The organism is Curtobacterium sp. MCLR17_031 (assembly GCF_003234775.2).
Lineage (GTDB): Bacteria > Actinomycetota > Actinomycetes > Actinomycetales > Microbacteriaceae > Curtobacterium > Curtobacterium flaccumfaciens.
On sequence record NZ_CP126270.1, the window covers coordinates 1,302,098 to 2,224,843 of the forward strand.

The 922,746-nt window shown below is 71.2% G+C and carries 841 protein-coding genes, 11 tRNA genes, 3 rRNA genes, 1 other RNA gene, 3 pseudogenes and 1 riboswitch (2 of these 860 only partly in view); of the genes and pseudogenes, 418 read left to right on the plus strand and 441 right to left on the minus strand.

Features of this window, described 5'->3' with window-relative positions:
- Positions 1-1,016 carry the 5' portion of an LLM class flavin-dependent oxidoreductase gene (locus DEI96_RS06280; protein ID WP_111024477.1) on the minus strand. 34 nt of this gene lie to the left of the window's left edge, so the window shows 1,016 of its 1,050 coding nt (coding positions 1-1,016); its start codon is at positions 1,014-1,016; the stop codon falls past the left edge of the window.
- Between the two features lie 63 nt (positions 1,017-1,079).
- On the minus strand, positions 1,080-1,472 hold the full coding sequence (locus DEI96_RS06285) for a VOC family protein (RefSeq protein WP_111024478.1): 393 nt from the start codon (positions 1,470-1,472) through the stop codon (positions 1,080-1,082).
- Between the two features lie 70 nt (positions 1,473-1,542).
- On the opposite strand from DEI96_RS06285, the gene DEI96_RS06290 reads away from it, so the two are divergent.
- Entirely contained in the window at positions 1,543-2,409 is an 867-nt protein-coding gene (locus DEI96_RS06290) for an SMP-30/gluconolactonase/LRE family protein (protein WP_111024479.1), read from the plus strand.
- Positions 2,403-3,005 carry a hypothetical protein gene (locus DEI96_RS06295; RefSeq protein ID WP_111024480.1) on the plus strand — a complete coding sequence of 201 codons (603 nt, stop codon included), beginning with the start codon at positions 2,403-2,405 and terminating at the stop codon, positions 3,003-3,005. The genes DEI96_RS06290 and DEI96_RS06295 overlap by 7 nt, the downstream gene beginning before the upstream one ends.
- Before the next feature lie 6 nt (positions 3,006-3,011).
- Here DEI96_RS06295 and DEI96_RS06300 read toward each other — a convergent pair whose 3' ends face one another.
- Complete coding sequence (locus tag DEI96_RS06300) at positions 3,012-3,161, minus strand: hypothetical protein (RefSeq protein WP_181438962.1); 150 nt, start codon at positions 3,159-3,161, stop codon at positions 3,012-3,014.
- Between the two features lie 241 nt (positions 3,162-3,402).
- Here DEI96_RS06300 and DEI96_RS06305 point away from each other — a divergent pair, with 241 nt between their 5' ends.
- From DEI96_RS06305 to DEI96_RS06315, 3 genes are all read left to right on the plus strand, one after another.
- A complete protein-coding gene (locus tag DEI96_RS06305) occupies positions 3,403-3,630 on the plus strand; it encodes a hypothetical protein (protein WP_181440572.1) in 228 nt (75 codons plus the stop codon).
- A gap of 22 nt (positions 3,631-3,652) precedes the next feature.
- Positions 3,653-4,492, plus strand: coding sequence for an acyl-CoA thioester hydrolase/BAAT C-terminal domain-containing protein (locus DEI96_RS06310; protein ID WP_181440573.1), 840 nt, complete (start codon positions 3,653-3,655; stop codon positions 4,490-4,492).
- A 218-nt stretch (positions 4,493-4,710) separates the two neighbouring features.
- Positions 4,711-5,718 (plus strand): SPFH domain-containing protein, encoded by a 1,008-nt coding sequence (locus tag DEI96_RS06315; protein WP_152377666.1) that lies wholly within the window; start codon positions 4,711-4,713, stop codon positions 5,716-5,718.
- 24 nt (positions 5,719-5,742) lie between these two features.
- Here DEI96_RS06315 and DEI96_RS06320 read toward each other — a convergent pair whose 3' ends face one another.
- The 8 genes from DEI96_RS06320 to DEI96_RS06355 form a co-directional block, all read right to left on the minus strand.
- On the minus strand, positions 5,743-6,057 hold the full coding sequence (locus tag DEI96_RS06320; protein WP_111024482.1) for a DMT family transporter: 315 nt from the start codon (positions 6,055-6,057) through the stop codon (positions 5,743-5,745).
- A complete protein-coding gene (locus DEI96_RS06325) occupies positions 6,057-6,404 on the minus strand; it encodes a DMT family transporter (RefSeq protein ID WP_111024483.1) in 348 nt (115 codons plus the stop codon). Before DEI96_RS06325 ends, DEI96_RS06320 begins: the two co-directional genes overlap by 1 nt.
- Entirely contained in the window at positions 6,401-7,015 is a 615-nt protein-coding gene (locus tag DEI96_RS06330; RefSeq protein WP_111024484.1) for a TetR/AcrR family transcriptional regulator, read from the minus strand. Before DEI96_RS06330 ends, DEI96_RS06325 begins: the two co-directional genes overlap by 4 nt.
- Positions 7,016-7,149: 134 nt before the next feature.
- Positions 7,150-8,418 carry a sugar ABC transporter permease gene (locus tag DEI96_RS06335; protein WP_035807698.1) on the minus strand — a complete coding sequence of 423 codons (1,269 nt, stop codon included), beginning with the start codon at positions 8,416-8,418 and terminating at the stop codon, positions 7,150-7,152.
- The gene (locus DEI96_RS06340) at positions 8,415-9,179 is read right to left on the minus strand and encodes an ATP-binding cassette domain-containing protein (RefSeq protein ID WP_110864792.1); all 765 of its coding nucleotides are present in this window, start codon (positions 9,177-9,179) and stop codon (positions 8,415-8,417) included. Before DEI96_RS06340 ends, DEI96_RS06335 begins: the two co-directional genes overlap by 4 nt.
- Positions 9,180-9,308: 129 nt before the next feature.
- Positions 9,309-10,424 carry a sugar ABC transporter substrate-binding protein gene (locus tag DEI96_RS06345; RefSeq protein ID WP_110864793.1) on the minus strand — a complete coding sequence of 372 codons (1,116 nt, stop codon included), beginning with the start codon at positions 10,422-10,424 and terminating at the stop codon, positions 9,309-9,311.
- A gap of 149 nt (positions 10,425-10,573) precedes the next feature.
- Complete coding sequence (locus tag DEI96_RS06350; protein WP_284183644.1) at positions 10,574-11,671, minus strand: ROK family transcriptional regulator; 1,098 nt, start codon at positions 11,669-11,671, stop codon at positions 10,574-10,576.
- 191 nt (positions 11,672-11,862) lie between these two features.
- Complete coding sequence (locus DEI96_RS06355) at positions 11,863-12,798, minus strand: ketopantoate reductase family protein (RefSeq protein WP_111024486.1); 936 nt, start codon at positions 12,796-12,798, stop codon at positions 11,863-11,865.
- A 78-nt stretch (positions 12,799-12,876) separates the two neighbouring features.
- On the opposite strand from DEI96_RS06355, the gene DEI96_RS06360 reads away from it, so the two are divergent.
- Positions 12,877-13,443 carry a TetR/AcrR family transcriptional regulator gene (locus DEI96_RS06360; protein ID WP_111024487.1) on the plus strand — a complete coding sequence of 189 codons (567 nt, stop codon included), beginning with the start codon at positions 12,877-12,879 and terminating at the stop codon, positions 13,441-13,443.
- A 4-nt stretch (positions 13,444-13,447) separates the two neighbouring features.
- Here the strand turns inward: DEI96_RS06360 and DEI96_RS06365 are convergent, their stop codons facing one another.
- The 4 genes from DEI96_RS06365 to DEI96_RS06380 form a co-directional block, all read right to left on the minus strand.
- Positions 13,448-14,407: a hypothetical protein gene (locus DEI96_RS06365; protein WP_258372943.1), complete on the minus strand. Its 960-nt coding sequence runs from the start codon at positions 14,405-14,407 to the stop codon at positions 13,448-13,450.
- Positions 14,404-15,366, minus strand: coding sequence for an NAD-dependent epimerase/dehydratase family protein (locus DEI96_RS06370; RefSeq protein WP_111024488.1), 963 nt, complete (start codon positions 15,364-15,366; stop codon positions 14,404-14,406). Before DEI96_RS06370 ends, DEI96_RS06365 begins: the two co-directional genes overlap by 4 nt.
- Entirely contained in the window at positions 15,363-16,010 is a 648-nt protein-coding gene (locus tag DEI96_RS06375) for a MerR family transcriptional regulator (RefSeq protein WP_111024489.1), read from the minus strand. Before DEI96_RS06375 ends, DEI96_RS06370 begins: the two co-directional genes overlap by 4 nt.
- 121 nt (positions 16,011-16,131) lie before the next feature.
- Positions 16,132-17,313 carry an epoxide hydrolase family protein gene (locus DEI96_RS06380; RefSeq protein WP_111024490.1) on the minus strand — a complete coding sequence of 394 codons (1,182 nt, stop codon included), beginning with the start codon at positions 17,311-17,313 and terminating at the stop codon, positions 16,132-16,134.
- 93 nt (positions 17,314-17,406) lie between these two features.
- Here DEI96_RS06380 and DEI96_RS06385 point away from each other — a divergent pair, with 93 nt between their 5' ends.
- Positions 17,407-18,000 carry a MarR family winged helix-turn-helix transcriptional regulator gene (locus DEI96_RS06385; protein WP_111024491.1) on the plus strand — a complete coding sequence of 198 codons (594 nt, stop codon included), beginning with the start codon at positions 17,407-17,409 and terminating at the stop codon, positions 17,998-18,000.
- Entirely contained in the window at positions 17,997-18,917 is a 921-nt protein-coding gene (locus tag DEI96_RS06390; protein ID WP_111024492.1) for an NmrA family NAD(P)-binding protein, read from the plus strand. Before DEI96_RS06385 ends, DEI96_RS06390 begins: the two co-directional genes overlap by 4 nt.
- Here DEI96_RS06390 and DEI96_RS06395 read toward each other — a convergent pair.
- The 4 genes from DEI96_RS06395 to DEI96_RS06410 form a co-directional block, all read right to left on the minus strand.
- Positions 18,886-19,191, minus strand: a complete 306-nt coding sequence (locus tag DEI96_RS06395) for a hypothetical protein (protein WP_111024493.1) — start codon at positions 19,189-19,191, stop codon at positions 18,886-18,888. The genes DEI96_RS06390 and DEI96_RS06395 overlap by 32 nt on opposite strands.
- Before the next feature lie 5 nt (positions 19,192-19,196).
- Complete coding sequence (locus DEI96_RS06400; protein WP_111024494.1) at positions 19,197-19,442, minus strand: hypothetical protein; 246 nt, start codon at positions 19,440-19,442, stop codon at positions 19,197-19,199.
- A gap of 74 nt (positions 19,443-19,516) precedes the next feature.
- Positions 19,517-19,765: a hypothetical protein gene (locus tag DEI96_RS06405; protein ID WP_284183645.1), complete on the minus strand. Its 249-nt coding sequence runs from the start codon at positions 19,763-19,765 to the stop codon at positions 19,517-19,519.
- Positions 19,766-19,933: 168 nt separating this feature from the next.
- Positions 19,934-20,989 (minus strand): hypothetical protein, encoded by a 1,056-nt coding sequence (locus DEI96_RS06410; RefSeq protein ID WP_146246951.1) that lies wholly within the window; start codon positions 20,987-20,989, stop codon positions 19,934-19,936.
- Between the two features lie 24 nt (positions 20,990-21,013).
- On the opposite strand from DEI96_RS06410, the gene DEI96_RS06415 reads away from it, so the two are divergent.
- Positions 21,014-21,613, plus strand: a complete 600-nt coding sequence (locus DEI96_RS06415) for a TetR/AcrR family transcriptional regulator (protein WP_111024497.1) — start codon at positions 21,014-21,016, stop codon at positions 21,611-21,613.
- Positions 21,614-21,625: 12 nt separating this feature from the next.
- Here the strand turns inward: DEI96_RS06415 and DEI96_RS06420 are convergent, their stop codons facing one another.
- The 11 genes from DEI96_RS06420 to DEI96_RS06470 form a co-directional block, all read right to left on the minus strand.
- A complete protein-coding gene (locus DEI96_RS06420; protein ID WP_111024498.1) occupies positions 21,626-22,774 on the minus strand; it encodes a glycosyltransferase in 1,149 nt (382 codons plus the stop codon).
- A 22-nt stretch (positions 22,775-22,796) separates the two neighbouring features.
- Positions 22,797-24,167 (minus strand): FtsX-like permease family protein, encoded by a 1,371-nt coding sequence (locus DEI96_RS06425; protein ID WP_111024499.1) that lies wholly within the window; start codon positions 24,165-24,167, stop codon positions 22,797-22,799.
- Between the two features lies 1 nt (position 24,168).
- Positions 24,169-24,903, minus strand: coding sequence for an ABC transporter ATP-binding protein (locus DEI96_RS06430; RefSeq protein ID WP_111024500.1), 735 nt, complete (start codon positions 24,901-24,903; stop codon positions 24,169-24,171).
- Positions 24,900-25,592, minus strand: coding sequence for a hypothetical protein (locus DEI96_RS06435; RefSeq protein WP_111024501.1), 693 nt, complete (start codon positions 25,590-25,592; stop codon positions 24,900-24,902). The genes DEI96_RS06430 and DEI96_RS06435 overlap by 4 nt, the downstream gene beginning before the upstream one ends.
- A gap of 129 nt (positions 25,593-25,721) precedes the next feature.
- A complete protein-coding gene (locus DEI96_RS06440) occupies positions 25,722-28,547 on the minus strand; it encodes a helix-turn-helix transcriptional regulator (RefSeq protein WP_220039139.1) in 2,826 nt (941 codons plus the stop codon).
- Between the two features lie 72 nt (positions 28,548-28,619).
- Positions 28,620-29,135, minus strand: a complete 516-nt coding sequence (locus tag DEI96_RS06445; protein ID WP_111024502.1) for a MarR family winged helix-turn-helix transcriptional regulator — start codon at positions 29,133-29,135, stop codon at positions 28,620-28,622.
- A 94-nt stretch (positions 29,136-29,229) separates the two neighbouring features.
- Positions 29,230-29,586, minus strand: a complete 357-nt coding sequence (locus DEI96_RS06450) for a nuclear transport factor 2 family protein (RefSeq protein ID WP_258372944.1) — start codon at positions 29,584-29,586, stop codon at positions 29,230-29,232.
- A gap of 73 nt (positions 29,587-29,659) precedes the next feature.
- Entirely contained in the window at positions 29,660-30,160 is a 501-nt protein-coding gene (locus tag DEI96_RS06455) for a nuclear transport factor 2 family protein (RefSeq protein ID WP_163343480.1), read from the minus strand.
- Entirely contained in the window at positions 30,153-31,112 is a 960-nt protein-coding gene (locus tag DEI96_RS06460; RefSeq protein ID WP_111024504.1) for an alpha/beta hydrolase, read from the minus strand. The genes DEI96_RS06455 and DEI96_RS06460 overlap by 8 nt, the downstream gene beginning before the upstream one ends.
- Positions 31,113-31,300: 188 nt before the next feature.
- Positions 31,301-32,050, minus strand: coding sequence for an NADPH-dependent F420 reductase (locus tag DEI96_RS06465; RefSeq protein ID WP_372440194.1), 750 nt, complete (start codon positions 32,048-32,050; stop codon positions 31,301-31,303).
- A gap of 33 nt (positions 32,051-32,083) precedes the next feature.
- A complete protein-coding gene (locus DEI96_RS06470; protein ID WP_111024505.1) occupies positions 32,084-37,555 on the minus strand; it encodes a discoidin domain-containing protein in 5,472 nt (1,823 codons plus the stop codon).
- Between the two features lie 150 nt (positions 37,556-37,705).
- Between DEI96_RS06470 and DEI96_RS06475 the strand changes: the two genes are divergently transcribed.
- Positions 37,706-38,860 (plus strand): low temperature requirement protein A, encoded by a 1,155-nt coding sequence (locus tag DEI96_RS06475; protein WP_181440575.1) that lies wholly within the window; start codon positions 37,706-37,708, stop codon positions 38,858-38,860.
- Between the two features lie 169 nt (positions 38,861-39,029).
- On the opposite strand, the gene DEI96_RS06480 is transcribed toward DEI96_RS06475, so the two are convergent.
- Positions 39,030-40,859, minus strand: a complete 1,830-nt coding sequence (locus DEI96_RS06480) for a BCCT family transporter (protein ID WP_245166039.1) — start codon at positions 40,857-40,859, stop codon at positions 39,030-39,032.
- Positions 40,860-40,912: 53 nt separating this feature from the next.
- Positions 40,913-41,197, minus strand: a complete 285-nt coding sequence (locus tag DEI96_RS06485; RefSeq protein WP_111024507.1) for a YrhK family protein — start codon at positions 41,195-41,197, stop codon at positions 40,913-40,915.
- 367 nt (positions 41,198-41,564) lie between these two features.
- Here DEI96_RS06485 and DEI96_RS06490 point away from each other — a divergent pair, with 367 nt between their 5' ends.
- The 4 genes from DEI96_RS06490 to DEI96_RS06505 are packed head-to-tail and all read left to right on the plus strand — an operon-like array spanning position 41,565 to position 47,274.
- Complete coding sequence (locus tag DEI96_RS06490; protein WP_111024508.1) at positions 41,565-42,836, plus strand: ABC transporter substrate-binding protein; 1,272 nt, start codon at positions 41,565-41,567, stop codon at positions 42,834-42,836.
- 25 nt (positions 42,837-42,861) lie between these two features.
- Complete coding sequence (locus DEI96_RS06495; protein WP_111024509.1) at positions 42,862-43,833, plus strand: carbohydrate ABC transporter permease; 972 nt, start codon at positions 42,862-42,864, stop codon at positions 43,831-43,833.
- The gene (locus tag DEI96_RS06500; RefSeq protein ID WP_111024510.1) at positions 43,830-44,741 is read left to right on the plus strand and encodes a carbohydrate ABC transporter permease; all 912 of its coding nucleotides are present in this window, start codon (positions 43,830-43,832) and stop codon (positions 44,739-44,741) included. Before DEI96_RS06495 ends, DEI96_RS06500 begins: the two co-directional genes overlap by 4 nt.
- A 10-nt stretch (positions 44,742-44,751) precedes the next feature.
- Positions 44,752-47,274, plus strand: a complete 2,523-nt coding sequence (locus DEI96_RS06505; protein WP_111024511.1) for a glycoside hydrolase family 31 protein — start codon at positions 44,752-44,754, stop codon at positions 47,272-47,274.
- Positions 47,275-47,343: 69 nt separating this feature from the next.
- On the opposite strand, the gene DEI96_RS06510 is transcribed toward DEI96_RS06505, so the two are convergent.
- The 4 genes from DEI96_RS06510 to DEI96_RS06525 are packed head-to-tail and all read right to left on the minus strand — an operon-like array spanning position 47,344 to position 50,649.
- Positions 47,344-48,390: a LacI family DNA-binding transcriptional regulator gene (locus DEI96_RS06510; protein ID WP_111024512.1), complete on the minus strand. Its 1,047-nt coding sequence runs from the start codon at positions 48,388-48,390 to the stop codon at positions 47,344-47,346.
- A 54-nt stretch (positions 48,391-48,444) separates the two neighbouring features.
- The gene (locus DEI96_RS06515; RefSeq protein WP_111024513.1) at positions 48,445-49,158 is read right to left on the minus strand and encodes a GAF and ANTAR domain-containing protein; all 714 of its coding nucleotides are present in this window, start codon (positions 49,156-49,158) and stop codon (positions 48,445-48,447) included.
- Positions 49,155-49,868, minus strand: coding sequence for a GAF and ANTAR domain-containing protein (locus DEI96_RS06520; RefSeq protein WP_111024514.1), 714 nt, complete (start codon positions 49,866-49,868; stop codon positions 49,155-49,157). Before DEI96_RS06520 ends, DEI96_RS06515 begins: the two co-directional genes overlap by 4 nt.
- A complete protein-coding gene (locus DEI96_RS06525; protein ID WP_111024515.1) occupies positions 49,861-50,649 on the minus strand; it encodes a helix-turn-helix transcriptional regulator in 789 nt (262 codons plus the stop codon). The genes DEI96_RS06520 and DEI96_RS06525 overlap by 8 nt, the downstream gene beginning before the upstream one ends.
- Positions 50,650-50,831: 182 nt before the next feature.
- On the opposite strand from DEI96_RS06525, the gene DEI96_RS06530 reads away from it, so the two are divergent.
- From DEI96_RS06530 to DEI96_RS06545, 4 genes are all read left to right on the plus strand, one after another.
- Positions 50,832-51,164 carry a hypothetical protein gene (locus DEI96_RS06530; protein WP_111024516.1) on the plus strand — a complete coding sequence of 111 codons (333 nt, stop codon included), beginning with the start codon at positions 50,832-50,834 and terminating at the stop codon, positions 51,162-51,164.
- Positions 51,158-52,201: an AraC family transcriptional regulator gene (locus DEI96_RS06535; RefSeq protein WP_111024517.1), complete on the plus strand. Its 1,044-nt coding sequence runs from the start codon at positions 51,158-51,160 to the stop codon at positions 52,199-52,201. Before DEI96_RS06530 ends, DEI96_RS06535 begins: the two co-directional genes overlap by 7 nt.
- A 134-nt stretch (positions 52,202-52,335) precedes the next feature.
- Positions 52,336-53,445 (plus strand): fatty acid desaturase family protein, encoded by a 1,110-nt coding sequence (locus DEI96_RS06540; RefSeq protein ID WP_110864824.1) that lies wholly within the window; start codon positions 52,336-52,338, stop codon positions 53,443-53,445.
- 4 nt (positions 53,446-53,449) lie between these two features.
- Positions 53,450-53,671, plus strand: a complete 222-nt coding sequence (locus DEI96_RS06545; RefSeq protein WP_306789659.1) for a cold-shock protein — start codon at positions 53,450-53,452, stop codon at positions 53,669-53,671.
- A gap of 823 nt (positions 53,672-54,494) precedes the next feature.
- On the opposite strand, the gene DEI96_RS06550 is transcribed toward DEI96_RS06545, so the two are convergent.
- On the minus strand, positions 54,495-55,178 hold the full coding sequence (locus DEI96_RS06550) for a hypothetical protein (RefSeq protein ID WP_110865654.1): 684 nt from the start codon (positions 55,176-55,178) through the stop codon (positions 54,495-54,497).
- A gap of 198 nt (positions 55,179-55,376) precedes the next feature.
- Between DEI96_RS06550 and DEI96_RS06555 the strand changes: the two genes are divergently transcribed.
- The 10 genes from DEI96_RS06555 (at position 55,377) to DEI96_RS06600 (ending at position 63,503) form a co-directional block, all read left to right on the plus strand.
- Positions 55,377-55,892: a GNAT family N-acetyltransferase gene (locus DEI96_RS06555; protein ID WP_111024870.1), complete on the plus strand. Its 516-nt coding sequence runs from the start codon at positions 55,377-55,379 to the stop codon at positions 55,890-55,892.
- Positions 55,889-56,551 (plus strand): HAD-IA family hydrolase, encoded by a 663-nt coding sequence (locus DEI96_RS06560; protein WP_111024869.1) that lies wholly within the window; start codon positions 55,889-55,891, stop codon positions 56,549-56,551. The genes DEI96_RS06555 and DEI96_RS06560 overlap by 4 nt, the downstream gene beginning before the upstream one ends.
- On the plus strand, positions 56,548-57,198 hold the full coding sequence (locus DEI96_RS06565; RefSeq protein WP_111024868.1) for an HAD family hydrolase: 651 nt from the start codon (positions 56,548-56,550) through the stop codon (positions 57,196-57,198). Before DEI96_RS06560 ends, DEI96_RS06565 begins: the two co-directional genes overlap by 4 nt.
- Before the next feature lie 19 nt (positions 57,199-57,217).
- Positions 57,218-58,978 (plus strand): AMP-binding protein, encoded by a 1,761-nt coding sequence (locus DEI96_RS06570; protein WP_111024867.1) that lies wholly within the window; start codon positions 57,218-57,220, stop codon positions 58,976-58,978.
- 12 nt (positions 58,979-58,990) lie between these two features.
- Positions 58,991-59,530, plus strand: a complete 540-nt coding sequence (locus DEI96_RS06575; RefSeq protein ID WP_111024866.1) for a GNAT family N-acetyltransferase — start codon at positions 58,991-58,993, stop codon at positions 59,528-59,530.
- 31 nt (positions 59,531-59,561) lie between these two features.
- Positions 59,562-60,419: a hypothetical protein gene (locus tag DEI96_RS06580; RefSeq protein ID WP_111024865.1), complete on the plus strand. Its 858-nt coding sequence runs from the start codon at positions 59,562-59,564 to the stop codon at positions 60,417-60,419.
- Positions 60,420-60,468: 49 nt separating this feature from the next.
- A complete protein-coding gene (locus tag DEI96_RS06585; RefSeq protein WP_220039149.1) occupies positions 60,469-60,954 on the plus strand; it encodes a luciferase domain-containing protein in 486 nt (161 codons plus the stop codon).
- A 172-nt stretch (positions 60,955-61,126) separates the two neighbouring features.
- Positions 61,127-62,059 carry an ABC transporter ATP-binding protein gene (locus tag DEI96_RS06590; protein ID WP_111024864.1) on the plus strand — a complete coding sequence of 311 codons (933 nt, stop codon included), beginning with the start codon at positions 61,127-61,129 and terminating at the stop codon, positions 62,057-62,059.
- Positions 62,056-62,928 carry an ABC transporter permease gene (locus DEI96_RS06595; RefSeq protein WP_111024863.1) on the plus strand — a complete coding sequence of 291 codons (873 nt, stop codon included), beginning with the start codon at positions 62,056-62,058 and terminating at the stop codon, positions 62,926-62,928. The genes DEI96_RS06590 and DEI96_RS06595 overlap by 4 nt, the downstream gene beginning before the upstream one ends.
- Positions 62,929-63,023: 95 nt before the next feature.
- Positions 63,024-63,503, plus strand: coding sequence for a hypothetical protein (locus tag DEI96_RS06600; protein WP_146246972.1), 480 nt, complete (start codon positions 63,024-63,026; stop codon positions 63,501-63,503).
- A gap of 12 nt (positions 63,504-63,515) precedes the next feature.
- Here the strand turns inward: DEI96_RS06600 and DEI96_RS06605 are convergent, their stop codons facing one another.
- Positions 63,516-64,121 (minus strand): dihydrofolate reductase family protein, encoded by a 606-nt coding sequence (locus DEI96_RS06605; RefSeq protein ID WP_111024861.1) that lies wholly within the window; start codon positions 64,119-64,121, stop codon positions 63,516-63,518.
- Positions 64,122-64,225: 104 nt separating this feature from the next.
- Here DEI96_RS06605 and DEI96_RS06610 point away from each other — a divergent pair, with 104 nt between their 5' ends.
- Both DEI96_RS06610 and DEI96_RS06615 read left to right on the plus strand, forming a co-directional pair.
- The gene (locus DEI96_RS06610) at positions 64,226-66,193 is read left to right on the plus strand and encodes a family 43 glycosylhydrolase (RefSeq protein ID WP_111024860.1); all 1,968 of its coding nucleotides are present in this window, start codon (positions 64,226-64,228) and stop codon (positions 66,191-66,193) included.
- Positions 66,194-66,406: 213 nt separating this feature from the next.
- Positions 66,407-67,819: a protein kinase domain-containing protein gene (locus DEI96_RS06615; protein ID WP_111024859.1), complete on the plus strand. Its 1,413-nt coding sequence runs from the start codon at positions 66,407-66,409 to the stop codon at positions 67,817-67,819.
- 454 nt (positions 67,820-68,273) lie between these two features.
- On the opposite strand, the gene DEI96_RS06620 is transcribed toward DEI96_RS06615, so the two are convergent.
- Positions 68,274-69,071 carry an SDR family NAD(P)-dependent oxidoreductase gene (locus tag DEI96_RS06620; protein WP_111024858.1) on the minus strand — a complete coding sequence of 266 codons (798 nt, stop codon included), beginning with the start codon at positions 69,069-69,071 and terminating at the stop codon, positions 68,274-68,276.
- Positions 69,072-69,181: 110 nt separating this feature from the next.
- On the opposite strand from DEI96_RS06620, the gene DEI96_RS06625 reads away from it, so the two are divergent.
- Entirely contained in the window at positions 69,182-70,087 is a 906-nt protein-coding gene (locus DEI96_RS06625) for an AraC family transcriptional regulator (protein WP_111024857.1), read from the plus strand.
- A gap of 133 nt (positions 70,088-70,220) precedes the next feature.
- Positions 70,221-70,433, plus strand: coding sequence for a PLDc N-terminal domain-containing protein (locus DEI96_RS06630; protein ID WP_241660497.1), 213 nt, complete (start codon positions 70,221-70,223; stop codon positions 70,431-70,433).
- A gap of 6 nt (positions 70,434-70,439) precedes the next feature.
- On the opposite strand, the gene DEI96_RS06635 is transcribed toward DEI96_RS06630, so the two are convergent.
- The 4 genes from DEI96_RS06635 to DEI96_RS06650 all read right to left on the minus strand — a co-directional run bounded on the left by DEI96_RS06635 (position 70,440) and on the right by DEI96_RS06650 (position 73,380).
- The gene (locus DEI96_RS06635; protein WP_111024855.1) at positions 70,440-70,925 is read right to left on the minus strand and encodes a tetratricopeptide repeat protein; all 486 of its coding nucleotides are present in this window, start codon (positions 70,923-70,925) and stop codon (positions 70,440-70,442) included.
- Entirely contained in the window at positions 70,922-71,731 is an 810-nt protein-coding gene (locus DEI96_RS06640) for a DUF6807 domain-containing protein (RefSeq protein ID WP_111024854.1), read from the minus strand. The genes DEI96_RS06635 and DEI96_RS06640 overlap by 4 nt, the downstream gene beginning before the upstream one ends.
- A 10-nt stretch (positions 71,732-71,741) precedes the next feature.
- Positions 71,742-72,440, minus strand: coding sequence for a class I SAM-dependent methyltransferase (locus DEI96_RS06645; RefSeq protein ID WP_111024853.1), 699 nt, complete (start codon positions 72,438-72,440; stop codon positions 71,742-71,744).
- Positions 72,441-72,630: 190 nt separating this feature from the next.
- Positions 72,631-73,380, minus strand: coding sequence for a FadR/GntR family transcriptional regulator (locus DEI96_RS06650; RefSeq protein WP_111024852.1), 750 nt, complete (start codon positions 73,378-73,380; stop codon positions 72,631-72,633).
- A 307-nt stretch (positions 73,381-73,687) separates the two neighbouring features.
- Between DEI96_RS06650 and DEI96_RS06655 the strand changes: the two genes are divergently transcribed.
- From DEI96_RS06655 to DEI96_RS06680, 6 genes are read left to right on the plus strand one after another with little or no spacing between them, the layout of a single operon-like run.
- Positions 73,688-75,106: an MFS transporter gene (locus DEI96_RS06655; protein WP_111024851.1), complete on the plus strand. Its 1,419-nt coding sequence runs from the start codon at positions 73,688-73,690 to the stop codon at positions 75,104-75,106.
- On the plus strand, positions 75,103-76,848 hold the full coding sequence (locus DEI96_RS06660; protein ID WP_111024850.1) for a dihydroxyacetone kinase family protein: 1,746 nt from the start codon (positions 75,103-75,105) through the stop codon (positions 76,846-76,848). The genes DEI96_RS06655 and DEI96_RS06660 overlap by 4 nt, the downstream gene beginning before the upstream one ends.
- A gap of 25 nt (positions 76,849-76,873) precedes the next feature.
- The gene (locus tag DEI96_RS06665) at positions 76,874-77,359 is read left to right on the plus strand and encodes a ribose-5-phosphate isomerase (RefSeq protein WP_111024849.1); all 486 of its coding nucleotides are present in this window, start codon (positions 76,874-76,876) and stop codon (positions 77,357-77,359) included.
- A complete protein-coding gene (locus DEI96_RS06670; RefSeq protein ID WP_111024848.1) occupies positions 77,359-78,174 on the plus strand; it encodes a triose-phosphate isomerase family protein in 816 nt (271 codons plus the stop codon). Before DEI96_RS06665 ends, DEI96_RS06670 begins: the two co-directional genes overlap by 1 nt.
- Positions 78,171-79,016, plus strand: a complete 846-nt coding sequence (locus DEI96_RS06675) for a sugar phosphate isomerase/epimerase family protein (protein WP_111024847.1) — start codon at positions 78,171-78,173, stop codon at positions 79,014-79,016. Before DEI96_RS06670 ends, DEI96_RS06675 begins: the two co-directional genes overlap by 4 nt.
- A complete protein-coding gene (locus tag DEI96_RS06680; protein WP_071406073.1) occupies positions 79,013-79,930 on the plus strand; it encodes a phosphogluconate dehydrogenase C-terminal domain-containing protein in 918 nt (305 codons plus the stop codon). The genes DEI96_RS06675 and DEI96_RS06680 overlap by 4 nt, the downstream gene beginning before the upstream one ends.
- A 32-nt stretch (positions 79,931-79,962) precedes the next feature.
- Here DEI96_RS06680 and DEI96_RS06685 read toward each other — a convergent pair whose 3' ends face one another.
- Positions 79,963-81,564, minus strand: coding sequence for a D-apionate lactonase family protein (locus DEI96_RS06685; RefSeq protein WP_111024846.1), 1,602 nt, complete (start codon positions 81,562-81,564; stop codon positions 79,963-79,965).
- 80 nt (positions 81,565-81,644) lie between these two features.
- On the opposite strand from DEI96_RS06685, the gene DEI96_RS06690 reads away from it, so the two are divergent.
- Positions 81,645-82,406, plus strand: coding sequence for an SDR family NAD(P)-dependent oxidoreductase (locus DEI96_RS06690; protein ID WP_111024845.1), 762 nt, complete (start codon positions 81,645-81,647; stop codon positions 82,404-82,406).
- Positions 82,407-82,584: 178 nt separating this feature from the next.
- Here DEI96_RS06690 and DEI96_RS06695 read toward each other — a convergent pair whose 3' ends face one another.
- Complete coding sequence (locus DEI96_RS06695; RefSeq protein WP_258372993.1) at positions 82,585-83,541, minus strand: DUF1648 domain-containing protein; 957 nt, start codon at positions 83,539-83,541, stop codon at positions 82,585-82,587.
- Positions 83,538-83,888 (minus strand): GntR family transcriptional regulator, encoded by a 351-nt coding sequence (locus tag DEI96_RS06700; RefSeq protein WP_111024843.1) that lies wholly within the window; start codon positions 83,886-83,888, stop codon positions 83,538-83,540. Before DEI96_RS06700 ends, DEI96_RS06695 begins: the two co-directional genes overlap by 4 nt.
- Positions 83,889-84,010: 122 nt before the next feature.
- Between DEI96_RS06700 and DEI96_RS06705 the strand changes: the two genes are divergently transcribed.
- Entirely contained in the window at positions 84,011-84,205 is a 195-nt protein-coding gene (locus DEI96_RS06705; RefSeq protein WP_071246336.1) for a hypothetical protein, read from the plus strand.
- Between the two features lie 85 nt (positions 84,206-84,290).
- Complete coding sequence (locus DEI96_RS06710) at positions 84,291-84,818, plus strand: hypothetical protein (protein WP_111024842.1); 528 nt, start codon at positions 84,291-84,293, stop codon at positions 84,816-84,818.
- Positions 84,819-84,827: 9 nt separating this feature from the next.
- Here DEI96_RS06710 and pdxR read toward each other — a convergent pair whose 3' ends face one another.
- Entirely contained in the window at positions 84,828-86,264 is a 1,437-nt protein-coding gene (pdxR, locus tag DEI96_RS06715) for a MocR-like pyridoxine biosynthesis transcription factor PdxR (RefSeq protein WP_111024841.1), read from the minus strand.
- A 21-nt stretch (positions 86,265-86,285) separates the two neighbouring features.
- Here pdxR and DEI96_RS06720 point away from each other — a divergent pair, with 21 nt between their 5' ends.
- From DEI96_RS06720 to DEI96_RS06760, 9 genes are all read left to right on the plus strand, one after another.
- Positions 86,286-87,035, plus strand: a complete 750-nt coding sequence (locus DEI96_RS06720; RefSeq protein ID WP_111024840.1) for a pyridoxamine 5'-phosphate oxidase family protein — start codon at positions 86,286-86,288, stop codon at positions 87,033-87,035.
- Positions 87,036-87,217: 182 nt separating this feature from the next.
- Complete coding sequence (locus DEI96_RS06725; protein ID WP_111024839.1) at positions 87,218-88,171, plus strand: C40 family peptidase; 954 nt, start codon at positions 87,218-87,220, stop codon at positions 88,169-88,171.
- Between the two features lie 93 nt (positions 88,172-88,264).
- Positions 88,265-89,497 (plus strand): dual-specificity RNA methyltransferase RlmN, encoded by a 1,233-nt coding sequence (gene rlmN / locus DEI96_RS06730; RefSeq protein WP_017885785.1) that lies wholly within the window; start codon positions 88,265-88,267, stop codon positions 89,495-89,497.
- Between the two features lie 557 nt (positions 89,498-90,054).
- A 16S ribosomal RNA gene (locus tag DEI96_RS06735) occupies positions 90,055-91,576 on the plus strand.
- Positions 91,577-92,008: 432 nt separating this feature from the next.
- Positions 92,009-95,136, plus strand: a 23S ribosomal RNA gene (locus tag DEI96_RS06740).
- A gap of 157 nt (positions 95,137-95,293) precedes the next feature.
- Positions 95,294-95,410: ribosomal RNA gene (gene rrf / locus DEI96_RS06745) — 5S ribosomal RNA — on the plus strand.
- Together the 16S, 23S and 5S rRNA genes form the textbook arrangement of a ribosomal RNA operon.
- A gap of 127 nt (positions 95,411-95,537) precedes the next feature.
- Positions 95,538-96,668, plus strand: coding sequence for an ROK family transcriptional regulator (locus tag DEI96_RS06750; protein ID WP_111025039.1), 1,131 nt, complete (start codon positions 95,538-95,540; stop codon positions 96,666-96,668).
- 105 nt (positions 96,669-96,773) lie between these two features.
- Positions 96,774-98,789, plus strand: a complete 2,016-nt coding sequence (locus DEI96_RS06755) for a beta-galactosidase (RefSeq protein ID WP_111025040.1) — start codon at positions 96,774-96,776, stop codon at positions 98,787-98,789.
- Positions 98,786-100,945, plus strand: a complete 2,160-nt coding sequence (locus tag DEI96_RS06760) for an alpha-galactosidase (protein ID WP_258373022.1) — start codon at positions 98,786-98,788, stop codon at positions 100,943-100,945. The genes DEI96_RS06755 and DEI96_RS06760 overlap by 4 nt, the downstream gene beginning before the upstream one ends.
- A 481-nt stretch (positions 100,946-101,426) precedes the next feature.
- On the opposite strand, the gene DEI96_RS06765 is transcribed toward DEI96_RS06760, so the two are convergent.
- A complete protein-coding gene (locus tag DEI96_RS06765; protein ID WP_111023923.1) occupies positions 101,427-103,976 on the minus strand; it encodes a glycoside hydrolase family 2 protein in 2,550 nt (849 codons plus the stop codon).
- Positions 103,977-104,092: 116 nt separating this feature from the next.
- Here DEI96_RS06765 and DEI96_RS06770 point away from each other — a divergent pair, with 116 nt between their 5' ends.
- Genes DEI96_RS06770 through DEI96_RS06795 form a run of 6 tightly spaced genes read left to right on the plus strand, consistent with a single transcriptional unit; the run spans position 104,093 to position 111,819 of the window.
- Positions 104,093-105,778 (plus strand): ABC transporter substrate-binding protein, encoded by a 1,686-nt coding sequence (locus tag DEI96_RS06770; protein ID WP_111023921.1) that lies wholly within the window; start codon positions 104,093-104,095, stop codon positions 105,776-105,778.
- A 34-nt stretch (positions 105,779-105,812) separates the two neighbouring features.
- Positions 105,813-106,802 (plus strand): ABC transporter permease, encoded by a 990-nt coding sequence (locus DEI96_RS06775; protein WP_071247140.1) that lies wholly within the window; start codon positions 105,813-105,815, stop codon positions 106,800-106,802.
- Positions 106,803-106,815: 13 nt separating this feature from the next.
- Positions 106,816-107,856 carry an ABC transporter permease gene (locus DEI96_RS06780; protein WP_111023919.1) on the plus strand — a complete coding sequence of 347 codons (1,041 nt, stop codon included), beginning with the start codon at positions 106,816-106,818 and terminating at the stop codon, positions 107,854-107,856.
- Complete coding sequence (locus DEI96_RS06785; RefSeq protein WP_111023917.1) at positions 107,853-108,809, plus strand: ABC transporter ATP-binding protein; 957 nt, start codon at positions 107,853-107,855, stop codon at positions 108,807-108,809. Before DEI96_RS06780 ends, DEI96_RS06785 begins: the two co-directional genes overlap by 4 nt.
- Positions 108,806-109,699, plus strand: a complete 894-nt coding sequence (locus DEI96_RS06790; RefSeq protein WP_111023915.1) for an ABC transporter ATP-binding protein — start codon at positions 108,806-108,808, stop codon at positions 109,697-109,699. The genes DEI96_RS06785 and DEI96_RS06790 overlap by 4 nt, the downstream gene beginning before the upstream one ends.
- Positions 109,696-111,819: a glycoside hydrolase family 36 protein gene (locus DEI96_RS06795; protein ID WP_146246921.1), complete on the plus strand. Its 2,124-nt coding sequence runs from the start codon at positions 109,696-109,698 to the stop codon at positions 111,817-111,819. Before DEI96_RS06790 ends, DEI96_RS06795 begins: the two co-directional genes overlap by 4 nt.
- Positions 111,820-112,024: 205 nt before the next feature.
- Here the strand turns inward: DEI96_RS06795 and DEI96_RS06800 are convergent, their stop codons facing one another.
- The 6 genes from DEI96_RS06800 to DEI96_RS06825 all read right to left on the minus strand — a co-directional run bounded on the left by DEI96_RS06800 (position 112,025) and on the right by DEI96_RS06825 (position 117,940).
- Positions 112,025-113,629 carry a DHA2 family efflux MFS transporter permease subunit gene (locus DEI96_RS06800; protein ID WP_111023911.1) on the minus strand — a complete coding sequence of 535 codons (1,605 nt, stop codon included), beginning with the start codon at positions 113,627-113,629 and terminating at the stop codon, positions 112,025-112,027.
- A 79-nt stretch (positions 113,630-113,708) separates the two neighbouring features.
- Complete coding sequence (locus tag DEI96_RS06805; RefSeq protein WP_111023909.1) at positions 113,709-114,341, minus strand: response regulator transcription factor; 633 nt, start codon at positions 114,339-114,341, stop codon at positions 113,709-113,711.
- A complete protein-coding gene (locus tag DEI96_RS06810) occupies positions 114,338-115,540 on the minus strand; it encodes a sensor histidine kinase (RefSeq protein ID WP_146246920.1) in 1,203 nt (400 codons plus the stop codon). Before DEI96_RS06810 ends, DEI96_RS06805 begins: the two co-directional genes overlap by 4 nt.
- Before the next feature lie 29 nt (positions 115,541-115,569).
- On the minus strand, positions 115,570-116,367 hold the full coding sequence (locus DEI96_RS06815; protein WP_111023905.1) for an ABC transporter permease: 798 nt from the start codon (positions 116,365-116,367) through the stop codon (positions 115,570-115,572).
- On the minus strand, positions 116,364-117,203 hold the full coding sequence (locus tag DEI96_RS06820; protein ID WP_181438036.1) for an ABC transporter ATP-binding protein: 840 nt from the start codon (positions 117,201-117,203) through the stop codon (positions 116,364-116,366). The genes DEI96_RS06815 and DEI96_RS06820 overlap by 4 nt, the downstream gene beginning before the upstream one ends.
- Positions 117,204-117,367: 164 nt before the next feature.
- On the minus strand, positions 117,368-117,940 hold the full coding sequence (locus DEI96_RS06825) for a hypothetical protein (protein ID WP_111023901.1): 573 nt from the start codon (positions 117,938-117,940) through the stop codon (positions 117,368-117,370).
- Positions 117,941-118,079: 139 nt separating this feature from the next.
- Between DEI96_RS06825 and DEI96_RS06830 the strand changes: the two genes are divergently transcribed.
- Both DEI96_RS06830 and DEI96_RS06835 read left to right on the plus strand, forming a co-directional pair.
- Positions 118,080-119,012 (plus strand): NADP-dependent oxidoreductase, encoded by a 933-nt coding sequence (locus DEI96_RS06830; protein ID WP_111023899.1) that lies wholly within the window; start codon positions 118,080-118,082, stop codon positions 119,010-119,012.
- A gap of 91 nt (positions 119,013-119,103) precedes the next feature.
- On the plus strand, positions 119,104-119,307 hold the full coding sequence (locus DEI96_RS06835) for an HTH domain-containing protein (protein ID WP_146246919.1): 204 nt from the start codon (positions 119,104-119,106) through the stop codon (positions 119,305-119,307).
- Positions 119,308-119,383: 76 nt separating this feature from the next.
- Here the strand turns inward: DEI96_RS06835 and DEI96_RS06840 are convergent, their stop codons facing one another.
- Entirely contained in the window at positions 119,384-120,649 is a 1,266-nt protein-coding gene (locus DEI96_RS06840) for a hypothetical protein (protein WP_111023895.1), read from the minus strand.
- Between the two features lie 123 nt (positions 120,650-120,772).
- Between DEI96_RS06840 and DEI96_RS06845 the strand changes: the two genes are divergently transcribed.
- The 5 genes from DEI96_RS06845 (at position 120,773) to DEI96_RS06865 (ending at position 130,487) form a co-directional block, all read left to right on the plus strand.
- Positions 120,773-122,914 carry an AAA family ATPase gene (locus DEI96_RS06845; protein ID WP_146246918.1) on the plus strand — a complete coding sequence of 714 codons (2,142 nt, stop codon included), beginning with the start codon at positions 120,773-120,775 and terminating at the stop codon, positions 122,912-122,914.
- Positions 122,895-124,088 carry an McrC family protein gene (locus DEI96_RS06850; RefSeq protein ID WP_111023893.1) on the plus strand — a complete coding sequence of 398 codons (1,194 nt, stop codon included), beginning with the start codon at positions 122,895-122,897 and terminating at the stop codon, positions 124,086-124,088. The genes DEI96_RS06845 and DEI96_RS06850 overlap by 20 nt, the downstream gene beginning before the upstream one ends.
- A gap of 817 nt (positions 124,089-124,905) precedes the next feature.
- Positions 124,906-127,683 (plus strand): type I restriction endonuclease subunit R, encoded by a 2,778-nt coding sequence (locus DEI96_RS06855; RefSeq protein ID WP_181440547.1) that lies wholly within the window; start codon positions 124,906-124,908, stop codon positions 127,681-127,683.
- A 116-nt stretch (positions 127,684-127,799) separates the two neighbouring features.
- Entirely contained in the window at positions 127,800-128,921 is a 1,122-nt protein-coding gene (locus DEI96_RS06860; protein ID WP_181440546.1) for a restriction endonuclease subunit S, read from the plus strand.
- 69 nt (positions 128,922-128,990) lie between these two features.
- Positions 128,991-130,487, plus strand: coding sequence for a class I SAM-dependent DNA methyltransferase (locus tag DEI96_RS06865; protein ID WP_111023889.1), 1,497 nt, complete (start codon positions 128,991-128,993; stop codon positions 130,485-130,487).
- Positions 130,488-130,828: 341 nt separating this feature from the next.
- Here the strand turns inward: DEI96_RS06865 and DEI96_RS06870 are convergent, their stop codons facing one another.
- The 8 genes from DEI96_RS06870 to DEI96_RS06905 all read right to left on the minus strand — a co-directional run bounded on the left by DEI96_RS06870 (position 130,829) and on the right by DEI96_RS06905 (position 139,768).
- On the minus strand, positions 130,829-131,812 hold the full coding sequence (locus DEI96_RS06870) for a RelA/SpoT domain-containing protein (RefSeq protein WP_111023887.1): 984 nt from the start codon (positions 131,810-131,812) through the stop codon (positions 130,829-130,831).
- A gap of 2 nt (positions 131,813-131,814) precedes the next feature.
- A complete protein-coding gene (locus DEI96_RS06875; protein ID WP_111023885.1) occupies positions 131,815-133,413 on the minus strand; it encodes a MupG family TIM beta-alpha barrel fold protein in 1,599 nt (532 codons plus the stop codon).
- A 213-nt stretch (positions 133,414-133,626) separates the two neighbouring features.
- Positions 133,627-135,186, minus strand: coding sequence for a PTS transporter subunit EIIC (locus DEI96_RS06880; protein ID WP_111023883.1), 1,560 nt, complete (start codon positions 135,184-135,186; stop codon positions 133,627-133,629).
- 44 nt (positions 135,187-135,230) lie between these two features.
- A complete protein-coding gene (gene murQ / locus DEI96_RS06885) occupies positions 135,231-136,169 on the minus strand; it encodes an N-acetylmuramic acid 6-phosphate etherase (RefSeq protein ID WP_111023881.1) in 939 nt (312 codons plus the stop codon).
- Positions 136,170-136,177: 8 nt separating this feature from the next.
- Positions 136,178-137,092 carry a MurR/RpiR family transcriptional regulator gene (locus tag DEI96_RS06890; protein ID WP_181440545.1) on the minus strand — a complete coding sequence of 305 codons (915 nt, stop codon included), beginning with the start codon at positions 137,090-137,092 and terminating at the stop codon, positions 136,178-136,180.
- A 56-nt stretch (positions 137,093-137,148) separates the two neighbouring features.
- Positions 137,149-137,736, minus strand: a complete 588-nt coding sequence (locus DEI96_RS06895; protein ID WP_146246917.1) for a hypothetical protein — start codon at positions 137,734-137,736, stop codon at positions 137,149-137,151.
- Entirely contained in the window at positions 137,733-139,025 is a 1,293-nt protein-coding gene (locus tag DEI96_RS06900) for a DUF7224 domain-containing protein (RefSeq protein WP_111023877.1), read from the minus strand. Before DEI96_RS06900 ends, DEI96_RS06895 begins: the two co-directional genes overlap by 4 nt.
- Positions 139,025-139,768: an ATP-binding cassette domain-containing protein gene (locus DEI96_RS06905; protein ID WP_220039128.1), complete on the minus strand. Its 744-nt coding sequence runs from the start codon at positions 139,766-139,768 to the stop codon at positions 139,025-139,027. Before DEI96_RS06905 ends, DEI96_RS06900 begins: the two co-directional genes overlap by 1 nt.
- Before the next feature lie 142 nt (positions 139,769-139,910).
- On the opposite strand from DEI96_RS06905, the gene DEI96_RS06910 reads away from it, so the two are divergent.
- A complete protein-coding gene (locus DEI96_RS06910; RefSeq protein WP_111023875.1) occupies positions 139,911-140,291 on the plus strand; it encodes a hypothetical protein in 381 nt (126 codons plus the stop codon).
- Position 140,292: 1 nt separating this feature from the next.
- Here the strand turns inward: DEI96_RS06910 and DEI96_RS06915 are convergent, their stop codons facing one another.
- The 4 genes from DEI96_RS06915 to DEI96_RS06930 all read right to left on the minus strand — a co-directional run bounded on the left by DEI96_RS06915 (position 140,293) and on the right by DEI96_RS06930 (position 142,565).
- Positions 140,293-140,886, minus strand: coding sequence for a hypothetical protein (locus tag DEI96_RS06915; RefSeq protein ID WP_146246916.1), 594 nt, complete (start codon positions 140,884-140,886; stop codon positions 140,293-140,295).
- 5 nt (positions 140,887-140,891) lie between these two features.
- The gene (locus DEI96_RS06920) at positions 140,892-141,494 is read right to left on the minus strand and encodes a hypothetical protein (protein WP_111023871.1); all 603 of its coding nucleotides are present in this window, start codon (positions 141,492-141,494) and stop codon (positions 140,892-140,894) included.
- A gap of 103 nt (positions 141,495-141,597) precedes the next feature.
- On the minus strand, positions 141,598-142,077 hold the full coding sequence (locus DEI96_RS06925; protein WP_111023868.1) for a DUF4395 domain-containing protein: 480 nt from the start codon (positions 142,075-142,077) through the stop codon (positions 141,598-141,600).
- A complete protein-coding gene (locus tag DEI96_RS06930) occupies positions 142,074-142,565 on the minus strand; it encodes a TlpA family protein disulfide reductase (RefSeq protein ID WP_111023865.1) in 492 nt (163 codons plus the stop codon). The genes DEI96_RS06925 and DEI96_RS06930 overlap by 4 nt, the downstream gene beginning before the upstream one ends.
- 203 nt (positions 142,566-142,768) lie before the next feature.
- On the opposite strand from DEI96_RS06930, the gene DEI96_RS06935 reads away from it, so the two are divergent.
- The 4 genes from DEI96_RS06935 to DEI96_RS06950 all read left to right on the plus strand — a co-directional run bounded on the left by DEI96_RS06935 (position 142,769) and on the right by DEI96_RS06950 (position 147,975).
- On the plus strand, positions 142,769-142,984 hold the full coding sequence (locus DEI96_RS06935; protein WP_258372853.1) for a DUF1653 domain-containing protein: 216 nt from the start codon (positions 142,769-142,771) through the stop codon (positions 142,982-142,984).
- 77 nt (positions 142,985-143,061) lie between these two features.
- Positions 143,062-146,571 (plus strand): TM0106 family RecB-like putative nuclease, encoded by a 3,510-nt coding sequence (locus tag DEI96_RS06940; protein WP_111023862.1) that lies wholly within the window; start codon positions 143,062-143,064, stop codon positions 146,569-146,571.
- Between the two features lie 17 nt (positions 146,572-146,588).
- Entirely contained in the window at positions 146,589-146,969 is a 381-nt protein-coding gene (locus DEI96_RS06945) for a hypothetical protein (RefSeq protein ID WP_111023859.1), read from the plus strand.
- 148 nt (positions 146,970-147,117) lie between these two features.
- Entirely contained in the window at positions 147,118-147,975 is an 858-nt protein-coding gene (locus tag DEI96_RS06950) for a nuclease-related domain-containing protein (RefSeq protein ID WP_111023856.1), read from the plus strand.
- 31 nt (positions 147,976-148,006) lie between these two features.
- Here the strand turns inward: DEI96_RS06950 and DEI96_RS06955 are convergent, their stop codons facing one another.
- The 5 genes from DEI96_RS06955 to DEI96_RS06975 form a co-directional block, all read right to left on the minus strand.
- On the minus strand, positions 148,007-148,429 hold the full coding sequence (locus DEI96_RS06955; RefSeq protein WP_181440544.1) for an SseB family protein: 423 nt from the start codon (positions 148,427-148,429) through the stop codon (positions 148,007-148,009).
- A gap of 104 nt (positions 148,430-148,533) precedes the next feature.
- Positions 148,534-149,337, minus strand: a complete 804-nt coding sequence (locus DEI96_RS06960; protein WP_111023850.1) for an SDR family oxidoreductase — start codon at positions 149,335-149,337, stop codon at positions 148,534-148,536.
- Positions 149,338-149,494: 157 nt separating this feature from the next.
- On the minus strand, positions 149,495-150,160 hold the full coding sequence (locus DEI96_RS06965; RefSeq protein ID WP_111023847.1) for a GOLPH3/VPS74 family protein: 666 nt from the start codon (positions 150,158-150,160) through the stop codon (positions 149,495-149,497).
- Positions 150,161-150,237: 77 nt separating this feature from the next.
- Positions 150,238-151,029 (minus strand): HNH endonuclease family protein, encoded by a 792-nt coding sequence (locus DEI96_RS06970; protein WP_220039127.1) that lies wholly within the window; start codon positions 151,027-151,029, stop codon positions 150,238-150,240.
- 85 nt (positions 151,030-151,114) lie between these two features.
- Positions 151,115-154,525: a DEAD/DEAH box helicase gene (locus DEI96_RS06975; RefSeq protein ID WP_146246913.1), complete on the minus strand. Its 3,411-nt coding sequence runs from the start codon at positions 154,523-154,525 to the stop codon at positions 151,115-151,117.
- A gap of 122 nt (positions 154,526-154,647) precedes the next feature.
- Between DEI96_RS06975 and DEI96_RS06980 the strand changes: the two genes are divergently transcribed.
- Both DEI96_RS06980 and DEI96_RS06985 read left to right on the plus strand, forming a co-directional pair.
- Positions 154,648-154,845 carry a hypothetical protein gene (locus tag DEI96_RS06980; RefSeq protein WP_027465181.1) on the plus strand — a complete coding sequence of 66 codons (198 nt, stop codon included), beginning with the start codon at positions 154,648-154,650 and terminating at the stop codon, positions 154,843-154,845.
- A gap of 116 nt (positions 154,846-154,961) precedes the next feature.
- A complete protein-coding gene (locus tag DEI96_RS06985) occupies positions 154,962-155,963 on the plus strand; it encodes an AraC family transcriptional regulator (protein WP_111023841.1) in 1,002 nt (333 codons plus the stop codon).
- Between the two features lie 58 nt (positions 155,964-156,021).
- Here the strand turns inward: DEI96_RS06985 and DEI96_RS06990 are convergent, their stop codons facing one another.
- Positions 156,022-157,434: an amino acid permease gene (locus DEI96_RS06990; protein WP_111023838.1), complete on the minus strand. Its 1,413-nt coding sequence runs from the start codon at positions 157,432-157,434 to the stop codon at positions 156,022-156,024.
- Between the two features lie 180 nt (positions 157,435-157,614).
- On the opposite strand from DEI96_RS06990, the gene DEI96_RS06995 reads away from it, so the two are divergent.
- The gene (locus DEI96_RS06995; RefSeq protein WP_071247210.1) at positions 157,615-158,115 is read left to right on the plus strand and encodes a DUF427 domain-containing protein; all 501 of its coding nucleotides are present in this window, start codon (positions 157,615-157,617) and stop codon (positions 158,113-158,115) included.
- A 93-nt stretch (positions 158,116-158,208) separates the two neighbouring features.
- Here DEI96_RS06995 and DEI96_RS07000 read toward each other — a convergent pair whose 3' ends face one another.
- Complete coding sequence (locus DEI96_RS07000; protein ID WP_128779638.1) at positions 158,209-158,541, minus strand: hypothetical protein; 333 nt, start codon at positions 158,539-158,541, stop codon at positions 158,209-158,211.
- 90 nt (positions 158,542-158,631) lie between these two features.
- Here DEI96_RS07000 and DEI96_RS07005 point away from each other — a divergent pair, with 90 nt between their 5' ends.
- From DEI96_RS07005 to DEI96_RS07015, 3 genes are all read left to right on the plus strand, one after another.
- Positions 158,632-159,012: a DoxX family protein gene (locus tag DEI96_RS07005; RefSeq protein WP_027465186.1), complete on the plus strand. Its 381-nt coding sequence runs from the start codon at positions 158,632-158,634 to the stop codon at positions 159,010-159,012.
- On the plus strand, positions 159,012-159,482 hold the full coding sequence (locus DEI96_RS07010) for a DUF6264 family protein (RefSeq protein ID WP_220039126.1): 471 nt from the start codon (positions 159,012-159,014) through the stop codon (positions 159,480-159,482). The genes DEI96_RS07005 and DEI96_RS07010 overlap by 1 nt, the downstream gene beginning before the upstream one ends.
- Before the next feature lie 96 nt (positions 159,483-159,578).
- A complete protein-coding gene (locus tag DEI96_RS07015; RefSeq protein WP_071404198.1) occupies positions 159,579-160,013 on the plus strand; it encodes a hypothetical protein in 435 nt (144 codons plus the stop codon).
- A gap of 4 nt (positions 160,014-160,017) precedes the next feature.
- Here the strand turns inward: DEI96_RS07015 and DEI96_RS07020 are convergent, their stop codons facing one another.
- The 3 genes from DEI96_RS07020 to DEI96_RS07030 form a co-directional block, all read right to left on the minus strand.
- Positions 160,018-160,638, minus strand: a complete 621-nt coding sequence (locus DEI96_RS07020; RefSeq protein ID WP_111023829.1) for a hypothetical protein — start codon at positions 160,636-160,638, stop codon at positions 160,018-160,020.
- 188 nt (positions 160,639-160,826) lie between these two features.
- Entirely contained in the window at positions 160,827-160,949 is a 123-nt protein-coding gene (locus DEI96_RS07025; protein WP_258372851.1) for a hypothetical protein, read from the minus strand.
- Positions 160,949-162,403: an APC family permease gene (locus DEI96_RS07030; RefSeq protein WP_071404196.1), complete on the minus strand. Its 1,455-nt coding sequence runs from the start codon at positions 162,401-162,403 to the stop codon at positions 160,949-160,951. Before DEI96_RS07030 ends, DEI96_RS07025 begins: the two co-directional genes overlap by 1 nt.
- 97 nt (positions 162,404-162,500) lie before the next feature.
- On the opposite strand from DEI96_RS07030, the gene DEI96_RS07035 reads away from it, so the two are divergent.
- A complete protein-coding gene (locus tag DEI96_RS07035) occupies positions 162,501-162,929 on the plus strand; it encodes a DUF6892 domain-containing protein (protein WP_111023826.1) in 429 nt (142 codons plus the stop codon).
- 49 nt (positions 162,930-162,978) lie between these two features.
- Here the strand turns inward: DEI96_RS07035 and DEI96_RS07040 are convergent, their stop codons facing one another.
- Together DEI96_RS07040 and DEI96_RS07045 are read right to left on the minus strand one after the other, a co-directional pair.
- Complete coding sequence (locus tag DEI96_RS07040) at positions 162,979-163,590, minus strand: uracil-DNA glycosylase (protein WP_111023823.1); 612 nt, start codon at positions 163,588-163,590, stop codon at positions 162,979-162,981.
- The gene (locus tag DEI96_RS07045; RefSeq protein WP_111023820.1) at positions 163,587-164,789 is read right to left on the minus strand and encodes a glycosyltransferase; all 1,203 of its coding nucleotides are present in this window, start codon (positions 164,787-164,789) and stop codon (positions 163,587-163,589) included. The genes DEI96_RS07040 and DEI96_RS07045 overlap by 4 nt, the downstream gene beginning before the upstream one ends.
- Positions 164,790-164,899: 110 nt before the next feature.
- Between DEI96_RS07045 and DEI96_RS07050 the strand changes: the two genes are divergently transcribed.
- A complete protein-coding gene (locus tag DEI96_RS07050; RefSeq protein WP_146245006.1) occupies positions 164,900-165,091 on the plus strand; it encodes an antitoxin VbhA family protein in 192 nt (63 codons plus the stop codon).
- Positions 165,092-165,207: 116 nt separating this feature from the next.
- Entirely contained in the window at positions 165,208-165,687 is a 480-nt protein-coding gene (locus DEI96_RS07055) for a Fic/DOC family protein (RefSeq protein WP_181440543.1), read from the plus strand.
- Between the two features lie 14 nt (positions 165,688-165,701).
- Here DEI96_RS07055 and DEI96_RS07060 read toward each other — a convergent pair whose 3' ends face one another.
- Positions 165,702-166,586 (minus strand): DUF429 domain-containing protein, encoded by an 885-nt coding sequence (locus DEI96_RS07060; RefSeq protein ID WP_181440542.1) that lies wholly within the window; start codon positions 166,584-166,586, stop codon positions 165,702-165,704.
- A gap of 161 nt (positions 166,587-166,747) precedes the next feature.
- Between DEI96_RS07060 and ligD the strand changes: the two genes are divergently transcribed.
- Complete coding sequence (gene ligD / locus DEI96_RS07065) at positions 166,748-167,902, plus strand: non-homologous end-joining DNA ligase (RefSeq protein WP_258372850.1); 1,155 nt, start codon at positions 166,748-166,750, stop codon at positions 167,900-167,902.
- A 45-nt stretch (positions 167,903-167,947) separates the two neighbouring features.
- On the opposite strand, the gene DEI96_RS07070 is transcribed toward ligD, so the two are convergent.
- Both DEI96_RS07070 and DEI96_RS07075 read right to left on the minus strand, forming a co-directional pair.
- The gene (locus DEI96_RS07070; RefSeq protein ID WP_163343780.1) at positions 167,948-168,109 is read right to left on the minus strand and encodes a hypothetical protein; all 162 of its coding nucleotides are present in this window, start codon (positions 168,107-168,109) and stop codon (positions 167,948-167,950) included.
- Between the two features lie 143 nt (positions 168,110-168,252).
- The gene (locus DEI96_RS07075; protein ID WP_111023808.1) at positions 168,253-169,296 is read right to left on the minus strand and encodes an ATP-dependent DNA ligase; all 1,044 of its coding nucleotides are present in this window, start codon (positions 169,294-169,296) and stop codon (positions 168,253-168,255) included.
- 157 nt (positions 169,297-169,453) lie between these two features.
- On the opposite strand from DEI96_RS07075, the gene DEI96_RS07080 reads away from it, so the two are divergent.
- Positions 169,454-170,497 carry an MBL fold metallo-hydrolase gene (locus tag DEI96_RS07080; RefSeq protein WP_181440541.1) on the plus strand — a complete coding sequence of 348 codons (1,044 nt, stop codon included), beginning with the start codon at positions 169,454-169,456 and terminating at the stop codon, positions 170,495-170,497.
- 21 nt (positions 170,498-170,518) lie between these two features.
- Here the strand turns inward: DEI96_RS07080 and DEI96_RS07085 are convergent, their stop codons facing one another.
- The 5 genes from DEI96_RS07085 to DEI96_RS07105 form a co-directional block, all read right to left on the minus strand.
- Entirely contained in the window at positions 170,519-171,151 is a 633-nt protein-coding gene (locus tag DEI96_RS07085; protein WP_111023802.1) for an FMN-dependent NADH-azoreductase, read from the minus strand.
- A gap of 141 nt (positions 171,152-171,292) precedes the next feature.
- A complete protein-coding gene (locus DEI96_RS07090) occupies positions 171,293-172,879 on the minus strand; it encodes a putative Ig domain-containing protein (RefSeq protein ID WP_111023799.1) in 1,587 nt (528 codons plus the stop codon).
- Between the two features lie 253 nt (positions 172,880-173,132).
- Positions 173,133-174,515 (minus strand): hypothetical protein, encoded by a 1,383-nt coding sequence (locus DEI96_RS07095; RefSeq protein ID WP_111023796.1) that lies wholly within the window; start codon positions 174,513-174,515, stop codon positions 173,133-173,135.
- A 227-nt stretch (positions 174,516-174,742) separates the two neighbouring features.
- Positions 174,743-176,359, minus strand: a complete 1,617-nt coding sequence (locus DEI96_RS07100; RefSeq protein WP_111023793.1) for a Hint domain-containing protein — start codon at positions 176,357-176,359, stop codon at positions 174,743-174,745.
- Between the two features lie 167 nt (positions 176,360-176,526).
- Positions 176,527-177,429 carry a LysR substrate-binding domain-containing protein gene (locus DEI96_RS07105; protein WP_111023785.1) on the minus strand — a complete coding sequence of 301 codons (903 nt, stop codon included), beginning with the start codon at positions 177,427-177,429 and terminating at the stop codon, positions 176,527-176,529.
- A 105-nt stretch (positions 177,430-177,534) separates the two neighbouring features.
- Between DEI96_RS07105 and DEI96_RS07110 the strand changes: the two genes are divergently transcribed.
- Both DEI96_RS07110 and DEI96_RS07115 read left to right on the plus strand, forming a co-directional pair.
- Entirely contained in the window at positions 177,535-181,017 is a 3,483-nt protein-coding gene (locus DEI96_RS07110) for a proline dehydrogenase family protein (protein ID WP_111023782.1), read from the plus strand.
- Between the two features lie 224 nt (positions 181,018-181,241).
- On the plus strand, positions 181,242-181,682 hold the full coding sequence (locus tag DEI96_RS07115; protein WP_111023779.1) for a VOC family protein: 441 nt from the start codon (positions 181,242-181,244) through the stop codon (positions 181,680-181,682).
- A gap of 5 nt (positions 181,683-181,687) precedes the next feature.
- Here the strand turns inward: DEI96_RS07115 and DEI96_RS07120 are convergent, their stop codons facing one another.
- Positions 181,688-182,131, minus strand: a complete 444-nt coding sequence (locus DEI96_RS07120) for an acyl-CoA thioesterase (RefSeq protein ID WP_111023777.1) — start codon at positions 182,129-182,131, stop codon at positions 181,688-181,690.
- Positions 182,128-182,736 (minus strand): QsdR family transcriptional regulator, encoded by a 609-nt coding sequence (locus DEI96_RS07125; protein ID WP_071247243.1) that lies wholly within the window; start codon positions 182,734-182,736, stop codon positions 182,128-182,130. Before DEI96_RS07125 ends, DEI96_RS07120 begins: the two co-directional genes overlap by 4 nt.
- 59 nt (positions 182,737-182,795) lie before the next feature.
- Here DEI96_RS07125 and DEI96_RS07130 point away from each other — a divergent pair, with 59 nt between their 5' ends.
- On the plus strand, positions 182,796-183,977 hold the full coding sequence (locus DEI96_RS07130) for an acyl-CoA dehydrogenase family protein (RefSeq protein WP_071405382.1): 1,182 nt from the start codon (positions 182,796-182,798) through the stop codon (positions 183,975-183,977).
- A gap of 21 nt (positions 183,978-183,998) precedes the next feature.
- Here the strand turns inward: DEI96_RS07130 and DEI96_RS07135 are convergent, their stop codons facing one another.
- A complete protein-coding gene (locus DEI96_RS07135) occupies positions 183,999-186,077 on the minus strand; it encodes a S9 family peptidase (protein WP_111023774.1) in 2,079 nt (692 codons plus the stop codon).
- The gene (locus DEI96_RS07140) at positions 186,074-186,970 is read right to left on the minus strand and encodes a patatin-like phospholipase family protein (RefSeq protein ID WP_111023770.1); all 897 of its coding nucleotides are present in this window, start codon (positions 186,968-186,970) and stop codon (positions 186,074-186,076) included. The genes DEI96_RS07135 and DEI96_RS07140 overlap by 4 nt, the downstream gene beginning before the upstream one ends.
- A gap of 113 nt (positions 186,971-187,083) precedes the next feature.
- Here DEI96_RS07140 and DEI96_RS07145 point away from each other — a divergent pair, with 113 nt between their 5' ends.
- Together DEI96_RS07145 and DEI96_RS07150 are read left to right on the plus strand one after the other, a co-directional pair.
- On the plus strand, positions 187,084-187,893 hold the full coding sequence (locus DEI96_RS07145) for a GAF domain-containing protein (protein ID WP_111236062.1): 810 nt from the start codon (positions 187,084-187,086) through the stop codon (positions 187,891-187,893).
- 41 nt (positions 187,894-187,934) lie between these two features.
- Positions 187,935-188,120 carry a hypothetical protein gene (locus DEI96_RS07150; protein WP_027465208.1) on the plus strand — a complete coding sequence of 62 codons (186 nt, stop codon included), beginning with the start codon at positions 187,935-187,937 and terminating at the stop codon, positions 188,118-188,120.
- A 97-nt stretch (positions 188,121-188,217) separates the two neighbouring features.
- Here the strand turns inward: DEI96_RS07150 and DEI96_RS07155 are convergent, their stop codons facing one another.
- Together DEI96_RS07155 and DEI96_RS07160 are read right to left on the minus strand one after the other, a co-directional pair.
- The gene (locus DEI96_RS07155; protein ID WP_111023767.1) at positions 188,218-189,249 is read right to left on the minus strand and encodes an NADPH:quinone reductase; all 1,032 of its coding nucleotides are present in this window, start codon (positions 189,247-189,249) and stop codon (positions 188,218-188,220) included.
- 50 nt (positions 189,250-189,299) lie between these two features.
- A complete protein-coding gene (locus tag DEI96_RS07160) occupies positions 189,300-189,662 on the minus strand; it encodes a winged helix-turn-helix transcriptional regulator (protein ID WP_071247254.1) in 363 nt (120 codons plus the stop codon).
- Between the two features lie 108 nt (positions 189,663-189,770).
- On the opposite strand from DEI96_RS07160, the gene DEI96_RS07165 reads away from it, so the two are divergent.
- Positions 189,771-190,418 carry an NAD(P)-dependent oxidoreductase gene (locus DEI96_RS07165; RefSeq protein ID WP_111023933.1) on the plus strand — a complete coding sequence of 216 codons (648 nt, stop codon included), beginning with the start codon at positions 189,771-189,773 and terminating at the stop codon, positions 190,416-190,418.
- Between the two features lie 191 nt (positions 190,419-190,609).
- Here DEI96_RS07165 and DEI96_RS07170 read toward each other — a convergent pair whose 3' ends face one another.
- Positions 190,610-191,932 carry an MFS transporter gene (locus DEI96_RS07170; protein ID WP_111023764.1) on the minus strand — a complete coding sequence of 441 codons (1,323 nt, stop codon included), beginning with the start codon at positions 191,930-191,932 and terminating at the stop codon, positions 190,610-190,612.
- Between the two features lie 136 nt (positions 191,933-192,068).
- On the opposite strand from DEI96_RS07170, the gene DEI96_RS07175 reads away from it, so the two are divergent.
- Positions 192,069-192,926, plus strand: a complete 858-nt coding sequence (locus tag DEI96_RS07175) for a LysR substrate-binding domain-containing protein (RefSeq protein WP_111023761.1) — start codon at positions 192,069-192,071, stop codon at positions 192,924-192,926.
- 12 nt (positions 192,927-192,938) lie between these two features.
- Here DEI96_RS07175 and DEI96_RS07180 read toward each other — a convergent pair whose 3' ends face one another.
- Complete coding sequence (locus DEI96_RS07180) at positions 192,939-194,174, minus strand: hypothetical protein (RefSeq protein WP_146246912.1); 1,236 nt, start codon at positions 194,172-194,174, stop codon at positions 192,939-192,941.
- A 97-nt stretch (positions 194,175-194,271) separates the two neighbouring features.
- Here DEI96_RS07180 and DEI96_RS07185 point away from each other — a divergent pair, with 97 nt between their 5' ends.
- Positions 194,272-195,240, plus strand: coding sequence for an aldo/keto reductase (locus DEI96_RS07185; RefSeq protein ID WP_111023756.1), 969 nt, complete (start codon positions 194,272-194,274; stop codon positions 195,238-195,240).
- 128 nt (positions 195,241-195,368) lie between these two features.
- On the opposite strand, the gene DEI96_RS07190 is transcribed toward DEI96_RS07185, so the two are convergent.
- The gene (locus DEI96_RS07190) at positions 195,369-196,004 is read right to left on the minus strand and encodes an NADPH-dependent F420 reductase (RefSeq protein WP_111023753.1); all 636 of its coding nucleotides are present in this window, start codon (positions 196,002-196,004) and stop codon (positions 195,369-195,371) included.
- Positions 196,005-196,079: 75 nt separating this feature from the next.
- Here DEI96_RS07190 and DEI96_RS07195 point away from each other — a divergent pair, with 75 nt between their 5' ends.
- From DEI96_RS07195 to DEI96_RS07210, 4 genes are all read left to right on the plus strand, one after another.
- On the plus strand, positions 196,080-196,376 hold the full coding sequence (locus tag DEI96_RS07195) for a GNAT family N-acetyltransferase (RefSeq protein WP_111023751.1): 297 nt from the start codon (positions 196,080-196,082) through the stop codon (positions 196,374-196,376).
- A 21-nt stretch (positions 196,377-196,397) separates the two neighbouring features.
- Positions 196,398-196,859 carry a VOC family protein gene (locus DEI96_RS07200; protein ID WP_111023748.1) on the plus strand — a complete coding sequence of 154 codons (462 nt, stop codon included), beginning with the start codon at positions 196,398-196,400 and terminating at the stop codon, positions 196,857-196,859.
- An 83-nt stretch (positions 196,860-196,942) separates the two neighbouring features.
- Positions 196,943-197,413: a MarR family winged helix-turn-helix transcriptional regulator gene (locus tag DEI96_RS07205; protein WP_051596672.1), complete on the plus strand. Its 471-nt coding sequence runs from the start codon at positions 196,943-196,945 to the stop codon at positions 197,411-197,413.
- A complete protein-coding gene (locus DEI96_RS07210) occupies positions 197,410-197,919 on the plus strand; it encodes a metallophosphoesterase family protein (protein WP_111023745.1) in 510 nt (169 codons plus the stop codon). The genes DEI96_RS07205 and DEI96_RS07210 overlap by 4 nt, the downstream gene beginning before the upstream one ends.
- Positions 197,920-198,025: 106 nt before the next feature.
- On the opposite strand, the gene thiD is transcribed toward DEI96_RS07210, so the two are convergent.
- The 3 genes from thiD to thiM all read right to left on the minus strand — a co-directional run bounded on the left by thiD (position 198,026) and on the right by thiM (position 201,254).
- Positions 198,026-199,645, minus strand: a complete 1,620-nt coding sequence (gene thiD / locus DEI96_RS07215) for a bifunctional hydroxymethylpyrimidine kinase/phosphomethylpyrimidine kinase (protein WP_111023742.1) — start codon at positions 199,643-199,645, stop codon at positions 198,026-198,028.
- A complete protein-coding gene (thiE, locus tag DEI96_RS07220) occupies positions 199,642-200,391 on the minus strand; it encodes a thiamine phosphate synthase (protein WP_111023739.1) in 750 nt (249 codons plus the stop codon). The genes thiD and thiE overlap by 4 nt, the downstream gene beginning before the upstream one ends.
- Positions 200,388-201,254, minus strand: a complete 867-nt coding sequence (gene thiM, locus DEI96_RS07225; RefSeq protein ID WP_181440540.1) for a hydroxyethylthiazole kinase — start codon at positions 201,252-201,254, stop codon at positions 200,388-200,390. Before thiM ends, thiE begins: the two co-directional genes overlap by 4 nt.
- A riboswitch (TPP riboswitch) is annotated at positions 201,243-201,338 on the minus strand. Its footprint overlaps the gene before it by 12 nt.
- Before the next feature lie 207 nt (positions 201,339-201,545).
- On the opposite strand from thiM, the gene DEI96_RS07230 reads away from it, so the two are divergent.
- The 4 genes from DEI96_RS07230 to DEI96_RS07245 all read left to right on the plus strand — a co-directional run bounded on the left by DEI96_RS07230 (position 201,546) and on the right by DEI96_RS07245 (position 205,303).
- Positions 201,546-202,328 carry an NUDIX domain-containing protein gene (locus tag DEI96_RS07230; protein ID WP_502866294.1) on the plus strand — a complete coding sequence of 261 codons (783 nt, stop codon included), beginning with the start codon at positions 201,546-201,548 and terminating at the stop codon, positions 202,326-202,328.
- 105 nt (positions 202,329-202,433) lie between these two features.
- Positions 202,434-203,180, plus strand: a complete 747-nt coding sequence (locus DEI96_RS07235; RefSeq protein WP_181440539.1) for a phosphotransferase enzyme family protein — start codon at positions 202,434-202,436, stop codon at positions 203,178-203,180.
- Positions 203,177-204,253 (plus strand): winged helix DNA-binding domain-containing protein, encoded by a 1,077-nt coding sequence (locus DEI96_RS07240; protein WP_111023730.1) that lies wholly within the window; start codon positions 203,177-203,179, stop codon positions 204,251-204,253. The genes DEI96_RS07235 and DEI96_RS07240 overlap by 4 nt, the downstream gene beginning before the upstream one ends.
- Before the next feature lie 111 nt (positions 204,254-204,364).
- Positions 204,365-205,303: a J domain-containing protein gene (locus DEI96_RS07245; protein ID WP_111023727.1), complete on the plus strand. Its 939-nt coding sequence runs from the start codon at positions 204,365-204,367 to the stop codon at positions 205,301-205,303.
- 9 nt (positions 205,304-205,312) lie between these two features.
- Here DEI96_RS07245 and DEI96_RS07250 read toward each other — a convergent pair whose 3' ends face one another.
- Positions 205,313-205,675 (minus strand): RNA-binding S4 domain-containing protein, encoded by a 363-nt coding sequence (locus DEI96_RS07250; RefSeq protein ID WP_071405402.1) that lies wholly within the window; start codon positions 205,673-205,675, stop codon positions 205,313-205,315.
- 33 nt (positions 205,676-205,708) lie between these two features.
- Between DEI96_RS07250 and DEI96_RS07255 the strand changes: the two genes are divergently transcribed.
- A complete protein-coding gene (locus DEI96_RS07255) occupies positions 205,709-205,966 on the plus strand; it encodes a hypothetical protein (RefSeq protein ID WP_258372846.1) in 258 nt (85 codons plus the stop codon).
- A gap of 173 nt (positions 205,967-206,139) precedes the next feature.
- Positions 206,140-207,297, plus strand: a complete 1,158-nt coding sequence (locus DEI96_RS07260) for a hypothetical protein (protein ID WP_111023724.1) — start codon at positions 206,140-206,142, stop codon at positions 207,295-207,297.
- A gap of 19 nt (positions 207,298-207,316) precedes the next feature.
- Here DEI96_RS07260 and DEI96_RS07265 read toward each other — a convergent pair whose 3' ends face one another.
- Positions 207,317-208,825: a trypsin-like peptidase domain-containing protein gene (locus DEI96_RS07265; protein ID WP_258372845.1), complete on the minus strand. Its 1,509-nt coding sequence runs from the start codon at positions 208,823-208,825 to the stop codon at positions 207,317-207,319.
- Positions 208,826-208,984: 159 nt separating this feature from the next.
- Here DEI96_RS07265 and DEI96_RS07270 point away from each other — a divergent pair, with 159 nt between their 5' ends.
- The 5 genes from DEI96_RS07270 to DEI96_RS07290 all read left to right on the plus strand — a co-directional run bounded on the left by DEI96_RS07270 (position 208,985) and on the right by DEI96_RS07290 (position 213,134).
- Complete coding sequence (locus DEI96_RS07270) at positions 208,985-210,019, plus strand: FecCD family ABC transporter permease (protein WP_111023721.1); 1,035 nt, start codon at positions 208,985-208,987, stop codon at positions 210,017-210,019.
- Entirely contained in the window at positions 210,016-211,047 is a 1,032-nt protein-coding gene (locus tag DEI96_RS07275; protein WP_258372844.1) for a FecCD family ABC transporter permease, read from the plus strand. The genes DEI96_RS07270 and DEI96_RS07275 overlap by 4 nt, the downstream gene beginning before the upstream one ends.
- Before the next feature lie 158 nt (positions 211,048-211,205).
- The gene (locus DEI96_RS07280) at positions 211,206-211,685 is read left to right on the plus strand and encodes an FHA domain-containing protein (RefSeq protein WP_051596676.1); all 480 of its coding nucleotides are present in this window, start codon (positions 211,206-211,208) and stop codon (positions 211,683-211,685) included.
- Complete coding sequence (gene ftsR, locus DEI96_RS07285; protein ID WP_027465230.1) at positions 211,685-212,389, plus strand: transcriptional regulator FtsR; 705 nt, start codon at positions 211,685-211,687, stop codon at positions 212,387-212,389. The genes DEI96_RS07280 and ftsR overlap by 1 nt, the downstream gene beginning before the upstream one ends.
- A gap of 184 nt (positions 212,390-212,573) precedes the next feature.
- Positions 212,574-213,134: a MerR family transcriptional regulator gene (locus DEI96_RS07290; RefSeq protein WP_027465231.1), complete on the plus strand. Its 561-nt coding sequence runs from the start codon at positions 212,574-212,576 to the stop codon at positions 213,132-213,134.
- A gap of 527 nt (positions 213,135-213,661) precedes the next feature.
- Here DEI96_RS07290 and DEI96_RS07295 read toward each other — a convergent pair.
- Positions 213,662-214,474 carry a ParA family protein gene (locus tag DEI96_RS07295; RefSeq protein ID WP_027465232.1) on the minus strand — a complete coding sequence of 271 codons (813 nt, stop codon included), beginning with the start codon at positions 214,472-214,474 and terminating at the stop codon, positions 213,662-213,664.
- Between the two features lie 60 nt (positions 214,475-214,534).
- On the opposite strand from DEI96_RS07295, the gene DEI96_RS07300 reads away from it, so the two are divergent.
- The 3 genes from DEI96_RS07300 (at position 214,535) to DEI96_RS07310 (ending at position 218,724) form a co-directional block, all read left to right on the plus strand.
- On the plus strand, positions 214,535-217,945 hold the full coding sequence (locus DEI96_RS07300; RefSeq protein ID WP_111023097.1) for a pyruvate carboxylase: 3,411 nt from the start codon (positions 214,535-214,537) through the stop codon (positions 217,943-217,945).
- 1 nt (position 217,946) lies between these two features.
- The gene (locus tag DEI96_RS07305) at positions 217,947-218,450 is read left to right on the plus strand and encodes a peptide deformylase (protein WP_071405406.1); all 504 of its coding nucleotides are present in this window, start codon (positions 217,947-217,949) and stop codon (positions 218,448-218,450) included.
- A 142-nt stretch (positions 218,451-218,592) separates the two neighbouring features.
- Entirely contained in the window at positions 218,593-218,724 is a 132-nt protein-coding gene (locus DEI96_RS07310) for a hypothetical protein (RefSeq protein WP_258320840.1), read from the plus strand.
- Between the two features lie 844 nt (positions 218,725-219,568).
- Here the strand turns inward: DEI96_RS07310 and DEI96_RS07315 are convergent.
- Positions 219,569-221,506 (minus strand): AMP-dependent synthetase/ligase, encoded by a 1,938-nt coding sequence (locus tag DEI96_RS07315; RefSeq protein ID WP_111023098.1) that lies wholly within the window; start codon positions 221,504-221,506, stop codon positions 219,569-219,571.
- A 121-nt stretch (positions 221,507-221,627) separates the two neighbouring features.
- Here DEI96_RS07315 and DEI96_RS07320 point away from each other — a divergent pair, with 121 nt between their 5' ends.
- From DEI96_RS07320 to DEI96_RS07330, 3 genes are all read left to right on the plus strand, one after another.
- The gene (locus DEI96_RS07320) at positions 221,628-222,581 is read left to right on the plus strand and encodes an ROK family glucokinase (protein ID WP_017886608.1); all 954 of its coding nucleotides are present in this window, start codon (positions 221,628-221,630) and stop codon (positions 222,579-222,581) included.
- Positions 222,582-222,667: 86 nt separating this feature from the next.
- A complete protein-coding gene (locus tag DEI96_RS07325; RefSeq protein ID WP_071405408.1) occupies positions 222,668-223,393 on the plus strand; it encodes a lysophospholipid acyltransferase family protein in 726 nt (241 codons plus the stop codon).
- A 104-nt stretch (positions 223,394-223,497) separates the two neighbouring features.
- On the plus strand, positions 223,498-224,883 hold the full coding sequence (locus DEI96_RS07330; protein ID WP_110864693.1) for a class II 3-deoxy-7-phosphoheptulonate synthase: 1,386 nt from the start codon (positions 223,498-223,500) through the stop codon (positions 224,881-224,883).
- Positions 224,884-225,038: 155 nt separating this feature from the next.
- On the opposite strand, the gene pknB is transcribed toward DEI96_RS07330, so the two are convergent.
- Both pknB and DEI96_RS07340 read right to left on the minus strand, forming a co-directional pair.
- Positions 225,039-227,114: a Stk1 family PASTA domain-containing Ser/Thr kinase gene (gene pknB, locus DEI96_RS07335; protein WP_111023158.1), complete on the minus strand. Its 2,076-nt coding sequence runs from the start codon at positions 227,112-227,114 to the stop codon at positions 225,039-225,041.
- 82 nt (positions 227,115-227,196) lie between these two features.
- Positions 227,197-228,483, minus strand: a complete 1,287-nt coding sequence (locus DEI96_RS07340; RefSeq protein ID WP_258372786.1) for a LysM peptidoglycan-binding domain-containing protein — start codon at positions 228,481-228,483, stop codon at positions 227,197-227,199.
- Positions 228,484-228,655: 172 nt separating this feature from the next.
- Between DEI96_RS07340 and DEI96_RS07345 the strand changes: the two genes are divergently transcribed.
- Complete coding sequence (locus DEI96_RS07345; RefSeq protein WP_171907813.1) at positions 228,656-229,012, plus strand: Rv2175c family DNA-binding protein; 357 nt, start codon at positions 228,656-228,658, stop codon at positions 229,010-229,012.
- Between the two features lie 70 nt (positions 229,013-229,082).
- Here the strand turns inward: DEI96_RS07345 and DEI96_RS07350 are convergent, their stop codons facing one another.
- Positions 229,083-230,201: a polyprenyl synthetase family protein gene (locus DEI96_RS07350; RefSeq protein WP_071405410.1), complete on the minus strand. Its 1,119-nt coding sequence runs from the start codon at positions 230,199-230,201 to the stop codon at positions 229,083-229,085.
- A 96-nt stretch (positions 230,202-230,297) separates the two neighbouring features.
- Between DEI96_RS07350 and DEI96_RS07355 the strand changes: the two genes are divergently transcribed.
- The 23 genes from DEI96_RS07355 (at position 230,298) to DEI96_RS07465 (ending at position 257,439) form a co-directional block, all read left to right on the plus strand.
- Positions 230,298-230,693, plus strand: a complete 396-nt coding sequence (locus DEI96_RS07355) for an SCO2097 family morphological protein (protein WP_110864614.1) — start codon at positions 230,298-230,300, stop codon at positions 230,691-230,693.
- Between the two features lie 712 nt (positions 230,694-231,405).
- Entirely contained in the window at positions 231,406-231,837 is a 432-nt protein-coding gene (gene mraZ, locus DEI96_RS07360; RefSeq protein ID WP_017886616.1) for a division/cell wall cluster transcriptional repressor MraZ, read from the plus strand.
- 106 nt (positions 231,838-231,943) lie between these two features.
- Positions 231,944-232,909, plus strand: coding sequence for a 16S rRNA (cytosine(1402)-N(4))-methyltransferase RsmH (gene rsmH, locus DEI96_RS07365; RefSeq protein WP_111023099.1), 966 nt, complete (start codon positions 231,944-231,946; stop codon positions 232,907-232,909).
- A 1-nt stretch (position 232,910) separates the two neighbouring features.
- The gene (gene ftsL, locus DEI96_RS07370; RefSeq protein ID WP_111023100.1) at positions 232,911-233,588 is read left to right on the plus strand and encodes a cell division protein FtsL; all 678 of its coding nucleotides are present in this window, start codon (positions 232,911-232,913) and stop codon (positions 233,586-233,588) included.
- Positions 233,589-233,637: 49 nt separating this feature from the next.
- Positions 233,638-235,407: a peptidoglycan D,D-transpeptidase FtsI family protein gene (locus tag DEI96_RS07375; protein ID WP_111023101.1), complete on the plus strand. Its 1,770-nt coding sequence runs from the start codon at positions 233,638-233,640 to the stop codon at positions 235,405-235,407.
- Positions 235,408-235,421: 14 nt separating this feature from the next.
- Positions 235,422-237,068: a Mur ligase family protein gene (locus DEI96_RS07380; RefSeq protein WP_111023102.1), complete on the plus strand. Its 1,647-nt coding sequence runs from the start codon at positions 235,422-235,424 to the stop codon at positions 237,066-237,068.
- On the plus strand, positions 237,065-238,540 hold the full coding sequence (locus tag DEI96_RS07385; RefSeq protein WP_111023103.1) for a UDP-N-acetylmuramoyl-tripeptide--D-alanyl-D-alanine ligase: 1,476 nt from the start codon (positions 237,065-237,067) through the stop codon (positions 238,538-238,540). The genes DEI96_RS07380 and DEI96_RS07385 overlap by 4 nt, the downstream gene beginning before the upstream one ends.
- Entirely contained in the window at positions 238,537-239,640 is a 1,104-nt protein-coding gene (gene mraY, locus DEI96_RS07390) for a phospho-N-acetylmuramoyl-pentapeptide-transferase (protein WP_071405416.1), read from the plus strand. Before DEI96_RS07385 ends, mraY begins: the two co-directional genes overlap by 4 nt.
- Positions 239,641-239,644: 4 nt before the next feature.
- Positions 239,645-241,180 (plus strand): UDP-N-acetylmuramoyl-L-alanine--D-glutamate ligase, encoded by a 1,536-nt coding sequence (gene murD / locus DEI96_RS07395; protein WP_111023104.1) that lies wholly within the window; start codon positions 239,645-239,647, stop codon positions 241,178-241,180.
- Positions 241,143-242,408, plus strand: coding sequence for a putative lipid II flippase FtsW (gene ftsW / locus DEI96_RS07400; RefSeq protein ID WP_111023105.1), 1,266 nt, complete (start codon positions 241,143-241,145; stop codon positions 242,406-242,408). The genes murD and ftsW overlap by 38 nt, the downstream gene beginning before the upstream one ends.
- Positions 242,405-243,502: an undecaprenyldiphospho-muramoylpentapeptide beta-N-acetylglucosaminyltransferase gene (murG, locus tag DEI96_RS07405; protein WP_111023106.1), complete on the plus strand. Its 1,098-nt coding sequence runs from the start codon at positions 242,405-242,407 to the stop codon at positions 243,500-243,502. The genes ftsW and murG overlap by 4 nt, the downstream gene beginning before the upstream one ends.
- Complete coding sequence (murC, locus tag DEI96_RS07410) at positions 243,499-244,920, plus strand: UDP-N-acetylmuramate--L-alanine ligase (RefSeq protein ID WP_111023107.1); 1,422 nt, start codon at positions 243,499-243,501, stop codon at positions 244,918-244,920. Before murG ends, murC begins: the two co-directional genes overlap by 4 nt.
- Positions 244,917-246,281: a cell division protein FtsQ/DivIB gene (locus DEI96_RS07415; RefSeq protein WP_111023108.1), complete on the plus strand. Its 1,365-nt coding sequence runs from the start codon at positions 244,917-244,919 to the stop codon at positions 246,279-246,281. Before murC ends, DEI96_RS07415 begins: the two co-directional genes overlap by 4 nt.
- A 146-nt stretch (positions 246,282-246,427) precedes the next feature.
- Positions 246,428-247,588, plus strand: a complete 1,161-nt coding sequence (ftsZ, locus tag DEI96_RS07420; protein WP_027465251.1) for a cell division protein FtsZ — start codon at positions 246,428-246,430, stop codon at positions 247,586-247,588.
- Positions 247,589-247,622: 34 nt separating this feature from the next.
- On the plus strand, positions 247,623-248,318 hold the full coding sequence (locus DEI96_RS07425) for a YggS family pyridoxal phosphate-dependent enzyme (RefSeq protein WP_258372787.1): 696 nt from the start codon (positions 247,623-247,625) through the stop codon (positions 248,316-248,318).
- Between the two features lie 41 nt (positions 248,319-248,359).
- Complete coding sequence (locus DEI96_RS07430) at positions 248,360-248,944, plus strand: cell division protein SepF (protein ID WP_111023110.1); 585 nt, start codon at positions 248,360-248,362, stop codon at positions 248,942-248,944.
- A gap of 68 nt (positions 248,945-249,012) precedes the next feature.
- Positions 249,013-249,309, plus strand: coding sequence for a YggT family protein (locus tag DEI96_RS07435; RefSeq protein WP_084741074.1), 297 nt, complete (start codon positions 249,013-249,015; stop codon positions 249,307-249,309).
- A 185-nt stretch (positions 249,310-249,494) separates the two neighbouring features.
- Complete coding sequence (locus DEI96_RS07440) at positions 249,495-250,175, plus strand: DivIVA domain-containing protein (protein ID WP_071405424.1); 681 nt, start codon at positions 249,495-249,497, stop codon at positions 250,173-250,175.
- Between the two features lie 2 nt (positions 250,176-250,177).
- Positions 250,178-250,864 carry a signal peptidase II gene (gene lspA, locus DEI96_RS07445; protein WP_228513405.1) on the plus strand — a complete coding sequence of 229 codons (687 nt, stop codon included), beginning with the start codon at positions 250,178-250,180 and terminating at the stop codon, positions 250,862-250,864.
- Entirely contained in the window at positions 250,861-251,790 is a 930-nt protein-coding gene (locus DEI96_RS07450) for an RluA family pseudouridine synthase (protein WP_110864623.1), read from the plus strand. Before lspA ends, DEI96_RS07450 begins: the two co-directional genes overlap by 4 nt.
- Before the next feature lie 1,007 nt (positions 251,791-252,797).
- Positions 252,798-256,277, plus strand: a complete 3,480-nt coding sequence (gene dnaE / locus DEI96_RS07455) for a DNA polymerase III subunit alpha (protein ID WP_435870137.1) — start codon at positions 252,798-252,800, stop codon at positions 256,275-256,277.
- Positions 256,278-256,288: 11 nt separating this feature from the next.
- Positions 256,289-256,639: a DUF2200 domain-containing protein gene (locus DEI96_RS07460; protein WP_111023112.1), complete on the plus strand. Its 351-nt coding sequence runs from the start codon at positions 256,289-256,291 to the stop codon at positions 256,637-256,639.
- Positions 256,636-257,439, plus strand: coding sequence for a hypothetical protein (locus DEI96_RS07465; RefSeq protein WP_111023113.1), 804 nt, complete (start codon positions 256,636-256,638; stop codon positions 257,437-257,439). Before DEI96_RS07460 ends, DEI96_RS07465 begins: the two co-directional genes overlap by 4 nt.
- A 59-nt stretch (positions 257,440-257,498) precedes the next feature.
- Here DEI96_RS07465 and DEI96_RS07470 read toward each other — a convergent pair whose 3' ends face one another.
- Both DEI96_RS07470 and DEI96_RS07475 read right to left on the minus strand, forming a co-directional pair.
- A complete protein-coding gene (locus DEI96_RS07470; RefSeq protein WP_111023114.1) occupies positions 257,499-258,953 on the minus strand; it encodes a glycosyltransferase family 2 protein in 1,455 nt (484 codons plus the stop codon).
- A complete protein-coding gene (locus tag DEI96_RS07475; protein WP_111023115.1) occupies positions 258,950-260,320 on the minus strand; it encodes a glycosyltransferase family 4 protein in 1,371 nt (456 codons plus the stop codon). The genes DEI96_RS07470 and DEI96_RS07475 overlap by 4 nt, the downstream gene beginning before the upstream one ends.
- Before the next feature lie 168 nt (positions 260,321-260,488).
- Here DEI96_RS07475 and DEI96_RS07480 point away from each other — a divergent pair, with 168 nt between their 5' ends.
- The 3 genes from DEI96_RS07480 to DEI96_RS07490 are packed head-to-tail and all read left to right on the plus strand — an operon-like array spanning position 260,489 to position 262,766.
- A complete protein-coding gene (locus DEI96_RS07480) occupies positions 260,489-261,310 on the plus strand; it encodes an ABC transporter permease (protein WP_111023116.1) in 822 nt (273 codons plus the stop codon).
- Positions 261,307-262,035, plus strand: a complete 729-nt coding sequence (locus tag DEI96_RS07485) for an ABC transporter ATP-binding protein (protein ID WP_258372790.1) — start codon at positions 261,307-261,309, stop codon at positions 262,033-262,035. Before DEI96_RS07480 ends, DEI96_RS07485 begins: the two co-directional genes overlap by 4 nt.
- 32 nt (positions 262,036-262,067) lie before the next feature.
- Positions 262,068-262,766 carry an acyltransferase gene (locus DEI96_RS07490; RefSeq protein ID WP_258372791.1) on the plus strand — a complete coding sequence of 233 codons (699 nt, stop codon included), beginning with the start codon at positions 262,068-262,070 and terminating at the stop codon, positions 262,764-262,766.
- Here the strand turns inward: DEI96_RS07490 and DEI96_RS07495 are convergent.
- Positions 262,700-265,429, minus strand: a complete 2,730-nt coding sequence (locus DEI96_RS07495; RefSeq protein WP_111023117.1) for a bifunctional glycosyltransferase/CDP-glycerol:glycerophosphate glycerophosphotransferase — start codon at positions 265,427-265,429, stop codon at positions 262,700-262,702. The genes DEI96_RS07490 and DEI96_RS07495 overlap by 67 nt on opposite strands.
- 63 nt (positions 265,430-265,492) lie before the next feature.
- On the opposite strand from DEI96_RS07495, the gene DEI96_RS07500 reads away from it, so the two are divergent.
- Together DEI96_RS07500 and DEI96_RS07505 are read left to right on the plus strand one after the other, a co-directional pair.
- The gene (locus DEI96_RS07500; RefSeq protein ID WP_284183648.1) at positions 265,493-267,109 is read left to right on the plus strand and encodes a glycosyltransferase family 2 protein; all 1,617 of its coding nucleotides are present in this window, start codon (positions 265,493-265,495) and stop codon (positions 267,107-267,109) included.
- Positions 267,106-268,845 carry a glycosyltransferase family 2 protein gene (locus DEI96_RS07505; protein WP_111023119.1) on the plus strand — a complete coding sequence of 580 codons (1,740 nt, stop codon included), beginning with the start codon at positions 267,106-267,108 and terminating at the stop codon, positions 268,843-268,845. The genes DEI96_RS07500 and DEI96_RS07505 overlap by 4 nt, the downstream gene beginning before the upstream one ends.
- On the opposite strand, the gene DEI96_RS07510 is transcribed toward DEI96_RS07505, so the two are convergent.
- Positions 268,835-269,707 (minus strand): DUF6270 domain-containing protein, encoded by an 873-nt coding sequence (locus DEI96_RS07510; protein ID WP_146246898.1) that lies wholly within the window; start codon positions 269,705-269,707, stop codon positions 268,835-268,837. The two genes, DEI96_RS07505 and DEI96_RS07510, sit on opposite strands and share 11 nt — an antisense overlap.
- A 20-nt stretch (positions 269,708-269,727) precedes the next feature.
- Positions 269,728-270,843, minus strand: coding sequence for a glycosyltransferase (locus tag DEI96_RS07515; RefSeq protein WP_111023121.1), 1,116 nt, complete (start codon positions 270,841-270,843; stop codon positions 269,728-269,730).
- A 50-nt stretch (positions 270,844-270,893) separates the two neighbouring features.
- On the opposite strand from DEI96_RS07515, the gene DEI96_RS07520 reads away from it, so the two are divergent.
- A complete protein-coding gene (locus DEI96_RS07520; protein ID WP_111023122.1) occupies positions 270,894-271,472 on the plus strand; it encodes an SGNH/GDSL hydrolase family protein in 579 nt (192 codons plus the stop codon).
- 18 nt (positions 271,473-271,490) lie between these two features.
- On the opposite strand, the gene DEI96_RS07525 is transcribed toward DEI96_RS07520, so the two are convergent.
- The 4 genes from DEI96_RS07525 to DEI96_RS07540 all read right to left on the minus strand — a co-directional run bounded on the left by DEI96_RS07525 (position 271,491) and on the right by DEI96_RS07540 (position 277,190).
- Positions 271,491-271,646 (minus strand): hypothetical protein, encoded by a 156-nt coding sequence (locus tag DEI96_RS07525; protein WP_175529707.1) that lies wholly within the window; start codon positions 271,644-271,646, stop codon positions 271,491-271,493.
- Between the two features lie 146 nt (positions 271,647-271,792).
- Entirely contained in the window at positions 271,793-274,381 is a 2,589-nt protein-coding gene (locus tag DEI96_RS07530; protein ID WP_111023123.1) for a glycosyltransferase, read from the minus strand.
- Complete coding sequence (locus DEI96_RS07535) at positions 274,381-275,835, minus strand: glycosyltransferase family 2 protein (RefSeq protein ID WP_111023124.1); 1,455 nt, start codon at positions 275,833-275,835, stop codon at positions 274,381-274,383. The genes DEI96_RS07530 and DEI96_RS07535 overlap by 1 nt, the downstream gene beginning before the upstream one ends.
- Positions 275,832-277,190 (minus strand): rhamnosyltransferase WsaF family glycosyltransferase, encoded by a 1,359-nt coding sequence (locus DEI96_RS07540; RefSeq protein WP_111023125.1) that lies wholly within the window; start codon positions 277,188-277,190, stop codon positions 275,832-275,834. The genes DEI96_RS07535 and DEI96_RS07540 overlap by 4 nt, the downstream gene beginning before the upstream one ends.
- Positions 277,191-277,243: 53 nt before the next feature.
- Between DEI96_RS07540 and hisD the strand changes: the two genes are divergently transcribed.
- Genes hisD through DEI96_RS07555 form a run of 3 tightly spaced genes read left to right on the plus strand, consistent with a single transcriptional unit; the run spans position 277,244 to position 280,138 of the window.
- Positions 277,244-278,551, plus strand: a complete 1,308-nt coding sequence (hisD, locus tag DEI96_RS07545) for a histidinol dehydrogenase (protein ID WP_111023126.1) — start codon at positions 277,244-277,246, stop codon at positions 278,549-278,551.
- A 13-nt stretch (positions 278,552-278,564) separates the two neighbouring features.
- Entirely contained in the window at positions 278,565-279,065 is a 501-nt protein-coding gene (gene nrdR, locus DEI96_RS07550) for a transcriptional regulator NrdR (protein WP_111023127.1), read from the plus strand.
- Positions 279,062-280,138, plus strand: a complete 1,077-nt coding sequence (locus DEI96_RS07555) for a quinone-dependent dihydroorotate dehydrogenase (protein ID WP_111023128.1) — start codon at positions 279,062-279,064, stop codon at positions 280,136-280,138. Before nrdR ends, DEI96_RS07555 begins: the two co-directional genes overlap by 4 nt.
- Positions 280,139-280,365: 227 nt before the next feature.
- Here the strand turns inward: DEI96_RS07555 and DEI96_RS07560 are convergent, their stop codons facing one another.
- Complete coding sequence (locus DEI96_RS07560) at positions 280,366-280,941, minus strand: DUF3043 domain-containing protein (protein ID WP_111023129.1); 576 nt, start codon at positions 280,939-280,941, stop codon at positions 280,366-280,368.
- 52 nt (positions 280,942-280,993) lie between these two features.
- Between DEI96_RS07560 and DEI96_RS07565 the strand changes: the two genes are divergently transcribed.
- The 6 genes from DEI96_RS07565 to DEI96_RS07590 all read left to right on the plus strand — a co-directional run bounded on the left by DEI96_RS07565 (position 280,994) and on the right by DEI96_RS07590 (position 287,768).
- Positions 280,994-282,445, plus strand: a complete 1,452-nt coding sequence (locus DEI96_RS07565) for a dipeptidase (RefSeq protein WP_111023130.1) — start codon at positions 280,994-280,996, stop codon at positions 282,443-282,445.
- Positions 282,446-282,503: 58 nt separating this feature from the next.
- Positions 282,504-282,872: a HesB/IscA family protein gene (locus DEI96_RS07570; protein WP_209130802.1), complete on the plus strand. Its 369-nt coding sequence runs from the start codon at positions 282,504-282,506 to the stop codon at positions 282,870-282,872.
- Positions 282,873-283,164: 292 nt separating this feature from the next.
- Positions 283,165-284,067 carry an aa3-type cytochrome oxidase subunit II gene (gene ctaC / locus DEI96_RS07575; protein ID WP_027465265.1) on the plus strand — a complete coding sequence of 301 codons (903 nt, stop codon included), beginning with the start codon at positions 283,165-283,167 and terminating at the stop codon, positions 284,065-284,067.
- An 11-nt stretch (positions 284,068-284,078) separates the two neighbouring features.
- Complete coding sequence (gene ctaD, locus DEI96_RS07580; protein ID WP_027465266.1) at positions 284,079-285,815, plus strand: aa3-type cytochrome oxidase subunit I; 1,737 nt, start codon at positions 284,079-284,081, stop codon at positions 285,813-285,815.
- 4 nt (positions 285,816-285,819) lie between these two features.
- A complete protein-coding gene (locus tag DEI96_RS07585) occupies positions 285,820-286,236 on the plus strand; it encodes a cytochrome c oxidase subunit 4 (protein WP_071245740.1) in 417 nt (138 codons plus the stop codon).
- 158 nt (positions 286,237-286,394) lie between these two features.
- Positions 286,395-287,768, plus strand: a complete 1,374-nt coding sequence (locus DEI96_RS07590; protein WP_111023131.1) for a glucose-6-phosphate dehydrogenase — start codon at positions 286,395-286,397, stop codon at positions 287,766-287,768.
- Between the two features lie 114 nt (positions 287,769-287,882).
- Here DEI96_RS07590 and DEI96_RS07595 read toward each other — a convergent pair whose 3' ends face one another.
- On the minus strand, positions 287,883-289,844 hold the full coding sequence (locus DEI96_RS07595; protein ID WP_258372793.1) for a glycoside hydrolase family 15 protein: 1,962 nt from the start codon (positions 289,842-289,844) through the stop codon (positions 287,883-287,885).
- A gap of 78 nt (positions 289,845-289,922) precedes the next feature.
- Entirely contained in the window at positions 289,923-290,987 is a 1,065-nt protein-coding gene (locus tag DEI96_RS07600) for an App1 family protein phosphatidate phosphatase (protein ID WP_111023132.1), read from the minus strand.
- Between the two features lie 153 nt (positions 290,988-291,140).
- Here DEI96_RS07600 and DEI96_RS07605 point away from each other — a divergent pair, with 153 nt between their 5' ends.
- The 13 genes and pseudogenes from DEI96_RS07605 to holA all read left to right on the plus strand — a co-directional run bounded on the left by DEI96_RS07605 (position 291,141) and on the right by holA (position 308,319).
- Positions 291,141-291,788, plus strand: a complete 648-nt coding sequence (locus DEI96_RS07605) for a TetR/AcrR family transcriptional regulator (protein ID WP_111023133.1) — start codon at positions 291,141-291,143, stop codon at positions 291,786-291,788.
- Between the two features lie 229 nt (positions 291,789-292,017).
- Positions 292,018-292,944, plus strand: coding sequence for an ABC transporter ATP-binding protein (locus tag DEI96_RS07610; protein ID WP_027465271.1), 927 nt, complete (start codon positions 292,018-292,020; stop codon positions 292,942-292,944).
- On the plus strand, positions 292,941-293,657 hold the full coding sequence (locus DEI96_RS07615) for an ABC transporter permease (protein ID WP_110864634.1): 717 nt from the start codon (positions 292,941-292,943) through the stop codon (positions 293,655-293,657). The genes DEI96_RS07610 and DEI96_RS07615 overlap by 4 nt, the downstream gene beginning before the upstream one ends.
- Positions 293,654-294,382, plus strand: coding sequence for an ABC transporter permease (locus DEI96_RS07620; RefSeq protein WP_071405717.1), 729 nt, complete (start codon positions 293,654-293,656; stop codon positions 294,380-294,382). Before DEI96_RS07615 ends, DEI96_RS07620 begins: the two co-directional genes overlap by 4 nt.
- Entirely contained in the window at positions 294,379-295,302 is a 924-nt protein-coding gene (locus DEI96_RS07625) for an ABC transporter substrate-binding protein (protein WP_111023134.1), read from the plus strand. The genes DEI96_RS07620 and DEI96_RS07625 overlap by 4 nt, the downstream gene beginning before the upstream one ends.
- A gap of 273 nt (positions 295,303-295,575) precedes the next feature.
- Positions 295,576-296,988 (plus strand): cytochrome ubiquinol oxidase subunit I, encoded by a 1,413-nt coding sequence (locus tag DEI96_RS07630; RefSeq protein WP_071405716.1) that lies wholly within the window; start codon positions 295,576-295,578, stop codon positions 296,986-296,988.
- A gap of 16 nt (positions 296,989-297,004) precedes the next feature.
- Positions 297,005-298,009, plus strand: coding sequence for a cytochrome d ubiquinol oxidase subunit II (gene cydB, locus DEI96_RS07635; protein WP_071405715.1), 1,005 nt, complete (start codon positions 297,005-297,007; stop codon positions 298,007-298,009).
- A gap of 10 nt (positions 298,010-298,019) precedes the next feature.
- Complete coding sequence (gene cydD, locus DEI96_RS07640) at positions 298,020-299,711, plus strand: thiol reductant ABC exporter subunit CydD (protein ID WP_111023135.1); 1,692 nt, start codon at positions 298,020-298,022, stop codon at positions 299,709-299,711.
- The gene (gene cydC, locus DEI96_RS07645) at positions 299,708-301,396 is read left to right on the plus strand and encodes a thiol reductant ABC exporter subunit CydC (protein WP_111023136.1); all 1,689 of its coding nucleotides are present in this window, start codon (positions 299,708-299,710) and stop codon (positions 301,394-301,396) included. The genes cydD and cydC overlap by 4 nt, the downstream gene beginning before the upstream one ends.
- 50 nt (positions 301,397-301,446) lie before the next feature.
- Complete coding sequence (gene leuS / locus DEI96_RS07650) at positions 301,447-304,008, plus strand: leucine--tRNA ligase (protein ID WP_111023137.1); 2,562 nt, start codon at positions 301,447-301,449, stop codon at positions 304,006-304,008.
- Between the two features lie 107 nt (positions 304,009-304,115).
- Positions 304,116-304,883: a ComEA family DNA-binding protein gene (locus DEI96_RS07655; protein ID WP_111023138.1), complete on the plus strand. Its 768-nt coding sequence runs from the start codon at positions 304,116-304,118 to the stop codon at positions 304,881-304,883.
- A gap of 570 nt (positions 304,884-305,453) precedes the next feature.
- Positions 305,454-306,674: pseudogene (locus DEI96_RS18065) on the plus strand (ComEC/Rec2 family competence protein); the annotation flags it as partial.
- Between the two features lie 625 nt (positions 306,675-307,299).
- A complete protein-coding gene (gene holA / locus DEI96_RS07660) occupies positions 307,300-308,319 on the plus strand; it encodes a DNA polymerase III subunit delta (protein WP_027465301.1) in 1,020 nt (339 codons plus the stop codon).
- 222 nt (positions 308,320-308,541) lie between these two features.
- Here holA and rpsT read toward each other — a convergent pair whose 3' ends face one another.
- Positions 308,542-308,802 (minus strand): 30S ribosomal protein S20, encoded by a 261-nt coding sequence (rpsT, locus tag DEI96_RS07665; RefSeq protein WP_017886662.1) that lies wholly within the window; start codon positions 308,800-308,802, stop codon positions 308,542-308,544.
- 222 nt (positions 308,803-309,024) lie between these two features.
- Here rpsT and DEI96_RS07670 point away from each other — a divergent pair, with 222 nt between their 5' ends.
- A complete protein-coding gene (locus tag DEI96_RS07670; RefSeq protein WP_027465302.1) occupies positions 309,025-310,191 on the plus strand; it encodes a pyridoxal phosphate-dependent aminotransferase in 1,167 nt (388 codons plus the stop codon).
- A gap of 291 nt (positions 310,192-310,482) precedes the next feature.
- Positions 310,483-312,330, plus strand: a complete 1,848-nt coding sequence (gene lepA, locus DEI96_RS07675; protein ID WP_017886664.1) for a translation elongation factor 4 — start codon at positions 310,483-310,485, stop codon at positions 312,328-312,330.
- 7 nt (positions 312,331-312,337) lie between these two features.
- Here lepA and DEI96_RS07680 read toward each other — a convergent pair whose 3' ends face one another.
- Positions 312,338-312,835, minus strand: a complete 498-nt coding sequence (locus DEI96_RS07680; protein WP_111023141.1) for a hypothetical protein — start codon at positions 312,833-312,835, stop codon at positions 312,338-312,340.
- 131 nt (positions 312,836-312,966) lie between these two features.
- On the opposite strand from DEI96_RS07680, the gene DEI96_RS07685 reads away from it, so the two are divergent.
- Positions 312,967-313,614 carry a DUF1990 domain-containing protein gene (locus DEI96_RS07685; protein ID WP_035808235.1) on the plus strand — a complete coding sequence of 216 codons (648 nt, stop codon included), beginning with the start codon at positions 312,967-312,969 and terminating at the stop codon, positions 313,612-313,614.
- A 78-nt stretch (positions 313,615-313,692) separates the two neighbouring features.
- Here DEI96_RS07685 and DEI96_RS07690 read toward each other — a convergent pair whose 3' ends face one another.
- Positions 313,693-314,385 carry an HAD family hydrolase gene (locus DEI96_RS07690; RefSeq protein ID WP_181436827.1) on the minus strand — a complete coding sequence of 231 codons (693 nt, stop codon included), beginning with the start codon at positions 314,383-314,385 and terminating at the stop codon, positions 313,693-313,695.
- Between the two features lie 29 nt (positions 314,386-314,414).
- Here DEI96_RS07690 and hemW point away from each other — a divergent pair, with 29 nt between their 5' ends.
- Positions 314,415-315,668 carry a radical SAM family heme chaperone HemW gene (hemW, locus tag DEI96_RS07695; protein WP_111023165.1) on the plus strand — a complete coding sequence of 418 codons (1,254 nt, stop codon included), beginning with the start codon at positions 314,415-314,417 and terminating at the stop codon, positions 315,666-315,668.
- A gap of 42 nt (positions 315,669-315,710) precedes the next feature.
- Here hemW and DEI96_RS07700 read toward each other — a convergent pair whose 3' ends face one another.
- Positions 315,711-316,184, minus strand: a complete 474-nt coding sequence (locus tag DEI96_RS07700; protein ID WP_308113259.1) for a DUF4870 domain-containing protein — start codon at positions 316,182-316,184, stop codon at positions 315,711-315,713.
- Positions 316,185-316,294: 110 nt separating this feature from the next.
- On the opposite strand from DEI96_RS07700, the gene hrcA reads away from it, so the two are divergent.
- The 15 genes from hrcA (at position 316,295) to DEI96_RS07775 (ending at position 331,792) form a co-directional block, all read left to right on the plus strand.
- Positions 316,295-317,314 carry a heat-inducible transcriptional repressor HrcA gene (gene hrcA / locus DEI96_RS07705; RefSeq protein ID WP_027465308.1) on the plus strand — a complete coding sequence of 340 codons (1,020 nt, stop codon included), beginning with the start codon at positions 316,295-316,297 and terminating at the stop codon, positions 317,312-317,314.
- Between the two features lie 33 nt (positions 317,315-317,347).
- Positions 317,348-318,460, plus strand: a complete 1,113-nt coding sequence (gene dnaJ, locus DEI96_RS07710) for a molecular chaperone DnaJ (RefSeq protein WP_017886671.1) — start codon at positions 317,348-317,350, stop codon at positions 318,458-318,460.
- A complete protein-coding gene (locus DEI96_RS07715; RefSeq protein WP_111023143.1) occupies positions 318,460-319,197 on the plus strand; it encodes a 16S rRNA (uracil(1498)-N(3))-methyltransferase in 738 nt (245 codons plus the stop codon). The genes dnaJ and DEI96_RS07715 overlap by 1 nt, the downstream gene beginning before the upstream one ends.
- A gap of 38 nt (positions 319,198-319,235) precedes the next feature.
- Positions 319,236-319,589, plus strand: a complete 354-nt coding sequence (locus tag DEI96_RS07720) for a histidine triad nucleotide-binding protein (RefSeq protein WP_027465310.1) — start codon at positions 319,236-319,238, stop codon at positions 319,587-319,589.
- The gene (locus DEI96_RS07725) at positions 319,579-320,721 is read left to right on the plus strand and encodes a PhoH family protein (RefSeq protein WP_181440520.1); all 1,143 of its coding nucleotides are present in this window, start codon (positions 319,579-319,581) and stop codon (positions 320,719-320,721) included. Before DEI96_RS07720 ends, DEI96_RS07725 begins: the two co-directional genes overlap by 11 nt.
- The gene (gene ybeY / locus DEI96_RS07730; RefSeq protein ID WP_017886675.1) at positions 320,718-321,179 is read left to right on the plus strand and encodes an rRNA maturation RNase YbeY; all 462 of its coding nucleotides are present in this window, start codon (positions 320,718-320,720) and stop codon (positions 321,177-321,179) included. Before DEI96_RS07725 ends, ybeY begins: the two co-directional genes overlap by 4 nt.
- Positions 321,180-321,182: 3 nt before the next feature.
- Positions 321,183-322,505 carry a hemolysin family protein gene (locus DEI96_RS07735; RefSeq protein ID WP_111023144.1) on the plus strand — a complete coding sequence of 441 codons (1,323 nt, stop codon included), beginning with the start codon at positions 321,183-321,185 and terminating at the stop codon, positions 322,503-322,505.
- A complete protein-coding gene (era, locus tag DEI96_RS07740) occupies positions 322,502-323,440 on the plus strand; it encodes a GTPase Era (protein ID WP_111023145.1) in 939 nt (312 codons plus the stop codon). Before DEI96_RS07735 ends, era begins: the two co-directional genes overlap by 4 nt.
- A 73-nt stretch (positions 323,441-323,513) precedes the next feature.
- Positions 323,514-324,749 carry a sensor histidine kinase gene (locus DEI96_RS07745; RefSeq protein ID WP_146246899.1) on the plus strand — a complete coding sequence of 412 codons (1,236 nt, stop codon included), beginning with the start codon at positions 323,514-323,516 and terminating at the stop codon, positions 324,747-324,749.
- Entirely contained in the window at positions 324,749-325,438 is a 690-nt protein-coding gene (locus DEI96_RS07750) for a response regulator (RefSeq protein WP_111023147.1), read from the plus strand. Before DEI96_RS07745 ends, DEI96_RS07750 begins: the two co-directional genes overlap by 1 nt.
- 112 nt (positions 325,439-325,550) lie before the next feature.
- Complete coding sequence (locus DEI96_RS07755) at positions 325,551-326,303, plus strand: ABC transporter ATP-binding protein (RefSeq protein ID WP_111023148.1); 753 nt, start codon at positions 325,551-325,553, stop codon at positions 326,301-326,303.
- Positions 326,300-327,700, plus strand: a complete 1,401-nt coding sequence (locus tag DEI96_RS07760) for an ABC transporter permease (RefSeq protein WP_111023149.1) — start codon at positions 326,300-326,302, stop codon at positions 327,698-327,700. Before DEI96_RS07755 ends, DEI96_RS07760 begins: the two co-directional genes overlap by 4 nt.
- 456 nt (positions 327,701-328,156) lie before the next feature.
- Complete coding sequence (leuA, locus tag DEI96_RS07765) at positions 328,157-329,932, plus strand: 2-isopropylmalate synthase (RefSeq protein WP_111023150.1); 1,776 nt, start codon at positions 328,157-328,159, stop codon at positions 329,930-329,932.
- Between the two features lie 211 nt (positions 329,933-330,143).
- A complete protein-coding gene (gene recO, locus DEI96_RS07770; RefSeq protein ID WP_027465318.1) occupies positions 330,144-330,998 on the plus strand; it encodes a DNA repair protein RecO in 855 nt (284 codons plus the stop codon).
- On the plus strand, positions 330,995-331,792 hold the full coding sequence (locus DEI96_RS07775; protein ID WP_111023151.1) for an isoprenyl transferase: 798 nt from the start codon (positions 330,995-330,997) through the stop codon (positions 331,790-331,792). Before recO ends, DEI96_RS07775 begins: the two co-directional genes overlap by 4 nt.
- Here DEI96_RS07775 and DEI96_RS07780 read toward each other — a convergent pair.
- Positions 331,759-332,808 carry a LysR family transcriptional regulator gene (locus tag DEI96_RS07780; RefSeq protein ID WP_258372796.1) on the minus strand — a complete coding sequence of 350 codons (1,050 nt, stop codon included), beginning with the start codon at positions 332,806-332,808 and terminating at the stop codon, positions 331,759-331,761. The genes DEI96_RS07775 and DEI96_RS07780 overlap by 34 nt on opposite strands.
- A 70-nt stretch (positions 332,809-332,878) precedes the next feature.
- Here DEI96_RS07780 and DEI96_RS07785 point away from each other — a divergent pair, with 70 nt between their 5' ends.
- The 4 genes from DEI96_RS07785 to DEI96_RS07800 all read left to right on the plus strand — a co-directional run bounded on the left by DEI96_RS07785 (position 332,879) and on the right by DEI96_RS07800 (position 336,538).
- Entirely contained in the window at positions 332,879-333,934 is a 1,056-nt protein-coding gene (locus DEI96_RS07785) for an aminotransferase class V-fold PLP-dependent enzyme (protein ID WP_111023152.1), read from the plus strand.
- 107 nt (positions 333,935-334,041) lie between these two features.
- The gene (locus tag DEI96_RS07790) at positions 334,042-335,427 is read left to right on the plus strand and encodes a glycine--tRNA ligase (protein ID WP_110864656.1); all 1,386 of its coding nucleotides are present in this window, start codon (positions 334,042-334,044) and stop codon (positions 335,425-335,427) included.
- A 125-nt stretch (positions 335,428-335,552) separates the two neighbouring features.
- Entirely contained in the window at positions 335,553-336,287 is a 735-nt protein-coding gene (locus DEI96_RS07795) for a DsbA family oxidoreductase (protein WP_111023153.1), read from the plus strand.
- 5 nt (positions 336,288-336,292) lie between these two features.
- Entirely contained in the window at positions 336,293-336,538 is a 246-nt protein-coding gene (locus DEI96_RS07800; protein WP_146246900.1) for a hypothetical protein, read from the plus strand.
- Positions 336,539-336,546: 8 nt separating this feature from the next.
- On the opposite strand, the gene DEI96_RS07805 is transcribed toward DEI96_RS07800, so the two are convergent.
- Complete coding sequence (locus DEI96_RS07805; protein WP_111023155.1) at positions 336,547-337,032, minus strand: aminoacyl-tRNA deacylase; 486 nt, start codon at positions 337,030-337,032, stop codon at positions 336,547-336,549.
- 47 nt (positions 337,033-337,079) lie between these two features.
- On the opposite strand from DEI96_RS07805, the gene dusB reads away from it, so the two are divergent.
- From dusB to DEI96_RS07855, 10 genes are all read left to right on the plus strand, one after another.
- Positions 337,080-338,252 (plus strand): tRNA dihydrouridine synthase DusB, encoded by a 1,173-nt coding sequence (gene dusB, locus DEI96_RS07810; RefSeq protein WP_111023156.1) that lies wholly within the window; start codon positions 337,080-337,082, stop codon positions 338,250-338,252.
- Entirely contained in the window at positions 338,249-339,544 is a 1,296-nt protein-coding gene (locus DEI96_RS07815; RefSeq protein WP_110864660.1) for a deoxyguanosinetriphosphate triphosphohydrolase, read from the plus strand. Before dusB ends, DEI96_RS07815 begins: the two co-directional genes overlap by 4 nt.
- Positions 339,545-339,584: 40 nt before the next feature.
- Positions 339,585-341,504, plus strand: coding sequence for a DNA primase (dnaG, locus tag DEI96_RS07820; RefSeq protein WP_111023157.1), 1,920 nt, complete (start codon positions 339,585-339,587; stop codon positions 341,502-341,504).
- A gap of 1,135 nt (positions 341,505-342,639) precedes the next feature.
- Positions 342,640-344,256, plus strand: coding sequence for an ABC transporter substrate-binding protein (locus DEI96_RS07825; RefSeq protein WP_071405356.1), 1,617 nt, complete (start codon positions 342,640-342,642; stop codon positions 344,254-344,256).
- An 84-nt stretch (positions 344,257-344,340) separates the two neighbouring features.
- Positions 344,341-345,450 (plus strand): ABC transporter permease, encoded by a 1,110-nt coding sequence (locus DEI96_RS07830; RefSeq protein WP_372439454.1) that lies wholly within the window; start codon positions 344,341-344,343, stop codon positions 345,448-345,450.
- Between the two features lie 2 nt (positions 345,451-345,452).
- Entirely contained in the window at positions 345,453-346,505 is a 1,053-nt protein-coding gene (locus DEI96_RS07835) for an ABC transporter permease (RefSeq protein ID WP_111023012.1), read from the plus strand.
- Positions 346,502-348,199 (plus strand): ABC transporter ATP-binding protein, encoded by a 1,698-nt coding sequence (locus tag DEI96_RS07840; protein WP_111023011.1) that lies wholly within the window; start codon positions 346,502-346,504, stop codon positions 348,197-348,199. Before DEI96_RS07835 ends, DEI96_RS07840 begins: the two co-directional genes overlap by 4 nt.
- Before the next feature lie 148 nt (positions 348,200-348,347).
- A complete protein-coding gene (locus DEI96_RS07845; protein WP_111023010.1) occupies positions 348,348-349,283 on the plus strand; it encodes an ATP-binding cassette domain-containing protein in 936 nt (311 codons plus the stop codon).
- Positions 349,280-350,290: a D-isomer specific 2-hydroxyacid dehydrogenase family protein gene (locus DEI96_RS07850; RefSeq protein WP_258372778.1), complete on the plus strand. Its 1,011-nt coding sequence runs from the start codon at positions 349,280-349,282 to the stop codon at positions 350,288-350,290. Before DEI96_RS07845 ends, DEI96_RS07850 begins: the two co-directional genes overlap by 4 nt.
- Positions 350,291-350,405: 115 nt before the next feature.
- Positions 350,406-350,478: transfer RNA gene (locus DEI96_RS07855), tRNA-Asn, on the plus strand.
- Positions 350,479-350,661: 183 nt separating this feature from the next.
- On the opposite strand, the gene DEI96_RS07860 is transcribed toward DEI96_RS07855, so the two are convergent.
- Positions 350,662-352,095, minus strand: coding sequence for an ArnT family glycosyltransferase (locus DEI96_RS07860; protein ID WP_181440510.1), 1,434 nt, complete (start codon positions 352,093-352,095; stop codon positions 350,662-350,664).
- A gap of 132 nt (positions 352,096-352,227) precedes the next feature.
- On the opposite strand from DEI96_RS07860, the gene DEI96_RS07865 reads away from it, so the two are divergent.
- On the plus strand, positions 352,228-352,716 hold the full coding sequence (locus DEI96_RS07865; RefSeq protein WP_071405350.1) for a hypothetical protein: 489 nt from the start codon (positions 352,228-352,230) through the stop codon (positions 352,714-352,716).
- 70 nt (positions 352,717-352,786) lie between these two features.
- Here DEI96_RS07865 and def read toward each other — a convergent pair whose 3' ends face one another.
- Positions 352,787-353,362: a peptide deformylase gene (gene def, locus DEI96_RS07870; RefSeq protein ID WP_071405349.1), complete on the minus strand. Its 576-nt coding sequence runs from the start codon at positions 353,360-353,362 to the stop codon at positions 352,787-352,789.
- Positions 353,363-353,401: 39 nt separating this feature from the next.
- On the opposite strand from def, the gene DEI96_RS07875 reads away from it, so the two are divergent.
- The 6 genes from DEI96_RS07875 (at position 353,402) to DEI96_RS07900 (ending at position 358,362) form a co-directional block, all read left to right on the plus strand.
- Entirely contained in the window at positions 353,402-354,316 is a 915-nt protein-coding gene (locus tag DEI96_RS07875; protein ID WP_171907811.1) for a DMT family transporter, read from the plus strand.
- A gap of 113 nt (positions 354,317-354,429) precedes the next feature.
- Positions 354,430-355,641 carry a glycosyltransferase gene (locus tag DEI96_RS07880; RefSeq protein ID WP_111023008.1) on the plus strand — a complete coding sequence of 404 codons (1,212 nt, stop codon included), beginning with the start codon at positions 354,430-354,432 and terminating at the stop codon, positions 355,639-355,641.
- A gap of 13 nt (positions 355,642-355,654) precedes the next feature.
- Positions 355,655-355,729 (plus strand) — tRNA-Ile (locus DEI96_RS07885).
- A 7-nt stretch (positions 355,730-355,736) separates the two neighbouring features.
- Positions 355,737-356,861, plus strand: coding sequence for an AI-2E family transporter (locus DEI96_RS07890; protein WP_111023007.1), 1,125 nt, complete (start codon positions 355,737-355,739; stop codon positions 356,859-356,861).
- Positions 356,858-357,703, plus strand: a complete 846-nt coding sequence (locus DEI96_RS07895; RefSeq protein ID WP_111023006.1) for a DUF1684 domain-containing protein — start codon at positions 356,858-356,860, stop codon at positions 357,701-357,703. The genes DEI96_RS07890 and DEI96_RS07895 overlap by 4 nt, the downstream gene beginning before the upstream one ends.
- A 158-nt stretch (positions 357,704-357,861) precedes the next feature.
- The gene (locus tag DEI96_RS07900; RefSeq protein ID WP_027465337.1) at positions 357,862-358,362 is read left to right on the plus strand and encodes a DUF3145 domain-containing protein; all 501 of its coding nucleotides are present in this window, start codon (positions 357,862-357,864) and stop codon (positions 358,360-358,362) included.
- A gap of 81 nt (positions 358,363-358,443) precedes the next feature.
- Here the strand turns inward: DEI96_RS07900 and DEI96_RS07905 are convergent, their stop codons facing one another.
- The 6 genes from DEI96_RS07905 to aceE form a co-directional block, all read right to left on the minus strand.
- A complete protein-coding gene (locus DEI96_RS07905) occupies positions 358,444-359,688 on the minus strand; it encodes a beta-ketoacyl-[acyl-carrier-protein] synthase family protein (protein WP_027465338.1) in 1,245 nt (414 codons plus the stop codon).
- Between the two features lie 87 nt (positions 359,689-359,775).
- A complete protein-coding gene (locus DEI96_RS07910) occupies positions 359,776-360,024 on the minus strand; it encodes an acyl carrier protein (RefSeq protein WP_017886710.1) in 249 nt (82 codons plus the stop codon).
- Positions 360,025-360,145: 121 nt separating this feature from the next.
- The gene (locus DEI96_RS07915) at positions 360,146-361,198 is read right to left on the minus strand and encodes a beta-ketoacyl-ACP synthase III (RefSeq protein WP_071405345.1); all 1,053 of its coding nucleotides are present in this window, start codon (positions 361,196-361,198) and stop codon (positions 360,146-360,148) included.
- Positions 361,195-362,136, minus strand: coding sequence for an ACP S-malonyltransferase (locus DEI96_RS07920; protein ID WP_111023005.1), 942 nt, complete (start codon positions 362,134-362,136; stop codon positions 361,195-361,197). Before DEI96_RS07920 ends, DEI96_RS07915 begins: the two co-directional genes overlap by 4 nt.
- 95 nt (positions 362,137-362,231) lie before the next feature.
- The gene (locus tag DEI96_RS07925) at positions 362,232-363,458 is read right to left on the minus strand and encodes a PucR family transcriptional regulator (RefSeq protein ID WP_027465341.1); all 1,227 of its coding nucleotides are present in this window, start codon (positions 363,456-363,458) and stop codon (positions 362,232-362,234) included.
- 7 nt (positions 363,459-363,465) lie between these two features.
- The gene (gene aceE / locus DEI96_RS07930) at positions 363,466-366,210 is read right to left on the minus strand and encodes a pyruvate dehydrogenase (acetyl-transferring), homodimeric type (protein ID WP_111023004.1); all 2,745 of its coding nucleotides are present in this window, start codon (positions 366,208-366,210) and stop codon (positions 363,466-363,468) included.
- 241 nt (positions 366,211-366,451) lie between these two features.
- Between aceE and DEI96_RS07935 the strand changes: the two genes are divergently transcribed.
- Both DEI96_RS07935 and DEI96_RS07940 read left to right on the plus strand, forming a co-directional pair.
- Positions 366,452-366,940, plus strand: coding sequence for a peroxiredoxin (locus DEI96_RS07935; protein WP_071248033.1), 489 nt, complete (start codon positions 366,452-366,454; stop codon positions 366,938-366,940).
- A 56-nt stretch (positions 366,941-366,996) separates the two neighbouring features.
- Positions 366,997-367,923, plus strand: a complete 927-nt coding sequence (locus tag DEI96_RS07940) for an alpha/beta fold hydrolase (protein WP_181440509.1) — start codon at positions 366,997-366,999, stop codon at positions 367,921-367,923.
- Positions 367,924-367,938: 15 nt separating this feature from the next.
- Here DEI96_RS07940 and DEI96_RS07945 read toward each other — a convergent pair whose 3' ends face one another.
- The 5 genes from DEI96_RS07945 to DEI96_RS07965 all read right to left on the minus strand — a co-directional run bounded on the left by DEI96_RS07945 (position 367,939) and on the right by DEI96_RS07965 (position 372,420).
- Positions 367,939-369,525, minus strand: a complete 1,587-nt coding sequence (locus DEI96_RS07945; protein WP_111023003.1) for an alpha/beta fold hydrolase — start codon at positions 369,523-369,525, stop codon at positions 367,939-367,941.
- The gene (locus DEI96_RS07950; protein WP_220039115.1) at positions 369,522-370,508 is read right to left on the minus strand and encodes an amino acid--[acyl-carrier-protein] ligase; all 987 of its coding nucleotides are present in this window, start codon (positions 370,506-370,508) and stop codon (positions 369,522-369,524) included. The genes DEI96_RS07945 and DEI96_RS07950 overlap by 4 nt, the downstream gene beginning before the upstream one ends.
- Positions 370,505-371,680: an acyl-CoA dehydrogenase family protein gene (locus DEI96_RS07955; RefSeq protein ID WP_071405339.1), complete on the minus strand. Its 1,176-nt coding sequence runs from the start codon at positions 371,678-371,680 to the stop codon at positions 370,505-370,507. Before DEI96_RS07955 ends, DEI96_RS07950 begins: the two co-directional genes overlap by 4 nt.
- Complete coding sequence (locus DEI96_RS07960) at positions 371,677-371,964, minus strand: acyl carrier protein (protein ID WP_051596691.1); 288 nt, start codon at positions 371,962-371,964, stop codon at positions 371,677-371,679. Before DEI96_RS07960 ends, DEI96_RS07955 begins: the two co-directional genes overlap by 4 nt.
- Before the next feature lie 81 nt (positions 371,965-372,045).
- Complete coding sequence (locus DEI96_RS07965) at positions 372,046-372,420, minus strand: holo-ACP synthase (RefSeq protein ID WP_163343737.1); 375 nt, start codon at positions 372,418-372,420, stop codon at positions 372,046-372,048.
- Between the two features lie 106 nt (positions 372,421-372,526).
- On the opposite strand from DEI96_RS07965, the gene DEI96_RS07970 reads away from it, so the two are divergent.
- Positions 372,527-373,564: a nitroreductase family protein gene (locus DEI96_RS07970; RefSeq protein ID WP_111023002.1), complete on the plus strand. Its 1,038-nt coding sequence runs from the start codon at positions 372,527-372,529 to the stop codon at positions 373,562-373,564.
- Entirely contained in the window at positions 373,561-375,135 is a 1,575-nt protein-coding gene (locus DEI96_RS07975; RefSeq protein ID WP_258372775.1) for a phenylacetate--CoA ligase family protein, read from the plus strand. Before DEI96_RS07970 ends, DEI96_RS07975 begins: the two co-directional genes overlap by 4 nt.
- A gap of 18 nt (positions 375,136-375,153) precedes the next feature.
- Here DEI96_RS07975 and DEI96_RS07980 read toward each other — a convergent pair whose 3' ends face one another.
- Genes DEI96_RS07980 through DEI96_RS08000 form a run of 5 tightly spaced genes read right to left on the minus strand, consistent with a single transcriptional unit; the run spans position 375,154 to position 378,787 of the window.
- Positions 375,154-375,705 carry a hypothetical protein gene (locus DEI96_RS07980; RefSeq protein ID WP_111023001.1) on the minus strand — a complete coding sequence of 184 codons (552 nt, stop codon included), beginning with the start codon at positions 375,703-375,705 and terminating at the stop codon, positions 375,154-375,156.
- Complete coding sequence (locus DEI96_RS07985) at positions 375,702-376,682, minus strand: aldo/keto reductase (RefSeq protein ID WP_111023000.1); 981 nt, start codon at positions 376,680-376,682, stop codon at positions 375,702-375,704. The genes DEI96_RS07980 and DEI96_RS07985 overlap by 4 nt, the downstream gene beginning before the upstream one ends.
- Positions 376,683-376,717: 35 nt before the next feature.
- Entirely contained in the window at positions 376,718-377,251 is a 534-nt protein-coding gene (locus DEI96_RS07990; protein ID WP_111022999.1) for a hypothetical protein, read from the minus strand.
- Between the two features lie 43 nt (positions 377,252-377,294).
- Positions 377,295-378,143, minus strand: a complete 849-nt coding sequence (locus DEI96_RS07995; protein ID WP_111022998.1) for a hypothetical protein — start codon at positions 378,141-378,143, stop codon at positions 377,295-377,297.
- Positions 378,143-378,787 (minus strand): SatD family protein, encoded by a 645-nt coding sequence (locus tag DEI96_RS08000; RefSeq protein ID WP_111022997.1) that lies wholly within the window; start codon positions 378,785-378,787, stop codon positions 378,143-378,145. Before DEI96_RS08000 ends, DEI96_RS07995 begins: the two co-directional genes overlap by 1 nt.
- A 248-nt stretch (positions 378,788-379,035) precedes the next feature.
- On the opposite strand from DEI96_RS08000, the gene DEI96_RS08005 reads away from it, so the two are divergent.
- The 4 genes and pseudogenes from DEI96_RS08005 to DEI96_RS18075 all read left to right on the plus strand — a co-directional run bounded on the left by DEI96_RS08005 (position 379,036) and on the right by DEI96_RS18075 (position 382,427).
- Positions 379,036-381,207: a hypothetical protein gene (locus tag DEI96_RS08005; protein ID WP_146246892.1), complete on the plus strand. Its 2,172-nt coding sequence runs from the start codon at positions 379,036-379,038 to the stop codon at positions 381,205-381,207.
- Positions 381,208-381,261: 54 nt separating this feature from the next.
- A tRNA-Val gene (locus tag DEI96_RS08010) sits at positions 381,262-381,334 on the plus strand.
- 615 nt (positions 381,335-381,949) lie between these two features.
- Positions 381,950-382,141 (plus strand): annotated as a pseudogene (locus tag DEI96_RS18070) (RNA polymerase sigma factor); the annotation flags it as partial.
- A gap of 127 nt (positions 382,142-382,268) precedes the next feature.
- Complete coding sequence (locus DEI96_RS18075) at positions 382,269-382,427, plus strand: RNA polymerase sigma factor (protein ID WP_181440508.1); 159 nt, start codon at positions 382,269-382,271, stop codon at positions 382,425-382,427.
- Between the two features lie 77 nt (positions 382,428-382,504).
- On the opposite strand, the gene DEI96_RS08015 is transcribed toward DEI96_RS18075, so the two are convergent.
- Together DEI96_RS08015 and DEI96_RS08020 are read right to left on the minus strand one after the other, a co-directional pair.
- Positions 382,505-383,026 carry an NUDIX hydrolase gene (locus tag DEI96_RS08015; protein ID WP_181440507.1) on the minus strand — a complete coding sequence of 174 codons (522 nt, stop codon included), beginning with the start codon at positions 383,024-383,026 and terminating at the stop codon, positions 382,505-382,507.
- Positions 383,027-383,236: 210 nt separating this feature from the next.
- On the minus strand, positions 383,237-384,220 hold the full coding sequence (locus DEI96_RS08020; protein WP_111022993.1) for an aldo/keto reductase: 984 nt from the start codon (positions 384,218-384,220) through the stop codon (positions 383,237-383,239).
- 91 nt (positions 384,221-384,311) lie between these two features.
- Here DEI96_RS08020 and DEI96_RS08025 point away from each other — a divergent pair, with 91 nt between their 5' ends.
- The gene (locus DEI96_RS08025; protein WP_181440506.1) at positions 384,312-384,731 is read left to right on the plus strand and encodes a MerR family transcriptional regulator; all 420 of its coding nucleotides are present in this window, start codon (positions 384,312-384,314) and stop codon (positions 384,729-384,731) included.
- Here the strand turns inward: DEI96_RS08025 and DEI96_RS08030 are convergent.
- Complete coding sequence (locus tag DEI96_RS08030; RefSeq protein WP_111022992.1) at positions 384,688-385,860, minus strand: acyltransferase family protein; 1,173 nt, start codon at positions 385,858-385,860, stop codon at positions 384,688-384,690. The genes DEI96_RS08025 and DEI96_RS08030 overlap by 44 nt on opposite strands.
- A 117-nt stretch (positions 385,861-385,977) precedes the next feature.
- On the opposite strand from DEI96_RS08030, the gene DEI96_RS08035 reads away from it, so the two are divergent.
- The 4 genes from DEI96_RS08035 (at position 385,978) to DEI96_RS08050 (ending at position 388,938) form a co-directional block, all read left to right on the plus strand.
- A complete protein-coding gene (locus tag DEI96_RS08035; protein WP_111023019.1) occupies positions 385,978-386,664 on the plus strand; it encodes a response regulator transcription factor in 687 nt (228 codons plus the stop codon).
- Positions 386,661-387,824, plus strand: a complete 1,164-nt coding sequence (locus tag DEI96_RS08040) for a sensor histidine kinase (protein WP_111022991.1) — start codon at positions 386,661-386,663, stop codon at positions 387,822-387,824. The genes DEI96_RS08035 and DEI96_RS08040 overlap by 4 nt, the downstream gene beginning before the upstream one ends.
- 10 nt (positions 387,825-387,834) lie before the next feature.
- A complete protein-coding gene (locus tag DEI96_RS08045; protein WP_111022990.1) occupies positions 387,835-388,077 on the plus strand; it encodes a hypothetical protein in 243 nt (80 codons plus the stop codon).
- 195 nt (positions 388,078-388,272) lie between these two features.
- The gene (locus DEI96_RS08050) at positions 388,273-388,938 is read left to right on the plus strand and encodes a hypothetical protein (RefSeq protein WP_146246891.1); all 666 of its coding nucleotides are present in this window, start codon (positions 388,273-388,275) and stop codon (positions 388,936-388,938) included.
- 151 nt (positions 388,939-389,089) lie between these two features.
- On the opposite strand, the gene DEI96_RS08055 is transcribed toward DEI96_RS08050, so the two are convergent.
- Complete coding sequence (locus DEI96_RS08055; protein WP_111022988.1) at positions 389,090-391,261, minus strand: phosphocholine-specific phospholipase C; 2,172 nt, start codon at positions 391,259-391,261, stop codon at positions 389,090-389,092.
- Positions 391,262-391,500: 239 nt separating this feature from the next.
- Between DEI96_RS08055 and DEI96_RS08060 the strand changes: the two genes are divergently transcribed.
- Positions 391,501-392,256 (plus strand): GntR family transcriptional regulator, encoded by a 756-nt coding sequence (locus DEI96_RS08060; protein ID WP_111022987.1) that lies wholly within the window; start codon positions 391,501-391,503, stop codon positions 392,254-392,256.
- Positions 392,257-392,340: 84 nt separating this feature from the next.
- Here the strand turns inward: DEI96_RS08060 and DEI96_RS08065 are convergent, their stop codons facing one another.
- The gene (locus DEI96_RS08065) at positions 392,341-393,669 is read right to left on the minus strand and encodes a nucleotide disphospho-sugar-binding domain-containing protein (protein ID WP_111022986.1); all 1,329 of its coding nucleotides are present in this window, start codon (positions 393,667-393,669) and stop codon (positions 392,341-392,343) included.
- A gap of 234 nt (positions 393,670-393,903) precedes the next feature.
- Between DEI96_RS08065 and DEI96_RS08070 the strand changes: the two genes are divergently transcribed.
- The 5 genes from DEI96_RS08070 (at position 393,904) to DEI96_RS08090 (ending at position 400,135) form a co-directional block, all read left to right on the plus strand.
- Positions 393,904-395,403, plus strand: a complete 1,500-nt coding sequence (locus DEI96_RS08070; RefSeq protein ID WP_111022985.1) for an FAD-dependent oxidoreductase — start codon at positions 393,904-393,906, stop codon at positions 395,401-395,403.
- 52 nt (positions 395,404-395,455) lie between these two features.
- Positions 395,456-396,700, plus strand: coding sequence for a cytochrome P450 (locus tag DEI96_RS08075; protein ID WP_111022984.1), 1,245 nt, complete (start codon positions 395,456-395,458; stop codon positions 396,698-396,700).
- A gap of 46 nt (positions 396,701-396,746) precedes the next feature.
- A complete protein-coding gene (locus tag DEI96_RS08080; RefSeq protein ID WP_111022983.1) occupies positions 396,747-397,427 on the plus strand; it encodes a hypothetical protein in 681 nt (226 codons plus the stop codon).
- Positions 397,428-397,635: 208 nt separating this feature from the next.
- Entirely contained in the window at positions 397,636-398,631 is a 996-nt protein-coding gene (locus tag DEI96_RS08085) for an endonuclease/exonuclease/phosphatase family protein (RefSeq protein ID WP_146246890.1), read from the plus strand.
- Positions 398,632-398,767: 136 nt separating this feature from the next.
- A complete protein-coding gene (locus DEI96_RS08090; protein ID WP_111022981.1) occupies positions 398,768-400,135 on the plus strand; it encodes a cation:dicarboxylate symporter family transporter in 1,368 nt (455 codons plus the stop codon).
- A gap of 15 nt (positions 400,136-400,150) precedes the next feature.
- On the opposite strand, the gene DEI96_RS08095 is transcribed toward DEI96_RS08090, so the two are convergent.
- Entirely contained in the window at positions 400,151-400,663 is a 513-nt protein-coding gene (locus DEI96_RS08095; protein ID WP_146246889.1) for a hypothetical protein, read from the minus strand.
- A gap of 130 nt (positions 400,664-400,793) precedes the next feature.
- On the opposite strand from DEI96_RS08095, the gene DEI96_RS08100 reads away from it, so the two are divergent.
- Positions 400,794-401,636 (plus strand): hypothetical protein, encoded by an 843-nt coding sequence (locus tag DEI96_RS08100; RefSeq protein WP_111022979.1) that lies wholly within the window; start codon positions 400,794-400,796, stop codon positions 401,634-401,636.
- Between the two features lie 520 nt (positions 401,637-402,156).
- Positions 402,157-402,681 (plus strand): GNAT family N-acetyltransferase, encoded by a 525-nt coding sequence (locus DEI96_RS08105; protein ID WP_181440505.1) that lies wholly within the window; start codon positions 402,157-402,159, stop codon positions 402,679-402,681.
- 54 nt (positions 402,682-402,735) lie between these two features.
- Here the strand turns inward: DEI96_RS08105 and DEI96_RS08110 are convergent, their stop codons facing one another.
- Positions 402,736-403,188, minus strand: coding sequence for an NUDIX domain-containing protein (locus DEI96_RS08110; RefSeq protein ID WP_111022977.1), 453 nt, complete (start codon positions 403,186-403,188; stop codon positions 402,736-402,738).
- 95 nt (positions 403,189-403,283) lie between these two features.
- Here DEI96_RS08110 and DEI96_RS08115 point away from each other — a divergent pair, with 95 nt between their 5' ends.
- Together DEI96_RS08115 and DEI96_RS08120 are read left to right on the plus strand one after the other, a co-directional pair.
- Complete coding sequence (locus DEI96_RS08115) at positions 403,284-403,925, plus strand: GNAT family N-acetyltransferase (RefSeq protein WP_111022976.1); 642 nt, start codon at positions 403,284-403,286, stop codon at positions 403,923-403,925.
- Positions 403,926-404,100: 175 nt separating this feature from the next.
- On the plus strand, positions 404,101-405,411 hold the full coding sequence (locus DEI96_RS08120; protein WP_181440504.1) for an LCP family protein: 1,311 nt from the start codon (positions 404,101-404,103) through the stop codon (positions 405,409-405,411).
- Positions 405,412-405,473: 62 nt separating this feature from the next.
- On the opposite strand, the gene DEI96_RS08125 is transcribed toward DEI96_RS08120, so the two are convergent.
- The 5 genes from DEI96_RS08125 to DEI96_RS08145 all read right to left on the minus strand — a co-directional run bounded on the left by DEI96_RS08125 (position 405,474) and on the right by DEI96_RS08145 (position 410,878).
- Entirely contained in the window at positions 405,474-406,034 is a 561-nt protein-coding gene (locus tag DEI96_RS08125; protein ID WP_111022974.1) for a DUF4279 domain-containing protein, read from the minus strand.
- A gap of 431 nt (positions 406,035-406,465) precedes the next feature.
- Positions 406,466-407,659 (minus strand): glycosyltransferase, encoded by a 1,194-nt coding sequence (locus DEI96_RS08130; protein WP_258372771.1) that lies wholly within the window; start codon positions 407,657-407,659, stop codon positions 406,466-406,468.
- Between the two features lie 122 nt (positions 407,660-407,781).
- Positions 407,782-409,119: an ABC transporter substrate-binding protein gene (locus DEI96_RS08135; protein WP_111022972.1), complete on the minus strand. Its 1,338-nt coding sequence runs from the start codon at positions 409,117-409,119 to the stop codon at positions 407,782-407,784.
- 56 nt (positions 409,120-409,175) lie between these two features.
- Entirely contained in the window at positions 409,176-410,006 is an 831-nt protein-coding gene (locus DEI96_RS08140) for a carbohydrate ABC transporter permease (RefSeq protein WP_111022971.1), read from the minus strand.
- Positions 410,006-410,878 carry a carbohydrate ABC transporter permease gene (locus tag DEI96_RS08145; RefSeq protein WP_228516251.1) on the minus strand — a complete coding sequence of 291 codons (873 nt, stop codon included), beginning with the start codon at positions 410,876-410,878 and terminating at the stop codon, positions 410,006-410,008. The genes DEI96_RS08140 and DEI96_RS08145 overlap by 1 nt, the downstream gene beginning before the upstream one ends.
- Positions 410,879-411,233: 355 nt before the next feature.
- Here DEI96_RS08145 and DEI96_RS08150 point away from each other — a divergent pair, with 355 nt between their 5' ends.
- The gene (locus DEI96_RS08150; protein WP_111022970.1) at positions 411,234-412,088 is read left to right on the plus strand and encodes an inositol monophosphatase family protein; all 855 of its coding nucleotides are present in this window, start codon (positions 411,234-411,236) and stop codon (positions 412,086-412,088) included.
- 83 nt (positions 412,089-412,171) lie between these two features.
- Here DEI96_RS08150 and DEI96_RS08155 read toward each other — a convergent pair whose 3' ends face one another.
- The 6 genes from DEI96_RS08155 to DEI96_RS08180 all read right to left on the minus strand — a co-directional run bounded on the left by DEI96_RS08155 (position 412,172) and on the right by DEI96_RS08180 (position 417,782).
- Positions 412,172-413,191, minus strand: a complete 1,020-nt coding sequence (locus tag DEI96_RS08155; RefSeq protein ID WP_181440503.1) for a LacI family DNA-binding transcriptional regulator — start codon at positions 413,189-413,191, stop codon at positions 412,172-412,174.
- 8 nt (positions 413,192-413,199) lie between these two features.
- A complete protein-coding gene (locus DEI96_RS08160; protein WP_111022969.1) occupies positions 413,200-413,850 on the minus strand; it encodes a 2'-5' RNA ligase family protein in 651 nt (216 codons plus the stop codon).
- A 163-nt stretch (positions 413,851-414,013) separates the two neighbouring features.
- On the minus strand, positions 414,014-415,033 hold the full coding sequence (locus tag DEI96_RS08165) for a LacI family DNA-binding transcriptional regulator (RefSeq protein WP_111022968.1): 1,020 nt from the start codon (positions 415,031-415,033) through the stop codon (positions 414,014-414,016).
- 138 nt (positions 415,034-415,171) lie between these two features.
- Positions 415,172-416,278, minus strand: a complete 1,107-nt coding sequence (locus DEI96_RS08170; protein WP_111022967.1) for a tyrosine-protein phosphatase — start codon at positions 416,276-416,278, stop codon at positions 415,172-415,174.
- Between the two features lie 169 nt (positions 416,279-416,447).
- Positions 416,448-417,281 carry a trypsin-like serine protease gene (locus DEI96_RS08175; RefSeq protein WP_111022966.1) on the minus strand — a complete coding sequence of 278 codons (834 nt, stop codon included), beginning with the start codon at positions 417,279-417,281 and terminating at the stop codon, positions 416,448-416,450.
- A gap of 3 nt (positions 417,282-417,284) precedes the next feature.
- Positions 417,285-417,782: a hypothetical protein gene (locus tag DEI96_RS08180; RefSeq protein WP_111022965.1), complete on the minus strand. Its 498-nt coding sequence runs from the start codon at positions 417,780-417,782 to the stop codon at positions 417,285-417,287.
- A gap of 189 nt (positions 417,783-417,971) precedes the next feature.
- On the opposite strand from DEI96_RS08180, the gene DEI96_RS08185 reads away from it, so the two are divergent.
- Positions 417,972-418,625: a TetR family transcriptional regulator gene (locus DEI96_RS08185; RefSeq protein WP_111022964.1), complete on the plus strand. Its 654-nt coding sequence runs from the start codon at positions 417,972-417,974 to the stop codon at positions 418,623-418,625.
- Between the two features lie 45 nt (positions 418,626-418,670).
- On the opposite strand, the gene DEI96_RS08190 is transcribed toward DEI96_RS08185, so the two are convergent.
- The 8 genes from DEI96_RS08190 to DEI96_RS08225 form a co-directional block, all read right to left on the minus strand.
- A complete protein-coding gene (locus DEI96_RS08190; protein WP_111022963.1) occupies positions 418,671-419,198 on the minus strand; it encodes a COG4315 family predicted lipoprotein in 528 nt (175 codons plus the stop codon).
- Positions 419,199-419,327: 129 nt separating this feature from the next.
- Entirely contained in the window at positions 419,328-419,840 is a 513-nt protein-coding gene (locus DEI96_RS08195) for a hypothetical protein (protein WP_111022962.1), read from the minus strand.
- A gap of 138 nt (positions 419,841-419,978) precedes the next feature.
- A complete protein-coding gene (gene arr, locus DEI96_RS08200) occupies positions 419,979-420,401 on the minus strand; it encodes an NAD(+)--rifampin ADP-ribosyltransferase (RefSeq protein ID WP_111022961.1) in 423 nt (140 codons plus the stop codon).
- A 20-nt stretch (positions 420,402-420,421) separates the two neighbouring features.
- A complete protein-coding gene (locus DEI96_RS08205) occupies positions 420,422-420,814 on the minus strand; it encodes a hypothetical protein (RefSeq protein WP_111022960.1) in 393 nt (130 codons plus the stop codon).
- A complete protein-coding gene (locus tag DEI96_RS08210; RefSeq protein ID WP_111022959.1) occupies positions 420,811-421,383 on the minus strand; it encodes a TetR/AcrR family transcriptional regulator in 573 nt (190 codons plus the stop codon). Before DEI96_RS08210 ends, DEI96_RS08205 begins: the two co-directional genes overlap by 4 nt.
- Positions 421,376-422,224: an alpha/beta fold hydrolase gene (locus DEI96_RS08215; protein WP_111022958.1), complete on the minus strand. Its 849-nt coding sequence runs from the start codon at positions 422,222-422,224 to the stop codon at positions 421,376-421,378. The genes DEI96_RS08210 and DEI96_RS08215 overlap by 8 nt, the downstream gene beginning before the upstream one ends.
- Positions 422,225-422,297: 73 nt before the next feature.
- Positions 422,298-423,140 carry an SDR family NAD(P)-dependent oxidoreductase gene (locus DEI96_RS08220; protein WP_111022957.1) on the minus strand — a complete coding sequence of 281 codons (843 nt, stop codon included), beginning with the start codon at positions 423,138-423,140 and terminating at the stop codon, positions 422,298-422,300.
- A 90-nt stretch (positions 423,141-423,230) separates the two neighbouring features.
- Entirely contained in the window at positions 423,231-423,788 is a 558-nt protein-coding gene (locus DEI96_RS08225) for a cyclophilin-like fold protein (protein ID WP_111022956.1), read from the minus strand.
- Positions 423,789-423,913: 125 nt separating this feature from the next.
- Between DEI96_RS08225 and DEI96_RS08230 the strand changes: the two genes are divergently transcribed.
- Both DEI96_RS08230 and DEI96_RS08235 read left to right on the plus strand, forming a co-directional pair.
- Positions 423,914-425,113, plus strand: a complete 1,200-nt coding sequence (locus DEI96_RS08230; protein ID WP_258372770.1) for an MFS transporter — start codon at positions 423,914-423,916, stop codon at positions 425,111-425,113.
- 58 nt (positions 425,114-425,171) lie between these two features.
- A complete protein-coding gene (locus DEI96_RS08235; RefSeq protein WP_111022955.1) occupies positions 425,172-425,747 on the plus strand; it encodes a GrpB family protein in 576 nt (191 codons plus the stop codon).
- A gap of 25 nt (positions 425,748-425,772) precedes the next feature.
- Here the strand turns inward: DEI96_RS08235 and DEI96_RS08240 are convergent, their stop codons facing one another.
- Complete coding sequence (locus DEI96_RS08240) at positions 425,773-426,735, minus strand: nuclear transport factor 2 family protein (RefSeq protein WP_111022954.1); 963 nt, start codon at positions 426,733-426,735, stop codon at positions 425,773-425,775.
- Between the two features lie 240 nt (positions 426,736-426,975).
- Positions 426,976-427,446 carry a MarR family winged helix-turn-helix transcriptional regulator gene (locus DEI96_RS08245; protein ID WP_111022953.1) on the minus strand — a complete coding sequence of 157 codons (471 nt, stop codon included), beginning with the start codon at positions 427,444-427,446 and terminating at the stop codon, positions 426,976-426,978.
- Between the two features lie 63 nt (positions 427,447-427,509).
- Here DEI96_RS08245 and DEI96_RS08250 point away from each other — a divergent pair, with 63 nt between their 5' ends.
- Entirely contained in the window at positions 427,510-428,037 is a 528-nt protein-coding gene (locus DEI96_RS08250; protein WP_017885669.1) for a phenolic acid decarboxylase, read from the plus strand.
- Positions 428,038-428,039: 2 nt separating this feature from the next.
- Complete coding sequence (locus tag DEI96_RS08255; RefSeq protein WP_111022952.1) at positions 428,040-428,840, plus strand: alpha/beta hydrolase; 801 nt, start codon at positions 428,040-428,042, stop codon at positions 428,838-428,840.
- Here the strand turns inward: DEI96_RS08255 and DEI96_RS08260 are convergent.
- Positions 428,818-429,210 (minus strand): arsenate reductase ArsC, encoded by a 393-nt coding sequence (locus DEI96_RS08260; protein ID WP_111022951.1) that lies wholly within the window; start codon positions 429,208-429,210, stop codon positions 428,818-428,820. The genes DEI96_RS08255 and DEI96_RS08260 overlap by 23 nt on opposite strands.
- A 14-nt stretch (positions 429,211-429,224) precedes the next feature.
- Positions 429,225-430,448, minus strand: coding sequence for a chromate efflux transporter (chrA, locus tag DEI96_RS08265; protein ID WP_111022950.1), 1,224 nt, complete (start codon positions 430,446-430,448; stop codon positions 429,225-429,227).
- A 45-nt stretch (positions 430,449-430,493) separates the two neighbouring features.
- On the opposite strand from chrA, the gene DEI96_RS08270 reads away from it, so the two are divergent.
- Positions 430,494-431,162, plus strand: coding sequence for an arsenate reductase/protein-tyrosine-phosphatase family protein (locus DEI96_RS08270; protein WP_111022949.1), 669 nt, complete (start codon positions 430,494-430,496; stop codon positions 431,160-431,162).
- A 166-nt stretch (positions 431,163-431,328) separates the two neighbouring features.
- On the opposite strand, the gene DEI96_RS08275 is transcribed toward DEI96_RS08270, so the two are convergent.
- Positions 431,329-432,486: a glycosyltransferase family 4 protein gene (locus DEI96_RS08275; protein ID WP_146246888.1), complete on the minus strand. Its 1,158-nt coding sequence runs from the start codon at positions 432,484-432,486 to the stop codon at positions 431,329-431,331.
- A gap of 502 nt (positions 432,487-432,988) precedes the next feature.
- Here DEI96_RS08275 and DEI96_RS08280 point away from each other — a divergent pair.
- Entirely contained in the window at positions 432,989-433,336 is a 348-nt protein-coding gene (locus DEI96_RS08280) for a DUF4333 domain-containing protein (protein ID WP_181440502.1), read from the plus strand.
- Positions 433,337-433,361: 25 nt separating this feature from the next.
- On the opposite strand, the gene DEI96_RS08285 is transcribed toward DEI96_RS08280, so the two are convergent.
- Both DEI96_RS08285 and DEI96_RS08290 read right to left on the minus strand, forming a co-directional pair.
- Positions 433,362-433,859 (minus strand): hypothetical protein, encoded by a 498-nt coding sequence (locus tag DEI96_RS08285; protein ID WP_110863897.1) that lies wholly within the window; start codon positions 433,857-433,859, stop codon positions 433,362-433,364.
- Positions 433,860-433,996: 137 nt separating this feature from the next.
- Positions 433,997-434,830 (minus strand): SDR family oxidoreductase, encoded by an 834-nt coding sequence (locus DEI96_RS08290; RefSeq protein ID WP_111022947.1) that lies wholly within the window; start codon positions 434,828-434,830, stop codon positions 433,997-433,999.
- Between the two features lie 189 nt (positions 434,831-435,019).
- On the opposite strand from DEI96_RS08290, the gene DEI96_RS08295 reads away from it, so the two are divergent.
- Complete coding sequence (locus DEI96_RS08295; protein ID WP_128779784.1) at positions 435,020-435,334, plus strand: hypothetical protein; 315 nt, start codon at positions 435,020-435,022, stop codon at positions 435,332-435,334.
- A 24-nt stretch (positions 435,335-435,358) separates the two neighbouring features.
- On the opposite strand, the gene DEI96_RS08300 is transcribed toward DEI96_RS08295, so the two are convergent.
- The gene (locus DEI96_RS08300; protein ID WP_071405284.1) at positions 435,359-435,688 is read right to left on the minus strand and encodes a hypothetical protein; all 330 of its coding nucleotides are present in this window, start codon (positions 435,686-435,688) and stop codon (positions 435,359-435,361) included.
- 106 nt (positions 435,689-435,794) lie between these two features.
- On the opposite strand from DEI96_RS08300, the gene DEI96_RS08305 reads away from it, so the two are divergent.
- The 3 genes from DEI96_RS08305 to DEI96_RS08315 all read left to right on the plus strand — a co-directional run bounded on the left by DEI96_RS08305 (position 435,795) and on the right by DEI96_RS08315 (position 438,170).
- Complete coding sequence (locus tag DEI96_RS08305) at positions 435,795-436,751, plus strand: AraC family transcriptional regulator (protein WP_181440501.1); 957 nt, start codon at positions 435,795-435,797, stop codon at positions 436,749-436,751.
- Positions 436,752-436,869: 118 nt separating this feature from the next.
- Positions 436,870-437,484, plus strand: coding sequence for a DapH/DapD/GlmU-related protein (locus tag DEI96_RS08310; RefSeq protein WP_111022944.1), 615 nt, complete (start codon positions 436,870-436,872; stop codon positions 437,482-437,484).
- Positions 437,485-437,753: 269 nt separating this feature from the next.
- Complete coding sequence (locus DEI96_RS08315) at positions 437,754-438,170, plus strand: VOC family protein (RefSeq protein WP_111022943.1); 417 nt, start codon at positions 437,754-437,756, stop codon at positions 438,168-438,170.
- Here DEI96_RS08315 and DEI96_RS08320 read toward each other — a convergent pair.
- Together DEI96_RS08320 and DEI96_RS08325 are read right to left on the minus strand one after the other, a co-directional pair.
- Positions 438,151-439,098 (minus strand): methyltransferase family protein, encoded by a 948-nt coding sequence (locus DEI96_RS08320; protein ID WP_111022942.1) that lies wholly within the window; start codon positions 439,096-439,098, stop codon positions 438,151-438,153. The two genes, DEI96_RS08315 and DEI96_RS08320, sit on opposite strands and share 20 nt — an antisense overlap.
- Positions 439,099-439,162: 64 nt before the next feature.
- The gene (locus DEI96_RS08325; protein ID WP_181440500.1) at positions 439,163-439,309 is read right to left on the minus strand and encodes a hypothetical protein; all 147 of its coding nucleotides are present in this window, start codon (positions 439,307-439,309) and stop codon (positions 439,163-439,165) included.
- A gap of 114 nt (positions 439,310-439,423) precedes the next feature.
- Between DEI96_RS08325 and DEI96_RS08330 the strand changes: the two genes are divergently transcribed.
- Both DEI96_RS08330 and DEI96_RS08335 read left to right on the plus strand, forming a co-directional pair.
- Positions 439,424-439,762: a DUF3140 domain-containing protein gene (locus tag DEI96_RS08330; protein WP_111022940.1), complete on the plus strand. Its 339-nt coding sequence runs from the start codon at positions 439,424-439,426 to the stop codon at positions 439,760-439,762.
- A 23-nt stretch (positions 439,763-439,785) separates the two neighbouring features.
- Positions 439,786-440,001 carry a hypothetical protein gene (locus tag DEI96_RS08335; protein ID WP_138803199.1) on the plus strand — a complete coding sequence of 72 codons (216 nt, stop codon included), beginning with the start codon at positions 439,786-439,788 and terminating at the stop codon, positions 439,999-440,001.
- 25 nt (positions 440,002-440,026) lie between these two features.
- Here the strand turns inward: DEI96_RS08335 and DEI96_RS08340 are convergent, their stop codons facing one another.
- Positions 440,027-440,881 (minus strand): glycoside hydrolase family 16 protein, encoded by an 855-nt coding sequence (locus DEI96_RS08340; RefSeq protein WP_111023016.1) that lies wholly within the window; start codon positions 440,879-440,881, stop codon positions 440,027-440,029.
- A 103-nt stretch (positions 440,882-440,984) separates the two neighbouring features.
- Positions 440,985-441,245 (minus strand): hypothetical protein, encoded by a 261-nt coding sequence (locus tag DEI96_RS08345; RefSeq protein ID WP_071405277.1) that lies wholly within the window; start codon positions 441,243-441,245, stop codon positions 440,985-440,987.
- Between the two features lie 75 nt (positions 441,246-441,320).
- On the opposite strand from DEI96_RS08345, the gene DEI96_RS08350 reads away from it, so the two are divergent.
- Positions 441,321-442,283 carry an SDR family NAD(P)-dependent oxidoreductase gene (locus DEI96_RS08350; protein ID WP_181440499.1) on the plus strand — a complete coding sequence of 321 codons (963 nt, stop codon included), beginning with the start codon at positions 441,321-441,323 and terminating at the stop codon, positions 442,281-442,283.
- 200 nt (positions 442,284-442,483) lie between these two features.
- Here the strand turns inward: DEI96_RS08350 and DEI96_RS08355 are convergent, their stop codons facing one another.
- Entirely contained in the window at positions 442,484-443,710 is a 1,227-nt protein-coding gene (locus DEI96_RS08355; RefSeq protein ID WP_111022938.1) for a cobalamin-independent methionine synthase II family protein, read from the minus strand.
- A 360-nt stretch (positions 443,711-444,070) separates the two neighbouring features.
- On the opposite strand from DEI96_RS08355, the gene DEI96_RS08360 reads away from it, so the two are divergent.
- Complete coding sequence (locus DEI96_RS08360) at positions 444,071-444,916, plus strand: DUF1684 domain-containing protein (RefSeq protein WP_111023015.1); 846 nt, start codon at positions 444,071-444,073, stop codon at positions 444,914-444,916.
- Between the two features lie 84 nt (positions 444,917-445,000).
- Positions 445,001-446,023 carry an SLAC1 family transporter gene (locus DEI96_RS08365; RefSeq protein WP_111022937.1) on the plus strand — a complete coding sequence of 341 codons (1,023 nt, stop codon included), beginning with the start codon at positions 445,001-445,003 and terminating at the stop codon, positions 446,021-446,023.
- A 69-nt stretch (positions 446,024-446,092) separates the two neighbouring features.
- Here the strand turns inward: DEI96_RS08365 and DEI96_RS08370 are convergent, their stop codons facing one another.
- Entirely contained in the window at positions 446,093-446,653 is a 561-nt protein-coding gene (locus DEI96_RS08370) for a histidine phosphatase family protein (RefSeq protein ID WP_111022936.1), read from the minus strand.
- A 220-nt stretch (positions 446,654-446,873) separates the two neighbouring features.
- Between DEI96_RS08370 and DEI96_RS08375 the strand changes: the two genes are divergently transcribed.
- The 3 genes from DEI96_RS08375 to DEI96_RS08385 are packed head-to-tail and all read left to right on the plus strand — an operon-like array spanning position 446,874 to position 450,627.
- Positions 446,874-448,106 carry an LLM class flavin-dependent oxidoreductase gene (locus DEI96_RS08375; protein ID WP_111022935.1) on the plus strand — a complete coding sequence of 411 codons (1,233 nt, stop codon included), beginning with the start codon at positions 446,874-446,876 and terminating at the stop codon, positions 448,104-448,106.
- Positions 448,103-449,488 carry an NtaA/DmoA family FMN-dependent monooxygenase gene (locus tag DEI96_RS08380; protein WP_111022934.1) on the plus strand — a complete coding sequence of 462 codons (1,386 nt, stop codon included), beginning with the start codon at positions 448,103-448,105 and terminating at the stop codon, positions 449,486-449,488. The genes DEI96_RS08375 and DEI96_RS08380 overlap by 4 nt, the downstream gene beginning before the upstream one ends.
- The gene (locus DEI96_RS08385) at positions 449,485-450,627 is read left to right on the plus strand and encodes an LLM class flavin-dependent oxidoreductase (protein ID WP_111022933.1); all 1,143 of its coding nucleotides are present in this window, start codon (positions 449,485-449,487) and stop codon (positions 450,625-450,627) included. The genes DEI96_RS08380 and DEI96_RS08385 overlap by 4 nt, the downstream gene beginning before the upstream one ends.
- A 417-nt stretch (positions 450,628-451,044) precedes the next feature.
- On the opposite strand, the gene DEI96_RS08390 is transcribed toward DEI96_RS08385, so the two are convergent.
- Genes DEI96_RS08390 through DEI96_RS08400 form a run of 3 tightly spaced genes read right to left on the minus strand, consistent with a single transcriptional unit; the run spans position 451,045 to position 453,997 of the window.
- Positions 451,045-452,061 carry a transporter substrate-binding domain-containing protein gene (locus DEI96_RS08390; RefSeq protein ID WP_111022932.1) on the minus strand — a complete coding sequence of 339 codons (1,017 nt, stop codon included), beginning with the start codon at positions 452,059-452,061 and terminating at the stop codon, positions 451,045-451,047.
- Between the two features lie 47 nt (positions 452,062-452,108).
- Positions 452,109-452,882: an amino acid ABC transporter ATP-binding protein gene (locus DEI96_RS08395; RefSeq protein WP_111022931.1), complete on the minus strand. Its 774-nt coding sequence runs from the start codon at positions 452,880-452,882 to the stop codon at positions 452,109-452,111.
- Complete coding sequence (locus DEI96_RS08400; protein ID WP_111022930.1) at positions 452,882-453,997, minus strand: amino acid ABC transporter permease; 1,116 nt, start codon at positions 453,995-453,997, stop codon at positions 452,882-452,884. Before DEI96_RS08400 ends, DEI96_RS08395 begins: the two co-directional genes overlap by 1 nt.
- A gap of 154 nt (positions 453,998-454,151) precedes the next feature.
- Here DEI96_RS08400 and DEI96_RS08405 point away from each other — a divergent pair, with 154 nt between their 5' ends.
- From DEI96_RS08405 to DEI96_RS08420, 4 genes are all read left to right on the plus strand, one after another.
- Positions 454,152-454,403, plus strand: a complete 252-nt coding sequence (locus tag DEI96_RS08405; RefSeq protein ID WP_111022929.1) for a DUF4287 domain-containing protein — start codon at positions 454,152-454,154, stop codon at positions 454,401-454,403.
- 134 nt (positions 454,404-454,537) lie between these two features.
- Entirely contained in the window at positions 454,538-455,518 is a 981-nt protein-coding gene (locus DEI96_RS08410) for a zinc-ribbon domain-containing protein (RefSeq protein ID WP_111022928.1), read from the plus strand.
- Between the two features lie 82 nt (positions 455,519-455,600).
- Entirely contained in the window at positions 455,601-456,986 is a 1,386-nt protein-coding gene (locus tag DEI96_RS08415) for an alpha/beta fold hydrolase (RefSeq protein ID WP_181440498.1), read from the plus strand.
- Complete coding sequence (locus DEI96_RS08420; RefSeq protein ID WP_111022926.1) at positions 456,983-458,533, plus strand: GMC family oxidoreductase; 1,551 nt, start codon at positions 456,983-456,985, stop codon at positions 458,531-458,533. The genes DEI96_RS08415 and DEI96_RS08420 overlap by 4 nt, the downstream gene beginning before the upstream one ends.
- Positions 458,534-458,561: 28 nt before the next feature.
- Here DEI96_RS08420 and DEI96_RS08425 read toward each other — a convergent pair whose 3' ends face one another.
- On the minus strand, positions 458,562-459,128 hold the full coding sequence (locus tag DEI96_RS08425) for a GIY-YIG nuclease family protein (RefSeq protein WP_181440497.1): 567 nt from the start codon (positions 459,126-459,128) through the stop codon (positions 458,562-458,564).
- A gap of 538 nt (positions 459,129-459,666) precedes the next feature.
- Positions 459,667-460,512, minus strand: a complete 846-nt coding sequence (locus tag DEI96_RS08430) for a siderophore-interacting protein (RefSeq protein ID WP_111022925.1) — start codon at positions 460,510-460,512, stop codon at positions 459,667-459,669.
- 84 nt (positions 460,513-460,596) lie between these two features.
- Here DEI96_RS08430 and DEI96_RS08435 point away from each other — a divergent pair, with 84 nt between their 5' ends.
- The 10 genes from DEI96_RS08435 to DEI96_RS08480 all read left to right on the plus strand — a co-directional run bounded on the left by DEI96_RS08435 (position 460,597) and on the right by DEI96_RS08480 (position 471,035).
- Entirely contained in the window at positions 460,597-461,289 is a 693-nt protein-coding gene (locus tag DEI96_RS08435; protein WP_111022924.1) for a biliverdin-producing heme oxygenase, read from the plus strand.
- A 189-nt stretch (positions 461,290-461,478) separates the two neighbouring features.
- The gene (locus DEI96_RS08440) at positions 461,479-464,136 is read left to right on the plus strand and encodes a phosphoenolpyruvate carboxylase (RefSeq protein ID WP_111022923.1); all 2,658 of its coding nucleotides are present in this window, start codon (positions 461,479-461,481) and stop codon (positions 464,134-464,136) included.
- 181 nt (positions 464,137-464,317) lie between these two features.
- Positions 464,318-465,526 carry a multidrug effflux MFS transporter gene (locus tag DEI96_RS08445; protein WP_258372767.1) on the plus strand — a complete coding sequence of 403 codons (1,209 nt, stop codon included), beginning with the start codon at positions 464,318-464,320 and terminating at the stop codon, positions 465,524-465,526.
- Positions 465,527-465,585: 59 nt separating this feature from the next.
- Positions 465,586-465,921, plus strand: a complete 336-nt coding sequence (locus DEI96_RS08450) for an STAS domain-containing protein (protein WP_017886068.1) — start codon at positions 465,586-465,588, stop codon at positions 465,919-465,921.
- A complete protein-coding gene (locus DEI96_RS08455; protein ID WP_111022921.1) occupies positions 465,921-466,334 on the plus strand; it encodes an ATP-binding protein in 414 nt (137 codons plus the stop codon). The genes DEI96_RS08450 and DEI96_RS08455 overlap by 1 nt, the downstream gene beginning before the upstream one ends.
- Before the next feature lie 129 nt (positions 466,335-466,463).
- Entirely contained in the window at positions 466,464-467,447 is a 984-nt protein-coding gene (locus DEI96_RS08460) for a helix-turn-helix transcriptional regulator (RefSeq protein ID WP_111022920.1), read from the plus strand.
- 64 nt (positions 467,448-467,511) lie between these two features.
- The gene (locus DEI96_RS08465; RefSeq protein WP_111022919.1) at positions 467,512-468,135 is read left to right on the plus strand and encodes an RBBP9/YdeN family alpha/beta hydrolase; all 624 of its coding nucleotides are present in this window, start codon (positions 467,512-467,514) and stop codon (positions 468,133-468,135) included.
- A gap of 106 nt (positions 468,136-468,241) precedes the next feature.
- Positions 468,242-469,318 (plus strand): hypothetical protein, encoded by a 1,077-nt coding sequence (locus DEI96_RS08470; protein WP_111022918.1) that lies wholly within the window; start codon positions 468,242-468,244, stop codon positions 469,316-469,318.
- A 134-nt stretch (positions 469,319-469,452) separates the two neighbouring features.
- Complete coding sequence (locus DEI96_RS08475) at positions 469,453-470,298, plus strand: Nif3-like dinuclear metal center hexameric protein (protein ID WP_111022917.1); 846 nt, start codon at positions 469,453-469,455, stop codon at positions 470,296-470,298.
- A 2-nt stretch (positions 470,299-470,300) separates the two neighbouring features.
- Positions 470,301-471,035 (plus strand): zinc ribbon domain-containing protein, encoded by a 735-nt coding sequence (locus tag DEI96_RS08480; protein WP_111022916.1) that lies wholly within the window; start codon positions 470,301-470,303, stop codon positions 471,033-471,035.
- 405 nt (positions 471,036-471,440) lie between these two features.
- Here the strand turns inward: DEI96_RS08480 and rnpB are convergent.
- From rnpB to map (DEI96_RS08495), 3 genes are all read right to left on the minus strand, one after another.
- Positions 471,441-471,801: RNase P RNA component class A (gene rnpB / locus DEI96_RS08485), an RNA gene on the minus strand.
- 172 nt (positions 471,802-471,973) lie between these two features.
- On the minus strand, positions 471,974-472,723 hold the full coding sequence (ppgK, locus tag DEI96_RS08490; RefSeq protein ID WP_027465446.1) for a polyphosphate--glucose phosphotransferase: 750 nt from the start codon (positions 472,721-472,723) through the stop codon (positions 471,974-471,976).
- 41 nt (positions 472,724-472,764) lie between these two features.
- Positions 472,765-473,628: a type I methionyl aminopeptidase gene (map, locus tag DEI96_RS08495; RefSeq protein WP_071403965.1), complete on the minus strand. Its 864-nt coding sequence runs from the start codon at positions 473,626-473,628 to the stop codon at positions 472,765-472,767.
- 184 nt (positions 473,629-473,812) lie between these two features.
- On the opposite strand from map (DEI96_RS08495), the gene DEI96_RS08500 reads away from it, so the two are divergent.
- The 6 genes from DEI96_RS08500 (at position 473,813) to DEI96_RS08525 (ending at position 483,570) form a co-directional block, all read left to right on the plus strand.
- Positions 473,813-473,992 carry an SPOR domain-containing protein gene (locus DEI96_RS08500; protein WP_111023013.1) on the plus strand — a complete coding sequence of 60 codons (180 nt, stop codon included), beginning with the start codon at positions 473,813-473,815 and terminating at the stop codon, positions 473,990-473,992.
- Positions 473,993-474,117: 125 nt separating this feature from the next.
- The gene (gene glnA / locus DEI96_RS08505) at positions 474,118-475,455 is read left to right on the plus strand and encodes a type I glutamate--ammonia ligase (RefSeq protein ID WP_027465449.1); all 1,338 of its coding nucleotides are present in this window, start codon (positions 474,118-474,120) and stop codon (positions 475,453-475,455) included.
- Positions 475,456-475,491: 36 nt separating this feature from the next.
- Positions 475,492-478,443 (plus strand): bifunctional [glutamine synthetase] adenylyltransferase/[glutamine synthetase]-adenylyl-L-tyrosine phosphorylase, encoded by a 2,952-nt coding sequence (locus tag DEI96_RS08510; protein WP_111022915.1) that lies wholly within the window; start codon positions 475,492-475,494, stop codon positions 478,441-478,443.
- Between the two features lie 537 nt (positions 478,444-478,980).
- Entirely contained in the window at positions 478,981-480,567 is a 1,587-nt protein-coding gene (locus tag DEI96_RS08515) for a glycosyltransferase family 2 protein (RefSeq protein ID WP_111022914.1), read from the plus strand.
- Entirely contained in the window at positions 480,560-482,146 is a 1,587-nt protein-coding gene (locus DEI96_RS08520) for a glycosyl hydrolase (protein ID WP_111022913.1), read from the plus strand. The genes DEI96_RS08515 and DEI96_RS08520 overlap by 8 nt, the downstream gene beginning before the upstream one ends.
- On the plus strand, positions 482,143-483,570 hold the full coding sequence (locus DEI96_RS08525) for a UDP-glucose dehydrogenase family protein (protein ID WP_111022912.1): 1,428 nt from the start codon (positions 482,143-482,145) through the stop codon (positions 483,568-483,570). Before DEI96_RS08520 ends, DEI96_RS08525 begins: the two co-directional genes overlap by 4 nt.
- 394 nt (positions 483,571-483,964) lie before the next feature.
- Here the strand turns inward: DEI96_RS08525 and glnA (DEI96_RS08530) are convergent, their stop codons facing one another.
- Positions 483,965-485,389: a type I glutamate--ammonia ligase gene (gene glnA, locus DEI96_RS08530; protein ID WP_027465453.1), complete on the minus strand. Its 1,425-nt coding sequence runs from the start codon at positions 485,387-485,389 to the stop codon at positions 483,965-483,967.
- Positions 485,390-485,530: 141 nt separating this feature from the next.
- Between glnA (DEI96_RS08530) and DEI96_RS08535 the strand changes: the two genes are divergently transcribed.
- Positions 485,531-485,986, plus strand: coding sequence for an RDD family protein (locus DEI96_RS08535; protein WP_071244549.1), 456 nt, complete (start codon positions 485,531-485,533; stop codon positions 485,984-485,986).
- 413 nt (positions 485,987-486,399) lie between these two features.
- Here the strand turns inward: DEI96_RS08535 and DEI96_RS08540 are convergent, their stop codons facing one another.
- The gene (locus DEI96_RS08540; protein WP_027465455.1) at positions 486,400-487,116 is read right to left on the minus strand and encodes a DUF4191 domain-containing protein; all 717 of its coding nucleotides are present in this window, start codon (positions 487,114-487,116) and stop codon (positions 486,400-486,402) included.
- A gap of 127 nt (positions 487,117-487,243) precedes the next feature.
- On the opposite strand from DEI96_RS08540, the gene DEI96_RS08545 reads away from it, so the two are divergent.
- Complete coding sequence (locus DEI96_RS08545) at positions 487,244-488,104, plus strand: hypothetical protein (protein WP_111022911.1); 861 nt, start codon at positions 487,244-487,246, stop codon at positions 488,102-488,104.
- Positions 488,105-488,180: 76 nt separating this feature from the next.
- Here DEI96_RS08545 and sucB read toward each other — a convergent pair whose 3' ends face one another.
- From sucB to DEI96_RS08560, 3 genes are all read right to left on the minus strand, one after another.
- Positions 488,181-489,683, minus strand: a complete 1,503-nt coding sequence (sucB, locus tag DEI96_RS08550) for a 2-oxoglutarate dehydrogenase, E2 component, dihydrolipoamide succinyltransferase (protein ID WP_284183653.1) — start codon at positions 489,681-489,683, stop codon at positions 488,181-488,183.
- 70 nt (positions 489,684-489,753) lie between these two features.
- Positions 489,754-491,127 carry a dihydrolipoyl dehydrogenase gene (gene lpdA, locus DEI96_RS08555; protein WP_111022800.1) on the minus strand — a complete coding sequence of 458 codons (1,374 nt, stop codon included), beginning with the start codon at positions 491,125-491,127 and terminating at the stop codon, positions 489,754-489,756.
- Between the two features lie 156 nt (positions 491,128-491,283).
- Positions 491,284-492,774 carry a leucyl aminopeptidase gene (locus tag DEI96_RS08560; RefSeq protein WP_111022801.1) on the minus strand — a complete coding sequence of 497 codons (1,491 nt, stop codon included), beginning with the start codon at positions 492,772-492,774 and terminating at the stop codon, positions 491,284-491,286.
- Positions 492,775-492,850: 76 nt separating this feature from the next.
- On the opposite strand from DEI96_RS08560, the gene DEI96_RS08565 reads away from it, so the two are divergent.
- From DEI96_RS08565 to DEI96_RS08585, 5 genes are all read left to right on the plus strand, one after another.
- Entirely contained in the window at positions 492,851-493,780 is a 930-nt protein-coding gene (locus DEI96_RS08565; protein ID WP_027465460.1) for a proteasome assembly chaperone family protein, read from the plus strand.
- 157 nt (positions 493,781-493,937) lie between these two features.
- The gene (locus DEI96_RS08570; protein WP_111022802.1) at positions 493,938-495,257 is read left to right on the plus strand and encodes an MFS transporter; all 1,320 of its coding nucleotides are present in this window, start codon (positions 493,938-493,940) and stop codon (positions 495,255-495,257) included.
- Between the two features lie 193 nt (positions 495,258-495,450).
- Positions 495,451-496,710 (plus strand): RNA polymerase sigma factor, encoded by a 1,260-nt coding sequence (locus DEI96_RS08575; RefSeq protein ID WP_027465462.1) that lies wholly within the window; start codon positions 495,451-495,453, stop codon positions 496,708-496,710.
- A 6-nt stretch (positions 496,711-496,716) separates the two neighbouring features.
- On the plus strand, positions 496,717-497,976 hold the full coding sequence (locus DEI96_RS08580) for a MurT ligase domain-containing protein (RefSeq protein WP_111022803.1): 1,260 nt from the start codon (positions 496,717-496,719) through the stop codon (positions 497,974-497,976).
- Entirely contained in the window at positions 497,973-498,746 is a 774-nt protein-coding gene (locus DEI96_RS08585; protein ID WP_111022804.1) for a type 1 glutamine amidotransferase, read from the plus strand. Before DEI96_RS08580 ends, DEI96_RS08585 begins: the two co-directional genes overlap by 4 nt.
- 133 nt (positions 498,747-498,879) lie before the next feature.
- On the opposite strand, the gene DEI96_RS08590 is transcribed toward DEI96_RS08585, so the two are convergent.
- Positions 498,880-499,104 (minus strand): DUF7455 domain-containing protein, encoded by a 225-nt coding sequence (locus DEI96_RS08590; RefSeq protein ID WP_017886093.1) that lies wholly within the window; start codon positions 499,102-499,104, stop codon positions 498,880-498,882.
- Positions 499,105-499,271: 167 nt separating this feature from the next.
- Here DEI96_RS08590 and DEI96_RS08595 point away from each other — a divergent pair, with 167 nt between their 5' ends.
- Positions 499,272-501,398, plus strand: coding sequence for a DNA gyrase/topoisomerase IV subunit B (locus tag DEI96_RS08595; protein ID WP_071403953.1), 2,127 nt, complete (start codon positions 499,272-499,274; stop codon positions 501,396-501,398).
- A 253-nt stretch (positions 501,399-501,651) separates the two neighbouring features.
- On the opposite strand, the gene DEI96_RS08600 is transcribed toward DEI96_RS08595, so the two are convergent.
- Positions 501,652-504,138: a DNA gyrase/topoisomerase IV subunit A gene (locus DEI96_RS08600; RefSeq protein WP_111022805.1), complete on the minus strand. Its 2,487-nt coding sequence runs from the start codon at positions 504,136-504,138 to the stop codon at positions 501,652-501,654.
- Positions 504,139-504,181: 43 nt separating this feature from the next.
- On the opposite strand from DEI96_RS08600, the gene DEI96_RS08605 reads away from it, so the two are divergent.
- The gene (locus DEI96_RS08605) at positions 504,182-505,348 is read left to right on the plus strand and encodes an alkaline phosphatase family protein (protein WP_181440485.1); all 1,167 of its coding nucleotides are present in this window, start codon (positions 504,182-504,184) and stop codon (positions 505,346-505,348) included.
- A gap of 34 nt (positions 505,349-505,382) precedes the next feature.
- On the opposite strand, the gene sepH is transcribed toward DEI96_RS08605, so the two are convergent.
- Positions 505,383-506,411, minus strand: coding sequence for a septation protein SepH (gene sepH / locus DEI96_RS08610; protein ID WP_163343679.1), 1,029 nt, complete (start codon positions 506,409-506,411; stop codon positions 505,383-505,385).
- A gap of 298 nt (positions 506,412-506,709) precedes the next feature.
- Here sepH and DEI96_RS08615 point away from each other — a divergent pair, with 298 nt between their 5' ends.
- The gene (locus DEI96_RS08615) at positions 506,710-507,009 is read left to right on the plus strand and encodes a DUF4193 domain-containing protein (RefSeq protein ID WP_017886098.1); all 300 of its coding nucleotides are present in this window, start codon (positions 506,710-506,712) and stop codon (positions 507,007-507,009) included.
- A gap of 128 nt (positions 507,010-507,137) precedes the next feature.
- Here DEI96_RS08615 and DEI96_RS08620 read toward each other — a convergent pair whose 3' ends face one another.
- Positions 507,138-507,569, minus strand: a complete 432-nt coding sequence (locus tag DEI96_RS08620; protein ID WP_111022807.1) for a DUF3093 domain-containing protein — start codon at positions 507,567-507,569, stop codon at positions 507,138-507,140.
- A 63-nt stretch (positions 507,570-507,632) separates the two neighbouring features.
- Between DEI96_RS08620 and dut the strand changes: the two genes are divergently transcribed.
- From dut to DEI96_RS08650, 6 genes are all read left to right on the plus strand, one after another.
- Positions 507,633-508,124, plus strand: coding sequence for a dUTP diphosphatase (dut, locus tag DEI96_RS08625; RefSeq protein WP_111022808.1), 492 nt, complete (start codon positions 507,633-507,635; stop codon positions 508,122-508,124).
- Positions 508,121-508,843 (plus strand): DUF3710 domain-containing protein, encoded by a 723-nt coding sequence (locus DEI96_RS08630; protein ID WP_027465470.1) that lies wholly within the window; start codon positions 508,121-508,123, stop codon positions 508,841-508,843. The genes dut and DEI96_RS08630 overlap by 4 nt, the downstream gene beginning before the upstream one ends.
- A 32-nt stretch (positions 508,844-508,875) precedes the next feature.
- Entirely contained in the window at positions 508,876-509,679 is an 804-nt protein-coding gene (locus DEI96_RS08635; RefSeq protein WP_111022809.1) for a DUF3159 domain-containing protein, read from the plus strand.
- Positions 509,680-509,807: 128 nt separating this feature from the next.
- A complete protein-coding gene (gene acnA / locus DEI96_RS08640) occupies positions 509,808-512,624 on the plus strand; it encodes an aconitate hydratase AcnA (RefSeq protein WP_027465472.1) in 2,817 nt (938 codons plus the stop codon).
- A 109-nt stretch (positions 512,625-512,733) separates the two neighbouring features.
- Positions 512,734-514,671, plus strand: coding sequence for a 1-deoxy-D-xylulose-5-phosphate synthase (gene dxs, locus DEI96_RS08645; protein ID WP_111022810.1), 1,938 nt, complete (start codon positions 512,734-512,736; stop codon positions 514,669-514,671).
- Between the two features lie 313 nt (positions 514,672-514,984).
- Positions 514,985-515,572 carry a hypothetical protein gene (locus DEI96_RS08650; RefSeq protein ID WP_146246879.1) on the plus strand — a complete coding sequence of 196 codons (588 nt, stop codon included), beginning with the start codon at positions 514,985-514,987 and terminating at the stop codon, positions 515,570-515,572.
- Between the two features lie 131 nt (positions 515,573-515,703).
- Here DEI96_RS08650 and DEI96_RS08655 read toward each other — a convergent pair whose 3' ends face one another.
- From DEI96_RS08655 to DEI96_RS08670, 4 genes are all read right to left on the minus strand, one after another.
- A complete protein-coding gene (locus DEI96_RS08655) occupies positions 515,704-517,842 on the minus strand; it encodes a 3-hydroxyacyl-CoA dehydrogenase NAD-binding domain-containing protein (RefSeq protein WP_111022812.1) in 2,139 nt (712 codons plus the stop codon).
- Positions 517,843-517,844: 2 nt separating this feature from the next.
- A complete protein-coding gene (locus DEI96_RS08660; RefSeq protein WP_027465475.1) occupies positions 517,845-519,062 on the minus strand; it encodes a thiolase family protein in 1,218 nt (405 codons plus the stop codon).
- Between the two features lie 128 nt (positions 519,063-519,190).
- Positions 519,191-520,528, minus strand: coding sequence for an HRDC domain-containing protein (locus DEI96_RS08665; protein WP_258372755.1), 1,338 nt, complete (start codon positions 520,526-520,528; stop codon positions 519,191-519,193).
- Positions 520,525-521,106 carry a DUF3000 domain-containing protein gene (locus DEI96_RS08670; RefSeq protein ID WP_181440486.1) on the minus strand — a complete coding sequence of 194 codons (582 nt, stop codon included), beginning with the start codon at positions 521,104-521,106 and terminating at the stop codon, positions 520,525-520,527. Before DEI96_RS08670 ends, DEI96_RS08665 begins: the two co-directional genes overlap by 4 nt.
- Positions 521,107-521,129: 23 nt before the next feature.
- Here DEI96_RS08670 and DEI96_RS08675 point away from each other — a divergent pair, with 23 nt between their 5' ends.
- Positions 521,130-522,353 (plus strand): alpha/beta fold hydrolase, encoded by a 1,224-nt coding sequence (locus tag DEI96_RS08675; protein WP_146247938.1) that lies wholly within the window; start codon positions 521,130-521,132, stop codon positions 522,351-522,353.
- Positions 522,354-522,580: 227 nt separating this feature from the next.
- Here DEI96_RS08675 and DEI96_RS08680 read toward each other — a convergent pair whose 3' ends face one another.
- The 8 genes from DEI96_RS08680 to DEI96_RS08715 form a co-directional block, all read right to left on the minus strand.
- Positions 522,581-522,952 (minus strand): hypothetical protein, encoded by a 372-nt coding sequence (locus DEI96_RS08680; protein ID WP_056068480.1) that lies wholly within the window; start codon positions 522,950-522,952, stop codon positions 522,581-522,583.
- 436 nt (positions 522,953-523,388) lie between these two features.
- On the minus strand, positions 523,389-524,051 hold the full coding sequence (locus tag DEI96_RS08685) for a hypothetical protein (protein WP_111022814.1): 663 nt from the start codon (positions 524,049-524,051) through the stop codon (positions 523,389-523,391).
- Positions 524,052-524,110: 59 nt separating this feature from the next.
- Entirely contained in the window at positions 524,111-524,527 is a 417-nt protein-coding gene (locus DEI96_RS08690; RefSeq protein ID WP_017886112.1) for a DUF6188 family protein, read from the minus strand.
- Positions 524,524-524,946: a DUF6188 family protein gene (locus tag DEI96_RS08695; RefSeq protein WP_111022815.1), complete on the minus strand. Its 423-nt coding sequence runs from the start codon at positions 524,944-524,946 to the stop codon at positions 524,524-524,526. The genes DEI96_RS08690 and DEI96_RS08695 overlap by 4 nt, the downstream gene beginning before the upstream one ends.
- A gap of 165 nt (positions 524,947-525,111) precedes the next feature.
- Positions 525,112-525,636 carry an Imm26 family immunity protein gene (locus tag DEI96_RS08700; RefSeq protein WP_111022816.1) on the minus strand — a complete coding sequence of 175 codons (525 nt, stop codon included), beginning with the start codon at positions 525,634-525,636 and terminating at the stop codon, positions 525,112-525,114.
- Positions 525,633-530,987, minus strand: a complete 5,355-nt coding sequence (locus DEI96_RS08705; RefSeq protein ID WP_181440487.1) for a DUF6531 domain-containing protein — start codon at positions 530,985-530,987, stop codon at positions 525,633-525,635. Before DEI96_RS08705 ends, DEI96_RS08700 begins: the two co-directional genes overlap by 4 nt.
- 147 nt (positions 530,988-531,134) lie before the next feature.
- A complete protein-coding gene (locus DEI96_RS08710; RefSeq protein ID WP_111022818.1) occupies positions 531,135-531,593 on the minus strand; it encodes a SufE family protein in 459 nt (152 codons plus the stop codon).
- On the minus strand, positions 531,590-532,501 hold the full coding sequence (locus DEI96_RS08715; protein ID WP_111022819.1) for a sulfurtransferase: 912 nt from the start codon (positions 532,499-532,501) through the stop codon (positions 531,590-531,592). Before DEI96_RS08715 ends, DEI96_RS08710 begins: the two co-directional genes overlap by 4 nt.
- Positions 532,502-532,656: 155 nt before the next feature.
- On the opposite strand from DEI96_RS08715, the gene zapE reads away from it, so the two are divergent.
- Together zapE and DEI96_RS08725 are read left to right on the plus strand one after the other, a co-directional pair.
- Complete coding sequence (gene zapE, locus DEI96_RS08720) at positions 532,657-533,679, plus strand: cell division protein ZapE (protein ID WP_111022820.1); 1,023 nt, start codon at positions 532,657-532,659, stop codon at positions 533,677-533,679.
- A gap of 211 nt (positions 533,680-533,890) precedes the next feature.
- Complete coding sequence (locus DEI96_RS08725) at positions 533,891-535,165, plus strand: ammonium transporter (protein WP_110859596.1); 1,275 nt, start codon at positions 533,891-533,893, stop codon at positions 535,163-535,165.
- A gap of 223 nt (positions 535,166-535,388) precedes the next feature.
- On the opposite strand, the gene DEI96_RS08730 is transcribed toward DEI96_RS08725, so the two are convergent.
- Positions 535,389-536,360, minus strand: a complete 972-nt coding sequence (locus DEI96_RS08730; RefSeq protein ID WP_111022821.1) for an aldo/keto reductase — start codon at positions 536,358-536,360, stop codon at positions 535,389-535,391.
- 116 nt (positions 536,361-536,476) lie between these two features.
- Here DEI96_RS08730 and DEI96_RS08735 point away from each other — a divergent pair, with 116 nt between their 5' ends.
- A complete protein-coding gene (locus tag DEI96_RS08735) occupies positions 536,477-536,884 on the plus strand; it encodes a ChaB family protein (protein ID WP_110863841.1) in 408 nt (135 codons plus the stop codon).
- A 72-nt stretch (positions 536,885-536,956) separates the two neighbouring features.
- Entirely contained in the window at positions 536,957-537,925 is a 969-nt protein-coding gene (locus DEI96_RS08740; protein WP_111022822.1) for a beta-ketoacyl-ACP synthase III, read from the plus strand.
- A 100-nt stretch (positions 537,926-538,025) separates the two neighbouring features.
- On the opposite strand, the gene DEI96_RS08745 is transcribed toward DEI96_RS08740, so the two are convergent.
- Positions 538,026-538,901 (minus strand): hypothetical protein, encoded by an 876-nt coding sequence (locus DEI96_RS08745; protein ID WP_181440488.1) that lies wholly within the window; start codon positions 538,899-538,901, stop codon positions 538,026-538,028.
- A gap of 38 nt (positions 538,902-538,939) precedes the next feature.
- On the opposite strand from DEI96_RS08745, the gene DEI96_RS08750 reads away from it, so the two are divergent.
- On the plus strand, positions 538,940-539,587 hold the full coding sequence (locus tag DEI96_RS08750) for a hypothetical protein (RefSeq protein WP_146246882.1): 648 nt from the start codon (positions 538,940-538,942) through the stop codon (positions 539,585-539,587).
- A gap of 17 nt (positions 539,588-539,604) precedes the next feature.
- Here the strand turns inward: DEI96_RS08750 and DEI96_RS08755 are convergent, their stop codons facing one another.
- The 5 genes from DEI96_RS08755 to DEI96_RS08775 all read right to left on the minus strand — a co-directional run bounded on the left by DEI96_RS08755 (position 539,605) and on the right by DEI96_RS08775 (position 543,935).
- A complete protein-coding gene (locus tag DEI96_RS08755; RefSeq protein ID WP_111022824.1) occupies positions 539,605-540,525 on the minus strand; it encodes a hypothetical protein in 921 nt (306 codons plus the stop codon).
- A 249-nt stretch (positions 540,526-540,774) separates the two neighbouring features.
- Positions 540,775-541,143 (minus strand): flagellar assembly protein FliW, encoded by a 369-nt coding sequence (fliW, locus tag DEI96_RS08760; protein WP_111022825.1) that lies wholly within the window; start codon positions 541,141-541,143, stop codon positions 540,775-540,777.
- Positions 541,140-542,021, minus strand: coding sequence for a flagellin N-terminal helical domain-containing protein (locus DEI96_RS08765; RefSeq protein WP_111022826.1), 882 nt, complete (start codon positions 542,019-542,021; stop codon positions 541,140-541,142). Before DEI96_RS08765 ends, fliW begins: the two co-directional genes overlap by 4 nt.
- A gap of 2 nt (positions 542,022-542,023) precedes the next feature.
- Positions 542,024-543,445 carry a flagellar hook-associated protein FlgK gene (gene flgK, locus DEI96_RS08770; RefSeq protein WP_111022827.1) on the minus strand — a complete coding sequence of 474 codons (1,422 nt, stop codon included), beginning with the start codon at positions 543,443-543,445 and terminating at the stop codon, positions 542,024-542,026.
- A gap of 4 nt (positions 543,446-543,449) precedes the next feature.
- Positions 543,450-543,935: a flagellar protein FlgN gene (locus DEI96_RS08775; RefSeq protein WP_071403931.1), complete on the minus strand. Its 486-nt coding sequence runs from the start codon at positions 543,933-543,935 to the stop codon at positions 543,450-543,452.
- A gap of 442 nt (positions 543,936-544,377) precedes the next feature.
- Between DEI96_RS08775 and DEI96_RS08780 the strand changes: the two genes are divergently transcribed.
- From DEI96_RS08780 to DEI96_RS08875, 20 genes are all read left to right on the plus strand, one after another.
- Entirely contained in the window at positions 544,378-545,193 is an 816-nt protein-coding gene (locus tag DEI96_RS08780; RefSeq protein WP_111022828.1) for a sigma-70 family RNA polymerase sigma factor, read from the plus strand.
- Positions 545,194-545,311: 118 nt separating this feature from the next.
- Positions 545,312-546,151, plus strand: a complete 840-nt coding sequence (locus DEI96_RS08785; protein ID WP_071403929.1) for a flagellin N-terminal helical domain-containing protein — start codon at positions 545,312-545,314, stop codon at positions 546,149-546,151.
- Positions 546,152-546,254: 103 nt separating this feature from the next.
- Positions 546,255-547,643: a flagellar filament capping protein FliD gene (fliD, locus tag DEI96_RS08790; protein WP_258372756.1), complete on the plus strand. Its 1,389-nt coding sequence runs from the start codon at positions 546,255-546,257 to the stop codon at positions 547,641-547,643.
- An 11-nt stretch (positions 547,644-547,654) separates the two neighbouring features.
- Positions 547,655-548,128, plus strand: a complete 474-nt coding sequence (locus DEI96_RS08795; RefSeq protein ID WP_111022829.1) for a flagellar export chaperone FliS — start codon at positions 547,655-547,657, stop codon at positions 548,126-548,128.
- Positions 548,118-548,420: a hypothetical protein gene (locus DEI96_RS08800; protein ID WP_111022830.1), complete on the plus strand. Its 303-nt coding sequence runs from the start codon at positions 548,118-548,120 to the stop codon at positions 548,418-548,420. The genes DEI96_RS08795 and DEI96_RS08800 overlap by 11 nt, the downstream gene beginning before the upstream one ends.
- 400 nt (positions 548,421-548,820) lie before the next feature.
- Positions 548,821-549,165, plus strand: a complete 345-nt coding sequence (locus DEI96_RS08805; protein WP_111022831.1) for a flagellar basal body protein — start codon at positions 548,821-548,823, stop codon at positions 549,163-549,165.
- On the plus strand, positions 549,162-549,557 hold the full coding sequence (locus DEI96_RS08810; protein ID WP_017886136.1) for a flagellar basal body rod protein FlgC: 396 nt from the start codon (positions 549,162-549,164) through the stop codon (positions 549,555-549,557). The genes DEI96_RS08805 and DEI96_RS08810 overlap by 4 nt, the downstream gene beginning before the upstream one ends.
- Positions 549,557-549,898 (plus strand): flagellar hook-basal body complex protein FliE, encoded by a 342-nt coding sequence (gene fliE / locus DEI96_RS08815; RefSeq protein WP_027465513.1) that lies wholly within the window; start codon positions 549,557-549,559, stop codon positions 549,896-549,898. Before DEI96_RS08810 ends, fliE begins: the two co-directional genes overlap by 1 nt.
- The gene (gene fliF, locus DEI96_RS08820; protein ID WP_111022832.1) at positions 549,898-551,568 is read left to right on the plus strand and encodes a flagellar basal-body MS-ring/collar protein FliF; all 1,671 of its coding nucleotides are present in this window, start codon (positions 549,898-549,900) and stop codon (positions 551,566-551,568) included. The genes fliE and fliF overlap by 1 nt, the downstream gene beginning before the upstream one ends.
- The gene (gene fliG / locus DEI96_RS08825) at positions 551,565-552,617 is read left to right on the plus strand and encodes a flagellar motor switch protein FliG (protein ID WP_258372758.1); all 1,053 of its coding nucleotides are present in this window, start codon (positions 551,565-551,567) and stop codon (positions 552,615-552,617) included. The genes fliF and fliG overlap by 4 nt, the downstream gene beginning before the upstream one ends.
- Positions 552,610-553,284, plus strand: a complete 675-nt coding sequence (locus tag DEI96_RS08830; protein WP_111022833.1) for a FliH/SctL family protein — start codon at positions 552,610-552,612, stop codon at positions 553,282-553,284. Before fliG ends, DEI96_RS08830 begins: the two co-directional genes overlap by 8 nt.
- Entirely contained in the window at positions 553,281-554,624 is a 1,344-nt protein-coding gene (locus tag DEI96_RS08835; RefSeq protein WP_111022834.1) for a FliI/YscN family ATPase, read from the plus strand. The genes DEI96_RS08830 and DEI96_RS08835 overlap by 4 nt, the downstream gene beginning before the upstream one ends.
- Complete coding sequence (locus DEI96_RS08840; protein WP_111022835.1) at positions 554,624-555,055, plus strand: flagellar FliJ family protein; 432 nt, start codon at positions 554,624-554,626, stop codon at positions 555,053-555,055. The genes DEI96_RS08835 and DEI96_RS08840 overlap by 1 nt, the downstream gene beginning before the upstream one ends.
- Complete coding sequence (locus DEI96_RS08845) at positions 555,052-555,789, plus strand: C40 family peptidase (RefSeq protein ID WP_111022836.1); 738 nt, start codon at positions 555,052-555,054, stop codon at positions 555,787-555,789. The genes DEI96_RS08840 and DEI96_RS08845 overlap by 4 nt, the downstream gene beginning before the upstream one ends.
- Positions 555,786-557,183 carry a flagellar hook-length control protein FliK gene (locus tag DEI96_RS08850; RefSeq protein WP_111022837.1) on the plus strand — a complete coding sequence of 466 codons (1,398 nt, stop codon included), beginning with the start codon at positions 555,786-555,788 and terminating at the stop codon, positions 557,181-557,183. The genes DEI96_RS08845 and DEI96_RS08850 overlap by 4 nt, the downstream gene beginning before the upstream one ends.
- A 25-nt stretch (positions 557,184-557,208) precedes the next feature.
- Entirely contained in the window at positions 557,209-557,652 is a 444-nt protein-coding gene (locus DEI96_RS08855; RefSeq protein ID WP_111022838.1) for a flagellar hook assembly protein FlgD, read from the plus strand.
- Between the two features lie 60 nt (positions 557,653-557,712).
- Positions 557,713-558,888 (plus strand): flagellar hook protein FlgE, encoded by a 1,176-nt coding sequence (locus tag DEI96_RS08860; RefSeq protein WP_110863826.1) that lies wholly within the window; start codon positions 557,713-557,715, stop codon positions 558,886-558,888.
- Positions 558,889-559,075: 187 nt separating this feature from the next.
- The gene (locus DEI96_RS08865) at positions 559,076-559,249 is read left to right on the plus strand and encodes a hypothetical protein (RefSeq protein WP_181440489.1); all 174 of its coding nucleotides are present in this window, start codon (positions 559,076-559,078) and stop codon (positions 559,247-559,249) included.
- Positions 559,250-559,327: 78 nt separating this feature from the next.
- The gene (cmtR, locus tag DEI96_RS08870; RefSeq protein ID WP_111022839.1) at positions 559,328-559,654 is read left to right on the plus strand and encodes a Cd(II)/Pb(II)-sensing metalloregulatory transcriptional regulator CmtR; all 327 of its coding nucleotides are present in this window, start codon (positions 559,328-559,330) and stop codon (positions 559,652-559,654) included.
- Positions 559,651-560,325: a cation diffusion facilitator family transporter gene (locus DEI96_RS08875; RefSeq protein ID WP_502866296.1), complete on the plus strand. Its 675-nt coding sequence runs from the start codon at positions 559,651-559,653 to the stop codon at positions 560,323-560,325. The genes cmtR and DEI96_RS08875 overlap by 4 nt, the downstream gene beginning before the upstream one ends.
- Positions 560,326-560,350: 25 nt before the next feature.
- Here the strand turns inward: DEI96_RS08875 and DEI96_RS08880 are convergent, their stop codons facing one another.
- From DEI96_RS08880 to DEI96_RS08925, 10 genes are all read right to left on the minus strand, one after another.
- Positions 560,351-560,641, minus strand: a complete 291-nt coding sequence (locus DEI96_RS08880) for an ArsR/SmtB family transcription factor (RefSeq protein ID WP_111022841.1) — start codon at positions 560,639-560,641, stop codon at positions 560,351-560,353.
- Positions 560,642-560,761: 120 nt separating this feature from the next.
- Positions 560,762-560,917, minus strand: a complete 156-nt coding sequence (locus DEI96_RS08885) for a hypothetical protein (RefSeq protein ID WP_017887460.1) — start codon at positions 560,915-560,917, stop codon at positions 560,762-560,764.
- A 111-nt stretch (positions 560,918-561,028) separates the two neighbouring features.
- Positions 561,029-561,877 carry a pentapeptide repeat-containing protein gene (locus tag DEI96_RS08890; protein WP_111022842.1) on the minus strand — a complete coding sequence of 283 codons (849 nt, stop codon included), beginning with the start codon at positions 561,875-561,877 and terminating at the stop codon, positions 561,029-561,031.
- Between the two features lie 265 nt (positions 561,878-562,142).
- Entirely contained in the window at positions 562,143-563,744 is a 1,602-nt protein-coding gene (locus tag DEI96_RS08895) for a Na+/H+ antiporter (RefSeq protein WP_111022904.1), read from the minus strand.
- Positions 563,745-563,901: 157 nt separating this feature from the next.
- Entirely contained in the window at positions 563,902-565,032 is a 1,131-nt protein-coding gene (locus tag DEI96_RS08900) for a DUF475 domain-containing protein (protein WP_111022843.1), read from the minus strand.
- 146 nt (positions 565,033-565,178) lie between these two features.
- Positions 565,179-566,747 (minus strand): helix-turn-helix domain-containing protein, encoded by a 1,569-nt coding sequence (locus tag DEI96_RS08905; protein ID WP_171907747.1) that lies wholly within the window; start codon positions 566,745-566,747, stop codon positions 565,179-565,181.
- A 110-nt stretch (positions 566,748-566,857) separates the two neighbouring features.
- On the minus strand, positions 566,858-567,667 hold the full coding sequence (locus DEI96_RS08910; protein WP_111022844.1) for an anti-sigma factor: 810 nt from the start codon (positions 567,665-567,667) through the stop codon (positions 566,858-566,860).
- Positions 567,664-568,209, minus strand: coding sequence for an RNA polymerase sigma factor (locus DEI96_RS08915; protein ID WP_111022845.1), 546 nt, complete (start codon positions 568,207-568,209; stop codon positions 567,664-567,666). The genes DEI96_RS08910 and DEI96_RS08915 overlap by 4 nt, the downstream gene beginning before the upstream one ends.
- 68 nt (positions 568,210-568,277) lie before the next feature.
- Complete coding sequence (locus tag DEI96_RS08920) at positions 568,278-568,910, minus strand: class F sortase (RefSeq protein ID WP_181440491.1); 633 nt, start codon at positions 568,908-568,910, stop codon at positions 568,278-568,280.
- A 14-nt stretch (positions 568,911-568,924) separates the two neighbouring features.
- Positions 568,925-569,764, minus strand: coding sequence for a DUF4397 domain-containing protein (locus DEI96_RS08925; RefSeq protein ID WP_111022846.1), 840 nt, complete (start codon positions 569,762-569,764; stop codon positions 568,925-568,927).
- Positions 569,765-570,005: 241 nt separating this feature from the next.
- Here DEI96_RS08925 and DEI96_RS08930 point away from each other — a divergent pair, with 241 nt between their 5' ends.
- The 13 genes from DEI96_RS08930 to csrA all read left to right on the plus strand — a co-directional run bounded on the left by DEI96_RS08930 (position 570,006) and on the right by csrA (position 580,722).
- Positions 570,006-570,308: a flagellar FlbD family protein gene (locus DEI96_RS08930; RefSeq protein ID WP_110863815.1), complete on the plus strand. Its 303-nt coding sequence runs from the start codon at positions 570,006-570,008 to the stop codon at positions 570,306-570,308.
- A 1-nt stretch (position 570,309) separates the two neighbouring features.
- Positions 570,310-571,125, plus strand: a complete 816-nt coding sequence (locus DEI96_RS08935; RefSeq protein ID WP_111022847.1) for a motility protein A — start codon at positions 570,310-570,312, stop codon at positions 571,123-571,125.
- A gap of 2 nt (positions 571,126-571,127) precedes the next feature.
- Positions 571,128-572,057 (plus strand): OmpA/MotB family protein, encoded by a 930-nt coding sequence (locus DEI96_RS08940; RefSeq protein ID WP_110863814.1) that lies wholly within the window; start codon positions 571,128-571,130, stop codon positions 572,055-572,057.
- Between the two features lie 166 nt (positions 572,058-572,223).
- On the plus strand, positions 572,224-573,102 hold the full coding sequence (locus DEI96_RS08945) for a flagellar motor switch protein FliM (RefSeq protein ID WP_110894679.1): 879 nt from the start codon (positions 572,224-572,226) through the stop codon (positions 573,100-573,102).
- The gene (fliN, locus tag DEI96_RS08950; RefSeq protein ID WP_111022848.1) at positions 573,102-573,806 is read left to right on the plus strand and encodes a flagellar motor switch protein FliN; all 705 of its coding nucleotides are present in this window, start codon (positions 573,102-573,104) and stop codon (positions 573,804-573,806) included. The genes DEI96_RS08945 and fliN overlap by 1 nt, the downstream gene beginning before the upstream one ends.
- Positions 573,807-573,813: 7 nt before the next feature.
- Positions 573,814-574,374, plus strand: coding sequence for a FliO/MopB family protein (locus DEI96_RS08955; RefSeq protein WP_027465539.1), 561 nt, complete (start codon positions 573,814-573,816; stop codon positions 574,372-574,374).
- Positions 574,371-575,207: a flagellar type III secretion system pore protein FliP gene (gene fliP, locus DEI96_RS08960; protein ID WP_111022849.1), complete on the plus strand. Its 837-nt coding sequence runs from the start codon at positions 574,371-574,373 to the stop codon at positions 575,205-575,207. The genes DEI96_RS08955 and fliP overlap by 4 nt, the downstream gene beginning before the upstream one ends.
- Positions 575,208-575,216: 9 nt before the next feature.
- On the plus strand, positions 575,217-575,492 hold the full coding sequence (gene fliQ / locus DEI96_RS08965) for a flagellar biosynthesis protein FliQ (RefSeq protein WP_111022850.1): 276 nt from the start codon (positions 575,217-575,219) through the stop codon (positions 575,490-575,492).
- Positions 575,492-576,250, plus strand: a complete 759-nt coding sequence (locus DEI96_RS08970; RefSeq protein WP_110894673.1) for a flagellar biosynthetic protein FliR — start codon at positions 575,492-575,494, stop codon at positions 576,248-576,250. The genes fliQ and DEI96_RS08970 overlap by 1 nt, the downstream gene beginning before the upstream one ends.
- A 4-nt stretch (positions 576,251-576,254) precedes the next feature.
- A complete protein-coding gene (locus DEI96_RS08975) occupies positions 576,255-577,448 on the plus strand; it encodes an EscU/YscU/HrcU family type III secretion system export apparatus switch protein (RefSeq protein ID WP_111022851.1) in 1,194 nt (397 codons plus the stop codon).
- Entirely contained in the window at positions 577,445-579,499 is a 2,055-nt protein-coding gene (locus tag DEI96_RS08980) for a flagellar biosynthesis protein FlhA (protein ID WP_111022852.1), read from the plus strand. Before DEI96_RS08975 ends, DEI96_RS08980 begins: the two co-directional genes overlap by 4 nt.
- A complete protein-coding gene (locus DEI96_RS08985) occupies positions 579,474-580,439 on the plus strand; it encodes a hypothetical protein (protein ID WP_146246883.1) in 966 nt (321 codons plus the stop codon). Before DEI96_RS08980 ends, DEI96_RS08985 begins: the two co-directional genes overlap by 26 nt.
- A 4-nt stretch (positions 580,440-580,443) precedes the next feature.
- Entirely contained in the window at positions 580,444-580,722 is a 279-nt protein-coding gene (gene csrA, locus DEI96_RS08990; protein WP_111022854.1) for a carbon storage regulator CsrA, read from the plus strand.
- Between the two features lie 68 nt (positions 580,723-580,790).
- Here the strand turns inward: csrA and DEI96_RS08995 are convergent, their stop codons facing one another.
- Positions 580,791-582,953: an acyl-CoA dehydrogenase family protein gene (locus DEI96_RS08995; protein WP_111022855.1), complete on the minus strand. Its 2,163-nt coding sequence runs from the start codon at positions 582,951-582,953 to the stop codon at positions 580,791-580,793.
- A gap of 198 nt (positions 582,954-583,151) precedes the next feature.
- Here DEI96_RS08995 and DEI96_RS09000 point away from each other — a divergent pair, with 198 nt between their 5' ends.
- Complete coding sequence (locus tag DEI96_RS09000) at positions 583,152-584,618, plus strand: peptide MFS transporter (protein WP_181440492.1); 1,467 nt, start codon at positions 583,152-583,154, stop codon at positions 584,616-584,618.
- Positions 584,619-584,784: 166 nt separating this feature from the next.
- Here the strand turns inward: DEI96_RS09000 and DEI96_RS09005 are convergent, their stop codons facing one another.
- The 5 genes from DEI96_RS09005 to DEI96_RS09025 form a co-directional block, all read right to left on the minus strand.
- The gene (locus DEI96_RS09005; RefSeq protein WP_111022856.1) at positions 584,785-585,099 is read right to left on the minus strand and encodes a hypothetical protein; all 315 of its coding nucleotides are present in this window, start codon (positions 585,097-585,099) and stop codon (positions 584,785-584,787) included.
- 735 nt (positions 585,100-585,834) lie between these two features.
- The gene (locus tag DEI96_RS09010; RefSeq protein WP_111022857.1) at positions 585,835-589,203 is read right to left on the minus strand and encodes an ATP-binding protein; all 3,369 of its coding nucleotides are present in this window, start codon (positions 589,201-589,203) and stop codon (positions 585,835-585,837) included.
- Positions 589,200-589,988, minus strand: coding sequence for a DUF4194 domain-containing protein (locus DEI96_RS09015; protein WP_111022858.1), 789 nt, complete (start codon positions 589,986-589,988; stop codon positions 589,200-589,202). The genes DEI96_RS09010 and DEI96_RS09015 overlap by 4 nt, the downstream gene beginning before the upstream one ends.
- Positions 589,985-591,550: a DUF3375 family protein gene (locus DEI96_RS09020; RefSeq protein WP_111022859.1), complete on the minus strand. Its 1,566-nt coding sequence runs from the start codon at positions 591,548-591,550 to the stop codon at positions 589,985-589,987. Before DEI96_RS09020 ends, DEI96_RS09015 begins: the two co-directional genes overlap by 4 nt.
- 113 nt (positions 591,551-591,663) lie before the next feature.
- Positions 591,664-591,736, minus strand: a tRNA-Val gene (locus DEI96_RS09025).
- A gap of 215 nt (positions 591,737-591,951) precedes the next feature.
- Between DEI96_RS09025 and DEI96_RS09030 the strand changes: the two genes are divergently transcribed.
- The 5 genes from DEI96_RS09030 to DEI96_RS09050 all read left to right on the plus strand — a co-directional run bounded on the left by DEI96_RS09030 (position 591,952) and on the right by DEI96_RS09050 (position 594,129).
- A tRNA-Gly gene (locus tag DEI96_RS09030) sits at positions 591,952-592,023 on the plus strand.
- An 82-nt stretch (positions 592,024-592,105) separates the two neighbouring features.
- Positions 592,106-592,179: transfer RNA gene (locus DEI96_RS09035), tRNA-Cys, on the plus strand.
- A 47-nt stretch (positions 592,180-592,226) separates the two neighbouring features.
- Positions 592,227-592,301: transfer RNA gene (locus DEI96_RS09040), tRNA-Val, on the plus strand.
- A 123-nt stretch (positions 592,302-592,424) separates the two neighbouring features.
- Positions 592,425-592,805, plus strand: a complete 381-nt coding sequence (locus DEI96_RS09045; RefSeq protein WP_146246884.1) for a hypothetical protein — start codon at positions 592,425-592,427, stop codon at positions 592,803-592,805.
- 139 nt (positions 592,806-592,944) lie between these two features.
- Positions 592,945-594,129, plus strand: coding sequence for an MFS transporter (locus DEI96_RS09050; RefSeq protein WP_181440493.1), 1,185 nt, complete (start codon positions 592,945-592,947; stop codon positions 594,127-594,129).
- A gap of 24 nt (positions 594,130-594,153) precedes the next feature.
- Here DEI96_RS09050 and DEI96_RS09055 read toward each other — a convergent pair whose 3' ends face one another.
- Positions 594,154-594,549 carry a hypothetical protein gene (locus DEI96_RS09055; RefSeq protein ID WP_111022861.1) on the minus strand — a complete coding sequence of 132 codons (396 nt, stop codon included), beginning with the start codon at positions 594,547-594,549 and terminating at the stop codon, positions 594,154-594,156.
- 224 nt (positions 594,550-594,773) lie between these two features.
- Here DEI96_RS09055 and DEI96_RS09060 point away from each other — a divergent pair, with 224 nt between their 5' ends.
- The 3 genes from DEI96_RS09060 (at position 594,774) to DEI96_RS09070 (ending at position 596,790) form a co-directional block, all read left to right on the plus strand.
- The gene (locus DEI96_RS09060) at positions 594,774-594,920 is read left to right on the plus strand and encodes a hypothetical protein (protein ID WP_181436845.1); all 147 of its coding nucleotides are present in this window, start codon (positions 594,774-594,776) and stop codon (positions 594,918-594,920) included.
- Positions 594,921-594,996: 76 nt separating this feature from the next.
- Positions 594,997-595,491: a hypothetical protein gene (locus DEI96_RS09065; RefSeq protein WP_111022862.1), complete on the plus strand. Its 495-nt coding sequence runs from the start codon at positions 594,997-594,999 to the stop codon at positions 595,489-595,491.
- A 246-nt stretch (positions 595,492-595,737) separates the two neighbouring features.
- The gene (locus tag DEI96_RS09070) at positions 595,738-596,790 is read left to right on the plus strand and encodes a BLUF domain-containing protein (RefSeq protein WP_111022863.1); all 1,053 of its coding nucleotides are present in this window, start codon (positions 595,738-595,740) and stop codon (positions 596,788-596,790) included.
- A 3-nt stretch (positions 596,791-596,793) separates the two neighbouring features.
- Here the strand turns inward: DEI96_RS09070 and DEI96_RS09075 are convergent, their stop codons facing one another.
- The 5 genes from DEI96_RS09075 to DEI96_RS09095 are packed head-to-tail and all read right to left on the minus strand — an operon-like array spanning position 596,794 to position 599,977.
- Complete coding sequence (locus DEI96_RS09075; protein WP_111022864.1) at positions 596,794-597,294, minus strand: GNAT family N-acetyltransferase; 501 nt, start codon at positions 597,292-597,294, stop codon at positions 596,794-596,796.
- Between the two features lie 30 nt (positions 597,295-597,324).
- On the minus strand, positions 597,325-597,627 hold the full coding sequence (locus DEI96_RS09080) for a DUF4190 domain-containing protein (RefSeq protein WP_146246885.1): 303 nt from the start codon (positions 597,625-597,627) through the stop codon (positions 597,325-597,327).
- 35 nt (positions 597,628-597,662) lie between these two features.
- Entirely contained in the window at positions 597,663-598,301 is a 639-nt protein-coding gene (locus DEI96_RS09085; protein ID WP_111022866.1) for a DUF1345 domain-containing protein, read from the minus strand.
- A gap of 51 nt (positions 598,302-598,352) precedes the next feature.
- A complete protein-coding gene (locus DEI96_RS09090) occupies positions 598,353-599,528 on the minus strand; it encodes a zinc-dependent alcohol dehydrogenase (RefSeq protein WP_111022867.1) in 1,176 nt (391 codons plus the stop codon).
- Positions 599,525-599,977: a hypothetical protein gene (locus DEI96_RS09095; protein ID WP_146246886.1), complete on the minus strand. Its 453-nt coding sequence runs from the start codon at positions 599,975-599,977 to the stop codon at positions 599,525-599,527. The genes DEI96_RS09090 and DEI96_RS09095 overlap by 4 nt, the downstream gene beginning before the upstream one ends.
- A gap of 270 nt (positions 599,978-600,247) precedes the next feature.
- On the opposite strand from DEI96_RS09095, the gene DEI96_RS09100 reads away from it, so the two are divergent.
- Positions 600,248-601,426, plus strand: coding sequence for an epoxide hydrolase family protein (locus DEI96_RS09100; RefSeq protein WP_181440494.1), 1,179 nt, complete (start codon positions 600,248-600,250; stop codon positions 601,424-601,426).
- 70 nt (positions 601,427-601,496) lie between these two features.
- Here DEI96_RS09100 and DEI96_RS09105 read toward each other — a convergent pair whose 3' ends face one another.
- Positions 601,497-603,152, minus strand: coding sequence for a catalase (locus DEI96_RS09105; RefSeq protein WP_111022870.1), 1,656 nt, complete (start codon positions 603,150-603,152; stop codon positions 601,497-601,499).
- Between the two features lie 134 nt (positions 603,153-603,286).
- Positions 603,287-604,039: an HpcH/HpaI aldolase family protein gene (locus DEI96_RS09110; protein ID WP_111022871.1), complete on the minus strand. Its 753-nt coding sequence runs from the start codon at positions 604,037-604,039 to the stop codon at positions 603,287-603,289.
- Positions 604,040-604,303: 264 nt separating this feature from the next.
- On the opposite strand from DEI96_RS09110, the gene DEI96_RS09115 reads away from it, so the two are divergent.
- Together DEI96_RS09115 and DEI96_RS09120 are read left to right on the plus strand one after the other, a co-directional pair.
- On the plus strand, positions 604,304-604,897 hold the full coding sequence (locus tag DEI96_RS09115; RefSeq protein WP_111022872.1) for an HdeD family acid-resistance protein: 594 nt from the start codon (positions 604,304-604,306) through the stop codon (positions 604,895-604,897).
- The gene (locus tag DEI96_RS09120) at positions 604,897-605,187 is read left to right on the plus strand and encodes a hypothetical protein (protein WP_111022873.1); all 291 of its coding nucleotides are present in this window, start codon (positions 604,897-604,899) and stop codon (positions 605,185-605,187) included. The genes DEI96_RS09115 and DEI96_RS09120 overlap by 1 nt, the downstream gene beginning before the upstream one ends.
- A gap of 15 nt (positions 605,188-605,202) precedes the next feature.
- Here the strand turns inward: DEI96_RS09120 and DEI96_RS09125 are convergent, their stop codons facing one another.
- On the minus strand, positions 605,203-606,084 hold the full coding sequence (locus DEI96_RS09125; RefSeq protein WP_111022874.1) for an alpha/beta fold hydrolase: 882 nt from the start codon (positions 606,082-606,084) through the stop codon (positions 605,203-605,205).
- A 48-nt stretch (positions 606,085-606,132) separates the two neighbouring features.
- Here DEI96_RS09125 and DEI96_RS09130 point away from each other — a divergent pair, with 48 nt between their 5' ends.
- Both DEI96_RS09130 and DEI96_RS09135 read left to right on the plus strand, forming a co-directional pair.
- Complete coding sequence (locus tag DEI96_RS09130) at positions 606,133-606,552, plus strand: helix-turn-helix domain-containing protein (protein ID WP_220039114.1); 420 nt, start codon at positions 606,133-606,135, stop codon at positions 606,550-606,552.
- Positions 606,549-607,928, plus strand: coding sequence for a hypothetical protein (locus DEI96_RS09135; RefSeq protein ID WP_111022876.1), 1,380 nt, complete (start codon positions 606,549-606,551; stop codon positions 607,926-607,928). The genes DEI96_RS09130 and DEI96_RS09135 overlap by 4 nt, the downstream gene beginning before the upstream one ends.
- Before the next feature lie 20 nt (positions 607,929-607,948).
- Here DEI96_RS09135 and DEI96_RS09140 read toward each other — a convergent pair whose 3' ends face one another.
- Positions 607,949-608,155 carry a hypothetical protein gene (locus DEI96_RS09140; protein ID WP_027465565.1) on the minus strand — a complete coding sequence of 69 codons (207 nt, stop codon included), beginning with the start codon at positions 608,153-608,155 and terminating at the stop codon, positions 607,949-607,951.
- Between the two features lie 133 nt (positions 608,156-608,288).
- On the opposite strand from DEI96_RS09140, the gene DEI96_RS09145 reads away from it, so the two are divergent.
- A tRNA-Gly gene (locus tag DEI96_RS09145) sits at positions 608,289-608,360 on the plus strand.
- Between the two features lie 284 nt (positions 608,361-608,644).
- On the opposite strand, the gene DEI96_RS09150 is transcribed toward DEI96_RS09145, so the two are convergent.
- From DEI96_RS09150 to DEI96_RS09160, 3 genes are read right to left on the minus strand one after another with little or no spacing between them, the layout of a single operon-like run.
- On the minus strand, positions 608,645-608,914 hold the full coding sequence (locus DEI96_RS09150) for a DUF6510 family protein (protein ID WP_111022877.1): 270 nt from the start codon (positions 608,912-608,914) through the stop codon (positions 608,645-608,647).
- Positions 608,914-609,705, minus strand: coding sequence for a ferredoxin reductase (locus DEI96_RS09155; RefSeq protein ID WP_111022878.1), 792 nt, complete (start codon positions 609,703-609,705; stop codon positions 608,914-608,916). Before DEI96_RS09155 ends, DEI96_RS09150 begins: the two co-directional genes overlap by 1 nt.
- The gene (locus DEI96_RS09160) at positions 609,702-610,295 is read right to left on the minus strand and encodes a molybdopterin-dependent oxidoreductase (RefSeq protein ID WP_111022879.1); all 594 of its coding nucleotides are present in this window, start codon (positions 610,293-610,295) and stop codon (positions 609,702-609,704) included. The genes DEI96_RS09155 and DEI96_RS09160 overlap by 4 nt, the downstream gene beginning before the upstream one ends.
- A 235-nt stretch (positions 610,296-610,530) precedes the next feature.
- Between DEI96_RS09160 and DEI96_RS09165 the strand changes: the two genes are divergently transcribed.
- Genes DEI96_RS09165 through DEI96_RS09200 form a run of 8 tightly spaced genes read left to right on the plus strand, consistent with a single transcriptional unit; the run spans position 610,531 to position 619,597 of the window.
- On the plus strand, positions 610,531-612,132 hold the full coding sequence (locus DEI96_RS09165; RefSeq protein ID WP_111022880.1) for an ABC transporter substrate-binding protein: 1,602 nt from the start codon (positions 610,531-610,533) through the stop codon (positions 612,130-612,132).
- Positions 612,129-613,157 carry an ABC transporter permease gene (locus DEI96_RS09170; RefSeq protein ID WP_111022881.1) on the plus strand — a complete coding sequence of 343 codons (1,029 nt, stop codon included), beginning with the start codon at positions 612,129-612,131 and terminating at the stop codon, positions 613,155-613,157. Before DEI96_RS09165 ends, DEI96_RS09170 begins: the two co-directional genes overlap by 4 nt.
- A complete protein-coding gene (locus DEI96_RS09175; RefSeq protein WP_110863771.1) occupies positions 613,154-614,041 on the plus strand; it encodes an ABC transporter permease in 888 nt (295 codons plus the stop codon). Before DEI96_RS09170 ends, DEI96_RS09175 begins: the two co-directional genes overlap by 4 nt.
- The gene (locus DEI96_RS09180; protein ID WP_111022882.1) at positions 614,038-615,825 is read left to right on the plus strand and encodes a dipeptide ABC transporter ATP-binding protein; all 1,788 of its coding nucleotides are present in this window, start codon (positions 614,038-614,040) and stop codon (positions 615,823-615,825) included. The genes DEI96_RS09175 and DEI96_RS09180 overlap by 4 nt, the downstream gene beginning before the upstream one ends.
- A complete protein-coding gene (locus DEI96_RS09185) occupies positions 615,822-617,918 on the plus strand; it encodes a CocE/NonD family hydrolase (protein ID WP_111022883.1) in 2,097 nt (698 codons plus the stop codon). The genes DEI96_RS09180 and DEI96_RS09185 overlap by 4 nt, the downstream gene beginning before the upstream one ends.
- On the plus strand, positions 617,915-618,589 hold the full coding sequence (locus tag DEI96_RS09190) for a TetR/AcrR family transcriptional regulator (protein ID WP_071403870.1): 675 nt from the start codon (positions 617,915-617,917) through the stop codon (positions 618,587-618,589). The genes DEI96_RS09185 and DEI96_RS09190 overlap by 4 nt, the downstream gene beginning before the upstream one ends.
- Before the next feature lie 29 nt (positions 618,590-618,618).
- Positions 618,619-619,041, plus strand: coding sequence for an SIP domain-containing protein (locus DEI96_RS09195; RefSeq protein WP_111022884.1), 423 nt, complete (start codon positions 618,619-618,621; stop codon positions 619,039-619,041).
- 52 nt (positions 619,042-619,093) lie between these two features.
- The gene (locus DEI96_RS09200) at positions 619,094-619,597 is read left to right on the plus strand and encodes a Dps family protein (protein WP_111022885.1); all 504 of its coding nucleotides are present in this window, start codon (positions 619,094-619,096) and stop codon (positions 619,595-619,597) included.
- An 86-nt stretch (positions 619,598-619,683) separates the two neighbouring features.
- On the opposite strand, the gene DEI96_RS09205 is transcribed toward DEI96_RS09200, so the two are convergent.
- The 6 genes from DEI96_RS09205 to DEI96_RS09230 form a co-directional block, all read right to left on the minus strand.
- Complete coding sequence (locus DEI96_RS09205; RefSeq protein WP_111022886.1) at positions 619,684-620,346, minus strand: response regulator; 663 nt, start codon at positions 620,344-620,346, stop codon at positions 619,684-619,686.
- Positions 620,343-621,590, minus strand: a complete 1,248-nt coding sequence (locus tag DEI96_RS09210; RefSeq protein ID WP_181440495.1) for a sensor histidine kinase — start codon at positions 621,588-621,590, stop codon at positions 620,343-620,345. Before DEI96_RS09210 ends, DEI96_RS09205 begins: the two co-directional genes overlap by 4 nt.
- Entirely contained in the window at positions 621,587-622,333 is a 747-nt protein-coding gene (locus tag DEI96_RS09215) for a DedA family protein (RefSeq protein ID WP_111022908.1), read from the minus strand. The genes DEI96_RS09210 and DEI96_RS09215 overlap by 4 nt, the downstream gene beginning before the upstream one ends.
- Before the next feature lie 93 nt (positions 622,334-622,426).
- Complete coding sequence (locus DEI96_RS09220) at positions 622,427-623,311, minus strand: glycosyltransferase family 2 protein (protein ID WP_111022888.1); 885 nt, start codon at positions 623,309-623,311, stop codon at positions 622,427-622,429.
- The gene (rfaE2, locus tag DEI96_RS09225; RefSeq protein ID WP_111022889.1) at positions 623,308-624,801 is read right to left on the minus strand and encodes a D-glycero-beta-D-manno-heptose 1-phosphate adenylyltransferase; all 1,494 of its coding nucleotides are present in this window, start codon (positions 624,799-624,801) and stop codon (positions 623,308-623,310) included. Before rfaE2 ends, DEI96_RS09220 begins: the two co-directional genes overlap by 4 nt.
- Positions 624,798-626,339, minus strand: coding sequence for an aldehyde dehydrogenase family protein (locus tag DEI96_RS09230; RefSeq protein ID WP_111022890.1), 1,542 nt, complete (start codon positions 626,337-626,339; stop codon positions 624,798-624,800). The genes rfaE2 and DEI96_RS09230 overlap by 4 nt, the downstream gene beginning before the upstream one ends.
- Positions 626,340-626,473: 134 nt before the next feature.
- Here DEI96_RS09230 and DEI96_RS09235 point away from each other — a divergent pair, with 134 nt between their 5' ends.
- Complete coding sequence (locus tag DEI96_RS09235; RefSeq protein WP_111022891.1) at positions 626,474-627,562, plus strand: glycosyltransferase family 9 protein; 1,089 nt, start codon at positions 626,474-626,476, stop codon at positions 627,560-627,562.
- A gap of 472 nt (positions 627,563-628,034) precedes the next feature.
- Here DEI96_RS09235 and DEI96_RS09240 read toward each other — a convergent pair whose 3' ends face one another.
- The 7 genes from DEI96_RS09240 to DEI96_RS09270 form a co-directional block, all read right to left on the minus strand.
- Positions 628,035-628,739 carry an SDR family oxidoreductase gene (locus tag DEI96_RS09240; protein WP_027465581.1) on the minus strand — a complete coding sequence of 235 codons (705 nt, stop codon included), beginning with the start codon at positions 628,737-628,739 and terminating at the stop codon, positions 628,035-628,037.
- Positions 628,740-628,801: 62 nt separating this feature from the next.
- Positions 628,802-630,235: a PfkB family carbohydrate kinase gene (locus DEI96_RS09245; RefSeq protein ID WP_258372765.1), complete on the minus strand. Its 1,434-nt coding sequence runs from the start codon at positions 630,233-630,235 to the stop codon at positions 628,802-628,804.
- A complete protein-coding gene (locus DEI96_RS09250) occupies positions 630,232-630,855 on the minus strand; it encodes a D-sedoheptulose-7-phosphate isomerase (protein ID WP_111022892.1) in 624 nt (207 codons plus the stop codon). The genes DEI96_RS09245 and DEI96_RS09250 overlap by 4 nt, the downstream gene beginning before the upstream one ends.
- Positions 630,852-632,180 carry a glycosyltransferase gene (locus tag DEI96_RS09255; RefSeq protein ID WP_111022893.1) on the minus strand — a complete coding sequence of 443 codons (1,329 nt, stop codon included), beginning with the start codon at positions 632,178-632,180 and terminating at the stop codon, positions 630,852-630,854. The genes DEI96_RS09250 and DEI96_RS09255 overlap by 4 nt, the downstream gene beginning before the upstream one ends.
- A complete protein-coding gene (locus DEI96_RS09260; protein WP_111022894.1) occupies positions 632,177-633,178 on the minus strand; it encodes a glycosyltransferase in 1,002 nt (333 codons plus the stop codon). The genes DEI96_RS09255 and DEI96_RS09260 overlap by 4 nt, the downstream gene beginning before the upstream one ends.
- An 87-nt stretch (positions 633,179-633,265) precedes the next feature.
- Positions 633,266-634,345 (minus strand): glycosyltransferase family 9 protein, encoded by a 1,080-nt coding sequence (locus DEI96_RS09265; RefSeq protein WP_111022895.1) that lies wholly within the window; start codon positions 634,343-634,345, stop codon positions 633,266-633,268.
- On the minus strand, positions 634,342-634,899 hold the full coding sequence (locus DEI96_RS09270; protein WP_111022896.1) for a D-glycero-alpha-D-manno-heptose-1,7-bisphosphate 7-phosphatase: 558 nt from the start codon (positions 634,897-634,899) through the stop codon (positions 634,342-634,344). Before DEI96_RS09270 ends, DEI96_RS09265 begins: the two co-directional genes overlap by 4 nt.
- Before the next feature lie 101 nt (positions 634,900-635,000).
- Between DEI96_RS09270 and DEI96_RS09275 the strand changes: the two genes are divergently transcribed.
- The 3 genes and pseudogenes from DEI96_RS09275 (at position 635,001) to DEI96_RS09285 (ending at position 637,533) form a co-directional block, all read left to right on the plus strand.
- The gene (locus DEI96_RS09275) at positions 635,001-635,984 is read left to right on the plus strand and encodes a glycosyltransferase family 9 protein (protein WP_111022897.1); all 984 of its coding nucleotides are present in this window, start codon (positions 635,001-635,003) and stop codon (positions 635,982-635,984) included.
- A 50-nt stretch (positions 635,985-636,034) separates the two neighbouring features.
- A pseudogene (locus tag DEI96_RS09280) lies at positions 636,035-636,202 on the plus strand (PRC-barrel domain-containing protein); the annotation flags it as partial.
- Positions 636,203-636,552: 350 nt separating this feature from the next.
- On the plus strand, positions 636,553-637,533 hold the full coding sequence (locus DEI96_RS09285; protein WP_139196714.1) for an SGNH/GDSL hydrolase family protein: 981 nt from the start codon (positions 636,553-636,555) through the stop codon (positions 637,531-637,533).
- Here DEI96_RS09285 and DEI96_RS09290 read toward each other — a convergent pair.
- A complete protein-coding gene (locus DEI96_RS09290; RefSeq protein WP_111024387.1) occupies positions 637,490-638,359 on the minus strand; it encodes a universal stress protein in 870 nt (289 codons plus the stop codon). The genes DEI96_RS09285 and DEI96_RS09290 overlap by 44 nt on opposite strands.
- A 176-nt stretch (positions 638,360-638,535) precedes the next feature.
- Here DEI96_RS09290 and DEI96_RS09295 point away from each other — a divergent pair, with 176 nt between their 5' ends.
- Both DEI96_RS09295 and DEI96_RS09300 read left to right on the plus strand, forming a co-directional pair.
- Complete coding sequence (locus tag DEI96_RS09295; RefSeq protein ID WP_111024388.1) at positions 638,536-639,000, plus strand: NUDIX hydrolase; 465 nt, start codon at positions 638,536-638,538, stop codon at positions 638,998-639,000.
- 208 nt (positions 639,001-639,208) lie between these two features.
- Complete coding sequence (locus DEI96_RS09300; protein ID WP_111024389.1) at positions 639,209-641,290, plus strand: MSCRAMM family protein; 2,082 nt, start codon at positions 639,209-639,211, stop codon at positions 641,288-641,290.
- A gap of 645 nt (positions 641,291-641,935) precedes the next feature.
- Here the strand turns inward: DEI96_RS09300 and DEI96_RS09305 are convergent.
- Together DEI96_RS09305 and DEI96_RS09310 are read right to left on the minus strand one after the other, a co-directional pair.
- Positions 641,936-643,297: an MFS transporter gene (locus DEI96_RS09305; protein ID WP_111024390.1), complete on the minus strand. Its 1,362-nt coding sequence runs from the start codon at positions 643,295-643,297 to the stop codon at positions 641,936-641,938.
- 229 nt (positions 643,298-643,526) lie between these two features.
- Positions 643,527-644,132 (minus strand): hypothetical protein, encoded by a 606-nt coding sequence (locus DEI96_RS09310; RefSeq protein ID WP_146246946.1) that lies wholly within the window; start codon positions 644,130-644,132, stop codon positions 643,527-643,529.
- A gap of 402 nt (positions 644,133-644,534) precedes the next feature.
- On the opposite strand from DEI96_RS09310, the gene DEI96_RS09315 reads away from it, so the two are divergent.
- Positions 644,535-644,750, plus strand: coding sequence for a hypothetical protein (locus DEI96_RS09315; protein ID WP_111024392.1), 216 nt, complete (start codon positions 644,535-644,537; stop codon positions 644,748-644,750).
- Here DEI96_RS09315 and DEI96_RS09320 read toward each other — a convergent pair.
- Positions 644,747-645,484 carry a YidC/Oxa1 family membrane protein insertase gene (locus tag DEI96_RS09320; protein ID WP_111024393.1) on the minus strand — a complete coding sequence of 246 codons (738 nt, stop codon included), beginning with the start codon at positions 645,482-645,484 and terminating at the stop codon, positions 644,747-644,749. The two genes, DEI96_RS09315 and DEI96_RS09320, sit on opposite strands and share 4 nt — an antisense overlap.
- A gap of 61 nt (positions 645,485-645,545) precedes the next feature.
- Positions 645,546-645,839 carry a hypothetical protein gene (locus DEI96_RS09325; RefSeq protein ID WP_111024394.1) on the minus strand — a complete coding sequence of 98 codons (294 nt, stop codon included), beginning with the start codon at positions 645,837-645,839 and terminating at the stop codon, positions 645,546-645,548.
- A gap of 66 nt (positions 645,840-645,905) precedes the next feature.
- Here DEI96_RS09325 and ybaK point away from each other — a divergent pair, with 66 nt between their 5' ends.
- The 17 genes from ybaK to DEI96_RS09410 all read left to right on the plus strand — a co-directional run bounded on the left by ybaK (position 645,906) and on the right by DEI96_RS09410 (position 664,264).
- Positions 645,906-646,391, plus strand: coding sequence for a Cys-tRNA(Pro) deacylase (ybaK, locus tag DEI96_RS09330; RefSeq protein WP_111024395.1), 486 nt, complete (start codon positions 645,906-645,908; stop codon positions 646,389-646,391).
- Positions 646,392-646,487: 96 nt separating this feature from the next.
- Positions 646,488-649,094: an ATP-dependent Clp protease ATP-binding subunit gene (locus DEI96_RS09335; RefSeq protein WP_111024396.1), complete on the plus strand. Its 2,607-nt coding sequence runs from the start codon at positions 646,488-646,490 to the stop codon at positions 649,092-649,094.
- Between the two features lie 614 nt (positions 649,095-649,708).
- Positions 649,709-649,942, plus strand: coding sequence for a hypothetical protein (locus DEI96_RS09340; RefSeq protein ID WP_138803336.1), 234 nt, complete (start codon positions 649,709-649,711; stop codon positions 649,940-649,942).
- Positions 649,943-650,114: 172 nt separating this feature from the next.
- The gene (locus tag DEI96_RS09345; RefSeq protein ID WP_017887364.1) at positions 650,115-650,657 is read left to right on the plus strand and encodes an adenine phosphoribosyltransferase; all 543 of its coding nucleotides are present in this window, start codon (positions 650,115-650,117) and stop codon (positions 650,655-650,657) included.
- Positions 650,658-650,780: 123 nt separating this feature from the next.
- Positions 650,781-652,802, plus strand: a complete 2,022-nt coding sequence (gene thrS, locus DEI96_RS09350) for a threonine--tRNA ligase (RefSeq protein ID WP_110863745.1) — start codon at positions 650,781-650,783, stop codon at positions 652,800-652,802.
- Entirely contained in the window at positions 652,802-653,455 is a 654-nt protein-coding gene (locus tag DEI96_RS09355; protein ID WP_258372927.1) for an HIT family protein, read from the plus strand. Before thrS ends, DEI96_RS09355 begins: the two co-directional genes overlap by 1 nt.
- A 13-nt stretch (positions 653,456-653,468) precedes the next feature.
- Entirely contained in the window at positions 653,469-654,389 is a 921-nt protein-coding gene (gene pdxS, locus DEI96_RS09360; protein WP_017887361.1) for a pyridoxal 5'-phosphate synthase lyase subunit PdxS, read from the plus strand.
- Positions 654,379-654,990: a pyridoxal 5'-phosphate synthase glutaminase subunit PdxT gene (gene pdxT, locus DEI96_RS09365; protein WP_111024397.1), complete on the plus strand. Its 612-nt coding sequence runs from the start codon at positions 654,379-654,381 to the stop codon at positions 654,988-654,990. Before pdxS ends, pdxT begins: the two co-directional genes overlap by 11 nt.
- A 119-nt stretch (positions 654,991-655,109) precedes the next feature.
- The gene (locus DEI96_RS09370; RefSeq protein ID WP_017887357.1) at positions 655,110-655,877 is read left to right on the plus strand and encodes a YebC/PmpR family DNA-binding transcriptional regulator; all 768 of its coding nucleotides are present in this window, start codon (positions 655,110-655,112) and stop codon (positions 655,875-655,877) included.
- Between the two features lie 2 nt (positions 655,878-655,879).
- Positions 655,880-656,527, plus strand: a complete 648-nt coding sequence (ruvC, locus tag DEI96_RS09375) for a crossover junction endodeoxyribonuclease RuvC (protein WP_017887356.1) — start codon at positions 655,880-655,882, stop codon at positions 656,525-656,527.
- Positions 656,524-657,144: a Holliday junction branch migration protein RuvA gene (gene ruvA, locus DEI96_RS09380; protein WP_111024398.1), complete on the plus strand. Its 621-nt coding sequence runs from the start codon at positions 656,524-656,526 to the stop codon at positions 657,142-657,144. The genes ruvC and ruvA overlap by 4 nt, the downstream gene beginning before the upstream one ends.
- Positions 657,141-658,184, plus strand: a complete 1,044-nt coding sequence (ruvB, locus tag DEI96_RS09385; protein WP_071403843.1) for a Holliday junction branch migration DNA helicase RuvB — start codon at positions 657,141-657,143, stop codon at positions 658,182-658,184. Before ruvA ends, ruvB begins: the two co-directional genes overlap by 4 nt.
- Before the next feature lie 90 nt (positions 658,185-658,274).
- Positions 658,275-658,676 (plus strand): preprotein translocase subunit YajC, encoded by a 402-nt coding sequence (locus DEI96_RS09390; RefSeq protein WP_111024399.1) that lies wholly within the window; start codon positions 658,275-658,277, stop codon positions 658,674-658,676.
- Between the two features lie 91 nt (positions 658,677-658,767).
- The gene (gene secD / locus DEI96_RS09395; protein ID WP_111024400.1) at positions 658,768-660,519 is read left to right on the plus strand and encodes a protein translocase subunit SecD; all 1,752 of its coding nucleotides are present in this window, start codon (positions 658,768-658,770) and stop codon (positions 660,517-660,519) included.
- Entirely contained in the window at positions 660,519-661,523 is a 1,005-nt protein-coding gene (gene secF, locus DEI96_RS09400) for a protein translocase subunit SecF (RefSeq protein ID WP_111024401.1), read from the plus strand. Before secD ends, secF begins: the two co-directional genes overlap by 1 nt.
- Entirely contained in the window at positions 661,523-661,870 is a 348-nt protein-coding gene (locus DEI96_RS09405; RefSeq protein ID WP_111024402.1) for a rhodanese-like domain-containing protein, read from the plus strand. Before secF ends, DEI96_RS09405 begins: the two co-directional genes overlap by 1 nt.
- Positions 661,871-661,939: 69 nt before the next feature.
- Complete coding sequence (locus DEI96_RS09410) at positions 661,940-664,264, plus strand: RelA/SpoT family protein (protein ID WP_258372929.1); 2,325 nt, start codon at positions 661,940-661,942, stop codon at positions 664,262-664,264.
- A gap of 318 nt (positions 664,265-664,582) precedes the next feature.
- Here the strand turns inward: DEI96_RS09410 and DEI96_RS09415 are convergent, their stop codons facing one another.
- The 3 genes from DEI96_RS09415 to deoC form a co-directional block, all read right to left on the minus strand.
- Positions 664,583-665,155, minus strand: a complete 573-nt coding sequence (locus DEI96_RS09415) for a type IV toxin-antitoxin system AbiEi family antitoxin (RefSeq protein WP_181440568.1) — start codon at positions 665,153-665,155, stop codon at positions 664,583-664,585.
- A gap of 186 nt (positions 665,156-665,341) precedes the next feature.
- Positions 665,342-666,295 carry an ROK family protein gene (locus DEI96_RS09420; RefSeq protein WP_111024429.1) on the minus strand — a complete coding sequence of 318 codons (954 nt, stop codon included), beginning with the start codon at positions 666,293-666,295 and terminating at the stop codon, positions 665,342-665,344.
- A gap of 166 nt (positions 666,296-666,461) precedes the next feature.
- Complete coding sequence (deoC, locus tag DEI96_RS09425) at positions 666,462-667,193, minus strand: deoxyribose-phosphate aldolase (RefSeq protein WP_111024404.1); 732 nt, start codon at positions 667,191-667,193, stop codon at positions 666,462-666,464.
- A 43-nt stretch (positions 667,194-667,236) separates the two neighbouring features.
- On the opposite strand from deoC, the gene DEI96_RS09430 reads away from it, so the two are divergent.
- The 4 genes from DEI96_RS09430 to DEI96_RS09445 all read left to right on the plus strand — a co-directional run bounded on the left by DEI96_RS09430 (position 667,237) and on the right by DEI96_RS09445 (position 671,419).
- Positions 667,237-668,769, plus strand: coding sequence for an SDR family oxidoreductase (locus tag DEI96_RS09430; RefSeq protein ID WP_175330830.1), 1,533 nt, complete (start codon positions 667,237-667,239; stop codon positions 668,767-668,769).
- Positions 668,766-669,350, plus strand: a complete 585-nt coding sequence (locus tag DEI96_RS09435) for a GDSL-type esterase/lipase family protein (RefSeq protein ID WP_071403838.1) — start codon at positions 668,766-668,768, stop codon at positions 669,348-669,350. Before DEI96_RS09430 ends, DEI96_RS09435 begins: the two co-directional genes overlap by 4 nt.
- 176 nt (positions 669,351-669,526) lie before the next feature.
- The gene (locus DEI96_RS09440) at positions 669,527-669,817 is read left to right on the plus strand and encodes a DUF6804 family protein (protein WP_051596789.1); all 291 of its coding nucleotides are present in this window, start codon (positions 669,527-669,529) and stop codon (positions 669,815-669,817) included.
- A 48-nt stretch (positions 669,818-669,865) separates the two neighbouring features.
- Positions 669,866-671,419: a stealth family protein gene (locus tag DEI96_RS09445; RefSeq protein ID WP_071403837.1), complete on the plus strand. Its 1,554-nt coding sequence runs from the start codon at positions 669,866-669,868 to the stop codon at positions 671,417-671,419.
- Between the two features lie 444 nt (positions 671,420-671,863).
- Here DEI96_RS09445 and DEI96_RS09450 read toward each other — a convergent pair whose 3' ends face one another.
- The 5 genes from DEI96_RS09450 to ctaE form a co-directional block, all read right to left on the minus strand.
- Positions 671,864-672,823: a phosphodiesterase gene (locus DEI96_RS09450; RefSeq protein WP_111024407.1), complete on the minus strand. Its 960-nt coding sequence runs from the start codon at positions 672,821-672,823 to the stop codon at positions 671,864-671,866.
- 167 nt (positions 672,824-672,990) lie between these two features.
- On the minus strand, positions 672,991-674,679 hold the full coding sequence (gene qcrB, locus DEI96_RS09455; RefSeq protein ID WP_071403835.1) for a cytochrome bc1 complex cytochrome b subunit: 1,689 nt from the start codon (positions 674,677-674,679) through the stop codon (positions 672,991-672,993).
- Complete coding sequence (gene qcrA, locus DEI96_RS09460) at positions 674,679-675,743, minus strand: cytochrome bc1 complex Rieske iron-sulfur subunit (RefSeq protein ID WP_027465615.1); 1,065 nt, start codon at positions 675,741-675,743, stop codon at positions 674,679-674,681. Before qcrA ends, qcrB begins: the two co-directional genes overlap by 1 nt.
- A gap of 33 nt (positions 675,744-675,776) precedes the next feature.
- The gene (gene qcrC, locus DEI96_RS09465; protein WP_071403834.1) at positions 675,777-676,586 is read right to left on the minus strand and encodes a cytochrome bc1 complex diheme cytochrome c subunit; all 810 of its coding nucleotides are present in this window, start codon (positions 676,584-676,586) and stop codon (positions 675,777-675,779) included.
- A gap of 21 nt (positions 676,587-676,607) precedes the next feature.
- A complete protein-coding gene (ctaE, locus tag DEI96_RS09470) occupies positions 676,608-677,246 on the minus strand; it encodes an aa3-type cytochrome oxidase subunit III (RefSeq protein WP_027465617.1) in 639 nt (212 codons plus the stop codon).
- Between the two features lie 70 nt (positions 677,247-677,316).
- Here ctaE and trpD point away from each other — a divergent pair, with 70 nt between their 5' ends.
- Complete coding sequence (trpD, locus tag DEI96_RS09475; protein WP_111024408.1) at positions 677,317-678,372, plus strand: anthranilate phosphoribosyltransferase; 1,056 nt, start codon at positions 677,317-677,319, stop codon at positions 678,370-678,372.
- A gap of 480 nt (positions 678,373-678,852) precedes the next feature.
- Here trpD and glpK read toward each other — a convergent pair whose 3' ends face one another.
- Both glpK and DEI96_RS09485 read right to left on the minus strand, forming a co-directional pair.
- Positions 678,853-680,364 carry a glycerol kinase GlpK gene (gene glpK, locus DEI96_RS09480; RefSeq protein ID WP_071403832.1) on the minus strand — a complete coding sequence of 504 codons (1,512 nt, stop codon included), beginning with the start codon at positions 680,362-680,364 and terminating at the stop codon, positions 678,853-678,855.
- Positions 680,365-680,447: 83 nt separating this feature from the next.
- Positions 680,448-681,173 (minus strand): MIP/aquaporin family protein, encoded by a 726-nt coding sequence (locus DEI96_RS09485; RefSeq protein WP_111024409.1) that lies wholly within the window; start codon positions 681,171-681,173, stop codon positions 680,448-680,450.
- Positions 681,174-681,488: 315 nt separating this feature from the next.
- On the opposite strand from DEI96_RS09485, the gene dhaK reads away from it, so the two are divergent.
- The 3 genes from dhaK (at position 681,489) to dhaM (ending at position 683,968) form a co-directional block, all read left to right on the plus strand.
- Positions 681,489-682,490, plus strand: a complete 1,002-nt coding sequence (gene dhaK / locus DEI96_RS09490) for a dihydroxyacetone kinase subunit DhaK (RefSeq protein ID WP_111024410.1) — start codon at positions 681,489-681,491, stop codon at positions 682,488-682,490.
- Positions 682,491-682,610: 120 nt separating this feature from the next.
- The gene (gene dhaL / locus DEI96_RS09495; protein ID WP_111024411.1) at positions 682,611-683,237 is read left to right on the plus strand and encodes a dihydroxyacetone kinase subunit DhaL; all 627 of its coding nucleotides are present in this window, start codon (positions 682,611-682,613) and stop codon (positions 683,235-683,237) included.
- Complete coding sequence (gene dhaM, locus DEI96_RS09500; protein ID WP_111024412.1) at positions 683,234-683,968, plus strand: dihydroxyacetone kinase phosphoryl donor subunit DhaM; 735 nt, start codon at positions 683,234-683,236, stop codon at positions 683,966-683,968. Before dhaL ends, dhaM begins: the two co-directional genes overlap by 4 nt.
- A 42-nt stretch (positions 683,969-684,010) precedes the next feature.
- Here dhaM and DEI96_RS09505 read toward each other — a convergent pair whose 3' ends face one another.
- Positions 684,011-684,589: a TetR/AcrR family transcriptional regulator C-terminal domain-containing protein gene (locus tag DEI96_RS09505; RefSeq protein WP_111024413.1), complete on the minus strand. Its 579-nt coding sequence runs from the start codon at positions 684,587-684,589 to the stop codon at positions 684,011-684,013.
- 54 nt (positions 684,590-684,643) lie between these two features.
- Here DEI96_RS09505 and DEI96_RS09510 point away from each other — a divergent pair, with 54 nt between their 5' ends.
- Positions 684,644-685,864: a beta-ketoacyl-[acyl-carrier-protein] synthase family protein gene (locus DEI96_RS09510; RefSeq protein ID WP_111024414.1), complete on the plus strand. Its 1,221-nt coding sequence runs from the start codon at positions 684,644-684,646 to the stop codon at positions 685,862-685,864.
- Here DEI96_RS09510 and DEI96_RS09515 read toward each other — a convergent pair.
- Positions 685,851-686,684, minus strand: a complete 834-nt coding sequence (locus tag DEI96_RS09515) for a helix-turn-helix domain-containing protein (protein WP_164941110.1) — start codon at positions 686,682-686,684, stop codon at positions 685,851-685,853. The two genes, DEI96_RS09510 and DEI96_RS09515, sit on opposite strands and share 14 nt — an antisense overlap.
- A gap of 102 nt (positions 686,685-686,786) precedes the next feature.
- Here DEI96_RS09515 and DEI96_RS09520 point away from each other — a divergent pair, with 102 nt between their 5' ends.
- On the plus strand, positions 686,787-687,467 hold the full coding sequence (locus DEI96_RS09520; protein ID WP_111024416.1) for an SDR family NAD(P)-dependent oxidoreductase: 681 nt from the start codon (positions 686,787-686,789) through the stop codon (positions 687,465-687,467).
- 31 nt (positions 687,468-687,498) lie between these two features.
- Here DEI96_RS09520 and DEI96_RS09525 read toward each other — a convergent pair whose 3' ends face one another.
- Positions 687,499-687,939 (minus strand): GNAT family N-acetyltransferase, encoded by a 441-nt coding sequence (locus tag DEI96_RS09525; RefSeq protein ID WP_111024417.1) that lies wholly within the window; start codon positions 687,937-687,939, stop codon positions 687,499-687,501.
- Positions 687,940-688,141: 202 nt separating this feature from the next.
- Here DEI96_RS09525 and DEI96_RS09530 point away from each other — a divergent pair, with 202 nt between their 5' ends.
- A complete protein-coding gene (locus DEI96_RS09530; RefSeq protein ID WP_111024418.1) occupies positions 688,142-689,173 on the plus strand; it encodes an alcohol dehydrogenase catalytic domain-containing protein in 1,032 nt (343 codons plus the stop codon).
- Between the two features lie 16 nt (positions 689,174-689,189).
- Here DEI96_RS09530 and DEI96_RS09535 read toward each other — a convergent pair whose 3' ends face one another.
- From DEI96_RS09535 to DEI96_RS09560, 6 genes are all read right to left on the minus strand, one after another.
- The gene (locus DEI96_RS09535) at positions 689,190-689,831 is read right to left on the minus strand and encodes a copper resistance CopC family protein (protein WP_111024419.1); all 642 of its coding nucleotides are present in this window, start codon (positions 689,829-689,831) and stop codon (positions 689,190-689,192) included.
- A 174-nt stretch (positions 689,832-690,005) separates the two neighbouring features.
- Positions 690,006-690,161 carry a hypothetical protein gene (locus DEI96_RS09540; RefSeq protein WP_163343611.1) on the minus strand — a complete coding sequence of 52 codons (156 nt, stop codon included), beginning with the start codon at positions 690,159-690,161 and terminating at the stop codon, positions 690,006-690,008.
- Between the two features lie 138 nt (positions 690,162-690,299).
- Positions 690,300-690,566, minus strand: coding sequence for a DUF4190 domain-containing protein (locus DEI96_RS09545; protein WP_111024420.1), 267 nt, complete (start codon positions 690,564-690,566; stop codon positions 690,300-690,302).
- A 123-nt stretch (positions 690,567-690,689) separates the two neighbouring features.
- Positions 690,690-693,083 carry an ATP-binding cassette domain-containing protein gene (locus tag DEI96_RS09550; protein WP_220039136.1) on the minus strand — a complete coding sequence of 798 codons (2,394 nt, stop codon included), beginning with the start codon at positions 693,081-693,083 and terminating at the stop codon, positions 690,690-690,692.
- Positions 693,084-693,174: 91 nt separating this feature from the next.
- Positions 693,175-693,627 carry an NUDIX hydrolase gene (locus DEI96_RS09555; protein ID WP_111024421.1) on the minus strand — a complete coding sequence of 151 codons (453 nt, stop codon included), beginning with the start codon at positions 693,625-693,627 and terminating at the stop codon, positions 693,175-693,177.
- Between the two features lie 10 nt (positions 693,628-693,637).
- A complete protein-coding gene (locus tag DEI96_RS09560) occupies positions 693,638-694,399 on the minus strand; it encodes an SDR family oxidoreductase (protein ID WP_111024422.1) in 762 nt (253 codons plus the stop codon).
- A 154-nt stretch (positions 694,400-694,553) separates the two neighbouring features.
- On the opposite strand from DEI96_RS09560, the gene DEI96_RS09565 reads away from it, so the two are divergent.
- Both DEI96_RS09565 and DEI96_RS09570 read left to right on the plus strand, forming a co-directional pair.
- On the plus strand, positions 694,554-695,027 hold the full coding sequence (locus DEI96_RS09565; protein WP_110863722.1) for an NfeD family protein: 474 nt from the start codon (positions 694,554-694,556) through the stop codon (positions 695,025-695,027).
- The gene (locus tag DEI96_RS09570; protein ID WP_111024423.1) at positions 695,024-696,226 is read left to right on the plus strand and encodes an SPFH domain-containing protein; all 1,203 of its coding nucleotides are present in this window, start codon (positions 695,024-695,026) and stop codon (positions 696,224-696,226) included. Before DEI96_RS09565 ends, DEI96_RS09570 begins: the two co-directional genes overlap by 4 nt.
- A gap of 72 nt (positions 696,227-696,298) precedes the next feature.
- On the opposite strand, the gene DEI96_RS09575 is transcribed toward DEI96_RS09570, so the two are convergent.
- The 9 genes from DEI96_RS09575 to DEI96_RS09615 form a co-directional block, all read right to left on the minus strand.
- Entirely contained in the window at positions 696,299-696,649 is a 351-nt protein-coding gene (locus tag DEI96_RS09575) for an RNA polymerase-binding protein RbpA (RefSeq protein WP_027465636.1), read from the minus strand.
- A gap of 110 nt (positions 696,650-696,759) precedes the next feature.
- Positions 696,760-698,253: an apolipoprotein N-acyltransferase gene (gene lnt, locus DEI96_RS09580; protein WP_258372933.1), complete on the minus strand. Its 1,494-nt coding sequence runs from the start codon at positions 698,251-698,253 to the stop codon at positions 696,760-696,762.
- Between the two features lie 110 nt (positions 698,254-698,363).
- Positions 698,364-700,802 carry a DEAD/DEAH box helicase gene (locus tag DEI96_RS09585; RefSeq protein WP_111024425.1) on the minus strand — a complete coding sequence of 813 codons (2,439 nt, stop codon included), beginning with the start codon at positions 700,800-700,802 and terminating at the stop codon, positions 698,364-698,366.
- Entirely contained in the window at positions 700,799-701,551 is a 753-nt protein-coding gene (tatC, locus tag DEI96_RS09590) for a twin-arginine translocase subunit TatC (RefSeq protein ID WP_110863923.1), read from the minus strand. The genes DEI96_RS09585 and tatC overlap by 4 nt, the downstream gene beginning before the upstream one ends.
- Positions 701,552-702,457: 906 nt before the next feature.
- On the minus strand, positions 702,458-703,429 hold the full coding sequence (locus tag DEI96_RS09595; protein WP_111025035.1) for a helix-turn-helix transcriptional regulator: 972 nt from the start codon (positions 703,427-703,429) through the stop codon (positions 702,458-702,460).
- A complete protein-coding gene (locus DEI96_RS09600) occupies positions 703,422-704,474 on the minus strand; it encodes a helix-turn-helix transcriptional regulator (RefSeq protein ID WP_111025034.1) in 1,053 nt (350 codons plus the stop codon). The genes DEI96_RS09595 and DEI96_RS09600 overlap by 8 nt, the downstream gene beginning before the upstream one ends.
- Positions 704,475-704,545: 71 nt before the next feature.
- A complete protein-coding gene (locus DEI96_RS09605; RefSeq protein WP_084740364.1) occupies positions 704,546-705,466 on the minus strand; it encodes an FKBP-type peptidyl-prolyl cis-trans isomerase in 921 nt (306 codons plus the stop codon).
- 42 nt (positions 705,467-705,508) lie between these two features.
- Complete coding sequence (locus DEI96_RS09610) at positions 705,509-706,687, minus strand: tRNA (adenine-N1)-methyltransferase (protein WP_111025033.1); 1,179 nt, start codon at positions 706,685-706,687, stop codon at positions 705,509-705,511.
- Positions 706,684-707,433, minus strand: a complete 750-nt coding sequence (locus tag DEI96_RS09615) for an HAD family hydrolase (RefSeq protein WP_232750091.1) — start codon at positions 707,431-707,433, stop codon at positions 706,684-706,686. The genes DEI96_RS09610 and DEI96_RS09615 overlap by 4 nt, the downstream gene beginning before the upstream one ends.
- A 147-nt stretch (positions 707,434-707,580) precedes the next feature.
- Between DEI96_RS09615 and DEI96_RS09620 the strand changes: the two genes are divergently transcribed.
- Positions 707,581-708,504, plus strand: a complete 924-nt coding sequence (locus tag DEI96_RS09620) for a proteasome assembly chaperone family protein (protein ID WP_111025032.1) — start codon at positions 707,581-707,583, stop codon at positions 708,502-708,504.
- 187 nt (positions 708,505-708,691) lie between these two features.
- Here the strand turns inward: DEI96_RS09620 and mshC are convergent, their stop codons facing one another.
- The 3 genes from mshC to DEI96_RS09635 all read right to left on the minus strand — a co-directional run bounded on the left by mshC (position 708,692) and on the right by DEI96_RS09635 (position 712,154).
- Positions 708,692-709,936, minus strand: coding sequence for a cysteine--1-D-myo-inosityl 2-amino-2-deoxy-alpha-D-glucopyranoside ligase (gene mshC / locus DEI96_RS09625; RefSeq protein WP_111025031.1), 1,245 nt, complete (start codon positions 709,934-709,936; stop codon positions 708,692-708,694).
- Positions 709,933-710,763, minus strand: coding sequence for an undecaprenyl-diphosphate phosphatase (locus DEI96_RS09630; RefSeq protein WP_027465647.1), 831 nt, complete (start codon positions 710,761-710,763; stop codon positions 709,933-709,935). Before DEI96_RS09630 ends, mshC begins: the two co-directional genes overlap by 4 nt.
- A gap of 62 nt (positions 710,764-710,825) precedes the next feature.
- Positions 710,826-712,154, minus strand: a complete 1,329-nt coding sequence (locus DEI96_RS09635) for a M20/M25/M40 family metallo-hydrolase (protein ID WP_111025030.1) — start codon at positions 712,152-712,154, stop codon at positions 710,826-710,828.
- A gap of 161 nt (positions 712,155-712,315) precedes the next feature.
- On the opposite strand from DEI96_RS09635, the gene DEI96_RS09640 reads away from it, so the two are divergent.
- Positions 712,316-712,401: transfer RNA gene (locus tag DEI96_RS09640), tRNA-Leu, on the plus strand.
- A 370-nt stretch (positions 712,402-712,771) separates the two neighbouring features.
- Here DEI96_RS09640 and DEI96_RS09645 read toward each other — a convergent pair.
- The 8 genes from DEI96_RS09645 to DEI96_RS09680 form a co-directional block, all read right to left on the minus strand.
- On the minus strand, positions 712,772-713,356 hold the full coding sequence (locus tag DEI96_RS09645; protein ID WP_111024993.1) for a CxxCxxCC domain-containing protein: 585 nt from the start codon (positions 713,354-713,356) through the stop codon (positions 712,772-712,774).
- Positions 713,357-713,367: 11 nt separating this feature from the next.
- Complete coding sequence (locus DEI96_RS09650; protein WP_111024992.1) at positions 713,368-714,507, minus strand: zinc-dependent alcohol dehydrogenase; 1,140 nt, start codon at positions 714,505-714,507, stop codon at positions 713,368-713,370.
- A gap of 142 nt (positions 714,508-714,649) precedes the next feature.
- Positions 714,650-716,131: an HD domain-containing protein gene (locus DEI96_RS09655; RefSeq protein ID WP_284183600.1), complete on the minus strand. Its 1,482-nt coding sequence runs from the start codon at positions 716,129-716,131 to the stop codon at positions 714,650-714,652.
- Between the two features lie 202 nt (positions 716,132-716,333).
- Positions 716,334-717,662: an NAD(P)/FAD-dependent oxidoreductase gene (locus DEI96_RS09660; protein WP_111024990.1), complete on the minus strand. Its 1,329-nt coding sequence runs from the start codon at positions 717,660-717,662 to the stop codon at positions 716,334-716,336.
- Positions 717,663-717,694: 32 nt separating this feature from the next.
- Positions 717,695-717,904: a hypothetical protein gene (locus DEI96_RS09665; RefSeq protein ID WP_017887301.1), complete on the minus strand. Its 210-nt coding sequence runs from the start codon at positions 717,902-717,904 to the stop codon at positions 717,695-717,697.
- A 7-nt stretch (positions 717,905-717,911) separates the two neighbouring features.
- Positions 717,912-719,702 carry a DEAD/DEAH box helicase gene (locus DEI96_RS09670; RefSeq protein ID WP_111024996.1) on the minus strand — a complete coding sequence of 597 codons (1,791 nt, stop codon included), beginning with the start codon at positions 719,700-719,702 and terminating at the stop codon, positions 717,912-717,914.
- 185 nt (positions 719,703-719,887) lie between these two features.
- Positions 719,888-721,132 carry a DNA polymerase IV gene (dinB, locus tag DEI96_RS09675; protein WP_111024995.1) on the minus strand — a complete coding sequence of 415 codons (1,245 nt, stop codon included), beginning with the start codon at positions 721,130-721,132 and terminating at the stop codon, positions 719,888-719,890.
- Between the two features lie 165 nt (positions 721,133-721,297).
- Entirely contained in the window at positions 721,298-722,461 is a 1,164-nt protein-coding gene (locus DEI96_RS09680) for an acyl-CoA dehydrogenase family protein (protein ID WP_111024989.1), read from the minus strand.
- A gap of 23 nt (positions 722,462-722,484) precedes the next feature.
- Here DEI96_RS09680 and DEI96_RS09685 point away from each other — a divergent pair, with 23 nt between their 5' ends.
- A complete protein-coding gene (locus tag DEI96_RS09685; protein WP_071244716.1) occupies positions 722,485-723,279 on the plus strand; it encodes an SGNH/GDSL hydrolase family protein in 795 nt (264 codons plus the stop codon).
- A gap of 39 nt (positions 723,280-723,318) precedes the next feature.
- Here the strand turns inward: DEI96_RS09685 and DEI96_RS09690 are convergent, their stop codons facing one another.
- From DEI96_RS09690 to DEI96_RS09705, 4 genes are read right to left on the minus strand one after another with little or no spacing between them, the layout of a single operon-like run.
- Positions 723,319-724,653 (minus strand): serine hydrolase domain-containing protein, encoded by a 1,335-nt coding sequence (locus DEI96_RS09690; protein ID WP_181440604.1) that lies wholly within the window; start codon positions 724,651-724,653, stop codon positions 723,319-723,321.
- Between the two features lie 42 nt (positions 724,654-724,695).
- Complete coding sequence (locus DEI96_RS09695) at positions 724,696-725,928, minus strand: D-alanyl-D-alanine carboxypeptidase family protein (RefSeq protein WP_146246982.1); 1,233 nt, start codon at positions 725,926-725,928, stop codon at positions 724,696-724,698.
- A 25-nt stretch (positions 725,929-725,953) separates the two neighbouring features.
- Positions 725,954-726,604 (minus strand): DUF1097 domain-containing protein, encoded by a 651-nt coding sequence (locus DEI96_RS09700; RefSeq protein ID WP_111024986.1) that lies wholly within the window; start codon positions 726,602-726,604, stop codon positions 725,954-725,956.
- The gene (locus DEI96_RS09705) at positions 726,597-727,892 is read right to left on the minus strand and encodes an amidohydrolase family protein (protein WP_111024985.1); all 1,296 of its coding nucleotides are present in this window, start codon (positions 727,890-727,892) and stop codon (positions 726,597-726,599) included. Before DEI96_RS09705 ends, DEI96_RS09700 begins: the two co-directional genes overlap by 8 nt.
- A 147-nt stretch (positions 727,893-728,039) precedes the next feature.
- Between DEI96_RS09705 and DEI96_RS09710 the strand changes: the two genes are divergently transcribed.
- The 3 genes from DEI96_RS09710 to DEI96_RS09720 are packed head-to-tail and all read left to right on the plus strand — an operon-like array spanning position 728,040 to position 731,481.
- Complete coding sequence (locus tag DEI96_RS09710) at positions 728,040-728,717, plus strand: FadR/GntR family transcriptional regulator (RefSeq protein WP_111024984.1); 678 nt, start codon at positions 728,040-728,042, stop codon at positions 728,715-728,717.
- The gene (locus DEI96_RS09715; RefSeq protein WP_111024983.1) at positions 728,714-729,826 is read left to right on the plus strand and encodes an acetamidase/formamidase family protein; all 1,113 of its coding nucleotides are present in this window, start codon (positions 728,714-728,716) and stop codon (positions 729,824-729,826) included. Before DEI96_RS09710 ends, DEI96_RS09715 begins: the two co-directional genes overlap by 4 nt.
- Positions 729,823-731,481 (plus strand): AtzH-like domain-containing protein, encoded by a 1,659-nt coding sequence (locus DEI96_RS09720; protein ID WP_111024982.1) that lies wholly within the window; start codon positions 729,823-729,825, stop codon positions 731,479-731,481. Before DEI96_RS09715 ends, DEI96_RS09720 begins: the two co-directional genes overlap by 4 nt.
- Here DEI96_RS09720 and DEI96_RS09725 read toward each other — a convergent pair.
- Positions 731,478-732,296 (minus strand): TrmH family RNA methyltransferase, encoded by an 819-nt coding sequence (locus DEI96_RS09725; protein WP_111024981.1) that lies wholly within the window; start codon positions 732,294-732,296, stop codon positions 731,478-731,480. The two genes, DEI96_RS09720 and DEI96_RS09725, sit on opposite strands and share 4 nt — an antisense overlap.
- A gap of 251 nt (positions 732,297-732,547) precedes the next feature.
- On the opposite strand from DEI96_RS09725, the gene DEI96_RS09730 reads away from it, so the two are divergent.
- The 3 genes from DEI96_RS09730 to DEI96_RS09740 all read left to right on the plus strand — a co-directional run bounded on the left by DEI96_RS09730 (position 732,548) and on the right by DEI96_RS09740 (position 734,881).
- Positions 732,548-733,381 (plus strand): Sir2 family NAD-dependent protein deacetylase, encoded by an 834-nt coding sequence (locus DEI96_RS09730; RefSeq protein ID WP_111024994.1) that lies wholly within the window; start codon positions 732,548-732,550, stop codon positions 733,379-733,381.
- Positions 733,382-733,461: 80 nt separating this feature from the next.
- Positions 733,462-734,100: a histidine phosphatase family protein gene (locus tag DEI96_RS09735; protein ID WP_111024980.1), complete on the plus strand. Its 639-nt coding sequence runs from the start codon at positions 733,462-733,464 to the stop codon at positions 734,098-734,100.
- A 49-nt stretch (positions 734,101-734,149) separates the two neighbouring features.
- A complete protein-coding gene (locus DEI96_RS09740) occupies positions 734,150-734,881 on the plus strand; it encodes a hypothetical protein (RefSeq protein ID WP_111024979.1) in 732 nt (243 codons plus the stop codon).
- A gap of 146 nt (positions 734,882-735,027) precedes the next feature.
- Here DEI96_RS09740 and DEI96_RS09745 read toward each other — a convergent pair whose 3' ends face one another.
- Together DEI96_RS09745 and DEI96_RS09750 are read right to left on the minus strand one after the other, a co-directional pair.
- Positions 735,028-736,098, minus strand: coding sequence for a glycosyltransferase family 4 protein (locus DEI96_RS09745; RefSeq protein ID WP_111023087.1), 1,071 nt, complete (start codon positions 736,096-736,098; stop codon positions 735,028-735,030).
- A 5-nt stretch (positions 736,099-736,103) separates the two neighbouring features.
- Positions 736,104-737,096, minus strand: coding sequence for an alpha/beta fold hydrolase (locus DEI96_RS09750; RefSeq protein ID WP_258372779.1), 993 nt, complete (start codon positions 737,094-737,096; stop codon positions 736,104-736,106).
- A 113-nt stretch (positions 737,097-737,209) separates the two neighbouring features.
- Here DEI96_RS09750 and treS point away from each other — a divergent pair, with 113 nt between their 5' ends.
- Positions 737,210-738,919: a maltose alpha-D-glucosyltransferase gene (gene treS, locus DEI96_RS09755; protein WP_017887282.1), complete on the plus strand. Its 1,710-nt coding sequence runs from the start codon at positions 737,210-737,212 to the stop codon at positions 738,917-738,919.
- A 35-nt stretch (positions 738,920-738,954) separates the two neighbouring features.
- Entirely contained in the window at positions 738,955-739,701 is a 747-nt protein-coding gene (locus DEI96_RS09760; RefSeq protein ID WP_244993108.1) for a 3'-5' exonuclease, read from the plus strand.
- Positions 739,702-739,885: 184 nt separating this feature from the next.
- Here the strand turns inward: DEI96_RS09760 and DEI96_RS09765 are convergent, their stop codons facing one another.
- The 3 genes from DEI96_RS09765 to glgA form a co-directional block, all read right to left on the minus strand.
- On the minus strand, positions 739,886-740,134 hold the full coding sequence (locus DEI96_RS09765; protein WP_017887280.1) for a type B 50S ribosomal protein L31: 249 nt from the start codon (positions 740,132-740,134) through the stop codon (positions 739,886-739,888).
- Positions 740,135-740,236: 102 nt separating this feature from the next.
- Positions 740,237-741,019: an ABC transporter ATP-binding protein gene (locus DEI96_RS09770; RefSeq protein ID WP_111023026.1), complete on the minus strand. Its 783-nt coding sequence runs from the start codon at positions 741,017-741,019 to the stop codon at positions 740,237-740,239.
- Positions 741,020-741,028: 9 nt separating this feature from the next.
- Entirely contained in the window at positions 741,029-742,228 is a 1,200-nt protein-coding gene (gene glgA, locus DEI96_RS09775; RefSeq protein ID WP_111023027.1) for a glycogen synthase, read from the minus strand.
- 47 nt (positions 742,229-742,275) lie between these two features.
- Here glgA and DEI96_RS09780 point away from each other — a divergent pair, with 47 nt between their 5' ends.
- Positions 742,276-743,517 (plus strand): glucose-1-phosphate adenylyltransferase, encoded by a 1,242-nt coding sequence (locus DEI96_RS09780; protein ID WP_111023028.1) that lies wholly within the window; start codon positions 742,276-742,278, stop codon positions 743,515-743,517.
- Between the two features lie 99 nt (positions 743,518-743,616).
- Positions 743,617-744,255 carry a phosphoserine phosphatase SerB gene (gene serB / locus DEI96_RS09785; RefSeq protein WP_111023029.1) on the plus strand — a complete coding sequence of 213 codons (639 nt, stop codon included), beginning with the start codon at positions 743,617-743,619 and terminating at the stop codon, positions 744,253-744,255.
- Positions 744,256-744,267: 12 nt separating this feature from the next.
- Here serB and fabG read toward each other — a convergent pair whose 3' ends face one another.
- The gene (gene fabG, locus DEI96_RS09790; RefSeq protein ID WP_027465673.1) at positions 744,268-744,981 is read right to left on the minus strand and encodes a 3-oxoacyl-ACP reductase FabG; all 714 of its coding nucleotides are present in this window, start codon (positions 744,979-744,981) and stop codon (positions 744,268-744,270) included.
- 165 nt (positions 744,982-745,146) lie between these two features.
- On the opposite strand from fabG, the gene DEI96_RS09795 reads away from it, so the two are divergent.
- From DEI96_RS09795 to DEI96_RS09805, 3 genes are read left to right on the plus strand one after another with little or no spacing between them, the layout of a single operon-like run.
- A complete protein-coding gene (locus tag DEI96_RS09795) occupies positions 745,147-745,569 on the plus strand; it encodes a DUF3099 domain-containing protein (protein ID WP_111023030.1) in 423 nt (140 codons plus the stop codon).
- The gene (locus tag DEI96_RS09800) at positions 745,569-745,877 is read left to right on the plus strand and encodes a hypothetical protein (protein ID WP_372439414.1); all 309 of its coding nucleotides are present in this window, start codon (positions 745,569-745,571) and stop codon (positions 745,875-745,877) included. Before DEI96_RS09795 ends, DEI96_RS09800 begins: the two co-directional genes overlap by 1 nt.
- Positions 745,874-746,857, plus strand: coding sequence for an SURF1 family cytochrome oxidase biogenesis protein (locus DEI96_RS09805; protein ID WP_111023031.1), 984 nt, complete (start codon positions 745,874-745,876; stop codon positions 746,855-746,857). The genes DEI96_RS09800 and DEI96_RS09805 overlap by 4 nt, the downstream gene beginning before the upstream one ends.
- A gap of 488 nt (positions 746,858-747,345) precedes the next feature.
- Here DEI96_RS09805 and DEI96_RS09810 read toward each other — a convergent pair whose 3' ends face one another.
- On the minus strand, positions 747,346-748,944 hold the full coding sequence (locus DEI96_RS09810; protein ID WP_071403762.1) for an ABC-F family ATP-binding cassette domain-containing protein: 1,599 nt from the start codon (positions 748,942-748,944) through the stop codon (positions 747,346-747,348).
- 115 nt (positions 748,945-749,059) lie between these two features.
- Here DEI96_RS09810 and DEI96_RS09815 point away from each other — a divergent pair, with 115 nt between their 5' ends.
- Positions 749,060-749,659, plus strand: a complete 600-nt coding sequence (locus DEI96_RS09815; RefSeq protein ID WP_111023032.1) for a biotin transporter BioY — start codon at positions 749,060-749,062, stop codon at positions 749,657-749,659.
- A 301-nt stretch (positions 749,660-749,960) separates the two neighbouring features.
- Here the strand turns inward: DEI96_RS09815 and DEI96_RS09820 are convergent, their stop codons facing one another.
- The 5 genes from DEI96_RS09820 to sufB are packed head-to-tail and all read right to left on the minus strand — an operon-like array spanning position 749,961 to position 754,176.
- Positions 749,961-750,290, minus strand: coding sequence for a metal-sulfur cluster assembly factor (locus DEI96_RS09820; protein ID WP_017887270.1), 330 nt, complete (start codon positions 750,288-750,290; stop codon positions 749,961-749,963).
- The gene (sufC, locus tag DEI96_RS09825) at positions 750,290-751,063 is read right to left on the minus strand and encodes a Fe-S cluster assembly ATPase SufC (protein WP_111023033.1); all 774 of its coding nucleotides are present in this window, start codon (positions 751,061-751,063) and stop codon (positions 750,290-750,292) included. Before sufC ends, DEI96_RS09820 begins: the two co-directional genes overlap by 1 nt.
- Before the next feature lie 57 nt (positions 751,064-751,120).
- On the minus strand, positions 751,121-751,447 hold the full coding sequence (locus DEI96_RS09830) for a non-heme iron oxygenase ferredoxin subunit (RefSeq protein ID WP_084740352.1): 327 nt from the start codon (positions 751,445-751,447) through the stop codon (positions 751,121-751,123).
- Entirely contained in the window at positions 751,447-752,757 is a 1,311-nt protein-coding gene (gene sufD / locus DEI96_RS09835; protein ID WP_181440511.1) for a Fe-S cluster assembly protein SufD, read from the minus strand. Before sufD ends, DEI96_RS09830 begins: the two co-directional genes overlap by 1 nt.
- Positions 752,758-754,176 carry a Fe-S cluster assembly protein SufB gene (gene sufB, locus DEI96_RS09840; protein ID WP_071403757.1) on the minus strand — a complete coding sequence of 473 codons (1,419 nt, stop codon included), beginning with the start codon at positions 754,174-754,176 and terminating at the stop codon, positions 752,758-752,760.
- Positions 754,177-754,427: 251 nt separating this feature from the next.
- Between sufB and DEI96_RS09845 the strand changes: the two genes are divergently transcribed.
- Positions 754,428-755,402, plus strand: a complete 975-nt coding sequence (locus DEI96_RS09845; protein ID WP_051596734.1) for a COX15/CtaA family protein — start codon at positions 754,428-754,430, stop codon at positions 755,400-755,402.
- A 467-nt stretch (positions 755,403-755,869) separates the two neighbouring features.
- Here DEI96_RS09845 and DEI96_RS09850 read toward each other — a convergent pair whose 3' ends face one another.
- On the minus strand, positions 755,870-756,796 hold the full coding sequence (locus DEI96_RS09850; RefSeq protein WP_111023034.1) for a heme o synthase: 927 nt from the start codon (positions 756,794-756,796) through the stop codon (positions 755,870-755,872).
- Positions 756,797-757,220: 424 nt separating this feature from the next.
- Between DEI96_RS09850 and tkt the strand changes: the two genes are divergently transcribed.
- The 6 genes from tkt to pgl all read left to right on the plus strand — a co-directional run bounded on the left by tkt (position 757,221) and on the right by pgl (position 765,536).
- On the plus strand, positions 757,221-759,314 hold the full coding sequence (gene tkt / locus DEI96_RS09855; RefSeq protein ID WP_111023035.1) for a transketolase: 2,094 nt from the start codon (positions 757,221-757,223) through the stop codon (positions 759,312-759,314).
- A 138-nt stretch (positions 759,315-759,452) separates the two neighbouring features.
- A complete protein-coding gene (tal, locus tag DEI96_RS09860; protein WP_027465681.1) occupies positions 759,453-760,565 on the plus strand; it encodes a transaldolase in 1,113 nt (370 codons plus the stop codon).
- Positions 760,565-762,163: a phosphoglucose isomerase-related protein gene (locus DEI96_RS09865; protein ID WP_111023036.1), complete on the plus strand. Its 1,599-nt coding sequence runs from the start codon at positions 760,565-760,567 to the stop codon at positions 762,161-762,163. The genes tal and DEI96_RS09865 overlap by 1 nt, the downstream gene beginning before the upstream one ends.
- A 22-nt stretch (positions 762,164-762,185) precedes the next feature.
- Positions 762,186-763,724 (plus strand): glucose-6-phosphate dehydrogenase, encoded by a 1,539-nt coding sequence (zwf, locus tag DEI96_RS09870; RefSeq protein WP_027465683.1) that lies wholly within the window; start codon positions 762,186-762,188, stop codon positions 763,722-763,724.
- Positions 763,721-764,665, plus strand: a complete 945-nt coding sequence (locus DEI96_RS09875; RefSeq protein ID WP_027465684.1) for a glucose-6-phosphate dehydrogenase assembly protein OpcA — start codon at positions 763,721-763,723, stop codon at positions 764,663-764,665. Before zwf ends, DEI96_RS09875 begins: the two co-directional genes overlap by 4 nt.
- Before the next feature lie 100 nt (positions 764,666-764,765).
- The gene (pgl, locus tag DEI96_RS09880; protein ID WP_110864544.1) at positions 764,766-765,536 is read left to right on the plus strand and encodes a 6-phosphogluconolactonase; all 771 of its coding nucleotides are present in this window, start codon (positions 764,766-764,768) and stop codon (positions 765,534-765,536) included.
- Positions 765,537-766,113: 577 nt separating this feature from the next.
- On the opposite strand, the gene DEI96_RS09885 is transcribed toward pgl, so the two are convergent.
- The 11 genes from DEI96_RS09885 to uvrB form a co-directional block, all read right to left on the minus strand.
- The gene (locus DEI96_RS09885) at positions 766,114-766,482 is read right to left on the minus strand and encodes an RNA polymerase-binding protein RbpA (RefSeq protein ID WP_110862753.1); all 369 of its coding nucleotides are present in this window, start codon (positions 766,480-766,482) and stop codon (positions 766,114-766,116) included.
- 3 nt (positions 766,483-766,485) lie between these two features.
- Positions 766,486-766,737: a preprotein translocase subunit SecG gene (gene secG / locus DEI96_RS09890; protein WP_017887256.1), complete on the minus strand. Its 252-nt coding sequence runs from the start codon at positions 766,735-766,737 to the stop codon at positions 766,486-766,488.
- 108 nt (positions 766,738-766,845) lie between these two features.
- A complete protein-coding gene (tpiA, locus tag DEI96_RS09895) occupies positions 766,846-767,625 on the minus strand; it encodes a triose-phosphate isomerase (protein WP_111023090.1) in 780 nt (259 codons plus the stop codon).
- A complete protein-coding gene (locus tag DEI96_RS09900; protein ID WP_111023037.1) occupies positions 767,622-768,839 on the minus strand; it encodes a phosphoglycerate kinase in 1,218 nt (405 codons plus the stop codon). The genes tpiA and DEI96_RS09900 overlap by 4 nt, the downstream gene beginning before the upstream one ends.
- Positions 768,840-768,842: 3 nt before the next feature.
- Positions 768,843-769,847, minus strand: coding sequence for a type I glyceraldehyde-3-phosphate dehydrogenase (gene gap / locus DEI96_RS09905; RefSeq protein ID WP_017887253.1), 1,005 nt, complete (start codon positions 769,845-769,847; stop codon positions 768,843-768,845).
- 269 nt (positions 769,848-770,116) lie between these two features.
- Positions 770,117-771,097 carry a DNA-binding protein WhiA gene (whiA, locus tag DEI96_RS09910; RefSeq protein ID WP_027465690.1) on the minus strand — a complete coding sequence of 327 codons (981 nt, stop codon included), beginning with the start codon at positions 771,095-771,097 and terminating at the stop codon, positions 770,117-770,119.
- A gap of 75 nt (positions 771,098-771,172) precedes the next feature.
- A complete protein-coding gene (gene rapZ, locus DEI96_RS09915) occupies positions 771,173-772,072 on the minus strand; it encodes an RNase adapter RapZ (RefSeq protein ID WP_027465691.1) in 900 nt (299 codons plus the stop codon).
- 103 nt (positions 772,073-772,175) lie between these two features.
- The gene (gene uvrC, locus DEI96_RS09920; protein ID WP_111023038.1) at positions 772,176-774,245 is read right to left on the minus strand and encodes an excinuclease ABC subunit UvrC; all 2,070 of its coding nucleotides are present in this window, start codon (positions 774,243-774,245) and stop codon (positions 772,176-772,178) included.
- Positions 774,246-777,317, minus strand: a complete 3,072-nt coding sequence (uvrA, locus tag DEI96_RS09925; RefSeq protein WP_111023039.1) for an excinuclease ABC subunit UvrA — start codon at positions 777,315-777,317, stop codon at positions 774,246-774,248. It lies immediately after the preceding gene.
- Positions 777,318-777,365: 48 nt separating this feature from the next.
- Positions 777,366-778,283 carry an SDR family NAD(P)-dependent oxidoreductase gene (locus DEI96_RS09930; RefSeq protein WP_111023040.1) on the minus strand — a complete coding sequence of 306 codons (918 nt, stop codon included), beginning with the start codon at positions 778,281-778,283 and terminating at the stop codon, positions 777,366-777,368.
- Positions 778,273-780,345 carry an excinuclease ABC subunit UvrB gene (gene uvrB, locus DEI96_RS09935; RefSeq protein ID WP_111023091.1) on the minus strand — a complete coding sequence of 691 codons (2,073 nt, stop codon included), beginning with the start codon at positions 780,343-780,345 and terminating at the stop codon, positions 778,273-778,275. Before uvrB ends, DEI96_RS09930 begins: the two co-directional genes overlap by 11 nt.
- Positions 780,346-780,515: 170 nt before the next feature.
- On the opposite strand from uvrB, the gene DEI96_RS09940 reads away from it, so the two are divergent.
- The gene (locus DEI96_RS09940; RefSeq protein ID WP_111023041.1) at positions 780,516-781,844 is read left to right on the plus strand and encodes an MFS transporter; all 1,329 of its coding nucleotides are present in this window, start codon (positions 780,516-780,518) and stop codon (positions 781,842-781,844) included.
- A 216-nt stretch (positions 781,845-782,060) separates the two neighbouring features.
- Here the strand turns inward: DEI96_RS09940 and DEI96_RS09945 are convergent, their stop codons facing one another.
- The 7 genes from DEI96_RS09945 to polA all read right to left on the minus strand — a co-directional run bounded on the left by DEI96_RS09945 (position 782,061) and on the right by polA (position 792,613).
- Entirely contained in the window at positions 782,061-783,305 is a 1,245-nt protein-coding gene (locus DEI96_RS09945; protein WP_181440513.1) for an acyltransferase, read from the minus strand.
- A gap of 47 nt (positions 783,306-783,352) precedes the next feature.
- Positions 783,353-784,849, minus strand: a complete 1,497-nt coding sequence (locus DEI96_RS09950) for a class I adenylate-forming enzyme family protein (RefSeq protein WP_111023043.1) — start codon at positions 784,847-784,849, stop codon at positions 783,353-783,355.
- A 22-nt stretch (positions 784,850-784,871) separates the two neighbouring features.
- Positions 784,872-785,915, minus strand: a complete 1,044-nt coding sequence (locus DEI96_RS09955) for a BPSS1187 family protein (RefSeq protein ID WP_111023044.1) — start codon at positions 785,913-785,915, stop codon at positions 784,872-784,874.
- On the minus strand, positions 785,912-786,514 hold the full coding sequence (gene coaE, locus DEI96_RS09960) for a dephospho-CoA kinase (RefSeq protein WP_111023045.1): 603 nt from the start codon (positions 786,512-786,514) through the stop codon (positions 785,912-785,914). The genes DEI96_RS09955 and coaE overlap by 4 nt, the downstream gene beginning before the upstream one ends.
- Before the next feature lie 92 nt (positions 786,515-786,606).
- Positions 786,607-788,082, minus strand: coding sequence for a 30S ribosomal protein S1 (rpsA, locus tag DEI96_RS09965; protein ID WP_071403741.1), 1,476 nt, complete (start codon positions 788,080-788,082; stop codon positions 786,607-786,609).
- A gap of 158 nt (positions 788,083-788,240) precedes the next feature.
- Positions 788,241-789,920 carry a DUF885 domain-containing protein gene (locus DEI96_RS09970; RefSeq protein WP_111023046.1) on the minus strand — a complete coding sequence of 560 codons (1,680 nt, stop codon included), beginning with the start codon at positions 789,918-789,920 and terminating at the stop codon, positions 788,241-788,243.
- Between the two features lie 50 nt (positions 789,921-789,970).
- Positions 789,971-792,613 (minus strand): DNA polymerase I, encoded by a 2,643-nt coding sequence (gene polA / locus DEI96_RS09975; protein ID WP_250897364.1) that lies wholly within the window; start codon positions 792,611-792,613, stop codon positions 789,971-789,973.
- A 128-nt stretch (positions 792,614-792,741) separates the two neighbouring features.
- Between polA and DEI96_RS09980 the strand changes: the two genes are divergently transcribed.
- Positions 792,742-793,110: a PaaI family thioesterase gene (locus tag DEI96_RS09980; protein ID WP_051596794.1), complete on the plus strand. Its 369-nt coding sequence runs from the start codon at positions 792,742-792,744 to the stop codon at positions 793,108-793,110.
- Between the two features lie 24 nt (positions 793,111-793,134).
- Here the strand turns inward: DEI96_RS09980 and DEI96_RS09985 are convergent, their stop codons facing one another.
- The 6 genes from DEI96_RS09985 to exaC all read right to left on the minus strand — a co-directional run bounded on the left by DEI96_RS09985 (position 793,135) and on the right by exaC (position 797,726).
- Positions 793,135-793,605, minus strand: coding sequence for a GNAT family N-acetyltransferase (locus DEI96_RS09985; RefSeq protein ID WP_111023048.1), 471 nt, complete (start codon positions 793,603-793,605; stop codon positions 793,135-793,137).
- A gap of 109 nt (positions 793,606-793,714) precedes the next feature.
- The gene (locus DEI96_RS09990) at positions 793,715-794,320 is read right to left on the minus strand and encodes an ANTAR domain-containing response regulator (protein ID WP_017887240.1); all 606 of its coding nucleotides are present in this window, start codon (positions 794,318-794,320) and stop codon (positions 793,715-793,717) included.
- Between the two features lie 107 nt (positions 794,321-794,427).
- Positions 794,428-794,509, minus strand: a tRNA-Leu gene (locus DEI96_RS09995).
- A 55-nt stretch (positions 794,510-794,564) separates the two neighbouring features.
- The gene (locus DEI96_RS10000; protein ID WP_111023049.1) at positions 794,565-795,734 is read right to left on the minus strand and encodes a helix-turn-helix domain-containing protein; all 1,170 of its coding nucleotides are present in this window, start codon (positions 795,732-795,734) and stop codon (positions 794,565-794,567) included.
- Between the two features lie 52 nt (positions 795,735-795,786).
- Entirely contained in the window at positions 795,787-796,185 is a 399-nt protein-coding gene (locus tag DEI96_RS10005) for a DUF779 domain-containing protein (RefSeq protein ID WP_111023050.1), read from the minus strand.
- The gene (exaC, locus tag DEI96_RS10010; protein ID WP_111023051.1) at positions 796,185-797,726 is read right to left on the minus strand and encodes an acetaldehyde dehydrogenase ExaC; all 1,542 of its coding nucleotides are present in this window, start codon (positions 797,724-797,726) and stop codon (positions 796,185-796,187) included. Before exaC ends, DEI96_RS10005 begins: the two co-directional genes overlap by 1 nt.
- 151 nt (positions 797,727-797,877) lie before the next feature.
- Here exaC and DEI96_RS10015 point away from each other — a divergent pair, with 151 nt between their 5' ends.
- Complete coding sequence (locus tag DEI96_RS10015) at positions 797,878-798,417, plus strand: HdeD family acid-resistance protein (RefSeq protein ID WP_181440514.1); 540 nt, start codon at positions 797,878-797,880, stop codon at positions 798,415-798,417.
- A 23-nt stretch (positions 798,418-798,440) separates the two neighbouring features.
- Here the strand turns inward: DEI96_RS10015 and DEI96_RS10020 are convergent, their stop codons facing one another.
- From DEI96_RS10020 to fmt, 19 genes are all read right to left on the minus strand, one after another.
- On the minus strand, positions 798,441-799,535 hold the full coding sequence (locus tag DEI96_RS10020) for a VIT1/CCC1 transporter family protein (protein WP_111023052.1): 1,095 nt from the start codon (positions 799,533-799,535) through the stop codon (positions 798,441-798,443).
- Positions 799,536-799,665: 130 nt separating this feature from the next.
- Complete coding sequence (gene pyk / locus DEI96_RS10025) at positions 799,666-801,111, minus strand: pyruvate kinase (protein WP_110891587.1); 1,446 nt, start codon at positions 801,109-801,111, stop codon at positions 799,666-799,668.
- 179 nt (positions 801,112-801,290) lie between these two features.
- The gene (locus tag DEI96_RS10030; RefSeq protein WP_111023053.1) at positions 801,291-802,748 is read right to left on the minus strand and encodes a glutamate synthase subunit beta; all 1,458 of its coding nucleotides are present in this window, start codon (positions 802,746-802,748) and stop codon (positions 801,291-801,293) included.
- A complete protein-coding gene (gltB, locus tag DEI96_RS10035; RefSeq protein WP_502866279.1) occupies positions 802,741-807,345 on the minus strand; it encodes a glutamate synthase large subunit in 4,605 nt (1,534 codons plus the stop codon). The genes DEI96_RS10030 and gltB overlap by 8 nt, the downstream gene beginning before the upstream one ends.
- 224 nt (positions 807,346-807,569) lie before the next feature.
- Positions 807,570-808,556, minus strand: coding sequence for a prolipoprotein diacylglyceryl transferase (lgt, locus tag DEI96_RS10040; protein WP_071244753.1), 987 nt, complete (start codon positions 808,554-808,556; stop codon positions 807,570-807,572).
- 96 nt (positions 808,557-808,652) lie between these two features.
- On the minus strand, positions 808,653-809,447 hold the full coding sequence (trpA, locus tag DEI96_RS10045) for a tryptophan synthase subunit alpha (protein ID WP_111023054.1): 795 nt from the start codon (positions 809,445-809,447) through the stop codon (positions 808,653-808,655).
- The gene (gene trpB, locus DEI96_RS10050; RefSeq protein WP_071244754.1) at positions 809,444-810,658 is read right to left on the minus strand and encodes a tryptophan synthase subunit beta; all 1,215 of its coding nucleotides are present in this window, start codon (positions 810,656-810,658) and stop codon (positions 809,444-809,446) included. Before trpB ends, trpA begins: the two co-directional genes overlap by 4 nt.
- 100 nt (positions 810,659-810,758) lie before the next feature.
- Complete coding sequence (gene trpC, locus DEI96_RS10055) at positions 810,759-811,544, minus strand: indole-3-glycerol phosphate synthase TrpC (protein WP_071403979.1); 786 nt, start codon at positions 811,542-811,544, stop codon at positions 810,759-810,761.
- A 19-nt stretch (positions 811,545-811,563) separates the two neighbouring features.
- A complete protein-coding gene (locus DEI96_RS10060; RefSeq protein WP_017887200.1) occupies positions 811,564-811,803 on the minus strand; it encodes an HGxxPAAW family protein in 240 nt (79 codons plus the stop codon).
- Entirely contained in the window at positions 811,800-812,498 is a 699-nt protein-coding gene (locus DEI96_RS10065; protein ID WP_110858960.1) for a Trp biosynthesis-associated membrane protein, read from the minus strand. Before DEI96_RS10065 ends, DEI96_RS10060 begins: the two co-directional genes overlap by 4 nt.
- Complete coding sequence (locus DEI96_RS10070) at positions 812,495-814,039, minus strand: anthranilate synthase component I (RefSeq protein ID WP_111023055.1); 1,545 nt, start codon at positions 814,037-814,039, stop codon at positions 812,495-812,497. The genes DEI96_RS10065 and DEI96_RS10070 overlap by 4 nt, the downstream gene beginning before the upstream one ends.
- Positions 814,036-814,434, minus strand: a complete 399-nt coding sequence (hisI, locus tag DEI96_RS10075) for a phosphoribosyl-AMP cyclohydrolase (RefSeq protein ID WP_111023056.1) — start codon at positions 814,432-814,434, stop codon at positions 814,036-814,038. The genes DEI96_RS10070 and hisI overlap by 4 nt, the downstream gene beginning before the upstream one ends.
- Before the next feature lie 25 nt (positions 814,435-814,459).
- A complete protein-coding gene (gene hisF / locus DEI96_RS10080; RefSeq protein ID WP_232536485.1) occupies positions 814,460-815,215 on the minus strand; it encodes an imidazole glycerol phosphate synthase subunit HisF in 756 nt (251 codons plus the stop codon).
- Positions 815,216-815,226: 11 nt separating this feature from the next.
- Positions 815,227-816,066, minus strand: a complete 840-nt coding sequence (gene hisG / locus DEI96_RS10085; protein WP_071403725.1) for an ATP phosphoribosyltransferase — start codon at positions 816,064-816,066, stop codon at positions 815,227-815,229.
- Positions 816,067-816,136: 70 nt separating this feature from the next.
- Positions 816,137-816,400 carry a phosphoribosyl-ATP diphosphatase gene (locus DEI96_RS10090; RefSeq protein ID WP_027465728.1) on the minus strand — a complete coding sequence of 88 codons (264 nt, stop codon included), beginning with the start codon at positions 816,398-816,400 and terminating at the stop codon, positions 816,137-816,139.
- Between the two features lie 101 nt (positions 816,401-816,501).
- Complete coding sequence (rpe, locus tag DEI96_RS10095; protein ID WP_110864565.1) at positions 816,502-817,161, minus strand: ribulose-phosphate 3-epimerase; 660 nt, start codon at positions 817,159-817,161, stop codon at positions 816,502-816,504.
- A gap of 37 nt (positions 817,162-817,198) precedes the next feature.
- Positions 817,199-818,101 carry an Abi family protein gene (locus DEI96_RS10100; protein ID WP_258372782.1) on the minus strand — a complete coding sequence of 301 codons (903 nt, stop codon included), beginning with the start codon at positions 818,099-818,101 and terminating at the stop codon, positions 817,199-817,201.
- 102 nt (positions 818,102-818,203) lie between these two features.
- Positions 818,204-819,772: an RsmB/NOP family class I SAM-dependent RNA methyltransferase gene (locus DEI96_RS10105; RefSeq protein ID WP_232750155.1), complete on the minus strand. Its 1,569-nt coding sequence runs from the start codon at positions 819,770-819,772 to the stop codon at positions 818,204-818,206.
- Complete coding sequence (gene fmt, locus DEI96_RS10110; RefSeq protein WP_111023058.1) at positions 819,769-820,704, minus strand: methionyl-tRNA formyltransferase; 936 nt, start codon at positions 820,702-820,704, stop codon at positions 819,769-819,771. Before fmt ends, DEI96_RS10105 begins: the two co-directional genes overlap by 4 nt.
- Before the next feature lie 134 nt (positions 820,705-820,838).
- Here fmt and DEI96_RS10115 point away from each other — a divergent pair, with 134 nt between their 5' ends.
- Complete coding sequence (locus DEI96_RS10115; protein ID WP_111023059.1) at positions 820,839-821,294, plus strand: DUF4383 domain-containing protein; 456 nt, start codon at positions 820,839-820,841, stop codon at positions 821,292-821,294.
- A gap of 122 nt (positions 821,295-821,416) precedes the next feature.
- Here the strand turns inward: DEI96_RS10115 and DEI96_RS10120 are convergent, their stop codons facing one another.
- From DEI96_RS10120 to DEI96_RS10230, 23 genes are all read right to left on the minus strand, one after another.
- Positions 821,417-823,399 carry a primosomal protein N' family DNA-binding protein gene (locus DEI96_RS10120; protein ID WP_181440515.1) on the minus strand — a complete coding sequence of 661 codons (1,983 nt, stop codon included), beginning with the start codon at positions 823,397-823,399 and terminating at the stop codon, positions 821,417-821,419.
- Between the two features lie 8 nt (positions 823,400-823,407).
- The gene (gene metK, locus DEI96_RS10125) at positions 823,408-824,619 is read right to left on the minus strand and encodes a methionine adenosyltransferase (protein ID WP_110858970.1); all 1,212 of its coding nucleotides are present in this window, start codon (positions 824,617-824,619) and stop codon (positions 823,408-823,410) included.
- A 5-nt stretch (positions 824,620-824,624) separates the two neighbouring features.
- Positions 824,625-824,888 (minus strand): DNA-directed RNA polymerase subunit omega, encoded by a 264-nt coding sequence (rpoZ, locus tag DEI96_RS10130; RefSeq protein WP_017887186.1) that lies wholly within the window; start codon positions 824,886-824,888, stop codon positions 824,625-824,627.
- 27 nt (positions 824,889-824,915) lie between these two features.
- Positions 824,916-825,839 carry a guanylate kinase gene (gmk, locus tag DEI96_RS10135; protein WP_239001435.1) on the minus strand — a complete coding sequence of 308 codons (924 nt, stop codon included), beginning with the start codon at positions 825,837-825,839 and terminating at the stop codon, positions 824,916-824,918.
- The gene (gene pyrF, locus DEI96_RS10140; protein ID WP_258372783.1) at positions 825,836-826,720 is read right to left on the minus strand and encodes an orotidine-5'-phosphate decarboxylase; all 885 of its coding nucleotides are present in this window, start codon (positions 826,718-826,720) and stop codon (positions 825,836-825,838) included. Before pyrF ends, gmk begins: the two co-directional genes overlap by 4 nt.
- A gap of 11 nt (positions 826,721-826,731) precedes the next feature.
- Positions 826,732-830,025 (minus strand): carbamoyl-phosphate synthase large subunit, encoded by a 3,294-nt coding sequence (gene carB, locus DEI96_RS10145; RefSeq protein ID WP_111023062.1) that lies wholly within the window; start codon positions 830,023-830,025, stop codon positions 826,732-826,734.
- Positions 830,025-831,224: a glutamine-hydrolyzing carbamoyl-phosphate synthase small subunit gene (carA, locus tag DEI96_RS10150; protein ID WP_071403717.1), complete on the minus strand. Its 1,200-nt coding sequence runs from the start codon at positions 831,222-831,224 to the stop codon at positions 830,025-830,027. The genes carB and carA overlap by 1 nt, the downstream gene beginning before the upstream one ends.
- Positions 831,221-831,784 carry a PH-like domain-containing protein gene (locus DEI96_RS10155; RefSeq protein WP_051596738.1) on the minus strand — a complete coding sequence of 188 codons (564 nt, stop codon included), beginning with the start codon at positions 831,782-831,784 and terminating at the stop codon, positions 831,221-831,223. Before DEI96_RS10155 ends, carA begins: the two co-directional genes overlap by 4 nt.
- Entirely contained in the window at positions 831,781-833,139 is a 1,359-nt protein-coding gene (locus tag DEI96_RS10160) for a dihydroorotase (RefSeq protein ID WP_110864573.1), read from the minus strand. Before DEI96_RS10160 ends, DEI96_RS10155 begins: the two co-directional genes overlap by 4 nt.
- The gene (locus tag DEI96_RS10165; protein ID WP_111023063.1) at positions 833,136-834,110 is read right to left on the minus strand and encodes an aspartate carbamoyltransferase catalytic subunit; all 975 of its coding nucleotides are present in this window, start codon (positions 834,108-834,110) and stop codon (positions 833,136-833,138) included. Before DEI96_RS10165 ends, DEI96_RS10160 begins: the two co-directional genes overlap by 4 nt.
- A complete protein-coding gene (pyrR, locus tag DEI96_RS10170) occupies positions 834,110-834,709 on the minus strand; it encodes a bifunctional pyr operon transcriptional regulator/uracil phosphoribosyltransferase PyrR (RefSeq protein WP_017887177.1) in 600 nt (199 codons plus the stop codon). Before pyrR ends, DEI96_RS10165 begins: the two co-directional genes overlap by 1 nt.
- 24 nt (positions 834,710-834,733) lie before the next feature.
- The gene (gene nusB, locus DEI96_RS10175; protein WP_027465744.1) at positions 834,734-835,186 is read right to left on the minus strand and encodes a transcription antitermination factor NusB; all 453 of its coding nucleotides are present in this window, start codon (positions 835,184-835,186) and stop codon (positions 834,734-834,736) included.
- An 11-nt stretch (positions 835,187-835,197) separates the two neighbouring features.
- Positions 835,198-835,761, minus strand: coding sequence for an elongation factor P (efp, locus tag DEI96_RS10180; RefSeq protein WP_017887175.1), 564 nt, complete (start codon positions 835,759-835,761; stop codon positions 835,198-835,200).
- Positions 835,762-835,925: 164 nt separating this feature from the next.
- A complete protein-coding gene (locus DEI96_RS10185) occupies positions 835,926-837,617 on the minus strand; it encodes an ABC1 kinase family protein (RefSeq protein WP_111023064.1) in 1,692 nt (563 codons plus the stop codon).
- Positions 837,618-837,794: 177 nt separating this feature from the next.
- Complete coding sequence (gene aroB, locus DEI96_RS10190; protein ID WP_111023065.1) at positions 837,795-838,892, minus strand: 3-dehydroquinate synthase; 1,098 nt, start codon at positions 838,890-838,892, stop codon at positions 837,795-837,797.
- Positions 838,889-839,470: a shikimate kinase gene (locus DEI96_RS10195; protein WP_111023066.1), complete on the minus strand. Its 582-nt coding sequence runs from the start codon at positions 839,468-839,470 to the stop codon at positions 838,889-838,891. The genes aroB and DEI96_RS10195 overlap by 4 nt, the downstream gene beginning before the upstream one ends.
- The gene (gene aroC / locus DEI96_RS10200) at positions 839,467-840,687 is read right to left on the minus strand and encodes a chorismate synthase (protein WP_110858979.1); all 1,221 of its coding nucleotides are present in this window, start codon (positions 840,685-840,687) and stop codon (positions 839,467-839,469) included. The genes DEI96_RS10195 and aroC overlap by 4 nt, the downstream gene beginning before the upstream one ends.
- 42 nt (positions 840,688-840,729) lie before the next feature.
- Positions 840,730-842,319 carry an endolytic transglycosylase MltG gene (gene mltG / locus DEI96_RS10205; protein WP_258372784.1) on the minus strand — a complete coding sequence of 530 codons (1,590 nt, stop codon included), beginning with the start codon at positions 842,317-842,319 and terminating at the stop codon, positions 840,730-840,732.
- A gap of 93 nt (positions 842,320-842,412) precedes the next feature.
- Positions 842,413-842,856: a Holliday junction resolvase RuvX gene (gene ruvX / locus DEI96_RS10210; protein ID WP_171907752.1), complete on the minus strand. Its 444-nt coding sequence runs from the start codon at positions 842,854-842,856 to the stop codon at positions 842,413-842,415.
- 8 nt (positions 842,857-842,864) lie between these two features.
- The gene (gene alaS / locus DEI96_RS10215; protein ID WP_111023067.1) at positions 842,865-845,522 is read right to left on the minus strand and encodes an alanine--tRNA ligase; all 2,658 of its coding nucleotides are present in this window, start codon (positions 845,520-845,522) and stop codon (positions 842,865-842,867) included.
- Between the two features lie 59 nt (positions 845,523-845,581).
- Entirely contained in the window at positions 845,582-845,764 is a 183-nt protein-coding gene (locus DEI96_RS10220) for a hypothetical protein (RefSeq protein ID WP_027465751.1), read from the minus strand.
- Positions 845,765-845,887: 123 nt separating this feature from the next.
- Positions 845,888-846,517: a 30S ribosomal protein S4 gene (rpsD, locus tag DEI96_RS10225; RefSeq protein WP_017887166.1), complete on the minus strand. Its 630-nt coding sequence runs from the start codon at positions 846,515-846,517 to the stop codon at positions 845,888-845,890.
- A 234-nt stretch (positions 846,518-846,751) separates the two neighbouring features.
- Positions 846,752-848,104 (minus strand): replication-associated recombination protein A, encoded by a 1,353-nt coding sequence (locus tag DEI96_RS10230; RefSeq protein ID WP_084740335.1) that lies wholly within the window; start codon positions 848,102-848,104, stop codon positions 846,752-846,754.
- Positions 848,105-848,233: 129 nt separating this feature from the next.
- Here DEI96_RS10230 and DEI96_RS10235 point away from each other — a divergent pair, with 129 nt between their 5' ends.
- Positions 848,234-849,046 (plus strand): peptidylprolyl isomerase, encoded by an 813-nt coding sequence (locus tag DEI96_RS10235; RefSeq protein WP_111023068.1) that lies wholly within the window; start codon positions 848,234-848,236, stop codon positions 849,044-849,046.
- Positions 849,047-849,159: 113 nt separating this feature from the next.
- Positions 849,160-850,392 carry a DUF349 domain-containing protein gene (locus DEI96_RS10240; protein ID WP_110864584.1) on the plus strand — a complete coding sequence of 411 codons (1,233 nt, stop codon included), beginning with the start codon at positions 849,160-849,162 and terminating at the stop codon, positions 850,390-850,392.
- Positions 850,393-850,475: 83 nt separating this feature from the next.
- Here DEI96_RS10240 and DEI96_RS10245 read toward each other — a convergent pair whose 3' ends face one another.
- Genes DEI96_RS10245 through DEI96_RS10265 form a run of 5 tightly spaced genes read right to left on the minus strand, consistent with a single transcriptional unit; the run spans position 850,476 to position 853,741 of the window.
- Complete coding sequence (locus tag DEI96_RS10245; protein WP_111023069.1) at positions 850,476-851,438, minus strand: bifunctional riboflavin kinase/FAD synthetase; 963 nt, start codon at positions 851,436-851,438, stop codon at positions 850,476-850,478.
- Between the two features lie 8 nt (positions 851,439-851,446).
- A complete protein-coding gene (locus DEI96_RS10250; protein ID WP_071403708.1) occupies positions 851,447-851,902 on the minus strand; it encodes a hypothetical protein in 456 nt (151 codons plus the stop codon).
- 45 nt (positions 851,903-851,947) lie between these two features.
- A complete protein-coding gene (locus tag DEI96_RS10255) occupies positions 851,948-852,313 on the minus strand; it encodes a hypothetical protein (protein WP_071403707.1) in 366 nt (121 codons plus the stop codon).
- Entirely contained in the window at positions 852,310-853,272 is a 963-nt protein-coding gene (truB, locus tag DEI96_RS10260) for a tRNA pseudouridine(55) synthase TruB (RefSeq protein ID WP_111023070.1), read from the minus strand. Before truB ends, DEI96_RS10255 begins: the two co-directional genes overlap by 4 nt.
- 22 nt (positions 853,273-853,294) lie before the next feature.
- Complete coding sequence (locus DEI96_RS10265) at positions 853,295-853,741, minus strand: hypothetical protein (RefSeq protein WP_111023071.1); 447 nt, start codon at positions 853,739-853,741, stop codon at positions 853,295-853,297.
- 52 nt (positions 853,742-853,793) lie between these two features.
- Here DEI96_RS10265 and DEI96_RS10270 point away from each other — a divergent pair, with 52 nt between their 5' ends.
- A complete protein-coding gene (locus DEI96_RS10270; RefSeq protein ID WP_502866280.1) occupies positions 853,794-854,720 on the plus strand; it encodes an iron-sulfur binding domain-containing protein in 927 nt (308 codons plus the stop codon).
- Here DEI96_RS10270 and rbfA read toward each other — a convergent pair.
- The 12 genes from rbfA to DEI96_RS10330 form a co-directional block, all read right to left on the minus strand.
- Positions 854,717-855,190 (minus strand): 30S ribosome-binding factor RbfA, encoded by a 474-nt coding sequence (gene rbfA / locus DEI96_RS10275; RefSeq protein ID WP_111023072.1) that lies wholly within the window; start codon positions 855,188-855,190, stop codon positions 854,717-854,719. The two genes, DEI96_RS10270 and rbfA, sit on opposite strands and share 4 nt — an antisense overlap.
- 113 nt (positions 855,191-855,303) lie before the next feature.
- Entirely contained in the window at positions 855,304-858,156 is a 2,853-nt protein-coding gene (gene infB, locus DEI96_RS10280; RefSeq protein WP_111023073.1) for a translation initiation factor IF-2, read from the minus strand.
- 74 nt (positions 858,157-858,230) lie between these two features.
- The gene (locus DEI96_RS10285; protein ID WP_031259737.1) at positions 858,231-858,542 is read right to left on the minus strand and encodes a YlxR family protein; all 312 of its coding nucleotides are present in this window, start codon (positions 858,540-858,542) and stop codon (positions 858,231-858,233) included.
- A 68-nt stretch (positions 858,543-858,610) separates the two neighbouring features.
- Positions 858,611-859,606, minus strand: a complete 996-nt coding sequence (gene nusA, locus DEI96_RS10290) for a transcription termination factor NusA (protein WP_071414715.1) — start codon at positions 859,604-859,606, stop codon at positions 858,611-858,613.
- Between the two features lie 143 nt (positions 859,607-859,749).
- The gene (locus DEI96_RS10295) at positions 859,750-861,501 is read right to left on the minus strand and encodes a proline--tRNA ligase (protein ID WP_111023074.1); all 1,752 of its coding nucleotides are present in this window, start codon (positions 861,499-861,501) and stop codon (positions 859,750-859,752) included.
- Between the two features lie 148 nt (positions 861,502-861,649).
- The gene (gene ispG / locus DEI96_RS10300) at positions 861,650-862,804 is read right to left on the minus strand and encodes a flavodoxin-dependent (E)-4-hydroxy-3-methylbut-2-enyl-diphosphate synthase (RefSeq protein ID WP_171907786.1); all 1,155 of its coding nucleotides are present in this window, start codon (positions 862,802-862,804) and stop codon (positions 861,650-861,652) included.
- A gap of 56 nt (positions 862,805-862,860) precedes the next feature.
- On the minus strand, positions 862,861-863,421 hold the full coding sequence (locus tag DEI96_RS10305; RefSeq protein WP_111023075.1) for a cysteine hydrolase family protein: 561 nt from the start codon (positions 863,419-863,421) through the stop codon (positions 862,861-862,863).
- Complete coding sequence (locus DEI96_RS10310; RefSeq protein ID WP_111023076.1) at positions 863,418-864,908, minus strand: purine-cytosine permease family protein; 1,491 nt, start codon at positions 864,906-864,908, stop codon at positions 863,418-863,420. The genes DEI96_RS10305 and DEI96_RS10310 overlap by 4 nt, the downstream gene beginning before the upstream one ends.
- A 24-nt stretch (positions 864,909-864,932) precedes the next feature.
- Positions 864,933-866,267: a M50 family metallopeptidase gene (locus DEI96_RS10315; protein ID WP_181440516.1), complete on the minus strand. Its 1,335-nt coding sequence runs from the start codon at positions 866,265-866,267 to the stop codon at positions 864,933-864,935.
- Between the two features lie 128 nt (positions 866,268-866,395).
- A complete protein-coding gene (gene dxr, locus DEI96_RS10320; protein WP_111023078.1) occupies positions 866,396-867,508 on the minus strand; it encodes a 1-deoxy-D-xylulose-5-phosphate reductoisomerase in 1,113 nt (370 codons plus the stop codon).
- A gap of 2 nt (positions 867,509-867,510) precedes the next feature.
- The gene (locus DEI96_RS10325; protein ID WP_111023079.1) at positions 867,511-868,482 is read right to left on the minus strand and encodes an FKBP-type peptidyl-prolyl cis-trans isomerase; all 972 of its coding nucleotides are present in this window, start codon (positions 868,480-868,482) and stop codon (positions 867,511-867,513) included.
- Between the two features lie 6 nt (positions 868,483-868,488).
- The gene (locus DEI96_RS10330; protein ID WP_111023080.1) at positions 868,489-868,998 is read right to left on the minus strand and encodes an OsmC family protein; all 510 of its coding nucleotides are present in this window, start codon (positions 868,996-868,998) and stop codon (positions 868,489-868,491) included.
- 34 nt (positions 868,999-869,032) lie between these two features.
- Here DEI96_RS10330 and DEI96_RS10335 point away from each other — a divergent pair, with 34 nt between their 5' ends.
- Positions 869,033-870,025, plus strand: a complete 993-nt coding sequence (locus DEI96_RS10335) for an asparaginase (RefSeq protein ID WP_111023081.1) — start codon at positions 869,033-869,035, stop codon at positions 870,023-870,025.
- A 68-nt stretch (positions 870,026-870,093) separates the two neighbouring features.
- On the opposite strand, the gene DEI96_RS10340 is transcribed toward DEI96_RS10335, so the two are convergent.
- From DEI96_RS10340 to DEI96_RS10445, 22 genes are all read right to left on the minus strand, one after another.
- Positions 870,094-870,873, minus strand: a complete 780-nt coding sequence (locus DEI96_RS10340) for a hypothetical protein (protein WP_146246897.1) — start codon at positions 870,871-870,873, stop codon at positions 870,094-870,096.
- 65 nt (positions 870,874-870,938) lie between these two features.
- A complete protein-coding gene (locus DEI96_RS10345) occupies positions 870,939-872,945 on the minus strand; it encodes a zinc-ribbon domain-containing protein (RefSeq protein WP_111023084.1) in 2,007 nt (668 codons plus the stop codon).
- Positions 872,942-875,419 (minus strand): TgpA N-terminal domain-containing protein, encoded by a 2,478-nt coding sequence (locus DEI96_RS10350; RefSeq protein ID WP_111023085.1) that lies wholly within the window; start codon positions 875,417-875,419, stop codon positions 872,942-872,944. Before DEI96_RS10350 ends, DEI96_RS10345 begins: the two co-directional genes overlap by 4 nt.
- A complete protein-coding gene (locus DEI96_RS10355) occupies positions 875,416-876,729 on the minus strand; it encodes a DUF58 domain-containing protein (protein ID WP_258372785.1) in 1,314 nt (437 codons plus the stop codon). Before DEI96_RS10355 ends, DEI96_RS10350 begins: the two co-directional genes overlap by 4 nt.
- 98 nt (positions 876,730-876,827) lie before the next feature.
- Positions 876,828-877,799 carry an AAA family ATPase gene (locus DEI96_RS10360; protein WP_027465773.1) on the minus strand — a complete coding sequence of 324 codons (972 nt, stop codon included), beginning with the start codon at positions 877,797-877,799 and terminating at the stop codon, positions 876,828-876,830.
- A gap of 69 nt (positions 877,800-877,868) precedes the next feature.
- Positions 877,869-883,739: an Ig-like domain-containing protein gene (locus DEI96_RS10365; protein WP_284183601.1), complete on the minus strand. Its 5,871-nt coding sequence runs from the start codon at positions 883,737-883,739 to the stop codon at positions 877,869-877,871.
- A complete protein-coding gene (locus DEI96_RS10370) occupies positions 883,736-885,148 on the minus strand; it encodes a serine/threonine-protein kinase (RefSeq protein ID WP_111024524.1) in 1,413 nt (470 codons plus the stop codon). Before DEI96_RS10370 ends, DEI96_RS10365 begins: the two co-directional genes overlap by 4 nt.
- A 130-nt stretch (positions 885,149-885,278) precedes the next feature.
- Positions 885,279-886,100 carry a PP2C family protein-serine/threonine phosphatase gene (locus DEI96_RS10375; RefSeq protein WP_017885739.1) on the minus strand — a complete coding sequence of 274 codons (822 nt, stop codon included), beginning with the start codon at positions 886,098-886,100 and terminating at the stop codon, positions 885,279-885,281.
- A gap of 3 nt (positions 886,101-886,103) precedes the next feature.
- Positions 886,104-886,922: an FHA domain-containing protein gene (locus DEI96_RS10380; protein WP_146246952.1), complete on the minus strand. Its 819-nt coding sequence runs from the start codon at positions 886,920-886,922 to the stop codon at positions 886,104-886,106.
- Between the two features lie 25 nt (positions 886,923-886,947).
- Positions 886,948-887,505 carry a hypothetical protein gene (locus DEI96_RS10385; RefSeq protein WP_111024526.1) on the minus strand — a complete coding sequence of 186 codons (558 nt, stop codon included), beginning with the start codon at positions 887,503-887,505 and terminating at the stop codon, positions 886,948-886,950.
- 109 nt (positions 887,506-887,614) lie between these two features.
- Complete coding sequence (locus DEI96_RS10390; RefSeq protein ID WP_349814990.1) at positions 887,615-888,385, minus strand: YaaA family protein; 771 nt, start codon at positions 888,383-888,385, stop codon at positions 887,615-887,617.
- Positions 888,382-888,645 carry a F0F1 ATP synthase subunit epsilon gene (locus DEI96_RS10395; protein ID WP_027465776.1) on the minus strand — a complete coding sequence of 88 codons (264 nt, stop codon included), beginning with the start codon at positions 888,643-888,645 and terminating at the stop codon, positions 888,382-888,384. Before DEI96_RS10395 ends, DEI96_RS10390 begins: the two co-directional genes overlap by 4 nt.
- Before the next feature lies 1 nt (position 888,646).
- Entirely contained in the window at positions 888,647-890,101 is a 1,455-nt protein-coding gene (gene atpD, locus DEI96_RS10400; RefSeq protein ID WP_017885744.1) for a F0F1 ATP synthase subunit beta, read from the minus strand.
- 47 nt (positions 890,102-890,148) lie between these two features.
- A complete protein-coding gene (locus tag DEI96_RS10405) occupies positions 890,149-891,051 on the minus strand; it encodes a F0F1 ATP synthase subunit gamma (RefSeq protein ID WP_027465777.1) in 903 nt (300 codons plus the stop codon).
- Entirely contained in the window at positions 891,052-892,680 is a 1,629-nt protein-coding gene (gene atpA, locus DEI96_RS10410; RefSeq protein WP_027465778.1) for a F0F1 ATP synthase subunit alpha, read from the minus strand.
- A gap of 108 nt (positions 892,681-892,788) precedes the next feature.
- On the minus strand, positions 892,789-893,583 hold the full coding sequence (locus DEI96_RS10415; RefSeq protein ID WP_027465779.1) for a F0F1 ATP synthase subunit delta: 795 nt from the start codon (positions 893,581-893,583) through the stop codon (positions 892,789-892,791).
- Between the two features lie 2 nt (positions 893,584-893,585).
- Positions 893,586-894,140, minus strand: coding sequence for a F0F1 ATP synthase subunit B (locus DEI96_RS10420; RefSeq protein WP_110859012.1), 555 nt, complete (start codon positions 894,138-894,140; stop codon positions 893,586-893,588).
- Positions 894,141-894,149: 9 nt separating this feature from the next.
- The gene (gene atpE, locus DEI96_RS10425; RefSeq protein ID WP_027465781.1) at positions 894,150-894,386 is read right to left on the minus strand and encodes an ATP synthase F0 subunit C; all 237 of its coding nucleotides are present in this window, start codon (positions 894,384-894,386) and stop codon (positions 894,150-894,152) included.
- Between the two features lie 61 nt (positions 894,387-894,447).
- Positions 894,448-895,308, minus strand: a complete 861-nt coding sequence (atpB, locus tag DEI96_RS10430; RefSeq protein ID WP_258372946.1) for a F0F1 ATP synthase subunit A — start codon at positions 895,306-895,308, stop codon at positions 894,448-894,450.
- A 107-nt stretch (positions 895,309-895,415) separates the two neighbouring features.
- On the minus strand, positions 895,416-895,907 hold the full coding sequence (locus DEI96_RS10435) for a Cg1360 family ATP-synthase-associated protein (protein ID WP_217499674.1): 492 nt from the start codon (positions 895,905-895,907) through the stop codon (positions 895,416-895,418).
- A complete protein-coding gene (locus DEI96_RS10440; RefSeq protein ID WP_111024528.1) occupies positions 895,904-897,130 on the minus strand; it encodes an MraY family glycosyltransferase in 1,227 nt (408 codons plus the stop codon). The genes DEI96_RS10435 and DEI96_RS10440 overlap by 4 nt, the downstream gene beginning before the upstream one ends.
- A complete protein-coding gene (locus DEI96_RS10445) occupies positions 897,127-897,801 on the minus strand; it encodes an L-threonylcarbamoyladenylate synthase (protein ID WP_027465784.1) in 675 nt (224 codons plus the stop codon). The genes DEI96_RS10440 and DEI96_RS10445 overlap by 4 nt, the downstream gene beginning before the upstream one ends.
- Before the next feature lie 37 nt (positions 897,802-897,838).
- Between DEI96_RS10445 and DEI96_RS10450 the strand changes: the two genes are divergently transcribed.
- Positions 897,839-898,492, plus strand: a complete 654-nt coding sequence (locus DEI96_RS10450; RefSeq protein ID WP_181440576.1) for an HAD family hydrolase — start codon at positions 897,839-897,841, stop codon at positions 898,490-898,492.
- A 318-nt stretch (positions 898,493-898,810) separates the two neighbouring features.
- Here the strand turns inward: DEI96_RS10450 and prmC are convergent, their stop codons facing one another.
- The 9 genes from prmC to argS all read right to left on the minus strand — a co-directional run bounded on the left by prmC (position 898,811) and on the right by argS (position 910,895).
- A complete protein-coding gene (prmC, locus tag DEI96_RS10455; protein WP_372496395.1) occupies positions 898,811-899,608 on the minus strand; it encodes a peptide chain release factor N(5)-glutamine methyltransferase in 798 nt (265 codons plus the stop codon).
- Between the two features lie 103 nt (positions 899,609-899,711).
- Complete coding sequence (gene prfA, locus DEI96_RS10460; protein ID WP_017885756.1) at positions 899,712-900,794, minus strand: peptide chain release factor 1; 1,083 nt, start codon at positions 900,792-900,794, stop codon at positions 899,712-899,714.
- Between the two features lie 3 nt (positions 900,795-900,797).
- Positions 900,798-903,098, minus strand: a complete 2,301-nt coding sequence (gene rho, locus DEI96_RS10465) for a transcription termination factor Rho (protein WP_111024530.1) — start codon at positions 903,096-903,098, stop codon at positions 900,798-900,800.
- Between the two features lie 180 nt (positions 903,099-903,278).
- Positions 903,279-904,262: a homoserine kinase gene (thrB, locus tag DEI96_RS10470; protein ID WP_175330774.1), complete on the minus strand. Its 984-nt coding sequence runs from the start codon at positions 904,260-904,262 to the stop codon at positions 903,279-903,281.
- Between the two features lie 32 nt (positions 904,263-904,294).
- The gene (gene thrC / locus DEI96_RS10475) at positions 904,295-905,374 is read right to left on the minus strand and encodes a threonine synthase (RefSeq protein WP_071404606.1); all 1,080 of its coding nucleotides are present in this window, start codon (positions 905,372-905,374) and stop codon (positions 904,295-904,297) included.
- 87 nt (positions 905,375-905,461) lie between these two features.
- The gene (locus DEI96_RS10480) at positions 905,462-906,769 is read right to left on the minus strand and encodes a homoserine dehydrogenase (protein WP_027465790.1); all 1,308 of its coding nucleotides are present in this window, start codon (positions 906,767-906,769) and stop codon (positions 905,462-905,464) included.
- A gap of 65 nt (positions 906,770-906,834) precedes the next feature.
- A complete protein-coding gene (gene lysA / locus DEI96_RS10485; RefSeq protein WP_111024531.1) occupies positions 906,835-908,256 on the minus strand; it encodes a diaminopimelate decarboxylase in 1,422 nt (473 codons plus the stop codon).
- Positions 908,257-908,314: 58 nt separating this feature from the next.
- A complete protein-coding gene (locus DEI96_RS10490; protein ID WP_111024532.1) occupies positions 908,315-909,070 on the minus strand; it encodes an LmeA family phospholipid-binding protein in 756 nt (251 codons plus the stop codon).
- A 154-nt stretch (positions 909,071-909,224) separates the two neighbouring features.
- Positions 909,225-910,895 carry an arginine--tRNA ligase gene (gene argS, locus DEI96_RS10495; protein ID WP_056068838.1) on the minus strand — a complete coding sequence of 557 codons (1,671 nt, stop codon included), beginning with the start codon at positions 910,893-910,895 and terminating at the stop codon, positions 909,225-909,227.
- A 59-nt stretch (positions 910,896-910,954) separates the two neighbouring features.
- Between argS and DEI96_RS10500 the strand changes: the two genes are divergently transcribed.
- Complete coding sequence (locus DEI96_RS10500; protein ID WP_111024533.1) at positions 910,955-911,530, plus strand: hypothetical protein; 576 nt, start codon at positions 910,955-910,957, stop codon at positions 911,528-911,530.
- A 665-nt stretch (positions 911,531-912,195) separates the two neighbouring features.
- Positions 912,196-912,267, plus strand: a tRNA-Arg gene (locus DEI96_RS10505).
- A gap of 104 nt (positions 912,268-912,371) precedes the next feature.
- On the opposite strand, the gene DEI96_RS10510 is transcribed toward DEI96_RS10505, so the two are convergent.
- Both DEI96_RS10510 and DEI96_RS10515 read right to left on the minus strand, forming a co-directional pair.
- The gene (locus DEI96_RS10510; protein WP_111024534.1) at positions 912,372-912,752 is read right to left on the minus strand and encodes a VOC family protein; all 381 of its coding nucleotides are present in this window, start codon (positions 912,750-912,752) and stop codon (positions 912,372-912,374) included.
- A 26-nt stretch (positions 912,753-912,778) separates the two neighbouring features.
- The gene (locus tag DEI96_RS10515; protein ID WP_181440577.1) at positions 912,779-913,603 is read right to left on the minus strand and encodes an alpha/beta hydrolase; all 825 of its coding nucleotides are present in this window, start codon (positions 913,601-913,603) and stop codon (positions 912,779-912,781) included.
- A 180-nt stretch (positions 913,604-913,783) separates the two neighbouring features.
- On the opposite strand from DEI96_RS10515, the gene DEI96_RS10520 reads away from it, so the two are divergent.
- Genes DEI96_RS10520 through DEI96_RS10530 form a run of 3 tightly spaced genes read left to right on the plus strand, consistent with a single transcriptional unit; the run spans position 913,784 to position 920,141 of the window.
- Entirely contained in the window at positions 913,784-914,866 is a 1,083-nt protein-coding gene (locus DEI96_RS10520) for a Gfo/Idh/MocA family protein (RefSeq protein WP_258372948.1), read from the plus strand.
- 44 nt (positions 914,867-914,910) lie between these two features.
- On the plus strand, positions 914,911-918,807 hold the full coding sequence (locus tag DEI96_RS10525) for a Pls/PosA family non-ribosomal peptide synthetase (RefSeq protein WP_111024536.1): 3,897 nt from the start codon (positions 914,911-914,913) through the stop codon (positions 918,805-918,807).
- Between the two features lie 14 nt (positions 918,808-918,821).
- The gene (locus DEI96_RS10530) at positions 918,822-920,141 is read left to right on the plus strand and encodes a M1 family metallopeptidase (RefSeq protein ID WP_258372949.1); all 1,320 of its coding nucleotides are present in this window, start codon (positions 918,822-918,824) and stop codon (positions 920,139-920,141) included.
- 68 nt (positions 920,142-920,209) lie between these two features.
- Here the strand turns inward: DEI96_RS10530 and DEI96_RS10535 are convergent, their stop codons facing one another.
- Positions 920,210-920,479, minus strand: coding sequence for a helix-turn-helix domain-containing protein (locus tag DEI96_RS10535; protein ID WP_111024551.1), 270 nt, complete (start codon positions 920,477-920,479; stop codon positions 920,210-920,212).
- Between the two features lie 32 nt (positions 920,480-920,511).
- Here DEI96_RS10535 and map (DEI96_RS10540) point away from each other — a divergent pair, with 32 nt between their 5' ends.
- On the plus strand, positions 920,512-921,279 hold the full coding sequence (map, locus tag DEI96_RS10540) for a type I methionyl aminopeptidase (protein ID WP_111024552.1): 768 nt from the start codon (positions 920,512-920,514) through the stop codon (positions 921,277-921,279).
- Here map (DEI96_RS10540) and DEI96_RS10545 read toward each other — a convergent pair.
- Together DEI96_RS10545 and DEI96_RS10550 are read right to left on the minus strand one after the other, a co-directional pair.
- Complete coding sequence (locus DEI96_RS10545) at positions 921,263-921,817, minus strand: 4'-phosphopantetheinyl transferase family protein (RefSeq protein ID WP_181440578.1); 555 nt, start codon at positions 921,815-921,817, stop codon at positions 921,263-921,265. The two genes, map (DEI96_RS10540) and DEI96_RS10545, sit on opposite strands and share 17 nt — an antisense overlap.
- A 72-nt stretch (positions 921,818-921,889) precedes the next feature.
- The gene (locus DEI96_RS10550) at positions 921,890-922,093 is read right to left on the minus strand and encodes a hypothetical protein (RefSeq protein WP_017885770.1); all 204 of its coding nucleotides are present in this window, start codon (positions 922,091-922,093) and stop codon (positions 921,890-921,892) included.
- 284 nt (positions 922,094-922,377) lie between these two features.
- Between DEI96_RS10550 and DEI96_RS10555 the strand changes: the two genes are divergently transcribed.
- Positions 922,378-922,746 carry the 5' portion of a TPM domain-containing protein gene (locus DEI96_RS10555; protein WP_181440579.1) on the plus strand. 1,374 nt of this gene lie beyond the right edge of the window, so the window shows 369 of its 1,743 coding nt (coding positions 1-369); it begins with the start codon at positions 922,378-922,380; its stop codon lies beyond the right edge, outside the window.

The window sequence follows — 922,746 nt, forward strand, 5'->3', positions numbered from 1 at the left end:
GGCGCCCAACCGAGTTCCGGACCGAGACGCTCAGCGATGTCCGTGATGATCTGCGCGTAGTCGTCGGGCTCGAACGAGAAGGGGAGCGCGAAGGCTACCTCGGTGACCGCCTGGTAGCCGACGTCGGCACGGAGCCAGTCCGCGATCTCGGCCGACGTGCCCACCAGGTCGGCGGCGAAGAGCATCCCGGCGGGGCCCTGCGGCACGCCGACGCGACCCGAGCGGCTGTCGACGTAGGCGCGGTAGCGGGCCGCTTGCTCGGCGGTCGCGGTGTCGGTGGGGATGACGACCAGGCCCTGCGAGACGCGGGCGGCAGCGGGGTCGGGGTGGACGTCGAGGTAGGCGTCGATCTGGGCGCGCTGGTTCGTGGCGAAGTCCGTGCCGACCTCGCTGCGGGTGACGCTCGAGGTGAGCAGGTGGAAGCCGTTCTCGCCCGCCCACACGGCCGACTTCGTGCTGCCGGTGCCGTACCAGATCCGGTCGGCCAGGCCGGCGCTGTGCGGCTGGACGGTGCTCGCGAACTCCTCGATGCCGCGGCGTTCGACGGTCGCGGTGGCCGTCACCGGGTCACCGCGCACCAGGTCGCGGAAGCGCAGGAGCCGGTCGTTGCCGAGGTCCTCGTGCTCCAGGGTGTCGGGGTAGATCGCGTCGCGGTACAGGTCGAAGTTCATCGGCGTGCCGACCGAGAACCCGGGGTTCAGACGGCCGCCGAGCAGGACGTCGACCGTGCTCAGGTCCTCCGCCAGGCGGAACGGGTTCTCAGCACCGAGCGGGGTGACGGCGGTGCCGAGGTCGATGCGCGAGGTGCGCTGCGAGGCCGCCGCCATCACCGCGACGGGGGAGGAGATGCCGTGCTGCACGTGCCGGTGGCGCAGCCAGGCGCTGTCGAAGCCCAGGGCCTCGGCGCGCTCGATCACGCGCAGGGTGTCCTCGTGGCCCTCGGACGGTCGTGCGGGGTCGAACGACCCGATCGTCAGGAAGCCGAGCCGGTGCAGGGGAGTTCCGTCGAGGGGCATGGGTCGATCGTGCCAGATGCGGCGTCCGTTGCGACTGTCCGTGACCGTCGTGCAGCCGCCGGGTCAGTCACCGCTCTCCTTGATCAGCGCTTCGACGTTGTTGCCGTCCGGGTCGGACACGAACGCGGTGTACGCGTGGTACTCCGGCCAGTAGCGCGGCTCGTGCCGGGACACCCCGCCGGCGGCGACGGCCTCCCGGTGGAAGGCGTCGACCTCGCTCCGTGACCCGGCCTCGAACGCCAGGTGGAGTCCGCGCGTCGTCGCCTCGGGGGTCCGGGCGGTCTCGAGCGAGACACTGGGGGTGTCGTCCCCGTGCTGCCAGAACTCGGCGACGGCGTCCGTGCGGTAGCCCGCTCCGATGCCGAGGGGCGCGAGGGCGGCGGTGTAGAACGCGTCGCTCGCGGCGAAGTCGCTGGCGAAGACGCCCAGGTGGTGGATGAGGTGACGACCCGGCATGGGACGACCCTAGGCCGCCGTCACGGCATCCGTCCGGGCAGCTTCCCGGTCCCGCTGGCAGGGTGGATCCGTGCACATCACCCTGGACTCAGCGACCGACATCGTCATCTCCGGCATCCGCTTCCCGGAGGGCAACCGCTGGCACGACGGGCGGCTCTGGTACTCGGACATGCACACCGGCGAGGTGTTCTCGGTCGACCCGTCCTCGACCGACGGCCCCCGGCTCGAGGCCACCGTCGGCGGGCAGTCATCAGGACTCGGGTGGCTGACCGACGGACGGCTCATCATCAGCTCGATGGAGTCCCGCACGGTCGTCGCCGTCGAGCCGGACGGCAGCACCTCGGTGTTCGCCGACCTCTCCACGATCGAGTCGTCGCTCGTGAACGACCTGGTCGTCGACGCCCAGACCGGCCGGACCTACATCGGTGCCTTCGGCTACGACCTGTACGCGGGTGAGGAACTGCGCCCCGGCCCGCTCTACGTGATCGACCCCGACGGCTCCGTCCGCCTGGCCGCCGAGGGCCTGGTGTTCCCGAACAGCGCCAACATCCTGCCCGGCACCCGGACCCTGGTGGTCAGCGAGACGTGGGGTGGCCGGCTCACCGCGTTCGACATCGAGGACGACGGTTCGCTGACCGGGCGGCGCGAGTGGGCAGCCCTGCCCGGTGGCGTGACCCCGGACGGCAGCACCGTCGACCGTGACGGCGCGATCTGGGTCTGCTCGGTCGACACGGGCGAGTTCCTGCGGGTCGTCGAGGGCGGCGAGGTGACGGACCGCATCGACGCACCCGGGGACTGCGCGATCGACTGTGCCCTCGGTGGCGAGGACGGGCGCACCCTCTACCTGGCGACCGCCGACAGCTACGACCCGGCCGTGACGGCGACGACGCGCGCCGGTCGGATCAGTTCGGTGCGCGTCGAGGTCCCCGGGTGGTGAACCCGAGCGACCTCGCCGAGGCGACGCGTCGTGCCGAGTACCTGGTCGAGCACGGGCCGACGGTGGTCGTCATGTCGCAGCAGGCGGGGTTCGCCGGCCTGTCGATCCTGTGGGCGTTCATCAGTGTTCCCTCCGTGCTCCGCACCGACTCGGTCATCTGGTTCCTGTTCGCCCTGGCCGGAGCGGTCGTGAACGTGACCGCATGGGTCCGTGCTCGACGCCACCGCAGGCTGCTGCCCTACCTCGTCGAGACGCCGCATCAGCCGCTCGGCGCGCTCACCCCGGCGGACCGCAAGTCCGTGAGACGACAGATCAGCGGGAGGGCACCAGTGGCGCCCGATGCCGTGCCGCTGGTGCGGGCGATGCTCGCGTGGCAGCGTCGGTCCACCCGGACCTCGGCCCCGACCCTGATCGGCACCGGGCTGAGCCTGTTGGGACTCGGCGGGGCCTCGGCCACGACGTTCGGTTGGGGTTGGGCGTTCCTGGTGTTCATCGCCGTCGTCGTGGTGTTCGTCACGGTCGCGACGGTGATCGGCGTGCGTCGAAGCCGCCGAGTCCTGGCCGAGCTCGATCGGGTAGGGGCGCCCGTCTCCTGAGCCGGGTCAGTCGCTCGGCTGCGCTCCCGGCCCGAGCGCGATCACCGTGCCGAGGAACCGTTCCGGTTCCATGTCGACCTCGTCGAAGCGGACCGGGTCGGCAGGGGAGATCGGGATCACGCCGGACACTCCGAGGTCGGTCCTGAACCAGACCATCGGTGCGGGCGTCCGACCCGCGCGCGCATCGCGGAGCGCCGCATCAGCCAGCTGCGGCCACAGAGCTTCTTGCTGTGCGGAGACACGCATCGTCGTCGCACTGATCGTCAGGATTCGCACACGTCATCATGCGCTCCCGACGACCGGTTGGGGCAGCGGCGTCGTCAACCTGGTGGTGCTGGTCGTTCTCCTCGCGCCCGTTAGCGTGGTGCGGGGAGGTCGTGATGGACAGTCGTCACTCATGCGGAGCGACGCGGCCTGGCGCGCTGGGCACCTCACCGCCCGCCGGGTCACGCGGCCGTTGCTCATCGGTGCCGCGATCGTGGCGATCGTGTCCGTTCCGGCCCAGCTCATCCCGGCGCTCTCCGTGGTGCTGCTCGGGCTGTCCTTGGCGACCACGCTGGCGGCGCTCGTCGCCGGTGCGGTTTCGGCATCCCGCGCTGCGAACAGCGTTCCGCGCGACGGTTGATCGGAGCGGCCATGCTGGTCCCGTGCAGCGAATCGGTCTGAAGGACCCTGAAGGCGTTCGGTTCGTCCCGCCTGTCGGATCGGGGACCGGCGTCCTGGTGCTCGCTGGGTCGAGCGGGCGGATCGACGAGGACCGCGCGCGTGTCTTCGCCGGACTCGGGCACTTCGCTGAATCGATCCGGTGGTTCGGGGGAGCCGGCCAGCAACCGGGACCGTGGTCCGTCCCGCTCGAGCTCTTCCTCGCCCGCATCGACGAACTCGAGCGGAGCTGCGACCGTGTCTGGCTCGTCGGGACTTCCATCGGCGCCGAGGCCGCGCTGGTCCTCGGTGCGCACCGCCCCTCGGTCGCGGGCGTCATCGCGTTCGCACCCACGGACGTGGTGTGGCCCTGGCCGGACGGCGCCGGCGCCGGCGCCGAACGATCACACTGGACCCTCGACGGATCGCCACTGCCGCACGTGCCGCTGGCGTGGAACACCTGGCGGCGGGAAGAACCACCCCGCTTCCGATCGCTCTACGAACACTCGTACGAAGCTGCCCCGGACCGGGTTCGGGCAGCGGAGATACCCGTCGAGCGGATCCAGCAGGTCGTCCTGATCGCCGGTGAGGACGACCAGGTCTGGCCGAGCGCCCAGAACGCTCGACGCATCGCAGCTCGGCGGACCGCGGCTGGGTGCGCGACGACCCTGGTCATCGATCGGGACGCAGGGCACCGGGCGGTCCTGCCCACCGAGCCGGTCGTGGCCGGAGGGACCGCGATGGTGCGCGGCGGTACCGCGGTCGCCGACGCTGCGCTCGGAGTGGTGGCACTCGAGGCGATCCGTGGTGCCCTCGACCAGGACCGCATCCGTCCACCGAGCTGACAGAAGGGGCTGTTCGCCGCCGCTCGGTGCGAGGTTGCACACATGGTGCGAGGCATCCGGGCTCGCACCAGGTGTGCAACCTCGCACCAGACGGAACCGGCGCCAAGCGACCGGGGCGACACGGACGGCGCGCACCGCCCGCCACCACGCGCACCCGCGTCACCCGCACCCCTCCGGGTACGGCAGACTGCACGGACAAGCATCCAGGAGTGATCGTCATGTTCGTCGCCGCCATCGTCTTCCTCGTCATCGCGCTCGTCGCGCTCTTCTTCCGAACACGCACCTACTCCACCCCCGCACGCCCGGCCACACCCGGTCGCGAAGCACGTCCCGCCGTCCCGACGCGCCGCCCGAACCTCATCGCGACGTGGACAGCAGCCGCCGCCGGCGTCCTGTTCGTCGGGCTCACGCTCGGCAGCACCTTGTACGCGCAGGACACGGGCGAGTCGAAGGTGCAGGTGGACATCTCCGGCAACATCGTCGGACAGACCACGGACTCCGGGTTTCACTTCAAGGCGCCGTGGGCGACGCTCCACACGTTCAACATCCGGAACCAGACCGTCACCTACATCAACGCGGTGAACGGCTCCGACTCGGACAACAACGGCAACGTCCGCTCCGGCCCGTACGTCACGGTGCAGGACCAGGACGGCGTCTCGTCGAACGTCAGCCTGAACCTGCAGTACAGCATCGACGCGAAGTCGGTCACCGACATCTACCGGTCGTACAAGACCGAGGAGAACTTCAAGACGCAGTTCATCGGCAACTCGGTGCGCAGCGTCGTCCGCCAGGTGCCGAACGACTTCACCACCATCGAGCTCATCACCAAGCGCGGCACCGTCGAGAAGGCGATGATCCAGGCGCTCGAGACGCGCTGGAAGGGCTCCGGCGTGCACGTCGACAACTTCGCACTGCAGGAGATCACCCCGCCGAAGTCGGTCATCGACGCGTACGCCACGGCGCAGCAGGCGCAGATCCAGGTCACGAAGGAGCGCGCGCTCCTGGATGCCAAGAAGGTGCAGGCACAGCAGCAGGTCGCCGAGGCGCAGGGTCAGGCCGACGCGAACGAGGTCCTCAACGAGCACCCGCTCTCCGACGCCGCGCTCAAGCAGCGCGAGATCGAGGCGCTCAAGAGCGCCGGCGACAACGGCTCGCTGATCGTCGTGCCGCAGGGCACCGACAACATCCTCAGCCTGCCGGGGACCTCGGGTTCGAAGAGCAAGTGACGGCGTCGGGCCCCTGCGCGGCGCTCAGTGCCCGAGTTCGACCAGGAACACGCCGACGATGATCAGCGCGATCCCGCCGAGCATGAGCGCCGTGAGCGGTTCGCGGAAGAGCACCCGTCCGAGGATCGCGGCCAGGGCGACGCCCGTCGCGGCCCAGATGCCGTAGGCGACCCCGATCGGCAGGCCGAGCGTCAACGCCACGGCGAGCAGGCTGAACGCGATGAGGTAGCCCGCGACGACGGCGACGTACCAGACGCGTTTCCCGTCCGTCGCGAGCTTGAGGCTGATGGTCGCACCGACCTCGGTGGCGATCGCGATCGCGAGCAGGACCCACCCCATCAGCGGGCCTCCTGCTCGCGACGTGCGAGCGCCCGCTGGGACCCGATCTCGACCAGGAGCACGCCCACCGCGATGAGCGCGATCCCGATGATCATCGTGAGGGTCAGGGCCTGCCCGAACAGGACGGCGGCGAGCACCGCGGTCAGCGCGACCCCGGACGCGCCCCAGATGCCGTAGGCGACCCCGACGGCCATGCCGCTCCGGAGCACCCGGATGAGCATGACGAAGGCGGTGACGTACCCGACGGCGACGACGGCGTACCAGGCGGGTTGCTCGACGGCCGCCTGCATCGACAGGGCACCCGTGACCTCGGCGACGATCGCTGTCCCGAGGAAGAGCCACTTCACGAGGCACCTCCGCCGACGAGACTGGCGATCGCCCGAGCCGCCGTGGCGACGGTCTCGGAAGCGGCGGTGTCGTCGCGGTCCGCGAGCCACGACCCGCTGACGCCGTCGGCGGTCGCGATGAGCAGGCGTGCGACCTGCTCGACGGGTACCACCCACGTGATCCCGTCCTCGTCCGACCAAGCGTCGACGTGGACGCGGACGGCCTCGAGGTACGCACCTTGTTCCCACGCGGCGAGCTCTGCCAGGTCGGCATCGCGACGGGAGTGCGTGACGAGTTCGACGAGGGCGAGCGCGGTCGCCGGGTCGCTCCGGGTCCGTCCGAGGTGCGCCGTCAGGCCGGCGGCGATCCGCTCCCGTGGGTCGAGCCGTGTGCTCGGCGTCGCGAACGCGGCTGCCATCGCACCGCGCAGCTGCCGTTCGAGCACCGCCCGGAACAGTGCCGACTTCGAGGCGAAGCAGTAGTGGAACGCGCCGTGCGGCAGTCCGGCGGCCGTGGTGACGGCGCGCGTCGTGAGCGCGGCGATCCCGCCGTCGCGCAGGACGGCGATCGCGGCGTCGACGAGTTGCTGCCGCCGCTCCTCGATGCTGCGGTGCTCTTGGTGGAGGGTCATGGACCGACCGTACTGCCGGACTTGGCCAGATGGCCAAGTCCGGCAGCGAACTGTCAGGGACGACGGACGGGAGGCACGGTGCCAGCTGGCACCGTGCCTCCCGTCCGTCCGCGTGGCGGGGTCCAGGGCCCCGCTCAGGCCGCGCCGTGACTGGCGCGGCTGCGCCGCGAGAGCGAGTCGATGATGACGGCCAGCAGCAGGACCGCGCCGGTGATCATGTAGCGGATCGACGAGTCGAGGCTCAGCAGGGTGAGCCCGTTCGAGATCGACTGGATCACGATGATGCCGAGCAGTGCCGACCAGGCGCTGCCGCGGCCACCGAACAGGCTGGTCCCGCCGATGACGGCTGCGGCGATCGCGTTGAGGTTCGTGTCACCGGCGCCGGACGACAGGCTCGCCGAGTTCAGGCGGGCGGCGGCGAGGATGCCGCCGACGGTGGCGAAGAGCGAGGTCAGCATGAACACCGAGATGTAGATGCGGTTCACCCGGATGCCGGAGCGCCGTGCGGCCTCGACGTTGCCACCGACCGCGAAGACAGAACGGCCCCAGCGGGTGCGCTTCAGCACGAAGTTCATCAGCACGACCAGCACGACGAAGAACACGAACGAGGTCCCGGTGCCGAAGTCGCGCGACAGGTACCAGACCATCAGCGCGAGGCCGAGGAACAGGGCGACGGCCTTCACGACGGTCAGGGACATCGCCCCGGTCGACAGCCCGGCACGGCGACGACGGGCAGCGCGGCGGACCTCGGTGAAGAAGAGTCCTCCGGCGGCCAGGACGGCGAGCAGGTAGGCGAGCCACGGCGGCAGGTACGACGCCGACGCGAACTGCACGATCGGGGAGTCGTACGGCAGGTTGATCGAGCCGTTCGGGCCGAGGATGAGCAGCTGCAGCCCGAGGAACCCGAGCAGACCGGCGAGCGTGATGACGAAGCTCGGCACCCCGAAGCGCGTGAACAGCAGGCCGTAGAGCAGACCCGCGGCGGCGCCGACGGCCAGGGCGACGGTGAGCACGAGCCACAGCGGCCAGCCGAGCGTCGTGAGGCCCTGACCGAGGATCGCGGCGGAGAGCCCGCTGACGCTGCCGACGGACAGGTCGATCTCGCCGAGCAGCAGCACGAGGACGATGCCGATCGCGATGGTGCCGACCGCGGCGCACTGCAGGGCGAGGTTGACCAGGTTGCCCGGGGACAGGAAGTCGGGGGAGAGCGCCTGGAACACCGCCCAGATGACGATGAGCCCGACGACCACCGGCAGCGAACCGATGTCACCGCCGCGCACCCGGCGGACGAACGCCTTCGCCGCGCCGCCGATCCCCTGGTCGCGCAGGAGCCGCTCGTCCTGCAGGTCGGCCGCCGAGGGGGTCGGGGTCGCTGCGGTGAGGGTCTCGTCGGTCTTGCTCATGCGCTGGTCTCCTGCTCGGTGCGGGCGGCGGCACGACGGGTGACGGCGTTGTCGGTGGCGCCGGTGATGGCCGCGATGATCTCCTCGTAGGAGACGTCGTCGATGCGGAACGTGCCGTTGTTCCGCCCCAGGCGAAGGACCGCGACCCGGTCGGCGACGGCCTGCACGTCCGCGAGGTTGTGGCTGATGAGGACGACGCCGAGCCCGCGCTCGCGCAGGCGTTCGACGAGGTTGAGGACCTCGGCGGTCTGCGCGACACCGAGTGCGGCGGTGGGCTCGTCGAGGACGACCACCTGCGGGTCGCCGATCAGCGAGCGGGCGATCGCCACGGTCTGCCGCTGCCCACCGGACAGCGACGCGATCGGGATCCGCACCGACGGGATCCGCGCGGCGAGCTGCTGGAGGAGCTCCCACGATCGGCGCTCCATCTCCTCTTCGTCGAGGAACGGGTGCGCGATCTCGCGCCCGAGGAACAGGTTCGAGACCACGTCGAGGTTGTCGGCGAGGGCGAGGTCCTGGAACACCGTGGCGATGCCGAGGGTCTGGGCCGCCGCGGGGTTCGGGACGCTGACCTCGTCGCCGCCGAAGGTGATCGTGCCACCGTCCGGCGTGTAGACCCCGGCGAGGATCTTCACGAACGTCGACTTGCCGGCGCCGTTGTCGCCGACGATGGCGACCACCTCGCCCGGGTAGACGTCGAAGTCGATGTCGCTGAGGGCCTGGACGGCGCCGAACCGCTTGGTGATCCCGCGCAGGGACATCACCGGGTCGGCGGAGGGGTGTGCTGCTGGTGACGCGTTGCTCACGGGTGTCGTGCTCACGGGTGTCGTCCTCGATCGGTGAGGCCCGCCCGGTCCGCAGTCGGACCGGGCGGGCAGAGGGGGTCGGACCTACTTGATGCCGGCGCTGTCGCAGGCCGACTTGTACTGCGCGGTGCAGATCTTCGACACCTCGTACAGGCCGTCCTTGACCACCGTCGACTGGACGTTGTCCGTGGTGACGGCGACCGGGTCGAGCAGCGTCGACTGGACGCTGGCGCCCCCGGCGGTGTCGACGGTGGTGTCGCCCTTCGGGGTCTCACCCTTCGCGAACTGGATCGCCAGGTCGGCGGCCTTCGACGCCTCGGGCTTGAAGGCCTTGTAGACGGTCATGTACTGCTCACCGGCGAGGATCCGCTGGATCCCCGCGAGCGAGGCGTCCTGCCCGGTGACGGGCGGGAGCTCGGTGACGCCGGCCGACTTCAGGGCCGCGATGACGCCGCCGCCGGTGTCGTCGTTCGCCGCGTAGACGCCGGTGATCTTGTCCTTGCCGAGCTTGCTGATCTGGCCGGCTGCCCAGTCCTGCGCCTTGGCGGGGTCCCATCCGGGGGTGTCGTACTCGGCGAGCACCTTGTAGCCGCTGTCGTCGATGACCGAGTGCGCGCCCTTCTTGAACTGCGAGGCGTTGTTGTCGGTGGGGGAGCCGTTCACCATGATGATGCCCGAGCCCTCCGGGACCTTCTTCGCCTTGAGGGCGTCGACGAGTGCCTGGCCCTGCAGCTCACCGACCTTCTCGTTGTCGAACGAGATGTAGTAGCTCAGGTCGGGGCTGTTGATGAGCCGGTCGTAGGAGATCACCGGCACCTTCTTGGCCTTCGCCTGCTGGACGATGGACGCTGCGGCCTCGCCGTCGAACGGGTCGAGGACCAGGACCTTGACGCCCTGCGTGAGCATCGACTGGGCCTGCTGCAGCTGCTTCGACGCGTCGCCGTCGGCGTTCGCGTAGATGACCGAGCAGCCGCTGCACTGCTTCTTCACCTCGGCGGTGAAGAGCGGGCGGTCGGCGCTGGCGTAGCGGGCGGTGACGGAGTCGGGCAGGAGCAGGCCGATCTTGGCCTTCGACGCGTCGCCGCCGCCTCCGCCGGAACCGGTCCCGGCGTCCGCGCCGTTGGAACAGCCCGCCAGGGTGGTGATCGCGAGCAGCAGGGCGCTGACGCCCAGCATCGCTCGTGTGGTGGATTTCTTCATTGAAACGTCCTCCAACAGTGGACCGCCCCCATCGGCGGTGCCCTGAGTGTGACAGCGAGCGTTCTTGGCTGCAAGAGTTGAACGCAAGGACCGCGCGCCGTGACGAAAACGTTATCCGGAGGGCGCGGGGCGGCGCGGCGCGTCTCCGCCTAGCGTGCGCGCGTCACGTCCACGGCTTCGATCGCCAGGGCCAGCGCGCCGGTCACCGCGGCCTTCTCGCCGAGCTGCCCCTGCACCACGTCCGGCGTGCCGTCCACGTCGACGATCAGCGACGACTCGAGGGCCTGCCGCATCGGGCCGAGCAGGAGTTCCCCGGCCCGCGCGAACTCGCCGGTGACCACCACCCGCTCCGGGTCGAGGACGTTGCAGAGCCCCACCGCCGCCGAACCGATCGCCCGCCCGGCGTCGGCCACTGCGCGCATGCAGACCTGGTCGCCGCCCATCGCGCGCAGGATCAGGTCCGCCAGCTTCAGGGTGCCGGCCTCGTCGCGGACGCCCTCGAGCACGGCGGGCGCGCCGGCGATCGCCTCGAGGCACCCGCGGTTCCCGCACCGGCACAGCGGCCCGTTCGGCAGGACGGGGGTGTGCCCGAACTCACCGGCGATGCCGTGGTGCCCGCGGAACAGGTGCCCGCCGAGCACGAGTCCGGCACCGATGCCGTTGCCGACGTCGAGCGTCACCACGGTGTCGCGGCCGCGGGCCGCCCCGCTCCGGTGTTCCGCCAGGGCGGCGAGGTTGGCGGAGTTGTCGACCTGCACGGGCTTGTCCATCCGCCGGGCGAGCGACTGGCCGAGCGCGATGCCGTCCCAACCCCGCAGGATCCCGCCGCGCGCCGTCATCCCGGTGCGGGCGTCGATCGGGGCGGCCACGGCCAAGCCGACGGCGAGCACCTCGTCCATCGACGACTCGATGGACTCCACCATGTCCAGCACCAGCAGCGCGGTCTTGTCGAGCTCGGCGTCGGCGCGGTGGTCCCGGGCCAGGGGCATGTGCCGCTCGGCCAGGACGGCACCGTTCAGGTCCGACAGCGCCAGCCGCAGGTGCCGCGGCGAGACGTGCACGCCGGCGACCAGCCCGAGGCCGTGCGGCAGGGTCACGCGGAGCGCCCGACGGCCGCTCGAGGTGCTCGGCGTCGCGTGCAGGGCACCGGTCGCGACGAGTTCCTTGACGATGTTCGAGACGGTCGCGGGGGAGAGCCCGGTCACCCCGGCGAGCTCGACCTGCGTCAGCCCGCCGTGCCGCTTCACCGCGCTGACGACCCGGCCCCGGTTGGCTTCACGCAGTGAAGCTTGGTTCCCCGGACTGCGGCGCGGCTCTGACACGGGGACAGCGTAACGGGCGGGTCCGGAACGCTCGCCGTGACGGCCTGGAGGCACGGTGCCAGCTGGCACCGTGCCTCCAGTCCGTGGGTCGTCGCGTCCATGGCCCGCACCTGTCGTCAGACGCGTGGCGCCGTCCGGTCGAGGCGCGGGGTCGGGATGCCGAGCGCGCCGGCGGTGCGGCGGACGTCCGCGAGGACCGCCCGGGGTTCGGCGGCGGAGGGGTCGTCGTGTGCCGCGAGGCTCGCGCGGGCGATCGGCACCAGTGCCGTGGCCGCGGCGACGAGTGTCGCCGTCGTCCCCGGCAGCCGGATGGGCAGTGTCGAGGGGCGGTGTCGGGAGAGGTCGACGCCCCGCGCCTCCAGGACCGGGAGGAGCTCGCGGCCGGTCAGGAACGCGTCGCGGAGCGCGTGCCGGTCCCCGACCATCGTCGCCATGCCGCCGCTGCGCAGCGCCGCGGAGAACATGCCGGCGTCGAGCACGAAGTGCAGCCACAGCCAGCCGCGGATGTCGTCCTCGTCCTGCACGGTGAAGCCCACCCGCTGGAACACCGACCGCACCAGCTCCCGTCGGTCCGGAGTCGCGCCGGTCGTCCCGAGCCGGATCGACCGGAGGACGGCGCCGTGCAGGACCCCGTCGGCGTCGAACCCGCCGCCGGCTCCCGGGAACCCGAACAGTACCCGGTCCGCGGCGAGCGGTGCGACCGCGGCGAGGGGTTCGTCCCACACGTTGCCGAGGACCAGTACGGTGGCGTCGCCGATGTGCGGTGCCAGGGTGGCCACGGCCTCCTGCAGTCGGTGGTGACCGACGCTGAGGACGACGAGGTCGTACGCGTCGTCCGTGTCGATCGACTCGACCAGCCGCGTCGGCGATCCCGATCGAGTCCGCCGACCCAGTGGTCCGCGGCGGCCGTCGATGACGTCGGTCTGCACGGTGTCGCCGTACTCGGCAGCGCGCCCGGGCCGCACCAGGTGGTCGACCTGGTGCCCGGAGTGCTGGAGGGCCTGGCCGTAGATCGTGGCGATGACGCCCCGGCCGAGCATGAGGATCCGCATCAGGCACCTGTCCGCTAGTCTGGAGACGATCTCCACTTGGAAGATATGGAGATTGTTTCCACTTGTCAAGGAGCGCCCGTGCCGGTCGAGGAACCCCTGCCTGCCGAGAAGCCGATGCGCGCCGACGCCCGCCGGAACCGCGACGCGATCGTGGCCGCTGCCCGGACGGCGTTCGAGCGTGACGAGCAGCTCCGGTTCGACGACTTCGCCGGACGCGCGGGAGTCGGCGTCGGCACCCTGTACCGACACTTCCCGACACGCGAAGCGCTGGCGGCTGCGGTCTACCGGGGTGAGGTCGACGTCCTCTGCCGCCGTGCTCGTGACTCGACGCGACCCGCCGCTGAGAGCCTCGACGACTTCCTGCACGGGTTCGTGGAGTACGTGGTCGACCACGCGGGGCTCGCGCGCACCCTCGCCGCCGTGGTCGACGCCACCACGCAGGCCGAGGGCGGGGGAGACCTGGAGCGGACGCTCGCCGAGCTGCTGGCGCGCGCGGCCGCTGACGGGACCATCCGGTCCGACGTCGCCCCCGGGACGGTGCTCATGCTGCTGCACGGCATCGGGGCTGGAATCGATCGCCCCGGGTGGGCGACGGAAGCCCGTGCTGCCGCCGACCTGATCTCCCGAGGGCTCCGAGTCCGCTGATCCGTCAGCGCAGTCGCGCCGCCGGAGCGGTGCGGGCACGGAGCAGGCGGGCACGGAGCAGGACGGCCGCGCTCGCGGCTGCGGCGAGCACGACGAGTGACCACGCCACCGTGCCCACGGTGCCGGCGGGGTGGACCACCGACTGTCCGATCGCGGCCTGCACGGTGAGGAGCACGGTGCCCGCCGCCCACGCGACCGCGACGACGACGACGATCCGCACCTGCGTGGTCGGGTGCGCCAGCCACGGCAGGCGTCGACCGGCGGCGGCGATCAGGAGCGCCACGAGCGGGAGCACCTGCAGGGCGTGCATGCCGACGAAGTGGGCGACCCGGTAGTCGCCGCCGACGGTGCTCCACCCGAGCAGCGGCACCCCGGGTCCACCGTCCGCGATCCCCACCGTGTGGGCGCCGACGATCCCGTCGGGCGCGGTGAGCTGGGTGGGGGTCGGGCCGGTCATCAGGAACGCGACCCCGATGCCGAGGAGCGCGATGACGGCACCGGCGCGGACGGCAACCGTCAGTGCCGGGGTGGGCAGGCGCAGGAAGAACAGAGCGATCGAGGTGACGAAGGTGCAGAGGTAGAGCGTCGTGATCGCCACCGCCATCACCGCCCACACCACCACGTGCACGCTGTTCGACACGTTGAAGTGACTCGTCGTGCCGGTGGCGGCGGCCCACGCGATGAGCACCTGTTCCGCCACCAGGGCCACGGCGACCACGGTGCCGAGTCGGCGAGCCAGCGTCCGCCACTTCGGCAGGTGGGCGATGAGCCACGCCCACGTGACGGCGTAGAGCAGGATCGACAGCGAGAACTTCAGGGGCTTCATCCACGCCGGTGCTCCGAGGATGGTCCGGGGATCCACGACGAGTCCGACGAGGCAGACCGCGGTGGACACGACCATCAGGCCGGCGACGGCCATGAGCGCCGGGTGCCACGCCACCGCTCGGCGGACGGCGGCGATCACCGGGTCACGCTCCGGGCGTGCAGCAGGGCGGCGGCCACGACGTCGGCGGTGGGGGTCGGGTGCACGCCGAAGGTCTGCTCGAACGCCGACGAGTCGAAGACGTAGGGGTCGGTGTACTGGTACCGCAGCTCGAGCGTCTCGCGGGCGGACGTGTTGAACAGCGCACCGAAGCGCAGCGTGGCCGACGACATCACGGCTGTGCGAGCGGCGGGTACCCCGGCGAGCTCGACGTACTGCCGCCCCGTCAGCGCCGGGGCGGTCGGCAGGTGCCAGGTCCGGCCCGTCGCACGGCCGTCGGTGCCGAGGGTCACGAGCGCGTCGCCGATGTCGGTCGTGGCGGTGAGGGAGTGCGGCTGGTCGGCGTCGAGCAGCCAGGTCGGCCGCTTGCCGGCGGCGATCCGATCGACGACGAATCCGTTGAACACGCTCGTCGTCGCCCCGGGGCCGGTGAAGTCGGCGCTCCGCCCGATGGTGACGGCCAGTCCGCGGTCGGCCGCGGTCCGCAGCTGTTCGAGGGAGGCCGCGCGCACCGCACCCTTCCGGCCGGATGGGTTGATCGGGGTGTCCTCGGTCATCGGCCCGGACACGCGGCCGTAGGCGTAGACGTTGTCGAGGTAGACCAGGTGGGTGCCCTCGGCCAGGGCTGCCTCGACGGTGTTGTCGACGATCCGCGGCCACTGGTCGGCCCAGACCCCCGACGAGTACGGCAGCCCGGCGACGAGGTACGCGACGTCGGCGCCGTGCAGTGCGCGGCGGACTGCGGTGGGGTCGAGCAGGTCGGCGATGACGTGGTCGGTGCGGGCGTCGGCGCTCTCGCTCGCGTTGTTGCCTGCCGTTGCTGGTGTCGAAAGGCGCCGGCCGACGGACACGGCGGCGACGTCGTGCTCGCGGAGGGCTCGGAGCGTCTCGCGCCCGACGACACCGTTGCCGCCCAGGACGACGTGCAGCGGAGCGGTCATGCGCCGGCCTCGTCCGTCTCGGCGACGGGGAACAGGTCGTGGGTGGCGTCCTGCTGCGCCAGGCGCCGGAGTCCTGCGAAGAGCGGATCGCCGAGGACTGTCCCGATCACCATCAGCTCCGCCATCGCGGTCCGGCCGTCGCGGTCCTGCAGCGCGGCGACGTCGGCCCGTGCCGCGCTCGCCGCTGCCGACACGTAGGCGTCGAGGTAGTCGTCCGGGGCGTCGAACCCGATGGTGCGCAGCCCGTCGAGCGCCCGAGCCGCGGTCTCGAGTCCCGGGTTGTCCGGCGTCGCGCACCAGCCGGCGGCCGACACCCGTTCCTCGATCCGGGTACGGGCCTCCGGGGTCGCCTCGGGCTCGGGGGAGCGCGGGGTGGTCATCGCGTACTGGGCGACGGCGAAGACCTCGGCCAGCGGTGCGGTCTCGGCGTCGAGCACGGCCAGGACCTGCTTCGTCACGGCGACCGAGAGCCCGCCGGTCTCCAGGAGGGCCCGCACGAGCCGGACCCGTTCGACGTGCCGGTCGTCGTAGGCGGTCTGGTTCGGAGCCGACTTCTCGCCGGGCGGCAGCAGGCCTTCGCGTTGGTAGTACTTGACGGCGGTGACCGGCGTCGAGGCCGCTCGGGCAAGTTCAGATATTCGCACTATCGGAGAGTAGCGGTATCTACTTGTCGGCCACAAGGGGTGGACGGCACCGGGTGCGGACGGGAGGCCCGGTGCCAGCTGGCACCGGGCCTCCCGTCCGCCCCGGTGTGCGTTCAGCGCCTCAGTGCAGGTTCCGGAACGTCGCACGGACGTCGTCGACGAGCAGCTCCGGCTCTTCGAGCATCGCGAAGTGCCCGCCGCGCGCGACCTCGTTGAAGAACACCAGGTCGGTGTACCGGCGCGCTGCCCAGCGGCGCGACCGGCGGACGTACTCGCCGGGCATGATGCTCAGGCCGACGGGCAGGGTCAGTGGTTCCTCGACGGTCCCGGGAGTGGCCCAGCCGGCCCGGGTCGCCTCCCAGTAGATGCGCGCCGCGGACGCGGCGGTGTTCGGCAGCCAGTACAGCATCACGTCGTCGATGATCTCGTCGAGCGGGAAGAGCCGTTCGGCATCGCCGTGTTCGTCGTGGGAGCCGCCGACGTCCTGGAACATCGCGTAGATCCACGACGCCAGCCCGACGGGGGAGTCCGCCAACGAGTACCCGATGGTCTGCGGGCGGGTCGACATCTGCTGCGAGTAGGCCGACAGCTCCTGCCAGTAGTGGCCGCTCTCCTGCAGCATGACCTGCTCGTCGGGGGAGGCGTTCCGGGCTTCGTCGTCCGTCGGCATGAACAGCGCCATGTTGAGGTGGATCCCGGCAAGCCCGATGTCCCCGGCGGCCTGCAGTGCCGCGAGCTCCGCGGTGACGGTGGCGCCGAGGTCACCGCCCTGGGCGAACCAGTCCGTGTACCCGAGCCGGGACATCAGCACCGACCAGGCCTTCGCGGTCCGGGCGGTGTTCCACCCGGTCGTCGTCGGCTTCCCGGAGAAGCCGAACCCGGGCAGGCTCGGGATCACGACGTGGAACGCGTCCGCCGCGTCGCCGCCGTGCGCCACCGGGTCGGTGAGTGGACCGATCGCGTGGCGGAACTCCAGGACGGAACCGGGCCAGCCGTGGGTGAGCAGGAGCGGGCGGGCGCCGGGGACGGCGGACCGGACGTGCAGGAAGTGGACCTCGAGCCCGTCGATGTGGGTCGTGTGCTGGCCCCAGCCGTTCAGCAGCGCCTCGGTCCGGCGCCAGTCGTACTCCGTCGTCCAGTGTTCGACGAGGGCGCGGACCTTCTCGAGTCGGGGTCCCTGCGAGGTGTCCTCGACGGTCTCGGCATCGGGCCAGCGGGTGGTCAGGAGACGGCGGCGCAGGTCGTCGAGTTCCGCCTGGGGGACGTCGAGGGCGAACGGGGTGATGGCTGCGGTGTCCGACATGGGGTCCTCGGGTGCTCGGCGTCGCGACGGCTTTCCGTCTTGATCGCAGATGATCTTTGCACAAGACGATCTTGTTCCGGTACGGTCTCCGGTATGGACAGTCCGACGCCGACCGATGCACTCCCCGAGATCGACTGGGGTGCCGAGGGCATCGAATCCGAACTCGGGTGGGCGCTGCCGCTGGCGCTCCAGGGCTTCACACGGCTGGGCAGCGAGGCGGTCGCCGACGTGCCGGGCGGTCCCCGTGGTTACCAGGTGCTCGTCGCGATCACCACCGAGGAGCCGTCGTCGCAACTCGGGCTCGCGCAGCGCCTCGGGATCGACAAGACCCAGATGACCTACATCGTCGACGCGCTCGAGGCGGGCGGGTTCGTCGAGCGCCGCCCCGCCCCGACCGACCGGCGGGTGCGGCAGGTCCACCCCACCGACGCCGGCCGTGCCCTGCTCGCCCGGACGCGGTCCGCCCTGCGCGGCGCCGAGGGCGTGCTCATGCGGCACCTCGACGACGACGAACAGGCGACGCTGCGCCGGCTGCTGGCCCGCGTCGCGCTCACCGCCGGGCTCGGCACCGCCGGACCGGACCAGGCAGACCCCACGTTCCAACACCCCCTCGCCGTCCCGGAGCGATCCCGACGGCGCACCGCGACGACCACGTCGACCGCCACTGCAGTGAGGCCCCGCCCATGACCACCACCATCCTCGTCGCCGGTGCCACCGGCGACCTCGGGCACCGCATCGTCCGCGAGCTCACCCAGCACGACGTGCGGGTCCGGGTCCTCACCCGGCCCGGCAGCAGGACCGCCGCAGAACGCTTCGGCGACGACGCCCGTGTCGACGTCGTCGCCGCCGAGTACGGCGACCACGACGCCCTGACCCGGGCCGTGAGCGGGGCCGACGTCGTGGTCTCCGCCGTCAGCGGGACCCGTCCGGTGATCGTCGACGCCCAGCGCGCGCTGCTCGCGGCGACCGTGGCGGCGGGCGTCCGGCGGTTCGTCCCGTCCGACTACTCGGCCGACTACCGGCGGATCGCACCCGGAACCAACCGCAACTTCGAGCTGCGGCGCGAGTTCGCCGCCGACCTCGACGCGGCCCCGGTGCAGGCGACCTCGATCCTGACCGGCATGTTCACTGACCTGCTGACCGGCGAAGCCCCGATGATCCTGTTCGGCCGTCGGCTCGTCCTGTTCTGGTCGTCGGCGGACCAGGTGCTCGACTTCACCACGAAGGACGACGTCGCGAGGGTCACGGCTCTCGCCGCACTGGACGACGACGCTCCGCGGGTGATCGAGATGGCGGGCGACCAGGTCACCGCACGCGACGTCGCACGCACCATGAGCGAGCTGACGGGGGAGCGCTTCCGGCTGCAGTGGGCCGGCACCACCGGCACCCTGTCCGCGATGAGCGCCGTCGGCAGGCGCCTGTCGAAGGACCCCGACGAGACGTTCCCGGCGTGGCAGGGGATGCAGTACTTCGTGAGCATGTTCAGCGGGCAGGCGCAGTTGCACCACGTCGACAACGACCGCTACGGCGTGCAGTCGTGGACGAGTGTCCGTGACGTGCTCCGCGCACACCTCAGCGGACAGGGCCACCCGGCGACGGACTGACGGGCGCGGTGTGCGGTCGTCGGCGGCGGAGCAGGAACGCGAGCCCGACGACGACCGGCACCAGCGCGAGCGCGGCGAGCCAGACGAGGACGTCCCACTCCGGCGAGAGCGGCACGCCGAGCGCGCTCGACGAGGTCCGCCAGACCTGGTCGCCGGGCCCCTCGTGCTCGTCCATCCCCGTGACCGGGAACAGCAGTGCCGTCACGATCGCCCAGCCCACCAGGACGACGACGGCGATCAGTGTCCAGGGACGCGCAGCGGACGGGGCGGACATCTGTGTCACCGGACCGCAGTCCGCGAGCGCTCGGCCCGGGTGCCCCACCACGTGGCGACCAAGGCTGCGGCTCCCAGTGCGAGCCCGACGACGCCTGATCCGAGGCACGGGATGAGGGCGAGGCCCAGGCCGATGTTGGCGCCGCCGCCCTCCGGGCCGTAGGACGCGTCGTACATCAGGGCGCCGACGCCGAGGAACCCCACGGCGAGGAGCACGGTGCTGACCCAGTGGAGTGTGCGGGCTGTGGTCACGGCGGTTGTTCCCCTCGAGAGTGCGGTTGACGAATCCTCGCACGGCTGTTCCGCCGCACATTCCTGGAGCGGCATCAGTCGACCGGCACCCGGCCAGACCGGACCGCCCGGACGATCTGCCACACGCAGACCGCGAGCACGACCGCGCCGGTGACAGCCACGACCCACGTGCCGGCGACTCCGATCATCGGCTCGGTCGTGCAGGAGCTCGTGCCCGCTCCGGGGACGGCGTCGAGACAGGTGGTCGTCTGGACCACCAGCAACATCGACACCGTCACGGTGACGACCACCGCGACCGTGGCCCACCCCACCACTCGTTCCACCGTGCGCTCCGTCCTGCCTGCCATCGGTGGCTCAACCATGCCGTACGACGGGCCGGACCGGTGTCTCGATCCGGCAACGAATCGGCCGTGCCGACAGGCGGACTGGAGGCCCGGTGCGAGCTGGCACCGGGCCTCCAGTCCGTCAGCCACTCGCGGTGACCGCATCGCTCACGCCACGACGGCGGCCGGCGGCACCGGTGCGGCGATCGACGCGACGTCCCGTCGCCGTGCGGCGCCGATCCGCACCCGGTGCGCCACCGCCAGGGCCACGGCTGCGGCGACGATCCACGCACCCAACGTGAGGAGCGGACCCGTCGTGCCGGCCCCGTCGAAGTAGCTGAACCCCGTGACGGCGCCGAACGCGGCACCCGGCGGGAGGGCCTGTCCGACGGTGGCGAGCACGGGCGGCAACAGGTGGGTGCTGATCGTCGCGCCGCTCGTCGCGTTGCCGAGGGTGGTGAAGAGGAGCGTCGAGACGATCACGCCCATCGGTCCGACGATCGAGGTGATCGCCATCGTGGACAGCGAGACGGCGACGGCGAGGAGCGAGAGCACCACGATCACGGCGCCCGTCGCTGCGGGGACGGCGCCGTCGATCGGCCCGGCGATGACGGCGACCACCGCGGCTGCGGCGATGCTCCCCACCACCGTGACGATGATCCGGGTGCGGAGGCGCGCGAGGGTGCCGAGTGAGTTCATGACCTGCGCCAGGATGAACGCCGCCAGGGTCGTGCCGAAGACCAGGTAGAACCCCGCGATGCCCTGGGCGTCGTTCGTCGCGAGCGGGACGACGTCCTGTGTGCGGGTGACGGGGGCACCTGCACCGGCCGCGACCCCGGAGAGCATCGTGGTCGCGGCGGTCGTCGCGCTCCGTCCCTCGGCCCCCGCCGTGTACAGGGTCCAGCCGTCGCTGCCGGGGACGAGGGCTGCGACCGCATCGCGGGACCGGACGAGGTCGCGTGCGTCGGAGGGGGTGTCGGCGGTGCGCACGTCGGCGCGGTCGCCGAGTGCGTCGCTGGCGGCGTCGGCCACCTGGGTGCCGACGACGGCGACGGGCAGGTGGTGTGGCGTCGGGGCCTTCTGCAGGCCGATGTACAGGCCGGCGAACGCTCCGGCGACGGTCATCGCGACCAGGACCTGGGTGACGAGGACGGGCAGGATCCGGCGCACCGGAGGGAAGCCAGTGGGCTTCTGGGCATTGTTAGTAATCGATTCATTACTCATGGAATCGGATGATACCCTCGCGGCATGGAGACAGCAAGGGGTCCGGTCCCGAAGGGTGCGGAGCGCATGGCCGGCAGCCAGCGACGCGAGGCCACACTGACCGCGGCGGCCGCCGTATTCGCCCGGCAGGGCTACCACGGCGCGACCACGGAGCGCATCGCGCAGGCCGCGCGCATCAGCCAGCCGTACGTCGTCCGGATGTTCGGCTCGAAGGAGAACCTGTTCCTCGCCGTCGTCGACGGGTGCCTCGAAGCCGTGCTCGATGCGTTCCGGGCGGCGCTCGACGAAGGGCAGCCGGGCACCCTCGCGTCCCGCCTCGGCGCTGCCTACCGTGCGCTCGCGACCGAGGACGGCGTGCACCTCATCGTGATGCAGTCGTACATGCTCGGTGCCGACCCCGTCGTCGGACCGGTCGCCCGCGACGGCTTCACCCGGATCCTGCACTTCCTGGTCGAGGAGGCCGGGCTGTCGGAGTCCGCGGCGGAGTCGTTCCTGGCAAAGGGGATGCTCATCAACACGCTGCTCGGCATCCGGCTCGGGGACCAGGACGACCCGCTCGCGCAGCGGTTCACCCAGACGGTGTTCGACCCGGACCCCGCAGGACCCGGGCCGACCGACCGCTGACGAGCAGCCTCGTCAGGCGATGCGCCCGACGCGCTCGACCCGTTCGACGAGCTCCCTGACGGCGTCCGTCGCGCTCGGGCGCTGCGCGGTCTCCTCGCCCAGTCGCCGTGCCGCGGCGAAGTGACTGCGCTCCGCGAGCATCCGGTGCACCGCCGGGCCGACCGCCGACGGCTCGTCGACCACCACCGCGACACCGGCCTCGGCGGCACGGGCAGCGTTGATGAACTGGTCCGCGCCCTGCGGGAGCAGCACCATCGGCACGCCCACGCTGGCCGCGGCGAGCACCGTGCCGGCACCGGCCGCTGCGACGACCAGGTCCACGCCCTCGAGCAGCTCGCGCATCGGGCGGAACGGCACGAAGCGCACGTGCTCGCTGTCGTCGAGGCGCTCGCCGATGACCCCGACGGTCGCCACCAGGTCGGCCTCGTCGGGCTGGAACCCGTCGAGGATCGCCGTCAGCAGCGCGGCGTCGCCGAAGACCGTGCCGAGGGTGACGAGCACCCGCGGTCGTCCTCCGCGCGCCGAGACCGGTGCGAGCGGCTGCTCGGCGGCGGTGGCGTCCGGTCGGCTGTGCGGTTCGGAGCGGAACGGGATCGTGACGGGCGGCTGCGTCCACCCGGGTGCCTGCAGCGACACCGGCGTCGGGTCGAGCAGGGCGATGGGCGGGGTCGGCACCACTCCTCGCTCGGCGTAGCGGGGGAGGACGAGCTCGGCCATCGGGCGGCGGAACTCCTCGGGGACCTCGGGGCCGAAGGCGACGATCGCGTACGGCACGCCGAGTTCCGCGGCGACGAGCGGCCCGACCAGGTCGACGGCGTCCGCGACGACCACGTCGGGTGCCCACCCGCGCGCTGCGCGCACGGCGTCGTCGACTGTCAGGTCGACGCGGGTGCCGGCGAAGAACTCCGCGACGGCCGCGGGTTCGGGCCGGTTCGCGGGGTCGCTGCCGGGGATGCGGCGGGCCACTTCGGCGAACAGGTCTGGAGGCATGGGTCCGGCCGCCAGGACCGGCACCGTGGGCAGTTCGGTCGCCATGGGCTCGCGCATCCCACCACTGGTGAGCAGGGCGACGTCGTGGCCGGCCGCCTGCGCGGCACGGGCGAGCGGGACGAGGGGCAGGAGGTGTCCGAGTGCGGGCACGCCGGAGAAGAGGATGCGCAAGAGGGGTCTTCCTGGTTCGGGGTCAGTCGGCGGCGAGGACGAGCGGGATGCTGCGTCGGCGTCCGGTGACGAGGGGGATCGTGCCGGCGGTCACCATGAGCACGAGGCTCACGAGGGCGGCCGGCAGGGCGGCCTGCAGACCCAGGTGGGGCTGCGTGCCGGGGACGGTGACCGCGAGCGCGACGGCTTGTCCGCAGGCGGTCAGCACGAGGACCACGGCGGCGACGAGGACCGCGGTGCCGACGAGGATGACGGACTCCCAGGCTGCGCGGGCGAGCACGGTGGCGCGGGACCCGCCGGCGGCCTCGACCAGTGCGGCCTCCTGCTCGCGGGTGCGCCCGGCCATCAGGACGGTGGCGGCCGCGCCGAAGAGCGACACGAGCAGCGGCCCGCCGAGCATGAGCAGGACGCTCTGCACGTCGAGTCCACCACCCGACGACGACCCCGTGGTCCGGTGCACGGCGTCGCCCAGGGTGTCGAAGCCGGCGAAGAGGCTGCCGGGCAGGGCGATCGTGATGACGAGCGCGCTGACCGTGGCGCTGCTCCGGTCGACGGAGAACGCGGCGGCGTTGCGTGCGAGGAACCACGATGCCGATCGGTGCGCGGGCACCACCGCAGTCCAGGCCCGGAGGGTGGCCGGGAACACCACCGGGCCGATCGCGGTGCAGGCCGCCGTCAGGAGCGGCCCGATCAGCAGCACCTGCCCACCGGTCCGGACGCCGGCGTCGACGATCGAACTGGTCAGGAGCCCGGCGAGCAGCAGTGCGACGGCACCCGCCGCCCAGCGGGTCCAGGTCGTCCGGGTGCGGACGGAATCGGGCTCCCGCAGGACCTCGATCGGGCGGACGAGACCGGCTCGGCGCGACGGCCGGAGACTGCTCAGGACGACCACGACCGTCACGGCGAGCACGACCGCGACGGCGCTGGTCGGACCGAACCGTTCGTCGAGGTCCCGGAGGCCGTCGGACTCCGACAGCCCGAAGTGCAGGAACGCCGGCACGAACGGCGCCACGACGAGGCAGCCGATCGTGCTGCCGACCAGCGCCACGACGGCGAGCTGCAGCCGGACGACCGCCGTCACCGTGCGGGACGGCACCCCCACCAGCTGCCAGAGCGCGTAGCCCCGCCGCTGCAGGTCGATCGTCAGGCGGGTGACGCTGCCGAGGACCGCGGTGACGGCGACGATCGTCAGCACGACGACGAGCGACGCGAGCGTGGTGAGGCCGCCGGCCCGGAGCAGGTCCGTCGGTCCGCCTGACCCGATGATCGCGAAGCCGGTCTCGAGCATCCCGGCCGCGATGGCGGCAGCCGCCGCGGTGGCTGCGCTGACGACGAGTGCGCCGATCCAGATGCCGGCGTTCTGCCGCAGGTCGCTCAGGACGAGTCGGAGCACGTCAGGCCTCCTGCGCGGCGGCGGTCAGGGCTTCGAGGACCTCGGCGGCGTCCGGGTGCGCCAGCTCGCGGTGCACGGCCCCGTCGCGCAGGACGAGCACACGGTCGGCACGCGCAGCCGCTTCGAGGTCGTGCGTGACCATCACCACCGAACGGTCACCGTCGGCCACCCGGCGCAGCAGGTCGAGGACAGCGTCACCGGCGGTGGTGTCGAGGGCGCCGGTCGGCTCGTCGGCGAACACGACGTGCGGTTCGGACGCCAGGACCCGGGCGATCGCGACCCGCTGCTGCTGCCCGCCGGACAGCGCGCCCGGTCGGTGGTCCCCGCGGTCGGCGAGTCCGACCGAGGCGAGCGCGGCGTCGACCTGGTCCGCGGAGACCGGCCGGTGGGCGAGGCTGGCGGGCAGCGCGATGTTCTGCCGCGCGGTCAGCGACGGGATGAGGTTGAAGGACTGGAACACGAAGCCGACCGTCGAACGCCGGAGTGCCTGCAGTTGCTTCGGTCGGAGGGTCTCGAGGCGTTGCCCGGCGATCGACACCGATCCGCTGTCGTAGGGCTCGAGGGCGGACAGGCAGTACAGCAGCGTCGACTTGCCGGAGCCGCTGGGGCCGACGACGGCGACGAACTCGCCCGGCAGCACGGACAGTGAGACATCCCGGAGCACCGGGACCCTCGACTGTTCCGGCCCGGGGAACGACTTCGTCAGGTCGTGTGCCTGCAGGAGGGGTTCGGTCATGGTGTCAGTCCGTCTCGTTCTCGTCGTCGTTCTCGGATGTCGGACCGCAGGATGCCGAGGACCCGCGCGTACCGACGCTCCTGGTAGATCCCGTGCACAGCGGCGAGCAGGACGGCCGTGACCACCCCGGCGGCCAGGGACCCGGACGGCGCCCACGTGCTCGCGGTCAGCAGTGCCGCCCCGGCACCGGCGACGATGCAGTTCACGACCGCGATCGCGCTCGACAGCGTGAAGAACACCCCGCGCCAGGACAGCCGGAGCCCGATGTCGAGCAGCTCGTTCGGCGCGATCCGGTCCTCGGGCACCGGGAAGTACCGCGGGGCGCCGGGCAGGATCGTGCCGTACCAGCGGCGGATCCGCTGCATCGCGGCGAGGGCGACCACGTCCTCCAGCGAGGTCTGGACGAGTCGCTCGTAGGTGAAGACCCCGAGCAGCACCACGACCGGGATCACCACGGCGAGGTAGCCCGTGGCGAAGTCGGTGTCGGCCAGGAACCCGAACGCCACCAGGGCGCTCGACAGTGTCGTCAGGTAGATCGCGGCCCGGGTCGACGACTCCGAGACGGTGATGCCGCGCGCGGTCTGGAGCACGAAGTGCTCGGTCACGAGCGCCGTGAAGAACGCGCTCGGCGCGTCCGGCAGTCGCGCAGCCGCGTGGTCGGCGGTGTCGTCGGCGGAGCCTTCCGGCATGGGCGCCTCCCGGTGGTCGTGGTGGCGGCGACCCGGTGCGGAGTCGCCGCCACGAGGCTCGCAGCTGGTCCGCCCACGGTGCATCCGTTGCGTGACGTAACCCGTGCCTCCAGGTCGTCGCCCGGTGCGTCAGTCCGTCGGACCGGACGCTGCCAGCGCGGCCGCCAGCTCGGTGCGACTCGTCACGCCGAGCTTGGGGAACACCTTGTACAGGTGGGTGCTGACGGTGCGGTGCGACAGGTAGATGCGGTCCGCGATCTCGCGGTTCGTCATGCCGGCGGCGGCGAGCCGCGCGATCTGCAGCTCCTGGGGTGTGAGCCGTTCGCGTGTCGGCGCCGTCCTGCTGTCGGCCCGTTCCGGGGCCTCGCCGGCTGCGCGGAGTTCCGCCGCGGCGCGGGCGGCGAAGCCCGCGGTGCCGGCGGCGTCGAACGCGTGGAGCGCCTCGCGGAGGTGCAGCCGAGCCTCGACCACCCGGCGCTCGCGGCGGAGCCACTCGCCGAACAGCAGCTGGGTCCTCGCCAGTTCGACCGGGGCGTCGGCGAGGCGGCCGGCCTCGATCGCGCGGGCGTAGAGGGACTCCGGGTCCGCGCCGCCCGCGCCGTCGGTGTCGGTTCCCGTCGAGTCCGTGCCCTCGGCGAGCAGGGCCCGGCTCCGCACGACGAGGGCGGTCAGGTGCGCGGACCCGGTGGTACGGGCGACCGCCTCGGCCTCGGCGAGGTTCTCGACGACCGACCCGGGTCGACCGCCCCGGACCGCGGCCTCGGTGCGGTCGGCGATCGCCCACAGGGACCGGGTCGCGTGGACGGTCATGTGCGTGAACTCGATCTGGGCGTCCCGGTGGCGCCGCCGACCGAGGGCGACCAGTCCCGCTGCCCACCGCGCGTCGGCGCTGGCCAGGGCGAGCCGCCCGCCGTGCGCGAACTCCGAGCCCTCGCGCAGGGCGGCCAGCGCGGCCTCGTCGTCGCCGAGCAGGGCGTGGCCCCGGGCGAGCGTGGCGTAGGCCATCCCGGCGATGAGCGGGAGCTGGACGTCGCGGGCGATGCGGACGGCGTACTCGGCGTCGGCCAGACCGTCCCGCACCCGCCCGCGCAGCATGAGCACCGTCGCCCGGCCGCGGAGCGCCTGGGTCTCGTCGGCGACGGCGCCGAGCTGGTGTGCACGCTCGTACGCCAGCTCCCAGCACGTCAGCGCGGTCTCGAGGTCCTGCTGGGACTCGGCGGCGATCGCGAGGGACGCCATCGCGAGCGGCTGCTCGGTGAGCTGCGGCACCAGGTGTGCGAGTTCGGTGCGCAGGTGGTGGGCGGAGCCGAGTGGCGCCAGCACGGCGAGGGCCACCGACTTCAGCGGGCTCGCCGAGCGTGTCGCGAGCAGGGCCGCCTCGATGTCCTGCCACTCCGATCGCGGCAGGTTGCGGCCGCGGGCGTTGAGGGCCGCCGCCCAGAGCACCCGCACGAGTCGGTCCGCGTGCTCCGGGCCGGCGAGCACGGGTCGGATCCGGCGGAGTTCGATGCGCGGTCGACCGGCAGCACCCGTGGTCAGGCTCAGGACCGTCTGCGTGACGGCGGTCTCGGTGACCGTCTCGGGGTCGGCGGCGAGGGAGTCGACCTGTTCCAGGAGCTCGATCGCCTCGGCCGTCATGCCGGCGGCCCGTGCGGTCTCGGCAGCCCGGCCCAGCCGACGTGCCCGACCGGTGACGCCCTGCGACAGGGTGGCCGCACGCTCGTAGGCCCGGACCGCCTCGGGGCGGGCACCCCGCTGTGCCGCGCGGTCGGCGGCGGTCTCGAGGTCAGCGGCGATGGACTCGTCCCGCTCGAACGTCGCCGAAGCCCGGTGCCAGGCGGCGCGCATGCCGTCGGTGACCACCGACGCGAGTGCCCGGTGCGCCGCGGACCGTGCAGCGGCCGAGGCGTTGCCGATCACCGCCGAGCGCAGGAGCGGGTGTCGGAAGCGCAGGGAGACGAGGTCGGTGCGGAGGAGCCCGAGTTCCTCGAGCGGCTCGAGGTCGTCGACCCCGAGGTCCATCGTGCGGGCCGCGGCCATGACGTCCTGCAGGCCGGCGTCGTCGGCCGCCGCGGCGAGCAGCAGGAACGAGCGGCTGCCGGACGGGACGGCGGCGACCTGCTCGAGGAACGCCTGCTCGAGCCGCCGCGTGGTGGGGAGCCGGGACGCGATGGTGGCCGGGCCGCCCGTGGTCCAGGTGACGGGCAGTTCGTGCAGGGCGAGTGGGTTGCCGCCGGCCTCGGCCAGCACCCGTCGGCGGACCGAGGTGGACAGGGTGCCGGCGTGGGCGTCGAGCAGGGCTTCGGCGGCGGCGTCGGCGAGCGGTCCGAGCTCGAACCGCGTGAAGCTGCACGGGGGCGCGGCATTCGGGGCGTGTCCGGTCCGGGCCGCCGCGATGACGACGACCGCGGCGTGCGTGAGCCGGCGCCCCACGAAGTCGAGCACCTCGGTGGTGGACCGGTCGAGCCACTGCAGGTCCTCGGCGCGGACGAACACCGGGCGGTGCGACGCGGCCTCCTCGAGCAGTCCGAGCGTCGCGGTGCTCACCAGCAGGCGGTCCGGACTCGGGCCGTCCTCGACCGCGAGGGCCGTGAGCAGTGCGGTGCGCTGGCGCGGCGGCAGGGCGGACGCGAAGGGCAGCAGCGGGTGGAGCAGTTCGTGCAGGCCGTCGAAGCCCACGCTGTTCGCCCCCTGGATGCCGGTGCAGGTCAGGACGCGGAAGCCGGTCCGCCGCGCGTGCCGCTCGACGGCGGCGAGCAGGGTCGTCTTGCCGATGCCCGCCTCGCCCTCGACCAGGACCGCGGCGCCGCGCTCCGCTGCCTCGTCCTCGGCTGCCGCGTCCGCAGTCACCGCCGCGGCGTCGTCGAGCAGGCGCGTGAGGGCCGCGAGTTCGTCCGCGCGGCCGAACAGTGCACGGTCGGGGAGTGGCGGTGACACGGCTCGTTCGGTGTCCACACGCTGCCCTTCGCTCGTTTAGGTGATTTTTCACCTAAGTTACGTCGCGCTGGTGGGCGAGGGCAAGCGCAGTCAGGGGTGGTCGGCCGGTCGGGGCAGGGTGCCGTGCTCGAGCACCGACTCGTACACACGCTCGAGCACGTCGGCGAAGCCCGCCAGCTCGTCCTCGCGCAGGTCGCTGAAGAACATGTCCTTGACGAGTTCGGTGTGGCTCGGCGTGGCTTCGCGGAGCGTCCGCCAGCCCGTGTCGGTCAGGGCGACGGCGGTGGTGCGCCGGTCGTGCTCGCTCCGACGGAGTTCGAGGAACCCGCGTTCGGCCATGCGTTTCGCGTGGTGCGAGGCACGGCTCCGCTCCCACCCGATGCGGGTCGCCAGGGCCGACATCGTCATCTCGCCGCCCGGCTCGCTCGTGAGCGCGACGAGGACGTCGTAGTCGGCGAGCGAGATGTCGCTGTCCGCCCGCAGCTGCCGGTTCATCTCGTACCGCAGGCGCAGCTGCAGCTTCATGTACGCGTACCAGGTGCGCACCTGCTCGGCGCTCATGTAGGCGTACGGGGACTCCGGGGGCACCTCGTGCTGCACCGACATCGCCCATGACCTCCTGCCTCGCCCGCCGTCCAGACGCCCGACCATCATCGCAGGGCGCGTGACGCTGCGGCGGGTCGGGCGTCTGCGGGTGGGTTCAGCTGGTCAGCAGCGTGTAGACCTTCGCGATGCGGTCACCCTCGACGAAGCAGATGTCCATCCCGGACACGACGGGCGGCGCTCCCTCCGGTCCGAAGTGCCAGGCGAGGTACCCCATCCCGTGGTTCTCGTAGACCGGGCCGGCCGGCGAGAACACGAACCCGGGGGCCTCGTCGAGCAGGCGCTGCGCCTTGGTGTGCAGGGCGTCGTGGCCGGTGACGACCTCGTCGGGGTCCAGGAACTCGACGTCGGGGGCGTACGTCCGCTCGACGGCGGCGCGGCGGCGGTCCGGGTCCCGTTCCCCGAACACCTCGAACAGGTTGGCGTGCATGAGCGATTCGAGCGGTTGCGACATGGTGTCTCCGTCGGTGGTCGGTGGTCGGTGGTCGGTGGTCGTCGGTTTCGGTGTGCTGTGGCGGCGGTCTTCGTCACGTGTGCGACGGGGACCGGTCGGTCCAGTCGAAGACCAGGTCCCGGTGCGCGATCGCCCACGCGCCCTCGACCCGGACGAACCGGTCGAGGTAGCGGATGGACATCGTCAGGAGCACCCGCTCGCCGCCGTCGTGCAGGACGTGGAACGCGACGCAGTACGTCTCGCCGTCGGCGGTGTCGGGCCCCGTGAACCGGATCGTGGACTGGCCGTTGAGGTACGTCGTCACCTCGTACCGGGCGATCAGTCCGGCGAACGTCTCGGCCAGGTGCGCTCGACCGTGGATCGTGTCGACCGGCTCGTGCGAGGACGGATCGCCGTCGTACAGCGCGACGACCCCGTCCTCGGTGAACACGGACGCCTCGAGCACCGCGTCGCGTCGGTCGGCCCCGCGGGCGTAGGTCGCCAGCAGGGTCCGGATCTCCTCACGCGCGACGAGCGTCTCGAGCGTTTCCAGCGTCTCCGGGGTGCCCGCGCGGGCACGCTCCTGCTCAGGCAAGGGCAGCACGGAGCGACGCGGTGGCGAGCATCAGCGCGTGCTTCGCGGCCTCGGTGTCGTGCAGTGCGTTCACCATCACGAAGTCGTGGACGATGCCGCCGAAGCGGGCGTTCGTCGCCTTGACGCCGGCCTCGCGCAGGCGTGCCGCGAAGGCCTCGCCCTCGTCGCGGAGCACGTCGGCCTCCCCGGTGATGACGAGGGTCTCCGGCAGGGTCGCGAGCACCTCGAGCGGTGCGCGGAGCGGCGACACCGTGGGCAGGGCGCGCACGGCCTCGTCGGTCGTGTACTGGTCCCAGTACCACTGCATGCCGGCACGGGTGAGGAAGTAGCCCTCGGCGAACTCCTCGTACGAGCCGGTGTCGAACGCGGCGTTCGTCACCGGGTAGAAGGCGACGAGCTTCACGAACTCGACGTCCCCGCGCTCGGCGGCGAGGAGCGCCAGGGCGATCGCCATGTTGCCACCCACCGAGTCACCCGAGACCGCGAAGCGCGAGGCGTCCAACCCCTTCTCGCCGCCCTCCTCGACGACCCACCGGGCCGCAGCGTACGACTGCTCGAGCGCGACCGGGTGGCCGACCTCGGGGGAGCGGTCGTACTCCGGGAACACGACGGCGGCGTTCGACCCGATGGCGAGGTCGCGCACCAGGCGGTCGTGGGTGTGGGCGTCGCCGAAGACCCAGCCGGCACCGTGCACGTACAGGATCACGGGCAGGTTCGCGGTGGTGCCGGCTGGCTTGACCAGGCGGATCTTCACGGTGCCGGTGGGACCGCCCTCGATCTCCAGCCACTCCTCGTCGACCTCGGGCTTGAAGATGGGGGAGTCCTGCACGGAGTCGACCGCCTTGCGCCCCTCGGCGGGCGGCAGGTCGTTCAGGAACGGCGGGTTCGACGTCGCGTCGACGAACTCCTGGGCGGCGGGCTCCAGGGCGATGTGCTTCGGGTTTCCGGTCATGGTGGGCTCCTCGTGGATCGCTGGTGACGGATGGTGCGTGGCGTGCTCCACGCTGACAGGAGGCCCGTCCCGGCAGCATCCGTCAGGTGACGTATCCGGAACCCAGCGTCCAGAGCCGCTCCGCGTCACCGTGGTCCAGCGCGTACCGCGCAGGCGGCGCAGGCGGCGCCCGGGGTGTCGGCCGCGGGCTAGCGGCGAGTCGCTGCCGCCAGTGCGGCGGTCATGCCGGCCCGGTCGTGCCGCACGCCGTACGCCGGCTGGTCGCGTTCGTACCGCCAGCCCTCGCCGAGGGACCCGACGTCGACCACGTCGAACCCGAACCGGTCGAGCAGCTCGGTGACGACGGCCTTCGCGTCCGCGTCGTCCCCGGCGACGGTCAAGGCTCGGCGCCCGGGCGTTCCGGCGGGGGACCCGTCCGTGGTGACGTCGGCGGCGCCGAGGTTGTTGAACGCCTTGACGACCCGGGCGTCCGGCAGTGACCGCTGGAGCAGCTCGGAGGTGGTCGGCACCGCACCCTGCTCGAGCTCGTCCACCGGTCCGAAGAACTCCGGGTAGTAGTTGCCGGTGTCGACGACGACCTTGCCCGCGAACGCCTCGGCCGGCAGGTCCCGGTAGCCGTTGATCGGGATCGAGACGACGACCACGTCACCGGCCCGGGCGGCGTCGGCGACGGTGGCTGCTCCGGCACCGGGGGAGAGCTCGTCGATCAGGGACTCGAGCGTCTCGGGCCCGCGGGAGTTCGCGAGGACGACGTCGAGACCGACGGCGATCGCGCGGCGGGCGATCTGCGCGCCGACGTTGCCGGCCCCGATGATGCCGAGGGTCTCGATGGGGGTGGTGGTCATGGTCCGTGCTCCTGACGTGGTTCGGGTGGTGTCCCGCCAGGATCCGTGGTCCGGCCGGTCGGGGGCATCCGTCGGACGACGTAACCGCACCACGGCGGCTCCGCCGTCCGACGGGTGCTGCCCCGGCTACCGGATCTCGAGGTCGTACAGCGAGTAGCCGTACGGGGTCGCCCGTTCGACACCGTGCACGCGGACGTACCGCCACGAGCCGTCCAGGGCGTGCCGGTCGGTCCCGCCGTCACCGTCGGTCTCGGCGGCGAGCGTCGTCCACCCGTCGTCGCCCGCGTTCCGCGCCTCGATCCGGTAGGAGCGTCCGAAGGCGTCCTCCCAGCGGAGCACCACGCCGTGCAGGCGGTGCGGTACGCCGAGGTCGACGGCGAGCCACTGGTGGTCGGTGTGCCCGCTCGCCCAGCGCGATCCCGGGTCGCCGTCCACGGCGTTCCGTGCGGGGACGCCGTCGCCCTCGTCGGCCGATGACGACACGGTCGCCCGTCGTGCCAGGTCCGGCGTCGGTTCGCCCTGCGTCGAGGTGACGCGGAGGTCCCAGAGGGAGACACCGAACGCGGTGTGCCGGCGGTCCGCGACGACCCGGACCCAGCGGCCGGTGACGTCGTCGCCCTCCAACCGGTGGATCACCTCGCCGCCGGTCCCGTGGGCTTCTTCCGCGACGGTCCGCCAGGGGGCGTCTTCGTCGTCGCGGACCTGGACGCGGTAGGCCTCGGCCCACGCGGCCTCCCAGTCGAGCTGCACCTGGTCGATCGGCACGACCTGCCCGAGGTCGACCGCCAACCACTCACCGTCGCGTGCTGCGCTGGCCCACCGGGTCCGGGCGTCGCCGTCGACCGCGTTGCCACCGGACAGGTCGCCGCGCTCGTCCGACGAGGTGGTGACGGGCTTGCCGGCGGCCACGTCGCGAGCGCGGGCGGGTGCCGTTCCGCCGTCGTCGTCACCGTCGGTCGCCTCGCCGAGGGTCGTGACGGTGGCCGTCCCGGATGCTCCCGGCACGGTGGCCGTGACCGTCGTGGTCACACCGCCCTCGGCCGCTGCGGTGACGACACCGTCCGGGTCGACCCCGCCGCCGCCGTCGACGGTCCACTCCGGACGGTCCGCGGCGAGCCGCCCGCCGAACCCGTCGTGGTCGAACCCGTAGGCCGCCATCCGGACAGTGTCACCGGTGCGGACGGTCGCGCTGCGCGGTGCGACGAGCACGTCCTCGACGTCGACGGTCGAGGCCGCCGGGGTGCCGGACACGTGCACCTCCCAGATGGAGTACCCGTACCCGGTGAGGCGGTCGGTCAGGTGCAGGCGCACGAACCGGGCGGTCTCGCCCACGGCCACCGTGTCCGCGTCGGCGGTGGTCTTGTCGACGGTCCGCACGTCGCGCCAGGGGTCGTCGGCGGTGTCCCGGACCTGCAGCACGTACCGTGCGGCGGCCGCGTTCTCCCAGTCCACCCGCACGGTGTCGACGTCGGTCAGCTGCCCGAGGTCGATCGTGTAGTCGACCTCGTCCACACCGTGCGCGCTCTCCCACCGGGTGCTGCGATCCCCGTCGACGGCCTTCCCGGCGACGTTCCCGCCGTCCGAGGAGCTCGCGTCGACGTCGGCACCCGCTGCGGCGTCGGGGATCGACGTCACCGAGGCGACGACCGCCGAGCCCTCGACACCGCCACCGGTCGCGACGACGTACCCGGAGCCCGCGGCGGTGGTCGTCACGGTGCCGTCGTTCCCGGCGCTTCCGGCACCGGTGTACGACCAGGTGACGTCGGCGGGCAGGGCCGCCGGGTCGCCGTACTGGTCGTGGCCGGCGGCACGGAACCGCTGTGGCGTCCCGACGACGAGCCGGTCGAAGCCGGGCGTGACGTCGAACCCGGTGAGGACCGGTGCCGGTGCGACCCGGAAGGCGTACGACCCGTGCACGCGGCCGATCGTGGCGGTGACCGTCGCCTGCTCGGCACGCTCCGATGCGCGGTGGACGCCGTCGGCGCTGATCGTGCCGGTGTCGGTCGACCAGGTGACGTCGTCCAGGGCGACGGTGGCGCCGTACTGGTCGTAGCCGGTGGCGGTGAAGGTCGTGGTCGCGCCGGGGACGATCGTCTTCGGGGCGCCCTCGGTGCTGACGACCACCTCGGTGAGTCGCGCGTCCAGGTGCGACGTGATCTGCGTCTGCGCCGGGACCGCGATCTGGCCGATCACCTCGGTGCCCTCGTAGACGTCGTACGTGTGCTGCACGGTGTCGGGGTTGTCGAGCACGTAGCTGATCGTGCCGTCCGGTGCGCGGAACACCTGGCTGAGCGGGTCCGAGGTGTGCCGGTCGGTGACCTCGGTGCCGACGGTCCGGTTCGACATCGCCTGGTGGTAGACGAGGCCGGCCATCGACTGTCCGGTCACGGCCGGGTCGTCGGCCGCCCACAGTGCGGCGTGCACGTCGGCGTAGGTGTCCGGGTCGTACTGCCCGAGGAACCCGAGCACGACGTTGCCGAGGGCGTCACCCATGCCGCTGAACACCCGCGCGGCGTGCTCGGTGTCCTCGCCCGGGGTGTGGTCGGTGAGGTCGACGCCGTACAGCTGGTCGATGGTCGCGGTGTCGGCGCGGAAGTCGTCCACCAGGAACGGCATCAGCGGGGACGGCGTCGGCCAGTCCTGGGGCTTCCGGTCGGCGGTGGGACCGTCGAGCTCGGAGGGCACCAGCGAGTCGGGCAGGTTCTCCGGGGTCCAGTACCGGTCGGGGAACACCACCCGTCCGTCGTCGTCCACGCTCACCAGCAGGGTGTCGGTGGCCGGGTCGTACAGGGGGTTCGCCGCGGTTCGCCGGGTGACGTACCCGGGGTGGTTCGTCTCGACCGCGCGGATCGCGTCCTGCAGCTCACCGATCGCGGCCGGGCGGTCGCGGGTGATCTTCACGTCGCCGTAGCTGCCGACGCCCCACCACTTCTTCGTGAGCATCTGGATGCGTGCCGCGTTGCCGTCCGTGACCCCGGCCTGCCCGATGGACTCCGGGCGGGCGGCCATCATCTCGCGCATCAGGGCCTTCGAGAAGCCCGGGTCCCAGCCGAAGTAGTCGAACCACGGGGCGATCGGCATCCACTGGATGCCGGAGATCCAGGCGGGGTCGCCGGAGAAGTACGTGGCGTGGGCCTGCCCAGAGTCGAACAGGATCCCCGCCTGCCCGTGCTCGTACTCGTCCGGGAACGCGCCGTTGCCGTCGTACGACGCCGAGGCGGGGTTGCCGCGGACGTTCTGCCAGTAGTCGCGGACGGCGGCCCGCTCGGTGACGTACTGCACGGCACCGGCGGCCTGCATCTCGTCGTCGCCGAGGACCGAGCCGAGCAGGAAGAGCCCCGCCTCGGACTGGATCGCCTCGGACGACGACTCCTGGTTGTTGCCGCCGGGTGACGACACACCACCGGCGTTCGACCGGCCTTCCCAGACGCCGAACGTGCGCATGTGCGGGAACCGGGCGTCGTCGCGGTCCCAGTTCGCGTACTGCTTCGCGACGAGCGTCGCCATGCCCTGGTACTTCGCGGCCCACTCGTGGTCGACCCGGCCGAGCATGGCCGTCGCGATGGCGAAGTACCCGTAGTGGAAGTGGTTGTCGTTGAACTGGGCCGACCCGTACGAGTCGGCGAACCCGATCAGGGCCTTCCACGTCGGGTACATCGCGAAGAAGTGCTCCGCTTCGCCGTCCGTGTACGTGTACCAGTCGGTCAGGGCGCGTTCGAGGGTGGCCTGCAGCGTCCGGGCGTCCTCGGTGGCTCCGATCTGCCGCGCGATCGTCATGTACTCGGCGAGCTGCAGGACGTCCTTGCCGCCCCAGTAGGTGTCTCCGCCGTACGTCGTCTTCGCGGCGTACTCGTGCAGGTACTCGCGCATGACCTCTTCGGAGTACGGGGCGTCGCCGACCGTCTCGGGCGTGGCACCGATCGGCGTGATGCCCGTGAACGCGTAGTCCAGGGTCCAGCCGTCGTGGCCGACGGTGGTCCGCATGGTGCCGCGCGGGGTCTCGTAGGTGGCGCCGGTGAAGCGCAGGTTCGTGGTGGCGTCGGCGTACTGGTGCTGCAGCCAGCCCTGCACGGTGTCGTGGTCGTCGCCCTGCAGCGTGTCGGTGCGGATCGACCACTGCTGGCGGACGTTCGCCGTCGCCGGGTCGTACGAGTACGTCATCGTCGTGTCGCGGGGGACCGCGAACGCGGTGCGGTGCAGGTCGTCGAGGGACAGCCCCTGCTCGGGTACCGCGCTGAGCACCAGGTAGGGCGTGCCGGATGAGGCCTCCAGCGCGTTCCCGACCCGGGTGAAGGTCGTCCCGTCGGGGGCGTGCACGCCGAAGACGTGGCCGTCCTGGCGGATCTCGAACCGGTCCGTCGTCACCGGCAGGTCGAGCGGTTCGCCGTCTCCGTCGGTGATCTCGGCACCGTCCTGCAGGGTGAGGCGCGGGGTCATGCCGTGGAACTCGAACCACTCGTACGGCGAACCCTGCACGCTCGTGACGTCCATGTACTGCCCGCCCGGGCCGTCCTGCGGCATCCGCCAGCTGACGTTCCAGTCGCCCCAGCGGAGCGCGTCGGCCTGCTTCGCCCGGAACGTGGTCGCGAAGCGGTCGGCGAGACCGTCCGGGGCGTCGGTGAGCAGGACCTGGTCGACCAGCACGTGTGCCCACCCGGCCCGCAGGTCGTCGACGATCCGCAGCTGCGCGGACTGTCCTCGGTGTGCGGAGACGTCCCAGCTGTCCCAGCGCAGCTGCTCGCTGTCCGTCCCGGTGCTGCTCGCCACGACGTCGCCGTCGACCAGGAGCTGCACGGCTTCGTGGTCGGGGTGCCGGCCACCGCCGACCAGGAACGCCAGGGTCGAACGGTCGATCGTGAACGCCGGCGAGGTGAGCGTGCCGGTCGCGCCGTCGCCGTCCTCGTCGCTGAACGAGTTCAGGAAGCGTCCGCCGAGCCACCCGGAGACCGCGCTCTGCCCGCTGGCCGTCCCGGTGGCGGTGGCCGTGAAGGCGTCACCGGTCGCGGTCCAGCCGTCGGGCAGGCCGTCCTCGAAGTCGGCGAGGGTGCGGTCGCTCGCGTCGGGGGTCGGCTCCACCGTCCCGCCCACCGTCACGGGGGACTCCAGGCGCATCGCCGTGCCGTCGTTGTTCCACCGCGTCGGGATCGTGAGCTTCGTGCCCGCGGCACTGTTCGACGAGACGAACGGGTACGCCCACATGTCGCCGGAGTACTTGCTGACCAGCAGGTCCGTCCACCACTGGTTCGTCGGCACCGGCTCGCCGGCCTTCGACGGGTCGATGTACAGCTCCTGGTCGAGCGTCTTCCGCACGTCCGCGATGTCGGTGATCTCGTCGGGCGGGGTCGGCGCGTAGGAGCCGGAACCCACCTGCACGCCGTCCGCGGCCGGACCGACGCGGGACGAGCCTCCAGGCTGTTCCTGCGGTGCGGCCACCGCAGCGGTCGGATCGGCCGGTGAGCGCGGGGTGTCCGAGGTCGCGGCGTGCGCCGGGGTGACGGCGAACGCCAGCAGCGTGGCGGCGGTCAGTGCGCCGGCGGTGGCGCTGACGGCCGCTCGGCGGAACGACCTGGGACGGACGGCGGGACGCGGTGAGGTCACCGGGACTCCTGTCGGAGGGGTTCGGCCGGACACGACGTCCACGGCCGAGACGGGCTGGTCTGGTGGTGCGGGGCCTGCACACGGACAGATCGGCAGGGCCGGTCCCGCCGTCAGTGGTCCGCGTTCTGGGGATGCCCTACCGTTGGCCCCATGCCGACCATCGGACTGCGCCGGATGGTGCCGCGCGACCCCGACCAGCGACACCGTGCGGCGAGCCCCCTGGAGCTCCTGTTCGACCTGGTGTTCGTCGTCGCGGTGGGCTTCGCCGCGACGAACCTGCACGAGATCGAGCTCGAGGGACACGTCACCTCCGCCGTCCTGGCCTACGGGCTGGTGTTCTTCTCGATCTGGTGGGCGTGGATGAACTTCACCTGGTTCGCCACGTCGTTCGACACCGACGACTGGCTCTACCGGGTGATGACCTTCGTGCAGATGGCCGGGGTGCTCGTCCTCGCCGCCGGGGTGCACGCGGCCATGGTCGAGAACGACTTCACGATCGGCGTCATCGGCTACGTCGTCATGCGGCTGGCCCTGGTCGCGCAGTGGATCCGCGCCGCCGCGTCCTCCACCCGCTACCGCCGGACCGCCGTCCTCCATGCGGTCGGCATCACGGTCGTGCAGGTGCTCTGGGTCGTCTCCCTGGCCCTGCCCGACGACGTCTGGGGGTACGCCGCACCGTTCCTCGTGCTCGCCGAGCTGTCGGTGCCGATCTGGGCGCAGACCTCGACGGGGACGGCCCCGTGGCACACCCGGCACCTGGCAGAGCGGTTCTCCCTGTTCACCCTCATCGTCCTGGGCGAGGGGCTGGTGGCCTCGGCCAGCGCGGTGATCGACGCCCTCGCGCACACCGAGCACCTCGGAGCGCTGCTGGCGCTCGCCGGGTGCGGGCTGGTGATCACCGTCGGGATGTGGTGGATCTACTTCTCCCGCGAGCAGCACGCGCACATCCGTTCGCTGCCCACCGCGCTCGTGTTCGGCTACGGCCACTACTTCGTCTTCGCCGCCGCCGGTGCCCTGCCCGCCGGCATCGAGGTCGCGGTCAGCGCCGACGCCGGACACGTCGCGCTGTCGTCCGCCTCGGTCGCCGCGACCGTCGCGGTGCCGGTCGCGGTGTTCGTGCTGTCGATCTGGACGCTCGCGATCCGGCCGTCGCTGTCGGCACGGGCAAACGCCGTCGTGGTGGCCCTGGTGCTCGTCGTCCTCGCGTCGATCGCGGTGCCGGCGGTGTCGCTGCCGGTCACGGCGCTCGCCGTGGTGGCGGTCGTCGTGACCCTCGAGGTCGCGTCCGCACGGACCGACACCTGACGGACGACGGACGGGAGGCACGGTGCCAGCTGGCACCGTGCCTCCCGTCCGTCAAGTGGTCGCGTCGACCGCCCGTGCGCGGTTCCGTCTCTGGTGCGAGGGCGCGTTGGTCGCACCGACTACGGAACCTCGCACCACACGGCGCGCGTGGCGCGTGGCGCGCTGCCCGTCAGCGCTCCGGCTGCTCCGTCGCGGGCCCGTCGTCCGCCACCGGGCGCGCGTCGAGGCTCGGGTCCACCGCCGGGTCGGCCGAGATCGACTCGGGCCGCACCGGGAAGTCCTCGAGCGCGCCCGCGCCCACCGCGGGGGCCGCGGTTCCGCGACCGCCGCGGACGCGGTTCTTCACCGCGGCCCACGGACGGCCGAGGCCGGACCGTGCCGGACGCTCGGTCGGCGCCTCGACCTCGAGGCCGTAGTAGGCACCGACGTGCTCGAGCAACACCTCGCGCTCGGCCTTGTCGTAGGCACGGCGCTCGCGGGTGAAGGCGATGATCGTCGACCAACAGGTGAGCAGTAGCACGATGCTGAACGGCAACGCGGTCGTGATCGCCGCCGTCTTCAGGGCGTTCAGTCCACCGCTGAGCAGCAGGGCGACGGCGAGCAGTGCAGCGACACCGGCGAAGAAGACCCGCAGCCAGTTCTTCGGCTCGATGTCACCACCCGACGCGATCATCGCCATCACGAGCGAGCCGGAGTCCGACGAGGTCACGAAGAACACGCCGATGAGCAGGATCGCGCCGTAGGTCAGGACCATGCCGGCGGGCAGGTCGCCGAGCACCGCGAACAGCGAGCCCTCGATGTCGACCGACCCGTCCGAGCCGATCAGGCCACCCGACCCGTCGGTCTGGCGGTGGATCGCGGTGCCACCGAGGACGGCGAACCACAGGAACGTGAGCGCGGTCGGCACGAGCAGGACGCCGAACACGAACTGGCGGACCGTGCGGCCCTTGGAGATGCGGGCGATGAAGACACCGACGAACGGCGCCCACGACATCCACCAGCCCCAGTAGAAGGTGGTCCAGGCGCCCTGCCAGGCCTCGCCCTCGGCCCCCTGCTGCGCGGTGACGTTGAACGACAGGCCGACGATGTTCTGCAGGTAGGAGCCGATCGACTGCACGAAGTCACGCAGCAGGAACTGCGTCGGGCCGACGATGAGCACGAACAGCAGCAGTGCGGCGGCGAGCAGCAGGTTGAAGTTCGACAGGATCTTCATGCCCTTGGTCACGCCGGTGACGAGCGAGACGATCGTGACGGCGGTGATCACCGCGATGATCGCGATCTGGCTGACGATGCTGCTGTCGGCGATGCCGGCGCTCTCGAGTCCGGCACCGATCTGGATGACGCCGAGGCCGAGCGAGGTCGCGACACCGAACAGCGTGCCGACCAGGGCGATGACGTCGATCAGGTTGCCCCAGCCGCCGCGGACGCGGTTGCCGAGCAGCGGTTCGAGGGCCCAGCGGATCGACACCGGGCGACCCCGGCGGTGGATCGCGTACGCCAGGGCCAGGCCGAGGACGACGTAGATCGCCCATGCGTGCAGGCCCCAGTGCAGGAACGTCTGGGTCAGTGCCTGCTGCGCGAGTTCCTTCTCGTTCCCGGTGACGCCGGGGCGCGGGGAGGCGAAGTGGCTGAGCGGCTCGGAGACGCCGTAGAAGACGAGGCCGATGCCCATGCCGGCGGCGAAGAGCAGCGCGAACCACGAACCGGTCGAGAACTCGGGCTCGTCCTGGTCCTTGCCGAGCTTGATGTCACCGAAGCGGCTGAAGCCGACGAACAGCGAGAAGCCGACGAAGAACGCGGCGATCAGCACGTAGTACCAGCTGAAGTTCTTGACGATCCCGTCCTGCAGACCGAGGAACAGTGCCTCGGCGGTGGACGGGGAGATCAGGGTGAACGCCACGAACCCCAGCACGATGACGGCGGCGGGCCAGAACACCCACCGCCGCAACTGCGGTGTCGTGGTCACGGGTCCGGGCAGGGGAGGAGTGGTGCTTGCCATCCCTCCATGGTGCCTGCTCGCGTTCCTGTGTGTTCGCCCAGGCGTGTCGTGGTTCAGAAATCGCGCGCGGACTCCGTGGGGTTCCCCCGGCCGACCCGGGCGAGGTGGAGCCTCCGTGACAGCCGGATGACGGGACGGATGAGCAGCTGGATGCTCCCGATCAGGAAGAGCCAGGTGCCGGCCGTCGTGGTGCTCTCGGAGAAGAAGAGGACGCTGCCGACGATGAACCAGAGCGCCACCATCACGTCGTTGATGATGCTGATCGTCTCGTAGACCCCGCGGATGCGGAGCTCTTCGTGCCCCACCCGGAGTGCGATGTCCCGTTCGTCCTCAGCCATCAGACGATCCTGCCAGCTCCGTGCCGTGTCCGTCCCGGTGGGCGGCGGCGCGCGGCCGTCCTCGCGTCATGCGTGCGGCACGCCCCGTGCGAGGTTCCGCACTCGGTGCGGCGCTCCGGCCCTCGCACGGAGTGCGCAACCTCGCACCAAGTGGCGGCGCGCGTCCGTGGACGCGCTGCGCGGCGGACGGGAGGCGCGGGGCGGGCTGGCACCGTACCTCCTGTCCGTAGGGTGCACCGACTACTGCCACATGCGATTACAACGTTGACGTACGCTTTACAGCGCTGTAAACAGGAGCCTGCGCGACGATGCGCAACGAGGGAGAGACCCGATGGTGGGAAGCAGGACCGCAACACTCCAGGCGGCGGTGAGCCGGCGGGGGTTCCTCGCGGGCGCGGCCGGTGGCATCGCACTCGGCACGATGGCGCTCGCCGGGTGCGCGACCCCGGGGCGTGCCGCCGGTGGTGCCACGACGCTCCGCTTCTACGAGCAGAAGCAGGAGGTCATCGCGTACTTCGACAAGCTGCTGCGGAAGTTCGAGGGGGAGCACGCCGGCTTGTCGGTCGTGCACGACAGCACGGCGGCCATCGCCCCGCAGTTCGTCCGCGGTGAACCGGCGGACGTCGGGTGCTTCAACGACAACCTCGAGCTCGCCCGGTACATCTCACGCGGCGTGCTCAGCGACCTCAGCGACCTGCCGTCGGCAGCGCGGGTCCGACCGGACATCGACACCCTGACGAACCAGTACGCGAAGTTCGAGGACCGCACGAGCGTGCTGCCGTACTCGCTCGCGGCCGCCGGGGTGATCTACAACAAGCGGATCTTCGCCGAGCACGACCTGCCGGTCCCGACGACGTGGGACGAGTTCGTCGAGGTCTGTCGGACACTGCAGAAGGCCGGCATCACGCCGATCTACGCCACCGACCGCGACACGTGGACGCTCTGGCAGGGCCTGTTCGACTACTCGGTGGGCAGCCTCGTCGACACCGGCTCGTTCTTCCGGAAGATGAAGGCGCTCGGCGCCGACGTCGGCCCGGACTCCGAGGTGTCGTTCGAGAAGGACTTCGCGGTGCCGATGGAGCGCGCGAAGACCATCTCGTCGTTCTTCAACCGCGACCACGCCACCCGGGCCTACGCCGACGGCAACCTGGCGTTCGGCAAGGGCGAGGCGGCGATGTACCTGCAGGGCCCGTGGGCGCTCGGGCAGATCGCGCTGATCGACGAGAAGCTGCCCGTCGGCACCTTCGCCCTGCCGGTGTCGAACGACCCGGGCGACCGCAAGGCCCGGGTCAACATCGACCTCGGGCTCTGGATCCCCACGGCGTCCGAGCACCCGGAGCAGGCGAAGGAGCTCGTCGAGTTCCTCATGCAGCCCGACGTCATCGACGCCTACAACCGCGACAACCTGGCGTACTCGCCTCGCATCGACGCACCCCCGCAGCAGGACGAGCGCCTCGCCGGTCTGCAGCAGTACGTCGACGATGCCGCGTTCTACCAGGGTGCCGGCACCTTCATCCCCACGTCGATCCCGCTCGGCAACTACCTGCAGTCGGCGATCCGGAGCGGGGACTTCACCTCGATGCTGCAGCGGCTCGACTCGGACTGGCGGCGGCTCGCCGGCCGTTCCGCGACGGTCTGAGCCGGACCAGGACACAGGAGCCACCATGACCATGCAGACCCCGCTCTCACGCGACACCGACCCGGAGACCTCCGGACCGGCGACCGACGCAGCCCGCACGCACCGGCGTGTGGGTTCCCGCGGTGTCGGTTCACTCAGCCGCACCGAGGGCATGTACTACCTGTTCCTCGTGCCGGCCCTCGTGCTGTTCACGGCGTTCGTCGTCGCCCCCGCCTGCGTCGGCGTCTTCTACAGCTTCACCGACTACCTCGGGTTCGGGCAGTGGGACTTCATCGGCATCGAGAACTACCGGGCGCTCGTCTCCGACCCGGCGATCCTGGCGTCGTACGGCTTCACGCTCGGCTTCGCGGCCGTCACCGTCGTCGTCACGCAGGTCGTCGCGCTGTCCCTGGCGATCGCCCTGGCGAAGAAGATCCGGTTCGCCGCCGGGTTGCGGTCGGTGTTCGTCATCCCGATGGTGATCTCGGGGATCATCGTCGCCTACGTGTTCAACTTCCTGTTCTCGAACACCGTGCCGGCCCTGGCCACGAGCGTCGGGTTCGGCCCGCTCGAGCAGAGCATCCTCGGCGACCCGAACCTCGCCTGGCTCGCGATCGTCATCGTGTCCGCCTGGCAGACCGTGCCGGGTGCGCTCCTCATCTACACGGCGGGCCTGACGTCCATCCCCGAGGAGCTGTACGAGGCCAGTGCGCTCGACGGCGCGACCGGCTGGAAGCAGCTCCGCTCGATCACGCTCCCGCTGCTCGGCGGCTTCATCGTCATCAACACCGTGCTCGGTGTGAAGGGCTACCTCGGCGCCTACGACGTGATCGTCGGTCTGACCAACGGCGGCCCCGGCAGCGCGACGAGCAGCGTCGCGATGACCATCTTCGGCGGCTTCACCGGCGGCGACTACGCCTACCAGATGGCGAACGCGACCGTGTTCTTCATCATCACCGTCCTCATCTCCGTGCTGCAGCTCGCGGCGACCCGCGGAAGGAACCTGCGACTCGCATGACCGCCATCGACACACGACCCCCGACCGACACCCGCGCCGTGACCACCGGCGGCGGCGGACGTTCCGGTCGCGGCCACCGCCGACGACTGGGCGGCACGAACTGGACGCTAACCGTGGTCCTCGGCCTCGCGTCGCTGACCGTGCTCATCCCGCTGTACGTGACGCTCTCGATGGCGTTCAAGACGACCGAGCAGTCCGTCGACGGCAACGCGCTCTCGCTGCCGTTCCCGTTCAACCCGGGCTCGTTCGCCGAGGCCTGGCAGCTGACCCGGTTCCCGGTGTCCTTCTCGGTGTCCCTGGGCGTCGCGGCGCTCACCGTCGTCGCGACGCTGCTGCTCAGCTCGTTCGCCTCGTACGCGATCGTCCGGAACTGGCACAAGCGGTTCTTCCGGTACTCGTTCGTCTACCTGCTCGCGGCGATGTTCCTGCCGTTCCCGGTGGTGGCGCTGCCGCAGATCAAGCTGACCGCCGAGATCGGCCTCGACAACCCGATCGGCGTCGGGATCCTGCACGCCATGTTCCAACTGTCGTTCAGCGTGCTGCTCTACTCGGCGTACCTGCGGTCGATCCCGGTCGAGCTCGAGGAGAGCGCCCGCATCGACGGGGCGTCCACGTGGCAGATCTTCTGGCGGATCATCCTGCCGCTCCTCGGCCCGATGAACGCGACGGTCGGCATCTTCGCGTTCCTGGCATCGTGGAACGACTTCATGATGCCGTCGCTCATCACGGCGGATCCGGGGTTGCAGACCCTGCCCGTGGTGCAGAACATCTTCCAGAGTCAGTTCGGCACCAACTACAACGTCGCCTTCGCCTCGTACCTGATGGCGATGGCGCCCACGATCATCGTCTACCTGTTCGCGCAGCGCTGGGTCATCAGCGGCGTGACGCAGGGCGCGGTCAAGAGCTGAGAGGCACCACGTGAGCAGCAGCACCACCGGCAGCAGCACCACCGGCACCACCGGCGCCGTCCTCCCCACCATCCGTCCGTTCCCGGGGTCGGACCCGGTCGCCGACCCCGCGGCCGTCGTCACCGGCGACCACTGGCGCATCACCGTGCTCGACGCCGGGGCGTTCCGCATCGAGTGGAGCGACGACGGCGGGTTCGAGGACCGCGCGTCGACCTTCGCGATGCGCCGACGCCGGCCGGTGCCGGCCTTCACCGTGGAGCGGACGGCCAGCGCCGACGGCACCGGCACCACCGCCGGCGTCGTCGTCACCTCCGACCGCGCCCGCCTGCGCTACGACGGTCGTCCATTCAGCGCGAGCGGCCTGGTGGTCGAGACCACCGGCCCCGACGCCAACCGCTGGCGCTGGGGGCAGGAACCGCGCGACCTCGGTGGCACCGGCCGCACCCTCGACGACGTCGACGGCCGGATGCCGCTCGAGTCGGGGATCCTGGCCCGCGACGGCATCACCGCGCTCGACGACAGCGAGTCGTTCCTGTTCGCCGACGACGGTTGGATCGGCACGCGGGTCCCCGGGCGCCGCGACGTCACGGTCTTCGCGTACGGCCGCGACTACGACGCAGCACTCCGCACGTACCACGCCGTCTCCGGGCCGCCGTCGCGGATGCCTCGGTGGGCACTCGGCAACTGGTGGAGCCGGTACCACCCGTACAGCGACACCTCGTACCTCGAGCTGCTGGACCGCTTCGCCGACGAACACCTGCCGTTCTCGGTCGCCGTCATCGACATGGACTGGCACCGGGTGGACTCGGTCCCGCCACGCTTCGGCAACGGCTGGACGGGGTACTCGTGGGAGCCGTCGCTGTTCCCGGACCCCGAGGCGTTCCTCTCCGAACTCCACCGCCGGGGGATGCGCACGACGCTGAACCTGCACCCGGCCGACGGCGTGCGGGCGTTCGAGGACGCCTACCCCGCGGTGGCCCGGGCGATGGGCGTCGATCCGGAGACCGAGCAGCCGATCCCGTTCGACCCGACGGACCGCCGGTTCCTGCAGGCGTACTTCGAACAGCTGCACCGTCCGCTCGAGGAACAGGGCGTCGACTTCTGGTGGATCGACTGGCAGCAGGGCCGTGAGACCGGGCTCCCCGGGGTCGACCCGCTGTGGCTGCTCAACCACTTCCACCTGCTCGACTCGGCGCGACACGCGCCGTCGGGCGGAGACGCAACCGGCGACACGACCGCGGACACAGACACCACCGCGGACGCCGAGACCGACACCGACACAACCGCGGTCCCGGCCCCCGTCGACGGCATGACCTTCTCGCGCTACGCCGGCCCCGGCAGCCACCGGTACGCCGTCGGGTTCTCCGGCGACGCCGTCGTGTCGTGGGCATCCCTGGCGTTCCAGCCCGAGTTCACCGCCACCGCCGCGAACATCGGCTACCCCTGGTGGAGCCACGACATCGGCGGCCACACCCGCGGCGTCCGCGACGACGAGCTCGCCACCCGCTGGGTGCAGTTCGGGGTGTTCTCGCCGATCATGCGCCTGCACTCCGCCAACAACCCGTTCATCCGCAAGGAGCCGTGGGTGTTCCCCGCCGAGGCGCGCGCCGCGATGGGCGAGGCACTCCGCTTCCGCCACCGCCTGGTGCCGTACCTGCACACGATGAACCACGGCACCGCCGAGGGCACCGCGTTGGTCCGGCCGCTCTACCACCTGGAGCCGCGCCGCGACGAGGCGTACCGGGTGCCGAACACCTACGCGTTCGGCTCGGAGCTGCTCGTCGCCCCGATCGTCGCGCCGTGCGACCCGGTCAGCCGGCACGGGGTCGCCCGGGCCTGGCTGCCGCCCGGCACCTGGACCGACGTCTTCACCGGCACGGTGTACGCGGGTGACCGGTTCGTCGACCTGCACCGCACGCTCGACACGGTGCCGGTCCTGCTGCGCGCCGGTGGGATCCTGCCGCTCGCGGCGGCCGACCAGCTCGACGCCACCGTCAACCCGACGGCGTTCGAGGTCCTCGTCGCACCGGGTGCGGCGGGTGAGTTCACCCTGGTCGAGGACCACGAGGGCGAGGGCAGCCGCACCGCCCGGACCCGCCTGACCTGGGATCCCGAGCACGCCGAGTTCCGGGTGCACGCCACCACCGGGCCCCTCGACGTCGTCCCCGCCCACCGCGACTGGCGGATCACGTTCCTCGCCGCGCCGGCCGACGGGCAACCGACGTCGGCACGCTCGGCCGACCGGTTCTCGGTCGACCTGTCCGTCGACTCGGCGTCGGGCGGATCGGTCACGCTGGTCGGCGCTCCGGTCGTCGGCGTCGACGCGCGGGAGGCCGTGCGGCGGGTCCTCGAGGACGCGCAGGCCGGCAACCCGGAGAAGCTCGAGGCGTGGGAGGTCGTGGCGAAGGACCTGCCGCGTGCGGACCGCATCGTCGAGCTCGGCACCGTCGGCCTGCCCGACGCCCTGCGGGACGTCGTCGTCGAGCTGCTCGGCAGCGTGCACCCGGGGGAGTCGGCTCCCGCAGGTCGCTGACGGCACGCGACGGGGGAAGATCCGACTGGAGGCCCGTGGCGGCACCGCCACGGGCCTCCAGTCTGCACTTCACGCGCCCTGGTGCGCCGCCCGGTCGGACGTGCCGTCCGCGTACGGCGCGCTCTCGCCGACGAGCAGGCGGTGGCCGACCGTGACCAGCCGGCCGGGCACGTCGGAGCCGTCCATCCGCTCGACCAGCAGGTCGAGCGCGGTGTCGGCGAGGGCAATCGTGTCGGGCGCGACGGAGGTCAGGCTCGGCACCAGGCTCGACCCGAGGCCGACCGCGTCCCACCCGACGACGGCGACGTCGCCGGGGGCGTCCAGGCCGCGCAGGCGCATCGCCCGGAGCGCCCCGAGCGCGGCCAGGTCGTCGCGGCAGAGCAGGCCGTCGACGCGGAGTCCGGCGTCGAGCGCGGCGCCGAAGGCGATCTCGGCACCGGCGGCGTCGCCGACCTCGCGGGGGACCAGCAACGCGTCGTCGAGCGGCAGACCCGCGGCGACGAGTCCGGCACGGTAGCCGTCCAGACGCAGTCCGGACGTGCGCGACGACGGGCCGGTCTCGTGCCCGAAGAACCCGATGCGGCGGCAGCCGAGCGCCACGAGGTGCGCGACGGCCTCGGTGGCGGCCCCGGCGTTGTCGATCACGACCTGGTCGGCGTGCGGTGGCCGGACGTCTTCGCCCAGGAACACCACGGCGGTGTCGCCGCGGATCCGGTCGATCGCCTCGGGCGTGAGCACCTGCGGGTGGATCACGACCCCGTCGACCACGCCGGCCTCGCGTCCCCGCACCGCCGAGCGTTCACCGTCGGGGTCGCCGCCGGTCTCCTCGAGCAGCAGCTGGTAGCCGCGGTCGGCGCACACCCGCGAGAACACGTGGGCCAGTTCGGCGAAGTACGGACGCCGCAGGTCGGGGAACGCGAAGGCGAGCATGTTCGAACGTCCGGTCGCCAGGGACCGGCCCGAGACGTTCGGGCGGTAGCCCAGCTCGTCGATCGCGGCCTGCACCCGGCTGCGCATCGGGTCGCTGACGTGCTGGTACCCACGGACGACGTTGGACACGGTCTTCATCGAGACGCCGGCGTGCGCGGCGACGTCCTGCAGCGTGACCTTGCCCATCCGCTCACCGTAGCGGGCGGACGGTCACCGGACCCGGCGGACCGGCCGGGCTCGTCAGGGGACGAGTCGGCGCTGCACGATCGCGCGGGCGACCTCGGAGAGCGGCTCGTGGTGCTCGAGTGCGTACCCACGGATCACCGCGAAGGCGTCCTCGATCGAGACGCCGCGCAGGTACGACACGACGCCCTTGGCCTGCTCGATGACCTCGCGCGACCCGATGGTCCGCTGCAGCTGCGCGCGGACGACCTCGTGCTCGCGCAGGGAGCGTTCGTGCAGGATGCCGATCGTCGCCACGTCCGCCAGGGCCCGGGCGACGCGCAGGTCCGACTCCGCGAGGGCACCGACGCCGGCACCGAACAGGTTGAGCGTGCCGATGACGTTGCTCCCCAGCCGGAGCGGGACGGCGTGCACGGAGCGGAACCCGAGCGCGAGCGCACCCGTGCGGAACATCGCCCACTCCGCCGGGGCGACCTCGATGTCCGGGCACGTCACGACCCGTCCGGTCGCGAACGAGGTCATGCAGGGGCCGGCCTCGGCATCGAGCTGCAGCACCTCGACGAGCCGCGTTGCCTCCGATGTGGAGGCCACGACCTCGAGCTCCTGGTCGTCGTTCGCCAGCAGGATGCCCGCGGCGTCGATGCCGAGCACGTCGGCGCACGTCTCGACCAGGGTCTGCAGCAGTTCCACGACGTCGTAGGCGTCCACCAGGGTGTCGGTGAGTGACGTGAACGTCTCCAGGATCCGGGCTTCTCTGCCTGCCGTCGTCACTGGGCCTCCTCGATCAGGTCGCCTCGCTTCTCGAACCGGACCGTGCCGTCGAGGATCTCCTCCGCGACCCGCCGCATCGTCGTCCGACGGGCGAAGGCGTGCCCCTGCAGCAGCAGGTAGGCGTCCTCGGGGCTGATGTCGAGCTGCGCGAGCACGACCCCGGTGGCCTGGTGCACCACACGCCGCGACGACGGGCTCCGGTCGAGCAGGGCGTCGTCCTCGTCCGCGATGGAGCGGAGGGCTCGGCGCAGGACCCGGCGGCTGACGGCTGAGGCGAGGGTCATGGCCTGCCGCACGGTGTCGTCCTCGATCGTGGCGGGCTGCGGCACGTACACGTCGACGGCGCCGAGCGGGAACGGCCCGAACGCGACCGGGAACGCGAAGACCGCACCGACGGGTTCGCTCCGGACGGCTTCGTTGAAGGCGGGCCACGCGGCGTTCGGGCGCTGCACGAGATCCGTCTCCAGCACCGGGGCATCGGTCGCGAGCGCGGCCCAGCAGGGTCCCTCGGACAGGTCGAACTGGATCTCGTCGACGCGGGTGGCGACCTCGTCGGTCGCGGACACGGTCTCGCTCGGGCACAGGTCACCGAAGGTCGAGATCGAGACACCGCCCATCGGCAGCGCGAGCGCGAACGGCCGACTGAGTTCGTCGTCGGAGATCTCCGCCGACCGGAGTGCACGGAGTGCACGCTCGAATGCGTCATCCATGGGCGCCTTCCCTGCCGTCTCTCGATCCTACGCGCTGGGCGGTGTCGGACGATCCGGACGGCGCAGGCGTGTTCGGCGGTGGGCCGGCGCGCCAGGCCGGGAGCTCTGCAGGAGGGTAGGACCCCTGCTCGTCCTGCACCCGGAGCATCGCGTCGAGGGCGACGAGGTTCACGCCCGGGGTCTCCCGCACCGCCGTCCGCACGGCGTTGCCGAGCAGGAACGCCGTCAGGTCCTCGCTGCCGCCGTCCGGCCGGTAGTCCCGCCACGGACCGGCCCCCGCTCGCTGCAGCGCACCGGCGAGCACCGCCTTCGCGTCGTCGATGTCGACCTCGCAGTCGAGCACCAGGCGGAACCGCCGCTGGTTCCGGTCCGACAGGCTCGGTGCACCGTCCTCGTCGTCCTCGGGCACGAAGGACCGCACCGCCGCCGACGGCGCGATGCCGTACGCCGCGCGGAACGCCGCAGCCATGCGGCCCGCGTTGCTGAACTGCCAGCGCTCGGCGATCTCCGCGATGGTCCGCCGGTCCGTCGCGCCGGAGGCTGCCTGCAGGTCGCGTCGGACCCCCTCCAGGCGCACGGCGCGCAGGAAGGCTCCCGGGGACTGCCCCACCTCCGCCTGGAACCGCTTCTGCAGGCTCCGCGGCGACAGCTGCACGGCCGCAGCGACATCGGCGACGGTGACGTGGGTCGCAGCCTGCTCGTGGACGAACCGCATCGCATCCCGGACCGCGCGCGAGAGTCGGGACGGGCCGTCCTGGGTCGCGCCGCTCCCGTCGCTCATGTGCCGACCGTACGGGACCCGCCGATGGCGCGCTCCCAGGGCTCCGATCGATGCCACGAATGGTCCACCTTGCGCGGTACGAAGTCAACCCCTGACATGACCGGAATCGTCCTGCCGATACTGAAAGTGTCTCGCGCACTGCGGTGGAGCAGTGCGCCACATCGAACCGACAGGGAGGCGCGATGGGACACCGCCAGGGATCCACGACCGTGATGACCGAGGTCGCCGTCTGGCAGCAGATCGTCCACACCGACCGGATCCGTGCGCTCGCCGCAACGGACCCGACCGACATCCGGGTGCAGCCGGTCGACGCCGGGTGCTGGCGCGTCGTCGACGCGGCGGCCGCCTGGGGCGACCCCGACATGCTCCTCGGCTTCATCGAGCGCACGGTGGACGGTTTCGACTGCACGCTCATGGCGACGCTGCACGAGCACGACCGGCGCGCGAGCCTGCAGGACGCCCGCGCCTGGTTCGAACACCGCTGCGGACAGCCCGTCGACGAGGCACCGTGCTGACCGCGGTCCACGGGACCGACGCCGCCCGGACCGTCACCGCGCGGATCGACGACCGGCGCCGGCGCACCGAACGATCCGGGACCGACCGCACCTTCGCCGCGCGCGTGCTCGCCCAGGCCGGGCACGGTCGTGACGTGCGCTTCGACGTCGAGGACGACGCCTTCCGGCTGCCGTTCCGGTTCCGTTACCGGACCCGCCGCGACGGTTGCGTGAGTCTCGTCACAGCGTCGGCGACCTCCGGCTTCTCCGGGGTCTTCGAGCCCCTCGACCGCATCGTCGTCGGGTGGTCGAGCACCGGCGGTGTCCGCATCGCCGTCGAGGACGGCGTCGTCCTCGAGACCCGACCCGGCACGCCCGTCCTGATGCCGACGTCGGGGGAGTTCTCCGTGCACGCCCCGAAGGGCACGCTGCAGCTCGTGAGCATCGACCGGACGCTCCTCGACCAGGTGTGCTCGTCGCTGGGAGCAGCAGCGCCGGGGCTGCCGACCCGGGGTGCCGAGCCCGCCGTCGCGGCCCTCGAACACCTGCGCCGGTGCGTCGAGCAGGTGGCGGTCACGGCGACGCGCGACGGGTTCACCTCGGGCACTCGGAGCGCCGCCCAGGTCGCGCTGGTCGAGGCCGTGCTCGGAGCCTTCGGCGTGCGGACGGCCGCGGTCCTCCGCCGTGCCGTGACGCCGTCGACGGTCGAGCTCGCCGAGGCCTACCTCGACGGACACTGCGATCGGACGCTGTGCCTCGCCGACATCTGCGACGCCGTCGGCGTGAGTCCGCGGACCCTGCAGACGGCGTTCATGCGGGAACACGGGGTCTCGCCGATGACGTTCCTGCTGCGGATGCGGCTCGATCGGGTGCGCGCGGCACTGGAGTCCAGCGGCCGACACGAGACGAGTGTGAGCGAGGCCGCGATGGCCTGGGGCTTCCGGCACCTGGGGCGGTTCTCGGGCACGTACTTCCGCCGGTTCGGAGAGTACCCGGGGCAGACGTTGCGTGCATCGTCCGGCCGGTGCGCAGACGGTCCGGAGCGCCACGCGGGCTGAGTTCGTGCAGCGCGCAACGTGTTCCGGACACCACGGTGAACACGCAAGTTCGGCCCCTAGGGTCGCCGCAAGCGCAATCGCGTGAACTCCCTCGAACCGGTTGAAGGACCGATCCGTACCGGAAGGCGGTCCACATGACCACCACTCCGCTCGCTCCGGGTTACACCCGCACTCGTCCCGCTACGGGGGCCCGCAAGGGCACCTCGACCTACTCCGCGCTCCTGGCGCAGGTGAAGGAGAACGGCCTCCTGCGCCGTCGTACCGGTTTCTACTGGGCACTGTTCGGCGCACTCGTCGGCAGCCTCGCCCTCACCTGGGTCGCGTTCGCGTTCCTGGGTGACTCGTGGTTCCAGCTGATCGTGGCCGGTGCGCTCGGCGTGCTGTTCACGCAGTTCGCGTTCCTGTCGCACGAAGCCGCGCACCGTCAGGTGTTCGAGTCCCAGAAGTGGAACGACCGCGCGGGCCGCTGGCTCGGCACGTTCCTGGTGGGCCTCAGCTACTCGTGGTGGATGAACAAGCACACCCGTCACCACGGCAACCCGAACACCGTCGGCAAGGACCCCGACATCGCCCCCGACGGCATCCGGTTCCTGCCGGAGGACGCCGCCGCCGTCAAGGGTGGCGCGATGAAGACCTTCATGCGCTTCCAGGGGTGGCTGTTCTTCCCCCTCCTCACGCTCGAGGGCCTGAACCTGCACCGCTACGCCGTGATGTCGATCGTCACCGGCAACGGCACCAAGGCCGACAAGAAGCACCGCCTCATCGAAGGCGCCCTGCTCGTTGCCCGTTTCGCGATCTACCTGACGGTCGTGTTCTGGTTCCTGCCGTTCGGGATGGCGTGTGCGTTCCTCGGCGTGCAGCTGGCCGTGTTCGGCGTGATGATGGGTGCCTCGTTCGCCCCGAACCACAAGGGCATGCCGACGATCGCGCACGACGCGAAGGTCGACTTCTTCTCCCGCCAGGTGCGCACCTCGCGCAACATCCGTGGCGGCTGGTGGGTGTCGTTCCTGATGGGTGGGCTGAACTACCAGGTCGAGCACCACCTGTTCCCGTCGATGCCGCGTCCGGCGCTGAAGCAGGCCCGCCTGCTCGTCCGTGACCACTGCGACACCCTCGACGTGCCCTACACCGAGACCACGCTGCTGCGCTCGTACGGCATCGTCGTCCGGTACCTCAACCGCGTCGGCCTCGCCGCCCGCGACCCATTCGCGTGCCCCATGGTCGCGCAGCTGCGCATCCACTGACGCCGTGCTGACCGCCATGCCCACGGGCACCGTCAAGTGGTTCGACCACAGCAAGGGGTTCGGCTTCATCCACCCCGACGACGGGTCCCAGGACCTGTTCGCCCACTTCTCCAGCATCGTCGCGGCGACCGGCTCCCGGCCGCTCGCCCAGGACGACCACGTGCAGTACGAGATCGGGCCCGGCAAGAAGGGCCCGCAGGCGGACAACATCTCGATCATCCGCTGATCGGCACCACCACGAGCAACGCCCCCACCGGTCCGGTCGGGGCGTTGCTCGTTGCTGCGGACGTGGCCGCGGCCGCAGCCGACCGAGTCTCGCCCTGCCGGACACGTTGCGTGACCCGGCATCCGCAGGGTGTCCGCGGAACCGAGTCTCGGCAGGGGCCGCCGGCCCGGCGCACCACGGGACGGACGGGAGGCCCGGTGTCAGCTGGCACCGTCCCTCCCGGCACGGCCGTCGTGGCGCTGGCGCGTCATGCCGGAACCGACGGACAGGGCCCACCTCCCGTCCGTCGTGCGCCCGGTCCACGGCTGCGGGCTGGACTGTGTTTCGCGCTGAGCGACAGTTCACGCGGACGCGACCGCGTGAGGTGTCGCCCAGCCCGTGACGACGGCGGCCGCCGGCCCGGCGCGCGACGAGACGGACGGGAGGCCCGGTGCCAGCTGGCACCGTCCCTCCCGGCACGGCCGTCGTGCCGCTGGCGCGTCACGCCGGAACCGGCGGATGGGGCCCACCTCCCGTCCGTCGTGTGCGTACGTTCTTTCCCATCGCGCGCGCGTTGGTTCGCAAGAACGGGCGTACCTGGTCGAAAGAACCGACCAGGTACGCCCGGTTCCGCCAGGTACGCCCGGTACCGCCAGGTACGCCCGGTTCCAGCAGGTACGCCCGATTCCACCAGGTACGCCCGGTTCCGCCAGGTACGCCCGATTCCACCAGGTACGCCCGATTCCACCAGGTACACCCGGTTCTGCTCGGCGCCGGCCCGCGCAACGCAAGTCGGCCCGGGCCACGCTGCTGCGTGGTCCGGGCCGACTGGTGGTGCGGGGTGTTACTTGATCTGTGCGGTGATGGTGGCGGTGCCGACGAGGAGGCCGCGCTTGACGGCGTCGGTGCCGAAGGTCTTGTTCAGCAGGCCGGCGGCGTCTTCGGAGATGTGGACGGTGGTGCCGGTGAGGATGGCGTTGTCGCCCTCGAGCTGGAGGGGCTTGAGGGAGCCGCCGTGCAGCTCGAACAGGAACGCGTTGGCCGCGGCGACCTTGCCGTTGACGAGGACGTCGCCGTAGAGCTTGGACGAGCCCGGGTTCACGACGAAGTTCTCCAGCGTGACGGTGGTGTCACCGGCCTTCAGGGTCAGCCCCGAGTCGTCGTGGTTCAGCAGGCCCTGCACGTACGGGCGGTAGTTGCCATCCGGCGACCAGTAGGTGACCGACCCGGCGGTGATCGGGAACGACACCGACCCGTCAGCCAGGGTCGCATCGCCGGAGACGCCGGGGGTGAGCTTCAGGGCGGTGAGGGCGTCGGTGAAGCCGGAGTCGAGCTTCACGGCGGTGGAGCCACCGAGGACCTCGGGGACCGAGGCGACGGGTGCGGGGATCTTCGACTCGGACGACGAGGACACCGTGTGCACGTTCGGGGTCGCGGCCTGGGCGGAGGAGATCCCGAACGCGGCACCGCCGAGGACGAGGGCGCCGGTCGTGGCGAGGGTGATGGAGGTCTTGAGGCTCTTACGCATCGTGATCAGTCCTTTGCTGTTGTCGCGCTCGGCGCGGCTGCTGTGTGCGCGCCGAACACACCCTTGGTGGGGTGGAGAACCAGCGATGTGCGGCTGGTGAGCGCTCCGGGTGTTTCCCGGTCGTTGCAGGTGATTCGGCGTCGTCCGCCAGTCGGATTGGAACGAGTTCTCCGGGCCTGCCACCCCTAGGCTCGGGTCATGCGGGGAACGACGATCCGACCGACGACGGAGGACGACTGGGAGTCCGTGCGGGCACTGCGGCTCGAGATGCTCCGGGACACCCCGAAGGCGTACGGGGAGCGGCTCGCCGATGCGGAGCGGATGCAGGAGCGTGACTGGCGTCGACGCGGCCGCCGTGAGCACGACGTCGGCGGGACGACCCTCGCCGCCATCGACGCGGACGGCCGGTGGCTCGGGACGATGGGGGTGTTCGTGCCCGGTCCCCGTGTCGGACCGCTCCTGGTCGGTGTCTACGTCGCACCGTCGCACCGGGGTCGTCCCGCCGGTGTCGCCGATGCGCTGCTCGACGAGATCGAGGTGTGGGCGGCCGCACACGGGTCGGCACTGCGGCTGCACGTGCACGCGGGGAACACGCGCGCGCAGGCCTTCTACGCCCGACGTGGCTACGAGCCGACGGGGGCGACCGAGGCGTACGTGCTCGATCCGAGCGAACTCGAGCTCGAGATGATCCGGCAGCTGCGGGGATCGCTGTGACCGGCGGGGCGGCCGGGGCTGCGGGGTCCGCCGTGCGGTGGCTGCTGTCCGACGTGGGCGGCGTCCTCGAGCTCGTCGACGACGCCGCCTGGCCCGGACGCTTCCGGGCGCGGTGGGCCGAGCGTCTCGGGATGACGACGGACGACTTCTCCGCACGCCTCGTCGCAGCGGACCTGCCCGACGCCTCCCGTCAGACCGGCGTCGTCGACCGGTACTGGGGCGCGATCGGGACAGCGCTCGACCTCGGGGCCGACCAGCTCGCCGTCATGCGGGCCGACTTCTGGGATGCGTACTGCGGAACCCTGAACCAGCCGTTGTACGACTTCCTCGCGGGACTCCGCGGCACCATCGGCCTCGCGATCCTGTCGAACTCTGGCGACGGTGCCCGAGAGGAAGAGGAGCGACGCTTCCGGTTCTCGGCGGTGTTCGACCCGATCTGCTACTCCCACGAGATCGGCGTGAACAAGCCCGATCCCGAGGCGTTCCGGATCACGCTCGAGCGCCTCGGGGCGGATCCGGAGGAGGTGTTCTTCGTGGACGACGTGCCCGAGAACATCGAGGCCGCACGTGCGCTCGGCATCGGGGCGCACCTGCACGTCGACACCGACGAGACGATCCGGGTGCTCGGTGCGGTCGTGCGGGGGAGCGGCCGGCAGTGACCGTCGGCATCGTGTTCTTCGACGTCGACGGAACCCTCGTCAGCCCCGGTTCCAGCAGCAGTTTCCTTGCCGCCCGGTTCGGGCACCAGGACGCGCTCGACGACGCAGAATCCCGCTACGCCGACGGCGATCTCACCAACCAGCAGGTCAGTGAAGTCGACGCACTCGGGTGGCGTGACACATCCGTCGCGACGGTCGACCGGTGGCTCGACGACCTGCCGGTGTTGCCCGGAACCGAGACCGTCGTCGCGTGGTGCCGTGCCCACGACGTCGAACCCGTGCTCGCGTCGCTCGCGTGGCAACCCGTGACCGGTTCCCTCGCGCGGCGGTTCGGGTTCCTCCCGAACGGCGGGCCCCGAGTCGGCGAGCACGACGGCGTCCACGACGGCACCGTCGCCGAGCACTTCGACGAGTTCGACAAGCGGGACCGGGCGCTCGCGCTCGCTCGTGACCTCGGTGTACCGATCGAACGCTGCTGCGCCGTCGGGGACAGCCGCTCGGACATCCCGCTCTTCCAGGCGCTCCCCAGTGCGTTGGCGCTCAATGCGAGTCCGGCGGCACGTGCGGCCGCGAGTGACGCGATCGACGCGGATGACCTCTCGCGCATCATTCCCTGGCTCGACCGCTGGCTCCGGGAACTCGCCTGATCGATTGGCTCCGAGCCCGATGCGGCATGATCGGTCCGTGCCTGATGTGAACCCGACCGCCGCGTACCGTGCCGCCCGCGACCAGCTCCTCGCCGCGGATTCTCCCGAAGCAGCGCGCGCCGGGTTCCGCTGGCCGGACGTCGGGGACACGTTCAACTGGGCCACCGACTGGTTCGACGTCATCGCCACCGACAACACCCGCACGGCGCTCTGGATCGTCGAGGAGGACGGCCGTGAGCAGCGGTTCAGCTACTCCGAGATGGCCGCACGGTCCGATCGGCTCGCCGCGCGTCTGCACGGCTTCGGCGTCCAGCAGGGCGACAACGTCCTCGTCATGCTCGGCAACCAGCTCGAGCTCTGGGAGACCATGCTCGCCGTGATCAAGCTCGGTGCGGTCATCCTGCCGACCTCGACGATGCTCGACACCGCTGACCTGCAGGACCGCGTCGACCGGGGCTCGGTGGCGCACGTCGTCACGAACCGGAGCGAGACGCACAAGTACGACGACGTCCGCGGGTCCTTCACACGCATCGTCATCGGCGGTCCCGCTGACGGGTGGACGGAGTACCCGAGCGACCTGGGTGAGCCCGCTCCCACTGATGAGGTCCGCCCCCACGTCGTCACCCGCACGACCGACCCGTGCCTGGTCTACTTCACGTCCGGCACGACGTCGAAGCCGAAGATGGTCGTGCACACCCAGACGTCGTACCCGGTCGGGCACCTCAGCACGATGTACTGGCTCGGCGTCCGGCCGGGCGACGTGCACCTGACGATCAGCTCGCCCGGGTGGGGCAAGCACGCCTGGAGCTGCTTCTTCGCGCCGTGGATCGCGGAGGCCACCGTGTTCATCCACAACACCGCGCGCTTCGACCCCGCCGCACTCCTCGCGCAGCTCGAGCGGGCCGAGGTCAACACGTTCTGCGCGCCGCCGACCGCGTGGCGGATGATGCTGCAGTCCGACCTCGGCGTGAAGCCGCGCGCGCTCCGTGAGCTCATCTCGGCCGGCGAGCCGCTCAACCCCGAGGTCATCGGCCGGGTCGAGGCAGCGTGGGGGCTCACCATCCGCGACGGCTACGGGCAGACCGAGACGACGGCGATCATCGGCAACGCCCCGGGTGCCGCCGTGACACCCGGCGCGATGGGCACGCCGCTCCCCGGCGTGACCGTGACGCTGCTCGACCCCGTGACCGGCGAACCGGGCGACGAGGGCGAGGTCTGCCTCGACCTCACCGAGCGGCCCGTCAACCTGATGGCCGAGTACCTCGGTGACCCCGACCGCACCGCCTCGTCGATGCGCGACGGTTTCTTCCACACCGGCGACATCGCCGTCCGCGACGCCGACGGCGAGCTGACGTTCATCGGCCGCACCGACGACGTCTTCAAGTCCTCGGACTACAAGGTGTCGCCGTTCGAGGTGGAGAGCGCCCTGCTGCGGCACCCGGCCGTGGCCGAGAGCGCGGTCGTCCCGGCACCCGACGACGCCCGTCTCAACGTCGTCAAGGCGTACGTCACGTTGGCCACCGGATGGGAGGCGTCGGCCGACACCGCCAGGCAGGTCCTGGAGCACGCACGCACGGCTCTCCCCGCCTACGCGCGCGTCCGCCGGGTCGAGTTCGCGGAGCTCCCGAAGACCATCTCCGGCAAGATCCGCCGCGTGGAGCTGCGGGAGCGCGAGGAACAGTCGGTGAGCAACGGTACGCGCGCCGAGGGCGAGTGGCGCGACGACGAGTTCCCCGGCCTCCGCGCACCCCGCCCGCAGGCCGGGCCCGCTGCCGGCTGACGGAGATCACCCATGGCCGTCGTACTGCGCCCGTGGTCGCTCGACGACGCGGCTGCGCTCTTCGTCGCCAGCCGGTCGAACCCGGACCTCGCGACACAGTTCCCGGACGTCGGGCTCGATGTCGAGAAGCAGGCCCGCGCGCACATCAGGAGCGCCCTGCGGTTCGACGAGCGGGCGAAGAACTGGGCGATCGTGGAAGACGGAGTCGCGGTCGGGAGCGTCGGGCTGTCGGCGATCGAGTTCCGGCACGCCACGGTTTGGGCGCACTACTGGCTGGCGTCCGATGCTCGCGGCCGTGGGCTCGCCACTCGTGCGTTGACGAGTGCGTCGACCTGGGCGTTCGACGCCGGGCTCTTCCGCCTCGAACTCGGACACCGCTCGAACAACCCCGCGTCGTGTCGGGTCGCCACGACCGCCGGGTTCCGCGCGGAGGGCGTCGAACGGCAGAAGCTCCGGTACGGCTCGGAGCGGTTCGACGTGGAGACGCACGCCCGGCTGGCGACCGATCCGGTGCCGGACCTGCCGGGGTTTGAGGTCCGGACGGCGTCCTGACGGCCACCCCGGTCAGTCCTAGGCTCGGCACGTGGAACTGATCAAGGACGCCTCGCGCGGCGACTGGTTGCTGGCCCGGGCCGGCTCGTTCGCCTCGTTCGGCGGCGTCGCGGGCACCGGGTTCGAGGCGTACGTCCGGATCCTGCACCCGCTCCGAGCGGATCGCGAAGACCGTACGACCGTGGACGAGTACGACGAGCACCCGGTCCTCGAATCGGCCGAGTGGCGCTGGGCCGACGTCGCCGAGCGCACCCGTCGGACGATCGACCCGCTCGTGTCGTGGCAGACGCTCAGCGGGCGGGACGACGAGTCGGACCTGCCCTTCGAGGACGGCTGGGTCGTCCATCCACCCGAAGAGGGCTGGTACGAGCCGAGGCAACTCGCCGCGCTCACCGAGCTCCTCGCCGAGGCGACGTCGACCCCGGACGACCTGGTCGGGGCGATCTGGGACGGATGGGGGGACCTGAACGCGTCGACGTTGGGCTTCGGGTGGCAGGGGAGCGGCGAGCCGACGGCGGCCGAGCGCGCGGAGATGCAGGCGCACATGGCCCGGGCTCAGGCGCAGCACGGGCGGGAGCAGGCTGCGCTCCGGGAGTCGCTCGCGGGTCCGCGCTTCCTGTGGCCGGCCCGCGAGTGCTTCCTGCTCTCCATGTCCCTGCCGCAGCTCAGCGACCCGTCCTGGACGGACGACGCCCGCGTGGGCACGTACGTCGATGTCGGGCACACCCCGCAGATGCTCTGGCCCGAGGGGCACGAGTGGGTGCTCGCCACCGAGATCGACTGGGACTCGACGATCGTCGCAGGCTCACGGTCACTCGTCGACGCGATCCTCGCCGACGCCCGGTTCGAGGCGTACGAGGTCGACGCGGACGCTTCCCCCTCCTCGTGAGGGCCCGAACAGGAGCGACGCAACCCGGCCGAGCCGGTATCGTCGAGCAATGATCAGGTCCATCCGTCGCGGCGAACGGCCCACCGTGTCCGACGCCGGTCCCCAGCGGCAGCTCACCGACCGTGCGACGCCGGAACTGTGGGGAACACTCGTGGGGAGTGCGGTCGCCCTGCCCGGCGTCGAAGAGGGGCACAGCCAGGTGTCGCCGGCGTCGTCACGCGCGTTGTTCCTGCGCGATCAACGCGACCACGTCGTCCCGTGGACGTCACTGGCGCCGGACGGACGACTCGAGCCCGTGCACCTGCACGGCGTCGAGGACACCTCCGTCCACCTCTGTCTCCCGGTCGCACGGGGAGCCGAACTGACCGAGCTCGGCTGGGCGACCCCGCACCAGTACGAGGACCACGGGACCGAGTTCATGATCTACGGCCCGCGCGACGTCGAGGAACTCGCGGTCGTGCTGTCGATCATCGAGGAGAGCCTCGCGTTCGCTCGCGACCCTGGGGATGAGCGTCCGGCGCACCACCCCGCCTGATCACTTCGCGTCCAGCGACAGTTCACGGCCCGCCGCGCGCGTGAACTGTCGCCCAGCGCGAAAACGCCCGCGACCCGCGCAAAGCAGCCACCCCCGCGTCACCCTGTGGGAGCACACATCTCCCCCCAACGGCGGACGCGGCGCCGACGGCCCCTCCCGTAGCGTCGAGGCCGTGATCGAAGTCAGCCATCTCACCAAACAGTACGGTCCGAAGACCGCCGTGGACGACGTCTCCTTCGTCGTGCGTCCCGGCAGCGTGACCGGCTTCCTCGGGCCCAACGGCGCCGGGAAGTCCACCACGATGCGCATGATCATGGGGCTCGACCGGCCCACGTCGGGCACAGCCACCGTGAACGGCCAGCCCTACACGAGCTTCCGCGACCCGCTCCGCCAGGTCGGCGCCCTGCTCGAGGCGAAGGCCGTGCACTCGGGCCGCAGCGCCTACAACCACCTGCTCTCGCTCGCGGCGACCCACGGCATCCCGAAGTCCCGCGTGCACGAGGTCATCGACATGACCGGCCTCGACTCCGTCGCGAAGAAGCGCGTCGGCGGGTTCTCGCTCGGCATGGGGCAGCGCCTGGGAATCGCTGCCGCACTGCTCGGCGACCCGAAGACCCTGATCCTCGACGAGCCCGTCAACGGCCTCGACCCCGACGGTGTCGTGTGGGTGCGTCAGCTCGCCCGCCGCATGGCCGCCGACGGCCGCACGGTGTTCCTCTCCAGCCACCTGATGAGCGAGATGGCGCAGACCGCCGACCGCGTGGTCGTGCTCGGCCGGGGCAAGGTCCTCGCCGACGCCCCGATCGCGGAGTTCGTCGCCGGTGGCGGCGCCGCTGCCGGCACCGATGCCGCCGTCAGCCGTGTCATCGTCCGCACGCCGGACCCGAACGGCCTGTTCACCGCGATCGGCCCGAACGCCGCGGTCACCCAGCGCGAGGACGGCTCGTTCCTCGTCGTCGGGCCCGACGCACCGACGGTCGGCAACATCGCCGCACAGGCCGGCGTCCCCCTGCACGAACTCACCCCGACCGGCGCGAGCCTGGAAGAGGCCTACATGGCCCTCACCCGCGACGACGTCGAGTACCGATCGGAGGGCAGCCGATGAGCGCCACCACCTCGCCCACCACGCCGTCGACCCGGATGAGCGGCTCGACCCGCCTGTCGTTCCCGCACCTGGTGCGGAGCGAGTGGATCAAGCTGCGCAGCATCCGGTCCACGTTCTGGTGCTACGCGATCCTGGTCGTCCTCACGATCGGCATGGCCGCGCTGGTCGGAGCGAACACGAACAGCGGCGGGCAGGACCTGCCGACGGACATCGCCAACGGCACCGTCGTGAACGTCAACACGGTCGGCGTCCTGCTCTCGTCGCTCGTCGTCGGGGTGCTCGGCGTCCTCATCATCACCGGTGAGTACGGCACGGGCCAGGTCCGCTCGACGTTCACCGCCGACCCCCGCCGCTCCGGCGTGATCCTGGCGAAGGCCACCGTCCTCGCCCTCACCACCTTCGTGGTCAGCGCCGTCGCCACCTGGATCGGCGTCCTCATCTCGCTCCCGCTGCTGGCCGGCAACGGAGTCGAGCCGGAGATCGGTGACCCCTCGGTGTTCCTGCCGATCCTCGGTTCGTCGGTCTTCCTCACCCTGCTGGCGCTCCTCGCCTACGGCATCGGGCTGCTCGTCCGTTCAAGCGCCGGTGGGATCGCGATCACACTCGGCATCCTGTTGGTGCTGCCGGTGGTGCTGGGCCTGATGGCCGGGCTCATGAAGGTCGACTGGCCGATGGACATCATGTCGTTCCTGCCCGACTCGGCCGGCGGCCAGCTGTACGCCTACTCGTACGACGGTGCGAGCGCGGCCGCCACTGCCACCAACGGCGGCATCAAGCTGAACGGCTGGGGCGGCTTCGGCGTCCTCGCCGCCGAGGTGCTCGTCATCGGTGGCCTCGCCCTGACGCTCGCGCGCCGGCGCGACGTCTGACGCGACCACCCCACGGCCGGGAGGCGCGGTGCCAGCCGGCACCGCGCCTCCCGTCGTTCCGCGGTGCGAGTCCGGGGCCTCACTAGGCTCACAGCGTGCGTTCCGTCCCCGCCCTGCTCCTACCCGCGATCGCGGGTGTGCTCCTGCTGGCCGGCTGCGCCGGGCCGCCGCCCGTCGACGAGGCAGCGCTGTCTGCCTGGGAGAAGCGGCAGCGAGCAGTCGAGTCGGACACCGAGCTCGGCGCCTTGTTCGCCGCGGTGTCGCCCGGGGACGACGACAGTGACGCACCGGGCACGGGCGTCACCATCACGTTCCCGCATCCGGAGTCGGTCGACCACCTCGAGTTCTCGTGCTTCGGGGACGGGCACATGAGTGGCTCCTCCACCATCGGGTCGGCGGGCGCCTCGCAGACCCGACCGACAGAGCCGATGGCTTGCCGAGACGGGTCACAGCGGATCGACCTTCCGGCGGAGCTGCGTCGCCGGGCGGACAGCGTCTCCTTCAACGGGTTCGGCAGTGACCGCGACAGCGCCTGGTACGTCCGGGTCATCGCCACCGAGCCCGTCGAGGACTGACCCCCCGAGCGCTCAGGACCGCCGGACGTCGTACCGGTGCAAGGTGACGCCGTTGTCGTAGCGCTGCTGCTCGAGCAGGTCGAGCTGCACGAGCGGCCGGTGCCCCGAGCGCGGCGGGTCGAACAGCGGTCGGCCGGCCCCGAGCACCGACGGGTGCGTGAAGAGCATGACCTCGTCGAGCAGCCCGGCGTCGAGCAACTGGCTCGCGATGCTCGGCCCACCCACACCGATGTCGCCCTCGCCGTCGGCGCGGATCGCGGCCAGCTCGGCGATCGCGTCGCCGTCGCCACCGACGACCCGGGTGTCGTGGTCGGCGGTGGTCCGTGTGCGGGACACCAGGACCTTCGGCTGCGCGGTCCAGATCTCGCCGTACTCGCGCAGGTACTGCGGCATCGACTCGTCGTGCCGTGCGTCGGGCCAGAACGGGTCCATCATGTCGCGCACCACCCGACCCTCGACGGACAGGGTCATCGCGGCGGCGCGGGCGTTGAACTCACGGTGCAGCGGCTCGTCGATCCGGATCCAGTCGGGTCCGTCCAGCCCGTCGTGCTCGCCGGGGGCGCGTTCGACGAACCCGTCGACGGAGACGTTGATCCAGTAGACGAACCTCGCGGGCATGGCATGACTCCTTCGTCGAGCCGAGCGTACGCTCGCGCACGTCGCCAGGCGACACCCGCAGTCCCTCCAGCAGCACCTCCCTCAACGACGAGAGCAGGTCCGGCATGCGCCGATCGTCCACCGCACTCCTCGCCGTCGTGACGTTCCTCGGCGTCGCGACCACGGGCCTCCAGGCCGGACCAGCGGATGCGTCCGCGGTGCCGGGCGGGACCACCCGGGCGACCACCACCACGACCGCGGCGTCGAACGCCGCCAGCCGGCACGGCCGCGCGGCGCCCAGCCACCGGAACCCGGTCGCGCTCAGCCTGCCCGACGGACAGACGGCGGCGAGTTGCGCGGACCCGACCGTGATCCACGGAGCCGGACGCGACCGCAACTGGTACCTGTACTGCACCACCGACGCGCTCACCGCGACGGAGCAGAACCCGGACGGGTCCCTCGTGCAGCACGCGGTGCCGACGTACCGGTCGACCGACCTGACCCACTGGACGTACGTGAACGACGCGTTCCCGACGAAGCCCGCCTGGGTGGGCGACGCGAACGGGATCTGGGCGCCGGACGTCGTGTACCGCGCCGGAGACCGCGGCCGGGCCGGCACCTGGTACCTGTACTACGCGGCGTCGGACACCCCGTCGGCGACGGGCCCGAGCGGCGGCGGCTCCGCGGTCGGGGTGGCGACGAGCTCGAGCCCGACCGGCCCGTGGAAGGACTCCGGCGGCCCGGTCGTGGCACCGCAGACCGCACCGAACGGCGACGGAGCGCGGTGGGCGTTCGACCCCGAGGTCATCACGGACAAGGGGACGACCTACCTGTACTTCGGCAGCTACTTCGGCGGCGTGAACGTCCGACGGCTCAGCGCCGACGGACTGCGCTCCGACCCGTCGACCGAACGGCAGATCGCGATCGACAACCGCTACGAGGGTGCGTACCTGATGCGGCACGGCGGCTGGTGGTACTTCATGGGCTCCGCCACGAACTGCTGCAACGGCGCCCTGACCGGCTACGGCGTCTTCGTCGCCCGCTCGCGCAGCCCGCTGGGACCGTTCACAGACCGCGACGGCGTGGCGATCACGAACACCCGGGTCGGCGGCACGCCCCTGCTCGCGCAGAACGGCAACCGGTGGGTCGGCACCGGTCACAACACCGTGGTCACCGACTTCGCCGGGCAGGACTGGATCATCTACCACGCGGCCGACCGCACCGACCCGTACTACGCGGGGCAGCCGACCTACACGAAGCGGCCGGCGCTGATCGACCCGCTCGACTGGCAGGGCGGCTGGCCGGTCGTCCGCGGTGGAGCCGGGCCGTCCGACACGGTGCAGCCAGGGCCGGTCGCGCAGCCGGGGCAACGGCCGACGTACCGGGCGTCCACCGCTCCCGTCGAGGTGCCGGGGCGGACGATCCGGGCACTGTCGACCTCGTTCGACGGTGCCGCGCTGCCGGGGGCGGCGCCCGGGGCAGAGCCCGGGGCAGCGCCCGGAGCGCTGCCTGCCCAGCTCGCCTGGACGCGTGAGCCCGACCCGTCCACCTGGACCGTCGCCGACGGCACGTTCCGCTGGCAGACGCAGGACGCCGACATCCACCCGCCGGCGACGCCGCTCGCATCGGTGTTGTCCGAACCGGCACCCCGTGGGGACTACGTGCTCCAGACCACGGTCGGGGTGGACACCCCGGCCACCGGCGACGGTCTCAACTACGTGCAGGGCGGCCTGATCGTGTGGGGTGACGACGGCAACTACGTCCGCCTCACCTCGAACTCGATCTTCAACACGCGCCAGACGGAGTTCGGCAAGCAGGTGTCCGGGCGACCGGCCGGGGCGCCGAGCTACGGCAACATGGTCGTCGGTCCGGTGGGGGACACCACCACGCTCCGGATCGTCCACCGGGAGGTCCGGGGTGAGGACCGGTACACCGCGTACACCAGCCTGGACGGGCGGCACTTCGTCCGGGGCGGCACCTGGACGGCGGACCTCGGCAGTGCACCCCGCGTCGGGCTCATCTCGCTCGGGGGCCCCGGCTTCACCAGCACCTTCGAGGACCTCCGCGTGAGCACGGTCGCGACGCGTCGCTGACGGGGACCCGCAAGACACCGGTGTTCGCAGGCTGCACCGCGGTCTGCGCGTGTTCGACCCGCGAACACCGGTGTCGTGCAAGCCGCACGGCCGCGCCGTCACCCGGCCGGCCCCGTCCGACGCGCGTTCAGCCGCGAAACGTCGCCCGTCACCGAGATACCCGTCGGGATGCGAAGATGCATCGTTGGTGCCGGAGCCGAGAACGAGGGTTGGATGATCCCGACGGAAGACCACGACGCGAGCGCGCCGCTGCTCGACGGTCGGTACCGCGTGGAGCAAGCGATCGGCCAGGGTGGCATGTCCGTCGTCTACCGGGGTGTGGACGAGAGCCTGCACCGCCCGGTCGCGATCAAGCTCTTCCACGCGGGCATCGTCGACATCGCCCGGCAAGAGGCCGAACTCGGCGTGCTGGCGTCGCTCGAGCACCACAACCTCGTCAGCCTGCTCGACGCCGGTGTCGTCACCGGGCAGGACGGCACGCAGCAGCGCTACATCGTGATGTCGCTCGTCGTCGGGCAGGACCTCGAGGAGCGCCTTGCCGTCGGCCCGCTCGCCTCGCGGCACATCGCCGAGATCGGCTACGACATGGCCGAGGCCCTCGACTACATCCACGCGCACGGCGTCGTGCACCGCGACATCAAGCCGTCGAACATCTTGCTCGTCGACTACGGCAACGGTTCCGACCGGGCCCGCGCGCGTCTGACCGACTTCGGCATCGCGCTCGCCGCCGGCGTCGAACGCCTGACCGCCGACGGCGTGACCACCGGCACCGCCGCCTACCTCAGCCCCGAGCAGGCGCGCGGCGGCGAGGTCGGCCCGCCGAGCGACGTCTATTCGCTCGGCCTCGTGCTGCTGCAGTGCTTCACCCGCCGTCGCGAGTTCCCGGGCTCGCTCGTCGAGTCCGCCGTCGCCCGGCTGTCCCGCGACCCCGTGGTCCCCGAGCCCCTGCCCGAGCACTGGAAGCACCTGCTCCGCGCCATGACCGCGCAGGACCCCGCGGCCCGCCCGCTCGGCGCCGAGCTGGTCACGATGCTCCGCGACGTCGTGATCGCCGAGACCGCCACGGCCGACCACGTGGTCGAGCCGACCGACGAGACGGCCCCGGTGCCGACGCGCCCCGAGACGGACCGCCCGGCGACCCTCGACACCCTGCCCGACGAGTCGCTGCAGCGCACCACGGCGATGGCGGCCCGGCTCTTCGACGCACCGATCGCCCTGGTCGAGGTCCTCGACGAGGACCGCGAGTGGTCCCAGTCGTACATCGCCGAGGGCGTCGACGAGGCAGCCCGCAGCATCAGCTTCCGCAACGGCTTCGCACCGGTCCCCGTCCCCGTCGTGATCCCGGACGGCTCCGCGCACCCCGAGATGCGGAACAGCCCCCTGGTCACCGGGCCGCTCGGCATCCGCTTCTACGTCAGCGTCCCGCTCGTGAAGCACGACGGCGCACCGATCGGGACCCTCGCCGTCCTCGACACCCGCCCGCGGCAGGCCACCGAGGACGACCTCGCGAACCTCCGGGACCTGGCGGCGCTCGCCGTCTCGCAGCTCGAGATCCGCCAGGAGTCCCTGCGCACGACCAGCGACTCGCTGCCGGTCCCACGGGTGGTCGGCGACCACACCGCCTGACGGGAGGCCCGGTGCCAGCCCGCACCGCGCCTCCCGACCGTGCGGTGGTCGCGCCCACCGCCGCGCCGACGCCGTCCGCCGAGCGGTCACGCCCCGTCGCCTGGAGGGCTCCCGCTCGACGGTCCGTGACCGCACGACCACCTGCCAGCGGTGCGTCGTGACCACTCGCGGACCGATGCCCGGTTGACCGACTCCTGCCGAGCGGGCGAAATGCCCGGTGCCTCCGCGTGCCGACCCAGGTGTTCCGCCCGCTCGCGGTGGTGGGGGTTCGCCCGGGGCGGCTGGCGCTGCCGAGCGGGCGGAATGCCGGGGTGGTTCCGCGGGAGAACCGGGGCATTTCGCCCGTTCGTGGTGGTGAGGGTTCGCGCGGGGCGGCTGGCGCTGCCGAACGGGCGAAATGCCGGGGTCGCACTGAGCACGACCCGGGTGTTCCGCCCGCTCGTGGTGGGCGCGCTCAGCCGAGGCGGGTCGCGGCGAGGCCGCCGTCCACGTCGATGGTGGCGCCGTGCACGAAGGCCGCCTCGTCGGAGGCCAGCCAGCGCACGGCGAACGCGACGTCGACCGGTCGGACGGGTGCGCCGGCCGGGGTGCCCGCCGTCATCTGCGCGAGGACGTCGTGCGAGTCCGCGTTGCCCGGCGTCGCGGTGGCACCGGGCGACACGGTCGACACCCGGACGCCGTGCGGTCCGAACTCGGCGGCCCAGGCGCGGGTCAGCTGCTCGACGGCGGCCTTCGTCGCCGGGTAGAGCGCCGTGAACGGGACGCCGACGCGGGACATCCACGAGCCGATGTTCACGATGACGCCCGAGCCGTGCTCGACCATCGCGGGCGCCAGCGCTCCGACCAGCACGTGGGGCGCACGGACGTTCGTGGCCCAGAGGGCTTCGGCATCCTCGTCGGGGAGCAGTGCGGTGGGGCCGACGGGGTAGACGCCGGCGTTGTTGACGAGGACGTCGACCCGGCCACCGAGGGCCTTGGCAGCGCGGGCGGCGAGGTCGCGGACCGCGTCGGGGTGGGTGTTCAGGTCGCCGATGACGGCCACGGCGGTGCCTCCGGACGCGGTGATGGTGTCCACCACGGCCTGCGTGCGCTCCGGGTCGCGGCCGGCGACCGCGACGGTGGCGCCGGAGGCGGCGAGGACCCGGGCGACGGCCTCGCCGATGCCGCTCGACGCGCCGGTCACCAGGGCGGTGCGGCCAGCCAGTCGGTCGTCAGTGGTCAGGGAGTCGAGGAGTGCTTCGTTGTTCTGCATGCTCCGATGCTCGGTCCGACGGACCCGGCGGTGATTGCCCAGGACTCCGGAGTGCTTGCCGGATCCCGCACGGGCACCACTCGCGTCGGACGCCTCGACAGAATGGGCACATGGACGACGTCACCTCGGACCGGCTGGACCGTGCGCTGGACAGCGTCCTCGCCCACCTCGACGACACGGAGCGCGCCGGACGGCTCGGCCTCCGCCTGGCCCGGGTCGACCGTCCGACCGACCTCGGGTACCAGCGCTACACGCCGTCGGTGTCGGTGGTGCTCGCCGGTCGGAAGCGCTCGATCGTGGGGGACGACGACCAGCTCTGGGGTCGCGAGCGCTTCATCATCACGCCCGTGGATCTTCCCGTGATCGCCGGGGTGGTCGAGGTCGAACCACCCGCGGGGTTCGTCGCGGTCGTCTGGCAGCTCGACCCCGCGGTGGTCGCCGAGGTCGCGACGGCGATGTCCCGCCCGCACCAGGACGAGGCGCCGCCGGCCCGACTCGGCAGCTGGACCCCGGCCCTGGCGGACGCGTTCGCCCGACTCGTCGGACTGCTCGATGCTCCGGAGGACATGACGGTCCTCGCCCCGCTCGTCACCCGCGAGGTCGTGCTCCGCCTGCTGCAGACCGACCAGGCACCGCGCATCCTGGCCGCGATCGGCAACCGGGACGGCGACGTCGTCGCAGCGGCCACGGCCCTGCTCACCGACCGGCTGGCGGACCCGTGGTCGGTGGCCGGCCTGGCCGCGGCGGTCCGGACGAGCGAGTCGACACTGTTCGCGCGCTTCCGGCAGGTCACCGGGATGAGCCCGGTGCAGTACCTGCGGCGGTTGCGGCTCGGAGAGGCCCGGCGGCGGATGATCGTGCTCGGTGACACCGCCGCCCAGGCTGCGGTCGCGGTGGGGTACCGGAGCGCCTCGCACTTCTCGCGCGACTACCGCGCCCTGCACGGCCGGCCACCGGCTGCCGATGCCGGTCGGGCCCGTGAACTGCTCTCGCGGGGTGAGGTCGCGATCGCCTGACCTGCCGGCGCGATCGCCAGACCGACCCGCGCGGTCAGCCGGACGGATGACGCGGACGAGTCCGGGCAGGCCCTACTGTCATCGATGCGGGCGACGACCGTCGCCGCGGAGAGGACCGCTCGTGTTGACGAACGTGTCGGGGGCACACGCCGTGGTGCTCCTCGTGCTGCTGGCGCTCGAGGCCGTGGCGCTGGTGCAGGTCTGGCGCGATGGTCGCCGGACGCAGGTGGTCAAGGTGCTGTGGACGGTGGTCATCCTCGCGCTGCCCGTGATCGGCGTGCTGGGGTGGGCCGTGAACTGGCTGCTCGGCAAGGCCGCGGACGCGCTCCAGCGCCGGAACGCCTGACGCGCGTCAGTCCTCGGTGAGGGCCGCCGCGTAGGCACGGACGGACCGGTGGTACCGGGGGAGCGTCGGTTCGACGGCCTCGATCGCGACGCGCAGGGCCTCGGCGGAGCGTCCCGCGCTGTGCATGGCGAGCGCGAGGAACACCTTGGGTGCCGCCCCGGTGGCGGAGTGCTCCGGAGCGTCGCGGAGCATCGTGATGGCCTCGTCGATCCGACCGAGGTTCCGGAGCGTCGAGGCGTGCTGGACGACCATCTGGGCGGCGCGGTCCGGGTCGACGGTGTCCAGACCGGCTGCGGTCGCGGCGGCGTACTGCACGTCGGCGTCGGCCTCGTGTCCGCCCGAGTCGAAGGCGCCGCCGAGCTCGAACGCGCCGAGTGCGGGATGCGGAGCGTCGGCGGCGAGGTCGCGCATCAGCTCGATCCGCTGCTGGTCGTCGATCGTCTCGTCGTCCCACAGCGCCGCGACGCGTGACTCCCAGTCCCCGGTGCTCATCCGGCGAGCGTACCGCCGTCGGTGATCGTCGCGCGGAACGAGCGGACCAGCGGTGCGCCGGGCTGCACGACGGCGGGGGAGTCCCACGCCAGGGCCGAGCCGATCGCGGGGTACTCCTCGGCGCGGACGAACCAGGGATCGTGGTGGTCGAGGGCCTCGATGCGGATGGTCGCCGGACCGCCGTCGAACACCGCCGACCAGGCGATCCAGGGTGCGACCGAGCCGTGCACGGCGGCCTCGCCCTCGCCGTCGGCGGTCCGGACGACGACACCCGTGCACTCGGGGAACCGCCAGAGGAAGCCGCCGTAGCCCGCTCCGGTCCGGCCGTTGCTGCCGGGGCCGCCGAGGTGCACCGGGGCGTCGCCCGGTGTGCGGAACGACGACGACCAGGACAGTTCCCACCCGCTGGTGACCGCGCTCCAGCGGAAGGTGCGGTCCTCGCGCAGGATCACCGTCCGGTCCGGGCCCCGCCAGACGAGCTCCTCGGTGGACGTCGTGTCGTGCTGCTCGGCGTGCACGACCTCGACCGAGCCGTGGTCGTCGCGCCAGACGTAGCCGGAGCCGCGGACGTAGGTCGGGCCGCCCCAGCAGTTCACGGCGTCGACATCGGGGATCGCGACGCCGACGCCACAGTGCCAGTCGTGGTCGCCGGGGTGGTGCGCGCTGACGACGGTGCCGCCGAGTGTCCGGACCGGGTGCAGGTACGGCCGAGGGGACGACGTGGCGATCGTGCCGGTGCCGCTGCGTTCGACGGCGACCTCGACACCGTCCACGACGAGTGCGCGGATGCCGTCGTCGGTGCTCACGCCACCGACGCTACCCGCGCGTCAGCCGGGCGAGCACGACGCTGTCGAGCACTTCGTGCGGATCTCCCTCGGGTGTCGTCGCGGTGCGCGGTCGGATCTCGGCGACCTGGACGTCCCACCGGTCGTCGAGCTGCAGGGAGGCGAGGTCGTCGGCAGGCGCGGGGAACCGGTACTCCCGCAGCTCGGGCGGCAGGTCATCGTGCGGGGGAGCCGCGTGCGCGGTGACGAGGAGGTGCCCACCGGCGGCGACGAAGCCGGCGGCCCGACGCAGGATGTCTGCTCGGGGGATCTCCACCGGCCACGACTGCAGGAACGACGCCGTCACCAGGTCGAACCGCGCGGCGGTGTCCCACCGGGCGAGGTCTGCGGCGACGAACGCCGTCTGCTCCTGGACCCCGGCGGCGACGGCGGCCCGCGAACCACGCTGGAGCGCCGTCACGGACAGGTCGATGCCCGTCACGTCCCACCCCTGCTCGGCGAGCCACACCACGTCGCCGCCCTCGCCGCAGCCGAGGTCGAGCGCCCGCCCCACCGGCAGCCCCCACGTCACCGAGGCGAGCACGGCGTTCACCCGGCCCGACCAGATGCCGTCGCGCTCGGCGTAGCGGGACTCCCACCACTCCCGAGTGGACGGTGCGGCGGTGGCGTCGTTGGCTTCGGTGGCATCGGTGGCAGCTCCGGTGGCGGTGGCGTCGTGGTGGGTGTGCATGCTGGTACTCCAGCGCACTTGCCGGGCCGGACCCAAGCGGTGTTGCCGACCCGGCAACACCGCACGGTGCGGGGCGGACGCGACCCGGGCCTCCCGTCCGGCCTGATCGTGAGCACAAGATGTCGGGTCGGCTCGACGGACCCGACCATTCCTGCTCACGAAGCGAGCGCGAGCACGAGCGCCCCCCCCGCTACTCGTCGGCCGGCAGCGGCTCCGCGTGCTCGATGCGCGCGCTCGCCGTGGCCATGTGCGCGTCCATCGCGCGCTGCACGGCGGACACGTCGCGGACGCGCAAGGCCTCGAAGACGGCGCGGTGCTCGTGGAACGCGGCCTCGGTCGCCTGCCGGGTCTGCACGCGCCGCGCGACCCAGACGCTCAGCATCGAGCGCAGGCTCTGCAGCAGGTCGGCGAGCACGTCGTTGCCCGACGCCCGCGCCAGCAGGACGTGGAACCGGACGTCGGCGTCGATGAAGGCCTGCGGGTCGTCGAGCGTCGCCTCCTGCCGGACCAGGTACTCGCCGAGCTCGGTGATCTGCTCGTCGGTGGCGCGCTGCGCGGCGAGGATCGCGGCCGTGCGCTCCAGGGAGGACCGGATCTCGAGCAGCTCGCGGGTGCGGTTCGACGCGAGCATGAGACCCCACGACAGGGTCGTCGGGAGCAGGTCCGAGGTGCCTCCGCGCAGGTAGGTGCCCGAGCCGGGGCGGATCTGCACGATGCCCAGGATCTCGAGGGCGGCGAGGGCCTCGCGGACGGCCGAGCGTCCGACACCGAGCCGTTCGGACAGGATCCGCTCCGAGGGCAGCCGTGAGCCGGGGGCCAGCTCGCCGGCGGTGAGCAGCGAGACGAGCTGTCGGGCGACCACCGAGGCGGGGGACCCGACGGGCACGGACTCGAGTTCGAGTGGGATGTTGAGGGGGTCGTCCGGGCTGAACGCGGGCATGGAGTGAGCGTACCGGTCGGTCAACCGGTTGCGGCGAGAGCAGCGCCGAGGCGACCAGCGTCGCGAAGAAAGCAGCAGCGCGCGCGAAATGGTCAACCGGTTGACAAGTCGGCCGAGCGCGACGCACACTGGATCAGGCGCACCGATGCGCCCGCTCCCGATCCGCGCAGCAGCACGGAGTGCGCCGAAGCAGCTGGCCGGAACATCCCGGCCCAGCAGCACGGACCATCCCGGCGCAGCCGCCAGGACCATCCCGGCGCAGCCGCCAGGACGGGAGTCGTACCACCCCCACCGAGCAGGAGTCATCGTGGACATCCCCGCCACGCGAGGCATCCCCACCTCGGTCGTCGAGAAGACGGCCATCCGCAAGATCGCGATCCGCATCGTGCCGTTCGTGGCACTGATGTTCTTCATCAACTTCCTCGACCGCACCGCGATCTCCTTCGCCGCCCCCAACGGCATGGAGGCCGACCTCGGCCTGACCGCCGCCCAGTTCGGCTTCGCGTCCGGTGTGTTCTTCATCGGCTACCTCGTACTCGAGGTGCCGTCCAACCTGGCGCTGCACAAGTTCGGCGCCCGGATCTGGCTCGCCCGCATCATGATCACGTGGGGCATCGTGTCCCTGCTCTTCACGTGGGTGCAGAACTACCCGCAGCTCGTCGGCCTGCGCTTCCTGCTCGGCATCGCCGAGGCCGGCTTCTTCCCCGGCGCGATCCTGTTCCTGTCGACCTGGGTCCCGGCCCGGCACCGCGGCAAGATGCTCGCGCTGTTCTACCTGGCGCAGCCGCTCACGAGCGTCATCGGTTCCCCGCTCGCCGGCTGGCTGATGACCCACGAGGGGATCCTCGGCGGCCTGGCCGGATGGCGCTTCATGTTCCTCTGCGTCTCGATCCCGGCGATCATCGTCGGTGTCCTGTGCCTCTTCGTCCTCAAGGACAAGCCGTCGCAGGCGAAGTGGCTCGACGAGGACGAGAAGGTCTGGCTGGAGACGACGCTCGCTGCCGAGAGCGCCGCGAAGGGCGGCGGAGACGGCCACGGCAAGGGCGGCCTGCGTGCGGCCTTCGGCTCCGGCCGCGTCTGGATGCTCGCCGCGGTGTACTTCGGCTTCATCTACGGCCTCTACGCGCTCAGCTTCTTCCTGCCGACGATCATCGACGGCTTCCAGGAGCAGTTCGGCACCACGTTCGACCTGTTCCAGAAGGGCCTCATCACGGCCATCCCGTACGTGCCCGCCGCGGTGGTCCTGTACTTCTGGTCGCGTGACGCCTTCCGTCGTGGCGTCCGGGTCTGGCACATCGCCGTCCCGGCCCTGGTCGGTGGCCTGAGCATCCCGGTCGCGCTCTACATGAACAGCCCGGCCGCCACCGTCGCGGTCATCGCGATCACCGCGTGTGCGATCTTCGCGGCCCTGCCGAACTTCTGGACGGTCCCCACGCAGTTCCTGACCGGTGCCGCCGCAGCCGCAGGGGTCGCCCTCATCAACACCGTCGGCAACCTCGGTGGATTCGCCGCCCCGTACATCACGGGTGCGGTCAGCGAGTGGACCGGCGGGTACCAGGTGCCGATGTTCATCGTCGGGTTCTTCATGGTGCTGTCGAGCGTGCTGATGTTCGTGCTCGGCCGGAACACGAAGCGCAACGAAGCAGCTGCCGCGGCGTCCGGAGCCGACACCGCGGTCGCCGCCACGGACGGACCGACCGCCATCGCGAAGGAGGCAGGCGCATGACCCGCCTGTTCAACGACCCGGCGGACTTCGCCGACGAGATGGTCGACGGCTTCGTCGCCGCCAACCGCGCCCGGGTCCGCAAGGTGCACGGCGGGGTCGCCCGCTCGACCACCAGCCCCGAGGGCACCGTCGCGCTGGTCGTCGGCGGTGGCTCCGGCCACTACCCGGCCTTCGGCGGACTCGTCGGGCACGGCCTGGCGGCCGGTGCCGCGATGGGCAACCTCTTCGCCAGCCCGAGCGCCCAGCAGGTCACCGCGGTCGCGAAGGCGTCCGAGCACGGTGGCGGCGTGCTGCTGAGCTACGGCAACTACGCCGGCGACGTCCTGAACTTCGACGCCGCGGCACGGGCTCTCGAGGCGCAGGGCATCGACGTCCGCACGGTCCGCGTGACCGACGACGTCGCGTCCGCGCCCGCCGACCAGGCACACAAGCGCCGCGGCATCGCGGGGGACCTCTGCGTGTTCAAGGTGGCCGGCGCGGCCGCTGAGCGCGGCGACGACCTCGACGCGGTCACCGCGATCGCGACCCGGGCCAACGACCGCACCCGCAGCTTCGGGGTCGCGTTCTCGGGCTGCTCCCTGCCCGGCGCCGACGAGCCGCTCTTCACCGTCCCCGAGGGGCGCATGGCGATCGGCATGGGCATCCACGGCGAACGCGGCATCGCCGAGGCCGACGTCCCCACCGCGGACGGTCTGGCCGACCTGCTCGTCGACAAGCTCCTCACCGAGCGACCCGACGACATCGGCACCGGCACCGGCACCGCAACAGCACCCGCCGGCCCCCGCGTCGTCCCCATCCTCAACGGCCTCGGCTCCGTCAAGTACGAGGAACTCTTCGTCGTCTTCGGCGCCGTCCAGCGGAAGCTCACCGACGCCGGCATCGTCGTCGTGGAGCCCGAGGTCGGCGAACTCGTCACCAGCTTCGACATGGCGGGCGTCTCGCTCACCCTGTTCTGGCTCGACGACGAACTCGAGCAGCTCTGGGCCGCCCCCGCCGACGCCCCCGCGTACCGCAAGGGCGGCGCCGTCCCGCAGCAGCCCGTGCCGGTCGAGGTGCTCGAAGCCGGCGTCGTCGTGCCCGTGACGCCCGGCACCGAGGAGTCCCAGGCCGCAGCAGTGCGGGTCGCGAGCGCGATCGCAGCGATCCGCGCCACGATCGACGACCACGCCGACGAGCTCGGCCGCATCGACGCCGTCGCCGGGGACGGCGACCACGGCATCGGCATGCAGCGCGGCTCCACCGCCGCCGACCGTGCGGCACAGGACGCCGCCGCCCGTGGCGCCGGTGCCGGTTCGGTCCTCGCGATCGCCGGAGACGCCTGGTCCGACAAGGCCGGTGGGACGTCCGGTGCGATCTGGGGTGCCGCCCTGGAGGCACTGGGTCGCGTCCTCGGCGACGACGAACGCCCGTCGCCAGCCATCGTCCAGAGCGCGGTGCACGCCGCCACCGAAGCCGTCCTGGCATTCGGGGCCGTGCCCGGCGACAAGACGATGGTCGACGCGCTCGTGCCGTTCGACCAGGTCTTCTCCGCCCGGGTCGACGCCGGCGACGAACTCGTCGACGCCTGGTCGGCCGCCTCGGCTGCCGCACAGACCGCGGCGGACGCCACGGCCGACCTGTTGCCGCGGATGGGCCGCGCCCGCACCCACGGCGAGGACGCCGTCGGCACCCCGGACGCCGGCGCGATCTCCTTCGCGCTCATCACCGCCGCGGTCCTGGCGACCATCGCCGTCCCCGCCTGACCCCCACCACGAAAGGCACACCCGCATGAGTGAGCAGCAGTTCCGCATCGTCGTCGGTTCGGACGACGCCGGCTTCGACTACAAGGAGGTCATCAAGGCCGACCTGGCGAAGGACCCCCGCGTGGCCTCGGTCGTCGACGTGGGCGTGGACGCCGACGGCCACACCGCCTACCCGCACGTCGCCGTCGACGCCGCCCGTCTCGTGGCGAACGGCGAGGCCGACCGCGCGATCCTGATCTGCGGCACCGGCCTCGGTGTCGCGATCGCGGCGAACAAGGTCCCCGGCATCCGCGCCGTGACCGCGCACGACTCGTTCTCGGTGGAGCGCTCGATCCTGTCGAACGACGCCCAGGTGCTCTGCATGGGCCAGCGCGTCGTCGGGGTCGAGGTCGCGCGCCGGATGGCGAAGGAGTGGCTCGGCTACACCTTCGACCAGACGAGCGCGAGCGCGTCGAAGGTCCAGGCCATCTGTGCCTACGACGGCTCCGCCCCGGTCGGGACCGACGCCTGATGCCCGCGACCACGGCAGCCGCCCCGGTGACGATCGGGGTGTCGCTCAAGATGTACTTCTCGCACGCCCGGACGCTCGAGTGGGCGGCCGCCGTGGCCGACATCGCCCGGAGCCACCCGGCGGTGCGGTCCGGCGCGGTCGAGCTCTTCGTCATCCCGACGTTCCCCGCGCTCGTCCCGGTCCGTGCGGTGATCGGGGACGCCCCCGTGACGCTCGGCGCGCAGGACCTGGCGTGGGCGGACAGCGGCGCGTTCACCGGCGAGGTCTCCGGCGCCGAACTCCGTGAGATCGGGGTCGACCTCGTCGAGATCGCACACGCCGAGCGACGCGAACTGTTCCACGAGACGGACGACGAGATCGCCGGCAAGGTACACGCGGCGTACCGCAACCACCTGCGGCCCCTGATCTGCATCGGCGAGACCGAGCGCGCCGCCGACGGCGACCCCGCGGCGGCGATCGCCGAGGTCACCGCGCAGCTCGACCGCTTCACCGCCACCGCGACCGCCGACGGCATCGCCGGACCGCTCATCGCCGCGTACGAACCGGTGTGGGCGATCGGCGCCCCGCAGCCCGCGCCCGACGAACACATCGTCGCGGTCCTCGCCGGCATCGAGCAGCACCTGGCGAACCGGCCGGAGCTCGCCGGCTCCGTCGCGATCTACGGCGGCAGTGCCGGTCCGGGCCTGCTGACCCGCGGTGCCGGAAGCATCGGCGGCCTGTTCCTCGGCCGCTTCGCCCACGACCCGGAGGCGATCCGCACGATCCTCGACGAAGCCGAGGCGCTGGCCGCGACGCAGGACGGAGCACCGGCGTGACCTCCCTGCTCGGCCTCTCCACCTACGCCTACTTCTGGCGTATGTCCGACCGCGTCCCGTCGCCGCTGTCCCTCGACGACGCCCTGCGCGACGCCGCGTCGCACGACGGCGTCGACCTGTTCCAGATCTGCGACCACCTGCCGCTCGACACCGCGACCGACGAGCGCCTGGCCTCGATCCGGTCCCTGGCCGCCGACCTCGGGCTCACGCTCGAGGTCGGCACCCGCGGCACCCGGCCGGAGCACCTCGCCCGGTACCTGCACGTCGCGCAGCAGCTCGGCGCGACCCTCGTGCGCAGCATGTGGACGAGCGGTGCCGACCAGCCCGACGCGGCCGAGACCGAACGACGCCTGCGGCAGGCGCTCCCCGCCTACGAGCGTGCGGGCGTGACCCTCGCACTGGAGACGTACGAGGTCGTCGCCACCGCCGACCTCGTCGCCGTCGTCCGGGCGATCGACTCCGACCACCTCGGCATCTGCCTCGACCCGGCGAACACCGTCGCCCGACTCGAACACCCGGGGGACGTCGTGGCGATGACCTCCCCGCACGTCGTCAACTGGCACGTCAAGGACTCCGCCTTCACCCGCTCACCGGGCTGGGTCGGGTTCCAGTACACCGGCGTCCGCACGGGCACCGGAATCCTCGACTACACCGCCGTCCGCGCTGCGATCGAGCCCGACACCCGGGGGATCAACCGCGTCATCGAGTTCTGGCTGCCGTGGCAGGACGAGCACGCCGGCGCCGAACCCCTGCCGGGGGAGACCCCCGCACAGACCACCACCCGCATCGAAGCGGCGTGGACCGAACACACCATCGAGTACATCAGGAGCAAGGAATCATGACCGACACCGTCACCACCACCCACACCGTCGCTGCCGGATCCGGCACGGCCGACGTCACCGTCGCCGTGATCGGTGCCGGCGGCAAGATGGGCACCCGCGTCTCGAACAACTTCGCGAAGAGCGAGTACACGACCCTGTACAGCGAGGCCTCGCCCGCCGGCCAGGAGCGCATCCAGGCCCTCGGCCGCGAGATCACCGACAGCCTCGACGCCGCGAAGGCCGCCGACGTCGTCATCCTCGCCGTCCCGGACGTCCTGCTCGGCACCATCTCAGAGCAGCTCGTCCCCGTCATGAAGCCCGGCGCGTCGATCCTGACGCTCGACCCCGCGGCCGCCTACGCCGGTCTGCTGGCGAAGCGCGAGGACATCCACTACGCCGTGGCGCACCCGTGCCACCCGTCGGTGTTCCTCGAGCGCACCACCAAGGCCGAGTGGGACGACACGTTCGGTGGCATCGCCGCCCCGCAGGAGGTCATCGCAGCGTTCGACGCCTCGGAGTCGCTCGGCGACGAGGGCGACCGCGCCAAGGCCGTCGCCGAGGCCGTCATCACCACGATGTACGCCCCGGTCATCCAGGTGCACTGGGTCACGGTGAAGCAGCTGGCGGTGCTCGAGCCGACCCTGGTCGAGACCATCGCCTGCATGATCGGCGACTTCCTCAACGACGCCCTCGAAGAAACGGTCACCGGTGTCGGCGTGCCCCGCGAGGCCGCCCGCGCCATGCTCTACGGCCACACGTGGATCGCGCTGACGAACGGCCTGCGCGGCTCGAACCCGTTCTCCGACGCCTGCCACATCGCGATGGGCTACGGCCGCGAGAAGCTCATCAAGGAGGACTGGAAGCAGGTCTTCGACGACAGCGAGCTCGACTCGGTCATCGCGAAGATGCTCAAGATCGACGCCGTCCGGCGCTGAGCCGGACCGCCACCGACCACCGCGCCGACCCGTCAGCGCGCCCGGACCGGAACGCCCCGCCGACCCCCTTCCGGCGGGGTGTTCCCCGTGCCGTCGGCGGCCACGAACCCGCGCGGCCCCCACGCCTCGGCCAGCGTGATCGAGGCCACGCCCGGCACCGTCAGCGCTCGCGCCGCGTCGGCGAACCACCGCTCGGCGGCCGGCGTGTGCTGCGCTGGGTCGGTCGCGTCCGGAACGGTCTCCGGCCCGTACCCGTACCCGTGCTCGACGGTCGCGTCCGTCTCGACCCGGGTCGGCGCCGTCGCCACCGCGTTGAACCGTGGCCGCAGCGTCACCGGTCCGACGTGCAGCGCCCTGCCGGCGGCCAGCCTGGAGGCGCTGCTCACCACCCAGCGCTGCATCCGGATCGACTCGGTCACCTGTTCGGGCGACCGGTCGTGCATCTGCGGCGTCACGCTGCAGGTCAGGGGGCCGTCCCAACCCGAGAACACCGCGATCGACCGGTTCAGCTCGGTGAAGTGGGCACGGGTGCCGGCGACGACCTCCAGCGCGCCGACCGCTGCCACCGCTTCGCGCAGTGCCCGCTGCAGCGCCGGTGTCGTCACGTGCGACACCGGGTCGAACGCCCCGACGCGAGCCACCGGCCCGCCCGCGAGCACCGCGTCGATCGCCGCGCGCAGCAGCACCGGGTCGTCGGTGACGAACCGGACGTCCAGGGGAGCGCCACCCGCGTCCCGCCGGGCCGAGGCGAGCACCGCCTCGACGTTCGGGGCCCCGAGGACCGGCTCGACCAGGATCGGGAACCCGCGGAGCAGGTCGGCGTCGTCCGGGCGCGCGGCGACCGGCGCCGAGCCCGCGAGCAGCTGGAGCGTCGGCGGCGGCTTGAGCACGGCACCGGGAGCCGGCCCGTCGAGCGCCGCGAGGTCCGGGGCGGAGGAGGCCGCGCCTCCCGACCGGGTGCCCGGACCACCTGCCGGATCGACCGCCGTCGCACGCAGGGCGAGCCCCTGCCGGACCGTCGTCCCCGGCGTGATCGCGACCGGGAAGGGTTCGGCGAGCGGCGTCGAGTACGTCTTGAACGAGGCGTCGGTCCAGTTGCGCTGGTCCTCCATCTCGAACACGTCGCCGGTCAGGTCGAGCGACAGCGCGGTCGCGCCCACCGACCAGTCGAGCCCGGCGACGTCGACGGCCGGCTGGTGCGGCGCGATCCAGAACGGGAACGCCGTCGCGGTCCTGCCGCGGGACGGATGCCGCACCGTGAGCGGCTGCCCGGCCAGGGTCGGCGGGTGCAGGACGACGAGCCCGACGCGGTTGCGGCGGAAGGCCTTCGTGACCGTCCCGACCGCGGCGACCCGCAGGGTGTCGTCGTCGAGCGTGACCTCGAGGACGGTTCGCACGACCTCGACGCCGTCGTACCGTGCACTGGTCTCGATGTGGATGCGGCCCTCATCGCCGGACACCGTCCGTGTCAGCACGGTGTCGTCGGCGGTGCGCCAGTCATGGTCGCGGACGACGAACCGGACGGCGCGCAGGACGAGCGCGCCCCGGAACGTGACGTCGGCGAGTTCGGCTCCGCGCAGGGCCAGACGCCAGGGCCCGACGGACACGATCTCGTCGTTCGACGTCGCAGTCATGGTGCATGCCTAGCACCGGTCAACCGGTTGGGCAATGATGGGGGTGACGGAGCAGCGCTGCTCCGAGGACGGAGTCCCACATGACCGCACGACTCGACGGCCGGACCGCACTCGTTACGGGAGCGGGGTCCGGCATCGGCCGCGCGATCGCCGACCGCTTCGTGGCCGAGGGGGCCACCGTCGTCTACGCCGACCGCGACGCCGACGCGGCCGCCGGTGCAGCCGCGGGAGCCGGCACGGCCGCGATCGGCCTGACGATGGACATCGCCGACGAGGCGAGCGTGGCCGCGGGGTTCGCCGGACTGGCCGACCGTGGCGCGAGCCCCGACGTGGTGGTCGCGAACGCCGGTGTGCAGCTGTTCGGCCACGACGCGAAGGTCGCCGACCTGCCGCTCGAGACCTGGGACCGCACGCTCGCGGTCAACCTCACCGGGACGTTCCTGACGATCAAGCACGCCGTCCGGGCGATGCTCGCGAACGGCACCGGCGGGTCGGTCATCGCCACCGGGTCGCCCACCGGCCTGAACGGCGAGGGCGCCGACTTCGCGGCGTACTCCTCGACCAAGGGCGGCATCCACGCACTCGTCCGGGCGACCGCGATGGCCTACGCGCGGGACGGCATCCGGGTGAACACGGTCGTGCCGGGCTACACCGAGACCGGCCTCGTGTCGGCGATCTCCGGCGACCCCGAGGCCCGAGCCGCGATCATCGCCCGCACCCCGCTCGGTCGCCCGGGCACCCCCGACGACGTCACCGGGATCATGGTCTACCTCGCCAGCCCGGAGTCGTCCTACGCCACCGGGGCGGAGTTCCGTGTCGACGGCGGCATGACGAGCCTCTGACCCGACGCACGCCAGCAGCCGGTCCTGCGAAAGCGACAGTGTGCCGCCGAACGTTCGCGGCACACTGTCGCTCTGACGGGACAGTCGCCGGAGCGGTCACGAGGTGTGTCGCTTCCGCGCAAAGGTCCCGCCCGCCGCCGAACCCGCCACACCGCCCTGGAGGCCCGGCGCGGCCCCGTCAGTCAGTCTCGCGCCCGGCGAGCAGCGCGCCCAGGGCTGCGGCACCGCCCGCAGCGTCGGGCACGGTCACCATCCGCGCCTGCCCGCCGCGGAGCCGCGCGACCAACCCCGGCCCGGACCGCACGACGTAGGCGACACCGCGGCCCGAGATGCGGTAGCCCCAGCCGCCCCACTGACCCGGGGACACCTGCTCCCAGCCGCACGACTCGATGCGGTCCAGCGGGACGCGCATGAGGGGGATCCTCGTCCAGGTGGACGTGAGCCGCATGCCGCGACGGTCGACGGTGAGCTCCACCCGCGCCAGCACCAGCACAGCGAGACCCGCGAGCACCATCGCCAGGCCGGAGACGACCGCCGTCGTCACCCCGGCCGATGCCGTCCAGACGGCGGTGCCGACGCCGAGCACCACGACGACTACCCCGAGCACCGCGAACCACCGGCTGCCGACGCGTGCGCGCCAGGCGACGCGGGTGTCGGGCCCGACCGCCAGGGGAGCGACCTCGTGGGCCGGCACGGGTGCAGCGACCCGGAACAGTGCGAGCACGGGGACGGCGGCGACCACCACGGCGACGAGCAGGAACGGGACCGTCCACCAGGGGGACAGGGTGCCATCGCCGGCCGTGTTCGTCCATGCGAGCACGACCCAGGCCGTGCCGAGGGTCCCGGCCGGCAGGTTCGCGACGAGCAGCACCGTGGCTGCCGTCCGCCTGTCGCGCCAGCGCAGCGCGGAGAACGCGAGTACGACGGCCACCAGTGCCACCGCCAGGGTGACCCAGAAGGCCGTCCACGGTGATCCCCAGCCGTCGGCGGTGCCGTCCGTCCGGAAGTGGATCGCGATCCGCGCGGGCATGGTGGACGCTGCGAGGACCGCGGTGAGCACAAGTCCCACCGCGACCAGGAGCCCTGGTGCCGTCACGGCCAGCCGTGTGCCGGTGGTCATCGGTCGAGTCGTCATCGTGCCCCCTTGATCATCGTGAACAGGTCGTCGAGCGAGACGCCCAGGGTGTCCGCCTGGTCACGCAGCTCGTCGACGAGCGTGCGCAACCGGTCGAACGAGGCGTTGCCCGATCGCAGGACCGTCGCACCGCGGCCGCGCCGCAACTCGATCAGTCCGTCGTCCTGCAGCAGCGCGTAGGCGCGCAGGACGGTGTGCATGTTGACGTCGACCGAGGCGGCGAGGTCCCGCGCAGCGGGCAGCCGCTCGCCGTTCCGGAGCTCGCCGCGGGCGATCGCATGGCGGATCTGGGTGGCGACCTGCTCTGCCAGGGTCGCTCGCGCCTGCGGGTCGACGGTGATCAACATGTTCGCATTCTATGCGAACAATCCGGCATCGCACCAGGGCTGGTCCACCCGTTCGGAACCAGTTTGGCCGCGGAACGCAGCACGTGGTTCCGCGGCTCCCGGCACGCGTACCGTCCGTCTCGATGACCGAATCACCCACCACCACCGCCCCGTCGAACTACGAGTCCGCCGACGGTGTGGACCCCCTGCACGTCACCACCTACCGACAGGTCCGCAAGGCCGCTCGCCGCGGACACGCGCTGCCCGGCGACGCCGGAGAGCCGTCCCTCGCCGACCTCGTGAACGCCCGGAAGAACGGCACCGCCGAGTCCCGCTGACGCAAGCTCACGATCCGGTCTCGACCAGGTCTCGATCGGGACACGACGACGCGAACGGCACGACGGCGCTGCCACGATGACGTCCATGGTCTCCTTCCGGTCCGCACTGCCCCTCGTCGTCGTGAGCGCGGTCCTCGTGTCCGGCTCGCTCGCCGGTTGCTCGGCCGATACCGATACCGACGCCGACGCAGCGGCGCGGTCGACGTCGACCCCGAAGCCGACCTCGGAGACCTCGGACGCCCAGCCCGTGCGCGGTGCGACGGACCCGATGGAAGAAGACCGGAGTGCTGCGGCGATGTGCGGCCAGATCAGTGCGCTGACGACGATCTCGCTGAACGCGACGGTCGGGCGGAGCCAGGGCGATCTCTCCGAGGCGCAGTACCAGGCACTGATCGCCGCGGAACGCTTCGGCTACGAGCACCTGTCGAGCAGCGACGAGGAGCTCGACGACGCGATCGACTACGCCCACGAGTACCTCGACGCGCACCCCGCACCGAAGTCCGGGCCGGCGCTCGAGATGACCCCCGAGTGGGAACTCGTCGGCCGCACGCTGAACACCGCGTGCCAGCGGGCCGGGTCGAACGTCGTGGGCACCGCCCAGTACGGCGGCTGACGACGCGGATCAGGCTCCCGTGACCGCCGTCACCAGGGCGTCGAGCGCCCGGTCGAGCTCCGGCAGCGTCACGGCGCCGTAGCCGAACACGATGCCCGGCGGCGTGCTGCCGGGTGCGAGCCCGTACTCCTCGAGCGACGCCACGAGCACCCCGGCGTCCGCCAGCCGACGCGCGATCTGCGCCCCGGTGGTCGGACCCGACCACGTGACCACCGCGTGCAGTCCGCCGTTCAGGGCACGGGCCTCCAGGCCGGCGACGTCGCCGAGCCGAGTCGCGATCCGGGCCCGGCGGTGCGTGTAGTCGCGGCGCACCCGACCCAGGTGCCGTCGCAGCGCACCCGTCCGCAGCAGGTGCACGAGCGCGGCCTGCACCGGTTCGGCGACGACCGCGCCACGTGCCCGACGGGCGGCGAGCACCGCCTCCGTCACCGGGGAACCGGTCGCTGCGACCATCGGCAGCACGACGTAGGCGCAGCGAAGCCGGGGGTCGAGCGTCTTCGAGAAGCCGCCGACGTGCAGGACCACGCCCTCGGCGTCGAGTGCGGCCAGTGCGGGCACGGGCGCGCCGCGGTGCCGGAACTCGGAGTCGTAGTCGTCCTCCACCACCACCGTGCCGGTGGCCGCGGCCCAGGTGAGCAGCCGCCGGCGCCGGGCGACGGGCATCACCGACCCGAGTGGGTACTGGTGCGTCGGGCTGACCAGGACGGCGTCGACCGGTCCGGCGGCTTCGAGCGCGTCGAGGTCGAGGCCGTCCTCGCCGACCGGGACGCCCACCAGGGACCCGCCCGCGCTCGTGACCGCACGGTGTCCGGTGCGGTAGCCGGGGTCCTCGACAGCGACGACGGGAGCGCGACCCAGCAGCCCCCGCAGCGCCTCGGTGACGAGCGACAGCGCCTCCGAGGTCCCCGCGGTCACGAGCACCCGGTCGACCGACGTCGTGAAGCCGCGGGTCAGGCCGAGCTGGGCGACGACCTGTGCGCGAAGGTCGGGGGAGCCGAGGGGCTCTGCGATCGCGTTCCGGAGCGGGGCCGATGCCGCTGCGTGCCAGGCTGCCCGCCAGTCCCGCTGCGGGATGGCGGTGACGGCGGGGATGCCGGGTCGGCAATCGACGGGCGGGGGAACCTGCGCCGGATCGTCGGGGTCGGGGAAGCGGGCGCCGACCGAAGCCGAAGCCGGAGCCGCGTCCACCGTCACACTCGCCGCGACCCGCGCGAGGGCACCGTGCCGCGTCCGCAGGTACCCCTCGCCGTCGAGCTGCTCGTACGCCGCGACGACGGTGCCCCGGGCCACCCCGAGCTCCGCCGCCAGCGCCCGCGTCGAGGGCAGCGGATCGCCCTCGCGCAGGGTGCCGTCGTGCACCATCCCGCGCACCCGTGCCACCACCTCGGACACCTTGCTCGACTGGTCCACCGTGATCGCCCCGATCTGGTCCAGGCACCGGACCACTGGTGACCCTAGCGTGACGACGTGCCCACCTCGAGTCCCGAACCAGAACCGACAGCCGACGACCCCTCGCTCCGCGTCCGCCGCCTGCGCGACCGCCAGTCCGACGACCCCGCCGTCCTGCGCGCGATCCTCGCCGAGGCCCACCTCGCCCACGTCGGCATCGTCCGCGGCGGCCACCCCGTCGTCCTGCCGTTCCTCTGCGCCGTCGGCGACCTCGGCGACGGCCCCGTCCTGCTGCTGCACGGCTCGACCGGTGGTGGGCTGTTCCTCGACGCCGGGGCCGAGGGCGTCCCGGTCGCCGCCACCGTCACCCACCTGGACGGCCTCGTCTTCGCACGCTCGACCAACGACAGCTCGGCGAACTACCGCAGCGCGATGATCGCCGGGCGCGCGACCGTGGTGCCGACCGAGCTGCGCACCGAAGCCCTGTGGCAGGTGGCCGACCACCTCATGCCGGGCCGCCGAGCCGAGGTGCGTGAGATGACCGCGAAGGAGGTCCGCGCCACCCAGGTCCTCCAGCTGCCCCTCGACCGCGCGAGCGTCAAGGTCCGCGCCCACGGTGTCGGCGAGGACCCGGCGGACGGCGAGGACCACTCCGTCTGGGCGGGCGTCCTGCCACTCGCGGTGCGCGCCGGTGTCCCGATCCCGGGGGACATCTCGGGGGACAGCCCGGTGGACGCATCGGTCGTCGCGCTGTCGGCTCGCCTCGACCGCCTGGCGGCCGACCGGGAGGCCCGGATCGCCGCCGTCATGCGGGTCACGCCGGTCTGAGCCCGGGTCCACCGCCGCGGGCCGGCTCCGGAACGCCCGTGCGCGCCGTCGGAGTGACCTGCGAGCGGTGCTCGTTCCTGTGACCAGCCGCAGGAACACTCCGGCGCTGCCCAGCCGCGAGCACCGTCGTGACCAATACGTTACTTTCCGGACCGCCGAGTGGTCCCGACCCGGAAGGACCCATGGGACGCCACACCCTGCCTGCAGCAGCCGACGACCGTCAGCCCGCGCGAACGCACACGCACCCCGCGGTCGACCCCGCGCCGCTGACGCCGGACACGCAGCAGTCCCGTCCCCGTGGCCGCCGCTCGGCCCTCGGCCCGGCGGCCGCCCGCTCCACCTTCGTCGAGCACCCGAAGCCGGCCCGGACCGTGCGGATGCAGCCGCGTCCCGCCCCCGTCGCCTCGTCGGCCGGCAGTGCGGTGCTGAGCCGGACCGCCACCCTGCGGGCCGAGCGCGCCGTCGACCCGCGGCACATCCGTCGTTCCGCCAACGCGAAGCGTGCCGCGATCCTGCTCGCCCCCGCGATCGCGGTGACCTCGAGCCTGACGCTCGCCCTGCCCGCGAACGCCGACACCCTGCCCGCGGACACCCGCTCGGGCACGACCACGGGGCAGGCCGCTCAGACCTTCACGGTGGCGCACGACGTCCAGGTCCCCGTCGTCTCCACCGACGGCATGACCACGACGACGACGATCGTGTCGTACCCGACGCTCGACCTCCGCTTCGGGGTGACGACCGCGCAGGCACAGTCCGCGTTGTCCGCCGCACTCTCGGCCGGCGGCGACCGGGCCACGATCGTGCAGACCGCCCTGCAGTACATGGGGGACCCGTACGTCGAGGGCGGCGCGAGCCACGAGGGCATCGACTGCTCCGGGCTCACGATGGTCGCCTACCAGGCGGTGGGGATCCAGCTCGTGCACTACGTGCCGACGCAGGACGCCGTCGCCACCACGATCCCGGAGTCCGAGGCACTGCCTGGTGACCTCGTCGTGTACGACGACGAGGACCACGTCGGCCTGTACCTCGGCCAGGGACTCGTGCTGCAGGCACCGCACCCGGGCGAGGTCGTCGACATCGTCCCGATGTACTCGGCGGCGCACCACTTCGCGCGCGTCCTGCCCGCCGGCAGCTGACCCGACCAGCCGTGGTGCGGCCGTGGTGGTGACCAGCAGGACCACCCGGATGGGGCGTCCCCACCGATCACGGGCCTCCCGTATCCTGGAGTGATGGCTTCCGACACCCGCACCCCGTTCGAACAGCAGCAGTCTGCTCGTCCGCAGGTGCGCCCGCGCACCGAGGGCTGGAAGCAGGCCACCGACACCGACGGTCGCCCGCTCCTGCAGTTCGCGTCCCCGAAGCGTGGCAAGCCGCCCGTGCACCTGGCCGACCTGACGGCCGAGGAACGCGAGGCCCGCGTGAAGGAACTCGGCCTGCCCGGGTTCCGCGCCAAGCAGCTCGCGACCCACTACTTCCAGCACTACACGTCCGACCCGGCCAAGATGACCGACCTGCCCGCCGCCCAGCGGGAGCAGCTCGTCGCCGGGATGCTGCCGCCACTCCTCACCGAGACCCGGCGCCTGGCGACGGACAACGGCGACACGATCAAGTTCCTCTGGAAGCTGCACGACGGCGCCTTGGTCGAGTCGGTCCTCATGCGCTACCCGGGCCGCATCACCCTGTGCGTCTCGTCCCAGGCCGGCTGCGGCATGAACTGCCCCTTCTGCGCCACCGGCCAGGCGGGGCTGACCCGCAACATGTCCACTGCCGAGATCATCGAGCAGATCGTCCGGGCCAACGCCGCGATCGCCGCCGGTGAACTCGGGGGCGATCCCCGCAAGGGTGGCAACGACCGCGTCGACGCCGAGCGCGTGACGAACATCGTGTTCATGGGCATGGGGGAGCCGCTCGCGAACTACAAGCGGGTGATGGACGCCGTGCGGTTGATGGTCGCGCCGCAGCCGAACGGTCTGGGCATGAGTGCCCGCGGCATCACGGTGTCGACCGTGGGACTCGTGCCGGCGATGATCAAGCTCGCGGACGAAGGGATCCCGCTCACCTTCGCGCTGTCCCTGCACGCACCCGACGACGAGCTCCGCGACGAGCTCATCCCGGTGAACTCGCGCTGGAAGGCCGACGAGGCGATCGACGCCGCCCACAACTACTACGTCAAGACCGGTCGTCGTGTCTCGATCGAGTACGCGCTCATCAAGGACATGAACGACCACGCCTGGCGAGCCGACCTGCTCGCCGAGAAGCTCAACAAGCGCGGCAAGGGGTGGGTGCACGTCAACCCGATCCCGCTCAACCCGACGCCGGGCTCCGTGTGGACCTCGTCCGAGGTGCACGTGCAGGACGAGTTCGTCCGCCGGCTCAACGCCGCCGGCATCCCGACGACCCTGCGCGACACCCGCGGCAAGGAGATCGACGGGGCGTGCGGGCAGTTGGCAGCGGCCGAGTAGGCCGGTCCGGTCGTTCGTTCGGGAGGCACGGTGCGAGTTCGCACCGTGCCTTCCGCCGTTCCCGGGGTCGCGCCCACCCCGTCGATCCCCGGAAACCCGGGGGACACGTGCCGTTCACCCGACAGCGACACGCCCGGGAGGGACGACGGTTGGCAGGCCCCCCGGGGCGTGTGTAAAGTAATCACTCGTTGCCGCTGAGGCGGAGAACGGAACGGCCGAGACGGTCACAGGGTGCAAGCCCTGGATGCGCAGTCCGGACGGGGTCCCGCTCAGGCAACATCCCCCGAAGAATTCGAAGCAATTCGACGTGTCTGACGGTGGAACAAGACGAATGCCTCTCTGGCGGAACCTGTGATGGGTCGAGCGGGGAGTGCGTCTGGTCCTTGAGAACTCAACAGCGTGCACATTGTCAATGCCAATTTATTGATTGACCTCGTGCCTGGTCGGCTTGCTGACCGGGTCATGAAGCAATTCCTTTTGGATTGAAGATTGTCAGTAGACAGTCAACAGTCAGAATCAACTCGGTCTGATGCCTTCGGGTGTTGGGTCTGTATTTTTTTACGGAGAGTTTGATCCTGGCTCAGGACGAACGCTGGCGGCGTGCTTAACACATGCAAGTCGAACGATGATGCCCAGCTTGCTGGGTGGATTAGTGGCGAACGGGTGAGTAACACGTGAGTAACCTGCCCCTGACTCTGGGATAAGCGTTGGAAACGACGTCTAATACTGGATATGATCACTGGCCGCATGGTCTGGTGGTGGAAAGATTTTTTGGTTGGGGATGGACTCGCGGCCTATCAGCTTGTTGGTGAGGTAATGGCTCACCAAGGCGACGACGGGTAGCCGGCCTGAGAGGGTGACCGGCCACACTGGGACTGAGACACGGCCCAGACTCCTACGGGAGGCAGCAGTGGGGAATATTGCACAATGGGCGAAAGCCTGATGCAGCAACGCCGCGTGAGGGATGACGGCCTTCGGGTTGTAAACCTCTTTTAGTAGGGAAGAAGCGAAAGTGACGGTACCTGCAGAAAAAGCACCGGCTAACTACGTGCCAGCAGCCGCGGTAATACGTAGGGTGCAAGCGTTGTCCGGAATTATTGGGCGTAAAGAGCTCGTAGGCGGTTTGTCGCGTCTGCTGTGAAATCCCGAGGCTCAACCTCGGGCTTGCAGTGGGTACGGGCAGACTAGAGTGCGGTAGGGGAGATTGGAATTCCTGGTGTAGCGGTGGAATGCGCAGATATCAGGAGGAACACCGATGGCGAAGGCAGATCTCTGGGCCGTAACTGACGCTGAGGAGCGAAAGCATGGGGAGCGAACAGGATTAGATACCCTGGTAGTCCATGCCGTAAACGTTGGGCGCTAGATGTAGGGACCTTTCCACGGTTTCTGTGTCGTAGCTAACGCATTAAGCGCCCCGCCTGGGGAGTACGGCCGCAAGGCTAAAACTCAAAGGAATTGACGGGGGCCCGCACAAGCGGCGGAGCATGCGGATTAATTCGATGCAACGCGAAGAACCTTACCAAGGCTTGACATACACCGGAAACGGCCAGAGATGGTCGCCCCCTTGTGGTCGGTGTACAGGTGGTGCATGGTTGTCGTCAGCTCGTGTCGTGAGATGTTGGGTTAAGTCCCGCAACGAGCGCAACCCTCGTTCTATGTTGCCAGCGGGTTATGCCGGGGACTCATAGGAGACTGCCGGGGTCAACTCGGAGGAAGGTGGGGATGACGTCAAATCATCATGCCCCTTATGTCTTGGGCTTCACGCATGCTACAATGGCCGGTACAAAGGGCTGCGATACCGTAAGGTGGAGCGAATCCCAAAAAGCCGGTCTCAGTTCGGATTGAGGTCTGCAACTCGACCTCATGAAGTCGGAGTCGCTAGTAATCGCAGATCAGCAACGCTGCGGTGAATACGTTCCCGGGCCTTGTACACACCGCCCGTCAAGTCATGAAAGTCGGTAACACCCGAAGCCGGTGGCCTAACCCTTGTGGAAGGAGCCGTCGAAGGTGGGATCGGTGATTAGGACTAAGTCGTAACAAGGTAGCCGTACCGGAAGGTGCGGCTGGATCACCTCCTTTCTAAGGAGCATCTGGTCAGTGCTGGTCGCCCATCATGGGTGGTTGGTTGCTGGTCCAGGCGCCTGTTTCGGACCGAACGTGTCCGACGGGTAGCTCATGGGTGGAACATTGACAGTGCAGTTGGGAGTGATGCTTCCGACCTCAGTACGCTCTGCTTGCAGGGTTGGGACGGGTCGGGGTGGAGCTGCCAGCTGGTGCACGTTGTTGGGTCCTGAGGGACCAGGCTTCCTGCTGCTACGTGAGTGGTGGTGGGGGTTGGGCCTACGGGTCCTTCGTCGGGCCAGGGTGAACCTACTGTTGTGGTGGGGGAGTGCTGGTGCCGATCGTATGTTGAGAACTACACAGTGGACGCGAGCATCTTTGATTCGCGTCATCCATGATCAGCCTTCGGGTTGTTGAGTGGTGACGTTGGATCGCAATTTTAATCTTTGTGGTCAAGTTTCTAAGAGCAAACGGTGGATGCCTTGGCATCTGGAGCCGATGAAGGACGAGAAATCTGCGATAAGCCTCGGGGAGCTGATAATCGAGCCTCGATCCGAGGATTTCCGAATGGGGAAACCCCGCCAGGCGCTTTTGCGACCTGGTGACTCCCGCCTGAATATATAGGGCGGGTAGAGGGAACGTGGGGAAGTGAAACATCTCAGTACCCACAGGAAGAGAAAACAACATGTGATTCCGTGAGTAGTGGCGAGCGAAAGCGGATGAGGCTAAACCGATCATGTGTGATAGCCGGCGGGCGTTGCATGGTCGGGGTTGTGGGACACGTCACTCAGTTCTGCCGGACTGGGACGGTTACAGCGCATCATAGTCGAACCGGTTTGAAAGCCGGGCCGTAGTGGGTGCCAGCCCCGTAGACGAAATGGTGTTATGGCCGGATGTGTATCCCAAGTAGCACGGGGCCCGAGAAATCCCGTGTGAATCTGTCAGGACCACCTGATAAGCCTAAATACTCCCAGATGACCGATAGCGGACAAGTACCGTGAGGGAAAGGTGAAAAGTACCCCGGGAGGGGAGTGAAATAGTACCTGAAACCGTTTGCTTACAAACCGTCGGAGCCTCCTTAGTAGGGGTGACGGCGTGCCTTTTGAAGAATGAGCCTGCGAGTTAGTGATATGTGGCGAGGTTAACCCGTGAGGGGCAGCCGTAGCGAAAGCGAGTCTGAATAGGGCGTTTGAGTCGCATGTTCTAGACCCGAAGCGAAGTGATCTATCCATGGCCAGGTTGAAGCGACGGTAAGACGTCGTGGAGGACCGAACCCACTTCAGTTGAAAATGGAGGGGATGAGCTGTGGATAGGGGTGAAAGGCCAATCAAACTTCGTGATAGCTGGTTCTCTCCGAAATGCATTTAGGTGCAGCGTTGCGTGTTTCTCGCCGGAGGTAGAGCTACTGGATGGCCGATGGGCCTCAACAGGTTACTGACGTCAGCCAAACTCCGAATGCCGGTGAGTGAGAGCGCAGCAGTGAGACGGTGGGGGATAAGCTTCATCGTCGAGAGGGAAACAACCCAGACTACCAACTAAGGTCCCTAAGCGTGTGCTAAGTGGGAAAGGATGTGGAGTTGCACAGACAACCAGGAGGTTGGCTTAGAAGCAGCCACCCTTGAAAGAGTGCGTAATAGCTCACTGGTCAAGTGATTCCGCGCCGACAATGTAACGGGGCTCAAGCACACCACCGAAGTTGTAGATTTCGCACTATAGACAAGCCTTCGTGGTTCAGTCGTGCGGAGTGGTAGGAGAGCGTCGTGTGGCGAGTGAAGCGGCGGAGTGATCCAGCCGTGGACGCTACACGAGTGAGAATGCAGGCATGAGTAGCGAAAGACGGGTGAGAAACCCGTCCTCCGAAAGACCAAGGGTTCCAGGGCCAGGTTAATCCGCCCTGGGTAAGTCGGGACCTAAGGCGAGGCCGACAGGCGTAGTCGATGGACAACGGGTTGATATTCCCGTACCGGCGAACAACCGCCCAAGCTAATCCAGTGGTGCTAAGAGTCCTAACCCGGTACAACCGGATCCCTTCGGGGTGATGGTGGCCGGTCTAACGCTCGACCCCATGCTGGTGCGGTTAGCGTATGAACAGGTGTGACGCAGGAAGGTAGCTGAGCCAGGCGATGGTATCCGTAAGGTGAACCTGGTGTAAGGATGTAGGGCTGACGATAGGCAAATCCGTCGTCTGTACGCCTGAGATCCGACGCGTACCCGTAAGGGGAAATCAGTGATCCTATGCTGCCGAGAAAAGCATCGACGCGAGGTTGCAGCCGCCCGTACCCGAAACCGACTCAGGTGGTCAGGTAGAGAATACCAAGGAGATCGAGAGAATCGTGGTTAAGGAACTCGGCAAAATGCCCCCGTAACTTCGGGAGAAGGGGGGCCGGACACGTGACCGGATTTACTCCGTGAGCGTTGAAGGCCGCAGAGACCAGTGGGAAGCGACTGTTTACTAAAAACACAGGTCCGTGCGAAGTCGCAAGACGATGTATACGGACTGACGCCTGCCCGGTGCTGGAAGGTTAAGAGGAAGGGTTAGCCTTTGGGCGAAGCTCTGAATTTAAGCCCCAGTAAACGGCGGTGGTAACTATAACCATCCTAAGGTAGCGAAATTCCTTGTCGGGTAAGTTCCGACCTGCACGAATGGCGTAACGACTTCCCAGCTGTCTCAACCGCGAACTCGGCGAAATTGCACTACGAGTAAAGATGCTCGTTACGCGCAGCAGGACGGAAAGACCCCGTGACCTTTACTACAGTTTGGTATTGGTGTTCGGAGTGGCTTGTGTAGGATAGGTGGGAGACTGTGAAGCGGGCACGCTAGTGTTCGTGGAGTCATTGTTGAAATACCACTCTGGTCACTTTGGATGTCTAACGTAGGACCCTGATCGGGTTCATGGACAGTGCCTGATGGGTAGTTTAACTGGGGCGGTTGCCTCCCAAAGAGTAACGGAGGCGCCCAAAGGTTCCCTCAACCTGGTTGGCAATCAGGTGGCGAGTGTAAGTGCACAAGGGAGCTTGACTGTGAGACTGACAGGTCGAGCAGGGACGAAAGTCGGGACTAGTGATCCGGCAGTGGCTTGTGGAAGCGCTGTCGCTCAACGGATAAAAGGTACCTCGGGGATAACAGGCTGATCTTGCCCAAGAGTCCATATCGACGGCATGGTTTGGCACCTCGATGTCGGCTCGTCGCATCCTGGGGCTGGAGTAGGTCCCAAGGGTTGGGCTGTTCGCCCATTAAAGCGGTACGCGAGCTGGGTTTAGAACGTCGTGAGACAGTTCGGTCCCTATCCGCTGCGCGCGTTGGAAATTTGAGAAGATCTATCCCTAGTACGAGAGGACCGGGATGGACGAACCTCTGGTGTGTCAGTTGTTCTGCCAAGGGCACCGCTGATTAGCTACGTTCGGACCGGATAACCGCTGAAAGCATCTAAGCGGGAAGCCGTCTTCGAGATGAGATTTCCATGCACCTTGAGTGTGAGAGGCTCCCAGCAGACTACTGGGTTGATAGGCCGGATGTGGAAGCGGGGACTAACGACCCGTGGAGCTGACCGGTACTAATAAGCCGAAGACTTGATAACACACTGATTTCCGTGCACTTGTTGCACGGGCTCGCGTCCACTTTGTGGTTCCCGACAGACGATCGGGAATCGAAACTGAATACACCGCTCTGCCCTCTTCACCGAGAGCAGCAGTCGGGACAGCTTTGAGACCAATGTATTATCTGGTCGAGAGTGTTCCGGTGGTCATAGCGAGAGGGAAACGCCCGGTCACATTCCGAACCCGGAAGCTAAGCCTCTCAGCGCCGATGGTACTGCAAGGGGGACCTTGTGGGAGAGTAGGACGCCGCCGGACTTAACGTAGTAACACCAGGGAACCCCTGACCATTCGTGGTCAGGGGTTTTCTGCGTTTCCGGCCCGTTTGGGGTCCTTGTCGAAGGGGTCTGGTCAGGCCGTAGGATCAGCCGACGACGGAGGAACGATGACCGAAGCCTGGCCGGCCCTGCCCGACGGCTCCCGCCTGGCGCTGCGGGAGATCCTCATCCACGGGGTGCTCTCCCGCGCCGAGATCGCCCGGTCACTCGGGCTCTCACGGGCGAGCCTCACCCGGGCCATGCGCATCCTCGTGTCACAGCGGCTCGTGGTGGAGGTCGGGACCGACGTGCGCGGTGCCACCGGCCGCCCCTCGGAGCTCCTGCAGGTGAGCAGTGGGCAGTGGGAGTTCCTCGGCGTCAAGCTCACGAAGGACCGCCTGTACGCCGCGGTCACGGACCTGGGCGGACGGGTCCTCGCCCTGCACGAAGAGGCGATCGACGACACCGCCGCCGAGTCGCTCGCGGAACAGATCACGCTGGTGCTCGAGCGGCTCCGGGATGCGCACCCGGCCATCTGTGCGATCGGGGTGTCGCTGCCCGGTGACGTCATGGTCCGCGCGGGGGAGTCCGTCGTCGCGGCGTCGGTGTTCCTCGGGTGGCACGAGGTGCCGTTCGCCCGGATGCTCGAGGAGCGGACGGGGATCGCCACGTTCACGGCGAACGACGTCCACGCGCTCACGGCGAAGGAGCACTGGTTCGGTGCGGGTGCCGGTCGCGGGTCGATGGTGCTCGTGACGGTCGGTGAGGGCCTGGGCCTCGGGCTCATCGCGAACGGGCAGGTCTCCACGGGGGAGCACGGACGGCTGGGGCGCATCGGGCACCTCCCCGTCCTCGGAGGCGGTCCGGACTGTGGTCTCGGTCACGCCGGGTGCGCCTCGAGCTACCTGCCGAGCCCGGTCATCGTGCGGAACGCCGGCCATGAGGGGAAGACGTACGACCAGGTGGTCGAGCTCGCGCGGGACGGCGACGAGGGCGCCCTCGCTGCGTTCGAGGATGCCGGCCGCGCCCTCGGGGTCCTGCTCGCCACCGCGGTGCACATCGCGGACCCCTCGGCGATCGTGCTGACTGGTGATGGGCTGCCCGTGTACGACCTGGCGCGGGCGACCGTGGACGAGTCGATGCGGGCCGCACTTGCGCCGTACACCGAGCCGGTCACGGTGGAGGTGCAGCCGTTCGAGTTCTCGGAGTGGGCACGCGCCGGGGCGGTCCTCGCCATCCGCCGGCTGCTGGGCGAGTGAGCGGCCGAGGGATCCGGCAGAGGTGTCGGCGCGTTAGTTACACACGTTGACAAACGCGGACGCAAACGGGAGGCTTGAGCGGTCCACACCATCGAAGGAGATGCCGTGACCGCTGCCCCCACCGTCCCGTGGCCGACCGACGGCCTGTCGTTCGGCGGCGACTACAGCCCGGAACAGTGGCCTCGGGAGACCTGGCTCGAGGACGTCCGACTCATGCGCGAGGCCGGGGTGAACCTGGTCACCGTCGGGGTGTTCTCGTGGGCACTGCTCGAGCGGTCGCCGGGGGACTTCACGTGGGAGTGGCTCGACGACGTCCTCGCGCTGCTGCACGAGAACGGCATCGCGGTGGACCTCGCGACGCCGACCGCTGCACCACCGAACTGGCTGCTGACCGCACACCCGGAGATCCTCCCCGTGGACGCCACGGAGCGGCGAGAACGACCGGGTGGACGCCTCGGGTGGTGCCCGGCTTCCGAGCTGTTCCGGGAGCACGCGCTCCGCATGGTCGACGCGCTGGCGGAGCGGTACGGCCGGCACCCCGCCGTGCGGCTCTGGCACGTCAGCAACGAGCTCGGCGGCGGTAACGGCCGGTGCTACTGCGAGGAGTCGGCAGCGGACTTCCGGCACTGGCTCGTCGCGAAGTACGGCGACGTCGAGGCCGCGAACGATGCCTGGGGCACGGCCTTCTGGGGGCACACGTACACCTCGTTCGACGAGGTCTCGCCGCCGCGCGGGGTGGGCGGGGCGCCGAACCCCGGGCTCGCGTTGGACTTCGAGCGGTACTCGTCCGACGCCCTGCTCCGCCAGTACGACGCCGAGAAGGCCGTGATCGAGCAGCACTCGGACGTGCCGGTGACGACGAACTTCATGGTGGGCGCCGGGTCGCAGGTCGTCGACTACGCCGGGTGGGCGAAGCACGTGGCGATCGTCGCGAACGACCACTACACGCTCGTCGACGACGCCCGCCGCGAGCAGGACCTCGCGCTGGCCGGTGACCGGATGCGCGGGATGTCGGCGGACCGCCGCCCCTGGCTGCTGATGGAGCACTCGACGGGTGGCCCGAGCTGGCAGCAGCGCAACCGCGCCAAGGAACCGGCCGAGCTCGTCCGGAACGCCCTGGCGCACGTCGCACACGGGTCCGACGGGGCGCTGTTCTTCCAGTGGCGGGCCTCCACCGCGGGCGCGGAGCAGTTCCACTCGGCGATGCTCCCGCACGCCGGCACCCGCACACGCATCTGGCGCGAGGTGCTCGCCCTCGGCCGGGCACTGCAGGCGCTCGCACCCGTCCAGGGCACCCGCGTCGAGCCGGCCCGGGTCGCGATCGTCGTGGACGAGGCCTCCGGGTGGGCCGTGCAGTCGGGGCTCAAGCCGCACCGGGGCCTGCGCTACGGTCGGGAGCTCCGCGCCTGGCACCGCGCGTTCCACGACCGGCAGGTGCTCACGGACGTGGTCCCCGCCGACGCCGACCTGGACGGCTACGACGTGGTCGTCGTGCCGACGATGCTCATCGTCGACGATGCGACCGCCGCGCGGCTGTCCGCCGTGGTGGACCGCGGCGCGACCCTGGTCGTCACGTACCTGTCCGGCATCGCCGACGAGACCGCCCGCATCCGCACCGGCGGGTACCCGGGCGCGTTCCGCCAGGTGCTCGGCGCCTGGAGCGAGGAGTTCACCCCGCTCCAGCGCGATGAACGCTGGACCCTCGACGACGGCGAGGTCGTCACCGACTGGGCCGAGGCCCTCGTCCTCGAGGACGCCGAGTCCGTGCTCCGCTACACCGACGGCCCGCTCGCGGGCCGGCCCGCCGTCACGCGCCGCGCCGTCGGCGGCGGCGCCTGGTACGTGTCCGCGATGCTCGCGGACGACAGCATCCAACGGCTCGTGGACGGGGTGATCGCGGAGCGGGGGATCCTGCGGACGGTCACCGGGCCTCCCGGCCTGGAGGCGGTGCGTCGCGTCGGCGACGACGGTTCCGCCTTCCTGTTCCTCGTCAACCACCGTGCTGACGACGTCACGGTCGTCGCGTCCGGGACGGACCTGCTCGACGGGTCCGGCCACGGGCCGGACACCGTCGTGCCGGCCGGACGCGTCCGCGTGCTGCGCGAGGAGCGGGCCTCGTGACCGTCGTGGAGCGCGAGTCGACAGCCGTCGGTGCAGGCGATCGACGCGTGCACGTGCTGCGATCGGCCGGGGTGTCGCTGGTGCTGGCGTCCGCGGCGGACGGGCTGCCCGAGGTGCTGCACTGGGGGCGGGACGTCGGGCCCGTCGCGCCGGACGATGTGGCCGACCTGCTGCTCGCACTCGGTCGGCCGCTCGGACCGAGTGCGCTCGACGCGCGGTGGCCGCTCACGGTGCTGCCGACCGAGCGCGACGGGTGGGAGGGGCGTTCGGGGATCGCCGGACACGTGGACGGGATGCCGCTCGTGCCGCGGTGGCGCGACGTGGTGGTGATCGGAGACGACGAGCGGATCGTCGTGACCGCCGAGTCGGACTCGTTGGCGCTCCGGAGCGAGTTCGCGCTCGACTCCGCGGGGGTGCTGCGGGTGCGGCACACGGTGACGAACACCCACGCCCAGCCCGTGCACGTGCAGGCGCTCGAGGCGACGCTGCCGGTGGGCGAGCGGATCACCGAGGTGCTCGACCTGGGCGGACGGTGGACCCGAGAGCGCACACCGCAGCGCCGGGCGGCGACGGCCGGGAGCCACGCGCGCGAGAGCCGCCGCGGGCGGACGGGCCACGATTCGCCGACGTTGCTCGTGCTCGGGACGCCCGGGTTCTCGGACGCCGAGGGTGAGCTGTGGGCGGTGCACCTGGCCTGGAGCGCGGACTCCGTGTACCGGTACGACCAGCTCGCCGAGGCGCGACCGCTGCTCGGTGCCGGAGAACTGCTGCGTTCCGGTGAGGTCGTGCTCGGCGAAGGGGAGTCGTTCGCTTCCCCCGACGCCGTGTTCGTGTGGAGCGACACCGGGATCGACGGGTTGTCCGACCGGCTGCACGACTCGTTGCGCAGCCGCCCGGGGCACCCGCGACGACCCCGGCCCGTCGTGCTCAACACGTGGGAGGCCGTCTACTACCGGCAGGAGCTCGAACCCCTGGTGGCGCTGGCCGAGACCGCGGCGGACATCGGGGTCGAGCGGTTCGTGCTCGACGACGGGTGGTTCCTCGGCCGGCGGTCGGACTCGACGTCGCTCGGGGACTGGTGCGTCGACCCGACGGTGTGGCCGGACGGGCTGACACCGCTCGTCGACCGGGTGCGTGCGCTCGGCATGGAGTTCGGCCTGTGGTTCGAGCCCGAGATGGTCAGCCCGGTGTCCGAGTTGGCGGCGGCGCACCCCGAGTGGATGCTGCAGCGCCCCGAGGACGACGTGCGGACGTGGCGGAACCAGTACGTGCTCGACATGGCGAACCCACTGGCCCGGCACCACGTGCTCGAGAGCATGTCCAGCGTGATCGGCGAGCACCACGTCGACTTCGTGAAGTGGGACCAGAACCGGGACATCGTGCACGCCGTGCACGCGGGGCGCGCCGGCATCGACGCGCACACCCGCGGTGTGTACGCGTTGATGGACGAGCTGCGTGCGCGGCATCCGTGGCTCGAGATCGAGGCGTGCGCGAGCGGCGGTGCCCGGATCGACCTCGGCGTGCTCGAGCGCACCGACCGGGTGTGGCCGTCGGACTCGAACGACGCCTTCGAGCGCCTGCCGATCCAGCGCTGGACCGAGGCGCTGCTGCCACTCGAGCTGATCGGCTCGCACGTCGGGCCGGAGATCTCGCACACCACGGGCCGGCACCTCGACCTGGACTTCCGGATGGCGGTGTCGCTCTTCGGCTCGGCCGGCATCGAGACCGACATCACGAAGCTGTCGCCCGAGGAGCTCGACCGGCTCCGGGCCTGGACGGCGCTGTACCGACGGGAGCGCGGGCTGTTGCACTCCGGACGGCTGCGGCACCTGGACCTCGGGGATCCGGGGACGGTGGCGACGTCGGTCGTGGCCACTGACCGTTCGCGGGCGCTGGTGCGGGTGGCGCGGACGGAGACGGGGCCGAGGTCGTTGCCGGTGCCGCTCCGGGTGCGCGGACTCGACCGGTCGCGGCGCTACCGGCTCGCTCCGGTGTCCGGGCTCGCTGTGCCGCGTGGGCTCGACATGGTGCCGCCGGAGTGGCTCGTGCGCGGACACCTGGAACTGACCGGCGCCGTGCTCGAGGACGTCGGCGCCCGGCTGCCACTGCTCGCACCCGCGACCGCGATCGTGCTGGAGCTCCGCGCGATCGACTGAGCGCCGTCAGCCGCGCTGCTTCGGCGGGGGAAGCGTTTCCTGATCGGCGACGTGACGGTTCCGGTTCGCGATCCTCGGCGATCGTGAACCAGAACCGTCACGCGTCGAGAGGAAGTGTCCGGCCCGGGGCGATCGGTGGGGTGCCGCGCGGTGAACGGGGCGGCGGTGCGGGACGATCACTCCGTCCGCGGGCTGCGGTGCTGCAGGCTGCAGGCTGCGGGCTGCGCTGTCGGGGGCTGCCGGCTGCGGTATTGCGGGTGGGAGTGGTGCCGGTGTGGGTGCGGGTGCGGGTGCGAGTGGTGCCGGTGCGAGCGGCGGTGCTGCCGGGTGCGGGGTGGCGGTGGTGGTGGTGGTGGCAGTGCGGGTGCAGCGTGCAGCGGGGGTGTGCGGGGGTGTGCGGGGGTGTGCGTGCACGCTCGGGTGACGGTTCCGGTTCGCGAACCCGGGGGATCGTGGACCGGAACCGTCAGGGGCACCCCGGTCAGGGCAGGAGCGAACCCGCGTGGCGGAGGACGAGCGGTTGGACGAGCTCCTGTGCAGCGATGCCCGGCGCGCCCGTCACCGTGAAGGTCACGGACTCGCCGGGGAGCAGGGACACCAGGCCGTCGTCGACGCGGGCGGCCGCATCGACGCGGTCGGGGAACAGCGAGACGTCGCGCGCGTACGCCGTCGCCGTCACGGTGACCGTTGCGCCGACCTCCGTCGCCGACACCACCGTGGACAGGGGCGAGGGGTAGAGTGCCTGGTCGACGACCTCGGCGAAGTCGTGCACGGTGCGGGTGCCGGCTCCCGTGACGACGAGGACCTCGGAACCGGCGTCGCCCGGCACCGCGAGTGACGACGGCAGCTGCACCCGGTCGACATCGGCGGGGGCGGCCGCGAGCATGAACGACGACGACTCGAGCACGGTGCCGTCGAACGTGATGCGGGAGACGGTGACCTCGTCGGCGACCGACGCCCCGGACGCGTTGACGAGGACGACGTCGAGACCTCCGTCGCCGTCGGCGTCCTGGGCACCGGACGACGGCTGCACGGTGAGCAGCACGGGCTGGTAGGCCTGCCGGACGGCGTACCAGACGGGCTTCCGGATGCCGGCGTGGTCGACGAGGGCCCACGACACCACGGGCCAGTCGTCGTTGAGCTGCCAGACGACCATGCCGGTGTTGTCGGGCGTGCGGGAGCGGAACCACTCCATGCCGAAGCGGATCGCGTGCGCCTGGTTGAGCTGCGCGGCGAAGTGCCAGTCCTCGATGCTCGTCGGCGACGGCAGGTGCCCGCGCATGCCGTCGGCGAGCTTCCGGTTGCCCTGGTCGGCCTTCTGGTGCACGAGCATCTCGTGGCCGTCCGGGTCGAGGGGCTCGTCGTGCACCACCGCGGTCAGGGTCGACCACGCCGGCGGGCCCTGGAACCCGAACTCGGCGACGAACCGTGGCTCCCAGTCGGCGTAGGCGCGGTAGTCGAGGCGGTTCCAGACGTCCCAGATGTGCACGCTGCCGTTCCGCTGGTCGTTCGGCGTCAGGTACTCGTCGAACGAGAACGGGCTGCCCGGCGTGTACGGCCGCGTCGGGTCGAGCTCGGCGACGACCGCCGGCAGCAGGGAACGGTAGTAGCCGTTGCCCCAGGTCCGGCCGACGAGCGACGGCCGCCAGCCCCACTCGGCGTAGGCGACGAGGTTCTCGTTGTTGCCGTTCCACACCACGAGCGAGGGGTGCGGGCTGAGGCGGGTGACGGCCTCGCGGACCTCGGGCTCGACCTCGTCGGCGAGCCAGGGCTCCTCGGCGTAGGCGGCACAGGCGAACAGGAAGTCCTGCCACACCAGGACGCCGAGCTCGTCGCACCGGTCGTACAGGTCGTCGGACTCGTAGATGCCGCCGCCCCAGATGCGGAGCAGGTTCATGTTCGCGTCGATCGCGTCCTGGATCCGGTCCGCGTAGCGCTCGGGGGTCATCTCGGTCAGGTAGGCGTGGTCGGGGATCCAGTTCGCCCCGCGCACCATGACCGGACGGCCGTTGACGCGGAGCAGGAACGGCGCACCGCCGGCGTCGGCAGCGGTGTCGAGCGTGACCGTGCGGAAGCCCACGCGGCCGGTCCACACGTCGTCGCCGACCTCGACCCGGACGTCGTACAGCGGCTGGTCGCCCTCGCCGCGGGGCCACCAGACGGCGACGTCGGGGACCTCGAGGCGGACGGTCGCGGCGCCGTCGACGACGGGACGTGCGCCGACGACCCGGCCGGCGGTGTCGGAACCGGCGCGTCCTGCGGACGCGGGGTGCGGGGCCAGGGTGATCCGGGCCTCCAGGCCGGTGCCCGCGGAGCCGTCCGCGGACGCGACGGGCGCGCTGCCGATGGCCTGCGAGAAGGAGCCGGTGGAGCCGGCGTGCTCGACGTCGACGTGGGCTGTCAGCACTCCGGTGGTGCCGTCGAGGTCGACGAGCGGGCGGACGGCCGCGATCCGGACGCCGCTCCAGGACTCGATGCCGATCGACTTCCAGATGCCGCTCGTGGCGACGTCGACGCCCCAGTCCCACCCGAAGTTCGACGCGTTCTTGCGGAGCGCGTTGTAGGGGTGGTGGTTGACGTGGGGCAGCTCGCCGCCGTGCAGGGCGGACAGGCGCTCGGCGGCGGGGACCGGGGCGTCGAAGGTGACGACGAGCGCGTTCGTGCCCGGCCGGAGCAGGTGCCCGATGGGGAACCGGTACGAGCGGTGCTGGTTGGCGGTGGTCGCGATGACCATGCCGTTGAGCTCGATCGTGGCGAGGGTGTCGAGGCCCTCGGCGACGAGGTCGTGGCGGGTCTCGTCCGGCGCGGTCCACTCGAACGTGCGGCGGTAGCGCCAGACGGTGTCGCCGATCCACTGGGTGACGGCCTCGCCGTCGCCGTCGAACGGGTCGGGGATCCGGCCGGCCCGAAGCAGGTCGGTGTGCACGCAGCCGGGGACCTGCGCCTCGACCGGTTCGCGGTGCTCCGCCGACTGCTCGGGCCCGGTCACCGCCTCGAGGGTCCACGTGCCGTCCAGGGTGGTCCGCTCCATTGCGTCTCCTCATCGTTACGGGGCCGTGACCCGACCCCTTGACCGCCTTAGTTTACGCGTGTAACAATCACGCTCACAACGTGGACCCTGCGACGACGCAGACCGAGAGGACAACGATGTTCAACCCAACCCGTTCACGGCTCGCCATCGGCGGCGCCGTTCTCCTCGCAGCCGGCCTCGCGCTCAGCGGCTGCAGCTCCAGCGGCACCGCCAGCACGAACGACGCCGCTGCCTCGACCCTGGTGGCGTACACCGGCCAGTCCGGCGACTACCAGATCAACTTCAACCCGTGGTCGCCGTCCAACATCGGCGGCGTCGGCACGATCTACGAGTCGCTCTTCTTCATCACCAACGTCAACACGAAGGACCCGAAGCCGCTGCTCGGCAAGTCGTACGAGTGGAACGACGACGGCACGCAGCTCACCATCACGCTGCGCGACGGGGCCACCTGGAGCGACGGCGAGCCCTTCACCTCGAAGGACGTCGTGTTCACGCTCGACATGCTCAAGAAGCAGAAGGCCCTGAACTCGATCGGCTACGACGGCACCGCGAAGGCCGACGGCGACGACAAGGTGGTCGTCTCGTTCGACAAGCCGTCGTTCGTGCTCGGCCCGAACCTGCTCGGCAAGACCTGGATCGTGCCCGAGCACCTGTGGAAGGACATCGACCCGACCACCGACGTCGTGCGCGAGCCCGTCGGTACCGGCCCGTACACGCTCGGCACCTTCAAGGCGCAGGCGTTCACCCTCGAGACGAACAAGAAGTACTGGGACGGCGCCCCGGCCGTGAAGACCATCCGCTACCTGTCGCTCTCCGGCAACACCGCCGGTGCCGACGCACTGAAGCAGGGGTCGATCGACTGGCAGACCGGCCCGGTGCCGAACATGGACGACATCCCCGCCAACTACAACGGCTACGACGGCATCACCGTCGGCCAGAACCAGATGGCCCTGCTGACCTGCTCGAACACCGACCTGGGATGCGCCGGCCCGCAGACCGACCCTGCCGTCCGCCACGCGATCGCCGACGCCATCAACCGCAAGCAGCTCAACTCGCTGGCGTTCGAGAACACGGCGAGCGAGATCTCGCCGACCTTCGCGCTCACCACGACGCAGAAGGACACCATCTCGAAGGACATCGAGCCGGCCGTGATGCCGGAGACCGCCGACACCGACGCGGCCGCCTCGACCCTCGAGGACGCCGGGTGGAAGAAGGGTTCCGACGGCATCTACGCCAAGGACGGCAAGAAGCTGTCCCTGACGGTCGAGGTCGTCACCGGGTGGACCGACTACATCACCGCGATCGACACGATGACGCAGCAGCTCAAGGCCGCGGGCATCGAGCTCAAGGCACAGCAGTCGTCGTGGAACGAGTGGACCGACAAGAAGACCAAGGGCAACTTCGAGCTCGCGATCGACTCGCTCGGCCAGGGCCCGACGGCGAACCCGTACTACCTGTACAACAACTACTTCACGACGGCCAACACCGCGAAGGTCGGCGAAGCAGCCCCGATGAACATCTCGCGGTACAGCAACCCCGACGTGGACAAGGCCATCGCGAAGCTCGCCACGATCAACCCCGAGGACACCGCGGCGACCCAGCCCGAGCTCGACACGATCCAGGAGCACATCGTCGAGGACCTGCCCTACATCCCCGTGATGACCGGCGGCACGACGAGCGAGTTCCACGCGGCGAAGTTCACCGGCTGGCCGACGGAGGACGACCTGTACGCGTTCCCGGCGGTCTGGGCGAGCCCGGACAACGCCGAGATCTTCAAGGCGCTCAAGCCGGCGAAGGGCTGACACCAATGGGATCGCGACCGAGGGGCACTCGACGATGACCTACTTCCTGCGCAAGATCGGCTTCTACGTCGTCGCACTGTGGGCGGCCCTGACGCTGAACTTCATCATCCCCAGGCTCCTGCCCGGCAACCCGGTGGACATCCTGCTCGCCAAGCTCCAGCAGCGCGGCGGGCAGGTGACCCCGGCGACCCGGGAGGCGTACGAGCTGCTCCTCGGTGGCGATTCCTCGGAGCCGCTGATCTCCCAGTACGGCCACTACCTGGTCAACGTGTTCCGCGGTGACCTCGGCGTGTCCGTCAGCTACTTCCCGGCACCCGTCACCGAGGTGATCGGCAGTTCGCTGCCGTGGACCATCGCCCTGGTCGGGATCGCCACCATCGTGGCCGCCATCATCGGCGTCGGCCTCGGTGCCTTCGTCGGGTGGCGGCCCGGCACCTGGCTCGACTCGTTCGTGCCGGCCACCACCCTGCTCGCCGCGGTGCCGTACTTCTGGCTCGCGCTGATCCTGGTGTACTTCTTTGCGACCGGGCTCCACCTGTTCCCGGCGCAGGGCGGCTACGACGTCATCCTGACGCCCGGGTTCAACTGGGACTTCATCGTCTCGGCGGTGCAGTACGGGGTGCTGCCGGCGGTGACGATCGTGCTCGCGTCGCTCGGCGGCTGGCTGCTCGGCATGCGGAACATGATGGTGTCGACGCTGTCCGAGGACTACATCACCACCGCGCAGGCGAAGGGCCTGTCCGACGGCAAGATCCTGCGGAACTACGCCGCCCGGAACGCCGTGCTGCCGTCCGTCGCCGGCTTCGCGATCTCCCTCGGGTTCATCGTGTCCGGCTCCGTCGTCACCGAGCAGGTGTTCTCGTACCCGGGCATCGGGTCGAAGCTGCTGTCCGCGGTGACGAACAACGACTACGCGCTCATGCAGGGGATCTTCCTGTTCATCACCCTGGCGGTCCTCGGCGCGAACCTCGTCGTCGACCTGCTGTACGGACTGATCGACCCGCGCACGCGGGCCCGGAGCTAGGGAGGAGACGACCATGACCAACATCCAGCAGGAGACCGAGCCCACCATCGGCGCACTGACCGAGGAGGCCGACAGCACCACGTCGATCGCCACCCGGCGCGCGTCGAAGGGCGGCATCCGTCGGTTCCTCCCGACGCTCACCCCCTGGCTCGTCACCGGCATCGCGCTCGTCGCCGGCGTCACGCTGTTCGGGGTGATCGGACCGCTGCTCGTCGGCGACCCGACCACCATCCGCGACACCGGGCTGCAGGGACCGAGCGGCTCGAACGTCCTCGGCACCACCCAGACCGGTCAGGACGTCCTGGCCCAGCTCGCCTTCGCCACCCGGGGCAGCCTGCAGATCGGGCTCATCGTCGGTGTCCTCGCCACGGTGCTGTCCGCGTTCTTCGGCATCCTCGGCGCCTACCTGGGCGGGATCATGGACGAGGCGTTCTCGCTGTTCTCGAACGTGTTCCTCGTCATCCCCGGCCTGCCGCTCGTCATCGTCATCTCCGGCCTGGTGCCGCGTGAGGCCCGCGGGCTCTGGACCATCGCGGTCGTCCTGGCGATCACGTCGTGGGCCGGGTCCGCCCGGGTGCTGCGCGCGCAGACGATGTCGATCCGCAACCGCGACTACGTGTCCGCTGCCCGGGTCGCCGGCGAACGGCCCTGGCGGGTCATCGCCGTCGAGATCCTGCCGAACCTGCTGCCGGTGCTCGCGTCGCAGTTCGTGTTCGCGGTGATCGCCGCGATCCTCGGGGAAGCGGGACTGTCCTTCCTCGGGCTCGGGGCGTCGAACTCGTCGACGCTCGGCACCATGCTCTTCTACGCCCAGAACGGCTTCGCGCTGGCGAACGGCGCCTGGTGGTGGTTCGTGCCGCCGGGCCTGCTCATCGCCCTGCTCGGCATGGGCCTGTCCCTGGTGAACTTCTCGATCGACGAGGTCATCAACCCGCGACTCGCGAACGTGCGTGCGCAGCGACGGCGTGACCGTCGTGCGAAGCGTGCGGCCCGCTCGGGAGGCCCGGCCCGCGTCGCCACCGCCGGTCACGACACGAAGGGGGTCGCCCGATGAGCGCCACCGACACCGCACGACCGGTCACCTCCGACGTCACGGGCGACGGCCGCCGGCCGGCCGTGCTGACCATCGACCACCTCGACGTGGTCTACGAGACCGAGCACCCCGTGCACGCCGTCAAGGACGTCTCGCTCACCCTGGCGCCCGGCGAGATCCTCGGACTCGCGGGGGAGTCGGGCTGCGGCAAGACGACCCTGGCGTACGCCATCACCCGACTGCACCGGCCGCCGGCGAAGGTCACGTCGGGCAGCATCACGTTCCACGACCGCGACGGCACCGACGTCGACCTGCTCGGCCTGCCGCACGAGCAACTCCGGGCGGTGCGGTGGTCGAAGCTGTCGATGGTGTTCCAGGGAGCCATGAACGCGCTCAACCCGGTCACCACGATCCGCGCCCAGCTCGACGACGCGCTGGTCGAACACCGGAAGGGCATGCCCCGCAAGGAACGTCGGGCCATCGCCGAGGACGCCCTGCGCCGCGTCGGCGTCGACCCGTCCCGCATCACCGCGTACCCGCACGAACTGTCCGGCGGCATGCGGCAGCGCGTGATGATCGCGATGGCGATGCTGCTCGAACCGCAGATCATGATCATGGACGAGCCGACCACCGCGCTCGACGTCGTGGTGCAGCGGGAGATCCTGCGCGAGATCGTCCGACTGCGCGACGAGCTCGGGTTCGCCGTCGTGTTCATCACGCACGACCTGCCGCTGCTGCTCGAGATCAGCGACCGGATCGCGATCATGCTCCGCGGTGAGGTCGTCGAGTGCGACTGCGCCAGCGTGATCCAGCACGACCCGCAGCACCCGTACACGCGGAAGCTGCTGCAGTCGTTCCCGAGCCTGTCCGGGGCCCGCGGCGCGTTCATCCGCACCGGGGTCGAGGACGGCGCCGAACCCGAGACCGACACCCGGGCCGTCGTGGTCCAGGCAGCACAGGAGACGGACCGATGACCAGTGTGACCGTCAGCCACCTCGGCAAGGACTTCCACACCCGCAAGGGCCTGAAGCGCACCACCCTGCGGGCCGTCGACGACGTGTCGTTCGACCTGCTGCCCGGCCGGACCGTCGCACTGGTGGGGGAGTCCGGCTCGGGCAAGTCCACCATCGCGCGGATGCTCGCCAAGCTCGAGACCCGGACGCGCGGCTCGATCGACGTGCGGCTCGAGGACGGCACCCCCGTCGAGGGCAGCATGTACCGGCGGCACGTGCAGATGGTGTTCCAGGACCCGTTCGCCTCGCTCAACCCGTTCCACTCGATCGAGCACCACATCGCCCGGCCGCTGCAGCTGCACCACCGGGCCCGCGGCGCCGACGAGACCGCCGACAAGGTGCGGGAACTGCTCGGCCGGGTGAACCTCGACGAGGACTTCGCGTCGCGTCGGCCGCACGAGCTCTCCGGCGGGCAGCGGCAGCGCGTCGCCATCGCCCGCGCACTCGCCCCGGGCGCCCAGGTGCTCATCGCCGACGAACCCGTGTCGATGCTCGACGTCTCGATCCGCCTGAGCGTGCTCAACCTGCTCGGCCGGCTGCAGCGCGAGGACGAGCTCGCCGTGCTCTACATCACGCACGACCTGGCGACCGCGCGGCACTTCTCCGACGAGATCCTCGTGCTCTACCGTGGCCGGGTCGTCGAGCGGGGACCGTCGGACGCCGTCATCCTCGACCCGCACCACGACTACACCCGGCTGCTCGCCGAGGCCGCCCCCGACCCGGAGCGCACCGAGCGCCGGATCACCGCGGGGCCGCCGCTCGACCGGACGAAGATCGACAACACCACCTGCTACGACCACACGGTCGGGGACTGGGTGTCGAGCGAGCCCGCACCGGTCGGGGCGCGATGAGCGACGGGTCGACGTTCGTCGACTGGGTCACCGACGGGTTCGCAGCACGGTTCCGGGTCGGTGTGGACCAGCCCGCGGCGCTCGTGTCGTTCGTGCCGACCGGCGGAGTGGCCGACGGCGGAGCGCTCGCCGACGGGCCGGACGACCCGCAGCCGCTCGTCGAGCTGACGACGATCGGGCACGGTCGGTTCCCGGGCGGGTTCCGGCACGTGGACTCCACGATCGGGGCGCGACTGCGACCCGTATCGCACCACGTGCACGACGACGGGACCGACCTGTGGTTCCGGGTCGTGCAGGCGGACGCGGCCACGGGCCTCCAGGCCGAGTCGGTGTTCCGGGCGCGCGCCGGCGTGCCCGGGTTCCAGACGTGGACCGAGGTGTCGGCCGCGCACGGTGAGCACGTCGTCGACTTCGTCTCGTCGTTCGCGACCGGGGCGTTCCTGACCGACTCGGGCGCCACCGTCGACGACCTCGCCCTCGTGCACGCCGACAACGACTGGGCAGCGGAGAGCCGGTGGCGGACCGATCCGCTGCGGTCCATCGGGCTCGCGGCGATCGACCGGGAGGCCCAGCACCACCCGCCCCGCAGCCGCGCCGTCGTGCAGAACCGCGGTTCGTGGTCGACCGGCGAGGCGCTGCCGATCGGGGTGCTGCGGGCGGAGGACGCTGTGTCGCTTCCGTACGCGCTCGTCTGGCAGGTCGAGCACAACGGGCCGTGGCTGTACGAGCTCGGGGAGACCCGGCGGCACGCGTACCTGCTGCTGAGCGGCCCCACCGACCAGGAACACCAGTGGACCGCAGTCGTCACACCGGATCGGCCGTTCACCTCGGTGCCGGTGTCCGTCGGGATCGCCGGGCCGATCGACGACGCCTTCGGGGTGCTCACCCGGCAGCGTCGGGCGTTCCGGCACGTGCGGGAGGCCGACCGTGCCCTGCCCCTGGTGTTCAACGACTACATGAACACGCTCATGGGCGACCCGACCACCGAGAAGCTCCTGCCGCTCATCGACGCTGCCGCCGACGCCGGAGCGGACCTGTTCTGCATCGACGCCGGCTGGTACGCCGAGGGGCACTGGTGGGACACCGTCGGAGCGTGGGAGGAAGCGGCATCGCGGTTCCCGACGGGGCTCGGCGCCGTCATCGACCACATCCGTGCGCGCGGCATGCAGGCCGGCCTCTGGCTCGAACCCGAGGTCATCGGCATCCACTCGCCGCTGGCCTCGACCCTGCCGCCGTCCGCGTTCGTCGAGCACCACGGGGTCCGGGTCGCGGAGCACGGGCGGCACCTGCTCGACCTGCGCTCGCCGGAGGCCCGCGCGCACCTCGACGCGGTGGTCGACCGGCTCGTCGGGGAGCTCGGGGTGACGTTCTTCAAGATGGACAACAACACCATGACGGGGCCGTTCGCCGGGATGCTCGAGCACCAGCGGGCGCTGCTCGACTGGCTCGACACGGTGCAGGAGCGGTACCCGGCACTGCTCATCGAGAACTGCGCCTCGGGAGCGATGCGCGCCGACTGGGCGATGCTGTCCCGCCTGCACATGCAGTCGACGTCGGACCAGCAGGACCCGGTGCTGTCCGCCACGATCGCCGCCGCCGCTCCCGCCGCGATGCTGCCCGAGCAGGCGGGGAACTGGGCGTACCCGGCGCCGACGATGGACCCGGAGCTGTTCACGCTGTCGCTCGTGAACGCGGTGCTCGGGCGGATGTACCTGTCCGGGTACCTCAACGAGATGTCGTCGTCGCAGCGTGCGGTGGTCGGTGACGCGATCGCTGCGCACCGGCAGGTCCTGGACGTCGTCGAGGCGTCCGTCCCGGTCTGGCCCCTCGGGCTGCCCGCCTGGGAGGACCCCTGGGTCGCGCTCGGTCTGCACCCCGCCTCGGGCGACCTGTACCTGTCGGTGTGGTCGCTGCCCGGTGCGTCGGCGTCGGTGTCGTTGCCGCTGCCGGCGTTCGCCGGGCAGGCGGTGGTCGTCGAGCCGCTGTTCCCGACGGCACTCGGGTCGTGGTCCGTGGCGTGGGACGCCGCTTCGGGCTCGCTCGAGGTCGCGAACGGCGGATCGACCCCCACAGCGCGGGTGCTCCGCGTCCGGTCGCAGGAGGCGGACGCGGGGGCCTGAGCGGGCGCGCGTCGCGATGGCCGGGCGCGCGCTGGAGCGGACGGGAGGCACGGTGCGGGCAGGCACCGTGCCTCCGGTTCCGTCGGTGGTCGCGTCCACGGCGCGGGGGACGCGGGTTCGTGTCCGCGCGGTGACGGTTCTGGTTCAGGATCCTCGGGGATCGTGAACCAGAACCGACACCAGCGCTGCAGAACGGGGTCTCCGGTCACGCCTGGTCCTCGTCGTCGGGGCGTCGCGGAGCCCGGAGGCGCAGGGTCGCACCGAGGCCGATGACCAGGAAGCCGGCGGCGGAGAAGGCGGCGGCGCGGGTGCCGTCGGAGAACGCGTCGGCGGCGTCGGCGCGCGTGGCCCCGTCGAGGCCGGAGATGGCTCCACCGGAGGACTGCACCACGGCGTCGGCGATCTTCGTCGCGGTGGCGGACGGCGTGCCCGCGTCCTGCAGGCGGTGCTCCAGGATGCTGCCGGTCGAGGTGAACAGGACGGTGCCGAGGACGGCGATGCCGAGCGCCGAGCCGATCTGGCGCGCGGTGCTCTGGGCGCCGGACGCCTCACCGCTGCGTTCGACGGGGACGTCCTGCAGCACCACACCGGTGAGCTGGGCCGTCGCGAGCCCGACGCCGAAACCGTAGACGAACAGGCACGGCACGATCGCCCACCACGGCGTCGACGACGTCACGACGAACCCGATCGCGGCGACCCCGACGATCTCGGCGCCGATGCCCATCCGGACGATCGGCAGTGCTCCGACGCGTTGCCCGACCGTCGCGGCGAACCCACTCGCGACGAACGACCCGATCGCCAGTGCGAGCAGCACGAAGCCGGTCTGCAGGGCGGAGTACCCGAGCACGTTCTGCAGCCAGAGCGGCAACGACAGGATGATGCCGAACTCGCCGAGCGACACGATGAGCGCGGCGACGGAACCGTTCCGGAACGAGCCGATGCGGAACAGGTCGAGTGCGATCAGGGTCGAGCGTCCGGCCCGCTGCCGGCGCAGGGAACGGATCACGAAGGCGGCTCCGGCAGCGACCGCGATCACGAACGCGACCGGGATCGGGGAGATCGGGCCGTCCCACGACCACGAGCCGATGGTGAGCGGCGTCGACGACGGGGTCCACCAGCCGTAGGTGCGGCCCTCGATGAGCCCGAACACCAGGGCGGCACTCGCGATCACGGACAGGAGCGCTCCGACGAGGTCGATGCGGCCGGTGTGCCGGGCATCCCGCGACTCACGCACGGCGACGGCGAGCCCGACCAGGATGACCGCGACGATCGGGACGTTGATGCCGAAGGCCCACCGCCACGAGAAGTCCGTCGTCAGCCAGCCGCCGAGCAGCGGGCCGACCGCGACCATGCCGCCGATCGTCGAGCCCCAGACGGCGAAGGCGATGCCACGCTCCCGGCCGGTGAACGTCGCGTTGAGGATCGAGAGCGTGGTGGGCAGGACCATCGCGCCGCCGATGCCCTGCAGCACGCGGGACACGACGAGGAGCTCACCGGTCGGCGAGAGCGCGGCGAGCACCGACGCCACCGCGAACACGATGACGCCGGTGGTGAGCAGGCGTCGGCGGCCGAACCGATCGGCCACGGAGCCGAAGACGAGCAGCAGGGCGGCGAACACGAGCGTGTAGCTCTCCTGCACCCACTGCACCAGGGTCGAGCCGATGTCGAGGTCGGCGACGATGCTCGGGATCGCGACGTTGACGATCGTGGAGTCGACGATGATGAGCGCCACGGCGAGGCTGATCACGACCAAGCCGAGCCAACGACGACGGTCCGGCGTGGTGGCTGGTGCTGCGGCGGGAGCGCTCATTCCGGTGGTTCCTCTCAGATGATCAGCATGCTGACGACCTGACGGTACACCCGCTTCCGGTGACCGGCGGACCGGAGACTCACGGGAGGAGGTGGAGCTCCATCGCGCGGGTCACGGCACGCGTGCGGTCGTTCACGCCGAGCTTCTCGAAGACGTGGCCGAGGTGCGTCTTCACCGTGGCCTCGCTGAGGAACAGCGCGCGGCCGATCGCCGGGTTGCTGTTGCCCTGGGCGACGAGGCGCAGGACGTCGAGCTCGCGCGGGGTCAGGGACGGGCCGGCCGCGGCGGGGAGTGAACCCGTTGCTCGGCGGACGAGTGCTGCGGCAGCCGAGGGGGCCAGCGCCGTCTCGCCCCGTGCGGTTGCCCGGACGCCGGCGAGGATCTCGGACTCGGGGGCGGCCTTCAGCAGGTAGCCGGTGGCGCCGGCCTCGATGGCGGCGAGGATCTGGTCGTCGGACTCGTACGTGGTCAGGATGAGGACACGGACGCCGGGGTCGGCGGCGAGGATCTCCGCCGTCGCCGCATCGCCGTCGAGCACGGGCATCCGGAGGTCCATGAGCACGACGTCGGGGTGTTCGGCCAGTGCCACCGTCACCGCGGCGCGGCCGTCGCTGGCCTGGCCGACGACCTCGACGTCGTCGGCGTCCTGCAGCAGGGCCACGATGCCCGACCGGACGATCGGGTGGTCGTCGGCGACCACGACGCGGATCACCGGGTCACCTCTGCCACGGGCTGACGATCGACGGCCGGGAGGCTCGGCTCGGGTCCGGTGGGCAGGCTCGCGTTGACGACGGTGCCCCGGCCCGGGGTGCTCGTGATCGTGCAGGTCCCGCCGGAGAGCGCCAACCGTTCGTGGAGGCCCCGGAGACCGTGCCCGGCCGTCGGGACGGCGGTGTCGAACCCGACGCCGTCGTCGGTCACACGGACGCCGACCCGTTCGGGCGCGTCCTGCAAGGCGATGCGGACGGAGCCGGCGTCGGCGTGCGCACGGATGTTCGCGAGGGACTCCTGGACGACCCGGAGCAGCACGACCTGGGCGTCGCGGTCGAGCGGTCCGTCGGTCGCGTCGACGGCGACGGGCGTGCCGGTCTCGCGGGTGTACCGCTCGGCCAGGCGGTGCAGGGCCCCGGCGAGGCTGCCGCTCGTGGCACCGGCGACCCCGGCGGCGATGAGGGCGCGGGAGTCCTCGAGTGCCGCTCGTGCCGACTCCTCGAGGACCGCCAGCCGTTCGTCGAGCGCGGCACCGCGGTCGTTCGCCAGGTCCTTGCGGGCACGTTCGGTGAGCATGACGATGCCGGCGAGGTTCTGCGCGACGGTGTCGTGGATCTCACGGGCCAGGCGCTCCCGTTCGCTCGCGACTCCCGCGCTGCGGTGGGCATCGGCGAGGGACTGCTGGGTGGCGCGGAGTTCGTCGAGGAGCTGGCGGCGCTCCTCGGACAGGCCGGCGACGCTCGAGATCCACACGCCCATCGCGCAGGCACCGATGACGCTGATGCCCTCGATGAGCAGGGTGCTGACGAGGGCGTCCGGGCCGCCCGAGACCTGCAGGCCGATGCCGCTCGCGACGCCGACCGCGACCGAGAGCAGGACGGCGGTGCGGACCCGTTCGGACTGCACCCAGACGAGCGGGAACGCGATGCACTGCACGAACGCGGTGCTCGGCACGACGGCGGGCAGCACCAGGGCGGCGACGAGGACCAGCGGCAGGAAGGCCGCGGCGGCACGGGGGCTGTCGTAGCCGCGGTGGCCGAACACGGCGTAGGCGACGACGAGCACCACGACCGCGGTGTACGCCGGCCAGCGGGTACCCCACGGCGACCACCCGAACACGGTGATCACGGCGGTGAGGAGCATCGTGCCCGCGAAGAAGACGTGCAACCACCGGTTGCGCATCCACGTCTCGCCGTTCATGTGCCCAGCATCCCACCAGCGGGGCGCCATCAGGCGTCCTTGCGGTTCCACCGGAACGTCAGCAGGCAGGCCACCGTGCCCAGGACCAGCCACGCTGCCAACACAAGGGCTCCGAGGCCGAGGTGCCACGCGCCTCCCGGCTCACCCGACTCGAACGCACCGGGCAGGAAGACGGACCGCATGCCGGACGCCATCCAGCGCAGGGGGAAGACGGAGGCGACGTCCTGCAACCAGGTGGGGAGCTGCGTGAAGGGCAGGTAGACGCCGGAGATGAACTGCAGCACCAGGACGATCGGGACGATGGTGGCGGTGGCGCGCCGGCCCTCGCGCGGGAGCGCCGAGACCGCGATGCCCAAGACGCAACTGGTGGCGATGCCGAGGACCATCACCCCGGCGAAGACACCCCAGTTGCTCGCGTCGGTCGGCAGGTCGACGCCGAACACCAGGCTCGCGATCGCCAGCAGCAGGGCCGTCTGCACGAGCGTGGTGACGAGGACCATGCCGATCTTGCCGACGAAGTACGACAGGACCGGGAGCGGTGTGCCGCCGAGTCGCTTCAACGTGCCGTCGCTGCGCTCGGTGGCGATGTCGACGCCGAGGGACTGCGTGCCGGAGAGCAGGATGCCCGTCGCGACGAGGCCGGGCAGGTAGTAGGTGGCGTAGTCGACGCTGACGTCGGGGCCGGCCTGGATGTCGGCGGCGCCGGAGAACGCGACCGAGAACAGCGCCAGCATGATGATCGGGAACAGGAAGGTGAAGAAGACCGCGTCGGGAGCGCGGAAGTAGGTGCGGATCTCGTACGAGATGCGGCTGGTCGCTGTCTTCACTGCTGTCCCACCATGTCGAGGTAGACGTCCTCGAGGGACGGACGGATGACTTCGAGGTCGTGCATGGGTGTCGTGCTGCTGCGGATGAGCGCCGTCGGGTCGGTCGTGCGCTCGTCGTGGTGTCCGCCGTCGTCGTCACGCCAGCGGACCCGGGGCGTGCGGGCCTCGGCACCGCCGATCTCGTCGATGGGTGCGAGGTCGAGGAGCTTCCCGTCGGCGATGACCGCGGCCCGGTCGGCGAGCTGGGCGGCTTCGTCGAGGTAGTGCGTGGTGAGCAGGATCGTCGTGCCCTCGTGCTGCACCTGGCGCAGGAGGTCCCAGAACTGCCGGCGGGCCTCGGGGTCGAAGCCCGTGGTCGGTTCGTCGAGGAACAGGACCTCGGGTCGGCCGATGATGCCGAGGGCGACGTCGACGCGGCGGCGCTGGCCACCCGACAGGCGGCTGATGCGGGTGTTGCGCTGCGTCTCGAGGCCCGTCGCGGTGAGGAGCTCCTCGACGCTGCGGTGCTTCGGGTAGAGCGTCGCGAAGTGGTTCAGCTGCTCGGCGACGGTGACGTTCGGAGACTCCGCGCTCGTCTGCAGGACGATGCCGATGCGTGCGTTGTGGCTGCGGCTCGTCCGTGCGGGGTCGTGGCCGAGGACGCGGACCTCGCCGGCGGTGCGGGAGCGGTACCCCTCGAGGATCTCGACCGTCGTGGACTTGCCGGCACCGTTGGGGCCGAGGAGGGCGAAGGTCTCGCCGCGCTCGATCGTGAAGGAGACGTCGTCCACGGCACGTTTGCCGGTGGCGTACTGCTTGCCGAGGTGCTGGACCTCGATGGCGGGGGACTCGGGCATGGGTCCAGCTTCGCCGCCCGGTGGCCGTGGGGGATCGGCCGGGGCGGTGGTCTCGGCATCGTCCGATCGGGGGATGGTGCCGGCGGGGGAGGTGGTTCGGTTTCCGGCCGGTGACGCTTCTGGTTCGCGATCGTCGGGGATCGCGAACCAGAACCGTCACGACTTCAGTACTGCGGCCGGATCCAGTCCATCGGTTGCACGAAGCGGGCGCGGGGCAGGACTTCGCCCGGCTCGGCGGTCCGCACGCTCGTGATGATCGTGGTCTGGCCGTACTCGTACGACCGGCGGGCGATGCCGTCGCGCTCGTCGATCACCAGCGTCGTGCGGAACGCCGGGTCCTCGCCGTGCTCGAACGTCACCAGGATCGAGTGCTCGCCGACGTGCTGGATCAGGATCGGGTGGACGTCGTCCGTGGCGCGGCCCCACCGGAGCATCAGGTCGGGGACGGCCATCCGGACGACGGGAGACGAGATCATGCTCCGTGCGAACGACACCTCGATCGGGCCGTCGTCGGGCTCGTGCAGCACCCCATCGCGGTAGGAGACCGGCTTGGCGCGCTGGCGGACCAGGGTCCAGGTCTGCGCGGCCTCGTCGATGTCGACGCGAAACGGCGAGTACTTCTGCCGGGACTCCTGGTGGATGCCCTCGAGGACGTACCGGGCGGGTCGGCGGAGGGCGGCGAGCTCCTCGGCGATCGCTGGACCGTTGGACCGGGTGAGGAGCTCGTCGAAACGCACGGTGCCAGCATGGCGCACCACGTGCCGTGGACCGCGCCCCCTGACGGGCGGGAGGCGCGGGGCGGGGTGGTGCCGGGCCTCCAGGCCGTGGGGTGGTCGCGTCAGGTTGCGTCAAGCAACGTGCGCGTAGACCGGGAGGATGCAGGTCGTCGGAGTCGAACAGTTCGGAGGGCCCGAGGCCCTCGCCGTCCACGAGGTGCCGGAGCCGCACGCCGGTGCGGGATCCGTGCGGATCCGGGTGCAGGCGTTCGCCGTGAACCCGACCGACACGGGGGTGCGCGCCGGGCAGCGGGACAGCTCGCAGGCCTCACCGCCGTACGTGCCGGGGATGGACGCCGCCGGCGTCATCGACGAGGTCGGGCCCGACGTCACCGGATGGCAGGTCGGCGACGAGGTCATGGCGATGGCGTTGCCGCTCAGCGCCCACGGTGGCGCCTACGTGCAGGAGCTCGTCTCGCCGGTGGGGTCGTTCACGCGGATCCCTCGTGGGACGTCTCTTCCGCTCGCCTCCACGGTGCCGATGAACGGGCTGACGGCGTTGCAGATCCTGTCGCACGCCTCGCTCGAGCCGGGGCAGACGCTCGCCGTGACCGGGGCTGCCGGGCTGCTCGGGAACTACGTGGTGCAGCTTGCGAAGGCCGCCGGGCTGACCGTGATCGCGGATGCTGCTCCGGCGGACGAAGCACTCGTGCGGTCGCTCGGGCCGGACCACGTGGTGCCGCGAGGTGCTTCCTTCGCCTCCGCTGTCCGTGAACTCGTGCCGGACGGGGTCGATGCGCTCGCCGATGCTGCCGTGCAGCGCGACGAGGTAGTCGACGCCGTTCGCGACGGGGGAGTGTTCTTCGACGTGCGGGGGTGGCAGGGCAACGAGGCTCGGGGGATCGAGTTCGTGCAGGTGATGGTGTTCTCGGAGTACCGGTCGTTCGACAAGCTCGAGCAGCTGCGGCACGCGGTGGAGAGCGGGACGTTGACGCCGCGGGTCGCGGAGGTGCTGCCGGCTGCGCGGGCTGGGGAGGCGCATGAGCGGTTGGAGGCCGGGGGGACGCGGGGGCGGTTCGTACTGACGTGGTGAGTTGACGCTGGTGTGATGGACGGGAGGCGCGGTGCGGGTTGGTGCCGTGCCTTCCGTTGGCCTTGGGTGTTCAACGCGCGATGATGGCCATGTGACCCTGCACGAAGCCATGATCGAGGTACTCCGTGAGAACGGCGCGCCGATGACGAGCCGTGAGATCGCGGACTCCATCAATGCTCGAGAGCTGTACCGACGGAAGGACGGCCACGCGCTGCTCGCCGGGCAAGTGAGTGCACGAGCGCGGAACTACCACCAGCTCTTCCATCGAACCGCGAGCCAAATCGCTGTTCGGTGAAGCGCGCGCGGCGCGGGCCCTCCTGTCACTGCAACCGCCTCGGCGCAGCGGCGCCGGAAGGGCCCTCTGTCCGACTTCAGCGAGCGTCGCCGGCGTCTCCGTCATCGGGTCGTCGACGCAGCTTGTTCGCCCAGACGCCGAGACGAGCGGACACGGCCTCTGCAGTGGTGCTCGCCTGCTCCAGCGCGCTGCCTCCGAGCTTGCGCGCCACCTCGACCCCGTCGGTGCTACCTTCGACAATCCGGTCCCGTGCATCTTCGGCCGCATCTCCGAAGGCAGCGCGCCACCGCTTCGACTCGAGCTCCGTACGTGAACCCTCGATACCCATCCCGCCGTGGAACGCCATCACCTGGCCGGCGACAGCGTTCGTCGAACGAACGACTGTGCGGGAGTCGAGAGGATGCATCACCACCGAAACGTCTCCCAAACGTGCTGCCGCGTCGATCCGACCCAGGAGCGTCTCCGTGCGCTGCGTGATGGAGGCGCGGCGTGACCGGCGGGTGTCGCGGAGTGACTCCCGGTGGTGATCGAGGTCCCCCGGAGCGGTCAGCTGCACGTGATCGAGCTCGAGGATCGCGACGCCTTCCTGAAGCTTGAAGGACTGCGCCAGGACTGCCAGCCACTCGTGCACGGTTCGCTCGGCGCTCTCCGTCACGTCGGCAAGTTCTCCGACCTTGGAAGTGCGTTCGAGCTTCTCAGCCAGGGCGTCGAGTTGCAGGAGCGCGTACGACTGCGCGCGAGCGATGGTGAACTCCGTCCCGTTCACCTTCGACCACGTCACCGCGTTCACGTGACCGACACGGTCGCGGACGCGCAAGGCATCGTTGATGATCAGCTCTACTCCGATGAGGTCGGCGACGGCGGCGTCCTTTTGCGCCCGGAGCACGTCGTCGAGCTTCGCGTCGATCTTCGCGAGATAGTCGGTGATCTCGTCCATCGCCTGCTGCATGGCGAGCTGCGCCATGATGCCGGCGACCCCGGTGAGCATCGCGGGACTGGTGAGCATGGAGCTCATCTTGGTGAACTCCAGGATGTTCTTGATCTTCCCGTTCTCGGTGACGATGGCGCGGCTCACGCCTGCACTGGACCCCTTCATGGCGGAGAACTTGTCGAGCGCTTTCGCGGACTCCTTCGTCAGCTTGACCCATCGGCCAGACCCCGCCGCGACCTGTGCGGCAGCGTTGGCTGCGCCGGACGCACCGCTGAGCGTCTGACTCAGGCGGGGCAGATCGAACTGGCGCGAGGGCAGGTCGTTCGCGGAGAGGAAGCGCTCGATGGCCGTGTCTGATCCGAACAACGTCACACCGTCTTCGTCGCGCACCACGTCGATCTCGTCGGTCATGTGTGCTCCGTGTTCGTCGCAGGTCGGGTGAGCTGATCATAAGGGGTGACGAATGCTCTCGAAACGCCGTCGTGTCGAGTGCGACCGGCAGAATGGCGTGCGAGCGGCACCGCAGCCGTGACGATGAGGGGAACAGCAGTGTCTCGAGCAGAGAACCGACTCCGGCGACTTCAGGAAGCACTCCGCTACCTCGATAGCATCGGTGGAGAAGCCCGACGCATGGACGTGTGGAACAACGTTCTCGAGCGCGTGCCCCTCGAGGGCGACGAGCTCGCGCCGGACTCACAAGGCAAGCCGGTCGGTGACTCCGACTTCTTCTGGGGTTCGTCGACCATGGTCAACGCGGGCTTCATGGAGAAGCCGAGGCGCGGCGAGTGGCGTGTGACTGACGTCGGGCGTGAGTTCAGCGCAGATGCCGTCGCCGTCGAGGACTTTGGGACGGCACTGAACGCGCGCCAGCGAGAGTTCGACCGGCGGCGCAAGGCGGACCTCCAGCTCCGACTCGCCACGGAGATCGTCCCGCCTGACTGGCGAGCCGAGACGATCCGCTCGACCAGCGCGATCTTCGTCGACCGAGGCCTCCGCCAGCTCGATTCGGTCTTCGCTCCGGGACGTGGTGTCTGGCGCAACGAGGTCGTCGCAGAACTCCGCGAGCGCTTCATCGGACGACCCGAGGTCAACGGCGACGTCTTCCTCGAGAAGCTCGCGACCCAGTTCGACGGTGCCAGCGACGACGCCAAGCTACTCATGGCCGAACTCCTGTGCTGGCAGGTCCTGCCACTCGAGCAACCGGGGGAGCGGAAGAAGCGGGAGCGCGTGACGTTCCTGCTCGACCGGATGGAGCACCCCGTCACAATCCCGGCCGAGATCGACGAGGCTTTCCGCTCGTGGTCCTTCAATCCCGGGCAGGGCATTTCCGGGCACATGTTCGCAGCGACGTCCATCCTCATCGAGTGCGTCGACGCGTGGCTCCGGCTCGGTGAGGAAGAGCGTGACCACGCGCTCGACGACCCCACGGCGTGGAGGGATGTCGTCTCGGCGCTGCCAGGAACACCCCTGCCCATCCAGCGCAATGAGCTGCTCCTGCTCGTGCACCCCGGGTTCTTCGGGGAGGTCGTCTCCAGTGACGACCGCGAGGCGATCCGCAGCGCATTCGCCGGCGAGGTCGAGGGACAGATGGAGGATGACCCGGACGAGGCTTTCCAGCAGATCACGATCGCGCTCCAACAGAAGGCGAAGGGGCCGGCGCTGTTCTACAAGGAACCGCTGGCGCAGCGATGGCGGCACAAGATCTCGACGCCGCCGAAGCCGGTGCCTTTCACGGTCCCGGGTCCCGGTCCCGTCATCCCCGACCCGAAGCTCAATGTCCGCGTGCCGTTCACCCGCGTGGACGATGAGCTCACGGCCGAGCTTCACATGCCCGAACCTTGGCTGCAGGACACCCTCGATCTCATCGAGCGCCGCAAGCAGGTCATCCTCTACGGCCCTCCGGGAACCGGTAAGACGTTCCTCGCCCAAGCGTTGTCGAAGCACGTGACAGACGGCACCGACGGCGAGACCACCATCGTGCAGTTCCACCCGACGTACTCGTACGAGGACTTCTTCGAGGGCTTCCGCCCCGTCGCCAACGACGACAGCGGCAACCTCGCCTTCACCCTTCGGAAGGGACCACTCCGGCGCCTCGCCGACGCGGCCGCCGCCAACCCGGAGGCGAACTACTTCCTGGTCATCGATGAGATCAACCGTGGCAACATCGCGAAGGTCTTCGGCGAGCTGTACTTCCTGCTCGAGTACCGGGACAGCGAGATCTCCCTGCTCTACAGCGACGAGCCGTTCACCCTGCCGAGCAACATCTTCGTCATCGGCACGATGAACACCGCCGATCGCTCGATCGCGATGCTGGACGCCGCGATGCGGCGCCGCTTCGCGTTCATCGAACTGCACCCGGAACGCGCGCCCGTGCAGAACGTGTTGACGCATTGGGTGGCGACCAAGGGCCTCCAGGACGATCGCGCCGACCTGCTGACGCGACTCAACACGCAAATAGAGGACCACGATGCGAAGGTCGGGCCGTCGTTCCTGATGCGCGATCTCGCCGGGACCGGTCTGCAGGACGTGTGGCGGTACGAGATCCTGCCGCTCCTGGCGGAGCACCATTACGGCGAAGGCGTTGACCTGGAGGCGCGGTACGGCCTCGCAACGCTGCGTCGCCAGGTGACGCGCGACGCTGCGGACGGGGCCGAAGGTGCTTCCGTCGACGATTGAGCTGCGGGAAGCCGACCAGCCGGTGGTCCACCGGCTGCCGCGGGCGGTCGCCGTCGGGCTCGCCGTGGCGAACATCGCGACCGTCGCGCCCACGCTCGGCGCTGACGAGTACCGCGTGAGCAGTGTCCGGAAGGTCGGCGTCGTGCGGATCGCGGGGCACACGGTGTGGTTGAAGCCGAAGACGCCGGTGCGGCGGCTGTTCGCGATGCTCGGGTACGCCCGTGCCGGGAGTGCGATCTGGACCGAAGACGACTTCGGCTTCGAGGAGGACGATGACCTCGTGCCGGCGTTGGCGCACGCGTTCGTGCGGCAGGCCTCGCGGGCGTTGGCCGGAGGACCGCTTCGCGGGTACGTCACGCGGGAGGACGCGCTGCCGCTCGTCCGTGGTCGGTGGCGGATCGGGGACCAGCTGACGCGGCGGGGTGGGCAGCCGCTCCCGGTCGAGGTGTCGTTCGACGATTACGTCGAGGACATCGCCGAGAACCGGGTGCTACTCACCGCTGCAACGCGGTTGTTGCGGTTGCCCGGCGTGCCGGCCGATGTGCTCGGGGCGCTGCGGCGGATCGTGCGGGTGCTCGATGGGGTGTCGGTGATCCCCGTCGGGGCGCCGGTGCCGGTCGTCCGGCCGGGTCGACGGAACGCGCGCTACTCATCGGCGTTGGCTCTGGCGTCCCTCGTGTTGTCGGGATCGTCGGTCGAGCAACGCCCCGGCTCGGTCGTCGCGTCAGGGTTCCTGGTCGACATGTGGCCGGTGTTCGAGGACTTCGTATCGGCCGCTCTGCGCGAAGCGTTCAAGCCCTATGGGGGAGTGCTCGTATCGCAGTACCAATCGACGCTCGACGTCGAGGGCACGGTGAAGATCGCGCCGGACCTCGTGTGGCTTGTCGACGGAGAGGTACGGGCGTGCATCGATGTGAAGTACAAGGTTGAGAAGCACGGGCAGTACCCGAACGTTGATCTTTACCAGATGGCGGCGTACTGCCGGAGGTTCGGGTTGGGGGAGGGGTGGCTCGTCTACGCAGCTGGTCAGCGTGTCGGCGGAGTGGTCAAAGTCTTGGACGGACCGAGGATCCGGCGTGCAGCGCTCGAGTTGAACAGTGGGAGCGCTCACCTGCGTCACTCGCTCGCTCGCATCCCACGTAGTGCAGTGCTTCATCGGCCGCTTCCTGCCTGACCGGTGGCTGTCTCGCAGGCACTTCCACGATTGGTTCGATGCGCGCGGGTTGAAGAATTGAAGTGAAATATGGCTTCTCCAGGGGTCGAAGAAGTGAGGGTCGTGCCGATGGGTTCAAATACCGCCGGTACCGCCATGATGAAGAGCCCCGAATCCCTGTGAAGAAAGGGATCCGGGGCCCTTTTTCGACCAGCGAGTGAGCTCCAGTAACCACGCGGTAACGGAGTGTCTGCGCGGACCTGCGCGGAAGGAATGACTGCTACTTGCCCTCCGCGCTCTGGGCGCCGAAGGTGGCTACCTCGTGCGCGGCCTCACGACGCTGATCAGTAGCACGCCGACCGTCCTCGCGCGAGCGGTTCAATCTCGACACAGCAGGGGTCTCGTCGAAGCTGGCGCCGAAGAGGTAGCTGCGGCTGAACATGAGCTTGCGCAGGAAGCCCTGCAGCTCGTCGAGACCAGCGGATAGACATCGAGCGCCTGGGAAACGCCGTCTTTCAACGCGCCGTGCGCATCCCTGCATAAGACATCCGAGGACATGGTCGAGGCGGCATAGCGAGGCGAGCTTCTCATTGTCGACATCGAATGCGAGCGTCGGGTCCCGACCGGGCAATTCACAATGCGCCCAATCGGAGGGCGCGCCGGCACAGTCTTCCCGGGGTCAGGCCACGGACGCGACCATATGAAACGCCGCTCACTAGCTTCCAGCACAACTGAGACCGCCTCTCAAGTCCCAGGCCAGGTGATGGGTTGGGACGCGTCGGCATTCTTGGTGTGGCGCGTCACCGAAACTCGGTCCTCCCCGGATAGGATTTGGACGATGTCCCCAAATGAAGACGAGCGCCTGGCAGCGGAGCAGCGGGCCCGCGTGCTGATCGACCGCCAGCTGGAAGCCGCGGGCTGGAAGGTGCAGGACCGCAAGGCGCTCAACCTGTTCGCGGCGACCGGTGTCGCTGTTCGCGAGGTCATCATGAAGCCTGGACACGGCCGGGTCGACTACCTCCTGTACGTCGACAGGGCGGTCGTTGGCGTTATCGAAGCAAAGCCGGTCGGCACGCCTCTCGCCGGCGTCGAGTGGCAGTCAGCGATGTACGCGGTCGGACTTCCCGATGACGTACGCAAGCGGGCTCTCGATCCGGAAGGACGGCTGCCGTTCGTCTTCGAGGCGTCCGGCACCGAGACGCACTTCACCAACGGCTTCGACCCGGCCCCACGCGCACGGCGCGTCTTCCACTTCCCGATGCCCGAAACTCTCGGTCGCACGATTCGCACGGCTAGCGAACATCCCGACGAAGCACCCACCTGGCGCGGCCGGGTGAACAGTCTGCCTGTACTCGACGAAACATACCTGCGCCCCGCGCAGATCGATGCGGTCAAAGGTGTCGAGCGCAGCCTGCGCGAACAGCGCTTCGGTCGATCCCTCGTACAGATGGCCACTGGTGCCGGCAAGACGTACACGGCGGTGACCGAGGCGTATCGGCTGCTGAAGTGGGGCGGGTTCAATCGGGTGCTGTTCCTCGTCGACCGCAACAACCTGGCGGATCAGACCCTCGGCGAGTTCCAGAACTACCGCACGCCTGACGACGGTCGCCGATTCACCGAGCTGTACAACGTGGCCAAGCTCACGCGCGGCGAGATGCCCGACTCGACGAAGGTAGCGATCTCGACCATCCAGCGGGTTTTCAGGGCGATCAAGAACGAGGATGTACCTGAGGGCGACGACCCGGGCCTCGATGACTTCACTCCCGAGACGCCCGTCGAGGTCGCGTACAACCCGGACCTCCCGCCGGAGGCCTTCGATCTCGTGATCGTCGATGAGGCGCATCGGAGCATCTACGGCGTGTGGCGCGGTGCGCTCGAATACTTCGATGCCCACGTCATCGGTCTCACCGCGACGCCCGGCAAGCAGACGTTCGGCTTCTTCCAGCAGAACCTCGTGTCCGAGTACACCTACGCAGAGTCTGTGGCAGATGGCGTCAACGTGGATTTCGACATCTACCGAATCAAGACCGAGATCACCGAGAACGGCTCGACGATCGAGGCGGGCACGTTCGTGCCGAAGGTCAACCGCGATACGCGGGAGGTGAATATCGAGAAGCTCGACGCCGACCTCGACTACACGAAGAGCCAGCTCGACCGTGCGGTGACGGCGAAGCACCAGATCCGCCTCGTGCTAGAGACCTTCCGTGATCGGCTCTTCACAGAGATCTTCCCCGGCCGTCGCACCGTGCCGAAGACCCTAATCTTCGCGAAGGACGACAACCACGCTGAAGAAATCGTGCAGACGGTGCGCGAGGTCTTTGGCAAGGGTAACGACTTCGCCGCGAAGATCACCTACAGCGCGAAGGATCCCAAGGGGCACCTGAAGGCGTTCCGCACCAGCCCCAGCCTGCGCATAGCTGTCACCGTAGACATGATCGCTACCGGCACCGATGTGAAACCGCTCGAGTGCGTGCTCTTCATGCGAGACGTGCGCTCGGCCCAGTACTTTGAGCAGATGAAGGGTCGCGGCGCGCGTACGATCGACCCGGCAACTTTCCGAGCCGTCACCGACGACGCCGCGGCGAAGACCCGCTTCGTACTAGTGGATGCAATCGGCGTCACCGAGCACGACTTCGTCGAGCCGCCGCTCAATCGCGACCGATCCTTGAGTCTCAAGAAGCTGCTCGATAAGGCTGCGACGCTCAACCTCACGGAGGACGAGACCGCGACGCTGGCGAATCGTCTCGCCGCGCTTGAGCAGCAGGTGACTCCGGCCGAACGCGCCGAACTGGATGCCGTGGCAGGAAAGTCGCTCCGCGCCGTTGTCCGGGCTCTCGTCGATGCTGTCAACCCCGACACGCAGGCCGCGGCGGTGGCCGCTGAGCCGACACGAGATCCGACTGAAGTGATTCAATATCTGCTCGATGCGGCGATCGAGCCGCTCGCCGCGAATCCCGAGCTGCGCACGCGCATCATCGAGTTGCGCCGTGCACACGATCAGGTGATCGACGAGGTCAGCCGCGACTCGCTCGTTGACGCGTTCGGTGTCATCGACCCGGAGGCGGCTCGAGAGACTATCGAGTCGTGGAAGGCCTATCTCGCCGACCACCGCGACGAGATCAGCGCCATCCAGCTGATGTTCGATGCCAAGGGACGCCGCATTGCCTTCGGCGACGTGAAGGAGCTCGCCGAGCGCATCAAGCGCCCGCCGCACAATTGGACGGTCGACTACATTTGGAGCGCGTACCTTTCACTGGGCGTCGAGTATCGCGGTAGCGCTGAGACGCGCGATCGGCACACATCGACCGACCTGATCTCGCTTCTCCGCTACGAGACTGGCATCGATGATGCCTTGGTCCCTTACGCCGACGTTGTGGAGTCTCGCTACGCCAACTGGCTCGCCCGGCAAGAGCAGTCGGGAGCCTCGTTCAGTGCGAGTCAGCGCTGGTGGCTGGACAAGATGATGAAGATTATTGCGGCTTCGGCTGGCATCACAGCCGACGATCTCGACAACGCGCCTTTCGACGAGCGAGGCGGCGTTGACGGCGCGCTCCGCGACCTCGGCGACGCGGCAGGCGACCTCCTGGAAGACTTGAATCGGGAGTTGACCGCGTGAGTTGGGAACGACTCCCTATCGGCGACCTCCTGCAGCGACAGTCGAACAAGCGCATCATCCAGCAGGGCTGGAGCCCTAAATGCCATGCGCATCCGGCGGCGCCTGAGGAGTGGGGGGTGCTGAAGACCACGGCCATCCAGCCGGGAAAGTTCGAGCCTGAGCACAACAAGGCGCTGCCAGACACGCTCGATCCGAGATCGAACATCGAGGTTAAAGTCGGCGATCTCCTCATCACCTGTGCTGGCCCTCGCGCCCGCTGCGGGATTCCGGCGCTCGTCCAGCACACACCCGCGCGCCTGATGCTCTCTGGGAAGATGTATCGCCTCCGTCCCGGTGAGCGCATCGATGCCCGTTTTCTCGAGATGTACCTGATGAGCCCAGACGCGCAGAAGCGTATCGACGAGATGAAGACGGGAATTTCCGACAGCGGCCTCAACTTGACCCATGACCGTTTCGTGCAGCTCCCGGTGCCGGTCCCGCCTCTCGAGGAGCAACACCGAATTGTCGCAATCCTCGAGGAGCACCTCTCCCACCTCGCCGTCGCCGATTCGCAACTCAGTGCCGCGCTTCGACGCGTCGACTCGCTTTGGAAGAAGACGCTCGCCCGTGTCACGATCGGGGCCCTGGTTCCCCTGAACGACTTGTCGGTCGTCGCGGGCTATGGGACCTCGGAGAAGTGTGTCGTCGATGGGCCGGGCCCAGCTGTCGTGCGGATTCCCAATCTGGTCGACGGAAGAATCGACCTTACCGACGAGAAGCGCGTCGCTGATCGCGCTGCCGATGTCACTAGATCGAAGCTCTCACCTGGAGACCTGCTCATCGTCCGATCGAATGGATCGGTTGACCTCATCGGACGATCTGCCGTTGTGCAAGAAGGAATCGACGCGGCGTTCGCGTCCTACCTGATTCGCTACCGACTTCGCGGGGACGTGGTGCGCCCGCGTTGGGTGCAGGCAATGCTGTCTACGCCGCAACTTCGCCGGCGCATCGAGTCTCTCGCTGCGTCCAGCGCTGGTCAGCACAATCTCAGCCTCGGAAAGCTCGGTCCGCTGCCGATTCCGGTTCCAGCAATAGAGGAACAAGATGCCGCGCTCACCCAGCTCGACGCGTTCGATGCTGATCGCCGGCGCATTCTCGTCGCGATCACGAACTCCCGCGCACGCTCCGGCTCCCTTCGGCGCGCACTCCTGGCGACTGCGTTCTCAGGTCAGCTCACTGGAACCGGGTCAGATGCGTAACGAGGCAGTAGCACCGATCGGCGCCGGAGCCCGCCGACTCGACGACCCCTTCGGCTCAAGGAGGCCTTAATGACTGACGCACGCCGCCTGGTCGACAAGCTCGATTCGTTCCGCAACCTTCTCCGTGACGACGGCGTCGGTGTACTTGACTACATAGAGCAACTCACGTTCCTGCTGTTCTTGAAGATGGCGCATGAGCGCGCCAACCGAAAGCTTCGGCCTCAGCAGATCGTCCCCGACGAGTACTCCTGGCAGCGACTGCTCGATGCAGAGGGAGCCGAGCTCGAGTTCGAATACACACGCATCCTCGTCGGCCTCGCGCAGCAGCCCGGCACGCTCGGCGTGATCTTCCGCAAGGCGCAGAACCGAATTCAGGACCCGGCGAAGCTCAAGCGGCTCATCGTAGATCTGATCGATCCCGAGCAGTGGTCCGCATCGGGCACCGATCTCACGGGCGACGCATATGAGCAACTGCTCGCCAAGGGGGCATCTGACAAGGGATCCGGCGCCGGCCAGTACTTCACGCCACGCGACCTGATCCAGGCGATCGTCGACGTGATTCAACCTTCGCCGGACGACACTGTGCTCGACCCCGCGTCCGGCACCGCCGGGTTCCTGCTCGTCGCCCATGACTACGCCTCGCGCGCGGCCGAGCGCCTTACGCCGACCCAGCGCGACCACCTGCGCGACGGCTTCGCGCACGGGACGGAACTCGTCGACGGCACGGCACGACTCGCTGCGATGAACCTCCTGTTGCATGGCATTGGGACACCGCAGGGTGAATCCCTCATCGATGTGCGTGATGCTCTGATTGCCGACACGGGCGAGCGGTACTCGGTCGTGCTGTCCAACCCGCCGTTTGGCAGGAAGTCGTCGCTGACCATGGTCGGCTCGGACGGGCGCGAAGCGCGCGAGGACACCGAAATTGAGCGCGCCGACTTCGTTGCGACGACTTCGAACAAGCAACTCAACTTCGTGCAACACATCATGACCGTACTCGACATCAACGGCCGCGCGGCCGTCGTGCTGCCCGACAATGTGCTCTTCGAGGGCGGCCCAGGCGAGGTGCTGCGCCACAAGCTGCTCGACGACTTCGATCTGCACACGATGCTCCGACTGCCCACCGGCATCTTCTACGCCCAGGGCGTAAAGGCCAACGTGCTGTTCTTCGACAAGAAGCCAGCCAGCGAGACACCGTGGACGCGCAAGCTCTGGGTCTACGACCTGCGCACAAACATGCACTTTACGCTTAAGCAGAACCCGCTCCGCCGTGCGCACCTCGATGAGTTCGTCGCGTCGTTCCTAGCCGGCGCATCGCGGAGCGAGCGCGTCGAGGCGGCCGGGGGAGGCCGCTGGAAGTCGTTCACGTACGAGGAACTGATCGCACGCGACAAGGTCAACCTCGACATAACCTGGCTACGCGACGACTCGCTTGATGACCTCGACAGCCTGCCGGCACCCGAGGTTATCGCCCGCGAGATCATCGAGGACCTCGCCGCAGCTCTCGCAGAGTTCGAAGCCGTCGCGACGGCGCTCGAAGGGACAGCGGCCGTCGACGAAGACTGATCTCGTCGGGTATTCCGAACCGTTTCGGGGCTCCGCCGACCTCGTGCGGCTAGCGCCGCCGCCGCCGCCGCCGCTGCGCCGTAGAGCCGTGTCCCGCCGTAAACCCGTTACTGACAAGCTCAGCCGATAGCAAGCGCGGGCGGAGCGAACCGGGTCGACAGGACGTTCCTAGGCCTCGATTTCGCGCGGCGGGGCCTCCGGGGTTGCCCTGGACATCTCAGCTAAGGGACGCGGTCGGGACGCGGGACTCCAGGCTGGTGGCGGCCCACTGCGCACGAACTCGGACGTAGGAGCGGGGTTCCGGGATAGGCGCCATTCAGAGTCTGCATCGACGGCCCTGCTCAGCCGACATTCGGGCTCAACCGACTCTTGAATTCATTCGCCATGGACTCGATCAGGTACTCGAAGTCGGCCCCCTTGCACCGGGCGGTCAACATCGCGGGACGGGTCACGGCGCGCTCGGCGATTAATAGGCTCTCTGGCTCGTAGTAGAGCCAGTCGCGGTCCTCGACAAACGTGTCGGAGCCGTGCGTATGATCTGCAATCACTGCTCGAAGGTTTTCCGCATGCTGCGCAAGGAACGACGTCAGCCTCGCGTCCAACTGGTCGATTTCTAGCGGCATGTACGCCTGCAGAAGCAGCTCAAGAAGACCTTCGGGTCGGGAACCTGATGCAAAACCGCCCGTAAGGCGATCCGCTTCTGCCGTGATGCGTTCGTAGAGGCGAGCAGCAGCGTATTCCGGCAGTTCGGCTTGGCTGGCCAGTACGGCTTCGACTTCTTCGTCGAACAATTCGGTAAGGACGATCAGGCGGAGAAGCTTGCGCTTAAGGTCGTCGGGCAGGTTCACCGTTCCCTTGTACCGGAGGCGATGGTCGACCACGTACCAAGCATCGGCCGCCGCTGTCCTCACCTGCAATTCGACCTTCAGGGGGACCCCTCGGCTATCGGCGATGTCCGGGTCAATGAGATCAAATTGCATCGCCTGATACTTGAGCTCATGAGGGGCGGACTGCTTTGGATCGAGGTGCGGAGTCCACCGTTCTTGTTGCTCGACCCAATCCGTGAAGTCCTGGGAAGCTCTGTTAGTCGGGAAAACAGCCTTGAGAGCGACGAGATCTCCGAGGCTTTCCCATGTCCGGACCACTCCGGGCTTGCGACGAACTTTTCCCAGGACGCTTCGGTAGGACTTGACCCGACCCGAGACCACGACCGAAAGATCGAACTCTCGCGCCGCATCCTCGATTTGGGAGCGCCATAGGCGCAAAGCATCTTCGAGCGACGAGCGCTCCTTCGCATAGCGCTGCGAGATGTCAGTCGTGTCCATGCTCACGCCTTGGGGGCATTACCGAGGCCAAACTTCTTCAAGCTCCCGATGATCCGCACGACGGTTTCACCGTTCTCCTCGGAAACGATCTGGAGGGCGCCACGCTCTAGGGCTTGGGCGCTTGCCGAAATCACAACGCCGGAACCGTACATTCGCAGTCCTGCGCCATGGCCTGGAACGAGCGCCAAGTCTTTTCGAATAACCGAGGATGCAAGGTTCTCTGGCATGGCGTTCAAGAACTCGTCACGATCTTCGACTTCGAGAAACTGCTCCGCGAACCCGGAAGCTTCGAAAGTATCAGCGGGAGAACGCATGTAAGACAGTAGGGCGGTTGCATAACGCCCCCGTTTTTCCTCGTCTGAGATGTTGTCATTGAGAAAAGTCATCGAAGTCTTCATGAACAGATTAGTCTGGATTTCGGAATCATCGGACAGTCGGCACCCCAGGAACTTCGACATGAAAAAGTCCGCGAATGAAATGCCATTCTGTTGATCAACCATTTCTCCGGACAAGGCGTCGTCCGAAATCCTGAGCACTGCGATTTTGTAGACGCGGGAGTTGTTGCCGACGATCAGCTCGTTGAGGTGCTCCAGGTCGAAATGTCCCGTAGCGGGATCGCCAACACGCTGAAGTCGCATGCCCTCCTGGTGCTCCGCTTTCATAACGACGAGTGCGGTACCGGCAGCCGTGTTCACGAGGGCCACGATGAGGATCCCCGAGGGGCTGTTGGCTGTTTGGGCTTGGTAGAGATTCTTCGCGATGGCCTGTGATGCCGCCACGAAATTTGCATCGGCGTCCGCCAGGATCGATGTGACAAGCTCAGGCGTTGTTGACACCGCGTCTGGGTCGTGGTGAATTTTTCGAGGGCTCTTCAGCGCAAAGTCGAGCATGTTCTCCTCGATGAAACGGCGGGTCTCGAGCGCAAGTTCCGAGGCGGCCGACGACAGACCCACAGCCGCCGGCCCTTCGGAGAGATATCGCCCCTTCGGGATCTCGTGAACGATCGCTCGAGTAATGCTGACCACGGACTTCCCCCTCGCAACTGACGTCTGCTCGAAATTTAGCATGGGCCGAGGACAGTCCTGCGCGGCGGCGCGGAGGCGTGGCACGTGAAGGGGGGTAGATGCATTGGTGTCCGCGGACGAGCGACCCAAGCCGCGACTACGAGTGATCCGGGAGCGCTGGATCTCCGACGTAACATCGTTCACGCCAGCGTCCACGAGGGCCCGCGCTTGGAACAGCGGCGGCAGGTTCCGGTGCTCCTCGACGGTCGGCAGCCCCTCGCCGAGCGGCCCTCGGCGGACGGAGTCGCCGGCGATGGACGCACCGACCCGCCAATCCAACTGCCTGGCGACTGACACCGACGCCGCAACTGAGGACAACGCCAGCCCGGTCCACTCCTGCGGGTAGAAGTTGTGGATCAGCTCGACATCCAGGTCGGCGAACGGCGCCAGGTCCGCCGCGCGCAGCGTGCTCGTGTTGACCGCTATCGGCAGCACGGAGGCGATGGGGAAGATCTCAGCGACCGAGAACCCGAAGTCGATCCTGACCCGCGAGACCCCGATCGACCGAAGGAACTCCCACGGCGAATCCCCGATCAACCGAGCGGTGTTGGGGCGGGGGGGCGACGACCGTCAGCCCAGCGGGCGCAGCACCCGAGACGATCGCGGTCGCCGCGGCTCGTGCCCCGGCGGGGGAGTCCTCCGGGATGTGCAACTAGGTGAACGCAAGCGTCGCACCGGCCTCTGCTGCGGCCGAGAACGTCGGGCCTGCCAGTGGAGCATGCGCCAGGTACGCGCTCGCGCCCAACCGCATCAGCGCGAAGCCTCCGTCCGATCGGAACCAGCAGGGGCACCGGCTGCAGGAGTCCCAGCGGAGCCGGCAGCAGGAGGCGCATCGGTCGCGTCAGCCGGCACGGTCGACGACACGAGGTCGAGCGGCGCCCCGGGAGCGGATTGCTCCTCGAGATCGGCCTTGACTGACGCGGAGACCCCCAACAAGAACGTTGCCACGAACCCCACGACGTACGCCACCACGAGCCCCGACCCGTACCCGAGCAGCGCCCACCCGTAGCCGGACGAGCCGTTCAACAGCGGGATGAGCGACAGGTCCGAGGCCCCGATGGCGATCGCCCCGACGGAGTGCCCGAGCTGGTCGAACAGCCCGACTACCCCGCCGCCGAACGCTCCACCGATGCACGCGGTGATGAACGGCCGCCCGAGGGGGAGCGTCACGCCGTAGATCAGGGGCTCACCGACACCGAGGAACCCGGCCGGCAGCGCTCCGCGGATGGTCCGCACCAGCGAAGCGTTCGAACGGAACCGCACCCACAGCGCGATGCACGCACCGATCTGCCCGGCACCACCCATCGCCAGCACGGGCAGCAGCACGGTCCACCCGGTCTGGTCGATCAGGGTGGTGTGGATCGGGATGAGTCCTTGGTGCATGCCGGTCATGACGAGCGGCAGGAAGAGTCCTCCGAGGACGAAGCCGGCGAAGGCCCCGCCGTTCGCGAGCAGCCAGGTTGCAGCAGTACCGATCGCGACCGAGACGACACCGGCGACGGACATCAGGATCCCCAGCGTCACCGACCCGGCGATGAGCACGGTCACGGTCGGCACGACGATGAGCGCGATGACGTCGGGCGTGATCCGGCGCATGAAGCGCTCGACGTAGGCGGCGAGGATGCCGCCGGCCAGTGCACCGAGCACACCGCCCTGCCCGGGCGCCAGGGTCTCGCCGAACACGGTGACGTTCGCGACGCCGGCCGCGACGATGATCCCGCCGACCGCGCCGCCGAGGATGGGCGTGCCGCCGAACTCCTTCGCGGCGTTCATCCCGACGAACACGGCGAGCAGGGACAGGAACCCGGACGACAGCACGCCGAGGAACGGCGTCAGCGCAGGCACCCATCCCAGGTTCGTCAGGATGCCGTTGATCCCGGCGATCAGCCCGCAGGCGATCAGCGCGGGGATGAGCGGGATGAAGATCGCGGAGATCTTCCGGATCGCGCGCATGGTGCGGCCGTCGGAACGGGACCGCGCGGTCGCCTTGATGGACGCACCGCGAGCAGCGAGCTCCTCAGGCGACGCACCAGGCCCACCAGCCGCAGCCGACGGGGCGGCCGCGCGCAGGGCCTCCAGGCCGTCGGCCACGCGGTCGACGAGACCCGGGCCGAGCACGATCTGCAGGTTCGAGCCGGCCGCGATGGCGGCCATGACGCCGTCGGTGGCCTTCAGGTCGTCGAGCGCGACGGACGAGTCGGACACGACCTCGACCCGCAGGCGGGTCATGCAGTTCTCGACATCGGCGATGTTCGCGGAACCGCCGACGGCGTCGAGGATCTGCTGGGCGAGTTGCTGGGCATCGGGCATGGGGTGCTCCTCGGGGGAAAGGAAACGGAAAAGGGGAACGGGCTCTACAGCACGGCGCGCAACGAGCCGGCAGCAGCTTCGAGGCGAGCACGGACGTCGACAGCGGAGGCGCCGGTCAGGATCACGGCGATGGCGGTCTTGACCTCGCCGTCCGAGGCGTCGAGTGCCGCCTGGACCTCGTTGGAGGCAGCGCCGGTGACGTCCTGCACGAGCGAGAACGCCCGGGCGACGAGCTTCGCGTTCGTCGCCCGCACGTCGACCATGCGGTTGCCGTACGTCTTGTGGCTGCGCACCATCGCGAGCGTGGTGAGCATGTTGAGGACGAGCTTCTGCGCGGTGCCCGCCTTCAGGCGGGTCGACCCGGCGATGAACTCGGGGCCGACGACGACGTCGATGGCGATGTCCGCCTCCCGCCCCGCGGCCGAGTCGGGGTTGCACGCGACGGAGACCGACAGGGCGGAGCGGCGCCGGGCCTCCAGGATGGCCGCGATGACGTAGGGCGTCCTGCCGGACGCGCTGATCCCGACGACCACGTCGTCGGCCGTCAGGCCGAGCGCGTCGAGGTCGCGGACGGCAGCCGCTTCGTCGTCCTCCGCGCCCTCCACGGCGGTGGTCAGGGCGGGGTCGCCACCGGCGATCACGCCGACCACCTGGCTCGGATCGGTGCCGAAGGTGGGCGGGCACTCGCTGGCGTCGAGGACGCCGAGCCGGCCCGGCGTGCCGGCGCCGACGTAGACGAGTCGGCCGCCACGCGCGAACGCTGCGGCGATCGAGTCTGCCGCCAGGGCGATGGCCGGGAGGCACGGCTCCAGTGCCGCAGGCACGCTGCGGTCTCCGGCGTTCATGCGTTGAGCGGCTTCCAGCGTGGAGATCGTGTCGATGTCGTCCAGCGAGTGGTCGGTCGCCTCGGTGGTGAGGGCCGCGAGTTCGTCGCGGAGGGCGCCGTGGGCCTCGGCGTCGTGGGGTTCGTGCGTCTGGTTCATGGTGGTGCTCAGTTCCGGTGGTGGGTGCGGACGGCGTCGCGGCTGCGGGCGAGGAGTGGCTGGGAGCGCTCGTCGGTGCGCTGCGCGACGACGATGAACAGGGCGTCGACGATGGCGAGCTGGCTCATCCGGCTGCCCATGGCCGCGGGGCGCAGGGCACTCTCGGCACCGGCGACACCGAGCAGGACGTGGTCCGCGGTGGTGGCGAGCGGGGCGGAGGCGTGGCCGGTGATCGCGATGATCGTGGCGTGCTGGGCGCGGGCGGCGCGGGCGACCTCGAGGGTCTCGACGGTGGAGCCCGAGTGGCTGACGAGCACCAGGACGTCGTGTTCGCCGATCACGCTCGCCAGGGTCAGGGCGTTGTGCGGGTCGTCGGCGATCGAGCTCACGATGCCGATGCGTTCGAGTTTGAGGTGCAGGTCTCGGGCGACGATGCCGCTCGCGCCGACGCCGTACAGGACGACGCGGCGGGCGTTGGCTAGGTTTCGTGCTGATTCGTCGAGCGCGTGCGGGTCGAGTGCGGCGCGGGTGTCGGCCATCACCGCGCGGACGTCCTCGGTGACCTTCGCGATGACGGTGGCGACGTCGTCGTCGACCGCGACGCCGGCGTGGATCTCGGTGGACTCACGCTCGTGGATCCCGCGTTCGACGGCCCGGGTCATGCTGCGCTGCAGGGCGGCGAAGTTCGCGAAGCCCAGGTGCTGGGCGAACCGGGAGACCGTGGCGGGGGAGACCCCGGCTCGGCCGGCGAGGTCGGTGGCGTTGGTGGAGGCCGCGGCTGCCGGGTCGTCGAGGACGGCGTCGGCGATGGCGCGCATGCTCGACGGCATGCCCGCCGACTGGGTGCGGACGAGGGCGAAGGCGTCGGCGCGTTCGGACCGCTCGGGCCGCTCGGGCCGCTCGGGCCGTTCGGTGATCGTCATCCCGCCATGAAAGCGTCTTTCGCGGGTGAGCGCCAGTGCTGAAAGTAAATTGCGTGTTACGTCGATGTGCCCGGCCAGTGTGCCAGCGGACTGACGATAACGGCGATCACCACAGGGAGGACGAACGCCCACGACGCCGGGTCGGTGTTCGTCGACACGACTCCGGCCCATCCGGCTGGTTGGTCCGGGGTCGCGCGACCGAACAGCGCTGCGACGAACAGGTAGAGCACGCCCGGCACGGACTGGTAGCGGTCGCCGAGTACCGCTCGGCTGACCAGTGCGAGTGCGCAGAACGCGATCGTGTTCCGGGCGGTCGCGACCGCGGCCTCGGGTTCGGCGCCGACCGCGAGGCCGATGCTCGCGGTAGCTGCCACCAGCGCGGCCACCGCGATGACGGTGGCCAGCTCGAGCAGGTCCGTCCGCCGAGTGGGCGCAGGAAACCGCGCGCGGGTGACCGAGCCGCTCGTCGCGATGGCGATCACCAGCGGGAGCACGGCCGCGACGGGGATCAGTGCGAACGGTGCGCCGCCGCCGAACGAGGGGAAGAGCATGCCGATCGGGCCGAGCGCGATCGAGAGCGCCGCCAGGGCGGTCGTGAGTCCGAGCAACGGCAGGGTGCGGTGGACACGCAGCCACCAGATCACGAGGACGGCACCGCGATGTGGCCGACCGAGCAATCCGTCAGCCGGTCGATCGTCGCCGTGACCCACGCGGCCTGAGCGGGGACCGGAGCACGACGGAGGGCTCGCAGAACGTCGGGGTCATCCAGCTCGAGGGCGGGTTCCACGTGGTCGGCGTCCACGATGCCCTCGGCGGCGACTTCGATGAGCCATCGGTTGGCGACAGCGGCATCGTTGCGGCGTTCGGCGTCGTCCTCCTCGGTGCCGCAGCACGCCACCTCGGCATCGCCGAGCAAGGAGGTGGTGATGCTGTGGAGCAGGTCGGCGTCGGTCATCCGGACCTGGACGATCATGTTCAGGACGTCGAGCGTCGACGGCGCGTTGCTCGCGCGGATGGTCGACGGCACCGTGATGCCCGAGCGGCCGAGGTTCTCCACGGCTTTCCGGATCACCGACTGCGAGTCGTCGGTGTCGCGTTGCTCCGGGAAGAGGCAGATCGTCGGCGCCGCGCCGCTGCAGATCGCTTGCGTTTGCGGGCGGTCGACGATCGGTGCCGCACCGAGGCCGGAGCCGGCGGTCAGCGCGACGAGGGTGATCGCGACGAACGAGCTTGCGCCGATCTGGAGTCCGAACCGGCGCGCACGGTCACCACTCGAGCGTCGGGCGACCGCGATGACGAGCAGACTGCACCCGGCGAGCACACTGAACGCCGTCGCGATGATCGGTGCCCGGACGTCGAGCGCGGTCTCGACCGAGCAGCAGTCCGCCATCACGAGACCGGCGAGGTACCGGAGCGGGAAGTAGTCCACGGACCAGGTGAAGCCGAGCCAGCTGTACGACACGAGCAGGCTCAGCGGGATGGACGCCACCGGCGGGAGCCACCGCCCCAGTGCGAACCCGATGCAGCTGTGGAAGAACAGGATCCCCGCGAATGCCAGGCCGACGAGGGGCGACGGGCCACCGGGAGCACCCCAGGTGTCCCGACTCAAGAGTGCGACCGCGACGAGCTGGAGCAGCAGGCCGGCGGCCAGTGGTGTCCACAGGTGATCGGTGACGGCTGCTGCACTGGATCGGCTGCTGGACGCGATCACCGGCGCTGCGGCCCGGAAGCGCTTCCCTTCCCAGGCGCCGGCCGTGGCCGCGACGCCGCACGAGAAGACCAGGTAGATCGCGGAGCCGGCCATCGCGGCGGGCCAGTAGCCGGCGACGGTCGTCTCATCTGCGAACTGCACGCTGTACGCGACGATGCCGAGCAGCCCAGGAGCGAGGAGCCACGCTGCCGCTCGGCTGCGCCACGGGATGATCGGGCGCATCAGTCGTCCTCGCTCGTGAACCGCGCGTACGAAGCGGTGATCGCCTCGGCGGGCGAGAGGTCTGCGAACGGCTCGGTGAACGACGCGACCGAACCAGCGAACGGCACCCGGCCGTCGACGAGGACGGTCACGTGGTCGTAGGTCGTGGCGACGTCCTCGGTCTGGTGTGTCGAGACGACGACGGACACTTCCGTCGGCAGGTTCTGGATCACCCGAGCGAACCGCGCGCGCTGTGCCGGATCGAGTCCGGCCGTCGGTTCGTCGAGCAGGATCCACTGCGCGCCGGACACCAGCGCGCCGGCAACGCCGAGCCGCCGGATCTGGCCGCCCGACAACGACGACGCTCGTGCGTCGGCTCGGGTGGCGAGATCGACGGCGGTCAGCGCGGCCGTCGAGCGATCCCAGGCGTCGGCGCGCGACAAGCCCTTCAACCAGCCGCAGTAGGCGACGTGCTCTCGAGCGGTCAGGCCCGGGAAGGCGCCGCTCCGCTGCGGAAGCCATGCGACCCCGCGGCGGTACCGTCGGCGGTCTCCGCGCGTCCCCGGTTCCCCCAGTCCCTCGATGCTGATCGTCCCGGCGCGGGTGCGGAGCGTGTCGGCGACGAGCCCGAGCAGGGTCGACTTGCCAGCGCCGTTCGGCCCGAGCAGGACGCTCGCTCCGGTCGGGAACACCGTCGACAACCCGGAGAGCACCGTGTGGTCCCGCCGGTACCCGAAAGTCAGTTCGTCGATCTGTATGCCCACTGCGCCCCCTTGAAACCTTGTACTGGTGTTTCACCGTACAGTAGCGTGCACTCGGCTCAGACAGCCCGAGCCGTCACCTCAAGGGGGAAGTGCAATGGTCAATCTCAGTCGTCGTCTCGCGGCAACCGTCGCAGGGGGAGTCGTGGCCGCCACGATGTTCGCGGCGGCGCCGGCGTTCGCCGAGGGTTCCTGGTCGTCGAAGCTGACCGGTGTCGCGATCGGCAAGAACTCGAGGAGCTGGCAGGACTCGCACAAGGACAAGGTGCGGACTGCCACGACGTTCGCGAGCTGCCGGATCTCGGGGAACGCGAGCGGATTCCGATCCGCCACCGTCCGGCTCTACGACGAGCGCGGCCTGTTGCCGGACAAGAGCATGGGGTCGAAGGTGAACAAGTGCGGCCGGAGCGACTGGGGCGTGATGACCCGGCCTGATCGGTACCACTGGACGATCACGGCGCTCAACGGCTCCTCGTACGAGCCCGCTCTGCGGCTGTCGGTGTCGCGGGTGCGGCAGGCCTACTGAGTCAGCGCTGGCGGGCGGCTGCTTCGGTGGCCGCCTGCACGTAGCGTCGTGCAGCCCGGGTCTGACGCAGGATGACGGGGGACATGGCGGCAGCCACGACGAGGAGTGCTCCGCAGATGATGCGACTGAGGCCAGCTACGAACGAGTCGTCGTCGAACAGGTTCGGGATCTGCGGGCCAGCAATCCCCACGTAGAGCAGCAGGAACTGGCCGAGCGCGACCGGTTGGTAGGCGGCGCGGAGACGGGCGAGGTCGACCGCCCGTCGTGCGAGGTCAGAATCGGCTGGTTCGATCGGGGTCCCGCTCGCGATCGCCTGCGCGAGCGTCTTCCGGCCGAAGCGTGAGAGCCCATCGATCGGCGCCTGCATGTCGGAGGATCGGCGGAGCGTCGTGGTGAGCATCGAGAAGGTGCCGAGAAGACCGCCCACTCCTGCAGCGATGCCGACGATCGCGAGGGTGGTCTCGAGCGCGCTGTCCTGCCGTGCGAAGAGTGACCCGCCGACCGCACCGAGGACCACACCGATCGTGACGATGACGGCGGTTCTGCGCCAGGCTCGGCGGGCAACGGCCTCGGGGGTGGCTGGCACTTCCGACACGGCGGTCATGCGAGAGGGATCGGAGTAGTGGTGCGGCGTTCGTTGTCGGCGGTGGCGGCATCCGCGTAGCGCCGCGCTCGGCGGCCTCGGACGACCAGCAACGGCACGACGAACACCATTTCGACGACGAAGAGCGCCAGGATGATCCGGCTGAAGACCACATCGCCGCCGCCGCTGAGGACACGAGCGAAGTGAGGAGCAGCGACCATTGCGAAGAGCAGGAGGCCCTGCCCCAGGAAGATCCCGTTGAACATCGCGGTCCCGCGAGCGAGGGTGAGCGCGCGGTGCTGGAGTTCCGGGCCTGCGTCCTCCTTGAGCGGAACGCCCGAGCGGATGGCTCCCTTGATGATCTTGCGACGGTCTCTCGTCAGGTCCTCGGTCGCCTGCGTGATGATCGACGACGCGCGTGCTGTGGTGGGGAGCAACGAGAGCATCCCGGCCAAGCCGACGAGCACGGCGACGCACGTGCAGATCGCCAGGGCGACGGTCCAACCGTCCTCGTCCCGCGAGGTTGCCCAACCGGCCACTGCCCCCGCGACCGCGGCGATCGACACGACCAGGGCGGTACGACGCCAGGCATGCCGGATGATTCGTTCGTCTTCCCCCACCCGCTCACCTTACGGGGCGGGGCAGAGCCGTGTTCTGGAGCCGAGCACCCGTCGGCCGCTGGCGGTGCGGTCGAGGCGAAGCGGGCCTCCAGGCCGGACGCCGTCAGGCGACGCCGCGCCGCGGACGGAAGACGCCCGCCCGGACCAGCCACACGTAGAGCAGGCAGCCGATGCAGACGTCGAAGACGGCGTTGAGGAACGCGGCGACCAGGGCGACCGCCGCACCGATCGGGGCGGCGTACGGCACGCCGAGCAGTGCGAGGAGCAGGGCGACCGCGGTCACGAACAGGCCGACCTGCTGGGCGAAGGTCGGGGGTTCCGGCGCCTCGAGTTCGGCGGGCGGGGCGAGGCGTGGGCGGACGACCCGTCGGAAGAGTGCGCCGTAGGGGTGGCGGCGGATGCCGGCGATGCCTCCGACGGCGAACAGCACGACGATGACCGCGAGCAGCACGATGCCGGCGATCCACGTCTCGGGGATCAGCGTGAGGACGATCGTCGCGGCGAGGAGCACCGTGGTGATGGCGGCGCCGAAGCGTGGGGAGCGCGGGTCGATGCCGCGGTCGGTGTCGTTCGTGGTGGTCATCGGGACTCCTGGGTGCCGGTCGTGTCTGCGGTGCCTGAGGTTCCTGCGGTTCCTGCGGTCAGGACGTCGGTGAGGGCTGCGGCGAGCTCGGGTGGGCGGGGTGGGCCTCCGAAGCGGGTGCGAACGGTCCGGGAACCGTCGACGAGCAGGACCGTGGGGGTCTGCAGGACGTTGAAGCGGCTCGCCAGTCCGGGGTGCTCGGCGAGGTCGATCTCCAGTCGGGTGACACCGTCGTGTCGGGCTGCCACGGAGTCCAGGTGCCGGGCGGTCGCGGGGCAGCGGGCGCAGGTCGGAGTGGAGAACTGGACGAGGGTGGCGCGCGTGCCGAAGGCTGTCGGCGGGGCGAGGTCGGCGACGGTGCTGGCGGTGCCATCGGCTGAGGTCGGGCTGGGCTTCGCGCGGCCGGTCCTGGAGCGGAGGAGCAGCCCGAGGACGGTGGCGAGGGCAAGAACCCCCGCCAGCACGGCGACGGCCACGATGACGGTCATGGTGCGACCGTACGTCGTGGTGCTGTCCGCACGGAAGCACGTGTCCGTTCGTGACGGGGCCGGGCGGTCAGGCCGCCCGGCGCAGCCGTCGCGTCGTTCCGTCGGCAGGGGAGCGCCCCGCCAGTGTGGGGACACCTTCGCCTCGAATAGGCATACGTGTCTCGCGTCGGTAGCGGACGGCTCGCCTGCCTACGATCGAGAGTGTGAGCTTCGACGTGACACCTGGGCGGTACCGGCACTTCAAGGGGAACGACTACGAGGTGGTGCTGGTCGCCCGTGACGTGGAGACCGAGGAGCCGGTGGTCGTCTACCAGGCGTTGTACGGCGAGCGGGGGCACTGGGTGCGTTCGCTCGCCGACTTCACCGAGCACGTCACCCGCGACGGGTACGACGGGCCTCGGTTCGTGCCGATCGGCTGACCGCCCGGCGACCCGACGGGGTCGGTGTCGGCGCCCGCCCCTAGGCTTTCAGCGCACCGGAGAGCAAGGGGGAGCGCATGCAGATCGGCGTCGACGGGCACGTGCTGCTCAGCCCGAGTGACCTGAGCACGTGGTCGGCCTGCGAGTGGGCGTTCCTCCGCCGTCTCGACGCCAAGCTCGGTCGCGGGGAAGTCCTGCCGGACGTGCACGACGACATGCTCGAGCGCACGGCACGGCTGGGGGACCAGCACGAGCTCGACTACCTCGACATCCTCAAGCAGACCCGCGACGTCGTCGAGTTCGACCGCCCCGCACCGCCGGACTACGCGCGCGCCGCAGCCGAAGCACGACAGGCCTTCGCCGACGGTGCCGACGTGCTCTACCAGCCGACGTTCCACACAGCGCCGACGGCAGACGCCCCCGGGTTCATCGGCTTCGCGGACTTCATCATCCGCAACGACCGCGGCGAGTACGAGGTCTACGACACCAAGCTCGCCCGGCACGCCAAGATCAGCGCCCTGCTGCAGCTCGCCGCGTACGCCGAGCAGATGCAGGCGCACGGCATCCCGACCGGCAAGCAGGTGCACCTGGTGCTCGGCGACCGGACGACGACCACGCACGACCTCGCCGACATCGCGCCGGTGTACCGCACGCAGCGCGCCGAACTGCAGCGGGTCATCGCCGAGCGCATCGCCGCCGACGAGTCACTGCAGTGGGGTGACCCGCGGTACTCCAGCTGCGGGCGCTGTGCGATCTGCTCGACCCAGGTCGCTGAGCACCGCGACCTCGTCCTCGTCGCGGGCATGCGCCTGGACCAGCGGGCGAAGCTGATCAAGCACGAGGTGCGGACGATCGACGACCTGGCGGTCCGCACCCGGGCAGTGCCGGGCTTGTCCCGCGCGACGCAGGATCGGCTGGTGCGGCAGGCGAGCCTCCAGATCGAATCGGAGGACGCCCGACGGAAGGCCGCCGACGGGCCGGGCCAGCCCGTGAAGCCGCGCTTCGAGGTCCTCGACGCCCGTGCGCTCGACGCGATCCCGGCACCCGACCCGGGCGACGTGTTCTTCGACTTCGAAGGCGACCCGCTGCACACCGAGGACGGCGTGCACTGGGGCCTCGACTACCTGTTCGGCCTGGTCGACGACCGCGCCGAGTTCACCGCGTTCTGGGCGCACACCATCCGCGACGAGCGAGTTGCGCTGGAGCAGTTCCTCGCGTTCATCGAGGCCCGGCGGCAGCAGTACCCGGGCATGCACGTCTACCACTACGCGGCCTACGAGCGGACCCACCTGCTGTCGCTCGCAGCCCGGCACGGGGTGGGTGAAGAGGCCGTCGACGACCTGCTGCGCGCCGGGGTCCTGGTCGACCTGTACCCGATCGTCCGCAAGGCCCTGGTCGTCGGCAGCCACAGCTACTCCATCAAGAAGCTCGAACCGCTGTACATGGGCTCGGACCTGCGCGAGAGCGACGTCACGAACGCCGCGGACAGCATCACCGCCTACGTCGACGCGATCGAGGAACTCCGGAACGGCGACGCCGGCGAGGGGCAGCGGATGCTCGACCAGGTCGCCGACTACAACGCCTACGACTGCCGCTCGACCCTGCGCCTGCGCGACTGGCTCCGCTCGCTGCGCACCGACGACCCCGACGCGGCCGACCCGTCGCTCGAGCTCGAGGTCCCGCCGATCCCGGTCGAGCGCGAGCCGAACCCGGTGTACGTCGCGCTCGCCGCGCAACTCGAGGACGTCGACGCCCTCGACCGCACCCCTGACCAGACCGCGTTGGCGCTCGCCGCAGCCGCGATCGACTACCACCGCCGCGAGGCCAAGACCTTCTGGCAGGACCACTTCGACCGCCTGCGGAACCCGGTCGACGACTGGGCCGACACGCGTGACGTCCTGGTCGTGGAGCGTGCGTCCGTCGAGCGTGACTGGGACACGCTGCCGCGTGCCCGCTCACAGTCGCGGGAACTCCGGTTGTCGGGGACGCTCGCGCCCGGCTCGCGGCTCCGGCCTGGAGGCACGCCCCACCTTGTTTACGACGACCCACTTCCGCCCTCGGTCGCCTCACCGGGCCCCGGGTCGAAGGGCGCGTCGTCGCGCGCCGTGATCATGGACGTGTGGGACAACGGGGATGCCGTCGAGGTGCTCGTGAAAGAGGGACTGCCCGTCGGCGGCGAACCGCACCACGAGTTCCCGGTGGCCCTCGCCCCGTCGGCTCCGCCCCGAGCGAAGCCCCAGCCCGAGGCGATCGCGTGGTGGGGTCAGGCCGTGCTCGACGAGCTGCCGGCGATGCTGCCCGACCCGGCGCTCGACCTGCTGCGCCGGGTGCCCCCGCGTGGCCCGATCGTCCCGGTGCAGCGCGACGACACGGTGTCGGCCGTCGTCTCGACCCTGCTCGGCCTCGACCGGTCGTACCTGGCGATCCAGGGCCCTCCCGGCACGGGCAAGACCTACGTCGGCTCGAACGTCGTCGCCCGACTCGTCCGCGAGTACGGCTGGCGCGTCGGGGTCGTCGGCCAATCACACGCGACGTCGGAGAACTTCCTCGCCTCGGTGGTCAAGGCCGGCGTCCCCGCGGACCGGGTCGTGAAGGTGCCGAAGTCCGGCGCGACCGAGGACGAGCTCGACGCCGCGGCCTGGACCCCCGTGAAGAACGGCGCCGCGGTCGCCGCATTCCTGTCCTCGTCCGAGGCCTCGGGTACCGGCGGTGTCGTCGGTGGCACGGCATGGACGTTCGCGAACGAGTCGACGATCGAGCGCCGTTCGCTCGACCTGCTCGTGGTCGACGAGGCCGGACAGTTCTCCCTCGCACCGACCATCGCGTCGTCGGTCGCCGCGACCCGGCTCCTGCTGCTCGGGGATCCCCAGCAACTGCCCCAGGTGTCGCAGGGCTCGCACCCGGAGCCCGTCGACGAGTCCGCGCTCGGCTGGCTCGCCGACGGACAGCACGTCCTGCCGCCCGAGTTCGGGTACTTCCTCGCTCGCACCCGCCGCATGGACCCCGCGCTGACCGAGTCCGTCTCCGCTCTGTCCTACGACGGAAAGCTCGCCTCGATGGTCTCCGGCCGACACCTCGACGGCATCGACGCGGGTGTGCACCCCGTGCCGGTCGTGCACGCGGGCAACACGACGTCCTCTGCTGAAGAGGCCGCCCGGGTCGTCGCCCTCGTGGGCGACGTCGTCGGTCGCACCTGGACCGACGGTTCCGACACCCGGGACCTGACCGACGAGGACGTCATCGTGGTGGCGCCGTACAACGCGCAGGGGGCACTGATCCGGCAGGAGCTCGACCGCGCGGGCTTCACCGGCACCCAGGTCGGCACGGTCGACCTGTTCCAGGGTCGCGAGGCTGTCGTGTCGATCGTGTCCCTGGGGGCGTCGAGTGCGGCGGACATCCCGCGCGGGCTCGACTTCCTGCTCATGCCGAACCGGTTGAACGTGGCGATCTCGCGTGCGAAGTGGGCGGCCTACCTCGTGCACTCGCCAGCGCTGACCACCGGGTTGCCCCCGTCGATCGCGGGACTCTCGCTGCTGTCCCGCTTCATCGAGCTCGTCGAGCCGCGCCCGCAGGCTGTCCGAGCCTGACCGCGAAGGCAAGGGACATGCTGGAGGACTGGGCGAGCCGCCCGTCGCCGTGGCGCTCTCGGGCATCGACGGCGGACCTCGTCGTGACGGTTTCACTGTTCGTCGCGACAGCGCTGGCTGGGATCGCCGCTGTGGTCATCGGGTGGGTGTTCGCCGCACTGTCGCAGTACAGCTGCGACTGGGAGACGTCGACCCGTCCGTGCACGCCCTGGGTCACGTGGGTCCCGAGCCTGGTCGAGAGTCTCGTGCTCATCGCCGTCTTCGTCGGGGGTGCGGTCGTGGCCGCCCGAGTTCGGCGGACGAGGCCGCAGGGATGGGCGGTCGCTGTCGGCACCGCGACCGTCATGGCGATCGTGGTCTCCGTGACCTGGGTGGTCGTCGCGGAGCATGCCGGCTGAGTCAGCGCTGCGTGACGGTTCTGGTTCACGAAACCCGGGGATCGTGAACCAGAACCGTCAACCGCGCGAAACCTGGGACCCACCCGCCGCGCCGTGACGCCAGAACGAGGGCTGGCCGGACCAGACGTCGACCTGGAACGGTGGAGGCATGGGGGAGCACACGATCACCGCAGACCGTCCGAGCCCGAAGGGAACGGCGCCGCTGACACTCCGCGCCCGCAAGCCCGGGTACGCCGTGATGCAGCAGTGTCTCGCGGTCCAGGCCGACGGCCGCGCGCTGACGACCTGGCAGCGGTTCTGGGGGCACGACCCGCTCCGGCCGGAAGCCCGTTCGTGGTTCAAGGGGGCGATCGGCGAGCGGCAGGTCGCGGCGCAGCTCGAGGAACTCGGCCCGGACTTCACGGTCCTGCACGCTGTCCCGATCGGGAAGGGCAGCACGGACATCGATCACATCGTGGTCGGTCCGACCGGCGTCTTCTCGATCAACACGAAGAACCACTCCGGTCACGCGGTCTGGGCGGGCGGACGCACACTGATGGTGAACGGCCAGCGGACGCCGCACCTGCACCGCGCGCTGGCCGAGGGGGAGCGTGCGACTGCCCTGCTGTCGGCCGCGGCGGGCGGCCCGATCCTCGTGCAGCCGATCCTGGTGGTCGAGGCTGCTGAACTCCGGTTCGGCAAGAAGCCGCCGGCAGTCGTGGTCCTCGAGCCCGAGCGGGTGGGGAGCTGGATCCGCGGCCTCCCACGTGCGCACTCCGACGAAGCCGTGCGCTTCCTGTCGATGCTGGCGGAGGAACGGGGCACCTGGCACGTCGATGCCGTGGTCATCAACGACACACTCCGCCACGTCCAGCGCTTCGAGCGACTCGAACGCGAGATCGCCGACGCTCGCTCCCGCCGCAGCCTCATGCGCCGGGCTCGGGTCCTCGCGGTCCTGGCCGTTCCGGCGGGTGGTCTGCTCGGGTACTGGTGGGCCGTCGCAGTCGCGGCGATCGCGGCCGCCTGACGACGAAGGCTCCGAGCCTCCGACGGAGCGATCAGTCGTCGCTGGTCGGCACGCCGCTCTGCATCTGCATCTGCACCCGCATCTGGGCGAGGACATCCGCGTGCAGGAAGTTCGCCTCGGCCGCACTCGTGGGGTCGACCACGATGCCGAACTCCTCGGGGAGCGCGGACACGAGCTCGGACATCGGCACCGGACGCCCCTCGGCGTCGGGCAGACCGGCGGCGAGTTCGGCCGGGTCCGTGAAGACGGGCACGAACGGCTTGTCACGGATCATGACGTGGGCGACGCTGCCGGCCTCCGGAGTGCCCGCCGGCTTCCAGGGGACCCACGCCGCGCTGCGCAGGAAGCCCGCGGGCGAGGCGGCCATCCTCCGTCGCAGTTCGGCGGCCGCGGTCGGCGGGGCCTTGTCGACGCCGCGGCCGAAGGCTGACCCGTTGGTCTGATCGGTACTCACACCAGCCATGCTGTCACGGGCGGCGGACACGGCGGGGCCGAGCCGCGCCTCCAGGCCGACACCCGGCACGCGAGGAGGTGCGCCGGGCGTCGGAGGTGACGGTCTCAGTACGCGGCCGACTGCCCGCCGTCGATCGGGACGACCGTCGCGTTGACGTAGGACGCGTCGTCGGACAGCAGGAAGGCGACGACGGCGGCGATCTCGGGGGCCTCGCCGTAGCGCTTGGTGGGGTTGACCTGGATGAACTCCTCGGCGGCCTTGCGCGGGTTCTCCGCGTCGAGCTGCTTCATCGAGTTCTCGACCATGGGCGTCCAGATGGCTCCGGGGGCGATGGCGTTGATGCGGATGCCGTAGCGGCCGTACTCGACGGCCGAGTTGCGGGTGAGGCCGACGACGCCGTGCTTGGCGGCGGCGTACCCGGACTGGTTGCCGATGCCGCGGATGCCGCCGACGCTCGCGGTGTTCACGACCATGCCGGAACCCTGCTCGCGCATGATCTTGAGCACCTTCTCGAGCCCGAGGAACACGCCGCGCAGGTTGATCGACACGACGCGGTCGAACTCGGCGGCGGTGAAGGACTCGGTCGGGTTCTGCTTGCCCTCGATACCGGCGTTGTTGAAGAAGCCGTCGATGCGGCCGAAGCGCTCGGTCGTGGCGGTGACGTAGGCGTCGACCTGGGCCTCGTCGGACACGTCGGCGACGGTCGTCAGGACCTGTGCGTCCGGGGTGGCCTCGAGCACGGCGGTCTTCGTCGCCTCGAGTCCCTGCTCGGAGACGTCGACGAGGGAGAGCGCAGCGCCCTCGGCTGCCAGGCGGACGGCGGTCGCGCGGCCGAGGCCCGAGCCCCCGCCGGTGATGAGGACGACGCGGTCGCCGAAGCGGGTGGTGCCGGTGGTGGTTTCGGGCATGGTGGGAGGCCTCCTGAGGTCTTCGACGGTGAAGGGCTCGGGGTCCGCGGTGGGGCAGCGAGTCCGATCGATGCATCTGCATCGAGATGCCTAGACTACACCTGTCGTTTAAGAGTGGAAACAGCAGGCGTCCGGGCGCCCCATCACGCTGCCGGCCTCAGCTCGTCACGATCGACGTCGTCGTTGCCATGGTCGCAGCCATGATCACGACGATCGTCGCGGCCTCGATCTCCTCGAGCACGGCCTGCACCGCCGGGCTCGCCCAGGTGCCCGAGGTGATCTCCTTCACCAGGTCCTTGTCGACGGCGCCGAACTGCTTGCGCAGGGTGTTCGTCGCGTCGAGCAGGCCGATGACCGCGGCGGAGAAAGGCGTGGGTCCTGCCCGGCCAGCCAGCACGTCCCCGATGCCGGAACGCAGCAGTGCCTCCGGGGCTCCGTCCCGCTCCGGGTGCTTCGTGGTGGGGAAGAGGCCGAGCACCTTGCCCTGCTCGACGCTGATGATGCCCCTGGCGACGAGGCCGGCGAACACGTCGTCGCGCAGCCGCTGCTTGCCGAGTCGGCTCACCCACCACTTCGCCTTGCGCGGTGCACCGGATGCCGCGATCGACCCGACGACGCCGTCGAGCACCGGGTCACCCGTGGCGGCGCCGTTGACGACGGTGACCAGCCCGTCCTGCAGCGAGATGGCACCGCGGAGTGCGAGGTCGGCGAGGACCGCACCCGCGAGACCGGTGTCCAGGGTCTGCCCGTCGAGGGACTTGCGGCCGTCGGGCTCGACCTGCAGGAGCGCGAATGCCTGTGGGACCGTGAGTTGCTCAGCCATGCCCGCAGCCTGCCACGCGGGGCGGAGGTGCGCCGGGCCTCCGAGCCGACACCCAGCGGCGCCGGACCCGCCCGACGTCAGCAGGCGTCCAGCACCCGCACCATCGCGTCCCGCTCCGCCGGAGCCACCCAAAGGCGGTACTTCGCCTTCACCGTGACCTGGTGCTCGATGTAGGTGCAGCGGAACGCCTTGTTCGCGGGGAGCCAGGTCGCCGCGTCGCCGGAGCCCTTCTGCGAGTTGGACCGCCCGTCGACGGCGAACAGGTTCACCGGGTCGTTCGCCAGCGCCTGCCGCTCGGCCTCGGTGAGCCGCTGCGCTCCGGTGCGCCAGGCGTTCTCGAGCGCGACGACGTGGTCGATCTGCACGAGGGTCGAGGTCGTGTTGCCGCGCACGAAGTCCACCGTCGCACCCGTGTACGGCGAGACGAGGGTGCCGGTGAGCACCTTGCAGCGGCCCTCGCGGGTGATGTCGGCGAGGTCGCGGGCGAGGACGTCGTTCCGGGTGTCGCACCCGTTGTGGTCGACGTCGAGCCAGGCGCTGCCGAAGTCGCCGGTGCGGTCGTAGCCGGTGCCGGCTGCCTTGCCCTTGACGGGCAGGTCGGCGAGCTGGCTACGCGCGCGGACCGCGTCAGCGTCGGTTCCGCGGCTGACGGTCGGACTGGAGGCGGGGCTCGCCCCCGACGACGCCTGCTGCGGTCCGATCGTGGTCGTCTCCCCGGCCGTGGGACCGCCCGCAGCGGTCGTGCCCGCCGCGTCGGCGTCCGGTCCGAGGACGCCGGAGGCATCGAGGGCGTAGCCACCGACGGCGAGGGCGAGGACGACGAGGACGGAGGTCAGGGTGATGCGGCTGCGGCGTCGGCGGGACGTCATGCGGTGGGACTCCAGGTGGTGCGGGGCGGAACGGTGGTGCGGGCGGAACGGCGGTACGGGGTGGTGCGGCGGTGTGCGCGGCGGCTCAGGTCAGCAGGGAGCGGATGTCGTCGGCGGACAGGTCGTCGGCGAACAGGGCGTCGTCGTCGATCATCGTGGCGAACAGCTCGGCCTTGCGGGCGGCGAGGGCGAGGACCTTCTCCTCGATGGTGTCCTCGGCGATGAACCGCTGGACGCTGACCGACCGGGTCTGCCCGATGCGGTGCGTGCGGTCCACGGCCTGGGACTCGGCGGCGGGGTTCCACCACGGGTCGAGGACGAACACGGTGTCCGCCTCGGTCAGGGTGAGCCCGAACCCGCCGGCCTTCAACGAGATGAGGAACGCCGGAGCGGTGCCCTGCCGGAAGCGCTCGATGACCTCCGGGCGCTTGCGGGTGGAGCCGTCGAGGTACTCGTAGCCGATGCCCCGGGCGTCGAGGGCGTCGGAGACCATCCGCAGGAACGAGGTGAACTGGCTGAACACCAGGGCGCGACGGCCCTCGGCGGCGAGCTGTTCGAGTTCGTCGAGCAGCAGGTCGAGCTTGGCGGAGGGGATCGGCGTCGCCGGTGACACAGGCGAATCCGACCCCGCCGACACCAGCGCCGGCGACAGCGCGAGCATCCGCAGCAGCGTCAGCGACCGGAACACGATCATCCGGTTCTTCGACAGGTCGTCGATCAGGTCGAGGACCTTCAGGCGCTCCCGGTTCAGGGTGCGCTCGTACAGCTCCCGGTGCGCGGGGTCGAGCGTGACCCGGACGACTTGTTCTTGCTTCGGCGGCAGGTCGGCCGCGACGGCTTCCTTCGTGCGGCGGAGCATGAGCGGCCGGATCCGTCGGCGCAGCCGCCCGGTGAGTTCCTGCCGGGCCTCACCGCGGAGCTCGGGCGAGGCGAGGGGCTTCACGTAGTCGTCGCCGAACCGGGTCCAGGTGGACAGCAGCCCCGGCGCGACGATGTGGAACAGTGCCCAGAGGTCGGTCAGGCCGTTCTCGAGCGGGGTGCCGGTGATCGCGAACTTCACCGGTGCCTGCAGCTCCGAAGCCACGCGGTGGGTCTGGGACTGCGGGTTCTTCACGAACTGGGCCTCGTCGAGCACCAGCGCCGACCACGGCAGGTCGGTCCAGGCGCGGGCGTCGAGCCGGAGCAGCGCGTACGAGGTGACGACGATGTCCGACGCAGCGGCGGTCCGGGCGACGAGCCCCGGGTCCTTCAGCGACGTCGAGGTCACCGTCGCAACCCGCAGCGACGGCACGAACTTGGCGGCCTCGGCGGCCCAGTTGCCGACGACCGAGGTCGGTGCGACAACCAGGAACGGGGGAGCGTCGGGCTCCGCGGCACGACGGGCGGCGACCATCGCGAGGACCTGCAGGGTCTTGCCGAGGCCCATGTCGTCGGCGAGCACCCCGCCGATGCCGTGCGTCACCAGGAACGACAGCCACGCGTACCCGGCGTGCTGGTACGGCCGCAGGTCGGCGTGGACGGTGTCCGGCACGGGGAGGTCACCCGGGGGAGTCGCCCCGAGCAGCCCCGAGGTGATCGCCTGCCACCGCTCGTCGTGCGAGGTCTCGTCGGCCAGCAGGTCGAACTCGGTCCACAGCCCGGCGTGCAGCGGCGTGACGGCGATCGGCTGGTCGGGCTCCCACTCGTCCAGGTCGCGGGCCTCGTCGATGAGCTCCTTGAGCCGGTCGAACGCGGGGTCGGCCAGCGACAGGTACGAGTTGTCGACGAGCTTGAGCCGTCGCTGCCGACCCGCGAGCGCGGTGAGCAGCGGCGTGAAGGGGATCTGCTTGCCGTTGACGCTGACGATGATGCCGAGGTCGAACCAGTCGTGCTTGTCCGACGGCATCGTCGTGACTCGGATGTGCGGCCGCCCGCTCAGCCGCTCGTAGTCGAGCCGCTCACCCTGCACGACCGTGCGGACGCCGAGCGACGGCAGCTCGGGCAGGAACTCGTTCGCGAACACCGCGACGTCGGCCCCGTCGATGGTGCCGTCCTGGAACCAGTCCAATCCGCCGCCGGGTCCCGCAGTGCGGACGGGAGGCCCGGCCAGCGTCGCGTCGTCGGCCGGCGTCGTCGACGTGGTCGGCTCCACCGCCGCGGCCGGGTCCGCCACGGGAGTGTCGTCGGTGCCCGTCGGATCGTCGGCGGCACGGAGCCCGGACAGGTCGGGGAGCGGGCCGTGCAAGGACACCGGGTCCTTCCGGCCGTCGACGTGCCAACGCCAGCGCAGGTGCACGCGGTCGTCGGTGCGCGGGGCCCGGGCCGGCTCGAAGGTCGCGGTGAGCACGAGCTCGGGCGGGGTGCGCTCCGGCAGCTCCACCGAGCCGTCGGAGCTGACCAGCCCGAGGGCGCCGCGCAACCGGGGTGACCAGTCGGCCAGGAACTCGTCGACCTCGGCGGTCGGCACGGTGATCCGGGTGCCCTCGACGAGCATGCGGCGCTGGTCCTCGGGCACCGGCGCCGGGGTCGGGGCGACGGCGACCGTGAACTCGGGGCTCTCGCGGAACACGTAGACGCCGTGGTCGCCGATCATCCGCGCGGCACCGGGCACCACGGGCCGGCCGTCGAGCACCGCACTCGCGCCGATCACCACGGCGTCGTCGTGCCGGGCGACGTCGAGCAGCACCTGGGCCTGCGTGCCGAGCACCGCTCCGCCCTCGCGCTTGCCGGTGACGAACGCGATGTCGAGCGCCGCGGCCTGCTGCAGGAGCGGCCAGAGCAGGGGGCTCCGGAAGTCGTCGAGGTGCAGCCAGTCGCTCTCACCCGGCAGCCCCGCCAGCTGCCCGGCGCGGTGCAGGGCGGCGAGCTGCAGGAACCAGGCGTGCTGCTCGGCACCGACGCCGAGCCGGTTCTGCGAGTAGGGGAGCGTGCCCCAGGTCAGCTGCCCGCGCACCCAGTTGCCGGCGTCGCTGCGGGTCACCGGCCGGACCCCGAGCCGCACGCTGCGGGACGGCGCCGGCAGGGCGCGGCCGGCGGCACGGGCGCGCGAGGCGAGCTTGGCGGGGACCGCGTCACGCAACTCGAACTGCAGACCCATCCGGGTGCCCTGCGAGGTGGGCGCCCGCTCGTCGTCACCGGCGAGGCGGGCGAGGTCGTGCCTCCAGTCCGAGGGCGGCGGAGCCGGCGTTTCCGGGCGTGGGCCGGCGTTCGCGGCGAGGGCGCGGGCGTTGATGGTGAGGAGCGCGGCCGCGACGTGCTTGCAGTCGCCGCCGAGCGGGCAGCTGCAGGTGCTGCGGACCGGGCGGACGAAGTCGCCGCGTGCCGGGGTGGTGTCGACGCGGAGTTCGTACGGGTCGTCGGCGGTGCCGGACACGACCGCGGTGACCGTGCCGTCGTCGTCGTGCCAGGTGGCGTCGTCGACCAGGCCGGCGCGGACGACGTCGCGTGCGCGGCCGAAGGTCTGCGGCCCCACGAAGCGGATGACGTCGACGGCGTCGATCATCGGGGCAGCAGGCACGGGACCATCGTGCCAGTCGCCACCGACGATCCGGGCCGCCACCCTGTGCGACGGACATCTGACAGGACTACCGTCCAACTCGGAGCGCGACGACTGCGGTCCACGGAACCGATTGGAAACGCATGCCGGACCGACTGCGGTGGGTACGCGACTCAGCCGACCACTGGAACGGGTGGATCGACGCCGAGGTCGTGTGCGACATCACCCGGACCGACACGTACACCGTCGATTCCCCGGACCACTCGCTGACCGGCGGGCACTCGTCCTTCGAGAGCGCCGCCGCTCAGGTGCACGGCTGGGTGCGCTGGACCGGCCGTTAGGCCGCAGAGCGCAGCCTGGTTGTACGACCACCCGCTGCTCCCTAGCGTGAGAGGGCAGGTCGGCAAGACAACGCACGTGATCACACCGCTCTGCTCGACGAGAGAGAGGTGTTCCCGTGACCGACACGACCGAGTCGCAGACGCCCGCTCCGGGGTCCGATCCTGCTGCACGCCCCGCCCAGCCACGTTCGCTCGTCGCCGTGGCCGGCCAGGACACCGACGAGGCCATCAGCTCGCTCGCCGGCATGTACGCGGGCAAGGCCTGGTACTCCCGGGCCCTCGACCAGGACTACTGGTTCAAGTACGTCGGTGTCGGTGACGAACGGCTGAGTGTCCGCCGTTCCCAGATGCACGGCTACCTGCGCGGTGACGTCGCCACCGAGGGCGAGGTCGTCGTCCAGTGGCTCGAACGCGGCGAGGCCCGCGTCGACGTCGGCCGCGACGAGGTGCGCATGCAGCCCGGCGTCCCGACGCTGTTCCCCGTCGAGCGCCGGTTCGAGATGGAGTACCAGGACTGGGACCAGCGCCTGGTGCATCTGCGCCGTGACCTGGTGCTCGACGTCGCCGCCGAGGACCACCTGGTCGACGGCACCATGGCGTTCGACACCACCGCCGCGCCGAACCTGACCGCCGTCGGCCTGTGGCGGACCGCCGTGTCCGGCGCGCTCCGTGCGCTGCGCGAGGAGGGCGACGAGTCCCTCGCCTGGCACGAGGCGCAACGTGACGTCGCCCGGGCCCTGTTCCGCATGTACCCGCTGCAGGCCGAGCGGTTCCCCGCGGGCTACGGCACCCGCAGCGACGGACGGCTCCGGGCCGCGGTCGAGTTCATCCAGGCGCACGCCCACGAACCGTTGACCGTCGCCGACATCGCGCAGGCCGCGGGGCTGAGCATCCGAGGGATCCAGGAGTCGTTCCAGCGGGCGTTCGAGCGCTCGCCGATGACGTACCTGCGCGAAGTGCGGCTCGGACGGGTGCACGAGGAACTGCGGATCCTCGACCCGCAGGCCACCTCGGTGGCGGACGTCGCCCGGCGGTGGGGCTTCGCGCACATGGGGCGGTTCGCCTCGGTGTACGCGAACCGGTTCGGGGAGTACCCGCGGGACACGTTGCGGCGCTGAGGGGCGGGGGCGTGGGCGTGGGCGTGGGCGTGGGCGCTGCCGGCGTCGGCTGCCGCGCTCAGCGCTTCGCTGGCTCGGCCAGCTTGCTGTGCTTCCGCGAGTACCCGAAGTACACGCCGAGCCCGATCGCGAACCAGATTGCGAACCGCACCCACGTCTCCCACTGCAGGAACGTGACGAGCCACAGCGACGCGATGACGCCGATGATGGGGATGACCGGCATGAACGGCAGCCGGAACTGGCGGTCCAGGTCGGGCTGCCGGTAGCGCAGCACCACCACGGCCGAGCACACCACCACGAACGCGAGCAGGATGCCGATGTTCGTGAGCTCCGCGACGACACCGATCGGCAGCACCCCGGCCAGGATCGCCGACGCGATGCCGAGGATCCACGTCACCCGGGTCGGCACGTGCCGCTTCGGGTCGGTCTTCGCGAACCACTTCGGCATCAGGCCGTCACGGCTCATCGAGAACCAGACGCGCGAGGCACCGAGCATGAACGTCACGAGCACCGTGATGATGCCGACGATGGCGCCGATCGCGATGACGTTCGCGACACCGCCGAGCCCGACCGACGCGAACGCCGACGAGAAGCCCGAGGCGGGGTCGATGTCGGTGTACTTCTGCATCCCCGTGAGCACGAGCGTCGCCAGGACGTACAGCACCATCGAGATGCCGAGGGACAGCAGGATCGCCTTCGGCATGTGCTTGCGGGCGTCGGTGGACTCCTCGGCCGCGGTGGACATCGCGTCGTAGCCGAACACCGCGAAGAACACCGTCGCGGCACCGGTCATCACGCCGCCGAAGCCGAACGGGAAGTACGGGGAGTAGTTCGCGCTGTTGATGTGGAACACGCCGAGCACGACGATGAGCACGACGAGCGCCACCTTGATGCCGACGGCGACGAACTCGAACCGGGCGGCGCTCCGGATGCCGCGCGTGAGCACGAACGCGGTGAGCAGGCACAGCGCGATCGCGAAGACGTCGATGACGTGGCCGTCACCGGTGCCCGGGGCGCCGAGCATCCACGCGGGCAGGTCGATGCCGAACTGGCCGACCAGGAACCCCACGTAGCCGGAGATACCGATCGCGACCACCGCCACGATCGCCGTGTACTCGAGCAGCAGGTCCCAGCCGATGAACCACCCGACGATCTCGCCGAGCACCGCGTAGCCGTACGTGTACGCGCTGCCCGCCTTCGGGATGAGCCCGGCGAACTCGGCGTACGACAGCGCGGCGGCGGCGCTCGCGACCCCGGCGACCAGGAAGCTGATCAGCACCGCGGGGCCGGCGACGCCGTTCGCGACGGTGCCCGCGAGGGTGAAGATGCCGGCGCCGATGATGCCGCCGATGCCGATCGCGGTGAGCTGCCACAGACCGAGGTGCCGTTTCAGGCCGCCCTCGCCCCCGGCCTCGTCATCGATCGTGTCGATGGGCTTCCGTCGGAACAGGGTGCGTGTCGTCGTCGTCACCCGCCCATGGTGCACCCGGAGGCGGTCGTGCGCACGGGCGACGTTTCGCGCTGGACGACACTTCTCGCGCCGCCGGACCCGTGAACTGTCGCTCAGCGCGAACGAACGGCCCGACCCGCACGCGAGCGACCCGCCGCACGCACGCGGCTGCACCGCAGGCACCGGGCGTACACCTGGAGCATGCGCCACCCGAAGAGGACCGAGCCCGGCCCCGGCCAGGAATCCGTCTGGGACTACCCCCGCCCACCCGCCGTCGAGCGGGTCACCGCACGCGTCGTCGTCCGTCTGGGCGGCACGGTCGTCGCCGACACGACCGATGCCGTCCGCGTGCTCGAGACCTCGCACCCGCCGGTCTACTACCTGCCGATGGCCGACCTGGCCGAGGGTGCGCTGGTCAAGGCGCCGGGTTCGAGCATGTGCGAGTTCAAGGGCCTGGCGCGCTACTTCGACGTCGTCGGTGGTGACGGGACGGTCGCGAGCCGTGCCGCCTGGAACTACCCGACGCCCGTCCCGGGCTACGAGTCGCTGCGGGAACGCGTCGCGATCTACCCGTCGGCGATGGACTCGTGCGAGGTCGGCGGCGAACGGGTCCAGGCGCAGGACGGCGACTTCTACGGCGGCTGGATCACGGCGGACATCGTCGGGCCGTTCAAGGGCGCGCCCGGCACGCTCGGCTGGTGACCCGGCGTCGTCGGGCGGGGCGGCCCTGACCCGGGCCGACCCGTTCCGTGCGCGACGGGGCGGACCCGACCCGGGCCTCCCGGCCGGACCGCGTCAGCGGTTGGCGTACGGCGACCAGAACGGCGGCGGGAACGTGCCCCCGGTCACGATCACCAGCACCTGCCAGATGAGCATGACGAGCCCGACGCTCCCGATCACGATGCCGATCCACGACCACACCTGCACGGCCCGGCGACGACCGGCGATCCGGATCGCCCGCCAGCCACTGAGCACGCACACCAGCCCGAACACCGCACCGAGCAGCACATGCTGCACGGTCGACTGTGCGGGCACGATGATGCCGAGGTAGAACGCGACCGGTCCGAGCACCACCGCGAAGGTCGCCGGGGCTGCCGGCGGTTCGTGGTCTCGAGCGACTGCTCCCATGGACCGCATGTTAGCGAGTGAACCTCGCTTCGAACACGTCCGAGTCGCGCAGCGCGGGCACCCGGTCGCGGGAACGGGCACCATGGAGGCATGCGTTCCTTCTTCCGCGTCCTGCTCGGCCTGGCCCTCGTCGTCGCGGGCACGAGTCACCTCACCTTCGCGCGCAAGGAGTTCACGGCGCAGGTCCCCGACTTCGTCCCGCTGGACGACGACACGACGGTGCTCGCGTCGGGGGTCGCGGAGATCACGCTCGGCTCGGCCCTGGTGCTCGCCCCGAAGCCGGCCCGCCGCTTCGTCGGCTCGGTTGCGGCGCTGTTCTTCACGGTGATCTTCCCCGGCAACCTGTCGCAGTGGGTCAACCGCCGCGACGCCTTCGGCCTGGACAGTGACGAGAAGCGCTTCGTCCGCCTGTTCGGTCAGCCCGTCCTCATCGCGCTCGCCCTCTGGTCGACGCGCGGCCGGCGCTCCTGATGGGCGCGCCCGCGCGGCAGTCCGGCCCGGCCCCCGGCGTGGGCCCCGGGTCGGGACCTGCGTCGGGTCCCGATCCGCTCGGGTCCGGTCCGGCGCGCTTCGGTCGGGAGGCCCGGCACCCCCTGGCAGGACGCGCTCGCGTTGCGGACGTGGTCGCGTCCACCGCGCTGCTCGTCGTTCTCACGGTCGGTGCGTTGGCAGCGGGGTGGGGGATCAAGCTCATGTCGCTGGCGTTCGTGTCGTGTGCGGCGCCGGGCAACACCTGCAACGAGACGCTGGGTGACTCCGTCGTCGTCGTGGGACCGATCATCGCGGCGGCGGTGCTGGTCGCGACGATCGTGGTGTGCGTGCTGCGGCTCGTGCGGCGTCGGCTGACCTGGCCGGTGGTGCTCGTCGGCATGGCGGCGATCGTGGCGGTGTTCTTCGCCTCGCTGCTGCTCGTCGACAGCTCGGTCACGCACGGCATCTGAGGGACTCTTCCCTCACAGGCCGTGTTCGTGGAGCGGTTCTCCACAGAACCCAGATCGCGCCTCGGGCGGTGGCTCCCGGTTCGCCACGCTGGAGACATGCCTGACACCGAGATGCTCGACCGCCTGATCCGTGAACCCGTCCGCACCGACGACGACGTCGTCCGACTCGTCGAAGCCGTCGTCGAACGGCCGCTGCGCCGGCAGTGCTGGGTGCTGTTCCTCGACGACCGCGGGATGTCGATCCCGTTCCTGCTGCCGATCGCCGACCTGCCGTACTCCCCGGACGAACACGTCGACGACTTCGCGGCCCTGATCGCCGACATCGTGGCGCAGCTCGGGGCCGTCGACGTCGTGCTCGTGTGGGAACGCCCCGACGCCGACCGGCTCTACCCGGTGGACTGGGAGTGGGTCGACGCCTGTGCCTGCGCCCTCGACGAGCAGTCCGTCCGGCTCCGCGCCCAGGTCGTCGTGCACTCCGGGGGAGCCGCGATCGTCGAGTTCGACGAGGAGACGCAGGCGGTGGCCTCGTGAGCGGTCAGCCCTGGGGAGCGGCGTCCGGCACGTCCTGGCCGGTGAGCTCCTCGACGATCGCCTTCGCCTGCGGCCACGACTTCGCGTAGTGGTCCGGGTCGGAGTTGATCTGCACCGCATGCGCCATCTGCGTCGGGCTCATCGTCTTCCAGCCGGGGACCTTCACGAGCTTCGTGTAGAACATCGTCGCGGCCGTGTACGGGTCCATCCGCTGCTCGTACGTGCCCCACGCGCCGTTGTCGCGCTGCTGGAACAGGCCGCGGCTGTCCGGGCCCGCGGCGTCGCCGTGGTCCAGGTTCACCAGGCTCGACTCGCCGATCGCGGTCATCACACCGACGGCCTGCGTGTGGGGGCCGATGCCGAGCGCCTGGGCGGCTTCGATCACGTGTGCGGCGTTCACCAGGCGGTCCTGGCAGAACCCACCGACGGGGCCGGCCGGCACGACCATCCCACCGATCGTCTTCGAGGCGACGGCCGGGCACGCAGGAGGCGGGGTGGCGGCGCTCGACTTCGCGATGCCGGCGAGCGAGTTGACCGCGATCACCACGAGGACGACCACGCCGATGCCGACCGCCACGATCCCGGCGCCGAACACCGAGGCGAGGGTGATGCCGACACGGCGCATGACGGGACCTCTCGAGGGGTTGGGCGGTGCTGGGCGGGCGGAGCGGGAAGAGCAGCACGAGCGTACGGGCGCCTCCTGGGAAGCCTGCGGCGGCCCGCCGTGATCGCACGCTTCACGAGTGACGGTTCTGGTGCACGAAGCGGGGGCTTCGCGAACCAGAACCGTCACGGGCCGTTCGTGCACGGCGGTCAGCGCTCGCGTCGACCGTCCTGTCGACCCCGGCCCCGACGCAGGCGCCAGCCCCCGGCGGACAGCGACAGCGCGGCGATCACCGCGATGACGACGGTCCAGATGACACTGGTCGCGTCCATCAGACGTCGCGGTGGTCGTGCGGCGGCCGCTGCACCTTCGTCGGCTCCGTCACGAGACCGGTCGGGGCCTTCTCGGCCTGCTTCCGTCCGTGGGTGAACCAGGTCAGGATCCAGAGCAGCACGCCCAGGGCCAGCAGTGCGCCGGCGATCTGGTACTGCTGCGGGTCACGACCGGACGAGAACGGCAGGACGAGCCAGAGGCACGTGATGATGCCGATGACCGGGATGATGACGCCCGCGCGGAAGTGCTTGTGGTCGACCTTGTCGCGGCGGAGCACGAGCACGGTCACGTTCACGACGGCGAACACCGTCAGCAGCAACAGCGAGGTGGTGCCACCGAGGACGACGACGATGGGGGAGTCGGGGTCGAGCGAGACCCACCCGATCAGCAGCAGCGAGATGAGCGTGGTGAAGACGATCGCGGTCGACGGGGTGCGACGGGCGGGGGAGATGCGGGACAGGAAGCCCGGCAGCACGCCCTGCTTGCTCATGCCGTAGAGCAGGCGCGACGCCATCATCATGTTGATCAGGGCGGTGTTGGCGACGGCGAACATCGAGATGAAGGGCAGCAGGTCGGCGATCGGGAAGTCCGGCGCGGCGGTCTGCACGACGGTGACGAGCGGGGTCTCGTTGCCGGCGAGCTCACCGATCGGCACCACGGCCACGGCGCAGATCGACACGAGCACGTAGATCACGGCGGTGATGCCGAGGCCGGTGAGCATGATCTTCGGGAAGATGCGCGAGGGGTCCTTGGTCTCCTCGGCCATGTTGACCGAGTCCTCGAACCCGACCATCGCGAAGAACGCCAGCGACGTCGCGGTGCTGATGGACAGCAGCAGGGACTTGTCCTCCGGCGTCTCGAACATCACGACCCGCGAGAAGTCCGCGTTGCCGCCCGCGATCGCCCAGAACCCGATCAGGATCACCATGACGAGACCGGACAGCTCGACCAGCGTCAGCACGACGTTCGTCTTGACGCTCTCGCTCACCCCGCGGAAGTTGATGAACATCACCGCGAGCATGAAGCCCATCGCGATGAGCATCACCACGCCGTTCGGCAGCTCGATGCCGAACCCGGCGCCGAGGTTCGCCGCGAACGCCCGCGACGCCGTCGACGCCGATGTGATCCCGGAACACATCACGATGAACGTCACGATGAAGGTGACGAAGTGGATGCCGAACGCCTTGTGCACGTAGAGCGCGGCACCGGCGGTCTGGGGGTACTTCGTCACGAGTTCGAGGTACGAGAAGGCCGTCAGCAGCGCGACCGCGAACGCGATGAGGAAGGGGAGCCACGCTGCCCCGCCGACCTCGGCCGCGACCTGGCCGGTGAGCGCGTAGACACCCGTGCCGAGGATGTCGCCGACGATGAAGAGCAGCAGGAGCTTGGGACCGATGACCCGGCGGAGCTCGTGCTGCTCCTGCTGTGGGCGGTCCGTCTTGGTGGTGGCCATGCGTCACCCTTGCGCGCTGGATGCCTTTCTGTCCAGTCCCACAGGAAGGTTTCTCGCGATCGCAACACGGTCCCTCGGCGACGGATACGCTCCGGCCATGGACCAGCAGTCGAACACCACCGAGGAGCCCATCGAGTTCGCGGACTTCAACGCGAAGCTCCTGGTGCTCGACGTCCTCTGCTACGACCTCGACGTCCTGGATCCCTACGACCCGGACGCCGAGGACGAGACCGACGAGGACCTCGACGTCGACGGGCAGGACGACCGGGCGCGCGAGTACTACGACGACCTCGACCTGCTGCCGTCGCACCTGTCGCTCGTCACCGAGATCACCGTGGACTCCGACCTCGAGGTCCTGCAGGACGTCCACCCCGGCTGGGACGGCTCGGACGACCGCTTCGACCCGCAGAACTGGGACGACCTGCTCGACCTGCCGGAACTCCGCACTGTGTACGCCGCCGCACCACTGCCCGCCCACGTCGCCGAGCGGCTCGCGACCAAGGGCATCGAGGTCCGCTCCGCCTGAGCGGGACGCGACCGGGACGCGACCTGGACGCACCGGGGCGGACGGACGGCTAGCGGTCCAGCGCCCGCAGCTGCTCGGTGAACTGCGTCGCGCCGCCCTGCGCCGGGTGCCGCACGGCGGTCGCCTCGATGCCGGCCAGGGCGAGCGCTCCCTGCGCCTTCCGACCGACGGCGACCACCCGGACCCGCTCCACGCCGCCGAGGGCCTCCAGCAGCGCGAGGGCGACGGGCGCTCCCGAGCGGACCTCGGCGGGTCGGGGCGTCCGGTTCGTCAGCCGGTCCGGTGCCACGAAGGGGTGGTGCGGGAAGATCGCCCACGCCACCGGGAGAGCACCGCGCCAGCCGTCCAGCGCAGCGTGCACGACGCGCGACGAGGCCTCCCACGGCGCCGTCGGCTCCGGTGGGACGCCGTACCCGGGTCCGAGCTCGCGCATGCTCGTGAACGGGACACCCGTGTTCGTCATCCCGCGCCACCCCGGTGCCTCGGCCACGAGCAACGTGTCGGCCCCCGGCCCGGACCGCTCCAGGTACCGCGTCAGGTTCGCCCGCCGCAGTCGTCCCTCGGCCGATCCGACGTCGTAGAGCGCCTCGGCGTCCGACTCGACGGGCACGGCGTCGAGCGCCGCCCAGAACGCCGCGAACCGCCCGCCCGTCCCGCTCACGAGCGCCCGAGCACCCGGCGGTAGACGTCCTCGAGCCCCGCGGCCGACCGCTCCCAGCTGAGACGCTCCGCGTGCTCCCGGCCCGCAGCGGCGAGCCCGGCAGCGTACGGCGCATCCGTCAGGATCCGCTCGATCTCGGCCGCCCACTCCTGCGGGTCACGGGACTCGAGCACGACGCCCGTCTCCCCGTCGACCACTGCCTCACGCAGGCCCCCGGCAGCCGCGGCCACGACCGGCACCCCGGAAGCGGAGCCCTCGAGCGCGACGAGCCCGTACGTCTCGGAGTGGGACGGAACGAGCACGGCTGCCGCGCCACGGAACAGGAACGCCAGGTCGGCACGCGACTGCGGCCCGATGAAGGTGACGTGGTCGGCGATGCCCCGCGCGTCGGCGAGCCGACGCAGTTCGTCCACGTAGTCGCCTGCCTCACTCGAGACGTCGCCCGCGATGACCAGGGTGGGGCGGGCCTCCAGGCTGATGTCCGCGATCGCCTCGATCGCCAGGTCCAGGCCCTTGAGCGGCTGCACGCGCGCCGCCGCGACGACGTAGGGGTTGGCGGCGCGGCGCGCACCGACGGCGGCGGGGCGGAAGACGGACCCGTCGACCCCCGGCGGCACGATCCAGATGCGGGCGTCGTCGCCGCCGAGCCGGGTGCGCACGGTCGACGCTTCGGCCTCGGACACCACGACGACGGCGTCCGACTCGCGCGCGAGCAGTTCCTCGCCGGCGATGCGGCCGGCGGACTCGGGACGTTCGCCCTCGGACAGCGGTGTGGCCGGGTCGGCGGCGATGGAGTGGAACGACTGCACGTGGGGGATGCCGCGCTCGCGGGCGACGGGCAGCGCGGCGGCGCCGGAGAACCAGTGGTGCGAGTGCAGGACGTCGAACGGCCCGAGCTGCTCCAGCTCGTGGCGGAACGGTTCGATGAACGCGTCGTGCTCGCCCTTCGGCACCGGCTCGGCCGGCCCCGCGGACAGGAACCGCAGGCACACGCCCGGCACGAGCGAGACCGAGTCCGGCTGCGTCGGGGCGGACCGGCGCGTGATGATGTCCACGTGGTGGCCGAGGTCGGCGAGTGCCTCGGCCTGGTGCCGGACGACGACGTTCATGCCGCCGACCTCACCCGAGCCGGGTTCGTCTCCGGGGGAGGTGTGCAGCGACACCAGCCCGATGTGCAGGGGTTCGGTCGTCGTGCTCACCGCTCAACCCTAGCCGCGCGGCCCCCGCTGCGACGGGCGTGCGGGTGCCACCACGACGGGCCGTCCTGGCGGGTCTGGAACACGTGCGCGCCCCGGCGTAACATTGGTGCATGCCCAAGCGAATGGTTCGGACCGTCTCCGGCTCGGAGCGCGTCAAGCGGACGCGCGCCGTCGCCGCGGTGATCCACTCCGGGCGACTCGAAGGCTTCAAGGACAACCCCGAGTGGATCCGGTACATGGACCGCTTCGCGAAGGGCGAGATCAGTCGCGAGGAGCTCCGGGCTTTCGCGCACCGTCGGTGAGTCCTCGACCCGACGGCGGGTACTAGGACGACCAGTACGTCCTCCGCAACAAGTTCGGGGCCACGAGCCGTGATCAGCTCGCGGAACTCGAGGTCCCTGAGGTGCAGGACCGAGAGTTGGACCTCCTGCTCGGTGAGGTTCCCGGACTCGCGGGGCTCCTGCCATCGGAACGGGTGCGCCGTATCCACGCCCATCTCTTCCAGGACGTCTACGTCTGGGCAGGTGAGTACCGGCTCGACGGCATCGCGAAGAACCCTGACGAACCGTTCCTGGCACCTGAACTGATCCCCGCACGGATGGCCCGACTGGACGATGAGCTCGCTTCGCCCCGGATGCCGGAGCGCCCTCTGGACTTCTTGACCGAGCAGTTCGCGACGCTCAACTACATCCGTCCCTTCATGGAGGGCAACGGGCGAACCCAGCGGGAGTTCTGGCGCGAGTACGCGGCCGAGCGCGGTGTCGTGCTCGACTGGCGGAGGGTCACGACGAATGAGAACCATCACGCCGCCCGCCGGTCGATGCTCGGTGACTTGCAACCCCTGCGCGAACTCCTCACGAAGGTGATCTGCACGGCGGCAGCAACGGGCGAGATCTGATCCTTCTCGCGCCGTCAACGCTGCGACGGGCGCGCGGGCGCCACCACGACGGGCCGGCGGCCCGCCTCGTCCAGCGGGTCGGAGGGTGGGGCCACGCCGCCGGTTCCGCGGCGACGCGCCAGCGGCGTCGCGGCCGTGTCGGTGGGGAGGCCCGGATCACCTCCCAGGATCTGCACGCGCTCGTCGCCGTGTCGCTCCCAGAACGACGCCGTCCACGCGCACAGCGCCCCGTCGAGCAGGTCCTCGCGGTGCTTGTGCGTCGGACCGTGCAGCACCGACGGATCGGCGAGCCGCTGCGTCAGCGGGTGCGAGTCCAGCAGCAGCGGCGGGTCGAGCGGGGTCTCGCGCAGCCGCCGGACCAGCTCGTCGAAGGCCTCGGCGCGACGGGCACGTGCCTCGGCGGCGGGGATCCGGAGGTCGAGCCGTTTGTACCGGGGCCGTTCCTCGTCGTAGCCGAGCTCCTCCACGCCGACCAGCGTCGTGTACGGGTAACACTCGAACATCGCCGGACCGGTGCGTCCCCGCATCGAGTCCGTGTCGGAGACGTACCCGACGCCGAGTGCGGTCAGCCGGTCGAGCAGCGCTGAGCCAGCGCTCGCCGCAGATGCCTGGTTGGTCGGGTTCGCGGCGACCTTCCACCGGCCGTACCGCTGCCCGACCTGCCGTTCGGACTCGCGGATGCCCGTCGGGTTCGTCACGACGAGCGAGGCGTCCACGGCGATCAGGGATCGTGGCCCGAGGTGCTCGGCGATCCAGTCCGCGACGGCGTCGACCCCGCGGGCCCACCCGGCGTCGGTGATCGTGCCGTCGTGGTCCATCGCGACCAGCCCGGTCTCGTTCGCGGCCTTCCGCTCGGAGCCGAGCCCCCACGCCAGGTCGATGCCGAGGTACGCGTTCACCCGTCCATCCTGCCGACCCTGGCCGCAAGACACCGGTGTCCGCGCGCTGAACACCGGCGTGCGCGTGTTCGATCAGGGAACACCGGTGTCCAGCGGGAGCACGGAGGCGCACGCACACCGGGCTGCGGGCGAGCGGCCGCCACGCGTGTACGGTCCGCTGCATGGCGAGCGAAGCGACGATGGTGCGGGTGCCGGGGCCCGACAGTGACCGCGAGGTCCGGATCAGCAGCCCCTCGCGGGTGCTCTGGCCCGAGGCGGGCATCACGAAGCTCGACCTCGCGGAGTACCTCGTGAAGGTGGGCGACGCCTTCGTCCGGGCGAACGGTGACCGGCCGATCTCGCTGCAGCGGTTCCCCGGCGGCGTCGACGGCGAGCAGTTCTTCTCGAAGAACCCGCCCAAGGGTGCGCCCGACTACGTCCGCTCGGTCACGGTGACCTACCCGAGTGCCCGGTCGCACCCGCAGCTCGTGATCGACGAGCCGGCCGTGGCCGTGTGGGCCGCGCAGATGAACACGGTGGTCTTCCACCCGTGGGCCTCTCGTGCCGAGGACAGCGACCACCCGGACCAGCTCCGCATCGACCTCGACCCGCAGCCCGGCACCGACTTCGGCGACACCGTGCCGGTGGCCGAGGAACTCCGGAAGGTCCTCGACGAGGTCGGCCTGACCACCTGGATCAAGACGAGCGGCAACCGCGGCCTGCACGTGTTCGCGCCGATCCGCCCCGAGCACGAGTTCCTCGAGGTGCGGCACGCGGTGATCGCCGCGGCGCGCGAGCTCGAACGCCGGATGCCCGACCGGGTCACGACGGCGTGGTGGAAGGAGGAGCGGGGGCAGCGGGTCTTCGTCGACTTCAACCAGGCGAACCGCGACCGGACGATGGCGGGCGCCTACAGCCCCCGAGCTCTCGCACACGCTTCGGTGTCGACGCCGATCACCTGGGACGAACTGCGCACCGCGGACCCGACGACCTTCACGATCCGCACGGTGCCGGAGCGGCTGCGGACCACCGGCGACCCGTGGGAGTCGATGGGGGAGCAGCCGGGCAGCATCGCACCGCTGCTCGAGTGGTGGGAGCGGGACCTGGCGAACGGCGAGGGTGAGCTGCCGTTCCCGCCCGACTTCCCGAAGATGCCGGGGGAGCCGCCGCGCGTGCAGCCCTCACGGGCGAAGAAGCCGAGCGGCCCAACGGCCGAGCAACCGGGCCCAGCCGAGCCGAACCTCAGGCAGCGGAGGAGACGTCCCGCTGACGGTCCGGGTCCTCGACGCGCGTGGTGTGCGTCGGCAGCCCGATGCTGGCGGTGTGCAGGCGGGTGAGCCGCGACCAGGTGCCGCGGTGCACGTCGGTGATGCCGTCGACGATCACGAGCCGAGTCCGACCGTGACGAGTGCGAGCGCCGTGGCGGTCACGCCGGCGATGGCGCTGATGACCGCGCTGAGCTGCAGGACGCGCTGGCGCCGTGCCTCTCGGACTTCTGTGAAGGGGCTCCGCCGAGGGTGGCGGACAAGCGTGCTGGTGCTCATGTCGATCCGCTCCGATCAGGGCGTCCGAACTGGACGCCTCGTGCTGCTGAGATCATCCTGGCACGGCTTCGCTAGTTCGGCTAACTACTTTTCCCCGAACGTGACAGAACAGCGACAAACGGACACCGCAGTGCGTTCCGTCGTCAGGACAGCACATCGTTCAGGTCGTACGCACTCGGCACCTCGAGCTGCTCGAACCCGCACGACGTCGCCTCGCGGTCGGGCCGCCACCGCTCGAACTGCACGGTGTGCCGGAACCGGTCGCCCTCCATCTGGTCGTACCGGACCTCGAGCACCAGCTCCGGCGCCAGCCGGACGAACGACGTGTCGCGACCCGACGAGAACCGCGACCGTTCCCCGTCACCGGTGACGGGCCTCCCCTCCGCATCGCGGATCACGACGGGCTCGAGCTCGTCGATCAACGCGGCCCGGCGCTTGTCGGAGAAGGCGGAGACGCCGCCGACCTGGCGGAGCTCGCCGTCCGCGTCGTACAGGCCGACCAGCAGGGACCCGACGCCGGAGCCGCTCTTGTGCACGCGGTAGCCGATGGCGACGACGTCGGCGGTGCGGTGGTGCTTGATCTTGAGCATCGAGCGCTTGTTCGGTTCGTACGGCCGCGCTCGGGGCTTCGCGACGACGCCGTCGAGCCCGGCGCCCTCGAACGTGGTGAGCCACTCGCGCGCCTGCTCGACGTCGAGCGTGGTGCGGGTGACGAAGAGCGGGTCGGTCATCGCGTCGCCGAGCTGCTCCAGGCGCTCGCGACGCTCGTCGAAGGGGCGGTCCACCAGCTCCTCGCCGTCCACCGCCAGCAGGTCGAAGGCCACGAACTGCGCCGGCGTCTCGACGCTGAGCTTGTCGATCCGTGAGGCTGCCGGATGGATGCGCTGCGACAGCGCCTCCCAGTCGAGGCGCTCGGCACCGGGCTCACCGGAACGCAGGATCACCTCGCCGTCCAGGACGACCGGGTGGTCGCGGCCGCCGAACTGCGCGCGGAACGCCTCGACGAGCTCGGGGAAGTACCGGGTGAGCGGCTTGGCCCCGCGGCTGCCGATCTCGACGTCGTCACCGTCGATGGTCACGATGCCCCGGAAGCCGTCCCACTTCGGCTCGTACCGCAGCCCGCCCTTCGTGCTGTCCGGGTCGGGGACGGTGGCGACGGCCTTGGCGAGCATCGGTGCGATCTCCATGGGTCCTGTCTACTCGCGCGCGTCGGCGGGGCTGCGCACTTCGTGAGCAGCAACGGTCGGGTTCGGCTCGACGACCCGACATCTTCTGCTCACGATGCGCGGCCGGGAGGCCCGGATCACCCCGGGCAGGTCGGCCAGCGTCGGTAGGGTGGCCGGCGTGACGACCGTGCCCCCGCCGGCAGCGCCGGCCCCGGAACCGATCAGCCCCGTGCAGGCCGCCGCGCTCCGCGACGGCGTCCTGCCACCCGTCGAGCAGGTCCGGCCGGGCATCTGGACCCTCGCGGTGCCGTTCCGGTTCGGGGTGCCCGACGCGACCCTCGTGTACATCGTCGAGGGGTCGGACGGCTCGCTCGCGGTGATCGACCCCGGGTGGTCGGCCGACGGCGGACTCGCCGAGCTGCGGGACGGGCTCGCGACGATCGGACGCACTCTGGACGACGTGTCGCTCGTGGCCGTCACACACCTGCACGCCGACCACCTGGGTGCCGCGGCGGCCATCCGCCGGGCGACGGGGGCCCGGGTGGCGATGCACGGCCTCGAGGTCAGCGCGCTCGAACGGGAACGCGCCGACGCCGGGCGGAACGACGCCGACATCGCGACGTGGGGGCTGCCGGAACACCTCCGGGCCGGGGTCGTCGAGGCCTGGGGCAGCGGGCGCCGGATCGGGATGGGCCGGATCGAGGCGCCGTACGCCGACGTGCTGCTCGAGGACGGCGACCTGCTGCCGATCCCCGGTCGGACGATCCGCACGCTGTGGACCCCGGGGCACACGAGCGGCCACGTGTGCTTCCTCGACGAGACCGACGGCCTGCTGTTCTCCGGCGACCACGTGCTGCCGCAGATCAACTCCGGCATCGGGCTCGGCGGCCGGACCGGAACGAACCCGCTCGGCGACTACCTGGCGTCCCTCGCGCGGCTCGACCCGTACGCCGACCTCGAGGTCTGCCCGGGGCACGAGTACCGGTTCCGCGACGTCGTCACCCGCGCGCAGACCCTGGCTCGGCACCGGGAGGAACGCTCCCGCCACGTCGCCGCGGCCCTCGACGCACTGGACCGTCCGACGCTGTTCGAGGTCGCCGCCCAGGTGCCCTTCAGCGGCGGGATCGAGTCGATGACCGGGTTCCTGCTCGCGAGCGCGCTGACGCAGACGGCCTTCCACGCGGAGCTGCTCGGGCGGGCCGACGAGGTGCGGCCCGCCTGACGAACGCCGCGGCCGCGCGGGTCAGCCGAGCGTCGTCGCCAGGCGCTCGATCGTCGTCTTCGCGTCGGCGAACTCCGCGGCGGCGTGCTCGGCCAGCGGTGCGAGGTCCGGCAGCCGATCTGCCAGGGTCGCGCTGACGGTGATCGGGTACAGCTTCATGCCGAGCGCGGTGCCGAGCACGATGTGCAGGACGGGGGAGCCGTGGTCCCAGCCCTCGGTCGGAGTGCCGGCGTCGTAGGTCGCGCCGCGGCTCACCACGGTGACGACGGGGCGTCCGGCCAGGGGCTGCACGCCGCCGGTCAGGATGCCGGGGACGTGGATGCGGTCGATCCAGGCCTTCAGGGTCGACGGCACGGTGTAGTTGTACAGCGGCGCACCCACCACGACGACGTCGGCGGCCAGGAGCTCGTCGATGACCGCTTGCCGCTGGGCCTCTGCCTCGGGCGCGACGGTCTCCTCGGCGGTGCGGTCGGCGGCGGCCCAGTGCAGCGCCGAGCTCTCCAGGTGGGGGAGCTGGTCGACGTGCAGGTCCCGCCGGACGACGGTGTACTCCGGGCCGCGGGCGCGCCAGGCGTCGGCGAAGGCCGCGGTCAGTGCGCGCGAGCGGGAGTGGGACAGGTCGGCCGAGGAGTCGATGTGCAGCAGCGTGGGCATGTCGCCAACGCTACCGGCGCGGACCCGGCCGGGCGCGGATGCGGAACGGCCCCGCCTGCTCCGGTGGAGGAGCAGGCGGGGCCGTCACGGGCCTCCCGTCCACCGCGCGGGCACGCGACGGACGGGAGACGTCTCAGGGTGTCAGCGCTGGGCGCGACGACGACGCGCGAAGCGGGCGCCGATGAGGCCGGCACCGGCGACGAGCAGGCCGAGGGCCCACGGCAGTGCGTCGGTGCTGTCCGAACCGGTGTAGGCGAGCTGGCCGCCGGTGTTGACCGGGGCGACCGGCGCTGCTGCTGCCGGCGGAGCCGGGACGGGCGCGACGATGCCGGCGACGGTGGGCTGGACCTCGACGGCGAAGGACGTGCTGAACGAGCCGGAGGCGACGGTCAGGTTGTGGATCGACGCGTGCGGGAACGTGACGTCGACCAGGCCGAAGTCACCGAGGTCGGGGTCGGGGGCGATCACGTCGCTGGCGACGTCCGAGGTCACGACGGGCATCTCGGGCGTCTCGTCGTCGTAGCCACCGATGGGGTTGCCGAACCGGTCGACGGCGCCCCCCTGGATGACGAGCGTGCCGCCCTGCTTGACGGTCGGGCGACCGCCGACGGTGAAGTCCTCCTCACCGATCGTGTAGACGCTGCCGTCGGGCTCGATGATCCAGCTGGTCCGCTCGGTGTCGTCGTCGTCGCTTTCGTCGAACAGTCCGGCGCGGTCGGTCGTGTAGACCATGACGCCGACCGGGGCAGCGGCCTCGACGGTCATCGAGACGTACTGCGTGACCGACTCGGTGCCGCTGGTCGCGGTGACGGCGAACTCCGAGTTCTCCGCAAGGGTGGCGGTACCGCTGAGTTCACCGGTGGACGCGTCGAAGGAGAGCTCGTAGGGGAGCTGTTCCTCGGGGTCCGACTCCCCGGGGTACTCGTCGGCGAAGTCGGCGTCGTCCTGGCTGAACCAGGAGAGGCTGTAGGTCGGCTCCGGGAAGCCCTGCGCACGGAAGGTGTGCGAGAAGGAGTCGCCGGCGGTGCTGGTCAGCACGAGGGGGCTCTTCCGGCTGGCACCGGCCGTGGTCGGCTCGCCGTCCGCACCGAGGAACGCCGGGCTCTGCGTCACGGGCACGGTGGCCGCGGACGTGACGGTGTTCGCCTCGGTCGCGCCGGGCAGCGTGCCCGTGACGGCGACCGTGATGGTCTTGCGGACGTCGGTCGGGTCGACGACGTAGCTCGCGGCCTTCGACAGGACGTTGCCGTCCTGGTCGGTCCACGAGTACTTGTACCCCGCCTCGTCGTCGAAGCCGGTGACGACGGCGACGAGTCGGGTGCCGACCTTGGCCGTGCCCTCGATGGTGACGGTGGCGTCGGCGGCCTTGGCCGTGACGTCCGGCTTCGGGGTCTCGGTCGGCTTCGGCGCCTCGGTGGCAGCCGGCGCGGTGGTCTCCGGCGCGGCGGGCTCGTCGGTGACCTCGGGGGTCGGAGCGGGGGTTTCCTCGGCCGGAACCGGGGTCTCGGGCGCGGGCTCGACGGGCGGGTCCGTCGGCGTGGGCGTCTCGTCCGAGACGACGGGAGCCGGAGCAGGCGTCTCGACGGCCGAGATCGGCTGCGGCGTGTCGAGCGTCTCGGCGTTGGCGGCCGTCGCGGTCATGATGCCGAGGCCGGTGGTCAGGCCGACCAGGGCGACGGTGGTGCCGACGGCGCAGGCGCGACGGACAGTGGAGGTGCTGCGGTGCACGGGATCCCCCAGGGATTCGGTCCGGGCTCATCGCCCAGATCATGTGAATTTGCCGAGAATGTCGGCGTTCTCGGATCGTAGCGGGATGACGTTGCCGGGCTGTGACGATTCACCGGAATGTGACCCGGGTTGGGGGTGCGTGCGGGAAACCGCCGGACCCCCGCACGCGCGGCGCGCCCTGTGGGCGCGGAAGGACGGACGGGAGGCGCGGTACGGGCCCGCACCGCGCCTCCCGTCCGTCCGGGGCCGCGTCTCAGGCGCGACGGCGACGCAGCCGGTGGGCCAGCAGACCGCCGCCGGCGGCGAGCAGGCCGAGCGCCCACGCCAACGGCGTGGTCTCGTCGGCGCCGGTGTAGGCGAGCGTGCCGCCGGTGCCGCTCGCTGTGGTCGCGACCGCGGCGGTGGCGACGGGACGGACGGTGACGACGAACGTGGTCGAGGCGCCGCCCTGGGTGATGGTGAGACGGTGGTCCGAGGCGTGCGGGAACGTCACCTTCGAGGCGTCGCCCCGGGGATCGGTGACGACCCGGTCCGACGCGACCGAGCTCGTCACCGTCGCGCCGAACCCGGTGCTCACGGAAGCCGGGGCGGTCGCGTTGCCGAACCGGTCGACGGCGAGGCCGGACACCACCAGCGAGCCGCCCTGCTGGACGGGGATCGAAGCGACGGTGCCGAGGGGCTCGCCCCCGCCGGAGAACGCGCTGATGACGCCACCGGGCGCGACCGACCAGCCCGTTGCGCCGGGTGTGCCGGTGTCGACGATCGCGCGGACCCCGATGGGTGCGGCCGGCAGGACGGTCAGGCGCACGTACTCCGTGGCGGTCGCGGTGCCACGGAGGGCGACGACCTCGAAGTCGTACGTGCCAGCGGTGGTCACCGTGCTGGTGAGCACCCCGGTCTCGACGTTGACGGTCAGGTCGGACGAGGGCGCGTCCTGGATCGCGTACGCCAGCGATCCCGTGCCGCCCGTGGTGCGGAACGTGTGCGTGAACGTCGCGCCGGCGGTGGCGGTGAGGGCGAGCGGCTCCGCCTTCGTCGAGGGCTCGGTGAAGACGACCGGCGACGGCGAGACGGTCAGGCGGACGTACTCGGTCACCTGTGTCGAGCCGCTGAGCGCCACGACCTCGAAGTCGAACGTGCCGGCGGTCGTCGGCGTGCCGCTCAGCACGCCGGTCTCGACGTTGACCGTGTAGTCCGCCGACGGGGCGTCCTGGATGGCGTACCCGACGGTGCCGTTGCCGCCCGTGGTGGTGAACGTGTGGCTGAACGGCGTGCCGACCGTCGCGGTGAGCGCGATCGGGGCGGCCTGGGTCGACGGCTCGGTGAACGCGAGGTCGCTGCCGTCACCCGGTGCTGCCGCCGGGGTGGCGCTGTCCGTGGCCTTCGCGGCGGGGCTGGCGCCGGGCGTCGGGCTGGCGCTCGACGTCGGGCTGACGTTCGGCGTCGAGGTCTCCGTCGTCGTCGCGTCGGCACCCGGCGTCGCGGTCGCCGTGGTGCTCGTCGGCGTCGTCGTCCCCGTCGGCGTCGCCGCCGTCGCGGGCGCGCCGACGCCGATGACCGAGCCGATGGCGGTCGCCGCGACGACGATGCCGATCGTCGCCGCGCGGCGGACGGGCGGCTTGGTGGACTGGTGCATGGTTCCCCCTCGGGAGTCTGGTGGTGAGCACGCGGTGCCCGCGCGCTCCTCGGTGCTGACGTTACGGTTCGCGGACCCGTTCCGACCCCTGCCGGAGATCACGGTTTCATCTCGGTACTACCGGCTCTCATCTGGGGTTTTTCACAGAATCGCGCAAAGACGACCCGGAGGCGCGGGGCGGTCCTGCCCCGCGCCTCCGGTCCGTCAGGCGGTCGCTGTGACGTGCCTCAGCCGAGTCGGCGACGCAGGCGCCAGACGAGCAGGCCGGCGCCCGATGCCAGGAGGCCGAGGGCCCACGCGAGCGGGCCGGACTCGTCGGCGCCGGTGTACGCGAGGGTGCCCGATGCGGTCGGCGTGTGGGTGGTCGTGACCGTGGTCGTCGCCGTCGGCTGCACCTCGAAGCGGATGGTGCTCGTCACGTCCCCGGACGCGACGGTGACCGTGTGCGGCGACGCGTGCTCGAAGGTCACCCACGTGGCAACAGCCTCGGGGTCGTACTCGATGCGGTCACTGGCCACGTCGCTCGTGAAGGTGAGGTCGGTGTGGTCGCCGACCGGCTGCCCCTCGGCGTCCACGGCCAGGGCGCGGATCTGCACCCGGTCACCCTGTCGGGCCGGGACCGCGTCGACCTGCTGTGGGTCGCCGTCCGCCGGGTAGTAGGTGATCACGTCGCCCTCGACGCCCCACCGGTCGCCGGACGTCCCGTCCGCGGGGAACACCCCGATGGTGATGCCGGCGACGGCAGCGGGGGCCTCGGAGACGCGGACCGTGAACGAGGTCGAGACGCCGCCCTCGGACACCGTCAGTGTGCGGGTGCCCGGCTCCGAGAACGTCACCGTGTTCGCCGACCAGTTCGGGTCCCAGACCACGCCGTCGGACGCGGTGGTGCTCGTGACGGTCGAGCGCGGGTACTCGTCGCCCGGGGTGGTGCGGTTGCCCAGCGCGTCGACGGCCAGCCCCGCGAGGGTCATCGAGGAGCCGACCGTGGCGGGGACCTCCGACACCACGGTGTCACCGGTGCCACCCGGCGCGTACTCCCGGATCGTCCCGTCGGCGTCGACCTGCCAGCTGACGTCGGAGTCCGAGCTGTCGACGCCGAACGTGACACCCACCGGGGCGCCGGGCTCGATGTCGACCCGGACGTACTGCACGGCGGTCTGGTGCAGGTCGGTCGCGGTGACCTGGAACAGTGCGGGGCCGTCGAACGTGCTCTTCGGGGTGGCGCTCAGGACACCGGTCTGCTCGTTCCAGGACCAGCCGTTGACGTCGTTGGTCGGGTCGAAGTTCAGCGGGTTGAACAGGTACTCCAGTGGGCCGTCGCCGCCCTGGGCGGTGAAGGTGTGCGAGAACGGCTGGCCGGCGGTCGCGGTGAGGACGATCGGCGCGTCCTTGCTCGACGGCTCCGCCCAGGTGACGGGCGTCGATGCCTCGGGGGCGGGCTGGTCTGCGGCGGCGGGGGTCGTCGTCGCGGTGCCCGCGGCGGGCGGCGTGGTCGTGGCCGGGGTGGTGTCCGGCGTCGCCGTCTCGTCGGTCGGTGTCGGTGCCGGTGCCGGTGCAGGCGCCGGTGCCGGGTCGGCGGTCTCGCCGTCCGGTGCGGCCTGCGCGGTGTCGGGAGCGGTGTCGGTGCCGGTGTCGGTGTCGGCCGCCGTGGTGTCGGTCGCGGCGTTCGCGGTGGTCGCGTCCTGCGGAGCCGACGTCGCGGTGGTGCTCGGTGCAGCGGTCTCGTCGGTCGCTGCGGAGGCGGCGCTCGCCCCGATGCCGAACGCCGACGAAGCGGTGACGATCGCGATCGCCGCTCCGATCGTGGCGCTGCGGCGGAAGGTGTACTTGCAGGACTGGTTCACTGGATCCCCCTCGGATGCCTGGGTGGGACGCCGGATCAGCGTCCTCTACTCAGGGAATGTCGCCCGCTGACCAGTCCTGACGATCGCTCGATCACAGAACGATCACGATGGCAACGGAGCTCCGCAGCCGTCGTGCCGGACCCGCGCCGCGCCTCCAGATCGCCGTGTCACGCTCCGACCACGGACGCGGCACGTTCGAGCGCGGAGCGGAGTGCGCGCACGGCTGGCGACGATGCGCCAGCGGCGCGGACCACCGTGAAGATCGTCCGACGCGGGCGCTCGGGCAGCTCGAGCAGCCGGCACGTCGTCGTCCGACCGGTCCACATCAGGTCGGGCATCAGGCTCACCGCGTTGCCCGACTCGACCAGACGGATCTGCGTCTGCAGATCGGCGGTCTCGTACCGGACGTCGGGCTCGAAGCCCCAGCGCCGACAGACCTGCTCGGCGAAGTGCCGCGACGCGGTGCCGCGGGGTTCCATCACCCAGGGCATGGTGCGGGCGTCCTCGAGCGACGACACCGGGCGCAGGGCCGTGTCGAGCGGGGGCAGGGCGAGCCGGACGGCGTCGGTCGTCAGGTCGGAGCGGTCGAGTCCGGGCAGGTGCGGAGCGGCATGGGCCGGGTACTGCTCGGCGATGACCATGTCGAAGTCACGGGCCCACGTCTCGTTCAGTGCGGTCTCCGGTTCCCGCTGGACCATCTCGACCCGGACGTCGGGGTGTTCCGTGGCCATCTCGTGCAGGGCGCTCGGCATCAGGGCGAGGGCCGCGGACTGGAACACGGCGACCCGCACGCGGCCCTGCACGGACGACAGGGTCTCCTCGACCTGGGACTGCGCGTGCTCGAGGACGTCGAGCACCTGGCCCGCCGCGGCCACCAGCACCTCGGCCTGCGGGGTGAGCTGGAGCCGACGCCCGGCCTTGCGGAGGAGCTGCACGCCGGCCTCCCGCTCCAGGGCGCTCAGCTGCTGCGAGACCGCCGACGGGGTGAAGTTCACGGCCTCGGCGACGGCCGCGATCGTGCCGCGGATGGACAGCTCACGGAGGAGCACGAGACGACGGACGTCGAGCATGGTCCGACGCTAGCCGGATCAGGACCGGAACGGTAGCGGAACTGAACGGTATCCATCAGGAACGCTCACTTCCGCTACCGCATCCCCGACCTCCACACTGAACCCATGACGACGCTGCACGAGGACTCCGCCATCGACCACGACGCCCTGGCGGACCAGTCCGTCGCGCTCGTCCGACAGTGGCTCGCCGAGGCCGAGACCTGCCCGGTCGACGGCTCCGCGAAGCAGCTCGCCGGCGTGCTCGCCGACCCCGCCGGACTCGACTTCGCCGTCGGGTTCGTCGACGGGGTCGTGCGCCCGGAAGACCTCGCCGTCGCCGCACGCAAGCTCCGCCAGATCGCCCCGGACGCCCCCGGGTTCCTGCCCGCCGCGCTCCGCGGACTCGTCCGGCTCGGCGGCGGCATGGCCCCGATGCTGCCGAACGTCGTCGTCCCCATCGCCCGACGGGTCCTCCGCAACATGGTCGGCCACCTCATCGTCGACGCCACCGACTCCAAGCTCGGCCCGGCCATCGCCGGCATCAAGCGCGACGGCGTCCGCCTCAACGTCAACCTGCTCGGCGAAGCCGTCCTGGGGGAGCGCGAAGCCGCCCGCCGACTCGAGGGCACGCACAAGCTCCTGGCCCGCGACGACGTCGACTACGTCTCCATCAAGGTGTCCTCGACCGTGCACCCGCACTCGCCGTGGGCGTTCGGCCACGCGGTGGACGACATCGTCGAGCAGCTCCGACCGCTCTTCCAGCGTGCCGCAGCCGCCACCCCGGCCAAGTTCATCAACCTCGACATGGAAGAGTACAAGGACCTCGACCTCACCATCGCGGTCTTCACGAAGCTCCTCGACGAGCCCGAGTTCCTCGGCCTCGAAGCCGGCATCGTGCTGCAGGCGTACCTGCCCGACGCGCTCGCCGCGATGCAGGAGCTGCAGGAGTGGTCCGCCGCCCGCCGCGCTCGTGGTGGTGCCGGCATCAAGGTCCGTCTGGTGAAGGGCGCGAACCTGCCGATGGAGCAGGTCGAGGCCTCGGTCCACGGTTGGCCGCTCGCCACCTGGCACACCAAGCAGGACTCGGACACCAACTACAAGCGCGTGCTCGACTGGGCGCTCACCCCGTCGCGCGTCGAGAACGTCCGCGTCGGTGTCGCCGGGCACAACCTGTTCGACGTCGCGCACGCCTGGCTGCTCGCCGGTGAGCGCGGCGTGCGGGACGGCATCGAGTTCGAGATGCTGCTCGGCATGGCGCAGGGCCAGGCGTCCGCCGTGAAGAACACCGTCGGTTCGCTCCTGCTCTACACGCCGGTCGTGCACCCGGGCGAGTTCGACGTCGCGATCGCCTACCTGATCCGCCGTCTCGAAGAGGGTGCGTCGCAGGACAACTTCATGTCCGCGGTCTTCTCGCTGGTGTCCTCGCCGCCGCTGTTCGCCCGCGAAGAGGAGCGCTTCCGCGCCTCCCTGGTGCCGCTCGCGACGCCCGAGGGCCTCGAAGCGCCGGCGTCCCACCGTGTCGCCGACCGCTACGCCGCCGTCGGCCGCCCCGGCCCCGGCCACTTCGAGAACACCCCGGACAGCGACCCGTCGGTCGGCGCCGTCCGCGCCTGGGGCGACGCCATCACCGCACGGGTCGCCTCGTCGACGCTCGGCGTCCGCGCCGTCCAGGAGGCCCGTGTCGACTCCGCCACGGGGCTCGACACCGCGCTCGGTCGCGCCAAGGCCGCCGGTGCGGTCTGGGGGACCTGGTCCGGTGGTGCACGTGGCGCCGTGCTGCACGCCGTCGGCGACGCACTCGAGGCGAACCGTGCCGCCCTCATCGAGGTCATGGCGTCGGAGACCGGCAAGACCATCGACCAGGCCGACCCCGAGGTGTCCGAGGCGATCGACTTCGCGCACTTCTACGGCACCCTGGCGTCCTCGCTCGACGACGTCGACGGTGCGACCTTCACGCCCGCGGCGCTGACCCTGGTCGCACCGCCGTGGAACTTCCCGGTCGCGATCCCCGCCGGATCGACCCTCGCTGCGCTGGCGGCCGGGTCGGCCGTCGTGCTGAAGCCCGCGCCGCCCGCCGAGCGGTCCGGCGCCGTGCTCGCCTCGATCATCGAGACCGCGCTCGACGCCCACGGGGCCCCGGCCGACGTGCTCGCGTTCCTGCAGGTGTCGGAGAACGACCTCGGGCAGCAGCTCATCGCGTCGCCGATGGTCGACCAGGTCATCCTCACCGGTGCGTACGAGACGGCCGAGCTCTTCCGTTCGTTCCGCCCCGACCTGCCGCTGCTCGCCGAGACCTCGGGCAAGAACGCCGTGATCGTCACACCGTCGTCCGACCTCGACCTTGCCGTGAAGGACGTCGTCGCGTCCGCGTTCGGGCACGCCGGTCAGAAGTGCTCGGCCGCGTCCCTCGTCGTCATGGTCGGCTCGGTCGCGAAGTCGAAGCGCTTCCGGAACCAGCTGCTCGACGCGGTGGCCTCGCTCACGGTGGGCTACCCGACCGACGCCGCGACGCAGATGGGGCCCGTCATCGAGCCGGCCTCGGGCAAGCTGCTCGACGGCCTGACGAAGCTCGGCGCGGGGGAGTCCTGGGCCGTCGAGCCGAAGCAGCTCGACGAGACCGGCAAGCTCTGGAGCCCGGGTGTCCGACAGGGCGTCCGCCGCGGCTCGGAGTTCCACCGCACCGAGTACTTCGGCCCGATCCTCGGCATGATGACCGCGGACTCGCTCGACGAGGCGATCGACATCGTGAACGAGGTCGACTACGGCCTGACCTCGGGCCTGCACTCGCTCGACCCGGCCGAGATCGGCACGTGGCTGACGCGGATCCAGGCGGGCAACCTCTACGTCAACCGCGGCATCACGGGCGCCATCGTCCGCCGCCAGCCGTTCGGCGGGTGGAAGAAGTCGGCGGTCGGCGCCGGCACGAAGGCCGGTGGGTTGAACTACCTGCTCGGGCTCGGGTCGTGGACGCCGGCACCGGCGGTCGCTGCGTCCGGTGTCGCCGTGTCGGGTCCGGTCTCGGCGTTCGCCCGGGCTGCCGAGGTCGCTTCGCCGGTGCTCGACCGTGCGCTGGCGTCCGACGAGCAGGCGTGGTCGACGCTGTTCGGCACCGCGACCGACGTCTCGGCGCTCTCCGCCGAGCGGAACATCGCCCGGTACCTGCCGTTCCCGTCGGTGCAGGTGCGGCTGGCCGCGGTCGCCGAATCGGACGCGGACGCTGACGCCTCCGTGGTCGAGCTCGTCCGCGTCGTCGCCGCTGCGCTCCGTGCCGGGACGACGATCGAGGTCTCCACGGCCGCGACGCTGCCGTCGTCCGTCGCAGCGGCGATCCGTTCGCTGCCGATCGTCCACTCGCTGTCGCAGACGGTGTCCGACGCGGCCTTCGCGAGCTCGGTCGCCTCGGGTCCGTCGACCCGGGTGCGGCTCATCGGCGGTGACACCTCGGCGCTGTACTCGGCCGTCGGTGGTCGTCCGGACGTCGCGGTCTACGGCGGCCCGGTGACCGAGGCCGGGCGGCTCGAGATCCTGCCGTTCGTCCGCGAGCAGGCGGTGTCGATCACGGCACACCGTTTCGGCACGCCGAACCACCTGACCGACGACCTGATCTGACCCCGGACTGCGGCGCTGGCGTTCGGGTCCAGCGCCGCTTGCACAGCCGAAGTGCCCCCGAACCGCGCGATCGCGTGGTTCGGGGGCACTTCGGTTGAGCGGCGTGCGGAACGTCGTCCACGGGGCTGTCCGGTCGCCGCACGCCCTCGGGTGCTTTGGAGGGACCGAGCGTTGCCTCGGGTGCGCGTCGCAACCACGGCGCGCAACCCCTGAGGAGCTCCACCATGACCGAGCCGTTCGCACGCCCGACCGCCCTGGCCCACGTCCGTGTCACCGTGACCGACATCCACCGGAGCAAGGCCTTCTACCAGCAGCTGCTCGGCACGGATCCGGCGATCGACTTCAGCGACCAGGTCGACGAGCCGGGTGTCCGCGAGGACCGCGAGCGTTTCTACGGCGGATCGGTGTTCCGGCTCGGTGACCAGGTGTTCGGGCTCCGTCCGGTCGCTCCCGCGGGGCAGACGTTCAACCCGGACACCGTCGGCCTCGACCACGTGAGCTTCGTCGTGGGTTCGGTCGACGAGCTGCACGAGGCGGCCGCCCGACTCGATGCCGCGGGTGTCGAGCACGGCGAGGTCACCGACCTCGGCGACGCCGGCATGGTGATCCTGTCCGTGCAGGACCCTGACGACATCAACCTCGAGCTGGCTGCACTGAAGGGCTGAGGTCGTCAGTCGGCGACGGCGGCCTGCTGCGCGACCATCGAGCCGGTCACGAGCGCGCGGAGCTCGGTGGGCAGCGGGATCGGTCGGCGGGCGCCCTCGCGGTCGATGATGACGTGCACGAACTCACCGGTGGCGAGCAGGGCGCCGTCGGACTGGCGGAACAGGCCGAACTCCCACGACAGACTCGTGGTGCCGAGGTGCTTCGAGCGCATCCCGACCTCGATGACGTCCGGCCAGACGGCGGACTCGACGAACCGGCAGCTCGACGACACCAGCACGGCGATCCACTCCGACGAGAACGGGTCGAGCCCGGCGACCTCGCGGAACCAGTACGTCGACGCGTTGTCCATCGCCGAGTAGTAGATCGTGTTGTTGACGTGCCCGAACATGTCGTTGTCGTTCCACCTGGTGGGGTACGAGCGGCGGAACGGGTACTCGTCGATGGTCATCGGTCTCCGATCGGTGGTGCGGGTGTGGCGTGCACCGCGTCGGGCCGCAGGACGTACTCGAACGCCGCACGTGCCCGGTCGGGATCAGGGGTCTCACCGGAGATGAACTCGGCGTAGGTGAACGACTCGGAGATCCGGACGAGCAGCCGTGCGAGCTCCTCAGCCGACAACGGTGCCGGATCGAACGTACCGGACGACTCCTGCTGCTCGATGAGTGCGGTGACCCGGGCGACGAACCGGCTCTGCACGTCGCTGTCCGAGGTGGTGAGCAGACGCATCGCCCGAGCGGGTTCGCGCGTCAGGAACGCCCGGAAGTACGGGGCGTCGATCAGGTCGGCGGTGAACCGGTCGAGCACGACGACGAGCCGGGCTGCTCCGGTCGCCCCGATCTCGTCGGCGGCGTGGGTGGCTCCGTCGAGGGTCGGGACTGCGAGGGACCACAGGATCTCGGACAGCAACCGGTCACGGTTGCCGACCCACCGGAACAGCGACGTGCGGTCGACGCCGAGTGCGGCAGCCAACGCCCCCATGTCGATCCGTGAGCCGGCGATGAAGGTGTGACGGGCCTCCCGGAAGGCGCGCAGCGCAGAGTCCGATGTGTACACGCGATCCTCTCTTGCAACGTTTTCGAGAATGATGCATCGTGGTTCCCATGTCAACGACGATGCCCGCGACGCCCCTGCTCGAATCGGACTTCTACGGCTTCCAGCAACAGCTCACCGAGCAGGAGCGCGCATCGCTCGGGCAGCTCCGGCAGTACCTCGAGCGCGAGGTCGCGCCCATCGCCGACGCGTACTGGGCGCGCGCCGAGTTCCCGATGCAGGTCATCGCGCCGCTCGCCGAGCTCGGCATGTACGGGCCGGGCGTCCCGCTCGTGCGGCAGTTCGAGAACTCGGCCGTGTACCGCGGGTGGGCGGCCCTCGAACTCGGACGCGTGGACGCGAGCGTCGCCACCTTCATCGGCGTGCAGTCCGGCCTGGCGATGAACTCGATCGCGGTCGCCGGCAGCGACGAGCAGCAGCGCGAGTGGCTGCCCCGTATGGCCGCGGGTGAGATCGTCGGGGCGTTCGGGCTCACCGAGCCGTACTCGGGCAGCGACTCCGCGAAGGGTCTGCGCACCACCGCCCGGCGCGAGGGCGACGAGTGGGTGCTCGACGGCGAGAAGCGCTGGATCGGCAACGCCACCTTCGCCGACGTCGTCGTGATCTGGGCGAAGGACGTCGCCGACGGTCAGGTCAAGGGCTTCCTCGTCACCACCGACACCGCGGGCTTCACCGCGACGAAGATCGAGGACAAGATCGCGCTGCGCGGCGTGCAGAACGCCGACATCGTCATGCAGGACGTCCGGGTGCCCGAGTCGCGCCGGCTGCAGAACGCGACGTCGTTCCGCTCGACCGCCGAGGTGCTCCGACTGACCCGCACCGAGGTCGCCTGGCAGGCCGTCGGCATCGCGGTCGGGGCGTACGAGGCCGCGCTCGCCTACGCCCGCGAGCGGATCCAGTTCGGCAAGCCGATCGCCGCCCACCAGCTCGTGCAGGACCTGCTCGTCAAGTCGCTGTCGAACATCACGGCCTCGATCGCACTGTGCACGCAGGCCTCGGCCATGCAGGACGCCGGGGTCGGTGGGGACGAGCACTCGGCGATGGCCAAGGCGTTCGCCACCGCGAAGATGCGGGAGACCGTCGCCTGGTGCCGCGAGGTGCAGGGCGGCAACGGCATCGTGCTCGACAAGGGCGTGGCCCGGTTCTTCGCCGATGCCGAGGCGATCTACTCGTACGAGGGCACGCGCGAGGTCAACACCCTGATCGTCGGACGGGCGATCACCGGGCAGGCCGCGTTCGTCTAGCGGCCAGCCCGGCCCGCCGCGCTACCCGAGCAGCGCCGGGCGCTCCCACTCCTGGTCGAGCACGTGCTGCCCGAGGAACGCGAACACCGTCTCGTACCAGACCACCGCGTGCTGCGGAGCGAGCACCCAGTGGTTCTCGTCCGGGAAGTACAGGAACCGGTGCGGCATCGAGCCGTCCGGTGCCGCGTGGTGCTCCGCGAGCTCGGACCAGAGCCGCAGCCCCTCGCCGATCGGCACCCGGTAGTCCTTGTCGCCGTGGATGACGAGCATCGGTGACGTGATGTCATCCACGAACCGGTGCGGGTCGTTCGCCGCGATCCCGTCGGCGTCGAAGATCGACGACCAGTACTGCGACGAGTCCGTCGTGCCGTTGAACTGGTCGAGCGCCCACAGGCTCGCGTGGGTGACGATCGCGCGGAACCGGTCGGTGTGCCCGGCGACCCAGTTCGCCATGTACCCGCCGAACGACCCGCCCATCGCGGCGGTGCGGGTCGCGTCGATGTCCGCCCGCGCCTCGACCACGTCGGTGATCGCCATCAGGTCGGTGTACGGCGCCTGGCCCCAGGCGTTCCAGCCACGGTTCACGAAGTCGAGACCGTACCCGGTGGACAGCGCGGGGTCCGGCAGCAGGACGGCGTAGCCCCGGGCTGCGAGCAGCATCGGGTTCCAGCGCCAGGACCACTGGTTCCACGAGTTGAGGGGTCCGCCGTGGATCCACAGGACGAGCGGGTGCGGCCCCTCACCCTCGGGCACGACGAGCCAGCCGCGCACGCGGGCGCCGTCGGCTGCGGTCGTCTCGACCTCTTCCAGGTGGGCGGGCACGTCCGGCAGGGGCGCCGGAGTCGCCAACGGGGTCACCGTGCCGTCCGCCGCGATCCGCACCGGGTGCAGCGGGGCCGCCCAGGAGGCCCGGAGCGCCACGACCACGCCCGTCGCCGCCGCCACGCGCAGGCTCGAGTACGCCCAGTCGTCGTGCGTCAGCTGCTCGACGGCGCCGCCGTCGAGGGGGATGCGGAAGACCGGCGCGCGGCCGTCCTGGTCGGCGACCGCCAGGAGCGCGCGGTCGCCGTGTTCGAACACGAGCTCGCTCGGCCAGCGGTCCCAGTCGGTCGCGACGCGGCGGGCGTCGGAGCCGTCGATGCCGGCGACCCAGACCTCCTGCTGGTTCGCGCCGGCCGGGGTGGATCGGACGGTGCGGACCCAGGCGATCGTCCTGCCGTCGTGGCTGAGCGCCGGCATCTCGTGGTCGACGTCGACGTCGTCGAACAGCACCGTGCGGTGGCCGCTGGACAGGTCGATGGTGACGAGCGTCGAGCGGTCCCCACGGGCCTCCCGGACGCCGACGGATACCAGCAGGACCGAGCCGTCGGGCGTGAGCGCCCCGCTGACGTGGTCGAGCGAGCGGCCGGGGGCCGGTGTGCGGTCGACGGGCTGGACGGAGTCGTCGCTGGCGCTGGCGCTGGCGCCGCCGGCGTCGCTGCCGGCCGTGTCGAGCGTCAGGACGTGCGTCTGGGCCGGCCCGAGGTCGTGGTCCCAGTACCGCACCGGGTAGGTCTCGTGCAGGATCGCGCGGACCTGCTTGTCCTTCCGGGTCTTCCGGAGCTCCGCGTCGGCCTCGAGCACCGTCGCGGGGTCGGAGCCGGCTCCCGGCAGCAGGTCGGCCGTCAGCGCGACGACGTCCGACGAGGCCGCGGTGGCCAGGACCCCACCGACGCCCCCGGCCAGGCGGGTGAGCGGACGGGCCTCACCACCGGTCGCGGGCAGCACCCAGAGCTGGGCGGCCTCGAGGTCGGTGGCGTCGGCGTCGGGCCGGGTGGAGACGAAGAGCAGGTCGCCGGTGCGGGTGAAGGCGATGCCGCCCTCGCCCTTGCCGGAGCGCGTGAAGCGGACCGGGCCTGCGGCGGGTGTGCCGGTGTCGTCCGCGTCCGCGTCCTCGGCCGGTGCTGCTGGTACCTGCCAGATCGACCGGCGGTACCCGGTGCCGTCCGGGTCGAGTGCACTGACCGTCAGTGCGACGCGGGTGCCGTCAGGGCTGATGTCGATGCCGTCGACGCGGGGGAGCGCGACGTACTGGTCGAGGTCGGAGAACGGGGTGCTCATGCGTGCACGCTCGCCAGGTCCTCGGCCCAGAAGGCGGCGACCTGCTCGGCGACCGCGGTGCCCTGGGCGTGGCCGGCCTCGGCCGACGGTGCCTGGGTGGCGAGCGAGAGCGAGTTCGTGCCGAAGGCCTGCTGGGAGGCGCTGTCCGCCACCACGACCTCGACCGACGAACCGCCGGCGCGCAGGGCCTCGACGGCGACGTCGAGCCAGGGCCCGCACGGTGACGGGCCCTCGGGCCCGCAGGCGATGACGAGCACCCGCTCGTACCCGGCGGCGGCGTCGGCGTTGGTGCCCGAGCGGACGCCACCGTCGACGTACGGGCGGCCGTCGATGGCGACCGGTGTCCAGACGAAGGGCACCGAGCAGCTGGCCGCGACCGCGCGGGGGAGCGGCACGCCGTCGGCTGCCGTCAGCAGGCGGAAGGTGCCGTCGGTGGCGTCGACCGCGGTGACGGCGAGCGGCTTCGCCGGCCATTCGGTGGACGGGAGGGTCTCGCCGAAGGTCGCCGTGCGCTCGTCGTCGCTCTGTCCGCCGACGACCTGCTGGGCGGCCTGACCGAGTCGAGCCCGGGCGTCCTGCTCGCCGGTCGCGCCCTGCAGCGCTGCGCCGATGTGCTGCTGCACGGCCTCGACGTCGATGGGGGCCGGCTCTTGGTAGGTGGTCGGCGCCGGGGTGTGCTGCTGGTCGTAGGCCTGCTGGACGGCACCGCTCCGGACGAACGCGCCGACGACGCTGCCGGCGCTGGTGCCGACGACGAGGTCAGCGGCGTCGAGGTCGACGCCGGCTTCCTGCAGGGCGACGAGGACGCCGACTTCCCACGCGATTCCGGCGACACCTCCGCCACCGAGGACGAGGGCTCTGGATCCGGGAACGGGCGTGCTGGCGTCGGTCATGGGTCCTGCTTACCAGCTGCGTGCGACGGGCCGGTGGAGGCCGGTGCGTCCTGTGGAGAACCCGCCTGTGGACAACTCCGTCCGCGTCGGTGGCGTGACCTAGCGTCGTGGTCATGGGGCAACAGCGTTCAGGACGGGTCGGCACGGTCGTGTGGCCGATCGTGGTGGCTGCTGCGCCCACCGCGGCGTTCCAGCTGCCGAACCTGTTCGTCACGCCGGCGGTCCGGCTGTCGCTCGTCGCGTTCGGGCTCGTCGTGCTCGTGGGCGCCGTGACCGTGCAGGTCGTCCGGACCCGGCGCAGCGACGCCGCCCGGTCGGTGGCCGAGGACAACGCCACCGCGGCGGAGCTCGAGCAGTCGACGGCGGTCCGGTACGCGTTCGGCCAGATCGCCACCCGGCTCGTCCGGTTCACCGAGCTGCCCCGGTCCGATCGCCACGGCGAACTCTCGGTCGTCGCCGACCGCGTCGCCGTGGCCCTGGCGTTCTACCTGCTGCCGAAGGTGCCCGACGTCCGCGCCAACGTGTACCAGCTGTCCACCGATCTGCGGGCGCTCGAGCCGATCGGTCACGGTGGGGCCGGCGACACCGCCGGGGTCTTCCGGGCGGGCACGCCCTACGGCGACCGCAACCTCGAGTGGGTGCTGGTCGGGGGATCGCCCCGGATCGTCGGCGACCGCTCGGCCGACGTCGACGTCGACCAGGACCTGCCGGGCTTCGAGCCGCGGTACACCTCGTACGTCTCGGTGGTGATCCGGTCCGACCAGTACTCGTTCGGCATGCTCACCGTCGACTCTCCGGTCCCCGACGCCTTCACCGAACTCGACGCCAAGAACATCGCGATGATGGCGTCGTTCATGGCCGTCGCGTTCTCGTTGACCTACTCGTTCCCCGAGCGCGACCGCAATCCAAGGAAAGGCCCGTGATGCTCACACGCTCTGTCGGACGCTCGACGTACGATGCCCCCATGACGACCGTGAACCCTGCTCCGCCGTCGTTCGGGCGTGCCCGGATCTCCTCGCCGAACTGGAACGACACGACCACTGACGCCGACTACGAAGACCTCGACGTCATCGCCGCCAACATCGAACGCGAGCGCGTTGCAGCCCGGCTCCGGGTCACCGCAGCGATCGCCGCGCGTCTGGGTCGCTGACCCCTCCCGCAACGTCCACGACGAACGGCTCCCACGCGTGCGTGGGAGCCGTTCGTCGTCTGCCGAGCCCGAGCCGGAGCCGGAGCCGGCGCCGCAGCTACGGCGCCTCGGTCACGTCGATGAGCACCTTGCCGACCGTGTCCTGCTCCACCGCGTCGTGCGCCTGGGTGGTCTGCCCGAGTGCGAAGCGGGTGAGCGGGAGCCCGGCGTCCTCGCCGACCGGCAGCACACCGTCGTGCAGCGCCTCGGTGACGTCCTCGGCCGCCGCGGACAGCGCCTCGTCGCCGATCGTGTAGAGCAGCAGGAACTGGTAGCGGGCGTTCACGCTCATGTTCGGGCGGATCGGCAGGCTCGCCTCGTCGCCGCCGTTGTTCGCGTAGATCGACACGACACCGTGGTTCGCCAGCACGTCGGCGACCAGCGCGGCGTTCTGCGGGATCGACACCTCGACGACGATGTCGACACCGTCCGGCGCGATCGCCCGGATGCGCTCGGCGGCGTCCTCCTCGCGGTAGTTCACGACGTGGTGGGCGCCGGCCGCCGTGGCGAGGGCTGCCTTCGCGTCCGAGCTGATCGTCGTGATGACGGTCGCTCCGGCCCAGCGGGCGAGCTGGATCGCGGCGTGCCCCACGGCACCGGCGCCGCCGGCGACGAGCACGGTGAAGCCGTCGAGGGCTCCGGGGCCTAGACGTGCGGGGCCGTCCTCGTGGGTGGTGAGCGCTCGGTGCGCCGTCATCGCGGGGACGCCGAGCGAGGCGCCGACGTCGAACGAGACACCGTCGGGCAGCGGGACCACGCGCGACTCGGGCACGACCGTGTACTCCTGTGCCGTGCCGGTCGGCCGTGACGCCGCAGCCATGAACAGCCAGACGCGGTCACCGACGGTCAGCCCGTCGACTCCGGGGCCGACGGCGTCGACGACACCGGCGCCGTCCTGGTTCGGCGTGATCTCGGGGAAGGGCAGTCCGTCGCCGTACGTGCCGCCGGCGCGGGCCTTCCAGTCGGTCGGGTTGACGCCGGAGACGACGACGCGGACGCGGACCTCACCGGCACCGGGCTCCGGGATCTCCCGCTCGACGAGTTCGAGGACGCTGCTGGCACCGGGCTTCGTGTAGACGATCGATCGCATGTCCCCAGGCAACCACTCGTCGCCGTCGGGGATTCCGAGTGCGGGGTCGCTCAGCGCGCGTCGTACCCCTCGCGCGCCTCGGCGACGTCGGGCATGTGCGAGGTGGCCCAGTCCTCCAGCGGCACGAGCACCGTGCGCAGCGACCGCCCGAGTTCGGTCAGTTCGTACTCCACGTGCGGCGGGATCTCGGGGAAGACCGTCCGTGTCACCATGCCGTCACGCTCGAGGGCCCGCAGCGTCTGGGTGAGCATCTTCTGCGAGACCCCCTGCACCCGGGCCGCCACGGCCGAGTACCGTGCGGGACCGTCGGCGAGGGCGCCGATCGTCAGCACGCTCCACCGGTCGCCGATGCGGTCGAGCAGCTGCCGGCTGGGGCAGTCCGCCGCGTAGGGGCTGTACTCGAGTGCTGACATGGTCTCCTCCGCAACGCACCGCCAGGTGCCTACTTACTCAAAGAGAGTAACTCTTGTACGGTGACTGTCAACGTCACCGACGCCCAGCACGTCCACGAAGGGAACACCATGACCAACATCGTCGTCTTCGGAGGCACCGGCTACGCCGGCTCCGCCATCACCCACGAGGCGCTCTCCCGCGGCATCGCCGTCACCGCGGTCGCCCGCGACACGAGCAAGCTCGCGCCGGCCGAGGGCCTCACCCTGGCGCAGGGTGACGCCTTCGACGCCGACTTCGTGTCCGAGGTCACCAAGGGTGCCGACGTCGTCATCGTCTCGCTCCACGCCGTGCAGGCCGACGGCAGCGAGCTGAAGGACAAGTTCCAGCACTTCGTCGACGCCGCCGCTGCAGCCGGTGCGCGGCTCGGCATCGTCGGCGGTGCCGGCTCGATGCGCGTGTCCGAGGACGGCCCCCGCCTCTTCGACACCGACGGCTTCCCGGACGCCTTCAAGGGCGAGGCGAAGAGCCACGCGCAGATCCTCGACGCCCTCCGTGCGTCGGACACCGAGGTCGACTGGTTCTACGTGAGCCCCGCCGCGGCCTTCGGCAGCTACAACCCGGGCGAGCGTCGCGGCAGCTACCGCGCCTCGGACGAGGTCCTGCTCGCCGACGCCGAGGGCAACTCGGACATCTCCGGCGCCGACTACGCGATCGCGTTCGTCGACGAGATCGTCACCCCGGCGCACCACCAGACGCGTTTCGGCGTCGCCTACTGAGGCGGTTCGACCCCGCTCCGCACAACCAGGATCGCCCGGAACCACGCCAACGCGCGGCTCCGGGCGATTTCGGTTGTGCGCAACCCCGCCACGCCCGTACCGCCCGGCGCGACCAACGGGCGGACGGGAGGCGCGGGGCGGGGCCGCCACGGGCCTCCAGGCCGGCGGGTGATCACCGCCAGGGCCCAGCGTCAGTGCGCGACGATCGCCGGCACCGGCAGGTGGTGGCGCATCCGCACCGCCAGGTGCAGGCCGCCCCGGCGGGCGAGCACGAGCGCGATCACGGCGGCGGCCGCGGCCGGCACGCCTCCGGCGACCATCATCCCCACGTGTGCACCGAAGCGGTCGACGATCTGGCCCATCAGTGGCCCGCCGATCGCCTGCCCGCCGAGCAGCACGAGGACGTAGAGCGACATCACCCGTCCGCGGATCGCCACGTTCGACGACAGCTGCACGAGCGAGTTCGACGCGGTCTGGAACAGCAGCTGCGACATCCCGACAGCAACCAGCGCGACGGTGAACGGTGCGATCGCCGGGATCGACCCCGAGACGACGAGCAGCAGGCCTGTCCAGAACACCCCGCCGACGATGGTGCGGAGCCGGACGACGGCCCTCCGGGTGGAGAGCAGTGCACCGACCAGGGCGCCGATCGCCACGGCGGAGTTGAACACCCCGTAGCCGCCGGCGCCGACGTCGTAGACCTGTGACGCGAAGGCGGACAGCAGCACGGGCATGGTCAGCGCGAACACCGAGAAGAACGCCACGAGGATCACCGGCACGATGATCGTCGGCTTGTGCACGGCGTAGCGGAGGCCCTCCACGAGCTGGCCCTTGCCGCGGGGTGCCGGTGGCGTGCGGTGCAGTTCGGAGACCTTCAGGAACCCGAGCGTCACGACGACGGCGACGCAGGCGATCGCGTTCACCCCGAACGACCACCCCGCGCCGACCGCGACGAGCAGTGCCCCGGACAGCGCCGGGCCGATCATGCCGCCCAGCTGGAACACCGACGAGTTCACGCTGATGGCGTTCCGCAGGTGCTTGTGCCCGACGATCTCGGTGACGAACACCTGCCGTGCCGGGTTGTCGATCACGGTGACCATGCCGACCAGGAAGGCGATCACCCAGATGTGCCACGCCTCGACGACGCCGGCGAGCGTCAGGACGGCGAGCAGCGCGGACAGCACCGCGAAGGCGCCCTGCGTGATCATCATGAGCGCGCGCTTCGAGAACCGGTCGACCAGGACGCCGCCGAGCAGTCCGAACAGCAGCATCGGCGCGAACTGGCAGGCGACCGTGATGCCGACCTGCGCGACCGACCCGGTCAGCTGCAGCACGAGCCAGTCCTGCGCGATGCGCTGCATCCAGCCGGCCGTCATCGCCACCAGGTTCGTCGCCGTGAACAGCCGGAAGTTCGGCACGGACAGGGCGATGAGCGTGTGGCGCCACGGCGGTCGCGTGGCCTGGATCGGGAGCGGTTCGGTGGGCGGGGGGAGGGTCGTCGGTGACGCGCTCACGGTGCGGGGTTCTCCGGACGTCGGTGTGGATCTGGTACCCCAACGAAACTACGTGGCGCGGGCCCATTCGATACCCCTATGGTGGCTATCACTCCATTGCGATGTCGAATGAGGTCGCACCGACGGAAGGCGCGACGTGCTCGATCCGGTCCTGTTGCAGACGTTCCTGGCCGTGGCGGAGACCGGCAGCTTCACGCAGGCCGGGACCCGGCTCGGCATCAGCCAGCCGACGGTGTCGCAGCACGTCCGGCGCCTGGAGACCGCGGTGGCGCGCACCCTGGTCGCCCGGGACACCCGCGGCGTCGCCCTGACCGACAACGGGGACGCGATGGCCGGGTTCGCACGGATGATCCTCGCCGCGCACGCCACCGCCGACGCCTACTTCTCCGGCGCGGCCACCCGCGGGCGGCTGCGGTTCGGGGCGGCGGACGACCTCGCCATCACCCAGCTGCCGCGGATCCTGCGGGACTTCCGACGGCTGCACCCGCAGGTGAACCTCGAGCTCACGGTGAACCAGTCGGCACCGCTGCTCCGCCGGGTGCACGCCGGCCAGCTCGACCTGGTGTTCATCAAGCAGACGGCGGGGGAGTCCGCCGAGGGCACCAGGGTCGCCACCGACCAGATGGTGTGGATGGCGCAGGACGGCATCGCCCTGGAACCCGGCGAACCCGTCCCGCTCATCGCGTACCAGGCGCCGAGCATCAGCCGGCAGATGGCGATCGACGCCCTCGAGGCAGCCGGCCGCACCTGGCGGATCACCTGCAACACCCGCGACGTCAACGGGGTGCTCGCCGCGGTGCGCGCGGGCATCGGCGTCGCGGTGTTCCCGCACTCGCTGATCCCGGCCGACCTGGTGAAGGTGTCGCAGCGGCTCGGGCTGCCGGACCTGCCGGCGGTGGACTACGTCCTCATCGCGAACCCGACGGTGCAGCGTGAGCCGATCGACGCACTGACGAACGCGATCCTGTCCCGCGGGGTCGTCCGCGCCGTCTGAGCGCTCGCCGCGCTACGGGGCGAGCGTCGGGGTCGTGCCGGTGCCGGTGACGTCCGGCAGCGTCACGCCCGCGAGCGGCAGCAGCGCCGCCGCGACCGCCCACAGCAGCACGACCGTGCCGACGCCACCGAGCACGGCGCCGAGCAGCGCGACCGGCCGCTGCCAGGTGGCCGTCCGGTCGCGCAGCGTCACGATCGAGAGCACCAGCGCGAGCAGCCCGAGCACCACGCCGACGCCGTGCACGGTCGCGGGAGCGGTGAACCACCAGGCCGCCAGACCGATCGTCGCGATCCCGGCGACGGCACCGAGCACCGCGCCGGCGGTCGCGCCGAGCGCACGGCGTGGCTCCGGCGCTGCGGCTACGGTCACAGGCTGGTCGAGCAGTTCGGTCGGGAGGCCCGCCTCGCCCCCGCCGGCACCCTGCGGCACCGTGGTGGGTGCGACCAAGGCCGTGGTCGCGTCGGCGTTCCGAGTCGCGACGGCGGGGCCGCCGGGAGCGGCGGTGGTGGGCACGGCGTGCAGCACGGCGTCGAACGACCGTGCAGCTGCGGGAGCGAGAGCGGGTGCGGCCGACCGTGCGGCGGCCTGCTGGTGGGCGAAGCGTCGGGGCGTCCGGTAGCCGATCGGGCCGACGGGCTCGGGTTCGGTGCCCTCGACGACCACGTGTTCGAGGCCGGGCACCGAGAACCGGGGCTGTCCGGCGACGGGCACCGCGGGTGCGGCGGTCGGCGGTGCCGGGGAGTCCACCGGCGAGGGGGTGGTGAGCGGTGCGACGAGCGGTGTCGCGTCCGCCGAGGCGGGTGCGGGGGCGACCGGGGAGACCGGCACCACGAGCCCGGAGGCGGGGACGACCGACGACGGCGGCACCGCGGGGGTCTCGAACGGCACGGTGTGCACGTTCGGTGACGTCGGGGCCGGGAGCAGCAGGTCTTGCTGCGGCGGGAAGTCGGGCACGGGGGCGTCGGCCTCGACCAGGGCGGCGATCGACGCGGGCTCGGCGGTCGGTGCGAGCGCGGGTGCGTCCGCGGCGGGCACGGTCCCGGCCGAGGCGACCGTGGTCGGTGGGACCGGCGCCGCGTGGGCGGCGCGTGACGAGGCGGGGGTGGGGCGGGCCTCCGGGCCGGAGGCGTTCACGTGACCGGCGGCGGCGACCCGTTCGGGCGCGACCTCGTCGACGGGCGGCGCGGTCACCCAGGCCGGGACGGGCCGACGGGGCCGGTCCGATTCGGGCATGCGATGCGCTGCCACTGCGGCGCTCCTTCCGTCGACTGATCCATGCTCAGTTGTAGCGGCAACCGCTGTGTGGATCGCAGCCCCAGTTCGGGGTCGCCGGTACGTTCGGGTGATGACCGGAATCGAACACCGTCCCCTGGGTCCCTCGGGGCTCGTCGTCTCCACCGTCGGCCTCGGCTGCAACAACTTCGGGCGGCGGGGAACCGCGTCCGAGTCGCAGGAGGGCACCGACGCCGTCGTCGCCGCGGCCCTGGACGCCGGGGTGACGCTCTTCGACACCGCGGACATCTACGGCGGCGTGCCGGGCATGTCCGAGGAGATGCTCGGACGCTCGATCCGTGGCCGCCGCGACGAGATCGTCCTCGCCACGAAATTCGGCATGGACATGCAGGGCGCGAACGGGCCGGACTGGGGCGTCCGCGGGTCCCGCCGGTACGTGCGGCTCGCGGTCGAGTCGTCGCTCCGCCGCCTCGGCACGGACTGGATCGACCTGTACCAGATGCACCGGCCCGACGAGGTGACGCCGATCGAGGAGACCCTGTCGGTCCTCGACGACCTGGTCCGCGAGGGCAAGATCCGGTACGTCGGGCACTCGAACTTCGCGGGGTGGCAGATCGCCGAGGCCGAACTCACGGCGTCGATCGCCGGCACCACCGCGTTCGTGTCCGCGCAGAACGAGTACAGCCCGCTCGCCCGGGACGCCGAGGCCGAGGTACTGCCGGCCGTGCGGGCGTACGCGCTCGGGTTCCTGCCGTTCTTCCCGCTGTACAACGGGCTGCTCACCGGCAAGTACACGAAGGCGGGCGGTCCGGCCGACGGACGGCTGACCACCTCGAAGCCGCAGGTGCTCGAGGACGCCCCGTGGGACGTGCTCGACGACTACCAGCGGTTCTGTGACGACCGGGGCGTGACGATGCTGCAGGCGACGTTCGCGTGGCTCCTGGCGCAGCCGGGGCTGTCGAGCGTCATCGCGGGGGCGACGAAGCCGGAGCAGATCACGCAGAACGTCGAGGCCGGGACCACCTGGGCGCCGACCGAGGACGACATCGCCGACATGACGACGATCTTCGACCGGGCCTGAGCGGGCGCGCTCGTTCCGCGCCGAGTTGTTTCGCGCTGAGCGACAGGTCACGGGCTGCGGAGTCCGTGAGGTGTCGCTCAGCGCGAAACGGTGGCGGTGCGGCGCCAGCGCCGGTCCGGTGCTGCGGACTAGCGCGTCGCGGCGGCCAAGGCGTCGCGCAGCTCGGCGGCGGTCATCCGCGGGCCGTAGCCGGGGGTGTCCCGCTGGATGCGCCAGCCCTCGGCGAGCGGCCCGGCGTCGACGACGTCGAAGCCGAACGCGTCGATGAGCTCGGTGACGGTCTGCTTGGCGGAGTCGTCGTCGCCGGCGATGACGAGGGCCCGACGATCAGGGGTCCCGGTCGGCGTCGCGTGGCCGGTCAGGTCGTCGGCGCCGATGTGGTTGAACGCCTTCACGACACGGGCGCCGGGCAGGTGGTCCTGCAGCATCTCGGCGGTGGTCGTGGACTGGTCGTCGAGGGCGGCGATGTGGCCGTCGCGCTCCCAGTAGTAGTTGTTCGTGTCGATGACGACCTTGCCGAGGAGGGGCTCGACGGGGATCGTCTCGATCGCGGCGAGCGGCACCGTCACGACGACGATCTCGCCCGCTGCGGCTGCCTCGTCGCGGGTCGCCGCGCGTGCGCCGTCGCCGAGTTCCGTGACCAGGTCGGTCAGGGTCTCCGGGCCGCGGGAGTTCGCGATGACGACCTGGTGGCCGTTCCGTACCGCGAGTCGAGCGAGCTGGGATCCGATGTTGCCGGCGCCGATGATTCCGATGGTTGTCATGGTGTCCCTGCAACGCTGCCCGCCGTCGTGCATTCCCCGGGGGCGCGAACGCCCCGCCGGGAGCATGATGGCGGCATGGACCCCGAGTTCCGCGACGAGACCGACCAGGACCGCTACGCGATGTACGTCGGCGGCGAGCTCGTGAGCGTGCTCGACTACCGGGTGAACGGTGACGCGGTGGCGTTCCCGCACACGTACACGGTCCCGAAGCACCGCGGCCACGGCTACGCGGCGCAACTCGTCGAGTACGCCGTCGCCGACGTCGAGTCGTCGACCACGAAACGCATCGTCCCGATGTGCTGGTTCGTCGGCAAGTGGTTCGACGAACACCCCGAGAAAGCCGACCTGCTCAGCCGCAGCGCCGCGGACTGAGCACCGAACGAAGGGGCTCCCGTGCCCACCATCACCCCGTTCCTCTGGTACGACGACCAGGCCGAGCAAGCGGCCGAGTACTACGTCGGACTGTTCCCCGACAGCCGCGTCGACAGCGTCAGCCGGATGCCCGACGGCCGTGCCCTCGTCGTGGAGTTCACGTTGCTCGGCGCCCCGTACCGCGCGATGAACGGCGGCCCCGGGCACCCGCACACCGACGCGGTCTCGTTCCAGATCGACGTGGACACGCAGGACGAGCTCGACCGGCTGTGGGACGCACTGCTCGCCGACGGCGGGAGCCCGATGGCGTGCGGCTGGTTGACCGACCGCTGGGGTCTGGCGTGGCAGGTGACCCCGTCGATGCTGGGGGACCTGATGAGCGGATCGGGTGACCCGGAGGCCAACGCCCGCGTGTTCGAGGCCATGATGCAGATGGTCAAGCTGGACATCCCCGCGCTGCAGGCCGCGGCCTCCGGTCACTGACCCCACTCCACGCGGACCCGCCGGTAGTGTGACCGGACGAGAAGACCGCCGGCCGGCGCCGGCACAGACAGGCTGGAGCCACCATGGACCACCCGAGTTCGAGGGTCCGCAACAGCGACATCAGCCGGGCGTACACCGAGCTCGCCCGCATCACCCGTCGGGCGAGCATCCGGGCCCGCGGCTCCGACCAGGTGTTGAGCGTCGTCGACCAGTCCCTCGTCGACTTCGTCGTCCAGCACCCGGGCTGCATGGCCATCGACATCGCCCGCTACCTGCGGCTGAACCGGTCGACGATCTCGCGGCAGCTGTCCGGGCTCCTCGCGACCGGGCTGGTGCGGACGACCGACGGCGGCAGCGGCAACGCGAAGCCGCTCGAGGCGACCGACGCCGGCCGCGCAGCGCTCGAGCGGTCGGTGCAGCTGCACCGCGACGCGCTCGACGAACGGCTCGCCGACTGGTCGGACGACGACATCGCGCTGCTCGCCGGGCTGCTGGAGCGCCTCGGTGCCTCGGACGAGGCCGGGCTCCCGATGCCGGCACCCACCGAGTCGTGACGACGTCGTTCGTCCTGCTGTCCGACACGCACCTGCCGAAGCGCGCGAAGGACCTGCCGCCCGGGCTGTGGGCCGACGTCGACGCGGCCGACCTCGTGGTGCACGCGGGGGACTGGGTCGACCTGGCCACCCTGGACGCCGTGCAGGCGCGGTCCCGCCGGTTCGAGGGTGTGCAGGGCAACAACGACGGTCCGGAGTTCGATGACCGGCTGCCGCTCGTCGCCCGGTTCGGTGTCGAGGACCTGCGCTTCGCCCTGGTGCACGAGACCGGGGCGTCGACCGGTCGGGAGCGGCGGATGGACGCCGAGTACCCGGACACCGACGTGCTCGTCTTCGGGCACTCACACATCCCGTGGGACACCGTGGCGCCGTCGGGGATGCGCCTGCTCAACCCCGGTTCGCCGACCGATCGTCGTCGCCAGCCCGACCACACGTGGATGCGCGGCACGGTCAACGGCACCGACCTGTCCGTCGAACTGGTGCGGCTCCCGCCGGTCGCCCGCTAGCCCCGGTCGCCCGCCGCAGCCGTCGGCGCGCCCCGTTCCCGAAAGCGACAGATCCCCGCGGAACTTCTCCGGACATCTGTCGCTTTCGCGGGGTGTTCGACCGCCGTCAGCGCAGCAGTGTCGCTTCGGCGCCACTGACCGCACCGCCCCTAGCCACGGTGGCACCGACCGCACCGCCCGCCGTGACCGCGCCGCCCGCAGCCGCGGTGGCCCCGGCACCAGCAGCCCCTGCCGTCGGCATCCGGAAGAACGCGAGCTCCCACTCCGCCGAACGCCGGAACGCCCGCGCCATCCGCCCCCGCTCGTCGGGTGTCGCAGCACGGGCTGCCTCCTCGACGAGCCGGGTCGCCTCGGCGCTCGACGCCGCGAACCCCGGGTCCCCGTACGCCGTGATCCAGTCCGCGAAGGCGTGCCCGTCCGGAGCCACCCCGAGCTGCGACCCGACCCAGGCGTAGACCCGGAAGCACGGCAGCACCGCGGCGGCGAGCACCGCACGGGAGCCGGAGTCGGCAGCCTCCTGCAGGTGTGCGAGGTACCCGGCGCACGTGGGGTGCACGGGATCGTCGGCGTGCGAGCCGGCCAGCCGACGGTGGTGCAGGTCGCGGGCCTCGTCGGCGCACCCCTGCGCAGCCGCCGCCCAGAACGCAGCAGCATCACCAGCGCCAGCGCCGGCGCCAGCGCCAGCAGCAGCGCCAGCACCAGCACCGACCCCGAGCGCCGCCAGGTGCCGCTCGTACGCCCGCAGGTAGTGGACGTCCTGCGCCAGGTAGCCCGCGAACACCTCGGGCTCGAGCGTCCCGTCCCGGAGTCCCACCAGGAACGCGCAGTCGATCGTCTCCTGCAGCACCGATGCCGCATCCGCCCACCACACGTCCGTGTACGACAGCGCCGGCAGGGCTGCCCGCGTCTGCGCCCCGTGGTCGACCGGGCCGTTGCCGCTCCCGACCGACAGCGCGTCGGCTCCGCGCAGCGCCGCCGTCAGCCACTCCTTCGCCACACCGACCGCGAGTTCCCAGTCGCCGTGCCGCGCGGCGAGCGTCGCGATCGCACTGGAGAGCGAGCATCCGGTGCCGTGCGTGTTCGTCGTCGCGACCCGGGGGCCGGTGAACACCCGCACGGTGCCGTCCGGTGCCACGAGCACGTCGTCCGAGGTCGGCCCCTCGTCGTGCCCACCCTTCGCCAGCACCAGGACGTCCCACCGCGCCGCCACGGCATGCGCGGCATCCAGCGGCGAACCCGACGTCGATGCAGACGAACCGGAACCAGCCGCACCGGACCCGGCCAGCTCCGCCAGCACCACGAGCTCGGCCCGGTTCGGCGTCACCAGGTCGGCGAGCGAGAACAGCGCCCCCATGGCCGCGGCCGCGTCCTCGTCGAGCAGCCGGTCCCCGCTCGTCGCCACCATCACCGGGTCGACGACGACCACCGGCGGCCGGTGCTCCCGCAGCCAGTCCGTCACGACCCGCACGACGTCGGCGGTACCGAGCATCCCGATCTTCACCGCGTCGACCACGACGTCGTCCGACACCGCGTCGAGCTGCTCCCGCAGGAACCCGACGTCCGGCACGTGCACCGACCGCACCCCGTGCGTGTTCTGCGCGACGAGCGCCGTCACGACCCCCATCCCGTACCCGTCGTGCGCGGCGATCGCCTTGAGGTCCGCCTGCATCCCGGCCCCGCCCGTCGGGTCGGTCCCGGCGATGCTCAGCACCCGTGGGACGCTCATGCGTCCGCCCCGTGGTGCGTGACGTCGGCCTGGAGGGACGGATCGCCAGCACCTGACGGCCTCGCCTCCGTCCCGTGGCCGGGTCCAGGGCCCCACGCGGCCACGTAGGCCGCCGCCGCGGATCCGGGGTCGGCCGCGGCACAGATCCCCGACACGATCGCCACCCCCGCGGCACCGGCATCCCGGAGCGGTCCGACATCGTCGAGGGTCACCCCGCCGATCGCCACGCACGGCACGTCGGTCGCGGCGGCCAGCCGGGCGAACCCGTCGTGGCCCAGGGCCGGCGGGTGGTCCGCCTTCGTCGCCGTGGGGTGCACGACCCCGACGCCGAGCAGGTCCACGGTGCCGCGGGGGAGTCGCTCGACGGCAGCCAGGTGCGCGAGCGTGTTCGCGGTGAGGCCGACGTGGGCGTCCGCTCCGAGCAGGGCACGGGCAGCGGTCACGGGGACGTCGGACTGGCCGAGGTGCACGCCCGCCACCCGGTGTCCCGCGTGCCGTGCGGCGAGGGCGACGTCGAGCCGGTCGTCGACCACCACCGTCGCACGGTCCCCGACGGCGTCGGCGACGGCCGCGGTCAGCGCGAGCAGGTCACGCGCGGAGGCGTCCTTGTCCCGCACCTGCACGATCCGGACCCCGGCGTGCACGGCGGCGCGGACGACCCCGAGCACCCCGATGCCGTGCCGGTCGGCCAGGGCGCCGTCGGTCACCAGGTAGACGCCGAACCCGGCGGACTGCAGCCCGCTCATGCCGGCACCGCCCGGGTGTCGACCGCAGGAGCCGTCTCGACCGTGATCCGGGCCTCGCGGACGACGTCCTCCGGAGTCAGCGACGCCAACCGGTCGAGGAACAGCGGCTGGAAGGTCCCTGGCCCACCGGCGTCCCGCGCCGCGATCTCCGCGGCGATCGTGTGGACGGCGGTGGCGGCGACGGCAGCGGCGCCCGCGTCCTCCGGCGCGACCGACGTGAACGCGGCGACGACCGCGCCGAGCGCACACCCACCACCGGTGATCCGCGTGAGCAGGTCGGTCCCGTTCGCCACCCGGACCACACCGATGCCCGGCGCGACCAGCAGGTCGACCGCACCCGACACGGCCACCGCGGCCACGAGCCTCCCGTCCGAAGCAGTGACGGACGCGACCCGGGCGTCCTCCGTGCCCACGGTGCTGTCGACACCGCGGCCACCGGCCGAGTCGCCGAGCAGGGCGAGCACCTCGGAGGCGTTGCCCCGCAGCACCGTCGGGTGCAGCGCGAGCAGGTCCCGCGCCAGGGCGGTGCGCACCGGCAGCGAGCCGACCGCCACCGGGTCGAGGACCCACGGAGTGCCCGCGTCCCGGGCGGCGTGCACGGCCTCGAGCGCGGCGACCCGCGGCTCGGCGTGCGGGGTACCGGTGTTCACCAGCAGGGCATCGGCGACGCGGGCGAACGGCCCCGCCTCGGTCGGCACGTCGACCATCGCGGGCGAGGCCCCGAGTGCGAGCAGCACGTTCGCCGTGACGTTCTGCACGACGGTGTTCGTGATGCACTGCACCAGCGGCGCCCGGGCACGCACGGCCTCGAGCAGTTCGGCGGTTCGGTGGGCCCAGGCAGGGGAGGGCGCAGCGGTCTCCATGGACGATCCCTTCGCGAGTACGAGCTCGAGCAGGTTCGACGGGTGTGATCTCAGCCGCTGGATGCGGCACCCCGTGTCTCGAGCGACACCGTACACGACGCCCGGTGACCACTTCGAGGCCCGCTCCGGGCACCGTGTGCCAGGGTTGGACCGTGCCAGACGCAACGCCCCCCCGGGCCCCCACCCGGCCCCCGCGACCCCGGCGACGCCTGGGCGGTCGGTCCCGACGGCACCAAGGCGTGGGGACGCTTCGGCGCCGCCGGCCTGCTCGTCGACGACGGCGCCGGCCGCGTGCTCCTGCAGCACCGCGTCGAGTGGAGCCACCACGGCGGCACCTGGGGCATCCCCGGCGGCGCACGGCACCAGGGCGAAGCAGCGGTGACCGCCGCCCTCCGCGAATCCGCCGAAGAGGCCGGCGTCCCCGACGACGCGATCGCCCTGCGCCACACGGCACTGCTCGACCTGGGCTTCTGGACCTACACGACCGTCGTGGGGCGCGCCTCCCGGCCCTTCGAACCCGTCATCGCCGACCGCGAGAGCCTCGCCCTGTCGTGGATCCCGATCGACCAGGTCGACGACCTGCCCCTGCACCCCGGCTTCGGCAGGTCGTGGCCGGCGCTCCGCGCCACGATCGCGACCACCCCGCACGTCGTCGTCGACGCGGCGAACGTCGTGGGCAGCGTGCCCGACGGCTGGTGGAAGGACCGAACCGGCGCCGCATCGCGCCTGCTGGCACAGGTGTCGGCGCTCGCCGCGGGCGGGGTCGGCGCATCGTTGCTCGACCTGCCGTTCGCACGGTGGTGGCCGCGGTGGACCGTGGTGCTCGAGGGGGAGGCCCGGGCCGCTGCGGACGTGGGCGGTCCTGGTGCGGACCTCGGCGCCGCCACCGCCGCTGTCGACGTCGTCCGTGCTCCGGCCTCCGGCGACGATGCCATCGTCGCGTCCGCGCGGGCCGCGGTGCAGGCCGGCGACGGGCCGGTCGTCGTCGTGACGGCCGACCGCGAGCTCCGCGACCGCGTCGAGGCCCTCGGCGCGATCGTCCACGGGCCGTCCTGGTTGCGCGACCAGCTGTAGCCGCCATCCGGACCGCCGCGTTCCGGATGGTCACCGAGCAGCGGTCGGTCCCTGCCGGTACGCTGGCCCTCCGTCAACGGAGACGCAACACGCAGGAGGTTCCCCTTGGAGCGCATCACCAGGGCCGACGACCGAGTCCACCGCCCCGCCGGGCCGTGGACCCCCACGGTGCACCGGCTGCTCGCCCACCTGCACGAGCAGGGGTTCGTCGCAGCCCCGGAGCCGATCGCCCTCGGTGACACCCTCGAGACGGTCTCGTTCGTCCCCGGTGTCGCGGGCGAGTACCCCTGGACCGAGGACATCGCCAGCGAGGCCGCCCTCGTCACCAGCGCCCGACTGCTCCGCCAGTTCCACGACGCCGCCGCCAGCTTCCCGCGCAGCGCCGCCGACGACCTCTGGTCGCAGGCCGACCGTGCCCCCGTCGAGACGATCGTGCACGGCGACTTCGCCCCGTACAACTGCGTCTACGACGGCATCGCCGCCGTCGGCCTGATCGACTTCGACACCGCCCACCCCGGCCCCCGCGTCTGGGACGTCGCGAGTGCCGTCTACCGGTTCGCACCGTTCACCACCGGCGCCGTCGAGGGATCGACCGCCCCCGACCTCGACGAGCGGCTCGCACGGGCCGCCGAGTTCTGCCGCGCCTACGCCCTCGACGACCGCTCCCGCAGCGTCCTGGCCGAGACGATGATCGCGTCCCTCGTCGCCCTGGTCACGACGATCGAGCACGAGGCCGCCGCCGGCAACCCGAAGTTCGTCAGCGACCTGCAGCACGGCCACGCCGACCTGTACCGCGCCGACGTCGCCTACCTGGAGCAGCACGCCGACGCCGTCACCGCCGCCGTCGCGTGACCACCAGCCCCGCGCGGCTCCGCACGGCGCGGTTCGCGGCGCAGGGCATCGCGGCACCCGGACTGCGACCCACCGAGGTCGTCGCGCGGATGCTGGCGGTGCAGGGGCAGGACCTCGGCCAGGTGCTCTGGGCCATCGGGGTCCGCGCTCCCGGATCGAAGCGGGACGACGTCCGTGAGGCCTTCGACCGCGGGGAACTCGTCCGCTCGTGGCCGATGCGCGGCACCCTGCACGCCCTGCGCCCCGACGACCTCCGCCTGCTGCTCTCGCTCACCGCCGAACGGACGCTCCGCACGATCGCCCGACGCGCCGCTGAGCTCGGCATCGACGACGCCCTGCTCGGCCGGGCCCGTGGCGCGACGATCGCGGCCATGGGCGGTGGTCGCGCGCTGGTCCGGGACGACCTGTTCGCGGCGTACCGCGCTGCGGGCATCGACCCGTCCGGAGGTCGCGGCTACCACCTGGTCCTGCAGCTCGCGCAGGAAGGCCTCGTCGCGTGGGGTCCCACCGCCCGCGTCGGGCAGGGGCTCGTGCTGCTCGACGAGTGGGCACCCGCCACCGCTGAGCTGCCGGACCGCGACGAAGCCCTCCGCCGGGTCCTGCTCGGGTACCTGCGTGGCCGTGGCCCCGCGACCGAGGCCGACGCCGCGAGCTGGACGAAGCTGCCGCTCGGTGACCTCCGCCGAGCCCGGGCCGCGGCGGGGGACGCGGTCGAGGACCTCGGCGACGGGCTCCTCGACGTCGCCGACCGGCCGGCAGCCGCGCGCGTCCCCACGGGGCACCTGCTCCCCGGCTTCGACGAGTACCTGCTCGGGTACGCCGACCGGTCCGCGCAGCTCGACCCCGCCCACGCGGACCGGGTCGTCCCCGGGGCCAACGGCATGTTCCTGCCGATGGCCGTCGTCCGCGGTCGCGTCGTCGGCACCTGGAAGCGCACCGAGCGCCGGGCCGGGCACCTCCTCACCGTCACACCCTTCGGTGCCCTCGACGCGGCATCGGTCCGCGCGCTCGAGGCGGCGGCCGCGCGGTACGCGGCGTTCCTCGGTGCGCCCGTCGCGACCACGGTGGTCTGACGCGACCACCTGCGGACCGTGTGCCGAAGCTGCCCGGCCGGCGTGGGCCCAGACCGCACCCAGCAACCATGCGGCGGACTCCGACACTGCCTCCGGTAATGTCGCAGGGCCATGACGGACAGCCCGGCCGACGCCACCCCCTACGAAGTCCTCGGCGTCCCCGCGACGGCTGACGACGAAGCGCTCCGCCGTGCCTACCGGCGGGCCGCCCGCGAGACGCACCCCGACCTCGGCGGCGACGCCCAGCGCTTCCGCCAGGTCCAGCTCGCGTGGGAGCGCATCGGCACGCCGGCAGCCCGGCGCGCGTACGACGTCGGGTCCCGCGCGTACGGCGCGTCCGGTCCGTCCGGGGCGACCGCCGGCAGGGGTGACACCGGTCGCGACGCCTACGCACCCCCGGCAGCGCGTCGCGACACCCGCCCCCGGGCCCGGTCCCACGGGCACCCCGGCGGTCGGTCGCGCGAGGTCTTCCTGCAGGCCGAACGCGAGTGGGTCGGCCTCGGCGACCCCATCGAGGACCCCTACGACCCCACGCTCATCCGCTCCGCGCCGCGGCAGATCCGGCGCCTGCTCGCCGAGGCCCTGGCCGAAGAAGCGACCGCCTTGATCGTCTCCGACATGGGGATCGGCGTCACGGTGTGGCACGACCTCGACGCCGGAGCCGAGGGCAAGCTCGACCACGCCGTCCTGACCCCGAGCGGACTCTGGGCCGTCGAGTCCATCGACTGGGGCGCTCCGGTCCGCGTCGAGCACGGCGAGATCGTCGGCGAGACGCTCGCGCCGGGGGAGCGACCCGTCAAGGAACTCGTCCGCGCCGCCCGTGCCGTGCAGAAGCAGACCCGGGTGCGGTTCTCCGGGCGGCTGCTCGTCGTGCCGGACCCCGCCGTCACCGAGGACGTGCAGCTCGTCGGCTCCCCGAAGAAGCCCACCGCGCTCGTCGTCCGCCGGAGTGCGCTCGCCCAGGTGCTGAACGGCGTCTGGTCGCCGGCCGGTTCCGTCGACGTGTTCGAGATCCGCGACCGCCTGCAGCAGACCGTCCGCTTCGTCTGACCCGCTGCGTCAGTAGCCGCGGAGCTTCTCGAGGTCGCGGCGCTCCCGCTTGCTCGGCCGTCCGGCTCCGCGATCGCGCATCGGGACGAAGCCGGCCTCTTCCTTCGACAGCCGCGGCGGGGTCTTGTCCTCGAAGTGCTTCGCGGCCTCGGGGGCGCTCGTCCGCTTCAGGATGATGCCGGTGACCATGACGATGCGGTCGAAGCCGTTCTGGCGCACCCGCACCTCGTCACCGGGGCCGATCGGCTGCGCCGGCTTCGCGCGCTCCCCGTTCACCCGGACGTGACCGGCCTTGCACGCGGCGGTGGCGGCCGACCGGGTCTTGGTGATCCGGACGGCCCAGATCCAGCTGTCGACCCGGGCCTTCTCCATGCCGACACTCTAGGCGGCCCGTACCCTGGGGCGGTGCATGCGGACGAACAGGCAGCGATCGCCCGGGCCCGTGCGCTCGGGGTGCTGCGCGACGCCTCGATCGGGGACCGCCTGGTGGTCCGGGCGCATCACGGGGACGGCGCGCAGGACGCCCTCGGTGACCTGCTCGCCCGGACGCCCGACGCCGTGACGATCGCCACCCGCCGCGGCCCGGTCGAAGTCCGGCTCGCCGACGTCGTCGCCGCGAAGCCCGTCCCGCCGCCCCCGCCCGCGCGGCCTGCGCGGCGCTGACGCGCTCGGCTCGTCTGGTGCGGGGTTCCGTCCTCCGTGCGACCGCTCGTGGGGAGCACGGAGCACGGAACCTCGCACCACTCGCACAGCACCTCGCACAGCACTTCGCACGGTGCGAGCCACCCCGGCGAGCCGCAGGCCCCCGCGCCCCGCTCCCGACATACGCTCATCCCATGGCAGTCCCCGTCCCGCTCGGCACCGAGGACCGCACCGCCCGCCTCACCCTCCGCCGCCCGGACTCCTGGCGCCGCGAGGACTCAGCCCAGGCGGACCTGCGCGTCACCGGTGACGACGTTGTCCTCACCGTCCGATCCCGCCCCAGTGACCGCGCGATCGGCGACGAGAACACCGGGCTGCTCGAACGGCTGCCCGGCTCCGTCGAGGGCCTGCTGCTCGTCGGCTGCGACCCGTGGACCACCGCCGGCGCCCCGGCCCGGCTGGTCGAGTACGTCCGGCCCGACGAGCACGGCGACGTCGCCGGCACCCACCTGCTCTTCGTCACCGGTCGGCACCGCGTCGACCTGACGATCGAACGTCCGCTCGCCCGGCTGCTCGAGACCGACGACCTCGTGCTCGCGGTCCTCGAGAGCGTCCGCGCCACCGAGACGGTCCCGGTCCGCCCCGAGCGTGACCTCGAACCCCTGCCGGTACCCGCCCCGGCACCGTCGCTCGACGGCCCACGGCTCAGCACGGACGCGATCGGCACCCTGCAGAGCCTCGCCGGACGCCGGTGGAACCCCACGCTCCTCCGCACCGCGGCGGGCCGCGAACTCATCGAGGCGGGCCTCGTCGGCCGACTCGGCACCCTGCCGGAGTCGACCCAGACCCTCCTCGAACCCTGGCAGGGCGATGCCCAGCCGGTCACGCTGGAACAGCACCTGCCCGACGGGGGCGAGTCGCGCCTCCAGGCCTGGTCGCAGACCGTCGTCGACGGGACCGACGCGGCGGGCGCCGTGGTCGCGTCCGTCACGCCGGACCGGGCCGTCGCGCTGCTGGCCGGGAGGCTCGGCATCGGTCCGACGTGGACCTTCCCGTTCCGCACGGGGTCGCTCCCAGGGCACCTGCTCGGCCGCAGGCTGGCCGGCGGTCCGGACGCACCGGACCTGCCGGAGGCCCTCGCCGAGGCGGACCCGCGCCTCGCGCGGTTCTGGGCCGCGCCGTGGACCGTCTCGTACCTGCGTCGACCCGGCAAGCCGAAGCCGATCACGATCCTGCGGGCCGAGGGGCACGGGTTCGCGCGGGTGGGCGCGACGAAGGCCGGGGAGACCGCCTTCCGGACGGACTCCCCGGCCAACGTCTACCGGTCGGTGGTGCGGGCGCTGCTGGGCTGAGCGCGCCCGGGATCTCCCGCTACGCGGCGGGGCCGGCGGTCAGGGTGATCGTGACCGTCTTCGCGGCGCCGGTGCTGTCGGTGTAGCGGACGCTCACCTTGTCGCCCACCGAGTGCGACTGGACGACCTTGGTCAGCTGGTCCGAACTCGTGACCGCGGTGCCGTCGATGCTCGTGATCGTGTCCCCGGCGGTCAGGCCGGCGCTCGCGGCGCCGGAACCCTCGACCGTGCCGGCGACGGCGACGCCGCCCGTGGTGCCGGAGGTGTTGCTGACCTCGACCCCGAGGAACGCGGGCAGCCCGATGGTGATCGTGCTCGAGGACTCCCCGGCGAGGATCTTCTCGGCGATCGTCTTCGCGGTGGTGATCGGGATGGCGTAGCCGGTGACGTCGGCCGTGCCGGAGGACGCTGCCGTGGCCATGCCGACGACCTCGCCCTCGCTGTCGAGCACCGGTCCGCCGGAGTCGCCGGAGACGATGTCCGCCGAGATCTCGATCAGGCCGGTCAGGGACTCGGTGCCGGTGCCGGACTCGCTCTGCACCTGGATGTCCTGGTCGGTCGCGGTGACGGTGCCCTCGGCGGCGACGAGGTTGCCGGTGCCCTCCGCGTTGCCGACGTCCTTGACGGTGTCACCGGTGCTCGGCTCGCCGTCGTCGTCGAGCGTGACCGTGGACAGTCCGGAGGCGTTCTCGAGCTTCAGGACGGCGACGTCGTTGGTGGCGTCGGCCCCGACCACGTCGGCCTTGTACTCCTTGCCGGTGGTCTCGTCGGTGACGGTGATGCTCGTCGCGCCCTGGATCACGTGGTTGTTCGTCAGGATCGTGCCGTCGGAGGTCAGGACCATGCCGGTGCCGGCCGCCTGTGACGACTCGTCGTAGTTCAGGACGGTGTTGATGGTCACGACGCCCTTCTTGTCGGCTGCCGTCGCCGCAGTGGCGGGGGACTGGGTCGTGCCGGTGCCGGTGCCGGTGCCGGTGCTGCCGTCGCCGCTGGTGCCGCTGCCGCTGCCGTCGCCGGGCACCGTGAAGCCGTTCGTGCCGTCGCTGCTGCCGGTGCCGCCGGTCCCGTCGGTGCCGGATCCGGTGCCGGGGAGCGTGGTGGTGCCCTGCGACTGGCTCGACGTCGTGGTCGTCCCCTGCGAGGACAGGCCGAGGGCGGTGCCACCGGCCGCACCGACGATGGCGAGCGCAGCGATGCCGGAGCCGATCATCAGTCCCAGCCGACGCGGGCGCTTCGTCGTACCGGGGTGGTTCGCGGTCGCCGCCGAGTACGCCCAGGCGTGGTTCGCGCCGGCGAGGGCGGGGCTGCCGATCAGGTACGGGCCGCGGCCGTCCGGCGTGTAGGCGTAGGGGCCGGAGCCGTCCGGACCGTAGAGGTAGGGACCGGAGCCGTCGAACGCGTACGCCGGGCGCAGGGAGGCCGGGTCGGCGTGCGGCGCCTCCCAGTGCATCCCAGGAGCCTGCTGCTGCGCGGCGGGGGTGCCGTCCTCGTCGTGGTCGGCGGCTGCGGGGTTCGGGGTCTCGTTCATCGGTGCTCTCCGGTCGTCCCTCGACGGCCCGGTCGGGCGTCGATGGAGACCAGTACAGGGCGCTTCCCCATGACGAGCCTATGAACGAACCCTGCGCACGCTCCGGGCTTGCTCGGGGGACGCCGAGTGGGGCTCCGGCGTTAGGGTGGCCTTACTTCCATGCCTCCGTCGACGTCCACGCCCCCGGCTCCCAGCTCCGTCCCCCGACTCGTCGGTGCGACCGTGCTGGCGGTCGTCGTCCTCGCCGTGGCGTGTGCGCTGTCGATCGCGTACGGCTCGCGGCCGATCCCGCTCTGCACCGTCCTCGACACGGTGATGCACCCCGGTCGGAGCGACGAGGTCGGGCTCATCGTGCTCGGCAACCGCGTGCCCCGCACCGTCGTCGGACTGCTCGCCGGGGCTGCGCTCGGGGTGGCCGGGGCCGTGATGCAGGGCGTGACGCGGAACCCGCTCGCCGACCCGAGCGTCCTCGGCATCAACTCCGGTGCGACCCTGGCCGTGGTGGCCGGGATCGCGGTCTTCGGCGTGAGCGGCACGGCTGCCTACCTGCCGTTCGCCTTCGTCGGGGCCGCCCTCGCCGCCGTGCTCGTGTACGGGATCGCGACCGTCGCCCGACGCGGCCTCTCTCCCGTCGGGCTCGCCCTCGCCGGAGCCGTGGTCGCCGCGGCGCTGTCGTCGGTCACCACTGCGGTGCTCGTGACCGACCAGAGCCTGCTCGACCAGCTGCGCTTCTGGCAGGTCGGCGCCCTCGCCGGCAAGGACCTCGGCACGGCGGGGATCATCACCGCGCCGGTGCTCGTCGGGCTGGTGATCGCGTTCGGCCTCGGTCGGTCGCTGAACACCCTCGCGCTCGGGGACGAACTCGCGGCGTCGCTCGGGCAGCGGGTCGTGCTCGTCCGCGCCGTGGGCGGTCTGGTCGCGGTGCTGCTGGCCGGGTCCGCGGTGGCCGCCGCCGGGCCGATCGCCTTCGTCGGGCTCGCCGTGCCGCACGCCGTCCGCCGGCTGAGCGGCCCGGACCACCGCTGGACCATCCTGCTGTCGGCGATCGTCGCCCCCGCACTGCTGCTCGTCGCCGACGTCATCGGCCGCGTCGTGGCGTACCCGGGGGAGCTGCAGGTCGGCATCGTCACGGCGTTGATCGGGGCGCCGGTGTTCATCGCGCTCGTGCGGTCGAGGGCGGTGCGGGGACTGTGAGGCAGTTGTTCGGCTCCGGCCGCCCGCGGTCCGGCGGTCTGCGCCGCTCGGCCGGCCTGCGTCGTGAGGTCGCGGTGCTCGTCGCCGTGGTGGCGGTCGTCGTGGTGCTCGTCCTGGTCGGGCTCGGCACCGGTTCGATCCCGCTCACCCCGGGCCAGGTGCTCGCCGCCCTGTTCGGCCAGGGGGACCGGATCTCGGACTTCGTCATCGGGCAGCTCCGCGGGCCGCGGGTGCTCGGTGCCGTCCTCGTCGGCGCCAGTCTCGGCGTCGCGGGCGCGATCGTGCAGAGCGTCGTGCGGAACCCGATCGCGAGCCCCGACGTCATCGGGATCACCTCGGGGGCCAGCGCCGCCGGACTCACCGCCATCGTGCTGTTCGGTGCCAGCGGTGGCACGCTCTTCTCGGTCGTGCTCGTCGGCGCCGTGGTGGTCTCGATCGTCATCGCCGGGCTCGCCTGGCGACGGGGGATCACCGGCAACCGGGTGATCCTCGTCGGGATCGGCGTCGCGGCGATCTGCCTGAGCATCACCGGCTGGATGCTCACGAGCGGCACCGTCACCCAGGCCGGCACCGCGCTGCTCTGGCTCTCCGGCAGCCTGAACGCCGTCGACCGCGACCTGGTCGGGGTGCTCGGCGTCGCGTTCGTCGTGCTCGGCGTGCTCGCGCTGCTGCAGTCCGCCCGTCTGCAGGTCTTGAGCCTCGGGGACGAGGTCGCCGCCGCACTCGGACTCCGGCCGGACCGAGCGAAGGTGCTCCTGCTCCTCACCGCCGTGTGCCTGACCGCCGCAGCCGTCGCCACCGCGGGACCCGTCTCGTTCGTGGCGCTGATGTCTGCGCCGATCGCCCGACGCCTGGTCGGCGGCGGACGGGTGGCGCTCGCGCCGGCCGCTGCCGTCGGAGCCGCGATCACGCTCGGCAGCGACCTGCTGGCACAGTTCGCCTTCCCGGGCACCGCGCTGCCGGTGGGCGTCGTGACGGGCGTCGTGGGGGCGCCGTACCTGCTCTGGTTGCTCGCGCGGGGACGGTGACGACGGGTCCCACGGGTCGCTGACGTCGGGTCCCACGGGGCGCTGACGCGGCTCGTCCGTTCGCGGATCGCGGACGTCCCTCCACAGTCCCAGATCGGGGCTGCCGCTCGGGCCGTCGTTTCCGATACGCTGGTGGGCCAAGAGGAGGAGGTCCACCGATGCCAGATCCAGTGGTCCCGCAGCCGGGCGGTCAGAAGACCCCGGAGCAGCGGCTGGTCGACACCACGCTGACCTTCAGCATGGACATGGGCGCGGCGCTCACCGCCGAGTCCGGTGTCTCGACCGAAGAACGTGAAGCCGTCAACGCCCTGCCCTCCGGGTCGGCGTTGCTCGTGGTCCGTCGCGGCCCCAACGTGGGTGCGCGGTTCCTCCTCGACTCCGACGTCACGACGGCCGGTCGACACCCCGACGCCGACATCTTCCTCGACGACGTCACCGTGTCGCGCAAGCACGCGCAGTTCCTGCGCCACGGCACGAGCTTCAGCGTCAAGGACAACGGTTCGCTGAACGGCACGTACTTCGACGGTGTCCGCATCGACGAAGCGCTGCTCACCGACGGGGCCGAGGTCCAGGTCGGCAAGTTCCGCCTGACGTTCTACGCATCTCGGGTCGACCTGGCGCGCCTGGCGAACGCGTAGTGGCCGCACGGTCCGCTGCGGCCCGGGCGGGGTCCGCGGCACCGGACCTGCTCACCATCGGGCAGGTCCTCGCTCGCCTCAAGCCCGAGTTCCCGGACCTGTCGAGCTCCAAGCTGCGGTTCCTCGAAGAGCGTGAGCTCGTCACCCCGATCCGCACGGCCAGCGGGTACCGCAAGTTCTCCGCTGCCGACCTCGAGCGGCTCCGGGTGATCCTCGGACTGCAGCGAGACCACTACCTGCCGCTCAAGGTCATCAAGGAGTACCTCGCCGACCTCGATGCCGGACGCGAACCCGTCCTGCCCGGCGGAGGCGATGCCCCGAAGCCATCGATCCTCGGTCGCGAACGCCGGTACACCCGCGACGAGACGGTCCGGGCAGCCGGAGCCTCCCCGATGCTCCTCGCCGATGCGGTCTCGGCGTCGCTGCTGCCGGCCACCGACACCTACGGCGACGACGGCGTCTCCGTACTGAAGGCCCTGGTCGAACTGCAGCGCACCGGCATCGAGCCGCGACACCTCCGCACGCTGCGCAGCACCGCCGAGCGCGAGGTCGGTCTCATCGAGTCCGCCCTCATGCCGGTCTCCCGCCGGGGCGACGCGACCTCGCGGGCCAAGGCCACGGAGCTCGCGCGTGAGATCGCCGGGCACCTCGAGATCATCCGGTCGAACCTCATCCGCCAGGCCATCGGTCGTCTCGACGCATGACGCCGTCCGGTGCTCCGACAGGGCTTGTGTGTCAGTGGCCGAGGCGTATCCTCGACACGCCGGACGCGCCGGGTCGGATGTCCCGCGCGGGAGCGGTCGGAGTCGCTACCGTGGACCTCGGAACAACTCTCAACCCGTCGTTGAAGCTTCGGGTGGGAGCTCGATCGTCGTGGAAGGCAAGCTCATGAGTGGGAACGACACCCCTGGCACCGAGTCTGATGTGACCCGGTACGACCTCGGGCTGCTCTTCACCGATGGTCTGCCCGAGCACGACGAGCAGAACGGCTACCGCGGCACGGTCGCCGCACGGGCAGCCGGCATCTCGTACCGCCAGCTCGACTACTGGGCCCGCACCGAACTCGTGCAGCCGACGATCCGCGGGGCCGCCGGCTCCGGGTCGCAGCGCCTGTACGGGTTCCGCGACATCCTCGTGCTCAAGCTCGTGAAGCGCCTGCTCGACACCGGCATCTCGCTGCAGCAGATCCGCACCGCGGTCAACCAGCTCCGTGAGTCCGGCGTCTCCGACCTGGCGCAGACCACGCTGATGTCCGACGGCGCCTCGGTGTACCTGTGCACCTCCGACGACGAGGTCATCGACCTCGTGTCCCGCGGCCAGGGTGTCTTCGGCATCGCGGTCGGCAAGGTCCTGCGCGAGGTCGAGAGCTCCCTGGTCGAGCTCGACGCCACCGCGGCGGCCGACCCCTCCGACGAGCTCGCCGCTCGTCGCGCTTCCCGCGCTTCCTGACCTTTCGGGTCCGGCCGAGTGGATCGGGCCGAGTGGTCACGAACCGTCGTGTGCGCGTCGCCGAGTGGTCACGAACCGTCGCCTGCGACGCTGCCTGCCGACGGTTGGTGACCGCTCGGCGGACGTGAGCGGTGTGTTGTGACCGCGCGGCGAGCCGGGGCCGGGCGTGCCTGCCGGGGCCGGGGCGGGCCTCCAGGCGGTCGCCGAGTGGTCACGAACCGCCGTGTGTGCGTCGCCGAGGTGTCACGAACTGTCGCCTGCGGGGCTGCCGGCCGACAGCTGTTGACCGCTCGCCGGACGTGAGCGGTGTGTTGTGACCGCTGGGTGAGCCGGGGTCGGCGTGTCTGCCGGGGGCGGGGTGGGCCTCCCGACAGTCGCCGAGGTGTCACGAACCGTCGTGTGCGCGTCGCCGAGGTGTCACGAACTGTCGGCTGCGACGCTGCCTGCCGACAGTTGGTGACCGCTCGCCGGACGTGAGCGGCATGTCACGCGACCGCGATCACGACCGCGACCGCGTGAACACCGTCCTACGCGGCGCCACCCTCGGCGTACGGACCGATCTTGCCGGTGCGCATGATGCGCTCGAGCAGCTGGTCGAAGTTCTTCGCCATCTCCTGCGCGGACTCGCCGGGCCAGACGTGCAGCGGCTTCGCGGCACCCTGCGCCTGCTGCAGCGACGTGCGCTCCGGTAGCTGCGGGGAGAGCACGAGCGGGCCGAACATGTCCCGGAGCTCCTTGATGCGGAACTGGTGCTCGAGCGACTGCACCCGGGCACGGTTCACGATGATGCCGAGGGGCTGCAGGCGCGGGGAGAGTCCGCGGCGGATCTCCTCGATGGCGCGCAGCGCACGGTCGGCGGCGGCGACGGAGAACAGGCCAGGCTCGGTGACGACGGTGACGCGGTCGGACGCGGCCCACGCGGTGCGGGTCAGGGCGTTCAGCGACGGCGCGCAGTCGATGAGGACGAGCTCGTAGTCCTGCTCGACGTTGGCCAGGGCCTCTTCGAGCTTCCAGATGTCGCGGATCGACGGGTGCGGCCCGTCGAAGTTGATGGCGGAGGGCGACCCGACCATGACGTCGATCTTGCCCTGCGACCCCTTCGTCCAGCCCGAGGGGGCGATCGCCTGACGGACGATCTTCTCCTTCGGGTTCTCGAGGACGTCGGCGACGTTGAGGTGGCCGGCGAGGTTGATGTCGAGGCCCGTCGAGACGTCGGACTGCGGGTCCAGATCCACCACCAGCGTGCGCAGTCCCTTGGCGAACGCGGCCGAGGTCAGGCCGAGCGTCACCGTCGTCTTGCCGACACCACCCTTGAGGGAGCTCACGCTGAGTACATGCACGTTGAGCAACGTTACCGCCACTAGGGTTGTCTCACCTCAACCCGGGCTGAAAGGGACGTCGTGTTCACGAAGATCCTCGTTGCGAACCGTGGCGAGATCGCCATCCGCGCGTTCCGTGCCGCCTACGAGTTGGGGGCCCGTACGGTGGCCGTCTACCCGTACGAAGACCGGAACTCCCTGCACCGGCTCAAGGCCGACGAGGCCTACCTGATCGGGGAGCGGGGTCACCCGGTCCGGGCGTACCTGGACGTCTCCGAGATCATCCGCGTCGCCCGCGAGTCGGGGGCCGACGCGATCTACCCGGGGTACGGGTTCCTGTCCGAGAACCCCGAGCTCGCCGCGGCAGCAGCCGCGAACGGCATCACCTTCATCGGCCCGGGCGAGCACGTGCTCGAGATGGCCGGCAACAAGGTCACCGCGAAGGAGCACGCGATCGCAGCCGGCGTCCCGGTCCTCGCGAGCACCCCGGCGAGCCGCGACATCGACGAACTGATCGCCGGCGCCGACGCGATCGGGTTCCCGGTCTTCGCCAAGGCCGTCGCCGGTGGTGGTGGCCGTGGCATGCGCCGGGTGGAGACGAAGCCCGAGCTGCGCGACGCCCTCGAAGCCGCGATGCGCGAGGCCGACAGTGCGTTCGGCGACCCGACGATGTTCCTCGAGCAGGCCGTCATCCGTCCGCGCCACATCGAGGTGCAGATCCTCGCCGACGCGACCGGCACCGACGCGGGCACGATCCACCTGTTCGAGCGGGACTGCTCGGTGCAACGGCGCAACCAGAAGGTCGTCGAGATCGCGCCGGCGCCGAACCTTGACCCCGCGATCGCGCAGGCACTGCACCGCGACGCCGTGGCCTTCGCCCGGTCGATCGGGTACGTGAACGCCGGCACCGTGGAGTTCCTGCTCGACACCGAGGGCGAGCGCGAGGGGCAGCACGTCTTCATCGAGATGAACCCGCGCATCCAGGTCGAGCACACGGTCACCGAAGAGGTCACCGACGTCGACCTGGTGCAGTCGCAGATGCGCATCGCGGCGGGGGAGACCCTCGCCGACCTCGGCCTGTCGCAGGACACCGTCGCGGTGCACGGCGCCGCGCTGCAGACCCGCATCACGACCGAGGACCCGACGCAGGGCTTCCGTCCGGACACCGGCCGGATCAGCACCTACCGCAGCCCCGGCGGCGCCGGCGTCCGGCTCGACGGCGGCACGGTCGCCACCGGCGCGCAGATCAGCCCGCACTTCGACTCGATGCTCGCGAAGATGACGTGCCGCGGCCGGGACTTCCCGGCGGCGGTGTCCCGGGCCAAGCGCGCCCTCGCCGAGTTCCGCATCCGCGGCGTCAGCACGAACATCCCGTTCCTGCAGGCCGTGCTCGAGGACCCGGACTTCGCCCGCGGCGACGTCTCGACGAAGTTCATCGAGGAACGTCCGCAGCTCTTCGGCGGCCACGTCTCGAAGGACCGCGGCACGAAGGTGCTCACCTGGCTCGCCGACGTCACGGTGAACAAGCCGAACGGTGAGCGGTCGCCGCTCGTCACCGACCCGGCCGACAAGCTCCCGGCCACCGACCTGACGGCGCCGGTGCCCGAGGGACAGCGCGACCGCCTGCTGGCGATGGGTCCGGCCGAGTGGTCGAAGGCCCTGCGCGCCCAGACGGCCCTCGCGGTGACCGAGACGACGATGCGGGACGCCCACCAGTCGCTCCTCGCCACCCGGGTCCGTACGAAGGACCTCGTCGCCGTCGCACCGCACGTGGCGCGGCTCACCCCGCAGCTGCTCAGCGTCGAGGCCTGGGGTGGCGCCACGTACGACGTCGCACTCCGGTTCCTCGGTGAAGACCCCTGGGAGCGCCTGTCCTCGCTGCGCGAAGCGATGCCGAACATCCCGATCCAGATGCTGCTGCGCGGCCGCAACACGGTCGGGTACACGCCGTACCCGACGGAGGTCACCGATGCCTTCGTCGACGAGGCCGCCCGGTCCGGCGTCGACGTCTTCCGCGTGTTCGACGCGCTGAACGACGTCAGCCAGCTGCGTCCAGCCCTGGAGGCCGTGCTCGCGACCGGCACGGCCGTCGCCGAGGCGGCGCTCTGCTACACCGCCGACCTCCTCGACCCCGCCGAGGACCTCTACACGCTCGACTACTACCTCCGCCTGGCGGAGCAGATGGTCGAGGCCGGCGCGCACGTCATCGGCATCAAGGACATGGCGGGGCTCCTCCGTGCCGGTGCGGCTGAGAAGCTCGTCACCGCGCTGCGCGAGCGCTTCGACCAGCCGGTGCACGTGCACACCCACGACACCGCGGGCGGCCAGCTCGCGACCCTGCTCGCCGCTTCGCGCGCCGGGGCCGACGCCGTCGACGTGGCCGCAGCACCCATGGCCGGCACGACCAGCCAGCCGAGCATGTCCGCCCTGGTCGCCGCACTGGCCCACACCGAGCGCGACACCGGTCTGTCGCTCGACGCCGTCGGTGACCTCGAGCCGTACTGGGAGTCGGTCCGTCGCGTGTACGCCCCGTTCGAGTCCGGGCTCGCCGGTCCGACCGGGCGTGTCTACAAGCACGAGATCCCCGGCGGTCAGCTGTCGAACCTCCGGCAGCAGGCGATCGCCCTCGGGCTCGGTGACCGGTTCGAGCAGGTCGAGGACTGGTACGCCGAGGCGAACCGGATCCTCGGACGACCGACCAAGGTCACGCCGTCGTCGAAGGTCGTCGGCGACCTCGCGCTGCAGCTCGCCGCGGTCGGTGCCGACCCGGTCGACTTCGAGCAGAACCCCGACAAGTACGACATCCCGGACTCCGTGGTCGGGTTCATGGCCGGCGAATTGGGCGACCTGCCCGGTGGCTGGCCGGAGCCGTTCCGCTCGAAGGTCCTGGCCGGGCGTGACGTCCGACTCGAGATCACCCCGGTGCCCGCGGACGAGCGTGCGCACCTCGAGACCCCCGGACCCGAGCGGCAGCAGGCGCTCAACCGCCTGCTCTTCCCGCAGCCGACGCAGCAGTTCCAGCGCGTGCGGGAGCAGTACGGCGACCTGTCCGTCGTCCCGACCGTCGACTACCTGTACGGGCTGCGCCCAGGGCAGGAGCACAGCGTCCCGCTCGGCAAGGGCGTCGACCTGTTCGTCGGGCTCGAGGCGATCGGCGAGGTGGACGCCAAGGGCATCCGCACGGTCATGGCGACGATGAACGGGCAGCTCCGCCCGGTCGCCGTCCGCGACCGTTCGGTCGAGGTCGAGACGAAGGCGGCCGAGAAGGCCGACGCGTCCGACCCCAAGCACGTGGCCGCGCCGTTCTCCGGCGTGGTGACGCTCAAGGTCGCCGTCGGTGACGTCGTCGAGGCCGGTACGCCGGTGGCGAGCATCGAGGCGATGAAGATGGAAGCGGCCATCACGGCGCCCGTGTCGGGCACCGTCGGCCGACTCGCGATCCCGGTGACCCAGCAGGTGGACGCCGGCGACCTCCTGGTGGTGCTGCAGTAAATTGACCGTTCGTCCCATCCGCCTGTTCGGCGACCCCGTCCTCCGCTCGCCGGCCGACCCGATCCGCCCCGAACTGCTCGGGAGCGCCGGGGTCCGTGACCTCGTGCAGGACCTCATCGACACCGTCAAGGAACCCGGACGTGCCGGGGTGGCCGCGCCCCAGATCGGCGTCGGGCTCCGTGCGTTCTCGTACAACGTTGACGGTGAGGTCGGTTACGTCCTCAACCCGGAGATCGTCGAGGTGTCCGGCGAGCCCGAGCTCATGGAAGAGGGCTGCCTCTCCGTCCCGGGGCTCGGCTACCCGACGCGTCGCTCCCCGTACGCGAAGGTGCGCGGCGTCGACGTCGACGGCGACGAGGTCGTCCTCGAGGGCACCGGCCTGATGGCCGAGGCGCTCCAGCACGAGTGCGACCACCTCGACGGCACCGTCTACGTGATGACGCTCGACCCCGAGGTCCGCCGTCAGGCACTGCGCGACATCCGTGCACAGGACTGGTTCCACTGAGCGCTTGCACAGTCCCGCGTTCGCCGGCTGTGAACAGTGGTGTGACACCCCCACGGGGGATTGTCGCTTTGTCCTGACGAGGGGGTACCGTGCTGCTGTCGGCCTCCCACCGACGACCATCCCATCCCCCCAGGACTCCCGCATGACCAGTCAGAACGACGAGCTCAGCTCGCACCGCACCCGCACCAACCGTCGACCGGCCGAGGCCACCGTCACGACCGGTTCGACCGCCGTCCTCGACGCCCCCGCGACGGAGCAGTCGCAGGAGGCCTGAACCCCGCAGGCGCCCCCGGCGCCCGCTGAACGGCCTGGAGGCCCGGATCACGTCCGTCGGACGTGATCCGGGCCTCCAGGCTGTTGCGTCCACACCGCGCGTACTTTGCGGAATCGGGCGTACGTGGTCGAAAGAACCGTCCCGGTACGCCCGAATCGACCAGGTACGCCCGAAGCTGGTTGCTCAGCGGGGTGGCCGCGCGCGTGCCTGGCGGAATCGGGCGTACCTGGTGAGAAGAATCGACCCGGTACGCCCGAATCGTCCCGGTACGCCCGAAGCTGGTCGCTCAGCGGGGCGGACCCGCGCGTACCTGGCGGGATCGGGCGTACCTGGTCGAAAGAACCGTCCCGGTACGCCCGAATCGACCAGGTACGCCCGAAGCTGCCAGCCCGCACGCGCGGCGACCGCCTGGAGGCCCGGGGCCAGCCCGGCGGGCCGGCGCCGGGCCTCCAGGCCGTTGCGTCCACGCCCGCCCGCACCTTGTGCAATCGGGCGTACCTGGTCGAAAGATCTGATCCGGTACGCCCGGAACGACCCGGTACGCCCGAATCGACCCGGTACGCCCGGACGGACCCGGTACACCCGAGTCGACCCGGCACGCCCGCTGCTGGGCGCTCAGCGGGGCGGACCCGCGCGTACCTGGCGGGATCGGGCGTACCCGGTCGGAAGAAACGACCAGGTACGCCCGGAGCTGCCAGCCCGCACGCGCGGCAACCGCCTGGAGGCCCGGCGTCAGCCCGGCGGACCGACGCGGGGCCTACAGGCGGTTGCGTCCACTACCGCGCGCACCTTGTGCAATCGGGCGTACCTGGCCGAAAGGAACGACCGGTACGCCCGGCGGGCGCTACGCGCGGTTGCGGCGCCGACCCTCGATCACCGGGGTCGCCGTCGTCTGCACCTTCGATCCGGAGTAGATGTGGTCGATGTCGGCGGCGAAGTCCTTGAGGATCACCGACCGCTTGATCGTCAGCTTCGGCGTGAGGTGCCCGGAGGCCTCGGTCAGGTCCGTGTCGAGGATCGTGAACGACCGGACCGACTCGGCGCGGGAGACCCGGCCGTTGGCGGCGTCGATGGCCTCCTGGACGGCGGAGAGCACGCGCTCGTCGTAGGCGGCCTCGTGCCCGCTCAGCGCCGGGGTGATCCCGCGGGACTCGCACCAGCCGGGGAGCATCTCGCGGTCGAGCGTCACGAGTGCTGCGACGAACGGCTTGCCCTCGCCGACGACCACGACCTGGCCGATGAGCGGGTGCTCGCGGATGCCGTCCTCGAGCGGTGCCGGTGCGACGTTCTTGCCGCTCGCGGTGACGATGAGCTCCTTGGCGCGGCCGGTGACCGTGAGGACCCCGTCGGCGTCGATCCGGCCGAGGTCGCCGGTGCGGAACCAGCCGTCGGCGAAGGCGTGCTCGGTCGCCTCGTCGTTCCGCCAGTACCGGTCGAAGACGTCGACGCCGCGGATCAGGATCTCGCCGTCGTCGGCGATCCGGACCTCGATGCCGGGCAGCGCCCGACCGACCGTCCCGATGCGGAGTTCCCGGGCACGGTTGACGGTGGCGGGAGCGGTGGTCTCGGTCAGGCCGTAGCCCTCGAGGATGAGCACCCCGATCGAGCGGAAGAAGTGCGAGAGCCGCGGGGAGAGGGGCGCCGAACCGCTGACGGCGTACTCGACCCGGCCGCCGAGGGCGTCGCGGAGCTTGGCGTACACGAGCCGGTCGAACAGCTTGAACTTCAGCCCGAGCAGGAACGGCACCCTGCCGGTTGCGAGGGCCTCGGAGTGGGCGACCGCGGTGTCGGCCGCCGCGCGGAAGATCCTGCCCTTGCCACCGAGGTCGGCCTTCTGCTCGGCGGAGTTGTAGATCTTCTCGAACACCCGGGGGACCGCGAGCAGGAACGTCGGTTTGAAGGTCGACACAGCCCGCATCAGGTCCTTCGTGTCCGGCTCGTGACCGACGAGGACACCGGCGGACACCGACATCGCGGCGATGAACCGGGCGAAGACGTGGGCGAGCGGGATGAACAGCAGGGTCGAGGCGCCGTCGGCGACGACCTCGGGCATCGCTTCGCTCGCGCCCTCCACCGTGGCGGTGAAGTTGTCGTGCCGCAGGACGCAGCCCTTCGGTCGACCGGTGCTGCCCGAGGTGTAGATGATCGTGGCGTCGTCGTGGCCGTGCACGTTCGCGGTCCGGGCGTCGAGTTCGTCGTCGGTGACGTCCTCGCCGAGCCGGGTCAGGTCGTCGAGGCCGCCGCCGTCGATCGTCCAGTGCTGACCCAGCGACGGCAGGTCGGGTGCGATGGAGGCGACGCGGCGCGCGTGCTCCTCCTGCTCGACGACGATCGCGACCGACTCGGAGTCGGACAGGATCCAGCGCACCTGGTCGGGGGAGCTCGTCTCGTACACGGGCACGGACACCAGGCCGGCTGTCCACACGGCGAAGTCGACCAGGGTCCACTCCAGACGGGTGCGGGACAGGATCGCGACGTGGGCGCCCGGTTCGAGCCCGGCGGCGACGAAGCCCTTCGCGATGCCGCGTACCCGGGCGAGCGTCTCCGCCGCGGTGAAGGTGGTCCAGGTGTCACCGTGGCGCTGGGCGAGGATCGGACGGTCGGGCGTCAGGCGGACGCGGTCGCCGAGGAGCCGCGCTGCCGAGCCGTGGTCCGGGGCGACGGGACCTGCGCTGGGCGGTGTGGCGTGCCTCCCGGCCGACGGCGTGGTCCCGGTGGCGGCGCTGCCAGCGGTGGACGTGTCGGTGGAGGCGCTGCTGCGTGCAGGACGCTGATCGTTCACGGTGACTCCCTTGTCTGCCGGTTCGACTCGAGTGCGCCTCAACACCGAGGCGACACCGCCAGCATAGGACGCGTCACCGGGCGTTCCGTGACTTCGCGGCGAACCGGTAGGCTCGTTGCTCGTGCACGCCATCGGAATCGACATCGGGGGCACCAAGATCGCGGGTGCGGTCGTGACGGAACTGGGCGAGATCGTCGCCGAGGACCGCGTGGCCACCAACGCTGCGGACCCGAACGCCATGCTCGACGACGTCGTCTCGATGGTCGAGCGACTCAGCTCGCTCCACCAGGTCGGCGCCGTGGGGGTCGCTGCCCCCGGGTTCATCGACGCCTCGCAGTCGATCGTCTACTACACGCCGAACATCCGGTGGCGGAACGAACCGCTCCGGCAGAAGCTGCAGCAGCGCCTCGGCGACCTGCACATCACGGTGGACAACGACGCGAACGCCGCCGGCTGGGCCGAGTTCCGGTTCGGCGCCGGTCGACTGGTGTCCGACATGACCATGCTGACCATCGGCACGGGCGTCGGTGGCGCCATCGTGACCGAGGACCGCCTGTTCCGCGGGGGCTTCGGCACCGGCGGCGAGATCGGCCACCTGCGCATCGTCCCGAACGGGCTGCCCTGCGGCTGCGGCGCCCGCGGCTGCATCGAGCAGTACGGCTCGGGCCGGGCCCTGCAGCGCATGGCGAACGACGTCGCCGACGCCGGTGGCATCGGTTCGGCACTGGCCGACGCCCGCGCCGACAACGGCGGCCAGCTCGACGGCAAGATCGTCGGCGACCTGATCCTGGCCGACGACCCGGGTGCCCTCGCGGCACTCCGTCGGCTCGGTCGGCACCTCGGCGAGGCGTGCGCGTCGCTGTCCGCGGTGCTCGACCCGCAGCTCTTCGTGTTCGGCGGCGGCGTCGCCAGCGCGGGGGACCGGCTGCTCGACCCGATCAAGCAGGCGTACCTCAACAACCTGCCGGCCCGCGGGTACCACCCCGAGCCGGACTTCGTGATCGCCGAACTCGTCAACGACGCCGGCGTCGTCGGTGCCGCTGACCTCGCCCGCATCCACGCCCGCACGGCGTAGGGTCGGCGCGCACACACGCACACACGAACGACCGCCCACCCCCTGGCCGTGCACCACCCGGACCTTCTCACCACCTGGAGTCGTCGATGACCTACTGGCTGCTGAAGAACTTCGTGCTCGGCCCGCTCATCCTCACCCTGTTCCGACCGTGGGTCGTCGGGCGTGAGCACGTCCCGACCTCGGGACCGGTCATCTTCGCGTCGAACCACATCTCGTTCATCGACTCGGTGATCCTGCCGGCGGTGCTCGACCGTCGACTCTCGTTCCTGGCGAAGAGCGACTACTTCACCGGCCGCGGGCTGAAGGGCTGGGCGACGAAGACGTTCTTCAACGCCATCGGCCAGCTGCCGATCGACCGCTCCGGCGGCAAGGCGTCCGAGGCATCGCTCCGCACCGGCCTGCAGGTCCTGGCGCGCGGTGAGCAGCTCGGCATCTACCCCGAGGGCACCCGCAGCCCCGACGGCAAGCTCTACCGCGGCCGCACCGGCATCGCCCGGATGATCCTCGAGGGGCGCGTGCTCGTCGTCCCCGTGGCCATGGTCGGCACGCGCGAGGTGCAGCAGATCGGGCAGCGCTTCCCGAAGATCAAGCGCGTCGGGGTCGTGTTCGGCAAGCCGCTCGACTTCTCGCGGTTCCAGGGGTTCGAGACCGACCGCTTCATCCTGCGCAGCGTCACGGACGAGGTCATGCACGAGCTCGCCGGCCTGAGCCGTCAGGAGTACGTGGACGTCTACGCCACCAGCGTGAAGGAGCGGGCGAGCTCCGCGCGCGAGGCCGTCATGCGGGAACGGAAGTCGACGCCTGCACGTTAGGCTCTGATGGTCCCGGCACCCCGCCAGGACGCCCATCGACGACGCGCGGCCCGGTGCCGGTCAGCGTCGTCGGGCCGCCCGCACAGAACACCGAGGTAACGCCCTTGCCCGAGTCGACCGACTTCGTCGCCCTGCAGGATCCGGACGTCATCGAGGGGCTCGACTATTGGCGGACGCTCCCGATCAAGCAGCAGCCGACCTGGCCGGACGCCGCCGCGGCCGAGGCCGCCTCGGCCGAGATCGCCACGCTCCCGCCGCTCGTGTTCGCGGGCGAGGTCGACAAGCTGCGCGAGCGGCTCGCCGCCGCGGCCCAGGGCAAGGCGTTCCTGCTGCAGGGCGGTGACTGCGCCGAGACCTTCGCCGGTGCCACCGCCGACTCCATCCGCGACCGGGTCAAGACGATCCTGCAGATGGCCGTCGTGCTGACCTACGGCGCCTCGATGCCCGTCATCAAGATGGGGCGCATGGCCGGGCAGTTCGCCAAGCCCCGCTCGAGCGACTTCGAGACCCGCGGTGACGTCACGCTGCCCGCCTACCGCGGCGACATCGTGAACGGCTACGACTTCACGCCGGAGAGCCGGACGGCCGACCCGCGCCGCCTGGTGCAGGGGTACCACACCGCTGCTTCGACGCTGAACCTCGTCCGGGCCTTCACGCAGGGGGGCTTCGCCGACCTGCGGCAGGTGCACTCGTGGAACAAGGGCTTCGCCTCGAACCCCGCGAACGCCCGCTACGAGCACCTCGCCAAGGAGATCGACCGCGCGATCCGCTTCATGGACGCCTGCGGTGCCGACTTCGAGGCGCTCAAGCACGTCGAGTTCTACGCCTCGCACGAGGGGCTGCTGATGGACTACGAGCGCCCGATGACCCGCATCGACTCGCGCTCCGGCCTGGCGTACGACACGTCCGGTCACTTCATCTGGATCGGTGAGCGTACGCGCGACATCGACGGTGCCCACGTGGACTTCCTGTCGCGGGTGCGCAACCCGATCGGTGTGAAGCTCGGCCCGACGACGAGCGTCGACGACATGAAGGCGCTCGTCGACAAGCTCGACCCGAACCGTGAGCCGGGTCGCCTGACCTTCATCACGCGGATGGGTGCGGGCAAGATCCGCGACGAGCTGCCCAAGCTGCTCGAGGCGATCAAGGGCATGGACGCCAACCCGCTGTGGGTCACCGATCCGATGCACGGCAACGGCCTGACCACGCCGACGGGCTACAAGACCCGCCGGTTCGACGACGTCGTGGACGAGGTCCTCGGCTTCTTCGAGGCGCACCGCCAGGTCGGGACGTACCCGGGTGGCATGCACGTCGAGCTCACCGGTGACGACGTCACCGAGTGCCTCGGCGGCTCGGAGCACATCGACGAGGCCACCCTCGCCACGCGCTACGAGTCGCTGTGCGACCCGCGCCTGAACCACATGCAGTCCCTCGAGCTCGCCTTCCTGGTGGCCGAGGAACTCGGCGCGCACCAGCCCGACCGCTCGTAACGCAGGAACCGTTTCGTCAAAGCGACAGAACCCCGCGGCACGTTCGCGGGGTTCTGTCGCTTTCGCGTGTCGGACGGGAGGCCCGTGACGGCGCCGCCACGGGCCTCCCGTCCGTCCTGAGGTCGCGTCCAGGGCCGAGGGTGCGGTGTCGGTGCCTACTGGTCGTAGGACAGGGTGATCGTGTCGCCGCGGTAGACGGTGGCGCCGGCCCCTGGGTCGGTGCCGGTGACGGGCAGCTTCGACTTCCAGTCGTAGAAGCCGCAGAGGATGTTCGTGCAGTCGGGCACGGACACCTTGAGGCCGAGGTCCTCGAGGGTCTTCGTCGCCTCGTTGATCGTGGGCCGCTCCGCTCCGAGGTCGGGCACGGTGATCGGCGTCGGACCCTTCGACACGACGACGTCCACCGCCGACCCGCGCACGGCGGGGGAGTCCTGCACGGCGGCCGAGACGATCTGGCCGGCCGGCACGGTGTCGCTGTACTCCTCGGTGCGGGCGCCGAGGATCAGTCCGACGTCGTCGAGTGCGGCGGAGGCCTCGTCGACCGTCTTGCCGACCACGTCGGGAACCGGCCCGAGCGAGACGGTCAGGGTGACCGGCCCGGTCTCGCCGTAGGCCTGCACGGTCGTGAGGTCGAGGGCCTTGCCGCCGGACGCCCGACCGGTCGCCGCGACCACGGTGTCCTTCGGGGCGTCGGCGGAGAACTCGTACCGGTCGTCCTGCAGCTCGAAGTCGTCGTCGAGCGCGGCCGTCACGGTGGAGAGCGGCTGCCCGACGATCGCCGGCAGCGGGATCATCCGGGGGCCGTTCGACACGACGATCTGCACCGCCGTGCCCTTCTGCACCTCGCGCTCCGCGGCCGGTTTCGTCGTGGAGACCTGCCCCTTCGCGACGACGGCGTCGAACCGTGTCCCGGTCCTCGACGCCGCCTGCAGGCCCTGTGCTTCGAGCAGCTGCCGGGCCTGCGAGACCGACTTGCCCGTGACTTCCGGGATCCGCACGTTGCCACCCGGCCCCGGGCCGAAGTACCAGCCGAAGCCGGCTCCGATCAGCGCGAGCACGACGACCACGGACAGCAGGATCCAGCCGCGCTTCCGACGCTTCGCGGACTGGTCGGCGAGCCGCTGTCCGGCGGGGGAGAGCACGCCCGGCTGGGCCCCGGTGCGACGGGGACCCGGAGCGTTGCCGCGCGCACGGGCGGGTGCTCGACCGCGGTCGCCGGTGTCCCGGTCGCCGGACCGGTCGATGATGGCGGTCTCGTCCGCGCCCGCGGCTCCGGCGGCCCCCACCGAGGCGGCGGCCGCTGCGGCACCGAGCGTGCCAGCGCCACCGGAGGGCAGGATCGCGGTCCCGTTCTCGGGGCGGAGCACGGCCGTGCGGTACTGGCCGGTCGCCCGCTGCTGGTTGCCCGGCATGTGGTCGAGCATCTCGCGGGCGTCACGGGGACGGTCCTCGGGGTCGCGTGCGGTCGACCAGGCGACCAGCTCGTCGAGCTCCGGCGGCACCCCGGACACGGCGGCACTCGGTGCCGGCACGGAGTCGTTGGCGTGCTGGTAGGCGATCTGCATCGGCTGCTCGCCCTTGTAGGGCTGCTCGCCGGTGAGCATCTCGTAGAGCATGATGCCGAGCGCGTAGATGTCGCTGCGCGAGTCGGCGGCGCCGCGGGTCACGAGCTCGGGGGACAGGTAGGCGATCGTGCCGAGCAGAGCCGCGCCGGTCGCGGTGTTCGCGGTCGTGGCGCGGGCCAGGCCGAAGTCGCCGAGCTTGATGCGGCCGTCGTCGGCGAGCAGGACGTTCTCGGGCTTCAGGTCGCGGTGCACGATCCCGGCGCGGTGGGCCGAGGCGAGGCCGGCCAGCACGGCGCGCAGGATGTCCGTCGCCTGCTCGGGCGTCAGGGCGTGGTGCTCCTGCAGCAGGTCCCGCAGCGTGATGCCGGGGATGTACTCCATGACGATGTAGGCGATCTCGCCCTCGGCGCCCTGGTCGTAGACGCCCACCAGGTTCGGGTGCGACAGCCGGGCGGCCGAACGGGCCTCCTGGATGAAGCGCTCACGGAACGCCTGGTCGTCGGCCAGGTGCCCGTGCATGATCTTGATCGCGACGCGTCGCTCGAGGCGCACGTCGGTCGCGAGGTAGACGGTCGCCATGCCCCCGCGCGCGATGCGGGAGCGGACGCGGTACCGCTGATCGATCATGCGACCGATCATCGGGTCCGTGGCGGCGTTGGTGGTCATCGGCGGCATTCTACGAATCGAGACCGCACTCGGACGCACCGGCGCACCGGCCGTGACCCAATCTCGATCTTCCGGATGAGGCTCAGAGGGTCGCCAGCCAGCCCTCGGCGGCGCTCGCCCAGTTGGCGTAGGCCTTCGGGTAGGCGGAGAGCTGCACGGCCTGGGCCGCGTCGGTGATGCTCATCGAGGACCAGCCGGGCACGTCGAGCAGCCCGCGGGTCTTGCCGGCGTTCGGGTTGTTCCGCCCGCCGAAGAACAGCGCGGTGGCGTGTGCCGGGTCCTGCAGGTTCAGCGCGCTGCCCCAACCCTGGCTCGGGCGCTGCTGGAACAGGCCGACCGAGTCACGGTCGCCGTGCGGCAGGTTCCGGAGGCTCGACTCCTGCATCGCGGCGGCGAGGGCCACGACGATGCCGCGGTCCGGGACGCCGAGCGATCGACCGACGGCGACGATGGTCGCCGCGTTCTGGCGCTGCTCGGCGCTCAGGCCGACGGCACCGATCACCGCGGCACTCGCGGCGACCGCGGGCGCGGCGGTGGCGTTCGACGACGGGATGACGAGCGTCTTGCCGGCGTAGATCGTGCTCGTGTACGACAGGCCGTTCGCCGACAGGAGCGACTTGACCGAGACGTGGTGCGCGGCGGCGATCGAGGCCACGGTGTCACCGGCGCTGATCTTCACGCTCGACTTGGTCGACGGGGCCGAGGCGGTCGACACCGACGGTGTCGACGACGAACCGTGCGGCACCCGCAGCGTCTGCCCGGGGTAGATGACGCTGCGCTGCGACAGCTGGTTCGCGCTGAGGAGCGCCGTGGTCGACACGCCGACACGGGACGCGATGGCGGAGACGGTGTCGCCCTGCTTCACGTGGTAGCTCGAGGTGTCCGAGCCGGAGCCGCCGGTCGACCCGGAGGTCCGCACCGCCGCGGTGGTGACGGCGGGGGTCGATGCCAGGTGGAGGGTCTGCCCGGGGTGGATGATCGTGTTCCAACCGAGGCCGTTGCGCACGAGGATCTCCTGCGCCGACAGGCCGAAGCGGGCGGCGATGCCCGAGACCGTGTCGCCGTGGTGGACGGTGTAGTTCGTGGGCACAGCGGCGGTGGGGGCCTTCGTGGTCGCGGCGACGGTCCGCACGACGGTCTGCGACGGCCGGGCGACGGCGGTGCCGAACACCGGGCGGTCGGTCACGGCGCGGTCCTGGTCGACGTGGCGCTTGTGGTTCGCGTCGGCGTCGTCGTGCCGGGTCTCGGCGTGCGCGACCGGGCCGGTCAGTCCGGCGGTCACGGCGATGGTGCCCGCGAGGACGATGGGCATGGTGGCGAACCGGGCGGATCGTGCGCGCCGGGCGACTTCGTCTGCAGCGTGGTCCACGGGTTTCTCCTGATCTCGACTGAGCCGTGCGCACGCATGCGCGCACTCACAGGTGCCACAACGCTGGCATGGCCTGATTCCCAAGTCAACCAGAGAGTCAGATGGGGTGGATGTGACGAATGTGACGAACGAGGCGGATTCACTCCGGCGGTCACTCTGGCACCATGGGCGTGTGAGTGCCGCACCCGTCGACGACCTGTCCCTCTCCGAACGCTGGCTGACCGTCCCCGAGCTGGTGGACATGTTCAGCACCAGCCCCGGACGGATCCACCGACTCTTCGAGCAGAAGACCCTGCTCGCAGCCCGCGTCGGCGGTGTGCTGCGCGTGCCCGTCGAGTTCCTCGAGGACGGCGAGCCCATGCCCGAACTCCGCGGCACGCTGATCGTGCTCGGTGACAACGGCTTCACCGACGACGAGGCCGTGCGCTGGATGCTCACCGTCGACGACGCGATGGGCACCACGCCGATCGCGGCGCTGCGCGCCGGTCGCAAGGCCGAGGTGCGTCGCATCGCCCAGTCACTGCTCTAAACGCGTTCCGGACGGACGGGAGGCCCGTGGCGGTGTCGCCACGGGCCTCCCGTCTGTACTGGGGTCGCGTCTAGGACGACCGGCGGCTGACCGTGTCGGCCAGCGACGCGAGCTGCTCGCGTGCCGACGGCGTCAGCGGCGAGGCGTCCAGCGCCGCCTTGGCGCGCTGGACGTGCCGCTCGATCGACCGCTCCACAGCGGCGACGGCACCGGACTCGGTCAGGGTCGCGCGGAGCATCTGCACCTGCTCCTCGTCGAGGTCTGGGTCGCCGAGGAGCTCGTCCAGGAGCTGCCGCGGGCCGCTCGCCAGCGTCTTGCGCGCCGAGGCGATGAGGACGGTGCGCTTGCCCTCGCGCAGGTCGTCGCCGGCCGGCTTGCCGGTGACCTCGGGGTCGCCGAAGACGCCGAGCATGTCATCGCGGAGCTGGTACGCCACGCCGAGGGGGAGTCCGAAGGCGCGGAGGCCCTCGAGCTGGGAGTCGCTCGCGCCGGCGACCAGGGCGCCGATGACCAGCGGGGCCTCGATCGAGTACTTCGCCGACTTGAAGACGATGACGCGCTGGGCGCGGAGCAGGTGCTCGGACTCGTCGATGACCGGCCAGGCGGTCTCCTCGTGCACGTCGAGGTACTGCCCCGCCGTGACGTCGAGGCGCATCGCGTGGAACTCCTGGCGGACGATGCGGGCCCGCACCGGGTCGAGGAGCGCGAGGCCCTCGTCGAAGACCGAGTCGCTCAGTGAGAGCAGCAGGTCGCCGAGGAGCAGCGCGGAGTTCGTGCCGTACTGCCCGCGGTCGCCGACGAAGCCGGACTCCTCGTGCAGGGACTCGAAGCGGCGGTGCGCGGCCGGACGCCCTCGGCGGGTGTCCGAGCGGTCCATGATGTCGTCGTGCACCAGGGCTGCGGCGTGGAAGACCTCGAGCGCTGCGGCGACCGTGACGACGGCCTCGGCGGTGGTCTGCCGGGACCCTTCGGCCAGCGGGTCGAACGAGCCCGAACGGCCCGCCACCGACTGCCATCCCCAGTAGCAGAACAGCGCCCGGAAGCGCTTGCCGCCGGACAACAGGTCTCGGGCGTACCGGTCGAACGGCGCGAGGTCGGGGCTGATCGCGAGGAGCCGTTCACGCTGCTCGTCGAGTGCCCGGTCGATACGCGCCGATACGAGGTCCACTAATCGCGTACTCTCAGCCACGATCCCTACCCTAGTGGAGTGGTCGAGGCATAGAATCGGTCCACTCAACCCGCGTTTTTCAACCCCGCGTCGATCCCAGGAACAGAGGGAACCAAGATGCCGCTCTCGGAACAGGAGCAGCGCCTTCTCGAAGAGATGGAGCGCAGCCTCTACCAGAACGATTCCGATTTCGTGGCTCGTGTCACACGTCGACAGGGTCGTCCGACGTACACAGCCATCACGCTCGGTGTCCTCGGCGCACTCGCCGGGGTCGCCATCGTCATCGTCGGCCTGGTGATCAAGGCGCCGCTGCTGGGCATCCTCGGCTTCGTCGTGATGCTCGCCGGTGTCCTGTTCGCGCTGCGCCCGGGCATGCGTGCCCCGAAGGCGAAGCCTGCTCGGCCGGGCAAGCCCGCGTCCGGTGGGTCGGCGCGTCCGTCCGCCGGTGGTGGCGGGTCCTTCATGGACCGGATGAACGAGCGCTGGGACAAGCGCAACGACCAGAGTCAGTAGCTGACGGGGGGTCAGCAGGACTCCCTCCACACTCCTCCACGGGGTCGGCCTTCGGGTCGGCCCCGTTTCGTGTTTGCAGCGGCCTGTTGCTGCTGTCTCCGGCCGGGGTCGTGCCGGGGTCGTGCCAGCGCGAGTGGTCACGACATGCCGCGCGGTGGATGCCGAGGGGGCAGGAACTGTCGGCCGGGGCCGGCGCGAGCGACGGTTCGTGACCACTCGGCGTCGCGGCGGCGGCACGTCGTGACCATGCGCTGACCGGCGGCCGGGCGTGGTGGAGCCGACCGTGCGCCCGCGTGCGCTCCGCGGCGATGGCGGGACGGGCCTCCAGGACGGGGTGGCCGGGGCGGAGCCGCCGCCGTTGCGTGCGCGAGTGGTCCCCACATGCCGCGCGGCGGATGCCGAGGGTGCAGGAACTGTCGGCTGGGGGCCGCGCGAGCGACAGTTCGTGCCCAGTCGGCGTCGTGCGCCCGCGGCGCGCCCCGAGGCGCTCCACCGGCTGCGAAAGTCCTCCACTTTCCTCCACGACTGCTCCGGCGCTCGCGAACCGCATGGATCCGGGCATCCACGGTCATCTCCGCGGGGTTCATTCCGGCTTCGATGCCCCCAGTAGGGGTGTCGCGGGCGGAAAAGGGAGCGCATTCCTGGTCGAGGGGAGGGGAGTGGAGTAAAGTGGGGCTCGCAACGGTCCGGTGGAGCGGAGGGGAGGCCCGACGTGCTGCTCGGTACTCATGCCCCGAAGCTCGACGAGAAGGGTCGCGTGATCCTCCCCGCCAAGTTCCGGGACGAACTGTCCGGCGGGCTCGTGATGACCCGCGGCCAGGAACGCTGCGTCGTGGTCTTCAGCGCCCGGACGTTCGAGGAACTCCACGAGCGCATCCGGACCGCCCCGATGACGTCGAAGCGCACCAGGGACTACATGCGTCTGTTCCTCTCGGGGGCCAGCGCGGAACAGCCCGACAAGCAGAACCGCGTGACGATCCCGCAGAACCTCCGCGAGTACGCGGGGCTCGAGCGGGACCTCACGGTCATCGGCAGCGGTGACCGTGCCGAGATCTGGTCCACCCCCGCGTGGGAGGCCTACTACGCCGAGGCCGAAGAGGCATTCGCCGACAACGACGAGGAGGTGATCCCGGGGATCTTCTGATCCGCGGATCGGGACTCCCAGCCGTGAAGCCCTGACGCCACTTCCCCGGTGTCAGGTCGCATGGATGGGGATCCGGACCCACGGCCCAGGAGACGAGGGGCTGCACATGGCCGACAACGACAACGAGACGCCACGCTTCCCGCACACGCCGGTGATGCTCCAGCGCATCGTCGACCTCTTCACGCCGACGCTCGAGGGCCCGGGCAAGGTCGTCGTCGACGCCACGCTCGGCATGGGCGGCCACTCCGAGGGCCTGCTCGAGCGGTTCCCGGAGCTCACGCTCATCGGACTCGACCGCGACACCGACGCACTCGGCATCGCGGGGGAGCGCCTGGCCCGCTTCGGCGACCGCGTCCGCCTCGTGCACACCGTGTACGACGGCATCGTCGACGCGATCGAGGGCGAGGGCTTCACGAAGGTCGACGGCGTGCTGTTCGACCTCGGCGTGAGCTCGCTGCAGCTCGACCGGGCCGAGCGCGGGTTCGCGTACAGCCAGGACGCACCGCTCGACATGCGCATGGACCGGACCGAGGGGCAGACCGCCGCCGACGTCCTGGCCACCTACGACGAGGGCGAACTCCGCCGCATCTTCCAGCGCTACGGCGAGGAGAAGCTCGCCGGCCGCTACGCCCGAGCGATCGTCGAGCGGCGGGCGACGAAGCCGTTCGAGATGTCCGGCGACCTGGTCCAGGTGCTGCACGACGCGACCCCGGTCGCCATCCAGCGCCAGGGGCACCCGGCCAAGCGCGTCTTCCAGGCGCTCCGCATCGAGGTCAACGCCGAACTGAGCGTGCTCGAGCGGGCGATCCCCGCGGCGCTCGACGCCATCGCGGTCGGCGGCCGGATCATCGTCGAGTCGTACCAGTCCCTCGAGGACCGCATCGTCAAGCGGGCCCTGGTGGAGCGCACGAAGTCGAGCGCCCCCGCCGGCCTGCCGGTGGAGCTGCCCGAGCACGCCCCGACCTTCTCCCTGATCGTCAAGGGCGCCGAGCTGGCCGACGAGGCCGAACGCGCCGCCAACCCCCGAGCAACCCCCGTGCGCCTGCGCGCGGCCGAGCGGATCCGGAACTGACATGAGCACGAACCTCGCACTCGTCGACCCTGCGGTCGTCCCGTCGCGGGCCCCGCGCCCCGACCGTCAGCACCGCCCCGAGCTGGTCGAGGTCACCCCGACCGCCGCCCAGCGCCGGGCTCGCCCCCGCATCGGGTACGCCGTGGTGGCCGTCGCCGCGCTCGGGATCCTGCTGCTGGCCCAGCTCGGCATCAGCATGGTGCTCAGCCAGGGCGCCTACACGCTCAACTCGCTGTCGGCCGAGCAGACGAACCTGTCCCGCACGCAGCAGTCGCTGTCCGAGCAGCTCCGGGTCCTCGACTCACCGCAGAACCTGGCCCGCAACGCGCAGTCGCTCGGCATGATCGCCAACTCGACGCCCGTGTACCTCGACCCGAAGACCGGTCGGGTGTACGGCACGCCGACGCCGGCGAAGCCCGACGAGGCCACGGCGTCCACCGAGAACCAGGTGCCGAACTCGCTGCTGAACGACGTCCCGCTGGCCACGAAGCCGGGGGACACCTCCACCAGCAAGGAGACGGGCACGACGGGCACGTCGGACACATCGGGCACCTCGGGATCCACCGACAGCACCGCCACGTCTGAGAAGACGAGCGGCGCCAGCGCGTCGGACCAGGGGACGGCGAAGTCGTCCGTAGAGTCCGACGCGAACCCGCTCCAGGCGCCCTCCACCCGGTGACCGGCGGGTCCGCCGCACCCTCAGCACCGCCCGGGAAGGACCGCACCGCGTGACGAAGACGATCCGCAACCGACGCCTGCGCTACAGCATCGTGATGCTCGCCGTGATCGCCCTCGTCGGGGTGTTCGTGGTGCGGCTCGTCGACATCCAGGTCGTCCAGGCGTCCGAGCTGAACAAGGCGTCTGCCCAGAAGCGCAGCATCCCCGTGACGATCTACGGCACCCGCGGGTCGATCGTGGACCGCAACGGCACCGAACTCGCCGACAGCGTGACCCGGTACAACATCACGACCTCGCCGCGCCTGGTCAAGCAGTTCAAGGGCAAGCTCGGCGGCACCCGCATCAAGGACGTCAGCGTCGGCACCGCCCTCAGCGCGTTGGCGAAGGCCTCCGGAGGCGACGTCGCGACCATGCGGAAGAACATCGCCGCGAACCCGAAGTCCGACTTCGCGTACCTGGTCAAGGGCCTCGACGTGCAGCACTACGAGGCCGTGCGGGCACTCGGCATCCCCTGGCTGTACCCGGAGCCGCAGGCGGCGCGGGTGTACCCGACCGGTGCGACCACGGGCAACCTGACCGGCTTCATGGGCACCGACGGTGCTCAGGCCGGCCTGGAGTACTCCTACAACCAGTGCTTGGCGGGCACCAACGGGTCCGAGACATACGAGCGCGGCGAGGACGGTGTGCAGCTCCCGGGCAGCACCGTGACCACGAAGAAGGCCAAGGACGGCGGCACGCTCGAGACCACGATCGACAGCGACCTGCAGTACATGGCGCAGCAGACCATCGCGTCCGCCGCCAAGACCCTGCAGGCGGAGTCCGCGACGGCGACGGTCACGAGCGTCAAGACGGGTGAGCTGCTCGCGGTCGCCGACTACCCGACGGTGGACCCGAACGACGTCGACGCCACGACCGACAAGGGCGCCTTCGGTTCCCGTGCCCTGACGGCGTCGTACGAGCCGGGCTCCACGATCAAGGCCGCCATCGCCGCCGCACTGCTCGACCAGGGCAAGTCGAACCCCACCGACCAGGCGGTCGTGCCGTACTCGCGCACGTTCCCCTGGGGCGGCACGATCCACGACTCGGAGTTCCACCCCACCGAGAACCTCACGCTGACCGGCATCCTGCAGAACTCGTCGAACGTCGGCATCACCGAGCTCGGTGCACGGCTGACCGCCCAGCAGCGCTTCGACTACATGAAGAAGTTCGGGCTGTTCGAGCCGGAGACGGCCATCGACTACCCGGGCCAGCCCTCGATGGACTACGGCACCAGCCCGAACTGGGACCAGCAGACGAACATCAACTCGATGTTCGGTCAGGGCATCTCGACGACGGCCGTGCAGGTCGCGAGCGTGTTCCAGACGATCGCGAACGACGGTGTCCGGATCCCGCTGCACTTCGTCAAGGGCTGCACCACGGCGGACGGCAAGACGATCGACGCGCCCGACGTGCAGAAGCAGCGGGTCGTCTCCGCAGCCGCCGCCACGCAGGTCACCGGCATGCTGCAGAGCGTCGTCACGGGTGGCACGCTGGTGGGCATGAAGCCGATCTCCGGCTACAACATCGCCGCGAAGACCGGCACCGCCGAGGTGGCCGAGGGGTCGCAGGGCTACGGCGGTCAGCGCATCACGTCGGTGGCCGGAATGGCACCCGCCGAAGACCCCCAGTATGTTGTCACGGTGACGTTCACGAAGCCGCAGACCAACAAGTGGTCCAGCGGGGCGGCTCCGGCGTTCCGCACACTCATGTCCCAGGTGCTCGAGAAGTACCGAGTAGCCCCCTCCGCGTCCGAGGCGAAGCTCTACCCGTCCACGTGGTGAGGAAGAAGGAACACTTGTCCGCACGGATCCCCCCGGTCCTCCGACCCGAACACCCGACCCCGAGGGCCGTCTCCGAACTCGCCAACGCGTTCGGTCTGCGAGTCGTCGGCTCGGTCGACAGCATCGAGACCACCGGTGTCACCCTGAGCGCCACCGAGGTGCAGCCGGGTGACCTGTTCGTCGGCGTGCACGGTGCGAACCGGCACGGCGCACAGTTCGCGACGGAGGCCGCCGAGCGCGGCGCCGTCGCCGTCCTGACCGACCAGGACGGCGTCGCACTGGTCGAGCCGTCCGGGCTGCCGGTGCTCGTCGTCGACGACCCCCGCGCCGCCCTCGGCGACGTCGCGGCGTGGGTCTACCGCACGCACCCCGACGAGGCCACCGACCTGCCGCAGCTGTTCGCCGTCACCGGCACGAACGGCAAGACGAGCACGTCCTACATCCTCGAGGGCATCCTCAAGCAGCTCGGCCTGGTCACCGGCCTGAGCTCGACCGCCGAGCGCCACATCGGTTCGCTCAGCGTGACGAGCCGTCTGACCACGCCCGAGGCCAGCGAGATGCACGCGCTCCTCGCCCGCATGCGCGAGAGCGAGGTCCGCGCGGTCGCCGTCGAGGTCAGCGCCCAGGCCCTCAGCCGGCACCGCGTCGACGGCATCGTCTTCGACGTCGCGGCCTTCACGAACCTGTCGCACGACCACCTCGACGACTACGCCGACATGGAGGAGTACTACCAGGCGAAGCTCCCGCTGTTCCAGCCCGAGCACGCCCGTCGCGGCGTCGTCTCGCTGGACACCGACTGGGGCCACCGCGTGGTGCAGGACTCCCGCATCCCGGTCACCACGATCACCGTGCACCCCGACGTCGAGGCCGAGTGGCACGTCGACATCGTCGAGGCGCACGCCGCCTACACCGAGTTCCGTCTGACCGGCCCCGAGGGCCGTGAGCTGACCACCCGTGTGCCGCTGATCGGATGGCACATGGCGGCGAACGCGGCACTCGCGATCGTCATGCTCGTCGAGGGCGGGTTCGAGCTGGGTGCCATCGCGCACGCGCTGGAGAGCAACCACCGCCGCTACCCCGACGAGGACGACGCGAGCGAGCGTGACGGCGAGACCCACCGCGTCTCCGCCATCGAGTGCTACCTGCCCGGCCGCACCGAGCGCGTCTCCGGCGAGCACGGCCCGAGCGTCTACGTCGACTTCGGCCACAGCGCCGACGCCTTCGAGAACACCCTCGCCGCGGTCCGGCAGTTCACCTCCGGCAAGGTCCTCATGCTGTTCGGCGCCGACGGCGACCGCGACACCACGAAGCGCGGCGACATGGCCCGCGTGGCCGCGGCCGGCAGCGACATCCTCGTCGTCACCGACCACCACCCCCGCTTCGAGGACGCCGCGTCGATCCGGAAGACCCTGGTCGACGCCGCACGTGCGGCGTACCCCGACCACGAGATCCACGAGGTCAGCCCGCCCGAGGCCGCCATCCGCACAGCCGTGAGCCTGGTCGGCGAGGGGGACTCGATCCTCTGGGCCGGCCCGGGTCACCAGGACTACCGCGACATCCAGGGCGTCCGCACGCCGTACTCCGCCCGCGACGAGGCCCGCGCGGCCCTGCGCGAGGCCGGCTGGGAGCCGAACTCCGGTCCGGCGGAGGACGTCCGATGATCGCCATGACCCTCGCCGAGATCGCCACCGCGGTCGGCGGCGAGCTGATCGGCGGCGCGCAGGCGACCGACGTCGCCGAGCCCGGCGACCTGGTCGTCGAGGGCTCGGTCGAGACCGACTCCCGCCTGGTCGGCCCCGGCAGCGTCTTCTTCGCCCTGCCCGGTGAGGTCACCGACGGTCGACGCTTCGTGCCCGCAGCGGTCGACGCCGGTGCCGCCCTGGTGATCACGCCCGAGCGTGTGGACACCACCGCGCCGCAGATCGTCGTCACCGACGGGTACGAGGCCCTCGCCGCGCTCGCGCACGAGGTCGTCACGCGCGTCCGGATGAGCACCGCGGACCGCGTCGACGCCGACGGTCGCCCGGCGCCCCTGCGGGTCGTCGGCATCACCGGCTCGAACGGCAAGACGAGCACGAAGAACATGCTCCGCACGATCCTCGAGCAGCACGGCGCGACCGTCGCGCCCGAGGGCTCGTTCAACAACCACGTCGGCGCACCGATCTCGATGCTCCGCGTCACCTACGACACCCGGTACCTGGTGGTCGAGATGGGCGCGAGCGGCGTCGGCCACATCGCCAAGCTCGTCTCGATCGCCGAGCCCGACCTCGGCGTCGTCCTCAAGGTGGGCCTCGCGCACGCCGGCGAGTTCGGCGGCATCGAGGCGACGCAGCGCGCGAAGTCCGAGATGGTCACCGACCTGCCCGCGACCGCCACGGCCCTGCTCAACGTCGACGACGACCGCGTCGCGTCGATGCGCGACCTGACGGCCGCGCGCGTGGTGGGCTTCGGCACGTCGGCAGAGGCCGACTACCGCATCACCGGCATCGAGACGGACCGCAGCGGCACCCGCTTCACCCTCACCGCGCCTCCAGGACAGCCTGGAGGCCCGGATCACGTCGACGTGCGCCTCGCGATCCTGGGTGAGCACCACGCCATGAACGCGTCCGCCGCGCTCACCGTGGCCCACCTGTGGGGCGTCCCGCTCGCCGACGGCGCCGCGGCGCTCGCGTCGATGACGCGCGCCGAGCGCTGGCGCATGGAGCTGCTCCAGGGCGGCCCCGAGGGCGTCACCGTCATCAACGACGCGTACAACGCGTCGCCCGACTCCACCGCGGCGGCGCTGCGGACCCTGGCGCAGATCGTGCGCCCGGGGGAGCGGACCGTCGCCGTGCTCGGTGAGATGGCCGAGCTCGGTGAGTACTCCGTCGAGGAGCACGACCGCATCGGTCGGCTCGTCGTCCGCCTCGGGATCGGACAGCTCGTGGTCGTCGGCCGCGGCGCGATGCCCATCCACCAGGCCGCCACCCTCGAGGGATCGTGGGACGGCGAGTCCGTGTACATCGAGGACGTCGACGACGCCGTCCGTGCCATGCAGGAGATGCTCCGCCCCGGCGACGTCGTCCTCGTCAAGTCCTCGAAGTCTGCCGAACTGCGATTCCTCGGCGACCGCCTCGGAGGTGTCACCGAATGATCGCGCTCCTCATCGCCGGCGCCACGTCGCTGGTGTTCACGTTGCTGCTCACCCCGTCCTTCATCAAGCTCTTCCACCGTCTCGGGTGGGGGCAGTTCATCCGTGACGACGGTCCGCAGTCCCACCACACCAAGCGCGGGACCGCCACAATGGGCGGCATCGTCCTGATCATCGGTGCGGTGATCGGGTACTTCGTCGGCCACCTGATCGGAGGCGACTCGATCACGCTGTCCGGCCTGCTCGTGCTGTTCCTGATGGTCGGGCTCGGGTTCGTCGGCTTCATCGACGACTTCCTCAAGGTGCGCCGTCAGCGGAGCCTCGGGCTCGGCGGCTGGGCCAAGATCCTCGGCCAGGTCATCGTCGGCGTCATCTTCGCCACGATCGCCCTGGTCGTGCCGACGTCGAACGGCAAGCCGCCGGCGTCCACGATGATCTCGGCGATCCGCGACGTGCCGTGGCTCGACTTCATGGCGCTCGGCACCGTCATCGGCACCGTGCTGTTCCTCGCCTGGATCGTCCTGCTGACGGTGTCCACGTCGAACGGCGTGAACGTGGCCGACGGACTCGACGGCCTGGCCACCGGGTCGAGCATCCTGGCGATCGGCTCGTACGTCATCATCGGTTTCTGGCAGTCGAACCAGATCTGCGGCGGGGCACGGCTCGACTCGAACACCGCCCACGCCTGCTACACCGTCTCGAACCCGCTCGACCTCGCGGTGGTCGCGGCCGCGGTCTGCGGTGGACTCATCGGGTTCCTCTGGTACAACACCTCGCCGGCGCAGATCTTCCTCGGTGACACCGGGTCGCTCGGCCTCGGCGGTGCCCTGGCCGGCCTCGCGATCCTCAGCCGCACCGAGCTGCTGCTCATCCTCATCGGTGGCCTGTTCTTCATCGTCACCGGCTCCGTCATCCTGCAGCGGGCCTACTTCAAGATCACCCACGGCAAGCGCATCTTCCTGATGAGTCCGCTGCACCACCACTTCGAACTGAAGGGGTGGGCCGAGGTGACCGTCGTCGTCCGCTTCTGGATCATCGCCGGGCTCTTCGTCGCGGCGGGGGTCGGACTCTTCTACCTCGAATGGATCGCACGCGTTGGTTGACCCGGTGTCCTCGCCGTCCCGCCTCCAGTCCCTCGACAGCTGGTACTCCGAGGGGTGGAAGGGGCTGAACGTCGCCGTCCTCGGCCTCGGTGCCACCGGGTTCTCGGTCGCCGACACGCTCGTGGAGCTCGGCAGCGAGGTGACGGTCTACTCGTCCGATGCCCCCGCCGACAGCGTCGAGCTGCTCGACGTGATCGGTGCCCGGTTCCTGCAGACGCCGCTCGACACCGTGCCGGACGCCCTCGTGCAGCAGGCGCCCGACGTCGTCATCGTGTCGCCGGGGCTGCCCCCGCACAACGCCACCGTGCAGTGGTCGGTGACGAACAGCACCGTCTGGGGCGACATCGAGCTCGCCTGGCGCGTGCGCGACAAGGTCGTCCGCGGCCCGGTCGCGGCCCCCTGGATCACGATCACGGGCACGAACGGCAAGACCACGACGACACAGCTCACGACCGCGATGTACGAGGCCGGCGGCCTGCGTGCCGTCGCGTGCGGGAACATCGGCGTGCCGGTGCTCGACGTCGTCCGCGACCCGGTCGGCTACGACGTGCTCGTCGTCGAGCTCTCGAGCCACCAGCTGCACTACGCGGCGACGTCCGGTGACGGCGCCGTGGTGCCGCTCGCGAGCGCCTGCCTCAACATCGCCGACGACCACCTGGAGTGGCACGGCTCCGCCGAGGCGTACCGCGCGGCGAAGGCCAAGGTCTACGAGCGCACCGTGATGGCGTGCGTCTACAACACCTCGGACGAAGCCACCCGGCAGATGGTGCAGGAGGCCGACGTGGTGGAGGGCTGCCGTGCGGTCGGCTTCACCCCCGGCGTCCCCGCTCCCGGTGACGTCGGCATCGTCGAGGACGTCCTGTGCGACCGGGCCTTCAACGAGGACCGCCGCAACAGCGCGCTCGAGCTGTCGACCATCGCCGACCTCGAGGCAGCCGGGCTCGCCAGCCCCCACATGACCATGAACGTCCTGGCCGCCGCTGCCCTGGCCCGTGCCGGCACCGTGCAGCCGAGCGCCATCCAGTCGGCCGTCCGGGCGTTCCGCGCCGACCACCACCGCACCGAGCTCGTCGCCCAGGCGGACGGCATCACCTGGGTCGACGACTCCAAGGCCACGAACCCGCACGCCGCCACCGCGTCGCTCGCGTCGTTCGACACCGTCGTGTGGATCGTCGGCGGTCTGTTCAAGGGCGTCGACGTCGACGGGCTGGTCGAGCGCTTCGGCCCCGGCGTCCGCGCCGTCGTGGTCATCGGCACCGACCGGACCCCGGTCCTCGAGGCATTCGCGCGACACGCGTCCACGGTCCCGGTGCTCCAGGTGGAGACGACGGACACTGATCAGGTCATGCGCGAGGCGGTCCGGCATGCCGCATCGGTCGCGAGGCCGGGCGACACCGTCCTCCTCGCCCCGGCGGCGGCGTCGTTCGACCAGTTCGGCTCCTACGCCGACCGGGGGCAGCGTTTCGCGGCCGCGGTCAACGAGCACCTGGGAGGAGAAGTCGATGGCGACGACACCGACGGATCTTCCGAACAGCCGTAACGGCCGGACCGCGACGACCCCACGACGGACGAACGGCGCGATCGTCGCCGTCAAGAACGTCTTCGTCGCGGAGTCCAGCACCTTCTACACGATCCTCGGCGTCACGCTGTTCCTCGTCGTCTTCGGCGTCGTGATGGTGCTGTCCTCGTCGAGCGTCGAGGAGTACGCGGCGACCCACGACTTCTTCGGGGCGGCGTCCCGCCAGGGCCTGTACGCCGTGCTCGGCGTGCCGCTCATGCTCATCGCCAGCCGGGTCCCGACCCGGATCTGGCGGAAGTGGGCGATGCGGCTGCTCGGTGCGGCGCTCGTCCTGCAGCTGCTCGTGTTCACCCCGCTCGGCATCGACATCCAGGGCAACCGGAACTGGATCGAGCTCGGCTCGTTCACCGCGCAGCCGTCCGAGGTCGTGAAGCTCGGGCTGGTGCTCGGCATCGGCGCCATCATCTACGTCAAGCGCGACAAGCTCGACGACTGGAAAGAGGTGTTCATCCCGATCGGGATCGCCTCGATGCTCTCGCTCGGGCTCGTCGTCCTCGGTGGTGACCAGGGCACCGCGATGGTCATGCTCATCCTGGTGTTCGGCGCGCTGTACATCGGCGGCGTCCGCGCCCGGCACCTGCTCGTCGGCCTCGTGGCGTTCGCCGTGATGCTGCCCTTCGTGACGATGGCCTCGGCCTCGCGCTCGACCCGCATCAGCGCCTGGCTGTCGGGATGCACCGACACCAGCCAGTACCAGGACATCTGCTGGCAGCCCGTGCACGGCATGTGGGCGCTCGCGTCCGGCGGCGTGTTCGGCGTCGGCCTCGGCAACTCGAAGGCGAAGTGGTCGTGGCTGCCCGAGGCGGACAACGACTACATCTTCGCGATCATCGGCGAGGAGCTCGGCCTGATCGGCGCCGTCGTGGTGCTCAGCCTGTTCGTGGTGCTCGCCGTCGGCATGATCAAGATCATCCGGCAGTCCCGCGACCCCTTCGTGAAGACGGTCACCGGTGGCATCCTCGCGTGGATCATCGGCCAGGCGCTCATCAACATCGCCGTCGTGCTCGGCCTGCTGCCCGTCCTGGGTGTGCCCCTACCACTCATCTCAGCCGGTGGATCGGCCCTCATCATGACCCTGGTCGCGATCGGCGTCGTGCTCTCCTTCGCCCGTGACCTGCCCGGCAAGAACGACCCCGGCCTGACGAACGCCCCACTCGGCCGGACCTCCACGAACGGATCACTGCGGTGAGCAAGTACCTCTTCGCCGGCGGCGGCACCGCCGGCCACGTCAACCCCCTGCTCGCGGTCGCCGACCGGCTGACCGAGCGGGAGCCGGGCGCCGAGGTGCTCGTGCTGGGCACCGCCGAGGGCCTGGAGTCCCGTCTCGTGCCCATGCGCGGCTACGAGCTGCTGACGATCCCGCGCCTGCCGTTCCCGCGGAAGCTGAACGGTGCCGCCCTGCGCTTCCCGCAGCGGTTCGCGGCGGCGGTCAAGCGGACCGAGCAGATCATCCGCGACCACGAGATCGAGGTGGTCCTCGGGGTCGGTGGCTACGCGGCAGCTCCGGCGTACATCGCCGCCCGCCGCACCGGCACCCCGATCGTCGTGCACGAGCAGAACGCCAAGCCCGGGCTGGCGAACCGCCTCGCCGCGTTCCTCACCGAGCACGTCGGACTGACCTTCTCGAACACCCGCCTGCGTCACGGCCGCGTCGTCGGCATGCCGCTCCGTCGCGAGATCGAGTCGCTCGACCGCCGTGCCGTCCGGGCCGAGGGCCTCACCGAGTTCGGGCTCGACCCGGACCGGCCCGTGCTGCTCGTGACCGGCGGTTCCTCGGGCGCGCGGAGCATCAACCGGACGATCAACAAGTCCGCCGCCGCGATCGTCGGAGCCGGCTGGCAGGTCCTGCACGTCGTGGGTGCCGCGTCGGACATCGGCCCGAGCGACCTCGACGGCTACCACGTGCTGCCCTACTGCGACCGGATGGACCTGGCGTACGCGGCGAGCGACTTCGTCGTGTCGCGCTCCGGCGCCGGCATGGTGTGCGAGCTGACCGCCGTCGGGCTGCCGAGCGTGCTCGTGCCGTACCCGGTGGGCAACGGTGAGCAGCGCCACAACGCGAAGGACGTCGTCGACGCCGGGGGCGCCGTCCTGGTGGCCGACGGGGAATTCGACCAGGACTGGGTGACGTTCCAGCTGCTGAGCATCCTGCAGGACCGCTCCCGCATCGCGGACATGACCGTGCGGGCGGGCAGTGTCGGCCACCGCGACGGCGCCGACCGGATGACCGACCTGGTCCTCGACGCCGCGAAGCAGGCCCCCAGCACCACGGAGGAACGATGACCATCAAGCCGGACCTGACCCAGCCGATCCCGGACGACCTGGGCACGGTGCACTTCGTCGGCATCGGCGGCGCGGGCATGAGCGGGATCGCGCGGATGTTCCTCGCCGCCGGGCACCGCGTGACGGGGAGCGACTCCCGCGAGACGGAGACGACCGGCACGATGCGCGATCTCGGCGCGACCGTGCACATCGGTCACGACGCCGCGAACGTCGGCCAGGCCGACACCATCGTCGTCACGAGCGCCCTCTGGCCCGACAACCCCGAGCTCCTCGAGGCGCAGCGCCGCGGTCTGCCGGTGCTCCACCGTTCGCAGGCCCTCGCCGCCCTGATCGCCGAGCACCGCCTGGTCGCGGTGGCCGGTGCGCACGGCAAGACCACCTCGACCGGCATGATCGTCACCGCGATGGTCGAGCTCGGCCTCGACCCGAGCTTCGTCAACGGCGGCGTCATCCAGTCCCTCGGCACGAGTTCGGCCCCGGGGTCGAGCGACCTGTTCGTGGTCGAGGCCGACGAGTCCGACGGCTCGTTCCTGCTCTACGACGTCGCCGTGGCCCTGATCACCAACGTCGACGCCGACCACCTGGACCACTACGGCAGCGAGGAGGCCTTCACCGAGGCCTTCGTCGAGTTCGCCGCGAAGGCGAGCGAGCGCGTCGTCATCTCGAGCGACGACGCCGGCGCGAAGACGGTCACGGCCGGCATCCGCCAGCGCCCGGACGCCCCCGAGGTCGTCACTTTCGGCGAGGCCGTCGACGCGGACGTCCGCATCGAGGGCATCACCGAGTCGGCCGGTGTCGAGGTCGACTTCCGCGCCGGTGGCGAGGCGTACCACCTGACCCTCCGCGTGCCCGGCCGGCACAACGCGATCAACGCCGTCGGCGCCTTCGCGGTCCTGACCGGCCTCGGCGTCGCCCCGGCCGACGCGGTCCGCGGGCTCGAGGCGTTCGGTGGCACCCAGCGCCGCTTCGAGCTCCACGGTGTCGAGCGCGGCGTCTCGGTCTACGACGACTACGCGCACCACCCGACCGAGGTCGCCGCGGCGCTCAAGGCCGCCCGCAACGTCGTCGGCGACGGTCGCATCATCGCGATCCACCAGCCGCACCTGTACTCGCGCACCCGCCTGATGGCCGGCGACTTCGCCAAGGTGTACGAGGAGCTCGCCGACCACACGGTCGTGCTCGACGTCTACGGCGCCCGCGAGGACCCGGAGCCCGGCGTGACCGGTGCCCTGGTGCAGGAGCGCTTCGCCGACCAGTCGCGCGTCGAGTTCCTGCCCGACTGGGACGAAGCGGCGGCCCGCGCGGCCGCGGTCGCCCGTGACGGCGACATCATCATGACGCTCAGCTGCGGCGACGTGTACCGGATCATCCCGCAGGTGCTCGGCGCCCTGGGCACGGACGGAGCGTCGTCCCGGTGAAGCGCCCCGAGGGGTTCGACGAGGGGGACGCCCGCAGGGACGCCCCGGCCGAGGCCGCGGAAGCGCCCCGGCAGCGTCGTGGTCCCTCGAAGCCGCGGCTGCCGTTCCGCGGACGCGTTACCGACGACCGGGAGGCCCGTCCCGCGCCCGACGAGTCGGCTGCGGCTGTCGAGACCCCGGCCCCCACCACCCCGGGCAGCACTCCGGCACCCGGTTCCTCCGGCACGCGCCCCCCAGCGGTCGGTGCGCCCCCGAGCGTCGGGGCGCGACGACCGTCCGCGGGCGCGGATCCGACCACCGATGCCGCCGACTCGACGCGGGACCGCGTCGGCGCGTTCGCCGGTGCGGCCGGACGTCGGTTCGGCGCCGGGCTCTCCACCGTGGCCGACCGCCTGCGCGAGTACACCCCGAACGAGGACCACCGGGACCCGGAGGCCGACCGTCGCGACGCGGAACGCCGAGCCGCCACGAGCGGTGGAGCCGACCACGACGCGACCGTGACCGACGTGCTCGACGCGACCGGTGCCTCCCGGACCGACCAGCACACCGAGGCGCCCATCGGAGCGCGGGTGCGCGCTGCCGAGACCGCCCGCGAGGCGCGCATCGCGAAGCGGCGCCGCCGACTGCTCGAGCGCGCCGAGGTCCGCCGGTTCACCCGGCGCAGCCGGCACCGTCGCGCCGCGTGGATCACGGCGGCGAGCGTCGTCCTGGTGCTCGGGGTCTCGATCCTCGTCGCGGTGTTCTCCCCGTTGATGGCGCTCCGCACGATCGAGGTCAAGGGCACGAACCGCGTCGACGAGTCCGCGCTGCGTCAGGCCCTGTCCGACCAGATCGGCACGCCCCTGGCCCGACTCGACTTCGACGCGATCAAACGGGACGTCGCCGGGTTCCCGCTCATCGAGAGCTACGTGACCGAAGAGGCCCCGCCGCACACGCTCGTCGTCACGGTGACCGAGCGCACGCCGGTGGTCGCGGTGCGCTCCGGGAGCACCTTCGACCTCGTCGACCCCGCGGGCATCGTCGTCCAGTCGTCGCCGAAGCGCCCGGCGACCATGCCGCTCGCCGACATCGCCCGTGCGCGTCTGGGGTCCTCGAGCTTCCGCACCATGACCGAGGTCGTGCTGGCGCTGCCCTCGACGGTCCGGTCGCAGGTGACGCGCGTCGCCGGGTCGACGGCCGACGACGTCACCCTGACGCTCAAGGACGGCTCGACCGTCGTGTGGGGGAGCCCGGACGACTCGGACGCGAAGGCCGAACTGCTCGCCGCTCTGGTCAAGGACCACGCGGCGCGGAACCCCGGCGTCGTCGTCGAGTACGACGTCTCGGCACCGGACAACGGCGTGATCCGCGCCAAGGACTGAATTGCCGGACCTGATCGGCGACACGCGGCGTGGCGGGGCGACACTGCGCCGAACGCACCCGTAGCGTCGGAGCCAGCACCACATCTACCAGCATTGCCCCTGAACTTCAAGTAGAGGTTGAGGGTTCTACCGGAGGCCTGACTGACGTGACCACGAACCACAACTACCTCGCCGTCATCAAGGTCGTCGGTGTCGGCGGCGGCGGCGTCAACGCCGTCAACCGCATGATCGAGCTCGGTCTCCGTGGGGTCGAGTTCATCGCGATCAACACCGACGCCCAGGCACTGCTGCTCAGCGACGCCGACGTCAAGCTCGACGTCGGCCGCGAGATCACCCGCGGCCTCGGTGCCGGCGCGGACCCCGAGGTCGGCCGTCGTGCCGCCGAGGACCACGCCGAGGAGATCGAAGAGGCCCTGGCCGGCGCCGACATGGTCTTCGTCACCGCGGGCGAGGGCGGCGGCACCGGCACCGGTGGCGCACCGGTCGTGGCGCGCATCGCGAAGTCCATCGGCGCACTGACCATCGGTGTCGTCACGAAGCCCTTCAGCTTCGAGGGCAAGCGCCGCCAGTCGCAGGCCGAGAACGGCGTCGCCGGCCTCAAGGACGAGGTGGACACGCTCATCGTCGTCCCGAACGACCGCCTGCTCGAGATCAGCGACCGCGGCATCTCCATGGTCGAGGCCTTCGCCACGGCCGACCAGGTGCTCCTGGCCGGTGTGCAGGGCATCACCGACCTCATCACGACCCCGGGCCTGATCAACCTCGACTTCGCCGACGTCAAGAGCGTCATGCAGGGTGCGGGTTCCGCGCTCATGGGCATCGGCTCGTCGCGCGGCGCCGACCGTGCGATCAAGGCGGCCGAACTCGCCGTCGCGTCGCCGCTGCTCGAGGCCTCCATCGACGGTGCGCACGGCGTGCTGCTGTCGATCCAGGGTGGTTCGAACCTCGGCATCTTCGAGATCAACGACGCCGCGCGTCTGGTGCAGGAAGCCGTGCACCCCGAGGCGAACATCATCTTCGGTGCGGTCATCGACGACACCCTGGGCGACGAGGTCCGCGTGACCGTCATCGCCGCGGGCTTCGACGGCGGCGAGCCGGCGCAGCAGCAGAAGGAACGTCGCTCGAGCTACGTCGACCCGGAGTCGAGCGCAGCGGCCCCCGTCGCCGCCTCGACCGGCGCGATCGAGGACTCCACCACGTCCAGCCCGTCCTGGGCTTCGCAGGAACACCAGCCGCCGGTGCAGCGCGCCGCCGACCCGGCGTTCGACGACGACGACGAGCTCGACGTCCCCGACTTCCTGAAGTAACCCACCCTTGGTAGCCGACACGCGCCTCCAGGCCTTGTCCCACGACGACGGACTGGAGGCGCGCGTTGCGTCCGTCAGGAGCGGCATCGCCGACGCGGCGCGAGCCGCAGGGCGCTCGCCCGACGAACTCACGCTCGTCGTCGTCACGAAGTACCACCCGGCGTCACTCGTGCGCGAGCTCGCCGCACTCGGCGTGACGGACGTGGGGGAGAACCGCCACCAGGAGGCGCAGGCGAAGGCCGCCGAACTGGCGGACCTCGGCCTGACCTGGCACTTCGTCGGGCAGCTGCAGTCGAAGAAGGCCCGGCAGGCCCGTCGGTACGCCCGCGTCGTGCAGTCGCTCGACCGTGGTTCCGTCGTCGACGCGTTCGCCCCGACCGAGGCCGAGCCGGAGCCGCCGGTCATCGACGGCTTCGTGCAGGTCAACCTCACCGACGACCCCGGCCGTGGCGGGGTGCAGCCGGACGACGTCGAGGCGATGGTGGCCCGTGTGCTCGCCACCGGGACCCTCCGACTGCGGGGTGTGATGGCGGTCGCGCCCCTGGACGAGGAGCCTCGAGCCGCCTTCGCCCGACTCCGCTCGATCTCCGAACGGGTGGTGTCGCTCGAGCCCGGCGCCACCGACATCTCGGCCGGCATGAGCGGGGACTACGCCGAGGCCATCCTCGAGGGCGCGACACACCTGCGGATCGGCACCGCAATCACGGGAAACCGGCCGCCCGCACCCTAGCCTCGTTGCAGGGCACCACGAGCACGAACCCCGGAGGAACCATGGCCAACCCGCTGAAGAAGACGATGGTCTACCTCGGCCTCGCCGATGAGGAACTCGACTACGAGGACGAGCAGCAGGCCGAGCCCGCGCGCCAGCAGGCAGCTCCTGCTCGCCAGGCCGCAGCGGCTGCTCCGGCGCCCGCCGAACCGCAGGAAGCCCCCGCCGCGGCAGCAGCCCCGGCGGTCGCTCCCGCAGCGGCGCCGGCTCCCACCAAGACGCACACCCACCAGCGCGGCGCCCAGGTCACTCCGCTCCGCCGCTCGCACACGACCGCACAGAAGGCGACCCCGGTCCAGGAAATGAACGAGATCCTCACCGTCCACCCGCGCGAGTACAAGGACGCCCAGTCCATCGCCGAGAGCTTCCGCGACGGCATCCCCGTCATCATCAACCTCTCGCAGATGACCGAGGGTGACGCCCGACGCATGATCGACTTCGCCTCGGGACTGTCGCTCGGCCTGTTCGGCAAGATCGAGCGCGTCACGAACAAGGTCTTCCTCCTGTCGCCGGCCCACGTCGCAGTGAGCGGTGAGCCCGCTGAGGTAGAGTCCGACATCGAGGCGAACTTCTTCGCCCAGTCCTGAGCCGTACCCGGCACACCCGCCCCTGAGCGTCGTCTGACGACGCTCGCCCGAGACGAGCGAGCCCCATCGTGTCCGTGATCCTAGGGATCATCTCCCTCGCGTTGCTCCTGTACTTCTTCGTGATGTGGGGGCGCTTCGCGCTCGACCTCGTGCAGAGCTTCAACCGTTCCTGGCGGCCGCGCGGGGGCATGCTCGTGGTGTCCGAGTTCGTCTACACGGTCACGGATCCGCCCATCCGAGCGGTGCGACGGGTCCTCCCGCCGCTCCGCCTGGGGCCGGTGGCGCTCGACTTCGGCTGGACGATCGTGATGCTCGTCGTCATCATCGCCCGGTTCGTGGTCGCCGCTCTGGCACGCGGTATCTGAGCGGACTCCCGTCCGCGACACGCGCCACGCCCGGCGCAGGTCACGGTTCCGCCCCATCGTCGGTGTACGGTGGTCGGGATCGATGCCCGCTCCGGTGGCGCATCCGCACCGCACGGTACGACTGGTAGATTCGGTCGCACCGCACGCGGTTCCACACGTTCAGCAGTTCTATTGAGGTGACGGCAATGGCTTTGACGCCGGAAGACGTAGTCAACAAGCGGTTCCAGCCGACGAAGTTCCGCGAGGGCTACGACCAGGACGAGGTCGACGACTTCCTCGACGAGGTCGTGGTCGAGCTCCGTCGCCTGACCGCGGAGAACGACGAGCTCCGCCAGCGCCTGCAGGCGGCCGAGTCGGCCCCGCAGCCGGCGCAGGCCGAGCAGCCCGCTCCCGCAGCCGAGCCGGAGCCCACCCCGGCCCCGGTCGAGGCAGCACCGGAGCCCGCTCCGGTCGCCGCGGCGGCTCCGGCCACGACGGTCCCCGCCGACGAGGACACCGAGGGCACCACGAACCTCCTGACCCTGGCGCGTCGTCTCCACGAGGAGCACGTCCGCGAGGGCATCGAGAAGCGCGACGCGCTCATCGCCGAGGGCACGGCCCAGGCGGCTCGCCTGGTCTCCGAGGCCGAGGCGAAGCAGCGCCAGATCATCGCCGACACCGAGAACACGAACCGTCAGCGTGTCGCGGTGCTCGAGCAGGAGCAGCGCCAGCTCGAGGGCAAGATCGACGAGCTCCGGACCTTCGAGCGCGACTACCGTGCGCAGCTCAAGAGCTACATCCAGGGTCAGCTCTCCGAGCTCGACACCTCGGGCGAGCAGTCCGGTCTCACCCCGGCGCCGGCTTCGGCGCAGGGCTTCGGCAACTGACGTTGTCGCGACCAGCATCACGAGCGAAGGTCAGTGTCCGCGCGATCGCGGCACTGGCCTTCGCCGCTGTCGTGGTGGTGGCGTTCGACCAGGTCGCCAAGACGCTGGTCGTCGCGAACCTGCCCTACGGCACCCCCGTCCCGGTCCTCGGCGGGGCGTTGCAGTTCCTGTACGTCCGGAACCCGGGGGCCGCGTTCTCGTTCGCGGTGAACATGACCTGGGTGTTCTCGGTCATCTCGGCCGCGGTCGTCGTCGCGATCATCGTGTACTCGCGTCGCATCAGGTCGATGTGGTGGGCCATCGTGCTCGGCATGCTGCTCGGCGGCGCGCTGGGCAACCTGCTCGACCGGCTCTTCCGTGAGCCCGGCTTCGGTCGTGGCCACGTCGTCGACTTCATCTCGACGCCGTGGATGATGCCGGCGATCTACAACGTCGCCGACTCCTTCATCTGCATCAGCATGGTGGTCTTCGTGCTGCTGGTGATCCTCGGGGTGAACCTCGACGGCACCCGCACGCTCTCGGCCAAGCGCCAGGCGCAGCTCGACGCGGCGCAGCCGGTCGACGCGGCGGAGCCGCTCGACGGTGGGGCCGCGTTCTCGTCGACCGATGCCGCTCTCGACGAGCCGACCCGCGCCTCCAGGCCGGACGACCGCGACCGTCGCGACACGCTGGGCCACGACGCCACGTGAGCGAATCGCGTTCTCTTCCCGTGCCCGACGGGCTCGCCGGTGAGCGCGTCGACGCTGCCATCGCCAAGCTCCTCGGCTTCAGCCGGTCGTTCGCGGCCGACGTCGTCGCAGCCGGTGGCGTCCGCGTCGACGGTGTCCCCGTCGACAAGTCGGACCGGCTGCACGCCGACTCGTGGCTCGAGGTCGAGTGGACCCCGAAGGAGCCGCCGCGCATCGTGCCGGCGGCCGTGCCGGGCATGACGATCGTGCACGACGACGAGGACATCGTCGTCGTGGACAAGCCCGTCGGTGTCGCCGCGCACCCCTCGCCGGGGTGGGACGGTCCGACCGTGCCCGGGGGCCTCGCCGCCGCCGGCTTCACGATCGCGACCTCCGGCGCCGCCGAACGCGCCGGGATCGTGCACCGCCTCGACGTCGGGACCTCGGGCCTGATGGTCGTGGCGAAGACCGAGCTCGCGTACACGCACCTGAAGCGGGCGTTCAAAGAGCGCACGGTCGAGAAGGTCTACCACGCGCTCGCGCAGGGCCACCCGGACCCGACCTCGGGCACGATCGACGCCCCCATCGGGCGGCACCCGTCGAGCGACTGGAAGTTCGCGGTCACGTCGGAGGGCAAGCCGAGCGTCACCCACTACGAGACGCTCGAGGCCTTCCGTGCCGCCACCCTGCTCGAGGTGCACCTGGAGACCGGGCGCACCCACCAGATCCGGGTGCACATGGCTGCCACACGCCACCCGCTCGTCGGGGACACGATGTACGGCGCCGACCCGGTGCTGGCGGCCGAGCTCGGGCTGACGCGCCAGTGGCTCGACGCCGTCCGGCTGGGCTTCGACCACCCCCGCACGGGCGAGTGGGTGTCGTTCGAGGCGCAGTACCCGGACGACCTGCAGGCGGCGCTGGAGCAGATCCGGAGCGCGTCGCTCTGACGCGCCCGGGCACTTGCGCCGAGTGGTCGTGAGCTGTCGGCTGCGGGGCCGCCAGGCGACGCTTTCTGCGCCTGCGGCGGCCCGCGTGCGGCGTGTCCTGCCCTCTCGGCGGGGCGCCCCGCGCGCGTCGCGACCCGGTGCCGGCCTGGAGGCGCGGTGCGGCCCCGACCCGCGCCTCCAGGCCGACGCGCCCGACCGCACGCGCCGAGGGGTCACGAACTGTCGGCTGGGGCGCCGCCAGGCGACGCTTTCTGCACCCGCGGCGGCCTGCCTGCGGCGTGTCCTGCTCGCTCGGCGGAGCGCCCCGCGCGTGTCGCGACCCGGTGCCGGTCTGGAGGCGCGGTGCGGGCCCGCCCCGCGCCTCCCGTCCGCCGTGCCCGGGCGCTTGCGCCGAAGGGTCACGAACTGTCGGCTGCGGCGCCGCCAAGCGACGCTTTCTGTGCCCGTGGCGGCATGCGCACGGCGTGTCCTGCTCACTCGGCGGTGTGTCCCGCGTGCCCAGTCCGCGGTGCCCGGGCGCTTGCGCCGAGGGGTCAGGAACTGTCGGCTGCGGCGCCGCCAAGCGACGCTTTCTGTGCCCGTGGCGGCATGCGCACGGCGTGTCCTGCTCCCTCGGCGGGGGCCCCGCGCGTGTCGTGACGCGGTGCCGGTCTGGAAGCGCGCTGCGGCCCCGCCCCGAGCCTCCTGCCCGGCACGCCCGGGCGCTTGCGCCGAGGGGGCAGGAACTGTCGGCAGGGGCACCATCAGGCGACGCATTCCGCGCCCGCGGCGGAGCGCGCGCGGCGTGTCCTGCCCCCTCGGCGGGGCGCCCCGCGCGTGTCGCGGCCCGGTGCCGGTCTGGAGGCGCGGTGCGGCCCCGCCCCGTGCCTCCAGTCCGCCCCGACGCGCGCGGGAATGTGGGCGGCCGCGGTTAGGCTGTTCCCACCCCGCAGCACACCGTACGAACCGGAGGTTCCGTGTCGGATTCCGACTCCTTCGTCCACCTGCACGTGCACAGCGAGTACTCGATGCTCGACGGTGCCGCCAGGCTCTCCGACCTCGTGGCGGAGACCGCCGCGCAGGGGATGCCCGCCGTGGCGGTGACCGACCACGGCAACATGTTCGGCGCCTTCGAGTTCTGGAAGGCCGCCAAGGCCGGTGGCGTCAAACCGATCATCGGGACCGAGGCGTACATCACGCCCCGCACGCACCGCTCGGACAAGACCCGTGTGCGCTGGGGTGACGGCGGGGGCGACGACGTGTCCGGCGCCGGCTCGTACACGCACATGACGATGTTCGCCGAGAACACGACGGGCATGCACAACCTGTTCCGGCTGTCGTCCAAGGCGTCGCTCGAGGGCTACTACTTCAAGCCCCGCATGGACATCGAGCTCCTGCAGGAGTACCACGAGGGCATCATCGCCACCACGGGCTGCCCCTCGGGGGAGATCCAGACGCGCCTGCGTCTCGGCCAGTACGACGAAGCGGTGCAGGCCGCCGCCGACTACCGCGACATCTTCGGCAAGGAGAACTACTTCGCCGAGGTCATGGACCACGGCCTCGAGATCGAACGCCGGATCATGAGCGACCTGATCCGCCTGGCGAAGGACCTCGACATCCCGCTGGTCGGCACCAACGACCTGCACTACACGCACGCCCACGACGCCAAGTCCCACGCGGCACTGCTCTGCGTGCAGTCCGGTTCGACGCTGAACGACCCGAACCGCTTCAAGTTCGACGCGGACGAGTTCTACCTGAAGACCCCGGCGCAGATGCGGCACGTCTTCCGCGACAACCTCGAGGCCTGCGACAACACGCTGCTCATCGCGGAACGCTGCAACGTCGAGTTCGACACCTCGGCCAACTACATGCCGAAGTTCCCGGTGCCCGAGGGCGAGACCGAGCACTCCTGGTTCGAGAAAGAGGTCGCGAAGGGGCTGGACTACCGGTACCCGGACGGAATCTCGAAAGAGGTGCAGGACCGCGCCGACTACGAGGTCGGCATCATCAACCAGATGGGGTTCCCGGGCTACTTCCTGGTGGTCGCGGACTTCATCAACTGGTCCAAGAACAACGGCATCCGCGTCGGTCCGGGTCGTGGCTCCGGCGCCGGCTCGATGGTGGCGTACGCGATGCGCATCACCGACCTCGACCCGATCCGGCACGGCCTGATCTTCGAGCGGTTCCTCAACCCGGACCGCGTCTCGATGCCCGACTTCGACGTCGACTTCGACGACCGGCGCCGCGGTGAGGCGATCAAGTACGTCACCGAGAAGTACGGGTCGGAGCGCGTCGCGCAGATCGTCACGTACGGCACGATCAAGGCGAAGCAGGCGCTCAAGGACTCCTCGCGCGTCCTCGGGTTCCCGTTCGGCATGGGCGAGAAGCTCACCAAGGCCATGCCGCCGCCCGTGATGGGCAAGGACATCCCGCTCACCGGGATCTTCGACAAGGACCACCCGCGCTACAAGGAAGCCGTCGATGTCCGCACCGTGGTCGAGACCGACCCCGAGGCGAAGACCGTCTTCGACACCGCACTCGGGCTCGAGGGGCTGAAGCGTCAGTGGGGCGTGCACGCTGCCGGCGTCATCATGTCGAGCGACCCGCTCATCGACATCATCCCGATCATGAAGCGGGAGCAGGACGGCCAGATCGTCACGCAGTTCGACTACCCGGCAGCGGAGTCGCTCGGCCTGATCAAGATGGACTTCCTGGGGCTCCGCAACCTCACGATCATCAGTGACGCCCTCGACAACATCAAGACGAACCGGGGGACCGAGCTCGACCTCGAGAACATGGGGCTCGAGGACCCCGAGGCGTACGCGCTCCTGCAGCGCGGTGACACCCTCGGCGTCTTCCAGCTCGACGGCGGGCCCATGCGTGGCCTGCTGCGGCTGATGAAGCCCGACAACTTCGAGGACATCTCCGCGCTCATCGCCCTGTACCGTCCGGGGCCCATGGGTGCGAACTCGCACACGAACTACGCGCTCCGCAAGAACGGTGAGCAGCCGATCACGCCGATCCACCCGGAGCTCGAAGAGCCACTCAAGGACATCATCGGCACGACCTACGGCCTGATCATCTACCAGGAGCAGGTCATGGCCATCGCGCAGAAGGTCGCCGGGTTCTCCCTCGGCCAGGCGGACATCCTCCGCCGCGCGATGGGCAAGAAGAAGAAGTCCGAGCTCGACAAGCAGTACGCGGGCTTCCAGCAGGGCATGAAGGACAACGGGTACTCCGACGCGGCGATCAAGACGCTGTGGGACATCCTGCTGCCCTTCTCCGACTACGCGTTCAACAAGGCGCACTCGGCGGCCTACGGTGTGGTGTCCTTCTGGACCGCGTACCTCAAGGCGCACTACCCGGCCGAGTACATGGCGGCGCTGCTGACGAGCGTCGGCGACGCCCGCGACAAGCTCGCCCTCTACCTGAACGAGTGCCGCCGGATGGGCATCAAGGTGATGCCGCCGGACGTCAACGAGTCGATCGGCTTCTTCGCCGCAGTCGGCGACGACATCCGCTTCGGCATGGGCGCCATCCGCAACGTCGGGTTCAACGTCGTCGACGACATCGTCACGGCGCGGACCGAGAAGGGCGCGTTCGAGTCGTTCCACGACTTCCTGCGCAAGATCCCGATCTCGTCGGCGAACAAGCGCACGGTCGAGTCGCTCATCAAGGCCGGTGCCTTCGACGAGTTCGGCGACACCCGCCGAGCCCTGGTGGAGATCCACGAGGGCGCGGTCGAGGGCGCGGTGAAGGTCAAGCGCGACGAGGCCCACGGCAACGTCGGGTTCGACTTCGACTCGCTCTTCGCCGAGGCAGCCGAGGACGCCCCGAGCGCCGCGGTGTCCCAGGTGCCGGACCGTCCGGAGTGGTCCAAGCGCGACAAGCTCGCGTTCGAGCGGGACATGCTCGGGCTCTACGTGTCCGACCACCCGCTCGCGGGGCTCGAGATCGAGCTCGCGAAGCACCAGTCGATCACCATCGCCGACCTGCTCACCGCCGACGACTCGATCGAGGGCGAGACGGTCACCGTCGCCGGCCTGCTGACGAGCGTGCAGCACCGGGTGGCGAAGACGAGCGGCAACCCGTACGGCATCGTCGACATCGAGGACTTCGGCGGCCAGATCGGCGTGATGTTCCTGGGCAAGACGTACCAGGAGTTCGGCCCGTCCCTGGTGCCCGACTCGATCGTCGTCCTGCGCGGCCGCGTCAACGTCCGCGACGATGGCAAGGCCCTGCACGCGGTGAGCATGTTCCAGCCGAACGTCGGCGACGCGATGGGCTCCGGCCCGCTCACCCTGTCGCTGCCGGAACGCCAGGCCACGACGACCACGGTGACGGAGCTCGCCGCCGTGCTCGGCCGCCACCAGGGTGACACCGAGGTCCGGTTGAAGCTGCTCAAGGACGACGTCGCGCGCACCTTCGAGCTGCCGTTCCCGGTGAACCTGACCCCTGACCTGTTCGGCGAGCTGAAGAGCCTGCTCGGACCCCGCTGCCTGGTGTAGGAGCACCGACCATGGCCGGTCACCGGATCTTCGGGACGCCCGTCGCGGACGCCTACGGGCACTACCTGGCGAAGGTGGAGCGGAAGGGCCACACGAAGGCGGAGCTCGACACCGTCATCGAGTGGTTGACCGGCTTCGACGACCGGGCGCTCGCGCAGCACCTGGCCGACCGGACCACGTTCCAGGACTTCTTCGCCGGCGCGTACCTCAACCCGAACGCCCCGCTCATCACCGGGGTGATCTGCGGGGTGCGGATCGAGGAGCTCGACGACCCGCTCATGCGGCAGATCCGGTACCTCGACAAGCTCGTCGACGAGGTCGCCAAGGGCCGGCCGATGGTGAAGATCCTGCGGACCGCGTGACCGACACGCGGCCGGCGCTCCCGGACCCCGGAGTGCTCGCCGCGTTCGGTGCGGGAGCAGCCGCACCGGTGCCCCTCGTGGGCGGCCGCGGCCGCTCCTGGCGGGTGGGCGGCATCGTCCTCCGGCCCCACGACGGTGCGCTCGTGACCGACTGGCGCGCTGCGCTGCTGGCGGACCTGGGCCACACGTCGGCGTTCCGGACTCCGAGACCGGTGCCCACTCGCGCCGGTGCCTGGCGGTGCGGGGAGTGGGAGGCGTGGGAGTTCGTCGCCGGGACAGCTGACGAGACCCGTGTCGACGACGTCATCCGAGCGGGTCGGGCCTTCCACCGCGCAGTTGCCGGCGTCGGGTGCCCCGCGTTCCTCCGGACGGCCGACCCCGAGACCGACGACCCGTGGCGTCGCGCCGACCGCATGGCCTGGGGCGAGGCACCACTGCCGACCGACCCGACCCTCGATCGCCTGGCCGCGGCGCTCCGTCCCGTCCACGCGCCGGCGCAGTTGGTCCACGGGGACCTGCTCGGCAACGTCCTGTTCGCGGAGGGACTCGCGCCCGGGATCATCGATTGGCCTCCCTACTGGCGTCCGGCCGGTACGGGAGCCGCGATCGCCGCGGTCGACGCGGTCTGCTGGCACGGCGTGTCCGTCGACCGCCTCGACGATCTCGGCGAGGGCGAACACCAGTGGCGGCAGCTGCTCCTGCGCGCCCTCGTGTTCCGGATCGCCACGCTGCACCTGCTCGGTGCGTTCGACGTGGCCAGCATCGCGCGACACCGCGCGGTCGTCGACGCACTCGCGTGACGGACGGGAGGCCCGTGGCGGCGCCGCCACGGGCCTCCCGTCCGCTCGTCGGTCGTCGCTCAGGCGCCGCGGCCGGCGATCGCGCGGAGGCGGGCGACGATGCGCGGGTTGCGCGCACCGAACGTGAGCGCGGCGAGGCGTCGGACCGACACCGTCGCGCGGTGCACCAGGAGGCCGGTCGCTTCGGCGATGTCCGAAACCGCGTGCCAGCGAGCACGCAGGGACGCCGGGTCGATCTCGTTCGCGGCGGCTGTGCGGACGAGCCGGACGAGGTCGTCCCCGTCACGCCAGCTCGTGCTCTGGTTCTCGAAGCGGCGCAGGATGCGGTCGATCGCCGACGCACGGTGGTTCGCGACCGCGTGTGACCACCGGACGTCCTGCGACACGGGGTCGACGAGGATCCAGCGGGGAGCGTTGGCGTTGAGCGCGGAGAGCTGCGCGAACGTGGTCAGGGCACCGAGCGCGACCGCGACGTCGAAGATCTGCCGTGGCCGACCGCCGACGGCGATCGCAGCGCCCGGGAACGCCTCACGGGCGTCCCGGATCTGCGACTTCGCGACGATGATCGTGACGACGACGTCATCCGGCGCTGCAGCGAGGGTGCTGCGGGTCCGGGCGATGACCTCGTCCGTCAGGTCGGCCGGGAGGTGCAGCGCCACGCGGACGACGTCGTCGTCAGGCAGGAACGCATCGGCGAACACGTCGACGGCGTCACGGTACCGGGCGAGGAAGAGCGCGATCGCGCCGCCGTAGAACGGGTAGCGCTCGAGCAGGATCCGCTCGTGCTCGAGTCGGAGCGAGGGACCGCGATCCCCGCTGAAGCTCGTCGAGCCCGTGTGCAGGACCAACGCGCGGTTCGCCAACACCGAGGTGAAGCCGTGCTCGTTGATCCGCAGGCAGAAGTCGTTCTCCTCGCCGTAGCCGGGGGAGAAGACGTCGTCGAACAACCCGAAGCGGTCGACCATCTCGCGCCGGATGAGGAAGCAGAAGCCCATCGCCACGGGGGAGACCGTGTGCCGCGGGAGCAGGTACTTCGTCCGGCCGTGCAGCTCGCGGGTGCGGCGCGGTGCGAGGCTCGCCCGCGGGTTCCGCCGCGCGTAGGGGAAGGACGCGATCGTGGCGTTGTCGCTCCTCGCGCACACGACGCCGATCGAGTCGTCCGAGGCCAGGACCGCGGTCATCTCGTCCAGGAACCCCGGCATCGGGACGGTGTCGCTGTTGAGGAGCAGGACGTCGTTGCCCGTGCGGTCGAGGTCGAGGACCGCTCGGTTGCAGTTGCCGACGAAGCCGAGGTTGCGGCTGTTGCGGGTGTACTCGAACCCCTCGTGGTCACCGACGAGCTCGAGCACACGGGCCTCGATCGCGTCGACGCGGGGGCCCACGTCGTTCGCCAGGAGCACGCGGTCGACGGAGAAGTCCACCGTCTCGAGCAGTGCCTCGATGCAGCGCTCGAGACCGGGGAGGTCGTCGTAGATCGGGACGACGATCGTGACCGGACGACGGTCGCGCGTCATCGCCGAGCCAGCTTCCGGACGACGACGCCTGGCCGGGCGAGGAGTCGGCCGACGGCCCCCGAGCGGGATCGCACGCGGCTCGCGAGGAGTCCGACGGCGGCTCTGGCGCTCGTCGCACCGAGCGAGGCGTACGCGCCGGGCAGCTCGAACCAGTAGCGCGCCGCCTGGGGGAGCCGGTAGCCCTCGGTGCCGACCAGCGCGACCAACCGTGCGATGGCCGCCGCGTTGTCGTGGCCCGCACCCGTGACGGTGGCGAGGCGTTCCGGTGCAGCCGCACCGTGCCTCCTGGCCGTGTCCGGGTCGGCCGCGTACGCCGCGAGGGCGTCAGCGAGGGCGTTCGTGTCGTCGGCATCGACCAACGCGCCGGTCACACCGGGCTCCACGAGTTCCGCGCTGCCGCCCTGGCGCGTGGCGACGACGGCCCTGCCGAGCGCCATGTACTCGGCGGTGGTGCGACCGAAGGCCTCGATGGTGGACGGTGTGACGCAGACGTCGGCCGCGTGGATGAAGGGCGCGGGCGTGTGCTGCTCGCCGGCGAAGACGACGTGCGAGGCGACACCGAGCGCGCGGGCGCGGTCGGTGAGCCGCTGGTCCTCACCCGGGTGCTTCCAGCTCCCGACGAAACAGACGCTCGCGGTCACGCCTCGTCGGCGCAGCGCGCCGAGCGCGTCGACGACGCGGTGTTGCCCCTTGGACTCCTCGACGCGGCCGAGGACCGTGATCCGGAGGCCGGGTTCTGCCTGCGGGAAAGGGGCGACGGCAGGCGTGTCGTCCTTCGTCGCCAGGAGTCGGCTCGTGTCGACCGTCGGGTAGGCGACGGAGAGCTTGTCGGCGGGGATGTACTGGGCGAGGTGGTCGCGCATCGCCTCGGAGTTGGTGACGACGGCCCCGGACAGCAGGCCGATGTCGCCGAGGACGCCCGCACGGCCCGTCTGGAACTGCAGACCGTGGTCGAGGTCGCCGTACTCACGGACGAACCACGCCTGCGGGATCCCGAGGACCGCGGCGGCGAACGACGCCCACGGGGCGACGAGTGTGTTGGTGACGACGAGGTCCGGGCGCTCCCGCTCGTACTTCCGGATGATCGCGTTGACGGCGGCGTAGTCGACGGTCGCGAAGGCGGCGCGTTCGGCAGCCGGTGCGGGCTGTGGACTCGGCAGGGCCCAGCCGCGGAACCGCAGCGCGTCGTACGACCAGCCACGCTCGTCGAGGGCATCGATGAACTTGCCGCGCGGGGCCTTGGTGATGAAGGTCGGCGTCATGGCCGGGTCCTGCGCCTGCCAGTCCTCCACGAAGCGGATGAGTGACCGTTCCGCCCCGCCGAGGTTCACCGGCGCGGTGGAGTGGTTGGCGAAGCTGACGATCACCCACCAACCCTACTCAGGTTTCACCAGGTGTTCGTCTCCGCGGCACCCGCAGCGGACATGCGTCACCGAGTCGAACTTGGCAAGTGCAACCTTTGTGCGAGAATGTCTCGTCCCCGAATCCCTGTGAGGAGCGCTGCGTTGCGCCCCGGAGGAGCCTGCACCCGAAGCATGACGTACCTGAACGAGCTCATGTCGTCGCGGGAACTCCTGGCGAACCTCACCGCCCGCGAGGTCAAGGGCAAGTACCGCCGCACGGTCTTCGGGCAACTGTGGTCCCTGATCAACCCGCTCGCGACGATGCTGATCTACACGATCGTGTACTCGTTCATCTTCCGGGCGCGACTCGAGGTCGGCGACCCCAGCGGGCTCAACATCTACCCGCTCTGGCTCATGTGCGGGCTGCTGCCGTGGATCTTCGCGCGCAACGTCATCAACTCCGGCATGACGTCGATCGTCGCCAACGGCTCGCTGATCAAGAAGGTGTACTTCCCGCGGATGACGCTGCCGCTCGCGGCCGTCGGGTCCTTCGGGTTCACGTGGCTGGTGGAGATGGGGGTGCTGCTCGTCGCGCTCGCGATCGCCGGGTCGAACTTCTGGCTCTACCTGCCGCTGATCGCCCTGACGATGGTGTTCCTCGCCATGTTCTCCGCCGGCCTCGGGCTGATCCTGTCGATCATCAACGTGCACTTCCGCGACATGCAGCACCTGGTCGGCATCGCACTGCAGATGTGGATGTACCTGTCGCCGATCATCTACCCGCTGTCGCTGGTCGAGGACGCGGCGGACAAGGCCGGGCACCCGTGGATCATCCACGTGTACAAGCTGAACCCGATCGAGCGGTTCTCCGAGGTCTTCCGGAACCTCATGTACGACAACCGCCTCCCGAACTGGACCGACCTGGTCGCGTGTGCCATCGCCGGGTGCGCCTCGCTCGCGATCGGCTACGTCGTGTTCTCCCGCAACGAGAAGAAGCTGGCTGAACTCCTGTGAACGACTCCGCCGTCTCCGTCGAACACGTCTCCAAGCGCTTCCGCATGTACCACGAGCGCAACGACTCGCTGAAGAGCATGGTCATGCGCGGGAAGAAGTCCGTGCACGAGGACTTCTGGGCGCTGAAGGACGTGTCGTTCGAGGTCCCGCATGGATCGACCTTCGGCCTCATCGGCAAGAACGGGTCCGGCAAGTCGACGCTGTTGAAGTGCCTCGCCAAGATCCTCTGGCCCGAAGAGGGCTCGATCACCGCGCGTGGCAAGCAGGCGTCGCTGCTCGAGGTCGGCTCTGGGTTCCACCCGGAGCTCTCCGGTCGCGAGAACGTGTTCCTGAACGGCTCGATCCTCGGGATGAGCCGCAAGGAAGTGGCGCGGAAGTTCGACGACATCGTGTCGTTCTCCGGTGTGGGCAACTTCATCGATCAGCCGGTGAAGAACTACTCGTCCGGCATGTACGTGCGACTCGGGTTCTCCGTCGCCGTTGCGGTCACGCCGGACATCCTGGTCGTGGACGAAGTGCTGGCCGTCGGCGACGCGACGTTCCGCAAGCGCTGCCAGACGAAGTTCAAGGAGATGAAGGAGGAGGGCCGCACGGTCATCCTCGTCTCGCACTCCATGGGGACCGTCAAGGACATGTGCGACCAGGTCGCCTGGCTCAACGAGGGCGAGCTGAAGATGATCGGCCCGACCAAGAAGGTCGTGTCGGCGTACGAGGCGACCGTCTGAGCGTGCTCCTGCGCTACACCTAGGCTGGAACCGTGCAAACGGATGTTGAGGAGCTGTCGGCCTACTCGGACGACCGCGGGAACCGTATCGAGTACGTCGGCCCGAAACGGGGGAACGTCAAGATCACGTTCCGCGGGTCGAACAACGTCGTGCGGGTCCACCAACGTGCGCGTCTCGGGCGGATCGTGGTGAGCATGGACTGCGACAACGGTCTGCTCGACATCGCGGAGAACCACGGTGCGCCGGCGTTCGTCGCGAACATCAGGATCGGGCAGGACTCGTCCGTGCTCGTCGGCGCCAACGCATCCACCACCGCCAACTGCGTGATCTCGGCGACGGAGGGGACGACCGTGCGGATCGGCGACGACGTGATGATCGCTTCGCACGTCCAGATCCGGGCGGACGACGCGCACCCGATCTTCGACGTCCGCACCGGAGCGCGGGTCAACGTGTCGAGGTCGATCGACATCGGTGACCACGTCTGGCTCGCACTCGGCGTCACGGTCCTCGGCGGTACCACCGTCGGGCGCGGCTCCGTGATCGGGACCGGGTCGATCGTGACGGGCCGGGTCCCCAACAACTGCATCGCCGTCGGGACGCCGGCACGGGTCGTGCGGCGCGACGTCGCCTGGGAGCGGCCGCACCTCTCGCTGAAGGAGCCCTTCTACAAGCCGGACGCGTCGACGGTCGAGCGTTCGCCGTTCTGGGAGCTCACCGAAGCCGACGACTGATCCTCGGCGGGCAGCTCGGGCTCGGGCTCGGCTGGTCGTGGCGCGCCCGTCAACCACTCCATCATCTGGATGACGCGTTCCGAATTGCGCCCGTCCCGCGTGACGAAGGTCCGTCGCGCCCGTTCCCGGAACGTTTCCGACGGGCGGAACCCGGCCTCTGCGATCCGTTCGACAGCGCCTTCCACTTCCCGGACGGACCCGGTGACCTCGCCGAACCCGGCTTCGTCGTAGTCGAAGTACCCGCGACGACCACTGTGCGAGCCGCCGAAGAACTCGCGGAGGTCGAAGTGGAAGTACACCACCGGGACGTCGATGAAGGCGGCGTCGAAGGCCAGCGACGAGAAGTCGGTCACGAACGCGGCACTCCGCGCGAGGACGTCCTGCACACCGTCGACGGCGAAGTCGAGGATCTCCACGTCGTCGGGCAGGTGGAAGTCGGTCAGGTACGGACGGAGGAGCGGGTGCGGCATGAGCGCGAGGCGCTTCCCGGTCCGCTTCGCGAGTGCGCGGAGCTCCGGCGACGACATGAGCGCCGTGTACTCCTTGGCGAAACGGCTCTCCATGAACCGGTCGTCACGCTCCCACGCTCCGGATCCTGCGACCTGCGCCCCGACGAGGTAGTGACGCCAGGTGGGCATGACGAGGATGAGGTCGCGCTCGGTTTCCTGCTTCGCCCGGCTCTTCTCGAGGAGCGCGTCGAAGCGGGGCAGCCCGGTCAGGACGACCTCGTGCTGGGAGAAGATCCACTGCCCGTGGCCCGCGATCGCGTCCCGCTCCTGCGGGGTCGAGACCACGAACAGGTCGGGTCGCTTCGAGTTGAGCCACCGCGACAGGTCGTAGTTGATCACGCCGTGCTGCAGGAAGGTGAAGTGGAACCGCGGCTGCCCGAACTTCGACGCGGGCAGGGGCTTGGTGACGAAGTCCGCGATGTGCGACGACGCGACGTGCTCGGCGTGGAGCATCAGTTGCACCCACTCGAGCGACCGGAATGCGATCATCCGGAACCCGTCGCGCTGCAGGCGGTCCCAGTCCTTGGAATCGCGGTTGAGCACGAAGTAGGCGTTGATGTCCGGACGGTGCCGTCGAACGTACCGGTAGGCGTGTTCCGCGTTGTCGTTCGCGTCCGTGTCCCGATCGATGAACACCCACGCGCCCTGGAACCGTTCGCGTGCGCGTCGCGTGCGGGCCAGCGTCGGTGCCAGGGCGTTCCGGAGTGCGGTCTTCTGCAGGGAGTTCCGGGTCTTGATCGCACGCTCGCGCACCGCTCGCCAGACGTGCTGCTTGTTGGTCAGCTCCACCTCGTTGGGATCGACCACGCGTCGGCGCTGCGCCAGGATCTGCGGTTCGAGCTGGCGGCGGGTCAGGGTTGCGTAGTGGTTCGGCACTTCACCCCGGGCGAAGACGACCTGCTGTCCGTCCACGTGCATCTCGGTGACGTGGCCGCGGGGGATCCAGATCACGCGCCGGCGAACCAGCGGCCGACCGTAGAAGACGAAGTCCTGGACGGTCTCGAACTCGGGTACGACCTCGTGTCCGTCGACAGCGATCTGTTCCGCCGGGATCTCGCCGGTGAACCAGTACTGGAGCTGCACGAGTTGGTGGGCCTCATCGACCTGAGCGAGGTTGACGGTGTTCGGGCGGTCCGGTTCGTCCCGGTACCCGACGAGCATCGCCCGCCGCACCGCGAACTCCACGGGCAGCAGGTCGAAGGAGCGCACCGCTTCCGGACCGACCCGCTGCAGGACCGCAGCCGCCAGCTCGTGGAACTCGTCGAACGCATCAGCGGGGGCGAGGGCCGAGGGCGACCGGATCGCACGCTCGCGCCGGAAGTACCCGACGAGGTCGTAGAGGACGGTGTTCGCCACCCAACGATCGATGCGTCCGGTCGCCGACGCCTCGTCGAGGAGCCCGAGGTGACCGTGACGGAGCACGTCGGTGTACTTCCGTCGGTCCTCGTGGCTGGTCTGCATGGTGGAGCTGCCATCGCCGCGCTGACGGTAGCGGTACTTGGCCGAGGCCATCAGACCGATCCGGTGCAGTCCGTTGCGGAGCAGGTAGCGCGCGACGAAGTGGGCGTCCTCGAACGTGGGTCGGACAAGACCGTCGAACCGGAGACCCGCCGCCTCGACGAGGTCACGACGCATGAACGCCGCGTTCACGCCGGTCTGCACGATGGGGTCCAACCGCATGTCGACGATGCGCGATCCCTTCTCGAAGCGCTTGCGGGACGGGTGCCCGTCCGTCACGCCGCCGTCGTCGTCCAGGAGGAGCTGATGGGCCGCGAGGAGCGCGACATCGTCCGACGCGTGCAACTCGATGAACTTCGCGACCTCTTCGAAGTACCGTTCCTCCAGCTCGTCGTCGGCGTCGACGAAGGTGACCCACTGCCCGGTGGCACGGGTCAATCCGGTGTTCCGTGCGTCGGCGATCCAGGCGTTGTCCTGGTGGATCACGGTCACGTCGGCTCCAGCGGACCTGGCCCAGTCGTCGAGGAGCGACCCCGTCGAGTCGGTCGACCCGTCATCGACGAACACGAACTGCACACGGTCGTGGTCGAACGTCTGCCGTTCGAACGACCGCAGGAGCGTCGGGAGGTACCGTTCCACGTCGAGCGCCGCCACGACGACGGAGATGAGTGGTGTGGTCCGGATCGCTGAGTCCATCGGTCGATCGGCTCCCTGTCGTCGTGATGCACGTGCTGCGATAGTTTAGGGCTGAAGTCGAGGTTGGCTCGTCGCGCACTGCGCAACCCGAACGTGATGAACTCCAGGAGAAGTGCTGTGGGCGGACCCCTTCCTCTGCTGTCGGTCGTCGTGCCGGTCGGCAGCGTCGGCCCGTGGTTCGACGTCGCGCTGGAGGCGCTCCGGTCGCAGACCCACCGTCGGCTCGAGATCATCCTCGTGCTCGACGGGCTCAGCTCCGGGGTGACGGAGTCCGTCCGGTCGCTCTCCACCGAAGACCCGCGCATCGTCGTGCTCGAGATCGGGGAACGTGGCGGAGCCGGCAACGCCAGGAACACCGGGCTGGGCGTCGCGACCGGCGACTTCGTCGCGTTCGCGGACGCCGACGACCTCGTGCCGCCCGCTGCTTACGAACGGCTCCTCGCCGTGTTCACCGAGTCCGGTCCGGAGATCGTCAGCGGGAGGGCTGAGCAGTTCACCGGGGACGGGCGCGAGTCGACCTACTGGACGACGGACGACGCACTCTGGACGACCGGGGGGACCGGCCTCCGACTCTCGGACACGCCGCAGCTGGCCTTCGACCACACACCCTGGAACAAGGTCTTCAACCGCACGTGGTTGCTCGAGTCCGGCGTCGAGTTCCCGACCGGCACCACCTGCGAGGACGTTTCCTGGTGGGCGCGACTCGCGGTGGGAGCGAGGGTCGACGTGCTGCCCGAGGTGGTGTACCGCCACCGGCGACACGACGGGTCGGTGACGTCGGGCATCGGCCGGGGCGACGACCTGGACGACTGGCTCGAACAGACCCGTGCAGCAGTCGAGACGTACGCGGCACACGGGGCGGACGGGGCGACGGAGGCTTTCGGACGGCGGCTGATCCGCCGAGAGGCGTGGACGAGGGTCCGCGGGATCGGCGTGCTCGACCCGGTCGGCGCCCGCCTGCTCGCCGACTTCGTGCGGTGGATCGAAACCTGGGTCGACGAGACGGAGTTCGACGACCTCAGCGCGTACCCCGGCACCGCCTACGCCCTGCTCCGGGCGAAGGAGCCGGGACTCGCGGCCGAGCTCGTCGAGACGTTCGACCGCCCGGCAGAGGACGTCGTCATGCGGTGGCGCGGACTCGCCGCCGAGTGCGAGCGGGCGCTCGGTCCCGACACGGAGCGCGGCGCAGACCTGTGGCGCGAACGCCTGTTCCGGCCGGTCGTCGATGCCGCACAGCGCGGCGATCCGCTCCCTGTCCGTCCAGAGCTCGTCGCGGCGTTCTGGGACGAGTTCGTCGGCCGTGGGCTGGACGAGCACGAACAGGTCGTGCTGTCCGCGTTGCGGGACGGAGCAGTGGACGATGTCGTGTTCCTCCGACGCAACCGTCGCGTCCGTGCGACCGCCGACCGACACCGTGGTGGTCTCCGGATCAGCATGACGGGTCTCGAGCACCCGGCACCGGGGAACGTCGTGCTCGAGCGCGACGGAACCCGGACGGCAGTGCACCGGGGCGTGCTGTCATCGGACACGGTCGTCTCGTCGGCGAGGCCTCGGCCCGGTGACCGGTGGAGCGTCGAGTTCACGCTGCGCGACAGGCGGATCCACCGTGTCGAGGTGGCCGTCGCACAGTCGGCACTGCGCCGCGTCGCCGCCGTGCTCAGGACGAGGAGTCGGCCTTGAGTGCACAGCTCTCCGTCGTCATGCCGGTGCACGACGTCGCGCCGTGGATCGAGGAGCAGCTCGACTGTGTCCTGCGGCAGGATGTCGACCTCGAGGTGATCGTCATCGACGACCGGTCCACCGACGAGACGGTCGCGATCGTGGAGCGGATCGCGTCCCGCGACCCCCGTGTGCGACTGTACCGATCCCGAGCAGCTGGGGGAGGCACCGCCCGCAACCAGGGGATCGACCTCGCGCAGGGCGAGTACGTGGTGTTCGCCGACGGTGATGACCTGATACCTGACGGGGCGTACCGGGCGCTCATCGACGCAGCCGAGCGCAGCGACGCCGTGATCGCGCTCGGACGGCACCTCAAGTTCAGCTCCGGGTCGACCTGGGAGCCCATGTCGAGTTGGTACGACGTCCTGACCGAGTCGGTGACGGACCTCCAGGCCATGCCGAGGCTCTTGGCGAACCGCGCATGCTGGAACCGGGTCTTCCGCACCGACTTCCTGCGCGCGTCGGGCGTCCGGTTCCCGAACGCCCCGCGCTCCAACGACATCGTGCCGATGGTCCGCGCGTTCCTCGCTGCGGACCGTGTCGCGGTGGTGCCGGAGGTCGTCTACCTGTACCGCGAGCGTCCGGGAGCCTCGTCCATGACCGCGAGGGCGTCGGGCATCGACGGCGTGCTGAGCTACTTCGATCAGGAGATCGAGGTGGCATCACTCCTCGCCGATGCCGCACCGGAGGTCCGCCGCGCGCACGCCGAGGTCGTCCTCGACGCCGACGGGTACGTCCACCTCGAACGGTTCCTCCGCGGCCAGCCGGATGCGCACGACCTGCACCGGGTCATCAGGGCGGTGCACGATCTGCTCGCGGTCGTGCCGACCGAAGATCGTCAGGCGCTCCGTGCCGAGCGACGAGCGCTCTGGTTCGCGGTGGCCAACGGAGCGGGGGAGATCGCCGTGCGCCTCGCGTCTGCGCTGCACGACGCGCGCGACGACCGCGACGTGCCGCCGGTGCTGCTCCGCGCCTGGGTGGACGTGATCAACTCGGTCGGTGTGCTCGGAGGGGCAGCCGTCTTCGCACTCGATCGCGGATCCCTCGTCAACGACGGGCCGTTGGTCCTGCTGGCGAACCGCGCGGAGCACACCGACGTGTCGGTGCTCGGATCCGCCGTCACGGACCTGGGCCCGCTGACGGCAGGGGTCCAAGGGAGCTCCGAACTCCTGCGTGCGATGGCGGGCGCCGTCCACGGGCAGGATCCGCTCGCAGTGCAGCTGGTCTCGATGGCGCGGCACCTCGCACCGCTCGTCGTCGACGAGGCGCACCCGGACGCCGGCGGCCTGACCCTGAGCGGATCAGTGGCCGGGCCGGTGCCTGACGGTGTGTCCCTCGACATGGTCCTGACCGCAACCCCGACCGAAAACGCCACTGTGACCGGAGCCGGGGCAGCGGGTACCCAGGCCGTCCTCCGGGTCGATCACCGCTCGTCCCGCTGGTCGCTGCGCCTGGAGAACGGCGACATCGCCACCGGCAGACACCGTGCCGTGGTCCGGATCTCGTTCCGTGGTCTCCGGCTCGACTTCCCGGTCGTGACCGCGAGGATGCCGCTCCCGCCCGTTCCGAGCGGCGTGCAACTGCAGCCCCTCGCCGACCGTGCGGACGGCTGGCGGTTCCTCGTCGACCGTCGGGTGCCGAGCGGGCACTTCGCCCGACGGCTCCTGCGCGCAGCGCGCGCCAGGCTCAGGAACTGAGGCCGGCGAGTTCGTCGGCCGGGTGCCCGGCGGTCAGGGCATCGCCGATGACCATGCGGTCGAGGTCTGCCATGAAGTCCTGGAAGAACGGTCGGCCGAAGTGCCAGGGCGAGATGCCGTAGGGGTGCGCGCCGTCGGAGTGGTACGAACGGTCGCGGTTGTCGATGGTACGGAGGTCGTGGCGGGCGGCGATCGAACGGTAGAGCGAGTCGTACCGGTCGTTCTCCCGCAGCAGCCGCTTGTACAGGTCGTCCCGTTTCTGGTCTCCGCGGTACTTCACGAACTCCAGGTCGCCGGTGCTCGTCCGGTAGTACGAGCTGTACCGGAAGCAGTTCAACACCAGCGTCGTCTCCGGGAGCGCCTGTCTCTGCCATGCCACGAGCTCGTCGACGGCCTGCTCGAGGAGCGGCACGTACTCGGCGCTCGCGTTCGCCATGTGCAGGGTCGTGAACCCCTCACCCGCCGCGAAGAAGTCCGTCTTCCGGAAGCTGTTCGGGTTGTTCGTGATGGTCGCGTCGCCGATCCGCGCGAGCCCGTACCGGACGTCGGAGTAGAGGTCGAACAGCAGGTAGTCGGGCGCGAACGACTCGAGTTCTGCGCGGTCCGACTTGGCGATGTCGCGCGCCATCGTGCGCGCCCCGTGCTCGTTGACCTTGTCACCCGGCTGGATCTGTTGCGCGATCTCCGGAGCGACGGGTGCCGACAGGAAGCTCACGAGACCGGTCTGCCACGCGAGCGGACCGAGGTCGTAGACGTCCTTGTAGTGCGGGTTGTTCCGTGTGATGAACGCTTCTCGCGTGACGCACGAGCCGATGATGGCCACCTTGATCCGTGACACCGAGTTCTCCGTTCGATCGAGCATGAGCCAGCAACAAGGGTTGATTATGCCTCAGGGCGCGTGGCGGTCCGCGTCGGCAGGCCCGCCGTCGTGTGCCGCAGGAGCGCCTCGTACCGGCGGGAGACCGCGAACGGCGCGAGCCGGGCCGTGAACCCGAGTGCGGCGCCGCGTTCCGGCAACGGCTCCGACAGCACCCGGGCGAGCGCGCCGGCATCACCGGGTTCGAACCACCGGACCCAGGCTTCACCGCCGAAGTCGCTCCGGAGGTGCGCTTCGTCGGGCAGCACGACCGGCACGCCGAAGGTCGCGGCGAGGTGGAGGCTGCCGGAGTTCAGGACGCGCCGGTACGGCAGCACCGCGATGTCCGCGGCGTCGAACCAGCGCGTGACCTCGGCGTCGGCCACGTAGTCGTGGTGACGGACGGTGCGGAGCCCTTCGGGCAGGAGCCGATCGATGGTCGCTTCGTCCTCGGCCGACGTCCTCCCGGCGAGCAGGAGGACGAACCGGCCGGCGGCGGACGCCTGCTGCAGAGCCTCGATCAGGACGTCGACTCCCTTGTACGGACGGATCTGTCCGAAGAAGAGCACGGCGACGTCGTCGTCATCGAGTCCGAAACGTGCTCGTGCCTCCGTCCGGGACCCGTTGCCGTCGTAGATGCCGCGGTAGCTCGGGTGGGGGAGGTGTTCGACCGTTCGCCCGGAGAGGTCGTAGAACGGTGCCACCACGTCGCTCGTGCGGGAGTTCATGACGTGCACCGTGTCCGCGGTCGCGGCCAAGTAGCGGTTCAGCGCGATCTCTTGCTCCTCGTGCCGGACGTCGTGCGCGAGCGCGTTGTGGATCGTCCAGACGACTCGCGCGCCGTGTGCCCGCGCTCCGTCGACCGCGGCTCGGAACCGACCGAGTCGGGCAACGGCCTCGGCGGCTTCGTCCGCACGCTGCACGATCGGAGCCGTCCAGTGCACGTGCACGACGTCTCCGGTGCCGAGGGAGCTCAGGTCGTGCTCGAAGCGCTCGAGCCTCGCGGACTCGAGGACGTCCCAGCCCGAGGCGCGGGGAGCCAGGAGCATGAGGTTCAGGTACGGGTTGTCGCGGTAGACGGGGAAGACCGCGAGCCGCGGTGGACGGCCGTCGCGAGGACGCGAGCGCGCTGTTGGAGCCACATGGCGATCCTACGAGGGGTCGCCGGTGCTCCGGTCGATAGCATCGAGGGATGTTCAGAGCTCGATCCAAGATCACCACCGATACATCGCTGACCTTCGCCGTGTCGGGTGACTCGGTCACGGCCCGCCCCGAGTCCTGGCGTGACCAGCTCGGCGATCGCCGTCTTCGGCTGGTCGGTGGCTTCGCCGAGGACGGTGCGACCTCCGAGCGTGCGTTCGGCCAGGTCCGTCGTTCACTGGCTGACGTGCTCGTGGTCATGATCGGCATGAACGACGTCCGGGAGGGCGTGCCCTTCGAGGAGATGACCGCGAACATCGAGAAGATCGTGCGGTTCGCGGAGTGTCAGACACCCCTGATCTGCTTGGTCCCGCCGAACAACCGCACCAACGGCACGGTGAACCAGCGCGCGAACGGGGTCGTGGCGAACCGGCACCTGTTCGACCTCGGATCGCGACGAGGGTGGGTGGTCGCGGATCCGTTCGCCTTCGCCCGAGCCTCCAACAACTCGTGGGGTGGCGGCATGTCCGAGGACGGCGAACACCCCCTCCCGCACGTCTCCGCAGAGGCGGCGGTCCGCATGCGCCTGTTCATCCGGCAGGCAGCGGCGACGATGGGTCTCAACCAGTGAGATGAGGTCGGTCGGCGCTCAGTCCAGCGTCGCGACGATGTACTCGGCCTCGTGCAGGACCGAGCAGAACGCCAGCCCCTCGTGGTCGAGCGCATCGCGCTTCCGGATGACCGCGCCGCACACAGCGCACTTGGTCGTGAAGGTCGACCGCATTGCATCCGAGAGGAGCGACATGCGAGCAGCCTGCTCCGGCAAGGTGAACAGCAGGCCTCGTTTGTCTCGGAACCTGGTGAACGTGCCCGAAGAATCCGCCTCAGAGTCGAAACGCGCTCAGCTCCGCGGGCTCGTGGTGTCCGCTCGCCACGCGCGTCGGGAAGCGCTCACAGCGACCGGACGACCTGCCCCGCCTCCGCCGCAGCCCCGACCACGACGGCGAAGTCCCCGTCCGCGACGGACTGCCCCTCAGCCAGCCACACGACGTTCCGCGCCCCCGGCTGCGGCACGAACGACGAACCACCCGGCCCCGAAGACGGTGCCCCCACGACCAGCACGGTCACCTCGTCCAACCCGCTGGATCCCCGGTACCAGGACGTCGGCATGTCGACCTGCACCACGTGTCCCGCGGCCTCGAGTGCGGTGACCAGTGCGGACACGTCCGCGACGCGCGTGCCGTCGTGCTTGACGGCGACACGGAAGCCTGCAGCCCCCTCCTCCCGGACGACGACCGGTCGCGAGGACCGCACCATCACGCCGTGGCCCTTGGGGAGCCCGGGGTCCACTCCGAGGTAGCGCAGTCCGGCTGCGTCGTACCGGGCGTCGGCGTCGGCGTCGGGGTACCGCCCGCGCCACCGCTCGTCGAAGATGCGGCGGTTGTCGACGCGGGCGTCGTCCCGGCCCGGCGTGCGGCTCTCGTGGTGGACGACGACCGACGACGGGACGACGACGAAGGCGGAGCCCGCCGGTGACGTCGACCGTGCGCGGAGGCACAGGTCCACGTCCTCCAGCCCGTTGGCGTACACGGGGTCGAACCCGTGCCAGCGGATCAGGTCGGCGGCACGGAACGCCGCGGCGGCTGCGGTGATCGCCGAGAACCGCACTGCGCCGGCGGAGCCCGACCCGAACACGCGGTCGGCGTCGTGTCGCGGGTGGTCGCCGAGGAAGTGCCAGGGGAGCACCTTGTCCCCGCCGAAGACCGTGCCGGCGGCCTGCACGACGCCGTCCGGGTACACGAGCAGGGGCTGCGCGCCGAGGACCGACGGGTCGTCCAGCGCGCCGACGAGCGGCCGCAGCCAGCCGGTGGTGACCTCGGTGTCGTTGTTGAGCATGACGACGGTGCCGCCCGAGGACCGGGCGAGTCCGAGGTCGCTGCCCAGGGCGAAGTTCCGGTTCCGGTCCTCGCGCTGCAGGACCACCCGGGGTTCGTCACGGAACCAGGCGCCGAGGATCGCGGAGACCGATCGCGGAGAGCCGTTGTCGACCAGGACGACCTCGACGCGGTCGCCGTCGTGGTCGGCCGCGCCGAGGACGGCATCGACGGCGCGCCGGGTCATCGTCCAGTCGCGGAACACCGGGACGACGACCGAGACGAGTCCGGTGTCGCGCGTCGGTGCTGCGGAGGCCAGGGCGTCCCAGTCGATGCGGTGGCGGGCGAGCGCGACCTCCTGCCACGACGCGGGCTGAGCGGAGGAGACCCGTCGCTGGTCCCGCACGTTGTCGTAGTCGACGCCGATGACGGGCACGTACGCAGGCACCCCGAACCGCTGCCCGATGCGGAGCAGCCACTCCCAGTCGATCCAGCGTCGGAGCGTCTCGTCGAACGGGCCGACCCCTGCGGCGACGTCACGGCGGACCACGAGCGCGTTGAGGTCGATGAAGTTGCCGGCGAGCAGGTCGTCGAGCGTGCCGTCCTCGCCGCGGTACGTCTCGACGGGCGCGGTCCGGTCGTCCGCGTTGTTCGCGCCGACCATCCGCAGACCCGTGTGCACGGCGGGCCCGTCGGTCTCGAGCAGAGCCGCGAGGGCCGCGGTCAGGTGTTCCGGACGCCAGGTGTTGTCGGCGTCGAGGAACGCGACGAAGTCGCCACGCACGGCCGCGAGTCCGGTGTTCCGTGCGGCGCCGGCACCGCCGTTCTCCCGCTCGAGGAGCCGGATGCGCCCGTCTTCGGCAGCGAGCCCGCGCACGACGTCGACGGTGTTGTCGCCGGACCCGTCGTCGACCACGAGGAGTTCCCAGTTCGTGTGCTGCTGCGCTCGCACCGAAGCGATCGCCGCACCGACCACGTCGGCGCGCCGGTACACCGGCATCACGATCGACACGAGCGGTTGCTCCGCGTCGCGCCGCGCGACACCGCGCGGGTACCGGCCGAGGGCCTCGGCGACCTCGGGCCCGTCCCACGTGGACCGGTAGCGTCGCCGGGTGCGGTGCTGCGCACCGGCGAAGGCGCGCGCATCGGCGACGGCTGCGTCGCGTGCGGCGCCCCAGGTGGGAGCGTCGCCACGGCGGCCTGGAGGCACGGGGAGCGTGGTCGCGTCGGTCGCGTTCCGCAGGAAGTGCCGGAGCGCATCGAGCGTGGTCGCCGGGCGGTCGGCTCCCGGCACCGAGGCGGCGTACACGCCTGCGTCGAAGAGCGGCCCGGTCTGGAAGAGCTCGGGGCCCTCCTGGTGCAGGGCGTCGTACCAGGACATCGCGGGGACGGGCTGGTGCTCGCGCATCCACTCGTGCTCGATGAGCGGGTGCAGCGAGAGCCCACGCTGCCCGTCGTTGTGCACGTAGAACGCGACGGCGTCGGCGTCGGTGTCGAACGTCCGTCCGGTCTGTGCCTCGAAGTACGCGCGGTCGAGCACCTCGAACTCGGCGATCCGCCGGGCCCAGCGGTCGAGCCGGTCGGTCACGGTCAGTGGTCGGTCCGGGCCCCGGAAGGGTCGGGCGAGGCGCCGTGCGACGCGGCCGATGCCCTTCGCCTCGGCCATCAGCGGCGCCCCGGCAGTCGTGCGGCGACCTTCGCGATCGCCTGGCCGGTGCGGAAGGACCTGCTCGCGCGCAGGTCGGTGAGCTCCCGGCGCAGGCGCACGACCTCGTCCGCTGCGCTGGCCGCGGCGACGTCGGCGGCCGTGAGGTCGAGGGGGAGCAGCGCCGCCCACCGACGTTCGAGCGCGTCGGCCGTGCCCGCGAGCGGGGCCGTCAGCGCATCCTCGATGCGTGCACGGGCGTCGGTGACCGCGCCCGGTGCGACGACCACGGCGAAGTGGTCCACGACGGCCGCGAGGGCGTCGGCGCCCGTCCGGTGCGCTCGCGACGACCACGGCACCGCGTTCTGCGCGGCCCGCACGACCACCAGGTGGAGCGCCCGCCGGTTGGCCGCGACGACGTCCGCGGGCGCCGGGTCCACGAGCACGGCGACCGTGACGAGGTCGTCCGGGCTGGGGTCTCCGGTGGTGACGGTCCACGCGGCCGGTGCCGGCGTACCGGCGGGGAGCCGGGCCTCCAGGTCGAAGCCGTCCCCGAAGGCCGCGTCGACCTGGCGGACGAGCGTGTCGGCGTCCTCGACGTGCCGCAGGTCCACGGCGAGCCGCGGGCGCTGCCCCGAGGGGACGAGGACGTCGGCGAACCGCTCGGTTGCCGTCATGCCGTGCCGCTGGTACGCGGCCACTGCGTCCGGCAGGAACGGGTAGCGACCCTCGAGCACGCGCTGGTGCGCGGCGCGCAGCGCGCTGCGGTTGCCGGAGAAGCTCTTGCCGCCGGCGTGCAGGACCAGCGCGCGGTTGGCGATCTTGGCGAGCCAGCCGTGGGCGGCGATCCGGAGGCAGTAGTCGTTCTCCTCGCCGTAGCCGGGCGCGAAGGCCTCGTCGAACAGACCGTGCTCGGCGATCAGCTCGCGGCGGGTGAGGAAGCAGAAGCCCATCGCGACGGGCAGGACCTGGGACACCGGGAGGAGTGGTGCGAGCTGGCCCCAGACCCGTCGCGTGCGGTCCTCGGTGCGGGCGGCTCCCCGGTTGGTCAGGCGGTAGGGGATGCTCGCGATCGTCGCGTTGTCACTGCGCGCGGTCACGACACCGGTGCGGTCCTCGTCGAGGACCGCGAGCATCGCGTCGAGGAACCCCGCCGTCGGCACGGCGTCGCTGTTGAGGAGCAGGACGGCTTCGGTGCCGGGCTCGTCGGCGCCACGGTCGAGCTCGTCAACGGCACGGTTGCACGTGCCGACGAACCCGAGGTTGTGGTCGTTCCGCTCGTACCGGAACCCGGGGCGATCGCCGATCCGGTCGAGCAGCGCCCGCTCGATGGTGTCCGCCTCGGGCCCGCAGTCGTTGACGAACAGCGCGCGGTGCCGTTCGGTGTCGAGGTGCTCGAGGAGCCCGTCGACGCACCGCAACAGGGAGTCGAGGTCGCCGTACACGGGCACGACGACGAGGGTGGAGCGGGTCATCGGGTGGACTCCTCAGCTTCGAGTGCACGTGCGAGGGCGTCCACGGCGGTCTCCAGCGGGCCGCCGAGCACCCCCGCGGCCAGGGGCACGTGCCCGGTCGGGCCGTCCGCAGCTGCCTGCCGGACGGCGTCGGCGACGGCCAGGCCGAGGGAACGGGCGTCGGCGGGGACCGCCTCGAGGTTCGGGTGCAGGTGCGCACGGGTGCCCCGGAACTCGTTCGTCACGACGCGTGCGCCGGACACCGCGCCGTCGAACGGCGGGTGGCTCGGGTGCGGGCTGTGCTGGAGCGACAGCACCACGTTCGTCGATGCGATGAACCGGAAGTAGTCGTCCCAGGGCATGGTGCCGTGCGAGACGAGCTTCACGTCGCCTCGGCCCCCGTCGAGCTCGACGTCGCCGTGCTGTTCACCGGCCGAGTGGAACTCGACCCGGATGCCGTCGTCGGCCAGCTCCTGCACCGCGACCCGCAGCGCGGCGACGCCGAGGCGGAACAGGTTCCGGTGCTTGCTCGGACGGCCGTAGAAGAGGACCCGGACCACGTCCTCGTGCTTGCGGGCAGCGGCCACGCGTTCGAGCAGCTCGAGGTCGAGGTGCGGTGCGAAGGTGTGCTCGGAGGGGACGTCGAGGCCCTCGACGTCAGCCAGGTACCGGCGCAGCGGCTCGGAGTTCACGAGCATGCGGAAGCCGGCGCGGTAGGTCGAGGCAGCGACCGCGTACTCGGTCGACCACGGGCTGAAGCCGGGTTCGTAGTCCTGCACCAGGTACACGACGCGGTGTCGGGGGACGACCCCGGCGGTGACGGCGACGTCGATCGGGTGCGCGGTCTTCCAGTGCGTGGCGACCCAGACGTCGTCGCGGCCGAACTCGGTGTCCAGGACGTCCTCGCGTCGGACCACGCGGACCCCGGGACGTCCGTCGACCCGCGACTCCGGGAACCGGTCGGCGACGAGCGCCTCGGCTGCGGCGGCACTGTTGCCGGGTGTCGTCCACCGGACCATGACGACCCGGACCCGCCGGCCGAGCCGGTCACCGAGCGCCAGGGCGACGGCGAGGGCGGTCTGCACCCCGGCGAAGGCGGCACCCTCGCGGAGTTCGTCGACCACGAGCACCACCTCGGGATCGCGGTCCACGGTGCGGATGCCGGCGAGCGACAGGCTCGTCTCCACCAGGCCGTCGAACGGGCGCGCGGCCAGCGGCGCACGATCGCGTTCCCGCCGAGCCACACCGACGTCGACCCGGGACACCGTCCGGCCGAGTCGCTCACGGACGTCGTTGCGGTAGTGGCCGTCGCGTGCGTACCGCTCGTTCACCCGGACGAGGTCGCTCACGAGGCGCCGTGCCTTCTCGAAGTTCATCAGCCCTCACGTTACTGGGCGTCGGCGTTCGGCTCGGTAGGATCGGACCCCTCATGATGCAGCGAATCGACCTCCGCGGTGGCCTCCCCGCCCGTGCCGAACTCCTCCGACTCATGCCCCGCGCCGCCGGTGACGTGTCGCACGCGGTCGACGCCGCGCGCGAGTTGATCGAGGACGTCCGACACCGCGGGGCCGCGGCCCTGCACGACCAGGCCGAGCGCTTCGACGGCGGGGCTCCCGCGAATGTTCGTGTGCCCGCTGCCGAGATCACCGCAGCCGTGGCCGGGCTCACGCCCGAGGTCCGGGCAGCCCTCGACGAGGCCATCCGCCGTGTCCGGGCCGCGAGTGCCGCGCAGATCCCCGCCCCGTCCGTGACCACCCTGGCCGACGGCGCCGAGGTCCACCAGCGCTGGCAGCCGATGCGCCGTGTGGGGCTCTACGTGCCCGGGGGCAAGGCCGTCTACCCGTCCAGCGTCGTGATGAACGTCGTCGCGGCCCAGGTCGCGGGCGTGCCGTCGATCGCCCTCGTGTCGCCGCCGCAGCGTGACCACGGCGGCGCGGTGCACCCGACGATCCTCGCCGCGGCGGGGCTGCTCGGCATCGACGAGGTCTACGCGATGGGCGGCGCCGGAGCCGTCGGCGCGCTGGCGTACGGCGTCGCCGAGATCGACCTCGAGCCGGTCGACCTGGTCACCGGGCCTGGGAACAACTACGTCGCCGCCGCCAAGCGCCTGGTGCGCGGGGTGGTGGGCATCGACTCCGAGGCCGGGGCGACCGAGATCCTCGTGATCGCGGACGACACCGCGGACGCCGGGTTCGTGGCCGCCGACCTCATCAGCCAGGCCGAGCACGACGAGCAGGCCGGCAGCGTGCTGGTGACGACGTCCGCGGCGTTCGCCGACGCGGTGGAAGCCGCCATCCCGGAACGCACGGCGGTGCTCGGGACGGCTGCGCGCCTCCAGACCGCCCTGGACGGACCGCAGTCCGCGATCGTCCTGGTGGACTCGCTGACGGACGCCGCGACCGTGAGCAACGCCTACGGGCCGGAGCACCTCGAGATCCAGACGGTCGACGACGACGCCGTGCTGGCCGACATCGACGCCGCCGGTGCGGTGTTCGTCGGTCCGAGCACGCCGGTGAGCCTGGGGGACTACCTGGCCGGGTCGAACCACGTGCTGCCGACCGGCGGCCAGGCCCGGTTCGGGTCCGGGCTGTCCGCGTCGACGTTCCTGCGGCCCCAGCAGATCGTCCGGTACACGCCCGAGGCCCTGGCCGAGGTCGCCCCGCACATCGTCGCGCTGTCCACCGAGGAGCAGCTCCCCGCGCACGGGGCCGCCGTGACGGAGCGCACGAACCGATAGCCTGGGGAACGACATGTTCTGCCCCTTCTGCCGCCACCCGGACTCCCGCGTCGTCGACTCACGGACGAGCGACGACGGAACCTCCATCCGCCGCCGTCGACAGTGCCCCAACTGCGGTCGACGGTTCTCGACCACCGAGACCGCATCGCTCAACGTCGTGAAGCGCAACGGCGTCACCGAGCCGTTCAGCCGCGACAAGATCGTCTCCGGCGTGCGCAAGGCGTGCCAGGGGCGCCCGGTCACCGACGGTGACCTGGCCGTGCTCGCGCAGCGCGTCGAGGAGACCGTGCGGTCCTCCGGGTCCAGCCAGATCGACGCGAACGACATCGGCCTCGCGATCCTCGCGCCCCTCCGGGAGCTCGACGAGGTCGCCTACCTGCGGTTCGCGAGCGTCTACCAGGCGTTCGACTCGCTCGAGGACTTCGAGGACGCCATCGGCCAGCTCCGCCGCGACCACCACGCGGCATCCGACACGGCCGCCGGGTCGTCCACACCGTCCGGCACGCGCGCGTGAGCGGCATCGCCGAACGCATCGTGCGCGGCGGCTACCGCGTCGTGTTCCGCTCCGTGTTCGCGAACATGGACCCGGAACGTGCCCACCACCTGGCCTTCGCCGTCATCGCCGGGCTGCCCCGCGTGCCGTTCCTGAGCGGCGTCGTCGAGCGGTACTGCCGTCCCGCGGCGGCCGACGGCATCACCACGATGGGCATCCACTTCCCGTCGCGCTTCGGTCTGGCGGCCGGGTTCGACAAGGACGCCCGCGGCATCGCCGGTCTCGGCCTGCTCGGCTTCGGCCACGTCGAGGTCGGCACCATCACCGCCAAGCCGCAGCCCGGCAACGAGCGCCCGCGCCTGTTCCGGCTGATCGGCGACCGCGCCCTGATCAACCGCATGGGCTTCAACAACCACGGCGCCGCAGCGGCCGCCCGGCGCCTCGAGCGCGCCCGCCGCAACCCCGGTCGCCCCGTCATCGGCGTGAACATCGGCAAGAGCCGGGTGGTCTCCGTCGAGGACGCCATCGACGACTACCTCGAGTCGACCCGTCGGCTCGCGACGTTCGCGGACTACCTGGCGGTCAACGTCAGCTCGCCGAACACGCCCGGTCTGCGCGGACTGCAGGAACTCGACCAGCTCCGACCGCTGCTGTCCGCGGTGCGTGACGCCGCCGGCCGGACGCCGGTGCTCGTCAAGATCGCGCCGGACCTGACCGACGAGCAGATCGACGCGATCGCGGGCCTCGCGGTCGAGCTCGGGCTGTCCGGGGTGATCGCGAACAACACGACGATCTCCCGCGACGGGCTGACCGCCGATCCGTCCGACGTCGAGGCGATGGGTGCCGGGGGACTCTCCGGTGCGCCCGTCGCCACCCGCTCGCTCGAGGTGCTGCGTCGCGTCCGTGCCGCGGTGCCCGCCGACTTCTGCGTCATCGCTGTCGGTGGCGTGACCACCGAGCAGGACGTGCAGGACCGCATCGACGCCGGGGCCACGCTCGTGCAGGGCTACACGGCGTTCCTCTACGAGGGACCGACCTGGGCCGCGCGGATCAACCGGCTGCGCCGTCGGCGGCTGCGTCGCGCCGCGCGGTAGGCGCGACCACCTGACGGACTGGAGGCCCGTGGCGACACCGCCACGGGCCTCCAGTCCGTCGTGTGGGTGCGCCCACGGCCGCTTCGTGAGCAGGAATGGTCGGGTGCGCCGCGCCCACCCGACCATTCCTGCTCACGAAGCACGAGCGGGGGAGTGGGGGAGTGGGGGAGCGGGAACGACGAAGCGCCGCCCGGCAGGCCGGGCGGCGCTTCGTCGTGTTCGTGTGGCTAGAGCGTGGGGTACTGCCCGCGCCGGACCTGGGGCTTCGGCAGCCGCAGGAAGCGCAGCTGCCACGCCCGCGTGAGGATGTAGAGGAACGTGCCGCGCTGGAACTCGCCGAACTTGTTGGTGAGCTTGCGGCGGAGCGACAGCCACAGCACCACGCAGTCGATGATGAACAGCGCCACGAACGCCCACACGAGCAGGAGCGAGTAGGACGCGATGACCGTCTGCGCGGCCGCGAACCCGACGATCAGGAACAGCACGAGCACGGGCATCATGACCTCGCCGACGTTCCAGCGGGCGTCGATCCAGTCGCGGACGAAGCGTCGCTGCTCACCACGGTCCTTCGCCGGCAGGTAGCGCTCCTCGCCGTTGGCCATGCCGACCCGGGCACGCTCACGCTCCGAGTTGAGGCGGGCGCGGGCGGCCTTCTTGTCGACCGGCGTGTTGCCGACGAGGGGGCGGCGGTTCGCTGCCTCTCGCTCGCGGCGGGACGGCGTGGGGCGGCCCTTGCCCTGCTCGAGGAGCTCGGCCTCGGTCGGGTTGACGGTCGTGTTGGTCTTGGGGGCTGCCTTCGCCACGGTGCGTTCCTAACGGCGGTGTGCGTGCGGGATCTCCTCTAGATTACCGGGCATGACCGACAGCGAACAGCACAGCCCCGCGACCGACCCCGCGCTCCTCGACGCCCTGCGCGAACACGTGCAGGGTGCACTGCCCACGACGATCGCCGACCTGTCCGCGCTGGTGCGCCTGCCGTCGGTGTCCTGGTCGGCCTTCGACGCGTCGAACGTGCGCGCGAGTGCCGAGGCCGTCGCGGACCTCGCCCGGTCGACCGGGGTCTTCGGCGCGGACGACGTCCGGATCGTGCGGTCCGCGGTGTCCGGGTCGACGGCCGACGTCGCCGAGGCCGACGCGGAGACCGAGCTCGGCCAGCCCGCGGTGCTCGCGGTGCGCCCGGCGCGGAACGGCAAGCCGACGGTGATGCTCTACGCCCACCACGACGTGCAGCCGCAGGGCGACGAGGCCCTGTGGGAGACGCCGCCGTTCGAGCCGACCCTCCGCGGCGACCGCCTGTACGGCCGCGGCGCATCGGACGACAAGGCCGGTGTGATGACGCACATCGCGTCGCTCCGCGCGGTGCACGCCCAGTTCGGTGACGACCTCGACCTCGGGATCGTGCTCTTCGTCGAGGGCGAGGAGGAGTTCGGCTCCCGCTCGTTCCGCACGTTCCTGCGCGAGCAGAAGGAGCACCTCGCCGCCGACGTCATCGTCGTGGCGGACAGCGACAACTGGTCCACCGAGGTCCCGTCGATCACGGTCTCCCTGCGCGGCAACGTCACCTTCAAGCTCACCCTGACCACGCTCGAGCACGCCAGCCACAGCGGCATGTTCGGGGGAGCGGCCCCGGACGCGATGATCCCCATGGTGCGGCTGCTCGCCTCGCTGCACGACGCCGACGGGTCGGTCGCAGTCGAGGGGCTGTCCTCGTACGAGGCCGACGTGCCGGAGCGCACCGAGGACGAACTCGCCGTCGACGCCGCGCTCGTGCCCGGTGTCCGCCCGATCGGCACCGGCGCCGTGCTGTCCCGCATGTGGTTCCAGCCGTCGATCACGGTGACCGGCATGGACGTGCCGAGCGTCGCGAACGCCTCGAACACCCTGCTGCCCACGGTCTCGGCACGGGTCTCGGTCCGCGTCGCCCCCGGTCAGGACGCCCGGCAGGCGTCCGCGGCCGTCGAACGGCACCTGCGCGAGCACGTCCCGTTCGGCGCACGGATGGAGATCACCGAGCCGGACAGCGGCGACGGGTTCCTCGTCGACACCGCCGGCTGGGCGGTCCAGGAGGCCCGAACGGCCATGCGCGAGGGGTGGGGCGCCGAGGCGGTCGAGCAGGGCATCGGTGGGTCGATCCCGTTCGTGTCCGACCTCGCCGCGGAGTTCCCGGACGCGCAGATCCTGGTCACCGGCGTCGAGGACCCGGACACCCGCGCCCACAGCCCGAACGAGTCCCAGCACCTCGGTGTCCTGCACCGTGCCATCGCGTCGGAGACGATCCTGCTCGCCAGGCTCGCGACGCGCAGCTGAGGGTGCTTACAATCGACGCCAGGCGCGGTGACCAGCACCGCCCGGAGGGAGACGCGCGATGAGCGACACCATCACCGAAGCACCGGCGACCGAGACCCCGTCGCACGGCGTCCTCCTGAGTGACGCCGCTGCCGGCAAGGTGGCGAGCCTGCTCGAGCAGGAGGGCCGTGACGACCTGCGCCTGCGCCTCGCCGTCCAGCCCGGTGGCTGCTCCGGCCTGATCTACCAGCTCTACTTCGACGAGCGCCTGCTCGACGGTGACGTCACCGCCGAGTTCGACGGGGTCGAGGTCGTCGTCGACAAGATGAGCGTCCCGTACCTCGACGGCGCGACGATCGACTTCGAGGACACGATCCAGAAGCAGGGCTTCACGATCGACAACCCGAACGCGCAGGGCAGCTGCGCCTGTGGTGACAGCTTCCACTGATCGCCAGCGATCCGACACGCGAGCGGGGAGCGACCGGAAGGGTCGCTCCCCGCTCGCGTTCGTGTGACCGGACGTGGCCCGCTGGGGCGCGGTGTGACCGGGCGAAATCGTGCCCGCAGACGTGCGGATCGAGGCCAGAACCGTGTCGTGTGTGCGCGAGCGGTACCGAGCTGCGAGTAAGCTAGGAGTGTTCCAATCAAGCTGGGAGCCAGCCATGCGCCGCCTTCGTGCGGCTCGCCGTCGGACTCGACGGGCTGATCTCCGAAGCTCACGTCTTTTGCGAGAGGTAACAGTGCGTTCGAATCGCCGTATACGTTGGGCGGCCGTCCCGGTGGCCGTCGGTCTGGTCATCGCACTGGCTGGCTGCACGCAGCAGCAGATGAACGGATGGCTCCCCGGCACGGAGGAGACGAAGAACGTCACCAACCACACGAGCCGCATCGTCGGCCTGTGGACCACCAGCTGGGTCGTTCTCCTCGCCGTCGGTCTCATCGTCTGGGGCCTGATCATCTGGGCTGCGATCGTCTACCGCCGCCGGAAGGGCCAGACCGGCCTGCCCGTGCAGATGCGGTACAACATGCCGCTCGAGATCTTCTACACGATCGTGCCGCTGATCCTCGTGCTCGGCTTCTTCGCCTTCACCGCGAAGGACCAGGCCGCGATCGAGAAGCCCTTCGCCGACCCGGACGCCACCGTGCACGTGTACGGGAAGCGCTGGGCGTGGGACTTCAACTACATCAACAAGGACAACCCCGAAGAGAGCGTCTACTACCAGGGCATCCAGGCCCAGGAAGAAGAGAACGCCAACGGGGCGATCGACGAGTCGCAGCTGCCGACCCTCTACCTGCCGAAGGGCAAGAAGGTCGCGATCGAGCTCTCCTCGCGCGACGTCGACCACTCCTTCTGGGTCATCGACTTCCTGTACAAGAAGGACATGCTCCCGGGCAAGACCAACTGGGAGTACTTCATCCCGGAGAAGCTCGGCACGTACCAGGGCAAGTGCGCGGAGCTCTGCGGTGAGTACCACTCGCTGATGCTCTTCCAGGTGAAGGTCGTCACGCCGGCGCAGTACCAGGACTACCTCGACACCCTGAAGGACCAGGGCAAGGTCGGTCTGCTCGGTGACGAGTACAACACCAACACCAACGAACCGAACAACAAGGCGCCGGTCGAGGCGTCCAGCGAGAACAAGTAGGGGCTCGTCAGATGACAACGTCACTCGTCGGCCAACCGACCCAGACCTCGTCGCCGGACTTCCAGGCGTCGAAGGTGGGTCGGAAGGGCAACATCGTCGTCCGGTGGATCACCTCCACCGACCACAAGACCATCGGGTACATGTACCTGATCGCGTCGTTCATCTTCTTCCTGCTCGCAGGTGTGATGGCCCTCGTGATCCGTGCCCAGCTCTTCGAACCCGGCCTGCACGTGGTCGCGACGAAGGAGCAGTACAACCAGCTGTTCACGATGCACGGCACGATCATGCTGCTGATGTTCGCGACGCCGCTGTTCTCGGGCTTCGCGAACGCGATCATGCCGCTCCAGATCGGTGCGCCCGACGTCGCCTTCCCGCGACTCAACGGCTTCGCCTTCTGGCTCTACCTGTTCGGCTCGCTCATCGCGGTCGGCGGCTTCCTCACCCCGCAGGGCGCTGCCTCGTTCGGGTGGTTCGCCTACGCGCCACTGAGTGACACGACGTTCACACCAGGGCTCGGCGGCACACTCTGGGTCTTCGGGCTCGGCATGACCGGCTTCTCGACGATCCTCGGCGCGGTGAACTTCATCACCACCATCATCACGATGCGTGCCCCGGGTCTGACCATGTTCCGCATGTCGATCTTCACGTGGAACACCCTCGTGACGGCGCTCCTCGTCCTGATGGCCTTCCCGGTCCTCGCGACGGCGCTCTTCGGCCTCGGCCTCGACCGCGTGTTCGACGCGCAGATCTTCAACCCGGCCAACGGCGGGGCTCTGCTCTGGCAGCACCTGTTCTGGTTCTTCGGGCACCCCGAGGTCTACATCATCGCGCTGCCGTTCTTCGGCATCGTCTCCGAGGTCTTCCCGGTGTTCAGCCGCAAGCCGATCTTCGGGTACAAGACCCTCGTCTACGCGACCATCTCCATCGCGGCCCTCTCGGTCACGGTGTGGGCGCACCACATGTACGTCACCGGCGGAGTCCTGCTCCCGTGGTTCTCGCTCATGACGATGCTCATCGCGGTCCCGACCGGCGTGAAGATCTTCAACTGGGTCGGGACGATGTGGCGCGGTTCGGTCACGTTCGAGACGCCGCTGCTCTGGGCCCTCGGCTTCCTGATCACCTTCACCTTCGGTGGTCTGACCGGTGTCATCCTGGCGTCGCCGCCGCTCGACTTCCACGTGTCCGACTCGTACTTCGTCGTCGCGCACTTCCACTACGTGGTCTTCGGAACCGTCGTCTTCGCGATGTTCTCCGGCTTCTACTTCTGGTGGCCGAAGTGGACCGGCAAGATGCTCAACGAGCGTCTCGGCAAGATCCACTTCTGGCTCCTGTTCATCGGGTTCCACACCACGTTCCTCATCCAGCACTGGCTGGGCGTCATCGGCATGCCGCGTCGCTACGCGACCTACCTGCCGAACGACGGCTTCACCTGGATGAACCAGCTGTCGACGATCGGCTCGATGATCCTCGCGATCTCGTTCCTGCCGTTCATCTTCAACGTCTACGTGACCGCCCGGAACGCACCGAAGGTCGCCGTGAACGACCCGTGGGGCTACGGCCGCTCGCTCGAGTGGGCGACCTCCTGCCCGCCGCCGCGCCACAACTTCACGTCGATCCCGCGTATCCGTTCGGAGTCCCCGGCCTTCGACCTGAACCACCCCGAGGCCGGTGTGCCGATCGGTGTGGGTCCCGCGAAGGACGCCCCCGATGCCCCGACCTACGACGCCGCGAAGGGCGAGGTGAAGTAACGCCATGCGCGCGAACACCAACCTGTTCTGGATCCTCTTCGGGTTCTTCATCCTGGCGGACGCCGCCTACACGATCTGGGCGCTGATCTACTACGGCGAGCCCGAGTGGGTGGGCACCGTCGCCATCGGTCTGACCGGCCTGATGTCCGCGTTCATCGCGTTCTACCTCGGCAAGGTGATGTCGTCCCAGGGCGGCGTCCTGCCCGAGGACCGCCCGGACGCCAACATCGAGGACGGCGACGCCGAGCTCGGGCACTTCAGCCCCTGGTCGTGGTGGCCGATCCTGCTGGCCGCCGCGGTCGCCGTGTGCTTCCTCGGTGTGGCCGCCGGCCTGTGGATCGTCCCGATCGGACTCGTCCTCGTGGCGATCACCCTGGTCGGCTGGGTCTACGAGTACTACCGCGGCAACTTCGGGCACTGACCCGGCGCTGCAGCGCACCTGACACTTCGGGCGGCACCAGAACGGTGCCGCCCGAAGTGCGTCCAGGAGACGATCTCCGGTCCCGATCCGGAACAAACGGGCCCGCCCGCGACTTGACTGGAGCGGACCTCCCACCACAGCGAAAGGAGTCACCTCAGGTGACCGACAAGCGCACCCTCATCATCTTCGGCGCGACGGGCGACCTCGCCTCCCGCCTGCTCCTGCCGGGCCTCGGCACGTTCCTGCAGAGCGGCCGTGCCGTCCCCGTGCAGCTGATCGGCACGGGCCGCAGCGAGCGCAGTCCCGAGAAGTGGAAGGACATCGTCACGCAGTCCTTCGCGTCGCAGGACGTCAAGGGGCCGGAGGTCGACGCGACCATCGAGTCGACGCAGTTCATCCAGGGCGACCCCACCGACCCGAAGCACCTCGAGGCGCTCCTGGCCGCGGCCGAGTCCGAGCCGATCCTGTACTTCGCCCTCCCGCCGCAGATCGCCTCCGACATCTGCGAGGCGCTCGAGCACGTCGAGCTCCCCGAGGGCACGACCCTGGCGTTCGAGAAGCCCTTCGGCACGGACGTCGCCAGCGCCCAGGCCCTCAACGAGACGGTGCTGAAGCTGGTCCCGGAAGAGCGCGTGCACCGCACCGACCACTTCCTCGGACGCACCACGGTCCTGAACATCATCGGTCTGCGCTTCGCGAACCGCCTGTTCGAGCCGATCTGGAACGCCGACAACATCGAGAAGGTCGACGTCTTCTACGACGAGACCCTCGGTCTCGAGAACCGCGCCCAGTACTACGACGAGGCCGGCGCGATGGTGGACATGATCCAGTCGCACCTGCTGCAGATCCTCGGCATCGTGACGATGGACGCCCCGGCGGACATCGACGCGGTCGAGTTCCGCTCGTCCCTGGCCCGGGTGCTCCGTTCGACCCAGCTCAAGGGCGGCGACCCGAAGATCGCGTCGCGTCGCGCCGTCTACACGGCCGGCACGATCGACGGCAAGGAGCTGCCGTCGTACCAGGACGAGGACGGCGTCGACAAGTCGCGGAGCACCGAGACGCTCGCCGAGATCTCGGTCGAGGTCGACACGGCCCGCTGGAAGGGCGTTCCGTTCACACTGCGGTCCGGCAAGGCACTCGGCAACAGCCGGAAGGAGGTGCTGATCACCTTCAAGCCGGTCACCCGCCTGCCCTCCGGTCTGAGCGGTCGCCCGAAGGCGGACACGCTCCGGATCGTCCTGAACCCGGACGAGATCGAGCTGACCGTGTCGGCCAACGGCGGTGGCAACCCGTTCGAGATGGGCCAGGTCACCCTGTCGTCGTCGTTCAGCGACGGCGAGCTGACCCCCTACGGCGAGGTCCTGAACGGCATCTTCCACGACGACCCGCTGCTCTCCATCCGCGGTGACGTGGCCGAGCGCTGCTGGGAGATCGTGGAGCCGGTCGTCGCCGCGTGGAAGGCCGACGAGGTCCCGCTCGAGGAGTACCGCGCCGGTTCGCGCGGCCCGGCGGACTGGGAGTCGTCGTCCTGACGGACGCGCTGCCGACGTCCTGAACGGACGCCCTCACGGACGGGAGGCCCGGTGCCAGCTGGCACCGGGCCTCCCGTCCGTCGTGGAGTCGCCATCAGGGCATGGCGAGACGCATCAGGCGGGGGAGCCGGCGCGCTCACCCTCGCCGGTCCACGACCGGGTGCCGCCGTCGTGGACGGGCAACCGCGTGCGGTGCCCGACGGTCGCGCCACGGGCGCGCTCGATGGCGTCCGCTGCCGACACGAGCGTCAGGTGCGACAGCACCTGCGGGGTGTTGCCGATGTGGTGTCCGGTGGCGACGTCGATCTCCTCGGAGAGCATGCCGACGTCGTTCGCGTACCCGACGAGCACGTCCATCAGGCGCTCGGCGTCCTCGACCCGGCCCGAGGCAGCGTACTGCTCCACCAGCCAGAACGAGCACGCCAGGAACGGGTGCTCGGCGCCGGACAGCCCGTCGAAGCCGGCCGTCGTGCGGTAGCGGAGCACGAGGCCGTCGTCGCCGACCCGCAGGTCCTCCTCGATGGCGCGCACGGTGCCCGTCATCCGGGGGTCGTCGGCGCGGCAGAACCCGACCTGCGGCAGGACGAGCAGGCTCGCGTCGACCTCATCGGTGTCGTAGTGCTGGCGGAACGAACCGCGCTCGGCGTTCCAGCCGTGCTCCTCGATCTCGGCGCGGATGGTGTCGCGCAGGGTACGCCAGCGGTCGACGGGGCCCTCGAGGCCGAACTCCTCGACCGCGGCGACCCCGCGGTCGAACGCGGCCCAGATCATCACCCGCGAGTGCGTGAAGCTCCGCCGCGGCCCCCGCATCTCCCAGATGCCGTTGTCCGGCTCCTGCCAGTGCTCCTCGACGTAGCCGAGCAGTGCCCGCTGCAGCGCCCAGGAGTCGGCGTTCTCCTCGACCCCGAGCTCACGGGCGTCGTGCAGTGCCGCGAGCACCTCGCCGAAGACGTCACCCTGGTACTGCGTCGAGGCGCCGTTGCCGACGCGCACGGGTGTCGACCCGAGGTACCCGGGCAGCTCGGGCAGCTCCCGTTCGGGCAGCTCGCGTTCGCCGGCGATGCCGTACATGATCTGCACGTCGGCGGGGTCGCCCGCGATCGCGCGCAGCAGCCAGCCGCGCCAGTGCGTGGCCTCGTCGCGGTAGCCGTGCGCGATGAGCGACGCGAGCGCGAGGGAGGCGTCGCGGAGCCACACGTAGCGGTAGTCCCAGTTGCGTTCGCCACCGGGGTCCTCCGGCAGGCCCGTGGTCGCGGCGGCGACGACGCCACCGGTCTCGCCGTGGGTCATCGCGCGGAGGAACACCAGCGACCGTCGAGCGGCGTCGGCGTACCGGCCGGTGGTCTGCGCCGGGGCGGTCCACGCCGTCCACCACGAGATGGTGTGGGCGAGGGCCGCGTCGACGTCGAGCGGCTCCGGCGGCTCGCGGTGCGACGGGTACCAGGTGAGCACCGTGTCGAGCACGTCGCCGTCGTGGATCGTCGTGACGGCGGTGTGCCGGTGGTCGTCGGCGCGGAACTGCGGCCCCCGGACGATCACCGAGCCAGGACCCGCGGTCGCGAGCAGCGCCGGTTCGTCGTCGTCCCCGATCTGCCGGATCCACGGCAGGGCCCGCGAGTAGTCGAACCGGATCCGGAGCGTCTGCCGGAGCTCGACGGTGCCGCGGAGCCCGCGCACCCGGCGGACGATCGAGGGGCGGTGCGCGCCGACGGGCATGAACTCGGTGACCTCGACCACGCCGTCACGGGTGGTCCACACGGTCGAGAGCACCAGGGTGTCACCGTGGTACCGCCACTCGGCGGTGGCGTCGTCGTCGACGGGTCGCAGGGTCCAGTGCCCGTGGTCCTCGGTGCCGAGCAGCGAGGCGAAGGTGGACGAGCTGTCGAAGCGTGGCAGGCACGCCCAGTCGATGGTCCCGTCGCGACCGACCAGGGCAGCGGTGCCGGTGTCGCCGATCAGGGCGTGGTCCTCGATGCGGTTCGGCGGTGTGGTCGGTGCGGCTGGGTGCGGTGCGGCTGGGTGCGGTGCGGCTTCGGGTGATGCGGCTTCGGGCTGTGCGGCCGGCTCGGTGCTCATGGACCGATCGAACACCCGGTGCCCGAGCGCCGCGGTCGACCACGAGGTTGCCGGGCGGCGATCGTGATGAAGGGTCGCTCAGGCCGGGTCGGAGGCGTCGGACTCGATGATGCCGACCCGCGCGAGTTCGCTCCACAGGCCGGCGCCGTCCGGTGCGTACACCCAGGGCGCCGACGAGTCACGGGAGCGTTCCTGCGCCCGCGACCGGCCACCGGCCAGGACCGCTTCGCTCGTGGACAGCTGCCGGATGGCGACGCCCGCGACGTTGTCCGGATGCTCCCGCGAGAAGTCGCCGTAGAGGCTCTCGTCGTGCTGTCCGTCGTCGCCGACCAGGAGCCAGCGGACGTCCGGGAAGTCCTTCGCGAGCCGCCGCAGGTTCTCCTGCTTGTGCAGCTGCCCGCTGCGGAAGAAGCGGTCGTGGGTGGGACCCCAGTCGGTGAGCAGGAGCGTGCCGGACGGGTACATGTTGCGCGACAGGAAGCGCTGCAGCGTCGGGGCGACGTTCCACGCTCCGGTCGACAGGTAGACCGTCGGTGATCCTGGGTGCTGCGCGAGGATCCGTTCGTACAGCACGGACATGCCGGGCACGGGGCGGCGGGCGTGCTCGGTCAGCACGAACGAGTTCCAGGCGGCGAGCATGGGGCGGGGGAGCGAGGTCACCATGACGGTGTCGTCGATGTCGGACAGCAGCCCGAAGCGGGTGTCCGGGTGCACGACGAACACGTCGGCCTCGACGTCGCGCCCGCCGCCCGCCGACAGCCGTACGGTGCGCCAGCCGGGCTCGAGGTCGATCGGGACGATGGTGTCGACGACGCCGCCACGGTCGGTCTGCACCACGTGGGAGACACCGCCTGCCGTGACGGTGACCTCGGCGTGGTCGACGGCGACGCTCGTGAAGCTCTTCCAGCCGCGGACGCCCGCGTAGGAGACGTCGGAGGCGAGACCGCGGCGCGTCAGCAGCACACGGCAGAGGATGCGCACCCAACCGGGGGCACCGTAGCCGGTGTACGGGACCACCGTCGGGACGAGTCCGCGACGGCGCGCACGGTGCTCGCGGAACTCCTGGACGGCGTCCTCGATGCGGGCCGCGCGGTGCAGGAGCGGCTCGGCCAACGACGGCTCGTGGGGCGTCGGGTCGGGCATGGCGTCATCCTCCCACGGGCGCCTGACGAAACCCGCGCGCTGTACAGAACTGGTGCGTCGCAAGTGGTGAGTCGCAGCCACGTTCCAGGTGCGTTCTGCGAAAGTTGTCCCCGTCACACCAACCAACCGCGCTGGAGCGCAAGAGGAGAACACGTGCTCGTCACCGAGGTAACGAACGCTCTGCCGGGGGGATCATCACTGCTCAGGAACGAGCCGGTCCAAGCCCGCAGTTCGGCGCGCCTCGCCGGCCTCCTCGACGCCGCAGCCGCGGTGATCGACGAGATCGGGTTCGAACGGCTCACGACCGCCATGGTCGCCGAGCGCGCGGGGGCGTCGATCGGCACCGTCTACCGGTACTTCCCGGACCGCATCGCCGTGGTCGAGGCACTCGCGATCCGCTGCACCCAGCGGCTCGCCTCCCGCTTCGTCGAGGCGCTCGACGCCAGCGGCGCCGAGACCTGGCAGGACGCCAACGACGCGCTCATCGACATGACCGCAGAGATGTACCGCACCGAGCCCGGCTTCCGGGCCATCCGCTTCGGCGACCCGGCGGACACCGGAACGGGCGACGCGGAGGACCGCATGGGTGCGCTCGGCGCGGCCGTCGGCCAGATCATGCGCGACCGTTTCGGCTTGCCGGACGACGAGCGCATCACCCGCGCGTGGGTCGTCCTCGCCGAGTCCGGCCACGCGGTGCTGGCGCGGGCGCACCGCGATCGCGAGCACCCCGACACGGAGCTGATCGAGGAGTACCGCCGGATGAACCGCGCGCACCTGGAATCGGTGATCGCCGCGTCCTGACGATCCCGTCGGACCGGCGCGACACGCCGGAGACCGAACCGACCCGCCCGCGCCTCCGAACACCGAGGCGCGGGCGTCGTCGTCCCCCGTCGGATCGCGCAGTACCGGTGGTGTCCGCGGAACGAACCGTGGTCCGGAACCCGTCACGCGGCGTCGCGACCGAACCGATGTCGGCACCCCCGGGTACTCTCATCCGGAGTCGGGCTACCTCCGAACAGAAGGGCACCCCATGATCGAGTTCCGCTCGGTGCGCAAGACCTACCCGGACGGCACGACTGCGGTCGAGCACTTCGATCTGGTCATCCCGTCCCGGACCACCACCGTCTTCGTCGGATCCAGCGGCTGTGGCAAGACCACGCTGCTCCGCATGATCAACCGCATGGTCGACCCCACCTCCGGGACCGTCGAGATCGACGGCTCGGACGTCGCCGGGATCAACCCCGTCGAGCTCCGTCGCCACATCGGGTACGTCATGCAGAACTCCGGACTGCTGCCGCACCGCAAGGTCGTCGACAACATCGCGACCGTCCCGCTGCTGACCGGCGTATCCAAGGCCGACGCACGCAAGCGTGCTCTCGAGCTCATGGACACCGTCGGACTCGACCGTGCCTTCGCCGACCGGTACCCGTCACAGCTCTCCGGCGGCCAGCAGCAGCGCGTCGGTGTGGCCCGCGGGCTCGCCGTCGACCCGAACATCCTGCTCATGGACGAGCCGTTCGGTGCCGTCGACCCGCTGGTGCGGAACGACCTGCAGGACGAGCTCATCCGCCTGCAGCGCGAACTCGGCAAGACCGTCGTGTTCGTGACGCACGACATCGACGAGGCGTTCAAGCTCGGCGACCAGGTCGTCATCCTCAAGAAGGGCGGCGAGATCGCCCAGCAGGGGACGCCGGCCGAGATCCTCGCCGCACCCGCCGACGACTTCGTCGCCACGTTCATCGGTGCCGGCCGCGGGCGCCGCGCGCTCCGCGTCGAGCAGACCCCGACCGGTCCGATCGTCGTCGACGGTGAAGGCCGCGCAGCCGGCGTGCTGACGGGCCCGGTCGGGGTCGTCGACGCCGCCGAGGCCGTTCCGCAGTCCGATTCCCGAGCAGCAGAGGCCGGAGCGTCCCACGACGCACCGGGTGCCCCGGCGCAGGGTGGGGGCACCCGGTGAAGTGGGTGCTGGCGAACCTCGACACGATCTGGGACAACACGGTCTCCCACCTCGCGATCGCGATCCCGCCGATCATCGTCGCGTTCCTGCTGTCGATCCCGATCGGGTGGCTGGTGGTCCGGCTGCAGCGCCCCGGTGGGTCGCGCTTCGCATCGGGTGTGGGCAGCAGCATCGTGACCCTCGCCGGTCTGCTCTACGCCATCCCGTCGCTCGCCCTGTTCGTGGCACTGCCGAGCATCATCGGCACCGGCCTGCAGAGCCCGATCAACGTCGTCATCGGGCTGACCCTGTACGGCCTCGCCCTGATGGTCCGTTCCACGGTGGACGGGTTGACCTCGGTCGACTCCGAGACCAAGTCCGCGTCGACCGCCATGGGCTACTCGCCGGCGCAGCGGTTCTTCCGTGTGGAGCTCCCGCTCGCCGGTCCGGTCCTGCTGGCCGGCCTCCGGGTGGTCTCGGTCTCCACGATCTCGCTGACCACGGTCGGGGCGGTCCTCGGCATCCCGAGTCTCGGCCTGCTGTTCACCGACGGCCTGGGGCGCGGGATCTACGAGGAGATCCTCTCCGGCATCGTGATGGTGCTCGTGCTCGCCTTCGCCCTCGACGGCCTCCTCGTGCTGCTCGGGCGCCTGGTCATGCCGTGGACCCGGACGAACTCGGTGTCACGCCGACAGGCTCGCCGAGTCCTGCAAGCAGCGGAGGTCTCCTCGTGATCATCGGTCAGGCCTTCGCGTGGGTGTTCGACCCCACGAACTACGGCGGGTACAACGGCATCCCCACGCGCCTCTGGGAGCACGTCTGGATCACCCTGCTCGCGGTGCTCATCGCCGCGGTCATCGCCGTGCCGGTCGGGTACGCGATCGGTCACACCCGCCGCGCTCGTGGCTTCTCGATCGCGGTGTCCGGCGGGGTGCGGGCGCTCCCGACGCTCGGCGTGCTCTCGCTGTTCGGGCTGCTGCTCGGCATCGGGCTGCAGGCTCCCTTGCTCGCCCTCGTCATCCTGGCGATCCCGTCGGTGCTCGCCGGTGCGTACTCGGGCATCGAGTCCGTCGACCCGGGGGTCGTCGACGCCGCGAAGGCCCAGGGCATGACCGGCTGGCAGATCCTGTGGAAGGTCGAGATCCCGCTCGGGCTCCCGCTGCTGATCGGTGGCATCCGCGCCGCGGTGCTACAGGTCGTCGCGACGGCCACGCTCGCCGCGTACGTCGGGGCCGGCGGCCTCGGCGGCTACTTCTTCCTCGGCCTGAAGACCCAGGACTACGCCGAGATGCTCGGCGCCTCCATCCTCGTGATCGCCCTCGCGATCGCGTTCGAGATCGTGTTCGCCGTGCTGCAGCGGGCGGCGGTGCCGAAGGGCACCGCGGACCCGTCGGCCCGACAGCGTCAGGGGTCGCGTGAGCGAGCCCGCAATCCACTCCCGGAAGGAAATCCCTCGTGATCACAGCACCCAAGATCCGCGCCGGTGTCGCCGCCGCGATGGCGGTGGGCGTCGTCGCCGCCCTCGCCGGCTGCGCGTCGAGCGACCCGCTCGACAGCGGTTCCAGCGACTCGTCCGACTCGAAGACCATCGTCGTCGGCTCGCAGCAGTACTACTCGAACGAGATCATCGCCGAGCTGTACGCGCAGGTCCTCGAGAAGGACGGCTTCGACGTGAAGCGCAACTTCAACATCGGGCAGCGTGAGGTCTACATCCCGCAGCTCGAGAAGGGCGCCATCGACGTCATGCCCGAGTACAGCGGCAACCTGCTGCAGTACTTCGACAAGGACTCGGACGCGAAGACCGCCGACCAGATTGACGACGGGCTCGACAAGGCCCTGCCGAAGGGCCTCCGGGTCCTCGACGAGGCCGACGCGACCGACCAGGACAGCTACACCGTCACGAAGAAGTTCTCCGAGGACAACGACGTCACGAGCCTGGCCGACCTGAAGAACGTCGACGAGAAGCTCACCGTGGGGGCCAACTCCGAGAACCAGACGCGGCCGTACGGCCCGAAGGGGCTCAAGTCGGTCTACGGCGTCGACGTCGACTTCAAGGCGATCGAGGACGGCGGCGGCGCCCTGACCGTCAAGGCACTCAAGGACGACACCGTCCAGCTGGCCGACATCTACACCGCTGACCCGAGCATCAAGGCGAACGGCTTCGTCACGCTGAAGGACCCGGAGAACCTGATCCTGCCGCAAAACGTCGTGCCGGTCGTCTCGAAGAAGGTCAACGAGAAGGCTGCGGACGCGATCGACTCGGTCAACGAGAAGCTCACGACCGATGCCCTGATCGAGCTCAACACCAAGAGCACGGCCGACAAGGAGAAGGCGTCCACCATCGCCGAGGACTGGCTCAAGGCCGAGGGTCTGCTGTAACCACAGCCCTGCGAACAAAGCGACAGGCGTCGGGTATCCACCCGGCGCCTGTCGTCGTTCGTGGAGCAGGCAGCGCGAACATCCGTGCCGCACGGTTGTGCCGTGCAGGGGCTCTGCACGTTTGTGCACGGACTCGTTCTACAACTTGTCGAAGTGCGATGCAGCGCGATAGCGTTGGGGTGTCCCAAGGGCTGTGACACCTGATGTATCCGTTCCACAGGAAGCAACTGACGTGCACGAACAGCGCGCGGCCACCCGTCTCGGAATCGCCGCATGAACGACCTCCTCGATCCGCTCCTCCTGTCGCGGTGGCAGTTCGGTCTGACGACCATCTACCACTTCCTCTTCGTCCCGCTGACGATCGGCATGGCAGCCGTGGTGGCCGTGTTCCAGACCGCCTGGTACCGGACCGGCCGCGCGCACTACCTGCAGCTGACGCGGTTCTTCGGGCGGATCTTCCTGATCAACTTCGCGATGGGTGTCGTGACGGGCATCGTGCAGGAGTTCCAGTTCGGCATGAACTGGTCGAACTATTCGCGCTTCGTCGGTGACGTCTTCGGCGCACCGCTCGCGCTCGAGGGGATCCTGGCGTTCTTCTTCGAAGCGGCCTTCATCGGCATCTGGATCTTCGGCTGGGACCGCCTGCCCAAGGGGTTGCACCTGGCGAGCATCTGGTGCGTGAGCGCCGGCACGATCATGTCGGCGTACTTCATCATCGCCGCGAACGCGTTCATGCAGCACCCGGTCGGCTTCGCGATGAACGAGGCCAAGGGCCGTGCGGAGCTCACCGACATCTGGGCGGTGCTCGGCAACAAGGTCGCCCTGGCCGCGTTCCCGCACACGCTCTTCGCCTGCTTCATGGTCGCCGCGGCGGTCATCATCTCGGTCGCGGCCTACCACCTGGCCCGCAACCAGAACCTCGAGACGATGCTGCCGGCGCTGAAGTTCGGCATGTGGACCATGCTCGCGGCCGGCGCGCTGACCGTCCTGACCGGCGACCAGCTCGGGCTGACGATGGTCGACACGCAGCCGATGAAGATGGCGGCGGCCGAGGCGCTGTACAACACCGCGACCGGCAAGGACGCCTCGTTCTCGATCTTCACGCTCGGCACCCCCGACGGTGTGCACGAGCTGTTCTCGATCCGGGTGCCGTACCTGCTGTCGTTCCTGTCGACGCACACGTTCAACGGCACGGTCGAGGGCATCAACGACCTGCAGGCGCAGTACACGCAGGTGTACGGCCCCGGCGACTACAAGCCGATCATCTGGGTCACCTACTGGTCGTTCCGCTGGATGATCGCCCTCGGCGTCGGCGCGGTCATGGTCTCGCTGGTCGGGCTGTGGCTGACCCGCAAGGGCCGGTTCCCGACCCAGCGCTGGGTGTGGCGCATCGCCACCTGGACGGTGCCGCTGCCGATGGCCGCGATGATCGTCGGCTGGGTCTTCACCGAGATGGGCCGCCAGCCGTGGCTCGTGTTCGGGCTGCTCCAGACGAAGGACGGTGTGTCGCCGAACGTGACCGGGCTCGAGGTCCTCATCTCGCTGCTGGTCTTCACCCTGATCTACGGCTCGCTGGCCGTCGTCGAGTTCAAGCTCATCAAGAAGGTCGCGCAAGAGGGGCCCGCCGACCCGGACGAGGTCGACGAGGAGACCGGCGAGGTCAAGCACGAAGTGACGGTCTACTAGAAATGGACGCTGCCTGATGGATCTCCCCGTTCTCTGGTTCGCGATCGTCGGCGTCTTCTTCGTCGGCTACTTCGTCCTCGACGGATTCGACTTCGGTGTCGGTATGTCCCTGCCGTTCCTCGGCAAGGACGACACCGACCGTCGGGTCCTGATCAACACCATCGGCCCGGTCTGGGACCTCAACGAGACCTGGGTCATCGTCGCCGGGGCCTGCCTGTTCGCGGCGTTCCCGGAGTGGTACGCCACGATGTTCTCCGGCTTCTACCTGGCGCTGCTGCTCATCCTCGCTGCACTCATCCTGCGAGGGGTGTCGTTCGAGTACCGGCACCAGAACAAGCACCTCGAGTGGAAGCGCCGCTTCGACCTGATGATCATCGTCGGCAGTGCCGTGCCGTCGTTCCTGTGGGGCGTCGCGTTCGGCAACGTCGTCCGTGGGATCCCGATGGACGCCGGGCACAACTACACCGGCACGATCTTCGACCTGCTCAACCCGTTCGCGCTGCTGACCGGTGCCGCGACGCTGCTGGTGTTCTTCACCCACGGGGTCGTCTTCGTCGCGCTGAAGACCGAGGGCGACATCCGCGTCCGCGCCAAGCGCCTGGCGACCCGGGCCGGCATCGTCACGATCGTCGTCGGCGCCGCGTTCCTGGTGTCGATGGCCTTCGTCCGGGCCACCCCGGCCTCGCTGGTGCTCTCCGTGGTCGCCGCCCTCACCCTGGTGCTCGCGGTGCTCTGCAACGCCTGGGGCAAGGAGGGGCGTGCCTTCACCCTGATGGCGGTCACCATCGCCGCGATCGTGCTCGCGATGTTCACGGCGATCTTCCCCGACGTCATGCCGGCCTCGAACGACGTCGCGAACAGCCTGAACGTGTACAACGCCTCGTCCGGGTCGTACACGCTGACCGTGATGAGCTGGGTCGCGCTGATCTTCGTGCCCCTGGTCTTCGCGTACCAGGCCTGGACCTACTGGGTGTTCCGCAAGCGCGTCTCCCGCGCCCAGGTCACCGCGGCCGCGCACTAGGCAGACGACGATGAAGCCCCTCGACCCCAGACTCCTGCGGTTGTCCCGGACGGCGCGCGGCTTCATCGTCGCCGCCGCCGGCACCGGTGTCCTCCGCACGCTCGCGACCATCGCGATCGCGTGGGGGATCGCTGCGGCCGTCACCCTCGGGGTCGACGCCGTCGGCGACGGCAGGGTGCCGACGGCGTTCGGGCAGGCGCTCGCGCTGCTCGGCGGGGCGTTCGTCCTGCGTGCGGTGGCCGCGTGGGCGACGGACGACCTGGCGGCGCGCGCTGCTGCGAAGGTGAAGAGCGAGATGCGCACGACGGTGCTCGCCCGCGCCGCCGAGCGCGGTCCGTCGTGGCTCGCGGGCCGGTCGAGCGCCGGCTTCGCCACCACACTCGGTCCCGGGCTCGACGCACTCGACGCCTACTTCGGCCGGTACCTGCCGCAGCTCGCGCTCACCGCGATCGCGACGCCGATGCTCCTGGTCGCGATCGGCCTGGGCGACCTGACGAGCGGGCTGATCATCCTGTTCGCCCTGCCGGTGATCCCGGTCTTCATGATCCTGATCGGCCTGGCCACGCAGTCGCTGCAGCGGAAGCAGTCGGACGCCCTCGCGAAGCTCGGTGGCGCCTTCACCGAGGCGGTCGAGGGGCTCGCCACGCTCAAGGTCTTCGGTCGTGCGCGCCGCCAGGTCGGTCGCATCGGGGCGGTCACCGACGAGTACCGTCGCGGCACGATCGCCGTCCTCCGGCTGTCGTTCATGAGCGGCTTCGCGCTCGAGCTCGCGGCGAGCCTGTCCGTCGCACTGGTCGCCGTCTCGATCGGCATCCGCCTGGTGGACGGCTCGCTCGGCCTCGGCGCCGCGATGTTCGTGCTCGTGCTGGCACCGGAGGCGTTCGCCCCCATCCGTCAGGTCGGCGCCGACTTCCACGCCGCCCAGGACGGCGTCGAGGCATCGGCCGCGGTGCTCGACGTGCTGGCCGACGACGAGACCGCGTCGCCGTCTGCGACCGGCAGCAGCGGCGGCAGCGGGACCGACACGGACCCCGCAGCACCCGCATCCGTCGTGGACGTCCGAGGGCTCGACGTCCGCGGGCTCACCGTCCGCCGACCCGACGTCGTGATCGGGCCGTTCGACCTGCACGCCGAGCCCGGCACCGTCGTCGTGCTGGCCGGCCCGAGCGGTTCCGGCAAGTCGAGCATCATCGCCGCACTCCGCGGTGTCCTACCGCACGACGGTGTCGTCACCGTGCCCGGCCCGGCCGGTGCCTCCGTCGCCGAGCGCACCACCTGGGCCGACCAGCGGCCGCGTCTCGTCCGCGGGACGATCGCCGAGAACGTCGCGCTCAGCGCGACCCCCGACGACGCCGACGTGCGCACCGCCCTGGGCGACACGGGGCTGGGACTCGACCCGGGCCTCCCGGTCGGCGCCGGTGGCAGCGGACTGTCCGGCGGCCAGGCCCAGCGTGTCGCCGTCGCACGCGCGCTGTACCGCGCGCGCCGCGCCGCCACGCCCCTCGTGCTGCTCGACGAGCCGACGTCCGCGCTGGACGCCGAGTCCGAGGAACGCGTCATCGCGGCAGCCCGAGGCTTGGCGGCCGACGGCGCCGTCGTCGTGGTCGCCAGCCACCGACCCGCGGTCGTCGCCGCGGCCGACGTCCGCGTGGACGTCGGCGCCGGCGGGTCCGTGACGGTCCGCAGGGGGGTGCGCGCATGAGCCGGGAGGCCCGTGGCGGCTCCGTCCTACGGCTCGCGATGCCGCACGGGTCGGGTTGGGCGAAGGCGGTCGCCGCCGGGTCGCTCAGCGCGGTCTGCGCCGTCGCGCTCCTCGCCGCGAGCGGCTACCTGATCACCCGTGCCGCCGAGCACCCGCCGATCCTGTACCTGACGCTCGTGATGGTCGGCGTGCGTGCCTTCGCGCTGGGGCGTGCCGTGCTCCGGTACGTCGACCGGCTCGCCGGGCACGACGCGTCCTTCCGGCAACTGGCCGTGGTGCGGACGGAGATGTACCGGCGGCTGGCGTCGATCGCTCCCGCCGGACTCGGGCGGACCGGACGCGGCGACCTCATGACGCGCCTGGTGACCGACACCGACCGGCTGCAGGACCTGCCGATCCGCGTCGTCGGGCCGCTCGTCTCCGCCGGGGTCGTCGCGGTGCTGTCGGTCGTCGCCGTGGCGCTCGTGTCGGTGCCGGCGGCGCTCGTACTCGTCCTCGCGCTGGCGGTCGCGGCCCTGGTCGGCACGATCGTCACCCGGGCCATCGCCGAGCGCTCGGACCGCGAGACCGCCGCCGACCGGGGTCGCGTCGCGGACCTGGTGCTCGACACCGTCCGGACGCTCGACGTCTTCGCCGCGTACGGCACCCTCGACGAGCGGCTCGCGCACATCGCCCGGCTCGACGCGGGTGTCACCCGGGCCGTCCGGCGCCGTGGCACGGTCGAGTCGCTCGTCGGTGCCCTGGTCGGCCTGGTCGGTGGCGGTGCGGTGATCGGGATCCTCGCCGTCGGTGCCCCCGCGGTGGTGTCCGGTGCGCTCGACGGTCCGCTCTGGGCACTGGCGGTCTTCGTGCCGCTGGCGCTCTTCGAGGTCGTCGGGACCGTCCCGCTCGCCGTCCTGACGCTCCGCCGGGTGCGTGCTGCGGCCGAACGGGTCGAGCAGGTCGTGCCCGCCGAGGTGCCCGTCGGCATCGTCCCCGAGCCCGACGAGGACGCCGACCCGGCGTCGCTCGTGGTCGAGGGGCCGGTCACGCTCGCCGTGCAGGACCTGACCGTCCGCTGGCCCGGTGCTGCCGAGCCCGCGGTCGACGGGGTCTCGTTCACGCTCGCACCCGGTGAGGTCGTCGTGCTCCAGGGGCCGAGCGGTGCCGGCAAGTCGACCCTGGTCGACGCGCTCGTCCGGTTCGTGGAGCACGAGGGCTCCTACACGCTCGACGGCGTCGAGGCGAAGGCGATGCACCCCGACGCGGTGCGGGCCCGGGTCGGCCTGATCGAACAGGACCCGTTCGTGTTCGACCAGTCGGTGCGGCAGAACCTGCTCTTCGCCCGTGAGACCGCGACCGACGACGAACTGCTCGCCGTGCTCGACCGGGTCGGCCTGGGGGACTGGGTCGTCCGGCGGGGCGGACTCGACGCCTCGGTCGGGGAACGCGGCGTCCTCGTGTCCGGCGGCCAGGCCCACCGGCTCGCGCTCGCCCGCGCACTCCTGCACGCGTTCCCGGTGCTGGTGCTCGACGAACCGACCGCCGACGTCGACCCGGACCTCGGGGACACCGTGCTGCGCGACCTCGTCACCACGGCCCGCGCAGCGGGTCGGACGGTCGTCATCGTGTCGCACGTCCCGGTGGCGCCGGACCTGGTCGACCGCACCCTGCGGATGCGGGACGGACGCCTGCTCGCCGGGTGAGCCGACAGGCGGACGCGGGACGGGCCTCCCGGCTTGTATCGTTGACGACCGTGACCACCGAGCAGCACGCCGAGGACCCGAACGCCTACGACTTCCGTCGTATCCAGGAGAAGTGGCAGCCCCGCTGGGAAGAGCTCGGGCTCTTCACCACCGACCTCGACGACACCCGTCCGCGCAAGTACATCCTCGAGATGTTCCCGTACCCGTCCGGCGACCTGCACATGGGGCACGCCGAGAACTGGGCGCTCGGGGACTTCGTCGCGCGCTACTGGCGTCAGCAGGGCTTCAACGTGCTGCACCCGATCGGCTGGGACTCGTTCGGGTTGCCCGCCGAGAACGCGGCGATCAAGCGCGGGGTGGACCCGAAGGACTGGACCTACGCGAACATCGAGCAGCAGAAGGCGTCCTTCAAGCGCTACGCGCCGTCGTTCGACTGGACCACCGAGATCCACACCTCGGACCCCGAGTACTACAAGTGGAACCAGTGGCTGTTCCTGAAGATGTACGAGAAGGGCCTGGCGTACCGCAAGGACAGCTGGGTCAACTGGGACCCGGTGGACCAGACCGTGCTCGCGAACGAGCAGGTCCTGCCCGACGGCACCTCGGACCGCTCCGGCGCCGTCGTCGTGAAGAAGAAGCTCACGCAGTGGTACTTCAAGATCACCGAGTACGCCGACCGGCTGCTCGACGACCTGAACCAGCTCGAGGGGCGGTGGCCGGCGAAGGTCATCGCGCAGCAGCGCAACTGGATCGGCCGCTCGGTCGGTGCCGACGTCGACTTCGTGATCGAGGGCCGCGACGAGCCCGTCACGGTGTTCACCACGCGTCCGGACACGATCCACGGGGCGACGTTCCTGGTCGTCGCGCCGGACTCCGACCTGGCTGCTGAGCTGGTCGCCGACCCGTCGGTGCCGGCCTCCGTCCGTGACGACTTCGACGCCTACCTGACGGCGACGCAGAAGACGTCCGAGATCGACCGGCAGAACGCCGACCGCCCGAAGACCGGCGTGCCGCTCGGCCGGTCCGCGATCCACCCGCTCACGGGGGAGCGCCTGCCCATCTGGGCTGCCGACTACGTGCTCGCCGACTACGGCCACGGCGCCGTGATGGCCGTGCCCGCGCACGACCAGCGCGACCTCGACTTCGCGCGGGCGTTCGACCTGCCCGTCAAGGTGGTCGTCGACACGAACGCCGCCGTCACCGGGGCGATCCCGGTCATCCCCGAGGGCGCGACGCTCGACGACTTCGACGTGCCGACCCTCGACCCGGTCGCCACCGGCGAAGCGCTGACGGGTCAGGGCCGGATGATCAACTCCGGGCCGCTCGACGGCATGTCGAAGCAGCACGCCATCACCGCTGCCATCGCGCTGCTCGAGGAGCGCGGCACCGGCCGTGCCGCCAAGACCTACCGCCTGCGCGACTGGCTCATCTCGCGCCAGCGCTTCTGGGGCACCCCGATCCCGATCATCCACGGCGCCGACGGCACCGAGCACCCGGTGCCCGAGGACCAGCTGCCGATCGTGCTGCCCGACACCGAGGGGCTCGACCTCAAGCCCAAGGGCACGTCCCCGCTCGGTGGCGCGACCGACTGGGTGAACGTCCCGAACCCCGTCGACGGCACGCCCGCGCTCCGCGACACCGACACGATGGACACCTTCGTCGACTCGTCGTGGTACTTCCTGCGGTTCCTGTCGGCGAACGACGACACCCAGGCGTTCGACCCGGCAGCCGCACGCCGCTGGGCTCCGGTCGACCAGTACATCGGCGGCATCGAGCACGCGATCCTGCACCTGCTCTACGCCCGCTTCGTCACGAAGGTGCTCTTCGACCTCGGGTACCTCGACTTCACCGAGCCGTTCTCGGCACTGCTCAACCAGGGCATGGTGCTCTCCGGTGGCTCGAAGATGTCGAAGTCGAAGGGCGGCGTCTCGCTCGGTGACGAGCTCGATGCGAACGGCGTCGACGCCATCCGCCTGGTGATGGGCTTCGCCGGCCCGCCCGAGGACGACATCAACTGGGAGGACGTCTCCCCGTCCGCCTCGGCTCGCTTCCTGGCGCGGGCGTACCGCCTGGCGCTCGACGTCACGTCCGCACGCGACGTCGTGTGGGCCGACGGCGACCGGGCTCTCCGCCAGGTCACGCACCGGTTCCTCGCCGACGCCCCCGGGATGATGGAGTCGTTCAAGTTCAACGTCGTGATCGCGCGACTGATGGACCTGGTCAACGTCACCCGCAAGGCGATCGACAGCGGTCCCGGTGCCGGTGACCCCGCCGTGCGCGAGGCCGTCGAGACCATCGCGCTCGGGCTGAGCGTCTTCGCGCCGTACACCGGCGAGGAGATGTGGGAGAGGCTGGGCTACGAGGCCACCGTCGCCACGTACGGCTGGCGGAAGGCCGACCCGACGCTGCTCGTGCAGGAGACCCTGACGGCCGTCGTGCAGGTCAACGGCAAGGTGCGTGACTCGTTCGAGGTGTCGAAGTCGATCGAGGCGGACGAGCTCGAGCAGCTCGCACGGTCGTCGGCGAACGTGCAGCGGTACATCGGTGACCGGGAGATCGTGAAGGTGATCGTCCGGGCGCCGAAGCTCGTGAACATCGCCATCAAGGGGTAGCGACCGTCGCTGGCGTCGTCCCTCACAGCAGGGGCGTTCGCGGCACCCGTCCACGGGTGTGACTTCCGGGGCCCGGCCGATCGGCCGGGCTCCGTAGCGTTCGGGGCATGTCGTCCCCGTCGTCTCCCGGACCGTGGTGGTCCCGTCTCGCGTTGTCACCGCGGGCCGCCGTGGTGCTGGCGGCGGTCGTGGTGGTGGTCGCCGTCGTCGTGGTGCTCGTCGGGGCGTTGGTGTCGGGTGGCGGCGAGGGTGCCGGAGGGACGGGCGGGGTCGTCGTGCGTGGGGCGCCGACGGCCGGTGCGGCGTCGGGCGGCCCGTCGCCGTCGGCTGGTGCGTCTGCCGGTGCTGCTCCGTCCGCTCCTGGTGCCGGGCGCGTCGTGGTGCACGTGCTCGGGGCGGTGCGGCGGAGCGGTGTGGTCGAGTTGCCGGCATCGAGCCGGGTCGGTGACGCGCTCGAACGTGCCGGTGGGGCCAACGATGACGCCGACCTCGACCGGCTGAACCTGGCGCGGGTGCTGACGGACGGCGAGCGGTTGTACGTGCCGCGGGTCGGGCAACAGGAGGTACCTGAGGCGCTCGGGCCGGTGGCGGACGGTGCTGCCGCCGGGCCGACTGCCGGGGCCGGGGCCGGGGCCGGAGCCGGGAGCGGCGGTGGCTCGGCGGGCACCGGGGGCGAGGGGGCCGCCGTCGTCGACCTGAACACCGCCGACCAGACCGCGCTCGAGACCCTGCCCGGCATCGGACCGGGGCTGGCCGGGCGGATCATCGCCTGGCGTGACGAGCACGGCCGGTTCACTGCGGTCGAGGACCTGCTCGACGTCAGCGGCATCGGCGACGTGCGCTTCGCCGAGCTCCGCGATCGCGTGCGGGTCTGAGGGGCGACGGTGCAGCTCGCGCCGAGTTCGATCGACCTCCGGGTCGCGGTGCCGGTGACCGTTGCCTGGATCGCGACCGCCCTGCTCATCGGCGTGCCCGACGTGGCACCCGTGGTCGCCGGGGCTGCGGCGCTCCTGACGGGCGTCAGCGGCATCGTGCTCCGGTGGCGACGGGGCACCGGGGTCGTGGTGGCCGTCGCCGGGCTGCTGCTCGTCGCGGGGGCCCTGACGACGCTGCTCGCGGTGTCGGTCACCGCGGGGGAGTCCCGGCGGGCTCCGGAACCGCTGCGTGCGCTCGTCGCCGGTCCGGGGGCGGGGCACGTCAACGTCGAGGCGGTGCTGACCCGCGACCTCGTGCCGGGCGACCGCTCCGTCACCGCGTCGCTCGTGCGCGCCGACGAGCTCGACGGGCTCCGCGTGCCGGTCCGGCTCGTCCCCGACCAGCACGGCGGTGCACCGGGTGCCGTGCTGGCAGCCGGTGCCCGGGTCACCGTGACCGCCGCCGTGCAGCCGGACGAACCCGGATCGGCGACCGCGTTCGTGGCGTTCGTGCGCGGCACGCCGTCGTCGATGCCGCCCGACGGACTGCTCGGCGCCACCGCCACCGCGCGACAGGCCTTCGTGCGGGCCACTGCCGACCTGCCGCAGCCCGGAGCGGCACTGCTGCGCGGACTCGCGATCGGGGACCGCTCCGGCCTCGACCCGACGACCGAGGCGGCGATGGAGACCTCGGCGCTGACGCACCTGACGGCGGTGTCCGGGGCGAACTGCGCGGTGGTGGTCGGCCTCGTCGTGGTCCTCGGCCGCGCCTGTGGTCTGCCGAGAGGCCCCCGGGCCGCGGCGGCCGTCGGCGTGCTCCTGGTGTTCGTCGTGCTCGTGCGGCCCGACCCCTCGATCGTCCGGGCGACGGTGATGGCGATCGTGGTGCTCGTCGTGCACCTGGCCGGTCGACCGGTGCGGGGCGTCCCGCTCATCGCCCTCGCCGCGGTCGGCATGCTGGTTGTCGACCCCTGGTTCGCCCGGTCGTTCGCGTTCGCCCTGTCCGTGCTCGCCACGAGCGGGATCGTGGTGCTCGGCCCGCCGCTCACCGAGCTCCTGGCTCGTCGTGTGTGGCCGCCGCTCGCCGCCGCACTCGCGATCCCCGTCGCGGCGCAGGTGGCGTGCTGGCCGGTGACGATCCCGCTGTCGGCGGCGCTCCCGACCTACGCGGTGCCGGCGAACCTGCTGGCGGAGCCGTTCGCGCCGGTCGTCACGGTGGTCGGACTCGCCGCGTGTGGCCTCGCTCCGGTGTGGCCGGTGGGTGCGCAGGGGCTCGCGGCCGTCGCGTGGGTCCCGGCCGCCGCAGTCGGGGGCATCGCACACGGAGCGGCGGCCCTGCCCTACGCCTCGGCACCCTGGCCTGCCGGGGTGCTCGGTGTGGCCGCCGCCGTGCTGGTGTGCGGCTGCATCGCGGTCGCCGTGCTGGTCCGGGGGCGGCTCGGCTCCCGGCTGCTGCTCGCCGCGGGGGTCGTGGTCGTGGTCGGTGTCGCAGCGGTCACCGTCCCGGTGCTCGTCGTCCGGGGATCGGTGCCGGGGGACTGGTCGGTCGCCGCGTGCGACGTCGGGCAGGGGGACGCCGTGCTGCTCCGCGGCGATGACGCCGTCGCGCTCGTGGACACCGGCGACGACGAGGAACGGCTCCGGGCGTGCCTGGACCTGCTCGGGGTCACCCGGATCGACCTGCTCGTCCTGACGCACTTCGACCGCGACCACGTGGGCGCGGTGGGCGCGGTGGCCGGCACCGTCGAGACCGCCTTGGTCGGACCCGTCGGACGTGCGTCAGACGAACGGGTGGTCGACGACCTCCGACGTGCCGGTGTCGACGTGCGGACGGCCGACGACCGGGTCTCCGGAACCCTCGGGCCGCTCGCCTGGCGTGTCGTGTGGCCGCTGGTCGGCGACCGTGCCGCCGGCAACGACGCGAGCATCGTTCTGGCCACGGGGCCGGCGGACGGAGACTCCTGTCCGGCGTGTCTGACCGGGGTGTTCCTCGGCGACCTGGGGGAGTCGTCGCAACGTCGCCTCCGGAACGCCGGGGAGCTGCCGGTGGGGCCGATCGACGTCGTGAAGGTGGCGCACCACGGCTCGGCGGACCAGGATCCGCAGCTCTACCGGTGGCTCACGGCGCGGGTCGGGCTCGTCGGAGTCGGCGCGGACAACACCTACGGACACCCGACGGCATCGGCCCTCGGCATGCTCGAGGCCGCGGGGACGCTGCCGCTCCGCACCGACGAGCTCGGCACCGTGGTGCTCGCCCGGTCCGGCAGCGACGAGGTGCGGGTGTGGACGGAGCGCTCGTCGTCGGCGGCCGCCCGTAGGATCGACGGTGCACCACTCGACCCGGCACCGTCCGGGCCGGCACCACCGGAAGGACCACATGGCCGCCAAGAAGCCCGCGCGCGCCGCAGCGAAGATCGACCAGGTGCCCTGGTCGGGGATCCGTCCGGCGCCCGTCGTGCTCATCACGGGCCCCGAAGCGTTCCTCGCCGACCGCGCCCGCGGGGTGCTGAAGGACCTGCTGCAGGGCGAGGACCCCGCGCTCGAGGTGCACGACCTCGAAGCCGACCAGTACGCCCCCGGGCTCCTCGCCACCCTCGCCAGCCCGTCGCTGTTCGGCGAGCCGCGACTCGTGCAGGTCACGAACGTCGAGAAGTGCACCGACGCCTTCATCACCGAGACGATCTCGTACCTGCAGGCCCCCGCCGACGACGTCACCCTGGTGCTCCGGCACGGGGGTGGTGTCCGCGGCAAGAAGCTCCTCGACACGATCCGCAGCGGTGTCGGCGGCGGGGTCGAGGTGCTGTGCGACGAACTCAAGCGCGAGACCGACCGCATCGACTTCGTGAACGCCGAGTTCCGCGCCGCACGCCGCCGGATCGCGCCCTCCGCCGTCCGGACCCTGGTGACCGCGTTCGCCGACGACCTCGCCGAACTCGCCGCCGCGTGCCGACAGCTCCTGGCGGACGAGGCCGAGGAGATCACCGACAAGGTCGTCGACAAGTACTACGGCGGCCGCGTCGAGACGAACGCGTTCAAGGTCGCCGACATCGCCCTCGCGGGCCGGTCGGCACCGGCGATCGTCGAGCTGCGGCACGCCCTGGCCACCGGCGAGGCACCCGTGCCGATCGTCGCCGCGTTCGCGAGCAAGATCCGCACGATGGCGAAGGTCAGCGCCTTCCGGGGCCCGAGCGGGCAGGCGGCCTCGGCGCTCGGCATGGCGCCGTGGCAGGTGCAGCGCGCGCAGCGTGACGTCGCCGGCTGGAGCGAGTCCGGGCTGGCCAACGCGATCATCAGCATCGCCGAGGCGGACACCGCGGTGAAGGGTGGCTCGCGCGACGCGCACTACGCGCTCGAGGTCATGGTCCGCACCATCGCCCGACGCGGCGAGCCCCGCTGAGGCGAGCCGGGCCTCCTGGCTGTCCCGCGCCTGTCGGCCGGCGCTTCGTGAGCAGAAACGGTCGGGTCCGCCATCGCGACCCGACCGTTTCTGCTCACGAAGCGAACCCAACGCACCCCACGCCGACCACCCCACGCCGACCACCCCGCCGGACAAAGCCCCACGCACGACGAAGGCCCCGCACCAACGGTGCGGGGCCTTCGGACCAGAAGGGTCAGGACGTCAGAGCGACGAGACCTTCTTCGCGATGGCCGACTTGCGGTTCGCGGCCTGGTTCTTGTGGATGACACCCTTGCTCACGGCCTTGTCGAGCTTCTTCGACGCGAGGGCCAGGGCAGCAACGGCCTTGTCCTTGTCACCGGCGGCGACGGCGTCGTTGGCACGACGGATGTGCGTCTTGAGCTCCGACTTGTACGCCTTGTTGCGCTCGGTGGCCTTGAGGTTGGTCTTGATGCGCTTGATCTGCGACTTGATGTTCGCCATGAATTGCTCCTGCTCGTCTCGTACGGGTGGGCGCGACCGCAGGGTAGAGGGGCCCTTGGTCGCATCGCGTTCCACCCGTGGGCGGGGAACGCGGAAGCCAGCCACCAACACTACCAGGCAAGCGGGCTGCCACCAAAGCACGAAACACCGCCGGATCGGCGGAAGCCCGCGGCCGACCGCGCCGAAACCCCACGGCAACACGCACCGGATACCGTGACGGACATGCCCTCCCTCGCACCGCGCATCGACACCGTGCCCGCCTCCGGCATCCGGAGGGTCTTCGAGCAGGCAGCCCTGCTGCAGTCGAGCGGCACCGACGTCACGATGCTCGTGATCGGCGAGCCGGACGTCCCGGTGGCGCCGCACATCGGCGAGGCGGCCCGTCGTGCCTGGACCGAGGACCGCACCGGGTACACCCCGAACGGCGGGATCGCGCCCCTCCGCGAAGCCGTCCGCGACAAGCTCCGCCGTGAGAACCGGATCGAGGCCGACCTCGAGCAGATCTGGATGACGATCGGTGCGACGCAGGCGCTGTTCCAGGCGATGACGCTGACGCTGAGCCCGGGCGACGAGGTGCTCGTGCCGGACCCCGGCTACACGACCTTCACGATGAACGCCCACATCATCGGGGCGACCCCGGTGCCGTACCGGCTGGAGCCGCAGCACGGGTTCGAGCCCGACCTGCAGGCCCTCGAGGCGAGCGTCACCGAACGCACTCGGGTGCTGATCGTCAACTCGCCGTCGAACCCGCTCGGCTCGGTCTTCGGCGAGGAGACCCTGCGCGCGCTGCTGGCCTTCGCGAAGCGGCACGACCTCTGGGTGATCAGCGACGAGGTCTACGAGTACTTCACCTACGGCACCCGGCACGTCAGCCTGGCCGCGCTCGACGAGGACGACCGCGTGTTCTCGGCGTTCTCGCTCAGCAAGACGTACGCGATGACCGGCGTCCGCGTCGGCTACCTCGTCACCCCGAAGGGACTCGGCGCGACGATGCGGACCACGCAGGAGGCCATGATCAGCTGCGTCGCCGAACCCGACCAGTACGCGGCCCTCGCGGCGATCGTGGGGGACCACTCCGCGGTGCGCGACGCTCGGGAGCACTACCGCGCGAACCTCGAGGTCGCGAAGGAGACGCTCGACGCCGCCGGCATCCGCTACCTCGACCCGCGCGGGGCGTTCTACCTGTGGATCGACATGTCGCACGCGTCCGACGGGGACATCGCGGAGTGGGCGCTCGGGTTCCTGCAGCGCGAGCGGGTCGCCGTCGCGCCGGGCAGCGCCTTCGGACGCACCGGCGAAGGCTGGATCCGCGTCTGCCTCGCAGCGACCGCGGACGACCTCCGGCGTGGCCTCGGCGCGCTGCCGGCTCCGGCGCACGCGACCGTCTGACGCGCGATCCACACGGTCAGGAGGCCCGGTGCCGGTCGGCAGGACGGCGCACGGTGCGTGGTCCTCCACCTGGTGCGAGGCTGCTCGCCCCGTGCCGCGCAGCATCCGGTCACCGGGCGGTCAACTGCGCACGGACCCGCCGACCTCGCACCGTGCGGGGTCCAGCACGCCGGCCTGAGGGCGCACCGGGAGCGGATCAACCGCGCACCGTGCGTGGCGGACGCGCGCCGTGCCTCCAGGTCGGGTGAAGCGTGGGAGACTGTTGCGACCGTCCGACCCACCTGAGGAACCGTGAGCCCACAAGCATCCGCTCCGCTGGAGCCCGCAGCGACCCCGGCCGACGCGATCCGCAACTTCTGCATCATCGCGCACATCGACCACGGCAAGTCGACGCTGGCCGACCGCATGCTGTCGATCACCGGCATCGTCGAGGACCGCGCGATGCGTGCGCAGTACCTCGACCGCATGGACATCGAGCGCGAGCGCGGCATCACGATCAAGTCGCAGGCCGTGCGCATGCCGTGGGAACTCGACGGTGAGACCTTCGCGCTGAACATGATCGACACCCCCGGGCACGTCGACTTCTCGTACGAGGTCTCGCGCTCCCTGGCCGCGTGCGAGGGCGCGATCCTGCTCGTCGACGCCGCCCAGGGCATCGAGGCACAGACGCTCGCGAACCTGTACCTGGCGCTCGAGAACGACCTCGAGATCATCCCGGTCCTCAACAAGATCGACCTGCCGGCGGCCGAACCGGACAAGTACGCCGCCGAGCTCGCACAGCTCATCGGTGGCAAGCCCGAGGACGTCCTCCGGGTGTCCGGCAAGACCGGCGTCGGGGTGCCCGAGCTCCTCGACCTGGTCGTCCGTCGCGTGCCGGCCCCCGTCGGCGACGCCGAGGCAGCACCTCGCGCGATGATCTTCGACTCGGTCTACGACAGCTACCGCGGCGTCGTCACCTACGTCCGCATGATCGACGGCACCATCTCGCCCCGCGAGAAGGTCCAGATGATGTCGACCAAGTCGACGCACGAGATCCTGGAGATCGGGGTCTCGAGCCCGGAGCCGAAGCCCACGAAGGGGCTGTCCGTCGGCGAGGTCGGCTACCTGATCACCGGTGTGAAGGACGTCCGTCAGTCCAAGGTCGGCGACACCGTCACGAGCGCGCAGAAGCCCGCGACCCAGGCGCTGCCCGGCTACACGGACCCGAAGCCGATGGTGTTCTCGGGCCTGTACCCGATCGACGGCAGCGACTACCCGGTGCTCCGCGAAGCGCTCGACAAGCTCAAGCTCTCCGATGCCGCACTGGTCTACGAGCCGGAGACCTCGGTGGCGCTCGGCTTCGGGTTCCGCTGCGGGTTCCTCGGGCTGCTGCACCTCGAGATCATCACCGAGCGGCTGTCCCGCGAGTTCGGCCTCGACCTCATCACCACGGCCCCGAGCGTGATCTACGAGGTCACGACCGAGGACAACGCGGTGACCGAGGTCACGAACCCCTCGGAGTTCCCGACCGGGCGCATCGTCGAGGTCCGCGAGCCGATGGTCCGCGCCGCGATCCTGGCCCCGAAGGACTACGTCGGCGCGATCATGGAGCTCTGCCAGCAGCGCCGCGGCTCCCTGCTCGGCATGGAGTACCTCGGCGAGGACCGCGTCGAGATCCGCTACGAGATGCCCCTCGGCGAGATCGTCTTCGACTTCTTCGACCAGCTGAAGAGCAAGACCCAGGGCTACGCGTCGCTCGACTACGAGCCCACCGGCGACCAGGCCGCCGACCTCGTCAAGGTCGACATCCTGCTGCAGGGAGACCAGGTCGACGCCTTCAGCGCGATCGTGCACCGCGACAAGGCGTACGCCTACGGCACGCTCATGACCGAGCGGCTGCGCAAGCTCATCCCACGCCAGCAGTTCGAGGTGCCGATCCAGGCCGCCATCGGTGCCCGCATCATCGCCCGCGAGAGCATCCGCGCGATGCGCAAGGACGTCCTCGCCAAGTGCTACGGCGGTGACATCACCCGCAAGCGCAAGCTCCTCGAGAAGCAGAAGGAGGGCAAGAAGCGCATGAAGACCATCGGTCGGGTCGAGGTCCCGCAGGAAGCCTTCATCGCGGCGCTCTCCGGCGACGTCGAAGAGAAGAAGAAGTAGCGCCGGTTCAGCCGGTCCGGCGGGCGCGCGCCCGCAGGGCGGCCAGGCAGAGGGCCGGGAGGCTCGCTGCGGCCAGCCCCGCCAGTGCGGTCCGCAGGATGGCCCAGTGGGCAGCCGCGTCGAAGTCGGTCTGCTCGCCGGAGGCCACCCCGGCGATCACGGCGCCGACCACCATCGCGAGCGTCACGACCGCGAGGACCAGCGCCAGCCGGCGGCCGCGATCACGCCGCACCGCCGACACCAGCGCGGCACCGAACAGCAGCACCCCGGCACCGGCGCAGCTCGCCCCGACGGCGGCGATGACGTTCGCGGTGTCGAAGCCGTTCCACGACTCGGGGGCGATCGCAGCGGTGGCGTACCGGGCGGGCGACGCTGCGGCCGAGGTGGTCACGTCCACCAGCACCCGGGCGGTCGCCGCCACGCCGAACGCGACGAGCGTGAGCGCGGCGAGGACGGCGGTCCGTCGGTCGACGGACCGCGGGCGGGCGGGGGTGGGGCGGGGCACCTGCTGACGATAGCCGCGTGGCGGACGGTTGTCGGGCCTCCAGTTCGGGGTGCACCGAGGGTGGGCCGATCCGCCGGAGGTGAGCGCGGATCGGTTCGATCCGGGGCGGTCCGCCCAAGTACCATGGCAGCATGAGCATCCGCGGGAGCTACCGGACCGCCCTGACGTACGGCGCGGTGGGGGCGACCCAGGCGTCGGACCTCATGACCTACCCGCCGGACGGCTTCACGCCGGCGGAGTCGCGCGCGCGGATCGGACACGGTGACCAGCGGTTCGAGACCGCCGTCGTGCAGGCGCTCACGTGGCAGATCCAGGAGCGCAGCGGTGTCCGCGTGCGCGTCGAGGAGCAGCCCGACGACGACGAGGTCCGGTACAACCCGGTGACCTTCGACGACGACGGTGTGCCGATCGCCCCGGCGTCCATCGGGACGCCCCGGGTCGAGAAGTTCGCGCCCGACGGAACCCCGCTGCTGACGGCGGGGACCAGTGCGACGCTGACGATCCACGCGTTCGGGCAGACCGTGCTGGCACCGGTGCGCGTCGTGTCGATCATCGACGAGCACGACCGCAAGGGCTTCGCCTACGGCACGCTCGAGGGGCACCCGCTCTCCGGTGAGGAGTCGTTCGTCGTCGAGCGCACCCCGGACGGGTCGGTGTGGCTGCAGGTCCGGCAGTTCTCGCAGCCGGCGAGCCGGAAGTGGCGCTTCGTGGCGCCGTTCGTGCGGCGGCAGCAGAAGGTCATGGCGGAGAAGTACCTGGCGGCGCTGCGGGGCGACTAGGCGTCGCGGTCGCGGTCGCGGTCGCTGGCTGTCGCTGGCGATCGCTGGCGGTCGCTGGTGGTCGATCGCTCCCGCTGCTCAGCGGAGCGGCGGGAGTGCGGCGATCGCGTCCTCGATGAGGGCGGCGTCCTGCTGGCAGTCGCGTGCGACGGTCACGGCGTTCGTGTGCCGCAGCGCATCGACGTCGTAGACACCCGTCGCCACGGCCAGGAAGGGGATGCCCGCGGCGTCCGCGGCCTCGCCGTCGCGCGGGGTGTCGCCGACGATGACCGCCCGGGTGCCGACCAGTTCGGCGGCGGCGCGCAGGGTGACCCCGGCCCGCTCGACCTCGGTGTCGCCGAAGTACGAGTGCTCCCAGTCGAAGACGTCGGCGTCGAACCCGGCGCCGGTGAGCTTCACCCGGGCGCGGTACTCGGAGTTGCCGGTGAGCAGGCCGTTGCGCCACCCGAGTTCGGCGAAGCGGGTCAGGAGCGCCTTCGCCCCGGGGACGGGGCTGCGGTGGTCGCCGGAGGCGTGCCGTTCGGCGGTCAGGTCGTGCAGGTGCCGGCTGACGGAGGGGATCAGGGTGTCCTCGAACGCGTGGGCGCGCACGTGCTCGGCGATGAGCCCGGCGTCGGTCCGGCCGTGCTGGTGGCCGACCCGCAGGGTGAGGTCGCGGCCCACCGCCCGCTCGAGGGCGAGGTGGTAGAGGTTGCCCGGGGACGACGCGTTCATCACGAGGGTGCCGTCGATGTCCCACAGGACCGTGGTGGGGACGGGATGGTGCTCCATGGCTCCCATCATGACGGACAATGGACTCCATGCCGAGTGCTCTCCCGATCGCCGATCCAGCACCCGCGGACGGCCTGATCACCCCGTGGGCGGCAGCGGGCTCCGCTGCCGGGCCGGGGGATGCTCCCGCCGCCGGTGACGTCCCCTTCGGCGTGTACGTGCACGTGCCGTTCTGCCGCGTGCGCTGCGGCTACTGCGACTTCAACACCTACACGGCGTCGGAGCTCCGCGGCGTCCGCCGTGACGACTACGCCGGGCACGCCGTGCGCGAGATCGAGTGGGCCGCGACCGTGCTCGATCGTTCCGGCGTGCCGCGGCGCCCGGTGTCGACCGTGTTCTTCGGCGGCGGCACCCCGACCATGCTGCCGGCGTCGGACCTGGCGATGATCCTCCGTGCGATCGACGACACCTGGGGCATCCTGCCCGGGGCCGAGGTCACCACCGAGGCGAACCCGGACTCCGTCGACGCGGCGTCGCTCGAGACCCTGCGGGCCGGCGGCTTCAACCGGATCAGCTACGGCATGCAGTCCGCCGTGCCGCACGTGCTCGCCACGCTCGACCGGACGCACGACCCGCTGCGGGTCCCCGTCGTCGTCGACCTCGCGAAGCAGCAGGGACTCGACGTCTCGCTCGACCTCATCTACTCGACGCCGGGGGAGTCCCTCGCCGACTGGCGGACCTCGCTCGACGCCGCGATCGCCTGCGAGCCCGACCACGTGTCGGCGTACTCGCTCATCGTCGAGGACGGCACCGCGATGGGCCGCATGGTCGCCCGCGGCGAGCTCCCCGCCCCCGACGACGACCTGGCCGCCGACATGTACGAGCTCGCCGACCAGGTGCTCGGCGACGCGGGCTACTCCTGGTACGAGGTGTCGAACTGGGCGCGCGGTGACGCGCACGCGAGCCGCCACAACCTCTCCTACTGGAAGGGCCACGACTGGTGGGGCGTCGGACCCGGCGCGCACTCCGCCGTCGCCGGCACGCGCTGGTGGAACGTCAAGCACCCGGCCGCGTACGCGAACCGGGTGCTGTCGGGGGAGTCGCCGGCCGCCGGCCGCGAGACCATCGACGACGAGACGCGGTACGTCGAGCGCCTGCTGCTGGCGGCGCGGGTCCGCGGGGAGCTCGCGACGAGCGAGATCCGCCAGGAGGCCCGTGGCCGGGTCGCCGGGCTCATCGCACGCGGACTCGTGGACGGGTCGGCCGCGGTGCGGGGACGGATCGACCTGACCCTGCAGGGTCGCCTGCTCGCCGACGCGGTGGTGCGGGAGCTGCTCGACTGAGGGGCGTGCGCACTGCTTGCTGCGCGCTGCTTCCCGGTGCCGCTACTGCTTGATGAACTCGATCGAGAGCGGGTAGCGGTAGAACTGGCCCTGGTTCGCGGCGACCGCCGCCATGATGCTGAAGATCAGCGACACGATCGCAGCGGCGAGCACGATCAGGACCCCGATGCCGAACACCGACGTGAGCGAACCGACCACGTAGGCGATGCCCATCGTGATGTGGAAGTTCAGCGCGACGCGGGTGTGCTCCCGGACGAAGCCGCCGCGGTCGCGGAGGACCAGGTAGGCGACCAACGGTGCGATGAAGTTGAAGAAGATGCCGCCGATGTGCGTCAGCGTGGCCCACAGGCGCTGGTCCTCCGGGCTCATCGGCTGCGGCGGAACGTAGCCGGCCGGGTACTGCGGTCCGCCCGGGTACTGCGGTCCGCCGGGCTGCTGGGGCCCACCGGGGCCGTGGCCGTACGGGCCGCCGGGCTGCTCGGGTCCGGGGCCGTCGGGCTGCTGTCCGTAGGTCATGGCGGAAGCGTACCGGCCGACCGCCCGGAAGTCCCGGGCCGTCAGCGGTCGGGCGTAGGATCAGCAGTCGACACGTCCGAGTGCCAGGTCGATCGGGAAAGGAGGCGCTCGTGGTCAGTGAACGCAGCCTCGAGGTCCTCAAGGCCATCGTGCGCGACTACGTGGCGTCGCGTGAACCCGTCGGGTCGAAGACCATCGTCGAGCGGCACGCCTTCGGGGTCAGCGCCGCGACGATCCGCAACGACATGGCCCTGCTCGAGGACGAGCAGCTGATCGCCGCACCGCACACCTCGTCCGGCCGGGTGCCGACCGACAAGGGGTACCGCGTCTTCGTGGACCACCTGGCGGGTGCCCGTCCGCTCTCCAGCGCGCAGCGGCACGCCATCGAGACCTTCCTCGGCGCCCCGAACGACCTCGACGAGGTCCTCGGGCGCACCGTCCGGCTGCTCAGCCAGCTCACCAACCAGGTCGCCCTGGTGCAGTACCCCTCGATGGTGCGCGCCCGGGTGCAGCACGTCGAGCTCGTCCGGCTCGGTGACGCCCGGCTGATGGTGGTGCTCATCACCGACACCGCCCGAGTCGAACAGCGCGTGGTCGAGACCGACGTCCCGCTCGACGAAGACTCGCTGGGCGAACTCCGCACCGTGGTGAACGGCGCGACCGTGGGGCTCCTGCTGCAGGACGTCCCGACCGCGCTCCGAGCCGTGCCGCAGCAACTCCGCCCCGACGCCCAGACGCTCGGCGGGGTCGTCGTCGCCACGCTCATCGAGCAGGTCGCGGCGAACCGGCAGGACCGCCTGCTGATGGCCGGTGCGGCCAACCTGGCGAAGAGCGAACAGGACTTCTCCGGCGGCCTCTTCCCGGTGCTCGAAGCGATCGAGGAACAAGTCACCCTGCTCCGGCTGTTCGGGGAGATGCAGGTGGACGACATCGCGGTGGCGGCCAGCATCGGCGTCGAGAACGCCGAGTACGGACTCGACGCCACGAGCATCGTCGCCGGCGGCTACCTGGCCGGTGGCGAGGTGGCCCGCCTGGGCGTCCTCGGACCGACCCGCATGGACTACGGCACGAACATGGCGGCCGTCCGCGCCGTCGCCCGCTACCTGTCCAAGCTCCTGGGCGAACACTGACCAACCGACCGAACCCAACCGACTGAGGGATACGTGGCAGACCACTACGACGTCCTCGGCGTCCAGCGAGACGCCTCCGATGCCGACATCAAGAAGGCCTACCGCCGCCTGGCGCGTGAGCTCCACCCGGACGTGAACCCGGCACCCGACGCCGCCGAGCGCTTCAAGGACGTGACGCACGCGTACGACGTGCTGAGCGACCCCGAGCAGCGACGCCGGTACGACGCCGGCCCGCAGGCCGACAGCCCCTTCGGTGGTGGCGCCGGCGGCTTCAGCGACATCTTCGACGCCTTCTTCGGCGGCGGCGGTGGCGGCGGCCGTGGATCGGGCCCGCGCAGCCGTGCCGAGCGCGGCCAGGACGCCCTGCTCCGCATCGAGGTCGACCTCGACGAGGTCGTCTTCGGCACCCACAAGGACGTCGAGGTCGACACGGCGGTGCTGTGCGAGACCTGTCACGGCTCCTGCTGCGCACCGGGCACCAGCCCGCGCACGTGCGACATCTGCGGCGGCTCCGGGCACATCCAGCGCCAGGTCCGTTCGCTCCTCGGCAACGTGGTGACGAGCGCCCCGTGCGGCACGTGCCGCGGGTACGGCACCGTCATCCCGAGCCCCTGCCCGACCTGCCAGGGTCAGGGTCGCGTCCGCGCACGTCGCACCGTGCCGGTGGACGTCCCTGCCGGTGTCGACTCCGGCCTGCGCCTGCAGATGCCCGGCCAGGGCGAGGTCGGGCCGGCCGGCGGTCCGTCCGGCGACCTGTACCTCGAGATCCGCGTGCGCCACGACGACGTCTTCAGCCGTGACGGCGATGACCTGCTGGCGACGCTCGAGGTCGGCATGACCGACGCCGTCCTCGGCACGACCACCACGATCGACGGCCTCGACGGTCCTGTCGAGCTGGAGATCCGGCCAGGCGTGCAGAGTGCCGACGTCCTCGTCATCAAGGACCGCGGCATCACGAAGCTGCGCGGGAACGGCCGCGGTGACCTGCGGGTCGGCGTGCAGGTCGTCACCCCGACCAAGCTCTCCCACAAGGAACGGCAGCTGGTCGAGCAGCTCGCGAAGTCGCACAAGACCACCGCCCCGCAGCTCGCCCGGTTCCAGCAGGGCATGTTCGGCAAGCTCCGCGACCGGTTCTTCAACCACTGATGGCGTCGCTGTACCTCGTCGACTCGCTGGACGGCGTCGCCGTCGGTGACCCGGTGTCGCTCGACGGTGCCGAGGGCCGCCACGCGGTGTCCGTCGCGCGCGTCCGGGTCGGCGAGGTCCTGCGGATCGCCGACGGTCGGGGCACCGTGGTGTCCGGGCCGGTCACCACGCTCGGCAAGGACACGCTGGAGCTCGCGGTCGAGACCGTCGAGCACCAGGATGCACCGCGCCCGTCGCTGACCCTCGTGCAGGCCCTGGCGAAGGGCGCCCGTGACGAGATGGCGGTGCAGGCGGCGACCGAGATCGGCGTCGACCGGGTCGTGCCGTGGTCGGCCGTGCGCAGCGTCTCCCGGTGGGACGGCGCGAAGGTCGAGAAGGGCCGTGCCCGGTGGGCAGCGATCGCGCACGAGGCCGCGAAGCAGGCGATCCGTCCGCGCGTGCCCGTCGTCGCGCCGCTGGTGACGACCGGACAGCTCGTGTCCGCGCTCGGAGCGGGGACCGCCGTCGTCCTGCTCGACCCGACCGCGACCGTGCGACTCGCCACCTGGGAACCCCCGACGGACGCCGAGGACATCGCACTCGTCGTCGGTCCCGAAGGCGGCATCGACGGCGCGGAGCTCGACCGGCTCGAGGCCGCGGGGGCCGTGCGGGTCCGACTCGGTGACAGCGTGCTCCGCACGTCCACCGCCGGACCGGCGGCACTTGCTGTCCTGCAGGCGCGACTGGGTCGCTGGTGAGCCGGACCACGCCGTCGGGCGCGTCCTACGATGGAGCCATGAGCAGCAGCACGCCCAGCGTCTTCTCCAAGATCATCGCGCGCGAGATCCCGGCGACCATCGTCGCCGAGGACGACCGCGTGATCGCGATCGAGGACATCGCCCCGAAGGCTCCCGTCCACGTGCTCGTCGTCCCCAAGACCGAGCAGTACGCGAACGTCGGCGAGCTCGCAGCGGGCGACCCCGACCTGCTGGCCCACGTCGTCGCCACCGCGCAGCGCATCGCCGACGAGCGCGCCGACGGCCAGTTCCGACTCGTCTTCAACACCGGCGAAGCCGCCGGTCAGACCGTGTTCCACGTGCACGCGCACGTACTCGCAGGTGAACTGCAGGAAGGCACCCTTGCCGGTTAACGAACCAGTACAGCCCACCGCCGCCGACGACGAGCCCGTCTCGGTCTCGCTCCAGGTCGACGGCATCGCCATGGTGCAGCTGCTCGGCCCCCAGGACCGTCTGCTCAAGACGGTCGAGCGCCAGTACCCGGGCGTCCGGGTCGTCGTCCGCGGCAACGAGGTCACGCTGACCGGGCCCGAGCGCGACGTCGCACGCGCGAAGGCGCTCGTCGACGAGCTCGTCGGCATGGTCAGGCGTGGGCAGGAGATCGGCCCGGCAGACATCCCGATGTCCGCACGGATCCTCGACGACGACCGCAAGCCCTCCGACACCTTCGGCACCCCGATCGTGTCGAGCCGCGGCAAGTCCGTGCGCCCGAAGACCGACGGGCAGCGTGCCTACGTCGACGCCATCGACGAGCACACCATCACGTTCGGCATCGGTCCGGCCGGTACCGGCAAGACCTACCTGGCGATGGCCAAGGCCGTGCAGGCGCTCCAGCGGCGCGAGGTCAACCGGATCATCCTCACCCGTCCCGCGGTCGAGGCCGGCGAGCGGCTCGGCTTCCTGCCGGGCACGCTCACCGACAAGATCGACCCGTACCTGCGCCCGCTGTACGACGCCCTGAACGAGATGATGGACCCGGAGCTGGTCCCGAAGCTCCTGGCGGCCGGCACCGTCGAGGTCGCCCCGCTGGCGTACATGCGCGGCCGGACCCTCAACGACTCCTTCGTGGTGCTCGACGAGGCGCAGAACACCACGCCCGAGCAGATGAAGATGTTCCTGACCCGCCTCGGCTTCGGTTCGAAGATGGTCATCACGGGTGACATCACCCAGGTCGACCTGCCGGGCAACGTCTCCGGTCTCCGGCTCGTGACCCGCATCCTCGACGAGGTCGAGGACATCCACTTCGCCCGTCTCGGCAGCGAGGACGTGGTCCGCCACACCCTCGTCGGCCGGATCGTCGACGCGTACACGGTCTACGACGAGGAGCGCCTCGCCGAGCAGGCCGGGCAGCGCCCCGGTGGCCGTGGCACCGCCCCGGTCGGCAACCCCGACGGCGCCAACCGCGCCGAACGCCGTGGGCGCCCGCCGCAGGACCGCGCACGATCCCCGTACCCCCAGAACGACGCCCGAGGAGGCACCCGGTGAGCATCGAGCTCAACAACGAGTCCGGCGTCGAGGTGGACGAGGCCGCGATCCAGCGGCTCGCCGCCTTCGCCCTGGACGCGATGCACGTCCACGCCGATGCCGAGCTCGCGATCGTGCTGGTCGACGAGGGCGCGATGGAGCAGCTGCACGTGCGGTGGATGGACGAGCCCGGCCCGACGGACGTCCTGAGCTTCCCGATGGACGAGCTGCGTCCCGGCACCGAGGACGACCCCACGCCGGCCGGGCTGCTGGGCGACATCGTGCTCTGCCCGCAGGTGGCCGAGGAGCAGGCGAAGACCGCCGGGCACTCGAGCACCGACGAGATGCTGCTGCTCACGTGCCACGGCATCCTGCACCTGCTCGGCTTCGACCACGCCGAGCCCGACGAGAAGGCCGAGATGTTCGGCATCCAGGGCGAGATCCTGACCGCCTTCGCCGCCCAGCACCGAGGGCGGTAGCCGGTGGTCGTCGTCGCCGGACTCCTCGCGGTGGCGCTGGGGCTCGTCGTGCTCGGCGGGCTCCTCGCCGCGAGCGACGCCGCGCTCTCGGTGGTCTCCCGTGCCGACCTCGAGGAGATCGCCAGAGGCAACAAACGCCGCCGCGCCATCGAGGCGATCGCGGACGACGTCGGGGCGCACGTCAACGCGCTGAACTTCTTCCGCGTCCTCGCCGAGACCGCCGCTGCGGTGCTCGTGACGATCGCCCTCGTGCGTGCCTTCGACAGCTGGTGGCTCGCGCTCGTGCTCTCCGCCGCGATCATGACCGCGGTGTCGTTCGTCCTTGTCGGGTCGAGCCCGCGCAGCGTCGGACGCGCCCACGCCGAGCGGCTGATCGGTGCGACCGGCGGCATCGTCCGTGGGGTCCGCATCGTGCTCGGCCCGCTGGCCGGGCTGCTCGTCCGGATCGGCGACCGGGTCACCCCCGGCCGCGGCCGGAGCGCCTCCACCGTGTCGAGCGAGGAGCAGCTGCTCTCGCTGGTTGACGAGGCCACCGAGAGCAACGTGCTCGAGGACGAGGACCGCGAACTCATCCACTCGGTGTTCGAGTTCAGCGACACCCTGGTGCGTGAGGTCATGGTGCCCCGCACGGACATGCTCACCGTCGACGGTGCCGAGACGCTCGCCGCGGCCATGGAGCAGTTCCTGGCCGCCGGGGTGTCCCGGATGCCGGTGACGGGCAAGGACAGCGACGACGTGCGGGGCGTGCTCTACCTGCGCGACGTCGCGCGGTCGCTGTACGAACGGCCGACGTCCCGCAGTGAGCGGGTCAGCCGGCTGCTGCGGCCTGCCGAGTTCGTGCCGGAGTCGAAGCACGCCGACGACACCCTGCGGCACATGCAGGTCGCCAAGAACCACCTGGTGCTGGTGGTCGACGAGTACGGCGGTGTCGCCGGGCTCGTGACCATGGAGGACCTCATCGAAGAGCTCGTCGGGGACATCTCCGACGAGTACGACCGCGCCGTCGTCGACCGGACCGAGGTCGAACCGGGCATCTGGCGGATCTCCGCCCGACTGCCGATCGACGAGCTCGGCGACCTGTTCGGCATCGAGCTCGACGACGACGACGTCGACACCGCCGGTGGCCTGCTCACCAAGGAGCTCGGACACCTGGCCGTCTCCGGCGACACCGTCACCGTGTCCGGGGTCGTCCTGACCGCCGACCGGGTCGAGGGCAAGCGCCGCCACCTCATCACCGTGCTCGCCGAGCGCACCCACGCCCTGGCCGACGTCGAGGACGCCTTCGACGACGCCGAACCCACCACGACGGGAACCACGCACGCATGACCGACACCGACACCACCCAGGCCGGCTCGGACAAGCCCTACCGCGCGGGCTTCGTCTCGTTCGTCGGCCGTCCGAACGTCGGCAAGTCGACGCTGACCAACGCCCTGGTGGGCGAGAAGGTCGCCATCACCTCGTCGAAGCCGCAGACCACCCGGCGCGCCATCCGCGGGATCGTGCACCGGCCCGACGGCCAGGTGATCATCGTCGACACCCCGGGCGTGCACCGTCCGCGCACCCTGCTCGGCGAACGGCTCAACGACCTCGTGCAGTCCACCCTCGGCGACGTCGACGTGATCGGGTTCTGCGTGCCGGCGAACGAGCCCGTCGGTCCCGGTGACCGGTTCATCAACGACACGCTCGACCAGTACCCGCGCGCCAAGAAGATCGCGATCGTCACGAAGATCGACAGCGCCTCGAAGGACCGTGTCGGTGAGCAGCTGCTGGCCGTCTCGAAGCTCCGCGACTGGGACGCCGTGGTGCCGACCTCGGGCACCCGGGGCATGCAGCTCGAAGACCTGCTGGGCGTCGTCACGAGCCTGCTGCCCGAGTCGCCGCAGCTGTACGACTCGAGCGCGGTGACCGAGGAGACCGACGAGGAGCGCATCGGCGAGCTCATCCGCGAGGCCGCGCTCGAGGGCGTCCGCGACGAGCTGCCGCACTCGCTCGCCGTCGTCATCGAGGACATCGTCGAGCCCGACGCCGACGAGGACGCCGACGGCCCCCTGCGCATCTTCGCGAACCTGTTCGTCGAGCGGGACAGCCAGAAGGCGATCGTCATCGGACACAAGGGCGAGCGCCTGAAGGACGTCGGTTCGCGGGCCCGGGTCGAGATCGAATCGTTGCTCGGCGGCCGGCACGTCTACCTGAACATCCGCGTGAAGGTGGCCAAGGAGTGGCAGCGTGACCCGAAGCAGCTCGGACGCCTCGGCTTCTGACCGTCCGCCGCTCGCCCCCCGGGTCATCCGGGCGAGGGACGCGGGGACGAGCGGCCCGCCGTACCGTGGACGGGTGTTCCGTCCCATGCTGCGCGCGCAGGTCATCACCGACCTGCTGATCGCCGTGCTGCTCGGCGGCCTCGTGCTGGTCGCCAGCGGGCGCGGGATCGACGGGCCGTTGTCCGTGGTCACCGTCGTCGGGATGACCGCCGCCCTGGCACTCCGGCGCCTGTCACCTGGGCTCGCCCTGGCCGTGGCGTGGGTGTTCGCGGTCTTCGAGATGGTCACCCTGCAGGTGCCGGACGTGTCGAACGCGTTCATCGCCGGCGTCATGTACACGACGAGCGCGTACGGCAGCCGCCGTGTACGGCTGGCCGGGCTCGTGTCGGCGATCGTCGGGTCCGTGGCCGCGGCGGCGTACATGGGCTTCGACGACTACCAGAACCGGCTCACCTACGAGACCGCCTCCACGCCACTGCAGGAGTCCCTGCAGGTCACGCTCTCGTTCTTCGCCGTCGTCCTGCTCCTCCTGCTCCTGCCGTGGCTCGCCGGACTCGTGGTCCGGACCCGTCGCTCGGCGAGCATGAGTCGCGAGGCCCAGCTGCTCGCCGAACGTGACGCCGCGCGGGCCGACCGGGCCGTCGCGGTCGAGCAGGAGCGCGTGCGGATCGCCCGCGACATGCACGACATCGTCGCGCACTCGCTCGCGGTGGTCATCGCGCAGTCCGACGGCGCCCGGTACGCCCTGAAGGCCGACCCCGCCGTCGCCGACCAGGCACTCAGCACCATCTCCGCCACGGCCCGGCGAGCCCTCGGCGACGTGCGCGAACTCCTCGGCGCGCTCCGGCACGAGCAGGGGACCGCGCCGACGCCCGAGATCGACGACATCGACCGGCTCGTCGACGAGATGCGACAGCTCGGGCTCGACGTACGGGTGGAACGCGAGGGCGACCCCACCGGGCTGCCCACCACCACGCAGCTCGCCGTCTACCGGATCGTGCAGGAGAGCCTGACGAACGCGTACAAGCACGGAGAACCCGGCAGCCCGGTGCGTGCCGCCCTGACCTACCGGCCGGACACCGTCGAGATCGCCGTCGTGAACCGTCGTGCCGACGACGGCGTCCGCGGCCCCGGCACGGGCCACGGCCTGGTCGGCATGCGCGAGCGCGCCGTGATGACCGGCGGCACCATGACCGCCGGGGCCCGAGGGGACGACTTCGCGGTCGCCGTCCGGATGCCGACCGTCCCGGCGAGCGGGCAGATGCCCCGCGGCCGGATCACCCCGACCGAGCAGGAGCGCACCGCTTGATGACCACGATCCCGACCGACGAGCACCGGATCCGTGTCGCCCTCGTCGACGACCAGGCGCTCTTCCGCACCGGCATCCGGATGCTCATCGACTCGCAGCCCGACCTGCGGTTCGTCGGTGAGGCGGGCGACGGTGCCGAGGGTGTCGAACTCGTCCGACGCACCCGTCCCGACGTGGTGCTGATGGACGTCCGGATGCCCGTGATGGACGGCATCACGGCGACCGGCCACATCGTCGAGCAGTCCGGCACCGACGGCGCGAAGGTGCTCGTGCTGACCACGTTCGACTTCGACGAGGCCGCAGCCAAGGCCATCCGCGCCGGTGCGAGCGGGTTCGTACTCAAGGACGCCGACCCCGAGTTCCTGCTCGCGGCGGTCCGGACCGTGCACGCCGGCACCGCGGTGTTCGCCGCGTCGGCCACGCGGGAGCTCCTGCGACGGTACGACGACTCGGTCGGCCGCGCCGCCGCCGTCCCCGCGGCCTTCGCCGACCTCACTCCGCGTGAGCGCGAGATCTTCGACCTGGCCGCCCGTGGGTTCAGCAACAGCGAGATCGCGCAGCACGAGTACGTCAGCGAGGCGACCGTCAAGACGCACATCTCGCGGGTCCTGACGAAGCTCGAACTCCGCGACCGGGTGCGGCTCGTCGTGTTCGCCCACGAGCACGGACTCGTCACCAAGGCCGACTGACGCCGGGTCATCCGCGGGGATGACCCCTCCACAGGCAACCGAGCCGAGCGGACGATCCACAGGAGCCGAGCGGGCGACGCGGGGCGGGACCGCTGAGCGTCATCGTGGATGCATGACCACGAGCCACGCCCCGATCATCCGCCTCGACCACGTGTCCAAGCACTACGGCGACGACGCCCGACGTGTGACCGCGCTCGACGACGTCAGCGTCGACATCGGCGCGGGGGAGTTCACCGCGGTGATGGGCCCGTCCGGGTCCGGCAAGTCGACGCTCATGCACGTCGCGGCCGGCCTCGACGCCGTGTCCACCGGTCGGATCCAGATCGACGGCGTCGACATCACGGCCCTGGGCGACAAGGACCTCACCGAGCTGCGTCGTCGTCGGCTGGGCTTCGTGTTCCAGTCGTTCAACCTCGTCCCGACGCTCGACGTCAGCGAGAACATCCGGCTGCCGTTCCTGCTCGGTGGGCACAAGCCCTCGCGCGAGGAGACCGCCTGGATCGACCGGCTGGTCGAGATGCTCGGGCTGGGCAACCGGCTGACGCACCGTCCGCACCAGCTCTCCGGCGGGCAGCAGCAGCGCGTCGCCATCGCACGGGCGCTCGCTTCGCGGCCGGCGGTGGTCGTCGCCGACGAGCCGACCGGCGCGCTCGACTCCCGCACCGGGCGCGACGTGCTCGCGATCCTCCGCGGTGCCGTCCAGGAGTGGGGGCAGAGCGTCGTCATGGTCACGCACGACCCGGTGGCGGCCGCGAACGCCGACCGCATCCTGTTCCTGGCCGACGGCCGGATCGTCGCCGACCGCCCGGCGATGGACGCCGGCGCGATCTCCACGACGATGCTCGGGATGGAGGCAGCAGCGTGAACGGCGTCCGCTCCTTCGCTCCCACCGTCCTGGTCGCCGCCCTCGGCACCACGTTCGGTTCCGCCCTCGTCATCGCACCCGGGATCGTGACCGAGGCGCTCCGAGCCGCCGGGGTCGCCGACCTCGGACCGATCAAGGCGATCCTGTCGGTGGTCGGGTGGCTGTTCCTCGGCATCGCGCTCTACGTCGGCGCGATCGTCACCGCGAACACCTGCGCCACCCTGATCGCCGGACAGACCCGGATCATCGCCCTCCAGCGGCTCGTCGGCGCGACCGGTGCGACCCTGCGGGCGCGGATCACCCGCACCGGCCTGGTGGTCGGCGTGCTCGGCGGGGTCATCGGCGCCGTCGTGGGGACTGCGCTCTCGGCTCTGTTCGTCATCGTCCTGCGGGGCAACGGGGTCCTGCCCGAGGCCGAGTACACGTACGTGCCGTGGGAGCTCGTCCTGCCGGTCGTGGCCGTCGTCCTCGCCACCTGGGGTGCCTTCGCTGCCGGATCGCGACGCGTGCTCACCGTCACCCCGCTCGAAGCGCTGTCGTCGTCCGTCGAGCCGAGCCACGACGACGTCCGGTCCGGCACGGCACGCAAGGTCTGGTCGATCGTGCTCATGGCCGGCGGCGCGGTGCTGATGCTGCTCGGGCTCGCGGTGAGCTCGCTGTCCCCGATCGCGGTCCTGCCGGCGGCGCTCGGCGGGTTCGTGTCCTTCGCGGGGGTCGCCGTGGGGGCGACGATCGTGATGCCGCCCGTGCTGCAGCTGATCGGCCGCATCGGCTCGAACGATCCCGTCGTCCTGCTCGCCGGACGGAACGCGATGCGGGCACCGGGAAGGTCCTCGCGGGCGACCATCGGGCTCGTCATCGGCGTCACCCTGCTCGTCACCTTCGCGGTCGCGCTCGGCATCATGCAGCACGTGCTCGAGACCGAGATGCGGGCCATGAGCGCGGGGAGCGCCACCCCGCAGATGATCGAGGCGCAGCGCGACCTCTTCGTGCAGATCAACGCCGTCGTCAGCGTGGTCGTCGGGTTCTCCGCCGTGATCGCCGCCGTCGGCGTCGTGAACGCCCTGGCGCTCGGGGTGCTCCAGCGTCGACGCGAACTCGGGCTGCTTCGGGTGCTCGGCATCACCGGTGCGCAGGTCCGACGGATGATCGTGACCGAGGCCGTGCAGATGGTCGTCGCGGCCGTCGTCTCGGGGCTCGCACTCGGCACGCTGTACGGCTGGGTCGGCGGGCAGACGCTGCTCGGCTCGCTCGGGACGCCCGTGGCACCGGTGCTGCCGCCGCTGACCATCGGCATCGTGGTGATCGGCGCGCTGGTCCTGGCGGTCGTCGCCACCATCGCGCCGGTGCGGCGCGCGATGCGCGTCCCGCCGACCGAGGCGCTCGCGGTCGACTGACCCGTCGCCCTGGTCGCACCGCGCGACGACACGGGAGGCCCGGTGCCAGCTGGCACCGGGCCTCCCGTGTCGTCGTGTGGTCGCGCCGACGTGCCCTGCCCGGCCCCGCCACGCCGCTCACGTCCGCCGAGGTGTCACGAACCGTCGTCCAGACGCGGCCCGGACGACACAACGTGACCACTCGGCGACCGGCCCGCGGCATGTCCCGACCACTCGGCACCTCACACGGCACCCCACCCGGCACCCCTCCCGGCGCCCCGTTCGACGGCGCCGGGCAGTCCCGCGTCACACGCTTGCGCCAGCCCGCTGCTCCGGTGCTACCGTGGGTCTCGATGTACTCGGCACTCCTCCTCCTTCGCTGCCGCGACGAGGCCTGACACTCCGGCCCACCTCGTCGCGGAGTCCGTCGTGGCCGCACCACAACAGCTCACGCACACGCGACGAAAGCGAAGAACGATGCAGAACACCCAGCAGCCCTCCGGGATGCCGATCCACAAGTACGTCCCGTTCCACGAGCAGATCACCGTCGACCTGCCGGACCGCACCTGGCCCACGAAGCGCATCGACAAGGCGCCGCGCTGGTGTGCGGTCGACCTGCGTGACGGCAACCAGGCACTCATCGACCCGATGGACGCCGAGCGCAAGCGGGCGATGTTCGACCTCCTCGTCCGGATGGGCTACAAGGAGATCGAGGTCGGGTTCCCGAGCGCCTCGCAGACCGACTTCGACTTCGTCCGGTCGCTGATCGACGAGGGCGCGATCCCCGACGACGTCACGATCCAGGTGCTGACCCAGGCGCGCGAGCACCTCATCCAGCGGACCTACGAGGCGATCGACGGCGCGAAGCAGGCCATCGTCCACCTGTACAACTCCACGAGCATCGTGCAGCGCGAGGTCGTCTTCCGCACTGACGTGCAGGGCGTCGTGGACATCGCGGTCACCGGTGCGAAGCTCTGCAAGGCGGCCGAGGCGACGCTGCAGCACGACACGACGATCTACTACGAGTACTCGCCGGAGTCCTACACGGGCACCGAGCTCGAGGTCGCACTGGAGATCTGCAACGCCGTCCTGGAGGTCTTCGAGCCGACGCCCGAGCGGAAGGTCATCATCAACCTCCCCGCCACCGTCGAGATGGCCACGCCGAACGTCTACGCCGACTCGATCGAGTGGATGTCCCGCCGCCTCGCCCACCGCGAGGACGTCATCCTGTCGCTGCACCCGCACAACGACCGCGGCACCGCGGTCGCGGCCGCCGAGCTCGGCTACATGGCCGGCGCCGACCGCATCGAGGGCTGCCTGTTCGGCAACGGTGAGCGCACCGGCAACGTGGACCTGGTCGCCCTCGGCATGAACCTGTTCACGCAGGGCATCGACCCGGAGATCTCCTTCGCCGACATCGACCAGGTGAAGCGCACCGTCGAGTACTGCAACCAGCTGCCGGTGCCCGAGCGCCAGCCGTGGGCGGGAGACCTCGTGTACACGGCGTTCAGCGGCTCGCACCAGGACGCCATCAACAAGGGCTTCGAGGCGATGAAGGCGAAGGCCGCCGCCGCGGGCAAGGACATCGACGAGATCGAGTGGGCGGTGCCGTACCTGCCCGTCGACCCGAAGGACATCGGCCGGTCGTACGAGGCCGTCATCCGCGTCAACTCGCAGTCCGGCAAGGGCGGCGTTGCCTACCTGCTCAAGACCGACCACGCCCTCGACCTGCCCCGCAAGCTGCAGATCGAGTTCTCCGGCGTCGTGCAGCGGCACACCGACACCGAGGGCGGCGAGTTCTCGTCGCAGCGCATCTGGGACGTGTTCCAGGACGAGTACCTGCCGGCGTCGATCGACGACGAGAAGTGGGGCCGGTACGAGCTCACCAAGACGGCGACGTCGAGCGACTTCGAGGGCACGACCTCGCTGTCCGTGGCACTCCGGGTCGACGAGGGTGCGGTCACGGCCGAGGCCGTCGGCACCGGTCCCATCGACGCGTTCCTGAAGGTGCTCGCCGAGCAGGGCGTCCAGGTCACGCTGTACGACTACTCGGAGCACACGATGAGCGCCTCCGGTGACGCGAAGGCCGCGTCCTACGTCGAGCTCGACGTCGACGGCGTGCGCCTGTGGGGCGTCGGCATCGACGCCGACATCTCGACGGCGTCGCTCAAGGCGATCGTGTCCGCGGTGAACCGCGCGGTGCGCGCGGGTGCCGCGGCCGGTGCGGACGCGCCGGAGCTCGTCTCCGCCTGAGACGCGACCAGCCCAGGAGGCGCGGTGCCGGGTCCGTCCCGCACCGCGCCTCCTGTCTGTGCCCGGTCGTTCCCCCGTCACGCGCGATGGCAGGTCGAATCGGGCGTACCTGGTCGTTTCTTCCGACCGGGTACGCCCGATTCCACTCGGTGAGCCCGGGCCCCCGCCCGCACCGCACGCGGCTGTCGGCGGGGCGGGGGATACTGGGGGCATGCCGCTGTACCGGGACGAGTGCGTCGTGTTGCGCACCCACAAGCTCGGTGAAGCCGACCGCATCGTCACGATGCTCTCGCGGCAGCACGGCAAGATCCGTGCCGTGGCGAAGGGCGTGCGGCGGACCGCATCGAAGTTCGGCAGCCGCCTCGAACCGTTCATGGTCGTCGACGCCCAGTTCTACGAGGGCCGTTCGCTCGACATCGTCACCCAGGCGGAGTCCCTCGGCGCCTACGGGGCCCAGATCGTCGCCGACTACGGTGCGTACACCGCGGCCAGCGCCATGGTCGAGACGGCCGACCGACTGAGCGAGGCCGACGCGGGGCTGCAGCAGTACCTGTTGCTCGTCGGGGCGCTCCGCTCGTTGTCGCGCGGGGAGCACCAGTCCAGCGCGACCCTCGACTCGTACCTGCTCCGCGCGATGAGCATCGCGGGGTGGGCGCCCTCGTTCAGCGACTGTGCGGTGACGGGGGAGCCCGGCCCGCACTCGGCGTTCGTGGTGCAGCTCGGTGGTGTCGTCGCCGACCGTGCGGCACCCCCGGGGACCCCGCGGCTCGACCCGGCGACGCTCGGGGTGCTCGGCTCCCTGCTCGCCGGCGACTGGGCGACGGTCGACGCCACCGACGAGCGGACGCGTTCGCGGGCCTCCGGCGTGGTCGCGGCCTACGCCCAGTGGCACCTGGAACGATCGCTCCGGTCCCTGCCGCACGTCGACCGCTCCGAACACCCGATGCCGGTGCCGCAGACCCACGGCGGACCCGAGGCGACAGCACGTGCGGTGGCCTCGACCCCGGCACCCGCCGTGCCCGAGCCCGACCCTGATCCCGCTGTCGAAGGAGCCCCCACCGCATGAGCCCCCGCCGCCCCGACGACGTCGAACCGTTCCGCCCGATCGACTGGACCGGCGAGACGCCCCCGGCGATCCCGGCCCGGTTCGTGCCGGAGCACGTGGCCATCGTCATGGACGGCAACGGCCGGTGGGCGAACGGCCGCGGCCTGACCCGGATCGAGGGGCACAAGGCGGGCGAGGCCTCCCTGCTCGACGTCGTCGCCGGGGCGATCCAGATCGGCGTCGGGCACGTGTCGGCGTACGCGTTCTCGACGGAGAACTGGAAGCGCTCCCCGGAAGAGGTCCGGTTCCTGATGGGCTTCAACCGCGACGTCATCCGCCGTCGCCGTGACCAGCTGCACCAGTGGGGCGTCAGGGTGCGGTGGGCCGGCCGGCGTCCGCGGCTGTGGCGGAGCGTCATCGACGAGCTCGAGACCGCCGAGCGGATGACGGCGGGCAACGACGTCCTCACGCTGACGATGTGCGTGAACTACGGCGGCCGGAACGAGATCGTCGACGCCGTGCGGGGCATGGCCGAGGACGTCGCAGCCGGACGCCTGAAGCCGAGCCAGGTCACCGAGAAGGCCCTGGCCAAGCGGCTGTACGTGCCCGAGATGCCCGACGTCGACCTGTTCCTCCGGAGTTCGGGGGAGCAGCGCACCAGCAACTTCCTGCTGTGGCAGTCCGCCTACGCCGAGATGGTGTTCCTCGACCGGCTCTGGCCGGACTTCCGTCGCACCGACCTGTGGGGTGCGATCGAGGAGTACGCCAGCCGCGACCGACGCTACGGCGGCGCGGTCGACGCCCCGACGGCGTAGCCCAAGCCCCAGCCCAAGCCCAAGCCCGAGCCCGAGCCCGAGCCCAAGCCCGAACCCCGGCCCGGCCCCTCAGCCCGGCAGCGGCCCTCGAGCAGGTGGGCCGCGGAGCGCACCGCGTCGAGCGCCGCACGGACGCTCGGCACCCGGTCGGCGCCGCGGGCGACGACGACCTCGACACGCCGGGCGAGCTCGTCGTCCACCGGGTCGATCGCGACACCGGCGGGGATGACCGTCGTCGCGAGTGCCAGCCGGGGGAGCAGCGCCACCCCGAGCCCGGCGGCGACGAGCCCCACCACCGCGGCGGCGTTGTCCGTCTCCAGCACGATGTCCGGCGTGAACCCCGCGCTCGCGCACGAGGCGAGCAGGTGCCCACGGCATCGCGGGCAGCCCCCGATCCACCGGGCGTCGTGGTGGGACGCGAGGTCCACGACGGTGGAGCCGGCGGTGCGGAGTCGCTCAGAGCCTCCTGGCTCGACCGGCGTCACCAGCGCGAGCGGGTCGCGACCGAGTGCCCGGGTGACGAGGCCGGGGTCCGGCGTGGTCCCGACCTCGTCGCCGACGTAGGTGAAGGTGAGGGCGACGTCGACCTCGCCGCCGCGCAGCAGGTCGAGTGCCTCGGGCGGCTCGACCTCGACGTACGAGGTCGTCACGCCGGGCGCCGTCGCGGCGAGCCGGGCGAGCACGGCGGGCACCAGGGCGGAGGACGCGCTCGGGAACCCGGCCAGTCGCACCCGACCGCGGCTGAGCCCGCCGACGGCGTCGAGGTCCTCACGCGCCGCGGTCAGCGCGGCCTGGACGTGCAGGGCGTGGTCGGCGAGCACCTGCCCGGCGTGTGTGAGGGTCGCGCCCCGTCCGCCGCGCAGGACGAGCGCGTGCCCGAGGCGCTGCTCGGCCCGGGCCACCAGCTGGCTGACGGCCGGCTGGCTCGACCCGAGTGCGGCGGCAGCGCGGGTGATCGACCCGCCGTCGGCCACGGCGCGGAGGACCCGGAGCAACTGGGGATCGATCTCGTCCATCATCCGATGTTATCGGTGGCACAACGGATCGGCTCTGGTGTGATGGGTCGGGAACCGGGACGCTGTCCGCATGGACTCCTTCCCCGCCGGCCGCGGCTACCTGGCGGCGTGCACCGCGGGCCTGCCGACACGCGGCACCCTCGCTGCCCAGCGCGCCGACCTCGACGCGTGGTCCCGGGCCGAGACGTCGCCCGCCCGGTACGGCGCGCTGGTCGAGCAGGGGCGCGCGCTCTTCGCCGCGCTGGTCGGCGTCCCGGCGGAGCGCGTCGCGACGGGCTCGCAGACCTCGGTGATGGCCGCGGTCGTCGCTGACGCACTGCCGGACGGCGCCGAGGTGGTCGTCCCCGACGGCGACTTCAGCTCGGTCGTCTTCCCGTTCCTCGCCCAGGCACACCGCGGCGTCCGGGTCCGGAGCGTCCCGCTGGACCGGCTCGCCGCCTCGGTCGGGCCCGACACCGCCCTCGTCGCGTGGTCCGCGGTGCAGTCCGCCACCGGCGTGGTCACCGATCCCGACCCGGTCGTGGCCGCCGCTCGACGTGTCGGCGCCCTGACCCTCTGCGACCTCACGCAGGCCGCCGGCGTCCTGCCCGTCGACGCCGCCCCGTTCGACGTGACGCTCACGCACACCTACAAGTGGCTCTGCGCGCCGCGCGGCGTCGCCTTCATGACGCTCTCCGACACCGCCCTCGGTCGGCTCCGCCCGGTGCAGGCCGGTTGGTATGCCGGAGCGGACGTCTGGTCCTCCTGCTACGGCCCCGCCATGCACCTGGCCGACGACGCGCGTCGCTTCGACGTCTCGCCGGCCTGGCAGGCGTGGCCCGGTGCCGTGGCCGCGCTCGAGCACGCGGTCGCGCTCGACCATCAGGCGGTCTGGAGGCACGCCACCGGTCTCGCGGATCGGCTGTGCGACGCGCTCGGGTCGCCTCGGCAGGGCGACGGGCAGGCGATCGTGACGTTCGCGGACGCCGACGGGTCGGCCCTCCGGGCCCTCACTGCCTCGGGGCTCACCGCTTCGGGGCGTGCCGGGCGACTGCGCATCGCGTTCCACCTGTGGAACGACGAGTCCGACGTGACCGACGTCGTGGCCGCGCTGGGCGGGGTGGGGTCGGCCACGTCGGCGAGGTGAGCGTGGAGGGCGGACCCGGGGCGGGCCTCCCGGGCCAGGATCGCCGGTAGTCTTGCCCGGACCGTTTCCGCACCGAGCACCCAGCTCGGCGACCTCTGGAGCACCCTTTGGCACAGCCCTCCCGTCTCGACAGCGTCATCGCCCTGGCCAAGCGCCGCGGCTTCGTCTTCCAGTCGGGTGAGATCTACGGAGGCTCCCGCTCCGCATGGGACTACGGGCCCCTCGGCGTGGAGCTCAAGGAGAACATCAAGCGCCAGTGGTGGCAGCGGTTCGTCCGCGGTCGCGGGGACATGGTCGGCCTCGACTCCGCGGTGATCCTGCCCCGCAAGGTGTGGGAGGCCTCCGGCCACGTCGCGACCTTCACCGACCCGCTGGTGGAGTGCCTGCACTGCCACCACCGGTTCCGCGAGGACCACCTGATCGAGGCGTTCGTCGCCAAGAAGGGCCGCGACCCCGAAGGCCGCATGGCCGAGATCGCCTGCCCGAACTGCGGCACCCGCGGCGAGTGGACCGAGCCCCGCGAGTTCTCCGGGATGCTCAAGACCTACCTCGGCCCGGTCGAGTCCGAAGAGGGCCTGAACTTCCTGCGCCCCGAGACCGCCCAGGGCATCTTCGTCGACTTCGCGCAGGTCGTCACGACGAGCCGCATGAAGCCCCCGTTCGGCATCGGGCAGGTCGGGAAGGCGTTCCGCAACGAGATCACGCCCGGCAACTTCATCTTCCGCACGCGCGAGTTCGAGCAGATGGAGATCGAGTACTTCGTGCCGCCGGCCTCGGCCCAGGAGCACTACGAGCAGTGGATCGCCGACTCGGTCGCGTTCTACACCGACCTCGGCATCGACCCCGAGAACCTGCGTCGCTTCGACGTGCCGGACGGTGAGCGGGCGCACTACTCCGACGCCACCGCCGACATCGAGTACCGCTTCGGCTTCACCGGCTCGGAGTGGGGCGAGCTGATGGGCGTCGCGAACCGCACCGACTTCGACCTGAACAACCACATCGAGGCGTCCGGCCAGGACCTCCGGTTCTTCGACCAGGCCGCCAACGAGAAGTACGTGCCGTACGTCATCGAGCCGTCGTTCGGTCTGACGCGTGCACTCATGGCGTTCCTGCTCGACTCGTACCACGAGGACGAGGCCCCCAACGCGAAGGGCGGCGTCGACAAGCGCACGGTCCTGCGCCTCGACCCACGCCTGGCCCCGGTGAAGGCCGCCGTCCTGCCGCTGTCGCGCAACGAACAGCTCTCGCCCGTCGCCCGCGGCCTGGCCGACGACCTGCGCAAGAACTGGAACGTGGACTTCGACGACGCCGGTGCCATCGGCCGTCGGTACCGTCGCCACGACGAGATCGGCACGCCGTTCTGCATCACGGTCGACTTCGACACGCTCGAGGACAAGGCCGTCACGGTGCGCGAGCGCGACACCATGGGCCAGGAGCGCGTCTCGCTCGACCAGCTGCAGGGGTACCTGGCGCAGCGGTTGCTCGGCGCGTAGGGGTTCCGCGGGCGTCGCGGCGCGTCGGAACCAGGTTCCGGACACAGCACCACGAAGATCCACGGTGCGGTGTCCGGAACCAGGTTCTGCGGGAATGCGCGCCGCACGAGCGCGTTGGGGTCAGCATGAACGACTCCGTGAAGGTCGATGTCTGGTCGGACATCGCCTGCCCCTGGTGCTACATCGGCAAGCGCAAGTTCGAGGCCGGCGTCGCCGCGTTCGGCGCCTCGAGCGAGGGCCGTCCCGTCGAGGTCGAGTACCACTCCTTCGAGCTCAGCCCGGACACGCCCGTCGACTTCGAAGGGACCGAGGCTGAGTTCCTGTCCGGCCACAAGGGCATGCCCGTCGACCAGGCGCAGCAGATGCTCGACCAGGTCACGGCCATCGCCGCGGGCGTCGGCCTCGAGTACGACTTCGAGGCGATGCACCACACCAACACCGTGAAGGCCCACCAGGTCATCCACCTCGCCAAGCAGCACGGCAAGCAGCTCGAGATGGTCGAGCGCCTGTTCACCGCCTACTTCGAGCGCGGCGAGCACGTCGGACAGGAGTCCTCGCTCGCCGACCTGGCGGCGGAGATCGGTCTCGACCGCGACGAGGTCCTCAGCACCCTGCGCGACGACGCCCAGCTCGCTGCAGTCCGCGCCGATCAGGCACAGGCGCAGGCGTACGGGATCAACGGCGTGCCGTTCTTCGTCATCGACGGCAAGTACGGCGTCTCCGGCGCCCAGGACCCCACGGCGTTCGAGCAGGTGCTCCGCCAGGTGGTCGCGCTCCGCGAGACCACGCCGGAGGAGGTCGCCTCGGCGGCCGAGCGCGCTGCGGACGACGCGAGCGCGGACGTGGCGGTGACCCGATGACGGACATGACCATCAGCGACCAGGGCGCGGTGCGCCTCCAGGCCGTGACGTCGGTCCCGTCCGTGCCGGACGCGCTCACGGGGCTGCCGGGCGTCCGCGGCCTCTCCGCCGCTTCCGGCCTGGAGGCCCGTCCCGCGTTGCTGACGCTCGTCACGCCCGGCGGTGCGCCGGTCTGCGAGGGCGACGCCTGCCTGATCGACGCCGGCTCGTTCGCCGGGGCCGAGGGCGACTGGTCCGAGGTGCCGGACTGACGGCTGCGTCAGTCGCGCTGCGGTTCCTCGTCGGTGATGTCGGCGACGGTCGCGCCGTAGGCGGCGACGAGCGCGTCGGCGTCGACGAAGGCGCTCGCGCCGTGCCGGCCCGCACCCAGGGCGACGCGGCGGCCGACGATGCGTTCGTCGGCGTACACCGGCAGGTCGCCCGTGGCACCGATCGGCGTGATGGTGCCGCGCTCGTAGCCGGACGCCCCGAGCGCGGTGGCGGCGTCGGGCATCGAGAGCTTGTTGACGCCGACGACCGTGCGGAGCTTCTTCCAGGCGATGCTGCGGCCGCCGGGCACCAGGGCGAGCAGGAACCCGCCGTCGTGGCGCTTCACCACCAGGGTCTTGACGATGTCGCCGGGCTCGATGCCGAGCAGTTCGGCAGCCTCGTGCAGGGAGTCCGCGGCCGGGCGTTCGACCACCTCGACCGGCAGGCCACGGGCCTGGGCGTCGGCGTCGAACCGGGAGCTGGCGTCGGTCGTCATGTGGAGAACGCTACCGGCGCGCACCGACGTGGGAGAATGGGAGACGTATGACGATCACTGACGCACCCGGGACGGCGACCCGTCCGGCGAAGCCCCTGCGCATCGGCCCCATCGAGGTCGACGTGCCGGTCGTGCTCGCGCCGATGGCGGGCATCACGAACATGGCCTACCGCCGGCTCTGCCGCGAGTACGGCGCCGGGCTCTACGTGTGCGAGATGATCACCTCGCGTGCGCTCGTCGAACGGACGCCCGTGTCGATGCAGCTCATCCAGCACCACGAGTCCGAGACCCCGCGGTCGATCCAGCTGTACGGCGTCGAGCCGAACACCGTGGCCGAGGCGGCGTCGATCCTGGTGGGCGAGGACCGCGCCGACCACATCGACCTGAACTTCGGGTGCCCGGTGCCCAAGGTCACCCGCAAGGGCGGCGGCGCGGCCCTGCCCTGGAAGCTCGACCTGTTCCGCGAACTCGTCACCAAGACCGTGCGCGCCGCGGGCGACGTCCCCGTGACGGTGAAGATGCGCAAGGGCATCGACGAGGACCACCTGACCTACCTCGACGCCGCCCGCATCGCCCGCGACGCCGGTGTCGCCGCGGTCTCGCTGCACGCCCGCACCGCGAACGAGCACTACTCCGGGCACGCCGACTGGTCCGCGATCGCCACCCTGAAGGAGACCGTCACCGACATCCCGATCCTCGGCAACGGCGACATCTGGTCGGCCGCCGACGCGCTCCGGATGATCGACGAGACCGGCGCCGACGGCGTGGTCGTCGGGCGTGGCTGCCTCGGCCGCCCGTGGCTGTTCGGCGACCTCGCCGCGGCGTTCCGCGGCGAGGGGCTGCGGTACATGCCGTCCCTGGGCGAGGTCGCCGACGGGTTCCGCCGGCACGCCGAGCTGCTCGTCGAGTTCTTCGGCGACGAAGAGCACGCGTGCCGCGACATCCGCAAGCACGTGGCCTGGTACTTCAAGGGGTACCCGATCGGCAGCGACGTCCGGGCCGGCCTGGCGATGGTGTCGAGCCTGCAGGAGATCGACGACTTCCTCGGCCAGCTCGACCACGACGCACCGTACCCGGGCGCCGACGCCGAGGGGCCGCGCGGTCGTGCCGGGCACCCGAAGCGCACCGCCCTGCCCGACCGCTGGCTCGAGAGCCGCGACGTCGACTCCGAGTTCCGCAAGGTCCTGGCCGCCGCCGAGCTGCACCACAGCGGCGGATGAGCGCCACCGCCTCGTACGGTCCGGCGGACGCGGAGCGCTGGCTCCCCGAAGAGCACGGCAACCGCCGGTCGGACTTCGCCCGTGACCGCGCCCGACTGCTGCACTCCAGTGCGCTCCGGCGTCTGGCCGCGAAGACCCAGGTGCTCAGCCCGACGGCGGGGCTCGACTTCGCCCGCAACCGGCTGACCCACTCGCTCGAGGTCGCGCAGGTCGGCCGCGAGCTCGCCGACTCGCTCGGGCTCGACCCCGACGTGGTCGACACGGCGTGCCTGGCGCACGACATCGGGCACCCGCCGTTCGGGCACAACGGCGAGACCGCCGTGAACGCCTGGGCGACCGGCATCGGTGGCTTCGAGGGCAACGCGCAGACGCTCCGGCTGCTGACGCGGCTCGAGCCGAAGGTCTACGGCGTCCGGCCCGGCGCCGACGTCGACCGTCCGTTCGGGCTCAACCTGACCCGTGCGTCGTTGGACGCCAGCTGCAAGTACCCGTGGCCCGCTGCGCAGGGGGTGTCGGAGTCGTCGTCCGGGCGCACCAAGTTCGGCTTCTACGACGACGACCACGACGCCTTCGAGTGGCTCCGTGCCGGCGCGCCGCGCCGCCAGCGGTGCATCGAGGCGCAGGTGATGGACCTCGCCGACGACATCGCGTACTCGGTGCACGACTTCGAGGACGCCGTCGTCGCCGGGTTCATCGACGTCGCGGCCCTGGGCGACCGCGTCGGTGAGAACGACATCGTGACCGCCATGCACGCGTGGGTCGGCGACGACCTGAGCCGCGACGAGCTGCTCGAGGCGTTCGACCGCCTGCGTGCGCTGCCGCTCTGGATGACCGCGTACGACGGCTCCCGCCGGGACGCCGCACGCCTGAAGAACCTGACGTCGCAGCTGATCGGACGCTTCGCGCGCACCGCCACGACGGCCACCCGCGAGTCCTACGCCTCGGGATCGCTCGTGCGGTTCGCGGCGTCGGTCGTCACCCCGCCCGAGATCATCGGCGAGATCGCGGTGCTGAAGGGCATCGTCGCGGCCTTCGTGATGACCCAGGGCGACCGTCAGCCCGTGTACGAGGACCAGCGCCGCGTGCTCACCGAACTGCTCGACGCGCTGGCGGCGACCGGTGCGTCCGACCTGGAGCCCGGCTTCGCCGCCGACTGGCACGCCGCGGACGACGACGCCGGCCGACTGCGCGCCGTCGTCGACCAGGTCGCGAGCCTGACCGACCAGGGCGCACTCGCCTGGCACCGACGTCTGGTGGTGGGTGACCGTGACCCGGTCCACATCGCCGTCTGACCGGTCCGCCGACGTCGGTCCCACGAACTAGGATCGAGGGGTGGCTGGCAGGATCGCGCGGAACGACATCGACGAGGTCCGCTCGCGTGTCAACATCGCCGACGTCGTGGGCGACTACGTCACGCTGAAGCACGCGGGCGTCGGGTCGATGAAGGGCCTGTGCCCCTTCCACGACGAACGGTCCCCGTCGTTCCACGTCCGGCCCCAGGTCGGCCGATACCACTGCTTCGGCTGCGGCGAGGACGGCGACGTCTTCAGCTTCATCATGGCGCAGGACCACACCACCTTCGCCGAGGCCGTCGAGCGCATGGCCGCGAAGATCGGCTTCACCCTCCATTACGAAGAGGGCGACGGGCCGCGCACCGACTACAACACCCGTGCCCGGCTGATCGCCGCGAACGAAGCCGCGCTCGAGTACTTCACCGCGCAGCTCACCACCGCCGCCGCCGACCCCGCCCGCCGGTTCCTGGGGGAGCGCGGGTTCGACCCCTCGGCTGCCCAGCACTTCGGCGTCGGCTTCGCGCCGAAGTCCTACGACATGCTCAAGGACCACCTGCGCGGGCGTGGCTTCACGATGGAAGAGCTCGTGTCCGCCGGCCTCGTCAGCCAGGGTGACCGCTCGCCGTACGACCGGTTCCGCGGACGCCTGATGTGGCCCATCCGCGACGTCACCGGGGCGACCATCGGCTTCGGGGCGCGCCGCCTGCTCGAGGACGACAAGGGTCCCAAGTACCTCAACACGCCCGAGACCCCGATCTACCACAAGAGCCAGGTGCTCTACGGGCTCGACCTGGCCCGCCGCGACATCTCGAAGCAGAAGCAGGTCGTCATCGTCGAGGGCTACACCGACGTGATGGCGTGCCACGTCGCGGGCGTCACGACCGCGGTCGCCACCTGCGGCACGTCGTTCGGTGTCGACCACATCAAGGTGCTGCGCCCGATGCTCGGTGACCTGGCCGGCGCCGACCCGAACGCCAACGGCGAGGTCGTGTTCACGTTCGACCCCGACGAGGCCGGGCAGCGCGCAGCCTCGCGTGCCTTCGCGGAAGAACAGCGCTTCGCCGCCCAGACCTACGTCGCCGTGGCGCCCGGCGGCCTCGACCCGTGCGACCTCCGGCTCGCGCGCGGTGACGACGCCATCCGCCGCCTGGTCACGAACAAGCGCCCGATGTTCGAGTTCATGATCCGCCGCACGCTCGACGGCCACGACCTCGAGACCGTCGAGGGGCGCGTCGGTGCCCTGCGTGCGGCCGCGCCCGTGCTCGCCGGCATGCGCGACCGCTCGCTGACACAGGGCTACGTGCGGGAACTCGCCGGCTGGCTCGGCATGGAGATCCCCGAGGTCCGTCGGTCGGTCGAGACCGCCCGGCGCCGTGCGGGCTCCGCCGGGCAGGACGACCGATCCACAGGCGCCGGGCGCGACGGCCGCAACGGGAACGGCGCCGACGGGGCCGACACCCCCGACGAGCCCGTCGCCGGGATCCGCTCGCTGCCGAACGACCCCATCAGCCGCATGGAACGCGACGCCGTGATGGCGATGGTGCAGCAGCCCACGTCCGTCGGGGCACCGATGCTCGGGCTCGCCGCGTCGGCAACGTTCTCGACGCCGATGCTCGCCGCGGTGCGGGACGCCGTGGTCGCCAACGTCGACGTCATCGGTGCGGGGGACTGGCTCGACCGGCTGCTCGCCGACGTACCGGCGCCGCTGCGAACCCTGACGCACGAACTCGCCCTCGCACCGATCCCCGCGCGCAACGCGGAGGACCTGGCGGCCTACTGCCGGAGCATCGTCGTGGCCCTGGTCGAGCGTGACCTGCTCGCCCGCAAGGCCTCGTTGCTCGGGCAGCTGCAGCGCGCCGACCCGCACGAGCAGGCCGAGCGTCGCGCCGAGATCCAGCGGCAGCTCGTCGACATCGACGGGCAGCGGATGCGGTTGCGCGCCGACGCCGAGGCCTCCTAGCGCTCTTCGCGCTCTTCTCGCGGCAGTTGGCGAGTGCGCGGGATCGCCCCGGTCGCCCCGGTCGCACGACGCGCCGCGTGCGCTTCATCGAGGTCGCACGAACTGTCGCGCGGTGGGGCTGCAAGCGGCAGTTCGTGCGACCTCGGGGGCCGTGAGCGGTCAGGACGGCGTGTGGGGCGTCGAGTGGTCGCAGGGCGTCGGTTGGCCGGGGTCCGGCCGACGGGACGTGACCGCGCGGGTGGGGGGAGCGGTGAGTCGTGACCGGTCGGCGGGGGTGAGAGGGAGGGGCGGACGCGGGGCGGGCCTCCTGGCCCGGCGGACGAGGTCGCACGACGCGCCGCATGGGTGCCGCCGAGGTCGCACGAACTGTCGTGCGGCAGGCCCGGGAGCGGTGGTTCGTGCGACCTCGGCGGTCCGTGAGTGGTCAGGACGTGCTGTCTGTCGGGCCTCGAGTGGTCGCAGATCGTCGGTTGGCCGGGGTTCGGCCGACGGGACGTGACCGCGCGGGGCAGGGCGGGCGGGCGGACGCAGGGCCGGGGCAGGCGGACGCAGGGCCGGGGCAGGCGGACGCAGTGCGGGCCTCCGGGCCAGGGGCGAAGTCGCACGACGCGCCGCGTGCGCTTCGCGGAGGTCGCACGAACTGTCGCCCGGTGGGGCTGCGAGCGGCAGTTCGTGCGACCTCGGGGGTCCGTGAGTGGTCAGGACGTGCCGCGTGAGAGGCGTCGAGTCGTCGCAGATCGACGGCTGGCCGGGGTCCGGCCGACGGGACGTGACCGCGCGGGGTGGGGCGGGCGGTGAGTCGTGACCGATCGGCGGGGGCGAGGGGGCGCGGCGGACGCGGGGCGGGCCTCCTGGCCGGGCGGGCGTGATCGCACGCACCGTCGCTCGACAGGCGCTCTCGAGCGCCAGACCGCCCCGGTTGCACCACGCAACTTTCGTGCGTGACGCGCCGCTCGGCTCCGGCGGAATCATGCATCACGCGGCGGGCTCGTGCATTACAGCGGTGTAAACAAATCGCCCCCGGTTCGTTCTGTTCCGTGACAGGGTGATACCAATGAGCGTTCCTGGCCGGGCACACAGACGTTCCACCCTCCGGCTCAGGACTCTTGCAATCATGACCAGAGAGGCAGCGGACATGGCATCCGTGACCAAGTGGGGCAAGCGCGGCATCGCGCTCGGCGCCGGTGCAGCAGCGACGGCGCTGGTGCTGACCGGCTGCGCGAGCAGCAGCGTGAGTGACACCGAACTGAACGGCCTGAGCATCGGGACGACGGACAAGATCACGTCCCTCGACCCGGCCGGTTCCTACGACAACGGCTCCTTCGCCGTGCAGAACCAGGTGTTCCCGTTCCTGATGAACACGCCCGTGGGGAGCCCGGACGTCGAGCCGGACATCGCCACGAAGGCGGAGTTCACGAACCCGACCACCTACGAGGTCACCCTCAAGGACGGGCTCGAGTTCGCGAACGGCAACAAGCTCACGTCGAGCGACGTGAAGTTCTCGTTCGACCGCGAACTGAAGATCAACAACGAGAACGGTCCGCAGTCGCTGCTGGCCAACCTCAAGAGCATCGACACCCCGGACGACACCACCGTGGTGTTCAACCTCGACCACGCCGACCAGACCTGGCCGCAGGTGCTCTCGAGCCCCGCTGGCCCGATCGTCGACGAGGACGTCTTCAGCGCGACGAAGCTCACCAGTGCCGACGACATCGTCAAGGGCAAGGCCTTCGCCGGGCAGTACCAGATCAGCTCCTACAAGGAGAACGACACGATCCAGTACAAGACGAACCCGAAGTACGACGGCCTCCTCGGCAAGGCGAAGACCGACGAGGTCACCGCCAGCTACTACACCAAGGAGACCGACCTCAAGCTCGCCGTGCAGAAGGGCGACGTCGACGTGGCGTACCGCTCCCTGACGCCGACCGACATCTCGGACCTGCGCAAGGACGACTCCCTCAAGGTCACCGACGGCCCCGGCGGCGAGATCCGCTACGTGGTCTTCAACTTCAAGACCCAGCCGTTCGGCACCGGGCAGGACGACGCCGACGAGGCGAAGGCCCTGGCCGTGCGTCAGGCCGCTGCCGACGTGGTCGACCGCGCCCAGCTCGCGAAGGAGGTCTACAACGACACCTTCACCCCGCTGTACTCGATGGTCCCGGACGGCCTGACCGGCGCGGTCCAGCCGTTCAAGGAGATGTACGGCGACGGCGACGGCGGCGCGGACGTGTCCAAGGCGAAGAAGACGCTGTCGGACGCCGGCGTCAAGGGCAAGGTGCAGCTCGACATCCAGTACGCGCCCGACCACTACGGTTCGGCCTCGGACGACGAGTACGCCCTGCTCAAGCAGCAGCTCGAGGACTCCGGTCTGTTCACCGTCAACATCCAGTCGACGGTCTACACGACCTACGCCCAGGAGCGCACCAAGGACGCCTACCCCGTGTACCAGCTCGGCTGGTTCCCGGACTTCTCCGACGCCGACAACTACCTGTCGCCGTTCTTCACCAAGGAGAACTTCGTCCAGAACCACTACGACGACCCGGAGATCCAGGACCTCATCGCGAAGGAGCAGGCCGAGTCCGACCCGGACAAGCGTGCCGACCTGATCGAGCAGGCCCAGGAGCGCGAGGCCACCCAGATCTCGACGCTGCCGCTGCTGCAGGGCAAGTCCGTCGCGGTCGCCGGCAAGGACGTCAAGGGCCTGACCCTCGACGCCTCGTTCAAGTTCCGGTACGCCACCCTGAGCAAGTAGCACCAAGCCCCACGTGCAGGCCGCGGGCGTTCCCACGAGGGACGCCCGCGTGCCTGTGCAACGGCGACGAAAGGCACACACCCCGTGACCCTCAGCACTCCCGAGGCGACGCAGGACGTGAACGGCACCGATCCCACCAAGCCACAGGCACAACGCAGTGCCAAGAACAGTGGTGGCGGACTCGGCCGGTACATCCTCGTCAGGTTCCTCCTCATCATCCCGACCGTCTTCATCTTGGTGACGCTCGTGTTCTTCCTGATGCGCGTCATCGGGAACCCGATCACCGCGTCGGTCGGCGGTCGACTCACGCCCAGCCAGCTGCAGGAACGCCTGCACGCCGCCGGGTACGACCGGCCGGTGCTCGTGCAGTACTTCGAGTACCTCGGCAACATCCTGCGCGGTGACTTCGGCACCTCGTCGACGGACAACCGTCCGATCACCGACATCATCGTCACGTACGGCGGTGCGACCGCGGAGCTCGTGTTCTACGCGCTCATCGTCGCGCTGGTGCTCGGCATCCCGCTCGGCATGCTCGCCGCGTACACGCGTGACAAGTGGCCGGACGTGCTGCTCCGCGCGCTGGCGATCCTGACCTACGCCACGCCGGTGTTCTTCGGCGGTCTGCTGCTCAAGCTCGTCTTCTCGGTGTGGCTCGGCTGGCTGCCCCTCGGCGACCGTGCCTCGACCCGGGTGTCGCTCATCCTCGACGGCATCCCCGGTGCGAGCGGCATCTACATCATCGACGCGCTCCGCACCGGCAACGCCCAGGTCATCGGCGACGTGCTCCAGCACGCCGTCCTGCCCGCGCTGACGCTCGGCCTGCTCACCGCCGGCATCTTCCTGCGCCTGGTGCGCGCGAACATGATCGGCTCACTCGGCTCCGAGTACGTCGACGCCGCGCGTTCCCGCGGTGTGCGCGAGTCGCGGTTGGTGCGCACCCACGCGTTCCGTCCGGCCCTCGTGCCGATCATCACCGTGATGGGGCTGCAGATCGCGATGCTCCTGGGTGGCTCGGTGCTCACCGAGACGACCTTCGGGTGGCGCGGTCTGGGCTTCGAGCTCAACCAGTACCTGTCGGCCCGTGACTTCGTCGCGGTGCAGGGCATCGTCGCGATGCTGGCGGTGATCGTCGCGGTGACCAACTTCATCGTCGACGTCGTCGCCGCCCTGATCGACCCGAGAGTGAGGTTCTGACGATGGTCGACACCACCCTCGTCGACCGCCACGAGCCGCTCTGGAAGCGGCTCCCCGTGGTGGTCCAGCTGCGCCGGAGCACCGGCTGGCAGCGCGCCATGCTCATCGTCGGCGTGGTCATCTGCGCCCTCTACCTGCTCGTCGCGGTGTTCGCCCCGCTCCTCGCCCCGTACGGCTTCGGCCAGCTGCAGGGCGCGGACGGGCAGAGCTTCCCGCGCACCGGCGCACCGAGTGCCGAGCACATCTGGGGCACCACGGTCGGCGGCTTCGACGTGTTCAGTCGCGTGCTCTACGGCGCCCGCACGGCCGTGCTCGTCGTCATCGTCGCCGTGATCGTCTCGATCATCGTCGGTGTGCTGCTCGGAATGGTCTCCGGGTACCTGGGCGGCTGGCTCGACCGCGTCCTGGTGGTGGTGGCCGACGCCATCTACGCGTTCCCGTCGCTGCTGCTCGCGATCATCGTGTCCATCGTCATCTCCGGCGGCAACTCGAGCTACTCGGGCGGCATCATCGCGGCGGCGATCTCGATCACCGTCGTCTACGTGCCGCAGTACTTCCGCGTGGTGCGTGCCGAGGCCGTCCGGCTGAAGAACGACGCGTTCGTCGAGTCGGCGCGTGTGATGGGCACGAACCCGTGGCGCATCATGACGCGGCACGTCCTGCGGAACTCGACCCGTTCGCTGCCGCTCATCCTGACGCTCAACGCGAGCGACGCGATCCTGACCCTGGCTGGCCTCGGCTTCCTCGGGTTCGGCATCGGCCCGACGTCCGGCGCCGAGTGGGGCTACGACCTGAGCCGTGCACTCTCGGACGTCGCGAGCGGCGTCTGGTGGACCGGCGTCTACCCGGGTGTCGCGATCGTGGTGCTCGTGCTCGGCGTGACATTCATCGGCGAGAGCCTGAACGACATCTCCGACCCCCGCCTGCGTGCACGCCGACGCCTGAAGCAGCTCGTGTCCACGCGCGAGACGCGCGACGCCGCCACAGCCCGCGACACGCGCAACCCCGAGGCACCGCGCACCGCCGGGAACGACACGGAAGGGACGGGCGCATGACCCCGACCACCCGCCTGCAACCGGGCGACACCACCACCGAGCCGGTCGTCGTCGTCGACGACCTGACCGTCACCTTCGCGACCGACGGCGGCGCCGTCGACGCGGTCAAGGGCGTCAGCCTCGACGTCCGTCCCGGCGAGGTCCTCGCCCTGGTCGGCGAATCCGGGTCCGGCAAGTCCGTGACGGCCCGCAGCATGCTGCGGCTCATGCCGGAGACGGCGACACTCGGCGGTGCGGTGCTGCTCGACGGCACCGACGTCGTGTCGGTCGGCTCGCAGAAGCTCCGCGAGCTCCGCGGGACCGCCGGCGCGATGGTGTTCCAGGAGCCGTCGACCGCCCTCAACCCGGTCTTCACCGTCGGGTGGCAGATCGCCGAGGGGCTCCGTGCCCACGGTGGCGTGTCCAAGAAGGAGGCACGGGCGAAGGCCATCGACTACCTCGGCCGCGTCGGCATCCCCGACCCCGAGACCCGCGTCGACCACTACCCGCACCAGTTCTCCGGCGGGCAGAAGCAGCGCGTGGTCATCGCGAGCGCGCTGGCCCTCGAGCCGAGCGTCATCATCGCGGACGAGCCCACCACGGCGCTCGACGTCACGGTGCAGGCCGAGATCCTCGACCTGCTGCGCCGCTGCCGCGACGAGTTCGGCACCGCGATCGTCGTCATCACGCACAACATGGGCGTGGTCGCCGACCTGGCCGACCGCGTCGCCGTGATGTACCAGGGCGAGATCGTCGAAGAGGCCACGGCGTCGGCGCTGTTCGCGACGCCGCAGGCCGACTACACCAAGCGGCTGCTCGCGGCGGTGCCCCGGCTCGAGGCGTCCACCGGGGTTGCCCGGCGCGCCGCGATCTCCGAGGACGTCACGCCGCTGGTCGAGGCGAAGGGACTCGAGATCGAGTACCCCGGGCGGCTCGGCTCGCCGGCGTTCAAGGCGGTCAAGGGCGTCGACCTGGCGATCCGTCCCGGTGAGGTCCTCGGCCTGGTGGGGGAGTCCGGCTCCGGCAAGACCACCATCGGCCGGGCGATGGCGGGCCTGACGAAGGTCACCGGCGGCTCGCTCAAGGTCCTCGGCGCCGAGATGCTCGGGTACCGCGAACGCGACTTCAAGCACCTGCGGAAGGACATCGGGTTCGTCTTCCAGGACCCGGCGACCTCGTTCAACCCGCTGCTGACGATCGCCGAGTGCGTCGCCGAGCCGCTGGTCGTGCACAAGGAGGTCTCGAGCCCGCGTGCCGCGCGCAAGCGGGTGGACGAGCTGCTCGAGGCCGTGCAGCTGCCGGCCGCGTACGGCGACCGCTACCCGCACGAGCTCTCCGGTGGGCAGCGCCAGCGCGCGTCGCTCGCCCGGTCGCTCGCGCTCCGGCCGAAGCTGCTGATCGCCGACGAGCCGACGAGTGCGCTCGACGTGTCCGTGCAGGCGCGCGTGCTCGAGCTCTTCCTCGAGCTCCAGCAGGACCTCGGCTTCGCCTCGCTGTTCATCAGCCACGACCTCGCGGTCGTCGGCGCGCTCTCCGACCGGATCGCGGTGCTCTACCGCGGTGACCTGGTCGAGACGGGCACGACGGCGCAGGTCCTCGGCGCGCCGCAGCACCCCTACACGCAGCGGCTCCTCGCGTCGCTGCCGGTGCCGGACCCAGCCGAGCAGGCGGAGCGACGGCGTACGCTGGAGCGACTGGAGAACGTCGGGTCCTGACCCGACGTGACCCACCCTGGAGGCCCGGCCAGCGTCGTCGACGCACGCCGGGCCTCCAGGGTGGTCGGCTCCACTGCTGTACGCACGACGGACCTGCCAGGGCGGCCCGTCGCGAACCGCCGCCAGGGGGCGGCGTGGAAGGGGACCCATGATCGCGGTCAACGGACCGGCGGTCGTCGCGGACGACGTGTCGATCGAGTACCGGGGCGGACGCGGGGGCGAGTCCATCCGGGCCGTCGACGGCGTGAGCCTCACGGTCCGGCAGGGGGAGATCCTCGCCCTGCTCGGTGAGTCGGGATCGGGCAAGTCGACCTTCGCCGCCGCCATCGCGGGCCAGCTCGGATCCCACGGCGAGGGCGAGGGTGCCCTCCGTCGGCACATCGTCGGCGGCGAGCTGACCGTGCTCGGCCAGAAGACCCGGGGCCTCCGTCCCTCGTCGCGCAAGCTCGAACGGCTGAGCGGCCGGATCGGCTACCTGCCGCAGGACGGCGCCGACCGGCTCAGCCCGGACCTGACCGTCGGCGAGGCCGTCGCCGAACCGATCTACGCCCGCGACCGCCGGTTCGACCGGCGCGAGGCCGGGCTCATCGTCGCCCGGCTGCTCGACGCGGTGCACCTGCCGCTCGGGGCGATGCGCCTGAACACCTGGGAGCTCTCGAGCGGGCAGCGTCAGCGTGTCGCCCTGGCGAAGGCGCTCGTGCTCGAGCCCCAGCTGCTGGTCGCGGACGAACCGGCGCGTGGCGTCGACGTACTCGTGCGGCAGTCCGTGCTCGAGGCCCTGGCGACCCTGCAGCGCGGCCGGCAGTTCTCGGCCGTCGTCGTGTCCAGCGACCTGCGCGAGGCCCGCGCCCTGGCCGACCGCGTCGCCGTGATGGCCGATGCCCGGCTCGTCGGGCTCGGCACCTTCGACGAGGTCCTCGACAACCCGGTCGACCCCTACGTGAAGACCCTCGCCTCGACCGCGGCCCGCGGCGTGAAGCGTCGTCCGGCACCGACGACGGCCCGCCGTTCGTCCGCGCCGCGCCGTCCGCTCGCCGCCGGCACCGGCACCGGCCCGCGCACCGACCGTCAGGAGAACGCGTGAGCACCACCGACCAGGGCCCCCGCGGCCACCGCGCCGTCGTCCCCACGTCGGGTGCACCGCTGCCGATCGACGCCCCGCAGCCCGGGCCGGTCGCCGTGCTGCCGGAACCGACGGACCTGCACGTGGACGCCGTGACCGAGGCCGGGGGCACCGTCGCGCCGCTCGACGCCGACACCCGCGGGGTCGTCTGGCTCGACCCCCGCGACCCGGCCGGCCTCGCCGACGCGCTGTCCTCGGCACCTGGGGTGGGTTGGGTGCAGCTGCCGTTCGCCGGCGTCGACGCCTTCGCGCACCTGATCCAGGAGCACGGCGACCGCGTGCTGTTCACCTCGGCCAAGGGTGCCTACGCGGAGCCGGTCGCCGAACACGCGCTCGCGTTGACCCTCGGCACGCTCCGGGTCCTGCAGAAGCGCGCTCGTGCGTCGTCGTGGGCGACCGAGCCCGAGGGTGTCTCGCTGTACGGGCGGAACGTCGTCGTGATCGGTGCCGGCGGGATCGCCCTCGAGTACCTCCGGCTGCTCGCGCCGTTCGACGTCGACGTCACGGTCGTGCGCCGCTCGCCCGAGCCCGTGCCCGGAGCCGCGCGGACCGTCACCACCGACGAGCTCGACCGGGTCCTGCCCGACGCCGACGTCGTGATGATCGCAGCGGCGATGACCTCGGGCACCGCGAAGCTCTTCGGTGAGGAGCAGTTCCGGATCATGAAGCCGTCCGCCCGGCTCGTGAACATCGCCCGCGGCGGACTCGTCGACACCGACGCGCTGGTCGCCGCCCTGCGGACGGGGGAGATCGCCGCGGTCGGCCTCGACGTCACCGAGCCCGAGCCGCTGCCCGACGGGCACCCGCTCTGGTCGGAGCCCGGTGCGGTCATCACCCCGCACCAGGCCGACACCCCGGAGATGGTCGCACCCCTGCTCGCCGAGCGCGTCCGGCTCAACGCCGCGGCGTTCCTCGGGGGCGACGGCGGGGGCTTCGTCGGCGTCGTCGACCCGGTCGCCGGCTACTGACACGGGGGCCTCGAAGCGCGGCGCGCCCGGGCGGCGTGTCCGATGCGGTGGAGGGCCTCGGCGTCCTGCTATGCTGTTACCCGTTGTTCGCACGTCATTCGCCAGCGGACAGTGATCCTCGATAGCTCAATTGGCAGAGCAGCCGGCTGTTAACCGGCAGGTTGTTGGTTCGAGTCCAACTCGGGGAGCGACAGGTCCTCATCCCTTCGGGGGTGGGGACCTTTTGCATTGGCTGTCGTCGTGCAAGACACCGGCGTCTTCGGTGCACGCCGCCTCGTGCTCGAGACGCCTCCGGATTCTGCGGTGTCTCGACCGTCCGGAGGCGTTCAGGCGATACGCCGGCGTGTGCGTGGGACGCCGGCGTGTGCGGGTCAGCGGTCGTCGGGCTCTTCGGGCTCGATGCTGAGCGTGCCGTCGCGGTTGTTGTCGTTGATCACGCCGGTCTTCGTGACGTAGACATCGAGGTAGTCGAGCCGGAAGTGCTCGAGCTGATCGTCGTACTCCGCCAGGAACGTGCGGACCTGCTCCGGCATGGCGCGCCGGTCGTCGTGGCCGACCACCACCGCGTCGAACGGTCCGAATTGCGGCTTCTGCGTGCCACGGTCGCCGAAGTAGATGCGCCAGGTGTTCGCGCTGAACCGGGCGAACAGGACGTTCTCGTCGTCCTTGCCACGGACCTCGAGCGCGTCCGTCAGCATCGCGATGCCGCTCGGACGGGTCTGCACGACGGCGACGCCCAGCCGTGCGACGGGGATGAGCAGCGCGGCGACGAGCACTGCGGCCGTGATGCGTCCGACGGGCGGCCGGACGGTCGCCAGCCGCCCGTACCCGATCGCCGCCAAGGCGATGATGAACGGCATCCACGCGTCGTAGTAGTACGGCAGCGAGACGTTGGCGACGATGACGTAGAAGACGAGGAAGACACCGAGGGCGATGCCGAGGTACGCGACCAGGCGGTCCGGTCGGACGACGAGCGCGGCGACCACACCGATGGTCAGGACGGTGAGCAGCAACCAGCCCGTGCCGTCGGCGAGGAACGCGAAGTTCGCCCACCACGGTGCCGCCGGGTAGATCGTCCCGAGGATGGTCGTCGGGTGCCCGTGGGCGTTCTGCTGCGCCTGGAACCGGAGCATCTGTCCGATGGCCCGGAAGAGCCCGACCGGCAGGTAGACGACCACGAACACGACCACGAACGCGATGCCGCCGTACAGCGCGCCGATCCCCAGGTCGCGCAACCGACGGAACAGCAGGGGGAGTGCTCCCACGGCGAGGACGAGCACCGCCGTCGACACCTTCGAGGTCACGGACAGTGCGAGCAGCGCACCCGCTGCGGCCACCCACCACCGGTTGCCGGTCCGCATCCAACGCCAGGCCGCGGCGAGCGAGGCGACGGCGAAGAAGACCATGAGGGGTTCGAGCATCGCGAACCGGTCGATGCGGACACCGATGACCGACCCGGCTTCCGCCCAGGACGAGCCCGAGCCACGCGGCGTCAGCCACCACATCGCCGCCGCGGTCAGGCCGGTCCAGAAGCCGACCTCGCGTCGCAGCCAGAGGAACAGGACGACGCCCGTGCCGAGCATCGCGGTCGCAGCCACCAGCCTCGGTCCGAGCGGCCCCTGTCCCACCAGGAGCTGCGCCACGCCGTACACGTACTTCGCGAGCGGCGGGTGCTCGAGGTTGAGCGAGAAGTTCCCGTGCACGTAGGCCCAGCTCGCGCGGAGGTACACGAACTCGTCGTTCACGATGGTCGGACGGCCGAGGTGCCAGTAGGCGACGAACACAGCGGCCAGGGCGACGACCACGAGGGCCGTCGCACGGACGGGGCGGGAGTGCAGGCGGGGGATGAGGGGACCTCCAGGACAGGGCGATGCCCGACCATCATCGCAGGAGCCGCCGTGCGGGTCGTCCGCAGCGCTTGCTGTTAGCGTTCACAGGTGCACCGTTCCCGTTCGCCTCGACTCACGCTCCTGGGCGTCGTCGTCGCCGTGACGGCGGTGCTCACCGGCTGCAGCAGCGTCGGCCCGGACACCGACGCGTCCGAGGACCCGACGAGCTCGGACACCGGCCTGGGCTCGGGCGCGTCGCCCGTGGTCTTCGCGTTCGTCTGCGCCGCCGACGGATCGGACAGCGAGACCTACACCACCTACTCGGCGGTGTGGGAGGCCGAGCGCGCCGACTGCTCGGCGAAGCGCCTGACCGGGTCGGTGCCGTCGAGCCAGCAGCAGGCCGCGGTGGCGGCGGCGCGCGGTGACGCGACCCTCGTCGAGCTCGCGAGCACGTGCGCGGTCCGCGGCTCGGCGCCGTGGACGTCGGCGGTCGCCGACGCGCGGGGTGCGCACGTGGCCGCCGGGCTCCTGCGGTACTGCCCCGGGCACCCGGAGACCGACCGCCTGCGGGACGCACTGGCTGCCTACCGGGGCTGAGCCGGGCCTCCAGGCCGAACGCCGGACCAGCGACGGGCTGGACGGCACCGGGTGCCGACGCCGACGGGCGTCAGCCCTCGGGGTGGTCGCGCCCCGGCAACCAGGACTGGCCGGGGCCGCCCCAGCTGCTCTTGCGGATCGCCTTGGCGACCTGCTTGCCGTAGGGGTGCACCAGGCGGTCGGCGTAGAGCCAGCCGTCCAGGTGGTCGTACTCGTGCTGGAAGATCCGGGCCAGCCAGCCGTGCGCCTCGACCTCGAACGGGGTGCCGTGCTCGTCGAAGGCCCGCAGCAGGGCGCCCTCGGAGCGGCGGAGCGGGAACCGCTCGCCCGGGATCGACAGGCAGCCCTCGGACTCCTCGTCCTCGTCGAGCTCCTCGACGGACTCGGGGACCGGGGGCGTGATCCACAGGACGGGGTTCACGGCGGCGCCCCGGTGCAGCACGTCGTCGTCGTCGGTGTAGGAGTACACGAACAGGCGCTTGCCGACGCCCACCTGTGGTCCGGCCAGGCCGACGCCCGGCGCCAGGTCCATGGTCTCGAGCATGTCGGCGACGAGGGTGCGGAGGTCGTCATCGAACGCGGTGACCTCGGCTGCACGCTCGTGCAGGACGGGTTCGCCGGTGATGCGGATCGGGAGAACGGCCATTCACCCAGGTTATCCGGCGGGGGACGGTAGCCTCGACGCGTGACGACGGACCTCCAGCTGCCCGACGCCGTGAGCAACCTCACGCCGTTCCAGGCGCTGATGATCCCGGTGGCGCTGATCGGTGCGGTGTTCCTGTCGCTCGGGGCGCAGTTCCAGAGCCGCGGGGTGCAGCGGGTCGAGGCGCGTCTCGGTCGGCAGTCGAAGGGGCTGAGCGTCCGGCACGTCGTCGGGCTCGTCTCGAGTGGCTACTGGGTGCTCGGCACGCTCATGCTCGGCATCGCGGTGGTGCTCCAGCTCATCAGCATCACGTTCGCGCCCCTGATCGTCGTGCAGCCGCTGGGTGCCGTCGCCCTCGTCATCACGACGTGGTTCTCGTCGCGGTCGTCCGGTGTGCCGCTCGGTCGGCGTGCCCGGCGGGCCGTGTGGACGTGCATCATCGGTGTCGGCATCTTCGTCGGGATCGCGGCGTTCGTCGGGCACGAGAGCGCGATCACCCGTCAGCAGCTCGTCACCGTGCTGGTGATCCTGGCCGTCGTGCTGGTGCTCGTGCTGGTGTCGTTCCGTCTGGTCGCCAAGCACCGCAGTGCGCTGTACTACATCGTCGGGGCGGGGGTGCTCTACGGGTTCGTGGCGACGCTGGCCAAGGTGGTGCTGAACCGGTTCGTGAACGGCACCTTCGACTGGTTGACCGTGCTCGCCATCGTCGGGGTGGTCGTCGCGGCGTCGCTGGGCGGGTACTTCGTGCAGAACGCGTACTCGAGCGGCTCGGCCGACCTCGTGATCGCTGGGTTGACGGTGATCGACCCGATCGTCGCGGTCGGCATCGGCGTGATCGTGCTCGGCGAGGCCTCGGGGGCGCCGTGGTTCGCGGTCGCGGGCTTCGTGGTGGCCGCGGGCATCGCCATCACCGGGGTGTTCCTGCTCGCCAAGCACCACCCGCAGACCCGGGCCTGACGCCGCGCGCCCGGTGGTCGCCGCCCTCATCCGCGCGGCTGACGCGACCGTCGATCCTGGTGCGATAGCGTCACTGCCGACCAGCCATCGCCCACGAGAGGACGAACTCAGCCGTGTCAGGAGACGCCACCACCGCCACCGCCGGACCGACGGAAGCGACGGGCGGTCACCGACCGTTGCGCGTGCTGATCGCAGCGGACACCTTCGCCCCCGACGTCAACGGTGCCGCCACCTTCGCCGAGCAGCTCGCCGTCGGCCTGGCCGAGCGCGGGCACGAGGTGCACGTCGTGGCCCCGGCCTCGAGCCGCCACTACGGCACCTTCGACGAGGAGCACCACGGCGTCACGCTCGTCGTGCACCGCCTGAAGTCGTACAAGTGGCCCCTGCACCCGTGGCTGCGCTTCGTCTGGCCGTGGAGCGTCCGGAAGTGGACCGGCCCGATCCTCGACGCCGTCAAGCCCGACGTGCTGCACATCCAGTCGCACGTGGTCATCGGCCGCGGCATCGTGCACGAGGCGAACGACCGCGGCATCCGGGTCATCGCGACGAACCACTTCATGCCCGAGAACCTGCTCGAGTACACGCCGTTCGGCAAGTGGACGCTGCCCCTCGCGCTGAAGATCGCGTGGAGCGACGCCGCCAAGACCTACCGGCTGGCCGACACCATCACGACGCCGACGAACCTGGCCGCCGACTACCTGCGGAAGGCCATCGCCGGCCAGCAGGTCCTCGCGATCTCGTGCGGCATCGACGCGTCCCGGTACGTGGCGCGCGAGGGACGCCCGGTCAACAACGACATCGTCTTCGTGGGTCGTGTGGCCCCCGAGAAGAACCTCGACGTGCTCGTCCGCGCGGTGGCGCTGCTGCCCGCCGAGCTGTCCGCGACGCTGACCATCGTCGGCGACGGCGAGATGATCCCGAAGCTGACCGCGTTGGCGAAGGAGCTCGGGCTCGAGGACCGCGTGCGGTTCCTGGGCTTCGTCTCCGACGAGCGCAAGCAGGAGGCCCTGACCAACGCGACGGTGTTCGCGATGCCGTCGACGGCGGAACTGCAGAGCATCTCCTCGCTCGAGGGCATGGCCTCGGGGCTGCCCGTCGTCGCCGCCGACTCGATGGCGCTGCCGCACCTGATCGACGGCAACGGGTACCTGTTCACCCCGGGCGACGTGGACGACCTGGCGGCGAAGCTCACGACGGTGCTCACCGCACCCGAGTCGGAGTACGTGGCGATGCGGGATCGCAGTCTGGCCATGATCGAGGCACACGACATCAACCGCACGCTGTCGACGTTCGAGTCGCTGTATCGTGGTGAGCCGGTGGCCTGAGGGTCTCCGGCGAGGGGCGGTAGCCAAGCTGGTCAAGGCAGTCGGCTCATAACCGAACGATCCGCGGGTTCGAGTCCCGCCCGCCCTACGTGCACATGCCAAGGAAGCGCGACACGTCGCAGGACGACCACGCACCGACACCGAACGTCACCTTCGAGGTGACCCGTGGCGGGACCGGCGTGCGCGTGAACGCCTTCCGGATCGGGTTCATGGGCGCCATCGGGGTGCTCGTCGCGCTGCTCGCCGGGTCGATCATCAACGAGCTGAGCACGGTCCTGGTCTACATCGGGGTCGCGCTGTTCCTGGCGCTCGGTATCGACCCCCTCGTGTCGTTCCTGGAGCGGATCATCCCGCGCTGGTCCGCCATCACGATCGTCGTCGTGGTCGTCCTCGGGGCCTTCGCGGGCATCGTCTTCGCCGTCGTCCCGATCCTGGTGGAGCAGACCTCGAACCTGGTCCAGAACTTCCCCGAGATCGTGCAGGACATCTCGCAGCAGCCGTGGGTGCAGGACCTGTCGAAGCAGTTCGCCGGGTCGTTCGACATCGACCACGCGCTGCAGTCGCTGCAGTCCTTCGTCGAGAAGCCGGGCAACCTGCTCAGCGTCGGTGGCGGGATCCTGGCGGTCGGCAGCGGGATCCTGTCCGGGGTCACCGGGGCGCTCATCGTCATCATCCTGATGCTCTACTTCCTCGCGTCGATGCGGGGCATGAAGCGCGCGGCCTACCGGTTCGTCCCGGCGTCGCGTCGCCAGAACTTCGTCGACGTGAGCGAGCAGATCACGCAGGCGGTCGGCCGGTACGTCGTCGGGCAGGTGTCGCAGGCGCTCATCAACGGCATCCTGAGCTTCGTCTTCCTGCTCATCATCGGTGCGCCGCTGCCCGTGCTGCTCGCGTCGTTCGCGTTCCTCGGTTCGCTCATCCCGCTCGTCGGCACGCTGGCCGCCGCGATCGTGATCTCGCTGCTCTGCTTCTTCGCTTCGCCGGCCACCGCCCTGTTCTCGGGCATCTACTACCTGGTCTACATGCAGGTTGAGGCCTACCTGATCTCCCCGCGCATCATGTCGCGGGCCGTCCAGGTGCCCGGCGCCCTCGTGGTCATCGCGGCGGTCGCGGGCGGCACGATCGGCGGCGTGCTCGGCGCGCTCGTGGCGCTGCCCGTCGCGGCGTCGGTCATCATCATCGTGCAGAAGGTCATCTACCCCCGCCAGGAGCAGGCGTGACGAGCGGCACCGGCGCACCCGACGACGCGGTCGTCAGCGCGTTCGCCGAGCACGTCCACGACCGTGACCGCTGGGCGCGCAGTGCCCGAGGGCCGCTCGCCCTCGTGAACGCCCAGCACGTCGACCAGCCGCAGCCGGTCTGGCCGGTCCCCGGGACGTGGGCCCCGGCCGTCGGCGGACTCACCGTGACGGCCGAGGCCGCCGACGGTGTCGTCGTCGACGGCGTCCCGGTCGACGGCACGGTCCTGGTGGCCGGGGACACCGCCGTCGTGCCGTCGACCGTCGCGCTGCCGGACGGCTTCGCCGGCACCGTCAGCGGCCACAGCCTGCGCGTCTGGGACCCGTCGTCCGAGGCGATCGCCCGCTTCGCGCAGATCGCCCGCTTCGCGTGGTCCGGCGACTGGGTGACGTCCGGCACGTACGTCCCGCTGGCGGGAGACGCCCTGGAGGCCCGTGGCAGCGTCCGCGACGCCGCCGGCGACGCCCTGCCGGTCGCCGGACACGTCGAGACCGTCGTGGATGGTGCCACGGTGCGGTTCGTCGCCGTCCGGTCGGCTGCCCACCGCGGAGCCCCGCGGCTGCAGCTCATCGTGCAGGACGCCACGAGCGCCCTGCCCGAGGACGACCCGGGCAGCACCTACTCCATGGGTCGGTTCCTGTACCTCGACGACCCCGGCATGCAGGCGACGGTCGAGCTCGACTGGAACCTGCTGGTCCTGCCGCCGTGCGCGTTCTCGTACCAGTACGCGTGCCCGATCCCACCGGAGGACAACCGCGTCCCGGTGCCGATCACCGCGGGGGAGCGACACCCGGTCGACGCGGACGGTGCCGTCCTGCACTGATCGGGGTCGGTTCCTTGCCGTTCCCAGCCGCAGCGCTGCATAATGGGCGTGTCCCGTCGGGACATCACAATCGCATACCGATGGTTCCGTGGCCCCTCGGGTCAGGATCCTCCGCACCAGGTCGATGGGGAAGTCGCACCTGACGTATCGGAGGAACCGTGAACGGAACGACGACAGGAGTGCTCTACGTGCACTCCTCACCCCGCGCGCTCTGCCCGCACGTCGAATGGGCAGCAGGTCGCGCGATGAACCGCGCCGTGAACTTCTCGTGGCTCGACCAGCCCGCACAGGACGGTGCGCGCCGGACCGAGTACACGTGGACCGGTGCGGTGGGCGCCGGTGCCGCGATCGCGTCGGCCCTGCGCGGGTGGGAGCACCTGCGGTACGAGGTCACCGAGGAGCCGACGAGCGCCTCGGACGGCGGCCGCTGGATGCACACGCCAGACCTCGGTGTGTTCTACGCGCAGACCGACGTCACGGGCAACATGGTCATCCCCGAGGATCGGGTGCGCTACGCGATGGAGGTCGCGGGCAGCAACGCCCTCGAACTGCACCGTGAGCTCCGGCTCGCCCTCGGGCAGGCCTGGGACGACGAGCTCGAGCCCTTCCGCCACGCGGCCGAGGGCAACCCGGTCGTCTGGCTGCACCGCGTCGGCTGAGCCGACCGCCGGACCGGCCACCGGAACGACGGAAGCCCGCCCCGACGACGCGGGACGGGCCTCCTGGCAGGGTGGGGCGGATCAGACGCTGCGGAACGCGACCACGGCATTGTGGCCGCCGAAGCCGAACGAGTTGCTGACCGCGAGCAAGTCGCCCTCGGGCAGCGCTCGCGGCTCGCGGGCGACGTCCATGACGATCTCCGGGTCCTGGTCGTGCAGGTTGATCGTCGGCGGGGCGACGCGGTTGTGCAGCGCGAGGACGGTGAAGACCGCCTCGATCGCACCGGCACCGCCGAGCAGGTGGCCCGTCGAGGCCTTGGTCGCGGACACCACGACGTCGTCCAGGTGGTCGCCGAAGACCCGACGCATCGCGTGGTACTCGGCGACGTCACCGACGGGGGTCGAGGTGGCGTGCGCGTTGACGTGCACGACGTCCTCGATGCTCGCGTCGGCGTGCTCGAGGGCCTGCAGGACCGCACGGGCGGCGGCGCTGCCCTCGGGGTCCGGCGCGGTGATGTGGAAGGCGTCGGAGGTGATGCCGGAGCCGGCGACCTCGGCGTAGATCGTCGCGCCGCGGGCCTCGGCGTGCTCCTTCGACTCGAGGATGAGCGCCGCTGCGCCGTCACCGAGCACGAAGCCGTCACGCGTGACGTCGTAGGGACGCGACGCGGTCTCGGGGGAGTCGTTCCGGCGCGACAGGGCCTGCATCGCGGCGAACGCGGCCAGCGGGAGCGGGTGCAGCGCGGCCTCGGCGCCACCGGTGATGACGATGTCGGCGTCGCCGTCGGCGATGTGCCGGTACGCCTCGGCCAGCGACTCGGTCGAGGACGCGCAGGCGGACAGGTAGGTGCGGGCGCCACCACGGGCGCCGAACTCCATCTCGATGGCGGCGGCGGGGCCGTTCGCCATGAGCATCGGGACCGTCATCGGCAGGACGCGACGCGGACCCTTCTCGCGCAGGGTGTCCCAGGCGTCGAGCAGCGTGTTCACGCCGCCGATGCCGGTCGCCCAGTCGACGATGAGGCGCTCGGGCACGACCGACTCGTCGTCGATGCCGGCGTCGGCCCAGGCCTCGCGCGCCGCGACGAGCGACAGCTGCGACGAGGGGTCGAGGCGCTTCGACTCGGGGCGGGTGAGCTGGTCGGTGAGGAACCGGCGCGCCTGGCCGGCGAACTCCACGGGGAGTTCGAGCTCGGCGTAGCGGGGGTCCTCGATGCGGGTGATGCCGGACTTGCCGGCGAGCAGCGCGTCCCAGGTGTCCGGGGCGGTCGCGGCGAGGGGTGAGATCGCACCGATCCCGGTGACGACGACGGTCTTCTTGGTCATGGGACGACGTGTTCTTTCGTTGGGGTGAACAAGATGAGCGCCGTGGCCCGCAGGGGTCCGCGGGCCGCGGCGCTCAGGAAGCTCGTGTCAGGCCTGGGCCTTGACGATGTAGTCGACCGCGTTGCCCACGGTCTTGAGGTTCTTGACCTCTTCGTCCGGGATCTTCACGTCGAACTTCTCCTCGGCGTTGACCACGATGGTCATCATCGAGATGGAGTCGATGTCGAGGTCGTCCGTGAAGGACTTGTCGGCGGCGACGGTGTCGGTGGCGATACCGGTCTCGTCGTTGATCAGCTCGGCCAGGCCGGCGAGGACTTCTTCGTTGGACAGGGCCATGAGTGTTCTCCTTGAAGGGGGGTGTCGTTTGACCGTTGACCAGCCTAGGGCACGCGGGGTCCGGGTGCGCGGAGGCTCGTCGGGATGGGGACCGGCGCGCGGCTGCGCGACCGGGCGGGGATCAGGGGAGGACGACCACCTGGGCGCCGAACACGAGTCCGGCGCCGAAGCCGATCTGCAGGGCGAGGCCGCCCGACAGGTCCGGGTGCTCCTCGAGCAGGCGGTGCGTGGCGAGCGGGATGCTCGCGGCGGAGGTGTTGCCGGTGGTGGTGATGTCGCGGGCGATCGTCACCGTCTCGGGCAGGCCGAGCTGCTTGGCGAACTCGTCGATGATGCGGATGTTCGCCTGGTGCGGCACGAACGCGGCGAGGTCCTCGGGGCGGACGCCGGCGGTCTCGAGCGCCTGGCGGGCGACCTTGACCATCTCCCAGACGGCCCAGCGGAACACCGTCTGCCCGGCCTGGCGCATGGTCGGACGCGGTGCGCCGGCCTCCCACTCGTTGTAGGTCGCGGTCATGCCGATGGCGTCCCACTTCGAGCCGTCGGAGCCCCAGATGGTGGGGGCGATGCCCGGGAAGTCGCTCGGGCCGATCACGGCGGCGCCGGCACCGTCCCCGAGCAGGAACGAGATCGAGCGGTCGGTCGGGTCGACGACGTCGCTGAGCTTCTCGGCCCCGACGACCAGCACGTGGTCGGCGAGTCCGGACTTGATGAACGAGTCGGCCTGGGCGATCCCGTAGGCGTACCCGGCACAGGCGGCACTGATGTCGTACGCGGCGGCCGGGGTGGCGCCGATGCGCTCGGCGAGCAGCGACGCCATCGACGGGGTCGCCACGGTGTGCGTGACGGTGCTCACGAGCACGACGCCGATCTGGGACGGCTCGATGCCGGCCTTCTCGATGGCCTCGCGTGCGGCTGCCTCGGCGAGGTCGACGGCCTCGACGTCCTTGCCCGCGCGCTTGCGGGTGATGATGCCGGTGCGCTGACGGATCCACTCGTCGGACGAGTCGATCGGGCCGACGAGGTCGTCGTTCGGCACGACGTTCTCGCCGCGGGCGGCGCCGAACGCCAGGATCCGGGTGAACTCGTGGCCGCGGCGCTGCTGGAGCAGCGGGCGCGCGGATCCGGTCGGGAGGCCCGTGGGGGCGTCCGTCGGGGTGGTCGGGTCGGTCATGCGGTTGCGTCTGCTTCCTGGCCCGCGCGCTGCAGCAGGTCGATCGCTGCAGGCAGGTCGTCGGGGGTCTTGATGGCGACGGTCGGCGTGCCGCGGAGGCCGCGCTTCGCCAGGCCGACGAGGGCACCGGCGGGTGCGAGCTCGATGATGCCGGTCACGCCGGCGGTGGAGAAGGACTCCATGACCGCGTCCCAGTGCACGGGGTTCGCGATCTGCTGGACCATCAGGTCGACGAAGCGGCGCCCGTCGTCGACCCGGGAGCCGTCGGCGTTGGTCCAGATCGGCAGGGTCGGGTCCTGCACGGTGGCGGCAGCCGCGACCGGGGCGACCCGTTCGACGGCGGGGGCCATGTACCGGGTGTGGAACGCACCGGCCACGGCGAGCGGGATCACCCGGGCCTTGGCGGGCGGCTCGGCGGCGAGGGCCGCGATGGCGTCTGCGGCACCGGCGACGACGGTCTGGCCGCCACCGTTGTGGTTCGCGGGCACCAGGCCGTGCTCGGCGAGGGCTGCGGCCACCGCATCGGCGTCGCCACCGAGGACGGCGGCCATCGAGGTCGGCTCGAGCGCTGCGGCGTCCGCCATGGCCCGGCCGCGCTCGGCGACCAGGGCGACGGCGTCGGTCGGCTCGAGGATCCCGGCGACCGCGGCGGCGGTGAACTCGCCCACCGAGTGTCCGGCGACCCCGCCCACCAGGGCACGACGGCCCTCGGCGAGCAGTGCGTCGGCGGTCACCAGGCTGGCGGCCACGATGAGGGGCTGTGCGAGCGCGGTGTCCTTGATGGTGTCCGCGTCGGAGTTCGTGCCGTGCTCGGCGAGGTCGACGCCGATCGACTCCGACCACTGCCCGACTCGTTCACGAACGGTGGCGTCCTCGAGCCAGGGGGCGAGGAAGCCGGGGGTCTGGGAGCCCTGTCCGGGCGCGACGACGACGATCACCGGACAATCCTCGCGTTCTCGTCCCGCGGGGCCCGTGTGGACTTCCCACACGAATCCCCGCGGGACATTGTCGGTTCTCTACCGTCCGGAGCGCTCTAGCGTCGGGGCGTGATGCGGCGGCGGCCGGTCGCGGACTCGGACATCGCGCCGAGGATGAGCGCCGACTGCACGATCAGGGCGTCGCGGGCGTGCGTGGCGTCCCACCCGATGATGTCGGCGACCCGGCGCAGGCGGTAGCGCACGGTGTTCGGGTGCACGAAGAGCTCGCGCGCCGTGGCCTCGAGCGAACGCCCGGTGTCCAGGTAGCACCAGAGCGTCTGCAGGAGCTCGGTGGACTGGTCCTTGAGTGGGACGTAGATGCGCTGCACCAGGGCCGACCGGGCGAGCGGGTCGCCGGCCAGTGCACGTTCGGGCAGCAGGTCGTCAGCGAGGGCCGGGCGGGGCACGCCACGCCAGGCACGCGCGACGGCGAACCCGGCGAGGGCGGCCTTCGCGCTGGTCGAGGCGTCGACGACCCCGGGGACCTCGTTGCCGAGCACCAGGTGGCCCTCGCCGAACAGCGGTTCGAGGGCCTGCGCGATGGTCGTGAAGGAGACGGGCTCCTCGCCCTCGGGGACGTCGTCGCGCGGGGTGGCGCGGCCGATCACCACGACGAGCCGCGATCCCTGGACCCCGACGAGCACGTCGGCGTCCATGTGCCGTGCGGTCCGCCGGACCTGGTCGACCTCGAGCTGCTTCGGCGCGGTGCCGACGAGCACCGCGACCTCGCCGTGGCCGTGCCAGCCGAGGGCGGCGATACGGGAGGGCAGTTCGTCGTCGTACTCGCCGGAGAGGATCGAGTCGACCACGAGCGCTTCGAGCCGGGCGTCCCACAGACCGCGGGCCTCGGCCGCGCGGGCGTAGACGTCGGCGGCGGCGAACGCGATGTCGCGGGAGTACTTGAGGATCGCCTCCTGCAGCATCTCGTCGTCGGCGGCGCGTTCCTCGACCACGGTCACCACGACGCGGATGAGCTGCAGGGTCTGCTGCAGGCTCACCGAGCGCAGGAGCTCCCGCGGGGCGGACCCGAAGACGTCGGCCGCGGCGATCCACGGCGTCGACGCGGTGCCCTCGAGCCAGCTGATGAACGAGGTGATGCCGGCCTGGGCGACGAGGCCCACGGCGGAGCGGCGCCCCGGCGGCATCTCGCTGTACCAGGGGAGCGTGTCCTCGAGCCGCTTGATCGTGGCTGTGGAGAGTTCTCCGGACACCTGACGGAGCCAGGAGAGCGCGCGCTCGCGCGCGCTCTCCTGGCTCTCGTGGTCCGGGCGGACCGTCGTCACGGGTTGATCAGCTCTCGCCGCCCGCGCTGCCGGTGGTGCCGGCGGTCACGTCGTGCAGGCGGTACTTGTCGATCGCCTGCTGGACGAGCGCGCCGTCGACCTTGCCCTGGCGGGCGAGCTGCTGCAGCGTCCGCACGACGACCGAGGGGCCGTCGATGTGGAAGAAGCGGCGAGCGGCCGGACGGGTGTCCGAGAAGCCGAAGCCGTCGGCGCCGAGCGTGGCGTAGTCGGTCGGCACGAACGGGCGGATCTGCTCCTGCACCAGGTGCATGAAGTCGCTCACGGCGACGACCGGACCCTCGGTGCCGAGCAGACGCTCGGTGACGAACGGCGTGCGGGCCGGCTCGTTCGGGTTGAGGAACGCCTGCTGCTCGGCGGCCACACCGTCGCGGTACAGCTCACCCCAGCTCGTGACGCTCCAGACGTCGGCCGACACGCCCCAGTCCTCGGCGAGGAGCTGCTGCGCCTCGAGGATCCACGGCACGGCGACACCGGACGCGAGCAGCTGGGCCTTCGGACCGTCGTGCTCGCTCGCCTTGAGCCGGTACATCCCCTTGAGGATGCCCTCGACGTCGACGCCCTCGGGTTCGGCCGGCTGCACCAGCGGCTCGTTGTAGACCGTCAGGTAGTACATGACGTTCGGGTCGGCGTGCTTCGGCGAGCCGTCCTCGTTCGTGCCGTACATGCGGTCGAGGCCGGCCTTGACGATGTGGCCGATCTCGTAGCCGTACGCCGGGTCGTACGAGACGACGGCCGGGTTCGTCGTGGCGAGGAGCGGCGAGTGACCGTCCGCGTGCTGCAGGCCCTCGCCCGTCAGCGTGGTGCGGCCGGCGGTCGCGCCGATCATGAATCCACGGGTCATCTGGTCGCCGGCGGCCCAGATGGCGTCGCCGGTGCGCTGGAACCCGAACATCGAGTAGAAGACGTAGACCGGGATGAGCGGCTCGCCCTGCGTCGAGTACGAGGTACCGACCGCGGTGAAGGCCGCGAGGGCCCCGGCCTCGTTGATGCCGACGTGGATGATCTGGCCCTGCGGGCTCTCCTTGTAGGCCAACAGGAGCTCGCGGTCGACCGACGTGTAGTGCTGGCCGTTCGGGTTGTAGATCTTCGCCGACGGGAAGTAGGCGTCCATGCCGAAGGTGCGTGCTTCGTCCGGGATGATCGGGACCACGCGGTCGCCGAAGTCGGGCGAGCGCAGCAGGTCCTTCAGCAGGCGCGCGAACGCCATGGTGGTGGCGACCTCCTGCTTGCCGGAGCCCTTCTTGACGACCTGGTACTTCGAGTCGTCCGGCAGCGTGAACTGCGTGTACTTCGTGCGACGTTCCGGAACGTAGCCACCGAGCGCGCGACGACGCTCGTGCATGTACTGGATTGCCTCGTCGTCGTTGCCCGGGTGGTAGTACGGCGGCGTGTAGGGGTTCTCCTCCAGCTGCGCGTCGGAGATCGGGATGCGCATCTCGTCGCGGAACTGCTTGAGGTTGTCGAGCGTGAGCTTCTTCATCTGGTGGGTCGCGTTGCGGCCCTCGAAGCTCGGGCCGAGGCCGTAGCCCTTGACCGTCTTCGCCAGGATGACGGTCGGCTGGCCCTTGTGCTCGGTCGCGGCCTTGAACGCGGCGTAGACCTTGCGGTAGTCGTGGCCACCGCGCTTGAGGTTCCAGATCTGGTCGTCGGTGTAGTCCTTGACGAGCTCGAGCGCCTTCGGGTCGCGCCCGAAGAAGTTCTCGCGCACGTAGGCACCGTTCTCGGCCTTGTACGTCTGGTAGTCGCCGTCCGGCGTCTGGTTCATCAGGTTGAGGAGCGCGCCCTCGGTGTCGCGGGCGAGCAGGTCGTCCCACTCGCGGCCCCAGACGACCTTGATGACGTTCCAGCCCGCACCGCGGAAGAACGCCTCGAGCTCCTGGATGATCTTGCCGTTGCCACGGACCGGGCCGTCGAGTCGCTGCAGGTTGCAGTTGATGACGAAGTTCAGGTTGTCGAGGCCGTCGTTCGCGGCGACCTGGAGCTGCCCGCGGGACTCGACCTCGTCCATCTCGCCGTCGCCCAGGAACGCCCACACCTGCTGGTCCATGGCGTCCTTGATGCCGCGGTTCGACAGGTACTTGGCCTGCTGCGCCTGGTAGATCGCGTTGATCGGGCCGATGCCCATCGACACGGTCGGGAACTGCCAGAAGTGCGGCATGAGGCGCGGGTGCGGGTACGACGACAGGCCGCCGCCGGCGTGCGACTTCTCCTGCCGGAACCCGTCGAGCTGGTCCTCGGAGAGGCGACCTTCCATGTACGCGCGGGCGTACATGCCGGGGGAGGCGTGGCCCTGGAAGAAGACCTGGTCGCCACCGGAGGGGTGGTCCTGCGCGCGGAAGAAGTGGTTGTAGCCGACCTCGTACATCGCGGCGCTCGACGCGTACGTCGAGATGTGGCCGCCGACCCCGATGCCGGGACGCTGTGCGCGGTGCACCGTGATGGCCGCGTTCCAGCGGATCCAGCGGCGGTACCGGCGCTCCAGCTCTTCGTCGCCGGGGAACTCCGGCTCGTTCTCCGGCGCGATGGTGTTCACGTAGTCCGTCGTCGGGACCATCGGCACACCGAGGTGCAGTTCCTTGGACCGCTTGAGCAGGCTCAGCATGATCTCGCGACCGCGCTGGTGTCCGTGGGTCTGGACCAGCCCGTCGAGGGACTCACGCCATTCGGCGGTCTCCTGCGGATCCTGGTCGTTCGCCCCGGCGCTGTACGGGTCCTGGTCGTTCACCGTCACCCTTGACCTCGTTCGTTCTCGTGGTGGTGGACATGGTGGCTCCGGTGGTCGGGTCGCGACCGGCTGGGGCCCCGTCCACTCTAGGCCCCAGGACCGACGCTGATGCTGATGGTGACGTGCAGGTGGACGGGTGCTTGCATTCGCGTGTCGTCGGCGTAGCATGGCCGATCGTGCACACGCGATCCGCGGCGCACGGACCCGACGGGCACACCCCACGCCCGAGGAAGAAGCACACGTAGCGATGGCACTGGAGATCGGCTCACTCGCGCCGGACTTCGAGCTCCCGAACCAGTTCGGTGAGCACGTCCGACTCAGCGACTTCCGCGGCAACCGCCCGGTCGCACTCGTCTTCTTCCCGCTGGCGTTCTCGTCCGGGTGCACGAACGAGCTCTGCACCCTGCAGGACAACATCACGATGTTCCAGGACCAGCGCATCGAGCTGCTCGGCATCTCGGTCGACTCGAAGGCGACGCTCCGCTCGTTCGCCGAGACGAACGGCTACGACTTCGAGCTGCTCGCCGACTTCTGGCCGCACGGCGCGGTCTCGAAGGAGTACGGCGTGTTCCTCGAGAACAAGGGCTTCGCCACCCGCGCGACCTTCGTCATCGACGTGCAGGGTCGGATCAAGGCCTCGATCATCACCGAGCCCGGCCTGCAGCGCGACGTCGCCGAGTACAAGGCGGCCCTCGACCGGCTCGCCGCCTGCTCGGCACCCGTCCCCGTCGGCTAGCGTTCCGAATCCCTCCTGACGGACGCGTCCGCGTCGACGGTCGGACAGGAGGCCCGGTGCACGCCATCGACACCGACCCGCGTGGTCACGGGGTCACCGCCGACGCCTACGCCCCGTACCCGGTGCGTGTCACGCCCGGCGCCTGGGGGCTGACCCGCACGGTCGTGGAGGCCCCGACCGGGCCCGTCGTGGTGCACCACCGCGCCGGCCCGGACCCGCTCCTGCTGCTGCACGGCGTCGCCGGGTCCTGGTCGACGTGGACGCCGCTGCTGCATGCCGCACAGGGCGTCCGCGACCGCGGGCTGGTGCTCGTCGACCTGCCCGGCTGGGGGTCCTCGCCGGCTCCCGACGGTCCGCTCGGGCTCGACGCCGTCACGGGTGCCGTGTCGGCGGTCCTCGGTGCGCTGGGCCTCGGCGCGGTCGACGTGGTCGGGCACTCCATGGGCGCGTTCGTCGGGTTGCACCTGGCGGTGGTGGCGCCCGAGCGGGTGCGGTCGCTCGCCCTGGTGTCCGGCACCACGGTCGCGACCGCCGGCGCGGCTCGGCACCCGGTGCGGGCGCTCGGCACCCTGCCGGCGTTCACCCTGCTGCGTGCGGGCCTCACGGTGACCGGTGGCGTCGCTCGTCCGCTGCTCCGGGGGATCGCCCGGATCGGTCTGTTGCCGCTCGTCGCCGCGCCGGTGTTCACGCACGTGCGACGACTGGACCCGAGCGTGCTCGAGGCCTTCGTCGAGGAGCTCCGGCCGGAGCAGTTCACCGAGGCAGCACGGTCGGCGGCGGCGTACGACGTCGACCGGTGGCGCGCGATCACCTGCCCGGTGACGGCGATCGCCGGGCGCGACGACGTGTTCGCCCGGGTCACGGACCTCGAGGCGCTGCGGGCGCTCGTGCCGCAGGTCCGGACGGTGCTGCTCGACGACTGCGGGCACTTCGCCCACGTCGAGCGTCCCGACGCCGTCGCGCGGGAGCTCGGCCTGCGCTGAGCCGGTCCAGCCGCGTCAGGTGTGGACGGGGAACGTCGTCGCGACGCGGGAGCGCACCTCGGCGACGACCGCCTCGCGCATCGTCGGGGAGAACAGCGCGTGGTCCCCGTCCTCGACGCGGACGACGGACACCGAGCCGCGACGGTCGTCACCGGGCCAGCGCCGGACGGCCTTCTGCCCACCGAGCCGATCGAACAGGGCGGCGTCCTCGGGAGCGACGATCACGACGACGTCGGTGCCGTGCTCGACGAGCGGGCGGACGTGGCCGACGACCCCGCCCATCCGGTCGCGACGGGCGATCCGGTCGCGGACGGCCTTCGGCACGAACCGGTTGTACCGCTCGCGCACCCACATCCGGGCGGGCGACGGGGCGTCGATCGCCCGGACCCCGTCGGCGTACGAGCCGGGCTCGGCCGGGACGCGACGGTAGTCGTTCGGGCTGATCTCGACGACCAGGCGCGGGGCCTCCTCGACGGCGCGGCCCGCGACCCAGGCGCCGGCGCACATGCCGACGAGCACGAGCCGGTCCGAGGGGGTGGCGAGTGCGGTGACGACGGCGGACTGGTCCTCGACCCACTCCTGCGCGAACAGGAAGCTCCGCTCGTCCTCGTGCACGCCGGTGCTCTCGCCGGTGGCACGACGGTCGACCCGGACGACCCGGGCGCCGTCGCGGGCGAGGGCGCGGGCGAGTTCGACCTGGTAGTCGGTGGCACCCACGCGGTGCTCGGCGCCGCCGCTGTGGAGCACGACGACGGGGGCGTCGTGGTGCTGGGCGGACGAGACGGTCTCGATCCCGAACAGGCCCTGTTCGCCGAGGTGGACGATCCGCTCCGACACGCGGCCGTCGACGTCGAGGACCTCGTCGAGGACGGGGGTGCGGACGGGCACGGCAGTCTCGGGTGCCCAGGTGTCGAGCCAGGCCACGACGGTGTCGACGGCGGCTCCGGGGATGCGGGCGTGGATGCTCGTGCCGTCGAGGAGCTCGGCGCTGCCGGTGACCTCGGTCACGTCGACGCCACCGAGGGGCTTCGGCGGCCGGGCACCCGGGCGGACGAGCGCGACGGTGGGCCCGGTGCGCGGGGTGAAGGCGAGGTCCGCGAGTGCGGCGGCCTCGTCGGGCTCGACGTCGAACCCGATCAGGCTCTCGACGCCGTCGACCACGCGGTCGGCACCGATCGTGATGGTCGCGAGGGCGCGCTGCCTGCGGAGCCACCCCTTGCCCGATGCCGGTGCGTCCCAGACGACGAGGCCGTCGGTGTCCGCGGCGGCGTTCGCCGCGACGAGGGCGGCCGAGGCCAGCCCGACGAACGCGACGCGCTGCACACCGGTCGTGCGGAGCACGGCGGCGGCGTGGCGCGCGGACCGGACCTGCGCGTCGGGCGTGGTGTCGGGTGCGCCGTCACCACGTCCGGACGGGTCGTAGCGCACCGAGGCGATGCCACGGGCCTCCAGGCGGTCGGCCAGCAGACGGAGCGTGCGGTACGCGATGACGCCCTCCTGCCCGAGCGGCGGGCAGATGACGACGCCGGCGCGCGCGGCGGCGGGGAGCTGGACCGCGGCGCGGATCGCCGGCGATCCGGACCAGCCGTGCAGCGTGGTCACAGGGCGAGGGCGGCGCGGGCGGACGCCGGCCAGGCGTCGAGGTCCGTGCCGTGGGCGGCGAACAGGGCGATGGTGATGCGTTCCAGGCCGAACGCGATGCAGGCGCTGTGCGCGACCTGTCCGTCCTCGGTGCGGAGGCCGAACGAGGTGCCGAAGTGGTCCTCGTGCAGGTTCGCGGAGCTGATCGCGGTGGCGTCGTGGTCGGGGCCGTAGACCTTCGTCACGAACTCGAACTTGAGCGCCTGCTCGACCTGGTTGCGGGCGAGCATCTGCCCGACGCGGCCGAAGAAGGGATCGTTGGCCGGGACGACGTCGATCTCGAGCCCGAACGACTCGAGCAGCGCGCGCATCACCGGGATGCTGCCGTCCCGGTGGGCCGCTGCGGACGCGGGGGTGCCGACGTGCACGAACTCGTGCATGTGGAAGGCCTGCAGGCGCATCGGGTCGAGCGAGGGCTCACGGCGGAAGGAGTCGCCGAGGACGTCGAAGAACCGGCCCTGCTGCGGCACGGTGTCGCCGATCAGGCCGTAGACCGGGTGGCAGACCGCGGGGGTGAGCATGAGGTCGGCCGGCTCGAGGAACCCCTCCCAGCGCTCACCGCGCTCGCGGGCGGCGAGCAGTGCGCGGTGGGTGCGGTCGTCACCGGTGAACCCGGAGATCGACGCGGCGAGGTCCGGGAACGACGCGATGTAGTCGGTGCGCTCGAAGGACGCGAGCGGCTCGACCGGCGGGAAGCGCAGGACCTCGGCGCCGAGGTGCTGCTGGCTGCGCACCGCTGCCGCGTCGACGGCGGCGTAGACGCGCTCGAAGACCCCGGTGCGGCCGTAGAGGCCGGGCGTGCCGAGGTCGAGGAGCACGCCGTCGGTGAGCAGCCGGGCGCGGAGGGCGGCGCGGGCGGCGTCGAGCGCGGCGGCGGTGTCCGCGGCGGCGCTGTCCGCGGTGGTGGTGTCGGTGCTGTGCGTGGTGGTGTCCGTGATCGTCACAGGATCACTCCCGTCATGATGGCCAGGTCGGCGTCGTTCTTGAGGAGACGGTCGTTGCTCACCATGACGGCGGCACCGTGGGCGTCTCGGAGGTGTCGGGCGATGCTCATCGGACCCGAGGCGGCATAGCCGGCGATCCCGACGATGCGCAGCGCCTTCGTGACGATGTCGGTGACGCGTTCGGACGCACCGATCTTCAGGGCGTTGGCGGCGAGGGCGTACGCGCTCGAGGCCAGCACGTCCGGGTCGTCGGCTGCGGCGTCGAACCGTTCGGCGGCGTGTCGCACCGAGTCGGCCAGGGCTTGCAGGTCGACCAGGAGCTCGGCCAGCCGCAGGGCACCGGGCGGGGTGGTCCCGACGGCGGCGCGGGCCTGCTTGCGGACGGCGCTGCGGGCACGTTCGGCGGACGAGACCGCGATGCCGAGCCAGACCGAGGCCCAGAGCACGTGCGACACCGGCAGGACCGTCTGGGCGGAGATCGCGGCGTAGTCGTCGCGGAACACCCGGTCGGTCGTCGTCTCGGTGTCGAGGATCCACCCGTTGCTGCACGTGCCGCGGAGCCCCATGGTGTCCCAGGTGGACGTCTGCGACAGGACCATCGTGTCGGTGCGGCAGATGAGCAGTCGCTGGTCCGACGCCGGGGCGTCCGGGTCGCGGCGGGCGGTGACGAACACCGCGTCGGCCTCGGTGGCGTACGAGATCACCGGCGCGTCCTTGCGCAGGCGGATCCGTCCGTCGTCGGTCGGCTCGATGGAACAGGTGGACCGCCGGGCGTCGCCGCCGACGCCGCGCTCGGTGGTGGCGGACGCGACGAGTGCCCCGCCCCGGACGGCCTCGATCGTCTCGAGCACGCCGGCACCGTCGCCGCCGTGCCGCCAGAGCGCCATGACCTGGCCCTGGTGCATCGCGAACACCATGCCGGTCGCGGCGCAGGCCCGGCCGAGTTCGGTCGCGATCGCGGAGAGCTCGGCCACGGAGGCTCCCTCGCCACCGTGCTCGGTCGGCACCGCTGCCGCGAGCAGGCCGTACTCCCGCATCGCGGCGATGGCCTCGCGCGGGGGCCGTGCGTCGCGGTCGACCTCGTCGGCGAACTGTGCGGCGACCTCGGCCACCGCGCTCGCACGCTCGGCGAAGCGGTCGACGACCGACGGTGCCGGCAGGACCAGGGTCACGAGGCGAGCTCCGCCGCGGCGGTGATCGACTCGACGCTCGCGAAGGTGGACCGGTTCAGCACCGAGTCGGGGAACTCGACGTCGAGGTCCGACTCCACCGCGAGCATCACGTTCACGGTGGCGTGCGAGGTCAGGCCGAGGGCGTAGAGGTCGGCGATCGACGCGACGTCCCACGCGTCGACCGTCAGCCGGCCGTGCTCGGCGAGGGCGCGACGGACGGCCCGGTCGGTGGCCGGGTCGGCGATCGTCGCGGTGGTGCTGGAGGGGTTCGGGTCCTGTTCCATGACTGCAACCGTAAAGAGGAACGGCCCTCGGGAAACCGCCGTGCGGGTGCGGAAAACCGCACCCCTGTCGGGAGCGCCGGGTCAGCGCTCCGAGAGGGCCACCGCCGTCGCCACCGCGAGCCCCCGTTCGTGTGCCAACGAGACCGCGATCGGGCCGCACCCGATCGACTCCGCCAGGGCCGCGGCCGCTCCGGACAGCTCGACCGTGGGGGCGCCACCGGGGTCGAGCACGACGGCGACGTCACGCAGCGGGATCGCCTGGTCCGGAGCCGGCCGGAGCAGCTTCACGACGGCCTCCTTGCCCGCGAACCGGGCAGCGAGGCGCTCCGGGTCGTCGCCGGTGTCGGTGCGCTCCCGCAGGGTGAACACCCGGTCCAGGTACCGCTCGCCGTGCGCCGTCACGGCGTCGACGACGTCCTCGACCGCTGCGAGGTCGGTGCCGGTGCGGATGGTCATCACGAGGAGCAGGCTACGCACCGGTTGTCCACAGTGCATGCCCTGACCGGCATGGGGGACACCGGGGGTTCGTATGATCGTCGCCAGGGACCACCGAGGGGGAACGATGGCATCACCGTGGACGGGCATCATCGAGGACGCGCGGCATTACCCGTCGCCGCACAACTCGCAACCGATCGTCGTGCGCGTCGAGGACGACCGCACCGCGACCGTGTTCTACGACCTGCGACGGGGGTTGCCGGCGGAGTCGTTCGGCATCCCGTTCGGGCACGTCTGCGCCGGGGTGTTCCTGGCCGGGCTCGACGTGGTGGCGCGGGCGCACGGGTTCACCGTGCAGGAACGGCTCGACCACGCCGAGATGGACTTCGGTCGACTCAGCGCTGGTGCGGACGACCGCTTGCACCTGCTGGGCACGGTGACGTTGCGTCCGCACGTGGTCACCGCGGACGACCGGGAGGCCCTGGCCGGTTTCCTCGCACGGCGCACCTCACGCAGGCCCTACGACGCAACGCTCGTCGACGCCACCGCGATCGAGGCCGCGTCCGCCATCGCGTCGGCGGCCGGGCAGCGCTTCCGCACCACGGACGACCGGGCCACCGTCGACGAGATCGTGCGCGTCAACCAGGAGACCCTGTTCGACGACCTGCAGCACGACGCCGTGCACGACGAGATCCTGCACTGGCTGCGGTTCTCGAAGCGACAGGCAGCGGCCACCGGTGACGGGCTGTCCGCGGAGACGATGCTCATGCCCGGCCCGGTGCTCCGGTTCGCCATGGAGCACCGCGGACTCTGGCAGGCCCCGGGCATCGGCGGGGTCTTCCGCAAGGTGTACCTGTCCACCATGCGGGGCGTCCGACAGCTCGCCTGGCTCGAGGGACCGTTCAGCACCCCGGCCGAGTACGTCGAGGCCGGACGGGTCTTCATGCGCATCTGGCTCGAGTTCTCCGCACGCGGCATCGCCATGCACCCCTTCGGCACCGTCATCACCAACCCGCGGTCACACGCCGCGTTCGTGGAACGCGCGGGCGTCGACGAGTCCGACGGGCGGATGGCCTGGATGCTGTTCCGCTTCGGACACAGCGACCCACCACCCCTGGCACACCGCCGACCCGCAGCAGCGATGACCGTCGGGGGGACCCGGTGAAGCGCGCAGCGGTGTTCTCGGTGGTGTGGGTGGTCGAGACCTTCGTCGCACTGTTCATGCCCCGTGTCGGCACCCACAAGCTCCTGCTCACGCCCGGCATCGAGCCGCTCCGCTGGACCCTCGGACGCTGGCGCGCCTGGCGGACCGCGGAACGGGCTGCGAAGCGGGTCCCCGCGTACCGAGCGTTCCTGGCGGAGTCCGGACGGGCCTCCAGGCTCGACACCCGTGGCGGGATCGCCGCGGCGATCTCGGGCCTCCCCGAGATGGACAAGGACTCCTACGTCAAGCGCTGGAGCATCCCCGAGCGCTGTATCGACGGACGCCTGCCCCGACGTGGCGTCGTCGTCGACGAGTCCAGCGGATCGAGCGGCACCCCGACCAGCTGGGTGCGTGGCCCTGACGAACGCCAGGCCACCCGACAGCTGCTGCAGCTCGGGTTCTCCCGCACCGCCAAGGACCTGTCCAAGCAGCCCTTCGTGCTCAACGCCTTCTCGCTCGGGGCCTGGGCCACCGGGATGAACGTGACCGCCTCGCTCACCGAGTCGTCCATGATCAAGTCGATCGGCCCGGACCGCGACAAGATCGTGCAGACGATGCGCGAGTTCGGTACCGACTTCACCTACATCATCTGCAGCTACCCACCGTTCCTGAAGGCCTTGTTCGAGGACGACCGGCTCGACTGGAGCCAGTACACGATCGTCGCCGCGTTCGGGGGCGAGGGCATCAGCGAGAACATGCGCGCCCACATCGAGCAGTACGCGCAGGCCGTGCTCGGCTCCTACGGGGCGAGCGACCTCGAGATCAACCTCGGCATCGAGACCCCGTTCAGCGTGCAGCTGCGCCGGGCGATCGCCGCCTCACCGGAACTCTCCGCCGCCCTGACCAAGCAGAGCGAGTACGGGGTGCTCCCGATGGTGTTCCAGTTCAACCCGTTCGGCTACCTGATCGAGACGAACGACCTCGGCGAACTCGTCGTGACCATCGCCCGCTCCGAGAACATCAGCCCCCGCATCCGCTACAACATCCACGACCGCGGACACGTCGTGCGGATGAAGGAACTCCGCTCCGTACTGCGTGCGACCGGACACGCGGCGCTCGCCGCCGAGGCCGAGCTCGACCTGCCGCTGCTGTTCCACTACGGCCGGTCCGACCTGTCCGTCGACTACAACGGGGCCGTCGTCGCACCGGACGTGGTGCGGGACGTCGTGTACGGCGACCCGGAGCTGCTCGAGGCCGTCGAGAACCACCGGCTGATCAGCTACGAGGACGACCACGGTGACCGGCAGCTGCACATCGCGTTCCAACTCGCCTCGGGTGCCGGCGGGTTCGACGCGGACACCGCTCGGGGCGACGTGATCGCCGAGCTGCGGCGGCTGAACAAGGACTTCTCGAACGCGATCCGCACGGCGCCGCCCGGCACGCTGCCGACGGTCGCGTTCTACCCGTACCGGACGGGGCCGTTCCGCGAGGACGGCAAGAAGCTCAAGAACGAGTACGTGTGGCAGCTGCCGGCCGGGTCGGTCGAGCAGTGGGACCTCGACCTGTCGTGGGTCGCGGCGAAGGAGGCCTGAGCCGAGCCGGTTCCGGCGCTAGTCGTACTGCGGGGGCCAGTCGAAGGGGGCCGGCAGGTGCGGGACCTCGCCGACGGTCGTGACGACGAGGACGACCTGGCGCAGGTCCGTCAGCTCGATGGAGCGCGGGTTGCCGATCCTCCGGTGTCCGTCGACCCACACCGTCAGTTCGCCGCGCAGACCACCGACGTGCTCCGGACCGAGCGAGACGCCCCACTCGTCGAAGAACTGCCCGAGCGTGAACGTCTGCTTCGTCGGGGACTCGACGTGCACGATGCCCGACGTGTCGTGCGTGTGGATCTCCGCGGCGAACTTCCGCTCGTCGGAGTGCCCGATGTTCGCCGGGACGGTCACCGGCTCGTCGCCGTCCAGGATCGCCAGGTGCGTGTGCACGTGCTCGGCCAGCCGTTCGCCCCAGACGTTCCGGAGCCCGGCGGACTCGGCGCGGGCCGTCAGGTCGGTCGGCCGTGGCCAGGGTGGAGCGTCGCGGGTGGTGTCCGCTCCAGGTGCGGCGCACCCGGACAGCAGCAGGAGTGCGGCCACCGCGACCGCGACGCTCCGCAGGTTCACCAGCGGTCGTGGACGCTCGCGCGGAACCACGTGTCGTACAGGTCGTGCACGGTGGCGTCGAGGCCCTCGATCGGCGGCAGGTCGCCGGCGGCGGCGTTCGACCGTGCCTGCTCCGGGTTGCGCGCGCCGGGGATCGCCGCGGTGACGCCGTCCTGCGCGATGATCCACGCGAGTGCCGCCTGCGGGACCGAGACGGCGTCCGGCAGGGACGCCGCGAAGGTGTGCGCGGCACGCACGCCGTCGTCGTAGTCGACGCCGCTGAAGGTCTCGCCCTGGTCGAAGGCCTCGCCGTGGCGGTTGTAGTTGCGGTGGTCGCCCTCGGCGAACGACGTGTCGGTGGTGTACTTGCCGGAGAGCAGACCCGAGGCCAACGGGACGCGCGCCAGGATGCCGACCCCTGCCTCCAGTGCGGCCGGCAGCACGCGGTCGAGCGGCTTGAGACGGAACGCGTTGAGGATGATCTGGACGCTCGCGACGCCGGGCCGGGCGATCGCGGTGAGGGCCTGGTCGGCGGTCTCGACGCTGACGCCGTAGGCGGCGATGGAGCCGTCGGCGACCAGCGCGTCGAGGGCGTCGTAGACGGCGTCGTCCTCGTAGACCGGGGTCGGCGGGCAGTGCAGCTGCACGAGGTCGAGGGTGTCCTGCCCGAGGTTCTTCCGCGAGCGGTCCACCCACTCGCGGAAGTTCGCGGCGACGTAGTTCTCGGGGACCTGGTCGGCGCGACGGCCCATCTTCGTGGTGATCGTCAGCGGCACGTCGGGGTTCGCGGCACGCCACGCGCCGATGAGCTGCTCGCTCCGGCCGTCGCCGTAGACGTCGGCGGTGTCGAACAGGGTGACGCCCGACTCGACGGAAGCGTCCATGACGGCGTTCGCGTCGGCTTCGGAGACGGGACCCCAGTCACCGCCGAACTGCCAGGTGCCGAGGCCGATGGGGGAGACGGAGCGGCCGGTGCGGCCGAGGGTGCGACTCTGCATGGATCCGAGCGTAGTCAGACGTGCGTGGGCGGGGTTCAGCCGATCGTCGAGACGCCGCGGCGCAGGAGCGCTCGCGCTGCCCGCGCGCGGGGGATGACCCAGACGGCTGCCCACAGGGCCATCGCGCTCCAGAGCAGGATGAGCATCGTCGTGATGAGCGTGCCGTGCTGGTCGCGCATCGACCACGTCATCGCGATCCACAGCACGCCCAGGACGACCTTGCCCCAGCCGGCGCCCTCGCGGTCGGCCTGGGCCTGGACGAGTGGGATCCACTGGTCGGCCGGCACGCCGTCGGGCACCTGGCCGTCGGCGATCCACTCGCGGACGACGATCGACCGTTCGTAGCCGCCCTCGGCGCGCCAGGCGCGGCGCTGCAGGACGACGGCGATCGCGGCACCAGCCACGGCGGTCGGGATGCCGGCCGAGACCAGGACGGTGGTGGTCGCCTCGGTCCACGAGGACAGGACCAACATGACCAGGACGACGGCGAAGGCCGCGCCCGTCACACCGGCGCCGAGCAGGCGGAGCCGCCCGGCTTCGTCGAGGACACCGACTCCGACACCGTTCACGGGGGAGAGCGTACCTGCGGTGATCGGGGGCCGGGGGCGTTCGTCAGCCCAGTGCCAGCAACCAGCACATGCCGGCGGCGGCGAAGGCCATCGCCCAGCTCACCAGGCTGCCGATCAGGAAGTACTCGGCCTGGTACCCGGTCGTCTCGCGGCGGATCTCGGGGAACCGGACGATCCCCTTCGCGGCGATCAGCGCGGCCACGACGGGGAAGGCGCCGGCCAACGAGAACCCGGCGAGCAGCAGGCGCTCGATCGGGCCGATCATGCGTCCGCCCTTGAGGGTGACCGTGCGGTCTGCGTCTGCGTCCGACGCCCTGCCGGTGCGTCGTCGGCCGAAGCGCTTCGGTCGGCCGGCTGCTGCCGCCGCCGCTGTGCGCTGGGCGTCCGGGGAGAGTTCTGCTGGCAGTGCCTGGGCGACGACCACGTTGGCCGAGTCGACCAGGAACAGTGCGGACCCGATGCCGGCGACGAGCGCCGCGAGCGGCACCGCTCCGACGAAGGCCGGGCCGGCGTCACGGTGCCAGTCGACCACGAAGCCGGACGCGTCGGCAGCCGGTGCCCAGAGCAGCAGCACGGCGACGGCGACCGCGAGCAGGACGGCCGGCCAGGACCCGGAGCGTCGGAGCCAGGGGAGTGCCCGATCGCGACCGCCGGGCGCGCCACCGGAGCGCACCGGGATCGTCGTCGCGACCCACAGGGCCGCGAGGACGACCGCGACCAGCACCGACCAGACGGCGAGGCCGAGGCCGAGCACCGCCACAGTCGTCACTGCGGCCCAGAGCAGGACGATCACCGTGGTGGTCAGCACGCGCCGTGGTGCGGCGTCCGTCCCGGTCCGTGCGCGGACGACGTCGGCGAGCCCGACGAGGGTCAGGAGGACTCCGGCGAGCATCAGCGGCCCCCGTCCCCGAGGACACGCAGGCCCTCGACCAGGGCGGCGACGCCCGACTTCTGCACGGACTGGGACACCGCCGACGGGGTGATCCCCTCGTCCGCGGCGATCTGTGCCTGCGTCCGGCCCTGCACCAGACCGAGTGCGATCCGGCGGGCGCGGGGTGCGAGTCGCGAGACGACGTGGTCGCGGCTGAGGAAGTAGGCGTTCACGAGTCGCTCCGTCGTTCCGTGGCGGTCGTCGGCGTCGTGGTACCAGGACCGCAGGAAGGCGGTCCGGCCGTCCTCGCGCCGGTGGGTCTCGTTGATGGCGTCCCGCGCCGACCACCAGCCCGGGCCGTCCTGCAGCGGTCCGGTGCCGCCGGTGCCGATCGTCCGGACCTGCCCGCGGCCGATCCCGAGGCGGATCTGCACGCTCGGGGGGAGTGCGAGGGTCGCCGCCGTCGTGGCCAGTAGCGCGTCGGTGAGCGTGGCGTAGATGACCTGGAACTCGTCGCCGACGGTGGCGCGGAGGGGGTCGAGTGCGGTGATGTCCGGGGTACTGTCGAACGCGTGCTCGACGTCCTGCTGGGCTGCGGGGCGGTCCTCGAGCGTGCGGGAGTCGATCAGGTCGACGATCACGGCGATCACGGGTTCGGACTGCATGGGTTAAGCGTAGAGCTTCATATCGTCGAAAGTAAGTCTGGGGCTAAACCATTTGGGGCGGCCACTCTCGCCGGCGCATGGGTCCGCGGCTGAAATGTCACCTTCTGGACGTCTGGCGTCGAACCTGACAGCATGGGCGGACGCTGTCGGAGGGGGACGAGCAGATGGATGGTGCACGACCGGTGACGGGTGTCGCCAGGGCGGGTTCGACCGAGGCCGCGGTGCGGCGGCAGTACGGTCCACCACCCGTGCCGTCGATCGCGTGGAGCGGGGGCCGCGGGGTGCTCGCCCTCGTCGTGCCGTTCACGGCCGGGCTGCTGCTGGCCGGGGTGGTGCTCCTGCTCGGCGTGCCGGGCGGTCGCGTCGCCCTGGTGAACGGTGCGTTCGCGGCGCTCGACGGGGCCGGGGTGCCCGTGGCCCTGCTCGCCGTGGGCACGGTCATCGCGGCGCTCGGGCTCGGTTTCGGGGTGACCGCAACCACCGTGGTCATGCTCGCGGCCACGGATGATGCGACCGCGGGGCCGCGCGACGCGTGGCGGTGGTCGGTCCACCACTGGCGGCTCGTCGTCGAGGCCGCTCTCGTCGCGTTGGTGGCGGTGGCGGCGGGGACAGCCACCGCCGTGTCGTGGCGGGCAAGTGTCTGGGGCACCGTCGTGATCGTCGTGGTGCTGGCGGTCGGTGTCGTCATCGTGGCGCCGCTGCTGCTCGGGTGGGCGTTGCTCGTGGCCGGTGTGCCCCGTCGATCGGCCTTCCGTCGTGCCTGGGGATCTGGTCGGGTCGTCGTCCGTGGTGGGCACGAGGCGACGGCGACGCCGCGCCGTGCGCTCGTCGGGGGAGCGGCGCTGGTGACGGTGCTCGGGGTCGGCGTCCTGCTGGTGCTGCGCCTGTTGCCGCCGTCCGCGGTGCGGAGCAGCGTCGTCGTTGCCTGGTGCTGCGTCGCCGCGACCGCTCTGGTGCTGGTCATCGTCGCGATCGCGGTGCGCGGCGCCGCCACGCGGAGCGAGGGTGGTTGGCTCCGGTCACCGCTGACGGGGGACCCGGTGGCCGGGGGACGACGGACGTGGCCCGGTCCCGTCGGAGCGGGCGTGTTGCTCGCGCCGGCGGTGATGTTCGCTGTGATCGTGTCGAGCAACCCGCTCGGGGTCGTGCAGTACGACGCCGCGTCGGTCGATGCGCGCTCCATCTCCGGTGGAGACGTCGCCGATGTCTCGGGGAAGACCGCTGTCGTGAACGCGCCGTACACACCGCAGAGCGGCCTGCGGATGTGTCGGCACGCATCGTGCGACGAGGCCACGGGGATGCCCAGCCGGACACTCGGATCCGCGGTCGGCAGCGCGGGTGACGGTGGGCTGCTCGCCGCCCAGTGGAGGGTGCGGTTCGACGGTGAGGAAGCGAAGCAGTACGAGCTCGAGGTCGTGCACTCACGGCCGGGCCAACTCGATGCGACGCCGAAGTCGGACGGTCCCGCCTGGCCGGCGGGAAGACGGGCGGAGAAGCGCGACACCGACGACGAGCCGCCGGCCGTCGATCGCCCGGAAGGGCGACGCACCACGGTCGCTGCCGTCGACATCGTGGATGCCGACCGGGACCGCGTCAGCTACTGGATGACCGACGTCGCAGTCGCGAGTTCCGGCGATCGGCCGGTGGTGGCCGGGATCGCCCGCGGCGGTGAACCGGAAGGACGCTCGCACCTGGTCGCCGTGTTCTGCGAGGACGTGTCCTGCGTCGAACACACGGTTCGGCAGGTGGCGCTGCCGTGGATCCCGCCGCTGGACCACCAGGGTGTGGACGTCGCCGTCGCGCCGGACGGCACCGCGGTGGTCTCGCTGGTGTCGGAGACCGACGCTCGTTCGCCGACCTTCACCGCCCTTCGGCTCGTGTCATTCAGCCCGGACGGCGGCCAGCCCGTCGTCCGCGACCTGTCGCACGCGATCCCGCCGGGGGAGCCGGTCCGGGCGTGGGACGAGGCGTACGACGCACGGGGGGCGATCGGCGGCGACGGGAACCCGGTCGTGCTCGCGCGGTCGAACGGTGTCTCGACCCAACGACTGACGTTCTGCGCGGATGCGTCGTGCTCGTCGTCGTCACACACGGACATCACGCCGAACGGGCCGACGAACCTGCTTCCGGCGTTCGTCGTCGACCGATCGGGGCGGCCACTCGTCGCGGTCCGTGACGAGGAACGCGGCACTCTGGGACTGCTCTCGTGCCGTGATGCGCGGTGCACCACTTCCGAGCAGACGACGATCGCCCGGTTCCCGCGGGTGCAGGACGAACGTTCGAGCACCAGCACGCTGGCGATCGGCCTCAGCGCCGACGACACCCCGATCGTGCTGTCCGGGGGCGTTCCGGAGGACCGGGACGAGGACGCGAAGGGACTCGTGATCCGCTGCGACCGACCCCGGTGCGGGGTGTCGTGACGTGCCTGCTCGGTTCGACGACGATCGAGCGCTGACGCCCTAGGATCGTGGTGAGGGCCTTTAGCTCAGCTGGTAGAGCGCCACGTTTACACCGTGGATGTCGTCGGTTCGATCCCGGCAGGGCCCACCGTCAAGTGGTCAGATCGGTCCGTGCTGCGGCTGCATCACGAGGTACGCGATCCGGATCGAGACCGTGGTGCAGCAACGTCCGCTACCGAGACGTTGGCGGCTTCGGGCGGTCGGAACTCGTATGCTCCGACCATGGGGATGAACAAGGAACAGCAGCTCGCGGCGATCGTCGGGGGTCTGGTTGCAGTGTTCGCCGGCCTCGGTGTGATCGTCGCCTCGGCAACGGGGCTCCTCAGCTCGTAGGCGATCGCCGCCGCATCCACCGCGCCGCCGACCGGATCGCCGCTGTCCCGTTCTCTGCCTCGGTAGGACGTCCGGTCCCCGACCGCGCTCCCGCAGGGGACGGTTGGCGTTCCGACGTCCTGGCCCTCGCACTGGGGAGCTTCGCCCGCCCGCCCTCCTGATCCACGGGTCCGAAACATCCTCACGCAATTGATTTGAGGAGTGGACCCGTATGCCGATGACGACACTGCAGCAGGCCTCGTCCGCTCCGACCGGGGCGCTCGAGTCTCCGGTCCGTCGACGGAACCCAGTGAGGGAGCAGCACGCTTTCGCTCCGCCGGCGGCGCCAGCGCGAGTGGCTCCTGGCGCCGTGGACGATCGCGCGTTCGCGATGATCGTCGGGCGGAACGCTGCTCTGCTCCGAACGATCGCCGTGCGGATCCTCCGCGGGTCCAGCGAAGCCGACGACGTCGTGCAGGAGACCTTCATCGCCGCGTGGACCCATCTCGAAGAGCTGCGCGACGCTGGCGCGGTCACGGGGTGGCTCGTGACCACGGTCCGACGCCGGAGCTTCGATCGCCTCCAGAGCGCTGCGACGCGGTACCGGACGCAACTCGATGAGACGGCTCCTGTGTCCATCGACAACGCCCCCGGGGGCCGTTGCGGAGCGAGCATCGCTGGTCGCAGCGGCACGGCTGGTCATCGACGACATGGCGCCGATGCAGCGACGGTGTTGGGAGTTGCGCCATCTCGAGCGTCGGTCCTACGCCGAGATCGCCGAGGCGCTGGGTCTGCCGCACTCGACCGTGCGTGGTCACATCGCGCGTGCTCGAGCGGTGGTCGATCGTTCTCTCGCCAGCTGGCGGTGAGGCCGCGAGGGCGATCCATCAGGGGCTCCGGCCTGGCAGGGGTTTCACCGGCTCTCGTGCGGCGGAGACGTGCGCTCTCAGGAGTCGTCGGCGGCCAGGATCGAGGCCGTCGCCGCTGGCCACAGCGCATCCAGCCGCGGCCCCCATGGTTCTGCCATCACCCCACTCTGGCGAAGCGCTATCACCTCCGACAGGGAGACCCAGCGCCAATCCATCACCTCGGTCGGATCCGCTCGGACCGCTGAACCACTCGGCTCCTGCACGACGAAGAGGTCCACGAGCGCCGTCTCCTCGGTGAAGCGGCCGACGCGGCGCAGAGCTTCGGGCTCGACGGTGACGTTGGTCTCCTCGAGCAGCTCTCGGCACGCAGCTGCAGGACCAGTCTCGCCTGCGAGCGCGCTCCCACCGGGGAACTCCCACCCGAAGGCGAACTCCTTCGTCGGAGCCCGCTGCGTGAGCAGGGCGGTTCCGTCGGCTCGGTGGACGCACACCGTGACCACCAGATGGAACGCCCCGCCCGGCCAACCCGCGTCACCGCGCCGGAACGTCCCACCCGTCGGCACCCCGGCCGCGTCAACAAGATCCCACCACTCGTCCACACCGCCAGCGTAGGAGCCGGCACGCGGAACCTCGAGACGCGGTGTCCGGCAGCGGATCGCTACCGGCCGCCGGAACGACGCGCTGCTCGGGCTCGCCGTCGCTCATTCACGCCGTGCACGCCACTCGGCGTCCTGCTGATCCTGCAGTGGGCTCCGGCCCGTGCTTCCGCGAGCGGCGAGGAAGACCGGCACGACGACGACAACCCTCGGTCAGCCGCGGTCTCGCGCCATCCCGGCCTCGGTGTTGCGGGCGCCGACGACGACACCGTGCGGTGCGGCCGCCTCGATGCGATCCAGGTCGCCGGCGGTGAGCACCACGTCGGCAGCGGCGACGTTCTCCTCGACACGCGATGCCCTCGTGGTGCCGGGGATCGGCACGGTACCGGCCTGGATCAGCCACGCGAGGGCGAGCTGCGCCGTGGTGACGCCCTTCTCGTCTGCGATGACCTTGAGCGCGTCGACGATGCGGAGGTTCGCGTCGATGGCTTCGTCGGAGAACCGGGGGAGGTTCCGTCGGGCGTCGCCGGCGGGGAGGCCGTCCTTCCGGGTGATGTTGCCGGACAGGAACCCCCGACCGAGCGGCGAGAAGGGCACGAACCCGATGCCGAGCTCCCTGGCGGTGTCGAGGACGCCGTTGTGTTCGGCGTCACGCTCGAACAGGCTGTACTCCGACTGGATCGCGGTGATCGGGAACGTCGCGTGCGCACGGCGGAGGGTCTCGGCGGAGGTCTCCGAGACGCCGATGGCACGGGCCTTGCCCGCGGTGACCGCTTCACCCATCGCGCCGATGGTCTCCTCGATCGGCACGTTCGGGTCGGCGCGGTGCAGGTACCAGAGGTCGACGTGGTCGGTGCCGAGGTGGCTGAGGGAGCGGTCGATCGCGCGGCGTGCGTGCTCCGGGGACCCGTCGAGTCCGATCGGGGTGCCGTCGTCGGCGAAGTCGGTGGCGAACTTCGAGGCGACGACCACGCGGCCCCGGTCGGCGCCGAGGGCCCGGCCGAGCAGCTCCTCGTTCGCGAACGGCCCGTACGCCTCTGCCGTGTCGAACAGGGTGATCCCCGTGTCGAGTGCGCGGCGGATGGTCTCGACGGATCCGGCTTCGGTGGCACCACCGTAGAAGGCGCTCATCCCCATGCACCCGAGCCCGAGTGCGGACGTGACGAGGCCTTGCGAGCCGAGGGGGAGTTGCTGCACGGGAGTTCTCCGTTCTTCTCCGGGGAGGACCCGGGCGAGGACGACGATCCACCCTGGTGCGCACACCATGTCAAGTGCGAGACTGCGCCCTGTGCTGCTTCCCGAGGTCCACGTCGTCGAACCGGTGACGATCGGCGTCGCGGCGGACGTGCTGGGCATCACCATCGACACGATCCGCTACTACGAGAAGGAAGGCATCGCGCCCGCGCCCGACCGTGGTCCGGATGGCTGGCGGCGGTACGACACGGCGGCGCTGCGCTGGCTCGCCGGGACGGTGATGCTCCGCGGTACGGGGATGAACGTGCAGGAGATGCGTGAGTACGCGGCCGCGTACCGAGCCGGTGCCGATGACGCCGAACGACTCGCGCTCCTCGAGCGCCACCACGCGGTCGTGCTGGAGCGACAGGGGGAACTGCTCCGTCACCTGGCCGCGTTGGAACGGAAGATCGACGCCTACCGCCAGTCGATCACCGACGGGAATGTGCGACCGTCGGGCGGATCGGCTGCCTGAAGACCTCGTCCGGTCGCCGGGCCTCCGGCCCAGGCCGAGCAGCGGGCCGCAGGCCGCGGAGCAGGAGTCGGCGTGCCGGAACCTCGACCGCGTCATGCAGGACGGTCGCGACGGCCATCGCGACCACCAACGCGAGCAGGGCCAGGAGTGCGCTGGTGACGGCTCCGGCGGCCGCGCCCCGGGGTCGGAAGGCCAGCACGGCGTCGATCGTCAGGAGATGGACGAGGTAGAACGCGAACGACCTGCTCCCCAGGTGCACCAGCAGCGGAGACGACAGGCCGGTGGAGCGTCCTTCGGTGTCCGCCCTGGCGAGCGCGGGCAGGAGCAGGGAGAACCCCACGACCGTGCAGCCGGTCAGCGCGAAGCCCGAGGTGGGATGCAGGTCTGCGGCGAGGAGTCCTGCGACCGTCAGCAGGACGGGGACCGCGAGTCGTGGTCCACGCCAGGCGCCGGAGCGCACCAGGGCAGCGGCCAGGACGCCGAGCAGGAACTCCGGGAACCGTGCCGGTGGCCAGCTCGCCGGGACGGGAGAACCGGGCAGATGCGGCACGAGCACCGGTGCGACCAGGACGAGGACGGCTGCGAGCACGGCGAGGGCCGTGAGCACGGCAGGGTGAGCGCGTCGGATCGGTCGGATGAGGAACGGGAACGTCAGGTAGAAGAACGCTTCGCAGGCGAGGGACCACGACACCGGGTTCCCGGCTTGCCACCACGGGGCGTGCCAGGCGTTGACGAGCAGGACGTTCGCCACGAGGGCTGCCGGCGACGCCGTCCGGATGCTCGGCATGAGTGTCGCTCCCACGACGATCGCGGCGAGGACGGCGACCAGGTGCAGCGGCCAGATCCGCGCGGCACGGCGGTACCAGAAGTGCAGTGCTGCTCGCAGCGGTCCTGCGCGCTCCCCGTCGGTGCGGTCCGACCAGGCCAGCACGAAGCCGGAGAGCATGAAGAACAGCGAGACGCCGGTGTCGCCGCTGCCGACGACGGCGCTCAGGGTCGTCTGCGCGTTCCCCTCGAAGTACCCGAGGTTCCGCACATGGTAGGCGAAGACCCCGAACGCAGCGACCCAGCGCAGGCCGGTCAACGACGGCAGGACAGGGTTCTCGAGCGCGGGGTCGGTTCTGGACATGCCCACATCGGAACAGTCGGCACGTCAGCCGAGCGTCTGGTCGAGCGCATACGCTCCGCATACATCCGATCTGCTGTGCTGACCGGGTCCGGATCGGCCGGGGCAGCGAGGAGCGACGTGCGGGTACTGGTGGTGGAGGACGAGCCGTTCCTGGCGGAGGCGATCCGCGCGGGCCTGCGGCTCGAAGCGATCGCCGCCGACACGGTGGGCGACGGCTTCGCCGCGCTCGATCAGCTGGCCGTCCACGCGTACGACGTGGTCGTGCTCGACCGGGACATCCCCGGTCTGCACGGCGACGAGGTCTGTGCCCGGATCGTCGCTGACCCGGAATCGCCGAGCGTCCTCATGTTGACGGCGTCGACGACACTCGCGGAGCGGGTCCACGGCCTCCAGCTCGGAGCCGACGACTACCTGGGGAAGCCCTTCGACTTCGAGGAGCTCGTGGCACGGCTCCGCGCGCTCAACCGGCGAGCACGTCGCGCGGTCGCCCCGGTCCTCGAGACGGCTGGCCTCCGGCTCGATCCCTTCCGACGTGAGGCCTACCGCGACGGCCGCTACCTGCGCCTGGGGCGGAAGGAGTTCGCGGTCCTCGAGGTCCTGCTGCGTGCCGACGGCGGCGTCGTGAGTGCCGAGCAGCTGCTCGAGCAGGTGTGGGACGAGCACGCTGACCCGTTCACCAACGCGGTCCGGCTGACCATATCCACGCTGCGCAAGAAGCTCGGCAGCCCCGATGCCATCCGGACGTTCCCCGGTGTCGGGTACGCGGTGGCACAGGGGCCTGTGCGCGAGGGCCACGAAGCATGAGGGTCCCCGCGCTGCACCGTCTGTCGATCCGGGCGCGGCTCACCCTGACCTACACGGCGCTGATCCTGCTCACCGGCGCCGTCATGCTCGCGGTCGTCTTCGCAGTCCTCGCCATCGTCCCCGGCTACGCGTTCACGGCAGGCCCGTTCCCCTACGGGTCGACGCACGACGTGTACGAGATCACCGGCCGGGACGACGTCCTTCGCCTCTTCGTCATCGTCTCGGTCCCGGCGCTGCTCGTGGTCGGGGGCATCGGTGGTGTCGTCAGCTGGCTCGTCGCGGGCAGACTCCTCCGCCCGCTGCGCGACATCATCACGACCGCCGACCGGCTCGGTGCCGGGACGCTGGACGCCCGGGTGGACGTCTCCGGGCCACCGGACGAGATTCGCGACGTCGGTGCGACGCTGAACCGGATGCTCGGCCGCCTGGAGACCGCCTTCGTCAGTCGGTCGCGGTTCGCGGCGAACGCCTCGCACGAACTCCGGACCCCGCTCGCCACGATGAAGACGATGCTCCAGGTCGCCCTCCGCACGCCCGACGGTCCGGACCGGACGCAGACCCTCGAACGGCTGCTCGTCACCACGGACCAGATGATCCGGATGACGACGGCGCTCCTCGACCTGGCACGGGGGGACGAACCCATCGACGCGCGCCCGGTGTCGCTCCGCGACGAGGTCGCGGCCGCGCTGCTGGCAGTGGACGCGGAACGCCTCGCCCGGCGGATCGTCGTGTCGGTCCAGCTCGACGACGTCGTCGTGCTGGGCAACCGACCGCTGCTCGGGCAACTCGTCGGCAACCTGATCCGCAACGCCGTGGTCCACAACGTCTCCGGCGGGAGCCTGCGGGTGGTGCTCGACGATCGGTCGTCCGAGCTCCGCGTCGAGAACGACGGCGAGGTGATCCCGGCCGACGAGGCGGACGAGCTGACGGAGCCGTTCCGCCGCCGCCACCGCACGCGGACGAACGGGAGCGGGCACGGGCTCGGCCTGCCGCTCGTGGCGATGATCGCGACCGTGCACGGTGCGGAGCTGACCCTGACGCCGCGCGCTGCCGGCGGGTTGACCGCTTCGGCCCGCTTCCCGGAACGGCAGCCACCATATCCGGAAGGATCCGACCGATCGTCGCCCCGGGTCCTCGGCGATCACCCTGGCGTCCGGTAGCGTCAGCGCCATGACCGAGATGCAGCGACGCAGTCTGCTCGAACGGCTGATCGGCCGGCCCCTGCCGTGGCTCGTCTGGGTGTGGGCGGTCATCGCGCTGGTCTGGCTCGTCCTGGCCGTCGTCGAACCGTCCCGGTTCCACACGCAGATGGCGGTCATCTGGATCGTCCTCGCCGCCGTGCAGATCGGCTCGGTGTCCTACACCCGTGCGCAGGCGCGGAAGCGTGCTCGGAACGCAGGCGACGACTCGTAAGGAGCCCGACGCCCGCGCCCGGCACACGTCGCTCACGCCGCGGGGCTGCACTTCGTCGTGCTCCTGAGATCGCTCGGCGGGTCCGGACAGACCCCGGACGTGTGACCCGGGCGGCGCGCCGCTGCCGGGACCCGTAGGCTCCGATTCGGACCGACCGGTGCACGGGGCGCACGGCGGGATCCGAGGGGGAACCACATGTCCATCACATCCAGGATGACCACGGCGGGGACGGCGACCGTGATCGCCGTGCTCGCACTCTCCGGCTGCGCCGGGACCGGCACCACGGCACCGGGGACGGAGCGGGCCACACCGCGGTCGTCGGCACCGACACAAGCGCCGACCCAGGCACCGACGGAGACGCCGACCGCGCCGGCCACCGTCGACTCGGCCACGAAGGACCTCACGTTCGAGGACGGCGACGCGCTCTCGGCGAGCACGCTGCCCGCGTTCGGGCTCCAGGTCTCGGCACTCGACGGCTGGGAGCAGACCGGCGAGGACCCGACCACCGGGTCGCGGGAGTACACGAACGCCGACGGCTCCGTGGCGACGATCACGCAGCAGCGGCTCACCGACCTCGACCCGACGATCGGGGACCGCGCCGCCACCGAGCAGTTGTTCACCGCGGCGGGTCTCCCGGCCGACCGGCTCGAGGAGCAACTGCTGCCGACGATCACCGGCGGCACCGCGCAGTTCCTGTCGATCGCCGGGCACAACACGGACGGGTCGTGGTCGGCGACGGTCGCGCGTGCCTTCGCGAAGCCTGGAGCGGCGCTCATCGTGAAGGTCCGGACGACCTCGCAGGATGCGCTCCGTCCCGACCTGCACGACATCCTGGTCAACGCGCAGGTGGTCGTCGCCTAGCGCGACCAGCGCGACCAGCGCGACCAGCGCGACCAGCGCGAGCGACGGGACGCGAGGCGGACGGGAGGCCCGGTGCCAGCTGGCACCGGGCCTCCCGTCCGTCGTGGACGCGACCTGACCGCCCCTGCCGACCCACGCGGGTCGGCCCGCGTCAGCGCTCCGCGCGGCCCGCGAAGCGGTACCGGAACCCGGGCACACCGTCCGCGGTGACGACCACGTCGTAGTACCCCCACTCGTCGAGCGGCCAGTGCATCGTCTTGCGCCCGGAACCGCGGACGTGCGCGGTCTCGCGGTGCTCCACGAAGTCGTTGGCCACGAGCACGAAGCGGAGCTCGGCCCGGCCGGTGTTCTCGAGCAGGAGCTGCAGGGTGCGCCGACCGCGGGTGTCCCGGACGACCGAGACGTGCGGGACGCCGCCGGTCGCCCGACCACCGACGGCGACGGTGCCGGCGAAGCGCCGGAGGAACCGGTCGGGTCCGTAGACGCTCACGTCGTAGGCGCCGTCGGTCGTCGTGGTGTCCCACGCCCAGTCGGCGGTCGCACCCACGGGGACGGTCTTCGGGTGCGCGGCGAACGGCATCGCGGTGTTCGGGTACACGAGGAAGTTGACCCCCTGGCGACCGTCGTTCGCGAGCGTCACGGTGACCCGACCGGTGCTCCGGTCGACGGTCGCGTCCGCGTGCTGCCGGTAGGGCAGGCTCCGGCGTCGGACGGTGCCGGGCTCCTGGACGGGCACGGTCTGCGCGCCGATCGCGGGTTCCTCGATGGGCGGCTTCGCCTGGTCGGCGTCGGCGGCAGCGACCAGCGCGCGGGTCTGCTCGATGCCGGGGACGACGTCGGCGCCGGGGATGCTCGCGTCGGGGGTGCTGAAGTCGAAGCAGCTCGTCAGGTCCCCGGAGACGGTCCGTCGCCAGTCGGAGATGTTCGGCTCGCGGACACCCGTGACGTGCTCGAGGAACTGGATCACGGACGTGTGGTCCGCCACCTGCGAGTTGACCCACCCGCCACGGCTCCACGGGGACACCACGGTCATCGGCACGCGGGCGCCCATGCCGATCGGCAGACCGTCGACGTACTCGTCGGGGGTGCCGGGTTCGGCGAACGGGGGGACGACGTGGTCGAAGTACCCGTCGTTCTCGTCGTAGTTGACGAGCAGGACGGTCGAGGCCCAGGTGTCCGGGTTGCTGAAGAGCGCCTGCACGACGGCGTTCGTGTAGTGGGCACCGTAGTCCGGGCTGGCGGCCGGGTGCTCGCTCCAGCCGTAGGGGGCGACGACGTACGACACGGTCGGCAGGCTGTTGGTCGCGCAGTCCTGCCCGAACTGGCTGAGCAGGTGGGTGACGTCGAGGCCCTTGCCGGAGTTCGGCTTCCACCCGTCGTGCAGCCCGGCACGTGCGGCGAGCTCCTGCTGGGCGGGGGCGGAGGACGCGAGCGCGCGGTGGTACTGCTCGAACAGCCAGAGCGGGTTGTCGCCGTAGTCGCCGACGTACGGGTCGGCGGAGCTGTCGCCGACCTCGTCGTTCGCGTAGGTCTTCCAGGTGACCCCGGCCGCCTGCAGGCGTTCGGCGTAGGTGGTCCAGGCGAACACCGGCTCGTAGTCCGCCGGGTTGTCGGTCGCCGGTCCGCCCTGGGTGCCGCGGGGGTCGATGGTGCCGGACCACTGGTACAGGCGGTTCGGCGTCGTCGGCCCGTTGAGCGAGCAGTGGTAGTCGTCGCAGACCGTGAAGGCGCCGGCGAGTGCGCGCTGGTAGGGGATGTCCTCGCTCGTGAAGTAGCCCATCGTCTGGGCGCTCTTCGCGTCGACCCACCGGTTCCAGGCCCCGCCGTTCCACGCGGTGTGCCCACCGCCCCAGGAGTGGTCGAGGCCGTCGGCGTTCTGCGCGTTGAACCGGGTGGTGTCGAGCCGGAACGGCAGCATCGCGCCTCCGTCGGTGCGGGCCGCCGCCGGCTGGTGGAAGACGTCGTGTCCGGTCGGCAGCTCGAGCGCCTGCTTGTCAGAGAACCCGCGGACCCCGGGCATCGTGCCGTAGTAGTGGTCGAACGACCGGTTCTCCTGCATGAGCACGACGACGTGCTTGACGTCGGCGATCGTGCCGGTGGGGACGGCACGAGCGGTCGCGGCGCTGGCGCGGTCGGCCGCGCCCGGTCCGAACGCAGACCCTGCGGCGACGCCGGCCATGATCGCTGCTGCGCCGCCGACCAGGACCGTCCGGCGGCTCAGGCCGGGGCGGACCGCTGCGGTGTACGCCGCGTCCGGGGTCAGCGGTGGTGCGGCGTCCAGGCTGACGTCGGGTGCGCCGTGTTCGGGCTTCCACGTGCTCATCGCGGGCCTTCCAGGTCGGTGGGAGTGCGGGCGCTGCGGGGGAGGAGCGCCCGTCAGCATGACAACGAGGTGCGCTGAACCGTGCCTTGCCCGGCCGTGGCGGCGGGGTGAACGCGTCCGGTGGAGTCGGGATCGACCTGTCCAGGTGCGTCGTGGCTCGGCCCAGCGGTTCCGGTGTCGATCCCACGAGGACTCCGACGCACCTGGACAGCTCGGCCGCAGCGGGGGAGGATCACCGGGTGCGACCACTGTTCCGGGACATCGCCGAGGACCTCGCCGACCGGGTGCTCCGCGGTGAGTTCGACGCCACGGGTGTCCTGCCGGCCGAGCACGACCTGGCGGCCGACTACGCCGTCGCGCGCGGCACCGTTCGGAACGCGCTCGAGCTGCTCCGCGACCGGCAGGTCCTGACGGCACGTGCCGGCTCCCGCTGGCGCGTGCGCACCACGACGCTCGGCCACGACGCCGGCGCGCTCGAGTCCTTTGGTCAACTGGCCAGGGCCCGGGGGCACGAGCCCGGCGGGCGAGTCGTGGCGGTCGAGGAACGGCCGGCCACCGTGCGCGAGCGGCGCCTGTTCCGCGCCGCGCACGACGAGCCCGTCCTGCACGTCGTGCGGGTGCGCTCCCTCGACGGTGTGGACGTCATGCTCGAGCGCACCGCCTACGCGCCGTGGGTCGCCGCCGTCATCCGGACGATCCCCGGCGGGCAGACGTCGGTGTCGGTGACCCTGGAGGACCGGTTCGGCATCAGGGTGGGGTCCGCAGTGACAACCGTGGACGCGCTGCTGGCGGACGACGCCGACGCCGCGCTCCTCGGGGTCCGGCCCGGCGCGGCCCTCCTGCAGGTGCGCCGGTCGAGCACCGCCGAGGACGGCCGCCCGCTCGAGGCGGGCGACGACCGGTACGTCGCCGGGACGGTGCCGCTCCGGATCCGGACGTCGTCCGCAACGGCACCGGCACCGCGGACCGGCACCGGGCACGACGACGCGGGATGAGACGGACGGGAGGCCCGGTGTCGGCTGGGACCGGGCCTCCCGTCCGTCTCCACTCGACCCCACGACGTGGGCCGGCAGGCGGGGTCAGCGTCGCGGGGTGCCGTCCGCGGCGACGGCCGCCGCCAACCCTGCTTCGATGACGTCGACGGGGTCCGGCAGGGCCGCGATCGACGCCGCGATCTGACGGCTGCGGGCGCGGTGGGTCGGCGTCGCCAGGACCTCGCGGACCGCCCGACGGATCGCCGCCGGTCGTGGCGTCCCGGAACGCAGGTTCCGCCCGCACCCGGCCCACGCGACCCGGGTGGCGACCTCCGGCTTGTCCTCGGTCGACCCGGCGACCACGAGCGGCACGCCGTGTGCGAGGGCACGCTGCACGCCGCCGAACCCGCCGTTCGTGACGACGACACTGCACCGCGGCAGCAGCTGGTCGTAGGGCAGGAAGGTCGCCACCCGGGCGTTGGCTGGCAGCGCCGTGCCGAGCGCGCGCTCGAGCTGGTCGACCGGGCGGCCACCGGTGGTCGCGACGACGAGGACGTCCTCGTCTGCCAGGGCGCGGAGCGTCGGCGCGATGAGTCGGCCGAGGTCGACGGTGTCGATCGTGCCCTGGGTCACGAGCACCACCGGGGTGTCGGTGTCCAGGTCGTCCCACCACGCGGGCAGGTCGGCCGCGGGCGTCGGTGCCGCGCGGGCCACGACCGGACCGACGAACCGGACCGAGTCGGGGAGCTCGCGCCGCGGGTACTCGAGCTCCGCGACGCTCAGCTGGAACAGGGTGTCGAACGCGCGGTACGCGAAGTCGAAGGTGTCGATCGTCGACGGCGGTGCCTCCACCTCGGCGAGCACGGCGTCCACCGCTCGACGCAGCGGCCGGGTGAGCACGGGGTGGATCGCGGCGGTGAGCAGCCGGTTGCGCACGCGCGCCAGCGGCCCGCGACCCGGCGCGAGTGCGGTGCCGAAGGGTGCCGCGTCGACGCTGGTGAGTGTCACCGGGGTGGTCGCGATCCCGAGCACGGGCAGACGCTCCGCGGACGGCAGGGCCAGGTACGGCGCGAGCCCGGTGAACGACGCCTCGCCGAGCACCGCGTCGAACCGGCTCGTTGCCAGCAGGGCCGTCAGCGCGCGGTACTGGGAGGGGATCGGCCGGACGAACATCGCGATGATGCCCTCGCGGACGACCGCGACCCCGCGTGCAGCCGTGGCGTCGGCGAGCCGGTCCTGCAGGTCGGCGTCGTCGAAGTCGACGTCGGTCGGCAGCCCCGCGAACCGGAGCCCGGCGCCGACGACGAGCTCGCGGTACTTGGACCCCGTCAGCACGGTGATCTCGTGGCCGCGTTCGGCGAGGTCGCGGCCCACGTCGACGAGGGGCGCGAGGTGGCCGTAGACGGGCGGGGCACAGAGCAGGTACGAGGACACGGGGCCGCTTCCGTCGGGGGGATGGCCGGACGTTCGGAGCGTAGGCGCGGCGAGCAGGCGCGTGGCGCGGCACGGACTGGGAGTGGGTGAGAGTCCTCGAGCACACGACGGCACACACGTCGGCGCCCGGCTCACGTACTGCGTCCGCAGTAGTCGGAGCGCTCCCGCTGCAGTACCGCTCGCGCTCCGGATCGGCGCACGCTGAGGACCACCACACCCCGACGAGAGGACTCCATGGACATCGCAGTCGACATGACGAAGTGCCAGAGCTACGCCCAGTGCTGCTTCCTCGCACCCGGCGTGTTCCGGTTCGAAGGGGAGGAAGCGTTGGTCTACAACCCGAACCCGAGCGACGAGGAACGCTCTCGGGTCCTGGAGTCCGCGGCGGCGTGTCCGGTGCAGGCGATCCGTGTCGGGGGAACGCGCCTCCCGGTCCGGCACGCCGACCCCGCCGTGCGCGGTGCCGCGCCCTTGACGTCGAGCGACGCGGTCGTCATCGTCGGCGCATCGCTCGCCGGCCTCCGTGCCGCAGAGACGGTGCGCGCAGCGGGGTTCACGGGCGAGCTCACGATCGTCGGGGACGAGCCGCACCGGCCCTACGACCGCCCGCCGCTGTCGAAACAGGTGCTCACCGGCGTCGTCGGCACCACCACGACGGCCCTCCCGCACGCGGACGACCTGGACGTCGACTGGCGCCTGGGCCACGCGGCGGTCTCGCTGGACACGTCCGGCCGGGAGGTCGTCCTCGACGGTGGGGAACGCATCCGGTACACCCGGTTGCTGATCGCCACCGGACGTCGCTCCCGGCCGTGGCCGGTCGAGTCCGAGGCCGCCCTGGACGGCGTCGTCGTGCTGCGGACGGCAGACGACGCGGCACGGATCCGCACCCGGTTGGAGGACCGGCCTCGTCGAGTGCTGGTGATCGGCGGTGGGTTCACCGGCGGCGAGATCGCGTCGTCCTGCAGCACGCTCGGCATCCCCGTCACCGTCGTCGATCGCGGGCCGGCTCCGATGGTGAAGGTCTTCGGGACCGCGATCGGACGGATGATGGCCGATGTCCAGCGCGAACACGGTGTGGACCTCCGGACCGGCACCGGCGTGGTGTCGTTGCTCGACGACGACAGCGGACGGCTCTGCGGTGCTCGACTCACCGACGGTTCCATCGTCGACGTCGACCTGGCGGTCGTCGCGGTCGGGGCCGTTCCCAACAGCGAGTGGCTCACCGGGTCCGGGGTCGCACAGGACGCCGGTGGAGTGCTGTGCGACGTCGCGCAGCGAGCGCTCGACACCGACGGGCAACCGATGGACCACGTCTTCGTCGCCGGCGACATCGCGCGGCACCCGAGCCCGTCGGCGGGCCCCGGCCCCTGGACGAGCGAGCACTGGGGCGCCGCGGTCAGCCAGGCCGACGTCGCAGCGCGGAACCTCGTGCACGACAGCAACGTGCCGCACGAGAGCCCCGCGGTCTTCTGGACGATGCAGTTCGGCAACGTTGTCAAAGCCGTCGGAGAGCCGTCCGTCGCGGACTCCGCGCAGGTCGCCCAGGGGTCCCTCGACGAGCGATCCGGTGTCGTCACGTTCGGCAGGGACGGACGCCTGGTGGCCGCCGTCGCCGTCAACCAGGCGAAGTGGCTGCCGTACTACCGCGCGCAGATCGCCGCTGGTGCGTCCTTCCCGCTCGAGGACCCGACCGTCGACCCGTCACGGGATCCCGGAGTGGCCGCAGCACGCTAGCGGACCGCTCCCACCACCGCCGATCAGAGCCAGACGACAGGAGCAGAACACGATGACGAACAACCCGCACACCGCGTCGACGACGTGGGACACGTTGCTCGAGCAGGACAACCGGCACGACCCCAACCCCCTCTACGCGCAGCTGCGCACCCACCCGGTGCAGCAGCTGGACAACGGCGCGTTCCTCGTCACCGGGTACGACGAGGTCGTGCAGCTCATGCACGACCCGCGGATCAGCTCCGACCCCATGGCGAAGCACCGCGCCGAGGGTGCCGATCCGGGCGAACCCGCGCTGACGTCGGCGTTCGTCATGACGGACCCGCCCGTGCACGACCGCCTGCGCCGGCAGACGATGCGCCACTTCGGACCGCCGCACGCCGCCGACTACATCGACGGGCTTCGACAGGACATCGATGCCATCACGAACGACCTCATCGACGGCTTCGCCGGACGCACCGAGATCGACATCGTGGAGTCGTTCGCGTACCCGCTGCCGGTCGCGATGATCTGCGACGTGCTCGGCGTCCCTCCGGAGGACGAGCCCCGCTTCCACGCCTGGAGTTCAGCCATCATCGCGCCGCCGGAGGCCACGGACGACGCCGACGCCGCCGTCAAGCGGCGCGAAGCAGACGAGGCCAGCCGCGAGCTGGCTGCGTACCTCGGCGCACTCGCCGAGTCGCGGCGGGGCACACCGCAGGGCGACCTGCTCTCCGGGCTCGTCAACGACCACGGCCCCGACGGGCCGATGTCGCAGACCGAAGTGCTCAACACGTCGATCATGCTGCTCGTCGGCGGGCACGAGACCACCGTCAACATGATCGCCAACGGCACCCTGACCATGCTGCGCCACCCCGACACCATCGAGCTGATCCGCGACAACCCGCACACCATCGCGCAGGTGTTCGAGGAGCTCATCCGAGTCGAACCGCCGGCGCAGGTGACCCCGAAGTACATCGCCCTCGCCGACGTCACCGTCGCAGGCGTCACCATCCCCGAGGGCGCACCCGTGTGGATCGCCTGGGCTGCAGCGAACCGCGACCCCCGGCACTTCCCCGAGCCGGACCGGTTCGACCCGCACCGCGCGGGCAACGACCACCTGAGCTTCGGCGCCGGGATCCACGCGTGCTTCGGCGCCCCACTGGCGCGGTTGGAGACCCAGATCGCCCTCGCCACCCTGTTCCGGCGGCTCGTCAACCCGAGGCTGGTGCTCGACCCGCCGCCGTACCGCCGCAACGCGCTCCTCCGGGGCCCGAGTGAGCTCCGTGTCACCTTCGACGGAGTCCGACCCGCCGCCTGACCGGAGCCGTGTCGGCGTCGTGGAGCCCGGGCACTAGGGTCGCTGCATGACCACACCCGCGGGGGCGAGTTCGGGCAACGGCTACTGGCGCGGCCAGATCGGGGCGACGGCCCTGTTCGGCATCGGCATGGTGGCGTGCAGCGTGGTGCTCTTCCGGGTGGACCCCGACGAGCCGGGGCGAGCGGTCCTGCTCGCGTTCGGGGGCCTGCTCTTCCTCACCACGCTCGGTTGGGCGGTCGACTCCGCGACCCGCTCGGACCCCCGACAGCGTGCGCTCTTCGCGTGGGCCATCGCCCAGCACGAGGCTGCGGGGCACGGCAACGACGCGCTCGCGCTGGCCGATGCGGCCCGTGCCCGCGACGGTGGGCTCGACGCCGAACGGATCCGGGCGCTGCAGGCGCTCCGCCCCGACAACCCGTACCCGGGCGGCCCGCTCGACGACGACTCTGACGGCGGGACCGCCGAGACCGCCGGGGCGAACCGACTCGGGGTCGCCCTGCTCGCGCTGTTCCTCGCGTTGACCGGGCTGTACAGCAGCTGCTGGCCGTCGGTGTTCGTGCTCGGGTGGCCGTTCCAGTTCGTCGCGTCGATCCTCGCGGTGGTCGCGATCGTGCGGCCCGGTCGCGGACGCCGACTCGGCGTCGTCGCGGCGATCGTCTCGGTGCTCGGCACCCTCGTGACGGTCGGCATGCTCGTGTGGCACGTGGTCGAGGCGAACGGCAGCTAGCTGCCCGCGGTCGCGCGTGCGGCTCGCGACGTGGGCGGGTGACGGACTGGAGGCCCGGTGCCAGCTGGCACCGGGCCTCCAGTCCGGTGTCGGCCGACCCACGGCGTGGGCGCCCCACGTTGCTGCCACTGCTGTGGCCCAGCAGGATCCTCAGCAGTCGGTCGCTGTTCACCGGCAGCCGCGGGTGGCCGTGCGCGAGGATCCAGGGGTGTCTCGTCGTGCGGCTGCTGTCTCGACCACCGTGGTGGTCGCGACCCTGCTGGTCGGTATCACCTTCGTCGCTGCTCCGTGGCTCGGCGTGGGGCGGGCTCCGGTGCTCGCCGCCGTGCTGCCGGCCCGGTCCCTCGTGACCGCGGGACTGGTCGCTGCCGGCCTCGCCCTGGTGTTCGTCGCCGTCGTCCTGCGATGGACGCGACTCGTGCGGCTCGTGCGGCTGGTTGCAGCATCGCTCGGCGCGGTCCTGCTCGTCGTCGCCGTGGCGAACACGGCGGTGCTCGGCGTGCGGGGATGGGACGTGCGGCCGGTCGACGGGGCCGCTGGTGCGCTCCGGGTGTTCGAGTGGAACACCAACGGCGGACTCGTCGGTCCGCAGGGCATCGCCCGTGCGGCGCTGTCCGCACGGGCGGACGTGGTCGTGCTCCCCGACGCGGGGGACCGACGCGCTGCCGCCGCGGTGGCGCGGGCGATGGGGCAGCACGGTCGGCCGGTGCGGCTGTTCATGGGCGGTGACGGCACGCAGGTGGCGGTGCTCGTCCGGGCGGATCGCGCGTCCGGCGCCTCGATGTCGCCCGGCGTCGATCCGGTGAAGACGATGACAGTGTCCGGGCCGTCGATCCCGACGATCGTCGCCGTGCACGCGCCGCAACCGATCGGGCGGGGCCTGGCGGGCTGGCGGACCGATCTGCGGTGGGTCGGCGAACAGTGCGGCCGCGGCGCCGACGTGGTCGTGTCGGGGGACTTCAACGGGGCGGTCGACAGCTTCGGCGGCGGGGGTCTCGGTTCGTGCCGGGACGCCGCGTCGACCGTGCACGCCGCGGCGCTCGGTACGTGGCCGACGTGGCTCGATCCGCGGCTGGCGATGCCCATCGACCACACCCTGGTCGGTCCGTCGGCCGGAGTCGTCCGGTCGTGGAGCGTGCTGTCGAGCCAGGACGAGTCCGGTGCTCGGCACCGGCCGACCCTGACGGTCGTCGGCGGCAGCTGACCCGGACGGCGGCCCCGTTTCGGCGTGCGCGGCCCTGTTCCGGTGGGCGTGCGGCGCTGTTTCGGTGGGCGCGCGGTGCGGGAGGTGGGAACAGAGTCGCAACGTCGATGAAACACGCGCGCGGTGGGGTGGATGCATGGACGTCACCACCACGGATCGTGCTCCCGCTCGCTGGTACCAGTCGCTGTTCGTGCAGATCGCGATCGGGGTGGCCCTGGGCATCGCCGTCGGGGTCTGCTTCCCCGCGGCCGCCCCGGTGCTCAACGTGGTGGGGCAGGGATTCATCCGGCTGATCGAGATGGTGATCGCACCGCTCGTGTTCATCGTCGTGGTGACGGGGATCGTGCACGTCGGCGACCTGCGGTCCGTGGGACGGATCGCCGGCAAGGCGATGGTCTACTTCCTGCTCGCGTCGTCGTGCGCGCTCGTGTTCGGGCTGCTGGTCGGCAACCTCGTGCGCCCCGGCGCCGGCCTGCGGATCGACCCGTCGTCGCTCGACGCCTCGGCCGTGGCGGCGAAGACCGCGGGCGGCACGGCTCCGGACGCGGGGACGTTCATCCTCGACCTCATCCCGTCGAGCGTCGTGAACGCGTTCGCGACGAACGACATCCTGCAGGTGCTCGTGTTCGCGGTGTTCGTCGGCGCGGCGATCGCCGCCATCGGCAGTGACCGTGCGCGACCGCTCGTGCGGGGCCTCGACCTGTGCCTCGAGGTCGTCTACCGGATCCTGGGCTGGGTGATGCGTCTGTCGCCGCTCGGTGCGTTCGGGGCGATGGCGTACGTGGTCGGGCAGTACGGCATCGACACCCTGGGGTCCTACGGGCTCCTCATCGCTGCCTGCTACGGCGCGGCGGCGGTGTTCATCGTGGCGCTGCTCGTCGGCGGGCGGCTGCTGTCCGGGGTGCCGATCTGGCGGTTCGTGTGGCACACCCGCGCCGAGATCGGGCTGGCCCTGGGCACGGCGTCGACCGAGGCCGTGCTGCCGCGGATGATCACCCGGCTCACCGAGGTCGGCGTCTCACGGAGCGTCGCCGGGCTCGTCGTGCCGACGGGGTACTCGTTCAACCTCGACGGGGCGGCGATCTACCTGTCGATCTCGCTGCTGTTCCTGACCCAGGCGTTCGGGGTGCCGCTGACGCTCGAGCAGCAGGTCGCCGCACTCGGCGTGCTCCTGCTGACGTCGAAGGGCATGGCCGGGGTGCCGGGGTCGTCGTTCCTGGCGCTGTCCGCGACGGCGACGAGCCTCGGGCTGTTCCCGGTCGCGGGCGTCGCGCTGCTGCTCGGTGCCGACCGGATCATGGACGCGATGCGGGTGAGCGTCAACCTGCTCGGCAACTGCGTCGCGACGCTCGTGGTGGCGCGGTGGCAGGGCGAGCTCGACCGTGAGCGGGTGGAGGCGGTGCTCCGGCCTGGTCGAGAGGTGCGGCCGTCGTCGGAGGCGGAGTCTGCTGCGGGTGCTGCGGGTGCAGCGGGTGCAGCCGCGGTGTCGGCACCGGTTCGGTGAGAGCTTTCGGCGCGGTCAGCGTTCGAGGACGGCGCGCTGCTGGTCGTACTGCTGGCGGGTCCGGTGTCCGCCCATCTTGCGGACGACGGCGCCCGAGGGGTCACGCGTGATCCGCCACCAGATCGCGGTGCAGAGCGCGTCGACCGGCAGAGCCGTGCCGAGTCCGACCAGGAGCTGCCTGCCGAGGTCCGTCCGCCACGGCAGACCCGAGACCTCGAGCACGGTCACGACGAGCAGGCACACCACGATGGTGATCGGGCTGAGCCAGAGCTTCCGCACGGTGCGTTGACGTGCCACGTCGATGTCCGCCAGCTGCGCCAACGGCAGCGTCGAACCGACGTGCTCGCGCGGCTCGCCATCGACGATGACGGCGGCAGGGCCGGGGGTGGTCGCTGTGTCGTCCGCGTCCGTGGCGGGTCGCCACACCACGTCGTCCAGGTATTCCACGTCGTCGTCGATGCGGAACCAGCCGCCTTCGAAGCCGTCGGCAGCGGCGTCGGGATCGGCGCGAGGCGTGGTCGTGGTCACGTCGGTCATCTTGGCAGCAACCAGGGTCGCTGCGGCACCACCGATTCGGGGGTGGGGCGGAGGCGTCGCTCGCGGCCCGGGGCGCGTTCTGCTGGCAGGATGGTCCCGACACCACGGGGCGGGGGCCGGCATGGGCACGGAACAGCAGGACTGGCGTGACCAGGGGACGGGCCCGACGCCGGGGCGAGGGAACGCGATCGCCATCGCGCTCGTGCTGCCGGTGCTGCTCGTCGTGAGCTGGGCGGTCCAGATCGGGGCGTACCTGGCGCGCGACTTCGGGTCGATGGACGACCGGCTCGGATCAGGGGGCGTCCTGACGCGGCTGGTCATCGGCGCCGTGCTCGCCGTGGGGATCCCCGTGGTGGTGCTCGTCGTGCAGGTCCGGGCTCGTCGGCGCGAACCGCGGCACTCGCTGGCCGCCGTGGTCGCGGCGATCGTCGTGCTGGTCATCGCCGTGCCGTGGAACGGCCTGGTCCTGACGTCACAGGTGCGGAGCATGGCCGCCGACGCCCGGCAGTGGGCGCAGCCGGCGACCGCCGCCGAGCGGCACTTCGCCGACGGCGACGCACGGGCCACACTCGAGCGGATCGGGGACCGCACGGTGCGGATCCTCGGCGGCGACCGGAAGTCCGCCTACCGCGATGGCGAGCGAGCCGGTGGTGCGTACAGCGAGGAGTGCCAGCTGTCGAACGCGCACCAGGGGGTGCGGTGGATGTACTGGTACGACCCGGGGGAGTACACCGACGAGCAGGGCAACGAGTTGCTGTCCGAGGACCACACCGTGATCGAGGGTGCGAACCGCGACGTGGACGGAGTCCGGGAGTACTGGGCGTCCGAGGGCATCGACGCGCGGTCGGAAGAGGACATGGTGCCCGACCAGATCGCGCCGACCGCCGACTGGCTCGAGAGCGGTTCGTCGTACACACGGCCCGGTCCGGACGTCGACTTCCGCACGATCTGCCTGGTGCGCTGAAGGTACGCGCCGTGGTGGGGCCTCCGGGCAGATGCGTCGTGGGGCCCCTTGCCCTGCGCTCGTCGGGGTATGCGTCCATCGCCTCGACCCAGCTGCCGTGCCAGAGCTCATCCGCTCTCCGTGGACGATCCCGCGCGGGGCACCGTCGCCGGAACCTCTTCCAGACCAAGTGTCTGGACACTGTTCACGCGGACGGATTCGGGGGGGGGGACTGGCGCAGCTCTCGGAGTGTCTGGTAGCCGATCCCTCAACGGGCGTGAGCGAGTTAGCCCATGGTTATGAGCGACACGCAGCGACGAGCCGGCCGAAGTACTCGCATCGCGCTGATTGCTGCACTCGTCGCGGGTATCGCCTGCTTAGTCGTCGGGTTCGCCGAAATCCTGTCGCCGACCGGTTCGACTTGGCTTGCCGTTCTGATGTTCGTCCTGGCAGCTTCGGCTGGATGGCGCGTAACGATCTACTTGCGGCTGCTCAGGCGGTCTCAGTAGGGGATCGGCGAGTGAGACGTTGTGATGCCGCGGTGAGCGTCCTCCAGACTGGTCTGGTGGTGAGTATCCGGCGGGCACGTGTCGATGACGCCGAAAGGGTCGGACTGTTCCAGACGCTGACGTGGGAGCAGACCTACCGTGGCATCGTCCCGGACTCCTTCCTGGACGCTCGGTCCCTCCGTCCAGCGACGGATCGCTGGGCAGAGCGCATCGGCACCGGCAGTCGACGCGTGTTCGTTGCCGAGTCACCCGAGGAACAAGTCATCGGTGTCGCGAGCACGAGTCGCAGTTCCGGCGACTCGAGCAGCTTGCCAAGCCTGGAGCTCTCGACGTTGTACGTATATCGAGAGGCCCAGGGCACGGGAGTTGCCTCAAGCCTCCTGAATGCTGCGCTCAACGAAGAGGATGCTCACCTCCTCGTGTTCTCGTTCAACAAGCGGGCTCAGCGCTTTTACGCCAAGCACGGCTTCGAGCGCCGAGGAAATCGACAGATCGATTCAGGGACCGGGCTCTACGAAGAACGCTGGGTGCGGGAGACGGGGAGACCGTCTCGGTGAACGGACGTGCGCTCGACCGGGCGGCACCCTGCCGCCGTCTCGGATGGGGATCCACTACCGGGCGGCGTCGGTCAGCACCTGGTCGATCCACTCGTGACGATCGAGTTCGGTGAGCTCGGCGAGGGTCGCCCACCGGGTCTCGAGCACTTCGTCCTCGTCGAGGAGGAACGACGACGTATGCAGTGAGCAGAGGTACGCCACCGTCACGTACCCAACTTGGTCGCCGTTGGGATAGACGTTCTCGAGGGCGGCGCCGCCGTAAGCCCCGATGATCCGGATGACGTCGCTGCCCACACCGAGTTCTTCTCGCACTTCGCGCAGCAGCGCCACGCGGGGGTCCTCGCCGGGCTCGATGCCGCCCCCTATCAGGCTCCATCGCCCGGAGTCGCGCTGCCGCGCCAGCAGGAACCGATCGTCGTCTCGGATGACCGCGGTCACGCCCGGAAGGAGGAGGTAGCTGCTCCCGATCCGCTCGCGCAGCAATTGAACGTACTGAGAGGCCGGCATGCTCCGAAGCTACCGTGCGCCGTTCCCGCAGAGGGATCGGCCAGCGGGACATCGCTGGCCCGTAACGTTCGATGCCGCGCTCGTATCGTTGGGCGATGGATCTCGATCACGTTTGGCCTTTGTTTGGGCTGCGCCTCATCACTCCTCGGCTGGAACTGCGGCCCCTGCGTGACGAGGATCTGCCTGGGCTCGTCGACGTGGCCCTGTCCGGTGTCCACGATCCCGCTCGGATGCCGTTCGGTGTCCCATGGACGGACGCAGAACCGACAACGTTGGCTCGTTCTCTGGCGCAGTACCACTGGAAGCTCCGGTGCGGGGTGAGCTCTGACTCGTGGGGTGTGAGCTTCACCGTGTTCCACGAGGGGACGCCGGTCGGGGTTCAGGAGCTGCACGCTCGCCGTTTCGCAGCTCGAAGGACCGTCGAGAGCGGCTCATGGCTTGCCCTCGTGCATCAGGGCCACGGGCTCGGGACTGAGATGCGGGCGGCGCTGCTGCTGTTCTCGTTCGACCATTTGGGAGCTGAGTGGGCTGAGTCGAGCGCAGCCGCTTGGAACGAGCCATCCCTACGGGTGTCCGCGAAGCTCGGTTACGAGGTCAACGGTGTCACTCGTGCCCAGACTCGCGCCGATGAGGTCGTTGACGAGGTCAGGGTGCGCTTGAGGCGGGAGGACTTCGCTCGGCCGAGCTGGAGCCTGATGACGGAAGGGGTCGAAGCAGCGACCGAGTTCTTGATGTAGTCGAGCAGGCGAGGACACAGCCGCCCGGTAGCCGATCAATCAGCGGACAACATTTGGCTTTGCCCACGCACCACTTCCCAGCATTCGACGATTCGTCGGTAACGTAGCGTCGGCGTGCGGACCGTCGGATATGGCGACGCGACACGCAAGGCTCGAGCGTCGTAATGGGGGAATCGTGGCACGTGTTCGGCAGCAAAGCAGTGATCTGGCGGGTATCGCTCGCCATGGGCGGCTGCGCACTCGTGGCGCGGCGGGGTTCGTCGTGCGCACGGCCGCGGCAGTGGCAGCGGTGGCGTTGATTGGTGCCGGGTCCGTGACTGCGATCGCTACCTGGCAGGTGCTCCAGGGGGCACGGCCATCGGTGTCGCTGGCGATGCCGGGCACGACCAGCAAGAAGGCGCCGACGCTGACCGCGCAGTCCGGCGAAGTAAACATGCTCCTGGTCGCCACCGACACCCGGGACGGCCAAGGAACCGGGTTCGATGACGAAGCCAACCAGGCAGCGAGTTCCGGTGTCGGGAACAACGACACCACGATCCTCGTCCACATCTCCCAGGACCACAGCAACATGGCCGTGGTCAGTTTCCCCCGCGATCTCATCCTCCCCATCCCGGCATGCACGAACGACACGGGGTCTGTCACCCCCGCCTCGCCGGCAGCGATGCTCAACACGGCGCTCTCCCGCGGCGGCGAAAAACACGGCCTGGCGTGCGTGGCAAACACGATCGGCTCGCTCACCGGACTGCAGATCGGCTACGCCGGGATGATCACCTTCGACGGTGTCGTCGCCATGGCCGACGCCGTCGGCGGCGTAAAGGTCTGCCTCGCCACCCCGATCAAGGACAACAACGTCACTCCCGCGCTCGACCTCGCTGCCGGGAACCGCGAGCTCTCCGGCGCCCAAGCAGCAGCGTTCTTGCGCTCCCGGCACGGTGTCGGGGACTCCAGCGACCTGGGCCGGATCAGCAACCAACAGACCTTCATGTCCGCCCTCGCACGGCAGACCGTTTCCGCAGGCACTCTCACGAACCCCGCCAAGGTGCTGCGGCTAGCGAACACGGCGTTCAAACACATGACGCTCTCCGACACCCTCACCGACGCCCCGACCCTCGCGCGTCTCGCGCTCGCGGTGAACACCGTCGGACTGTCGAACATGGTCTTCGTTCAGTACCCCGTGACCGACGACCCAGATGACGCCAACCGTGTCATCGTTGCGGACTACCCCGCAGGGCTGCTCAACACCGCGCTCCAAACAAACAAGCCCGTCGTCCTCGCAGCCGACAGCCTCGGCCGCTCCGCGGTCCGCGACCCCAGCGCGCCGACGCCCACAGCACCAACGACGACACGTTCCGCAGCGCAACCCAGCGCACCTGCGCAACCCGCATCCACCGGGACCCCGGCACCCGCCGCAACGTCGGCCGCACCCTTGCCAGCATCAGTGTCCGGACAAAGTGCCGACACGGTGACATGCGCCGCCAAGAGTTGAGAGACCCAGCGGTTCAATAGACCATCCACTATCGGGCGATTGTGGGCGCCACTCACTCGCGATCACCAGAAGTCGCGGTAGGTGATGTCGATCTGCTTGGTTGACACGGGGGTCAGTTCGAGATTGAGTCCCGCAGCAGCGACCTGTCGCACGGTTGCCGCAGGGACGGTGAAGGTGTTCTCCTTGTGGTCGGTGATGAGGGCCACCGAGAGATTGACCTCGTAGCCTTCATCGCGCAGACGAGCGAACCGGTCCGCTGCATCTTCTGGCAGCAGCCGCAAGATCCAGTGCACGCGCCCCCAGGGGGCCTGTTCGTGCTCTGCTCGGATCTCCTCGACGTGGCGGTTGCTGAACAGGTTCCAGATGGAGACGTCGAAGGTGCGAGGACCGTCGCCCTTGGGATCGCCGATCTCGTACTGCTCGTCGGGACTGACACCCAGGAGCTGCGTCACGTGCGCCGAAGAGCCACGCTGGCCGTGGATCTGCAGCTCCACCTGAATGCTCTTAATCACTCCAGCAGTCTCCCACTCGGGCAGCGGCGTCTGTGTATGGCCGCTGGCACGGTGGACGGCGCCGACCGTGCCATTGACCTCGAAAGCGGATAGTGCCGACGTCGAGTGCACGGACGACCGAGCTGCTGTCCGATAGCCGGTCGTTCACCGCTACACGACAGTTGTTGCCTTCGGCAGTCTCCGTTGCCCCTGCCGCCTGACCGGGGGTATTGCCGTATGCCTGTCCCGCAAAAATGCCCGGTGAAGGGGCGCCAAACGCTTCACAGCGGCGACGTCGATGGCAGCGACGGCGTCAGGGCTGGGAGCGGGGACTGGGCTCATCGCAAAGGCGTTGTAGTAGTTGCTCACGGACTCCACGTTCTGCCCTCACGACGTGTGAGCGTCACATCGGGGACTCTCGGACCAACCTGTTGGCCCGGTGCAACGAGCGGGCCGAGCGAAAGGGAGTGCATCCTTCCGAAGGACGAGCGAGACGCCGTCCTCACGCGTGCCTGCTGCGCTGACCATCGGGCCTGATCGGCGCTCGTCACCGCGGTGCGCGCTCACCCACCGACCAGGCGCTCGACGGCGGCGAGGACGACGGCCGGGGGTTCACCTGTCGCGATCTCGGTCCGGACCCGTCCGGCCGCGACGCGGAACGACGGCTCGGTCAGGAGTCGCGACGCAGTGGTGCGGATGTCCTCCGGGGTCGCCGTCGCGGCGTCGAGGACGAGCCCGGCGCCCAGGGTCTGGACGCAGCTGCCATTCGGCAGTTGGTCCGCACCGAGCGGCAGGACCAGCAGGGGCACCCCGTGCGCGAGCGCCCCGGTCACCGATCCGGATCCGCCGTGGTTCACCACGAGGTCCACGAGCCCGAGCACCGAGTCCTGCGGGACGTACTGCTCGACCCGGATCACTCCCGGGCCCGCCGGCACCGGGAAGGTCGTCGGGTCGACCCAGGGTCCGGTCGTCACGAGGATCCGCGCCGGCAGGGCGGCGAGCCCGTCGATGAGCCGAGCGAACAGGTCGCCTGACTTCGTGTTGAACTCGGTGCCGAGCGTGACGTAGACGCGCGGTCCGTTGCCGGCGGCCAACCACGCCGCGGCATCCGACGGTGGTGTCGACCAGGTGTCCGGTCGCATCCGGATCACCGGACCATGCAGCTCGTGCCCGGATCGCATCGACGGCGGGAACGGGACGACGGTGAGCGCGCCGCCGAGCATGTGCTGCTGCGGGTCGGGCCCGAGTCCCGCGCGTCGGCGGAGCGCCTCGAGCGGCTCTCGCACCGCGTCGCGCCAGGTCCCGCCGGCCGAGGCGAAGGCCAGGACCACCACGCACGGCACCCCGGCTCGTTCGGCGGCGGTCATCGCGCCGAAGTCGAACTCCCCGCAGACCACGAGGTCGGCCGTCCACCGAGTGACCAGCCGTCCGACGTCGACGACGGCCCCGGCGGCCGCGTCCCCCAGGAACACCTGGGGGACGCGGGTGAGCACCGTGCTCGGGTCGACCGGGGTCAGGGTGCCGGTGCCCGGCCTGCTCGCCGGCAGCTCCACGTCCCGCGGCTGCCGGTGCGAGAAACCGGTCTGTTCGAGGACCGCCTCGCGTGCGCCGCTCAGCGCAGTCCGGTGTCCGGCAGCGCCGGCCGCGCGGGCGAGCGGCAGCATCGGCGCGAGGTGTCCCCGCCCCCGTGGGAACGAGAACACGATGCGCAGGGGTTCCGGATCCCCGTAGCCGGGCCGGCCGTTCGCAGCAGACACAACAGGGCTCCGATCGTCGCGCGGACCGCCTGCCCGCTTCGTCAGACAACCGTATGGCGAACGACGGTCGCGCTCCATGAACCCTTGGTCAGCCTCGCGGGGCGCTCACACACGGACCGTGCTCACTTGCCGGCGGCCTCGTTGTAGGACTCGATCTGCTTGCCGGCCTGCTGTTCCGCGTCCTGCATCGTCGACTCGACGTCGGCACCCTCGACGATCCGGTTGAAGGCGCCGATGACGGTGGCGCGCACCGTCGGGAACGCTCCGGTGATGCAGCCGGCCGCGGCGACGCTCGTGGGGTCGTCGGCGAGCTGCTGGTACATCGTGGCGATGTTCGGGTCGGACAGGGAGCGCTTGCCCACGGTAGTGTCCTGGGCGTCGGTGTTCATCGCAACGTAGCCGGTCGCCTTCGCCCACTCGGCCTGCACGTCCGGCGTCTGGAGCCACTTGGCGAACGTGTACGACGCCTGCTGCTCGGCGGACGAGTGGCCCTTGCCGGAGATCCACAGCGCGTTGCCGCCGATGACCTGGCCGGCGTCGTCGGAGGCCGACGTGGTGGGGAACCGGGCGACGACGGACTTCGAGCCGTCCGGGTCGACCGTCGTGTAGGCGCCGGACGAGGTCAGCAGCATCCCGACCTTGTTGCTCGAGAACGCCGAGTTCTGGACGGTCGAGTCGGTGCCGGGGTTCAGGGCGGCGCCGTCCTGGTAGAGCTTCTGCAGTGTGGTCATGAACTGCACCTGGGTGTCCGAGGTGAGCGAGACGCCGGTGACGGGCTTGCCTTTCCGCCCGTTGTCCGGCGTGCAGAAGGGCTGGCCGCCCGAGGCGCTGAGTTCCTCGAGCATCCACGAGTCGCCCATGTTCATGCTCATGCCGTAGCCACCGGTCGCGGCGTGGATCTTCTCGGCCCAGGTCGCGACCTGCGCCAGCGTCTTCGGCGGCTTCGTCGCGTCGAGGCCGGCCTTCGCGACGAGTGCCTTGTTCAGGTAGAGCACGGGCATCGAGACCGAGAACGGCATCGCCGCGAGTTGCTTGCCGTCGCTGTAGTACGTTGCGGCGGCCGGGGCGATCGTGTCGGTGCCTGACGTCGATCCGCTGATCTTCGCGGGCGACACCGTCTGGCCGGAGTCGATCATGAAGCCGGTCGACACGTCGTTCATCATGAGCAGGTCCGGTGTCGAGCCGGACTGCACCGCCGCCGTGTACTTCGTCTGGACGGCCGCGTAGTCGCCCTGGAACGAGGACTTCACGGTGATGTGCTGGTCGTTCTCCTTGTTGAAGCGGGCGACGAGCGCGTCGAGCTCGGTCGCCGGCGGCCCGGACATGGCGTGCCAGAAGTCGACGGTGACGGGTCCGGAGCTGTCCGACGCGGAGCTCGACGTGGAGCACCCGGTCAGGGCGAGGACCGCGACGGCCCCGGTGGCGAGTGCGGTGAGGGCGGTGGAACGACGTGCGGGCATGGTGCGTCCTTCGGGTGTGGGGCGGGCGGGAATCGGCGAGGTGCGGGAACGTGTCGTCACTTGAGCGCGCCGGCGGTGAGACCGCCGGCGAGGAACCGCTGGGCGACGAGGACGAGGACCAGGACGGGGAGGGTCACCATGGCGGCGCCGGCGAGGACCACGCCGATGTCGGCGGCCTCGGCGTCGGACAGCTGGGCGATGCCGACCTGCACGGTGCGGTGCTCCGGCGAGTTGGTGACGAGGAGCGGCCAGAAGAACCCGTTCCAGGCGGCCGTCGCGCTCACCAGGGTGACCGAGACGAGCGTCGGGCGGGTGAGCGGCAGGAGCATGGACCGGATGAACCGGAAGTGTCCTGCGCCGTCGAGCACCGCGGCTTCGCGCAGCTCGTCGGGGAAGCTCAGGAACGCCTGGCGGAACAGGAAGATCGTCAGCGCTGAGGCCACGAACGGCAGGAAGACGACCAGGAGCGTGTCGATGAGGTGCCACGACGAGACGGTCAGGTAGTTCGCGATCAGGGTCGTCTCGCCGGGGATCATCATGCTGGCGAGCAGGACGAGGAACAGGGCACGGGTGCCCCGGAGCCGACAGAACACCAGGGCGTAGGCGGTGATGATGCCGATGACGACCTGCAGCACCGTCTGGGCGAGGGTGACGGCGACGCTGTTCAGGAACTGCTGCCCGAGCGGGACGACCTGCGTGGCGCGGACGACGTTGTCGAGCGTCAGGTGGATCGGCACGAGACCGGCGAGGCCCTGGTCCAGGTACCGGGTCGGGGTGAGGGCGCCCTCGAACACGTAGTAGAGCGGGAAGCAGACGACGACGACCGCGATGACGAGCCAGGCGTAGACGAAGACGCTCCGGAGCCGGCGTGCGGTGACGGGGCGCATCAGTAGTTCACCCGCTTCTCGAGCACGCCGAACTGCACCAGCGACAGCCCGAGGACCAGCAGGAACAGCACGACCCCGAGCGCGGCAGCGAGGCCGAAGTTCGCGCTGCCGGACCCGAAGGCCTGCTGGTAGATCGCGTAGACGAGGGTCTTCGAGGAGTCGGCCGGACCGCCGCCCGTGAGGATCTGGATCTGCCCGAAGGTCGTGAGTGCCTCGACGGTTCCGGTCACGACGACGAAGAAGAGCGTCGGGGTGACGAGCGGCAGGGAGATCGACCAGAGCGTCCGCACGGGCCCGGCACCGTCCAGGTGCGCCGCCTCGATGACGTCCTGGTCGATGGCGCCGAACGCTCCGAGCAGGAGCAGCACGGTGAACCCGAGCGACCCCCAGATCGTCACGACGATGACGCTCGCCAGGGCCCACTGGGTACTCGTCAGGAACGGCACGGGCGCGCCGCCGAACTGGGTGATCACCGTGTTCAGCAGCCCGTTGCCGGGTGCGAGCATCGCCGCGAACGCGACGGACCCCGCTGACACGGACACGACCATCGGTGCCGTCAGGAGTGCGCGGAAGACCGGCAGGCCGCGGAGCTTCACGGTCAGGGGGATCACGACGAGCAGACCGAACACGATGCGGCCGACGACCACGCCGACGCAGAAGACCGCGGTGGTCAGCATCGTCCGTCCGAACGCGGGGTCGGTGAACGTGCGGACGTAGTTCTGCAGCCCCACCGAGCCCGCCGGCTGACCGAAGATGTCGGTGCCCTGGGTGCTGAGGACCAGGACGCGGCCGAGCGGGTAGAAGACGAAGACCGCGAAGGCGAGCAGCGCCGGTGCGAGGAGCACCAGACCGAGCCGGCGGTCCGAGCGCAACGAGGACCGCGTCGTCCGGGTCGCCCGGGGTGGACGCGGCGACTGCGGTGACCGCGGCGACCCTGCGGTACGCGGGGGACCGGCGACCAGGCCGGACCTGACGGGGACCGTCATGGGGCGGACTCCTCCGAGTAGGGAACGTTCCCTAACCGGGAACGACTCCACTGTGCGGCGGGGGTCGGAGACCGGTCAAGGCACGTCGACCACCCGCCGTCACCCGTTCACGCCGCGTTCAACCCCTCCGCCGATCGGGTGCCTGCGTTCACCGCCGCACGCCGCGCGTTCACCTCGGGTTCGGCCCGTCGACCGGCGTGGTTCGCCGTCCAGGGGCCTCGACGTCGTAGAACCGGGGACCATGCGAACCGTTCCTGCTCCCCAGACACTCCGGGCGATCGCCGAGGAGGCCGCGCGCACCGTCGCGCCCGACCTGCTCGCCGTGTTCCGCGCCCCGATGACGATCAGCACGAAGCGCGATGCGCACGACGTGGTGACCCTGCACGACCGCGCGGCGGAGGAGGCGATCACGGCGGTGCTCACCGCGGCTGTGCCGGGCTCCGTCGTGCTCGGCGAAGAAGGCGGCACCACCGGCGACACCGGCACCACCGGCAGCACCGCGGACCCCGTGGTCCGGTGGATCGTGGACCCGATCGACGGCACCGCGAACTTCGCCCGCGGACTCGCGTACTGGTGCATCTCGATCGCGGCCGAGGTCGACGGCGAGGTGGTCGCCGGGGTGGTCTTCGACCCGGTCGCGGACCACGTGTTCGCGGCGGACGACGTCGGCGCCTGGCTCGACGGCGCCCCGATGCACTCGTCGTCGGGGCCGGACGACGCAGCGACGGTCCTGACGAGCTTCCCCGTGCAGCAGGACCTGGACCTGCTCGGCGAAGCAGCGGCGTTCGACCTGCTCCGGGACCTGACGCTCCGGTACCGCCACCACCACAGCCTCGGCAGCGGCGCCCTCAACCTGGTGCACGTCGCCGCCGGGTGGTCGGACGTGACGATGGGCTTCGCCACGCATCCGTGGGACGTCGCCGCCGGAGCGCTGGTGCTCGAGCGCGCCGGCGGGCGGTTCCGCGGCTTCCGTGGGGGCGAGGTCGTCGACCGTGCACACCTGGCCGACGACTACGTCGCCGCCGGCGCCGGGGGATCGCACGCCGAGCTGGTGCGCCGGGTGCAGGAGCTGTCGGCCACGACCGCCGCCGACTGAGCCGCCGACCGGGCCGCCAGCCGGCCCGCCGACTGAGCCGCAGACCGGGCCGCCGACCGATTCGACGTGGGCGTCGCGAGCGGTCAGTCGAGCGGGTGCCCGGCGACCGCCCTCGCGGTGGACCCACGCGGCAGCAGGCGTGTCGAGAGCACCTCGTGCCGGTCGCCGCGACGACCCCGGAGCCGCTCGACCACGAGCTCGACCGCCCGCGCGCCCATCCGGACGCGCGGCTGGTCGACACTCGTCAGGTCGAGGCGTTCGCCGAGACCGGTGCCGTCGAACCCGGTCACCGCCGCCATCCGGGGGAGCGCGAGGCCCGCGCCGTCGGCGATCGCCACGAGCCGCGCCGCGGTCGCGTCGTTCGTCGCGAGGAAGGCCGTCACTCCGTCACCGAGGTGTCGCGCGATCCGCTCCGGGTCGGCCGACAGGGCCTCGACGTCGTCGACGCGGTGGTCGCCCGGTGCGCCGAGCTGTGCGGTGACCGCGGCGTGCGCGACGGCACGACGCGTCGTCGAGGGGTGGTCGGACTCCGCGACGAAGCACGTGCGCCGGTGCCCGAGTGCGGCGAGGTGGAGCATCAGCGCGCGCATGCCCGACTCCTCGTCGGCGCGCACGGTGTCGAGTCCGAGGCCGGCGAGCGCCGACCCGCTCGACCCGAGGACCGCGACCGGCAGGTCGCGCGCGACCGCAGCCAGCCGTGCCGGGGCGAGCCGACTGCTCAGGACCGCGACCCCGAGGACACCGTCGGCCGATCCGCGGGAGGCGTGCAGGGCCTCCAGGCCGTCGGCCAACCGGGCAGGGTCACGGAACCCGTCCACGACCCGGAGCGCGAACCCCAGGGTCTGCGCGGTCGCGCGTGCGCTCCGGAGCGCTTCGTCGTGGAACGGGTTCGCGGCTTCGGTGACGACCACCCCGAGTACGAGCGGCGCGCCCTGCGCGCGTCGCCTGGCGAGCGAACCGACCGGGAGGCCCAGCTCGTCCGCCGTCCGCACCGCGAGTTCCCGACGTGGCCGGGACACACCGTCGTCGCCCCGCAGGGCGAGTGACACGAGCGATCGCGAGATGGCGCACCGCTCGGCGACGTCGCGGAGGGTCGCGGTCACGGTCACGGTCAGACGAGCTTCCAGGTGTGGACGTGCTCCCACGTCATCGTCTGCCACCAGCGACCGGACCAGTCCGGGCTCGCGGTGCGGTAGAGCACGACGGTGTCGCCGCGGAACCCGGTCGGGACGTCGACGTCGAGCTCGCGGATGAACGCGCCGACCTCGTCGTGCAGGTCCGGTCGGCCGTACAGGTCGTGCGAGGCGAGGGAGAGGTGCGCGCGGTACTGCTCCGGGTCGTAGTCGTTCGCCAGCGGGACCTGCATCGGCTGCCGGAACGGTGCGACCACGGCCTCGATGTCGGCGGCGAGCCGGACGAAGTCGTCGTTGTGCGAGTCGTCCGGTCGGGTCGCGACGTCGTAGACGAACCCGATGCCCTGTTCGCGGACGCCGGCGTTGTGGACGTCGAACGCCGGTCGGCCGTCGAGCAGTGCCGTGACGGCCGCGACGACCTGGTCCTCGTGGCTGCCGAACGGCTGGCTGCCGACGAGCGTGGCGTGCGGCGGGAAGGCACCGGCCGACAGCAGGCCGTACTGCGCCCGGAGCTGGTCGGTGACGACCGTGACGGCTCGGCAGGTGCGGGCGTCCGGGCGCAGGTAGATGCCGTGGCGGTACGGGTCGCTCGGGTCGCGTGGCAGCTTGGCGGTGACGTTCTGGGGCATGGGTCCGTCCGTGGTCGGTCGATGGGGAACGTTCCCGATGGTCGGGAACGTTCCCCATGATCGACCGGGCGGGCTCGGATCTCACCCGTCGGTCCGTGACGGAACGGTGAACGATGGGTGTCGGCGGCGCGGGGTCGGCCGTTCTCGTCGCTCCGCCCGGCGCTCAGACCCGGGCCGCGGTCCGGCCTGGTACCAGGGTGCCGTCGACCGCGTTGTGGGTGACGCCCGTCGAGCGGCCGTCGATCTGGTCGACCACGTCGTCGACGGACAGACGACCGATCAGGCCGAGCGGCTGTCGCCACGAGGTGATGCCGAGCAGCTCGGTGGCGAGCGGGGCGACCCCGTCGTAGCCCGTGACCGACAGGTCCTCCGGCGCACGGAGGCCGCGGCGGCGCATCGACTCGAGCACTCCGACGGCCCAGCGGTCGCTCGGTGCCATGATCGCCGTCACACCGCCGGCCCGCAGGACCTGCTCGACGAACGAGTCGAGGTCCTCGGGGTCTGCACCGTGGTCCTCGGAGCGGATCCGGAGCACCTCGGCGCCGCGCGCACGGAGTCGACGCACCATCGCGTCGGTGCGTGCCGACTGCGTCAGTGACCCGGACGGTGTGACCGTCAGCACGGCGACGCGACGGTGTCCGAGGTCGGCGACGTGGTCGGCGAGGCCGCGTCCGCCGCCGCGCTCGTCGCAGTACGCGCTGCTCACCGCATCGTTCGTCTCGGGGCGCCCGGAGACCACCGTCGGGATGCGCCGGGCGAACGGCAGGACGTCGGCGATCGGCAGGGCGCCGCTGCACACGATGAGCCCCTCGACGCGCAGGGAGACCAGGGTCTCGAGCGCTCGGCGTTCCTCGCTGACCGGGAACGACCCCGCACCCGTGGCGGTGACGACGCGGTACCCGCGCGCCGCGGCCTGCAGCTGGAACGCGGTCAGCAGGTGCCCGTAGAACGGGGTGGAGGCATCGCGGACGAACACCCCGAGCGTGTGCGTGCGGTGTGCTGACATGCCACGGGCGTTCGCGTTCGCGACGTAGCCCAGGTCGAGCGCGGCGCGCTTGACCCGCTCGGTCGTCGATGGAGCCACGCCGTACGCGCCGGCGAGGGCGCGGGAGACGACCGACTTCGACACACCGGCCAGGGCGGCGACGTCGTGGATGGTCGGGACGGCGGGGTGTCCGGTCACCGCGGGCGCCGTTGTCTGGAGGACTGCACGAGTGTCACGGTAGCCGGAGGGACGCCCGGACCGGGCGACGGTGGTGGTGAACAGTTGGTCACGCCGACCGCCCGGCGCGGGCCGCGGGCGGTCGGCGTGGGTGCCGGGCTAGCGCTTCGTGGCCGGGCGGCGGACCGTCAGGCGGTACTCCTTGGTCGTGGTGCCGTCCTGGGCGGTGACCGTGATGCGTGCCGTCCGGCCGGACACGTGCGCTGCTGCGACCGCGTTCGGGTTCGTGGTGTGCACGTGGACGTCGTTGACGCGCAGCGTCCGGACCGGGGCGGTCACCGTCGCGCCGTGCGACGAGGCAGCGGCGGGCAGGTGGACGCGCACGCCCGCGACCGCGATCGAGGACACGGTGGGGTCGTTCGACACGAGGAAACGCTCGCGCAGGGCGGCGGCCTCGTGCTTGGTCACGCCGATCGTGTCGGTCAGGTACGAGCCCATGCCGCCGTACTCGGTCGCGATGTCCTGCTCGAAGGTGCCCTGCAGCAGCTGCGGTGTCGCCCAGGTCACCCCGAGCTGCGTGTTCGAGAGCAGGTAGTCGTGCAGGATGTCCGCGCTGTCCACGCCGAGCACCCGGTCGAGCAGGTCCACGACGGTGCCGGTGCGGTCCATGCCGTGCGAGCAGTGGATCAGGACCGTGCCGCTGGTGTGCGTGGCGAGGATCCGGAGCACCCGGCGGTACGCGGTGATCATCGACCCGGGGGTCGCCTGGTCGACCCGGCCCTTGTCGACCAGGTCGTGGTACATCGCGGTGTCGTCGCTGTAGTCGCCGTCCGCGCCGAACATCGAGATGTCGACGTGGCGCGCACCGGGGATCGCGACGTCCGGCTTCGCGGCGATCTGGGACGGGGTGCGCAGGTCGACGACGAGGTCGACGTGGTACTCGTCGGCCAGGGTCGTGGCCCCGGCCGCGGTGATCTTGTCGAGTGACTCGGAGCGGATCAGCCGCGGGGCGTTCACGGTCTGCCCGGACCGTCCGTGGACCGCGGCGAGTTCGCGGCCGTTGACCAGCCCGGGGACGTCGGTGATCGCGTGGTCGGCGGCGGTGAAGGCCGGCTGCAGGGTGTCGTCGGCGTGGGCTGCCGTGACGGAGAACGCGGCGGAGGCGACGACGGCCAAGCCGGCGAGGGCGGTCGCTGCGACGCGGGTGGTGCGCGGCGAACGGGTGAGTGGGGAGTGGGTGAGTGGGGAGCGGCGGAGCGGGGACACGGGGCAACCTCGATCTGATCAGGACCCGGGGGTCGTGGGGAGCCGGACGTGGTGGCGTCCGGCTCCCCGCAGGATCGCGGCGCGGGTCGTCGGCGGTGTGGCGCCGAGGTGGCCGGGGCGTGTCCGGGTCATGAGGCAGCGCTCAGTCGCCCACCCGGCGGCCAGCGCCTCAGGACGCCGGGGCCAGTCGGTACCGGAACAGCTCGGTGAGGACCTGCCGGGCGGGCGTGTAGAGCAGCACCGTCGAACCCGTCGTGCTCGTCGTGCCCGTTGCAGCCCTCGTCGAACTGCCCGAGACGATCCCGTACAGCCGGTTCGCGGCGCTGATCACCGGTCCGCCGGCGTCGCCCGGCTCGATGCCGGCGCCGGCGCCGGCGCGCGCGGCGGCGAGGTGCTGCACGCCGGGATGGCTCGCTGCCGGCACGCGAGTGGCCGTCCAGGAGCAGAGCAGCCCGCTCGCCGCACCGCTGGTGCAGAAGGGATCGGCATCTGGCTTGCCGATGCCGGTGACGGCGGCGCGTGCCAGGCCCCCGTCCACCCGGTTGAACACACGACCCGATGCCCGGGGGGTCCACGTTGCGACGGACTGGTCGCACGAGCCGGTCGCCGCCCGGGCCCGGGTGCACGCCAGGGGCGGGACGACGGCGAGTTCGAGGTCCGACTCCGGGGACTGCCAGACCACGTTGCCGACGGTCGCGCCGTCGAGCTGCACGGGTGCCTGGAGCGGCGCGCAGTGCTTCGCGAGCACGACCCACCGGGTGGCTCGCTGGTACTGCTTGCGCTGGCTCCGGAACCCCTTGGCTGTCAGCACGGCACCGACCGTGCAGGTGCCGCCGGGGACCCCGACCTCGGTGCCGGCGATGATCGGCGCTGCGACCCGGTTGGAGTCGCTCGTGGCAGCCGAGGCCGACGGAGCCCAGGTGAGAGCGGCCCCGACGACGGCCGCCAGGGACACGGCGACGGCCAGGGTGCGGGCGAGCGCCGGTTGCGCGTGGCGGGTCACGGGTCAGCCGAGCGTACGGGTGCCGTTGACGCGTCCGATCACCGACAGGGTGTCCGGGTCGGCGAGCCGGGCGTGCCAGTGCAGCGTCGTGCTGCCGTGCGGCAGGTCCGGGAACGCTGCGGTGAACCGGTAGTGGCCGCTGGCGCTGACGACGTCGTCCCCCGAGGTGACCTCGGCGATGTGCTTGTTGAACAGGCCCCGCGGCTTGCCTGGTGCGTCGTAGTAGACGATGACCAGGGTGCCGGGCTTCCCGGTCCCGGCGAAGGTGATGCCGGTGAAGCTCTTCCGGTCGGGCCCGCCGTGGGTCTTGGCGGTGAACGCCACGGCCGCAGCCCGCGTCGAGGAGTGTGTGGCGTGCGCCGTGTGGGAGATCGTGGCGGCTCCGGCCTGCGCGGGAACCAGGACGCCGGCGGCGAGCGCACCACCGAGGGTGACGCACGTCGCGAGCACGGTCAGTCGGCGGACCGACGGGGAGCGGTGGGTGGACGGGGTCGAACGCATGGGGACTCCTTTGGTTCGTGGGGGGACGGGCCGGGGTGGCCCGGTGTGCGTGAACGCTAACAATGGGCTAGACGATCGTCTAGCGAAATCCTGAAGCTGAGGGGATCAGAGGCATTGCGCCCGGCGTGACCGCTGATGACTCCTGGTCAGACGTTCGTATGATGAACCAAGACCCGACCGAGGAGTGCGATGAACCAGCGGCAGCAGGCGAAGACCCGGACCCGCGAGCAGATCATCGAGGCTGCGGCGGCGGAGTTCGCGAGCCACGGCTACGCGGGGACCTCGTTCGCGCGGGTCGCCGCCGCGATGGACCGGCCGAAGTCGGCGATCGGCTACCACGTGTTCTCGTCCAAACACGAGCTCGCCTTCGCGGTCATCGAGCGGCAGCAGGCGCGCTGGGCGGCGATCGACTCGCTGATCCGGCAGCCCGAGGGGCTCGAACACCTGCTCGTCATGCTCACGTCTGCCTGTTCCGACGCCATACGGTGTCCGGTGGCTGCCGGGGCGATCCGCCTGAGTCACGAACTCCGCGGTGCGGGGGAGGTCATCCCACGGGTCTTCACGTGGGATGACTACGTCCGTCGGCACCTGTCGGCTTCGAGCGGTGGCACCGGACCGACCACCGACCCCGAGTGGGCACGTGCGGCGGACCTCGTGCTGACGTCGACCTTCGGGGTGATGTGGGCCCGGACGAGTGCTCGTCTGACGCGGGACACCGAAGGGCAGCTCCGGGACCTGTGGGCGGCGCTCTTCACCGGGCTCGGACTGCCGGGCGTGCACGCGCTGCTCGAGCAGGTGGAGCCCGTGCGGGTGGGCGGGCATCCGGCCGAGGCCGAGGGCTGACCCCGGCGGGCGTGGCATCCCTGCCGTCCCGCCGGGGTGCCCGGCCTACTTCTTCTGCTCGGAGCCGTCCGGGTTCACGACGTACCAGACGCCCTTGTCGCCCTGACCCGTCACGTCACCCGCCTTCTTGTCCCCGACGAAGGTGTAGATGGGTCGGCCGTCGATCGTGATCTGCCGTCCGCCGTCGACGCCCGTGATGGTGCCGACCTTGCCGGTGATGCCGGACACCTTCGGCGTCGTGGTCGTCGCCTCGATCGCGGGCCACGCGGTCGCGCAGCCACCGGTGCAGGTGCTCTTGCCGGAGTCCTTGACGTCGGCGTCGAAGTAGTACGCGGTCATGCCCTTGCCGTCGACGACGACCTTGCCGAGTGTCGTCGCGGCGACGGTCACGTCGACCGACGGTGACGAGTCGGTCGTCGCGGGCGCGTCGCCCTGCGCAGCGGGGGACGGTGATGGCGAGGGTGCTGCGGATCCGGCGGTGGAGCAGCCGGCGAGGCCGAGGGTCAGGAGCAGCGCGGCCCCGAGAGCGATGGACGCGGGTCGGGATGACGGGGTGCGGTGGGGTGTCGACACGGGGGCTCCTCGAGGTCAGGTCTCGCCGCTGACTGCTGGCCAGACGTTCGTCTAGCGAACGTAACCGCAGGACGGGACGGGAGCCAGCACCCTGCGCGCCCTCTCATCGTGCCGGCCGTGGATCGGTGGTCAGCGCTCGGTGTGCTCGACGAGGTGGACGCCCTCGACGCGGCCGAGGACGGCCAGCGACGTGGGGTCGATCAGCCGGGCGCTCCAGGACGCCCGGTCGGCTCCACGGGGCAGCTCGGGCAGCGCCGCTGTGAAGGCGAACCGGCCGGTCGAGCCGACGGCGCTGCTGCCCGGCTCGATCTCCGCGACGCGCTCGTTCCCTGAGTCGTCCCCGGGGCTGCCGTAGTGGACGACGACGACGGCACCGGGGGTGCCCAGTCCGGCGAACCGCACCCTGACCACTCCGCTGGTGCCGACCGTCCGTGGTGGGCGGATCGCGAACCGGTGCGCGCCGCTCGTCACCGGCGGTGCCCCGAGTGCGGCGCCGAGTGCGCCGGATGCGCCGAGGCCGATCGTCTCGGGTCCCGGCGTGGTCGGTGACGGCGCGGGCAGGGCGATGGCGACGGCGAGCGCAGCGATCCCCACGGCGAGGACGATCGGAGACGCCCGGACCCGATCGGTGCTCCGCGGCATGGTCGGCCCCTTCGTGGACGGTGTGCGGCAGACGCCGCCACCCCACACGCTACCGGTTCGCCAGACGATCGTCTGCGCTGGCCGACGTCCTGATTCGGATACCGGGTCGCCCCGAACGCCATCGCGCGCGGATGCCGGTCAGTTGACGATCTCGCCGCGTTCCTCGGGCGGGAGCGCGACGAGCCGTTCCCGCCACTGGCGCAACGCCTCCGGGGTGAGCCGTGTCCACCCGGTCTCCTCGCCGATCACGCGGAGCGGGAGGGCACTGCGGTACGACCGGGTCGGGTTGCCGGGGAACTTCTTGTCCGTCACGTTCGGGTCGTCCTCGAAGGGACCGGTCGGCTCGACACGGTACACACGCGGCTCGCGGTCGCCGGGCACGAGCTCGGCCGCGAGTTCGGCCGCGAGCCCTGCTCCGTCGCGGGTCGCCGTGAAGTAGACGTGGTTCATCACGACGTCGGGGCGGTAGTTCGAATGGAAGCCGGGGGAGAGGAACTCCCCGGGCCGCAGGGCCGCCACGGTGCCGTGCCAGAACGGACCGGTCTCGTCTGCTGCTGCCATGGCGTCAGCCTACGAACGGCTCAGCGCCCGCGTCCGACCAGCGCGCGCCACCGCGGCTGTTCCGAGACGACGACGGCGACGCACAGGGCGGTGACGACGATCGCGACCGCCGTCGGCCACAGGACCCACGCCGCCGCGACCGCCCCCACGAGGTGCGCGAGGACCGACGCGATCGTGACCGCTCCCGGTGCCGTGACCGGCGGGTCGCCGCCGGGGCGGTCACCCGGTGTCCCGAACACCGCCGGCGGCACGACGAGGACCAGGACGGCGGCGATCGCGAGCACCGGCGAGTGGGGCCAAAGCGCCCAAGGGACGGCCACCCACGCGACGAGCTCCGCCAGGAACCGCAGGCCGCCACGGAGCGGGTCGTGACCGACGGGCCTCGACGGGCGCGCCGCCGTGGTGACGGTCACCGAGTCGTCGCGGCACGGAAGCCGCGATCCAGGAAGTCGACCATCCACGCGGCACTCGCATCGACGTCCGTGTCCATCTGGAACCCGCCGGACGCCTCGATCGTGGCGAACCCGTGCAGGACGCTGCGGAGCACCCGGAGCGCGTGGACCTCGTCGGCCGGGTCGAGCGGGTAGTCGCGGAGCGCCGCGGCGAAGGACGCCAGGGTGCGGCCGAGTGCGACCGCCAGGGGGTCATCGGCACCGGTCGGCCGGACGCCGACGGCTGCCTGGTACCGCGCCGGGTGCTCCTGGACGCTCCGGCGCACGGTCTGCACCGCCGCCTCGAGCGCACTCCGACCGCTGCGCCCCTGCATGGCGTCGCGGAGTGCGTCACCGAGCTCGTTCGCGCCGAGGATCGCGATCCTGCGGGTGAGGTCGCCGAGTCCGTCGACGTGCTTGTACAGCGACGGTGCCTTCACCCCGAGGCGGTCGGCGACGAGGCTCATGCTCAGCTGGGCGAGGCCGATCTCGTCGGCCAGCGTCGCCGCGGCCTCGGTGACGGTCGCCGGGTCGAGCCCCGCCCTAGGCAACGGGACCTGCGACGGGCAGCGTGCGGGCGAGGAACGGCAGCAGCAGGGCGAGGAGCGCTGCCGGTGTCTCGGTGTGGGGGTAGTGGCCGGCGCCGTCGATCACGGCGAGTTCCCCGAGGCCGTCCGGCAGGTCGGCGAGGATCCGCTCGCCCTCGGCACGGGGCACGGCCCAGTCCGGGTCGGCACTGCCCTCGACGACGAGCACGGGGCACCGGACGGCACCCAGCTGCTCGCCGGCGTCGGCGGGCGACGTGCGGGTCATGGCGCGGAGGGCCGCCATCCGCTCCGGTTGCCGCAGGGTCGTCTCGATGCGGCTGCGTTCCGTCGCCCAGTCGGCGGGCTTGGCGGGCACCGCGATGTCGAGGTACGCGAGCCAGCCGGGCAGGCTGCCGCTCGTCATGACCCGCGCGAGCTGGACGGTGCCGGCGCGGTGTCGGCGGTTGCGCAGGAGTCCGCCCAGGTCGACGGACTGCTTGCGCGTGAACGGCGCCAGTTCGACGATGCCCGCGACCAGGTCCGGTGCGGTGGCTGCGGCGATGGTCGCCGCGCCCCCGCTGATGGACTGCCCGACGACCACGGCCGGGCCACCGAGGTGGCGGGCCACGGCAACGAGGTCACGTGCGATGTCGGTGCGCTGGTAGCCGTCCCACCCGGTGCTCGAGTCGCCGCAGCCGCGGAGGTCGACGTTCGCCACCCGGTAGCCGGCCGCGACGAGCTCCGGCACGACGAAACGGTAGGCGTGCCGGCTGTCGCCCATGCCGTGGGCGAGGATCACGAGCGGCCCTGTTCCGGAGAGGTCGTAGGCGATCGTGCCGCCCTCGGTGTCCAGGTGTTCGAGCATGACGTGGCTCCTTCGGCTACGGGTAGTAACTCAGAGGCTAATACCCATAGCCAAAGTTGGCAAGGGGCAGTCGTCACGCATCCAGGTCGAGCGTCGTCGACAGCTCGGGGAACGCCTGCGCCTGGTCGACGAGCTGCTGTCCCTTCTGCACGATCCCCGCCACGCTGTCCGCGCCGGCGGCGAACCGCAGCGGCGGCTCGGGCATCGCGATCAGCGTCAGCAGCACCTGCGCGAGCTTCGCGGGGTCGCCGGACTGGTTGCCCCGCATGCCGCGGAAGAACTCCTTCGACCCGTCCGAGAGCGGGGCGTAGTCGTCGATCGCGACGTCGCCCCAGAAGGTCGAGTCGCCCTCGGCCAGCAGGTCGGTGCGGAAGAAGCCGGGCTCGACCACGGTGGTGTGGATGCCGAAGGGCGCCACCTCGTCGTGCAGGGCCTCCATCCAGCCCTCGAGCGCGAACTTCGACGCCGAGTAGGCGCTCCCGCCGGCGCCGGCGACGATGCCAGCGGTGGAGCTGATGCTGATGACGTGCCCGGAGCGCTGCCGTCGCATGACCGGGAGCACGGCACGCGTCACCGCGAGCGCCCCGAAGAAGTTCGTCTCCATCTGCGCGCGGAACTGCTCGGCCGAGATCTCCTCGAAGTACCCGGCCTGGAAGCTCCCGGCGTTGTTCACCAGGACGTCGACGCCGCCGAAGCGGTCGGTCGCGGCGTCGACTGCGGCTCGGACCGACTCCGGGTCGGTCACGTCGAGCGCGACGGCGAGCAGGCGCTCGTGGTCGCCGAGGACGGCGCGGACCCGCTCGGGGTCGCGTCCGGTCGCCACGACCCGGTGCCCGGCGTCGAGGGCGGTCCGGGCGAAGTCGGTGCCCATCCCGCGGCTCGTGCCGGTGATGAGGAAGGTGCTGGTTCCGGTCATGGGGTGGGGTTCCTGTTCGATGGAAGGGACACGGGGCGAGGCAGGGACGCGACGCGTGGCAGGGACGCGAGGAAGGGGGGCGGACGCCCGTCAGCCGCGCACTCGGATGGTGGCGGCGCCGGACGGCAGGTCGCGCACCGCTCCGACGTCGTCGACGGTGCCGATCGGCACGATCCCCGGGAAGCTGCCGACGTCCGTGTAGTACAGGACGATCGACTGGTCGGGCACGTAGTACGCGATGGTGCCCGCCGGCGCATCGCTCGTGCTCGGGGCGCCGGTGGTGTCGAGCGGCGCGGGGAGCCGGGCGATCTGCTCCTGCCCGCCGTAGTCGGCGAAGGTCAGCGTCGCCGGCAGCCGGGCGGCCAGCGCGCGCGCCGTCGCACTGCCCGTCAACCGGCCGATCAGGGTCTCGCCGTCGAGCTCGATGGTGATGTGCACGGGGTCGGCCTCCGTCGGGGTGGTGATCGTGGGAGCAGCAGTCGCAGTCGCGGCCGCCGATGCCGGCGCCGACGCAGGCGGCTCCGCGCGGTCGACGCCGCTGCACCCGGCGAGCGCCCCCACCACCAGCGCGACGACCGGAGCCAGCGCGAGTGGACGCAGCGCGAGGTGCGGACCCGCGCCGGGACGGCGTCTGGTGCGGACGTGCATCGGGGCTCCCTCGGTTCGTGGACACCACCATCGAAGCCCCACCACCACCCGCCCAGTGAGGCTCCGGCGAAACGGGGTCCAGCCGAACCTCCCTGTCCGCCGGACGATGCCCCTACCGTCGGTCCGTGACCACGACGACCTCCGACCTCCCCGCGACCGACCGGGCCACCGACGGCCGACTGCCCTGGTTCCCGCTCGCCCTGCTCGCCGCGATCGGGTTCCTCCTGGTCGCCATGGAGACGATGCCGGCCGGGCTGCTGCCGGCGATCGCCGACGGGATGGGCACGAGCGAGGGCACGGTCGGCCTGTTCGTCAGCGCGTACGCGATGGGGACGGTCATCGCCACGGTCCCGGCGATCGCCCTGACCCGCGGGTTCCGCCGCAAGCCGCTCATCGTCGCCGCCATCGCCGTGCTCCTCGTCGCGAACACCCTGACCGCGTTCGCGCCGAACGTCGCGGTCGCACTGGTCACCCGGTTCGTCGCCGGCGCGATGTCGGGGACGATCTGGGGCATGTTCGCCACCTACGCGCGGCGGATCAGCCCGGCCCGCTTCGCCGGGGTGTCGCTCGCGATCGTCTCGACGGGCGCGCCGGTGGGGTTCGCGCTGGGCACCCCGCTCGGGTCCTTCATCGGCAACGCCCTGGGCTGGCGGTCGTCGTTCATCGGGCTGAGCCTGGTCGGCGTGGTGGTCCTGGCGCTGATCGCGCTGTTCGTGCCGGACGCCCCGGGGCAGACGAGCGCCGCGAAGCTGTCCGTCGTGAAGGTGTTCCGGATCCGCGGCATCGCGGTCATCCTCGCCGTGATCGCGACGTGGATGGTGGCGCACAACACGATCTACACGTACATCTCGCCGTACCTGCGGGCGACCGGCACCGACCTGAGCGCCGGGCTGGTGCTGCTGGTCTACGGGATCGCCGCGATCCTCGGCGTCGTCGTGACGGGCGCGCTGCTCGACCGGCACCCCCGACCCCTGCTGCACGGCAGCGTCGGCCTGTTCGTCCTGGCGGGCGTGGTGCTGCTCGTCGGGCACACGTCGCCGGTCGCGGTCCTGGTGGCCGCGGGCCTGTGGGGGATCGGCTTCGGAGGGTCCTCCACGCAGCTGCAGGCCGCCCTGACGACCGCCGGCGGCGAGGACGCCGACGTCGCGAGCGCGTTCCTGCCGGTCGCCTTCAACATCGCGATCTTCGCGGCCGGCCTGTTCGGTGCCGCCCTGCTGACGGCCTTCGACGGGCTGGTGCTCGCCGTGGTGATGATCGTGTTCGGGGCGGTCGCGGCGCTCCTCACCGTCATCGGCCGCGGATCGGCGTTCCCCGCGAAGCTCTGACGCGATCGCGATCGCGATCACGACCGCGAAAGCGACCGGCGGCTGCGATCATGTCCGGGTGCACCACGACGACGACTACACCCGCCCGGACGTCACGACCGCCGAGATCATCGGCGGCCCGGAACCGGTCACCGTGACCCTGCACCCCGCCGACAGCGCGTGGGCTGCGGTCTTCGCGGACCACCGGCGACGCATCCTGGAGGCCCTCCCCGGCTCCGGCGCGGACGCTCCGGTCGTCGAGCACATCGGCTCCACGGCCGTCCCCGGCCTGGCAGCGAAACCCATCGTCGACATCGTGGTCGTCGTCGCCGACGTCACCGCCGAGGCCACGTACCTCGACCAGCTCCTCGCCGCCGGGTACGAGCTGCGCGTCCGCGAGCCGGGCCACCGCCTGGTCCGGACGCCGGCCCGCGACGTCCACGTGCACGTCTACGAGCGGGGTGCGACGGCGGTCGACGAGTACCTGCTCCTCCGGGACCACCTGCGCGCCGACGCCGACGACCGGGCGCTGTACGAACGGACGAAGCGGGAGCTGCTCGACCGGAGCTGGGACGACATGAACGCCTACGCCGAGGCGAAGACGGCCGTCATCACCGCGATCAAGGAGCGGGCGCGACGGAGCCGCGCGTCCTGAGACGCGCGGCTCCATCGGTCGAGCCTCAGCTCGTCGGGACGACGTCCCAGTGCTCGCGGATCAGGTTGTGGTCGACCCGGAACAGGTCGGCCGCGCCGAACGGTGCGTCGGCCTTCGCCCCGACCGGCTTCGAGAACGTCCACACCAGGTCGCCGTCGGCGAGCGAGATGACGGACTCCTGCTTCGGCAGGCTCTGCGCGGCGCTGCCGGCGAAGAACTGCTTGAGCGCGGCCGTGCCGTTCGCCGCGACCGAGTTGTGCTGCAGGTACGCCGGGTCGAACTTCTCGTCCAGCACGGACACGTCGTGGTCGCGGAACAGCCGGTCGTACGCGGTCACGGCGAGTACCCGGTTGTGCTCCTCCTGCCGCTCGGTCAGGTGACGGTCACGCTTCGCGGCCGGGTACAGGTCGCTGAACATGCTGTTCGTGTTGCCGCTGGCCGGGGTCCCTGTCGGCACCGTCTGGCGGAGTGCCCACCACTCGCTGATGCGCCCGTTGCGCATGCGGAACAGGTCGACGGCGGCGTCACCGGTGCGTTCGTCCTTCGGCTTCGCGGTGATCTGCCAGTGCACGGCTACCAGGTCGGCGTCACCGGCGATGTGCTTGATCACGGCGTGGGCACCGGGCACCCGGGAGCGGTCAGCGGTGAACTCGGCGAGCAACGCGGACGGACCCGAGGCGCTCGTCGCACCGTGGGCGACGGCACCGGTCGCGACGGCGGTCCGTGCAGCCGCACGGGCCTTCGCGGACGCGGGCGACCGGAACGCGCACCGGAACAGGTGCCGGACGGTGGCCTCGTTGCGCTGCTCGGCGCGACGGTCGAGCCGCGAGACCGCCGTGCCACCCGAGGTCGTCCGCGCCGCACGGTTCACCGTGTGGTGCGCGGAGGTCGCCGTGGTGACGGAGGTGGAGGAGGTGGAGGTGTGGAGGGGTGCCGCCACGGCCGGGCCGGCCACGAGCGACACGGCGATGGCGACCGGAGCTGCCACCGCACACGCCTTGGCGATGATGGGGAGAAGTGATGTCGTCTGCACGGCAGAACGATGGAACCGGTCCCTGGGGGCCGCCGTGCGCCTTGGAGCCGCCACTCGCTGCGACCGTGACCGGCTTCTCAGTCGCGGTGCGCGCCTCCAGGGTGGCCTGTGCGCGCGCTGCCAGGGTGACCCGCTCCCGCTGGTGATCGACGAGCCGGACCTGTGGGACGGCTCACGCGCACTGTCAGCCGATCCCTACGCTCCGGACTCGTCGATGGCCAGACGGAGCTCGGCGAGCACGGGTAGCGCGGCGCGCAGTGCGTCGACCCCATCCGGGCCCAGGCGTTCGAGCGCGCCGACCAGGACGTGCTCGGCCGAGGCGTCGTAGACCCGGAGCCGCTCGGACGCGAGCTCGGTCAGGGCGATCTCGGTGCTGCGGCCGTCACCGGTGGCGAGCCGCCGGTGGACGAGTCCGCCGCGTTCCATCGCGGTGACGAGGTTGCTGACCGTGGAGCGGGCGAGGCCGAGGGACCGGCCGAGCGCCGTCGGCGTGAGCCACCCGGCCTCGTCGAGGCGTCGCAGGACCTCGATCTGGGCGTCGGGCAGTTCCGGCAGTGCACCGTCACGGCGTGATGCGTTCAGCAGGGTGCGGCGGAACGGGCCGACCTGGTCGCTGAGCCGCCGGGCGATGTCCCGGAGTCCTGCGGTGTCGTGCTCGCTGCCCATGTCCTCAGCTTAGGTCCTCGAAAAAGGTTTGCAACAAAACTATGTTTGGCGCAGGATGGGTGCATGACGATCACCACCTCAGTCGCACAGCCCGTCCCGTCGCAGGATCTCTCCGGCATCGTCGGACACCGGTTCATCTACACGTACGCCAACGGCTGGCAGTACGAGATGTACGTCAAGAACGCCACCACCATCGACTACCGCATCCACTCCGGCATGGTCGGCGGGCGCTGGGTCAAGGACCAGCAGGTCGACCTCGTGGTGCTCACCGCCGGCGTCTACAAGGTGTCGTGGAACGAGCCGACCGGCACGAGCGTCGTCGTGACCGTGGTGCCGGGGGAGCGCGTGCTGCACGGCACGATCTTCTTCCCGCACTGGGTCGAGGAGGACGGCAGCAAGACCGTGCTGTTCCAGAACGACCACCTGGACCGGATGCGCGAGTACCGCGACGCCGGCCCCACCTACCCGATCTACGTCGTCCCCGAGTTCGCCCACATCACCCTGTTCGAGTTCGTCGGCCAGGACGACGAGACCGTCGTCGACACTGCGCCCGCCGACCTGCCGGCCGGGTTCGCCGACCGGAGCAACTGAGCATGACCGCGGAACGTCCGCTGGAGCGTGCCCTGACGAGCATCCGGCTCGAACACCGGGGCGGGGCGCTCCGGGGGTGGGAGTACCGCCCGGCGTCGGCGCCCTCGGCTGCCGGCGGCGCGGTGCTGTTCGTGCACGGGTTCGGTGACTCGTCGATCGGTCCGCGCCAGCTCTTCGTGCAGGCCGCGACCGCCCTGACCGACACCGGTCTGACGGTCCGCTCCTACGACCGTCTCGGGCACGGCACGAGCGACGGACGGTTCGCGGACATCTCGATCGGCGACGAGGTCGAGCAGGTCGTCACGATGATCCGGGCGTTCTCGGCCGACCAGGGGGCACCGATCGACGTCGTCGCCCACAGCCTGGGTGCCGTCGAGTCGGCGATGGCGGCGGCGAGGGTCCCCGACCTGGTCCGGAGCCTGACCCTGTGGTCGCCGGCCGGGGTCGTGGTCGACGACATCGCCGTGCACGACACCATCCAGGGGCAGCCGCTCGCACCCGTCCGTGACCGCGGCTGGTTCGACTTCGGTGGGACCGCCCTCGGGCGCGGGTTCGTCGACGAAGTCCGGGACGGACTCGACGTCTACGCCCAGGCACGCGGGTACGACGGGCCGGTCGACGTCCTGCACGGCACTGCCGACGAGATCGTCCCGGTCGAGTACGGCCGGCGCTACGGCGAACTGCTCAGCGGGGCGACGTTCACCGCGGTCGAGGGTGCGGACCACGTCTGGTCGTCGGTCCCGTGGCGCGAGCAGCTCGTCGACCGCCTGCTCGACCGCGTCAGGGAGCGGTCCGGGCGATGAGGTCCTGCACCCGCGCGCGAACGTCGTCGCGGATCCGCCGGACGGCGTCGAGGTCGAGCCCGGCGGGGTCGGTGAGCTCCCAGTCCTCGTAGCGCTTGCCCGGGAACACCGGGCAGGCGTCCCCGCACCCCATCGTGATGACGACGTCCGCGGCACGGACGGCATCGGTGCTGAGCAGGGCCGGCTGCTCGCTCCGGATGTCGATGCCCTCCTCGAGCATCGCTGCGACGACCACGGGGTTGAGCTGGTCGGCCGGTTCGGAGCCGGCGCTCCGGACGTCGACGCGGCCACCCGCCAGGTGCTGCAGGAAGCCGGCGGCCATCTGGGAACGGCCGGCGTTGTGGACGCAGACGAACAGGACGGTGGGCATGCGGGGTGCTCCGATCAGAGGACGACGGCGCCGAGCAGGCCGGCTCCGATGACGACGGCCCACGGGGGAGCGGACCAGCGGGTGAGGGCGGTGAAGGCGGCCACGGCGAGCGCCAGTGCGGGTGCCGAGCGGACCCCCTCGGTGATGACCGGGTCCCAGAGCGCCGCGGCGAGGAGCCCGACGACCCCCGCGTTCACACCGGCCAGCACGCGCCGGGCCCACGGCAGGGCGCGGAGCACGTGCCAGAACGGCAGCGCGCCGATGACCAGGAGTGCCGCCGGCAGGAAGATCGCGACGAGTGCCACCGCGGCGCCGAGGAGCCCGCTCGGACCGCCGTCGGCGACGGCGCCGAGGTAGGCGGCGAAGGTGAAGAGCGGCCCGGGCACGGCCTGTGCGGCGCCGTACCCGGCCAGGAAGTCCGCGTGGCCCACCAGGTGCGTGGCCACGGTCTGTGACTCGAGCAGCGGCAGGACGACGTGGCCGCCGCCGAAGACGAGCGAGCCTGCCTGCGCGAAGACCCCGAACAGGCGCACGGCCCCGGTGCCGCTCGCGGCGACGGGTGCCGCGACGAGCAGGGCGGCGAACGCGACGAGCGCCGACACGGCGACCCAGCGGGGGAGGCGCACGGCGACCTCGGCGCCGGCGATGTCCTCGGTGTCTCCGACATTCTCGACCGGGCCGACCACCCGACCGAGCCACAGCACGCCGACCACACCGCACACCGCGATGACCGTGACCTGCGCCGCCGGGCCGGGGACGAGCAGCACCACGATCGCGGCGGCGGCCGCGACGGTCGCCCGACGGCGGTCCGGTGTGAGCGAGCGCGCCATGCCGAGCACCGCCTGCGCCACCACCGCGGCGGCGGCGGCCTGCAGCCCGAGCAGCCACCCGGCGCCGGCCAGGTCGGGCGTGCCGGACACGAGCAGGGCGAACGCGACGAGCAGCACCGCGGACGGCAGGGTGAACCCGCACCACGCCGCGAGGAGCCCGAGCAGTCCGGCGCGCTGCAGCCCGAGGGCCATCCCGACCTGGCTCGACGCCGGTCCGGGCAGGAACTGGCACAGCGCGACGAGGTCGGCGTAGGCGTCGTCCCGCAGCCAGCGGCGACGCACCACGAAGGCTTCACGGAAGTACCCGAGGTGTGCGACCGGCCCGCCGAACGATGTCAGCCCGAGCCGCAGGAACACCAGGAACACCGATCCCGCGGACGACCGCAGGGGCTCGGGGCTCGTCGTCACCCGCTCATCTTGACGACGGCAGATGGTTCAGTCAACATTGAACTGATGAACACCGGGCGGCAGGACCTCGAGCGGCGTGCGACGCAGTACGCGGCCCTCGGCGACGTCGCCCGCCTGGCGATCGTCGACCTGCTCGCCGCGTCCGACGCCAGCCCGAGCGAGGTGCGGGCCGCCCTCGGGATCTCCGGGCCGCTCCTGGCGCACCACCTGCGCGTCCTCGAGCAGGCCGGTCTGGTCACGCGACGCCGCTCCGACGGCGACGGGCGCCGCAGTTACCTGCACCTCGAGCCGAGCGGTGTCCCGCACGGTTCGGCAGCGGTGCGGCGACCGGTGTCCCGCGTGCTGTTCGTCTGCACCGGCAACTCCGCGCGCTCCCCGCTGGCCGCCGGCGTCTGGGCGCAGGTCAGCGAGATCGGCTCGCTGTCCGGCGGCACCCGTCCCGCGGCCGCCATCGCCCCCGGGGCGGTCGCCGTCGGGGAACGCCACGGCCTGGACCTCGGCGACCACGTCCCGCGTGCCTTCCGCGACCTCGTCGCCGACGGCGACCTGGTCGTCACGGTCTGCGACCGTGCGCACGAGTCGATCGACGACGGCGACAGCCTGCACTGGTCGCTGCCGAACCCCTCGCGCGTCGGCACGCCGGACGCGTACGAGGCCACCTACGCGGACCTCCGGTCCCGCGCCACCGCGCTCGCTGCGCGCCTCGCCGCCTGACGCGGCCCCACGAACGGAACGCCCCGATGAGATCCCCCCTCCTCATCGGGGCGTTCTCCTTTGCTCGACCGCCTGCGGACTGGAGGCCCGGGGCGGGCCCGCACCGTGCCTCCCGTCCGTCCCGTGGTGCGCCCAGGGCCGCGCGCGCTCGCGGGGGAGCCGTCACTCAGGACCGGCGGCTGCCGGCGACCAGCCGGAGGACCTGATCCGTGTGCCGTTCCGCCGTCGCGAGCCGCGCGTGCTCGATCGCGGCGGCGGTGTGCGGCCGCAGCAGCGTCCGGTCCGAGGCGAGTTCGATGATCGTCGTGGCGAGCCCGAACGCGGTCTCGTCGTCGGTCAGGACGGCGGCGGAGCCGAACTCGCTCGCCAGGCGGATGTCGGAGACGATGACCGGGCGGTGGTCCCGGAACGCCTCGAGCGCGGTCATCGGCTGGCCGTCGTGCTCGAGCGAGCAGACCACCGCCGCGTGCCCGCACAGCAGCAGGTCGTGGACGGCCTGCGACGACAGGCGGCCGTGGACGCGGACCGACACCGGCGTGCGGGTCGGGGGGACGGTCCCGCCGGCGACGTCGACCCGCACGGCGTGCGCGCCGAGTCGGATCTCCACCAGCCGGATCGCGTTGAGGAGGACGTCGAGGCGCTTGTCTGGAGTGAACCGCGATGCCCAGACGAGCCGGAGCGGGCCGAGTTCCGGCGCCGGCGGTGGTTCCACCGGTCGGCGGCCGAGCGCGTTGGGCACGACGTGGACCGGGCCGACGCCGGCCTTGCGGAGGACACGAGCCTGCCGGGTCGTCGGGGTGACGACGACGTCGGCCGCCCCGGAGACGGCCACGGCCATGTTGCGGCGCGCGTCGTCCATGGGGTGCCCCGTGAAGCGGTGCCGTGTGGGCCGGATGCCGGTCACCACACGGTGCGCGTGCCGAGCGAGGGGCGCCATCGCCGCCGCGGTCCGGCCCCGGACAGGCGCCGAACCGTGCACGGTGTGGATCGTCGGCAGCTCGAGGGAGCGCGCCGTGGTCAGCGCCGCCGCGGCGAGGCCGAAGTCCGAGTGGGTGACGACGAGGTCGATCCGTTCCTCGAGCATCAGCGTGCCGAGGCACCGGCGGACACGGACCGAGTTGCGGACCACCGGCAGGTCGCTCTCCGGCGCGCTGATCGACGGTTCGACCTCGAACAGGCGGACGCCGTGCTTCCGCAGCTCCGCGGTCTCGCTCGAGCGCGGAGTCGCCACCCAGACGACGTGACCGGTCTCGGCGAAGGCCTTCGCCTGCTCGACCAGCGCGGCGCGTTCACCCCGCATCGCCGACAGCGGGAAGTCGCTCACGAGCAGGACGGTCGCCTTCGCCGCGGCCACGTCAGCGGCCGGTCTCGAGCTCGGTGGTCTGGCGGGGGCTACGCATGCGGTCTCTCACGGTTCGGGAGCGGAACGGGGTGCTGGGAACCGTAGGCGTTCAGAAGACGATCGTCTAGTGAACTGCGACGCTGCTGAGCGGGCCTTCACGACTCCCCGGGTGGACGCTCAGCCGGGCGCGCGGCGGACGGTCGGGCACTGTCCGGTTCCTGCGGAACATGGACACGTCTGAGCCGTGGTCGACGTACAGTCTCCGGAAGCTACCCCGCCGGACCCTACCGGCGGGTGCCCGACCCCCCGTTCCCGGGCTGGCCTCGTCATGACCACCGCGTCGAACCCGACGGCGTCGTAGCGCGAGGACGTCTGCTCCTGACCCGAACTCGTGCAGACGTCCTCGCACCTTCCCGCTATCGTCGAGGAACCGCCGATCCCCGATCTCGGGGCGAGCAGCGGCCAGGGGACCACGGGGAACACCATGCAGCACCAGCGCGCCATCACCGCACTCACGACGCTCACCGCGACGATCGCCCTGGCGGTGACGCTCAGCGGGTGCACGGTGTCGACGTCGTCGTCGGCGTCACGGACCGTGACGCCGGACGCCTTCGAACGCGTCGTCGTCGACGCGTTGGCGGACGTCTCGGACGCGACGCCCGAGGTCGACTGCGGTGCGGACGACATCGCGATCGAGGACGGCGCCGAGGTGCACTGCGACGTGAACACGGCCGGCTACGACGTGGTCTACGACTCGGTGTCCACGATCAGCACCGACGGCGGCGACGACTACCACGTGGACGTGGAAGTGGCCGACCAGCCCAAGGACTGATCGGCCACTGCGCGGTGTCCGACGACTAGCGGTCGGACGCCTCGACGACGCAGCTCTCGACCTGCTCGGCGGCCTTCGAGTCGTCGGCGAACGGCGTCGGCGCATCCGAGGTGGTGGTCGTCTCGTCGGCGACGGCCTGCTTGGCGACGTCGTTCACGGCGTACAGCGGACCGTCGAAGTCGTCGGCCGTGGGGTCGGCGGTGGTCGCCCAGATGGTGACCTCGTCGTCGTTCGAGTCGTTGCTGTCCGCGGGGACGATCGCGGCACCGAGGTACCAGCCGCCGTCACCCTTCTGGATGTTCGCGAACTCGGTGGTGTCGTGCGACCCGACGGCCTTGTCGATCATGTCGACGGCGGCGCTGGCGGCCACGTCGCACTGGGCCGATTGGGACTTCTCCTCGGAGCCGGGGACCTTGCCGACGGGGTTGATGTTCTGCGCTCCGCCGGGGTCGCAGGCGGTGAGCAGGAGGGCTACGGTGGCGGCGCCGAACAGCGCCGTGACGGTCTTCGCTCGCGTGGACATGGCCCTGAACGTAGGCCGGCCCCGGTGGGCGGCGGTTCAGCCAGGAGCGTCCCCCGACGACGGACAGGAGGCCCGGCGCACGTCGTGCCCCGGGCCTCCCGTCCGTCACCTGGTCCCGTTGCCGGACCGGCGTCCCGTCACAGGATCGGGGTGCCGCCGGTCACGGCGACCCGCGCGCCGGAGACGTAGCTGCCGTCGTCACTGGCGAGCAGCACGTAGACGGGTGCGAGCTCGGCCGGCTGGCCGGGACGGCCGAGCGGCGACTGCTTGCCGAACTGCTCGACCTGCTCCGGCGGCATCGTCGACGGGATCAGCGGCGTCCAGATCGGACCGGGGGCGACGCTGTTCACGCGGATCCCGCGTTCCCCGAGCAGCTGCGCCAGCGCGGCCGACAGGTTCGCGACGCCCGCCTTGGTGACGTCGTAGGGCGCCAGGTTCGGCTTCGGGTTGTCGGAGTTCACCGAGCTCGAGCCGATGATCGACGACCCCGGGCCGAGGTGCGGCAGCGCGGCCTTGACGAGGTGGAAGTAGGCGCTGAGGTTCGTCGCGAGGGTGTGGTCCCACTCCTCGTCGCTGATCTCCTCGATCGTCTCGTGGGTCATCTGGTAGGCGGCGTTGTTCACGAGGACGTCGAGCCCGCCGAGCTCCGAGACCGCCTGGTCGATGACGGATCGGCAGTACGCGGGATCGCTCACGTCGCCCGGGAACAGCACGGCCTTCCGACCGGCCTCCTCGATCCAGCGCTTCGTGTCCTGCGCGTCGTCCTCTTCTTCCGGCAGGTAGCTGATCAGGACGTCGGCACCCTCGCGCGCGAACGCGATCGCGACGGCCTTCCCGATGCCGCTGTCCCCGCCGGTGATGACGGCGCGCTTGCCGGTGAGCTTGCCGGAGCCGCGGTACGACTCCTCGCCGTGGTCGGCCTCCGGGGTGAGTTCCTGGTCGCTCCCCGGGGGCTGCTGCTGCTCGGTCATGTCTCTCCCTGTGGTCGGTTTCCCTGGACGTCCCCGATGCTGGGCGGGCGCCACTGAACGCCTGTCCAGGGTCACGGCGTACCCCGTTCGGTGCTCGAAGATGTGTACCCGGCACGTCGGCCGCCTACCGTGGCACCGGATCAGGGAACCGTCACCGCGACGGAAGCTCCTCTTCACCAGGGAGCAACGTTGAAGTACGTGAACTACGCGGGCACCGTCCGTGTCCTGACGAGCGACTCGATCGCCGACGCGGTGATCCGGTACGCCGCCGCACTGCACCAGAGCCGACTGAGCGACGTCGTGTCGATCCCGACGGCGGACGACTTCGGGGTGGCGAGCACCGTCGAGGTGCTGCTGGCCCCGTCCGTCCCGGTGGCCGTGGAGCCCGCCCCGGATGACGACCTCGAGCCCGAGGGCGACGCGTTCCTGCTCGAGATCGCACGGCGCACCGAGGCCGTGCTCGCCGTGGACCCCAACGCGACGCCGCCGGACCTCGGGCGCTGAGCGGTCGCTCCGCGGGGGCGCTGCTTACGCCACCGGCCCCTCGGTCAGGTCCGTCCGGGTGTCCGCGTGGATCACCTCGTCGTGCTCGAACGTCAGCGCGGCGGCCCGCAGGCGTGCCACGAACACCGTGTCCTCGCGCTCGAGTTCGTCCTCCTCGGCGTCCTCGACCACGAGCTGACTCGACGGACCGATGAGGACCTTGGTGGTCGTCATGGTGCCGTCCGTCGCCACCGAGGGGATCGCGACGGTGTCCGCCCGGTTGCCACCGGCCAGGGCTGCGGCGTACTCGATCACGGCGTCGGCCACGTCGTCGCTCGTCAAGATCGTCGAACGGTCGTACTGGATCTGCTTCATGTCCGGGCCTCCATCCGCACAGCAAACAGGGCTTCGGCTGGCCGCCGTACAGGAACACGGCGCGTCGCTCGTTGCGCCGACGCCGACTTGTCGTCAGGATCATCACGTGCCCGAGACCATGCACCGCCTGCTGCGGGAGATCCAGACCGCCGAGCCGTCGGTCGCGGCCGAGGCGATGGCTCGGACGCACATCACCCACGGACTGTCGGTCGAACCGACGGACGCCGAGTTCGTGTTCGAGGAGCGCGTCCGCGGCACGGCACTGCTGTCGCTCGAGTCGACCCGCTGCACCGGGGTCCTGAGCGGCACGATCGAGCCCGGCGACGCGATGATGATCTTCTGGATGAAGTCCGGCGTCGCGCAGCTCGACGAGAACACCGTGAAGATCGGCCGGCCGACGCTCTTCCGCCAGGGGCCACAGCGCTTCCGCTGGATCGCCTGCAACAAGGACGTCCTGCGGATCGACCGCTCGATCGTCGAACAGGTCGCGGCCGAGCGCGGCGACTGGGCCCCGGGGCCCATCGAGTTCCGTCCGCGGCACGTCCCCGAGGGCGCCCCGCTCGCTGCCTGGTGGCTCATGGTGCGGTCCATCGCACAAGAGGTCCTGGCCGGACCGGACGCCGTCCCGATCGAACGCGAGCGGGAGCTCGCGCGCTTCGCCGCCGGCGGTCTGCTCACCGCGATCCCGCACTGGCCGGTCGGGCAGCACGAGCCGGTCATGGCCTCCACCGCCCGCTTCGCCCGCGCCGAGACCTTCCTGCTCGAGCACGCCACCGAGCAGATCACCGTCGACGACGTCGCCGAGGCCGCCGGCCTGAGCGTGCGCGGCGTGCAGGCGGCGTTCCAGCGGCACCACGGCATCACCCCGACCATGTACCTGCGTCGCATCCGGCTGCTGCTCGCGCGCGAACAGCTCGAGTCGGGCGACGGCCGGAGCATCGCCGAGATCGCCCGGGCCACCGGGTTCGCGCACCTCGGCCGGTTCGCGGGGAGCTACCGCGAGGAGTTCGGCGAGCTGCCACGGCAGACGGCGTCCACCGCGCGCGACGGCGCCCGCGCCTAGCGAGCAGCCGCGCGGGCCCGCAAGAATCCCGCAACCGCCCGCCGTCCGGCCGATCGCCGACGATCGTCGCCCTACGTTTGCGCTGCACGGACACGCAGCCACGACGACTGGAGACCCCATGGCCGGCTCAGCAGCACCACCCGTCCCGACCACGGCCGTCCCGCCGACGACCGATCCGTCGACGTTCGGCCGTCGGCTCGTCGAGGACGCCTCCTACGCCCGAGAACACTTCGTCTTCACCGCGCTGCTCGGATCCCCGCTGCTGCCCCGGATCGTCCGGCGGCTGCTGCTCCGTGCCGCCGGGGCACGCGCCGAGTCCGGTGTGGGGACCGGGTTCTCGCTGACGGGTGACCCGAAGCACCTCACGATCGGCCGGGGTGTCTTCTGCAACCGGAACGTGACCGTCGAGGCCGTCGCCCCCGTGACCATCGGGGCGAACACCGCGATCGGGATGCAGGTGCTCATCATGACGAGCCACCACGAGATCGACGCCCAGGGCCGGTGGAGCGACGTCGCGACCGGCCGCCCGGTGGTCGTCGAGGAGCACGTCTGGATCGGCGGCCGCGCCACGATCCTGCCCGGCGCCCACATCGAGCACGACGTCGTGGTCGCCGCCGGCGCCGTGGTCGTCGGCCGCCTGGCGGCGCACGGCGTCTACGCCGGCGTCCCCGCAAAGCGCATCCGTGAGCTCGCCCCGTCCGCGCGACCGCCGGTGGTGGACCCCGCCGTGTGACGGCCGGTGGTGGACCCCGCCGCGTGACGGCCGGGAGGCCCGTGGCGGCGCCGCCACGCGCCTCCCGTCCGGCGTCGGTGCCGCTTCGAAGACGCCGGCGTCCCGCTGCGACGCCGCCCCGCCGTCGAGACGCCGCCGAAAGTGGAGGCGTCTCGACGACCTGGCGGCGCCGAACGAAGACGACGGCGTCTCCTTCCGCGGGGACGCGCACTCTGCCAGCATGATCACGACGCGGGCGACGGCGCCCGCGCAGGACGAGGGAGACCGTCATGACCGTTCGCCTCAACCCCTACCTCGGGTTCCGGAGCGGCGCCCGCGAAGCGCTCGAGTTCTACCACTCGGTCTTCGGCGGCACGCTCACCATCGGCACGTTCGGTGAAGCCGGCATGAGCCAGGACCCCGCCGACGCCGACAAGGTGATGCACGGCCAGCTCGACGGCGACGAGGGCCTGCTCCTGATGGCCTCGGACGCACCGTCCGGCATGCCGACGCCGGCCGAGAGCAGCATCTCGCTGTCGCTCAGCGGTGACGACCACGAGCTGCTGACGCGCTGGTGGAACGGCCTCGCGCAGGGCGCGACGATCATCGAACCACTCACCACCGCGCCGTGGGGTGACACCTTCGGCATGCTGACCGACCGCCACGGGGTGTCGTGGCTCGTCAACATCAGCGGCGCGACGAGCTGAGCGGCACCGAACCCACGCGTGCCGGCACCGGCCACCGCGGCACCCAGCACCGGACCTGCTCGGCGTAGCGGCGGAAGTCGTCGCCGAACCGTTCCTCCAGGTCGGATTCCTCGAGCGGACGGACGACGCAGTTCCAGACCACAGAACCGGCCACCGCGTAGACGACGACCAGCCACGACGACAGCAGCAGCCCGACGGCGACGCCCTGCGTGATGCCGGCCAGTGCCATCGGGTTCCGCACCGACCGGTACGGCCCGGCGACCACCAGGCGGTTCGCGGTGGCCGAGGGCAGCGGCGTGCCCTCGCCCTTCGTCGACATCGCCGCTGCCGACGCGATGCCGAGCGCGCTGGCCAGCAGGAGCACGACCACACCGACGACGGTGAGGGCAGTGACGAAGGGTGCCGGCAGCTGCGGGTGGAGGCCCCAGCGGTGCTCGGCGAACGCGATGAGCAGGGGGAACACCCCGAGGAACAGGCCCCAGAAGACGACGATCTGCAGCACGGTCGCGGTGACGTGCCGGGAGCGCGGGGCGCTGGCGTCGGCGGTGCGGATCCGCAGCGGACCGCTCGTCACCCACTCCGTCGGGATGCGTCCGAGCAGCACCAGGGCGAGGGCGAGGGCCGAGCCGATCGTGGCGGCGAGCATGACGAGCACGCCCCAGCCGGCCTCGCCGGTCACGGTTGCCCAGACGCTCAGCGCGACCAGCACCAGGACGGTCCACACCGTCGTGACCACCGCGGCGGCCCGGACACCGGCGGCGGCGAGCGCCGAGCCGACGACGAACAGCGGGACGTCGAACACGGCGACGAGCACCGGGTCGAGTGAGCCGAGCGTCGCCGTGCGGACCCACGGCAGCGTCGCGACGGCGATCCACCAGGCTGCTCCGCCGACGGCTTGCAGCGCGTAGTACCGCCGGCCCCAGGACATGGGTGCACGGTAGCAGTGCGCGGCGAGGGGCCGGGCCGGGGGCGCCCTCGCTCCCGCTGGGGGGTCAGCTGGTGTGGTTGATCTGTCCGAGCCAGCGACCGAAGGACGGGGTGCGCTCGTCGTGCAGGCTGGGCAGGACGGGCTTCGGCAGGCAGGCGCGCTCGTCGGTGACGGTTCCGGCGCCGGTGCTCTTCTGGAGGTCGAGGCTCATGGTGGGCTCCTTCGTGGTCGGTGGAGTGTTCGACACCGGGCGGGGCCGTTCCATTCCCATCTGACCCGCCCCGCCCTGCGCAGTCGTCCAGCACCGCCGGGTTTGCTCGACCGCATGAGCGAGCACGACGACGAGCAGACCCGAGCCGACTTCGACGACGCGGTGAACATGACCGCCACCGAGTTGCGGAAGTGGCTCGACACCGACGAGTCGAAGTCCGTCGGGCAGAAGCCCTCGGGCGGTGGCGAGTCGACCGGGCACGAGAGCGGCCGGCACATCATCCGCATCCTCGAGACGCACAAGGCCGACCGCACCGACGACGACCTGGCGCACATGCGGAAGGTCGTCGGCTACGTCGCCCGGCACTCGGAGCAGCGGCCCGACGGCGACGTGCACGACACCCCCTGGCGGTACTCGCTCATGAACTGGGGCCACGACCCGGAGAAGCACTGACGGCATCGGGCAGAATGGGGGGCGTGAACGAGACGGGCATGCCGCGCTTCCGACGGATCTGGTCGACCGTGCAGGTCGGTGTCCTCGCGATCGCCGTCGCGTTCTGCGTCGTGATGCTCGTGATCGGGCAGGGCAAGCTCGACCGGGTCTACGCGGTCGCCGCGGTGTTCTTCGGACTCGCCCTGGTCGGGCACAGCACCTACCTGTGGCTCGTCGCCCGGGCGAACCGCCGTCCCTGACGCGCTTCTGCCTCGGCGATCGCGGCTAACCGTTCTGGTGGACCCGCAGCCAGTCGACGGTCATCTGCTGCGGGAACCGTGTCGAGGCGTCGGGCGAACCCGGCCAGTTCCCGCCGACCGCCACGTTGAGGATCACGAAGAACGGCTTGTCGAACACCCACGGGGCCGAGCCGACGTCGGCCCGGGTGACCGTCCGGTACGCGACGCCGTCGACCGTCCAGGTGATCGAGCCGGGGCGCCAGTCGACCCCGTACACGTGGAAGTCGTCGGCGAACGCTGCTCCGGACGGGTTCGTGTACGCAGCCGAGATGCCCTGCGCGCCGGAGTACCCGGGCCCGTGCACCGTGCCGTGCACGATTCCCGGCTCGTACCCGACGTTCTCCATGACGTCGATCTCCCCGCACGCCGGCCAGCCGACCTGCCCGATGTCCGCGCCGAGCATCCAGAACGCCGGCCAGATGCCCTGGCCGCGGGGGATGCGGATCCGCGCCTCGATGCGGCCGTACTGCGCGGTGTAGGTGCTCTCGGACTTCAGCCGGGCCGATGAGTACGAGCCGTCGGCCTCGCGGTGTGCGGTGATCACGAGGTTGCCGGCACCGTCGAGCGCCGCGTTCCGCCGCGAGTCCGTGTAGGTCTGCAGCTCGGCGTTGCCCCAGCCGCCAGCACCCAGGTCGTACCGCCAGATCCCGGGGTTCGGCGCGCTGCCGGTCGGGCCGTCGAACTCGTCGGCGGCGAGCAGCACGGGCGCAGCGGTCGGCGCCGCAGCTCCGGTCTCGGCCTGTGCCGAGCCATCCGGGATCGCCGTCGCGCCGAGGGCGGTCGTCGCGGCGCCGGCGAGTCCGAGCGCCATGAAGCGCCGTCGATCGATGTGCTGGTCCATGTCGTGCTCCCTGCAGCGCGATGGTGGTGTGGTCGTCGGATCATGCACCATCCGGCCGCACCTGAACAGGCCCGGATCCCGCTTCGTCCGCGGGACGCACCCGTCAGCCGAAGCGCATCGCGAGCGGCACGAGCAGGCCCGCGACCCAGACGAGCACCATCACGAGGGCGCCGACCGCGATGAGCCGTCGGCGCCGCCGCAGCTTCGGGCTCCGCTCCTCGCCCCACATCTGTGCACGGACCAGCACCCGGTTCGCCTGCTCGACGACCTTCCGCACCTCGGGGTCGTCGACGTCGAGGACACCGGCGCGGGCGTGCTCGGCGATGACCGCGGCTTCGTCGACGGTCAGGTCGTCCTTGCGCATGCTCCATCTTCGCACCGCGTGCAGGGGTACGACCCGGCTGTGCGGGAACGGACCACGGCCGGGTACCAAGGACACATGGGACATCGGTACCGCGGGAAGATCGTCGTCATCACCGGAGCATCGAGCGGCATCGGGAGGGCCGCCGCACACGAGTTCGCCCGGCAGGGCGCCACGCTCGTGCTCGCCGCACGCGGGCACGACTCGCTCGAGGCCGCAGCAGCCGAGTGCCGGAAGCTCGGCGCCGAGGCGATCGCGATCCCGACCGACGTCGCCGACGAGCACCAGGTCAAGGACCTCATCGCCACCGTGACGACCCGCTTCGGTCGCATCGACGTGTTCGTCGGCAACGCGGCCCTGTTCGTCTACGGCCTGTTCGAGCAGACCCCCACCGAGGCGTTCAAGCGCGTCGTCGACACGAACCTGTACGGGCACCTCAACGCCATCACGCACCTGCTGCCGCACTGGAAGCAGCGCGGGAAGGGCACCTACGTGCTCGTCGGCTCGATCCAGTCGCTGCTCTCGGCGCCGTACCAGTCGGCGTACGTGACGAGCAAGCACGCGGCGCTCGGCCTGGTCGACGTCCTCGGTGACGAGTTCGCGGGCACCGGCATCAAGTTCACCGCCCTGCTGCCGTCCACGATCGACACCCCGATCTACCAGAACGGCGCCAACTACACCGGCAAGACCTCGCACCCGCTGCCGCCCACCGTCTCGGTCGAGCGAGCCGGACGTGCCGTCGTGCAGGCCGCCACGCACCCCAAGCGCTACCGCTTCGTCGGACGCATCCAGGCATCGCTCGTGCCGCTGCAGTACGTGTTCCCGGGCCTGTTCCACAAGATCACGAAGCCGATGGTGGAGACGTTCGCGCTCCGTGGCAAGGGCGCCCCGACCGACGGGAACCTCTACGCCCCCGCCGACGCCGCGAACGCGACGGACGGCGGCTGGGTGGCGAAGCGACGGCGCGTCACGCGCCCCCTCGTCTGGCTCGGCGTCGCCGCTGCCGGCGCGGCGGTCGTGCTCGGCCGCTCGCGTCGGTAGACGCACCCGCGGACGGACGGGAGGCCCGGTGCCAGCTGGCACCGGGCCTCCCGTCCGTCCGTGCGTGCGTGCGTCCACAGCCGGGCGTACCTGCCCGAACCGGGCGTACCTGGCGAAATCGGGCGTACCTGCCGTGTTCTTCTTGGCAGGTACGCCCGATCTCGCCAGGTATCGCAGTCGTTCTGGGAAGGAACGGGCGGCTAGAAGAGCCTCGCGCTCGCGCGCCGGGCACCCTCGCCGAGGGCCTCGAGCTTCGCCGCGGCGATCTGCGGGTGCACGCGACCGCCGAGGCCGCAGTCCGTGCCGGCGATGACGCGCTCACGCCCGACGACCGAGGCGAACCGCTCGATGCGCTGCGCGACGAGGTCGGGGTGCTCGACGACGTTCGTGGCGTGGCCGACGACGCCCGGGACGATGACCTTGCCCTCGGGCAGGGTGACGTCCTGCCAGACGGTCCACTCGTGCTCGTGGCGGGCGTTCGCGGCCTCGAACGAGTACGCGCCGGCGTCGATCTCGAGCATCAGGTCGACGATGTGGCGGAGTTCGATGTCGGTCGTGTGCGGGCCGTGCCAGGAGCCCCAGCACAGGTGGAAGCGCACGCGGCTGGTGTCGAGGCCCTCGAGCGCGTGGTTGAGCGCCTCGACGCGGATGCGGGTGAAGGCGCGGTAGTCCTCGAGGCTCGGCTCTGGGTTGATCTGGTCCCAGTTCTCGGCGATCGAGGGGTCGTCGATCTGCAGCACGAGGCCCGCGTCGAGGATGATCCGGTACTCCTCGCGCAGCGCGTCGGCCCAGGCCCAGATGTGCTCTTCGTCGGTGGCGTAGTACTCGTTCGCGACCCGGGCCGCGGAGCCGGGGGAGAGCGCCGTGATGAAGCCGTTCTCGGCACCGGCCGCTTCGACGGCGTGCTTGAGGTTGGCGGCGTCGGTGCGTGCGGCCTCGTGGCCGGTGTAGGTGATCGGACCGGTCGTGGTCGGGAACGCGGTGGCGTTCTTGCCGGTGCCGATGCCCGACTCGGGGTCGGTGTAGGCGTCGTGGAAGATCGTCCAGTCGCGGCGGTCCGGGAAGCTCGTGAGCCGGACGTTCCCCGGGGTGGACCGGACCGGCTGCTGCGAGAAGATGTTCTCGTCGGTCAGGCTCAGGCCGCTGACACGCTGGAACGAGTAGCCCCACCACGCGCCGTAGTCGACGCTGTTCGACATCGCCTTGCCGAACTCGCCGTCACCGGGCTGCGTGATGCCCAGCGCGGTCTGCCGTGCGACGACGTCGTCGACGGCCGCGCTCGTCAGGGCACGGACCTCGTCGGTGGTCTCGAGCGTGAAGCCGTCGGCGGCCACGGGCCGTGCGGCGTTCGCGGCGATGAGCTCGGGGGTGCGGGGGAGCGATCCGGCGGTGGTGGCCTGGATGCGGTCGGTGTTCTCGAAGGGCATGCGCTGCCTTCCTCTCGATGGGTGCGGACTGTCGGGAGTCGGGGGCCGCGCGCGAGGCTTCGCGGTGCGCTGCAGTGCCACTCTGCCACGAGGGATCGGGCCCGTTACGTTCCGCGACTGTGGCTGCGTGCGGACGCCGAACGACAGGGGCGATGTCGTACGACACCGACTCCGTCGCTCGTTGCGCGCGCGGACGGTTGCAGGCGCGTGCGAACGACAGGGTCGATGTCGTACGACGTCGACGGTGTCGTTCCGCATCGGCCCGGACCGCCCGCCCCGCGCGCGCCCCGGCCCGCCGCGCCGCCGACGCACGGCGACACGATCGTCGCGCCACCGGGCCACGCGTCGTACGGTCGAACCATGAGCACGACGACCCCGACGAGCGACACCACGACGACCCCGACGCCCCCGGCCGCACCGACCTTCGCCGGAGCGTGGACCGCCTGGCACGACGACCACGAGCAGGCCCGGGCGAGCGAACACGGGTTCCTCGCGATCACGAGCATCCGCTGGCTCACCGCCACGCCGGAACGGTTCGAGGACGCCCCGGGCAGCTGGTCGACGGACGAGGACGGCCCGGTGGTCGCACTGGCCGACGACGAGACGATCGAGGTCGACGGACAGCCGGTCACCGGGACGCACCGGTTCGGCCCGCTGCCGGAGCGCTCGAGCACGAACGTGGTGTGGCACGACGGCGACGAGACCGTGGTGATCGAGATCGCCCGGCGCGGCGGCAGTGACCTGCTGCGCCCGCGGCACCCGTCGAACCCGACTCGCGTCGAGTACCAGGGCACCCCGGCGTACGCCCCTGCTGAGCGCTTCGTCGTGGACGCGCACTTCGAGCCGTTCGACACCCCGCGTGAGGTCACCGTCGGCAGCGTCGTCGACGGCCTGCTGCACGTGTACGAGGCCCGCGGCGTCCTGACGTTCGACCTCGACGGGCCACGGTCGCTCCTGGCGTTCAACGGGCACGCCGGCGGCCTGCACGTGCTGTTCACCGACCGCACGAGCGGGGTCACGACGTACGCGGCGAACCGGAGTCTCGACATCGCCGCACCGGATGCCGACGGTGCCACCCGCATCGACTTCAACCGGGCGACGAACCTGCCGTGCGCGTACACCCCGCACGCGACCTGCCCGCTGCCGCCCGCCGAGAACCGGCTCGACGTGGCGATCGAGGCGGGCGAGCAACTCCCCGCAGCCTGACCGCGGAGCACACACGGCCCGCGGGCATGCACGGCCCCGGGCGCGCACCGGCGCAGCCGACCCGTCCACGAGAATGGGGGAGCCATGCCACGACCCACCTCCCGCATCCCGCTCAACACCCTCGCCGTCCCGTTCGGCCTCGCCGGCTTCGCCGAGACGTGGTCGTACGCCGCCCCCGTGCTGCACCTGCCCGCCGTGGTGCCGCAGGTGTTCTGGGCGATCGCGGCCGTCGCGTGGGTGTGGCTGCTCGGTGCACACGCCGTCCGGGGCGCACGCGTCAGCGAACGGCTCGTCGACCAGCTCCGCCACCCGGCGCAGGGGCCGATCGCCGCGCTCGTGCCCGCGACCGCGATGCTGCTCGGCGTCGACCTCGCGCGGTTCGCCCCCGTCGCCGGGCAGGTCGTCGTGCTCGCCGCCGTGGCCACCGCGGCCGGGTTCGCCGCCTGGCTGCTGAGCACCTGGTTCGAGGGCAGGCTCGCCCTGGAGTCCGTGCACGGCGGCTACCTGCTGCCGACCGTCGCCGCGGCCCTGGTCGCCTCGGTGGCCACGCACGAGGTCGGCGTCGGCTGGCTGTCCTGGCCGGCCCTCGGCGTCGGCGTGTTCTTCTGGGGCGTCATGACCGGCCTGCTGCTCATCCGGCTGGCGTTCCGGCCGGCGCTGCCGGGGCCGCTCGTGCCGACGATGGCGATCCTGGTCGCGCCGCCGGCGGTCGCCACCCTGTCGGTGTTCGCCCTCACCGACGGAGCGGTCACCCTGCCCGTGCAGGCCATCGCGGGCCTCGGCGTCCTGATGGTCCTCGTGCAGCTGGCCCTGCTGCCGCGGTACGTCCGCCTGCCGTTCTCGCTCGGGTTCTGGTCGTTCGTGTTCCCGGCAGCCGCGGTCGCCACCGCCGCGGTGGAGTGGTTCCGGGCACTCGCGCTGCCGTCCGCCTGGATCCCCACCACCGCGTTGCTGGCGCTGCTGAGCGTGCTCGTCGCGGTCGTCGGTGCCCGCTCGATCGGCCTCGCCGTGCACCACCTGCTCGGGCAGGCCGAGCGGACCCTGCACGACGCCGACGACGAGGACGCCGCCCCCGGCCCCGTGACGGGCGCGACCCGCGTGGTCTGACGAGCGCGGCGGTCGGGCCGCGCAGGCGGCGGACGGGAGGCCCGTGGCGGCCGCGCCCCGCGCCTCCCGTCAGGTCGCGGGGACGCGTCTCCAGCCGCTGGTCGCCCGCCAGGCGGGCGCGTCGAAGTGGAACACGCTGCCCATGCCGGGCTGGTCGAGGGCGCGCGTGATCGGGACGCCGCGCAGGTGGGCCAGGAGCAGCGCGCCGACCGCACCGTGCGACACGATCGTGACGTCGCCGGTGGCGCAGTGCCGGCGGGCGGCCGCAACGATGCGCTCCTGGGCGTCGATCGCCCGCTCCCAGCCGCGGACCGACTGCTCGGGTTCGGCGAAGAACGCGTCGACGACGGCCTCGAACTCGGACGGTGGCAGGTAGCCGGTCGCGCTCCGGTCGATCTCGCCCAGCAGCGGGTCGTGCTCGACCGACAGCCCGACGGCACCGGCGAGCAGGTCGGCGGTCTCGACGGCCTTGCGCTCGGTGCTCGAGACGATCCGCCGGGAGCCCGGTGTCCACGCGAGCCGGTGTGCGGCGGCGGCCCGGACGCGTCCCTCGGGCGACAGCCCCCACGACTCGATCGGGACCGCGGGGTCGACCACCACTTCAGCGTGGGTCAGGAACGACGAGACCATCCGGCGATCCTCGCACGGTGCGAGGCGCGCCCCGGCCCCGTCTGGTGCGAGGTTGCCCACTCCGTGCCCGGTCTACTCCGACGCACGGAGTGGACAACCTCGCACCGAGCGACGCCCCGCCGCCCGCGACGCCCCCCCGCCGCGCGTCACACGGCGACACCGTCGGTCACGTTCCGCAACACCGCTTCGCCGCCCGGCCGAACCGTCCTAGCGTCGCCCCATGACCGTGCCCGACCGCATCACCCTCGTCACCGCGCTGCAGGGCGCCGGCTGGCACCCCGCCGCCTGGCGCGCCGCCGGCCCGGCAGCGCAGCGCCTCACGAGCCTCCGGCACTGGCGGGAGGTCGTCGTCGAGCAGGACCGGCTCGGTGTCGACGCCGTCACCCTCGAGGACTCGTTCACCGCCGGCCACACCGACCCCGACGGCGACCTCGACACGTCGACCGTCGTCGGCCGCCTCGACGCCCTCCTGGTCGCGAGCGCGGTCGCCCCTGCGACCCGCGCGATCGGTCTGGTGCCGACCGTCTCGGTCACGCACACCGAACCGTTCCACGTCGCCACGGGCCTCCAGACCCTCGACCACGTCTCGCTCGGGCGAGCCGGGTGGCGGATCCAGGTGAGCCCGACGACCCGCGAGGCCGCGCTGTTCGGCCGCCGCCCCGGCGGCGACGACGCGGCCACGCTGTTCGACGAGGCCCGCGAGGCCGCCGAGGTCGTCTCCCGCCTCTGGGACAGCTGGGACGACGACGCGATCATCCGCGACGTCACGACCGGCCGTTTCATCGACCGCGACCGCATCCACGAAGCGGCGTTCTCCGGTTCGTTCGTCTCGGTGCACGGCGCGTCGATCGTGCCGCGGTCGCCGCAGGGGCGCCCGCCGGTGTTCGCGCTCGCGCACCGCTCCGACGCGGCGGCGTTCGCGGTGGACGCCGCGGACGTCGTGCTGGTCACGCCCGGCTTCGACGGCCTGGAGGATCGGGGTGCGCTGGCACTCGTCCGTGACGCCGAGCAGGCGGCCGGGTCTGACCTCCGTCGTCCGGTCCTCGCGGACCTCGCGGTGCTCATCGGGTCGTCGCCGGCAGCCGCCGCCGACGAGCTCGCCGCGCTCGACGCGGCAGCGGGCGCCCCGTACGCCGTCGGCTCGGGGGCGGACACGTCCGTCCTCGCGACGACGGTGCCGGACCTGGTGACACGGATCGGGGACCTGCGGGCACTCGGGTACGCCGGCGTCCGGGTCCGGCCGCTGCGCATCCCGATCGACTCGACCGCCATCGCGCGGCAGCTCGTCCCGGCGCTCGTCACCGCGGGGCTCCGCGCCGACGTGGCGTCCCGTCCCACCGCCGACCTGCGCACGCGGCTCGGCATCGCGCCGGCGGTCAGCCGGTACGCGCGTCCTGCCGTCACCGGTGCCGGTGTCGGTGTCGGTTCCGTCTCTTCGGGGGTCTCAGCATGAGCGCCAAGCGTCAGGTCCACCTCGCCGCCCACTTCCCGGGCGTCAACAACACCACCGTCTGGAGCGACGACCGCGCTGAGAGCCAGATCGCGTTCTCGTCGTTCGAGCACTTCGCCCGGAACGCCGAGCGGGGGTGCTTCGACTTCCTGTTCCTGGCCGAGGGGCTGCGGCTGCGCGAGCAGAAGGGCCGGGTCCACGACCTCGACGTCGTCGGGCGCCCGAACACCCTCGCGGTCCTGGCCGCCCTGGCCGGGGTCACCGACCACATCGGTCTGGTCGGCACCCTGCAGACGACGTTCAACGAGCCTGTGGAGCTCGCGAAGCAGCTCGCCACGCTCGACCACCTGACCGACGGTCGTGCCGGGTGGAACGTCGTGACGAGCTCGGACGCGTTCCACGGCGCGAACTTCCGCCGCGGCGGGTTCCTCGACCACGCCGACCGGTACACGCGGGCCGCGGAGTTCGTGGAGCTGTCGCGTGAGCTCTGGGACTCGTGGGAGTCGGACGCGATCGTGGCGAACGGGTCGGGTGCCGCCGGGGCCCTGGCCACCGGCGCCTTCGCCGACCGCTCCCGCATCCACGACGTCGACCACCACGGCCCGCAGTTCGACGTGACCGGCACGTTCCCGGTCCCGCGCAGCCCCCAGCGACACCCGGTGATCGTGCAGGCCGGCGACTCCGACGAGGGCCGCGACCTCGCCGCCGGGCACGCCGAGGTGGTCTTCTCGCTGCACACCGAGTTCGACGACGCGCAGGCGTTCTACCGCGACGTGACCGAGCGACTCGAACGGGTCGGCCGGTCGAAGGACGAGCTGCTGATCCTGCCCGGCGCGACGTTCGTGCTCGGCGACACGGCGGACGAGGCCGAGGAACGTTCCCGGGCGATCCGCCGTGCCCAGGTCAGTCCGGCGACCGCGATCGCGTTCCTCGAGCAGGTGTGGAACCGCGACCTGTCGTCGTACGACGTCGACGGGCCGTTGCCCGCGATCGAGCCGGACCTCGAGGGCGCCGACATCACCCGTGGCCGCGTCCGTCACACCCGCGACGTGCCCGCACTGGTGCAGTCGTGGCGTGACCTCGCCGCGGCCGAACACCTGTCGATCCGTGACCTGGTCATCCGGGTCTCGACCCGCGGCGGGTTCGTCGGGACGCCCGCACACATCGCCGCCGAGATCGACCGGTACGTGCAGGAGCGCGCCACCGACGGGTTCGTCGTCGTGCCGCACACCAACCCGTACGGGCTCGACGAGTTCGTCGACCGGGTCGTCCCGCTGCTGCAGGAGCGCGGCGTGTACCGGCAGTCGTACGACGAGGGTGCGACGCTCCGCCAGACGCTCGACCTGCCCGGACGGGTCCTCGACCGGCAGCGGGTGCTCGCATGAGCCGGGTCCCGCTCTCCGTCCTCGACCTCGTGCCGGTGAGCAGCGGGTCGACCTCGGCCCAGGCCCTGGCGAACACGGTCGACCTGGCCGTCGCCGCGGAACGTGCCGGGTACGCCCGCTACTGGCTCGCCGAGCACCACCTCAACCCCGGTGTGGCCGGCAGTGCGCCGACGATCGTCATCGGTGCGGTCGCCGCAGCAACCTCGACCATCCGGGTCGGCAGCGCCGCGACCCTGGTCGGCAACGTCCGCGGGCTGCAGATCGCCGAGACCTTCGGCACGCTCGCCGCGCTGTACGGACCGCGCATCGACCTCGGGCTCGGCCGCTCAGGAGCACCAGCACCGGGCACCCCGAAGCCGCCGTCGCTCGCCCCGCGGACCGACCAGGTCATCGACGGCCTGCTCGTCCCCGCGCCGTTCGAGTTCCGCATCGCGCCGGGCAGCCGGTTCGCCCTGCAGGGGGAGCTGCTCGGCCGGGTGCCGGGCGACGTCGACCGGTTCGCGGGCGAACTCGACCTGATCCGCGGCCTGTTCGCGGGCACGTGGTCGCGGGACGGTGCGGTGATCGAGGCCCCACCGGCCGCGGGTGCCGCCGTCGAGCTGTGGATCCACGGCTCCACCGGCGGCGAGAGTGCCCGGATCGCCGGCGCGCTCGGCCTGCCGTACGGGGCGAACTACCACACGTCGCCGGGCGCCGTCCTGGCGTCGGTGCAGGCCTACCGTGACGCGTTCCGCCCGGGCGTGCTCGACGCGCCGCACGTCATCGTGTCGGCCGACGTGCTCGTGGCGCCGACCGCGGCCGAGGCAGACGAGCTCGGGAACGGGTACGCCCAGTGGGTGCACTCGATCCGCTCCGGCGTCGGGGCGATCGAGTACCCCACCCCGGGCCAGGCTCGGGAGCTGCGGCTCCCCGCTGAGGCCGAGGCGTCGGTGGCGGACCGGCTCGCGACGAGGTTCGTCGGCGACCCGGCGCACGTCGCGGACCGGCTCGAGACGCTCCGGCGGGTCACGGGCGCGGACGAGTTGCTCGTCACCACGATCGCGCACGACCACGAGGCCCGGGTGCGCTCCTACGAGCTGCTCGCCGCGGAGTGGGCCCGGCGCGCCGACGTGCGGGAGCCGGCCGCCGCCGCGCGCTGACCGACGCGGAACGACTCCGTCGCTGTCGTCCGACAGCGACGGAGTCGTTCGTGCGCGCAGCGCACGGTGCGGGACCGCGCAGCGCACGGTGCGGGACCGGGCACGGGGTGCGGAGTCGGGCACGGGGTGCGGAGCCGGGCACGGTACGGCCTGGAGGCATGGTGCCAGGCCGCCACGGGCCTCCCGTCAGCACCGTGGCGGCGTCGCGGACCCGCCCCGCGTTCCTGGGGCGCGCGCGGCTCGAACGGTGCGTCCCGAGCGACATCGTCGCAGTCGTGCGACGTCGACATCGTCGTTCCTGGTCGTCCGCGAAAGCCCGCGCACGCAACGAGCGACACCGCCGAGGTCGTACGACCTCGACGGTGTCGCTCCGCATCAGCACCAGGCACCGATGCGCCGAACCGGGCGAGCGCGGCCTCAGCTGTTGTCGAGCGGCAGACCCTCGGGGTTCACCTCGGACGTCTTCACGGCCTCGTTCGACAGGTTGTAGGCCGCGAGCCACTTCGCGTAGGTGCCGTCCTCGATCAGCTCGTTGATCGCCGCCGCGACGGGCTTCGCGATGCCGCTGCCCTGCTTCGTCGTCGCTGCGATGAGCCCCTGCAGTGACGAGCCGGCGCCGGAGTACGTGCCCGCGGTCTTCGTTTCCTTCGCGGTGCCCTTGCTCTGCGTGTTCTGGTAGGCGATCGTCGGGTTCGGGCCGAAGTAGGCGTCGATCTTGCCCGAGTCGAGCGCGAGCTTGATCGCGTTGCCGTCCGGGTAGTACTTGATCGTGAAGTCCTCGCCCTTCGCCCGGAGCTCCTTCTGCCACTCGAGCAGGATGTTCTCCTGGTTGGTGCCGGAACTCACGGACAGGGTCTTCCCGGCGAGCACGGACGGGTCGCCGTCGAAGCGCAGCGAGCTCGAGGCCAGCACCTGGAACGCCAGGTTGTCCTGCCGGTACGAGGCGAAGTCGTACTTCTCCTTGCGCTCCTCGGTCACCGTGACGTTCGAGAAGCCGGCGTCGTACTTGCCGCTGTCGATGCCGACGAACAGGTTGTCCCACGTGGCGTTCTGCACGTCCGCGCGCAGCCCGAGCTTCGCGGCGACGAGCCGTCCGAGGTCGGGCTCCGAGCCGGTGATCGTCTTCTGGTCGTCGCCGGTGAAGGCGAGCGGCGGGAACCCGGCGGGCAGGGCCCCCACGCCGATCGTCAACTTGCCGGACTTCCGGACCGCGGCGGGGAGCGCGTCGTGCAGCTTCGTGTCCTCGGTGACCTCGACGGTCGTCTCCTTCGCCGCACCGTTCGAGGCGGCGCCGATGGTGACGGACCCGTCGGGTGCGCCGCTCGTGTCGGCGGAAGCGCCCGCCGAGCACCCGGCGAGGGCGACGACGACGCCGGCTGCGAGGACGAGGAAACCGGCGCGGGTGCGCCAGCGGGACGGGGTGGTCGTGGACATGGTTCTCCTTGGGGTGTGTGCGGGGATCAGGGGTCAGGGGTCAGGGGTCAGCGGACGCGGGACAGGAAGTCGCGCGTGCGGGTGTGCTGCGGGTGGTCGAGCACCTGGGCCGGCGGCCCCTGCTCGACGACCCGCCCGTGGTCGAGGAACACGACGTGGTCGGCGACCTCGCGGGCGAAGGCGATCTCGTGGGTGACGATGACGAGCGTGGTGCCCGTGTCCGCCAACCCCCGGATGACCCCGAGCACCTCGCCGACGAGCTCCGGGTCGAGCGCCGAGGTCGGCTCGTCGAGCAGGACCACCGACGGCTCGAGCGCCAGGGCCCGGGCGATCGCCACGCGCTGCTGCTGCCCGCCGGACAACTGCCGGGGGCGGGCCGCGCCGCGGTCGCCGAGTCCGACCCGATCGAGCAGGGTCTGAGCCCGCGCTCGGGCCGTGGCGACGGGGACCCCGGCGGCGATCGGCCCCTCGGCGACGTTCTCGAGCGCGGTGAGGTGCGGGAACAGGTTGAAGTGCTGGAACACGAACCCGATCCGGGCACGCTGCCGCAGGATGTGCCGCTCGGGCAGCTCCTTCCAGCGCGGGACCCCGTCGCGGCCGGTGCGCAGGCGGACGCCGATGGGCTCGTCGCCGACGGTGACGACCCCGCGGTCGAGCGGTTCGAGGTGGTTGATCGCCCGGAGCAGCGTGGACTTGCCGGAACCGGAGGGGCCGAGGACGACGGTCACGCTGCCGGACGGCAGCGACAGGTCGACGCCGTCGATGACGACGCTGTCCCCGAACGCCTTGACGGCTCCGTGGATCGCGATGGCGGCGCTCATCAGATGCTCCCGTCGTCGACGGTGGAAGCAGACCCGGACGCGACCGCGCGCTCGGCGGCGGCTGCCTGTGTGCGGCGACCCGCGCCTCCAGGCCGTCCCGGACCACGTCCGGGCCCATCGCCCCGCAGCGCGCTCCGCACCCGCTGCCACGGTGTCGGCGGCAGCGCACGGACCGACCCGCGGGCCGTCCAGCGCTCGACGTAGTACTGCACGATCGAGACCGCGCTGGTGAGCACGAGGTACCAGATGGTGGCGACGACGAGCAGCGGGATGATGTCGCCCGGGTACGTGCTCGACAGGTTCTGCACCACGCCGAACAGGTCGAGCAGTGACACGTAGAACAGCAGCGACGACGCCTTGAGCAGCCCGACGACCTGGTTCACGAACGCCGGGACGATCGACCGCAGCGCCTGCGGCATGATCACCCGCAGGAACTGCCGGCGACGGGGGAGCCCGAGCGCCTGCGCCGCCTCGTGCTGCCCGTGGTCGACGGCGAGCACCCCGGCACGGACGATCTCGGACGCGTAGGCGATCTCACTGAGGCTCAGCCCGATGACCCCGATCGCCAGGTCGCCGAGCAGGTTCGCGGTCGGCACCTCGAACTGCGGCCCGAAGGGGATCCCGATGCCGATGGTCGGGTACAGCGACCCGAGGTTGTACAGGAAGACGAGCACCAGGATCAGCGGCACCGACCGGAACAGCCACACGTACCCCCACGCCAGCCCGGACAGCACCGGGTTGTGCGACAGCCGGGCGATGGCCACCAGGATCCCGCCGGCGAAGCTGATCACGGCGCTCAGCGCGGTGGCGGTGAGCGTCAGCTGCAGGCCGGTCAGGACCGCCGGACTGAACAGCCACTTGCCGACGGCGGGCCAGCCCCACTGCTCGTTCGTGAACAGCGTCTCGCCGAAGTTCAGCAGCACGACGAGCACGAGCGTGGCGGCGATCCACCGCAGCGGGTGCCGCAACGGCACGACGGATCGGTCGAGTGCGGCGTGTCCGGCCGCGTCGATGGTCGCGGTCTCCGGCCCGGAGGCGCGGCTCGCCCCGGTCGTCCGGCCCGCGTCGTCGACGCTGGTCGCCTCCCGCTGCGGGGCCCTGGTGGTGTCGGTCATGTCGCGACCGTAGGAGGGCCGGACGCCGCCGACAACGCCTCGCGCAACACCCCGCCACGCGGCGCAACACCCGGCCATCCGGCGCAACGCGGCGTCACAGAACGGTGTCCTGCGTGACGTTCCGTGACGGCCGACGGAGCGCTACCGTTGCGCCATGACAGCGCATCGTGTGACCGCCCCGGTGCCCCCGGCGGACGGCACCAGGGTGAAGGGTCCGGCGTCGTACTTCCCGAGCATCGAGACGACGTACGGACGCCCGGTGCAGGAGTGGCTCGACCTGGTCGCCGACCGACTCGACGACCACCAGCACATGGAGGTCGTCGGGTGGCTCAAGGCCGAGCACGGCCTCGGGCACGGGCACGCGAACGCCCTGGTCGCGTACGTGAAGCAGGCGCTGGCCTCCTGAGCGGTCGCGGCGCTCGCCTGTGGTGCGGCGGGTGTCGGTCGCGCCGCGTGGTGCGGCGGGTGTCGGTGGTGCGGCGGGTGTCGGTCGCGCCGCGTGGTGCGGCGGGTGTCGGTGGTCGTTCCTAGCGTGGGGGCGTGGCCGAACCCGTCGATGCGTGGTGGCGCCGCCGACAGTGGTCGCGCGGCGAAGCGGTGCCGTACGCCGTCGGACAGTTCCGCGCCGACTGGGCGCCGTACCCGGTGCTCATCCGGCAGTACCACCCCGACCGGAACCACGGCGTCGTCCTGACCCAGGTCCCCCCGGCGGCCGAGGTCCTGCTCACCTGGGAGTGCGACGTCGGGCACGTCTTCGTGGCGACCCCGTCCGAACAGCGGTCCCGCCCGGGCCGTGAACGTCGGCGATCCGTCTGGTGCCCCGAGTGCGCGGTGCAGGCACAGCCGCAGCGGTGGCCGGTGCTGCCGTCGGACTGGCCGCAGGCCGTGCCGGTGCCGCAGCGGGTCGTCCGGAGTGCCGGACGACGGACGCTGCCGGCGGCTCCGGTGCGCGGGGTCCCGGCCGGAGCCGTCGCGTCGAGCCGTTCCCGGTCCCGTCGGCCCGTCGCCGGCTCGGCCGGAGCAGCACCCCGGCGGGCCGCCCAGTCCGTTCCCCGCACGATCTGCCCGAAGACCCCGCGGCTGCCGTCGGGTGAGTCGTTCACGAGCGTCTGCGCCCCGGCGACGGCCTCGGCGGTCGAGGCCGAACTCCGGGGCATGCTGTCCGAGCGGTTCGGGTTCACCTACGACCACTCCGCCATCCGACTCGACCGCCCGTTCTTCGACCACGTCGAGGCCTGGCCGGACATCATCCTGCCCGAGCTCCGCGTCGCCATCGAGTACGACTCCACCGGTCGGCACGGCCTCGAGCACGTCGGCCCGCGGCAGGAGACCGACCGGAAGAAGGACCGCGCCGTCCGTGCCGTGGGGTGGGAGGTCGTCCGCATCCGCACCGGGCGGCTCCCCGCGCTCGGCCCGTACGACCTCCAGGTCTCCGGGATCTCCGGACGGACGGTCGACCGGCTGGCGGACACCCTGCGTGAGCTCCGGGGCGCGCTGTTCGTCGACGCGTACGCCCGGTGACGCCGACGATCGGGGTACACGCACGACCCGCCGGGGTACGGCCCGGCTGGGAGCGGTCGCGAGCGACGGGTAGGTATACATGGTGACCACCGTCTTCTGTCTCCACGCCCTCGGCGCGAGTTCCGAGGAGTTCGCGCTGCTGCGCGCCGGACTCCTCGGCGACCTCGACCTGATCGGCATCGACCTGCCCGGCTTCGGCCGCAGCCCGGCGTCGTCCGGCACCACCGTCGAGGAGATGGCCGTCCTGGTGGAGCGCGCGATCGGGGCGAGTGGCTCGACGGAGTGGATGCTCCTCGGGCACTCGATGGGCGGCAAGGTCGCCACGGTGGTGGCCGACCGCACGATCTCCGGCGCGAACGGCCTGTTCGGGCTGCGGGCCGTGGTGCTCCTCGCCGCGTCCCCGCTCGCTCCGGAGCCGATGGACGACGACCGGCGCTGGACGATGCTCTCGTGGGCTGCCGGCGGCCCGATCTCCGTCGAGGACGCCGAGGAGTTCGTCGCCGCCAACACCGCGTCGCCCCTGGCGCCCGCGCGCCACATCGCGGCGGTGCAGGACGTCGAGCGGACCGACCCCGCCGCCTGGACGGACTGGTTGTCCCGCGGCAGCCGCGAGGACTGGTCGGACGCAGCCCCGAATCCCGTGCCGGCCCTGGTGCTCGCCGGTGCCGAGGACGGCGACCTCGATGCCGACGCCCAGCGCCGCCTGACCCTGCCGCACTGGCCGAACAGCGAGCTCCACGTCGTCGAAGGCGCCGCCCACCTGCTGCCCTGGGAACGGCCCGAGGCCGTGGCCGAGCGCATCCGCGACTTCTGGCAGCGCCGGGTCACGGGGTCGCCGGTCGTCCCCGTGGAGCACGCCCGCGTGATCGCCTCGCCGCGGGTCAGCGCCCGGACGCGGGGGCTGCTGGCCCAGCGCGCCCTGCCCGACGACCCGTCGGCCGCACCCCACGCACTGACGCCGACGCAGCTGGACACCCTCCGTGCGGTCGCGCGGATCGTCGTCCCGCAGCCCGGTACCGACCGGGTCGACCTGGCACTGCGGGTCGACGCGCAGCTCGCCGCGGGGCTCGGCGACGGCTGGCGGCCGGACGGCCTGCCGGTGGACGCCGAGGCCTACCGTGCCGCGCTCGACGTGCTCGCTGCACCGGCCCGCGACGGCGTGCTCGACCAGGCCCTCGAGTCCGTCGCTGTGGGGCGCTACCGCGCCGACGGCGACCTCGACGCCGAGCAGCTGCGCGCGTGGTTCGAGGACGCCAGCGTCGACCTCGTGAAGCACTGGCTCGCACACCCCGCCACCATGGCCGCCATCGACTTCGACGGCTACGCCAACGGCGGTGACGGCGTCCGCAAGCAGGGCTTCCAGCTGCTCGCGGCGGGCGAGCGCGAGGCCTGGGAACCCGAGGCCCCCGCCGACCCCGGCACCACCACCACGATCGACACCGCACCGACGACCGGAGCTGCACGATGAGACTCGACGGACAACGTACGTACGGCACGGACGACGTCGTCGACGTGGTGGTGGTCGGCACCGGGGCCGGGGGAGCGCCGCTCCTCGCATCGCTGGCCCGCCGTGGCCTGACGGTCGTCGCGCTCGAGGCCGGCCGAAACACCGAGCCGGGCGACCACGTCCCGGACGAGGTCGCCGCCCCCGGTGACATCAACTGGATGGACGAACGGCTGAGCGGCGGCGGAGCCCCCACGGCCTTCGGCCCGAACAACAGCGGCACCGGCGTCGGCGGGTCGACGCTGCACTGGGGCGCGTTCACCCCGCGGCCGAGCGAGCACGACCTGCGACTGCGGACCGAGAGCGGCGCGGGGCAGGACTGGCCGATCAGCCACGCCGAGCTCACCCGCTGGATCGAGCAGGTCGAGCACGACGTCGGCGTCGCCGGCCCCGAGCACTACCCGTGGGACCCGTCCCGCCGCTACCGGATGCGCCCGCCGGCCCGGAACGCCTCGTCGGACATGATGATGCGCGGCACCGCGGCGGCCGGGATCACCGCGACCGATGCACCGGTCGGCCTGACCACCGAGGACCGGCACCAGGAACACCACGGGCTGCGCCAGGCCTGCGTGTCCTGCGGCTCCTGCCACCAGGGCTGCCGCAACGGCGCCAAGGTGTCGATGGACACGACCTACCTGCCCGCCGCCGTGGCGTTCGGTGCGGAGATCCGTCCGGAGTCCTTCGTGCACGGCATCGAGCTCGACGCGGCGGGACGGGTCGAGGCGGTCCTGTACACCGCCGACGGCCGCGAGCACCGTCAGCGCTGCCGGACACTCGTCCTCGCCGCGGGCGGTGTCGAGACGCCGCGGTTGCTGCTGCACACCGGTGTCGCGAACGGCAGCGGACAGGTCGGCCGGAACTTCACCGCACACGGAGCCACCCAGGTGTGGGCGCGGTTCGACGAGTCGATGCGTTCGTACCGCGGGTACCCGTCGTCGATCATCACCGAGGACTTCGTCCGACCGGCGGACGCCGACTTCGCGGGCGGCTACCTCATCCAGAGCCTGGGCGTGCAGCCGCAGACCTTCGCGACCTCGCTGGTCCGGGGCGGCGGACTCCGCGGTGCCGAGCTCGTCCGGGCGCTGCAGGACTACCCGTTCTCGGCCGGCGTCGGCATCAACGCCGAGTGCCTGCCGTACGACGACAACCGGCTCGAGCTCTCCGACGAACTCGACGAGCACGGCGTCCCGCGTGCTCGGGTGTCCTTCACCCCGGGCTCGAACGAAGAGGCGATCCGCCGCCACGCGGTCCGCACGATGACGACCATCGTCGAGGCTGCCGGTGGCCAGGACGTCCGGGTGCTCGAACGCACGGCGCACACCATCGGCACCGCGCGGATGGGCACGGACCGCGAGACCTCCGTCGTCGACCAGGACGGCCGCTCGTGGGACGTCCCGAACCTGTGGATCGCCGACAACTCGGTGTTCCCGAGCGCGGTCATCGCGAACCCGGCGCTGACGATCATGGCGCTCTCGCTCCGTACCGCCGACCGCATGCTGCAGGCCGCCTGAGCAGGAGCCCCGACCGTCCGGCCGGGGCTCAGCCCCGCAGCGCGAGCGCCTCGCTCGTCCACCGGGCGTGCAGGTCCCACGGGTCGTCGACCCCGGCAGCGACGGTGTCCACGTGGGCCAGGAGCTCCGGCGTCACCCGGAACCACTCGGTACCCGGGTACCGGCTGGCGGCGAACGTGGCGTGCCGTCGGCGTTCGAGGGTCCGGTCACCGCGCTCGAACGCCAGCAGGTCCTGGTGCGGGATCGCCGCGAGCCGCTGCCGGGGGTTCATCGTCGTGCCGATCTTGATGCGGTCGCCGAAGTCGTCGCGCATCCGCAGGTAGTAGACGACGTCGACCCGAGGGGGAGCCAGGTCGCCGTCCGGCACGTCGCCCCACCGCCACTCGCACCGGGCGCACACCACACCCGAGGGGTACCGCACCCCGATCCGTGACCCGCACGCCGGGCACGGGCCGGGCAGGGCGTCCTCGATGCCGGGGTGTTCGGCCGCGAGGTCGGCGACGAACGCGACGTGCGCGCCGCACAGGGGGACGCCCGCGAGTCCGTCAGCGAGCACGCCTGCGCAACCCGGCACGCAGCACGAGGAGGTGACCATGCGCCGAACGCTAGCCCGACCCACCGACGTGCCCCGGGCCTCCCGGCCGCTGCGCGCGCTGGTCCTACCGGGCGTCCCTGGTCGAACCGGGCGTCCCTGGTCGAATCGGGCGTACCTGGTCGAACCGGGCGTCCTTGGTCTGTTCTTCCGACCAGGTATGCCCGTTCCCACCAGCCATCGCGCCCGCCATGGGAAAGATCGGGCGTACCTGCGGGAACTCGGCGCCCCGAACGTCCGCCGAACCGGGCGTACCGACCGAGAACGGGCGTGCCGGGCGTGCCTGGTCGAATCGGGCGTACCTGGTCCGTTCTTCTGACCAGGTATGCCCGTTTCCACCAGCCATCGCGCCCGTTCTGGGAAGGAACGGGCGTACCTGCGGGAGTGGGGCGCCCCGAACGTCCGCCGAACCGGGCGTACCGACCGAGAACGGGCGTACCTGGTCGAATCGGGCGTACCTGGTCCGTTCTTCCGACCAGGTACGCCCGTTCCCACCAGCCATCGCGCCCGCCATGGGAAGGATCGGGCACGCAGGCCGCAGTCAGTCGGTGAAGATCACCCCGACGGGCTCGCGCTTCTCCTCCTGGAACTCGTCCTCACCACGACCGAGCGCCCAGTACGCCGACAACGACATCTCGCGCTTCTCCAGCCCCCAGTCGTCCTGCAGCAGCCGACGGATCGCCTTCATCGCGGTCCGCTCGCCGTGCGCGAAGACCTGGACCGGCCTGGAGGCACGCGGCAGCCCGCGGGCCGTCTCCAGCAGGAGCGTGCCCGGCTGGGCGCCGGTGGCGTCCCGGTGCAGCCACCGCAGGTCGACCCCGGCCGGGTGCCGGAGGTCCTGCTCGTCGGCGGGCCCGGCCACCTCGACCAGGGCGACCCCGGTGGCGGAGTCGGGCATCGACTCGAGTGCCGCGCCGATCGCGGGCAGGGCGCTGTCGTCACCGAGCAGCACGTGCGTGACGGCCGGGTCGGTGCTCGGCGCGTAGCCGCCACCGGGCCCGGACAGGGCGAGCCGGTCGCCCGGCTGCGCGGACGCTGCCCAGGGCCCGGCGAGGCCCTCGTCGCCGTGCACGACGAAGTCGATCGCGATGGTCCGCGTGGTGTGGTCGACCGCCCGCACCGTGTAGGTGCGGCGGGCCGGGCGGTCCTGCTTCGGCAGGGTCTCGCGCAGGGCCTCGAGATCGTACGGCGGCACGAGTCCGAGTGACGGCTTCGCGAGCAGGAGCTTGACGTACTTGTCGGTCGAGCCGAGTCGGTCGGGGTCGGCCTGGGCGACGAAGTCCTCGAAGGCCGAGCCACCCAGGTGCACGCGCACCATGTGGGGCGAGAGCCGTTCGGTGCGGTCGACGACGAAGACGTGCTGGGGGCGTTTGGGTTTCGAGCTCATCGTGGGGGAGCTTCCTCTCGCGGGTTCGGCGCCACCTGGGTGATCCCTGCTTGACGCGCGCAGCACTAAGGTTAGCCTTACCTCATGGACTCGACCGTCATCCCGTTCTCCGAGCTGCTGCGGCGTCGCACGCGGCGCTCGCACGGTGCCTCGGCCACGAGCGGCTTCATGCAGGACCTGCTCCGCGGTGACTGCGACGTCGCCGACTACGCGGACCTGCTCGGACAGTACGCCTTCGTGTACGACGCGCTCGAGCGGGCGGCGGAACGCATGGCCGACCACCCCGTTGCGGCGCCGTTCGTCACCGCGCAGCTCACCCGGATGCCGGCGATCCGTGCCGACCTCGAGTACCTGATCGGCCCGGACTGGTCCGAGCTGGTGTGCCCGCTGCCGGCGACGACCGCGTACGTGCGACGCCTCAACGAGGTCGCGGCGGAGTGGCCCGGCGGCTTCGTCGCACACCACTACACGCGGTACCTCGGCGACGTGTCCGGCGGGCACGTGATCGGGCAGGTGCTGGCCGAGCGGTTCGGGTTCGACACGAACGGTGTCCTCTTCTACATCTTCGACCAGGTCGCCGACCCGAGCGACTTCGAGCACACCTACCGGGCCCAGCTCGACGCCGCGCCCTGGACGGCAGAGGAACAGGAGCGGGTGATCGCCGAGGTCGAGCTCGCCTACGAGCTGAACCGTGGGCTGCTCGCCGGCCTCGATGCCCGCCGTGCGCCGTTCCGTCAGGAGCCGGGGGACACGACGGTCGCCGCCGTCACGGCCTGACCGCACAGCGGCGGTCGCCGAGCAGGCCAGCTCGGACCCGGCCCCGCGTCCGTCCGGACCCGGACCCGCGTCCGTCCGGACCCGGACCCTGCTCCGCGTCCGTCCGGACGGTCGACGTCATGCGCCCCAGGGTGCCGATACGCTGCTGGAACCCGGGACCAGCCTCCCGGACGACCCGGAAAGGACTCCATGACGGCGATCGACGGATCTGCACGCCACGAGCGCGCGCGGGACGACGTCAGCGGTGCGGTCGACAGTGACCTGCGCGCCGACGTCCGGTACCTCGGCAACCTCCTCGGCCGGGTGCTGCGGGAGAACGGGGGCGACGAACTGCTCCACGACGTGGAGTCGTTGCGCGCCGCCGTGATCGACGCCTACGAGGGCGACCACGCCGAGGGCGCAGCGCGTGCCCAGGCGATCGTCTCGGGCATGTCGGCCGAACGCGCCGAGGCCGTGGCGCAGGCGTTCACCACCTACTTCCACCTGACGAACCTGGCCGAGGAGCACCACCGCGTGCGGGTCCTCCGGCAGCGCGGTGACGACGGCGGCGTGGCCGGGGACTCGTTCCCCGCCACCTACGCCGAGCTCGTCGCCGAGGTCGGCGAGGCCGAGGCCGCCGAGCGCCTCCGCACCCTGCGCTTCCACCCGGTGCTGACGGCCCACCCGACCGAGGCCCGCCGCCGCGCGGTCACCACGGGTGTCCGCCGCATCACGGACCTCATCGACGAGCGCGACCGTGCCCGCAACGCGACGGCCCGCGCCGAGAACGAGCGCCGCCTGCTCGAGGAGATCACGACCCTCCTGCGCACCTCGCCGCTCCGCACCACCCGGCCGACCCCGCTCGACGAGGTCCGCACCGCGATGAGCGTGTTCGACCAGACCCTGTTCGAGATCGTCCCGCAGGTCTACCGCCTGCTCGACGACCGGCTGCAGGGCGACGACGCCGGCCGCGCTTCCGTGATCGCGCCCGCGTTCGTGCGGTTCGGCACCTGGATCGGCGGCGACCGCGACGGCAACCCGCACGTGACGGCCGACGTCACCCGCCAGGCCGCCGAGATCGCGGCGGAGCACATCCTGCTCGGCCTCGCCCGTGCGACCACCCGCATCGGCAGCGCCCTGACGCTCGACGCGAGCGACACCCCCGCCGACGCCGGGCTCACCGCCCTCGTCGCCGCGCAGGAGTCCCTCGACCCGGGCATCGCCGAGCGCATCGGCGTCCGCGCACCGAACGAGACCCACCGCCGCGCGCTCCTGTTCGTCGCCGCGCGCATCGACGCCACCCGGACCGGCACCACGCCGCTGGCCTACGACGGCCCGGAGGCGCTGCTGGCCGACCTCCGCACGATCCAGGCGTCGCTCATCGCCGCCGGCGCGATCCGCCCGGCGAACGGCGAGCTGCAGAACCTGATCTGGCAGGTCGAGACCTTCGGGTTCCACCTGGCCGAGCTCGAGGTCCGCCAGCACTCGCAGGTGCACCGCACCGCCCTGGCGGAGATCCGCGCCGGTGGCGAACTGAGCGAGACCACCGAAGAGGTCCTCGCCGTCTTCCGCACGATCGCCGGGCTGCAGTCCCGCTACGGCGTCCGCGCGGCGAACCGGTACATCGTGTCGTTCACGCAGTCCCCGGCCGACCTGGCGAACGTGCACGAGCTCGCGGTCGCCGCGCTCGGGTCCGCCGAGGCCGCGCCGGTGCTCGACGTCATCCCGCTGTTCGAGACCTTCGCCGACCTGCACGCCAGCGTCGACATCCTCGACGAGGCCGTCCGCACCGAGGCCTTCCAGCGACGTCTCGCCGCGACCGGCCGTCGGCTCGAGGTCATGCTCGGCTACTCGGACTCGTCGAAGGACGTCGGCCCGGTGTCGGCGAACCTCGCGCTGTACGACGCGCAGGCCCGCATCGCCGACTGGGCCCGCGACAACGACATCGAGCTGACCCTGTTCCACGGCCGGGGCGGTTCGCTCGGCCGGGGCGGCGGTCCCGCCAACGAGGCCGTCCTCGCGCAGCCGCCGGGGTCGATCGACGGCCGGCTCAAGCTCACCGAGCAGGGCGAGGTCATCTTCGCCCAGTACGGCGACCAGGACATCGCCGCGCGCCACCTCGAGCAGATGGCCTCGGCGACGCTGTTCGCGTCGACGCCGTCGAACGAGGCGCGGACCGCCGCCGCGGCCGCCCGGTTCGCCGACCTCGCCCAGCAGCTCGACGACGTCTCGCGCGTCGCCTTCTACGACCTGGTCAAGGCCGACGGCTTCGCGCCCTGGTTCGCCCGGGTCACCCCGATGGAGGAGATCGGCCTGCTGCCCCTCGGCTCCCGCCCGGCCCGTCGCGGCCTGTCGGTGGAGTCGCTGGAGGACCTCCGTGCCATCCCGTGGGTGTTCTCGTGGACGCAGGCGCGCATCAACCTCGCCGGTTGGTACGGGCTCGGCTCCGCGCTCGAGGCCGTCGGCGACGTCGATGTCCTCCGCGCCGCGTACGCCGAGTGGCCGCTCTTCGCCGCGATGATCAAGAACGTCGAGATGTCGCTCGCGAAGACCGACGAGCACATCGCCCGCCGGTACCTCGAGCTCGCCGACCGTGACGACCTCGCCGCGAAGGTGCTCGACGAGATGGTCCGCACCCGCGACTGGGTGCTCCGCGTCTCCGGCGGTAGCGACGTGCTCGAGGACCGACCCGTCCTCGCCCGCGCCGTGCGCCTCCGCAGCCCGTACGTCGACGCGTTGTCGCACCTGCAGCTCCGTGCGCTGCGCGCCATCCGCACGTCCGGCAGCACGGACCCGACGGACGCCGACCACCGGCTCCTGCTGCTCACCGTCAACGGGATCGCGGCCGGCCTGCAGAACACGGGCTGACGCCCCCACGGGACGGACGGGAGGCCCGGTGCCAGCTGGCACCGGGCCTCCCGTCCGTCCCCGCGCACGTCCCGGGCCCGCACTTCGTGAGCAGGAACGGTCGCCTCCGGCACCACGAACCGACCATTCCTGCTCACGAAGTGCCCGTCGAATCGATTCGGGGACGCGTAGCGTGTCCGAGGTGACGACGGAGCGCAGCCTGGGACCGACGACGACCGTGCTGCCCCCGATCGTGCCGCTGGCGCTCATCGTCGGGGTCTCGCCGTTCGCGACGGACATGTACATCCCCGCACTCCCGGCCATCGCGCGCGACCTCGGCACCACGCCCGGCGCCGTGCAGCTGTCGCTCACGGCGTTCCTCGTGGCCTTCGCGGTCGGCCAGCTGCTCGTCGGACCGGTGAGTGACGGGATCGGTCGTCGGCCGATGCTCGTCGTCGGGACCGCCCTGTTCGCCCTCGCGTCGGTCGGCTGCGCGCTCGCCCCCGACGTCGTGACGCTGGTGGTGGCCCGCGTCGCCCAGGGACTCGCCGGAGCCGCGGGTGCCGTGGCCGGCCGGGCGATGGTGTCCGACGTGACGAGCGGCACCCGGATGGCGAAGGTGTTCGGCACGCTCGCGGCCATCAACGCGATCGGGCCCGTGGTGGCCCCGCTGGCCGGGGGAGCGGTGCTGACGATCGGCACGTGGCGGCTCATGTTCGTCGTGCTGGCCGTGCTCGGCGCCGTGTTCTTCGTGGCCGTGGTCCTGCGGTTCCGCGAGACCCTGCCGCCGGAGCGTCGCGGTGGCGTCGGGTTTGCGGCGAACGGACGGCGCATCCGTGAACTCCTGGCGATCCCGCGGTTCCGGGCCTACGTGTTGAGCGGGGTGCTCTCGACGGTGGGGTTCTTCGCCTACATCGCGACGAGCTCGTTCGTGTTCCAGTCGGAGTTCGGGTTCTCCGAGGGGCTGTACACGCTCGTCTTCGCCACGAACGCGTCGATGATGATCGTCACGACGCTGCTGTTCGGTCGGCTCGTCGGACGGTTCAGCGAGGACGCCCTGCTGACCCTGGGCCTGGTCGTCGGGACGGTCGGAGCCACGGCCGTGCTGGTGTCGGCGCTCCTCGGGCTCGGCCCGGTGCCGGTGTGGTGCTCGCTCGCGGTGGTCACGGCCGCGTGGGGCTTCGTCCTGCCGGCGGCGATGACCCGCACCCAGCACGTCGGCGCGGCGCACCCGGGTACGGCGGCAGCCCTGCAGGGCGGGCTGACCTTCGGCATCGGTGGTCTCGGCACCCCGCTCGCCGGCGCCCTGGGCGGCACCGCACTGGCGATGGGCGGGGTGATGGCAGCGCTGATGGCCGCGGCCGTCGTGGTGCAGGTGACGGCGACGCGGCGAAACCGGTCCCACACCTGACGGTCCGAGCCGGTAGGTTGCTGGTTGCAAGGCGCACCGAACTGAGGAGACCCCCCGAGATGGACATCGTCGTACACGAGGCGGAGACCGACACCGCCGTCCTGGAGTGCAGCGGCCGGCTCAACATGGTCTCCGCGCCCACGTTCCGCGAGACCGTCGCCCAGATCGTCGGCAACGGGCGTTCGCGGCTCGTGGTCGAGCTCTCCGGGGTCGAGTTCATGGACTCCTCCGGCCTCGGCGCCCTGGTCGGCAGCCTGAAGACCGCGCGGCAGGCCGGCGGCGACCTCCGCATCGCGGCACCGTCGGAACAGGTCCAGATGGTGCTCAAGCTCTCCAACATCGACAAGATCCTGCGGACGTACCCGGACGGGGACGCCGCGGTGACCGACTGGTGATGACCGCCCCCGTCGCCGAGCACATGCTCGCACTGGCGTGCCCTCCGGACGACGTGTCCGCCGTGCACGAGTTCCTGGCGGGCGTGTGGCAGCACGAGCCGTCCATCGCTGCCGAGGACCGGATGGCCCTCGAGCTCGCCCTCGTCGAACTCACCTCGAACGTCATCGAGCACGGCGCCCGCCCGGACGGTGTCTCGTGCGAGCTCCGGCTCGAGATCGGTGACGAGCGCTTCCAGGCGCTGCTGTCCGACGACGGGGTCGCGGCGACGGTGGATCCCGACGCCGCCGTGCTGCCCGACGACTTCGCCGAGGGCGGTCGTGGGCTCGCCCTCGTCCGCATGGTCGTCGACGATCTGCGGTACGAACGCGTCGCCGACCGGAACCGCTGGACGGTGCTGCGCTCCCGGCACTGAGCGGGAGCACGGCCGTCCCGTACCGACGGAGCCCACCGGTCGTCCGCCCAGCGCACTCCGTGGGCCGCAAACCGCAATGACGGGTCGGCGATTGTCGCGTTTCCCGGACACCGTGTCACGATTCGCGCGATGACTGTCGACCCAGATCCCCGGATCCGGTTCGAGACGTCCGGCGCCGGACTCGACGCGGCCGTGCAACTGTACGAAGAGGCCTACGAGAGCACGGGGTTCTCGGCGTCCCGGACCGATCGTCCGTTCGCGTACCGGTTCCAGGTCGTGGGCGACGGATCGATGACGTTCCGCTCCACCCGGTTCGACGGGCGGATGCAGGGCGAGGTCGAGGTCCCCGACGAGTACGTCGTGATGTGGACGTCGGACGGCGGTGGCCGCGTCGACGTCGGTCGCCAGGAGGTCGACTTCGCACCGGGGACCCCGCGGGTCTTCCCGACGCGGCGTCCGTTCGTGTTCGACCTGCAGGACGTCCGCCAGAGTCTCGTCCAGTTCGATCGGACGTACCTGGAGCGCGTCGCCGCCGAGGTGCACGGCACCCGGCCCGGCCCCCTCGTGTTCGACCACACCGCAGCGCCCCGGCCCGAGGACCTCCGCGCCTGGAACACCCGGGTGCAGCGCGCCGCGGCGATCGTGCTCGGCCCGGCGCCGCTGAACGAGCTGGCCCTCGCCGAGACGGTGCGGGAGACCGCGCTGGCCTTCCTCCGCACGTTCCCCCACGAGTCCATCGCCCCCGACGTCACGCTGCCGCAGGGAGCCACGGGGCGTGTGCGCGAGGCCGTGGAGTTCATGCACGCCTTCGCCCACACGCCCATCACCACGACGGACGTCGCCGAGCACGTCGGCCTGAGCGTCCGGGGGCTGCAGCAGGCGTTCCAGCGGCAGGTGGGCACGGCACCGAACGCCATGCTCCGTGGCATCCGGCTGGACCGCGTGCACGAAGAACTCCGCCGCGGGTCGGCGGGCGACCTGACGGTGGCGAGCGTGGCGTTGCGCTGGGGCTTCGCGCACCTCGGCCGGTTCTCGGCGGCGTACGCGTCCCGCTTCGGGCAGTACCCGCGCGACACGCTGCAGCAGCCCCGCGGTGCGGTCCCGCAGCTCTGAGCGGGGCCGGGCACCACGCGTCACACTCCGGAACGGTGCCTCGACGGTTCGCTACGCTGCCCGGGTGAGCAGACCGCGACCGTGGGTGATCGTCCCCGGCATCTGGAACTCCGACCCGGACCACTGGCAGTCCGTCTGGGAGCGGGAGCAGCAGGACGAGCGCGACGAGCACGGCCAGCGCGACCAGCACGACCAGTACGAGCAGCGCGCCGCCGTCCGCATCGCCCCCACCTCGTGGAGCGACCCGGACCCGGACGACTGGCGCGCCGCGATTTCGACGGCCGTGGCCTCGTGCACGGAGCCCCCGGTCCTCATCGCCCACAGCCTCGGCGTCCTGGCCGTCGCCGACTGGCTCGACACCACGGCGGATGCCTCCACGCTCGTCGCCGGTGCCTTCCTCGTCGCCCCGCCCGACCCGCTCGGCGACACGTTCCCGGACGAGGCATCGGGCTTCGTGGCGCCGCGCCCGGTGCCCTCCGCCCAGCGGGTCCCGACACGCCTCGTCGTGAGCGACGACGACCCGTACTGCAGCGCGGACCGGGCAGTCGTGTTCGCCGATGCGATGGGCGCGGACGTCGTCCGCGTCGGTGCCCTCGGGCACGTGAACGTCGCGAGCGGCGTGGGGGACTGGCCCGCGGGCCGGGAACTGCTGCGGGCGTTCGAGGACGGCCTCCGCCCACCTCGGTGACGTCGGGCGCGACACGCCGCTCAACTCCGTCGCGATATGGCAGGCGGTGCAGCGACACACCGCGGATGTCCCGCGTTTCGGCCCGCGCGATATTTATCCTTCGGACATGGAGACCCAGTCCGGCGCACGCACCCCGCTCGTGGACCCGTTCGGCCGCGAGCTCGAGGAGTGGCTCCGCGACGCACCGGCGACGCGTGCCCCCTACGTGCCGGACCTCGTCGTCCCGCCCGTCACCGGCCCCGTGCAGCGCCCCGGACACGCCGCGAGCAGCAGCACCGCAGCCACCGCCGACGCGACGACCGCCGAGCAGACGACCGCCCCGGCACACGTCGCCACCCCCGCCCCGGCCGACGAGACGACCCGGTCGGCACCCGTCGCAGCCCCCGCGTTCCGTCGCGACCGCGCCCGCCACGCCGCCGTCTGCGCCCCGTCGTTCCCGGAGCCGCCGGAGCGTCTGGCCCTGCGCATCGAGGACCTCGCGGTGGAGGTGTCCTCGTCCACGGGACGCAGCAGCATCGAGCGCATCGTCCTGCTCGAGGACGAGGTCCGCCGCCGTGACGAGGACCTCGCTCGCCTCGCCGCGTGGGAGGCCACCGTCGCCGACTCCGACGACCCCGAGGTGACCGCCGCCCGCGCCTTCGCCCACACCGTCTTCGCCGACCTGCTCACCGACGCCGCCGCCGAGGCGGACCGCCGCGACCGTGCCGCAGCCCGCCGCGCAGCGACCGCGCCGGTGGCGCTCGTCACCCGGCCGGCACCCGTGCCGACCCGCGCAGCACCGAGCGTCCCCGCGGCAGCGCAGGCAGCCGCACCCACCGCGGATGCCGCACCGGTGGTGGAACTCGTCACCCCGGAACGCGACGAACCCGTCCGACCGGTGCTGGGCCTCCCGGCCGTGTCCCCGGTGTCCGCGGCCACGCGACCCACCCCGCTCGTCCTGCCCGCCACCGGACCGACGGTCATCGACCGCGCGGCCTTCGCCGCCGCGCTCACCGCGCACCAGGGCGTCACCGCGAGCACGCCGGTCGTCCTGCCGGACGCCGTCGCCGCACCCGTCCTCCCGGCCCCCGTCGCGGACGCGACGGAAGCCGACACCGACACCGACACCGCGGCAGCACCGGCCCCGGCCGGCTGGTGGTCGCGACTGGTCGACCGCCTGCTCGGCCTGCTCGGTCGTCGCTGACGCCCCGCGGTCGCGGCGCGGTCGGCTGCACCGCTTCCGGTCACCCCGCCTCCGGCTGCACTGCCTGGAGGCCCGGATCACCCCACACGGATCGGCTGCCCCGTGCGGGGCGGTCGCCTCGGTAGACTGACGGGATGCCGACGCTCCGCGAACTCCAGGCCGTGATCGAGGACCTGTGGCCCGCCGCCGGTGCCGAGTCGTGGGACTCCGTCGGGCTCGTCGCGGGCGACCCGGACGCCACCGTCGAGCACGTGCACCTCGCCGTCGACGCGGTCCCCGCCACCGCCCGTGAAGCCGTCGAACTCGGTGCCGGGCTCCTGCTCACGCACCACCCGCTGCTGCTCCGCGGGGTGACGACGATCGCCGAGTCGACCTACAAGGGCAGCGTCCTCGCGACGCTGGTGCGTGGCGGCAGCGCCCTGCTCGCGGCGCACACCAACGCCGACGTCGTGACGACCGGCACCTCGGCCGTGCTCGCCGACCGCCTCGGGCTCACCGAGCAGCGACCGCTCGACGCGGGAGCCGACCCCGACACGGGCATCGGTCGCGTCGGTGTGCTGCCCGAGGGGACGACCCTCGGTGCCCTCGCCCGGAAGCTCGTCGACCTGCTGCCGCCCACGGCCACCGGGGTCCGCGTCTCCGGTGACTTCGACCAGCCCGTCCGCACCGTGGCGCTCTGCGCGGGCGCGGGGGACTCGCTGCTCGGCCACCCCGCCGTACTCGACGCCGACGTCTACATCACGAGCGACCTGCGGCACCACCCGGCCTCTGAGTTCCGCGAACAGGCGCTCCTCGGCGGCGGCCCGGCGCTCATCGACACCTCGCACTGGGCCACCGAGTGGCTCTGGCTCGACGTCGCCGCAGAGCAGTTGCGCACCCGGGCCGGGGTCCGCGTCACCGTGAGCGACCTCCGCACCGACCCGTGGGACTTCGCCGTCCTGCCGGCCGCCGAACCCACCACCCCCACAGAAGGAGCCTGACCATGAAGGCAGCACCCGAGGACCAGGTCATCCTCCTCGACGTCCAGCGTCTCGACAACGACGTCACCCGCATCGCGCACCGCATCACGTCGTTGCAGAAGGGTGACCAGCTGACCGAGCTGAGCAAGCAGGCCGCGGCGCTCCGGAGCGAACTCGTCGCCGCCACCGGCGAGGTCGAGGACGCCGAGCGCGACCTCGCCCGCCTGGAGTCCGACACCGCGGTTGCGCAGGCCCGTGTCGAACGCGACACCACGATGCTGCAGAACGTCGCGAACGCGAAGGACGCCGCCGGACTGCAGAGCGAGCTCGACTCGCTGCAGCGGCGCATCGGCGGCCTCGAGACCGCCGAGCTCGAGATCATGGAGAACCTCGACGGGCTCCGCGCCCGGGTCGGTGACATCGAGGCGAAGCTCGCCGACGTCGAGGCCGCCCGCGGTGGCCTGGTCGCCGAGCGCGACGCCGAGATCGCTCGGCTCAGCGCCGACCGGGAGTCCGCCGAGCAGGCCCGTGCCGACGTCGCCGCCAAGGTGCCGGCCGAGCTGCTCGCCCTGTACGACCGACAGCGTGCGCGCTACGGCTTCGGTGCCTCGCTGCTGCAGGGCGGCGTGTCGACGGCCTCGGGTGTGGCGCTCAACAACTCCGACCTGCAGACCATCCGCCGGGCTGCGCCCGACGACGTGGTGCTGTGCCCCGACAGCGACGCGATCCTGGTTCGGACGGCCGAGTCCGGGCTGTAGACGCGCGCGACGTCCGTGGCGGAGGCGCGGTGCCAGCTGGCACCGCGCCTCCCGTTCGTTCGTGGGCTGGTCGCAACGCGTCGGGTGCGTGCCGCCGAGCGGTCACGAACGGTCGGTTGCGGCCGTGCCGGCCGACAGTTGGTGACCGCTCGGCGAACCTGAGCGGGGAGTCTTGACCGCGCGCGCCGCCTGACGGGAGGCCCGTGGCGGCGCCGCACCGCGCCTCCTGTCCGTTCGTGGGCTCGTCACAACGCGTCGGGTGCGTGCCGCCGAGCGGTCACGAACGGTCGGTTGCGGCCGTGCCGGCCGACCGTTGGTGACCGCTCGGCGGACCTGAGCGGGGAGTCGTGACCGCGCGCGCCGCGCACGCCGACCGACGACGACCGACGCAGCACGGAGGAGGGGCGAATGGGCCGGCCGTACGCCGGGTTCTGTCCCGCCGTTTGCACGGCGGTGACGGCCATCTCTCTCGGACCGACGTTGCCGTCGGCCTCCAGCGGTCTACCCGAGGACTCGGCGAGCAGCCTCAACGTCCTCTGTCTGACCTTGCTCCGGGCGAGGTTTACCGAGCGGATCCGGTCACCCGGACCCCTGGTGGTCTCTTACACCACCGTTTCACCCTTACCGACGTCTCCGCCGGCGGTCTGCTTTCTGTGGCACTGTCTCGCGGATTGCTCCGGGTGGGTGTTACCCACCGCCCTGCTCTGTGGAGCCCGGACGTTCCTCGGCGCTCCCGGGGGAGCGACGCGACCGTCTCACCGACCCATTCGCTGGAGCGAGTCTACCCGGCTCCGCGGTGCCCGACGCGAGGGGAGCCCCACGCTCACGCGTACCTGATGAGAACGGGCGTACCTGGTCGGAACTTCCGACCAGGTACGCCCGATTCGACCAGGTACGCGCGACCAGTTACGCCCCCGACCAGGGACGCCCGACCAGCGCTAGACGCTGCGCGCCGCCAGGGTCGCGGCACCGATGATGCCGGCGTTGTTGCGGAGCGTCGCGGGGATGATGTCCGCCTGCAGGTCGAGCAGCGGGAGGAACTCCTCGTACTGCTTCGAGACCCCGCCGCCGACGACGAACAGCTCGGGGGAGAGCAGGGCCTCGAGCGTCGAGTAGTACTTCTGCAGGCGCTTCGCCCAGTGCTTCCACGACAGGTCGTCGCGCTCCTTGGCGGCGAACGAGGCGCGCGACTCGGCGTCGTGCCCCTCGATCTCCAGATGCCCGAGCTCCGAGTTGACGATGAGCACGCCGTCGTTGATGAGCGCGGTGCCGATGCCGGTGCCGAGCGTCGTCACGATGACCAGGCCGTCCTTGCCCTTGGCCGCACCGAACTGCTGCTCGGCGAACCCGGCGGCGTCGGCGTCGTTGACGAAGTGGATGGAGCGGCCGAGTTCCTTCTCGAACAGTGCCTCGGCCTCGAAGCCGATCCACTTCTTCGACACGTTCGCGGCGGACATCGTCTTGCCGTCCCGCACGATCGCCGGGAAGCAGACGCCCACGGGGACGTCGTCACCGGGGGCGAGCTCGCCGATGATCTCCTTGACCACCGCCGTGATGTCCTGGGGCTTCCCGCCCTCGGGCGTGGCCTTCTTGATGCGGTCCGTGGTGAGGGCGCCGGACGCGACGTCGACGATCGCGCCCTTGATGCCCGTACCACCGATGTCGACGCCGACTGCGAGGGAGGTCATGAGGTTGTCGTGCCTTTCGGTTGCCTGCCGGAGGTGTCCGGTCAGGAGACGGTGAGGAGCTCCGCGCCGCGTTCGGTGACGACGAGGGTGTGCTCGAACTGCGCGGTCCACGACTTGTCACGTGTGGAGACAGTCCAGTCGTCGGACCAGATGTCGGCCTCGATGCCGCCGAGTGTGAGCATGGGTTCGATGGTGAACACCATGCCGGGTTCGATCACCGTGTCGTACTGCGGTGCGTCGTAGTGGGGGATGATCAGGCCGGAGTGGAACGCCCGACCGACGCCGTGTCCGGTGTAGTCGCGGACGACGCCGTAGCCGAAGCGCTTCGCGTACGCCTCGATCGCGCGGCCGATCACGTTGACCTGCCGGCCCGGGGCGACGGCCTTGATGCCGCGACGCAGTGCTTCTTCGGTCCGGGTGACCAGGTCCGACACCTCGGGCGCGGCCTGCCCGACGACGAACGTCCGGTTCGTGTCGCCGTGCATGCCGTCCTTGTAGGCGGTGATGTCGATGTTGACGAGGTCGCCCTCCTGCAGGACGGTGTCGTCGGGGATGCCGTGGCAGATGACCTCGTTGAGGCTCGAGCAGAGCGACTTCGGGTAGCCGCGGTAGCCGAGGGTGGAGGGGTAGGCCCCGTGCGCGACGACGAACTCGTGCCCGATGCGGTCCAGCTCGTCCGTGGTCACGCCCGGGCGGATGGCCTCGCCGACGGCGTCGATGGCCTGCGACGCGATGCGTCCCGCGACCCGGATGCGCTCGACCTCGTCCGGCGTGTAGGTGTCACCGAGACCGTGCTCGTGGGGCTCGACCTTCCCGACGTACTCCGGACGCTCGATGTCCTTCGGGACGGCGCGGTGCGGGGAGATGCGGCCGGCGGTCAGGTGTCCGTGTTCGTCCCGGGGCATGCGGACCACTCTAGCCGCGGCGCGACGCGCCGAGCGCAACCGCCCCAGGGCGCAGCCCGACGCGCCGAGCGCAACCGCCCCGGGGTGCGGCCCGACGTGGTGGGCGCGACTGCCTGGAGGCCCGGTGCCGGTCCGCCGGACCGGCACCGGGCCTCCAGGCAGTGACGTGGGTACGGTGGGCGACATGAGCGAAGAACGCATCGAGTCCCAGTGGTGGTTCAACGACAAGACCGGCCAGGTCGAGCAGGGCCCGCAGTCCCCGCAGCGCGACCGGATCGGCCCGTTCGCGACGCGCGAGGAAGCGCAGCACGCGCTCGACCGCATCGCCGCGAACAACGAGAAGTGGGACGCCGAGGACCGCTGAGCTCCGCGGCCGGCACCCGGCCGGCGCCCCGGTGACGGCGCGTCGCACGGCCCCGCGCACACCGCCGGACCACTAGCCTGGGACGAGGCCCGCCAGCGGCCACCCGATACACGGAAAGGTCGTGCATGGACAAGCAGACGGACTTCGTGCTCCGCACCATCGAGGAGCGCGGCATCAAGTTCATCCGACTCTGGTTCACGGACGTCATCGGGACGCTGAAGTCGGTGGCGATCGCCCCGGCCGAGGTCGAGGGCGCGTTCGCCGAGGGCATCGGGTTCGACGGCTCCGCGATCGAGGGCCTCACCCGTTCGTACGAGGCCGACGTCCTGGCGCACCCGGACCCCTCGACCTTCCAGATCCTGCCCTGGCGCGGCGAGATCGACCCCACCGCGCGGATGTTCTGCGACATCACGACGCCGGACGGGCAGCCCGCCGTGGCCGACCCTCGCAACGTGCTGAAGCGCACCCTGGCGCGGGCGAGCGACCGCGGGTTCACGTTCTACACGCACCCCGAGATCGAGTTCTACCTGCTCAAGAGCCGCGAGTGGAAGGACGGCGGACCGCAGCCCGTCGACCAGGCCGGCTACTTCGACAACGTCCCCGGCGGCAGCGCGCACGACTTCCGACGTCGGTCCGTCCGGATGCTCGAGGACCTCGGCATCTCGGTCGAGTTCTCGCACCACGAGGCCGGCCCCGGGCAGAACGAGATCGACCTCCGCTACGCCGACGCACTGACGATGGCGGACAACATCATGACCTTCCGCACCGTGGTGAAGGAAGTGGCGATCGAGCAGGGCGTCTACGCGACGTTCATGCCGAAGCCGATCTCGGGCCAGCCCGGTTCCGGCATGCACACCCACGTCTCGCTGTTCGAGGGCGACCAGAACGCCTTCTACGAGGCCGGTGGCCAGTACCAGCTGTCGCAGACGGCCAAGCACTTCATCGCCGGGGTGCTCAAGCACGCGCCGGAGATCACCGCGGTGACGAACCAGTTCGTCAACTCGTACAAGCGGCTCTGGGGCGGCGACGAGGCCCCGTCCTTCGTCACCTGGGGCCACAACAACCGCTCGGCCCTGGTGCGCGTGCCGCTCTACAAGCCGAACAAGGGCCAGTCCTCGCGGATCGAGTACCGCGGCATCGACTCGGCGGCGAACCCGTACCTGGCGTACTCGCTGCTGCTCGCGGCCGGCCTCAAGGGCATCGAGGAGGAGTACGAGCTCCCCGCCGAGGCCGAGGACAACGTCTGGAGCCTCAGCGACTCCGAGCGCCGGGCCCTGGGCTACAGCCAGCTGCCCGCGAGCCTCGACCACGCCCTGAGCCTCATGGAGGACTCCGAGCTGGTGGCCGAGACGCTCGGCGAGCAGGTGTTCAACTTCGTGCTGCTCAACAAGCGGCAGGAGTGGAAGCGCTACCGCGACCAGGTCACCCCGTTCGAGCTCGACACCAACCTCGGCGCGCTCTAGAACCGAGCGCCCTGACCCCTCGGGAGCACGTTCCACATGACCGGTCGGACGACGACGTCACGTTCGGAGCTGGCCCGTCTGGGGTTCGCCGAGCTGTCGGAGAGCCTCGAGCGGGCTGCCGACCTGGAGGCCCGGTTCGGCCCCGACGTGCCGCTGCCGGTCGCCGGGTCTGCCGCGCTCTGGGGCGGCACCGCTGATCCGGACGGCGCCCTGCGGATGCTCGAGCGGTTGCTCGAGCGCGCGCCGGACGAGCTCCGGCCCGTCCTGACGGACGACGCGGCGACCGAGCGCCTGATCCGCCTGCTCGGCGCTTCGATCGGCCTCGGGGAGTTCCTGCACCGGCGTCCGGCCGAGCTGGCACTGTTGCTCGAACCGGTCGGTGAACCGTGGTCGCAGGAGCGGTACACGGCGTCGCTGACCGAGGCCGTCGACGGTGCCACGGGCGAGGACGCCCGGATGCGCCTGCGCGTGCGCTACCGCCGGCACCTGGCCCAGATCGCCCTGTTCGACGTGCTGCACGCCGTGCCGACCGATGCGTTCCCGGCCGTTGCGGCGGGCCTCGCCGACCTGGCGGGCGCCACCCTCGACGCCGCGGTCGACATCGCCCGGCGCGAGGTCCCGTTCCCGGCGGCCGACGTCGCAGCGACACCGCTCGCGGTGATCGCGATGGGCAAGGCCGGCGCCCGCGAGCTCAACTACGTCAGCGACGTCGACGTCATCTTCGTCACCGAGCCCACCGACGACGTCCCCACCGACCGGGCCGTGCTCGTCTCCACCCGCATCGCGATCGCCGCCATGCACGCGATCACCGACCTCGCCGCCGAGCCCGCCCTGTGGGAGGTCGACGCGAACCTCCGGCCCGAGGGCAAGGACGGCGCACTCGTCCGCACCCTCGACTCGCACGTGGCGTACTACGAGCGCTGGGCGAAGGGGTGGGAGTTCCAGGCGCTGCTCAAGGCCCGCCCGATCGCGGGATCCGCAGACCTGGGTGCCCGGTACGCCGAGGCCGTCGCGTCGTTCGTGTGGAACTCCTCCACCCGGCCGGGGTTCGTCGAGTCGGTGCAGCGCATGCGCGAGCGGGTGACCGAGCACATCCCGGACGCCGACGTCGACCGCCAGCTCAAGCTCGGCCCCGGTGGCCTGCGGGACGTCGAGTTCACCGTGCAGCTCCTGCAGCTCGTGCACGGCCGTGACGACCCGTCCGTGCGGGTGCGGTCGACGCTCGAGGCGATGGACGCCCTGACCGACGCCGGGTACGTCGGCCGTGCCGAGGCCGCTCGGTTCGGCCCGGACTACGCCCTGCTCCGGGTGCTCGAGCACCGCATCCAGCTCCGGCGCCTGCAGCGGACGCACCTGATGCCCTCCGACGAAGAGGAGCTGCGGGTGCTCGCCCGGTCGAGCGGTGTCGCGGCGTCGGCCCCGGCGCTCGAGGCACGCTGGCGCGCCGTGAAGCTCGAGGTCCGCGGGCTCCACGAACGCCTGTTCTACCGGCCGCTGCTGTCCGCAGTGGCCTCGACCGAGGACGAGATCGTCCTGACCAACGACCAGGTCGTCGACCGGCTCGCCGGTGTCGGCTTCGTCGACCCCGCCGGAGCCGTCGGCCACATCCGCGCCCTCACGCAGGGCACGAGCCGACGCGCGGCGATCCAGCGGAACCTGCTCCCGGTGCTCCTGCGCTGGATGGCCGAGGGACCGGCGCCGGACCGTGCGCTGCTGGCCTTCCGGCGGTTGAGCGACGGCCTGGGGGAGTCGAGCTGGTTCCTCCGCATGCTGCGCGACTCGTCCGGCGCCGCACACTCGCTCACCACGGTGCTGTCCGAGTCGGCGTTCCTGTCCGGGCTGCTCGAGCGGTTCCCGGAGGCGGTCGCCTGGCTCGACGAACCCGAGGCGCTCCTGCGTCCGCGGCCGATCGACGCCCTGCTCGCCGAGATGACCGCGACCACCGCCCGGCACGGCAACGACGTCGACGGCTCCGCGGCGCTGCTCCGGTCGGCCCGACGGCGCGAGACCCTGCGGCTCGGCATGGCCGCCGTGCTCGGCTCCCTCGACGTCGACGGCCTGGGCCCGGCCCTGAGCGACGTCACCGAGGCAACCCTCGCCGGCGCCCTCGCGCTCGCCCGCCGGGACGCCCCCGAGGGCTTCGAGTTCGGGATCATCGCGATGGGCCGGTACGGCGGGCGGGAGCTCGGCTTCGGCTCGGACGCCGACGTTCTGTACGTGTACCGCGCACCCGACCTGGCGCCCGAGGTCGCGTCCCGGACCGCCCAGACAATCGTGCGCGAGCTGAACCGTCTGACCGAGGACACGATCCACCCGCTCGACCTCGACATCGACCTGCGCCCCGAGGGCAAGAACGGTCCGGTCGTGCGGACGCTCGAGTCCTACGGCGCCTACTACGCCCGCTGGTCGCTCACGTGGGAGGCGCAGGCGCTCCTCCGTGCCCGCGGAGCCGTCGGCGACGCACAGCTCCTGCGTGACTTCGAGCACCTCGCCGACCGCACGCGGTACCCGGAGCAGATCGACGACCACCAGGTGCGCGAGGTCCGCCGGATCAAGGCCCGCGTCGAGTCGGAGCGGCTGCCCCGCGGCGCCGACCCGGCCCGGCACCTCAAGCTCGGCCGGGGATCGCTCAGCGACGTCGAGTGGTTCGTGCAGCTCCTGCAGCTGCAGCACGCGCTCGAGATCCCGTCGCTCCGCACCACGTCGACGCTCGAGGCGCTCGACGCCGCGGTCGACGCCGGACTGGTCGGCGCCGAGGACGGCGAGCGGCTCGGGGCCGCCTGGCGCTTCGCGTCGCGCACCCGCAGTGCGCTCGTGCTGTGGTCGGGGAAGACCACCGACGTGCTGCCCGTCGATCGCGTCCAGCTCGAGGGCGTCGCCCGTCTGATGGAGTACCCGCCGGGTTCCGCGAGCCGCCTCGAGGACGACTACCTCGGCGTCACGCGGCGGGCCCGACAGGTGTTCGAGCGCGAGTTCTACGGCGCCTGATCCGCACGCGACGCAGCACCTGACCCGCCGCCGAGCACCTCGCGACACGCCCGAGCGTCTGCGGACGGACCCGACCTGAGCAGCTGTCGAAGGTTAATTCCCCGTGTCGCACGACGTCCCCCGACGGCACCCTCTTCGTACCCCTGTTCGAAACGGAGCCCGGCTCGTTACCGGGCCGTGACCGAACTCCCACCGGACCGCCAGGGGACCTTTTCCGACGTCCCCCGACACGCCGCGTGACCACCTCCTGACCGGGGCTTTCCGTTGGACCCGACCCGTGCCTCCAGGCCGCACCTGTCGCCCATCGGGGCGACCCTGCGTCGAGGCGTGGTCCGCAGGAGTGCTGTCAGCACCACGGGGGACCACTCCGACCGGCCGAGAGGGGGACCGGTGTGTACCCCGTAACGCGCCCGTAACGCCCCCGGATGGGGGCCGCGTTGCGCGCGCGTTCAGGTTCTGCATCAATTGCATCACCCGAACCGGCCCTGATTCCCCGATGAAGCGGAATCTCCACCTCGAACGTTGAAGCAGGGATCAGTGTTCACCTTCATTCTGCAGATCAGGCAGATGGTCGAAGGGCACCCCGAGTTCTACCTGTTCGCCGTGTACTCCGCGGTGATCTGGTTGCTCTGGTTGCTCAAGGTCGTCATCTCCGCCCGCTACCGCCCCTTCACCGGCACCTTCGTCGGTACCACCAGCGTCGTCGTCCCCGTCGTGGACGAACCGCTCGACCTCTTCCGTGACGTGATCGGCCGCATGGTCGAGCAGCAGCCCGGCGAGATCATCGTCGTCATCAACGGTGCCCGCAACGAGGCGCTCGAGGAGGTCTGCGACGAGTTCGCCCCGCTCGTCCGCTGGACCCACACGCCCATCCCGGGCAAGCGCAACGCCGTCAAGGTCGGCACCGAGATGTCCAACGGCGACATCACCGTGCTGGTCGACTCCGACACCGTCTGGACCCCCGGCGCGCTCGAGGAGCTCCTCAAGCCGTTCGCCGACGAGTCCGTCGGTGGCGTGACCACCCGGCAGCGCATCCTCGAACCGGAGCGCAGCTGGATCACCCGCTGGGCCGACTGGCTCGAGAACTCGCGGGCGCTCTACTCGATGCCGGCACAGAGTGTCCTCGGGCAGATCGGCTGCCTGCCCGGGCGCACCATCGCGTTCCGCCGGAGCATCCTCATGCGGGTGATGGACCGGTTCATGCACGAGAAGTTCATGGGCGTGTTCCTCGAGGTCTCCGACGACCGGACGCTGACGAACCTCACGCTCAAGGAGGGGTACCGGACCGTCTACCAGTACACGTCGCTGGTCTACACGGACGCCCCGCTGCAGGTGAAGAAGCTGTTCAAGCAGCAGCTCCGCTGGGCCCGCGGCTCGCAGTACAACACGCTGCGGATGCTGCCGTGGATGCTCGGCCACGCCCCGGTCCTCGCGGCGTTCTTCATCACCGACATCATCCTGCCGTTCATGCTCTTCGGCGTGATCGCCGGCTGGATCTACCGTGCCTTCACCGGCCAGGGCGAGAACCTGTACCAGGGCATCCTTTCGCAGTACGGCTTCTCGACCGGCTTCGTCTACGTCGCGGCGCTCATGGTGATCTCGAGCGTGCTGAGCATGGCGATCCGCCAGATGCGGCACCTGTCCGAGAAGCCGAGCGACTTCTTCCGCCTGCCGATGTTCATCATCGTGTCGACGTTCTTCCTGATGCCGATCCGGCTCATCGGCTTCTTCCGCCTGGCACACGCGTCCGGCTGGGGGACCCGGGCCGGTGCCTACGCCGGTGGTCCGATGCAGGAGGACCCGGCGGACGCCGTCCAGCCGCTGTCCGCCTCGGCGCAGATCCCGGTCAGCCCGATCGACGCCGAACGTGCCCGGTCGGCCGGGGTCGACCAGGTGGCCGTGGACCGTGCGTTCGACGAGCTCTTCGGCGCCGACGCGGCGACCAACTCCACCACCACCGTGCTCGCCACCCGCCGCGAGGCCGCAGCAGCGGTCGCGCAGCAGGAGGCCCAGCGAGCAGCCGCGCCGGCTCCCGCCCGAGCCCGCCGGTACAACCCGTACGCAGCGATCCCGTACGTGATCGGCATCGCGATCTTCGCCCTGGAGGCGTTCCTCATTGTCTGACTTCATCCGTTCCTCGAGTGCTTGGTGGGCGCAGTCCAGCAAGCACGCCCGCCGGACGGCCATCGGCACGACGGCCATCGTGCTGGCGCTCGGCCTCATCACCTGGTCGGTGTGGATCTCACCCTCCGGCCCCGTCTCGACCGCCGTGCACCAGGCGCTCGGCGTCGAGGCGCCGAAGGCCAAGAAGGTGTCCGCCGCCGAGCTGCAGACGCAGCTCGACGCCGCCCAGGAGCGCATCTGGTCGCTCGAGGGCAAGCTCGACTCCCGCACGGCCCAGGCCGGGTCGCGTGGCGACCAGATCTCGGAACTCAAGGCGCAGATCGCGTCGCTGCAGTCCCAGCTCGGTGCCGCGAAGGGCTCGGGAGGCTCGTCCACCGTCAACGCCGCGGGTTCCGGCAGCGGTGGCTCGGGTTCCGGCGGGTCCGGTGCGGGTTCGGCCGGCGCGTCCGGGTCCGGCTCGGGCTCGTCCGACAACGGTTCTGGCAGCGGATCGGGTTCCGGCAACGGATCCGGGTCCGGCTCTGGTTCCGGCAACGGTGGCGGCTCGAAGCCGAACCCCGGTCCGTCGACCGACCCGGGTGCCACCCCGGTCGTCACACCGACCAAGGCCGAGATCCTCGGCCAGCAGTCGCGCTGGTACGGCCTCTACACCGCGCAGTCCCCGTTCAACTGGGCCGAGTACGACGAGGTCTCCCGTCAGGTCGGCACCGCGTCGAACATGACCGGCTTCTTCCAGGGCTTCGACCAGGAGTTCAACGCCCCCGCGGTGCAGCGCTCCTGGGCCAACGGCCGTGTCCCGCTCATGACGTGGGAGACGGTGCCGGCGCAGACCGGCAACGACCAGAAGTACGTCCCCGGGTACACCAACGAGGACATCTCCGGTGGGTCGTTCGACGCCTACCTGACGAAGTACGCCAAGGCGCTGGCGGCCAACGGGCAGCCGATGGTCATCCGTCTCGACCACGAGATGAACGGCTCCTGGTACAACTGGTCCGAGGGTGACGACCAGAAGAACCCGGCCGGCTCCTACGTGAAGATGTGGCAGCACGTGCACGACGTCTTCCAGGCGAACGGCGCGAACAAGTACGTCATCTGGGACTGGTCCCCGAGCCGCATCGACAAGCTCGGCAACCCGAAGTACCAGACGCTCGACTACATGCGGCAGTACTACCCGGGTGCGGACTACGTGGACTGGGTCGGCATGAGCGGCTACTACCGCGACGCCACCGAGCAGCCCACGTTCGGCACGACCTTCGGAGCGACGCTCGCGCAGCTCCGCCAGATCGCACCGGGCAAGGGCATCATGCTCAACGAGATCGGGGCGACCGAGACCGGCACGAGTGTCGCGAACCCGCAGAAGACGCAGTGGATCAACTCGCTCTTCGATGCGCTGGCGGACCCCGCCAACAAGGACATCGTCGGCTTCGCGTACTTCAGCGAGACCGCGACCACCATCATCGACGGCAAGCGCACCACGAACGACTGGCGTCTCAACTCCCGCGCCGATTCCCTCAAGGCCTTCGCCGAGGGCATCAAGCGCAACGACATCGACTACGACCTGCAGGAGGTCACGCAATGAGCGAGTCCAAGAAGTCGACCGCATCGGCCGACACCCGTCCCGCACCCGTCATCAGCGTCATCGGCACCGGCTACCTCGGTGCCACCCACGCGGCCGCCATGGCCGAGATGGGCTTCGAGACCATCGGTGTCGACATCGACCCGTCGAAGCTCGCCGCACTGTCCGCCGGTGAGGTCCCGTTCTTCGAGCCCGGGCTGCCCGAGCTCATCACGAAGCACGTCGCCAGCGGCAAGCTCCGCTTCACCTCCGACATCGCCTCGGCCGTCGCCGCTGCGGACGTCCACTTCGTCTGCGTCGGCACCCCGCAGAAGGCCGGGTCGCACGCCGCGAACCTGGCCTACGTCGAGAGCGCCACCCGTGGCGTCGCCGAGAACCTCACCCACCCGGGCCTCATCGTCGGCAAGTCGACGGTCCCGGTCGGCACGGCAGCGCGACTCCGCGGCATCGTCCGCGAGTTCACCCCCGCCGGCATCGATGCGGAACTCATCTGGAACCCCGAGTTCCTGCGTGAGGGCAAGGCCGTCGAGGACACCCTGCACCCGGACCGTCTGGTCTGGGGTGGCGCGTCCGAGGCCGCCGACGCCGTGATCCGCGAGGTCTACGCCGCACCCATCAGCGAGGGCACGCCGGTCATCACCACCGACCTCGCCACCGCGGAGCTCGTCAAGGTGAGCGCCAACGCGTTCCTCGCCACGAAGATCTCGTTCATCAACGCGATCTCCGAGATGTGCGCGATCACCGGCGCGGACGTCTCCACGCTCGCCGACGCCCTCGGCCACGATGCCCGCATCGGCCGGAAGTTCCTGAACGCCGGCCTCGGCTTCGGCGGCGGCTGCCTGCCGAAGGACATCCGCGCGCTCATGTACCGCGCGAACGAGATCGGTGCCGGCCAGGTCGTCGGCCTCATGCAGCAGGTCGACGAGATCAACATGGGGCAGCGCCAGCGGGTCATCGACATGGCGATCGACTCGGCCGGGGGATCGGTGCTCAACCGTCGCGTGGCCGTCATCGGTGCCGCGTTCAAGCCCCTGACCGACGACGTCCGGGACTCCCCGGCGCTCAACGTCGCCGCCGCGCTGCACCTCCGCGGCGCCCAGGTGACGCTCTGGGACCCCGAGGCGATGGAGCCCGCGAAGCGCTCGTTCCCGACGCTGAGTTACGCCGCCTCGATGACGGACGCGATCGAGGGCGCCGACGTCGTCCTCGTGCTCACCGAGTGGGACGACATCATCACCGCCGACCCGGTCGCCCTCGGCGAGCTCGTCGGGCGCCGCGTCGTGATCGACGCGCGCAACTGCCTCCCGGTCTCCGACTGGGTGAAAGCGGGGTGGACCGTCCGTTCCCTGGGACGTCCCACGCCGGTCACGGGTGCACCCGTGAGCGTCGCAGCGGGGACGAACGACGCGTTGGCCACGAGCCGCTAGTCACCGTTCGCGAGACGGGGTCCGTGCCGGGCGGCGCGGGCCCCGTTCCCGTGCGCCCGGGGCTTGGTCGTTTCGGGCGTACCTGGTCGAATCGGGCGTACCTGGTCGGAAGTTCTGACCAGGGACGCCCGATTCCGCTTTCCAGTCCGGCTGCAATGGGAAGGAACGTGCGTCGCGACCGCCTGGAGGCCCGACCCCCGCCCGCCGGACCGGCACCGGGCCTCCAGGCGGTCGCGTCCGCACCCCGCGCGCACGGTGGCAGCGTCGTCACGCGCTGAGCGACAGCTCACGGGCGGCGCAGCCCGTGAGGTGTCGCCCACCCCGAAACGTGGCCGGCACGGCGAAGGGCCCCGCACCTGACGGTGCGGGGCCCTTCGTGTGGTGTCAGCGGGACTCAGACGCCGAAGTACAGCTCGTACTCGAACGGGTGCGGGCGCTGGGCCAGCGGGAGGATCTCGTTCTCACGCTTGTAGTCGATCCAGGTCTGGATGAGGTCCTCGGTGAAGACGTTGCCCTTCGTGAGGAACTCGTGGTCCGCCTCGAGCGCGTCGAGCGCCTCGTCGAGGGAGCCGGGGACCTGGGGGATGCCCTTGGCCTCCTCGGGCGGGAGCTCGTAGAGGTCCTTGTCGACCGGCTCGTGCGGCTCGATGCGGTTCTGGATACCGTCGAGGCCCGCCATCAGCTGCGCGGCGAAGGCGAGGTACGGGTTGCCGGAGGCGTCGGGCGCGCGGAACTCGATGCGCTTGGCCTTCGGGTTGGTGCCCGTGATCGGGATGCGGATCGCCGCCGAGCGGTTGCCGGCCGAGTAGACCAGGTTGACCGGAGCCTCGAAGCCCTTGACCAGACGGTGGTACGAGTTGATCGACGGGTTGGTGAAGGCGAGCAGCGCCGAGGCGTGCTTCAGGATGCCGCCGATGTACCAGCGGGCGAGGTCCGACAGACCGCCGTAGCCGTTCTCGTCGTAGAAGAGCGGCTTGCCGTCCGACCAGAGCGACTGGTGGGTGTGCATGCCCGAGCCGTTGTCGCCGAAGAGCGGCTTCGGCATGAACGTGGCGACCTTGCCCCACTGGTCGGCGGTGTTCTTGACGATGTACTTGAACTTCAGGATGTCGTCCGCGGCGTGGACCATCGTGTCGAACTTGTAGTTGATCTCCTGCTGGCCGCCGGTACCCACCTCGTGGTGCGAGCGCTCGAGCTCGAAGCCCGCGTCGATCAGCTTGAGGGTGATGTCGTCGCGCAGGTCGGCGGTCTTGTCGACCGGCGACACGGGGAAGTAGCCGCCCTTGTACGGGGTCTTGTTGGCGAGGTTGCCGCCCTCTTCGTCACGACCGGTGTTCCAGGCGCCCTCTTCGGAGTCGACCGCGTAGAAGGACTCGTTCTGCGTGACCGAGTACCGGACGTCGTCGAAGATGTAGAACTCGGCCTCGGGGGCGAAGAACGCGGTGTCCGCGATGCCCGTCGACGCGAGGTACTTCTCGGCCTTCTTCGCCACCTGGCGCGGGTCGCGGCCGTAGATCTCGCCGTTCCGCGGGTTGTAGATGTCGAAGATCATGATGAGCGTGCGCTCGGCGCGGAACTGGTCGACGTACGCCGTGGTGACATCGGGGATCAGCTGCATGTCGGACTCGTGGATCGACGCGAAGCCGCGGATGGAGGAGCCGTCGAACAGCTGGCCGACCGAGAAGAAGTCCTCGTCGACGGTGGATGCCGGGATGTTGAAGTGCTGCTGCACACCGGGCAGGTCCGTGAAGCGGATGTCGAGGAACTTGACGTCGGTGTCCTTGATGAAGGCCAGGACCTCGGAGGAATCGCTGAACATGGGGCCGATCTCCAATGGGTTGGGTGATGTCGGAGGCACCGGTCAAGGCACCTCCGATGAGGCTATTGACACGGGGTTTCCCGGACATGACTGGTTTGTTTCGGGCGTGTTACGCCCGGGCGGTCGCCTACGCTGGGGACCATGGCCCGCAGCACTCCCAGTCCGTCCGCGCCCTCCGAGCACCCGGACGGATGGCCGGGCAAGGACCTCGGTCTGCCCGAGTCCGGGCCCCGGAGTGTCGGGCGGATCGGTCGGCGGGTCGTCGCGCTCCTGATCGACGGCGCACTGGCTGACCTGGTGGCCTACGTCACCGGGGTCTGGTCGCCGGTGAACGGTTCGGGCGACATCGCGCACTCCTGGGTGCAGATCGCCATCTTCGCCGTGCTGCAGATCGTGTTCATCTGCCTGCTGTCCGGGTCGTTCGGGCACATCTGCGTCGGGCTGCGGGTCGTCCCGATGCGCGGGGGCTACGTGGGGGTGTGGCGGCCGATCCTCCGGACGGTGCTGCTCTGCCTGGTGGTCCCGGCGCTCATCATCGACCGCGACAGCCGTGGTGCGCACGACCGCATCGCGGGGACGGTGCTCGTCCGCCGCTGATCGCGTCGGCCGGGGTCGCGGGTGCGGCGCGCGGGTCGTGGCTGTCGTCCGCCCGACCTCGCACCGTGCGAGGTTGCTCATCGGGTGCGAGTTTGCCCGCCCCGTGCGCCGTCGGAGTCCCGCACCGAGCCGACAACCTCGCACGGTTCCGGGCCGGTGCCGCGCCCTCGCACCGTGCAAGGTTGCGCGCCGGGCCTCAGCCGCTTGCCGTCGCACCGTGCGAGGTTGCGCACCGGGTGCGAGCTTGCCTGCCCCGTGCGCCGTCGGAGTCCCGCACCGAGCCGACAACCTCGCACGGTTCAGCGAAGGTCGCACGGTGCGGGCCTCGCGCACACCCCGCCCCGCGGCCCACACATACGAGAACGCCCCCGACCAGAACTGGTCGGGGGCGTCCTCGTCTGTGCGGACTTCGGTCAGCGCGGCCGTCCGGCGCGGGCCCGCATCGGGTCCATGCCCTTCGGGATCGAGGCCGCGGGGCTCTGCGTCAGCGAGTCGAGACGGTTCGCGACCGCCAGGACCTCGTTGCGGTTGAGCGACTTCTTGAGCTTGTTCATGGCACGGGGCAGCTTGTGCAGCGTCAGGCTCTCACCGGTGCCGTCACCCACGTGCAGCACGTGCACGGCGACGTTCGGGACGATGCGCTGCACCTTGCGGCGCTCCTCGTCGACCTGGCGGTTGAGGTTGCCACGCTGGCCCTCGGTGATCAGGACGACGCCCGGGCGACCCACGGCGCGGTAGACCGCTGCCTGCGAGCGACCGTGCACCGCGACCGGCATCTCGCTGGAGCGCCACTGGCGACGGAGCGAGTTCGACAGCACGGCACCGACGGCGCCGGGCTGGCCTTCGATCTGCGAGTACGCGGCGCGTTCGGCGAGACGGCCGAGCACGATGAGGAAGAGCAGCACACCGAGCAGCACACCGGCGACGATCCACAGGACGATCGCGAGCCAGTTCTGCCCCGGCAGGAGCAGCGCCAGCAGGACACCGAGGACGACCGGACCGACGAAGGCGAGGGCGAACCACCAGACCGACGACGGGTCGGCCTTTCGGGTCATCTGGAAGACCTGGAACATCTGCTTGAGACGCCCCGGCTCCTTCGCCTTCTTGTCTGTGGAAGAGCTGCGTGCCATGCGAACAGGATACGGCCTCCGTGCCCCGGGGGAGACCGTCCCGTGTCCGGCTGTGCGCGAACACGTCTTGTCCACAGGTGGTGCGGGAGAGCCTGGAGGCCCACGCGCCACCGCCACGCTGGTCACCATGGAGACGAGCACCGACCACCACCCGGATCGCTGGATCGTGACCGGTGACGAGCACGAGGTGCTCACGTGGGTGGCCGACCGCTCCGCGGCCGCACAGCGCCACCTCGTCCCGGTGGCCGCGGTCGGCCGGACCGCGACGGGGCATCTCGTGGTCGACCTCGACCGGCCGACCGGCACGCCGCTCGTGGCGGCGCTCGACCGGCTCGGCACCCCGACCACCGGCGTCGCGGTGACCCTGACGGTCCCGCTCCTGGAGCTCCTGGTGGCGGTGCACGACGGCGCGGTCCTGCTCGGTGCTGCCGGCATCGACGACGTGCTGGTGGACGACTCCGGTGCCGTCGTGCTCTGCGACCGCCCGACGAACGCGACGAGCCCGACGACACCGACGAACCCGATGACCCCGATGACCCCAACCAACGCGAGGACCCCGACGCGCACCGCACCCCCGACGCGCACCGCGCACTCGACCGACGCGACCCGGACCCTCGTGCTCGCAGCCCGGACGGTGTGGGACCGCGTCGACCCGACCGATCCCGCCCAGCAACCGGTGCTCGACGCGCTGCAGGACGCCCTCGACGGCGACGGGCCGAGCGCACGAGCGGCACTCGACGTCGTTCGTACCGCTGCCGCGCCCCGGCCGTTCCGGTGGACGCCCGTGCCGAGCGACCTCGTGTTCGCCGAACCGCCGACACCGGACGGGCATGGGCATGTCCAACTGCTCGAGCGCCTGCGGGACGTGGTCGAGCACGGCGTCCCACTCGGAGCGGACCGACGAATCCCGCTCCGCCGCGTCCTCGTGGGGCTCGTCGTCGCCGTCGGGTCGGTGGTCGCCGCCCTGACCCTGCTCGGCGGCGGATGACGCCGAACCCGCCCGTGAACGGGAACGGCCCCGGCTCCCACGAGGGGAACCGGGGCCGTCGGCCGTGCTGCTGGGATCAGTACCCGAGGTTCGGGGCGAAGTTGCCCTCTTCGAGACGGTTCTTCACCGCGACGAGGTACCGCGAGGCATCCGCACCGTCGATGATCCGGTGGTCGTACGACAGCGCCAGGTAGACGAACGACCGGATGGCGATGGCCTCCTGGCCGTCGACCTTCACGACCGCCGGACGCTTCGTGACGATGCCGGTGCCGAGGATCGCTGACTGCGGCAGGAACACGACGGGGGTGTCGAACAGCGCGCCACGCGAACCGGTGTTGGTCAGCGTGAACGTGCCGCCGGCCAGCTCGTCGGGCTTGAGCTGGTTGTTCCGGGTGCGCTCGGCGAGGTCCGCGATGGACTTCGAGAACTGCGCCAGGTCCAGCGAGGCCGCGTCCTTGATGACCGGGGTCAGCAGGCCGCGCTCGGTGTCGACCGCGATGGAGACGTTCTCGGACTCCGGGTAGACGATCTCGTCGCCCTCGACCGTGGAGTTGATCTTCGGGTGGGCCTTCAGCGCCTCGGACGCCGCGAGGGCGAAGAACGGCATGAAGGAGAGCTTCGAGCCGGTCTTCTCGAGGAACTCCGCCTTGTGGGCGTCGCGGAACTGCGCCACCTTCGTGACGTCGACCTCGACGACGCTCGTGAGCTGTGCGGTCGAGGTCATCGACTGCACGGCACGCTCGGCGACCACCTTGCGCAGGCGGGTCATCTTCTCGCGGGTCCCGCGCAGCGGCGAGACCTCGGCGACGAACGGGCCGGACGCGGCGGCGGGTGCTGCTGCTGCCGAGGCGGCCGGGGCCTTCGCGGCGGCGGCGAGGACGTCCTCCTTGCGGATGCGCCCCCCGACACCGGAGCCGGTGATCGTGGACAGGTCGACACCCTGCTCGTTGGCGAGCTTGCGCACCAGCGGGGTGACGTAGCCGGAGGCTGCGCCGTCCTGCGTGGGGTTCGGCACCGCGGCGGCGGCCGTGGTGCTCGGCGCGGATGCCGGAGCCGGAGCGGCCTGGGCCGGCACGGCTGCCGGCGGAGCGGCTGCGGGCGGCGGGACCGGTGCGGCGGCCGGGACCGGCGCTGCCGCGGGCGGGGCGGACGGTGCCTGCGGGGCGGCGGGCTGCGTCTGACCGGCGGGGGCGGGCTCGGGCTCGGTGGGCTCGGGCGCGGGGGTCTCGGCCTCCTGCTCCGTGCTCGGAGCGGCCTCGGGCTCCTCGGCGTCGGCAGCGGCGGCGTTCGCGTCGTCGGCGCCGGAGTCGGACGAGTCCGAACCGCCGTCGGACGAGCCGGAGCCGTCACCGATCTTCACGAGGGCGGTGCCGACCTCGACGGTCTCGTCCTCGGGAACGAGGATCTCCTCGACGACGCCGGCGATCGGCGACGGGATCTCGGTGTCGACCTTGTCGGTCGAGACCTCGAGCAGCGGCTCGTCGACCTCGACCCGGTCACCGACGTTCTTCAGCCATCGGGTCACCGTGCCCTCGGTGACGCTCTCGCCGAGCGCCGGGAGGTTGACGGATTCGCTCATCGGGTGGACTCCTCTTCGCGGGGGATTGCAGTGGTTGTTGATGTCATTGTCACAGTGCGGCCGGTGCCGGTCACAGCGCGTGCAGCGGCTTGCCCGCGAGGTGCAGGAACGCCTCGCCGAGGGCTTCGTTCTGGGTCGGGTGACCGTGCACCAGGGGAGCGATGTCCTCCGGGTAGGCCTCCCAGTTCACGGCGAGCTGGGCTTCGCCGATGAGCTCGCCGACGCGGGCACCGATCATGCTGACGCCGACGACGGGGCCGTCCACGACGCGCACGACCTTGACGGAGCCGGAGGTCCCGATGATGTGGCTCTTGCCGTTGCCGGCCAGGTTGTACTCGTACGAGTCGACCTTGTCGGCGCCGTACTGCTCCTCGGCCTTGGCCTGCGAGAGCCCGACCGACGCGACCTCGGGGTCGGAGTAGGTGATCTTCGGGATGTTCTTGTCCTCGATGACCACCGGGTTGAGGCCGGCGATCTCCTCGGCGACGAAGATGCCCTGCTGGAAGCCGCGGTGCGCGAGCTGCAGGCCGGGGACGATGTCGCCGACGGCGTAGACGTTCGGGATGTTCGTGGCGAGACGCTCGTTCGTGGTGACGAACCCGCGGTCCATCGCCACGCCGACCTCGTCGTAACCGACGTTCTGCGTGACCGGGCCACGGCCGACGGCGACGAGCAGGACGTCACCGTCGAAGGTCTTGCCGTCCTCCAGCGTGACGACGACGCCGTTCTCGTGCTGCTCGACGCCCTGGAACCGGACACCGAGCGAGAACTCGATGCCGCGCTTGCGGAACGCACGCTCGAGCTGCTTCGACATCGACTCGTCCTCGGCGGGGACCAGGTGCGGCAGGCCCTCGACGATGGTGACCTCGGCCCCGAAGGACTTCCAGACGCTGGCGAACTCGACGCCGATGACGCCGCCGCCCAGGATGACGACCTTGTTCGGGACGTAGTCCATGCGGAGCGCGGTCTCGGAGGTGATCACGCGGCCGCCGATCTCGAGCCCCGGCAGGGACTTCGAGTAGGAGCCGGTCGCGAGCACGATGTTCTTGCCGGTGACGGTCTGGTCGCCGACCTGCACGGTGTTCTGCGAGGTCAGGCGACCCCAGCCCTCGACCACGGTGATGCCGCGGGCCTTGATCAGACCCTGCAGGCCCTTGTACTTGGAGTTGATGATGCCCTGCTGGTAGTCGATGACCTTGGGCACGTCGACACCGGCGAACTCCGCGACCACGCCGTACTTCTCGGCGTCGCGCGTCGCGTCGGCGACCTCGGCCGCGTGCAGCAGTGCCTTCGTCGGGATGCAGCCGCGGTGCAGGCACGTCCCTCCGAGCTTGTCGCCCTCGATGAGCGCGACGCTCATGCCGAGTTCGGCGGCCCGGAGCGCAGCGGCGTACCCACCACTCCCGCCACCGAGGACAACGACGTCGTAAGTCTGTTCCGTCACCTGGTGCAACTCCCTCGTGCGTGTCGGGCCGATCGGGCCCTACGTGGACACCGCGGAGGGCGGCGTCCGACGGTCGGACCGCGTGGTTCCGGTCCCGTCCCGTGCAGTACCGGTGGGAGGCGCGTCGGTGCGCCGTTCCCACCGGTACCAAACCTACTACTCGGACTGGAGGTCTTCTGCGAGTGCGATGAGCGTCCGGACCATCACGCCCGTCGCACCCTTGCCCAACCAGGCGTACCCGCCGCCCTTGTTCTCCGACGGACCCGCGATGTCGAGGTGCGCCCAGGGGACACCCTCGCCGGCGAAGCGCTCGAGGAACTTGCCCGCGAGCAGCATGCCGCCGGCCGGGTTGCCGACCGTGGCGTTGACGATGTCGGCGACGTCGCTGGACAGCCGGGCCTCGAGCTCCTCGGGCAGCGGCATCGGCCAGATCGGCTCCGCGACGCCCTCGGCGACGGCACGGACCTTCGCGACGAGGTCGTCGCTGCCCATCAGGCCGGTGGTGCGGTCGCCGAGCGCGACGACCTGGGCGCCGGTCAGCGTGGCGACGTCGACGAGCGCGTCGGGCTGCTCGAGCGAGGCAGCGGCCATCCCGTCGCCCAGCACCAGGCGGCCCTCGGCGTCGGTGTTCGTGACCTCGACCGTGGTGCCGTTCTTCAGCGTCAGGACGTCGCCCGGGCGGGTCGCGGTGCCGGAGGGCATGTTCTCGGCGAGGGCGAGCCACGCGGTCACGCGCACGTTCAGCCCCAGGCGGGCGGCGGCGACGGTCGCGGCGAGCACCGTGGCGGCACCGGTCATGTCGGTCTTCATGCCGAGCATCGACGCCGCGGGCTTGAGCGAGAGGCCGCCCGAGTCGAAGGTGATGCCCTTGCCCACGAGGGCGAGGTGCTTCGTGGCGGACTCCGGCGCGTACCGGACGACGACCAGGCGCGGGGGACGCGCCGAACCGCGGCCGACACCGAGGATGCCGCCGAAGCCCTGCTCCTCGAGCGCCTGCTCGTCGAGGACCTCGACGGTGAGCGGCAGGTCCGAGGCGAACCCGGTCGCAACGTCCGCGACGTCCTGCGGCCCGAGGTCGCCCGCGGCGGTGTTCACGAGGTCGCGCACGAGCGACGCGGCGTCGGCGACGATCGCGGGGCGCACGGCGGCGTCGGCTGCGACGTCGGCCGGGGCGACGACCTCGATGCGCTGGTCACCGCGGGCCGGGGCCTTGGTGCCGGTGCCCTTGTGCCGGGTGAAGGCGTAGGCGCCGAGCGCCGCGCCCTCGAGGGCGGCGTCGACGAGCTCGGCGGAGTCGGTGGGCAGGGCGAGCGTGATCGAGTCGACGCGGGGGAGCTGTCGCACGGCGCTGCCGGCCGCAGCGCGGATCGCCGCGGCACCCGTGGCGGAGCCGAGCCCGATCAGCGCGACCGACTTCGCACCGACGCCGGTGGCGGGCAGGCGGACGAGCTGGTCCTTCGCGCCGGTGACCCCGATCGCGGCGAGGTCGAGGCCGGCGAGGGCGTCGAGCGTGCCGAGGGCGGTGGGAGCGAGCACGGCGGTGCTGTCGGCCTCGCCGGACGAGCCCGGGCGGACCCCGACGACGAGCACGTCGGCGGTGGTGGTCTCGGGGGGTGAACTGGTGGTGGAGAGCGTCGGTCGGACCATGCTCCAACCCTACCGACGGCCTGTTCGCTGTCGGCGTGGTCGTCGCGCACCGGGGACGTCGGAGGCCCCGCCTAGCATGGGGACGGTGAACCACCCCGAGGAGCTCTACACGTTCGACGCGGACGCCCCGACCGTGCCAGCAGGGTTGCACCTGATCGCCGGGCTGACCGGCTTCGCCGATGCCGGATCGGCCGTCGCGCAGGTGACGAACTCGATCCTCGAGGACCTCGACACCGAACTCGTCGCCGAGTTCGACCCGGACGTGCTGCTCGACTGGCGGGCCCGTCGGCCGGTCATCACCTTCGAGCACGACCACATCAGCGCCGTCGAGCCGCCCCGTCTGGCCCTGCACCTGGTGCGCGACGAGATCGGCCAGCCGTTCCTGTTCCTGTCGGGCTACGAGCCGGACTTCCAGTGGAACCGCTTCGTCCGCGCCGTCACCGGGCTCGCCGCCGACCTGCAGGTCGCCGACACCACGTGGGTGCAGTCCATCCCGATGCCGGTCCCGCACACCCGTCCGATCAGCCTGACCGTCTCCGGCACCCGGGCCGACCTCGTCGAGCAGATGAGCGTCTGGAAGCCCGAGACCCAGGCGCCGGCGAACGTCCTGCACCTGGTCGAGCACCGCCTCGCCGAGACGGGAGCGCAGGTCACCGGGCTCGTGCTGCTCGTGCCGCACTACCTGTCCGACACCGAGTTCCCCGACGCCGCCGTCGCGGCGCTGTCCGGCATCGCCGCCGCGACCGGGCTCATCTTCCCGACCGACGCCCTGCGCGAGTCGGGCCGCGAGTTCCTCACCCGCGTCGAGGAGCAGGTGGCCGGCAACCCCGAGCTGCAGCGCCTGGTCTCGGTGCTCGAGGAGCGGCACGACACGTACATGGAGGGCAACCCCGTCGCGTCGCCGCTCACCGGCGTGGACGGCGAGGTGCCGACCGCCGACGCGATCGCGGCCGAGCTCGAGCGCTTCCTCGCCGACCGGCGCACCCAGGGCGACGCGACCGACTGACCGTCGCGGGATCCGGACGTCCCCACAGGGCGGCCTGGAGGCCCGTGGCGGCCCCGCACCGCGCCTCCAGGCCGTCCTCCGGTCACCCGCACGACGTGACGCGCGTCGACGACGGTCGTCGCGCATCGACGTGGGGACACGTCGGTAGCCTGGTCCGGTGAACTCCCGTCGTGCCTTCCTGATCTGGGGCGTCGCGGTCCTCGCGTACGTCCTCGCCGTGGTGCAGCGGTCCTCGCTCGGGGTGTCCGGCGTCGACGCGCAGGACCGGTTCGCCGTCTCCGCCGCCGTCCTGTCCACCCTCGCCGTGGTGCAGATCGCCGTCTACGCGGGGCTGCAGATCCCGGTGGGGATCGCGCTCGACCGCGTCGGACCGCGCCGGCTGGTGCTCCTCGGCGCCGCGCTGCTGGTCGTCGGACAGGCGATCGTCGCGGTGTCCCCGTCGATCGGGCCGGCCATCGCGGGCCGGGTGCTCGTCGGTGCCGGTGACGCCATGACCTTCATCTCGGTGATCCGCCTGGTACCGATGTGGTTCAGCGGCCGGATCCTGCCGCAGATCTCGCAGTGGACGGGCAACCTCGGGCAGATCGGCCAGATCCTGTCGGCGTTCCCGTTCGCCGTGCTCCTGCACACGGTGGGCTGGACCCCGGCGTTCGGCGTCGCGGCCGCGGCCAGCGCTGTCGGCTTGGTGCTCGCCGCGGTCTTCGTGCGGAACGGTCCCGTGCCGGTGCGGACGGACACCATCCCGCTGCCGCACTCGTGGGGCGCCGCGTTCAGCACCTTCGGGCACGCGCTCCGACGCCCGGGCACGCAGCTCGGGTTCTGGTCGCACTACGTCACCCAGTCGTCGGGCACGGTGTTCTCGTTGCTGTGGGGCGTGCCGATGCTCCGAGGGCTCGGGTACTCCCCGGGTGAGGCTGCCGGGTTCCTCACGATCATCGTGGTCGTCGGGTTCGTCGCCGGTCCGGTGCTCGGCGTGCTCTGCGCGCGGTTCCCGATGCGCCGGTCGAACCTGGTGCTCGGCGTGGTCGTCCTGCTCGCGGTGCTCTGGACGGCGATCCTGCTCTGGCCCGGGCACCCACCGACGTGGTTGCTCGTGCTGCTCGTCGTCGCGATGGGGATCGGTGGACCCGGTTCCCTGATCGGCTTCGACTTCGCCCGGACCTTCAACCCCGTCGGATCGCTCGGCTCGGCCAACGGCGTCGTGAACGTCGGCGGCTTCCTGGCGGCCTTCGTGATGATGTACCTGATCGGCCTCGTCCTCGACATCGCTGCGCGGGCTTCGGGCACCGAGGTGTTCGCCTGGGAGAACTTCCGGATCGCCCTCACCGTGCAGTACGTCGTGGTCGGTTTCGGCGTCGGGATGCTCCTGCACGCCCGCCGTCGGACCCGCCGGGTGCTGCACTCGGAAGAGGGAATACGCGTCGGACCACTCTGGGTTGCACTCGTTGCACGCCTGCGGAAGCGGCACGTGCAATAATGATCACGGACCCGTTCGGGACCCCTGTCTGTCGGAGCACTTCGGTGCGCCGGTGAACTCGGGGGACTTGACATGGGTCCTAGTGCTGCCCGGAACGGTAGGACTCGTACGACGCGGGGGACTGCGGCGCGGGACCTGGGCGGCGAGGGAGGCCACGACCCCACGAACGTGGCACGACGAGAGAGGTGATCGCATGGCTGCCCGGAGCACGACGATCGATCCCACGAAGGACACCGAGCCCGAGGGCGCTGTGGCAGAGGACGCCACGGACACCGAGGGCACCGCAGCGCCGAAGAAGCGCGCCACGAAGGCCCCCGCCAAGAAGGCGCCCGCCAAGAAGGCGGCGCCCAAGGCGAAGAAGACCGACGCCGTCGACGAGGCGATCGCCTCCGACGAGCCCGTCGAGGAGCCGACCGACGAGGCCGACGACACCGACGACAAGACGGCCAAGCCGGACGCCGCTGCCGCGGTCGCCGCCGGTGCGCTCGTCATCTCGCAGACCGACGACGACGAGGCGCCGGTCTACTCGACGACCATCACGGGTGCCACCGCCGACCCGGTGAAGGACTACCTCAAGCAGATCGGCAAGGTCGCCCTGCTCAACGCCGAGCAGGAGGTCGAGCTCGCGATGCGCATCGAGGCCGGCCTGTTCGCCGAGGACAAGCTGCAGCACGCGACGGGGCTCTCGAAGCCCGCCGAGCGTGAACTGCGCTGGGTCGCCCGTGACGGTCAGCGTGCGAAGTCGCACCTGCTCGGTGCGAACCTCCGCCTGGTCGTCTCGCTCGCGAAGCGCTACACCGGTCGTGGCATGCAGTTCCTGGACCTCATCCAGGAGGGCAACCTGGGCCTGATCCGTGCGGTCGAGAAGTTCGACTACACCAAGGGCTTCAAGTTCTCGACCTACGCGACGTGGTGGATCCGTCAGGCCATCACCCGTGCCATGGCCGACCAGGCCCGCACCATCCGCATCCCGGTGCACATGGTCGAGGTCATCAACAAGCTCGCCCGCGTCCAGCGGCAGATGCTGCAGGACCTCGGTCGCGAACCCACTCCGGAAGAGCTCGCCCGCGAGCTCGACATGACCCCGGAGAAGGTCGTCGAGGTCCAGAAGTACGGCCGTGAGCCGATCTCGCTGCACACGCCCCTGGGCGAGGACGGCGACTCGGAGTTCGGTGACCTCATCGAGGACACCGAGGCGGTCGTGCCGGCCGACGCGGTGGGCTTCACGATGCTGCAGAAGCAGCTCGAGAGCCTGCTCGACTCCCTGTCCGAGCGCGAGGCGGGCGTCATCCGCATGCGCTTCGGCCTCGGAGACGGCCAGCCGAAGACGCTCGACCAGATCGGTGACACGTTCGGCGTGACGCGTGAGCGCATCCGTCAGATCGAGTCCAAGACGATGGCGAAGCTCCGCCACCCGTCGCGGTCGCAGTCGCTGCGCGACTACCTCGAGTAAACCGGCATGCGCTTCTTCATCCCGATCCTGATCGGGCGGATCCTCCGTGCCCTCGCTCGTGCGCGGGGCGGCGGATCCGCCTACCCGGGGTTCATCGTCCTGAAGCTCGTGCCGGACTTCCTGCAGCACGTGACGAAGCAGTTCCCGAACGGCGTCGTCTTCGTGCTCGGCTCGAACGGCAAGTCGACGACCACGCACATGATCTCCGACATCGTGCGGGCCCACGGGCTGCGGGTCTTCACGAACCCGTCCGGCGCGAACCTGCCGCAGGGCATCGCGTCGGCCCTGCTGTCCGAGGTCTCGCTGACCGGCCGGCTCAAGGCCGACATCGGCATCCTCGAGGTCGACGAGGCCTTCGCGGTCGAGCTCGCCGGCATCCTGTCGCCCTCGACGGTGACCATGCTCAACGTGCAGGTCGACCAGCTGTACCGGTTCTTCGAGACCGAGCGCGTGGCGACGATGATGCTCGACACTGCCGCACTGTCGACGGCGAACGTCATCACGAACCACGACGACCAGTTCCTCGACGGCTACTCCGGTACCTCCGGGCAGCGTGTCCTGCGGTTCGGTGCGAGTGACGAGGTCATCGCCGCAGCGCCGAACGGCCTGCAGAACGCCGACTCGTTCGACGCCGGTGACCGTGCTCAGCACACCGCCGACGCAGAGGTCGTGGCCCACACGGGCGACGGCGCGACGATCCGCTTCGCCGGCGCCGAGATCCCGGTCCGCCTGCCCGCCCGCGGCCTGCACTACGCGGTCGACGCCGCTGCGGCCACCGCGACGGCGAGTGCGGCCCTCGGTGCGCAGTTCCGCGCCGACGCCGTGACCAAGGCCTTCGGCACGATGAAGCCCGCGTACGGTCGTGGCGAGCGACTGCCCATCGCGGGTGAGTCCGCCGAGTTCACGATGTTCAAGAACGCCGCGAGTCTGCAGCTCAACCTCGACGCCCTGCCGGACCAGCCCGAGCAGGTCCTCATGGCGATCGACGAGGGCACGCCCGACATCTCCTGGATCTACGACATCGACTTCTCGAAGCTCGACCACGTGGACGTCGTCTCCGGTGACAAGGCGTGGCAGATCGCGATCGCGCTCGAGCACGCCGGTGTCCGCATCGGCCGGGTCGAGCCCGACGTCGAAGCGGCCATCAAGCACATGGAGCAGCTCGGCTCGACGACCCGCGGGACGAAGAACTTCATCGTCAACTACGAGATCATGATGATCGCCCGCAAGGCCCTCGGCCACCCGGACATGGAGAAGACCGCATGACGGCCGACCGGCTGACCATCCTGCACGTCTACGCCCGGCAGATGGGCGTCTCGGGCGACCGAGGCAACGTCGCGGCGCTGGTCCGACGTGCGGCCGCCGCGGACATCGAGACCCAGGTCCTTCAGTACGCGCCCGGTGACGGCCTGCCGACCACGGCGGACGTCGTCGTGATCGGCAACGGACCGCTCAGCGCGATGCGTTCCCTGGGCGACGACGTCACACGCATCGGCGGGGCACTCCGTGCGTTCGCGGCCGAGGGTGTGCCGGTGCTCGCCGTCGGCGGTGGGTTCGACCTCGCGACGAACGAGGTCGTACCGACCGAGGGCGCGCCGGTCGTGGGCTTCGGCGTGTTCGACGCGCGAGCAGTCCGCGGTGCCGAGCGCCGCGTGAACTACTTCGTCCTCGAGACCCGGTACCCTCTGCTCCCCGGAGCACCGAAGCGTCTCGCCGGCTTCGAGGACCACGCCACCCGCATCGAGCTCGCAGCCGGCGTCACGCCCTTCGCCGACGTCGTCTCCGGCGGCGGCAACCAGGCTGGCTCCCCGGTCGAGGGCGCGATCGTCGGGAACTCCTTCGGCACGCACACCCAGGGTCCGGTCCTGCCGCTCAACCCGCAGTTGACCGACGGCGTCCTCGCCGCGGCCACCACGCGGCTGGGCCGCGAGTACGCGCCCGACGCCGAGCGCACGGCGACCATCGACCGTTACGCACGCGAAGCGCGCGCCACGGTCGACCGCTACGTCGACAAGGCGTTCAAGCGCATCGCCTGACGTACGAAGCAGAAGGCCGGGTCCCGACGGGGCCCGGCCTTCGTCGTCTCCGCGCGTTCTGAACCGGGCTGCAGACAGACAGGAGGCGCGGTGCCAGCTGGCACCGCGCCTCCTGTCCGTGTGTCGGTCGCGACTACTTCGACTCGTAGAGTCGGCTGCTCTCGTCGTGCCACTCGATGGCGGTCGCCGCGAGCTTGTCCTTGAACTCGGCGCCGTGGTGGGCGCAGAAGTAGAGCTCGCCGCTCGACATGGTGGCTCGGATGTAGGCCTGCGCCCCGCAGCTGTCGCAACGGTCGGCGGCGGTCAGCTGGTGGTTGCTGACTTCGTCGATGGAGGGGTCCTGCACGGTCTGGGTCATTGCTGTGCTCCTCACGGATCGCAGGTGGTGCCGGGTGGTTGCACCATTTCAACACGTGATGCCTGAGAGCGACGCATTGTCGGGGCCTGTTTCGCTCAGCGCGGATCGCTTGGCCCCAGTGCGAGTGTCCACACGGTGCTGTCGGTGCCGCTCGGTAAACTCCGACGGTGAGCTCCGACTACTCCGCACGCCATCTCTCCGTCCTCGAAGGGCTCGAGGCGGTCCGGAAGCGTCCGGGCATGTACATCGGCTCGACGGACTCCCGGGGCCTCATGCACTGCCTGTGGGAGATCATCGACAACTCGGTCGACGAAGCCCTCGCTGGACACGGTGACGAGATCGGCGTCGTGCTGCACGCCGACGGCTCGGTCGAGGTCCGGGACACCGCGCGGGGCATCCCCGTCGACGTCGAACCGAAGACCGGCCTCACCGGGGTCGAGGTCGTGTTCACCAAGCTGCACGCCGGCGGCAAGTTCGGCTCGGGGTCGTACGCGGCCTCGGGTGGCCTGCACGGTGTCGGCGCCTCGGTCGTGAACGCGCTGTCGGAGCGCCTCGACGTCGAGGTAGACCGGGGCGGCAAGACCTACGCAATGTCGTTCCACCGCGGCGAGCCCGGCATCTTCGACGACAGCAAGGGCATCGGCCCGGACGCTCCGTTCGCGCCCTTCACCTCGGGCAGCGAACTGCGTGTGGTGGGCAAGGTCAAGAAGGGCGTCACCGGCTCCCGGATCCGCTACTGGGCGGACCGCCAGATCTTCACCGCCGACGCCCGGTTCAGCACCGACGACCTCGTCACGCGGGCACGCCAGACCGCGTTCCTCGTGCCCGGGCTCGGCATCACCATCACCGACGAGCGCGCGGCGTCGATCGAGGCTGCTGCTGCCCGGGCCGAGGCGACGGGCACCACCGTGGCCGCCGGGCCGGTGGTCGAGCGCTTCCGGTACGAGGGCGGCATCGGCGAGTTCGTCGAGCACCTCGCCGTCGACAGCCCTCTCACCGACGTCTGGCGCGTGCAGGGGACCGGCACCTTCACCGAGACCGTGCCGATGCTCGACGACAAGGGCCACATGGTCTCCACCTCGGTCGAGCGCGAGTGCGAGGTCGACCTGGCGCTCCGCTGGGGCAGCGGCTACGAGACGGTGTTCCGCAGCTTCGTCAACATCATCGCGACGCCGAAGGGCGGCACGCACCAGGCTGGGTTCGAGTCGGGCGTCGTCAAGGCCGTCCGTGCCCAGGTCGAGGCGAACGCCCGCAAGCTCAAGGTCGGGCAGGACAAGCTCGACAAGGACGACGTGCTCGCCGGCATGACCGCCGTGCTGACGGTGCGGTTGCCCGAGCCGCAGTTCGAGGGGCAGACGAAGGAGATCCTCGGCACCCCGGCGGTCCGCAAGATCGTCGACCAGGTCGTGTCGAAGCGCATCACCGAGATCCTCACCTCGACGCAGCGCACCGAGAAGGCACAGTCGGCCGCCCTGCTCGAGAAGGTCGTGTCCGAGATGAAGACCCGCATCTCGGCGCGGGCCCACAAGGAGACGCAGCGCCGCAAGAACGCGCTCGAGAACTCGTCGCTGCCGACGAAGCTCGCCGACTGCCGCTCGCAGGAGACCGAGGGCACGGAGCTCTTCATCGTCGAGGGCGACTCGGCCCTGGGTACCGCGAAGCTCGCCCGCAACAGCGAGTACCAGGCGCTGCTGCCGATCCGCGGCAAGATCCTCAACGTGCAGAAGGCGTCCGTGTCGGACATGCTCTCGAACGTCGAGTGCGCGTCGATCATCCAGGTCATCGGCGCCGGTTCGGGCCGTACGTTCGACATCGACCAGGCCCGCTACGGCAAGATCATCATCATGTCGGACGCCGACGTCGACGGCGCCCACATCCGCACGCTGCTGCTGACGCTGTTCTTCCGGTACATGCGGCCGATGATCGAGCAGGGCCGGGTGTTCGCCGCCGTGCCGCCGCTGCACCGGGTCGTCGTGGTGAACCGCGGCAAGCCGAACGACACGCTGTACACGTACTCCGAACAGGAGCTGCAGACGGTGCTGAAGAAGCTCGAGAAGACGGGCAAGAAGTACCAGGAGCCGATCCAGCGGTACAAGGGCCTCGGTGAGATGGACGCCGACCAGCTCGCGGAGACCACGATGGACCGCGCGCACCGCACCCTGCGCCGGGTGAACGTGACCCATGCCGAAGGGGCCGCGAAGGTGTTCGAGCTGCTCATGGGCAACGACGTGGCGCCGCGCAAGGAGTTCATCCTGGCCGGCGAGGGCCTGGACCGCGACCGCATCGACGCGTAGCGCGTCGCGAAAGCGATACCGCTCGGCCGACGCGCGCGGTCCATCCTGCGGAAGCGACAGAATCCCGCCGACTGTCGGCGGGGTTCTGTCGCTTTCGCGACGGCGGACGGGAGGCCCGTGGCGGGGCCGCCCCGCGCCTCCAGGCCGGTGCGCCCTGCGTTGCCACGCGCTGGGCGACACCTCATGGGTCTCGCAGGCCGTGAGGTGTCGCCAGGCGCGAAACCAGCGCGCGCCAGCGGACGCCAGCGCGCGCCTAGGCCTCGCCGGCGGTGCCGTCGAGCGTCGCGGCGCTGCCGCCGATCGAGCCGATGACCGCCTCGAGCGGGGCACCCGACCCGTCACGCTTCGACAGCCAGTCGGGCAGGGTCCGCGCGGCGCCGTCCGTGCCGACGGCGTGCGGCGGCGCGATGCCCGCCCAGCCCACGGTGAGTCCGTCCTCGCCCTTCAGGAACGCGTGCGCCCGGACACCCTGGGTGGCACGGCCCTTCGCCGGGAACTCCGACAGGGCGGAGACCTTGGCGCGACCGGCGTCCGTGCCGGGCAGTGCGGTCGAGGTGGTGGACACCGTGGCGACCACGGCGTCGTCGGAGCGTGCGACCGAGCCGAACCAGATCACCGAGGCACCGTCGGCCAGGGCCATGCCAGCCACTCCACCGGCGGGCAGCCCCTGCGCCCGCACGACGGACGCCGGGAACCGCAGCAGCTGCGCGTTCGAGCTGATGAACACGAGGTCGTCGGACTCCGGGGCCTGGGCAGCGCCGACGACCTGGTCGCCGGGCTTCAGGCCGATGGCGACGAACTCGGGCTTGTCGGGCCAGGCACCGGGGACGACGCGCTTGACCACGCCGTGTGCGGTGCCGATCGCCAGCGAGTCCGAGGACGCCCCGGACAGGTCGACGATCGCCACGACCGTCTCGCCCTTGGTGAGCGCCAGGAAGTCGGTGACCCGGACGCCAGCGTCGAGCCGGACCGCGGCGGGCGGTACGGCGGGGACGTCGACGGGGGAGAGCCGGAGGACACGACCGGTCGAGGTGATCGCGCCGATCTGCCCCCGCACCGTGCTCACCACGGCGGAGCGGACGGCGTCGTGCTTCGAGCGCTTCGGCACACGGACGATGCCGAGCTCCGACGTCGGGATGTCGACGCGGATGAGCCGTCCGGTCGTGGAGAGCAGCACGCGGCAGGGCGAGTCGGCGATCTGCAGGGACTCCGGGTCGACCGCGGCCTTCCGACCGCCCTTCACCGGGGCGTCGGCCTCGGTGAGCAGCGTGCGGCGCGGGGTCGCGAACTTGTCGGACACCTCGGTCAGCTCGAGGGCGACCTGCGCACGGAGCCGTTCGTCGGACGCCAGGAGTTCTTCGAGGGCGGCGATGTCGGCGAGCAGCTGGTCGCGCTCGGCCTCGAGCTCCATCCGCGAGAACTTCGTCAGGCGGCGCAGTCGCAGCTCGAGGATGTACTCGGCCTGCACCTCGGACAGGTCGAACACGTCGCGCAGGCGGTTGCGCGCCGCCTCGGAGTCGTCGGAGGTGCGGATGACCTGGATGACCTCGTCGATGTCGAGGATCGCGATGAGCAGGCCCTCGACCAGGTGCAGCCGTTCCTTGCGACGCGCCAGCCGGTACTGCGACCGCCGGGTGACGACGTCGAGCCGGTGCTGCACGTAGACGTCGAGCAGCTCGCGGAGCCCGAGGGTGCGCGGTGACCCGCCGACCAGCGCGACGTTGTTGATGCCGAAGCCGTCCTCGAGCGGGGTGTGCTTGTAGAGCTGCTCGAGCACGGCGGTGGGGTTGAAGCCGCTCTTGATGCCGATGACGAGCCGGAGCCCGTGGTTGCGGTCGGTCAGGTCGTTGACGTCCGAGATGCCGACGAGCTTCTTGGACTGGACGCCGTCCTTGATCTTCTCGATGACGCGTTCGGGGCCGACCAGGTACGGCAGCTCGGTGACGACGAGTCCCATCTTGCGCGGGGTGAGGTTCTCGACGCTCACCTTGGCGCGGGTGCGGAACGAACCACGGCCGGTGGCGTAGGCGTCGCGGACCCCGGAGAGCCCGACGATCGTGCCGCCGGACGGCAGGTCGGGGCCGGGGACGAACTCCATGAGCTCTTCGAGGCTGGCCTGCGGGTTCATGAGCAGGTGCTTCGCGGCCTCGACCACTTCGCCCAGGTTGTGCGGCGCCATGTTGGTCGCCATGCCGACCGCGATGCCGGAGGCGCCGTTGACGAGCAGGTTCGGGAACGCCGCCGGCAGCACGCCCGGCTGCATGATCTGGTTGTCGTAGTTCGGGACGAAGTCGACGACGTCCTCGCCCAGACCCTCGGTCATCGCCATCGACGGCTCGGCGAGTCGCGCCTCGGTGTACCGGGCGGCAGCGGGGCCGTCGTCGAGCGAGCCGAAGTTGCCGTGGCCGTCGACGAGCGGCACGCGCATCGTGAACGGTTGGGCCATGCGGACCAGCGCGTCGTAGATCGCGCCGTCGCCGTGGGGATGCAGCTTGCCCATCACCTCGCCGGTGACGCGAGCGCTCTTGACGTGTCCGCGGTCGGGCCGCAGCCCCATCTCGGCCATCTGGTACAGGATGCGACGCTGCACCGGCTTCAGGCCGTCGCGCGCGTCGGGCAGCGCCCGTGAGTAGATGACGGAGTACGCGTACTCGAGGAAGGAGCCCTGCATCTCCTCGGAGACGTCGACGTCCTCGATGCGCTCACCGTCGGGCAGGCCGACTACGTCCGTGCGTGCCATGGCACCTTTCTGGAGAACCGGAGTCGTCTGGGAGACTCGTGGGATGGGAACAAGCGTACCGACGGCCCCCGACGCCGTCGCGAACCTCGCCGACGTCTTCCCGAGTTGCCTCGTGGCGCTCGGCGCTGCGGACGACGCGTGGTTGCGGAACGACGGCCTGGAGGCCCGGATCACCCTCCGCCCCGCCCGCTCGGCGATCGTTGTGCTGGTCGACGGCCTCGGTTCCGCCGCGCTGGCGGCGCGCGCCGGGCACGCCCGCTGGCTGACCGGCGCGAAGGGCACCGGCACCGCGAAGAAGCTGCGGAGCGGGTTCCCGACGACGACCGCGGCCGCGCTGAGCACCCTGACCACGGGCCGGTCGCCCGGCACCCACGGCGTCGTCGGCTACAGCGGCTGGAACCCGGACACCGGTGCCGTGATGAACCTGCTGGGCGGCTGGGACACCGAGGTGCCCGCCGACTGGTTCCTCACGCAGACCCTGTTCACCCGGGCCGCGGAGCTCGGGCTCGACCCCGTCGTCGTCGGGCCGGACCGGTACCGCTCGTCGGGGATGACCGCGAACGTGCTCGGCGGCGCCCGGTACGTGTCCGCGGACACCATCCCGCAGCGTGTCGACGCCGCACTGGCCGAGACCGCCACCGGCCGCTCGCTCGTCTACCTGTACGTGCCGGAGCTCGACTCGATCGGGCACAAGTACGGCTGGCAGTCCGACCGGTGGACGGCCGCCCTCGAGCTGCTCGACGGGGAACTCGCCCGCCTCGATGCCCGGGCCGCCGATGACGTGGGGGTCCTGGTGACGGCGGACCACGGTGTGCTCGACGTGCCGGACCACGCGAACATCGCCATCGACCCGCTGCTGCTCACCGACGTCGTCGGCGTCGCGGGTGACCCGCGCTGCCGCCAGCTCACCGTCGCACCCGGCACGGACGTCCGCGCCCTGGTCGGTGCGTTCCGGGCGCGCTACGGCAAGAAGGCGTACGTCGCGAGCCGTGCCGAGGCGATCGAGGCCGGGTGGTTCGGGCAGGTGTCCGACCAGGTGGTGCCGCGCATCGGGGACGTGCTCGTCGTGGCGCGCGGCTCGTGGGCGTTCAACGACGACCGTGCCCTGCGCGAGGACGAGACGCCGAAGCGCATGATCGGCCAGCACGGCGCGATGACCGACGAGGAGACGATCGTGCCGCTCCGGCTCGCCGGCGCGTTCGCCCACTAGGGACGTCAGCGCCGACGGTCGGTGGGCGTGCCGATCAGGCGGGGTCGTCGTCCGGGCGGGTGCCGAAGACGATCTCGTCCCAGCTCGGCATCGAGCGGCGGTTGCGCTTCTTGCGTTCGCCACGGCTCTCGGGCTCGGGCGCCGAGGCCGGACGGGCATCGGTCGACTGCGGTGCGGTGTCGTGCGCGCCGCCGTCCTCGAAGCCCTGCAGCGGGATGTCGACGACGCTGATGGACGTGCCGCGGGCGGACTCGTCGCGCTGCTCGCCGAAGGACGCGGCTTCGCGCTCACCGCGGCGACGGCGGAGCGCCTCGAGCAGGTCGGCGGTCTCGTTGCCGGGAGCACGCTCTTCCACGGCGGCCTGGCCGATGCGGGGCAGCGGTGCACGGAGCGGCGCGTGCTGGGACGGCTCGGGCTCCGCGGCCGGCTGCTCCGGCTCGTCGACGCGGAAGGCGCCGGAGTCGAAGCGGGTGCCGTCGTCGTCCTGCTGCTCGAACTCGACCGCACGCAGACGCGGGGCGATGCCCTCGTCGTCGGTGTGCGACAGCCGGTGCGCGTCACCGTTGTCCGGCACGAGGGTCGAGGTCTTGGGGTCGAAGTGCCACTGGGCGTCGTGCTCGACCTCGCCCGCGGTGTAGCGGACGCGGACCTGCCAGCCGCTCTCCGGGTGCTTCCAGGAGCCCCAGGTGATCGCGGTGGCCTCGCCGGCCTCGAGCTTCGCGGTGATCGCGGGGCCGAAGGTGTCGGGGGCCTCGTCGTCGACCGGGGTGACCGGCACGCGGTGCGAGGCGTCGAGGATGAAGGCACGCTCGGCGAGGACCGGGCCCTCGAAGCGGCGGACGTACTCGACGTCGACGTCGAGCGCGGCGGCCACGTCGGCGGCGTCGGCGCCACCACGGATGCGCGCCTGGACGTCCTTGGGGGAGACCCGCTTCTGCGGACCGGCGTCGGGGTTCGCCTGGCGCACCTGGCCTGCCAGCGACGACGTGACGGGCAACCGGAACTCGGTGCCGCCGTCGGTCGCCAGGAGGAGTGCGCCGGACTCGACTCCGATGACTCTCACGTCTTGCATGGTTCCGCCTTCCCAGCGTCGCGTACGGTCCTGCTGTCGTACCCCGTGAGTATGCAGGGACGACGGGCGGTTTCCGGGGAGGCGCACGGGCGTGCCGCGGACATCCGCACGGCCGATCCCGGGCGTGCGGCGCTCCGGCAACGGGTGTCGGGAATGTCCGGTTCCGGTCATGGGTTGCACAGCCAGCACGACCCGCCGCAGCACTCGGTTTGCGCTCTGGCGGGGCGTGGTGCAAACTGTCGCCGCCGATCACCCGGCGACGACCTCTCGATACGAGAAATGGATGGGCATGGCCACCGATTACGACGCCCCCCGGAAGACCGACGACAACTCTGACTCAGAGTCGATCGAGGCCCTCAAGGAGCGCGTTCCCGACAAGATGTCGGGGGTCGTCGACGATGATTCCGACAACCCCGGCAGCTTCGAACTCGCCGGGCAGGACCTCAGCGACGTCGACCTCGACGTCGTGGTGCTGCCCCCGCAGGTCGATGAGTTCACCTGCGTCGAGTGCTTCCTCGTGAAGCACCGCTCCCAGCTCGACCACGAGTCGAAGCTCGGACCGGTCTGCGCGGAGTGCGCTTCGCTCTAGCGAGCACAGCCGCGTCGCTCTCGACGCAACGATCAGCGAAGGCCCCGCATCCTCCAGGGATGCGGGGCCTTCGTCGTGCGCTGCGAGGCGGGGCCGAGCCGCGCCTCCAGGCCGTGGGCGGTGGGCCGTCAGGACCGCAGCGCCTCGACGACCTTTCCCGGGTGCCGGACGCTGACCAGCCAGTAGGGCGTCGGGTCCGCGTCGTCGCGCACCTCGACCTTGACGACCCCGCGGACGTAGCCGCGGAAGAGGGTCCAGGCGCGGGCGTCGAGTGCCGGCCCGCGCTGATCGGTGGCCGCTGCGCCCTCGAACGCCTCGGTCGTGCCGACGAGCGTGCGGGGGAGGTGTGCCTTGCCCGCGCGGAACTCGGTGTCGGTGACCTCGATGGTGGGTGCGAGTGCCCACAGGAGGACCAGGACCCCGAGCTCCATCCCGATCGCCACGAGGACGCCGGCCAGGACGCTGATGGGGAGGAAGACGAGCAGGGTGGCGGGGATGACGAGCGCCGTCGCCAGGTAGAGGGCGGGCGGGGCCCAGAGTCGTTCGCGGTACAGGGTCACGGGTCCATTCGATCACGAGCGAGCGAGGTCACGGAACGGTCACGGCTGCACTACCCTCGTCACGTGACCGAACCAGTCGACGTCCTCTGGACCGGGGAGCACGCTCCCGGCCACGCCCACCCCGGCGACGCGGGTGCCGATCTCGTCTCCACCGAGGCCTTCGTGCTGCAGCCGGGGGAGCGACACCTGGCCGCCACGGGGCTGCGCATCGCGCTGCCCGAGGGCTACGCCGCGTTCGTGGTCCCGCGGAGCGGCCTGGCGGCGAAGCACGGCATCACGATCGTGAACAGCCCCGGCACCGTCGACTCCGGCTACCGCGGGGAGATCAAGGTCGCCCTCCTCAACACCGACCAGACGGAACCGTACGAGGTGCACGTCGGCGACCGGATCGCCCAGTTGATCGTGATGCCGGTGCCGCAGGTGACCTACACCCGGGTCGACGAGCTGCCGGACAGCGTCCGCGGACAGGGCGGGTTCGGCTCGTCGGGCTACGGTGACCGGAGCGACGCCGTGACCGGTGCCGCCGCAGACGCTCAGGAAGGAACGCGCGCATGAAGTTCGGCCGACGCAAGCGGGACGAGGTCGAGGTGGCGGACGCCGTCGCCGACGACATCGAGGTCGCGGACACGTCCCCCGAGGTCGACATCGCGACGGATGCCGACGCGGACCTCGACGAGGTCGACGCGGTCGCCCCGACGGACAAGTCCGCTCCGGAGGACCGGGCCGAGAACGGCCCCCACGACGAGACCGAGGCGAACCTGGTCCGCCCCTACGTCGACCTGGGCGGGGTGAAGGTGCTCCCGCGCGAGGGCCTGCACCTGCGCCTCGAGGTCGAGGAGGGCTCGCAGCGCGTCGTCGCGGTCGGGCTCGACTACGACGAGTCCACGCTGCAGGTCCAGCCGTTCGCAGCACCGCGCTCGACCGGCCTCTGGCACGAGATCCGCGCGCAGATCGCCGAGCAGATCGAGCGCCAGGGTGGTGTCGTGACCGAGGTCGACGGCCCGTTCGGCCCCGAACTCCGCGCGTCGGTCCCGGTCGCCGTTGACGGCGACGGCGGCACCGCCGGCTCCCGCCCGGCCCGCTTCGTCGGCGTCGACGGCCCGCGCTGGTTCCTGCGCGGCGTGATCGCCGGCAAGGCCGCCGAGCAGCCCGACGACGCGAGCGAGATCGAGGAGCTGTTCCGCAGCGTCGTCGTCGTGCGCGGCACGACGCCGATGCCGCCGCGCGACCTCATCCCGCTGCACATGCCCAAGTCGACGCAGACCGCGATCTGACCGACTGACGACCAACCCCGCCTGGAGGCACGGTGCCGGACCACGACGACACCCCACGACCCGAGACGGCTGGCTCCGACCCCGCTGGTCCGGCGGCTGAGTCATCGGCGACGCCGGCGGCTGAGCCCTCGGTGGCGCCGTCGTTCTCCGCGCAGTTCCGTGACGCCGTGCAGAACGCCGGCATCGCCCGCGTGGCACCCGGTGAGGCACCGTCCGGCCGGGCGCTCCTCGGCGCGGTCGGCGGGGTGCGCGGCCTCGCTGAGTCGGTGCTGCCCGGGTTCGCGTTCCTGGTCGTCTACGCGATCACGAAGGAGCTCGTGCCGAGCGTCGTGATCCCGGTGGCCGTCGGGCTCGTCTTCGTGGTGCTCCGGCTGCTGCAGCGGCAGTCGGTGACGATGTCGTTCGCGGGCATCCTCGGCGTCGCGGTCTCGGCCGGCCTGGCGCTCATCACCGGCCGCGCAGAGAGCAACTTCATCCCCGGGATCGTCATCAACGCCGTCTGGCTCGTCGGGCTGCTGATCACGCTGGCGATCCGCTGGCCGCTGATCGGACTCGTCGTCGGCTTCCTGCTGCCAGCGAACGAGGACGGCTCGCACGTCGACTGGCGCGCCGACCCCGTCAAGCGCCGCGTGCTGACGGTCGCCACCTGGATCTGGGTCGGACTGTTCGCGGTCCGGCTCGCGGTGGAGGTCCCGCTGTACCTGACGGCACAGGTCGAACTGCTCGCCGGGCTGAAGCTCATCCTCGGCGTGCCGCTGTACGCGGCCGTGCTCTGGGTGACCTGGCTGCTGGTCCGCACCGTGTTCGTCCGACGCGACGACGTCGCCCCGGTGTAGAGTTCTCTCGACATCAAGATAGTTCTCGCAGGGCGCGCACGCGTCCTCGGGATTAGGTTTGCCTTGCTGGTGGGACGGTCCACGGCCCGCGAGGATGAGGGCAAACCGATCAGTAGGGAGGCGGCACGGTGGCTGCAGTCAATAGCTTCGGCTCGAAGGACACACTGTCGGTTGGGGGTGTCGACTACGCGATCCACCGGATCGACTCGGTTCCCGGGCACGAGAAGTTGCCCTACAGCCTGAAGGTGCTGCTCGAGAACCTCCTCCGCACCGAGGACGGCAAGAACGTCACCGAGGGACAGATCCGGGCGCTCGGCTCCTGGCGGCCCGACGCGGAGCCCGACACCGAGATCCAGTTCTCGCCGGCACGCGTCGTCATGCAGGACTTCACGGGTGTGCCGTGCATCGTCGACCTCGCCACCATGCGCGAGGCCATGGCGGACATCGGCGGCGACCCGAACAAGATCAACCCGCTGTCCCCGGCCGAGATGGTCATCGACCACTCCGTCATCGCCGACCTGTTCGGCAGCACGGACGCCCTGCAGCGCAACACGGACCTGGAGTACGAGCGGAACGGTGAGCGCTACCAGTTCCTCCGCTGGGGCCAGACCGCGTTCGAGGACTTCAAGGTCGTCCCGCCGGGCACCGGCATCGTCCACCAGGTCAACATCGAGTACCTGGCGAAGGTCACCTACACGCGTGACTTCGACGGCGAGACCTACGCGTACCCGGACACCCTGGTCGGCACTGACTCGCACACCACGATGGTGAACGGCCTCGGCGTGCTCGGCTGGGGCGTCGGCGGCATCGAGGCCGAGGCCGCGATGCTCGGCCAGCCCGTGTCGATGCTCATCCCGAAGGTCGTCGGCTTCAAGCTCTCCGGTGAGATCCCGGCCGGCGTGACCGCGACCGACGTGGTGCTCACCATCACGCAGGAGCTCCGCAAGCACGGCGTCGTCGGCAAGTTCGTCGAGTTCTACGGCGAGGGCGTCGGCGCCGTCCCGCTCGCCAACCGCGCCACCATCGGTAACATGTCGCCCGAGTTCGGTTCGACGGCGGCGATCTTCCCGGTCGACGACGTCACGCTGGACTACCTGCGGCTGACCGGTCGCGACGAGGCACAGATCGCGCTGGTCGAGGCGTACTCCAAGGCCCAGGGCCTGTGGCACGACGCCTCGGTCGAGCCGAACTACTCCGAGTACATGGAGCTCGACCTCTCCACGGTCGTGCCGTCCATCTCGGGCCCGAAGCGTCCGCAGGACCGCATCGAGCTCACGAACGCGAAGAGCCAGTTCGAGCTCGACCTGAACAACTACACGACGCCGTCCGAGCAGACCGACCTCGACGACGCGGTCGAGGAGACGTTCCCGGCCTCCGACCCGATCGCCGCCGGTTCGACCAACGAGGACACGGCGCTGCACGAGCACGTGCACGTGTCGAGCGCACCGTCGACCGCCTCGGCGCCGACGAAGGTCGCGATGGACGGGGCCGACCCGTTCACGATCGACCACGGTGCCGTCGCGATCGCTGCGATCACCTCGTGCACGAACACGTCGAACCCGTCGGTCATGATGGCCGCCGGCATCCTCGCCCGGAACGCCGCGAAGAAGGGCCTCACCGCGAAGCCCTGGGTGAAGACCACCCTCGCGCCCGGGTCGAAGGTCGTCACCGACTACTACGAGAAGGCCGGTCTCACCACCTACCTCGAGCAGCTCGGCTTCTACACGGTCGGCTACGGCTGCACCACCTGCATCGGCAACTCGGGCCCGCTGCCCGAGGAGATCTCGCAGGCCGTGCAGGACAACGACCTCGCCGTCACCGCGGTGCTCTCGGGCAACCGCAACTTCGAGGGCCGGATCAACCCCGACGTCAAGATGAACTACCTGGCGTCCCCGCCGCTGGTCATCGCCTACGCCCTCGCCGGGTCGATGCACTTCGACTTCGACAAGGACGCCCTCGGCACCGACCAGGACGGCAACGACGTCTACCTGACCGACATCTGGCCCGACGCGGCCGAGGTGCAGCAGGTCATCGACGAGTCGATCGACACCGAGATGTTCACCCACGAGTACGGCTCCGTGTTCGAGGGCGACGACCGCTGGAAGAACCTGCCGACCCCGACCGGTGACACCTTCGAGTGGGACCAGGAGTCGACCTACGTCCGGAAGCCCCCGTACTTCGAGGGCATGACGATGCAGCCCGACGCGGTGTCGGACATCTCCGGCGCCCGGGTGCTCGCGAAGCTCGGCGACTCGGTCACGACCGACCACATCTCGCCGGCCGGTTCGATCAAGGCCGACAGCCCCGCCGGCCAGTACCTCGCCGAGCACGGCGTCGACCGCAAGGACTTCAACTCCTACGGCTCGCGTCGCGGCAACCACGAGGTCATGATCCGCGGCACGTTCGCGAACATCCGTCTGCGCAACCAGCTGCTCGACGGCGTGGAGGGCGGCTACACCCGCGACTTCACGACGCCGGACGGTGCGCAGTCGTTCATCTACGACGCCTCGCAGCACTACCAGGAGCAGGGCATTCCGCTCGTCATCTTCGGTGGCAAGGAGTACGGCTCCGGTTCGTCCCGCGACTGGGCGGCCAAGGGCACGAACCTGCTCGGTGTCCGTGCGGTCATCACCGAGAGCTTCGAGCGGATCCACCGCTCGAACCTCATCGGCATGGGCGTCGTCCCGCTGCAGTTCCCGGCGGGCGAGACGGTCGAGTCCCTCGGACTCGACGGCACCGAGGTCGTCTCGATCTCCGGGCTGACCGAGCTGAACGAGGGCCGCACCCCGAAGACGGTGCACGTCACCGCGACGCCGAGTGAGCACTCGCCGGCCGGCAAGCAGCCGATCGAGTTCGACGCGGTGGTCCGCATCGACACCCCCGGCGAGGCCGACTACTACCGCAACGGCGGCATCCTGCAGTACGTGCTCCGCTCGCTCGTCTGACGCGACCCGGATACTGCCTGGAGGCGCGGTGCCAGCTGGCACCGCGCCTCCAGTCCGTTCTGTCCCCACGCGCATAGAGTGGGCCGACAGCCCCACGAAAGGAGCGCCCGTGAGCCTGCTCGCCAGCATCACGTCGCCGCGCGACCTGAAGCGTCTCTCCGACGCGCAGATGACCGACCTCGCCGCCGAGATCCGGCGCTTCCTGGTCGCCGAGGTCGCGAAGACCGGTGGGCACCTCGGGCCGAACCTGGGCGTCGTGGAGCTGACGCTCGCGATGCACCGCGTGTTCGACTCGCCCAACGACCCGTTCGTCTTCGACACCGGGCACCAGTCGTACGTGCACAAGCTCGTCACGGGGCGCCAGGACTTCTCGAAGCTGCGCGAACGCGGCGGCATCGCCGGCTACCCGCAGCGGAGCGAGTCCGAGCACGACATCGTCGAGTCCTCGCACGCGTCGTCGTCGCTGTCGTGGGCCGACGGCATCTCCCGCGCGTTCGGGCAGACCGGGCAGACCGACCGCACCGTCGTCGCGGTGGTCGGGGACGGTGCCCTCACCGGTGGCATGACGTGGGAGGCGCTCAACAACATCTCCGACGACAACGACCGTCGACTGGTCATCGTCGTCAACGACAACGGCCGCTCGTACGCCCCGACGATCGGTGGCATGGCCCGGTTCCTGAGCTCCGTGCGCACCCGCCGCGAGTACCGGGCCCTGTACGAGGGCACGCAGGCCGTGGCGGCCCGGTTCGGCGCTCCGGGTCGTGCGGTGTACCGGGGCATGCGCGGGGGCCTGCACGGCTTCCTGTCGCGGCTGACGAACAACGAGGCGCTGTACTCGAACCTCGACATCAAGTACATCGGCCCGGTGAACGGGCACGACCAGCAGGCGATGGAGGCAGCACTCCGGCAGGCCAAGGAGTACGGCGCTCCCGTGATCGTGCACGCGATCACCGAGAAGGGCCACGGCTTCGAGCCCGCGCTGCGCGACCAGGCCGACCAGTTCCACGCCGTCGGACACATCGACCCGGAGACGGGGGAGTCGCTCGACGCCGCATCGGGGCCGTCGTGGACCTCGGTGTTCGCGTCCTCCTTGGCCGATGCCGGCGCCTCGGATCCGCGGATCGTCGCGATCACGGCGGCGATGCTCCGACCGACCGGACTGCACCTGTTCCAGGAGCAGCACCCCGACCGGGTCTACGACGTCGGCATCGCCGAGCAGCACGCCGTGACGACCGCCGCGGGCCTGGCGTACGGGGGCCTCCACCCGGTCGTGGCGCTCTACGCGACGTTCCTGAACCGTGCGTTCGACCAGGTGCTGATGGACGTCGCCCTGCACAAGGCCGGCGTGACGTTCGTGCTCGACCGTGCCGGGATCACCGGCCCGGACGGCCCCTCGCACCACGGCATGTGGGACCTCGCGCTGCTGCAGGTCGTGCCGGGGATCCGGATCGCCGCGCCCCGCGATGCTGCGACCCTGCGCGAGGAGTTCCGTGAGGCGATCGCCGTCGACGACGCCCCGACCGTGCTGCGGTGGTCGAAGGGGCAGGTCGGACCGGACATCCCCGCGGTCCGTCGGATCTCCGATGGTGTGGACGTCCTGCACGCCGCCGCGGACGACGTCGAGGACGTGCTCTTCGTCGCCGTCGGGTCGATGGTGCCGGTGGCACTCGAGGCCGCGGCGCTGCTCGAGGCGCAGGGCATCGGCGTCACCGTCGTGGACCCGCGCTGGGTGGTGCCGATCCCGACGTCGCTGATCGACCTGTCGCGGACGCACCGACTCGTGATCACCATCGAGGACGGCGTGCGGGTCGGCGGCGTCGGGACCCGGCTGCGGCAGGACCTGCGCGCCGCCGGGGTCGACACCGGGGTGAACGAGCTCGGGCTGCCCGACGCGTTCATCGACCACGCGACCCGGTCCCAGATCCTCGCCGACGCGGGGCTGACGGCGCAGGCCATCGCCCGTGACGTCATCGACCAGGTCGTCGGGACGAAGCTGCCGCAGGCGAAGCCCGCGCGCTCCCGCGAGTCGGCGGCGTCCGACCGCTGACGGCTCGGCCGCGGCCGGCTGACCGTTCGGAACCAGGTTCCGGACACGGCACCACGTTCCTCCGCGGTGCTGTGTCCGGAACCTGGTTCGGTGGGAGGCCGCCTTGCCGCCGTGCTGCCATGCCGCGAGGGGCATGTGCCACGGGGACGTCTGGCAGGATCGCCACATGCGACGGGGGCTCAGGACGATGACGGTGGGGCTCTGCCTCGCCGTGTTGGCGCTGACTTCGGGGTGTTCGGCGATGAGCGACGGTTCGGTCGCGCCGGAGCTCGGTGCTGATGCCCGGGTCGGTGCCAGACAGACGATGCTTCGCGTGATCGACTGGGATGGCGGGGAAGCGGTCCACCGGGTCGATGTCACCTGGACCGACTCCTGCGGGCACGCGAGCAACTCCGGCTTCTTCCAGCCCGCTGCAGGAACCACGTGCCGGATCGACGCCGGAGTGGTCTACACGATCGACGGTGCCACCACACCGGTCGATGCGGTCCGCGCCGTCGGCCCAGCGCTTCGTGCGGGCGGCCTGACCGACGAGGACCTCGTAGCGCAGGCGATCCGGCCGGACGGATCGACACCGTCCTTGGTCGATGTCGGTGGGCGGCAGTCGATCGCACTCGGCAGCGATGTCGGCCAGGACCGGTTCGCCGTCGTCCGGGTCCGCGGTTGGGACCAGTCACTCGGACTGTGGCAGCCGGACGGGTCGTCCGTCGTGCAGTCCGCACCGGGACTCGGCGTCGACCGGCGAGACGACGCCGTGCGGGCGAGCGGGGCGGACTACGTCCTCGTCGTGACGCACAGCGCCGACTACTTCACGTCGTACGACAACGAGCCGCCCGAGCCGCCGGCACCCCGGCCGTCGGTGCCGCCGTGCTTCAGTGGCAGCAACGACTGCGTCGGCGGCTGACGTCCGGGCTGCTGTCGGAGACGGTGGCGCGCCTCGGCGCCGCACAACCAAAGTCACCCCGAACCACGGCGATCCGCGGTTTGGGGTGACTTTGGTTGTGCGGCGGTGCCGCCTTCGAGACCGAGTCGGCTCTAGCGGGAAGCGGGGCCGACGATCCGGGGCTCGTGGAACGTGCCGCCGAAGACGCGCTCGGACGCACCGGAGCGGTCGAGGTACGGGCTGATCCCACCGGCCTGGAACGGGTAGCCCGCACCGAGGATGAGCCCGAGGTCGATCTCCTCGACGTGCTCGACGACCCGGTCCTCGAGCATGCGGTGCAGCTCGTCGGCCAGGGCGTCCTCGAACCGGCGCTGCATCTCGGCGGCGTCGACCGGCTTCGCATCCTTCTTGGACGGCGCGACGAGCTTCACGGCGGCGGGGTCGTACCCGGTCGCGTTGCCCTTCTTGTCGCGGGTCAGGATCGTCCCGTGCTCGGCGATCTTCTTCAGGCCGTCGCCGGGGTAGAAGCGCTCCGGCCAGGCCGCGTGGTGCGAGTCGAGCACGTGCGCGCCGACCGGCAGCCCGACGAGCTCGAGCAGCTCGAACGGTGACATCGGCAGGCCGAGCGGTGCGGCACCCTGGGCGACGGTGTCGAACGAGGTGCCCTCTTCGACGCCGCGCATCGCCTCGCCGAGCACCCGGGCGAGCACCCGGTTGACGACGAAGCCCGGCTGGTCCGCGGTGATGATCGCGGTCTTCTTCAGGGTCTTCGCGACGGCGAGGGCGGTGACGAGGGCCTCGTCCGAGGTCTTCGCCGCGCGCACCACCTCGAGCAGCGGCATGACCGCGACCGGGTTGAAGAAGTGGAAGCCGACGAGCCGCTCCGGGTTGGTGAGCACCGACGCCATCTCGTCGACGGAGAGCGACGACGTGTTCGTGGCGAGGATGGCGTCCGGCGCGATGACCTGCTCGATCTTCCGGAGGACCTCCTGCTTGACGGTCATCTCCTCGAAGACGGCCTCGATCACCCAGTCGGCGTCGGCGAAGGCGTCGTAGGACACCGAGCCGCTGACGAGTGCGGTGATGCGGTTCGCGTCGTCGGGGGAGATCCGGCCCTTGTCGAGCAGCTTCGCGACCTCGCCGCGGATCCGCTCGACGCCGGCGTCGACGCGGGACTGGTCGACGTCGGTGATCACGACGGGGACGCCCAGGCGTCGGGCGAACAGCAGCGCGAACTGCGACGCCATCAGCCCGGCGCCGAGGACGCCGACCTTCGTGATCTTCTTCGGTTCGACGCCCTCGGGAGCGCCGACGGGCTTCTTCGCACGCTTCTGCACGAGGTCGAAGGCGTACATCGACGCGGCGAACTGGTCGCCCGAGATGAGGTCGGCGAGGGCCTCGTCCTCGTCGGCGAACCGTTCGTCGAGCGAGCCCGACTTGGCGGCGGCCACGAGGTCGAGCGCCCGGAACGGCGACTTCGGCACGGTGCCGATCTTCGACGCGACCTGTCCGCGGGCGACCTTGACGACGGTGCCCCAGGCAGCCTTCTCGAGCATGCCCGGTTCGTTCTTCCGCACCACCTTGGTCGTGCCGGTGATGACGCCGTCCGCCCAGGCCACGGCCGAGGGCAGGAACGTGACGGACGGGACGAGCACGTCGCCGATGCCGATCTCGACCGCGGCCGGGCCGTCCATCAGACGGTTGTTCTTGAGCGGGTTCTCGACGATGACGCGGAGCGCGCGCTCCGGGCCGATCAGGCGGGGGAGCAGCGTCGCGCCGCCCCAGCCGGGGATGATGCCGAGGAACACCTCGGGCAGGCCGATGCCCTGCGCCGCGGACGAGAACGCCCGGTAGGTGCAGTGCAGGGCGATCTCGAGCCCACCGCCGAGCGCCAGGGTGTTCACGAACGCGAACGACGGCACCCCGAGGTCGGCGAACTTGCGGAGCGTGGCGTGCCCGAGGGCGGCCAGGTCGTGGGCGGCCTCGCGCGACGGGACCGCCGCTGCCTGGGACAGGTCGGCACCGGCGGCGAAGCAGTACTCCTTGCCGGTGATGGCGACGCCCTGGATCGTGCCGGCGGCGGCCTCGGTCTTCAGGGTGTCGAGCACACCGGCCAGCTCACGGAGCGTGCGGGGTCCGAGGGTGTTCGGCCGCTTGTAGTCCTTGCCGTTGTCGAGCGTGATGAGCGCCAGCGTGCCACCAGAGGGCATCGTGACGTGCTTGACGAACGAGTGCGTGACGACCTCGTCCTCGCTGAGTTCGGCCAGTCGGTCGTTGTCGACGATGGTCATGGTCACGCCCCCTTCCGAGCCGAACGCTCGGCCGACTTGCTGTGGTTCGGGTTCTCCCAGATGACGGTGCCGCCCTGGCCGAGTCCGATGCACATCGTGGTGATGCCGTACTTGACGTCCGGTCGCTCGGCGAACTGTGCGGCGAGCTGGTTCATCAGCCGGACACCACTCGACGCGAGCGGGTGGCCGACGGCGATCGCGCCGCCCCAGGCGTTCACGTTCGGGGAGTCCTGGGCGATGCCGTAGTTGTCGAGGAAGGCGAGCACCTGGACGGCGAACGCCTCGTTGATCTCGAACAGGCCGATGTCGTCGATCGACAGGCCGGCCTTCGACAGGGCCTTGTCGGTCGCGGGGACCGGGCCGACGCCCATGACCTCGGGCTCGACGCCGGCGAAGGCGAACGAGACCATGCGCATCTTCGTCGAGAGCCCGTGCTGCTTCGCGCCGTCCTCGGACGCGAGCAGGCTCATGGTGGCACCGTCGTTGAGACCCGCGGCGTTGCCGGCGGTGACCCGTCCGTGGGGCCGGAACGGCGTCTTCAACGCGGCCAGCGCCTCCAGGGTGGTCCCCGGCCGCGGCGGCTCGTCGGTGCTGACGACGTCCCAGCCGTCGCCCTTGTTGACCTCGACCGGGATGACGTCCGGCTGGAGCTTGCCGTTCGCCCAGGCGGCGGCGTAGCGCTGCTGGGACTGGACGGCGTAGGCGTCCGTGCGGTCCTTCGTGATCGCGGGGAAGCGGTCGTGCAGGCGCTCGGCGGTGGCGCCCATGACGAGCGCGTCGCTCGAGACCATGCGCTCCGCGACGAAGCGCGGGTTCGGGTCGGCGTTGAAGCCCATCGGGTGCCGGCCCATGTGCTCGACACCACCGGCGATCGCGATGTCGGCGGCGCCGAAGGCGATGGCGCCGGCGAGCGTCGTGACGCTCGTCATGGCACCGGCACACATGCGGTCGATCGCGTAGCCGGGAACCGACTTCGGCAGGCCCGCGAGCATGCCGACCGTGCGCCCGAGCGTCAGCCCCTGGTCACCCTGCTGCGTGGTGGCCGCGACGGCGACGTCGTCCACTGCTGCGGTGTCGAAGGCGTTCCGGTCGAGCAGTCCGCGCATCGCGTGCACCGCGAGGTCGTCGGACCGGGTCTTCCAGAACACCCCCTTCTCGCCGGCTCGTCCGAACGGTGTGCGAACGCCGTCCACGAACACGACGTCTGATGCCTTTGGCAATCCGGGCCTCCCAGATCCTCATCGATCGGGCCGGAACGCAGGTCGCTCCGGCCTGGCCGGGCCTCGCCCGGCGACCCTCCCGACGCTATGCCCCCAGCCTGGGCGGCCGCATGCCGGTTGGGCAGTTCCTACGACTCGTCGTCGTCCGTCGCCGCGGGCCGCTGTGCAGCAGCGACAAAGGCCGACGCGATGATCGACGCGAGTTCCTCGACCTGCCACGGGCGGGCGTCGTGCTCGGCGAGGGCGGCTCCGACCAGCTCGGTCGACACGGGCGACGGCGGGGCCCACGACACGAGCCGGAGCGTCTCCGGCGTGAGCAGGTTCTCGAGCGGGATGTCGAGTTCCTCGGCACGCTTCGTCACCGCGGCGCGCGCGGCCTTGTACCGGCGGTCGGCGGCCGGGTTGCGGTCCGCCCAGGCGCGGGGCGGGGGCAGCGTCGCCTCGCCGGCACCGCGCAGACGGGGGAGGTCCTCGGTGGTGCGGCCTTCCTCGATGGCGGCCCACCAGCGGTCGAGCTCGGAACGGCTGGCGCGGCCCGTGAACGTCTTCAGCGCACCGAGTTCGGCGCGGGACTCGGGTGCCGCGGCCGCGGCGGCGACGATCGCCGAGTCGGGGATCGTGCGCCCGGGGGCGATGTCCGCCTGGCGGGCGTACTCGTCGCGGGCGAGCCAGAGCGACCGCGCGATCGCCAGTGCTCGCGCACCACGGAGCGCGTGCATGCCGGACAGCCGACGCCAGGGCTCGGCACGGGCGGGCTTCGGCGCACGGTGCAGGACCGCGTCGAACTCCTCCTGCGCGATCCGGGTCTTGCCCGCCTCGTCGAGCTTCTCGGCGAGGGCGTCGCGGAGGTCGGGCAGCAGCTCGACGTCGAGCGACGCGTACACGAGCCACGACTGCGGCAGGGGACGGGTCGACCAGTCGGCGGCCGAGTGCGCCTTGGCCAGGGTGATGCCGAGCAGCTGCTCGACGACGGCGCCGAGGCCGACGCGGGGGAACCCGGCGATCCGGGCGCCGAGCTCGGTGTCGAAGATCCGCGTCGGGACGAGGCCGACCTCCTGCAGGCACGGCAGGTCCTGCGAGGCGGCGTGGAACAGCCACTCCTCGTCGACGATGGCGGCCTGCAGCTCCGAGAAGTCGCCGATCGGGATCGGGTCGAACAGGAACGCACCGGCACCGCGGCGGAACACCTGGATCAGGTAGGCGCGCTGCGAGTAGCGGTAGCCGCTGGCGCGCTCGGCGTCGACCGCGACGGGGCCGTGGCCGGCGGCGATGGCGGCGACCGCCTCGAGGTAGTCCTCGCGCGTGTCGATGACCTTGACGGCGTCGTGCGACGCCTCGAAGGCGGGGCCGGCGGCGGCGGCAGTCGGGCCGACGGCGGCGGCCGGAGCAGTCGAACCGGCAGCCGTGGCTGCGGGCGCAGCCGGGCCGGTCGATCCAGCGGCGTCCTGGGGAGCGGGGTCGGTCACTTGGCGAGCCTCCTCGGGGCCAGCAGGGTCACGCCGTCCGATGCGGGAGGCAGACCGGCGAGCATGGCGACGATGTCCTGCCAGGCCCGGACGTGTGCGGTGAGGTCGTCGCCGCGTGGTGTCCACGACGCGCGGAGTTCCAGCTGGGCGCCGTCGCCCTGTGCGGCGAGATCGCCGTACCCGCGCGAGATGATCTTGGTGGCCGTGCCCGAGGCGTGGTCGTACGTCGCACCGTGCGACTCGAGCGCGTCGACGAGCCAGCTCCAGGTGACGTCGGCGACGAACTCGTCGACGCCGATCTCCGGCTCGAGCGGGGCCTGGGCGAACGAGACGACACGGAACGCACCGCCCCAGCCCTCGGGTTCTTCCGGGTCGTACAGGGCGATGAACCGGCCGGTGCCCAGGTCCGACTCGACGCCGTGCGTGGTGCCGGACACGTCCGCCGCCATGGCGATCGAGAACGGTGCGATCCGGGTCGGCGAGGGGATCTCGGTGACGGTGGTCTCGGCACGGCCGCTGCCGCCGGACACGAACGCGCGGAGCCGCGCGAAGGCGTCGGGCTCTCGGGTTTCGGACACACATGCAGACTAGGCTCCGGGCCATGTCCCGATCCGCGCGACCCGCCGAGGACGTCGTCCAGGAGACCGCTCGATCGGCCGGGTTCATCGCACTCGGCGCCGGTCTGGCAGCTGCCGCGGTGGGGACGGCCGTCATCGGTGGCTTCGTCGCCGCCGTCGCCCGCGCCGTCGTCACCCCCGACCGCAAGCGCAACGAACGCGTCCCGATCCACGCCGTCGACCCCGTCCGGAAGACCGTCACGATCGAGCGCACGGCCGACACCGAGCTGCAGGGCCGCTACTCGCTCTGGTTCGGCGGCGGCACCGGCCACATGCGCGTCGGCGAGGTCCTCGGCACGACCGACACCACCGTCACGCGCCGCATCATCGCGATCGACGCCGGCGACCCGACCGCCGCACGTCGCGGTCGCTGGGGCGGCTGGTTCTACCTGACCCCCGGCGAACTCGACGTGCCCGTCGAGGACGTCGACATCCCCACCCCGAACGGCCCGGCTCCCGCGTGGGTCGTCCGCGCCGACGACCCGGCAGCGCCCTGGGCCGTCCTCGTGCACGGCCGTGGCGTCACGCGTGCCGAGACGATCCGCGCCGTCCCCGTCTTCCGTGCCGCCGGCTACTCGGTCGTGCTCGCCTCGTGGCGGAACGACGGCGTCGCCCCGCCGAGCGTCGACGGCCGCTACGGCCTCGGCAGCACCGAGTGGGAGGACGTCGATTCCGTCCTCCGCTGGCTCACCGCGCAGGACGCCCAGAGCGTCGTGCTCATGGGCTGGTCGATGGGCGGCGCCGTCGTGCTGCAGACCCTGCTCCGCTCGCGCTTCGCCGGCCTGGTCGACGGGGTGGTGCTGGAGTCCCCGGTGGTCGACTGGCACGCCGTCCTGAAGTCGCAGAGCCAGCTACTGCGCCTGCCACGTCCGGTGCGCAAGGTCGCGCAGCGGCTGCTCCGCACGCCCGTGCTGCACCGGCTCGCCGGGCTCCAGGCTCCTGTGGACCTGCGCGAGCTCGACATGGTCACGCGCTCCGACGAGCTCACGGTGCCGATCCTGCTGCTGCACAGCGACGACGACGGGTTCGTGCCGTCCTCGGCCTCGCACGACCTGGCCCGCGCACGGCCCGACCTGGTCCGGCTCGAGATCCAGACCACGGCCCGGCACACCAAGCTCTGGAACCACGACGCCGACTGGTTCGACGCCCGGATCCTCGCGTGGCTGACCGAGGTGGTCCAGCGGCGCGGGGCGGCCAGCGCGCGGTAGACGCGACCGAAGGGCGGACGGGAGGCGCGGTGCCAGCTGGCACCGCGCCTCCCGTCCGTCGTTGCGTCCGTTCGGTCGCTTGGTGACCAGGAATGGTCGGGTTGCCGTCCGACATCCGACCATTCCTGCTCACGAAGCGGGTGGTCCGGCGATCGCTCCGTTCGAGGCGCTTCCTGCTGCCTCGTCGGGCGGTTCGCGAGTCTGCCGGAGCTTGCCGACCAGATCGATCACTTCGTCGAGGAGCGCGGGCGAGCGCTCATCTCGTGGGCGTGCGCGTCTGCCTCGGTCTTGTAGATCTCGCCCCATGCGATGCTCGGAGGCATGGCATGGACAGGCAGATCGACGTCAGGGAGACAGATCTGCACGAAGTGCGGGAAGGCGGGGAAGGTCCAGAGGTCTTCGTCTTCGAAGCGACCCCAGAGCAACAGCTCCCCGACGCCCAGCGGGTGGCCGAGCTCCTGACCGTTCAGCGGGGGATCGCAGGTGACCATCAGCGCATGGTGACCGTTCGGGAGCTCGATCGGTCGTTCCACTTCGCACCGGAAGACGGACGAGAACCGCTTGCTGTCCATGGACGAGAGAAAGAAAACTTCTTGCATGTCAGTTCTCCGGATCGATGCCGCTGCCGTTGGGGAGGGAGTCGCGCAACGTTGCTTCGAGCAGGAACTGCCCCGAGTTCACGCTGTGACCGGGCTCAGTCTTCCTTGACGGTAGCCCTGCGACGTCGCGGTGGTTGGCAACAGAACCAGGGTGGGAAGGCGTCCATGAGGCACCGGTCGCCTGAGCATCTCCGCCGTAGACACGGTAGATCTTCTGAGCTTCGAAGGGCGTCGGGAGCTCGTCGCCGAGCTTGTTCACCGCTGTCGGCAGGTGGACCTGGTTGAGCAGGGGACGTGATGGCGTACAGCGTCGTGAGGACCCAGACGAGCCCGGGTGAATCGAGCTCTGAGGAGAACTGGACCAGATCGGGCAGCACGATGTGATCAGCGGGGATCGTGTACGTGACCATCTCGAGGTCGTTCGGCAATGTCGTGGTCATCCGGTCTCCTCGGTCGTCTCGGTCTGGGGCGAGAGGCCGCCCACGCTCATGGCAGCGAGGACGTCGGTCCTGCCGGGCGTGAACGCCGTGAATCCGACCCATGTGTCAGCCTGCACGATGCAGAACCCCGGCTGCTCGTCGCCGAGCGGCACGAGCGCACGGGCGAACCCGTCGAGTCCGCGGACGTCGAAGCCCTTCTCGGCGGCCATCGTGTACTTCGTCAGGAAGGTCCGTGCCGTCGCCAGCGCGCCCTGATCGAAGACACGGAGCCGTTCCTCGGCCGCGCACTGCGATGCCACCTCGAGCGCCAGTTCGGCCCCCGGGGCGTCTGATGTGCGCAGGCGCGAGCACAGCTCCTGGACGGTGATGTGGACGAGTCCGACGGATCGGTCGATCGCCGTGGCCGCCACGAGCGTTCGGTCCGTCGCGCGCAACACGACCGTCACGAGTTCATCGCCGTGCTCGACCTGACAGATCAGGACGAGCTCGTCCCCGAGGGCTTCGAGTGGGTCGATGAACGCTACGAGGTTCGGCTGCTTTGTCGAATAGCTCCTCCGGATGACCGCTGCGAACGAGCGTGCGGACACGTCGGAGACGAGCACTTGCGCGTCCGATCCCACTGCGGCGAGGACCTCGACGACACGATCTGGCAGGTCCACAGTCGTTCCGTTGGTGACCGCTCGGAGATGGTGGATCGAGATGGCCGGGGGCGCGTCCGTCACCGTCTGATCTCCGCGGACGACGGGCTGTGTCGGTACCGGACCTCGCCGTCGGGCAGAACGTCGATGTCCACTCGTGCGCGCCCCGGTTCGCTGTAGTGCCAGGACGGACCTCGGCGGTTCGACCAGCCCTCGAGCAACTCACCCGAGGCGAACCGGATGGCGATCCGCGCGCCCGTGACTGCACCGTCCGAGACGACCTTGTTGTGCAGGGCAAGGAGGTCGAGCAGGGACGGTTTGTCGCCGGGATCGAGGAACGCGTGCTCCCCGTCAGAGCCTGTCAGCGCGAAGTCGGTCTCGAACCGGAGCGAAGCACCGCTCGAGAAGCGGATCGTCACGTCTGGTCCGATGCTGATGAGGTCGACGGTGTCGCCGGCGATGTCCAGCGCGAAGGGCTGGCGCGGAACGCCGCTCATCCTCGATCTCCTTCCGTGCCCGTGCCCGTGCCCGTGCCCGTGCTTCCGGTCGGCGGCTCGGTGCGGGCCGGGCGACCCTTCGGCCCGGAGACCTGCCAGGACTCGAACTCGGCATCGGGACCGGCGACGAGGGTGTCCCCGCCGTCGAAGATCAGCGTCAGTACGCCGTTCTCTGTCGAACTCCGAACGAGCTCGGCACCGAACAGCCGCAGGACCGGGAGCAGTGAGTCCTTGCGGTCGGGATCGACGACCGCGGTGCTTCCGGACAGGTCGGTGACGGTGCACTCGGATTCGAGCTGGACGCGGTAGCCGTTGCCGAACCCCAGCTCAAGCCGGAAGTCGACGCCTATGAGGTCGAGCGTGCCCGCGCGCTCAACGGTCATCGCGCCCCCGGTGGGGTCTGCCGTGTCACGGGTCACGATCGTTCACTCGTCCGAAATCTGCGCGGAGCCGACGACAGAGGGCCGGCGGAGTTCATTCCGCGTCGCATCTGTGAACCCCGGAAGTTCAAGACTGTCGACGTTCCTCTTCCTCATCCAGATCATGATCTCCCTGGTTGATTCAGGATCGTCGTTCACGGACTGCTAGTCGCCGAACAATTCGGACGACGTAGGAGTTGGACGATATCGAACTTCGTCGTAGGCCGGGAGCCACGGTTCCAGACCGAAGTGAGCACGAACCGCCTTCTCGAGGACGATCGGGGAATCGATCGTGAGCCGCGGGACCTGGGTAGCCTCCTGTCCCGTTGCCCGGCGCATTCTCGTTCCGTCGAAGTTCGTCACCCGGACTCCGTCGTAGTCGTCTGATCCGAAGCTGTAGGCGGGCAGGAAACGTGCCTGATCCGGAGCGCGGTTGCCCACTATCTGCCACATCCCCGGTCGGAATCGGGCGTCGAACGTCATCCGGGCCAGGAGTGGCGGAGTTGCGGCCACCTCGCTGAGGTCGAGGCTCTGAACTGCATCTTCAGGAACGACCAGATCGAAGACGACGACGTAGAACGAACTCCTGTACTTGCCGATCACTTGTCCGAGGGCAGCCCTGCCGTCGCCGAGGGGCACTGTGAAGATGTCGCCGATCGAGACCCTGTAGACCTGCTGTTTCGTACTCAATACGGGCTTCCTCCTGCCGCGTCGTAACGCTTGTCGCTCATCTGGTGGCGCTTGTTGGACAGGCCGCCATCCGGGTTGCCCTTGTTCGTGGGTCCGCCTTCGTTGCGAATGTGGAACTCTTCTCGACGGTCCAGGTCGACTCCCGGGTGCCCCCTGTCGATCCTCTCAAATCTGAACGCCGCATCCGGGTGTTCTCGTGCGTGAGCGGCCTGGCGCAGGAGGAAGTGGTCTTCACTCTTGGTCTGTCCGATGTAGGGCTTCAGGCCGTCGGTGATGTCCGTGCGCCGGTAGATGATGCCCGGTGGTACCGGCGTCTCGTCGCCGAGCTTCGCCACGGACGTCGGCAGGTGGACCTTCGACATCGTGCCGCCGGTGGCCGCCGACGTCGCCGCACCCTCGGCAGCGTTCCGGAGCAGGTCGCCGGGGGTCACCGGCTGGCCACTCACCGCGTAGTTCGCGACGTTCTCCGCCGCACCTTCTGCTGCGTTCTTGACCAGCTGCTTGCCGATCAGGGCTCCGGCGCCACCGCCGACGGCACCGAAGGCCCCGCTGACGGCGACCTGGCCCCAGTTGACCTCGCCGGTGGTGGCCTTCTGGATGATGGTGTCGGCACCGGCGCTGATCAGCATCATGCCGACCGGACCGCCGACGCCGGTGGCGACGAGCACCCCGCCCGCAACGACCATGGCACCGCCGGCGACGTACTCCCAGTTGTCCGCGAACCAGTCACCGGTGGCTGCAGCGGCCCGGGCGAGCGGACCCTGTTCGGCTGCCGCGTAGGCCTCCAGCTCCGCGTCGGTGACGGGCGCGAGACCGAGCGGGTCGATGGCGTGCAGCGGATCGTTGCCGGCGAACGAGTACGGGTTGCCGGCCCAGGCTGCTCCGGCGGGCGCGCTGATCGGGTCGACGGACAGGAAGCCGCGCGACGACGAGTCGTAGGCGCGAGCACCCATCCACTCCAGGCCGGCGACCTGCAGCGAACCGTCGGCGCCGAGGGCGACCCCGCCCGGCAGACCGGAGCCGCCGAGGTCGACGAGCGTCTGCCACGGGTCGGCTTCGTCGGCTGCTCTGGTCGTGCGTCGACCGCTGGTGATCCAGCGGTCGTCCACCCCGATCAGGCCGCCGGGAGCGCGGAGCACCGGCTCGTCACCGACAGCGAGGAGCGTCGGCGCGAACGCGGCGGTGTCCCAGTCGATCGGGACGCCGTCGACATCGGCGAGTTCACCGAGGGCGTCGACCTGCAGGTCGGTTGTGGTGCTGCCTGCCGCGGTGGACTCCGCCACCCCGGTGAGGTGACCCTGCGGGGTCCAGCCGTACGTGGTCGTCACGCCGTCGGCTCGGAGCGCCTGCACCCGACGACCAGCGCCGTCGTAGGCGTACTCCACTTCGGGCAATCCGTCCGGAGCGTCGACCCTGCCCAGCTGTCCGGCGGCGTCGTACGTGAACCGTCGGGCCCCGGAGTCCGTCCGTTCCTCGACCAGACGCCCCGCCGCGTCGTAAACCCAGTCCGTGCGACCACCCTCGTGGACGGCGGCCACGAGCTGTGCGGCATCGTCGTGCTCGTAGGAGACGCTCTTCCCGGCGCCGGCGCCGTCGACCCGGGTGATCCGCCCATCGGCGTCGCGTGCGACCGTGCTGACCTGCGTGCCCTCCGCGTCGATGCGCGCGTGCCGGACCACGTGTCCGTTCACGTACTCCCAGGTCTGCAGCTGATCGCCGGCGCGGGCCTGCAGGAGTCGCCCTGCCGCGTCGTGCTCGTACCGGGCCTCGCCGAAGACCGAGTGCTCGACCCGGACGACCCGCCCTGCCGCGTCGTGCTCGTACCGGGTCGTGGACCCGTCCGGGGACTGCACCGAGGTGCGGAGTCCGTCGGCATCGTGGGTCCACCGGGTCTCGCGCGCGCCGGTGGCACGGCGGACGAGCTGGCCCAGTCGGCTGAACTCGAGGACGTGGGTGGCGGGGGAGTCCGGACGGGTCTCGTCGGTGATCGTCACCGTGCGAGCACGCGCATCGCGGTCGATGCGGCCGATCAACCGGTCCCCGGCGTACTGCGCGGATTCGCGCCCGGCCGCGTCGTACTCCCACCGCAGGACGCTCCCGTCCGGGTCCGTCTGGGTGAGCTGGCGCCCGGCCGCGTCGTAGGTCGCCGTCGTCGTGCGACCGAGCTGATCGGTGGACGAGGCCACCTTGTCGAGCTGCGTGTACGTGCGGACGGTCACCCCACCCAGCGGATCGACGGTACGGACGAGGCGCCCACGCTGGTCGTACTCGTACCGGGTGGTGCCGCCGAGCCCGTTCACCGCGGCGACGAGTTGCCCGGCGGCGTCGTAGCGGAAGGTCCGCTGGCCGAAGCGGGTGTCCCGCGCCGAGACCACGCGACCGACCCGGTCGTACCGGTACCGGGCGGTGCCGACCCCGGGCACGTCGGCGTGGACGACCCGACCCTGGCGGTCGTACTCGGTCCGGGCGACCTCGCCGGTCGGCAGGGTGCGCGCAACGACCCGTGAATCGGCGTCGTAGGTCAGCGTGGTGCGTGCGCCGGCGGGGTCGATCGCGCTGACCGGGCGGCCGCACGCGTCGTACTCGTACCGGGTGGTGCGGCCCGCCGGAGTGGTCACAGCGACGACTCGTCCGGCCAGGTCACGCTCGATCCTGGTGAGTCCACCGTCCGCGTCGACGAGTTCGACCGGGCGGCCGCAGGCGTCGTACGTCGTGAGTTCGGCGGAGGCGTCTGTGTGCTCGAGCCGGGTCGGGCGCCCGAACTCGTCGGTCGTGACGGACACGGCATCGAAGGCGTCGCGAACCGTGGAGACGCCGTCCGCGCGCGAGCGACGCACTTCGGTGCGGACACCGGTCGGGTCGACCGTGGCACCGAGGGCTCCGACCGCGTCGTACTCGCGCTTCCAGGTGCCGCCGGCCGGGTCGACCACGGCTTCGAGTCGGGAGAGCGCGTCGTGCACGAACGCCCACTCGGCACCGTCGGGCAGGGTCATCGACGAGACGTTGCCGAAGGCGTCGAAGTCCTTCGTCACGACGCGACCGAGGGGATCCGTGGTGGACACGATCTCGCCGTGCTGGCCGTAGGTGACCTCGGTGCGGGCACCGGTCGGGTCGATCGTCGCCGTGACCCGACCGCCGTCGCCGTGCTCGAACCGCCACAGCCCGCCGTCCGGGTCCTCACGCGCGGTGAGCAGTCCGGCGGCGTCGTAGCGGTACCGGGTCCGGTTGCCGAGCGGTGTGGCCGCCTCGATGATCCGGCCTCCGGGGTCGCGGACCAACTGCGCGGTGTCACCGACGGCGTTTTCGACCCCGATGAGCTCACCGGACGCATCGTGGTGGAAGGAGACGACGACGCCCATCGGATCGGTCGTCCCCACGAGCAGGCCGTCCCGCCACTCGAGCAGCGTGCGACCGCCGACAGGGTCGATGACGACGGAGGGGTTCCGGTCCTCGCCCGCGTACTCGTACTCGACGACCCCGCCGTTCGCGGTGACCACCGTGGTCATGCGGTCCTGCTCGTCGTACCCGAAGGTCAGGTCGGCGCCCTCCGGTGTCACGGTCCGGGCGCGCCGTCCCCGCTCGTCGTACCCGTGGACGGTCACCTGACCATCGCGCTCGGTCACCGAGACGAGGTTGCCGTGCGGGTCGTACGACATCGACTGACGCTGCCCGTCGGTGTCGATGATCCCGACGACGCGTCCCTTCCGGTCGGCGATCCAGGTGTTCGCGTGGGCCCCGTCGACGTCCGACACCGAGGTGACCCGCCCCCGCAGGTACGTGAACCGGACCTGTCGACCGAACGGTGTGCGCTGCTCGACGACCCGGCCGCGGTCGTCGTAGGTGTTCTCGCACTCGACGACCCCCGTCGCAGCGGTCACTCGGTCGATCAGCCCGTCCGCGTTCCAGCGGTACCCGCGACTGCCGACGGCATCGGTCGCCCGGACCAGCCGGCGGGCGTCGTCGTAGTGGTACTCGACGCGTCGCCCGTCCGAGGCAGTCGTCGACGCCACGCGGTCGCCCGCGTACTCGACGTCGACGAACCGTCCGAACACGTGCGACAGGCGCGTGATGCGGTCCTGCTCGTCACGCCGCACCGTCACCTCGGTACCCGGTCCGCGATCGCTGCTCAGCCACAGCCCGGACCGCGTGAACGCCCAGCGACCACCGGCGTTGTCCTGGACGACGAGGGCGTTCCCCTCGGCCCGGAGCCACAGGTCTTCGCCGACCGCGCAGTCCCAGCCGTCGCCCTCCCGCGGGAAGTCGACCTGCCGACCGTCGTCAAGCACGACCGAAGCAACATCGTCGCTGACCTCGAGCCGGATGTCGAGGATGGAGGACCAGCCGAGCCCGAACACCCCGATGCGGCCGTCGAGCGAGTTGTACATCCGGGTGAGCCGGAGCGACGCGGCCTGCCCCGCGAAGGACAGGTCGGTCTCGGGCTCGAGGAAGTTCCCTGTCGCGGTGTTCACCGGGTCGTCGGCGAACCCGTTGGTCGGGGGCGTTCCCATCGCCGAGAACGGTCCGATGGTGAAGTCGTCACGTCCGGCGTCGATCCCCGCCGAGGACAGGGCGGCCGCGATCGCCGCATCCGACAGCGTCGCGGGCCCGGCACCACCACCGGCGGCCTCGAACTGCGCGGCGACGGTGCCCGCCCAGTCGGCGTCCTGCCCGTTCGCCGTGAGCCAGTCGTTCACCGCGGTCAGCAGCGACTGGGCGTTCAGGGTGCCCCAGCAGGGGTTGCACTCGGCCTCGTAGTCGCTCAGGGCGTTGCGGAACGTGGAGACGGCGCTCGACAGGTCCGAGTCGAGCGTCCGGGTGTTCGCCTCGAAGGAGCGGAGGTCGTCGGGGACGGCCGACGACGTCCCACCGCTGGTCCCACCACCCGCGGGGATCTCGCGCCCCTTGACGCTGACCTCCTCCGCCTGCAGTCGCGGCTCCGGCTCGGGCTCCGGCGGCTTCGGATCGTCGCCCCCGCCGAACCACGTCGAGACCTCGTGCCCGGCAGCGACGAGGAGGTTCTCCTCGCGTTCACGGTTGCGGGCGTCCCACGCCTTCGCCTGCTTCCGCCGGTCGTCCTCGTCCTTCGCTGCGTCGCGGAGTTCCTGCACGAACCCCGACAGGCTCTGCAACGACTCGACGAGCTTCGTCGCGCTGCGCGCACCGATGTCGGCGTTGTCCGCGAAGACCTCGGAGAAGTACCCCCGGAACTCCGCACTCGCGGTCGTCACCGACGACGACCGCGATCCGGACTGGCCGCCGATCGACGACGCGAGCGCCGTCGAAGCCGATTTGAGCGTGTCCGCCGCGCCGTACGAGTAGCCGGTCGGATCGTTCCCGTGGATCTTCGCCATCGTCAATTCCCCCCATGGTGTTGACCGGCCCATCCTGTCACGGCCAGCGACTGAAATGCCAGAGGACCGCATGCATCCGAAACGAGCAACGGACAGGAGGCGCGGTGCCAGCTGGCACCGCGCCTCCTGTCCGTCAGCGGGTCGCGTCTACGCGACCGCCGCCTGCACCTGACGCTGCACGCGTCCGAGCATGCCCACCATGCCGCGGATCCGCAGCGGGCTGACCGCCTCGGACAGGCCGATGGTCAGCGGGTAGTCCGTCGGGACGGCGAGCACCTGCTCGACGGTCAGGCCGGACAGGCCCTGCGCCAGGATCGAGGCGAAGCCGCGGGTGGTCGGCGCCTCGCGCGGGGCGGTGGCGTGCATCCGGACCACGTCCGGGGCGTCGCCGTCCTCGCCCACCGTCACGGTGATGAAGACGGGGGACTGGCACTCCTCCACGCGTTCGAGCTCGTCCTCGTGCCCCTGCAGGCGTGCGGGCAGTGCGGGCAGCTCGTTCGAGAACTCGAGCAGGAGCTGCAGGCGGTCCTTCTGGCCCAGGGCGAGGAAGTCGTCGCGGATCTCGGCGAGGGTGGTGGGGAGTGGTGCGTCGGTGCTGGCGTTCATCGGTTCGGAACAGTACCCGGCTCGGATCCCTGCACGATGGGGACGCGGACGGCGCTGCCCCACTCCGTCCACGAGCCGTCGTAGTTGCGGACGTTGTCGTAGCCGAGCAGGTGCTGCAGGACGAACCAGGTGTGGCTCGAGCGCTCACCGATGCGGCAGTAGGCGATGACCTCGTCGGCGTCTCCGATGCCGGCACCGTCGCGGTAGACGGCGTCGAGCTCGTCGCGTGTCTTGAAGGTGCCGTCGGGGGCGGCGGCCGTCGCCCAGGGGATGTTCACGGCGGTGGGGACGTGTCCGCCGCGCAGCGCACCCTCTTCCGGGTAGTCGGGCGCGGTCGTGCGCTCCCCGCTGTACTCCGGGGCGCTGCGGACGTCGATGAGCGGCTTGCCGAGGTGCGCGAGGACGTCGTCCTTGAAGGCGCGGACGGGCTCGTCGTGGCGCTCGACGACGGGGTACTGGACGGGCGTGACCGGGGTCTCGTCGGTGGTCAGGGCGCGGTCCTCGGCGATCCACTTGCCGCGACCGCCGTCGAGCAGGCGGACGTCATCGTGACCGAACAGGGTGAAGACCCAGAGGGCGTACGCCGCCCACCAGTTGTTCTTGTCGCCGTAGATCACGACCGTGGTGTCGCGGCCGATGCCCTTGCCACCGAGGAGCTCGGCGAACGCGGCGCCGTCGATGTAGTCGCGCTGCACCGGGTCGTTGAGGTCGGTGTGCCAGTCGATCTTCACGGCGCCCGGGATGTGCCCCGTCTCGTAGAGCAGGACGTCCTCGTCGGACTCGACGACCAGCAGGTCGGGCGCGCCGGCCCCGGCGTCGAGTTGCTCCTGCAGCCACTCGGTGGAGACGAGGCGCTCCGGGTGCGCGTAGGCGGCGAACTTCTCGGACGGGTCGACCGGTGCGGTCATCGGGGGTACCTCCAGGGGTGCGGGGGAGCGTGGTGCTGGGCGGGCTTGGTGCCCGGGTGCGTGCTGCCGGTGCCGGACTAGGATCGGGCGTCGGTGCCTGTGGGCAACGGTACGCGGACGTACCGTGCCCCTGACGCAACGTGACACCCCACGACATGCTTCCCGGAAGGGTTCCCCGATTGCCCGCTCACCTCGTCGACCGTGATCCCCAGGTGACGCCGCAGCAGATGGCTGCGGCGCTCGTGCCCCCGCCGCAGTTCACGGACGCGTCGTTCGACTCGTACCGGCCGGACCCGGACTACGACTCGCAGGCCTCGGTCCGCGATGCCGTCGCCGCGTTCGTGGCCGCCGGTCCGGCCGAGTCCCCGCGGCGCGGGCTGTTCGGTCGTCGGAAGCAGGTGGCGGAACCGGCGGCGAAGTCCGGTGTGTACCTGGACGGCGGGTTCGGTGTCGGCAAGACCCACCTGCTCGCAGCCGCCTACCACGCGGCCACCGGCCGGAAGACCTTCGGCACGTTCATCGAGTACACCGCGCTCGTGGGCGCCCTGGGGTTCCAGGGCACGGTCGACCTGCTCCGCGGCACCGCGCTGGTGTGCATCGACGAGTTCGAGCTCGACGACCCGGGCGACACGATGGTGATGACCCGGCTCATCAAGGAACTGACCGAGACCGGCACCCGCTTCGCCGCGACGTCGAACACGCCCCCGGGCGCGCTCGGCGAGGGACGCTTCGCCGCGCAGGACTTCCTGCGCGAGATCCAGGCGATGTCGGACCGCTTCGACACCATGCGCATCGACGGCCTCGACTACCGCCGACGTGCCGTGGACGAGTCGGCGCAGGTGGTGTCCGACGTGCCCGCCGCGCTGCCGTCCGGCTCCGTGACGCTCGACGACTTCGGTGCGGTGGTCGCGCACCTGGGTTCCGTGCACCCCTCGAAGTACGTCGCGCTGGTCGAGGACCTCGACGCCGTCGGGCTCACCGACGTCCGGGCGTTCACCGACCAGACCGACGCGCTGCGCTGGGTCGCCCTGGTGGACCGACTGTACGACGCGCAGGTGCGCATCGTCGCGTCGGGTACCCCGCTCGACCAGGTGTACCCCGACGTGATGCTCGAGGGCGGGTACCGCAAGAAGTACCTGCGCGCGGCGTCCCGTGTGGTGGCGCTCACCCGCGCCTGAGCACCCCTCGCCGTCCGGACCGATCTGTCCACGGCGGTCTCGTGCCCCTCGTGCAGGGGACATCGGGCCGTCGGAAACACGACGTTTACAAACGGCGTGGTCGCGTTACATCCGCGAAACAGTTCGTGCTCCCTCGTGAAACCTCGCCTCGCCAGACTCTGTGACACCCGAGGCGGTCCAAGAGCCGCTCGTGCAATCGAGAGGTGAGCAGATGCTTGATCAGGGCAACACGACGTTCGTGTTGGTGATGGCTGCGCTGGTGTTGTTCATGACACCCGGCCTGGCCTTCTTCTACGGCGGCTTGGTGAAGGCCAAGTCCGTCATCTCCATGATGATGATGTCGTTCGGTGCGATCGCGCTCGTGAGCGTGCTCTGGGTGGTCTACGGCTACGCGATCGCCTTCGCCAACCACGGCGACGGCACGGCGGTCTCCGGTGTGGTCGGGTTCTTCAGCATCGACTGGAACCAGATCGGCCTCGGCCAGGCCTTCGAGGAAGCGCAGTCCTCGAACATCCAGGCGGCGTACCCGTCGATGGCCTTCGTCGGCTTCCAGGCAACGTTCGCGATCATCACCGTCGCGCTCATCTCCGGCGCCATTGCCGACCGCGCCAAGTTCGGCGCGTGGATGGTCTTCGCCGGCGTCTGGGTCACGGTCGTCTACTTCCCGGTCGCCTCGTGGGTCTTCAACCTGACCTCGGGCTGGGCCGCCACGTGGGGCGTCATCGACTTCGCCGGTGGCACCGCGGTGCACATCAACGCCGGTGCAGCGGGTCTCGCCCTGGCGATCGTCCTCGGCAAGCGCGTCGGCTTCGCCAAGGGCGCGCACAAGCCGCACAACCCGCCCTTCGTCCTGCTCGGTGCCGCCATCCTGTGGTTCGGCTGGTTCGGCTTCAACGCCGGCTCCGAGGGTGCTGCTGACGGCATCGCCGCGATCGCCTGGGTGAACACCCTCGCCGCCCCGGCCGCCGCCATCCTCGGCTGGCTGCTCATCGAGAAGCTCAAGGACGGCAAGGCGACCTCCGTCGGTGCCGCCTCGGGTGCCGTCACCGGCCTCGTCGCGATCACCCCGGCCTGTGCCGCGCTGACCCCGGGCTGGGGCATCCTGCTCGGCTTCCTCGCCGGCATCGTCTGCTGCTTCGCGATCGACTGGAAGTACCGTCTCGGCTTCGACGACTCGCTCGACGTGGTCGGCGTCCACCTGGTCGGCGGCATCTTCGGCACGCTGTTCCTCGGCTTCTTCGCCAACGACACCGGCCTGATCTACTCGGGCTCGTTCGAGCAGCTCGGCAAGCAGGCCGCAGCGGCCCTCGCCGTCGGCGTCTACTCGTTCGTGCTCGCCCTGGTCATCGGGTTCGCCATCGAGAAGACGATGGGCTTCCGCGTCAAGACCGAGGACGAGGTCGCCGGCATCGACACCGCGGTCCACGGCGAAGAGGGCTACGTCCTCTACGAGCAGACCGACGACAGCCCGGTCAGCGTCCGCTAGACACGCTCCACCACCGCACGACGACGGGCCCCGCGCACACAGCAGCGCGGGGCCCGTCGTCGTTGCGTTGGTCGCGTTCTCGACGTGACCACGGCCGGGAGGCGCGGTGCGGGTCCGGCCCGCACCGCGCCTCCAGGCAGATGGTCGCGTCAGCGACCCGTTGGTTCCGTTGGTACCGGTGGTTCCGCTGGTTCCGCTGGTTCCGTTGGTTCCGCCGGTTCCGTCACCAGGCGTAGTCCTCCGGCGAGGTCTCGTGCCCCGGGAAGATCTCGTCGAGGCGGTCCAGCGCACGCTGGTCGAGGCGGATGTCGACGGCGCGGACCGCGGACTCCCACTGCTCCATCGTGCGGGGGCCGGTGATCGGCGCCGTGACGCCGGGCTGGTGCAGCAGCCAGGCGAGGGCCAACTCGCCGGGCGTGTGGCCGAGCTCCTTCGCGAACGACTCGTACGACTGCAGCTGGTCGCGGTGCGCGTCGACGTACTCGGCGCTGCGGCCGGAGAGCCGACGGGAGCCGTTCTCGGCCTTCTCGATGACGCCGCCGAGCAGGCCGCCCTGCAGCGGCGACCAGGGGATCACGCCGAGGCCGTACGCGCGGGCAGCGGGCAGGACCTCGCGCTCGACGTCGCGGACCACGAGGTTGTAGATCGACTGCTCGCTGACCAGGCCGAAGGTGTTCCGGCGCTTCGCTGCCTCCTGCGCCTGGGCGATGTGCCACCCGGCGAAGTTCGACGAGCCGACGTACAGGACCTTGCCCTGCTGCACGGCGACGTCGATCGCCTGCCAGATCTCGTCCCACGGCGTCGCACGGTCGACGTGGTGGAACTGGTACAGGTCGATGTGGTCGGTCTGCAGCCGCTGCAGGCTCGCGTCGAGCGACTGCCGGATGTTCAGGGCGCTGAGCTTGCCGCCGTTCGGCCAGTCGGTCATCTCGCCGTAGACCTTCGTGGCGAGGACAGTCTTCTCGCGGCGACCGCCACCCTTGGCGAACCACCGTCCGATGATCTCCTCGGTGGCACCCTTGCCCACCGAGCCGCCGTAACCGTTGGCGGTGTCGAAGAAGTTGACGCCGAGCTCGTGGGCCCGGTCCATGATCGCGTGCGAGTCGTCCTCGCTGGTCTCCGGGCCGAAGTTCATCGTGCCGAGCACGGCGCGGGAGACGGACAGACCGGTGCGACCGAGGTGTGTGTAGTCCATGAGACGGGTCTACTCGTGACGCGCTGCCGGCGCCAGGCCCTGGGAGTACCGGTCGGTGCTTGGCTCTCGTTGTGCTGGTCGGAGTAGTCAGGGTGGACCACTCGAGAGGAGCAGCCATGCCAGCCAAGGACGAGATCCCCAGCACCCTGCAGCGGTCCCCGGAGCACGCGCAGGAGATCTTCGAGAAGACACTGGACTCGGCGAACGAGACGTACGGCCCGGGTGAGCGGGCGCACCGCACCGCGTTCGCCGCCGTGAAGCACGAGTACGAGAAGGTCGGCGACCACTGGGAGGAGAAGGAGTCCTCCGGGCCGTCCGACTCCGGTGCCGCCGGTTCGCGTGGTGCTGGCTCGGGCTCATCCGGGAAGACCGAGGGCGGTGTCGACGCGAACGCCTCGAAGGCGCACCTGATGGACGTCGCGAAGCGGCTCGACGTCAGCGGCCGCTCGAAGATGACGAAGGACGAGCTGGTCGAGGCGATCGGCAAGGCGAACGACCGCGCGACCGCTGCCGCGCGGAAGTGACCATGGGTGCGTGGGTGCCGTGCATGCCCCGCTCGGCATGCGGCGGTGGGGTGAGGGGGTAACGTGCCGACGATGAACATCCCAGCACTCCGCGGCAGCCGGATCCTCGGGTTCGGACATCACCAGCCCGAACGTGTCTTGACCAACGACGAGCTGTCGACGATGGTCGACACGAACGACGAGTGGATCCGCACCCGCACCGGGATCCAGACGCGTCGGATCGCCGGGCCCGACGACACCGTGACGTCGATGGCGATCGAGGCCGGACGCCGTGCCCTCGCCGACGCCGGGGTGTCGCCCTCGGCCGTCGGACTCGTCATCGTCGCCTCCACCACCCATCAGGACCGCGCCCCGTACACGGCAGGCCGCGTCGCCGCCGCACTGGGCATGACGAACGGCCCGGCGCCGATCGACATCAACACCGCGTGCAGCGGGTTCGAGTACGCGCTCGGGCTCGCCGACCAGTCCATCCGCACCGGTTCGGCCGACGTCGCGCTCGTCATCGGCTCCGAGGTGCTGTCCGGGATCGCCGACTGGACGGACCGGTCGACGTGCGTGCTCGTCGGCGACGGGGCCGGTGCCGCCGTGCTCGGGGTCGCCGAGACGCCCGAGATCGGCCCGGTGTCGTGGGGGAGCGTGCCGCACCTGCTCGACGCCGTGCGTGTCGAAGGATCGCCGGGGCGCTTCAACCAGGAGGGTCGCTCGATCTACCGGTGGGCCATCACCGAGGCCGAGGGGCACGCCCGCAAGGTCGTCGAGGCCGCCGGGCTCACGATGGACGACATCGAGGTGTTCGCGTTCCACCAGGCGAACCTGCGGATCATCGAGCCGCTCGTCACCGCGCTCGGCGGGGAGTCGAAGTTCGTCATCCGTGACGTCGTCGAGTCCGGGAACACCTCGGCCGCCAGTGTGCCGCTCGGCCTGTCGAAGGCCTGGGAGCGTGGTGACCTGCCGGAGGGGGTGCCGGCCCTGCTCTTCGGGTTCGGTGGCGGGTTCGCCCACGCCGGGCAGGTCGTGACGACGCCGGTGCGGTCCTTCTAGGACACGGGGTTCGACACAGACACACGAACGGCCCGGGCAGCGTGCCCGGGCCGTTCTGCGTCAGCGCTTCGGACGCTGGTTCAGCGCTTCGCGCAGGGGTTCATCGCTTCATGCCGCGGTCGTCGTTGCCCGGCTCGGTCCAGAGGTCCTGGTCCTTGCCCGCGCCGCGCTTCCACGGCAGTGCGCGGCGGGTCTTCTCCGCCGCGGGGGTCACGGTCAGCACGATCGGGAACTGCGCCGGCGGCATACCGAAACCCGTCCGCGACGCCTGGATCACCTTGCGACCCAGCGCGTGGTTGCCGAGGCCACCGACGGCTGCGCCGATACCGAACGGCAGGGCCCGACCGAGCACCGACCCGCCCTGTCGGATGGCGAAGCGCTTGATGAACTGGTCTCGGACCTGTCCGCCGATGCCGTTCACCATCTGCTTCGGGAGTGACGAGGTCACCATCTCGCCCCAGAACGCGGTCCGGACCTGGCCACCGGCGATCTGACCACCGAGTTGCTTGATCAGTTGCGTCCCCGGGGCGCCGAGGATCATCGCCATCACCAGGGTGCGGGCACGCTCCGGGTCGTCCAGCGCGATCCCGTGCACCTCGGTCACCGACTGGGCGAACAGCGCCGTGGTCTCGAGGAACCCGATCGTCTCTGCACCGCTCAGTCCGAGCGCGGCCACCATCCCGACGCCCGGGATCACGGCGCTCGCACCAACTGCGGCACCACCGGTCGTCACGGCAGTGAGGTACTGCCGCTCGAGGATCTGGATGACCTCGGCGGGCGTGGCATCGGGCTTGCGGCGGCGGATCGCCTTGACGTGCGCCACGACCGCCGGCCGCTGCACGCTGATGGCACGGTCGAGCAACTTGACCCATCCGGCCGGCTGCTGTGGTTGCGGGGTTCTGGAGTCGTCTGACGTGGGGGAGACCTGGGCGTTCGGCAGGGGCACGATCGCCTGGTCCTTCGGGGAGCGGGCCATGCGCTCACCGTACGCCGGGCATGTGGGAGGCTCGCTGGATGGACAGCGACCGGACAGCGCAAGCCCTCGACATCGCTCGCCGCGCGGCCGGGTTCCTGACAGTCCACGAGGTCACCGCACTCGCACCGGACGTCCGCGTGCTCGACCCCGGGTCCGTCCTGATCGGGGCGGGTGTTTCCGTCCGGCCCGGCGCCGTGCTGCACCCGTCCACGACCCTGGAGACCCGTGACGGAGGCGTGATCTCCGTCGCTTCCGGAGCACGACTCGGACCAGGGCCGGTGACCATCGTCGCGTCTGCGGCGACCGTGCACATCGGGGCGGGCGCCGAATTCGGTCCGGGCCCCGTCACCGTCGTCGCGGACGGGTCCGACGTCGTGATCGGCGGTCGGGCTCGCCTGACGGCCGGGTGTCTCGTCGAGGGGCCGGCGCGGATCGGCGCGGGCGCGCAGGTGCTCGGTCCGGTGTCCGTGCGCGACGTCGAGCTCGAGGACGGCGGCGACCACCGCGAGCCCGACCCGGACCACCGCGGCGGCGTGGTGAAGGGCACCGGGCCGGTCCGTGGTGTGCGTGTGGGACTCGGCGAGGTCGTGGTCGGTGGGGTGGCGCACGCCGGTGAAGCGTCCGGTCGGCCGCGGATCGAGCGTCAGCGCACCTACCACCCGGATGCGCCACGCCGCCCGCGCTGATCGTCGGGCACGCCGTCTCAGCACGGGACACCCGCACGCCGGAGGGCGGCCCGCACCCGGTCGGGCCGCATCAGGTCGGCCCACGAGAGCCGCACGACCGCCCGGACCTCGGGGAACGACCGGATGAAGTCCTCACGTCGCTTCTCGCGCCAGTGCGCGTCCGCGGTGGATCGCCCGTCGAGCAGCGCCGGGTCCTCGTACTTCGCGCGGCCGTCGACCTCGACCACGACGCCCTGGTCGGGGAACCAGAAGTCCACGACCGCCGTGGCCGATCCGGCCCGGGCGAACACGTGCTGCTGCACCGGCTCGGGCACACCCAGCTCTCGGAACCGCACCCGGCACACCGACTCCGCGGGCGAACCCGACAGCGCCGACCCCATCCCCACCGCGATCCCCGCCTTGGTCCGGGCGAAGGCCAGCGATGCGTGTTCTGCGTCCAGCGCCTCACGGTCGGCGAGCCGACGGGAGAGCACGGCATCGACGACGGGGAGTGCTTCGAGCAAGGAGCGCGTCGCAGCGACGTCGATGGCTGTCCTCGCGGCCGTCGTCGTGGGGGTCGCGTGCTGATCGACGAGGACTGCGGGTGGCCGCTCCTGTGCACCGTGCCGGACGAACCACGCCGTGACGCGGGTGTGCGTCGTGGTCGGATCGGCGAGGTGCACCTTGGGTGGTGCTGCCCCGATCAACGGGAGTCCGAGGACCGCGCACGCAGACTGGTGTGAGACGACATCGGTCGCTCGGAGTCGGTGCGCCGAGGCCCGGACGAGCACGTGGTGCTGCTCACCCGGGTGCATCCCTTCGAGTGCGCCCGGGCGGACGAGGACGCCGGGGCGGAGGCGTTCGTACCGTCCTTGGCGGACATCGCGCTCAAGCGCGCGGCGTTCGGCGGGGGTCGCACCCGTCGTGCGGATCAGTTCGACGTCGTTCGCTCTGGACATGACACCAGGCTCGCCGAACCTCGTGGCCCAGCCCTCGCCATCGCCCAATCTGTGGAGAGTCGGGCGGCGACGACGACCTGTGCAGGACTGACCATCTGCAACGCGCGTGCATCGTGCGACGATCCACGCGTCGAACGACTCGTGTCTTGTCGTCACATGCACACGCAACCTCTGCGTGCACATCTTCCGACGATCCACGCGTCGAACGACTGGTGGAATGTCGCAGAACGGGTGTGAACCCGGCGCCACCTACACCCGCGCGAGCTCCGCCCGCAGCGGCAGGCCCTGCTCCTCGAGGATGACCTGCGCGCCCACGGCCGTCCGGGCGTTCACGACGATCGGCGCGAGCAGGTTGACCGTGGTGCCGGACGCACCGGGGTTCGCGACCACGAGCAGCATCGCGTCGGCGGGGTCGGTCAGCCCGAGCCCGGCGGCCTGCTCGTCGGTGAGCTCCGGCGCGTACGACGGCAGGTGCACCGCGGCGTCGAGCAGGAACAGCCGTGCGTCGTCGCCGACGAGCGTGAAGAGCCCCTCGGCGCCGTCGACCGGCGACAGCTCGAAGGCCGCGGCGGGGGCGAGCCCGAACGGCGGGACGGCGAAGGTCAGGGAGATGCTCATCGGAGGTAGTCCATCAGGGTCGGCTGCAGGACCTTCGCGGTGACGGCGAGGGCTGCCTGGTAGTTGGTCTGCTGCACCTGCAGGTCGAGGACGGCCTTCGCGAGGTCGACGTCCTCGATGTCGGCGCGACGGCTCTCGAGCGAGACGGTCGCGGACTTCAGCGAGTCCTGCGCCGTGAGCGCGGCGGCGTGCCGGATCCCGACGTCGGCCTGGGCGCCGCGGACGGTCCCGAGTGCGCCGTCCACGTCGTTGATCCGAGCGTTCACGTTCACCCCGTTCTGCAGGTCGTTGACGATGGAGTCGATCACCGCGAACACCGAGTCGTCACCGGACCCGAAGACCGCGGTGCCGGCGGTGTCGACGCGCACCGTCGTGCCGTCACCGATCCGCCGGGACACGTCGGTGCCGGCGGCCGCCCAGCCCGTGGCGGGGTCGTAGGCAGCAGCAGCGGTCGACGATCCAGCGAACACCGAGCGGGTGCCGTAGGTGGTGTTGGCACGCGCCTCGAGGTCCGCCTTGAGCGACCGGAACTGCGTGACGAAGGCGTCGCGGTTCGTGTCGCTCATCGTGCCGGAGTTCGCGGCCTGCACGGTGAGGTCGCGAACGTTGTTGAGCACCGAGTAGACGCTCGACAGCGCACTGTCGGTGGTCGCGAGCCAGGCCGCGGCGTCGTTCGCGTTCCGCGCGTACTGCGCCGCAGCGGCCTGCTCCTTGCGCACCTGCATCGACGACGCGGTACCGACCGGGTCGTCCGAGGGCTTCTGGATCGCACGCAGCGTCGTGGCCTGGTCGGTGAGCTCGGCGACCCGCGCGGCCCCGGCCTGCAGCCGGGCCGACGCGGCCGCCATCGACATCTGGGTGGTCACACGGGTGATCACGATCAGCCCCTCCCGACGAGTCCGACGCGGTTGATGATGGTGTCGAGCATCTCGTCGACCGCGGTCAGGACGCGCGCCGCGCCCTGGTACGCGTGCTGGTAGCTCAGCAGGTTGACGTTCTCCTCGTCGAGGTCGACGCCGGCGCTCGACTGCTGCTGGGTGCGTGCGTTGGTGAGTGCGAGTCCGGTCATCGTGGATTCCGACGTCGCCGACCTGGAGGCGGTGCCCACCCCCGCCACGAACGTCGCCCAGACCTGGTCGGCACCGTCCGACGACGCCCCGAGTCGCGCGAGCGCGTCGGCGAACGAGTCGTCGAGTTCCCCCGCCGCGTTCCGCGTCGCCAGCCCACTGGCGTCCGTGGGGACGACGCCGAGTGCCTGGGCGGCGGGGACGCCGGCCGCCAGGGAGAAGAAGGGTGCGCCGGTGGTGCCGGCCGGGGTGGTCCCGGCGGCGTGCAGGGTGTTCACGGTGGTGGCGAGCCGCGTGGCCACGGCGTCGTAGGACGCGGAGGCCTCAGCGAGTGCGCCGCCGGTACCGGTGCCGGACGCCGGCGCGAGGACCGCGAGGGCGCCGCCGATCGAGCCGCCGCTCAGCCCGACCGCCCCGGCCGTTCCGGTGGTCCAGGTCAGGGTGACCGCGGTGCCGTCGGCCAGACGCTCGCCGCCGCCGAGGGCGACCGAGCGGGCGTCGGTGCCCTGCACGAGCGGGTTGCCGCCGAGGAGCACGTCGACCGTGCCGTCGGCGTTCGTCCGGGTGGTGCCGCCGGCGAGCGTGGCGATCTGCTGTGTGAGCTGGTCGCGCTGGTCGAGCAGCTCGTTGGCGTTGCCGCCCGAGGCGAGCGCGGTGCGGATCCGGCCGTTCAGGTCGGCGACCTGTTCCGCGGCGCCGTTCAGCTGGGCGACCTGCCCGGTCAGGGTGCCGCGCACCGAGGACCACTGCGCGTCGACGGCCTTCGAGCCGGCGGCCAGCGCGGAGACGACGGTGCCGGCGGCCCCGAGCACGGCGCTGGCGGCACCCGGGTCGTCGGGGTGGCTGGCGAGCTCGCTCCAGGACGACCAGAACCCGTCGAGCTTGGCGCTCAGGCCGTCCTTGCCGGGCTCGTGCAACCCGGTCTCGAGGGCGGACAGTGCCGTGGCGCGGGCATCGGCGTAGGCCGAGGAACCGGCGGCGACGCGGACGCCGGCGTCGAGCGTGAGGGACGCCAGGCGGGCGATGCCGTCGACCGAGACGCCCTGGCCGGCGAGGGCCGCGGTGCCCCGCATGAACCCGGTCTGGGTCGCGGGGATCGAGTTCTGCGTGACGCGCTGCCGGGTGTACCCGGTGGTGCCGGCGTTCGCGATGTTCTGGCCGGTGACGTCGATGCCGGCACGGGCGGCGGCGAGGCCGGAGTAGGCCGTCGCGAGGGATCCGAAGGTGCTGACCACGGTGCTACAGCGTCCCCTCGAACAGGCGGGCGCCGTCCTGGCCTGCGCCGGACGTGCCACTGGCGTCGTAGGTGGCGGCACCGGTGACGGTGCCCGCCAGGGTCTCCTCGGTGGCCTGGGCGGCGGCACGGAGGAACCGGTCGTTCTCGTCGCGCAGGGCGCCGATCTGGGTGGTCAGTTCGACCATCGCGGTGAGGTGCGACGACAGGATCTCGCCCCACGGCCCGTTCGGCGCCGCGGCGACGACGTCGCGCAGGGGAGCGTCGGCGGGGACGCCCCACTCCTCGGCGACCTCGGCGCTCTGTGCGGCGCGTTCGAGACCGGTGCTGCGGAGCCGGTCGAGGACCTGCTCGACCTCGCGGCTGGCGTGCGACACCCAGCGGGAGCGGCCCGCGGTGAGCAGGAGCTGCTCCTCCTCGAGCTTGAAGGTGAGCAGTTCGAGCAGCTCGCGTTCGCGCCAGAGCACGGCGGACAGGTCGTTCACGCTCATCAGCTCCTCCCAGGTGGTGGTTCGTCGGGGTGGCCCCCGGTCCGTCATCCTGCGGACACCGGGACCTATCGACTCGGTGACCGCGACCGTAAGCCCCGGCTGCCGAGTGCCGTCCCGCGTACTCGTCGACGCTGTGACCCGATGACCCCCGTCGGGGGACAAGAACGAGCGTTCCCGACCCTGAGTCCCCCCAAATGCCGACCGAAAATCGGGCCTGACACCCCCGCACTGGGGACGGTTGTGCACCTGCTCAGCGCATTGCCAGCCGATACATTCAGAACGCACCCCGGGGGACACCCGGAACCGCGCGGGAACGATGCGGGTGCACCGCTCGGAGGGACCCGGGCGGGTCTTCGGCGTACGCACCGGCCATCCGAGGCCGGCGTCCGTCGCGCCCACGGACGGGTGAGCCGACACACGTCAGGTCGACCAGGGGAACAGCATGGACCGCACCGAACGCAACGCGATGATCGTGGAGCACCTCCCGCTCGTGGGCTATATCGTGGCCGACGTCCGCTCCCGGGCGACGCACCTGGACCGCGACGACCTCGCCGCCGTCGGGTCCCTCGCACTCGTCGCAGCCGCCGAGGCGTTCGACCCGACCCTCGGTGTGCCGTTCGGCGCCTACGCCCGCACCCGGATCGCCGGCGCGCTGGCGGACGACATGCGCTCGGCCGACTGGGCGTCCCGCGGCACCCGGAAGCGGATCCGCGAGACCCTCGCCACGCAGGAGGCCCTGTCCGCGCGCCTCGGCCGGAGCGTCGGTGCGCAGGAGATCGCCGATGCCATGGGCGTCGACAAGCAGACCGCCGTCGACGCCATGAGCGACGCCGCCCGCACCGTCGCGCCGCTCGACGAGACCGTGCACGACCTCGTCGCCGCGGACCTGCCGCTCCCCGGGGACGACCTGCTCGAGACCGAGAAGCGCCGCTACCTCCGCGCCGCGGTCCAGGCACTGCCGGAGCGGATGCGCTTCATCGTCGAGGCTGTCTACTTCGGGGACCGCTCGGTCACCGACGTCGCCGCCGAGCTCGGCATCACGCACTCGGCCGTCTCGCAGCAGCGCTCCGAGGCGATGCGCCTGCTCCACGACGGTCTCGCCGCCCACTACGGCGACGGCACCACCGTCGAGCCCGCGAGCCGCACCACCGCGGCCCGTCGCAGCGCCTACCTCGCCCGTGTCGCCACGAACGCCGCCGCCGGTGTCGCGCGCGCGGTGCACGACGCCGCAGCAGGACCGGCGGTCGCGGCGAGTTGAGACGTCGGCGGAAACTTCTCCGCCGATCCCCTAACGACTCCCGGCAACCGGTCGAGAGTCATCCATGTCAGCCCACGGACGGGCCGACGCACGACCCACATTCACGGAGGAAACCACCATGGGTATGTCCATCAACACCAACCTCTCGGCACTCAACACGTACCGGAACCTGAACTCGACGCAGAACGACCTGTCGAAGTCCCTCGAGAAGCTCTCGAGCGGCCTCCGCATCAACCGTGCTGCCGACGACGCGTCCGGTCTGACGATCTCCGAGGGGCTGAAGTCCCAGGTCGGTGGCCTCACGGTCGCCGCCCGCAACGCGCAGGACGGCATCTCCGTCGTGCAGACCGCTGAAGGTGGCCTCACCGAGACCCACTCGATCCTCCAGCGCATGCGCGACCTGGCCGTCCAGGCCGGCAACGACTCGAACAACGCGGACTCCCGCACGGCGATCACCACCGAGGTCGGCGAGCTCACCAAGGAGCTCACCCGCATCTCGGCGTCGACCAACTTCAACGGCATCAACCTGCTCGACGGCTCCGCCGGCGCCGCAGGCGTCCTGAAGTTCCAGGTCGGCGCGAACGGCGACGCGGCGAGCCAGATCGACGTGGACCTGTCGAAGTCGAACGTGGAGTCCGTGTCGACCGCGGTCGGCGCGCTCACCTTCGACTCGGCGACGAACGCTCAGGCTGCCATCACCGCGATCGACGAGCAGATCAAGTACGTCTCCGCCGCCCGTTCGAGCATCGGTGCAGTCCAGAACCGCTTCGACCACGCCATCAACGTGACGAACGTGGCCAAGGAGAACCTCACCGCTGCCTCCTCGCGCATCACCGACGTCGACATGGCGGAGGAGATGGTCAAGTACACGCGCGACAACATCCTCAGCCAGGCCGGCACCTCGATGCTCGCGCAGGCGAACCAGAGCACCCAGGGCGTGCTCTCGCTCCTGCGCTAGCCATCACGTGGTCCGCCCTCCGGGCCCCTTCGGGCGCGGAGGGCGGACCTCGCCGTCCTGACCACCTCCACGACGCCAGGGAGTGTCGACGATGTCCTCGTCCGTGTCATCGAGCACCAGCCTCGCGATCGACGGTCTGGTCAGCGGTCTCAAGACGACCGACCTCATCAACTCGCTGATGAGCGTCGAGGGGGTCCCGCAGACCCTGCTCAAGAACAAGCTCACCACCACCAACTCGTTCATCTCGTCACTGCAGACGCTCAACGGGTTGATCCAGGGGCTCGCCACGAAGGCCGCGGACGCCGCGAAGGCCTCGTCGCTCGACCTCTTCGCCGCGACGAGCACCGCGCCGAGCGTCACCGCCGTCACCGGTACCGGAGCGACCGCGGGCTCCATCAGCTTCACCGTCGGATCGACTGCCTCGGCCCAGGTCGGGGTGACGGCCGCGATGTCGACGTGGTCGACCGGTGCGCAGCCGATCACGATCGTCGGCGCGGACGGCAAGTCGACCACCGTGACGCCGGCGTCCGGTTCGCTCGACGACGCCGTGTCCGCCCTGAACAAGTCCGGTGCGGGCGTCACCGCGACGAAGGTCTCCGCCGGCACCGATGTCGACGGCACCAAGCTCTACCGCCTGCAGCTCACGTCCGCGAAGACCGGAGCGGCCGGCGGGTTCCAGGTGTACCGGGGCGGCGCCGACGACGTGGCAGCGGGCACCGCGACGAACGTCCTCACCGAGACCGGCGCCGCCGTCGTCACCGCGGCGACCGACGCCAGCGTCACCCTCTGGGCAGGCACCGCCGCCGCGCAGACGGTCACGAGCGCCACGAACACCTTCACCGGGCTCGTCCCGGGGCTCGACGTCACCGTCTCGAAGGCCACCACCGACCCCGTCACCGTGACGATCGCGCAGGACACCACCAAGGCCCAGTCCGTGGCCTCCGGGCTCGTCGACGCGATGAACGCGATCGCGGCCTACTACAAGACGAACACCGCGGTGTCGAGCTCGACCAGCGCGACGTCCGGCACGACGACGACGAAGGCCGGTGTCCTGCTCGGCGACGGTGCGTCCCGCGACGCGGTGCAGCGGCTCACGAGCACGATGTCCGCCCCGGTCGACGGCAAGTCCCCGTCGACGATCGGCATCGTGATCACGAAGGACGGCACGTTCACCTTCGACCCCGAGGTCTTCCAGAAGGCCCTCGCCACCGACCCGAAGGCCACCCAGGCGATGCTCTCCGGGGTCGCCGCGAACGTCGGCGCCGCGGCCACCGCCGCGTCCGACAAGTACGACGGCTCGGTCACCACGTCCATCACCGGGCAGCAGGCCGTCGCCAAGGACCTCACCACCCAGATCGACAGCTGGACCGACCGGCTGGCGATGCGCCGGGCCTCGCTGCAGACCCTCTACTCATCCCTCGAGACCAGCCTCAGCAAGCTCCAGTCGCAGTCGAGCTGGCTCGCCAGCCAGCTCGCATCGACTTCGAGCTGACGGGAACGACCATGACCTTCGACTTCCAGGCAGCCGCCTTCCGCCAGGCCGCCCAGCCGCGCACCGTCACCGACCAGCGTCGTGCCCAGTACACGAACGAGGCCGTGCTTTCGGCGACGCCGGCCCAGCTCGTGACGATGCTCTACGACCGGCTGCTGCTCGACCTGCACCGTGCCGAGGCCGCACAGGTCGTCGCTGACTGGGAGGCGGCCCGCGAGCAGCTCCTGCACGCCCAGGCGATCGTCGGCGAGCTCTCGAGCACGCTCCGGATCGACGTCTGGGACGGCGGCGAGGGCCTGCTCGCCGTCTACAACTACGCCTCCACCTCGCTCATCACGGCGAACGTGCACCGCGATGTGCAGGCCACCCGCGACTGCATCCGGATCCTCGAGCCGCTGCGGCAGTCGTGGCACGAGGCAGCCGCGTCGCTGCCCGCGACGCCCGCCACGCAGCAGCCGACCGGGGGAGCCCTCGGTGTCGCCTGAACCGTCCGACGGACGAGCCGCATGGGAGGCCCTGCTCACGTCCCTGGAGCGCGACGCTGCCGGGCAGGCGGCCGACTCCACGGCCGTGGCCGGGTGGTCGGAGCCGGCCGGGCTGGGACCGCTGCCGCGTGACCTGGTGGGACGGGCCTCCCGGCTGCTCGCCGCGCAGCGGGACCGCATGACGGTGCTCGAGGCGGACCGCCGCTCGACGCTGGAGCACCTCGGTGCCCTGCGCGCCGTCGACGCCACGCGCGAGCCCCGCGGCTCCGTGTACCTCGACGCTTCCGCCTGACCCGCGCCCCCGAGCGACGATGTCGTCGTCGTACGACGGCGACCCTGTCGCTTGCGCGCGCGTGCAACTGCCGGCGTGCGCAACGGGCGACGTCGTCGTTGTCGTACGACGGCGACCCTGTCGCTTGCGCGCGCGTGCAACTGGTGGCGCGCGCAACGGGCGACGTCGTCGTTGTCGTACGACAGCGACTCTGTCGCTCCCACGCGCGTGCAACTACCGGCGCGCGCAACGAGCGACACCGGCCCGCACCGAACCGCCCCCCGTTCGGGGCGACGCCTAACGCGGCGGACGACGGGCTCCGATAGCGCCACACGAGCACGGATCGCTCACCAGTTCGGCCAGGGATCGGCCACCACCGCACGGCGACGTCGCACCGACGACGCCTGACGAGGGGACCCCCGTGTTCGATTCCGTGACGAGCGTCGCGATGCAGAGCGCACTCGACGGCCTGTCGATGCGCCAGAAGGTGATCGCGAACAACATCGCGAACATCAACACGACGAACTACCACGCCGAGAAGGTGCAGTTCGAGGACGCCCTGGCGAAGTCGATCGTGGACGGCGACGGCGCCACCACGCCGACGATGGCGCGCAGCCTCGAGCCGACGAACACGAACGGCAACAACGTCAACCTCGACGAGGAGACGCTGTCGAACATCGACACCGTGCTGCGGTACCAGTTCGCCACGCAGGCGATGAACTCCGAGCTCACCAGCGTCCGTGCGGCGATGCGGACGAACTCGTGACGACCTTCGACGCGATCGGCATCGCGAGCACCGGCCTGACCGTGCACCGGAAGTGGCTCGACGCCGTCTCGGACAACATCGCCAACGCGAACACCGTGAAGTCGATGGACGACACCGCGTTCCAGGCGCGCTACGTCGAGGTGCAGGAGGGCGCCGGCGTCTCCGGCGCCTACGTCAAGGGCGCCGCGTTCGGCAGCGCCGCCGGCCGTGTGACCTACGACCCGGACAACCCGCTCGCGAACGAGGAGGGCTACGTCCGCATGCCCGACATCGACCTCGGCACGCAGATGGCGGACCTCATCATGGCCCAGCGCGGCTACCAGGCGAACGCCGCCGTGGTCGACCGTGCCAAGACCGCCTACGAGGCGGCACTGCAGATCGGGAAGAACTGATGCCCATCGACGCCGTGAACGGTGTGACCACCAACGCGATGACGAACGCCCTGACCAGTGTGTCGGGGACGTCCAGCGACAGCACGAACGCGACCGGTGCCGCCGGTGCGACGACCGACGGCAGCGGGTTCGCCGCGAGCCTCGGCAACGCCGTCGACGGGCTGCAGTCGTTGCAGAGCGACTCGAAGACCCTCGCGCTCAAGGCCGTGACCGGCAACCTCGACGACATCCACGACGCCACGATCGCCGCCACCCGCGCGCAGGTCACGCTTGAGCTCGTCTCCGCCGTCCGCAACAAGGGCGTCGACGCCTTCAACGAGATCATGAGGATGCAGGCCTGATGCCCGTCGCCGTCAAGAACGTCTTCGCTCGCGTCAGCGCCTACGTGCAGGGCTTCTCCGCCGCCCAGCGCACCATCGCGATCCTGGCGATCGCGGCGCTCGTGCTCGGTGGGATCGCCCTCGCGTCCTGGCTCGGCAAGGCGTCCTACGCCCCGCTCTTCACCGGGCTCGCCGCGGCGGACGCGAGTTCCATCACGGACCAGCTGCAGACCGACGGTGTGCCGTTCCAGCTCACCGACGGCGGCGCGACGATCCTCGTGCCGCAGGCGCAGGTGTACTCAGAGCGGCTCAAGGCGGCGTCGAACGGCCTGCCGTCGTCGAACGAGGGCGGCTACTCGCTGCTCGACAAGATGGGCGTGACGAGCTCGGAGTTCCAGCAGAACGTCACCTACAAGCGCGCGATGGAGGGCGAGCTCGCCAAGACCATCGGCGCGATGGACGGCGTGCAGACCGCCACCGTGCAGCTCGCGATCCCGGAGAAGTCGGTGTTCGTCTCCGAGGAGAAGGACCCGACCGCATCGGTGTTCATCGCGACCGACAACGGCGCACAGCTCAGCACCGACCAGGTGCAGGCCATCGTGCACCTGACGAGCGCCTCGGTCGAGGGCATGCAGCCCACCGACGTCTCGGTCGTCGACGCGAAGGGCCAGACCCTGTCCGCCGTCGGCACCGGTGCGACCGGCAGCGGCGCGGACCAGGCCGCCGACTACGACGCGGCGACGAGCAAGAAGATCCAGGACCTGCTCGACACCACGCTCGGCGTCGGCAACGCGACCGTCGTGGTCTCCGGGACGATGAACCAGGAGTCCGGCACCCGGACGTCCGAGAGCTACACGAGCCCGACCTCGGGTCCGGTCGCACTGAACGAGTCGAGCACCACCGAGGAGTACGGCGCGGGCTCCGGCGCGGGGAGCGGCGCGACGGGGGTCCTCGGTCCGGACAACATCGCCGTCCCGAACGGCACCGCGACGAGCGGCACCGGTGACGACGGGTACAAGAACGAGTCGGCGACGAAGAACAACGCCGTCGACCACACCACCGAGACCACGCAGATCCCCTCGGGCGGGCTCGACCGGCAGACCATCTCGGTCGCGCTGAACTCGAAGGCCGACGCCGTGCAGAACGCGAACCTGCAGAGCATCAACGACCTGGTTTCCGCCGCCGCGGGTGTCGACCAGGACCGTGGCGACCAGGTCAAGGTCGCGATGATGGACTTCGACACCAGCGCTTCCGACCAGGCCGCCAAGGCCCTGGAGGCCCAGCAGAAGGCCGACCAGCAGGAAGCACTGTGGTCGTCGATCCGCACCGCCGGCATCGTGATCGGCATCGTCCTCGCCGTCATCGCGATCATGTTCTTCGTCGCCCGTCGCAACCGGAAGCAGGAGCGCGAGGCCGTCGACCTCGGCGAGCTCGACGCCTTCGCCGGCGAGACGTTCCAGCTGCCCCTCGCGATGGACGGCGTCGACGACCGGGCGACGCTCGGTGCCGGTGACGCCCCGACCGCCGTGCTGTCCGCGATGCCCGCCGGCGACGCCCCCACCGAGGTGCTGACGACCGAGGAGATCACCGCCGAGCGCCGCCGTCAGGACATCTCCGCCCTGGCCGAGCGCGACCCGAAGCGCACCGCCGAGCTCCTGCGCGGGCTCCTGGACGACCGGGCACCGGTGTGAGCGCGCTCATGCCGAGCCCCGGCGGCGGTTCCGGTCCAAGCGACCGTGCGCTGACCGGTGCGCAGAAGGTCGCGCTCATCCTCATGCAGATGGAGACCGACCGCGCCGCCGAGGTGATGAAGCAGTTCACCGAGATGGAGGCCGAGGAGATCTCCGCCGAGATCGTCCGGATGCGCCGCGTCGAGGACACCGTCGTCGACCAGACGCTGTCGGAGTTCCACCGGATCACGATGAGCGGCCGCCTGCAGAAGCGCGGCGGCAAGGAGACCGCCCTCGGGCTGCTCGAGGCGTCGTTCGGCGCCGAGCGGGCCGCCGGCGTGATGGACCGTCTGGCCTCGAACCTCGCCGGCCAGTCGTTCGACTTCCTCGACGACGCCGAACCCGGCCAGGTCATCTCCCTGCTCGAGGGCGAGCTGCCGCAGACGATCGCCCTCGTGCTCGCCCACCTGGGTCCGGGGCAGGCCAGTGCCGTGCTCGCCGGGATCGACGAGCGTGTCCGCACCGACGTCGCCCAGGCCTTCGCCACGATGGGCAGCGCGACCCCCGAGGCCGTCGGCATCGTCGCCGGTGTGCTGCGCCAGCGTGCCGGGGCCGTCGTGTCGCCGCGCGAGAGCGTCGAGGTCGTCGGTGGCATCGCGCCCCTGGTCGACATCATCAACCGCTCGGACGTCGCGACCGAGAAGGCCGTGCTCGAGGGACTCGAAGCCCGCGACCCGGAGCTCGCCGAGGACATCCGCTCCCGCATGCTCACCTTCGAGGACATCGTGAAGCTCGAGTCCCGCGACATCCAGCAGGTGCTGCGCGGCATCGACTCGAAGATCCTCGCGACCGCCATGAAGGGCGCAGCCGGGCCGGTCGTCGAGACCATCCGCGCGAACGTGTCCGAGCGCAACCGCGAACTGCTCGACGACGAACTGCAGGCCATGGGCCCGGTCCGCGTCTCGCAGGTCGAGGAAGCCCGCGCCGAGGTCGTCCGCTCCGTGCGCGAGCTCGAGGCCCGGGGCGTCGTCACCGTGCACCGCGCCGAGGAGGACGAGCTCGTTGACTGACACCGTCGTGCACCGCGTCGCCTTCCCGGTGCTCGCCGACCCCGCCGGACGCGAGCGTGCGTCGAGCGCCGACGTCCGCGGGCACGCGGCCGGCTACACCGCCGGCCTGCGGGCCGCGCAGGCCGAGACCGACGCCCTGCGCGCCCGGCTCGAGGCCGAGCACGCCGCGCGGATCACCGCGCTGCAGGCCGACACCGCCCGCCGGATCGCGGTCCTCGACGCCGCCACGAACGCCATGCTGTCCACGGTCGCACCCGTCCTGGCGGACGCCGAGGCGTCGGTCGCGAGTGCGGCAGTCGACCTGGCCGAGGCGATCGTCGGCAACGTGGTCCGCGCCTCCAGGCCCGCACACGACGCGACCGTCACCGACGGTCCGGACGGACCGGGCAGCCGGGAGGCGCGGATCGCGTCCGGCGCCGAGGCCACCGTCCGGCGGGCGCTCGCGTCCGTCGACCGCACGGTCCCGGTGTCCGTCCGGCTCAGCCCGGCGGACGCCGCGCGCGTCGCCGGCCTCGACCTGCCGGTGCCGGTCGTCGCGGACGGCACCCTGCGCGACGGCGACGCCGTCGTCGACCTGCCGGACGGCATGCTCGACGCGCGCATCGCCACGGCGCTCGACCGCGCCCGCACCGCCCTCGGTGTGGACGCGACGGGAGCCGACCGGTGACCGCCACGCTGCTCCGTCCGCGCGGTCTCGACGAAGCGCTCCTGCGGGCCGCACCCCAGCGGGTCGGTGTCGTCACGAGCGCCGTCGGCCTGGGGCTGACGATCGCCGGGCTCGACGCCCGCGTGGGCGAGGTCGTCACGGTCGGCGCCGAGGACGGCGAACAGACCGCGGTCGAGGTCGTCGCCACCGATGCCTCGGGCGTCCGCTGCATGCCGCTCGGCCGCCTGACCGGCGTGACCGCGGGCACCCCGGCGCGGCCGACCGGCCGCCCGGTGCTCGTGCCGACCGGATCCGGTCTGTTCGGCCGCGTGCTCGATGGACTCGGCCGACCGATCGACGACCATGGGCCGCTCGAGGGTCCCGGCGGCGGACCGGTCACCTGGGTCCCGCTCGACCACGACACCCCGAGCGCGATGGCCCGGACCCGCATCGACACCCCGATGCAGCTCGGCGTCCGCGTGCTCGACACCCTGACCACCGTCGGCCGCGGGCAGCGCATGGGCCTGTTCGCCGGGTCCGGCGTGGGCAAGTCGTCGCTGCTGTCGATGATCGCGCGCGGGAGCGACGCGGCCGTCAACGTCATCGCCCTGGTGGGGGAGCGCGGCCGCGAGGTGCGCGAGTTCCTGGAGGACGACCTGGGACCCGAGGGGCTCGCCCGCTCGATCGTCGTCGTGTCGACCTCCGACGAGCCGGCGCTCATGCGCCTGCGTGCCGCGTTCGTGGCCACCCGCATCGCCGAGTCGTTCCGCGACGTCGGCCAGGACGTCGTGCTCATGATGGACTCGCTCACCCGCGTCGCGATGGCGCAGCGTGAGATCGGCCTGTCGGTGGGGGAGCCACCGGCCACCCGGGGCTACCCGCCGTCGACGTTCTCGGTGCTCGCCGGACTGCTCGAGCGCGCGGGGACCGACCGCGTCGGCAGCATCACCGGCATGTACACCGTGCTGGTCGACGGCGACGACCACAACGAGCCGATCGCCGACGCGGCCCGCAGCATCCTGGACGGCCACGTCGTGCTCGACCGCAAGCTCGCGATCACCGGGCACTTCCCGTCGATCGACGCCCTCGGCTCAGTGTCCCGCGTCGCCTCGAAGGTCACCCGACCCGAGCAGCGTGCCGCCGCCACCGTGCTGCGGAAGGTGATGGCCGCCCGTGCCGGGGCCCAGGACCTGCTCGACGTCGGTGCCTACCAGCGCGGGTCGAACCCGCTCGTGGACGCCGCCGTCGACCACCAGGGATCGATCGACGCGTTCCTACGTCAAGGCATGGTCGAGCGGGCCACGGCTGACGCGTCCTGGCAGCGCCTCGGCGGCCTCGTGCAGCAGCTGGGGGTGTCGTGATGGCCCGCCGTTTCCCGCTCGCCGGGCTCCTGCGCCTGCGCCACACCGAACAGGACCGTGCCGCCGCCACGCTGGCCACCGCGAACGAGCGCGTCCGTGACGCTGCCGACGCCCGGATCGCCGCACGCCGCAGCCTCGCGGACAGCGAGGACGCCCAGCCGATCCAGGACGCCGCGACCCTGAGCGCCGTCGCCGCAGCCCGTGCCGCGACCCGCGGGATGCTCGAGGAGCTCGACGCCGTGGTGCAGAACCGCCGCGCCGACGCCGACCGGGCGCAGCAGGACTACACCGCCGCCCGTCGCGCCGCCGTCGGCCTCGAGAAGCTCGAGGGCAAGCACACCGAGCAGCAGGCGGCCGAGGAACTCCGGACCGAACAGAACGCCCTCGACGAGATCGCGGCACGACGCCGCACGGAAGGTGGTACCCGATGAGCGTCGAAGCGGTGCTCTCCCGGATCTCGGAGATCCGGTCCCAGATCGACACGCTGCGCGGCGGGACGGCCACGGCTGCCCCGAGCGCCTCCGCCACCAGCGGTGCCGCGGGGTCCTCGGCCTTCGCCGACGCCCTCGCCACCGCCGACGGCACGACCGGCGCGGCGAGCGCTGCCGGTGCGACCGCCGCAGCGACCCCGGCGGCCACCCGTGCCCCCGCGACCTCGGTCGACGCCGGTGCCGGCACCCTCGCCACCGGCAGCGGTGCGACCGGCGCCGACGTGGTGGCCGACGCGAAGAAGTACCTCGGCGTCCCGTACGTGTTCGGCGGGGAGACGACCGCGGGGATGGACTGCTCGGGCCTGGTGCAGACGGTCTTCAAGGACCTCGGGGTCACGATGCCCCGGGTCGTGCCGGACCAGGCGAAGATGGGCGTCGAGGTCGGCTCCCTGAAGGACGCGCAGCCCGGCGACCTGATCATCCCGAAGGGCGAGGGCCACGTCGTCATCTACGTCGGCGACGGCAAGGTGCTGCACGCGCCGCGCCCCGGCAAGGACGTCCGGATCGTCGACAACTGGTACTCCCAGGGCGACATCGCGACCATCCGCCGGATCGTCCCCGCACAGGCGGCCCCGGCGGCCGTCGCCGCGCCGACCGCCTCGGCAGCGCGTTCCGCGACCGACCTGCAGACCGCCGCGCTGCTGTCCATGATGCAGTCCGGGAGTGCCGCATGAGCCTGACCATCGCCACCCAGCCGTCCGTGCCCACCGCACCGGGCTCCACCCGGGGTGCGGCGTCCGACCCCGCGGCTGCCGGGTCCTTCGGTGCGGCACTGACCGCCGCCGTCGCGACCGAGCGGCGAGCCGGCGACGGTGCTGCCGGGCGGGACGACACCGAGGGTCGAACGGCGGACGGGTCGGCTGCGACGCCGGGCACCGGTGCCACGCCGTCCGCGTCTGCGTCTGCGTCCGCGTCGGACCAGTCGGTGCCCGCGACCGAGGCAGCGCCCGTCGACGCGCAGGCGCTGCTCACCGCCGGACTCGTGGCCGCACCGATCGCTCCGGCCAGCCTCTCCGCCGAGACCTCCGACGACGACCCACACGCCGTCGTGGCAGCAGGGGCGACCGCCGGAGCAATCGACACCACGACCACGACACCGCCGTCGGTGGAGGGGGACGCCTCGACGCCGGTCCCGTCGACCCCGGCGCCGACCACCGCCCCCGCCACAGCGACCCCGCAGCAGGCACCGGCGTCGGGCGCGGCACCGGAGACGGCTGCCGCTGCGACGACCCGCCCGGCGACCACCGCCGCGACGACCTCCGCCGTGACGCCCGCCGGCACCGCGTCTCGGGCCGCGCCCGCGACGACCGTCGCCGGCGCCACCCCCGCGACGACCGCTGCGTCGACGACCAGGGCCACGAGCGACCCGGCGACCACCGCCCCGACGGCCGCTGCCGTGATCGCGGCCCCCGCCGCCACTCGCACCGCCGACGGCGACACCGCGACCGTGACGCCGGCCCAGGCGCCGGTGGTGGCGGCCGCCGCCCCGGCAGCCGGCACCGGCTCCCGAGCCGGCCACGGGACGGAGCAGCAGGCGTCGACGCCGGGTGATCCGGGCCTCCCGGCCGTCGCCCCCAGCCGCGGTGGCGAGACGCCGTTCGTCATGTCGACGACGCCGACCACCGCGCCCGCGGCGGCGACCGCACCGGCACCGGCACCGCTCGCCCAGCAGCTCGCGCGGCCGGTGTTCTCGCTCGCGCAGGCCGGCCCCGGCGAGCACGTCGTCACCGTGCTGGTCGTGCCGGACAGCCTCGGCCCGGTCACGGTCCGCGCGCACGTCACCGCGCACGGCATGCACGTCGAGCTGTTCGCCGCCTCGGACGCCGGCCGCGAGGCCGTCCGCCAGGTCCTGCCGGACCTGCGGCGCGACGCCGCCGGCACCGGTGTGAGCACCACGCTCGACCTGTCGTCGCAGAACCAGCCGCAGGACGCGCCGGGTCGCGACGAGCGTCCGGCCGCGCGTGCGCTGCCTGGCGACCCCGGCCTGGAGGCGCGGGTCACCCCGCGTCCGCAGCCCACCGCCCACACGCCCTCCATCCGCACCGCGGGACTCGACGTCCTCGCCTGATCCGGCTCACGAACAGGAACGCACCATGCCCATCGACGGCATCACCGGCAGCGTCGACCCGACCGCGCAGGCCGCGGCCCTCGCCGCGAACTCCACCGCCCAGAAGTCCCAGACAATGGACTCCGAGGTCTTCATGAAGCTGCTCGTCACGCAGCTGCGCAACCAGGACCCGTCGTCGCCGATGGACACCAACCAGATGATCGGCCAGCAGACGCAGCTCGCGATGATGGAGCAGATCACCAACCAGACCACGACGGGGAACGAGAACTTCTCGCTCCAGATGCGCATCGCCGCAGCGAACCTCGTCGGCAAGCAGGTCAGCTACACCGACGCCGACTCGGGCAAGCCCGTCACCGGGACCGCCTCGGCCGTGTCGTACGCGAACAGCGTCCCCACGGTCACCGTGAACGGGAAGGAGGTCGCTCTCGACGTGATCTCCGGCATCACCACCACCACTCCGGCGTCCTGACGCCCGCTGCTCCCTTCCTCGTTCTTCCTCGCTCTTCCTGCCTCTCCGAAAGGACGCACCATGCTCCGCTCGCTCTACTCCGGGATCTCCGGCCTCCGCTCCCACCAGCAGATGCTCGACGTCACCGGCAACAACATCGCCAACGTCAACACCGTCGGCTTCAAGTCGTCGACCACCGTGTTCCAGGACACCCTGTCGCAGATGACCCAGGGTGCCGGCGGACCGCAGACCGGCATCGGCGGCACGAACCCGGCCCAGATCGGCCTGGGCGTGCAGGTCGCCGGCGTCTCCACGAACTTCTCGCAGGGCTCGGCGCAGGCCACCGGCAAGGCGACCGACCTGATGATCTCGGGCGACGGCTTCTTCGTCACCCGCCTGGGCAACGACACCGTCTACACCCGCGCCGGTGCGTTCGACTTCGACGCGAACGGCCGCCTGGTCACCGCCGACGGCAAGATCGTGCAGGGCTACCCGGCCACGAACGGCGTCGTCAACGAGAACGGCCAGCTGTCCGACATCACGCTGCCGCTCGAAGCAGCGGCCCCGGCGGTCCGCACCACCGCTGCCACGGTCGCCGGCAACCTGCCGTCGGAGACCGCCGTCGGCCAGACCATCACCCGCGAGGCCACCGTGTACGACGCTTCGGGTGCCAAGCACACGATGTCGCTCGCCTACACGCGCACCGCCGACGGCTGGGACGTCACCGGGCGCAACGGCCAGGGCACCACCGCGACGACCTCGCTGACCTTCGGCACCGACGGCAAGCTGACCGCCGGCGGCACCCTCGCCGTCGGGGGCATCCGGGTCGACATGGGCGACCTGACCGGGTTCGCCTCGCTCAACACCGCGGCGATCGGCTCGCAGAACGGCCGCGAGGCCGGCGCGCTGCAGGGCTACTCGATCTCGAAGGACGGCACCGTCACCGGGACGTTCTCGAACGGCGCGTCACTCGCGCTCGGCCGCATCGCCCTCGCCACGTTCGCCAACCCGGCCGGCCTCGAGAAGACCGGGGCGTCGGGCTACCGCGCCACGGCGAACTCGGGCGGTGCTACGGTCGGCGGCCCCGGCTCGGCGGGCGTCGGTTCGCTCGCGGCGGGGACGCTCGAGATGTCGAACGTCGACCTGTCGCAGGAGTTCACCAACCTGATCGTCGCGCAGCGCGGGTTCCAGGCGAACGCCCGCATCATCACCACCTCGGACGAGGTGCTGCAGGAGCTCACGAACCTGAAGCGCTAGGCGCGGGGGCTCGCGTCGCGGGGGCTCGCGTCGCGGGCGCTGCGCTCGCGTCGCTGGGCGCTTGGTGAGCAGGAACGGTCGGGTGCTGAAGGGGGACTCGACCGTTCCTGCTCACCATCGTTCGTGATGCAGGGAGTTCGGCGACCGTTCGTGACGAAACGCTGTGTCGTGACGTCTCATCGGTGCGATGCGCGAGAACCACGACACCGACCACCAGTCCGACCACCGATGCTGCAGCGTCTTCGACCGCTGGCGGTGTGATCGACCACGCGGCCACGACGGCGTGCACGAGTCGCGTGCTCCCAGCGGCCGCACGAGCTGGAACGACGCGCTGACCGGGCGTCGGCTCTCGGACGTCTGAGCCCGAGCGCTGTCCGAGGGCGTGACGTGTCGTCCGGGTCGGTGGCGGTTTCGGCGCGGCCCGATGTATGGTCAGCGCATGCTGACCATTGCCTCGCGGCACGACGTGCTGAACCGTCTCGGGCGCGCGCTCGCCGACCCGACCCGCGCGCGCCTCCTGCTCCGGCTGCTCGACGGACCCGGCTACCCGGCGCGGCTCGCCGAGGAACTCGAGCTCACGCGGACGAACGTGTCGAACCACCTGGCGTGCCTGCGCGGCTGCGGGATCGTCGTCGCCGTGCCCGAGGGGCGTCGGACCCGCTACGAGATCGCGGACCGCAACCTCACCCGTGCGCTCGAGTCCCTGGTCGACGTGGTGCTGGCGGTGGACGTCGCCGACGACGACGGATGCGAGGTCGAGCGGTGACCACGGCGGCGGTGTCGCTCGCACCGGCTCGTGTCGGCGTGCTCCGGCGACGGATCCGGTGGATCGTCGCGGCGACCATCGTCTACAACGTGATCGAGGCCGTCGTGGCGATCGCCGCGGGTTCGGTGGCGTCGTCCACCGCGCTGATCGGCTTCGGGCTCGACTCGATCGTCGAGGTCCTGTCGGCAGCGGCCGTCGCGTGGCAGTTCGCCGGGCGTGACCCGGAGGCCCGGGAACGAACGGCGCTGCGGGTGATCGCGATCTCGTTCTTCGGGCTCGCCGTCGTGGTCAGTGTCGATGCCGTCCTGACCTTCACGGGTGTCCGGTCGCCGGATCACAGTCCGGTCGGCATCGTCCTGGCCGCGGTGAGCCTGGCGGTCATGCCCTTCCTGAGCCTCGTCGAACGGCGGACCGGACGCGAACTCGGTTCGGCGTCGGCGATCGCCGACTCGAAGCAGACGCTGATCTGCAGCTACCTGTCGGCGGCGGTGCTGCTCGGCCTGCTCGCGAACAGCCTGTTCGGCTGGTGGTGGGCCGATCCGCTCGCCGGACTGGTCGTGGTCGTGTTCGCCGTGCGCGAGGGACTCGAGGCCTGGCGCGGTGACGCGTGCAAGCAGCCGGTGTCGGCGCTGACGGGGGAGCGCGAGCGCGAGCGTTGCGACTGCTGCTGAACGCAGTCTGCCCGCGGCCGGCGGTTCAGTCGGCTTCGGACTCACTGACGTGGCTGACCGCGTCACCGACGATGTGGGCGATGTGCTCGTCGTGCAGCGAGTAGACGGCGTTCCGCCCGATGCGCTCGACCTGCACGATGCCCGCGAGCCGCAGCGTGCGGAGGTGCTGGGACACCAGGGGCTGCGACAGCTCGGTCGCTTCCGCGAGGGAGCCGACGTCGGAAGACTGGGAGATCAACGCCGACAGGATCCGGAGTCGGGCGGGCGAGGACAGCGCCTTGAAGAGTTCGGCTGCTGCTTCGATCCCGTCTGACATGGACTCATGTAAGCGCACGCGCATACGTGCATGCAACACGACGGCCCCGGCGCGGTGCGTCGGGGCCGTCGTGCAGGTCCGTCGATCGGTGCTGATCACGGGCCTGCGCTGATCAGGAGATCAGTGCTCGTCGTAGTGGTCGCCGTGCTGGGCGTGCTTGTGGCCGTCGTGGACGAAGTCCACGTGGTCCTCGTGCTGCACCGTCTCGTGGCCGCAGCCGTCCTGGTGGGTGTGCTCGGCGACGGTGTGCTCTGCGCTGTTCTCGTGCTCGGCCATGGTGACCTCCTGCTGATCGTCGGTTGGGATGCCCCCAGCGTAGATCACATATGCAGAAGTAGCAATACATTTATAGATGAGAACCGGTGTCAACTCCGGGTCCGAGCTCACTCAGCGCTCGATCGCCGTCGACGACCACTGCGACGGCGGGTCGATCCCGTCGGGCACCAGAGTGGCGGAGTCACCGCGTGCCGCGTTCACCTGCGCCTGTGTGAGGAACACCGCCGTGGACAGGTCGGCTCCGTCGACCCGCGCATCCCGGAGGTCCGCGCCGAGCAGGTCGACACCGGACAGGTCGACACCGCGCAGGTCTGCAGCGATCATCGTGGCTCCCCGCAGGTCGGCCCCGCGCAGCGACCGTGCGCGGAGGTCGCGCCCGGCGAGGTCCGCCCCCGGTCGCAGCAGGCCGTGCGGAGCGTCGTCCGCACCGGCGCAGTACCGGCCTCGGACCTCGGCGCTCACCTCGATCAGGACATCGCGTACTCGAGCGTGCAGGGGCTCCACATCGAGCGCGAGGAGCATCGGCCGACCGGCGTCGAGGCTTCGGCGGATCTCCTCCGCGAGGCGGGCAGCGTCGTCTGCTGAGTCCGGGGTCACCGCACGGTCCTGTGCCTCGGCAAGGTGCCAGAGCATCTCGTGCAACCTGCGGACGATCGGGAACACCCGGAACATCTCCGCGCGGGAGTCCGGGTGGTCACGCCAACTGACCCCGTCGTAGAGGGTCTGGGACACGTACTGGCCCGCACCGGAGCAGTCGAAGACGGTGCAGCCCCGGAACCCGCGCGGGCGCAGCGACTGGTGGATGGTGCAGGAGAAGTCGTCGGCGAGGTTGCCGCAGGGGGTGCCGGCGGGTTTGTCGATCGGGAAGTCGGCGGAGCGCTGGAACCCGAAGGCGGTGCAGCAGAGCGCGAAGCAGTTGCCGCAGTCCGCGCGCAGGGCGGACCGGTCGGTGGTCGTCATGGAGTGGTCTTCCTCTGGTGGTCTGGATGGTGTGCCGGGTGCGGGGGAACTCCTGGTGGAGTTCCCCGTCCGGGCGCACGAGACCACCCCCGCGCGGCGGCGGGGCGAACCGGTGGTGCTGGGTGACCGGTGGGTCACCGAGAGAGACGGAGGATCACTGCGGCCAGGCTAGCGTTCCCGGTGCGATGGGAACGCGGAACGGGCATACCTGGTCAGAACGACAGACCGGGAACGCCCGCTTCGACCAGGTGTGCCCGGAGTCGCCCTACGACGACGTGGGCGGTGACGCCACCGATTCGATGCCGTCGAGCCGCGCCTCTTCCGCGTCGTACCCGGCGCGCACCTGACGCAGCACCAGGTCGTCGATCTCGTCGGCGTCGCGCAGGCGCAACAGGGTCCTCGCCTTGTGCTGGACGAGTGCGAGCTCGAGGGCGACCGCGTTGTCGTGCCGCTGCAGCGCGGGATGGTCGTCGTCGTCCCCTTCGCGGGCCTCGATCACGTCGAGGTGCGCCTCGTAGTCCTTGCGCAGGCGATCAACGGTGGCACGATCGGCTCCGGTCGACCGTGCGAGACGGGGGAGTGCATCGAGCGCCTCCTCGATGGCGGTGCGTTCGGCGTAGCGACGTTCCTCGCTGACGGACTCGTCCTCGGGGAGCGCGGCGCGGCGCAGGACGGCCGGCAGCACGAGGGCCTGCCCGACGATCGTGACGATGACCACGCCGGCAGTGACGAAGACGATGAGGTCCCGCTCGGGGAAGTCACCGCCGGACTCGAGGGTGCGCGGCACGGCGACGGCCATGGCGAGCGACACCGCGCCCCGGAACCCGGCGAACCCGCTGACGAGCCGGTCGCGGTGCCCCTCGCGGGGTTCTCCGCCGGTGCGTCGGGTGACGAGCCAGATGGTCCCGCCCGCGGCGTTGAGGAACGCGAACCGCACGATGACGAGCAGCACCGCGACCGCGAAGACGATCCCGGTCCCGCGCAGCAGGTCGGCGGGGTCGAGTGCCCGGGCGGCGACCATCGCCTCGATGCCGACCAGGACGAACAGTGCGCCGTTGAGCAGGAAGGTCAGGAACGACCAGAACGCGCGCACCTGCTGACGGGTCTCGGCACGGTCGAGCTTGGGGCCGACCTGGCTGACGACGATGCCGGCCGCCACGACGGCGAGCACGCCCGAGGCGCCGATGGCCTCGGCAGCCAGGAACGCGGCGAAGGGCACGAGCAGGGTGACGAGGTTCTCGAGCACGACGGTGTCGACGCGTCGCAGCACCATCGTCCCGATCCAGGCGGCGGCGAGACCAGCGGCGACCCCGCCGATGTACGACAGGACGAGCATGCCGGACACGCCCCAGAACGTGAGCTCCTGCGTCCCGACGGTGACGGCCACCGCGATGCCGTAGACGACGAGGGTGGTGCCGTCGTTCACCAGGCTCTCGGCGCGGAGCACGGTGACGTTCCGCCGCGGCAGCATCTTCGTGAGCACGCCGACCGCGGTCGCGTCGGTCGGGGCGACCGCGGCGCCGAGCACCCAGGCCGGCCCCCACGGCATCCCGAGCAGGTGCAGCAGGACGGCGACGGCACCGGCGGTCACCACGACGAGCAGGGTGCCCATCAGGACGATGCCGCGCAGGTTCTTCCGGATCTCACGGAGCGACGTCGTCAGGCTCTCCCAGTAGAGCAGCGCCGGCAGGAACAGCAGCAGCACCGCCTCGGCGGGGAGCTCGACGTCCGCGAACTCCGGCACGAGCCCGAGCAGCGCGCCGAAGACCATGAGCAGCACGGGTGGTGCGATCCGGATCCGGTCGGCCACGGCCGCCGTCAGTGCGATGGCGAGGCCGAGCACGACCACCAGTTCCGGTCCCAGCACGTGCACTCCGATCGTCGTCCGACCCGCCAGTCAACGCCGATCCACGGTGGATCCTTCCAGAACAGCCGGACGACGCGCCGCACACAGCCGGACGACGCGCCGCGCACAGCCGAACGACGCGCCGCACCACAGCGCACGACGCGTCCCGAGCCGCCGCTCACACCGCTCGCGGCCGCCGCACCACCCGCCGCCACCACGCGCGCCACGGCAGGGAGCTCACCAGCGCGGACCCGATCACGACGGTCCCGAACCACCCCACGACGACGCCCGGGATCGGCACGAGCAGGCTCGCCCACAGCAGCACCGACAGCACGCCGAGCACGTACGCCGCCCCGGCCTTCAGGTACCGAAGCCGCTTCAGCCCAGCAGCCTGGTCGACCCGCGAGGTCAGGCGGGCCAGGAACACCGCGCCCACCCCGATCGCTCCGATGGCGACGGCGGCCTGCTCGAGCGCCCCGAGCCCGTCCGACCCGAGCGGCCCGGACCCCGACAGGCTGTACACGCCGTCGAGGATCTCGAACAGCATGAACACGACGAGCCCCCGCTCGAACACGACCGTCGACGCGTAGAGGTGGATGCGCCAGGCTCCGCGGCCGACCCCGATCGACGCCGTGTCCGACCCGCCGCCGGGGCCGCTGCGCAGCGCCCACGCCGCGGTCCGCTTCGACACGAGGTACGCCGCGATACCGGCCACCCCGCCGAGCGCGACCGGCAGCAGCGCACCGGCGGCCCAGCCGGAACGCGACCCGACGAGCACGGAGGTCACGACGACCCCCGTCGCAGCGGTGACCAGTGACCAGACGCGCGGTCGCGCGACGGAGGCGAGCCGCGCCTCCAGGCTGCCCAGCCACGACCTGCGTGACGCGCGGTCGGTGTTGAACAGGTACTCGGCGAAGACCTGCCAGATGAACGCGGCGCCGAAGGCGGCGAGGGCCGGACGCACCTCGGCCAGGTGTGCGGAGAACGAGCCGGGCGCGAAGACGGCTTCCTCCACCGAGCTGGCCGGGTCGGTCGCGTCACCGACCGCGACGGCGGCCGGCGGCAGGAGCAGGCGCATCGCGAGCACGCCCGCGACGATCCCGAGCGACAGGAACAGCCGCCGGGCGGGGGAGTGCAGCCTGCCGGCGATGCCGGCCATCGGCACGGACGAGTCCGCGGCCATCGCGATCTCGAGGAACGCGAGGGCGACGAAGGCGAGCGCCGCGGCGGGGCCGAGGACCAGCCAGGCCGCCGCGGCGGCCGCGACGGTGATGAGCAGGGGGACGGTCAGGAGTGATCTCGTGGCCATCTGCCCATCCAGCACGGTCGGGCTGGGCGGCGCATGGAGCGCTCCTGGGCATCGGCCTGGAGGCCCGTGGGGACCCCGCAGAACGGGTGACGGCCCGTCCCCACTTGCGGGGACGGGCCGTCAGGTCGCGCGGGTGGGTGGTCGCGTCAGTCGTGGAACGTCTCGATGGACGCGCCGAGCGAGTTGAGGCGCTCCTGCAGCTGCTCGTAGCCACGGGCGATGATGCCGACGTTGCGCAGGACGCTCTCGCCCTTCGCCGCGAGCATCGCCAGCAGGATCACGACGGCGGGCCGCAGCGCCGGCGGGCAGCTGATCTCCGCACCGGAGAAGTGCGTCGGGCCGGTCACGTCGAGGCGGTGCGGGTCGCGCAGGGTGACGCTCGCACCCAGGCGCGTGAGGTCGAGCAGGTGGATCGCCCGGCCCTCGTAGACCCAGTCGTGCACGAGCGTGGTGCCCTCCGCCATGGCCGCGATGACGACGAAGAACGGCAGGTTGTCGATGTTCAGGCCGGGGAACGGCATCGCGTGGATCTTGTCGATCGGCGCGTGCAGCTCGGACGGGTACACCGTGATGTCGACGAGGCGGGTGCGGCCGTTGGCGGCGGCGTACTCCTCGGTGACGTCGAAGCGCAGGCCCATCTCGGCCAGGGTCGCGAGCTCGATCTCGAGGAACTCGATCGGCGCCCGGGTCACGGTGAGGGTCGACGCGGTGACGATGCCGGCGGTCAGCAGGCTCATCGCCTCGACCGGGTCCTCGCTCGGCCAGTAGTCCACGACCTCGTCGATCTTGCTCTTGCCGGTGATGCGGAGCGTGGTGGTGCCGATGCCCTCGATCTGCACCCCGAGCAGCTCGAGGAAGAAGCAGAGGTCCTGCACCATGTAGTTGGGGCTGGCGTTCCGGATGACGGTCTCGCCGTCGCGGGCCGCGGCGGCCAGGATCGCGTTCTCGGTCACGGTGTCGCCGCGCTCGGTGAGCACGACCGACTTGGTGGGGACGGCCTGGTTCGCGACGTCGACCTCGTACCAGCCGGAGGTCGCCTCGACGTCCACGCCGAACGGGCGGAGCGCGATGAGGTGCGGCTCGACCGTGCGGGTGCCGAGGTCGCAGCCGCCGGCGTAGGGCAGGCGGAAGGACTCGTAGCGGCCGCTGAGCGGGCCGAGGAACATGAGCACGCTGCGGGTGCGGCGGGCGGCGTCGGCGTCGATCGCGTCGAGGTGCAGGTCGTCGGGGGCGACGATCTCGAGGGTCTCGCCGTCCTCCGACCAGGTGACGCTCGCGCCGAGGCTGCGGAGCACGTCGATGATGCGGTCGACCTCGACGATCCGGGCGACCTTGTGCAGACGGGTCACGCCGCGGTTGAGCAGCGAGGCGCAGAGCAGGGCCACGGCGGCGTTCTTGCTCGAGTTCACCGCGATGGAGCCGCTGAGCTTCCGGCCGCCCTGCACGCGCAGGTGGGCGCGCTGCGGGGCGCCGCCGATCGAGACGATCTGCTGGTCGAGGGCGTCGCTGATGCGGGTGAGCATCTCGAGGGACAGGTTCTGCCCACCCTGCTCGATGCGGTTGATGGCGCTCTGGCTGGTGCCGACGCGTTCGGCGAGCTGGGCCTGCGTCATGCTGCGGCCCTTGCGGGCGCCCCGGATCAGGGCGCCGACCTCACGGAGGGGTGCTGCGGTCGCCGGAGATGCCGGCGAGACGACGGTGGTGGTGTCGGTCATGCGCGCCACGCTAACACGCTCATGAGATAAAGCAGTGGAAGATCGACACCCGTTGCGCGCCTTGAGGTCTCGAATACGTCACAGTTGGGAATTTCGGGGGACGAAACCGCTCAGGGATCGGTCAGGGTGCCCCGGACGATCGAGTCACCGGAGTGCGCCGGATCACCGTCGTCAGCCTCGGCCGAGACGTCCACGACGGGGAACTCCGCGGTGTCGACGCCGTCGGGCACCGTGAAGCGGCCCTGGTCGCCGTCGAGGTAGCCGACGCTCACCAGTCCGCCGAGGTCCGACCGCATCATCCAGACCTCGCGCAGCGGACCGGTGCCGGAGCGACCGCGCTCTCCGTGCAGGTCGACGAGCAGGGTCACCCGGCCGTCCTGGTCACGTTCGAGTTCGGCGCGGCCGGTCGTCCCCGACCAACCGGGCAGTGCGGCGAGCTCGGTGTTCGCCAGGACGGTCTCGGTGTCGCCGCGGGGGAGTCCGGGGACGATCCCCGACGCCACACCGATGCCGAGGACGACGGCGAGTACGCCGGCGCCGGCGATCACCAGTGCCAGGGCACGGCGACGACGCGGACGGGATCGGGGTCGGCGGGCCACGGCGTGGTGCTGCGCGTCGGACCGGGTGCCGCCGGCTGCCCCGCCGGACGCGCGTTCGGCCGCTCGTCCGGGGTCGGTCGCCGGCGCCGCAGCCTGCTGCGGCGTCCGGGCGATCTCGGCCGCGATCCGGTCCCACACGTGCTCCGGGGGCGCGGCCAGCATGACGTCCTCGGACGCCCGGGTCACCGCGGCGACCCGCTGCAGCGCGGCCACCTCGTCGCGGCACCGGTCGCAGGACGCCAGGTGCTCGGCGACGTCGTCCGCGGCGACCTGGTCGGAGACCGCGAGCATCGCCAGCGTCTCGTCGTCGACGTGCTTCATTCGATCACCTCCAGACGTGTTCGGAGCCGAGCCAGACTTCGGTGGATGTGGCTCTTGACGGTGCCCAGCGGCAGTTCGAGCCGTTCGGCGATCTCACGATGGCTGAGGTCGTCGTAGAACGCCAGTCGCATCACGCGCCGTGGGACCTCGTCGAGCCGCTCGAGCTCGCCGGCGACCAGTGCGCGTTCGGCCAGGTCGAAGGCCGGTTCCGACGCCGGGGTGGTCTCCTCGACCACGTCCGGGTCGGCGGCGCTGGCGTGCCGTCGGCGCTCGTTCTGCGCGTCGGCGATGCAGTTCCGGGTGATACCGACCAGCCACGCGCCGAGCGGGGCGCGACCGGGGTCGTAGCTCGTGCTGCGCTGCCAGGCCTTCACGAAGACCTGCTGCGTGACGTCCTCCGCGGCGGCCGGGTCGGCCAGGGCGCGCAGGGCCAGCGAGTACACGAGCGACGACCACCGTTCGTAGACGGCTCGCAGGGCGTGCTCGCCCCCGGCGCGGAACGCGTCCGAGAGCTCGCTGTCGTCCGGGAGGATGGTCGTCACGTCTTCCTGTCGCTGGCGCGGTCGTCGTCGACCACGATCCGATCGTAGGGGGCGGATCGTCGCCACGGTCAGGCCGGGACCGCGGTGACGACGAGGTTGCTCTCGTAGTGTCCGGTGGCTGCGTCGAACGTCCCGCCGCAGGTCACCAGGACGAGCCGTCGTGGTCCGTCGTCGCGGAACACCTCGTCCCAGGGGAGTCCCTGCTTCTCGAGCATGCTGACGGAGTCGATCCGCCACGCGGTCTCGGCACCGTCCGCGTCGGTCAGGGTGACCCGGGTGCCGGACGGGGCGTCGCCGAGGCGGGAGAACGGGCCGATGCCGTAGCCGACCGCGTCGACGTGGGCCGCGATGACGACCGTGCCCTCGGTGGACGACGGTGCGGCACCGAACCGGTACCAGCCCGCGGTCGCCGGGTCGGGCGGGAGCGCCATCGCGCCGTCCTCGTCGACCCCCTCGGGGCGGATCGGCGCGCGGATGCCGGCGTGGTCGACCGTGATGGTGGTGGGGGCGGGGGCATCCCGGACCGGGGGGATCGTGGCGGCCTGCTGCGGTACCTCGGTCGAGAACGCCGACGGGACCGGTGTGGGGGTGGTGGTCGGCAGGACGGACGGCTGCCCGCCGGGGGTGGTCCCGGCCGACGAGCACCCGGTCAGGGCGGCGGCCGCCACGGCGACGACGAGCGTCACCGTGGCGGACCGCACGGGGCGTGGCACGTTCAGCGGCGGGTCGCTGCGTGCCGGCGGCGGAGCACCACGGCCCCGATCGCGGCAGCGGCGGCCAGTGCGGCCGCCGCTGCGCCGACCAGGGGCAGGGGGTCCTGGTCGTTCGAGGCCACGAGACCGGCGTTCCCGGCGGGGACGCCGTTCGGCGTGCCACCGAGGTCCGCGATCGTCTGCGTGGCGAGGGCGAGGTTGTCGTCGTCCAGGCTGCCCCAGGCGTAGACGATGGTCGACGAGCCCGCGGTGACCGCGACGTCCGCCGGGCCGATCACGGGGTCGGTGGTCCCGGTGGCGGCGACGGTCGCCGACACGGTGCCGGCCGGCAGCTCGAGGGCCTGCTCGTCGGGGTTCGACAGGTTCGACACGACGGCCTTCCCACCGGCGAGGACGTCGACGGCCGGTGCGGCGGCGACGTGCCGGACGACCAGGCGTCCCTGGCCGGCCGCGACGGCCGAGGTGTCGTTGGTGAACACCGTGGCGGTCGGCGACCCGTCCGTGGCGTCGTGGGCGACGGCGGTGTAGTCGCCGCCGGCGTCGAACGAGACGTCCGCCGGGCCGATGATCGGCTTCGACGCGTCGGTGGCGTCCGAGGCGGTGATCGCGAGCTGGTGTGCACCGGCCGGCACCATCATCGGGCCGGCGAGGGTGCCCGGGGTGAAATCGTCGATGGCACGTTCGCCGTCGAGGTAGACGTCGACGGTGACGTCCGGCACGGCGTGGAGGACCGAGAGCGTCGCCTCGCCGGTGGCGGCGGTCGCAGCGGTCGCGGGCAGTACGGCCGCAGCGGCGGCGAAGAGGACACCGGCGCTGAGGCCGGTGGCGAGTGTCTTGCGCATGACGTGTCTCCTTCGGGCCTGTCCGGGCCGGTGCGGACGACGTCGTCCTCGACGTCGTACCCCCACTACCGCCGGAGCACCCCGATCGGATGCAGCGATTTCCTGGGGATCGCCTGAGACGGCCCGAACGGGTCGCTAACGCACCCGTCGTACCCGCCGATAGTCCTCCGTGCAGGCCCACGGACGGGCCCGCATCCCGCCCCACGGACGGCGGCGGGACGATCGAGAACCAGGACGGGCCATGATCGTCGTCACACGACTGAACGGCAGCGGATTCGCTGTGAACCCCGATCTCGTGGAGCGCATCCAGGAGACGCCGGACACGACGCTCATCATGGTCGACGGCGCGAAGTACATCGTGCGGGAGTCGATGGCCGACGTCATCGACCTGATCGCCGCGTACCGCGCACGCATCGTCGGCATGGCCTACGGCACCGACCAGGCCCCCCGCTCGAGCACGAACACCGGCCCGCAGCCCACGCTCGCCCCGGTCGCCGCACTCCGCTCCACGCAGCACGGTCGCGCGCTGGACGGGGGTCGCTGACGTGGACATCGCAACGATCGTCGGCATCCTGCTCGCCTTCGGCGCCCTGTTCGGCATGGTCCAGATGGAGCACGTCGAGCTCGGTGGACTCTTCCTGCCCGCCCCGATGCTGCTCGTGTTCGGTGCCACCATCGGCTGTGGCATCGCCAGCACCACGCTCAAGGACGCGATCGCCAGCTTCAAGGCCGTGCCGAAGGCGTTCACCGGCAAGGTCACCCCGCCGGCGTCGGTCATCGACGACGTCGTCGGACTCGCCGAGACCGCCCGCGCCAACGGCCTGCTCGCCCTCGAGCAGGAGGCCGACAAGCACGACGACCCGTTCATGAAGAAGGCGCTGCAGAACATCGCGGACGGCACCGACGGCGACGAGCTGCGGATCCTGCTCGAGGACGAGATCGAGTCGAACGCGGCCCCGACGCGGAGCGCGAGCGCGTTCTTCATGGGCCTCGGCGGCTTCGCCCCGACCGTCGGCATCATCGGCACCGTGGTTTCGCTGACCCACGTGCTCGCGAACCTCGGCAAGCCCGACGAGCTCGGACCGCTGATCGCCAGCGCCTTCGTCGCGACCCTGTGGGGCCTGCTGACCGCGAACTTCATGTGGCTGCCGATCGGCGGCAAGCTCCGCAAGCTCGCCCAGCTCGAGTCGGACCGCCAGACGCTCCTGATGGAGGGGCTGCTCGCGGTGCAGGCCGGCAGCCAGCCCCGTCTGCTCGGTGAGCGGCTGAAGGCGATGGTCCCGCCCGCCGCACGCGCCGACACGGGCGGCAAGGCAGGCAAGAAGGCCGACGCGGCCGACGACCAGCAGCTGGCGGCCTGACCGTGAGCGCCAACCCCCGGGGCCGCGGCCGCGGTCGCGCGAAGAAGTCCCACGACGAGGCCGAGCACCCCGACGAGCGCTGGATGGCGTCGTACATGGACATGATCACGGTGCTGATGTGCATGTTCCTCGTGCTCTTCGCGATGTCCACCGTCGACCAGGAGAAGTACATCCAGCTGAAGCAGTCGCTCGCCACCGGCTTCGGCGAGGTCGACTCGCAGAAGATCGACACCGCGAGCGGCACCGTCGTGACGAAGGACCAGGTCGAGGACGGCTCCGGCTACTCGACGGACAAGTCCCAGGCCGATCACTCGACCGCCTCGTCGGGCACGAAGGACACCAACGTCGACCCCGCCTCGACGGTGGTGCCGACGACGGCGAGCAAGCAGGACCTCGCCGAGGCGAAGCGCGAGCTCGACGACCTGACGAAGCTCGAGCGTGCGATCCAGCGCAACCTGGCGAAGGCGGGTCAGACCGAGAACGTCCAGTTCACCGTGGACGCCCGCGGCCTGATCGTCCGGTTGATCGGCAGCGAGACGTACTTCGGCACGAACAGCGCGGACCTGTCCGACCAGGCGCGGTCGATCATGGACGCCATCGCGCCGGTGCTGAAGACCTCTGCCCACGACGTCAGCGTCGAGGGGCACGCCGACCAGCGGAACTCGACCGCGCCGTACGCCACCAACTGGGAGCTCAGCGCCGCGCGGGCGACCGGGGTCCTGCGCGACCTGGTCGAGCGGGGCGGGATGCCCGGCGACCACGTGCAGAGCGTCGGCTTCGGGTCGAGCCGGCCGCTGGCGAAGGGCGGCACGGACCGCGACCTCGCCCTGAACCGGCGGGTCGACATCGTGGTCCTGTCGAACGCCGACCAGGACGTCAGCGCCCTCATGCCGGCGCTGGCGAAGGCGCAGGACGGAGCACAGCAGGGCTGAGACACGCAGCGCAACAGGGCTGAGACACGCAGCGCAACAGGGCTGGGACACGCAGCGCAGCAGGGCTGACACACGCAGCGCGCGGAGCGCACCAGCGCTGACGCCACCGCCCCACTACGGGGTACAGCACTGACGGGTGCCCCACAGGTGACCGATAGACGCACCCGTGACCGAGACCCTGCCAGCGCCCGAGGTGTACGACTTCGCGCGCCCGTCGACGCTGGCCCGTGAGCACGCCCGGGTGCTCGAACTCGCCTTCGAGACGTTCGCGCGCCAGTGGGGCACGCAGCTGACGGCGAAGGTCCGCGCGGTCAGCCAGGTCACCTGCGAGCAGGTGCAGATGACGACGTACGACGAGTACGCCGCGTCGCTGCCCGCGCTCACCGGCATGGTGCTGCTGCCGATCACCGGCCTGACCCCGAAGGGCGTGCTGCAGGTCCCGCTCGACGCCGCGCTGACGTGGGTGTCGCACGCGCTGGGCGCGTCGAAGCCGCTCCCGACCCCGGACCGCACCTTCACGCCCATCGAGCAGGCCCTGGTCCGCAAGATCGTCGAGGACGCCCTCGACGACCTCCGCTACTCGTTCGGCGGCCTGCTCGCGCAGGACGTCACGGTCGGCGGGTTCCAGTTCAACAGCCAGTTCGCCCAGGCCGCGCAGAAGGGCGACCTGATGATCGTCGCCTCGTTCTCGATCCGGGTCGGCGACCGCATCGCCCCCGGCACGCTGGCCCTGCCGGCCGAGGCCGTCCTGCCGCAGCTCGGCGAGGCCGCAGCGCACGTCTCGCCCGCCGACGCCCGAGCCCTGCTCGACGCGCAGCTCGAGAGCGTGCCCGTGGGCGTCAGCCTGCGCTTCGCCCCGGCCGCGGTCCTGCCGACGCAGGTCCTGCGGCTCGCCGTCGGCGACGTCCTGCCGCTGCCGCACCCGCAGCACCGGCCCCTCACCATCGCGGTTGACGGCGAACCCGTCGGCACCGCCGCGGTCGGCGCGAACGGCTCGCGCCTCGCCGGCATCGTCGTCACCACCACGAGCACGGAGCAGCACTGATGACCGAAACGACCACCCTCCACACCGCAGCGGCCGAGTCGCTCGCGGCGCAGCTCCCGACGGCCGCCCCCTTGACCGCGGTGCTCCTGCCTGGAGGCGCGACACCGGTCGTGCTCGACGCGGCGACGGACGCCGTGGTCGCCTCGTTCGTCGGCGGCCTGTCGGCCGACCTGGCGCTCGTGCTCACCGACCTCGAGTCGATCACGGCCGCCGGAGGCACCGACCACGGCATCGTGGCCGTCACGGACGTCCTGCGTCCGTCGCTCGAGGCCGCGGCCGGCGTCCTCGGCGTCGGGGTGCTCGGCGAGGCGAACCGCGAGTCGGCCGCGTCGCTGCTGGCCGACCCGGACACCGTCGTGTTCGAACTGACCGCCGGTGGCCTGCCCGCCGGGTGGTTCGGCATCCGGATCCGCGAGAACGGCACGGTGTCGGCGCCCGTCGTGGCGAACCTGCCCGCGGGCAACCTCGGCCGGATCAACAACGTCGAGATGACCCTGACGGTCGAGATCGGCCGCACCCGGATGTCGGTCCGCGACGTGCTCGGCATGGAGCCCGGCGCCGTCGTCGAGCTCGACCGCAGCGCCGGTGCCCCCGCCGACGTCCTGCTGAACGGCCGCCTCATCGCGCACGGCGAGGTCGTCGTCGTCGACCAGGACTACGCGGTCCGGATCACCCGCATCCTCGACGTCGCCGAGACGGTCTGACCCGCACGTGGACACCCTCGTCGTCACCCTCCGCGTCGCGCTCTCGCTCGGCGTCGTGCTCGCCCTCATGTGGGTGCTGCACCGCGCGAGCCGCAAGCGCTTCTCGGGCAAGCCGTCGGGCCGCCGTGCCGCGACCGTCGAGGTCGTCGGTCGGCAGGGCATCGGCGGCAAGGCGAGCGTCGTCGTGGTCGACGTCGAGGGGGAGCGGCTCGTGCTCGGCGTGTCCGAGCACGGGGTCAACCTGCTCACCAGCGGGCAGGCGCCCGCGCCGGAACTCACCATCGTGACCGGACCGGTGGCGCTGCCCGTGCGTCCCGCCCCGTCGGCCGACGCGTTCGGTCGGGAACTCGCGCAGCAGTCGGACGCCACCACGGGCCTCCCGGCAGGCACGGACGACGTGACCCGGGCGACCGACGCGACCAGCGCCGTCGCGCCGCTGCCGATGCGCCCGCGCAACCGTCGCCCGCAGCGCGCCGTGCCGAGCGCGCAGCAGTTGCAGGGCTCGATCCTGTCGGTCGACACCTGGCGCCAGGCCGCGGCTGCGCTGCGGAACCGGCGGGCCGGGTGACCGCGGCAGGGCCGCACCGGCTGGCACGGTCGGGTCGACTCGTCGCCCTCGTCCTGCTCGGCCTGGCGGTCGTGGCCGGGTTCCTGATGCTCACGACGACCGGTGCGCACGCCGCCGGTGTCGTCGAACCCACCGCCCCGGCGACCCCGACCGCCCCCGCGACCGGAGACTTCAGCGTCAGCGTGAACGGCCCGGACGGCACCCCGTCGTCGGCCGTGGTGACGCTCATCGGCATCACGCTGCTGAGCGTCGCACCCGCGCTGATGCTCATGATGACGTCGTTCACGAAGATCTTCGTCGTGCTCGCGATGACCCGGAACGCGCTCGGGCTGCAGTCGATCCCGCCGAACCAGGTGATCGCCGGACTGGCGCTGTTCCTGTCGCTGTTCGTGATGGCACCGGTGCTCGGGCACATCAACGACGACGCCCTGCAGCCCTACCTGGCCGGGCACCTCGACTTCAGCCAGGCCGTCGAGATCGGCACCAAGCCCCTGCGGACCTTCATGCTCCACCAGACCCGTGACGAGGACGTCGCCCTGATCACCCGCGCCGCCGGGCTGGACAACCCGAAGTCGATGGCGGACGTGCCGATGACGACGGTGATCCCGGCGTTCATCATCTCGGAGCTCCGCAGCGCGTTCATCATCGGGTTCGTCATCTTCATCCCGTTCCTGGTGATCGACCTCGTCGTCTCCGCGGCCCTGATGTCGATGGGCATGATGATGCTCCCGCCGGTCATGATCTCGCTGCCGTTCAAGATCCTGCTCTTCGTGCTGGTCGACGGCTGGGGCCTCATCATCACGTCGCTCATCGAGAGCTACCACGTTGTCTAGGGGGCACGCATGAACCAGCAGGCAGTCATCGACCTCGTGCTCCAGGCGCTCCTGGTGTCCGGCAAGCTCGCCGCCCCGGTGCTCATCACCTCGCTCGTCGTCGGCTTCGCGATCTCGCTGTTCCAGTCGGTGACGCAGATCCAGGAGGTCACGCTCTCGTTCGTGCCGAAGGCCGTCGCCGTCGCGATCGCCCTGGTGGTCTGCGGCAACTGGATGATCTCGGAGATGATCGCGTTCACGCACGTCGCCTTCGACATGATCCCCAGGCTGCTCGGGGCCGGTTGATGGAGCTCAGCATCGACGCCGACCGTCTGGAGGCGACCATGCTCGCCGGCGTCCGGCTCGTCGCGTTCTTCGTCATCGCGCCGCCGTTCTCGTACCGGGCGTTCCCGGGCACGGTCAAGGTGATCCTCGGGCTGGGGCTGGCCATCGGCGTCGCCCCGCGCGTCGCCGTCGGCTACGAGTCGCTCGAGACGGGGCCGTTCCTGCTCGCCCTGCTCACCCAGCTCGTCGTCGGGCTGTCCCTCGGGTTCCTGGTGTTCCTGGTGTTCGCCGCCGTCCAGTCGGCGGGTGCGCTCATCGACCTGTTCGGCGGGTTCACGCTCGCGCAGGCGTTCGACCCGCAGTCCCAGGTCAACGGCGCTCAGTTCACCCGCCTGTTCCAGATGACCGCGCTCGCGCTGCTCTTCACCTCGGGCGGCTACCAGCTCATCGTCGGTGGTCTGGTGCGGTCGTTCGACGCCGTGCCGCTCACCGGCACCTTCGCGGTGGACGGGCTCGCGTCGATGCTCGTGACCGCGATGTCGCAGATGTTCCTCGCCACCCTGCAGATCGCCGGCCCACTCGTCGTCGTGCTGTTCCTGGCCGACGTCGGCCTCGGGCTGCTGACCCGCGTGGCACCGGCGCTCAACGCGTTCCAGATGGGCTTCCCGATCAAGATCGGCCTGACCGTCCTGTTCGCCGGCGCGCTCTTCATGGCCCTGCCCTCGGTGGTGTCGTCGCTGACCGGCGACGCCGTCGAGGCGATCACGGGACGGGGGTGACGACGTGTCCGACAGCGGAGAACGTTCCGAACAGGCAACCCAGCAGCGGATGCGCGAGGTCCACGAGAAGGGCCAGGTCGGTCGCTCGCAGGACCTCGGCGCGTGGATCGGGATCGCCGTCGCGGCGCTCATGATCCCGGCCGCGATCGGCAACGCCGCGGCCGCCGGACAGGACCAGCTCCTCGCCGTGCAGCGGGTCATCGAGGACCCCGAGCTCGGTGCCGTGCAGGCCCTGCTCGCCGACGCCCTCGGTTCGATGGGTGCGACCCTCGGTCCGATGCTCGCGGTCGTCGCGGTCGCGGTGCTCGCCGCCGCCGTCACCCAGGGCGGGGTGCACTTCCGCAAGATGACGCCGCAGCCCGACCACTTCGATCCCGTCGCCGGACTGAAGCGCGTGTTCGGCACCCAGGCGCTCTGGAACGGCGCGAAGGCGCTGCTCAAGACCGCCGTCGTCGGGCTCGTCCTCTGGTTCGCGGTGCAGGGGCTCATGCCGGTCCTGATGACGAGCGGCTCGTTACCGCTGTCGGCCGTCCTCGAGGCCGCCGCTGCCGGGTCGGGCACCCTGCTGCGCGCCGCGATCGTCGCCGGGCTCGTCCTCGCAGCCCTCGACGTGTTCGTGGTGATCCGCCGCAACCGGAAGCGCACGATGATGACCAAGCGCGAGGTCAAGGACGAGAACAAGCGGAGCGACGGCGACCCGCTGGTGAAGTCGCAGCGCCGCTCCCGTCAGCTCGCGATGAGCCGCAACCGGATGATCCAGGCCATCGGCACCGCGGACGTCGTGATGACGAACCCGACCCACTACGCCGTCGCGATCAAGTACGAGCCGGGGAAGTCCGCGCCCCGGGTGGTGGCGAAGGGGGCCGGCCCGGTCGCCGACGTGATCCGCGCCCGTGCTGAGGAAGAACGCGTGCCGATCGTCCGCGACGTCCCGCTCACCCGGGCCCTGCACGCCGCGTGCGAGCTCGGGCACGAGATCCCCGTCGATCTGTACACGCCGGTGGCCCGCGTCCTGTCCTTCGTGATGGCGCTCAAGGCGCGCGGCACCGCGGCCGGCACGCACGCGCCGCCGCGGCCGACCACCCCGGACGAGGTCGCGAGCGTCATCGACCCCGCCACCCTGACCGGGGACCTCCGCCCCCGCAGGCTCCGCACACCGCGCACCGCAGAGAACCAGACCGAAGGACTCACCGCATGAACCGCAAGGACCTGCCGAAACTCGTCGTCCCGGTGTTCATCGTCGGCATCATCCTGCTGCTGATCCTGCCGGTGCCGTCGTTCCTGCTCGACTTCCTGATCATCATCAACATCCTGCTGGCGCTGGTGATCCTGCTCACGACGCTGTTCGTGAAGAAGCCGCTCGACTTCTCGGTGTTCCCGTCCCTGCTGCTCGTCGCGACGCTGTTCCGGCTCGGCCTGAACGTGGCGTCCACCCGGCTGGTGCTCGGCGAGGGCTTCGCCGGTGACGTCATCCAGGCGTTCGGCCACGTCGCCGTCTCCGGGTCGATCATCATCGGCGCGGTCATCTTCCTGATCCTCATCGTCATCCAGTTCGTCGTGGTGACGAAGGGTGCCGAGCGCGTCGCCGAGGTCGGGGCACGCTTCACCCTCGACGCGATGCCGGGCAAGCAGATGGCGATCGACGCCGACCTGAACGCCGGGCTGATCACCGACCAGGAAGCCAAGGAGCGCCGGGCCGCGGTGTCCGCCGAGGCCGACTTCTACGGCGCGATGGACGGTGCGTCGAAGTTCGTCAAGGGCGACGCGATCGCCGGCATCCTGATCATCATCATCAACCTGATCGGCGGCATCGCGATCGGCATGCTCCAGAACGGGCTGTCCGTCACGGACGCGCTGTCGAAGTACGGCATCCTGACGATCGGTGACGGCCTGGTCACGCAGATCCCGGCGCTGTTGATGGCGGTGTCCACGGGCATGATCGTCACCCGGTCCGGCGCGGAGTCCGAGATGGGGTCCTCTGCCGCGACCCAGCTGTCGCAGTCGCGGAACGCCCTGATGATCGCCGGTGTCGCCGCGATCGCGATGGGGTTCATCCCCGGCATGCCGATCCTGCCCTTCCTGCTCGTCGGTGCGACCCTGCTCTTCACGGGCTGGCGCATCGGCCGGAACGCCGCCCGGGCCGAAGCCGACGCCGCACAGCAGCAGGCACTCGCGGCCGCGGCACCGACGGGCGACACCCCGGAAGACCTGCTCGAGCAGATGCGCGTGCACGCCCTCGAGATCCTGCTCGCCCCCGACCTGGTCGACATGGTCTCCGGTGCCTCCGACGACCTGCTCGGCCGGGTGCGCGCCCTCCGCCGCAAGATCGCGATCGACATGGGCATCGTCGTCCCGCCGGTCCGCACCCGCGACTCGATCGACCTGCCGCCGTCGACGTACGCCATCCGGATCGCCGGGGTCGAGGCCGGTCGGGGCACCGCGCCCGCCCGCAGCGTCCTGGCACTCGGCGACCACCTCGACGGCCTGCCCGGCACCTCGACCGTCGAGCCGGTGTTCGGCCTGACCGGCAAGTGGGTGCCCGCCGAGCTCCGGCACGCCGCCGAGATGACCGGCGCGACCGTCATCGACCGGGTCTCCGTGCTCGTCACCCACCTGCAGGCGGTCATCGGCGACAACGCCGCGCGCCTGCTCACCCGCGAGGACGTCAAGGTCCTGACCGAGGGGGTCAAGCAGGTCAACCCCGCCGCGGTCGAGGAGCTCGTCCCCGGCATGCTCTCGATGGCCGAACTGCAGCGGGTGCTGCAGGGCCTGCTCGCCGAGCGCGTGCCGATCAACGACCTCGGCCGGATCTGCGAGGCCCTCACGCTCCGCGCCAAGGTGTCGACCGACCCCGAGGGGCTCGTCGAGTCCGCCCGTGCAGCCCTCGGACCGGCCCTCGCCGCCCGGCACACCGATGCCGGCACCCTCCGCGTCATCATGATCGACCCGATGCTCGAGCAGTCGATGCTCGAGGGGCTCCGGCCGTCCGAGCAGGGCAGCCAGATCGTGCTCGACGCGCACCGCATCGAGCAGGTCCTGGGCTCCGTCCGCGACGCCGTGCGCTCCGTGGAGGACCAGGGGCTCTCCGCCGTCCTGGTCTGCGCCCCGCAGCTCCGCCCGGCCGTGCACCGCATGGTCGCCGCCCAGTCGAACGGGCTCCCGGTGCTGTCGTACCAGGAGGCCACCGCCGCGGGCTCCACCATCGAGACCGTGGGAGTGGTCCGTGCCGCCGACCCGATTGCAGCGTAGCGGCGCCACGCTCGAGTCCGTCCGCGACGCGGTCCGGACCGAGTTCGGTGCGGGTGCGCGGATCGTCGCGGCCGAACGCGTGACCACGCCGGGCTTCGGCGGACTGTTCCGCAAGGCGCACGTCGAGGCCACCGTCGAGGTGCCGGAACCGGGGGACCAGCCCACCGCCCGGGTCGTCATCGCCGACTCGCCCGTGCAGCGCGTCGGCATCGCCGCGCTGCTCGCCGACGCCGAGGCGGCCGAGGCCCGCATTTCCGGCACCGACGGCACCGCGACGACGCGGGCCGACGCCTTCGCGTCGGTGCTCGACGGGTTCCAGGCGGACGGGATCACGCCGAGCGCCCCGCGCCCGACGGGCGCGCCGGCCGTGCCGGACGTGCCCACCGGGGTCGACCCGCGCCTCCAGGCCGCCGTCGACGCGCAGACGGTGGTCGACGCGCAGGCGGTGGCCGTCGCGCAGCCGGTCGTCGAGACCCGGTCGGGAGGCCCGTCCCGCGTCCTCGACGCGCCCTCGCCTGCTCCGGCGGCCCGGTCCACCGCGCCCGCCGTGCGGTCCGCGGACGGTGACCTGGTGCTCCTGGTCGGGCGGCCGAACGACGTCGACGCGGCCGCCGGGCTCTTCGCGGTGCGGCACGCGCTCCGGCCGACGGACGCCGCCGACCGCCGTGGGGCGATCCTGGCCCGGGCCGACGGCGTCCGCGACGGGCACGCCGTGCTCGCCGTCGCCGCGTGGGACGACCGGGCGACCGGCGACGCGCTGCAGGCGGACCAGGTGTGGGTCGTGGTCGACGTCGGGCGGAAGCCCGCGGACTCGGCCGCGATGGTGTCCGCGGTGGCCTCGAGGCTCCCCGTGGTCGGTGTCGTTTCGATCGGTGCGGGGGAGACCGCCACGCCCGGGTCGGTGGACCTGCTGGGGCTCCCCGTCGTGTCGCTAGGCTGAACGGGTGCTGGTACTCACGCGGAAGGTCGGCGAGCGGATCCTCGTCGGCGACGACATCGTCATCACGGTGCTCGACTCCCGGGGCGACGGCGTCCGGATCGGCATCGACGCCCCGCGCGGCGTGAAGATCCAGCGCGAAGAGGTCGTACGTGCGGTCGCCGAGGCGAACGCCGAGGCCGCCGCTGTCGGTGACGACGCCGAGGCGCAGCTGCGCGCGGCGCTCGGGGCGCGTGGCGGGGCTGCCGCGGACGGCTCGACTCCGTCGGGACCGACCGACTCCTAGCCGTCCGACGCAGCCACGCCCGTCACGGGCGCGGCTGCTCGTCGATCACGGATGCGGCTGCGTGTCCGTCACGGGCGGGGCTTCTTCTCCTGTTCGGGCAGGCGGCCGGCGGCGGCCTCGGCGGCGAACCAGGCGCGGGCCTCGTCCTGTCGGGCCTGCTCCGCACCGAGCGCGATCGGTGCGCGGACGTGACCGGGCTCGTAGCCGAAGGTCTCGATCAGCTGCGGCACGATCGGCCGGACCCGGGCGACGAGCCGGTCGATGTACGCCGACACCGCGCGGGCACGCTGCGCCGACAGTCGGCCGTGCAGCAGGTACCAGTCCAGGTGCTGCTCGAGCAGGCCGAGCGCGAACAGGTCGCGCAGCCAGACGAGCACGCGGCGGGTGTCGCCCTCGGTGACCTCGTCGAGCGCCTCGGTGAAGGCATCCCACTGCATGAGCTCGGCGTGCGCCTTCGACGCCTCGATGAGCTCGTGCTGCGAGCGGTTCAGCAGTCGGGCGGCGCGAGCGCGGTCCTTGCCGGCCGATGCCAGCCGCATGCCGATCTCGGCCACCATCGTGTCGACCCGTCCGGCGAGCAGTTCGCGCTGCGTGCGGGGGTCCTGCAGGTCGGCGACGCTGGCGGCCAGCGAGCCGCGGTCGGCCACGGTCTGGCCGAGGCGACGGATGCCGGACGCGTCGGCCAGCTTCGACGCCGCGACGGCCGCCACGAACTTCGCGGTGGACGCCGGGTCCTTCGGGGCCTTCGCGCGGAACTCGGTGAGCAGGCGCTTGCCGACGAGCTGCAGCAGCACGGTGTTGTCGCCCTCGAACGTCACGTAGACGTCGAGGTCGGCGCGGAGCCCGGTCAGACGGTTCTCGGCGAGGAACCCGGCACCGCCGCAGGCCTCGCGGGCCTCCTGCAGGGTGTCGAGCGCCGACCAGGTCGACATCGACTTGAACGCCGCGGCCTGGGTCTCCAGGTCCTCCCGGCGCTCCGGGGTGTCCTCGCGCCCGCTGAAGACGTCGTCGAAGGTGCGCAGGAGCTTCTCGTGCGCGAACGACTGCGCGAACACCGTCGCCAGGCGCGGGATGAGCCGGCGCTGGTGCCGGCCGTAGTCGAGCAGCACGCCCTCGGTGCCGTCACCGGTGGGGAACTGGCGGCGCTGCATCGCGTAGGTCAGGGCGATCTGCAGCGCGATCTTCTGGGCGACGACCGCGGCGCCGTCGAGCGACACCCGGCCCTGCACCAGGGTGCCGAGCATCGTGAAGAACCGGCGGCCGGGCGAGGCGATCGGCGACGAGTAGGTGCCGTCCGCGGCGACGTCGCCGTAGCGGTTCAGCAGGTTCGTGCGGGGGACCCGGACGCGGTCGAACGCGAGTCGACCGTTGTCGATGCCGTTCAGGCCGCCCTTGGGGCCGTCGTCCTCACCGCTGACGCCGGGCAGGAACGCCCCGTCGGCGTCGCGGAGCGGGACGTAGAACGCGTGCACGCCGTGGTCGACACCGGCGGTCACGAGCTTCGCGAACACGACGGCGGCGTGCCCGTGCAGGGCTGCGTTGCCGATGTAGTCCTTCCACGCACCGCGGAACGGCGTGTGGATCTCGAACTCCTCGGTCGCGGGGTCGTACGTGGCCGTCGTGGCGATGCTCTGGACGTCCGAGCCGTGGCCGGTCTCGGTCATCGCGAAGCAGCCGGGGATCTCGAACGAGACGATGCCCGGCAGGAACTCGCGGTGGTTCGCCTCGGTGCCCAGGTGGTGCACGGCGGACCCGAACAGTCCCCACTGCACCCCGGCCTTGATCTGCATCGACGGATCGGCGGTGACGAGCTCCTCGAACGCCGCCAGGTTGCCGCCGTGGTTGTCCTGGCCGCCGAACTCGGTGGGGTAGGGGCGCTGGATCGCCCCGGCGTCGACCAGGGTCCGGAGCTGCTCGAGCACGCGTGCCCGGTGCTCGGGGATCGGCTGGCCCTCGATCTTCTGCATCGCGGGGTCGAGCGCGAGCCGCCGGGAGATCCGGCGGTCCTCGGCCCAGCGTCCGAGCAGGAGCTCCTGCACCAGCTCGACGTCGATGTGGACGTCGGTGTCCGTCCCGGCGGTCGGGGTGCCCGCTGCCGGGTCGCCGCCGGCGTCGGCATTCGGCGCGGCGTGCTGCGCGGCGTGCTGCGCGGCGTTCTTCGCGTCGACGTTTGGCGCGGTGTCGCTGCCGCTGGCGGGGGTGGTGCGCTGGGCGGGTGCGGTGTCGACCATGGGCGGAGTCCTCCTGAACTGCGGTGTCCGTGTTGCACCGTCCACGCTAGACACCGGTGCCGACAGTGGCGGGAACGCCGTGCGGGCCGCACAACCCCGCGTCGCCGGTGCCGTCACGGGATCGTGGGAACCCTCCAAAGACATGAGCGGGGTTCGACGATTGGGCGTGCCCACCCGGCCGAGGGCAGACTGGCCGCCATGTCACGTACCACCCCCGCGGACCGCGAAGGCCGTCCCGGACGCACCTTCTTCGGGCAACCGTTCGAGCTCTCGACACCGTTCGCCGTGGAGCTCTGGGAGCGGTTCTCGTTCTACGGGATGCAGGGCATCGTCCTCATCTACATGTACTACACGGTCACGCAGGGCGGCCTGGGGATCGACAAGGGCATCGCCACCGGCATCATGGGTGCCTACGGCGGCGCGGTCTACCTGTTCACGATCATCGGGGCGTGGATCGCCGACCGGCTGATCGGCGCGGACCGGACCCTGTTCGGCAGCGCGATCGTCGTGATGCTCGGGCACATCGCCCTCGCGCTCATCCCCGGGGTGGCCGGGGTCGGGGTCGGCCTCGTGCTCATCGCGCTCGGCTCCGGCGGGCTCAAGGCCACCGCCACCACCATCGTCGGCGGCCTCTACAGCCGCGAGGACCCGCGCCGCGACGCCGGCTTCTCGCTGTACTACCTCGGCGTGAACCTCGGGGCGTTCTTCGGACCGCTGCTCACCGGGCTGCTGCAGAGCTCGCTCGGCTTCCACTGGGGCTTCGGCCTGGCCGCGGTCGGCATGGCGGCGGGCCTGGTGCAGTACGCGATCAGGCGGAAGAAGCTGCCCGAGGTCGTCCGCCACGTGGCGAACCCCGTCGACCGCCGCCGTCTGCCGCTCATCGGCGCCGGCGTCGTCGTCGCGCTCGTCGTCATCGTCGTCGCCGTGCTGACCGGCCTGCTCAACGTCGGCAACCTGCCCACCGTCGTGGTGGCGGTCGTCGTGCTGGCCACCATCGGCTACTTCGTCGTCATCCTGTCGAGCGGCATCACCCGTGACGAGCGGTCGCGGGTCTTCGCGTTCATCCCGCTGTTCATCGGCAGTGCCGTGTTCTGGTCGCTCTACCAGCAGCAGTTCACCGTCGTGACGGTCTACTCCGACGAGCGCCTCGACCGCTCGCTGTTCGGCTGGGAGATGCCCGTGTCGTGGGTGCAGTCGATCAACCCGGTCTTCATCATCGTGCTGTCCGGCGTCTTCGCGGCGCTGTGGACCAAGCTCGGCGACCGCCAGCCGTCCACCCCGACGAAGTTCGCCCTCGGCACCGGGATCATGGGGGTCGCGTTCCTGCTGTTCCTGCCGTTCACCGGATCGGGCGAGAACGGCACGCCGCTGCTGGCGCTCGTCGGCATCCTGCTGGTCTTCACGCTCGCCGAGCTGCTGCTCTCGCCCGTCGGCCAGTCCGTCGCGACGAAGCTCGCGCCGCCGAAGTTCCAGACCCAGATGGTCGCGCTGTTCTTCCTGTCGGTGTCGCTGGGCACCGCCGTCACCGGGGTGCTGTCCCGCTACTACGACCCGGCGGACGAGGCCCCGTACTTCACGATCCTCGGCCTGGTCGCCGTCGTGGTGGGCGTGGTCCTGCTGCTCCTGGCCAAGCCGGTGCTGCGGCTCATGCGCGGCATCCGGTAACCTGAGCGGAGCCACACGCCGACGCAACCAAGGAGTCACCACCCATGCTCGAACTCATCGCAGGGATCATCATCGGCGTCGGCGTCCTCGGTGGCGTCGGGTGCTGCATGGCCGTCGCGGCCATGATGAAGAGCGGCTCCGAGGAGTACTGAGTCCCTGACCCGGACTACTCGCCGCTGTCGGTCGTGACCGGCACCAGCTGACGACTGAGGACGGTCGCGCGCTCGAAAGGGCCGCGGCCGTCCTTCGTGTACGCGGGCTCATCGAAGGCAACGGTCCACGTGCGCTGTGTCCCGCCGATCTGACTCCCGCCGGGAGCCACGATCACCCCGATCGGCTCATCGGCCCACTGCTCGCCACCCCGATCGGTGTCGATGACCTGCACGAGGGCCCCGATACCGAGACCGGGAGCGTCGTCGGGGCGGGGACTGGGGGAGCGGCGGCGTCCGAACACGCCATCACCGTAGCGGCGCGTGGTCATGGAACGTCTGTGCGGCACCTGGCGACACGCTGACGGCCCGGCCGCGGGGTGGTCAGGACACCCCGCCCGCCGCGCGCCGAGTGGTCACGAACTGTCGGCTGCGCCGCCGCCATCCGACAGTTTGTGACCAGCGCGCGGAGGCGAGCGGGGTGTTGCGACCGGCGGGACGACGGCCGGGAGGCCCGTGGCGGGCCCGCACCGCGCCTCCAGGCCGCGAGCCGGGTGGTCAGGACGCCCCGCCTGCTGCGCGTCGAGCGGTCGCAGACCGTCGGCTGCGCCGCCGCCAGGCGGGCGCGTCGTGACCAGCGCGCGGAGGTGAGCGGGGTGTTGCGACCGGCGGGACGACGGCCGGGAGGCCCGTGGCGGGCCCGCACCGCGCCTCCAGGCAGCCGGCCGGGTGGTCAGGACACCCCGCCTGCTGCGCTTCGAGTGGTCACGAACTGTCGGCTGCGCCGCCGCAAGGCGACGCGTCGTGACCGCTCGGCGAACCTGAGCGGGGTGTTGCGACCGGCGGGACGACGGCCGGGAGGCCCGTGGCGGGCCCGCACCGCGCCTCCAGGCCGCTGTCGGTCGCGTCCAGAGCGCGGGCCGGGTGGTCAGGACACCCCGCCTGCGGCGCGTCGAGTGGTCACGAACCGTCGGCTGCGCCGCCGCCAGGCGACGTGTCGTGACCGCTCGGCGAACCTGAGCGGGGTGTCTTGACCCGCCGACACGCGCGACCGGACCCCGCCCGCGTCAGACGGCGGCCGGCTCCACCCGGGCGATCTCGGTGATGGACGAGTGGCCCGTCTCGGGGTGCTTGCGCATCGACAGGAGCCGCTCCATCGACGGTTCGAGCGCCGTGACCTTGTCGAGCGGCGCACTCACGACGAGCTGGAACCCGAGCCGGAGCCACGCGGTGACCGCACGGCCGGCGAACTCCGAGTCCGCCTTGATGAACGCCTCGTCGAGGAACACCGGCGCGAACCGGGGTCGGGGGCGGGTCTCGTCACCGAGCTGGTAGCGCAGCGCGGCGCCGACGATGAACGCCACGAGCTCCTGCGTCTCACCACCGGACTTGTCGCCGAGCGACGAGTACACGCCGAGGTCGTTGCCGTCGGTGTCGTACCGGACCGCCGTGATCTCCATGTGCCGGCGGACGTCGAGCACCGCGTCACGCTGGGTGGTGCGACCGCGGGCGGCGTCCGGGTCGGGCCGGATGACCGCCATGAAGCGCCGGAGCCGTCGGAACCGCGTCTCGAGCACGTCGTCGGTCAGTTCGGTGTCGACCGAGGCGGACAGGGCGCGGAGCTCCCGGCGGAAGGCGGTGACGTCCTCGCGGGTGACCCGTCGGATCTGGATCTTCAGGCGGTCCCGGTTCGCGCCGAACGGCAGCTCCCGCAGGATCTCGTTGACCGGCTCGAGGCGCTCCTCGATCTCGACGACGGCGCGGTCGAAGGCGCCGGCGAGCGGGACGAGGTCCTCGCCGCTCCACTGCGACAGGCGTCGACGCCACTCGCTCCGACGCGCGTGCAGGCCGGTCGCCACGATCTGGTCCAGGATCGCGTGGTAGTCCGGGTAGGACGCGACACCGGTGCCGAGGTTCGGGTCGGGCCAGGCGTCCTGGTACCGCTGGAACGTCAGCGTCAACGAGGTCGAGGCCGCCGCGGCGCCGTCGAGCGCCTGCGTGAGTCGCTCCTCGAGCCGGCGCTTCAGCCGTCGCGTGGCGTCGTCGAACCCGTCGACGCCGTCCGGGGCGCCGATCTCCTCGAAGGTCTCCTCGAGCAGACGGGACTGCTGGTCGTCCGGAAGCGAACCGGGCGAGGAGTCGAAGCGCTCCAGGATCTCGGCGGCCGCGTCCTGGCCGTCGACGAGCACCGCGTGGCGCTCCTCGAGCCGCTGGACGGACAGCCGTGCGGCGGAGCGACGGTCGGCCGCTTCGTCGAGGGACTTCCGGAGCCGCGCGACCGAGGCCCGCAGCGTCCGCAGGCCGTCGTCAGCGGCGAGCAGCGCCTGCCGTTCCTCGTCGAGCCGGGCGAGGGACGTCCCGAACCCGTCGACGTCGATCGCGGCCCACGTGACGTCGACCACGTGCTGGTGCGCGGCGCGGAGCACGTCGAGCGCGGTGAGGTCCTGCGCGACGTCGGTGCGGCGGGCCTCGAGCGTGGCGAGGTCCTGCGCGATCGAGGCGAGCTCCTGCTCGACCGCGGCGACGCGGGCCTCGTTCGTGAAGCCGATGACGTTCGACTGGCGGCGGTCACCGTGCGCGCCACGACGGCCGTCGCGCAGCTGCCCGGACTCGGTGACCCGGCGGCCACCACCGCCGAGGTCCGACGCCGAGGCGACACAGCGGGCGTCGGTGCGGTCGGATTCGATCCGCTCGCGCACCCAGGTGCTGAACGGCGACGGCTTGATGGCGAGCTTGCCGGAGACCATCGCCGGGTCGCCGTCGAGGTCCAGGTGCGGGCCGGTCGGCACACCCTCGAACTGCACGCGGACGGGCAGGCGCAGTGCGTCGATCGCCTCGCTGAAGTCGCCGAGGCGGTCCTGGTCGACGAGCAGCGTGCGGGCGACGGGGGCCAGGACGGACTCGATGGCCGTGCGCCAGCGCTCCTCGCCGGGCAGCACGTCGAGCAGTTCCGCCACGAAGGGCAGCTCGGCCGGGTCGATGCCGGCGGCGCGGGCCATCGCGAGCCGGGCCTCGTGCATCGGCAGCGGCATGGCGCCCTGCCGGTGCTCGAGCGACTGGCGCTCCTGCCGCAGGGACCGCTCGCGGTCGAGGAGCGGGTACTCCTCGCGGGTCAGGGCGTCGCGGCGTTCGTCGAGGGCGGTGCGCGCGTCGGCGTACGACCCGAGGAACTCGTGCGCGGCACGCTGGATCCCGATGAAGTCCTGCTCCGAGGAGACCGGGACCCCGAGCACCGCGGTGCGCTCGTCGAAGGTGGCGCGGGTGCGGACCACGGCGTCGCGCTCGCGGGTGAGCCGTTCGATGCGGTCCTCGAGCTGGGCGAGTGCGTTGCCGCCCTGGTCGCGGAGCCGGGCCTCAGCGTCGCGCAGCTCGATCTCGACGGCGGCGTGCCGGGCCTCGGCCGCGGCGACCTCGGCGCGCGATGCCGTGCGCTCGCGGGCGTTGCGCGCAACCTCGGCGTCGAGCAGGTCGCGCTTCCGCGAGGCCGTCCAGTGCGCGAACGGCGACACCTCGGCGCCGGTCGCGATGCCGTCCAGAGCCGCTGCGGCCTCGGTCGCTCGCGAGATCTCGTCGTGCAGGTCGGTGATGGGGGAGAGGATGCGGACCTTGCGCTCCTCGGTGTCCATCGCCTCGTACGCCTCGTCGAGAGCGGAGAAGTGCGCGAGGGCGCGGTCGGCCGCCTCGTACGTGCCCGGGGTCTCGAGCACGAGCGACTTGTACAGCGCGTCGACGGTCGGCAGGTGCTGGCCGGCCTGGATCCGGGCGAGCAGGCGCATCGCCCGGTTGCCGCCGCCGGAGTCGCCGATGCCCAGCCGGGTCTGCAGCGTGTACGCGAGCTCCTGGTAGGTGTCGCGGATGACGAGCCCCGGCACGCGGCCGGTCAGCTCGAGGTGGTGGAACCGCGACGGCACGAACTCCTCGAGCCGACGCAGGTCGAAGGTGTCGTCGACCGTCGCCATGGTCATCTGGATGTCGCCGACCCCGCGGGCGCGCTTCGGCACGATGTACGCACGCAGCACCGTGAAGCGCCGCTCGTCGTCGTTCCGGAACGTGACGGCCGCCGCGCCCCAGGTGGTCTGGTCGTCGCCGCGCAGGTTCACGTCGCGCAGGCTGCCGGTCTCCGGGTCGCGCCGGGTGTCGACCTTGCCGCGCAGGTACGTGAGCAGGTTGCGCTGGTCGGCGCTGCGCGCGCGGCCGGTGGTGGCGTCGTTCGAGGCGCCGTTGAACGGCACGTCGGACGGCATCATCACGGCCAGGTAGGCGTCCATCAGCGTGGACTTGCCGGTGCCCGAGGCGCCGGAGATGAGCGTCGCCGTGCCGGACAGCTCGACCTGCCGGTGGCCGTGGAACCCACCCCAGTTGACGACCTGCATCGACTCGGCGCGCCACTGCGCGACCGTGTCGAAGAGCGCCGGGATCTCGAACGTGTCGGTCACGCTTCCGTCTCGCCTTCGTCGTCGGTGTCGGTCTCGGCTTCGCCGTCAGTCGGGAGGCCCGGGTCGTCCCCGTCGGTCGGCTCGCCGCCCGGGGCGGTCGCCTCACCCTGTGCGGTGGTGGTCCGCAACCAGGTGTCCAGTTCGAGCAGGCGCTCCAGGGGGAGCAGCACCTCGACGACGCTCGCCACCCGGAAGCGGTCCGGGTCGGAGGTGCGGATCAGGATGCGCGCGGTGACGAGGCGCTCGATGGCCTTCGCGACCCGGCCCTCGTCGCGGGTGCGGTCCGTCGCGGTCGCCGGACGGAAGCCCGCCACGTGCCCGAGGATCTCGGACCGGTCGACGACGACCTGGTCCGGGCCCGGTCGGGCGTCGGCGCGCAGGCGCATCCGCAGGTAGACGAGGACGATCGTCTCCTCGCGGGTGTACGGCAGGTCGCGGAGCAGGGTCGGGAACGTGCGGCGCTGGCTCTCCGACCGCGCCTGGCGCTTCCACGCGACCTCGCGGTCGCGGTCGACGTGCAGCTCGAGGAACAGGTCGTTCAGGCGGGACCGCAGCTGGTACTCGGCGTCGAGCACCGCACGCCACTCGTCGGGGTGTGTGCGGGAGCTGACGTACGAGTGCCGCAGCAGGGCCACCAGGGCGCGTCGCTGGTGCTCGTCGAGCCGGCCCTCGTCACCCTCGAAGAGGGCGAAGCTGGACTCGTCACGCTCGTCGTCCTGCATCACGGATGCGGGGTCGTCGTAGGGGACCGTGTCGTCGACCGGTGCCGGCGTCGTGTCGCTCACCGTGCCTCCTGTGCGTTCTCGTCGTGTGTGTCGCCGACCGGACGGTGCTCGTCGTCGAGCGCAGCGGTGGGCATGTGGAAGGTGATCGCGGTGCCGTCGGGGCGGACCGTGCGGTGCTCGGCGACGTGCGCGGCGGACTCGAAGTCGTCGCGCCCCGTCAGCAGGTGCGCGAGGCCGAAGAGCTCGACCGGACGGCGCTGCTCGGGCGGCAGCCCGTGGAACGCGTCGACGCTGGAGTCGGCCTCGGCGAAGCGGAGTGCCGCGCGCAGCTCGGTGAGGAGCGGCCCGCCGTGCTTGCGGAGCATCTCGACGTCGAGGTCCTCGAAGACGTCGTCGTCGGGTTCCTCGATGGGCGGCGGCACGGACTCGGCGTCCGGGTCGTACAAGCGCTCGCGCAGCGTGCCGACCTCGGCCGCCGCCGGCAGGAGCGGCAGCGGGATCCGGTCGCGTGCACCGCCCTGGTCCATCAGGGTGGCGAGGCCGCGGTTGATCGAACGGAGCACCGCGTCGAGCTCGCGGTCGCGCACCACGTCGTGGGCGACGATCTGGTCGCGGAGCGTGGCGGTGAGCTGACGGCGCTGGGCGAGGACGTCCTCGATGCCCTGGCGCAGGATCGTCACGGTGTTGCGGAAGGCCCGACGCTCGCCGGCTCCGAGACCCTGCGCGAACGGGTGCGCCAGGATCGTCGCGATGTCGTCGCGGAGCCGCAGGAGCAGTGCGTCGTCGCGCAGCAGTTCGAAGGCGCCCTCGAAGGCACGGCCCTCGGGCGTCGCTTCCATCAGGTTGTCCGTGCGCGCCAGGTAGTCGTCGAGGATCTCGCCGATGGGGCGGACCTCTTGCCGGAAGTCCTCGACGATCGAGCGGTGCATCGTCGCGACCGCTTCCTCCACGCGCTTGAAGTCGCTCGGCAGCTGCCGGATCAGGTCGGAGATGTTCGTGTACCCGTCGCGCATCCGGTCGTCGTCGACGGCCACGACGTCGTCGCCGTGCTCCAGGCGCTCCCGCTCGGCCTGCAGCTCGGCGATCTGGGCGTCGATCCGTCGGATCTGCACGTCGGGGTCGGGTTCGGCGCGGGCGGCCCACCGGTGCACCGCGTCGACGATCATCGCCAGCCGGCTCTCGCTGATCAGGGCGCGGTCGGCCGACAGGGCGTCGACGAGGCTCAGCGCCTCGAGCGCGTGGCTCGTCAGGGAGTACTGCTCGTCGCCGTCGGGGGAGTTCGAGCGGACGAGCCACTGGGCGCCAACCCACTCGCGGCACAGCGCGCGGCCGTTCGGACGGGTCTCCTGCTCGCCCTCGGTCTGCGCGCTGTCGGTCTGCGCACTGGCAGCCGGCACCGCCTGGTCGCTCGCGGGCACGCGGGCACCCGCAGCCTGCAGGCGCGCCACGTGCTCCTCGACCTGCAGGTGCATGCGGTCGGCGGGGACGTACTGCACGTCGCGGTCGAAGACCGTGCGGAACACGGCGAGGACCGTGGCGCTGGTCGGCCGGGACATGAGCCGCAGGGTCGGACGGTCGAGGACCGCTCGGACCCGGGCGAACTCGAGGTCGACGTCGGTCATGCGCCCCTTCGTCCGATCGTGCTGGTGGTCTGGCCCGCGTGCTGCGGCCTGATGAGATGACAAGAGCCCGACGCTGCTGCGTCGGGCTCTTGTCGGTGGTGTGTGTTGCTGTGTGGGCGATACCAGACTCGAACTGATGACCTCTTCGGTGTGAACGAAGCGCGCTACCAACTGCGCCAATCGCCCCCTGCACTGTTCGTGCGGATCGATACTAGCGGAAGTCCGGCAGTGCATCGAACACGTCGCGCGGCCCGGGTGTGGCGCGCTGCCCGCAGGGGGTGTCGAACCGCCCCGATCCGCATGAACTCGGGGGACACGCCCGGTGAACGGGGAGGATTTTGGTGGAAGTGCCCCGGTGCGTATAGAGTTTACGTCGTCGCCGCGACAGCGGAACGACAAGTGCGGATGTGGCGCAGTGGTAGCGCATCACCTTGCCAAGGTGAGGGTCGCGAGTTCGAATCTCGTCATCCGCTCGAGTGTGGGTCTTCTCGAAGGCCCGCGACTCACCAGAGGGTATCCCACCGTTCGGGTACTCACGGAGACGTGAACCTCGATGGTGGGGTGGCCGAGAGGCTAGGCAGCGGCCTGCAAAGCCGTCCACGCGGGTTCGAATCCCGTCCCCACCTCCAGATCCACCCTCCAAGACCTTGATGGACTCCGGTCCACGCAGGGACTTGGGCGATTGGCGCAGCGGTAGCGCGCTTCCCTGACACGGAAGAGGTCACTGGTTCGATCCCAGTATCGCCCACCACCACGAAGCCCCCGGCAGGACCACCAGGTCCGGCCGGGGGCTTTCTTCGTTCCGGTCTGCTCGTCGTTCCCAGTCCGCCAGGACCGCGATGTTCCGTGGACCCCGCCCGGTACGGTGGTGGTCATGCAGATCGGCCGGAGGCGGAAGCGTGCCCGACGCGGCACCACGCCGGTGCTGTTCCACAAGGTCTGCGAGTGGCAGCGGGACGATCGGGACCCCGGTGACGTCGTCGTCGAACGAGGAGTCTGGCTGGCGTTCACCGCGCGCCGAGTCGCGGTCTACGAGTTCGACGGCCGTGACACCCACGCTGCCGTGCTCGAACTGGACGAAGTGCTCGGTCCGACGTGGCAGGAGATGATCGACGAGGCGCCGGCAGAATGGCTCCTGACACACCTGGAACGATTCGCGAGCGGTGTGGACGTCCGCCGGGCGGTGTTGGACGACTACGCCCTCCGACACGGCGGCGGAGCACCGCCGACCATCGAGTGGGCGATCCGGCTGTAGCGACGGAGTTCCCTCGACGGCGACCGGAATGGCCCAGATCGAGTCAGCCGGCCTCGTCGCAGGGCGCGCGGCGTTCGCTGGCCCGCGTGTCGACAATGAGGAACTGGTGGACCGGAGCGCGGTCGGCCAGGGTGGGCACGTGACCGCCCTGTCGACGACCACGCCCCCTCGGCTCGCTCCGCTGTACGCCGCGGGGTTCGTGACCGCCTTCGGGGCGAACAGCATCGCCGCGGCGGTCGGCGGCGAACACCTCGAACTCGGCCTGACGCTCGCGTGGCTGGGGCTCTTCCTGGCGCTCTACGACGTCGCCGAACTCGTCCTCAAGCCGGTCTTCGGCGCACTGTCCGACCGCATCGGCCCGCGACCGGTGATCGTCGGCGGACTCATCGTCTTCGCGGCAGCTTCGCTCGTCGGCGTGTTCGGGACCGGTCCGTTCTGGCTCGGGCTCGCCCGTCTGCTGCAGGGTGCCGGCGCCTCCGCGTTCTCGCCGGCATCGTCCGCCGCGGTCGCCCGCCTCGTGCCGGCGCACCGTCGCGGGACGTACTTCGGTCGGTACGGCTCGTGGAAGGGACTCGGCTACGCCGGGGGACCGGTCATCGGTGCACTCGTGGTGCAGTTCGGCAGCACGCAGTGGCTCTTCGGCATCCTGGTCGTGATGGCCCTCGTGACGGCGGTGGCGGTGTTCGTCGCCGTCGAACCGATCGTGCCCCTGCCCCGGCAGCGGGCCACGCTCGCCGTGATGGTCCGAGCGGCCACGGACCGCCAGTTCCTGATCCCGGTCGTCGTCCTGGCCGTCGGCAGCGCTGCGATCGGCGCGCTGACCGGGATGCTCCCGGCGCTCGGCACCGAGGTCGGCATCCCGCTCCTGGTGTCGACGCTCGCGGTCGCCGTCCTCGCCGTGACGTCGTCGCTCGTGCAGCCCGTCGCCGGTCGAATGCACGACGCCGGGCGTCTCGGCACCGGGGTCGCGGGGGTGGCCGGGACGGCCGCGGTGGCCGCTGCGTTCCTGGTGGTCGCCGTCGCACCCTCGGCGGTGGCCGTCTTCATCGCGGCGCTGCTCGCCGGGGCTGGTGTCGCCACGCTGACACCCGTCGCGTTCGCGCACCTCGCCGGGACGACTCCGCCGGATCGGCTCGGTCGCACCATGGGTTCAGCGGAGCTCGGGCGTGAGACCGGGGACGCCGTCGGACCACTCGTCGTCGGTGGTGTCGGCAGTGCGATCGGGCTGCCGTTCGGGTTCGCGGCCTTCGCAGTGGTGGCGCTCGTCGGGACGCTCGTGGCATCGCGGTTGCCGTCGAAGACCGACTCGGCACAGGACGCGTAGGGGATCGACGAACCCCATCGGGCGCTACGCGTACGGGTCAGCGGACACCGTCCCGTACACATCGGTACGACGTCGGCGATCGCGGTGCGCAGCGACCCAGCGAGCCACCGCGAGCGCGAGCAGCGCGGCGGACACCCCGGCGAACAACCACAACCACCCGTCGTTTTCCTCGATGAGCAGGCGCAGGGCCAGCAGCCCGAGCGGTGCTGCCTCAAGGATCCGTCGGAGCTCGCGCCACGACGGCTTCCACAGCGTGGTGAGGCCCTTCTTCCACCGACCGACCACGACGTACGCGATCACACATCCGGGGATGCAGAGGCCGAGCCACTTCACGATCGCCTCGACCCCGTCGTCGTAGAACGGATGCGCCACTTCGCGGAGGACGCCGCCAGCAGCAGCCGCGACGAGCAGCACCCACATGCGCGCTTCCCAGCGGCGAGGGTGCCACCAGGGCGTGCGCCACAACGGCACTCGCTCGCGGACCACCGGCATCGCGACTCCTCCCCGGTCGGGCGTCCAGCCTATGCGCGACCTCGATCGACGACGGGACCGAGAGGCTGCCGTCCCTGGCGGGAATCCGGCCCTCCGCGTACGGTGTGACGGGTAGAGACCGACACCGCAGGTCGGTCCGACGAGGGGGCACCATGAAGATCTTGAGCATCGTGGCACGGGGACTCGGAGCGTTGCTCACGACGGTCGCCAAGACGATGGGCGGGATGCTGGGCGCGAAGCCGTACATCGACTCGCACGCGGCGGAGCTCTTGCCGCGTCGTGAGGACTACCGCCCCTAGGCAGCGAGACCGTGGTTCCGCTCCGTCACCGTAGGATCGTCGAGCCGCATCCAGCGGAACGACGGGGGAGCACCTGATGGAACAGCACACCGAACAGCGCACGCGACCGCGGGTCGTCACGATCGCCGTGGCGCTCTGGTGGGCGTCCGTCATCATCAGCCTCGTGGCCGCCGCGCCCGGCATGGTCGTGACCATGCGCGAAGCCGGCGGCGCGATCATCGGGGCGTCGATCGGGCTCGTCCTCGTCCTCGCCTGGTCGGCACTGTTCCTGTGGCTGGCGACGCGGATGGGACGAGGCTCCGGGAACGCGCGTCTCTGGCTCGCGATCATCGCCGGGCTGGGTGCCTGCAGCACAGTGTTCGCCATCGCCACCGACGGCGTGGACTGGAGCTTCATCGACGCCGTCTGCGTCGTCGTCGCCGCGGTGCTCAGCTACCTGCCCAGCGCCCGTCCGTTCTTCCCGCGGGACGAACGACGCCCGCGTTCAGCGGAACCCCGCACCATCGGGTGGGACCCGACAACGGGCGAGCGCATCTTCGAGACGCCCCCGTCGGGCGACCGCGCGCACTGACGCGGACCCCGAGGTACGTTCGGAGAACGTACGTTCCCCGTAGTGGGGGTACCGCCGGACTCGGCCAGATGGTTCCATTCAGAGGTCGGCATCCTCCGGGTGCCGAACAGCCACGGACCGTCTTGCGTCGCAGTGAAGGTGGTCGCCGCTGGTTACGGTGACCACGAGGTGCCGTCGAGTCGATTCGGGTTCGACACGGCGGCGCCTCCCACACACCGGGGGACCGTCCGACCAGGAAGCAGCACCATGCGATCGCTCGTCTACACCAGCACCCAGACCCGTCCGATCACGGATTCCGAACTCGCCCAGATCCTGGCGGTCGGTCGCGAGAAGAACACCCGGCTCGGCGTCACCGGCATGCTCGCGCACCGTGACGACAACTGCATCGGGATCATCGAGGGCGAGGACGACGTCGTCCGGCAGCGCTTCGACCAGGTCCAGGCCGACCCGCGACACACGAACGTCCGGGTGCTGCTCGACGAGCCGATCGCCCAGCGCTCGTTCCCGGACTGGTCGATGGCGTACCAGTCCCTCGACCCGCTGATGCACGACGTACCGGGGTTCAGCGACCTGTTCAGCCCGGGTCGCCCGACTGATCCGGCGTTCGGGGCCTCCCGCGCTCGCGCCCTCCTGGACTGGTTCCGGAAGCACCCGCTGGCACCACTGACGAACCAGAACGCCGCCGACGAGGAAGTCCCGCGCACGCGGGCGATCAACGGTGCGATCGCGGTCATCCACGACGGGGGACTGTCACGCTTCTCGCTCGAGGGCGTCGCGTCCCGGTCGGGGATGCGGCAGGCCGAGCTCCTCGAGCTCTTCCCCTCCGAGCACGCACTGCTGGCCGCCGCGGTGATGCGGTGGACCCGCGCGGTGTCGGCACCGCTGCTGCCGCTCGCCGGTGAGAAGGGCACGGTGGCGTTCCTGCACGCGCTGCTCTCCGCTCACGCCGAGGACCCGTCCCTCATGCGCCTGATCGCCGCGACGCTGGCCATCTCGACCGACCCGTCGACGGACGGCGCCGACTACTACCGGTCCGCGTACCTGCAGTTCCGCGAGACCGTCCGCACCGCGCTGCAGGAGGACGTCCGCGCCGGCCGCGAACCGGCGACGATGGACCCGATCCGCGGGGCACAGCAGCTGCTCGCCCTCTACGACGGCATCCGCCTGCAGGCGCTGCTGACGCCGGACACCGACGTCGTTGACGCGTTCGACCGTGCCGCCGCCCGCATGCGCCGCGGCTGGTCCGAGCAGTACGAGGAGACCACCGTGTGGGACATCTCCGAGCCGGCCGTGGACTGACGTTCAGCGCACCAGACGCACGGTCCGGGGGATGGGTCCGAACGCCGACTCGGCACCGTCGGGCGTGAAGCCGTTCCGCCGGTAGAAGGCGTGCGCCCGCGGGTTGTCCGCGGCCACCCACAGCGACGCCGCACGATCGCCGAGCACGGCGTCGAGGAGTGCCTGGCCGGCTCCGGTCCCGTGCGCACGTGCCAGGACGTAGAGCGTCGTCAGCTCCTCGGGGCGGACGGCATCCGGCTCTGGGGTCGTCTGCGCCGCCGCGAAGCCAACGACCCCGGTGCTGTCCAGGGCGACCTGGACGACCCCTCGGACATCAGGGCTCGCGAGCGTCGATCGCCACATGTCGACCCGGCGACCCGCGTCGAACCACGGGCTCGTGTCCGGGTCGTCGACGAACCGGCCGTACGTCTCTCGCCACGACACCGTGTGCACGTGGGCGATCGCATCCGCATCGGCGAGCGTCGCCGGCCGGATCAGCGTCGAGACGTCGTCATCGTTCCCCACTCGCTCAGGGTAGCGACCGGCGACCGGTGCTCAGAGCTGGAGGTCCAGGTCGAAGAAGCCCGCACCGCCGAGGAACAGCGGCACGATGATCCCGAACATCGTCAACGTCGCCCCGATCAGGATCGCTGCGAACGCGATGCCGTCGCCCCGCTCACCGGTCAGTCGCACGTCGCGCCGCGCGATGAACCCGACGACGAGACCGCCGATCGGTGCCACGAACGCGAGGGCGATCGCCACCACCGCGAGCATGCTGAGGGGCGGTACCGGCACGGCTGTCGATGCGGGGGATCCGGCGGCGCTCGGCGCGGACTGGTCAGGAGCGAGGTCGGTCACGCCGGTCAGCCTAGGGGCGACGAGGTTTCCTCCGCTCACCCCTGACCGAGGTTCGTCACCAGGTTGATGGCGACCGCGATCAGCACCGTCCCGAAGAAGTACGACAGCAGCGCGTGCGGCAACGCCTTCCGCCGGGTCTCACTGTCGTCCGGCTCGACCTCTGGTGCCGCGTACGACATGCCGATCGTGAAGGCGAAGTAGGCGAAGTCGCTGTAGGTCGGCCGCCCGTCCTGCTTGACGTCGAACCCGCCGCCCCGATGGTCGAGGAAGAACATCCGGGCGTACTTCAAGGCGTAGACCGTGTTGACCAACGCCCACGCCACCATCGTGCCGAGCACACCCAGGATGACCGCCGCGACCGAGGCCGGATCTCGCGCCTGGCTGGCTTCGCTCAGCGCCAGGACGACGGCGGCGAGACTCGCGAAACAGGCCACGATGAGCGCGTTGTCACTGACCCGTGTCTCGGACTCCTCGCGTGCGAGACGCTCGGTGCCGTCGGCGTCCTGGCGCCAGCACTTGTGCCAGACCTGGACCAGCGCGATCAGGCCGGCCGTGCACCAGGCCGCGAGCGGCCCGAGGGACGGAGCCCCGGTGAAGGTCAACGCGACCCCGACCAGGACCCCGACCCCCACGATGACGAGGGCCCGGCGCGTGGAGAGTATCCGATCGTTCATCGTCGTGCCTTCACGATCGTTCCTTCCCCCTGTCCGCTGCGTGGTCGGACGTCACACGCCGGGGGTGAAGACGGCGCGGACGCAGCCGTCGTCCTTGTTCTTGAACATCTCGTACCCGCGCGGCCCTTGCGACAGTGGCATCACGTGCGTGGCGAGGTGCTCGGTGCTGATCTCTCCCGCGGCGATGCGGTCGAGGATCATCGGGATGTAGCGGTGCCCGTGCTGCTGGGCGCCGCGGACCGTCATGCCCTTGTTCATGATCGCGCCGAACGGGAACTTGTCGACGAGCCCACCGAAGACCCCGAGCGAGAACAGGCTGCCGCCCTTCCGGCAGGCGTAGATGGCCTCGCGCAGGGCAGTCGGCCGGTCGGTCTGCAACCGCAGCTGCTGCTTGGCCTGGTCGTACAGGTACAGCGGTCCGGTGCCGTGCGCTTCCATGCCGACGGCCTCGATGCACACGTCGGGACCCCGGCCGCCGGTGCGTTCCTTGAGTTCCGGGAGCACGGCGTCGCTCGTGTAGTCCAGCGTCTCGGCACCGATGTGGTCGCGCACCTGTCGCAGCCGTTCGGGCAGACGGTCGATCACGATCACCTGCTCGGCGCCGAGGAGCATCGCCGCACGAGCGGCCATCTGGCCGACGCCACCGGCGCCCCACACTGCGACGGTGTCACCCGGTGTGATCCCGGCCAGGTCGGCTCCGGTCCACCCGGTGGGTGCGGCATCGGAGGCGAACAGGGCGGCCGTGTCGGACACGCCGTCGGGGACCGTGAACGCCCCCTGGTCGGCGTAGGGCACGCGGACGTACTCGGCGTGGCTGCCTGCGAACCCGCCGAGCGCGTGACTGTAGGCGAAGCAGCCGCCGATCGACGACCCCCACATCGCCTCGGTCAAGCCCGGGTTCGGGTTGCCGTTGTCGCAGAGTGAGAACTGTCCGTGGGTGCAGTACCAGCACTGCCCGCAGGCGATGAACGAGCAGACGACGACCCGGTCGCCCACCTTGTGCTTCGTGACGGCCGATCCCGTCTCGACGACCTCGCCCATGAATTCGTGCCCCAGGACGTCTCCGGATCGCATGGTCGGGATGTACCCGCCGAGCAGGTGCAGGTCCGAGCCGCATGTGGTGCTCAGACGCACCTTCAGGATCACGTCGTGATCGTTGAGGATCTTCGGGTCCTCCACCGTTTCCACCGCGGTCTCGTTGACCCCGGTCCAACAGAGCGCCTTCACAGCACACCCTCCTCGTTGCTCCGTTTCGTCGCCACGTCCACCAACGCGCCGGCGGGTGTGGCCTTCCGTCGGCCGTGGGGGACCGGATCCACCCGGAGCACCTCGCCGACCTCGATGAGTTGCTTCGCCTCACGCAGAGCGGCCCGCAGCCGACCCCGTGAATCCGGGCCGCCGCCGCGGAACCGGGCACGGAGCTCGGTGCCACGATCGCCGGGCGCGGGACGGGCCTCCACCTCGACGTCCTGCCCGAACGCCGTGAGCGGCGCGGGGATCCGCCCGCCTGGCAGCACCGCGTCCTGCCTGCGGTTCACCGTGACCGCGTGCCAGCCGGAACGCGGTTCGGCCAGCACCTTCCGTGCGGGCCCGGGTGCGCCGCGTCGGCGGCGCGAGACGACGATGCCGACGACAGCCGTGACCATCGCAGCGGCGGCGAGGTTCCGGGCCCTCATCGTGGTGTCCCAGCGAGGAGTCGGTGGGCAGCGGACGCGTTCGCGCCACACCGCCGGGGATTCGTGTGTTCCATCGCGGCCTCCTTGAGTCGCATCGGTGCGGATCAACGGGACGGGAGCGACGACCGCGCGATCGTGCCGGTCGGGGTCGCGGGGTCGCTCCTGTCGATCCACGATGAGCGTGGCCTCCCTGGCGCCGTCCCGGGTTGTCCGTGATGCGCTGACCGGTCAACGGCGGGCATGTCGGTCGGCGCCGGTAGCGTCCGCCGCATGCGCTCGATCCGCCTGCAGGTGTCCGACGACGACCTCGATGACCTGCTTGTCCGTCTGCAGCGGGCGACTCTTCCGCAGCCGATCGGTGACGCACAGGCGAGCAGCGCCCTGCCCCTGGAGCGACTGCAGGGGCTGCTCGAGCACTGGCGGACCACGTTCGACTGGCGCCGCGTCGAGGACGAACTCGCCGCGGTGCCGCAGTTCCAGACCGAGGTCGACGGCCAACGACTGCACTTCGCCCGGCTGACCGCGACGGGGAGTCCGACGGTGCGCATCCCAGTCATCGCGTTCCACGGGTGGCCGTACTCGTTCGTCGAGATGCTCCCGTTCGCCCGGGAGCTCGCCGGACGCACGGTCCGCCTCGCCGACGGCCGGACCGCGGGGTTCGACGTCGTCGTTCCGTCACTTCCCGGCTTCGGCGCCTCGGCACCGCTGGCGGACCGTCCGTTCACTGGGCCCGTGGTCGCCGGGTTGATGCACGGGCTCATGACCGAGGTCCTCGGCTACGACCGTTGCCTGACCTACGGCGAGGACGTCGGCTCGACGACGAGCGACTGGCTCGCGGCGCTGCACCCGGAGTCGACTCTGGGGCTGTTCGCCACGCATGCCGCGTTCCCGCCGCCTTCGCGCGCGCAGGACCTCACGGAGGAGGAGTCCGCTTGGCTCCGTCAGCACGACGCTGAGTGGGTGCACGGGCTCGGCTACGCGAAGGTGCAGGCGACCCGGCCGGAGATCCTGGCGACCGCGCTCATGGACTCGCCGCTCGGGCTGGCCGCGTGGATCACCGAGAAGCTGCTCGCCTGGACGGGCGAGGGGTCGTGGTGGACCGACGACGAACTCCTGCGCACGGTCTCGCTGTACTGGTTTACTCGGAGCACCGGTTCGTCGTTCCGTCCGTATCTCGACCACCCCCGGCAGCCGGAGCTCCCGGTCGTCGACGTGCCCGTCGCGGTGGCCGTGCACACCGGTGAGCGCGGGCTGCCCCGGTCCTACGGCGCACGCTCGTACCGGGACATCCGGAGCTGGCACGACCTCGACCGCGGCGGGCACTTCACCGCGTGGCAGGTCCCGGAGACGCTCGCCGACGAGGTCGCGGCGTTCGCCGCGACGCTCGTGCAGGAGCGCGCCGAGCGCTCCGGGCCGACGGCCGACCGATCGGGGTGCTGCGGCAGGTGACGGCAGTGAGACGGACGGGAGGCCCGGTGCCAGCTGGCACCGGGCCTCCCGTCCGTCATGGGGTCGCGTCTCAGACGCGCACGGCGCGTTCGTCTGGGACGCAGTGCGTCATCATCAGGCCCTCGACGTCGCGGGAGCCGTTGTGACCGAGGTTCGCCAGGCGGGCGAGCTCGTCGTCGCTGAGCGTCTGGGACTGCAGCGGGGGCAGGTCCTTGACCTCGTCGAGGGTGATGCCGAGCCCCTCGCCCACGCGACGACCCAGGTCGTCCTCGACCATGTAGAAGTGCCAGAGCATGCGCTCCTGCACCGGACGGGCCGCCTGCGAGATGAGGTCGACGAAGTTCGCGACGAGGTCGTCGCGCTCCCAGTCCTGCAGGAGCAGGTACCGCTGGCCGGCCTGGGTGTAGTCGTTCGTCCGGGGGATCCGCTTGCGGGTGAGGCGCCCGACGATCTCCGGCCCCTGGTCGTCATGGGTCGGGTACTCCGCCTCGCGCAGGCCGCCGGTGATCGACGGCTCGTAGTTGACGTGCGGGTTCTCGCCGCCGTGGTCCTGGTGGTAGGCCATCTGCCCGTCGCGCTGGTTGGTCGCGACGGCGCCGTTCTTCGGGGCGTTCACCGGCAGCTGCAGGTAGTTCGGGCCGACGCGGTAGCGCTGCGTGTCCGAGTACGAGAACGTGCGGCCGACGAGCATCTTGTCGTCGGAGAAGTCGAGGCCGTCGACGAGCACGCCGGTGCCGAAGGACAGCTGCTCGTTCTCGGCGAAGTGGTTCGTGACGTTGCGGTTCAGGACCATCTTGCCGACGGGCTTCGGCGGGAACTCGTTCTCCGGCCACACCTTCGTGTCGTCGAGCGGGTCGAAGTCGAGCTCCGGGTGCTCGTGGTCGTCCATGAGCTGCACACGGAGCTCCCACTCGGGGTACTCACCACGCTCGATCGCCTCGTACAGGTCCTTCGACGCGTGCCCGAGGTCGCCGGCCTGCACGGCGGCGGCGTCGGCCTCGGTCATCGAGGACACGCCCACCGACGGGATCCAGTGGTACTTGACGAGCTTGGTGTCGCCGTCGGCGTTCACCCACTTGTAGGTGTTCACGCCGAAGCCCTGCTGCGTGCGGTAGTTCGCGGGGATGCCACGTGGACTGAACAGGTTGACGAGCATGTGCATCGACTCGGGGGTCTGCGACATGAAGTCGAAGATGCGCGCGGGCTCCTGGCGGAAGGTCACGGGGTCGGGCTTGAGGGAGTGGATGACGTCGGGGAACTTGATGGCGTCGCGGATGAAGAAGACGCCGAGGTTGTTGCCCACGAGGTCCCAGTTGCCGTCCTCGGTGTAGAACTTCACGGCGAAGCCGCGCGGGTCGCGGGCAGCCTCGGAGGAGTCTCGGCCGCCGATCACGGTGGAGAACCGGATCGCCAGGTCGGTGCGCTTGCCGGGCTCCTGGAACAGCTTCGCGCGGGTGTACTGCGCGATGGGTTCGTCACCCCACGTGCCGGTGGCCTCGAAGTACCCGAAGGCGACGGCACCGCGCGCGTGCACGACCCGCTCCGGGATCCGTTCGCGGTCGAAGTGGCTGATCTTCTCGAGGAACTGGTAGTTCTCGAGCGTCGCCGGGCCACGGGCCCCGACGGTGCGCTGGTTCTGGTTGTCGGAGACGGGGTGGCCCTGGCGGTTCGTCAGGATGCGGCGGTCGTCGCCCTCGGCGGGCGGTTGGCTGGAGACGTCGGTCATGTCTCGTCCTCTCTGCGGTCGCGGTCGGCTCGGGTTCCCGACCGAGTGTGGACCGGGGCGCGGGCACGCCCTCTCAGCGGCGTCGAGGACGCCGACGAGGACCGGTCGCCGGTGCGTTCGCCGCTGACGACCCGTCAGTACGAGGTGCGACCGGTGGCCGCTGAGCCGAGCACCGCGGCCGCTCCGTGGGCCAGCAGGGTGCCGTCGGTGACGACGGCGACGCGGTCGAAGCCGAGTGCGCGGAGCCGTTCGGCGCGCGCCAGGTCGCCGGCGAAGGCGCCCGTGTGCTTGCCCGCGCGGCGGGCTGCGGCGACGATCGCGGGGAGGGGGTCCGTGACGCTGTCGGCGTCGAGCAGCTCGCGCAGATCCACGCCGAGCCCGATCGACAGGTCGAAGGGACCGACGAACACCGCCGAGACGCCCGGGATCGCCAGGATCTCCTCGGCGGCACGGAGGCCCTCGGGTGTCTCGAGCATCACCCACACCTCGGGGTCGGCAGCGACGGCGGACGGTGCCGAACCGCCCCAGAGTCCCGCCATCGGCCCCCAGCTCCGCCGGCCCCGCGGTGGGTAGTGCGCGGCACGGACGGCGTGCTCGGCCTGCTCGACGGTCTCGATCATCGGGACGATCACGATGTCCGCGCCGAGGTCGAGCGCACGGCCGATGGCCACGTCCGAGCCCTCGGCGGCCCGGACGGCCACGGGGACCTGCGGTGCGACCGCGGCGAGCGCCGGCATCGTCGCCAGGAGTGTGGCGTCGTCGAAGGCGCCGTGCTGGGCGTCGAGGCCGAGCCAGGCGAACCCGTTCTGGGCGATCTGGGCGGTGGTGCGGGGTTCGCCGAGCGTGCACCACACGCCGTCGGCGCGGCCGTCTCCGAGTGTTGGCACCGTGGTCCTCCGTCTGGTCTGCCGTCGCGGGCGTCGGCGTTCGGTCGTCGGCGCGTCAGGCTACCGCCCACGGGGAACTCGACGCGCACGCGGTGGCGTCGAGGCCGGGCCGGGGGTGGCCTCATGCGCACGCATGGGAGATGGACAAGTGCTCAGCTTCGGGTGTAGTCCTGTGCGCAGGACGCACTGCACGGGCGATCACAGGTCGCCAACACCCACCAGCACCGCAGCACCAGCCGGGACCTGCAGGGAGGTCGGACGGACATGCGTGACGAACGTGACGTCGGCCAGCGGCCGGGCTCGCGTCCGCCGGCCGGCGACGGGATCCGGGTGGCGTTCGGGATCGTCGGCGCGATCGGCGTGCTCGCCGGACTGGCTGCGATCGTCCTGCCCCACGCGACGCTGTTCGCGGTGTCGTGGGTCTTCGGGATCTACCTGGTCGTGTCGGGGGCGGCGCTGGTCGTCCGGGGACTCCAGGTGCACCCTCGGGTCTGGTGGCGTCAGGTCGGGCTGGTGGTCCTCGGGGCGCTGGTGGTCGCCGGCGGTGTCGTCGCGATCGTGTTCCCGCCGATCGGGGCGCGGTGGGTGGCACTGCTGCTCGGGTTCGCCTGGATCCTCGAGGGCATCGCACTCATCTACGCACCGTGGGTGGGCCGCCGTGCGCTGACCGTGGTGCTCGCCGTGCTCAGTGTGCTGAGCGGCATCCTGGTGATGAACCTGCCGGGTCTCGGCGCGCTCGTGACGGTGGCCGCGGTGGGGAGCGTGCTCATCGTGTTCGGTGTCGTCCAGCTCGTCGTCGCGTTCAGCTGGCCGCGTGCGGAGGGGGAGCGGGCCGGCCTGCCGGTCCCCGGCCCCTGATGCTCGCCGTCCGCTGGGAGCAACAGGGACCGAAGTCGTGGGTGGCGCGCGACCACGGGACCAGCCTGGGGCTCGTGCTGCACGTCCGTGAGCGGTTCCTGGCGTTCGACCAGGACGACCGCCCGCTCGGGAGCGCAGCCTCCCTGGCGGCGGCCCAGCAGCTCGTCGCCGGTGCCGTCCGCGCGAGTGCCCCGGCCCGGCGGGACACCGTCGCGGTGGTGCTGTCGGTGCTCGCGGCGCTGACCGTCGGGGGAGCGGCCGTCGTGCTCGCCGCCCGCGCCCTGATCTGAACGGCGCCGTGCGGGTCACTCCGAGCCCACCGGACGGTGCACCCACTGCCGGAGCGCGGCCGTGACCGCGACGGGGTCCTCCCACGGCGCGAGGTGCCCGACGTCGTCGAGCACGACGACCTCGGGGTGCCCCGGCAGCGCCGTCTGCAGGTCGTACGCCTGGTGCAGGGGGATCCAGGGGTCCTGCCGCCCCCACCCGATCCGGGTCCGGCACCGCACGGAGCCCAACAGCTCGGCGACCGCCCGGGTGTCGTCGGGGGTCAGCGCCGCGATCTGGAGTGAGAACGCGACCTGTCCCTCGGGTCCGGCCCACGGCCGCGCCAGGGCCTCGAGGTCCGCCGGCGAGAAGCCCCGCGCCGAGGCACCGTCGATGTACTGCCGCACCAGGGCGGCGTGCAGGTCGCCGGGGAGTCGGTCGAAGACGTCACGGTGCTCCGCCACCAGCCGGAAGAACGGAGACCCCCAGGGGTCGAGCACGACGGCGTCCCAGAGGAACAGGCTCGCGTACTCGGCACCGTGCAGCAGGTGCGCCCGGAGCGCCACGGCGCCGCCCACGTCGTGTGCGACCAGGTGGGGCCGGTCGAGCCCCCACCGGTCGAGGAGCGCGCCGAGACGGATCGCCTGCGCTCGGAGCGTGGTGTCCACGGTCGGCCCGCGGTCCGAGTCGCCGTACCCGGGCATGTCCCAGAGGAAGACCCGGTGGTCCTGGGCGAGCGCCCGGCCGACCTCGGCCCAGACCGCGGACGACCAGGGGGTGCCGTGGCACAGGACGACGTCGCCGCGTGCCGGTCCTGCCGGCTCGAGGACCCTCGTCGCGATGGTCGTGCCGTCCACGACGACCGGGACCGGGGCGGGGAGGCGGACGGGTACGGGGAGGGGCGCTCGGCGTGGCAGCATGGTCGCACGCTAGGACCTCAGGTCGACCTGAGGTCAAGAGGAACGGACGTGGCAGTGCGGATCGGTGCAGCAGCTCGGCGGGTCGGCGTCGAGGTCCACGTCCTGCGGCACTGGCACGACACGGGGGTCGTCGTCCCCGATCGAGCGCCGTCGGGACACCGGGAGTACTCCGAGGAAGACGTCCGTCGCCTGCAGGTCGTCCGGGCCTGCCAGGGCGTCGGCATGAGCCTGGCGGAGATCCGGCTGGTGCTCCGGCGGAGTGAACCCGACCGGTCCGGAGTGATCACCGAACGTCTCCGCCGGATCCGGGCGCAGCGTGACCAGCTGGCCGATGCCGAGCGGTTCCTCGAGCACGTGATCGACTGCACCCACGACCTGCTGACGCGGTGCCCGTCGTGCTCCGCCTACGCCTCCTCGGGCACGCGGCTCCGGTCGGGGCCCTCCGCACCGGTACCGTTGCGTCCGTGAACGACGACCCCGATGCCGCCATCGCCCAGCACGTCCACGACGCCTGGGACGGTTCCCTGCGCCTGGTGCACATCACGATCTCGGACGAGGACGGTGACGCCTACCCCGGACAGGACGTCGACCGGTGGGTGATCGACGTCCGCGTCCCGATCACCGACGACGAGACCGAGGCGGTCTCCGTCGCCGAGGTCACCGCGTTCACGAGCCGTGCACCGGAGTCGCTCGAAGCGCTGGTGCTCGGCTACCAGGTCTCCGACGTCGCGGGGTCCTTCGCGTCCGCCGTCGCGGCGCAGGACGCGACGGGGGAGACGTTCTTCTCGCTGCAGACCCACGCCGCCGAGATGCTCGGTAAGCCCGACCTGCTGGCCGTCGACCGGCTCACGGTCCGTCCCGCGTACCGGGGGCTGCCCGGACTGGTGCCGGCGATCGTCGATGCCGTCCGCCACGGACCGGCCGGTCGCACCGCATCGTGGGTGCTCACGGACCCGACGGTGTGGGACGTGCCGTTCGGCGAGGACGACCGTTCCGCCGGCGGGTTCGTGCAGTGGGCCGACACCGCGGTGCTCACCTCGATGAACGCCGCGCCGGACGACCTGGAACACCTGTCGCTCGTGCCGCCGACCGGTGGCATCGTGATGGGGTCCCGGGCGGACGAGGTGCACCTCGGCGACGCGATCGACCACGCGATGACGCAGCCAGCGATCGCGGTGCCGTTCGACCTGCCGCCGAAGCTCCCCGCCAGCATCTGGGCCGCCGCGCCCGAGGACGTCCACGGCGTGCACCCGGACGAGACCACGGGGTCGATCACGGTGGAGACGCACGACGAACAGCTCGAGGTCGTCGGGTCGCCCGGCACCGCACCGCAGCTCGTGGGGATCTCGGCCTCGGCCGACGCCGCGACCCAGGAGTGGCTCCGCACCGTGCACCAGCGCTGGTGGCAGTACGAGCCGGACCTGCACGCCCGCATCCACGACGTCGTCGACGAGTACCTATCCACCGGGCACATCGAGTCGGCGTCGGACGAACTCGCCGGGCACCTGCACGCCCCCGACCTTCCGCCGTACCGGACGGAGTGGCCCGGCACCGGCACCGTCCTGCTCGAGGAACTCGGTGAGGACACCGAGCCCATCGTCTTCGACGCCGTGCTCGAGGACGGCACCCGGCACGAGCACATCGGCGTGGTCGTCGTGCACGAGTCCGGACACGTCCGCGCGTTCCTGCACGACGAGTGGGAGCCCGGGTTCCCGGCCGCCGAGGCTGCGGTCGCGCACCTCATCAGCCTGGGTGCCGGCGAGTTCTTCGCGGACGCCCTGCACGACGAGCTGTCAGCGGGTGTTGAGCACGCGATCCTGACGGGTGACGTCCGCGGTCACTGACCGGGCCACCCTGCGTCGGCTCAGACCGGGCGGTAGATCGCGATCGGCGGGGTGTCGTCGTCGCCCGCGTCGTGGGCGTCGCCCGTCGCGAGCCAGGTGCGACCCTCGTGCTCGATCGTGGTCGGCAGGTCGCCGTGCACCAGGATCCGGATCGCGGGGGCGTCGCCGTCGACCAGGTCGACGCCGTGGGCCTCGGTCCCGCCGGGATTGTCGTGCACGTAGCTCATGGTCCGATCGAACTCCGTCGACCTGACGGACCGCCCGCGCCGCGCCGGACACGCCCGGAACCTTCACCGGAACCGGTGCTGCCGCCCTTCTTCGGGTAGAGTCATCTCCGCACGGCCAGGACGGCGTGTGAATGCGGATGTGGCGCAGTGGTAGCGCATCACCTTGCCAAGGTGAGGGTCGCGAGTTCGAATCTCGTCATCCGCTCAGAACAGGAAGACCGGAACCCCCGTCGCTCGGAAGAGCGGCGGGGGTTCCGTCGTTCGGGGGCGTCGCAGCACCGGAGGCGTGGGGGCCCGGCGGGCGCAGGCTTCGGGTACCCGCGCCCACCGGGCGCGGAGGCGACCCTGCCCCCACCGGCACGCGCCGGGTGGGTGGCCCGGCGCAGTTCCGAGGATGTATCCGGAGCCGTCCCCCGTTCGGGTGGGAACCGGATCCACGGTTGCGGGAACCCGCAAGAAACCCGCACGACCCGCCGTTCGAGCCTTGTGCTACTCGATGCCGTCCGGTATCGAAGCCGACATCGTGCGGGCGCCGGGCAACCCCACCCACCGTCGGGCCCCGGACTCCACGACCGTGACGAGCACCGTGTCACACCCGCGGCAGCGCGCCACCGACCCCATGGCGGTGCGGTAGACGGTGGTCTGCCCGAGCACCCCGAGCGACCCGCACCCGGCGCACCGCAGGGCGACCACGGTCGGCTCGGGCCCCAGACTGTCGGCCAGCGTCCCCGCCAGCGCGTTGCCGTCCACGACGACCATCAGTTGCCCCCGAACCGTTCGGCGCGGACGTCACTCGTGTCGTGCCCGAGCTCGGTGAGCCAGCGCAGCACCTGCTCGACGAACGGCGTCGACCCGCACACGTAGACCAGGGCGCCCGCGTCCGGCGGGAACACCGCGGCAGCGAGCGCGTCCCGCGTCAGCCGTCCGGCCGGCACGGTCGAGCCTGGAGGCGCGGTGCGGCTGTACACGTGGGTCACCTCGAGCGGTGCCCGGCTCGCGAGCGCCTGGTCGAGTTCCGGACGGAAGAAGACGTCGTCCGGTGTGCGGACGGCCGCGAGGAGCCGGAAGGGCGCCGGGTCGTCCGCCTCGGCGTGGGCGGTCACCATCGCGACGAGCGGCACGATGCCGGAGCCGCCGGCGATGAGCTGCACCGGCCGGGTGGACTCGCCCGGCCGCCAGACGAACCAGCCGCCCAGGGGTCCGTGGACCTCGAGCGCGTCGCCGACCTCGACGGCGTCGACGAGGAACGGCGAGACCTCGCCGCCGTCCACCCGGTCGACCGCGAGCACGACGTCGGTCGCGGGGCCGGCCGACGCGATCGAGTACGAGCGCTGTGCCTGGTAGCCGTCCTCGGCGGTCAGTCGCAGGTCCAGGTGCTGCCCGGGGTCGTTGCCCGGCCAGGTGGGGACGTCGAGGACGATCCGGCGCGCGTTCGTCGTCTCGCGGCCGACGGACGCGACGGTGGCGGCGTGCCAGGCCGGCCGCCTGCCGGTGGCGGGACGAGCGACGGGGGTGATCCGTGCCTCCAGGCCGGTGTCGGGGAGCGTCACCAGTACCGCTCTTCCTTCCACGGGTCGCCGTGCAGGTTGTAGCCCGCGTTCTCCCAGAAGCCGGGCTCGTCGTCGGACTGCATGACGATGCCGCGCACCCACTTGGCGCTCTTCCAGAAGTACAGGTGGGGGACCAGCAGGCGGGCGGGCCCACCGTGCTCGGGCGTCAGGGGCTCGCCGTCGGCCTCGAAGGCGATCCAGGACTTGCCGTCGAGCAGCTCGTCGAGCGGGACGTTGGTCGTGTAGCCGCCGTAGCTGTGCACCATGCAGTAGTCGAGTTCGGTCTCGACGTCCTCGAACAGGCGGTCGAGCGGGACCCCCCGCCACGGCATGTCGAGCTTGGTCCAGTGCGTGACGCAGTGGATGTCGACGGTGACGTCCTCGACGCCGAGTGCGTGCACCTCGTCCCAGGTCCACTGGTGCAGGCCGGACTCGGTGCGGATCGAGAAGGCCCAGTCGGTCGGCTCGATGTCGGGCGTCGCCCCGGCGGACAGGACGGGCCAGTCGCGGACCAGGGTCTGACCGGGCGGGATGCGGGTGTCGTCGCGGTCGTCGCGGCGACCGCCGAACCCGCGGGTGAACGTGGCCATGGTCCTCCTCGGGGACGTCGGTGCGTTCCCGATCATGCCGTGTGCCGGGCGGTGCCGTGTAACGGGTTGGTAAACGTTCCGCCCGTGTACGGAACGGTCGTATCCCAGGCCGGATCCCCACCGGTCCGCCGTTCTCGGCGCCCTCGGCACCGACGCGACGGCTGGGAGCGGGCTTGGGGGATCGGCCGAGGACCTCTATCGTTCACCGGAACGATTACAGGAGGGGTCACCCCGAATGCAGCCCATCGTCCCCGAACCCCGCAATGCCCACGGTCCGAGCCGTCGGGCGCTCATCACCGGCGCCGCCGGTCTGGCCGGCCTCGGCCTGCTCACGCTCGCCGGATGCAGCTCCGGCGCGTCCGCCGGCACCCCCACGATCCCCGAGGCCGCGGCCACCGGCGTCGCCCGTCGCGGCGGGCGCCTGCGCATCGCACGGCCTGCGGCGTCGGCCGCCGAGACCCTCGACTCCGCGAGCTCGCTGTCGGCCTACGAGTACCTCGGCGCGCTGTACAACCGGCTCGTCAAGCTCGACCAGCAGGGCACCCCGGTGCCGGACCTGGCCGAGGAGTGGTCCGCGAACGCCGACGGCACCGAGTGGACCTTCGCGCTCCGACGGGGCGTGCCCTTCCACGACGGGTCCCGGTTCACCGCCGACGACGCCATCGCGAGCATCCGGCACATCCTCGACGAGAAGACCGGCAGCCCGCAGGCCGGCGTGCTCGGCGAGGTCATGGACGCCGACTCGATGCGCGCCGTCGACCCGTACACGCTGCGCTTCTCGCTGACGAAGCCGAACGCCGAGTTCCCGTCGCTGCTCACGGCCTACCAGTGCTACATCGTGCCGGCCGACGCCATCGCCGACATCGGCCGCACCGGGATCGGGACGGGGCCGTTCCGGCTGTCGTCGTTCACCCCCGCCGGGGCCGGCAGCGTCGAGGCGTTCCCGGACCACTTCGCCGGCCGCCCGGCGCTCGACGGGATCGACTTCTACTCGATCCAGGACACCACCGCGCGGGTGAACGCCCTGCTCGCCGGGCAGATCGACCTCATCTCGCAGACCAACCTGGACTTCGCGACCGCCCGGGTGGTGTCGGCGTCCGACCGCGCCACCGTCGCCCGGTCGAAGAACGCCCAGTGGTACACGATCCCGATGCTCGCCACGAGCGACGAGTTCAGCGACCCGCGGGTGCGCCAGGCGATGAAGCTCGCCTACGACCCCCGGAAGATCGTCGACACCGCGCTGCAGGGGACCGGTTCGGCGGGCTGGGACAACCCCGTGCCGCCGCAGCTCGCCGCGTTCGTCGACGACCACCGCGAGTACGACCCGGACAAGGCCCGGGCGCTGCTCAAGCAGGCCGGGCGCGAGGACTTCCGCGCCGCGATATACACGTCGAGCTACGAGTCGGTGTTCACCCCGATGGCCGTCGCCTACCGCGACGCCGTCGCCGACGCGGGGATCCGTCTGACCGTCCGCAACGCGAGTTCGGACTCGTACTACACGCAGATCTGGATGCAGAAGCCGCTCATGGTGAGCTACTGGTTCACGGGGCGGCCGATCGACCAGCTGCTCAACCAGATCTTCCGCTCGGGGTCGTCGTACAACGAGAGCGCCTGGTCGAACGAGACCTTCGACGGGCTGCTCGACGATGCCCGCGCCGAGATGGACGACGCCAAGCGGCTCACCCTGTACCAGGACGCCCAGCGGCTCGTCGTCGAGGACGGTGCCGACATGACGCCGATGTTCGGCGACCGGCTCGTGGGGTTGTCCCGCGACGTCGTGAACTACTCGGAGTACGGCTTCGAGTTCGACTACCTGCGGATCGGACTGCGCCGATGACGACCACGAACACGCCGTCGGACGTCCTCGTCCCCGTCCTCCGCCGCGTCGGCATCGCCGTGCTGACGGTGGTGCTCGCCTCGCTCTTCGTGTTCCTCGCGGTGCAGGCGCTCCCCGGTGACGTCGCCCAGCAACTGCTCGGGCAGAACGCCACCCCCGACGCCGTCAAGCAACTGCGCGAGACCCTCGGCCTCGACCAGAACGTCTGGCTCCGCTACCTGCAGTGGCTCGGCGGCGCCGTGCACGGCGACTTCGGCACCTCGCTCGTCAGCGGCGAACCGGTCGCCCCGACGCTGTTCACGGCCTTCCGGAACAGCATGCTCATCGCGGTGCCCGCGATGCTCGTCGGCGTCACGGTGTCCCTGACGCTCGGTGTCGTCGCCGGTGTCCGCCGCGGCCGTCCGAGCGACAAGGTGATCTCGATCGTCAGCCTGGTCGTGATGAGCGTGCCGGAGTTCATGGTCGCCACCGTCCTGGTGTTGCTGTTCGCGATCGGCCTGCCGGTCTTCCCCGCCGTCGTGCTGCGGGGGAGCGACGCCACCGTCGCCGAGCTGCTGCCCACCATCTGGCTGCCGATCATCGTGCTGACGCTCGCGATGGCCGCCTACATCGTGCGGACGGCCCGCTCGTCGACCATCGACGTGATGGCGTCGGAGTTCGTCACGACGGCCGAGCTCAAGGGCCTGACGATGCGCCGGGTGGTGTGGAAGCACGCGGTCCCGAGCGCCCTGCTGCCGACGCTCAACGTCGTCGCGCTCAACGTCGCGTGGCTGCTCGGCGGCGTCGTGGTGGTCGAGAACGTCTTCAACTACCCGGGCATGGGCAAGCTCATGCTCGAGTCGGTGTTCAACCGCGACCTGCCCACCATCGAGGCCATCGCCCTGCTGAGCGCCCTGATCTACGTCGTGTGCAACCTGGCCGCCGACCTCGTCGCGCTCGCACTCGACCCGAAGCTCCGGACCCGCCAGCGACGACCGCGCACGCGCACCCGCAGCGCCCGCAGCACCAGGAAGGCCGCCGCATGACCGCCACCGCACCCCGCCGCCGCGTCGGACGCGACGTGCTCGCCGGCGCGCTCGCACCCCTGCGCGGATCGACGGCGCTGAGCCTCGGCCTCGGCCTCATCGCCCTGCACGTCGTCCTCGCCCTGCTCGCGCCGGTCATCGCCGGGCACGACCCGGTCGCCACGAACGCCGGCGACGTGCTCGCCGGTCCGACGTGGACCCACTGGCTCGGCACCGACCAGTACGGCCGGGACGTGCTGTCCCGCACCCTGAACGGCGGCCGGTACGCGCTGTCCGTGACCTTCCTGGCCACCACGATCGCCGTCGCGGTCGGCACCGTGCTCGGCTGCGTCACGGCCTACGCCGACAACTGGTTCGACGAGGTCGTCATGCGCGTCGTCGACGCCCTGCTCAGCGTGCCGTCGATCCTCGCGCTCCTGGTCGTCGTGACGGTCTTCGACGCCGGCCTCTGGGTCATCGTCCTCGCCGTCACGGTCGTCTACGCCCCCGCGGTGACCCGGGTCGTCCGCGGCGCCGCCCGCACCGTGATCACCCAGGACTACGTCACCGCGGCCCGCGCCCGGGGCGAGCGGCCGCTGTCGATCGTGTTCCGCGAGATCCTGCCGAACGTGCTCGACGTCGTGCTCGTCGAGTACGCGATGCGGGCCTCGTGGATCGTGCTGCTCGTCGCGTCGCTGTCCTTCCTGGGCTTCGGCGCGAACCCGCCGACCCCGGACTGGGGCCTGATGGTGCAGGAGAACCGCACCGCGCTCACCGTGGTGCCGCTCGGCACCCTCGCCCCGATCGTGGCGCTCGCCACGCTGGTGATCGGACTGAACCTCGCGGCCGACGGCCTGAGCAAGTCGCTCGGTGTCGACCGCGCCAAGCAGGGAGTCAGCGCATGACCCGCACCGACACCGGCACGACGTCCGCCGCGACGGCGACCGTGCCCGACGCGATCGTCCGCGTCGACGACCTGTCCATCTCGTACGCCGCCGGCAAACGGCGCGTCCCCGTCGTCCGGGGTGTCTCGTTCACGATCGAGGCCGGTCGCACCCTCGGCCTGGTCGGCGAGTCCGGCAGCGGCAAGTCCACCGTCGCGCGGACGCTCCTCGCACACCTGCGCGCCGGGTCGGCGATCGACGGCGGGACGGTCCGCGTCGACGGCGCCGACGTGTTCGCCCTGTCGCCGGCCGGCCGCCGGGCGCTCCGCGGCGGCACCGCCTCGGTCGTCGCCCAGAACGCCGGACAGGCGCTCACCCCGTCGATGCGCGTCGGCGAGCAGATCCGCGAGGCCCTCCGCGCCCACGGCGAGCCCGACGGCCCCGAACGCGTCGCCGAGCTGGTCCGGCTGGTCCGGCTGCCGGACCCCGAGGGGATCGTCCGTCGGTACCCGCACCAGTTGTCCGGCGGGCAGCAGCAGCGCATCGCCATCGCGATGGCCGTCGCCGCCCGACCGCGCGTGCTCGTCCTCGACGAACCGACCACCGCCCTCGACGTGGTCACGCAGGCCGCGGTCCTCGACCTGGTCGCCGACCTCGGTCGGCAGCTCGGCATGGCCGTCCTGCTCGTCAGCCACGACCTCGGGGTGGTGTCGGCCATGGCGGACGAGATCGCCGTGATGCGCGACGGCGAGGTCGTCGAGCACGCCGCCACGGCGGCGCTCTTCGCCGCGCCGCAGCACGAGTACACGCGCGCCCTGCTGGCCGCGGTACCGGACGGGCGACGGCCTGGAGGCGCGGATCGCGACGCCCTGGACGCGACCGCCCCCGGGACGGTCGGCTCCACGGCCACCGGCACCGTGCCTCCCGGAAGTCCCGCCCGCCCCGTGGTGACCGCGGACGACCTGGTGATCCGCTACGGCCGCGGCCTGCCGGCCGCCGTCGACGGCGTCTCGTTCACGATCGCCGCGCACGAGACGCTCGCCGTCGTCGGCGAGTCCGGCAGCGGCAAGTCGACGCTCGCGACGGCGCTGGCCGGCCTGGTGCCGGCCGAGTCGGGGACGTTCACGTACGACGACGGCGCGACCCGCGGCGACCTGCGCGAGCCGATCGCCGGTCGCGCGCCCGCCCTGCGGCGTGCCGTGCAGCTCGTGTTCCAGAACGCGGACACGTCGCTCAACCCGCGGCGCACCGTGGGTGCAGCCGTCGCGCGGCCGCTCCGGTTGTTCAGCGGCTCGTCCTCGCGCGAGCGCGTCGGGGCACTGCTCAGCCAGGTCGGGCTCGGGCCGGAGTTCGCCGACCGCCTGCCCGCGCAGCTGTCCGGTGGGCAGCGCCAGCGCGTCGGGATCGCGCGCGCACTCGCGGCGGAGCCGTCGCTCGTGATCGCCGACGAGATCACCACGGCGCTCGACGTGCAGGTGCAGGCGGGGATCCTCGCGCTGCTGGCCGACCTGCAGCGCGAGCGGGGCCTCGCCTGCCTGTTCATCAGCCACGACCTCGCCGTGGTGCGGGGCGTGGCGGACCGGGTCGCGGTGATGACCGGTGGCCGGATCGTCGAGATCGGACCGACCGAGCGGGTGTTCACCGGCCCGAACCACCCGTACACGTCGACGTTGCTCGCGGCGACGCTCGAACCCGGCAGCACGACCCTGCCCGACGTCGGTGACGGGGTGCCGCGCTGGCGGCACGCCGACGGCTGGACCGACCACGGCGACGGACACCGCACCCGCAACTGGGAGGACGCATGACCACCGACGACGGCACCGACCACGGCACCGCCGCCACCACCTTCACCGCCATCGGCGACCCCGGCTCGCTGCCCGCGGGCGTGACGGTCCGCGACGAGTGGATCCCGATGCCCGACGGCGTGCGGCTGCACGCCCGGATCTGGGCACCGTCGCAGTCGCCGACGCAGCCGGGTGAGCCCAACGGTCCGACGCCGGTGCTGCTCGAGTACCTGCCGTACCGGCTCGACGACTGGACCGCACCGCGCGACTCGGAGCGGCACCCCTGGTACGCCCAGCACGGGTACGCCTCGGTGCGGGTCGACATCCGCGGCACCGGGTCGTCCGACGGGTTCTTCGACGACGAGTACAGCGAGCAGGAGCTGCTCGACGGCGAGGCCGTGATCGCCTGGCTCGCCGAACAGCCGTGGTCGACCGGCGCCGTCGGCATGTTCGGCATCTCGTGGGGCGGCTTCAACGCGCTGCAGCTCGCGGCCCGGGCACCCGCCGCGCTCAAGGCCATCGTGACGGTCTGCTCGACGGACGACCGGTACGACAACGACGTGCACTACGTCGGCGGTGCCGTGCTCGGCATCGACATGGCGGCCTGGGGCGCGACGATGTTCGCCTTCAACTCGCGGCCGCCCCGGCCCGAGGTCGTCGGCGCCGGGTGGATCGACCGCTGGCGGGAACGCCTCGAGGCGAACCGCCCGATGACGCCGGTGTGGCTGGCGCACCAAGAGCGCGACGACTACTGGCGGCACGGCAGCGCGGCCGAGGACTACGACGGCATCCGCGCCGCGGTGCTCGCGGTCGGCGGGTGGGCGGACCCCTACCGGGACGCCGTGCTCCGGCTCGTCGACCACGTCAGCGCCCCCGTGAAGGGCATCGTCGGCCCGTGGTCGCACCAGTACCCGGACCGTGGGCTCGCGCCGGGGCCGTCGATCGGGTTCCTGCAGGAGACCCTGCGGTGGTGGGACCGCTGGCTGCGCGGGGTCGACACCGGCGTCGAGGACGACCCTGCACTGCGGGCCTGGATCAACGAGGGCGAAGCCCCCGCGCCGTACTACGCCGGCCGCCGCGGTCGCTGGATCGGTGCCGAGGCGTGGCCCTCCGCCGCGACCCACGAGCGTGTCCTGCCCCTCGCTGCACTCCGAGGCGGTGACCTCGGGCCGGTCGTCGTGCGGTCGCCGCAGCACACCGGGGTGGACGCCGGTCGGTTCTTCCCGTTCGGCAACGCCACCGACCTGCCGACGGACCAGCGCGCCGAGGACGGCCGGTCGGTCACCTTCGACCTGCCCGTCGGCAAGGCGTTCGACCTGCTCGGCAACGTGCTCGTGCGACTGTCCGTCACGAGCGACCAGCCCCGGGCCACCCTGACCGTGCGGCTCTGCGACGTCGCACCGGACGGCTCGTCGACGCTCGTCACGCGCGGGGTGCTGAACGCCGCGAAGCGCGACGGCATGGACCGCGACGACGTGCTCGAGCCCGGGACGCCCGCCGACCTGCCCGTGCGGCTGGTCTCGACCGGACACCGGTTCGCCGCCGGACACCGGCTGCGCATCGCGGTCTCGTCGTCGTACTGGCCGTGGGTGTGGCCGCACGGCGTCGAGGCCACGGTGACGATCGACCCGACCGCCTCGAGCGTCACCCTGCCCACCTGGACCCGGGAGACCGACGACGGGGTGGTCTTCGCCGAGCCCGAACGGTCCGAGCCCCTCGTGATCGAGCGCGTCGCGCCGGCCGACCCGCTGCCGCAGCGCACGGTGACGCACGACGTCGAGACGGGGGAGTGGACGCTCGACGTCGACCCCGGGTACGGCGGCGGACGCGTCTACCCGGACGGCCTGGTCTTCACCGAGGACGCTCGCGAGACGTACCGGATCCGCTCCGACGACCCGACCAGCGCACGGGCGAGTTCCCGCTGGGCGATCGGGCTGACGAAGCCGGAGTGGGCCGCGCGCCTCGAGACGACGTCCGAGGTCACCGCCGACGCCGACACCTTCCACGTCGTCAACACCGTGCGCGCCTGGGCACGCGACGGCGGACCCGACGAACCCGAGGTGCTCGTCACCGAGCGGACCTTCGTCGACGACGTCCCACGGACCTCGGCGTGACCGCGGCGGCACGCGTCCGGCAGCGGCCGGAGGTCCGGCGCGCGATGATCGTCGAGGCCGCCCGCGCGGTGATCGTCCGGAACGGTGTCGGCGCCACCGGGCTGCGCGACATCGCGGCCGAGGCCGGCGTCTCCGTCGGCACCGTGACGTACCACTTCGGCAGTGTCGCGGAGATCCTCAACGAGGTCGTGGTGCTCGAGACGGAGCGCTTCTACGGCGCCATCGTCGCGGCCGTCGACGCCGAACCCGACGTGCTCGTGGGGTTGCGGATGCTCGTCGCCCCGCTGTTCGGCGACACCGAGCAGGTCCGGCAGCACTGGCGGATCTGGTCCGACTACTGGACCGCGGTGGTCCGGCGGCCCGAGGTCGCCGCCGAGTACGCCGAACGCATCCGCGTCTGGGAGGCCTGCCTCGTGCGGGTCATCCGGCGCGGGGTGGACGCCGGGGTGTTCGGTGGCACACGCCAGGGCAGCGACGGCGGCGACCCCGTCGACGCCGACACCGTCGCGCTGCAGCTCGCCGCGTACAGCGACGGTGTCGCGACCCAGATCGCCCAGGGCGTGCCCGGCCTGACGAACACCGTCGCCCTGTCGTGGATGTGGCGCTTCCTGTCGCACGAACTCGGTGTGCCCGCTGTGGACATCGCCGGAACCGGTCGTTCCCCCTTGTGATGAGGTAAGGCTTCCCTTACCGTTGCCACATGGCACGGACCCGGCGACAGCCCAGCGAACGCATCCTCATCGCGGGCGGTGCCGAGGACCTCGTCGAGATCCACCGCCAGCTCGAGGAACTCCCCGAGAACACGTACGGGCAGGTCTTCGTCGAGGTCGCCCTCGACGAGCAGATCCGCATCCTGCCGGCGCCGCCGCGCGTCACCGTGACCTGGCTGGTCCGGAGCGCCCGCAGCTCGGCCGTCGCCCCGCTGGTCTTCGCCGACCACGGCGAAGCCCTCGCACACGCCCTGACCGGGTGGGCCGCCGAGTGGTGCGTGACGGGCTGCGAGCCCCGCACCTCGGTGTGGATCGGGTGCGCGGACAGCCCGTGGATCGAGCGCGCTCGGTCCATGGTGCAGCTCGAACTCACCGACGCCGGCCAGCAGGTCCAGGTCGAGTACGGCGGGTAAGGGCAGCCTGCTCTTCCTTGCAATGTGCAAAAGACGGGGGCATGGTTGTGCCATGACCACGCAGAGCAGCACCACCACCCCGAGCACCACGTCCCCGTTCTCGACCACGCCGGAGCTCGCAGCCGGGGTCGCCCAGTTCCTCGCCCCCGTCGTCATCGACCTCGAGGCGCTCGTCGTCAACGGCAAGCAGGCCCACTGGCACGTCCGTGGCCGCAACTTCGTCGGCGTGCACGAGCTCCTCGACGAGATCGTCGAGCACGCGCAGGACTACGCGGACAAGGCTGCGGAGCGCATCGTCGCCCTCGGCCTGCCGGTCGACTCGCGCATCGCGACCGTCGCCGCGAACACCACCCTGCCGCCCCTGTCGCAGGGCTTCCAGAACTCCGACGTCACCGTCACCGAGGTGATCGCCCAGATCGACGCCGCGCTGCTGCAGGTCCGCCGTGCGGTCGACGGCCTCGACGAGGTCGACCTCAACAGCCAGGACGTCGCGATCGAGATCGAGCGCGCGCTGACCAAGGACCGCTGGTTCCTGCAGGCGCACCTCGCCGCCTGAGTCGCGACCACACCTCTGACGGGAGGCCCGGTGCCAGCTGGCACCGGGCCTCCCGTCCGTCTCGGGTCGCGCTCCGGGCCCGCACCTCACGCGAACGGCGTGATCAGCCCGCTCTCGTACGCCAGCACGACGGCGTGCACCCGGTCCCGCAGCTGCAGCTTCGCCAGGACCCGGCCGACGTGGGTCTTCACGGTCTGCTCGGCGATGAACAGCTCCGCCGCGATCTCGCCGTTCGACCGCCCCCGCGCCATCAGCAGGAACACGTCCCGCTCCCGGTCGGTCAGCACGTCGAGCACCTCGGTCCGCGGGGCCGCCGGCTGCGGACCGGCGACGAAGGCCTCGACGAGGTGCCGGGTCACCCTCGGGGCGAGCAGGGAGTCGCCGGCCGCGACGGTCCGCACGGCCTGCACGAGCTCCTCGGCGCTCGCGTCCTTGAGCAGGAACCCGCTCGCCCCGGCACGGAGCGCGTCGAACACGTAGTCGTCGATGTCGAACGTCGTGAGCATCACCACGCGGACGGGCGACTCCGCCGGCGCCGCGGTGATCCGCCGGGTCGCCTCGATCCCGTCGAGCTCCGGCATCCGGACGTCCATCAGGATCACGTCCGGCCGGAGCCGGATCGCCATGACGACCGCCTCGGCACCGTTCGCGGCCTCGCCGACGACCTCGACGTCGTCCTGGGCCTGGAGGATCGCCCGCAGTCCGACACGGAACATCTGCTGGTCGTCGACCACCATCACCCGCGTCATCGCGTTCCCCCGTCGGCCGTCGGCGGCGACGTGGTCGCGGTGGGCTGGGTGGGCAGACTGACGGCGACGCGGAAGCCGCCGTCCGGGTCCGGTCCGTGGTCGATGGTGCCGCGGAGCGCGGCGACCCGCTCGCGCATGCCCGCCAGGCCGAAGCCGCCGTCGTCCGGCGGCGCACCGGGCACGCTGCCGGCCGGTGGCGCGGCGTTGGCGACCTCGACCGTGAGGGCCGACCCGTGCCTCCCGACCGTCACGACGGTGGTCGCACCGGGCGCGTGCCGGGCGACGTTGCCGAGCGCCTCCTGCACCACCCGGTACACGGTGAGCTGTGCGAGCCGGTCGACGTCGTCGCGGTCCGGGTCGAGCCCCTCGTCGAGTCGGAGGTCGACGGGGATGCCGGCCGCGCGGGTGGCCTGTACCAGTGCGGGCAGGTCGGCGAGCCGCGGTTGCGGCGCACGCTCGGCGTCGGCGTCGCCACGCAGGGTGCCGAGCAGCTGCCGCATCTCCCGCAGGGCCGTGCGCGAGGTCTCGGCGATCGCGGCGAACTCGGTGCGGGCGTCCGGCGGCAGGTCCGCGACGCGGTACGGGGCGGACTCGGCCTGCATGTGCACGACGGACATGCTGTGGGCGACGACGTCGTGGAGCTCACGGGCGATCCGGGAGCGCTCCTCGACCGTCCGGCGTCGGGCCTGCTCGAGCTCGGTGTCGCGGCGGGCGGCGGCGAGTTCCTCGCGCACGGTCCGGCGCTGCCCGATGACGACCGCAGCGGCGGCCACGACGAGGGTGTCGCCGGCGCTCACCACGAAGCTCGTCGCCCAGACGTCGACCTGGCCCCACCGGTCGGGCGTCACGCCGATGAGCAGCAGGGTGAGCAGTGTCGCCGCGACCCAGACCACGGCGGTGAGCCGCCACGTGGTGCGGACGCCCAGCACGACGAGCAGCACGCTCAGGCCGACGATGCTCGTGACCGAGACCGGCCAGGGCCCGATGGTGCCGGGTGCCGTCAGGACCCCGAGGCCGGCGAGGGCGACGAGGTGCGCGCCCGACGCCGTGCGGGGGAAGAGCGGTGCGAGGCCGATGCTCGCCGACAGCACCGCGGTCACGAGCAACGCGAGCGGCACGGGGACGCCGTAGAACACCGCGGTCACGGGTGCCGCGACAGCGAACAGGGAGACCGCGACGACGACGAAGCCGATCTGCACGGCGGGCCGGACCCAGGTGGGTCGGGGCTTCGGGACGACGGTCACGGGCGGGCGGTCTCTCCGGTTCGGGCGAGGCAGAGTTCGGGGGCGATGGCTGTGGCTGTGGCTGTGGCTGTGGCTGTGGCTGTGGCGGGTGTGGCTGTGGTGGCTGTGGCTGCGGCTGCGGCGCGGGCTTCGCGGGCTTCGCGGGCTTCGCGCCTGCGGCTGATGGTACCGAGCACCCGGTCGACCGCGATCCCGAGCCCGGCGGCGACCACCATCGACACCACGGCGGCGACGATCGGTTCGTGCAGCACGCTCGACGCGGCCAGGGCGATGCCGATCGACACCGCCGACCACGCCAGCCCCGCGATCGCGCTGATCGCCAGGAACCGGCGGTAGGACAGCCGGGTCGCTCCGGCGGTCATGTTGACCGCGACCCGGCCGACGGGGATGAAGCGCCCGGTCAGGATGAGGCTGGCGGAGCGGCGCTGCATCTGCCGCTCGGCGAACGCGAAGGCCGCCGCGATCCGTGGTCGCTTCGAACGGGCCAGCCGGGCGGACCCGATCCGGCGTCCGATCCAGTACGCGATCGAGTCGCCGGCGATCGCACCCAGGGCGGCGGCGACGAGCACCACGGCGAGGACGGGCTGTCCGGACGTCGCGGCGATCGCGGCGACCGCGACCAGGGCGGACTCGCTCGGCACCGGCGGGAAGAAGCCGTCCACCAGGCACAGGACGAAGAGGACGACGTAGACGAGTGGACTCGCGGCCAGCTCGACGACGAGCGGGGTGATCTGGTCGAACACGGGGTGCTCCCTCCCGCCGACGGAACTCGCCGACGAGGACGACGCTACGGAGCCGACGCGCGCTGGCCATCCCGCGGCGGTCTCGACCACCCCCTACCGCGGTATGACGTTTCCGTCCGCGAAGACCACGTCGGGTGCGTCGACACGGCGGTCGACGACGGTGGTCGGGGCCTCCAGGTGCACGGCACCCGACGGCATGATGCCCGCACCGCCGAACCGTTCCATCACCCGCCACTGCGCCACGACGTCCTCGCCGGCGTGCTCGGGCGGCAGGGTGTCCCAGAACCGGAAGCCCCCGACCTCCTCGAGCGCACGGCGGTCGTAGAGCGCGCAGGCACCGACCCACGCGACGCGGTAGGGCACCCACTCGCCGGGGTGCAGGTCGAGGTCGGCGGCGACGTGCGTCGGGTTCGCGGCGTTGTGCAGCGACCAGCGGTTGAAGCCGGGGGTCCCGCGGCGCACCACCTCGGGCACGACCGGGCCGTCCCACCGTTCGAACACCGAGGTCTCGTGCGGACGGCGGTCCTGCAGGTACGACAGGCCCTGCACGGCGCTGCCGACGAACCCGCAGCCCAGGGTGCGCAGCGCGTCGAGCATCCGCGCGATCGACCCCGGCTCGAGCCAGACGTCGTCGTCGAGGAACAGCACCGCGGCTGCCTCGGCGTGGTCGAGCAGGAACTGCCGGTGCTCTGCCAGGCCACGCCGTTCCGGGTGGGTGAGGAGCGTGACGGGCCGGCCCTGCGCCTCCAGGACGCGGAGCATCGCGGCGACCGCCGGCGCGCTGGCGGCGTCTCCGTCCGCGGACTGGTCGCTCAGCACGACGCGCAGGTCGACGTCGGTCTGGGCGGCGAGGCCGGCGAGCGTCGTGGCGAGCTCGGCCGGCCTGCCGACGGTCGGGATGAGCACGTCGACGTCGACCGTGCTCGTGTCCGCTGGATCGGGGGCCTTCGCCCAGGACCCGGACCAGCGGGCGGTCACGGTGCCGGGTCCGGTTCGGGCCGCGCAGCGGCTTCGCGGATCCGGCGCACGACGGCGCTGGTGGAGTGCTCGGGCACGTAGTCGACCATGACGACCTCGCCGCCGTAGCCGCGCACGACCTCGGTCTCGGTCAGCATCTCGGGCGAGTAGTCGCCGCCCTTGACGTAGACCTCGGGGCGCAACCGTTCGATGAGCGGGATCGGGGTGTCCGTCGCGAACACCGTCACCAGGTCGACACAGGCCAGTGCGGCGAGCACGCCGGCGCGGTCCTCGGCCGGGTTGATCGGCCGCTCCGGGCCCTTCAGCCGGCGCACCGAGTCGTCGTCGTTCAGAGCGACGACGAGCAGGTCGCCCAGGTCACGGGCCTGGCGCAGGTACGTGGTGTGCCCGCGGTGCACGACGTCGAAGCAGCCGTTCGTGAAGACCACGCGACGGCCGGCCTGCCGTGCGGCCTCGACCGCGGTGGCGAGCTCGTCGTGGTCGACGACCGTCGCCGCCGGCGCGGTCACCGAGTCGAGCAGGGCGGCGGCGGTGCAGACGGACGTGCCGGCCTCGCGGACCACGACGTCGGCAGCGGCCTGGGCGACGGCGACGGCGTCGCGCAGGGGTGCCTGCACCGCGAGGGCGACGGTCGCGGCGGCGCAGAAGGTGTCGCCGGCACCGGAGGCCTGCTGCTCCGAGGCTGGCGTCGCACGCGTGCGGAACCCCTGGTCGGAGCCGGGCTCGAGCAGCACGGTGCCGTCGCGGTCGAGCGTGACCACCGCGGCACGGGCGCCACTGCGGGCGAGCACGTCGCCACGGGCTGCGACGACGGTGCCGACGCGGTCGGCACCGGTGCCGAGCTCCGTGCCGAGCAGTGCGGCGGTCTCACCGGCGTTCGGCGTGACGAGGTCGGGGTGCAGCGCGGCCCAGCGGGTCAGGTCGTGCGCGTCGACCACGACGGCGCCGGGGCGGTCACGGTCGAGCATCGGCACGACGTCCTCGGCGCGGACGCCCAGGCCGTAGTCGCACACGACGGCGGCGTCGGCGCACCGGACGGCACGGGCCACCGAGCGGGCGAGGCGTTCGCCGTGCTCGGCGGTCGGGGTCGCGGCGAGCTCGTCGACCCGGACCACGACGCGGTCACCGCCGACCACGCGCGACTTCGTCGTGGTGCGGGCACCGGGGATCTCGACCAGGAACGACGTGTCGACGCCGGCTGCCTCGAGCCGCTGGCGCAGGACGTCACCGGCCTCGTCGTCACCGATGAGCCCGACCATGCGGACCCGGGCGCCGAGGGCGCGGGCGTTCACGGCCGTGTTCGCCGCACCGCCCGGCACCGCGATGGTCTCGGTGACGCGGACGACGGGAGCCGGGGCCTCGCGGGAGACCCGCTCGGCCTCGCCGACGGTCCAGCGGTCGAGGATGCAGTCGCCGATCACGACGACGAGGGGTTCGCGGTCGTCGATCGTGGCGACGAGGTCACGGACCAGCCGGACGTCGGCGGTCATCGGGTGCCTCCCACGGTGTCGGCGCTGCCGGCGGTGGCGCCGGCAGCGGCTGCGGGGCCGGTGGCGGTGCCGGTCGCGGTGCCGATGGTGGCTGCGGTGCTGCTGGTGGCTGCGCTGCTGCTGTCTGCTGCCGTCGACGGCTCGGCGGTGCGGCGCGGCGGTGCGGCCTCCAGGTGCACCACCGTCGTGGTCGTCATCTCGTCGAGCAGGTGCGGGCCGTACCCGAACCCGGCGCCCGAGGCACCGCGGGGCTGGGCGCTGCCACCAGGAGCGCCACCGAACACGGCGTTCACCTTGACGGTGCCCACGGGCAGTTCGGCCGCGGCGCGGAGCGCGTGCGCGGTGTCGTTCGTCAGCACCGTGGCTGCGAGGCCGTAGCGGTCGGCCGCGGCGAGCCGGAGGCCCTCCGCGAAGTCCGTCACGACGCGCACCGGGGCGATCGGGCCGAAGGTCTCCTCGGTCAGCACGAGCATGTCGTCCGTGCAGTCGGTCAGGACGGTCGCCGGGTAGAACGATCCGAGCCCGCCGGGCGTGACGCCACCGGTCCGGGCCGAGGCGCCGCGGGCGATCGCGTCGTCGACGTGGTGCTGCACGAGCTCGCGCAGCCGGTCGTCCACGAGCGGCCCGAACTCCGCGCCGGGTGCAGCCGTGCGGCGCTCCGCCTCGGCGACGAGCGCGGCGACGAAGGGCTCGGCGACGTCCTGGTGCACGTACACCCGCTCGACGCTGGTGCAGATCTGGCCGGTGTTCGCGAACGCGCCGAGGGCGACCTGTGCGGCGGCCCACTCGGGGTCGACGTCGGCGTCGACGATGACCGGGTCGTTGCCGCCGTTCTCGCGGATGACGTGGGCACGGGTGGTCGCGGCCACCTCGCTCAGGCGGTCACCGGTCGCGGTCGACCCGACGTGCGCGTAGACGTCGATGCCCTCCTGCGCCAGGAGCTGCTCGCCGGTGGTCGCGTCGCCGTCGACCCCGATGAGCACACCGTCCGGCAGGACCTCGGCGAGCAGCGCGTTGAGTCGGGCGAAGGTCGCCGGGCAGCGTTCGCTGCCCTTGTGCACCACGGTGTTGCCCGTGACGATCGCTGCGCCGAGGATCCCGCAGGCCACGGCGACCGGGTCGTTCCACGGCGTCAGGGCGAGCACCACGCCACGCGGGTGCGGCACCGACCAGTCGGCGGCACCGAACTGCCCGCGCAGGGCCTCACCACGGTGCACCGGTCCGAGCTCGGCGTACTGCACGAGCGTGCCGATGCCGGCCTCGACCCCACCGAGGGCGTCGCCGGGCACCTTGCCGGTCTCGCGGGTGTTCAGGTCCGCCAGCTCCTGCGCGTGCGCACGGAGGTGCTCGGCCGCGGCGTGCAGCAGGGCACCGCGCTCGGCCGGCGCCGTCCGGGCCCAGGCGCCGGCAGCGGCACGGGCGCGGGCGACGGCGTTGCGGACGTCGTCCTCGGTCGAGCGGCGCACGGTGGACGCGATCGATCCGTTCACGGGGTCGGTCACCACGAGGTCGTCGGCGGCGGGGGGTGCGATCGTCATGGGGTCCTTCCGGAGGCGGGCGGGGCCTCACACGGTGCTCGTGCTCCGCTGTGTGCGGTCACGGCATCGCGCTTCTCGTCCATCCGGGGGCGCTGCTGGGCGTCCGGACGGGTCCGACCGGTAGACGTGGAGCTGTGCAACAGATCGGTGTGGGCGGAGAACGGTTCGACGGTGTCAGCGAGATCGCGGTGCTCCGCGGCGGGGGACTGGGCGACCTGATGTTCGCCCTCCCGGCGGTCGAGGCCCTGGCCGCCGCGTACCCCGGAGCCCGGATCACGCTGCTCGGGGCGCCGACGGCGCGGCCGGTGCTCGAGGGCCGCACCGAGGCCGTGCACGCCCACGAGGAGCTCCCCGTCGTGCCCGGCGTCCGGGACTCCGGCGAGGGCGCACCGACCGAGCAGGACTTCTTCGACCGGCTGCACGGGCGCTTCGACCTCGCGGTGCAGCTGCACGGCGGCGGCCGGAACTCGAACCCGTTCCTGCTCCGGCTCGGGGCCCGTCACACCGTGGGCACCGCCACCGAGGACGCCGAGGTCCTGGAGCGCTGGGTCCGCTACGTCTACTACCAGCACGAGGTCGTCCGGGCGCTCGAGGTGGCCTCGCTCGCCGGTGCCGAGCCGGTCACCCTCGACCCCCGACTGCACGTCCCCGAGGCCGCGCGGGCCGGGGTCCGGCAGCGCCTCGGGGTCCGGGGACGGCTCGTCGCGATCCACCCCGGCGCCACCGACCCGCGTCGCCGCTGGAGCCCCTCGCGCTTCGCCGAGGTCGCCCGTGCCCGGCTCGCCGCGGGGGACGACGTGGTGCTCGTGGGTGACGACTCGGACGTGCCGGCGTCGTCCGCCATCGTCGCGTCGCTGCCGCCCGAGCTGCGGGAGCGTCTGCACGACCGCACCGGGTCACTGCCGCTGCGTGAGCTGCCCGACGTCCTCGCCGCCGCCGACGTCATGGTGGGCGACGACTCCGGCCCGCGGCACCTCGCCGTCGCCGTGGGCACCCCGACCGTCGGGGTGTTCTGGTTCGGCAACGTGATCAACGCCGGGCCGTTCGACCGTGGTCGGCACCGCGTGCACCTGTCCTTCGTGACGCAGTGCCCGGTCTGCGGCATCGACGTCACCCAGGTCGGCTGGACCGCCGAGCGGTGCGAGCACGACCCGTCCTACGTGGACCAGGTCGAGCCGGAAGCCGTCCTCGCCGACGTCGAGGACCTGCTCCGCACGGTCTGACGCTGCGCACGGCGCCACGAGCGCCCGGTGCGGGGTTCCACACTCCGTGGGACGCCCCGACCCTCGCACGGAGTGCAGAAGCTCGCACCGAGTGGCGGGCGCGACCGGCTTCCGGCCTGGAGGCGCGGTGCCAGCCCGGCACGAGCCTCCCGTCCGCGCCGTGGCGCGTCACGAGCGCCAGGTGCGAGGTTCCACACTCCGTGGGACGCCCCGACCCTCGCACGGAGTGCAGAAGCTCGCACCGAGCGGTGGACGCGACCGTCGGACGGCCGGGAGGCGCGGTGCCAGCCCGTCACGCGCCTCCAGGCCGCCCCGTGCCGCGTCACCAGCGCACGGTGCGAGGTTCCACACTCCGTGGGACGCCCCGACCCTCGCACGGAGTGCGGAGGCGCGCACCAGTGCCCGCCACACGAACGGACGGGAGGCGCGGTGCCAGCCGCCACCGCGCCTCCCGTCCATCAGCGGCGAGCGTTCACGGCCAGCTCGGCTCCGTCGCCGGCATGATCGACAGCTCGCGGATCTCGCAGCCGGCCGGCTGCGAGAGCGCGAAGATGATCGAGTTCGCGACGTACTCCGGCTCGATGAGCTGCGCGTCCGGGCCCGGCTTGTACTGCTCGGTCCGGTCGGCGAAGAAGTTCGTCCGCATCCCGGCGGGGATGATGTTGGTCACGCCGATGCGACCGGCGGTCTCGGCGGCCAGCGCCTGCGAGAAGCCGCGGACGCCGAACTTCGACGCCGAGTACGCGGTGCCGTCGCCGACGCCACGCAGGGCGAGCGACGACGAGATGGTGACGACGCGGCCGTGCGTGGCCTCGAGGGCGGGCAGGGCGGCGCGCACGGTCGAGGCGGTGCCGATCAGGTTGACGCCGACGATCTGCTCCCACTTGCCGGACGAGATCGCGTCGATCGGGGCGGGGGTGTCGATGCCCGCGGCGGTGACGACGGCGTCGAGGCCGCCGTGCCGCTCGGCGGCGTCACGGACCGCCTGCTCGACGGCGTCGGTGTCCGAGACGTCCACGGCGACGGCGTCGACGCCCTCGGGGACGGCGTCGATCCGCAGGTCGAGGACGATCGGGGTGCCGCCGGCCTCGGTGACGGCGGCCACGACGGCGGCGCCGAGTCCGGAGGCGCCGCCGGTGACGAGGACGCGGCCGATGGGGGTGGTGGGGACGGGCATGGATGTCCTTTGCGTAGTGGAACGGGAGGTGGTCGAACAGGTGTGTGACGGCGAGCGGACGCTCAGCCGACGCGTTCGATCGCGGCGGCGAGCCGGGTGGTCGAGCGGCCCGGGTGGAACGGCACGGTGACGACGCGGCCACCCCACTCGGCGAGGGTCACCGCCTCGGGCAGTTCGCTCGCGGTGTAGTCGCCGCCCTTCGCCCAGACGTCCGGTCGGAAGCGGCGCAGGGCCTCGTCGGGGGTGGACTCGTCGAACACCACGACGGCGTCGACGCAGTCGAGCGCCAGGAGCAGCTCGACCCGGTCGTCCTGGGTCATGATCGGCCGGTCCGGGCCCTTCAGCGCGCGGACGGACGAGTCCGAGTTGAGGCACACGACCAGGCAGTCGCCGAGTGCACGGGCGGCCGACAGGGTGCGGGCGTGCCCGGCGTGCAGCAGGTCGAAGCAGCCTCCGGTCGCGACGACGGTGCCGCCGGCGCTCCGGACGTCGTGCACCAGGCGCATGGCGTCCCGGTCGGCCCCGGGCACGGCGAGCGGCGCGGGGCCGTCGTCGGCGAAGAGCGCGGTGACGCCGCCGGCGGCCAGGTACTCGGACGCGGCGACCACGCCAGCGGAGACGGCCTCGGGGACGTCCGCGCCGGACGCCAGTGCGACGGCGACACCCGCGGCGAGCCGGTCGCCGGCACCGCAGGGGTCCCCGGCGCTGACGGACGGAGCCGGCACGAAGCGGCTGTCGCCCTGGGCGTCGGCGAGCAGTGCGCCGCGGTCACCCATCGTCACGGCGACGGCGCCGGCCTGCCACTGCTCGACGAGCCGGGCGGCTGCAACGGTCGCGAAGGGCACGCCGTGTCCCTCGACGTCCGTGAAGCGTCGTGCCTCGGCCGCGTTCGGGGTGGCGACGGTGGTGCCGGGGACGGGGGCGGCGCCCTTGGGGTGCGGGTCCCAGACCACCGGCAGGCGCTCGGCCGCACGGGTGAGGGCCTCACGGAGGGCCGGAGCAGCGGCGACCCCGCGGCCGTAGTCGGCGACGACGATCGCGTCGACGCCGTCGAGGGCGGCGGTCATCGCCTCGGTGGCACCGGGCACGGGCGGGGTCGCGCAGCCCTCGTCGATCCGGACGAGGGCGTGGTCGACGACGCGCACGCGGGTCTTCACGGGGGTGGGGACGCCGGAGGGTCCGGCGACGATCGTGACCTCGGGGAGCAGGTCACGGATCTCCTGGGCACGGCCGTCGTCGCTCAGGACGGTGACCAGGGTGACGTCGTGGCCGTCGCGGGCGAGCATCGTCGCGACGAGTCCGGCGCCACCGGCACGGCGGTCATCGGTGGCGACGTCCACCACGGGGACGGGGGCGTCGGGGCTCAGGCGCTCGCTCGTGCCGGACACGTCGACGTCGAGCAGGGTGTCCCCGACGACGGCAATGCGGAAGCGCGGAGCGGCGGCACGGCCACCGGCAGCGCCGGAACGCGGTGCGACGACAGCGGGGCCGCTCATCGACGGCCCCCGCGACGCAGCGTCGGCTCCATCGCCTTGCAGAGCGCGTGCACCAGGACGAGCTGCGCCTCCTGCACGTTGGCGGACGGCCCCTCGATGCATATCGCGTCGTCGACCAGGTCGGCGAGCGGGTTCGGTCCGGACCCGGTCAGCGCGAGGGAGCGGGCACCCACTGCACGTGCGGCCTCGGCGGCCCGCAGCAGGTTCGGGCTCTTGCCGCTCGTCGACAGCAGCACGAGGACGTCGCCGGCCCGGGCGTGCGCCGACACCTGCCGCGCGAACACCTGGTCGTAGCCGTAGTCGTTCCCGATGGCGGTCACAGCAGAGGTCTCGGCGTGCAGCGAGATGGCCGAGTACGCCGGTCGGTCGCCCTCGAAGCGGCCGGTGAGCTCGGACGTCAGGTGCTGCGCCTCGGCAGCGGAGCCGCCGTTGCCCGCGGCGAGCAGCCGACGCCCGGCGACGAGCCGCCCGGCGATGTCGTCCGCCCACTCGGCGATGTGGTCCTTGTGGTCGACGAGGGAGGCGATCACGGGGACCGACGCCGCGACGTGGTCGACGACGACGCGGGCGCTGTCGGTGACGGCGCGGTCCTCGAGCCCGGTCTGCTGGTCGATGGTCATCGTGCGGTCCTCTCCGTCGACTGCGCGGCGCGGGTGACCCGGCCGGCGTGGGTGGTGCGCGAGCGGCCGGCGGCGGGCCCGGTGGTGCTGGCGGACGAGGTCGTGCCGGCGAGCAGGCGCTCGTAGACGCGCTCGCTGTCGGCCGCGACCTTCTGCCAGGTGTAGCGGGACTCGGCGCGCTGTCGACCGGCTCGGCCGTACGCCTCGCGGCGCTCCGGGTCGTCGAGCAGTGCGCCGACGGCCTCGGCGACCGCGGTCTCGTCGCGCGGCGGCACGTGCAGGCCGGTGGCGTCCTCGACGACGGTGTCGATGAGCCCGCCGACGCTCGACGCGACCACCGGGCGGCCGCAGGCCATCGCCTCGAGCGGCACGATGCCGAACGGCTCGTACCAGGGGGCGCAGACGACGACGTCGGCGCTGCGGTAGACGGCGGGCATGTCGTGCTGCCCGAGCTGCCCGCGGAACGTCACGTGGTCGCGCACGCCGAGCGACCGGGCGAGTGCGTCGAGGCGCTGGTACTCGGGGTCGTCCACCAGGTCGGCACCGGCGACACCGGCACCGCCCACGACGACGAGTTCGACGTCACGGCCCTGTTCGACGAGCGCGGCGAGAGCGGCGATGGTCGTCCCGACGCCCTTCCGCTGCACGAGCCGTGACGCGGTGAGCACCCGGAGCGGACGGTCGCGCTGTTCGACGGGGCCGTCCGGACGGAAGAGCGACACGTCGACCCCGCACGGCACCACGGAGATGCGGTGCAGCGGGACGCCGAGTGCCTTGAGCTCGAACGCCTCGTCCGAGCACGTCGCGACGACCTGGTCGACGCTCCGGCCGACGGCGGGTTCGACCCACTCGCGCTCGGCCGGGCTGGTGTCCGCGGCACCCTGGTGCCGGCGCTTCACGACACCCAGGGCGTGGAAGGTCTGCACGACCGGGATCCGCACCCCGCCGGTCCGGGCCTGCACCTGCGTCACCGCGTCGAGGGCGGCGTGGCCGGACATCCAGAAGTGCGCGTGCACCACGTCGGGGCGGTCGAGGAACCACTCGGCGGCGAGCACCGACGCGAACGTCCCCATGAACGGGAACAGCTCGTCCTTCGGCACGGCACGCGCGGGACCGGCGTCGACGTGCACGACGTCCACACCGGGGCGCAGGGGCACGCGGACCGGCTGCGACGCGTCGTCGCGCCGCGTGTAGACGGTCACGTGGTGGCCGCGGTCGGCCAGTGCACCGGACAGTTCGGCGACGTGGACGTTCTGCCCACCGGCGTCGACCCCGCCGAGCACGGCGAGCGGACTCGCGTGCTCGGACACCATGGCGATCTTCATCGCAGGCTCCCTTCGAGCGCGGCTCCCGCCGCACGGTTCCGTCGCGCACCGCGCGCGACGGCGTCGTCGAGCAGGTCGTCCCAGTCGGCCAGGAACCGACCGAGCGCGTGCCGTGCGAGCACGGCCTCACGCGCCACGAGCCCCCGTCGACGCGCCTCGTCCGGGTCCTCCAGCAGCAGCCTGGAGGCCCGCACCAGCTCCTCGACGTCGGTCGCGATCGCCCCGGCCTCACCCGGGACCGTGCGGGCCGCGTCCGTCGTCGCGAGCACCAGGACCGGCATGGCCATGTGCATCGACTCGATGAGCGACAGGCCGAGCGAGGTCCAGCGGTTCGGGTGCACGTAGGCCCGCCGTTCGGCCAGCGCCGCGTGCATGGGGTCGGCCTTCACGTCTCCCCGCGCGACCACGCGGTCGCCGAAGCCGAGCTCCGGCAGCCGTTCGGTGCCGATGCCCCAGACGTCGACGGGGGCGACCTCGGCGAAGCGGGGGAGCAGGTCGGTGCCGACGACACGGTTGCGCCGGACGGGTTCGTTGATCACGACGCCGAGGCGCTCGAGCGCACCCGTGTACAGCGGGCCGGGGTCGACGACGCCGTGCTCGACGACGGTGGTCCGGGTGGTGCCGCAGTCCCACATCAGGGCGTTCCAGTGCGTCACGTGCGCGATCGTCAGGTCGTCGCGGTCGCGCATCGGGTGCAGGCTGTTCGGCACGTCGACCCGCGGGGCGTTGTGCTCCACGAAGACGATCGGGACGTCACGGCCACCGAGCAGACGACGGGCTTCCTCGAGCTCCTCGGTGCGCTGCAGGACGACCACGTCGACCTCGGCCTCGGCGATGTCGGCCGGGTCGATCTCGATCGCGGAGTCCGGCCAGGCGCGCCCGCCGCGGCCGAGTCCCCAGGCGTCGCGCGCCGGGGTGGTCGGGATGAGGTACTCGTGCTGGCCGCGGACGAAGGCGTCCATCCAGCCGCCGTGCACGTGCCACACGAGGATCCGCATGCAGGGCCTTCCGGTCGGTGTCGATGAGGCTGCTCCCCACCGCCGCCGGAGCAGCAGGAGAAGGAGCAGGAGAAGCAGTGGCGCACGCTACGCAGCGCCTTCTGGGCCGCCCCGCAGACTTCTCGGATCAGTCCGCGAAACGCGGTCGAGGAGCCGTTCGTGGGCCTCCAGGACGTCCGCGATGCGCACTCCGGACAGGCACGGGTGGCCGGGGACCGGGCACTCGCGAGCGCGGCTGAGCCGGCACGGTGCGGCCTGGTCGCCGAGCAGTTCGACGAGCGGGGCGTACGGCGCCCACTTCGCGGCGGGGACGACCGGCGAGAACAGACTCACGATGGGCGCCCCGACGGCCGCGGCGAGGTGGGCCGGACCGGTGTTCCCGACGACGACGACCTCGGCGCCGGCGAGGACGGCCGCGAGTTCGGCGGGGCTGGTGCGGCCGCCGAGGTCGATGCCGGTGTCCCCCGCCACGGCGGCGGTCAGCGCGCGTTCGCCGGGGGAGCCGGTGACGACGACGGGGACGCCGCGCTCGGCGTAGGCGGCGACGAGCGCACGGTGGTGGGACTCCGGCCACGACCGTGCCGGGACGCTGGCTCCGGGGTGGACGACCACGTAGCGGTCGAGCCCGGCCACGGGCGGGGGCAGGACGGCGTCGTGGCGCACCGCGAGCCTCCCGTCGTCGTCCGGCGGCAGCCGGAACCCGGCCGCCTCGGCGATCCGCAGCGCGCGCTCGGGCTCGGGGAGGTCCTCGGGCAGGTCCTCGCCGGGGCGCAGCCGCACGTCGAGCAGCGACCCGGGGTGGTCGACCGAGGCCCCGGAGACCCGGGGGACCCCGGCCAGGCGCAGGAGCAGCGCGAGGGGCAGGGGCGACTGGTGGAACGACGTCAGGACGACGGCCTCGTCGGGCTGTTCTTCGGCGACCAGCGCGCGGAACTCGGCGAGCAGGGCGTCGTCGATCGGGCGTGCGGTCTCGGTGACCCACGGTGCCGCCCACACCCGCACCCGGTCGATGCCGGGCAGCAGGTCGGCGGCCGGCGCCCCCTGCGGTCCGCACAGCATCGTCACGTGCGCGGCACCGGCGGCGACCGCGCGCACCGCGGGTCCGGCGACCAGGACGTCGCCGAACGAGTCGAGCCGGGCGACGAGGACGCGCCGACCGGCGCTCACGACCGGTCCGCCACGCTGCCGACGTGCTCGAGCACCAGGGTGACGGCCTCGTCCAGGTCCGCGGCGACGGTGTCGGCCTCGTCGATCTCCTGAGCGCGGGTGCGCGGGGTGGGCACGAGGATCCCCTGCGCGCCGGCGTTCCGCGCGGCCTGGACGTCGGCGCCGATGTCACCGACGACGACGATCGACTCCGGCGGGATGCCGAGCCGCTCGGCGGCGTCGAGGACCATCCCGGGCCGGGGCTTCCGGCAGGCGCAGTCGTCACCGGCGTCGTGCGGGCAGACGCACCACACGTCGAACGGGCCGACGAGCTCGTCGACCCGGGCGTTGGTGGCGTCGACCTGTTCGCGCGTGGCCATGCCCTTCGCGATCACCGACTGGTTCGTGACGACGCCGAGCTGCAACCCGGCGGCACGCGCCCGGTCGACGGCGCGGCGGGCACCGGGGACGGGGACGACCAGGTGCGGGTCGGCGTTGTACGGGACGTCCACCACGAGGGTGTCGTCGCGGTCGAGGAGCAGGCCGCGGATGACGCGGTCCGGTGCGAGGGACATGCTCCGTGACTACCGGTCGACGGCCGGGGACCGCCCCAGGAAGAGCCGCGGAGCGCGGGGCCCGGCAGGACCGTCAGCGTGTCAGGTCTACCGTCGCGGCGGTGACCGCCCTCGAGAACCTGCCCGACCCCGACGGACGCCCGGAACTGCTCGTCCTCCGTGCCATCAAGCTCGGCGATCTGCTCGTCGCCGTCCCCGCACTGCACGCGCTCCGCCGCGCGTTCCCCGACCACCGCATCACCCTGGCCACCACGGCATGGCTGGCGCCGGTCGTCGAACTCGTGCCGGCGGTGGACGTCCACCTGGCCCAGCACGGTCTCGACCACCCGATCGCGGTGCCGCACGGTGCCGTCGACATCGCCGTCAACCTGCACGGCGCCGGCCCGGAGTCCTCGGACCTCGTCGCCGCGCTCGCCCCGCGCCGGGTCATCGGCCACGCCGACCCGACCCACGACTACCAGGGACCGGAGTGGCCGGACGACGTGCACGAGCGCGACCGCTGGGCGGACCTGCTCACGTGGCACGGCATCCCCGCGGACGCGACCGAGGTCCACATCGACCGCCCCGCCGAACCGACGGTGGTCGCCGACGCGGCCGTCGTGCACGTGGGTGCCTTCCACGGTGCGCGGCACTGGCCGACGGACCGCTTCGCCGACGTGGTGCGCGGACTGCGTGCGCGCGGTGCCGACGTGGTCCTGACAGGAGGCTCGGACGACGTCGTGCGCGCCCGTGCCGTCGCCGACGCGGCCGGCCTGGCGCCGGAGGCGGTCCTGGCCGGCACCCTGGACCTGCAGGCCTTCGCCGCGGTGATCGCCGCGGCGCGGCTCGTCGTCACGGTGGACACCGGCGCTGCGCACCTGGCGTCCGCGTACGGGGTGCCGTCGGTCGTGCTGTTCGGCCCGGCCCCGCCCGAGGCGTGGGGCCCGCCGTCGACCGGTCCGCACATCGTGCTCACCGACGCCTCGGTCCGCCGCGGCGACGTCTTCGCCGAGGACCCGGACCCGGCGATCCTGGCCGTGACCGCGGACGACGTGCTCGGCGCGGTGGACCGGCTCCGGGTGACCGCTCAGGCGGCCGGGCGGTAGCGTCGACCGAGAGCCACCCGGACCTGCCGGATGCTCGGAGGGAGTCCTTCGTGTTCGAAGCCGCGAACATCCGTGACTGGATCGGTCTGCCGGTCGTCGACGAGGCCGACGACAAGGTCGGCACGCTCGAGAGCATCTACTACGACACCGCCACGTCCGAGCCGGCGTTCGGTGCCCTGACCACCGGCATGGTCGGGTTCCAGAAGCTCGTCTTCGTCCCGCTGTTCGGCGCCACCGTCGCCCCGAAGCACCTGCGCGTGACGTTCCCGAAGAAGCTCGTCAAGGACGCCCCGTCGATCTCGACCGATGGCGAACTCGACGCCGCGACCGAGCCCGAGCTGTTCCAGCACTACGGGCTGGAGTACCGCACCGGCAGCGGTGGCGAACGCCGACTCGACGCCGCTGAGCCCGTCCCGCCCCACCCGACCGACCCCACCCGACCGACCGATCCGCCGCACCCGCCCGGAGGCCGCAACTGCTCCGCACCGCCCGTACGACGCTGCTCGCCGCCCTGGCGGCGGTCGCCGTCGTCGGGCTGGTGGTGGCCGGGGTCGCGGCACCGGGGCCGGTGGAACCCGCGTCGGCCGCGCCGATGTGGCCCGTCCCGCAGCCCTACCCGGTGCCGGACGACCCCACCGAATCGCTCGCCGACCTCCCGCCCGGCAGCGAGTACGTCGCCCTCGGTGACTCGTACTCCGCCGGCTACGGCCTCGGCGACCGGACCCGGCTGCCCACGAGCGCGTGCGTGCAGTCGGCCCGTGACTACCCGCACCGGCTCGCGGCGCGGTTCGGCCTCGACCTGACCGACGTCACGTGCGCGGGCGCCACCAGCGAGGACGTCACGACCGGACACCAGTTCACGGGCGTCCCACCCCAGATCGAGTCGCTGTCGTCGCGCACCCGGCTCGTGACCCTGACGATCGGCGGCAACGACGCGGACCTGTTCGGCACCGCCGCGTCGTGCCTGGCGATCTCGGCCGACGGCCCGGTGTTCTCCGGACGCGACGCGCCGTCGTGCGAGAGCACGCTCGTGCAGGACGGTGAGGACCAGCTCAGCGTGAAGATCCAGTCGCGGGTCGCGCTCGGGATCGCCGACACCCTCGCAGCGGTGCAACGGGCCGCACCGAACGCCGTCGTCGTGTTCCTCGGGTACCCGGCGATCTTCCCGGACGCCGAGCACACCCCGGCGAAGGGCTGCTTCCGCTCGGCGCTCGACCTCGGCACGCTCGCGGGGTCGTTCCCCTCGGACACCTTCCCGTTCACCGACGACGACGTGGCGTACCTCCACGGCGTGCAGGAGGAGCTCGACGCGGTGTCCGCGTCCGCCGCCGACGCCGCCGGGGTGCGGTTCGTCGACGTCCTCGAACGCACCGAGGCCCACTCGGCCTGCGCCCCGGCGGACGAACGCTACGTCGCCGGCGTCAGCCTGACCGGCTCGAGCGACCTGCGACGGATCGACCTCAAGGCCGGCGCCCTGCACCCGAACGGCCGCGGTGTCGCGTACCTCACCGACCAGATGGCCGACGCGATCCGGGAACTCGCCGGCTGACCCGTCCGGACCCCGCGCTGTCCGTGTGGGCCGCCGGAGGGACGACGCACACCGGAGCCGCCGTCTCACGGACGACGTCGTGGAGCAGTGCGCCGGACAGCACCCGCACGTGCCCCCGTCCGAGCACCACGAGCGACGCCCGACGGGTGCGCGATGCGATGGCGTGCCCCGGGTGTCCCTCGACGAGCAGCGGCCGGATCCGCACCGCCGGGAACCGCGCGGTCAGGTCCGCGGTGACCCGCTGCAGCAGTTCGGCGTTCCGGGCACGCCACCGCAGCGGGTCCTCGGCGAAGTCGGTGAGCCCGGTCCGGGTCAGCACGGGCATCTCCCACGCCCGGAGCAGCGTCAGTCGTCGGTGCAGCCGGACGGCCTCGGCCACGGCGATCGAGACGGCCCGTTCGTCGATGGGTTCCTCGACGGCCAGCACCACGTCGCCGCCGATCGGGTGCGGGCCCTCGGGGACGATCACGGTCGGCACGGCCGCACGGACCGCGACGCGCGCCGGGTCGCCGCCGGCCGTCGAACCCCGTCGGTTCCGGAAGGTCCCGATCACCAGGAGGTCGCCGCCGTCCGACTCCTCGACCAGGGCGGTGGCGAAGGGCCCCGCGTGCCGGTGCACCTCGACGGTCACTCCGGGCAGAGCGGCGCGCGCGGCCTCGGCCAGGCGGTCGGCGACCGGTCCGGGGCCCTCGATCGCCGGGTCGGCTCCGATGATCCGGATCCGCTCGATCCCGCTGTCAGCGCGGGCGGCGATCCACCGCAGCGCCTCGTCGTGGGGCATCGCGGCGTCCGCGGCCAGCGTCACCGTCGTCCATCGTTCGTCCATCCCGATCGGCCTCCTCCATCGCAGGTCCTCCGGGGGCGTCACACGGCGCTCCGTGCGCCACACGGTACTCCCGGCGCGGACGTGGGGAACCGGCGGTGGAACCGGGCACGTCGGGTGGTGCGCGGCGCGTGTGTGGTGATCCGGGCCTCCCGACAGGGTCTGCGTAGTCTCGGGGCGTGGTCGTGAGCGCCGGACTGTTGCTGCACCGGACCGGTCCGTCCGGGCCCGAGGTCTTCCTCGCGCACATGGGCGGGCCGTTCTGGCGGAACCGGCCGCGTGGCTGGTCGATCCCGAAGGGGCTGGTCGAGGCGGGCGAGGAGCCGCTCGGCACCGCGCTGCGCGAGTTCGCCGAGGAGATCGGCGTGCCCGCACCGGTGACCGCCGCCGACCTGACCGACCTGGGGGAGTTCCGGCAGGCGTCGGGCAAGCGGGTGCGGGTCTTCGCGGCACGGGCGTCGGAGTTCTCGGTCGACATCGTGCGGAGCAACACCGTGCGGCTCGAGCTGCCGCGTGGGTCGGGGCGGTTCGTCGAGGTGCCCGAGGTGGACGACGCACGGTGGGTCGGCCTCGACGAGGCGCGGGAGCTGGTGGTGGCCGGCCAGGTCGCTGCGCTCGACGCCCTCGTGGCGCTGGGTTCCTGACGCACCGCTCGTGTTCGTCGAGGGGTCACGAACTGTCGTCCGGCGGCCCTCCAGCCGACACTTCTCGGCCACCCGGTGACCGGCACGCGGCAGGTCGTGACCACTCGGCGGGACCTTCTTGCTCGTGTCGTGCCCCGGACACGAGCCGCGCCCGCTGGATAGTCTGAGGGGGTGTCGGGTTCTCCGGCGCCACAGCAGGGGAGTACGCATGCGGCGCTGGCGCGCGGTCACGGCAGGGCTGATGGCCCTGGCACTCGGAGCAGGACTCGCGATCGGCGGCGCGACCAGCGCGTCGGCGGAGCCGGTCGGCAACTGGGGGACCTTCACCCTCGGCGGAGCGAGCCGGGCTTACACCGGCACGATGACGCTCGCCGGGTTTCCCGAGACGACCTTCACGTCGGACTCCCGGCAGTCGACCGTCGTCAGCGGGGCATCGACCTGGCAGTCGGTGTCGACCCCGTCGGGCGCGGTCTACGGGACGAGCCGCGGCCAGACCTACATGAACCAGCGGCCGAACGTCGACTCGCCCACGACCGGCGCATCGACGACCACCTACACGTTCGCCGAGCCGACGCCGGGCGCCGAGAGCTGGTCGTTCGTGCTCGGCGACGTCGACGCCGACCGGGCGACCATCTCGGCCACCGTCTCCGGGGGCGGCGCCGCGACCGCGGAGCAGCTCGGATACGTGCGCTCCTACAACTCGTGCTCGGCCGCCGTCGCCGGAGGGCCATCGTGCACCGCTGACCCCGACGGCACGACCGGGCAGGACCGGCCCACCTGGGACCCGGCCACCCGGACCCTCACGGGCAACACCGGCGCGGTCGACACCGCCGGCGCGACGGCCTGGTTCACGCCGACCGTGTCGCTCACCAGCCTGACGATCACGTACCAGCAGCGCAGCGGGTTCCCCGTCTACCAGACCTGGTTCGCCAACCGCACGGCCGCGATCACCGGTATCGCGACCCTCGACGGCGCCCCCATCCCCGGCGCGATCGTCCGCGTCACCGCTCCGCGCGGCACCGTGTACACGACGACGACCAACCCCGACGGCACCTACGCGTTCCCGCAGCTGCCGGTCATCGCGAACTACCGCGTCGAGATCACCCCGCCGGACGGTGCCGAGGGCCCCGTCCAGCCCACGAGGGTCTCCCTTGCCCAGGCAGGCTCACCGGGCGGCGTGGACCAGCAGGCCGACTTCGCGTTCACGTCGCCGGAGGACACCGTGTCGGTCATCGGCACCGTGGTCGACGAGGACGGCCGACCGGTCTCGAACCTCGAGGTCGTCATCACCGACCCGGACTCCGGGGACGTCCTCGTCGACACCACGACGAACAGCGACGGCGTCTACACCGGCTCGGACCTGCCGGCGGACACCGACCTCGACGTGTCCGTCGCCGACGAGCCACCCGTGACCATCACGACCGGCGACGTCGACGCGGCGCCCGCGGTCCCCGACGAGATCGATGTACCGGCTGCCTTCGTCGCGACGGTCGCGGGTGTGGTCTCGCTCGACGGTGCACCCGTGCCCGCCGGCACGGTGGTCGAGCTCATCGACGGCACAGGCGCCGTGGTCGCATCGACGGAGACCGATGCCGACGGTCGCTACGTCTTCGCCACTGCGGCGGGCACGTACACCGTCCGGACCGAACGACCCGAGCCGGGGGCGACCGGGGCGACCTCGAACACCGGTGTGACGGCCGTCGCCGGCGAGCGTGCTGCGTCCGGCCTGCCGTTCGCCTCCGCCGCCGCAGCCACCGAGGTCACGACCGACCAACCGGGCACGGTCGTCGACACGAACGGCGAACCCGTTCCGGACGTCGAGGTCGTCGCGACTCCGACGGACCCGTCGTCCGGCGATCCCGTGTCGGTCGTCACGGACGACGACGGTGCGTTCGACCTGACCGGCCTGGAGCCCACGACCGAGTACGTCGTCTCGGTCGACGTCGAGGGGGCCGAGACGGCGACCGTCGTCACCCCGGAGTCCGGGGCCGCGACGCCGCTGGCGTTCGTGGTGCGGGCCGCGGCGGGTCCGGCTCCCGCGCCGTCGCCGTCACCGTCGCCGAGTGGCTCTCCTTCGGCGGCTCCGACCGGCCCCGCTGCCGGCTCTGGCTCTGGCTCCGCGCCGGTCTCGGGCCAGGGCGACGCGGGGGACGGTGGGCCGCTGGCGTACACGGGCGCGGACCTCGGCCCGGGGCTCATCGCCGCCGGGGTGCTCGTGCTGCTCGGTGCGGCGCTGCTGACCTACCGCGCGGTGCGCAACCGCCGCCGCACGGACCACCTGCAGGACTGACCGCCCGGCGGGCGCGACCGCGGTCGCGGCGGCCGCGGTCGCACAACACGCCGCCCGCGTCCGCCGAGGGGTCACGAACCGTCGCCCGCCGAGCCGCCAGACGACAGTTCGTGCGATCCCGACGACCCACCGACGGCATGTCGTGACCACTCGGCGCCAGACCTTCCGCCTCCGCCGCGGTCGTACAAAACGCCGCCCGCCTCCACCGCGGTCGCACAACACGCCGCCCGCGTCCGCCGAGGGGTCACGAACCGTCGCCCGCCGCCCCCGCAGACGACAGTTCGTGCGACCCCGACGACCCACCAACGGCACGTCGTGACCACTCGGGGCCCGGCCACCGCGCGCGTCCCCGCAGCCGCACGACACGCCCCCGTGTCCGCCGAGGGGTCAGAAACCGTCGCCCACCGACCCGCCAGACGACAGTTCGTGCGACCTCGACGCCGCGCCAACGGCATGTCGTGACCACTCGGCGCCAGGTCTTCCGCCTCCGCCGCGGTCGTACAACACGCCGCCCGCGTCCGCCGAGGGGCCACGAACCGACGCCCGCCGCCCCCGCAGACGACAGTTCGTGCCACCCCGATGCCACGCCAACGGCATGTCGTGACCACTCGGCGAACGCCCCCGCGAACGCGCCCGCGCCAGCCCCTAACGCGTCCGCGGCCGCCGCACCGAACCCGTGACGACGCCGATCGACCCCGTGACCGTCTGGATCGCCCGCCCGACGACCGGCACCGACGTGGTGACGACCGCGAGCGACGACGTGATCGCCTCGATGGACGAGGTCGACAGGTGCTCCTGCGTGTGCGAGTGCACCGGGAACCCACGGCGCGCCAGCACGACGACCCCGAGCGCCCCGACCAGCACCGCGGCACCGGCGAACGGCAGGTACTGCAGCCCGACGATCCCGAGGGCCTGCCCACCGAACGCCGCCCCACCGGCGATGCCGATGTTCGACGCCCCGTTGACCAGCGCGCCGGCGATGTCGGGGGAGACGCCTCCGGCACGGATCGCCGCGGCCATGAAGAGCGTGCCGGTCGTGCCGTTCGCGGCCATCCAGATGCCCGCGACGACCATCGTCCCGATCAGGGAGCCGTGCACGAACGGCATCGTCGCGAAGGCCACGGCCATCACGGCGACCGAGGCGATCAGCGTCTGCCGGGGCGCACGGTCGACGAACATGCCGGCGAGCCAGAGCCCGACGACACCGGTGCCACCGAGCACGAGCAGCGCTCCGCTGACCATGCCGGCGTCGAGCCCGGCGTCGATCGCGTACGGCCCGATGTAGGTGTAGACGACGTAGTGCCCGCCGAACAGGAGCATGTCGGCGATCACGACGGACAGCAGTCCGGTGCGCGCCCAGGCCTTCGGCGACCCGATGTGCGGCGACGAGGCACCGCGGACGGCGGGCAGGAACAGCAGGGCGACGACCGCGAGTGCCGCTGCGGCGACCCCGACGGAGAACACGGCCTGGCGCCAGCCGATGTGCTGCGCGACCCAGGTCGCGACGGGCACGCCGAGCACGAACCCGAGCGAGCTGCCCGAGTACACGAACGCGATCGCGCGCCCGGCCAGCCGCGGCGGCACGATCCTCGTGGCGTACGCCGAGGCGACCGAGAAGAACAGCGCGTGTGCGATGCCGCCGACGACCCGTCCGGCGCAGACGACGGCGAAGGACGGTGCGAGCGCGACCATCAGGTTCGACACGGTGTAGCCGACGAGCGTGGCGACGAGCACGGTCTTGCGGGGCAGCTTCGCGGTGAACGCGGTGAGCGGCAGCGCGAGGATCGCGACGGCCGCGGCGTACACGGTGATGACGATGCCCATGGTGGCCTCGGTCACGCCGAGGTCGGCGCTCATCGTGCCGAGCAGCCCGACGGGCATGAGCTCGGTGGTGATGGCGAAGAACGTGGCCAGTCCGAGCACGGCGATGCCGACGATGGACTGACTGGTGACGGTGATCGGCCGCGTGTGGGTCGTCACGGCCGAGGTGGTGGTGTTGGTGGACACGCTGCTGACCTCCTCCGAGGCACGGTGGAGCGCGCGACGATGCCGATCGTTCTGACGGCGGTGACCGGGAGGGTCTGCGGGGCGCGCTCGCTGGCGGATGTGGATGATGTGGGTACGACTCCACGACGAGTGCGCTCATCCAGTGTTGCACGATGGAACGACTCTCGCGAGGGCATCCAGCAAATACATCGGAGCGCTCCAACGAAACACTCAGGTACTGGTCGCCCGCTCAGTACTCGTTCGTCACCCGGCCCTGGACCCCGCCGCCCCGTAGCTCGATCGTCAACGTGCCGCTCCTGGACTGCGCCGACATCGACACCGACCCGTGCAGCGCCGCCTGCCGCGGGAAGCACGCCGTCGACGACTCGATGCGGTCCGCCGTCGCCACCAGGCAGATCGTCGACCGGTCGGTCCCGATGCCGGCCCAGACGTTCCAGGGGGTCTCGGCGGTCCCGCCGTCGAGCGCCCGGTTCGTGAAGACCAGTCGCGTCGTGTGCAGGCTCACCGGCGCAGCGACCGGCCCCGGCAGCTGGTCGGCGTACGTCTGCGGGACGTCGAGCAGCTGTTCGAGCGTCACCGTCCCCGCCGTCGGCGTGACGCTCGGCGCCGCGGCGACGTCGGGCTGCGCGGTCCCGACGAGCGTCCCGGCGGCGAACGCGATGCCCACCGCGGCAGCCGCGCCGCCCGCGATCCAGGCACGTGGTCGCTCCGTCCACAGCCACCGCCGCCACCGCGATCGCTCGGTCGGCTCGGCCTGGAGGCCCGGCTCGTCCCCGCCGTCGCCCCGCGCGTCGTCGACGTGGTCGCCCCCACCGCCGTCGGTCGCCTCCGACACGTCGGCTCCAGCAGGCACGGCAGCCCCGCCGGCGGGCGAGGACACGGGACCGGGCGCGCGCGCCTGCGTGGGCACGGACGCGTGCCCTGGCCCCGACCGCGTCGCGGACGGGACGGACGTCCGGACCGGACCCGGGCCTCCCGGCAGGGGATCCCGCGCCGTCGACCCCGCACGCACGCGGGGTCGTCGTCCGCGTTCCAGGTCCTGCAGCGCGATCCGGGCGCGCGCCGCGTCCGCCGGGCTCGATCCTGCTCCCCAGGCGACGGCTTCGAGCCGTGCCCGTTCCGCTGCCACGTCGTCGTGGGCCATGCGCACTCCCGCTCTGCCGGTCGCGTGGACAGGTCCATCGTGGCACCGCACAGCCGTGCGCGCGCACCCAGAACGAGGGAGTAGGCGTGGTGCATGAGCACCGACCCCATGCCGCAGCACGACGCCGACGCCGAGACCCTCGAACCGCTGAGCCACGGCACCCAGTCCGGCGAGGCCGACTACGTCGCGACCAGCCCCGGCGGTGCCGGCACGGAACGTCACGTGCCGACCGCCGACGAGGAGCAGGGCCGCGGTACCGAGTACGACCCGGTCGACCAGGGACCGCAGCAGGAGGGCCAGGGCGGCTAGCGGACCACCCGGCGCAGCACGGCGCGTTCGCCGTAGGTCCAGGCCGCACTCGTCACCACGTAGAGCGCGGCGGCCAGCGGTGCGATCGCCGCGAACACGACCGTGACGAACGGCACGTACCGGCCCACAGCGGCGGTGGCGGCGGCTCCGGGGACGCCCGGTTCCGGTGCCGGCACCGGGTTCCAGTGGGCGTTCGACCGGCGGCTGAGCTCGACGACGACCGCGAGCACCGCCAGCAGGACCAGCACCACCCAGGCGTGCACCCACAGCGGCGACGTCAGGGTGACGACGAGCGAGTGGCCGAGCGGGACCCCGATGAGCGTCGCGTCGAGCGGGGCGTTCGCGGTGCCGCCGATCGAGGCGTGCGTGAACAGGGCGTAGACGAGCGACACGACGGGTGCCTGCGCCAGGACGGGCAGGCAGCCGGCCAGCGGCGAGACCTTCTCGTCGGTGTACAGCTGCTGCATCGCCCGCTGCAGGCGCTGGGCGTCGCGGCCGTACCGCTTCCGCAGCGCAGCGAGCTGGGGTGCGAGGCGCCGACGGTCGCGCTCGGCCCGCACCTGCAGCACGGACAGCGGGACGAGCACCAGGCGGACGGCCAGGGTGAGGAGCACGACGGCGATCGCCGCGGCGAACGAGCCGGCGACTGGGGAGAGCGCCGCGGTGAGGGCGGCGACGAGGTCCGCGCCGCCGTGCAGCAGCGGGCCGACGAGGGGCAGGGTGGACAGGTCCATGACGGTTCCGATCGGTGGTGGGTCAGCGGGGTTCGCGAGCGGCCCGGCCACCGGTCGGTGGTCAGGCCGGGGTCGCGACCCCCGGTGCCCGTGAGCGGACGTGCCCGTCGGCGTCGGGGTGGCTCCACCCGATCCGGGTGACCAGGTCGGGCACCGCCGACCGATCCGACACGGAGGCCGATCCGATCCCGAGGACGGCTGCCAGCACCGCGACGAGCAGCCGGGCGACGACGACGGTCACGGCGACCGCGGTCAGTCCGAGGGCTGCCACGGCCAGCAGGGGCAGCACCCCGGCGGCCGGGTCGCCGAGCACCAGCGCGGCGGTGGCGCGGAGCAGCAGCAGGACGGCGGTCATGGTCCGTTCAGCGTAACGCCCGCGTGCCGTCGAGGACCGGAAGGTGCGGCGGGGGAGGATCACGGCATGACCGCAGGTTCGCCGAGCACCCCAGCGACCGTCGCGCTCGAGGCGGCCGGGGTCCCGTACACGCCGCACGTGTACGAGCACCACGAGAGCGCCACCAACTTCGGAGAAGAGGCGGCCGCCGCCCTCGGGCTGCGCGAGGAGCAGGTCTTCAAGACCCTCGTCGTCTCCGTCGACGGCGTCCTCGCCGTCGCGATCGTGCCGGTGGCGAACCGGCTCGACCTCAAGGCGATCGCCGCCGCGGTCGGGGGCAAGAAGGCGACGCTGGCCGATCCCGCCCTCGCCGAGAAGCGCACGGGCTACGTGGTCGGCGGGATCAGCCCGGTCGGCCAGAAGACCCGGCTCCGCACCGTGCTCGACGAGTCGGCGCTGTCGTACGCGAGCATCTTCGTGTCCGGCGGACGTCGCGGCTTCGACGTCGAGGTGGCACCGACCGACCTCGCACGGATCACCGAGGCGGTCGCCGCACCCATCGCGCGGACCTGAGTCGAGTCGCCGCAAGTTTTTTCGGCACCCGGGAATGACCCGGGCCCTCCTGCGTTGCATTGAGTCGAAGGCACTCAAGTTCCCCAGGAGGTCCCTTTGCCAGAGACGTTCGGCCCGACCGGTAGCAACGACTCGTTCGACGAGTTCCTCGCCCGCCTGCTCGCGGCACAGCGCACCGGTGACCAGCAGCGCGTCCGCGCGTTCGGTCGACCGGTCGACATCACCCGGCTGCTCAGCCGCCGGACCCACGAGCTGCTCCAGCACACCGCCGAGTACGCGGTCGCGCAGGGGCAGCGCGAGATCGACGCACTGCACATCCTGCACGTGCTCGTCCGCACCGAACCGTTCGACGCCGTCGTGCGTTCCGCCGGGGTCGATCCCCAGCGACTCGCCGAGGAGATCGAGCAGCGCCTGCCGATGGCGCACGAGCCGCTCACCGAGCAGCCCGGCCGCCCGGCACTGACCGGCACCGCCCAGCGCATCCTCGTCGAGGCGACGCAGGCCGCGCGGGGCTTCGGCAGCACCTACACCGACCCCGAGCACGTCTTCTTCGCGCTCGTGATGGACCAGGAGACCGTGACCGGCCAGCTGCTCGCCAGCGCCGGGATCACCCCGCAGGTCATGCAGGACTACGCCCAGCAGGCCGCGGCAGCAGCACGAGAGGGGCGCCCCATGCCCGGAACGAACGACGCCGTCGGCACCGACCAGGCCACCGACAGCGACACCCCGACGCTCGACCAGTTCGGCACCGACCTCACCGAGCGCGCCCGTGACGGACACGTCGACCCGGTGATCGGCCGCGCCGACGAGATCGAGCAGACCGTCGAGATCCTGCTCCGCCGCACCAAGAACAACCCGGTGCTGATCGGTGAGCCCGGTGTCGGCAAGACCGCGATCGTCGAGGGCCTCGCCCAGCGCATCGTCGACGGTGACGTCCCCGCCCTGCTGCAGGGCAAGCGGGTCGTCGCGCTCGACCTGCCCGGCATGCTCTCCGGCACCCGCTACCGCGGCGACTTCGAGGAGCGCCTCACCACGGCGATGGACGAGATCGCGGCGCACGCCGACGAGCTCATCGTCTTCGTCGACGAGCTCCACACCGTCGTCGGCGCCGGTGGCGGCGGCGAGGGCGGCTCGATGGACGCCGGCAACATCCTCAAGCCCCGGCTCGCCCGCGGCGACCTGCACCTGGTCGGCGCGACGACGCTCAACGAGTACCGCCGGATCGAGAAGGACGCCGCGCTCGAGCGCCGGTTCCAGCCCGTCACGGTGGGGGAGCCGAACGTCGAGGACGCCGTCGCGATCCTGACCGGCCTCGCCCCGCGCTACGAGGAGCACCACGGCGTCGCCTACACGCCCGAGGCACTCCGCGCCGCCGTCGAGCTCTCGCACCGCTACGTGACCGACCGACACCTGCCGGACAAGGCCATCGACCTCATCGACCAGGCCGGTGCACGCCGTCGCCTCGCCCTGTCGGGCGACGTCGACGTCGAGGCACTGCGTGCCCAGGTCGCCGACCTGACGGCCCGCAAGGACCGCGCGGTCGCCGAGGAGCACTACGAGGAAGCGTCCGACCTGCGTGACGAGATCGTCGGACTGGAGGCCCGGATCACCGCCGCCTCGTCGGCCGACGCGACCCGCGCCTCCCGTCCGGAACCCGCGGACACGTCGATCACGGAAGCCGACATCGCCGCGGTGGTGTCCCGCGCCACCGGGATCCCGGTGACCCGCCTCGGCTCGGCCGACAAGACGCGGCTCGCCGCGCTCGAGTCCGAGCTGCACGACCGCGTCGTCGGCCAGGACGACGCCGTACGGGCGATCGCCAAGGCGGTGCGGCGCAGCCGGACCGGCATGGGCGACCCGCGTCGTCCGGTGGGCAGCTTCCTGTTCCTCGGCCCGACGGGCGTCGGCAAGACCGAACTCGCGAAGGCCCTGGCGTCGTCGCTGTTCGGTGACGAGTCCGCCATGCTCCGCTTCGACATGAGCGAGTTCGGCGAACGCCACACTGTGTCCCGCCTGGTCGGTGCCCCTCCCGGGTACGTCGGCTACGACGAGGCCGGCCAGCTCACCGAGCGTGTCCGTCGCAACCCGTACTCGGTGATCCTGCTCGACGAGGTCGAGAAGGCCCACCCGGACGTCTTCAACCTGCTGCTGCAGGTGCTCGACGACGGTCGCCTCACCGACGGGCAGGGGCGGACGGTCGACTTCCGGAACACCGTCGTCATCATGACGTCGAACATCGGCTCGGAGTTCCTGGCCTCCCGCTCGGGCGCACTCGGGTTCTCCCCGGTCGGCGCGACGGACGGCTACGCCGAAGACGACCTGCGGGCCCGCGTGATGGGCAAGCTGCGCGAGGCGATGCGGCCCGAGTTCATCAACCGCATCGACGAGATCGTGCTGTTCCGCAAGCTCGACCGGTCCCAGATCGCGTCGATCGTGTCGCTGCTGCTGCAGGACACGGCGCTCCGGCTGGTCGCACAGGACATGCTCCTGTCGGTGTCCGACGCCGCGGTCGACTGGCTCGCCGAGCACGGGTACGAGCCGGAGTACGGCGCCCGCCCGCTCCGTCGGCTCATCCAGCGCGAGGTCGACGACCGCATCGCGACCCTCGTGGTCGAGGGTGGGGTCGCCGCGGGTGACACCGTGCGGATCGACGTCGAGGGCGATTCCCTGACGGCGAGCGTCGCGGAGCACGCGGCGGTCTAGTCCGGTCGCACACGCACACGAAGGCCCGGTACCGATTCGGCACCGGGCCTTCGGCGTGCGCGGACCGCCGCCGTGTTCGGGAATGCAATTCCGGAGGTTTTCCGGAAAAGGGGTTGCGCTCCGAATTGCGGTGCCGATAGTGTTCACTCGTCGCGAACGGTCGAACATTCGACCCGGACGACTCCGCCAGCTCGAGACCGAAAGGGGGCCGACCATGATGATCTCCGCAACCACTCCGTTCCGTGGAATCCGTGGACGCGTCGGTACCCCGTTCCGCGTCCGCTGACCCGGAGCGTCCCACTCTCCTGACACCTGTGCCTCCGGGCACCGTGCACTGAGCCGATCAGGCTCGTGCAGCACCGGTTCGTTCGTCTGCTGAACGGCTCGTCGACTCGTCGATGCGTGCCGTCCGATCTGCGCGGACGACGCCGGAACAATGTCGGTGGACAGTGCGACGCTCTCGGTGTCGACGAGCATTCCGCGATCGTTGTCCGAACATTTCCGGACCGTCCCGGAGTGCATTCTCACGCATTCAATTCCTGCTGCCCGCAACCCGGGCGGATTCGTCCTGCCCGACACCCGGGCAGCTCTGCCGTGCCCTGAAGGGGAACACCGTGTCCACGAAGACCACCACCCGTCCACCCGATACCCGCGCGGTGCGCCGCCGGGTCTCACTCGCCGACCGCATCGCACTCCGAGTCGGGATGTCGCTCATCATCTGGAGCCGACGCACCCGCAAGGAGCGGCCCGAGGTCGACCTCGCCACGCTGGCCCGCATGGAGCGGGAACGCCAGCAGCGCGAGGCCGACTGGATCACCCAGGGCGCCGCCATGCGGATGTGGCGCTGACCCGCGGCGCTGCGCGCCGACGCCACACCGTCGCACGCATGGTGCGAGGTTCCGTACTCGGTGACCGCCCCTCGGGGTGGCACCACGTCCGGGACCTCGCACCACGCCGGGCCACCCTGACACCGTGCGCCGACGTGTCGGACGCACCCCGGGCCTCCCGTACCGTTGGCGGGTGACCGAAACCGCAGCTGCACTCGTCGAACGCCTCACCGCCCTCGTGCCGGACTTCCCGAAGCCGGGGGTGCTCTTCCGCGACGTGACGCCGGTGTTCTCCGACGCCGTCGCGTTCGGCCGCGTGTGCGAAGCACTCGCCGCACCGTTCGCGGTCGGAGCCGGGTTCGACGCGGTCGCCGGCATCGAGGCCCGCGGCTTCGCGCTGGCCGGGGGCATCGCCGCCCAGCACCAGGTCGGCGTGCTCACCGTGCGCAAAGCGGGCAAGCTCCCCGGCGAGGTCCTCAGCGAGCAGTACGCGCTGGAGTACGGCGAGGCCGAGCTCGAACTGCGCCCCGGTCAGTTGCCGGCCGGTACGCGGGTGCTCGTCGTCGACGACGTCCTGGCCACCGGGGGGACCGGCGCGGCGACCATCACCCTGCTCGAGCGCGCCGGCTACCAGGCCATCGGGTTCGCCGCCCTGCTCGAGCTCGACGGCCTCAACGGGCGCGAGCGTCTCGAGCCGCGCCTGCCCGTCGCGACGCTCGGCGCCGTCCCGGCCTGAGCGCCGGCAACCGCGCGGTCAGGGCGGCACCCGCTCTCTCCACAGGCGCGTCCCCGGCGTCCGCACGCGAGCACGTCTCGCACTAGTCTTGACGCACCATTTCGATCGAGGAGTCCCATCATCGTGACCGAGTCAGTCGCACCCGCGCCCGCCGAGCTTCCCCAGGCACCCGAGCCCCGGACCGCGACGACGACCACGACCGGCACCGAGCTCTTCGACGGTGAGCGCGGCGTCGTCGCGATCCGCGTCGACGGCGTCCTGAAGGACCTCGCGGCGGACGTGCAGGCCGGTGAGACCGCCGAGGCCGTCACCCTGCAGGAGCAGGACGGGCTCGACATCCTCCGGCACTCGGCCGCCCACGTGCTGGCGCAGGCCGTGCAGCAGATCAACCCGGACGCCAAGCTCGGCATCGGGCCGCCCGTCACCGACGGCTTCTACTACGACTTCGACGTCGCCGAGCCCTTCACCCCCGAAGACCTCAAGGCGATCGAGAAGGGCATGGACCGCATCGTCAAGCAAGCCCAGCGCTTCCGTCGCGTGGTCGTCACCGACGAGCAGGCACGCGAGCTGATGGCGGGGGAGCCCTACAAGCAGGAGCTCATCGGTCTCAAGGGTGCGGCGTCCGACGGCGACTCCGGGGAGAGCGTCGAGGTCGGTGCCGGCGAGCTGACCGTGTACGAGAACGTCGACCCGAAGTCGGGCGAGGTGCTCTGGCAGGACCTCTGCCGCGGCCCGCACGTCCCGCACACCCGCTGGATCGGCAACGCCGCCAAGCTCATGCGGGTCGCCGCCGCGTACTGGCGCGGCTCCGAGAAGAACCCGCAGCTGCAGCGCATCTACGGCACCGCCTGGCCCGACAAGGACCAGCTCAAGGCGTACCTCGTGCGCCTCGAGGAAGCCGCCAAGCGCGACCACCGCAAGCTCGGCGCCGAACTCGACCTGTTCTCGTTCCCCGACGAGATCGGTTCCGGCCTGGCGATCTTCCACCCGAAGGGCGGCATCATCCGCCGCGAGATGGAGGACTACTCGCGCCGTCGGCACGAGGAGAACGGCTACTCGTTCGTCTACACGCCCCACATCACCAAGGGCGACCTGTTCGAGACCTCCGGGCACCTCGGCTGGTACAAGGACGGCATGTTCCCGGCCATGCACATGGACGAGGCGAAGGACGAGGACGGCAACGTCACCCGGCAGGGCGCCGACTACTACCTCAAGCCGATGAACTGCCCGATGCACATCCTGGCGTACCGGTCGCAGCCCCGCTCCTACCGCGACCTGCCGCTCCGGATGTTCGAGTTCGGCACGGTGTACCGCAACGAGAAGTCCGGCGTCATCCACGGCCTCACCCGCGTGCGCGGCCTGACCCAGGACGACGCGCACATCTTCACCACGCAGGAGAAGATGAAGGAGGAGCTGACCACGACCCTCGCGTTCGTGCTCTCGCTCCTGCGCGACTACGGCCTCGACGACTTCTACCTCGAGCTCTCCACGAAGGACCCGGAGAAGTACGTCGGTGACGACGAGGTCTGGGACGTGGCGACGGAGACCCTGCGCCAGGTCGCCGAGGAGTCCGGTCTCGAGCTCGTGCCGGACCCGGCCGGCGCCGCGTTCTACGGTCCGAAGATCTCCGTGCAGGCCCGCGACGCCATCGGTCGCACCTGGCAGATGTCGACCGTGCAGCTCGACTTCAACCTGCCCGAGCGCTTCGGCATCGACTACACCGCTGCCGACGGCTCGCGCCAGCGTCCGGTGATGATCCACCGCGCGCTGTTCGGCTCGATCGAGCGCTTCTTCGGGGTCCTCACCGAGCACTACGCGGGCGCGTTCCCGGCGTGGCTGTCGCCCGTCCAGGTCGTCGGCATCCCGGTCGCGGCCGAGTACGGCGACTACCTCGACGAGGTCATCGCGAAGCTCCGCGCGCACGGCGTCCGCGCCGAGGTCGACCACTCGGACGACCGCATGCAGAAGAAGATCCGCACGCACACCAAGGCGAAGGTGCCGTTCCAGCTCATCGCCGGTGGCGACGACCGTGACGCCGGCGCCGTCAGCTTCCGCTTCCGCGACGGCCGCCAGGACAACGCGGTGCCCGTCGACGAGGCCGTGGACCGCATCCTCACCGCGATCCGCGAGCGCACGCAGGTCTGATGGCACAGTCGGGAGGCCCGGAGCAGGTCCCGGGGACCGGTCACGTCGACGACGTGGCCGGCCCCACCGCCGCCGCGGGCTCCGAAGGCGCGGACACCGATCCGCTGGTGATCCGCGACGCGGCCACCGGTGCAGCCGTCCCGGACGCGTTCCAGCGGCTCTGGAACCCGCACCGGATGGCCTACATCGACGCCGGCCGCGAAGGCCGGGGACGCGGGCACGACGACGACTGCCCGTTCTGCGAAGCCCCGCGGAAGACCGACGAGGACGCCCTGATCGTGGCCCGCGGTGAGCACGCCTACGTGCTGCTCAACCTGTTCCCGTACAACAACGGGCACCTGCTCGTCTGCCCGTACCGGCACGTCCCGCTCTACGACGAGGCGACTCCGGACGAACTGCGCGAGATCGGCGAGCTGACCCAGACCGCGATGCGGGTGCTGCGCGAGGTCTCGCACTGCGACGGGTTCAACATCGGCATGAACCAGGGCGAGGTCGCCGGTGCCGGCGTGGCCGCACACCTGCACCAGCACATCGTCCCGCGGTGGCAGTCGGACGCGAACTTCTTCCCGATCATCGCCCGGACGAAGTCCATGTCGCAGTTGCTCGGCGAGACCCGTCGACTCGTCGCCGACGGGTGGCCCCGGGCGCACTAGACTGGTCGGCATCATGAGCGACAGCACCAGCACCTCCGGCACCCCTGGCACCTCGATCACCGGCTCCGACCGCGTCAAGCGCGGACTCGCCGAGATGCTCAAGGGCGGCGTGATCATGGACGTCGTCGACGCCGAGCAGGCCCGCATCGCGGAAGAAGCCGGTGCGACCGCCGTCATGGCCCTCGAGCGCGTCCCCGCTGACATCCGTGCGCAGGGCGGCGTCGCCCGCATGTCCGACCCCTCGATGATCGAGGAGATCATCGCCGCGGTGTCGATCCCCGTCATGGCGAAGGCACGCATCGGCCACTTCGTCGAGGCGCAGGTGCTGCAGGAGCTCGGTGTCGACTACATCGACGAGTCCGAGGTGCTGTCGCCTGCCGACTACGTGAACCACATCGACAAGTGGAAGTTCACCACCCCCTTCGTCTGCGGTGCCACCAACCTGGGCGAGGCGCTCCGACGCATCACCGAGGGCGCGGCCATGATCCGTTCCAAGGGCGAGGCCGGCACCGGTGACGTGTCCGAGGCCACCAAGCACATCCGCACCATCACCAAGGAGATCGCGGCGCTCCGCAACCTGCGTGACGACGAGCTCTACGTCGCCGCCAAGGAGCTCCAGGCCCCGATCGACGTCGTGCAGGAAGTCGCCCGCACCGGCAAGCTCCCCGTCGTCCTCTTCACCGCCGGTGGTGTCGCCACCCCGGCCGACGCCGCGATGATGATGCAGCTCGGTGCCGACGGTGTCTTCGTCGGTTCCGGCATCTTCAAGTCCGGCGACCCGGCAGCGCGTGCCGCCGCGATCGTCAAGGCGACGACCTTCCACGACGACCCCAAGGTCATCGCCGAGGTGTCCCGTGGTCTGGGCGAGGCGATGGTCGGCATCAACGTCGCCGACGTCCCCGCACCGCACCGCCTCGCCGAGCGTGGCTGGTAGTCCGACGAGCGGCGCTCGGCCCCGCATCGGGGTCCTGGCGCTGCAGGGTGACTTCCGCGAGCACATCGCCTCGCTGACAGAACTCGGCGCCGACGTGGTGCCGCTCCGTCGCCCCGAGGAGATCGAGACCCTCGACGGCGTCGTGATCCCCGGGGGCGAGTCGAGCGTGATGGACAAGCTGTCCCGGGCGTTCGGCGTCGCCGAGCCCCTCGCCGACGCGATCCGCGGTGGCCTGCCCACCTACGGCACCTGCGCCGGCATGATCATGCTGTCGTCGCGGATCACCGACGGCATCAGCGGCCAGCAGACCCTCGACGTGCTCGACACCACCGTGCGCCGCAACGCGTTCGGTGCGCAGAACGACTCGTTCGAGATCGACATCCCGATGCCCGACCTCGGCGAGGCCCCGGTGCACGCGGTGTTCATCCGGGCCCCCGTCGTGGAGCAGCGCGGCGACGACGTCCACGTCCTCGGCGCGTTGCCCGACGGCCAGGTCGTCGCCGTGCAGCAGGGCAACGTCATCGCGAGTGCGTTCCACCCCGAGGTCGCGGGCGAGGACCGCTTCCACCGCCGCTTCCTCGACCTGGTGCACAGCGCCTGAGGCGTGACCGTCCAGCCGTCGCACCGGTGGGACGGAAGCCGCGCCGCGCCTCCAGGCCGGTGTTCGGCCCACAGGGCCGCTAAACTGAGCGGGACTTTCCGCAAGACGCAAGGAGAACCGTGTCCGGGCATTCCAAGTGGGCAACGACCAAGCACAAGAAGGCGGTCATCGACCAGCGCCGTGCCAAGTCGTTCGCCAAGCTGATCAAGAACATCGAGGTCGCCGCGAAGATGGGCGGTGCCGACATGTCCGGCAACCCGACCCTGGTCGACGCCGTGCAGAAGGCGAAGAAGACCTCGGTCCCCAACGACAACATCGACCGCGCCGTCAAGCGCGGTGCCGGTCTCACGGGCGAGACCATCGAGTACACGACGATCATGTACGAGGGCTACGGCCCCAACGGCGTCGCGATGCTCATCGAGTGCCTCACGGACAACAAGAACCGTGCTGCGGCCGAGGTCCGGACCGCGATGTCGCGCAACGGCGGCACCATGGCCGACCCGGGCAGCGTCGCCTACAACTTCTCGCGCAAGGGCGTCATCTCGGTCACGAAGACCGACGGCCTCGACGAGGACACCGTGATGACCGCGGTGCTGGACGCCGGTGTCGAGGACGTCATCGACCAGGGCGGCGGCTTCGAGATCATCACCGAGGCGAGCGACCTGGTCGCCGCCCGCACCGCCCTGCAGGACGCTGGCATCGACTACGACTCCGCCGACGCCGAGTTCGTCCCCGGCCTCAAGGTCCCGGTCGACGCCGAGACCGCCCGCAAGGTGTTCCGCCTGATCGACGCGCTCGAGGACTCGGACGACGTGCAGAACGTCTACTCGAACTTCGACATCCCCGCGGACGTCCAGGCCGAGCTCGACGAGGACGAGGGCGAGTAACCGTGCTCCGTGTGCTCGGGGTGGACCCCGGGCTCACCCGGTGCGGCGTCGGCGTCGTCGAGGTCGCACCGAACCGGCGCGCACGACTCGTCCACGTGACGGTCGTGCGTACCCCGCCGGACATGCCGCTCGAGCAGCGGCTGCTCCGCATCGCCGACGGCATCGCCGCCGAGATCGACGAGCACCACCCGGATGCGGTCGCCGTCGAGCGGGTGTTCGCGCAGGCGAACGTCCGCACCGTGATGGGCACGGCGCAGGCGGCCGGCCTGGCGCTGCACGCCGCGGCCGCCCGCGGCCTGCCCGTCGGGCTGCACACCCCGTCCGAGGTCAAGGCCGCCGTCACCGGCTACGGCAACGCCGACAAGCGTCAGGTGCAGACCATGATCGCGCGCGTGCTCGGGCTCGACGAGGCCCCGAAGCCGGCCGACGCCGCCGACGCGCTCGCGTTGGCCGTGTGCCATGCCTGGAGGCTCGGATCACCCGACGCCGCCGGCTCGCGTGCCACGAACCTCACCCCGGCACAGCGCGCCTGGCGGGACGCCCAGGGCGGCACCACCGACTCGCCGCTGGCCCGCGCGGCCGCCGCCGCGGCCCGCCCGCAGCGTGGCAGGTCGGCGTCGTCGGTGGGCGGCCCTAGGCTCGGAGCATGATCGCGAGTCTCCGGGGCACCTGCATCGACATCGCCGGTTCGGCCGTGGTGATCGAGGTCGGGGGAGTCGGGTACGCCGTCACCGTGACCCCCGCGCACGCGCTGACGATGCGCCATGGGTCCGAGGTGTTCGTGCGCACCGCCATGATCGTGCGCGAGGACGAGCACCTGCTCTTCGGGTTCGAGTCGACCGACGCGCTGCAGGTGTTCGACCTGCTCCGCGGGGTCTCCGGCGTCGGCCCGAAGTCCGCGATGGGCGTCCTGGCCCACATGGACCCGGCGCAGGTCGCGAACGCCGTCGCGAACGAGGACGACGGTGCGTTCCGCAAGGTCTCCGGTATCGGCCCGAAGACCGCCAAGCTCATCATCGTCGCGCTCTCCGGCAAGCTCGTGGCCTTCGAGCAAGCCGCCGTGGTCGCCGCCGCACGGGGGACCGCAGTGCACCCCGCCGCGGTCGACGTCGTCTCGGCGCTCATCGGCCTCGGCTGGCGCGAGGACGCGGCACAGTCCGCGGTCGACGACGCCGTCGCCAACGAGCCCGGTGCCGCCGCGATGGGCACCCAGGCCCTGCTCCGCGCCGCCCTCGGTGCGCTCCGACCCGCGGCAGCCGGCCGGTGAGCGGCATCACGTCCGCCGGCGCCGAGTCGCAGGAGGAACTCGCGTTCGAAGGCGCGCTCCGGCCGCGCTCGCTCGACGAGTTCGTCGGGCAGCGCAAGGTCCGCGGGCAGCTCGACCTGCTCCTCAAGGCCGCGGGCATGCAGGAGCGCACGCCCGACCACATCCTGATGGCGGGTCCTCCCGGCCTCGGCAAGACCACGCTCGCGATGATCGTCGCGCACGAGACCGGCCGACCGCTGCGCATGTCGAGCGGGCCGGCGATCCAGCACGCCGGTGACCTCGCCGCCGTGCTGTCGTCCCTGGTCCCCGGTGAAGTGCTGTTCATCGACGAGATCCACCGCATGGCCCGCTCGGCAGAAGAGATGCTCTACCTGGCGATGGAGGACTTCCGCATCGACGTGATGGTGGGCAAGGGTGCGGGTGCCACGAGCATCCCGCTCGACCTCGCACCGTTCACGCTCGTCGGCGCCACCACCCGGGCCGGCCTGCTGCCGAACCCGCTGCGCGACCGCTTCGGCTTCACCGCCCACCTCGAGTTCTACGAGAAGGACGAGCTCGAGCAGGTCCTGATCCGTGCGGCCCACCTGCTCGAACTCGACATCGACCGGACCGCCCTGCGCGAGATCGCCGGACGCTCCCGCGGCACCCCGCGCATCGCGAACCGTCTGCTCCGCCGGGTGCGCGACTACGCCCTCGTGCACCGCACCACCGACGGCATGGCCGCGGTCCAGGGTGCACTCGACCTGTACGACGTCGACGAACTCGGGCTCGACCGGCTCGACCGGGCCGTGGTCGAGATCATGCTGACCCGGTTCGACGGGGGCCCGGTCGGCCTGAACACCCTCGCCGTCTCCGTCGGCGAGGAGTCCGAGACGATCGAGTCGGTCGTCGAACCGTTCCTCGTCCGGGTCGGTCTCGTGACGCGCACGCCCCGCGGGCGCATCGCCACACCACGTGCCTGGCGGCACCTCGGCCTCACCCCGGGACAGGCCGACGGCGGGCAGCCGGGGCTCTTCGACGACCAGGACACCGACGACTGAACGCCGATCAGTCGAGTGACATGCCACGGACACCGGCGTGCCCTAGACTGCTACGGCCCGAAACCGAGCAACCAGAGAAGGCAACGCATCATGGGTCAAGAAGTCATCCTCATCGTCATCGTCGTGGCGTTCGCGGCCTTCATGTTCTACAACAGCCGCAAGCGAAAGAAGCAGCAGGCCGAACTCGTGGACAAGATGGTCCCCGGCGCCAAGGTCATGCTGTCCTTCGGCCTGTACGGCACGCTCCTCTCCGTGAACGAGGAGAAGGTCACCGCTGACGTCGAGATCGCACCGGGGACCGTCGTCACCGTGCACCGTCAGACCCTGTCGCGCGTCGTCGACGACAACGCTTCCGACGTCGAGACCACCACGACCACCGAGGACGAGCCGAAGCCGGTGGCCGAGCTCAACGGTGAGCCGGTCTACGGCGAGCGTGTCGACACCGACCGCGTCGACGAGACCGACGCCACGAAGCGCAAGTCCGACGACTGACGCCCTCGGCCGCCGGGTCGTCTGATCCGGCGGCTTCCTCTTGCCGTCGCACGGTGTGCCGACGGTCCTGAACAGAAAGACGAGACGACCGGTGGCACGATCGACACCCGTCAAGAAGGCGCTGCGCTCGCTCACCTGGTTGGTGATCCTGATGGCGATCCTCGCCGGCCTGAACACCGCCGCGTCGGTCCTCGCCGGCTCTTCGAAGGACGACACTGACAAGTGGTACCAGGGCGCGAGCTGGGTACCCGAGCTGGCTCTGGACCTGCAGGGCGGCACGCAGCTGACCCTCGCGGCGCAGAACACCGAGGGCGACTCCGTCACCTCGCAGCAGCTGCAGCAGGCGGTGAACATCATCCGTCAGCGCATCGACGCCACCGGTGTCTCCGAGTCCGAGATCAACACCCAGGGCGCGAACAACATCGTCGTCTCGATCCCGGGTCGACCCGACAAGGCCACGATCGACCGCATCGAGGCAGCCGCCAAGCTGACCTTCCGTCCGGTGCTCTTCACGGAGGCCGCCTCGAGCTCGGCCGTCGGTGGCGACGGCAAGGGCACCGCGTCGCCGACGCCCTACTCGCCCCCGGCATCGCTCGCCGCGACGCCGAGCGCGAAGCCGTCGAACGCGAGCGACCTGAACTGGGTCACGCCGAAGCTCCAGGACCTGTACACCAACTACAACTGCGCAGCGCCGGACGACATCACCGCGGCACCCGATGACGAGCCCCTCGTCACCTGTGACCAGACGGGCGCGGCGAAGTTCATCCTCGGACCGGTCGAGGTCCTCGGCGCCGACGTCAGCAACGCCACCTCGGGTCTCGCCACCGACTCACAGGGCACTTCGACTGGCCAGTGGGCCGTCAACCTGACGTTCAACGGTGAGGGCTCCAAGGACTTCCGCACCGTCACGAACCGTCTCGTGTCGCTCCAGCAGCCGCAGAACCAGTTCGCGATCGTGCTCGACGGCACGGTGATCGAAGCCCCGACGACGAACTCGGCGATCACCAACGGCAAGGCGCAGATCAGCGGGAACTTCACCGCCGAGTCCGCCAAGACCCTCGCCGACCAGCTCAAGTACGGTGCGCTGCCGATCAACTTCCAGGTGCAGTCGAACGAGAACATCTCGGCGACGCTCGGCACCGCGCAGCTCATCGGTGGCCTCGTCGCCGGTCTGATCGGCCTGATCCTCGTGATCATCTACTCCGTGATCCAGTACCGCGCCCTGGCGTTCGTCACCGTGCTGTCGCTCGGGATCGCCGCCGTGCTCACGTACCTCGTGATCGCGATCATGTCGTGGCGCGTCGACTACCGCCTGTCGTTGGCCGGTGTGGCGGGTCTGATCGTCGCCATCGGCATCACGGCGGACTCGTTCATCGTCTACTTCGAGCGCATCCGTGACGAACTCCGTGACGGACGCGCCCTCGAGAGCGCGGTCGAGTCCGGCTGGAAGCGCGCGCTCCGCACGATCCTGGCCTCCGACGCGGTGAACTTCCTCGCCGCCGTCACGCTCTACGTACTCGCGGTCGCGGACGTGAAGGGCTTCGCGTTCACGCTGCTCCTGACGACCCTCATCGACATCGTGGTGGTCGCGCTCTTCACCCACCCGATGATGCAGCTCATCGCCCGCAGCCGGTTCTTCGGCGAGGGGCACCGGTTCAGCGGTCTCGACCCGGCAGCACTCGGTGCCGTCTACCGGGGGCGCGCACAGTTCCGCGCACCCGTCGTGGACGGCAAGCGCCAGCGCAGTGCCGGTGAGGCACAGCGCCGACAGACGATCGCGGAACGGAAGGCCCAGCAGGCCTCCGGCGACAACGGCTCGACGCCGGACGGGAAGGACGACTGATGGCCAGCTTCAGCCAGTTCGGCAGCGACCTCTACACGGGGAAGCGGTCGTACGACATCATCGGGCGCCGGAAGACCTGGTACCTCATCGCCCTGGCGATGATCGTGATCTCGCTCGTCACGCCGTGGCTGCGTGGCGGGTACCAGCTCGGCATCGAGTTCACCGGCGGCTCGGAGTTCACGATCTCCGACGTCAAGTCGCTCGACCAGAGCATCGCGACCGAAACGGTCGAGGGCGTCGTCGCCGACACCATCCCTCGTGTCTCGCAGCTCGGCACGCACGGCATCCGCGTGCAGACCGGGCAGCTCACCGACGCCCAGACGACCGACGTGCAGGACGCCCTGGCCAAGGCCTACGACGTCCCGGAGAGTCAGGTCGCCGCGACCTTCATCGGCGCGACGTGGGGTGCCGACGTCCTCGCGCAGGCCATCCGTGGTCTCGTGATCTTCCTCGCCCTCGCCGCGGTCTTCATGACGCTGTACTTCCGCACCTGGAAGATGTCGCTGTCCGCGATGGCGGCGCTGCTGCACGACCTGCTCATCACGGCGGGCGTGTACGGCATCGTCGGGCTCGAGGTCACGCCCGCGGCGGTGATCGGCTTCCTGACGATCCTCGGCTACTCGCTCTACGACACCGTGGTGGTCTTCGACAAGGTGCGCGAGAACACCGCGCAGGAGTCGATCCGCACCTTCAAGCAGTCGGTCAACCTCGCGGTCAACCAGACGCTCGTCCGATCGATCAACACCTCGGTCGTGGCGCTGCTGCCGGTCGCGGCGATCCTCTTCATCGGGTCGTACGTGCTCGGCGCCGGTACTCTGCGCGACATCTCGCTCGCGCTGTTCATCGGCATCATCGTCGGCACCTACTCGACGATCTTCATCGCGTCGCCGATGTACGCGCAGCTGCGCGAGAACGAGCCGAAGATCAAGGAGTCGGACGCCAAGAAGACCGCGGCGGCCGAGAAGCGTCGGCGCGAGGTCGACGCAGCAGAGGCGATCGTCTGATGCCCATCGAGATCCAGGAGATCGACGTCGCCGAGGCCCAGCGCCGCATCGACGCCGGAGCCCGCCTGTTCGACGTCCGCGAGCAGGGGGAGTGGGACGAGGTCCACGCTCCCCAGGCCACGCTCGTGCCGATGTCGGAGTTCGTGGACCGCTGGCAGGAGATCGACGGCGGCGACCAGCCGGCCATCATCGTCTGCCACTCCGGCGGCCGTTCGTCGCGCATCGTCGCGGCGCTCGAGCAGTCGGGGGTCCCGGCCGTCAACCTCTCCGGCGGCATGCTCGCCTGGGAGCAGGCGGGGGCACCGGTGGAGCGCGACGCCGAGGGCGAACCGCGTCACGGGCACTGACCGGGGACGCGTAGTCTTGTCGGATCGAGCTCGGATCGAGCTCTCGGACCGAGTCCTGGGAGGCGCATCATGACGGACACCCGCGAAGAGCCGTCCGCGCCGAGCCGCCCGGGTTCCGCCCCGCGGCCCTCGAGCCCGATCGGTCCGAACACCACCGGCAACCTCGGTTCCCTCCGCTCGCTGCTGCCGCGCCTGTTCTCGCGCGCCCAGCCGGCCGGCGCCGTGGACACGTTGATCCGCACGGTCCGCTCGCACCACCCCAAGGCCGACGTGACGCTCATCGAGCGGGCCTACTCGGTCGCCGAGCGCGCGCACGACGGGCAGAAGCGCAAGTCCGGTGAGCCGTACATCACGCACCCCGTCGCGGTCGCGCAGATCCTGGCCGACCTCGGCATCGGCACGATCACCATCGCGGCTGCGCTCCTGCACGACACGGTGGAGGACACCGACTACCAGCTCGATCAGCTGCGGGCCGACTTCGGCGACGAGATCGCGATGCTCGTCGACGGCGTCACGAAGCTCGACAAGGTCAAGTACGGCGACAGCGCGCAGGCCGAGACCGTCCGCAAGATGGTCATCGCGATGTCGAAGGACATCCGTGTCCTCGTCATCAAGCTCGCCGACCGCCTGCACAACGCCCGCACGTGGGGCTTCGTCGAGTCGACCTCCGCCACGCGCAAGGCGAAGGAGACGCTCGAGATCTACGCGCCGCTCGCGCACCGGCTCGGCATCCAGATGATCAAGCTCGAGCTCGAGGACCTGTCGTTCGCGGTCCTGCACCCGAAGCTCTACGTCGAGATCGACAGCCTGGTCAAGGAACGCCAGCCGAAGCGCGAGCAGTTCGTCCAGAACGTCATCGGCACCCTGAAGAAGGACCTGAAGGCCGCCAAGGTCCGCGGCGACGTCATGGGTCGGCCGAAGCAGTACTACTCGATCTACCAGAAGATGATCGTGCGGGGTCGTGAGTTCGACGAGATCTACGACCTCGTCGGCATCCGCGTGCTCGTGCCGACCGTGCGCGACTGCTACGCCATGCTCGGCTCGGTGCACGCCCGCTGGACCCCGCTGCCCGGTCGCTTCAAGGACTACATCGCGACCCCCAAGTTCAACCTGTACCAGTCGCTGCACACCACGGTGCTCGGACCGCAGGGTCGTGCGGTCGAGATCCAGATCCGCACGCACGAGATGCACCAGCGCGCCGAGTTCGGTGTCGCCGCCCACTGGAAGTACAAGCAGCGCGCTGCCGGACGTGACGCCGGTACCTCGTCGACCACGGACGACCAGGACATGGCGTGGCTCGCCCACATCACCGACTGGCAGGCCGAGACCAGCGACCCGGGCGAGTTCCTCGACTCCCTGCGCTACGAGATCGGCGCCAAGGAGACGTACGTCTTCACGCCGCAGGGCAAGGTCATCGGGCTCCCCGCGGGAGCCACCCCGGTCGACTTCGCCTACGCCGTGCACACCGAGATCGGCCACCGCACGATGGGTGCGAAGGTCAACGGCCGCCTGGTGCCGCTCGAGAGCCAGCTGTCCAGTGGCGACGTCGTCGAGATCTTCACGTCGAAGAACCCCGACTCCGGTCCCTCGCAGGACTGGCTGCAGTTCGTCCGCAGCCCCCGCGCGCGCAACAAGATCAAGCAGTGGTTCACCAAGGAGCGCCGCGAAGAGGCGATCGAGCAGGGTCGCGACGCCATCGCCCGGGCGATGCGCAAGCAGAACCTGCCGCTCCAGCGCATCATGAGCCAGGACAGCATCGCCGAGGTCGCCTCATCGATGCGGTACGAGGACGTCGCCGCTCTGTACGCCGCCATCGGCGAGGGCCATGTCTCGACGCAGTCGGTGATCGAGAAGGTCCTCGGCAACGTCCAGACCGAGACCGAGACGGACGAACCCGAACTCGCGTTCCCGCGCCAGGTCACCAGTCGCCAGCTGCGCACGAGCGACAGCGGCGTGCTGGTCCGCGGTGCACCCGACATCCTCGTGAAGCTCGCGAAGTGCTGTACGCCGGTGCCGGGCGACCAGATCGTGGGCTTCATCACCCGCGGCCAGGGCGTCTCGGTGCACCAGTCGTCGTGCACCAACGTGAAGTCGCTCATGAACGAGCCCGACCGGATGATCGAGGTCGAGTGGGCCCCGTCGTCGAAGTCGGTGTTCCTGGTGCAGATCCAGATCGAGGCGCTCGATCGGTCGGGCTTGCTCAGCGACGTCACCCGGGTGCTGACGGACCACCACGTGAACATACTGTCCGCGACGGTGTCGACCTCGTCCGACCGTCTCGCGCTGAGCCGGTTCGTGTTCGAGATGGGCGACACCATCCACCTCGACCGTGTGCTCAACGCAGTGCGACGCATCGACGCCGTCTACGACGTCTACCGCGTCAGCGCCGGCTAGCGGCCCCGCCCCGCGCGGCCCCTCCGTCGACCGGTCACGAACTGTCGCCTGCGGCACTGCCAACCGACGGTTCTTGACCACTCGGCGGAAGCGAGCGCGGTGTCGTGACCGCCCGCACGCGCCGGACCGGGAGGCCCGTGGCGGCCCCGCCCCGGGCCTCCCGCCCGCCGACCGGTCACGAATCGTCGCGCGGGCACCGTCGACCGGTCACGAACCGTCGGCTGCGGCCCTGCCAACCGACGGTTCTTGACCACTCGGCGGACGTGAGCGGGGTGTCCTGACCACCTGCACATGCACCCGCACCCCGCGCCCACCCCGCTACCGCACAGCACCCCCAGCCGCGCCCTCCAGCCCCCGCAGCCGCCGCTCGGCCTGCCGCACCATGGGGATCGTCCCGAGGGACCGCAGGCGCGCCCGCAGCTCGGCAGCCGTGACCACCCCGATCGCGAGCAGCCCGTGCACGGCCGTCGCCTCGGCCTCCCCGAACGCACCGGCCGTCGGCCCCGGCGTCCGGAGCAGGTCGACCGCGGTCCGCGCCGGCAGTGTGACCCGCAGCAGCGAGCGCTCGACGGTGTCGTCGACGTCGATCCGGACCTCCCGCAGGCGCACGTCCGGCCCGACGTGGACGCGGATCTGCGGCGGGATGCAGGCCTCGAGCGGCACCGGCGGCCGCGACACCGCGCCCCAGATCCACGCGGCGGTCAGGGTGCAGGCGATCAGCCGCGCGTCCCGCAGGACCCAGGCGGCAGCGGCGGCGCGCAACGACGGCGTCTGCGGCTCAGCGGGGGAGGCCCAGCAGGGACCGACCGCGACCAGCTCACCGGCCAGGACCGCCGCACGCAGCTCGGATTCCGGCCAGTCGTCACTGGTCAGCAGTCGCGGGCGGGGCACCCGCACATCCTGCCCGACCTGCGCACGCGACCGACAGGCCTGTGGACAAGCCACCGCCCGGCCGGGAGGCCCGTGGCGGCCCCGCACCGCGCCTCCAGGCCGTCGCCGGTCACGTCCACGGCGTGGGCCGCGTCGACGACGCAGCCCACTGACGGCCGCACCCCGGATCGGGCGCGACGCGCGTGCTCAGCGCAGGACGTCGGCGCGGTGCACGAGCGCCGCGGCACCGATCAGCGGACCGTCCTGGGACAACCCGGTCGGCACGATCTGCACCTTCGTGACGAAGCCGAACTCGACGCGCTCCGCCACGGCCTGCCGGGCGTACTCGAACAGGTCCGGGGTGACGTGCGAGAACCCGCCGCCGATGGCGACGATCTCGAGGTCGACCAGGCTCGTGGCGGCGGCGATGGCCTGCCCGAGGGCACGGCCGCTCCGCTGGATCGCTGCGACGGCGATCTCGTCACCGGCGGCGTACGCGGCCGAGAGCTCCTCGCCGGTCGTGCCCGCGAAGCCCTGACGACGTGCCCAGGCCACGGTCTTCGGGCCGCTGGCGATCGCCTCGAGGCAACCGGTGCCGCCGCAGGCGCAGGGGTCGTCGTAGCCGCCGCACTCGACGTGGCCGATGTGGCCGGCGTTGCCCGTCGGTCCGCTGACGGTGCGACCGTGCAGGATCAGCCCACCGCCGACACCCGTGGAGACGATCATGCCCATGACGTGCTCGTAGCCCTGGGCCGCGCCGACCCAGTGCTCGGCGAGGGTGATCGCCAGGCCGTCCATGCGGAGCGTCACCGGGACGTCGTCCGGCACGAGCGCCGCGATCCGGTCGCGCAGCGGGTGACCACGCCAGACCGGCATGTTGAGCGGGGAGACGAGGCCGTGCTCCTCGTCGACCGGGCCGGCGGAACCGACGCCGACGCCGACGAGCGTCGCGTCGGCGGGCAGCGCGCCGAGCGCGGCCGTGACGACCTCGTCGACGGCGGCCTGCAGCTCGTCCGAGGTGCGCTGCGGCCCGGTGGGGCTGCGGAACCGGGTCGCCGGCAGCACGACGCCCTGGTCGGTGACGAGCGCGGCCTCGACCTTCGTGCCGCCGAGGTCGACGGCCAGGGCGAGGGCGGGGGACTGGGGTGCGGTGCTGGACATGCGCGCTCCGATGCGGCGGTCTGGAGGCACGGTGCGGTTCGCCGAAGCGTCGTCGCGTCCGGTGGGCACCGGCCTGGTCGTGGTGGGTCGTGCTGGGTGCGTGGGCTGGCTCAGCTGGGCTGGCTCAGCCGGGTGGGCTCAGCCCCGTCGGCTCAGCCCCGTGGGTTCAGTAAGACGTCGTGTCGTCGCCGAGCGCCGACGCGGCGCCCGTCTCGGCGCGGTGCGCGACCTCGTCGAGGATGCGGGCCGAGGCGCTCGTGCCGATGCGGTCGGCGCCCGCCTCGACCATCTCGAGCAGGGTGTCGAGGCCACGGACGCCGCCGGAGGCCTTCACGCCGGTGTCGGCACCGACCGTGCGGCGCATGAGGGCGATGTGCTCGGCCGTCGCGCCACCGCCGGCGAACCCGGTCGAGGTCTTCACGAAGGCGGCGCCGGCGGTCTGTGCCGCACGCGCCGCCGCGACGATCTCGTCATCGGTCAGGAACGCGGTCTCGAGGATCACCTTGACCACGGTGTCGCCCGCGGCGTCGACGACCGCACGGACGTCCTGCTCGACGCGCTGCCAGTCGCCCGACTTCGCGGCGCCGATGTTCTGCACCATGTCGAGCTCGAACGCGCCGTCGGCCAGGGCCTGCAGCGACTCGGCGACCTTCGCGGCGGTGGACGTGGTGCCGTGCGGGAAGCCGATCACGGTGCCGACGCCGACTCCGGTGCCCGTGAGGCGCTCGACGGCGTGGGCGACGTCGCTCGGACGGACGCAGACGCTGAAGACGCGGTGGGCGGCGGCTTCGTCGAGCTGGGCGTCGACGTCCGCGCGGGTGAGTTCGGGCTTCAGGATCGCGTGGTCGATGAGGCCACGGACGGCATCGACGGTGACGGGGAAGGCTGCGTTGTCCACCCGGCAAGCCTACCCGTCAGGCGTGCCGCGTAGCGTGCAGGGCATGCAGGTCCTCGTCACCGGCGCCACCGGGTACATCGGTGGTCGTCTCGTCCCTCGTCTCCTCGAAGCCGGCCACTCCGTCCGGGTGTTCGTGCGCAACCCCCGGAAGCTCCAGGACGTCCCCTGGAGCAGTGAGGTCGACGTCGCGGAGGGCGACCTCCAGGACGCCGAGGCGGTACGCGCCGCCGTCGACGGGATCGAGGCGGTCTACTACCTGGCCCACGCGATGGGGGCCGACGGCGACTTCGAGTCGGCCGAGCGCGAGGCCGCCGAGACCATGGCGCGCGAGGCGAAGGCGGCCGGCGTCAGCCGGTTCGTCTACCTGGGCGGGCTGCACCCGGACGGCGAGCTGTCCAAGCACCTCCGCAGCCGCAAGGAGGTGGGGGAGATCCTCCTCGGCTCGGGCGTGCCGACGGTGGCGTACCAGGCCGGGGTCGTGATCGGCTCGGGCAGCACCTCGTTCGAGATGATCCGGCACCTGACCGACGTCCTGCCGTGGATGCCCGCGCCGCGCTGGGTCCGCAACCACATCCAGCCGATCGCGGTCCGCGACGTCCTGTACTACCTGGTCGCCGCGCTCGACGTCCCCGCCGACGTCAACCGCACCTTCGACATCGGCGGCCCCGACGTCCTGCGGTACGGCCAGATGCTGAACGGCTACGCGGTCGAGGCGAAGCTGCCCCAGCGCCCGATCACGGTCCTGCCGGTGCTCACCCCGCGCCTCGCCGCGCACTGGTTCAACGCCGTCACCCCGATCCCGCGCAAGCTCGCGACGCCGATCATCGAGTCGCTGCAGTTCGAGTGCGTGCAGCGCGAGCACGACATCGACGACGTCGTGCCGCAGCCCGAGGGCGGGCTCACCTCGTACCGTCGGGCCGTCCGCCTCGCGCTCAACAAGATGCGCAGCGGTCAGGTCCAGACGAGCTGGCGCAGCGCGACGCTCTCGAGCGCCTCGGCCGACCCGATGCCGAACGACCCCGACTGGGCCGGGCACACGGTCTACGTCGACGACCGGAAGCGGCACTCCAGTGCTTCCGCCGAGGACGTCTGGCGCGTCGTCGAGTCGATCGGCGGCGACAACGGCTGGTACTCGTTCCCGCTCGCCTGGGTCGCCCGCGGCTGGATGGACAAGATCGCCGGCGGCGTCGGCCTGAACCGCGGCCGGCGTGACCAGCAGCGTCTGGAGCAGGGCGACGCGCTCGACTGGTGGCGCGTCGAACGGCTGGAGCGCGGCCGGTACCTGCGGCTCCGCGCCGAGTTCAAGTCACCCGGTCGTGCGTGGCTCGAGATGACCGTCACACCGAACCCCGACGGCGGCAGCGACTACCACCAGCGGGCGATCTACTTCCCGCAGGGCTTGGCCGGGCGGCTGTACTGGTACGGCATCCTGCCGTTCCACGGCGTCATCTTCCCCGGTATGGTCGAGCGCATCACCGCCGCCGCCGAGCGGGAGTCCGACCACACCGAGTCCACGCAGCGCAACCGGACGCAGCAGACCGGGACCCCCGAGCCGGCGCACGAGGAGGCAGCATGACCGACGACCGCAGCCCCGTCCTCTTCCTGGGGGACAGCATCACCGAACAGGGCGACTGGGACACCTGGCTCCCCGACGAGCACACGCTGAACCAGGGCATCGGTGGCGACACGACCGACGGCGTGCTGACGCGCCTCGACGCCGTCGTCGCCGAACAGCCCGAGGTGATCGTGCTGCTCATCGGCACGAACGACTTCGGCAACCACCGCGCGAGCGCCGAGCACGTGGTCCGCAACGTCGAGACCATCCTGGTCACGCTCCGCCGCGAGCTGCCGGGCGTGCGCCTGCTGCTCGTGTCGATCCTGCCCCGGCAGGCCGAGTACGCGACGAAGATCGAGCAGGCCAACCGGCACCTCCGCCAGTTCGTCGCCACGTGCCACGCGCAGTACCTCGACGCCTGGCCCGCCCTGGCCGACGGCGACCACCTGGACGCCCGCTTCACCGAGGACGGCCTGCACCTGACCGAAGACGGCTACCGCGCGCTGGTCGGTGAGCTGGTGCCGGCGCTCGAGCGCGTCCGCGACCTGCCGCCGATGTCGCGGTCGATCCAGGCGATCGACCTCGACGGCTCCGCGGACTGATGGCCGCACGCAAGGGGCGGCCCCCGGTGGGGTCGTCCCAGCACGGCGTGCCCGCAGGGTCCCCGCGACCCGCAGGGGCACCGCGACCCGCAGGGGCACCGCGACCCGCAGCCACCGCACCGGCCAGCGGTACCCGTGCCACGCCGCCCTTCACCCGGCCCGCGCTGGCGCCGTCGATGATCGCGGCGATCGTGCTGCTGGCCTGTGTCGCCATCGTCGACTCGTCGGGCTTCGTCTTCGCCCGCTGGGGCGTCACGGTGCTCGCGTTGATCGTGCTGGTCTTCAGCGTGCGCGGCAAGGTCTGGTGGGCCGCCCTGCTCATGGCCGCCGTCGCCGTCTGCTGGAACCCGCTCGTCACGGTGCCGATCCCCGGACAGGTGTGGGCGGCACTGCAGCTGGTGGCCGCCGCGCTGTTCATCGTGGTGGGCATCGTGGTCAAGGTGCCCCGCGAGTCGGACGGACGGTAGGATCGGCAGGTCGGGTACAGGACCCGGCCGCACACCCGAAGGGCATGGATGAACGACGAGACCGAGCCGGTGACCGAGAGTCCTCTGCTGAACCCTCGACCGTCCTCCGGCGGTCTCGACCGATCCGACGTCGTCGTCCGCAAGGGGCGACTGACCCTGATCAACGGACACCTCACGCCGCAGCAGTCGATGATCGAGGACCTGCTGTTCCTCGACGACGCACTCACCGCGGCTGACGTCGACCACCTGCTCATCCGCGGCAACGACCAGCGGCCGGTGATCGCCCTCGACGAGCGTGACCGTCAGCGCGCCGAGAGCGCCGTGATGTCCGCGGCCGTCAACGAGCCCTTCTACGCGAAGCCCCCGGGCAAGCCGGCCGTGCTCGTGCAGGACGACGGACTCGGCTCCGTCGAAGAACCCGTGCTCCGCGTGTTCCGCCCGCGGCTCGAGCCGCTCGGACGCCTGCGCTACGGCGCAGAGACGAGCGTCCAGCTCGAGTTCTGGCGCGTCACCGACATCGAGGTCCTCGCACCTGTCGAGAACGCCCTGATGCGTCGCAGTCTACCGATCGACGAGTTCGTCCTCGTCGACATCGAGCGCTACGGCCGCACCTGGCGCACCGTCGAGCACATGTTCGACGATCATGTGTCGGACATCCGGTTCCCGATCGACATCGTCTTCTCGTGGGTCGACGGCAACGCCATCGAGTACCAGCGCGCCCGCCAGGCCGCACAGTCGAACGCGGTCCTGGGCGAGGGCGACGACGCCCCGGCCCGCTTCCGCCAGATCGACGAGCTGAAGTACGCGCTCCGCTCGGTGCACACCTTCGCGCCGTGGATCCGCCAGATCTACATCGCGACGGACTCCCCGGCGCCGCACTGGCTCGCCGAGCACCCGAAGGTCCGCATCGTCCGCAGCGAGGAGTTCTTCGCCGACCCGTCCGTGCTGCCGACGCACAACTCGCAGGCCGTCGAGTCGCAGCTGCACCACATCCCGGGCATCAGCGAGCACTTCATCTACTCGAACGACGACATGTTCTTCGGGCGCCTCGTCGACCCGTCGGTGTTCTACAGCCCGGGTTCGGTCACGAAGTTCATCCTCGCGTCGACCCGGATCGGCCTCGGCTCCAACAACCCGGCACGGAGCGGTTTCGAGAACTCCGCCCGCGTGAACCGTCGCCTGCTGCAGCAGCGCTTCGGTGCGGTGACGACGCGGCACCTCGAGCACGCGCCGACGCCCCTGCGCGCCTCGATCATGACCGAGATGGAGCACGAGTTCGCCGACGAGTTCGCGGCCACTGCGGCATCCCGCTTCCGCGCCGCCGACAACATCTCGGTGACGAACTCGCTGTACCACTACTACTCGCTGCTCACCGGTCGGGCGATCATCCAGGAGAACGCGGCCGTCGGGTACATCGACACGACCATGGTCTCCGGACTCAAGGCCCTCGACGAGCTGCTGAAGAAGCGGAACGTGGACTTCTTCTGCCTGAACGACGGCAGCTTCCCGGAGGTCAGCGACGAAGAGCGCACGCAGCGCGTCACGGGCTTCCTGGAGCGCTACTTCCCGTTCCCCGCGCCGTGGGAGCGCCCCAGCGCTTAGGACGCGCCAGCGGCCTGCTGGGAGCGCCCCAGCGCTCAGGACGCGCCAGCGGCCTGCTGGGAGCGCCCCAGCGCTCAGGACGCGCCAGCGGCCTGCTGGGGCGATCCGGGCGAGCCTGCGAGCCCGGCGCCGGAACCCAGCCAGCTGGTTCGCACGCCACCGCACGCCGACCGGTCACGACCCCCCGCCACCCCCACGCCGAACGGTCGCAACCCGTCGCCTCCGCCTTCTGCAACCAACAGAACATGACCACGCGACACAGCACACGCGGTGAGTCGTGACCAGCCCGCGGGCCGGGAGGCGCGAGTCGGCCCCGCCACGGGCCTCCCGGCCGCCTCACGATGGCTCCGCCACCGCGGGCGCGCCCGCGCCCACACTTGGTGAGCAGAAGAGGTCGGGTCCGCATGACGGACCCGACCTCTTCTGCACTCGAAGTGCGCGACGCTACCGGTGGACGGGGGAGACGGGCACCGAGTCGAGCGTGAACACCGGGATGCTCGAGGTGACCGGTGCCGGCTCGACGGCCGCAGGGATCGTCACGCCGTGCGCGGCGAGCTTCGCCTCGGTCTCGAGCGCGGAGACGGGCTGTCCGACCGTGGCGTAGTGCCCGATCGGCACGACCGAGTGCACGACGTTGTGGCCGTAGACGTGCACGAGGTTGAACGACTGCGCACCGTCTCGCCCGCGGGTGCCGCCCTGGAACTCCGTGAGGTCTTGGGTGTAGCAGGTGGCGCTGGCGACGGACACCGGGATGCCGGCGAAGACGGCACTGGTCGAGTAGTGCAGGTGCCCGGCGATGATGGCGAGGACGTCGCTGCCCTCGACGACCTCGGCCAGGGCCTGTTGGTCGCGGAGCTCGACGAGGACGGTGAGGTCCTGGACGCTCGGCACCGGCGGGTGGTGCATCGCGAGGATGGTGCCGTGCAGCGCGGCTTCGGACAGGACCTCGGCGAGCCAGTCGAGCTGCTCGGGGGAGACCTCACCGTGGTGGTGACCCGGCACGCTCGTGTCGAGGGTGATCACGCGGAGGCCGTTGACGTCGTAGACGAAGTCGACCGGACGATCGGTGGGCTGCAGGCCGAAGAGCTCCTGGCGGAAGGCGCCGCGCTCGTCGTGGTTGCCCATCGCCCAGATGACCTGTGCGCCGATGCGCTGCGCGGCCGGCTCGAGGATCTCACGGACACGGGCGTACGCGCCCGGCTCGCCCTTGTCGGCTACGTCGCCGGTGACGACGATCGCTTCGGGACGCGTGCCCGAGGCTTCGATGTCCGCGACGATCTGCGTGAGCCGAGCGGCGGAGTCGACATCGCCGTACAGGTCGCGGCCCCCGGAGACGAGGTGCGTGTCGCTGAGGTGGAGGAGGAAGTGGTTCGGCCTGGGGTGTTCGGCCGTCCGGCTGTCCATCGGGGTCTCATTCCGTTGGCGGATGCGTGGTGCAACACGTTGCCACACCGTCCTGGACGAGTCCAGCACGCGAGAGTGAACCAGCCGTGAACTGGGGGCGGCGTGTTGCCCTGTGCACGAAGAAACCCCCGCCACTTCGTGACGGGGGTTGCTTCGTGCGCTACCGATCAGTGATCGCCGGGGCCGACCTGGGGAGCCTGGTGGCCACCCTCGAGGTTCGGGCCGTGGTGCGCGGCGTGTGCTGCCTCGAGCTCTGCCTTCGAGACCGGCTCGATGCGGTCTTCGAAGAAGAAGCGGGAGACGCCGGCGCGGACCTTCTGCAGACCCGTGATCTTGCCCTTGGCGTTCGGGCGGATCATCAGCGGCTTGTACTCGTTGAACTGCAGGAGCTTCCACCGCTCGTACTCGTCGAGCTGCTCGTGCACCTCGATGTACTCGCCGTGGGGGAGTCGGACGATGCGGCCCGACTCGTAGCCGTGCAGGACGATCTCGCGGTCCTTCTTCTGGAGGGCGAGGCAGACACGCTTCGTGATCCAGAAGGCGATGAACGGACCGAGGACCGTCGTTGCCTGGATCACGTGGATCACGTGTTCGATCGACACCAGGAAGTGCGTCGCGATGATGTCCGACGAGGCTGCTGCCCACAGGCTGGCGTAGAGCGTGATGCCAGCGGCACCGAACGCCGTGCGCGTCGGGGCGTTGCGCGGGCGGTCGAGGATGTGGTGCTCACGCTTGTCGCCCGTGACCCACGCCTCGATGAAGGGGTAGAGCAGGATCGCCAGGATGAGCAGCACCAGGACCGCGATCGGCGCCAGGATGTTGAACGACACCGTGTAGCCGAACCACACGACCTCCCAGTGCGGCGGGACCAGTCGGAGCGCACCGTCGGCGAAGCCGATGTACCAGTCGGGCTGGGTACCGGCGGACACCGGGGAGGGGTCGTACGGGCCGTAGTTCCAGATCGGGTTGATCGTGAACAGCGACGCGATGAGGGCCAGGATGCCCGCGACGATGAAGAAGAACCCACCGGCCTTCGCGGCGAACGCCGGGAGGATCGGGACACCGACGACGTTCTCGTTGGTCTTGCCCGGGCCGGCGAACTGCGTGTGCTTGTTGATCACGACGAGCACGAGGTGGACACCGAGCACCGCGACGAGGATCGCCGGCAGCAGCAGGATGTGCAGCGTGTACAGGCGGCCGACGATGTCGGTCCCCGGGAACTCGCCACCGAACAGCAGGTAAGCGATCCAGACGCCGATGACCGGGACACCCTCGATCATGCCGACGATGATCCGCAGACCGTTTCCGGAGAGCAGGTCGTCGGGGAGCGAGTAACCGGTGAAGCCCTCGGCCATGGCGAGGACCCAGAGCAGGAACCCGAAGACCCAGTTGAGCTCACGCGGCTTGCGGAAGGCACCGGTGAAGAACACGCGGGCCATGTGCAGCATGATCGACGCCACGAACAGCAGGGCTGCCCAGTGGTGGACCTGGCGGACGAAGAGCCCGCCGCGGATGTCGAACGAGATGTCGAGCGTGGACTGCAGGGCCGTCGACATCGCCACGCCCTTGAGCGGGACGTACGAGCCGTTGTAGACGACCTCGGTCATGGACGCCTGGAAGAAGAACGTCAGGAAGGTCCCGGAGAGCAGCACGACGACGAAGCTGTACAGCGCCACCTCGCCGAGCATGAAGCTCCAGTGGTCCGGGAAGATCTTGCGGCCGACTTCCTTGACGAGGCCCGAGATGCTGGTGCGCTCGTCGATGTAGTTGGCGACCCCGCCGATGATGCGGGATCCGCGCTCCGGCGCCGGCTTGTTCGTCGACGTGTTCGGTGCGGTGGTGGTGGTGCTGGTCATCAGCGTTCACGCTCCCAGAAGGACGGTCCGACCGGCTCGTGGAAGTCGCTCTGGGCAACCAGGTAGCCGTCGTCGTCGATCGCGATCGGAAGTTGGGGGAGGGGGCGTGCTGCCGGACCGAAGATGACCTCGCAGTTGTTCGAGACATCGAAGGTGGACTGGTGGCACGGGCACAGCAGGTGGTGCGTCTGCTGTTCGTAGAGCGCGACGGGGCAACCGACGTGGGTGCAGATCTTGGAGTACGCGACGATGCCGTCGTAGCCCCAGTTCTCGTGGCCCTTGGACGGGTTGAGGTCCTTCGGGTCGAGACGCATGAGGAGGACGGAGGCCTTGGCCTTCTCCTCCAGCATGTGCTCGGACTCGAGCATGCCCTCTGGGATGACGTGGAACACCGAACCGATGGTGACGTCGGAGGCCTTGATCGGCAGACCCGTCGGGTCCTTCGTCAGGCGCAGGCCCTGCTTCCAGAAGGTGTGGCGGAGCAGCTCGTTGGGGTCCTCAGCCGGAGCGAGGTCGCGGACCAGGACGATGCCGGGGAGGGGGAACGCGGCCAGGGCACCGATCATCGAGTTGCGGATCAGCTTGCGACGGCTGAAGCCCGACTCCTTGTCGGCGAGCTGGAACGCCTCGACGGCCTTGGCGCGGGTCGCGTCGGTGCCGCGGGTGCCGTGACGGAGCTCGGTGATCTCGCGGTCGACGACGAGCGACTTCGACCAGTAGACGGCGCCGAGGCCGAGGGCGAGGAGCGCGAGGGCGATCGACAGGCCCAGGAAGAGGTTCGCGGTGCGGACCGTCCCGAAGTCGCTCGGGTCGATCGGGAAGGCGACGTACGCCGCGATCGACAGGACGCTGCCGACGATCGACAGGTAGAAGTACGCGGCGACCTGGCGCTCGGCCAGACGCTGCTTCTTCGGGTCGACGTCGGTGCGACGCGGGCGGTGCGGCGGCTCGCCCGGGTTCTCGAACGGGTCGACGGGGAGGACCGCGATCCCGGGGGAGGTGGTCGTGCCGTGCTTCTCGACAGCCGAGGACGAGTTCAGCGTCTCGTCGTCGTGCTCTGCCATGGTGTTCCCTTCAGTGTCGTTCGACACGGACGATCAGTTGGACTTCGCGGTCAGCCAGACGGTCATCGCGACGACCGCGCCGAGTCCGAAGATCCAGATGAACAGACCCTCGGCGACCGGCCCCAGGGAGCCGAGTGCGAAGCCACCGGGGGACTTGTTGTCCTGCACGTACTTGAGGTACGTGATGATGTCGGCCTTCTGCTCCGGCGTCAGGTTCAGGTCGTTGAAGACCGGCATGTTCTGCGGGCCGGTGAGCATGGCCTCGTAGATGTGCTTGCCGGAGACCGTCTCGAGGTTCGGGGCGTACTTGCCCTCGGTCAGCGCACCGCCAGCGCCGGCCACGTTGTGGCACATGGCGCAGTTGATGCGGAACAGCTCGGCGCCTTCAGCAGCGTCGCCGTCCTCACCGTTGGTGAGCTCGGTGGAGGGGACCGACGGGCCGGGGCCGAGGGAGGCGACGTACTGCGCGAGTGCGTCGACCTGCTCGTCCGTGAACTGCGCGGGCTTCTCTTCGGCCTGCGGGCCCTGAGCGGCCATCGGCATGCGGCCGGTGCCGACCTGGAAGTCGACCGACGCGGCGCCGACACCGATGAGGGACGGACCCTCGCTCGTGCCCTGCGCGGAGAGCCCGTGGCAGGTGGCGCAGTTCGACGCGAAGAGCTTCTCGCCCTCGTTCACCTGCGACTGGCTCGAGGCGGCGACGGTGTTCGTGCTGTCGTCGGCGTTCGCCGTGGAGCTGAACAGTGCGTACGCGCCACCGGTGGTCATGAGACCCACGACGATGAGCGACACGGTCGCCATCGGTGAACGGCGGCCCTTCTTGGACTTGGTTCTGTTGAACATGTGCTGGGGGGTGTCCAGTTCCTACTTGAGAAGGTAGATGACGGCGAAGAGGAAGATCCACACGACGTCGACGAAGTGCCAGTAGTACGACACGACGATGGCGGTGGTCGCTTCCTTGTGGCCGAAGTTCTTGGCGGCGAAACCGCGGCCGAGCGTCAGCAGGAAGGCGATGAGGCCACCGGTCACGTGGAGCCCGTGGAACCCGGTGGTCATGTAGAACGCCGAGCCGTAGGCACTGGAGGAGAGCGTCACGCCCTCGTGCCAGAGGTTGGCGTACTCGAAGATCTGGCCGCAGACGAAGATCGCACCCATCGCGTAGGTGACGAAGAACCACTCCGTCATGCCCCAGTGGCGCGGGTTCCAGCTCGTCCGGTGCACCTGGAAGCGCTCCGCGGCGAACACGGCGAACTGGCAGGCGAAGCTGGACAGCACCAGGATGATCGTGTTCACGGAGGCGAAGGGCACCTCGAGCTTCGCGGTCTCGGTCGCCCAGAGCTCAGGGGACGTGCTGCGGAGCGTGAAGTAGATCGCGAACAGGCCGGCGAAGAACATGACCTCGCTGCCCAGCCACACGATCGTCCCCACGGCCACGGCGTTCGGCCTGTTGAGGGCCGGACCGCTGGCTGATCTGGAGAGAGAGGTGCTAGTCACGTCCTCCATTATGGCCGAAACCCCCGACAGTGTTTTCGCAGGAGACTGGCGGGTCTCTCGAATTCACTACGATCGAGCCATGCCTGACACACTTTCTTGGCCAGCAGTGATCAGCGCGCTCATGGCGCGCGAGGACCTGACGATCAGGCAATCCACATGGGCCATGGAGGAGATCGTGCACGGGCGCGCCACCCAGGCACAGATCGCGGCCTTCGCCGTGACGCTCCGCGCGAAGGGCGAGACCGTCGACGAGGTCGTCGGGTTCCGCGACGCGATCCTGGACGCCGCGGTTCCGCTCGACGTCGACCCGATGGCGCTCGACATCGTCGGGACCGGCGGCGACGTGGTCGGCACCGTGAACATCTCGACGATGGCGGCCATCGTGATCGCCGCCGCCGGGGTCCCCGTCGTCAAGCACGGGAACAAGGCCAGCTCGTCGAAGTCCGGCTCGAGCGACGTGCTCGCCGCCCTCGGACTCGATCTCACGATGGACGCCGCGCGTGTCGCGGACACCTTCCGGCGTGTCGGCCTGACCTTCGCCTTCGCCAACGCGTTCCACCCCGGTTTCGCCCACGCAGGCCCGGTCCGGCGCGAGATCGGCGTGCCGACGGTGTTCAACTTCCTCGGCCCGCTCGTCAACCCCGCACGGTGCGAGGCCAACGCCGTGGGGGTCGCCCAGCTCGACCTCGTCCCGATCATCACGGGTGTGTTCCAGACGCGCGGAGCGACGGCCCTCGTGTTCCGCGGCGACGACGGACTCGACGAACTGACCACCACCGGGCACAGCCACATCTGGGAGGTCACGGGCGGCCGCGTGACCGAGCACGACCTCGACCCGCGGGACCTCGGCATCGCCCGGGCACGGACGGAGGACCTGCTCGGCGGCGACCCCGAGCACAACGCCGGCGTCGTCCACCGGGTGCTCGCGGGGGAGACCGGACCCGTCCGCGACATCGTCCTGCTGAACGCCGCGGCCGGCCTCGTCTCGTTCCGCCTGGCGCAGGACCCGAACGAGTCCGACCGGCCGATCCTGCAGCGCTTCCGCGAGCAGCTGGTCGTCGCCGCCGAGGCTGTCGACTCCGGCGCCGGTGCGCGCAAACTGGCTGATTGGGTCGGCGCAGCTCCCGCCGCGTAGTCCACGCCGCCCTGCGCACCGTGTGCGGTCCGGCACCCGGTGCGAGCCTGACGGCTCGGTGCTGCGCCACGAGCGCGCACCAGGCGGTCACCGCTGCACCCGGTGAACAAACTCGCACCGTGCCGTGTCGGCAACCCCGTGCCGGGCTGGAGGCCCGTGGCGGGCCCGCCCCGCGCCTCCAGTCCGCACCGTGCGCGGTCCGTGATCCCGTGCCGCGTCCGCGCGAGCCGCACCGTGCGCGGTGTGTCACCCGGTGCGAGCCTGACGGCTCGGTGCTGCGCCACGAGCGCGCACCAGGCGGTCACCGCTGCACCCGGTCAACAAGACCGCACCGTGCCGTGTCGACAACCTCCCCGGCAACCACCCGCGACCGACGCGCAGGAGACGCAACACACAGGAGGCCCGGTGCCGGTTCGCGGAACCGGCACCGGGCCTCCCGTCGGTGCGTTCAGTGCACGCGGTCAGCGTGCGCGTGCGTCGTTACTGCACGTCCTCGTCGACCCAGTCGAAGGTCTTCGTGACGGCCTTCTTCCACAGGCGGAGCGTGCGCTCGCGCTCGGCGGCGTCGAGCTGGGGCTCCCAGCGCTTGTCCTCCTGCCAGTTGGCACGGAGCTCGTCGAGGTTGGCCCAGAAGCCGACCGCGAGACCGGCCGCGTAGGCCGCTCCGAGCGCCGTCGTCTCCGCGACGACCGGACGGACGACCGGCACGTTGAGCATGTCGGCCTGGAACTGCATGAGCTCGCTGTTCGCGGTCATGCCGCCGTCGACCTTGAGCTCGGTCAGGTCCACGCCGGAGTCGGCGTTGACCGCGTCGAGGACCTCGCGGGTCTGCAGCGCCGTCGCCTCGAGGGCGGCACGCGCGATGTGCCCCTTGTTGACGAAGCGGGTGAGGCCGACGATCGCACCGCGGGCGTCGGGACGCCAGTACGGCGCGAAGAGCCCGGAGAACGCCGGCACGAAGTACACGCCGCCGTTGTCCTCGACGGTCTTGGCCAGGGCCTCGACCTCCGGGGCGCTGCCGATCAGACCGAGGTTGTCGCGGAGCCACTGGATGAGCGAGCCCGTGACGGCGATCGAACCCTCGAGGGCGTAGTGCGTCTCCTGGTCGCCGAGCTTGTAGCCGACGGTGGTGAGCAGGCCGTTCTCGGAGCGGACGATCTCGGTACCGGTGTTGAAGATCAGGAAGTTGCCGGTCCCGTAGGTGTTCTTCGACTCGCCCTGGTCGAACGCGGCCTGACCGAAGGTCGCGGCCTGCTGGTCACCGAGGATGCCGGCGATCGGGACCTCGCGCAGCAGGCTCGAGGACTCGACGTGGCCGTAGACCTCCGACGAGCTGACGATCTCGGGGAGCATCGACTTGGGGACGCCGAAGTCGGCGAGGATGTCGTCGCGCCACTGCAGCGTCTCGAGGTCCATGAACAGCGTGCGGGACGCGTTCGTGACGTCGGTCTTGTGCACGCCGCCGTCGATGCCACCGGTCAGGTTCCAGAGGACCCAGGTGTCGGTGGTACCGAAGAGCAGGTCGCCCGCCTCGGCCTTCTCACGAGCACCCTCGACGTTCTCGAGGATCCACATGATCTTGGTGCCGGCGAAGTACGTCGCGAGCGGCAGGCCGACGATGGCCTTGTACTTGTCGGTGTCGCCGTCGGCGAGCTTGTCGACGAGCGCCTGCGTGCGGGTGTCCTGCCAGACGATCGCGTTGTAGATCGGCTTGCCGGTGGTCTTGTCCCAGACGACGGCGGTCTCGCGCTGGTTGGTGATGCCGACGGCTGCGACGTCGTGGCGCGTGATGTCGGCACGCGACAGTGCCTGACCGATCACCTCGCGGGTGTTGTCCCAGATCTCGGCGGGGTCGTGCTCGACCCACCCGGCGCGCGGGAAGATCTGCTCGTGTTCCTTCTGCCCGGTCGAGATGATCGAACCGGAGTGGTCGAACACGATTGCTCGGGTCGAGGTCGTGCCCTGGTCGATGGCGACGATGTAGTCGGCCATTGGTGCTCCTTACGGGTGTGTTCGGTGCGGGTGCGTGTGCGGTCGTGCGGAACGGCCGTCCACGCCTTCGGGGTGGGGGTGGGTCAGTTGACGACGGGCAGCAGCGCGAGCGACAGCACGGCAGCGAGGGCGCCACCGACGAGGGGGCCGACGACGGGCACCCAGGCGTAGGCCCAGTCGCTCGAGCCCTTGCCCTTGATGGGCAGGAAGGCGTGCGCGAGGCGCGGGCCGAGGTCACGAGCCGGGTTGATGGCGTAGCCGGTGGGGCCACCGAGGCTGACACCGATCGCGATCACGAGGAAGGCGACGGGGACGGCGCCGAGTTCGGCAGGTGCCTTGCCGTTCGTGATCGCGAGGATCACGAAGACGAGCACGAAGGTGCCGATGATCTCGGTCACGAGGTTCCAGCCGTACGACCGGATCGCGGGGCCGGTCGAGAAGACGCCGAGCTTGGCGGCCGCGTCGGGCTCCTCGTCGAAGTGCTGCTTGTAGGCGAGCCAGACGATGACCGCACCGATGACGGCACCGATCATCTGGGCGAGCCAGTAGATGAGCATGGTGCCCACGGTGATGTGGCCGAGGATCGCCTGCGCGAGGCTGACGGCCGGGTTGAGCTGTCCGCCGGACTTGTAGGACACGAGCACACCGGCGAAGACCGCGAAGCCCCAGCCGATCGTGACCATCAGGAAGCCGGCTCCGAAGCCCTTCGACTTCGAGAGCGAGACGGCGGCGACGACGCCGCCACCCAGGATGATGAGCATCGCCGTACCGACGAGCTCGGACAGGAACTTGACGCCGATGTCGTCCATCGGTGACCTCCAGTGCGTGAGGTGGGGGTCCGGCCGTGCTGCGCCGCACTCCCCGTTGAGTGATTGAGGCCAACCATAGTGACGACGCTCACGGCCGGGCGATGAATTCGTGAGCGAAGTGCGGCATCGTGCACGAACGTGCAGGACGAGTGTCCCCAGCACGATCCCGAGCCGGTGACGCGTCCTCGCCGCACTGCACGAACGTGCATCGGGAGCGGACGGCTGCCCGTGCCGTCGATGTAGATTGGGCGCACTCCGGTCGACGACGCGCGGTGTGACCGCCACGGTTCGACCCCGTACCCGTGGAGGCACCGCATGAAGAAGCTCATCAACGACCCGCAGGCCGTGGTCGAGGAGACCGTCCGGGGCTTCGCCCGGGCACACGCCGGACACGTCGTCCTGGTCGAGGACCCGATCCACCTGCACCGCGCTGGCGCACCCGTCGCCGGCAAGGTCGGGATCGTCAGCGGCGGTGGCAGCGGCCACGAACCGCTGCACGCCGGTTTCGTCGGGTACGGCATGCTCGACGCGGCCGTGCCCGGCCCGGTGTTCACGAGCCCGACGCCCGACCCGATCGTCGCCGCGACGAAGGCCGTCGACGGCGGTGCGGGCGTGCTGCACATCGTGAAGAACTACACCGGCGACGTGCTCAACTTCGAGACGGCGGCAGAGCTCGCGGCGATGGACGACGTCCGGGTCGAGTCCGTCGTGGTGGACGATGACGTCGCGGTGCAGGACTCCCTGTTCACCGCCGGCCGTCGCGGTGTCGCCGGGACCGTCGTGGTGGAGAAGTGCGCCGGCGCCGCCGCCGAGCGGGGGGACGACCTGGACGCGGTCGCCGCCGTGGCCCGGCACGTCAACGACGTCACGCGGTCGATGGGGCTCGCGCTGGCATCGGGCACCGTCCCGCACGCGGGGGAGCCGTCGTTCGTGTTGGCCGACGACGAGGTCGAGCTCGGCATCGGCATCCACGGCGAGCCCGGCCGCGAGCGGATCGCGATGGCACCGGCGGACGAGCTGGTCGACCGCGTACTCGAACCGATCCTGACCGACCTGGACGCCCCGGCCGGGTCGTCGCTGCTGCTCCTGGTGAACGGCATGGGCGGCACCCCGCTGTCCGAGCTCTACATCGCCTACCGACGCGCCGCCGAGGTCCTCTCCGACCGCGGCCACCAGGTCACGCGTAGTTTGGTCGGCGACTACGTCACGTCCCTCGAGATGCAGGGGTTCTCGCTCACCGTCACGGTGCTCGACGACGAACTCACGGCCCTCTGGGACGCCCCGGTGGAGACCCCGGCCCTGCGCTGGGGACGCTGACCGACCACGGCCGCGACCGCGACCGCGACTGCAACGGCAAGCGCGACCGACCACGGCCGCTCGACCACCGGACCACGACACCGGGCCCCACCGGGCCGGACACACACGAAGGGAACCGCATTGGCGCTCGACACCGCATGGGCCATCGAATGGGTCCGTCGCACCGCCGCGACGATCGACGAACACCGCGCCGAGCTCGTCACGCTCGACCGTGAGATCGGGGACGGCGACCACGGCGAGAACCTCGACCGCGGGTTCCGGGCCGTGCTCGAGGCCGTCGACTCCGGGTCCTTCGACACCCCGGGTGCCGTGCTCAAGACCGTCGCGACGAAGCTCATCTCGACCGTGGGCGGGGCGGCCGGCCCGCTCTTCGGCACCGCCTACCTGAAGGCGGCGCAGGCCGCCGGTGACGCGGCCGAACTCGACGCGGACACCCTCGTCGCCGTCCTCACCGCCGCCCGCGACGGGGTCGTGTCCCGCGGCAAGGCCGCGGTCGGCGACAAGACGATGGTCGACGCGTGGAGCCCTGCGGTCGACGCAGCAGCAGCGGCTGCCGGTGCCGGCGACGACCCGAAGGCCGTGCTCACCGCAGCAGCCGACGCCGCCGCGCAGGGTGCGGCGGACACCGAGCCGCTCGTCGCCCACAAGGGCCGCGCGAGCTACCTCGGCGACCGTGCAATCGGGTACCGCGATCCCGGTGCGCAGTCGACCGCGTACATCCTGCGCGCAGCGGTGGACGCAGCGTGACCGTCGGCATCCTGGTCGTCTCGCACAGCGCGGCGATCGCGACGGGCACCGTCGAGCTCGCACGGCAGATGGCCGCGGACGTGCCGCTCGTCGCCGCGGGCGGCACGGACGACGGCGGCATCGGCACCTCGTTCGAGGCGATCACCGCCGGCATCGAGGAACTCGCCCAGGCGGACGCCGTCGTGGTGCTGTGCGACCTCGGCTCCGCCTACCTGACGGCCGACACCGCGCTCGACTTCCTGGACGACGACGTCCGTGCCCGCGTCCACGTGTCGCAGGCCCCGTTGGTCGAGGGAGCGGTGGCCGCTGCGGTCGCCGCCCAGACGGGCGGCGACGCCGACGCGGTGCTGGCCGCCGCGGCGTCGGCCGCGGGTTCCGAGGCGGACGCGAGCACCGCCTCCCGTCCGTCCGGTGACCAGCCTGGAGGCACGGGGCCGGCCGACGGAGCTGCTCCCGTCGACGGCGCCGCCGGCTCCGACCGCGTCAGCGCGTCGGTCGAGCTGGTGAACGAGACCGGGCTGCACGCCCGGCCCGCCGCGGAGTTCGTGAAGACGGCGGCGAAGTACGACGCGAGCGTGCACGTCAACGGCGTGGACGCGAAGAGCCTGCTGGCGATCATGGCCCTGGCGCTGCCGAAGGGTGCGACGGTGTCGATCGACGCGACCGGGCAGGACGCGCAGTCCGCGGTCGACGCCCTGGTGGAACTGGTCCGGTCCGGCTTCGGCGAGTGACAGCGCCGCCGGGGGAGACCCCGGCGGCGGTGCCCGCCCCGGTCAACGGATCGAGATCGTCCCCGCCAGGTCGAGGTCCGAGGGGCCGCCGGTGACCCCGGCGTCCGCGAGCAGGGTGGCACCGAACACGGCGCTCCAGAACGTGCGGGCGTCCCGGGCGACGCCGCTCGGGCTCGTCCATCCCTGGTCGGCGACGACGCGCTCCAGGTAGCGCTCGGACTGCCGGAACAGCACGGCGAGCAGCAGCCGCACGCGCTCTCGCTGCGCCGGGTCGTCCCCGGCGGCCCCGAGCGCGCGCACCACGAGCGGGGTCGACGGCATCGCGAGGGCGGTGCGGGCGAGGACCTGCCGGAACGACTCCGCCGAGCGGGCACGACGGCCGGCCGCCTGCAGTCGCGTGGTGTCGCGGAGGAACAGCGCGAACGCGGCGTCGAGCACCAGGCGGTCCTTCGAGCCGTAGTGGTGCGTGATCTGGTTCGGGTAGACACCCGCGGCCCGGGCGACCTCGCTGACGGTGACGCTCCGAGCGCCTGCGCTGAGCAGTCCGGCCGTCGCGGCGAGGATCTTCGCCCGTGTCGCCGCGCCGCGTGCCGTGCCGGAGCCGTCCGCCGTGGTTGCCATGTCGGAATTGTACGTGGTACAACTCAACTTGTTCAACGTACAAGAGGAGTTCCCGTGGACATCGTCATCACCGGCTACGGCGCGGTCTCACCCTTCGGCCACGGCGTCGCGCCGCTCTGGGACGCCCTGGTGGCCGGTCGCTCCGGCGTCCGAGCCCTGCACCGTGACGGAGCACTCTGGGAACAGGTGCCGATCCGGGTCGGGGCCGATGCCGCACTCGACGCCGAGGGGTCGCTCGGGCGGGTCCGCGCCAATCGCCTGGACCGCAGTCAGCAGCTGGCGCTCGTCGCCGCGGACGAGGCCTGGGCCGACGCCGGTGCCCCCGCGGTGGAGGGCGACCGCCTCGCCGTGGTGATCGGCACCGGGATCGGGGGAGTGGAGACGCTCCTCGACGCCCACGACGCGCTCGGTGCGTCCGGTGCCCGGCGGGTCTCACCGCGCACGGTGCCGATGCTCATGGCGAACGGTGCCGCCGCGCAGATCAGCATCGCGTACGGGGCGCGGGGCGGCGCCTACACGACGGTGTCGGCATGTGCTTCCGGCGCGGAGGCCATCGCCACCGCCGCGCGACTCATCGCCACCGGTGAGGCCGACGTCGTCATCACCGGCGGGACCGAGGCCGCGGTCACCCCGGTGACGATGGCGTCGTTCGCCCAGTCGCAGGCCCTCGCGAAGCCCGACGGCGACGACCCCACGACCCTGTCACGACCGTTCGACGCCGACCGCCGCGGCTTCGTCCTCGGCGAGGGCGCCGGCATCGTCGTGCTCGAACGTGCCGACCACGCCGCCGCCCGGGGTCAGCGGTCGCACGGCACGCTCGCCGGGTGGGGGATCACCTCGGACGCGCACCACATCACCGCACCGCTGGCGGACGGCAGCGAGCAGGAGCGGGCGATGCGCGCCGCGATCCGGATGGCGGGACTCAGCGGTGCCGACGTCGACCACGTGAACGCGCACGCGACCGGTACGCCGGTCGGCGACGTCGGCGAGGCAGCCGCCATCAGCCGGGCGGTGGGGACGGGCGCGCTGGTCACCGCTCCGAAGAGCGCGATCGGGCACATGTTCGGCGCTGCCGGCGCGGTCGAGGCGATCCTGACCCTGCGGGCGCTCGAGACCGGGACCGTGCCGCCGACCCTGAACCTCGACCGGCTCGACCCCGCGGTGGACCTGGACGTCGTCTCCGGCGCAGCCCGGACCGCGCCACTCCGTGCCGCGTTGAACAACTCGTTCGGGTTCGGCGGTCAGAACGCGTCGCTGGTGTTCACCGCGGCGTGAGCTCCTGCAGGCCGGTGACCCGGAGCAGGTCGAGCTTCGCGGCGTCCTCGGAGCCCGGCACGACCGTGTAGACGACGATCCGCAGGTCACCGCCGGGGACGCTCAGTACGTCGCAGTCGATCTCCACCGGCCCGACGGGCGTGTGCACGACCTTGCGGCTCGCACGGTGCTCGGCGATCCGGCCGGTCTCCCACCGGCGGGCGAACTCGGGGGACTCCCGCAGCAGCCGTTCGACCAGGTCCGCCAGGTCGCGATCCGCCGGGTAGCGGCCGAACGCCTGCCGCAGGTCGGCGGCGAGGTCGCTCGAGAACTCCTCCTGGTGCTCGTCGTCCCAGTCCACCCCGTCGCGCTCCTGCATGAAGTGCCGCCAGACCAGGTTGCGCTCGAGCCCGACGTACCGCGAGGGGTCGCCGTTCACCGCGGCCCACAACTCGTTCCAGAGCACGATGTCGTGGGTCGCCGTGAACACCGCGAGCGGGACGTCGCCGAGCCGGTCGACCAGCCGCTGCACGCCGGGCGTGATGTGTCGCGGCACCACCTGACGCGACGGCGGGGCGACGCCGGCCACCCGGCACAGGTGGTCCCGCTCTTCGGACGACAGCCGGAGCGCCGTCGCGAGGGCACCGAGCAGCTGCGGCGACGGGTTCGTCGCCCGGCCCTGCTCGAGGCGGACGACGTAGTCGACGCTCACGCCCGCCAGCGCGGCGAGCTCCTCGCGACGGAGACCCGGGGTCCGTCTGCCGGGGCCGGCCGGCAGGCCGACCGCCTCGGGACGCACCCGGTCGCGCCAGGAACGCAACACGTTCGCGAACTCGCTCATGTCCACCATCATCGCCCCGCGCCTCCTGTCCGTCCTGGTACTGCCGGTCCCACCGTCGCACCGTGCCTGGGGGAGCCGGGCCGGCGGGGGCAGGCTGGGCACATGACAACGACACTGATCACCGGGGCCAACCGCAGCCTCGGACTCGAGACCGCACGCCGACTGCTCGGGGCCGGCCACACCGTGTACGCCGGCATGCGCGACGCGGCCAACGGCGACGACGCCCGCGCACTCGGCGCCCACGTCGTGCAGCTGGACGTCACCGACCAGGCCAGCATCGACGCGGCGATCGCGGCGATCCCCGAGCTCGACGTCCTCGTCAACAACGCCGGTATCCTCGGCACCTCGTTCGGGGTCGACGACCTCGACGCGAGCGCGATGGCGACCGTGCTCGACACCAACGTCACCGGCATCGTCCGGGTGACCCAGGCCGCGCTGCCCCTGCTGCGACGTTCGGCGGCACCCGTCATCGTGAACGTCTCGTCGGGGGTGGGGTTCCCGCGCTGGCTGACGACACCGGGACACGACGAGTACGGGGTGCCGGCGGTGCCGTACGCGGCGTCGAAGGCCGCCGTGATCGCGTTGACCGTGCAGTACGCGAAGAACCTGCCCGGGTTCCGGGTGAACGCGAGCGACCCGGGCTACACCGCGACGGAGTTCAACGGGTTCGGCGGACACCAGACGATCACCGAGGGCACCGACGCCACGGTCGTGCTCGCGACGATCGGCACCGACGGGCCGACGGGCGAGTTCCACAACCGCGAGGGCCGCATCGAGTACTGAGGGGCAGCGCTGCGTGTGCGCCCGCGCCCCGTCAGTCGTGCACGTCGGCGCCGAACCCCGGCCCGGGACGCATCATCCAGCCGTCCGGATCGGGCAGCGGGCGGAACCCGAACCGCTCGTACAGCCCGTGGGCATCCGCGGTGAACAGGGCGAAGCGCTTCAGGCCGAGCGGCTCGACCGCCTCGGTCACGCCGCGCACGAGTGCGACCCCGACACCGCGACCCCGGGCGTCGGGGTCCACGAACACGTCGGCGAGCCACCCGAACGTCACGCCGTCGGTGATCACGCGCGCGTAGCCGAGCTGCGCGCCGGTCGTCGCGTCGTACACGCCGAAGTTCCGGGAGCCGGCGATGATCGCCTCCTGCGTCGCCCGGTCACGGCCGCGGGCCCAGTACGACTCCTCGCTCAGCCAGCGGTGCACGCGGTCGACGTCGAGGTCTTCGGGGTCGGCGGAGAAGCGCAGATCGGTCACGTGACGAGTCAACCGGTGGACGCGCCTGGGGTGCAACGGCCGATCGGGGTGCGGTGGACCGCTCGCGTGGTCGGGTGGCCGGGTCCCCGTCGGCCTGGAGGCCCGTGGGGACCCCGGCGCACGGGTCGCGTCGGGCGGTCGGGCGCGCTGGCCCGGGTCGGGCGTCAGTCGCCCTTCGTCCGGCGTCTGCCAGGATGGCCGCATGCGCGCCGTCCAGTACGCCCAGTTCGGTTCCGTCCCCTCGATCGTCGACCTGCCGGAACCGGTCGCACCCGAGCACGGGGTCGTCGTCCGGGTGGCTGCCACCGGTGTCTGCCGCAGTGACTGGCATGCGTGGAAGGGGCACGACGACTCGGTCCGGCTGCCGCACGTGCCCGGCCACGAGTTCGCCGGCGTCGTCGCGTCGATCGGGGCGGGCGTCCAGCGCTTCACCATCGGCGACCGGGTCACGGCCCCGTTCGTGTTCGCCTGCGGGACCTGCGCCGAGTGCCGCGACGGCGCCACCCAGGTGTGCACCGCCCAGCAGCAGCCCGGGTTCGACCTCCAGGGCTCGTACGCGGACTCCCTGGTCGTCCCGCACGCCGACCTGAACCTCGTCGCGCTGCCCGACGCCGTGGAATTCGCGGTGGCGGCGGCGCTCGGATGCCGATTCGGCACCGCGTTCCACGCCCTGCACGCCCGAGGGCGCGTCACCGCAGGGGAGTGGGTCGTGGTCTACGGGTGCGGGGGAGTCGGACTCTCCGCGGTCATGGTCGCCGTGGCCGCCGGCGCGCACGTCGTCGCCGTCGATGTCTCCACGGCCGCACTCGAGCGCGCAGCAGCCCTGGGCGCCGACACCGTGCTGATGGACGCCGATGCCGTCACCACGGTGCGGTCCCGCACGGGTGGCGGAGCGCACGTCTCGCTCGACGCCTACGGCAGCCGTGCCGCCTCGGTCGCCGCCGTGGCGTCCCTGCGTCCGCGCGGCCGGCACGTGCAGGTCGGGCTGCTGCTCGACGACGAAGCCGCTCCGGCGATCCCGATGGGCCGGGTCATCGCGGACGAACTCGAACTGCTCGGCAGCCACGGCGCGGCGGTCGGGGAGTACGGCGCGATGCTCGACGCCGTCGTGGCCGGACGACTGCGTCCGGAGGAGACGATCGGCCGCACGATCGGCTTCGACGACCTGCCCGAGGCGCTCGTCGCGATGGACCGACCCGCGACGTCGTCGGGCATGACCGTCGCGGTGTTCTGAGGCTCGGAGCGTCCCGTCAGCCCTCGGTCCGCGCGTCCGCGCCCCGGCGGATGCGGAGCACGACCGCGCCGATGACGAGCACTGCCAGGATCCCGACGACCCCGAACAGGAGTGCCGGGCCGCCGTGGCCGTGCGCGTGCGTTCCGGGACCCGTGTTCGGTGCGGCTCCCGCTGCCGCTGCCGTCGGTTCCGAGGATGATGTGGGCGCGGTCGTCGGGCTCGTCGTCGTGGGTGGGACGGTCGGGGACGCGGCCGGTTCCACCGAGAACGCGAGCTGCCCCTCGATCGGATGGCCGTCGGGGGAGACGGACCGCCAGACGAGGGTGTGCGGGCCGGGGGAGAGCGACACCGCCTTGGACATCGAGGTGCCTTCGACGGCCACCGCTCCGGACGACTCGTCGGTACCGCCGTCGTCGCGGACCTCGATGCGCAGGCCGGCTTCGAGCGCGGCAAGCGGCGCCTCGCTGAAGGTGAGTGTCACTCGCTCAAGGTCGGCAGCCACCGTGGCGCCGTCCGCCGGATCACTCGAGGTCAGTGCTGCGTGCGCCGACGCAGGTGTCGTCCCGATCAGCACGAGGATCGCGGACAGGGCGACGGCGAACAGGACCCGGGGCGTCGCAGCTCGTGAGCGGCGTTGGACATCTCGGTGAGCGTGCACGCGTCCACGCTAGGGAAGCGATGTCGAGCGTCCCGTCAGCCGAGCGGACCCGTGGGAACGTTCGAGTTGACATAATATGCATTATCGGCGCACCCGCGAAGGAGCTTCGTGAGCAGAAGAGGTCGAGTCCGCTGTACGGACTCGACCTCTTCTGCTCACTGGATGACGACGGCGTCAGTCGGCGGGCTTCGTCGGGACGTCGTCGGCGTCGATCTCGAGCGCTGCAGGCTCGCCGCCCTGTTCCTCCAGGGTGTCCTGGTCGGTGTCAGGCTGTTCCGGCGACTCGCTCTGGGTGGTCTCTTCGGCTGGGTCAGGCTGGCTGTAGCTCATGCGCCGGACGGTACGCCCGCGTTCCTGAACAGCTGCAAGCTCGGCGCCGGAGACACCTGGTGAGCAGCAATGGTCGAGTCCATTCGCTGGACTCGACCATTGCTGCTCACGATGCAGGCCCGCCAGGCGGGCTCTGGCTCACGCCTGATTCAAGAGCACCGCGGTGGCGATGTAGCCGATGATCCCGACGACGATGGCGACGATCGACAGGATGATGCCCGCGAGGATCATTCCCCGGCTGCCACCGCGCTTCCGCGCGAGGATGCCGAGCACCAGACCGACGATGCCCGCCACCACACCGATGATGGCGATGAAGATGCCGCCGACGGTCCCGACGATGCCGAGCACCAGGGAGACGATGGCGAAGGTGTTCGACTGCGCGGGCGCGTTGCCGGGGTTGGACATGGTGGAGCTCCTTCTGGTCAGGACGCCGATCCAGGCCGGGTAGCCGATCGTGAGCGTCGGTCAGAACGGTAGTCCTCGCACACGGCTTATGCCCAGATTCGCCGTCCGAGCCTGTCCCCCGGCTCAGGCTCCGACGTACGTCGCCAGGTGCTGCCCGGTCAGCGTCGACCGTGCCGCCACGAGTGCAGTGGGCGTCCCCTCGAACACGATCCGCCCGCCGTCGTGGCCGGCACCCGGTCCGAGGTCGATGATCCAGTCGGCGTGCGCCATCACGGCCTGGTGGTGCTCGATCACGACGACCGTCCGGCCGGCGTCGACGAGCCGGTCGAGCAGGCCGAGCAACTGCTCGACGTCGGCCAGGTGCAGGCCCGCGGTGGGCTCGTCGAGCACCACCACGCCGCCCCGGTCACCGAGGTGCGTCGCGAGCTTGAGTCGCTGCCGCTCTCCCCCGGACAACGTCGTGAGCGGCTGGCCGATCGTCAGGTAGCCGAGCCCCACGTCGGCGAGCCGGGCGAGGATCGTGTGGGCCGCCGGCAGTGCGGACTCCCCCGCCGCGAAGAACGCCAGCGCGTCGGCGACGGACATGCCGAGCACCTCGCTGATGTCCTTCCCGCCCAGGTGGTACCCGAGCACGGACTGGTCGAACCGCTTGCCGTCGCACTCGACGCAGGGGCTCGCGACGCCCGCCATCATGCCGAGGTCGGTGTACACGACACCGGCACCGTTGCACGCCGGGCAGGCGCCCTCGGAGTTGGCGCTGAACAGTGCGGGCTTGACGCCGTTTGCCTTCGCGAACGCCTTGCGGATCGGCTCGAGCAGGCCGGTGTACGTCGCCGGGTTGCTCCGCCGTGAGCCCCGGATGCCGCTCTGGTCGATGGCGACCACGTCGTCGCGCCGGGCCAGCGACCCGTGGATGAGCGTGCTCTTGCCCGAGCCGGCGACCCCCGTCACGACGGTGAGCACCCCGGTGGGGACGTCCACGTCGACGTCGTGCAGGTTGTGGGCCGACGCGCCGCGGATCGCGATCGCCCCGTCCGGACGACGGACCTCGGACTTCACGGTCACGCGGTCGTCCAGGTGCTGACCGGTCACGGTCCCGCTGGCACGCAGCCCGTCGACGGACCCCTGGTAGCAGAGCGTCCCACCGCCGGAACCGGCACCGGGCCCGAGGTCGACGACGTGGTCGGCGATCGCGATGACCTCGGGCTTGTGCTCGACGACCAGGACGGTGTTGCCCTTGTCGCGCAGCCGGACGAGCAGCTCGTTCATCCGCTCGATGTCGTGCGGGTGCAGCCCCGTGCTCGGCTCGTCGAACACGTACGTGACGTCGCTGAGCGAGGAGCCGAGGTGCTTCACCATCTTCACGCGCTGCCCCTCTCCCCCGGACAACGTGCCGGTCGGGCGGTCGAGCGACAGGTAGCCGAGTCCGATCTCGACGAAGGACTCGAGCAGGTCACGGAGTCCCTCGAGCAACGGCCCGACCCCCGGGTCGTCCAGGCGCCGCAGCCAGGCGACGGCGTCGGTGATCTGCATCGCGCAGACGTCGGCGATGCTGCGGCCCGCGATCTTCGACGAGCGGGCGGTGTCGTTCAACCGGGTCCCGTCGCACGCCGGACACGTCGTGAAGGTCACTGCACGGTCGACGAACGCCCGGATGTGCGGCTGCATCGCCTCGCGGTCCTTCTGCAGGAACGAGCGGCGGACCCGGTGCACGAGCCCCTCGTAGGTCATGTTGATGCCGGCGATCTTCTGCTTCGTCGGCTCGCGGTACAGGAAGTCCTGCCGCTCCTGCTCGGTGAAGTCGCGGATCGGGGTGTCCCGGTCGAAGTAGCCCGACTCGGCGTACAGCCGCACGTTCCACCCGTCGGTCCCGTACCCGGGGATCGTGAGCGCGCCGTCCCCGAGCGACTTCGTGTCGTCGAACAGCTGCGTCAGGTCGATGTCGTTCACCAGCCCCCGGCCCTCGCAGTCGGCGCACATGCCGCCGAGCCGCGTGAACGAGACCTTCTGGGCCGTCGCGTCCGCACCCTTCTGCACCGTGATCGCTCCCCCGGCCGTCACGGTGGCGAGGTTGAACGAGAACGCGTTCGGCCCCCCGACGTGCGGTCGACCGAGTCGGCTGAACAGCACGCGCAGCATCGCGTTCACGTCCGTGGCGGTGCCGACGGTGGAGCGTGGGTCGGCGCCGATGCGCTCCTGGTCGACGACGATCGCGGTGGTCAGGCCGTCGAGCAGGTCGACGTCCGGGCGCGCGAGCGAGGGCATGAACCCCTGCACGAACGCGCTGTAGGTCTCGTTGATCATCCGCTGCGACTCGGCGGCGACGGTGCCGAACACGAGCGAGCTCTTGCCCGAGCCGGAGACCCCGGTGAACACCGTGAGCCGGCGCTTCGGCAGGTCCACGTCGACGTCGCGCAGGTTGTTCGCGCGGGCACCGCGCACCCGGATCCGGCCGTGCCGGTCGGCAGGGTGCGCGTCGGCGCCGGTGGGGTCGTCGTCGACCGGATCGGTGTGCATGCGGGTCAGCGTACCGACGGGAGGCCCGTGGCGGGGCCGCCACGGGCCTCCCGTCCGGTCCTGGGTCGGCCGTCAGGCCGTGGTGCGGTGTTCAGGCGCCGTGTCGGCGCACCAGGTCCGGCAGCTCGGCGGGTTCGAACTCCTCGTCGGTCGCCTCGAGCTCGTCGGCGGTCCACCACCGCGAGGCGAGGATGTCGACGCGCTCGTCGTCGGTCCACTCGGCGTCGGACAGCTCGAAGCCCGGCGTGCGGACGACGTAGAACTCGGCGTGCCCGCGGTCGTGGTCGGCGAGGTCCCACTCGACCGTGAAGTCCCAGGACCACACGGGTTCACCGGGTTCGTCGATGACGATCCCGGTCTCCTCGCGCAGCTCGCGGATCGCGGCGTCGCGGTGGGACTCCCCCGGGTCGACCCCACCACCCGGCGTGATCCAGCGGTGGGCGCCGTCCGACGAGGGCGAGTTCGTGTCCATCAGGAACACCCGGCCCTCGGGGTCGAGCAGCAGGATGCGGGAGGTGCGGCGCAGGCCGGGCTTGGCGGTCACCCGCCCGACGTTAGCCGACGAAGCCGCTGACGTCGCCGACCAGCTTGGTGTGGTCGGCGGGGATCGGCTCGACGGCGGCGAGGGCGATCTCGGCTGCGAACTCGGACACGCTGTAGAGCTTGCCGACCTCCTGCCGACGACCCTCGATCGCGCCGGGGTTCAGGCGGTTCAGCAGCGTCGCGGTGATCGTGCCCTCGATCATGTCGCCGGAGACGACGACGAACTCGATGCCGGCGGCCTCGAGCTGCGGGATGAGCTCACGGAGGGCGAGTTCTCCGGCGCGCTTGCTCTTGGCGACCGGGACGTACTCGTCCATCGTCTCGGCGGTCTCGACGAAGTGGGCCTGGTGGCTCGTGACGAACACCACGCGGGACCCGGCGGGCATGTGCGGCACGGCGGTCTGCAGCATGTCGACCTGGGCGTCGCGGTTCAGGCGGAGCGCGTAGTCCTCGCCGACGCCGGACTCCATGCCGCCCGACGCGTTGAGCACGAGCAGGTCGATGCCGCCCCACTCCTGGACGACGGTGTCGACGAGGGCCTGCACGGAGTCGTGCTCGGTGAGGTCGGCGCCGACGGCCAGGGCGGAGCCACCTGCCTCGACGATCTTCTCGGCGATCTGCTCCGCGCGCTTGGCCTTGTTGCGGTAGTTCACGACGACCTTCGCCCCGGCCTCGGCGAGGTACCCGACGGTGTCGGCGCCGATGCCACGGGACGAACCGGTGACGACGGCGCGCTTGTCGGTGAGGGATCCGGGGGCGAGGGGGTTGCTCACAGTCGTGTTCTCCAGGTCTGGTTCCGGCCGGTCGGGCGCACCGAGCCTACCAATCGCCTGCACGACCGTCGGACGGCCCTGATATGTTGAACGGAGTTGTACCGGCTGTCGCGACGCAGCGAGCCGCCGCGCGCGACCGAGGGAGGGAGATCGCGTGAACGGAATCGATTGGATCCAGAGCACCGTCTGGATCGGCCTGGTGTTGCTCCTGGGCGTGGTCGAGATCTTCACCCTCGACTTCATCTTCATCATGCTCGCGGCGGGTGCCGCCGGCGGGTTGATCGCCGCACTGCTCGGCGCCCCGTGGTGGCTGTCCGCCATCGTCGCCGCGGTGGCCGCACTCGTGCTGCTGTCGCTCGTCCGACCGCGCCTGCTCGTGGCGCTCGGCCGCGGGGCCGACCCGCACCGCACCAACGTCGAGGGGCTCATCGGGCTCGCCGGCACGGTCGCGGTCGCCTTCACCTCCTCCAGTCCTGGTCAGGTGCGCCTGGCCAACGGCGAGACCTGGAGCGCGCGGTTCGCCGCGGGCTCCGTCGACCGCACACCGCCACTCGGGACCCCCGTGGTCGTCGAGTCGATCGAGGGGTCGACCGCGGTCGTGCGCCTCGCAGAAAGGGCCACCTCGTGACCAGCATCTCCCCGGGGACGATCGCACTGCTCGTGCTCGTCCTCGTCGTCGTCATCTTCGTGATCGTCGTCCTGGCGAAGGCGATCCGGATCGTCCCGCAGGCCACCGCGGGCGTCGTCGAACGACTCGGCAAGTACCACAAGACCCTCAACCCGGGCTTGAACCTTCTCGTCCCGTTCATCGACCGCCTGCGGCCGCTGCTCGACATGCGTGAGCAGGTCGTCTCGTTCCCGCCGCAGCCCGTGATCACCGAGGACAACCTGGTGGTCTCGATCGACACGGTCGTCTACTTCCAGGTGACCGACGCCCGTGCCGCGACGTACGAGATCGCGAACTACCTCGGCGCCGTCGAGCAGCTCACCACCACCACGCTCCGCAACGTCGTCGGTGGCCTGAACCTCGAAGAGGCACTGACCAGCCGCGACAACATCAACGGCCAGCTCCGCGTCGTCCTCGACGAAGCCACGGGCAAGTGGGGCATCCGCGTCGGCCGAGTCGAGCTCAAGGCGATCGAGCCGCCCGTGTCCATCCAGGACGCCATGGAGCAGCAGCTCCGTGCCGAGCGCAGCCGACGTGCCGCGATCCTCCAGGCCGAGGGCACCAAGCAGTCCCAGATCCTCGAGGCCGAGGGACAGCGACAGGCAGCGATCCTGGCCGCCGAGGGTGACGCCAAGGCACAGGTGCTCCGTGCCGAGGGTGAAGCGCAGGCCATCGCGACCGTGTTCGAGGCCATCCACACCGGTGACCCGGACGAGAAGCTGCTGTCCTACCAGTACCTGCAGACCCTGCCGAAGATCGCCGAGGGCACCTCGAACAAGCTCTGGATGATCCCGAGCGAGTTCACCGAGGCACTGTCCGGCATCGCGAAGGGCTTCAGCGCCAGCCGTGGTGGCGGCGCTGGTCCGGTCGCCGGCGGTGCCGGTGGCACGGACTTCCTGTCCCGCATCTCCAAGCTCGCGAACGAGAGCCTGGCGAACACCGCAGCCGCGGACACCACGATGCCGCGTGCGGACGCCACCGCCGCGGACATCGTTCCCGAGTCCGACCTCGATGCACGCCTGGCCGAGTCGAACCGCAGTGTCGACGCACACCTCGCGGCGGCCGACGACGCGACCGCTGAACAGGTCGCCGACACCCCGCCCACGCCGGGCGACGACGCCTCCGGTCACCGCACCAGCGACGGCTCCGGTCGGCGCTGACGCTCCGGCACCAACGAACGACGACGCCCGCCCCGGGGAACCGGGGCGGGCGTCGTCGTGTGGTCGGTGGTGTCAGGCGCCGCGTCGTGCGCGGAGGACCTGCAGGCGCTCTTCGAGGAGCTCCTCGAGTTCCTCGCGCGAGCGGCGCTCGAGCAGCATGTCCCAGTGGGTGCGGGGTGCCTTCACGTCCTCTTCGGCGACCTCGACGGGGATCCCGTCGTCGCCAAGCAGGCGGCCCTCGCGACCGGAGCGCGGCTCCGACCAGGTCTGGGGGACGTCCGCATCGGCCGAGAAGACGATGTCGAACGTCTCACCCGAATCCGTCTGGTAGACCGCGCGCTTGCGATCTGAGAGCTCGACGCCCTCTTCGCTCTGGAGACTCTGACTCCCGAGCCGCATGCCGCGGAGACTCCGATCAGCCATGTGTGTGCTCCTCTCGCTCGTCTGCCCTCCACAACACTGTCCCACGCCCCATCAATCCCGTACCGGCGCATTCACAGTCCGTTCCCAGTGGCTGGGCGCGGCGGGCCCGATCAGGAGCGGGTGCGACGGCTCCAGGGCGCGCAGGCGAGGAGCACGAGGAGCCCCCCGAGGGAGAGCAGGAGCGTGATCGAGCCGGACAGGATCGACGCGGGAGTGGTGGACGTGCCGAGCGGCACGTCGGTCACCATCGACGTCGCGGTGTACTCCGGCACCCGGTCGATCGTGCGCCCGCTCGGGTCGATGACCTGCGACGCTCCGACGGTCGAGATGTTCACCAGCGACCGACCGGTCTCGATGGCCCGCATCCGCGCGATCTCGAGCTGCTGCAGGTTCTCGTCGGTGCCCGAGAAGTCGGCGTTGTTCGTCTGCGCGAGGATCACCTGCGCTCCCCCGCGCACCATGTCGGCGGTCAGCCCGTCGTCGACGATGTCGAAGCAGATCGAGATGCCGGCACGGATGCCCGCGACGGAGAGCACGTTCGGCTTCGTCCCCGGCGTGTAGTCGCGCTGCAGCAGGCCGATCAGCGACGGCGCGAGCTTGGAGTAGAACCAGCGGTCGGGCACGTACTCGCCGAACGGCACCGGGCGCTTCTTGTCGTAGGACGACTGCCAGCCATCGGCGGTCCACACGAACGACGTGTTGTGCAGCACCCCCGACGGGGTCTGCGTGATGGCACCCGCGACGATCGGGGCGTCGAGCGAGTCGACCACCGAGTCGAGGGCGGAGGCGATGACCGGCTGCTGGCGCGGGTCGTACTCCGCACCTGCCTCCGGCCAGACGACCAGGTCCACACCCTTCGCGTCCACGTCCGTCGCAGCCACCTGCGCTGCCAGGACGTCGCCGGGCTCCGCACGGTCGAAGTAGCCCGCGGGACCGTTGCCCTGCACCGACTCGACCCGGATCGTGCCGCTCGTCGCCGTCGGCCACGCCGGCACGGCCAGGACCGCCGCGACGAGCAGACCCGCCGTCGCCACTCGCACGGGCAGCCGGAGCGTGACGCCCGGCACACGGGGTGCCACGAGCGCGAGCGACACCACGACCGCGACGCAGTACACGACGATGAACGTCAGCCCGAGGACGCCGACGTACGCGGCCAGGTGCGTGAACGGCCCCTGCGACTGTGACAGGCCGACCCGCCCCCAGGCGAAACCACCGTACGGCCAGCTCCCCGAGAACCACTCGCGTCCGGTCCAGAGTGCGGCGACGACGACCGGGAGGCCCCACACGCGTCCGGCGGTCGAGGGCACCACTCGGGCGACCCAGCGGTACGCCAGGGCGATGGCGACGCTGCCGAGCGCGAAGAACGTGGCTTCGAGCAGGGCGAGTGCGAACCACGGGACCGGGCCCAGGTAGCGACCGGCCCACGAGATGGCGGGGATCCAGAACGCCGCGCCGGCGAGGTAGCCGATCCACGCCGCACGCCGCGCTCGCTGCCCCATCACCGCGAGCAGCATGCAGGCGAGTGCCGGGTAGGCGAGGAACCACCATCCGGGCGACGGGAACGCGAGGGCGAAGAGGATCCCGCCGATGACGGCCAACGGCACCGCGGTGCCTAGCGGCAACGCGGCGAACGGGCCCGTCGCGACCGCCCCGCGGCCGACGGGAGCGTGCAGCCCGCGCACACTTGTCTCCGGAACCCGCACCGGGCCTCCTGTCAGACCGCCGCGTAGGCGACGATGCCGCGGCGAACCGCGTCCGTCGCCCGTCGGGCGGTCTGGGCGAGCTCGTCGTCGCCGGCGTTCCGGATCTGGTCGAGCAGGTCGATGACCTGCTTCGACCAGCGCACGAAGTCGCCGGCCGGCAGGTCGAGGGTGCGGAGGACGTCGTCGAGGGCCGCGCCCGAGGCCCAGCGGAACATGCCGACCGCCATCGCCGGGGTCGGCGGTTGCGAACCGGCCAGGCGCGCCGCACGCTCGATGTCGTCGAGGCGCGACCAGATGGTCAGTGTCTCGTCGAGCGCGGGGCGGAACGCACCGCGGGGCAGGGCGTGCTCCGTGCCGGGCGCGTCCTCGCGGCGGGGCTGGTAGATGATCGTCGCGGCCATGGCGGCGAGCTGTGCCGGGGTGAGGTCCTTCCAGACCCCCGCCTCGAGGCACTCGGCGACGAGCAGGTCGCGGTCGCCGTAGATGCGCTGCAGGCGACGGCCGCCCGCTGCCACCGTGGCTTCGCCGTCGCCGGCGTCCACCAGGTAGCCGAGCTCGAGCAGGACCTCGGTGACGCGGTCGAACGTCGTCGCGACGGCGCCCGTGCGGGACCGGATCTGCTGGACGAGCTTGTCGTTGGCGCGCTTGAGCTTCCACCAGCGCTCGGACCAGCGGGCGTGGGCCTCGCGTTCCGGGCAGGCGTGGCAGGGGTGGCGCTGCAGCTGGCGGCGGACCGCCGTGATCGCGGCCTGGCGTTCCTGGCGGGCGCCGTGCGATGCCTCGCGACCGCCGGGCACGTTCGTGCGCTCGAGGTCGGAGAGCTCGCGGCGGAGCGCGGAGTACTCGGTGAAGTCGCCGAGGTGGCACTGCATCGCCTGGCGGTAGCCGTCGAGGGATTCCTGCTGCGAGCGGACCTTGCGAGCGAGGTCGACCACCGACCGGTCGGCCTGGAACTGGGCGAACGACGTCTCGAGGACCTCGCGCGTGCGCTGTCGGCCGAACTGGTCGATCAGGTTGACGGCCATGTTGTAGGTCGGCTTGAACGACGAGTTGAGCGGGTACGTGCGACGGCTGGCCAGCGACGCGACGGCCTGCGGGTCGAGCCCGTCGGTCCACTGGATGACCGAGTGCCCCTCGACGTCGATGCCACGACGGCCGGCACGACCGGTGAGCTGCGTGTACTCCCCCGGCGTGATCGGTACACGGGCTTCGCCGTTGAACTTCTCGAGCTTCTCGAGCACGACGGTGCGCGCCGGCATGTTCACGCCGAGCGCGAGGGTCTCGGTGGCGAACACGACCTTCAGGAGCTTGCGCTGGAAGAGGTTCTCGACGACCTCCTTGAAGGCGGGGAGCAGGCCGGCGTGGTGCGCCGCGACCCCGCGCTCGAGCCCTTCGAGCCACTCCCAGTAGCCGAGGACGGCCAGGTCTTCGTCGAGCAGGGTGCGGCAGTGGTACTCCGCGGTCTCGCGGATCTCGTTGCGCTCCTGCACCGTCGTCAGGGACAGGCCCGAGCGCAGGACGTTGCGGACGCCCTGGTCGCAGCCGTTGCGGCTGAACACGAAGAAGATGGCGGGCAGGAGCATCCGCTCGTCGAGCATGTGCGCGATCTGTTCGCGGTGCACCTTCTCGGTGCGGGGCCCGCGACGTTCGGGGTAGCCACCACGACCGCGCCGGCCGCGGTGGCCGCCGCCGTTCCGCTCGCTCCGGGAACCGCCGCCGACCATGCGGAGCAGTTCCGGGTTCACGCGGTTCGTCGCCGCGGCACCGCTCGAGTCGAACAGGTCGACCATCTTCGAACCGACCAGGACGTGCTGCTCGAGCGGGACGGGACGGTCTTCGGAGACGATGACGTCGGTGTCGCCGCGGACGGTCTGCAGCCAGTCGCCGAACTCCTCGGCGTTGGACACCGTGGCGCTGAGCGAGACCAGGCGGACCTCGGTCGGGAGGTGCAGGATGACCTCTTCCCACACGGCACCGCGGAACCGGTCGGCGAGGTAGTGCACCTCGTCGAGGACCACCCAGGCGAGGTCGTCGAGCAGGTCCGAGTCGGCGTAGATCATGTTCCGGAGCACCTCGGTCGTCATCACGACGACGCGGGCGCGGGGGTTCACGTTCGTGTCTCCGGTGAGCAGCCCGACCTCGGACTCGCCGTAGACGTCGACGAGCTCGGCGTACTTCTGGTTGCTCAGTGCTTTCATCGGCGTCGTGTAGAAGACCTTCGCCGTCGGCTGACGCATGGCGAGCCAGATGGCGAACTCGGCCACGATGGTCTTGCCGGCTCCGGTCGGGGCGGCGACCAGGACGCTGCGGCCCTGGTCGAGCGAGTCGCAGGCGGCGAACTGGAACGGGTCGAGGTCGAACCGCAGGTCCGTCCGGAAGAGCTCGAGGTTGCGCGACCGGTTGCGCACCTTGGCTGCGGCGAACCGCTCGGCCGCACTCGTGCCACTCACAGGTCGTACTCCTCGTCGAGCTTCGCCTGGCGCTTGGCCAGACGGCGGTCGTGGATCCACGCGATGAAGCAGGCCGCGACGTACAGCACGGTCATCGGGATGGCCAGCAGGAACATCGAGATGACGTCGGCACTCGGGGTGACGATGGCGCAGAACACCAGGATGCAGAGGATCGCGACGCGCCAGCTCTTGATGATCGCGGAGGCCGACAGCACCCCGACGAAGTTCAGCAGCACGATGAACACCGGCAGCACGAAGGCGATGCCAACCGCGACGATGAGCTTGATGACGAAGTCGTAGTAGGCCTTCGCATCGACGATCGAGGTGTCCTGGCTCGACACGAAGCTGCCGAGGATGCCGACCACGTGCGGCAGGATGTACCACCCGAAGTAGCACCCGGCGAAGAACAGCGGGATCGCGGTGCCGAGGAAGCCCCAGACGTACTGCCGCTCACGCCGGACGAGCGCGGGCACGATGAACGCCCAGATCTGGTACAGCCAGACCGGGCTCGCGATGACGACGCCGATGGTGATCGCGATCTGCAGCTTCAGGTCGAACGCCCCGGTGATCATCGGGAAGTTCAGCTCGGCCGTGTGTCCGCCGACCTTGGCGAGCTCGGTCACCGGTGCCCGGAGCGCGTCGAGCACCCACGGGGTGAGGAACCAGCCACCGATCGCACCGACGACGATCGCCACGACTGCGCGGAAGAGACGGTTGCGCAGCTCGATGAGGTGCTGCCCGAGCGACATGCGGCCTTCGGCGTCGGTCTTCTGGCGCCCCTGCCGCTTCGCTCGCCCGCGCGCGGTCGTCGAAGCCATGTGCTCGATCTTACGGGGTCGGGACCGACAGTCCGCCGGGGGTCGGCGCGGCCGCGTGGCGGGTGGGAGGTGGGTGGCGGCGCGTGGCAAGCGGGCGAACGGGCGGGCGGGATCGGGTGTACCTGGCGAGATCGGGCGTACCGGGTCGGAAGATCACACCAGGTCCGCCCGGAATAACCAGGTACTCGAGGTCCACCGTGCGCGATCGGGCGTACCTGGCGAGACCGGGCGTACCGGGTCGGAAGATCGCACCAGGTACGCCCGGAACGACCAGGTACTCGAGGTCCGCCGTTCGCGATCGGGCGTACCTGGCGAGACCGGGCGTACCTGGTTGGAAGATCGCACCAGGTACGCCCGGAACGACCAGCTACCCGAGCTCACCGTGCGGGATCGGGCGTGCCGCGCCACATCGGGCTTACCTGGCGAGATCGGGCATACCTGACGGGAACGGGCATACCGGGTCGGAAGATCGCACCAGGTACGCCCGGAACGACCAGCTACCCGAGGTCCACCGTGCGAGATCGGGCGTACCTGGTTGGAAGATCGCACCAGGTACGCCCGGAACGACCAGCTACCCGAGCTTCACCGTGCGGGATCGGGCGTGCCGCGCCACATCGGGCTTACCTGGCGAGATCGGGCATACCTGACGGGAACGGGCATACCGGGTCGGAAGATCGCACCAGGTACGCCCGGAACGACCAGCTACCCGAGGTCCACCGTGCGAGATCGGGCATACCTGGCGAAATCGGGCATACCTGGCGAGATCGGGCATACCTAGCGAGATCGGGCGTACCGGGTCGGAACGTGCAGCGCTCGGACGGGCCGCAGCGGCAGACGTCAGCCCGTGGCGAGGGCAGCGGCCGCGAAGTCGCGCACGGCATCACGCGCCGCCGGCGGGTCGAGCACCACGGCACGACCGGGCAACCCCGCGACGAGCCGGACCACCCCGTCGAACCCGTGCGACGCCGCGAGCCGGATGCGCACCCGACCGTCACCGTCGGGCGCGTCGGCGGTGTCGGACAGGAAGTCGGCGACCAGGGGCAGGGACGTCGAGTCGAGTTCCACCGTGACGATGACGTCGTCGGCGGCCTGCTGGAACAGCGTGTCCGGGATGACGACCTGGTCGATCGTCTTCTCGGCCGGGCGGTCGTCGACCCGGGCCTCGGACATGCGATCGAGCCGGAACGTCCGGAGTGCCTGCCGGTCGAGGTCCCACGCGCGCAGGTACCAGTCGGTGTCGATGGACTCGACCCGGAGCGGATCGACCCGTCGGGTGCCGCCCTGGGTGCGCGGTCCGGCGTACTCGAAGACCAGGCCGCGGCCGTCGGACATCGCCCGGCGGATGGTTGCGAGGGCGACGTCGTGCAGGTCCTGCCCGACGGCGACGGTCGACGCCGCTCCCCCGGCACCGCGGGAGAGCTTGGCCATGAGCGCGCGGATCGCGTCACGGTCGGCGGCCTCGGGCAGGGCGGAGAGGTACTGCAGACCGGCGATGAGCGCCGACGCCTCACGAGCCGACAGGCGCGGTGAGTCGTCGATCGCCACCAGGTTGGTCAGCACGATCATGTCGTTCTGGTCGAAGTCGTCCCAGGCGATGTCGAACAGGTCGCCGTGCTGGTACTGCATCGTCTCGCCGGGCACCCCGGAGACCGCGATGAGTTCGACGGCACGCCGGATGCGGGCCTCGGGCACACCGAAGTGCCGAGCTGCCTCGGCGACCGAGACCCGCTCGCGGTCGATCAGGTACGGCACCAGGGCGAGCAGGAACGCGAGCTTGTCCTGCGCCTGCAGGGGTTGGGCGTCAGCCACGAACGGGGTCCTCTCCGGGGGCTGCTGCAGGGCCGTCGTCGGTGTGGTCGCGCACGAGTGCACGGAGGCGCTCGTCGACCCGTGATCGAAGGTCGTCGGGCTCGAGCACCCGGACCTCGGGCCCGAAGGCGGCGAGTTCCTCGGCGAGGATCTGCGGGTCGACGTGGTGCAGCACGAGCGCGCCGTCGGCGTCGGTCTCGGTGTCGCGGCGACGGGTGAGTCGGCGTTCGGCGTCGGAACCCGGCGTCACGGCGATGCGCGCAGTGCGCTCGGCCCAGATCCGCTCGAGCTCGGCGAGGGTGCGCTCCCCCGCGCCGACGGGAGCGGTGTGCTGCCCGACCTCGTACTGGGTGACTGGTCCGACGATGCGGGCCAGCAGGTAGTTCTTGTCCGAGTCCGTCGCGAACTCGTGGGCGGCGAGCATCCACCGGCCGCCGTGCTGCACCAGGGCGAGTGGAGCCACTTCGCGCCGACGGGCGTCGTGCTGCCCCGGCGTGATGTAGTCGAAGCGAACTGCTGCACCGCGGTCGAGCGCGGAGCGGAGCGGCTCGAACGACGCATCCCGGGCACGGAGCCGCGGAGCGTAGGCGTCGACCCCGAGCTGCAGGGCGCCGTCGTCGTCCTCGGCACCGGCCGAGCGGACCTTCAGCAGGCCACGGCGGGAGTCGGCGGACAGTGCGCCTTCACGCCAGGCCATCGCGGCCAGGGAGAGCAACGCGGATTCGTCCGGGGTGAAGCGGACGTCGACGGGCAGGTCGTACTCACCCTTCGGGATCCGGTACCGGAGCGTCTGGTTGTTGCCCGCGGCACCCGGGGTCTCGATGGTCTCGAGGGGGATGCCGAGCTCGCGGACGTCGTCCTTGTCGCGTTCGAACTGGCGCTCGAGCGAGGCGTTGTCGCCACCGGTCGAGAACCGCTGCCGGTACCCCTGCACGTTGGCCAGGATCTCGGCCTTGGTCAGCCCGGACTCCGTCGAGAGCAGCGCGAGCACGAGGCTGAACAGCCGCTCCTCGGCGGGCACACGGGGCACACGGGTCGCTGGCACGAGCCGATCCTACGGCAGCGCGGGTGCACCGGAGTGCACCCGCGCCGCGGTCCGTGGACGGTCGGACCGGGTCAGTTCGAGATCGCCCCGAGGACGTCGATCACGTACGCGTACGCGGTCCCCTGCTGGTTGACGATGGCCAGGACCTGGTCGCCGACGTGGTGGCCGACGATGGCGGTCCGGACACCCTCGTCGACCTGGCCCTTGGTGAGCGGGATGGCCTGCGCGCCGGAACCGTCGGTCCAGCTGGAGCCGGCGACGGACGGGTCGGCACCCCAGGTGACGGCGGTGTACTTGATGACCGCGGTGTCCTTCGCGGTGAGCTCGCGGCCGTCGCCCTTGCGGAGCAGGTGCGTCTCGTTCGACTTCGGGGCGCTCCACGACGGGATCGTGATGCCGGGGGCGCCGGAGGGCGCGAGCACCACGGCCGGCATCTTGTCGCCGGCGAGCTGCGGGGTGCCGGTGGCACGGGCGTCGAAGGCACGCTTGACGTCGATGACGGCGATGACGGCGTCCTCGGTCTTCTTCGACGAGGAGCTGCCTGCGGTGCCGCCTGTGCTGCTCAGGGCGCTCTTCGGCAGGGCTACCGCCAGGCGGTCACCGACGCGGGCGCACTGCAGCGAGGCGCCGAGGGCCCCGTAGTTGCTCGCACCGGCGGTGATCGGAGCAGTCTGGCCCGAGTAGCCGCTCGTCTGGGCGACCTGGCCCGTGGAGCCGTCCACCAGCGTGTACTCGACCAGGACGGGGGTGCCGTCGTCGATCGTGCGACCGGAACCCTGCTGCAGCACGGACACCTGGGTGCCCTTGGTGGTCAGGCCCTTCGGCACGTTGACCTTCGGCTCCGAGCCGAACTTGCCGGTGGCGGTCACCGCTTCGGACGCGGCGCCGGGAGCGGCACAGCTCGAGGGCGTGGTGCCGGCACCGTTCGAGGCGCAGGCGGTGAGGGACACCGCGAGACCGATGGTGACCAGGAGTGCGGGGATGGTGCGCACGGACCCTCTTTCCGTTCGATGCAGGACGGGCACGCCGTCAGCCTACCGTTCGTCCTCGACGGCCCCGGACGGAGCCGCAGCGGCATCCGACGAAGCCACAGCGCCCTCGGACGGCGCCGCAGCACCGTCCGCCGCCGACGACGCCTCGGCCGCCGCGACCTTGCGCGCCTGCGCCGCCGACTGCCGGGCGACCTTGCGGAGCTTCTTGTCGCTCGTCGCCCGCTCGCCCACGGCACCGGGGGTCCAGGCCTCGATGTCCTCGTCCGAGAACTCCGCCTTGCCCGCGCGGCGCTTCAGGTTCGGCAGCACGGTGCCGTCGGCCAGGCGTCGTGCCGTGATGAGGAACCCGGTGTGCCCGACCATGCGGTGGTCCGGACGGACGGCGAGGCCCTCGACGTGCCAGGTGCGCACCAGGGTCTCGCTCGGCATCGGGTCGGTGAAGCGTCCGGTGTCGCGGAGGGCCTCGGCCGTGCGGGACAGCTGCGTGACGGTCGCGACGTAGCAGACGATCAGTCCGCCGGGCACGAGGGCGTCGGCGGCGGCGTCCACGCACTCCCACGGCGCGAGCATGTCGAGCACGACCCGGTCGATGCTCTGCGGCTCGGTCGCGTCGGGCAGCGACTCGACCAGGTCACCGACGGTGACGGACCAGTTGTCCGGGACGGCCCCGAGGAAGGTCCCGACGTTGCCCTTCGCGATCGCCGCGAACTCCTCGCGGCGCTCGAACGACTGCAGCTGCCCGGTCGGGCCGATGGCGCGGAGCAGGAACAGCGACAGCGCCCCCGAGCCGACACCGGCCTCGACCACGCGGGCCCCGGGGAAGACGTCCGCGAAGGCCACGATCTGCGCCGCGTCCTTCGGGTAGACGATCGCGGCACCACGCGGCATCGACATCACGTAGTCGTTGAGCAGCGGACGGAGTGCGAGGTACTCGTCACCGGTGCTCGCCCGGATGACGGAGCCGTCGGGCTGGCCGATGACGTCGTCGTGCCGGAGCACCCCGCGGTGCGTGTGGTACTCACCTGCGGTCTCGAGCGACAGCGTCGTGAGCTTGCCCTTCGGACCGGTCAGCTGCACGCGGTCGCCGGCCCGGAACGGGCCGCGCGGCGGCGTGTGCGGTGCGCCGCCCGCGGTGTGCGGGAGGGCTGCGGTCGGGTCCGCGGTCGGACTGGAGGCGCTGCTCGCGTCCGCCTCGTCGCGTGCGTCGTCGGTGTGGCTCATCGGGTGACCCCTTCGGTGTCCGCAGCGTGCGCCGGGTCCGGCACCGCGCCTCCAGCCCGTGCGGCCAGTGCCGGCGTCGTCAACTCGACCAGACGGTCGACGTCGACGCCCGCCAGGGTGGTCAGGTGCACGTCGCCGCCGGCGATCTCGGACAGCGGGACGATGTGCTCGACGGCGACCGTGACGGCGCCGGAGGCGACGGCCGACGCGACGCCGGTGGCGGAGTCCTCGATCGCGACGCACGCGGTGGGCTCGACGCCGAGCTGCGCGGCGGCGGACAGGTACGCGTCCGGGAACGGCTTCGGGCGGTCGACGTCGTCGCCGGCGACGACGACGCGGAAGCCACGCTCGCCCAGGGCCTCGGCGGCGACGAGCGCCATCTTGCGACGGGACATCGTGACCAGGGCGGTCGGGATGCCGCGGGCGTGGAGCTCCTCGACGAGCTCACGGGCACCCGGCCGCCACGGCAGTTCGCCGGCGCGCAGGTGCTCCATCACGTAGTCGGTCATCCACTGGATGATCTCCTCGACCTCCATGTCGACGCCCTTGGCGCGCAGGAGCTCACCGGACCGCTCGAGGCCGGACCCGACCAGGGACAGGCCGTCCTCGTGGGTCCACTCGGCGCCGTAGCGGTTCGTCAGGTCGACCTGGGACCGCTGCCAGATCGGCTCGGTGTCGATGATCGTGCCGTCCATGTCCCACAGCACGGCTGCGGGCGGGACGAGGGCAGGAGGATGCGCGGTCACGGGCGACGAGTCTACCGGGGCCGTTCCGCTGGGCGCGGACGCGCGCGTGCGCCGACACCCCCTGGGCCTACAGTGGATGCCTGAATCGTGTCCGGCCGGGGGCATCGCTCCCGCCCCGCTCCGCTCCACCACCAGGAGGTCCGCTCCGTGCCACAGCACTCCCCCTTCAGCGACGGTCGCTTGCTCGTCGTCGCCTTCGAGGGCTGGAACGACGCCGGCGAGGCCGCGAGCGGTCTGGCGCGTCGCATCGTCGAGTCGCTCGGGCTCGACGAGCTGCGCGAACTCGACGGTGAGCGGTACGTCGACTACCAGTTCAACCGGCCCACCGTCGGCACCGACGACAACGGCGACCGCGGCGTGCAGTGGCCCCGGATCGTGCTGTACGGCCCCGGTGCCGAGGGGCGTCCGGTGATCGGCGCCACCGGCTCCCCCACCGATCGTGACGTCTTCGTCCTCGTCGGCCCGGAACCCTCGCGCACCTGGCGGGGCTTCTGCTCGGAGATCATCGACCTGGCGGACGTCTACTCGATCGACGCCGTCGTGTTCGTCGGCGCGATGCTCGCCGACGTCCCGCACACCCGGCCGATCTCGGTCTTCGTGTCGAGCGAGAACGCCGGGGTCCGTGCCGCCTTCGACGTCGACAAGTCCTCGTACGAGGGCCCGACCGGCATCCTCGGGGTCCTCGCCGACGCGATGGACAAGGCGGGCCTGACCACGCTGTCCCTGTGGGCGTCGGTGCCGCACTACGTGCACAACTCGCCCTCGCCCAAGGCCACGCTCTCGCTGCTCGACAAGATCGAGGAGCTCACGGACGTCACGGTGCCGCGCGGGTCGCTGCTCGACGACGCCACCGAGTGGGAAGAGGGCATCGACGCCCTCGCCGCCGACGACGAGGACATGGCGTCCTACATCGGGCAGCTCGAGCAGGCGCGCGACACCGTCGACTCCCCCGAGGCCTCGGGCGACGCCATCGCGCAGGAGTTCGAGCAGTACCTCCGGCGCCGTGAGCGCAAGGACGGCAAGGACGGCGGCACCGCCGGTGGCGAGGGGCCGTGGCGGCCCCAGCAGTAGCCGTCACCCACTGACGGACAGGAGGCACGGTGCCAGCTGGCACCGTGCCTCCTGTCCGTGGGGGGCGTGCGGTCACGACACCCCGCTCACGTCCGGCGAGTGGTCACGAACTGTCGGCTGCGGCCCGCCTCGGCGACGGTTCCTGACCCCTCGGCGGCACGCACGCGACGTGTCGCGCTCGCGCAGGTCAGGCCAGCCGGATGCCGAGCAGCGCGTCGATCAGGTCGAGGAGCTCCGGCGTGCACGCCGTGCCGCCCGCGATCGCGGTGTCGACCGCGGCGACGGCACCGGGGGTGTCGAGGTCGTCCGACACCCGCGCGCGGATTCGTGCCGCGACGTCCGCAGCGTCGTCGGCGTGCCCGGCGGAGGCTCCGGAAGCCCAGGCGTCCCAGCCGGCGAGCCGCGTCTGGGCGCTCGTCAGCTCGGTGTCGAACCACTCCCAGTCGTCGGAGTACTTGTGCGACAGCAGCGCGAGCCGGATGGCACGGGGGTCGGCGCCGTCGTCGAGCAGCCCGCGCACGGTGACGAGGTTGCCGAGCGACTTCGAGATCTTGGTGCCCTGGTAGGCGATCATCCCGGTGTGCACGAACGCGTTCGCGAGCGGCTGGTGCGCGAGGGCAGCAGCGTGCCCGGCGCTCATCTCGTGGTGCGGGAAGACGAGGTCGCTCCCGCCGCCCTGCACGCTGATCGGCAGCCCGAGTCGGTCGCCGGCGATGACGCTGCACTCGATGTGCCAGCCGGGGCGCCCGGGGCCGATCTCGGTGTCCCAGGCCGGCTCGCCGTCACGCGCGGCGCGCCACAGCAGCGGGTCGAGCGGGTCGCGCTTGCCCGGACGATCCGGGTCGCCGCCGCGTTCGGCTGCGAGGGCGAGCATCGTCTCGCGGTCCAGGCCGCTCTCGTCACCGAGGGTCCACGCGTCGGTGGGGCGGTTCACGTCGAAGTACAGGTCGTCGCCCTCGGCGCCGTCGGTCGGGACCTCGTACGCGTAGCCGGACTCCTGCAGGAACGAGACTGCCTCGGCGACGCGCTCGACCTCGTCGGTGACGGCCACGAAGTCGTCCGGCGGCAGGATCCGCAGCGACTCCATGTCGCGGCGGAACAGGTCGACCTGCTCAGCCGCCAGCGCACGCCAGTCGACGCCGTCGCGGGCGGCACGCTCGAGCAGCGGGTCGTCCACGTCGGTGACGTTCTGCGCGTACTCGACGTCGAGCCCCGCGTCACGCCAGGCACGGCCGAGCGTGTCGAACGCCAGGTAGGTCGCCGCGTGGCCGAGGTGCGTGGCGTCGTACGGCGTGATGCCACAGACGTACAGCGCAGCGCGGTCCTCGTCGCGGGCGGGGTCCACCGGCTTGCCCGTTGCGGTGTCGTGGACGACCGGTCGGGGCGCGGCGCCGGGGACGTCGGGGACGGATGGGGCCTGCCAGGCCCTCACGGCTGGATCACTCCGAGCGACAACAACACGATGAGCACGATACCGAGTGCGATCCGGTAGACGACGAACGGCATGAAGCTGCGCTTGCTGATGTAGTTCATGAACGCCGCGATCACGACGAACCCGACCACGAACGCGACGACGGTGGCGATGAGCGTGTCGGCGAGTCCGAACGGCGAGCCGTGGTCGCCGAGGCTCGTCGCGGCCTCGTAGAACCCGGACAGGAACACCGCCGGGATCGCCAGCAGGAACGCGAACCGCGCGGCGGCGGGTCGGGTGTACCCGAGGGCGAGGCCCATCGACACCGTCGCGCCGGAACGGGACACTCCGGGTACCAGGGCGAGCATCTGCGCCAGGCCGATGAGCAGACCACCGCGGAACGTCATCTGCTCGATCCGGCGCTCCTTGCGGCCGACTCGGTCGAGCACCCCGAGCACGACACCGAACACGATGAGGACGATCGCGACGATCCAGAGGGACCGGAACGTGGTCTCGATCGAGTCCTTGAGCAGGAGCCCGGCGACCCCGATCGGGATCGTGCCGAGGATCACCAGCCAGCCGAGGCGGACGTCGGGGTCGCCCTTCGGCACGTCACGCTTGACCACCGACCGGAACCACCGCCCGATGATCCGGGTGATGTCCTTCCAGAAGTAGATGAGCACCGCGGTCTCGGTGCCGAGCTGCGTCACCGCGGTGAAGGCCGCGCCGGGGTCCTTCGCGTCGGGCAGGAAGAGCCCCACGATGCGCAGGTGCGCGCTGGAGGACACGGGCAGGAACTCGGTGAGCCCCTGGACGAAGCCGAGGAAGATCGCCTCGAGGATGTGCATCGCACGGGCCTTTCGGGGGGAGGTCGGTCAGGGCACCGCCACGACGGCGACCATGAACAATATCAGTACGTGGCGAGCAGGTCGCCCAGCACCCGCCGACCGAACGCCAGCGAGTCGAGCGGCACCCGCTCGTCCACACCGTGGAACATCGCGGGGAAGTCGACACCGGCCGGCAGCTGCAGCGGCACGAACCCGTACCCGGCGATGCCGAGCGTCGAGAGCGCCTTGTTGTCGGTGCCGCCGGACAGCAGGTACGGCAGGACCGGTGCCCCCGGGTCGTGCCGACCGAGGACGTCGCGGACGGCGTCGACCAGCGGGCCGCCGAAGTCCTGCTCGAGGCCGATGTCGCGGAACGACATGACCACCTCGACGTCGGGTCCGGCGAGCTCACGCACCCGCTCGAGCACGGACTCCTCGTCGCCCGGCAGGCAGCGGATGTCGACCAGCGCCTCGGCGGAGTCGGGGATGACGTTGTGCTTGTAGCCGGCCGTCAACACCGTCGGGTTCGACGTGGTGTGCAGCGCGGCGTGGATGAACCGCGACGCCGAGCCGGTGGCCAGCGCGACCTCGTCCGGGCCGGTCACCGTCGGGTCGACCCCGAGGAACCGCGCCACCTCGGCCACCATCGCATCCGTCGTGGCCGAGAGGCGGACGGGCCACTCCTCGCTGCCGATCCGGGCGACCGCCGCCGCGAGCTTCGTGACGGCGTTGTCGCGGATCACGTGCGACCCGTGGGCAGCGGTGCCGCGCGCGATCAGCTTCACCCACATGAGCGCCTTCTCGCCGGTCTGCAGCAGGTAGGCGCGACGGTCACCGAGCGTGATCGAGTACCCGCCGACCTCGCTGATCGCCGCCGACGCCCCCGCGAAGGCCTCCGGGTGCTGGTCGACCACGTGGTGGGACCCCAGGACTCCCCCGGCCTCTTCGTCGGCGAAGTACGCGATCACCAGGTCACGCTCCGGCGCACCGTGCAGCTCGATGACGTCCGCCAGCGACGTGAGCATCATCGCGTCCATGTTCTTCATGTCGACGGCGCCCCGACCCCACAGCGACCCGTCCTTGACCACGCCACCGAACGGGTCGACCGACCAGTTCGCCGGATCCGCCGGCACGACGTCGAGGTGCCCGTGGACCACGAGCGCCGGCTTGTCGCGGTTCCGACCAGGCACCCGCGCCACGACACTCACCCGGTCCGGCTCCGACTCGAACAACTGCGGCTCGAGACCCAGCGCCCGGAGCTTGTCCTCGACGTAGTGGGCAGCCTCCGTCTCACCACGGGACTTCCCCTCACCCCAGTTCGTCGTGTCGATGCGGATGAGGTCGCGGGCGATCGCCGCGGTGGCCTCGAGCTCGGGCACGGACTGCGGCTCGGAGGGCTCCGGGTTCGTCATGGCTCCACGGTATCGGTCGGCACCGACCCCGTCGCCGAGGCCGGACACGCAGGACTCGCCCGGGATGCGCGACCGTGTTCATCGCGCGTTCAGACCCGTGCTAGTGTCTTCTCTCGGCAGGAACGCCGGGTTCAACCCGGGAAACAGACACCAGACACCCTGTCCGGGTGGCGGAATTGGTAGACGCGCTAGCTTGAGGTGCTAGTGCCCGTATTAGGGCGTAGGGGTTCAAGTCCCCTCTCGGACACAGGAAATGCGTGCCCCCTGACCTTTCGGTCGGGGGGCATTTTCTGTTGTGTCTTCCCGGCGAGTGCCGCCATCGCTGCGCTCAGGGCGTCACCGCCTCTGGGGCGCCACTTCGCTTCGCTCAGGGCGACCACGTTCCACTTCGCTGCGCTCAGGGCATTGACGCCGCCGGCTTGCTTCGCTCCGGGCGGTCGGCGGCGGGGCAGGAGGGCGGGCTGTGGACGCGCGCACGCCACGGACTGGAGGCGCGGGGCGGGGCCGCAGCGCGCCTCCAGGCCGGAACGTGCGCGCGTCGCGGGCTGGTGCGACGTTGCGCACTCCGTGTGACGGAACAAGGTCGCACCGAGTGGGCAACGCCGCACCGCGCGCGGTCAGCGCGAGCGGCGCACCCGCCGCACCACCAGCACGACGGCGCCGAGCGCCGCGAGCCAGCCCCAGTTCGCGACCACCGGGTCGAGCACCTGGTGCCGCCAATCCGATCGACTCGACCCCAGGCGCGACGCAACGGGGTGGTTCCCACGCTCCGCCGCGACGCCGGTCTCGCTGATCACCCGGTCCGGCCGACCCCGCAGCGCGTCGGTCACCCGGTGCGTCGCGACGTCCAGGCGGTCCCCCACGACGAGCAGCATCCAGTGCGCCAGGCGGCCCTCGCTGAACCGCCGGTAGGCGTACCGCCGGACGATCCCGGCGACGCCGTGCAACGGCTGCGCGGTGCCGAACACCGGCGTCACGTGCGCGTGCTCGATCGACCGCTCCCTGCCGGCAGCGCCGGGCTGCTGCGACGGGACGTCCCAGTGCGCGCCGGTCGCGGTGCCGGCCCCGCGTGAGAGCTTCGGGACGGACGGCCGGTCCGCGGGGTCGAGGTCGCTCCCCCACCCCGGGATGCGGGCACGGAGCTCCTCGGAGGACGGCACCCGACGGGGTGGATCGGCGATGTACGGGGTGTGGTCGGACATGTCGGGCCTCCTCACGGCACGACGACGGTCTTGATGCAACCGTCGAGCTTGGACGAGAACAGGTGGTACCCCTCGGCGATGTGCTCGAGGGGGATGCGGTGCGTGATGATGTCGCTCGGCTTGAAGTGCCCGGCCTGGATGTGCTCGAGCAACCGCGGCCACTGGCGCTTCACGTGCGCCTGGTTCGTGTGGATCGTGACGCCCTTGTTCATCGCGTCACCGAACTTCACCGCGCTCGGGATCGGCCCGTACGCGCCGATCGCCGAGACCGTGCCGCCCTTGCGGACGCCGTCGATCGCCCAGTTGAGCGCCGTCGGGGCCCCGCCCTGCAGCTTGAGCTTCGAGGCGGTGACCTGCTGGGTGAAGTTGCCGTCCGCCTCGGCTCCGACGGCGTCGATCACGCTGTCCGCACCGAGGAAATCGGTCTGCTTCTTCATCTCGAGCACGACGTCGTCGACCTCGGCGAAGTTGATCGTCTCGGCGTGCGCGAAGCTCCGGGCCTTCTCGAGCCGGTACTCGAGCTGGTCGACGACGATCACCCGGCCGGCTCCCATGAACCACGCCGACGCCGCGGAGAACAGTCCGACCGGCCCGGCACCGAGTACCACGACGGTGTCGCCCTCGCGGATCGACGCGAGCTGCGCCCCGAAGTACCCGGTGCTCAGTGCGTCCGTCATGAGGAGGGCGTCGTCGTCGTCGAGCCAGTCCGGGATCACCTGCGGTCCGACGTCGGCGAACGGCACCCGCACGCGCTCCGCCTGCCCGCCGTCGTACCCGCCGGTGGTGTGCGAGTACCCGTAGATCCCTCCGACCGCGGTCGCGTTCGGGTTCACGTTGTGGCAGTTCGCGAAGAGTCCGCGGGCGCAGAACCAGCACGTGCCGCAGAAGATGTTGAACGGGACCATCACGCGGTCCCCGACCGAGAGGGTCTCGACGGACGAGCCGATCTGCTCGACCACCCCAATGAACTCGTGGCCGAACGTGTGCCCGACCCGGGTGTCGGGCATCATGCCGTGGTACAGGTGCAGGTCCGACCCGCAGATCGCGGCCCGCTCCACCCGGACGATCGCGTCGTTCGGGTGCTCGATCCGGGGATCCGGCTTCTCCTCGACGCGGACCCGGTACGGGCCGCGGTAGGTCATGGCGCGCATGGACGCTCCTCTCGTTCGTCGCGTCCACGCTGACGCGCGCCACGTTGGAACGGACCCAGGACCGCAGATCGTGGACAGGCGGTGGGCGTCCGCACAGACGGACGGGAGGCGCGGTGCCAGCTGGCACCGCGCCTCCCGTCCGTCACCGGCGTGCGTCGACCGCTCGGCGCAGCCACGCGCGGGCTCCGGCGACGTCATCGAAGACGCCGTCGTCCTGCGCCGCCGCGGACGCCACGAGGAGTTCGCGGAACGCCGGCCCCGGGGTGAGTCCCGTGTCGACGAGGTCGCGGCCGGACAGCAGCCGCACGGGTCGACGCGCGACCTGGTCCCGGAGCGCGACGTCGAACCACGACCACGCCGAGGACCGGCTCGCCCCCGGACCACGCCCCTGCGAGTCGGCTTCGCACACCCGGGCCCACGACTCCATCGCGGGCAGGGAGGATCCGAGCCGTCGGAACAGCCGCCGAGCAGCGGGAACGGACGGTGGCGCGCCGTTGGACGAGTGCGGGACCATGTGCTCGCGAACGAGCGGGACGACCCGCTCGACGATGTGGCGTGGCGCGCCGAGGCGACCGAGCAGCGCTGCTGCTGCCGCAGCGCCGGACACCTCGTGGCCCAGGCTGCGGATGCGGACCGCACCTGCGTCGTCGGCGAGGACCTGCGTGCCGGAGCCGGCCTTTCCCAGGTCGTGCAGGACGGCGGCGAGCACGATGACGACCCGGTCGTCACCCCGGATCCCGTCCGCGGTGCAGGCGCGGGCGGCAGCGTCCCCCGCCGCTCCGAGGTGGACGTGCACGGGACCCTCCGGGTGCCACCGGGGGTCCTGCGGCACGTCTCGGACCGCGGCGAGCTCGGGCAGGTGTCGCTCCCAGCCGCTGTCGTGCAGCGTTCGGAGGGCAGCCGACACGTGGTCGCCGAGTGCCAGCTTGCGGATCTCGGGCCAGATCCGCCCGGTGGCGATCGACTCGAACCGTGCCGCGATCGACCGCGCCAGACGCAGCGTCGCGGGGTGCACGGCGAAGTCGAACCGGGCGACGAGCTGCACGGCACGCAAGACCCGGAGCGGGTCCTCACTGCAGCGTTCGGAAGCGTGCCGCAGCACGCCGATGACGGCATCGTCGATCCCACCGACCGCGTCGAGGAACACGTTCGTGCGGGGGTCCCAGGCGACGGCGTTCACCGTGAAGTCCCGACCGAGGGCGGACACCGTGACCGGATCGAGCGCACCGGACTCCGCCGTCACTGCGACGTCGACGCGGGATCCGTCGAGCACCACCTTGAGGACCGGGAACCCCGCACCGGCCTCGACGACGATCGCGCCGGCCGCACGCAACGCTCCGACGACCAGATCGGTCCTGGTGCCGTGCACCTCGACGTCGACGTCACCGGTGGTGGTCGGTCCGCGCCCGGCTTCCCGGAGCAGCGCGTCGCGGACTGCTCCGCCGACCAGGGAGGGCTGCCCGATCCCACCCAGGACCTCGAGCACCGTTCGGGCTCCGGCGTCGAGGCCGAAGGCGCGGAGCGGGTCGGCCGGACCGGGGCACCGGTGGACGGTGCTGTCGTGACGCTCGGCGCCGCATCGGAGGCACGATCGGACGGAGGAGGTGGTGGTGGTGGGGCGCACGTGTCGGTCGACTTCCGGGACCTCGTCGCCGTGGGCGCCGAGGGAGTCAGTATGCCGGAGAGCGGCAGGTGGGTGCGAACGCACGTGACGGACGGACGGGAGGCGCGGTGCCAGCTGGCACCGCGCCTCCCGTCCGATCTTTGGGGGCGTCTAGCTCTTCGACGCCTCGACGAAGTTGCGGCCTGATGCCGCGTTCCGTCTCCTAGCTCTTCGACGCCTCGACGAAGTTGCGTCGCGGGTCCGTCTCCTTGATGAGCGAGGTCGCGTCGCGACCCGACACGGCACCGGTGATCCAGCCGATGATGATGCGGGCCTTCCGGTTCAGGGTCGGCATCGCGTACACGTGGTACGCGCGGTGCGCGAGCCACGCGAGCAGGTTGGTCATCTTGATGCCCTTGATGTTCGCGGCACCCTTGGCGACACCGTACGACGCGACGGTGCCGATGGAGGGGTGGCGGTACTCCTCGAGCGGCTTGCCGGTGATGGTCGCGACGATGTTGTCGGCGGCGACCACGGCCTGGCGCACGGCGTTCTGCGCGTTCGGCGGGTAGAACGCCGGCTGCTTGTCGGCGGTCAGGTCGGGCACCTGTGCGACGTCACCCAGGCCCCAGACGCCCTCGACGACCTGGTGGGTGTCCTCGGCCTCGACCTGGAGCTTCGCGTTCGCGGCGAGGTGGCCCTTCGGCCCGCGCGGCAGGTCGGATGCGTCGAGGAGCGGGTTCGGCTTGACGCCCGCGGTCCAGACGAGCAGGCCGGTGGCGAACTCGTCGCCGTCGGAGAACTTGACGACACCGCCCTCGGCGCTCGGCATGGTGGTCTTCAGGCGGACGTCGATGCCACGGGCGCGGAGCGACTCGAGCGTCCACTTGGACAGCTCCGGGCCGACCTCGGGCGCGACGCGGTCGAGGGCGTCGATGAGCACCCAGCGGGGCTGCTCACCGGCGAGCGACGGGTAGGTCTTGATGGCAGCCTGCGACACGTCGAAGAGCTCACCGATCGCCTCGACGCCGGTGTAGCCACCGCCGACGAAGACGCTGGTCAGCAGACGGCGACGCTCGTCCTCGTCACGGGTGGCAGCGGCCTTCGCGATGTTGTCGAGGAGCTTGGCGCGAACGTAGGCGGCCTCTTCGACGCTCTTGAAGCCGACGCCGTACTCCTCGAGCCCGGGGGTCGGGAAGGTGCGGGTGACGGAACCGAGGGCGACGACGAGGTGGTCGTAGCCGAGGGTGCGGTCGTCGCCGCCGGCGGTCGCGATCGAGACGGTCTTGTCCGCCGACGAGATCGCGGTGACCTTGCCCTGGATCACCCGGGTCTTGCGCAGCGCACGGCGCAGCTCGACGGTGACGTCCTTCGGCGCGATGTGGCCACCGGCGACCTCGGGCAGGAACGGCAGGTACGTGTAGTAGGTGTTCTGGTCCACCAGGGTGATGCGCATGGGCACCGTGGCCGCGTGCTTCTGGAGCTGCTTGACCGTGGTGTAGCCAGCGGAGCCGCCGCCGAGGACGAGGACGTGAGGGATCGAGTCTGCCATTCCTCCGGTCTACCGGACTTTGGCTTGGCGCGTCATGAGTTCCGCGGCCTGTCGCGGAGCCGCCACCACGCGGTCTCGGCCAGTTCGGGCCCCGTGAACACCCCGTGCGGGGTGCGGCGGGACTCGGTGAGCGAGAACCGGCGCAGTCGGTAGCCGCCGCCGAAGCGGTCGATGATCGCCTCGGGTGACGCCTCGGGGTCGCGCTTGACGTACCAGGTGCGGTCGTCGACCGGCTCGATCACGCCGGAGTCACCGTCGTCCGCCGATGCGGGAGCGCAGGATGTCGATGCGCTTCTGGATCTGCTCGATGCTCGCCTGCGCCACGGCCGGGCCACCGCTGATCCGTCGGAGTTCGGCGTGGATCGATCCGTGCGGCTCGTTCGAGTGGCGGGACCAGATCGACACGAGCCGGGCGAGCTCGGTGCGCTGCTCCTTGATCGTCATGTACATCGGGCGGTCGGGCTCGGGCGCTTTCGGCATGCCGTCCTTGGCCGTGCGGCCCTTGGAACGCTTCGCCTGCGTCGCCTGACGGGCACGCAGGAGGTCGCGAACCTGGTCGGGTTCGAGGAGCCCCGGGATGCCGATGAAGTCGAGCTCCTCGAGGGAACCGACCTCGCCGCCGGTGCCGAACTCACCGCCGTCGTAGAGGACGCGGTCGAAGGACGCCTGCGAGTCGAGTGCCTCGAACGGCTGGACCTCGAGCAGGCTCTCGGACGCGCGGTCTTCCTTGTTGGCCTCGGCGACCATCGCGTCTTCGGGGTTGTACATGCCGTCGTCGGCGTCCTTCGGGCGGTCGAGGGCGTGGTCGCGCTCGAGCTCGAGGGTGGCGGCGAGGGCCATCAGGCCGGGGACGCTCGGCAGGAAGACACTCGCGGTCTCCCCGCGGCGACGGGCACGCACGAAGCGGCCGATCACCTGGGCGAAGAACAGTGGCGTACTCGCGCTCGTGGCGTAGACCCCGACGCAGAGCCGTGGGACGTCGACGCCCTCGGAGACCATGCGGACGGCGACCATCCAGCGCGAGGTGTCGTCGGCGAACGCGCTGATGCGGCTCGACCCGGCGGCTTCGTCGGACAGCACCACGGTGGGACGCTCCCCCGTGATCTGCTGCAGTATCCGGGCGTAGGCGCGCGCTGTGGTGGTGTCGGTGGCGATGACCAGGCCGCCGGCGTCGGGCACACCACGACGGACCTCGGTCAGGCGCTTGTCGGCGGCGGAGAGCACGGCCGGCATCCACTCGCCCTCGGGTGACAGCGCGGTCCGCCAGGCCTGGGCCGTGATGTCCTTCGTGACCTGCTCGCCCAGGGAGGCCGACATCTCGTCGCCCATCCGGGTCTTCCAGCGCATCTGTCCGGCGTAGGCCATGAACAGCACCGGGCGGACGACGCCGTCCTTCAGGGCTCGGCCGTAGCCGTAGTTGTAGTCGGAGATCGAGGTGCGGATGCCCTGCTCGTCGGGGGCGTACTGCACGAACGGGATCGGTGCGGTGTCGGACCGGAAGGGGGTCCCCGACAGCGAGAGCCGGCGGGTGGCACCGGAGAACGCTTCTCGGATGCCGTCGCCCCACGTCAGGGCGTCGCCACCGTGGTGGACCTCGTCGAGGACGACCAGGGTGCGGCCGCCCTCGGTGATGCGCTTGTGCACCTCGGGGTTCATGCCGACCTGGGCGTACGTGATCGCGACGCCCTGGTAGTGCCGGCCGAACATGCCGTCGCCGTTCTTGAACATCGGGTCGATCCGGATGCCCACACGGTCGGCGGAGTCGGCCCACTGGCGCTTCAGGTGCTCGGTCGGGGCCACGACGACGATGCGGTCGACGGTGCCGCGGGCGAGGAGCTCGGTCGCCAGGCGCAGCGCGAAGGTGGTCTTGCCGGCGCCGGGGGTCGCGGCAGTGAGGAAGTCGCGGGGTTCCTTCTCGAAGTACTTCGTGAGCGCTTCGATCTGCCAGGCGCGGAGCTTCGAGGCCGTGCCCCAGGCGGCCCGGTCCGGGAACGCCGGCGACAGGTGCTGGACGGCGGAGTTGCCAGCCGCTTCGGCCAGGGCCGCGGCGTCGGCTTCGTCACGGGCGGCGTCACCCTGCGCCTGGGTTTGGTGCGCCTGGGTTTGGTGCGTCGGCGACGATCCGCCTGCGCCGGACTGGTCGTCACCCGACTCCGCCCACAGCGTGGCGGGCTGCTGGTCTTCGTACTCCGCTGCGCTCACTGAACCCGATTCTACCGCCACCGTCAGTCCTGCCGAGCGTGCGGGACGCCGCCGTCAGGAGTCCGGCGGACCAGGGATGCCGGTCGCAGCACGCCGGCGCCGAAGCGTGCGGCGACCGCGTCGACCGTGGTCTCGGTGTCGCGCCACGGCGCGTCGTCGTCCCACAGGGCGTTGCTCGCGGCCGCGGGCACGAGGTTCTCGCCGCGGACCCCGATCAGCCGGATCTGGTTGCCCGGTCGGTGCAGCACGTCGTACAGCTCGACGGCTTCGCGGTGCAGGCGCTTCGCGACGTCGGTGGGCTCCGCCAGGGTGCGCGACCGGGTGAGGGTGGTGAAGTCGGTGTACCGGACCTTGAGCGCCACGGTCCGGGCCTGCACGTCGGCCTGACGCAGGCGGACGGCGACCTTGTCGGCCAGGCGCAGGAGTTCGCGGGCGACGTCGTCGCGCTCGGTCAGGTCGCGGCCGAACGTGACCTCATGCCCGATGGACTTCTCGCCGACGCCGGTGTCGACCACGCGGGGGTCGCGACCCCACGACAGGTCGTGCAGCCGCTGCCCGCCGGCCGGGCCGAGTGCCGACACCAGCGACCCGAGCGGGGTGTTCGCCAGGTCGCCGACCGTGCGGATGCCCCGGCGTTCGAGCGTCTCCTGCGTCTTGCCGCCGACGCCCCAGAGCGCGGACACCGGCTGCGGGTGCAGGAACGCCACGGTGTCGGCGGCGGGGACCACGAGCAGGCCGTCCGGCTTCGACCGGCTGGAGGCGAGCTTCGCGACGAACTTCGTCGATGCCGCACCGACGGAGCAGTGCAGACCGGTCTCGGCGAAGACCGTCCGGCGGATCGCCTGGCCGATCTGCCACGGGGTGCCGTACAGGCGGAGGGCACCGGCGACGTCGAGGAACGCCTCGTCGATGCCGAGGCGCTCGACCCGCGGGGTGAACCGGTCGAAGATCGCCATCACCGCGGCGGACTTCGCCCGGTACTTCTCGAAGTGCGGCTCGACGATGACGGCGTTCGGGCAGCGGCGTTTGGCGATGGCCATCGGCATCGCGGAGTTGACCCCGTAGCGACGGGCTTCGTAGGTGGCGGCGGTGACGACGGAGCGGTCGGAGTCGTGTCCGACGATGACCGGCAGCCCCACCAGGTCGGGGCGGTCGAGCAGTTCGACGGAGGCGAAGAAGGCGTCCATGTCGACGTGCAGCACGGTCGCCGAGACGTCGTCCACCGGTGTGTCGGAGACGAGGCGGTTCCGTCCGTCCTGCTTGCTCACACCGAGATGATGCCAGGCGCCGCCGACATCGCCGTGCCCGGGGCCGATCGCGATCGGACGGTGCGAGGTTCCGGACGTGGTGCGAGGGAGCGCGGATGCCACCACGTACGGAACCTCGCACCGGAGTGCCCCGGAGCGCAACGCCTCGCACCGTGCGCGCAGCGCTCAGCCGACCGGACCGAGCACCGACGCGGCGATCGTCCGCGCCGCGGAGTCCCGCGACGACGGGTGGTACTGCCCCGCCCGGACGTCCCGCGCCAGCCGCGCGAGCTCGCTCGACGACCGGAACGCCGAGCCGCCGACGACGCGCATGGCCTCGTCCACGACGTGCTGCGCGGTGTCCACCGCCCGCGCTTTGGTGCCGACGAGCAGTGGGAACCAGCGGGCTCCGAGGTCGTCGAGCTCGTCGACCGACCGCGCCAACGAGTCGACCTGCAGCGTGATCGCGTCGACCGCACCGCGCAGGTCGGCGATCGCCCGGCGCACGTCGGGGTCCTGCGACCGCGGGGTGCCGTCGGCCGCGGTGCGCCCCGCCACGGCGGTCGCCGCGAGCGTGATCGCCCGCTCTGCGACCCCCACGTACACCGAGGCGATGAGGAGCTCGAACGACGCGAAGATGCCGAACACGAGCGGGTCCTGGTTCGGCCCGACCGGCAGCGACCGGACGATGCGGTCGGCGGGGACGTGCACGCCGTGCAGCTTCGTGGTGCGGCTCTGCGTCGCGCGCATCCCGAGCGTGTCCCAGTCGTCCAGGTGCTCGACGTCGCCGTCGGACCGCAGGACGAACCCGTGCACGAGCCGTGGCTCCGGCCCCGAGGTGTCCTTGCCGAAGACGCTCATGACGTCCCACGCCGGTGCGAGCGAAGTGAAGACCTTCGTGCCGGTGAACCGGTAGCCGCCGTCGCCGTCCGGCTCCGCCGTCGTCGACGAGTCGAACAGCACGGCGTCGTTGCCGGGTTCGCTCACCCCGAAGGCGAGCAGGTGGTCGTCCGCAGCGTGGTCGGTGACGGCCTGGAGGAACGACTCGCCTCGCGCACGCACGGCGCGGGCCGCCTGCACCCACACCTGGTGCATGCCGAGGCCGAGTGCCGTCGCCGGTGCGGCCTGGGCGAGGGTGCGTTGCACCCGCGCGGTGGCGCGGAGGCCCAGGCCTGCCCCGCCCTGCTCGACGGGGACACCGATCCGCAGGTAGCCGGCGGCGCGGAGCTCGTCGAGGTCCTCGGTGCAGAACGCGTTCGCGGCGTCGTAGCCGGGGGCTCGCTCGGCGATGCGGTCGAGCAGCTCGTCCGGCACCGACCAGCCGACGGCGTCCGTGTTGGCCTTCGTCATGCCACGAGACTAGGGTCCGGGACGTGTCAGATCGTCATCCTTGGACCAGGTACGTCGCGATCGGTGACTCGTTCACCGAGGGCATCGGGGACCCCGACCCCACCGTCCCGGGCGGCAACCGCGGCTGGGCGGACCGCGTCGCCGAGGTGCTCGCACACCAGACCGACGACTTCGCCTACGCGAACCTCGCGATCCGCGGGCGGTTGCTGCAGCAGATCATCGACGAGCAGGCCGAGGCCGCCGTCGCCCTGCACCCGGACCTCATCACGGTGTCCGCCGGCGGCAACGACATCATCCGCCCCGGCTCGGACCCGGACGAGCTCGCCGAGCGCGTGGACCGGCTCGTCGCCGACCTGCGCCGCGACGGAGCCACCGTCGTGCTGTTCACCGGACCGGACGTCGGGATGACCCCGGTGCTCGGCATGGTCCGTGGCAAGACGGCGATCTACAACGAGAACCTGCACGCCATCGCCCTGAAGCACGGCGCCCTGGTGGCGAACATGTGGGCACTGCGCGTGCTCCGGGACCCGCGGATGTGGGCTCCCGACCGGCTGCACCACTCCCCGATGGGCCACTCGACGATCGCCGCGGCGGTGCTCGACACCCTCGGTGTGCCGCACGGGCTCGAACCGTTCAACCCGGACCCGCTCGAGGCGCGGCCGTGGCGCGAGGCCCGCGCCGAGGACCTCGGCTGGGCCAGGGAGTACCTGGTGCCGTGGGTGGTCCGGCGCATCAAGCACACCTCGTCCGGCGACGGGGTGTCGGCGAAGCGGCCCGAGCTGCAGATCGTCACCGAGCACCCCTCCGACACCCCGTAGACGCGGCACGGGGCCCCGGGGCCGCTGGGCCGCTGGCCGTCAGTCGGCGGGGCGCCGCAGCGTGAGCGGTCCGTCGTGCAGCGGCTCGGTCTGCCAGCTCGTCGTCGTCGATCCCGTCGCGGGGTCGATCCGGACGTGCGCCAGGTGCGGGGTCTCGACGAACCGCACGTCGACACGGACCGTCCCGTCGTCCGCGACGGCACCGCTCGCGGCGAGCGGGCCCTCCACGGCCCACTCCCCCTGCCCGACCGGCACCGACAGGGAGCCGCCGTCGACGTCGAGCGTGAGCCGCCACCCGTCGCCGTCGCTGGCCAGCGGACCGACGTCGGCGAGGCCCTGCAGCGGACCACCGTCCACCGCGGGCAGTCCCAGGGAGGCGAGCCGGGCCTCCAGGGCGGATGCCGAGGACGCGTCGGACGCGCGGTCGACGGCGGGCAGCAGGTGCTCCCAGACCGCGTCGAGGACGGCCTGCATGTCGAGGCTCTGGCCGGTCATCGCCAGCACGACGTCCTGCTCCGGCAGGACGACGCAGAACTGGCCGTAGGCACCGTCGCCGCGGAAGCCGTGGCGGGCCATCCAGAACTGGAAGCCGTAGCCCTGGGACCAGTCGGGGTTGGCCTCGTCCGGGTTGGCGACCTGCGTGCTCGTGGCCTGCTCGACCCAGTCGGCGTCGAGGATCCGCTCGCCGTCCCAGACGCCGCCCTGCAGGTACAGCTGGCCGAGCTTGGCGACCGCGTCGGTCGGCGCGTAGCACCCGCTGTACCCGAGCTCCGCACCGGTGTCGTCGCGGCGCCAGGCGAGGTCGTCGATGCCGAGCGGGTCGAGCAGGTGCGGGCGGAGCCACGCGACGAGGGACCCGCCGGTCACCCGCCGGACGATCTCGGCGAGCGTGTACGTGCACGGCTGGTTGTAGGCGAAGACCGTGCCGGGTTCCGCGTCCGGCGGGAGCAGCAGGAACCCGCGCACCGTGTTCGTCGGGTCGAGGGCCCGGGCGCGGTCGATCGTCTCCTCGCGGTGGCCGCTCGCCATCGCGAGCAGGTGCCGGACGCGGATGCGGCGGCTGCGTTCGTCGGTGACGTCGGCGTCGAGCTCCGGGAAGTACGACAGCACGGTCGCGTCGAGGTCGATCAGGCCCGCTCGGACGGCGATGCCGACCCCGGCGGCGGTGAAGCTCTTGCTCAGCGAGTAGAGAAGGTGCACGCGGTCCGCGGCGTAGGGCTGCCACCAGCCCTCGGCCGCGACCTGGCCGTGCCGCAGCAACATGATGCTGTGCGGCTCCACGCCGGGCGTGGACTCGAGGGCGTCGAGCAGGGCGGTCACGCCGCCGGGATCGATGCCGAGGGCGGCAGGGGTGGTCCGGAGGAACGTCGTCATCGTCGTCACCCGACCGACTCTACGGTCGGCGGACGACGGGCGTCACGCCCCCTGGAACGGGTTCGTCCAGCGCCACCAGACGCCGGGGTCGTCGATCGTGCGTTCGAGCACGAGCGGCACCGTGACCGGGTCGTGGTCGGAGATGCGGAACCGCACCTGCCCGACCCGCTCCCCCTTCGTGCCGAAGGTCACCTGCTCGAGCTTCGCCTTCGCGGTGACGGTCGTCTTGCCCCACACGAGCACCTCGGCAGCCTTCGTCGTGACCGCGTCGGCCTCGTCCTGCCACGGGGTCGAGAAGGTGCCGAAGGTCTGCCCCTGGTGCGTGAGCGTCACCACCTGGAAGTTGTCCGCCACGGACCGCAACAACCGCTGCACGTCGACGTCGAGGGAGTCGTGGTCGACACCGCCGAGCATCACGCCGACGACGGTGACGTCCTCGCCACCGCGCTCGTACGTCGCCGCGAACAGCAGACAGGCGCCGGCTTCGTCGAGGGTGCCGGTCTTGATCCCCTCGATGCCGTCGAGCCCCAGGAGCTTGTTCGAGTTCTCGATCTCGCCGACCGTCGGGATCGTGACGTCCTGGGTGCCGACGATGTCCTTCACCACCGGGTTCGCCAGCGCGAGCTGCCCGAGCTCGACCAGGTCCGTGGCGGTCGAGGTGTTGTCCGGGTCGAGGCCGGTCGGCTCGTGGATCGTGGTGTCGTCCAGGCCGTGTTCGTCGAGCCAGTCGTTCGCCGCGCGCTCGTAGGCGGCGATCGACCCGAAGGCCCAGATGGCGAGGGCGCCGGCGTAGTTGTTCGCCGACTTCATGAGCATCACCTGGAACGTCTGGTGCTCGGTGAGCTTCAGGCCGGCGGGCATCGGGGCGACCTCGCCGTTCTGCGCCGCGTACTTGGCGTACAGGCCCTCCATCTGCTTCGTGAAGCGGATGGACGGACCGGACTCGCCCACGGCCATCGGCTTCTCGTCGAGCACCACGAGCGCCGTGACGACCTTCGTGATGCTCGCGATCGACCGGGGCTTCGTGTCGCCGCTGGTGCGCAGGCTCTCCGGGAAGTCCGTCGCTTCGACCGCCGTCGCGCCGTACCCCGGGAAGCTCAGCGCCGGGACGGTCGTCTTCGGTGCCGAGTACGTGGTGGTGCTGGCGCTCGCCGGGCCGAACGGCACGACGGCCGCGGCGACGAGGTACCCGGCCACCAGGAGCAGGACGGCGACCACCGAGATCGTGACCGGCCTCCGGACGGCGGAGCGGGGGCGGCGGACGACTCGTGACACGGGACCCGAGCGTACCGGTCCGCTCCTAGGCCGAGGCTGCGACCGGCTGGTCGGGCTGGCGTTCCGGAGCAGGAGCCGGGGTCGCTGCGACGCCGGCGTCGGTCGCGACGACCGGGTCGGCCGAAGCGGCCGGGTCGGACGAGCCTGCCGAACCGGCCGAGCCCGTCGTCTCGGCCCGGGCGAAGGTCAGGCGTCGGGACAGGTAGGCGAACACCGGCCCGAGCGCGTTCATCAGCACGACCGACACCCAGGCGGCCCAGGCGTTCCCCGGGTCGAAGCCGAAGCCGCCGAAGCAGGTCGCGAAGAACGAGGCGAACCCGAGGAACATCCCGGGGACGAGCCCGAACAGCCTCGTGCGACCGGTGTACATCAGGGCGCAGTTCACGACGAGGATGAGCAGCGCCAGCACGGTGTTCTGCGCCGCCTGCCCCTCGCCGAACAGCGTGCCGAACCGCTGGTCGAGCAGGACGATGACCAGGCCGAACGCCGACCCGATCGGCATCGCGGCCCACAGGCGCGTGGCGTTCCGCAACGTCGGCTTGCTGCCGAGCAGGAACATCCCCGCCCAGCTGATGAAGATCGCCCAGGTCGGCAGGTGCAGGGCGTTGCCCCCGATGAACGCCGTGGCACCGGCCAGGACGGAGGCGACGATCTCGTGCGGGATCCGTTCACGCATGGCTGAGTTCCTTCGATCGGTTCGTGGTGCGGCTGGTGGTGAGGCGGGTGGTCCGGGTGGTCTCGGCGACGACCCGGCCGCGCTTGACGACGAGGGCGCGGTCCGGCCGGTCGAGCAGGACGCCGTCCGGGTCGGTGGTGGAGAGCACCACGAGGTCCGCGGCGGCGCCGGGCCGGATGCCGTGGGTGTCCGCGACGCCGACGACCTCGGCCGCCCCCGTGGTGGCCATCGCGAGCACCCGGCGCAGGTCGTCCGGGCCGGACAGGTGCCCGGTCTGCGCCAGGAGCAGCCCGACGTCGAGCAGGTCGGCGTTGCCGAACGGGGTGAAGGCGTTCCGGACGTTGTTCGACGCGTACGCGCTCGTGACCCCGGCGTCCCAGAGTTCGCGGACCGGCACGACCCCGCGCCGCACGTCGTGGTCGTCGGACCGGCCGCCCAGGTGCAGGTCGGTCGCGGGCAGCGGCACGACGGCGACCCCGGCGGCCGCCAGGCGGTCGAACAACGCCCGGCGCTCGCCGCGAGGCAGGCTCGCGACCGAGGTCACGTGGCCGAGCGCCACCCGCCCCTGCAGCCCGCGGGCCGTCACGCGGTCGGCGATGTGCCCGGCGAGGGCGTACCGCGGGTCGGAGGTGTCGTCGGCGAAGTCGGCGTGCAGGTCGGCCGGCACACCGAACTCCTCGGCGAGGTCGAGGACGGTCTCGACGTGCTCGTGGCACGCGGCGAGGGTGTGCTCGTTGTAGGTGCAGCCCCCGATGACGTCCGCCCCCGCGGCGAGCGCCTGACGGAGCAGTGCGAGGGTGCCCGGTGCCTTGGCGATGCCCTCCTGGGGGAACGCGACGATCTGCAGGTCGAGGGCGTCCCGGTACTCGTCGCGCAGGTCGAGCAGCACCTCGACCCCGGTGAGCCCGACGATCGGGTCGACGTCGGGGTGTGCGCGGACGAGCGTCGTGCCGTTCGTGATGGCCTGGTCGAGCAGGGTGCGGGCGCGGTCGCGGACGGTGGCGTGGGTGAAGACGCGCTTGAGTTCCCCCGTGACGGCGATGGCGCCGGCGAGGGTGCCGTCGGGGTTCGGGCGTTCCCGGTCGAGCAGGGCCTTGTCGACGTGCAGGTGCGCCTCGATGAGCCCGGGGATGAGCACACGTCCGGCGCAGTCGACCACGCGGGCGGAACCAGCGGGAGCGGCGGCACCGGGGAGCGCGTCGGCCACGGTGACGATCACGCCGTCGGCGATGGTGACGCCGACGGATCGACCGTCGGTCAGCCGTGCGTTGGTGAGGACCAGGTCCACGTCGAACCCCTCTTCCGGTCGGTGCGGGTGGGACGTGCTCCACCATTCGCCCGCCGTGTTTCGGGTTCCGACGCCGCGTGTGACGGCCGTGTAAAAGATGGTCGTACCAATGAACCAAGCAGACCAAGCGGCCCTACGGTCGAGGGCATGCACCGTGGACGGACCCTGAGCGCGGCGACCGCCGCCCACCTCGGCACGCTCGTGCTCGACGACCTGCAGCCCGGCGACAAGCTACCGCCGGAACGCACCCTCGCCGAGGACCTCGCCGTGTCCCGCACGACCATCCGCGAGGCGCTGCAGGAGCTCGAGCGCCGTCGCCTGGTCTCCCGGACCCCTGGTCGTGGCACCGTCGTGCTGCCACGGCCGGAGGAAGCGTCCGCCCTGCTCGACCACCACCGCGACGACCTGGACCACCGGGCCGAGCACGTCGCCGAGTTCCGGACCGTCGTGGAGCCGCAGGTCGCCGGACTCGCGGCGGCGCGGGCGGGCGATGCCGACCTGCTCACCCTGGAACGCATCCTCGCTGCGACGCACGCGGGGCTCAGCCCGGAGGAGTCGCTCGCCCAGGACGTCGCCTTCCACGTGCAGGTCGCCCGCACCTCGGGCAACCCCCTGCTCGTGTCCCTGTGCGAGCTCAGCAGCGGCTGGGTGCAGGACGTCCGTGCCCGCTCGCACAGCACCAGCGAGGGGCGCCGGTCGTCGTTCGAGTGGCACGAGCGGATCCTCGAGCGGATCCGGGAGCACGACGTCGCGGGCGCGACGCGGGCGATGGCCGACCACCTCGCCGACGTGGCCCACCTGGTCGAACGGAGGACGGAACGATGACCACCACACGCGAGACCACCGCCCCCGCGGTGGCGACCCTGCAGCCCGGCACCGGACCCGTCCGCGGCGACCACGCCCTGCCCGTCGACCCGGAGACCGTCCTCTGGGGCCGACTGCCGAGCGACGGTGACACCCCGGCCCTGACGATCGGCCCCGGGGAGTCGGTCACCATCGACACCGTCAGCCACGAGGGGATCCTCCCCGACCAGGGCAGCGACCCCGTCGCCTGGTTCGGCGAACACGGCGTCGCTCCGGAGCACATCCTCGCCGACGCCGTCGCGATCGCCCGCTCCGGTCACCGCGACCCCGCGGCGGACGGACCGCACGTGGTGTCCGGGCCGATCGCGGTGCGTGGTGCCCGTCCCGGAGACGTGCTGACGATGACGGTCCTCGAGACCCTGCCCCGCGTGCACTACGGCGTCGTGTCGAACCGGCACGGCCGCGGCGCCCTGCACGGTGAGTTCCCGGTCGACGGCACGACGGTGAGCGTCTTCGCCGACGTCGTCGACACGGACCAGGGCCGGCGGGGCCGCATCCCGCTCACGGCCGCCGGCGACCGCTTCGCGCACTTCCCCCTCGCCCCGTTCCTCGGGATCATGGGCGTCGCCACCCCCGGGGAGCGGCTGCACTCCGTCCCGCCCGGTCGCCACGGCGGCAACATCGACGTCAACCTGCTGCAGGCCGGGTCCCAGCTGCACCTGCCGGTGCTCGTCCCCGGCGCGCTCGCCCACGTCGGCGACCCGCACTTCGCCCAGGGCGACGGCGAGGTGGCGCTCACCGCGATGGAGGCCTCGCTCCGTGCGACGATCCGCTTCGACCTGACCCCTGCCGCCGATGCCGCCGCGCGCTTCGGGGACCTGGTCTGGCCCGTCGCCGAGACGCAGGAGTTCCTCGTGCCCACGGGCATGGACCCGGACCTCGACGAGGCCGTCCGGCAGTGCGTCCGGCATGCCGTCGCGATCCTCGGCGCGCGCTGGGGCATGGAACGCCACCTGGCGTACGCCTACCTGTCCGCCGCGACCGACTTCAACATCTCGCAGGTGGTGGACCTGGTCACCGGGGTCCACGCCCGCATCCGCAAGGCCGACTTCGAGGAGCCCGCCCGATGACCACGCCCCCGGCGTCAGCCGCGCCCGACGCCGCACCCTCAGGCCTGCTCGAGGCCCTCGACGCCTACGAGGCCGCCCTGCTGGCGAACGACCTCGACGCCCTCGACGCCGCCTTCGTCGACTCCTCCGACACGATGCGCGGCGACGACCGCGGCCTGCTCGTCGGGCACGACGCGATCCGCGCGTTCCGCGGGGCACGGGGTGGGGTCGCGACCCGGTCGCTGACCCACGTCGAGGTCCGCCCCCTGACCGAGGACCGCGCCCTCGTCGTGTCGGTGTCCCGGTTCGCCGCGGGTGGGCAGGGCCTCCAGACCCAGCTCTGGCGCCGCGACGGCGACAGCACCGAACGCGGGACCGATGACGCCGGCACTGGCGACGGCGCCACCAGCAGCGCCGGCCCCCGCTGGCGCATCGAAGCGGCCCACGTCACCGGCCGTCCCAAGGCCGTCGACACCACCGTCTGGCGGGCCGTCGGCGACCCGCTCGTCGCCCCCACGGCCTCCGGACCGCTCGACGGCCTGACCATCGCCGTCAAGGACCTCTACGCCGTCCCCGGCCAGCCCGTCGGCGCGGGCAACCCGACGTACCTGCGCGAGGCCCCCGTCGAGACCGCGCCCGCCGCAGCGGTCGCCGCGCTCCTCGCCGCCGGCGCCTCGATCCGCGGGATCGCGCGCACCGACGAGTTCGCCTACAACCTGACGGGCCGGAACGCGCACCACGGCACGCCGCCGAACAGCGCGGCTCCCACCCGACTGCCTGGAGGCTCGTCCAGCGGATCCGCGTCGGCCGTCGGCCTCGGGACGGCCGAGATCGGGATCGGCACGGACACCGCGGGATCGGTGCGGGTCCCCGCCTCGTACCAGGGACTCTGGGGCCTCCGGACGACCCACGGAACGGTGTCCCGGGACGGGCTGCTCCCGCTCGCGCCGTCGTTCGACACCGTCGGGTGGCTCACACGGAGCCCCGGTGTGCTGCTCGCCGCCCTCGACGCCACCGTCCCGCCGCCCGCGACGGCAGGGACGCCCGACGCGACCGTGCTCGTCGTCCCCGAGGAACTCGTCGCACTCGTCGAACCGGCCGTCGCCCGGTCCTTCACCGCCTTCATCGAAGCGCTGGACGAACCCGTCGCGACCGTCCGACTGCGCGACCTCGGCATCGCGGACCCCGCAGCACTGCAGGAGCAGATGCGCCTCGTCCAGGCCGCCGAGGCACTCGCCGCCCACGACCCCTGGATCGACGCGCACCCCGGCGCACTGAGCCCCGTCGTCGGTGACCGGTTCCGGGCGGCACGGGCGAACGACCCCGACGCGACCGCAGACGCCGTGGCACGCCTCGACGAGGTCCGTACGACGATCCGCCGTGCCCTCGTCGGTCGGACGCTGCTGTTCCCGACCGTGCCCGGACCCGCACCGCTGCTCGACGCGGACACCGCTGCGCTCGAGCGCACCCGGACCGCGACGACGGCGATGACCGCGCTCGCGAGCGTCGGCGGCCTGCCCACGGTGAGTGCACCGCTGCTGACCGTGCACGGCGCGCCCGTCGGCGTCTGCCTGGTGGGCGGAACGGGCACCGATCGTGCCCTGGTGATCCGTGCCGGGCGCATGCTGCCCGACCAGGCCGCCCCGGGCCTCCCGACCGTCTCGGTGGTGCGCTAGGAGGCGAGCCGCCGGGCGTGGGTGACCGCCCACAGACCGACGGCGCTCGCCGCGGCCACGTTGAGCGAGTCGACGCCGTGCGCCATCGGGATCCGGACCGTCGTGTCGGCCGACGCGATCGCGGCCGGCGTCAGCCCCTGCCCCTCGGTGCCCATCACGAGGGCGACCTTCTCGGGCAGGTCCGCCACGAAGGCGTCGAGGTCGACCGACTCGTCCGTCAGCGCCATCGCGGCCAGGTGGAAGCCCTGCGCGCGGAGTTCCTCGCCCGCCGCGGGCCAGTCGCCGATGCGGGTCCACGGCACCTGCAGGACCGTGCCCATGCTCACCCGGACGCTCCGGCGGTACAGCGGGTCGGCACACCGCGGGCTGACGAGCACCGCGTCGGCGCCGAGGCCGGCGACGCTCCGGAACACCGCGCCGACGTTCGTGTGGTCGACGATGTCCTCGAGCACGACGACGACCTTCGCGTCCCGCACCACGTCGGCGACGCTCGGCAGCTCGGGGCGCTGCATCGCGGCAATCGCACCGCGGTGCATCCGGAAGCCGGTGAGCTCCTCGAGCAGGGCGTCCGCACCGACGAACACGGGGCCGTCGTGCTCCGCGACCAGGGGCAGGACGCTGTCGAGCCACTTCTCCTGCACCAGGATGCTCCGCGGCACGTGCCCGGCGCGGACCGCGCGCTCGATGACCGTGTTCGACTCGGCGATGTACAGGCCGCCCTCGGGCTCCGAGACCCGGCGGAGTGCAACGTCGGTCAGACGGGCGAAGTCGTCGAGGCGGGGATCGTCGAGGGAGTCGATTCGGACGGGGTGCACGGGGCTCGTTTCGGTGTGGTGCGGGGCGGCGCGGGTCCGGCGGGCCGGGCCGAAGCGGGTCCGGCGGCCCGGGGCCGGCGCGGGTCCGGGCTGCCGACGGGCTGCTCCGGGCTGTGGCCGGGCGGGTCCGCCGAGGATGCGCTCCGCCTGGGAAGCGACCGGGACGGTCGGGTGTTGAGGGTACCGTGAACAGGGTGCTGGATGATGCTGCGTCGACGACCGGACCGACCACCGGGGCGGCCGCCGGGTCGGTGACCGCCGACGACCTGGACCGCGTCGTCGAGGTGCTCGCGGGCAAGCGGATCGCCGTGCTCTCCGGTGCCGGCCTGAGCACCGACTCCGGCATCCCCGACTACCGCGGTGCCGGGCGGGTGGTGCGCAAGCCGATGACGTTCCAGGAGTTCCTGGCCGACCCCGCGAAGCGCCAGCGCTACTGGGCCGGATCCCACCTGGGCTGGCGGAGCTTCGCGGCCGCCGTGCCGAACGACGGACACCGGGCGCTCGCCGCACTCGAGGACGCCGGGATCGTCGCCGGGGTCATCACGCAGAACGTCGACGGCCTGCACCTGCGCGCCGGGTCCCGCCGCGTCGTCGAGATCCACGGCTCGATGGACCGCGCCGTGTGCCTGCGCTGCGGCCAGGTGTTCTCCCGCTCCGACCTCGCCGCCACCATCGACCGCGAGAACCCCTGGATCGACGAGCCCGGGTCCGTGCAGCTGCAGCCCGACGGCGACGTCGAGATCACCGACGTCGAACGGTTCGTCGTGCCCGCGTGCACCGTGTGCGGCGGCGACCTGAAGCCCGACGTCGTCTTCTTCGGCGAGTTCGTGCCGGCCGAGAAGTTCCGCGAGGCCGTGTCGATCGTCGCCGACGCCGACGCACTCCTCGTCGTCGGTTCGTCCCTCACCGTGAACTCGGGCGTGCGGCTGGTCGACCACGCTGCGCGCCGCAAGAACCCGGTGGTCATCGTGAACCGCGGCGAGACCCGCAGCGACAGGCGGGCGGCCGTGAAGCTCGACGCCGGCACCACCGAGACGCTCGTGCACCTGGCGGAGCGGCTCAGCGCGGCGGCGTCGACCGACTAGCGCGGTCGCTGCCGCCGGACGGGCCAGCGCGGTCGCGGTTCCCGGACGGGCCTGCCGGGCGCGTCTGCGAAGATCGACGGGTGACGACCCTCCTGTACCTCGTCCGGCACGGCGAGACCGACTGGAACGCGCAACGCCGCATCCAGGGCTCGACCGACATCCCGCTCAACGACACCGGACGACGGCAGGCCGCCGAGGCCGCCGAACTCCTGACCCGCCGGCCGTTCGACGCGGTCGTCGCCTCCCCGCTGTCCCGTGCGGCCGAGACGGGCGCGATCATCGCCGACCGCCTGGGCCTCGACGCACCGACGACGTACCCGGGCCTGGCCGAGCGCTCCTACGGCGAAGCCGAGGGGCTGACCGACGACGAGGTGTCGGCACGGTACCCGCACGACGACATCCCCGGTCGGGAGTCCCGCTCCGCGCTGCTCGCCCGCGTCACCGAGACCCTCGGTGAGATCGCGGTCCGGTTCGATGCCGGCGTCGTCGTGGTCGCGACCCACGGCGCAGTGATCCGCAGTGTCGTGAACGCCGCAGCCCCCGGCACCGCCGACCGCCGCAACACCCCGATCCGGAACGGGTCCATCCACTCGTTCCGGTGGGACCCGGAGCGCTTCCACGCCGAACTCGTCCGGTTCGACGACCCGATCGACGACGTGTCCGACGCCACCGGAGGGTCCGCGTTCGAGTACCAGAACCCCTTGGAGCGCCGGGGCTGACCGGGGACTAGGCTCCGACGCACCCGCACACCGGGGTGAGGGGAGCCACATGTCCGACGACGGAACCAACCGACACGGTCAGCGTGCCCTCGACCAGCAGGACGACGACCTCGACCGGGTGTTCGGTCCCGAGACGGCGAGCGTCCCCACCCGTACCCGGGCCCGCACCTGGTTCATCATCGGCGGGAGTGTCCTGGCGGTCGCCGCCGTCATCGCGGTGGTGCTCGGCTCGATCATCGGGAGCGTCCAGAACGGCATCGGCGGGGTCTTCCCACGGCCCGACGTGGCGCTCGACCGGTTCGACACGCGAGTGCGTGCCCTGCCCGGCGTCACCGACGTTCGGCACCACGCCCCGTCGAAGACCGCGTTCGCGAGCTACGACGCCATCGCCTCCGTCCGGGCGGACCCGGCGCTCGACCCCGCTGCCCGGCGTGACCTGGTCGCCGCCATCAGCCGTGCGGCCGACGATTCCGGCGGCAACGGTGTCCGCGTCGTCGTGGTCGCCGACCTCGGCACCCTGCAGATCGGCGTCACCGGTGCCGGCGAGGTCGCGGCGAAGCGCCTGGCACTGGCGGACACGCTCGACCACATCGGCGGTGTGACGGAGGTCCGTTGCTCGTGGGAGCGCGGCGGGGATCCGTCCGACGCCGCACGCGACCAGTCGATCGTCGTGCGGACCCCGGGTCGGGGTGCCGCGGTGCCGCCGATCGTGTCGCGGGTGACCGAGGAGACGCAGAAGGTGTTCCCCGGGGCGGACGTGCAGGTCATCGCGCCGGAGTGACGTGCGGTGGTCGCGTGGTGTGGCGCGGCGGTGGCGCGTCCGACGTGGAACGACGCGGTCGACCTCGTACGACATCGACATCGTCGTTCCGCATCGTCACGAAGGCGAGCCCGAGCCCCCGCCCCGCCCGGCGACCGCACCAGCCCTCAGCCCCGCCGGTCCCCCACGGCCCGCTCGACGGCCCGGACGACCTGCTCCGCCGAGTCCTGCCACCGGAACCGACCGGCACGCTCGATCGACTGCCGCGAGGCCTCGTCCCACCGCTCCTCCACCCGCCGGACGGCCGCGGCGAGGGCGGACGGCGACGCCGGGTCGAAGTACTCCGCAGCCGAGCCGCCGATCTCCCGGAAGATCGGGATGTCACTGACGACGACCGGGGTCCCGACGCCCATCGCCTCGACGAGCGGGATGCCGAACCCCTCGTCGTACGACGCGGTCGCCAGCGCGGTGGCCGAACGGAGCACGGACAGGTACTCCTCGTCGGTGGCGCCGTCGTGGAACACGATCGTCCCCGTGGGAGCCAGCGCCTCGAGCCGTGCACGGTCGGCGTCGGACACCCGCGACATGCAGTGCAGCGTCCAGTCCGCCCCGAGGAGCGGCAGCGCCGCCGCCAGGGTCTCGACGTTCTTGTACGGCATGAACGAGCCCATGTAGACGAGCGAGCGTCCACGTGGTGCTCCGGCCACCCGCGGGGTCGCCGGGTCGGCCGCGTTGTAGGCGACCGTCACGGGTCGCTTCGTCAGCCGGTGCTCGGCGATCAGCCCGGCGGTCGTCTCCGACACCGTCACCACCCCGTCCGCGCCGTTCAGCAGGAACCGCTGCGGCGCCCAGGACAGGTGGAACGCCCGCCAGCCGAGCCGCAGCGGCCACGAGAACTCCCGCGGGGGCGTGCGGTTGCGGTAGTAGATCAGGTCGTGCAGCGTCAGGACGAGCGCGTACCGACGACCCCGCGACCCCATCGTCTGCATCGGCGAGAACACCGCGTCGAGCCCGAGCCGGTTGACGCGCCGGGCGACGAGCGGCTCCCCCGCGTCCGTCGGCGCGGGCAGCAGCTCCCACGGCAGGTCCCTCGGCAGCGACTCGAGCTGGCGCTCGTCGCTGACGAGCAGCACGTAGTCGTGCCGGTCCGGCAGGTGCGCGACGACCCCCGCGGTGAACCGGCTGATGCCGTCGTGCCGGCCGATCCGCACGTACCGGCAGTCGATGCCGATGCGCAGGCGCGTCACGACGCGTCCGCCGTCCGGGAGGCCCGCCCTGCCCCCGACGGTCGGCTGTCCGTCGCGGCCGCGCCGCGTCCAGTGCGTCCATGGCGTCCGCCACGTCCTGTCGTGTCCGCCATCCGGCGGAGCACCGCAGCCGCCGCCGGAGCCGGCGTCTCGTAGTGCACCAGGTGGCCGACCCCCGGGATCACGACGAGCTCGGCGTCCCGCAGCCGCTCGGCGAGTGCGCGCTGTTCGGGGACGGCGGTGATGTCGTCGTGCTCGGCCGCGACGAGCAGCACGGGCACCGTGAGCCGGTCGGCGTACTCGGAGACGTCGTGGGTGACCGAGGTGCGGAACGCCTCGAGGACGCTCGTGCGGTTCGCGAAGGCCGAGAAGTACCGGTCGTGCTGGTCGTGCACCCATCGGCGGACGGCGGGGTCGTGCGACTTCAGCATCGCGATGCTCATCGCCCGGACGATCGCGCCGTTCCGCAGGATCCCGAGCCCGATCGGCTTCGGCAGGACCGCGCCGGCGCGGTAGTACCCGATCGCGATCGCGGTCCCGACGGCACGCGGACCCTGCAGTGCCGGGGCGGCGATGGGGTTCACGAGCACGAGCAGTCGGGTGTCGAGCCCGGCGGCGACGGTGGCCGACACCACGATCGACCCGAACGAGTGCCCGAGCACGACGGTGTCGCGCCCGAGCCCGAGCGCGGCGTGGAAGCCGGTCAGCCAGGCCACGTACGCGTCGATGTCCGAGACCGGCAGCGGATCGGACACGCCGAAGCCGGGCAGGTCCGGCACGATCACACGGACACCTTCGAGGTGCGCGGCGATGGTCTCGAGCCCGTGGTGGTCCCCGCGGAACCCGTGCACGGCGAGCACGGTGCGATCCGAGTCCTCAGGCCCGTAGACCCAGTAGTGCGTGGTCCGGCCGTCGACCTGGACGGCCCGGTGCACGACCGGGGTGGCGGCCATCAACGACTGGTACGGGGAGAGCACGGGCGGTTGCATCCGCGCCAGTCTAGGGAGCGAACCGCACGAAACCCCGGACACCCGCAGCATCTCGCGCCTATCGTGTCCGGGGCGGGCCGTCGACCGGTCCGTCGATGACGACGAGGAGCACGGTGACCTTCACAGCCCCGATCCAGCTGCCCGGCCTGACGCTCGACCCGCAGTGGTACAAGCGCTCGGTCTTCTACGAGTGCATGATCCGGTCGTTCGTCGACTCCAACGGAGACGGCATCGGCGACATCCAGGGCGTGATCGGCAAGCTCGACTACCTGCAGTGGCTCGGCGTGGACGCCCTGTGGCTGCCGCCGTTCTTCCAGTCGCCGATGCGCGACGGCGGGTACGACATCGCCGACTACCGGGCGATCCTGCCGGAGTTCGGCACGCTCGACGACTTCCGCGAGCTCGTGACGAAGTCGCACGAGCGGAACATGCGCATCGTGATCGACATGGTGATCAACCACACCAGCGACCAGCACGAGTGGTTCCAGCAGTCCCGCGAGGACCCGGACGGCCCCTACGGCGACTTCTACGTCTGGCGGGACACCGACGAGGACTACTCGAACATCCGCATCATCTTCGTCGACACCGAGGAGTCCAACTGGACCTTCGACCCGGTCCGACGCCAGTTCTTCTTCCACCGCTTCTTCTCGCACCAGCCGGACCTGAACTTCGAGAACCCCGCGGTCATCGAGGCGATCTACGACGTCGTCCGGCACTGGCTCGACATGGGCGTCGACGGGCTGCGGCTCGACGCGATCCCGTACCTGTTCGAGTCGGAAGAGGGCAACGGCGAGGGCGAGCCGGAGACCCACGAGTTCATCAAGAAGCTCCGCGCGATGGTCGACGACGAGTACCCCGGGCGCGTGCTCCTGGCCGAGGCCAACCAGTGGCCGCGCGAGACGGCGGCGTTCTTCGGGACCGACGAGGAGCCCGAGTGCCACATGGCGTTCGACTTCCCGGTGATGCCGCGCATCTTCTACTCGCTCCGTGCCCAGCACGCCGCCGAGCTCAAGGCGATCCTGTCCGAGACCCTCGACGTGCCGGCCAGCGCGGCGTGGGGCGTCTTCCTCCGCAACCACGACGAGCTCACGCTCGAGATGGTCAGCGAGGAGTACCGGCAGGCGATGTACGGCTGGTACGGCTACGACCCGCGGATGCGCTCGAACATCGGCATCCGCCGACGCCTCGCTCCCCTGCTCGACAACTCCCGCGCGGAGCTCGAGCTCATCCACGCGCTGCTGTTCTCGCTGCCCGGTTCGCCGTTCCTGTACTACGGCGACGAGATCGGGATGGGCGACAACATCTGGCTGCCGGACCGCGACTCGTCGCGCACGCCGATGCAGTGGACGCCGGACCGCAACGCCGGCTTCTCCACCGCCGACCCGGGCAAGCTCTACCTGCCCGTCGTCCAGTCACTCGTGTACAACTACGCGCAGGTCAACGTCGAGGCGCAGCTCGCCCAGTCGCGCTCGCTGCTGCACTGGGTCCGGAACGTCATCCACACCCGCAAGGCACACCCGGTGTTCGGTCTCGGCTCCCTGAACGTGCAGGAGACCTCCAACGACTCGGTGCTCGCCTTCGTCCGCTCGTGGGAGGGCTCCGGGCAGCAGTTCGGGCCGTCCGCCGAGGACGTCCTGTGCGTGTTCTCGTTCGCGACGAACCCGACCTCGGTCACGATCTCCGCGCCGGAGTTCGCGGGGCGCCCGCTCTACGACCTGTTCGGCGGCAGCTCGTTCCCGTCGTTCGACGAGGACGGCACCGTCACGCTCACCATGGGCACGCAGTCGTTCTACTGGCTGCACGTCGGCGCGCCGACCCGGTAGTCGGGGGTGTCGGTGCGTCCCGTTAGCCTGACCGCGTGACGTTCCCCACAGCACAGCTCGACGCGCCCGCTCCGTCCCAGGACCTCACGGGTCGGCCCTGGTGGCACGCGCTGGGCGTCTTCGACCTCGAGACCACCGGGGTCGACGTCGAGACGGCCCGCATCGTCACCGCCCACGTCGGGCTCATCGACATGACCGGGGCCTCCATCGTCGAGGGTGCCTGGATCGCGGACCCCGGCGTCCCGATCCCGGAGGGCGCCGCCGCCGTGCACGGCTACACCACCGAGCGCGCCCAGGCCGAGGGGCGTCCCGCGGCCGAGGTCGTGGCCGAGATCATCGCCGCGATCGAGGCCGTGTTCGCCCGGGGCATCCCCCTGGTGATCTACAACGCCCCGTACGACCTCACCGTCCTCGACCGCGAGGCGAAACGGCACGGGTTCGCCTCGCCAGTCATCGGCAACGTCGTCGACCCGCTGGTGATCGACAAGGCGCTCGACACCTTCCGCAAGGGCAAGCGCACGCTCGAGGCCGCGTCCGAGCTCTACGGCGTCACCCTCGACGACGCGCACGACGCCGGTGCCGACGCGATCGCTGCCGGGCGTGTCGCCCAGGCCATCGCGGGCAAGTTCCCGGACGAGCTCGGGATCTCCGCCGAAGAACTCCACCGCAAGCAGGTCGGATGGTGCGCCGAGCAGGCCGCCTCGTTCCAGGACTACATGCGCAAGAAGCGCGACCCGACGTTCACCGCCGACGGCCGCTGGCCCCACCGCAACGGCGCCTGACCGCGCTGGCGATCGCCGCACAACCAAAGTCCATGCGAACCGCGCGAGAACGCGGCGCCGACACACTTTGGTTGTGCGCCGGGATGCTGCGCCACGAGCTCTCCACCGCACGGCCCGCGCCGCACAACGCGAACGGGCGGCCCTCCCGGAGGAGGACCGCCCGTGGGCGTTGCGTGGGGGCTGCTTACTTGCTGAAGCCCTTGAAGCGCTGGTTGAACTTCTCGACGCGACCGGCCGAGTCGAGGATGCGCTGCTTGCCCGTGTAGAACGGGTGCGAAGCGGACGAGATCTCGACGTCGATGACCGGGTAGGTCGCACCGTCGAGCTCGATGGTCTTGTCACTGTTCGCGGTCGAACGCGTCAGGAACGTCTCACCGGAGGCCAGGTCGCGGAAGACGATGGCGCGGTACTCGGGGTGGGTGTCGGTCTTCATGGAGATTCCTCGATAGCGGTGATGGGATTGCGCGAACTGCGCGGGAAGTCGTCGGCTTGCGCCAGCCGTCCACGATACCAGAGAGACGGCGGGATCGCAGCGCTACGCGGCGCGTGCCGTGTAGCGACCGGCGTCCTTGGTGACCGAGAGGTCGATGCCGAACGCCTCGGTCAGGGTCTGGTCCGTCAGGACCTCGTCGATGGGGCCGGCGGCCTGCACGTTGCCGTCGGCGAGGACGAGCGCGTGGGTGAAGCCGGCCGGGATCTCCTCGACGTGGTGGGTCACGATGACGATGGCCGGCGAGTCGGCGCTCTGGGCGTAGCCGCCGAGGGTGCGGACGAGGCTCTCACGGGCGCCGAGGTCGAGCGACGCGGCCGGTTCGTCGAGGAACAGGATCTCCGGGTCGGTCATCACGGCACGGGCGATCTGCACGCGCTTCTGCTCGCCGTCGCTCAGGTCGCCGAACGTGCGGTCGGTGAAGGACCCCAGGCCCCACTCCTCGAGCACGCGCTGCGCACGGCGGACGTCGAGCTCCTCGTACTCCTCGTTCCAGCGGCCCGTCACCGAGTACGCCGCGGTGAGCACGACGTCGATGACCTTCTCGGTCACCGGGATGCGACGGGCCAACGCGGTCGACGCGAAGCCGATGCGCGGGCGGAGCTCGAACAGGTCGGCACCGCCGAGTTCGGTCCCGAGCACCTCGACGTCACCCGAGGTGGGGAACGTCTGGGCACCGGCGACCTGCAGCAGCGTCGTCTTGCCGGCGCCGTTCGCGCCGAGCACGACCCAGCGTTCGTCGTCCTGCACCTCCCACGAGATCGCGTCGAGGATGGTGGCCCCGTTGCGGACCACGGAGACGTCTGACAAGCGCACGACCGAGGGCATGCGACCAGCCTACGGGTTCTGGCCGAGCACCCGGTCGTAGACCTGCCGTGTCCTGGTGGCGATCGCGTCCCAGGTGAACTCGGTCTCGACACGGAGCCGTCCGGCGCGTCCCATGAGCTTCGCCAGCCCCTCGTCGGCGAGCACCTCGGTGAGGGTCGCGGCGAGGTCGGCCACGAAGCGGTCGGGGTCGGTCGGGGTGCCGGTGCCGTCCTGCACCTGGTCGATCGGGACGATGCGGCCGGTGAGCCCGTCGGCGACGACTTCGGGGATGCCCCCGGTGCCGGTGCCGACGACGGGGATGCCGCACGCCATGGCCTCGAGGTTCACGATGCCGAGCGGCTCGTAGACCGACGGGCAGACGAACACGGTGCCCGAGGACAGCACGTTCACGATCTCCTGGTGCGCGAGCATCCGGTCGATCCAGACGACGCCTTCACGTTCCGCGCGGAGACCCTCGACGAGATCGGTGACCTCGGCCAGGATCTCGGGGGTGTCCGGCGCGCCGGCGCACAGCACGATCTGCACGTCGGACGGCAGCGACGCCACGGCGCGGAGCAGGTACGGCAGGCCCTTCTGCCGGGTGATGCGTCCGACGAACACGACGCTCGGGCGGGTCGGGTCGATGCCGAGGGCGCGCACGGCGTCCTCGTCGACGGTCGGCTTCCACGCATCGATGTCGATGCCGTTGTAGACGACGTGGACCTTCGCCGGGTCGATCGACGGGTACGAGCGCAGGATGTCCGCACGCATGGCCTTCGAGACCGCGATGACGCCGTCGGCGTGTTCGAACGCCTCGCGCTCCATCCAGCTGGACAGGCGGTAGCCGCCGCCGAGCTGCTCGGCCTTCCACGGGCGGAGGGGCTCGAGGCTGTGGGCGGTCACGATGTGGGGGATGCCGTAGGTCAGCTGCGCGATCCGGCCCGCGGAGTTCGCGTACCAGGTGTGCGAGTGCACGAGGTCGGCACCCTCGACGTCGGCCGCGATGGCCACGTCGGTGCCCAGGGCCTGCAGCGCGCCGTTCGCCTGACCGAGGCCGTCCGGGGTCCGGTAGCCCCACACGTCGGGTTCGTCACGGAAGGCCCCGAAGGCCCGGACACGGACTTCCGTGTCCGTCCCCGACCGCAACGCGGCGGTGAGTTCGGACACGTGGACACCCGCTCCGCCGTAGACCTCCGGCGGATACTCCCTGGTCAGCAGATCGACTCGCACTGGTTCAACGTAACCGGTTCCCAGTGCTGACGCCTACTGTGAGCGGCATGGCACCAAAGAAGGTCTTCGGCATCGTGCTCGCCGGCGGCGAGGGCAAACGACTCATGCCGCTCACGGCCGATCGCGCGAAGCCCGCCGTCCCGTTCGGCGGCAACTTCCGTCTCATCGACTTCGCACTGTCGAACCTGGTCAACTCCGGTCTGCAGAAGATCGTCGTCCTGACGCAGTACAAGTCGCACAGTCTCGACCGGCACGTCGCGGAGACGTGGCGCATGGAGGGGCTGCTCGGCTCCTACGTCGCGTCCGTCCCCGCGCAGCAGCGGCTCGGCAAGCGCTGGTTCGCCGGCTCGGCAGACGCGATCCTGCAGTCGCTCAACCTGCTGCGCGACGAACGCCCCGACATCGTGGTCGTCGTCGGTGCGGACCACGTGTACCGGATGGACTTCCACCAGATGGTCGAGGCGCACATCGCCTCCGGCCGCAGTGCCACCGTGGCGGCGATCCGTCAGCCGATCGGGCTCGCGGACCAGTTCGGCGTCATCCAGGTGGCAGACGACGACCCGACGAAGATCGACGCGTTCCTCGAGAAGCCGAAGGACGCCGTCGGGCTGGCCGACTCCCCCGGCGAGATCCTGGCCTCGATGGGCAACTACGTGTTCAACGCGGACGCCCTCGTCGACGCGGTCCTGCGCGACGGCCAGCTCGAGACATCCGCGCACGACATGGGCGGCGACATCGTCCCCGACTTCGTCAACCGCGGCGACGCCGGCGTGTACGACCTGCAGCGCAACGAGGTCCCCGGGTCCACCGACCGCGACAAGTACTACTGGCGTGACGTGGGCACGATCGACTCGTTCTTCGACGCCCACATGGATCTCATCGCCCCGGTCCCGGTCTTCAACCTGTACAACCAGGACTGGCCGATCTTCAACCAGCAGACGAACCTGCCGCCGGCGAAGTTCGTCCGCGACGCCAACGGCAACACCGGGTCCACGGTGGACTCGCTCGTGTCGCTCGGCTGCCTGGTGTCGGGTGCGCAGGTCGAGCGCAGCATGATCGGGCCCTGGTGCTCGATCGACTCCGGCGCGAAGGTCCTCGACTCGATCGTCTTCGAGCGCGCCACCATCGGCGCCGGGGCGGTCGTCAACCGCGCCATCCTGGACAAGGACGTCGTCATCGCACCGGGCGCGCAGGTCGGCGTCGACCGCGAGGCCGACGAGGCACGCGGCTTCACCGTCACGGAGTCGGGCATCACCGTGGTCGGCAAGGGCGTCCGCGTCGACGCGTAGGCAGGCAGACACCCGGGGCGCAGCCCCGGACGGACGGCCTGGAGGCACGGCTCGCGTCACGGACGCGGCCGTGCCTCCGTCAGTCGGTACCGTTGGTACGTGCCCCGCTTCCTCGTCGTCCTCGATGCCGATTCCACGCTCCTCGAGGACGAGGTGATCGAACTGCTCGCCGACAGCGCCGGGACCCGGCCACAGGTGGCGGCGATCACGGAGCGCGCCATGCGCGGGGAACTCGACTTCGCCGAGAGCCTCCGGGAGCGTGTCGCGACCCTGGCGGGCCTCCAGGCAGACGTCTTCGTCCGCGCACAGCAGGCGGTCCGTGTGACGCGGGGCGCCGACCAGCTCGTCCGCGGGGTGCACGCCGCAGGCGGCACCGTCGGCGTGGTGTCAGGCGGGTTCCACGAGGTGCTCGACCCGTTCGCCGCGCAGCTCGGCCTCGACCACTGCCGGGCGAACCGCCTCGAGGTCACCGACGGCGTGCTCACCGGCCGCGTGCTCGGCGACGTCGTCGACGCGCACGCCAAGGCCGTCGCGCTCCGCGAGTGGGCGCACGCCGACGGGGTCGACCCGGCACGGACCATCGCCATCGGCGACGGCGCGAACGACCTCGAGATGATGCGCGTCGCCGCGCTGTCGGTGGCGTTCGACGCGAAGCCGCGCGTGCGGGAGCAGGCGGACGTCGCGGTCGTCGACCGGGACCTGTCCGCCGTGCTCGCGACGCTCGGCCTGCGCGGCTGATCAGTCCGAGGGCTAGTGGCCCATCCCGAGGCCGCCGTCGACCGGGATGATCGCACCGGAGACGTACCCGGCGCCGTCGCTCGCCAGGAACAGCGTGGCGTCCGCGACGTCGTCGACCGTGCCGTAGCGGGCGGCCGGGATCGCCTTCTTGAACTCGGCCTGCAGCTCGTCGGAGAGCGCGGCGGTCATGTCCGTCTGGATGAAGCCGGGCGCCACGACGTTGGCGGTGATGCCGCGCGAGCCGAGCTCACGCGTGATCGACCGGGCCATGCCGACCAGGGCGGCCTTCGAGGACGCGTAGTTGACCTGGCCGATCTGGCCGTAGGCGCCCACGACGCTCGACATCAGCACGATGCGGCCGAACTTGGCCTTCATCATGCCCTTCGTGGCGCGCTTGACGACGCGGAAGGTGCCCGTGAGGTTCGTGTCGACCACGCTGGTGAAGTCGTCCTCGGACATGCGGAGGAGCAGCTGGTCGTTCGTGATGCCGGCGTTCGCGACGAGGACCTCGATCGGACCGAGCTCGGCCTCGACCTGCGTGAACGCGGCGTCGACGGACGCCGTGTCGGTGATGTCGGCCTGCACCGTCAGCGCGCCCTCGGGACCACCCTGACCGCTGCGCGACGTCACGGCGACCCGGTGGCCGGCTGCGACGAACCGCTCGGCCAACGCGTGGCCGATGCCGCGGTTGCCGCCGGTGATGAGGACGGTACGGGGGGTGCTCATGGTCGCTCCGTTCGGTGGGATCTGCTCGGCACGCGGTGCCGGGGACCCGGCGGACACGCCCGGACGAGCGTACCGGAGCGGACCACCCCGCCGGTTCGCGCGCGGCGCACCCACGATCGGTCCGGCGGGATTAGGCTTGACCACGGGTAGACGGAGACCATCTGTATGAAGAGCACGCACACGAGCATCACGTCGCTGCCGGACACACCGGAGCAGGACCGGGCGCACCGCCTGTCCCGCTACGTCTGGCAGATGGCCATCCGAGTGGTCCTCTTCATCTCCGCCGTGCTCGTGTACTCGATCTGGCACTCGTGGGTCGCGGTCATCCCGATCGTCCTCGCCGCGGTGATCCCCTGGGTCGCCGTCGTCATCGCGAACGCCGGCAGCCGGACCGAGAGCGACATGATCTCCCCCGCCGGGTCCATCGAGCTCTACGACGCCGTCGACCCGCGTCTCCGCGAACAGCAGGAGGACGCCCGGGCCCAGGCCTACCGCGACGAGCAGGACCGCCTCCGCCAGCAGGCGCAGCACGCGCAGGACGAGTGGCAGCGCAACGGCGACCGATCGAAGATGTGGGGACCCCGCTGATGGGTGCGACGTTCGACCTGCAGACCGAGCCGGGATCCACCCCGGTGTGCTCGCGAGCTGGTTGCACCTCGACGGCCGGGTGGCGCGTGAACTGGCGCAACCCCCGGATCCACGCGATCGACCGCGTGAAGATCTGGGCAGCCTGCGAAGAACACCGTGACTTCCTCGCCGACTACCTGCGGTCCCGCTCGTTCCCGGTGCGCGTCACCGGCATGCACGAGGACGTCGACCACCTCGACGACGAGCGTGAGGCGACCGCGGCGCCGAAGAACGACGTCGGGGTGCGCTCCACCGGCACCTCGCGATGACCGACGGCTTCGACCCGCAGTCCCGGTACGGCCGCAAGCACGCCGCCAAGCTGCAGCGCGCCGCGGCGGAGTCCCGCTCGACCGACGACGCCAGGTCGGGCTCGTCCGGTCGGGACCCCGACGAACCGTTCGTCGGCTGGCGCTTCGTCCGGAGCCGCCGCTGGCTCGGCTACTTCGCGATCGCCGTCGCCTTCGCCATCGTGTGCGCACTGTTCGGCATGTGGCAGTGGGACCGCCGCAACGAGGCCGTCCGGCAGAACGAGCAGGTCGCGCAGAACTACGACCACACGCCCGTCCCCCTCGACCGGGCGCTGCCGAAGGCCTCGAGCTGGCAGGACGAGCAGGAGTGGCTCCGGGTCGCCGTGACCGGCCGCTACGACGTCGACTCGCAGCTGCTCGTGCGCAACCGCGTGCACAACGGGCAGCCCGGGTTCGAGGTCCTGACGCCCCTGGTCACGTCCGAGGGCCGCGCCTTCATCGTCGACCGAGGGTGGGTGCCGACCGGCAACGCCCAGGACGCCCCCGACCACGTGCCCGCTCCCCCGTCGGGCGAGGTCACCGCGATCGTCCGCCTGCAGCAGAGCGAACCGCGCATCCCCGGCCGCTCCGACCCGAAGGACACCGACCAGGTGCAGTCGGTGACCCTGGCCGACGTGGCGAACAAGGTCGACGACCCGATCTGGAGGGGCGCGTACGGGCAGCTCGCCTCCGAGTCCCCCGCCCCGACCGAGGCCCGCCCGCTCGGCTGGGAGCGTCCCAACGCCGACACGGGGCTGCACCTCAGCTACTTCATCCAGTGGTTCCTGTTCGCCGCCGGGGGCTTCGGGTTCCTGGCGTACGTGATGGTGCAGGAGTACCGGAACCTCAACCAGGACGACCCCGAGGAGCGCGAGCGCGCCCTCGAGCGCGAACGCCGCAAGAACGCGAAGCCGAAGACCGACGCCGAGATCGAGGACGAGCTCATCGCGTCACGTCGCTGACGCGCGGCCGTGTGTGGCCGTGGCGCGTCCGTGAGTGCGCGTCGGCGCACCGTGCGCACCTCGCAACCCCGTGCGCGCTTCCGCGCACCGTGCAGCGCCACAAGCGCGCGCCCAGCACGCAACGCCGCACCGGATGGCAAAACCGGAACCGTGCGGACGGGAGGCGCGACGCACCACCGGCACCGCGCCTCCAGACCGCACCGTGCGGACCCCGCAACCCCGTGCGCGCTTCCGCGCACTGTGCAGCCCCACAAGCGGACACCCAGCACACAACGCCGCACCGGATGGCGAAACGGGCACCGTACGGACGGGAGGCGCGGCGCACGACCGGCACCGAGCCTCCAGACCGCACCGTGCGCACCTCGCAACCCCGTGCGCGCTTCCGCGCACCGTGCAGCGCCACAAACGGGCACCCAGCACGCAACGCCGCACCGGACCGCGAACGCGGCGCCGTGCGGACGGGCCTCGCCCGCCCGCACGCGCGGCAACTACGCGAGCTCGATGAGCTCCGCGTAGTCCTTGTTCCAGTGGTCCTCGGTGCCGTCCGGCAGCAGCAGCACCCGCTCGGGGTTGAGCGCCTCGACCGCGCCGGCGTCGTGGGACACCAGGACGACCGCACCCTCGAAGCCAGCGAGGGCGTTGAGGATCTCCTCGCGCGAAGCCGGGTCCAGGTTGTTCGTCGGCTCGTCGAGCAGCAGGACGTTCGCGCCGGAGACCACGATCATCGCGAGCGACAGACGCGTCTTCTCACCACCGGACAGGACGCCGGCCTTCTTGTAGCCGTCGTCGCCCGTGAACAGGAACGAGCCGAGCACCCGACGGGCCTCGGTCTCGTTGAGGTCCGTCGACGCCGACACCATGTTCTCGATCACGGTGCGGTTGATGTCGATGTTCTCGTGCTCCTGCGCGTAGTACCCGATGCGCAGACCGTGACCGGGCTGGATCTCGCCGGTGTCGGGCTGGTCGGCTCCCGCCAGGATGCGCAGCAGCGTCGTCTTGCCCGCACCGTTGAAGCCGAGGATGACCACGCGCGAACCGCGGTCGATCGCCAGGTCGACACCCGCGAAGATCTCGAGCGACCCGTACGACTTCGACAGCCCCTCGGCCATCAGCGGGGTGCGGCCGCACGGGGCCGGCGTGGGGAAGCGGATCTTCGCGACCCGGTCGGCGACACGCTCGTCCTCGAGGCCGGCGAGCAGCTTGTCGGCACGCGCGACCATCTGGTGCGCGGCCGCAGCCTTGGACGCCTTCGCGCCGAACCGGGCGGCCTGGTCCTTGAGCGTGGCGGCCTTCTTCTCGGCACCCGCGCGCTCCTTGCGGCGGCGCTCCTCGTCGGCGACGCGCTGCCGCTGGTACAGCTTCCAGCCCATGTTGTAGATGTCGATGGTCTGGCGGTTGGCGTCCAGGTAGAAGACGCGGTTCACGACCTCGTCGACGAGCTCGACGTCGTGGGAGATGATGATGACGCCACCGGGGTAGGTCTTCAGGTGCTCGCGGAGCCACACGACGGAGTCGGCGTCGAGGTGGTTGGTCGGCTCGTCGAGGATCATCGTCTCGGCGTCCGAGAACAGGATCCGGGCAAGCTCGATGCGACGGCGCTGACCACCCGAGAGCGTCTTGAGCTGCTGGTCGAGGATGCGGTCCGGCAGCTTGAGGTTCGACGCGATCGACGCCGCCTCGGCCTCGGCCGCGTAGCCACCGAGCGCGTTGAACTGGTCGTCCAGGCGGCTGTAGCGGCGCATCGCCTTCTCGGCAACGGCCGCGTCGTCGCTCGCCATGTCGAGGGTCGCGAGGCGGATGCCCTCCACGAGCTCACCGAGCCCACGGGCGTCGAGGATGCGCTTCCGCGCGGTCTCCTCCGGGTCGCCGGAGCGGGGGTCCTGCGGCAGGTAGCCGATCTCCCCGCCGCGGTCGATCGTGCCGCCGTTGGGTTGCGTCTCGCCCGCGAGGGCCTTGGTCATCGTCGTCTTCCCCGCGCCGTTGCGGCCGACGAGTCCGATCTTGTCGCCCTTCTCGACACGGAAGGACACGTCTTCCATGAGGAGACGAGCTCCGACGCGGATCTCGAGTTCGTGCACGGCAAGCACAGTGGACGTCCAATCAGTTGGTGGGTTTGCACAACGGTGTGTGCGTGAGGTGCACCGCTACGCTGACGGGACCGATGGTTCCGAACGGAACCAGCAGTCCATTCTAGGAGAATCCATGACGAACGCCACCGGGTTCGCTCCCCGCGCAGTCCTCGCCGACCGTCTGCGCACGCACGGGCTGGCCACCGACGCCGCCCTCGTCGCCGGCGGAGCCCTGTTCACCGCCGCGATGGCGCAGCTCGAGGTCCCGATGTGGCCGGTCCCGATCACCGGGCAGACGCTGGCCGTCGTGCTCGTCGGCGCGACCCTCGGCGCACGCCGCGGCATGCTCTCGCTGCTCGTCTACGCCGTCGCCGGACTCGCGGGTGCCCCGTTCTTCGCCGACATGCAGGGCGGCCTGCAGGCCCTGGCCCTGCCGAGCTTCGGGTACGTCATCGGCTTCATCCCCGCCGCCGGGCTCGTCGGCTGGCTCGCCCGTCGCAACTGGGACCGCCACGTCGGCCGCGCCGCGGTCGCGATGCTGCTCGCGAGCGCGATCCCGTTCGTGACCGGCCTGCCGTACCTGGCCGTGGCGCTCGGCCAGCTCGGCGCCCCGAACGACGTCCAGTCGGTGCTCGCTGCCGGCCTGTACCCGTTCATCGTCGGTGGCATCGCCAAGGCCCTCATCGCCGCCGGCATCCTGCCGCTCGCGTGGAAGGCCGTCGGCCGCCGCTGACACCTCGCACGGGAACGGCCCTGCACCGATCGGTGCGGGGCCGTTCTGCGTCCGGTGCGTGGGCTGCGTCCGGTGTGGGTGACTGGCCTGTCGGTGCGGTCACGACTCCCCGCCGCCCGGACGCCGAGTGGTCACATTCCGTCGCCTGGCGCGCCGTCAGCCGACAGAACGTGACCACGCGGCGAACGTGAGCGGGCGGTCACGACCGATCGGCGGCGCGCCCCGCGCGTGGGGTGCGCACAGACGGACGGGAGGCGCGGTGCCAGCTGGCACCGCGCCTCCCGTCCGAGGTGGGTCGCGACTAGATCGCGAACCCGAGGGCGCGCATCATCTCGCGCCCGTCGTCGGTGATCCGTTCCGGACCCCACGGCGGCATCCAGACCCAGTTGATCCGGAAGGCGTCCACGATGCCGTCGAGGGCGTTCGCGGTGTCACCCTCGATGACGTCGGTCAGGGGGCAGCCGGCGCTCGTGAGCGTCATGCTGATGACGAGCGCGTTGGCGTCGTCGTCCCAGGCGAGGTCGTAGATCAGGCCGAGGTCGACGATGTTCACGCCGAGCTCCGGGTCCTGGACCTCCTTCAGGCCCTCGACGACCTCGTCGAACTTGTCGGGGGCGAGTGCGGCGATCATCAGGCCTGCGCCTCGGCGGCGGCGACCTGCACGTAGCGGTCGTAGCCCTCGTTCTCGAGGCGGTCGGCGAGCTCGGGGCCGCCCTGCTCCGCGATCTTGCCGGCGACGAACACGTGCACGAAGTCCGGCTTGATGTAGCGGAGGATGCGCGTGTAGTGCGTGATGAGCAGCACACCGAGGCCGGTCGCGGCCTTGGCGCGGTTGACACCCTCGGAGACGATCTTCAGCGCGTCGACGTCGAGGCCGGAGTCGGTCTCGTCGAGGACGGCGAACTTCGGCTTGAGGAGCTCGAGCTGCATGATCTCGTGGCGCTTCTTCTCGCCACCGGAGAAGCCCTCGTTGACGTTGCGCTCGGCGAACGACGAGTCCATCTTCAGGTCGGCCATCGACTGGCGGAGTTCCTTGATCCAGCCACGGAGCGCCGGAGCCTCACCGTCGATCGCCGTCTTGGCGGTGCGGAGGAAGTTCGACACCGTGACGCCCGGGATCTCGACCGGGTACTGCATCGCCAGGAACATGCCCGCACGGGCACGCTCGTCGACGCTCATCGCGAGGACGTCCTCACCGTCGAGGGTGATGGTGCCACCGACGACGTGGTACCGGGGGTGACCGGCGATGGTGTACGCCAGGGTGGACTTGCCGGAGCCGTTCGGCCCCATGATCGCGTGGATCTCGCCCTCGTTGATGGTGAGGTCGACACCCTTCAGGATCTCCTTGGTGCCCTGATCGGTGTCGATCGAGACCTTGAGGTCACGGATTTCCAGAGTGGACATTGCGTTCCTTCGGTTGCAGCTGTGTGCGGCGTCAGCCGCGGGAAGTGTTGGGGGTGCTCAGTCGACCGGGACGACGTCCTGCACGTCGACGTAGACGTCGCCGTCGCGGACCTCGACCCGGAAGACCGGGACGGGCTCGTAGGCCGGGAAGTTCTGCGGCTTGCCGGTGGCCAGTGAGAAGCGGGACCCGTGGGCCCAGCACTCCAGCGAGTCACCCTCGACGAAGCCCTCGGCCAGCGAGATGTCGCCGTGCGTGCAGGTGTCGCCGATGGCGTGGACCGTGCCGGACGAGTCCTTCACGATCGCGACCGCCGTGCCGTCGACGACCACCCGCATCGGGCTGTCCACCGCGATGTCGGCTTCGGCGCAGACCTTCTCGGCCATCAGGCGGTGGCCTCCGCGCCGTCGGACTGCGCGGCGGCGGCCTGTGCGTCGCCCGCCTCGGCCGGTGCAGCGATGACCGAACGGCCCTCGGCCAGCTCCTGCTCGACCGCGGCGATGAGGCGTTCCTCGAGCTCGGGCGCACCGATCTTCTGGATGACCTCGACCAGGAAGCCGAGCACGACGAGGCGCCGGGCTTCTTCTTCCGGGACTCCGCGGGACTGCAGGTAGAACAGCTGCTCGTCGTCGAAGCGACCGGTCGCACTCGCGTGGCCGGCGCCCTCGATGTTGCCCGTCTCGATCTCGAGGTTCGGGATGCTGTCGGCACGGGTGCCGTCCGTCAGCACGAGGTTGCGGTTCTGCTCGTACGAGTCGGTGCCGTCACCGGCGCGGCCGATCAGGACGTCGCCGATCCAGACGGTGTGCGCGCCCTGGCCCTGCAGCGCGCCCTTGTAGTTGACCCGACCGCGCGTGTTCGGCGCGTCGTGGTTCACGTAGACCTGCTGCTCGATGTACTGGCCGGCGTCGGCGAAGTACACGCCGTACATCTCCGTGTCGGCGCCCTGCGCACCGAGGTGCGTGGAGGGGTTGACGCGGATGACGTCGCCGCCGAGCGAAACCACGACGTGCTTGAGGAAGGCATCGCGGCCGACCTCGGCGAAGTGGGTCGAGACGTGCACGGCGTCGTCGTCCCAGTCCTGCAGGCTGACGACGGTCAGTCGTGCGTTCTGCTGCGCGACGATCTCGATGTTCTCGCTCAGCAAGGCGCTGCCGCGGTTGTCGAGCACGACGATGCCCTGGGCGTTCGGCTCGGCCGTGATGACCGTGTGCGCAGCGCGGGGCTGCGACCCGAAGTCGGAGCGGGTCACGGTGATGAACTCGTGTGCCTCGGTGGCCTTGATCGTGATCGCCAGGACCGCGTCACGGGCAGTCCAGGCTGCGGCCGACGCGCGGTCCTCGGGCAGGCCGGCGGAGCCGACGCGGGGGTCGTCGCTGCGACCCCACTCGACGTCGGCACCCTCGGACTGACGGGCGAGGTACGGATAGGCGGATCCGTCGAGCGCGCCGTCCAGCAGCGGCTGGAGCTTGGCGAGCGGCGCGAACTTCCAGTTGACCTCTCGGCCGGTGACCTTCGGGAACGCCTCGACGTCGCCGGACTGGAACCGCTCGGAGCGGGTCTGGACCGGCACCTTCTTGTCGGGGGCGTCCCAGCCGCCGTCGGAGTGTGCTCCGGCGCCGTGCTGGGTGCCGCCCTGCGCTGCGGCAGCGGGCTCGATCGGCTGGTCGATGTGGGGAGGGGTGGTGCTGGACATCTAGCCGACGGATCCTTCCATGCTCATCTCGATGAGCTTGTTGAGTTCGAGTGCGTACTCCATCGGGAGCTCGCGGGCGATCGGCTCGATGAAGCCACGGACGATCATCGCCATCGCCTCGTCCTCGGCCATGCCGCGGGACATGAGGTAGAAGAGCTGCTCCTCGCTGACACGCGAGACCGTGGCCTCGTGTCCCAGCTGTACGTCGTCGACACGGATGTCGATCGCCGGGTAGGTGTCGCTCCGGCTGATCGTGTCGACCAGCAGGGCGTCGCAGCGCACGGTGTTGGCGGCGTGGTGCGCGGCCGGGTCGACCCGGACCTCACCGCGGTAGCCCGCACGACCGCCACCACGGGCGATCGACTTCGAGACGATCGAGGACGTCGTGTACGGCGCCATGTGGATCATCTTCGCGCCGGCGTCCTGGTGCTGACCGGGGCCCGCGAAGGCGACGGAGAGCGTCTCGCCCTTGGCGTGCTCGCCGGCGAGGTAGATCGACGGGTACTTCATCGTGACCTTGGACCCGATGTTGCCGTCGATCCACTCCATCGTCGCCCCCTCGTGTGCGATCGCACGCTTGGTGACGAGGTTGTAGACGTTGTTCGACCAGTTCTGGATCGTCGTGTACCGAACGCGGGCGTTCTTCTTCACGATGATCTCGACGACGGCCGAGTGCAGCGAGTCGGACTTGTAGATCGGGGCGGTGCAGCCCTCGATGTAGTGGACGTACGAGTCCTCGTCCGCGATGATCAGCGTCCGCTCGAACTGGCCCATGTTCTCGGTGTTGATCCGGAAGTAGGCCTGCAGCGGGATCTCGACGTGGACACCCTTGGGGACGTAGACGAACGAGCCACCGGACCAGACGGCCGTGTTCAGCGCGGCGAACTTGTTGTCGCCGGCCGGGATCACGGTGCCGAAGTACTCCTCGAACAGCTCCGGGTGCTCACGGAGCGCCGTGTCGGTGTCCATGAAGATGACGCCCTGCTGCTCCAGGTCCTCGCGGATCTGGTGGTAGACGACCTCGGACTCGTACTGCGCAGCGACACCGGCGACGAGGCGCTGGCGCTCGGCCTCGGGGATGCCGAGCTTCTCGTAGGTCGCACGGATGTCCTCGGGGAGGTCCTCCCACGACTGCGCCTGCTTCTCCGTGGAGCGCACGAAGTACTTGATGTTGTCGAAGTCGATGCCCGTCAGGTCGGCACCCCACGTCGGCATCGGCTTGCGGCCGAAGAGCGACAGCCCCTTGAGGCGGTTCTTCAGCATCCACTCGGGCTCGTCCTTGAGGTTCGAGATGTCGGTGACGACCTCTTCCGAGATCCCACGACGGGCGGAGGACCCTGCCGAGTCGGAGTCGGACCAGCCGAACTCGTATTGGCCGAGCCCTTCGAGCTCGGGACGGTCGATGAGCACGTCGGACATGGTCTCCTCGTTTCCTTCTCGCGGGACAGCGTTACAGGTGTGAACCCGTGGCGTCTGGACGCCATTCCACCGCAGACCGCTGACATGCGGACCGGGTGCTGCTCCCTCGCAACGACAATGGTTCCACGCAGTCCGTGGGTTGATCGGCGATCTCGGCCCATTCGGAGCCGGCGCCTGCCTAGACTTGACTGCTGCTGAACCCTCGAATCCTACAGGTTCACTGCACGGAACAACAGGAAGGCACCACCCTCGTGACACGCGTCGGATCCCCCGTCGAGCAGGATCTCCGGACCGGACGGTGGTGGTCGCTCCCCCGCGTGGTCGACCGTCGCGTGGTCGCACTGGCCTGGGCGTCCTTCGTGGTCGAGGTCGTGCTGATCGGCACCGGAGGCCTCGTGCGCCTCACCGCCTCGGGCCTCGGATGCCCCACCTGGCCCAAGTGCACGGCGGATTCGCTCGTCTCCACGCCGGAGATGGGCATCCACGGCATCATCGAGTTCGGCAACCGTCTGCTCACCTTCGTGCTCGTGATCGTGGCCGTCGCGATGTTCCTGGCGGTCGTCCGGATGCTCCGCACGCGCCCCGAACTCTTCTGGCTCGCGTTCGCTCAGGGCGTCGCGATCCCGGTGCAGGCCGTCATCGGCGGCATGAGCGTGTGGACGAACCTGAACCCATTCGTGGTCGGGCTGCACTTCGTCGTCTCCGCCGCGCTCACCTCGGTGACCGCTGCGCTGGTCTACCGCACGACGCACGGCCCGCGGACCGCCCAGCGGCTCGTTCCCGGCTGGTACACGGGTGTCGTCCGCGGCACCGTCGCCGCCGTCGTCGTGACCGTCCTCGTCGGCATCCTGACCACCGGCAGCGGCCCGCACGCCGGAGCCGACGCCGCGGTCGACGGTGGGCGTCTGCACCGCACCGGGTTCGACCCCGCGGTCATGGAGCACGTGCACGCCTGGCCCGCGTACGCCCTCTTCGCCCTGACCCTGGTGCTCGTCATCGGAGCCGTCCGCCTGGGCCGACCGAGCAAGTGGCCGCTGCTGCTGCTCGTCGTCGAGTTCCTGCAGATCGCGGTCGGCCTCACGCAGGCGCGCACGGGTCTGCCCGTCGGGCTCGTCGGCACGCACATGGTGCTCGCCGGGCTGCTCGTCGGTGCGGTGACCGCCGTGGTGCTGTCGACGCGGGCCTCGGCCGGCCGAGACGCCGTCCGGGAACCCATCGACGCCTGACGCCCGGGCGCGTCGCGCGCTCGACACCCGTTCTCCGGCACCCCACGAGTCGTTCGACTCGTGGGGTGTCGCGTTCGTGGTGGACGGCTGGGCCACGCTGCTGACGCGGAACGACACCGCCGACGTCGCACGACATCGACCTCGTCGCTCGACATCCGCACCACGCGCGGTCCGCAGCGGCTCGCGTCCGCCCCGCGGCCGACGGCGGCAACGCCGGACGGGAGGCCCGTGGCGGGCCCGCACCGTGCCTCCAGGCCGCCTCGCGCCCGACGCAGGACGCCGGTGTCCTGCCGAGACGCCGCCGAACGCGCGAGACGCCGCCGGGTTCGGCGGCGTCTCGGCGGGGTGGCGGCGTCGTGCCGACACGACACCGTCAACTGGACACGACGGCGTCACTTGGACACGACGGCGTTACCTGGACACGACGGCGTCCTGCGGACCGAACGCGCGGGCGCCCGCTCGACCGCCTAGAAGGTGAAGACCTGCGGCAGCAGCGGGTCGATGCCCACGGCGATGAAGAGCAGCGTCAGGTACGTGATCGAGCTGTGGAAGACCCGCATCGGCTGCACGTGCTCGACGTGCTGGATGGCACGCGAGTACAGGCGGTGCGACTCGACGACGAACCAGATGCCGCCGGCCAGCGCGACGACCGTGTAGAGCGGCCCCATGTGCCCGACCGGGACGAGCAGGAGCGAGCAGACGAGCGTCGCCCACGCGTAGAGCACGACCTGCAGGCCGACGACGGTGCGGCCACGGACCACGGCGAGCATCGGCACGTCGGCCGCGTCGTAGTCGTCGCGGTACTTCATCGACAGCGGCCAGTAGTGCGGCGGCGTCCACAGGAAGATCACCATGAACAGGATGACCGGGGTCCACGTCAGCGATCCGGTGACGCCCGCCCAGCCGATGAGCACGGGCATGCAGCCGGCCGAGCCGCCCCACACGATGTTCTGCGGGGTGCGTCGCTTGAGCCACAGCGTGTAGACGAACACGTAGATGAGGATCGCGATGACGCTCAGCGCGGCGGCGAGCCAGTTCACCAGGAACCCGAGCACCGCGGTCGACAGGATGCCGAGCACCCACGAGAACACCAGGGCCTCGCGGTCGGACAGTTCACCGGTGACGAGCGGTCGGGTGCTGGTCCGCTTCATCAGCCGGTCGATGTCGCGGTCGATGTAGCAGTTGAAGGCCGACGCCGAACCGGCCGACATCGCTCCGCCGAGCATCGTCCAGAAGACGAGCCACAGGTCGGGGACGCCGCGTTCGGCGAGGAACATCGTCGGCGCCGTGGTGACGAGCAGCAGCTCCATCACGCGCGGCTTCGTCAACGAGACGTACGCACGGACCTTGCGGGACAGCGGCGATCGGGGTCGATCGGTGTCGGGCCGGGTCACGGTGGCAGTCGGCAAGAGAACCTCAGTCTGTTCGCATCAGCTCGCACACTCGGTGGACGACTGCGACGGCGTCCGGGCATGCGCTGACCCGGAATGTCCACGGGTCCCGATCAGTTTACGGGATGGAAGCGCCGCGACGGTGCCCCGCTCCGACATCCCGGCGTGATCCGGACGCGCTCGACACGCCCGGATCGACCGTCGACGGCCACCCCGGTGTGAACATCGGGGGTCACCTGAACCCCTTCTGAGTACCGGGTCACTATGCTGGACACGCCCTCCCGCAGTGCGCGCCCCGATGACGTCGGCCGCGATGAGCCGGTCGGCCGCCGCTAGACGGCGACACGACTCGGCCCCGGGATGGCCACATGTCCGTGCGATGGCACGAGCCCTCGCACATGTCGCATCAAGAAGGGTCAACATCCAAGTGGCTGAATTCACCTGGGACGCCATCGACCGGAAGGCCGTCGACACGGCCCGCGTTCTCGCCGCCGACTCGGTCGAGGCCGCCGGCAACGGTCACCCCGGCACCGCGATGAGCCTCGCTCCGCTCGCCCACCTGCTCTTCCAGAAGGTGATGCGTCGCGACCCGAGCGACTCCACCTGGATCGGCCGCGACCGCTTCATCCTCTCCGCCGGTCACGCCTCGATCCTCCAGTACGTGCAGTTCTACCTGCACGGCTACGGGCTCGAGATCGACGACCTGCAGCACCTGCGCAAGTGGGGCTCGAAGACCCCGGGTCACCCGGAGTACGGCCACACCGACGGTGTCGAGATCACCACGGGCCCGCTCGGCCAGGGCCTCGCGTCCTCGGTCGGCTTCGCCTACGCCCAGCGCTTCGAGCGCGGCCTGTTCGACCCGGAGACCCCGGCCGGCCAGTCGCCGTTCGACCACTACACCTACGTGATCGCCGGCGACGGTGACATGCAGGAAGGCGTGACGAACGAGTCCGGCTCGCTCGCCGGCCGTCAGCAGCTCGGCAACCTCATCGCGTTCTACGACTCGAACCAGATCTCGATCGAGGACAACACCGACATCGCGTTCTCCGAGAGCGTCGCCGACCGCTACGAGGCGCTCGGCTGGCACGTCCAGATCGTCGACTGGAAGAAGACCGGCGAGTACTCCGAGGACGTCGAGGAGCTGCACGCCGCGATCGAGGCCGCCAAGCAGGTCACCGACAAGCCGTCGCTGATCGTCCTCAAGACGATCATCGGCTGGCCGTCGCCGACCAAGCAGAACTCGGGCAAGATCCACGGTTCGGCGCTCGGCGCCGACGAGATCAAGGGTCTCAAGGAGATCCTCGGCTTCGACACCGACAAGACCTTCGAGGTCACCCCCGAGGTCCTCGAGTACACCCGCGGCGCCGTCGCCAAGGGCCAGGCCGAGCACGCCGAGTGGCAGAAGTCCTTCGACGCGTGGGCCGCGGCCAACGCCGACAAGAAGGCGCTGTTCGACCGTGTCCAGTCGAAGGAGCTCCCGGAGGGCCTCGAAGCAGCGCTCCCGGTCTTCCCGACGGACAAGGCCGTCTCGACCCGTGCCGCTTCCGGCAAGGTCATCAACGCCATCGCGCCGCTGATGCCCGAGTTCTGGGGCGGTTCGGCCGACCTCGCCGAGTCGAACCTCACCACGATCGAGGGCGCCAAGTCCTTCGGTCCGGCCGAGGCCTCGACGTCGACGTGGAGCACCGACCCGTACGGCCGCGTGCTGCACTTCGGCATCCGCGAGCACGCCATGGGCTCGATCCTCAACGGCATCGTCCTGCACGGGAACACCCGCCCCTTCGGTGGCACGTTCCTCATCTTCAGCGACTACATGCGTCCGGCGGTCCGTCTCGCCGCGCTCATGCAGGCGCCGGCGATCTACGTCTGGACCCACGACTCCATCGCCCTCGGCGAGGACGGCCCGACGCACCAGCCGATCGAGCAGGTCTCGTCGCTCCGTGCGATCCCCGGTCTCGACGTCGTCCGCCCGGCCGACGCCAACGAGGTCGCGTACGCGTGGCTCGAGATGCTCAAGCACACCGACCGCCCGGCCGGCATCGCGCTGAGCCGTCAGAACCTCCCCGTGTTCGAGCGTGGCGAGGGTGACGCGACCGGTGAGGTCTTCGCTTCGGCGAAGAACGTCGCCAAGGGTGCGTACATCCTGGCCGAGGCGCCCAACGGCACCCCGGACGTCATCCTCATCGCGACCGGTTCCGAGGTCCAGATCGCGGTCGATGCTCGCGAGCAGCTCAAGGCCGAGGGCATCAACGCCCGCGTCGTGAGCGCGCCGTCGATCGAGTGGTTCCGCGCCCAGTCCGAGAACTACCAGGACCAGGTGCTCCCGAAGGACGTCACCGCTCGCGTGTCGGTCGAGGCCGGCATCGCCATGAGCTGGCGCGACATCGTCGGCGACAAGGGCCGCAGCGTCTCGATCGAGCACTTCGGTGCCTCGGCCGACTACCAGACGCTCTTCAAGGAGTTCGGCTTCACGACGGAGCACGTCGTGGCCGCCGCGAAGGAATCGATCGCAGCTTCCTGACCTGCAAGGGCCGGGTCCGGTTTCCGGATCCGGCCCTTCTTCCGGGAGGCCCGGCTCGGTTCCGCCACGCGCCTCCCGTCCCCGAAACCCCGACTCACGGTCCTCACGGACCCGTCGATGAAAGAAGAAGAGAAACACATGGCTGAGAACACCCCCACCGCCGCCCTCTCCGCGGTCGGCGTGAGCATCTGGCTCGACGACCTCTCCCGCGAGCTCCTCGAGACCGGCAAGCTCACCGAGCTCATCGAGCAGAAGAACGTCGTCGGCGTGACGACGAACCCGACGATCTTCGCGTCGGCCCTCGCCAAGGGCGAGCGCTACGACTCGCAGGTCAAGGAGCTCGCCGCTGCGGGCACCGACGTCACCGACGCGATCTTCGAGATCACCACGCAGGACGTCGCGAACGCTTCCGACGTGTTCAAGCCGATCTACGACGAGACCAAGGGCTTCGACGGCCGTGTCTCGATCGAGGTCGAGCCGGGCCTCGCGCACGACACCGCCAAGACCATCGAGCAGGCCAAGTTCCTGTTCGAGAAGGTCGGCAAGGAGAACGTCCTCATCAAGATCCCGGCGACGCTCGAGGGTCTCGAGGCGATCACCGAGGTCATCGGCGCCGGCATCTCCGTCAACGTCACCCTGATCTTCTCGCTCGAGCGCTACCGCGCCGTCATCGACGCCTACCTCGGTGGGCTCGAGAAGGCCAAGGCCGCCGGCCACGACCTCTCCAAGATCCACTCGGTCGCGTCCTTCTTCGTGTCGCGCGTCGACTCCGAGATCGACAAGCGCCTGGACGCCGTCGGCACCGACGAGGCCAAGGCCCTCAAGTCGAAGGCCGGCATCGCCAACGCGCAGCTCGCCTACCAGGTCTGGACCGAAGCGTTCGCCTCCGAGCGTGCCCTCGGCCTGCTCGAGTCCGGCGCCAACACGCAGCGTCCGCTCTGGGCCTCGACCGGTGTCAAGGACCCGTCGCTCCCCGACACGCTCTACGTGACCGAGCTCGCCGCCCCCAACACCGTCAACACGATGCCGGGCAAGACGCTCGACGCCACGTTCGACCACGGTGAGATCCACGGCGACGCCATCGCCGGCACGTTCGACCAGGCGCAGCAGGTCCTCGACCAGCTCGCCGCACAGGGCGTCGACTACGACGAGGTCGTCGCACTGCTCGAGAAGGAGGGCGTGGACAAGTTCATCGTCTCCTGGGGCGAGCTCGTCGACACCGTCAAGGCAGCGCTCGAGGGCGCCAAGTAGTGACGGTTTCCATCGCAGCCAGCGGCGACGCCGCGCGGGCCATCGAACAGGTGGTCCCGCGGCTCGTCGCTGACCTGGTGGCCTCGGGCATCACCGCCCAGGACGCCGATCTGTGGGGAACCACCGCCGAGGCCGAGGCGTCGAAGCGCCTCGGCTGGGTGGAGGCCGTCTCGGTCTCCCGCCCGCTCGTCGCCGAGGTGACCGCGCTGCGCGAGTCGCTCCGTGCCGAAGGGGTCGACCACGTCGTCCTCGCCGGCATGGGCGGCTCGTCCCTCGCACCCGAGGTCATCACGCGCACCGCCGGCGTGCCCCTCACGGTCCTCGACTCGACCGACCCCGCACAGGTCCGCGCGGCCGTGACGACCGACCTCGAGCGCACCGTGCTCGTGGTCTCGTCGAAGTCCGGCTCGACGCTCGAGACCGATTCGCAGCGCCGTGTCTACGAGCAGGCCTTCCGCGACGCCGGCATCGACCCGGCCCGCCGCATCGTCGTCGTCACCGATCCGGGCTCCGCGCTCGAGGCCGCTGCGATCGACGCCGGCTACCGCGTCTTCACCGCCGACCCCACGGTCGGCGGCCGCTACTCCGCGCTCACCGCCTTCGGCCTCGTGCCGTCCGGGCTCGCGGGAGCGGACATCGCCGAGCTCCTCGACGAGGCCGACGCGATCTCCGCGCTGCTCTCGGTCGACCTGGACGAGAACCCCGGGCTCGTGCTCGGTGCGGTCCTCGCGGGCACCGAGCCGCTGCGCGACAAGATCGCCATCGTGCCCGACGGCACGCACATCGTCGGTTTCGGCGACTGGGTCGAACAGCTGATCGCGGAGTCGACCGGCAAGGACGGCCGCGGTCTGCTGCCCGTCGTGCTGCACGCGGACTCCCCCGAGGTCACCGCCGGCCTGCCGGACGTCCAGGTCATCCGCCTGGTCGGTTCGCGCGAGGACGAGCGTCACGTGGCCGAGGGCGAGGTCGAGATCACCGGCACGCTCGGTGGCCAGATCCTCGTCTGGGAGTACGCCGTCGCGGTCGCCGGCCGCCTGCTCGGCATCAACCCGTTCGACCAGCCCGACGTCGAGGCCGCCAAGGTCGCGACCCGCGCGCTCCTCGACGACCGCCCCGTGGCGGCGCAGCCCGCCTTCTCCGAGGACGGCATCGCCGTCCACGCGACGCCCGGACTCGCGGTCGGTGCGACGCTCTCGGAAGCCGTGTCGGGCCTCCTGTCCGCACTCGACCCGACCGGCTACGTGTCGGTGCAGGCGTACGTCGACCGCACCACGAACAGCGGCCTCGAGTCGCTGCGCGACGCGATCGCGGCGCGCACGGAGCGCCCCGTCACCTTCGGGTACGGCCCCCGGTTCCTGCACTCGACCGGCCAGTACCACAAGGGCGGCCCCGCCACGGGAGTGTTCCTGCAGATCGTGGCCGACGCAGCGGACGACCTGGCGATCCCGGGTCGGCCGTTCTCGTTCGGGCAGCTCCTCCAGGCCCAGGCAGCCGGCGACGCGAGTGTCCTCGCCGAGCACGGCCGGCCGGTCCTCACCCTCACGACGTCGGACGTCCACGCCGCCACCGCGGCGATCGCGTCCGCCGTCTCCCACTGACTCGTAAGGAGTTCACCGACTCATGTCACCGGTGGCAATCACCCCGGAGCACAACCCGCTCCGGCTGCCGACGGATCGTCGACTGAACCGGATCGCGGGACCGAGCACGCTCATCATCTTCGGCGTGACGGGCGACCTGTCACGCAAGAAGCTGATGCCCGCGGTCTACGACCTGGCCAACCGGGGGCTCCTGCCCCCGGGGTTCGCGCTCGTCGGGTTCGCTCGTCGCGACTGGGAGGACCAAGACTTCTCCCAGCTCGTCCACGACGCCGTCAAGGAGCACTCCCGCACCCCGTTCGACGAGGACGTCTGGCGTCAGCTCGAACAGGGCATCCGCTTCGTCCAGGGCTCGTTCGACGACCCCGAGGCCTTCCGGGAGCTCAAGCGCACCGTCGACGACCTCGACGCCGAACGCGGGACGCTGGGCAACCACGCGTTCTACCTGTCGATCCCGCCGAAGATGTTCCCGGTCGTCACCGAGCAGCTGAAGCTGTCCGGGCTGACCGAGAAGCGCGAGGGCTCCTGGAGCCGCGTCGTCGTCGAGAAGCCGTTCGGCTCCGACCTCCGCACCGCGCGCGAGCTCAACGCGATCGTCGAGAGCGTCTTCGCGCCCGACGACGTGTTCCGCATCGACCACTACCTCGGCAAGGAGACCGTCCAGAACCTCCTGACGCTCCGGTTCGCGAACCAGATGTACGAACCCATCTGGAACTCGAACTACGTCGACCACGTGCAGATCACGATGGCCGAGGACATCGGCGTCGCCGGGCGTGCCGCGTACTACGACGGCATCGGTGCGGCGCGCGACGTCATCCAGAACCACCTGCTGCAGCTCCTCGCCCTCACCGCGATGGAGGAGCCCGTCTCGTTCAAGGCCGCCGACCTGCGCGCCGAGAAGGAGAAGGTGCTCTCCGCCGTCCGTCTGCCCGAGGACCTGTCGACCGCCACTGCCCGCGGGCAGTACGACGGCGGCTGGCAGGGCGGCGAGAAGGTGCTCGGCTTCCTCGAAGAGGCCGGGATGAACCCGGAGTCCGGTACCGAGACCTACGCGGCGATCAAGCTCGACATCGCGACGCGTCGCTGGCAGGGCGTCCCGTTCTACCTGCGCGCCGGCAAGCGTCTGGGCCGTCGTGTGACCGAGATCGCGATCGTGTTCAAGCGCGTCCCCGAGGACGTCTACGGCAACACGCAGTCCCCGCTCGGCCAGAACGCGCTCGTCATCCGTGTCCAGCCGGACGAGGGCGTCACGCTCCGCTTCGGTTCGAAGGTCCCCGGCGTCGGCACCCAGGTGCGCGACGTGACGATGGACTTCGGCTACGGCCACGCGTTCACCGAAGCATCCCCCGAGGCGTACGAGCGACTCATCCTCGACGTGCTCCTCGGTGACCCGCCGCTGTTCCCGCGGCACCAGGAGGTCGAGCTGTCCTGGAAGATCCTCGACCCCATCGAGGAGTTCTGGGCCACGCAGGGCCAGCCCGAGCAGTACCGTCCCGGAACGTGGGGGCCGGCATCCGCCGACGCCCTGCTCGCCCGCGACGGTCGGACCTGGAGGCGTCCGTGAAGATCGACATGCCCGACACCACGGTGTCGAAGATCCAGAAGAAGCTCGTCCGCATCCGCGAGGAGGGCGGCGCCGTCGCCCTCGGCCGTGTGCTGACCCTCATCATCTCGACGGCCCTCGGCCACGAGGAAGAGGCGATCGAGGCGGCCAACGAGGCGTCCCGCGAGCACCCGATGCGCGTCATCATCGTCTCGAAGAACAGCGGTGACACGAAGTCCCCCGGTCGCCTCGACGCGCAGATCCGCGTCGGCAGCGACGCGGGTGCGAGCGAGGTCATCGTCCTCCGGGCGTACGGCGAGACCGCGACCGACGAGGAGAGCCTGGTCACCGGCCTCCTGCTGCCGGACGCACCCGTCGTGGCCTGGTGGCCGCAGACGGCTCCCGAGCAGCCCGCGGCCTCGGCCCTCGGCCGCATCGCCCAGCGACGGATCACCGACGCGGCCGCGCAGAAGGACCCCAACGGCGCGATCGAGGCACTCGGTGCGTCCTACGTACCGGGTGACACCGACTTCGCGTGGACCCGTCTGACCCTGTGGCGGAACCAGCTCGCCGCGGCGCTCGACCAGCCGCCGTACGAGCCGATCACCGCCGTCGAGGTCTCCGGAGCGTCCGACAGCCCGTCGACGATCCTCCTCGCCGCCTGGCTGCAGCTGCAGCTCCAGGTTCCGGTGTCCGTCGTCACGTCGCCGCGCGCGACGGGGTCGAGCGGCATCCACGGCGTGAAGCTCGTCCGCGAGTCCGGCACCATCGAGCTCGAGCGTTCCCTGGTGGACGTCGCGACGCTCTCGATGCCCGGGCAGCCGACGCACGACCTGTCGCTGCCACGCCGCAACCTGCGCGACTGCCTGGCCGAGGAACTCCGTAGACTCGACCCGGACGTCCTCTTCGGAGACGTCGTCAAGCACGGGGTGCCCCAGCTGCGCGAGACCATCGCCCGCTGATCAACACCCCACACGGTCGGGCCGCCTGTCTGGTGCAGGCGACCCGACCGGACCGAAGGCGGTCGGACGACCGGTCGGCCGCCACGAACACGGGAGTCACGTGACCAACGAACGGCGGGTGCTCGTGCACCCGGACAAGCAGGCCCTCGGCGCTTCGGTCGCCGCACGCTTCATCACCAAGATCATCGACGTGCTCGACGAGCAGGAGCGTGCCGACATCGCGATCAGCGGTGGATCGGTCTCCTCCCTCGTCCTCGCTGCGATCGGCCAGTCGCCGGCGCGCGAGAGCGTCGACTGGTCGAAGGTGCACGTCTGGTGGGTCGACGAGCGCTGGGTCCCGTCGGACGACGCCGACCGCAACACGATCGGCACGCAGACCGACTTCTTCGACCACGTCGACATCCCCGCGTCGAACATCCACCCGATGCCGGCGTCAGACGGCGGGCTCGACATCGAGGCCGCGGCGACCCAGTACGAGCGCGAGCTGCAGGACGCCGCGCCCGAGGGTGCCGTCGCTCCGCGCTTCGACATCACGCTGCTCGGCGTCGGCCCCGACGGGCACACCGCCTCGCTCTTCCCGGAGTTCCCGCAGCTCACCGTCACCGACCGCGCCGTCGTGTCGGTCGACGACTCCCCCAAGCCGCCGCCGCAGCGTCTGACCGTCACCTTCCCGGTGATCAACGCCTCGCAGCGGGTCTGGGTGATCCTCTCCGGTGCCGAGAAGGCCTCGGTCCTCGGGCTGGCCCTCGCGGGTGCGTCGATCGAGGACGTCCCCGTCGGTGGCGTGCAGGGTCGCAAGCGCACCGTCTTCTTCGTGGACCAGGACGCCGCGCGCGACGTCCCCGAGAACCTGATCGCGTCGACGTACTAGACGCGCGTTCCTGACGGACGGGAAGCCCGATGCCAGCTGGCACCGGGCCTCCCGTCCGTTTGTGGTCGCGCCCACTGCACGCCGCGCCCGAGCGCCTGCGTCGAGTGGTCACGAACTGTCGGCCGCGGGCGCCGCAGGCGACGGTTGGTGCCACTTCCGCGCACCGCACGCAGCGTGTCCTGACCCCTCGGCGAACCGTCGCTCCGCGCGGCACCTCGGGCGCCGAGCGGTCGCGACTCCCCGCCTTCGCGACGCCGAGTGGTCACGAACTGTCGCCCGCGGGCGCCGCAGGCGACGGTTCGTGCCACCTCCGCGCACAACCCGCGGCGTGTCGTGACCTCTCGGCGAACCGGCACTCCGCGCGGCACCTCGGGCGCCGAACGGTCATGACTCCCCGCCGGCACGACGCCGAGTGGTCACGAACTGTCGGTTGCGGGCGCCGCAGGCGACGGTTCGTGCCACCACCACACACCGCACGCGGCGTGTCGTGACCTCTCGGCGAGCGAGCCACCCCTTCCCCGGGACACACGAAGGCCCCCACACCATCGGTGCAGGGGCCTACTTCAGCGTGTGTACGCTAGCTCTTCTTCGCCGCGGTGCCGCGACGCTCTCGGAGCTGCTGGAGCGCGTCCTCGAGGAGCTGCGCTGCCTCTTCCTCGGTGCGGCGTTCCTTCACGTACGCGAGGTGCGTCTTGTAGGGCTCCGTCTTGGAGACCACGGGAGGGTTCTCCTTGTCGCGCCCGGCCGGCAGACCGCTCGACGGCGAGTCCACCGTCTCGGGGATCTCCTCGTCGGGCAGGTTCGCGGCGAAGTACCGCACGACCTCGTTGCCGAGGGCGTCCCAGTACGAGATCGCCACGCGCTCTGCCTGGACCCCGCGGTCCTGTTCGCCCATCGGTCCCGCGCCGACGCGAGACCCTCGGATTGCACTGCCTCCGCTTGCCATGGATCAGACCCCCGCCGTGAACTTGTTGATGAGACCGAGCACGATGATGGAGACGATCCAGACCAGACCGAGGATCACCGTGATGCGGTTGAGGTTGCGCTCGGCCACGCCGGACGCACCGAGGTTGCTCGTGACCCCACCGCCGAACATGTCGGAGAGGCCACCACCGCGGCCCTTGTGCAGCAGGATGAGGAGCGTGAGCAGGAGGCTCGTGATTGCGAGCAGGACCTGCAGCACGACGGAGAGTATCGCCACGACGTACCTTTCGTGTCAGTCAGCCGTACTAGTGTACCGGCCGCGCGGAGCACGGCCGGTACCTGGACGGGAGTGGTGCGGACGACTGCCCGCGACGACGCCTGTGGACTACAGCCCGACGTGCTGACGGAACCGGGCGATGGCCGCGAACTCCTGCACGTCGAGCGAAGCGCCACCGACGAGCGCGCCGTCGATGTCGGGCTCACGGAGGAACCCCGCGATGTTGCCCGACTTGACCGAGCCGCCGTAGAGCACCCGGGTGTCGGCAGCAGCCTGGTTGCCCCAGGCTGCGGCGATGCCACGACGGATCGCCGCGCACTCGTCCTGCGCCTGCTCGGCCGTGGCCGCCTGGCCGGAGCCGATGGCCCAGACCGGCTCGTACGCCACGACGATGTCGGCCGGCTTGACCGCGTCGAGCACGACGCGGAGCTGCTCGACCGGCACGACACCGGCTCCGCGCTCCTCGCGCTGCTCGCCGGTCTCGCCGACGCAGACCACCGGAACGAGACCGTGCTTGACGGCCGCTGCGGTCTTCGCTGCGACGACCTCGTCGGTCTCACCGTGCAGCGTGCGCCGCTCGGAGTGGCCGACGATGACGTACTGGGCGTCGAGCGCTGCGAGGAACGCGCCGGAGACGTCGCCGGTGTAAGCACCGGAGTCGAACTGCGACAGGTCCTGCGCACCGAAGTGGATCGGCAGCTTGTCGGCCGAGATGAGCGTCTGCACGCTCCGCAGGTCCGTGAACGGCGGGAACACCGCGACCTCGACGTCGTCGAAGTCGTGCCGGGCATCCTTGAGCGTCCACGCGAGCTTCTGCACGGTGGCAATGGCCTGGAGGTGGTCCAGGTTCATCTTCCAGTTGCCCGCGATCAACGGAGTACGGGTCATGCGGTCCACCCCAGTGCTTCGAGACCGGGCAGCGACTTGCCCTCGAGGAACTCGAGGCTCGCACCGCCACCGGTCGAGATGTGGCCGAACTGGTCGTCCGAGAAGCCGAGCGACCGCACGGCGGCAGCGGAGTCGCCACCACCGACGACGCCGAGGCCGTCGACCTCGGTCAGCGCCTGCGCGACGGTCTTCGTGCCGGCGGCGAAGGCCGGGAACTCGAACACGCCCATCGGGCCGTTCCAGAACACGGTCTTCGAACCCGAGACGGCCGAGGCGAACCGCGCAGCGGTCTCCGGGCCGATGTCGAGGCCGATGCCGTCCGTGCCGAACGACGAGGACTCGATGGCGTCCGCCGCCACGGTTTCGTGGTCGGCGTCGGCCGCGAAGCCGGAGGCCACCACGACGTCGGTCGGCAGGTCGATGGTCACGCCGAGCTCCTTCGCCCGCGAGAGGTACTCGCGGACGACGTCGAGGTGGTCGGCCTCGAGCAGCGACTTCGCGACCCCGTGGCCCTGGGCCGCGAGGAACGTGAAGAGCATGCCGCCACCGATGCAGAGGGTGTCGACCTTCGGCAGGATGTGGTCGATGACACCGAGCTTGTCGCTGACCTTCGAACCGCCGAGCACCACCGTGTACGGCCGCTCCGGGTCCTTGGTCAGACGCTCGAGCACGCGCAGCTCGGTCTCGATCAGCGAACCGGCTGCACTGGGCAGTGCGGACGCGAGCTCGTAGACCGAAGCCTGCTTGCGGTGCACGACACCGAAGCCGTCGGAGACGAAGGCGTCACCGAGGGCGGCGATGCGGTCCGCGAAGGCACCGCGCTCGGCGGCGTCCTTCGAGGTCTCCTCCGGGTTGAAGCGGAGGTTCTCGAGCAGCAGGACGTCGCCGTCCTCGAGGGCCTCGGCCGCGGCGGTCGCTTCGTCGCCGACGGTCTCGCCGACGAACGTGACCTCTTTGCCGAGCAGCTCGGAGAGCCGCTGGGCCACCGGTGCGAGCGAGAACTCGGGCTTGGGCTCCCCGTCGGGGCGGCCCAGGTGCGAGATCACGATGACGCGCGCGCCGGCGTTGACGAGGGTGTTCAGCGTGGTCAGCGACGCGCGCACGCGGCCGTCGTCCGTGATCGTGCCGTCCTTGAGCGGGACGTTCAGGTCACAGCGGACGACGACGCGCTTGCCGGCGAGGTCGCCGAGGTCCTCGAGGGTGCGGAGGGCCATGTGTTACAGACGCTCGCCGACGTACTCGGTGAGGTCGACGAGGCGGTTCGAGTAGCCCCACTCGTTGTCGTACCACGAGGTGATCTTCACGAGGCCGCCGATGACCTTGGTCAGGCCGGAGTCGTAGATCGAGGAGTGCGGGTCCGTGGTGATGTCGGTCGACACCAGCGGGTCCTCGCTGTAGAGCAGGATGCCCTTGAGGGGGCCTTCCGCGGCCTCCTTGTAGGCGGCGTTGATCTCGTCGACGGTGACTTCGGACTTGGTCTCGAGGGTGAGGTCGGTGATCGAGCCGGTGGGGACCGGGACGCGCAGCGCGAAGCCGTCGAGCTTGCCGGCGAGCTCCGGCATGACCTGACCGATGGCCTTGGCGGCACCGGTCGAGGTCGGGACGATGTTCAGCGCGGCGGCGCGGGCACGACGGGGGTCCTTGTGCGGGCCGTCCTGCAGGTTCTGGTCGGCGGTGTAGGCGTGCACCGTCGTCATCAGGCCACGCTCGATGCCGAACTTGTCGTGGAACACCTTGGCGAGCGGCGCGAGGCTGTTCGTGGTGCAGGACGCGTTCGAGATGATGTGGTGGTTCGCCGCGTCGTACTGGTCCTCGTTCACGCCGAGCACGATGGTGACGTCGTCACCCGAGGCCGGGGCGGAGATGATGACCTTCTTGGCGCCGGCGTCGATGTGCTTCTGCGCATCGGCGGCCTTGGTGAAGAACCCGGTCGACTCGATCACGATGTCGACACCCAGCTCGCCCCAGGGGAGGTTGGCGGGGTCGCGCTCGGCGAGGACCTTGATGGCCTTGCCGTCGACGACGATGTTGTCGCCGTCGAGCTCGACGGAGACGCCGAGACGGCCCGTGATGGAGTCGAACTTCAGCAGGTTGGCGAGCGACGCGTTGTCGGTGAGGTCGTTCACCGCCACGATCTCGAGGTCGGAGCCCTTCGCGAGGGCGGCCCGGAAGAAGTTACGGCCGATGCGGCCGAAGCCGTTGATACCGATCTTGACGGTCAATGGATCTCCTGGTGAGTGTGGAGCGCCCAGGGGGCGCTGCTTTCGGGAGTCGCGCACCCTGGCGGGCCCGCGTGTGGTGGACGATACGCCCCGTAACGTCGCCGTAACGACCCTAGCAGTCGGACACTGCGTGCCCGAGCGGGATGACGGTCCGTCCGGACGGTCGCCGACCAGGCCGGGAACGGGTCCGGGAACGGGCCGGGAAACGGACGGGAGGCGCGGTGCCAGCTGGCACCGCGCCTCCCGTCCGTGGGGTCGACAGACCGCTCTCAGGCCCCTTCGAGCTCCTCGGGAACGCTCGCTTCGGTGCCCGGGATGCCGAGGTCGGAGGCCCGCTTGTCGGCCATCGCCAGCAGGCGACGGATGCGGCCGGCGATGGCGTCCTTGGTCATGGGCGGGTCCGCGTGCTGGCCGAGCTCGTCGAGCGACGCGTCGCGGTGCTGCAGGCGCAGCGTGCCGGCGTACTGCAGGTGGTCGGGGACCTCGTCGCCGAGGATCTCGAGCGCACGCTCGACCCGCGCGCAGGCGGCCACGGCGGCCTGCGCGGAACGGCGGAGGTTCGCGTCGTCGAAGTTGACCAGGCGGTTCGCGGTCGCACGGACCTCGCGACGCTGGCGCATCTCCTCCCAGTCGGCGGTGGTGCGCGCTGCACCCATGACGGTCAGCATCTGACCGATGGCCTCGCCGTCGCGGATGACGACGCGGTGCACCCCGCGGACCTCGCGGCCCTTCGCGGCGACCCCGAGACGCGACGCGGCCCCGACGAGGGCCATCGCGGCCTCGTTGCCGGGGCAGGTGACCTCGAGCGCTGCGGCCCGACCCGGGTCAGTCAGGGTGCCGGAGGCGAGGAAGGCGCCGCGCCAGATGGCGGCGAGGTCCTCACGGTTGCCCGTCGTGAGGCGGTTCGGCAGGCCACGGACCGGGCGACGACGGGCGTCCATCAGGCCGGTCTGGCGGGCGAGGGTCTCCCCCGCCTCGAGCACGCGGACCAGGTAGCGGGTCCCGCGGCGGGCTGACGCGGACGAGCCCACCGACGCCTCGCTGCGCACGCCGTAGAGCTCGGCGAGGTCCTTGCGGACCCGGTGCACGATGATCCGGGTGTCGAGCTCGACCTCGACCGCGATGCGGCCCGAGATGACGTGCAGACCACCAGCGAACCGGAGGATCGTGGCCAGTTCGGCGGCGCGGACCGTGTTGCGGTTCACGGCGACCCTGGCCAGTTCGTCCTTGACCTCGGCAGTCAACGGCACAGCATCATTCCTAACGTTCGTTCAGTGGTTCCCGCAGATCCGGCGGCACGGGCGTGGGAGCGGCCGGAGGGACGGTCACTCCCGGCCGAGATCTCGGTTCTTCACACGCACGGCGACGCCAGGCATCCCGCGGAGGAGGTTCGCCAACTCGGCGACGATGGCGACCGAGCGGTGCTTCCCGCCGGTACAGCCGATGGCGATCGTAGCGTGTCTTTTGTTCTCGCGCTGGTACCCCTCGAACACCGGCTCGAGGACGGAGGCGTAGCGGTCGACGAACGGACGGGCTCCGGCCTGGGCCAGCACGTAGTCCGAGACCGGCTGGTCCAGCCCGGTGTGGGGCCGCAGTTCCGGCACCCAGTAGGGGTTCGGGAGGAACCGCACGTCGGCCACCATGTCGGCATCGGCGGGCAGTCCGTACTTGAAGCCGAAGCTCATCAGCGTGACCTGTACGCCCACGAAGTGCTCGTCGGCGAAGTGCTCGATCACGGTGTTCGCGAGCTGGTGGATGTTGAGGTCGGAGGTGTCGATCACCACGTCGGACGCCTCGCGGAGGCCGGCGAGACGCGCCCGTTCGCGGGCGATGCCGTCGAGCAGCGTGTCCTCACCCTGGAGCGGGTGGGGTCGACGGACCTGCTCGAAGCGCCGGACCAGCACGGCGTCGGTGGCTTCGAGGAACAGCACCCGGACCCGAGCGGAGGTGCTCGAGCGGACCTGCTCGACCGCGTGCTCGGGGTCGGTGAAGAACCGCCCGCCGCGGACGTCGACCACCGTGGCGATCTTCGGGATCTTCTCCCCCGCGCGGTCGGCCAGTTCGGTCAGCGGGGCCAGCATCTGCGTGGGCAGGTTGTCGACGACGTACCAGCCCAGGTCTTCGAGGGCCTTGCCGACGGTGGACCGCCCGGCCCCGGACATGCCGGTGACGATGAGGATGTCGTGCTGCGACGCGTGGGTGGTCGCGGTGGCGCTGTCGGTCATCTGGGAGTGGGCTCCGTCGTGGCGGCCCGGGCGCGTCGCCCGGGGAGGTCTCGGCTGCCGGACCAGGCTACCGCCCGGTGACGGACGGGAGGCGCGGGGTTCGTCACGACGGTCGCTGCGGACCGTCGTCGGTCACCTCGGGCACCCGCACCGGGCCTCCGGGGCCCGCGGCGGTCTGCTGGGTGGCGGTCTGCTGGGTGGCTGCGTTCTCGGTCCCGGTGTCCGCGATCGCGTCGGCGTCTGGTTCGGGGGCGCTGGACGCGCTCGTCGCCGGCGCGCTCGTCGGCGTCTGCGCCAGCTTCGACACGACCGCGGCAGCGGTCGCCGGGCCGATGCCGTTCACTTCGCCGATGTCCTCGGCCGTCGCTTCGCGCAGCCGGGCGACCGAGCCGAAGTGCTTCAGCAGGGCGTTGACACGACTCGGGCCGAGACCCGGGATCTCGGAAAGCCGCGACCGGACGTCGCGCTTCCTTTTGCTGCGCTGGTGGGTGATCGCGAACCGGTGCGCCTCGTCGCGGATGCGCTGGATGAGGAAGAGCGCCTCGGAGTTGCGGGGCAGGATGACCGGGAAGTCGTCGTCGGGGAGCCAGAGCTCCTCGAGCCGCTTGGCGATGCCGACCAGGGCGATGTCGTGCACGCCGGCTTCGTCCATCGCGCGCTTCGCGGCCTGCACCTGGGGCTGCCCGCCGTCGACGATGAGCAGCTGCGGGCGGTACGCGAACCGCTTCGTCGGCTTCGACCCCTCGACGACCTCGTCGGTCGTGACGTCGGGGACGTCCGGCAGCTCGGCGTCCTCGTCCAGCCGTGCCAGGCGCCGCGAGAGCACCTGGTACATGCTGTCGGTGTCGTCGGTGGTCTCGGCGATCGAGTACCGGCGGTACTGGTCCTTGCGCGGCAGGCCGTCCTCGAACACCACCATCGACGCGACGACGTTCGTGCCCTGCAGGTGCGAGATGTCGTAGCACTCCATGCGGAGCGGCGCCTCGGTCATGCCGAGGGCGTCCTGGATGTCGGCCAGTGCCGCGGCCCGGGTGGTGTAGTCGGCCGACCGCTTGGTCTTGTAGAGCATGAGCGCCTGCCCGGCGTTCTGCGCGGCCGTCCGCGCGAGACCGGCACGATCGCCGCGCTGTGCCGTACTGAGCTTCGTGCCGCGCCCGTTCCGGCGCTTGCTGAGCCACTCCTGGAGCGCGTCGGCGTCCTCCGGCAGCTCGGGGACGACGACCTCGCGCGGGGGCTCGTCGGTGACGTAGACGCCCTGCACGATCTGCTCGACGAGGTCGCCCGTGGCGATGTCGAGCTCCTTGTCGACCACCCAGCCGCGGACACCGCGGATGCGGCCGCCACGGACCGAGAACAGCTGCACGGCAGCGGCGAGCTCGTCCTCCGCGATGCCGAACAGGTCGAGGTCGACCGAGTCGCGGAGCACCACGGCGGACTTCTCGAGCACGGCCTCGAGCGCTTCGACCTGGTCGCGGTACTTCGCGGCCTGCTCGTACTGCATCGCGTCGGCCGAGGCCCCCATGCGCTGCCGGAGTTCGGTGATGACCCGACGGTCGTAGGAGTTCATGAAGCGCACGAACTCCTCGACGAGCGCGCGGTGCTCCTCGATCGTGACCTTCTGCGAGCACGGGCCACCGCACTTGCCGATCTGCCCCGGGAAGCACGGACGGCCCGTCTGCATCGCCTTCTTGTACGACGAGTCCGAACAGGTGCGGATCGGGAACACCTTGATCATCAGGTCGATGGTGTCGTGCACCGCCCAGATCTTCGGGTACGGACCGAAGTACTTCGCGCCCTTGATCTTGCGGTTGCGCGTCACCATCACCCGCGGCGCTTCGTCGCCCAGGGTGACCGCCATGTACGGGTACGACTTGTCGTCGCGGAACTTGACGTTGAACGGCGGGTCGAACTCCTTGATCCAGGTGTACTCCAGCTGGAGCGCCTCGATCTCGGAGCCGACCGTCGTCCACTCGACACTGCGTGCCGTCAGGACCATGCGCCGCGTGCGCTCGTGCAGCGTCGGCAGCGGCGCGAAGTAGTTGCTCAGCCGGGCGCGGAGGTTCTTCGCCTTGCCGACGTAGAGCACCCGACCGGCTTCGTCACGCCAGCGGTAGACGCCCGGGTCGGTCGGGATCTCCCCCGCTTTCGGACGCCAGGGGACGGTGTCCGCCACCTACCGAGCACCCGCCTTCTGCTTGCTCGCCTGCTTGGTCGTGCCCTGCTTCTCGTCGCCCTGCTGCTTGCCGCCCTGCTGCTTCTGGGTGGCCTGGCGTGCGCCGACCGCTTGCTGCTTGCCGACCCGGGCGTCCTGGGCGTCGAAGATCTCGCGCAGGAAGACACCGGTGTGGCTCTCCGGCACGGTCGCCACGTGCTCCGGGGTACCCGTCGCCAGGACCGTGCCGCCACCGGAACCGCCCTCGGGACCCATGTCGATCAGCCAGTCGGCGGACTTGATGACGTCGAGGTTGTGCTCGATCGTGATGACGGTGTTGCCCTTGTCGACCAGGCTCTGCAGCACGAGGAGCAGCTTGCGGACGTCCTCGAAGTGCAGACCGGTCGTCGGCTCGTCGAGCACGTAGACCGTGCGGCCGTTCGAGCGACGCTGCAGCTCGGTGGCGAGCTTGACGCGCTGCGCCTCGCCGCCGGAGAGCGTGGTCGCGCTCTGGCCGAGACGCACGTAGCCGAGTCCCACGTCGACCAGGGTCGCCATGTAGCGGTGGATCGCCGAGATCGGCTCGAAGAACTCGGCCGCCTCGCTGATCGGCATGTCGAGGACCTCGGAGATGTTCTTGCCCTTGTAGTGCACCTGGAGCGTCTCGCGGTTGTACCGCGCACCGCCGCAGACCTCGCACGCGACGTAGACGTCGGGCAGGAAGTTCATCTCGATCTTGATCGTGCCGTCGCCCGCGCAGTTCTCGCAGCGGCCGCCCTTGACGTTGAAGCTGAAGCGGCCCGGCTGGTAGCCGCGGGTCTTCGCCTCTTGCGTCTCGGCGAACAGCTGGCGGATGCGGTCGAACACGCCCGTGTAGGTCGCCGGGTTCGAGCGCGGGGTGCGACCGATCGGTGCCTGGTCGACGTGCACGACCTTGTCGAGCTGGTCGAGGCCCTTCACCCGGGTGTGCTTGCCCGCGATGTGCCGTGCGCCGTTGAGCTGGTTGGCGAGCACCTTGTACAGGATGTCGTTCACCAGCGTCGACTTGCCGGACCCGCTGACGCCCGTCACCGCGGTGAACACACCGAGGGGGAAGTCCGCGTCGATCGACTTGAGGTTGTTCGCGCGGGCACCCTGCACGGTGATGGCGCGCTTGAGGTTGACCTTGCGACGCTCGGCCGGCACCTCGATCGCGCGTCGGCCGGCGAGGTAGTCACCGGTGATCGACTCGCGGTTCTCGATGATGCCCTCGTACGAACCGGAGTGCACGACGTTGCCGCCGTTCACACCGGCACCGGGGCCGATGTCGACGACCCAGTCGGCCGTGCGGATCGTGTCCTCGTCGTGCTCGACGACGATGAGCGTGTTGCCGAGGTCCTTGAGCTTGACCAGGGTGTCGATGAGTCGACGGTTGTCGCGCTGGTGCAGGCCGATGCTCGGCTCGTCGAGCACGTAGAGCACGCCCGTCAGCCCGGAGCCGATCTGCGTCGCCAGGCGGATGCGCTGCGCCTCGCCGCCGGAGAGGCCGCCGGCACCACGTGCCAGCGTGAGGTAGTTCAGGCCGACCTCGAGCAGGAACTCGAGGCGTGCGCGGATCTCGCGGAGGACCGCAGCGGCGATGTGCGCTTCGCGGTCGGTCAGCGTCAGCTCGTCCATGAACGAGTACGCGTTGTCGAGCGACATGTCGGTGACGTCCGCGATGCTGCGGTCGTTGACCGTCACCGCGAGCACCTCGGGCTTGAGGCGGGTTCCCTCGCACACCGGGCAGGGGACCTCGCGCAGGTACCCCTGGAAGCGCTGCCGCTGCGAGTCCGACTCGGCCTCGGCGAACTTGCGCTCGATGTAGGGCATGACGCCCTCGAACCCGCTCGTGTACCGCATCTCGCGGCCGAAGCGGTTGCGCCAGGAGACCGACACCTGGAAGTCCTTGCCGGTCAGGATCGACGCCTGCACCGCGGGGTCGAGCTGGTTCCACGGGGTGTCGAGCGAGAAGCCGAGCTCCTTGCCGAGACCGCCGAGCAGCTTCTCGAAGTAGGAGTACAGCCCACTCGTCCCGGTCCAGGGCAGCAGGACGCCGTCCCGCAACGAGGCCTCGGGGTCGCCGAGCACCAGGTCGGGGTCGACCGACATGCGGGTGCCGAGGCCGGAGCACTCGGGGCAGGCACCGAACGGCGCGTTGAACGAGAACGTCCGCGGCTCGATCTCGGTGAGTGCGAGCGGGTGGTTGTTCGGGCACGAGAGGTTCTCGGAGTAGTTCCGGACCGCTCCGGGCCCCTCGTGGTCCACCAGGTCGATGCCGACGGTGCCGTCGGTCAGGCGCAGGGCGGTCTCGAGCGAGTCGGTGAGACGACCGAGGATGTCGTCGCTCGCCACCAGGCGGTCGACGATGACCGAGATGTCGTGCTTGACCTGCTTCTTGAGCTTGGGCGGGTCGCTGAGCTGGATGCGCTCCCCGTCCACGATCGCGCGGGCGTAGCCGGACGCCGCGAGCTCCTGGAAGAGGTCGACGAACTCGCCCTTCTTCTTCGAGATCACGGGTGCGAGGACCTGGAAGCGGGTGCCGGTCTCGAACTGCATGAGCTGGTCGGCGATCTGCTGCACGGTCTGCTTGCTGATCACCTCGCCACACGTCGGGCAGTGCGGGACCCCGATGCGCGCCCAGAGCAGACGCATGTAGTCGTAGACCTCGGTGATCGTGCCGACCGTCGACCGCGGGTTGCGGTTGGTCGACTTCTGGTCGATCGACACCGCCGGCGAGAGCCCCTCGATGAAGTCGACGTCGGGGCGGTCGACCTGGCCGAGGAACTGGCGTGCGTAGGCGGACAGCGACTCGACGTACCGGCGCTGCCCCTCGGCGAAGATCGTGTCGAACGCCAGCGAGGACTTGCCCGAGCCGGACAGGCCGGTGAACACGACGAGCGAGTCGCGCGGGATCTCGAGGTCGACGTCACGGAGGTTGTGCACGCGCGCGCCGCGCACGCTGAGCGTGGAGGTGCTGTGCGGAGCGGTCCCGCCGGGGAGGTGGAGGTCAGCGGGCTCGCCGAAGGCGTTCCGGCCCGACGTCGAGGTACCGGGGTCAGAGGTGATGGTCATCGTCGTCGATTCTACGAAGCGGCACCGACATTCGGCCGGGATGGAGGGTCAGACGAGTGCGTCGAGAGCGAACGCGACGCCGGATGCACGCTCACTCGCGGCCCAGAGCTGTGCTGCGACCGTGCGGTCGTGCGCCCGAGGTTCGGCCGCGACCACCGTGGCCGGGCCCCGGAGCTGCATCCAGCCCGCCGGGCCCCAGTACTCCCCCGACTGCACGTCAGCACCGACGGCGGCGTGCACGAGCGGCTGGGCGCCGACGTCCTTGCCCTGGGCGACGATGCGCTGCGCCGGGCGGATCCACTCGGGTTCGGGTCGTGCCGGGCTGATGTCCGGGCGTGCCGGTGACAGGCGGTCGAGCGACAGGCCGGGGTGCGCGACGACGCTCGACACGGACGATCCCGAGTCGGCCAGTCGCTCGGCGAGCTCGAAGCCGAACAGCATCACGGCGAGCTTGCTCCTGGCGTACTGACGGTGGCTCGAGTACCGACCGACGCCGAGCGGATCGGTCGCGTCGAGCTGGGCGAATCGATGGGCGATCGACCCGAGGTGCACGACCCGGCCGCCTCGTCGTTCGAGCAGGGGCAGGACCCGGGCGGTCCACGCGAAGTGCCCGAGGTGGTTCGTACCGATCTGCAGTTCGGTGCCCTGTGCCGTGCTCCCCCGCGTCGACGCCCCGACGACCCCGGCGTTGTTCACGACCGCGTCGACGCCGTCCGGTTCCAGCCCGGCGAGTTCGTCGGCAGCGGCACTGACCGAGTCGAGGTCGGCGAGGTCGAGGTGGACGTGGGCGAGCGAGGCGCCGTCGACGTGCCGACGGATGCTGCGCTCGGCGGCGTCCGCCCGGCCGCGGTCGCGCGTCGCCAGCACCACACGGTGCCCCGCCGCGGCAAGCTGCTCGGCGGCGTGGTACCCGAGCCCGGCGCTCGCACCGGTGACGACGACCGTGCGGGCGCCGTCAGCTGACATGTCCGGCCGACTCCATCTGGCGCAGGGCCTTCTTCAGGTCCTGCACCTCGTCGCGCAGTCGCGCCGCGAGCTCGAACTTCAGCTCCGCCGCAGCCTGCAGCATCTGGTCGTTCAGGTCGGCGATGGTGGCACCGAGCTGCGTCGCACCCTCGCCCGCGATGCCGCCGCGCTTGAGGTTCGGCGTCGGCGACCGACGGCCGTCGGTGCCGGGGCGACCCTGCAGGAGCGCCTTCGTGTCGTCGTTCTCGCGCTGCAGGACCTCGGTGATGTCCGCGATCTTCTTGCGCAGCGGCTGGGGGTCGATGCCGCGCTCCAGGTTGTAGGCGACCTGCTTCTCACGACGGCGATCGGTCTCCTCGATCGCGATCTTCATCGAGTCGGTCATCTTGTCGGCGTACATGAGCACCTGACCCGACACGTTGCGGGCAGCGCGACCGATCGTCTGGATGAGCGACGTCGACGAGCGGAGGAAGCCTTCCTTGTCGGCGTCGAGGATCGCGACGAGCGACACCTCGGGCAGGTCGAGGCCCTCGCGCAGCAGGTTGATACCGACGAGCACGTCGTAGACGCCCTGCCGCAGCTCGGTCAGCAGCTCGACGCGCTTCAGGGTGTCGACGTCGGAGTGCAGGTACCGGACGCGCACACCGGCGTTGCCGAGGAAGTCGGTGAGTTCCTCTGCCATGCGCTTGGTCAGCGTGGTGACGAGGACGCGTTCGTCCTTCTCCACCCGCTGCTTGATCTCCTCGAGCAGGTCGTCGATCTGGCCGTCGCTCGGCTTGACCACGATCTCGGGGTCGATCAGGCCGGTCGGGCGGATGATCTGCTCGACCACGCTGTCGGTGACCCCGAGCTCGTAGCGCCCGGGGGTGGCCGACAGGTAGACCTTCTGCCCGACGCGCTCGAGGAACTCCTCCCACTTCAGCGGGCGGTTGTCCATCGCGCTCGGCAGGCGGAACCCGTGCTCGACGAGGGTGCGCTTGCGCGAGGCGTCACCCTCGTACATCGCGCCGATCTGCGGCACGGTGACGTGCGACTCGTCGATGACGATGAGGAAGTCGTCGGGGAAGTAGTCGATGAGGCAGTGCGGTGCTTCGCCCGGACCACGGCCGTCCATGTGCCGCGAGTAGTTCTCGATGCCCGAGCAGAACCCGATCTGCTCCATCATCTCGATGTCGAACGTGGTGCGCATCCGGAGGCGCTGGGCCTCGAGCAGCTTGCCCTGGCCCTCGAGCTCGGCGAGCCGTTCCGCGAGTTCTTCCTTGATGGAGGCGATCGCGCGGTGCATCACGTCGGTGTCCGCGACGTAGTGCGAGGCCGGGAAGATCGACACGGCGGGCAGGTCGTCGATGACGTTGCCGGTGAGCGGGTGCAGCGAGGAGAGCGCTTCGATCTCGTCACCGAACATCTCGATGCGGATCGCGCGCTCTTCGTACATCGGGATGATCTCGATGGTGTCGCCGCGCACCCGGAACGTGCCCCGGGCGAAGTCGACGTCGTTGCGCTGGTACTGCATGGCGACGAACTTGCGGACGAGCTGGTCGCGGGAGATCGTCTGGCCCACGTGGAGCGCGACCGATGCGTTCATGTACTGCTCGGGGGTGCCGAGACCGTAGATGCAGGAGACGGTGGACACCACCACGGTGTCACGACGGCTGAGCAGTGAGTTCGTCGTGGAGTGCCGGAGTCGTTCGACCTCGGCGTTGACCGAGGAGTCCTTCTCGATGAAGGTGTCCGTCTGCGGGACGTAGGCCTCTGGCTGGTAGTAGTCGTAGTAGGAGACGAAGTACTCGACCGCGTTGTTCGGCATCAGGCTGCGGAACTCGTTGGCGAGCTGGGCCGCGAGGGTCTTGTTGTGCGCGAGCACGAGTGTCGGCCGCTGCACCTGCTCGATGAGCCAGGCGGTCGTCGCCGACTTGCCGGTACCGGTCGCACCCAGCAGCACGACGTCGGTCTCACCGGCGTTGATCCGCCCGGCGAGTTCCGCGATGGCCGCGGGCTGGTCGCCACTCGGCGAGTACTCGCTGATGACCTCGAACGGACGCACCGCTCGGGTCGGTTCGATCGCAACACCCATGAGGACAACGGTAGTCGGCACCCCTGACACCGAGGGCCCCTGCTCGCCCTCGGCGTACTGTCCGCTGCAAGCAGGCTCCAAGTCGACTGATGGTCAACGGGCATACCGTCCGATCCGTTCAGTCACCCGACTCCTTCCCACTCCCCCGAAGAGGCCTCATGACCACGGCGAACCCGGCCGCACCGATCAAGGGCACCCCGTTCCGCGGACGCATCCGCGGACGCGTGCTCGTCCTGCTCTGCTGCATGTACGCGATCTCGTACATCGACCGGACGAACATCTCGACGGCGCTGCCGCACATCACCGAGGAGTTCGGGTTCAACGAGGCGACCGCCGGCCTCATCGTCTCCGCGTTCTCGTTGCCGTACGCCCTGCTGCAGGTGTTCGGCGGCACGATCAGCGAGAAGTTCGGCCCGCGCCGGGCGCTCTTCGTCATCACGGTGATCTGGGGCGTCGCGACGCTCTGGACCGGGTTCGCGGTCGGCTTCTGGACCCTCTTCGCCGCACGGGCCCTGCTCGGGCTGAGCGAGGCCGCCGCGTTCCCGACCGCCACGCAGGCGATGAGCCGCTGGATCCCCCGCGACCGGAACGGCTTCGCCCAGGGCGTGGTGCACTCCGCGGCACGGCTCGGGAACGCCCTGGCCCCGCTCATCGTCGCGTGGGTGATCGGCGCGACGGGCAGCTGGCGCTGGGCGTTCTTCGCCACCGCGGTGCTGTCCCTGGCGTGGGCCGTCGTCTGGTTCGTCTGGTTCCGGGACAAGCCGGAGTCCGCGAAGGGCATCACGCAGGTCGAGCTCGCCGAGCTCCCGCCGGTCGAGACCCGCGCGACCCGTCCCCCGGTGCCGTGGCGGCAGATGACGAAGCAGATCCTGCCGGTCACCTTCGTCGACTTCGGGTACGGCTGGACCCTCTGGGTGTTCCTCACGTGGCTCCCGACGTTCCTCAGCTCGACCTACGGCCTGGAGATCGGCGACTTCGCCCTGTTCACCACCCTCATCCTGCTGGCCGGTGTCGTCGGGGACACCGTCGGCGGGATGCTCAGCGACCGCATCATCCACCGCGGCGGGAACACCCGGAACGCCCGCCGGACCATCCTGGTGATCGGGCTCGGCGGCTCGCTCCTCTGCCTCATCCCGCTCGTGGTCGGGCAGGGGCTGCTCGTCGCGACGATCTCGCTGGCCCTGTCGTTCTTCTTCCTCGAGCTCTGCAACGCCAACCTCTGGGCGATCCCGATGGACGTGGCGCCGCAGTGGTCCGGCACGGCCTCGGGCTTCATGAACACCGGGTTCGGCATCGCCGGTGTCGTCTCGCCCATCGTGTTCGGTCTGCTCATCGACGCCTCCGGCTGGCAGGTGCCCTTCGCGCTCTCCTGCGTCCTGCTCGGAGCCGCGGCCGTCGTCGCGTGGTTCATGAAGCCCCAGCGGCTGACGTCCACCGACGGCGTGCTCGAGATCGGTACCCCGAAGGCCGAGCAGCGCTCGGCCTGACGGCCGGCAGCCGATGCGCGGGACGTGCGCCGGCCCTGGTGGTCCGCACGCGGCGGCCGGGAGGCACGGGTCGGGCCCGCCATGTGCCTCCCGGCCGTCGCGCCACGTGTCCACTGCCCCGAACGGCTGGTGCGAGGTTCCGGACCCCGTGGGACGGCGTCACCATCGCACCACGGACGGAACCTCGCACGAGAGCTGCGCCGTGCGGGCGAGCGCTCAGCGCGCGGCGCGCCGCCCGACGTCGTCGGTCTCGCCGACGAGGGCGTCGTCCGGCTCCACCGGTTCCGGCGACCGCTGCGGCACCGCCGCGCCTGCGGCACGACGCGCCCGCGCCGCTCGCGACGCCCGCGACGACAACGACGGCCGCCCGGTCAGGGGCACGCTGAGCGGCGTCCACCGGAACAGCTCGGTCACCGCGACGGACAGCACCAGCACGAGCACGTAGGTGACGAGGGTGAGCCACGGCCGTGGCACGACGGCCTCGAGCCAGCTGTCGCCGAAGAGCAGGATCCAGATGACGAACGGGTGGCTCAGGAAGATGCCGAACGAGCGGTCGGAAGCGTAGTCGACGAACCGGGCGGTCCGGCTGCCGGGTCGCCGGCGGTCCGCCCAGGCCGCGCCGATCGCCAGGAACCCGACGAACACCGCGGTGCTCCAGACCACCTGGACCGGCTGCAGCGGCGTCCCCGCGGCGTAGAGGGACTGCCCGAGGCCCACCTGGAGGGCCCACACGCCGAGGGTCAGCCCCCCGACGCCGGCGAACGCCCACAGGACCGAGCGGCGGTGGACCCGGATGAACCGCAGGAAGGCGTCGGCGTGGTCGGCGGCGATCGCCCCCGAGACGATGAAGAAGACGTACGAGAAGAAGAACTGCTTCTGGTACCCCTGCATCCACGCGTCGCTCGCCGGGAAGTACTTGTACCCGGCGAACACCACCAGCTGGACCAGGAACGCCACGACCAGCACGGTCACGTGGTGCCCGCGGCTCCGGCGCACCAGCCAGACGATCACCGGCAGGAGCAGGTACACCTGCATCGTCACGAGCAGGAAGTACAGGTGGTACCACGAGGTGCCGGTGACGATGCCCTCGGCCGCAGTGCGCACCAGGTCGGGGACGTCGCCACGGCGGGTGGGACTCAGCAGCCACGCCGCCGCGACGTAGACGAACGACCACGCCAGGTACGGCACGCCCACGAGCAGGAACCGCTTCGGCCAGAACTGCGCCATCGGCCTCGGGCGCAAGGTGTAGCTGTACACGAGCACGAACGCGGTCAGCGAGAAGAAGACCAGCCGGGTGAAGTGCAGCAGGGCGAGCAGCGCGTTCAGCCCGACGTCGTCGGTGGCCGCGGTGTGGCTCGTGGTGTGCACCCCGATCACGCACGCGAACGTGAGGATGCGGAGCACGTCGACCTCGTACAGGTGCCGGGGCTTGCCCTCCGCCGTGCGCGTCGGCGTCTGCACCCCCGGCTCGTCGCCGGTCAGCGCCGGGGACACGCGTGATGGTCCGTTCACGAGGGTCGGGCCATGGTCCGGACCTTCGCGCGCTGCACCTTGCCGGTCGGCGCACGCGGCAGGTCGGGCACGACGATGACCTCGACCGGTCGGCGGAACCGGGTCAGCTGTGCCTCGGCCCGGGCCACGAGGTCGGCCACGAGGGCAGCGTGGTCGACGGGTTCGTCGGGCTGCGGGATCACGTAGGCGATCGGGACGGCACCGAGCACGTCGTCAGGGCGGCCGACGACGACCGCCTCGAGCACTCGGGGGTCGCCGAGCAGGACGTCCTCGACCTCGGACGGGTAGACCTTCTCGCCACCGCGGTTGATGACGTCATCGGAGCGTCCGGCCAGGGACACCCAGCCGTCGGCGCTGACCGAGCCGACGTCACCGGTGTGCAGCCAGCCGTCGGCGTCGAACCGCTCGGACGCGCGGCCACCCAGGTAGCCCCGGACGATCCCCTCGCCCCGCACCCACAGCGCACCGATCTCGCCGGCGGGCAGCACCGAGCCGTCCTCGCCGCGGACCTGCACCTCGGACCCGACCGGCACCCCGACGGTGCCGGGCCGGGCCGGTTCGTCGAGCGGGGTCGCCGTGATCTGCGAGGCGCCTTCGGTCATGCCCCAGCTCACGACGAGCGGCACGTCGCCGAGGGCGGCGCGCACCGGGTCGGGCAACGGCGCCGACGCGCTGCGCACGAACCGCAGGCCCGGCGGGAACTCGAGCGGTCCGGTCTTCGCCAGCACGGCCAGGACGGCCGGGACGGCGTTCAGCCAGGTGATCCGTCGTTCCGCGAGCAGGTCCCAGAACCCGGTACGACGGAAGCGCCGGTCGAGCACGAGGGTCGCGCCGGCGACGAGCGTCGCGAGCAGTCCGACCACCTCGGCGTTGACGTGGAACAGCGGCAAGGAGTTGAACCCGCGGTCGTCCGGCACGAGCCCGTTGTGCCGTGCGACGGCCCGGGCGACGAACAGCAGCTGCGTCTCGGACAGCTCGACGCCCTTCGGCGCGCCGGTCGACCCGGAGGTGAACAGCACGACGGACCCCTGGCCCGGCGCGTGCGGGCTGTGGGCGGGCAGGTCGCCGTCACGGACGGCGGTCGGGAGGAACGTGGCCGGGTCGATCCCGCTCGCCGGTGCCCCGGGGACGGACGCGTCCACCGCGCGGTCCGACACGACGATGGACGCTCCGCCGATCAGGTCGGCGAGACGGCCGGGCTCGGTGGCCGGCTGGCCGGTGTCGACGGGGATCGCCCGGCGACCGGAGGCGACGGCGCTCAGGTGCACGACCGCGAACGCGAGCGGGTCACCCACGTCGACCAGGACGGCACCCGACGGGGCGATGCCGATCGCGTCGAAGGTCCGCGACCAGGCGGTCACCGCGTCGTCGAGCGCACGGTACGTGAGGACCCGCTCGGAGCGAGCGTCCTCGAGGAAGTGGCGCACGCCCCCGTCGGCCGCACGGGCCCGGATGAGCGAGCGCAGGTCGGGTTCATCACGAACGGGCTGCACGCAGGAAGGCTATTGCGCGACGCTATGAGCGGTCAGAGGGAAGAGCGGGATCTGTGGAGAACCGGTGCAGCATCCACTGCCACAGCGGGAGCATCCGGGGGACGCCGTCGCGGGTGAGCGGCGTCGAGTCCTTGATGATCAGGGAGTGTGCCTTGCCCTCGCCGCCGAGGTCGGTGAGGATCGCGTGCGGGTCCGCTCCGGCGACGGGCGGTGCGGTGTCCGTCTCGAACGGCCCGGAAACACCGCTCAGTCCGAGGACGTCCCACGAACCGGTGATGCGGGGGCCGAACGTGTCACGGACGTCGTCGATGGCGTACATCCGGTCCACCGGTGTCCGGCCCGGGCGGTCCATCCACGCTGCGTGTGCCGGCCCGCGGGACTCGACGGGTGACGAGAACATCAGCGCGCCGTGGACACTGCGGATGTGGGCGATGTACGCCGCCTCTCCGCCGCCCTGCGAGTGCCCGGCCACGACGATGTCGTCCCAGACGATGCGGTCGTCGCCCTGGACGAACCGCCCCCAACCGCCGTCGGGGTCGTGGTCGTCGAGGTACGCGACGGCGTCCCGGAAGCGCGAGACGATCGACCCGGCCGGACTCACCGCACTGAACGCCGAGGGCCGCGTGCCGTCGAAGCGGTTCCGCTGCACCATGCCGTAGCAGCGTGCGTTCGCCTCACACGTGCCGGACAGGGTACGGCCCAGGTTCCAGTAGTCGAGGCCGAGCACGTGGTACCCGTCGGCCAGGGCGGCTCCGAGGAACCGCTGGTACTCCGCCGGACGGGACCGGGTCGCCGGCAGGAACAGCAGGAGCGGACCGTCGGCCGAGGTGCGCGCGGCGAAGTCGTCGCGGTTCGGGGTGAGCCGCTCGCCGTTCACGGTTCCGAGCCGGAACCGGTGGAACTCCCCCTCGGGCCCGTGTTCGTCACCCGACGGCCGTTCGTGCACCGCGACGCGGCCGTTGTCCGCCACTCGCTGGGCACCGAGGACGTTCGCGGCGACGAGCGAGGCGGCCCCGATCGCCACGAGGACGAGCGCGGCGAGGATCAGCGCCAGGCGGTGGTTCATGGAGTGATCCGCGCCCACACCTCGTCAGCGGAGCGGATCGTCTGCTCGAGCGTCCCGGTGGCGTCGACGACGTGGTCGGCGAGGGCAAGGCGGTCGGCATCGCTCGCCTGGGCAGCGACGCGACGCTCGGCCTCGTCACGGGGCATGCCGCGGTGCTCGACGAGCCGTTCGATGCGCTGCGCCGCGGGGGCGTCGACCACCACGACCGCGTCGAACCGGAGCGGACGCGACCCGCGGGCCTCGGCGAGCAACGGCACGTCGTAGACCACAAGGGCATCGGGATCGGCTGCCTCGGCGGCGTCGAACGCCTGCTGCGCGAGCCGCCAGACCTCGGGGTGCGTGATGGCTTCGAGGTCCTTCCGCGCCGCGGGGTCCGCGAACACGATCGACCCGAGCGCCGGCCGGTCGAGGGAACCATCGGCGGCGATCACCGACGGACCGAACCGCTCGGCGACCTGTGCCAGGCCCGGGCTGCCCGGTGCCACGGCATCCCGAGCCAGTCGGTCGGCGTCGACGACGACGGCCCCGTGCTCGGCCCAGCGCCGGGAGACGGTCGACTTGCCCGCGGCGATGCCGCCCGTGAGTCCGATGATGTGCACGGCAACAGGGTAACGACCCCGATGCCCGGAAACGCCGGAAGCCCGGCACCCTGTCAGGGGTGCCGGGCTTCCGGTCGGGACGAACCGCTCGATCAGTTGTTGGTCGAGCTGAGCTTCTCGCGGAGTGCAGCGAGCGACGCGTCGTCGGCCAGGGGGCTCGCGCCACCCGTCTCGCCGGCGAACGACGAGGTCGACGACGACGAGGAAGCCGTGGCCGGGAGGTCGAAGCCACCCTGCGCCTCGTCGGCGATGGTCTTCGCGACCTGCGCCTTGTGGGCTTCCCAACGCCCCTGGGCGGCCGCGTACTGGCCCTCCCACTCGGTGCGCTGCGTGTCGTAGCCCTCGAGCCACTCGTTGGTCTCCGGGTCGAAGCCCTCGGGGTACTTGTAGTCACCCTTGTCGTCGTACTCGGTCGGCATGCCGTAGAGCGCCGGGTCGAACTCGTCGCTCTCCGGGTCGACGCCCTCGTTCGCCTGCTTGAGGCTGAGCGAGATGCGGCGACGGTCGAGGTCGATGTCGATGATCTTGACGAAGACCTCGTCGTTGACCGAGACGACCTGCTCGGCGAGCTCGACGTGCTTGTTCGAGAGCTCCGAGATGTGCACGAGGCCCTCGATGCCGTCGGCAACGCGGACGAAGGCACCGAACGGGACGAGCTTCGTGACCTTGCCCGGTGCGATCTGACCGATCGCGTGGGTGCGGGCGAAGACCTGCCACGGGTCCTCCTGCGTCGCCTTGAGCGAGAGCGACACGCGCTCGCGGTCCAGGTCGACCTCGAGGATCTCGACGGTGACTTCCTGACCGACCTCGACGACCTCGCTGGCGTGCTCGATGTGCTTCCAGCTGAGCTCGGAGACGTGGACGAGACCGTCGACGCCACCGAGGTCCACGAACGCACCGAAGTTGACGATCGAGGACACGATGCCCTTGCGGACCTGGCCCTTGTGGAGGTTGTTGAGGAACGTCGTCCGGGACTCGGACTGCGTCTGCTCGAGGAGCGCACGGCGCGACAGGACCACGTTGTTGCGGTTCTTGTCGAGCTCGAGGATCTTCGCCTCGATCTCCTGGCCGAGGTACGGCGTGAGGTCGCGGACGCGACGGAGCTCGATGAGCGAGGCGGGGAGGAAGCCACGGAGGCCGATGTCGACGATGAGACCGCCCTTGACGACCTCGATGACCGTCCCGGTCACGACGCCGTCGGACTCCTTGATCTTCTCGACGTCGCCCCACGCACGCTCGTACTGCGCGCGCTTCTTCGACAGGATGAGGCGGCCTTCCTTGTCCTCCTTCTGGAGAACCAGGGCCTCGACCTCGTCGCCGACCTCGACGACCTCGTTGGGGTCGACGTCGTGCTTGATCGAGAGCTCGCGCGAGGGGATGACGCCCTCGGTCTTGTAACCGACGTCGAGGAGGACCTCGTCGCGGTCGATCTTCACGACGGTGCCGGAGATGAGATCACCGTCGTTGAAGAACTTCAGGGTCTTCTCGACCTCGGCCAGGAAGTCATCAGCCGAACCGATGTCGTTGATGGCGACCTGCTTAGGAGCCTTGGTCGTAGTGGTTGTCATGTAGAGATTGCTCCGAACGGACATGAGTCGGGCCATGGCGTGCGGGGACTCGGCCCCCGTGGTGCACCGCCGTGGCGATTGATTGAGTGGCGCGGATTGCGCCGCACAAGTCTAACCGCACCGGCGGAGGCCCCACAACCGGGCGTGTCGACGGCGCGTCACCCGACCAGCGCGGTCCGCAGGGTGTCGAGCCCGATGCTGCCGAGCGAGAGCGCACGGTGGTGGAACGCCTTCAGGTCGAAGTCGGCTCCCTCGCGGGCGGCGACCTCGTCGCGGATGGACTCCCAGACGCGCTGACCCACCTTGTACGAGGGGGCCTGGCCCGGCCACCCGAAGTACCGGGCGACCTCGAACCGGACGAACGCCGGGTCCATGTTCACGTTCTGCCCCATGAAGTCGAGCGCGTACTCCCACGTCCAGCCGCCGCCGTCGGGGTTCGTCTTCTGCAGGTGCACGCCGATGTCGAGCACGACGCGGGCCGCCCGCATCCGCTGCCCGTCGAGCATGCCGAGGCGGTCGCCGTCGTCGTCGAGGAACCCGAGCTGCTCCATCAGCCGTTCGGCGTACAGCGCCCAGCCCTCGACGTGCCCGGAGGACCCGGACAGCTGCCGGCGCCACGTGTTCAGTTCGCCGCGGTTGTAGACGCCCTGGCTGATCTGCAGGTGGTGTCCGGGGACACCCTCGTGGTACACCGTCGTCTTCTCGCGCCAGGTGCCGAACTCGGTGACGCCCTCGGGCACGGACCACCACATGCGGCCGGCACGGGAGAAGTCGTCGGAGGGGCCGCTGTAGTAGATGCCGCCCTCCTGGGTCGGGGCGATCCGGCACTCCAGGCGACGGATCGGGTCCGGGATGTCGAAGTAGGTCCCGGCCATCGCGGCGATCGACGCGTCGCTCGTCTCCTGCATCCACCGCTGCAGGGCGTCGGTGCCGTGCAGGATCCGGGACGGGTCGGTGTCGAGCACCTCGATCGCACGGGCGACGCTCGCGCCGGACTCGATGCGGTCGGCGATGCGCTCCTGCTCGTCCCGCATGCGCGCGAGTTCCTCGAGGCCCCACTCGTACGTCTCGTCGAGGTCGACGACCGCGCCGAGGAACCGGCGCGAGTGCAGCTCGTAGGCCTCGCGACCGACGGCGTCGACGGGGGTGGCGAGCGGCAGCAGCTCGTGCTCCAGGAACTGTCCGAACGAGCGGTAGGCCGCCGCGGCGACCTCGGCACCGCGGTGCAGGTCTGCTCGGAGCGTCTCCGGCACGGGGACGCCGCCCTCGAACGCGGCGGAGTCGGCCAGCTGACGGAACATCCCGCCGTCGGCGCCGGTGCGCGCCGCCTGCTCGGCGATGAGCGCGACCTGGCGCTTCGCCGGGGTGACGTCTTCACGCGTGCCCTCGAGCAGTGTCTCGCGGATGCCCTCGAGGGCGTCGGGCAGCGCGTGCAGTCGGCTCGCGATGTCCTGCCAGTCGCCCTCGGTCGCGGTCGGCATCAGGTCGATGATCTCGCGGACCGACTGCGCCGGGCTCGCGATGACGTTCAGGTCGCGGAGGTGCAGCTTGCGCTCGTACGACTCCTGCACCAGGTCCAGCTCGGCGCCGAGGTCGGCCTTCGTCACCTGGTCCACGGAGTCGACGGCGGGAGCGGCGTCGAGCGCACGCTTCGCACCGCGCGCGGCCTCGGCCATCGCGGCTGCGCCGGCGGGCGAGGTGTCGCCGTACTCCCCCGTGCGCCCCGGGACGCCGATGTACGTGGCGGTCGTCGGGTCGAGGTCGACGAGGGTGGTGACCCAGTCCTCGGCGACGCGGTCGACGGCGGACGGCTGGCGGACAGGACGCTCTTCGCTCATGCCCCGACCCTACCGACCCTCGGGTCGACAGGACCCCCGGGCCGCCCGGGTCAGTGGGCGGCGCTCTCCCAGTTCGGCCCCACGCCGACCGAGACGTCGAGCGGGACGCTCAGCTCGGCAGCGCTGCCCATCCGGGTGCGGAGGATCTCCTCGACACGCTCCTGCTCACCGGGCGCGACCTCGAGGATGAGCTCGTCGTGCACCTGGAGCAGCAGGTGCGACTGCAGCTCGCCGTCGCGCAGGTCGTCGGCGACCCCGAGCATCGCGATCTTGATGATGTCGGCGGCCGAACCCTGGATCGGGGCGTTCAGCGCGGCGCGTTCGGCGTTCTCGCGCAGGACCCGGTTCGGGCTCTTCAGGTCGGGGAACGGACGACGGCGACCGAAGATCGTCTCGGTGTAGCCGTCCTCGCGCGCCTGCTCGACGACGTTGCGCAGGTAGTCGCGCACCGCACCGAAGCGGGCGAAGTACTCGGTCATCAGGGTGCGGGCCTCGGACTGCTCGATGCGCAGCTGCTTCGACAGACCGAAAGCACTCAACCCGTAGGCCAGGCCGTAGGACATCGCCTTGACCTTGGTGCGCATCTCGTTGGAGACCTCGGACGGGTCGACGCCGAACACCCGCGCGCCGACGAAGCGGTGCAGGTCCTCGCCCTCGTTGAAGGCCTGGATCAGGCCCGGGTCGCCGGAGAGGTGCGCCATGATCCGCATCTCGATCTGCGAGTAGTCGGCGGTGACGAGCGTCGTGTACGGCTCGGCCACCGCGAACGCCGACCGGATCCGGCGACCGACGGCCGTCTTCACCGGGATGTTCTGCAGGTTCGGGTCGGTCGACGAGACCCGGCCGGTGCTCGTGCCGGTCTGCTCGTACCGGGTGTGGATGCGCCCGTCGACCACGGCGGCGTCGAGCGTGTCGACGATCTGCCGGAGCTTCGTGGCGTCGCGGTGCTGCAGCAGGAGACCGAGGAACGGGTGCGGGTGCTGTTCCTGCAGGTCGGCCAGGCTCGCGGCGTCGGTCGAGAACCCGGTCTTGGTCTTGCGGGTCTTCGGCATCGCGAGCTCGGTGAACAGGACTTCCTGCAGCTGCTTCGGCGACCCGAGGTTGACCTCGTGCCCGATCTCGGCGAAGGCCTGCTGCGCGAGTTCGGCGGCGCGCTCCCCGAGTTCCTTCGACAGGCCGGTGAGCACCGGGCGGTCGATGCCGACGCCGATGGTCTCCATGCCGGCCAGTACGGACACGAGCGGCAGCTCGATGTCGTCGAGGACCTGCAGCGAGGACGCGTCGATCCGGGCGCGCAGGGCCGTGGTGACGCGGAGCACGAACCACGCGTGCACCCCGACGTTGACCGGGTCGGTCTCGGGGACCAGCTGGTTCGGGTCGGCCGTCGGCAGTTCTTCGCCGAGCTCCTGGTAGACGAGGTCGGACAGCGGCTGCCCCTGCTTGCCGGGCTGCGCGAGCCACCCCATGATCCGCGCGTCGCCGGCGATGCCGTTCACGACGAAGCCGGCGGTGCCGAGCGCCTTGATGGCGGCCTTGGCGTCGTGGAAGTGCTTCGGCGCGTCGGAGGCGAACCAGGCCGAGAGCTGCTCGTAGTCCTTCGCGCCGCTGCCACCCGGCACCAGCACGGCGTCGTCGTGGGTCGCGATGCCGATGGCGCTGAGGCGTCCGTCGATGACCTCGACCGCGACGCCGTAGCCGTTCGCCGCCTCGGTCGCGTTGCGGCGCTCGAGCCAGTACCCGAGCTCTTCGTCGATCAGGGTCTTGACGGGCGGCGGGGTCGGCGCGCCGTCGGCTACTGCACCCTCGGCCGCGGGCTCGGCGGGGTCGCCCGACCCGGCGACCTTGAAGACGCGGTCGAGCAGCGTGCGGAACTGCAGCTTCGCGAAGAGCTCGCGCACCGCGGTCTCGTCGACCGGGCGGAGCGCGACGTCGGCGGGACCGACCGGCAGCTCGACGTCGGTGACCAGGCGGTTGAGCCGGCGGTTCCGGATCGCCCGGTCCTGCTGCTCGCGCAGGTTGTTGCCGACGACGCCCTTGATCTCGTCGGCGTGCTCGAGGACACCGTCGAGCGACCCGTACTGGGTCACCCACTTGACCGCGGTCTTCTCGCCGACCTTGTCGATGCCGATCAGGTTGTCGCTGGTCTCGCCGACGAGGGCGGCGATGTCCGGGTACTGGTGGGGCTCGATGCCGTACCGCTCGTAGACCTTGTCGCGGTCGTAGCGGGTGAGTTCGGAGACACCGCGGACGGACGGGTAGAGCAGCGTGACGTCGTCGTTGACGAGTTGGATCGAGTCGCGGTCACCGGAGACCACGTAGACCGTGAAGCCCTGGTCGGCACCCTGCTTGGAAAGGGTCGCGAGGATGTCGTCGGCCTCGTAGTCCTCTTTCGTGACGGTGGTGATGCCCATCGCCTCGAGCGCCTGCTGCAGGAGCGGGATCTGGCCCTTGAACTCGGCCGGGGTCTCGGAGCGGGTGCCCTTGTACTCGGCGTACTCACGCGTGCGGAACGAGAACCGGGAGATGTCGAACGCCACCGCCAGGTGGGTGGGCTTCTCGCGCTGCAGGAGCATCAGCAGCATCGAGATGAAGCCGTGGATCGCGTTGGTGTGCTGCCCCTCGCGGTTCACGAAGCTGTCGACCGGCAGCGCGTAGAAGGCCCGGAAGGCGAGCGAGTGGCCGTCGATGACCATGAGGGTAGGCTTTGCGGAGTCCGACACCCGGACAGCCTACCGACGCCCGCTGACACGGAAGGTCGACGCAGACCGTGACCGACGACACCGCATCGACCACGATCGATCCCCGCCTCGACGAACGCGGCATGGGTGAGCTGGCCGAGAAGATGGGCATGGTCATCACCGAGCTCTCGGCCGAGCGGGCGGTCGGTTCGATCCCCGTCGAGGGCAACCGCCAGCCGGTCGGCCTGCTGCACGGCGGCGCCTACGTCGTCCTCGCGGAGAGCCTCGGTTCGATGGCCGCGAACGTGCACGCCGGGCCCGGCCGCTACGCCGTCGGCATCGAGCTCAGCGCCTCGCACTCCCGCAGCGCCACGAGCGGCATCGTCACGGGCACGTGCACCGCCATCCACCTGGGCGGCACGCTCACCACCCACGAGATCGTCCTGACCGACGACCAGGGTCGTCGCTGCTCCACCGTGCGGATCACGAACATGATCCGCGAGCGTCGCTGACCGACGGAGCGACGGACCGACGACTCAGTCCTCCGGCGGCCGCTGCAGCAGCAGGCGGGCGTCGCCGAACCCGAGCCTCCGGTAGAGCCGCTCGCCGTCCACGCTCGAGTGCACCGACGTCCGCTCCACGCCGAGTTCGTCGGCGACCGCGAGCAGCGCCGTCACGAGGCGTCCGGCGACGCCGGAGCCTCGCAGCTCCGGGTGCACGTAGACCGTCTGCACGTCAGCGGTCAGTCGGCGGCCCGGCCGGTCCGGCAGCGGCGGTCGCGCGATGAGCCCGAGCCACGCCATGCCGAGCACGACACCGTCCCGCTCCGCGACGACACACCGGTGCGACTCCGTGTGGTCGGCGGCGAACGCCGTCATGGCATCGCGGTAGGCCTCCACGCTCGCCGCCGGCTGCGCGCCGCCCTCGTCGACGCTCCACCGCCACCGCAGGTCCGCCACCGCCGGCATGTCGTCAGGCCGGGAGGCCCGGATCACCACGTCGTCCATGGCTCCAGCCTGCCAGGTGGTCGCGGCACACGCCCCGCTCCCGGACGCAGGAACGCCGCCGACCCCAGGGGGTCCGGCGGCGTTCCGTGAGCGACGGTGGTGCGCTGGACTACTTCTTGGCGCTGAGCTGCTCGATGATCGCCTTCGCGACGTCGTGCATGGTCAGGCGGCGGTCCATCGAGGCCTTCTGGATCCAGCGGAACGCCTCGGGCTCGGTGAGGCCCATCTTCTCGTTCAGCAGGCCCTTGGCACGGTCGACGAGCTTGCGGGTCTCGAAGCGCTCGACGAGGTCGGCGACCTCGGCTTCGAGCGTGATGATCTGCTGGTACCGCGAGAGGGCGATCTCGATCGCGGGGAGCAGGTCGTTCGGGGTGAAGGGCTTGACCACGTAGGCCAGCGCGCCGGCCTCGGTCGCGCGCTCGACGAGGTCCTTCTGGCTGAACGCGGTCAGCAGGACGACGGGCGCGATGTGGTTCTTCGACAGCTTCTCGGCTGCGGAGATGCCGTCGAGCTGGGGCATCTTGACGTCCATCACGACGAGGTCGGGGCGGAGGTCGGTCGCGAGCTGGACGGCGGTCTCACCGTCACCGGCTTCACCGACCACGTCGAACCCGTTGTCGCGGAGGATCTCCACGATGTCGAGGCGGATGAGCGACTCGTCCTCGGCGACGACGACGCGACGGGGTGCTGGTGCTGTTGCTTCTGTGTCACTCACGGACGAAAGCCTACTAGACGACGGAAGTGCCGTATCCCAGACCCACCGGTTTGGTACGAGTGGCGGGACGCGGGTCCGAACTGCCCCGCACGCCGTGAGCATTTTCGTACGAGTGGCGGGACTTGAACCCGCACGCCGTGAGGCAGAGCATTTTGAGTGCCCCGTGTCTGCCGATTCCACCACACTCGCGAGGAGGCCAACACTACCAGCCCGACCCGCGCCTCCCGGCCCGTCACCGATCGTCTCAGGAGCCCTCGAGCGCCTCGATCGCCGCCACGAGACCCGCCCGTCGCGGCGACCGCCGCGGCAGCACCTCGAGCAGCGCGCGCAGCACCAGCGCGTCGGTCGCACCGTCCGGGGTGCGCGCCCACGCGAGCAGGGCGTCGACGCCGCCGTCGGCGACGACCGACTCGCGGAACCGCAGCCGCACCAGGTCACGGACCGCGTCGACGCCGGGTGCGGCGGAGCCCGGCAGGACCGGTCCGGCGTACCGGTCGACGGCCTGGAGGCGCGCCCCGCGTTCGAGCGCGGACAGCACGCCGTCGACGTCGGTCCGGACCCCGGTCACCCGGTACGGCCGCGACGTCACGGTCACGTCCGGCGCGTGCTGCGCGAGGACCCGGCGCAGCCGGACGACCTCGGCGCGCAGGGTGACGACCGCGCCCGGGTCACCGTAGACGGCGGCGGCGAGGTCGGTCGCTGCGAGGCCGGCGGGGTGCGCGGCGAGCACGACGAGCAGTTCCGAGTGCCGGGCGGACAGCTCGACCCGGCGGTCGGCGATCCGGAGCACGGCGGTGTCGGTCCCGAGCACGGTCAGCTCGGCCGACGGTACGCGGGGGGTCCCTGCCCGGGGGCGGACCGCGGCCAGGGCGAGCTGGGCCTCGGCTGCGGCGACCGTGGCGGCGAGCAGCGACAGCGTGTGCCGCTCGACGGCGCGGTCGTCGCCCGTCAGGTCGAGCACGCCGACGGTCGCACCGCTCGCGTCGTGCACCGGGACGGCCGTGCACGAGAACGGCTTGACGGCGTTCGCGTAGTGCTCGTCGGAGCGGATCTGCACCGGACGGTCCAGACGCAGTGCCGTGCCGGGCGCGCTGGTGCCGACGCGGTCCTCCGACCAGTCGGCCCCGGGGACGAAGCCCATGTCCTCGGCGGCGCGACGCGTGGAGCGGGCGCCGTCGACCCAGACGAGACGACCCGCGGCGTCCGCGACGGCGACGACACAGCCGGCCGAGCGGGAGTCGTCGAGCAGCAGCCGGCGGACCACCGGCAGCAGGGTGGCGAGGGGGCCGTCGTGCCGGACGGCGTCGAGTTCGTCGTCGCCGAGGGCGAGGACCGGGGTGGCGTCGGGGTCGACCCGGGCGGACCGCTGCCACGATGCGGCGACGAGCGGGCGGAGCCGACCGGGTGCGCGCATGCATCCTCCGATCGACCCCACCCGCCGCTCCGTCGCGACGCGTGCGGTCAGCCTACGTCCGGGCCACCCGCGGGACCAGGCCGAGATCGGCGAGCTCGTCGTCGTCGAACATCCTCGACCGGGTGAGGAACCGTTTGCCCTCGGGGACCTCGACCGAGAACCCGCCGCCCCGACCGTCGACGACGTCGATCGTCAGGTGCGTGTACTTCCAGTACTCGAACTGCGACACCGACATGTAGACCTCGACCGGCTCGAGGCCGTCCACCTGCAACGCGCCGAGCAGGACGTCCCCCGGACCGGTCCGGAACATGCCGACGGGGTAGCACATCGGACTCGAGCCGTCGCAGCAGCCGCCGGACTGGTGGAACATCAGCGGGCCGTGCCGGGCGGTGAGGGTCCGCAGGAGCTCCCCCGCCGCCGGCGTCACCGCGACGCGTGCGGTGCCGGGCATCAGAAGAAGCCCATCGGTCCGTCGGCGTAGGAGACGAGCAGGTTCTTCGTCTGCTGGTAGTGGTCGAGCATCATCTTGTGGTTCTCGCGCCCGATGCCGGACTGCTTGTAGCCGCCGAAGGCCGCACCCGCCGGGTACTGGTGGTAGGTGTTCGACCACACGCGCCCGGCCTGGATGTCCCGTCCGGCGCGGTACAGGGTCGTGACGTCACGGCTCCACACGCCGGCGCCGAGCCCGTACAGGGTGTCGTTGGCCGTGGCGATCGCGTCGTCGTAGCCGCTGAAGGACGTCAGGGCGAGCACGGGCCCGAAGATCTCCTCCTGGAAGATCCGCATCGAGTTGTCACCCTCGAACACCGTCGGCGTGACGTAGTAGCCACCCGAGAGTTCGCCGCCCAGGTCTGCGCGCTCGCCACCGGTCAGGAGCTTCGCGCCCTCCTGCTTGCCGATGTCGATGTAGCTCAGGATCTTCTCGAGCTGGTCGTTGGACGCCTGGGCGCCGATCATCGTCGACAGGTCGAGCGGGTGTCCCTGCTTGACGGCACGGACGCGTTCCAGGCCGTCGGCGACGAACCCGTCGTAGATCTCCTTCGCCACGAGTGCCCGGGACGGACACGTGCAGACCTCGCCTTGGTTGAGGTTGAAGAACGTGAAGCCCTCGAGCGCCTTGTCGTAGAAGGAGTCCTGCTCGGCCGCCACGTCGGGAAAGAACACGTTCGGGCTCTTGCCGCCGAGCTCGAGCGTCACCGGGATGAGACTCTGCGACGCGTACTGCATGATCAGCCGCCCGGTGGTGGTCTCGCCCGTGAAGGCGATCTTCCGGATGTCCGGGTGCTGCGCGAGCGGTGCGCCGACCTCGATGCCGAAGCCGTTGACGACGTTGAGCACCCCGGCGGGCAGCAGGTCGCGGATGAGCTCGACGAGCACGTGGATGGACGCCGGGGTCTGCTCGGCGGGCTTCAGCACGACGCAGTTGCCGGCGGCGAGGGCCGGCGCGAGCTTCCACACCGCCATCAGGATCGGGAAGTTCCACGGGATGATCTGCCCGACGACGCCGAGCGGTTCGTGGAAGTGGTAGGCCACGGTGTCGTGGTCGATCTCGCCGGCGGAGCCCTCCTGCGCACGGATCGCCCCGGCGAAGTACCGGAAGTGGTCGATCGCGAGCGGGATGTCGGCGCCGAGGGTCTCGCGGATCGGCTTGCCGTTCTCCCACGTCTCGGCGACGGCGAGCATCTCGAGGTGCTCCTCCATGCGGTCCGCGATCTTGTTGAGGATGACCGCACGTTCAGCCGCGCTCGTCCGTCCCCAGGCCGGGAACGCCTTCCATCCGGCGGCGACGGCCCGGTCGACGTCCGTGGAGTCACCGCGGGCCACCTCGGTGAACACCTTGCCCGTGACGGGGGTGGGGTTCTCGAAGTACTGCCCGCTGGCGGACGGCACGTACTCGCCGCCGATGAAGTGGTCGTACCGGGATCGGTACTCGACCAGGGAGCCGGGCTCGCCGGGTGCGGCGTAGCTGGTGGGCGAGGGTGCGATGGTCATGGTGGTGCCCTTTCGACGACGCTGTCGGGGCGCACGGGTCGCGCGCCTGCTCCGCACGGTACGACCGCGGGGGTTGCAGGTCGTTGCACGGCCCGCGGCTCCGACGGGTAGCGTGCTGGACACCAGCGCTGGCGATCAGGGAGGAGCGCTCGTGGATTCTCGTGCCGTCAGGACGTTCCGGGTGTTCGTCGTCGTCACCGCCGTCGTCGCCATCGCACTGGGCATCGTGGCCATCGTCTGGCCCCGCCCGTCGCTCGTGCTCGTGGCGCTGCTGTTCGGCGTGTACCTCGTCGTGGCCGGAGCGCTCCGGGTCTTCGCCGCGGTGCGGGGACACGGCACCCGTCCGGTGTGGCGGTGGACGTCCGGCATCGTCGGCGGCCTCGTCGCGGTCGCGGGGCTCGTGACCCTGCTCGACCCGGCGATCCCGCTCGTCGTCTACGCCGTGCTCGCCGGGGTCGGGTTCCTGTTCGAGGGGGTCGCCGCGATCGTCGGCGGGTTCGTCGGCCACCCGGGGTCGTCACGCGTCCCGACCGTCGTCAGCGGCGTGCTGTCGATCATCGGGGGAATCGTCGTGCTCGTCGCACCCGGACTCGCGCTGACCGTCTTCATGGTCTTCGCCGGCATCGCGCTCATCGTCGTCGGGGCCGCTGCCCTGCTGCTCCTGCCGCCGCGCGCCGCCGTCCGCCGGTAGCCGCCGCGCGCCGCCGTCCGCCGCTAGGCCGACCCGGTGCCGAAGAGCAGTCCGAGCGCGTAGGTGACGATCGCCGCACCGAACCCGATGGCGAGCTGCCGGAATGCCCGCTTGCCGGGAGACGCTCCGCTCAGCACGCCGACGACGGCACCGGTGCCGAGCAGCGCGATGCCCACCAGCCCGCCGGCCACCGCGATCGCCGGCCAGCCCTGCATGCCGAACAGGAACGGCAGCACCGGGATGATCGCGCCCGAGGCGAAGAAGCAGAAGCTCGACACCGCGGCGCTCAGCCCGGTACCGACCGCCTCGTGGTCGTCCGCGACCGCGGTCGAACCGGTCGCCGGCCGCCGTTCACCGATGCCGGACAGCACCTGCGCGGCGTGCTCGGTCGCCTCGGCCTCGGACATCCCGCGCGCCCGGTAGACCAGGGCGAGCTCGTTCGCGTCGACGTCGAGGTCCGACACCGCCTTGCCGGCCTCGGGGTGCGGCGCGGACGCCTCGAGCAGTTCGCGTTGCGACCGGACTGAGACGTACTCCCCCGCCCCCATCGACAACGCGCCGGCGAGCAGGCCGGCGATGCCGCTCAGCAGCACGAAGTGCCGGTCGGCCCCGGAGGCACTGATGCCGATGATGAGCGCCAGGTTGGACACCAGGCCGTCGTTCGCGCCGAACACCGCCGCCCGGAACGTGCCGGACAGCCGCATCCGGCCCCGGTTCGCGAGCCCGCGTACGACCTCGCCGTGGATCCGCTCGTCGGCGGCCATCCGCGCGGTCGCGTCCGAGTCGTCGGCGTACGGGGAGCGGTCCTCGGCGCGCTGCATGAGCGCGAGGACGAAGACCGACCCGAACCGCTTGGCGAGCACGGCGAGCACCCGGGTGCGGAGGCTCCCCCGCTGCGGCCGTCCGACGTCGTCGCCCAGCAGGTCGAGCCAGTGGTCGGCGTGCCGTCCCTCGGCCTCGGCCAGCGCGACGAGGATCTCGCGCTCCTCGCCGGAACGGCGGGCAGCGAGGTTGCGGTACACGGCCGCCTCGGCACGTTCGTCGGCCAGGTAGCGACGCCAGCGGTGGACGTCGGCGCGCGGCGCCGGGGTGTCGGATCGGAGGCTCACAGCGACCATCCTGCCGCCTGCGGCCGACGTCCGGTCACCACCAGGGCCGTGGAGACGCGGCAGGGCGCGGACCGGAAGCGGTCGACGCTGCGCGCGCCGGGCCTCCAGTCCGCGCCCTGGTGGCGACGGATCCCTCGGATCAGTCCCGGACGTACGCCGGCGCGGCCTCGGCGTGGGCGTCGCCCACCCGGTGCACGCGCAGGTCGTTCGTCGAGCCCTCGATGCCGGGAGGGGACCCGGCCGTCACGATGACGCGGTCGCCGGGGGCGGCCAGGCCGTTCTCGAGGAGGACGTCGTCCACCTGCGAGAAGAGCTCGTCGGTGTGGGTCTTCCGCTCCACCAGGAACGAACGGACCCCCCAGGTGAGGGCCATCCGGCGGCGCGTGGCCTCGTTCGGGGTGAAGGCGATGATCGGCAGACCGTGGCGCAGGCGCGACATGCGGCGGGCCGAGTCGCCGGACTCGGTGAAGACGCAGAGGTACGACGCCTCGGTGAACTCGGCGATCTCGACGGCGGCGAGGGTGATCGCACCGCCGAGGGTGCGCGGCTTGGTGCCGAGCGGGGCGATGCGCTCGAGCCCGTGGTCCTCGGTGGACTCGACGATGCGGGCCATGGTGCGGACGGTCTGCACCGGGTACTCACCGACGCTCGTCTCACCGGACAGCATGACCGCGTCGGCACCGTCGAGGACGGCGTTGGCGACGTCGGACGTCTCGGCGCGGGTGGGGATCGGCGACGAGATCATCGACTCGAGCATCTGCGTCGCGACGATGACCGGCTTCGCCATGCGGCGGGACAGCTCGACGGCGCGCTTCTGCACGATCGGGACGGCCTCGAGCGGGAGCTCGACGCCGAGGTCACCGCGGGCGACCATGATGCTGTCGAAGGCGTCGATGATCTCCTCGAGCGCGTCGACGGCCTGGGGCTTCTCGACCTTGGCGATGACCGGCAGGCGCTTGCCCTCTTCGTCCATGATCTCGTGGGCACGCACGACGTCGCTCGCGTTGCGCACGAACGACAGCGCGATGAGGTCGGCGCCCTGGCGGATCGCCCAGCGCAGGTCGGCTTCGTCCTTCTCGCTCAGCGCGGGGACGTTGACGGCGACACCGGGCAGGTTGATGCCCTTGTTGTTGGACACCGTGCCGGGGACGACGACCTCGGTGCGGACCCGCACGCCGTCGGTGTCGAGGACACGGAGGCGGACACGGCCGTCGTCGATGAGCAGCGGGTCGCCGGGCTTGACGTCCTGCGGCAGGCCCTTGAACGTCGTGCCGCAGATCTCCTTCGAGCCGGGGACGTCCTCGGTCGTGATGGTGAAGACGTCACCGACCGCCAGGTCGTGCGGGCCGTCGGCGAACCGTGCCAGACGGATCTTCGGACCCTGCAGGTCGACGAGGATCGCGACGGGCTTGCCGAGTTCTTCGGCGGCACGACGGACGTTGACGTAGTTGGCCTCGTGGACGCTGTAGTCACCGTGGCTGAGGTTGAGGCGGGCGACGTCGACGCCCGCTTCGATGATCTCCTTGACGGTCTCGTAGTCCGACGTTGCCGGTCCGAGCGTCGAAACGATCTTTGCGCGTCTCAATGGATTCCTTCGTGGTGGTGGATGGAGCTTGGGTTTCCGCGCTGTGGGGCCGCGCGGAACGAAGCGAGGCCACCAGCACCCTACCGAGTGCTGGTGGCCTCACGCTCACGGGAGCGTGAGCATCTGGTGGAGACGGTCCGCCGTCTGGCGGCGGTCCGACATCTGGTGCGCGTCCGACATCAGACGGAGATCGCCCGGTCGGTCGCCTTGACCGGTGCCGGCAGGATCGTGGAGCCCTCGAGGTACTCGTCGACCTGCGCGGCCGCGGCACGGCCCTCGGCGATCGCCCACACGATGAGCGACTGACCACGACCCGCGTCGCCGGCGACGAACACGCCGGCCTCGTTGGTCGCGTAGTCGGCACGGCGGTCGAGCGCCCCGGAGACCGTGGTCGGCAGACCGAGCTGCGGCTCGATCGTGTCCGACTCGGGACCGGTGAAGCCCATCGCGATGAGGACGAGGTCGGCCGGGATCTCCCGCTCGCTGCCCGCCTTCGGGACCCGTCGGCCGTCGAGGTACTCGGTCTCGGCGACCCGCAGTGCGCGGACCTCGCCGGCGTCGTTCGACAGGAACTCGACGGTCGAGGCGAGGAAGTGCCGCTCGCCGCCCTCTTCGTGGGCGCTCGTGATCTCGAACACGGTCGGGAACATCGGCCACGGCTGGTCGGACGGACGCTCGAGCGGCGGCTGCTTGCCGATCGCCAGGTTCGTCACGCTCAGCGCACCCTGACGGTGGGCGGTGCCGATGCAGTCCGCGCCGGTGTCGCCGCCGCCGATGACGACGACGTGCTTGCCCTCGGCCGTGATCTGGTTGTCGACCGTCGTGCCCGCGTTCGCCTTGTTCTGCTGGACCAGGTAGTCCATGGCGAAGTGCACGCCCTCGAGGTCGCGCCCCGGGATCGGCAGGTCGCGCGGGACCGTTGCACCGGTGGCGACCACGACCGCGTCGTAGCGCGACTTCAGGTCGTCCCAGGTGATGTCCTTGCCGATCTCGACCCCGGCACGGAACCGGGTGCCCTCGGCCTGCATCTGGGCGAGGCGCGCGTCGATCTGGCGCTTCTCCATCTTGAAGTCCGGGATGCCGTAGCGGAGCAGTCCGCCGATGCGGTCGTCCCGCTCGTAGACGGCGACCGTGTGGCCGGCACGCGTGAGTTGCTGCGCGGCGGCGAGCCCGGCGGGGCCGGAGCCCACGACGGCGACGGTCTTGCCCGTCAGGCGCTCCGGCGGGTGCGGGGTGACCCAGCCGTTCTGGAAGGCCTGGTCGATGATCGAGACCTCGACCTGCTTGATCGTCACCGGGGGCTGGTTGATGCCGAGCACGCACGACGACTCGCACGGGGCCGGGCAGAGCCGACCCGTGAACTCCGGGAAGTTGTTCGTCTCGTGCAGGCGCTCGATCGCCTGGCGGCCCTCGCCGCGCCACGTCAGGTCGTTCCACTCCGGGATCAGGTTGCCGAGCGGGCAGCCCTGGTGGCAGAACGGCACGCCGCAGTCCATGCAGCGGCCGGCCTGGCGCTTCAGGACACCGGACTCCTGCTGCTCGTAGACCTCTTTCCAGTCCATGAGTCGCACGGGCACGGGTCGCCGGGGCGGGAGTTCGCGTTCCTGGACCTTCAGGAATCCCTTGGGGTCAGCCACCGGTCACCTCCATGATCCTGTTCCACACGATGTCACCGTCGGGGTCGAGCCCCTCGTCGACGGCCTGTCTGCGTGTCTCGAGCACCGCCGCGTAGTCGCGCGGCAGCACCTTGACGAAGTCGCTCAGGTCTCCGGACGCCAGCAGGTCGGACGCGAGCGTCGAACCCGTCTCGTCGGCGTGCCGGGTGAGCAGGTCGGTGACGATCTCGACGTCGGCGCTGTCGAGCGCCTCGAGCCGGAGTTCACCGGACGCCAGGGCGTCGGTGTTCACGTGCTCTTGGCGCAGGCCGCGGACGTACGCCGTTCCACCGGACATGCCGGCACCGAGGTTCCGGCCGGTCTCGCCGAGGATGAGCGCGAGCCCGCCCGTCATGTACTCGAGCGCGTGGTCGCCCACGCCCTCGACGACGGCCGTGGCACCGGAGTTCCGCACCAGGAACCGCTCACCCACGATGCCGCGGATGAACATGCTGCCCTGGGTGGCGCCGTACCCGATGACGTTGCCGGCGATGACGTTCTCGGCGGGGTCGAAGCCCGAACCGGCGTCGGGGCGGACGACGATCTGGCCGCCGGAGAGCCCCTTGCCGACGTAGTCGTTGCTGTCGCCGATCAGCCGCAGCGTGATGCCCGCCGGCAGGAACGCGCCGAGCGACTGCCCGGCGGAACCGCGCAGGGTCACGTCGATCGAACCGTTCGGCAGGCCGTGCTCGCCGTGTCGCAGGGTCACCTGGTGGCCGAGCATGGTGCCGACCGCGCGCTCGGTGTTGCGGATGGGCAGGTCGAGCGCGATCGAACCGCCGTGGTCGAGCACGTCCGCGGTCTGCTGGATGAGCTGCACGTCGAAGTGCTGGTCCAGCTCGTGGTCCTGCTCGCGGTGGTGGCGGCGCGGTTCGGCGTCGTCGAAGTGCGGTCCCTTGAGCACCGGCGCGAGGTTGAGGCCCGACGCCTTCCAGTGCTCGACGGCACGGTCGACGTCGAGCGCGTCGGTCTGCCCGATGGCCTCGTCGAGGCTGCGGAAGCCGAGCTCGGCGAGCAGCTCGCGGACCTCTTGCGCGATGAACTCGAAGAAGTTCACGACGAACTCGGGCTTGCCGGAGAACCGCTTGCGGAGCTCGGGGTTCTGCGTGGCGACGCCGACCGGGCAGGTGTCCAGGTGGCAGACGCGCATCAGGATGCAGCCCTCGACCACGAGCGGCGCGGTCGCGAAGCCGTACTCCTCGGCCCCGAGCAACGCGGCCACGACCACGTCGCGTCCGGTCTTCATCTGCCCGTCCACCTGCACGACGACGCGGTCGCGCATGCCGTTCAGCATGAGCGTCTGCTGGGTCTCGGCCAGGCCGATCTCCCACGGGGTGCCGGCGTGCTTGAGCGAGTTCAGCGGGCTCGCGCCGGTCCCGCCGTCGTGGCCGGACACGAGCACGACGTCGGCCAGGGCCTTCGTCACGCCGGCCGCGACCGCACCGATGCCGGACTGGCTCACGAGCTTCACGTGGACGCGTGCGGCTGGGTTGGCGCGCTTGACGTCGAAGATCAGCTGCTTGAGGTCCTCGATGGAGTAGATGTCGTGGTGCGGCGGCGGCGAGATGAGGCCGACGCCCGCGGTGGCGTGCCGGGTGCGAGCCACCCAGGGGTAGACCTTCGCCGGGGGCAGCTGCCCGCCCTCGCCGGGCTTCGCGCCCTGCGCCATCTTGAGCTGGATGTCGGTGGCGTGCGTGAGGTACATGCTCGTCACGCCGAACCGGCCGGAGGCGACCTGCTTGATCGCGCTGCGGCGCTCGGGGTCGAGCAGGCGGTCGACGTCCTCGCCGCCCTCGCCCGTGTTCGAACGGCCGCCGAGTCGGTTCATCGCGATGGCGAGCGTCTCGTGGGCCTCCTTCGAGATGGACCCGTAGGACATCGCACCGGTGTTGAACCGCTTGACGATCGACTCGATCGACTCGACCTCGTCGAGCGCGATGGGCTTCCGAGCGCCCTGCTTGAACCGGAACAGCCCGCGGAGCGTCATGAGCTGCTCGGACTGGTCGTCCACGGCGCTCGAGTACTCGCGGAAGATGTCGTAGCGGCGGGCGCGGGTGGCGTGCTGCAGGCGGAACACCGTGTCCGGGTTGAACAGGTGCGGCGGACCCTGACGGCGCCACTGGTACTCGCCACCGATCTGCAGTCGCTCGTGCGAGAGCACCGCGCCGTCCTGCGGGTACGCCTGGGCGTGCCGCTCGGCGTTCTCCTTGGCGATGACGTCGATGTCGACGCCACCCAGGATCGACGAAGTGCCCGTGAAGTACTTGTCGACGAACTCCTGGCTGAGCCCGACGGCCTCGAACGCCTGCGCACCGGCGTAGCTGGACACCGTGGAGATGCCCATCTTCGACATGATCTTCAGCACGCCCTTGCCGAGCGCCTTGATGACGTTCTTGACGGCCTGCTCCGGGGTGATCCCGGGGATCATGCCGGCGCGGACCAGGTTCTCGCAGGTCTCCATCGCCAGGTACGGGTTGATCGCCGAGGCGCCGTACCCGATGAGGGTGGCCACGTGGTGGACCTCGCGCACGTCGCCGGCCTCGACGATCAGCCCGACCTTCATGCGCTGCTCGGTGCGGATCAGGTGGTGGTGGACCGCGGCGAGGAGCAGGAGGCTCGGCACCGGTGCCTGCTCGGAGTTGCCGTCGCGGTCGGACAGCACGATGAACTGCTTGCCGGACTCGATCGCAGCGTCGACCTCGTCGCACACGGCGGCGATGCGCTTCTGCATCGCCTTCTTGCCGGCGTCGACGCGGTACAGGCCCTTGATCGTGACGGTCAGGTGGCGACCCGACTCGGTCTCAAAGTGCTGGACCTTGGCGAGCTGGTCGTTGTCGATCACCGGGAAGTCGAGCGTGATCTGCTTCGCGTGCTCGGGACCGGCGGAGAGCAGGTTGCGCTCCGGTCCGAGCCCCATCCCCATCGAGGTGATGACCTGCTCGCGGATCGAGTCGAGCGGCGGGTTGGTCACCTGCGCGAACTGCTGCGTGAAGTAGTCGAAGAGCAGGCGCGGCCGTTCCGACAGCACGGCGATCGGGGTGTCCGAGCCCATCGCGCCGAGGGGTTCGGCACCCGCTGCCGCCATCGGGCGCAGCAGGATGCGGACCTCTTCCTCGGTGTACCCGAACGCACGCTGACGACGGGTGACCGACGCCGGGGTGTGCACGATGTGCTCGCGCTCCGGCAGGTCGTTGAGGTTGATGCGTCCGGCTTCGAGCCAGTCGCCCCAGGGCCCCGAGGCGGCGAGCTCGCGCTTGACCTCGTCGTCCTCGATGATGCGGCCGGCCTCGGTGTCCACCAGGAACATCCGGCCCGGACGCAGGCGACCCTTGCGCACGACCTTGGCGGCCGGCACGTCGATGACCCCGGTCTCGGAGCCCATCACGATGAGGCCGTCGTCGGTGACCAGGAAGCGTCCGGGGCGAAGGCCGTTGCGGTCGAGGGTGGCGCCGACGAGCGAGCCGTCGGTGAAGGTGATCGCGGCGGGGCCGTCCCACGGCTCCATGAGCATCGAGTGGTACTCGTAGAACGCGCGGAGGTCCGGGTCCATCGCGACCTGGTTCTCCCACGCCTCTGGAACCATCATCGACACGGCGTGCGGCAGGGTCCGGCCGGTCAGGGTCAGCAGCTCGAGGACCTCGTCGAACGAGGCCGAGTCACTCGCCCCCGGGCTCACGATGGGCAGCAGCGGGGCCATGTCGCCGAGCAGTTCGCTCTCGAGCTGCGACTGGCGGGCGCGCATCCAGTTGCGGTTGCCGCGCACCGTGTTGATCTCGCCGTTGTGGGCGATCGTCCGGAACGGCTGGGCGAGCGGCCACGACGGGAACGTGTTCGTGGAGTAGCGCGAGTGCACGATCGCGAGCTTCGAGGCGAAGCGCTCGTCGCTGAGGTCCGGGTAGAACGGTTCGAGCTGCAGCGTCGTGACCATGCCCTTGTAGACCATGGTGCGGCTGGACAGCGACATGAAGTACAGGTCGTTGTCGTGCTCGGCGCGCTTGCGGAGGCGGAAGGCCTGACGGTCCAGCGCGATGCCGCTCCACGAGGCACCGTGCACGTCGTGCCGGATGGAGGCGACGAAGAGCTGCTCGAACGCCGGCATCGCGGCACGGGCCAGCGTGCCGAGGACCTCCGGACGCACCGGGACCTCGCGCCACCCGAGGACCTTCAGGCCCTCTTCGCGGGCAAGCCGCTCGACGGCGCCCTTCACCGCGTGGCGGGCGTCGTCGTCCAGGGGCAGGTAGGCGGTGCCGACGGCGTACTCCCCCGCTGCCGGCAGCTCGAACGGCACGACGGCGCGCAGGAACTCGTCGGGCACCTGGCACAGGATGCCCGCGCCGTCACCGGTGCCCGCGTCGGAGCCCACAGCACCGCGGTGCTCGAGGTTCCGGAGCGCACCGAGGGCCGCGTCGACGATGTCGTGCCCGGGCGTGCCGCGCAGGGTCGCGACCATCGCGAGACCGCAGGCGTCCTTCTCGTTCGCCGGGTCGTACATGCCCGTGGCGTCCGGGATCGCGGAGAAGCGGCGGTGCGGCGGCACGAGGCTCGTCGGTGCCGAGGGCTGGGTTGGCTGGAGCGCCATGGGGAACCGTCCTCACGAGGAAGTGGAACAGGGACAGCGGTGGCCCGGTGGTGCGTTCCGCCCGAGCGGGCGGGACTGGTGCCCGTGCCCGCCGTCAGTGAGTTGCCCTGCCGGCCGGCGAGGTTGCTGGGCCCCGCTTGTGGCGGAGACCGTCTGGTGCTGCTGCTGCTGGTGGTGCTGCACGTGACCGGTGGTCGTCGGGAGCGGGTGCTCCCATCACGGGATCAGCGAGTGGTCGTGACCGGTTCGTCGCTCGTGACGCCGTCTGCTGCGTCGTCATCGTGCTCCGAGAAGGTGTCCTCGGAGTCTACAACGGAGGTCGGACGGGGCCCGCGACCCGGCAGGTACGGGCTCGGCTCCTTGCCGGTGTGCCGGCGGCTCTGCACCACGAAGATCAGGATGCCGATCACGACCGCGGCGAGGGCCACCCACACGTTGGTGCGGACACCGAAGAAGGTCTCGCTCGTGTCGACGCGGATGGACTCGAGCACCGAGCGTCCGGCGCCGTACCAGATCAGGTACAGGCCGAGGACCTTGCCCCACTGCAGCGTGAACTTGCGCGCCAGGAAGAGGATGACGACGACGCCGAGGACGTTCCAGATGATCTCGTACAGGAACGTCGGGTGGAACAGCGTGCCCTCGGGCAGGCCCTTCGGGAACGCGGCGTTGCTCGAGTCGATCTCGAGGCCCCAGGGCAGACTCGTCGGCATGCCGAAGAGCTCCTGGTTGAAGTAGTTGCCCAGGCGACCGAAGGCCTGTGCGAGCAGGACGCCCGGCACGACGGCGTCGATGAACGACGTGAACCGCAGGCCCACCTGACGGCAGCCGATCCACGCGCCGACCGAACCGAGGATGAGCGCCCCGAAGATGGCGAGCCCGCCCTCCCAGATGTACAGGAAGGACAGCGGGTCGATGCCGGGGCCGAAGTAGTCGGACACGTGGGTGAACACGTGGAAGAGACGTCCGCCGATGATGCCGGCGGGCACGGCCCAGATCGCGATGTCGATGATGATCCAGCGCTCGACGCCGCGGGCGTTGAGTCGTCGGTTCGCCAGGACGACCGCGGCCACGATCCCGATCAGGATGCAGATCGCGTACGCGTGGATGCGGAAGTCGAGGGGCAGCGACCATCCGAACGCGTCGCGCAGCCAGGCGGTCAGGTCGAAGTACTGCCAGGCGGTGCTCGGGCTCGGGATGCTCAGGAGGGGCATGGAGGTGCTGTCGCCTTTCGGAACTGACGGGGCGCGGTCGACGTGGCGTCGGCCTCGCTCACTGTAGCGCGGCTCGCGGGCCGGACAGGAACTGGACTAGCGGCGGCGGGCGCCGGTGGCGAGGTCGGCGGCACGGTCGGCCACACCCTGCACACCGAGGTCGGCCAGCGCACGGACGAACGCGGACCCGACGATGGCACCGTCGGCGTACTCGAGCACCTCACCGACCTGCTCGGCCGTCGAGATCCCGAGACCGACGCAGGTGCGCTCGACCCCGGCGTCGCGCAGACGCGACACCACCGTGCGTGCGGCGACGTCGACGCCGACCCGGGCACCGGTCACACCCATCGTCGAGACGGCGTACACGAACCCACGGCTGGCCTCGACCGCCTGGCGCATGCGCTCGTCCGATGAGGACGGTGCGGCGAGGAAGACCCGGTCGAGCCCGGTCCGCTCGGAGGCCTCGGTCCACGCGGAGGCCTCGTCGGGGATGAGGTCGGGCGTGATGAGGCCGGCTGCACCGGCGGCGACGAGGTCGTCGGCGAAGCGGTCCACGCCGTAGCGCAGCACCGGGTTCCAGTAGGTCATGACGAGGACCGGCACGTCGGCCCGTTCAGTGATCTGCTGCACGGCGTCGAAGACCTGTGCGACCCGGAAGCCGTTCGCCAGGCTCTCCTCGGCTGCCCGCTGGATCACGGGGCCGTCCATCACGGGGTCGGAGTACGGCAGACCGAACTCGATGACGTCCACGCCGTTCTCGGCGAGGGCGACGGCGGCGTCGACGCTGGTCTGCAGGTTCGGGTACCCGGCGGGCAGGTAGCCGACGACGGCTCCGGCGCGCTCGGCGTTGGCCGTGTCGATCGTCTGGGCGACGGTCTTGTTCGTGGTCACAGCTGCACCGCGTTCTCGTCGAGGATGCCGAAGTAGCGACTGGCGGACGCGACGTCCTTGTCACCGCGGCCGGACAGGTTCACGAGCACGACGCCTTCGGGCCCGAGCTCCTTGCCGAGCTTCATCGCACCGGCGAGGGCGTGGGATGACTCGATCGCCGGGATGATGCCCTCGGTCTGGCTCAGCAGGCGGAACGCCTCCATGGCCTCGGTGTCGGTGATCGGCTGGTACTTCGCGCGGCCGATCGACGCCAGGTACGCGTGCTCCGGTCCGACGCTCGGGTAGTCGAGTCCGGCGGAGATGCTGTGGCTCTCGATCGTCTGGCCGTCCTCGTCCTGCATCAGGTACGACTTCGCACCCTGCAGGACGCCCTCGCGACCGAGCGTGATGCTCGCCGCGTGCCGACCGGTCTCGACGCCGTCGCCCCCGGCCTCGAAGCCGTGCAGTGCGACGGACTCGTCGTCGAGGAACGCCTCGAAGATGCCCATCGCGTTCGAGCCGCCGCCGACGCAGGCCGCGACGGCGTCCGGCAGGCGCCCGACGCGGTCGAGGACCTGCTGGCGCGCTTCCTCGCCGATGACCTTGTGGAACTCGCGCACCATCTCGGGGAACGGGTGCGGACCGGCGACCGTGCCGAGCAGGTAGTGCGTCGACTCGACGTTGGCGACCCAGTCGCGCAGGGCGTCGTTGATGGCGTCCTTCAGGGTGCGGGAACCGGTCTCGACCGGGATCACCTCGGCACCGAGCAGGCGCATCCGGGCCACGTTGAGGGCCTGTCGCTCGGTGTCCACGGCGCCCATGTAGACGACGCACTCCATGCCGAACAGGGCTGCGGCGGTCGCGGTCGCGACGCCGTGCTGGCCGGCACCGGTCTCGGCGATCAGGCGGGTCTTGCCGAGCCGACGGGCGACGAGGGCCTGGCCGAGGACGTTGTTGATCTTGTGGGACCCGGTGTGGTTCAGGTCCTCGCGCTTCAGGATGACCCGGGCGCCACCGGCGTGCTTCGCGAAGCGCGGCACCTCGGTGATGATCGAGGGGCGCCCGGTGTAGTCGCGCTGCAGCTCGTCGAGCTCCGCACGGAACGCCGGGTCCGCCCAGGCCTGGCGGAAGGCGGCCTCGAGCTCATCGAGCGCGAGGACGAGGGACTCGGGGACGAAGCGTCCGCCGAAGTCACCGAAGTAGGGGCCGTGCAGGTCGCGGAGTGAGGTCACGATGTGTCTCCCGGGACGAGTCCGACGCGGCTGGTCGGCCGCGTCGGACGGGTGGAACGTGCGGCCGCGGTCGGCGGCCTCGATACGTGGGCGGAGCCGGTCAGGCCCGGTCGGCGGCGTCGACGAACGACGCCAGGGTCGCGGCGGGGTCGTCCCCCGTCACGAGCGCTTCGCCGACCAGCACGACGTCGGCGCCCGCCGCACGGTAGTGGGCGACGTCGGCCGGACCGGAGACCGCTGACTCGGCGACCCGCACGACCCCGGTGGGGATGCGGTCGGCGAGCGACCCGAACAGGTCGCGGTCGAGCGAGAAGTCGGTGAGGTCCCGCGCGTTGACGCCGAGGATGCGGGCGCCGGCGTCGAGGCCGCGTGTGACCTCGTCACCGGAGTGCGCCTCGACCAGCACGCGCATGCCGAGTTCTTCGGCCAGGGTGTGCAGCTCGACCAGGCGGGCCTGCTCGAGCGCCGCCACGATGAGCAGCACGACGTCGGCACCGGACGCCCGGGCCTCGATCACCTGGTACGGGTCGGCGATGAAGTCCTTGCGCAGCACGGGCACCCCGACGCGGGCCTTCACGGCTTCGAGGTCGGCGAGGCTGCCGAGGAACTTGCGGCCCTCGGTCAGGACGCTGATCGTCGAGGCCCCACCACGCTCGTAGTCGGCAGCGAGGGCAGCGGGATCAGCGATCGCGGCCATCGACCCGCGGGACGGGCTGGCGCGCTTGACCTCGGCGATGATCTTCACCCGGTCACCCGGGCTGAGGAACGCGAGGGCGTCGAGCGGCGACGCCACCCGGTCGAGGTCGCGTTCGACGTCCGAGTACGGACGGTCGACACGACGGGCGGCGGCGTCCTCGAGCGCGCCCGCGACGAGGGTCTCGAGCACGTTCGGCATCGGGAGACCCCTACTCGCCGTGGTGCTTGGGGACGAACTTCGGACCGTCGACGCCGTAGCCGGCCTTCTTCATCACGCCACCGACGATGAGGCCGATGAGGACGACGCCAGCGGAGGCCCAGACGCCCCACGGCTGGTCGAACCAGAAGAACAGCGTGCCTGCCGCGAATCCGATCAGCATGATCACGACGGCGGTCCAGGCGGCCGGCGAGTGGCCTTCGCCGAGTTCTGCGGGCTCAGTGTTGCTCACGGTGCTCCTCGTTCTGCTCCGGCGTCGTCGGTCGAGCGACGCCCTGTCGATCCTACCGTGTCGTCACTCGGCGCCCCCGCGCCCGCGCCGTCGGCGGTGGTCGGGTCCACGCCCGCGCTCAGGTCGTCCCAGTCGACGACCGCGTCGCGCTGGACGGGTGCTGCTGCACGTGCTGCTGCGGCTGCTCCGGCGGTGGCGGCACCGTACTTCCGGCTCGGGCCGGGCCAGGCCCGCTGGACCACGATGACGACCACGCCGAGCAGCACGGCGAGCACGCCGCCCGCGATCCCGACGGCGGGCCACGGGCTCACGGAGACGCTCGACACGACACCGCGGACGGCGCCGAGGTCACTGACCCCGGCGACCTCGCCGACGGCACCGCGTGCAGCGGCGATCGGGTCGCCGAGGGCGGTGATGCCGCTGACGACCACACCGAGGCCGAGCAGGATCTCGACGGCGGCGAGCACGATGCGCAGCACCCGCCCCGCGATGGTCATCGCCAGGAAGAGCGCGAGGCTCGCGATCGCCAGCGCGGTGTACTGCGGCACGACCGCCGCCCCGTCGGCCGAGACCGTCGAGGTGACGGCGGCACCCGCGTGCAGGCGGACGGTGAACCAGGTCTGGGTCCAGGCGAGCATGATGACGCCGGCGACCAGGAGCCCGGCGACGACGACGATCGGACGAGAACGCTTCACGAGCGGACCTCGCGCATCCGGTTGGCGGTGGCGACGGCACGCAGTGGGGCAGCGGCCTTGTTGACCGCCTCGACGTGCTCGGTCTCCGGGTCGGAGTCCGCCACGAGTCCGGCCCCGGCCTGCACGCGGGCGATGCCGTCCTTGATCAGGGCGGTGCGGATCGCGATCGCCAGGTCGGCGTCACCGGCGAAGTCGAAGTAGCCGACGACACCGGCGTACGCACCGCGCTTCGCCGGTTCGAGCTCGTCGATGATCTGCAGCGCACGCGGCTTCGGCGCACCCGAGAGCGTGCCGGCCGGGAACGTCGCGCGGAACACGTCGATCGCCGAGGCGTCGGGACGCACCCGCCCCTCGACGCTCGACACCAGGTGCATGATGTGGCTGAACCGTTCGACGGTCATGAACTCGGTGACGCTGACGGTGCCGGGCTCGCACACCTTCTGCAGGTCGTTGCGGGCCAGGTCGACGAGCATCAGGTGCTCGGCGCGCTCCTTCGGGTCGCCGAGCAGGTCCTCGCCGAGGTTGACGTCCGCTTCCGGGGTCGCACCACGGGGGCGGGACCCGGCGATCGGGTGCGTGATGGCGCGGTCGCCCTGCACCTTCACCAGCGCCTCCGGCGATGCGCCGACGATCCAGAACCGCTCGTCGGCGGTGTCCGCGAGGGCGAGGAAGTACATGTACGGGCTCGGGTTCAGCGTCCGGAGCACCCGGTAGACGTCGAGCGGGTCGGCCGTGACCTCGTGGTCGAACCGCTGCGAGATGACGACCTGGAACACGTCACCGTCGCGGATGAAGTCCTTCGAGCGCTCGACGGCCGCCATGTAGTCGGCCGGGCTCGTGCGGTGGGTGGGGGTCGGCTCGGCGATCTCGAAGGCCTCGGCCACGGTCGCGATGCTCGGCTGCACCAGGTCGGCCTGCATGCGATCGAGTCGCTGCTGCGCGTCCGCCCAGAGCGTGTCCGCGTCGTCGGTGCCGTCGTTCAGCACGCTCGCGACGAGCAGCACGAGACCGGTGCGGTGGTCGAGCGCGGCGAGTTCGGAGACGAAGGACAGCGCCTGTCCGGGGACGTCGAAGTCGGCCGGCGGCACGTTCGGCAGGTGCTCGAGCTGGCGCACGGCCTCCCACCCGATGAAGCCGACGGTGCCGCCGACGAGCGGCGGCGAGCCGGGCACGCGGGGCGTCGCCCAGCGCTCGTGCAACCGCGCCAGGACCTCGAGCGGGGCGCCGTCGAGCGACCCGACGGCGCGCTCGGCGTCGATGCCGGTGTCGATCCAGGCCGCACGGTCGCCGTCCTGGGTGAGGACGCCGAAGCTCCGCACGCCGACGAACGACCAGCGCGACCACAGGCCACCCTGGCCGGCGGACTCGAGCAGGAAGGACCCGGGGCGGCCGTCGGCGAGCTTGCGGTAGACGCCGACCGGCGTCTCGCTGTCGCCGTACAGCGCGCGGACGACCGGCAGGACTCGGTGGTCGCCGAGCAGGCCGTCGAACTCCGGTCGGGAGGTCGTGTGCGGGGTCTCGGAGATCGTCGCGGTGGTCATCGGGTCGGCTCCACGGCCGCGTCCGCCGGGGCGGACGTGGTCACGGGCGCGAGCGGGTCGACGTCGAAGCACCGGTGCGCACCGGTGTGGCACGCCGCCCCGACCTGCTGCACCGTGACGAGGAGCGTGTCGTCGTCGCAGTCCAGCGCGGCACCACGGACGTACTGGGCGTGTCCCGACGTGTCGCCCTTCCGCCAGTACTCGTTCCGCGACCGCGACCAGAAGGTCACACGGCCTTCGGTGAGGGTGCGGCGGAGGGCTTCCCGGTCCATGTAGCCGAGCATGAGGACGTCCTTCGACGATTCCTCCTGCACGATGGCGGGGAGCAGGCCGTCCGCACCGAAGTGTGCGCGGTCGAGGACCGCCTCGGTGTCGGTGCTGGTGCTGTCGGTCATGAGGCTCCTAGCCTACGGCGGCGGATCAGCGGACGGCGTGACCGGTCGCGCGGAGCGCGGCCTTGACGTCCCCCACGGTCATCTCGCCACGGTGGAAGACGCTGGCGGCGAGGACTGCATCCGCACCCGCGTCGACGGCCGGGGCGAAGTGCTCGACGCGACCCGCGCCTCCCGAGGCGATCACCGGGACCGACGAGACGGCGCGCACCGCGGCCACGAGTTCGAGGTCGAACCCGTTCTTCGTGCCGTCGGCGTCGATGGAGTTGACGAGCAGCTCCCCCGCGCCGCGCTCGACGGCCTCGCGTGCCCACGCGATGGCGTCGAGGTCGGACTCGGTCCGCCCGCCGTGGGTGGTGACCACGAAGCCCGAGGGCATCCGGTCGGACCGCTTGACGTCGAGCGACAGCACGACGGCCTGGGCACCGAACCGGTCGGCGATCTCACCGATGAGCTCGTGCCGGGCGATCGCTGCGCTGTTCACGCCGATCTTGTCCGCGCCGCACTGCTGCAGCCGCGAGACGTCGTCGACGCTGCGCACCCCGCCGCCGACGGTGAGCGGGATGAAGACCTGCTCGGCCGTCCGGGTCACGGTGTCGTACATCGTCGCCCGGTTCTCGACCGTGGCACCGACGTCCAGGAAGGTCAGCTCGTCGGCACCCTGCTCGTAGTACCGAGCCGCGAGCTCCACGGGATCACCGGCGTCCTGCAGGTCCAGGAAGTTCACGCCCTTGACGACGCGGCCGCCCTTGACGTCGAGGCACGGGATGACCCGGACCGACACGCCACCGGGGGTCACAGGCGTGCGGCGTGGATCGGGCTGACGAGGATCGCCCGGGCGCCGAGGTCGTAGAGCGCGTCCATGATGAGGTTCGCGTCGTCGCGCGGGATCATCACGCGGACCGCCGCCCAGTCGCGGTCGTGCAGCGGTGAGACCGTGGGCGACTCGATGCCGGACGCCACCGCGGTCGCCTGCTCGAGCAGGGCCGTGGGGACGTCGTAGTCGAGCATCACGTAGCCACGGGCGACGAGGACGCCCTGCAGGCGTCGGCGGAGCACGTCGATGCCCGGGATGGTCTCGTCGGTGGAGACGAGCACCGCGGTCGACTCGAGGATCACCGGGCCGAAGATCTCGAGGCCCGCCTGCCGGAGCGTGCTGCCCGTCGACACGACGTCGGCCACGGCGTCGGCGACCCCGAGCCGCACGGCGCTCTCGACGGCGCCGTCGAGCTTCACGAGCGTGGAGCTGACCCCGTGCTCGGCGAGGAAGGCCCCGACCAGGCCGGGGTAGCTCGTGGCGACCCGGACGCCGTCGAGGTCCTGCAGCGAGCCGAACCGACCGGGCGTGCCGGCGAACCGGAAGGTGGAGTCGGCGAAGCCGAGCGCGTCGACCTCGTGCGCCTCGGACCCGGAGTCGAGCAGCAGGTCGCGGCCGGTGATGCCGACGTCGAGCGCGCCGGACCCCACGTACGTGGCGATGTCCCGCGGGCGGAGGAAGAAGAACTCGACGCCGTTGCGCTCGTCGAGCAGGTGCAGCGCCTTCGGGTCGCGGCGGCCGGCGTACCCGGCCTCCCGCAGCATGTCGGACGCGGTCTCGGACAGGGAGCCCTTGTTGGGCACGGCGATGCGGAGCATCAGGGGTCTGCTTTCTGGTCGGGGTCGTGGCGGATCGAGGTCGGTGCGCGGGCTGGTGCCCGAGCGCGTCCTACAGATGTCGCCAGACGTCCGCCGGGGTGAGCCCCTTGGCGACCATGAGGACCTGGAGGTGGTAGATCAGCTGCGAGATCTCCTCCGAGGTGCGCTCGTCGCCCTCGTACTCGGCCGCCATCCAGACCTCGGCGGCTTCTTCCACGATCTTCTTGCCGATCTGGTGCACGCCGGCGTCCAGTTCGGCGACGGTGCCGGAGCCCTCGGGGCGCGTGCGCGCCTTCTCGGTGAGCTCCTGGAACAGGTCGTCGAACGTCTTCACAGGGTCCAGGCTACCGGTCTCCGCTGACGCTGCCGACGCACCGTCCGGACGGGAGGCGGTGGTCGCCTCGCTCACGCCGGTACCGGCCGGCGTTCCCCCGGTCACGAGCGTGCCCGAGCGGCAGCCTCGCGCAGGTCGGCGATGCGCGCGGCGGGTTCGCCGCCGTACACCGCGGAGCCCGCGACCAGCGTGTCGGCACCGCTCCGCACGGCCTCGGGCACGGTGTCCACGGCGATCCCGCCGTCCACCTCGAGCCACACGTCGAGCCCGGACGCGTCGACGGCGGCGCGGGCGTCGGCGAGCTTCGGCATCACGGACGGCATGAAGGACTGGCCGCCGAACCCGGGCTCGACGGTCATCAGCAGGATCATGTCGTAGGCGTCGAGGTGGTGCAGCACCTGCGTGATCGGGGTGCCGGGCTTCACGGCGACGGCCGCGCGGGCACCGTTCGACCGGATCGCGGCTGCGGTCGCCACGGGGTCGTCGGCTGCCTCGAAGTGGAACGTGACGCTCGATGCACCGGTCTCGGCGTACTTCGGCGCGTTGCGGTCGGCATCGGTGATCATCAGGTGCACGTCGAGCGGCACCGGCGACACCTGCTGCAGGCGCTGCACGATCGGCAGCCCGAGCGTCAGGTTCGGCACGAAGTGGTTGTCCATCACGTCGACGTGCACCAGGTCGGCGGTCTCGATGCGCTGGAGTTCGCGTTCGAGGTTCGCGAAGTCGGCGGACAGGATGCTCGGCGAGATGCGGATCGTCACCGGGCAAGCCTACCGGCGTGCCACTGGAGGCCCGCGGTCATCGCCACAGCGACGTCGCGTTCCAGTCCACTGGCGCCCCCGTCTGCTCGAAGGGGACCAGCGCGATCGGCGGGTAGGCGACCATCGTTCCGACGAGCAGCCGGGATGGCCCGATGCCGCTGGCTTGGCGGAGGTACTGCACCAGCGTCAGCTGGCCGTAGGTCCGGTTCATCGCGTGCGCGGCGAGGTCGAGTCCGTCGTGCGTCCCTCCGCGCGGCAGGCGGGGGCGTTTCGGGTACACCCGGTTGAACAACCGCCCGTGATGGGCACAGGCGTTTCGGACGACGTTCAGCGCACGGAGCCACGAGGAGAACTGCGGCGGCCTCAGCCCGAACGCTCCAGCGACCTCGGTCTGCACCATCGGCGGTGCGAACCCGAAGAGGCGGCTCAGACTCCCCCAGTCCATGAGCTCGACGGCGGCCCACACGGGCAGGGTCCCGCCGTAGGCGAGCCGGTGGTGCTCCACGAAGTCCTCTCGGGACCGCCCGACCTCACGGTCGTGGCGACGGCGCCAGTCGGCGTACTGGTCACCCGACCGGGCGAGCACGCCGAGCAGCGCCGGTTCCAGGTGGGCACACGGATCGAGCCGCCCCAGTTCATGGCCGAGTGCGGCTCGGACGGCGAGTTCGATCGGCGCGATCGCGTCGAAGACCGTCGTCCGGAGGCGGGCGTCAAAGTCGTAGAGGGAGACCACGTCAGCGAGACGAGTGCCCGCCGCGAAGTCGTCGCTCCGGTGCCCGGATCGCAGACGACGGAACGAGTACCAGTACCCGCTGAGTCGGTAGTAGCTGACCCGTCGCAGCAGTTCGACCGCGGCGTCGTGGTCTCCGACGTCCATCCCGCGGGCCTCGAGCAACGCGACCTGTTGTCTGGTCGACCGGAACGCCTTGACCTCGCTCAACGCACCCCTCACACGAAGAGGACCGGCCCTGGACCTGCTTTCGCAGGCGGAACCGGTCTTGTGGAACCAACATATCAGAAGAGTTCCGGTGGAGCAACCGCCTCAGTCGACGCGACGGAACAGCGCGATGAACATCGCGTCCGTCCCGATCCGGTGCGGCCACAGCTGCGCCGTGGCGCCGTCGGCGATCTCGGGGTCACGTGCGGCGACACCGCGGACGATCGTGGCGGTGTCGAGCTGCTCGAGCCGGTCGCCGTGCCGCCCCATCAGCGCGTCGACCTGCCCGCGGGTCTCGGCCAGGTGCGGCGAGCACGTCACGTACGCCAGGGTCCCGCCCGGCGCCAGGACCCGGACGGCGGCGTCGAGCAGTTCGGTCTGCAGGGCAGCGAGCTCCTCGACGTCCTCGGGGAGCTTCCGCCAGCGGGCTTCCGGTCGGCGACGCAGCGCGCCGAGCCCGGTGCACGGGGCGTCGAGCAGGATGCGGTCGAAGGTCATCCCGGTGCCGTCGCGTCCGTACCGACGGGCGTCACCCTCGACGACCCGCACGTGGTCACCGAACACACCGAGCGCGTTCCGCACGAGTCCGGCGCGGGCGGGCACGAGCTCGTTGGCGACCAGGGTCGCCCCGCCCTGCTGCGCCTCGGCGGCGAGCAGCGCGGCCTTGCCTCCGGGGCCGGCGCACATGTCGAGCCACCGCTCCCCCGCGCGCACGTCCGACGATCGGCTCAGCGCCAGCGCGGCGAGCTGCGACCCCTCGTCCTGCACGCGCAGGCGTCCGGCGGCGACGCCCGGCACGCGCGCCGGGTCGCCGCTGATGCCGCGGATACCGACGGGCGACACCGGCGCGGCGTCCGCCTGCACGACGGGCTCGTCGGCCCGGACGGGAGGCACGGTGCCGGTCGCGCCGTCGGCCTCCGGTTCGTCGTCGGCGGGCACCAGGGCCGCAGGCACGTCGTCCGCACCGGTCGCGTCGGCGAACGCGGCATCGGTGTCGTCGTCCGGGGCGGTGCGGGCGGTCGCGGTGGCGATGTCCTCGTCGGTGGCGAGTCCGGGAAGAGCGGCGAGCTGCACCCGGGGTGCGGCGTTGTCGGCGGCGAGCAGGGCGGCGAGCTCGTCGCGGGAGCGTTCGGCGGCCAGGGCGTCGCGGAGCGCCGAGACGACCCAGACCGGGTGCGACCAGCGGGTGGCGAGCAGGGCGTCCCCGGCGCGGCCCTCGGTGATCAGGGCGTCCCACTCCTGATCGGTGCGGGCAGCGATCTTGCGCATCACGGCGTTCACGAACCCGGTCGCGCGGCGGGCACCGACCTCGCGGGCGAGCTCGACCGTGGCGTCGACGGCGGCGTGCGTCGGCGTGCGCATGGCGAGCAGCTGGTGCGCACCGAGACGCATCACGTCGAGGACGTCCGCCTCGATGTTCTCGGCCCGGCGACCGGATGCCAGCGCGATGATGACGTCGTAGCGGCCGAGCATCCGGATCGACCCGTAGGTGAGCTCGGTCGCGAACCCGGCGTCGCGGGCGGTGAGCCCGGCGCGGCGGATGCGCGTCGGCAGCAGCAGGTTCGCGTAGGCGTCGTCGACCTGCACGGCGCGGAGCACGTCGAACGCGACGCGGCGGGCACTCGCCGGACGCGGGCCGCGGCGGGCGCCCTGGGGCTTCGTCTGGGGGCTCATGCGAGGACCTTCCCGTCCAGTTCGCCGAGGCCACGGGCCCAGGCGGCGGCGTCCATCGCCTTCTTGCCCGCCGGCTGCACCTCGAGCAGCACCAGCGGGGTGTCGGCGGTCCCGACCAGCAGCCGACCGCCGTGGAGTGCGAGCGCACCCGGCGCGAGCGACGGGGCGGGGTCCTGCGTGCCTCCTGGCCGGAGCGTGCTGCGGAGCAGCTTCACGCGGGTCTCGCCCAGGTGGGCGTACGCGCCGGGCTCGGGCGTGACCCCGCGCAGCCGCGCGTGCACGGCGGCGGCGGGCGCGGCGAAGTCGATGCGGCCGTCGTCGATCGTGAGCTTCGGGGCGAGCGTGGGCTCGCCGGACTGCTCGGTCGCGACGGCGGTGCCGGCGGCGATGGCGTCCACGACGTCCGCCACCACGTCAGCGCCGACCTCGGCCATCGCGGCGAGGACCTCACCCGAAGTCGCCTCGGGGTCGATCTCGAAGGGCAGGGCGGCGTAGACCGGGCCGGCGTCGAGCGCCTCGACCAGCTGGAAGACCGTGGCGGCGGTCCGGGTGTCGCCGGCCATCACCGCACGCTGCACGGGAGCCGCACCGCGGTACGCCGGCAGGTCGGAGAAGTGCAGGTTGATCCACCCGTGCCGCGGGGCGTCGAGCGCCGGGCGGCGGAGCAGTGCGCCGTAGGCGACGATCACGCCGAGGTCGACGTCGAGGTCCGCGATCCGGGCGGTGACGGCGTCGTCGACACGCGAGGCCTCGATGACCGGCAGGCCGAGCTCCGCGGCGACGACGGCCACCGGGGTCGGCGTGAGGACGCGCTTGCGGCCCTGCGGGGTGGCCGGCCGCGTGAGCACCGCGACGATCTCGTGGTCGGACGCCGCCAGACGGCGGAGGGTGGGGACGGCCGCAGCGGGGCTGCCGGCGACGACGAGACGCATGGGTTCGATCCTCCCACGCGCGAGCCACTGCGCCGTGCCCGGTCGCCAGCGCCACGGTGCGCGTTCCGGCTCACCTTGGGGACAGCAGAGCATCGGCTGCGTACCGTCTGGGGCACATCAGGAAAGGAACCACCATGAGTGACGTCACCACCGCCACCAACCGCTACGCCGGTTCGTCCGTCCAGAAGGCCGCCCTCGTGGTCGGCATCGTGTTCCTGCTCGTCGGGAACGCCGGGTTCGTCCCCGGCATCACGACCGGCGACCTGGCCGGGGCCGGACACGAGTCGATGGGCATGCTGCTCGGCATCTTCCAGGTGTCCGTGCTGCACAACATCGTGCACCTGCTGTTCGGCGTCGTCGGACTGCTCGCCGCCAACCGCGCCTCCGGCTCGCGGATGTACCTGGTGCTCGGCGGGATCGTCTACTTCGTGCTGTGGATCTACGGCCTGTTCACCGCCGGCCACAGCTCGGGTGCGAACTTCGTCCCGCTGAACAACGCCGACAACTGGCTGCACCTCGTCCTCGCCATCGGCATGGTCGCCCTCGGCGTCGTGCTGCCGCGCGAGCGTCGCCGGCCCGCCAACGCCTGACCGAGCCGCACCTGCCTGGCGCCACCCGGCGGCAGACCCCGAACGACACCGCCGACGTCGCACGACGTCGACGGTGTCGTTCTGCGTCGTGCAGCAATCGGGCCCACCCGGGGCGGGCGCGGTCAGACCTCGGAGAACGGTTCCGCGTCGTCCAACCGCACCCGCAGCGTCGGAGCGGCCCGTCGGCGGTTGCCGCCCTTGAGCACCCGCCGGGTCGACGAGCGCCGGATCACCTCGGCCTTGAGCGTCGCGGCGACCTCGGCCCCGTGCGCGTACGGGAACCGCACGATGGCCCGGACCGTGCCCGGCAGGGCGTCGTCCTCGACCGGGACCGGGCCGAGCACCGGACCGACGACAGCGTCGCCGAGGGCCTCGACCGCAGCGGTGACGGCCTCGTCGGTGCCGGTCATCGTCGCCACCCGCACCGCCGGCGGGAAGTGCAGTTCGCGGCGGTCGGTGAGCTCGTCGTGCGCGGGACCGTCGAGCCGCCACAGGGCCATCGCCGACGCCAGCCGACCGCCGATCCCGACCAGGTACACCTCGGCACCGGGGGCCGACTTCGCGGCGGCGTTCGTCCAGAAGCGCAGCACGTCCTCCTGCACCCGCAGTCCTTCGCGGGCGAGCATCTTCTCGCCGTCGAGCAGCAGCACGCAGGCGTACCCGCCCGGCACCGACGGCTCGGCCCCACGGGTGGCGACGACGACCGATGGCTTGGCGGGAACCTCGTCGAGCGGGCGGGAGCCGTCCGCGACGATGATCCGGGTGCCGGGGAACGCCCGCCCGAGCTCCTCCGCGGTGCGCTGTGCCCCCTGGCCGACCGGCTTCACGGTGCCGTTGCCGCACGTCGGGCAGCGGAACCCGACGGCCAGGGCGCCGCAGAAGCGGCACTGGGGCGTGGCGCCGCGGTGCGGGCTGCCGAGCGGCCCCCCGCAGACCCGGCAGTGCGCGCGTTCGCCGCACTCGGCGCAGACCAGCCCCGTACCGAAGCCCGGGCTCGCGACCTGCACCAGGACGGCACCGTGCTGGCTGGCCTCGCGCGCGGCACGCCAGGCGGAGCTCGGGATGCGGGCCTGTGCGGCGAACCCCTCGGCCCCGGTCTGCTGCACGGTGGGGATGACCTTCGGCGTCTTCACGCGGTAGGGCACGACGTCCTGCAGCCAGTGCAGCTCCACCAGCCGTTGCACGTCGGTGCTGCGCGCGTGTGAGACGAACAGCAGCGCGGCCCCGGACTGGGCGGCCCGCACCAGGGCCACGTCACGCGTGTGCACGTAGGGGGCCCGCTGCTCGATGAACGAGGCGTCGCCGTCGTCCCACATCGCGATCAGCCCGAGGTCGGTCGCCGGCGCGTACATCGCCGTGCGGTTGCCGATCGCGACCACCGGGTGCGTGCGGGCCTGCAGCAGGGCCTTCGCGCGCTGCCCGTTCGTCTGCTTGGCGTCGAACCGCACCACCCGTTCCGGCGGCAGCACCGCGAGCAGGGCGCGCTCGAGGTCGATGACGTCGCGGAAGTCCGGCACAGCGACCACCGCGGACTGCTCGGCCGCCACCGTGTGTGCGGCGGCCTGGGCGAGCGTCGCGGCCCACCCTGGAACCCAGACCGGTGCGTCCGCGTCACCCACCGCCACGGGCTGGGGCACGGCGGCGACCGCGGCGCGTCCGTGCTCCGTCACCACGGCCTCCAGGACGCCGTCGGCGTAGCCGGTGACGGGCGGGGCGGTCACCGGCGGCGGCGACCACGCGGTGTCCCGGGCGAGCCAGGCCTTCTCGGCGCGCACCTGTCGCGGCGGCACGGCGAGGCGCAGGACGTCCGAGGCGACACCCGCGGCACGGTCGGCGACGGCGCGCGCGAGGGTCCAGATCTCCGGCGCCAGGACGGGCACCGGGGAGAGCACGGCCTCGATCTGGCTGAGCTCACCCGGGTACTCGCCCTCGGTGACGATCTCGACCACGTAGCCGTCGGACATCCGGGCACCGGTGCGCAGCGGCACCTTGACGCGGACCCCCGCGACGCAGTCGTCCTCGAGCTCGGCTGGTACCCGGTAGTCGAACAGACGGTCCAACTGCGGGAGTGGCGAGTCGAGGACGACGCGCGCGACGGTGGTCACGCGGTGCTTCAGACGGTCGCGGCGACGAGTCCTGCGGCGGCGCGGAGTTCCTCGACACGGTCGAGCTGCTCCCACGTGAACCCGGGGAGCTCGCGGCCGAAGTGGCCGTAGGTCGCGGTCTGCGCGTAGATCGGTCGGAGCAGGTCGAGGTCGCGGATGATCGCGGCCGGACGCAGGTCGAAGACCTGGCGGATGGCGGCCTCGATCGTGGCGTCGTCGACGTGTCCGGTGCCGAAGGTCTCGACGTACAGCCCGACGGGCTTCGCACGGCCGATCGCGTAGGCGACCTGCACCTCGAGCCGGTCGGCGAGCCCCGCGGCCACCGCGTTTTTGGCGACCCAGCGCAGCGCGTACGCCGCCGAACGGTCGACCTTCGACGGGTCCTTGCCGCTGAACGCGCCGCCACCGTGACGAGAGGCCCCGCCGTAGGTGTCGACGATCACCTTGCGGCCGGTGAGCCCGGCGTCGCCCTGGGGGCCACCGATCTCGAAGCGACCGGTCGGGTTCACGATGACGTCGACGTGCGACGAGTCGAGGTCGACCAGGTCGAGGACCGGACGGATCACGTGCTCGGTGATCGCCGCGGTGAGCTCGTCGAGCGTGACGCTCGGCGAGTGCTGCGTCGAGAGCACGACGGTCTCGACGGTCTTCGGGACGACGCCGTCGTACCCGATGGTGACCTGGGTCTTGCCGTCCGGGCGCAGGAACGACAGCTCACCCGACTTCCGGACCGCGGCCAGGCGCTCGGCCAGACGGTGCGCCAGCCAGATCGCGACCGGCATGTACTCGGGGGTCTCGTTCGTCGCGAACCCGAACATGATGCCCTGGTCGCCGGCGCCCTGACGGTCGAGTGGGTCGACCGCGCCGGTGCGGGAGTCGAGCGACTCGTCCACACCCTGCGCGATGTCCGGCGACTGCGCGCCGATCGAGACCTCGACACCGCACGTGGCACCGTCGAACGAGACGTCCGACGAGTTGTAGCCGATGCCGGTGATGACGTCACGGACGAGCTTGGGGATCTCGACGTAGCCGGAGGTCGTGACCTCGCCGGCGACGTGCACGAGCCCGGTGGTCACCATCGTCTCGACGGCGACGCGAGCGTTCGGGTCGACCGTCAGCAGTGCGTCGAGGATGCTGTCCGAGATCTGGTCGCAGATCTTGTCGGGGTGCCCCTCGGTCACCGACTCGGACGTGAAGAGGCGGAGAGCAGCTGCAGTCACCGGGATCAGTCGGTGGGCTGCTGCTGCTTGGTGACGGTGAGCTTGTCCTCGTTGATCTCGTGGAGCGCGACGGACAGCGGCTTGTCGTCGATCGTCGAGTCGACGAGCGGTCCGACGTTGTCGAAGAGCGAGCCCTCGTGCAGGTCGGCGTAGTAGTCGTTGATCTGGCGGGCGCGCTTCGACGCGAAGATGACGAGCGCGTACTTCGACTCGACCTTGCTGAGCAGGTCGTCGATGGGCGGGTCGATGATGCCCTGGGGGTTGGCCATGGTGTCTCCTCGAAGTCAGTGCACCCGTCAGGGCGCAGAGAACAAGTCTACGACCTCACGTGCCGCGGTGCCGACATCGGAGTTCACGATCCGCACGTCGAACTCGTCCTGCGCGGCCAGCTCGACCTTCGCGGTCTCGAGGCGACGCGCCTGTTCCTCCGCGGATTCGGTGCCGCGGCCGATGAGTCGGCGCACCAGTTCCTCCCACGTCGGGGGCAGCAGGAACACGAGCACCGCCTCGGGCATGGCGTCGCGGACCTGCCGGGCGCCCTGCAGGTCGATCTCGAGCATGACCTTCTCGCCGGCGTCGAGCGCGCGGTCGATCGGCGGGCGCGGGGTGCCGTAGCGGTACGAGTTGTGGACGGTCGCCCACTCGAGCAGCTCGCGGTCGCGGATCATGCGGTCGAACTCGTCGTCGTCCACGAAGTAGTAGTGCACGCCGTCCACCTCGCCGGGGCGCGGCTTCCGGGTGGTGGCGGAGACGCTGAGGTTGACGTCCGGGTAGTGCTGTCGGATGTGCGCGCTGACCGTGCCCTTGCCGACCGCGGTGGGTCCGGCGAGCACGACGAGCTTCGAGGCGCCACGCTTGCGACCGCGGGCGGCGAGCCAGTCCGCCAGGGCGGTCCGCTGCCGGGTCCCCAGGCCGCCGAGGCGCTTCGACGGGGCGATCCGCAGGGTCCCCATGATCGCCTCGGCTCGTGCGGGGCCGATCCCCGGCAGGCTGACGAGCAGGTCACGGACCCGCAGCGAGCGTTCCGCCGAGGTCGTCTCGACCAGCGAGTCGTCCCACGCGGCACGGGCGACGTCGAGTGCCGAGCGCTCCCCCGACGCGATCGCGGCCTTCACCGCGGCCCGGGCGCGTCGCGCGGCGACGGCGGCCTTCGCCGCGGCGACCCGGTCCACCTCTGGCGGGGTGCGGTGGGCGGGCAGGCCCTCGTGCTCGTCGGTCACGCTGCCGCCGCCAGTGCGGTGCGGATGCGGTCGGCGCGGTCGGTGACGAGCGCCGTGACGCCGTCCGGACCGTCGGTCAGCAGGCCGCGCGACTCGCTCACGAGCACCTGCTCGGCACGGGCGCCGTACAGCGCACGGAGGTCCTCGATACGGGCACCCTGGGCACCGAAGCCGGGGGCGAGGACCGGCGCGGTGCCGATCGCGTCCGCGTCGATGCCGAAGTCGTCGAGGTGAAGGGTCGCGCCGAGCACGAGCCCGACGTCGCCGAGGGCCTGATCGCCCACGGACCGGTTGTCGTCTGCCACGTCCAAGACGATACCGGCCGCGACCGTCCGGCCGGTACGCGGTCCTTCCGCGAGCACCGCGGTCTGCAGCACACGGGCCTCGGGGTTGCTCGTCGCCGCGAGCACGAAGACCCCGGCACCGTTCCGGCGCGCGACGTCGATCGTGCCCCGGAGCGAGCCGTACCCGAGGTACGGCGACACCGTCATGGCGTCGGCCGCGAACGGCCCGGCGCGGTCGAGCCACGCCAGTGCGTAGTCGTCACCGGTCGTGCCGATGTCGCCCCGCTTCACGTCGGCGACGACCAGGAGGCCCGCATCGCGCGCCCGGCGGATCGTCGCGTCGAGCGCACGGTAGCCCGCGACCCCCGCCGCCTCGAAGAAGGCAACCTGCGGCTTCACGATCGCCGCGCGGCCGGCGGCCGCGTCGACCAGGGTCGCGCCGAACGCCGTCAGGCCCTGCTCGTCGCGGGCGAGCCCCCACGCCGCCAGGGTGGCGGCGTGGGGGTCGATCCCGACGCAGAGCGGTGAACGCTCCCCCATGGCGGACGCGAGGCGGTCGCCGAAGGAGGCCGGGCCTCCCGACCGGGTCGTTGCCACGCTGGCAGCCGTCACCAGGTCGCGCGCTCGAGCGCGTAGTCCTGCAGGCTGCGGACGTTGAGCGGCGAACCGATCGTCTCGATCGCCGCGACGGCGGCCCCGATCTGCGCGATCGTCGTGAACAGCGGCTTGTCCGCCGCGACCGTGGCCGCACGGATCTCGTACCCGTCCGCACGACCGGCGGCACCCGACGGCGTGTTGATCACGATGTCGACCTCGCCCCGGGCGAGCAGGTCGACGACGCTCTCGCCGCCCTGGCTGTACTTGCCGACGATCCCGACCTCGATGCCGTTGCGGCGGAGGATCTCCGCCGTGCCCTCGGTCGCGATGATCGTGAAGCCGAGCTGCTGCAGGCGGTGCACCGGCAGCACGATCGCGCGCTTGTCGGTGTCGGCGACGCTCACGAAGACCGTGCCGCTGGTCGGCAGGCCGCCGTACGCGGCGTCCTGCGACTTGAGGAACGCCCGCGGGAAGTCGCGGTCGATACCCATGACCTCGCCGGTGGAGCGCATCTCGGGGCTGAGCACCGAGTCGACGACCTGGCCTTCGCGGGTGCGGAAGCGACGGAAGGGCAGCACGGCCTCCTTCACGGCGACCGGCGACTGTGCAGGGACGAACGCCCCGTCACGCTCGGGCAGCATGCCCTCGGCGACGAGCTCGGCGACCGTGGTGCCGGTCATGATGCGGGACGCGGCCTTGGCCAGCGGGATGCCGAGCGCCTTCGAGACGAAGGGCACGGTGCGGCTGGCGCGCGGGTTCGCCTCGAGGACGTAGAGCACGCCGGCGCCGATGGCGAACTGGACGTTGAGCAGGCCCTGCACACCGATGCCGCGGGCGATCTTCTCGGTCGCGTCGACGACGCCCTGGATCTCCGCGCGGCCGAGGCCGACCGGGGGCAGGGTGCAGGCCGAGTCGCCGGAGTGGATGCCGGCCTCTTCGAGGTGCTCCATGATGCCGCCGATGTAGAGCCGCTCGCCGTCGAAGAGCGCGTCGACGTCGATCTCCACGGCGTCGTCCAGGAACCGGTCGACCAGCAGCGGGAGCTCCGGGCCGATGATCGCCTGGTCGGCCATCCGGTCGAAGTAGTCCGCGAGCGACGGGGAGTCGTAGAGGATCTCCATGCCACGGCCGCCGAGCACGAACGACGGGCGGACGAGGACGGGGTACCCGATCTCCTCGGCCACCGTGGTCGCGCTCGCCAGGTCGTGGGCGGTGCCGTTCCGCGGTGCGAGCAGGCCGGCGGCGTCGAGGATGGCGGAGAACTGTCCGCGCTCCTCGGCCGAGTCGATCGCGGTGGGGCTGGTGCCGAGGATCGGGATGCCCGCGGCCTCGAGCGGCTTCGCCAGGCCGAGGGCGGTCTGGCCACCGAGCTGCACGACGACGCCGACGAGTTCGCCGGAGGCGGCCTCGGCCTCGATGACCTCGAGGACGTCCTCGGCCGTCAGCGGTTCGAAGTACAGGCGGTCCGAGGTGTCGTAGTCGGTCGACACGGTCTCGGGGTTGCAGTTGATCATGATCGTCTCGAACCCGGCGGCGCTCAGCGCGAAGGACGCGTGCACGCACGAGTAGTCGAACTCGACGCCCTGTCCGATGCGGTTCGGGCCGGAGCCGAGGATGACGACCTTCTTGCGGTCGCTCGGCGTGATCTCGGTCTCGGTGTCGTACGAGGAGTAGTGGTACGGCGTCAGGGCGGGGAACTCGCCGGCGCAGGTGTCGACGGTCTTGAAGACCGGTCGGATGCCCTGGGCGTGCCGCTCGTCACGGACCTGCTGCTCGGAGACCGGTGCCGCGTCCGTGCTGCGCAGGCTCGCGATCTGGGTGTCGCTGAAGCCGTGCTCCTTCGCCCAGCGCATCGTGTCCGCGTCGAGGGTGTCGGCGGCCCGGACCTCGTCCGCGACCTCGTTGATGAGCACGATCTGGTCGATGAACCAGGGGTCGATCTTGGTGGCCTCGAAGACCTCGTCCGCGGTGGCACCCGCGACCAGGGCCTGCTGGACCGTGACGATGCGGCCGTCGGTCGGGATCGACGACTTCGCCAGCAGGGCGTCCTTGTCGAGCTCGGACGCCGGGGTGTCCCAGTGGAAGCTCGACCCGCGCTTCTCGAGCGAGCGCAGCGACTTCTGCAGTGCGGTGGCGTAGTTCCGGCCGATGGCCATCGCCTCGCCGACGCTCTTCATCGTCGTGGTCAGGGTGGCGTCGGCGGCCGGGAACTTCTCGAACGCGAACCGCGGGGTCTTCACGACCACGTAGTCGAGCGTCGGCTCGAAGCTCGCCGGGGTGACCTTCGTGATGTCGTTCTCGATCTCGTCGAGCCGGTAGCCGATCGCGAGCTTCGCGGCGATCTTGGCGATCGGGAAGCCCGTGGCCTTCGACGCGAGGGCCGACGAGCGGGACACGCGGGGGTTCATCTCGATGACGATGACGCGGCCGTTGGACGGGTCGACGGCGAACTGGATGTTGCAGCCACCGGTGTCGACGCCGACGCGACGGATGATGTCGATGCCGATGTTCCGCATGTTCTGGTACTCGCGGTCGGTCAGGGTCAGCGCGGGGGCGACCGTGATCGAGTCACCGGTGTGGACCCCGACCGGGTCGACGTTCTCGATGGAGCAGATGACGACGGTGTTGTCGTAGTTGTCGCGCATCAGCTCGAGCTCGTACTCCTTCCAGCCGAGGATGGACTCCTCGAGCAGGACCTCGGTCGTCGGGCTGGACTGCAGCCCGTCGCCGACGAAGCGGACGAGTTCGGCCTCGTTGTACGCGAAGCCCGAGCCGAGGCCGCCCATGGTGAACGACGGGCGGACGACCAGCGGGTACCCGAGGTCCTTCGCGAACTCCTTGGCTTCCTCGAGCGTGTGCGCGATGTGGCTGCGGGCGACGTCGGCACCGGACTCGAGCACGAGCTCCTTGAAGAGCTGGCGGTCCTCGCCGCGCTGGATCGCCTCGACCTTGGCGCCGATGAGCTCGACGCCGTGCTTCGCGAGGATGCCGGCCTCGTCGAGCGCGATGGCCGCGTTCAGGGCCGTCTGGCCGCCGAGGGTCGGCAGGACGGCGTCCGGCTTCTCGATGCGGATGATCTCCTCGAGCGACGCGTTCGTGATCGGCTCGATGTAGGTCGCGTCGGCGAAGTCGGGGTCGGTCATGATCGTCGCCGGGTTCGGGTTGACCAGGATGACCCGGACGCCCTCGGCCCGGAGGACGCGGCACGCCTGGGTGCCGGAGTAGTCGAACTCGGCGGCCTGACCGATGACGATCGGGCCGGAGCCGATGACGAGGACGGAGTTGATGTCTGCGCGCTTGGGCATCAGTTCGCTTCCTTGGTGATGTCTGCTGCGGGGGTCGTGGCGTCGGCAGTGGCCGCGTCGAGCGGCTCCCCGTCGCGACGCTCGCGCACCATGTCCGCGAACCGGTCGAAGAGGTACATGCTGTCGTGCGGTCCGGCGGCGGCCTCGGGGTGGTACTGCACGCTGAACGCCGGCACGTCGAGCGCGCGGAGGCCCTCGACCACGTTGTCGTTCAGCGAGTAGTGCGAGACCTCGACCCGACCGAACCCGGCCGGGGACTCGAGGACCTCACCGAGGGGCGCGTCGACCGCGAAGCCATGGTTCTGGCTCGTGATCTCGACCTTGCCCGTGGTCGTGTCGAGCACCGGCTGGTTGATGCCGCGGTGACCGAAGGGCAGCTTGTAGGTCCCGAAGCCGAGCGCGCGGCCGAGCAGCTGGTTGCCGAAGCAGATACCGAAGAACGGGCGGCCGGTGCGCAGGCTGTCCTGCAGCAGCTCCACCTGTGCGTCCGACGCGGCGGGGTCGCCGGGGCCGTTCGAGTAGAACAGAGCGTCCGGTGCGAGGGCTTCCAGCTCCGCAGCGGAGATGTCCTGCGGCACCACGTGCACCTCGAAGCCGCGGGCCGCGAGGTACCGGGTGGTCGAGGCCTTCACGCCGAGGTCGAGCACGGCCAGGGTGCCGATCTGCTCGCCGACGGCGGGGACGACGTAGGTCTCCGGCGTGGACACGACCGCCGAGAAGCTCGCGCCGGCCATCGTCGCCTGCGACACGACCGCGTCCAGCTGCGACTCGGCCGACAGCGCCGCGTCGGCGCCGCTGAAGACGCCGCCCTTCATGGCACCGGCGTCGCGGATCCTGCGGGTGAGTGCTCGGGTGTCGATGCCGGAGATGCCGACGATGCCGTCGCGCACCAGGTGGTCGTCGAGCGTGGCGTTCGCGCGGTGGTTCGACACCACGCGGCTGGGGTCGCGCACCACGTACCCGGCGACCCAGATGCGACGGGACTCGGGGTCCTCGTCGTTCACCCCGGTGTTGCCGATGTGCGGCGCGGTCTGCACCACGATCTGTCCGGCGTAGGAGGGGTCGGTCAGCGTCTCCTGGTAGCCGGTCATGCCGGTCGCGAAGACCACCTCGCCGAGCGTGCGCCCGCGGGCGCCGTAGGCCCAGCCGTCGTACCGGGTGCCGTCTTCGAGGACCAGGACGGCCCGTTCGCGTGTCATGCTTTCTTCCCTTCGCCCGCGGTTCGCGGAGCATCGGCCGCAGTCGCCTGCGGCCCGGTCTCGGTCAGTCCCTGCAGGGCGTGCAGCGCGGCTGCGTCGCCCTCCGGGAACCGGAAGTAGGTGTCCAGGTCCGTCGCACCTGCGGCGCCGGTCGCCGTCCATCGCAGACGGACCAGTCCCCCGGGTTCGACCACTCGGTCGATCGCCCACGTGGAGCGGTCGGCGCCGCGGACCGCGTCGCGCGCGATCCAGCGGTCGTCGGTACCGGCGAGGCGCATCACCACGCCGGTCGCGTGGACCGTCACCCCACCGCGGCCGCGGAACCCGAGGCCGCCTGCGGTGATGCGTTCCAACGGCTGGTCGGCGCGGGTCGTCGCGACGGTGAACCCGTCCCACGACCCGACCGCCGGTGCCAGGTCGGCCGGCACCCGGACTGGAGGCACGGCTTCCGCCTGCTTCCTGGTCCGCGTCCGCCAGGTGCGCGCCATCGCGACGAACAGGGCGGCGACCGCGAGCAGGATCACCGCGCCGAGGAGCCAGCGCTGCGCGTCGCCGCTCATGCGCGCGCCCCTGTCCGGAGGGCCGCGGCGTGCGCCGCGATCGTGTCCGCGTCGACGACCCGGCCGTCGAGCACCGTCGCGTACCCCTGGTGGAAGGTCGCGACGACCCGGCCCGGCAGGGTCATGCCGAGGTACGGCGAGTTCTGCGACTGGCCGGCGAGGTCGGTGACCGCGAACTCGCGGCTGGCCGACGGGTCGTAGAGCGTGATCTCGGCGGGTGCTCCCTCGGCGATGCGCTGCCCGTGCCCCTCGACCTGGCCGATCCGCGCCGGCGCCTCGGACAGCACCCGGGCGACGTCGGCCCAGTCGAGCCGGCCGTCGTCGACCACGGCGGACTGCACCACGCTCAGCGCCGATTCGAGGCCGACCATGCCGTTCGCGGCGGCCGGCCACTCGCAGCACTTCGCCTCGGCGGTGTGCGGTGCGTGGTCGGTCGCGACGATGTCGATGGTGCCGTCGGCCAGGGCCGCGCGGAGCGCCTCGACGTCCTCGCGGGCGCGGAGGGGCGGGTTCACCTTGTAGCGGGCGTCGTAGCCCGGCGCACCGTCGTGACCGGCGATGAGGTCCTCGGTGAGCACGAGGTGGTGCGGGGTGACCTCGGCCGTGACGTCGATGCCGCGGGACTTCGCCCACCGGATCACCTCGACGCTGCCGGCCGTCGAGACGTGGCAGACGTGCAGGCGTGCTCCGACGTGGTCGGCGAGAAGGACGTCGCGGGCGATGATCGCCTCTTCCGCGACGGCGGGCCACCCGGCGAGGCCGAGCTCCGAGGACAGTCGGCCCTCGTTCATCTGCGCGCCGATGGTCAGCCGGGGCTCCTGGGCGTGCTGCGCGAGCACACCGCCGAAGCCCTTGATGTACTCGAGTGCGCGGCGCATGAGCAGCGGGTCGGCCACGCACGAGCCGTCGTCCGAGAACACCCGGACCTTCGCACGGGAGGTCGCCATGGCGCCGATCTCCGACAGGTGCGTGCCCTGCAGCCCCTGCGACACGGCACCGATCGGGCGGACCGTCACGTAGCCGGCGTCGTCACCGAGGGCCTGGACCTGCTCGACGACCCCGGCGGTGTCGGCGACGGGGCTCGAGTTCGCCATGGCGTTCACGGCGGTGAAGCCACCGGCGGCCGCGGCACGCGAGCCGGTGAGGACGGTCTCGGACTCCTCGTGACCGGGCTCGCGCAGGTGCGTGTGGAGGTCCACGAGACCGGGCAGGGCGATGAGGCCGTCCGCGTCCACGGTGGTGGCGCCGGCCGTGTCGAGACCGGACCCGACCGCGGTGATGCGCCCGGCCTCCAGACGGATGTCGGCACGCGAGCCGTCGACCAGCTGCGCGCCACGGATCAGGTGAGCGGTCATGCGGCGGACTCCTTCGCGTCGGTGCCGGTTCCGGCACTGCCCGTCAGGGCGAGGTAGAGGACGGCCATCCGGACCGAGACGCCGTTCTCGACCTGCTCGACGACGGTCGAACGGGGGTCGTCGGCGGCGATGCCGGCGATCTCGAGACCGCGGTTCATCGGACCGGGGTGCATGATCAGCGTGCGCTCGGACAGCCGACCGAAGCGCGCCGCCGTCAGACCCCAGTGCCGCGTGTACTCGCGCGGGTTCGGGAAGAAGGCGTCGTTCATCCGCTCCTGCTGGATGCGGAGCGTCATGACGACGTCCGGGTCCTCGGCCAGGGCGGTGTCGAGGTCGTGGTGCACCGCGGCGCCGAACGGGGTCGGGGTGGCGGGCAGGAGCGTCGGCGGCGCGGCGAAGGTCACGCTCGCGCCGAGGGTGCGGAGCAGCCAGGCGTTCGACCGGGCCACCCGGCTGTGCAGCACGTCGCCGATGATCAGGACGCGCACGCCGTCGAGGCCCTGGCCGCGCGAGCCGGCGCCGTGCAGGCGGCGGCGCATGGTGAAGGCGTCGAGCAGCGCCTGCGTCGGGTGTTCGTGGGTACCGTCACCGGCGTTGACCACCGGCACGTCGATCCAGTCGGCGTCGGCGAGCACCCGCGGCGCACCCGATGCACCGTGGCGCATGACGATGCCGTCGATGCCCATCGCACCGAGGGTCTGGACGGTGTCCTTCAGGGATTCGCCCTTCGAGACGCTCGAGCCCTTCGCGGCGAAGTTCAGGACGTCGGCGGACAGGCGCTTCGCGGCGGCCTCGAACGAGATGCGCGTGCGCGTGGAGTCCTCGAAGAACAGGTTCACCACGGTCTTGCCGCGCAGGGCCGGGAGCTTCCGGACCTCGCGCGTGTTGACCTCGGCCATCTCCTCGGCGACGTCGAGGATGTGGACGGCCTGGTCGCGGGACAGGTCGGCGGTGGAGAGCAGGTGCCGCATCACGCCACCCCCTGCTCGATGAACACGGTGTCGTCGCCGTCGGTCTCGGCCAGGTGCAGCGTGACCCGCTCGTCGGACGCCGTCGGCAGGTTCTTGCCCACGTGGTCCGCGCGGATCGGCAGCTCGCGGTGGCCGCGGTCGACGAGCACGGCGAGCCGGACGGCACGCGGCCGACCGATGCCCTGCAGCGCGTCGAGCGCGGCACGGACGGTGCGACCGGAGTACAGCACGTCGTCGACGAGCACGACGACCTTGCCGTCGATGCCGCCCGCGGGGATGACCGTCCGGTGCGGCGCGCGGCCGATGCCGTGACCGAGGTCGTCGCGGTGCATGGTGACGTCGAGCGTGCCGACACGCTCCGTCCCGATGCCGCCGGCGGCCGAGGACCACTCCGGCTCGATGCCGGCCAGGATCCGGCCGAGGCGTTCCGCGAGGACGGCGCCGCGGGTCGGGATGCCGAGGAGCACGAGGTCCGAGCCCCCGTGGTTGGCTTCGAGGATCTCGTGCGCGATGCGTGTCAGGGCACGCGTGATGTCGGGCTGTTGCAGGACCGTTCTGGTTCCCACGTCGACCCCCTTCCCCGCCTCACTGGACGGCATTAAAGGATGCTGACGTGGTCAACCCTACCGGGACTCCTGGTCTCCTGCGACCGTCCGACCGGACGGTGCACGACCGCCGGCGACGGCCCCGAGCACGCCGTTGACGAAGCCGGCCGAGTCCTCGGTGGACAGCGACTGCGCGAGCTCGACCGCCTCGGCGATGGCGACGGCGTCGGGCACCTCCGGGTTGAACCGGAGCTCCCAGACGGCCATCCGCAGGATGCACCGGTCGAGGACCGGCATCCGGGCGATCGACCAGCCCTGGGCGTGGTCGACGATGACCGAGTCGATCTCGTGGCGGGCGTCGTCGACACCGGTGACGATCTGGCGGGCGTAGTCCCAGCTGGAGGCACGCTCCGGCTGGTCCAGGTGCCGGACCGTCTCTGTGGCGAGCACGTCCGCGATCGGCAGCTCCCGCACCTCGGCCACGTACAGCATGTCGAGGGCGCGCTTGCGGGCCTTCGAACGAGCACTCATACGGTCAGCGCCTAGGAGTTGACGCGGCCGAGGAAGCTGCCGTCGCGCGTGTCGATCTTCACCAGGGTGCCGCTCTCCAGGTACAGCGGGACCTGGATGCGGTGGCCGGTCGCGATGATGGTCGCGTCCTTGGTGCCGCCGGAGGAACGGTCGCCCTGCAGGCCGGGCTCGGTCTCGACCTCGGTGACGATCGACGTCGGGAGCTCGACGTACAGCGGGTTGCCCTCGTTCATCGCGATGGTGACCATCGCGGACTCGAGCAGGTAGTTCTTGGCGTCGCCGACCACGGTCGCGGAGACCGGGATCTGGTCGTACGTGTCGGTGTCCATGAACACGTAGGAGTCGCCGTCCTCGTAGAGGAACTGGTAGTCACGACGGTCGACGACGGCGGTGTCGATCTTCGCGCCGGCGTTGAACGTGCGGTCGACGACCTTGCCGGAGACGACGTTCTTGAGCTTCGTGCGCACGAAGGCGCCGCCCTTGCCCGGCTTGACGTGCTGGAACTCGACGACCGACCACAGCTGGCCGTCGATGATGAGAACGGCGCCGTTCTTGATGTCTGTGGTACTGGCCATGAGTCGTCGGTGTCCCGTTCGGTCGTGTTGTGAAGTGTCCTCGGGCCGCGGCCGGCCCCGGACGAGTGTAGCGGACGCCCGCCCGGCAGCCGGAGCGGTGCGCGTGCGTGCCGGACGCGCCGGTCCCGGGCGGGCGCCGGGCCCGGCGGGCGCCCGGCCCGGGCTCAGCGTCGCCGTCGAGCGAGCCAGGCGTCGATCGCCGCCCAGCCGAGCAGCACCACCGCCGCTCCCCCGAGCAACCCGCCCGCGACCCCCGTGGACAGGGCCGCCGTCGGTCGTGCCGGCAAGGACAGGTAGACGATCGCCAGGATCCCCGCCCCCGCACCGAGCAGCACGAGCAGGATGCGCCGGATCATCCCGGACACGAGCTGCCGGTCGCGGCTGTCCGCGAAGAGCCGGATGTTCACCGTGAACCGGCCGGTCTCGATCGCCTCGCCGATGCGGTCCACCCGGCGGGGCAGGCGACGAGCAGCCGACACGACGCCGAGCAGTTCCTTCGCCGCCAGGTCGCGGAGCTTGCCCGGCCGGAGCTGGTCGGTGATCTGCTCCCGGGCGAGTCCGCGGGACTCCTCGAGCAGGTCGAACGACGGCGCGAGTGTGCGGAGCGTGCCCTCGAAGATGGCCAGGGCGCGTGCCGCGGCGACGAAGTCCGGCGGTGGCTTCAGCCGGTACCGCCCGAAGACCTCGACCGCGTCGTCCACGGTGTCGACGCCGATGCGCGCACCGGGCCCGAGCTCGTCCGCGACGAAGCGGGCGATGTCCCGACGGAAGTCGGGCTCGTCGTGCGCATCGCGCACGGGTGCCATCCGCAGGACCGCATCGGCGATCCGCGACGTGTCGTCCTGCAGGTACGCGGCCAACAGGTCCTGCACCGTGTCCCGGAGACCCGGGTCGAGCCTCCCGACCGATCCGAAGTCGATCAACGCGGGCCGACCATCGGGCAGCACCAGGACGTTCCCCGGGTGCAGGTCCGCGTGGTACAGGCCGTCGAAGACCACCTGGCGCAGGAAGGCGCGGAGGATGGCGCGCATCGGCGCGTCCAGGTCGCGCTCGGAACGCTCGGCGCGGATCGCGCTGAGCGTGTCGCCCTCCAGGAACTCCATCACGAGCACACGCCGGCCGGACAGGTCCGGGTAGGGGTCCGGGAACCGGACCTCGTCCGGACGCGCGCTGCGGGCCTGGGCCGCACGCAGCGCGGTGAGGTTCCGGAGCTCGGAGACGAAGTCGACCTGCCGGATCAGGTCGTCCGCGTACTGGCCGGCGATGTCCTGCACGCCGACCTGCCGCGCCTCGGTCGACCACCGGGCCATGAACCGGACGACCCGCAGTGCGATGTCCACGTCGCGGCGCACCGCTGCGTCGATCCCCGGCCGCTGCACCTTCACTGCGACCGCGGTGCCGTCGGGCAGCCGGGCGCGGTGCACCTGCGCGATGGACGCCGCTGCGACGGGCACCGGGTCGAAGGTCGCGAAGACCTGGTCGACCGGGGCACCGAGCTCCTGCTCGAGGAGCGCACGGACCTCGTCCGCCGGCGCCGCCGTGACGTTCCGCTGCAGGTGGGCGAGTCCCTCGGTCCACTCCTCGGGCAGCAGGTCGTCACGGGTGGACAGCAGCTGGCCCATCTTCACGAATCCACCACCGGCTTCCTCGAGCGCCCGGCGCAGGTGCTCGGCCTGGTCGCGACGCAGGTCCGAGGTGGCCGGGTCGTGCGAGAAGTCGAGACGACGGAAGGGCACCAGGTGGTGGCGGCGGGCGATCGAGAGGAGTTCGGTGAAGCGTCGACCACGGGAGCGCAGGCTGCCGGTGTCGGCGTCGCGCGGGCCGGAGAGGTCGCTCAGTCGGGGTGGGGTGGGCACGCCCGTCAGTCTGCTCCCCGGTGCTGGGTCCGCAGCGTGCGGGTGGTGCCGTCCGTCACGTCGTCCCATCCTCCTCCACAGCCTGGAGGCTCGGCGCGGCCTCCACAGGTCCGCGTGGGTCCGGCGCGGGGCTCGGACCTGGAGTGGATTCGTCAGGTCCTGCGCTGACCGAGCAGGCTAGACGCCGACCTCCTGGTAGGCGGTGAAGAGCAGGTGGTCCTCGGGGCCCTCGAGCACGACGGGCTTGCCGACGCCGTCCAGGATGATGAACCGCAGCATGCCGGCACGGGCCTTCTTGTCGCGACGCATCGTGGCGAGCAGGCCCTGCCACCGCCCGACACCGTACGAGGTCGGCAGGTCGAGCGACTCGAGGATCGCCCGGTGGCGGTCGACCGTGGCGTCGTCCAGGTGCCCGGTGAGTCGGGCGAGTTCGGCGGCGAACACCATGCCGACCGACACCGCCGCGCCGTGGCGCCACTGGTACCGCTCGGCGTGCTCGATCGCGTGCCCGAGGGTGTGCCCGTAGTTCAGGATCTCGCGTCGGCCCTGCTCCGTGAAGTCGTCCGAGACGACCTCGGCCTTGAGCGCGATGGCGAGCTCGACGACCCGGCGGAACTCCGGCGTCGTCGGGTCGGTCACCCGGTCGACGTCGGCCTCGATGATGTCCAGGATCTCGGGCACGGCGATGAACCCGGCCTTCACGATCTCGGCGAACCCGGTCAGGATCTCGTTGCGCGGCAGCGTGCGAGCGAGGTCGAGGTCCACGACGACGGCACGGGGCGCGTAGAAGGCGCCCACCAGGTTCTTGCCCTCGTTCGTGTTGATGCCCGTCTTGCCGCCGACGCTGGCGTCCACCATGCCGAGCACGCTGGTCGGGACGGCCACGTACGGCACACCGCGCAGCCAGGTCGCGGCGACGAAGCCGGCCAGGTCGGTGACCGCGCCGCCCCCGAGGCCGATCACCGCGTCGGTGCGGGTGAAGTCGGCCTGCCCCATGATCTGCCAGCAGAACGCCGCGACCTCGACGCGCTTGGCGCCCTCGGCGTCGGGGACCTCGGCGATCAGGGCTTCGAGCCCGGCCTCGACCAGGAGCGCGCGGAGCTCGTTCGCCCGGGCACCGAGCGTCGGCGAGTGCACGATGAGGACCTTGGCGACACGCGGGCCCAGGATCGCGGGCAGGGCGCCGAGCAGGTCCGTGCCGACGGCCACCGTGTAGCCGTCGTCACCGCCGACCCGGATCTCGGTGGTCCCGGCGGGCAGGGTCGACTCGGTCACGGTGCTCCTTCGGTGCTGGTGGTGCTGCTGGTCGTGCCGCCGGACGCGGCGGTGGCGCCGGCGTCGCTGCGCAGCCACGTGACGACCTCGTCGACCACGCGGGACATCGGCCGGCGCGACGTGTCGACCACGACGTGCGCGAGCTCGGCGTAGGTGGCGGCCCGCTCGTCCATGATCGTCTGCCAGGCGTCCATCCCGCCGTTCGCCAGCAGGGGCCGGTCGGACCCGGCGATCCGGTCGGCGACGGCCTCGGGCGAGACGGTGAGCAGGACGATGCGCGCGCCGCTCAGGGCTTGCCGGGTGTCCGCGTGGGTGACGGCTCCCCCGCCCACGGCGATCACGCCGCCCGTGGCGAGCGCTGCCCGGACCGCCTGGGCCTCGAGCGCGCGGAACGCCGGCTCACCGCGGTCGGCGAAGATCCCGGGGATCGGACCGTGCTCGCGCACGATGACCCGGTCGGTGTCCGTGAACGGGACGCCGAGGGCCTTCGCCACCCGCTTGCCGACGCTCGACTTGCCGGCACCCATCGGGCCGATGACGACCACGGGCGCGTCGGCGCGTCGGACGTCGGTGCTCACAGGTCGGTCGACGTCGCCGACGGTTCGGTCCGGCGCGTGCGCAGGGTCTCCGGGATCGCCGCGAGGTAGGCGTCGAGGTTGCGCTTCGTCTCGACGACGTTGTCGCCACCGAACTTCTCGAGCACCGCGTCGGCGAGCACCAGGGCCACCATCGCTTCGGCGACGACACCCGCAGCCGGCACGGCGCAGACGTCCGAGCGCTGGTGGTGCGCCGAAGCGTCCTCACCGGAGACGACGTCAACCGTGTGCAGGGCGTGCGGGATGGTCGCGATCGGCTTCATCCCGGCGCGGACGCGCAGCACGGTGCCCGTGGACATCCCGCCCTCGGTCCCACCGGCGCGGTCGCTCGTGCGGTAGATCTCGCCGTCCTCGCGGTACAGCTCGTCGTGCGCGGCGGAGCCCCGGCGGCCGGCGGTCGCGAAGCCGTCACCGACCTCGACCCCCTTGATGGCCTGGATCCCCATGATCGCCGCGGCGAGGCGGGCGTCGAGCCGGCGGTCCCAGTGCACGTGCGAGCCGAGGCCCGGCGGGACGCCGTAGAACAGCACCTCGACGACGCCGCCCAGGGTGTCGCCGTCCTTCTTCGCGGCCTCGACCTCGGTGACCATGCGGGCAGAGGTCTCGGCGTCGAAGCAGCGCAGCTGGTCCTCGTCGAGGCGGTCCACGTCGTCGGGCAGTGGCAGGTCCGTACCGTCGGGGACCCGGACGGTCCCGACCTGCAGCGTGTGCGCCACCGAGCGGATGCCGAGTTCGGCCAGGAACGACTTCGCGACGGCGCCGAGCGCCACGCGTGCGGCGGTCTCGCGGGCGCTCGCACGCTCCAGGATCGGGCGCGCCTCGTCGAAGCCGTACTTCTGCATGCCGACCAGGTCGGCGTGACCCGGACGCGGTCGGGTGAGCGGGGCGCTCCGCCCGCGGGACATCTCGGTGGACTCGATCGGCTCGGGGTTCATGACCTCGACCCACTTCGGCCACTCGGTGTTGCCGATGCGGATCGCGATGGGGCTGCCGAGCGAGTAGCCGTGTCGGACGCCGCCGGACACGTGCAGTTCGTCCTGCTCGAACTTCATCCGCGAGCCACGGCCGTAGCCGAGCTTGCGGCGCGCGAGATCGGCACGGATGGACTCGAACGACACCGGGACACCCGCGGGCAGGCCCTCGAGCATGGCGATCAGTTCGGGTCCGTGGGACTCACCAGCAGTCAACCAACGAAGCATGTCGCAATCCTCCCACAGCGTTGGTCCGTGCGACGTCGTCGCCTACTGGTAGTCGGGGTGCGCCCGCAGCCACGACTGGAACTGCTCGACCGCCACCAGGTGCTGGTCGTAGGTGTCCGAGAAGACGGTCTCGCCGGTTTCCAGGTTCACCGTCACGAAGTACAGCCACTTGCCCGGGGCCTCGTTCGTCACGGCCTTGATCGCGATGTCACCCGGGTTCGAGATCGGTGCGGGCGGGAGCCCCTCGTGCACGTAGGTGTTGTACTCGTTCGAGGCGTCCGCACGCTCGGCGTCCGTGGTCGTCACGGTGTGCGTGTTGCCCGTGCCGTAGGCGACCGTGGCGTCGGACTGCAGCTTCATCCCCTGGTCGAGGCGGTTCTGGAACACGCGGGCGACCTTGGGGTAGTCGGCTGCGAGACCGGCTTCCTTCTGCACCAGCGACGCGAAGACGATGGTGCGCTCCTGGTCGGCCTCCTTGACGCCGGCGGCGGACAGGTGCTCCTTCATGGTGTCGACCATCGACTTGAAGTACTGCTCGGCGGTCCAGCCCGGGTTGATCGGGTAGGTCGCGGGGAAGAGCCAGCCCTCGAGCGTCGTGACGCCGGACGGCAGGTCGTAGGCAGACAGGTCCTTCGCGGCCGCGTCGACCTGCTTCTCGGTCAGGCCGGCCTTGGAGACCATCCCGGCCTTGATGTCGGCGAGTGCCGTGCCCTCCGGGATGATGATCGACGCCTGGACGCGGTTGTCCTTGTCCTGCAGGGCGGCAAGCGCGGACTTCGAGCTCATCTGCTTCTTCAGCGCGTACGAACCGGGCTGGAACTGCACGTCCGGCGAGGCCAGCAGGAGCTTGTAGAACACCTTCGAGTCCTTGACGACGCCGCTGCGCTGCAGCGTCGCGGCGACGTTCTCGCCGATGTCGCCCTGCTTGATGGTGATGGTCACCTTCGAGGTGCCGTCGCCGGTGTAGTCGTCGGGTTCCTGCGCGCCGCTGATCGCCGCGATGAGCTGCTGGAACTTGGGTGCGGCGAACGTGTACGCCCCGACGCCGGCGGCGAGCACCACCGCGACGATGACGAGTCCGGCGACGAGCGGTCCGCGTCGGCGCTTCGGCCGTGGCTCCCGGGGCGGCCTGGAGGCGCGGCCTCCCCCGCCTCGTCCCCCGCGGCCACCGCCTCCCGCGGCGCCACCGCCGCCGGTCACGTCACCGTCGTCCGTCCCGTCGGCCCCGGATCCGCCGCCCGCAGCGGTCGCCGCGGGCTCGGTCGGCAGCTCGCCGGTCAGCAGTGCGGCGACCTCGGGGTGCAGTTCTTCGGGACGGGTGGCGATCGGTGCGTCGGCGGGCGACGCCGGGCGTTCGTCGCGTGCGGCTGCCGGCGCGTCGTTGGTCCGTTCGGCGACCGGCGCGTCGTTGGTCCGTTCGGCGGCCGACGGCTCGTCGGTCGCTGCGACGCGGGCTCGTTCAGCCTCGAGGGCGCGGGCTTCGCGTCGGGACATCGGGGGCGCCGGCGGTGGGGTCACCCGACCAGCGTCGTCGCGGTCATCGGTGCCTGTCGTGCGGTCGGAAGTCGCCTTCCGCCGCTCGGCGTCGTTGCCGGGCGCGATGATCGCGTTCCAGTCCAGATCGTCTGCCAACGTCCTCGGTCTCTCGGTCGGGAACTCCACCTGGGCACCGTCGTCCTCGCAGCTGACGACGAGAGCACCCATGTGCGGTACCGGGCAGCCCTGTCAGGGAAGCGTGGTGCCCGGAGGGGCACCGGCACTGCGCTCGTGGTCGAGCGCGTGTTGCAGAATGATAACAGCGGCTGCTTGGTCGATCACGGCCCGGGACTTCTTCGTGTTCTTGCCGGCCTGGTGCAGCCCTCGCTGGGCGGTCACGGTCGACAGTCGTTCGTCGACCAGGCGCACCGGTCGACGCGCCGCGATCCGGGCCGCGAACACGCGGGCGTCCTCGGTGGAGGCCGTGTCGCCACCCGACATCGACAGGGGCAGCCCGACGACGACCTCGAGCACGTCGTACTCGTCCGCGAGCTCCAGGATGCGCCGGAGGTCCTTCGAGTCGTCACGACGGACGGTCTCGACCGGCGTGGCCAGCAGGCCGTCGCGGTCGCACACGGCGACCCCGATCCGGGCGCGTCCGACGTCCACGCCGAGCCGCCGCCCGGACCGGATGCCCACGGTCAGCCCGCGAGCCGTGCGGTCACGGCACGCAGCGCCGCGGGGAGCGCTGCTGCGTCGGTCCCGCCGCCCTGCGCCAGGTCCGGCTTGCCGCCGCCACCGCCACCGAGCACGCCGGCGGCCTCCTTCGCGAGGGGGCCCGCCTGCACGCCCGCAGCACGAGCGGCGTCGTTGGTCGCGACGATCACGATCGGCTTGCCGCCCACGACGGCACCGAGCACGACGACGGCCGCGCCGTCACCGAGCTGGCCCCGCACGCCGGTGGCGAGCGAGCGCAGGTCGTCACCGGACTGCAGGCCGTCGACCGTCTCGGCGACCACGGTGGTGGCACCGACGGTGGTGGCGTTCCGGGCGATGGCGGGCACGCGCTGCTGCAGGTTCGCCGACTCGTACTCGGCGAGCTTCTTCTGGGCGGACCGGAGGTCCTCCATCAGGTTCTGCACACGGGCCGGCAGGTCGGCACGGGGGGCCTTGAGCGCGCTGGAGAGCTGCGACACGATCGTGCGCTCGACGGCGAGGTCGCGGAACCCCTCGAGCCCGACCAGTGCCTCGACGCGGCGGTTCGTCGAACCGACGCTCGACTCCCCCACCAGGTTGACGAGCCCGATCTGCGCGCTCGAGGCGACGTGCGTGCCACCGCAGAGCTCGCGGGACCACGGGCCGCCGATGTCGACCATGCGGACCTCGGCGCCGTACTTCTCACCGAACAGGGCCTGCGCGCCGAGGGCCTTCGCCTCGTCGATGGGCAGGATGCGCGTGGAGACCTCGAGGTCGGTGCGGATCGCGGTGTTCACGACCTCCTCGATCTCGGAGCGCGTCTCGAGCGAGACCGGCTGCGACCACGAGAAGTCGAGGCGCATGTAGCCGGACTTGTTGTACGAACCGGCCTGCAGCGCCTCCGGCCCGAGGATGTCGCGGAGCGCCGCGTTGACCAGGTGCGTCGCGGAGTGTGCCTGTGTCGCGCCGCGGCGGTACTCCGCGTCGACGACGGTGCTCGCAGCGTCGCCGACGCCGACCTCGCCGGAGCGGACCTGCACGGTGTGGCTCCACAGCCCGGAGACCGGTCGCTGGACGTCGAGGACCTCGAGGTCGAACCCGTTGCCGACGATCGAGCCCTGGTCGGCGTCCTGGCCGCCCGACTCGGCGTACAGCGACGTCTCGCCGAGGATCACCTCGGCGATGTCACCGGCGACCGCGCGGTCGACGCTCACACCGCCGACGATGATGCCGAGCACGCGCGTCTCGGCCTCGAGTGCGTCGTAGCCGAGGAACGTCGTCTCGCCCTTGGCCCGGAACGCGCTGTACACGCTCAGGTCGGCGATCGCGGTCTTCTTGCTCTTCGCGTCGGCCTTCGCCCGGGCACGCTGCTCGGACATCAGGGTCTCGAACGCCGTGCGGTCGACGTGGACCCCGGCTTCCTCGGCCATCTCCATCGTCAGGTCGATGGGGAACCCGAAGGTGTCGTGCAGCAGGAACGCCGTGTCGCCGCCGATCGACGGGGCGCCGTCCTGCTTCGCACGCTCGACGGCGACGTCGAGGATGGTCGTGCCCTGCGCCAGGGTGCGGAGGAAGGTCTCTTCTTCCGCGTAGGCGATGCGGGAGATCCGGTCGTAGTCGGACGCCACCTCCGGGTAGGCGTCGCGCATGGCGTCGCGGGACGCCGGGAAGAGCTCGGGGAACGTGGGCGCCTCGACACCGAGCAGGCGCATCGCGCGGACGGTGCGACGGAGCAGACGACGGAGGATGTACCCGCGGCCCTCGTTCGACGGGCTCACGCCGTCGGCGATGAGCATCAGCGAGGAACGGACGTGGTCGGCGATGACGCGCATCCGCACGTCGTCCTCGTGCACGGCACCGTAGCGTCGGCCGGAGATCTCGGCCGCGCGGTCGAGCACCGGGCGCACCTGGTCGATCTCGTACATGTTGTCGACGCCCTGCTTGATGAAGGCGACGCGCTCGAGCCCCATGCCGGTGTCGATGTTCTTGTTCGGCAGCTCGCCGGTGATCTCGAAGTCGTACTTCGACCGCACGTCGGCGATCTGGTACTGCATGAAGACGAGGTTCCAGATCTCCACGTAGCGGTCGTCGTCCGTCGCCGGGCCGCCGTCGATGCCGTACTCGGGGCCACGGTCGAAGAAGATCTCCGAGCAGGGACCCGCGGGTCCGGGCTGTCCGGTCGACCAGTAGTTGGTGTCCTTGCCGAGGCGCTGGATCCGCTCGTCGGGCAGCGACGAGTGCTGCTTCCAGAAGCCGATCGCCTCGTCGTCCTCTTCGTAGACGGTGACCCAGAGGTCGTCGGGCGAGAAGCCGAGTCCTCCGTCGGTCTCCGGCTTGGTCAGGAACTCCCAGGCGAACTGGATCGCCTGCTCCTTGAAGTAGTCGCCGAACGAGAAGTTCCCGTTCATCTGGAAGAACGTGCCGTGGCGCGGCGTCTTGCCGACCTCTTCGATGTCGTTCGTGCGGATGCACTTCTGCACGCTCGTCGCCCGCGGGAACGGCGCCGGGATGAGACCGGTCAGGTACGGGATGAACGGCACCATGCCGGCGACCGTGAAGAGGAGCGACGGGTCGTCGGAGACGAGGGACGCGGACGGGACGACGGTGTGGCCGCGGTCACCGAAGTACTGGAGCCAACGGCGGCGGATCTCTGCGGTCTGCATGGTGCTTCCTGGGTTCAGGTCGTGGGTGGAGGAGGGTCGAGGCTGCTCGGTCGGAGCACTCAGACGTCGGTACGGAGCTCGGCCTCGCGCGACCGGTAGCCGTCCGCGACGGCACCCGTGAAGGCCTTCGTCTTGGCGTTCACCTCGGCGAAGAGCCGGGCGCCACCGGAGGTCTGGGCGACCCGGTGTGCGACGGCGAACCCGATGACGATGCCGACGGCGACGAAGAACAGCTGCTTCACGGTGCCTCTCCCTCTGTGCACCCGGGCGGTGCATGCCCGGACAAGCTTAGTCGCCGGTGCCGGAACGCCGAACGGCGGGTCGCCCTCGAGAGGACGACCCGCCGTTCGGGTGTGATCAGTGGATCAGCGAGCTGCGTAGTACTCGACGACGAGCTGCACTTCACAGGTCACGGGGACCTCGGCGCGCTTCGGGCGACGCACGAGGCGGGCCTGGAGCTTCTCGATCTCGACCTCGAGGTAGCCCGGGACCTTCGGGAGGACTTCCTGGTGGCCACCGGCAGCGGCGACCTGGAAGGGCTCCATCGACTCGGACTTCGCCTTGACGTGGATCAGCTGGCCCTCCTTGACGCGGAAGGAGGGGCGGTCGACGAGCTTGCCGTCGACCAGGATGTGGCGGTGCACGATCAGCTGACGGGCCTGCGCGGTGGTGCGGGCGAAGCCGGCACGGACCACGAGGGCGTCGAGGCGCTGCTCGAGGAGCTCGACCAGGTTCTCACCGGTCAGGCCCTTCGTCTTGCGGGCCTCTTCGAAGACGATGCGGAGCTGCTTCTCGCGGATGCCGTACTGGGCGCGCAGACGCTGCTTCTCACGGAGGCGGACGGCGTAGTCGCTGTCCGCACGACGGCGCGTACGGCCGTGCTCACCGGGCCCGTAGGGGCGCTTCTCGAGGTAACGGGCAGCCTTCGGCGTCAGCGGGATGCCGAGTGCGCGCGACAGGCGGGTCTTGCTGCGGGTACGTGACTTGGTAGACACAGGGTCCTTTTCTCTGTTCGAACTGAATACTCACCGGAGGCCGGGCACGCGAGTGCCGGTGGCCCCGACGACGGGATCCAGAGGGATGAGCCTGTGGGATCGGACGGCTACAGTCCGAACCTCTGCCCCCGTACCACCGGAGTGGCACTCTGTCCTCGACGCAGCCGTGCTCGAGGACCAGGACGTAGGCCCGGCAATGCTAGCAGCATCGGGGCGAGCGCAGAAGCACCGACGCTAGTGGCCGCGTGTGATCTTCCGGAGTCGTTCGAGCCGCGGCCCGACCTCGCGCTCGTAGCCGTTGGCCGTCGGCGTGTAGTACTCGGTGCCCTCGAGGGCGTCCGGCAGGTACTGCTGCTCGGCGACCCCGTGCTCGGCGTCGTGGGAGTAGACGTACCCCTTGCCGTGCCCGAGGCGCTTCGCCCCGGCGTAGTGCGCGTCACGCAGGTGCATCGGGACCGTGCCCATCCGCCCGGCCTTGACGTCGGCCATCGCCTGGTTGATGCCGTTGTAGGCAGCGTTCGACTTCGGCGCCGTCGCCAGGTACACGACGGCCTCGGCCAGCGGGATCCGCCCCTCGGGCATCCCGATGAGCTGCACGGCCTGGGCCGCGGCGACCGCGATGGGCAGCGCCTGCGGGTCGGCCATGCCGATGTCCTCGGACGCGGAGATGATGATCCGCCGCGCGATGAACCGGGAGTCCTCGCCGGCCTCGATCATCCGGGCGAGGTAGTGCAGGGCGGCGTCGACGTCGCTCCCCCGCACCGACTTGATGAACGCGCTGATGACGTCGTAGTGCTCGTCGCCCTGTCGGTCGTAGCGCAGCAGGGCCCGGTCGACCGCAGCCGCGACGGTGTCGGCGTCGACGACGGGCACGGTGTCGTCGTCCTCGTCCTGCGCGGCGGTGGCCGACGCCGCGGCGGCCTCGAGCGCGGTGAGGGCACGTCGGGCGTCACCGGACGCGAGCCGGATGATCGCGCTGCGGGCTTCGTCACCGAGGACGACGGCACCGCCGAGCCCGCGGGGGTCCTCCACCGCGCGGTCGACGAGCATGCCGAGGTCGGGATCGGTGAGCGGTTTGAGCGTCAGGAGCAGTGAGCGGGACAGCAGCGGCGAGATGACCGAGAACGACGGGTTCTCGGTGGTGGCCGCGATCAGGATCACCCACCCGTTCTCGACCCCGGGCAGCAGGGCGTCCTGCTGGGCCTTGCTGAACCGGTGGATCTCGTCGAGGAACAGCACCGTGGTCGACCCGTACAGGTCGCGGTGGGTCAGCGCCTTCTCCATGACCTCGCGCACGTCCTTCACGCCGGCGGTCACGGCGGAGAGCTCGACGAACTCGCGACCGGACTGCCGAGCGATGGCCTGCGCCAGCGTGGTCTTGCCGGTACCGGGTGGGCCCCACAGGATCACGGAGACCCCGCCGGGGTTCTCACGCGTACCGGTGGCCAGCTGCACCAGGGGCGAACCGCGGCCGAGCAGGTGCTGCTGACCGGCGACCTCGTCGAGGCTGGTGGGGCGCATGCGGACGGCGAGCGGGACGGAACCCTGCGCGAGACCGGCGCGACCACCCGTGGTGGGCGCGTGCATTCCCGAACGATCCGCTGCCATCCTGCAATCGTAGGCCGGTCCACCGACGCGGGCCGCGCCTCCCGGCTGGTGACGGTGCCCCTTCGGCTACGCTCGTTGCACACTGCGACGAGAGGGCAGACCAGCACCGTGGCACCGAAGAACCCAGCGCGTGACAACCGTGAGGCGCGCGAGCGCCTCCGCCTCTACCAGGCCCGCCAGGGCCTCCACGAGCGGCAGCGACGCCGCCGTGTGCGGGACAACCTGATCGGCGCCGGTGCCCTCGTCCTCGTCGCGGCCCTCGCCACCGGGTCGCAGCTCGCCTTCGCTGGATCACGGGGGTCGGACGCCCCGGCCCCGAGCGCCTCCGCGTCGTCGACGGCCACGCCGTCGGCCAGCGCCACGGCCGGCAACACCGGCGACGTGCCGAGCAAGTCGATCGCGAAGGGCGCGACCTGGACCGGCAGCCTCACGCTCAACAAGAGCATCGACCTCGGCATCGAGCTGGACGGTGCGAAGGCACCGCAGGCTGCGAGTGTGGAGATCTCGTTGATCCGTCAGCAGTTCTACAACGGCACCACCTGCCACCGGCTCGCCGACAGCGACGGCCTGAAGTTCCTGCAGTGCGGCTCCGCGAACGGCGACGGCACCGGCGACGCCGGCTTCGAGTACGGCCCGCTCGAGAACGTGCCGGAGGACGGCGTCTACGAGAAGGGCACCATCGCGATCGCGCGGTCGGACTCCCCGTACTCGCAGTCGACGCAGTTCTTCATCGTCTACGGGGACACCACGCTCGACAGCTCCACCGGCGGCTACACGGTCGTCGGCAAGGTCACGAGCGGTCTGTCTGAGCTCGAGTCGAAGATCGCCGCGAAGGGCATCGCGTCCCCCGGCAGCGACGGCACCGGTGAGCCGAAGGTGGCGACGAAGATCACCGACGCGACCATCGCGGAGCAGAAGTAGTCCACAACCCGTCGCACCGGTCGGGCGGCGGAGCCCGTCCGTGCAATAGGCTGACGACCTGACCGTGCCGACGGTGACGTCGGCGATGCACGACCACGATCGAGGCGAGACCTGTGGGATCTGACGAAGCAACGACCTGGGGGCGGGTCGACGAGAACGGGACCGTGTACGTCCGGTACGAAGAGACCGAACGTGCTGTCGGTGAGTACCCGGACGCCACCCCCGAAGAAGCCCTCGCCTACTTCGCGCGGAAGTACGCCGACCTCGAGGGGCAGGTGAAGATCGCCGAGCAGCGCGTCCAGCGCGGTGCGTCGGCGAACGACGTCGCCCGGACAGTCGAGCACCTGACGGCCCTGGTCGCCGACGCGCGGGTGGTGGGCGACATCAAGTCGCTCGAGACCCGCGTCGGCGTCCTCGCCGAGCAGCTCGGCTCGCTCACCAAGGAGCAGGCGGAGCAGGCGCAGCAGGCCCTGCAGGACGCCCTGGCGCACCGAACCGCCCTGGTGGAGGAAGCCGAGGCACTCGCCGCGGTGGACCCCGCACGCGCGCAGTGGAAGCAGATCACGGCGCAGCTCGACGACGTGTTCGCGCGCTGGCAGCAGCACCAGCACGACGGGCCGCGGATCCCCAAGAACGAGGCCAACGACCTGTGGAAGCGGTTCCGCGCAGCGCGGTCCACCGTCGACCAGCACCGTCGTGCCTTCTACTCCGAGCTGGACGCACAGCACCGTGACGCCCGGACCCGCAAGCAGGAGCTCGTGGCGCAGGCCGAGGCCCTCGCGCCCCGCGGTTCCGACGCGATCCCGGACTACCGCCAGCTGCTCGACGACTGGAAGAACGCCGGACGTGCCGGCAAGCGCCACGACGACGCACTCTGGGCGCGCTTCAAGGCCGCCGGAGACGTGCTGTTCGAGCAGCGCCACGCCGAGAGCGCAGCCGAGAACGAAGAGTTCTCCGCCAACCTCGAGGCGAAGCAGGCCCTGCTGACCGAAGCCGAGCCGCTCCTGCAGGCGACCGACCGGGTCGCCGCGCGCAAGACCCTCACCGGTATCCAGCGCCGCTGGGACGAGATCGGCAAGGTCCCCCGCGGCGACGTCCGTCGCGTCGAGGACCGGCTGCGTGCCATCGAGGACCACGTCCGTGGCCTCGAGGACGCGCACTGGAAGGAATCGAACCCGGAGCGCAAGGCCCGTCAGAACGGCCTCGCGAGCCAGCTGGAAGACGCGATCGGCAAGCTCCAGTCCGAGCTCGCCGCGGCGCAGGCCACCGGTGACGCCCGGAAGATCAAGGACGCGCAGGAAGCCCTCGACGCCCGCAAGATCTGGCTCGACGCCCTGGGCGGCTGAGCTTCCGCCCCGACGAACGACGCCCCCGTGACCGATCGGTCACGGGGGCGTCGTCGTACGGGGGAACCAGTGTGCTCAGCAGGTCAGACCGGCGCGGGCAGTCCGAGCAGCAGCCGGATGTCGAGGTCGTCCTGCCGCATCTGCGCGGCGAGCTCGTCCATCGACGAGAACTTCACCATGCCGCGCACGTACGACACGAAGAGCACCGAGATCCGATCGCCGTACAGGTCGATGTCGACGTCGAGCAGGTGCGCCTCGATCTGCTTCGCCGGCACACCCTCGAACGTCGGGTTGTTGCCGACCGACACCGCTGCCGGGTAGACGGTGCTGTCGTGCAGCACCCGGGCGGCGTAGACGCCGTCGGCGGGGACGAAGCCCTCGCACGCCGGGTCGAGGTTCGCGGTGGGGTACCCCATCGCCCGGCCGCGCTGGTTGCCGTGCACCACGACGCTCCGCACGGCGTGCTCCCGCCCGAGGAGTCGTGCGGCCTCGGCCACGCGGCCCTGGCCCAGGAGCTCCCGGATCCAGGTGGAGGACACGCGGCGCTCACCGTCGGGTCGGACGTCGTCGATGAGGTCCACGTCGTCGATGAGCTCGACGGTGAAGCCGTGCTGCTCCCCCAGGGTCCGGAGCAGCGCGACGTCACCGGCACCCTTCGCACCGAAGCGGAAGTCGCTGCCGACGAAGACGAGCCGGGCGTGCAGGGTGTCGACGAGGATCTCGGACACGAACGCCTCGGGCGACTTCGACTGCAGTTCCTGGTCGAACCGGAGCAGCAGGGTCGCGTCGACCCCGGCGTCCTCGAGCAGTTCGCGGCGCTGAGCGGTGCTCGTCAGGGCCGGCGGGACGTGCGGCGGGTCGATGACGTTGAGCGGGTGGCGGTCGAACGTGACCACGGTGGCCACGAGGTCGTGCTCGCGGGCGGCACGCTCGAGGTGTGCGATGACGGCTCGGTGCCCGACGTGCACGCCGTCGAACTTGCCGATGGTGACGGCGCTCGGCCCGAACCCGTCCGCCACGTCGGCGGTGTCCTCGTAGAACTGCACGGTGGCTCCTACTCGCTCGCCGGGGCGGTGGACGAGGACGCAGCCGGTGCCGACGGCTCGGTGACCGCGGTGCGGTGGTGCTTGCGGAGCCACCAGAGCCCGGCGATCGGCAGCACGAGCGGCGCGAAGGCGTAGCCCAAGCCGTAGTACGACCAGATGGTGTCGTCGGGGAACAGCTGGCGGTCGAACAGCGACAGGGTGCCGATGACGAGCACGCCGGTCATCTCGAACACGATCGTGACGCAGGCGACCCGGTACCAGAACCGGCCGGGCACGATGAGGGCGATCATCGCGACGATGTAGACGACGGCAGCGATGGCACTGAGCGTGTAGGCGAACGGTGCGAACGAGAACTTCTCGATGATCTGCACGACGCTGCGTCCGGTCGCCGCCAGCGCGAGGATGCCGTACACGGCGATGAGGACGCGGCCGATGCCGGTCGCGAGTGAGGATCTGGTCGCCATTGCACCGATTCTACCGACGCGCGGCTGCGCGCATGACCTCCGGCGTCAGTTCAGCGCGAACCAGATCTGGTACATCCGGTAGACCATCACCGCGACGGTGAAGGCCCCGGCGCCGAGCACCACGGTGCTCCACTTCGTGCGGTCGATCAGTGCCCACACGACCGCGGCCGGCGGGACGAGCAGGACAGAAACGGCGTACACCCCGAACTCGAGCGCGTTGCCGTCGGGCGGACTGCCCGTCGCCGGCAGCACGATCGAGATGACGCCCTGCGCAAGGAGCAGCAACTCGATGAGCACGAGCGCGCCGACCGTGTAGTCGTTCGGCTTCCAGCCGATGAACCCCACGACGACCGCGAAGAGCCCCACCACCACGGCGAGCACCAGCTGCACCCACATGTACCACTCGATCACGCGCGGGCTCCGGTCTGCGAGGAGGACGACGCACCGGGCGTCGGGAAGTTCGTGATGACCCGGAGCAGTCCGCGGCGGACGGAGACGAGGCCGACCAGCCGGTCGTCGGACGCGGTGACCGCTGCCACCGGTCCGTCCGAGTCGGGGTGCTCGGCCGCGACGCGCTTGCCGTCGGTGAGGTCCTTCGCCGAGGCTGCGTCGAGCGTCACCGACGAGAAGAGTCGCCGGGCGATGTCCGCCGGACGTGCGAGGGCGGCGCGGACGTCGACGGCGTCGTCCTCGAGGTCGATGGCGTCCTGCACGTCGAACGGCCCGACGCGTGTCCGACGGAGGGCGACGAGGTGCGCCCCGGTGCCGAGGGCAGCGCCGACGTCACGGGCGAGCGCGCGGACGTAGGTGCCCGACGAACAGGTCACGACGACGTCCAGGTCCACCACGGCGACGTCGGTGCCGTCGACGGCGACGGTCCGCTCGTTGCGCGTCGTGACGTCGAACCGCGAGACGGTCACCGTGCGGGACTTGAGCTCCACCGCTTCGCCCTTGCGCGCCAGGTCGTAGGCACGGCGCCCGTCGACCTTGATCGCGCTGACCGTGGACGGGATCTGGTCGATCACCCCTCGCTGTGCTGCGACGGCGGTCTCGACGGCCTCGTCCGAGACGTCGGCAGCGGCCACACCGACCGCAGCGGTCGGCGTGCCGTCGGCGTCGTCGGAGTCGGTGGAGACACCGAGCCGGATGGTCGCCGTGTAGGTCTTGTCGAGGCCCACCAGGTGCGTCAGCAACCGGGTGGACGGCCCGATGCCGAGCAGCAGCAGCCCGGTGGCCATGGGGTCGAGGGTGCCGGCGTGGCCGACCTTCTTCAGGCCGAGGCGCCGACGGGCGATGGAGACCACCCGATGGCTGGAGATCCCCTGCGGTTTGTCGACGAGGAGGATGCCGTCCGGCGCGGTTTCGAGCACCAGGCGAGATTACCAGCGCCGGTCAGCAGGCGTCGTTCCACTCGCGGCGGGGGTGCTCGGGATCGGTGACGTCGAGGACCGCGGAGGCCGCGATCTTCACGTCGGCACGGCGCTCGAGACGGCCGGACTCCTGCTCGACCCACAGCGACCAGCGCCACAGCGTACGGACCCCGGGGGCCAGGATGCCCCGCCCGTGCACGATCAGGACACCGTCACCGGCTCCGGTCGTGCGGAAGGGCGTCACCAGGTCGGACCGGAGCGTGTCCTGGTCGGCGGACGGCGCGGCGGCCGCCATCGCGGAGATCCCGTGCTGCTCGAAACCGGTGACGAGTGCGGCCGCGACCCGCTCGAGGTCGGTGCCGTCCTGCCCGTCGATGCCGATGACGGTGCGGTTCGTACCGACCTGCGCGATCGCCTCTGCGGCGATCGCAGCCATCGTGTCGGTCTCTTCGGGTGCCCAGCGTGCCATGCGTCCACCGTAGGCTGTCGAGGTGAACGCGAGTCGGGCCTCCAGACCGGATGTGGACAAACCGACCGCGCGACGCGGTGTGCAGGAGCCGGCCACGCCGGAACGGCCCGACATCGCGACCCCGCTGATCGCGTGGTTCCGGCAGCAGGCGCGGGACCTGCCGTGGCGCCGACCCGGCTTCCCCGCGTGGGGGACGCTCGTCAGCGAGATCATGCTGCAGCAGACGCAGGTCGCGCGCGTGGTCCCCCGACTGGAGGCGTGGCTCACCCGGTGGCCGACGCCTCGCGACCTCGCGGACTCGCCCCCGTCCGAGGCGGTACGTGCCTGGGATCGGCTCGGCTACCCGAGACGCGCGCTCGCGCTGCACGCGGCGGCGACCGCGATCGCGACCGAGCACGGCAACGTCGTGCCGCGCGATGTCGACGCCCTGCTCGCGCTGCCGGGCATCGGCGACTACACCGCGCGGGCCGTCGCGGTCTTCGCCTACGGCGACCGGCACCCGGTCGTGGACGTCAACGTGCGACGCGTGCTCGCACGTGCGGTCCTCGGCCAGGGCGAACCCGGGCCGGCGAAGGCGAAGCAGGACCTGCCACTGATGGAGTCCGTGCTGCCGGCGGACCGCGACGACGCCGCCGCCACGAACGCCGCCGTGATGGAGCTCGGCGCGCTCGTGTGCGTGTCCCGCTCCCCCGCGTGCGATGCGTGCCCGATCGCGGACCGCTGCGCGTGGCGTGCGGCCGGGTACCCGGAGCACGACGGGCCGCGGGCTCCGCGGCAGGCGAAGTTCGCCGGCAGTGACCGCCAGGTGCGCGGCCTGATCATGGCCGAGCTGCGCGCCAGCGACGTGCCGGTCACCCGGTCCGAGATCGAACCGGTGTGGCCGGACGCCGACCAGCGGGACCGGGCGCTCGCGTCGCTCCTGCGTGACGGACTGGCCGTCGGGGACGACGCGAGCGGCTACCAGCTGCCCGGGATCTAGGAACGCGGCTCGGCGGAGCCGTCGGTCTCGGCAGCGTCGTCGGCGGCGTCGTCCTCGTCGCGCTTGTACGGGTCGGCGTCGCCGGCGTACGTCGCGCCGACCGAGGCTGCGCGGACCTGCTCGTCGCGCACCTGGGCCTGCACGAGCAGGTCCTCCATGTGCGCCGAGGTCTCGGGCAGGGCGTCGGCGATGAACTCGAGCGACGGCGTGAGGCGGGCGGTGATGTTCTTGCCGACCTCGGACCGGAGCATGCCGGTCGCGGCCTTGAGCGCCGCGGCGGAGTCCGCACGCTCCTCGTCGGTGCCGTAGACGGTGTAGAAGATCGACGCGTGCTGCAGGTCACCGGTCACACGGACGTCGGTGATCGTGACGAACCCGAGTCGCGGGTCCCGCAGACCCTTGTCGAGTCGACGTGCGACGACTTCCTTGATGCGGTCCGCCATCTTGCGTGCGCGCTGCGGATCGGCCATTGGGTGCCTCCTGAGGCAGTGGCGGGACGCTTCCCGCCGGTGGTCCTGCGTGGGAAAGGGGTCGGGCCCCGGCCTCCCGCGTGGGGAGGCCGGGGCCCAGAGGAGTCACGCGATCAGTCGCGCGGCTTCTCGACGAGTTCGGTCGTCTCGACCTCGTCGCCGATCTGGATGTCGTTGAACTTGCCCAGACCGATACCGGCTTCGAAGTCCGTGCGGACCTCTGTCACGTCGTCCTTGAAGCGACGCAGTGACTCGATGGCCAGGCCATCGGCGACCACCACACCCTCGCGGATGACGCGCGCCTTGGCGTTGCGCGTGATCGTGCCGGAGCGGACGATGACACCCGCGATGTTGCCGAACTTCGAGGAACGGAACACCTCGCGGATCTCGGCGACGCCCGACTGGACCTCTTCGTACTCGGGCTTGAGCATGCCCTTGAGGGACTGCTCGATGTCGTCGAGTGCGTTGTAGATGACCGAGTAGAAGCGCACGTCGATGCCTTCGCGCGCCGCACGCTCACGGGCCTTGACGTCCGGACGGACGTTGAAGCCGATGACGATGGCGTTGTCGATCGTGGCGAGGTCGATGTCCGACTCCGTGATCGCACCGACACCGCGGTGCAGGATGCGCAGCTGGACGCTGTCGTCGACCTCGATGTCCAGGAGCGACTGCTCGAGTGCCTCGACGGCACCGGAGACGTCACCCTTGATGATGAGGTTGAGCGACTCGACCTTGCCCTCTTCGAGCGCACGGGTGAAGTCCTCGAGCGAGATGCGCTTGCGCGACTTCGCCAGCAGGGCGTTGCGCTCGGCGGCTTCACGCTTCTCAGCGATCTGACGCGCCGTGCGGTCCTCTTCGGTGACGAGGAAGGTGTCACCGGCGCGGGGCACCGAGGACAGACCCTGCACCTGGACCGGGCGGCTCGGCGTCGCGGCCTTGACCGCGACCCCGTTCTCGTCCGTCATCGCACGGACTCGGCCGTAGGCCGTGCCCGCCACGATGGCGTCACCGACGTGGAGCGTGCCGGACTGGATGAGGACCGTGGCGACTGCACCGCGACCCTTGTCGAGCCGGGCCTCGATCGCGACACCACGGGCGTCCTTGTCGGGGTTCGCACGCAGGTCGAGACCGGCGTCCGCGGTGAGCAGCACGGCGTCCAGGAGCTCCTGGATGCCGATGTTCTGCCGCGCCGACACGTCGACGAACATGACGTCGCCGCCGTACTCCTCGGCCACCAGGTTGTACTCGGTGAGCTGCTGGCGGACCTTGGCGGGGTTCGCGCCTTCCTTGTCGATCTTGTTGACCGCGACGACGATCGGCACACCGGCCGACTGCGCGTGGTTCAACGCCTCGATGGTCTGGGGCATGATGCCGTCGTCCGCCGCGACCACGAGGATCGCGATGTCCGTCACCTGGGCACCACGAGCACGCATGGCCGTGAAGGCCTCGTGACCCGGGGTGTCGATGAAGGTGATCGGGCGGTCGATGCCCTCGTGCTGCGCGACGATCTGGTACGCACCGATGTGCTGGGTGATGCCACCGGCCTCGCCCTCGACGACCTTCGAGTTGCGGATCGCGTCGAGGAGGCGGGTCTTGCCGTGGTCGACGTGACCCATGACGGTGACCACCGGCGGCCGCTGCTGCAGCACGTCGTCGTCTTCGTCCTCGAGTTCTGCGTCGAGGTCGATGTCGAAGCCCTCGAGGAGCTCCTTGTCCTCGTCCTCGGGCGAGACGATCTGGATCTTGTAGCCCAGCTCGTCACCGAGGACCTCGAACGTGGCCTCGTCCAGCGACTCGGTCGCGGTCGCCATCTCACCGAGGTGGAACAGCACCGTCACGAGGTTGCCGGGCATGGCGTCGATCTTGTCCGCGAAGTCCGAGATGCTCGCACCACGACGGAGTCGGACGACCGTGTTGCCGTCGCCGCGAGGGACCTGCACACCGCCGAGCGACGGGGCCTGACGCATCTCGTACTCGGCGCGCTTCGTCCGCTTCGACTTGCGGGCACGGCTCTTGCCGCCACCGCGACCGAACGCACCGGCGGTACCACCACCGGGGCCACGACCACGGCCACCGCCACCGGCGGGACGCGGGCCGCTGAAGGCCGGACGCGGGAAGCCGCCACCGGCACCGCCGCCGGCACCCGGACGGGCACCGGGGCCGCCACGGCCACCACCCTGGCCCGGGCGCTGCCCGAAGCCGTTGGGACGGTTGCCCTGACCGGGACCACCCGGACGCGGAGCACCCGGACGGGGCGTACCCGGACGCGGGGGCTGCGGACGCGGGATGCCACCGCCACCGGCTGCGCCGGCGGCCGGGCGCTGGCCCATGCCCTGGTTGGACGAGTACGGGTTGTTGCCGGGGCGCGGCGGGCGCGAGCCCATGCCCTGGTTCGACGAGTACGGGTTGTTGCCCGGACGTGCACCGGGCTTGGGGCCACCCGGCTTCGGACCGGCTGCCGCGGGAGCCTTCGGGCTGGTGCCCGGCTTCACGGCGTCGGACTTCGGAGCAGCGTCGGTCGACCCGCCTGCCTGCTCGGCGGCCTGCTGCTCAGCGGCCTGCTTCTCGGCGCGGGCCTTCTGCGCAGCCTCTGCCTCGGCCTGTCGCTGCGCGACGGACTTCGGTGCGGCCGGTGCGGGGACGTCGGCAGCGGGTGCTGCCGGGGCCTCGGGCTCGGGAGCCGGGGCCGGACGAGCCGGACCCGGACGGGGGCCGCCGGGCTTGGGTGCACTCGACTTCGGCGCGCTGGCCTTGGCGGGTGCGCTCGGCGCGGAGGCCGAGGCGGCGGGCTTCGCCGCGGGGGCGCCGTCTGCCTGGAGGGCGGCACGGAGCTTCCGTGCCACGGGGGGCTCGATGCTCGAGCTGGCACCCCGGACGAACTCGCCGAGCTCCTTGAGCTTCTCGAGTGCGGTCTTGCTGTCGACGCCGAGTTCGCTTGCGATCTCGTGTACGCGTGGTTTAGCCACTGTTCTCCTTCACGGGTCCCACCCCGTGAAGGGGCAGGACTCAATGGATGACGGGTCTCATTTCGAGCCGCTCATCAGTTGTCCATAAGCCGTTCAGCCTGTTCTGTCATGTCCGGGCGCTCGGCCGGTTCCTGTGGGAGACCGACGATGTGGTCGAGCACCGCGGACGTGTCGGGATCGCGATCCAACCGGAGCGCACGGCGGAAAGCCCTGCGCTTGACGGCCAGATCGTAGGCATCGACGGTCGGTGTGAGCCACGCTCCCCGGCCCGGCATGACTGCCTTCGGATCCGCCACGACACGGCCATCGCTCAGGGCGACGACTCGGAGGAGGGAGGATCGGGAAGCGCGACGACGACTGCCGATGCACGTTCTGACGGGAACCACTCTACTCCTTGCCTCGGACGTGCGCGATCCGGCGCGCCCTCGCAGGGCGCGCCGGGAGCGAAATCGTCCTAGTCCTCGCCGTCCAGGATGGAGTCCGGCTGGATGTCGATGCGGGCGCCGGTGAGCTTCGCGGCGAGGCGGGCGTTCTGCCCCTCCTTGCCGATCGCGAGCGACAGCTGGTAGTCCGGCACGAGCGCGCGGACGGCCTTCGTCGAGGCGTCGAGCACGAACGCGCTCGTCACCTTGGCCGGCGACAGGGCGCTCGCGACGAACGAGGCGAGGTCAGACGAGTAGTCGACGATGTCGATCTTCTCGGCACCGAGCTCGTTCGTGACCGCACGGACACGTGCGCCGAGCTCGCCGATGCAGGCACCCTTCGCGTTCACACCCGGCTCGTTCGCCTTGACGGCGATCTTCGTACGGTGGCCGGCCTCGCGGGCGAGCGAGGTGATCTCGACGACACCGGACGCGATCTCCGGGACCTCGAGTGCGAAGAGCTTCCGGACGAGGCCCGGGTGGGTGCGCGACACGATGATCTGCGGACCCTTGTTGCCACGGGCGACGCTCGTCACGTAGACGCGGATGCGGGAGCCGTGCTTGTACGACTCCCCCGGCACCTGCTCCTCGGGGGGCAGGATCGCCTCGATGGTGCCGAGGTCGACGTGCACCATCTTCGGGTTCGGGCCCTGCTGGACCACGCCCGCGACGATGTCGCCTTCCTTGCCGCGGAACTCGCCGAGGATCTTGTCGTCGCCGATGTCGCGCAGGCGCTGGTTGATGACCTGCTTCGCCGCGAAGGCCGCGATGCGTCCGAAGTCGCTCGGCTGGTCGACGGCTTCACCGATGACGGTGCCCTCGTCGTCGAGCTCGGGAACGTAGACGCTGACCTCGCCGGACTTGCGGTCGAGCTCCACGCGCGACTGCGCGTGGGCCGGCTCGCCGTTCTCGTCGGCGTGCTTCTGGTAGGCGGTCAGGATGGCAGATTCGATGATCTGGACGAGCTCGTCGAACGGGATCTCCCGCTCGCGCTCCATGAGTCGCAGGACTGCGAGATCGATCTTCACCGAGGTGCCTCCGTATTCAGATGAGTCGCTCCTGCGGGGTGGAACTGCGCAGAAGTCGGCCACAAGCGTACCCCAGAACCAGGAGACGGACAGGAGGCCCGTGGCGGCGTCGCCACGGGCCTCCCGTCCGTCAGGGGTCGCGTCTAGATCGCGCGGACCGCGTCGAGCAGGTCGGCCACCGGCACGTCGCGGCGGTCGCCGGTCGCGCGGTCCCACAGCTCGACGACGCCCTCGGCGGCGCCGCGGCCGGCGACGACGACGATCGGCATGCCGAGCAGCTCGGCGTCGCGGAGCTTCACGCCGGGCGAGACCTTGGGGCGGTCGTCGTACAGCACGTCGAACCGCTCGCCCTCGAGCTCGGCGACGACGGAGGCCGCCAGCTCGTAGGCGACCTGGTCACGGCCGGTGGCGACGATGTGCACGTCGAACGGCGCGACGTTCTTCGGCCAGACCAGGCCCTTCTCGTCGTTGTGGGACTCGGCCAGGATCGCGAGGATGCGGGTCACGCCGATGCCGTACGAGCCCATCGTGACCGTCGCGAGCTTGCCGTTCTCGTCCTGCACCTTGAGACCGAGCGCCTCGGCGTACTTGCGACCGAGCTGGAAGACGTGCCCGATCTCCATGCCACGCGCGGTCTCGAGGGGGCCCGAGCCGTCCGGGGACGGGTCACCCGCGCGGACGTCGGAGACCTCGACGACACCGTCGGCCACGAAGTCCCGGCCGGCGACGAGGCCGGACACGTGCACGCCGCGTTCGTTGGCGCCGGTGATCCAGCTCGTGCCGTCGACCACACGCGGGTCGACGAAGTAGCGGAGGCCGGTGGCGCTGTCGGCGCCGAGGACCTGCGGGCCGATGTAGCCCTTCACCAGGCCGCGGTGCTTCTTGAAGTCGTCGTCGCCGGCGGCCTCGACCTCGGCCGGGGCGAACGACACCTCGGCGCGCTTCAGGTCGACGTCACGGTCACCGGGCAGGCCGACGACCACGACCTCGCGCGTGCCGTCGAGGTGGGTGAGCGCGAGGACGACGTTCTTCAGCGTGTCCGCCGCGGTCCACGGGGCGCCCTCGCGCGGCGCGACCTGGTTCGCGTGGGCGACGAGGGTGTCGATCGTCGGGGTGTCCGACGCCGGCAGCAGCACGGGCTCGGGCTGACCCTCGATCGGCAGCGGCTCGGGGACGGGGGTGACGTAGGCCTCGACGTTGGCCGCGTAGCCGCCGGCGCTGCGGACGAAGGTGTCCTCGCCGACGCCGATCGGGTGCAGGAACTCCTCGGACTTGGAGCCGCCCATCGCGCCGGCGTCGGCCTTGACGATGACGTAGTCGAGGCCGAGGCGGGCGAAGATCTTCTCGTAGGCATCGCGCATGACCTGGTAGCTGCGCTCGAGGCCCTCGTCGGTGAGGTCGAACGAGTACGCGTCCTTCATGGTGAACTCGCGGCCACGCAGGAGCCCGGCGCGGGGGCGGGCCTCGTCGCGGTACTTGTCCTGGATCTGGAACAGCGTGACCGGCAGGTCCTTGTAGGACGAGTACAGGTCCTTCACCAGGAGCGCGAACATCTCCTCGTGCGTGGGGGCGAGCAGGTAGTCGGACCCCTTGCGGTCCTGCAGGCGGAACATGCCGTCGCCGTACTCGGTCCAGCGGTTCGTCGCCTCGTACGGCTCACGGGGCAGGAGCGCGGGCAGCAGGACCTCCTGCGCACCGGCTGCGACCATCTCGTCGCGGATGATCGCCTCGATCTTGGCGCGCACCCGGAGGCCGAGCGGCAGCCAGGCGAAGATCCCCGGGGACTGGCGACGGACGTACCCGGCGCGGACGAGCAGCTTGTGGCTCGTCACCTCGGCGTCGGAGGGGTCGTCGCGGAGCGTACGGAGGAACAGATGCGAAAGCCGTGTGACCACGGGGCAAGCCTAGTGGCGACGGGCCGACGCCGCGGGTTCCGTGCGGTGTCCCCGCCGCTGGGCGCGAGCGGCGCCGGCGCCGCCCGAGGACGGACCGGAGGCCCGGTGCCAGCTGGCACCGGGCCTCCGGTCTGAAGGGTGGTCGCGCCTACGGCGCCATGATCACCTGGGGCGTGCCGGTGGCGGCGGCCGGACCCATCTCGTCCGCGATGCGGTTCGCCTCGTTGATGAGCGTCTGGACGATCTCGGCCTCGGGCACGGTCTTGACGACCTGGCCCTTGACGAAGATCTGCCCCTTGCCGTTGCCCGAAGCGACGCCGAGGTCGGCCTCGCGCGCCTCGCCCGGGCCGTTGACGACGCAGCCCATGACGGCGACGCGGAGTGGGACGGTCATGCCCTCGAGCCCCTTCGTGACGTCGTTCGCGAGCTGGTACACGTCGACCTGCGCGCGACCGCAGCTCGGGCAGGAGACGATCTCGAGCTTGCGCTCGCGCAGGTTCAGCGACTGCAGGATCTGCAGGCCGACCTTGACCTCTTGCGCGGGCGGGGCGGAGAGCGACACGCGGATCGTGTCGCCGATGCCCTCGGCCAGCAGGATGCCGAACGCGGTGGCGCTCTTGATCGTGCCCTGGAACTCCGGGCCGGCCTCGGTCACACCGAGGTGCAGCGGCCAGTCACCGGCGGCGGCGAGCTGCCGGTAGGCCTTGACCATCACGATCGGGTCGTTGTGCTTGACCGAGATCTTGAAGTCGTGGAAGTCGTGCTCCTCGAACAGGGAGGCTTCCCACACGGCGGACTCGACGAGCGCCTCGGGGGTGGCCTTGCCGTACTTCTGCAGCAGACTCGGCTCGAGCGACCCCGCGTTCACACCGATGCGGAGCGAGACGCCGGCGTCCTTGGCGGCCTTGGCGATCGCGCCGACCTGGTCGTCGAACTTGCGGATGTTGCCCGGGTTGACGCGGACGGCCGCACAGCCGGCGTCGATCGCCTGGAAGACGTACTTCGGCTGGAAGTGGATGTCGGCGATCACGGGGATCTGCGACTTCTTCGCGATGATCGCCAGCGCGTCGGCGTCGTCCTGCGTGGGGACGGCGACCCGGACGATGTCGCAGCCCGACGCCGTGAGTTCGGCGATCTGCTGCAGCGTCGCGTTGATGTTGGTGGTCTGCGTCGTGGTCATCGACTGCACGGACACCGGGGCGTCGCCGCCCACGAGCACCTTGCCGACCCGGATCTGCCGCGACTTGCGACGCGGAGCGAGGGTTTCGGGGGACTTGGGCATACCGAGGTTGACTGCGGGCACGTGAGCACTCTACGCGCTCGGTCTGACCGTGCCGGGTCCGGTCCCCGTGCGTCCGTTCAGAGCTCCCTGACCGAGTCCACGACCGTGATGAGCGGGGCGTAGAGCCGCATCACCGCGAGTGCGCGGTCGTGGTCCTCGTCGCTGGCGCCGGCACAGGCGTCCGCCACGACGGTCACTGTCGCACCGGCGTCGGCCGCGGCCAGCGCGGTCGACAGCACGCAGCAGTCGGTCGACACCCCCGTGAGCACCAGGTGCGGGTGGTCGCCGACGACGGCCTGGAGGCTCGACCCCCACTTGCCGAAGGTCGGTTCCGTCACGACGGGGTCGTTCCGGTCCGCGGCGGCCGACGCGAACGGCTCGGTGAGCGCGTACAGCGGGTCGGTGTCCGGGACCAGTGCGAAGGGCCAGTCGCGGAAGTAGGGCACCCACGCACCCTCCGGCTCCGCCGGTGCCACGAAGCGGGTGAACACCGTGCGGCCCGTGAACCGCGGGAGGAGCCGCTCGATGCCGGCGCCGGCGTGGTCGTACCGCGGGGCGGCCCACGGGTTCTCGCCGGTGAACACCTGCTGCATGTCGATCACGACGAGCCAGGCGTCGTCGGGGATCTCCGCGCTCATCGCAGGTCGTCCGGGGTGCTCGGTGCTCCCGGTGTGCTCAGGGCTTCCTGGCGGCGGACCGACCCGCGCGCGAACAGCAGCGTGCCGAGGAACCCGACGACCAGGGCGACGAGGACGCCGAGGTTCGCGTACGCCCAGGGGCCCTCGCGGCCACCGAGGCCGAACGGGCCGAGCAGGTAGCCCTGCCAGGTCAACCACGGGGGTGACGCCAGCGTGACGAGGCCCCACCCGAGCGCAGTGCCGACGACGACCAGGGCGATCGCGCCCCACCGGACGTCACCGTACCGGCCGCGGCGGTCGTCGAGCTCGGCCTCCGCGTAGGCGCGTCGGCGCAGCAGGACGTCCGCGACGAAGATGCCGGCCCACACCGCGATCGGCACGCCGAGGGTGATCAGGAACGCCTGGAACGGTATGACGAACGACTCGGCGAAGAACGCGATGTAGATCGCCCCAGCCACCATGAACACACCGTCGACCCCGGCGGCGACCGGCCGCGGGATCTTCACGCCGACGCTCAGCAGCGCGAGGCCCGACGAGTAGATGTCGAGGACCGCTCCCCCGACGAGCCCGAGGATCGCCACGATCGCGAACGGGATGAGGAACCAGATCGGCAGGATGGTGGTGAGCGCGCCGATCGGGTCGTCCTGGATGGCAGCGTTCAGGTCCGGCGACGACCCGGCGAGCAGGACGCCGAAGACCACGAGGATCGCCGGGGCCAGCGCGCCGCCGAAGGTCGTCCACCCGACGACCCCACCGGTGGACGCGGCCCGCGGCAGGTACCGGGAGTAGTCGGCAGCCGCGTTCACCCAGCCGAGGCCGAAGCCGGTCATCACCAGGACCAGGGCCCCGATGACCTGCTGACCGCTGCCGGCGGGCATCGCGGCGATCGCGGCGAAGTCGATGGAGGGCACCGCGAGCACGATGTAGACGACGGTGAGCACCCCCGTGATGACCGTGATCCAGGTCTGCAGGCGCATGATCACGTCGAAGCCCGCGACGCCGGCCCCGACCACGAGCGCGGCGACGACGACCAGCGCGACGACCTTCGTCAGCACCCCGCCGTCCCAGCCGAGCTCGGTGAAGACCGTCGAGGTCGCCAGGACCGCCAGGGCGGCGAGCGAGGTCTCCCACCCGACGGTGAGGATCCAGCTGAGGAACGAGGGCACCCGGTTGCCCCGCACGCCGAAGGCCGCACGACTCAGCACCATCGTCGGCGCCGACCCCCGCTTGCCGGCGATCGCGACGACGCCGCACAGCAGGAACGAGAACACCACCCCGACGACCGAGACGGCGGTGGCCTGCCAGAAGGAGATGCCGAACCCGATGACGAATGCCCCGTAAGCGATGCCGAGGACGGAGATGTTGGCGGCAAACCACGGCCAGAACAGCCCCCTCGGGGTGCCCTTCCGGTCGGTCTCGGCGATGACGTCGAGGCCCTGGCGCTCGACGGTGCGAACCTCGGGAGGGTTCGGGGCGGCTGTGGTCATCCGCTGAGCGTAGCGCCGGAGCGACTACCCGAACAGGTTCACCGGCCGCACGATGTCGGCGTAGATGAGCAGCGCGCTCATGCCCGCCAACAGCACCACGACGACCATCGTCAGCGGCATCGTCTTCGCCAGGTCGATGGGCCCCGGGTCCGCCTTGCCGACGAGCTTGAACGACCGTCGTTTGATCGCTTCCCAGAGCGCACCCGCGATGTGTCCGCCGTCGAGCGGCAGCAGCGGCACCATGTTCAGCACGAACAGGCCGATGTTGAGCGAGGCCAGCAGCCCGAGGATCGTGTACGCCTTGTCGACCACGGGGACGCCGCTCATCGACGAGACCTCGCCGATCGCGCGGCCCACGCCCACCACCGACACGGGGCTGTCCTGCGACCGCTCCTGGGCACCGAACGCGGCGTTCCACACGGCGACCAGGCGCTGCGGCAGGTCGATGATCAGGTGCGCCGACGCCGCGATCTGGGCCCCGGTCGCGGGCAGCACCTCGGCCGGGGACTGCCGCACCAGGGACTGCCCGATGCTGACGCCGACGACGCCGACGCGCTGGGTCTTCGTGGTGCCGTCGTTGTTCTTGACGACCTTGCCCTCGGCGTCGTAGACGTCGCGGGTGGCGGTCGTCGGGGTGATCTCGAGGGTCTTGCGGGCACCGTCGCGCTCGACGACCACGGTGACCTGCTCACCGGCGGACTCCTGGAAGACCTCGGAGACGCGGGTGATGGTGGGGTCCTGCTCACCGTTCACGGAGAGCACGACGTCGCCGGACTCGATGCCCGCCTGCTTCGCCGGGGACACCGCGTCGCCGGGCGAGCACTCGGTCGTCTGGCTGTTCGGCAGCACGCACCCGACGCTCGACGTGAAGGTCGTCGTCGGCGCCCCGAACCCGCACAGCAGCACACCGAACAGCACGATGCCGATCACCAGGTTCATGGCCGGGCCCGCGACCATCACGATGATCCGCTTCCACGGCGTCAGGCGGTAGAAGGCGCGGGAGTCGTCACCGCCGGAGTCCGCGATCTGCTCGGCGCTGGCCTGGCGGGCGTCCTGCACGAACGCGCCGTACATGCCGGTGTTCGTGATGGCGTTCGCTCGACCCGAGGCGCGCGGCTTGAGCATGCCGACCATCGAGATGTACCCACCGAGCAGGATCGGGCGGATCCCGTACTCGGTCTCACCCCGCTTGAACGACCACATCGCCTTGCCGAAGCCCAGCGAGTACTGCGTCACCTTGACGTTGAAGAGCTTCGCGAAGGACAGGTGCCCCAGCTCGTGGAGTCCGATCGAGACCAGCAGGCCGATGATGAAGACGACCACGCCGAGGACGAAGAGCAGGACGGATTCGACGGTCACCGGGAAAGAGTACGGGACTGATTCCATGACGGAGCCGAGCGCCGTCTGAGAGGTGATCCGGGCCTCCAGGCCTGTGCGTCACGTCCGCGGTCTGCCGCCTCCGCGTCGGACGGGAGGCGCGACTCGCGTCAGCGGGTCAGCGCCTGGTCCGCAGCGGTGCGGGCCCACTGCTCCGCGGCGAGCACGCCGTCGAGTGACGGCTCCCCCGCGGTGTGCTCCTGGACGACGCGCTCGACCGTGTCGACGATTTCCAGGAAACCGATCGCGCCGGCGTGGAACGCGGCGACGGCTTGCTCGTTCGCGGCGTTGAACACGGCCGGGAACGTCCCGCCCAGCTCGCCCACCCGCTTGGCGAGGGCGACGGCGCCGAAGGCGTCCTGGTCGAGCGGCTCGAACGTCCACGTGCTCGCGGTCGTCCAGTCGAGCGGCACGCCGACGCCGGGCACCCGGTCCGGCCAGGCCAGGCCGAGCGCGATCGGCAGCCGCATGTCCGGCGGCGACGCCTGGGCGATGGTGGAGCCGTCGACGAACTCGACCATCGAGTGCACGATCGACTGCGCGTGCACGGTGACGTCGATGCGGTCGTACGGCACGTCGAAGAGCAGGTGGGCCTCGATGACCTCGAGTCCCTTGTTGACCAGGGTCGCGGAGTTCGTCGTGACGACGAGACCCATGTCCCAGGTCGGGTGCGCCAGTGCCTGGGCGGGGGTGACGTCACGGAGCTGCTCGCGGGTGCGCCCACGGAACGGACCGCCGCTCGCCGTCAGGACGAGCCGCTGCACCTCGGCGTCGGCGCCGGAGCGCAGCGCCTGCGCGATGGCGGAGTGCTCGCTGTCCACGGGCACGATCTGCCCGGGCGCCGCGGCCTGCTGCACGAGGGAGCCGCCGACGATCAGGCTCTCCTTGTTCGCGAGGGCGAGCACGGCACCGGTCTCGAGGGCCGCGAGCGTCGGGCCGAGGCCGACCGAGCCGGTGATGCCGTTCAGGACGACGTCGGCCTCGACGCTCCGGACGAGCTGCTCCGAGTCGGCTGCGCCGAACGCCGTGTCGCGGACGCCGAACCGGGCGGCCTGCTCGGCGACGACGTCGCGGTTGCTGCCGGCGGTGAGCCCGACGACCTCGAACCGATCGGGGTTGCGGGCGACGACGTCGAGCGCCTGGGTGCCGATCGAGCCGGTGCTGCCGAGGACGACGATCCGCCGACGATCAGGACCGGTGGTGCCGAGGCGGCCGTCCGTCACGGTCAGCCCTTGGCGAGGATGTCGACCACGAAGACGAGCGTGGCGTTCTTCGGGATGCCCGAGCCCTCTTGCGGGTTCGCGCCGTAGGCGTCCTCCGGCGTGGCGACGATCAGGACCTGCGAGCCGACCTTCTGCCCGACGAGCCCGGTGACGAAGCCCTTGATGAGCGCGCTCTCCGACACGGTGAAGGTGGTGGGGACACCCTTCGACCACGAGGAGTCGAACTCCTTGCCGGTGTCGTAGACGACGCCCTTGTACTGCACGAGTGCGGTGTCGCCGTCGGCGATCTCGGTGCCGTCGCCCTGCTTGAGCACCTCGACCGTGGTCTTCGTGGGCGCCTTCACGCCGTCGGGGACCGTGATCTCCGGCTCGCCCGAGGCCTTGTCCTTGACCGTGGGCAGGCCCGGGTCTTGGTCCTGCGGGGTGCCGGTCGCCTTGGTCGGGGTCTGCGCGACGACGTCGGCGACCACGACGATCTCGCCGCCGGTGTTGAAGCCGAGTGCGGAGGACTGTCCGACCGCGGCGACGCGGTCGCCCACCTTCGAGCAGGCGAGGAGCGCACCGAAGCCCGATCCGCCGACGGAGAGCACCTGCGGGTTGCCCTCGTCGAAGCCGACGGTCCCGAGCTTCTTGGCGTCCGAAGCCTCGTACACGCTGTAGGAGACCTGTGCGTAGTCGCCCTCGTCGAGCGCCGCGCCCTTGCCCTTCACGAGGCGGGTGGCCTGCGGCGTCTTGGCGGACAGGCCGGACGAGAACTTCACGGTCGGGGCCTTCGGTCCGCCGAACGACCCGATCGCCTTGATGGCATCGGACGACTTGCCCGGGTCGGGGCAGGAGGTGATCGCCGAGGCCGTGGCACTGGCCGACGGGGTCGGCGAGGCCGAGGACCCGTTCGAACCGGAGCCGGAGCAGGCGGCGAGTCCCAGCACGACGGCGGGGACGATGGCGATCGGGAGCAGGCGGAGACGCTTCACGAGGACCTAGTCTGCCCCACCTGTCGAAGAGTCCCCTGCCAATGACGCAGGTCGGACGACCAGCTGCGGCTCGTGGTGCACCGGGAACGCCACGGACCGCGCGATGAAGCAGAGCTCGTTCGCGGTGACGTGTGCTGCTTCGGCGTCCGCGACCCGGTCGGCTTCGAGGATCGTGACGACCGGGTGCAGGGTCGCCTCGGTCAGTTCACCCGAACCGTCGCGGTTCAGGCGGAGCGACGCGGTCGCGGTGTCCTGGTAGTCGACGACGGTGAAGCCCTTCGTCACCGCGACGTGCAGGTAGCTGAGCATGTGGCACTGGGCGAGCGCCGCGACCACCATCTCCTCGGGGTTCCAGCGGTCACGGTCCCCGCGGAACGTCGGGTCGGCGGAGCCGGGGACGTCGGGCTTTCCGGTCGCGGAGACCACGTGTTCGCGGCCGTAGTCGCGGTACCCGGAGGTGCCGGTCCCCCGGTCGCCGGTCCATTTGACGGAGACCTCGTAGGAGTGGTCGTGCACGGGTGCGCCCCTTCGCCTTGGCTAGCATGGCGGCATGACGGTGAGCCCCGAAGTCCGCAGTGATCGCCATCCTCTCACCGCCGACGGTTCCGTCGAGCTGGCGGTGCTCGAACGCTCAGGGTTCGACGAGAGCCGGCACGTCGGCGCCGGCGTCGTCGTCGACGCGAGCGGCACCGTGATCGACTCCGTCGGCGACGTGACAGCGAGCATCTACCCGCGTTCCACCATGAAGCCGTTCCAGGCCCTGGCCGTCCGCCGTGCCGGTGCACTGTTCTCCGACGAGGAACTCGTCCTCACCACCGCGAGCCACGCCGGCACCGCGGCCCACCAGGCGCTCGCCCTGCACATGCTCGAGTCCTTCGACCACGTCGAGGCCGACCTCGGCTGCCCGCCCGACATGCCCTTCGACCGCGGGACCGCCCGGACGATGGACGGCCCCCGCCGCCTGGCGATGAACTGCTCCGGCAAGCACGCCGGCATGCTCGCGGCCTGCCGGGTGAACGGCTGGGACGAGGCCACGTACCTCAACATCGAGCACCCGTTGCAGCAGCGGGTGCGTTCCGTGGTCGAGGAGTACACGCACGAGACCGTCGACCTGGTCGGTACGGACGGCTGCGGCGCCCCCGTCTTCCCGCTCACCCTGACGGGGCTGGCACGCGGGTTCGCGGGTGTCGTGGCACGGGCCGACGACGACTCCGCCGCGCTGACCGACGCGGTCCTGGCGCACCCGTGGGCGATCGACGGCGTCGGACGCGCGAACACGGTCACGATCGAGCGGCTGCAGGTGCTGGCGAAGCTCGGTGCCGAGGGCGTCATGGTCATGGGGTTGCCCGGAGGCGCGGCCGTGGCCGTGAAGGTGCTCGACGGCTCGCAGCGGGCCGGCACCCTGGCGGCCCTGGCGCTGCTCGAGCGGAACGGGCTCGTCGCGTCGGACGGGGTGGCCGAGGTGCTCGAGGCGACCGGTGAGCGGGTGCTCGGCGGTGGCGTGCCCGTCGGCGCGGTGCGGGTCGGCGCCGGGTTGCGCTGATCGTTGGTCGGCGCTGGTCAAGGGTCGGCGCTGGTCATCGCTCGGGGCTGGTCAAGAGTCGGCGGTGGTCATCGATCGGCGCTCACGGGGTCGGGGACGAGGACCGGGAGCGCCGGGGACACCCGGACGACCGCGTGGTCGTCGGGTCGACGGACGGAGCAGCCGTACCGCGAGACCTCGACGGTGACGTCCCGCTGACGAGGCGCCGATCCGAGTCCGGCCACGAGCACCACGGAGCCGTGCGGTCGACCGTCGGCCCCCATCCGCACCGCGACCGAGGTCCCCGACGGCAGGACGTGCACTGACAGGGCGCTCGCTGATCGGGTGCTCGCTGACCGGGTGCTCGGGGCTGGATCGTCGTTGCCGGACCCCAGGGCGTCGAGGAGCTCGGGAGCAGCGGCCCAGCGCAGGTGCTCGTCGGTGTGGACGGCAGCGGCTCGGAGCTGCTCGGCGAGCCCGCGGAACACCGCGACGGCGAGTGCTCCGGCACCGACGACCACGACGTGGGACGCGTCGTCGACCCGGAGTACGCTGCCGCCCGGACCGTGCCCGAGGACGAGTGCCGGCATGCCGTCGCCGTCCTCAGGAACGGTGCCCGTCAGCGTTTCCGGCGCACCGAGCGGTTCGGGCTCGGCGGGCTGGTCGGCGTGGTCAGGCCCGCGGGGAGCGACGACCACGACCGGGTCCGGCGAGGCCGAGCGGTGCAGCACCACGTCGACCAGCGCGCAGCACGCACCCGCGCCGAGCAGGACGCCCTGCCCCACGCCGCTGATCGGCGCGAGGACCCCGGCCACGACGAGCGCGACCGCGGCCCCCACGATCACGCAACGAGCGGTGAACCGGGACATGCCCCCATCGCACCAGGAACGAGCAGCTCAGCGCTGGCCCGGGACCCGATCTGTGGAGAAGTCGCCTACTGCACCAGGAAGAACTGCTCACCGATGTCGACTCGAGCGCCACGCTCGACGCGGTACCGGCGACCGGGCTCGCAGCGGCGGATCGATCCGTCGATGTGCCGGACGACCGTGCCGTTGCCGGAGAACCGGTCGGAGACCCACAGGTCGTCGCCGTCGCGGCCGAGCTCGAGGTGCGTCTTCGACACGGACTTGCCCGGGTCGTGCACGGTCAGCAGGTCGTCGTAGCGCTCCCCCGGCTGCGGCCGCGGCAGCCGGCCGAGCAGGCCCGTGCCGTGGACGCCGAGCCGCTCACCCGTGCTGAAGTGCAGCACGAACGGTGCCCGGGTCGGGGTCTTCGCGACGATGCGGGTCTCGTCGACGTCCTCGTCGAGGTCGTCGAGCGCGCCGGCCGCTGCGGGCGACTCCGACCGGTCGACGGGCGGGAGCGGCAGCGCGGGTCCGGTCGCTCCCGGGATCGGGGGCAGCGGTGCGGCGGAAGGCGCGCCCGCGGTGGGGGCGGACGGTACCGACGAGGGGACGGTGGCGGAACCGGGCACCGGCGGGATCGGCGTATGCGGCACGGCGGACGCCTCGGTCGGCGGATCGGGCTCGGTCACCGGGGCAGCGTGCGCCCCGCGGGGACGTCGGCCGGCATCGGACTGCTCGACCTCGGTGCGGAGGGACTCGTCGTCCACCGGGATCTCGTCGTCCGGCTCGTCGCCTGCAGCGCGCTCGTCGGACTCGTTCGGACCCGCGGGCTCGGCGGAACCCGCGTCGGGCTCGTCCGGCTCGTCCGCAGCGTTGCCCGCGTCGGAGGCCTGCGTGCCGTCGGACTCCTCGGCGGCCCAGTCGGGTCGGGTCATCGGCAGCGGCATCACCGGGCCGGTGAAGGCCGCGGTGACCGCCGGACGGACGGCTCCGCACTCGCCGCAGAAGATGTCGTCCGGTTCGAGACGGTTGCCGCAGACGTGGCAGATGGTCGTCTCGTGCATACCCGGGGTGACGAGCGGGGCAGGACGGGGCGGTCGACGGTCGATCAGCGGCTCGACCACGGCGGTGTCCCCGGGCTGCGGGGGCGACACGACGGCCGACTGATCGTCGGTGGCGCTCGTCTCCGACGCGCCCACGATCGCCTCGTCGGGCTCCGGCTCGGAGGCGTTCCGGGCACCCTGTGCGTCCTGGGCTTCCTGTGCGTCCCGGGGTTCCTGGGCGTCCTGTGCGTTCTGGGCTTCCTGCGCGCCGAGTTCGTCGGGCGCAGGAGCCGCAGCATCCTGCTCGGGAGCAGGTTCGGCGGGTGCTCCCGGCATCGGCGGGACGACCGGCTCGGCGGGCGCCTCGGCAGCAGGGGTACCGCGACCGACCCACCAGGACGGACCGGCGGGTGCCGCCGGGGGTGCGGTGGCAGCGGGCGGCGCCCACACCGGCACGGAGGGCTCGGCAGCGGGCTGCGGCTCGACGGGCTGGGGCATGACGGGCTGGGACTCGACGGGCTGTCGCGCCGCCTGGTCCGAGACCGACGACGGAGCATCGCGGATCGGGTCCTCGGGCGTCTCGGGGCGACCGGGAGCCGGGGCGATGCGGGTGCGCTCGGGGTCGTCGGCATCGAGGGCTTCGGACGGGTACGCGTCGGGGTCGAGGGGAGGCTCGGACTCGCCCGGCGCGCCCGACCAGTCCGCGAGCCCGGACCCGGCACCGTGCACGTGGGAGGGGGCCTGGCGCGGCGCGAAGTCGTCGGGACGCTGCACCGGCACGGGTGCCGGCGGTTCGGTCCCCCGACGGTCGGCACCGGTGAGCCAGGCACGCGTGGCGGGGTCGAGCGTGGCTTCGGGCAACCAGGCGTCGGAGGCCGGGTCGGACCGTCGGCCGTGGGCGTCGGGCTGCTGCAACGGTGGCGGCGGTGCCTGTTCGACGGGGGTCGGCGCGACCGGGCGACGGCTCGCGGCGGCGGTGACCGCGCGTCCGCACTCACCGCAGAAGATCGCTCCGTCCGGGAGCATCGATCCGCAGTGTTCGCATCTGATCACGTGGTGCCTCTGTCCTCACTCGGCCGTCCACGACGCTCGTCCGGCCTCTGGACATCGTAGTCGCCGCGCCCCGACGCAGCCTGGCGGTCGGTCCTCCGACGGGACCGTGCCGTCGGACGGCGTCCCGTTCCCCGCAGTGACCGGAGCGAGACGGCGGTGCGGAACCGCTCCCGCCGGGTCCGCCCCGTCCGGAGCGAACCGATCGCGTCGTCGGTCGCCGCCCACATGCGGTCGGCGGTGGTCTGGTCCGCGTCACTCGGACCGAACACCGCACGGTCGGCCAGCGCGGCGAGTCCGGTGCCACCGTCGCCCGGTGCACCGACCACGGCTTCGCGTCGGGTTGCTGCGTGCCGCACGTCGTGCCCGCGGTCGAGCAGTGCGTCGCGGTACTCGTCCCAGGCGCCGACGATGCGGCCGCGGGGCGTGGTGGCGTTCCGTCGTCGGCGGCGCCGCAGTCGCTTCAGCAGCACGATCACGGCGAACGGCAGCAGGACGAGCGCGACCACGCCGAGGGTCCCGAGGGCCCAGGGCAGCACCGCGAGCAGGATCTGGAGCCAGAGCGGCTGCACCGGCGGTGTGTTCCGGTCGCTCTCGGGGGGCGTCTGCTGGTCCTGGTCCTGTCGGTCGACCGGGGGCGGCGGCACCACCGTCTCGGGTCGGGTGACCGGCTGCGGGGTCTGCTGCTGCTCGTTCGGGATCTCGCGCACCTCGGGGTTGGGGTTGAGCATCACCCATCCCCACTGCGCGGTGTCCACCTCGATGCGGGCCGTGACGTCGGACCCACGGAAGGTCGTCGTCCCGCCACGCGCTGCGGTGCCGTCGCGGCCCGAGTCTCCCCCGGCCGTGAAGCCCATCACGACCCGTGCCGGGAACCCGATCTCGTCCGCCATCAGTGCAGCCGCCGCGGCGTACTGCTCCTGGTCCCCGATCATCAGGGGTGCGGTGAGCAGCTCCTGGACACGGTCGGCACCGTGACCGGACCGACTCATCCGGTCGTCGCCGACACCGTGGCTGACGTACCCGTTCCGCTGCAGGGACTGCACCGCGGCGAGGAGCTTCGCACCGGGTGCCGACACGTCCTTCGTCGTGGACTCCACGGTGTCGCGCACGGCGTCGGGGACGTCCCGTGCGGTGGGCACGGCGGCGCTCCCCGGCCGGGCGGTGGCCAGCTGCCGTTCCGTCGGCTGGTCGGGCAGCACCGCCGTCAGGTCGTAGGACGTGCCGTCCCCCACTCCGCCGACCACGGCGCCGGTACCGGTCGATCCGTTGTAGAAGAAGGCGCCGCGCTCGTCGTCGGCGTCCTGCCCGGTGAACTCCACGCGCTCCAGGTCACCGACCGTCGGCAGCCACACCCCGCGGTACCCGTCGACCGTCACACCGACGTCGACCGTGGTGCCCCGGACGCCACGGACGTCGACCGCGGTCGGCACACGTTCGAAGGTGCCCGAGCCGGCCGAGCCGTCGGCCCCGCCGACGCGGTAGACGACGCCGTCGTAGGTGTCGAGCGTCGCGATGCGGACGAACCCGCCCTCGGGCAGGCCGGTCACCCGGAGCTGGGTCGCGTCCGAGGCGGTGGACTCCTCGTAGGCGCGGAACCCGCTGAGCGGACTGACGTAGTCGCGTGGGTCGAACGGCTTCACGACGTCGGTGCGTGCGACCGTGCGCTCACCGGACGGAGGTGCCACCAGGCCGAGTCCGGTCGCGACGACCGCCGCGGCCACGATGGTGCCGGTTCCCACGAGGGCGGGGCGGACGATCGACCGCGCGACCGGTACGCGTGCACCGATGGTGGTCGCCACCGCGACGGCGCGCCGTGCGTGCCGCACGGTCAGCGCCCAGACGAGGGCGAGGCCCACCAGGACGACCGCCGTCACGATCGACGTGTCGAGCCGGCTCGGCCCGACGACCACCCCCACCGCGAAGAGCACCAGTGCCGGGATGCTCGCGAGTTCCTGCCTGGAGGCGCGGGTCGCCACGCTCACGGCGGTCACCGCCGCCACGAGCAGCGTCACGGAGTAGGGCACGAGGAGCGCTTCGTAGGACCCCACCGGCAGGCTGATGGTCACCAGCTGCTTCCAGCCGAGGGCGACGCCGGCGAAGAGGTCGAGGAGTCCGCGTCCGGTGGGCAGCAGGCCGTTGGCCTGACTCGGCACGGCGGCGGGGACGCCCGTGAGTGTGAAGGCGGCGACGGTCGCGACCGCCACGACGGCCGTCGGGAGCCGGAACAGGGTGCCGAGGAGCGCGACGACCGTCCCGATGACGATCGCGGTCACCGCGGCGGTGATCATCGCGCCGTCCCGGTACACCGGCCACCAGGACGTGCTCGCAACAGCCAGCAACAGCCAGACCGCCAGCGTGCCGCCGGCGAGCCGGAACGGCACGAGCCGCCGTGCGTCGCGACGGTCGGAACGTCGGGTCGAGCGCCTCGCCCGGTCCGCGGCGGGGGCCGGGGTGGTCACGGGTGCGGCGCTCATGCTGCCGACGCCGATCGGTGCAGGGCGTGCCGGAGGTCGTCCAGGTAGCCGATGGTCATCACCGTCAGACCCGCGACGCGCAGGAACCGCGGCTGGGCCTCGGGCTCGCAGATCACCGCGACGACCTCCACCCCGACGGGGAACCGAGTGGCGGCGAGTCGGAGCGCGGGCAGGCCGACGGTCGACCCCACCACGAGGAACGCGACGGAGATGCCCTCGGTGTCGCTGCCGACGATCCGGGAGACCTCGGCGATCGGCAGGCACGCGTCGGCGAGGCCGACCGAGGCGAAGTCGTCGAGCAGGCGCGTCGGCGTGACGGTGGGGAGCGTCCGCACGGCGTACACGGCACGCTTCGCGAACTCGGGCGTGCGCTGCGACACCACGACCGAGACCTCACGGCCGTCGCGGATGGCCCGCGCTCCGAGGGACGCGGCCGCGCTGACCGCGAGCTCGAACTCCTCGTCGTCGGCGAACTCACCACGGGCGATGCCGAGCGCGACGACGAGGTGCGAGCGACGGGTGTCCTCGAACTGCCGGACCATGAGCGCGCCGGACTTGGCGGTCGACTTCCAGTGGATGGTGCGCGGATCGTCGCCGGGCATGTACTCGCGGATGGCGTGGAAGGCGATGTCCGCCGGTGACAGGTCCGTCGTCGCCTGCCCCTCGAGGTCGCGCACCAGGCCGGTGCTCGTCGACGGGATCGCGATGGTGCGCGGGTGCACGATGACCTGCTCACGGGCGGTCCAGACGAGCTCGCGGCGCACGAGTCCCACCGGGTCGGCGCGGACGCCCGTCACGGGACCGACGTCGAGCACCCCGCGGCGGAGCGTCGGGACGGGGACCTCCCGCTCGAAGGTGCCGTGCGGACCGATGGCCGGGATGGCGACGTCGACGAGGCCGGATCCCACCGGGACCTCGACGGTGGTCGGCACCGACGGCAGACGCGTGGGATTCTCGGCCGTGATGATCACGCCGGCGTCGTCGCCGACCGCCACACGGTGCTGCGGCAGCCGCATCCGGATCACCAGCCGCGACCGGCCGATCAACGCCACCGCGGCGACCACCGCGAGCACGGCGCCGGCGAACCCGACGACGACGATCTCGCGCAGGCCGAACCGGTAGCCGGTCACGAACGCGACGAGCGTCAGGGCGGCGACCGTCCACCCGAGCCCGGTGACGACGGACGAGACCTCGCCCCAGAGACGCAGGACGAGCCTCCAGGCCGTTGCCCAGAGCCGGACGATCCCGATGACCGCATCCGCTGCCACGCCCTCGCGGTCACCGACGATGCGCGTCCGGACGTTGGTCATGCCGGTGACCGTCCCCGTGCGCTCGTACGCCGTCGTGCCACGACGCGACCGCGTCGAGGACGGACGGCGCGAGCGCGTGGAGACGGGCCGGCGGTCCGTCACGTCGTGACTCGGTCGGCGGGTGGCGGGGTCTCCACCAGGAGCTGCGCGATGACGCTCGGTGCGCTGACACCGTCGAACTCGGCCTCGGCGTCGAGCACCAGGCGGTGCGCGAGGACGGGAACGGCCAGTGCCTTCACGTCGTCCGGCGTGACGTAGTGGCGACCGCTCAGCGCCGCGAGGACACGGGAGGCACGGATCAGGCCCATCGCCCCACGGACGCTGACGCCGAGCCGGACCTCGCTCGCGGAGCGGGTCGCGTCCACCAAGCGCGCGACGTAGTCGGCGATCACCGCGTCGACGTGCACGGTGCGGGCCAGTGCGGCCATCTCGGTGATGGTCGCGGCGGGCACGACGCTCGCCAGCGGGACCGACGCCGACGGAGCCGACGAGGTCTCGAGGATCTTCACCGTCGCGGCGTGGTCGGGGTAGCCGATGGACGTCTTCATGAGGAAGCGGTCGAGCTGCGCCTCGGGCAGACGGTAGGTGCCGGCCTGCTCGATCGGGTTCTGGGTCGCGATGACCATGAACGGAGCGGCGAGACGGTGGTTGACGCCGTCGACCGTGATCGCGGACTCCTCCATCGCCTCGAGCAGCGCGGACTGCGTCTTCGGGCTCGCCCGGTTGATCTCGTCGGCGAGCACGATGTTCGCGAAGACCGGCCCGCGGTGGAAGTCGAACTCCTGCGTCCGCTGGTCGTAGACGCTGATGCCGGTGATGTCGCCCGGCAGCAGGTCGGGGGTGAACTGGATGCGGTTCGTGGTGCCCTGCACGCTCTGCGCCATCGCCCGGGCGAGGCTCGTCTTGCCCGTTCCGGGGACGTCCTCGAGGAGCAGGTGCCCCTCGCTGAGCATCGCCGTGACCGCGAGGCGGATCACGAACGTCTTCCCGAGGAGCACCTGCTCGACGTTGGTCACGATGCGGCCTGCGACGTCGGCGAACCAGGTGGCCTGCTCCGGGGTCATGCTCATGCGGGGTGGTCCTTCGGTCGTGGCGGGAGGTGTGCGGCGGCGGGAGGGTCGGGGCAGGTCGGGCGGGCGTCAGCCGCCGGGGGCGGGTTCCGGGGCGGGCTGCTCGGGGGCGGGCTGCTCCGGTTCGGGTGCCGCTGCGACCGGGAAGGCGTCGGTTGCTTCACCCGCCTGGGTCGAACCCGATCCGTCGGTCGCGGTGACGTACGCGCGCACCTTGACGGACTTGGCGAAGAAGGGTGGCTCCGGAGGAGTCCCACCAGCGTCCCAGCTCGACGTCGTGGGGAAGCCGTTGCCGTCGTCGCTGGCGTACCAGTACGCCGTGTACCGCACCGTGATCCCGCTGCCGCTCGGCCCCGTCACGGCGATCGGCTGGCCCTGTTGAGCAGTCGCCACCGAGAGGTTCGCGTCGAGCGCCGTGGCGTTCCCCGTCCACGAGTCCGCATCGGACGAGCAGAAGCTGCTCCCCGGGCCACCGCAGGCGCGGACGGTCAACGGTGCCGAGACGTTCCGGGCGCCGGACCCGGGCACACCCGTCCAGGTCTGGCCCGGCTGCAGCGTGATCGGCTGCCCGCCGGCCTCGAGCTGGTAGTGGTGTGCTGGCCGCGACGAGGCGGTGACGCTCACGTTCCAGAGGTTCGTGCCGGCCGGGACGACGTCGACCGAGGGCCTGCCGGTGCCGGACGGCCGCTCGTAGGTCACGGCGTCGACGTAGTCCACGTTGCAGAAGTAGCCGTTGGTCACGGTCACCGCGTACCGGGTCGAGCCGCCGCCGACGCCCGAGTCGCGCGTCGGACTCGAACTGCCGAGCGAGTTCGAGGGCGGAGCAGCACAGTCCACGTTGCCGGATCGGAACACGGCGTACCGCAGGCCGGACCCGCCGGCGGCGTCCCCGGCGCTCCAGCTCACCGTCACCGTCGACCGGCCGGACGAGTCCGCCTGGTCCCCGGCGACCGCCTGGAGGTTCGTCGGCTTGCCCGGTGTCCCGACGGCACTGCCGGTGGCGGACGCGGAGTTCCACTGCACGACGGTGCCGTTGCGGTCGGCGTCGTTGCGAGCGGACACGGTGACCTTGTACTGGGCAGCGCTCTGGGCGCCGGTGAACGAGGTGTTCGTGGCGGTACCGGTGTGCCGCGTGGTCGACAGGCCCGGGCCCTCGATCGTGACGATGTAGTCGTCGACCGCGCTGCCGTTGTTCGGCGCGGACACCTTGCCCCACTTGACGTCGAGCTGGTTCGGCGTCGCCTTGCTGGGCGTGACCGTGATGCCCTTCGGCGGTGCCGGCACGAAGTCCGCACTCATCGGACCCGAGCGGGACGAGGGCTTCGAGTCACCGATCGCGTTGGTCGCCACGACCTGGAACCGGTACGACGCCTTCGGGTCGAGTCCGGTCAGTGTGCACACCGTCGCGGTCCCGCAGTTCTTCGAGACGCCGTTGGTCCCGACGACCCGGTAGCCCGTGATGGGCGAGTTGTTGCCCTGCGGGGTCGACCACGTCAGCGTGACCTGACCGCCGTCGTAGGAGCCGGTGCGGGTGGGTGCACCCGGAGCGTCCGGGACGTCCTGCACCGAGATCGTGACGTCGCCCCAGACGTACCGGTCGGGGTCGTTCGTGGCGTCCGCCACCTGGTACTGCAGGTGGGCGTCGCCGGGCTTCGCGGTGTCGGCGACCGAGACCTGTAGGCGCGTGCGGTCACCGCTCGGCGTGACGGTGACGCCGCTCGGCAGCCCGCCGGACAGCCCGCGGATGTTCACGACGCGCAACCGCTCACCCGGGAACGGGTTGGTCGGCTGGTCGTTCGTGAGCACGTCGATGGTGGTGGTCGCCCCGCGCTTCGTCACCGACCGGTCGGGACCGGGCTGGACCACGGGACGGGTGGAGGCGACGACGCCGACGGTGACGGTGCCGGCGCGACCGGTGTTGGCGTCGTCCGCGACACCGATCCCGATCGACGCGGTGGTGTTCTTCTTCGCGGTGTCGGCGACCGAGATCGTGAGCTGCTGCTTCGCGATCGAGGCGGTCGTCCCCGCGGCGGGCCGGCCGACGATCGAGTACCGGAGCTCGGGCAGGTCCCGGGGGTACGGGTAGTCGGTCAGCTTCGTCAGGTCGATCTTGCGCGTCTCGCCCGGCTGCATCTCGACCGAGGAGCCCGTGAACGCCGGCGGCTGGTTCGACCGGGGCGTGACCGTGATCGGGAGCACGAGCGTGGCGACGCGGCCCTTGCCGCCGTTCGCCGACGAGCCGTCGGTGACCTCGAACGAGATCGACGCCTTGCCGTAGTAGAGCTTCGCCGACGTGAACTGCAGCGTCGAGGAGTCCACCACCAGGCTCTGCCCGTTGGCGTGGGTGGCCTTGACCGTGCCGCGGTCGGTGATCTTCGCGGTCTCGCCGTTCGCCGTCACGACGAAGTCCTGCAGCGGGATGCGGACGGTGGCCTCGCTCTTCACCGTGACCGCACCGGCGCTGCGGTTGATCTGGGGCAGGGCGTCGTCGAAGCCCGGCACGTTGATGAAGCCGTAGGAGACGATGTCCGGGTGGTCGGCCCGGGCGACCGAGAACGGGATCACCTGCGAGTCGTCGGTCAACCGGACGGTGATGCGGCCGTCGTCGGTGGGCGTCGCCGTGTCGCCGTAGCCGGGGACGACCCCGACCCGGAGGTCGGCCGCGGTGCCCTCGGCGAAGAAGACGTTGTCGAGCACGTCGACGGTCACGCTCTGCCGGTGCAGGATGTCCTGCAGGTCGAGGGTCGTGTCGTCGACCTCGGGCCGGAGGGGCTGGGCGTCGGGGTCGACGGTCACCGTGAGGAAGGCCGTGCTCGATCCCCCGCTGCTGTTCGCGACGGTGTAGAGCACCGCGAAGTCACCGCTCTTCGCTGACTCCGGAGGCGTGACGCGGATCTGCTGCTTCCGGAGGACCTTGGCGGTGACGTCCTCTGCCGTCGGCTCGGCCTGCGCGACGGTCAGCTGCCCGCCTTCGGGGTCGGAGTCGTTCTGCAGGACGCGCACCGTCACCGACCCACCGGGGCGGATCGTGACGTGGTCGGCCTCGGCCACGGGGTTCGAGGCCTGCTCGGCGCGGGGTGCGATGCCGACCCGCACGGTGCCGGTGGCGCGGGCCCCGAGGGCGTCGACGACGGTGTAGGTGAACTCGTCGGTGCCGGCAGAGTAGTCGCCCGCCTCGTAGGTCAGGGCGTCCGAGGCGACGTCCGAGACGGACCCCTTGTCGGGGTTGGAGCCCACGCCGACCAGCTGGACGGAGTCGCCGTCCGGGTCGATCCCGTTCAACGGCACGCTGACCCGCACCGACGACCCGGCGACGACGCGCGCGGTGACGGTCTGCGGGACGGGCGGGTTGTTCGTGGCGGCGTCACGTTCGCGCACCGAGATCGACACGGCGGCGTCGGCGTACTGGCCGTCCGGGCCGGCGACCCGGTAGACGGCGGTGTAGTTGCCCGGCGTCTTCGGGGCGAGGTACCGCAGGTGGTCGCCGGAGACGAACAGCAGGCCGCCGTCACCGGGGACGTTCTGCACCAGTTCGGGCTGCAGCGTCAACGGCTCGCCCTCGGGCTGGGTGTCGTTGTCGAGCACGTCGATGTTGGCGACGTCGCCGACACGGACGGTGGCGCTGTCCGGTTGGGCGACCGGCGGCTGGATGCGGTCGGGCTTCGGGATCTCGACGACCGTGATCGTGCCGGGTGACGACGCCAGGCCGTTGGTCTCTGTGTACCCGAACGAGACCGGACCGTCGAGGGGCGCCGTGAGCGTGACACGGACTGTGTGCTGGTCGAGGATGCTCGCCTGCACGCCGCTGCCCCGTGGGGGTCCGTCGAGCGCCGTCACGAGCAGCACCCCGCCCGCCGGGTCGATGTCGGTCGCGGTGACGTCCGTGTCCTTGGTGGACAGGGTGTTCACGAACACCGTCTTCGGCGTGGTGATCGGAGCCGTCGAGGCGTCCGGTGGCGCGAGGACGGTCACCCGGACGATGCCGCTCGAGGTCTTCACGCCGTCGGTCACCGTGTACTCGAGCTGGTGGTCGCCCGCCCGCTCCCCCTGCACCCGGAAGGTCCCGGCGTCGTAGCTCGGGGTGACGGTGAGCCCGGACGCCGACGACACGCTCGTCAGCGTCACGGTGCCGTTGCCACCGCGCACGTGGTCGAGCGGCTCGACCGTGAAGGCCTTGCCGGCGTACCCGGACACCGGGAACGGATCGGCGCGCAGCGGGACGGTGCCCTGCTTGGCGACCCGGACCGTCACAGCTCCCCGGCCGTCGGCGCGACCGTCGCTCACGACCAGCTGCACGGAGCGCTCACCGGTCCGGCCGCTGTCGTTCCGGAAGTCGAGCAGGCCGTCCGGTGTGGTGGACACCCGGTCGCCGTTCGATGCGGTCGCCGACTCCAGGTAGACCGGGTCGCCGTCCGGGTCGACCCAGTCGCCGAGGACGTTCGAGACGACGTGCCCGTTCTGGACGACGTCGGCCGAGGTGTCACGGACCTGCCGCGGCGCCTCGTTCTGACTGTCGGGGCGCACGCTGATCCGGACGGTCGCGGTGTCCGATCCGCCGTTGCCGTCGGTGATCGTGTACGGGAACGTCACGGTCCCGGTGGCACGCGACGACAGCGTGACCTGCAGCCGTTGGCCGTCGCCGACGATCGCGACGCGGCCGGCGGACTTCGAGATGGTGCCGACCTCGCTCACGATGATCGGGTCACCGTTCGGGTCGTAGTCGTTGAGCAGGACCGGGAGGCTCGTGGTGCGTCCCGGACGAGCGCCCAGTTCGTCGTCCACCGCCACCGGCGGCTTCTGGTCCTTGTCGACCTCGGGGTCGTCGTCGGAGACCTGCTCCTGCTGCTGCTCGTCGTCCTGCTTGATCAGGTCGGCCCAGTTGTCGATGAGCTGCCCGCTCCGGTCGATCGCCCAGGAACGGCCGCTCGTCGGGTCGTTGGCGACGACGGTGTCGCCGTTGTGCAGGATCTGCAGTTCGCTCGTGCCGCCGGTGCTCGCCAGCCGCTGCAGCGCGTTGCCGTCACACGTGTCGATCGCCTGCCCGCCCGCCCACGCCGCGTACGTGCAGGAGCCGTCGACGTAGGGCCGCGCGGCTCGTCCGGCCACCTGGAGCGCGGTGGCGTCCACGGTGCCGGAGGCGCTGACGCGGACCAGGCCAGCCGTGCCCGCGACCGTGACCTGGGCCGTGCTGTCGGAGGACCGCTGGAGGGCCGGCGACGATCCCACCCGGTCGCCGAGTTCGACGGTGCGGCCGTCGACCGACAGGGCTCCGCTCGTCCGGTCGAGCACGGCGAGGTGCCCGTCGAACGTGGCGACCTGGAAGTCGTCGCCCCGGTCCATGTCGACCTTCCACCGTTCGTCGACGGTGAGTGTCGTGCCGACGTCGACCAGCGAGGCCGTCCCGGTCTTCGCGGAGTAGACCGCGACGTGGCCGTCGGAGGCGTCGAAGACGGTGTCGGCGCCCAGGGTCAGGTCGGCCTTGGCCGACGCGTCGAACTCGGCGAGGTCGTTCGCGGGGGTCGCCCAGAGCTCGCCCGTGTCGGCGTTGCCGATGACCGCGGTGTCGCCCGCGAAGAAGACCTGCGGCGCCCCCGCCGGCAGCGTGATCGCATCCCCCACGGAGGCGTCGGCGACGTCGACCCGCGCGACCGTGCCCTTGGTCTCGTCGACGCTGTACACCGTGGAGCCGCGCTGCAGCACTGACAGGTCGTCGCTGGCCGTCTCGACCACGGTGTTGAGTTGCAGGATGCCGGTGTTCGCCCGACCGACGGCGCCGTACTCGGCCGAGGGCACCCAGACCGTGCCGTCGCCGAGGTCGACGCGTTGCGTGTGGTACCCGGTGGAGACGATGGCGGTGGTCGCGACGACGGCGGCGACGAGCACCGAGGCACCGGTCGTCACGGCGGCGGAGCGGTGCTTCGCGAGGAGGGCGCGGATCACCCGGCGCTCCCGATCGTCGCGCACTTCTGCGCGCTCGCGGCACCCGTCTTGCCGTCGCGGTTCACGGCGACGGCGATGCACTCCTCGTCGCCGCGTTCACCGGAGACGACGAACGTCGTGCCGGTCTGCTGGCTCGACGACCCGTTGGACGAGATGACGTACGTGTCGCCGCTGCGCAGCCCCGGGTCGGTCCAGCTGAAGGAAACGGACTGCGGCGACGGCTCGGCACGGACCTCGGCCACGACCGGGATCGCCCCGGCGCCGAGCCGCCCGACGACGACGACCGTGGCGATCGCGAGGGCGGCGACCACGACGACGGCCAGGGACGTCGCCAAGACCAGGGTCGAACGGGTTCGGCGCCGGGCACGGGTCACGGACCCGGTGCGGTGCACGGTGCCGACGCTGTGCGAACCCCCGGCCACGACCCCGCCCTGCACCGCGCGGCGGGTGCGACGACGCCCGCCGACCCGGGTGGGTGGCTGCAGTTCGCGGATCACGGTGCGCTCACCGTGCGGGGTCGGCGTCGAGATCGCCCAGGCCTCGACCGCGACGTCGGCGGACGTCTGCGGGATGCCGAGCTCGGCCTCGACCTGCTGGAACCCGCGGACGAGTTCCATCACCGTCGCGGGGCGTCCCTGCGGCTTGCGGGACAGCGCCGAAGCGAGCAGGCGCTCCAGCGACGGCGGCACGTCGGTGCGACCGGTGGGCTTCACGCCGCCCTTGTCGATCCGGTGCATCAGGTCGTTCGCACCGTTCTTGCCGCCGCGGACCTCGAACGGGCTGCGCCCGGCGAGGAGCGAGTACACGGTCGCCGCGAGTGAGTACACCTCGGACTGGATCGTGCCACGCGACTCGTCGATCAGGACCTCGGGCGCGGACCACGGGATCGACATGCCGATCGGCTCGTCGGGGTCGGTGCCCCCGATCGTCGCGGCGATGCCGAAGTCGGAGAGCACGGGGTTGCCGTAGGCCGTCAGCAGGATGTTCGACGGCTTGATGTCGCGGTGCAGCACGCCCTCGCGGTGTGCGGTCTCGAGCGCCGACCCGATGCGGATACCGATCGACAGCACCTCGGACACGGGGATCGGTTCGCGACGGTAGCGCTCACTGAGGGACGAGGAGCAGAGCTCCATGACCAGGTAGGGACGGCCGTCGGCGGCGACGCTGGCCTGCAGGACGGTGAGGATCGACGGGTGCGTGCTGAGCCGGGCCATCAGGTTGGCCTCGGCCTGGAACATCTGGCGGACGCGGTCGTCGACGACCTCGTCCAGCAGCACCTTCACCGCGACCTGTCGTCGGGGCATGTCCTGCTCGTAGAGGAAGACGTCGGCGAAGCCACCGGACCCGAGGACGTGCACGGGACTGAAACCGCCGATCACGGGCGGGTTGGACGGCAGGCGTCTCGCCATGGTCTTCTCCTCCCCCGGCCGAGCGGCCAGCTCTCTCGACGTGGCCATGTCATTGTACGAAGCGTGGGTGACCGACATTCCGCACGCCGATCCCCCACAGCTCGACGTGTTCCCCCAGTTCGGGGGCCAGCTAGTGGCGCGGCAGCGTGTCCTCGAGGTCGCCGTCGTCCGGTGCGGCATCGACCTGCAGCACCACCACGGTGACGTTGTCACGACCGCCGGCCACGACGGCGTCGCCGACCAGGCGCTCTGCCAGGTCCTGCGCGCCCGGCTCACGTGCCGCGATCCGCGCGATCCCGGCGTCACCGAGCTCCTTGGTGAGCCCGTCGGAGCAGACGATGTAGCGGTCGCCGGCCCGCAGGGGCAGGGTCCACCAGTCCGGCGCCGGCGGTTCACCGAAGCCGACCGCACGCGTGATGACGTTGCTGTCCGGGTGCTGCTCGGCGTCCTCGGCACGCAGCAGGCCGGCGTCCACCATCTCCTGCACCACCGAGTGGTCGACGGTGACGCGCCGGAGCACACCGTCCTCGATGCGGTAGGTGCGGGAGTCGCCGACGTTGAACACGAGCGCCGCGGGCTGCCCGAGCGACGCCACGAGCGCGATCCCGGTGACGGTGGTGCCCGCGCCGATGGCGTTGCCGCCGGCTGCACGCTCGATGTCGGCTGTCGCGAGGAGCAGCGCACGCTGGATGCCCTGACGCGTGGTGAACGGTTCGGCCGTCACCTGCTCGAGCCGACGCACGACCGCGTCGCTGGCACGGTCGCCCGCGAGGTGCCCGCCCATGCCGTCGGCGACGACGAAGAACGGCGCGCCCACGATGTAGCTGTCCTCGTTGTGGTCACGCCGCCGACCGACGTCGGTCGCAGCTCCCCACGAGAGTGTCAGGGTGGCGCCGTCGGCACCGGGGACGTCGATGGCGTGCGCAGTGGCTGCTCGGCCGAGTTCGGTCACGTGTCAGGATCGCTCTCTGGTGGGTCGGGGCGTGCCGTGTGCTGTCTGATCGGAGGGCCACGGGGGAACCGGAGGCAGCCCCTCTGCCGTCGGTGCGACCCGGAGGTACGGCGAGAGGACCTCGATGGCGTTGCCGTCACCGATCTCGACTACCGTACCCGTCAGCGCGACGATCGACGCACCCGATGCCATGCGGTAGGCGGGTGCACCGGCCGGGCGGACGACGGTCCCGTTGGTGGACCGGAGGTCCTGCACGACGACGGCTTCGCCCTCGGCGTGCATCCGGACGTGCGACGACGACACCTGCCCGTACGCCGACCGCACGGTCACGAGTTCGGGCTGCGGGCCACGGGTGACCCGCGGCAGCGACGGCCGTCGGCCGATGACCACCGGGTGGTCGAGCCGGAAGGTGCGGTCGCCGATGCGGATCGAGGGCACGCGTGCCGTGGGCGCGGCGGGCACCGCCGGGACGGCCGGGAGGCCCGGGGCGGCACCCACGAACGGGCTCGCTCCGGCGCCGGGTCGCGCCGGCACCCGGACGACGGTGTCCTCCGGATCGACGTCGTCCACCGCCGCGGGTGGCTGGTCGGTTGCCCCGGGCGCGGGCCGGATGACCGTGTCGCCGAGGACCCCGTCGTCGGATGCGGGGACGGGGTCGGAGGCGGGGCCGGCTCCCGGGACGACGGGACCTGCGCCCCGGATGACGGTGTCGTCGACGGCGTCCGCCGTCCGGTCGCCCAACGGTCGTCGGGGTCGCCGGATGACGGTGTCCTCGATGTCGTCGTCGTACAACCGGAGCCCTCCCAGTGTGGTCTCCCCCACCGTAGACGATCCGGTCGACCCCACGTCATCGACGCTCCCACGACGGCCCGCTGCCCGCGACGACCGAGCGCAGGACGAGCCCCGCGAGCGGGTCGTCCGCGCGGGTCTCGAGGGCGTACCGGGCACGCGTCTCCGCCCGGGCCCAGGACCCGAGCGCCCACGCACACCAGGCGCCGAGCGACAGGGCGCCGGCAGCGCCCGACGATCCGTCGAACGGGCCGTCCTGCGCGCGCCACACACGCCACGCGTCGGCACACCGGTCACCGGCGAGCCGCATGCGGGCACGATCGGGAGCCGGGCCGAAACCGTGGAGCGCCGGTGGTGTCGGGTCCGCGAAGGGGTCGAACACCCGGATCGACCGGGGGTCCGGTGTGCCATGCGCCGCGATGAACGGCACCAGGGCCATCCGGGGCGCGAGTGCGCCGCACGCGGTCACCACGGCCGTCGCAGCCGACGTCGACAGGTCGGCGCGACCGGGCGCGACCAGCGCGGCCGCCGCAGCGGGGAGGGTGACCGCCGCGGCGATCTCGCGAGGGAAACGGACTGCGGAGCCGGGGCCGGACTGTGCCGTCAGAGGGATCATGCACGCCATCGAAACGTGCTGGGGGCCTCCAGGCAGGGTCGCCCCGGCCATCTGTGGACCGGAGCGACCCCGCTCACGCCTGTGGAGGACGAGCCGACCCGGCACCCGCTCAGGCGGCGACGGGCTCCAGGCTCTCGGCGACCAGGTCCCAGCCGCCCTCGTTGCGCTCGACGACCACGCCGTTCGCGGCCGCCCAACCGACCAGGTCGTCCATGGTGCCGATGCTCGCACCGGTGCGGGCGAGCAGCGCCACCAGGCGACCCTTCGCGGTCTTGTTCCAGTGGTTCAGCGCACGACGACGACCGGAGCCGTCGACGCTGACCACCCGTGGTGCCACCGCTCCGGGCACGGGACCGAGCTGCCGGTACCCCTCGGACCGCAGGTCGAGCACCAGGCCGTCCGCACGGGTCAGCAGGGAACGGGTCGACACCGCGGGCCAGAGCGCGGCCAGTCGGATCGACCCGAGCCGGGAGTCGTGCGAGAGCCGGTACGCCGGGATCGGGTCACCGGCACCGATGGGGCCGAACATCGCGGACTGCACGATCACGTGTTCCGCCCACCACGCGCGGATCGCAGCATCCGCGTCCTGCGCGCCCAACGGGTCGTAGAGGACCCCGGTGTACCGCTCGATCGCGGGCATGGTGCCCGAGGTGTCGAGCTCGAGGTTCCGGAGCCGCTCGGCGATCGACTTCGGACCGAGCTTGAGCGCCGTCCTGGCCGAGGACTCCTCGGAACTGACGAAGCGGGCCGCGGTGATCACCGCGGCCCGCTCATCGGCCAGTTCCGGGAACGAGAGTGCACGCAGATCGAGCGTGCGGCTCGTGTCCCCGCCCTCCCGCTTCGTCTCCGAAGGCGGGAGCAGGACGGTCAGTCCGGTCAGGACGCCAGCGCGGCCTGCCGCGCGACGATCGTCACCGTGTCGTGCTCGACCGACAGGAAGCCGTCTTCGGCGTCGACCGCGACGGTCGACCCGTCGGCCCGCGTGATGCGGACCTGACCCTGCGCCAGGATCGCGAGCATCGGCTCGTGTCCGGCGAGGATGCCGATCTGGCCCTCTGTCGTCCGTGCAACGACCATGGTGGTGTCGCCCGACCAGACCTCACGGTCCGCCGAGACGACGCTCACGCTGAGACCCGCCATGTCAGCGGTTCTCCTTCTGGATCTGAGCCCACTTCTCTTCCACGTCGTTGATGCCACCGACGTTGAAGAACGCCTGGGTCGCAACGTGGTCGAACTCGCCGTCGGCGATGGCGCGGAAGGACTCGATGGTGTCCTTGAGCGGCACCGTGGAGCCCTCGACACCCGTGAACTTCTTCGCCATGTAGGTGTTCTGCGAGAGGAACTGCTGGATACGACGAGCGCGCTCGACCGTGATCTTGTCCTCTTCGGAGAGCTCGTCGACACCGAGGATGGCGATGATCTCCTGCAGTTCCTTGTTCTTCTGGAGGATCTGCTTGACGCGCGTGGCCGTCTCGTAGTGGTCGGCACCCAGGTAGCGCGGGTCCATGATGCGCGACGTCGAGGCCAGCGGGTCGATCGCGGGGTACAGACCCTGCGATGCGATCTCACGGGAGAGCTCGGTCGTCGCGTCGAGGTGCGCGAACGTGGTGGCCGGAGCCGGGTCGGTGTAGTCGTCAGCCGGCACGTAGATCGCCTGCAGCGAGGTGATCGAGTGACCACGCGTCGAGGTGATGCGCTCCTGGAGCACACCCATCTCGTCGGCGAGGTTGGGCTGGTAGCCCACGGCGGACGGCATGCGGCCGAGCAGGGTCGAGACCTCGGAGCCGGCCTGCGTGAAGCGGAAGATGTTGTCGATGAAGAGGAGCACGTCCTGCTTCTGGACATCGCGGAAGTACTCCGCCATCGTCAGCGCCGACAGGGCCACGCGGAGACGCGTTCCCGGCGGCTCGTCCATCTGGCCGAACACGAGGGCCGTCTTGTCGAAGACACCCGCCTCTTCCATCTCACCGATGAGGTCGTTGCCCTCACGGGTACGCTCACCGACACCGGCGAACACCGACACACCGCCGTGGTCCTGCGCGACGCGCTGGATCATCTCCTGGATGAGGACGGTCTTGCCGACGCCCGCACCACCGAAGAGGCCGATCTTGCCACCCTGCACGTACGGGGTGAGGAGGTCGATGGACTTGATGCCGGTCTCGAACATCGAGGTCTTGGACTCGAGCTGGTCGAAGGCCGGGGCCTTGCGGTGGATCGGCCAGCGCTCGGTGATCTCGAGCTTCTCGTCCGTGTTGAGCACGTTCCCGAGGACGTCGAACACCTTGCCCTTGGTGACGTCGCCGACGGGGACCGAGATCGGAGCGCCCGAGTCACGGACCTCCTGGCCACGGACCAGGCCGTCGGTCGGCTTCAGGGAGATGGCACGGACGAGGTCGTCGCCGAGGTGCTGCGCGACCTCGAGGCCGATCTCCTGCGACGAGTCACCGATGGTGATGGTCGTGAACAGGAGGTTGTACATCTCCGGGATTGCGTCGTGGGGGAACTCGATGTCGACGACGGGGCCCGTGACACGGGCGATCCGGCCGACACCGGGCGCCGACGACGTCTCGACCGCGGTGGTTGCGGTGTCGGTCATGGCTGGTGCCTTCCTGAGGGTGGGTATCTGTCCGCGAACGACGCGGACTACTTCTTCTTCGACGAGAGGGCGTCGGCGCCGCCGACGATCTCGGAGATCTGCTGGGTGATCTCCGCCTGACGCGCGTTGTTCGCGAGTCGGGTGAAGTCACGGATCAGCGAGTCGGCGTTGTCGCTGGCCGCCTTCATCGCCTTCTGACGCGCGGCGTGCTCGGAAGCAGCCGACTGCAGCATGGCGTTGAAGATGCGGCTCTCGATGTAGACCGGGAGCAGCGAGTCGAGCACCGCATCGGCGTCCGGCTCGAACTCGTAGAGCGGCAGGGGCTCGTTGCCCTCGGGCTCGTCGATGCCCTCGACGACCTCGAGGGGCAGCAGGCGAACGACCTGAGGCTCCTGGGTCGCCAGGCTGATGAACCGGTTGAACACGATGTGGATCTCGTCCACGCCGCCGTCAGCGGTGTCCTGGAGGAACTTCGCCACGACGGCGTCGCCGATCTCCTTGGCCGTCGAGAACTCCGGCTGGTCGGTGTTCCCAACCCACTGCTGCTCGGACGGACGCTCACGGAACGCGAAGTACCCGACGGACTTGCGGCCGACCAGGTAGTAGACGACGTCCTTGCCCTCGCTGCGGAGCAGGGAGGCGAGCTCCTCGCCCTGCTTGAGGACGTTCGTGCTGAACGCGCCGTTCAGGCCGCGGTCCGAGGTGAAGAGCACGACGGCTGCACGGGTCGACGACTCCGGCTCGGTGGTCAGCACGTGGTCGACGTTCGAGAACGTCGCCACGGCCGACACCGCACGCGTGACGGCCCGCGAGTACGGACCGGACGCAGCCATGCGGGCCTGCGCCTTCTGGATCCGCGACGCCGAGATCAGCTCCATGGCGCGGGTGACCTTCTTCGTGGTCTTCGCCGACTTGATCCGCTGGCGGTAGACCCGGACCTGCGCTGCCATCTAGCGACGACCCTTGACGATCTGCTCCTGGTCGACGTCCTCGGCGTCAGCCGCGTCGAACTGCTCGGAGCCGAGGGTCTTGCCGTCGCTCGTCTGGAAGCTCTTCGTGAACTCGTCGATCTGCTTGTCCATCTCGGCGACGGTCTCGTCGCTGAGCTGGTTCGTCTCGCGCAGCGTCGTGAGGACGTCGGAGTTGCGACGCAGGTGGTCGAGCAGTTCGGACTCGAAGCGGAGCACGTCCGGCACCGGGACGGTGTCGAGCTTGCCGTTCGTGCCGGCCCAGATCGAGACGACCTGCTCCTCGACCGGGTACGGCGAGTACTGCGGCTGCTTGAGGAGCTCGGTCAGACGCGCACCGCGCTCCAGCTGACGACGCGACGCCTGGTCGAGGTCGGACGCGAACATCGCGAACGCCTCGAGCGAGCGGTACTGCGCCAGCTCGAGCTTCAGCGTGCCGGAGACCTTCTTGATCGACTTCACCTGGGCGTCACCACCGACGCGGGACACCGAGATGCCCACGTCGACGGCCGGACGCTGGTTCGCGTTGAAGAGGTCCGACTGCAGGAAGATCTGGCCGTCGGTGATGGAGATGACGTTGGTCGGGATGTACGCCGAGACGTCGTTCGCCTTGGTCTCGATGATCGGGAGACCCGTCATCGAACCGGCGCCGAGCTCGTCGGACAGCTTCGCGCAACGCTCCAGCAGACGGGAGTGCAGGTAGAAGACGTCACCCGGGTAGGCCTCGCGGCCCGGCGGACGACGCAGGAGGAGCGACACCGCACGGTAGGCCTCGGCCTGCTTCGACAGGTCATCGAAGATGATGAGGACGTGCTTGCCCTGGTACATCCAGTGCTGGCCGATGGCCGAACCGGTGTACGGGGCGAGGTACTTGAAGCCGGCCGGGTCGGAGGCCGGAGCGGCGACGATGGTGGTGTACTCCATCGCACCGGCGTCCTCGAGCGCACCCTTGACGGAGGCGATCGTGGAGCCCTTCTGACCGATGGCGACGTAGATGCAGCGAACCTGCTTCTCCTCGTCGCCGGACTCCCAGTTGGCCTTCTGGTTGATGATCGTGTCGATCGCGATGGCCGTCTTGCCGGTCTGGCGGTCGCCGATGATCAGCTGACGCTGACCACGGCCGACGGGGATCATCGCGTCGATGGCCTTGATGCCGGTCTGCAGCGGCTGGTGGACCGACTTGCGGGCCATGACGCCGGGAGCCTGGAGCTCGAGGGCACGACGGCCCTCTGCGGCGATCTCGCCGAGACCGTCGATCGGGGCGCCGAGCGGGTCGACGACGCGACCGAGGAAGGCGTCGCCGACGGGGGCGGAGAGGACCTCACCCGTGCGGGTGACCTCCATGCCCTCCTCGATGCCGCCGAACTCGCCGAGCACGATGGCGCCGATCTCGTCTTCGTCGAGGTTCTGCGCCAGGCCGAGCGTGCCGTCCGCGAAGCGGATGAGCTCGTTCGCCATGACGCCGGGGAGACCCTCGACGTGGGCGATGCCGTCACCGGCGTCGGTGACGTGCCCGACCTCGGCCGTGGAGGCCTTCGTCGGCTCGTAGTTCGAGACGAAGTCCTTCAGGGCATCACGGATCTCATCGGGGCTGATGGTGATGTCTGCCATGGGATTTTCCTTGTGGTTTTCCGGGGCCCTTCGGCTCCGAGAGGGTGACGCTGCCGGACTCGGCAGTTCCCGTTGTGGACTTGGGGAGGAGCGGCTTCGACCGTACGCCTAGCCGGCGAGCTGGAGCCGGAGCTCCGAGAGTCGCGTGGACACGGTGCCGTCGATGACGTCGCCGCCGATCTGCACCCGGACCCCGCCGACGACCGTGGGGTCGACGACCTGGTTGATGCTGATGTCCTTGCCGTACCGCTCGGACAGACCGCGCGTGACGCGGGCCGACTGGGCGGGGGTCAGTGGCGTCGCCGTGACGACGGTCGCGACGAGCTTGCCGGCCTGCTCGGCCACGATGCGCGAGGCGTCGCGGACGATCTCACCGATGCGGCGGCCGCGGGGCTGCTGCACCAGGGCCGACACGATCGTGATCGTCTGCTCCGAGGCCTTGGCACCGAGGAGCCGCTCGACGAGCGCGCCCTTCTGCTCGGGGCTGCCGAGCTTGGTGCCGAGCGCCAGCTCGAGGCCGGCGTCCGAGCGGACGGCGGTCTCGAAGGCGAACAGCTCCGACTCGATCGACGAGTCCGGACCCGCGGTGGCGGCGACGGCGCGGATGCCCGCGTCCTCGATGCCCGCGAGCAGGTCCTGCTGCGAGGACCAGCGCGAGCCGGCCACCGCGGTCAGGACCGCACGCGTCGCGTCCGACTGTCCGGCGAAGACGCGGTCGATGAGGACCTTCTTGCCGGCCGCGTCGGCCGTGGGGTCGGACAGCAGCCCGAGCAGCTGCGGCGCACCGGCGATCGCACGCCCGGAGGCGAGGATCTCGGCACCCGCGGCCAGGCCGGCGCTCGGACCGAGGTCCGACAGCACCGCCCTGGTGGACGCGAGTGCTTCTCTGGTAGCGCTTCGCATGCTCAGTGCTCCCCCGTCTTCGTGGCCTGCGAGGCCTCGAGGTCGGCGAGGAAGCGGTCGACCACTGCGGTCGACTTGGCGTCGTCCTTGAGGGACTCACCGATCACACCGGACGCGAGGTCCAGCGCGAGGGTGCCGACCTCGGACCGGAGTGCCTGGACGGCGCTCTGGCGCTCGGCCTCGATCTGCGCCTGGGCGTTGGCCGTGATGCGTGCTGCATCGGCGGCCGCCTGCTCGCGGACCTCGTTGCCGATCGCCGTGGCGTCGGCACGGGCCTGCTCGCGGATGCGCGAAGCCTCGGCACGTGCATCGGCGAGCTGCTTGTTGTACTCGTCGAGCGCAGCAGCGGCCTGCTCCTGAGCGGCCTCGGCCTTCTTGATGCCGCCCTCGATGGCCTCGGTGCGCTCATCGAGCATCTTCGTGATGCGCGGCGTGACGACACGCCACATCACCAGGAAGATGATGACGAAGGCGAGCGCCGACCACACGATGTCGTACACCGGCGGGATCAGCGGATTGTGCGCTTCCTCCGCCGCGATGATGAGTGCGTTCTGCATCGAGGAACCTTAGTTGGTGAAGATGAAGTACGTGGCGATACCGATGAAGGCCAGGGCCTCGGTGAAGGCGATACCGATGTACATGAGGGTCGTCAGGCGGCCCTGGAGCTCGGGCTGGCGAGCGACGGACTCGATCGTCTTACCGACGACGATGCCGACACCGATGGCCGGGCCGATCGCTGCGAGGCCGTAGCCAACCGTCGCGATGTTGCCGTTGATCTCCGCGAGAACGGTCGTTGCGTCCACGTGTTTTCCTTTCGAGGTGCGGGTCCGACGGTCGCCGGTCCCGTAGGGGGTCAGTGAGGAATCAGTGCTCGTCAGCCAGCGCCAGCTGGATGTAGACGGCGGTGAGGAGCATGAAGACGTAGGCCTGCAGCAGCGCGACGAGGACCTCGAAGAAGCTGAACGCGATGCCGAACGCGATGGTCCCGACGCCGAAGGCCTTGAAGCCGAGCGAAGCGTCGAAGAAGAAGAACTGCGTGGCCGAGAAGAACAGCACGAGGAGCAGGTGCCCCACGACCATGTTCATCAGGAGTCGCAGCGTCAGGGTGACCGGACGGAGCACGAAGGTGGAGACGAGCTCGATCGGCGTCACGATGATGTACAGCGGCCACGGCACCCCGGGCGGGAAGAGCGAGTTCTTGAGGAACGTTCCCGGGTGCTTGCGGAGACCGGCGTAGATGAACGCGAGGTACGCGACGATCGCGAGGATCATCGGCATCGCGATGCGGCTCGTGCCGGCGAGGTTCATGCCCGGGATCAGACCGGTCAGGTTCATGAACAGCACGCCGAAGAAGATCGTCGCCAGGAGCGGCAGGAAGCGCTTGCCGTCCTTCTCTCCGAGGTTGTCGAAGGTGTTGCGACGGACGACGTCGAACGCGTACTCGATGAACGCCTGACCGCGGTTCGGCACCAGCTTCAGTGCACGGGTACCCACGAACGCGAACACCAGGAGCACGGCGACGGCGAAGAAACGGATGAGGACGAGCCGATCGATCTCGAACGGCGTCCCGGCGAAGAAGATCGCATCCGGGAAGAACTCGTTGATCGACGGACCATGGAACTCGGCGGCCTTGCTGCTCCCCGCCGCGACGGTGTCAACCGCAGCGGAGAGGGACAGGGGAAGAGCGTGGGATAGCAGCGCTGTCTCCTGTGTCGGCGCGCGCACATCATGGCACGCGATGGTGGACGTTGTGGAGGCTCGTCCGCCCCGAGCGAAAGGCTCCGGTAGCGGACTTCGAGAAGCCTATCAGGTGCGAGAGGCTTCCCGGCTTCTCAGACGCGGGGGGTCGGGTTCCCAGCGTCCGCGGAGTCGTCGAGGCCGTCGCCCGGCAGCCGGACGCCGATCGGGGTGCGGGCCTTCGCGACGGCGACGACGTCGATCACCAGGGAGCCGACGACCCCCGCGATGATCACGATCGCCAGCACCGGGAAGTCGACCCAGTCGCGGTCCTTGAGCAGGACCAGCAGCACGATGAAGACGATGAACTTGAGCAGCCAGGTGCCCATCACGATGCCGAAGAAGGCACCGGAGATCATCTGGCCCTTCGAGACGCGCAGCGCGACGAGGACACTGACCGCGGTGAGCCCGAGGAACACGACGCTCAGCACGGCGCCGAGCAGTCCCCCGACCAACCCCGGGCCGTCCGCGACGAGGAACCCGATGAGCCCGCCGACCACCGCGAGGGCGACGGCGAGGACCGCACCCCAGGTGATGATGCGGCGGAACACCGGCCGGACGTGGTCGAGCGCGTTCGGTGCGGTCACGTGATATCTCCAGGGATCGTGCGGTCGTTGGCGGCCCGGTCGAGCGGGTCGAGGCTGGCGTCCACCACGGCGGCGGAACGGTTGGCGGTCTGGGCGGCGATCTCGGTGCGTTTCCGGCCGAGCGGCGCGAACGTCGCGACGGCGCAGACGGTGAAGCCGACGGACACGAAGACGACGACCCAGTACCAGTCCACGAAGAGGAACAGCAGGCACCCGAAGGCGACGGTCGCGGTCCACGCGTAGAAGATCAGCACCGCGTGGAAGTGCGAGTGCCCCATGTCGAGCAGGCGGTGGTGCAGGTGCTTCCGGTCCGCCGAGAACGGCGACTTGCCCGCGCTGAGCCGTCGGGTGACCGCGAGACCGAAGTCCAGGATCGGGACGATCAGGATCGCGAACGGCAGCAGGATCGGGATGAACGCCGGCAGCAGCGCCTGGCGTGTCTGCACCGCGGCCGGGTCGATGTTGCCCGTGACCGAGACCGCGCTCGTGGCCATCAGGAACCCGACGAGCAGCGCGCCGGCGTCGCCCATGAAGAGCTTGGCGGGGTGCCAGTTCAGGATGAGGAAGCCGAAGCAGGCCCCGACGAGCACCGCGGTGAGCAGCGACGGCAGGTTGAAGAAGAACTCGGTCTGCACGACCACGCGGTTGATGAAGAACGTGTAGAGGAAGAACACCCCACCGGCGATGATCGCGACGCCGGCCACCAGGCCGTCGAGGCCGTCGATGAAGTTCACCGCGTTCATCACGAGCACCACCGCCAGCACGGTGAAGATCAGGCTCATGTACGACGAGCCGACGCCCAGCGTGTTGCCGATGGGCAAGGAGACGATCGCGACGCCCTGCCAGGCGAGGATGCCCGCCGCGATGATCTGCCCGGCGAGCTTCGTCATCCAGTCGAGGTCCCAGATGTCGTCCGCGACACCGAGGACCACGATGATGGTCGCTCCCCCGAGCACCGCGAGCACGCGACCCGGTTCGGAGAACACGAGCCGGAAGTAGTCGGTCCCCGCTATCGACGGGAACAGGAACCAGGCCGCGAGCAACGAGACGATGACGCCGATGTACATCGCGATGCCACCGAGCCGCGGCGTCGGGGTGCGGTGCACGTCCCGCTCGCGGACCTGCGGGTACCACTTGTACTTCAGCCCGAGCTTCCAGACGATCACGCTCATCACGAAGCTCACGACCGCGGCGATGGCCCCCGCGAGCAGGTAGTACTTCATGTGACGAGGTCGGCTCCGACGACCCGGATGATCTCCTCGTCGGGGATCACCCCGTGCCGGACGATGCGGAGCTTCCCGCCGTCCGACAGCCCGGTGGCGTCGACGATCGTCGAGCCGGTGCTGGCCTCGAAGCCGTCGTGCACCTCGACGGGTCCGCCGTCCAGGTAGATCGCGACACTGTCACCGAGCATCCGCTCGGCGGCGTCGACGTCCATCGCGGCCGGGTCACCCGTGGAGTTCGCGGACGAGACCGCGAGGGGCCCGACCTCCTGCAGCAGCTCGAGGGCGATCCGCGAGTCCGGCATCCGCAGCGCGACCGTGCCGCGCGTCTCTCCGAGGTCCCAGTCGAGCGACGGCTGTGCGTGCAGGATGACGGTCAACCCGCCCGGCCAGAACTCCGCCACCAGGTCGCGCACCGGCTGCGGGACCTCGCTGGCGAGGGCGTCGAGCGTGGGTGGACCGGGGATGAGCACGGGCGGCGGCGACTGCCGCGTGCGGCCCTTCGCGTCGAGCAGCCGCTGCACGGCCGTCGCGCTGAAGGCGTCCGCGGCGAGGCCGTAGACGGTGTCGGTGGGGACCACGACGAGCTCTCCGCGTCCGAGGGCGGCACGTGCGAGCCGCATCCCGGTCAGGAGCCCGTCGGAGTCGGTGCAGTCGTATCGGGATGCCATGACTCGACGATGATAGTGCGACACAATGGTGGACATCGTGAACGAGACGCCCGCACCCCCGCTCCTGTTCCTCTTCGACATGGACGACGTCCTGGTCCGGTACGACTGGCAGGTGCGCATGGCCGCACTCTCCGAGTTCACCGGACACGAGTTCCAGGAGCTCCGTCGCCGCTGGTGGGACTGCGGTCACGAGATGCGTGCCGAGGCCGGTGGGTTCGCCGACGGCGACGAGTACCTCGCCGCGTTCGAGCGCGCGATGGAGTGCGACGTCCCCGAGGCCGACTGGGCCCGGATCCGCGGATCCGCCATGACCGAGCTGCCCGAGCGCATCGAGGCGGTCCGGATCGCGAGCGAGCACGGGCGTGTCGGGCTGCTCACCAACAACGGTCCGCTCGCCGGTCGCTGGATCCACGAGTGGGCGCCGTCCCTGCCCGAGGTCTTCGGCGAGCACCTGGACACGTCGAGCAACTTCGGCGCCCGGAAGCCCGAGCCCGAGGTCTTCCAGCGCGCGATCGCCCACCACGGCGTCCCCGCGGAGCACACCTTCTTCGCGGACGACATGCCCGAGAACATCGCGGGTGCGCGGAGCGTCGGCATCCACGCGGTCCTGGTCGAGCACGACACCGACCTGCGGGAGCACGTCCGCGCCTTCGTCGCGGCGCAGCAGCGCGAGGCCTCCCCCGTCGCGTAGCCCGCCACGCCCGTTCCTTCCCATCGCGGGCGCGCTGGAAAGCAAGAACGGGCATACCTGGTCGTTCCGGACGACCCGGTACGCCCGATCCCACCAGGTACGCCCGGATCCACCCGGCACACGCACGCACTGCCGAGCGACGGGAGGCCCGCCCCACGCCCGCCACGCCCGTTCCTTCCCATCGCGGTCGCGCTGGAAAGCAAGAACGGGCACACCTGGTCATCCCGAACGACCCGGTACACCCGATCCCACCCGGTACGCCCGGATCCCGGCACACGCACGCACGGCCGAGCGACGGGAGGCCCGGCTCGGCTCCGGCTAGCGCGTCGCGGTGGTCGTGCGGTCGCGCCCCGTCAGGTCGACGTGCGTCTCCGGGGTACGGAACCCCCGGCGCGCCAGGACCTGCCGGACGCCGGCGCCCTGCGGCTCGGCGTGCTCGACGACCAGGACTCCCCCGGGCACCAGCAACCGCCAGGCCGTCTCGGCGAGAGCCCGGACGGCGTCGAGGCCGTCGGGCCCGCCGTAGAGGGCCATCGCCGGGTCGTGGTCGCGGACCTCGGGGTCGATCGGGATCGCGTCGTCCGGCACGTACGGCGGGTTCGACACGACGACGGACACGGTGCCGTCGAGTTCCGGCAGCGCGTCGGCGAGGTCGCCCTCGACGAGCCGGACCGTCCCGCCGTGGGCGTCGACGTTCCGCCGGGTCCAGGGCAGGGCCTCGGCTGACCGCTCGACGGCGTAGACCACGGCGTTCGGCACCTCGGTGTCCATCGCGATCGCGATCGCACCGCTGCCGGAGCCCAGGTCCACGGCGATCGGCTCGGGCACCGCGGTCGCCCGCAGCGCGTCGATGCCGAACTGCACGACGCCCTCGGTCTCCGGACGGGGCACGAACACGCCCGGTCCGACGGCCAGGGTGAGCGCGCGGAAGTACGCCTGCCCGGTGATGTGCTGCAGCGGCTCACGGGTGGCACGGCGGGCGACGGCGTGCCGGAAGCGCTCGACGTGCTCCGGCGCGATGCCGCCACCGATGAGCGCACGGGCCTGGACGGCACCGCGCGAGGTGTCGGTCGCCCACGCGAGCAGCAGCTCGGCGTCGACCCGGGGCGTCGGCACGCCGACGGCGACGAGCGCCGCGGTCGCCTGCTCGAGCAGGCGATCCGCGGCGTACGTGAGGGGCGTGTCGGCGGTGATGCGGGCCTCCAGGCTGGGGGTGCGCTTACGCGTCCTGGTCGCCGATGGCGGCCAGACGTGCCTCTTCGTCCGCCTGGATGGCGGACTGGATGACGGGCTCGAGGGCACCGTTCATCACACGGTCGAGGTCGTACGCCTTGTAGCCGGTGCGGTGGTCCGCGATCCGGTTCTCCGGGAAGTTGTACGTGCGGATGCGCTCCGAACGGTCCATCCCGCGGATCTGCGACTTGCGCGCGTCCGAGGCGATCGCGTCGAGCTCCTCCTGCTGACGCGCGAGGATGCGTGCGCGGAGCACGCGCATGCCGGCCTCGCGGTTCTGCAGCTGCGACTTCTCGTTCTGCATCGCCACCGTGATGCCCGTGGGCAGGTGGGTGATGCGGACCGCGGAGTCCGTCGTGTTGACGGACTGCCCGCCGGGGCCGGAGGACCGGTAGACGTCGATCTTGAGGTCGTTCTGGTTGATCTGGACCTCTTCGGGCTCGTCCACCTCGGGGAACACCAGCACGCCGGTGGTCGAGGTGTGGATGCGCCCCTGCGACTCGGTCTGCGGCACACGCTGGACGCGGTGCACACCGCCCTCGTACTTCAGGTGCGCCCAGACGCCCTGGGACGGATCGGTCGTGTTCGACTTGATCGCGACCTGGACGTCCTTGTAGCCACCCAGGTCGGACTCGGTGCGCTCGAGGAGCTCGACCTTCCAGCCCTTGGTCTCGGCGTAGTGCGAGTACATGCGCAGGAGGTCGGCCGCGAACAGGGCCGATTCCTCGCCGCCCTCGCCGCCCTTGATCTCCATGATGACGTCACGGCCGTCGTCGGGGTCGCGCGGGATGAGCAGCCGGCGGAGACGCTCCTGGCGCTCCGACAGCTGCTCCTCGAGCCCGGGGACCTCGTCCGCGAACGCTGCGTCTTCACGCGCGAGTTCCTGGGCGGCGGCGAGGTCGTCCCCCGCCGCCTGCCAGGCCTCGTACGCGGACTTGATCTGGTTGAGCTCGGCGTACCGCCGGTTCACCTTCTTCGCCCGGGCCGCATCGGCGTGGAGCGCGGGGTCCGACAGCTGCTGTGTCAGGTCCTCGTGTTCCGCCAGCAGCCCCGCTACCGACTCGAACACGCGTTACTCCTGGTGGCCGTTGTGGTGGGCGCCGGTCGAGGGGACCGACTTCTGCACCTGCACCAGGAACTCGACGTTCGACTGCGTCTCCTTGAGGTTCCGCAGCACGATCTCGAGGGCCTGCTGCGGGTCGAGCCCGGCGAGGGCCCGGCGCAGACGCCAGGTGATCTTGACCTCGTCGGCGGAGAGCAGCTGCTCCTCGCGACGGGTACCCGAAGCGTTCACGTCGACGGCGGGGAAGATCCGCTTGTCGGCGAGGTGACGGTTCAGGCGGAGCTCCATGTTGCCGGTGCCCTTGAACTCCTCGAAGATGACCTCGTCCATCTTGGAGCCGGTCTCGACGAGCGCGGTCGCGAGGATGGTCAGCGAGCCGCCGTCCTCGATGTTGCGCGCGGCACCGAAGAAGCGCTTCGGCGGGTACAGCGCCGCCGAGTCGACGCCACCGGAGAGCACGCGGCCCGACGGCGGGGTCGACAGGTTGTACGCACGGCCCAGGCGGGTGATCGAGTCGAGCAGCAGCACGACGTCGTGGCCCAGCTCCACCAGGCGCTTCGCACGCTCGATGGCGAGCTCAGCGACGGTGGTGTGGTCCTCGGCGGGACGGTCGAAGGTCGAGGCGATGACCTCGCCCTTCACCGTGCGCTGCATGTCGGTGACCTCTTCGGGCCGCTCGTCGACGAGGACGACCATCAGGTGCGCCTCGGGGTTGTTCTTGGCGACGGCGTTCGCGATGGCCTGCAGCACGACGGTCTTGCCGGCCTTCGGCGGGGACACGATGAGACCGCGCTGGCCCTTGCCGATCGGTGACACGAGGTCGATGATGCGGGTCGACAGCTTGCCCGGCTCCGTCTCGAGGCGCAGGCGCTCGTTCGGGTACAGCGGGGTGAGGTCGTTGAAGTCGACACGGGCCGCGGCCTCGTCGGCGGACTGGCCGTTGATCGACTCGACGGCCACGAGCGCGTTGTACTTCTGGCGGCTCTGCTGCTCGCCGTCACGCGGCTGCTTGATCGAACCGACGACGGCGTCGCCCTTGCGCAGGTGGTACTTCTTCACCTGGCCGAGGGAGACGTAGACGTCGCTCGGGCCCGGCAGGTACCCGGTGGTGCGGACGAAGGCGTAGTTGTCGAGGACGTCGAGGATGCCCGCGATCGGGATCAGGACGTCGTCCTCGGTGACCTCGGGCTCGAAGTCGTCGTTCTGGCCGCCACGGCCGCGCTTGCGGTCGCGCTGGCGACGGCTGCGGCCGCTCTCGGCCTCGTCGGCGTGCTGTTGCTGCTGCTGCTTCTGCTGGCCGCTGGTCTGCTGCTTCTGCTGACCGGCGTTCTGCTGCTGCTTCTGGTCGGCCTTGTCGTCCTGCTTGGCCTCGGCCTGCTTCGGCTGGTCGTTCTGCTTCTGGCCGCCGTTCTGCTGGCCGTTCTGCTGGTCGGCACCGTTCTGCTTCTGCTGGCCGCCGTTCTGGCCGCCGTTCTGCTGGTCGGTGCCGTTCTGCTGCTCGCCGTTCTCGGCGTTCTGCCCACGGCCGCGACCGCGACCACGGCTGCGACGACCGCGACGCGAGCCACCCTCGCCCTGCTCGGAGTTCTGGTCGCCCTGGTCGTTCTGGTCGCCGGACTCGTTCTGGTCCTGGTCGGCCTGGACGGCGGACGTCGGAGCCTGCTGGCCCTGCTGGCCCGCCTGGCTCGGCTGCTCGGCCTCGGCGGGTGCCGACGCCTGCTGGCCCTGGTCGGCGGCGCGCTGCTCGGCGCCACGCTGCTCGGTGCCACGCTGCTCGGTGTTCCGCTGGCCACGGCCACGGCGCTGGGAGCCGGACTGCGCGGCTTCCTGGGCGTCCTTCTCGGCGCGGACCTGGTCGAGCCCGGCGAGGAGGTCCTCGGTGCCGGTCTGGCCGTGGTTGGTGTGCTCGGCGGCCGAGGTCGGCGCGGCGTTCACGGTGCCACCGGACGATGCGCGGCGCGAACGACGGGCACGGCTCGGGGCTGCCGACTCGGCGGGGGCCTCGGGGTCGGCGACGGGTGCCTCGGCAGCGGGCTGCGCGGGGGTCTCGGCGGGCTCCGGCAGGGTCGGCTGCTCGGTGGCGGCCGGCTCGGCGGGGGTCTCGGCGACGATGGCGGCGGCCGGGGCGGCCGGGGCGGCCGGCGTCTCGTCGACGGGACGCTTGTCCTCGATGGAGGCGATCAGGTCGCCCTTGCGGAGCTTGGAGAGCCCGGTGATGCCGAGCGAGGAGGCGATGCGCTGGAGTTCCGGGAGACGGAGGGCACGCAGGTCGCTGGGGATCTCCACCTGGGCGGAGTTGTTGTCGGTCAAGGTCGGTGTTTCCTTTCGAACCGCAGAACGCGGAGAGTTTCCACCGTCCCGGATGCAGGGTGAGCATCGACCGCCGTTCAGACGACGGATCGGGATTCGGTGATCAGAAAGAGATGCACACTCGCGCACCGGACCCTGCGACGACGCAGGAGCTGTCCTGAGGACGAGCGATCCGTACGGTTACGCGGGTTCGGCTTCGAGCGCCGAGTGCGCTGCCACTGTAGCACCACCGAGATCGACGGCCAGCATGAGCGGCCGCCAGTCGGATTCGGCGTGTCGCTGCACCAGTTCGGCTGCGGTCAGGCGCTGTGCCGGGTCGCTGCCGAGGACGAGCAGGCTCGGCCCGGCGCCGGAGACCACCGCGGCGAGGCCGTGCTGCCGGAGCAAGCGGATCAGGGCGTCGGTCTCGGGCATGGCGCTGGCGCGGTACGCCTGGTGCAGACGGTCCTCGGTCGCGGCGAGCAGCAGCTCGGGGCTCTGGATGAGCGCCGCGACGAGCAGCGCCGAGCGGGAGACGTTGAACGCGGCGTCGGCGTGCGGGACCTGCTCGGGCTGCAGGGAGCGCGCGAGCTTCGTCGACAGCGTCGAGGTCGGCACGAACACCACCGGGGCGACACCGCGGTGCACCAGGAGCCGCTTGTACGCAGGGCCCTCGGCGGTCATCCACGCGATCGTCAGGCCGCCGAAGAGCGCCGGCGCGACGTTGTCCGGGTGGCCCTCCATCTCGGTGGCCAGGGTCAGGAGCGTCGAGGCGTCGAGGTCGACGATGCCCTCGAGGAGCCCCCGGGCCGCCATCAGCCCGGCGACGATCGCCGCGGCGGAGGAACCGAGACCGCGGCCGTGCGGGATCGCGTTCGTGGCGTGCAGCTCGAGACCGGGCTGGTCGACACCGGCGTGCTCCAGGCCCCGGCGGACCGCACGGACGACGAGGTTCGTGTCGTCGGTGGCGACCTCGCCGGCACCGACGCCCTCGACCGTGACGGTCGCGCCGGGTTCGGAGCGGACCCGCACCACGACCTCGTCGTAGAGCGAGAGCGCGAGGCCGAGCGAGTCGAAGCCCGGGCCGAGGTTCGCCGACGTGGCCGGCACCCGGACGCGGACCGCCGATCCGGTCGGCAGCGCACGGACCGCCCGTCCGGCCGGTACAGCACTGCGGGCGGTCATGCCCTCACCCGGTCCGGACGAGCGGTCGGAGATCACTGCTCGCTGACCAGACCGAGCACGTCGGCGATCGACTTCGTGTCGACCGGCACGCTCGTCGGGGTGACCTCGCCGCCGTCCGGCGTGCGGAGGGCCCACTGCGGGTCCTTCAGGCCGTGGCCCGTGACCGTGATGACGACCTTCGCGCCCTTCGGCACGACACCGGCGTCGGCACGCTCGAGGAGCCCGGCGACACCGATGGCCGATGCGGGCTCGACGAAGACGCCGACCTCGGCCGACAGGATGCGGTGTGCCGCGAGGATGGCCTCGTCGGTGATGGCACCGAAGTAGCCGTCGGTCTCCTCCCGCGCCTCGAGCGCGAACTGCCACGAGGCCGGGTTGCCGATGCGGATCGCCGACGCGATGGTGTCGGGGTGCCGGACGACCTCGCCGTGCACGATCGGGGCGGAACCGGCGGCCTGGAACCCGAACATGCGGGGCAGCTTGGTGCTGCGGCCGGCGGCGACGTCCTCGCGGTAGCCGCGCGAGTACGCGGTGTAGTTGCCCGCGTTGCCGACGGGCAGGAAGTGGAAGTCCGGTGCGTCACCGAGGACGTCGACGACCTCGAACGCGGCGGTCTTCTGCCCCTCGATGCGGTCGTTGTTGACGGAGTTGACGAGGTGCACCGGGTAGTTCGCCGCCAGGTCGCGGGCGATGTCGAGGCAGTCGTCGAAGTTGCCCTGCACCTGCAGCAGCTGGGCGTCGTGGGCGACGGCCTGGCTGAGCTTGCCCATGGCGATCTTGCCCTCGGGCACGAGCACCGCGGCGGTGATGCCGGCGTGCGTGGCGTACGCGGCGGCCGAGGCGCTGGTGTTGCCGGTCGAGGCGCAGATGACGGCCTTCGCGCCGTGCTCGACGGCCTTCGAGATCGCCATCGTCATGCCGCGGTCCTTGAACGAACCCGTCGGGTTCATGCCCTCGAACTTCACGTAGACCTCGGCGCCGGTGCGCTCGGAGAGCCGACGAGCCGGGATGAGCGGCGTGCCGCCCTCACCGAGCGTGACGATGGGCGTCGCCTCGGTCACGTCGAGTCGGTCGGCGTACTCGCGCAGGACTCCCTGCCACTGGTGGGCCATCAGGCTTCTCTCTCTGTCCGGTGGGGTGGATCTGGTGGTGGTGCGGCTGGGTGGGCCGGCTGGTCGGCCTGGAGGCCCGTGGTCGCGTCAGCGACCGACGACGCGCAGGACGCTGGTGACGTCCAGGACGACGTCCTCGCCGCGGAGGGCGACGACGGTGTCGGCCAGGTCGGCCTCGCGCGCCAGGTGGGTGCCGATGACGAGCGTCGCGGTCCCCTCGGCTGCGCCGGTGGTGGTCTGTTCGACCGTCTCGACGCTGACGCCGTGCTTCGCGAGCACGCCGGCGACCGTCGACAGCACGCCGGGGGCGTCCGTGACGTGCAGGGTGATCTGGTAGCTCGTGCGGACCGTGCCGATCGGGAACACCGGCAGCTCGGACTGCGTCGACTCGGCGACCCCCGGGCCGCCGATGACGTGCCGACGGGCCGCGGAGACCAGGTCGCCGAGGACCGCCGAGGCCGTCTCGACGCCACCGGCACCCGCGCCGTAGAACATCAGGTCGCCGGCGGCCTCGGCCTCGACGAACACGGCGTTCTTCGCACCGTGCACGCTCGCGAGCGGGTGCGACTCGGGCACGAGGGCCGGGTAGACGCGGGCGCTGACGCCCTCGCGGCCGTCCTCGTCGGTGAGCCGCTCGGCGGTCGCCAGTATCTTCACGACGTAGCCGGCCTTGCGGGCGGCGCGGACCTGGTCGATCGTGACGTGGGTGATGCCCTCACGGTGCACGGCGGCGAGCGGCACCGAGGTGTGGAACGCAAGCGAGGCCAGGATCGCTGCCTTCTGCGCGGCGTCGTAGCCCTCGACGTCGGCGGTCGGGTCGGCCTCGGCGTAGCCCAGCTCCGTCGCGGTGGCCAGGGCATCCTCGAACGTGGAGCCCTTGCGGTCCATCAGGTCGAGGATGAAGTTCGTGGTGCCGTTGACGATGCCCATGATCCGGACGATGCGGTCACCGGCGAGCGAGTCGTGCAGCGGGCGGATGATCGGGATCGCCCCGGCCACGGCGGCCTCGTAGTAAAGCTGCGCGCCGACCTGCTCGGCCGCGGCGAAGAGCTCCGGGCCGTGGGTCGCGAGCAGCGCCTTGTTGCCGGTGACGACGTCCGCGCCCGACTGCAGGGCCTGGAGCACGAGGGTGCGTGCCGGCTCGATGCCACCGATGAGCTCGACGACGATGTCCGCGCCGAGGATGAGCGATGCCGCGTCCGTGGTGAAGAGCTCCGCCGGCAGGTCGACGTCGCGCTGGGCGTCCACGTCGCGCACGGCGATCCCGACCAGCTCCAGCCCGGCACCGGCGCGCGAGGCCAGCTCGTCGCCGTGCTCGAGGAGCAGTCGCGCGACCTGGGAACCGACCGAGCCGGCCCCGAGCAGCGCGACACGGACGTTGCGGTATTCGATCATCTGGTAGCGGTTCCTGTCGGTGGGGGTGCGCCCTGCGGGGTGGGCGGACCCGGTCGGGTCGGGGGTCAGCGGCCGGTGCCGTCGGCGGGCACGGCGGCGACCCCGGTGTCACGGGCGAGGAGGTCGTCGATCGTCTCGCCCCGCACGAGGATACGGGCTGTGCCGTCCGCGACGGCGACGACCGGCGGGCGGCCCACGTGGTTGTAGTTGCTCGACAGCGCCCAGCAGTAGGCCCCGGTGGCCGCGACGGCGAGCAGGTCACCGCGCTGCACGTCGCCGGGCAGGTACTCGTCGTTCACCACGACGTCGCCGCTCTCGCAGTGCTTGCCGACGACGCGGCTCAGCACCGCGGGGGTGTCCGAGGTGCGGACGAGCCGGGCCGTGTAGTCGGCGCCGTACAGGGCGGGACGGATGTTGTCGCTCATCCCGCCGTCGACCGAGACGTACGTACGGGTCGCGCTGCCGCCGTCGTCGGTCTCGAGCGTGACGGGCTTGATCGTGCCGACGCGGTACAGCGTCACCCCGGGCGGGCCGATGATGTAGCGGCCCGGCTCGACGGCGATGTCCGGCACCGGGATGCCGCGCTCGGCGCAGGCCTCGCCGATGATCGTGGCCAGCGCCTCGGCGACGTCCTCGGGGGCGAAGGCCGAGTCGGCCTCGGTGTAGTCGATGCCCCAGCCGCCGCCGAGGTTCAGCTCGGGCACCGGCCCGGAGGCCACGAGCGTCGCGTGCACGTCCATGAGGCGACGTGCGGCCTCGCGGAAGCCGGCGTCGTCGAAGATCTGCGAACCGATGTGCGAGTGCAGCCCGACGAAGGCGAGCGAGGGCTCGGCGCGGACGGCTGCCGCGGCCTCGACGGCCTCGGACAGCGGGATGCCGAACTTCTGGTCCTCGCGGGCGGTCGCCAGGTACTCGTGGGTGGACGCGTGCACACCGGTGTTGATCCGGATGCGCACACGCTGCACGACCCCGGCGTCGGCGGCGGCACGGGCGACGCGCTGCACCTCTTCGTGGCTGTCGAGCACGACCGTGCCGATGCCGACCTCGACCGCGCGGGCGATCTCGGCGTCGGACTTGTCGTTGCCGTGGAAGCCGAGTCGGCCGGGGTCGATGCCTCCGGCCAGGGCGACGGCGAGCTCACCGGCGGTGCAGACGTCGACGCGCAGGTCGGCCTCGGCCATCCACGCGACGACCTGCGTCGTCAGGAAGGCCTTGCCGGCGTAGTAGACGTGCGCGTGGCTGCCGATGCGCTCGAACGCCTCGGTGAACGCGTTGCGGACACGGACGGCACGGGACTGGACGTCCCGCTCGTCGACGACGTACAGGGGCGTGCCGAACTGCGCGACCAGGTCCGTCGCGCTGATGCCGCCGATCGCCAGGCTGCCGTCGTCGGTCCGCGTCGCGGACGCGGGCCAGATGCGGTCCACCAGTGCGGAGGCGTCCGTCGGGAACCGCAGCCGCGGCGGTGCAAGGGGGTTCTCGCTCACGGGACCCGATCCTACCGACGCGAGCCGTTCCTCCAGGCCGCGTTACGCACCCGTCCGCTCAGCCGCAGCTGCCGACCGTCCGCAAGCCGTCCTCGTTGAGCGGCAGCGCGTCCGCGGTGATGCGGACCGTCGCGTCCGATCGCGACACGTCGAGCGAGCGCACCCGCAGGGCCTCGGGCAGGAACTGCGCGGTGCAGACCTGCACCGGGACGCCGGTGACGCCCGGGATCGAGTCGACCTTCAGGCCGAGGTCGGAGTTCGTGATCCGGACGCTCTCCGGGGTGATCGAGATGCCGCGGCCGTCGTCCTGCGCGACGACGGCGCCCTTCGCCGCGTAGGTGATGTCGTAGCCGAGCACCGACGACGACCCCGTCAGTTCGACGCCACCGTCGACCAGGTTCAGGCGGTCGAACAGCGGGCTGTACTTCGCCAGGTCCTTGACGCTCGACGACGCCAGGGTGACCGTGCCGTCGACGTCCCGGACGTCGCCCTTGCCGTCCACCGGGACGTCCTGCGCGGTGACGTCGGCGGCGAGCGGGATGCCGTCCACCGTGAGCTTCGCCGAGGAGATCTCGACGCGGTCGAGCGTGCCGCTGATGAGCTGCGGGATGACGATGCCCTCGGCGTGGGCGTCGACCTCGCCGGTCGTGCCGTCCGGCAGCGACTGCTCGACCTGCTGGGCGATGATCCGGTCGACGACGCCGCGCAGCACGAACTCGGCGACGACGACGAGGGCGGCGAGCACGACGAGGACCACGAGCAGGACGACGGGCCAGCGGCGGCGCGTGGTGGGGCGTTCGGTGGCTGCGGGCATGCGTCCTACCCTGCCAGCCCGTCCCGGCAGCCTGCCTGGAGGCCCGGTGCGCGCCCGGCGCAGCGGCCTGCTGTGACACCGTGCAACGGACACAGCACCGCGGATCTCCGCGGTGCTGTGTCCGGAACCTGGTTCCGGGTCGACGGGGCGACCGCTACATGCGGGACGGAGCCGACACGCCGAGCAGGCCGAGGCCGTTGCGGACGACCTGGCCGGTGGCGTCGTTCAGCCACAGGCGCGTGCGGTGCAGGTCGGTCACGGGCTCGTCGCCGAGGGGCGTGACACGGCAGGAGTCGTACCAGCGGTGGTACAGGCCGGCCAGCTGCTCGATGTACCGCGCGATGCGGTGCGGCTCGCGCAGTTCGGCGGCGTGCCGGACCACCCGCGGGTACTCGGCGAGGGCTCCGAGGAGCGCGCTCTCCGACTCGTGGGTCAGCAGCGAGGCGTCGAACACCGACCGGTCGACCCCGGCCGCCGCGGCGTTCCGGGCCACCGACTGGGTGCGGGCGTGGGCGTACTGCACGTAGAAGACGGGGTTGTCGTTCGTGCGCTTGGTGAGCAGGTCGAGGTCGATGTCGATCGCGGTGTCGCTGGCGAACCGGACCAGGGCGTACCGGCCGGCGTCGACACCGACGGCGTCGACGAGGTCCTCCATCGTGACGATGGTGCCGTTGCGCTTCGACATGCGCATCGGTTCGCCGTCCTTGAGCAGGTTGACCATCTGCCCGATCAGGATCTCGAGGTTCTTGCCCGGCTCGTCCCCGAACGCGGCACACATCGCCATCATGCGGCCGACGTAGCCGTGGTGGTCGGCGCCGAGCATGATCAGGTTCCGCTCGAACCCGCGCTCACGCTTGTCGAGGTAGTACGCCAGGTCGCCGGCGATGTACGCGGGCTCGCCGTCCGACTTGATGACGACGCGGTCGCGGTCGTCGCCGAAGTCGGTCGTGCGGAGCCACTCGGCACCCTCGGCCTCGTACATCACGCCGGCCGACCGCAGTCGGGCGATGGCACGCTCGACGGCCTTCGACTCGTGCAGGGCGTTCTCGTGGAAGTAGACGTCGAAGTCGACGCCGAAGTCGTGCAGCGACGACTTGATGTCCGCGAACATGAAGTCGACGCCCTCGCGACGGAAGAGCTCCTGCGCCTCGTCGCGCGGCAGGTCGCGGACGTCGATGCCCGGCTCGAGGGTCGCGATGACCCGTGCGGCGATCTCGGCGATGTAGGCGCCGCCGTAGCCGTCCTCGGGCGTGGGCTCACCGAGTGCGCTGGCGACGAGGGAGCGGGCGAAGCGGTCGATCTGCGCGCCGTGGTCGTTGAAGTAGTACTCACGGGTGACGAGGCCGCCCTGCGCCTGGAACACGCGGGCCAGGCTGTCGCCCACTGCGGCCCAGCGGACGCCGCCCATGTGGATCGGGCCGGTGGGGTTGGCGGAGACGAACTCCAGGTTGATCCGGACGCCGTCGTAGAGGTCGCCGGTGCCGAAGGACTCGCCGCCGTCCACGATGGTGCGCGCGATCTCGCCAGCGGCGGCCGCCTCGAGCGTGATGTTGATGAAGCCGGGGCCGGCGACGTCGACGGAGTCCACACCGTCGAGCTCGGTCAGCTCACCGGCGATCTCGGTCGCGAGCTCGCGCGGGTTCGTGCCGAGCCGCTTCGCGAGCTGCATGGCGGCGTTCGAGGCCCAGTCGCCGTGGGCGCGGTTCTTCGGACGCTCGAGCACCACGTGGGACTCCTCGATCGTCACGGTCTCGGACGCGCCTCGGCGCTCGACGATCCCGGTCAGGATCGACAGGTACGCGGCGGAGAGTTCGGCAGGAGTCACGAGGACCGATCCTACCGGGACGCCCAGGTCCGCACCGGTCGATGCAGCATCATGTCGGGATGACCCCCCGCAGCCGTGCCCGGGCGCTCACCGTCGCCACCCTCACCACCGCAGCAGCCGTCGTGCTCGCCGGGTGCTCGGGCGGCGGGGACAGCACCCCGTCGGCCAGCGCGACACCGGCGGGCAAGCCGGTGTCGCAGACCTGCGCGGAGCTCCTGCCGACGAGCGCACTGTCGGTCTACGGGCAGACCTTCGAGCTCGACGACTCCTTCACCCCGGCGAAGGGCTCCCCCGCCGCGACCATCGCGAAGCAGCAGGGCCGCGTCTGCCGGTTCGTCAGCACCGACGCGGACGCCACGGCGATCACGCTCGCCGTCGCCGACCTGCCTGAGAAGTCGCTCACGAACCTGAAGGACGCCCTGTACGAGCGGGGCGGGTCCGTCCCCACCTACCGCGTGGAGGGCTACTTCGCCCTGAGCGGCGACGTCGGCCGCGCGGACGCCTTCGCCGACCCGTACTGGATCACCGCGCAGTCGACGCTGTTCACCGAGCCGGGTGGGGCGCAGCCCGTCGTGGACGCGGTGCGGGCCGCGCTGCAGCCGTCCGCGTCGACGACGGCGACGCCCGCGGGCTGACGGGGCCGCGCCGGCACGGTGCGGGGCCGCGCCTGGTGCGAGGTTGCGTGCGTGGTGCGCGCTTGCAGCGCCGCACGGAACGCGGAACCTCGCACGGGATCTCGACGGACGCACGGTGCGGACGGGGAGGGCCGTGGCGGGCCCGCACCGCGCCTCCCGTCCGGCGGCGGCCACGCACCGTGCCGGGTCCGCCGTCCGGTGCGAGGTCGCGCACGTGGTGCGCGCGTGCAGCGCCGCACGGAACACGGAACCTCGCACCGGATCGCGACGGACGCTCCGTGCGGACGGGAGGCCCGTGGCGGGCCCGCGCCGCGCCTCCCGGCCGGCGACGACCACGCACCGTGCCGTGTCCGCCGTATGGTGCGAGGTTGCGCACGTGGTGCGCGCTTGCAGCGCCGCACGGAGCGCGGAACCTCGCACGGGAACGCGTCGCTCGCACCGTGCCGGGTCCGCCGTCCGGTGCGAGGTTGCGCGCGTGGTGCGCGCTTGCAGCGCCGCACGGGACACGGAACCCCGCACGGGATCGCGACGCTCGCACCGTGCGGACGGGAGGCCCGTGGCGGGCCCGCACCGCGCCTCCCGGCCGTGCCGACGGCACGTCCACGGCGCGACACGCGCTGTCCAGGACCACCCGCCGGACCTGCTACGGTTGTTGACACCCCTTGGCCCCCATAGCTCAGGGGATAGAGCACTGCCCTCCGGAGGCAGGGGCGGAGGTTCGAATCCTCCTGGGGGCACAGTCACATCCCCGCGCAAGCGGTTGTCTTCGCTTCGCTCAGGCGGCTGCGCGCGATGTCACCTCCGGCGACCTTCCCCGTCGAGATTCCTCCGGGTTCGTCGGTCAGCGCTTCTCGGCGCGGACGCCGAAGAGGTTCCCGAAGGGATCGAGCAGTTGGCAGAGCCGCTCTCCCGTGAACACCGTCTTCGGCCCCCGGTGCGCGACGGCGCCGTTGGCGACCCAGTCCTCGACGACGGCGTCCACGTCGGCCACCGTCCAGTACGGCACCGTGCCGGACGGCCCCGGCGTGTTCAGTTGGTCGGTCCGGTGCAGCGTGAGGCGGACGCCCTCGATGTCGAACGCGACGAGCGCGCCACCACGCACGACCGGTTCGCGGCGGAGCCTGGCCGCGTACCAGGCGACCGCGGCCTCGAGGTCGTCGACGAACAGGAAGACGTTGCCGACCGGGCCGATCGGAAGCGGTGCTGTGGAGTCGTCGGGCACGGGGATCCTCCTTCGTCGCGCGCCGCTCAGCGGCGCGCGACCCCGAGCGTCTGCGCGAGGAACGCGAGCGATCCGGGCAGCGCGTGGTCGGTGTACCCCTCGGCGTGCCGGAGGCCGGGGATCAGCTGCAGCGTGTTCGGCACGCCGACCGCGGCGAGCGCCGCCTGCAGGGCGATCGGGTCCGACCGCGGGACCCACTCGTCCAGCGAGTTGGCGAGGTAGACGGGGCCCGTCGACGCCGTCACGTGCTCGATCGTTGACGCCGCGGCGAGCGCCGGCCGGTCGCCGCCGACCTCCTGCAGGATCACCCACCGGAGGAACGGGTCGTCCCGCCCGGTCTGGTCGATGTCGGCGCTGCGCATCGCGTCGAGGTCCTGCGTCGTCGGCGCGGCGGAGACCGTGCCGTCGGTGGCGCGGATGATCTCGGCGAGGCCGAAGATCCCGGACCAGCTCACGGAGGGACGGCCAGTCGCGATGCCGCCCTCGACGGCGAGGTTCCCCCCGGCGGACCCGCCGAAGAAGGCGACCTTGCTCCGGTCGAAGGGGATGTCGGACTGCAGCGCCCACTCGTGGGCGGTGAGCACGTCGTCCCTGCTCGCGGGGAACACGTCCGTCGGTGCCAGGCGGTAGTTCGGGACGAAGACCGTGTACCCGGCCTCGACGAGTCGGGCGGACAGGCTGTCTTCCTTGGACTTGTCCCCACGGAACCAGCCGCCACCGTGCACGAGCACGACGGCGCCGGTGCTCGGGGGCGATCCGGGGGCCGGACGGTGGACGTCGAGGACCAGGGCGTCGTGCTGGTCCGAGTACCGCACGTCGCGGTCGATGTGAGGAGGCGGCTGGGTGGGCATCGGTGACGACCTTCCTCGGGTTCCCGACGCCGCGACCGGCGGCGGTTCGTGGAATCCGATTCTCATCGACCTTGTCACGGGGCGATTGGGTCGGATGACTCGATGCGGGTCGGTTCCGGGGCGACGAGCCGTACAACCGGGTCCGGGTCGAGGTCGGGGTCGGCCCGGTAGCGTTCCGGCATGACGATGACGTTCCCGGTGCCCGGAGTCCACGCGCTGCGGGGCGGACCCGTGCTCCGGTGGGGTGTGATCGGCCCCGGGGAGATCGCGAACGACTTCACCGCGACGCTGCACGCGAACTCCGACCAGCGCGTCGTCGCCGTGGGGTCCCGCTCCCCCGAGCGTGCCGCGGCCTTCGCCGCCCGCCACGGCGTGCCCGGTGTGCACGGGGCGTACGAGGCCCTCGTGGCGGACCCGTCCGTCGACGTGGTCTACGTCGCCTCGCCGCACCCGCAGCACCTCGGGCACGCGTTGCTCGCGATCGCCGCCGGCAAGCACGTGCTCGTCGAGAAGCCGATGACGACCTCGGCGGCGGACACCCGCACCCTCGCCGACGCCGCACGGGCTGCGGGCGTCCTCGCGATGGAGGCGATGTGGACCCGGTACCTGCCGGGCACGACCGTCGTCGCCCGTCTGCTCGCGGACGGGGTCCTCGGCGACGTCCGGCTCGCGACGGTCGACGTCGGGTGGCCGCACGACCCGGACCCGGCGGACCGGATGTTCGATCCCGCAGCAGGTGGGGGTGCCCTCCTCGACGCCGGCGTGTACGGGCACTGGTTCGCACGGTTCGCCACCGGCGCCCCGGTGACCAGCAGCACGACGGGGGCGGTCTCGGACCGCGGGGTGGACCTCCAGTCCGTCACGGTGTCGACGGCGGAGGGTGGCGCGCAGTCGGTGGTGACCACGTCGATGACGGCGTGGACGCCGGGGCTGGCGGTGATCGCCGGGAGCCGGGCCACGGTCCGCTACACCGACCACTTCGTGTTCCCGGCGTCGTTCGCGGTGCACCACCGGGGTGGGGAGGACCACTGGGCGGAGCCGACGGGGCTGCGGGGTCGTCAGGGACTCGTGTGGCAGGCGGCGGCACTCGCGCAGTACGTGGCGGAGGGTCGCACGGAGTCCCCGGTGCACTCGCTGGACGACTCGGTGGGGATCGCGACGGCGCTCGACGCGGCCCGTGCGGCGCTCGGACAGTCCGGTGCGGCACTCGGACCGACCGGTGCGGCACCGTCCGTTCCCGAGCAGGACACCTCGACCCTCTAGGATCACGGGCCGGTCGTCCCGCACGCGACCGGGAAGAGGCCTCGATGACCACCGGCACCGGGAACGCGCAGCTCGAACTCGCCCGCGGCGGCGACGCACCCGCCCCACGGACCCTGTTCGACGTCCTGGCGGCGACCGCGTCGACCCACCCGGACGCGACCGCCCTCGAGGACCCCGCCGGCAGTGTCGACTACTCCGCCCTGCTCGACCTCGTGCGCGCGCAGGCCGACGACCTGGCCCGCCGCGGTGTCCGACGGGGTGACCGGGTGGGGGTGCGCATCCCCTCCGGTGGGCGTGACCTGTACCTGTCGATCCTCGCCGTGCTCGCCGCCGGAGCCGCGTACGTGCCGGTCGACGCCGACGACCCCGAGGAACGCGCCACCCTGGTGTTCGGCGAGGCCGGTGTCGTCGGGGTGATCGGTGCGGGTGGTGTCCTGCGAGACCGTGACGGCACCGAGCTGCCGGTGACGGACCCTGCGGCGAGCGCGGAACTCCCCCGTGAGACCGACGACGCGTGGATCATCTTCACGTCCGGGTCGACCGGGGTGCCGAAGGGTGTGGCGGTCACCCACCGCAGTGCAGCGGCGTTCGTGGACGCCGAGGCGCGGATGTTCCTGCAGGCGGCGCCGATCGGTCCGGGTGACCGGGTGCTGGCGGGGCTGAGCGTGGCGTTCGACGCGTCGTGCGAGGAGATGTGGTTGGCATGGGGGCACGGCGCCGCGCTGGTGCCGGCACCCCGGTCGTTGGTGCGGACGGGGGTGGACCTGGGGCCGTGGCTCATCGCGCACACGATCACGGTGGTGTCGACGGTGCCGACGCTCGCGGCGCTGTGGCCGGACGATGCGCTGGAGCAGGTGCGGCTGGTGATCTTCGGTGGAGAGGCGTGCCCGCCGGAGCTGGCGGCGCGCATCGCGAGTCGTGACCGGGAAGTGTGGAACACGTACGGGCCGACCGAGGCGACGGTGGTGGCGTGCGGGTCCCTGCTCGACGGGAGCCAGCCGATCCGGATCGGCTTGCCGCTGGACGGGTGGGACCTGGCCGTGGTGGACGGTGCCGGGCAGCGGGTGGAGCCGGGCGGCGTCGGTGAGCTCGTGATCGGCGGGGTCGGGCTGGGCCGGTACCTCGACCCGGCGAAGGACGCGGAGAAGTACGCGCCGTTCCCGGAGCTCGGGTGGGAGCGGGCGTACCGGAGCGGGGACCTGGTTCGGTACGAGCCCGAGGGGCTGGTGTTCCAGGGGCGCGCGGACGACCAGGTGAAGCTCGGCGGCCGGCGCATCGAGCTCGGGGAGATCGACGCGGCGCTGCAGGCCCTGGACGACGTGGCGGGTGGTGCCGCGGTGGTGCAGCGGACCCCGGCGGGCAACCAGGTGCTGGTCGGGTACGTGGCCCCGGTGGCCGGGGCGACGGTGGACGTGGCCGCGGCGAACGCCCGGTTGCGGCAGGAGCTGCCGGCGGCGCTGGTGCCGTTGGTGGCCGTGGTGGAGTCACTGCCGACGCGGACGTCGGGCAAGGTCGACCGCGCGGCGCTGCCGTGGCCGTTGCCCGGTGCCTCGGACGCGGCGATGCTGCCGGACACGGTGGCGTGGATCGCCGAGCGGTGGTCGGCGATCCTGGGGGTGCCGGTGGCGAGCGTCGACGACGACTTCTTCGCGCACGGCGGTGGGTCGCTGACGGCGGCGCAGCTGGTGTCGGCCATCCGGGAGCGGTTCCCGACGACGACGGTGGCGGACGTGTACGACCACCCGCGGATCGGGGCGTTGGCGGCGGCGCTGGACGAGTCCGGCCCGGTCGAGGCGTCGTCGCGCGACGTCACGCCGGTCCCCCCGGCGACGGGGCTGCTGATGACGCTGCTCGGGCTGCCGGTGCAGGTGCTCCGGGGGTTGCGGGTGCTGACGTGGACGGCCCTGGTGGCCGCGGTGCTGCACGCGACGACGCTGCCGTTCCTGCCGGTGCTGCCCTGGCCGGTGCTGGTGCTGGCGCTCCTGGTGTTCGTGACGCCGATCGGCAAGATGGCGCTGACGGTGGTGCTCGCGCGGCTGCTGCTCGCCGGGGTCCGGCCGGGGTCGTACCCCCGTGGCGGTTCGGTGCACCTGCGGGTCTGGCTGGCCGAGCGCATCGCCGAGGCGGTCGACGGCCCCTCGACGGCGGGCGCTCCGTGGATCAGCTACTACGCTCGGGCCCTCGGCGCGCGGATCGGCAGGGACGTCGACCTGCACACGCTGCCGCCGGTGACCGGGATGCTCACGATCGGCAAGCGTGCCTCGGTCGAGCCCGAGGTCGACCTGGCCGGGCACTGGCTCGACGGCGACGTGTTCCACCTGGGGCACGTCCGCGTCGACGAGGACGCCGTGGTGCGCAGCCGGACGACGCTGCTGCCGGGGGCGCACGTCGGCGCGGGTGCCGAGATCACGGCGGGTTCCGCCGTCGGCGGCCCGGTGCCCGCGGGCGAACGCTGGGCAGGGGCACCTGCGGAGCGCACCGGGTCGGCTCGTGACGACCGGGAGGCCCGCCCCGCGACCCGACGACGCTGGCTGCTCGCGTACGGGGCCGGGTCCCTGGCCGTGGCCGGGTTGCCGGTGGTCGGTGTCGCGGTCGGACTGCTGGTCGCCCTCGCCCTGGTCGGGCGGGCGTCGACCCTGGGCGACGCGGTGCTCCGTGCGCTGCTGACGGTCCCCCTGGCGACGGTCGTCGCCGGTGCCGTGTACGCGCTGCTGGTGGTGGTCGCGGTGCGGCTGCTCGGCATCGGCCTGCACGAGGGGCGGCACCCGGTGCGCTCCCGGATCGGCTGGCAGGTGTGGTCGACCGAGCGGGTGCTCGACGCGGCGCGCACCCTGCTGTTCCCGTTGTACGCATCGCTCGTGACGCCGGTGTGGCTGCGGCTGCTCGGCGCCCGGGTCGGTCGGGACACCGAGATCTCGACGGTGCTGCTCATCCCGGCGTTGACGCAGATCGCGTCGGGGGCGTTCCTGGCCGACGACACGATGGTGGCGACGTACGAGCTCGGCGGCGGTCGGGTGCGGATCGGTCGCTCGAAGGTCGGCCGTCGGGCGTTCCTCGGCAACAGCGGCATGACGGGCGCCGGACGCTCGGTGCCGCGCGAGGCCCTGGTGGCGGTGCTGTCCGCGGTGCCGAAGAAGGCCAAGCGCGGGTCGTCGTGGCTCGGATCACCCCCGGTGCGGCTGCGGCGCGCGGCGACGGAGTTCGACGAGGCGCGCACGTTCCGTCCGTCCAGGCGGCTCAAGGTCGCCCGCGGCTGCTGGGAGCTGCTGCGCCTGGTCGCCCCGATGGTGTCCGCCGCCATCGCGCTCGGCGTCGCCGGAGCACTGCTGGCGCTCTGGTCGGCCGTCGGGATCGGGTGGACGGTGCTGCTCGCCGGGCCGGTGCTCATCGCTGCCGGTGCCGTCGCCGCCGTGGTGTCGACGATCGCGAAGTGGGCGTTCGTCGGCCGGATCACCGCCCGGGAGCACCCGCTGTGGTCGTCCTTCGTGTGGCGCAACGAGGTGCAGGACACCTTCGTCGAGACCGTCGCGCGCCCCTGGTTCGCCGAGCAGGCCACCGGCACCCCCGCGCTGGCCGTCTGGCTGCGGAGCCTCGGTGCGACGATCGGCCGCGGCACCTGGCTCGAGACCTACTGGCTACCCGAGGCCGACCTGGTCACCATCGGCTCCGGGGCTTCGGTGGCGCGGGGCACGGTCGTGCAGACGCACCTGTTCCACGACCGCGTGATGCAGCTCGACACCGTCCGGCTCGACGCGGGTGCGACGCTCGGGCCGCACAGCGTGGTCCTGCCGGCGGCCGGCATCGGTGCCGGGGCGACCGTCGGGCCGTCCTCGCTCGTGATGCGGGGCGAGCAGGTGCCGACGGGCTCCCGCTGGTCCGGCAACCCGATCGCTCCGTGGACATCCGCAGTACCCTCGGTGACCGCCCCACCGGCGCCATGAGGTTGACTGTCCACGTGCCCTCCGATCCCGCCGCAGACCCGTACACCCCGCACAGCGGCGACCGACGGTGGAGTGCCGAGCACTACGAGCTCCGTCTCGACTACCGCGTCGCCACGAACCGCCTGGACGGCACCGCCACGATCACCGCGCGCGCCCTCGAGCCGCTCGAGAAGGTCGTGATCGACCTGCACGGGCTCACGGTCGACCGGGTCGACGTCGACGGACGCCGGGCGAAGAAGGTCTCGACCGCGACGCACAAGGTGACGGTCACCCCAGCCGACCCCATCGCCGCCGACACCGTGTTCAGCGTGCACCTGCGGTACCGCGGTACCCCGCACCCCGTCCGGAGTGCGTGGGGGCAGCTCGGCTGGGAGGAACTGTCCGACGGCGTCATCGTCGCCGCCCAGCCCACGGGAGCGCCGTCGTGGTTCCCGTGCAACGACCGCCCCGACGACAAGGCGACCTACCGGATCGAGATCGCGGCCGAGGCGGCGTACGACGTCCTGGCGAACGGGGAGCTGCTCGCCAAGGAGCGCGACCGCGTCGGCACCCGCTGGACCTACGCCACCACCGAGCCGATGGCGACCTACCTGGCGACCGTCCAGATCGGCCGGTACCGCACCACGAAGCTGCGCACGAGCGGGGTCCCCGTCACGCTGCACCACCCCGCCGACCTCGCCGCCGCCGCGAAGACCGACTTCGGCCAGGTGCCGGAGATGCTCGCACTGTTCGGTGACCGGTTCGGCCCGTACCCGTTCGCGGCGTACGGCGTCGTGGTGACCGACGACGACCTCGAGATCCCGCTCGAGGCCCACGGCCTGGCGGTGTTCGGCCGGAACCACGTCGACGGCGAACACGGCACCGACCGCCTCATCGCCCACGAGCTCGCCCACCAGTGGTTCGGCAACTCCGTCACGGTCACCCGGTGGCAGGACATCTGGCTGCACGAGGGGTTCGCCTGCTACGCCGAGTGGCTCTGGTCCGAGGACCGCGGCGACGACACCGCCGACCAACTGGCCGAGCGGTACCGGCAGGGACTGCTCGAACAGCCGGAGGACCTGGTGATCGGTGACCCGGGCGCGAAGGACATGTTCGACGACCGCGTCTACAAGCGCGGCGCCCTCGCCCTGCACGCCGTCCGCCGCACGTTCGGCGACGACGCCTTCTTCGCCGGACTGCGGAGCATCACCGAGCGGCACCGGCACGGATCCGTCACCGTGCCGGACGTGCTCCGTGCGTTCGCGGACGCCGCCGACCGCTCCGTCGCGGACGTCGGTGCGGTGACCGGGCCCTGGATCGACGAGGCGTCCGTGCCGGCACTGCCCGCTGGCTAGCGGGCTCCGCCGTGGCGCCGGTCAGCAGGCTCCGCCGCCGCGTCGGTCAGCAGGCTCCGCCGCGCCGGCTAGCCAGCCAGCTCGCCGTCCGCCGGGTCGCAGCTGACCTCGGACCACACCGCGTCGAGCGACAGCCCGACCACCCCCGCGACCGACGCGATCGTCGAGAACGCCGGCGTCGCGATGCGGCCGGTCTCGATCTTCCGCAGCGTCTCCGGCGAGATCCCCGCAGCCAGGGCGGTGTCCACGATCGACCGCGGACCACGGGCACGACGCAGCAGCCCACCGAGGCGACGACCGCGCGCGACCTCGTCGGGACGGAGTGGGAGACGGACCATGACCACATAGTAATACCGGTATGATCATCCGCGTGATCGAGATCCTGACCCCCGCCGAGGTCGACAAGGGCCGCGCCACCGGAGCCCTCGTCGGCACGATCCTGCAGACCCTGCGCGAACGCACCCGCGTCGGCACGAACCTGCTCGAGATCGACCGGTGGGCGAAGCAGATGATCGAGGCCGCCGGTGCCGACTCCTGCTACGTCGACTACGCACCCTCGTTCGGCCGCGGCCCGTTCGGCCACCACATCTGCACGGCCGTGAACGACGCCGTCCTGCACGGGCTGCCGCACGACCAGGTGCTGCAGGACGGCGACCTGCTGACCCTCGACCTCGCGGTGTCCCTGGACGGCATCGCCGCCGACGCCGCGATCAGCTTCGTCGTCGGCACCGCACGCCCCGAGGACCTCGCACTCATCGACGCCACCGAACGCGCGCTGGCCGCGGGCATCGCCGCCGCCGGACCGGGCGCCCGCATCGGTGACCTGTCCCACGCGATCGGCACCGTGCTCGAAGCCGCGGGCTACCCGGTGAACGTCGAGTTCGGCGGACACGGCATCGGCTCGACCATGCACCAGGACCCGCACGTGTCGAACACCGGGCGCCCCGGCCGCGGCTACACGCTCCGGCCCGGACTCCTGCTCGCGCTCGAACCGTGGGTGATGGCGGACACCGACGTCCTGGTCACCGACGCCGACGGGTGGACCCTGCGGAGTGCCACGGGAGCGCGGACCGCCCACACCGAGCACACCATCGCGATCACCCAGGACGGCGCCGAGGTGCTCACGCTCCCCCGCTGACCGTCCCGACGACCTCGACGGGCAGGCCACCCGCCGCGACGACGAGCACGACGTCCGGCGCGGGGTACAGCACGGTGAGCGGCTGTTCGGCACCCTCGAACCGGGCGGTGCCGGCGGCCACGTCGACCTCCACCGCGAGCGGGTCGACGCGCAGCCCGCGTCCGTCGCGTTTCAGCACGGCCTCCTTGGCCGCCCACGCTGCGGCGAGGAGCGCCGGGTCCCCGTCGGCTCGACGGAGCTCGTCCGGGGTGAACGCGTCGAGCGGCGCGGCGGCGGCCCGCGAGACCCGTTCGACGTCGACACCGAGTGCCGACGGTCCGACCGCGAGGGCGACGACCCCCGGTGCGCGCGACAGGCTCACGCCGACCGGGATGCCCGCGACGGTCGCCCACGGACGACCGTGGTCGGTCCCCGCGCAGTGCGGGCAGACGCGCCCCGCGCGCACCGCGACCGGCTCGGCGCCGGTCGCCGACACGACGGCGGCGACCAGGGCCTCCCGGTCGTCCGCGCGGTCAGCAGCCGGCGTCCGGAGCGTCACCGTGACGGTCTGGAGGCGCGACCCACCGACCGGGGCAGCGCCCGTCGGTCGTGTGGTCGCGCCCAGAGCGGATCAGGCGTGCGTCAGCGCGATGAGCGCGACGTTCATGGTGCTGTACTGCCCCTCGGAGCGGGTTGCCTGGCGAACTCGTCCGCGCAGGACCTCGTAACGGCCATCGTGCTCGCGCACGAAACCGATCACACCCGTCGCCGGAGTCGACACCCGGTGGTAGCCGTCCTCGAGCGGGACGACCTCGGTGCTCGTGGTGCGTTCCATCGTTCTTCCCCTTCCGTTCATCCTCGAACAGTGGCGCCAGCATACCCCGGTACGGGGGACAAGACGTCCACAGGAAGCACGGTCCGGAGCGTTCCCCCAGAGTCTGGCGGTGCCCCTGCGTGGCCTGGATAGACTCCGGGCGACAGCGCACTCGTGGCGCGGTCCGGTGCGGTGCCACGGGGTACCGACCGGCGACGGACGGAGGACGGATGCGAGCGGTCCAGCACGGATCGGGCACGGACGGATCGAGCGGGCACAGGGGGACAACGCGGCTGTGGAGCCGTGTGACGGCCGCCCTCGTCGCGATGCTGATCGTCCTGGCTCCGGCAGCGACCGCCCACGCCACGGCGCCCGTCGACCTGGGCGGCGCGTACGTCCTCGACGAGGCCGACGCGCTGACCGCATCCCAGCAGGCGAAAGTCGAGCAGGCCGTGCAGGACCTGTACTCCGAGACCCAGACGCAGCTGTACGTCGTGTTCGTGCCGTCCTTCACCGACCCCACCGACCACACCGAGTGGGGTCGGGCGGTGCTCGAGCAGAACCAGATCGACAGCGACGGCATCCTGCTCTCGGTCGCGGTCACCGAGCGCAACTACGACGTCCAGCAGACGAACGAGACCGCGATCTCCTCGTCCGACGTGGAGAACGCCGTC

Excerpts from the sequence above, each read along its gene's own strand:
- DEI96_RS10445 (WP_027465784.1), bottom strand. The coding sequence starts at position 897,801 with ATGGCATCCCGATACGACTGCACCGACTCCGACGGGCTCCTGACCGGG.
- DEI96_RS06800 (WP_111023911.1), bottom strand. The coding sequence starts at position 113,629 with ATGAGCGCTCCCGCCGCAGCACCAGCCACCACGCCGGACCGTCGTCGT.
- DEI96_RS07440 (WP_071405424.1), top strand. The coding sequence starts at position 249,495 with ATGGCTTTGACGCCGGAAGACGTAGTCAACAAGCGGTTCCAGCCGACG.
- DEI96_RS09750 (WP_258372779.1), bottom strand. The coding sequence starts at position 737,096 with ATGCAACCGCCCGTGCTCTCCCCGTACCAGTCGTTGATGGCCGCCACC.
- fabG (WP_027465673.1), bottom strand. The coding sequence starts at position 744,981 with ATGAGCACCCCCCGTACCGTCCTCATCACCGGCGGCAACCGCGGCATC.
- DEI96_RS08680 (WP_056068480.1), bottom strand. The coding sequence starts at position 522,952 with ATGCAAGAAGTTTTCTTTCTCTCGTCCATGGACAGCAAGCGGTTCTCG.
- DEI96_RS06925 (WP_111023868.1), bottom strand. The coding sequence starts at position 142,077 with ATGACCACCACGAACGACACCGACCGCGGCATCGACCCGCGCTCCCCA.
- DEI96_RS10105 (WP_232750155.1), bottom strand. The coding sequence starts at position 819,772 with ATGAGCCCCCAGACGAAGCCCCAGGGCGCCCGCCGCGGCCCGCGTCCG.
- DEI96_RS06510 (WP_111024512.1), bottom strand. The coding sequence starts at position 48,390 with ATGGGCAAGGTCACGCTGCAGGACGTCGCCGCGCACGCCGGCGTCTCG.
- DEI96_RS09115 (WP_111022872.1), top strand. The coding sequence starts at position 604,304 with ATGCGTGACGAACGTGACGTCGGCCAGCGGCCGGGCTCGCGTCCGCCG.
- DEI96_RS07185 (WP_111023756.1), top strand. The coding sequence starts at position 194,272 with ATGACCGGAATCGAACACCGTCCCCTGGGTCCCTCGGGGCTCGTCGTC.
- DEI96_RS06445 (WP_111024502.1), bottom strand. The coding sequence starts at position 29,135 with ATGTCGGTGCAGCACGAGGTGCCCCCGGAGTCCCCGTACGCCTACATG.
- DEI96_RS10440 (WP_111024528.1), bottom strand. The coding sequence starts at position 897,130 with ATGAAGTACTACCTGCTCGCGGGGGCCATCGCCGCGGTCGTGAGCTTC.
- DEI96_RS08675 (WP_146247938.1), top strand. The coding sequence starts at position 521,130 with ATGTCCCGATCCGCGCGACCCGCCGAGGACGTCGTCCAGGAGACCGCT.
- DEI96_RS08730 (WP_111022821.1), bottom strand. The coding sequence starts at position 536,360 with ATGGACTACACACACCTCGGTCGCACCGGTCTGTCCGTCTCCCGCGCC.
- recO (WP_027465318.1), top strand. The coding sequence starts at position 330,144 with ATGCCGCTGTACCGGGACGAGTGCGTCGTGTTGCGCACCCACAAGCTC.
- DEI96_RS08745 (WP_181440488.1), bottom strand. The coding sequence starts at position 538,901 with ATGGCCCGCTCCCCGAAGGACCAGGCGATCGTGCCCCTGCCGAACGCC.
- DEI96_RS08040 (WP_111022991.1), top strand. The coding sequence starts at position 386,661 with ATGAGGGTCCCCGCGCTGCACCGTCTGTCGATCCGGGCGCGGCTCACC.
- DEI96_RS06685 (WP_111024846.1), bottom strand. The coding sequence starts at position 81,564 with ATGACTGCGACGTCGAACGACGAGATCGTGTCCGTCGGGCCCTGGCGT.
- DEI96_RS08400 (WP_111022930.1), bottom strand. The coding sequence starts at position 453,997 with ATGACCGACACCACCAGGGCCCCGCAGCGGGAGGCGACCAGCGTCGAC.
- DEI96_RS07795 (WP_111023153.1), top strand. The coding sequence starts at position 335,553 with ATGAACGACTCCGTGAAGGTCGATGTCTGGTCGGACATCGCCTGCCCC.
- DEI96_RS06960 (WP_111023850.1), bottom strand. The coding sequence starts at position 149,337 with ATGCCCGAAACCACCACCGGCACCACCCGCTTCGGCGACCGCGTCGTC.
- dnaE (WP_435870137.1), top strand. The coding sequence starts at position 252,798 with ATGCTCGACGGTGCCGCCAGGCTCTCCGACCTCGTGGCGGAGACCGCC.
- DEI96_RS06635 (WP_111024855.1), bottom strand. The coding sequence starts at position 70,925 with ATGAGCACCGGGGACTGGGAGTCACGCGTCGCGGCGCTGTGGGACGAC.
- DEI96_RS07655 (WP_111023138.1), top strand. The coding sequence starts at position 304,116 with ATGTCGTCCCCGTCGTCTCCCGGACCGTGGTGGTCCCGTCTCGCGTTG.
- DEI96_RS07970 (WP_111023002.1), top strand. The coding sequence starts at position 372,527 with ATGGCATCACCGTGGACGGGCATCATCGAGGACGCGCGGCATTACCCG.
- DEI96_RS08785 (WP_071403929.1), top strand. The coding sequence starts at position 545,312 with ATGGGTATGTCCATCAACACCAACCTCTCGGCACTCAACACGTACCGG.
- thrB (WP_175330774.1), bottom strand. The coding sequence starts at position 904,262 with ATGACCGCCCGCAGTGCTGTACCGGCCGGACGGGCGGTCCGTGCGCTG.
- DEI96_RS07480 (WP_111023116.1), top strand. The coding sequence starts at position 260,489 with ATGACGTACCTGAACGAGCTCATGTCGTCGCGGGAACTCCTGGCGAAC.
- DEI96_RS09315 (WP_111024392.1), top strand. The coding sequence starts at position 644,535 with ATGAGCACCGACCCCATGCCGCAGCACGACGCCGACGCCGAGACCCTC.
- mraY (WP_071405416.1), top strand. The coding sequence starts at position 238,537 with ATGATCGCGCTCCTCATCGCCGGCGCCACGTCGCTGGTGTTCACGTTG.
- DEI96_RS06940 (WP_111023862.1), top strand. The coding sequence starts at position 143,062 with ATGCAGATCGGCGTCGACGGGCACGTGCTGCTCAGCCCGAGTGACCTG.
- DEI96_RS07070 (WP_163343780.1), bottom strand. The coding sequence starts at position 168,109 with ATGAGCACCAGCACGCTTGTCCGCCACCCTCGGCGGAGCCCCTTCACA.
- DEI96_RS07825 (WP_071405356.1), top strand. The coding sequence starts at position 342,640 with ATGGCATCCGTGACCAAGTGGGGCAAGCGCGGCATCGCGCTCGGCGCC.
- DEI96_RS06950 (WP_111023856.1), top strand. The coding sequence starts at position 147,118 with ATGGGGGAGCACACGATCACCGCAGACCGTCCGAGCCCGAAGGGAACG.
- DEI96_RS07525 (WP_175529707.1), bottom strand. The coding sequence starts at position 271,646 with ATGTCGCTCCTCTCGGATGCAATGCGGTCGACCTTCACGACCAAGTGC.
- DEI96_RS09820 (WP_017887270.1), bottom strand. The coding sequence starts at position 750,290 with ATGATCGCCGCACTCGCCCCCGACAAGTTCGACGAGGTCGTCGAGGGC.
- DEI96_RS08100 (WP_111022979.1), top strand. The coding sequence starts at position 400,794 with ATGGGCACGGAACAGCAGGACTGGCGTGACCAGGGGACGGGCCCGACG.
- DEI96_RS06650 (WP_111024852.1), bottom strand. The coding sequence starts at position 73,380 with ATGCCCGCGTTCAGCCCGGACGACCCCCTCAACATCCCACTCGAACTC.
- DEI96_RS08580 (WP_111022803.1), top strand. The coding sequence starts at position 496,717 with ATGCGCTTCTTCATCCCGATCCTGATCGGGCGGATCCTCCGTGCCCTC.
- DEI96_RS09290 (WP_111024387.1), bottom strand. The coding sequence starts at position 638,359 with ATGGACGAACGATGGACGACGGTGACGCTGGCCGCGGACGCCGCGATG.
- DEI96_RS09055 (WP_111022861.1), bottom strand. The coding sequence starts at position 594,549 with ATGTGGGTGCTGCTCGTCGCGGCTGCTGCTGGCGGCGTCCTCCGCGAA.
- hisI (WP_111023056.1), bottom strand. The coding sequence starts at position 814,434 with ATGACCGACAGCACCAGCACCGACACCGAGGCGGTCCTCGACCGCGCA.
- DEI96_RS06750 (WP_111025039.1), top strand. The coding sequence starts at position 95,538 with ATGACCGAAGCCTGGCCGGCCCTGCCCGACGGCTCCCGCCTGGCGCTG.
- DEI96_RS08750 (WP_146246882.1), top strand. The coding sequence starts at position 538,940 with ATGGACAGCGACCGGACAGCGCAAGCCCTCGACATCGCTCGCCGCGCG.
- DEI96_RS06795 (WP_146246921.1), top strand. The coding sequence starts at position 109,696 with ATGAGCGACGGGTCGACGTTCGTCGACTGGGTCACCGACGGGTTCGCA.
- DEI96_RS06870 (WP_111023887.1), bottom strand. The coding sequence starts at position 131,812 with ATGGACACGACTGACATCTCGCAGCGCTATGCGAAGGAGCGCTCGTCG.
- DEI96_RS07935 (WP_071248033.1), top strand. The coding sequence starts at position 366,452 with ATGGCACTGGAGATCGGCTCACTCGCGCCGGACTTCGAGCTCCCGAAC.
- nusB (WP_027465744.1), bottom strand. The coding sequence starts at position 835,186 with ATGAGTGCTCGTTCGAAGGCCCGCAAGCGCGCCCTCGACATGCTGTAC.
- DEI96_RS08865 (WP_181440489.1), top strand. The coding sequence starts at position 559,076 with ATGCGCGAGAACCACGACACCGACCACCAGTCCGACCACCGATGCTGC.
- DEI96_RS06645 (WP_111024853.1), bottom strand. The coding sequence starts at position 72,440 with ATGCACACCCACCACGACGCCACCGCCACCGGAGCTGCCACCGATGCC.
- DEI96_RS06785 (WP_111023917.1), top strand. The coding sequence starts at position 107,853 with ATGAGCGCCACCGACACCGCACGACCGGTCACCTCCGACGTCACGGGC.
- DEI96_RS08070 (WP_111022985.1), top strand. The coding sequence starts at position 393,904 with ATGGACATCGCAGTCGACATGACGAAGTGCCAGAGCTACGCCCAGTGC.
- DEI96_RS07015 (WP_071404198.1), top strand. The coding sequence starts at position 159,579 with ATGCCTGACACCGAGATGCTCGACCGCCTGATCCGTGAACCCGTCCGC.
- DEI96_RS07905 (WP_027465338.1), bottom strand. The coding sequence starts at position 359,688 with ATGACCAAGAAGACCGTCGTCGTCACCGGGATCGGTGCGATCTCACCC.
- DEI96_RS07115 (WP_111023779.1), top strand. The coding sequence starts at position 181,242 with ATGACCGAGCCGTTCGCACGCCCGACCGCCCTGGCCCACGTCCGTGTC.
- DEI96_RS06695 (WP_258372993.1), bottom strand. The coding sequence starts at position 83,541 with ATGACGACTCGACCGATGACCACCGGCACACGGCTGGCCGTGACGGCA.
- ppgK (WP_027465446.1), bottom strand. The coding sequence starts at position 472,723 with ATGACCTCCCTCGCAGTCGGCGTCGACATCGGTGGTACGGGCATCAAG.
- DEI96_RS06980 (WP_027465181.1), top strand. The coding sequence starts at position 154,648 with ATGCCGGACCGACTGCGGTGGGTACGCGACTCAGCCGACCACTGGAAC.
- DEI96_RS07120 (WP_111023777.1), bottom strand. The coding sequence starts at position 182,131 with ATGACCATCGACGAGTACCCGTTCCGCCGCTCGTACCCCACCAGGTGG.
- DEI96_RS07510 (WP_146246898.1), bottom strand. The coding sequence starts at position 269,707 with ATGCTCGATCGAACGGAGAACTCGGTGTCACGGATCAAGGTGGCCATC.
- DEI96_RS06520 (WP_111024514.1), bottom strand. The coding sequence starts at position 49,868 with ATGGATGACGCATTCGAGCGTGCACTCCGTGCACTCCGGTCGGCGGAG.
- DEI96_RS09005 (WP_111022856.1), bottom strand. The coding sequence starts at position 585,099 with ATGACCACGCGCCGCTACGGTGATGGCGTGTTCGGACGCCGCCGCTCC.
- DEI96_RS07010 (WP_220039126.1), top strand. The coding sequence starts at position 159,012 with ATGGGCGCGCCCGCGCGGCAGTCCGGCCCGGCCCCCGGCGTGGGCCCC.
- DEI96_RS07755 (WP_111023148.1), top strand. The coding sequence starts at position 325,551 with ATGACCACGAGCCACGCCCCGATCATCCGCCTCGACCACGTGTCCAAG.
- DEI96_RS08910 (WP_111022844.1), bottom strand. The coding sequence starts at position 567,667 with ATGAAGCACGTCGACGACGAGACGCTGGCGATGCTCGCGGTCTCCGAC.
- DEI96_RS08115 (WP_111022976.1), top strand. The coding sequence starts at position 403,284 with ATGGATCTCGATCACGTTTGGCCTTTGTTTGGGCTGCGCCTCATCACT.
- DEI96_RS07130 (WP_071405382.1), top strand. The coding sequence starts at position 182,796 with ATGCCCGCGACGCCCCTGCTCGAATCGGACTTCTACGGCTTCCAGCAA.
- DEI96_RS06810 (WP_146246920.1), bottom strand. The coding sequence starts at position 115,540 with ATGAACGGCGAGACGTGGATGCGCAACCGGTGGTTGCACGTCTTCTTC.
- rlmN (WP_017885785.1), top strand. The coding sequence starts at position 88,265 with ATGGCTTCCGACACCCGCACCCCGTTCGAACAGCAGCAGTCTGCTCGT.
- DEI96_RS06610 (WP_111024860.1), top strand. The coding sequence starts at position 64,226 with ATGCGCCGATCGTCCACCGCACTCCTCGCCGTCGTGACGTTCCTCGGC.
- DEI96_RS08090 (WP_111022981.1), top strand. The coding sequence starts at position 398,768 with ATGGACGTCACCACCACGGATCGTGCTCCCGCTCGCTGGTACCAGTCG.
- DEI96_RS08600 (WP_111022805.1), bottom strand. The coding sequence starts at position 504,138 with ATGGCACGCACGGACGTAGTCGGCCTGCCCGACGGTGAGCGCATCGAG.
- glnA (WP_027465449.1), top strand. The coding sequence starts at position 474,118 with ATGGACAAGCAGACGGACTTCGTGCTCCGCACCATCGAGGAGCGCGGC.
- DEI96_RS06605 (WP_111024861.1), bottom strand. The coding sequence starts at position 64,121 with ATGCCCGCGAGGTTCGTCTACTGGATCAACGTCTCCGTCGACGGGTTC.
- DEI96_RS07470 (WP_111023114.1), bottom strand. The coding sequence starts at position 258,953 with ATGACGCGCGACCGTCGTCCGGTCACGATCGTCGTCCCGATCTACGAC.
- DEI96_RS08725 (WP_110859596.1), top strand. The coding sequence starts at position 533,891 with ATGCTTGATCAGGGCAACACGACGTTCGTGTTGGTGATGGCTGCGCTG.
- DEI96_RS08995 (WP_111022855.1), bottom strand. The coding sequence starts at position 582,953 with ATGGTCGACACCGCACCCGCCCAGCGCACCACCCCCGCCAGCGGCAGC.
- DEI96_RS09680 (WP_111024989.1), bottom strand. The coding sequence starts at position 722,461 with ATGACGAAGGCCAACACGGACGCCGTCGGCTGGTCGGTGCCGGACGAG.
- DEI96_RS06435 (WP_111024501.1), bottom strand. The coding sequence starts at position 25,592 with ATGCCGGAAGGCTCCGCCGACGACACCGCCGACCACGCGGCTGCGCGA.
- DEI96_RS08345 (WP_071405277.1), bottom strand. The coding sequence starts at position 441,245 with ATGCGCAAGGACGACCTGACCGTCGACGAAGCCGCGGTCATCGCCGAG.
- DEI96_RS07025 (WP_258372851.1), bottom strand. The coding sequence starts at position 160,949 with ATGGACGCGACCAGTGTCATCTGGACCGTCGTCATCGCGGTGATCGCC.
- DEI96_RS09320 (WP_111024393.1), bottom strand. The coding sequence starts at position 645,484 with ATGGACCTGTCCACCCTGCCCCTCGTCGGCCCGCTGCTGCACGGCGGC.
- DEI96_RS09045 (WP_146246884.1), top strand. The coding sequence starts at position 592,425 with ATGCAGATCGGCCGGAGGCGGAAGCGTGCCCGACGCGGCACCACGCCG.
- fliF (WP_111022832.1), top strand. The coding sequence starts at position 549,898 with ATGCCCGTCGCCGTCAAGAACGTCTTCGCTCGCGTCAGCGCCTACGTG.
- DEI96_RS10370 (WP_111024524.1), bottom strand. The coding sequence starts at position 885,148 with ATGGCGAGACGCCTGCCGTCCAACCCGCCCGTGATCGGCGGTTTCAGT.
- DEI96_RS09575 (WP_027465636.1), bottom strand. The coding sequence starts at position 696,649 with ATGGCTGATCGGAGTCTCCGCGGCATGCGGCTCGGGAGTCAGAGTCTC.
- DEI96_RS06460 (WP_111024504.1), bottom strand. The coding sequence starts at position 31,112 with ATGACCGGAAACCCGAAGCACATCGCCCTGGAGCCCGCCGCCCAGGAG.
- DEI96_RS10305 (WP_111023075.1), bottom strand. The coding sequence starts at position 863,421 with ATGAGCGCGGAGATCCCCGACGACGCCTGGCTCGTCGTGATCGACATG.
- DEI96_RS08900 (WP_111022843.1), bottom strand. The coding sequence starts at position 565,032 with ATGGCCACGAGATCACTCCTGACCGTCCCCCTGCTCATCACCGTCGCG.
- DEI96_RS09805 (WP_111023031.1), top strand. The coding sequence starts at position 745,874 with ATGACCGACGGCTTCGACCCGCAGTCCCGGTACGGCCGCAAGCACGCC.
- DEI96_RS09070 (WP_111022863.1), top strand. The coding sequence starts at position 595,738 with ATGCGATCGCTCGTCTACACCAGCACCCAGACCCGTCCGATCACGGAT.
- DEI96_RS08370 (WP_111022936.1), bottom strand. The coding sequence starts at position 446,653 with ATGGTCTCGTCGTTCCTGACCCACGCTGAAGTGGTGGTCGACCCCGCG.
- DEI96_RS07355 (WP_110864614.1), top strand. The coding sequence starts at position 230,298 with ATGCCGCTCTCGGAACAGGAGCAGCGCCTTCTCGAAGAGATGGAGCGC.
- DEI96_RS08615 (WP_017886098.1), top strand. The coding sequence starts at position 506,710 with ATGGCCACCGATTACGACGCCCCCCGGAAGACCGACGACAACTCTGAC.
- DEI96_RS06945 (WP_111023859.1), top strand. The coding sequence starts at position 146,589 with ATGCTGGAGGACTGGGCGAGCCGCCCGTCGCCGTGGCGCTCTCGGGCA.
- DEI96_RS07195 (WP_111023751.1), top strand. The coding sequence starts at position 196,080 with ATGGACCCCGAGTTCCGCGACGAGACCGACCAGGACCGCTACGCGATG.
- DEI96_RS10115 (WP_111023059.1), top strand. The coding sequence starts at position 820,839 with ATGAGTGACGTCACCACCGCCACCAACCGCTACGCCGGTTCGTCCGTC.
- DEI96_RS08435 (WP_111022924.1), top strand. The coding sequence starts at position 460,597 with ATGGACTCGACCGTCATCCCGTTCTCCGAGCTGCTGCGGCGTCGCACG.
- DEI96_RS08360 (WP_111023015.1), top strand. The coding sequence starts at position 444,071 with ATGAGCACGACGACCCCGACGAGCGACACCACGACGACCCCGACGCCC.
- DEI96_RS08080 (WP_111022983.1), top strand. The coding sequence starts at position 396,747 with ATGACCACACCCGCGGGGGCGAGTTCGGGCAACGGCTACTGGCGCGGC.
- holA (WP_027465301.1), top strand. The coding sequence starts at position 307,300 with ATGGCCGCCAAGAAGCCCGCGCGCGCCGCAGCGAAGATCGACCAGGTG.
- sufC (WP_111023033.1), bottom strand. The coding sequence starts at position 751,063 with ATGTCCACTCTGGAAATCCGTGACCTCAAGGTCTCGATCGACACCGAT.
- DEI96_RS07310 (WP_258320840.1), top strand. The coding sequence starts at position 218,593 with ATGACCAGTCAGAACGACGAGCTCAGCTCGCACCGCACCCGCACCAAC.
- DEI96_RS08420 (WP_111022926.1), top strand. The coding sequence starts at position 456,983 with ATGAGACTCGACGGACAACGTACGTACGGCACGGACGACGTCGTCGAC.
- DEI96_RS10350 (WP_111023085.1), bottom strand. The coding sequence starts at position 875,419 with ATGAGCGCCGCACCCGTGACCACCCCGGCCCCCGCCGCGGACCGGGCG.
- DEI96_RS08280 (WP_181440502.1), top strand. The coding sequence starts at position 432,989 with ATGCAGCACCAGCGCGCCATCACCGCACTCACGACGCTCACCGCGACG.
- thrC (WP_071404606.1), bottom strand. The coding sequence starts at position 905,374 with ATGGCCCACCAGTGGCAGGGAGTCCTGCGCGAGTACGCCGACCGACTC.
- DEI96_RS08075 (WP_111022984.1), top strand. The coding sequence starts at position 395,456 with ATGACGAACAACCCGCACACCGCGTCGACGACGTGGGACACGTTGCTC.
- DEI96_RS09355 (WP_258372927.1), top strand. The coding sequence starts at position 652,802 with ATGGCACAGTCGGGAGGCCCGGAGCAGGTCCCGGGGACCGGTCACGTC.
- DEI96_RS07050 (WP_146245006.1), top strand. The coding sequence starts at position 164,900 with ATGCCCAAGCGAATGGTTCGGACCGTCTCCGGCTCGGAGCGCGTCAAG.
- DEI96_RS08905 (WP_171907747.1), bottom strand. The coding sequence starts at position 566,747 with ATGACCGACACCACCACCGTCGTCTCGCCGGCATCTCCGGCGACCGCA.
- murQ (WP_111023881.1), bottom strand. The coding sequence starts at position 136,169 with ATGAACCAGACGCACGAACCCCACGACGCCGAGGCCCACGGCGCCCTC.
- DEI96_RS09270 (WP_111022896.1), bottom strand. The coding sequence starts at position 634,899 with ATGTCCCTCGCACCGGACCGCGTCATCCGCGGCCTGCTCCTCGACCGC.
- DEI96_RS08925 (WP_111022846.1), bottom strand. The coding sequence starts at position 569,764 with ATGCGCAAGACACTCGCCACCGGCCTCAGCGCCGGTGTCCTCTTCGCC.
- DEI96_RS09970 (WP_111023046.1), bottom strand. The coding sequence starts at position 789,920 with ATGAGCGAAGAGCGTCCTGTCCGCCAGCCGTCCGCCGTCGACCGCGTC.
- DEI96_RS06430 (WP_111024500.1), bottom strand. The coding sequence starts at position 24,903 with ATGACCGAACCCCTCCTGCAGGCACACGACCTGACGAAGTCGTTCCCC.
- DEI96_RS06305 (WP_181440572.1), top strand. The coding sequence starts at position 3,403 with ATGCGGAGCGACGCGGCCTGGCGCGCTGGGCACCTCACCGCCCGCCGG.
- DEI96_RS09300 (WP_111024389.1), top strand. The coding sequence starts at position 639,209 with ATGCGGCGCTGGCGCGCGGTCACGGCAGGGCTGATGGCCCTGGCACTC.
- aroC (WP_110858979.1), bottom strand. The coding sequence starts at position 840,687 with ATGCTTCGTTGGTTGACTGCTGGTGAGTCCCACGGACCCGAACTGATC.
- DEI96_RS07565 (WP_111023130.1), top strand. The coding sequence starts at position 280,994 with ATGACCGACAGCGAACAGCACAGCCCCGCGACCGACCCCGCGCTCCTC.
- DEI96_RS08255 (WP_111022952.1), top strand. The coding sequence starts at position 428,040 with ATGACCGCGGAACGTCCGCTGGAGCGTGCCCTGACGAGCATCCGGCTC.
- DEI96_RS09250 (WP_111022892.1), bottom strand. The coding sequence starts at position 630,855 with ATGACCATCGACCAGCAGACCGGGCTCGAGGACCGCGCCGTCACCGAC.
- carA (WP_071403717.1), bottom strand. The coding sequence starts at position 831,224 with ATGACACGCGAACGGGCCGTCCTGGTCCTCGAAGACGGCACCCGGTAC.
- def (WP_071405349.1), bottom strand. The coding sequence starts at position 353,362 with ATGGCCGTTCTCCCGATCCGCATCACCGGCGAACCCGTCCTGCACGAG.
- DEI96_RS06525 (WP_111024515.1), bottom strand. The coding sequence starts at position 50,649 with ATGAGCGACGGGAGCGGCGCGACCCAGGACGGCCCGTCCCGACTCTCG.
- DEI96_RS09515 (WP_164941110.1), bottom strand. The coding sequence starts at position 686,684 with ATGAGCGAGTTCGCGAACGTGTTGCGTTCCTGGCGCGACCGGGTGCGT.
- DEI96_RS09125 (WP_111022874.1), bottom strand. The coding sequence starts at position 606,084 with ATGCTGCCACGCCGAGCGCCCCTCCCCGTACCCGTCCGCCTCCCCGCC.
- DEI96_RS08350 (WP_181440499.1), top strand. The coding sequence starts at position 441,321 with ATGGGACATCGGTACCGCGGGAAGATCGTCGTCATCACCGGAGCATCG.
- DEI96_RS06340 (WP_110864792.1), bottom strand. The coding sequence starts at position 9,179 with ATGTCCCTGCGCGGGATCACCAAGCGGTTCGGCGCCGTCCAGGCCCTC.
- DEI96_RS08150 (WP_111022970.1), top strand. The coding sequence starts at position 411,234 with ATGCGAACCGTTCCTGCTCCCCAGACACTCCGGGCGATCGCCGAGGAG.
- nrdR (WP_111023127.1), top strand. The coding sequence starts at position 278,565 with ATGTTCTGCCCCTTCTGCCGCCACCCGGACTCCCGCGTCGTCGACTCA.
- cmtR (WP_111022839.1), top strand. The coding sequence starts at position 559,328 with ATGCTGACCATTGCCTCGCGGCACGACGTGCTGAACCGTCTCGGGCGC.
- DEI96_RS07570 (WP_209130802.1), top strand. The coding sequence starts at position 282,504 with ATGAGCGACACCATCACCGAAGCACCGGCGACCGAGACCCCGTCGCAC.
- DEI96_RS08780 (WP_111022828.1), top strand. The coding sequence starts at position 544,378 with ATGGACCGCACCGAACGCAACGCGATGATCGTGGAGCACCTCCCGCTC.
- carB (WP_111023062.1), bottom strand. The coding sequence starts at position 830,025 with ATGCCCAAGCGCGCAGACATCAACTCCGTCCTCGTCATCGGCTCCGGC.
- DEI96_RS10160 (WP_110864573.1), bottom strand. The coding sequence starts at position 833,139 with ATGACCGCTCACCTGATCCGTGGCGCGCAGCTGGTCGACGGCTCGCGT.
- DEI96_RS06530 (WP_111024516.1), top strand. The coding sequence starts at position 50,832 with ATGGGACACCGCCAGGGATCCACGACCGTGATGACCGAGGTCGCCGTC.
- DEI96_RS08755 (WP_111022824.1), bottom strand. The coding sequence starts at position 540,525 with ATGTCCAGAGCGAACGACGTCGAACTGATCCGCACGACGGGTGCGACC.
- DEI96_RS07035 (WP_111023826.1), top strand. The coding sequence starts at position 162,501 with ATGGACCAGCAGTCGAACACCACCGAGGAGCCCATCGAGTTCGCGGAC.
- DEI96_RS10335 (WP_111023081.1), top strand. The coding sequence starts at position 869,033 with ATGACGGTGAGCCCCGAAGTCCGCAGTGATCGCCATCCTCTCACCGCC.
- fliQ (WP_111022850.1), top strand. The coding sequence starts at position 575,217 with ATGAACCAGCAGGCAGTCATCGACCTCGTGCTCCAGGCGCTCCTGGTG.
- DEI96_RS08630 (WP_027465470.1), top strand. The coding sequence starts at position 508,121 with ATGAAGTTCGGCCGACGCAAGCGGGACGAGGTCGAGGTGGCGGACGCC.
- DEI96_RS06315 (WP_152377666.1), top strand. The coding sequence starts at position 4,711 with ATGTTCGTCGCCGCCATCGTCTTCCTCGTCATCGCGCTCGTCGCGCTC.
- DEI96_RS07600 (WP_111023132.1), bottom strand. The coding sequence starts at position 290,987 with ATGCCCGACCCGACGCCCCACGAGCCGTCGTTGGCCGAGCCGCTCCTG.
- DEI96_RS07995 (WP_111022998.1), bottom strand. The coding sequence starts at position 378,143 with ATGCTCGCCGGAGTCCTCCTGACCCTCGTCGGGCTCGCCGACGTCGTC.
- qcrA (WP_027465615.1), bottom strand. The coding sequence starts at position 675,743 with ATGGCAGAGCACGACGACGAGACGCTGAACTCGTCCTCGGCTGTCGAG.
- DEI96_RS08215 (WP_111022958.1), bottom strand. The coding sequence starts at position 422,224 with ATGCTCGAACACCTGGACACCGAGGGCGGCACGATCGCCTACGACCTC.
- DEI96_RS06840 (WP_111023895.1), bottom strand. The coding sequence starts at position 120,649 with ATGACCGACGAGATCGACGTGGTGCGCGACGAAGACGGTGTGACGTTG.
- exaC (WP_111023051.1), bottom strand. The coding sequence starts at position 797,726 with ATGACCATCGCACCCTCGCCCACCAGCTACGCCGCACCCGGCGAGCCC.
- DEI96_RS08535 (WP_071244549.1), top strand. The coding sequence starts at position 485,531 with ATGGCCCGCAGCACTCCCAGTCCGTCCGCGCCCTCCGAGCACCCGGAC.
- DEI96_RS10535 (WP_111024551.1), bottom strand. The coding sequence starts at position 920,479 with ATGGTCCGTCTCCCACTCCGTCCCGACGAGGTCGCGCGCGGTCGTCGC.
- DEI96_RS08110 (WP_111022977.1), bottom strand. The coding sequence starts at position 403,188 with ATGCCGGCCTCTCAGTACGTTCAATTGCTGCGCGAGCGGATCGGGAGC.
- DEI96_RS07020 (WP_111023829.1), bottom strand. The coding sequence starts at position 160,638 with ATGCGCCGTGTCGGCATCACCCTCGCCTCGGTGTTCGGCGCCGGGATC.
- DEI96_RS08250 (WP_017885669.1), top strand. The coding sequence starts at position 427,510 with ATGACGATCACCACCTCAGTCGCACAGCCCGTCCCGTCGCAGGATCTC.
- DEI96_RS06665 (WP_111024849.1), top strand. The coding sequence starts at position 76,874 with ATGAGTGAGCAGCAGTTCCGCATCGTCGTCGGTTCGGACGACGCCGGC.
- glnA (WP_027465453.1), bottom strand. The coding sequence starts at position 485,389 with ATGTTCAGCGATTCCTCCGAGGTCCTGGCCTTCATCAAGGACACCGAC.
- DEI96_RS06855 (WP_181440547.1), top strand. The coding sequence starts at position 124,906 with ATGTCCCCAAATGAAGACGAGCGCCTGGCAGCGGAGCAGCGGGCCCGC.
- DEI96_RS09650 (WP_111024992.1), bottom strand. The coding sequence starts at position 714,507 with ATGCGCGCCATGACCTACCGCGGCCCGTACCGGGTCCGCGTCGAGGAG.
- DEI96_RS08135 (WP_111022972.1), bottom strand. The coding sequence starts at position 409,119 with ATGCCCGCACGTCGTTCCACCGCCCTCACCGCACTCGCCACCGGGGCC.
- secF (WP_111024401.1), top strand. The coding sequence starts at position 660,519 with ATGGCCAGCTTCAGCCAGTTCGGCAGCGACCTCTACACGGGGAAGCGG.
- DEI96_RS07890 (WP_111023007.1), top strand. The coding sequence starts at position 355,737 with ATGCCAAGGAAGCGCGACACGTCGCAGGACGACCACGCACCGACACCG.
- DEI96_RS09200 (WP_111022885.1), top strand. The coding sequence starts at position 619,094 with ATGACCACGCAGAGCAGCACCACCACCCCGAGCACCACGTCCCCGTTC.
- DEI96_RS09645 (WP_111024993.1), bottom strand. The coding sequence starts at position 713,356 with ATGTCCGACCACACCCCGTACATCGCCGATCCACCCCGTCGGGTGCCG.
- DEI96_RS09085 (WP_111022866.1), bottom strand. The coding sequence starts at position 598,301 with ATGAACGATCGGATACTCTCCACGCGCCGGGCCCTCGTCATCGTGGGG.
- DEI96_RS08300 (WP_071405284.1), bottom strand. The coding sequence starts at position 435,688 with ATGAAGCAGATCCAGTACGACCGTTCGACGATCTTGACGAGCGACGAC.
- DEI96_RS06410 (WP_146246951.1), bottom strand. The coding sequence starts at position 20,989 with ATGAGTAATGAATCGATTACTAACAATGCCCAGAAGCCCACTGGCTTC.
- DEI96_RS07495 (WP_111023117.1), bottom strand. The coding sequence starts at position 265,429 with ATGGACTCAGCGATCCGGACCACACCACTCATCTCCGTCGTCGTGGCG.
- DEI96_RS06485 (WP_111024507.1), bottom strand. The coding sequence starts at position 41,197 with ATGGCTGAGGACGAACGGGACATCGCACTCCGGGTGGGGCACGAAGAG.
- DEI96_RS06705 (WP_071246336.1), top strand. The coding sequence starts at position 84,011 with ATGACCGAATCACCCACCACCACCGCCCCGTCGAACTACGAGTCCGCC.
- DEI96_RS10515 (WP_181440577.1), bottom strand. The coding sequence starts at position 913,603 with ATGCCCACCCAGCCGCCTCCTCACATCGACCGCGACGTGCGGTACTCG.
- DEI96_RS06865 (WP_111023889.1), top strand. The coding sequence starts at position 128,991 with ATGACTGACGCACGCCGCCTGGTCGACAAGCTCGATTCGTTCCGCAAC.
- DEI96_RS09630 (WP_027465647.1), bottom strand. The coding sequence starts at position 710,763 with ATGCACATCCTCGAGGCGATCTTCCTCGGCTTCGTCCAGGGGCTCACC.
- DEI96_RS09780 (WP_111023028.1), top strand. The coding sequence starts at position 742,276 with ATGGCACCAAAGAAGGTCTTCGGCATCGTGCTCGCCGGCGGCGAGGGC.
- DEI96_RS06670 (WP_111024848.1), top strand. The coding sequence starts at position 77,359 with ATGCCCGCGACCACGGCAGCCGCCCCGGTGACGATCGGGGTGTCGCTC.
- DEI96_RS08365 (WP_111022937.1), top strand. The coding sequence starts at position 445,001 with ATGCCACGACCCACCTCCCGCATCCCGCTCAACACCCTCGCCGTCCCG.
- cydB (WP_071405715.1), top strand. The coding sequence starts at position 297,005 with ATGGATCTCCCCGTTCTCTGGTTCGCGATCGTCGGCGTCTTCTTCGTC.
- DEI96_RS08655 (WP_111022812.1), bottom strand. The coding sequence starts at position 517,842 with ATGACCATCGTCGACAACGACCGACTGGCCGAACTCAGCGAGGACGAG.
- DEI96_RS06330 (WP_111024484.1), bottom strand. The coding sequence starts at position 7,015 with ATGACCCTCCACCAAGAGCACCGCAGCATCGAGGAGCGGCGGCAGCAA.
- DEI96_RS06575 (WP_111024866.1), top strand. The coding sequence starts at position 58,991 with ATGGCCGTCGTACTGCGCCCGTGGTCGCTCGACGACGCGGCTGCGCTC.
- DEI96_RS10405 (WP_027465777.1), bottom strand. The coding sequence starts at position 891,051 with ATGGCAGCGCAGGTCCGGGTCTACCGCCAGCGGATCAAGTCGGCGAAG.
- DEI96_RS07610 (WP_027465271.1), top strand. The coding sequence starts at position 292,018 with ATGATCGAGTTCCGCTCGGTGCGCAAGACCTACCCGGACGGCACGACT.
- cydD (WP_111023135.1), top strand. The coding sequence starts at position 298,020 with ATGAAGCCCCTCGACCCCAGACTCCTGCGGTTGTCCCGGACGGCGCGC.
- DEI96_RS08560 (WP_111022801.1), bottom strand. The coding sequence starts at position 492,774 with ATGGTCCGACCGACGCTCTCCACCACCAGTTCACCCCCCGAGACCACC.
- fmt (WP_111023058.1), bottom strand. The coding sequence starts at position 820,704 with ATGCGTCTCGTCGTCGCCGGCAGCCCCGCTGCGGCCGTCCCCACCCTC.
- DEI96_RS09720 (WP_111024982.1), top strand. The coding sequence starts at position 729,823 with ATGACCACGCCCCCGGCGTCAGCCGCGCCCGACGCCGCACCCTCAGGC.
- DEI96_RS10070 (WP_111023055.1), bottom strand. The coding sequence starts at position 814,039 with ATGACCACCGCGACGATCTCCGAGACCCCGCACACGACCTCCCGACCG.
- DEI96_RS09430 (WP_175330830.1), top strand. The coding sequence starts at position 667,237 with ATGCAGGTCCTCGTCACCGGCGCCACCGGGTACATCGGTGGTCGTCTC.
- DEI96_RS09900 (WP_111023037.1), bottom strand. The coding sequence starts at position 768,839 with ATGGCCCTCCGCACCCTCGAGGACCTCGGCGACCTCGCCGGCAAGCGC.
- DEI96_RS07150 (WP_027465208.1), top strand. The coding sequence starts at position 187,935 with ATGACGACCGTGAACCCTGCTCCGCCGTCGTTCGGGCGTGCCCGGATC.
- murC (WP_111023107.1), top strand. The coding sequence starts at position 243,499 with ATGACCATCAAGCCGGACCTGACCCAGCCGATCCCGGACGACCTGGGC.
- DEI96_RS06660 (WP_111024850.1), top strand. The coding sequence starts at position 75,103 with ATGACCCGCCTGTTCAACGACCCGGCGGACTTCGCCGACGAGATGGTC.
- cydC (WP_111023136.1), top strand. The coding sequence starts at position 299,708 with ATGAGCCGGGAGGCCCGTGGCGGCTCCGTCCTACGGCTCGCGATGCCG.
- DEI96_RS07270 (WP_111023721.1), top strand. The coding sequence starts at position 208,985 with ATGCCTCCGTCGACGTCCACGCCCCCGGCTCCCAGCTCCGTCCCCCGA.
- ctaE (WP_027465617.1), bottom strand. The coding sequence starts at position 677,246 with ATGGAGGACGTGACTAGCACCTCTCTCTCCAGATCAGCCAGCGGTCCG.
- DEI96_RS08930 (WP_110863815.1), top strand. The coding sequence starts at position 570,006 with ATGATCGTCGTCACACGACTGAACGGCAGCGGATTCGCTGTGAACCCC.
- DEI96_RS09180 (WP_111022882.1), top strand. The coding sequence starts at position 614,038 with ATGACCCGCACCGACACCGGCACGACGTCCGCCGCGACGGCGACCGTG.
- DEI96_RS08735 (WP_110863841.1), top strand. The coding sequence starts at position 536,477 with ATGCCAGCCAAGGACGAGATCCCCAGCACCCTGCAGCGGTCCCCGGAG.
- DEI96_RS08290 (WP_111022947.1), bottom strand. The coding sequence starts at position 434,830 with ATGACCGAGCAGCAGCAGCCCCCGGGGAGCGACCAGGAACTCACCCCG.
- DEI96_RS06385 (WP_111024491.1), top strand. The coding sequence starts at position 17,407 with ATGGACAGTCCGACGCCGACCGATGCACTCCCCGAGATCGACTGGGGT.
- DEI96_RS09445 (WP_071403837.1), top strand. The coding sequence starts at position 669,866 with ATGAACGACGAGACCGAGCCGGTGACCGAGAGTCCTCTGCTGAACCCT.
- hisD (WP_111023126.1), top strand. The coding sequence starts at position 277,244 with ATGATGCAGCGAATCGACCTCCGCGGTGGCCTCCCCGCCCGTGCCGAA.
- DEI96_RS10550 (WP_017885770.1), bottom strand. The coding sequence starts at position 922,093 with ATGGAACGCACCACGAGCACCGAGGTCGTCCCGCTCGAGGACGGCTAC.
- DEI96_RS07155 (WP_111023767.1), bottom strand. The coding sequence starts at position 189,249 with ATGCGATCGATCGTCTACACGAAGCCCGGTGCCAGCAGCGTCCTCGAA.
- DEI96_RS07260 (WP_111023724.1), top strand. The coding sequence starts at position 206,140 with ATGGCAGTCCCCGTCCCGCTCGGCACCGAGGACCGCACCGCCCGCCTC.
- DEI96_RS08605 (WP_181440485.1), top strand. The coding sequence starts at position 504,182 with ATGGGAACAAGCGTACCGACGGCCCCCGACGCCGTCGCGAACCTCGCC.
- DEI96_RS08030 (WP_111022992.1), bottom strand. The coding sequence starts at position 385,860 with ATGTCCAGAACCGACCCCGCGCTCGAGAACCCTGTCCTGCCGTCGTTG.
- DEI96_RS07205 (WP_051596672.1), top strand. The coding sequence starts at position 196,943 with ATGGACCACCCGAGTTCGAGGGTCCGCAACAGCGACATCAGCCGGGCG.
- DEI96_RS07075 (WP_111023808.1), bottom strand. The coding sequence starts at position 169,296 with ATGGAGATCGCACCGATGCTCGCCAAGGCCGTCGCCACCGTCCCCGAC.
- DEI96_RS06790 (WP_111023915.1), top strand. The coding sequence starts at position 108,806 with ATGACCAGTGTGACCGTCAGCCACCTCGGCAAGGACTTCCACACCCGC.
- DEI96_RS07005 (WP_027465186.1), top strand. The coding sequence starts at position 158,632 with ATGCGTTCCTTCTTCCGCGTCCTGCTCGGCCTGGCCCTCGTCGTCGCG.
- DEI96_RS07960 (WP_051596691.1), bottom strand. The coding sequence starts at position 371,964 with ATGGAACAGGACCCGAACCCCTCCAGCACCACCGCGACGATCGCCGAC.
- DEI96_RS09485 (WP_111024409.1), bottom strand. The coding sequence starts at position 681,173 with ATGGACGACATCGGCGTCAAGTTCCTGTCCGAGCTCGTCGGTACGGCG.
- DEI96_RS08390 (WP_111022932.1), bottom strand. The coding sequence starts at position 452,061 with ATGTCCACGACCACCCCGTCCCGCTGGCGCACCCGCGCCGGTTTCCTC.
- arr (WP_111022961.1), bottom strand. The coding sequence starts at position 420,401 with ATGGCAGCAGCAGACGAGACCGGTCCGTTCTGGCACGGCACCGTGGCG.
- zwf (WP_027465683.1), top strand. The coding sequence starts at position 762,186 with ATGTCACCGGTGGCAATCACCCCGGAGCACAACCCGCTCCGGCTGCCG.
- DEI96_RS08325 (WP_181440500.1), bottom strand. The coding sequence starts at position 439,309 with ATGAGCCTCGACCTCCAGAAGAGCACCGGCGCCGGAACCGTCACCGAC.
- DEI96_RS07250 (WP_071405402.1), bottom strand. The coding sequence starts at position 205,675 with ATGGAGAAGGCCCGGGTCGACAGCTGGATCTGGGCCGTCCGGATCACC.
- trpD (WP_111024408.1), top strand. The coding sequence starts at position 677,317 with ATGCCTGACACACTTTCTTGGCCAGCAGTGATCAGCGCGCTCATGGCG.
- DEI96_RS09100 (WP_181440494.1), top strand. The coding sequence starts at position 600,248 with ATGCGCTCGATCCGCCTGCAGGTGTCCGACGACGACCTCGATGACCTG.
- DEI96_RS07965 (WP_163343737.1), bottom strand. The coding sequence starts at position 372,420 with ATGACCATCCGCACCGGCACCGACCTCGCAGCGGTCGAGGACGTCGTC.
- DEI96_RS09020 (WP_111022859.1), bottom strand. The coding sequence starts at position 591,550 with ATGACCGACGTCGACCTCGAGTTCGCCCGGGTCCGAGCGGTCCTCGAC.
- DEI96_RS07800 (WP_146246900.1), top strand. The coding sequence starts at position 336,293 with ATGACCATCAGCGACCAGGGCGCGGTGCGCCTCCAGGCCGTGACGTCG.
- DEI96_RS07460 (WP_111023112.1), top strand. The coding sequence starts at position 256,289 with ATGGCCGGTCACCGGATCTTCGGGACGCCCGTCGCGGACGCCTACGGG.
- DEI96_RS08045 (WP_111022990.1), top strand. The coding sequence starts at position 387,835 with ATGACCGAGATGCAGCGACGCAGTCTGCTCGAACGGCTGATCGGCCGG.
- DEI96_RS09260 (WP_111022894.1), bottom strand. The coding sequence starts at position 633,178 with ATGCGGATCCTCGTGTGGCACGTGCACGGCGGCTGGATGGACGCCTTC.
- DEI96_RS09105 (WP_111022870.1), bottom strand. The coding sequence starts at position 603,152 with ATGACCGACGTCTCCAGCCAACCGCCCGCCGAGGGCGACGACCGCCGC.
- DEI96_RS06995 (WP_071247210.1), top strand. The coding sequence starts at position 157,615 with ATGCGCCACCCGAAGAGGACCGAGCCCGGCCCCGGCCAGGAATCCGTC.
- DEI96_RS08980 (WP_111022852.1), top strand. The coding sequence starts at position 577,445 with ATGAACCGCAAGGACCTGCCGAAACTCGTCGTCCCGGTGTTCATCGTC.
- DEI96_RS08185 (WP_111022964.1), top strand. The coding sequence starts at position 417,972 with ATGAACCAGCGGCAGCAGGCGAAGACCCGGACCCGCGAGCAGATCATC.
- DEI96_RS09410 (WP_258372929.1), top strand. The coding sequence starts at position 661,940 with ATGACGGACACCCGCGAAGAGCCGTCCGCGCCGAGCCGCCCGGGTTCC.
- dusB (WP_111023156.1), top strand. The coding sequence starts at position 337,080 with ATGACGATCACTGACGCACCCGGGACGGCGACCCGTCCGGCGAAGCCC.
- DEI96_RS08430 (WP_111022925.1), bottom strand. The coding sequence starts at position 460,512 with ATGAGCTCGAAACCCAAACGCCCCCAGCACGTCTTCGTCGTCGACCGC.
- DEI96_RS07910 (WP_017886710.1), bottom strand. The coding sequence starts at position 360,024 with ATGGCCCTGTCCAACGAAGAAGTCCTCGCCGGCCTGGCCGAGCTGATC.
- DEI96_RS10490 (WP_111024532.1), bottom strand. The coding sequence starts at position 909,070 with ATGCCCGCAGCCACCGAACGCCCCACCACGCGCCGCCGCTGGCCCGTC.
- rpsT (WP_017886662.1), bottom strand. The coding sequence starts at position 308,802 with ATGGCGAACATCAAGTCGCAGATCAAGCGCATCAAGACCAACCTCAAG.
- DEI96_RS09815 (WP_111023032.1), top strand. The coding sequence starts at position 749,060 with ATGACGAACGCCACCGGGTTCGCTCCCCGCGCAGTCCTCGCCGACCGT.
- pyrR (WP_017887177.1), bottom strand. The coding sequence starts at position 834,709 with ATGCCGTCCAGTGAGGCGGGGAAGGGGGTCGACGTGGGAACCAGAACG.
- DEI96_RS09185 (WP_111022883.1), top strand. The coding sequence starts at position 615,822 with ATGACCACCGACGACGGCACCGACCACGGCACCGCCGCCACCACCTTC.
- DEI96_RS08585 (WP_111022804.1), top strand. The coding sequence starts at position 497,973 with ATGACGGCCGACCGGCTGACCATCCTGCACGTCTACGCCCGGCAGATG.
- DEI96_RS06300 (WP_181438962.1), bottom strand. The coding sequence starts at position 3,161 with ATGGTCTGGTTCAGGACCGACCTCGGAGTGTCCGGCGTGATCCCGATC.
- rpoZ (WP_017887186.1), bottom strand. The coding sequence starts at position 824,888 with ATGGCCAACCCCCAGGGCATCATCGACCCGCCCATCGACGACCTGCTC.
- DEI96_RS10525 (WP_111024536.1), top strand. The coding sequence starts at position 914,911 with ATGACCACCGGCACCGGGAACGCGCAGCTCGAACTCGCCCGCGGCGGC.
- DEI96_RS08510 (WP_111022915.1), top strand. The coding sequence starts at position 475,492 with ATGACCGGTCGGACGACGACGTCACGTTCGGAGCTGGCCCGTCTGGGG.
- zapE (WP_111022820.1), top strand. The coding sequence starts at position 532,657 with ATGCTTCCCGGAAGGGTTCCCCGATTGCCCGCTCACCTCGTCGACCGT.
- DEI96_RS06970 (WP_220039127.1), bottom strand. The coding sequence starts at position 151,029 with ATGACGTCCCGCCGACGCCGCAGCCGCATCACCCTGACCTCCGTCCTC.
- DEI96_RS09930 (WP_111023040.1), bottom strand. The coding sequence starts at position 778,283 with ATGTCAGCTGACGGCGCCCGCACGGTCGTCGTCACCGGTGCGAGCGCC.
- DEI96_RS09940 (WP_111023041.1), top strand. The coding sequence starts at position 780,516 with ATGACCACGGCGAACCCGGCCGCACCGATCAAGGGCACCCCGTTCCGC.
- DEI96_RS06830 (WP_111023899.1), top strand. The coding sequence starts at position 118,080 with ATGCAGGTCGTCGGAGTCGAACAGTTCGGAGGGCCCGAGGCCCTCGCC.
- DEI96_RS09245 (WP_258372765.1), bottom strand. The coding sequence starts at position 630,235 with ATGAGCGGCCCCGCTGTCGTCGCACCGCGTTCCGGCGCTGCCGGTGGC.
- rsmH (WP_111023099.1), top strand. The coding sequence starts at position 231,944 with ATGGCCGACAACGACAACGAGACGCCACGCTTCCCGCACACGCCGGTG.
- DEI96_RS07540 (WP_111023125.1), bottom strand. The coding sequence starts at position 277,190 with ATGAACTTCGAGAAGGCACGGCGCCTCGTGAGCGACCTCGTCCGGGTG.
- DEI96_RS07915 (WP_071405345.1), bottom strand. The coding sequence starts at position 361,198 with ATGACCGACCCGACCACCCCGACGGACGCCCCCACGGGCCTCCCGACC.
- DEI96_RS09150 (WP_111022877.1), bottom strand. The coding sequence starts at position 608,914 with ATGGTCGTCGTGGACGGCAACGCGCTGGCGGGGACGCTGGCCGACAGT.
- rbfA (WP_111023072.1), bottom strand. The coding sequence starts at position 855,190 with ATGGCCGATCCGCAGCGCGCACGCAAGATGGCGGACCGCATCAAGGAA.
- DEI96_RS08460 (WP_111022920.1), top strand. The coding sequence starts at position 466,464 with ATGACTGTCGACCCAGATCCCCGGATCCGGTTCGAGACGTCCGGCGCC.
- DEI96_RS10230 (WP_084740335.1), bottom strand. The coding sequence starts at position 848,104 with ATGCACGCGCCCACCACGGGTGGTCGCGCCGGTCTCGCGCAGGGTTCC.
- polA (WP_250897364.1), bottom strand. The coding sequence starts at position 792,613 with ATGGTCATCGACGGCCACTCGCTCGCCTTCCGGGCCTTCTACGCGCTG.
- DEI96_RS09955 (WP_111023044.1), bottom strand. The coding sequence starts at position 785,915 with ATGAACCACCGCCTGGCGCTGATCCTCGCCGCGCTCGTCCTCGTGGCG.
- DEI96_RS09120 (WP_111022873.1), top strand. The coding sequence starts at position 604,897 with ATGCTCGCCGTCCGCTGGGAGCAACAGGGACCGAAGTCGTGGGTGGCG.
- DEI96_RS06585 (WP_220039149.1), top strand. The coding sequence starts at position 60,469 with ATGATCAGGTCCATCCGTCGCGGCGAACGGCCCACCGTGTCCGACGCC.
- ftsW (WP_111023105.1), top strand. The coding sequence starts at position 241,143 with ATGGCGACGACACCGACGGATCTTCCGAACAGCCGTAACGGCCGGACC.
- DEI96_RS08710 (WP_111022818.1), bottom strand. The coding sequence starts at position 531,593 with ATGAACGCCAGCACCGACGCACCACTCCCCACCACCCTCGCCGAGATC.
- dhaK (WP_111024410.1), top strand. The coding sequence starts at position 681,489 with ATGAAGAAGCTCATCAACGACCCGCAGGCCGTGGTCGAGGAGACCGTC.
- DEI96_RS09545 (WP_111024420.1), bottom strand. The coding sequence starts at position 690,566 with ATGTCCAACCCCGGCAACGCGCCCGCGCAGTCGAACACCTTCGCCATC.
- DEI96_RS08330 (WP_111022940.1), top strand. The coding sequence starts at position 439,424 with ATGAGCGAGCACGACGACGAGCAGACCCGAGCCGACTTCGACGACGCG.
- fliW (WP_111022825.1), bottom strand. The coding sequence starts at position 541,143 with ATGAGCATCTCCCTGACCTTCGCCGTCCCGCCGTTCGGGCTCGCCCCC.
- DEI96_RS09450 (WP_111024407.1), bottom strand. The coding sequence starts at position 672,823 with ATGGACAGCCGGACGGCCGAACACCCCAGGCCGAACCACTTCCTCCTC.
- DEI96_RS08500 (WP_111023013.1), top strand. The coding sequence starts at position 473,813 with ATGAGCGAAGAACGCATCGAGTCCCAGTGGTGGTTCAACGACAAGACC.
- DEI96_RS09230 (WP_111022890.1), bottom strand. The coding sequence starts at position 626,339 with ATGACGATCGCACCCCCCGCCGCCGACGACCTCGTGGTGACCGACCCC.
- DEI96_RS08180 (WP_111022965.1), bottom strand. The coding sequence starts at position 417,782 with ATGCGTTCGACCCCGTCCACCCACCGCTCCCCGTCGGTCCGCCGACTG.
- DEI96_RS09710 (WP_111024984.1), top strand. The coding sequence starts at position 728,040 with ATGCACCGTGGACGGACCCTGAGCGCGGCGACCGCCGCCCACCTCGGC.
- DEI96_RS07280 (WP_051596676.1), top strand. The coding sequence starts at position 211,206 with ATGCCAGATCCAGTGGTCCCGCAGCCGGGCGGTCAGAAGACCCCGGAG.
- sufB (WP_071403757.1), bottom strand. The coding sequence starts at position 754,176 with ATGTCCGACGTGCTCATCGACCGTCCCGAGCTCGAAGGGCTCGGCCAA.
- sucB (WP_284183653.1), bottom strand. The coding sequence starts at position 489,683 with ATGAGCGAATCCGTCAACCTCCCGGCGCTCGGCGAGAGCGTCACCGAG.
- DEI96_RS09095 (WP_146246886.1), bottom strand. The coding sequence starts at position 599,977 with ATGAGGGCCCGGAACCTCGCCGCCGCTGCGATGGTCACGGCTGTCGTC.
- DEI96_RS08285 (WP_110863897.1), bottom strand. The coding sequence starts at position 433,859 with ATGTCCACGCGAGCGAAGACCGTCACGGCGCTGTTCGGCGCCGCCACC.
- DEI96_RS07535 (WP_111023124.1), bottom strand. The coding sequence starts at position 275,835 with ATGACCCGCTCCACCCTCGTCGTCGTGCCCGTGTACGGCGACCTCGAC.
- DEI96_RS07530 (WP_111023123.1), bottom strand. The coding sequence starts at position 274,381 with ATGGCCGAGGCGAAGGGCATCGGCCGCGTCGCACGGCGCCTCGCCCGA.
- DEI96_RS06370 (WP_111024488.1), bottom strand. The coding sequence starts at position 15,366 with ATGACCGCTCCGCTGCACGTCGTCCTGGGCGGCAACGGTGTCGTCGGG.
- DEI96_RS06355 (WP_111024486.1), bottom strand. The coding sequence starts at position 12,798 with ATGCGGATCCTCATGCTCGGCCGGGGCGTCATCGCCACGATCTACGGC.
- DEI96_RS09765 (WP_017887280.1), bottom strand. The coding sequence starts at position 740,134 with ATGAAGACCGACACCCACCCCGAGTACCGCGCCATCGTCTTCCGCGAC.
- DEI96_RS07000 (WP_128779638.1), bottom strand. The coding sequence starts at position 158,541 with ATGGGAGCAGTCGCTCGAGACCACGAACCGCCGGCAGCCCCGGCGACC.
- DEI96_RS10340 (WP_146246897.1), bottom strand. The coding sequence starts at position 870,873 with ATGTCCCGGTTCACCGCTCGTTGCGTGATCGTGGGGGCCGCGGTCGCG.
- DEI96_RS09635 (WP_111025030.1), bottom strand. The coding sequence starts at position 712,154 with ATGACGAACCCGGAGCCCTCCGAGCCGCAGTCCGTGCCCGAGCTCGAG.
- DEI96_RS07595 (WP_258372793.1), bottom strand. The coding sequence starts at position 289,844 with ATGAGCACCGAGCCGGCCGCACAGCCCGAAGCCGCATCACCCGAAGCC.
- hemW (WP_111023165.1), top strand. The coding sequence starts at position 314,415 with ATGCCGAGTGCTCTCCCGATCGCCGATCCAGCACCCGCGGACGGCCTG.
- DEI96_RS08545 (WP_111022911.1), top strand. The coding sequence starts at position 487,244 with ATGGAGACGAGCACCGACCACCACCCGGATCGCTGGATCGTGACCGGT.
- DEI96_RS07690 (WP_181436827.1), bottom strand. The coding sequence starts at position 314,385 with ATGGAGCACCATCCCGTCCCCACCACGGTCCTGTGGGACATCGACGGC.
- DEI96_RS07030 (WP_071404196.1), bottom strand. The coding sequence starts at position 162,403 with ATGGCCACCACCAAGACGGACCGCCCACAGCAGGAGCAGCACGAGCTC.
- DEI96_RS08225 (WP_111022956.1), bottom strand. The coding sequence starts at position 423,788 with ATGCACGTCCGCACCAGACGCCGTCCCGGCGCGGGTCCGCACCTCGCG.
- DEI96_RS09435 (WP_071403838.1), top strand. The coding sequence starts at position 668,766 with ATGACCGACGACCGCAGCCCCGTCCTCTTCCTGGGGGACAGCATCACC.
- DEI96_RS08320 (WP_111022942.1), bottom strand. The coding sequence starts at position 439,098 with ATGTCCTGGGGCCGGCGGTACTACGCGCTGCAAGCCGTCGGCGGAGCA.
- DEI96_RS10265 (WP_111023071.1), bottom strand. The coding sequence starts at position 853,741 with ATGGCACGCTGGGCACCCGAAGAGACCGACACGATGGCTGCGATCGCC.
- DEI96_RS08775 (WP_071403931.1), bottom strand. The coding sequence starts at position 543,935 with ATGAGCGTGAACGACCTGTCCGCCGTGCTCTGGCGCGAACGCGAGCTG.
- lgt (WP_071244753.1), bottom strand. The coding sequence starts at position 808,556 with ATGCCCCTCCTGAGCATCCCGAGCCCGAGCACCGCCTGGCAGTACTTC.
- DEI96_RS07085 (WP_111023802.1), bottom strand. The coding sequence starts at position 171,151 with ATGCCCACGCTGCTGCACATCGACTCCTCGGCCGACCTGTCCCACTCC.
- ybaK (WP_111024395.1), top strand. The coding sequence starts at position 645,906 with ATGACCGCAGGTTCGCCGAGCACCCCAGCGACCGTCGCGCTCGAGGCG.
- DEI96_RS06345 (WP_110864793.1), bottom strand. The coding sequence starts at position 10,424 with ATGAAGAAATCCACCACACGAGCGATGCTGGGCGTCAGCGCCCTGCTG.
- DEI96_RS09740 (WP_111024979.1), top strand. The coding sequence starts at position 734,150 with ATGTCCGACGACGGAACCAACCGACACGGTCAGCGTGCCCTCGACCAG.
- DEI96_RS06415 (WP_111024497.1), top strand. The coding sequence starts at position 21,014 with ATGGAGACAGCAAGGGGTCCGGTCCCGAAGGGTGCGGAGCGCATGGCC.
- gltB (WP_502866279.1), bottom strand. The coding sequence starts at position 807,345 with ATGGCGCTCCAGCCAACCCAGCCCTCGGCACCGACGAGCCTCGTGCCG.
- DEI96_RS08885 (WP_017887460.1), bottom strand. The coding sequence starts at position 560,917 with ATGGCCGAGCACGAGAACAGCGCAGAGCACACCGTCGCCGAGCACACC.
- DEI96_RS08260 (WP_111022951.1), bottom strand. The coding sequence starts at position 429,210 with ATGCCCACCGTCCTGTTCGTCTGCGTCCACAACGCCGGCCGTTCCCAG.
- DEI96_RS06555 (WP_111024870.1), top strand. The coding sequence starts at position 55,377 with ATGCGGGGAACGACGATCCGACCGACGACGGAGGACGACTGGGAGTCC.
- rapZ (WP_027465691.1), bottom strand. The coding sequence starts at position 772,072 with ATGACCGACAGCGCCACCGCGACCACCCACGCGTCGCAGCACGACATC.
- DEI96_RS08140 (WP_111022971.1), bottom strand. The coding sequence starts at position 410,006 with ATGCGCCCCGTCACCGCACGCCGGCTCCGGAGCGTCTTCGTCTACGCC.
- DEI96_RS10360 (WP_027465773.1), bottom strand. The coding sequence starts at position 877,799 with ATGAGCATGACCCCGGAGCAGGCCACCTGGTTCGCCGACGTCGCAGGC.
- DEI96_RS08890 (WP_111022842.1), bottom strand. The coding sequence starts at position 561,877 with ATGACGACCACCGACCGGTCCGCCCTGCGCGCGGACTGCGGCAACTGC.
- DEI96_RS09390 (WP_111024399.1), top strand. The coding sequence starts at position 658,275 with ATGGGTCAAGAAGTCATCCTCATCGTCATCGTCGTGGCGTTCGCGGCC.
- DEI96_RS07835 (WP_111023012.1), top strand. The coding sequence starts at position 345,453 with ATGGTCGACACCACCCTCGTCGACCGCCACGAGCCGCTCTGGAAGCGG.
- DEI96_RS06475 (WP_181440575.1), top strand. The coding sequence starts at position 37,706 with ATGCCGACCATCGGACTGCGCCGGATGGTGCCGCGCGACCCCGACCAG.
- DEI96_RS09800 (WP_372439414.1), top strand. The coding sequence starts at position 745,569 with ATGGGTGCGACGTTCGACCTGCAGACCGAGCCGGGATCCACCCCGGTG.
- DEI96_RS10000 (WP_111023049.1), bottom strand. The coding sequence starts at position 795,734 with ATGCGCGCACCCGGTCGGCTCCGCCCGCTCGTCGCCGCATCGTGGCAG.
- DEI96_RS08055 (WP_111022988.1), bottom strand. The coding sequence starts at position 391,261 with ATGAGCACGTGGAAGCCCGAACACGGCGCACCCGACGTCAGCCTGGAC.
- DEI96_RS06765 (WP_111023923.1), bottom strand. The coding sequence starts at position 103,976 with ATGGAGCGGACCACCCTGGACGGCACGTGGACCCTCGAGGCGGTGACC.
- DEI96_RS07190 (WP_111023753.1), bottom strand. The coding sequence starts at position 196,004 with ATGACAACCATCGGAATCATCGGCGCCGGCAACATCGGATCCCAGCTC.
- DEI96_RS07985 (WP_111023000.1), bottom strand. The coding sequence starts at position 376,682 with ATGCAGAGTCGCACCCTCGGCCGCACCGGCCGCTCCGTCTCCCCCATC.
- DEI96_RS09610 (WP_111025033.1), bottom strand. The coding sequence starts at position 706,687 with ATGAGCCACACCGACGACGCACGCGACGAGGCGGACGCGAGCAGCGCC.
- DEI96_RS07785 (WP_111023152.1), top strand. The coding sequence starts at position 332,879 with ATGGACTCCTTCCCCGCCGGCCGCGGCTACCTGGCGGCGTGCACCGCG.
- DEI96_RS18075 (WP_181440508.1), top strand. The coding sequence starts at position 382,269 with ATGGCGCCGATGCAGCGACGGTGTTGGGAGTTGCGCCATCTCGAGCGT.
- uvrA (WP_111023039.1), bottom strand. The coding sequence starts at position 777,317 with ATGACCATCACCTCTGACCCCGGTACCTCGACGTCGGGCCGGAACGCC.
- thiD (WP_111023742.1), bottom strand. The coding sequence starts at position 199,645 with ATGAGCGTCCCACGGGTGCTGAGCATCGCCGGGACCGACCCGACGGGC.
- DEI96_RS07520 (WP_111023122.1), top strand. The coding sequence starts at position 270,894 with ATGTTCAGAGCTCGATCCAAGATCACCACCGATACATCGCTGACCTTC.
- hisG (WP_071403725.1), bottom strand. The coding sequence starts at position 816,066 with ATGCTCCGCATCGCCGTGCCCAACAAGGGCTCCCTGTCCGAGACCGCG.
- DEI96_RS09160 (WP_111022879.1), bottom strand. The coding sequence starts at position 610,295 with ATGGCCACGTTCACCCGCGGGTTCGGCGGTCGCCGCGACGACCGCGAC.
- DEI96_RS07385 (WP_111023103.1), top strand. The coding sequence starts at position 237,065 with ATGATCGCCATGACCCTCGCCGAGATCGCCACCGCGGTCGGCGGCGAG.
- DEI96_RS07750 (WP_111023147.1), top strand. The coding sequence starts at position 324,749 with ATGACCACGATCCCGACCGACGAGCACCGGATCCGTGTCGCCCTCGTC.
- DEI96_RS08540 (WP_027465455.1), bottom strand. The coding sequence starts at position 487,116 with ATGGCACGCAGCTCTTCCACAGACAAGAAGGCGAAGGAGCCGGGGCGT.
- DEI96_RS07630 (WP_071405716.1), top strand. The coding sequence starts at position 295,576 with ATGAACGACCTCCTCGATCCGCTCCTCCTGTCGCGGTGGCAGTTCGGT.
- ligD (WP_258372850.1), top strand. The coding sequence starts at position 166,748 with ATGGCGAGCGAAGCGACGATGGTGCGGGTGCCGGGGCCCGACAGTGAC.
- DEI96_RS09520 (WP_111024416.1), top strand. The coding sequence starts at position 686,787 with ATGACAACGACACTGATCACCGGGGCCAACCGCAGCCTCGGACTCGAG.
- DEI96_RS09240 (WP_027465581.1), bottom strand. The coding sequence starts at position 628,739 with ATGCCCGTCCCCACCACCCCCATCGGCCGCGTCCTCGTCACCGGCGGC.
- tal (WP_027465681.1), top strand. The coding sequence starts at position 759,453 with ATGGCTGAGAACACCCCCACCGCCGCCCTCTCCGCGGTCGGCGTGAGC.
- thiE (WP_111023739.1), bottom strand. The coding sequence starts at position 200,391 with ATGAGCGGGCTGCAGTCCGCCGGGTTCGGCGTCTACCTGGTGACCGAC.
- DEI96_RS08395 (WP_111022931.1), bottom strand. The coding sequence starts at position 452,882 with ATGAGCGCCGCCATCGCGATCCACGGAGCCGTCAAGGCGTTCGGGGAC.
- DEI96_RS09540 (WP_163343611.1), bottom strand. The coding sequence starts at position 690,161 with ATGAGCTACAGCCAGCCTGACCCAGCCGAAGAGACCACCCAGAGCGAG.
- DEI96_RS08450 (WP_017886068.1), top strand. The coding sequence starts at position 465,586 with ATGGACATCGTCGTACACGAGGCGGAGACCGACACCGCCGTCCTGGAG.
- DEI96_RS09770 (WP_111023026.1), bottom strand. The coding sequence starts at position 741,019 with ATGCCCTCGGTCGTGCGCTTGTCAGACGTCTCCGTGGTCCGCAACGGG.
- qcrB (WP_071403835.1), bottom strand. The coding sequence starts at position 674,679 with ATGACCAGCACCACCACCACCGCACCGAACACGTCGACGAACAAGCCG.
- DEI96_RS06820 (WP_181438036.1), bottom strand. The coding sequence starts at position 117,203 with ATGCCCGAGTCCCCCGCCATCGAGGTCCAGCACCTCGGCAAGCAGTAC.
- DEI96_RS06570 (WP_111024867.1), top strand. The coding sequence starts at position 57,218 with ATGCGGCATGATCGGTCCGTGCCTGATGTGAACCCGACCGCCGCGTAC.
- DEI96_RS08880 (WP_111022841.1), bottom strand. The coding sequence starts at position 560,641 with ATGTCAGACGGGATCGAAGCAGCAGCCGAACTCTTCAAGGCGCTGTCC.
- pdxS (WP_017887361.1), top strand. The coding sequence starts at position 653,469 with ATGAGCGACAGCACCAGCACCTCCGGCACCCCTGGCACCTCGATCACC.
- DEI96_RS09000 (WP_181440492.1), top strand. The coding sequence starts at position 583,152 with ATGTCACGTACCACCCCCGCGGACCGCGAAGGCCGTCCCGGACGCACC.
- DEI96_RS06625 (WP_111024857.1), top strand. The coding sequence starts at position 69,182 with ATGGACGACGTCACCTCGGACCGGCTGGACCGTGCGCTGGACAGCGTC.
- DEI96_RS06480 (WP_245166039.1), bottom strand. The coding sequence starts at position 40,859 with ATGGCAAGCACCACTCCTCCCCTGCCCGGACCCGTGACCACGACACCG.
- DEI96_RS08310 (WP_111022944.1), top strand. The coding sequence starts at position 436,870 with ATGGCCGGCTCAGCAGCACCACCCGTCCCGACCACGGCCGTCCCGCCG.
- DEI96_RS07325 (WP_071405408.1), top strand. The coding sequence starts at position 222,668 with ATGACCTACTGGCTGCTGAAGAACTTCGTGCTCGGCCCGCTCATCCTC.
- DEI96_RS06845 (WP_146246918.1), top strand. The coding sequence starts at position 120,773 with ATGAGGGGAACAGCAGTGTCTCGAGCAGAGAACCGACTCCGGCGACTT.
- fliE (WP_027465513.1), top strand. The coding sequence starts at position 549,557 with ATGCCCATCGACGCCGTGAACGGTGTGACCACCAACGCGATGACGAAC.
- fliN (WP_111022848.1), top strand. The coding sequence starts at position 573,102 with ATGACCGAAACGACCACCCTCCACACCGCAGCGGCCGAGTCGCTCGCG.
- DEI96_RS09690 (WP_181440604.1), bottom strand. The coding sequence starts at position 724,653 with ATGACGACGTTCCTCCGGACCACCCCTGCCGCCCTCGGCATCGATCCC.
- DEI96_RS06900 (WP_111023877.1), bottom strand. The coding sequence starts at position 139,025 with ATGCGCCCGATCATCCCGTGGCGCAGCCGAGCGGCAGCGTGGCTCCTC.
- DEI96_RS06890 (WP_181440545.1), bottom strand. The coding sequence starts at position 137,092 with ATGACGATCACCGAACGGCCCGAGCGGCCCGAGCGGCCCGAGCGGTCC.
- DEI96_RS06335 (WP_035807698.1), bottom strand. The coding sequence starts at position 8,418 with ATGAGCAAGACCGACGAGACCCTCACCGCAGCGACCCCGACCCCCTCG.
- leuA (WP_111023150.1), top strand. The coding sequence starts at position 328,157 with ATGCAGAACACCCAGCAGCCCTCCGGGATGCCGATCCACAAGTACGTC.
- DEI96_RS07110 (WP_111023782.1), top strand. The coding sequence starts at position 177,535 with ATGACGACGCTGCACGAGGACTCCGCCATCGACCACGACGCCCTGGCG.
- DEI96_RS09195 (WP_111022884.1), top strand. The coding sequence starts at position 618,619 with ATGGCACGGACCCGGCGACAGCCCAGCGAACGCATCCTCATCGCGGGC.
- DEI96_RS10395 (WP_027465776.1), bottom strand. The coding sequence starts at position 888,645 with ATGGCGGGTCTCAGCGTGAGCGTCGTCTCGGCGGACCGTGAGGTCTGG.
- DEI96_RS10520 (WP_258372948.1), top strand. The coding sequence starts at position 913,784 with ATGACGATGACGTTCCCGGTGCCCGGAGTCCACGCGCTGCGGGGCGGA.
- DEI96_RS09660 (WP_111024990.1), bottom strand. The coding sequence starts at position 717,662 with ATGGCAGACTCGATCCCTCACGTCCTCGTCCTCGGCGGCGGCTCCGCT.
- DEI96_RS09170 (WP_111022881.1), top strand. The coding sequence starts at position 612,129 with ATGACGACCACGAACACGCCGTCGGACGTCCTCGTCCCCGTCCTCCGC.
- DEI96_RS10020 (WP_111023052.1), bottom strand. The coding sequence starts at position 799,535 with ATGGTCGCTGTGAGCCTCCGATCCGACACCCCGGCGCCGCGCGCCGAC.
- rpsA (WP_071403741.1), bottom strand. The coding sequence starts at position 788,082 with ATGACAACCACTACGACCAAGGCTCCTAAGCAGGTCGCCATCAACGAC.
- DEI96_RS08195 (WP_111022962.1), bottom strand. The coding sequence starts at position 419,840 with ATGCCGCGGAGCACCGATCGGGTCCGGGCGTCTCCGATCGTCCTCGCC.
- DEI96_RS06780 (WP_111023919.1), top strand. The coding sequence starts at position 106,816 with ATGACCAACATCCAGCAGGAGACCGAGCCCACCATCGGCGCACTGACC.
- DEI96_RS09420 (WP_111024429.1), bottom strand. The coding sequence starts at position 666,295 with ATGTCCAGCACCGCACCCCAGTCCCCCGCCCTCGCCCTGGCCGTCGAC.
- DEI96_RS08425 (WP_181440497.1), bottom strand. The coding sequence starts at position 459,128 with ATGGTCACCTCCTCGTGCTGCGTGCCGGGTTGCGCAGGCGTGCTCGCT.
- DEI96_RS06770 (WP_111023921.1), top strand. The coding sequence starts at position 104,093 with ATGTTCAACCCAACCCGTTCACGGCTCGCCATCGGCGGCGCCGTTCTC.
- DEI96_RS10005 (WP_111023050.1), bottom strand. The coding sequence starts at position 796,185 with ATGCCCGGCACCGCACGCGTCGCGGTGACGCCGGCGGCGGGGGAGCTC.
- DEI96_RS07585 (WP_071245740.1), top strand. The coding sequence starts at position 285,820 with ATGCGCGCGAACACCAACCTGTTCTGGATCCTCTTCGGGTTCTTCATC.
- DEI96_RS08340 (WP_111023016.1), bottom strand. The coding sequence starts at position 440,881 with ATGGACCAGCACATCGATCGACGGCGCTTCATGGCGCTCGGACTCGCC.
- alaS (WP_111023067.1), bottom strand. The coding sequence starts at position 845,522 with ATGCAGACCGCAGAGATCCGCCGCCGTTGGCTCCAGTACTTCGGTGAC.
- sufD (WP_181440511.1), bottom strand. The coding sequence starts at position 752,757 with ATGTCCAGCACCACCCCTCCCCACATCGACCAGCCGATCGAGCCCGCT.
- DEI96_RS08375 (WP_111022935.1), top strand. The coding sequence starts at position 446,874 with ATGACCGTGCCCGACCGCATCACCCTCGTCACCGCGCTGCAGGGCGCC.
- map (WP_071403965.1), bottom strand. The coding sequence starts at position 473,628 with ATGCCCCGGGACGAACACGGACACCTGACCGCCGGCCGCATCTCCCCG.
- DEI96_RS08575 (WP_027465462.1), top strand. The coding sequence starts at position 495,451 with ATGGCTGCCCGGAGCACGACGATCGATCCCACGAAGGACACCGAGCCC.
- DEI96_RS08565 (WP_027465460.1), top strand. The coding sequence starts at position 492,851 with ATGGGGACGGTGAACCACCCCGAGGAGCTCTACACGTTCGACGCGGAC.
- DEI96_RS07145 (WP_111236062.1), top strand. The coding sequence starts at position 187,084 with ATGGGGCAACAGCGTTCAGGACGGGTCGGCACGGTCGTGTGGCCGATC.
- DEI96_RS08440 (WP_111022923.1), top strand. The coding sequence starts at position 461,479 with ATGACGGCGATCGACGGATCTGCACGCCACGAGCGCGCGCGGGACGAC.
- DEI96_RS09060 (WP_181436845.1), top strand. The coding sequence starts at position 594,774 with ATGAAGATCTTGAGCATCGTGGCACGGGGACTCGGAGCGTTGCTCACG.
- DEI96_RS07160 (WP_071247254.1), bottom strand. The coding sequence starts at position 189,662 with ATGTCAGCACTCGAGTACAGCCCCTACGCGGCGGACTGCCCCAGCCGG.
- DEI96_RS06540 (WP_110864824.1), top strand. The coding sequence starts at position 52,336 with ATGACCACCACTCCGCTCGCTCCGGGTTACACCCGCACTCGTCCCGCT.
- DEI96_RS10310 (WP_111023076.1), bottom strand. The coding sequence starts at position 864,908 with ATGACCACAGCCGCCCCGAACCCTCCCGAGGTTCGCACCGTCGAGCGC.
- DEI96_RS06550 (WP_110865654.1), bottom strand. The coding sequence starts at position 55,178 with ATGCGTAAGAGCCTCAAGACCTCCATCACCCTCGCCACGACCGGCGCC.
- DEI96_RS07105 (WP_111023785.1), bottom strand. The coding sequence starts at position 177,429 with ATGCTCGACGTCCGTCGTCTCGTGCTCCTCCGTGAGCTGTCCATCCGC.
- rfaE2 (WP_111022889.1), bottom strand. The coding sequence starts at position 624,801 with ATGACCGCCGACGTCCGGCTGGTCCGTGACCTCGTCGCCACGATCGAC.
- DEI96_RS10415 (WP_027465779.1), bottom strand. The coding sequence starts at position 893,583 with ATGCGAAGCGCTACCAGAGAAGCACTCGCGTCCACCAGGGCGGTGCTG.
- DEI96_RS09065 (WP_111022862.1), top strand. The coding sequence starts at position 594,997 with ATGGAACAGCACACCGAACAGCGCACGCGACCGCGGGTCGTCACGATC.
- DEI96_RS06595 (WP_111024863.1), top strand. The coding sequence starts at position 62,056 with ATGAGCGCCACCACCTCGCCCACCACGCCGTCGACCCGGATGAGCGGC.
- ctaD (WP_027465266.1), top strand. The coding sequence starts at position 284,079 with ATGACAACGTCACTCGTCGGCCAACCGACCCAGACCTCGTCGCCGGAC.
- era (WP_111023145.1), top strand. The coding sequence starts at position 322,502 with ATGACCGACACCGACACCACCCAGGCCGGCTCGGACAAGCCCTACCGC.
- DEI96_RS10385 (WP_111024526.1), bottom strand. The coding sequence starts at position 887,505 with ATGATCCCTCTGACGGCACAGTCCGGCCCCGGCTCCGCAGTCCGTTTC.
- DEI96_RS08795 (WP_111022829.1), top strand. The coding sequence starts at position 547,655 with ATGACCTTCGACTTCCAGGCAGCCGCCTTCCGCCAGGCCGCCCAGCCG.
- glpK (WP_071403832.1), bottom strand. The coding sequence starts at position 680,364 with ATGGCCGACTACATCGTCGCCATCGACCAGGGCACGACCTCGACCCGA.
- DEI96_RS09830 (WP_084740352.1), bottom strand. The coding sequence starts at position 751,447 with ATGGCCGAGAAGGTCTGCGCCGAAGCCGACATCGCGGTGGACAGCCCG.
- DEI96_RS06775 (WP_071247140.1), top strand. The coding sequence starts at position 105,813 with ATGACCTACTTCCTGCGCAAGATCGGCTTCTACGTCGTCGCACTGTGG.
- ftsL (WP_111023100.1), top strand. The coding sequence starts at position 232,911 with ATGAGCACGAACCTCGCACTCGTCGACCCTGCGGTCGTCCCGTCGCGG.
- DEI96_RS07840 (WP_111023011.1), top strand. The coding sequence starts at position 346,502 with ATGACCCCGACCACCCGCCTGCAACCGGGCGACACCACCACCGAGCCG.
- DEI96_RS08845 (WP_111022836.1), top strand. The coding sequence starts at position 555,052 with ATGAGCGTCGAAGCGGTGCTCTCCCGGATCTCGGAGATCCGGTCCCAG.
- DEI96_RS08715 (WP_111022819.1), bottom strand. The coding sequence starts at position 532,501 with ATGACCGCACCGGTCGACCCGTCCGAGAAGTTCGCCGCCTACGCGCAC.
- DEI96_RS08315 (WP_111022943.1), top strand. The coding sequence starts at position 437,754 with ATGACCGTTCGCCTCAACCCCTACCTCGGGTTCCGGAGCGGCGCCCGC.
- atpD (WP_017885744.1), bottom strand. The coding sequence starts at position 890,101 with ATGACCGACACCGCAACCACCGCGGTCGAGACGTCGTCGGCGCCCGGT.
- DEI96_RS07135 (WP_111023774.1), bottom strand. The coding sequence starts at position 186,077 with ATGAGCACCCCGTTCTCCGACCTCGACCAGTACGTCGCGCTCCCCCGC.
- DEI96_RS08220 (WP_111022957.1), bottom strand. The coding sequence starts at position 423,140 with ATGACCGGAACCAGCACCTTCCTCATCACCGGCACGAGCCGCGGGATG.
- DEI96_RS08705 (WP_181440487.1), bottom strand. The coding sequence starts at position 530,987 with ATGGCGAAGATCCACGGGAACGATCCGACCGGCTACTCGTACGGCGCG.
- DEI96_RS07265 (WP_258372845.1), bottom strand. The coding sequence starts at position 208,825 with ATGAACGAGACCCCGAACCCCGCAGCCGCCGACCACGACGAGGACGGC.
- DEI96_RS09550 (WP_220039136.1), bottom strand. The coding sequence starts at position 693,083 with ATGCACACCGATCCGGTCGACGACGACCCCACCGGCGCCGACGCGCAC.
- DEI96_RS07805 (WP_111023155.1), bottom strand. The coding sequence starts at position 337,032 with ATGACGACCGACGCCAGCTCCCGGTTCGACGCCGACGCCCAGGCCCGT.
- DEI96_RS06500 (WP_111024510.1), top strand. The coding sequence starts at position 43,830 with ATGACCGCCATCGACACACGACCCCCGACCGACACCCGCGCCGTGACC.
- DEI96_RS10155 (WP_051596738.1), bottom strand. The coding sequence starts at position 831,784 with ATGAGCGGCGACGCGCAGCGCTGGCTCCTCGGCGCGGTGATCCTGCTC.
- DEI96_RS09140 (WP_027465565.1), bottom strand. The coding sequence starts at position 608,155 with ATGAGCTACGTGCACGACAATCCCGGCGGGACCGAGGCCCACGGCGTC.
- DEI96_RS09985 (WP_111023048.1), bottom strand. The coding sequence starts at position 793,605 with ATGGACGACGTGGTGATCCGGGCCTCCCGGCCTGACGACATGCCGGCG.
- DEI96_RS06495 (WP_111024509.1), top strand. The coding sequence starts at position 42,862 with ATGACCATGCAGACCCCGCTCTCACGCGACACCGACCCGGAGACCTCC.
- DEI96_RS06700 (WP_111024843.1), bottom strand. The coding sequence starts at position 83,888 with ATGTTGATCACCGTCGACCCGCAGGCGCGAGCGACCCTGGCAGAGCAG.
- qcrC (WP_071403834.1), bottom strand. The coding sequence starts at position 676,586 with ATGTTCAACAGAACCAAGTCCAAGAAGGGCCGCCGTTCACCGATGGCG.
- DEI96_RS09440 (WP_051596789.1), top strand. The coding sequence starts at position 669,527 with ATGATCGCGGCGATCGTGCTGCTGGCCTGTGTCGCCATCGTCGACTCG.
- DEI96_RS08355 (WP_111022938.1), bottom strand. The coding sequence starts at position 443,710 with ATGCCCTTCGAGAACACCGACCGCATCCAGGCCACCACCGCCGGATCG.
- DEI96_RS08385 (WP_111022933.1), top strand. The coding sequence starts at position 449,485 with ATGAGCCGGGTCCCGCTCTCCGTCCTCGACCTCGTGCCGGTGAGCAGC.
- DEI96_RS09980 (WP_051596794.1), top strand. The coding sequence starts at position 792,742 with ATGGGTGAGCTGGCCGAGAAGATGGGCATGGTCATCACCGAGCTCTCG.
- DEI96_RS06725 (WP_111024839.1), top strand. The coding sequence starts at position 87,218 with ATGGGACGCCACACCCTGCCTGCAGCAGCCGACGACCGTCAGCCCGCG.
- DEI96_RS09795 (WP_111023030.1), top strand. The coding sequence starts at position 745,147 with ATGAAGAGCACGCACACGAGCATCACGTCGCTGCCGGACACACCGGAG.
- DEI96_RS08470 (WP_111022918.1), top strand. The coding sequence starts at position 468,242 with ATGGAGACCCAGTCCGGCGCACGCACCCCGCTCGTGGACCCGTTCGGC.
- DEI96_RS09885 (WP_110862753.1), bottom strand. The coding sequence starts at position 766,482 with ATGGCAAGCGGAGGCAGTGCAATCCGAGGGTCTCGCGTCGGCGCGGGA.
- DEI96_RS07140 (WP_111023770.1), bottom strand. The coding sequence starts at position 186,970 with ATGACCGACGCCAGCACGCCCGTTCCCGGATCCAGAGCCCTCGTCCTC.
- DEI96_RS08525 (WP_111022912.1), top strand. The coding sequence starts at position 482,143 with ATGAGCGAGTCCAAGAAGTCGACCGCATCGGCCGACACCCGTCCCGCA.
- DEI96_RS06320 (WP_111024482.1), bottom strand. The coding sequence starts at position 6,057 with ATGGGGTGGGTCCTGCTCGCGATCGCGATCGCCACCGAGGTCGGTGCG.
- DEI96_RS06690 (WP_111024845.1), top strand. The coding sequence starts at position 81,645 with ATGACCGCACGACTCGACGGCCGGACCGCACTCGTTACGGGAGCGGGG.
- DEI96_RS08160 (WP_111022969.1), bottom strand. The coding sequence starts at position 413,850 with ATGCCCCAGAACGTCACCGCCAAGCTGCCACGCGACCCGAGCGACCCG.
- DEI96_RS06880 (WP_111023883.1), bottom strand. The coding sequence starts at position 135,186 with ATGCCCGATGCCCAGCAACTCGCCCAGCAGATCCTCGACGCCGTCGGC.
- DEI96_RS07715 (WP_111023143.1), top strand. The coding sequence starts at position 318,460 with ATGGCGTCGCTGTACCTCGTCGACTCGCTGGACGGCGTCGCCGTCGGT.
- DEI96_RS09715 (WP_111024983.1), top strand. The coding sequence starts at position 728,714 with ATGACCACCACACGCGAGACCACCGCCCCCGCGGTGGCGACCCTGCAG.
- DEI96_RS09165 (WP_111022880.1), top strand. The coding sequence starts at position 610,531 with ATGCAGCCCATCGTCCCCGAACCCCGCAATGCCCACGGTCCGAGCCGT.
- tatC (WP_110863923.1), bottom strand. The coding sequence starts at position 701,551 with ATGTCGCTCGGGCAGCACCTCATCGAGCTGCGCAACCGTCTCTTCCGC.
- DEI96_RS06930 (WP_111023865.1), bottom strand. The coding sequence starts at position 142,565 with ATGACCGTCATCGTGGCCGTCGCCGTGCTGGCGGGGGTTCTTGCCCTC.
- ruvA (WP_111024398.1), top strand. The coding sequence starts at position 656,524 with ATGATCGCGAGTCTCCGGGGCACCTGCATCGACATCGCCGGTTCGGCC.
- DEI96_RS07845 (WP_111023010.1), top strand. The coding sequence starts at position 348,348 with ATGATCGCGGTCAACGGACCGGCGGTCGTCGCGGACGACGTGTCGATC.
- DEI96_RS08690 (WP_017886112.1), bottom strand. The coding sequence starts at position 524,527 with ATGAGCGGCGTTCCGCGCCAGCCCTTCGCGCTGGACATCGCCGGCGAC.
- DEI96_RS07780 (WP_258372796.1), bottom strand. The coding sequence starts at position 332,808 with ATGGACGAGATCGATCCCCAGTTGCTCCGGGTCCTCCGCGCCGTGGCC.
- DEI96_RS08050 (WP_146246891.1), top strand. The coding sequence starts at position 388,273 with ATGTCCATCACATCCAGGATGACCACGGCGGGGACGGCGACCGTGATC.
- DEI96_RS08855 (WP_111022838.1), top strand. The coding sequence starts at position 557,209 with ATGCCCATCGACGGCATCACCGGCAGCGTCGACCCGACCGCGCAGGCC.
- DEI96_RS10355 (WP_258372785.1), bottom strand. The coding sequence starts at position 876,729 with ATGACCAACGTCCGGACGCGCATCGTCGGTGACCGCGAGGGCGTGGCA.
- DEI96_RS08970 (WP_110894673.1), top strand. The coding sequence starts at position 575,492 with ATGGAGCTCAGCATCGACGCCGACCGTCTGGAGGCGACCATGCTCGCC.
- DEI96_RS07430 (WP_111023110.1), top strand. The coding sequence starts at position 248,360 with ATGGCCAACCCGCTGAAGAAGACGATGGTCTACCTCGGCCTCGCCGAT.
- DEI96_RS09700 (WP_111024986.1), bottom strand. The coding sequence starts at position 726,604 with ATGCGTGAACGGATCCCGCACGAGATCGTCGCCTCCGTCCTGGCCGGT.
- DEI96_RS08740 (WP_111022822.1), top strand. The coding sequence starts at position 536,957 with ATGAACATCCCAGCACTCCGCGGCAGCCGGATCCTCGGGTTCGGACAT.
- efp (WP_017887175.1), bottom strand. The coding sequence starts at position 835,761 with ATGGCCAGTACCACAGACATCAAGAACGGCGCCGTTCTCATCATCGAC.
- DEI96_RS08245 (WP_111022953.1), bottom strand. The coding sequence starts at position 427,446 with ATGGGCAGCGAGCACGACACCGCAGGACTCCGGGACATCGCCCGGCGG.
- DEI96_RS09505 (WP_111024413.1), bottom strand. The coding sequence starts at position 684,589 with ATGGCAACCACGGCGGACGGCTCCGGCACGGCACGCGGCGCGGCGACA.
- DEI96_RS10480 (WP_027465790.1), bottom strand. The coding sequence starts at position 906,769 with ATGATCGAATACCGCAACGTCCGTGTCGCGCTGCTCGGGGCCGGCTCG.
- DEI96_RS09405 (WP_111024402.1), top strand. The coding sequence starts at position 661,523 with ATGCCCATCGAGATCCAGGAGATCGACGTCGCCGAGGCCCAGCGCCGC.
- DEI96_RS06680 (WP_071406073.1), top strand. The coding sequence starts at position 79,013 with ATGACCGACACCGTCACCACCACCCACACCGTCGCTGCCGGATCCGGC.
- DEI96_RS06710 (WP_111024842.1), top strand. The coding sequence starts at position 84,291 with ATGGTCTCCTTCCGGTCCGCACTGCCCCTCGTCGTCGTGAGCGCGGTC.
- DEI96_RS08860 (WP_110863826.1), top strand. The coding sequence starts at position 557,713 with ATGCTCCGCTCGCTCTACTCCGGGATCTCCGGCCTCCGCTCCCACCAG.
- DEI96_RS08000 (WP_111022997.1), bottom strand. The coding sequence starts at position 378,787 with ATGCAGTCCGAACCCGTGATCGCCGTGATCGTCGACCTGATCGACTCC.
- DEI96_RS08455 (WP_111022921.1), top strand. The coding sequence starts at position 465,921 with ATGACCGCCCCCGTCGCCGAGCACATGCTCGCACTGGCGTGCCCTCCG.
- DEI96_RS07815 (WP_110864660.1), top strand. The coding sequence starts at position 338,249 with ATGAGCGCCACCGCCTCGTACGGTCCGGCGGACGCGGAGCGCTGGCTC.
- DEI96_RS08270 (WP_111022949.1), top strand. The coding sequence starts at position 430,494 with ATGAACACCGGGCGGCAGGACCTCGAGCGGCGTGCGACGCAGTACGCG.
- DEI96_RS10165 (WP_111023063.1), bottom strand. The coding sequence starts at position 834,110 with ATGCGGCACCTGCTCTCCACCGCCGACCTGTCCCGCGACCAGGCCGTC.
- DEI96_RS08480 (WP_111022916.1), top strand. The coding sequence starts at position 470,301 with ATGAAGGCAGCACCCGAGGACCAGGTCATCCTCCTCGACGTCCAGCGT.
- DEI96_RS07245 (WP_111023727.1), top strand. The coding sequence starts at position 204,365 with ATGACGGACAGCCCGGCCGACGCCACCCCCTACGAAGTCCTCGGCGTC.
- DEI96_RS09530 (WP_111024418.1), top strand. The coding sequence starts at position 688,142 with ATGCGCGCCGTCCAGTACGCCCAGTTCGGTTCCGTCCCCTCGATCGTC.
- DEI96_RS06380 (WP_111024490.1), bottom strand. The coding sequence starts at position 17,313 with ATGTCGGACACCGCAGCCATCACCCCGTTCGCCCTCGACGTCCCCCAG.
- DEI96_RS06450 (WP_258372944.1), bottom strand. The coding sequence starts at position 29,586 with ATGTCGCAACCGCTCGAATCGCTCATGCACGCCAACCTGTTCGAGGTG.
- DEI96_RS08475 (WP_111022917.1), top strand. The coding sequence starts at position 469,453 with ATGCCGACGCTCCGCGAACTCCAGGCCGTGATCGAGGACCTGTGGCCC.
- DEI96_RS07775 (WP_111023151.1), top strand. The coding sequence starts at position 330,995 with ATGAGCCCCCGCCGCCCCGACGACGTCGAACCGTTCCGCCCGATCGAC.
- DEI96_RS09255 (WP_111022893.1), bottom strand. The coding sequence starts at position 632,180 with ATGAAGATCGCCATGGTGTCCGAGCACGCGAGTCCGCTCGCCGTGCTC.
- DEI96_RS07685 (WP_035808235.1), top strand. The coding sequence starts at position 312,967 with ATGAGCATCCGCGGGAGCTACCGGACCGCCCTGACGTACGGCGCGGTG.
- thiM (WP_181440540.1), bottom strand. The coding sequence starts at position 201,254 with ATGGAGACCGCTGCGCCCTCCCCTGCCTGGGCCCACCGAACCGCCGAA.
- pknB (WP_111023158.1), bottom strand. The coding sequence starts at position 227,114 with ATGACCACCAACGCCGCCACGGACCCGATGATCGGTCGCATGATCGAT.
- DEI96_RS07670 (WP_027465302.1), top strand. The coding sequence starts at position 309,025 with ATGCCCTCCCTCGCACCGCGCATCGACACCGTGCCCGCCTCCGGCATC.
- DEI96_RS09325 (WP_111024394.1), bottom strand. The coding sequence starts at position 645,839 with ATGACCGCCGTCCTGCTGCTGCTCCGCGCCACCGCCGCGCTGGTGCTC.
- DEI96_RS08405 (WP_111022929.1), top strand. The coding sequence starts at position 454,152 with ATGACAGCGCATCGTGTGACCGCCCCGGTGCCCCCGGCGGACGGCACC.
- DEI96_RS07095 (WP_111023796.1), bottom strand. The coding sequence starts at position 174,515 with ATGCACCAGTCCACCAAGCCGCCCGTCCGCCGCGCGGCGACGATCGGC.
- tpiA (WP_111023090.1), bottom strand. The coding sequence starts at position 767,625 with ATGACCCGTACTCCGTTGATCGCGGGCAACTGGAAGATGAACCTGGAC.
- DEI96_RS09175 (WP_110863771.1), top strand. The coding sequence starts at position 613,154 with ATGACCGCCACCGCACCCCGCCGCCGCGTCGGACGCGACGTGCTCGCC.
- DEI96_RS10420 (WP_110859012.1), bottom strand. The coding sequence starts at position 894,140 with ATGCAGAACGCACTCATCATCGCGGCGGAGGAAGCGCACAATCCGCTG.
- DEI96_RS08590 (WP_017886093.1), bottom strand. The coding sequence starts at position 499,104 with ATGACCCAGACCGTGCAGGACCCCTCCATCGACGAAGTCAGCAACCAC.
- atpA (WP_027465778.1), bottom strand. The coding sequence starts at position 892,680 with ATGGCAGACATCACCATCAGCCCCGATGAGATCCGTGATGCCCTGAAG.
- DEI96_RS09205 (WP_111022886.1), bottom strand. The coding sequence starts at position 620,346 with ATGACGCGGGTGATGGTGGTCGACGACCAGCAGATGTTCCGTGTCGGA.
- DEI96_RS10250 (WP_071403708.1), bottom strand. The coding sequence starts at position 851,902 with ATGGCGACCAGATCCTCACTCGCGACCGGCATCGGCCGCGTCCTCATC.
- DEI96_RS06395 (WP_111024493.1), bottom strand. The coding sequence starts at position 19,191 with ATGTCCGCCCCGTCCGCTGCGCGTCCCTGGACACTGATCGCCGTCGTC.
- DEI96_RS06615 (WP_111024859.1), top strand. The coding sequence starts at position 66,407 with ATGATCCCGACGGAAGACCACGACGCGAGCGCGCCGCTGCTCGACGGT.
- DEI96_RS08840 (WP_111022835.1), top strand. The coding sequence starts at position 554,624 with ATGGCCCGCCGTTTCCCGCTCGCCGGGCTCCTGCGCCTGCGCCACACC.
- DEI96_RS07700 (WP_308113259.1), bottom strand. The coding sequence starts at position 316,184 with ATGACCTACGGACAGCAGCCCGACGGCCCCGGACCCGAGCAGCCCGGC.
- DEI96_RS08850 (WP_111022837.1), top strand. The coding sequence starts at position 555,786 with ATGAGCCTGACCATCGCCACCCAGCCGTCCGTGCCCACCGCACCGGGC.
- DEI96_RS06285 (WP_111024478.1), bottom strand. The coding sequence starts at position 1,472 with ATGCCGGGTCGTCACCTCATCCACCACCTGGGCGTCTTCGCCAGCGAC.
- DEI96_RS07165 (WP_111023933.1), top strand. The coding sequence starts at position 189,771 with ATGACCAACATCGTCGTCTTCGGAGGCACCGGCTACGCCGGCTCCGCC.
- DEI96_RS06965 (WP_111023847.1), bottom strand. The coding sequence starts at position 150,160 with ATGGCTGAGCAACTCACGGTCCCACAGGCATTCGCGCTCCTGCAGGTC.
- DEI96_RS07290 (WP_027465231.1), top strand. The coding sequence starts at position 212,574 with ATGAGTGGGAACGACACCCCTGGCACCGAGTCTGATGTGACCCGGTAC.
- DEI96_RS06390 (WP_111024492.1), top strand. The coding sequence starts at position 17,997 with ATGACCACCACCATCCTCGTCGCCGGTGCCACCGGCGACCTCGGGCAC.
- DEI96_RS08380 (WP_111022934.1), top strand. The coding sequence starts at position 448,103 with ATGAGCGCCAAGCGTCAGGTCCACCTCGCCGCCCACTTCCCGGGCGTC.
- DEI96_RS07720 (WP_027465310.1), top strand. The coding sequence starts at position 319,236 with ATGAGCAGCAGCACGCCCAGCGTCTTCTCCAAGATCATCGCGCGCGAG.
- DEI96_RS10500 (WP_111024533.1), top strand. The coding sequence starts at position 910,955 with ATGACCCCCCGCAGCCGTGCCCGGGCGCTCACCGTCGCCACCCTCACC.
- DEI96_RS06620 (WP_111024858.1), bottom strand. The coding sequence starts at position 69,071 with ATGCAGAACAACGAAGCACTCCTCGACTCCCTGACCACTGACGACCGA.